Genomic DNA, 909,347 nt, shown 5'->3' with positions numbered 1-909,347 from the left:
GCTTATCGCATTGAGGGCATCGGCTCGGCCGAATGCCGGACTATATTTCTTGATTGGGCGCTAAGCTTGCAGGACGGTCACGACCAACATGTCGCTTTGGAAAACCTGTATCAAACCTATGCAGAGGCCGATCCCGATCACCCCATGTCCGAGGTGCTTCAGATGGGGTTGAAACAGATTACAGCGCCGCGTCGGCGCGGGGGCTGGCGCGGAAGAAGCCGTAATTAATCAACGTATTGCTGGGTGATATTAAAGTGCCGCAGCGGTTCGGGCCAGATCCTGGATCGCCGTCCAGTCACGCTGGGCGACCAGATCCGCGGGCGCGACCCAGCTGCCTCCGACGCAGCGCGTGTTCGACAGCGACAGGTATTCCTGGACGTTATGAGGGCCAATGCCTCCGGTCGGGCAAAACACGATCTGCGGCAAAGGCGCACCGATGGCCTTTAGCGCCGCCGCACCGCCCGAGGCTTCGGCAGGAAAGAATTTTTGCACGGTATAGCCGCGTTCAAGCAGGGCCATTGCCTCGGAGGCTGTCGCGGCGCCGGGCAAGATCGGTAGATCCAGCTCTTCGCAGGCGGTCAGAAGGGCGTCCGTCGCACCAGGAGAGACCGCAAATTTCGCGCCGGCCTCTTTCGCCGCTTCAGCATCCGCACGGGTCAGGACGGTTCCGGCGCCAACAATGCCCCCCTCGACCTTGGCCATCTCGCGGATGACCTCCAATGCGCTTTCGGTGCGAAGTGTCACTTCCAAAACTGGCAAACCGCCGGAAACCAGGGCTTGCGCCAGTGGGAATGCGGTGCTTGCATCCTTGACGACCAGCACCGGAATGACCGGCGCCTTTTCACACAGGGATAGTGAAATACCGGAAGCTTTTTCTGGGGTTATCATGCAAACCTCATGTAATCGCGCTGGCGCCTTCGCTGGCGGGGCCCACTGATTGGCGGAAGATTTCAAACAGCTCGCGGCCCATGCCGAAACTGTTGGCGGACAGATCTGCCTGAGCGGCAGGACGGGTCATGAAATCGGCCGAGAGATTTTCCAGAATGCCGGCCTCGGCGTCAACGCGAATGATATCTCCGTCCTGAACATGCGCCAGGGGGCCACCCATCGCGGCCTCGGGGCTGACATGAATGGCCGAGGGTACCTTGCCCGATGCGCCGGACATGCGCCCGTCGGTGACCAGTGCGATTTTCAGCCCGCGATCTTGCAGGACCGAAAGGGTTGGCGTCAGGCCATGCAGTTCGGGCATTCCGTTGGCCTTGGGGCCTTGGAAGCGTACGACAACCACCGTATCGCCCGTGAATTCACCGGCTTTGAAGGCGTCTTTGACGGCCTCTTGGGTGTGAAATACGCGGGCGGGGGCCTGGATGACGCGGCGTTCGGGCGCGACGGCTGAAACCTTCATCACGCCAAGACCCAAGTTGCCTTGCATCATCGACAATCCACCGGACGATTGGAAAGGATCCGAGGCAGGGCGCAGGATCTTGTCGTTCAGCGAGCTGCGGGGGGCGTCGTCCCAGATCAGCTTTTCGTCCTGCAGTTTGGGCTCGTGTGCGTAGCGCTCCAGCCCCGGCCCGGCAATCGTTTGCACATCGGGGTGCAGCAGCCCCTGTTCCAGAAGGTCCGAGATCATGAATCCCAGCCCCCCGGCGGCGTGGAAATGGTTCACGTCCGCCAGCCCATTGGGATAGACCTTGGCCATCAGCGGAGTGACCTCGGACAGTGCGCTGAAATCCTCCATCGTGAGCATGATGCCGGCGGCGCGCGCCATGGCGGGCAGGTGGATCAGCAGATTGGTCGAGCCGCCCGTCGCCATCAGCCCCACGATCCCGTTCACAAACGCACGCTCGTCCAGGATGTCGCATACGGGTGTATAGGCGTTGCCCAACGCGGTAACGGCGGCCACACGTTCGGTGCCAGCACGGGTCAGGGCTTCGCGCAGCGGCGTATTGGGGGTAACGAAGGATGCGCCGGGCAGGTGAAGGCCCATGAACTCCATCAGCATCTGGTTCGAGTTCGCGGTGCCATAGAAGGTGCAGGTGCCGGGGCCGTGATAGCTGGCCATCTCGGCCTCCATCAGCTTGTCGCGGCCGATTTTCCCTTGGGCGTATTCGTTGCGGATGCGGGCCTTTTCGTCGTTGGGCAGCCCGCTGGTCATAGGGCCTGCAGGCAGGAAAATGCCGGGCAGATAGCCAAAAGTTGCCGCCGCGATCACAAGGCCGGGCACGATTTTATCACATACACCCAAATAGATAGCTGCATCAAAGGTGTTATGCGACAACGCAACCCCGGTGGCCATTGCGATGACGTCTCGGGAAAACAGCGACAGTTCCATGCCCAGCTGGCCTTGCGTGACCCCGTCGCACATCGCCGGAACACCGCCCGCGACCTGTGCCGTCGCCCCGCATTGCGCGGCTGCGTCTTTGATAATGGCCGGATAGCCTTCGAAGGGCTGGTGGGCGGACAGCATGTCATTGTAAGTGGTTACGATGCCCAGATTAGGCGCGCGCGCCCCGGCCAGAGCGTCCTTGGCATCTCCCATGGCGGCATAGGCATGGGCCTGGTTCCCGCAAGTCAGATGCGCGCGGCGCGGGCCGTCTTCGGCAGCGGCCCGCATTCGTTCCAGATAGGCCGACCGCGTCTTGGCGCTGCGCGCGATAATCGTGTCGGTGACCTTGGAAACTGTTGCGTTCAAACTCATTTGGGACCTCTTCAAACTCGAGGTTCGTATATACTGTTAGCGTTAACGGCGCAAGGACGGCAGCGATGACTGCACTTGTCATCATTTGGTTTCTGGACGCAGGACAGATGTCATGTCTATCCTTGCGGCATGTTGCGATATTTTTTTACCTTTTTCTTACTGATTTCAACCCCGGCGGCCCTGGCTCAGGTGATGGACAAGCCCTTGCAGGACTATGTGACCGCGCAAGAGGCGATCATGGACGGCCATTTCAGGCAAGGCGATTACATGGCGGCAGAAGCGGTGCTTGTCCCCTTGATCGCTCACCTGTCCGAAAAGATCGGCCCCGAGCAGATCAAGGTGCTGCGTTTGCGCCAGGCCTTGGCCAACGTGATACGCCTGCAAGGTCGCCCCGCCGATGCCCTGTCCGAGATGGAGGACGCGTATAAGATTTGGGAGGCGAACTATCTCAAGTTCCACCCGGCGCGAATGGATGCGGCTATGCAGCTTGCAGTGCACCTGTCGCGTATGGGTTATTCCAACGACGCGCTTCCGCTTGCACTTGAGGCGACCCGCTTTGCCGAGATCGTTTGGGGGCCAGACAATGACCAGACGATGTTATGGCAGTACAACACAGCCGGGATTTTCAAAGAGCTTGGCCACTGGGAAAAAGCGTTAGAGCTGTTTCAGAAGGTGCTGCCCATGCTGGATGCTGCCGGGCGCGAAAGGACCACCTATTATGCCTGCGCTGTCTCCAAGGAAACGGCGCTGTTGTTAACTGATTTGGGCCAGTTCGAAGCCGCCGCCACGCAGTACGAAGACGCTCTGCGGCGCATGCAGACATGCCATCCGCCGCACCACCCCGAAACCGTTTTTGCCTTGGGTGAATACGCCTTGGTTCTGTACTATCTGCGCGACATTCCCCGGATGCATCAGATCCTTGACCGATGGCAAACCGCTTTGCTGGCCACCTTCGGTGAGAATTCGTTGCCCTATGCCGAATTTCTTGAACGGCGGGCGCTTGCCAAATCGTGGGGCAATTTCGGCAAGCCCGAATTTCAGCAAGCGCTTGTGGATATGCGGGCTTCGGTCAGTTTGCGCGAAACGCTGCTTTCGCCGACGCATGAACGTACCGGCCGCGCCTATCTGAACCTTGGTGCGATGGAGCTGGACATGGATAACCTGCCCGCCGCATGGGAGATGGCCAAAAAGGCCGAGGCCGCGGGGCAAGGAAGCCGCGCTTTGCTGCAAAAAACGCTGGTGCGGATGCGTGATGCCGGGTTGATGGCCAAGGACAAGGCCGCCGCCGAAGCCTTTCGTTTGGCTCAAGTGAACTATGATAGCGCCGCCCGCGCGGCCTTTGCGGCGCTGGCCCAGCGGGTCGAGCAAGGCAGTGGTGAAAAGACCCGGATGATGCGTGACTTTACGGATATGCAGCGCCGCCAGACCCAGTTGCAGGACGAAATGTCCTATTTTGCAGGCCTGCCCAGCGCCGAACGCCGCCCAGATATCGAACGCGAAATTCGCGCCGAGATGGAGGCTTTGTCTACCCAGATCAATGACATGGGGGCCGCATTGCGCAAACTTGAACTGCCGTTCGAGGCGATGTACAACGCTGACCCGTTTTCCATCCCCCAGACGCAGGCTCTGTTGGGGCCGACCGAGGCGCTGGTGATCTTCGATGTGGGTGAACAAGAGGATGACTGGAACTTTGTTCTGGTCGTCACCCAAGATGCCGTCACCTGGCGCGAAATGCCGTTAAGCCCCAGCAGCGCCAAGGCGGCGATCTCGGATATCCGCGGTTCGATCGATCTGCAGATGGGGGTGCGTGCTGGCATAAGCCTGAAGGACCGCGAAAAGCCAAAAGAGCAGGGGTTCGAACTTTATGCCTCGTATTGGATATACCGGCAGACCTTCGGCGTGATCGAGGATCTGCTTGAAGGCAAGGACCACCTGTATGTCGAGCTGCGCGGCCCGCTGACGGCGGTGCCACCGCAGATGCTTGTCCGAAACGATGCGCCGGGGCTGGCACAGGCCGATTGGCTGGTGCGGCACCACGCGATCACGGTGATCCCCTCGGTCCATGCGCTGAACCTGTCGGCGCGGCAGGACGCGCGGGCCTCAAAGCCGTTCCTGGGGTTTGCCGATCCGGTTTTCGGGGACGCACCGGTGTCGCAAAACGGGCTGCGCGGGGCGCTGTCGCCTTTGCCTGAAACCGCCATCGAGGTGCGCGAGGTCGCCCGGGCCGTTGGCAGTGACGCGACGCAATACGTGCGCGCGCAGCTTCAGGCCAGCGAGGCGCAACTGAAACAAGAGACCTTGCAGGATTACCGGGTACTCTATTTCGCCACCCATGGTTTGGTTGCCGGCGACATGGTCCGCCCCGGAGAAGCTCTGACAGAACCGGCGCTGGCGTTGACAGCCGGGGACGGTCAGGACGGTATGCTTACGGCGTCGGAAATCGCCGGTTTGAAGCTGAACGCCGACTGGGTGATCCTGTCCGCCTGTAACACGGCCGTCGGGGATGAACCGGGCGCCGAGGCTCTGTCCGGTCTGGCCGAGGCCTTTGCCTATGCCGGGGCCCGCGCGCTGATGGTCTCGCACTGGCCGGTGGAAAGCCGCTCTGCCGTGGCGCTTATGACCGATCTGTTCGCGCGCCGGGCCGCAGATCCGGGCCTGAGCGCGGCCAAGGCGCAGCAACAGGCGATCCTGGCGATGATCGACACGCCTGCGCGCCCCGAATGGTCTCATCCGGCCTATTGGGCGCCGTTCATCCTGGTGGGCAACCCGGACTGATCCGAAAGGTTTTCAGTGCTTTCCCCGCCTTGCGAACCGGGATAGAAGCGCCGCATGACACAGACATCGCACCCCACCGTCCGCCTTAAACCCAAGGCCAATGCCCGCGCCATCCGCCATGGCTTTCCTTGGGTCTATGACAATGAAATGGTCACAGATCGGCGCACCAAGTCGCTGGCAGCGGGCAGCATCGCCGTGCTGCAGGACGCAGAACGCAACGACATTGGCCTGGTTGCCGTGACCCCTGGCAGCCGTATCATGTGCCGGATGCTGGACCGGGATCTGAATGCCCAGATTGACAAGGATTGGTTCGCAGCCCGGATCGGCAAAGCGTTTGAAATGCGAGACCGCCTGTATGACCAGCCCTATTATCGCCTGATCCACGCCGAGGCAGACGGTCTGCCAGGTGTGATCATCGACCGCTTCGGGGACACCGCCGTGGTCCAGCCCAACGCCGCATGGGCTGATGCGCGGCTGGACGATCTGGTGGCTGCACTGGTAGACGTGACCGGGGTGCAAAACGTGCTGAAAAGCGCCTCGGGGCGGGCGCGGGCACTTGAAGGTCTGGACGATCAATCCGGGCCCATCCTTGGCGCCGCCCCGGCAGAGCCCCTGCCGGTGCCCATGAACGGTGCCACCTATATGGCTGATCTGGTGGCGGGACAGAAAACGGGCCTGTTCTTTGATCAACGCCCCAACCATGCCTTTGCTGCCCGCCTGTCCAACGGCGCGCGTGTGCTTGATGTGTTCAGCCACGTTGGCGGGTTTTCCCTGGCTGCTTTGGCGGGCGGGGCTTCACAGGCGCTGGCAGTGGATGGCTCCGAGGCGGCCCTGGCCCTGGCTGAACAGGGCGCCGCGCATATGGGCGCGTCCGAGCGTTTCAGCACCCGCAAGGGAGATGCATTTGATGTGCTGACCTCGTTGGCCGCGGAAGACGCCAAATTCGACGTCGTGATCTGCGATCCTCCGGCCTTTGCGCCCAACAAACAATCGCTTGAGGCCGGTTTGCGTGCCTATGAACGTATCGCGCGTCTGGCGGCCCCCTTGGTGGCCGAGGGGGGCTATCTGGGCCTGTGTTCATGTTCTCACGCGGCCGAGCTGACCCGGTTCCAAGGTGCCTGCGTGCGCGGCATCGGACGGGCAGGGCGCTCGGCTCAGCTGATCCACACTGGGTATGCAGGTCCAGACCATCCGCTGATGCCGCAATTGGCCGAAAGCGGGTATCTCAAGGCGTTGTTCTTCCGCCTATGAAGGTATTGCTGGACACCTGCGTTCTATATCCCACGGTGATGCGGGAGGTGCTGCTGGCCGTTGCGCGCACCGGCGCTTTCCAGCCGCTCTGGTCAACGCGGATCCTTGAAGAATGGGCCCGCGCGGCCCGCAAACTTGGCCCCACCGGCGAGGCTCAGGCCCGCGCCGAGATCGCGCTGGTTCAGGCAAACTGGCCCGGGGCCGAGGTCACATGGCCGCCTTCGCTGGAAAACCGCCTGTATCTGCCCGATCCTGCGGATGTGCATGTTTTGGCCGCGGCCATTGCCGGGTCTGCGGATGTTTTGCTGACCATGAACGCCAAGGATTTTCCGAAACATACGCTGACCGAAGAAGGCCTGTCCCGGCAAACCCCGGACGAATTGCTATATAGCTGCTGGCTGGACGCACCCGCGCCTGTGGCCGAAGCGGTCGAACAGGTCCGCATGACGGCAGATCGGCTGTCAGGGCAAAAATGGGACACACGCAAGCTGCTGAAAAAGGCCCGGCTGCCGCGTTTGGGTAAGGCGCTTACTCGGTAAGGCCCCACTTGGCCTCGTGCTCTTCGATTGCGGCGATACGCTGGGGGGTCTTGGGGTGGCTGATCAACCATGCAGGCATGGCGCCAGCGCGAGCGCCTGTCAGCTCTTCCAGTTTGGCGAAGAGTGATTTCTGGGGGCCTGTGCCAAAGCCCGCCTTGACCATCAGAGCCGAGGCATATTCGTCCGCCTCGTATTCATCCGAGCGCGACATCCGCGCAGCCAGCAGGGTTGTCAGCGTATTGGCAATCCAAACCCCAACACCGGGCAAAAAGCGCGACAGGAACATCGCCAGCGCGGCCCGCAAAGCATTCTGCCCAGAAAAATCAATCATCCGGCGCCGTGTGTGGCCCAGCGCCACATGCCCCAGCTCGTGCGCGATGACGCTGGCCAGCTCCTCGGCGGTGACTTCACCGTTCTGGAACTTGCGGTAAAAGCCACGGGTCAGATAGACCTTGCCGTCGGGCGAGGCGAGGCCGTTCACCGGGTCGACCTCGTACAGATACACCTTGATCTGCGGAACCTCCAAGGCGGCGGCCAGACGGTCCAGAACGGGGAACAGTTTTGGGTCCATCAACTGCGTTGAGCGGTCGTTCAGCTCTTTCTTGGTCCGCCAGGCAGACACGCGATACATCGCGACGGCATAAAGGATGGCCAGCAGAAGAGGAGTGAATTTCAACATGGGTCTGATATGGGGCTGCGCACGGAAATGAAAACCCTAGCGGGTCAGCTCTTTCATGCCGCGTTCCAGACCTTCCAGGGTCATCGGGACCATGTTGCCCTCGAAAATCTCGTCGATCATCTTGATGGACTGGGTGTAGGCCCAGTATTTTTCGGGCACCGGATTGATCCACAGGTTAGATTGCCACTGATCGCGTGCGCGTTCCAGCCAGACCTGACCGGCCTCGGGGTTCCAGTGTTCGTTAGCCCCGCCCGGATAGTGGATTTCATAGGGCGACATCGAGGCGTCACCGACGAAAATGCATTTATAATCAGGGCCAAAGGTGCGCAGGACCTCGTGGGTGGGCATCTGCTCGTCCCAGCGGCGGCGATTGTCTTTCCACACGCCTTCATAAAGGCAATTGTGGAAGTAGAAATGCTCCAGATGCTTGAACTCGGATTTCGCGGCCGAGAACAGCTCTTCCATGACTTTGATATGCGGATCCATCGAGCCGCCAACGTCCAGAAACAAAACCACTTTGACCGCATTGCGCCGTTCGGGGCGGGTTTGCACGTCCAGATAACCGTGTTCGGCGGTGGCGCGGATGGTGCCGTCCAGGTCCAGCTCGTCATGGGCGCCATCCCGGGCCCAGCGCCGCAGACGTTTCAGGGCGACCTTGATATTGCGAGTTCCAAGTTCAATGTTGTCGTCTAAGTTCTTGAATTCGCGCTTATCCCAGACCTTTACAGCCCGCTGATGACGGCTTTCTTTCTGGCCGATCCGTACGCCTTCGGGGTTGTACCCATAAGCCCCATAGGGCGAGGTACCGGCCGTGCCGACCCATTTGTTGCCACCCTGGTGTCGGCCCTTTTGTTCCTCGAGCCGCTTTTTCAGCGTCTCCATGAGCTTTTCGAAGCCACCCATGGCCTCGATCTCGGCTTTTTCTTCTTCGGACAGGTGCTTTTCGGCCATCTTTTCCAGCCAGTCAGCCGGCAGGTCGATTGCCTCAAGCACCTGGCCCAGTTTAATCTGGTCCAGCCCTTCGAAACTGGCCGCAAAGGCGCGGTCGAACTTGTCGATATTTCGCTCGTCCTTAACCATGGCCGTGCGCGCAAGGTAGTAGAACCCCTCGACGTCATAGGTGACCAACCCGGCCTTCATTGCCTCCAGAAAACTCAGAAATTCGCGCAGCGATACGGGCACGCCGGTTTTTCTGAGGTTTTCAAAGAAGGGCAGGAACATGGATCAGACCGCGATTCTGTGGACGACAATGGTGATGAACAGACCGATGATGGCAAACAGGATGGCATAGACAGCCGCGTGTTGGGCCATGTCCTTGGCGTTGCCACCCCGTGCCTTGGCGCGGATGACGCCAATGATGATACCTACGATAAGACCTGCAATGACGATCATGATTGCTCGTTTCCTCTGTTCAGCGGGGAAAGTGCGGTAATCTCGCGCAGTTTGGCACGCACCGCCCTGTCCGGGCCAAATCCGTATCGTGCCCAACCCAGACTGTCCAGCCTGACGGTCCGTGCTTCCTCGGCGCGGCCAAGCAGATCCAACGCCTCGGCGCGCAGCAACAGCAGGGTGGACAAGAGCGCCGCGTTTTCATGGCGCGCTGCGACGGCCAGATAAGGACCGGTTTGCAGTAGCGCTTCCTCCGCGTTGCCCTCGGTCAGGGCATAGGCCGCAAGCTGCGCGGCCACATGGGCGGCGTGCAGCTGTGTCACGGACGAGCGGGTATAGAAGGTTTGCGCTGCACGGAAATGCGACAGGGCAACATCAGCGTTCACCCCTTGTGTCAGCCGGCCCAGCGCGTAATGCGAGAACGCCCGGCGATGATCGGTCCAGCCCAACCCTTCGGCCAGGGCCAGCGCGTCGCGCGCGGCGGCATGGCGCAGGGCTGGCGGCGTACCGGGGCCCAGGGCCATCTGGATATCCTCGATCCAGCGGCGCGGGGTATCACGCAGCGGCCGCGAGGGTTCCGAGCGTCCCGCCGGGTTCAGCCGGGACAGGATGCGGGGCAAACGCGCTGCCACCTGGGCGCGGCTCATGCCATTGTGCAATTCCGGAGCGTAATAGGCCCGCAGGATCAGCATGTCATAGCTGGTCAGCACCGTATGGATATTATCGTCGTTGAACACCGAGTCGGGCAGGCGATACAGGTCATTGAGGGGTCCAAGTGCCTGGGCAAGTTCCTCGTGCAGGCAATCGCGCAGCTCTTGCGGGGGGGAATCGACCGGGATGAAGATCGCGATCTTGGTCCGTTCGCGCAGTTGCAACCAATCCGTCCGGGGCGCACGGGCCGCGCGGGCATATTCGCTTAGGTCCGAGATGTTGGGCACCACGAAACAGGCCGCCTGCGGCAAATAGCGTTGAATGTCGCGCCGCCGGACGGCGTTGATGGTGATCGAGGCATCGGCCGCCGAGGTCATCGTGATGTTAATCCCTGCCTCGGCCTTTAGACGGGCCAGCAGGCGGTTCAAATCGCGCTGCAGATAGGATGGCGCGTTGCCGGTCAGGCGCAGAGTGATTGGGCCCTCGAAACGGGTGAAAACCTGCAGATCACGGCCAGATTCCAACCGAAAAGACAGGTCCAGAAAATCACGGGCGATGTCCTGGTTCGAGGCCCGCGGGCGTTCAAGCGTTTGCCCTTGAAAACTTTTCATCGGGGGCAGGGATTGCGCCGCCCGGGTCGTGGCGGACGGTCCCGCAGGCGTGCAGGATGCCAGCACGGCAAAAGCCGCAATGCCGAGGAAAAGTTTTCTCATACAGCTATCCTGCCCCTGCTGGCGCGTCCGAACAATGGCAAATCCCGCATTCACACCATCAGGGGTGTTGAGGGCGGGAATTTGCCTGTCTTTGAGCGATTACCGCTGTCCACGCGCCATAAAGGCCAGACGTTCGAACATATGCACGTCCTGTTCGTTCTTCAGCAGGGCGCCGTGCAGCTTAGGCAGCGCGTTGGCGCCATCGCGTTTCAGATCCTCGGGGGACATGTCCTCGGCCAGCAGCAGTTTCAGCCAGTCCAGCACTTCCGACGTCGAAGGTTTTTTCTTCAAGCCGGATGTATCGCGGATCTCGTAGAACTGGGTCAGCGCTGTGGTCAGCAGCTTTTCCTTGATGCCGGGATGGTGCACCTCGACGATCTGCTTCATCACCTCGGGTTCGGGGAAGCGGATGTAGTGGAAAAAACAGCGGCGCAGAAACGCGTCGGGCAGCTCTTTTTCGTTGTTCGAGGTAATGATCACGATCGGGCGCTGAATGGCCTTAATCGTCTCGCCGGTCTCGTAGACGTGGAACTCCATCTTATCGAGTTCCTGCAGCAGGTCGTTGGGAAATTCGATGTCTGCCTTGTCGATCTCGTCGATAAGCAGAACGACCTTTTTGTCGGCTTCGAAGGCCTGCCAAAGCTTGCCCTTCTTGATGTAGTTTTTCACATCATGGACGCGCTCTTCGCCCAGTTGGCTGTCGCGCAGGCGGCTGACGGCATCGTATTCATAAAGGCCCTGCTGCGCCTTGGTGGTCGATTTGATGTTCCACTCGATAATCTCGACATCCAGCGCAGTGGCCACTTGCTTGGCCAATTCGGTCTTGCCGGTGCCCGGCTCGCCCTTGACCAGCAGCGGCCGTTCCAGCGTGACAGCCGCGTTTACGGCGACTTTAAGATCATCAGTGGCGACATACGCGTCCGTGCCCTGGAATTTCATAATTTCGGTACCTTATTGCCCTTTTTGTGCGCACACTAACGTGATCAGTTGTGCACCGCAATCTGTGGCGTTTATGGGTAGTGACAATGTTAAAATCTTGGGGTAAACGCGGCGTCGGGAGGGCTCCATGAACGTCAAAAACAGTTCCTTGACTGAGATGGACCTTGATGAGGGAAGCAAAATGAACGCGGAAACGCTTATTGCCGATGATTATCGTCCTACGGACGACGAACCATTTATGAATGATCGCCAGCTGGAGTATTTCCGGCGCAAGCTGAACGATTGGAGGGCCGAACTTTTGGCCGACAGTCGGGACACGATCGAAGGACTGCAGGACAGCACCCGGAACATCCCGGACATTGCAGACCGCGCCAGCGAAGAAACCGACCGCGCCCTTGAGCTGCGCACCCGTGACCGTCAGCGCAAGCTGGTCTCCAAGATTGATTCGGCGCTGCGCCGGATCGACGAAGGTGAATACGGGTATTGCGAAGTGACCGGCGAGCCGATCAGTCTTAAACGCCTGGACGCGCGCCCGATCGCCACCATGAGCCTTGAAGCTCAGGAGCGTCACGAGCGCCGCGAAAAAGTCCACCGCGACGACTGACCATGCGGTCCCGAAAGGGGCTGCGACTGACTGAAATATCACAAAGCGCCGGGGGCTCGCCCTCGGCGTTTTGTCCTTTCGAAAGAACGACATGAGCCTTCTGGGGATGAAAATCGTAGTGATCGGCGCGGGGATTGCCGGGCTGGCCGTCTCGCGGGCACTGGCGATGCGCGGCGCTTCGGTCACGGTGATGGAGCAAGCCTGCGAAATCACCGAAGTAGGCGCCGGTCTGCAAATCAGCCCCAACGGATTCGCTGTTCTGGACGCGCTTGGCTTGGGAAAAACGCTGGCCGAAACCGCCGTTCAGGCCGAGGCCGTGTCCTTGCGCGATTACCGAAAAGGAGAGGTCACCCGGCTGGACCTGACCCGCTTGCAGAACCGTCACTACTATTTCGTCCACCGCGCCGATCTGATCGACCTGCTGGCAAGCGGCGCCCGCGAGGCCGGTGTGAAAATCCGTCTGCTGCAGCATGTGAAACAGGTTGTGTCCGGCCCGCGCCCCGAGGTTCAGCTGAGATCCGGCACCACCCTGCATCCTGACCTGGTGATCGGCGCCGATGGGCTTCACTCGCCCACGCGCACTGCTTTGAACGGTGCTGACAAGCCGCTCTTCACCAACCAGGTTGCCTGGCGCACCACCATTCCCAACACGCTGAACCTGCCCCCGGTTGCACGGGTCCACATGGGGCCGGGACGGCATGTGGTCAGCTATCCGTTGCGGCAGGGCAAGCTTATCAACATCGTCGCCGTACAAGAGCGCCACCAATGGGTCGAGGAAAGCTGGACCCATGCCGATACCCCCGACAATCTGCGCTCAGTTTTTGCCGATTTCGGACCCGAAGTGCAGCAAATGCTGGATCAGGTGACGGAAGTGAAGCTTTGGGGCCTGTTTCGCCATCCTGTTGCCGCCAATTGGCACGCTGAAAATACCGCGATTCTGGGCGATGCGGCCCACCCGACGCTGCCGTTTCTTGCTCAGGGCGCCTCGATGGGGCTTGAAGATGCATGGGCGCTGGCCGAGGAGCTGTCACAGACGGACGATCCCAATGCCGGCCTTGCTGCCTTTCAGGCGCGCCGCCGGGCGCGTGCCTGCAAGGTGATAGACGCGGCTTCGGGCAATGCGTGGAAATATCATCTGGGCTTTGGCCCGCTGCGCCTGGCGGCGCATACGGCGCTGAAACTTGGCGGTGCGATTGCGCCAGGCAAAATGCTTCATCAGTTCGATTGGTTGTACCTGCACGACGAGACGCGCCGCGCGTAAGGCTCAGGCGTCAAGTTCGACCCAGACCGGCACGTGGTCCGAGGGCTTTTCGCGGCCGCGAATTCCACGGTCGATCTGACAATCGCGCAACAAGTCCGCGCATTGCGGGGTCAGCAGGAAATGGTCGATGCGAATACCGTCATCCTTGTTCCATGCGCCCGCTTGGTAATCCCAGAATGAATAATGTCCGGGCCCTTGGGTGCGGGCGCGGAATGCCTCGGTGAAACCAAGGTTCAAAATCTCGCGATAGGCCGCGCGGCTTTCGGGGCGGAACAGGGCATCCTCGCGCCAGACCTCGGGTCGTTTGGCATCTTCTTCTTGGGGAATAATGTTGTAATCTCCGGCCATTAGCGCGGGCATTTCATCCGCCAAAAGCTGTTCGGCCCGCGCCTTCAGGCGCTTCATCCAGCCCAGTTTATAGGCGTATTTGCCCCCCTCGACCGGGGTGCCATCCGCGTTCAGCTCGACCGGGTTGCCATTGGGCAGATACAGCCCGCACAGGCGGATCGCGGTTTTGCCAACCACCGTCGCCTCGATCCAGCGGGCCTGTTCGTCGCTGTCATCACCGGGCAGGCCGCGCGCAACATCCTCGAGCGGCAGCTTGGACAGGATCGCCACCCCGTTAAAGCTTTTCTGGCCATGGGTTTCGACGTTATAGCCGCGCTCTTCGAACAGCTCGCGGGGGAAGTTTTCGTCGACGGATTTGATTTCCTGTAGCAGCGCCACGTCGGGCTGCGCCTCGTCCAGCCAATCGCCAAGCGCCTTCACGCGTGCCTTGATGCCATTGATGTTGAAGGTGGCGATTTTCATGGCGGCTCTCCTGTCGGTTTGGGGATGTATGGCCTGCCGCACGCGTGGCGCGCAAGAGCTGAGTTTGCCGCCTTGGGAGAGCGGGGATTTGAGTATTTACAAGAGCAAAGAAGGGGAGATGCGTGATCAGGTTTTGGTCTGGTTAGATCGAAAACGAGGTCCCGCAGCCGCAAGAGGCCGTCGCATTGGGGTTGTCGATCACGAAGCGCGCGCCGATCAGCTCTTCGGTGAAATCGATCGTGGCCCCGGTCAGAAACGGCAGGGACGTGCTGTCGATCAGAACTTTTTCCGCACCATTGCCGAGGATCAGATCATCATCCGTGGGGGTATCCAGCTTGATTTCATACTGAAAGCCCGAGCATCCTCCGCCCTCGACCGCGACACGCAGGGCTTGGCCCTGATCAGCGGCGCCGATCTCGGCCAGACGATCAAAGGCGCGATCAGTCACTTTAGGGGGCAATTGCATGGTTTTGGCGCTCCTGAACGGTTTAATTGGCCTGTGGCTTGGAATATAGGTTTGGATAGGACAGGCGACAAGCACCAGTTGAGGACCAAGCAGGCATGGCAGCCCCTTTTGCAACCGATCCCGGCAAAACCCGTGGACGGCTTTACGACGAAAAGGTCAGCACGTTCCGTTCGTGTTTTCACCGCGATCGCGACCGGATCATCCATGCCAGTGCGTTTCGCCGGCTTAAGCACAAGACGCAGGTCTTTATCGAACACGAGGGCGATTATTTCCGCACGCGGCTGACCCACTCGATCGAGGTGGCGCAAGTGGCGCGGACCATGGCGGGCACCCTGGGCCTGAACCAGGAGTTGACCGAGGCGATCGCCCTTGCGCACGATCTGGGCCACACACCTTTCGGCCACACAGGCGAGGATGAGCTGGCCGAGTTGATGGAGCCCTATGGCGGGTTTGATCACAACGCGCAGGCCATTCGCATCGTCACCGATCTGGAACGTCACTATGCTGAATGGGACGGGTTGAATCTTAGCTGGGAAACCCTTGAAGGGATTGCAAAACATAACGGTCCGGTGACCGGAGATATCCCTTGGGCGCTGGCGGATTACAACCGTCTTCATGATCTGGAGCTGCACACCCATGCCAGCGCCGAGGCTCAGATCGCCGCATTGTCTGACGATATTGCCTATAACAACCACGATCTGCACGACGGGCTGCGGGCCGAGTTGTTTTCGACTGACGAGTTGGCCGAAATGCCCATTCTGGACGGATGTTTCGCCGAGGTGGACCAGCTTTATCCCGGTCTGAACTATTATCGCCGCCGCCACGAGGCGTTGCGCCGTTTCTTTGGCATTCTGGTCGAAGACGTGCTTGCCACCACCAAGACCAACCTGGACGCGCTGAACCCTCAGCGGGTCGAGGATGTGCGTGATGCAGGACGGATGATGGTGCAATTCTCGCAACCTTTGTGGGAAAACCTGAAAGTTATCCGCGAGTTCCTGTTCCACCGCATGTACCGCGCCCCCGAGGTGGTCGAGATCCGCAGCTATGTCAAAGGCGTGGTCCGCGAACTGTTCGCCGTTTACATGGAACAGCCCGAGCTTTTGCCGCGTCAATGGCGTAAGGATGTGGATGCCGCCCAGACCGAGGTGGCACTGGCCCGGATCGTCTCGGATTACATCGCGGGGATGACGGACCGCTTTGCCCTGCAAGAGCACGAACATCTGACCGGCCGTAAGGCGATTCCCGCAGGGCGGCGGGCAACTCCGGTCCAGCGAGGGGGCTGAGGACGTTCGGGGCGTTGACCTTTGGGCTTTGCGTGGTAAACCCCGGCCAAGCTGAAAAGGATGGAACCCATGAATCTCTTCACCGAAATGCGCGGGCTGGTACTGGACGCACTGAACCAGATGACTGCCGAAGGTGAGCTGCCCGAAGGTCTGGATTACAAAAACGTGGCGGTTGAACCTCCGCGTGATCCGGCCCATGGGGACATGGCGACCAATGCGGCGATGGTTCTGGCCAAGCCTGCGAAATCCAAACCCCGCGATATTGCTGACAAACTGGCCGCCCGTCTGGGTGCAGATCCGCGCGTCACCAGCGCCGAGGTGGCAGGGCCAGGCTTTTTGAACCTGCGTCTGGATGCGGGCCTGTGGCAAGGCGTCGTAAAGACGGCCCTGACCGTTGGAACCGACTATGGCCGTTCGACCATGGGGCAGGGCAAGAAGGTGAACGTTGAATACGTCAGCGCCAACCCCACCGGCCCGATGCACGTGGGCCACACCCGCGGTGCTGTCTTCGGCGATGCGCTGGCCAGCCTGCTGGATTATGTCGGCTATGATGTGACCCGCGAATACTACATCAACGATGGTGGCGCGCAGGTGAACGTCTTGGCCCGCTCGGCCTATTTGCGGTATCTCGAGGCACACGGCCAGTCAGTGGAATTTCCCGAAGGTACCTATCCGGGCGATTACCTGGTTCCGGTCGGGCAGGCGCTGAAAGAGAAATACGGCGACAGCCTGGTCGGCAAACCTGAAGAGGTGTGGCTGACAGATATCCGCGACTATGCCACCGAAGCGATGATGGAGATGATCCGCGGGGATCTGGCGGCTTTGGGTGTAAAAATGGACACCTATTACAGCGAAAAATCCCTGTATGGCACCGGCCAGATCGAGGCCGCATTGGAGCGTCTGAAGGGTCTAGGCCTGATCTATGAAGGCGTGCTGGAACCGCCCAAAGGCAAACTGCCCGAGGATTGGGAAGAGCGCGAGCAGACCTTGTTCAAATCCACCGAATACGGCGATGACGTGGACCGCCCGGTGATGAAATCGGATGGCGCGTGGACCTATTTCGCGCCGGACATCGCGTATCACTACACCAAGGTCGAGCGCGGCTTTGATCTGCTGATCGACGTGTTCGGGGCTGACCATGGCGGCTATGTCAAACGGATGAAAGCGGCCGTGGCGGCCTTGTCCGAAAACCGCGTGCCGCTGGACGTCAAGCTGATCCAGTTGGTCAAACTGTTCAAGAATGGCGAGCCGTTCAAGATGTCGAAACGGGCAGGGACCTTTGTCACCCTGCGCGATGTGGTTGAACAAGTGGGCGCGGATGTGACCCGCTTCCACATGCTGACCCGCAAAAACGACGCTCCGCTGGATTTCGACTTTGACAAGGTGTTGGAGCAATCCAAGGACAACCCGGTTTTCTATGTGCAATATGCCCATGCCCGCGTGTGCTCGGTTCTGCGCAAAGCGACCGAGGCAGGGATCGCGCATGATGACGCGACCCTTGCTGCGGCGGATCTTTCCGGCCTGACCCATGACGCGGAATTGGCCGTCGCCAAGAAACTGGCCGAATGGCCGCGCCTGGTTGAAATTGCCGGCCGGACCAATGAACCGCACCGGATCGCCTTCTTCCTGTACGAGCTGGCGTCGGATTTCCACGCGCTGTGGAACCGGGGCAATGACGACGTGTCGCTGCGTTTCCTGCAAGAGGGTGACGCCGCCACCAGCCAGTCGAAAATCGCCCTGGCACGGGCCGTAGCCGTTGTAATTGCAGCAGGTCTTGGTATTCTGGGCGTGAAACCGGCAGAAGAGATGCGTTAACGCACAACGCGCCGGTTCGGCAGAGCATGTAACCCGGGGCCGCATGGGCCCCATGGGATCAGAGGCGAACATGGCGCAGATACAGGCGGATGGGGGGTTCGACGCCCCCGAAAACGGCATTGCATTCGGAACTATGGCGAACCTTGCAGGGGCGGCGGTGTCGTTGGTCCTGTTGGTGGGTGTTGGCGTCTGGGGCTATCAGCTGGTGACACGGGACGTCAGCGGCATTCCCGTGGTGCGTGCCGCCGAAGGCCCGATGCGTATCCAACCCGAAAATCCCGGTGGGGCGGCAGCCGCCAACCAAGGGCTTGCAGTGAACGCCGTTGCCGCTGTTGGCAGTGCGGAAAAACCCGCGGACGAGCTGATCCTGGCGCCCAAACCTATTTCCCTCAGCAACGAGGATAAGCCACTGGGACAGCTTCCCAAGGTCGATGAGACCGAGGTTAGCTCTGCCCCGCAAGTTGCTGATGAAACTATGAAAATGTCAGTTGAAGATTTGGTTGCCAGCCTGACCAAAGATGCCGATCCCCTGGAAGAGGTGACGCCCGCGTCGGTACCCGCGCCGGCCGTTGCGTCCAAGCCCGAGGTCAAGATCGTGTCCGGTGGTATCGGGCGTTCCTTGCGTCCCTCGGCGCGGCCGGCGGGGCTGAAACCGGTCCGGGCCTCGGCTCCGTCTGCAATCGCTTCGGCATCGGGGGCTGTTGATGTTGATGCGGCAAGCTTGCCCGCCGGCACACGTCTTGCACAACTGGGCGCCTATGAAAGTGCCGCGGTTGCCCGCACCGAATGGGACCGGCTTTTTGCCCGTTTTGGTGACTATATGCACGAAAAGAAACGCGTGATCCAAAAGGCCGAAAGCGGCGGGCGTACCTTCTATCGCCTGCGCGCACATGGATTTGCGGACATCAACGACGCGCGTCGGTTCTGCTCGGCCCTCGTGGCTGAAAAGGCCGAGTGCATTCCCGTGACCACCCGATGACATTCGGCGCGACGATTCTTGACCCGCTTGGCCTGCGGTTGAGCGCCGAGGAAAAGACGTTCTTTCGCGATGCCGATCCGTTTGGCTTTATCCTTTTTGCCCGCAATCTGGACACACCCGATCAGATCCGCGCCCTGTGTGACGAGCTGCGCAATGCTGTTGGCCGTGAGGCGCCGATTACGATCGACCAGGAAGGCGGCCGTGTGCAGCGCCTGCGCGCCCCGGTTTGGCGCGAATGGGCGCCTCCAATGGATTTTGTCACGGCAGCCTCTGACGCGCCCCAGGCCATGTACCTGCGCTATCGCCTAATCGCGCACGAGCTGCGTCAGCTTGGCATTGACAGCAATTGCGCGCCTTTGGTCGACGTGGCCACGCAAGCAACCCATCCGTTCTTGCGCAACCGGTGCTACGGGACCACTGCGCCCGAGGTATCTGATCTGGGTCGCGCGGTTGCGAATGGTCTTCTGGACGGTGGCGTTTTGCCCGTGGTCAAACACATCCCCGGACATGGGCGCGCCGAGGCCGACAGTCACCTAGAGCTGCCCGTGGTAAAGGCGGACCCCGAAACATTGGACGCGGTGGATTTCGCGCCGTTTCGCGCCCTGAATGATCTGCCCATGGGAATGACAGCGCATCTGGTTTACAAGGCGCTTGATGATGCACCGGCCACGTTGTCGCCCAAGATGATGGCGCTGATCCGCCAGCAGATCGGTTTTGACGGTTTGATTATGACCGATGATCTGGGAATGAAAGCGCTGAGCGGGTCGCTTAGCGATCTGAGCCGTCAGGCGCGCAACGCGGGCTGCGACGTGATCTTGCACTGCAACGGCTCGCTCGCCGACAAGCAAGAGGTTGCCGCTGCGGCTGGCCGCATGGACGCCGATGGCCAACGCCGCGCAGAAGCCGCTCTTGCAGCGCGAAAACAGCCGGACGAGGTTGACATTCCCGCGCTCGAAGCCAAGCTGGACGCCTTATTGAACGGATAGGCGTGCATGGCGGACGAGACATTCGAGCAGATGGCCGAGGGACAGAACGAGTTGTTCCAAGAGCAAAGCGTAGCCGAGCGCTTGGCTGCCGAGGCGCTGATCATCGACGTCGACGGCTATGAGGGACCGCTGGACCTGCTGCTGACGTTAAGCCGCACGCAGAAGGTTGATCTTCGCAAAATCTCGATCCTGGATCTGGCGCAGCAATACCTTGAATTTGTGGAACGCGCCAAGGCGCTGCGGCTGGAACTGGCCGCTGACTACCTGGTGATGGCCGCCTGGCTGGCGTTTTTGAAGTCCCGGCTGCTGCTGCCCCCTGATCCCAGCGAAGAGGGCCCCTCGGGCGAGGAACTGGCCGCGCATCTGGCCTTTCAGCTGGAGCGCCTGCAAGCCATGCGCGAAGTGGCCGCCAAGCTGATGGCCCGTGATCAGAAGGGTCGGGATTTCTTTGCGCGCGGTATTCCCGAGGACGTCACGCGCGTGCGCAAAGTCAGCTATACGGCGACGCTGCTGGATCTTATGCAGGGCTATGCGCGCATCCGCACCCGCGACGAATTCCGCCCCTTCGTGATGGACCGCGAAAGCGTATTCACGATGGAGCAAGCGCTGGACCGCATCCGCGGCCTGATCGGTTTTGCCGGCAGCTGGACCGACATCAGTAGCTATCTGCCCCCCGGTTGGGAGGATGACCCGGTCAAGCGGCGCTCGGCCACGGCCGCGACCTTTGCCGCCTCGCTTGAACTGGTCAAAGAGGGCAAGGCCGAAATCCGCCAGTCCGGCATGTTCGAACCTATACATCTGCGCCGCAAGGAGACCCCGGATGGCTGAAGACATCAGCGAAAACGGCGAAAGCCTGTTCGAAGCGCCGCCCATGGCGGAGCAGGAACGCATGGTCGAGGCGATCCTGTTTGCCACTGCCGAACCCATCACAGTGCGCGAGCTGGAATCGCGGATGCCGCATGGGTGTGACGCGCGCGAAGCGCTGGAACATCTTCGCAAACGCTATGAGGGGCGGGGGGTTCACGTTGCTAAGGTTGGCGACGCATGGGCGATCCGCACCGCGTCGGACCTGAGCTTCCTGATGCAGAAGGAAACAGTCGAAACACGTAAACTTAGCCGTGCGGCGGTCGAAACCCTTGCGATCATCGCCTACCACCAACCTGTAACTCGCGCCGAGATTGAAGAAATCCGCGGCGTATCCGTCTCGCGCGGGACAGTGGATCAATTGCTTGAAATGGAGTGGATCCGCTTTGGTCGCCGCAGGATGACGCCGGGCCGGCCCGTGACCTTTGTGGTGACGCAGGAATTCCTGGATCACTTCGGCCTGGAAAGCGCCCGCGATTTGCCGGGCCTAAAAGAACTGCGCTCGGCCGGATTGTTGGAAAGCCGCCCGCCGCCCAGCTTACCTGACCCCATGGGCGACGAAGACGAGGACGACGATCAGACCGAATTGTTCGACGACGAATAGGCGCCCCGAAAATGGCATATTCGGTGTGTAGGGTGCCCGCAAACATGCATTCGCAGGTAAGGAGCACGCAAATGAACGCCAATCAGATCATCAACATGGTGATGCGCATGGTTTTGCGTAAAGCCGTGAACAAGGGTGTGAACGCCGGGATCAACCGTATGGCCGGAGGAAATCCGGGCAAGGCCGGGCAGCATCAAAAGGCGGTAAAAGGCGCTAAGCAAGCGGCGCGGATCACTCGGCGGCTGAATAAGTCCTGAACCCACGCGGCCACAGTGTTTCGGCGCAGGCAAAAACTGCAAAAAGCGCCGAAAAGGCAAGGCACGCCGCCAGTCCGCCATATTCAAATGGCACACGAAACAGGAAGGCGCCTCCTACAACGGTGGCATAGCTTACGGCCGAGTTCAGCCCCATGATCGCACCGCGTCGGCCCGGGTCCAGGCTGGTCAACCGCTCGACCACCATATTCAGGGCGAAATGCTGGAACATGCCCCATACCAGCGCGATCGAGACCAGCGCAACATAGTCCTTGGCCCAATGATCCATCAGAAGATAAGTCACGGAAAGACCTGCGAAAGCAAAGACACCGGCCGCACGTAGAGACAGTTTCTCAAGATGCCGGTTCAGTAACGACGCCAGCCCGAAACCGATCCCGTAGAACATCGTCAAAATCCCGGCGGACGAGGTGCTGCGTTCAAGGTTATGGACGATATGACTGCCCAGGTACAAATAGGCACCGTTGAAGGCCAGCATCAGCATCGCATTGGAAAACAACCCGCGCAAAATGCCCGGCAAACGTAATGCGGAGAATGGCGAGGCAGCACGTTCCGCGTGGTGGTCCTGGACGTCAGGAAAGCTGCAGCGACTAAGCAGCAACCACACGGCAGCAGTCAGAGCCGCCATCAAGCCGTACACCATTTGCCAACCGCCCATATCGGCGATCATCGCGGATAACGTGACCCCTCCGATCAACGAGAACGTCCAGCCCGACAGGACAAAGCCGATTGTCTGTTTCGTACGACCGGCGGGGGCGATCTGCACGGCAAGAACATAAATCGTGGGCAGCGCAACACCGGCGCCCAGACCGGCCAGGGCTTGCCCAAGGATCAGAAGGCCGACAGTGGGAGCAAAAGCAGACAGCGTTAACGCCACGATAAGAACAGCGCAGGCCGACCTAAGCGCTCGGGCTGCGCCGATCACATCCGCGCGCGGGGCCAGAAGCAGGGCGGACAAAGCGGTTCCGCCACCATAGGCAGCGGCGGCTTGAAGTATCTTGGCGACGTCGGTCGACAGATCAGCGGCGACTGCCGGCGCAATCGGCGGCAGAACAAGGGAATTGGCGCCAATCACAGCCATAGTCGCTGTCAGCAGCGGGACCGTTCGCTGAAAAACTCTCATAGGTAGAGAGTAGGCCAGTCAAATCCCGCTTGGTCAAGGGCAAACGCAGGCGTGCGGTGCTTTACCTAAGGCTTACCTAGCGTCAACCTTGAAGTGCTTGCTAAGCTTCAGGCCTTGCCCCTGGTAGTTCGAGGCAATACCCGCGCCATAAAGCTGTTTGGGAACCTGGGCCATTTTTTCATAGACCAGGCGACCAACCACCTGTCCATGCTCCAGCGCAAAGGGCGCTTCATGGCAGCGCACCTCAAGCACACCACGCGATCCAGCACCGCCTGCGGCGGCATGGCCAAACCCGGGATCGAAGAAGCCCGCATAATGCACGCGGAATTCGCCAACCATGGCCAGATAGGGGGCCATTTCGGCCGCGTATTGTGGTGGGATATGCACGGCCTCGCGGCTGACGAGGATGTAAAACGCACCGGGATCCAGGATGATCTGGCCGCTCGTGGTGCGGATCTCTTCCCAATATTCGGCGGGATCGTAATGCCCGATCAGATCCAGATCGATCACGCCGGTATGCGGCTTGGCGCGATAGCCAACAAGATCACCTTGTTCAGGTTTCAGATCGACGGAAAAACCCAGACCCTCGCTGATCACAGCGTCGCCATCCACCAGAGGCGTATCGGCGTGCAAAGCGGTCAGGGTCTCGTCCGACAGCACTGCCTGACCCTGACGGAAGCGGATCTGGTTCAGCCGCATGCCCGGACGCACCAGAACAGAAAAACTGCGCGGACAGATCTCGGCATAAAGTGGGCCGCTGTAGCCGGGCTGAATACGGTCAAACTCTTCTCCGCCATCGGTGATGGTGCGGGTCAGAAGGTCCAGCCGCCCGGTCGAGCTTTTGGCGTTGGCCACGGCCTGAATACCTTGGGGCAGGTCAAGCGATTCCATCAGCTCGACGACATAAACGCACCCTTTTTCAAGAACATAGCCGCCGGTCAGGTCGATCTGGTGCATCTCGAAGTCGGCCAGACGATCGGCTACTGTCCGCCCGTGGCCAGCCAGGAACGACGCCCGCACCCGCCACGCTTTGGCCCCCAGACGCAGGTCCACGCTTGCGGGCTGGATCTGTTCGGGAATGATGGCTGGCTCGGCGCAAATCTGGCCCGCCTCAATCATGGTTTCCAACTGTTGGCTGGGCAGAACACCGATCATCAGATTTCCCCTTTGAATTGACCTGTCTTAGCAAATGAGAGGCTTGAAACAAACGAGAAAAGGGCCGTTCAAGAGGCCCTTTTACATGGTTTGACCCGTCATGACCGCTTATTCGGGGCGAACGCGGGCTGCGGTCTTGTTGCCAAACGCTTCAAGCCGCCCGCGCGAGGCCGGCTGCGTATTCACAATCCCGGCCACCACGGATTCGGCATAGGCCGCATCCAGTGCCGACATGTTCTGCATGTGGCTGATCGCCGAGCAGATAGCAAAGTTCGACAGGGGTGGGTTTTCAGCGGCGGCACGGGCCAGCTCAAAGGCCGTGGCCTCGCTATCTTCGACAAGATATTGCGCCAGACCAACCTGGATCGCCTCGTCCTGTTTGTAGACACGCCCCGTCAGCATCATGTCAATCATCCGGGCCTTACCGACCAGATCAGCCACTCGGATCGTGGCGCCACCGCCGGTGAACAGACCGCGCTGACCCTCGGGAAGGGCGAAATAGGTGCTTTGGTCCGCGACGCGAATATGGGCCGCGCTGGCCAGTTCCAGCCCACCGCCCACAACAGCGCCTTTAAGCGCCGCGATGATGGGAACCCCGCCATATTCCATTTTGTTGAACGCCTCGTGCCAGCGCAGGCAGACATGCATGAAATCTTCGGGGCGTCGGTCTTCTTGGTGGTGCTCCACCAGATCCAGCCCGGCGCAGAAATGTGTGCCTTCCGCGCGCAAAACGACCGCACGAGCACCCATGCGGGGCAGCGAGGAGAACACATCGATCAACTCTTCGATCGTTTCAGCATTCAGCGCGTTTCGTTTGCTGGCGCGGTTCAGAGTCACGGTGGTGATTCCATGCTCGTCCATCGTAACCAACAGATTTTCCAATTGAAAATCATCAACGGTCTTAACCATGCTGTGCCTCCCTTTTAGCTGGCGATGCCCGTTCGGGCCGTCTGCATCCAGCTTGGGTTTTGGGGCAGGGAAGTCAATATGGCGTCCGGGTAAAAATGACCACTTGGTCGGTTTTGCCGTAAGGTAAAAAAAACCGCCCTGACAGGCCCAGGAATAAAAGGACCTGTCGGGGCGGTTCTTTTTGGGGAAAATGGTCGGGCTAGCAGGACTCGAACCTGCGACCTTCCGTCCCCCAGACGGACGCGCTACCAGGCTGCGCTATAGCCCGACGGTTCGCTCTTCATACTGATTTTCCGGGCAGGGACAAGAGCGTTTTCGCACTTTTTCAAACTAATCAGCCTGCGCGCATCCGCTTACTGATCTCGCGCAGTTTTTCCTGCAACGACTGCAATTGCGCACGGTCTGAAACGGCTGCGTTGGCGCCGGCCTGCCACAAATGTGTCAGAACTCCGGGCCCAACATCCGAGCTGGCGTCCACGGCGACATCCGCCACATGGATTTGCGGAGAGCCGGATTCAAGTGGTTCGACCGGAGCTTCGTCGGGCTGCGCCACTGCGTCAGGATCCACCGTGTCGAACATGCTGAAGAAACTGGGCGCTTCAAAATCCGCGCCGCCCTCGGGCTTCGCTTCGGTCGTATCCTCGGGCTTTGCCTCGGCAGTGGGGCTGGGCGCCAGATCCTCGGCTGCTTGCTCATAGCTGGTTTCGGCCAGCTCGTCCTCGGCCGCGTTCGCAGTGCCGGGGAACTGCAGCAGGGTCGCGCTTTCGGGCGTTTCAACCTTTTCCTTAAGCGCTTCGACCTTTTCCACCGAGGGGACAAGCTCGCCTGGTTCGGCCATCACATCCAGCGGCTGCGACAGGCCCGCGACATGCTTAATACCTTGCTCACGCAACAATTTTTGCACGCCCTTGATGGTCATGCCTTCATCATGCAGCAGCCGTTTGATGCCGCCCAAAAGCAGCATGTCATCGGGGCGATAATACCGCCGACCGCCCGCGCGTTTGATCGGTTTGATCTGGGTGAACTTGCTTTCCCAAAACCTCAGCACATGCGCCGGACGGTCAAGCCATTCGGCAACTTCGCTGATGGTGCGAAAAGCGTCGGGGGATTTGGTCATGCCATCGCCCCCCCGTTATCAGGATTTGTTTCCTGCGGCGACCCGCTCTTTCATCAAGTGAGAGGGTCGGAAGGTCAGCACGCGGCGCGGGTTGATCGGAACCTCTTCACCGGTTTTCGGGTTGCGGCCAACGCGGGCAGCCTTGTCCCGAACCGAGAAAGTGCCAAAAGACGAAATCTTAACCTGCTCGCCGTCGACCAGAGCGTCCGACATGTGCTGAAGAACGCTTTCAACCAGTTGGCTGGCATCGTTACGTGACAGGCCGACCTCGCGGAAAATTGCGTCGCTCAGGTCCATACGTGTCAGAGTTTTTTCACTCATAATCAATCCCCTAGTTTGGGACACCATGCTTCATGGCATTTTCCGAGTCAATATCAATGGCTTGCTACACGCAGTTTCAGCGCCTGCCACAAAGGAAACGGGCTGTTACCAGCGCAACACGACCGAGCCCCAGGCCAGACCGCCGCCAATCGCCTCGGTCACCAGCAGGTCGCCGGGTTTGATCTTGCCTTCTTCGACGCCCACGGACAAGGCCAGCGGGATGGACGCAGCCGAGGTATTCCCGTGTTTGTGCACGGTGACGATCACATTCTCCATCGGCACGCCCAGTTTCTTGGCGGTACCCTGAATGATGCGGATGTTGGCTTGGTGCGGAACGATCCAGGAGACGTCGTCGTCGGAAAGCCCTATTTTTTCCAAGGCGTTAGTGGCCGTTGTGGTCAGTTTTTCCACAGCCTGACGGAACAACAGGTTGCCCTGCATCCGCAGCTTGCCCGAGGTGCCGCTGGTGGACACGCCGCCGTCGACATACAACATGTCGCGGTAACGCCCGTCAGAATTCAGATCCGCCGAAAGGATGCCACGATCCGAGGTGTCCCCGGTGCCTTCTTCGGCGCCCAGAACCACAGCGCCGGCGCCGTCTCCGAACAGAACGCAGGTGGAGCGGTCTTCCCAATCCATGATCCGGCTGAAGGTCTCGGCTCCGATCACCAGAACGCGTTTGGCCTGGCCGGACAGAATCAACGCGTTGGCATTGGTCAGGGCGAAGACGAAGCCTGCACACACGGCCTGAACGTCAAATCCGAAGCCGCGGGTCATGCCCAGCTTGTCCTGCACCATGGTGGCAACGGACGGAAAAGTCAGGTCGGGGGTCGAGGTCGCCACGATCACCGCGTCGATGTCATCGGCGGTCAGCCCGGCGGATTTCAGCGCCGCTTGCGCCGCGTAAGTGGCCAAATCCGAGGTTGCTTCATCCTCGGCGGCGAAATGTCGTTGCTCGATCCCGGACCGGGCGCGAATCCATTCGTCACTTGTATCAAGTGTTTTCTCGAACTCACTGTTCGGAACGATTCTTTCCGGCAGGTAGTGCCCAACGCCCTGCACAACGGCGCGTAGTGTCATTTTGTTCGCTGCTTTCCGCTACTCTGTGTCGGCATTCTTAGCCTGTGCGGTGGCGGATGCAACCCGCGCGGCAAGTTTCTCTGAAAAGCCCGACTGAGACAGCTGGAATGCCAGCTTGACTGCGGCCGAAACACCGGTCGCGTCGGCCGAGCCATGAGACTTCACAACAGTGCCGTTCAGACCCAGGAAAACTCCGCCATTCACGCGGCGCGGATCGATACGTTTTTTCAAACGATTGAGCGAGGTCATGGCCAAAAGGGCCGCGATCTTGGACAGGAACGAATACCGGAAAGCCTGACGCATCAGATCGCCGATAAGGCTGGCGGTGCCTTCGCCGGTTTTCAGTGCAATATTGCCGGTGAAGCCATCGGTGACGATGACATCACAAACATCACCGGGAATATCACCGCCTTCGACGAACCCGACGAAATCGAATTGGGCCTTGGGGGCCGCGTCTGCGATCAGGTCATGGGCGGCCTTCAGCTCGGCGCGGCCCTTGTGCTCTTCAGTGCCGACGTTCAGCAGCCCGATGCGGGGGCAATCCAGGTTCAGACCGTTGCGCGCATACGAGGTGCCCATCAACGCGTATTGCAGAAGATCCTGTTCGTCAGCGCGGATATCAGCGCCCACGTCCAGCATCACGTTGAACCCCTGAGGGTTACGCGAGGGCCACAGGATCGCGATGGCAGGGCGGTTCACGCCGGGCAGTTTGCGCAGGCGGATCATGCTTAGCGCCATCAGGGCGCCGGTGTTCCCGCAGGAAACGCAGACATCGGCCTCGCCGTCGCGAACCGCGTTCAGCGCGGACCACATCGAGGTTTTCTTGCCGTGCCGCATCACCTGAGAGGGCTTGTCGTCCATCGTGACAACATCGGTGGCGTCACGAATCTCGACCCGGCCGGCCAGCGGCTTGCGCTTGGCGACCAACAGTTCCAGCTCGTCCTTGGGACCATGCAGGATAAAGCCGATTTCGGGGTTCACGACGGCAGAATCAGAAATACCGGCGACAACAGCCGCCGGTCCCCGGTCTCCGCCCATAGCATCGACAGAGATAATGGTGCGCCCGGCACCCGCCATCGCCTGATCATTCTGAACGGACATGCGGACGCCGGTCCCCAATCGAATTATGCTGCGTCTTCGTCCAGCTCGATCTCGTCGACCACCGCGACCACTTCACGGTCGGCGTAGTGGCCACACGAGGGGCAGACGTGGTGCGGGCGTTTCAGCTCGCCACAGTTGGTGCACTCGTTCGGGTTTGCCGCTACCAGCGCGTCATGTGCGCGGCGGTTGTTGCGGCGCGACTTGCTTACTTTGTTCTGTTGGACAGCCATGTCACAATCTCAATTTGCTGTGGGCGTGTCGCCCTGTTTCACGTGGGTGCGTGGCTCATATTCGGTCAACGCCGACATGTCCAACCCAAAATTCGGATGAGGGGCGGAAAATACTGCTATTTCGCAGAGTCGCAAGTGTTTTTTCGCCTCAATCAATCTTCTTTGTTCTGCAGTTGGTCGCGCAGGGCGGCCAGACCGGCGAAAGGCTTGAGATCAGCATCACTTAGGGCCTCTTTGCCCGGTTCTGTGTGGATGGTTTCGCCAAGCACGGCGCCTTCCGCCCGCGGATAAAGCGGCAGGACCAGCGCCAGCGCCTCAATCATCACGGTGGCGGGGTCAATTTCGGGGCCCAGCGGCTCGATCGAGTCGTCCTCGGTCATCTCGATCTCGTCGTCCTCTTCCGCTTGTTCGGGAAGATTGGCAAGGAATCGCCGGGTAACGGATTCTTCGATACGGGTGGTCACGGGTTCAAGCGTCACCACGCAATCCTGGATCACCGTCGCGCCCAGATTCGCATCAAGCCGCCAGTCGCGTTTGCCCTCGGCGGTGATTTGGCCCTTGAAACGCAGCTTGCGCAACCCGCGCAGACCCAACTCGTCGGCAATGGCCAAAAGGTCCTTTGCTTCGGGGATCAGCTCGAACCGGGTGGGCTTGGATTGCGGCAGATCAGCCACGCGCAGCGCATGTTTGGACAGTTTTGTCATCAGGGTCGGGGCTTCCTTAACTTGAACAGTGCTCGTTCCTTCTGTAATCGGATTAAAAGGCAGGTGATGCCAATACAAGAGGCTACCACAGGGAGCAACCATGTCGCGCATGGGCAAATCGATCAAATTCGGACTCATGGGCGTGGCTATGGCCGCGTTGGTGGCATGTACGGCTCAGTACCGCAATCACGGCTATGTACCGCTTGCGGATGATCTGACGAATATCGTCGTGGGCATCGATACCCGCGACAGCGTGGCCGAAACGGTCGGCACGCCCTCGACCGAGGGGATCCTGGATAACAGCGGGTATTATTACGTCCGCTCGCGCGTGCGCCACTATGCCTATCAAGCGCCCAAGGTCATCGACCGCGAGGTCGTCGCGATCACCTTCGACAAACGCGGTGTCGTCAGCAACATCGAGCGCTACGGCCTGGAAGACGGCAAGGTCGTCTCGCTGGATCGCCGCGTGACCGACTCCGCAGTTGCCAACCTCAGTTTCCTGCGCCAGCTTCTGGGCAGCCTGGGCAAGTTCAACGCGGCTGACTTCGTCGAATAAGTACTGGGGTGTTGACGCGGGCGGCGTCACACCCTTGATACAATGGATATGCTAGGGCGGTCGAAAAGGCCGCCAATTGGTCACGACAACTGCAGGACCGCTCATATGCTGCTGATGAACAAGGGCCGCTTTCGTGCGCGGCTTGCCGAGACACAGGACGATATTCGGGCGGCGCAAAGCCTGCGTCACCTGTGCTTTCATGGCACGGGGCAGGGCGTTGATGCTGACGAGTTCGATGTAATTTGCGACCATGTTCTGATTGAAGAGGCGCGCTCGGGCCGGCTGGTTTGCACTTTCCGGTTTTTGCCGCTGTCAGATGGAGGCCAGATCGGCCGCAGCTATGCCGCACAGTTTTACGAACTTTCCGCTCTCGAGGCTTTCTCGGGGCCGATGGTCGAAATGGGCCGATTCTGCATCCATCCAGACATCAATGATCCGGACATCCTGCGCATCGCCTGGGGTGCGATGACGCGATTCGTTGATGATAACGGGATCGAGATGTTGTTTGGCTGCTCGTCCTTCCACGGCACGGATGAAGAAAAATACCTGGACAGCTTTGCCATGCTCAAAGAGCGTCACTTGGCCCCGCGTCGATGGCTTCCCCGGGTCAAGGCACCTCAGGTGTTCAAATTTGCCCAGAAACTGCGGCGCAAGCCGGATGCGAAAATGGCGATGCTGCGCATGCCGCCCTTGCTGCGGACCTATTTGCTGATGGGCGGCTGGGTAAGCGATCACGCGGTGGTGGATCCACAAATGAACACGCTGCATGTGTTCACGGGGCTTGAAATCAACGCCATTCCACCCGCCCGCAAACGCTTGCTGCGCGGAGTGGTGGGCTGAGGCTCATTTTTGCATAGGGCGCTTGACCTTGCAGGGGTGGCTGGTTAGCTGCGGGCTATGGCACGTGCACCTCTTTTACAGCTTACCGATATCTCGCTGACCTTTGGCGGGAACCCTGTGTTTCACAACCTGTCCCTTGTGGTGCAGCCCGGCGATAGGGTGGCATTGGTGGGGCGCAATGGGTCTGGCAAATCGACCTTGATGAAGGTGATGGCGGGTCTGGTCGAGGCCGACAGCGGTGATTGTATCGTCCCGCCGGGCGTGCGGGTTGGATACATGGAGCAAGACCCGGACATGAGCGGTTTTGCAACGCTGGGCGATTTCGCAACCAGCGAGCTGGATCCATCCGAGATGTACAGGGTCGAGATGGCCGGCGAAGGGTTGAAATTCGATCCCGCCAGGCCCGTTGAAACCGCCTCGGGAGGGGAACGCCGAAGGGCTGCGTTGGCCAAGCTGATGGCCGAGGCCCCCGAGTTGATGCTGCTGGACGAACCGACCAACCACCTGGATATCGAAGCGATTGCCTGGCTGGAAAACGAGCTGAAGCAGACCCGCGCGGGCTATGTTCTGATCAGCCACGATCGCGCCTTTTTGCGTGAGCTTACCCGCGCAACTCTTTGGATTGACAGAGGAATGGTGCGTCGACAAGAGCGTGGATTTGATGAGTTCGAGGCCTGGCGTGACAAGGTCTGGGAAGACGAGGACATGCAGCGCCACAAGATGGATCGCAAGATCAAGTCCGAGGGGCGTTGGGCTGTCGAAGGCATCAGCGCGCGGCGTAAGCGTAACCAGGGACGGCTTCGGGCTTTGCACGATTTACGGGCCGAGCGCGCTTCGCAAATTAGGCGTCAGGGCACGGCCGCGATGGAGCTGTCCTCGGCCTCGAAATCTGGCAAGAAAGTTATTGAAGCTGACAAGATTACAAAGGCTTACGGAGAGAAGGTAATCCTGAAGCCCTTCTCGATTAAGATCGAGCGCGGCGACCGCGTTGCTTTTGTCGGCCCCAATGGCGTTGGAAAAACCACGCTGCTAAAAATGTTGATGGGGCAGGAAGCGCCCGATAGCGGCTCGGTCAAGCTGGGCACGAACCTGATGCCCGCGATCTTCGACCAAAGCCGCGCGCAGCTGGATCCGGAAATGACCCTGTGGGAAAGCCTGGCCGGTGATCCGGAAATGCGCGTCTCGGGCAAGGCCGACCAGATCATGGTGCGGGGGCAGCCCAAGCATGTGGTTGGGTATCTTAAGGAATTCCTGTTCGACGAAAGGCAGGCTAGAGCGGCCGTTAAGTCCTTGTCAGGTGGCGAAAAAGCTCGTCTTCTTCTGGCGAAGCTGATGGCGCGGGAAAGCAACCTGCTGGTTCTGGACGAACCCACGAACGATCTGGACATCGAAACGCTGGACCTGTTGCAAGAGCTGCTGGACGGCTTTGACGGCACTGTACTGCTTGTTAGCCACGACCGGGATTTTCTGGACCGTGTGGCAACCCAAACCGTTGCGATGGAGGGGGATGGTCGCGCGACCGTCTATGCGGGTGGATGGAGCGATTATCAGGCGCAACGGCAAGACGCGCCCGAAGAAAGGCTCATCAAGGACAAGCCCACCAAGAAAAAGGCCGAATCCAAGCCCGAGAAAGCCAGCGAGGGATTGAGTTTTACGGAAAAACACCGGCTGGAAGCTTTGCCCGGAATTATCGAGCGGCTGGAAGCCGAGATCGCCAAGCTGGAAGAGTTCCTGATGGACCCAGAGCTGTTCTCGAAAGAGCCAGTGAAGTTCAAGAAAGCCAGCGAAGCCTTGGCTGAACGGCAACTCGCCCTTGCTGCAGCAGAAGAAGAATGGCTGGAGCTGGAAGAGAAGGCCGGCTAGCGGCGCGCTGAATTTCAGCGCGCCGCCAATAGGTTACTGCATACGCAGGGCGCCATCGATGCGGATGACTTCGCCGTTCAGATAGCCGCATTCGCAGATGAAGCGCGCCAGCGAGGCATATTCACGCGGATCGCCCAGACGCTTGGGGTTGGTTACGTCCACGGCCAGTTGGTCGCGCACTTCTTCGGGCAGGCCCATTAACATCGGGGTCAGGAAGATACCCGGAGCGATGGCCATCACGCGGATACCTTCGCGCTGCAGATCGCGCGCCATGGGCAGGGTGCCCGAAACGATACCGCCTTTGGACGCTGCATAGCCAACCTGGCCCTTTTGGCCGTCAAAGGCTGCGATCGACGCGGTCGAGATGATCACACCGCGTTGACCATCCTCGGTCGCGTCGTTCTTGGCCATAGCCGCAGCGGCCAAACGGGCCACGTTGAACGAGCCAACCAGGTTGACGTTCAGGATGCGCTGGTAGTGCTCCAGGCTGTGCGGTCCATCGCGCCCCAGTGTCTTTTCGGCGGTGCCGATGCCGGCGCAATTGATAGCCGTGTTGACCTTGCCCATTGCTGCAACGGCGGTGTCGATAGCGTTCTGGACGGACTCTTCGCTGGTCACGTCGGTTTCAACAAAGGTGCCGCCGATATCGGCTGCGACCTTGGGGCCGCGTTCTGTGTCGCGGTCCAAAAGGGTGACCTTGGCGCCCGATTCCGCGAACAGGCGGGCTGTTGCTTCGCCCAGGCCCGACGCGCCTCCGGTGATCACGGCGCAGGTTTCATTCATTTGCATGGTGACGTCCTCTCTCGTCTATAAATGAACATATGTTCATTAGATTGGTATAAGTGTCATGTGTCAAAGCCTCTTGCGGTCCATAAAGCGGACAACAGCTGTCATTTCGACAACAGTCAGGATGATGCGATAGATGTGGTGCAGCGTTACGATGGCCGGGTTTGCGCGCAGGGACAGGGCGATCAGCGCCATCTCGGTTACACCGCCAGGGGCGAACGAGATAAGCAGCACGTCAACCGGCAGCCCGGTAATCGGAACTAGTATCAAGGCGCAGATCAGCCCCAGAACCAGCATGGATGAAACAGACAGCACCGACAGCCACGACGCCCGGAACAGAGCGTCCTTTTTCAGGCCAGCGAACCTCATGCCAAGGCTGGTACCAATGACCACCTGGCACATGTTGATCACCCATTGCGGGATGGACAGGTCGGTAAACCCGCTAAGCGTGGCAATCGCAGCCACCAGCAGAGGCCCGGTCAACAACCCGGCTGGAATTCGAAGCAACTTTCCGATACCCAGACCGATCGCGCCCAACAGCAACACCATCGGCATCGCATGAAGATCAGCGCCCGTTTCGGCAAGGCTGAGCCCCGAGGCCGAGCCAACTGGCGCGCCATACCACAGGGACATCCCGATGGGCATCAGCGTGATCACCGCAATGATCCGCAGGAATTGCTGAATGGTCAGGACGGCGATGTTCGCGCCGGCCGCTTCACCCATTGCAATTGACTCGATCAACCCGCCGGGAGTGCCGGCATAAAACGCCGTGGGATGATCATAGCGACCGATTTTGCGAAAGATGTGATAATTCACCCAATGCGCGACGCAGACAAAAATCGTCAGAAAGGCGAACGAGGGCAAATAGTCCGCCAGGGAAGAGACAACCTCGGGCGTGACACGCGTTCCAATGGTCACCCCGATGATCGACATAAAGATCATGCGGAACTTCATCGGGAATTTGTAATTGTCCGGAATTCTGTGCGTCAGGAACATCGCAATCACACCCGACGCGATCAAACTGCCCAGCATATAGGGCAGGGGCGTATGTAGGTATGACGCCACAAACCCGCCAACACTGGCGATTGCCAACAGGATCAGGGTGGTCAGCGCGGTTGTCATATGTGAAGTCACAAAAAGCTCATTGGTATATAGCTATATCGCATAACAATATGTGCAATGCAATAGTTTGACCCCAGTCAGGAACGCACATACGGGCCCAAAAGAAAATGGCAACAAAAGAGGGGATGGAGCGGGTAGCGGGAATCGAACCCGCGCGTTCAGCTTGGGAAGCTGACAGGCTACCATTACATCATACCCGCAATGGTGGCCCCGAGATATAGCCGGATCAGGGCCAAGTTCAAGCGGATTATGGGGCTTTGTCATGCTCCAGTACGGGCGGGTCGGGGCGGTCGTCCTCGTTAGCGGCATGGGGCTCGGATTTGCTGTTGTGGTGGCCCAGACGGGCGACCAGCCACTCGGTATGCTCTTCACGTTTACGCAAAGTGAAAGCGCCAAACTGCTGCACCGCAACGGCAAAAATGCCAAGACCCACGAAGATGAACACCGTGGTGCCGATCCGGCCCAGGTCCGTAGCCGGAACCAATTCGCCGTAACCAACAGTGGACAAGGTCACAACGGTAAAGAAATAGGCGTCAATCCAACGCCAGCCTTCGACATAGTGAAAAAAGATCGTGCCCCCCAGAACGACACCCGCCAGAGAGGACAAAAGGAAGAAGATGCCCAGAAGGGTCTTCATGCGTCCTCGGCGCGCTGAGCGATGATGTCATCCATCACCTTCAGCCACAGATCAGTCGGCTGGGCGCCGGGTACCGCGTGTTGCGAGGCCACGATAAATGTCGGAACCGAGTTTACGCCCATCTCGCGGGCCGAGGCATCCTTGTCGCGGATCAGTTGAATGTCTTCTTCGGTGGCCAGAAGGCGCATGATCACGCTGGCATCCATGCCGCAACTGTCCGCGATATCGGCCAGCGTGTCGTGATCACCGATATCCCGGCCGTCATTGAAATAGGCGCGGAACAACGACGAAACGATGGCGGTCTGACGCCCTTCGATGCCGCCCCAGTGAATCAGGCGGTGTGCATCCAGCGTGTTGGGGGTGCGCTGCATTGCCTCGAAGTCTATCTCAAGCCCGGCTTGCTGCGCATGTTCGGCCACGGGGGCATAGGCGCGCACGGCGCCTTCCTTGCCGCCGAACTTGGCCTCCAGATAGGCGCGGCGATCCATGCCTTCGCGCGGCATATCGGGGTTCAGCTGGAACGGGTGCCATTCGATCACGAAAGGATGGTCGGGGCGCTGCTCAAGCGCGCGGTCCAGATTGGCCTTGCCGATATAGCACCAAGGGCAGATCGGATCGGATAGGATATCAAGCTTGACCATCGAAGACTCCGTTTTTCACGTCGGGTATAGGTACCCTTTGCGGCGCCGAAGGAAAAGGGGGTCAGCGGGGAAACAGGGGCTTAAGCCCCTTACGCGACAGTTTTCCATTGGGGTTTGTCGGCATTTCCGCCAGTCGAACCCAGGCACGCGGTTGTTTGTAGCGGGCCAGGCGGTCCTGGGCAAAGGCGGTCAGGTCAGGCTCGGGGATGGGCGCATCCGAGGTATAGAAAGCAGCGATGATCCGTGCGTCTTCTTTGATCTCGATATCCGTGACGCCGATTTCGTTGATCTGAGGGTGGGGCAGCAACGCGGCCTCGACCTCCAGCGGAGAGACACGGAAACCGCCAGCGTTCATCATATCATCGACGCGGCCCATGAAAGTGATGTCGCCGCTGGCATTCATCGAGGCATGATCGCCGGTCAGGAACCATTCTCCCTGGAACTTGGCGGCAGTGGCGTCTGGGGCGCCGTAATAGCCCAGCATCAGGCCCGGATCTGATCGGTGCACGGAAATAATTCCTTCTTTTCCGTATTCTACAGCCCCATCCTCATCCAAAATGGCGATCTTGCGGCCAACCTGTGGACGCCCCAAGGACCCCTGCGCCGCAGGATGCGCGGGGCTTGCCGAGATGAAGGTCGAGCACTCGGACATTCCATAGGCTTCGAACAGCTGTTTCCCGTCGGTGGCATCGGTCCAATGTTGCCGGATCGAGTCCGAGAGCTTTTCACCAGCAGTCAAGCCATGCCGCAGCTTGGGCAAAGGAAGCGCGGCGCGATGGTTGAGGATTTTGCGATAAACGCCCGGAGCAGCAGCAAAAATCGTTGCATCGTGGCGCTTCAAAAGCAACGGAATCGCCTCGATCGGTACCCCTTGCGCGGGGATAAGTGCGGTTGCGCCAACGCTCCAAGGATCCATCAAGCCGGTGCCAAGGGTAAAGGTCCAGTTGAAGGCGCCGGCGTGCAGCAGCCGATCTTCTTCGGTCAGCCCATACCATCCTTCGTGCATCATCTGACGTGCCCAGATCGCCCGGTGTGCATGCATCACCGCCCGCGGCGTGCCCGAGGTGCCCGAGGTGTAGATGATATACGCCAGTCGTTCGGGATCACCCATGTCATAGCTGGCGGGGGGCAGGTCTCGCATCTTAAGAAGGGCTGCCGTGTCGATGATAGGCAAGCCGCAATCCATCGGACAGGCAACCTCGGTGTCATGCAGAATTCCCGCCGGGGCAAGCTGCGTGATCATCTTTTCCACTTCGCGAGCGGTCAGCATTGACGAGGTCGGCACCGGCACAATCCCCACTGCTATCGCACCTAAGTAAGCCAGCGGAAACTCTACCGTATTGCCAAGACGCATCAGCAGGATGTCACCGGGTTTGAAGCCGGCCTCAAGCAACCCGGTGCCCGTGCCCAGCACAGCGGATTTCAGGCGCCCATAGCTCCACCGCTCCGATCCCGATTGGGACAGCACCGACAGGGCGATTTTCTCGGACAAAGCGTCGGCGCGCTGCAGGACATGAGCGGCCAGATTGAACGGTGTGGGGCAGGGGGCAAATGGCCCCTGATCAAAGATGGACATCATGGTCTTGGGTTACGCCCAAGCGTTCACAGTTGCAAGCATGCGGCGCCACGCGTATCTGTGTTGGCATGACCCAGAAAGATCCCAAAGCGTTGATCCGTATCGCCCGCGAGACCGGGCTGGAGGAACTTGCCGAGCCGCTGAACCTAGCCGAGCGTGTTCGCGAATTGCGCAAAGGGCGCGGCATGACGCTTGAACAGGCTGCAAACCAGGCGGGGCTGGCGCGCTCGACCCTGTCGAAGATTGAGAACGGGCAGATGTCTCCGACTTATGAGGCGCTGAAAAAGCTGGCGACGGGCCTGGAGATTTCCGTGCCGCAGTTGTTTACACCGCCGGTCAAGGATCAGGTCAACGGCCGCATGGTGATCACCCATAGCGGCCAGGGCGCTGCGCATGCAACGGCCACCTACGAACACGAGCTGCTGGCCAACGGGCTGACAAAGAAGCAGATGCTGCCCTATCGTGCGCGCATCCGGGCGCGCAGCATGGAAGAGTTCGACGGTTGGGTTCGCCATGATGGCGAAGAGTTCCTGTTCGTTCTGACCGGGGTTATCCGGCTTTACACCGAGTTCTACGAACCCGTTGAAATGCGTCGCGGCGACAGCGCCTATTATGACGCCACCATGGGGCATAACGTCATTTCGGTCAGCGACGAGGATGCGACCATCCTTTGGGTCACGTCACTGGCCTAGGCTTAGCGGAACAGGCCCTGGACCGAACGCGCTGCGCCCGAGATGTCCTGGCCCACGCCATCAACCGTGGCACAGCCCGCAAGCAGGGCGATAACACCCAGAAATGCAAGTTTCTTCATCAGTTCACTCCTCTTCGTACCACCAGACCTCGGGGCTCCAGACCAGCTGTGCGCCGTAGATCGGAATAGTGTCGGGATATTTCAACTCTTTCGCATGAGCAATCCTGTCGGGGCCATAGCTCCAGATCGGGATGACATATCGGCCGGCACTCAGGATGCGGTCCAGTGCGCGGGTGGCAAAGATGAAATCCTCGCGCGAACGAGCGGTCAGCATCTTGTCGATCATCGCTTCGGCGGCGGGGCTGTTCATCCCCATCAGGTTGCGCGTACCCGGCGTGGTGACGCCATTCGCGCCCCAGTAAAGCTTCTGTTCGTTTCCAGGGCTCAGCGAAGCTGACCGGCGATAGGCCGCCATGTCGAAATCATAGTCCAGCTCGCGGGCTGCATATTGGGCATTGTCAACGGTGCTGATGGTCATCTGGATGCCCAGACGCTCCATCGCGGGGCGGTACAGATCGAACACCGATTGGCCCGTCCGGTCACCTTGGCGCAGCAGTACCTCGAATGTGAAAGGTTGGCCATCCGCGTCCACCAGTTTGCCGCCTTGTACGGTCCACCCAGCCTCGGCCAAAAGCTTGGTGGCGCGGCGCAGATCCTTGCGATTGCGGGGGCTGGTGTCACCTTGGGGCAGGGTATAGCCCTCTAACGTGCCAGGAAGCAGCTGATCCGCCCAGGGTGCCAGCAGATCGGCCACGGCGCCGGTGGCTGGGCCAGATACCATCCCAAGCTCGGAATTTGAGAAATACGACGTGATCCGGTCCTGTCGCCCGCCGGTAATCGTGTCGTTGATATAGGGGAAGTTGAACGCCAACATCATTGCCTCGCGGACGCGCCAATCATCGAAAGGCTTGCGGCGGGTGTTCATGACGTAACCAGTGATACCTGTGGGGCGCTGGTGCGTGACTTCGGATTTCACGACGTCACCCCGCTGAACAGCAGGGAAATCATATCGGGTCGCCCAGGCTTCGGCATTGAATTCGCGCTGAAAGGTAAGTTCGCCTGACTTGAAGGCCTCGAACAAGACCGAGCTGTCCCCGAAGAATTCGATGCGGATTTCATCCAGATTGGCGAACCCTTTGCGCAGCGGCAGGTCCTTGCCCCAATAATCGGGGTTTCTCACTAGGCTGACAAAACGACCCTGCTCATAATCGCCCACCATGTATGGCGCAGTCCCCATCGGAACATCATGGATGGTCGAGGCGGTGAAATCGCGCCCGTCCCACTGGGATTTCTGCAAAATGGGACGCATTCCGGCGATCAGCGCCAGTTCGCGGTCCTGAGTGTTGAATGTGATCCGAACCGAGCGGTCCCCCGTCTGAACGATGCTTTCGACCTTGCTGTGAAAGCCAAGGTAGCGCTGATGCCCAACGGTGCCCAAAGTTTCATAGGACCAGATCACATCCTCGACCGTAACAGGGCTGCCATCCCAGAACCTTGCCTCTTCGCGCAAGGTGAATTCGACCCAGGACCGGTCGTCAGGAATTTCGATGGATTCGGCAAGCAAACCGTAAAGCGTGAAGGGTTCGTCATAGCTGCGCCCCATGAGCGATTCGTAAGCAAGGAATCGCAGCTGCCAGGGGACCGTGCCCTTCCGTATGAAAGGGTTCAGCGAATCGAAACCGCCGGTGTTTCCGACCACGAATTTCCCACCCTTGGGGGCATCCGCGTTGGCGTAGGGTAAAGACCGGAAATCCGCCGGCAGGGCCGGGGCACCGTACATGGCGATTCCGTGCGATGGTTCAGCCAAGGCGGTCTGGCCCAACAAAACAAGCGTTAAACCGGCCGCACCGGCCCGTAGCTTCTTGAAAAACAGTGATCTCATTTCGGGGACAATCCTGCTCGGCCCTTTGTTTCTTAGGACTTAGCGTAACGGCCATTTGAAGTCTTTACAAACTTTTGGCTTGGAGTCGGGCGGGCAATTGCTTATAAAGAAGTCACTGCTCGATAGGTTTCTTGCCTGTATGAAACCTGCCTCAATAACTTAACGCCGGCTTCGTGCCGGCGTTTTTTTTGTGCCTGCAGCATCAGCGTCACCATTTGGTAGGTGTTTCTACCTGTGACTTTTTTCCACAAACTCCCCCTGCAACGTGCTATCTGCATCCTGTAATGCTGCAAGTGCGAAAGATGGAGGACGCATCATCATGACTCTGACTGGGAAAACCGCGGTCATCACCGGCTCGAACTCGGGCATCGGCCTGGGGGTTGCGCGCGAGCTGGCGCGCGCCGGGGCGAATGTTGTGCTGAATTCGTTCACCGACCGTGACGAAGATCACGCCCTGGCTGCCGAGATCGCAAAAGAGTTCGGCGTAGAGGCGCGTTATATAAAGGCGGACATGTCCAAGGCGGATGAATGCCGCGCGTTGGTCGAAACTGCGGGCTCCTGTGATATCCTGGTGAACAACGCCGGTATTCAGCACGTCTCGCCCATTGACGAGTTTCCGATCGAAAAATGGGACGCGATCATCGCGATCAACATGAGCTCGGCTTTCCATACGACGGCGGCTGCGCTGCCGATGATGCGCAAGGCGGGCTGGGGCAGGGTGGTTAATATCGCCAGCGCCCATGGTCTGACGGCCAGCCCGTTCAAATCGGCCTATGTAGCGGCGAAACATGGTGTTGTAGGCCTGACCAAGGTCACCGCCCTGGAAACCGCGCGCGAGCCGATCACGGCCAACGCCATTTGCCCCGGTTATGTATCCACCCCGTTGGTCGAAGCGCAAATTCCCGACACGATGGAAAAATACAACATGAGCCGCGAGGACGTGATCGAGAAGGTGCTGCTGGAGCGCCAGCCCTCAAAGGAATTTGCCAGCGTCGAACAGCTGGGCGGCACCACGGTGTTCCTGTGCTCGGACGCAGCCCAGCAGATCACCGGTACCACCATCAGCGTGGATGGCGGCTGGACCGCTCTGTAAGGGCCACTAGGGGGCTTTGCCCCCATCGCGCCTTTCGGCGCTCCCCCCGAGTATTTCACGAGCAAAGAAGAGGCAAAAGTTTTGGCAAAAAAAAGGATCAGCCTGGCGTTGCAGGGGGGCGGTGCGCATGGGGCTTTCACCTGGGGTGTTTTGGATCGGTTGCTTGAGGAGGACGATATCGAGATCGTCGCGATCTCGGGGTCGTCGGCAGGCGCGATGAACGGCGCGGCTCTGAAGTCGGGCTGGCTGGAAGGCGGGGCCGAGGGCGCGCGGGAAAAACTTGACTGGTTGTGGTCCAAGCTGGGCGCCGTGCATGACATGCGCATGACCACCTGGCTGGCTGGACTGTTGCCGGACGCCACCGACCTGATGCATACGGCGCTGGAATATTCCTTGCCCTTCAGCATCGCCGATACGATGGCGCGGATGTCCTCGCCCTATGCGCTTGGTCCGTTCTACCAAAACCCGCTGCGCCCGATTGCCGAGGCTTTTGAATACGACAAGGTTTGTGCCAACGCAGGGCCTGCGCTGTTCGTGGGGGCCACCAATGTTCGCACTGGCAAGATCCGCGTTTTCGAGGCTGAAGAGCTTAGCGCCGAGGTGCTGCTTGCCTCGACCTGTTTGCCGACATTGTTCCAGGCGGTGAAGATTGATGATCCAAAGACCGGCCAGACCGAAGCCTTCTGGGACGGCGGATATACCGGAAATCCCGCGCTGTTTCCACTGTTCGGGCGGCAGTTTCCCGATGACATCCTGATCGTGAACATCAACCCGCTGGAGCGCGACGAGGTTCCGGTTACCCCGCAGGAAATCCAGAACCGGATCAATGAGATCAGCTTTAACACCTCGCTTCTGCGCGAGTTGCGAGGGATTTCCTATGCTCAGGCCATGCGTGGAAGACTGGACAGCAATCGCGATGGGATGTCGAACATCAACATTCACATGATCGCTGATGATGTGCTGATGAATGAACTGTCTGTCAGCACCAAGATGATGCCCAGCCCATTCCTGACAGTGCGGATGAAGCAAGCCGGGCGCGACGCGACCGATGCCTTCCTTGAAAGTCACTCGGACGATCTGGGCAAGCGCAGCAGCATCGATCTGGAAGAGATGTTCCTGTGAACCGCTATTTGGGCGGCTGGGTCGGATCCTTGGCGTTGGGATAAACCAGCCCTGCCGAGATCACCAGCTTGGCGGCATCCTCGACGTTCATTTCCAGCTCGATCACGTCGGATTTGGGGAAAAACAGCAAGAACCCCGAGGTCGGGTTCGGCGTTGTGGGCACGAAGATGCTCATGAGTTCTTCGTCGGTGTTGGCCAGGCGGGCGACCTCGCCCTTGGCGCGGGTCGAGACGAAACCAATCGCCCAGATCCCCTTGCGCGGATATTCGATCAGGCAGGCCTTTTCAAAAGAGCGTTCCGACTGCGCAAATACCGTCTCGGCGATTTGTTTGGCGCCGGAATAGATCGTGCGTACCACGGGCATCCGATCAACAAGAGATTCGCCCCAGCGGATCAAAGAACGACCCATCAGACCCTTGGCGATCCAGCCGATAATGACGGTGAAAACCAGAAAAAAGATGATCCCGACACCGCGCAGGTTGATGCCGATATAGGGTTCGGGCTGAAAGCGTTCGGGCACCAGCGGCAGTACCACACCGTCAACCCAGCCCATGAGGGTCCAGATCAGCCAGATGGTCAGCCCAACCGGGGCGATCACAACGATCCCCGTCAGAAACGAGGAGCGCAGGCGCGCCAAAAGCCCCGGACGGCGGGGTGTAGGCGTTGGGTTTTCGTCGAAAGGTGTGGTCATGGCGCTGCGGTGGGTCCGAACCAGAATGTATATTTGCTATGTAGGGACTTTGGTCGCATGCCACAATGGCGTTGCGCTCGCATTACTGGTGTTTAACGATCTTTGGCCAACTCGCCGGCAATACGGGCCGCCAGTGCGGCGTTATTCAGCACCAGGGCGATATTCGCATTCAGCGACTGGCCGCCGGTCAGATCGAAGATCCGGCGCAGCAGGAACGGGGTGACCTCTTTGCCGGCGATCTGCATTTCCTCGGCGTTCAGCGTTGCCTCGGCGATGATCGGGGACAGCTCCTCGGGCGGGATTTCGTGCTCGGCCGGGATGGGATTGGCGACCAGTTGCCCTCCCGGCAGCCCCAGCGCCCCGCGCATCCGGTGCGCCTCGGCAATATCGGCGGCATCGTCCATACGCAGCGGCGCTTTCAAACCCGAAGAGCGTGACCAGAACGCCGGGAAATCGTCCTGTCGATGGGCGATCACCGGAACGCCTTGGGTTTCCAGAACTTCCAGCGTTTTGGGCAGGTCAAGGATTGCCTTGGCGCCAGCTGCGACGACGGTGACCGGTGTTTGGGCCAGCTCCAACAGATCGGCCGAGATGTCAAAGCTCAGCTCGGCGCCTTTATGGACACCGCCAATGCCGCCCGTGGCAAAAACCTCGATCCCCGCCAGATGCGCTGCGATCATGGTCGACGCGACGGTCGTGGCCCCGGTTCCCCCCAAGGCCATGCAGGCAGCAAGGTCTGCCCGGCTGAGCTTGGCAACGTTTTTGGCCTGCGCCAGTTCCTCAAGCTGTTCTGCGGTCAATCCAATGTGCAACGTGCCGTTCAGAACCGCGATCGTGGCGGGCACGGCGCCCATATCGCGCACCATCCCTTCGACCGCGCGGGCGGTTTCAAGGTTCTGAGGATAGGGCATCCCATGAGTGATGATCGTACTTTCCAGCGCCACAACGGGCTGGTTTTGCTCCAGCGCCAGGGCAACATCGGGGGATTTGAGCATTGGAATCATGCGGGCACTTCTCCGGAGACATAGGTGGCGGCGGCGCTTAACGCGCGGTTCAGGGCCTTGGCCCCGGTCGTTCCTGCGTGTTCGGCGGCGATATGGGCCGCCATGAAAGTATCGCCCGCGCCGGTGACGCGCGTGACAAGAACCTTCGGAGGACGCGCCGTCAGAATGGCTTGACCCGAACCTTCGGCGGCCATTTCGCCGCCGTTGGTTACCAGAACTCGGGCCGCGCCACGTTCAAGCAGGGCCTGAGCCGCCCCCGAGGCATCCTGGAATTCCTGAGCGCACAGCAGGCCGGCCTCTTCAAGGTTCACATAAAGCACAGCGCGCGGATGGCGCAGAAATGGCAGCAAACGTTCCGCCTTGCCGGGCGAAGCAGGGGCCACGCGCAGATCGGCGCGGGCAAAGGCCGGGTGCACGGCAATTTCCTCGAGCAACGCAAGGGTCAGATTGCCGTCCAGCGCGATCAGCCCCTCATAGGGGGCATCCGCGCTGCCCAACCGGCCATCAAGCAGGGGCGCAAGTATCTTGTCCCCGGCCAGCTCGAGCGAATGGGCATCAGCGATGGCGGCGATCAGGCCATTTGCGCCTTCGACGGCCATATAGCGATCCGTCGGCAGATCATCCGACCGATAGGCCAGGCCTGTCTGAACGCCCAGCCGGTCGCAGGCGGCAATCAGCTCGGATCCTTCGTCGTCGCGGCCGATGGCCGTCAGCACCGATGGGCGCAACCCGAAGCGAACAAGCGCCATAGCGATATTCATGGCTACACCGCCAGGCAATCGGCTGATCCGCCCCGGCACGTCCGATCCCTGCCGCAATACTGCGGGTGAGCGTCCGATCACGTCCCACAGGACCGAACCGATGCAAAGGATATCGGGGGAATTTGTCATGCCCCAGCCTTTGTCGGAAATACGGCGAATGGCAAGCCTGCCTTGCGGTCAGCCAGCATCATTCCGGCACCGCAAATGTCAACGAAGCCCAAAGAGATTCCCATTGCGCGTTATATCGCGCTGCCAGCGTGGCCGAGGGTTCGCGCAGAACCACGGCGTCGACCAGATAGCTGTGGCCGGGCAGGACGGGCAGGGTCGCCTGGCCCGCCTTGTCGGTGCGGTGATACGTGACCGAAATTGTTCCGTCGGGGGCCCGTGAGAACAGCTCGATCTGGGCATCAACGCGTGCGGCGCCCTGATACAGCACCTGCACAGGCATCGCGCTCAGTTTGCCCTGATAGGGATTGGCAAGGGCGACAATCTCGGTCTCAAGCCCTGTAACAGTGTCGGCACCCTTGCCATGCCCAACAGAAAGAAGAGACTTGGCGAAACGGGTGTACACCTCGCGCAGCGGCGTCTGAGCCAGCCCGCGCTCCAAATGGGCCCCGCGAATGTCCCCCAGATCCTTGTGATCAATGAAGGCCTGGAACTTTTCCCAGTTTTCATAGGTCAAAGTCTTGGGTTTTGATTGATGCACCAGCACCACCAGCCCCGGACGTGTCTTCAGACCCTGGATTGCAGGCAGATCGCCGGAGCGGCCATCAATTGCACGCGCCTTTCCGCGCACGACCACATCGAACCGGTCGATCTGGCCGGAAAACCAGCTTAATTCGATACCGCTGAACTGCTCTCCGTTCTTCAGGGATGCGGTGATTTGGCCACCTTTTTCGACTTGATAGTTCTGCGGTTCTATCCAAACCTCATGGGCTATTGCGCGATTGGACAGCAGCAAAAGGAGCAGAGTGATGAGAGGCTTTTTCATGTGGTTGAGGCTGGCGTTCCTGACCGTAATGTCAAGCCTTCTGGTGCAGGGCGCGCTGGCACATGAGGTTACGCCCGGCATTGCGAATTTCCAACGGCAAGGGGACGCGCTGACCTTTGAATTCCGCCTGAATGCCGAGGCGATTCTGGCCGGTATCGATCTGGATGGGCTGGAGGACACCAACGCCGCGCCGGGGGCAGGGGCGTATGACGACCTGCGCGCCCAGTCTCCTGAGGCGCTGACACAGTTGGTCACCACCGCATTTCCACGGCTCTTTGGGCAGGTTCAGGCCGAATTGGACGGACAACCCGCAGTATGGACCCTGCAAGAGGTCGAGGTGCTGCAGCCACCCTCGGACGAGCTGGCGCGCGCGACGGTTTTGAGCGCGATTTTGACGGGCGCACAGGCGCAAGAGCTGACCCTTACCTGGCCCAAGGGATATGGCACCTTGATCCTGCGCCAGAACGGGGTTCAAACGGCCTATACCGGCACGCTGCAGGGGGGTGCCAGCACCGAGGCCATCCCCCTGGCCGGCGGGCAAAGCCCGAGCGCGCTTGGGGCCCTGCTGCAATACATCCCTGTCGGGTTTGACCACATCCTGCCCAAGGGGCTGGACCATATCCTTTTCGTGCTGGGGCTGTTCCTGCTGTCCACACGGATGCGGGCGCTGATCTGGCAAATTTCGGCCTTTACGCTGGCCCATACGGTCACCTTGGCGGCTGGCGCACTGGGCTGGGTCGAGGTACCCGGCAGTGTTGTCGAGCCGCTGATCGCTGCCTCGATCTGTTTTGTGGCAATCGAAAACATTTTGGCCAAAGGGCTGACCCCATGGCGCCCCGTAGTGGTCTTTGGCTTTGGTCTGCTGCACGGTTTGGGCTTTGCCAGTGTTCTGGAAGACTTCGGCTTGCCGGAAGCTCAATTCATTCCGGCGCTTGTCGGCTTTAACATCGGGGTCGAGCTGGGCCAGCTGACAGTCATCGCCATTGCGTTCCTGACCGTTGGGGCATGGTTCGGGGGCAAACCCTGGTACCGACATGTAATCATCATACCCGGATCGCTGATTATCGCGTTTATCGGCGCGTATTGGGTTCTGGAACGGGTCTTTTTCTAAACCTGCCGCAACAGGGCTTGCGCTTGGTCTGCCTTTCCCTTAAAGGACCGGCATTCAAACCCGCAGGCGGGGTTGGGCTTATAAGGGAGACATCCTTGTTGGTCCGCCGGTTGAAGCATTTGCTTCTCTCCCCCGTCGAGGCGAAACCGGAAAAGGAAAAAGACATGGCTCTTCCCGAGTTCACCATGCGCCAGCTGCTGGAAGCAGGCGTTCACTTCGGCCACCAGACGCAGCGTTGGAACCCCCGCATGGGCGAGTTCATCTACGGCTCGCGCAACGGCATCCACATCATGGACCTGACCCAGACCGTTCCCATGCTGGACGCGGCTCTGAACGTCGTTCGTGAAACCGTCGCCAAAGGCGGCCGCGTTCTGTTCGTTGGCACCAAGCGCCAGGCAGCTGCCCCGATCGCTGACGCCGCTGAAAAATGCGCTCAGTACTACATGAACCACCGCTGGCTGGGCGGCACCCTGACCAACTGGCAGACCGTTTCGCAGTCGATCAACCGCCTGAAGGAAATCGACGAGAAACTGGATGGCGGCGCCGAAGGCCTGACCAAGAAAGAACGTCTGAACATGGAACGCGACCAGGAGAAGCTGCAGGCTTCGCTGGGCGGTATCCGTGAAATGGGCGGCGTGCCGGACCTGCTGTTCGTCATCGACGTGAAAAAAGAAGCACTGGCCATCGCCGAAGCCAAGAAACTGGGTATTCCGGTTGTGGCTGTCGTCGACACCAACTGCTCGCCTGATGGCATCGATTACATCATTCCCGGCAACGATGACGCGGCTCGTGCCATCGCTCTGTACACCGACCTGGTGTCGCGCGCAGCCCTGGACGGCATGACCGCTCAGATGGGTGCTGCAGGCGTTGACCTGGGCGCTCTGGAAGAGACCGTCGAGGAAGCCATCGAAGGCGCCGAGGCCTAAGGCCCGACCGTCATCAAACTGATACGGGCCGCGGGCTATGTCCGCGCCCGGTGACTAGATTTCAATTCGAGGAGAGCCACTATGGCGATCACTGCTGCACAGGTAAAAGAACTGCGCGAATCCACCGGCGTTGGCATGATGGACGCGAAAAAAGCCCTGGTCGAAAACGATGGCGACATGGAAGCCGCCGTTGACTGGCTGCGCACCAAAGGTCTGGCCAAGGCCGCCAAAAAAGCTGGCCGTACCGCTGCCGAGGGCCTGGTGGCCGTCGCCGTGGACGGTGGCAAAGGTGTTGCTGTCGAAGTGAACTCGGAAACCGACTTCGTTGCGAAAAACGCCGAATTCCAAGGCATGGTCAAAAGCATCGCCGGCGCTGCTCTGAATGTTACGGACGTTGACGCGCTGAAAGCGGCTGACATCGGTGGCAAGACCGTCGAAACCGTCATCACTGACAAGATCGCCACCATCGGCGAGAACATGTCGCTGCGCCGTATGGCCGTGATCGAAGCTGGCACCGTTGTGACCTATGTGCACAACGCGGCCACCGACGGCATGGGCAAAATCGGCGTTCTGGTTGGCCTGAACGGCGGTGATGAAGCCTTCGGCAAGCAGGTTGCCATGCACATCGCAGCCGCGAACCCTGCCGCTTTGGGCGAAGCTGATCTGGATCCGGCCGTTGTCGAGAAAGAAAAGCAGGTTCAGATCGACATCGCGCGTGAGTCCGGCAAGCCCGAGAACATCATCGAAAACATGATCAAGGGCCGCATGAAGAAATTCATCGCTGAATCGACCCTGCTGGGCCAGGCATTCGTTGTGAACCCCGACCTGACCGTCGAGGCCGCAGCCAAAGAAGCCGGTGCCGAGATCGTTGGTTTCGTCCGCATGGAAGTTGGCGAAGGCATCGAGAAAAAAGAAGAAGACTTCGCAGCCGAAGTCGCCAAGGCCGTTCAGGGCTGATTGCCCAAACAGTCGAAAATCAGAAAGCCTCGGACCCAAGTCCGGGGCTTTTTCTTGTCTGGCATTGGGGCAGGGGGCACAAAAAAATGGTGCCACCGCCCAAAAAGCAGTGGCACCTAAAATGTCGACCGACCCCCGGACTATTTGGGGATGAGCGAGGATCGGTCTTTAAGGCGCTGGCCTGGGCCCCAAATAAAACCCAAGCCAGCATCCGGATTGAAACCGGAGACCGCGAAGAGCCCTGAAATCACAAGGATACGAGGTCTTTGTTCCTAGGCTAAAGCCACCACTCACGGAACGCTGCCAACTTGCAGTTTTACGTAGGGAAAATAAAGTATGGGATTCCCTACCTGTGGCGAAACGCTCGGTCACGAAATCAAATACTTCCATTATTTCAGCGCCTTGCAAAGCAATTCAGCCATCAGAAATACTGCAACTGTTGCCTTTCAGGCTCCAAACCCCGCGTGGATCTAGCTTTCCATGACGAACATCTGGTTTTGCAAAGCGGCTTTCAACACCGCTTGGGCAGTGGTTTCCACGCTCAGCGCCTCGCGCGCCAGGCGCAGATGTTTTTCGAGGTCAAACCCATCAGCAAAGCGATATCCTGCGTGGTTTTACCGTCGCCAACCCATTGCAGCGCCTCACGCTGGCGCTTGGTCAGTTGGCGCGTCGGCCCAGAGTAGGGCAGGGTCATGATTTTCAGATGCGCCACGTTGTTGATGACCAGAATTTCGTCCCCATAACGTTCCCATGTGGCATCGACACGTTCCTGGCTCAATTCGCTTCGCGCCGTCAGTGCAATTGCGCCCTTGGAGCGCGGTGAGATTGATTTGAAACTGACTGAATACCCCGAAACAACGCCGTGCTTTCGATTGAACTCGATCACTTTCTTTTCTTTCTCAGACATCATGCCATTTTCGGCAAGATGTGGGAGGATATTCCAGCTACAGGCGCCTTCGTTTTCTAGAACCCATTTCACCATCGGGGCGTCATGATGCAGGCCGCCTGCGACGAAGGCGTCGACGTAAGACGGTTCATGGGTTGTCAGAATGACGTAATCTTCGGGATCACCCAATGAGCTGCCCGAACGAAACCTTGTGAAGCCATAAAGAAGCCGGTCAAAACCGTAGCTGGCCATCTTTTTTGTGTGCATGTCCCAGAGCTCTTCAATGCTTTGCGCATTGGTCAGCGCCGTCAGATATTGAGAGAGCGACACAGATTAGACCCCTTAGTTACTTCAACAACGATCATCGACCCGATAGGCAAAAAGCGCGCAGGCTTAATGACAGGCTTTCGAGTGGAATTTAAGCCCTCGGGCAATAAACATTCTAAGCGGGCGTTTGTCGAGAAGACTACTGACCAAATAGTCTAAATATTTGAACCATGGGTTTTGACACCACATTTTTTTAACATAATACTGATTATACGTTTAGTGATGAAGGGGTCTTGTAACCTAATTGGCCCCCTAGCGTGCTCCAGTAAAATGAATGGCGCGCGCGCCGGCCTCGATCCACAGCCCTTTTGCAACACGCAATTTGTCCTGATACGCATCGATCGGAGCAATTGGCAACGCAGTTTCATCCCCATTCAGCACAGCCCGCGCAAGACTGCGTCCGATGACCGTTCCCGGTCCAATCCCGCGACCAGAGAATCCGAATGCACTGTAGCCTCTCTCTCCAAGGCGTTGTATTTTAGCGATATAATCCACACTCATTCCAATGCGTCCGGACCAGAAAAATTCGAAACTCTGGTCTTTCAACCCCGGGAAAAGCCGCGCCATGGCACGTCTGGCCCAGTTTTCGTGAATACCCATTCGATCAGGCAAACCCATGGCGCCCAGAATAAAACGCCCGGCTTTGTCCTTGCGAAAGGACGTCATCACCAGGCCGGTGTCCCAACACCCCTGATGTTGCCCAAGAATTTCGTTCAGCAGTGATGCGGGCAAAGGCGGCGTTGCAAGTTGGAAGAAATTGACCGGTGTCATACGCACGGATTCAGCCCCGCGGAAACCGGTATGATAGGCGTTGGTCGCCAAAATCAGGGATTTGGCCCTGACCGAGCCACTTTTACACCGCGCAAGCCAATCGCCCGAGAAGCCCAGCTGCATGACGCTGCTGTTTTCAAAGATTTGCGTGCCAGCTTGCGCAGCTGCACGTGCCAGACCTCTGACATAGCCCAGCGGTTGAAGCGTGCCTGCGCGCATGTCCTGCAAGGCTCCGTAATACACGTCTGTACCCGTGGCCTGCGCTGTCTGCGCGGCGTCCAGCAATTGCACGGGCGCGCCGCGGCGCAGCTGTTGTTCGTAACGTGTGATCAGATCGTCCAGACCGCCTTTGGAATGCGCGCAATGCAGCGTTCCATTGCGAATGGCCTCGCATTGGATGCCATGTTCGTCGATCAGGGAAAAAACCGCGTCCGGCGCCTCTGCCAGGGTGGTATTCAGGCGCTCACCCGCCGCCTGCCCCATGCGCTGACACACGGTATCGGGCGGCAGCCACAGCCCGGCATTCACCAGCCCGACATTGCGCCCGGACCCGCCAAATCCGATCGTTCGAGCTTCTATCAAAACGACCTTGGCACCTTGTTTTTCTGCCTCAAGAGCAGCGGAACAACCTGTAAAGCCTCCACCGATGATCAGCAGATCAGCGGTCAGATCCGCATCCAAGATGGGCGCATCAAACTGCTCGGCGCAGCTATGATTCCAAAGGTTTCTGTCCCTCATGTAAAATCGGTAGGCCCGCCTGCGCGTTGGCGCAAGCGGAACCTATGGGCACGACGCCTTAGAAAAAGGCCTGCAGCCCGGTTTGTGCGCGTCCCAGGATCAACGCGTGCACGTCATGGGCACCTTCGTAAGTGTTCACCGTCTCAAGGTTAACCATGTGACGAATCACACCGAATTCCAGGCTGATGCCGTTCCCGCCATGCATGTCCCGCGCCATGCGCGCGATTTCCAAAGCCTTGCCACAGTTGTTGCGCTTGACGATGCTGATCATCTCGGGCGCGGCGTCGGCTTTGTCCATCAAGCGCCCTACCCTCAGGCTGGCTTGCAGGCCCAGGGCAATCTCGGTCTGCATGTCGGCCAATTTCTTCTGGTACAACTGCGTCCCTGCCAGGGGCTTTTTGAACTGATGGCGATCCAATCCGTACTGACGCGCTGCGTGCCAGCACCATTCGGCCGCTCCCAGAACACCCCAGCTGATGCCGTAACGCGCGCGGTTCAGGCAGCCGAACGGGCCTTTCAGGCCTTCGACATAGGGCAGCAGCGCGTCCTCGCCAACCTCGACATTATCCAGCACGATCTCACCGGTGATCGAAGCACGCAGAGACATCTTTTTTTCGATTTTCGGCGCGCTCAGCCCCTTCAGTCCCTTTTCCAGAACGAAGCCACGAATTTTCCCGCCATGCGCCTCTGACTTGGCCCAGACGACGAAGACATCAGCGATCGGGCTGTTCGAGATCCACATTTTCGAACCGTTCAGAACATAACCGCCCTCGGTCTTGGTGGCGCGGGTTTTCATACCAGCCGGGTCACTACCGGCGTCGGGTTCTGTCAGGCCAAAACATCCGATCCATTCCCCGCTAGACAGTTTGGGAAGGTATTTTTTCCGTTGTTCTTCAGACCCATAGGCATAGATGGGGTACATCACCAAAGAGCTTTGCACCGACATCATTGACCGGTATCCGCTGTCTACACGCTCTACTTCGCGGGCGACCAGACCGTAGGACACATAGCCCGACCCCAGACCGCCGTATTCTTCGGGAATGGTTGTGCCCAGCAGCCCCATCTCGCCCATCTCACGGAAAATCTCGGGGTCGGTGTATTCGTTCTGAAAGGCTTCCAGAACCCGCGGCTGCAGCTTTTCAGCGCAGTAAGCAGCGGCGCTGTCGCGGATCATCCGTTCGTCTTCTTGCAACTGATCTTCCACTTTGAAGGGGTCGTCCCAAACAAAGCCGTGCAGATCCGGAGCGTCTTTGGCGCGCAAGGTGGGTTTTTCGGTCATTGGTCAATCCTTTGGATGAATAACATGCGTTGAGGTTGACAATAGCTGGCGTAAAACCGCAAAAATAGTGAAATTTTGGCAACCAATCATGAGTTATTCGCATAGATGAGCCTTTCCACCCGCCTACTTCCATCCATCGCTTCTCTTCGCGCGCTCGAAGCACTGGACCGTTTGGGGTCAGCCACAGCCGTGGCAGATGAGCTGAACCAGACCCAAAGCGCGGTAAGCCGGCAACTGCAAGCGCTCGAGGCGCATTTGGGCATCCAGTTGATCCTGCGTGAACGCAAACGAATGATCTTGACGCCCGCCGCGCAGGACTATGTCAACGAGGTTCGCGCAGCCCTGCAACAGATCGCCCAGGCCAGTCTAAACTTACGCGTGAATCCAGAAGGCGGGAACCTGAACCTGGCTATTCTGCCGACCTTTGGGATGCGCTGGCTTGTGCCGCGCCTATCTGAATTCTCCAAGCTGCACCCCGAAGTAACAGTCAACATGTCCACCCGACTTTTGAACGTGAACTTTGCCGCAGAACCATTTGATGCAGCAGTACAATATGGTGAAGGTGATTGGGCGGGCTCGGGTCACCTGAAGCTTATGTCCGAGCAGGTTTTACCTGTTTGCGCCCCTGATTTGATCGCGCATCAGACCATTGCACACCCGCGGGACCTGATGGATTATCCGCTGCTGCAGATCCAGACCAGGCCTCAGGCATGGGCACAGTGGTTCGCAACGTTCGGCGTGTCTGCGGATAAGGTAAGCGGAACGATGTTCGACCAGTTTTCCACCATTATGCAAGCCGCGATTCATGGGCTTGGGATCGCCTTGGTGCCCGACTATCTGGCGCAATCCGAGCTGAAATCTGGTCGCCTGGTGCCAGCCTATGGATCGGCTACGCGCAGTTTGGGCAGCTACTATCTGGTCTGGCCAAAGGAAAAGGCGCGCAAACAGGCGTTAACCCTTTTCCGCGACTGGTTGGCCACACAGGCCGAAACCGAGGACGGGCTGCCGCGTTAACGGCCCCTGCCCTTACCCCAGTGCGTAACCTGCCCCGCGCACCGTGCGCAGCGGATCCGAGCCGCCAAAACGGGTCAATGCCTTGCGCAACCGGCCGATGTGCACGTCCACGGTGCGTGTGTCGACATAGATGTCACGGCCCCAGACGCGATCCAGCAACTGCTCGCGGCTCCAGACACGGCCCGGTTTCTCCATGAATGTGGACAGCAGACGGAATTCAGTCGGGCCAAGTTTCAGGGCTTCACCGCTTCGGGTGACACGGTGGGTTTCGGCGTCCAGAATGATATCCTCGAACTCCAGCCGTTCGCCAACGGTGGCAGGGCGTGTGCGGCGAAGCTGTGCGCGGACGCGCGCCATCAGCTCGATCACCGAGTAAGGCTTGACCACATAGTCATCCGCACCGGTTTCCAGCCCGCGAACCTTGTCCACTTCTTCAGAGCGGGCCGAGAGCATCAGGATCGGGATCGCGCGGGTTTCGCTTTTGGTCTTCAGGCGGCGGCAAACCTCGATCCCGGACACGTTCGGCAACATCCAATCCAGTACGATGATATCGGGCGTTTCCTCGTCCACCATGATCAGGCCCTCTTCGCCGTTTTCGGCTTTGACGACACGGAAACCTTCGGCTTCAAGGTTATAGGCCAGAACCTCGCGCTGAGCGGGCTCGTCCTCGACGATCAATACGGTGGGTTGCGTTTGTGCGGACATCGGATTTTCTCAGTTCAGACTTGACCCAGTTCGGGATTGACCGAGGTCATGTCCCCTTTGGGGCGGAGGTCATCGGGCAGATCGCCCGTAACAAGGTAAACCACCTGCTCGGCGATCGAGGTGACATGGTCGCCCATGCGCTCGGTGTTCTTCGCGATGAAATGCAGGTGCATACAAGGGGTGATGTTGCGCGGGTCTTCCATCATGAAGGTCAGGAATTCACGGAACAATGCGTTGTACATCTGGTCGACGTCGCGGTCACGGTGGATCACGTCGATGGCCAGTTCGGCGTCGCGCTTGATGTAGGCGTCCAGTGCGTCTTTCAGCATCAGCTGCACTTCGCGGGCCATACGGCGCAGCGCGGCGTAAGAGCCGTTGATGGGCGACATCTGCACCAGAACGCCGTTCCGCTTGGCCATGTTCTTGGCATAGTCGGCGATGCGTTCCAGGTTACCGCTGACTTTCATCACGGTCAGGATCACGCGCAGGTCGACGGCAGTCGGCGCGCGCAGCGCGATCAGCTTGGCGCAGTTTTCATTGATCAGCTCTTCCAGATCGTCGATGACCCGATCGCTGTTGCGGACTTTCTCGGCCAGCTCTTCGTCGCGCTCTTCCAGCGATTTGGCAGCGTCCAAAATGGCTGCCTCGACCAGCCCGCCCATTTTCAGGATCTGAGCCTGAATGGCCTCGAGATCCCGGTCAAAAGCAGAAACGATGTGTTTATCTGACATTGGCTGGCTCCTTAGCCGATCCGACCGGTGATGTAGCTTTCGGTCCGGGGGTCAACGGGGTTGGTAAATATCTGGGTGGTGTCGCCATATTCGACCAGGTTGCCCAAGTGGAAGAAGGCGGTCTTTTGGCTGACGCGCGCGGCTTGCTGCATCGAGTGGGTCACGATCACCACCGAAAAATTGCTGCGCAGCTCGTCGATCAGTTCTTCGACCTGAGCGGTCGCGATCGGGTCCAGCGCCGAGCACGGCTCGTCCATCAGCAGGACCTCGGGTTCCGTGGCAACGGCGCGCGCAATGCACAAACGCTGCTGCTGACCGCCCGACAGGCCGGTGCCCGGCGCGTCCAGGCGATCCTTGACCTCGTCCCAAATGGCACCGCGGCGCAGGGACTTTTCAACGATCTCGTCCAGCTCGGCCTTGTTACGGGCCAGACCGTGGATACGCGGGCCATAGGCCACGTTGTCATAGATCGACTTGGGGAACGGGTTGGGTTTCTGGAACACCATCCCAACCTTGGCGCGCAGTTGCACCGGGTCGACCTTGGGGTCATAGATATCTTCGCGGTCCAGCAGGATGTCACCCTCGACGCGACAGATGTCGATGGTGTCATTCATGCGGTTCAGACAGCGCAGGAAGGTGGACTTGCCACAGCCCGACGGGCCGATGAAGGCAGTTACGGTCTTATCTTCCAGATTCACGCTCACGTCTTTGATGGCATGGGTGTCGCCGTAGTAGACCTGAACGTCCTTGGCGGAGATCTTTATTTCTTTCTGGTCCACTGTCTTCTCCAGGCTTGGTGCATCGTACATATTCATTCCCCCGGCTCTTACCAGCGACGCTCGAAGCGGCGACGCAGGATAACGGCGATGGTGTTCATGGTGATCAGGAAAACAAGCAGGATGATGATCCCACCCCAGGCACGTTCATAGAACGCGGGGTCAGCCCGTTTTGCCCATTCGTAGATTTGTGCCGGCATGGCCGAGTTCGGCGACATCAACCCTTCGGCGATCGAGCCCGGCGCGTTCGAGGCAATGAAACCGATCATCCCGATCAGCAGCAACGGTGCGGTTTCCCCCAGCGCCTGTGCCAGACCGATGATGGTGCCGGTCAGAATGCCCGGTGCGGCCAGCGGCAGCACGTGGTGAAACACGGCCTGCATCTTGGATGCGCCGATCCCCAGCGCGGCGTCACGGATCGACGGCGGCACCGATTTCAGCGAGGCGCGGGTCGAGATGATGATCGTCGGCAGCGTCATCAGCGTCAGCACCAGGCCACCGACCAGCGGCGCCGATTGCGGCAGATGCATGTAGTTGATGAACACGGCCAGACCCAGAATACCGAACACGATGGACGGCACGGCTGCCAGGTTCGAGATATTCACCTCGATGATATCAGTCAGCCAGTTCTTGGGCGCGAATTCTTCCAGATAGATCGAGGCCGCAACACCGATGGGCAGCGACAGGGCCAGCACCACCAGCATCATGAAGAACGAGCCTGCCATGGCGACGCCCATCCCGGCCGCTTCTGGCCGTTGGTCCGAGGCATCCGCACCAAGGAAGAAATCGGCGTTAAAGCGTTTCTTGATCACGCCCGCGTCTTTCAGCGCGTCGACCAGATCCAGCTGAGCGGCGTTGATATTCTTGTCATTCGCGATGCTCTCGCGGGTGACGCGCCCCTTAAGGTAGCCATCCACGCGGCTATTGGCCAGAAAGGTAAACTCGATCGTTTTGCCGATCTGATCGGGGTCGGCCAGCACGTAGTTCCGCAGATCAGCAGCGGCCGATTTCGACAGCAGCTTGACCTGATCCTTGGTTTTCAGCGTGGTCTCAATACCATTTTCTTCGACCGCCGCACCCAAGGCATTTTTCAACAGGGGCGAATAGCCGAAGGTCGAAACCTTCTTGATGTCGTCAATGTTACGCTCGCCCTTTTTGTCCAGTTTGCTTTCCAGCAGTTCGACATTCAGGGTGACAAAGGTCTGTTGGAACGCGCCCATGCCGTTGCCGACGATGGTGACAACCAGCAGGATCAGCATAGCCAGACCGACGCCAATGGCGGCCATTCCGTAAAGTTTGAACCGTCCTTCGGCTGCGTTCCGCTTTTTCGTGCGGGCGTCCGGGCTCAGGATCGAGGTGCTTGTGTCGGTCATTCGTACTGCTCCCGGTATTTGCGCACGATATAAAGGGCCAGGACATTCAGGCCCAGCGTCAGAACGAAAAGGGTCAGGCCAAGGGCAAAGGCCACAAGGGTTTCAGGCGAGGCAAAGTCACCGTCCCCGGTCAGCTGGCTGACAATTCGGGTGGTGATCGTGGTCATGCTTTCCAGCGGGTTGACCGAGAATTTCGCGATGGCCCCTGCCCCCATCACCACGATCATCGTTTCACCGATGGCGCGGCTTGCGGCCAGCAGGATGGCACCCACGATGCCGGGCAATGCTGCGGGAACAACGACCTGACGGATGGTCTCGGACTGGGTGGCACCCAGGCCCAGGCTGCCGTCGCGCATGGATTGCGGCACCGCGTTGATGATGTCGTCAGACAACGAGCTGACAAAGGGGATCAGCATGATACCCATCACCACGCCCGCGGTCAGAACGCTGGTTGCGCCAGTCATCCAGTCGACACCCAGCGTGCCGTTCTCTCCGAACAGGCGCAGCAGGATCGGGCCAACTGTCAGCAGAGCAAACAGACCGTAAACGATGGTCGGGATACCGGCCAGGATCTCCAGCAGAGGTTTGGCAAAGCTGCGGGTCTTGGGGCCGGCATATTCGGACAGATAGATCGCGGCGAACAGGCCGATCGGCACGGCCACCAGAAGCGCAATCACCGAGATATACAGCGTGCCCCACAGAAGCGGCAGGATCGAAAGCTCCGAGTCGCCGCGGAAGTTGGGCGCCCAGGTCGCGCCGAAGAAGAAGTCTTTCCAGTTATGTAAACCGAAGAAGTTCACCGTCTCGAACAGCATCGACAGAACGATGCCAACGGTGGTCAGAATGGCCAGAGAGGCCGCGCCGATCAGCAGCACCATGATGGCGTTTTCCACCACGTTGCGGGCGCGAAACTCGGCCTTAGAACTCATGACCGCCCACAAGAACCCCGCGATCGAGGCAAGCAAAACCAGAACAGTCATGTACAGGTTCCCCGCGGCGGTCATCGCGCGGTACTTCTGCGCGGCGCCAAGAACCTCGGGGCGCACGTCCGAGCCAAGCGCAACACCGATCCCGGCCAGGCGGCCACGAACGTCGGACAGGCTGGCGCGCAGCTTGCCGGCTTCGCTTTCAGTCATGTTGCCAGATGCAACGGCCGTATCCAGGCCATCAGCGACCCGGCGCACGTCCGACATCAGCAGATCCAGAGAGGAGCCTTCGGCAACCGCGCTTTCGGGGATCATCTTCGCGATCGAAGAGTTGATTACGATCGGTTGGGCCAGCAGCCAGATCGCAAGCAGCAAAAGCGACGGCACCGCCGTAAAGACGACGGCGTTTGCCCCATAGTATTTAGGAAGAGAGTGCAAGGCACGGCTGTCTCCGTTCACGGATCTCAGCGCACGAATGCGGCTGAATACAAATCCGATGACGGACAGAGCTGCGACAATGAGGAGAAGCCAGAGTACGGGCATGTCTGCTCCGAAAGTTGTGGGAATTGCCATGCTGCAGTAGCAAGGGGTGGAAAGAGCGGCAAGGGCCGCTCTTTCCGAAGGGTCTTACATGTTCGAGCCCATGGTGGCTTCGTCAGCCACAGCGGCTTGGGTCTTGGCCAGCTCGGGGTCCGAAACCAGGCCGTATTCGGCCAGCGGGCCGTCGGGGCCTGCGATCTCGTCCGAGATAAAGAATTCAGCGTATTCTTTGATGCCGGGGATCACACCCAGGTGGGCTTTCTTGATGTAGAAGTACAGCGGACGCGACACGGGGTATTCGCCGGTTGCGATCGACTCGGTCGAGGGAACGATGTCGGCCATGGTTGCAACTTGCAGCTTGTCGGTGTTGTTCTCGTAGAACGCCAGGCCGAAGACGCCGATGCCGTCTTTGTTGCTGTCGATGCGGGCCAGGGTCTCGGTGTAGTCACCGTCGATGTCCACGGACACGCCGTCGGTACGCAGCGAGATACAGGCTTTCTCGGCAGCTTTCTTCTTGGCTTTGGCGTTGTCGCCTTCAGCGGCGGCCAGCAGGTGCTCGAATGCGCCGGTGGCTTCGCAGCCTTCCAGGATCACTTTGTCTTCGAACACTTCACGGGTGCCGTGCTTGGTGCCGGGGATGAAAGCTTGGATCGGCTGGGCGGGGAACGCGGGGTTCACGTCGGCCCAGGTTTTGTTCGGGTTGGCAACCATTTTGCCGTCAACCAGGATCTCGTTCGACAGAGCCAGGAACCAATCGGTCTGGGTGAACTTGAAGCTTTCGCCTTTGATGTCGTTTGCGAAAACGATGCCATCATAACCGATGCGGACCTCGATGATGTCGGTCACGCCGTTTTCGGCACATTTCTTGATCTCCGAGTCTTTGATCTTGCGCGACGCGTTGGCGACGTCGATGGTGTTTTCGCCAACACCTTCACAGAAGCGCTTCAGACCGGCCGACGAGCCGCCCGATTCAACAACGGGGGTCGGGAAGTCAAAGTTTTCGCCGAAAGCTTCGGCAACGATCGAAGCGTAGGGCAGAACGGTGGACGAACCGGCAACCTGCACCTGGTCACGGGCAGCAGCAGCGGTGGCGGAAACAGCGGCGATCGCCAGAGTGGAGGCGGTCAGTTTCACGAAGGACATAGGAAACTCCTGATTTCGATTGCTGGGTCGCACGTTACTGGCGACCTCTGGGCCGCGATCTATCGGGCGAATACCAACCTTTTGTGACGTGTTTGTAACAGGCTTATGACAGTTGGCGTCCTAGTTGAGCCTCGCTGTTACATTAGCAATTTAGATTGTTATAAACCAACGCCTTACGTTCATCGAAAATGCAGAAGCCTGATGAGAACGAGTGAAGTTTTCGTCACAAACTTCTGAATTCAGGCCCGGTTGGTTCCGAAATTTGACGAATGTAACAGAATCATTTCTTGGAATACGACGCGGATCTGCCCGACCTTCTACTTTTACGGTCAATTAACCCGAAAAAGTACCCCGCAGAGTTATGTTCAGGCGAATGAGCCCTCACATTGGCAGAATCACAGTGAACACGCTGCCCTGGCCCAGCTCACTTTCTACCTTCAGGCGGCCGCGGTGACGGTTGATGATGTGTTTCACGATGGCAAGCCCCAGGCCCGTGCCTCCCATCTCGCGCGAGCGGTGGCTGTCCACTCGATAGAAACGTTCGGTCAGGCGCGGCAGGTGAATCGGGTCGATTCCAGGCCCCTGATCCCGCACTGAAACCCGCACCCCTGGGGCGCGCAGCGCCGGATCTTTGTCCATTACTGACAAGGACAACGTCACTGTTCCGTCCACGCCTCCGTATTTGATCGCGTTCTCCGTCAGGTTCATCAGAACCTGTCGTATCTGATCGGCATCTGCGGCAAGCTTCACCGGCTCGGCCGGAACGTCCTGCTTGATGGTGACATTCGAGGCCTCGGCCAGAGGTGAGAGATTGCGGATCACCGAATCCACCATATCGGTCATGTTGACGCTTTCACCCGGCCGGATACGCTCTTGCGCCTCGACTTGACTGAGCGACAGAAGATCGCGCACCAGGCGGTTCATCCGCCCGGCCTCGTTCGCCATGATGCCCAGGAACCTGTCGCGGGCGACAGGATCGTCGCGCGCGGGGCCTTGCAGCGTCTCAATGAACCCCAGCAACGCCGTCAGCGGCGTGCGCAGCTCGTGGCTGACGTTGGCCACGAAATCGCGGCGCATCTGCTCGGCGGTTTCCAGATGAGTGATATCTTCGAACGTGACCAATACGCCCGAGCGATCCTCGTTCCGCACAAACCCGCAATGCACGCGATAGGTCATATCCTGCCGGCCAACCGTCGTCAGATAGCGCGTGGTGCGCGCGGCCTGGCTGGCGCGGCAAGCTTCAATCGCATCCAGGACCGAGGGCTGGCGCAACACAGTCAGCAGGTGCATCCCAGCCAGGTTTTCCGACTCCAGCAGCTTCTCGGCCGCCTTGTTGCCGTCCAGAATCCGCTCGCCGGCGGCCACGACCAGAGCAGGCATGGGAATTGCAGCCAATGTATCGGTGATCAGCGTGTCGGTCATCGCCTTGCCCTGCCTGTTCTGCTTAGCATGCTCAGCCTGCGACGCTCAGCCCATCGCGGAACCGGCGCATGTTGTCCTGATAGTGCAACGCGCTGAGCGTCAGGCTTTGGATCGCGGCCTCATCCAGCTGACGCACCACTTTTCCGGGCGAGCCCATCACAAGGCTGCCATCCGGGATTTCCTTACCTTCGGTGATCAGGGCATTGGCGCCGATCAGGCAATTCTTGCCGATCTTTGCGCCATTCAGCACCGTGGCCCCCATCCCGATCAGCGAATTGTCCCCGACCGTGCAGCCATGCAGCATCGCCTTGTGCCCGATGGTGCAGTTCACGCCGATTGTCAGCGGATAACCCCGATCGGTATGCATCACGGTGTTTTCCTGCACGTTGGACCCCGCGCCAATGTCGATCAGCTCGTTGTCGCCGCGCAATGTGCAGCCAAACCAGACCGAGGCGCCCTGCCCCAGCCGGACCTGCCCCACCACATTGGCATCAGGTGCAACCCAGAAATCACCGTTTTCGGGCAGTTCAGGGGCTTTTCCATCCAGGCTGTACAGGGTCATTTCAGTTCCTCGAATTCCGTTTGCAGCGTCCGCACGTGATCCACCAACACCGGCTGCTGCACCCGTCGCATGCGGGTTGCGGCCACGATAGTCTTCAGCTCTTCAGCTGTCTTGTCCAAATCATCGTTGACCAGCACATAATCATAGCTGCCCCAGTGGCTGATCTCGTCCCAGCTTTTGGCCATGCGTTTGGCGATCACCTCGTCGCTGTCCTGACCGCGACTGACCAAGCGGCGGTGCAGTTCCGTGATCGAGGGCGGCAGGATGAAGATCGACAGTACATGCGCGGCCAGCGACGAATTGGTGATCTGCTGCGCCCCTTGCCAGTCAATGTCGAACAGCACGTCCTTGCCATTCTCGATCGCGGCCTGAACCGGCGCTTTGGGCGAGCCATAGTAGTTCCCGAATACCTCTGCGTGTTCCAGCATGCCGTCTTCGTGCACCGTTTTCTTGAACGCGTCCTGCGTCATGAAATGGTAATGCTCGCCGTCCACCTCGCCGGGGCGCGGATCGCGGGTGGTGGCCGAGACCGAAAAGTTAATCTCGGGATCCCAGTCGCGCAGACGCCCTGTCAGTGTGGATTTTCCCGCCCCCGAGGGCGAGGACAGGATGATCAAAAGGCCACGTCGTTGCATGGTTTACTCCACGTTTTGTACTTGTTCGCGCATCTGGTCGATGACGGTTTTCAATTCCAGACCAACGCGCGTCAACTGCGTGTTCTGCGATTTCGAGCACAGGGTGTTAGCCTCGCGGTTGAATTCCTGCATCAGGAAGTCCAGCTTGCGCCCAACCGGTCCGTCCTGGGCCATCAACTCGCGCGCGGCATCGATATGGGCGCGCAGGCGGTCCAGTTCCTCGGTGACGTCTGATTTCACCGCGATCAGAGCCAGTTCCTGGGTTACGCGCTGCTCGTCTGCCTCGCCAATGTTCTGTATCACCCGCGCCAAGGCGTTGCGCAGTGCCTGTTCGTTTTCCTCCGCGCGCGAAACGACAACCTCGGCTGCTTCGGCGGTCAGAGTGGCGATCTTGTCAATCTGGCCACCAAGAACCTGATGCAGCGCCGCCCCTTCGCTGGCGCGCATGTCAAGAAAACGCTCAAGGATGGGTTGGAAATCGGTCAGCAAAGCCTCGCGCAGCCCGGCGGTATCCTCGTCAGCCGAGCGGGTCTCGGCAACGCCACGCATGGCCAGCACTTCGGCGGCGCTGGCGGGCGTCAGGGAAACACCCTTGGCAAGGGCGGCTTCTTCGATCGCGTGCATGCCTTCCAGCACCGAGTTCAGAACACTGGCGTTCACCGCAAGGCTGCCACCCTGATCTTCGCGCGACAGCTTCAGCGACAGCGCCACGCTGCCCCGACCCATCGCCTTTGTCAGACGCGTGCGCAGTCCCATCTCAAGCCCGTCGATCCAGTCCGGCACCCGCAGACGCAGATCCAAACCCTTGGCATTCACCGAACGCAGCTCCCAGCTCCAGCTGAAGGTTGCGGTTTCACCGGTGCCCGAGGAAAAGGCGGTCATGGATTTCAGCACGGGCGGCTCCTGTTCGTTCGTGGTATTCGGCACAGCCCTAAGCGATTTGGCCCCAAAGGGGCAAGCGCCAGCTGTCCGGCAATCATTAACCTTTCACTACGAAAACCGCAGCAATTTTCATCAACCTATGGAATATTAAGATTTAGGTAACCTTTGCCGCGTTAACCTTTGAAATCACTCAAGGTCGCGGCAAAGGATGGAAAAGCAATCACGGGTGAAGGCCATGTTTTTTAGCGGCTATCTGGGCAATAGCGGCCCCAAGACTTCTGAGAACGTCATCGAGATCGGTAAACACGTGTCAGAAAACAGATTTCCTCAGTTGGCCGAGGTGGACGCCTATTGGACTGCTCTGAAGGGGTCGCGCCAAATGCCCTCGCGTTTGGAGATTGACCCGCGGGGAATCGAGGGCGCGCTGGCGCATACTTTCATGATCGAACGTATCGCGCCCGGCGTGGGCCATATCCGCTTGGCCGGCTCGCACCTGAATGACCTGATGGGGATGGAAATCCGTGGCATGCCTCTGACCGCGCTTATCGCGCCGGAGCATCGCGCGCGTTTTGCGGACTATCTTGAGCAGGTCTTTACCGCGCCGGCCCAATTGATCGCAGACCTGAGCGCCGAGCGGGGCTTGGGTAAGCCAAAATGTCAGGCGCGGATGCTGGTGTTGCCATTAACCGATGACGAAAACCGTGTGACCCGTGCTTTGGGCTGTCTGGCCACTTATGGGGGCGTCGGGCGCCCGCCGCGCAGGTTCCGGATGGATACACAGCGCCTGACGCCTTTGACCGGATCAGTTCCGTTGCCGCGTTCGGTTCCGCGTCAGAATATGACCCCCGATCCGGTGTTTGCAGAACCTGCCCGGCCGTTCGATCTTACGACAAAATCGGGGCGCAAACCTGTGCTTAGGCTGATCAAGTCAGACAAATAAAAAAACGCGCCCGGACAGGCGCGTTTTTCCGTTTCAATTCCAGGTGTGGATCACACGGCTTTAGCTTCTTTGCCTTCACGCAGCGCCGAAAGTTCTTCGGCCACCAAGAAGGCCAGCTCCAGTGATTGCGAGGCATTCAGACGCGGATCACACGCGGTGTGATAGCGATCCGAAAGGTCCTCTTCGGTGACAGCACGCACACCGCCAGTACATTCGGTCACGTCCTGGCCGGTCATCTCGAAGTGCACACCGCCGGGAACGGTGCCCTCGGCGCGGTGGATGGCAAAGAATTCCTGCACTTCACGCAGCACACTTTCGAAGGGCCGGGTTTTATAGCCCGAGGCCGACTTGATCGTGTTGCCATGCATCGGATCACAGGACCAGACAACATTGGCGCCCTCTTCCTGCACGGTCTTGATCAGACGCGGCAGGTGTTCACCCACTTTGCCTGCGCCGAAACGCGCGATCAGGGTCAGGCGGCCGGCCTCGTTTTCCGGGTTCAGCTTGTTCATCAGAACCTTCAGATCCTCGGCCGTGGTCGTGGGGCCACATTTCAGACCGATCGGGTTCATCACTCCGCGCAGGAATTCAACATGCGCGCCGTCGGGCTGACGGGTGCGATCGCCGATCCACAGCATATGCCCCGAGCCTGCCAGCCATTTGCCAGAGGTCGAATCCATCCGGGTCAGCGCCTCTTCGTATTCCAGCAGCAGCGATTCATGGCTGGTGTAGAAGCTGACGGTCTGCAACGCGTTGGTATGCGCGCTGTTGACGCCCGCGGCTTTCATGAAGTCCAGCGTGTCGCTGATACGGTTGGCCATCTCGCGGTATTTCGCGGCCTTCTCGCCCTCGGTAAAGCCCAGGGTCCACTGGTGAACCTGGTGCACATCGGCATAACCGCCGGTGCTGAAGGCGCGCAGCAGGTTCAGCGTGGCCGCCGATTGCGTGTAGGCCTGCAGCATCTTGGCCGGGTCCGGGATCCGGGCGTCCGAGGTGAATTCCAACTCGTTGATGATGTCACCGCGATAGCTGGGCAGCTCCAGACCATCCACGGTTTCCGTAGGGGCCGAGCGCGGCTTGGCGAACTGACCGGCCATACGGCCAACCTTGATCACCGGCACCTTGGCACCATAGGTCAGTACCATCGCCATCTGCAGCATCACCTTAAAGGTGTCGCGGATCGCATTTGCACTGAATTGATCAAAGCTTTCGGCACAATCGCCACCTTGCAGCAAAAAGGCCTCGCCGCGCGAGGCGGCTGCCAGGGATTCTTTCAGCTTGCGCGCCTCTCCGGCGAAGACCAGCGGCGGATATTTCGACAGCTGATCCTCGACCGAGTTCAGTGCCGCCTCATCCGTATAGTCGGGCATCTGAACCCTGGGCTTGTTGCGCCAGTTGGTTTTTTGCCACTCACTCATCGTATTTCTCCGATTGGTCCTCTGTTCAGGTCGCCCTTCTATATCCGAGCGTGCGCGCCTGCGCCATATGCAATTCGTCTTATTAGGCCAGTGGAATGCCCGCGCCTTTAGCGGGTGTTTCCAAGCCCTCTTGAACCGGGCAAACAAAGGTGCTGAACTTGCGCGCCGACTCAGGGAAATGCCGATGAACGACACTGTGACGCTGACCCCAGCCTCAAGCAAACTGGACAAGCCCAAACGCTTTGTCTTTGTTTTGCTTCCCAATTTTACGCTTCTCAGCTTCGCTGCTGCCTTGGACAGTCTGCGGATTGCGAACCGTGTGGCCGGACGGCAGGTCTATGACTGGATTCTGATCGGCAGCGGCGGGGACACGGTCAACTGTTCCGCCGGGACCGAGTTCAAACTGGATGACGATCTGATCGAGCTGTCGCGCGATGACACTGTTCTGATCTGCGGCGGTGTTCAGATTCAGGACGCAACCACGAAAAAGCTGATCGGGTGGATGCGCCGCGAGGCAAGGCGCGGTCTGACCCTTGGCAGTCTGTGCACCGCCTCTTATGCGCTGGCCAAAGCCGGGTTGCTGGACGGCAAGCGCGCGACGATCCACTGGGAAAACCAGGACAGTTTTATCGAGGATTTCCCCGAGATTGAACTGACCAAGTCGGTGTTCGTGATAGATGGGAAACGTCTGACAACGGCGGGCGGCACCTCGTCCATCGACCTTATGCTGAACCTCATCGCGACGGATTTGGGCGAAGAAATGGCCAATGCCGTGGCCGATCAGCAGATATATAACTCGATCCGCACCGATCAGGATATTCAGCGCCTGTCCACGCCCACCCGGATCGGCGTGCGGCACCCCAAGCTCAGCCAGGTCATCCAGGAAATGGAGTCCAATATCGAAGAGCCGATCTCGCCCGCGATTCTGGCCAAGGGTGTGGACATGTCGACGCGACAGTTGGAGCGCCTGTTCCGCCGGTACCTGGATCGCAGCCCCAAGCGGTATTACATGGAACTGCGCCTGCAACGCGCCCGCAACCTGCTGATGCAAACGGACATGAGTGTGATCAACGTGGCGCTGGCGTGCGGCTTTGCCTCACCCTCGCATTTCTCGAAATGCTATCGCTCTCACTATAGCACCACGCCCTATCGCGAGCGTGGCAGCTACGCCGGCAAACCCTAGTCGGGAACCAGGCGGTACAGCGCGCCCTGCCCTTCGCTAAGGAACCAGATCGCCCCATCCGGCCCGGTGCGGATATCGCGCACGCGCAAGGTTTGAGGCAGCTTGATTTGCTGAACCTCGCGCAAGGGATCACCCGACAGGCGCGCGATATAGTCGAACTTGAGCGAGCCAACAAAGGCATCCCCACGCCAGTCCGGGAACAGATCCCCGTCATAGAACGTCATCCCCGAGGGCGCGATGGACGGATCCCAGTAATGCTCGGGCTGCTCCATTCCCGGTTTTGCCGTGCCCTCGCCGATCTTCAGGCCCGTATAATGCCGGCCATAGGCGATCACCGGCCAGCCATAGTTCGCGCCTTTGTGAATGCGGTTCACCTCGTCTCCGCCGCGGGCGCCGTGTTCATTCACCCACAGCTGACCGGACCCATCCAGCGCCGCCCCTTGCGGGTTTCGGTGCCCATAGGACCAAATCTCGGGCGCGATACCGGCATGGCCGGTGAATGGGTTGTCGGCGGGCACCGAGCCGTCCGGATTGATTCTGATTACGCTGCCATTGTGCCGGCGCAGATCCTGCGCCGAGGGACGATCTCCGCGCTCTCCGACGGTCAGGAACAAGGTGCCATCGGGCGCCTCGACCATGCGACCCCCAAAATGACGCCCGCCCGAGCTGCCCCTGGTCATCTGAAAAATCTGTTTCACGCCGGTCAGTTGTGTGGCTTCAGGTTTCAGCTGTGCCCTGACAATCGCGGTGCCACTGCCACGTCCTTGCTGTGCCGAGTAACTGAGAAACAGATGCCGCGTGCGTTCGAAATCCCGCGGGATCAGCACATCCAACAAGCCGCCTTGCCCCTTGGCGACCACCTGAGGCAGCCCAGAGATTTGCGTTTTCGCGCCCTGGGAATCAATCCGCCACAGCTCTCCGTCGCGGTCGGTGACAAGAATCGCACCATCAGGCAGGAAACCGATGCTCCAGGGGACATAGAATCCCTCGGCTACTTTCTTGGCCACCACCCCTGCCCACGCGGAAGTCGTGAAAGACGCAATAAGCATGACGTAAAGGCATGCCGCACTTAAAGTCGCAAATGCACGATACATGGTCGATTTCCCCCTAAATATAGACAGTCAAACAGCTAGACCGCGTGGTCAAAATATCGAGGCATACAATTGTAACCGCCCAATAAATCCTTCTGGAAAGAATCTTTTCTTTTCGCTGGGCCACGGCTAGGCTCGAGTCCGGATCATTGTTCCAACTGGGAGTAAAACATGAAAAAGTTTCTTATGGCGAGCGCCGCAACCGCTCTGATGGCTGGCTCGGCCTTTGCTGGTGGACACGGCAACGAAGTGAAGCTGGGTGTCATTCTGGGTTTCACCGGCCCGATTGAATCGCTGACCCCTGCAATGGCAGCGGGCGCCGAAATGGCGATGGCTGAAGTCACCGAAAGCGGCAAACTGATGGGCGGCGCCAAGGTCACCCCCGTGCGCGCAGACTCGACCTGTGTTGACGCCGGCGCCGCGACCGCCGCTGCTGAACGTCTGATCACGTCGGACGGTGTCAAAGGCATCATGGGCGCTGACTGCTCGGGTGTGACCGGAGCGGTTCTGGCCAACGTGGCCGTGCCCAACGGCATCGTGATGATTTCGCCCTCGGCGACCTCTCCGGCGCTGACCGCTGCCGAAGATAACGGCCTGTTCTTCCGCACCGCCCCGTCGGATGCGCGTCAGGGTCAGGTTGTGGCCGAGGTGATGATCGAGGCTGGGATCAAGTCCGCCGCCGTCACCTATACCAACAACGACTATGGCAAGGGCCTGGCCGACAGCATCGCTGCTGCGTTCAAGGCTGCCGGTGGCGAAGTGACCGCGACCGCAGCACACGAAGATGGCAAGGCTGACTACTCGGCCGAAGTTGGCGCTCTGGCCTCGGCTGGTGGCGACGCGCTGGTGGTTGCCGGCTATGTTGACCAGGGTGGCCCCGGCATGATCCGCGCCGCGCTGGACTCGGGTGCGTTTGACACGTTCGTCCTGCCTGACGGCATGATCGGCTCCGCGCTGGAAGAAGCCTTTGGTGACGAGATTGACGGCTCGGTCGGCACCGTACCCGGCACAGAAAGCGAAGGCGCAAGCATGATGGCAGAGATGATCGCCGCTGCGAACATCGAAGGCGGTGACGGCCCCTATGTCGGCGAAAGCTATGACGCTGCTGCGCTGATCATGCTGGCCATGCAGGCCGCTGGCTCGACCGAGGCAGGCGACTACAAGGCCAAGATCATGGATGTGGCCAACGCCCCGGGCGAGAAAATCTATCCCGGTGAGTTGGGCAAAGCGCTGGAGATCATCGCCGGTGGTGGTGACGTGGACTATGTCGGTGCGACCGCGGTCGAGCTGATCGGCCCCGGTGAAGCCGCTGGTGGCTATCGCCAGCTGGAAATGAAAGGTGGCAAGCTGACCACTGTGAAATACCGCTAAGGGCCTGGCCCGACGCAACAAAGCAGCCCGGCCATGCGCCGGGCTGTTTCAAAATAACAGCGCGAAAAAGCGCATTTAGACGGGGGATGCCTATGATTGTCGTCGAAGACCTTCATAAGCACTTTGGGGGCTTTCGTGCCGTAGACGGAGCCAGCCTGAAGATCGAGACTGGCTCGATCACTGGGTTGATCGGTCCCAATGGCGCGGGAAAAACCACATTGTTTAACGTGATTGCGGGGGTACTGCCCCCGACCGCGGGCCGCGTGATCATGGATGGCGAGGACATCACCGGCCTGCCGCCGCATGAATTGTTCCACAAGGGCCTGCTGCGCACGTTCCAGATCGCGCACGAATTCGGCTCGATGAGCTGCCGCGAGAACCTGATGATGGTGCCCGGCGGGCAATCGGGTGAAAAGCTGTGGAACACTTGGTTCGGCCGCAAACGCATCGCCGACGAGGAACGTGCCCTGCGCGCCAAGGCTGACGAGGTGCTGGAGTTCCTGACTATTGAACACATTGCCGACCTGAAGGCGGGTGAAGTGTCCGGCGGGCAGAAAAAACTGCTGGAGCTGGGCCGCACTATGATGGTGGACGCCAAGATCGTGTTCCTGGACGAGGTCGGCGCCGGCGTTAACCGCACGCTGCTCTATACCATTGCAGACGCGATCAAGCAGTTGAATCAGGAACGCGGCTATACCTTCGTCGTGATCGAGCACGACATGGATTTTATCGACAAGATCTGTGACCCGGTGATCTGTATGGCCGAAGGCAAAGTCCTGGCCGAGGGCACGCTGGCCGAGATCAAGGCGAACGAACAGGTGATCGAGGCCTATCTGGGCACGGGCCTGAAAAACAAGGACAAGGTGGGCGCATGACCGGGAACCCATACCAGGACGATCACGGGAACAAGGATGCCTCGATCACCAATCCCGACGGGGTCGGAACGATGCAGCCTTCGCCCGGAACAGGCGCAGCAGCGCACACGGACGAAGCATTCCTGATCGGCGACAGCATGACCGGCGGCTATGGCAAAAACGGCCCCGATATTTTGCATGACTGCACCATCGCGGTGAACAAAGGACAGATTGCCGTGATCGTGGGCCCCAATGGCGCGGGCAAGTCCACCGCGATGAAGGCGACCTTTGGGATGCTGAACCTGCGACAGGGCTCGGTTCGCCTAGATGGTCAGGATATCACTGACCTCAGCCCGCAGGACCGCGTGGTCAAGGGCATGGGCTTTGTGCCGCAAACCCATAACATCTTCACCTCGATGACGGTCGAGGAAAACCTGGAGATGGGCGCCTTTATCCGCAAGGACGATTTTGCAGACACGCTGGCGCAAGTGTACGAGCTGTTCCCGATCCTCAAGGACAAACGCCGCCAACCGGCGGGCGAGCTGTCAGGTGGGCAACGTCAGCAGGTGGCCGTAGGCCGCGCGCTGATGACCCAGCCCAAAGTGCTGTTGCTTGACGAGCCCACTGCGGGCGTGTCCCCCATCGTGATGGACGAGCTATTCGACCGCATCATCGAGGTGGCGCGGACTGGCATTTCCATCCTGATGGTCGAGCAGAACGCCCGGCAAGCGCTTGAGATCGCGGATCGCGGCTATGTGCTGGTTCAGGGTGCAAATGCTCATACCGGAACGGGTAAGGAACTTCTGGCGGACCCCGAGGTTCGGCAGAGTTTCCTGGGGGGATAAGGCAAAATGATCGACTTTTTGAATGCAATCGTTGCGCTGTCCAATTTCGTGTTGGTGCCCGCCATTGCTTATGGCTCTCAGTTGGCCATTGGGGCGCTGGGGGTCACGCTGATATATGGCATCCTGCGGTTTTCCAACTTCGCGCATGGCGACACGATGGCCTTTGGGGCCATGGTTGTGGTGCTGGTGACATGGCTATTCCAGGGCTGGGGGATCAGCCTGGGCCCGCTGCCAACCGCCCTTCTGGCCCTGCCCTTTGGGATCGCAGCCTGTGCCTTGCTGGTGTTGGGGACGGACCGCGTGGTCTACAAGTTCTACCGGACGCAAAAGGCCAAGCCCGTAATCCTTGTGATCGTGTCGATGGGTGTGATGTTCATCATGAACTCGGTCGTGCGTTTTATCATCGGGCCGAATGAACAGCGCTTTGCCGATGGCGAGCGTTTCATCATCACCGCGCGCGAATTCAAGCAGATGACTGGCCTGCGCGAGGGGCTGGCGCTGAAAACCACCCAGGGGCTGACGGTCGTGACCGCCGTGATCGTGGTTGCGCTGCTGTTCTGGTTCCTGAACCGAACGCGCACCGGAAAATCCATGCGGGCCTATTCGGATAACGAGGATCTGGCGCTGCTGTCGGGTATCAACCCAGAACGCGTCGTGATGATCACCTGGCTGATCGTTGCCGCGCTGGCGACCGTGGCCGGTACGCTTTATGGGCTGGACAAAACCTTCAAACCCTTCACCTATTTCCAGCTTTTGCTGCCAATATTTGCCTCTGCCATCGTGGGGGGGCTCGGCAGTCCTCTGGGGGCCATCGCGGGCGGTTTTGTCATCGCGTTTTCCGAGGTCACAATCACCTATGCGTGGAAAAAGGTTCTGGTCTATCTGCTGCCTGAAAGCCTGGAACCGTCCTCGTTGGTGCAGCTTCTGTCCACGGACTATAAATTCGCGGTAAGCTTTGCGATCCTGGTGATCGTACTGCTGTTCAAACCCACCGGCCTGTTCAAGGGGAAATCGGTATGAGCGATACAGCAAAGAAATTCGGGCTGTTTGCCCTTGTCGGCCTGCTGATCATCGGCACTGGTTTTGTGCAAAGCTGGAACTCGGCCCTGTTGATCCTGAACATGGGACTGATCAGCGCCATCATGGCGCTGGGGGTAAATCTTCAGTGGGGCTTTGCGGGGCTGTTTAATGTGGGTGTCATGGGCTTTGTCGCGCTTGGCGGGCTGGCCACTGTTCTGGTCAGTACTGACCCCATCCCACAGGCCTGGAGTGCGGGCGGTTTCCGTATCGTTCTGGCTTTGGTGCTGGGCGCAGCCACGGTCGGCGGTGCCATCGTGCTTTATACCCGTATGGCCAAAGGCAAAACTCGGACGCTGGCCCTGCTGGGCGTGCTGATCGCGGGCTTTTTCATCTATCGCGCGGTGTTTGATCCTGGCGTTGCCGCGGTCGAGGCGATCAACCCGGCCGCAGCGGGCAACATCGGCGGACTTGGCCTGCCGGTTTTGTTGGCCTGGCCCGTTGGCGGTCTGCTGGCCGCAGGGGCTGCCTGGATCATTGGCAAAACGGCGCTTGGGTTGCGCTCGGACTATCTGGCCATCGCAACGCTTGGCATCGCCGAGATCATCATCGCCGTCATGAAAAACGAAGACTGGCTGGCCCGCGGCGTGAAAAACGTGATCGGCTTGCCTCGTCCTGTCCCCTATGAAGTTGACCTGCAAAACAGCGCAAGCTTCGTGCAGCGGGCCGAGGGTTTGGGCCTTGATCCCACCACGGCCTCGACCCTGTGGGTCAAGGGGCTTTATGGCATTCTGTTTGCCGTGGTGCTTGTTTTGATCCTGTGGATGGCGCAACGGGCGCTGCATTCGCCTTGGGGCCGAATGATGCGCGCGATCCGTGACAACGAAACCGCGGCCGAGGCTATGGGCAAGGACGTCACCAGCCGTCACCTGCAAATCTTTGTGCTGGGTTCAGCCATCTGCGGTATTGCAGGCGCCATGATGACCACGCTGGATGGCCAAATGACACCCGGCACCTATCAGCCGCTGCGCTTTACCTTTCTTATCTGGGTGATGGTGATCGTGGGCGGGTCCGGCAACAACCTGGGCGCAGTTCTTGGTGGTTTCCTGATCTGGTTCCTGTGGGTGCAGGTCGAACCCTTGGGCCTTGCGCTGATGCAGCTGATCACCTCGGGCATGGCCGAAGACAGCGCGCTGCGCGATCACCTGCTGGACAGCGCCGCCCATATGCGTCTGCTTACGATGGGCTTGGTCCTGCTGCTTGTGCTCAGGTTCAGCCCACGCGGGCTGATCCCCGAGAAATAACACCGAAAAAGGGCGCTGATATTCTCAGCGCCCTTTCTTCAACGTCCTTTGAACAGGCTTCCCAAGATGCCTCGGACGATGCGTTTACCCGTGGTGCCTTTCAGCTCTTTTACCAGCGCCTTGCCCAAGGCCCCACCGATCGTATCCCCACGTGAATTGCTGCGCGACGAACTAGAGCTTGAACGCTTGACCCGCGTTCCCGAATAGCGGCGCGCGGCCTTGTATTCTCGTTCAGCTGCGGCGGCCTCTTCCTCGGCGCGTTCGGCCTCTTCAGCCTCGCGGGCAGCGTCCTGCGCACGCTGCGCCAGTATTTCATAGGCCGAATGACGGTCCTGCAGGGTCTCGTACTTGCCAGCGATGGGTGAGGCGTCGATCAGTGCCTTGCGCTCGGCCGGCTCGATCGGACCCAGTTGCGACGAGGGCGGCCGGATCAGCGTGCGCTCAACGACCCCCGGCACACCTTTTTTCATCAGGAATGAGGTCACGGCCTCGCCCACGCCGACCTCGCGGATCGCCTGCTCAGTGTCAAAGCGAGGGTTGTCGCGATAGGTTTCGGCGGCCATGCGCAGCTCTTTGCGGTCCTTAGCCGTAAAAGCGCGCAAGGCGTGTTGCACCCGGTTGCCCAACTGCCCCAGGATATCCTCGGGCACGTCTGCGGGGTTTTGGGTGATGAAATAAACCCCAACGCCCTTCGACCGGATCAGGCGGGCCACTTGTTCAACCTTGTCCACAAGCGCTTTGGGGGCGTCATCGAATAGCAGATGCGCCTCGTCGAAGAAAAAGATCAGCTTGGGTTTGTCCGGATCGCCCACCTCGGGCAGCTGTTCGAACAGCTCGGACAAAAGCCACAGAAGGAAGGTTGCATAAAGCCGCGGTGAGGCCATCAGCTTGTCAGCGGCCAGAATGTTGATCCGTCCACGCCCGTCCAGATCGGTGCGCATGACGTCCGACAGCTCAAGTGCGGGTTCGCCGAACAGATTGGTGGCCCCCTGATTTTCCAGAACCATCAAGCGGCGCTGAATGGCGCCGATGGACTGGGTCGAGATGTTGCCATAGCGCAGGCTCAGATCCTTGCGGTTCTCGCCCAGCCAGACCAACAGCGCCTGCAAGTCCTTGAGATCCAACAAGGCCATGCCCTGTTCGTCAGCCAGCCGGAACGCGATGTTCAGGATACCCTCCTGCGCTTCGGACAGCTCCAGCAGGCGGCTCAGCAACAGCGGTCCCATCTCGGCCACGGTGGTGCGGACTGGGTGTCCTTGCTGGCCAAACATGTCCCAGAAAGTGACCGGGAACGCGTCATAGGCGTAGCTTTCAAACCCGATCTTGCCCGCGCGCTGGGTAAAGGCGTCATGCAGCTTGAATTTCGGGCTTCCAGCCCTGGCAAGGCCAGACAGATCGCCCTTTACGTCCGATAGAAACACCGGCACGCCCGCCGCCGAAAACTCCTCGGCCATGATCTGCAAGGTTACCGTCTTGCCAGTGCCCGTGGCGCCAGCGATCAGGCCATGCCGGTTGGCGTATTTCAGCTTCAGGCCCTGCTTTTCGCCGTAATTTTCACCACCGCCACCGATAAAGATATGGTCCTGCATGACCCGCCCCTTTTTTACCATCCGGTATGAAAATACACTGTTAACCCTTTTATGCCACAGTGAAATTTGTCTTCGGGGGCTGGTGTCCTCTGGCCTCGGGGACAAACTTCCTCCCTGTTAGACTGGCCGCGCTTTTTCAAGCGCGGCTTTTTTTGACGACAGGCTTGAAATGCCAGTTGACCAACACTAGTGGATCGCCTAGCGTTCACTCAATTACTAAGTCGGCCAGTCCGACGGGGAGCAATAATGAAAGGGGACCCTTACGGTCCCTTTTCTAATTTTCGGGCTGCTGCCTTAAATGCGTTTGGCAATTTCTTGCCCGCATCACGCGATGATAGCCAATTTGTAACCTGACACTGGTCCGCGCTCGTGTTAATCCGTGCTGCAAATGAACCGAAAATACTGAGGAACTCATGTTCAAACTTCGCACTGCTCTGCCTGCCCTGTTGACTCTGGCTATGGCAGCGCCGCTTGCTGCTCAGGAAACCACAGCCCCCAAGGACGAACTGTCCATGGGCGAAGAAGTCAAAGAGGTTAAGCCCTATTTCCGCGAGGAGTCGGGTGATTGGAAACTGGAATGCCTGAGCACCGGCCAGGAAGAAGAGCCCTGCCAGATGTTCCAGGCCGCCTTTGATCCCGATGGCAATCAACAGTCCAATATCCGCCTGTTCAAATTGCCCGAAGGCGGTCAGGCCGTTGCGGGCTCGGTCATCGCTTTCCCGCTGGAGATTTTGCTGACCGCGCAGTTGACGATGACCGTGGATGATGGTCCCGCGAAACGTTACCCCTTTTCGGTTTGTGACCCGCTGGGGTGCTATGCGCGCGTCGGCTTTACCCAGGAAGATATCGATGCGTTTAAACGTGGCTCGAACGTAAAGTTCGAGGTGGTCCCCTTCGTTGCTCCGAATGAGCGTGTGGTCATCACCATCTCGCTGAAGGGCTTTACCGCAGGCTACGAAAAAATCAGCGTCATCGAGCAATAAGCTCTGATCCAACACGCAAAAGGCCCGCGCCAGACTGGACGCGGGCCTTTTTTGTATCTGCCGGTTTGTGACTTAGATCTTTTTCAGCGCCAGCACGGCGTTCAGGCCGCCGAAGGCAAAGGCGTTGGACAAGGCGTATTCCACATCAGCCTCGCGGGCCTCGTTCGGGACCACGTCCAGCGCGCATTCAGGATCGAATTCCTCGTATCCGATGGTCGGAGCGATCACCCCGTCACGCAGCGCCATGATGCAGGCCAGCAGCTCGACCGCGCCGGTCCCGCCGATCAGGTGGCCATGCATCGCCTTGGTGGACGAGATCATCAGGCTGTCAGCGTGGGCCCCGAACACATCCGCAACGGCTGCGCATTCGGTCTTGTCATTGGCGGCCGTCCCAGTGCCATGGGCGTTGATATAACCGACCTGGTCCGGGTTGATCCGCGCATCATTCAAGGCGCCCGAAATTGCGCGCGCTGCGCCCTGTTTGCTGGGCATCACAATATCTGACGCGTCCGAGGACATGGCAAACCCTGCAACCTCGGCCAGAATTTCGGCGCCGCGGGCCTTAGCGTGCTCGTACTCCTCGAAGACGAAAATCGCAGCGCCCTCGCCCTGCACCATCCCGTTGCGGTTGGCGCTGAACGGGCGACAGGCGTCCTTGGACATCACGCGCAGCCCTTCCCAGGCTTTTACCCCGCCAAAGCACAGCATGGATTCAGACCCGCCGGTGACCATTGCCTTGCACAGCCCCCCGTGAACCATCTGAAAGGCCTGGCTCATGGCGTGGTTCGAGGACGCGCAGGCCGTTGCCACAGTAAACGACGGCCCCTTGAGGTTGAACTCCATCGATACGTGGCTGGCGGCGGCGTTGTTCATCAGCTTGGGCACCACGAAAGGATGCACCCGGTTCTTACCATCCTCATAGACCGTGCGGTAATTGTCATCCAGCGTGGTCATCCCACCGCCGGAATTCCCCAATACCACGCCGGAACGCGCGGCCAGCTCGCCCGAGAATTCCAGCCCCGCCTGCGCAATCGCCTGGCGCGCAGCAATCAGGGTAAACTGGGTGAACCGATCGAAAAGCGCCAATTGCTGACGGTTGAATTTCACTTCGGGATCGAAGTCCTGAACCTGTCCGCCGATCTTGATGGCCAGACGGTCGACATCGCGAAACTCCAGCGGGCCGATGCCGCAGCGGCCTTCGCGCATGGCCTCCAGGGTTTCTTCAACCGAGTGGCCAAGGGCGTTGATCGTTCCCGCCCCGGTAATGACGACGCGCTTCATGCTGCTTGCTCGGCCACCAGTTGTTCGATGCCCGCGATGATCGACGCCACCGAGGAGATGTCAAAATCGCTCTCTTCCGGCTCGTTGGCATTGAAGGGAACGGTAATGTCGAAAGCCTCTTCGATTGCAAAGATCGATTCCACCAGCCCCAGGCTGTCAATGCCCAGGCTTTCCAAAGTGCTGTCCAGCGTCACGTCCGACGGCTCCAGCACGGCTTGCTCTGCGATGATTTCGATCACTTTGTCCTTGATGCTCATGATCCCGGCCCTTTCCTCGTGATGAGGTTTATCTAGTCTTTGTCTCGCGCCTTAGAAAGCGATTTTTGTAACATGGATATGTCACGCATAAGACGCGGCAGGCGGCGCAGCGATTTGTAGACCTCGATGTGCTGGTCCATCTTCATTGCCGGATAGCCCAACAAAACACGGCCCTTAGGCACGTTTGACAGCACTTTCGTGGCCCCGCCCGTGATCACATGATCGCCGATAAAAATATTATCGCTCACGCCGGTCTGGCCGCCAAGCACCACGTTATTGCCGATCCGGGTCGAGCCCGCGATACCCACCTGCGCACAGATAAGACAGTCATTTCCGATTTCAACATTGTGGCCAATCTGGGCCAGGTTATCGAACTTTACCCCGTTGCCGACGCGCGTATCGCGGACCGTGCCGCGGTCGATACAGGCGTTGGCGCCAAGCTCGCAATCATCCCCGATGGTGACGTTGCCCAAAGAGTGGATGCGGGCATAGGGCTGCCCTTTCATTTCACCCTGATCGCCAAGGCTGCCGCGTACGCGTTCCACGGCTGATTCTTCGGGCGTAACAAACGAGAACCCGTCTGCACCGACCGTGGCACCCGGCTGAGCGATAAAGTTGCGCCCAATGGTGACGCGCGCGCCCAGCTTGACGCCCTCGCGCAGAAACGCGCCCTCGCCCAGAGTTACGTCTGTTCCGATGAAACATTGCGGCCCGATGACGGAACCGGCACCGATCTTGGCACGGGCACCGATCACAGTCAGCGGCCCAACCGAGACGTCTGGACCCAATTCTGCCGTGGCGTCGATCACTGCCGTGGGATGAATGCCGCCCTCGTAGCCCTGCCCAAGATCCATCATCTGGCTGAGGCTGGACATGGCAAAACGCGGACGCGGCGCAACCAGCATCGCCTTCAGACCCATTGCCTGCCAATCAGCCCCGGCCCAAAGCATGGCGACCTGCGCCTGCCCCTCGGCCAGCCCTTCCGCATATTTGGGGCTCATCGCAAGCGCCAGATCACGCGGGCCGGCCAACGCGGGCTCGGCCACGCCATCAATCTTCAGGGTTACATCCCCGAACGCCTCGGCCCCTAGGGCAGTTGCGATATCTTGGACGGTATAGGCCATTTAGGACGCCTCCAGAATTTCTCTGGCGGCAGATTTAGCCCTGAACGGCGCCCAATGCCACCCCTGCGCTGGCCAGAGCCTTCCAAATTCGTCCGTCACGACCATAGACGTCACGGCGGAATTCCAACTGGCCCTTCGCGGTGGTCAAAGCGGTGCGATAGATGATGTGCACGGGTACCTTGGTTTCCAGGTTCACCTGTGTTTCGCGACCGGTTTTCAGATGGCCGTGGAACTCGCCCTTGGGGTTGCTGCTTTGCGGTTTCAGCAAGGCATAGGCAAACTCGAAGGGTTGTTGCAGACGAATGCAGCCGTGGCTGTAGGCGCGGGTTTCGCGGGCAAACAGGCTTTTGGCGGGGGTGTCATGCAGGTAAATATTATAGCGATTGGGGAACATGAACTTCACCAGACCCAGCGCGTTCGACCGCGACGGAGGCTGCTTCATGTCGAACGGAAAGTTCTTTTCGTCATACTGGCTAAAGTCGATATTCGCGCGGCTGACCGAACGCCCGCTGCCGTCCAGCAGCTTGAGGTGACCGGCAGCATTGGCGTTTTTCTGCATCATCGGCAGGTATTCTTTCACCGCGATCGAGCGCGGCACATTCCATGTCGGATTGATGATCATATGCTCCATCAGGTCCGAAAATTCGGGGCTGCGGCGATCATGCTTGTTTGCCCCCACAACCGAGCGCGTACGGAAGGTGACCTTGCCATTGTCCATGATCTTAGCGGTATAATCGGTCAGGTTAACCAGTACGTGGCGCTTGCCCCGCTCGCGGTTGAACCAACGCTCCCGCTCCATCGCGACCAACACCGATTTCAGGCGACTTTCAGCAGTAACATTGATCTCTTGCAACGTAGTGGCACCGGCAACACCATCATCGGCCAAGCCATGTGCGGCCTGGAATTTTTGCACTGCCTTGGTAATCGTCGCATCATAGCTGCGCGTGGACGAGCGCTTCAGATAGCCCATCGCGATCAGACGATTGCGCAGGGCAACGACTGCATTGCCGCTGTCACCGGGCTCGAGCTTTTTGCCGGGCACCTTGGGGCCCCAGCCCCCCTTGGACACAACCTGTTCCATCTGCAGACGTGCCTTCAGCAGGCGTGCATACTCGCCCGTCTGAGGCGGCAGCGCCCGCATGAATTTCGCCGGATTGCTGTCAACGAAGGCGGTCAGATAAGATTTCCGGTCGCGCAGCGGCGCCTTGCGTTTGATGTCACTGTCAACTTCCGAGGGCGTCAGAATTCCACTTTGAACGTCGCGGGCATACGAGATGAACGCCTTGCTCATCGCGACCTCGACCTTGCCCAGATCACGTGGGCTGCGCACGGATTTCAGCATCTGCGTCAGTTCGGCCGCATTGTAACGGTCCGCCGGAAGACCGTGCAGCGGCGCAGAGTTCAAAGCCTTGATCAGAGCATTGCGCCGTTTGCGGTCCGTTCCTTGTTTGCCGGTCCAAACCGGGGCATACCCGGAATCACGGTAAAATTCGGCTATATCACGGTCCAGCGCGGCGGCCTCGGCCACTGCTTGCTTGAAGGCCATATCCTGGGCCTGCGCCTGCACGCCCCCAAATGCCAAAATAAAAACCGCAACCAGGGTTGCACCAATATACCGGACCAAGCCGGAACGGGTCAGCAGCAGCATGATCTCGTCCCTTTCAAATTCTATTCGCGCGTTATTTTGTCTTAATGTCACAAATGGATGACGCCCCTGTCTAATCACATTTGCCTCAGGAGAAAAGCTTCTGTGACCAGTGATGTAATCAGGGCGCAGTTTTCGGCGCTGGTTTCGCAAGTTTGCCACACAGTAAGATTTTCAGCAAAATTTCGCCGAAGCCCCTTGAATTAGACAATTTTATAAAAATCGACGTTGGTCACGGGGAAAACTTGTGTAATAAAACCCGTGCATCTGGGGGATGACAAGGCAGGTGCCGCGTAACATCGCGGCCAGACAAGAAGCGACGGGACGGCGCTTAATATGACGACAGATTGCTCGAGGAGCATTTCGCGACGTGCGTTACTGGGCGCATTCGCAGCTACCGCTGTAACCGCGGCTCCGACATTTTCCAATGCGGCAGGCTTCCTGCGTGGATCCGGCGACATTCGCCGCATTCGTATGTATTCGGGTCGGACCGGTGAAAAAATCGACATGATCTATTGGATCGAGGGTAAGTACGTCAAGGACGCCCTCAAAGAGATCAACTATTTCATGCGTGACTGGCGCACCAACGGCACCAAGTCGATGGATACCCGCACCCTGGATATCATCGCAGCGACCCACAACCTGCTGGACGTGAACGAGCCCTACTTGTTGCTGTCGGGCTATCGCAGCCCGCAGACCAACCAGATGCTGCGTTCGAAATCGCGTTCGGTTGCCAAGAATTCCCTGCATATGAAAGGCCAAGCCGCTGACCTGCGCCTTGCGTCCCGCTCGGTCAGCCAGATCTACCGCGCGGCCTCCAGCTGCAAGGCTGGTGGGGTTGGCCGCTACAGCCGCTCGAATTTTGTTCATATGGATTGCGGTGTGGTGCGCAGCTGGGGCCGGTAATACTGGCTGCCATTAAGATTTCAGAGGCCCGTCGGTATTTCGACGGGTCTTTTTGTTTGCCACACATGATCTGGCGCGACGAAGTTAGCGCTTTCCTATAACTCTGCGATCTTTTATCTCCTGCCCAGCCGCAACATGCGAAAGATCCGCCGATGAAACCTTTCCTGATCCTGCAACTGCGCCCTGAGACCGAAGCCTCGGATGATGAATACGCGGCCTTTCTGGCCAAGGGTGGTTTGACGGCAGAGCAGACCCACCGCATCCGGCTGGAGCAAGAGGACATGCCCGAACTGGATCTGTCGGATTACTCGGGTGTCATCGTCGGCGGCGGTCCCGGTTGCGTCAGCGACCCGATCGATAAGAAGGACCCGCTCGAGGCCAAGATCGAGGCCGAAATCCTGTCTTTGATGCCGCAGATCACCGAAAACGACATCCCCTTCATGGGCTGCTGTTATGGCATCGGCATCCTGGGGCATCACCTGGGTGCCAGCGTGTCCAAAGAACAATATGGCGAACCCGTGGGCCCCACCAACTGCAAGATCACTGCGGCCGATCCCATGCTGGACGGTGTGCCGGACGAATTTCTGGCCTTTGTTGGCCACAAGGAAGCTTTGCAATATCTGCCCGACGGCGCAGTGCACCTGCTGGCCTCGGACCCCTGCCCGTTTCAGATGATCCGCTACAAGCAGAATGTCTATGCCACTCAGTTCCACCCCGAAGCCGACAGCGCCGGGTTTGAATTGCGCATCCGTCTGTACAAGAACAAGGGCTATTTCCACCCGGACGAGGCCGACAGCCTGATCGCCATGTGCCGCGCTGCGGACGTGCATGCGCCCGAACGCATCTTGCGCAACTTCGTTAAGCGCTACGGGCGCTAAGGATTTCTGCCGCGATCTTGAACGAGGTGATGCGTTTTTCAATGTCGTGGATTTGCCCGTTCAGGATCAGCTCGTCTGGCTGATATTTCTGAATAAGCTCTTCCAACATACTGGCCACACGTGCGCGGCCGCCATAAGCGCAGACCGAAAGCTGCTGGTTGACCGAGCGCAGCATCACTGGATCAATGTGATCCTCGATCCGCTCAACCGGTTTAGGCAGCTTGCCACGTTTGCCCACCCGCATCAGCGCAAAGGCCTGCTGCATCGAGCTACGCAGATATGCGCCCTCGTCATCATCAGTGCCCGCAAAGACATTCACGGCCAGCATGAAATATGGCTTGTCCAAAAATCGCGAGGGCTGGAACGTCGTCCGGTAAACATGCACGGCCTGATCCAGATCCGCGGGCGCGAAATGCGAGGCAAAGGCGTAGGGCAGCCCCAGATAGGCCGCCAGCTGCGCGCCATATAAAGACGAGCCCAACAGCCATACCGGCACATGCGTCCCTTCGCCCGGAAAGGCGTGGACCTGTTGTTCAGGTGTGGGGTCCTGGAACAGCTGTACCAGCTCCATCACGTCCTGGGGAAACCGATCCGGCCCCGACATGTTCCGTCGCAAAGCCTGCATGGTCACGCCATCAGTGCCGGGCGCGCGTCCCAGCCCGAGGTCAATCCGATCAGGGTACAAGGTTGCCAGCGTGCCGAACTGTTCGGCGATCACCAGTGGCGCATGGTTGGGCAACATGATCCCGCCCGCGCCAATTCGCATCCGTTTGGTCTGGCCCGCGACATGTCCGATCAGAACCGAGGTCGCCGCACTGGCAATACCCGGCATATTGTGGTGCTCGGCCATCCAAAAGCGGTTATACCCGACTGCCTCGGCCTCTTGCGCAAGGTCTACGGTGTTTGACAGGGCGTCGGAAATCTTGTGCCCATCCGGGACAGGGGATAGGTCCAGCACGGAAAAGGGGATCATCAGGCGCTCCTTGGTTGGTGGCCTGACATTAGCGCAGAAGCGTTCCGCGTCCAGCCTTATCGCAGGGCGACCCGCTTGGCGTCTTGATAGGCAAACTCGATCAGCGCGCGCACTTTGCGCGGCAGCGTGCGGCCCTCAAGATAGACGGCGCTAACCGGTAAGGGGTCAGGGCGCCAATCTTGCAGAACCTCAACCAATTGGCCCTTGTCCAATGCCTCGGTCAGGGCAAAGCTGGGACAGGCCGCGATTCCCATCCCCTTGATCGCCTGGTCCCGCGCAACCCGAGCGCTGTTGACCATGAACCGCGTGCGCACATCCACCATCATCGTTCTGCCACCTTTCTGAAGGCTCCAGCGCGTCGCAGCGGCCCGGTTCGTGTCTGCGATACACGTATGATCCAACAGGTCTTGTGGCACCTTTGGGGTGCCATGGTCGGCCAGATACGCTGGCGCGGCAACCACCTGCGTGGCCATTGACCCGATCCGCCGCTGCCTGAGGGAAGACACCGACAAGGTGCCGATCCGAAAGGCCAGATCGATCCCTTCGCTGGCCAGATCTACGTGGGAATCGTTCAGGCGCAGGTCGATCGTCAGTTCGGGGTGGTCAGCGGCAAAGCGCGCCAGCATATCCTGGACATAGACCTCGCCAAAGGTCACCGGGGCCGAGATTCTCAGGACGCCTGCAAAACCCCGCGTGCCTTCGGACACTTCGGACAGCATCTCTTCTACTTCGTCCAATAGTGCAGGGGCGCGCGCCAGCATGTTTTGCCCGGCAGCCGTCAACCCGACCTTGCGCGTGGTGCGCTGCAAAAGCCGGGTACCAAGGCGCGCCTCAAGCTCGGCCACGTATTTCGACGTTAACCGGTTCGAAATGCCCAACCGATCCGCCGCCGCGGTGAAAGAGCCCGTCTCGGCCGTAGCAACAAAGGCGCGAAGCCCGTCAATCAGATCCACATCGGCCCCCTTTAGGAACATATTGGCGATATTCATTCCATATCATCGCCATTTTATTCCCTCAAGGAAAAGCGCACCTTCTGGCCCATAAGAACAACAACCACTCATCACCGCGGCCCCAAGGGTCGCATCAACAAACGGACCAAGACAATGATTGACAACAAAACCGCTCCTTATGCTGCCCTTGTTCTTCGTATCACCACGGGTGTTCTGTTTATCCAGCACGGCCTTCTGAAACTGATGGTCTTCACCCCCGCCGGTACCGCTGGTTTCTTCGAAAGCCTGGGGCTGCCCGGTTGGCTGGGTTACCTGACCATGATCGCCGAGATCGCAGGTGGCGCGGCTCTTATCCTGGGTATCGCAACCCGCCTTGTGTCGGCCGCGCTGGTCTTCCCGCTGCTGGGCGCCGTGATCTTCGCACACTGGGGCGCCGGCTTTGGCTGGACCAACCAAGGTGGCGGCTGGGAATACCCGGCGATGTGGGCCCTTGTCCAGGCATCGTTGGCCCTGCTGGGGGATGGCGCCTATGCGCTCTACCCGCTGAAACTGAAAAAAGCTGCCGCTTAATCAAACAACCAACGGGGCCGCGTGGTTTGCGCGGCCCTTTGCAAACCCAAACCCCTTACAAAAGGAGCAGACCGATGAGCATCAAACAATCGCTGCAAAACCTCAAAGACAGCCTTCGCACCTCGGACCGGATGCCGGTCGTGTTCCTGGGCCATGGCAGCCCGATGAACGCCATCGAGGACACCGAATATTCGCGCAGCTGGACTGCCTTGGGCAAAACCCTGCCGCGTCCGCAAGCGATCCTGGTTGTGTCGGCGCACTGGATGACCCGCGGCTCGACGCTGGTGGATGTCTCGGCCTTTCCGCGGACCATCTATGATTTTTACGGCTTCCCGGACGCGCTGTACCAGGAAAGCTATCCTGCCCCCGGCCATCCTGATCTGGCCAAAGAGGTGGCAAGCCTGCTGGCCAGCCACCATGTCGAGGGCGACGACACCTGGGGCCTGGATCATGGTGCCTGGACCGTGCTGAAGTTCCTGTACCCCGAGGCAAACGTGCCCGTGTTCCAGCTGTCAATCGACATGACCAAGGACCTGCCGCACCACCTGGAAATCGGCGAGGCCCTGTCCGAACTGCGCAACCGCGGCGTTCTGATCTTGGGGTCGGGCAACATCGTTCACAACCTGCGCGCCATGCGCTTTGGTGGCCGCCCCTATGACTGGGCGTTGGAGTTCGACAGCATCTTCGCTCATAGCCTTGAAATTGGCGATCATCAGCTGATCACCGACCGCAAGGCACTGGGTCCCCTTTTGCAGATGGCACACCCTTCGGTGGACCACTATCTGCCCGCGCTGACCATTGCAGGTGCGGCCGACGACAAGGACCAGCTTACCTTCATGAACGATTCGATCGACATCGCTTCGGTTTCGATGCGCAGCTTCATTTTCCACTAGGGGACGGACATGCTTGTAGACGGAAAATGGACCAAGGACTGGAACCCGGTGCAAAAGGCCGACAAGGACGGCCGGTTTGTCCGCCAGGTTTCAGGCTTTCGGAACTGGATCACACCTGACGGGGCCCCAGGCCGCACCGGCACCGGAGGCTTCAAAGCCGAGCCGAACCGCTATCGTCTGTATGTGGCCTTTATCTGCCCCTGGGCCTCTCGCGCGTTGATGGCGCGCAAACTGAAGGGACTGGAAGAGATGATCCCCGTGACCATCGTCAACCCGACCCTGACGGATGAAGGCTGGTCCTTTGGCGGTTATCCCGGCGCAGAAACGGACCCGCTGTTTGGAGCGGATTTCCTGCACCAGATCTATACCCGCGCCGATGGCGGCTATACCGGTCGCGCGACAGTGCCTGTTCTTTGGGATACGCATCAAAACGTCATGGTGAACAACGAAAGCGCCGATATCCTGCGCATGTTCGACACCGCGTTTGAACACCTGGTGCCCTCGGACTATCGCCTGTATCCCGAAGATCTGGCCCCCCAGATCGACGCACTGAACACTGCCACCTACGAGCCCTTCAACAATGGGGTTTACAAGGCCGGGTTCGCCTCGTCGCAGCAAGCCTATGACGAGGCCGTGGAAACGGTATTCGACACGCTGGACATGCTGGAACAGCGCCTGACCGCGCCCTACCTGCTTGGGGATCAGCTGACCGAGGCCGACATCCGCGTCTTCGTTACCTTGATACGCTTCGATGCCGCCTATCACGGGCTGTTCAAAACCAACTGGAAACAGATCAAGGACTATCCGCGCCTCTCGGCCTATATGGAGCGTATTTTGGGTCTGCCCGGCATCCAGGAAACAGTGAACTTGGATCACATCACAAAAGGCTACTACTCGATCAAGGCTTTGAACCCCAACGGGATCGTCCCGGCCCTGCCCCGCCATGTTGCCGGCCTGATCGCTGGCTAAACCAAGAACTGCCCCCTGCCCCGGGGCGGTTTTTCCCTAGAAACGGATATTTCGTTTGCGCGGAGAATACGCGCAAGTATAGTGCCTGGAAGGCTTTTTTCGCCTTTATGTTAATGTCAAATACTTGCAAGGTTTCTATGCACCGCACTTTTCTTCCGATCGCCCTTCTTTCCGCTTCTCTTCTTTCCGCCTGCATGTCCGCCCCCACAGGGGGATCGTCTAAACCCTCGCTCTGGAGCGAAGGCGGCGTTTCCGCAAATCTTGTGTTGGGCGATGCCAAGGATGTCTCGTTCGGCCGGGCACAAACCAGCTTCATGAACATCAACGGCACCTCGCAATACGCCAAGCAGCCGATGCGCTTCACCGCGTCGCTGGGCAATTCCGAGGCCGCACAGGCCGTCAAGGCAAAGGGCCAGCCGCTGTATATCTATGCGGCGACCAAACTGCTGATGGAGACCGTCGACAAGGGCAAGCCGGGTGTCAAAACCGGGGGCGTCAGCCTGGAAGGCACCGCATGCGAAGGATACCGTTTCGTTCTGCACCCGGGCAACAATTACAGCGTTGATATTTACGCCGAACCCAAGATCCGCATCCGCAGCACCACCCGCGCGGACACCATTATTGGCCGCTACTCCAGCGACTGGGCCGCGACCCGTGTCGAAGCTTTTTCGGACGTCATCGCCATCCGCTCCAAACCTTTCATGGTTGTCGAATATGGTGATCGCTACATCAACGCGGTCAACTATGGCCCCGCAGTTGCCGTGACCCGCGATTTCGACAAGGCCTGCACCCTGAAACAGTCCAAAGAGGCCTTCAAAAGCAAGGGCAACCGCAAGAATCGCTCGGGGAATATCGTGCAAAGCGCCCCACGGGCACCGCGGTAACGGAGGCTGGAATGGGTAACAAACTGACCTCTACCGCTGTCCTGCTGTGCGGGCTGATCGTTGCTGTGCCCGCCGGGGCCGGCAACCTTGGCGCCCTGGTCCAGCAGGGCAACAGCACGTTCAACAAGATTGAAAAGGGCAACGCCGAGTGGCTGGAGCAAGAGCGGGCTGCAGACGAACGGCGCCGCAAACTCGCCCAGGAACGCGCCCGTCAACGAGCCGAGGAAGCCCGCCGTAACGGGACCTATAACTCGGCCGCCCCCGAAGCGGACGCCCCTTCAAGCTCGGGCAGTACGTCAAGTAAACCGTCGAAATCCGCGAGTTCGTCGGGACCCAGCAAAGGGGTTCGTTCGATCACGGATGGGGGACGTGTGTCCGGTACAGACAAGCGCGCCAGCAAGATCCAATGCAACAACGGCCGCACGCACCGTATTTGGCGCTCGAGCGGACAATGGTGGTACGGATCCGGCGCGCAAGGCGGCCAAAACCGCAACCTGCAAGAGCAAGCCGAATTCCTGTGCGACTAACGCGCGGTGTCGGCAATTTTCCAGGGAAATGGCGCACCCGAGAGGATTCGAACCTCTGGCCTCTGCCTTCGGAGGGCAGCGCTCTATCCAGCTGAGCTACGGGTGCCTATTGGCGTCTTTACCCAAAGCCCGGACGGGGTGCAATCCGTAACGCACCCGGGCTTTGGAAATTTTCGTGTTCAACCAAACAGATCGTGCGCAAGTTCCAGCGCGTCAATCAGTGCGTCGACCTCGGACTTGGTGTTGTACATCCCGAACGAGGCGCGGCAGGTCGCCGGGGTGCCCAGATGATCCATCAGGGGGCCGGCACAGTGATGCCCTGCCCGCACAGCCACACCTTTCTTATCCAGAATGGTGGAAATGTCGTGCGCATGAGCTGCGCCTTCCATCGTGAACGAGAAGATCGCCGCCTTGCCAGGGGCCGTGCCCTGAAGGTTCAGCCAGTTGATACCGGACAGACGTTGTAGCGCGTATTTGGACAGCTCTGCTTCATGCGCGGCGATGTTCTCCATCCCGATGCCCATCATGTATTCCAGCGCGACGCCCATGCCGATGGTCTGGACAATCCCCGGCGTGCCTGCCTCGAATTTCATAGGCGGGTCGTTATAGCATACCGCGTCCTTACTGACCTCTTTGATCATGTCACCGCCGCCCAGAAAGGGCTGCATCTCGGCCATGCGTTCCTTGCGGATGTAAATCGCACCCGAGCCTGAAGGACCGTACAGTTTATGCCCCGTGATCGCGTAGAAATCGCAGCCCATGTCGGCCACGTTAACCGGCATGTGCACCGCCCCTTGCGAGCCATCAACCAGCACCGGAACGCCTTTTTCGCGGGCGGCGTGACAGATGGTTTTCACATCAACAATGGTTCCTAACACATTGGAACATTGAGTGATTGCCACAAGTTTGGTTTTCGGACCGATGGCATCGATCACTTTTTGCGGATCCAGAGACCCATCAAGTTCAGTGTCCACCCATTTCAGCACGACGCCCTGACGCTCGCGCAGGAAATGCCATGGCACGATGTTTGCGTGATGCTCTGCCACGGACAGGATGATCTCGTCCCCTGCCTGCATCCGCGGCATTGCCCAGCTATAGGCGACAAGGTTGATCCCCTCGGTCGTACCCGAGTTGAAAACGATCTCGTCCTCGTCCGGCGCACCTAAGAATTTCGCCACGATGCCGCGCACGGCCTCGTACTTGTCGGTGGTCAGATTCGACAGGAAATGCAGTCCGCGATGCACATTGGCATATTCGTTCCGATAGGCATTGGTGACCGCATCAATCACCGCTTTGGGCTTTTGTGCACTTGCACCATTATCCAAATAAACCAGCGGCTTGCCATTCACTTCTCGTGCAAGAATGGGAAAATCCGAGCGGATTTTTTCGATGTCATACATGGGTCAGAATCCTGTACCACCGGCCCCGATCAGGAGCAGAAAAAGAGAAAGTCCAAATGCAAAGCCAAAGCCGGCAATCAGCATCGTCACGATGGATTTTCCAAGCGACTGCCACCCTTGGGCGACGTCGATGAAATTGACAAGAATCCACAGCCCATAGAGCCCAACCATCAACGAAACCATATCCGCCAGCCCCGGCAACACAAAGATCACCACGATCACACCCAGTTGGGCGGCCGCGCGCAAAGCTTGCAGCCAGATCACCAGCGGCAGCAGATCCATTAACCTGGCGCGCCCACCCATCAGCTGGCCGATCCACGCCAAGACCATCGAACCGATGACCATAACGGCCACCATCAGCGCAAGATACAGGAATGGCAGGTTAAAGCCGGACACGATGCCAACGCGAGCCTCGAGCAAAGTGACCGATGCAGAAAACAACAAAGCGTTTAGTACCGCGACCAGCGCAAGCGCTGTCCAGATGGCCTCGGGGCGCAGCTCCAGCGACAATATCCGTTCAGCGGACTTGCGCGGAGTACGGATCGTCTCGATCGCCAATTCCTTTAGGGGAATCATTGCCTTATCCCTTCTGAGCGGGCGGCCATTCAGCCTGCCTCAGCCCTGAAATCCAGAACCACAGAAATACCACCAGCCAGATAAGACCAACCAGTGTCAGGGCGCCCCCGGCCCCAATAAAACCCGCAACCATCCCTTGCAGCAACAAAAGCGGAGACGAGGCCAGCAGCGCCCAGAACAGCGCAATCCGCGCGCCATATCCCGTACCCTTGCCTCCTGCGGCGCGGGCCACAAGATGAGAGATGAAGGCCAGCGCATACAACAGCAGTGGCGCAATCATCACCCAGGCCAGCAAAGTGGCGCCCAACAGCATGTTAAGCTCTACCTCGGGGTCCAGATGCGCCTGACGCGCCAGTCGCGGCCATTGCGCGACGAACACCACGGTGCAACCGGCCATCAGGATGGCCAGCGCCCGATCTTCGCGTTGCCCCATCTGCAGCAGACGCGCAACTACGCGCCCAGGCCGGCGATAGCTGGTAACTATGTCCGAGGTGACACCCATCAGTCGCGCCGACGCTCCAGCCAGCCTTCCAGACGGCTGACGATCTCGTTGCGAAGCTCTTCGGCCTCGATCTCGTCAACGGCTTCGGCAAGGAAGGCCAGAACCAAAAGGTCCGTCGCTTCGTGCGTCGGCACTCCGCGCGAACGCAGATAGAACAGCGCATCTTCGTCGATCGCCCCCGAGGTCGAGCCGTGCGAACAGGCCACGTCATCTGCGTAAATCTCAAGCTCGGGCTTGGCCAGGAACTGGCTGTCGTCGTCCAGCAACAGCGATTGGCTGATCTGGTAGCCATCGGTTTTCTGAGCGCCGGCCTTCACCAGGATCTTACCCTGGAACACGCCAGTCGCCCCGTTGCGAAGCACTTTCTTGAACACCTGGCGGCTTTCGCAGTTCAGCGCGTCATGCGTCACGAAAACCGTGTCATCGTGATGAAAATCGCCATCCCCCATGCAAGCGCCGGCCACATGCGCCACGGCGTTATCGCCCAGCAGCTCGATAAAGCATTCATTGCGGGTCAACACGCCATTGGCGGTCAGGGTAAAGCTTTTGAACACGCTTTCGGTGCCCAGACGGGCAAAAATATGGGTGGCGGCACGGCGTTCGTGGTCGCGGCCCTGAGCGCGGACATGGTGGAATTGCGCTTTGTCGGCAACTTCGACCTCCATGCATTTGTTGAAACGCGCAGCGGCGGGGCCGTTTTCCAGCAAGGTGAACGAGGCACCTTCCTCGACCTTAACAACGTGGTGCAACACCGCGTCCGAGCTGTCCGAGCCATGAATGTAGACCAGGCTGACCGGCTTGCTGGGGGTCGCAGAAACCCGGATCAGCACACCATCGGTTGCCAAAGCGGTGTTCAGCGCGGCCAGCGGACGTTCGACCGGGGCCTGACCGTTTGCTTCAAGCACGCCATAGCTGTCCTTGGCCCAATGAATATCTGCAGCGCCTGCGGTTTCCAAACGTTCGATCTCGATCCCTTCAAGGGTCAAGTCGTCGCTAGCCTCGGCATCAAAGACGCCGTCCTGAAAGACCAGCTTCAGACGATCCACATCGTTGAAAACAGGAATTTCGTCGCCGGTATCAAACAGGGCGGCTGCGGGGGCCACCTGCGCCGTCAGAGTGTCAGGACGCGTGTATTTCCAGTACTCATCCCGGCGCACGGGCAGACCCATGGCACGCACGCGCGCCAAGGCATCCTGTCGCGCCGCGGCTAGCCAGCCGCCAGAAGCCGGCAACGAGACATCGGCAAGACGCGTCTGTGTCGCCTCGAGTTTTGCCTGCAGCGCTGCCATTATTCGATCTCCGCCAGGATGTCGGCATAGCCGTTCTTCTCGACTTCCAGGGCCAGCTCGGGACCACCGGATTTGATGATGCGACCGGCAGCCATGATGTGCACCACATCAGGTTTGATGTGATCCAGCAGACGTTGGTAGTGGGTGATCACCAGGAACGAGCGGCCCGCGTCGCGCAGCGCGTTCACGCCCTCGGACACCAGCTTCATCGCGTCCACATCCAGACCCGAGTCGGTCTCGTCCAGGATGCACATCTTTGGCTGCAGCATAGCCATTTGCAGGATCTCGTTCCGCTTTTTCTCACCACCCGAGAAGCCAACATTCACCGGACGTTTCAGCATGTCCGCGTCGATTTTCAGGGTCTTGGCCTTGGCGCGGACCTCTTTGAGGAAATCGGTTGCCGACAGCTCTTCTTCGCCGCGCGCCTTGCGTTGCGCATTCACGGCCGTCCGCAGGAACGTCATGTTGCCCACACCGGGGATTTCCACCGGATATTGGAACGCCAGGAACAAGCCGGCTGCGGCGCGCTCTTCGGGCTCCATTTCCAGAATGTCTTCGCCTTCCAAGGTTGCTTCGCCGTCGATGACCTCATAGCCATCCTTGCCGGACAGAACGTAGGAAAGCGTCGATTTCCCTGACCCGTTGGGCCCCATGATCGCATGGACCGAGCCCGCTTCGATTGACAGGTCGACCCCCTTCAGGATCTGCTTGTCTTCTTCTTCAAGTTTGACCTGCAGGTTCTTGATTTCCAGCATGTTTTTCCCTTTTCAATCACTGCGCATTGCTGCGCTGTCTGGCCTGGATCCCTGGCTGTTTTCTAGCGCGTTCCAGGGGCAAGGCCGTTGTTCCTTGGGGCCTGCGCCCCGCTTAATTCATTCAACCATCACTGCGGTGCCCGAAGCCGAGACCATCAGCATTGACTGGCCGACAACTTCGTAATCCAGATCCACGCCGACGACCGCATTGGCACCTAAAATGGCAGCGCGTTCCTGCAGCTCACGCAGGGCCGTGTCGCGGGCATCCTGCAGCTTGGATTCATAGGCACCCGAGCGGCCCCCGATGATGTCGGTGACGCTGGCGAACAGATCCCGCACAACGTTGGCGCCCATAATGGCTTCGCCCACGACGATGCCCTTGTAGGCGGTAATACTGCGACCTTCGATCGAAGGAGTAGTAGTAATGATCATTTTAGCACCTTTTCAACATGATACAGGCCAAACTTAACCTACGGACCCTTCCAGAGAGATCGCCACCAACTGCTGTGCTTCCATGGCGAATTCCATCGGCAGCGCCTGCAACACGTCCTTACAGAACCCGTTCACAACCAGCGCGACGGCCTCTTCCTCGTCCATGCCGCGTTGACGGCAGTAGAACAGCTGATCGTCATCCACCTTGGAGGTGGTTGCCTCGTGTTCGACGCGGGACGAGTTATTCTTGACCTCGATATAGGGAACCGTATGGGCCCCGCATTTATCGCCGATCAGCAGGCTGTCACATTGGGTGTAGTTCCGCCCGTTCTTGGCCTTGGGGTGCATGGACACCAGCCCGCGATAGGTGTTCTGCGCCTTGCCGGCGCTGATACCTTTGGACACGATGCGGGACTTGGTGTTCTTGCCCAGATGCACCATTTTCGTGCCGGTATCGGCCTGCTGCATGTTGTTGGCGATGGCGATCGAGTAGAACTCGCCCTGGCTTTCGTCGCCGCGCAGGATGCAGGACGGGTATTTCCAGGTCACTGCCGAGCCGGTTTCCACCTGCGTCCACATCACCTTGGAGCGATCCCCGCGGCAATCGGCCCGCTTGGTCACGAAATTGTAGATACCGCCGTTGCCCTCTTCATCACCGGGATACCAGTTCTGAACGGTCGAGTATTTCACCTCGGCGTCTTCTTCCAGAATGATCTCGACCACGGCCGCGTGCAGCTGCGCGGTGTCACGCTGGGGCGCGGTGCAGCCTTCCAGATAGGACACATAGCTGCCTTTGTCGGCGATGATCAGGGTGCGTTCGAACTGACCGGTATTTTCGGCGTTGATGCGGAAATAGGTCGACAGCTCCATCGGGCAGCGCACACCGGGGGGCACGTAAACGAACGAGCCGTCCGAGAACACGGCCGAGTTCAGCGTGGCGTAATAGTTATCCGACTGCGGCACCACGGTGCCCAGGTATTTCTTGACCAGTTCGGGGTGTTCGCGGATCGCCTCGGAGATCGAGCAGAAGATGACGCCGGCTTTTTTCAGCTCGGCCTGGAATGTGGTACCAACACTGACAGAGTCGAACACCGCATCCACAGCAACCTTACGGCCCTCGGCGGGCATATCCTCGGCGCCTTCGACACCGGCCAGGATCATCTGTTCTTTCAGCGGGATGCCCAGCTTTTCATAGGTCGCCAACAGCTTGGGATCGACCTCGTCCAGCGACTTGGGCTTCTCCTCCATCGATTTGGGACGGGCATAGTAATATTGGTCCTGGAAATCGATCTCGGGATAGCTGACCATGGCCCATTTGGGCTCTTCCATCTTGGTCCACCGCTCCAGCGCTTGCAGACGCCATTCGGTCATCCATTCGGGCTCGTCATTCTTGCTGCTGATCAGCCGGACGATATCGGCGTTCACACCCTTGGGCGCGTACTCCATCTCGATATCGGTTTCCCAGCCGTACTTGTACTTGCCGCCGACTTCGCGCACGGCATCGACCGTTTCCTGGTCAACCCCTTCTTTAACGTCGCTTTGATCCAAAGCAGCCATGATGCACCTCTTGTTCGCGTCTTTGTCTCATGCCACGCGGGCACGAAACTTCTGTTGTTTGGACAGCCAGCTTTCAGCAAAGCGCAGCACGTCCTGTTTTGTCGTCTCCAGCCCCAGTGAAACGCGGATCGCGCCCTTGGCAGCCTCTTCGTCATAGCCCATGGCCCGCAAAACCGGGCTGGCACGCAATTTTCCCGAGGAACAGGCCGAGCCCGCCGAAATGGCAAACCCCGCAAGATCCAATTGCATAACCTGTGTTTCGCCTTTCCAGCCGGGCGTTGCAAAACACGCAGTATTGGGAAGACGCTTTGCACCTTTCCCGACAAAAATAGTATCTCTCGCCTCGGCCTCAATGGCCTCTTCCAACAAATTACGCAAGCCCTGCACTTCGTCCCAGCGGCCATTCGCCAGATCACGGACCGCAGCCTCGGCCGCTGCGCCAAAGCCAGCAATGCCGGGGATGTTCTCGGTGCCGGCGCGGCGGCCCATTTCCTGACCTCCGCCTTTCAGCTGAGCGGCAACTTCGGTGCCCCGCTTGACCACCAGCGCGCCGATCCCCTTGGGGCCACCCAGCTTGTGCGCCGAGACCAGCACCGCCTGAGCACCACACCAGTTGAAGGCAAACGGTATCTTGCCGAAACCCTGCGTTGCATCACTTACGGCCAACCCATCGGGCAGGTCCTGCACCACACCGGTTTCCGAATTGGCCAGCTGCAACGTTGAGCCCGCCGGTTCCTCGACCGTCACGCGCCCATCGGCATCGACCAGCAGCACCGGATCTATCCAAGACAGAACCGCATCATGCTCGACCGCAGCGCCCTTCAGCCCCCGGCCCGCGCAGATCAACGCAGCGGCCTCGGTCGCGCCCGAGGTAAAGATCACATCCGCCCCGTCAGCCCCCAAAGCCGCCGATACCTGCGCGCGCGCGCGTTCAACCAATCCCTTTGCGGCGCGCCCTTCGGCATGCACGCTGGACGGGTTGCCCACAACGTCCATGGCCGCAATCACCGCTGCTTTGGCTTCGGGGCGCATGGGGGTTGTTGCATTATGATCCAGATAGACCCGCGACATCAGTCCTCGTCCACCACCGCGAAAAGACCGGGCACTGCCGGACACGGCGCCAGAGAGTTGTCGATCACATCCGAAAGACGTGCGTTATGCAAGAAGACATAGACATTTGCGCTCAGGCTTTGCCACAAGCGGTTGGTCATTGATTGCGCACGGCTGCCCGAGGCCCCGCCGCTGGCGCCAGCGCCCTTGTGCATGGCATCCACGGTTTCATCCACGGCGCTTAGCACCTCGACCACGCGAATCTCGCTTGGCGGGCGCGCTAGACGGTACCCACCACCAGGACCACGCACCGATTCCACCAGCCCCGCACGGCGCAGCTTGACGAATAGTTGTTCCAGATAGGCCAAGGAAATGTCCTGCCGCTTCGAGATATCGCCCAAGGAAACCAGCGTTTGCGCCGGTTGCAGAGCGATATCAGCCAGCGCAACCATCGCATATCGTCCTTTTGTGCTAAGTTTCACGCCTCGATTCCCTCGTGAATTGATTGACGATACGGCCTACAAGGCTTATCTGCATTGCAGCCCACTGGCCCTGCCAGGGAAGAATTAGAACCGTTCTAAGCAGCTTGACCAAATTTGTCAAGAATGAACGGCCCAGCGAGGAGAGACGCAAGACATATGCCCGAGGTTATTTTTCCCGGTCCCGAAGGTCGGCTGGAAGGTCGCTATCATCCGCAAAAAGACCGTGACGCCCCGATCGCCATTGTCCTGCACCCGCATCCGCAGTTTGGCGGCACCATGAACAACAAGGTGGTGTATAATCTGCACTACGCCTTCTACAACATGGGCTTCACGGTTCTGCGTTTTAACTTCCGCGGTGTTGGCCGCAGCCAGGGCGAATATGACCAGGGTGTGGGCGAGCTGTCTGACGCCGCTTCGGCGCTGGATTACCTGCAATCGATGAACAGCAATTCCAAGCATTGCTGGGTCGCCGGTTTCAGCTTTGGTGCCTGGATCGGGATGCAGCTGCTGATGCGCCGCCCCGAGATTACCGGATTTGTGTCGGTCGCACCGCCCGCCAACATGTATGATTTCTCGTTCCTGGCGCCCTGCCCCAGCTCGGGTTTGATCATCAACGGCACCGCCGATCGCGTGGCCCCTCCTGCGGATACGGCGTCGTTGGTTGGCAAGCTGCACGAACAAAAAGGCATCACCATCACGCATCAAGAGATCGAAGGCGCCGGGCACTTCTTTGAAAAAGAAGAGCAGATGGACAACATGATCGGCAATGTCACCACCTATGTGAAACGCCGTTTGACCGAAACCACACGCTGAGGCCAGCATGGGGATCACCGAAGATCTTGCCGACGCCCTTGCCAAGGACGCGATCGAAGCGGCCGAGACCTTGGGCGACGAAACGCTGATAGACCAGATCGGCAAATCGCTGGGCGACAGTTCGACCACCACGCAAGAGGCCTTTTTGACCGCGGTGCGCGTGCGTCTGGCCGAACGTCGTGCCCGGCAGATGCTGAACGCCAAGATCGAGGCCGCGTTGAAAGCGCAGTCGGGGAATGACTGAGCGTCTGGACGCGCAGATGGCCTTTCTGACCGAGGCCTGCAAGCTTAAAACGGTGACCCGCGCAACCCTGCTGTGCGACGCCTCGCGGCGCGAAAACTCGGGCGAGCACAGCTGGCATCTGGCATTGTATGCCCTGACGCTTGCCGAACACGCCCCCAATGGGGTGGACATCAACCGCGTGATCCGCATGCTTTTACTGCATGATCTTGTTGAAATCGACGCTGGCGATGCGCCGATTTTCGGCACCCATGACATTGCCGAAACCGAAGCGCAGGAACAGGCCGCCGCAGACCGGATTTTCGGTATGCTTCCCGGGGATCAGGGCACCCAATTGCGGGCCCTGTGGCAGGAATTCGAAGACAACCAGAGCCCCGACGCCAAATTTGCCAAATCACTGGACCGGTTCCAACCGCCCAACCAGAACCTTGCCTCGGGCGGGGGCAGCTGGGTGGAATATGACGTGGATTTTGACACCGTCGCCACCAAGGTCGGGGCAAAGATCGCCCATGGCGCGCCCGGATTGTGGGACTGGATCGCCCCAAAAATCCGCGCGTTTCTCGTGGCGAAGGGCTGACCGCCTCTACTTTGCTTTCTTGCGCTTCTGCTCGGCGATCACCTTTTCGGCCAGATCACGCGCGATTGCGAAGGCACCTTTGATCTTGTCGCTGTCCTTGGCCCAATCGCGGCGCACGACGATCTTGTTGTCCTTGACCTTGGCCAGCCCATTTTGCGCCTGGATATATTCCACCAGCCCCTGAGGCGAGGCGAACTTGTCGTTGTGGAACTGAATCGTGGCCCCCTTGGGGCCGCCGTCCAGCTTGGAGATACCGGCGCGTTTGCACATGGCCTTGATGCGGACGATCAAAAGCAATGTGTTCAACTCTTTAGGCAGTTTTCCAAAGCGGTCAATCAGCTCGGCGGCAAAGCCTTCAAGTTCAACTTTGGTATGCAACCCACTGAGACGACGATACAATCCCAAACGCACATCCAGATCGGGCACGTAGTCTTCGGGGATCAGGACCGGAACGCCCAGGTTGATCTGCGGCGCCCATTGATCGCCTGTATCGCTCAGGCCTTCCATCTCGCCGGACTTGATCTTGGCGATCGCCTCTTCCAACATTTGTTGGTACAGCTCGTATCCCACATCGCGCATTTGGCCGGACTGCTCTTCCCCCAAAAGGTTGCCTGCGCCGCGGATATCCAGGTCCTGGCTGGCCAGGGTAAAGCCCGCGCCCAGCGTATCCAGAGACCCCAGAACGCGCAGGCGTTTTTCGGCGGCGGGTGTCAGCGGCGCGCGGGGTTTGGTTGTCAGATAGGCATAGGCGCGGGTCTTGCTGCGCCCCACCCGGCCCCGAATCTGATAAAGCTGCGCAAGACCGAACATATCGGCGCGGTGCACGATCATCGTGTTGGCCGTGGGAATATCCAGACCGGATTCAACGATCGTTGTGGCCAAAAGCACGTCGAATTTGCCATCATAAAAGGCATTCATCCGCTCGTCCAAATCCGTGGCGGCCAGCTGGCCATGGGCGGTGATAAAGCTGACCTCGGGGACGTGATCGCGCAGGAATTGCTCGATCTCGGGCAGGTCCGAAATGCGGGGAACCACGTAAAAACTTTGCCCGCCACGGTAATGTTCGCGCAGCAGCGCCTCGCGGACGGTGACGGCGTCAAACTCGCTGACATAGGTGCGGATGGCCAGACGGTCGACCGGAGGCGTTCCGATGATCGACAGATCGCGCACGCCCGACAGGCTGAGTTGCAGCGTGCGCGGGATCGGCGTGGCGGTCAGCGTCAGCACGTGAATATCGCTGCGCATCTGTTTCAACCGCTCTTTGTGGCCGACACCGAAATGTTGTTCTTCATCGATGATCAGAAGGCCAAGGTTCTGGAAACGAATGTTTTTCGCCAGCAACGCATGCGTGCCGACGACGATATCCACGGTGCCCCGCGCCATCCCGTCACGGGTCTTCGCAGCCTGTTTGGAACTGACGAAACGCGACAGGGCGTGGACCTCGAGCGGGAAGCCACGGAACCGCTCCGAGAAGCTTTTGTAGTGCTGACGCGCCAGCAAGGTGGTGGGTGCAATCACGGCCACCTGCACGCCTGACATGGCGGCGACAAAGGCGGCGCGCATGGCGACTTCGGTTTTCCCAAAGCCCACGTCACCGCAGATCAGGCGATCCATCGGACGGCCGCTGGTCAAATCGTCCAGCACATCCTCGATCGCGCGCAGCTGGTCATCGGTTTCCTGATATGGAAAGCGCGCGCTAAAGGCCTCCCACGCGTGATGCTGTGCTTCAAGGGCGGGCGCCGTTCGCAGGGCGCGTTCGGCGGCAACCCGGATCAGGCGATCAGCCATCTCGCGGATGCGTTCCTTGAGCTTGGCCTTCTTGGCCTGCCATGCGCCGCCACCCAGCCGGTCAAGCAGACCTTCGTCATGGCCGTATTTTGACAGCAGCTCGATGTTTTCGACAGGCAAATACAGCTTGGCGCCTTCGGCATATTCCAGCAGCAGGCATTCGTGGGCGGCGCCAGCGGCCGTGACCACCTCGAGCCCGAGGTACCGGCCGATCCCATGATCAACGTGAACGACCAAATCACCCGCGGCAAGCGACTGGGTTTCGGTCAGGAAATTCTCGGCACGTTTGCGTTTACCCTGCTTGCGAACCAGACGCTCGCCCAGCACGTCCTGCTCGGAAACCACCGTCAATCCGGGCGCTTCAAAGCCGTGCTCCAATGGCCAAACGGCCAGATGCACCCCGTATTTGCCGACCCCGCCCATGTCCGAAACAGGCACCGCGCCCAGAAGGCCCTCGTCTTCAAGCAGGCCATCCAGACGTTCGCGCGCACCCTCGGAATAGGATGCAACAACGACCGGACCATTCGCAATTTTGGCATTAATATGGTCATTCAGAGCACTGAAAAGGTTTACATTTTCCAGCTGCCTTTCGGGTGAGAAATTGCGGCCGATACGCCCGCCTGCGTCCACCACACCGGGCCCCGAGGCTTGGGGAAGCGGATGAAACTGTACCACGCGCCGGCCATCGATTGCGGCATGCCATGCGGTGTCATCAAGATACAGCTGCTCGGGCGGCACGGGTTTATAGATCGTGTCGAGCCGCCCTTTCTGAGACATGGCAATCTTACGCGTTTCGTACTGGTCGGCGATCCCTTCCCAGCGAGAAATACGCGCGGGCGTAATCTGGTCATCCAGCGTGATCGGCGCTTTTGGCAAATAATCGAACAGAACCTCCAGGCGGTCATGAAAGAACGGCAGCCAATGCTCGATCCCCTGGTGTTTGCGACCGGCGCTGACCGCCTCGTACAGCGGGTCATCAGTGCCTGCCGCGCCAAAGGCGATACGGTAATTCTGGCGGAACCGCAGAATCGCGGCCTCGTCCAGGATCACCTCGGACACCGGGGCCAGCTCGATCAGGTCCAATTTTTCGATTGTTCGCTGACTGACCGGGTCAAAGCGGCGCGCCCCGTCCAGGACGTCTCCGAACAGGTCCAGACGGACGGGACCGGTGTCACCGGGCGGAAAGATGTCGATGATGCCGCCGCGGATCGCATAGTCGCCCGGCTCCATCACCGTGGGCGCCTGCGAAAACCCCATACGCACCAGGAAATCCCGCAGCGCCTTTTCATTAATCCGCTGATCGACGCGGGCGGTGAATGCGGCCTCTTTCAGAACCTCGCGCGCGGGCACCCGCTGCATAGCGGCGCTGAGCGTGGTCAGCAGGATAAAACGCTGGGGCATCCCGTGCACCAACCCCGCCAGCGTGGCCATCCTCGCAGCCGAGATATCCGCATGCGGGCTGACCCGGTCATAGGGCAGACAGTCCCAACCGGGGAAGGTGACCACCGGCATATCCGGCGCAAAGAAGCGCAAGGCGGCCTCGGTGGCCGCCAGTCTTTTGTCGTCTCGGGCGATGTGAATCACGGGGCCAGTGGCCTTGTCGACCTCGGCCAGGATCAGCTTGGCGTCAAAGCCCTCGGGGGCGCCCCCGATCGTGATCTGCGGGTTGTTCGACATTAGTATTTTGCCCCAAGTGCCAGAAATTATTAGGAAGATTGACCGTATAGATTTGGTAGATGCCCCAAATGGTCGTCACGAAGATCGAGATCATCCCGATCACCTGAACCCAGATGCGATGGCGGGTCAATCGCTTGCGCAGTGCGGCGCCCGAAAGCTCTTCGTCGCGGATACGGCGGGCGGTGTTCAGGCTGAGGATGCCCACGATGGTCAGCGGCGCAAGCAAACAGAAAACCGCCTGCGCCAGCTGCACGTCATAAACAAAGCCAAGCCCGGCAAGGATAGTGAAGAAAAAGCACCCCAACCCAAGCAGCCACAACCCGGACACGCCCGAGATATACAGCAGCCTGTTGATATTCACGCGGACCAAATCCTCAAGGTCCTGCTGCGTCTGGTTCGGCCCCTCGCGCTGCGCATGACGGCCTGCACGGATCACCAGATCAAAAGGAACCCCCAACACCCAATGGCTGGTCGTCGACCACATGACCGCCAGTGCGATCCAGAACCAAAGGTTCGAGAAGGACCGCATGTCGATCATTTCATTGAGAAGTTCGTACCAGCTCACCTGAGGCACCCTATTCGTGTTTTCGCCTGATTACCCGGCCTGCGCGGCAATTCCTACCCTTGAGTGCGCGCAAATTCCATGCGACCCATGCAACAGACAGGAAGGAAATACCAGATGCCCCATCACACTCAGGCCCCCTTTCCCACCGCACGGCACCGCCGGACGCGTCAATCGGCGCAGATTCGGGCGCTGGTACAGGAAAACACGCTGAGCGTCGGCGATCTGATCTGGCCAATTTTTGTCCGCGATGGCGAAAGCATTGCCGAGCCTGTCAGCTCGATGCCTGGTGTGCACCGGCTGTCCGTGGACAAAATCGTGGACGCCGCGCGCGAGGCCGCCGATCTGGGCATTCCGGCGATCTGCCTGTTTCCCTACACTGACCCCACGCTGAAAACCGAAACCTGCGAAGAGGCCTGGAACCCCGACAACCTGTCAAACCGCGCCAGCCGCGCCATCAAGGACGCAGGCATCAACATTGCGATCATGTCGGACGTGGCGCTGGATCCCTATAACGCAAACGGGCACGACGGGATCGTGAAGGACGGCAAGATCCTGAACGATGAAACAGTCGAGGCTCTGGTCAAGCAGGCGGTCGAACAGGCCCGCAACGGTGTGGATATCATTGGCCCTTCGGACATGATGGACGGGCGGATCGGTGCCATCCGCAGCGCGCTTGAGGCCGAGGGCTTCGCTGACACGATGATCCTGTCCTACTCGGCAAAATATGCCAGCGCCTTTTACGGGCCGTTCCGGGATGCGGTTGGTGCCTCGGGGGCGCTCAAGGGCGACAAGTCGACCTATCAAATGAACCCCGCCAATTCCGACGAGGCACTGCGGATGATCCAACGCGACCTGAACGAAGGCGCGGACATGGTGATGGTCAAGCCCGGCATGCCCTATCTGGATATCTGTCAGCGCGTGAAAGACACCTTTGCCGTGCCCACCTATGCGTATCAGGTGTCCGGCGAATACGCGATGATCCAGGCCGCCGCACAGAACGGCTGGATCGACGGCGAGAAAGCCATGCTCGAAAGCCTGATGTGCTTCAAGCGCGCGGGCTGTGACGGGGTATTGACCTATTTCGCCCCGGCCGTGGCGCGAATGCTGCAGGCCTAAGGCGCGCCTTTCTGCCGACAATCGACGTCGCGCGGCGCCGCTAGTGACAGGGCTGCGGCGCGCGCGTATAGTGCCTCCATAACCGGCCCGATCCAGAGGCCGCACTCACAGGCAACAAATACAGGCGATCCCCATGACCCAATTTACCCGACGCAGCTTTACGCTGGCCGCGCTGGCCGGTGCTAGTGTAACCGCAGCGTGCTCGAACGGCGCGGGCACCCCCAATGCAGATACGATCGACGCCCGCGTCAACGCGACGATGGACTATCTGCAAAGCAACTATCCCAACCTGCAAGAGGTGATGGACAAATCCGTTGGCCAGCTGGTGATGCCCCTGGTGACCGAGGCCGGCCTGTTCGTCGGCGGTGGCTACGGTCGCGGCGCCTTGCGGATTGATGGGATGACCGTCGATTACTACTCGGCCGCAAAAGGCAGCTTCGGCCTTCAGATCGGCGCGCAGCAATATGCGCATGTCCTGTTTTTCATGACCCAACCCTCGCTTGAGAACTTCCGCCGCAGCAGCGGCTGGGCCGTTGGTGCGGATCTGGAATATGTCTTCTCGGATGTTGGCGAGAATATTCGCACCGACACCACCACGGCAACCTCGCCGGTGCTGGCCGTGGTATTCGGTCAGGCAGGCATGCTGGCCGGCGCCAGCCTTGAGGGGCTGAAATACACGCGGATCATCCCCTAAAACCCGCGCTCAGACGGGCATTTTGCAGCGTTGAAATCGCACCAGTAATCAAAGGGCCATGGGCGGCATTCCCCTCCTGGCCCTTTTTCACGCGCAAAGGTCCATGGTTTTGATTTTAATTACAGAACCTTAGGGTGTTTTTTCTCACTTAGTCCGGGCCGTGGAACATGGACCATTGCACCCCGTATATGGGCTCTGATATAACTTGTGTAACAAAATATAGACACTCCAGACCGAGCGGTGAGACCACGTGAGCGACACGCCTCAAACTCCTGATAACGAAGAAGAAAAGGCGCCCGCGCGCCCGACCTACGACGGACCCAGCATTTCCATCACGGACGAGATGAAATCGTCTTATCTGGATTATGCCATGAGCGTCATCGTCAGCCGGGCGATTCCCGACCTGCGCGATGGGCTCAAGCCAGTGCATCGGCGCATCCTTTACGCGATGCACGAGACCGGGAATGGGCACGATAAACCCTATCGCAAGTCGGCCCGTCCGGTCGGTGACGTCATGGGTAAATATCACCCACATGGCGACAGCGCGATCTATGACGCTTTGGTCCGGATGGCGCAGGACTTTTCGATGTCACTGCCCTTGCTGGATGGTCAGGGCAACTTTGGCTCCATGGACGGGGATAACCCGGCGGCCATGCGGTACACCGAAGTGCGGATGGACAAGCCCGCTGCGTTTCTGCTCAGCGATATCGACAAGGACACCGTCGATTTCCAGGACAACTATGACGGCAAGGATCAGGAACCGACTGTTCTACCGGCGCGTTTCCCGAACATGCTGGTTAACGGCGCAGGCGGTATCGCGGTCGGTATGGCCACGAATATTCCGCCGCATAACCTGGGCGAAGTGATCGACGCCACGCTGGCCCTGATTGAAGAGCCGGACCTGACCAGTGAACAGCTTATTCAATATGTTCCCGGCCCCGATTTCCCGACAGGTGGCATCATGCTGGGCCGTTCGGGCGCGCGAAAAGCCTATCTTGAGGGCCGCGGCAGCGTCGTGATCCGCTCGAAAACCCGGGTCGAGGAAATCCGCAAGGACCGCTATGCCATCGTCATTGACGAGATCCCCTATCAGGTGAACAAGGCCTCGATGATCGAAAAGATCGCCGAAGCTGTCCGCGAAAAACGGATCGAGGGTATCAGCCACGTACAGGACGAATCTGACCGCAACGGCGTGCGTGTCGTGGTCGAGCTGAAGCGTGACGCCACCGCCGAGGTGGTGCTGAACCAGCTGTTCCGCTTTACGCCGATGCAAACCTCGTTCGGGTGCAACATGTTGGCGCTGAATGGCGGTCGTCCTGAACAGCTGACACTGCGCCGTTTCCTGACCTCGTTCATTGATTTCCGCGAGGATGTCGTGGCACGCCGGACGGCCTATTTGCTGCGCAAGGCGCGGGAACGGTCGCATATCCTGTGTGGTCTGGCCGTCGCTGTCACCAATGTCGACGAGGTCGTTGCCACCATCCGGTCCAGTGCCGATGCAGCCGAGGCGCGCGAAAAACTGATGACACGCCGCTGGCCTGCAGGGGCCATCGTGGAATATCTGCGACTGATCGACGATCCTCTGCACCCTGTGAATGACGACGGGACCTATAACCTGTCCGAAACCCAGGCCCGCGCCATTCTGGAATTGCGCCTGCAACGCCTGACCCAGATCGGTGTGCAGGAAGTCACTGACGAGCTGGAAGAGCTGGCCGGCAAGATCAAGGAATACCTGGAAATCCTCGGCAGCCGCGATCGTATCATGGGCATCATCGCGGACGAACTGCGCGAGGTGCGCGAGCAATTCGCCGTTCCCCGCCGCACCGAAATCGTCGACTGGTCCGGTGACATGATGGACGAGGACCTGATCGAGCGTGAAGACATGGTCGTGACCGTGACCTCGGGCGGCTATATCAAGCGCACGCCGCTGGCCGATTTCCGCGCTCAGAAACGCGGCGGCAAGGGCCTGTCGGGGATGCAAACCAAGGAAGAGGACGTGGTCACCACGCTCTTCGTGGCGAACACCCATACGCAGCTGCTGTTCTTCACCACCGATGGCATGGTCTACAAGCTGAAGACCTGGCGCCTGCCCCAAGGTGGCCGGACCGCCAAGGGCAAGGCTATAATCAATATCCTGCCGATCCCGCAGGGTGTGTCCATCGCCGCGATCATGCCCGTGGATGTCCCCGAGGATGACTGGGCCAACCTGCAGATCGTTTTTGCCACCAGCGCGGGCGACGTGCGCCGGAACCGCCTGTCGGATTTCACCAACGTGAAATCCAACGGCAAGATCGCGATGAAACTGCCCGAGGATGGCAGCGTCAACCTGGTTAACGCGCGCATCTGCTCCGAGGATGACGATGTAATGCTGGTCACCAATTCGGGCCGCGCGATCCGCTTCTCCACCACGGATGTTCGGGTGTTCGCGGGCCGGAATTCGACCGGGGTGCGTGGGATCAAGCTGTCGGGGGGTGATATCGTGGTTTCGATGTCGGTGATCCGCCACTTTGACGCTACGCCGGACGAACGAGCCGCTTACCTCAAGATGCGCCGCCTGATGGCCGGTGTCACCGAAGAGGCCGAGGGCGATGAGGACGGCGGAAATGCAGATGCCGCCCTGCCCCAGGAACGCTATGCCGAGATGTCGGCGGCTGAAAACCTGATCCTGACCATCACCAGCGAGGGCGCGGGCAAGCTGTCCTCCAGCCACGACTACCCGGTGCGCGGACGCGGCGGCATGGGCGTTATGGCTATGGACAAGGCGATGCGCGGTGGTGAACTGGTGGCTTCTTTCCCTGTGGAAATGGACGATCAGGTGATGCTGGCGACATCGAAAGGGCAATCCATTCGGGTTCCGGTCGAAGGGATTTCCTTCCGCTCACGTTCGGCTGGTGGGGTGAAAGTGTTCAACACCGGCAGAGGCGAAGAGGTCGTCTCGGTCGCGCGGATTGCCGAACAGGGCGACGAGGAAGACGGCGAAATCGAAGAATAAGTTCTTCCGACAACGCTCTGATTTATAAATATAAAAGCCCGCCTTGAATGATTTCAAGGCGGGCTTTTTCATCAAAGCTGATACAGATCGCTGAACTTTGCCGTCAGGTAATCCACCAAGGGCTTTTCACTGGGTGGATGTCCGCAGGCGTGGGTGATCGTGTCCTGCGGGTTGCGCAAACCGCCATGAGTTTGCAGCTTATCCTTCAGCCAATCCGTGGCCGGCAGGGTGTTACCCGTGGCAAGCGCGTCATCCAGATTAGTGACATCCTTGCGCAGCGCCGCATGCAGACAGCCAGCATAGACATTGCCCAGGCTGTAGGTCGGGAAATAACCGAACAGACCCACAGACCAGTGCACATCCTGCAGACATCCATTCGAAGGTTTGTCGACCTGGAACCCGAAATCAGCCGCGAAACGGTCGTTCCATGCGGCGGGAAGGTCAGAAACCGACAGGTCTCCGGCGATCATGGCGCGTTCAAGATCAAAGCGCAGCATGATGTGCAGGTTATACTGGACCTCGTCCGCTTCGGTTCGGATGAACCCGTTTTGCAGACGGTTGACCGCAGCATAAAAGGCCTCTTCGGTGGAGACGCCGATATCCCCGAAGTAATCACGCATCTGCCCGAACAGCCAGCCGGTAAAGGCGCGACTGCGGCCCAGTTGGTTTTCATAAATGCGCGATTGGCTTTCGTGTACCCCCATCGAAACGCCCTGCCCCAGCGGGCTAAGCAGATAGGCGCGATCGATGTTCTGCTCATAGCAAGCGTGCCCGACCTCGTGGATGGTCGAATAGATGCAGTTGAACGGATCGCGTTCATCCGTGCGCGTGGTGATGCGTACGTCCAGCCCCGAGCCCGAGCTGAACGGGTGCACAGCCTTGTCCAGCCGGCCATTATCCAGATCGTATCCAAAGGCTTGGGCCAGCAGCGTCGCCAACTGCATTTGCTGGGCGGCGTCAAACTGGCCTGACAGACCTTGCGGCGCTGGTTTCTCCAAGGCCGCAGCGCGCAGCGACACCAGATGAGGGCGCAGCGCGTCAAACATGGCTTGCAGATCGGCGGCTTTGCACTCGGGTTCGTAGTCATCCAACAGGGCGTCATAAAGATCGCCCCCCTGGGCCAGCGCCTGGGCCTCTTGTCGGCGCAGGCGCAAGACCTCGTCCAAGACGGGCGCAAAGGCGGCAAAATCCTCGTCAGCGCGCGCTTGCGCCCACTGACCTTGCGCGCGGCTGGTGGTGCGGGCCAAGGCAGACGCCAGATCAGCTGGCACTTTTTGCGCGCGCTCGAAACTGCGGCGGATGTGGCGCAGCTGTGCGGTGGCCACGTCACCGATTGGCTCGGCCTCGGTCAGCCATTCGGCAACCCGCGGGTCGGTCCGCCGAGCGTGCAGAACCGATTCCAAGGCGGCCATTTCCTCGGCCCGCTGCTCTGCTGCGCCGCGCGGCATCATCGTTTCCTGATCCCAGCCCAAGCGGCCTGCCACCTGCGCAAGGGCCATTGTCTCGCGGGTAAAGCCCATCAGGGCGTCATATGCGGTCATATCAGCCCCTGCGGATCGCGTCGGTGATCGGATAGCCGGACAAGAAGCGCGCCCGCAGGATCAACACCCAAACCAAAACAGCGATGATCTGGTGGGTCAAAGCTACATGCGCCTGTACGCCCGAGAACAGCACGTAGATCCCAAGGCAGACCTGACCAAACACAGCGATCGAGGCCGCGATAAAGGCCGCTCGGGTGCTGGCATTGGCGGACTTGCGCCCCTTGATAAGTGCCATGATCGTCATCGCCAGCAGCAAATAGGCCACCATACGGTGGATGAACTGCACCAGTCCGGCGTTTTCAAAGAAGTTGCGCCAGACGGGGGTCAGATCGAAGGCCTCGGGCGGGATGAACTGGCCGCCCATCGTGGGCCAGTCGGTAAAGCTTTGGCCCGCGTCAATGCCTGCGACCAGCGCCCCCAGAAGGATCTGGACAAAGGCCAGATGCAACCAACCGGTCGAGATCCCCCACAGTTTCGCCTCGCGCAGGCGGCGAGCCTGCATCAGGTCCCGCTCTTCGCGGCCAAGTTGGAAGATATACCAAGCGATGGTGCCCAGGATCACGAAGGCAAGCCCAAGGTGCGTTGCCAACCGGTACGAGGCCACGTCCAGCATCGTTCCGGTCAGTCCCGAGCTGACCATCCACCAGCCCACCGCGCCTTGCAGACCGCCCAAAGCACCAATGGTCACCAAACGTCCGGTCCAACCTGTGGGAATGGCCCGAGCCAGCGCGAAACCTGCAAAACCCAAGGCCCAGACCAGCCCGATAAAGCGGCCCAGCTGACGATGGCCCCATTCCCACCAGTAGATGGTTTTGAATTCCTCAAGGCTCATGCCTTTGTTTTGAAGCTGAAATTCTGGGATTTCCTGATACTTGGCGAACTCGGATTCCCAGTCAGTCTGAGACATGGGCGGGATCGCGCCCGTGACGGGTTTCCATTCGGTGATCGACAGCCCGCTGTCGGTCAGACGGGTCAAGCCGCCCACGGCGATCATCACCACGACCAGGGCGAACAATACCGCCAGCCATACGCGAATGCCGCGCCGCGCGCCGCGTTTGCCTTGGTCGATCATGCCGCCCACGGGGGCCTTGCGCTCGGTCGGACCCGCGTCCGAGACCTCTTCGAAGATGCTGCGTTTGTCGCTCATGCGCGTGTCATCCTTTGCTTTTGCCGCAAGTTAGGGCGATGGGGCCTTGTCGTCCAGCGCTCAGCCGCGTTCTTTCCAGCGCACCATTTGCCGCATGATCCCGTGCAACATCTGCACATCGCTGCGGGTCAGGGGCATACGGCTCCAGAGGTTGCGCAGAACCACCTTCATACCCTCGGCCTTGGTCTCGGGGAAAAAGAACCCGGCATCGTCCAGGCGTTGTTCGTAATGTTCGGCCAGCTTTTCCACCTCGATGGTGCTGGCCCAGTCCGCGCCAGCCATTTCCACCGTTTCGGCCACCGTTTCCACGGACTGACGGCGCCATTCATAGGCCGTCAGCAGCACGCATTGCGCCAGGTTGAGCGAGGCAAAATCCGGGTTCACCGGAACCGAGATAATGGCATTGGCCCGCGCAATATCCTCGTTTTCAAGGCCCGCGCGTTCGGGGCCGAACAGTACGGCAACCTTTTCCCCGGCCGCGATTTTTTCGCGGGCCATCTCCATTGCGCGTTCAGGCGTCACGACAGGCTTGGTCAGACCGCGGTGCCGTGCGGTGGTGGCAAAAACATAGGTGCAATCCCCGACGGCCTCGGCCAGGTCATCATATAGCCCGGCCTCGTCCAGCAGCCGACCAGCGCCACTGGCCATGGCCACTGCTTTCTGGTTCGGCCAGCCGTCCCGCGGGCTGACGATACGCATGCGATCCAGCCCGAAATTCCACATTGCACGCGCGGCGCCGCCGATGTTCTCGCCCATCTGGGGGCGCACCAGGACAAAGGCGGGTTGAGGGGTCTGGCTGGGCATCAAAACTCTCCGATTTTTCACCGATTGCTGATACGCCAGCGCCGCAGTGTTTTCCACCCCTGCAGTGCCCCATTTTCAAACCCTTCGATCCGCGTTATAGCAGCGCAACACAAGTGACAGGAGCCAAGCCATGGCCGAGACCGAGCAGCCACAGATCTATCTCATTACCCCGCCCGAGTTCGAGCTGTCGCAATTCCCTGACCAGCTGGGCCGCGTTCTGGACAGCACCGAGATTGCCTGCGTGCGCCTGTCAATGTCCACCCGAGACGAGGACCGCCTGTCGCGCGCCGCCGACGCGCTGCGCGAGGTGACAATCGCCCGCGACGTTGCGTTGGTCATGGACAGCCATATCCTGATGGTAGAACGGCTGGGTCTGGACGGCGTGCATCTGACGGACGGCGCGCGCTCGGTTCGCAAGGCGCGCAAAGAATTGGGTGATGACGCCATTGTGGGCGCCTTTTGCGGTGCCTCGCGCCACGACGGGATAAGCGCTGGCGAAGCTGGCGCCGACTATGTCAGCTTTGGTCCCGTTGGTCAGACCCCCTTGTTTGACGGCACCGTGGCTGAACACGAGCTGTTCGAATGGTGGTCCATGATGATCGAAGTGCCCGTGGTGGCCGAAGGCGCGCTGAATGCGGATCTGATCGCAAAAATCTCGCCCGTCACTGATTTCTTCGGCATCGGCGAAGAGATCTGGAAATCCGATGATCCCGTGGCCGCGCTGACCGCCCTGAAAGCCGCGTTTTAATGCGCCCCCTGACCCAGCCCGCGTAACACAGCGCGGGCGGCGCGCAGGCCGGGGGCCTCTCCTCCGCGACCCAATCGCTCCATTGTGACACGCATCGCGTCCAGTTGAGCGCCCGGATTGTCCAAGACCTCAAGCAGGCCGGCGGCGATCTTTGAAGGCTTGCAATCAGCCCCGATAAACTCGGGCACCGCGCGCGTGTCGCTTACCAGATTGACCAGGGTGACCGTGTCCACCTTCAGCATCCGGCCAATAATCTGTCGGCTAAGCCAGTTCATATCATAGGCGATGACCATGGGCGTATTCGTCGCGGCCAGTTCCAGCGACACCGTACCCGAGGCCGCCAAAGCCGCATCCGCCGCCGCAAAACACGCCCGTTTTTCCGCCAGATAGGCATCTTTGTCCTGACCCTGCGGCGACAGGACAAGCGGCTTCACCGGCCAGTCAGAGACTTGCTCACGCACCAGGTCAGTAACGTTTGCCGTGGTCGGGATCACAAGCTTTAATTCCGGACGCGCGGCCAGAACCGTCTGCAGCGTTTGTCCAAAGATTGGTGCAAGTCGTGATACCTCACCCCGGCGCGAGCCTGGCAAAAGCATCAACAGCGGCTTGTCCCCAATCCCGTTCGCGGCGCGAAACGCTTGGGCGGCGGCCGGATCGGCCACAGGCTCGGTTGCGACAGGGTGACCGACAAAATCGCATTCCATCCCCTCGGCCTGCATATACGGCGGCTCGAACGGAAACAGAGCCAGCACATGGTCGATCTTCTTGGCCATTTTGGCGGCACGCCCCGCGCGCCAGGCCCAAACCGTGGGGGCCACATAGTGCACTGTACGGATGTTGGACTGTTCTTTGACCCGCGCCGCAACGCGCAGGCAGAAATCAGGGCTGTCGATCGTGATCAGCACATCGGGTTGCGCCTTCAGCACGGCCTGCGAGGTCTCTTCCATCCGGCGTTTCAGATGGCGGTATTTCGGCAGCACCTCGGCGATGCCCATGACGGACAGCTCGTCCATAGGAAAGTTGCTCTGCATCCCCTCGGCCTGCATCAAGGGGCCGCCCACACCGATGAATTCAACCTCGGTCAGGGATTTAAGCCCGGCCATCAACGCCGCGCCAAGTTTATCACCCGAGGCTTCTCCGGCGATGAGGAAAACCCGGATCACAGCTGCCGCCCCAGGATAAAAATATCCGCATTTTCCGCAGCTTGCAGGGCATTGCTACGATCCAGAAGCAATACCTGCCCAGCCTGTACCACGATACCCTGAACACCTGCACGCGCGGCGTTTTCCACTGTCACGGCACCAATGGCCGGCATGTCAACGCGCAAATCCTGCCCTCGTTTAGGGGACTTCACAAAGACCGGCGCCTGCCCGCGTAGCAATTGTTTGGGGGTCTGGGCGATCATCTGCAACAGAGCGTCCGTCCCCTGAATCGTTTCGATCCCCACGCAGATCCCACCGGCCACCACGCAGCCCTGCCCGACATCAACCGGGGCCAGCGCGTTCAGGATGTCAGCTGCGCGATCGGCGTCCTTCAATGCCTGCTCGGAGGGCTGAGGGCCGCACAAAAGCCCCTCGGGCACGGTCAGAGCGGGGGCGATTTCATGGGCCCCGACAACCTCGAACCCCTGCTCCTCGAAAATCTCGATCACCAGGCGCAACAACGCGTCGTCGCCCCCTTGCATCCCCGCCAGAAGACGCGGCGCCAGGGCCATCATCGTCGTATCGAACTTTGCCGGATCCAACGGAGGGCGGCTCATGGAGCCCCCGAAACTAACCTGTGTCACCCCGTTAGAGCGCAAATCCTCAAAAAGCGCGCCAAGCTTTTCGAACTGGTGCTGATGTGCGTGGTCCAAATCAGTCGGAACCCCGGCGAAGCTGACACAATATGCATCCGGAGCGGCGTTGGCCAATGCAACCGGCAAACCGCCACTGCCCGCCAATATGGCCAGGCGTCCGCTCATGTTTTCGGGGTCAGGAAGGACCGATCGGATGCGCCCGTGACGAATTCGACGATCTGACGCACATAATCGCTGTCGGTTTCTTCTCCCAAGGCGCGCGCGCGTTCCTGGAACGAGCCTTCGCCCGCGCCCAAACGTTTGAACGCCTCTCGCAGGGCCGAAATATCTGCCCGCGCAACACCACGTCGTTTCAGACCGACAAGGTTCAGCCCGTCCAGCTCGCCCCGGTTGGCCTGCACCAGGCCATAGGGCATCACGTCAGCGGTCACCATTGTCACAGCGCCGATGATTGCGCCCTGCCCGATCCGCACCCACTGGTGAATACCCGACAGACCACCGATGATCACGTCATCCTCGATGATACAATGCCCCGCCAGCGCGGCCGAGTTCACAACGATCACCCGATCACCAAGGATAACATCATGGGCCACGTGACAGCCCGCCATGAACAGCCCGTCATCGCCTACCTTGGTCAGCCCGCCACCGCCTTCGGTGCCCGCGTTCATGGTGACATGTTCACGGATACGGTTGCGTTTGCCGATCTCAAGGCGCGTCTTCTCGCCCGCGAATTTCAGGTCCTGCGGGATCTCGCCAATAACGGAGAAGGGAAAAATGACCGTTTCCTCGCCGATCTCGGTGTTGCCGGTGACAACCACGTGGCTTTTCAGCTCGACCCGGTCACCCAGGACGACCTCGGGGCCGACGATACAGAAAGGACCGATCTTGACGCCTTCGCCCAGTTGGGCGCCGTCTTCGATGATGGCCGAGGGATGAATGTCGCCGCTCATGCGCGCGCTCCTTAGCCTAGGTCCATCATAGCGGTAAACTCGGCCTCTGCGGCCATTTCACCGTCAACCGTGGCCACACCCGAGAATTTCCACACTTTGCCGCCGGGTTTGCCGCGCACGGTGGTGACGCTCAGCTCAAGTACGTCGCCGGGCACGACCATGCGGCGGAACTTGGTTTTCTCGATGGCCATGAAATAGACCAGCATGTTCTTGTCGGCCATGTCCAGCGCAGTGCCGACCATAATCGCGGCGGTCTGGGCCATTGCCTCGATGATTGTGACGCCGGGCATGATCGGCTTGCCGGGGAAATGCCCCTGGAAATGCGGTTCGTTCATGGTGACATTCTTGATGCCACGCCCGGATTTATACCCGTCGATATCGACGACCTTGTCCACCAGAAGGAACGGATAGCGGTGCGGGATGATCCGCTGAATCAAGGCGATATCCGCGCTCAACAACTGCTCTGACATGGTCGATTTCCTTTCTTTTGCTTGCTCCATCCCCTACCAACTGAGACCCCGCTGGGCAAGCGTCACGGCGTGTCTTTCGTGGTTTCGTCAGGGGGCGTTTCATCCACTTGTGCGCCGTCGCCTATTTGGGCATCCAGACGTTCGATCGCCAGATTGGTCACGTCGATGGACAGCCGGCTCAGGAACACTGAACGCTGTTCGACGATAATGGCCGCATTAGTTTCGGTCATGATCTCTGCAAGGATCGGCTGTACGGCCGTCAGAAAATCGCGGCGGCCGACATCCAGCCCCTGGGTCAGGGTGCGCGACTTCGAGGATTGCGCGATCCGGATTTCTTCCACCTTTTCATCAAAGGCATCCGCAAGCGCGCGAAATTCGTCGGGCGAAAGGCTCGAGCGTTTCTCGGTCAGGTCTTTTTCCTCGGCAATCAGCTCGGCTTCGATCTTGCGATTCTCAGCCTCCAGGGCGCGGCTGTCGGCCTCGAATTCCTGGGTGACGCGCTGACCGAACAGCGACTCGGCGAACAGGCGCTCGGAATCGATGGTCAGAACAGCGCTGGTCTGAACGGTCTCTTGCTGCGCCAGTACCGGTACCGGGGACGCCAGAAACAAAAGGGCCAGCACAGCCAGCCCTTTTGCACGTAACAGTCCAGTCACACCGCCCCCCATTAGAAGGTGGTCGCGATGGTCAGGTTGAAGGTTTGCTCTTTATCCTGAGCCTCTTTCTTCAGCGCCTTGGAGAAGTTGAACCGCAGCGGACCGATCGGCGTGTTCCAGAACACCGAAACACCAACCACGTGACGCGCGGTGAAGTCCTCGTACAGGACCGGGTTCGTTGCGCTGCTCAGATCGTTGATCCCCCAGACCGAGCCGACATCGTAGAACAGACCACCTGTGATGCCGTATTCCTCTGGCAGACCCAACGGGAACTCGGCCTCGAACTTTGCGACGGCGAACATGTCACCACCCAGCGCATCATCAACAGTGCCTGCCGCATATTCGCGCGGGCCTATGCCATCAGGCTCGAAGCCGCGCATGATGCCAGCCCCAATGTTGAAGCGATCCACGGAACGACCCGTCGTGCCCGAACCATAGTTCAGCATTCCCGCCTCAAGGCTGGCGCGCAGGGTGACCTCTTCGTGGAAGATCTTCTTCTGGGCGACCGCACGGGCCGAGGTTTTGATATACTCGTTATCCCCGCCTGCGCCGGCGAATTCCTGGCCAAACTCGAACAGCCAGCCGGCGGTCGGATCCAAACCTGTGCGGCGGGTATCAAAGGTGTACTTGTACCCCAAAGCGCTGGACCACAGCGAACCTTGCGCGATCTCCGAGGCTACGATGCCGCCCGTGGTGCTGCCATTGTCCAGCATCTCGGTACGTTTCGCACCGTAGTAAAGATTCAGCCGGCCGTTATCACTTAGCGGGAAACCAAAGCCAGTGCGGAAGCTGCCCTGCGTGGTGTCATAGTTGGCATAATTCCCTTCGGTCTCGGCATAGTTAAGCGCGATGTTATAGCTGACGTCACGCCCCAGGAAAGCCGGTTCAGTAAAGCTGAAACCATAGCCCGCTTCGTCATCAGCGCCCGAAAAGGACAGCACCAGTTGCTGACCGCGGCCAAGGAAGTTGTCCTCTTTCAGCTTGACCACAAGGCCTAGGCCGCTGTTCGTCGAATAGCTGCCGCCCAGGGTCAGCGAACCGGTGGGCTGTTCTTCCACATCCACGTCCACGATCACCTGATCGGGCGCCGAACCTTCGCGCGCCTTCACATTTGCATTGCCGAAATAACCCAAGGCACGAATGCGTTCTGCGCTTTGACGGATTTCGCGCGGGTTGAAGGGGTCGCCCTCGGCGATGCGGAACTGCTGGCGGATCACACGGTCCAGAGTGGCAGCGTTGCCTTCGATGTCGATGCGTTCAACAAAGACACGCTGACCACGCTTGATCAGGAATTCCACGTCCAAAGTCAGGTCGCGATCGTTGCGGGTGATGCGCGGCTCGACCCGGATAAAGTCCAGACCCTTGGCAACGGCCAGACGTTCCAGACGGGTGATCGCGTTCTCGATCAGGCTGGGCGAATAAACCACGCCCTCGCGCAGCTTGTGCGCCGCCCCGAATTCGTCCGCATCCACATCCGACAGGTCGGTGCTGGTGCTTACTTTACCCAGGCGGAATTGCTGACCTTCCTGAACGTTGATCACCATGAAATAAGCGTCGCGTTCCTCGGACAGCTCAACATTGGTGCCGGTGATGCGGAAATCGACATAGCCGCGCGACTGATAGAAATCGCGCAGGACCTGCTGGTCAAAGGCGATCCGGTCCTCGACATAAGTGTCCGAGCGGATCAGCTGGCGCAGAATACCGGCCTGTTTGGTCGACAGCACCCGGCGCAGGCGACGATCGCGGTAAGCCTCGTTGCCAACAAAGCTGATGCGCTCGATCTCGATCACACCACCTTCGAAAACTTCGAACACAAGGTCCACGCGGTTGTCGCTGCGGCGGATGATCTTGGGGCTGACACGGGCAGACAGGCGACCCTCCTGGGCATAGGCCGAGGCGATAAGTTCGGCGTCAGCTTCGACAACCGAGGGCGACAGTACCCGGCGGGGCTGCGATTGCAGCGCAGGCAGCAGGACCTCATCCTTGATGCGGCGGTTGCCTTCGATCGAAATGCGGCTGATCGTGGGATACTCCACAACCTTGATGACCAGGGTGTTGCCGCGGGGCACGATCTCGACGGTTTCGAACAGACCGCTGTCAACGACACGCTGATATGCGCCGTTCAGCTCGGCTGCCGAGACGGTCTGACCACGGGCGATTCCCGCGTAGGTCAGGATCGCGTCACCACCGATCCGCTGATTGCCCTCGATCCGCACCGAGGTAAACGTATAGCTTTGCGCCGTCGCCCCCTGCGGAACCGAAGCAAAAGCCATTGCGATCAAAAGGAAAAACAGCGCGCCGAAACGGCGAATTTCAATAAATTTCTCGGCGCGGCTTGCCCGCCGACCGCCCTTGTAAGTGGTCATTTTTTCAACTCGATCAGACATCCCATTGACGTCCTGACTACCGGGAAAGCCCAGAGTTGTCAAAACAGCAAAACGCCCACCTGAACGAACAGGCGGGCGTCTTTTATGCACAACAACCAGAGTTACTCAGAAAGAACGCCAGTAAGACCCCAGGGTCAGGGCAAGCATCAGCATGCCAACCATCAGGAAACGGTCCCAATTCAGCAACAAAAGCAGACCCAGACCACGGGTTCCATTTTGAAGAGTTTGCATCGTTTCCAGCCTTCCAAGGGTTTTCGTTACCTGAAAAGCTATCGGCGGAAAATGGCGGAAATGGGGCGCAATGGCGGCAATCCGTCGGCACGCCCTGCCCTTATGGGCAGAACAGATCGTTGGACAGGGCGAACAACATGGTGGTCAGGATCAGCGCCAGGCCCGCCGTCATCAGGATGCGCAGCGCCTTGTCGCTGGGGGTTCGCCCAGTGACGGCCTCGTAGGCGTAGAAAACCAGGTGGCCGCCATCCAGCACCGGGATCGGGAACAGGTTCAAAAGACCCACGGCCGCTGACAGCACGCCGATAAAGTAGATAAAGCTTTGCGTGCCCTGGCTGGCCATCGCGCCCGAAACTTCGGCAATGCCAAGCGGGCCGGACATGTTACAGCTGCTGATCGCGCCAGTAATCATGTGATACAGCCCCGAGATAGACCCGCGCATAATCTCCCACGTGATCATGACGCCGCTGGTAAGGGCGGTCCCCAGCCCCGCGTATTCGGTGGCGGGTTCAAAGAACATGCCTCCGACGATGCCGATGCGCCAATGGGTCTTGAAGCCGCCCTCGGGTTGCGGTTCATCCACGCGGCGCGGCGCAAGGGTAAAGTCCAGCACCTCTCCGTCACGCCAGACGGTTACAACCAGCGGTGCGCCCTCGGCGGCAACGACGGCCTCTTTCAGCTGATCGAAAACGGTGATGTCCTTGCCGTCCACGGCCAGGAAAACATCCCCGATTTTCATGTCGATGTCATATGCAGCCGACTGCGGCGCCAGCTGAGAGATGATCGGCGTCATCGGATGGGGCGCGGTCACGTCCAGCAACTGCCCGTCGCGCTTTACGGTATAGGTCAGCGTGGGCTGCACTGGCAGCGCATCCATCAAACCATCCATATAGCCGGCTTTGTATTCAGAAAGGCTCAGCCCCTCGATGGCAACGACCTCGTCACCCTCGGCCAGGTCCACATTGTAGGGCATGGGCAGCACCGAGCCCACGGTCAGAGGATCCTTGATCACCCCCGCAGTCAGGCCAATGCCCGTAAAAACAAGGATCGAAAAGATAAAGTTGAACACCGGCCCGGCAGCCACTGTTGCGGTGCGCGCCCACAAAGGCGCCCCCAGCATGGTGTGGCGCTGCATGTCGGGTGTCATTGCGGCCACGGCCTCTTCGTCGGGGCCACTGGCGGCGTTGGCATCGCCCAGAAATTTCACGTATCCACCAAAAGGAAGCGCCGCGATCTGCCACTGCGTGCCCCGTTTATCAACTCGCGAGAACAGCACCGGACCAAAGCCCAGCGAGAACACCTCGGCGTGGATGCCAGACCACCGGCCAACGATATAGTGGCCATATTCATGGATCGCCACGATCACGGACAGCGCGACCACAAAGGCCAACAAGGTCGAAAGGACACCGCCTACTGCGGGGATTGCGTTAATAAATTCCACTTGCCTGTCCCGTTTCTGCCTGGGTCATTCTGCCTCTTGCGCCGCCATGATTTGATCGGCCCTGTACCGGGCCATTTGGTCGGCTTTGGACACGTTATCAAGGGTAAAATCGGCGCCAATAAGGCCATTATCGGATGACAATTGTGTCATCACGTCCTCTACGACGCGGGCCATGTCCAAAAATCCAATCTGCCCCGCAATGAACGCATCCAGGGCGCGTTCCTTGGCCCCGTTGAATATCGCGCCCATCATGCCCCCCGTTTGCATAACCTCTTGGGCTAGGCGTAGCGCGGGATAACGCTGCGGGTCAGGTGCGCGGAATGTCAGCTGACCGATCTGGGCCAGATCCAGCCGTTCGACCGGCAGCTGACGGCGCTCGGGCCAGTGCAAAGCATAGCCGATTGCATGGCGCATATCAGGTGCGCCCACATGCGCCATCAACGCTCCATCATTAAAGCCGACCAGCGCATGGACCATGGATTCAGGGTGCACCAACACCTCGATCTGCTCGGGGAGAACGCCAAAAAATTCTTTGGTTTCAATAACCTCAAGCGCCTTATTAAACATAGAGGCGCTGTCGATCGTGATCCGCTGCCCCATGTCCCAATTGGGATGCGAGGAGGCCTGTGCAAGCGTCGCCCCAGCCAGCTTATCCAGCGGCCAATCGCGGAAAGCGCCACCGCTGGCGGTGATGATGATCCGCTCTACCGCGCTTAGATCTTCGCCCACAAGGCCTTGGAAAATGGCGGAATGTTCGCTGTCCACAGGCAAAACGGTGGCATTGTGCTTGCGGGCGGTTTCCATCAGCAAGGGTCCGGCCGTGACCAGCGATTCCTTGTTGGCCAGCGCCAACGTAGCCCCTTGTTGAAGCGCCGTCAGGCCCGGCGCCAGACCAGCCGCTCCTATGATGGCAGACATGACCCAGTCCGCCGGACGGGCCGCGGCCTCGTTCAGCGCCTGGGTGCCGGCGGCGGCCTCGATCCCGGTTCCGGCAAGCGCATCGCGCAGATCGTCCAGCAGGTTCTCGTGCGCGGTCACGGCCACGTCTGCGTTAAGCGAAATCGCATCACGGGCCAAATGCGCGATATTGCGCCCGCCGGTTAACGCGACAACGTCATAATCCTCGGGGGCGCGCGCAATCAGATCCAGCGTGTTCTGCCCGATCGAGCCTGTGGCCCCGAAAATGGAAACCCGTCTCATTGCACCCCCGGTTGAAAGCCGATCAATAGGCTTGCGATAATGAACAGCAACAACGCGCCCAGCATCCCATCAAATCGGTCCAGCAACCCTCCGTGCCCCGGAATAAGGTTCGAGCTGTCCTTGACCCCGGTCTTGCGCTTGATCGCGCTTTCGGCCGCGTCCCCCATCTGCGAGGCAAAGCTCATCACCATGCTGATCCAGAGCAGACCGAACCCGGCGCCGGTGAACCGCATGAAAAGAAGCGCCACGATCGCCGCGCCAACCCAGCCGGCAACAGTACCGGACCACGTTTTCTTGGGGCTGACCTTGGGCCAAAACTTGGGGCCGCCGATGATGCGCCCGGCGAAATACCCCGCCACGTCCGTCACCACCACAACGCAAACCAGCCACAACATCCAGATCACCCCGTGATCCAAACGCAGCACTACTGCGCCCAGACAGGCCAGCAGCAGCGCGGGCGCATAGGCCAGATAGATACGCTTATGAGCCTTCAGAAAGCTGAGCCCCACGATCCCCGGCGCGATCAACAGCGGCAAGGCGTAAACCGGAGGAAGATAGACCGCCAAGAGAATGGCCCCTGCCCCCAAAGCGCCCAGTTGCACGGCGATCGCAGGCGTATCGGGCTGCAGCATCCGTACAAGTTCCCACACCATCAGGCCGCAGACCGCGGCCAGTAGCAAAGTAAACACCAATCCGCCCAGCCATATAGCTATGCCGCCCACGGTCAGCATCGCAATCGCGGACAGAACGCGCGGAAGAAGGTCATCCCATTTCGAGGACATCAGGCTTTTACCCCACCATATCGGCGGTCCCTATTGGCGTAGCTGCCGACGATATTGCCGAAAATCTCGGCGGTGAAGTCGGGCCACAGAGTGTCGATGAACTCGTATTCGGCATAGGCCGATTGCCACAAAAGAAAGTTCGAAATCCGCGCCTCGCCGCTGGTGCGGATCACCAGATCGGGGTCGGGCAAAACGCAGGTATCCAGGTATTTGGGCAGGGTTTCCTCGTCCACGCTGGCGGGGTCCAGACGGCCATCAGCCACATCCTGCGCCAGCCGTTTAGTGGCACGGGCAACCTCGTCGCGGCCGCCATAGTTCAGCGCAATGGTCAGGTTTACCTTTGCATTCCCGGCGGTTAGCTGCTCTAGCTCATCCATCAGGCTGATCAATTTCTTGTCCAGCCGCACCCGGTCACCGATGAACCGAACGCGCACGCCCTCGGCCTTAAGCGCGCGGGCCTCTTTGGTGATATAGCGGCGAAACAGGCTCATCAGCCCCGCCACTTCCACTTGGGTGCGCTTCCAGTTTTCGGTCGAGAAAGCAAAGATCGTCAGGTATTCCACACCCAGATCGGGACAGGCCTCGACAATCTCGCGGACACGGCGGGCCCCGGCATGGTGGCCGAACAGGCGCGGTCTGCCGCGCGCTTGCGCCCAGCGTCCGTTGCCATCCATTATGATGGCCACGTGGCGAGGGCCACGTCCCACAGATCCATCAGCGGGCATCTGATCCCCTTTCGGTCATCAGACCTGCATGATTTCCGCTTGCTTGCTTTCCAGCGCCTTGTCGACGCCAGCGATGTGCGTGTTGGTCAGTTCCTGCACTTCGGTCTCCCAGAATTTCTGGTCGTCCTCGGACATGCCATTCGCCTTGGCCTTCTTGATCTGGTCCATCCCGTCACGGCGCACGTTGCGGATTGCGATGCGGGCGCGCTCGGCATAGTCGCCTGCAACCTTGGTCAGCTCGCGGCGGCGTTCCTCGTTCAGCTCGGGGATGGGCAGCATGATGATGGTGCCGTTCAGCTGAGGGTTGATGCCCAGACCGCTTTGACGAATGGCTTTTTCGACGGGGCCGACCATGGATTTGTCCCACACGTTGATGGTGACCATGCGCGACTCGGGGACGTTAACGGTGCCGACCTGGTTGATAGGGGTCATCTGGCCGTAGGCTTCGACCTGGATCGGGTCCAGCATCGAGGCCGCCGCCCGTCCCGTCCGCAGCGAGGCAAATTCGTTGCGCAGCGCGTTCATGGCGCCATCCATCCGGCGCGACAGATCGTCAGTGTCGATCATGAATTCTTCGTCAGACATATTCTAGCTCTTCCTGTTTGCCCGCTCACCGGGTCTGAGTGCCTTTGAAGCAGGATACCCTTATCCCGCCACCGTTGTATAGGTGCCTTGCCCGCCCAGAATACCCCGGAAGCCACCCGGTTCGTCCAAAGAGAACACGATGATCGGCAGATTGTTGTCCCGCGCCAAGGCGATCGCACTGGCATCCATCACACCCAGGTGCTGCGCCAGCACGTCATCATAGCTGACGGTCTCAAAGCGCTTGGCGTCGTCGAATTTGACCGGGTCCTTGTCATAAACGCCATCCACCTTGGTGCCCTTGAAGATCGCCTGACAGGCCATTTCATTCGCGCGCAGCGTGGCCGCCGTGTCCGTGGTGAAATAGGGGTTGCCGGTCCCAGCCGCAAAGATGCAGACGCGTTTCTTTTCCAGATGACGCACGGCGCGGCGGCGGATGTATGGCTCGCAGACCTGATCCATTGGAATAGCGCTGATCACACGCGTGAACACGCCAAGGCTTTCCAGCGACGATTGCATCGCCAACGCGTTCATCACCGTGGCCAGCATGCCCATATAGTCGGCCGTGGTCCGCTCCATTCCCTGTGCACTGCCCGAAAGGCCGCGGAAGATGTTGCCGCCGCCGATGACCATGCAGATCTCGACCCCCATGTCGTGAACTGATTTCACCTCGCGGGCGACCCGTTCCACGGTTGGCGGGTGCAGACCGAATCCCTGTGGGCCCATCAGCGCCTCGCCCGAAATTTTCAACATCACCCGCTTATACTTGACGTCAGAGGCAGGCTGGGCGGGGGTTTGGGCGTCATCGGCCATGGGGTGCTCCGGTTAAGGTAATTCTGGTTGCGCGCAAAATGTCGGAAAACGCGTCCGGGTTCAATCCGAGAGTCCGGCGAAAGCCGAGGAAAGGTGAATTACCGCCGTGGCGCTTTGCCAAATGCGCCCGAAAGGGCTATGGCGGGGCCATGATAGACCTGACCACCATACCTGCCGACCAGCCGGTTTTGATCGCGGGGCCCACGGCCTCGGGGAAATCGGCGCTGGCGATGGAAATCGCGCAGGCCCAGGGTGGCGTTATCATCAATGCCGACGCGCTTCAGGTCTATGATAGTTGGCGGATCTTGTCGGCGCGCCCGTCCAAGGAAGACGAGGCCGCCCTGCCCCACATGCTGTACGGCCACGTGCCCGGGGATCAGGATTATTCGGTCGGGCATTGGCTGCGGGACGTCGCACCCCTTCTGTCGGGGCCGCAACGGCCGATCATTGTGGGCGGAACGGGGCTGTATTTCTCGGCCCTGACGCAGGGGCTGGCCGATATCCCAGCCACGCCGCCGCATATCCGGGCCGAGGCCGATCAGATCATCGCCGCGCATGGGCACCAGACCCTGCTTGATGCGCTGGACGCCGAAACGCGCGCGCGGATCGACACGCTGAACCCAATGCGGGTGCAGCGCGCATGGGAGGTGCTGCAAGCCACCGGCAAGGGGCTGGCCGAATGGCAGGACGCAACGCCGCCGCCGCTGTTGCCGTTGAACCAGACCACCCCCATTCTGTTCGACGTGGACAAGGATTGGCTGAACGCGCGCATCGCCCGCCGTTTTGACCTGATGCTGGACATGGGCGCCCTGGAGGAGGCGCGCGCCAATCTTCCCGGCTGGGACCCAGCGCGCTTGTCCGCAAAGGCCATCGGCGCGCCCGAGCTGATCGCTCATCTGCAGGGCAAACTAACCCTGAACGAGGCCCGCGAGGCCGCCACGATCGCCACCCGACAGTTCGCCAAACGCCAACGCACCTGGTTCCGATCCAAGATGAAGACATGGCAACGCCACTCCCCTTCGGATAGTTAAAGATTTACTTTTTCTGATCTTTGGGGCTAAGTTACGGGAAAATAACCGCATTCTGTTGCCGAAACCGGACAAATGGCCCCTCCTTCGCCTGACCCACAATCCGATCGCATCACCGTGTCTTCGCTGACGCGCTGGAACCGCTCGGGCGGGTGGCGGCTTGGTCAGCTACACGAACATGACAAGGACCTGTTGATCTGGGTCACCAAGGGTCAGGGGCTGGCCCGCCTGCAGGGCGTGCGGCGCGGTGTCGGTGCCCATAACGCCTTTCACATCCCGGCGGGCACACTGTTTTCGCTTGATACCGGCCGGACTGGCTTTGGCCTTGTCGTCGAGTTTGCACATGATCCCGCACTGGGGATGCACGAAGGCCCGACGTTGCTGCGGATCCGCGACGTTCATGCGCAATCCGAACTGACTGGCCTTCTGGACAACCTGCAGCGCGAGCTGGAGCAGGATGCCCCTTTTGCGAACGAGGCCGCATGGGCCCAGGTCACCCTGATTTCGGTCTGGATGCGCCGGCAAGCCCTAAGCCTGCATGGCCCGGACGAGCCCAAAAGCCCCGCAGGACAACGCCTGGTCGAGGCCTTCTGCTCCCTGGTCAGCCAAGAGTTTAGGACAGGCAAGCCGATGGCCGAATATGCCGCGATGCTGGGGGTCACTCCGACGCATCTGTCGCGCGCCTGCAAAGAGTTCACGGGCATCACAGCTGCGGAAATCCTGACGCAACGCAGCCTGTACGAGGCGCGGATGCTGGTCGAAGCGTCAGATACACCGCTGAAACAGATCAGCGAAGATCTTGGCTTTGGCAGCCCGGCCTATTTTTCGCGGTTCATCATGCAGCATCTTGGCAAATCGCCATCCAGTCTGCGCCAACAGGCAAAATTGGCAGCGCAAGAACCAAAGCGCTGATCACTCGGCCTTTGCAGCATCCAATTCCTGCAGCAATGGCCCGTACCGCGCATCCGTCAGCGTACGCAAAAAAGCCACCAAAGCGTCGATCCGCATATCATCCAGCGCCGGCCCTGTTTCCAGCTCTTTCATAGACAGGGTTCCGGGCACCTCGGGCGGGCGCCATTCCTGATCTGTTTCGGGGTTGATCTGCCGCTTGTCCGAACGCGCATTGTACTTGTTGTAGAACAGCACAACGGTGCGCAAATCCTGAAATACACCATTGTGCATATAAGGCCCGGTAACCGCCACGTTGCGCAGGCTTGGCACCTTGAACTTACCCACCTGAGCCGGATCGTCGACCGCCGGATTGTCCAGAAGGCCCTGATCGTTCACCGCGGCCCCAAGCTCGGCCTCAAGCGTCAGGTTCGCAGGCACGCCGATATTGTGGAATTCGTAGTTCGAGAATGTCTCGGCCAGGTCCACCTCGCTGTCGCGCAGTTTGTGGCAGATATTGCAGTTGGTGAATTGCTGAGAAAAGAACAACACGCGACCCAGATCCTCTTGTTGGGTCAGTTGAACCTCGCCGCGCAGGTATCGGTCATATTTGCTGTCGAAGGGTGCGAAAACGGAAGTCTGTTCAAAGGCCGACAATGCTTGGGTCAGCGCAAGATAAGCGCGGTCGCTATCGTCAAAAACATCTGCGCCGAACAAGGCCATGAACGCCGATACATAGTCAGGGTTTTCCTGCAGTCGCTGCACAACGGCAGCTTTATCGGGCATCGCCATTTCAACAGGGTTCAGGAAGGGACCGCCCGCTTGCTCGGCCAGGTCCGCAGCGCGCCCGTCCAGAAATTGTCCTCCAACCCAGGCACCATCCGCGCGCTGGTGAAATCTGGGAGAGAACGCCGCATAAGCCGCCGTCGGAGCGTTCCGTGCCCCCCGCGAGGATCCGTCATCCCCGATCGAGCTGGCCCACCCGTCCCGGGGGCCGTTGGCATCAACGAACCCCGTGTCCGGATCATGGCACGAAGCGCAGGCCTGGCTGCGATCGCGTGACAGCTCGGTATCAAAGAAAAGCATCTCGCCCAGTTGGGCTCTTGTGACGTCGGCCAGGCTGACCTCAGGGGCGAACAAGGCGAAGAATGCCGAAAAAATGACAGTGGTTTTGAACGAGAGGATCATGGTCTGGTGCCTGTATCGAATAGGAGCGCGCCCGTCGCCCACTGGTGACACAGAGATCAAACAATTACCAGAGTATTTTTGTCGATTTTAGCTACCCCAGATCGCGCGCACGTATCCTTGGGTTTCCTTATAGGGCGGAACACCGCGATATTTCCTGACCGCTTCCGGGCCAGCGTTATAGGCCGCAAGGGCCAGTCGCCAGGTGCCAAAGCTGCGATATTGCTCGGCCAGATAGCGCGCACCGCCATCCAGGTTTTCAAAGGGAACAAGCGGATCCACACCCAGAGTTTTCGCGGTTTGGGGCATCAACTGCGCCAGTCCCAGCGCCCCTTTGTGCGACTTCGCCTTGGCATTGAACCGGCTTTCCTGATGGACAAGACGCAAGAACAACTCTTCCGGAACACCATGACGGCGCGCGGCCGAACGGGCCATATCAACATAGGGTCCGCGATAGGAACCGTCATACATCAACGGGCCCCATTTGGTCGGCGTATGAATGCTGGGAGGCTGTAGACCCACGCTGTTTTTGTATTGCGAGGCCGCGCGGGTATCCAAAACATCCGTCTGCGATTTGAACAGCTTCAGACGGGACTTGGTGGACAGAACATCAGCGCTTGCCGCTCCGCCCGACGCGATCAATATCGCGCAGCCAATTGCCAGAACTTTCCGCATTATAATCGCCCAAACCCAGTATGAATTGACCACAAGATAGGCAAAACCCGCGCGAAATCCAGCCCCGGCGCAAAGATGGGCGGTGGCTTGCTGATTTCGGCGCAAGCGATCCTCCGATCATAACTTTACCTTTGGCCGCCCTCATGGTGTAAGCAGGAACAAACGATTCAACGGGAGAGACAGATGGCCGGATCGGTGAACAAGGTAATTCTGGTAGGCAACCTGGGTCGCGACCCCGAGGTCCGCCAGTTTCAGAACGGCGGCAAAGTGTGCAACCTGCGCATCGCGACCTCGGAAACCTGGAAAGACCGCAACACCGGCGAGCGCCGCGAGCGGACCGAGTGGCACTCGGTCGCGATTTTCCAAGAGGGTCTGGTCCGCGTGGCCGAACAATACCTGCGCAAGGGCTCGAAAGTGTATATCGAGGGCCAGCTGCAAACCCGCAAATGGCAGGACCAGTCCGGCGCGGATCGCTATACGACCGAGGTGGTACTGCAAGGGTTCGGCGGCACGCTGGTGATGCTGGACGGTCGCGGTGAAGGTGGCCAGGGCGGCGGAGGCGGCTATGCCAGCGGTGGTGACCAAGGCGGTTACGGCGGCGGCGATCAGGGCGGCTATGGTGGCGGCTCGCAAGGTGGCGGCGGCCCGGCCCGCGGCGGTGACATCGACGACGAGATCCCGTTCTAAGACATATTCCTTTAAAGCTGCCCCCCGGGGCAGCTTTTTACATCAACGCTTCGATCCCCCATAAAACCAAGGCAACCGGCACAGACAGTACGGTTGCGACCAAGATCAGCGCCTGCCATGTCAGGCGCGGTGGCGGGTATTCTGGTGGATATTTCCTCGACATATCTGACGTTAACCGCAAATTCACTGCGCTTTGGTTAACAAGAGCCATGCGATTGACCCCTTTTCAACAATCAGATGCCTATGCCAGCGCCCTTACGACCATGGGCGCACGTGTGCGGTGCCAAGAGCAGACCAGTATCTTGCGTCGGCTCCCCATTTTGGGCGATCTGGTCTATCTGCCGCGCGGGGACTGGCGAACAGGGCCGACGCGCACCACGCTGGTGAACGCCCCTGACGCCGCTCAGGATCACGCGTGGCACAACGCCGGCGCTGTGCCATTGGTATCGCCTCAGTGGCTTGCCGTGCTGGAGCTTGCGGAAGAACCACAGATGCTGGCCGCGATGCATGGCAAGTGGCGCAACAGGCTGCGCGCCGCCATGAGGGGGCCTTTGACCCTGCACAGCAGTCCTTTTTGTCCGAACAAACACGACTGGCTGCTGCAGCACGAGGCGCGTCAGCGCGAGAAAAGGCGCTATACCGCCCTGCCCCACGCGGTACTGCAACATTTGCCAACGGATCAAACCCTGCTGATCCAGGCTTGTTTGAACGGCACCCCGGTCGCGGCTATGCTATTCATCCTGCATGCCCCGGGCGCCAGCTATCACATCGGCTGGTCCGGTCGCGACGGGCGCGCACATCATGCACACAACCTGATCCTCTGGCACGCGGCCCGAAACTTGCGCCGCCGCGGCGTGACCATGCTGGAGCTGGGCACGCTGGACAGTAAACACACGCCCGGGCTGACCCGTTTCAAGCTGGGCAGCGGGGCAAAACCGGTCAAACTTGGCTTTACCTGGCTATTTCTGCCCGGCCTCTCGCCCCTGATCCGCACGATCCGACGCTGGGGCGGCATTCCCTCTGGTCTTTTTCGCAAAGGCAGTATAGGCGGACCCCGAACAAGTCAGGATACGCCTCATGGATCTGCGCAACATCGCCATTATCGCCCACGTTGACCACGGGAAAACCACCCTGGTGGACGAACTGCTGAAACAGTCCGGGGCCTTCCGGGAAAACCAGGCCGTCGCCGAACGCGCCATGGACAGCAACGACCTGGAACGCGAACGTGGCATCACCATCTTCGCCAAGCCCACCAGTGTCGAGTGGAAAACCACCCGCATCAACATCGTGGACACCCCCGGCCACGCAGATTTCGGCGGCGAGGTTGAACGTATCCTCAGCATGGTGGACGGCGTTGTTCTGCTGGTCGACGCGGCTGAAGGCCCGATGCCCCAGACCAAATTCGTGACCTCCAAGGCGCTGGCGCTGGGTCTGCGCCCGATCGTGGTGCTGAACAAGGTCGACAAACCCGATGCCGAGCCTGACCGCGCACTGGACGAATGCTTTGACCTGTTCGCCAGCCTGGGCGCCGACGAAGACCAATTGGACTTCCCGCATATGTACGCCTCGGGGCGCAACGGCTGGGCCGACGCTGATCTGGATGGTCCGCGCAAGGACCTGCACGCCTTGTTCGAGCTGATCGTGAACCACGTCCCCAAGCCCAAGCAGCTGGCGCACCAGGACGAGGATTTCCGGATGCTGGCCACCACGCTGGGCAGCGATCCCTTCATGGGCCGCACCCTGACGGGCCGCGTTGAATCGGGTACTGCCAAGGTTGGCGCCACCGTTCAGGCGATCAGCCGCATCGGCCAGAAAATCGAACAGTTCCGTGTCACCAAGATCCAGGCGTTCCGTGGCCTGGCCATGCAGGAAATCGACGAGGCCGTGGCCGGAGACATCGTGACGCTGGCCGGGATGGCCAAGGCCACTGTGGCCGACACGATCTGTGCCCTGGCGGTCGAGGAACCGCTGGATGCACAACCCATCGACCCGCCCACCATCACCGTGACCTTCGGCATCAACGATTCGCCGCTGGCGGGCCGTGACGGCAAGAAGGTTCAGTCGCGCGTCATCCGTGACCGCCTGATGAAAGAGGCCGAATCCAACGTCGCCATCAAGATCGGCGAAACCCCCGGTGGCGAGGCCTTCGAGGTGTCGGGCCGTGGCGAACTGCAGATGGGCGTTCTGATCGAAAACATGCGCCGCGAAGGGTTCGAACTGTCGATCTCGCGTCCGCAGGTAATCATGCGCGAAGAAGACGGTGTCCTCATGGAGCCCGTCGAAGAAGCCACCATCGACGTGGATGACGAATACTCGGGCGTCGTGATCGAAAAACTGACCAGCACCCGCAAGGGCGAGCTGGTCGAGATGAAACCCGCCGGCGCTGGAAAAACACGGATCGTGGCCCATGTGCCTTCGCGCGGGTTGATCGGTTACCACGGCGAGTTTCTGACCGACACGCGCGGCACCGGTGTTCTGAACCGCGTGTTCCACGGCTGGACCAAGCACAAGGGCGCCATTCCGGGCCGTCGCGCGGGCGTTCTGATCTCGATGGAGAACGGCGACGCCGTTGCCTATGCGCTGTGGAACCTCGAAGATCGCGGCAAGATGTTCATCGGGGCGCAGGCCAACGTCTACCAGGGCATGATCATCGGCGAACACAGCCGTGAAAACGATCTGGAAGTGAACCCGCTGAAAGGCAAGAAACTGACCAACGTCCGCGCCTCGGGCACCGACGAAGCGGTCCGTTTGACCACACCCATCACCCTGTCGCTGGAAGAGGCAATCGCCTATATCAACGATGACGAACTGGTCGAGGTCACGCCCAACGCGATCCGTCTGCGCAAACGCTATCTGGACCCGCACGAGCGTAAGCGCATGGCCAAACAGGCCTGATCGTCACGCACCTCACAAAATCTGCGCATTTGCGCACAAAGCCCGGCCTTGCCGGGCTTTTTTGTGCGCGGTATCTTACCTCAAACGGAGGAGACAATGCGCAAGATCCAAGCTCAGGGCGTGCACCACATTACCCTAACCGGCGCTGACCGGCAGACGTCCATCGATTTCTGGGAGGGCGTGCTGGGCATGCCCTTCGTTTTCGACCAGCCCAATCTGGACAACCCGGACGAAGGCCACCTGTATTTCGATCCCGGTGACGGGCGCCTGATCACGATTTTCACCAACGAGACTCGCAAAGCAGACCGCCGCCGCACCCCCACCGAGCCGGGCTGCGTACATCATTTGGCGTTTAACGTCAGCCGCGCCAGTTTTACCCAGGCGGCCGAACGGCTTGAGGCTCGTGGAATTGGTCATTCGGGCGTCAAGGACCGCGGGTTCATGGACTCGATCTACTTCAAGGATCCACTTGGCATGCTGATCGAGCTGGCCACCTACAAATTCGAACCACCCGTGGGCTGCACCCATGCGGATGTAATGATCCTTGCCCATAAGTTGCGGGTCGAACGCGGAGATTACAACATCCAAGAGGTCCATTTGGCAGATGCGATTGAACAGCTGGTCGAGGAATGCCAATCCTCGCTATCGCAGGATCGCAGCGCAAAGAACCCCTTCTAAACCCTTGTAACAAAAGGCCGCGCCGGGATGGCGCGGCCTTTGAAATCAGTAGGATTGGGTCACTCGTTGGTTTCGACTACCAGCAATTCCCGCTCGGATGCACCTTGCGCATATTGCAGCGCTTCTTGGTATTCATCGCTGTGATAACACGCCACTGCCGTGTCCAGATCGGGGAAGCGTGCGACCACGTTTCGCGGGCGCTCTTTGCCCTCAAGCTGAACATAGCGTGCAGCGCGGGCAATGAACTCGCCCCCGTTCTTGGCAATCGCCGAACCAGCCAGCGCGGCATATTTCGCATAGGCTTTTTCGTCGGTCACGGTGACATGTGCGATCCAGAGTGCGCCCATCTTATCCTCCAATAACTGCTTTGGCCGCGTCGATGGCCTGTTTTGCATTGCTTGCGTCACGCCCCCCACCCTGAGCCATGTCAGGACGGCCACCGCCACCCTTACCGCCCAATTCAGGAGTTGCGGCGCGAACCAAGTCTACCGCGGAAACCGTTCCGGTCATATCCTCGGTGACGCCTGCGGCCACGGCAACCTTGCCATCTGCATCAGCAATAAGCAGAACCGCGCCCGATCCAATACGGGATTTATGTTCGTCGATCAACGCGGGCAGGTCCTTGCCCGACACGCCCGACAGCACTTGCGCCAGGAATTTCACACCGTTTACGTCCTCGGCTTCGGGGCCACCACTCTGGCCTGCCCCGCCCGCCATGGCCAGCTCGCGGCGCAGTTGGGCAACCTCGTTGCTCAGCTGTTTGCGTTCGCTCAACAAGGCTTCGACACGGTCGCTCAGCTCGGAGGGTTGCGCCTTCAATGCGCCCAGAACCGCGTTCAGCGTTTTGGTCTGCTCGCTCAGATAGTCCAAAGCGCCCTGCCCGGTCAGCGCTTCGATCCGGCGCACCCCGGCGCTGGACGCACTGTCGCCCAGGATCACGCACATGCCGATATCGCCGGTCTGTTTGACGTGGGTACCGCCGCAAAGCTCCAGCGAATAGGTCTGACCGTCCTGGCCCTTGCCGGTGTCCGCACGGCCCATCGAGACGACACGCACCTCGTCACCATATTTCTCGCCAAACAGAGCCTGCGCGCCAATCGCACGGGCGTCATCCGGCGTCATGATCCGGGTTTCGACGGGGGTATTCTGACGGATAAAGGCGTTCACATCAGCGGCGACCTTGGACAGCTCATCCTCGGTCAACGCCTTGGCGTGGCTGAAGTCAAACCGCAGCCGATCCGGTGCATTCAGCGAGCCACGCTGCGCGACGTGATCGCCCAGGGTCTCGCGCAGGGCTTCGTGCAGCAGGTGCGTCGCCGAGTGGTTCGCCCGGATAGCCGAGCGGCGGGAATGATCCACCTCCAGTTCGACCGGCTCATTTTTGGCGATCGTACCGCGTTCAACATCGACACGGTGGGCAAACACTTTGCCCTCGGCAAATTTGCGGGTGTCGGTGACCGAGGCCACGTCATCGCGGTCTTCGATCCGGCGGATCACGCCCGTATCGCCCACCTGACCACCGGATTCACCATAGAACGGGGTCTGGTTCACGACGATCCAGCCGCTTTGGCCCTCGGCAATCGTATCAACCAGCGCACCGTCAACGATCACAGCGGCGACCTGTCCCTCGGCCTTTTCGGTGTCGTAGCCCAGGAAATCGGTGGCGCCAGCGGCGTCAAGAACATCGAACCAAACCGCGTTATCCGCGGCCTCGCCCGAACCGGCCCAGGCGGCACGCGCCTTGGCCTTTTGCTCTTCCATCGCAGCGTCGAAACCGTCGGTGACCACGGTCAGGCCCTTTTCGCGCAGCGCGTCCTGGGTCAGGTCCAGCGGGAAACCGTAGGTGTCGTACAGCTTGAACGCAGCCTCGCCGGGCAGCGCGCCACCGTCTTCCAGACCAGAGACCTCGTCATCCAGCAGCTTCAGCCCGCGATCCAGGGTCTGCTTGAAGCGGGTTTCCTCCAGCAGCAGGGTTTCTTCGATCATCGCTTGCGCCTGGCGCAGCTCGGGATAGGCATCGCCCATCTGCGCGGTCAGCGCGGGCACCAACTGGTGCATGACCGGGTCCTTGGCGCCCAGAAGATGCGCGTGACGCATGGCGCGGCGCATAATCCGGCGCAGCACATAGCCGCGGCCGTCATTGCTGGGCATTACCCCATCCGCGATCAGAAACGAGGTCGAGCGCAAATGGTCCGCGATGACCCGGTGATGTACGTTCTTGTCACCGTAAGGGTCCACGCTGGTGGCATGGGCCGAAGCCTCGATCAGTGATTTGAACAGATCGGTGTCATAGTTGTCATGGCTGCCCTGCAGCAGCGCCCCGATCCGTTCCAGTCCCATGCCCGTGTCGATCGATTGCATGTCCAGATCGACCATCGAGCCGTCCTCGAACTGCTCGTTCTGCATGAAAACGACGTTCCAGATTTCGATGAACCGGTCGCCGTCTTCCTCGGGACTACCCGGAGGGCCACCCCAGATGTGATCTCCGTGGTCATAGAAAATCTCGGTGCAAGGGCCGCAAGGGCCGGTCGGGCCCATCTGCCAGAAGTTATCCGACGTCGCAATGCGAATGATCCGGTCTTCGGGCACACCAACCTTCTTCCAGATCTCGAACGCCTCGTCATCGGTGTGGTACACCGTGGTCAAAAGGCGGCTTTTGTCGATACCGAATTCCTTGGTGATCAGTTCCCATGCAAAGGGGATCGCCTCGCTTTTGAAGTAATCCCCAAAGCTGAAATTCCCCAGCATTTCGAAGAACGTGTGGTGGCGCGCCGTATAGCCGACATTGTCCAGATCGTTGTGTTTACCGCCCGCGCGCACACATTTCTGCGAGGTAGTCGCACGCACATAGTCACGCTTTTCAACCCCGGTAAAACAGTTCTTGAACTGTACCATGCCCGAGTTGGTGAACATCAGGGTCGGATCGTTACGCGGAACCAGCGGGCTGGAGGGCACGATCGTGTGCCCTTGCTTCTGGAAATAGTTAAGGAACGTCGAGCGGATATCGTTCAGGCTGGGCATGCGTTTCAGGTCTTTCCGGACAAGGCCAAATGGTTCCGCAGATTTAGCCCCGCCCGCGCCCGGTGTCCACAGTTAGCTGCGCCCTTTCCTGCAAGGCAAAGGCCGGCCCCATTTCTGGAGCCGGCCTCTTGTTGAAATTCCTGTCGGCTTACGCCTCCAGAATATCCTCGTCCTCGTTGGACATATCGAAATCCAATCCGTGCGCGGCGCGAATCTTGTCCTCGATTTCCAGGGCGACATCCGTGTTTTCCTTGAGGAAGGTCTTGGCGTTCTCGCGACCCTGCCCCAGACGTTCGTCATTGTAGCTGAACCACGAACCCGACTTGTCGACAACGCCGACCTTCACGCCCAGATCCAGCAGTTCACCAGTCTTCGAGATCCCCTCGCCATACATGATGTCAAACTCGACCTGCTTGAACGGCGGCGCGACCTTGTTTTTCACCACTTTCACGCGGGTCTGGTTGCCGACCACCTCGTCGCGGTCCTTGATCGCACCGATGCGACGAATATCCAGACGGACCGAGCTGTAGAATTTCAAAGCGTTGCCGCCGGTGGTGGTTTCCGGGCTTCCAAACATCACGCCGATCTTCATCCGGATCTGGTTGATGAAGATCACCATGCAATTCGAACGACTGATCGAACCGGTCAGTTTGCGCATGGCCTGGCTCATCAAACGAGCCTGAACTCCAACATTGCTGTCGCCCATGTCGCCCTCAAGCTCGGATTTCGGGGTCAGTGCGGCCACCGAATCGACGACCACCATGCTGACAGCGCCCGAGCGCACCAGCGTATCCACGATCTCAAGCGCTTGCTCACCCGTATCCGGCTGGCTGATCAGCAGCTCATCAAGGTTAACACCCAGTTTTTTGGCGTATTGCGGGTCCAGCGCGTGCTCGGCATCCACAAAGGCGCAAATCCCGCCTTTTTTCTGCTCTTCGGCCACGCAATGCAGCGTCAACGTGGTCTTACCCGAGCTTTCAGGACCATAAATCTCGACGACTCGCCCCTTGGGCAGACCGCCGATCCCCAGAGCGATATCCAGCCCCAAAGATCCGGTCGAGGTCGCCTCAATCTCCTGTACGGCATTCTCGCCGCCCAGTTTCATGATCGAGCCCTTGCCGAATTGACGTTCAATTTGCGAAAGCGCGCTATCCAGCGCCTTTTGCTTGTCCGCGTTGCGTTTACTGTCCATCGAAAGAAGATCTGCCGTTGCCATTGTTCACATCCTTATCCCACACACTCTGCCGTGCGGCAATCGCCGCGTTTGTTCGCTGTATGTTCTATTCTGCACTATGCGTACAAAATAAGAACATTTCAATCAAAATTTTCGTGGTTTAAATTTCGCGCCCGCCCGTTAAAGTTCGGTAAACAGGAATGACACTTTAAAGCGCATAAGCAGGGTAATTGACATATGTTGATGTTTTGGAAAGAAAAACTTGTCTTTCTTTCGGTCCCTAAAACTGGAACAAGCGCCTATGAAGAGGCCCTGCGCACCCGCGCCGACATGGTGGTCAGCGATCCCCCAGAGCTTAAGCACGCACCGATTTATCGCTACAATCGCTTTTTTCGCCCGATGTTCGAAAAGCTAGGCGGTGAAAATTTCGAGACGTTAGCGGTTGTTCGTGAACCCATAAGTTGGCTGGGAAGTTGGTTTCGCTATCGTCAACGCCCTTTCATGGCCGGGCATGCCAATGCAACTCATGACGTCAGCTTTGATGACTTCGTCACTGAATACATGAAGGGCAAGCCCGCCGAGTTTGCCAATGTTGGCAGTCAGTTCAAGTTTCTCGAGCCCAGACCAAACGGAACGCGCGTCAATCACCTGTTTCGGTATGAAGACCAGCCCTTGCTGAAGAGTTTTCTGGAAGACCGTCTAGGCGAAAAAATTACTTTGGGACGGGTAAATGTTTCCCCTCAGATGGATCTTACCTTGTCGGCCAACGTCGAGCGCCGCCTGCGCAGAAAGCGCCCCGAAGAATTCGAGCTTTGGGAAAAAGCCGCCAGACTGTCATGACATCTGGCCTTGAACTGTTTCCAATAAATCATTCAATGAGAACGGCTTGGGCAAGAAAACCGAATTTTTTACGGGTTCTGCGCTATCATCCAGAGCATCTTCTGCATAGCCGGAAACGAAGATAACTCGCGTATCTGGCCGTGCTTCTCTGGCCTGTCTGACCCAGGTTGGCCCATCCATGCCGGGCATGATCACATCGCTTACGAACAGATCGACATGCAAACCATCGTCGTTAAGCAACTCTATTGCCTCTTCGCCGGTTCCGGCCTCGATCACGGTGTATCCGCGCAATTTCAGAGCCTGAGAGGCAAAGGCTCGAACAGGCGCCTCATCCTCGACAAGAAGTACAACGCCTTCGTCACGCTCGATCCCCGGCTTTTGAACTGTCTCAGCGACAGGTTCGATTGTCTTGGGTTGCATGGCGCGATGCGAAGGCAGCAAAATGGTGAAAACGGCGCCCTCGCCGACGACGCTGTCAATGAAAATGAAACCGCCACTTTGTTTGATGATGCCATAGGCCGTCGACAAGCCAAGCCCCGTCCCTTCCCCTGTGCGTTTGGTGGTATAAAACGGCTCGAACACTTTTTGCAGCTTGTCCTTTGGAATGCCGCAGCCCTGATCCGACACCCGAACGCTGACATAATCGCCTGGCGGCACGGTGGCGCGGTCACGTCGAAGTTCTTTTTCAAGGGTTTGCCCGCGCGTTTCGATGCGAATTTCACCCCCATCGGGCATTGCATCGCGCGCGTTTACGACAAGGTTCATCAAGACCTGTTCAAGCTGCCGTTTATCCGCCCGCACTGGCATAAGAATCGGATCGTGACTTAGCGTAAGCGTCACCTTCTCGCTGACCAACCGATTAAGGAGATGCGTCAGGTCGGCAAGAGTGTCTCGTAAGTCCAACACTTCCGGGCGCAAGGTCTGCTTACGTGAAAACGCCAACAATTGGCCGACCAGCGCAGCCGCCCGGTTGGCGTTTTGCGAAATCTGAACAAGGTCGGAGTAATCGTTGTCCTCTTGATCGTGCCGGAGCAGCAGCAAGTCACAATGCCCGGATATCGCCGTCAGAAGGTTATTGAAATCATGAGCGACCCCACCAGCCAGCTGGCCAATCGCCTGCATTTTCTGGCTCTGAACAAACTGCGCTTCAAGACTTTTGAGCTCGGTCGCGTCATGCAGGACCGCCACCAGAACATGTTCCCCCCCAGGTGTGGAAATGCGGCCAAGCGAGACCTGCAAGAACACCTCGACCTCGGCGCTTTTAAGGCGCAAAAATTCTGATTTATTCAAATATTTCCCAAGCGCGGCATCGGCAAGCCAGTCGCTGATCGGCCGCCCCAGCCCTTCAAGCACCCCCTGCAGGGTGTTCCCATCGGTCGTCTCAAGGTGCAGCAGCTCGCGGGCCAGCCGGTTGGATTGAGCTATTTCTCCATCATCCTCAAGCCGCAGCACCGCAACCGGAAGACGGTCAAAGGCCGACCATTCCGATTTGTCAGGCGCATCCCGCAGGCTGACGGGCAGAAACACAAATTCTCGTCGGCCGGGGTTTGTGGCGGTTTCAGCTACCGCGCAAGGATGCAATTTTCCCCGTTACGGGCCACGCTGATCTGACCATGTTCGGGGACACCCTCGGGGAAAATATCCATCAACGAGCGAGCCCGGTCACCGACAAAATGTCGGGCGGATTCGTTCATGGACAAAATGGCGTTCCGGCGCCCAATTGTAACCGTCGGCAGACTGGGGCCGCGCCCGGCGCGAATGGGTGCATCGCGCGTTTCCTCAATCCTCCAGGCAATTTCGTTCTCGCCCAGGGCCGTCGCCTTCAGCCGCAGATGTCCGCGCCGCGTTGTCACGTCTTCATCGGCGCCGCCCGTTTCAACGGTGCGGATTTGCATGCGCGTCAGCAGCGTTCCGGGGTTTCCCATCAGATCCTTAAGAGCAAAGGCAAGGGTTTGACCGATTTCGGTCGGCAAAGCCTTTTGCGCCGCCGCGTTGGCAAAGGTGATGCGTCCAATATCGTCAGCAATGAAGCAATAGCTATGATCATTGGCCAGGTAGGTACTGATCACTCGTCGCTTCAGCCCCGCCAGATAGAGGCCGTGCAAGTAAACGGCACCAATCGCGACGCCGGCCGTACACAATCCAGCCGCCAAAGCCAGCAGAGCCTGTCCGCCAAGGCCAGAACCCACCTGCGTGGACGCAACGGCACAAAGCGCAGCAAACGCCAAAAGTACCAAAATATGCCGTGCATTGATCTGCCCGCCCAAACCCGGAGCGGCCGGTGCCGAAACGTCCATTCAACTTGCCATTTGCTGATTCCCCGTCGCTACAGTCTCGGCGCGCAACGGTTAATTCACCCTTAATTGGAAACAATTCCCTTCAGGGTAGAATTATTCAGCAAATCGGGTCAAGCATGCTGCGAAAAAACCGTCGTTTTCCGGCCCGGGCAGCCAATTTTCCTGCCACTCACAGCGCCAATCCGGATGGCTGGCCAAAAACGCATTGATACGGTTCTGGTTCTCGGCCTTAAGAACCGAACAGGTGGCATAGACCAAGGATCCACTTTGCCCCACAAGGCCATGCGTTTTATCAAGTATATCACTCTGAATGGCGTTCAGTTCATTCAGGGCATCCAGGCTTAGTGCCCATTTCGCTTCGGGCGAGCGACGCCATGATCCGCTTCCTGAACAGGGCACATCGCACAGGACAAGGTCAAAGGGGGCGTGTTCGCTCAGTTGTGCAGCCTCGACAACCTGCACGGACACACTTGCCCGACATGCGCGTTCTGGTAAATCCTTCAGGCGCCGGGGATTCGCGTCATGAGCGTAAAACTTGCCTTGGATCCGGCCTGCAATCGCCAGGGTTTTCCCACCGCCGCCCGCGCAGTAATCCAGCACGTTTTGGCCGTCTTGCACGGCAATCCGATCAACTAGCGCCTGAGAACCGCCATCCTGCAGCTCGACCAGACCCGAGGCGTAAGCCTGCGAATTGTTTACCTTGCGCATGCCTTCAGTGACGATCAGCGCGGTGTCCGAGATCTGCGCAGGTTCGGCCGTGATACTGTCGCCCGCCAGCGCCGCGATGGCCTGATCGCGCGTTCCCTTGCGCGTGTTCACCCGCAGCATCACCGGCGCGCGGCTTTGCAGCGTCTGTGCAACCTGTTCCGCCCGGTCGCCCAAGCTGTCCTGAAAGACCGGGATCAGCCAGTCGGGCAGGTTCATCGCCTCAGCGCTTGAAGGCGCGCGCGGGATCAGCTCGTCCCCGGTCAAAGGTGAGGGCGCATGGCCCTGACCGGTAAAAAGCTCGGCCGGGTCCTGCCCCGCGGCCCGCAAGGCTCCGATCATCAATCCGCGTCCGGTGCGCGCCCCCCCCAAGGCCCCGTAAGAGCGTAGGTTGCGCAGCGCATCGAAGACATGATCCCGGATCGCGGCACGATCCTTGGATCCGGCAAAACGCGAGCGCCGCGCCCAGCCGGTCAGAGCCTTCTCGGCCGGGGTGCCGTCCAGAATCTGGTCAAGCAACTCGGCCGCTGCCTGAACTCGTGCCGCAGGGGTCATACCAGATCAGCCGATCCGGTAGTTCGGGCTTTCGCGGGTGATCTGAACGTCATGCACATGGCTTTCCTTCAGACCCGCGCCCGTGATTTTGACGAAATTGCTGTTCTTGCGCATTTCTTCCACGGTGGCATTCCCGGTATAGCCCATGGCCGCACGCAGACCGCCCACCAACTGGTGAATCACGGCGCCAGCCGAGCCTTTATAGGGCACCTGGCCTTCGATCCCTTCGGGCACCAGCTTGTCGCTGGCCGCGTCCTTCTGGAAATAACGGTCGGCCGAACCGCGTGCCATGGCGCCCAACGAGCCCATGCCGCGATAGGACTTGAACGAGCGGCCCTGATACAGGATCACCTCGCCCGGGCTTTCATCGGTGCCCGCAATCATCGAACCGACCATGGCGCAGGACGCGCCGGCCGCGATCGCCTTGGCAAAATCGCCCGAGAACTTGATGCCGCCGTCAGCGATCACCGGGGTGTCACCCGCCGCAGCGGAACAATCCATGATCGCGGTCAGCTGGGGCACGCCAACGCCGGCCACCATCCGCGTGGTACAGATCGAGCCCGGCCCGATTCCGACCTTCACAGCATCCGCACCTGCGTCGATCAGCGCCTTGGTTGCCTCGCCAGTGGCGACGTTACCTGCAATCACCTGCACCTCGTTGGACAGGTTCTTGGCACGGCTAACGGCCTCCAGCACACCCTCGGAATGGCCATGCGCGGTGTCCACCACCAGAATATCCACACCGGCATCCACCAGCGCCTCAGAGCGTTCAAAGCCCGCAGCACCCACACCGGTTGCCGCAGCCACACGCAGGCGGCCCAGCTGGTCCTTACAGGCCGTGGGGTTCAGAACGGCCATTTCGGTGTCTTTCAGCGTCAGCAGCCCGGTCAGCTTGCCCTGGCCATCATGGACCAGCAGCTTCTCGATACGGCGCGATTTCATCAGGCTCTTGGCCTCGTCCAGATCCGCCGGTTCGGCCAGCATGGCCAGATCATTGCTGGTCATCATTTCCGAAACGGGCATGTCGTCCGAGCTTGCAAAGCGCATGTCACGATTGGTCAAAATACCAACGACCAGCCCCTTGTCATCAACAACCGGGAAACCGGTGAAGTTGTAGCGCTCGACCAGGGCCTTGGCGTCGGCCAGGGTCTGATCCACCCGCAGCGTAACAGGGTTATAGACGATACCGGATTCGAAACGCTTGACCCGGCGGACCTCTCGGGATTGTTCGTCCACGTTCAGGTTCTTATGGATCACGCCCATGCCGCCGGCCTGAGCCATTGCAATCGCCATGCGCGCTTCGGTCACCGTATCCATCGCCGAGCTGAGCAGCGGGATATTCAGTGCGATCGAGTTCGTCACGCGCGTGCGTGTGTCCGCAGTCGACGGCAGAACGCTTGACGCGGCAGGAACCAGAAGAACATCATCGAAGGTTAGGGCCTCACGAATTTCCATTTGGGACTCCGGAAAAATGGGGATCGGTGTTGGCACGTCCCTATCTCATGACTGCAGCAGAAAGAAAAGCCCCAACTGACGTTTCCTGCCCGGTTTATGCCGCACGAGGTTCTTGTCGTCAGCCGCCACGACCGACATTGTGGTCCCACAAGCAGGAGAGACCATGGCACACGGATACGAGAGCGGCAGGCTGGATCTGCCCTTTGTTGGCATCGCAACCTTCGGCAAGCGCCCAAATCAGCCTGACTGGGATCAGTTGGAGGCTGACGTGGCCATCATCGGCGCGCCCTATGATTTCGGTACGCAATGGCGCTCGGGCGCGCGGTTCGGCCCACGCGCGGTGCGCGAGGCATCGACCCTGTTCAGCTTTGGCCACGCGGGCGCTTATGATCACGAGGATGACGCCACCTATCTGCCCGGCTCGGTGCGGATCGTGGACATGGGCGACGCGGACATCGTCCATACGGACACCGAGGCCAGCCACGCCAATATTGAAACCGCCGTGCGCGCCGCGCTGAAGGCCGGCGCCCTGCCCGTCACCATCGGCGGCGATCACTCGGTCAACATCCCCTGCATCCGCGCCTTTGACGATCAGGGCGATTTTCATGTCCTGCAGATCGACGCCCACCTTGATTTCGTGGACGAACGCCACGGCGTCCGCCATGGCCACGGCAACCCGATGCGCCGCGCCGCTGAACAGCCCTACGTTACCGGCCTTACGCAGGTCGGCATCCGCAATGTCTCCTCTACCGCCCGCGAGGGGTACGAGGACGCGCGCAACATGGGCTCGGACATCCTGTCGGTGCGCCAGGCCCGTAAACTGGGCCCAGAAGGCCTGGCCGCGCGCATCCCCGCCAAAACACCGGTTTACATCACCCTCGATATCGACGCCTTCTGCCCCTCGATCGCGCCGGGCACAGGTACGCCCAGCCATGGCGGCTTCCTCTACTACGAAATCCTAGAATTACTGCAACAGGTCGCCCAAAAACACGACATCGTCGGCATCGATCTGGTCGAGGTCGCCCCCGATTACGATCCCACCGGCTCCACCGCTATCCTTGCCGCCCAAATCCTGCTCAACACTCTGGGCTTCATCTTTCACACCCGCGGATTTCGCTGACCGCCTTCTTTGCTCCCCAAATACTCCCGCCGGAGGCTCCACCCTTCCCTCCGGCGCCGACACGAATGATGACGCGCCGTGCGCATCAAATGCCGTTTCCCGGCTTTCCTTCGCCCGCCAAGGCCCTATGATCCGCCGCAACGCGAACACCCAAGGCCTGAACCATGTCCGACCCACTTGTGATCTTTACCCCCTCTGGCAAACGAGGCCGTTTTCCGGTGGGCACCCCTGTTCTGACAGCAGCCCGGCAATTGGGCGTGGATCTGGATTCTGTTTGCGGCGGGCGGGGCATCTGCTCGAAATGCCAGATCACGCCCTCTTACGGCGAGTTCCCCAAACACGGCGTCACGGTGCAGGAAAACGCCTTGTCCGAATGGAACGCAGTAGAGCAGCGCTATGACGACAAACGAGGCCTGCCCAAGGGTCGCCGTCTGGGTTGTCAGGCCACTGTTCAGGGCGACATCGTGATCGACGTGCCGCCCGAATCCCAAGTCCACAAACAGGTTATCCGCAAGGCCGCCAGCGCCCGCGCGATCACCATGGACCCGGCCACGCGGCTCTATTTCATCGAGGTGGCCGAGCCTGACATGCACGTCCCCACCGGCGATTTCGAACGTCTGAAGGCCGCGCTGCGGGATCAATGGAACATCGCGGACCTGCGCGCCGACCTGTCGATCCTGGCCAAGCTGCAACCCACCCTGCGCAAGGGCAAATGGCAAGTCACCGTCGCTCTGCACCATGATCACACCGGTACCGCGCCGCGTTTGATCGAAGTCTGGCCCGGCCTGCATGACAGCGGCCTGTACGGGCTGGCGATTGATCTGGGCTCGACCACCATCGCCGCGCATCTGTGCGATCTGCAAACCGGCGAGGTGATTGCCTCGTCCGGCCTGATGAACCCGCAGATCCGCTTTGGCGAGGACCTGATGAGCCGCGTGTCCTATGCCATGATGAACCCCGGCGGCGATGCCGAGATGACTTCGGCCGTGCGCACTGCTTTGAACGATCTGGCCGCGTCTTTGTGCTCTGAGGCTCAGATTGACCCGGCCCTGCTGGTCGAGGCCACCTTTGTCTGCAATCCCGTCATGCACCACCTGCTGCTGGGCATTGATCCGGTCGAGCTGGGCCAGGCGCCCTTTGCGCTGGCTTCCTCCGACAGCCTGTCCTTGCCCGCCGCGCAGTTGGACCTGACCGCGCTGAACCCACGCGCGCAGGTCTATGTTCTGCCCTGTATCGCGGGCCATGTGGGCGCCGATGCCGCCGCGGTTGCGCTGTCCGAAGAACCGAACAAGTCCAAAGACCTGGCACTGATAGTTGATGTGGGCACCAATGCGGAAATCCTGCTGGGCAATACGGAACGGGTGCTGGCGTGCTCGTCCCCCACCGGCCCGGCATTCGAGGGCGCACAGATCAGCAGCGGTCAGCGCGCGGCCCCCGGCGCAATCGAACGGATCGAGATTGATCCCACCACCAAAGAGCCGCGTTTCCGCATCATCGGCGTGGACATGTGGTCGGACGATCCGAGCTTTGCCGAAGCCGCCGCCGCGACCGGGATCAGCGGCATTTGCGGGTCCGGCATCATCGAGGCCGTCGCCGAAATGCGCATCGCAGGGCTGTTGGATCCCTCGGGACTGATCGGCTCGGCTGAACAAACCGGCACTGCCCGCAGTATCCCCGAGGGCCGCACTCATGCCTATGTCATCTGGGACGGCACGGCGGACGGCGGCCCTCTGATCACCGTCACCCAGGGCGACATCCGCGCCATTCAGCTGGCCAAATCCGCGCTCTATGCCGGGGCGCGTTTGCTGATGGACGAAATGGGCGTCGACAAGGTGGATCGGGTGGTGCTGGCCGGCGCATTCGGCGCGCATATCAGCCCCAAACACGCGATGGTGCTGGGCATGATCCCCGACGTGCCGCTGGACAAGGTCCAAAGCGCGGGCAACGCCGCCGGAACCGGCGCGCGGATCGCTCTGTGCAACATCGCCGCGCGGGCCGAGATTGAACAGACCGTCCACCAGATCACCAAGATCGAAACCGCGATCGAACCGCGTTTCCAAGAACATTTCGTCGCCGCCAACGCCATCCCCCACGCGACCGAACCCTTCCCCGAACTGGCCCAGGTCGTCGCATTGCCCACAGTCAGCTTTAACGTCAAAGCCGAAGGAACAGGCGGACGACGCAGGCGACGTCGTTAATTCGTTAACTTTTCACGCTACCGTAGTCTCAACATCTGGCCCGCCCGCGCAAAACATGTTAGCGCGGGCTGGAACAACCCAGGACAACTGCCATGACTACGCGCCCCGCGCTGTCTCGTGTCGAGTTCATTGCCCTTATCGCAATGCTCTTCGCGACGATTGCCTTTTCCATCGATTCCATGCTGCCCGCCCTGCCCGCCATTGCGGCCGAACTAAGCCCGGATGACGTCAACCGCGCCCAGTTGATCCTGACCAGCTTTGTGTTGGGCATGGGCGTGGGTACGTTGTTTTCCGGGCCGCTGTCTGACCGGTTCGGACGCAAGCCGGTGATCCTGGCGGGCGCGGGCCTTTACATTCTTGGGGCCGCACTGGCCTATTTCGCCCAAGGGCTAGAGCTTTTGCTGATGGCCCGCGTGATCGGAGGCCTTGGCGCCGCTGCTCCGCGCGTCGTTGGGCTGGCCATTATCCGCGACCTATATGCCGGGCGCGAAATGGCCCGTATCATGTCTTTCGTGATGATGGTTTTCACCCTGTTCCCGGCCGTGGCCCCGCTGCTGGGATCGATCATCATCGGACTTGCCGGTTGGCGTTCGATCTTTCTGGTTTTCATCCTGTTCGGAGGCCTTGCAGCAGCCTGGTTGGCCATCCGCCAACCTGAATCGCTGCCCCCTGAGAATCGCCGCTCACTTAGGCCCGCGCTGATGTGGGCCGCAATGACCGAAATGTTCATCCATCCGCGTGTTCGCATCTCAATCCTGGCGCAAACCCTTGCATATGCGATGCTTTTCATGGCGATCACCCTGATCCAGCCCATCTTCTCTGAAGTTTTCGGACGCACCCAAACCTTCCCCTATTGGTTCGCGGGCATGGCGCTGCTGGCGGCAAGCGGCAATCTTCTGAACGCCGCGCTGGTGGTGCGTCTGGGAATGCGAAACCTTGCCACCTTCGCCTTTGGCGCTCAGGCCGTTCTGTCCGTGCTGATTACGCTGGCCTGGCTGTCCGGCCTGTTCGGAGGCGCCATGTTCTTTATCTTTCTGGCCTGGCTGACCACGGTCTTCTTCATGGTCGGCCTGACGCTGGGCAACCTGAACGCCATCACGATGGAGCCGATGGGCCATATCGCGGGCTTTGCCGCCAGTATCTCGGGTGCGCTGGCCACGGTGATTGCCGTGGCGCTGGCCGTCCCGGTTGGGTTGAGCTTTGATGGCACACCCCTGCCGTTGACAATCGGCGTCCTTGCGACCAGCGGCGCGGCCTTCGTGGTCATGCTCAGAATGCGCCAGCTGGATCTTCGCAACCCTCAATGGGGATTTTAACAATGAGCGACACACTGCCCCAAGACGAAACGCCACCGCGCAAACACACCCTTTTGGCCGATGCGCATGGGTTGATGTTCGGCAGCACCATGGCCGCCGCCGCGATGGTACTGCTGACCCATATGGGCCTTGTGACCGGGCAGACGGCAGGGCTGGCGGTGCTTTTGTCCTACATGACCGGCTTTAGCTTCGGAGAAGTCTTCTTTGTCGTGAACCTGCCCTTCTACTGGTTGGCGTTCCGGCGCATGGGCGTGCGCTTTACCGTGAAAACCTTCATAGCGGTTGGGCTTTTGTCGGTGATTTCACAGTTCATGCCAAACCTGTTTGAAATTCAGCATCTGAACACCGCCTTCGGCGCGATCCTCTTTGGCCTCATGTCAGGGGCTGCGCTGCTGGCGTTGTTCCGGCACGGTGCCAGTTTAGGCGGCGTGGGTATCCTGGCTGTTTATTTGCAGGACAAGACAGGGTTTCGGGCGGGCTATACCCAGTTGCTGTTCGATGTGGGTGTGTTTGCCCTGGCCCTTTTCGTGATCGACCTTCCCGCGGTGCTGTATTCGCTTCTGGGGGCATTCATCGTGAACACCACCATCGCAATCAATCACCGCAAGGATTGGTACGTCGCGACCTGACGCATGGTCGGGGGCACAGCCCCCGCCCGTTAGTCCAGCGCGCGCAGCCGTCTGAGCAGGCTGGAAGTATCCCAACGCCCGCCGCCCAGTTTCTGCACATCCTTGTAGAACTGGTCCACCAGCGCCGTGACAGGTAGGCTGGCCTGGATCTCGTCGGCGGTCGACAGGCAGATCCCAAGATCCTTGCGCATCCAGTCCACGGCGAAACCGTGCTCAAATTCGTCATCCAGCATGGTTTCATAGCGGTTCACCATCTGCCAGCTGCCCGCAGCGCCGCCGCCGATCACCTCGACCACGGCGCGCCCGTCCAGACCGGCCTTTTCGGCGAAATGGAGCCCCTCGGACAGGCCCTGCACCAGACCGGCGATGCAAATCTGGTTCACCATTTTGCACATCTGGCCCATACCGCTGTCACCCAGACGTTTGCACATCTTGGCATAGGCGTTGATAACCGGCTCGGCCGCGTCATAGGCCGCCTGATCGCCGCCGCACATCACCACAAGCTGGCCATTTTCAGCGCCCGCCTGCCCACCCGATACGGGCGCATCAACGAAAGCCAAGCCTTGCCCGGCCAATTCGCGTGTAACAGCCGCCGATACGGTGGTGTGATCGACAAAAATCGCCCCGTCAGACATCCCGGCAAAGGCCCCGTCGTCCCCCACGCAAACCGAGCGCAAATCATCATCATTGCCCACGCATGCCATCACGAAATCACATCCCTGCGCTGCCTCGCGCGGGGTTAGTGCCATCGCGCCACCATGTTCGGCCACCCAGGCTTCGGCCTTGGCTGCGGTGCGGTTATAGACCACCACCTCGTGCCCTGCTTTCACCAGGTGACCGGCCATCGGATAGCCCATCACCCCAAGGCCCAGGAACGCCACTTTTGCCATGTCTCACTCCGCTAGCATTTGTATTCATCCAAGTTTGTGGCTAGCTAACGGAACAAAGGCAAGAGCGAACGGGGACTCACGGCGCATGGCGATATTCATCAAATGGCTGTTTCGACTGTCCGGAGCGTTGATCGTCCTGCTCGTGCTGGCGATCCTGGTGGTCTATTATCTAGCCTCTCGGTCTTTGCCGGACTACACCAAGTCACTGGAAGTTAAGGGCATTTCCGCCCCGATCGAGATTGTGCGCGACAACGCAAACGTGCCTCATATATTTGCGGCCACAGATGCGGACGTGTTCTATGGGCTGGGTTATGCCCATGCGCAGGATCGGTTGTGGCAGATGACGGTGATGCGCCGCACTGTGCAGGGCCGCCTGTCCGAGGTCTTTGGCATCCGCACGCTGGAAATCGACAAACTTCTGCGCCGGTTTGACCTTTACACAGCGGCGCAACGCTCGGTCGCGGTGCAGGACGCACGCACTCAGACGGCGTTAACAGCCTATGCGGCCGGGGTGAACGCCCGCATCAACGAGATCAACCGCGACGCGCTGGGGCGCGGCGCGCCCGAGATGTTCCTGTTCAACGCGCCGATTGCCCCGTGGACCCCGGCGGATTCGCTGGCCATCGTCAAGTTGATGTCCGTGCAATTGTCCGGCCAGCTGGAAACCGAGGTGCTGCGCGCGCGAACCTCTTTGTTGTTGCCTGACAATGATCGCCTGTCTGACATCCTGCCCGATGCGCCGGGCAGCGGGGTGGCCGCGCTGGCCTCGTATGCCAGCCTGTTCGACACGCCTCTGCCGCGCTTTGCAGAAGGCCAACGGATCACTGACCCCCTGTCCCCGTTTCCCAGCAAAGAACTTGCCGGTGCCTCGAATGCATGGGCCGCAGCCAAGCACCGTTCTGCGGCGGGCGGGACCTTGCTTGCCAACGATCCCCATTTGGGATTCAGCGCCCCGACCATCTGGTATCTGGCTCGCCTGCAGCTGCAGGACGGGGGTGTTATCGGCGCCACTATCCCCGGTATTCCTTCGGTTCAGTCTGGCCGCTCCGAGGATCTGGGCTGGGGCGTTACGTCGTCCTACATGGATGATCTGGACGTGTATATCGAACGTCTGAACCCGGAAAACCCCGAGCAATACCAGACACCTGACGGTTTCAAAGCCTTCCGCACCCGCAAATCCATCATCCAGATCAAGGACGCCGAACCGGTCACCGTTACCTTGCGCTGGACAGATAACGGCCCCGTCCTGCCCGCCAGTCACGCCAATCTGGGCACGATCACCCCGCCCGGTCACGTGGCCAGTATCGCCTGGACTGCGTTTGCGCCCAATGACACCACGCTCAGCGCCGGGATCGGGCTGATGTATGCCAAATCGGTGCAACAGGCCTTGTCTGCGCTGCGCCCCTATGTGGCGCCCTCGCAGAACGTCACCATGGTGGATCACGACCAGATTGCGCTGAAAACCGTGGGTGCGATGCCGCGCCGGTCCTCGCGCCACCAAAGCCAGGGGCGCATGCCAACGCCCGGATGGATTCAGGAAAACCGCTGGCAAGGCCACAGTGCTTATGCTGCCAACCCTGAGTTTCTGCAGCCTCTTGGCGGAATCGTCGGGAATACCAACAACAAAAGCGTCGACCGTCCCTTTCCGCTGCATGTTAGCTTTGACTGGGGCGATACGCAGCGTGTTCAACGCTGGCAGCGGCTGATGCAATCGCGTCAGGTCCACACCCGCGACAGCTTTATCGAAGCTCAGCTGGACACGGTCAGCCCCGCGGCCCGCACCATTCTGCCCTTGATCGCTGCCGATCTGTGGTTCACCGGAGAGGCCGCCCCAGACGGTACGCCCGAACGCCAGCGTCAACGCGCCTTGTCCTTGCTGGCCGAATGGAACGGCGAGATGTACGAGCACGCCCCCGAACCGCTGATCTACTCGGCCTGGGTCCGCGCCCTGCAAACCCGCCTGATCCAAGATGAACTGGGCCCCTTGACCAAGGAATTCACGCATGTCGAGCCCCTGTTCATCGAGAGGGTCTTCAAAGATGTGAACGGTGCCTCGGTCTGGTGTGATGTGCTGCAGTCGGCACCAATCGAGACATGCTCGGACCAGGCGCGCCTGGCACTGGATGACGCCATCCTGTGGATCGAGGAAGAATACGGAACGCAACTGGAATCGCTGCGCTGGGGCGACGCGCATCAGGCCACCCATGACCACCCGATCCTGGGCGAGGTGCCGCTGTTGCGCTTTTTCGTTAACATTCGCCAGTCCACAAGCGGCGGGGATCACACGCTTAACCGCGGTAAAACCAGTGGCAAGGGCAACGCTCCCTTTCAGAACTCACACGGGGCGGGATACCGAGGGGTGTACGATTTTGCGGACCCCGACAGCTCGGTCTTTATAACGGCCACCGGCCAGTCCGGTCACTTCCTGTCGCGCCACTATGACGATCTGGGCGAGCTGTGGCGGCGGGGAGAGTATATCCCCATGTCACTGGACGCAGACCTGGCCCGAGCAGCCTCGGTCGGGGTGACGCTACTGCGGCCATCGCCTTGATGCACTACATCAAGATTGCCGCCTAATTATATGTCTCGAAATCGTTTTTCCTGACGATTAGTCCAGCGAACCGTCAGGTTAAAGCCGGTTTCGTCCTGAGTTTCGGACTCGACCACGTCTTGCTGGAACAGCCACGCGCGCTTACGCCCTTCAGCGAAGGTCAGATGGAATTCGCTGATATGGTGTTCGGATTCAAGTGCGCGGGTGATGCGCTCCATCAGGTCGGGCAGCCCCTCGCCGGTGATCGCCGAGATGGCAAAGATATCGTCCTCGCGCGCGGCGCGGGCCAGATGCGCGGCGCGGGCATCATCATCCAAATTGTCGATCTTGTTCCACAGCTCCAGCACCGGAACACCCTCGGGCACGCCCAGTGACTCCATGATCTCATGGACATCACGCGCCTGATTTTCCGTTTCCGGATGCGAGATGTCACGCACATGCAGGATCAGGTTGGCTGACAGCACCTCTTCCAGCGTTGCACGGAACGCGGCAACCAGTTCGGTCGGCAGATCGCTGATGAATCCCACCGTATCGGACAGGATCACCTCGGGGCCACCATCAGGCAGCTCGACCCGTCGCATCGTGGGGTCCAGCGTAGCGAACAACATGTCCTTGGCCATCACATCAGCGCCCGTCAAGCGATTGAAAAGCGTAGATTTTCCGGCATTAGTATACCCAACAAGCGCGACGATCGGAAACGGCACCTTCGCGCGCGAGGCGCGGTGCAGCTCGCGGGTTTTCACCACTTTGGCCAGTTGCCGACGCAGGCGGGTCAGTTGTTCGTCAATGGCGCGGCGGTCGGCCTCGATCTGAGTTTCACCGGGACCGCCGACAAAGCCCAAACCGCCCCGCTGACGTTCCAGGTGTGTCCATGCGCGGACCAGCCGGGTCCGTTGATAGGACAGCGCGGCCATTTCCACTTGCAACACACCTTCGCGGGTGCGGGCGCGGTCGCTGAAAATCTCAAGGATCAAACCGGTCCGGTCCAAGAGTTTTACCTTCCACTCTTTTTCCAGATTCCGCTGCTGCACGGGTGTGACCGGGCCATCGATCAGAACCAGTTCGACTTCGGCTGCTTTCAGCTTGGCTTTCAGTTCCTCGATCTTGCCCGATCCAAAGAACAACCCCGGCTGAGGCCGTTGCACACGAACGGTTTCAGCCCCCACGACCTCAAGGTCAGGGAGCGCTGCAGCCAGCGAAACGGCCTCGTCCAGCGCAAAAGCCGGATCGCGCCGTTCACGTTCGGATTTGATGTCAGGATGCAGAACCCAGGCGCGGGTTGCTTCCTTGTCATGCGTCATCAATTGGCGTCGTCACCGTCATACAAGTTGATCGGCTGCGACGGCATAATTGTCGAGATCGCATGCTTATAGACCAACTGGGACTGACCATCGCGGCGCAGCAACACACAAAAATTATCAAACCAGGTAATTACGCCCTGCAATTTGACACCGTTGATCAGGAAAATGGTGACCGGAATTTTGGTCTTCCGCGTGTGATTTAGAAACGCGTCCTGCAAGTTTTGCTTATCGGAAGCCATGAAATAAACCTTTGTTCTTGCGAAGAGTCGCGGACCGACCCTAGTTTTCTGGGCCCGAGTATGTCGCGGCAACTACCGAGATTCTAGCCCAAAAGTTAAATTGTTCGCGTGCAAAGTGATTGGCGCCGTCAGCTACGCCATACATCGCTTGTCAGAAGGGCAATGATTGCCAGCATTTCAAGCCGTCCCAGAATCATCGCCGCGCAGAAGGCCAGCTTGGCCGTACTGGCCAGTTCCAGCAGGCCCAGACTGTTCTCTGGTGCGATAGTGATAAGCGGCCCTGTGGTCGACAAAGCCGAGATGGAAAGGACAATCGCGTCCTCGAAGCTTAGCCCAAGCGCGGCAAAAATCACGGTGAACCCGGACAGTGACAGCGCAAAAAGCATGAAGAAGATCCACGCGATATAAGCCCCCTTCTTACGAATCCGGCGCGACATCCCCGTGCTGCGCCCAACCGAGGACGGATGCACAAGCCGGTCCATCTCGCGCAGACCATTGAGATACAGCGCCCAGACCCGCAGCAGCTTGACCCCGCCCGCGGTGGTGGCCACCCCGCCGCCGACCAGCGACAGGCCAAGGAAAATCAGCCCCGGTGTGGACATGCCCGACCACAGCTGCGCCGTTTCCCATTCGGCGCTGACAAACCCGGTGGTCGTCAGGAAGGACAGCGCGGTAAAAATACTGCCCCACAAAGCCCGCAAGGCGATCATGACCCCGCCAGCCTGGGTGCCATCCACCGCCTCGGCGCCCCACCAGTGACGCAGGAACAGCAAAGCCGGAACGGTGATCACGACCACCATGCCCAGACGAAATTCGGGGTCAGTGTGGATACCGCGACGCGCCGTGGTGATCGTGTCACTGGAAAAGGTCAGTCGTGACAGGGCAAACAGCATGAACAGCGCCATCACAACCTCTCCGGGGATGCCAGAGCTTGCGCTCTGCGCGCCATCGATCGGGGAAATGCCACTGGTCGCCATCACGGACATTGCATGGCACAACGCAACCAGAGGGCGGTCTCCGCTGATGACCATCATGATCCACAGCGCCAGCGTCAGCCCGCCATAGATCGGGATCAGCTGCCCCGAGATTTTCAGGATGCGCCGCTGGGGATCGGTGGTATCCAGACCCCTCTCTGTGCCCTCGCCCCGCCCCGGTTCGGCCGAGGCCGTCACCTCGAAACCGCCAAGGTTCAAAGGCGCAAGGATCGCAGCCGCCGCGATCCACATCAGCAACCCACCCAGCCAACCGACCTGCGCGCGCCACAGGTGCTGCGTGGTGCTAAGCCGGTCCGCATCAAACAGACTGGCCCCGGTGGTGGTGAGGCTGGACACCATCTCGACATAGGCGTTCAGGAAACTTGTGGTACGGATCGTTTCGTATAAAGGCACCGCCAACATTGCCGGCAGGACCACGAAACAGGCGAACAGCGCCAGCAGATCCCCCATTGAACCACGTTTGCGCACCCGTCCCCACATGGCCAGCGTGACCAGTGCAACGATCAACAGGAACAGCGTTCCCGAATAAAAGAAGGTCCGCGCCTCAAAGAAATTCTGGACCGCCAGAGCATGAGCGGCAGGCAAAAACATCGACAGTGCGCCGATGGCCATCAGCAGCAGAAACAGCGGTTGATCTCGCAGCTGGCCCAACATGGCTTAAAAGAAGTCAATCGAAACTTGCAGCAGCCGCTCGACCTCGGGAACGTCTGAGGCCATCGAGAACAGGCAGATCACGTCACCTTCGTCCACGCGGGTATCGCTGCCGGGTTTGACCACGCGGTCGCCTTTCAGGATACCGCCGACCAACACGCCCTCGGGGAAATCGATGTCGCGCACCCTTTGGCCCGCAATGGGCGAGGTCGACAGGACCTCGGCCTCGATCATCTCGGCCTCGGCATCCCCGATCGAATACACGCCCCGCACCCGGCCATGCCGGATATGCCGCAGGATCGAGGAGACGGTGGTCGCGCGCGGGTTGATATAGGCATCAATCCCCAACGGCCCCATCATCGTGGTCAGCGTCGGATCATTGATCAGCGCGATGGCCATCGGGCAGCCTTCGGTTTTCGCGCGTACCGCCGCCAGCATGTTGGTTTTGTCGTCGTCGGTCACACACAGGATCGCGTCGGCCCGGCTGATATTCGCCTCGGCCAGCAGCGCCGAGTCCAGCCCGTCGCCATGCAACACAATCGTCCGCTCAAGCGCGTCAGCCGCAATTTCCGCGAACCGGCGTTTTTTCTCGATAACCTTGGCGCGGATACGGCGATCCGTTCGCGATTCGAGCGCGCTGGCCACGGCCAGACCGACATTGCCGCCACCGATGATCACCACACGTTCCTGGGTTTTACTGGTCTTGCCGAAAACCTCCATCGTGCGCGGGACGTCCTCGTTGACGACAAAGACATAGCATTCGTCCCCAACGAACAGCTGGTCACCGGGCTCGGGAGCGAACAATGTCCCTTCACGCCGCACGCCGACCACCACGATCCGCAGGGTCGGAAACAGCTCGTTTAGCTGCCGCAAGGGGGTGTTCACCACGGGGCATTCTTCCTCGATGGTGATGCCCAAAAGCTGCGCGCGTCCGCCCAGAAAGGTTTCGGTGTCAAAAGCTGCCGGCGAGGCAAGTCGCTGAAGCGCGGCCTCAGCCACTTCGCGTTCGGGGCTGATCACCACGTCAATCGGCAGGTGATCGCGGCGATAAAGATCCGAATAAATCGCTGTCAGATAGCTTTGGCTGCGCAGACGCGCGATTTTTCGCGGAATGGCAAAAACCGAGTGAGCGACCTGACAGGTGACCATGTTCACCTCGTCCGAGTATGTCGCCGCGATGATCATATCCGCGTCCCGGGCGCCTGCCCGGTCCAGCACGTCCGGATACGAGGCAAACCCCGCGATCCCCTGCACATCCAGCGTATCGGTCGCGCGGCGCACCAGATCGGGGTTGTTGTCCACCACCGTCACGTCGTTACGTTCCCCGGACAGGTGACGCGCAATCTGCCAGCCGACCTGACCAGCACCGCAAATGATGACCTTCATGCCAACACTCCCTTTCGTGTCAGAAGCCCTGAATCGCATGCCCCCTGATGAGGGTCAATTGATTAATGATCCAAAAGGCTTCAAACTGAGGACATGGGGACACAACCCGATGATATCGCTTGATTTGAACGCGGCGCAGCGCCGGAAAGAGCCCTACACGCCGTTTCATACAACAAGCTTTTTGCTCATCAGACGAAAGGACCCAACACATGCGTGTTCATTCACTCTTGGCCTTCGCTCTTCTCGCCGGCTGCTTCCCGGTAGACGTCTATCACAAGAACGGGGCCTCTTTGGCGCGGCTTCAGTCGGATGAAACCGCCTGTAAGGTTAAAGCGCTGAAAGAGGTGCCTGTGAACAAGCTGACCCGCGTCACACCGGTACATGTCATCCCACATCAGACCTGCGACAGCGAGGGGAATTGCGAAACCACCTATACCACCTTCGGCGGTCACGTGGTCGTCTATGACGCCAACAAGGACCTGCGTGCGCGGTACGAGGCCCAGTGCATGGTCGACAAGGGTTATGCTCAGGTCGAGCTGCCGATCTGCCAGGGCCCTGCCCCCGAAACGCTTCCCGGCAAGGTACCTGCCCTGACCGAGGACAGCTGCGCCGTGCGCACCAAGACCGGATATCGCGCTGTGACGCCGAACTGACCGCTTTGATCAGGCGTCTGCGTCCTCGTTTTCCACATGGGCCACGCGGGCACCAGATTTGTTCGAGGTCACCACGTTCAGCGATTTCAGCTTGCGGTGCAGCGCGCTGCGCTCCATCCCGACGAAATTGGCCGTGCGGCTGATATTGCCGCCAAAGCGGTTGATCTGGGTCAGCAGGTACTCGCGCTCGAACACTTCGCGCGCTTCGCGCAGCGGCAGCGTGGCCAGCGCCCCGGTCAGCAGAACGCGTTCTTCCTTGCTACCGCTGTCAGTTTCCTGCGGCAGGTCTTTCACCTCGATCGGCTTGTCCCCATCATGCAGGATCAGCACCCGTTCGATCAGATTGCGCAGTTGGCGCACATTGCCCGGCCAGACCATCGTCTGCATCAACGCGGCCGCATCCCCCGAGATCTTGCGCAGCGGCAAGCCTTGGGTGCGGTGGAACATTTCGATGAAATGCGCGGCAAGTTCGGGAATATCTTCGCGGCGTTCCTCAAGCGAGGGCACGGCAATCGGCACCACATTCAGGCGATGATACAGTTCTTCGCGGAAATTACCCGCGCTGATCTCGGCCTCGAGGCTGCGGTTGGTTGACGAGATAACCCGCAGGTCGACCCGCACCTTTTCGGACCCACCAACCCTTTGAAATTGCTGATCAACCAATACGCGCAGAATTTTCGACTGTGTGCCCATTGGCATGTCCGCGACTTCGTCAAAGAACACCACACCACCGTGCGCTTGTTCCAAAAGGCCAGGCTCGATGCCCTTTTCGCTGCTTTCACGGCCGAACAGAACCTCTTCGACGCGGTCCGGCTCGATCGAGGCGCAGCTGATCGTGATAAACGGCCCCGACGCCCGGTTCGAATTGGCGTGAATATAGCGCGCCGCAACTTCCTTGCCCACGCCCGCCGGGCCGGACAACATCACCCGGCCATTGGATTTCGTCACCTTGTCCAGCTGATTTAGCAACGCGCGATAGGCCGCGGACGAGCCGACCATCTCGAACGAGCTGACCTCGCGCTGTCGCAATTCGCGGTTTTCCCGACGCAGCCGCGAAGTTTCCATCGCGCGGCGGATCACAACCAGCAACTGATCAATATTGAAGGGTTTTTCGATGAAATCGAAGGCGCCCTGCTTGATCGCCGCCACCGCGATTTCGATATTGCCATGCCCCGAAATGATCACCACCGGCACGTCCGGGTTATCGCGTTTTGCCGTCTTCAGGATATCGATCCCGTCCATCCGGCTGTCTTTCAGCCAGATATCCAAAATCATCAGCGCGGGGGCCTCGGCGTTGATTTCTTTCATCGCATCGTCCGAGTTTCCGGCCAGACGGGTCGTATAGCCCTCGTCCTCAAGAATATCCGAGATCAGCTCGCGGATGTCGCGTTCATCATCGACAATCAGAATATCACCCATGGGTCCTCAACGCTCTACTTGTTCTTGGTTAGCTTCAACAATTTCCAGCAATGGCAGTCGGATCACCGCCATGGCACCGCGGCGACCGGTGTCATCAAAAGGATCGGCATCCACCAGATCCAACGTACCGCCGTGTTCTTCGACAATCTTGCGTACGATGGGCAGGCCAAGGCCCGTCCCTTCGCTACGAGTTGTCACGTAAGGTTCGAACAGACGGGCACGGTCTTCAGGTAGGCCGATGCCGTTATCAGCGATAGTGATGACAGCTACACGCCCTTCGACGCTAGCTCGCACTCGAATTTCCGGGCAAAAATCCGCGCTTTGTTCTTTTTTAATATCAATGGCTTCCCCGGCGTTTTTCAACAAATTCGTAAGCGCCTGATTGATCATTGTGGCGTCCAGATCTGCCATCATCGGATCCTCACCCAGATCCGAGGTTATCAGCACCTCGGGTTGGCCGCTTTGCTGCAGCAGAACGGCCGCCTCGGCCAGTTCTCGCAGGCTGACGGTACGCAGCTCGGGCTCGGGCATCCGCGCGAATTTTGAAAACTCGTCCACGATCCGCCTCAGGTCATCCGTCTGCCGCACGATCACACCGGTCAGTTGCGACAGATCGTCGGTCAGCGGCTCGTCCAGATGGCGACTGAACTTACGCTTGATCCGCTCGGCGCTCAGCTGAATGGGAGTCAGCGGGTTCTTGATCTCGTGGGCAATGCGGCGCGCCACGTCGCCCCAGGCCGCCATACGTTGCGCAGCCACAAGATTTGTCACATCGTCAAAGGCGACCACATATCCTTCAAGCTCGCCACCTTCAGCATAGCGCGGGGACATGCGCACCAGCAGGTTTTCCAAGCGGCCATTGCGGGTGACCTTGATTTCTTCCTGAACGGCCGCCCCCTCGCCCGAGATCAGACGTTTGAAAAGCGCGCCAAACTCGGGCACCGCCAGCTCCAAGCTCAGGGACTGGTGTTCGTCATGCCAATCCAGCAACCGCTGCGCCGAGCGGTTCACAAAAGCCACACGCCCCTGATCGTCCAGCCCAACAACGCCCGAGGTGACCGAGCTGAGCACGGAATCGAACAACCGGCGCCGACGTTCGATCTGGTCGGTGTTTTCCAGCAGCGTCGTGCGCTGCGCCTTCAGCTGGCGGGTCATCTGGTTGAAGTAGCGACCCAGCATGGCGATCTCGTCATCGCCCTCTTCTTCGATCACACGCACGTCCAAGTCGCCGGCGCCCACACGTTTCGCCGCGCCCGTCAGGCTGCCGACAGGCCGCGAAAGCCGTTCTGCAAACCACAGGCCCAGCCAGATTGCGGCCAGAATCAGGATAACGGCGAACCCAAGATAAATGAGGCCGAATTCAAACAGGACGCGGCCACGCTCATTTTCAAGTTGTTGGTAGAACTGCGCCGTTTCCTTGGTTTCGTCCAGAAGGCTAAGCAACTCGCCGTCCACGTCGCGACTGACGTACAAAAAGCGATCCACAAATGCGTTCAGACCGACCAAGGCCCGAAATTCGTTATTTTCCCAATCTTCGATGACCAGGATGCCCTCGGTGCGGGCGGTTTCGATCTGCGCCTCGCTGGGCTTTTCATAATCGAACAGGTACGAGCGTTCACCGCGCGATATGATCTCGCCCGCTCCGTCGATAACGAAGGCTTCGCGCAAGCCGCGTTGGATCTGGGCCTGGCCCTGCGCCAGCACGTTGCGGATGCCATTATCCCCCATGAAGAAGGTGCGCTGGCGGGTGGCGTCCAGAATGCCGGCAAGAATCAGGGCGTCCTGGCTCAGGTCGCGGCGGTGCTCTTCCTCGTAGGCTTCGGCCGCCTCAAGCGAGCTGCCCACCACCTGCCGCACCCTGTCCGAGAACCAGCCCTCGAGGCCCACGTTCACCGTCAACGCCGCGAAAATCGCGACCGAGACCGTTGGGATCAGCGCAAGAATGGCAAACGCGCCGGTCAGGCGCAGGTGTAGGCGAGAACCTGCCGATTGAGCGCGCCGCGCCGCCACCAACGCCACGATCCGCTGCAAAACCAACGCCGCAACGACCAGAACATAGACGAAATCAGCCAGCAGGATGAGTCGCAAACTGGGAGAGGACGACCCCTGATCAAGGGGACCAAGAATCAAGAATGTGCTGATGACCAGAACCGGCCCCAGCGACACAAGCGCAAAGGTTGCCATGTTCTGCACACGGCGCTGACGCCTTAGACGTCGCAGCCTTTGCCAAGCTGATGGATGTCGTGCCCGGGTTGTCACCCGCCACTCCTCGTTGATGCGCCGCTATGTTGCGGCTTCCGCCTCTTTTATGACCCGATGCAATCGAGCCACGCCTGTTGCGGTTTTACATCAATTTGCGGCGACGAGTCACGCGAATATCCAGATCGGTGATTTTCTTACGCAAGGTATTGCGGTTGATCCCCAGCAAATCGGCACATTTGGCCTGATTGCCGCCAGTCGCCTCAAGCGCGATTTCGATCAGGGGCTGCTCGACCTCTTTCAAAATCCGACCATACAGGCCCGGCGGAGGCAGCATGTTGCCATGCAGATCGAAATATCGACGCAGGTGACGCGCGACCGAGGCCGACAGCTTTTCTGCGTCCCCACCGCCAAGAACCGGCTCCATCTCGGGCTGGTTGCCCAGGACGGCCTCGACCTCGGAGCGGGCAATCTCGTCCGAGCGTGATGTCAGCACCAGACGCTTAATGGCATTTTCCAACTGCCGCACGTTGCCAGGCCAGCTGTAGACGCGCATCAGTTCCAGCGCGTCCTTGGACAGTATCCGCTTGGGTGCCCCGTCCCGCTCCGACCGCACCAGGAAGTGGTCTGCCAGCAGCGGGATATCCTCGACCCGTTCGCGAAGCGAGGGCACCAGCAACGTCGCGCCGGACAGGCGGTAATACAGGTCCTGACGCATGTTTCCCTTGTCCAGGGCATCGGACAGGTCGCTTTGGCTGGTGGCCATGAAGCGCGGAACATTGTCTCCGGGGCTGTCCATCATGCGCACGATACGTGCCTGAACCTCAAGATCGATGTCACCGATCTCGTCGATCAGCAGGGTGCCGCCCTTGACGCGGGCCAGAATGCGCGCGGGGCCTTCGATATCTTGCAAATCCGCAGCGGTGGCCGTCACGAAGGGCAAGGTGCGCCGATCCGAGAAATCGTGGATCGCACGGGCGATCAGCGATTTGCCGGTGCCGCTTTCACCCGCGATCAGAACGGGCAAATCGGTGTTCATCACCTTCGCAACCAAACGGTACAGCGACTGCATCGCCGGAGTGCGCCCCACAAGCGGCAAATCGTCGGGCCGCTCGTTTGCCTCAGCAGGCGCTGCGGCGGGGGCCGCGCGGCGGCGTTGCTCCAGCGCCCGCGCGGTGCGTTTCATCAGGTCAGGCAGATCGAAGGGTTTTGGCAGATAGTCATAGGCTTCGGCCTCGGCGGCCTGAATCGCGGTCATGATCGTGTTCTGCGCCGAGATCACAATCACCGGCAGGCCCGGTCGGTCCTCGGCAATCTTGGGCAGCATCTCAAGCCCGTTGCCGTCAGGCATCATCACATCACTGATGACCACATCGCCTTTGCCCTCGCCGACCCAGCGCATCAGCGTGGTCAACGAGGAGGTCGCATGAACCTTACAGCCTGCACGGGTCAAAGCCTGGGTCAGCACCGTTCGGATCGTGCGGTCATCATCTGCTACAAGTACGGTACCGTCCATTACTGGCTCTCCTTTTTCTTACGCCGCGTCTGGGTTGGATCCAAAGGCAGTGAAATCTTGAAAACAGTGCGGCCGGGCACCGAGTTGACGGAAATCCAACCGCCATGGTCCCCGATAATCTTGCTGACCAAGGCAAGGCCCAGCCCCGTGCCGTTTTCGCGCCCCGAAACGAAGGGATCGAAAATGTCGCCCTTGATGTCATCGGGCAGGCCGGGGCCGTCGTCCACGATCTCGACCTGCAGGGGCAATGCCTGGCCGGTGCCATCGCTGCGGCGCAGACGGAAACTGTGTTCATAGAATGTGCGCAGCCGAATGGTGCCGCCTTCCTTGCCCGCCGCCTCGGACGCGTTCTTGATCAGGTTCAGAACCACCTGCAAAAGCTGGTCAGGATCACCATAGGCCATCGGCAACGAGGGGTCGTACTCTTCGAGGATCTTCATGTGGGCGCCGAAGCCCAGCAACGCCGAACGCCGCGCGCGGTCCAGAACATCGTGGATATTCACGGCCTGACGCTCCGGTTCAGTCAGGTTGCCGAACTGTTCGACCTGCTCCAGCAGTTTCACGATACGGCGGCTTTCGGCCACGATCAGATCGGTCAGCTCGAGGTCTTCGGCCGACAAGTTCATCGAAAGCAGTTGCGCCGCGCCCGTGATCCCCGCCAGGGGGTTCTTGATTTCATGCGCAAGCATCTCGGCCATGCCGATGGCAGATTTGGCCGCGGATTTAACGCTGTGGCTTTGGGTCAGCTGCCCGGCCAGCTCGCGCGGAGAGATCAGGAACAGCATGTGCCCCTCCATCCCCAGCATCGGTGCAATCTGCAGGTTGCAGTGCAGCGGAGCCCGCTCGCCGGTGCCGACGTCCACGTCGTTCACGAACAAAGGGGTTTTGCTGGTCCGGGCACGTTGGAACGCCTCTTCCAGCGGCGCGTCGATCATGATCCGATCCCACACCGGCTGCCCCTTGATCGAGCGGGCCGAGGCATTCAGGAACCCCTCGGCTGCGGGGTTGATATCAGCAATATTGTCGTTTTCATCGACCAGAACGCCCGGCACGGGCAGGTTTTGCCAAATCAGATTGTCCTGCATCACGCGGCGACCTTTTGCTGAGGGTTCAGGGCATCGGGCAACAACCCGATCACCTGCGCTGGATCGCGCGAGGTCAGCACGGCACGGCGCAGTTGCGGGCCGGTGCCCGCCTCGTCCATGTACCAGCCAAGATGTTTGCGGGCGACGCGCCCGCCCAGATCAGCGCCATAAAAGGCCAGCATCGCCTCGTAATGCGCGATCACCATTTCGACCAGATCCGCGCCCGTGGGCACCTGGGGGGCCTCGGCGCCATAAAGCTCGTGCGCGATCTGCGCCAGAATCCAGGGCCGGCCTTGCGCCCCGCGCCCGACCATTACGCCATCCGCTCCCGAGCGATCCAAAGCCGTGCGGGCGGTGTCGGCGCTGACAATGTCCCCGTTCGCGATCACCGGGATCGAGACAGTTTCCTTGACCCGCGCAATCGCATCCCAATCGGCACGTCCCTTGTAGAACTGGCACCGCGTACGGCCGTGTATGGTAATCATCTGAATGCCCGCGTCCTGCGCGCGCTGCGCCAGCTCGGGAGCGTTGAGCAAATCATCATCCCAGCCAAGGCGCGTCTTCAGCGTCACCGGCAAATCGACCGCATTTACCACGGCCTCGATCAAGGTCAGCGCGTGGTCCAGATCTTTCAGCAACGCCGAGCCGGAATAGCCATTCACGACCTTCTTGGCCGGGCAACCCATATTGATGTCGATGATCTTGGCACCGTTGTCCTGCACCATCTTGGCAGCCTTGGCCATCCATTCAGCGTCGCGCCCCGCCAGCTGCACCGAGGTATTCGCAGCCTCAAAGCCCAGCTCGGCCTTTTCGCGCACGCCGGGCTTGGCCTGAACCATTTCCTGGCTGGCGACCATCTCGCTGACCACCAGACCGGCCCCGAAACGGGACACCAGGTCACGGAACGGCAGGTCCGTGATTCCGGCCAGGGGCGCCAGGAAAACCGGTGGTGTTAAGTTTTTGCCCGCAATGCTCAGCGACACTTGCCTAATCCTTGTGCATTTGCCTCTGGACTAGCTTATCCCCCTAGCGGCTTCAATGAATTGCGCCCAGAAATCAGCCCCCTTTGGGGGTTGCGCCTAATTTTTAATCACATGCGCGGACCCCATGGATGGATTGCCCTTCACGCCCACACGCCCTATGCAACAAAGAAAGGCAGTCAAATCCGGGGATTCCATGCGCACGGACGCCATCATAGTAGCCGCAGGACGCGGGCGTCGCGCCGGGGGCAGCGTGCCCAAACAGTGGCGCGATCTGGGAGGAGCCTCGGTGGCCGCTCGGACGGTGCAGGCGTTTCTGGATCATCCAGAAATCAGGCGGATCGTTTTGGTCCATCACCCCGATGACACGGATGAAGTCAGCGCCCTGCCCGGTCTCGATCGGCTGATTTGCGTGCATGGCGGCCAGACGCGCAACAGTTCGGTTCGCAACGGGATGGAGGCGCTGGCAAGCACCCCGCCTGACCGTGTGCTGATACATGACGTGGCCCGCCCTTGCGTGCCGGCGCAGGTCATCTCGGATGTGATCAATGCTCTGAAGGACGCCCCCGGCGCGGCACCTGCCTTGGCAGTGACTGACGCCCTGTGGCGCGGCGACAACAATCACGTATCCGGCGTGCAGGACCGTGCGGGGCTGTATCGCGCGCAAACCCCCCAAGGGTTTCGCTATGCCGATCTTCTGGCTGCGCACCGCAAATTCGAGGGCGAGGCCGCCGATGATGTTGAGGTCGCCCGCGCAGCCGGCCTGCATGTCGCCATCACACCCGGCCACGAGGACAATCTGAAAATCACCCATCCCGGCGACTTCGACCGGGCGCTGAAAATACTGCGAGGACAAATGGATATTCGCTTGGGAAATGGCTATGACGTACATCGGTTCGGGCCGGGGGACCATGTGATCCTGTGCGGCGTCGAAATCCCTCACGAGCGCGGCTTGCAAGGGCACTCGGATGCGGATGTGGGCATGCACGCGGTCACCGACGCGATCTATGGCGCCCTTGCAGAAGGCGACATCGGCCGCCATTTCCCACCCTCGGACCCGCAATGGAAAGGCGCCGCCAGCCAGATATTCCTAAAACACGCCGCCGATCTTGCCCGCGAAAAAGGATTTGAGATCAGTAACATCGACTGCACACTGGTTTGCGAGTACCCCAAGGTCGGTCCCCATGCTGCCGCCATGCAGGCGGAAATGGCGCGGATCATGAGCCTGGAACCCGCGCGCGTGTCCATCAAGGCCACAACCAGCGAACGCCTCGGCTTTACCGGCCGCAAAGAAGGCATCGCAGCTATCGCAACCGCCGCATTGGTGAAACCATGATTAGACTGATCAACACCTTCTTCTACACCGGCCTGCTGCGCCCCGCGCCGGGCACCTGGGGATCACTGGCCGCGCTGGCCGTTGGCTGGGGGATCGAGCGTTACCTGGGGTTCTGGCCGCTGGTCGTGGCAACGCTGATCGCCACCGCCGTCGGATTTTGGACCATCGGAATCGAGCTGAAGGACCGCCCCGGTGATGACCCTTCCGAGATTGTCATCGACGAGGTCGCGGGCATGTGGCTTGCGTTGCTGTTCCCCGCTGCGGGCTTTTACATGCGCGACATGCCCATGGTCTGGCCGGGTCCCGTCGCGGCCTTTCTGTTCTTCCGCCTGTTTGACATCACCAAACCTTGGCTTGTTGGCCGCGCCGACCGTCGCCACGACGCGCCTGGTGTGATGCTGGATGATCTTTGGGCCGGGCTATTCGCGGGCGTTTGCACGCTGATCGCTGCCGCGCTGTACCACGTGGTGCTGATATGAGCGTCGCCGCCCTGCTGGAGCTTTACATGGCCAAGGGCCTGCGGATCGCCACCGCTGAAAGCTGCACGGGGGGCATGGTCTCGGCTGCGATCACGGATGTTGCGGGGTCTTCTGCGGTATTTGAACGTGGATTTGTCACCTACACCAACGAGGCGAAAATACAGATGCTGGGCGTCCAGAAGGACACGCTTGATGCACTTGGCGCGGTCAGTGAGGAGGTGGCCGCACAGATGGCTTTGGGGGCGCTGGCCAACTCCGAGGCAGACGTGGCCGTAGCGATCACCGGCATCGCGGGACCAGGCGGGTCAGATTTCAAACCCGAGGGCCGCGTCTGCTTTGCACTGGCGACGAAAACCGGGCCCGTGCACACAGAAACAGTGGAATTCGGCGCGATAGGGCGGGACAACGTGCGGGCCCGGTCTGTGCAAAAATCCATCGACTTGCTGAAATCCGCAGCAACCTAAGCACGCTTATTTTTGCATCATTTAGTGTTTTTTTCGCCTATTTTTTGCCCGTTTTATAAACTGCGCGTATTTTAATCGGCTTGAAACCGTATTGCTTCTTTCTTTTGCACACCGTTTCCGTTTGATCCCCCGCAAACAAAATCCAAGGGAACGGAAAGGAAAGACACATGAACGGAGCGGATACCGCCTGGATCATTGTCGCAACAGCACTGGTGCTGTTCATGACGCTGCCGGGGCTGGCACTGTTTTACGGGGGGCTTGTTCGCGCCCGTAACGTGCTGAGCGTCTTTATGCATGTTTACGCCATCGCCTGCCTGATGAGCGTGCTGTGGTTCGCCGTCGGCTACTCGGTCGCATTCGGGGACGGCGGCGCCTATTGGGGCGGCCTGGGCAAGATGTTCCTGATGGGCATCGACGCAGACACCCTGTCGGGCACCCTACCCGAGGTGCTGTTTTTTGCCTTCCAGATGACCTTTGCCATCATCACCCCTGCGCTGATCGTCGGCGCATACGTGGAGCGCATCGGCTTTGGGTTTGTGCTGCTGTTCTCGGCCCTTTGGATGGTGCTGGTTTATGCCCCCGTCACCCACTGGATCTGGGGTGGAGGCTTCCTGGCGGATGGCGGTATCTTCGGTGAAACCGGCGTCAAAGATTTCGCAGGCGGCATCGTTGTGCACGAAACCGCAGGTATTGCCGCGCTGGTGCTGGCCGTCATGCTGGGCGCCCGTAAGAATAAAACCACCCCGCCGCATAACCCCGGCTATGTCATGATCGGCGCGGCCATGTTGTGGGTTGGCTGGTTCGGCTTCAACGGCGGCTCGCAACTGGCAGCTGACGGCGGCGCTGCGATGGCGTTGACCGTGACGCATATTTCGGCCGCGACCGCCTCGTTGACCTGGGCGCTGTGGGAAAAGATCAAGTATGGCAAAGCCTCTTTGGTGGGTATCGTCACCGGCACGATTGCCGGTTTGGCCTCCATCACGCCGGCCTCGGGCTTTGTTGGCCCGATCGAGGCGCTGATTATCGGTGCCGTTGCAGGGATCATGTGCCAAGAGGCCGTGAACCTGATCCGCAACAAGGCCAAGATCGACGACACGCTGGACGTTTTCGCCGTGCACGGTGTGGGCGGTATCTTCGGTACCATCATGATCGCGGCCTTCGGCGCTGGATCCTGGGCGGCTCAGCTGGGCTCGCTGGTGATCGTGGGTGTGTTCACGCTGGTCGTTTCGGTGATCATCGCCAAGGTGGTCGGCCTGATCACGCCGCTGCGTGTTGACGAGGAAACCGAGACCAACGGCCTGGACCTGTCGGCCCATGGCGAGCGCGCCTACGACCACAACTCGTAAGCCACTTATCCAAGAAACCAAAGGCCGCCCCCTACCGGGCGGCCTTTTGCGTTGGGATCAGGTGTAAAGGTCGGCAGCCCGGCGTTCAAAAGCACGGACAATCCGCTGCATCGCCTCGTTGAAGACCACGCCAATGATGCCTTGCAGCATGGCATTGCGGAATTCGAAATCGACGAAGAACTGAACCTCGCAGCCCCCCTCGACATCGGCGAAATCCCAGGACGAGCGCATATGCTTGAACGGGCCATCCAGGTATTCGATCTCAAGCCGTTTTTGCGCGGGCCGCATCACCACGTTCGAGCCGAACCGTTCACGAAAAACCTTGAAGCTGATGACCAGGTCCGCCTTCATCAGGCTGGCCCCCTCGCCCATATCTGTGACCGAGCGCACACGCGCCGCCGCGCACCACGGCAGGAACTGCGGATACTTCGCCACGTCCGCCACCAGATCGTACATCTGTTGCGCAGTATAGGGCAGAATGCGGGTCTCGGAATGGGTTGGCATCGTAGAGCTTGTTTTTCGCGTGACAGTGAGGGGCTATTTCGTAGACTGAGGCCGGAAATTCAAGGGGGTTTCAGGGGGAACTCATGCCACAGCGTCCTTATGTCATTGACGAAATGATCTCGGCCAAGCAAATCGCCGCCCGGATTGAAGAGCTGGCGACCCAGATCAAGGCCGAATATTGCGACACTGACAAGCTGGTTGTGGTTGGCCTGCTGCGTGGCAGTTTCGTGTTCATCGCCGATCTGGTGCGCGAGTTGGATCTGCCGGTCGAGGTGGATTTCCTCGAGGCATCCTCGTATGGGAATTCCACGGAAAGCTCGCGCGAAGTGCGGATTCTCAAGGACTTGCGCGGTGAGATCGAGGGCCGCGACGTGCTGGTGGTCGAGGATATCGTGGACACTGGATATACCCTGCACCATGTCCGCCACCTGCTGGAAGGTCGCGCGCCGCGCAAGATGAAGATCATCGCCCTTTTGGACAAACCCGCCCGCCGCGAGGTCGAAATGCAGGCCGATTGGACCGGGTTCACCATTCCTGACGAATTTGTCGTTGGCTATGGCATCGACTTTGCGCAACGAAATCGCAATCTGCCTTTCATCGGCAAGGTCCGCTTCGAAGACGAGGGCTGAGCCCGTGATCTGGTTTATGCGCATGGCCCGCTGGGCGCGAAATCCCCCGTCTCAGCAGCGCGTGGTCCTGGTGCTGGTGGTTATTGGCCTTTGCCTTGCGCTTTTTGCTGTCGAACGCTGGATCGGATGGCCCGAGGCGCTGACGGTGGAAAAATTGCGGAGGTAAGGGATGCGCTGGATTATAGGACTACTGCTGCTGGCAGCGGCGGGCTGGTTTCTGACCGCCCCGTCCCATGTGGATACGCAGCAGTATGGCAGCCTGCAAGGCAGTGCAGACAGGGGTGAAACAGTATTCCACGCCGCTGGTTGCGCCTCTTGCCATACGGCCCCGGATGCTGAAGATTCGGACCGGCCCATCCTGTCTGGCGGCCGCGCCTTCGCCAGCGAATTTGGCACGTTTTATGCCCCCAATATCTCGCCTGACCCGACCCAAGGGATCGGCGACTGGAGCTTGCCCGAGATGGCAGATGCGCTGGTTCATGGCACCTCTCCTGATGGGCGGCACTATTATCCCGCCCTGCCCTACACGACCTACGCAAAGGCCGCCCCGCAAGACATCGCGGATCTTTTTGCATTTCTGATGACCCTGCCCAAAGACGCAACGCCCAACCGGGCACACGAGGTTGGGTTTCCGTTCAACATTCGCCGTTCCCTGGGCGGTTGGAAGCTGTTGTTCGCTTCGGATGACTGGATGACCGACGCCCCGAGCGAGCAATTGCAACGAGGCCGGTACCTGGTCGAGGCTCTGGCGCATTGCGGCGAATGTCACACTCCGCGGAACGCATTGGGTGGGATGGATCGTGCGAAATGGCTGCAGGGGGCGCCGAACCCTTCGGGTCGGGGGAAAATCCCCGATCTGACCACGTTGGACTGGTCCCAAGATGATCTGGTGGAATACCTGACCAGCGGCTTCACCCCTGATTTCGACAGCGCAGGCGGAGAAATGGCCGAGGTGGTGCAGAACATGGCCCGCCTGCCCCTTTCGGACCGCGAGGCCATCGCCGCTTATCTGATCGCTCTGCGCTGATCAGCGTTTCAGGGGATACCTGTCGCCCTCTTCGAAGACGTCAATGGCCTTGGTATCCGCCTTGATCACGCCGCTGTGGACTACGCCAGCGGGGATGTCATAGGTATCGCCGTTGCGATAGGTGCGGGTTTCGTCCCCGATGGTCAGCTCGATCTCGCCATCAATGACCGTGCCCCACTGGCCCAAGTGCGAATGCGGCGGCAAAACCGCATCCTTGTGAAAATGGAAAAACGCGACCAGCCCGTCGTCAGATGCGATGGCACGAATGGTCACGTCCTCTTCGGTGAAAGCGGTTTCCAGGCTGGGAAAACGGTGAATGAATTCGGCAAAATCGCTCATTCTGCCCCCAATTTCGCCAGACGGTTTTCGCGCAGTCGGGCGAAATCATCGCCCGCGTGATAAGACGAGCGCGTCAGCGGCGTGGCCGACACCATCAGGAAACCCTTGCCGTAAGCGGCCTTTTCATAGGCTGCGAATTCATCAGGATGCACAAAGCGGTCCACGGCGTGGTGTTTCGGCGTCGGTTGCAGGTATTGCCCAATGGTCAGGAAATCGATGTCAGCGGCGCGCATGTCATCCATGACCTGATGCACGCCCTGCTTATCCTCGCCCAGGCCGACCATGATACCGGATTTGGTGAACATGGTTGGGTCCAGTTCTTTGACCCGCTGCAACAGGCGCAGCGAGTGGAAATAGCGCGCACCGGGGCGCACCTCGGGGTAGAGGCCGGGGACGGTTTCCAGGTTGTGATTGAACACGTCCGGTTTCGCGGCGACCACAACCTCCAGCACGTCATCCGAGCATTTCAGAAAGTCCGGCGTCAGGATTTCAATCGTGGTGCCGGGGCTGCGATGCCGTACGGCGCGAATGGTCTGGGCAAAATGCTCGGCGCCGCCATCCTCCAGATCGTCACGGTCCACGCTGGTGATCACCACGTGGTTCAGTCCCAGTTTTTGCACAGCATCGGCAACACGACCCGGTTCGAATGCATCCAGGGTCTGAGGCTTGCCGGTCGCGATGTTACAGAAGGTGCAGCCGCGGGTACAAATCTCGCCCATGATCATCATGGTGGCGTGGCCTTGGCTCCAGCATTCGCCAGCATTCGGACAGCCCGCCTCTTCACACACGGTGACAAGTTTGTTTTCGCGCATGATCTTGTGCGTTTCCTTGTATCCTTCGGATACCGGAGCTTTGACGCGAATCCAGCTTGGCTTCTTCGGCTGAGCATTGTCCGGACGGTGGGCCTTTTCCGGGTGGCGCTGTTCGGGAATTTTCAGGTCACGCACGATCATATTCCTGCTGTTTGTTCAGGCACCACTATAATTCTTAGGCAGCCCAAGCACCAGTGACGCCAAAGCTAAAAAGTAAGCAACAGTCATGCCAGTGCTGCATAGCGGCAATTTTTCATTACCTTCCATAGCTTTGTTCACACAACATGCAGAAAGCATGCACCTTTTCCCACACTGCGACGCAGAATTTGGTCTTGGCACTAGTTTAGAAAGGTTTTAAGAAGTCCGCAAATCAGCCTTTAACCGCAAAAGAGGATCTATCGATGCAAGCTGGCGCAAAACTGCCTAACGTCACTTTCCGTACCCGTGTTCGCGACGAATCCGTGGGTGGCCCGAACCCGTTCCGCTGGGAAGACAAAACCACTGCTGACTTCTTTGATGGCAAGCGCGTGATCCTGTTCTCGCTGCCCGGCGCGTTCACCCCCACCTGCTCGACCTACCAGCTGCCCGGCTTTGAAAAAATGGCTGGCGAGTTTGCTGAAAAAGGCATCGACGAAATCTATGTCATGTCGGTCAACGACAGCTTCGTCATGAACAAGTGGGCGCAGGACCAGAACCTGGAAAACGTCAAAGTCATCCCCGATGGTTCCGGCGAATTCACCCGCAAAGTTGGCATGCTGGTCGCCAAAGACAACCTGGGCTTTGGCATGCGCTCGTGGCGCTATGCGGCCATCGTGAACAACGGTGTGATCGAAGCCTGGTTCGAAGAGCCCGGCCTGTCCGACAACCACGGCGAAGATCCTTACGGCGAAAGCTCGCCTGAAAACCTGATGAAATACCTGGACGCTGCTGGCGAAGCCGTCGCCGCCGAGTAATCCGGTTTTCCTGAGAATTTGATCAAGGCCTGCCCCTTTGGGCGGGCCTTTTTCATGCAGCGATTTCCCGCGTGGATTGTATCAGCTCGCGCCCTGTCTGTCGCAGGATCGCGGCCAGATCGCTGAACCATCCGTCATCCACCGAGGACGCCCTGCGCACCAATCCGATCATTCGCGCAGGCTGCGGCTCGGCAAAGCGCAGCAAATGCATGTCAGGGGCAGCGCGCTGTTCGGATATCGCCGCCATTTCCGGCATCAGCGTCAAGCCAAAGCCGGCCGCAACCAGCCGGGTCAGCGTCGCAAGCGAGGACGCCCCCATGTTGATCTGCCCCTGCGTATCGCGGGGCTGGCCACACACCTCGAGCGCCTGATCGGTCAGACAGTGCCCATCCTCAAGCAGCAACAGTTGCGCCGGGCGCAGTTCGGTCGGGCGCAGAGTTTCAGGGGTGCCAAGCGCCTGCAACCGCGCCTTGGTGCCAGCCAGCAGGAACCGGTCCTCGAACAGGGGTTCCTCGACCAGCCCGGATTCAGAGCTGGGCAACGCCAGAACCGCAGCATCGATTTGCCCGGATTTAAGCGCGTCCAGCAGCCTGTGCGTCTTGCCCTCTTGCACCTGAACGTCCAGCTGGATGTCTTCTGATCGCAACGCGGCCAGCGCGCCGGGCAGCAAATAGGGCGCGATAGTGGGAATCACTCCCAACGTCAAATGCCCGGACAGTCCAGTTTTCCACCGCGCCGATTCTTCAAGCACGCGCACGTCGTCCAGCACCCGGTTCGCCTGCCGCAGGATGCGCCGTCCAAAAGGGGTCAACAGCACGTCCCGCGCCTGTCGCTCAACCAGCGGGCCGCCCAAAAGCGCCTCCAGCTCTTTGATCTGTACAGACAGAGCGGGCTGCGAGACATGCACGATCTTTGCCGCACGGCTGAAGTTACGTTGCTCGGCCAGGGCCTGGAAATAGCGGAGTTGGCGTAGGGTGACACTCATAAGTGCACCCTATCATTTGGGCGAATGACTACAAGATCAGCTTATTCTCAACCGATCATCTGCGCGGCGCTGCCTTGCGATTCATAGTGGCGCTTCAACCGTTGCAGCGCGATCCTCAGTACAATCTTGCCTGAACGCGCGGACCAGCCCATGCGTCTTTCAGCAGTTTCCAGCCCTTCCAGATAGCAGCAGCACCGCAGCGCCACATCGCCCAGCCCCGGACCAAGATCCCGCAGCGCCGATGCCATGCGCGCGCGGGCTGCGGACGGGCCGGTGATGCCCATCTCGGAACTGCCAAAACTGCCGCCAGAAGGGCCGCTGAGGAAATGATCCCAATTCTGGGTCACACCGGGTTCGATCTGGGACAGCTCGAAATCCTCGCGCAGACGTTCACCCGCTGCGACCAGATCGTCGCTCAGGAACGGCTTACCCTCCTTGTCCTTTCGACGCGCCAGCAGGGTCAGCGGGGAATCCGGCGCCGAATAGCGGCTGCGCCCCGTGGTACGAACGCGCCCGCCCCCGACGGAAATTTGTTCGACACCGGCAAACCCGGCCTGCGCCTCGGCAAAGCCCGGCTGGGCGGAATTCTCGCGTTTGGCCAAAAGCGAGGCCAGTGCCGCCCGCCCCATCGAGGTGATGCAATAGCGCGAAATCCGCCCCGGTGCACCGCAGGTGATCCAGTCTTTCAGCGCCATGGCCTGGGCCACCTGGCGATCGACCACGGCGGTGCGCGTGGTGGTGCCGCTGTCGTTTTCCCGCACGACTACGGCTTTTTCCATTTCCTGGGCCACGGCCAGCACCGCGCCTGTTTCGCTCAGGCGCCGCAGGATGCGGGCGGCCTCTTTTTCGAAGGCCTCGGTCTCTACCAGGGGAAGGGAATTTTCTGGGACGCTCATGGTGTCAGGCTCCGGTTTCTTGGTCTCTGAGGTCGATCTTGGCGCCTGAAAATGAGTTTTGCTCAGGCGCAAGAGGGCTTCGTCAACCAAAAGATCTTCTCGTCGGCACTCCAGCTTGCGGATCTGCCGCAAGACAGTCGAGGCATGACATCCAGCCTCGCGCGCGATGGCCCGGATGGTTAATCCGGCCTCGGTATGGGCAAGATAGCGTACCGCACTGTCTGGCACCCACTCCGGCACAGGACCGGTACTTGCTTGCATCGCGATTGCATTCGACATGTCAGCTCCCTGAAGGTCACAGTAGTTGACCGGGTTATCCACGCAATATCCCCAGATCGTTCGCAACCTAAGCGCGGGTTTGTTACCCTTTGGTTAACATTAAACGTTCTGACAATCTTTGTTTCCATTTCGTAAACATTTAAATCGGGCTGCGTTCGGTAGTTTTCGCCATCACGCAACACTACCCTAGGATGTGTCATCGTGTCGGTGAACCTCGTAATCGGAGACCCTGACATGATGGATTTGTTGAGCTTCCTGAGCACCCTGCACCGCCCCCGCCTGCTGATCCGGGCCGCGCGCTATGGAATCGCCGAATATCGGCGCGACATTCATCTGCCACGTATCCTGGAAACCTCGCGTCTGCCGCGATCGGCGGCAGCGCTGTCAGAGCTGATCAATCTTGAAATGGAGGCAGACGATCTTCGGCGCCAAAAGGCGGCCGACTACTCGCCCGCTCAGCATGTCGAATTGTTGATCGCAGTGATGGGAGAGGCGCAACTGCTGCGCGCCTCGACCCAAGCCATCAACTGAACGCGTCGGGCATCGAGGCTTTTTTGCTGGCCACGTAAGCGGCCAGTTCCTCGGCCACTGCGGGATCTATGGCGGGCGCTACAAAGTCCGCCAGCATCTTCTGAACCCGCGCGGATGCCAATGCCATCGTATCGCGCGAGCCTTCCTCGGCCCAGGTCTCGAACGGTTTGTAATCCAGCACATCCGAGCGCCAGAATGCCGTCTGAAAATTCGCCTGGGTATGCGCGCAGCCCAGATAATGCCCGCCCGGCCCGACCTCGCGGATCGCGTCCAGCGCCTGAGCGTTATCGTCCGCACTGATGCCAGCGGCCATCTTGTGCAGCGCGCCCAGCTGATCGGCATCCATCACGAATTTTTCGTAGGACGACACCAACCCGCCTTCAAGCCAACCGCAGGCGTGCAGCATGAAGTTCACGCCTGACAACAGCCCCATGTTCAGTGAATTGGCGCTTTCATAGCCCGCTTGCGCATCCGGCAGTTTCGATCCGGTGAAGCCGCCCGAAGACCGGTACGGTAGCCCCAGACGCCGCGCCAGTTGCCCTGCACCATAGGTGACTTGCGCAGCCTCGGGCGTACCGAACGTAGGCGCCCCCGAGTTCATGTCGATCGAGGTGACAAATGCCCCCATGATCACCGGCGCGCCTTTGCGGATCAGCTGTGAATAGGCAACGCCGGCCATTGTCTCGGCCAGCACCTGCGTCAGCGTCCCCACGACAGAAACAGGCGACATCGCTCCACCCACGATGAACGGGCTGATAATACAGGCCTGATTGTTGCGCGCGTAAACCTCAAGGCTGCCCATCATTACGTCATCAAACGTCAACGGCGAGTTAATGTTGATCAGCGAAGTCATCACAGTGTTCTGCTGGATGAAGTCCTTACCGAACAGAATTTCGCACATATCCACTGAATCCTGCGCGCGGCTGGGCTCGGTGACAGAGCCCATGAAGGGTTTGTCCGACAGGGTCATATGGGCGTGGATCATGTCCAGGTGGCGTTTATTCACCGCAACATCAGTCGGCTCGCAAACCGTGCCGCCCGAATGGTGCAGCCACTTGGACATGTAGCCCAGTTTCACGAAGTTGCGAAAATCCTCGATCGTGGCATAGCGCCGACCACCTGCTGCATCATGCACGAAAGGCGGGCCATAGACTGGCGCCAGCACCAGGCTGCCATCCCCGATCACGACCGAGCGTTCGGGATTGCGCGCATGTTGCGTGAACTGACCGGGGGCGGTCTGGCACAGCTGACGCGCCAAGCCGCGGGGAAATCGGACCCGCTCGCCCTCGATCATCGCGCCAGCGTCGCGCAGCAGGTCCAGCGCCGCAGGGTTGTTGACAAAGTTCACGCCGATTTCTTCCAGTACGGTTTCGGCGTTGTGCTCGATAATCTCAAGCGCTTCGTCGTTCAGCACCTCCAGGTTGGGGATGTTGCGTTGGATGTACTGTGCGGTCTCAAAGGACACCGCCGTACGTGCTGCCCGTCTTGCGGCGCCGCCGCCCCCGCGCCGTCTGCGCCCGGCCTGTTCGCTCATTCCTGATTCTCCCCGGAGTGTTGGTTGTTCTCAGTTTTAAGCCCGTTCCAAGGCTTAGCTTGGAAGGAATGCGGCCTTTGAGGCGCAAAAACGACCTCTGCCCCGGCTAAGGCCCGCTTTGTCGCGCCGCGCCCTCTTGCACGGGCATTCAAGCCGCCTTATTGGGCGTACATGACCCAAGACACCCATGACCGCCTTCTCATCATCGACTTTGGCAGCCAGGTCACGCAGCTGATTGCGCGTCGCCTGCGCGAGCTGAGCGTCTATTGCGAAATCCACCCCTACCAGAACGTCACCGACGCGTTCCTGGCCGAATTTGCGCCCAAGGCCATCATCTTTTCGGGTGGCCCGGATTCGGTGATGCGCGAGGGATCGCCCCGTCCGCCGAAATCGGCCTATGATCTTGGTGTGCCGATCCTGGGCATCTGCTATGGTCAGCAGGTGATGATGCATGATCTGGGCGGCCGCGTCGAAGCAGGTGAACACGCCACTGCCGAATTTGGCCGCGCTTACGTGACGCCCAAGGCGACGCATCCCGATTTCCTGACTGGCTGGTTCCTGGAAGGGCAAGAGCAGGTCTGGATGTCCCACGGCGACCACGTGGCCGAGATTGCCCCCGGCTTTGAGGTCTTTGGCACCTCGCCTGGCGCTCCGTTTGCCATCACCGCGGACCTCAGCCGCAACTTTTTTGCCGTGCAGTTCCACCCCGAGGTGCACCACACCCCGAACGGCGCCACGCTGTACGAGAATTTCGTCAAACTGGCGGGCTTCAGCGGCGATTGGACCATGGGTGCTTACCGCGAGGAAATGATCGCGAAAATCCGCGAACAGGTGGGCGACAAACAAGTCATCTGTGCCCTGTCTGGTGGCGTGGACAGCTCGGTCACCGGCATCCTGCTGCACGAGGCCATCGGCGATCAGCTGACCTGTGTGTTTGTGGATCATGGTCTTTTGCGTCTGAACGAGGCCGAGCAGGTCGTCTCGATGTTCCGCGACAATTATAACCTGAACCTGATCCATGCCGACGAAAGCGACCTGTTCCTGGGCGAGCTGAAAGGCGTTTCCGATCCGGAAACAAAACGCAAAATCATTGGCAAACTGTTCATCGACGTATTCCAGAAATACGCAGACGGAATCGAAGGCGCCGAATTCCTGGCACAGGGCACCCTGTATCCGGACGTTATTGAATCGGTCTCGTTCAGCGGCGGCCCTTCGGTCACCATCAAATCGCACCACAATGTGGGCGGTCTGCCGGAAAAAATGGGTTTGAAACTGGTCGAGCCCCTGCGCGAGCTGTTCAAGGACGAGGTCCGCGCACTGGGTCACGAGCTGGGTCTGCCGGCCAGCTTTATCGGTCGTCACCCCTTCCCCGGGCCGGGCCTGGCGATCCGCTGCCCCGGCGAGATCACCCGCGACAAGCTGGAGATCCTGCGCAAAGCAGACGCCGTCTATATCGACCAGATCCGCAAGCACGGCCTTTATGATGACATCTGGCAAGCGTTTGCCGCGATCCTGCCGATGCGCACCGTGGGTGTGATGGGCGACGGTCGGACCTATGACTATGCCGTGGCGCTGCGGGCGGTGACGTCCGTGGATGGGATGACCGCAGATTACTACCCGTTCACGCATGAATTCCTGGGCGAAACCTCGACCCGGATCATCAACGAGGTGAAGGGTGTGAACCGCGTCTTCTATGATTGCACCTCGAAACCGCCTGGCACGATCGAGCTGGAATAGTCCATTTCTCGCCCCGCCGGACACGATCCAGCGGGGCGTTTTTCTGAATGGCGCTTCGGCGGAACACCTCATGGCTGTACGCAAGCACCCCCAAACCACCCAGAAATCGCCGCGCCGCAGCATGGCCGCGCCCGTTTTGCGCCCGAAATGCAAATAATTGCGCTGATTTATTGGGCATTCCGCGTCTAGCACCCAAAACCACCCCCCTCAATTTTGACTCAACCCCACCCTATCGCCTTCGATGAAGGTGCAGGGCGCTTAGGGTTCCGCTGTCATTCTCTCCCTCCCTTGAATGACAGGTCTGGTCCGAGAAGAGCCACCTTGGCGGCAAATTCCGCTCGGGCACACGGCGGGCCAAAATCCCGGGAGACTACTGCGCAGGTTTCGGCCGCGCCCATACGTCTTTGTTCCGCCAGCGCAGCGAAACCCACCCAAGAAAAACGGCGGGACGCACAACGGGGAATGTTATGATCAAGAAAAGCCTTCTATCCGCTGCCGCCCTTACCGCCGGGATGCTGAGTGCGGCTGCTCCGGCGCTGGCCGAGGAAAAAACCGAATTCAAACTGGCATGGTCCATCTATGTCGGCTGGATGCCTTGGGGATACCTCGAGGACAGCGGCATCATGGACAAATGGGCCGACAAATACGGCATCACGGTCGATATCGTTCAGATCAACGACTACGTGGAATCCATCAACCAATACACCGCCGGCGAGTTTGACGGCGTATCCGCCACCAACATGGACACGCTGTCCATCCCGTCGGGCGGTGGTGTGGACACGACCGCGCTGATCGTGGGCGACTATTCCAACGGCAATGACGCGGTGATCCTGAAAGGCGAAGGCGGCCTGGCCGATCTGAAGGGCAAGCCGGTGAACCTGGTTGAACTGTCGGTCAGCCACTACCTGCTGGCGCGCGGCCTGGACACCGTGGGATTGTCGGAATCTGATCTGGACGCGGTAATCAACACCTCAGACGCGGACATGATCGCGGCCTATGCCACCTCGGATGTTGAAACCGTTGTGACCTGGAACCCGCTTGTCAGCGAGATCCTTGGCTCGAACCCGGATGCCAACAACATCTTCGACAGCTCGATGATCCCCGGCGAAATTCTGGACCTGATGGTCGTGAACACCGAAACGCTGGCTGACAACCCCGCCTTTGGTAAGGCCGTGGCCGGTGCCTGGTACGAGGTCATGAGCCTGATGGCCGCAGGTGACGAGGCCGCGCTGACAGCCATGGCCGAAGCATCCGGCACCGATTTGGCGGGCTACAAGGCTCAGCTGGCCGCGACCGAGATGTTCTTTGATCCTGCTGCTGCTGTGGCTCAGGCCAGTGCCCCAGAGCTTCCCACGACCATGACCAACGTGGCCGAGTTCCTGTTTGACAAGGGTATCCTGGGTGAAGGCGCCCCCAGCGCTGATTTTGTCGGCATTGAATATCCGGGCGGTGTGACCACCGGTGATGCGGGCAATATCAAGTTCCGCTTCGACACGACCTATATGCAGATGGCCGCTGACGGCGCGCTGTAAGCACCCATGAAACCATGAGCGGGCCGTCGCTGTGGCGGCCCGACCACCCGGACCCCAGGGGGCATCATGCGACTGATCAACCACATACCAGGAAGACCCATGGGCCTGTTATTGGCAGCCCTGCCCTTCGTGGCCATACTGATCGCCTATACCGTGGCATCGGATATCCGGCTCGAAGCCAACCCGCAGGACAAGTTGCTGCCTGCTTTGGACACGATCCGCGACACGGCCGCCCGCCTGTTCACCCAACCCGACAAGCGATCCGGCGACATCCTGTTGTGGAAAGACACCGGAGCTTCGCTGGCCCGCCTTATCGGGGGTGTCGCCATATCAGCCATTATATCGCTGGTGCTGGGGATGCTGATCGGGTTGTTGCCCTATGCGCGGCGCACCCTATCGGATTTCGTAGCCGTACTGTCCATGGTTCCACCCCTTGCGCTGCTGCCCATCCTGTTCATCGTTTTCGGCCTGGGCGAAGTGTCGAAGGTCGTGCTGATTGTCATCGGCATCACACCATTTATGACGCGAGACCTGTCGCAACGTGTTCTGGACATCCCGCACGAACAGATCGTCAAGGCGCAGACCCTTGGTGCCTCGACCGCGGTGATCGCTTTGCGTGTCGCGCTGCCTCAGGTGCTGCCGCGCCTGATTTCGAACGTTCGCCTGTCGCTGGGATCGGCCTGGCTGTTCCTGATCGCGGCCGAGGCTGTGGCCTCGAATGTAGGGCTTGGCTACCGCATCTTCCTGGTGCGGCGCTATCTCGCGATGGATGTGATTCTGACCTACGTGATTTGGATCACCCTTCTGGCCTTTGTCATCGACTGGGCGCTGAAGACCCTGTCACGCAAAAGCTTCCCCTGGATGGAGGCCGGCCTATGACCCGTTTGAACAAGGAGGCCCGCATATGAGCTTCGTATCCGTCTCGAATGTCTGGCAGGCCTATGGCGGCCGCTCGATCCTGGAGCGCGTCAACGTGGACATTGCCCAGGGTGAATTCATCTCGATCGTTGGCGCTTCGGGCTGCGGCAAATCCACCTTTCTGCGCATGTTGCTGGCCGAAGAAACCCCTGTGCGCGGTGACATCCGCATTGATGGCGGCGAACCCGCACGCGAGCCGGGACTGGAACGCGGGGTGGTGTTTCAACGCTACTCGGTCTTTCCACATATGACCGTGCGCGAAAATATCCTTGCTGGCGAAGGCTTTGCCACCGGTTGGGGCAAGTTGTTCGGTGCCAAGCGCAAGGCCGCGAACGAACGCGCCGACCAGATGCTGGCCCGCATCGGCCTGAACCATGTGGCCGATCAATATCCAGCCAGCTTGTCAGGCGGGATGCAGCAGCGACTGGCTATCGGTCAAGCCCTGACAGCAAAGCCGCGAGTGTTGCTGCTGGATGAACCCTTTGGTGCACTGGACCCAGGTACGCGCCTGCAAATGCATGATTTCCTGATGGAGCTGAAGGCCGAAACCGGCATGACCGTCTTTATGGTCAGCCACGATCTTGAGGAAGCCTTCAAGCTGGGCGACCGCGTGCTGGTCTTCGATAAACCCCGATGGGATCCGGTTGATCCGGGGCTGTATGGCGCGACCATCACCTATGATTTTGATGCGCGGGACAAGGGTATTCCTTTCCAGAACATTCTGGATCAATACCCCTCGCTGGTACCTGCCTGACCCTTTGGCCGCGCGCGCCGCTGGGCCCCGCGCGCTGGCCTCCACCAAGGCCCGGAAGACCGCCCCAAGGGGCATAATGACGATTAGGAGACAGGTATGTTTTCGGATCTTGGACGTTCGCGTTCTCACCATCCGCGCGATGCGCGCACCGCACATGAGGCGCGCGAGCGTCGGCCACACCACCCGGACCTCAGCAAACTGGCTGGCTGGAAGGCCATGCAAAAAGAGGCCGACCTGCCCGAAGGCCGTGCCGACGAAGAACGCCGCTGGGCGCTGCGCATGGGCCTGACAGGCGCAGACTCGATCGAGGATAAATCGATCCCAACCTTCGCACGCGGCGAGCTGCCTCATTTCGCGGGCATCAACACTTTCCTCAAGGCCCCATATGCCGAGGACGTGCTGGAGGTCGCCAACTATGACGCTACCGTGCTGGGCATCCCCTTTGACGGCGGCACGACCTACCGGCCCGGCACGCGTTTCGGACCGCAAGGCCTGCGCAAAATCTCGGCGCTGTACACGCCCTATAACTATGAGCTGGGCGTTGACCTGCGTGAACAGATGACCATGTGCGACGCGGGCGACGTGTTCACCATCCCCGCCAATATCGAGAAGAGCTTTGACCAGATCAGCCGGGCGGTCAGCCATGTGTTTTCGTCAGGCTCCTTGCCCATCATGATCGGCGGCGACCACTCGATTGGCTTTCCTTGTGTGCGCGGGATAGCCGAGTGTACCTCCAAGAAAATCGGGATCGTTCATTTCGACCGCCATGCCGACATCCAGGAAAAGGATCTGGATGAACGCATGCATACAACCCCTTGGTTTCATTCAACCAACTTGCCGAATGTACCCGCCAAGAACCTTGTCCAAATCGGTATCGGAGGCTGGCAGGTCCCGCGCGAGGCCGTCAAGGTCGCCCGCGAGCGTGAAACCAACATCATCACCATGGGCGACATGGAAAAGATGGGCGTCGACAAGACCATCGAAATGGCGCTGGAGATGGCCTGGGATGGTGTAGACATGGTCTATATGTCCTTCGACATTGACAGCATTGACTGCGGATTTGTCCCCGGCACCGGCTGGCCTGAACCCGGCGGGTTCCTCCCGCGCGAGGCGCTGGCGCTGGCATCGGGCATTGCGGCCGAAGGCATCTGCGGGATGGAGCTGGTCGAGGTCAGCCCGCCCTATGACACCAGCGACATCACCGCGCTGATGGGCACCCGCGTGATCGTGGACGTGCTGGGGGCCCTGGTCTCCAACGGCAAACTTGGCGCGCATAAGAAATTCATCGACAAACCCGTCACCACGCCGCATGGCGAGTTTTCGGGCAAACGCTGGTCGAATGACGGCCCGCACAAGATTGGATGAGCCATGCCCCATGATCACCCGCATCACCACCACCACTCCCATGATCATGACCATGGCCATTCCCACGGTGCAGGACATAACCACGCCCACGGCGACCACCTGCACAGCCACATGCACCACGAAGACGAGGCGGCGGACCTTCAGGTTCTGGCGACACAGTTCATCGAAGGCTTCCTGCAGGCAACCGACAAAACCAGTTACCTGAAACTGGCCGGGGTCCCGTTCGAGCGTCCCTCGAAAGATGGGGCCAAGGCGCTGAAGCTGATCGATGTCGAGCTGAAGACCGATTGGCAGGTGGGCACCGCCTCGCCGTCCTTCGGCTCGCGCGAGCTGAGCTATCTGCCCTTCCCCGGTGAAATGGTGCAGGAACGCACCAACATGTCGCTGATCTATGTCTCGATGGATGAAAAATCGACGCTGGATATTCGCGACTTTCTGTTTGATCGAAAAAAGGAAATCGACGCATGAAACGCCTGATCGCAATTTTTGGCGCAACCTTGCTTGCCTCGCCTGCCATGGCACATGGCGGCGCGCACCTGCATCCGCACGGCTTTGAACTGGGCACCGCAGCCCTGGCCGTTTGCGCGGTACTGGCCGTGCTTTGGGTGGCCAAACGCCGCTAAACCCACACGAAACCAACAGGAAAGGAGCGCAACGTCAGCGCTCCTTCTTCAACTTTACGCTTCTGTTCTGACATTTCTACGCGTAACGAGAGAGCCAGCCCCGGCCTCTTGGAAAGAACGACATGTCAGAGCGCGCAAATGTCCTCAAAGCAAGCCTGTGGATGACCGGTTCCATCGCGTCGTTCACGGCCATGGCCATTGCAGGCCGCGAGGTCAGCGGCGAGCTGGACACGTTCGAGATCATGACCTTCCGCAGCATCGTGGGCGTCATCGTGGTGCTGATCTGCGGCGGCATGGCAGGGACATTAAACCAGATCACCCGGCGCCACCTGGGAACACATTTCATCCGCAACATTGGTCATTTCGCCGGCCAGAACCTGTGGTTCTATTCCCTGCCTCTGATCTCGCTAGCGCAGGTTTTTGCGCTGGAATTCACGGCGCCACTATGGGTGATCCTACTGTCTCCGTTGATTTTGGGCGAGCGGATCACGCCGGTCCGTGCCCTTGCAGCAATCTTCGGCTTCATCGGGATCCTGATTGTCGCGCGTCCCACCCCCGAGACACTTGAATTCGGCCAACTGACCGCGGCCCTGGCTGCGATCGGGTTTGCCATCTCGATCATGTTCACATCCAAGCTGACGCGCACCGAAACCATTACCTGCGTGCTGTTCTATCTGACCACGATGCAGGCTGCATTCGGCATCATATGCGCCGGAATTGATGGCGATATTGCCTTACCATCGCTGCAGGCAACGCCTTGGCTGGTGTTGATCGGGCTGGCCGGGCTGATGGGGCATTTCAGCCTGACGAACGCGTTAAGCATCGCTCCGGCAACCGTTGTGGTGCCCTTTGATTTTGCCCGTCTGCCGCTGATCGCCCTGATCGGATGGTTGTTCTATAACGAAGCGCTGGAACTGTGGGTGGGCGTCGGGGCGCTGGTGATTTTTGGCGCCAATTATCTGAATATCTGGGGCGCCACGCGCAAATAAGCATCTTTCGGATTGGGCCCGCCACCAAAGCCCATAATGTTGCCGCATGAGCCAAACACAAAAAACCATTTCCCCGCGCGCCTGGGCCGAGCTGACCCTGCTGGCACTTATCTGGGGCGCTTCGTTTCTGACCACCGCCCTGATCTTGCAAGATGTCAGCCCGTTGTGGTTGGTTGCCTACCGCATCAGCGGGGCCGCCGCGCTTTTGTGGATCTATGTTCTCAGACGGGGCATTTCGATCCCAATGGCGCCGGGCATCTGGGGGGCATTCTTTCTTATGGGGCTGTTGAACAACGCCCTGCCCTTTACGCTGATCACTTGGGGGCAGCAGCATATCTCGTCCGGATTGGCAGCGATCTTGAACGCGCTGACGGCGGTGCTGGGCGTGCTGGTCGCGGCGGTTTTATTCTCGGACGAAAGGCTAAGCGCCCGCAAGGCCTGGGGCGTGGGCCTGGGCTTTGCCGGAGCGGCTGTGATCATTGGCCCTGCTGCGCTGACGAGCCTTGACCTTGCCTCGTTGGGTCAACTGGCCCTTTTGGGATCGTCCATGTCCTATGCCTTGGCGGGCGCCTGGGGGCGTAAAACCCTGTCCGCGCAGCCCCCTGCAATGGCCGCCACGGGGATGCTGACCTGCGCGGCGCTGATCATGATCCCGATGGCGCTTTGGTCCGAAGGCGCCCCTTCGGTGCCGCAATCCCCGCAGATCTGGGCGGCGCTGCTGTATCTGTCACTGATCGCGACGGCCGGGGCCTATCTTCTTTATTACCGCGTTCTGTCCATGGCCGGCGCGGGAAATCTGTTGCTGGTTACGCTGATGGTGGCGCCCTGCGCGATCATTCTTGGCGCGTTGGTGCTGGACGAGACACTGCCCTTGCGCGCCTATGCCGGCTTTGCCCTGCTGGCCGCGGGGCTGATCATCATCGACGGACGTTTGCTGCGCCGCAATAGGGTTTGACCCCTCGGGCCTGCGCGGCTAGGACTGCGCAGGTCAAAGAGGCAAGCGCATGATCTACCAAACCGCGAATGACTGGCTGAACGCCGAGAAGAAAAAAGTGCTGTTTTTCGGCATGTCTGGGCTGGGCAAGACCTTTGTTTCGAACATGCTGCGCGATCAGGGCGCGTGGTTTCACTATTCGATCGATTACCGCATCGGCACGCGTTACATGGGCGAATACATCGCCGACAATGCAAAACGCGAGGCGATGAAGAACCCGTTCCTGCGCGAGCTGTTGATGTCGGATTCGATCTATATCGGCTCGAATATCACCTTTGAAAACCTGACGCCTGTGTCGTCTTACCTGGGTAAACCGGGGGATGTGGCCAAGGGCGGCCTGCCCTATGCCGAATACACCCGCCGCCAGTCGCAATTCCGCACCGCTGAAATCGCGGCGTTGCTGGACACGCCCTATTTCATCGAACGGGCCGAGGCCTTGTACGGCTATCCGCATTTCATCTGCGATACCGGCGGGTCGATCTGTGAATGGGTGAACCCCGAAGACCCCGAAGACCTGGTGCTGAAAACGCTGTCGCAAAACGCGCTGATGATCTGGATCGAAGGCTCGGACGCCCATACCGAGGAACTGGTCCGCCGTTTCGACAAATCGCCCAAGCCCATGTCCTATCAGGGTGAATTCCTTGAGCGCGCCTGGACCGAATATCTGGAGCTGAAGGGCTGCAACGAAACTCAGGTGGACCCGGATGATTTTATCCGCTGGACCTATGCTCAGGCCATGGCGCACCGACAGCCGCTGTATCGCGCGATGGCGCAAAACTGGGGCGTTTCCGTCAAGGCCGAAGAGATTGCGCAAGTCAAAACCGCGGATGATTTCGATCAGTTGATCGCACAGGCCCTTGAGCGTCGGTGATCCCTGCCTTATCTCTGGGCCTCCAACCTTATCGGAGCCTGAAAGATGCCCATCAAACTGCCACGTGACCTGCCCGCCTATGACGTTCTGACGAACGAAGGCGTCATGGTCATGTCCGACGAGATGGCCCAGCATCAGGATATCCGGCCTTTGCGCATCGGGCTCTTGAACCTGATGCCCAAGAAAATCCAGACGGAAAACCAATTCGCCAGGCTGATCGGTGCCAATCCCCTGCAGATCGAATTTTCCCTGATCCGCATGAGCGAGCACGAGTCCAAGAACACCGGCGCGGCCCATCTGGAAAGCTTTTACCGCCCCTTCAGCGAGGTGAAGGCAAGTGGCCAGAAGTTCGACGGGCTGATCATCACCGGTGCCCCAATCGAGCACCTGCCCTTCGAAGACGTGACCTATTGGGACGAGCTGAAAGAGGTGTTCGAGTGGACCCAGACGCATGTTCACTCGACCTTTGGCGTTTGCTGGGGCGGCATGGCGATGATCCACTATTTCCACAACGTTCAGAAATACGTTCTGGATGAGAAACTGTTCGGCTGTTACCGACATATGAATTTCGCCCCGCAAAGCCCCTATTTGCGCGGCTTCTCGGATGATCTGATCATGCCGGTCAGCCGCTGGACCGAAATGCGCCGGGACGAGATCGAGGCCGCAAACCTACCGATCCTGCTGCACTCGGACGTCGTGGGCCCCGCGTTGGTCGAGGACCCCGCACACCGGGCAATCTATGTTTTCAACCACCTGGAATATGACAGCGACACGCTGAATCAGGAATATCAGCGCGATCTGGCCAGCAACCAGATCGAGGGCGCCGAGATTCAGATGCCGTTCAATTATTTCCCCGAGGACGACCCCAGCCAGCAGCCTCAGAACCGTTGGCGCAGCCATGCGCATTTGCTCTATGGAAATTGGGTGTCCGAGATCTATCTGACTACGCCATATGATATGTCCCTGATCGGCAAGGTGTCGACGGACTGGCGTAAACAGGACTAGGTTTTGGTTGTTAAAGGACTGGCATTTCTTGCCCTTTTGATCATCGCGCTGCATGGCTACACCCTGCAGCGCGCCGCAAAGCATGAAAAACGAGCGATGGCCACACATCCGCCCGAGGGGCAGATCGTGATGGTGGACGGACATCGCGTTCATGCGGTGGTTTTGGCCCCCGAAAACCCGCGCGCGGATGTGGTGCTGATCCATGGGGCGTCGGGGAACACCCGCGATTTCACTCACGATCTGGCTCATCAGCTGGCGGAAACCTACCGCGTGATCGTGTTTGACCGGCCAGGGCTTGGCTATACTGACCGGATCAACCGCACCGGGGCGACGCTGCAACAGCAGGTGGGACTGCTGTCAAAGGCCGCCTCTCTGCTGGAGGCCGAAAAACCTATCGTGCTGGGGCAATCTTATGGCGGTTCCGTCGCCCTGGCCTGGAGCGTCTACCACCCCGACCGCCTGTCCGGCCTGGTCCTTCTGGCGGCAGCCTCCCAGACATGGGAAAGCGGGCTAAGCACCTACTACAAGGCGCTTTCGCATTCCTGGATCGGGCCCTTGGTGATTTCCTATCTGACGGCCTATGTCCGGGACGAGAGGGTCTCGCACGAGCTGAACGCGATATTCACACCTCAACAGCCCCCCAGCGGCTATGATCAACATATCGGGGCCGGTCTGACCCTTCGGCGCGACAGCCTGCGGGCCAACGCCCTGCAACGCGCCAACCTGAAAGAGGAAATCCGCGCGATGATGCCGTATTACGGTGACATCGCCGTGCCTACCGAAATTCTGCATGGTGACGCGGACATGACCGTCGGCTTGCACATCCACTCGGTGCCCCTGTCGGGCCAAATCCCCGATGCCAACCTGACCGTCCTGCCGGGTATCGGGCACATGCCACAGCATACCTCGAAGCCGCAAGTCATTGCCGCCATTCATCGCGTCGCATCCCGAGCCGGATTGAACTAACCGGCCGCAACAGCCATATTGCTTGTAAACAAGTGGAGAGGCCCATGGAGCTGCCCTTTGATGGCGCGATCAGTGCATTTTACAAAAACGACGCCCCCGAAGACGTCCGCAACGCGATCAACCGCGCCGAAAAGGGCGATATTCTGACCCCCAGCTATCCTCATTCGGAAAAGCTGGCGCGCAAGCCCTATGAAAAAGACATGGCGAAGCTGCAGATCGAGTTGGTCAAGCTGCAAAGCTGGGCCAAATCGACCGGCCAGCGCATCGCCATCGTTTTCGAAGGCCGCGACGCCGCTGGCAAGGGGGGCACGATCAAGCGCTTCCGCGAGAACCTCAATCCACGTGGGGCACGCGTTGTGGCGCTGTCCAAACCCTCGGACACGGAACAGACCCAGTGGTATTTCCAACGCTATATCGACCACCTGCCCGCAGGCGGTGAAATCGTGTTCTTTGACCGCAGCTGGTACAATCGCGGCGTGGTCGAACATGTCTTCGGTTTTTGCGAACCTGACCAGCGCGAACATTTCTTCACCCAAGTGCCTGATTTCGAACGGATGCTGGTCGACGAAGGTATCCTGCTGTTCAAATTCTGGCTGAACGTCGGTCAGGCCGAACAGCTGAAACGTTTTCTGGATCGCGAGAACGATCCGCTGAAGCAATGGAAGCTTAGCTGGATCGACGTCGAAGGCCTGAAGAAATGGGATGCCTACAGCGATGCCATCACCGAAACCCTGCGCCGCAGCCATACGGATTTGGCGCCCTGGAAGGTGATCCGGTCCGATGACAAGAAACGGGCGCGCATCTGCGCCATCCGTAACGTCCTGCACGCCGTGGATTATGACCGCAAGGATGCCAAGGCGATCGGTGCCGTGGACAACCAGATTTGCGGCGGACCGGACATCTGGGATGCCTAAGAAACGCGGATATCACCACGGCAACCTGCGCCAGGCCCTTGTCGAGGCAGCGCTGAAGCTGATCGAGGAAAAGGGCCCGACCGGCTTCACCCTGTCCGAGGCTGCCAAACAGGCTGGCGTGACCCCGGCCGCTGTCTATCGCCACTTCGAAGGGCGCGAGGATCTAATCGCCGAAGCCGCCCGACAGGGATACGAGATTTTCGGCGACGTGATGCAGTTCGCCTATGAATCCGGGCAGCCCTCGGCGCTTGCCGCATTCGAGGCCACAGGGCGCGCCTATCTGGCCTTCGCGCGCAAATATCCGGGCCACTACATCGCCATGTTCGAATCGGGAATCTCGGTTAACCGCTCTCCCGAATTGGCTTCTGTTGCAAAAAAAGCACGGGGCGTGCTGGAAAAGGCAGCAGAGGAACTATCCGAAAATATCCCTCCGGAAAAGAGACCTCCTGCATCTATGTTTTCCGCGCATATTTGGGCAATGAGTCACGGTGTTGTCGAGCTTTTTGCCCGCAATTCACCCGGAACGCAGTCACCTTTCCCGCCCGAAGACCTGCTTGAAACCGGAATTGGGGTGTATTTACGGGGTCTGGGACTCATTTCGCCCGATAAATAGGCAGGTTTTTGGGGTGTATGGTTGCGCTAAAAGCACTTCATAAACTCTTCATATTTGACCTCAAAATCAGCGTTTACATTTTCCGCACTGCAGCGTTAAAGGTTGCTTCGACGGCTGAGCAGGGGACGCTCTGAATCACACTCCAATCTGGTTCAGATCTTCTTCACTCTCCTTCGTTGATCGAAGGTCGAGAAACGCTTTCGCCGCGCATGAAACGCAATACGTTATGAAGGGACATCGTATGTTCACGCAAAAAACTCTGGCAGCTGCTGCTGCAATCGCACTGCTGCCCGCCGGCGCATTCGCTGGCGAATTCTCGGCCTCCGCAGGCTTCGAAGCTTCGATCGACTTTGACGACTCGCTGACCGCAACCGGCGACGCAGTTGAACTGACCCTGGGCGGCGAATACGCCGAAGGTGGCTTCTCGGCCGCTCTGGACCTGACCTTCGCCGAAACCGGCGGCACTGGTGACGAAGTTGAAACCGAACTGTCGCTGGCCTACGCAGGCGATATCTCGGACAAAGTCGGCTACGAAGTGTCGGTTACCTCGAACTGGCTGAACGACTCGGGCTACGACACCACCGAAGCTGAACTGGCCTTCTCGTTCGCTCTGGCAGAGGGCATCGACGGTTCGTACGCTTACACCTACGACCTGGAAACCGAAGCTGACTACCACGAAGCCGCTATCGAGTTCGCTCTGGGCGACTGGTCGGCTGAAACCGTTCTGGGTCTGGACCCCGCAACCGACGTCGTTGCTTGGGAACTGAACTTCGGCTACGAGTTCGAAAACGGCATCGAGATGGGCATCGAATTCAGCGACGACGACGCACCGGGCACCGATCTGGGCGCATCGCTGATCTTCGGCTACAGCTGGGACCTGATCTAAGCGATCAAATACACCGCGTTTTCCAATCGCGCGGTTTGTATTCTAAGGCGGGCTCCCTCGGGTCCGCCTTTTTTCATGCCTGAATACCGGCTGCCTCGAATGCACGCAGCCCCCCACCCCATCGGGCACATCAGAGCAAACAGCAGACAAAGAAAAAGGCCACCCGAACCGGGAGGCCTTTTCCATAAGTTCTGTATCGAAGATTAACGCTTCGAGAACTGGAACGAGCGGCGAGCTTTGCGCTTACCGTATTTCTTACGTTCCACAACGCGGCTGTCGCGGGTCAGGAAGCCAGCGGCTTTCAGCGGTGCGCGCAGCGACGGGTCAAACAGTTGCAGGGCTTTCGAGATGCCGTGCTTAACCGCGCCGGCCTGACCGGACAGACCGCCGCCTTTCACGGTGGCGACAACGTCGAACTGGTCTTCGACACCGGCCACACCGAAGGGCTGGCGCACGATCAGCTGCAGAACGGGACGCGCGAAGTAAGCGTTCATCTCTTTGCCGTTCACGCTGACTTTGCCCGAACCGGGTTTCACCCACACACGGGCAACAGCGTCTTTACGCTTGCCGGTGGCGTAGGAACGGCCCAGCTCGTCACGAACGGGTTCGCGGGGGGCTTCGACTTCGACAACGGTTTCAACACCGGTTGCCGCGGCCAGGTCTTCCAAAGTATTGATTTGATCAGACATTTATCAGCTCCGGGTGTTCTTGGAGTTCATGGACTTGACGTCCAGAACTTCGGGGTTCTGCGCTTCGTGCGGATGCTCGGCGCCCGCGTAGACACGCAGGTTGGTCATCACTTTGCGCGACAGGCGGTTGCCCGGCAGCATACGTTTGACAGCGGCGGTAACGACGCGCTCGGGGTATTTGCCTTCCAGGATCTGACCGGCGGTGCGGTGCTTGATGCCGCCCGGGTGGCCAGTGTGCCAGTAGTATTTCTTGTCAGCACGTTTTTTGCCAGTCAGCTGGATTTTGTCAGCGTTGATGACAATCACGTTGTCGCCCATGTCCTGGTTCGGAGTGAACGACGGCTTGTGTTTGCCACGCAGACGCATGGCGACAATCGATGCCAAGCGGCCCAGCACCACGCCTTCGGCGTCGATGATGATCCACTTTTTCTCGATGTCTGCCGGAGTAGCAGAGAAGGTTTTCATCGCGGGATTACCCTTGTTCAGTTGCGGAAAAGGGCAAGAGGCCCATATCCAAATTCGATTGCGCGGTTATATAGGGCCTGCAAACACAGTCAAGGCACTAGGAAGCCAATTTTTACCACCAAAACAACAGGTTAGAAATTAGGTATTAAAATACCCCACATTTTTGACATCAAACCGTGAATTCTTCGCGTGGATTGTCCAGCAATTGGCGGACCTGCACCACACCGGCCTCATAGCGAGCTACGTCGACCTGCCCATTTACCGCCAACCGCACCGCATGCGGCGCACGAGCGTGGCGCAGAACGAACTCTTCGGCGCTTTTGAGGATCACCCCCTGCCTTTCGGCAGCACGAACAAAACTGGCGGCGCGCCAGCCCTCGGGCAAGGAAATCCACATAAACGGCACGTCTTCGCGCCAGGTCACATTATGCCCGCCCAGATGGTTGATGGTCATCCGCAACAGCTCGTTCACGCGGGCACGGGATTTCGCAGCAACGCTGCGCAACCGGGGATCGGACATAAAGGCAAGCGTCACCTCGGACAGGGGGCGGGACAGGCCGAAAAAGGCATAGGCGGCAGTTCGGGCCAGTTCTGACACTCGCTCGCGCGGCGCAACGGCATAGCCGACACGCAAAGCCGGTGTCAGAGATTTCGACAACGACGACACGTACCAACCCAGCCCCGGCACAAGTGAATGATAACTTTCGGCCATATGCGGCCCAATCACATAGCAATCGTCATCCAGAATATTCAGCCCCAGCCGCGCCGCCATATCCGCGATTTCGTGGCGCCGCCGCCGCGAGGTCGCGCTGACCGTCGGATTATTCACCTCGGACGAGGTGCAAAACAGCTGCACCCCCTGCTCGCGCACCGCACGTTCAAGCGCCTCGACGATGGGCCCTTCGGAATCGCTGGGAATACCAACCACACGGGCGCGGTTCAGCTCAGCCGCACGGCGAAACCCCGGATAGGTCAGATTTTCAACCGCGATGGCGGGATCAGGCCCGCGCAGCACCGTTTGCATCACGAGCATCAAGGCATTCTGCGCGCCATGCGCCAACACAACATCCTCGGCCGTGAAATTGCCGATAGGTAGGTCGTCCATCCACCGGCGCAAAGCACGGCGCAGCGGCAGATCCATCTTTCGGTCGGGATAGTTCAGAAACTCTTGCGCTGGCATGGCATCCGCAGTCGCATGCAAGGCATCGCGCAGCAACGCGCTCTGGCCGACGTCGGGCAACAGGGGGCTGCGCAGGTTCAGCACCTGTGGCCAGGCCTCCGAGGCATCCACCTGGCTCGAGGCCTCGGTCACGAACGTGCCCCGCCCGACCCCAGCCTGCAAAACCCCCTCTTCGGTCAGCAAGGAATAAGCCCGCGCCACGGTCCCCGGCGTGATCGACAGTTGATAGGCCAGCTCGCGCACCGGCGGAAGCTGAGCCCCGCAGGACAAGGTGCCAGCTGCGACGGCGCTGCGGATCTCGTCCGCCAGCGCCTTGTACTTGGATCGGCCGGCCTTGCTCAGGTCCGGAGTCCAATTTGTACCCATAACAATATTTTCCTAGACGGTTTGTATCTGCTGATTGTATCTTTTGACTCGTAGCAATATCGCTATTTTGTGTCAATACAATTGAAGGATTTGTCCCATGTCACAGCAACAAGCATTGCTGGCCGCAAACGTCATCAACTACGATTTTGGCTATCCGGCGCCGATCGTCGCCCGTTGGGCAATGGCATTCGCGGTAACTGTGACCAAATGGGACAGCCGACACCGCACCCGAAAGGCGTTGCGCCAGCTGTCAGACGCGCAGTTGAAGGATATCGGCATCTCACGTGACGCGGCTTATACGGAGGCCCGTCGCCCATTCTGGCGCGCGTAACGACCCCGTCCGCGTTAGAATGTACTTGGCCGGGGCTTGTCCCCGGCCTTTTTTATTTTGGCGGTATGGAATAGGTCATCGAGGCCCGCGCAACCGGGGCCTCCTTACCCTCGGAATAGATCAGAACATCCCCCACGGCCAGAACACGCCCTAATTTCAACAGGGTACACTCGCTGATCAGATCTACGCCTGCCTCGGGCTTGCGCATGAAATCCATCGAGCAATTCGTCGTCACCGCCAAGGCCTTGGGCCCTATCATCGCCAGAATTGCCAGATAGATCGACACATCGGCCAGCGCGAACATACTGGGGCCGGACACAGTGCCGCCCGGACGCAAATGCTGTTCCTCAACGCGCAGGCGAATGCGAACGCCCATCTCGCGGACCTCTTCGATCACGAATTCCTTGTTCACCTGTGGGAATTGCTGCTCCATGAACTGCGTCAATTCCGCTGCGGACATTTTTGCCGCCATCGCTTCCCTCCCTCTCCTGTTGCTCCTAGACTTGCCGCGAATACCGAGGAGGACAAGATGGCAATATTGGAACGTTACGACACCGGCGCGGTGGCACATCTGACATTGAACAGCCCCGAAAAGCTGAATGCGCTTAGCGACGAGATGCTTGCCGCCCTGCAGGCCGAGTTCGAGCGGTTAAGCAGCGACACCAGAATCCGGGCGGTGATTTTGTCGGGCGCCGGCAAGGTGTTCTGCGCAGGCCACGACCTGAAAGAGATGACCGCAGGCCGCCAGGCCGAGGACGGCGGCAAAGCCTATTTCAAGGACCTGTTCGACCGATGCGCGCGGATGATGACCTCGATCCAGAAGCTGCCCCAACCCGTGATCGCGCAGGTTCATGGCATTGCGACCGCTGCCGGTTGCCAGCTGGTGGCCTCGTGCGACATGGCCGTCGCCGCCGAAGGCACCAAGTTCGGCGTCAATGGCGTGAATATCGGCCTGTTCTGTTCGACCCCGATGGTGGCCCTTTCGCGCAACATCCCGCGCAAACAAGCCTTCGAAATGCTGTCCACCGGCCAGTTCATCCCCGCCGATCGCGCCGAATCCCTGGGTCTGATCAACAAGGTCGTCGCCCCCGACCAGCTTGAGACCGAAACGCTGAAACTTGCCAACTTGGTCGCTGGCAAACTGGGCGCAGCCGTGAAAATCGGCAAAGAGGCGTTCTATAACCAGATCCAAATGCCCCTGGATCAGGCCTATGCCTATACCGGAGACGTGATGGTGGAAAACATGCTCTATCGCGACACGGCCGAAGGGATCGCCGCATTTTTGGACAAACGCGATCCGGATTGGCAGCAATAAGGCAAGCATTTCCGCTATTGCCCCTTTTGGGTGGTCATTCCGGTGAATTTCCGCCCAAAATCCCCTGCAGCGTTTCCAATTCGTGCACTATTCTTTTCCGACTTGCCACTATTCTGCCGTAAAATCTGTGGGTATACAGGGGGCATAGAGGACGCGATGAACCTCTTGATCATGCGAGTGTGGGTCACCCTTTGCGGGCTGTCTCTCTCGGCTGCGATTGCTCAGGCGGCCGATTTGCCCAATGCGGTGACCCACTCGACCTTTCCCGACACCGATATGACGCTGGTCCTGCTGGGGCGCGATCTGTTTTATGATCCGGTCCTGTCTGGCAATCGGAATATCTCTTGCGCAAGCTGCCATCATCCCAGTCTTGGCACCGCCGACGGGGTCAGCCTGTCACTTGGCGAGGGCGGCACTGGTCTGGGCCCGGATCGCACTGCGGTTACCGGGCAAGAGCCCCCCGCCCGCATCCCCCGAAATGCCCCGGCGTTGTGGAATCTTGGGGCCTATGAATACGCGACCATGTTCCATGATGGCCGGGTCGAGCTGGACGACACCGCCCCCTTTGGCCTGCGGATGCCTGCAGATCGCCCCTTAGAACGCGGCCTGCCCTCGCCGCTGGCGGCACAAGCGATGTTGCCGCCCCTCTCGCCCGAGGAAATGGCCGGGCAGCGCGGCGAAAATGCTGTGGCGGACGCCGTGGCGCGCGGGGACGCCAGCGCCGCTTGGGCCTTACTGGCCAACCGGGTCGACGAACTGCCTGGATATCGCGACCGGTTCACTCAGGCAATCGGCCAATCCCCAGTGCATTTCACCGACATTGCCACCGCTTTAGCTGAATTCATTACCTTTGAATTTCAATCGATTAACGCCCCCTTCGATGCCTATCTGAACGGCGACAACAACGCGCTAAGCGTACAGCAGTTGCGCGGGATGGACTTGTTCTACGGCAAGGCCGATTGTGCCACTTGCCATGCGGGCACTTTTCAGACGGACCATGATTTCCACGCGATCGCCATGCCGCAACTTGGTCCGGGTAAAAAGCCGGGCGGCTATGCAGATCTGGGCCGCCAAGCCATCACAAATGACCCCGAAGACCGCTATCGCTTTCGCACGCCGTCTTTGCGGAACATCACGGAAACGGCCCCCTATGGTCACTCGGGCGCCTTCTCCGAGCTGCGCAGCGTCGTTCAGCACCACGCAGCGCCCGTGCGTTCGTTGATGCAATATGACCGCAGCCAAGCCATCCTGCACGATTTGCCTGTCAACGAATGGCAGGCAATGGATGACACGGACGAACTGATCGAGATTGCCGCCGCAACAGAGCTGCCCGACATCCCTTTGACCGAGGCCGAAATTGACGACATCGTCGCGTTTCTGGGCACCCTAACGGACCCGGCATCGCTGAATGGGCGACTGGGCATACCTGACAGCGTTCCCTCGGGTCTACCGGTAGATCGCTAACCCGAAAGCGCAACAGGGCTTTTCAAACGCGCCCGCCTGCCCTACATCGCGGCCATGGAAAACACTCTTCATATCGTTGGCGGCGGCATGGCCGGATCCGAGGCAGCCTGGCAAGCGGCCAATATGGGCGTTAAGGTGGTCATCCACGAAATGCGCCCGCAGGTCGAAACCTTTGCCCATCGCACTGGCAATCTGGCCGAGATGGTCTGCTCGAATTCGTTCCGGTCTGATGACAGCGAACAGAACGCCGTTGGGCTGCTGCATTGGGAAATGCGCGCGGCGAACGGCCTGATCATGCAAATGGCCGACAAGCATCGCCTGCCCGCAGGTGGCGCCCTGGCCGTGGATCGCGATCCGTTTTCCGAAAGCGTGACACAGATGCTGATGGATCACCCAAATGTCCGCGTTGAATACGGTGAGATCACCGAGCTGCCCTCGAACGGACACTGGATCTTTGCCACTGGTCCGCTGACCTCGACCGCGTTGGGCGCTGCGATTCAGGCCGAAACCGGGGCCGAGCGCCTAGCGTTTTTCGACGCCATAGCCCCCATCGTTTATGCCGAAAGCATCGACATGGACGTGGCCTGGCTGCAATCGCGCTATGACAAGGGCGAGACCGAGGAAGAGCGTAAGGCCTACCTGAACTGTCCGATGACCAAGGACCAGTACGAGGCCTTCATCGACGCCCTTCTGGCCGCTGACAAGACTGAATTCCACGAAGGCGAGACCGCGGGCTATTTCGACGGTTGCCTGCCGATCGAAGTGATGGCCGAGCGTGGCCGCGAAACCCTGCGCCACGGGCCGATGAAACCTGTGGGCCTGACCAACGCTCATGACCCCGAAAACAAGGCCTATGCGGTGGTCCAGTTGCGCCGCGACAATGCATTAGGAACGCTGTATAACATCGTGGGCTTCCAGACTAAAATGAAATATGGCGCCCAGACCGAAGTGTTCAAAATGATCCCCGGCCTGCAGGATGCCAGCTTTGCTCGTTTGGGCGGGATTCACCGCAATACTTTCCTTAATTCACCCACGCTTCTAGACGATCAGATGCGCCTGAAATCGCGGCCCAACATCCGTTTTGCCGGTCAGGTGACGGGCGTCGAGGGCTATGTGGAATCTGCCGCGATGGGCCTGTTGGCAGGGCGTCTGGCGGCGGCGGAGATCTTGGGGAAAACGCTGGACACGGCGCCTCAGGACACGGCGATGGGCGCTTTGATCCATCACATCACAGGCGGCGCCGAAGCCAAGACCTTTCAGCCGATGAACGTGAACTTCGGCCTGTTCCGCCCCGTGGATGGGTTGAAAGGCGGGCGTCGCGGGCGAAAAGATCGTTACAAAGCTTACACCGACCGCGCCAAAGATACTTTTAGTCAATGGCTTGAAGGTCAAAGCTAATCAATGATCACCCGGTTCGCCCCCAGCCCGACCGGGCCGCTTCATCTGGGCCATGCCTACTCGGCGATGCTGGCGCATGACATGGCGCGCGCCGACGGTGGCCAGTTTCTTTTGCGGATCGAGGACATCGACCAGACCCGTGCCCGCCCCCATTGGGAAGAGCAGATCTATGAAGACCTCGACTGGCTGGGCATTACCTGGGACGCGCCGCCGCTTCGGCAATCGGACCGCTCGCAAGTTTATCACGAAGCACTGAAAGCCCTGTGGGACAAGGGCGTTCTGTACCCCTGCACCTGCAATCGGAGGGATATCATCACCGCTGCATCAGCCCCGCAAGAGGGCGCCGAGCCTGCCTATGGCCCTGATGGACTGATCTATCCGGGCACCTGTCGCCAGCGCGAACGCCCCGCGGATATGCCTGCGCAGACTGCATTGCGCCTTGATCTGAGCGCCGTGTCAGATGCGCCGGAAACCCTGTCATTTCTGGAAATGGGTGAAGTTACCAACGACACGCCCAAGACCGTTCGCTTTCAGCTTGAGGATTTGAAGACCCAGGTGGGCGACTTCATCGTTTCACGCCGTGAGTTTCTGGGATCCTATCATCTAAGTGTGGTTCTGGATGACGCGGCTCAGGGCATCACGCACGTAATCCGTGGCCGGGATATCTTTGACGCCACCAAAATTCACGTGCTTTTACAGCAGCTTCTGGGCCTTCCGACACCCACATACCTTCATCATAGGTTGATCCGGGACGAGGCCGGAAAACGTCTGGCCAAGCGTGATGACGCGCGCGCCATATCAAAATTCCGCGCCGATGGAGCAACCCCTGCGGACATCCGGCGAATGGTAGGATTGGATATCGCTTCCCGTTAATGTTCGGGGGCCATCAGCTCGACCTCGGCGCCGTCCCGCACGGCAGTGTAAAAGCAGCTGCGCCGGTTGGTGTGGCAAGCGGGCCCGGTCTGGTTTACGCGCACCAGCACACAATCGCGGTCGCAATCATACCGGAAATCCACCAGCTCTTGTACATGGCCGCTGCTTTCACCTTTGACCCAGAACGATTGACGCGAGCGGCTCCAGTACGTGACCTTTCCGGTCTCAAGAGTGCGGGCGACAGCTTCGGCGTTCATCCAAGCCATCATCAGCACTTCGCCGGTTTGATCATCCTGAGCGATCGCCGGGATCAAGCCTTTGTCGTCATATTTCAGCGCGGCAGGATCGAAGGGCATATCAAAAAACCTTTTGAATTTCGGAATTGCCCCCTATCTATGGGACAAACGAACAAAGGAAAAGCCATGAGCGGCGACACCGACCTGATCAAGCTGTACTCTGAACGCATCCTGGCGCTTGCTGCGGACATGCCCAATGATGAACGGCTGGCACACCCGGATGCGACGATCAAGAAGCGCTCGCCCTTGTGCGGCTCGACCGTGACCGTGGATATCACCGTCAAAGATGGCCGGATCGCCGAGTACGGACAGGACGTAAAGGCTTGCGCACTGGGTCAGGCAGCTGCATCGGTGGTCGGAGCCGCTGCGCCCGGCTGCACCCGTGATCAGATTGAAACGGCCCGTGACCAGTTGAAGGCGCTGCTGAAGTCTGACGGCCCCACGCCGGACGCACCCTTTGACGGGCTTGAGGTGCTGCGCCCTGCTCGGGATTATAAGAATCGCCATGCCTCGATCATGCTTGCGCTCGAGGCCACTCTCGAAGCGATGGACAAAGCCGCCGAAACCGCCTGCGCCTAAATTTGCTGACAAAAAAACCGCCGCACTTCGGGAACGAAGGCGGCGGTCAGTTTTTGCGTTCCCGCTGGGGATATCCGGAATAACGAGAGAGGCATTCTCGTTCGACTTAAGAACAGGCAGAAAAGTCAGGCGCCTTGTTTGGGACAGGCAGCGCCGGGGCCGGACATTGGGCGGTACGCAGGCAGAAACTCAGACAAGGCTAGGAAGGTGCAGCGCGACCACGGTCATCACGACCAGCGCAGCCATGCCTAAGGTATCCGACAGCAGAGTATCTTCGGCGCGAGTGATGATATCAGCGATCTGACGAAACATGGCGGCAACTCCTTGTTAACCTTTGTTGCTCTTTTGTTCTCATATTTCCCCGACTCGATCAAGAACTTTTTGAGAACATTTGTGAACAAAGTGTTAGTCCAGCGAAACGACTACCGCTAACCGACTGAGATCAAACGAATTGCCTCGTCCTGCCCCATCAACCACAAAAGAACGCGCGCGGCCTGACCACGCTCGGTCTTGAGTTCGGGATCCTGTGCCAGCAATGCGCGGGCATCTGATTGCGCGGTCTGCATCAACGCGGTCTGCGTCTCCATATCGGCCACGCGGAACCGTGGAAGCCCCGATTGCGCCGTGCCGATCAGATCGCCGGCCCCGCGCATTTCAAGATCTACTTCGGAAATTTTGAACCCATCCTCGGTGTCCCGAAGCGTGGTCAAACGCCGCTGACCGCCTTCGGACAACGGGGCGTCATACATCAGAAGGCAGGTTGATTCCGCGCTGCCCCGGCCCACGCGTCCACGCAGCTGGTGCAATTGCGCAAGGCCGAAAATCTCGGCCCGCTCGATAACCATGATCGAGGCGTTGGGCACGTTCACACCAACCTCGATCACCGTCGTGGCGACCAAAACCTGGGTGCGGCCAGCAACGAAATCGGCCATCGCGGCGTCCTTGTCAGCCGGGGGCATCTGCCCATGCACCAATCCAACATGCCCCTCGCCCAGAACCGCGCGCAGATGTTTAAAGCGTTCTTCGGCGGCGGTCAGGTTCACAACCTCGCTTTCTTCGACCAGCGGACACACCCAATAGGCCTGCCGCCCCTCGGCGATGGCGCGGCGCAGGTGATCGACCACCTCCTCCATGCGCCCGGTCGAGACCATAGCCGTCTTGATCGGCTTTCGCCCCGGAGGTTTTTCGTCCAGCACCGAAACATCCATGTCGCCATATTGCGCCAGCGCCAAGGAACGCGGGATTGGCGTAGCTGTCATCACCAACACATCGGCCTTGGCGCCTTTCTTGCCCAGCTCGAGCCGTTGGCGCACACCAAAGCGGTGCTGTTCATCTACCACTGCCAGGCGCAAGTCATTGAAACTCACGTCTTTTTGGAACACAGCATGGGTGCCGACCAAAATCTGAATCTCACCGCGTTCCAGCGCCTCAAGCTTGGCACGACGGGCTGCGCCTTTGTCCCGACCGGTCAACAATTCCAGCGTGATGCCAGCCTGATCGGCCAGAGGTTGCAGCCCTTCCAGGTGTTGACGCGCCAAAATCTCGGTCGGAGCCATCATCACGCCCTGTCCACCAGCCTCGACCGCGACCAGCAACGCCATGAAAGCCACCAAGGTTTTACCCGCCCCCACATCACCCTGCAGCAAGCGGTTCATCCGCACAGGTGCGGCCATGTCGGCCTCGATCTCATCGATGGCACGCAGCTGCGCCTTGGTCGGACGATAAGGCAAGGCGGTTAAAACCCGTGCCTTCAAAGCGCCGGGCGCCTTGGTCTGCCGCCCTTTTGATCGCCGCAAGTTCGACCGCGCAAGCGCCAAGGTCAACTGATGCGCCATGAATTCGTCATAGGCCAGCCGCAGGCGTGTAGGCGCCGTCTGCGCCAAATCCGCAAAATCCTGCGGGTTATGAGCGCGTCGCACCGCATCGGCCCAATCGGGCCAGTTTTCCTGTGCTTTTTGCTGCGGATCAATCCATTCGGGCAGATCGGGCACGCGGGTCAGCGCCCCCGCGACGGCCTTGCCCATCTGCTTTTGCGTAACCCCGGCGGTCAGCGGATAGGTCGGCTCGAAAGCGGGGATGTCGCCAGCATCCTCGACAGGCACCACGTGTTCGGGATGCACCATCTGCGCCATGCCATCGAACATCTCGACCTTACCGGACACCACACGCTGTGCCCCAACCGGCAGAATTTTCTGCAGATAGTCCGCACGCGCATGGAAAAAAACCAGCTGAAAGGCAGTCTCGGCGTCCTCGACATTCACGCGATAGGCCCCGCCGCGCGACCGTGGGGGCGCGTGGGCGCCGACCGTCACCTCAACCGTCAGCACATCCGGCAAAGTCGCCCCACGAACCGAGCGGCGCAGCGTTCGGTCCACGCCGCTGAAAGGCAATGTAAACAGCAGATCCCGTGGCCGTTCGATCGCCAAGTTTCCCAAGTTTTGCGCCGTCTTGGGACCAACACCGGCAAGTGTTTCAAGCCCGGCAAAAAGCGGGAACAAGATCTCTGGCCGGCTGCTCATGCATCACCGATCAGAGTTAACCATCCGTTTTCGTCCAAAATGCGTATACCCAGCTCCTTGGCCTTTTTCTCTTTCGAGCCCGCACCGGGCCCTGCGACCAGTATATCGGTTTTCTTGCTAACCGAGCCAGAAACCTTGGCGCCCAACGCCTCGGCCCGGGCCTTGGCCTCGGCGCGGGTCATTTTTTCCAAGGTTCCGGTGAATACGACGGTCTGTCCCGCGACAGGGCTGCCGGCACTGTCCGGCTGTTCTGCCTCTTCAATATCCAGATGCGCGACCAGGGCATCGATGCCTGCCCGCTCGCTGTCTTGCGAAAACGCCGTCACCAACGAGCGCGCCATGACCTCGCCGATGCCATCGATGCTCAGCAATTCCTCCCAGTCGGGGCCGGACAGGCCTGCAGCGTTCTGCATGGCCTGTTCGAACAATCCCCACTGACCGTAGTGCCGCGCGATCAGGGTGCTCGCAGCCTCGCCCACGTGCCGAATGCCAAGGGCAAACAGAAGACGCGAAAAACTAATTGTTCTTTTACTATCAATAGCCTGAAAGAGGTTGTTCGCGCTTTTTTCACCCCAACCTTCGCGGTTTTTCAGCTGCTGCATTCCGCTGCCAAATCGCTCCCGCAGGGTAAAAATATCCGCAGGCCCCGAGATCCATCCATCCTTATAAAACTGCTCGACCTGTTTTGCGCCCAACCCCTCTATGTCGAACGCGCCGCGACTTACGAAATGCTTCAGCTTTTCAACGGCTTGCGCGGGACAAATAATGCCTCCGGCGCAGCGACGGACCGCATCACCCTCTTCCCGGATCGCGTCACTGCCGCATTCCGGGCACTTGTCGGGAAAGATGAACGGGTCAGCGGTTTCGGGGCGTTTGGACAGATCTACATCGGCAATTTTGGGGATAACATCGCCCGCCCGATAGACCTGCACCCAGTCGCCAACGCGGATATCCTTACCATCGCGGATCTGGTTGCCCTTCGAATCGCGGCCGGCAATGTAGTCTTCATTGTGCAATGTCGCATTGCTGACCACCACGCCGCCGACCGTCACCGGCTGCAAACGCGCAACCGGCGACAGAGCCCCCGTCCGCCCGACCTGGATGTCGATACCTTCAAGGCGGGTCCATGCCAGCTCGGCCGGAAATTTGTGCGCAATCGCCCATCGCGGCGTCGTAGAGCGGAACCCCAACCGACCCTGAAGTTTCAGGTCATTAACCTTATAAACAACACCGTCGATATCATATCCAAGGGTCGCCCGTTGCTGTTCGATCATGCGGTAATGCGCCAGCATTTCATCCTGAGACTGACATAGCTTTGTAAGCGAGTTCGTCTGAAACCCCAGCTTTTTCAGTCGCTTAATAGCTTCGAATTGCGTTTCAGCCAACGCCGTGGACAGCTCACCCCAACTGTAGGCAAAAAACCGAAGCGGACGCGCACGTGTAATCTCGGAATCCAACTGGCGAAGAGACCCCGCAGCAGCATTGCGAGGGTTTGCAAACTGTTTTTCGTTTTGCGCCGCCTGTCGCTGGTTCAAAGCATCAAAGTCGGCATGGCTCATATACACCTCGCCGCGCACCTCAAGAATCTCAGGGGCATCTGCCAGCTGCCGCGGAATATCCGAGATGGTTTTGGCATTTTCGGTGACATTCTCACCTGTTTCACCATCACCGCGGGTTGCCGCCTGCACCAGTTTTCCACGTTCGTACCGCAACGACAGGCTAAGACCATCAATCTTGGGCTCAGCGGTGTAGCTCACACTGCCAACGGGCTGACCAAGATAGCCACAAACGAACCCATCGAACTCCGAAACTTCAACGTCGTCAAAAGCATTGCCAAGGGACATCATCCGAACGGCATGCTTAACCTTGCCGAAGCCCTCGGCGGTTGGGGCGCCAACCACATCGGATGGGCTATCTGGACGTTTCAGGTGCGGAAAGAGGGATTCGATCCGGTTGTTGCGCGCCTTCAAAGCATCGAATTCAGCATCCGAGATTTCAGGGGCATCATCGGTGTGATAGGCGGTATTGGCCGCGGCGATTACGCGGGCCAGGCGCGCGAGCTCGTCGCGGGCCTCTTGCTCTGTCAAATTTTCGACGGCAATTTTGTCGGTCACGGTCCCACCTCTTTGTCTTTGGCAAAGTGATAGGGCCGCCTTGCAACGACGTCCAGTCTTGGGCCAGTCCGTGAGTGGTGATTTGTTCCTTAGGCACCGATGGCCAGCTTATCCTCGGTCATGTTTGCGGGGTTGGGATCACGCAACACATACCCACGGCCCCAAACCGTTTCGATGTAATTTTCCCCCTCGGTCGCCTGACTTAACTTTTTACGCAATTTACAGATGAAAACGTCGATGATCTTCAGCTCTGGCTCATCCATTCCGCCATAGAGGTGGTTCAAGAACATTTCTTTCGTCAGTGTGGTGCCCTTGCGCAGGCTCAGCAGCTCCAGCATCTGGTATTCCTTACCGGTCAGATGCACGGTCTGGCCGCCGACATCCACGGTTTTGGCGTCCAGGTTGACGTTGATTTTTCCGGTGCGAATGACGGATTGCGAATGCCCTTTCGAGCGCCGGATGATGGCGTGAATGCGCGCGACCAATTCTTCGCGATGGAACGGCTTGGTCAGATAATCATCGGCGCCGAATCCAAAGCCCTTGATCTTGTTGTCCGTGTCGTCCGAACCAGACAGGATCAGAATCGGTGTATCCACCCGTGCCAGGCGCAATTGGCGCAGCACCTCGTGGCCATGCATGTCTGGCAGTCCCAGGTCCAAAAGGATCAAATCGTAATCATAAAGTTTCGCCAGATCGATACCTTCTTCGCCCAGATCGGTGGAATAGACGTTCAGATTGGCGTGAGTCAGCATCATTTCGATGCTCTTTGAGGTCGTCGGGTCGTCTTCAACTAACAGCACACGCATGAATGGGTTCTCCGCAATTCGCTTGTCATTTGAGTTAACCGTCGCGAATAAAGGTTAATCACCCGTTACCGCCGAAGAACAAATAGCATACTATCGCTAAAGTTGTCTATACTTCTGCAATGCTGTGACCTTAAGCGCAGCCTCGCCATGGCTGGCAATCAATTGACACCACTCCATAAATTCCTCGTCACTCAGACCATAACGCCGCAGAGCTGCCTCTTTGCTGATCAAACCATATAAAACGCCGCGTACAACTGCTGCTTTGCGGCTGGCGACCCATCTGCGGGTGCTGTCAGGCGGCAAATCCGCCTGGGTCATGACCCGGCCATCGGGCAACGTGACTGCGCGCACACCATCGGCTTTTTTCAGGTACATTCCGGTAATCCTCGCTCTTTGATGCAAGGATCGGACGGCACACTTAACAGGATGTGAAACCGGGGCTTGAGAGTAGTTAGGATTTTCCTATATTCTCGCAGACTTTCATGGGAACACGCATCATGCTGGACGAGATGACAAAACTGAATTCGCTGGGCTTTGCCAAGCCGCCGTCAGAAACGCGGGTGGTTGTGGCCATGTCTGGTGGTGTGGACAGCTCGGTCGTGGCCGCGATGCTGGCCGAGGAAGGCTATGATGTGGTCGGCGTTACGCTGCAGCTCTATGATCATGGCGCGGCCTTGGCCAAGAAGGGTGCCTGCTGCGCCGGGATCGACATTCATGATGCCCGCCGCGTGGCCGAGGAAATGGGCTTCCCTCACTATGTGCTGGACTATGAAAATATCTTCCAAGAGGCGGTGATCGACGAGTTTGCCGACAGCTACTTGGGCGGCGCCACGCCGGTGCCCTGCATCCGCTGCAACGAGCGGGTGAAATTCAAGGATCTGCTGGAAACCGCCAAGGACCTCGAGGCCGACTGCATGGCCACCGGTCACTATATTCAGCGGATGGTGGGCAAAAACGGCCCCGAGCTGCACAGCGCCGCAGATGCCAATCGCGATCAAAGCTATTTCCTGTTCTCGACCACGCCGGAACAGCTGGAATATTTGCGCTTTCCGCTGGGCCACCTGCCCTCGAAGGACGCCACGCGCGAACTGGCGGCTAAATACGGGCTGGCCGTGGCTGATAAACCCGACAGCCAGGACATCTGCTTTGTGCCCAACGGCAACTATGCCAGTGTGATCGAAAAACTGCGCCCCGGTGCCGCCGAACCCGGACAGATTGTCCACGCGGACGGGCGCGTTCTGGGCGAGCATAACGGCGTGATCCACTATACCATCGGTCAGCGCCGCGGTCTGGGCATTGGCGGGTTGTCCGAGCCTTTGTACGTGGTCAAACTGGATGTTGAGAACAAGCAAGTCGTTGTCGGCCCCAAAGAGCTGCTGTCGACCCGCACCGTCCCCGTACGCGAGATCAACTGGCTGGGCGATGAGCCCTTCACCTCTCGCGATGAATGGCACGTTTCGGTCAAAATCCGCTCCACCCGCCCCCCGCGCGAGGCGATCATCCGGCCCCTGTCCGATACCACGGCCGAGGTCGAGCTGCTGACCGCTGAAGAGGGCGTGTCACCGGGCCAAGCCTGCGTGTTCTATGAAACCGAGGGGTCCCGCATTCTGGGCGGCGGCTGGATCTGGAAAGGTTAAGCGTCCGGCATGGCGCTGCGCACGGTCTTTTCGGCATAGGCCGCCAGGCTTTTGCGATTGGGGAAATCATCCACGCGGACTGGCGGATGATAGACCACTTTCACGCGGCCCTGCCGCGGGTTTGCCAACACTTTCAGCAGGTGCGAGCCGAAATCCATCTCACCCCACCAGCCGTAAAACCGCGGGTCTTCACCCTTGCGTGGGCTATAGATCACGGTGGCGGGCTGAATGTGCATCTCGTGCCTCAGGTGATCTGTAAAGAACGCCTGAAAAAGCGTTGATTTAAAAGGCAAAACCACTAATCCGTCAGTCGAGGTTCCCTCGGGGAAAAACAACAGTTTATGCCCGGCCAGAAGGCGGCTTTCGAACACCTCTTGCTGCGCTTTCGCTTCTTTGCGGTCGCGCCGAATGAACACTGTCCCCGTCGCGCGCGCCAGCCAGCCGATGCCGGGCCAATTGGCGACCTCGGCCTTGGACACAAAGTAAATCCGTTTGCGCGCGTTCAGGGTGAAGATATCCAGCCACGAGCAATGGTTCGCCACCACCGCTCCGCGCTGGCGCATCACATCGCCTTGCGTTTCAAACCGAAAGCCCATGATCCGAAAGGCGTTACGGCAGACAAACTGAGTGATGTGAGGGGTCACAGGACGATGCAGACCGAAAATCGGGCGTTCGATCAGGCGCACGAGCAACAGGATCAGCAGTCCCCCGAAGACCAGGATGGCCAGAGGAATGCCCCGCGCCAAGGCTAATGCCCAGCCCAAAAACCCGATCGGCTGCGGCGCTGGCTCGGGCGGCATATCCCACTCAAGGCTCACCCCGCGACCCCCTTGGTGTAAATACTGCGCTGTTTTGCGTTCAGTTTCTCGGTGTCCATGATCAGACAGACGTCAATCGTATTGAAGTCACGATCAATATAGGCGCCCTGCCCGACCACGCCACCCAAACGCAGGTAAGCCTTGATCAAGGCAGGCACCGCCAACATCGCGGCCTTGCGATCAAGCTGCTCTTTGGGCAACAGATTCATCGAAGTGCTGCTGTCGGTTTTCACCGTCGCGCGCAAAGCCTCGGGCGCAAGGTGATTGTGATGCAGCATCGATAAGGGCTGCGCCAGTTCTTGCGGATCCGTGCCATGAAAACTGGCCACACCGAACAAAATTTCAATACCGTTTTCAAGCACATAAGCCGCCAGTGCGTTCCACAAGTGAAACATGGCTGCCCCACCGCGATAGTCCGCATGCAGGCACGAGCGCCCCAGTTCCAGCAACTTGCGACCACTGTTTTTCAGCGGCGTCAGATCGTACTCAGCCTCGGAGTAGAACTGCCCGATCTTGGCGGCCTGATCGTCGCGCAGCAGTCGGTAGACCCCGATCACCTGCTCCTCCAACACGTCCGAACGCGCCACGTCCAAAAGAATCAAGTGATCGAAAAATGGATCGAACTGGTCGACCTCAAGGCGATTGGCATGGTCCACCATCGCCCCGCCGGCACCCAACTCGGCCACGAAAACATCATACCGCAAGCGCTGCGCGGCTTTCAGCTCGGCCTCGGATTCGGCAAGTTTTACAACGAATTGCGGTTCGGTCTGCGTCATTTCAGTGGATCCAGGCAAGCTCTTGCCGCTTTTACGCAAGGCCCTGGCGAAAATCAATGTAGGGCATCAAGGCTTTACTAAACCTTAGCGAGTGTTAGGCTTTCATTAACCCTTATTAGTCATCAAACACGGGTATCAACAAGATGCGAGAGCCATCAATGACCACTTTGCCGGCCTCGGGGAAATTAACGGTGATTTTTCCATGAATGTTGGACTGCACCTGCCCTGTGCCCCAATCGGGCTGGCCTGGATGTTTCACCCGCATTCCGGGTTCGAGAAAACTGTTCAGATCGTCCATTGGCGGTGCGTCCATGAAGGAGGTTGATTTGCCCAACGATAGCCTTGATCTCAGCGCTTTGATAGGGTCGCGCGTGTGCCACGATCTGATCAGCCCCATCGGCGCGATTGGCAACGGGCTGGAGCTGTTGCAGATGGGCCACCCCCAAACCCCCGAGATGCAGCTGATCGCGCAAAGCGTGCAAAACGCCACAGCCCGGGTCAAATTTTTCCGCATTGCTTTTGGCAAGGCCTCGCAGGACCAACAGGTCAACATGGGCGAGGCCTATTCGATCTTGCGGGATCTGTCCGAGGGTGGGCGGATCACCTATGAGCTGGACTCCGACATCGACCCTGATCGCGCGGGCCTGCAATCGGCTTTTCTGGGCGCGCTTTGCCTGGAAACCGCGCTGCCTTATGGCGGACGGATCTCGATCAATCATTCACTGGGCATGTGGGAGATTTCATGCACTGGCCGACGGATCGCCCTGACGGACGCATTGATGGCGCAGATGACGGGCAAAAGCACCGGGGACGAGGTCAAACCCTCTGAGGTGCAATTCCTTCTGTTTCCCGCCAGCCTGGTCGCGCAGGGGCGCTCTGCCAAGGTCAAACGGACCGAGACAGAGCTAGCCCTGTTTTTCTAGTGACATTTAGGGACGCGTGGTGCCGTCGCCCTCGACCAGATACTTGAAGCTGGTCAGCTGAGCGGCGCCCACCGGGCCGCGAGCGTGCATTTTGCCAGTCGCGATACCGATTTCAGCTCCCATGCCAAACTCTCCGCCATCGGCGAACTGGGTCGAGGCATTGCGCATCAGAATCGCGCTGTCCAGACGTTCAAAGAACCGGTCTGCCACGGCGTCATTCTCGGTAATCACGCAATCGGTATGGCTGGAGCTGTACTGCCGGATATGCGCAATCGCACCATCCAGATCGTCCACTACCTTGGCGGCAATGATCGAGTCCAGATACTCTTTGCCCCAATCCTCGGCCTGGGCAGGGACCGAGCCGTTCAACCCTTCTGCGCGCACCTCGACACCGGCCTGCATCAGAGCAGAAACCAGATCGGCGCCCAGACCATCGGCAATGTCCTTGTGAATCAGCAGACATTCCGCGGCGCCACAAATACCCGTGCGGCGGGTCTTGGCATTCAGCACCACGTCCATCGCCTTTTTCGGGTCAGCGTCCTTATCCACATAGATATGCACGATGCCTTCAAGATGCGCGAATACCGGAACGCGAGCCTCTCGCTGCACAAGCCCAACCAAGCCTTTGCCGCCACGGGGCACGATCACGTCCACATAGTCGGTCATGGTCAGCAATTCCTGAACCGCCGCACGGTCACGCGTCGGCACCAGCTGCACCGCGTCCTCGGGCAAATTGGCGGCGCGCAGACCTTCGACCAGGCAGGCGTGGATCGCACCAGACGAGTGGAAGCTTTCCGAGCCGCCCCGCAGGATCACCGCATTCCCTGATTTCAGGCACAATGCGCCGGCATCTGCTGTGACGTTCGGGCGGCTTTCATAGATCACGCCGATGACACCCAGCGGGGTGCGCACGCGGCGGATATGCAGCCCCGAAGGCATGTCCCATTCTGCAAGAACCTCGCCCACCGGATCGGCCTGTTCGGCGACGGCGCGCAGGCCATTGACGATCCCCATGATGCGGTCTTCGTCCAGCATCAGGCGGTCCATCATGGCGGGACTCAGCCCCTTTTCGCGGCCATAGTCCAAATCCTTGGCGTTAGCTTCGATGATGGCCGCGCGGTTTTTCCACACCGCATCGGCGGCGCCAATCAGTGCGGCGTGTTTACGCTCGGCGCTGGCATATCCCAGCTCGGCGGCGGCGGCCTTGGCGCGCGCGCCCAGGTCCAGCATCATCTGGTGAATATCGGTTGCGTCTTTCATGTTCTGACCTCCGGTTCCCGTGTCAGTGTATCTTTGGTGGCGTCAAAGCGCCATGTCATCGCGATGGATCAAGGCACCCCGGCCCGAATAGCCCAGCAGATCTTCGATCTGCTCTAGTCGGTGACCCTTGATCTGAAGAGCCTCGGCCGCGGTATATCGGCTAAGCCCCTGTCCAAGCTTGTGCCCATCTGGGCCCAGGATGGCCACGGGGTCTCCGCGGCCAAAGGCTCCTTTTATGGTGCTGACACCGGCGGGCAGCAGGCTGTTTCCTGCATGCAGAGCAGTGACAGCGCCTGCGTCCACGGTAATCTCTCCGCGCGGTTTCATTGAATGAATCCAACGCTTTCGGGCCTGGTGCGGATCACTTTGCGCCAGGAACCACGTGGCATTCGCGCCCTTTTCCAATGCAGTCAGGGGCCGCATGACCGAGCCTTCGGTGATCGCCATGGTACAGCCCCCGGCGATGGCCATCTTGGCCGCCATCAGCTTTGTCACCATACCGCCCTTGGACAGGCCCGAGACCCCCTCGCCGGCCATGGCCTCGATCTGGGGGGTGATGTGCTCGATAATATCAAAGCGCAGCGCACTGGAGTCCTGCTGTGGGTTGGCCGAGTAAAACCCATCGACATCCGACAACAAAATCAGCTGGTCAGCGCCCACGGTCACGGCGATCTGGGCGGCCAGACGGTCGTTGTCACCATAGCGAATTTCGTCCGTGGCTACGGTATCGTTTTCATTGACGATGGGCACGACGCCCAGCCCGATCAACTGGTTCAGCGTGGCACGGGTATTCAAATAACGACGGCGGTTTTCGCTGTCCTCTAGCGTCACCAGCACCTGCCCAGTGGTGATGTCATAGGGGTTCAGCGCCTCTTGGTAGGCGCGCGCCAGACGAATTTGCCCCACGGCCGCGGCAGCCTGAGATTGCTCCAGCGCCAGATCGCTTTGCGGCAGGTTCAGCACCCGGCGCCCCAATGCGATTGACCCGGACGAGACCAGAACCACGTCCTTGCCCTGCCCCTTGAGCCACGCCACATCAGCAGCCAGCGCCTTTAGCCATTCGTCGCGCAAAGCGCCGCTTTCCCGGTCCACCAACAGGGCCGAGCCAATCTTGATCACAAGACGTTTGGCTGCGGTCAGGGTCGCCACGCTTCATCCTCGTCTTCGGTTTTCTTTTGTCGCAAGCGGTTGTCGTCGATCTGAGCCCGCAACGCGCGTAGCACGTTGTCCGTCCCCTCGCGCGAGACGCCCGACATCAGCATGACTGATTCACCACTGGCGGTTTCCAGCTCTTCCTTCAGAAAGGCGCGTTCCTCGTCATCCAGCGTGTCGATCTTGTTCAGAACGGTAATGCGCGGTTTTTCGGCCAACGCGCCGCCATAGGCCTCAAGCTCACCAATGATTGTGTGGTAATCCTCGATCAGCGTGCCCGAGCTGCCGTCGACAAGATGCAGCAGAACCGCACAGCGTTCAACGTGACCCAGGAACAGATCGCCCAGACCACGGCCTTCGCTGGCACCCTCGATCAGGCCGGGGATGTCCGCCACGACGAATTCCACGCCATCGATCCCCACAACGCCCAGATTGGGGTGCAGGGTGGTAAAGGGATAGTCCGCAATCTTGGGCCGTGCGTTCGACGTGGCCGCCAGAAAGGTCGATTTACCGGCATTCGGCAAGCCCAGCAGGCCAACGTCTGCGATCAGTTTCAACCGCAGCCACAGCGTCCGCTCTACGCCCTCCTGCCCCGGATTGGACCGGCGCGGCGCCTGGTTGGTCGAGGATTTGAAATGCAGATTGCCCCAGCCGCCGTTACCACCCTTGGCCAGCAACACGCGCTGGCCGACTTCGGTCATGTCCGCAATCACCGTTTCCTGATCTTCGTCCAGAACCTCGGTTCCGACCGGTACCTTCAGGATGATGTCTTTGCCATCGGCGCCGGTGCGCTGGTTGCCCATGCCCGGACGGCCGTTATCGGCAAAGAAATGCTGCTGATAGCGGAAATCAATCAGCGTGTTCAGCCCTTCGACAGCCTCGGCCCAGACCGAGCCGCCACCGCCACCGTCACCCCCATCGGGGCCGCCATATTCGATATACTTCTCGCGGCGGAAGCTGATGCAGCCCCCTCCGCCCGAACCGGACCGGATATAGACCTTTGCGAGATCAAGAAATTTCATGGTCGTCTCCTAACGCAAAGGTCCGGTTGTTCGCAATCCGGTCTTTGCTCAATCCAATTTGCGGCTATAGGTCCAGGTCTGGACCTTGCTGTTTCGCGCAACCGAAAACGTTTCGGCATCGCCCAGGTATTCAAATCCACAGTTCGTCAGCACACGGGCCGAGGCAGGGTTGTCCTGAAACACCTCGGCAAACATCGTGGCGCTGTCCTGCGGGTTAGCCTCGATCAGGGCCGTCACCGCCTGCGAGGCCACGCCGGTATTCCAGAACGCCGGCGCAACCCAATAGCGGATCTCGGACTGGTTGCGGTCCATGTGGTCCAGCATGATCAGCCCCATGACCTCGCACGCGCCCTGTTTGGTGCCATCAATGGCCCAGACATCCTCGGTGCGTTCGTCTTCCATCGAACGCACGATCATCGCCTCGGTGGCACCGGGCGGCAGCGGGTGCGGGATCGAACGTGTATTTTTCGCCACCCGCGGATCCGAGCAGTACATGTCAATCAACCCCAGATCGGACTTGCGCAGAGGACGCAGGTCGAACCTGTCCGTTTCAATCACGGGCTGGTTGGTGATCTTGTCCAACATCATTTCAAATTCCTCCCAAAATACGCCGGGACTTCACCCATTCGAGCCTGAACGCTGTCTCCTCCACAGCGGCTAGCCCAAGGTAAAACCGAATATTGTCAAACAGATGGCGCACGAAACGCCAATTACTAGGGGTGTCGCCAGTAACATTTGCGACATGCTCAGGGACGTCCAGCCCGCGCACCGTTCCCAGGGTGCGGAGATGGTCAGTCAGATTGTAAAACAGTCCGGCAACGAACATTGGTTGCCTCCTTGAACGAAAAAGGGGACCGGCGGTTTGCCGATCCCCTTATGAACTTATGCCCTTAAGGTCGGCTTACTCAGCGGCCTCCGCCACTGGCAGAACCGAAATAAAGGTGCGGCCTTTCAGGCCCTTGTGGAAGGTCACTTTGCCTTCGACGGTAGCAAAGATCGTGTGGTCACGTCCCATGCCAACGCCTTCACCCGGCCACCACTTGGTGCCGCGCTGACGCGCGATGATGTTTCCAGGGATAGCGGCCTGACCACCATACAGTTTTACGCCAAGGCGGCGACCAGCAGAGTCGCGACCGTTACGGGATGAGCCGCCAGCTTTCTTGTGTGCCATGAGTCGTTACTCCTTACTTAGCGGCCAGTTCTTTGGCCTGTTCCACCCAGCCTTCGCGCTCGATACGGCCTTTGAACGACAGTTTTTCGTCGAACTCGGCGATATCGGCCTCGGTCCAGGCTGCGATTTGGGCAAAGCTGGTGACGCCAGCGGCGAGCAGCTTCTTCTCCAGCGCGGGGCCAACACCCGACAGCGCTTTCAGATCGTCCGCGCCAGCTGCGGCCGGTGCAGCAGCAGGAGCAGCAGCGGCCGGAGCGGAACCCGCGCCGATGGCTGCTTTGACGCCCGAGGCAGCAGCGCCCGAGGACAGAATGTCAGTGACCTTGATCAGCGTCAGTTGCTGACGGTGACCCTTGGTGCGCTTCGAGCTGTGCTTACGACGGCGCTTGACGAAGTTGATGACTTTGTCGCCCTTGATCTGATCTACGACCTCGGCCTGAACGCCAGCATCGTCAACCAGAGGCGCGCCCACGACGAGGTTATCGCCGCCCAGCATCAGAATCTCGTTGAATTGGATAGTTTCACCTGCATCAGCAGCCAGTTTCTCAACGCGCAGAATATCGCCCGCTTGAACCTTGTACTGCTTGCCGCCGGTTTTTAGGACCGCAAACATTTGCTTTTCCTTCATTTTCCCGCGTTCTGTGGTCCCCGTCATCAGGAGTTTACGGCTTATGCCACCTCGAACAGCGCGTCATTTAAGACGTCATTAACAACAACACGGGCAAGGTTCCCCCAGCCCGAGATGCGCGCTTTTCCTCTGGAATAGATACAAAGTCAAGCCAAAACCCAGCAAAATAATGGAAAATCGCCTAGAGCTCTTCTCCGAGGGCCTGAACGGCAAGCGCCCACCCAAGCGCCAGCGACAAATCCGCATACATCCTGTCATAGGCTTGGAAAATCGCCTGCGTCACCGCACGTCCGGGCGGTGTGCGCGCAAATTTGGTGTAGGCGTTGATTTCTTCGATCGACTGAGGCTCGAAGGACAGCATCAGGTACCCCATCAACCATTCCTGGGTATCGGTACGCAGTTCGTCTTCGATGGCCCAGGCGTCGTCCAGGATGTCCTCTTCGGTCATATCCAGATAGCCACCCCGGGCCAGCCCCTGGAAAAACCTAAGCTGCGCAGTCATGCCCCCCATCACGTTGTATTCCACCAGCTCGTTCGCATCTATGAAATCGGCCAGTGCCCGCGCTCGTGCCAGGGGCAGCGATTTGGCCTCATTGCGAGAGGCTTCTTCAACGCCCGCGTTCAGCATGGCGCGCCGTGCTGCCAGTTCCGAGGCCACGACCTGTTGCCCTAGCGGCGTTTCAAAAAAGGCTTCGGCCTCGGCGCTAAGCTTGGGATCCATGGACTGAACAAAGACCTGGGCAACGCCGCCCTGCATTCCCTCCAGTTCGTAAAGCCGCTCCAAACGCTGATGCCACAGCTTGCCGCCGCCATCTGGCAGCAGATCCTGGCCCAACTCCTCGCCAAAGCTCAGCCCCTCTTGGCGCATCACTTCAACGAACTCATCCATACGCAGCAATCGGTGCAAATGCACCGGGTCAGCCGCGGCAGGCAGTGCCCAAAGCACTACACACAGAACACTGATTAAACGTTTCACAGATCAGGTCCTACAATTCTTCTGACGGTCGTAAATCAGCCATGCGCGCCGCCAGTATTTCATAGCGATGCGCGGTAATCTCGAATTGGATGGCGTTCACCAGCCGGTAAACCTCTTGCATCTGCGGGGCTTCCAGCGCCTCGGTGTACTGGCGCAGCTCCTCGTCGCTGAGGGACTGATAAGTATAGGCCGCATTGGCCATGGCATTGGCCATGATCGCCGCGCGAGTCTGCGTTTCTTGTTGGCGGAAAAAGGCGCGCATGTCCTTCTCGTCCATTTGCAGGGCGATTACCCCGTGCGCGGCAGCCGTCAGCAGGAACCGGATCTGGATTTCCTGCACCGCTCGCAAGGACATCCCATCGCTGTCCACCGCATTGTTCATACGCCGCAGATAATCCAGTCGGGCGCTGCCCTCGGCCCCGACCCGCACCAGAGCCGAGACGATCTCTTGCCCGGCTTCAGACTTGGAAGCTTCGTCTTCAATCATGTGCGATGCGTTTTCGACACGCACCACCTGCTGGCCCAGTGCGGAACCATAAAAGTCCAGAGCATGATCCAGCATTTCCTGGTTCAGCGTCTGTTCCAGCATGTCCGTGGCCGTGGCCACGATTTCTGCCGGGCGCATCACGTCCTCGACCACGCGGTTCCACATGATTCCGAAATCACCCGGATCCCGCCCCAGCATCTCGGGCGCTTTCTTGGCGCCAAGACCCATTGATTCCAGAGCGACATCAAATCCTGTCACCTCCAGAAAGCGCGCAACATCCGCGCGCTCGGCGGCCTGCGCATGATTGGCCGGGGTTAAAATCACCACCAGAGCCAACAAAACAAGACCCAGTGGCGCAAACACTGCGCGAATGGGATCAGAGAGTTTAAATAAATTGGTATACATGGCCTTCAAATTAGAAAAAAACTTCGCAGAAACAATGCAAATCGCACTTGCCACTCGTGAAAAGAGCCTTTAAACGCCTCCACCAGACCCCCGCGGAGAGGTGCCGGAGTGGTCGAACGGGGCGGTCTCGAAAACCGTTGTGGGTGCAAGCCCACCCAGGGTTCGAATCCCTGTCTCTCCGCCACTATCCCCTTGAAATTTATGATTAATCAAAAATTTCAAGGGGATAGTGCGCTTTTCGATCGGGCGGCCTCCCCACGCGTTTCATACAACGGCCTTGGACCGATGTATCCGGGGGTTCGGGACAGTTTGATTTTTCACTACGGGCGTTGGCCATTTTCCGCCGGGCAGGACCAATTGTGCTGACGACCAGATTGATCGCGGCCCTTCCATCGCTCAGGCGCTTTTACTCGAAGCCAGCCCTTCGGCATAAACCTCAAGCTTTTCGCGGGTTTCGGCCCACAGTACGCGCAAAGCTTCGGCCCACATGTTTAATTCGACGGTCCCTTGATACCGCAACTTGTTTTCCAGCTGGGACAAAGAGTTGCGCAGCCGCGTCGCGCCGATCATTGCAGCCGTCCCGGACAGGTTATGCACGGCGGTCAGCGCCTCGTCATGTGCCCAGCCCTGTTTCTGGTTCAGCGCGTCGATAAAAGCATCCCCTTCATCAAGCACACCCTGGATCATGGTCTTGAAACTCTGCGCGGGCATCGAGCCGGACAGCTGATCCAAAATCAGGGGGTCCAGGGTCGCCGTCCGGCGTGTCGGCATTGCATCAGGCGTCTTTCCTGTCAGCACCCCTCGGATGTTGCGGCGACTTATGGGCTTGGCCACGACCGCATCCATGCCGACTTCGTGATACAGCTGCGCATCCTGATCCAGCACATGAGCCGTAAGCGCGACGATCCTGGTATCACGATTCAAACCATCCAAGCGAACCTCGCGCGTTGCCTCGACCCCGCCCATCACGGGCATATTGATGTCCATCAAGATCACATCGAACGGCTGTTCGCGCGCCATTTCCACCCCGACCTGGCCGTTCTCAGCCTCTTTTACGGTATGGCCGTCCTGCTCCAGCATTTCTCGCAGGACAAAGCGGTTGGTGGGATTGTCCTCGACGATCAGGATGCTTAGGGCGCGGGACTCTTCAAACGTGATTTCCTGCGCTTTCAGGTCATAGGCCTCTTGAAGCGGGACGACAGGCAGACGCACCCAGAACAGGCTGCCCTCGCCCGGCTCGCTTTCCATCCCGATCTCACCCTTCATCACCGTGACGATGCGGCGCACGATGCCCAGCCCAAGCCCGGTGCCTTCGATCTTGGTGCTTTCATCGGTCCGGGCGCGAACGAAATCATCAAACACGTTGGTTTGCTGGTCCTCGGGAATGCCAATTCCGGTGTCGATCACCTGGATTTCCAAGCCCATGCCATCTGGTGTGGGCTGCGTGGTCACCAGCAGTTCGATATCCCCGTTTTGCGTGAACTTGATTGCATTGCCTAATAGGTTGGCCACGACCTGCCGCAATCGCATAGCATCACCATCGAAATGTCCAAGCCGGGGCGGCAGTTTTGACAGAGTCAGCTTGTTGCCCTTGGCTTCGGCCGTCGGCCGCATCGAGGCGACAATCTCGTCCAGAATGGCATCAAGATCGAAGGGCGCGTTGTTCAAAGTTATGCCGCGCGCTTCGATCTCGGTCAGGTCCAGAACCTCGTTAACGTGCTCCAGTAGCACCTTCCCCGATTGCTCAAGCACGGACAGATAGTGGCGGTTCTTGGCTTCGGTCAGGCGGTCTTTCATCAGGTCCACCACGCCAAGGATCCCATTCAGGGGCGTGCGCATCTCGTGGCTCATGACAGCCAGGAAATGCGCTTTTGCCTGTTCGCCTGCAACGGCCTTGTCCAATGAAGCCTGCAGATCTGACTCGGCTTGCAACCTGTCCGAGATATCGCGCAGGAAGTAGACATAAACCGGCCGCTGTTCCAGCGAGGTCGCGCCCTGCGATACCTCAAGCGGCAGCGTCAAACCTGACAGAGTGCGCCCGCTCAGGCGTTTGCGGAACACTGCGCCGCCAGGCAAGGGCAATTGCACGTTCTGGCCGTCTGCATCCCGCAGCATTTGGGCGAAACCCACCCCCCGCGCCTGGTCAGGGGTATAGCCCAGAAGGGCCGCGGCGGCACTGTTGAAATCCTCGATGCGGCCCTCGGTGTTGGTCACAACGATCGCATCGGGCGAGGTTTCGATCACCGTGGCCAGACGCTGTGTGGTCAGCAGGTTTTCTTCTGCCCGACGTCGATAGATCACGAACAATCGCGAAAACAGAAAGGCCCACCCGAACAACGAGCCAAAAAGGACCAGCGAGGTCACGCCAAGCTGCATCACCAGTTCTGCAGTTTCACGCCGGTTGGTTTCGGTACTGGTAGTCAGGACATAGTTGGCATTGGTGACCACCCGGCGGGTATCCGGGCGAATTCGTCCAAGCTCTTGCTGCAGGAATGCTGCGCTGTTCAATAGATCGGCCTTGTCACCGTCCATCAACGGCAGCAGCGCTTCGATCCCCTCAGAGATCCGCTCCAGCGCGACGATCTCACCCGATATCGTAATGGCCGAGCGATACAGCGGGCTTTGCTGCAATGTGCCCACACGACTGTAGAAAACATCGAAGCGGCGGTGAAGTTCGGGCAGCGCGGCCTCGTCCTCGATCTGCAACCGCAATGCGGCTTTTTCCAGCTCCAGGAACTCGACCTCAAGCTGGGTAATCGTCCAGATCACGTTGTCCCGACGCGAGACCTGCATCTCTTCCAGACGTTCGGTCACCTGAACCCAGATCGGCACCAGCAGCATCAGAGACACCAGCCCAGCCAGCATCATCAGGACACTTTGGACCCTGCGCCCCCTGATCTGTCGACGAGACTTTTGCACCATGAAAACTCAGCCCTTACCTGCGGCCTGCCCTGCCCGATGGCTGGGTACGGCACCGGGCAGCTTAGCGGTAAACCTCGATCCGGTCCAATTGCCAAATGCTTTGGGCATAGATGGACTCGGTCTGAAATTTCGCATCCGAGTCATATGGGAATACCACCCAAAGCGGGCCCTTGTCGCGGGGGCTCATGGGCTTGCCATTCCATTCATAGGCCACCAGCGGCCCGCCGGGCACGATGTCTTCGAACGGGATTTCGATCAGGTATTCGTTCAACGCACTGAAATCCAGTTGACCTTCGAAAATCTCCAGATGGGCCAGAAGATCGCTCAGCCAGACGCCACGAAAACGTTGGACGCCATCTGTCCAGATCGTCGTGGTATGGAATTCTGCGGCGGGCAGCGACTGCACCTCGTCCAGACTGACCTGCCGGTTCAAGACCGGCTTTTCCGCGTGATCCAGAATTACGACCTCAAGATGAAACTCATCCTCTGCCTCTGCTGCGACCACGTTCGTGACCCCCAACACAAGGGCGAGCAGCAATGCGATCAAAGCCTGAAATCGTCGCATATTAAATCCGGAATATTACCCAGCCAAAGTTATACAACTTATTGCGGTAGGAATTTGCGCAGGTCTATAGCCCTATTCCTATGGATAGGTTAGGGTATCAGGTATTGGAGAAGGGCCCAGGCCAGTATATCCGCAGTTTCTTGAATGAATAACAAGTATAGCCGACAGCAGCGTTTTTATGACACGTATACTGATTGCAGATGATCACGAGCTCGTCCGTGGGGCGATTTCAACCTATCTCGAGAACGCCTCGGGGTTCGAAGTGATGCAATGTGCCGATCTGAAAGCCGCGTTGGGCCTGATCACCTCGGAGGGTCCTTTTGATCTGGTGCTGCTGGATTTCACAATGCCCGGCATGACCCTGCCCGAGGGGCTGACCAAGACGATCCAAGCCAACGCCCCTGCCCCCGTGGCCATGCTATCGGGCACGGCAACGCCTGATGTAGCCCGCCGTGTGCTGGCCACCGGCGCCAAGGGCTTTTTGCCCAAGACGATGGCCCCCGAGACCCTGATCAGCGCCGTGCGCCATATTCTGGCCGGTGATACCTATGCTCCGCTGCGGTTTCTGGAATCCGAAAGCCTGCGCCCTGACGCGCCGCGCCTGACCCCGCGCGAGCGTGACGTCCTTCGCGGTTTGAGCGACGGGAAATCCAACAAGGAAATTGCCCGCGATCTTGACCTGCAAGAGGTGACGATCAAACTGCATGTCAAGACGCTCAGCCGAAAGCTGAACGCACGCAATCGCACCCATGCTGCGATGCTGGGCCGCGATCTGAACCTGATCTAACTGCCCTGAGCGGCCGCGATCGCACAGCCATCCAGCGTCAACTGCCCCGAAGGCACGGCCCAGACCGGGATTTCGCGAAGGATTGGCTGGTATGGCCCCGGTCTGCGGAAGGCCTCGGCGAACCCTAACGCATTTAGGTCCCCGGCCAGCGCGTTTCCGACGCTCCCGCCCAGAAAGATACCCCCGCGCGCCAAGTGGCCAAGCGCCAGATCGGCGCAATGGCTGGCCAGATAGCCCGAGAAACGCCGCACTGCCTGAATGGCTGCAGGATCGCCGGCGGCGAAGGCCTGCGTGACGTCCTCGCCGCGTGCATTCTGATCGCCGCCGAAAAACGCCCACAAACGCGCCAGCCCGACGCCGCTGATCACGCCCTCGATCGGACAATGCCCCAAATGGGCGCGCACGGCCTGTGCGATCTGAAGATCCAGCGCATCAGCAGCGCCAAAGGCCGCATGACCGGCCTCGGACGGCGGAACGAACAAACGCCCGTTTAGATCGTGCGCCACAGCCGCGTTGACCCCGGTGCCAACCGCCACGATCACCCGAGGGGCCCCGGGCATGTCCAAGCCGTCCAGAACCGGCACCAGATCCGAGCGCTTCAATGCGTGCAGTGCATAACCCTGCGCCTGCAGATCGTTGAGAAATATCAGCCTGTCTGTACCCGTCTCGGCCGCAAGCTGGGTGTGCTTCAGCGTCCAGGGATAATTGGTCAGAACTACGCCCTGTTGGGTTACCGGCCCCGCAGCTGCCACACAAGCCGAGCTGATCGCGGGATTCGCTTGTTCGGACAGATAACTGCGGATCGCCTGCATGGGCCCAGGAAAGTCGGCATTGCGATAGCGCCGCAGACTTGAGGGCGCGACCTGCCCGTTATGGGCCAGTGCCAGCCTGGTGTTGGTGCCTCCGAAATCAGCGACGAGGGTATACATCAAGGCTCCGCAGTTTTGGGCAGGCTAACCCCGCCCCGGCCAAAGAAAAAGACCCCGCATTGCGGGGCCTTTGACAAGATCATCCGCGACGACGACGCCCGCCACCCCGACGGCCACCACGTCCGCCAGCAGCCTCGGCCCCGCCGGCAGGTTTATTGAAGTTGATCCACTCGCCACCATGCGGGTCGTTGTTTGTCAGCAGGTTGGCCGCGCGAACGGCCTCCATTTCCTTGCCCGGAAGCGGCTTGGTCGAGCCCAGACCGAACATCTGGCAGAACGCCTCGTCATCCATGCCTTCGGGCAGGATGATCCCGGCGGCTTCGACCTCGGCGCGTTTTTCGGCCAGTTTCTTGGGGCCAACCGGCAGCGTAATCGGGTTCATGATGGCACTGGTCATGCCGGCGGTCATCGCCATGGGCAAGAACGCGTTGTTGATGCCGTGACGGTTGGGCAGCCCGAACGAGATGTTCGAGGCGCCGCAGGTGGTGTTCACGCCCAGCTCGTCCCGCAGACGGCGCACAAGGGTAAAGACCTGATGTCCGGCCGTCGCCATCGCGCCGATTGGCATGACCAGAGGGTCCACAACGATGTCATGGGCGGGAATGCCGAAATCTGCGGCGCGTTCTACGATTTTCTTTGCGACGGCGAAACGCACATCGGGGTCTTCGGAAATCCCGGTATCGTCGTTCGAGATCGCCACGACCGGCACGTTGTATTTCTTGACCAGCGGCAGAACCAGTTCCAACCGTTCTTCTTCGCCGGTGACCGAGTTCAGCAGCGGGCGGCCTTCGGCGGCTTTCAGCCCTTCCTCCAGCGCGCCGGGAACCGAGCTGTCGATGCACAGCGGCACGTCCACGATGGCCTGCACGCGCTCGATCAGGGCCTTCATCAGCGGCGGTTCGACAAAGTTGTTGTCGGCATAGCGCGGATCTTCGGCCATCTTGTTGGAAAACACCGCGCCCGAGTTGATATCCAGCACCGTCGCCCCTGCCATCACCTGCGCGATCGCGTCAGCCTCGACGGTCGAGAAGTCATCCATTTCCAGCTCGGCCGCCAGTTTCTTGCGGCCCGTCGGGTTGATCCGCTCGCCGATTACGCAAAAGGGCTGATCGAAACCGATGATGGCGGTCTTGGTTTTGGATTCTACGATGGTGCGGGTCATGTCTTATCCTTGTTGGTTGGCCGGAACGCCCGAGGCGCCGCCATGGTCCTGAGTCCACTTGGCCGAGGTCTTGATACCCCCCAGCGGGAACATGTGAACATTAGTGATGTTGAAATCAGGGTTTGCAGCCTTGTGCGCGGCCAGTTGGGCGACCAGTTCGGTCGGCTCGTAGGGCAGCAGCAGCTTGGTCACGTCCATCGCGCGTTTTTGCAGCACCCTTAGCGAAGGGCCGACACCGCAGGCGATAGCGAATTTGATCAGGGTTTGCAGCTTGGCAGGGCCCGCAATGCCGATGTGGATGGGCAACTTGATGCCCTCATCCGTCAGGCGGCTGGCCCAGTCGATCACGGGCTGCGCTTCGAAACAGAACTGCGTGGCCAGCGCCATGTCGGCATCTGTCCGGTCGGAAAACGCCTGTTTCCAGCGCAGGGCGTCCATCACCATCCGGTCGCCGCCATCGGGGTCGATATCCTTGTTGCCTTCGGGGTGGCCCGCAACGTGCAGACGCTTGAAACCCGCACGGTCAAACAGCCCGGTTTCCAGCAATTGCATCGAGGAATGAAAGTCGCCATGCGGCTCGGTCACTCCGCCCGCCAGCAACAGCGCCTGCGTCACTCCGGCCTCGCCCTGATACCGGTTGATCCAGTCCTCAAGCGTGGGGGCATCCGCGATGATCCGCGCCGGGAAATGCGGCATGACGTCAAAGCCCTCATCCGCCAAACGCGCGGCGGTGGTGACCATGTCCTCAATCGGGGTACCATCAATATGAGCGATATAAACGCGGGTGCCGCGCGGCAGCAGGTCGCGGAAATCGTCGATCTTTTCAGCCGTGCGCGGCATGACCTCGATCGAGAACCCGCCCAGAAACGTTTCCATCCGGGGGTCGACGGGCTGGCCCGCCTCGTCGCGTTTTCTGAAATTCAGCAGAGCCATCAAGGCCTCCATTATCGCAGCGGGGGTCATGCCCATCCGTCATTGGCGATCAGCGCCTTCAGGCGGTCCTGATCATATTCGGCCTCCAGTCTTGCGACCTCGGCTTCGACAACGTCTTGGGGGGACCCCTCGACCGGATAGGGGGCGGCCTTGCGCCATTCGGCCAGATAGGCATCGGTTTCCGATGCGCCGACCTTCATGGCAGCCCGGTCAATCGCCTGTTCGAAGCGTTCGGCCAGTGGCTTTTTCGCGCCCCGGCGGCCCTTGCCCACGATCACCTGAGCCGGAATATCCCGCCAATAAACAATGGTGACGTCAGCCATGCGATTGATTCCCCTGTTTCCTTGGTTCCATCTGTAGACCAGCCCAATCGCGACAAAAGGGTCGTTTTCGACAGAAAGAACACGCTCTGCGACGTCCGTAGTTGTATCCGCACTGCCCGGCAAAGGGCCAGCGCCCATGATCGGAAAAATCCTAAACATCATCATGAGCCGCATCGCAGTGCTTGCGCGGGGGGCATGAGTTCACTAGGTTGAAAGTAACTTGAAATGGAGGGCGTATAGTCATGGCGCCCAAGCGTCCCAGAGGTGCGGGCGCATTCCCGAAACCGGTTGAGAGCTCCGCGCCCAAACCGCCCGATCCGGCCGAGCTGTATGCTGCGCTGGATTTGGGCACGAACAGTTGCCGCATGCTGATTGCCCAGCCCAAGGGCAGCCAGTTTCATGTGGTCGACAGTTTCTCGAAGTCCGTGCAACTTGGCGCGGGGCTTGAGAGTACTGGCAAGCTTAGCCGTGCCTCGATGGGGCGCACGGTGCAGGCTTTGCGCATCTGTCAACAAAAGTTGAAACGTCACAAGGTCAAACGGATGCGCCTGGTCGCCACCGAGGCCTGTCGGCGTGCGTCCAACGCACAGGAATTCATCAAAAAGGTACACCGGGAAACCGGGCTGCGTCTGGAAATCATTGAACCCGAGGAAGAGGCCCGCTTGGCGGTCATTTCCTGCGCGCCGCTGGTCAGCACCAAGACCGAGCAGTTGCTTGTCGTGGACATTGGCGGCGGCTCGACCGAGCTGGTGTGGATTGACCTGTGCTCCGTCCCCCGACGTGACCGCCCCCGCGCGATCATGCGTCTGCATCAGGGGTTTCACCCGCAAAACACTCCCTTCCCCGCCGCCAAGGTGGTGGATTGGATCAGCGTGCCCCTGGGTGTGGCCACTCTGCGCGATCAATTCCACGATGTGGATGATGACGCCGCCCGTTTCGCCCTGATGAGCTGGTTTTTCGAAGAGAACCTCTCGGAATTCAGCCCCTATGCTGAAGAACAGTGCAAAGAGGGATTCCAGATCGTCGGAACCAGCGGCACCGTCACCACGGTGGCAGCCTCGCATCTTGGGCTGAAACGCTATGACAGGACCAAAGTCGACGGGCTGCGCATGACGTCCGAGCAGATCGACAAGGTCATCCGGGGTTATCTGAATCTGGGCCCGACCGGCAGACGCCGCGACCCGCGCATCGGGCAGGATCGGCATGCGCTGATTATGTCAGGCTCGGCGATTTTGCAGGCGCTGCTGCGTTGCTGGCCCACCGACCGGCTGTCCGTGGCAGACCGGGGCCTGCGTGAGGGGTTGCTTTATGCGCAAATGAGCGCGGACGGCGTTCTGGAAGACGCCCCCTACTGATTGATCTGCGCAAAGCGAATTTTGCGGTTCGCGCTACCTCTGATACCATGTTCGGGATTGTCAGGGGGATACATCATGACAGATTTGAACCAACCGGCTTATCGGTGGGTGGTGGTCATTGCTTCGGCCTTGATACTGGCCGTGTCGATGGGGGCCATCGTGAATGGCATCACCGCTTTTGTCGTACCTATGCAAGAGGCCTTTGGCTGGCAAAGGGGTACGGTATCGCTGATAAATTTCTCAGGCATCATCGGGCTGGCTTTTGGCGGTATGGTGATGGGCCGCGTGGCCGACAAACGCGGCGTGCGCCCGGTTGTGCTGTTTGGCGCGGTGATGCTGGGGCTGACCTATATTCTGGCCTCATTCATGCACGAGCCCTGGCAGTTCTATGCCCTATTCGTATTTGGCGGCTTCTTTGGCGCCGGAGCGATTTTCGCGCCGGTGATGGCCGCCGTAGGCGGATGGTTCCGGCTGGGCGCTGGCCTGGCCATCGGCATCGCTTCGGCCGGTCAGGCCCTGGGACAGGGCGGCGTGCCGTTTGGCTCGACCTTTCTGATCAGCGGTTTCGGGCTAAGCGGCGCATTCATGGCCACCGGGATCATCATGCTGGTGGTGCTGGTCCCACTGGCGCTGTTGTTACGCCCTGCCCCAGCCCAGACCGCGACAGCCGCCGCCCAAACTGCGATGGACGAGCAAGACCTGCCGCCCGTCAAAACCCTGATCGCATGGATGAGCCCCGCCGTGGTTCTGTGCTGCACCTGCATGTCGGTGCCGCTGATGCATCTTGTTCCGCTGCTGCAGGACAAGGGCCTGGCCCCGGAACGCGCCAGCAGCGTGATTTTCGTGATGCTGATGGCTGGCATCCTTGGACGGATCGCCTTTGGCAAACTGGCCGACATCATCGGTAGCCTCCGCGCTTACATGACCGCGACGGCATGGATGACTGTTATGGTGGCCGGGTTCCTGATCGTGGATACATTACCAACGATTTACCTATACGCGGTGATCTATGGCTTTGGCTATGCGGGCGTGATGACAGGTATTTTGGTCAGTGTTCGGATGCTGACACGGGCCGAGCATCGGGCCGGCGCCACGGGCACCATCACCCTGTTCGGCTGGTTCGGCCATGCAATCGGGGGCACGTTTGGCGGCGTACTTTTCGATCTGACCGGAGCTTATACCGCGACCTATCTGATCGCCGCTGCGGCGGGCGTAGTGAACCTTTTGATCATCAGCACCTTTTATCGCCGGATGAACGGCCCCAGCGCACCGCTGCTGGCCACCGCCAGCTAGCCCCCTTGCCCCCTGTCGCACTGGCAGGTATGCGTCGGGATGACGAATGGAGACGAAACAGGTGACCAAGAATACATCCGGGCGCGGACAGCGCGATCTGAAGGTCAAGGTAAAGACCGCCCGTGGGCGCAGCCTTAGCTCGACCCGGTGGTTGCAGCGTCAGCTGAACGATCCCTATGTCAAACGCGCCAAGACCGAGGGTTATCGCGGTCGCGCGGCCTTCAAGATTCTGGAGCTGGATGACAAGTTTCGCTTTCTTGTGCCCGGCGCTCGTGTCGTGGATTTGGGCTGTGCGCCCGGAGGCTGGTGCCAGGTCGCGGTAAAACGCGTCAACGCACTGGGCGAGAAGTCCGGCAAGAAAATCGGCACTGTTCTGGGTGTCGACCTGCAGGAAGTCGAACCCATCGCGGGTGCCGAAACCCACCAGCTGGATTTCATGGCCGATGACGCCGATCAGCAGGTCAAGGAGTGGCTGGACGGTAAGGCTGACGTGGTGATTTCGGACATGGCGGCCTCCAGTTCTGGGCATAAACAGACCGACCACCTGCGCATCATCGCCCTGTGCGAGGCCGCAGCCTATTTCGCGTTTGATGTGCTTGAAGAGGGCGGCACCTTCGTTGCCAAGGTGCTTGCTGGCGGCGCCGAGGGTGATCTGCAAAAGCTGCTGAAGCAGAAATTCACCAAGGTGGTGAACATGAAACCGCCTGCGTCACGCTCGGACAGTTCCGAAAAATTCGTGGTCGCGATGGGGTTCCGGGGTTAAAGATACCCGCCAATCGGCTTGGAAAAGGACGCATTGGCCGCCGCCAAAAGCGACGCTTCGGCCGGATCGTCCAGCGCACGGGTTTTGCGCCCCACACGGCTGGAAGCCGTCAGGTTCTGCTGGCGCAGCAGCTCGAACAGGCGCGCGTGTTTTTCCAGGCTGACCCGCAGATGATGCGGCATGTCTTTGGCGGGCATGGGGGCCTCCGGCGGTGCAACTCACCGTCCAGTCTGCAGACAGATTGCGGCGCAAATGGCGCAAGCCCAAGGAAAACCTAAGGAAATCCCATACTCTGAAGCGAAATCAGTTCAGATCTTCCAGCAGGCGGCCATGCTTGCGGGTCTCGGTCAGCATGTCCCCGAAGGTACGGATACCGCGCGCCTCCATCATGGGAAGCATCTTGCAAAGCACCTCGGCGGTGGCATAGGCGTCACCCATCGCCGTGTGGCGCAACGCCTCGGGGATGGTCACGCCCAGACGGTCACACAAGGCATCCAAGGTATGCGTCTGGCTGGCCCCAAACAGCACAGCAGACACCAGAACCGTGTCCAGCACCGGGTGATCCCATTCCAGCCCCAGCCGCTTGCCGTGACGATGCATAAAAGCCATGTCGAATGGAGCGTTATGCGCCACGATGACCGAGCCGCGGGCGAAGCGGTGAAACTCAACCGCCGCCGTGTCGATCAACGGCGCATCCGCGACCATCGCATCGCTGACCCCATGCACCTGGGTCGAGGCCGCAGGGATCGGCATCTGCGGATTGACCAGCGTGTCGATCTGCTCGGCCGGGACGATTTTTCCGCGCACCACGCGCACGGCACCGATCTGAACGATCTCGTCCTTATGGGGCAAAAGCCCGGTCGTTTCGGTATCGAACACCACGTAAGTCAGATCAGACAAGCAGGTTTCATCCGCGCTGGTGCCCGCATTTTGTTCCAGCAAATCAAAGTCATAAATCAGCGGTCGCGCTGCTTCGGGGGTGATATGTGCCTCAAGCGCGTCGATCACCAGCAAATAACCCGCGCCCTGATCCAGAGGCTTCATACGCAGATCAAAATACTCGTCACTGCCCACGCCGTCAGCGCTAAAGGCCACCTCCATCCCCTCTTTGGTCATCTTCTTCCAGGCCGTTTCAATGGCGGACTGATCAAAATAATCAAAAATCGGGCTGTTCAGACGCGGTGTGTGAATCTGGGCCAGAACGGCCGCTGCTTGCCCATCATACAGTACGATCTGGTGGTTGGGATTAACCAGAACCGTGGCCACGGGGATTTCGGTCAGCAGGGCCGTCAGGCGGTCCCGCTCGGTCGCCAGTCGTTGGGTTTCAGCAGCGACCAGGCTTGCGGTATTGACGGCGGTTTCCGACAACTGCTTGGACATGGCTTGCGCAGCGGGGGCAAGATCACCCAGGTATTTGGCGGCATCGTCCGTCAAACCGGTTCCCACACCTGCATGTGCCTGCGCGCGCAGCCCTGCGGCCAGACGCTCGATCGGTTTGGCGACGTTTTCGTCAAACAGCAACCATACGCCTGCGCACAGGCCCAGCAACCCAAATCCTGAAATAATCGCCGCCAAGGTGAACCCCGAGGTCGCATCCCCGGTCAACGCCTTGTTATACCCGACAAAAAGAGCGCCCAGCACAACAGCCAGACCGCCCACCCCCAGCAGAACGAAGAACAGAAATATCCGTATCCGCAGGCTTAGATTGGTCAGCATCACGCACCTCCGCAAGCCAGCTTGAAGGTCGGCTCGTCCGCCGGAATCGGTCCCCACTTGGCCCCGATCAGAGCGCCGTTTTCATCAAAGTTCACTTCCTCGGGAACCAGCGTCTGCATGTTGTTCGTACAATCGAACATCACCGCCAGCGTTTGCAGAGGTTGCCAGCGGCCAAAGAACAGCAGGTCCACCAGAACTTTGCCCGGCTGATCAGGGTTGCGTCGCGCTGTGCCCACATCGACGGCCACGAACCGCTCGATATAGGGTTTGGCATAGGTCCAGGGACGGTACATCGCCTTGCTTTCGATGGTTTCGGCCACCTCGATCCCTTCGGGAAGAGGGCCCGCCGTCCGGCTGTACCAGCTGTATTCGCTACTGATCGTCGACAGCAGCATCGCTGCCCCAGCCGCGACCGGGATCAACCAGCGTGGCAGGCGCCCACCTAAGGCGCGGTTCACCAGCATCAGTACCCCTGCGGCGGCAATCCCTGCGATGAAGGTTGCGATCAATTCCAGAAACATGCGGCCTCTCCTCCTTGGCGCGTTGGGTCTTAGCCCACGGCCCCTTTTCCGTGTCCGACCGCAGATTGCAAGCTTTTGACGACCACGAATGCATTGCGCAAGTGGCTGCGTTCAAAATCAGACAATTCGGCCAATTCCATATAGTTATCGGGGGCGTCACCCCGTTTGATCTGACGCGACTGGTGCAACAGGCGGGTTTCGGCGATCAGATCATAAGCGTCCAGCAGATCGCGCGCACCCGACGGGCTAAGCACCCCTTTGGCGCCGGCTTCCTCAAGTCGGGCGCGGGTGTTCACGGCCGTCAGTTGGCCTTGCAGCGCGTAAATGCGGCCAAGATCGACGATCGGCACGACGCCGTTGTGCTTCATGTCCAGAGTATTCTTATGCTCGCCCGAGCGGATAGTCGCAAAACCACGCAAAAGCCCCAGCGGCGGGTGGTGCTTCAGCGAATTGCCGATCATATGCGCCACGAAGATCGAGTTCGCCTCGGCCGCTCTTAGCGTGTCCTCTTGCAGATCCTGAAACAGGCCGGTGGAGCCACCGATGGGGCGAAGATCAAACATGACCGAGGCCAGCATCTGCGCCATCGGATCGGGCTTTTGGATCCAGCTGCGGAAATATTCCCTCCACACACGCAGGGGCTGACACCATTGCGGGTTGGTCGCCATCATGTCGCCGGGACAATACACATAGCCACATTCATCCAGACCATCGCAGACGAATTTCGCCAGCTGTTCGAAATAGGGCATTTGGGCGTCGGTCACGGCGTCATCCAGGAACAGGCAGTTGTCCTGATCGCTGACCCCTGTCTGCTCTTGCCGTCCTTGGCTGCCGCAAGCAAGCCACAGATAGGGGACCGGTGGTGGGCCCAGTTTTTCCTCGGCCAGGGCCAGCAGGCGGCGGGTAGCGGTATCGGCGATATCGGTGATCAGGCGGGTGACGACCTCGTGACGGTTGCCGCCAGCGACCAGTTGGACCAGCAGCTGCGGAATGCGCGCGGTCACCTTGGCCATCTCGCTTGCGGTGGCGGCATGGGCGATCTCGGACACCAGTTCGGCCGAGGATACGGCCTGGAACCGGGTCAGGTCGGTTTGGGTGACGATGCCCACAAGCTTACCGCTTTCGCAGATCGGGATGTGGCCGATCTTGCGCTCCATCATCGCGTGCAGAACGTCCGATCCGATGGCGCTGGGGGACAGGGTAATCGGATCGCGGGTCATGATCCGGCTGATAGGCGTGTCCAAGGGCAGCGCCCCGGCCAAAGCCTTGTTGGACAGATCGCGCACGGTCAGAATGCCGGCCAGTTTTTCCTGATCAATGATACACAAGGACGAGATGCCGAAATCGCGCATCATGACGGCAGCAGTCTGCACGTCCGTATCCGGATCGCAGGTCTGAGGCGCGCGCGCCATCAGCGTGTCCACCCGGCTGGTGGCCAGATCATTGTCCTTGGGTTTTTGGCTGCGCGAACGATCAAAGAAGCGACGAGCCTGCTCGTTGGTTTCAAGCAGTGCTGCGAAGTCATGGGCGGGAAGCAGCAGCAAAGTGCAATCCTCGACCGCCTTGGCGCTGGTGACGGCGCGACCATCGCGCAGCAGGCCCCGCTCGCCAAACGAGTTACGCATCCCCAGCAGGGACACAGGAACGTCGTTTTCGTCGCGCACTTCGACCTGCCCCCAATGGATCAGGTAAAGACCCGGCAAATCCTCGCCATGGGCATAGACGATGTCCCCTGCCGACAACTGCAGCACCTGAAACTTGTTGGCCAGCACCTCCAGCTCGTCGGGGGGCAGCACGTCATAGGGGTGGACCGAGGTCAGAAAACGATAAAAATCTGGCAATCGAGAGGGCATTTATGGCTCCACAAGGCTCTGAAATCGCGCAGACGATAGCCTGTCAGAAGGCGCTGCAACATGATCCATCTCAGAAACGGGGATCTTTGCAAGCAATTGTTCGGAAAAAGTAATCCCGCCCATGCTTGGAATGGGCGGGATTGGAAGTTGGCAGGGACATAACGGGAGTTCGATGCCCCTGCCAGGGGATCTTAGTGGTCCTGGGCGGCACCTGCGCCACGGGGGACGCGGACGCTTTCGACCAGTTCCTTGATCTCGTCAGGGGTTTCCTCGGTCATGCCGGCGACGACATAGGCAACTGCGAAGTTGACCACAGCACCGATAGCACCGAACGAGGTGGACTTCACGGTACCCAGCAGCGGATCAGCATCGCTGAAGCTGTTGGTGCCCGGGATGAAGAACCAGCCCTTGTGCAGGAAGATGTAGACCAGGGTCACAACCAGACCAGCCAGCATGCCAGCGACGGCACCCTTGTTGTTGATCTTGGTCGAGAAGATACCCATCATCAGCGCCGGGAAGATCGACGCAGCGGCCAGACCGAAGGCCAAGGCCACGGTTTGAGCAGCGAAGCCCGGAGGGTTCAGACCAAGGTAGGTCGCAACTGCGATAGCCACACCCATAGCAACCCGCGCCGACATCAGTTCGCCTTTTTCCGAGATGCTCGGGTTGATGGCGCCCTTGATAAGGTCATGCGACACAGCAGACGAGATTGCCAGCAGCAGGCCCGCAGCCGTCGACAGCGCAGCTGCCAGACCACCCGCGGCGACCAGACCGATCACCCAACCCGGCAGGTTGGCGATTTCGGGGTTGGCCAGAACCAGGATGTCACGGTTGAACTTGGTCAGCTCGTTGCCTTTCCAGCCGTTCTCGGACGCGATTGCCTGAAGATCGGCATTCTTGTCGTTGTAGTACTGGATGGCACCGTCGCCGTTCTTGTCTTCCCAGTCCAGCAGACCGGTTTTCTGCCAGGTCGACATCCAAGCATAACGCTCTTCAGTTTCGATCTGTTGCGTGGTCACAGCACCGCCCTGGATGCCGCCGTTCGGCCACATCATTTCAGTGATGTTCAGACGCGCCATGGCACCCACAGCCGGAGCCGTCAGATACAGCAGAGCAATGAACACCAGGGTCCAGCCAGCCGACCAACGTGCGTCAGCAACGCGAGGCACAGTAAAGAAGCGCATGATCACGTGAGGCAGACCCGCAGTACCGATCATCAGCGACAGGGTGAACAGCACCATGTTGAAGGTGTCGGCGTGGTGTGCGGTGTACTCGTTGAAGCCCAGCTCAGTAACCACTGCGTCCAGTTTGGCCAGCAGAGGCTCGCCCGAAGCGGCGTGCTCGCCGAACAGACCCAGCGCAGGGATCGGAGTGCCGGTCAGTTGCAGCGAGATGAAGATGGCCGGGATAGTGTAGGCCATGATCAGAACACAGTACTGAGCAACCTGGGTGTAGGTCACACCCTTCATGCCACCAAACACAGCGTAAGCGAACACAACACAGGCGCCGATCAACAGGCCGGTGGTGTTATCCACTTCCAGGAAGCGGCCAAAGGCCACGCCCACACCGGTCATCTGACCGATCACATAGGTGGTCGAGGCAACGATCAGACAGATAACGGCCACGATACGGGCGGTTTGGCTGTAGAAGCGATCGCCGATGAACTCGGACACGGTGAACTTGCCGAACTTACGCAGGTAAGGTGCAAGCAGCAGTGCCAGCAGCACGTAGCCACCGGTCCAGCCCATCAGGAACGAGCTGTTGTCATAGCCGGTGAACGCGATCAGACCCGCCATCGAGATGAACGAGGCTGCCGACATCCAGTCAGCTGCAGTTGCCATACCGTTGGTGACAGGGTGAACGCCCCGGCCAGCAGCATAGAATTCAGACGTCGAGCCCGCGCGGGCCCAGATCGCGATGCCGATGTACAGCGCAAAAGACGCGCCAACAAACAGCAGGTTAATTGTAAACTGATCCATGGAACTTACTCCTCAACGCCGTGTTCTTTGTCCAGCGTGTTCATGCGCCAGGCGTAGAAAAAGATCAGCGCCAGGAACACAAGGATGCTGCCCTGTTGCGCAAACCAGAAGCCCAGATCGGTACCGCCGACTGCGATGCCCGACAGGGCCGGACGCAGCAGAATACCAAAGCCGAACGACACGACAGCCCAGATAACCAGGCTGACGAGAATAATACGGACGTTGGCAGACCAGTAGGCCTTGTCCGACTCGCGTGTAGTGTTTTGATCCGTCATGAAACGGGTCCTCCTCTTCCTCCAGAGCCCCGCCGATACGATGAGAGACGGCGGGACGGTGAAAACCTTACGACATTGCCTTTTCGACAATTTCCGCAAGGGCATTCGCAATCGCATCAATATCGCCCATGGCGTTGATGCCCTGCAAAACTTTTTGATCGTCGTAATACGCGATCAGCGGCGCGGTTTGCGCGTGATAGGCCTCCAGGCGGCTGGCCACCGTTTCGGCGTTATCATCTGCGCGGCGCTTCATCTCGGTGCCGCCGCACTTGTCACACACACCATCCTTGGCAGGCTGTTTGAAGCTATCGTGATAGCCTTCGCCGCAGCCAGCGCAGGTGTAGCGCCCCGAAATCCGGGTCACCATCGCCGCGTCATCCACCTCAAGGCTGATCGCAGCGTTGATTTTCTGACCGCTTTCGGCCAGCAGCGTATCCAAGGCTTCGGCCTGCACCGTGGTGCGTGGGAAACCATCCAAAATAACGCCCTTGGCGCAGTCGTCCTCGGCCAGCCGGTCACGCAGGATGTTGATCACGATCTCGTCGCTGACCAGCTCACCTGCTTCCATCACGGCCTTTGCGGCCAGACCAGCCTCGGTTCCGGCGGCAACAGCTGCACGCAGCAGATCACCGGTCGACAGTTGAACCAGCCCGAATTTCTCTTCCAGAACACGGGCTTGGGTTCCCTTCCCGGCACCCGGAGGGCCGAGAAGGATCAGAACAGCGGGGGTCGCAGCAGTCATCTGCCTTACCCCTTATTCATTCTGTTTTCGATGAGGTCGTCGACGACGGAGGGGTCAGCGAGTGTTGAGGTGTCGCCGAGGGATCCATAGTCGTTTTCTGCGATTTTGCGCAGGATGCGGCGCATGATCTTGCCCGAGCGGGTTTTCGGCAGGCCGGGCGACCATTGGATCAGGTCGGGTGCGGCGATCGGGCCGATTTCCGTGCGGACCCAGGTACGCAGTTCCTTGCGCAGCTCCTCGGTGGGTTCCACGTCGTTCATCAGGGTGACATAGCAGTAAATGCCCTGGCCCTTGATGTCATGCGGATAGCCAACCACGGCGGCCTCGGCCACCTTGGCGTGGGCGACCAGCGCGCTTTCGACCTCGGCGGTGCCCATGCGGTGACCGGACACGTTGATCACGTCATCGACGCGGCCGGTGATCCAGAAGTCACCATCGGCGTCGCGGCGGCAGCCGTCACCGGCAAAATAGTAGCCCTTGTAATCCGAGAAATAGGTCTTCTCGAACCGTTCGTGATCGCCCCAGACGGTGCGCATCTGGCTCGGCCAGCTGTCGGCGATGCACAGCACGCCCTCGGTCGGGTAATCGGTGATCTCTTCGCCGGTATGCGGGTCCAGAACCACGGTTTTGACGCCAAAGAAGGGCTTCATCGCCGAGCCGGGCTTCAGCGCGTGGGCGCCGGGCAGCGGGGTCATCATGTGGCCGCCGGTTTCGGTCTGCCACCAGGTGTCCACGATCGGGCAGTTGCCCTTGCCGACATTGTCATTGTACCAGTTCCAGGCCTCGGGGTTGATGGGTTCACCCACCGAGCCCAGAACCTTCAGGTCGCTCAGATCGTATTTTTCCACCCATTCGGTGCCCTGGCCCATCAGGGCGCGGATCGCGGTGGGGGCAGTGTAGAACTGGTTCACCTTGTGCTTTTCACACACAGCCCAGAACCGGCCCGCATCCGGATAGGTCGGCACACCTTCGAACATGATCGTGGTCGCGCCATTGGCCAGCGGACCATAGACGATATAGCTGTGGCCGGTGACCCAGCCCACATCCGCGGTACACCAGAAGATATCGCCCTCGTGATAGTCAAAGACGATCTCGTGGGTCATCGAGGCATAGACCAGATAGCCGCCGGTGCAATGCACGACGCCCTTGGGCTGGCCGGTCGAGCCCGAGGTATACAGGATGAACAGCGGATCCTCGGCGTTCATCTCGGCCGGCTTGGAGTAATCATCCGCCTCCAGCGCCAGTTCGTTATAGTCATAGTCACGACCGTCAACCCAGGTGGTCTGACCTCCGGTGCGTTTTACGACAAGACACTTAACAGTGTCCTTACAGTGCAGCAGCGCCTCGTCAGCGTTGGATTTCAGCGGGGTCTGACGGCCACCGCGCGGCGCGTAGTCGGCGGTGATCAGAACCTTGGCGTCACAGCCGTTCACACGGGCCGCCAGCGCGTCCGGGCTGAAGCCCGCGAACACGATCGAGTGGATCGCACCGATGCGCGCACAGGCCAGCATCGCATAGGCCGCCTCGGGGATCATCGGCAGATACAGGATGACCCGGTCGCCCTTGCGCACGCCCATGTCTTCCAGGATGTTGGCCATCTTGCAAACGCTGGCATGCAGCTGCTTATAGGTGATGTGCTGCGCCTCTTCGGCCGGATCATCGGGCTCGAAAATGATCGCCGTCTGATCACCGCGGGTTTCCAAATGACGGTCGATGCAGTTGGCCGCAACGTTCAGCGTGCCGTCCTCGTACCACTTGATCGAGACATTGCCCGGCTCAAAGCTGGTATTCTTTACCTTCGTGTAAGGCTTGATCCAGTCCAGACGCTTGCCATGCTCGCCCCAGAACGCATCAGGATCAGCCATCGAGGCCTCATACATCGCGTCATATTTCGCTCCATCAACATGCGCGCCGGACGCAAAGGATGCAGGTACTGGGATAATGGGGTCGGACTTAGTTTCGGATGTCACTGCAAGGTTCCTCCCTTGGATATTAAATCGGGGCCCATCATAGTTGACAGGCAAAATTAAAATTATCCGCGCTCCGACTAGAGCATAATCGAAAATGAAAACATTGGAATAAGTATGCAGAAAAGCTGAATTTATTTGTAAAATTTTTTCACTTTTCTGGAGGCCATTGTAAATTACGCTATGTGACGCGGCGTAACTGGCTGCAAAACAACACGAAAATGTGAAAACCCCGAGAGGTCGTCAGGAAGCGCAAGTCAATCGCGGGACCGCCCAGGCCAAGGGACTCCCCGGAACGGCCTGTGTGACAGAACAACACGGTCTTGATTCCCGCTCATAGAATCCCATGAGCGCAAGCTTCGCCTTTACAGTGCACTCCGCAAAGCGGCGGGTACCGTCACCCGGCGTGGGGCCTGGGCCATGATCGCATGGTCCACGACACGTTTTTTGCCGTCATGCTTGATCGCCTGGTTCAGTAGCCGCGCGCATTCGTCGAAACCATCCGAGACATCAATGTCCTGCGCCCTGGCGAAATGGGCGAACTCTTTTTCGCGGATCATCGCGGGGTCGGACCAGTTGATCCAGAAGCGTTTACCGACATTGGCCGGATCGTCCGAGCTGTCGTTATGCGCCTTGGACTGGGCGACGATCTCTTGCCTCTCGGCCATGCGCTGCGCGTAGTCGGGGGTCACATAGTGCAAGTGAAACAGCAGCAGCTGCGGATCGATGGTGAACCTGCCGCGCACCAGACCATGGCCACCGATCGTATAGACCACGCGCGATTTCACAATGCAGGGCTTGGTGTATTTGGCGCTAAGGATCGCCTGCGGATGGGCCTGCAGCACCCCGTCCGAGACATCGGCCTCGCCCTCGCTGGGGATCAGGTTCAGCCCGACAGGGGACAGTGCAACGGTGTCCGCCTGGCTGCGCGCCAAGTGATCCAGCAACCCACCGTCGTCGCCGGTATAGACGATCAGCTCGTCCACATCGGTGCAGATCACCCGGTCATAAAAGGCCAGCAGCCCGTTCGTCACCCCGCCCAGCAGATCCCAGCGGCGGCGATCCAGATCAATGGTCAGCTCTTCGCGGGGGATGTGGATGACGTTGCAGCCGGCGGCGATCTCGTTGATCTTGGGGTCTCCGCCGTGATTCAGAACATACAGGTTCCGCCGATCCACATATTGCGCATTGTGGCGGACCCATTTGTCCAGAAGCCAGTAGTCTCGCCATACCATGGTCACGAACGCTAGCTTCATACCTTTACCCTTCTGCCGTGGGACTTTGCTAACACGGATACCCCCCCCTGCCTAGCGGTTCACGCTTGGCAGCGGCACCCAAAGACAGTACGCATGCGAATAAGTTGAGGAGGAGTAAACATGACCCAGACCCCGCTGACGGAACCCACCCCGCAGGATGGCCTGTGCATCGGCCAGACCCATGGCGAAACCCGCCTATTGTGGCTGAACCTGCCCAAGCGGCGCAACGCCCTGTCGCCCGAGCTGCGCGAAGAGCTGCGGGTGCAGCTGCTGGCCGCCATTGCAGACGACGCGATCCGTGCCATCGTCATCGCCGGGGTTCAGGGGTGCTTCAGCGCGGGTGGGGACATCTCGACCATGAAGGGCATCACCTCGGTCGCTGGGCGCGCGCGGATGCAGACGGCGGGCGCACTGATGCAAACCATCATCAGCAGCCCCAAACCCATCATCGCTGCGGTCGAAGGATGGTGCGTTGGCGCCGGCCTGTCGCTGGCGGCGGCTTGCGACATCGTCGTGGCCTCGCAGGACGCCAAGTTCTCGTTGCCTTTCGGCAAGCTGGGGCTGATCCCCGACTTGGCGTCACTGTACACCCTGCCCCCGCGCATCGGCACTGGCCGCACCAAATGGCTGGCCTTTACCCGTCGGGTCATTGATGCAAAGCAAGCATTGGATTGGGGCCTTGTCGAAGAAGCCGTTGCGACAGACGCAATCCAACATGCGCTGACGCTGGCCGACGAGGTTTCCCAAGGCGCGCCCCTAACCCATGCCTATTCCAAAGAGTTGATGTCCCGGCTTCCCCTGACCCTGCCAGAATTCCTGGCGGCCGAGCGGGACACGCAGGCAATCCTTTATACATCTGAGGATTTCGCCGAAGGCTGCGAGGCGTTCTTTGAAAAGCGCGCGCCAGACTTCAAGGGCCGTTAATCAGCCAGACTTGCGCCCAGATGGCGAATGGCCAGCTCGTATCCGGCCACACCAAACCCCGCCATCACCGCATCAGCGCGCTGGCTGACATAGGAATGATGCCGAAAGGCCTCGCGTTTGTGGACCTGGCTGATGTGAACCTCGATCACCGGGCCCTCGAAAGTGTTCAGCGCGTCCAGCAACGCCACCGAGGTATGGGTCAACGCCGCCGGGTTGATCACGATCGCGGCTGCCTTTTCACGGGCCTCGTGAATCCAGTCGACCAGTTTGCCTTCCCAGTTGGATTGCAGCAGATGCACGGACAGGCCGAACTCGTTCGCGACAGAGGCGCAGGTCCGCTCGACATCCTCAAGCGTGGCGTGCCCATAGATTTCAGGCTCGCGCTTGCCCAACAGATTCAAGTTCGGGCCGTTCAGAATATAGATAGTGCGAGTCATCCGCTTTACCTTGGTCCTTGATCGTCGAGCCCTTGCGGACCCCTGCCCCTTATCGCGCGTCCGAAGGCAAGTGTTAAGCCCTAGTGTGCGTGCAGACCAGCTTGGAACTTGGCCGCGTTGAAAATCGCCGCCTGACTGGTGACCCCGTCAATCCGGAATTTGCGGCCCACGGGCACGGCGTCCAGATCCATCCGGCGTAGCCAACGTGACCAAACGGCGGGGACGATTCCGATCGTATGGGTCGCGCCCATCTGCACCGTGCAGGCCACCATCTGGCCCATGATCACGCTTTGCACCTGGATCCGCCGCGAGGCCGGAACGTCTTCAGCTATGAACAAGCGCGAGGCCTCGACGATGCGCGGGTCAACGGGCGCCTCGATGAACAGGACATCGCGGGGGATCTGCCCCAGCATCCCGCGTTGTGCGTCCCGCAGCATATAGGAAAACCCGCCACAACTGGCCGTTGTCGGCGCCAAACGGAAGCCGCCAAGTATCTCGCCATATTCGTGTACCGCCACCCAGCGGCACTGGGGCGTGTCGTACTGATCGAACTCCATGCCCTCGGTATGGGGCAAGTCCCAATGCAGCCGATCGATGAAGGTCCGCTTGCGCGCCCTCAGAAAATTCGGCAGCAGATCACCGAAGTGACCCACGTTCGAGAAAGACATCATCGTCGAACGAACATGTCCGGTCGGCGATGGGGCAGGCCTTTTGGCCGAACGTCGCACCCCCCCTGCTGGGCGGCTGGACGAAACGGGTTCAAGTTCCGGAAAGACCTGCAAAGAGCGCCCACGACGCCCTGCAACTGCAATATTCATTATTCCTGCCCGATCTTTTTTTCCCAGTTTAGACAAGCGCTTGCGCAAATCACCCAAGTTTTTTCGCTTCATAACCAAAAAAACGCCACAATGGTGCGTGTGCAACACATGTCGTAGCGTTAAGAGTGCAAAAGCAATGCAATCTTGGCCTGAAGAGCCAAGATAAGCCCCCTTTTTTTGCATCCTTTAGTTTATTTTTACTATTTTAGCGGGTTTATGCCTATTCACCAACCATTTTAAGTCATTTTTCGCCGATTAAATTTTGACCAAAAGGAAGAATGGCATTTCTCGCCGAACTTTCGCCAATTTCGTAAATTAGAAGTGAATGGCAACAGATAAGAAACGATACGGCAGCTTACGCCATGCCCCTTCGAGCATTCATCACCCAAAGCCAGCAGGATTGGCAAAAACCCGAGCGGCTTGAGCGCCAGCTTCGGGACTATGTCGATGTCACGACCAATCTGATTTGGCAGCGGCAGGCAATTTTCCTGGCCGCGACACTGTTGACGGCGTTCTACTTCAACGCGACCACGGCTGTCATCACCTACTCGGGCGTACTCTGCTCTGAGGTGTTGGACCTGATCGTTGCGCGCCGGATGAAACGCTGGAAAGGTAGCGACCTGCGCGTCGCCTATCGTTTTTTGACCGCAATCCTGTTCAACACGCTTGTCAGTTCGAGCGCGATTTGCCTGTTCATTCTGGCGGTTGCACTGCAACAGGACTCTGGCGGTCACTTCACCCCGCTGTTCTTCTTGTTTGCCGCAGCGCTGTTTGCCGCCATGAACAACCACCAGGTCGTGCCCGCATTGGTGCTGCGCCTGCTGATCTATGGCGCGACCTTTACCTATATCGCGTTGATGGACATCCTGCGGTACTACCCGCCCATCGACTCGCAGCCCTGGCTGGAGTTTTTCACGATCATTTTCGTGATGTACTTCATCATCGATATCTCGTTCCAATTCCTTAAGCTTTACCGCGCCCATGTCCGTCAGCTGGAAGAGCTGCGCCGTGAACACGAACGCACCCTGGCCGCGCTGACCGTGAAGTCTCAGTTCCTGTCCACAGTCAGCCACGAGCTGCGAACGCCGCTGACCTCGATCAAGGGTTCGCTGGACCTGGTGAATAAAGGCACGCTTGGCGAAGTGCCCCCGCAGTTGCATTCGGTGCTTGAAATCGCGGGCAAGAACTCGGTCCGTCTGGCCAACCTGATCGACGACCTACTGGATCTGCAGAAATTCGAAGCCGGCGAAATGGTGTTCAACTTTGAGGACCTCAGCGTCAAGCGCCTGCTGACCGACGCGATCGAGGCCAACGATGGCTTTGCTCAAAGCATGGACATTCAGGTCACCCCGCTGCTGCCCGAAAAGGACTTCCTGATCAAAGGCGACCGCAACCGCCTGATGCAGGTGCTCAGCAACCTGCTGTCCAACAGTTCTCGAATGAGGGCAGCCATGTTGACGTACGCGCCCGCGCCAGCGAGGACGAGGTTACAATCGCCATCATCGACTATGGTGTCGGCATTCCCGAAGGCTCGGAAGAGCGCGTTTTCGGCCAGTTCACCCAGATCGATTCCACCGACCAACGCAAAGTGGGCGGTACCGGGCTGGGCATGAATATCTCGAAACAGATTGTCAGCCGCCACAAAGGCCGGCTGGAATACCTCAGCACCCTGGGCGAAGGCACGACGTTCCTGCTGACGCTTCAGCGCGCTCATCCTGAACAGCAACCCGAAAACTGACAGCGCAAACCAGATCATAAAATCCCGTCGCCCCTTTTTATTAGTAACGAATGTAAGCGAAAATGTTCCACCCAATCCCAACAGACCTTAGCCAGCGCTATCTCAGCACGATCCTCGAAGAGCTCCACGACGAGGTCTACGTTTACGATTCGGATACCCTTCAGCTTGTCTATGCCAACAAAACCGCCAGGCTGCGCTGCGAATGGACCAAGCCCGAAGTGCGTAGCAAAAAAATCTGGGATTCCTCGGCCAATTTCGACGTCGATGGCTTTCACAAACATGTCGAACCTTTGCGCCTGGGGCTGGCCGATACGGTCACCATCGAAACCCTGCATGAAAAAGGCCTGGTCGAGATCAGCACCCGAATGCTTACATCCCTGAACAGCGGCAAGGTCTTTGTCTCGGTTCTGCGCAACCGCGAACACCGCCGCCAGTTGGAACGCGCCCGCGCCGAAGCCTTTTCCGAGATTGTCCACGACCTGCGCACGCCCCTGACCTCGATCATGGGGGCATTGAAACTGATGGAAAATGACACTGTTGGAGAGCTGCCCGCCCAGGCAAAAACCTTGGTCGCCCTGGTACAGCGCAACGCCGAGAACATGCTGTCCATCGCCGAGGACATCCTTGATCTGCAGAAACTTGGCGCCAACCCATCGGATGCAGCCGAAGATCACGAATTGCTGGACCTGGTCGCCTTGGCCAAAGAGGCCGTGACCGCACATCTGGGATATTGCGCCGTACACAATGTCTCGATCCAGCTGGTTGCCGCGCCGGATCATGGTTGGGTCAATGGCCTGCCGCTGCGTCTGCACCAGCTGTTGGCAAACCTGCTGTCCAACGCAATCAAGGCATCGCCCCCGAACGAGACCGTTCACGTCAATATCCACGAAGAGGATGAGCACTGGCAGATCCGCATCACCAACGGCGGCGAGACAATCCCCGAGCACCTGCGCGCCTCGATTTTCGACAACTATGTCCAGGCCGCTCCTGGATCTGCCTCGAAAGTGAAAGGGACCGGGCTGGGGCTGGCGATTTGTAAAAAAATTGTCAAATCACATGGTGGCGAAATCGGCGTCTCGTGCAATAGTGGGGACAGAACGACCTTCTACGTGAATCTGCCCCGGCAAACACCGCCATCGGTGCCGCGTTGATCCGCTGGAAACTGGCCGCGACAAAAAGAAGACGACCCGCGATGGAAGAGCTGAAACGAATTCTGCATGTTGATGATGACGAGGATATCCGCGTCATTGTTAAAATGGCGCTTGAGCTGGTAGGCCAGTTCGAGGTTGAGCAGTATGAATCGGGCCCCAAAGCCATCGCCAATGCTGCAGAATTTGCGCCTCAGCTGTTTTTACTGGACGTGATGATGCCGGAAATGACCGGCGAAGAAACCTGGCATCGCCTGCGCATGATCCCCGGGTTTGAAAACATACCGGCCGTGTTCCTGACGGCCAAAGCCGAAAGCGCCTTTGCCGAGCGGCTGCTGGAACAGGGATGTCTGGCCGTAATCACCAAGCCTTTCGACCCTGTGGATCTTTGCGCCAAGATCAGCCAGCACTGGGCTCAGTTCCAGTCCGAGAACGGCTGAACCCCGCTTAAATCGGCGTCCCTTCGAACACCTTGATCCCGACCCCTGCCCGTTCCAGCCCGGTGCGTACAGCGCGCGCGATCTGCACTGCGGTCGGCGTGTCTCCGTGTAGGCAGATCGTATCAATCCGCGTGGGGATGTGCTTGCCTGTTTCGCTGATGATCGCCCCTGCCTGAACCATTTGCAGCACCCGCGCGGCCGCCGCTTCAGGATCATGGATCACCGCGCCTGGCTGGCTGCGATCGACCAGCGTTGCATCGTCATTATATGCGCGATCGGCGAATAATTCGCACGCGGTTCTGCAGCCCAGTTCATGGGCCGCAGCCTGTTGCTGCGTGCCCGCCAGCACCATGATGATCAACTGGGGATCAATCGCCAGGGCCGCGCGATAACACGCCAGCGCCATCTGTTTGTCCTCTGCGGCCATGTTGGCCAATGCGCCATGCAATTTCAGGTGCCGGACCCTGCCGCCCTGCCCCTGCGCCATAGCTTGCGCTGCGCCCAGCTGGTAGGCGACAAGATTGGCCAGACTATTCAATGGCATATGCAGCTTGCGCCGGCCAAAGCCCTGCAGGTCGGCAAAGCCTGGATGGGCACCAATTCCAACACCGTTTTCCCGTGCCAGTCGCATGGTTTGCGCCATTGTATCCCAATCGCCCGCATGCATCCCGCAGGCCACATTGGCCGAACTGACAACCTGCAGCAACGCTGCATCATCGCCCATGCCCCAAGGCCCAAAGCTTTCGCCCATATCGGCGTTCAGATCGACGGTCAGGGTCATGGCATGTCCTCTTCTGTGCCTGCAATGGCACCGCTGATCAATTGATAAGACAGCAGATCGCCGATGTCATGCGGATCGCGGATCAAAGGGTACAGCGCATTGGGCAATGCGGCCAGATCGGCGCGATGACGTCGTTCGGCCTCCAGCGCCTCTTGTTCGGAAACAAAGTGAAACTTCAGGCTCTCTCCGGGGCGGGCCTGCACGACCCGCGGCAGATCACAAGGCAACACCGTCCCGATCCGAGGGTAGCCGCCCGTGGTCTGACACTCGGCCAGCAACACGAAGGGCGCGCCGTCCCCGGTGATCTGGATATCGCCCGGGGCGATCACCTCGGACAGGACGCTCAACGCGCCATCAAGGGCAAATCCGGGGCCGTCACTGGCCATTTTCACGCCCATGCGATTGCCACGCACATCCCGCGTAAACGATGTATTTTCAAAAACTTGTAGGACATTATTAAACAAATGTGTTTGCAGAGAAGCGACCATCCGCACCGTCCCGCCGCCCATCCGCGGCAAGGGGCGCAACCCTTGACCGGTCAGTTCTGTGGTATCCACACCGATGGGCAGCGACTGGCCCGCCTCAAGAAGACCTCCGATTCCGGCGGCCAAGTGGGACGAACGCGCGCCCAGTTGCAAAGCGCTTTCTACGCCGCCACCAAGATGCAGATAGCCATAGCTGCCACATACCGCAGCACCGATGGTCAATACCGCCCCCTTGGGCAACAGGTGGCTGGCGTTCCAGCGCAGCGACTGATCCCCGATCCGAGCCTGCATCTGCGCTCCGGTCAGCGCAATTCGCATGTCGTCGGAGGCAGTGAACTCGCCTCCCATTCCAGCCATTTCAATCGCGGCGCATTCAGGGGATTGCTGCAACAGCGCCGCGCCCTCGGCCAAAGCCACACGGTCGACCGCCCCGCCTCGAGACAGGCCATACGCCAAAAAGCCCACACGGCCCTGATCCTGAACGCTCAATCCCGGCCCGGCTCGCAGAACTGTCAGGTGGCGGGTCATGGCAGCTCCTCGCTGATGGCACCGCCCAGCGGGTCGTCCCGCAATGTGTCCAGTGTGTCCAAATCGATCGCGGGGAACTGCACCTCGTCTCCGGGGCGCAGCACAAAGGGCGTGTCAGAAGTCGGATCAAACAGACGGATCGCCGTCTGGCCAACCTGCCGCCATCCTGTCTGCGTGGCCACCGGGAAAAGCACCAGCTGACGGATCGCCACACACAGCCCGCCGGCAGGCACATTCGGTGTCAAATCCGTCTGCCGAGGGATATCCCACGCCTGGGGCAGCGCGCCCAGATAAGGCATTCCCGGCGCAAAACCAATGGTTTGCACCCTGACACGCGCCGAAGATAGCGCAGTGATCGCATCAATTTCCGACATCCCGGCAAGACCGGCAGCCTCGGCCAGCTGAGGCGCCAAGGCACCGCCGTAAACAGTTGGTATCCGCCACAGCCGGCGCCCCTGCGGCAGGGGCGCGGCGTACCAATCACGGCCATCCATCAGGCCTTGCAGCTGTGTTCTTAGCTCCTGCGGATCGACCTCCAGCGGTTCATAGCGAACATAGCAGGACACTAACGAGGGCGCAGTTTCAACCACCCCGGCAAAGCCAGCGCGATCTACGGCCGCCCGAAAGGCCAGCGCAGCGCGGTTTGCAGGCTCGCTTAGGCTGCCACCAAAGCTGACCAACACCCCATCCAGACCCACGGACCGAAGACTGGGCCAGTTTTGATTGGATGCGGACATGCAGCGCCTTTCAGGGTCAAACAATTGAGGCAGCACTCTTGGCAATTCTCGGCGTCGCCGCAAGACGGAATTTGCATCCTGCCTGGGCAGGCTGGCCGCAAACATTTGCGCGGCCAGAAAAATCATGGAACAACACGGCAGACAACAGCCAAGAAAGAGCCATGAGCACAGCCACCCCCGCCACCCGTTATCTGGCCAAACAGGGCCTCGCCTTCGAGGTGTTGGAATACACCTATGCGCCGGGCAAAGACCGTGTCGGCCTGCAAGCCGCCGAAGCAATCGGGATGCCCGCGGATCATGTGTTCAAAACCCTGATGGTCGAAGTTGACGGCAAACCGGCCTGCGTGGTGATCCCCTCGGATCAGACGGTATCAATGAAGCGGGCAGCGGCGGCGTTTGGCGGCAAGTCAGCCAAGATGATGGATCAGGCCAAGGCCGAGCGTCTGACCGGCTACCACACGGGCGGCATCAGCCCCTTTGGCCAGAAAAAACGTGTCCCTGTTGCGGTGCATGAATGCCCTGCGCTGGACACGCCATTGGTGGTTAACGGCGGCAAGCGCGGAATGATGCTGCGGTTGGATCTGCGGGCGGCCGCGCAGCAGCTGAACGCGCAGTTTCGCCCCCTTTGCGCCTGAGGAAAGCATGATGACCCTGACAGACACTTTGCTAAAACTCACCTCTTTTGACACATCAACTTTGCCGGACAAGAGTTTGGTAATGGCTAAGTTTTCCCTTTTTGACTGGATGGTGTGTGGACGCGCCGGCATTGGCGAACCCGTGGCAGCCCACCTGCGGGCACTGGCCGAGGAAGAGCGCGGTTTCGAAGCAGCCTCGATCTTTGGGGCAGGAAAGGCGCCTGCGCGGATGGCCGCTTTGGTTAACGGGGCCACCTCGCATGCGCTGGATTTTGACGACACGCATTTCGCCCATGTCGGCCATCTGTCCGTTGGCATCTACCCCGCCGCGCTGGCGGTGGGGGAAGAGGTCGGGGCCTCGGCCAATGACGTGATCGGTGCTTTCCTTTTGGGCGCCGAAGCCGCGATCCGTGTGGGTTTGACCTTGGGCGCGGCCCACTACAATTTGGGCTTTCACCAGACCGCCACGGCCGGTGCGTTTGGGGCCACGGTGGCGGCCGCGCGGCTGATGGGACTGAACGAAGCGCAGACCCGCACCGCGCTGGGGCTGTGCGCCACGCGAGCCTCGGGGCTGAAGTCGCAATTCGGGACCATGGGCAAGCCCTATAACGCCGGGGTGGCGGCCGCCAACGGGGTGGAATGCGCCAAGCTGGCCCGCCGGGGCATGAGCGCCCCCGAAGACGGGCTTATGGGGCCTCAGGGGTTTGTGCCCACGCATACGCCTCAGGTGGGGGACTTCCCGCCCGCGGGGCAGTTTCTGTTCGACAATGTTAAGTACAAGTTTCACGCGTGCTGCCACGGCACCCACGCAATGATCGAGGCTTTGCAGGACGCTCGGGCGCAGTACGGGCTGACTTTGGACAATGTGGCCAACCTGCAGCTGCGGACCAACCCGCGCTGGCTGAAGGTGTGCAACAATCCGGCGCCCACCACGGGGCTTGAGGTCAAGTTCAGCTATAAATGGTTGGCCGGGATGGTGATGGCGGGGCGGCCCACACAAAGCGACCGCGAATACACCGATGCGCTGGCCGGGGACGCGCGCCTTGGCAGATTCGCCCGGCAGGTCGAGGTGATCGCGGATGACAGCCTGTCGGATATGCAGGCCGCGTGCCAGATCACCCTGACGGATGGAACCCGGATCGAAGCTTGCCATGATCTGGATACCCCCCTGCCGCCCGAGGTGACCCAGGCCAAGCTGCGCCGGAAGGCCGAGGCCCTGATTGGGCCGGGCGCCCTGACAGAGGTTTTGGACGCACCCCAGCAGTTAAGCGCCGCAGATCTGGGCGCCATGGTCCGCGCCTTATGAAGACATGTCGATGACCTGGCGGATCGCCTGGCCCGAATGCAGGCGGTCAAAGCCTTCGTTGATATCATCCAGCGCGATCTTGTGGGTCATCAGGCGGTCCACCGGCATCCGTCCTTGCGCGAACAGCTTCAGGAACAGGGGAATGTCCCGGGTGGGAATGCCCGAGCCCAGATAGCTGCCCTTAAGCACACGCTCCTCGGCGGTCAGGGTGACGGCGGGGATCTCTAACTTGGCATCGGGATGTGGCAGGCCAGCGGTCACCGTGGCGCCACCGCGCCGGGTGGCCTGATAGGCAAAGCCCAAGGCATGCACATTTCCGGTGAAATCCAGCGCCGCGTCCACGCCGCCGTCCGTGATCTGGCGCAGTTCTTCCAGGGCATCGGGGTCCTTGGAGTTGATCACATGGGTCGCGCCCAGCTCTTGCGCGATCTTCAGCTTGTCAGGCAGGATGTCGACGGCCACGATTTTTTCGGCCCCCGCAGCATGGGCAGCCATGACGGCGGACAGACCAACGCCGCCCAAACCGACCACCGCCGTGGTGCAGCCCGGGGTCACGTCGCCCGTATTGAACACGGCCCCTGCCCCCGTCAGCACCGCGCAGCCCATCACGGCAGCGATGTCCAACGGCACGTCCTTGTCCACTTTGACCAATGAGTTCTGCGAGACCGTGGCATACTCGGCAAAACAGCCCACCCCGGTCATGTGATAGATCGTTTGCCCGTTCCGGGACAGGCGCGTGCCGCCGCCGATCATCTCTCCGGCGCCATTCGAGGCCGCCCCCGGTTCACACAGCGCCGGACGGCCCGCACGGCAAGGCGGGCAATGGCCACAGCTGGGCACGAAGACCGTAATCACGTGATCGCCGGGCGCAAAACGGGTCACTCCGGGGCCGACCTCTTGGATCACGCCCGCGCTTTCGTGGCCCAGCACCATGGGCACCTGGCGCGGACGGTCGCCGTTGATCACCGACAGGTCCGAGTGGCACAGCCCCGCCGCCTCGATCTTGATCAGAACCTCGCCTTCGCGCGGGCCTTCCAGGTCGATTTCCTCGATGGTCAGCGGGCGCGTTTCGGCATAGGGGCCGGGGCGGCCGATTTCTTCAAGAATGGCGGCTTTGACTTTCATAATATTCTCCCTCGTCCTGCGAATTGGACATGTCTTCTGACGCGTAGCCTACAAGATTTTTCGCGCCTGTCGTGGGGTCAATTTCCGTTCTCCCGTAACGTCGCGATGGCGCCATGCCAGGCTGCAAAGCCATTTGAAACCGGCGGCAAGCGGTGTAAATTGGGGGCATGAGCATCCCGTTCAAGCAAGTCTTTCCCCTGCGCCGCGCGCGCGTTCACGAGGTTTACGGCCCCGGTGCGCTGGGATTCGCCGCTGTTTGCTGCGCCCAAAACGACCGGTCTGTGATCTGGGTGCGCGAGGGCTGGCGGCACGAACAGCTGAACCCCGTTGGCCTTGGCCGTTTTTTCGACCCCGCCCGCCTGCTGATCGCCCGCGCGCCTAGCCAGACCGACTCGCTGGCCGTCACCGAAGAGGCCCTGCGCGATGGCAGCGCCCCCCTTGTAGTGGTGGAGCTGAGCCAGGAAATTGGCCTGACCGAGGGGCGCCGCCTGCAACTGGCCGCCAAGGCGGGCAAGGCCACCGGCCTGTGCCTGATCCCCGAAAACATGGGCAGCAACGCGGCGGAAACCCGCTGGCACGCCGCCCCTGTGAACGATCCCCTGTCTGATCGGGGGGCAGAGGACTCGACTCTGATGCGCTGGGATCTTAAAAAGAACAAATCAGGAACACTTGGGGTTTGGGATGTTCGTTGGACGCACGCGACGCATTGTCTCGATGTGGTTTCCCCGGTTGGCAAGCGACCGGGCTCTTAGGGCGCGCCCGACGGATGCGCCCTTTGCGCTGACGCTGAACCAGGCCAATACCGAACGGCTGTATTGCCTGAACGCGCAAGCTGAGCGACAGGGGCTGAACCGCGGCATGACCTTTGCCGATGCGCGCGCCTTTTGTCCCCAGCTGCAAAGCGCCCCCGCCACACCGCTGCAGGACGCCCGGTTTCTAAGCGCGCTGAACCGCTGGGCCACGCGATATTGCCCTTGGGTGGGCACCGAAGGGTCGGATGGGCTGGTGCTGGATGTGACAGGCTCGACCCATCTGTGGGGCGGAGAAGAACCGCTGCTGCATGATATCCGCGCCCGGCTGGCCCGCGCGGGCCTGTCGGTGCGGTTGGGGCTGGCGGGCACCCGCGGCGCGGCCTGGGCCTTGGCGCATTTCGACGAAGGCATCGCCCCACCGGGTGTTGAACAGGGCGGGATCGGCCACCTGCCCATTGCCGCCCTGCGCCTGCCTGACAACATGGTCACCGGGCTGCAACGGCTGGGCTTGCGACGCGTGCAGGATCTGACGGAAACCGCCCGCGCACCGCTGAACCGTCGCTTTGGGCCAGAGCTGCTGCAACGGCTGGATCAAGCCTTGGGCGATCAGCCCGAATCCATCACGCCTGCGCAGGACCCGCCCCATTACGGCACCCGCCTGACCCTGCCCGAGCCCATCGGCCGGACCGAGGATGTGATGGCTGGCACCTCTCGTCTGTTGGACCAGCTCTGCGCCAAGCTGAAGCGCAACGAGGCTGGCGCCCGCATCCTGTGCCTGACCCTGCGCCGGGTCGATCAGGGCAGCCAGCAGGTGGAACTGCGGCTGGCCAGCGCCATGCGCGATGCGCAGCGTATCCTGCCCCTGTTCGAACGGGGCGTGGACGACGTGGATGCAGGCTTTGGCATTGACCAGTTGCGGCTGGAGGCCGTGCAGGTCGAACCCCTGCCCGTTCAACAGATGGCCACCGCCCATAGCGGGCGGCGTGATCAGTTGGACGACCTGCTGACCCGCATCGGCACGCGCATCGGGCTGGAGAATATGCAGCGCTTCCTGCCCGCCGACAGCCATATCCCCGAGCGAGGCTTTGTCATCGCCCCCGCCGCGTACTCCAACCCCGAAGGGCCGTGGATCAGCCTGCGTCCGCGCCCCTTGTCGCTGTTCCCCCCCGAACCCATCGCCGCCACGGGTCCGCGCCCGCCGCAACGGTTCCGCTGGCGGCGTATGTCGCTGACCATCGCGCGCGCCACGGGACCGGAACGCATCGCGCCGGAATGGTGGCTGCCGGACGAGGCATGGCGCAGCGGTGTGCGGGATTACTGGCGCATCGAAACCCGGCAGGGACGCCGGCTGTGGCTGTTCCACACGCCGCAAAATCCCGGCTGGTTCGTACAGGGGGAATTCGCATGAGCCGCCCTCCTGACACGCCTTCCGTCCCGCGCCAGTTCGGCGGCCCGGATTATGCCGAGCTGTGCGTGACCTCGAATTTCACGTTTCTGACCGGCGCCTCGCACCCCGAGGAACTGGTCACCCGCGCCGCCGAGCTGGGCCTGTCGGCCATCGCCATCACCGACCGCAATTCGCTGGCCGGGGTGGTGCGGGCCTATGCGGCACTGAAAGAGCTGCGACGCGAGGCCGACGAGGCGCAACAGGCAATCCGCATCCGATCAGAACACCGCACCGACAGTAGCTCGCGCCAAGAGGTCGGCACCCCGCAAGACATCCCCCGCCCCGCCGACATGTCCCTGCCCCGGCTGATCGTGGGCTGCCGCCTGGTGCTGACCGATTGCCCTGTCCACTGGGTCGCCCTGCCGCGTGACCGGGCGGGCTATCAACGGCTGTGCCGGCTTCTGACGCTGGGCAAGCGCCGTGCGGAAAAGGGCGACTGCCTGCTAAGCTTGGCCGACATGCTGGAGGGCTGCGCGGGCATGATCCTGATCGCCCTGCCGGGAGCTGATCTGCACGCAGCCCGCGCCCCCATTCAGCGGCTGCAACGCCGCTATCCCGGCCATGTCTTCGTGGGGGCGGCCCCGCGATATGACGGCTCGGACCAAGCCTATTTTGATGCCTGCGCAAGCCTGGCGCTGCGCTGCTCGGCCCCCATGGTGGCGGTGGGCGACGTGCTGATGCACCGGGGCAACCGGCGCCAACTGGCCGACGTGCTGACCTGCATGCGCGAACATATCACCATCGACCAGATCGGCACCCGCGCCCTGCCCAATGCCGAACGCCGCCTGAAGGGGCACGCGGATATGGCCCGGCTGTATCGCAACCACCCCGCCGCCCTGCGCCGCTCGCTTGAGATTGCAGCCCGGTGCAGCTTTGATCTGTCCGAGCTCAGCTATGAATACCCGGACGAGATCGCGGATGGCGAAACGCCTCAGCAGCGGCTGGAACGTCTGGCGGGCGAAGGCTGCGACATCCGCTATCCCAAGGGCACGCCCGACAAGGTGCGCGCGCTGGTGCAAAAGGAATTGGGGCTGGTCGCGGATCTGGGCTTTGCTGCCTATTTCCTGACCGTTTATGACATCGTGCAATTCGCGCGCTCGCAGGGGATCCTGTGTCAGGGGCGCGGATCAGCGGCGAACTCGATCCTGTGTTACCTGCTGGGCATCACCGATGTGGGCCCGGATCAGATCACCATGGTGTTCGAACGCTTTGTCTCGAAATACCGGGGCGAGCCGCCGGACATCGACGTGGATTTCGAACATGAACGCCGCGAGGAGGTGATCCAGTGGATTTACCAGCGCTATGGCCGCCACCGCGCGGGCCTGTGTGCCACGGTGATCCATTTCCGGTCCCGCGCCGCGATCCGCGAGGTGGGCAAGGTCATGGGGCTGAGCCAGGACGTGACGGCGGGCCTGTCCAGCCAGATCTGGGGCCAATCCAACGGCGGAGCCGACCCCAAGCGCATCCGCGAGCTGGGCCTGGACATGTCCGACCAGCGCCTGACCCAGACCATCCGCCTGATCGGAGAGGTGATCGGCTTTCCCCGTCATCTAAGCCAGCACGTCGGCGGCTTCATCATCACCAAGGGCCGTCTGGACGAGCTGTGCCCGATCGAAAACGCCGCGATGGACGACCGCACTACCATCGAATGGGACAAAGACGATATCGACACGCTGGGCATCCTGAAGGTGGATGTCCTCAGTCTTGGGATGCTGACCTGTATCCGCAAGGCCTTCGACCTGTTACAAACCCATGAAAACACCTCGCTGACCCTGCATGACGTCCCCCAAGAGGATACCGCCACCTATGACATGCTGTGCGTGGCCGATGCGGTGGGGGTGTTTCAGGTCGAAAGCCGCGCGCAGATGAACTTTCTGCCCCGAATGCGGCCGCGCACCTTCTATGATCTGGTGATCGAGGTCGCCATCGTCCGCCCCGGCCCCATACAGGGCGGTATGGTCCACCCCTATATTAATCGCCGCCAAGGCAAGGAACCGGTGCATTTCCCCTCGGCCGATCTGGAAAAGGTGCTGGGCAAAACGCTGGGCGTGCCGCTGTTTCAGGAACAAGCGATGCAGATCGCGGTGGTCGGCGCGGGCTTTACCCCCGAAGAGGCCGACCGTCTGCGCCGATCCCTGGCCACGTTCCGCCGCATGGGCACGATCGGCACCTTCCGTGACCAGTTTATCGCCGGGATGCTGGAACGCGGCTATGACACCGATTTTGCGGAACGGTGTTTCGGCCAGATTGAAGGCTTCGGCGAATACGGATTTCCCGAAAGCCACGCGGCGGCCTTTGCCATGCTGACCTATGTGTCGTCGTGGCTGAAATGCCATCACCCGGCGATCTTTGCCTGCGCGCTACTGAACTCGCAACCGATGGGGTTCTATGCCCCCGCCCAGATCGTGCGGGACGCCCGTGAACATGGTGTGGAACTGCGCCCCGTCTGCGTCAACCACAGCCACTGGGACAACCAGCTGGAACGGCGCGCAGATGGGTCCTTGGCGCTGCGGCTGGGGTTCCGTCAGATCAAGGGGTTCCGACAGGACGATGCCGACTGGATCGTGGCGGCGCGCGGAAATGGCTATCCCGACCCCGAGGCGCTGTGGCTGCGCGCCGGCGTGGCCCCTGCCGTACTGGAACGACTGGCCGAAGCCGATGCCTTTGTCGGGATGGGCCTGACCCGGCGCGATGCCTTGTGGCAGGTGCGCGCGATCCGCTCGGCCAAACCACTGCCGCTGTTTGCTGACCCGCTGGATGGCGAGGGCGCGGCCGAGCCTGACGTCACCCTGCCCCCCATGCATCTGGGCGAGGAGATGGTCGAGGATTACGTCGCCCTGCGCCTGTCCCTGCGCGCCCACCCGATGGAGCTTTTGCGCAGTTCGATCCCCGATCTGACGCCGCATACAGAACTGCCCGCAGCCCCGCTGGGCCGCCTGAATGTCTGCGGGCTGGTGATCACGCGGCAGCGGCCTGGCACGGCCTCGGGGGTGATTTTCCTGACGCTCGAGGATGAAACCGGCGTGTCCAACGTGGTTGTCTGGCCTAAGATTTACGAAAAATACCGCCGCACCGTGATGGGCGGGCGGCTGCTGCGCGTCAGTGGCTTCATCCAGCGCGAAGGGCTGGTCGTGCATGTCATCGCCGAGAAAATCGAGGATCTGTCCCACAAGATCACCGAGCTGGGTCACCCTCTGGAGGACGCCGTCGGCATCACCCAGCCTCAGGCCGATGACGCACCGCGCAAACCGCGCTATCCCCCTCGCGCGCGCCACCCGCGCGAGCAAGCCAAGCGCCTGTTTCCCAGCCGCGATTTCCACTAGCTGCCGTTGCCAAGCCCCTGACCTGGTGGCACAGTTGCCGAAGGAGCACCCGGACATGAGCAAGCTACAGGTCAAATCCATTAACGCGCTGGAACGCGGGCTGAAGGTTCTGCAGATATTGCAGACCACGGGCGCCGCATCGCTGGCGGATCTGCACCGGATGACGGGTATCCCCAAGGCCTCGTTGTTGCGCATCCTGAAAACGCTGATGGAACAGGGCATGACCTGGCAGCGGATGGCCGATAATGCCTATGTGCCGTCCTATTCCCTGACCGAACTGGCCCGCCGGATTGACCACGAAAACGCGCTGGTCGAGGCCGCCTCGCCTGTCCTGCAGGCGCTTAGCGACGCGGTGCAATGGCCCTCGGTGCTGGCGGTACCGCGCCTGACCCATATGGAGGTGATCGAGACCAACGCCAGCCGCGCTGGCATCGACAATGTGCCGCTGGGGCCCGTTGGGTTTCAGATCAACATGCTGCGCTCGGCCTCGGGGCGGGCGTTCATCGCCTTTTGCGAGGACGCCGTCCGCGAGGCCACGCTGGAACGTCTGCGCCTGTCAGGGCGCCCTGGTGACAGATGGGCTCATGCACCTGAATATATTGAAAAACTTCTCTCGGAAACCCGCGATCAGGGCTTTGCTTTTCGCGATCCGGACTTTGGCGGCAGCTTCGATCAAAGCCGCATGGGCGAGGATGACAAACGCGACTCGATGGGTGTTCCGATCCGTCTGGGCAACCATGTGCCCGGCGCGATTAACATCACCTGGTCCCGTCGTGTTTTTACCCGTGAAAAGGCCGTTCAGGTCTTTGCTGCCCCCCTGCTGGACGCTGCCGAACAGATTGCCCGCAAGCTGTGACTTGCCGCCGTTTCACTCAGTGAAATCACCATAGATGCCAGATTGAGCTCGGCTGCATTGCCCCCCTAGGCTCGCCTCAACACATATTCGCTGCAGGAGGAGGGCACGCCATGAGCGGGCTAACACGCGACGACATCAATCACATTCTCAACCTCATCGACGGCTCGGATTTTAACGAGCTGAAGCTGGAAATGGGCGACGTCAAACTGGAACTGCGTCGCCGAGGAGCAGGCGCCGCCTCAGCGCCCGCTGCGCCCGAGGCACCGGCGGCTAATCCCGTGGCGGCCGCTGCCTCGGCGCCCCAGCCGGCGGCGGCGGCACCCGCCCCGGCTGGTGGTGGCAGCGATGTGCCCGCCCCCCTGCTGGGCACTTTCTACCACGCGCCCAAACCCGGTGACCCGGTCTTTGTGCAGGTCGGGGACACCGTGACCGAGGACACCGTGATCGGCATCATCGAGGTGATGAAGCTGATGAACCAGGTGAAGGCAGGCGTTGCTGGCACCGTGACCGAAATCGTCGCCCCCAATGGCGAGCTGGTCGAGCATGGCCAAACCCTGATCCGCGTGCAGCCGGCCTGATCCCATGACACCGATCAAACGCATATTCATCGCCAACCGGGGCGAGATCGCCGTGCGCGTGATCCGCACCGCCCGCGCCCTTGGGATCGAAACGGTTCTGGGCGTGTCCGAAGCGGATCGTGACAGCCTGGGCGCGCAGCTGGCCACTCGGGCCGTGTGTCTGGGCCCCGCCGCCGCGACCGAAAGCTATCTGAAGGTCGAAACCGTGGTGCAGGCCGCGCTGGGAACAGGCTGTGACGCGATTCATCCCGGCTATGGGTTCCTGTCAGAAAACCGTGCTTTGGCCGAGGCTTGCGCCAAGGAAGGGCTGATCTTCATCGGCCCTGACCCCGCCAACCTAGAGGCTGTCGGAGACAAGCTGACCGCCCGCACCCATGCGGAAAATGCCAAGGTCCCTCTGGTGCCCGGTGGCACTGTGGACACCGTCGAAGAGGCGCTGGAGCTGTCCGAACGCGTCGGCTATCCGATGCTGATCAAGGCGGTTTCCGGCGGGGGTGGGCGCGGCATGAAACGCGTCGACCGGGCCGAGGATTTGCCGGGCCAGCTGGATCTTGCGATTTCCGAAGCGACGGCCGCCTTTGGCGACGGGCGCGTTTACCTTGAACGCTATGTCCGTGTGGGGCGTCATGTGGAAGTGCAAATAATCTCGGACGGCACAACGGTGTTACATGCGGGCGAGCGGGATTGCTCGATCCAGCGGCGATACCAGAAAGTCGTGGAAGAGGCCCCTGCCCCCGAACTGCCCGAAAAACTGCGTCAGGGCGTGCTGCAAGCCGCCACTGACTTCGCACGCCACATCGGCTATCGCTCGTTGGGAACGGTGGAATTCCTGGTCGATGTGGAGCGCGAGGAGTTCTATTTCCTGGAAATGAACGCCCGCGTGCAGGTCGAACACCCGGTGACCGAGGCCATCACCGGTCTGGACCTGATCGCGACCCAGATCGCGATTGCCGAGGGTCGGCCGCTGGACATCACCCAAGGCGACATCATTCTGTCCGGCCACGCTATCGAATGCCGCCTGAACGCCGAGGACATCGACAATGACTTCATGCCCAGCCCCGGCCGGGTGACGCAGGTCTGGTTCCCCTCGATGCCCGGGCTGCGGGTCGACAGCCATATGCAACCCGGCGCGATGATCTCGCCCTATTACGACAGCATGATCGCAAAGCTGATCACATGGGCGCCCACGCGGGCGCAGGCGATTGATCGAATGCAAGATGCGCTGCGCGTGGTCAGCCTGGAGGGGCTGAAAACCAACGCACCGCTGCATGCCGCGATCATGGACGACGACATTTTCGGCAAGGGGGGCGTGGACACCGGATACCTGCCCGACCTGCTGACCCGGCTGGAGGAAAGCCAATGAGCACCATCAAACTTCTGGACACGACGGTCCGTGACGGCAACCAGTCGAACTGGGGCGCCACCGGGCTGGACACCGGCATGATGCAACAGATTGCGCCCGTGATGGATCGGGTGGGGTTTGACGCGATTGATTTCACCACCTCGACCCATATGGCCGTGGCCGTGCGGTTCAAAAAAGAGGACCCGTGGGAACGCCTGCGCCTGTTCCGCGAGGCAACGCCAAACACGCCGCTGTCCTTTCTGACCACAGGAATGCGCTTCATCAGCTGGGAGGCCGCCAGCGAAGAGCTGATGGAGTTTGCCTTCCGTCTGTTGGTGAACAACGGCATCCGCCGCTTTGCCGTGATGGACCCGATGAACAACGTGCCCGCCATGCTGAACATGGCCGACCTGACGCGCAAGGCGGGGGGCGAACAGATCGTGGCGGCGCTGACCTTTACCCTGTCGCCGATGCATGATGATGCGCATTGGGCCGAAAAAGCCAAGGCACTGACTGAAACCGGCAAGTTCGACAAGCTGTATATCAAGGATCCCGGCGGGTTAATCTCGGCTGAACGGGCCAAAACGCTGATGCCTGCGGTCAAGGCGGTGATGGGGGATATTCCGCTGGAATTCCACTCGCACACCACCATCGGGCTGGCCTCCTTTGCCTATCTCGAGGCCGCAAACCAGGGTGTCTACAGCCTGCATACCTCGGCCAGTTCAGCTGCAAATGGCACCGGCCAGCCGTCCATGAGCACCACCATCGGCAACCTGCGCGACATCGGCCACACGGTTGATGTGGATGACGAGGCCGTGGCGGAAATGGACAGCTATTTCAGCGTCTTGGCGCAGGCCGAGGGCTTGTCCGCGCGTGGCCCCGGCGACTACGACCGGCGTTATTTCCACCACCAGATCCCCGGTGGCGTGCTGGGCACGATGATCCGCCAGTTGCAGGAAACCAAGCGCGAGCACCTGTTGCCCGCCGTGTTGAAAGAGGTTGAAAAAGTCCGCGCGGAACTGGGCTATCCGATCATGGTGACGCCTTTCAGTCAGTTGGTTGCCACGCAGGCGCTGCTGAACGTTACCTCGGAAGAACGCTATCAGGTGGTCCCGGACGAGGTGACGCGCTATGTTCTTGGCCGTTTCGGCACACCCGCTATGCCGATGGATGCCAATATCGAGGATCGGATCAAATCCTCGGCCCGCGCCAAGGAACTTGAAACCGAGGCCAAGATGGCCTCGTTGGACGAGCTGCGCGCGCGCATCGGCAAGGGTTATTCCGACGAAGAATTCCTGCTGCGCGCCACTATGCCCGCCGATCAGGTGGATGCGATGGTAGCAGCCGGCCCTGCACGCCGGGGATACAATCCCAAAACCAAACCCGTACTGGACCTTGTACAAGAACTGACTTCGCGCAAGAAACTGGGCGGTGTGAAGATCGAAAAACCGGGCTTCAAACTGGAGTTAAGCGAATGAGCCAGATGCCAGATCATCCCATCCGTGCCGCCGTGTTCGACATCGACGGTACGCTGGCCCTGATGAACAAGGAACAGGGCACCTTTACCGCCCTGCCCGGTGTGATCGAGACACTGGCCGCGTGTCGCAAGGCTGAAATCCAGGTCGTCGCCTATACCAACGGCACGTTCTTTCCTCCCGCGCATTACTATCCCTTGCTTGCGGATGCAGGCATCGTGATCGATCCCGGCCACATCCTGACCCCGGCCGAGGTCGCCGCGCAGGCCCTGAAACGGCTGGGCTATCAGCAGGTGATGGTCATGGGAGGCGACGGCACCCGCGTGCCCGTTCAGGACGCGGGGATCGAAGTGATCGACCCCACCCCCAACGCCCCCAAGGTGGACGCTGTATTGCTGGGCTATACCCGCGATTTCGGCGCGACCCAGCTGGAATCCGTGGTGCAAGCCGTCTGGGACGGGGCCAAGCCCTTTGCCGGGTCGGTCGCGCCCTACTTCGCCTCGTCCAAGGGGCGGATGCTGGGCATTTCGGGCGCCATTGCTGCGGCTTTGGAGAACGCAACCGACGTGCCCGTTACGGTTTTTGGCAAGCCCGAAACCGCCGGGCTTGAGATCGTCACCACGCTGACTGGCGTGCCCCCGCATGAAATGGCCGTGATCGGTGATGACCCCAAGCTGGAAATCCGCATGGGCCGCAAGGCAGGCGCCTTTTGCGTGGGCGTCACCACCGGCATCGCGGACACAGCGTTTTTCAACAGCTTCCCGGCCGAGGAACGCGCCCATGTGGTGCTATCCAGCATGGAAGAGTTCACAGACCAACCATGGTTCAAGGGGATCCCCGCATGATCGAAGAAGGTGACATCCTGTGGGAGGCCTCGGACACGCGCCGAGCCGGATCGCATATCTCGCACTATATGGGCTGGCTGGCCGAACGGCAGATGCCGCAAAGCGATTACTGGTCGCTGTTCAACTGGTCAATCGAAGATCCCAAGGCATTCTGGCAGTCGCAATGGGACTATTTCGACATCCTGCACGACGGCGAAATCGATCAGGTCCGCACTGATGACCCCATGCCCCGCACCCGCTGGTTTACAGGCACCAGACTGAACTATGCCGAACACGTGCTGCGCCACGAATTCAGCGGCGATCCCGCGCGCACCATGCTGCACCACAGCTCGGAGCTGCGCGAAGCTTCGGAGATGAGTTGGGGCGAGGTAGGAGCCACGGTCCGCCGTCTGGCGCAGAACATGCGGGATATGGGCCTGGGTCCGGGCGATCGGGTGGTCGCCTATATGCCAAACATCGCCGAAACCGTGATTGCCATGCTGGCCACCACCGCCATCGGCGCCACATGGTCCAGCGCCGCGCCTGAATTTGGCGCGCAGACGGTGATCGACCGTTTCAGCCAGATCGAGCCCAAACTGGTTTTCGCCAGCAACGGCTATCGTTTTGGCGGTAAAGATTTCGACCGGATCGACGATCTGGAGCGGATCATGGAGGCGCTTCCCTCGGTCGAGCATCTGGTGATGCTGGACTATCACCCAACGGCTCGCAAAGCGCCCAGGTTCAAGGGGCAGACCGCCACCTGGGGCTTTATGATCAGCGGCCCGGATGTGGGCGCAGACCAGTTCGAATACACTCGCGTGGCCTCGGACCATCCACTGTGGATCTTGTTCTCGTCCGGCACGACCGGCCTGCCCAAACCCATCGTGCAGGGCCATCATGGTATCGTGCTGGAGCACTACAAATCCGCCGCCTTGCACTTCGAAATCCCCAAAGATGGCGCGCTGTTTTTCTACTCCACCACCGGCTGGATGGTGTGGAACACGCTGATGTGGGGGCCGCTGATGAACGGCCGCGCGGTGCTGTATGACGGGCATCCGGCCTATCCCGATGCAGGACTGTTGTGGCAGATCGCGGACGAAAGCCGCGCGACCACGCTGGGTGTCAGCCCGACTTATCTGCAGATTGTGAGACAGCAAGGCATTGAACCTAAACGGGATTTTAGCCTAAAGGCGCTGCAATCGGTGATGCTGGTGGGCAGCCCCGCCACGCCCGAGGTATTCGACTGGGTGCTAACCCATGTGAAATCCGATGTCTGGGCGACTTCGCAATCTGGCGGAACCGAGTTCTGTTCGGGGATTCTGGCAGGTTCGCCACTGCTGCCCACCCGCGCAGGCGAGATCCAGGCCCCTGCGCTGGGTCTGGATGCCGTAGCCTTTGACGAAAACGGAGAACCCGTCGTCGGCGAAGTCGGAGAGCTGGTCCTGCGTCAGCCCGCACCTTCGATGCCATTGTTCCTGTGGGGGGACGATGATTTCAGCCGCTACGATGACAGCTATTTCGACGTCTACCCCGGCATCTGGCGTCACGGCGACCGGGTAAAGTTCAACGAGCATGGCGGCAGCTTTGTTCTGGGCCGCTCGGACGCCACGCTTAACCGTTATGGCGTACGCATCGGCTCGGCCGAGATTTACCGCACGCTGGAAGGTTTCCCGCAGATTTCCGACAGCCTGATCATCTGCATCGAAGAGGCCGGCGGCACGTTCTATATGCCGCTGTTCATCAAGATGGCCGACGGAAAAGAGCTGACCCATACGTTGGCCGCTGAAATCTCGAAAAAGCTGCGGTCAGAACGCAGCCCCCGCCACGTCCCTGACGAGGTGATCGAGGTCGCAGACATTCCCATGACCCTGACCGGCAAGAAAATGGAGGTTCCCGTGCGCAAGTTGCTGCTGGGACTGCCACTGGACAAGGTCGCCAGCAGGGACGCGATGCGCAACCCCGAAGCCATCGACTGGTTCGTCGACTTCGCACAGAAACGGTTGTCGGCATGAGCGCGGACATCTTTGATCTGACAGGAAAGGCCGCGCTGGTATCTGGCGCGGCCCAGGGTCTGGGGCGCGAAATGGCCAAAGCCCTGATCGAGGCAGGCGCGCAGGTGCTGTGCTTTGATCTGGACGGCCCTGCACTTGCCGCTACTTGCGCCGATCTGGGTCCGCGTGCCCTGGCGATGGAGGGGGACGCAACCGACGCTGCCCGAATAAACGCCGCCGTAGACATGACCGTCAGCCGTTTTGGCGCGCTGGATATTGTGGTGGCCAATGCTGGCATCTCGGACCCCACGGCGCAGCTGTTTCACGAAGCCGCCGAGGCCGACTGGAACCGCGTGATCGACGTGAACCTGAGCGGGCTGGTGCATCTAAACCGCGCCGCGCTGCGCCAGATGATGCAGCAGGGATCGGGCAAGGTGATCAACGTCGCCTCGATGTGGGGGATCGCAGGTCCTGCCGGGCTGTTCCCCCGGCCCGCTTATGCGGCGTCAAAGGGCGCGGTGGTGAACCTGACGCGCGAGCTGGGGTTGGAATACGCTCCGCACGGCATCCAGGTAAACGCGCTGTGCCCCGGGTTTTTCCGAACAGAAACGCGCCCCCGCGATGCCGCCCACGCAAAAATCATGGAGGACTACACCCCCATGGGCCGCATTGCCGACGCGTCCGAGATCAAAGGCAGCGTGTTGTACCTTGCCTCGTCCGCATCGGATTTCGTTACCGGAACGACGTTGGTTGTGGATGGTGGTGTGCTTGCGCGATAGGCCTTAACGGCCTGTCGCTACTTGAAAAACAGCCCCTGCCATCGCGTCCGCAGCCTTGACCTGACACATCAGACGGCTGTTGTCCCGCGGCTCGTTGGCCATGAACTCGATCGTGTCCGCCTCGTCATCCAGCGGGGCGGGCATTGCGCCATCCGCGGCCTCGACCACATAGCAGTGACAGGTCGCGCACATGGCCGAGCCACCGCATTCGGCGATAATTCCCTCGACCCCGGCATCACGGGCTGCATACATCAGCGGCTCGCCAACCTTGGCGTCAATTTCGCGGCGGGTGCCGTCCTCTTCGATGAAAGTCACCTGTACCATTTGTTTGTCCTTCTGCTCAGATGAATTGCTTGCCGCCGTCGATGACCAGTGTCTGGCCCGTGGTAAAGCTGGCCAAATCCGAGGCAAGATACAGAGCGCCGCCGGTGATATCCTCGGTCTCAGCGTTGCGTTTTAGCGCAGCGCGCTCCACACCATAGCCCTTGGCGTCTTCGATTTGTCCCAGACTGGCCTCGGTCAGGGTAAAGCCCGGCGCGATCACGTTAACGCGGATATTGTCGCCGCCCAGCTCTTTGGCCATCACGCGGCTCATGGCGATCACGGCGCCTTTTGAGGCCACATAGTGCATCCACTGAGGCGAGCCCGAGAACACAGTCGCCGACGCGATATTGACGATCGCGCCGCCCTTGCCTTTCATTAGTGGTGCCACCGCGCGGCTCATTTGCCAGACACCTTTGATGTTGACCGCCATGACCTGATCCCAGACCTGCTCCTCGATCTGATCGAAGGGCTTGCGTTCCAGCGTGCCATAAAGCGCGGCATTGTTGATCAGCGCATCGACCGAGGCCAGCTGATCGCGCGCAGCCGCAGCCAGGGCCTGACAGCTTTCGTTGCTGGTCACGTCCACCTTGGCGGCAAAGGCAGTACCCCCGCCCGCGCGTATGACCTGAGCGGTTTCCTCGGCGCCGGAAAGGTTCACGTCCGCCGCCATCACCTGCGCACCAGCATCGGCAAAAGCCTGCGCAAAGGCGCGGCCCAGACCGCCTGCGGCCCCGGTGACAATGACGCCCTTTCCCTGCAATCCCAACTCGCTCACCATTCCACTCCTTCTTCGGCTTTTACCTCGGTAAATTCAGGGCCGTGGCCCAGATATTTTTCGATCTGCAACTCGGCCCGTACTGCCTCGGTCTGGCCAATGGCCAGCGCGCGGCCCGCTTCTGTCAGCATCAGCCCGTTGGACCGTTCGGTCAGCATCAGGATAATCTGGCTCAGAGGCACCTCGTACCAGCCGGCAATCGTGCGCATCCCATGCGGGGTCGAGCGCCAGCCCTTGTCGGCATCCTTGACCACCGCATCCTCCAAAGACTTGGCGTGTTTGGTGGTGTCATGACCGTCGATGATGTCCAGCACGGCCTGAATGTCCACGCCATCCGGGCGGCGTCGTTCCAGGATTTCGCGGGCAATTTCAACGCCGTATAGCTCGTGGTCGCGCACCAAATCCGGGCGCGAGGGTTTGCGGCCCACCGCTTCCAGCAACAGTTCGGGCGGGACACGTTTCCAGCCGACATCATGCAACACGATTGCGGGCAGAACCACGCTTTCGTCCGCTTGGGGGATCTGGCTCAGCAGCACCTTGGCGATGTTGTACGAGATGATCGTGTGCTCGTCGTTATTGCGCACATCCAGATAGGGTTTCGCCTCGTGCCAAAGCGGCAGATCACGCGGCAGAAAGATATCCTCGGGGGTCATGAGGGCACCTCGTAGCTTAGGTAAATCGTTTTGTATTCCAGATAGGATTCAACACCATAGCGCCCCTTTTCGCGACCGATCCCGCTTTCTTTCATGCCCCCGAAAGGGACATAGTGCGAGGACCGCTGAATATCGTTCAGCCAGACCGATCCGGCCTCCAGCCCCTCGCACAGGGTCAACCCCAGCGCCAGGTCGCGGGCGAAGACAAACCCAGCCAGCCCGTAGCGGTTGTTGTTGGCGTGGCGCAGCCCCTCAAAGCCGCTGTCGACCGGACAAATGCCGATGACGGGGCCGAAGGTTTCCTCGGTCAGGATCAGCATATCATGCGTGGCGTCGGCGATGATCGTGGGCGGAAAGTAAAAGCCGCCATCATAGCCCTCGCCTGTCTTGCGGTCCCCGCCCAGCAAGATACGCGCGCCCTTGGAACGGGCGTCGTCGACCTGAACACCGCTGTTGGCAAATATCTTTTCGTTGACGATCGGACCAAGGTCGCCGTCGCCATCGCTGGGGGCCAGCGTCAACTTGGCCGCTTTGGGCACCAGCCTGTCCAGGAAAGCGTCATAGACCTTGCGGTCAACATAGACCCGGTTCACGCGGTAACAGAACTGACCGGAATTGGCGAAGCCGTGGCGCACGATCGCATCGGTGGCCTTGTCCAGATCGGCATCCGCGCAGACGATGGCGGCACTTTGGCCCCCCAACTCCAGCGTGACACGCTTCATCGTGCCAGTTGCAGCGGCCGCGATGGCCTTGCCGGCCGCTGTCCCACCGGTAAAGGCGATTTTGCGCGGGAGGGGATGCTCGATCAGGGCCGAGCCAATGCCCCGCCCCCGGCCCGTGACCACGTTGAAACAGCCGTCGGGCAAACCGGCGGCGCTGAAAACCTGGGCCAGTTTGAGCGTAGACAAAGGCGTATCTTCGGCAGGTTTTGCCACGACCGTACACCCCGCGACCAGCGCAGCACCCAGTTTGAACATCAACAGGTTAATCGGATAGTTGAACGGAGTGATCGCCACCACGACGCCCACCGGATCGCGGGTAACGATGGTTTTTTCACCCTGCGCGGCGCCCAGGCTCATGGTTGACTGCAGGCGCAGACCCTCTTCGGCGTAAATGTCCAGCAAATCCGAGGAGCGCTGGATCTCGGTCAGGCAGGCCGGCAAGGGACGACCCAGTTCAGCATGCAGAAGCGCGGCGATATCATCGGCATTATCCCGCATCGCCTGCGCACAGGATTTCTGAATTTTTACCCGCTCGGCCATCGGGGTTTTAGACCAGCTTTCAAAGGCGCGCGCGGCGGCCTGAAGGGCAATTTCAGCGTCAGCGGCATCGCCTGTTGGCACCGTGTCAAAGACCTGTCCGGTGCGCGGGTTGGTCACCGGTTGGGTGGCGCCTGATATGGCCTCTGCCCAAGCCCCATCTATAAACATATCCATCGCGCTCTCCCTCAAAGAACGTGCAGCATCAAATGCTTGCGAGTCTTTTCTAATGTAACTTCTGCCAGCTCACGGCCCAGGTCGGTTTCCAGCTTGTCCAGCTCGCCAGCGACCCTTTCAGCATATTCACCGGGGGTCACGCCGAACCAGTCCGCCGCAACCGAGATCCCCGTCACCTCGTAGCGCCACAGCTTATCAGCGTCGCGCACGATACGATCGTTCAGATGATGCGGATCAGGGCGCGTGTCGTGGCCGTCGATGATCTGGCAAACCTGCGCGATGATATCTTCGCTCCAGCCGGTCGCGCGCAGCACTTGGGTGCCAAGACGCACGCCCTCTTCCTCGTGCAGATACCGAACATCTGATTGCAGGATATTATCGCTGCGGAACCCTTCGGAAATAATCCGGTCCATGTCGATGGAATACCAGCCGATGTCATGCAGCAAGATGCCCAGTGAACACACATCGCGGTCGGCCTGAACGTAGTGATCCAGCAACCGCTGAGCCCAAGCAAAGGACAGGGGTATATGCACGTCATTCTTGCGCGCGCGCATGTAAGGACGGGCCTCGCGCCAGACCGGATCATAGCGCGACAGGTCATTTGTCTGCGGCACCGCGGACCTCCTGTTGGAACGGGCGAAAAACCGGGGGACGCTCTGGGTGCGTCCCCCGGGCGAACGGATCAGTCGAGGATTTCGACCGTGCCGTCATTGCCATTCACACGCAGGCGCATGCCCGTGGTGATCTTGGAAGAGGCCGTGCCCGTCCCTGTCACCGCCGGCAGGCCGTATTCGCGGCAGACGATGGCGGCGTGGCTCATCATGCCGCCGATGTCTGTCACAGCCGCGCTGATCTTGCCGAAGACAGGCGCCCAGGACGGTGCGGTCACTGGGGTCACCAGGATCTCGCCCTTCTTCAACTGGCTCAGCTCGTCGGGGCTGGACAGTACGCGGGCGACGCCTTCGACCAGACCCGGTGCAGCGGCCATGCCCTTCATGACATCCGAGTCCTCGTCCGTTGCAGTCCAACGTTCGATCGCATCCGAGGTGATACCCCACAGCATGATAGTGAAAGGCTCGGTGATGACCTCGGGCGGGTTGTTCAGTGCGGGCAGCGGCCGTTCCTTGGACAAAGCGGTGTGGATCTCGCGACGTCGCGCGATTTCCGCGGGCCACACATCGGTACCACGATAGGGAACGCCAATGGCCCAACCGGCCGAGTAGTCCCACAGCACGTCACGCACTTCGTTGCGGTTCAGGAAGAACATATCGTCCTCGTTCTCCCAGAAGCCCTGCTCGGACAGCAGCTTGGACAGCTCGCGCATCTTGCGCCAGAACACGCCGATCGCCCAGTGCTCGATATAGAAGTTGTGATCTTCCACATAGGGGAACACGGTGCGGGCCAGGCCCAGCTTTCCGTCGAACACGGCCTGAGCCTCTTCGTCCATCATTTCGCGATATTCCGCAGTAATCCGATCGCGTTCCTTCAGCAGAGCCTCGGTCGGACGCATGATCTCATCACCGTCTTCCACGCGCTCGATGTAATCGCGCAGATAGCCCATCGGGATGTCCAGATGGTCGATCCAATACTTGTCGGTCGAGTAGAACCCGTTGCCACTGGTGAAGTTGAACCACGGATCTTTGGCACCTTCCCACTGGGCCAGCCATTTGTCACCGCCCGGAGCATTGGCCACGGCAGCCAGCGCCTCGTCGACGGTGCCGGACTTCAGAGCATCCGCGCAACCCAGTTCCACTGCCAGCTTGGCCAGCTTCTTGATCTCGTCATCAGGACGGAACAGTTCGCTATCCACACCCTGAACCATCTTGGCAATCGCCTGATCGGGGATGGTGGGGAACTGCTCTTTCATGAAGCCAAAGAAATCCAGATAGGCCGCATAGCCCAGGTTCAGGAATTCAAAATGGTGCTGCCAGATCTTGTAGCAAAGCTCGATCGCCTTGTCGTACTGGTCGAACAGCTGGTTGGTGCTGTCCAGACCGACACCTTCGGTGACGACCGAAATATCCTCGACATCAGGCAGCGCAGTGAAGTTGATTGCTTCCAGCTCGTCGATCTTCGCCAGAACCTTTTCTTTCCAGTTGGCGTAAAGGTCGTTCCAGTTCATGAAATAGTGACCAGCACGTTCCATGAATTGCGGCACACGAGCCTCGATCTGCTCAGGCGCGACGGCCACGGGCGAGAAATAGACGTATCCGTTCAGAATCCGGTAATCCACGCCGTTCGCGGGCGGCACCAGCAGGTGACGCGTGTTGTACTGCCCCAGACCTTTGATCGCGAAGTCCAGCATGATCGTGTCAAACGGACGGAAAGGCGTCGGCCAGTGCTGCGAGTTGCAGAACCAGAACGTTGCATCGTCCTGCTCGCGGCGCGAGGGCAGGAAGTGAGTGTAATAGGGGTAGAGCTCTTTCCAGCCCTCGCCCCCTGCCGGCGTTGCAACGTCAAAGGCGCTTGGGAACAAGCTTTTCTGTGCGTCCATTCGAATTTCCTCCCAGAGAATGGTTTATTGTTTCTTGATTATTTCGAGCCGACCGGATTGGTCAGCGTATTCACGATGCCCATCATCCCGGTCATATAAGTGGCCTGTTTTGCGGCCGGTTTTTTCTGTGACCAGATGGTTTCGGGGCGACTTTGCAGCGCCAGCAGGTTTTCCCCTTCGGGCAGATCGGCATCGATGGCCCATTCCACATCCTGAGGACATTTGTTCTGCTTTTCCAATCGCTTGGCCAGGCGGGCAACCGCCATCACCTCGGCATCGGTCAGACTGGTGACTTTGCGGCGCGCCTCGTCAACGGGGCGTTCGATCGCCTCGCCCAGCTCGGCATCCCCGACCATTTCGGCATGTTTGTCCGAAATGGTACGATCCAGGATCTCCTCCAACACCTTTTCAACCACGAAGTTATCCGGCGTTACCACGCCCGAGACGACCATTTCGCCCAGGCCCCAGCTGGAGTCGATCACGATACGCGTCCGGTCCCCGGTGCCGGGGTCCAGCGTCATCGCGACGCCAGCACATTTGGCGTTCACCATTTTCTGCACGCCCACACTCATCAGAACGTCGATATGGGGGATGTTGTTTTTCTCGCGGTAAGCCACCGCACGGGTGGTGTACAGGGACGCCCAGCAATCACGCACATGCGAAACCACATCATCAGCGCCACGCACCCACAGATAGGTGTCCTGCTGGCCGGCAAAGCTGGCGTCCGGCAGGTCCTCGGCGGTGGCAGACGAGCGCACAGCGACGGGGATGTCGTCACCCATCGCGGCATAAGCCTCGCGGATGGCGGTCTCGACCTCTTCGGGCAGGTGATGCGAGCGGATGCGAATGCGAATGGCCTGCGCCGCGCGGTCCACCTCGTTGAGGTCATCGGGATTGACGCCTTCCAGATGGCGCTCAATCTCGGCCCTCAGCCCATGCGAATCCAGCATCGCAGCATAGGCATCGGTGGTCACCGCAAAGCCCGGAGGCACGGCCACACCGGCTTGGGTCATCTCGCCCAACGAGGAACACTTGCCCCCCACTCGTGCGTGATCAGCGCTGCCAATTTCCGAAAAATCGAGTGTATAAAGTCCGGTCTGGGTCATGCCATGTTATCCCATTCTACCATGACCGCTGTGGGCACACGGAAGGTGATGTTTCGGTGGTATTCGGCCTGGAAATCGGGGGCCAGGCGCAGGGTGGGGAAGCGATCTGCCAGCTGCTTCAGCAGCTCTTGCGCCTCCATTTTAGCCAGCTGGAACCCCAGGCAGTAGTGTATGCCATAGCCAAAGGACAAATGCGTGCGGGCATTCTTGCGGGTGATATCCAGCTGCTCACCGTTGGGGTACTGAGCTTCGTCCCGGTTCGCCGAGCCTGTCAGCATGAGGATTTCGGCGCCCTCGGGCAGTTCGACCCCGCCAATGGTCTTGGCCGTGCGCGCCTTGCGGCGCCACCCAACGACGGACGGGGTGAAGCGCAGCATTTCCTCGACCGCGTTGGGGATCAGGGAATGGTCTTCCTTGATCGCCTGCCAGGCCTCGGGGTGATCCATCATCGCCATTACATAGTTGCCCATGAAGGTCGAGGTCGTCTCGTGCCCGGCGAACAGCGTGGAATACAGAACGCCCGCGATTTCTTCGTCGGTGATGTCGGCGCCTTCGGCCTGCAATCGCAGCAGATCCGAGGGGAAGTCATCGCCCGGGTTTTCGCGACGCATATCCAGCAGGTCATGGATGTATTTCCAATAGGCGACCATGTCGTGGGCGACGGGGATCATTTCCTCGTCCGTCAGGTCCGACCAGGTCATCTTGCCCCGGCTCATGCCGTATTGCTTGATCTTTGGCACGTCCTTTTCAGGGATGCCCATTAGCGTGAACAGCACATGGGCAGGCACAGGAAAGGCCACGATCTCCCAGAAGTTCACGGGCTTGCCAGCTTTGCCGGCCTCTTCCAGCATATCCAAATGGCGCGAGACGATTTCCTCGATCTGTGGCGCGATGGACTTGAAACGGCGCGGACCAAAGCAGCCCTGCGCGATCTTGCGGATGCGGGTGTGATCCGGGGGAACGCGTGCGGTCAGCCCCGAGTAGGCAGTAAAACCGCCCTCTTTCAGGATTTTCCGGCCCTCTTCGGACATCGGGCGCATCGGTTTTTGCGCGTTTTCCGAGCTGAAAGTTTTCCAGTCGTCAAAGATTTCCTTGATGTCTTCATAGCGCGAAACCACCCAGTATCCCGAGGGTTCGTGGAAGAAGATTGGCTTCTCCTTGCGGAATTCCTCCCACTGGGGTTGCGGTACGTTAAGGTCAAACGGATCGTATGCATCCGACCCGCGGATGTCATCAATGGCGTTCATAAGATTTCCTCCCAATGGCCAAGTTCGGCCGACTGAGAATCACCCTAAGTAAAGCGCTTTGGTTTTTCTTTGGTTTTTACACAAAAATTCTAACGTGTTGTTAATGCTCGATAAGTTCGCTGAACCTCTGACCCTTCCGGGGTGGAGCCAATCGCCATCATGGCTTTTTTGTACTGGCGGTACTGACGCGCGACCGCATCCATTCGGCCCTGAGCATGGAAAACCTTCAACGTCTCGATATTCACGTCATCACTGCTGGGATCCAGCGCCAAACCTTTCTGACAATGTTCCAGTGCGGCGCGCAAACGCCCCTTTTCCCGCAACAGCGCCGAGAAATCGCGCTGCAGCTTCAAGGCCACCTCGCGCAGCCAAATTCGGCGGGCCATGCACCAGTCCTCTTGCTCGTTATCGATATAGTCCAGCGGGATGTCTTCAAACAAATCACCGGTATAAAGCTTTTCCGCGGTCGAGTAGATCAGCTGCGCCTCTTCGCTTTGACCGCGCTTGAACAGGGACACGCCACGGCGGCACAGTTGCTCGAAACTGGTGATGTCGACCCAGCTGCCTTCGGGCGGGTTCAGCCGGTAGAAATCCCCCGAGCGGATCACGGCATCCTTGCGCCCCAGTGTTCTGCGAAGCATGGCCACCGTGTGGTGCAACCGCGCGCGCTTGCTTTTTTCGGTGCCGTCTTCGGCCCATAAAAGCTCGGCAATGCGGTCAACATGGGCGCCCCGTTCCCCATGGGTCAGCAGATAGGCAAACAGGGTGCGCGTTTTCTTGGGTGCGCCCCCCTTTATGTTCCAATCGATCCGCTCGGACCCATTGCGATAGACCCTCAATTGGCCCAGGCAATAGATCTGCCATCGTTCAGCCCTGTCACTGGGCGCCATCGGCTTGGACGAGCGCACCAGCCAATCAGGATCGGCCCCATGGGCGGCGAAGCGAAGGTCGCGCTCGAAAAAGTTGGTCCCGGCATAGTCGGGCACAATCCGTCCCAGCACAAAAGACATCTGTTCGCCTGCGGGTTTGTTGGCCAACTCCATCGGAATCCAGAACGGATTTTCATAGACCCCCGAGGGCACAAGGATTTGCTGATGCGCCCTGAACGAGGCTTGCAGCAGGTCCTCGACAATCAGCTCTCGGTTATAGACCGAGATCACCGGCAACCCATAGCGCTTGTGAATCTGGCTGGAAATCTCGCCCCAGGATTCGACCCGCAAGGCGCCCTGCATCTGCTTTGACACCCAGCTCATGTCGATGATGAAACACCCCTTGCTAAGCTCGGTGCTTAGCCATTGTTGTAGCGCCTGCACCACGTCGGCCGCCACGATCTGTTCGCGATCCAGGCCGATCTCGGTCGCGCTCAGGCGCATCATCGCGTGGCCCGCACGCAAGAAGGACGGATTCTCGGAAATGATCAGCATATTTTCATGCCCCGAGACATTACCCAATGCCTTCAGAACAAAGTTCGCGTCCCCGGATTCAGCAAAAATTGCAGCGTTTGCAACCTCTTGAGAAGGATTGCTGACATCGCGACGCGGCTTGGTCATCTCTGATATTGGTTCCATTTGCGCACCTTACCTGGCGGGTTAAGAAGTTCCTTTAGCAAAAAGCCAAAGAAAAACCAAAGCAAGAGCAATAACGTGATTCGCAGGTTTTGGCCTCAAGAGCCTGACCACTGGGAGGAAGATTTTACATGAATTACCTACGGGTACACCGATTCAGTCGGGTTGCGCAGCTGTCTTTACAGACCAAAGGGCGCCGCCACCATGGCTGAATTCGACTATGTGATCGTGGGCGCAGGTTCGTCCGGTTCGGTTCTGGCGAACCGGCTGAGCGCCGATCCAACGGTGCGTGTTTGCCTGATCGAGGCCGGCCCCGAGGATCGCAGCCCCTTCATCAAGATCCCGCTTGGGCTGATCTGGCTGTCCAAGGACCGCCGGCACAACTGGCTGTTCAGATCGACCCCCCAAAAGGGGCTGGATGGCCGCGAAGTCTCGATCCCTCGGGGTAAAGTGCTGGGCGGTTCGTCCGCGATCAACGGCATGATCTACATCCGCGGTCATCGTCAGGACTATGACGATTGGGCTTCGGCGGGCTGCACGGGTTGGGATTACGCGTCCGTCCTGCCCTATTTCAAGAAATCCGAAGCAAATGCCGATCCGTCCAAATCCAGCGAATTCCACGGTCGCGACGGCCCGCTGAGCGTTCAAAACTTGAACGATGCCAATGCGATGGATCACGTCTTTGTTGACGCGGCGACACAGCTTCAGCACCGCGCCTGTGACGATTTCAACGCGCCCGACCCCGAGGGTGTGGGCATCTATCAAGTCACGCAAAAAGACGGACGGCGGCACTCGACCGGAGCGGCATTCCTCGCGCCTGTACGCGCGCGCGCCAATCTGCATGTGATCACCGGCGCCGAGGTGCATCAGGTGATTGTCCGGGACGACCGCGCAGCCGGGGTACAATTGGCGACGGCGCAGGGGCCTCAGTTCGTTGAGGCGCGCCACGAGGTGATCCTTTGCGCCGGGGCCATCGGCTCGCCTGATATCCTGCTGCGTTCGGGCATCGGTGACGGTGCTGCCCTGCAGGCGCTGGATAAGGACGTCGTGCAGCACCTTCCCGGTGTGGGGAAAAACCTGCAGGACCACGTTGACGTGATGGTGATCTGCAAATCGCAAAGCGCGGCGCCATACGGACTGTCCTTGCAGGCTGCGCCCAAATTGGCGCTAGAAGGACTGCGCTGGATCGGGGCACGGCGCGGGATGCTCAGCTCGAACATGGTCGAGGCCGGGGGCTTTCTTCGCACCTCACCCGCCGAGGATCGTCCGGACATCCAGCTGCATTTCATCCCCGGCCGCAAAAGCCATCGAGGCCGGATGTTCGAATACGGGCACGGAGTGTCGTTGCACACTTGTCTTCTGCGCCCAGAAAGCACGGGCAGCGTGACCCGCAACGCCCCTAACGGCGCGCCGGATATAGACCTTGGCCTGTTGTCCAACGAGGCCGACACAATCCGTATGACCAGGGCCGTGCGCATGGCCCGCGATATTCTGCGCCAGCCCCCCTTTGCCAAGCATCGCCTGTCCGAGATTATCCCCGGCGACGACGCTCAGACTGATGACCAGATCAAGGCATTCATCCGCGAACATGCCCGCACTGTGTACCACCCGGTTGGAACCTGCGCGATGGGCACTACCCCCATGTCCGTAACCGATCCGCGCCTGCGGGTGTACGGACTGCGTGGGCTGCGGGTCGTGGATGCCTCGATCATGCCCAAGATTGTCAGCGGGAACACCAACGCACCGGCCATCATGATTGCCGAAAAAGCCGCTGACATGATCACCGAGGACAGGCGGAACGCCGCCTGACCCATCTACCCACCAGAGGCCCGGAAGGGTCCGAAATAATCGATTTGTCATTCCAGGGAGGAAAACATGACGAAACAACGTAAACTTCTGGCACTGGCCAGCGTGATGGGAATGGGCTTTGCGGCCCCTGCCATGGCGGCTCCGATGTGCGGCGCTAATACCGGCCAGGCAGCCAGCGGCGATCCGATCATCGTCGGCGGCATTCACGGCAATGCTGCGCCCGGCGATTTCTCGGCCGCGACCGATGCCGCGGCGGCCTATTTCAAATGTGTGAACGCCAATGGCGGCATCCATGGCCGCCCCGTGGATTATCGCGTTGAAAACGACCAGTGGAACCCCGAACTGGCCGCTCAGGCCGCGGCAAAACTGGTGAATGACACCAATTCGGTGGCGCTGGTCGGCAACGGCTCGTTCATCGAGATGGCCGTGAACGCAGGTACCTATAAAGACGCTGACATCATGGTCATGGCCTCGGCCTGTGCGATTTCGGAATGTTTCGAAAGCTCGAACATCGTGTCGACCAACCAAGGCCCGCTGCCGTCGAACCTTGGCGCGGTGCAATATGCCCGCGAGGAACTGGGCGCGACCAATATCGCGTGCATCGGCCTGAACATACCCAACAACGGCATCTGGTCCTGTGAGGCGTCGATCAACTATATGAAGGACAACGGCGGCGACGGCAGCATGGCGCTGCTGAACCCCGGTGCTCCGGACGTGAACTCGGCTCTGCTCGAGGCCGTGTCTTCGGGTGCGGACACCATCCTGATCAACCAGCCTGCCGGTCTGGCCCTTGCCATTCTGAAAGCGGCTGAAGAACAGGACCTGCGCGATGCGTTCAACTGGATCGCCCCGACCCCGCTATATGACCTGTCGGTTCCTGATCAGGTGGGTGACTACTGGCACGGCCACATCTATGTGAATGCCGAACTGGCGCCGTTCCAGGTCAACGGCCCGGACGCACAGAACTGGATCAAGGTGATGGACAGCTATGCCAACCCCGAGGATCCGCGCGATACCTTTGCACAGGCAGGTTATCTGTCGGCCAAATTCTTCACCGAAACCATGCTGGCCATGGACCCCGCCGACGTTGATGACCGCGACAAGGTTGGCGATGCGATCCGTGCCATCAAAGGTCTGGAATCTGACCTGATGTGTGGCCCCTATTATGTGGGTGACGCCGATTTCCATATGCCCAACCACGCGGGTTATATGGTGAAGATCGTCAAGGGTGGCTATGAAATCGTGCGCGATTGTTATGAATATGACAGCGCCTATTTCGAGCCTCACATCGCCCTGGAAAAAGAGCTTGGCCTGCGCTGAGCCTAGCTAAGCCTATCAGGTGTAGCAGGGCCAAGCGCCTTGCTGCACCCAACTTTCGGGCGGGACCCAATGAAAAAAACCACTCTCCTCAACTGGGGGCTTTACCTGGTGCTGATGGCCGTCATCCTGACATGGCTCGGCTGGGGTAAACCCATGAAAATACAGGGCTTGTTCCTGGCCTCTGGCCTTGCGACTGGCTCGCTTTATGCGCTGGGCGGGATCGGCATGGTCGTGCTGTTCCGGGCCACGGGCGTTTTGAATTTCTCGGGCGGGGCCGCAGGAGCGGCTGGCGCCATGACAGCATGGCAGCTGGTTGAATGGGGCGTCTGGGGCCCCGTCGCCTGGAGCGCCTGCATCCTGATGGCGCTGGCGATCACCCTGTTTTACGGCCGCATGATCGCGCCGCATCTGGCCTGGCGCGAACCTGTGGTCAAAGCCGTGGCGACGCTGGGTTTTGCCCTGATCATCCTTGGCCTTGTCAGTTTTCTGTGGATCGACGATCCGCGCTCGATCTCTTTGCCGACCGACAAGATCGGCATCCGTTTCCTGGGCCTGCGTGTGACCGCGACCCGTCTGATCGTCTTTGCCGCGTCAATTCTGATCGTGATCGGCATTTACTTCTTTCTCAGCCGCACCAAGGTGGGCCTGCAAATGCGCAGTCTGGCCAATGACCGCGATCTTTCGGCCCTTATCGGCATCCCGATCCTGAAGGTCGAGACCATCGCCTGGGGTATCTCGGGTGTGCTGGCGGGTTTTACCGGGTTGATGTTTGCCGACCTGATCCGGTTAGAGCCGACGGTTATCACCTTCATGGTCATCCCCTCCATCGCCGCCGCAATCTGCGGACGGTTGGACAATCTGGCCCTGGTGCTGGTGGGCGGCCTGTCGATGGGCGTGATCGAGAATATGCTGACGCTGTCCTCGACCCTCAAAGGCGTGCGCCCCATTGCACCGTTTGTCATCGCGGCGCTGGTGCTGCTGTGGTCGCAGCGCGGATCGCGCCTGACATTCGGCGGGAGGGACTGACATGGACAAGCGTTTGTTCCAAATCACGCCTTCAGGCTGGAGCGGCCTGATCTTCGCCGCTTTCGCCATCGTCATTCTACCGCTTGTGGCCGGAAACCTGTGGCTCAGCGTGTTCATCTCGACCGGCTGTTTCATGCTTGCGATTGGCGGCGTGGCCTTCATGTATGCGCGCCTTGGCATGGTCAGCCTGACCCAGGTCGGTCTGATGGGGGTCGGCGGCTGGGTTATGCTGCGCCTGAACCACGCCTACGGCCTGCCATTCGAGGTGAACCTGATCCTGTCCGGGCTTGTGACTATGGCCTTTGGCTGGTTGCTGGCCCTGCCCGCCCTGCGGATGCGCGGGCTGTACCTGGCGCTGGTCACCCTTATGGCCGCCGGAGGGCTAGAGATCCTGTTTGCCACCTATCAGTTCCCGAATGGGGGCGAAGGCTTCTGGGGTGTGAAAACCGGCTCGGCCGATGCGTTCCGGCGCCCGTGGCTGGCCCAATCCCCCGAGGCATATTTCCGCTATACCGTGGTGGTCGTCCTGCTGGGCTTTTTGTTCATCGAGGCGCATCGCCGCCTTGCCCCCGGACGGGCCTGGGCGCTGATCCGCCGGTCCGAGGCCGCCGCCATGTCCGCAGGCGTCAATGTCACCCTGTATAAAACCTGGGCCTTTGGCATTGCCGGTCTTCTGGCCGGTGTGGCTGGCGGCTTGCTGGCGGGATCACTGGGTCTTCTGGATGACGCAACCTTCAAGGCCAGCGAAAGCGTCATGGTCTTCGCCTTGGCGATCGTTGGCGGCGCGCGGTACTGGCTGGGCGCACTGATCGCGGCCACACTGTTCCGCATCCTGCCTGCCCTGCTGAACAACTGGGGCGTGGATGCGGACCTAAGCTTTGTCATCTTCGGCGCAGGTTTGCTGCACGCGATCATCACAGCGCCCAATGGGTTGGCCGGTCAGTTGATCGACGCGGTGCAAGCCCGTCTGAGCCCCAAGAAGGAGGCCGAGCAATGATCAAACTCGATAGCGTAAGTGTGCATTTCGGCGGTGTTGTCGCGCTGGATCAGGTTTCGGCCCAGTTCACGGCGCCGGTGAATGGCATCATTGGCCCCAACGGCGCGGGTAAAACCACACTGATGAATGTGATCTCGGGCTTTGTGCATGTGCACGGGGGCCGGATCGACATGGATGGCACCAGCCTTCTGTCCCTTGCCCCGTATCGGCGCGCGCACTGGGGGTTGCGGCGTTCGTTCCAAAAGGAAGAGATCGCCAATGATCTGAGCGTTTTTGATAATGTTCTGGTGCAGATCGACCATGCCGGGGCCTCGGGGCCCAAACGCGACGAGGTACAGCGCATGCTGGAGCTGGTCGGCATGGCCGACAAGGCCGATCGCATGGGCCGTACTTTGGACGGGTTTGAACGCCGCCTGACTGACATGGCCAAATGCCTTGTCGGAAACCCCAAACTGGTGATGTTCGATGAACCCGCTGGCGGCCTCTCGATCGAGGAAACGCACCGGCTGGGCGATCTGATCATGGCCGTGCCCAAGGAAACCGGCGCGCAGGTTCTGGTGATCGACCACGATGTCGAGCTGATCTCGCGTATATGCACGGACACTCTGGTGTTGGATTTCGGCAAGAAAATCGCCTTTGGCCCCACGGCGGACGTGCTGGCCGATCCCAAGGTCAAAGCGGCCTATCTTGGCACGGAAGAGGTATAATCCATGGCATTGGAACTGAAAAAACTCAGCGTCGTGCAGGATGGGCGCACCTTGGTGGACCAGATCGACCTGCATCTGGCCCCCGGCAGCGTAACCGCGGTCTTGGGTGCGAATGGCGCGGGTAAATCCGAACTGGTTCTGGCCATGGCCGGGATGATGGCAGTCTCGGGTGGGCAGATGACACTGGATGGCGCGGATCTGACGGGCAAAGGCCCTGACGTGATCCGCGCGGCCGGAATCGCTGCCGTTCCCGAAGGCCACCGGGTTCTGACCAAGCTAAGCGTAGATGACAACCTGCGCGCGGCCGGGTCACTGTTGCCGGACGGGTTGGAGGAAACGCTGGCCGAGACCTACAGCTTTTTCCCCGAACTGGCCGAACGCAAAAAGCAGATCGCAGGGTCCATGTCGGGCGGGCAGCAGCAAATGCTGGCACTGGGACACGCAATGATGAGCCGCCCACGCTTTTTGCTGGTCGACGAGATGTCCTTGGGACTGGCACCTTTGGTGGTCAAACGCCTGATGAGCTTTGTCACGGATCTGAAAACGCGCGGTGTCGGCATTTTGCTGATCGAGCAATTTACCGACCTTGCGCTGAGCGTTTCAGAAGAGGCGCTGGTGCTGCGCGGTGGGCAGGTGCGCTACAGTGGCCGGGCCGAGAACCTGATCAAGGATCCCGAACTTCTGGACCAGGCCTATTTCGGTATCGACGCGGTCGAGGAAGGCGCCGGTTTGGCGGCCCACTAGGGGCCGCCGGGCTAGCCGCTCATACCACCATCGACAGACAGGATCGTGCCGGTGGTAAAGCTGCTTTGATCCGAAGCCAGATAGAGAACCGAGCGCGCCACCTCTTCTGGGGTGGCGTGACGCCCCATCGGGATAATCTCGTCAAAGAATTCTGTGCCATCACGACCGATGATTTCACCCAAGTCATCCTCGACCCGCTGCTGAAATCCGTTGGATACAGGGCCGGGGTTGATCGTGTTCACGCGAATGCCGCGCGGCGCCAGATCCTTGGCCAGCACCCGCATCAGCCCGGTCAGCGCATGTTTTGCGGTGATATAGCCATACACGCCCGGATCCCCCCGCAACCCCGCCACGCTGGAGGTGATGATGATGCTGCCACCCTGCCCCATATGCGGCACCGCATGTTTGGCGGCCAGAAAGGCCCCGCGCACATGAACGGCCAGAACCTGATCGAAGACTTCGGTGGGATAATCCTCGATCGGGGCGACGGTGCCAAAATTGCCTGCATTGCTGAACAGGACATCAATCTGCCCAAACAGCTCGATCGTCCGCGCGATGTACTGCGCCACGTCCCTTTCATCCGAAACATCCGCAACACAGGTCTGAATTGAACCAAGTTGATCGGCAGCGGTCTGCAGCGCGTCTGCGTCGCGGTCCACCAGCATCACCTTTGCGCCCAGATCCAGCATCTGACGCGCCGAAGCCAGGCCAATACTGCCCGCCCCGCCAGTGATCAGACAGACCTTACCTTTCATTCCGAAATCCATCGTTTTCTCCCCCTCGCTTTGGGTGTCAGACTAAAGGATAAACCCGCTAGGGCCTATGATTTATTTAAGAAATTCCTTGCCAATCCGACCCCAAACGCGCCTATCATCACAAGCAGGAGAAAGGGAGACAGCGCTGATGACAGACACGGAAAAACAGGGCCAGCCCCTGGCCGCGGGCGCCGCGATGTTCGGTAAGTTGAAAGCGCTGGGCGTGGACTATGTGTTCACCAATTCAGGCACGGATTTCCCCCCGATCATCGAGGGCTACGCCGCCGCCAAGGCCGCCGGCCACGCCTTGCCCCAGCCGATCCTTGCCCCACACGAGCATGCGGCTGTGTCTATGGCGCACGGGTTTTATCAGATCGCAGGCAAAGCGCAGGCTGTGATGCTGCACACGAATGTGGGTCTGTCAAACGGCGTCACCGGCGCGATTAACGCCTGGTGTGACCAGATCCCGATGATCCTCATGTCGGGTCGCACACCGACCCTGGAAAGCGGGCGTTTCGGTGCGCGCACCGTGCCCATCGGTTGGGGGCAAGAGATGTTCGATCAGACCGCATTGGTGCGAGAAACCACCAAGTGGGATTACGAGTTGCGCTTTCCCGAACAGATCGCCGAGGTGCTGGATCGCGCCTGGGCCATTGCAAACTCGACCCCACAAGGACCCGTGTACCTTAGCCTTCCGCGCGAGGTCCTGTGCGAGCCGGGCCCCGAGACGGGCATGAGCCAACCCTCGACCATGGCGCCAGTGATCACTGCAGCTGATCCTTCGTCGCTGGAACGTGCAGCCCAGGCGCTGGCGAATGCAAAGGCTCCGCTGATCATCGCGCAGCGCGGCGCGGGCAGCGAACAGGCGTTTGCCGCCCTGTCTGAATTCGTGCAGGATCGCGCCATTCCGCTCGCGCATTACTGGTCCAACCAATTGGCCATTCCGATCGCGCACCCGATGCAAGTCGGCGCCGACCCCGAGCCCTGGCTTTCGCAAGCCGACGTCGTGCTGGTGATCAATTCCCTGGCCCCGTGGTTCCCTGATAAAACCGGCCCCAACGCGGATGCAACCGTGATCCAGCTGGGCCCTGATCCACTGTTCTCGCGCACGCCCATTCGCAATTTTCCCGCCGATATCACCTTGGCCGGCGCTACCGATCAGACGCTTTTGGCCTTGATTGAAAAGGTGACGCAGATCGCTGGGGACAGCGAGGAAATCGATCAACGCCACAACAAGATAACCTTTTATTCACAGAAGGTTAAAGAGAAAACCTCACGCGTCGCCGAAACTGGAAATGCCTCGCCAATGACCAAGGATTGGGTCTCGCTTTGCCTCGGCCGGGCTATCAAGGGGCGCAAAGCCACAGTCTTTCACGAGCTTGGCTGCCCGCTGCAACCTCTGGATCTGGACGCGCATAACAGCTATTTCCAAGAGCCCCATTCAGGCGGTCTTGGCTGGGGGTTCCCCGCCGCGCTTGGCGCTCAGCTGGCGGACCCGGACAGACTGGTTTTCGCGACGATGGGGGACGGCAGCTATATGTTTGCGAACCCCACCGCCTGTCATTTCATCGCCGAAGCGCACGAGCTGCCCGTTATCGTCCTTGTTCTGAACAACGAGGAATGGGGCGCGGTGCGTGCCTCGGTCGAGGGTCTGTATCCCAGCGGCAACGCCCGGATGGAGAACGAAACGCCCATGACCTCGTTGCGCCCCAGCCCCGATTTCACGCAAACCGCAGCCGCCAGCCGCGCACATACGCAGACCATTACCGATGGCGCTGACCTACCCGCAGCACTGAAACGCGCGATCGAAGTCGCCACGACCGAACGACGTCAGGTCCTGCTGAACATCGCCATCGCGCGGGCCTGACGGGCGTGTCTCTGGCGCAACAGAACGCTTTTTTGCCCTGTTCGAACCCCAAAATGCCCAAATACTGGGCCATGCTGTGGCCATTGTATACGCGATGATCAGGCATTTATCTTCTTATGGCAGCTAATCCTAACAAAACGCACAGTGTTGCCTTTGTCCTGCCTTGCCTGAACGAGGCCCGGACGATCGAAGCCTGCGTGCGCCAGGCAAGCAAAGCAATCCAGACCCTTCGTGACCGTCATGGCCTGACTGGTGAGGTGATCGTTGCTGACAATGGCAGCACTGATGGCAGTCAAGAGCTGGCCACAGCGGCGGGCGCAAGGGTCGTTGATATTCACGAACGTGGGTACGGTGCGGCGCTGCTCGGTGGGTTCGAGGCTGCAGAGCAAGCAAGTTATCTGGTGATGGGGGACAGCGATTGTTCCTATGATTTTCTAGAGGCAGTGCCGATGGTGGAACGGCTTATGGATGGGGCCGACCTGTGCATGGGTTCGCGCTTTGCCGGCGAGATCAAGCCAGGCGCAATGCCCTGGAAAAACAGATACATCGGCAACCCGGCGCTTTCGGGTATCCTGCGCTTTCTTTTCAAGACTGACATCAGTGATGCGCATTGCGGGATGCGCGCCATCCGAAAAGAGGCGTACCAGTCACTATCGCTGACCTCGCAGGGGATGGAGTTCGCCTCGGAAATGGTGCTCAAGGCGGTGTTGCATGGCAAACAGATCGCCGAGGTGCCGATCACGCTCTGGCCCGACAAGCGTGAACGAGCGCCGCATCTGAATCCCTGGCGCGACGGGTTTCGCCACTTGGGATACATGCTACTTCTAAGTCCCAGGCACTTGTTCTTGTGGCCTGCGGTCGTGTTTTTCGTCATTGGCCTTGCGCTATTCATCATCCTGCTGGGAAATAGCGATGCGAAAATCGTTCAGTTTGGACCGCTTCGTTTCGGCGATCACTGGGCCATCGTGGCCAGCGCGCTGGTGATCATCGCGGTTCAGACGGCCACCATCGGCATCACCGCAACGGTTTACAGCGTGCAGCAAAGGTTCCGCCCCAACAGCGGGCGACTGGTGGCACTTTTGCGCAGATCACGGCTTGAATACTGGCTGCTTACGGGCGCCACCTGCATCCTGACCGGAGCGATCTGGGCCCTGAATGTGACGGCCGGATGGATTTCGTCGGACTTTGCCTCGCTTGACAAAGTCCGCAGTTTAAGCGCAGCCGGAACCCTGACCGTGGTAGGTATGCAGATTTTTTTCACAGGCTTTCTTTATTCGGTGATCGCTGGCATCAGCTCGACCCACGGGCGCATATTCGGGGCGGATCAAGATTGAGCGATAAGCGTCGATATCCTGCGGTACACCCACCAATCGGTAGTTTGGTCAAATCCGTGCAGAGAAGCAGTTCTGCCATTTGGGGGGGCGCATGATCCCGTTGCAAATGTTGCAAAAAGCCTGGGCCATTCTTGAGCCACCGGCCAGACGGCGCGCCCTGCGCGTTCTGGCCGTGATCCTTGCGACCGGGCTTTTCACGGCAGTGATGGTCGGCTCGATCTTGCCGTTTCTAAGCGTGCTGGCGGACGAAAGCATAATTACGCGTGCGCCCGCCCTGACGTGGCTGTACGAGCAAGGCGGCTTCACATCGGGCAAGCAATTCGCCCTTTGGCTGGGTGTGGGGTCTCTGGTGCTGATCCTGATGGCAACCGCGGCCCAGATCGTGCGGGCTTTCATGATCGCCTCGTTTTCCGCTCAACAGAACAAGAACATCAGCACGCGGCTTTTCTCAAATTATTTGCGGCAGCCGTATTTGTTCTTTGTGGATCGTCATACCGGTGATCTGGGCACGCATATTCTGGTTCAAAGCAACCAGGTGGTCGATCAATTTCTGAAACCAGCCGCCGAGGTAGTCGCGGCAATTTGCACATCGCTTGCGATTATCTTCCTGTTGTTATGGGTCTCGCCTGTGGTCACGCTGGTCTGTACGGCAGCTCTGGGGGGAATTTACGGGCTGACCTTTGCGCTGACACGACGCAAGATCGCGCGCCTTTCGCATTCTGGGTATTCTGCCAGCAAGGCACGAAACCGGATTTGCATCGAGGCCATCGGCGGCATCAAAGCCATCAAAGTGCTCACGCGCGAAGAAAGCTATATCGACCGTTTCGAAATACCCTCAAATGACCTGGCGCATGCTCAAACGGTAACGAACGTTACGATGGAGATTCCCAACTATGTCCTTCAGGCGCTGGCGTTTGGAGGTGTCGTCACGCTGGCCCTTTTTCTTTTGGGCTCGGAACAGGGCAGCACTGCAGATGCGCTGGGCAACCTGCTGCCCACCATTGGCCTTATCGCCTTTGCTGGTCAAAGATTGCTGCCTGAATGGCAGCGCATCTACGCAGGGTTGACCCAAATCCAGTCCGGCTTGATTGCCGTGGATGTCGTTTACCGAGACCTATTCGAAACGCAGGACGGGGCCGTGCTCCGCAAGGTTAGTGGCGCCCGGATCCCCCTGAACGAGACGTTGGAGTTTGACGCGGTCACGTTCCACTATCCCAACGCCGAGCAGGCAGGGCTGTTTGACCTGTCACTACGCATTGGCGCAGGGGAACGCATTGGCGTTGTTGGCACCACTGGCGCTGGCAAGTCCACGCTTGCCGACGTTCTCTTGGGGCTAATTCTGCCTACCTCTGGTCGATTGATTGTAGACGACACGCCAATCGATGCAAACTCGGTCACGCGCTGGCAGAAATCATTGGGCTACGTACCGCAGGACATTTTCCTGACCGATGCCAGCATCGCTGAAAACGTAGCCTTGGGTTGCCTGCCCGAGGAAATCGACATGGCACGCGTAAAAAACGCCTGTCAAATTGCCCAACTTGACCAGTTGATCGAAAACGACTTGCCGAATGGATATGACTCGAAGGTGGGGGAAAGAGGCGTCAGACTGTCCGGGGGACAACGGCAGCGTATCGGGATTGCGCGCGCGATCTATCACGATTCAGACCTTCTGGTTTTCGACGAAGCAACCAGCGCCTTGGACACCGTTACCGAGCAAGAAGTCATGTCGGCAATCAATGCCCTACCCGGCGCCAAAACCGTTGTGTTGATAGCGCACCGGCTTTCCACCGTTCGGTCCTGCGACAAGATTATCGTACTTGATAATGGCAGGCTGGTGGCCGAAGGGCCTTGGGATACACTGATCGAGACCAGTACGCATTTCCGAGCGCTTGTTGAGGGGCAGAAATCGCTTCGCGCCTGACCAGAGGCCCTTGCTGAACAAAAAAGGACAACAAGAGACAATGCAGACCGAGAGCTCCGCTTATGCACCGTTCGTCACAGACTTTACCTTTACCCAGATCGAAACGCTGTGTGAATCCGCTTGGTTGGGACATGCCCCTTTTGCGTTGTGGCTGGTCGAGGCTTTGCGCCCGCTTAACATAGTCGAGCTTGGCACCCACAATGGATATTCCTTCTTTGCCTTCTGTCAGGCCATGCGTGACCTGGGTCTGGATGGGCAGGTACACGCGGTTGACACCTGGGCCGGCGATCCGCAGGCAGGTTTTTACAGCGACGAAGTTTATAGGGAGGTGGCACAAATCACGGCGTCGAAATTCCCCGGCGTCGGCACGTTGCACAAAATGACATTCAACGAGGCCAGAGACTCTTTTTCTGCGGGCGACGTCGACATCCTTCATATCGACGGGCTGCACACCTATGAAGCGGTCAAACACGACTTTGAAACCTGGCGCGAAACGGTTCGAGAGGGCGGCGTAGTTCTGTTTCACGACACGCAAGTGCGCCGCGATGATTTCGGTGTTTGGAAGCTTTGGGAAGAGCTGAGCGCTGAATACCCGTCATTCGAGTTTTTCCATTCTCATGGGCTGGGCGTGCTGGGTGTCGGCAGGGCATTCCCGGAAAAATTGGAGCAGCTTTTTGCCCTTTCGACGGATTCCCAAGAAGCTGCACAAGTCAGGCGGCAATTCGAGAGGCTGGGGAACCTAGTTGAACTACAGGTGTCTAACTCCAACCTCTCAAGCGAATTGAACCAAACATCCGCAAAATTGGCCTCGAATTTGGCCAGTCGCAGCTGGCGGATCACTGCCCCACTGCGCTTTGTACATGCAAATTCTTTCAGACTCGTGCGAAAAGCCAAACTTTGGCTGTATTTCCGTGCCTTGGCTATCGCAGATCTGCCTGCCTCGTTATTTCGCCGGCGTGGGCTTTTCATTGAAAGCATAGAGGATGGTGCCCAGAGCTCTGCCCCACTTAGCAAAGCCTGTGTGTTTGTGCATTTCGATAAGGACGGAAAAATCGATCCGCATGTGATCCACCATGTCAAAGCGATCTGCGACGCGGGCTTTCAGGTCATTTTTGTCAGCAACGCCCCAGGAGTCACCCCGGAAGAGATCGAGAAGATCAGACCGTATACTTGGCGTATCATACTACGCACAAACATTGGCTACGATTTTGGCGCCTGGAAAACCGGCATCCATCAGATCGAAAATATTGCCGAACTGGATTGTCTGCTGCTCTGTAACGATAGCGTTTACGGCCCCCTTGAACCACTTGATCAAGTCTTTTCGAAGATGAGCCAGCGTGATCATGATTTTTGGGGAATCGTGGACACATCCGAGGTGTCTTTGCATGTTCAAAGTTTCTTCGTTTGTTATGGCAAGCGCGTCCTAAGCAGCCCCATATTTCAAAAATTCTGGCGTGACTTACCGCTGTACAAGCAAAAGTTCCGGGTGATCTACAAGGGTGAAATTGGTTTGTCGAAAAAACTGCTGAAAGCAGGGTTTCGGATGGGCGCGTTGTGTTCTTATGACAAGATTTCGGATCGTGCGCCAAAACGTTTCGCAGAGGTTCAAACCCAAAGCGGTACTAGTTTCGTTAACCCGACCCGGTACTTCTGGGACGTTCTGATACGCGATATGGGTTGCCCCTACCTGAAGGTTGATCTGGTCCGCGACGGCCTTGCCACAAAAGAGGGCCCGCGGGGATGGGCCGACGTAATTGGCGAAGCATCCACTTTCGACATCCAATTGATCCAAGAGCACGCGGAACGGATCAATGCCGACACATCATATCGCTAAATACAGGGCAAGGTTGCGGGTACCACCTTGGAAATACAGGCCATTTTTCCATCCAAATAGCTTTCGTGCCATCGCTCCTTTGTCGGCTAGTTTGGAATAAGCCAGCAAAAATTCCCGTTCATCGACCCTCAGATTGTCACCCAAATGAATGGCTACCTCGTCGGCTTGCTTTCGTGTTTCTTCAAGAATTTTATTTGGAATTTCTAACGCACGATGCGGTGCAGATGCCGCGATTTTCAACTTTGCAAAGGCTGAATGCTTTTGGGCGCCAAAAACATTGCCAACGTGCTGCCGATAAAAGATCGACGGGCCATCCAATCGTGTAATTCGCCCCTGCAACGCACAGATCATTGCAAGCCACCAATCATGTGCAATCGCCTGCTCAGGTATCGGCAGGGCAGCTTTCAGCAGGGCCGCATTTCCGATCATAGCGCAGCCTGTCACCGTGTTTTGCAAAGTCATCAGCTTCCATGGGTCTTTCTCGGGCAGCATTCGGATTTTCTGATAGTCCCAAAAGCTTTTGGCGATCGTGTTCAATGCATGATCAACGACAATCAGGTCCGTGTGCACTATCAAAGGAGTTCTGGCGCCTTCCTTGGATTCCTGTTCACGAATTTCAGCGCCCAGCCGGGCGACCTTGTCTTCCAGCCAAACATCATCCTGGTCGCAAAGCAGAAAATAATCCGCGTCACAGGACTGCATCAGAGCGTTGAAATTGCCCGTAGCCCCCAGGCCCTTTTGTTCGTCCTCCAACAGCACGAACCGCGCGCCCTTATCCCTGCCCCAAGCACGCAGCATGGCCACCGTTTCGTCGCTTGATCCATCATCGCGCGCCAGCAGCCGCCAATTCTGATCCGTTTGCCGGTCAAGCGAGGCCAGCAGTTGGGGCAGATATTGGGCACCGTTGTAAGTCGCCAACAGGATATCCGTATCATACGCGCCCATGATCACCCCAGTTCGCTTCGAGTTGCAGCCTGCGCGTTCTCACCCCGGGCACCCCGCACGAGCCAGTTTTTCCTGGCTTTCGGTCCGCAATCGGGCCAGGCGCCCCTTGGCATCGGGCCGTCTTTGCATCCCCGAGGCCAACAAAGTTTCCTCGCTGACGACCATGACGCGATACTGGGCGCACAGCCGGGAAAGCGCCGTCTCGGGCACATGCTCCAGCGCCAGGATAATCGGTGCAGTACCCAAAAGCGGGTCGTTGCGCACCAGATCGTTCCCGTACCAGATCGGTTCGGCCAGGATAAACGCGATATCGGTATCAAGTCCGTGCAGATGATCCATCGCCTTGGCAAAGGGACGCACGGCGGCCTCGGTCTGCACCGCTCGCATTGGCAAGGCAACAGTGATCGAAACCACTGCCAGCATCACCGCAAAGCTATGCAGTCGGGCAAGCCCCGCGGACCCGGCTACGGCCCAGCCGTATCCTGCCAGCAACGCAATGTGGCCCATGCATTGGTGCAAATAGCGATAGCCCCAACCGTGACCCTGTGAGGGCATCAACAAAATATAAGGCACCAGAGAGGTGACCAAAGACCAGGCCAGCAAACGCAGCATCAAAGGCGCCCTCCGCAGGTGCCATAACGCCAGCCCTACCAGTGGCAAAACCGCAAGGTTCTGCCAAGCAATCAAGCGGGTTGCGTTGGTCGCCCAATAGACAATATCGGCAGAGCGTTGATCCCCGACGGCCTGAGTTACGGCCATGGCGACAAAGCCCAGGTCTCCGTCCACCGAAGGAGGCAGTGCGTCTTGCGCCACCGGCTCAAGCCCCTGCGCCCAAACAGCAACGTCAATCCAGAAAATCCATCCCAAACCGGCGGCGCAATAGGCCAGCCCATACACAGCCGCAAGGCCCCAGCGCCGCTGCCCAAAGGCCAGATGGACAAGAAAAGGAAGCGCCATGAAACTGTGAACATGCACGTGATGCAGACCAAGCGCATAACACCCCAGAACAATCGCAGCCGTATGCGATGCTGGCCGGTCCATCATGAACAGCCATATCCACACCAGCGTGGCCAGCAGATGCGCCGTCATGGTGTAGGGCGTCATCCCCGTGATCAGGAATTGGGACGAACTGGCAAAAAGCAGCACTGCACAAAGAACGGCACCTTCTTTCTGCGGCAGGACCCGACACGCAAGACGCCAAAGAACCAGAACCGAGGCCGCGCAAAACAGCGGCATCATCATCGCCCCAAGACCTATCAGGCTGAAACCTGCATGCAAGAACGCCGTGCCGGGGCGATACCCGGGGACCCATGTCTGATACAGGAAGTCCACCAACAAAAAGCCTGGCCGCAGCGCATAGGACAGGTCAAGCCATTCCTCGGGCACGGGCGCAAGCAGATAGCCATAGCGCAGCAGCTGCGAATGCCACTGCATCATGAATTCGTCCATCGAAAGCGCGAAATCATGGTAGATCAACGGCGTCCCCAAGGCGGTGATGGCAAAGACAACAAACGTCAGCAACACGACCATCCGCGCTCTTTCCGCATCCAGCCAAGGCGCCTTGATCTTATGCGACAGATACCAGGCAACCGGATAGGCCAGCACGGCAACGACCAGCCATTGCGCATCTTGTGTGGCAAGCAAATGAAAGGTGATTTGCCACCCGTTCTCCTGTGCATCCAAGCCCGGATGAACCGCGAATAATGCTCCGGAGAAGGCCAAACCAAGCAGAAGGATCAGGTAGGTAGTCCAGAACAACAATGAAAGACGCACGGTGCGCGTCGCCGGATCGGTTGTCGCGGAGGCAGGGCCGCGGGCGATGTTGCGATCCACGTCGTCCTGCATAATCTGAACTCTACCTCTGTACCTGTCCGCTCCGACAGGCCGTTCAACAATACCCTGCCCCGAACGCTAGCAGCCCACCCCCGCTTTTGCCAAGGGCGCATTGCATTTACCGCAGGCCGTCCCCCAAGGATCCGCAATCTGCATGTAATCCCGACAGTGGGCGGAATAGCTGCTTCACAGCTGCATTCAATTCCGCCACTCTGCCCAGCATGAACCATTTCGCCCTCAAGAGCCCTCTGCCATGACCCGGCCCACACCCAGTGACAGCCAGCCATGGCTCAGTGTGGTCATGCCGGTCTTCAATGGCGCCAGGACGCTTGAGGCAAGCCTGACGTCTCTGGCTCGGAACCCCGGGGACATCGAAGTGATTGTTGTGGATCAGGGCTCGACCGATGACAGCCTGCAAATCATAGACAGTTTTCGCGAACGATTGTCCTTGCGGGTTTTCCAAAAGCCTCAGCATCAAAACTGGATGCAAAATACCAATTTTGGTTTTGCAGCCGCGCGGGCGCCGTTTGCGACAATGCTCCATCAGGACGACATCTGGCTGGCCGGCCGTTTGGCGCTGCTTAAACGCATGTACGAAAAGGCACCCCAAGCGGTGCTTTGGGTGCATGGCGCGCATTACATCGACGCGGCAGGACAGAAAGTTGGCAGTATTGGCCCGCCGTTCGGGCGCCGCGAAAACCTGCTAAATCCAGAGCAATCCATTCCGCGGCTGATTGTGCAAAACACCATTGCGCTGCCGGCCGCCATGTTCAAGACGCGCGATGTGCAAGGCGCCAACGGGCTGGACGAGACACTTTGGTACACCGCCGATTGGGATCTGTGGCTGCGTCTAGCGGCAAACGGTCTCGTGGCCTGGTCGCCCGTCGCAGCCGTTGGCTTTCGCCTGCATCAAGGTAGCCAAACCATCACCGGCTCGCGCGATGCCAAGGCTTTTGCCCAGCAGCTTGCCCTGCCAGTCTTGCGGCACGCAGACGGGATGCCCAAAGCAGTTCTGAAGCGCGCCGCGGCGTCGAATGCGCTGAATGTCTGGCTGGCCAAGCGCTATCACAAGAACGCCGCGCCGTTTGCCCCAGTGGCAAAACAGCTTTGGCGGCTTGGTCCGCGCGGCTGGGTTGGTTTCCTCAGCGACACACGTATCTTGCAGCGCATTTTGGCCAGGCTGAGGGTGCGGCTGTAAGCAAAAGACTGATTAACCGACGTCAAGGTGCGGCTTTTCATCGACGGTACTTTCGGTGCTTATTCTGTGCTCGAAAAGAAAAAGGACTTAGCGGATGAACGCTAAGTCCTTGAAATCTTTGGCTCCGGCGGTAGGGATCGAACCTACGACCAATTGATTAACAGTCAACTGCTCTACCGCTGAGCTACGCCGGAACATGGGGCGGTGTATAGCTTTGAGTTTTTCCGGCGTCCAGTGCCTTTTGTGTCATTTTTCTGAAAAAATTCATCCGGCCGGGCCGCGAAGTCATTTCAGCGTGAAGCTTGTGGTCTCGGACAGCTCATTTTCCGGTTTGACCAGGTTTTTCCCCACCAGATCAACAAGATGGGCAAACACGTTCCGGGCCGCGGCGCCCATCAGTGCGGGGGGTGTTTCGGTGTAGATACGTTCAGCCAGTGAGCGGGCAGTGCCAGGGGCGGTCTCTAGTGCCTCGAGGATCGAGGTCTCGCGGCCTCGCCTGTGTGACAGCAGCCACTCAAGCCGTTCGGCCGGATTCGCAACCGGTGCGCCGTGACCGGCGTGATAGACCGTGGCGCGGTGCCCCTCCAGCCGTTCGCACGAACGCATGAAGTCCGTCAGGTCCCCATCAGGGGGCGAAACAAGCGAGCTTGCCCAGCCCATCACAAGATCACCCGTGAACACCGCGTCTTCCCATTCAAAAGACAGGTGGTTGCCAAAATGGCCCGGTGTCCACAGGGCGCGCAATTGCCAGCCATCGCCCTGGATGACCTGCCCGTCTGCGACGTTCTTGTCCGGGGTGAACTGTGCGTCTACTCCCTCGCCGCCGCCTGCCAGCCCCTTGGCGGCCAGGTCTTCCATCACCGCCGAACGGCCGGCACGGAAATCGCCATAGGCATAGATGGGCGCACCGGTGCGCGCTGACAGCGCCCGCGACAGCGGCGAGTGGTCCAGATGCGCATGGGTGACAATGATGTGCGAGATTCTCTGACCAGGGTGCAAAGCATCCAGAATCGCCTGCAGATGCACCGGGTCATCGGGGCCGGGGTCGATCACCGCGATGTCACGCTCGCCCAGCAGATAGGTGTTCGTGCCGCGATAGGTCATGGGCGAAGGATTGGGCGCCAGCAGCCGCCGCAGCCCCGTCGCCAGCTCCTCGGCAACACCCGGCTGCGGATTGAAATCGTCCGGTGGCAACATCGTCTATTCCTCTCCCATCGCTCGCCGGTTAGGTTTAGCCCATGTTCTTTCGCTGGCTCAAACGCTATTTGCCCCGCGGTCTGTATTCCCGTGCGGCACTGATCCTGATCCTTCCGGTTGTCACGCTGCAGCTGGTGGTGTCGGTCGTGTTCATGCAGCGCCACTTTGAAGGCGTAACCCGGCAGATGTCGCAAACCGTCGCCCGCGAGGTGCAGATGCTTGTGGGCGAGCTGCCACCCGATCTGGCCGGCGCCGCGATCACCGCCCATCTGCGCCCCTTGTCCGACCCGCTTGAGATCACCGTTTTCCCACCCGGCACCACGCCCCCTGCCCCCATGGGCTTACGGCGGTGGTACGACATCACCGGGCTGTATGTGCAATCCAGCCTGTGGGAATCCCTGCCAGAGCTGGCAGGCATCTCTTTGCCTGATGATTACGACGCGCTTTTGTTCGTGGACACGCCGCAAGGGCAGATCGTGCTGCAACTGGACCGCGCGCGGCTGTCGGCTTCGAATGCGCATCAGCTGTTTGTACACATGGTGTTTTTTGGCGGGTTGATGACGCTGATCGCCTTTATCTATCTACGCAATCAACTGCGCCCCATCACCCGTCTGGCCCGCGCGGCCGAGGCATTCGGCAAGGGCCGCACCCTGCCCTATCGGCCCACCGGCGCCACCGAGGTGCGGGCCGCCGGTAATGCCTTTTTGGACATGCGCGCCCGGATCGAGCGCCAGATCGAACAGCGCACGCAGATGCTGTCGGGTGTCAGCCATGACATGCGCACCCCTTTGACCCGGCTGCGGTTGGGCCTGTCCATGCTGGATGAGGACGACGCGCAGGATCTGCTGCATGACGTGGATGATATGCAGCGGATGCTGGACGAATTTCTGGCTTTCTCGCGCGGGGCGGCCGAGGGCGATCCCGAACCCACGGACCCGTTGCAATTGGTGCGCGGCGTGGTCGAGGACGCCAAACGCTCTAACCAGGACGTGACCTTGATTGAGGCAACGGGCGAAGGCACCGTTCAGTTGAACCCTACGGCCATGCGCCGGGCCCTGTCGAACCTGGTGGAAAACGGTGTGCGTTATGGCGGGCGGGTCGAGGTTTCGGTGACGCTGACCGACAAATCCCTGCGTATCCGGGTCGAAGATAACGGCCGCGGCATTCCCCCCGAAGAACGCGAACACGCGCTAAAGGCCTTTACCCGGCTGGACAGCGCCCGCAACCAGAACCGAGGCGGCGGCGTTGGTCTGGGTTTGGCCATCGCCAACGACATCGCCCGCGCTCATGGCGGTGTGCTGCGCCTGGGCAGCAGCGAGACCCTTGGCGGCCTGAAGGCCGACATCGTGATCGCCCGTTAAACCGGGTGATCAGACCAGAACAATAGCTGCGATCACCCCGGCCCAGAACACCGCGGCCAGTATGACAGCCAAGCCCAGTCCGGCCCCCGGCGACCTTCGATCTTCCCTAGGTTGTTCGCTTTGGGCCTCTGAACCCTCACTGAACAAAATGTGGTGTAGTTCATCCATACTCATCCCTCAAGTGCATGAGGGAGAACACTCTCTCCCATAGGTAACATTCCACAAGATACATGTTGACGCAAGGTAAAGTTACCCATGCCCCTTATAATGAAGTTTTTCACCACTTCACACGCCCAGAACTTGGGCGTTCTGCCCATAGGTGGCACGACCATCGATTGGCTGCTGCATCACGTCTGAATGGCGGGAAAATGGTAGGCCCGGCAGGATTTGAACCCGCAACCAAAGCGTTATGAGCGCTCTGCTCTAACCGTTGAGCTACAGGCCCGCCTTGGCGTTGAATACGGCGCTGCGCGGGACCCGTCAAGCAGTGCGATCGCATCCGGCAATGACGCCACGACACCTGGCTTGTGACGCACCGTTCCCAAGCGCGCCGCCTAGACAAACTAAACCGATCGTTTCAGTTCACCCCCTGACAGTCCGCGCCACGTCAGGCGCCATGAGGAGGAAACCATGCTAGGTCAAATGATGCGCCAAGAGCTAACGATCAGCTCTTTGATTACCCACGCCGCCCGTTATCACGCCGACACCCAGGTCGTCTCGGTCGAGACTGACGGATCGGTGCGCCGCACCAGTTGGGGCCAGACCGAACTGAACGCGCGCAAGCTGGCCTCGGCGTTGGAAAACCGTGGGATTCAGATGGGTGACCGTGTGGCCACCATCGCGTGGAACAACCAGCGCCATCTTGAGATTTACTTCGGGGCCGCCGGCGCCGGTATGGTTTGCCACACGATCAACCCGCGCCTTTTCCCCGAGCAGTTGGTTTATATCATCAACCACGCCGAAGACCGCGTCCTGTTTCTGGACCGCACCTTCCTGCCGCTGGCGGCCAAGCTGGGCGCGCAACTGAAAACGGTAAAACACATCGTCCTGATGGGCCCGCGCGATGACGAGGCCGCCCAGATGGTGCCCGGCCTGCTGTTCTATGACGAGCTGATCGAGGAAGGCAGCGACGCCTATGGCTGGCCGCATGTGGATGAAAACAGCCCGTCCTCGCTGTGCTACACTTCGGGAACGACGGGCAATCCCAAGGGCGTGCTTTACACCCATCGTTCAACCGTGCTGCACTCGCTTGGTGGCAATCAGCCGGACACTCTGAATATCTCAGCCCGCGATTGCGTGATGCCGGTGGTCCCGATGTTCCACGTCAACGCCTGGGGCGTGCCCTATATGGCGCCGGCGGCGGGGTGCAAACTGGTGCTGCCCGGCCCAAATTTGGATGGGGACAGCCTGGTTAAACTGATCGACGACGAACAGGTCACGCTGGCGCTTGGCGTTCCGACGATCTGGATGGGGTTGCTGCAGGCGCTCAAGGCCTCGGGTTCGAGGGCTGACAGCCTGACACGTACGGTCATTGGCGGCTCGGCCTGCCCGCCCTCCATGATCCAAAGCTTCCGCGAGGATTACGGCGTCGAGGTTATGCACGCTTGGGGGATGACCGAAACCAGCCCCCTGGGCACGCTGAACACCCTGCTGAACAAGCACGACGCCCTGCCCCAGGACGAACAACTGAAGATCCGCGAGGGCCAGGGACGCCCGCCCTTTGGCGTCGAGCTGCGCATTATCGATGACGAGGGCCATGTCCTGCCCAACGACGGAGAAACCCAGGGCGAGCTGCAGATCCGCGGTCATTGGATCGTTGATACCTACTTCAAGGTGGAAAAATCCGCGCTGACCATGGACGGTTGGTTCGACACCGGGGACGTCGCAACCATCGAACCCAACGGCTTTATGATCATCCGTGATCGATCCAAGGACATCATCAAATCCGGAGGCGAGTGGATTTCCACGGTCGAGCTGGAAAACATCGCGATCGCGCACCCGTATGTGGCGAACGCAGCCGCTATTGCAGCCCGTCACGAAAAGTGGGATGAACGCCCCGTTCTGGTGGCCCTTCTGCATGACGGGGCCAGCGTGTCCGAGGACGAACTGATCGCCTTTTATGATGGCAAGATTGCCTCGTGGCAGGTGCCTGACAAGGTGATTTTCGTGGACGCGCTTCCAATTGGCGGAACTGGCAAGGTTTTGAAAAACAAACTGCGCGAACAGTTTGGAGAGGTGCTGATCAACGCTGTTCAAGCCTGATCTCACCAACTCTGGCCCCGGCAAAGCCCACCTTTGCCGGGGCAAATTTTCCCTGATTCAGATGTGATGCAGATCGGCAGTTTCTCCCCTTTACCCTGCGCTGTTCGGCAGGGCATTTTTCCGTGAACTATTGATGACTACGGACATGTCCATGACCTGTTTTTCGACCCGCCACCCCGGGTTTTTCGGCATAATTCGGCCCCTTTCCCGTCACCTCGCATCCCTCTGGGCGCCCATATTTTACGTTAGAATGGGTCTGTAACCAGTTCCTGCGCGGGGGTTTTCCCCGCGCGCGTTGTGTGACGATCAAGAAAGGAGCCAGCCTATGGCACAGACCCAGCACCCTCAGCCCGCCAAGCCCGCGTCCGGTTCAAAACCTGCACCCAAGCCCAGCAAGGAACCGCAGCAGGCCAAGCCGATCTTCACGGATTTCGCCAGCATCTGAGGGCCGAAAGAGACTGATGACAGAGCCCCGCGCGCCGCGTAAGTTGCGGCCATGAGCAGCCCTGTTTCCACAATTCGCAACCTGGGCCCCGCCTCGGATGCGTCCTTTGCCCGAGCGGGCATTCATTCGGCCGAGCAACTGCGCGACATGGGGGCCGATGCCGCCTATGCCCAACTGATGGCCCATGGCACCAAACCGCATTTCATCGGCTACTACGCGCTGGTGATGGGCCTGCAGGGCCGCCCCTGGAACGATTGCCAGGGCGCCGAGAAAGACGCCCTGCGCGCCAAGTTCGACACGCTGAAAGCCGCCCGGTCCCCGGACAGCAAAAAGGGCCGCTCGAAACTCGAAGCGGCCCTTGATGAAATCGGTGTGATCGAGCGGAAGGCTTAGCCCACCAGCTCCAGACCCGAGAAGAAGTAAGCGATTTCGACAGCGGCGGTTTCCGGCGCGTCCGAACCGTGGATCGAGTTTTCACCCAGCGACAGAGCGAACTCTTTGCGGATGGTGCCTTCGGCGGCTTCGGCCGGGTTGGTGGCGCCCATGACTTCGCGGTTTTTCAGGATGGCGTTTTCGCCTTCCAGAACCTGAACGACGATCGGGGCCGAGGCCATGAATTCGCACAGCTCGTCATAGAAGGGACGCTCTTTGTGCACTTCATAGAACACGCCAGCCTGAGCTTTGGTCATGTGGATGCGTTTCTGGGCAACGATGCGCAGGCCAGCGGCTTCCAGCTTGGCGTTGATCGCGCCGGTCAGGTTACGGGCGGTTGCATCGGGTTTGATGATCGAGAAGGTGCGTTGGATGGCCATGGGGCGCGCTCCTGTTCTAAAATGATTAATCCTGGCCCGCCTCTAGCACGCGTTCGCATAGGGATAAAGAGCTTTCCTGCCCACACGCATTCGGACATTGACAAGCCCCCCGGCACTGGTCCACTGCGGGGCCATGTTACGGATCGAAGACCTGCACTATTCAATCGACGGCCGCCCCATTTTCGAAGGGGCCAGCGCCACCATTCCCACGGGCCACAAGGTTGGCCTGATTGGCCGCAATGGCGCGGGCAAAACAACGTTGTTCAAGCTGATCCGGGGGGATCTGCATCTGGACAGCGGCGTAATCCAAATCCCGGCGCGCGCCCGTATTGGCGGCGTGGCGCAAGAGGTGCCCGGAAACGAGGTCAGCCTGCTGGATACTGTTCTGGCCGCTGATACCGAGCGCGCCGCCCTGATGGCCGAGGCAGACACCGCCACCGACCCTGCCCGTATTGCAGACATCCAGACCCGCCTGGCCGATATCGACGCCTGGTCGGCCGAGGCGCGGGCCTCTTCGATCCTGCGGGGTTTGGGATTCGATGCGGAAGAACAGAAAATGCCCTGCAGCGCCTTTTCCGGTGGCTGGCGGATGCGTGTGGCCCTGGCCGCCGTGCTGTTTGCCCAGCCTGATTACTTGCTGCTGGACGAACCGACGAACTATCTGGATCTCGAAGGCGCTTTGTGGCTGGAAAACTATCTGGCCAAATATCCGCATACCGTGATCATCGTCAGCCACGACCGCGAGCTGTTGAACCGGGCCGTTGGGGCAATCCTGCATCTGGAGGGGCGCAAGCTCACCTATTACACCGGTCCCTATGACCAATTCGTGCGTCAACGGACTGAACAACGGGCCGTGCAGGCCGCGCAGGCCAAGAAACAAGAAGCCCGCCGCGCCCATCTGCAGTCCTTTGTCGATCGCTTCAAAGCCAAGGCGACCAAGGCCAAACAGGCGCAATCGCGTGTGAAAATGCTGGAAAAGATGGACGTGATCCGCGCGCCAGAGGACGCGGCGCGAACCGTCTTTAGCTTCCCCGAGCCTGAACCCCTGTCGCCCCCCATCATCGCGACCGAAGGCGCGAGCGTTGGTTATGATGGCACGCCCATTCTTAAGCGACTGAACCTGCGGATCGACCAGGACGACCGGATCGCCCTGTTGGGCAAGAACGGTCAGGGCAAGTCCACGCTGGCCAAGCTGCTGTCGGACCGGCTGCCTGTGATGGAAGGTCGGATTACACGCTCGTCCAAGCTGCGGATCGGGTTCTTCGCTCAGCATCAGGTCGATGAATTGCACGTTGATGAAACGCCCCTGCAACACATCCAGCGCGAGCTGCCCGGACAAACTCCGGCCAAGCTGCGCGCCCGTCTGGCCGGGTTTGGCCTGATGGCCGAGCAAGCCGAAACCGTGGTCGGCCGCCTGTCTGGCGGGCAAAAAGCGCGCTTGTCCCTGCTGTTGGCAACCCTGCCCGCGCCGCATTTGCTGATCCTTGACGAACCGACCAACCACCTGGACATCGAAAGCCGCGAGGCGCTGATGGAGGCGCTGAACACCTATACCGGCGCGGTGGTTCTGGTCAGCCACGACATGCATTTGTTAACCATGGTGGCGGACCGGCTGTGGCTGGTCAAAGACGGCGCCGTTCAGCCCTATGACGACGATCTGGCCGCCTATCGCAAAATGCTGCTGCAATCTGATAGGCCAGCGAAAGCCGAAAAACCCAAGCCCACCGCCCCGCGCAAGAAAGCCACGCGCGACGAAGTCATGGCCCTGCGCGCCGACGTGCGCAAATGCGAGGCGCGGATCGAGAAGCTGAACGAGATGGACGGCAAGCTCCAGACCCGCCTGTCCGATCCCAGCCTGTTCGCAGAACGCAAAGGCGAGGCCATCGTCCTGCAAAAGAAATACGCCGAGCTGCAAGAGGCATTGGCGCGTGCGGAATCGCTGTGGATGCAGGCGTTGGAGAAGCTGGAACAGGCTGAAGGAAGTTAAATTAATACATAAGCTGCACGATTTAATATGTTGTTATAATTATTTTATTCAGGCCATTAAACTCACTTCAATATCCGCTGGCGACAAGGCCGGCGCCCAGCTAGCATAGCTCTATGGATACTGCTTTTCTCATCACCGGGTTCGTCACGCTTTTCGTAATTATCGACCCGATCGGCCTGACCCCGATGTTCGTTGCGTTGACGCAAGGGATGCCCAGGCCAAAACGACGATCCATTGCCCTGCGCGGTGTAATCGTCGCTTTTTTCGTACTTTGCATGTTCGCCCTGTTCGGCGAGGCCGTGCTGAGCTTTGTTGGCATCTCGATGCCAGCCTTTCGCGTTGCCGGTGGTTTGTTGCTGTTCCTGACGGCGCTGGACATGCTGTTTCAACGCCGCACAAAACGGCGCGAGGATCAGGCAGAAGAGGACGATCACAGCGATGACCCGTCGGTTTTCCCTTTGGGTATCCCGCTGATCGCGGGCCCCGGCTCGATCGCAACGGTGATCCTTTTGTCCGGTCAGATGCCCGGCTGGTTAGGGCTTTCGATGACGCTGGGGATCACATTTGCGGTGCTGGTCATCGCCTTCGGCCTGTTTCTGACCGCCGACTGGCTGGAGCGCGCCCTGGGCAAGACGGGTATCAACGTTGTGACGCGTCTGTTGGGTATGCTTCTGTGTGCGCTGGCGGTGCAGTTTGTTCTGGACGGGCTGACTGCCTTTGGGATTGCGGGCTAGGTCTGTAAACCACGCCGCACGGACCTATATCTAAAACAAGCGGCAACAGGAGAGCATCATGGACAATTGGGAAGTTGGGCGGTTGGCCTATCTGGTCCTGTTGCTGGTTGCCGTTGCCTCGTGGTTTTTCACGCAGCGGCGCGGCAGCCTGTCCAAACTGCTGCAACAGGCGATGATTTGGGTGTTTCTGTTTCTGGGCGTGGTCGCCGCGGTCGGTTTGTGGGGGGACATCCGCCGCACTGTCCTGCCACAACAATCGGTGATGAGCACCGGCCAAATCGTCCTCCCGCGCGCGCCGGACGGGCATTTCTATCTTGTGGCTCAGGTCAATCAGGCTCCGATCCGTTTCGTGGTGGATACTGGCGCCTCGGGCGTGGTGATGACGATCGAGGACGCCAAGCGCGCCGGGTTGGAGCTGGATCAACTGGCATTCGTCGGCCAGGCCATGACAGCGAACGGACCCGTCAGAACAGCACGCGTCGTGCTTGAGGATTTCGCCGTATCCCCTTACAATGACAGCAATATTCGCGCTTGGGTGAACGAGGGCGAAATGGAAACCTCGCTTCTTGGGATGAGCTATCTGCAGCGGTATTCGAAGATCGAGATGACACCCGAATCGCTTGTGTTAAGCCGATAAGCGGGGCGTCATCGTGCCCTATTTCTCGGCCTTTTTCTCCCATCGACCTGACTCTTCCGACCAATACTGCGCCTTGCATCCCGCATCCGTCAGAGATTTCCATTGGACACGGGCGTGCTGGACCGCCTCGTCGTCGGTGCCATCGAAAATCACACAGACACGCTCCATCTGCGTGACCTCTTCGGGGCTGACCGGGGCGCCGTCAACGGCCATCAGGCATTGAGGATCATTCGTTGCCGGCCCGGTGGTTAAAAGCACCGGCTGCAACGCATCATGCTGACCACCGGCCAGACCGTGCGGCAGGAACCCGTCATCGGGCCCCAACCACAGTTTCTGGTCCAGCCATTCCATCCGGCCGGGATCCTGCCCGCGCACCGCCACTGTCCATCCGGCCTGACGCGACTTGGTCAGCAGCATAGGCAGCGTGGCCTCAAGCGGTTGCCGCGTCAGGTGATAGAAATAGACAGCGCCCACGGCGATCAAGCCTCGTCTTTGGGTTCATAGACGTCCTGCACCAGACGGTTCAGGGCCAACACGCCCCAACCAGTCGCGCCTTTGGGCGCCAGCGTAGTCGGGGTTTTGACCAGAGCCACCCCAGCGATGTCCAGATGGATCCAAGGGGTTTCGTCCTTGACGAAGCGTCTGAGGAACTGCGCTGCGGTGATCGACCCGGCAGGACGGCCAGCGCTGTTCTTGATGTCGGCGATGTTGGACTTGATCATGTTGTCGTAGGCTTGGCCCATCGGCATCCGCCACGCGCCTTCACCCTCGGTCTCAGCGGCCTTCAGGAAGTTGCGGCAGATCACATCATCATTCGAAAAGACGCCCGCGTTTTCATGCCCAAGCCCGACGATGATCGCGCCGGTCAGCGTGGCCAGGTTGATCATTCCTGCAGGCTCGAAGCGCTCCTGTGCGTACCAAAGCACGTCGGCAAGAACCAGGCGGCCCTCGGCGTCGGTGTTGATCACCTCGATCGTGTCACCCTTCATCGAGGTCACAACATCGCCCGGACGGGTTGCATTGCCCGAGGGCATGTTTTCCACCAGCCCGACCAGGCCGACCACGTTGGCCTTGGCTTTGCGCATGGCCAGGGTTTTCATCACGCCGGCCACAACGCCCGCGCCGCCCATGTCCATGGTCATCTCTTCCATGCCCGCCGACGGTTTCAGCGAAATCCCACCGGTATCGAACACAACGCCCTTGCCGACCAAAGCCAGCGGCGCCTCGTCACCGCCGCCGTTCCATTGCATCACCACCACTTTGGACGGGCTGTCCGAGCCCTGCCCCACGGACAAAAGGCTGCCCATGCCCAGCTCTTCTAGCTTGTCTTCTTCCAGAACCTCGACCTGCAGCCCCAGTTCGCTGAGAGCGTCCAGACGGTTGGCGAATTCAGTGGTCGTCAGATAGTTCGCGGGCTCGCTGACCAGATCGCGGGTAAAGAACACCCCCTCGGCGATAGCATTCAGGGGCGCGAAACGCTCGGCCACCTCGGTGGGGGTGCTGACCATAAAGGTCACGTCCCCGGCGGCCTCGGTCTCGGCGCTTTTGCGGGCGGTGAAGGCGTAGGCGCGCAAGGAAATCCCCAGCGCCAGCTCCTCGGCGCGGTTGATGTTGTTGCACAGAACCAGCAGAGGCTTGTTGCCCTTGGCGGCCCCGATCGCGGCACCGGATTTGCGCACTTCGGGGGATTTGGCACCCTTGTCCAGCTTGACCACGTCAATCGCTTCGGCAGCCATACCAACGGGCCAGCTGATCGACTTCATCTCGCCCGGCTTCATCTTTTCGAACGCTTCCGAGCCGATAAAGCGTTTCAGTGCGCCCTTGCAAAGACGGTTCACGCGGGCCGCGCCAGCATGCAGATTGCCCCGGCTGCCCAGAACCACGGCTATGCGGCCCTCGGCCTCGGCGATTTTTTCGATATCCGTCTCTGCAAAATTTACGCTTACGGGGGTGGTCATGCGGCTTCCTTCCAAAACTGGTTTGGACAGAGTCCTAGCGTGACCTTGCCACCTTGACCAGATAGCAGTTTTCCCCCGGCACCGGTTGGGGTAACACTGCCGGGTAAATGTCATTCCCGGGGGGGTATTTTGGCCAGATTCGACAGATACATGCTGTCACAGCTTTTGGTCCTGTTCGGATTCTTCTCGCTGGTGCTGGTGTCGATCTATTGGATCAACCGGGCCGTACGCCTGTTTGACCGTTTGGTCGGTGACGGCCAGTCGGCAATGGTGTTTCTTGAATTCACCGCCCTGACCCTGCCCAACGTGATCCGCATCGTACTGCCGATGGCGGTGTTTGCGGCCTCGGTCTATGTCACCAATCGCCTGAGCAACGAATCTGAACTGGTGGTGATGCAGGCCACTGGCTTCAGCCCGTGGCGGCTGGCGCGGCCCGTGGTGTACTATGGGCTGATTGTCGGGGTGATGATGACCGCGCTGACGCATTTCCTGGTGCCCGCCAGCCTGTACCAGATGCAAAACCGAGAGGCCGAGATCGCCGAGAATGTCACCGCAAGATTGCTAAGCGAAGGGACGTTCCTGCATCCGGCCGACGGCGTGACCTTCTTTATCCGCCAGATCACACCCGATGGAACGCTGGAAGACGTCTTTCTTTCGGACCGGCGCAAACCGGACAGCGCGCAGACGTTCACGGCCACACGAGCGTATCTGCTGAACCAGAACGATAAGGTCAAACTGGTGATGCTGGATGGCATGTCGCAAAGCTTTACCCGTGACGGCGATCGGCTGTTCACCACCCATTTCGATGATTTTTCCTATGACATCACCGCGCTGATCCGCGCTTCGGAAGATCGGGTGCGCGGCATCCATCAGGCCAGCTCGTGGGATATGCTGCTGCACCCCGAACGCGTGGCCGCCACCTCGCAAGAACAGGTCGGGCGGGTGATTGTCGCCGTGCATAACCGGTTTAACCAGGCCTTCTTGTGCCTGGCCGCCGCAATGATCGGATTTTCGACCTTGCTGTTGGGGGGCTTTTCCCGTTTTGGGGTCTGGCGTCAGATCGTGGCCGCGCTGGTGCTGCTGGTGGTCATCAAACTGATCGAGGGCCTGTCCGCAGATGCCGTGGAAACCGCGCCCGAGATGTGGCCGCTGGTCTATGCGCCCTCGGTTGCGGGGATCGCGATGGCGGTGTTGATGCTGGCCTGGGCCGGACGGTCCCGCCGCGCCCGCACTGCCCTGCCGGAGGCCGCCGCATGACGCTGTATTTCTATTTCGCCCGCAAGTTCACCGTGATTTTCCTGGGCATCCTGGGTGTTTTCTTCATGCTGATGGCGCTGATTGACCTGGTCGAGCAGATCAGCCGATTTTCCGCAAAGGGCGTGTCGCTGTCGCAGATTTTTGAACTTACTTTGCTGAACGCACCCAAGTCGATCTATGACATCCTGCCGCTGGTGATGATCCTGTCCACGGTCTCGCTGTTTCTGGGCCTGTCGCGCTCGTCCGAGCTGGTGGTTGCACGGGCGGCGGGGCGATCGGCGCTGCGCAGTCTGATCGCGCCGGTCAGCGTGGCCGCCGTAATCGGGGTGGTGGCGGTTGGTATGGCCAATCCCATCGTGTCGGTGACCTCGAAACGCTATAACGACCTTTATGATGGATACCGCAGCGAGGGCACAGATGTTCTGTCGATCAGCTCCGAGGGGCTGTGGCTGCGCCAGGGCGGCAGCGAAGGGCAAACAGTGATCCGGGCCAGCCGCGCCAATTCCGATGGCACGGTCCTGTACGATGTCACCTTCCTGGCCTATGCCCCCGAGGGCGGCCCCGTCCGCCGCATCGAAGCGCGCAGCGCAACCCTGACCGACGGGTCATGGACGCTGAGCAATGCCAAGGTCTGGCCCCTGACGGCAGGTCTGAACCCCGAGGGCAGCTCGGCCGAGCATGAGACGCTTTCACTGCCGTCAACACTGACGCTGGACCGGATCAAGGACAGTTTTGGCACGCCCGGCGTGATCTCGGTCTGGGATCTGCCGCAGTATATTTCACAGTTACAAGAGGCCGGGTTTTCCGCCCGTCGGCACGCCGTCTGGCTGCAAATCGAGCTGGCCCGTCCCCTGTTCCTGATCGCCATGGTGCTTGTGGCCTCGGCCTTTACCATGCGCCACACGCGATTTGGCCATACCGGCATCGCGGTGCTGGCTGCGATCATGCTGGGCTTTGGCCTGTACTATATCCGCAACTTTGCGCAAATCCTGGGTGAGAACGGTCAGCTTCCGGTGATGTTGGCGGCCTGGGCACCACCCGTGGCATCGGTACTGCTGGCGATGGGCATTCTATTGCACATGGAGGACGGATGAGCCGGTTTCTGACCCTTCTGAGCCTTCTGTTCATGACGCTGGCCAGCGCCGTTCTGGCGCAGGACCGCGCGGCTGTTCTGCTTGCCGATAGCGTACGTCTGGACGGGCGTGACCGCCTGATCGCCGAGGGCCATGTCGAGGTGCTGCACGGTCAGACACGCTTGCGCGCCAGCCGGATCGAGTTTCACCGCCCCACAGAAAAGCTGACCATCGAGGGCCCGATCGTCATGAACGACGGAGACCGGACAGTGATCCTGGCCGGCTCGGCGGAATTGGATCGCACCTTGGAAAACGGGTTGCTGCGCGGGGCACGTATGATCATGGATCAACGCGTGCAACTGGCCGCGGCGCAGCTGGATCGCTCGGGGGGGCGATACACGCAGCTGTACAAGGTGGCCGCGACCTCGTGCCGGGTTTGCAACGACAACACCCCACCGGTCTGGCAGATCCGCGCCAAACGCACCATCCATGATCAGGAAGACCGCCAGCTTTACTTTGAAAACGCCCAGTTGCGCGTGCTGGACGTACCGATCCTTTGGCTGCCGCGCCTGCGTCTGCCCGATCCGTCCGTCCGCCGCGCCACCGGTTTTCTGATCCCTTCGTTCAATCAAACCTCGGATCTGGGGTTGGGGGTGAAGATCCCATATTTCATCCGCTTGGGCGATCACCGTGACCTGACACTGACGCCGTTTTTCTCGGCCCAGACCAGCACGTTGGAGTGGCGTTATCGACAGGCCTTCCGGCGCGGCAAGATCGAATTCAACGGCGCCCTTAGTGATGACAGTCTGCAGTCCGGCCAAATGCGTGGCTTTGTCTTCGGCGAGGGCCTTTTTGCGCTGAAAAATGATTATCAGCTTAGTTTCAACGTCGAGGCCGTGACCGATCGCGCCTATCTGCTGGACTATGACTATTCCGACAAGGACCGGCTGGAGAGCGAGATCGCCCTGACCCGCACCAGGCGTGACCAACATCGCCGGCTGGCTCTGGTGGCCTATCAATCGTTGCGCGATGGCGAAGATAACTCGACCATTCCCACGGTGATCGTGGACGCCGAGCAAAGCCAGCGATACTTCCCTGCCCGACTGGGTGGCGAGCTGCGGCTGACGCTGGATGCGCACACCCATTACCGTTCGTCCAGTTTGACGACGGACGGGACAGACAGCGATCTGTGGGGCGACGGGCGGGACGTCACGCGGGCCCAGGCCTCGGCCAAGTGGTTGCGCAACTGGATGCTGCCCGGCGGCGTGCGGGCCGAATTCATGGCCGGTGCGGATATCGATGCATTCTGGATCAATCAGGACAGCGTTGCCAGCGTCGATCAGGACGTGGCGCTGACACCGCAGTCCACGCTGACCCTGCGCTGGCCATGGTTAAAGACCACGGCCACAGGGGTGGTCCACGTAGTGGAGCCTGTGCTGATGCTGGGATGGGTTGGCGGCAACAGCCTGGACCTCCCCAACGACGAAAGCACCCGCGTCGAGTTTGACGAGGGAAACCTGCTCAGCCTGTCCCATTTCCCCGCCCCCGACCGCCGCGAGCGTGGCGCTGCGGGCGCGATCGGCATCACCTGGACCCGCAATGCGCCCTCAGGGTGGAGTTCGGGACTGACCCTGGGTCAGGTTCTGCGCGAGGACGCCGATGCGGCATTCTCGGTCAGTTCGGGATTGACGGGGGTGACCTCGGACCTGCTGGTGGCCGGGCAAATCCAAACAGGCAAGGGGCTGGGCCTGACCGCACGCACCCTGCTGGGCAATTCGCTTGAGGTCCACAAGGCCGAGGCGCGTGCAGGCTGGCAACGAAACGATTCTGCCCTGGGCCTGTCCTATGTCTGGCTGGGTGCGGATGCCGACGAGGACCGTACAAACACCGTATCGGAATGGGCGCTGGATGGCTCTCATCGGTTGGGGCGTCATTGGACGGGAACCGTGGATTGGCGCTATGACATTGCGGGGCACCGCTCGACACAGGCGGGACTTGGCCTACGCTATCTGAATGAGTGTATCGAAATGAACGTCAGCCTCTCGCGCCGCTTCACATCATCGACTATCGTTGAACCGTCGACCAATTTCGGGTTTACCGTCAGTCTGAAGGGGTTTAGCGCCAAGAAGACGGACCAAAGCTATGCCCGCAGCTGCAGGAACTAAGGGATGAAGACCATTACAATGCGCCGAATAATTCTTGCATGTACCACAGCCGGAATGATGGCCTGTGCCGCCGTTTCCGCTCAGGCTCAGGGGCTGTTTTCCCCGGCCATCCGCGTGAACGATCGCGCCATCACCTATTACGAGCTGGAACAGCGCCAGCAAATGCTGGAGGTTTTGAACCCCCGTGGTGATGCAGTCGCCGAGGCACGCCAGCAACTGATCGAGGACCGCCTGAAACTTGATGCCGCCGCCCAGATGGGTCTGCGCGTCGAGGACGAGGAAATGACCAAAGGCTTGGCGGAATTCGCCGGACGGGCAAACCTGTCCGCCGAACAGTTCAAAACCATGCTGCAAACGAACGGTATCGCGCAGGAAACCTTTGACGATTTCATGTATGCGGGCTTGGTCTGGCGCAACGTGGTCAGCGCGCGTTTCTCTGCGCGCTCGGTCATCAGTGACGCGGATATAGATAAGGCGCTGCAGGCGATGGCCTCGAACAGCTCGGCGCAGGTGCTGCTGTCCGAGATCGTGATCCCCATGCCCGAGGGCAAAGAACAGCTGGCCATGGAACTGGCCGAGGAACTGGCGCAGGCCTCCTCGATCAAGCAATTTTCCGAGTTTGCACAGCGCTTTTCAGTCTCGAATTCGCGCTCTAAGGGAGGAAAGCTGGACTGGACCGCAGTGACCAAGCTACCCCCGCCGCTGCAGCCAATCATCATGGCGCTAAATCCCGGTGACGTCACAGATCCTATTCCGCTGCAGGGCGCCATTGCGCTGTTCCAACTGCGCGACATCGCCGAAAGTGCCTATCGCGCGCCGCAGACTGCCGCGCTGGAATATGCGACCTACCGGATTGCCGGGGGCCGTTCGCCCGAAGCACTGGCCACGGCGCAAGCCATTATCGACGACACCGACACCTGCGATGACCTTTATGGCCATGCCAAGGGCCAACCAGACGAGGTTCTGACCCGCTTTACCCAGAAACCCGGTGAGGTGCCCCGCGACATCGGTATCGAGCTGGCCAAGTTGGACAAGGGCGAGTTTTCGACCAACCTGACGCGCAATGATGGCCAGACTCTGATGCTGGTGATGCTGTGCGCGCGCACCCCGGTTCTGTCCCAGGATGCCTCGCGCGAGGAACTGGCCGCGCAGCTGCGCAACCAGCGTTTGACGGCATTGGCCGACGGGTACCTACAAGAGCTTCTGGCCGACGCCCGGATCATCGAGGAATGAGCCTTCCCATCGCGCTATCGTGTGGCGAACCGGCGGGGGTCGGTCCCGAAATTGCGGCCTCTGCCTGGGGTAAGCTGCGGGAAAACCTTCCCTTTTTTTATATCGGGGATGCGCGTCACCTGCCCGCTGGCACGCCGCATCACGTGATCTCGGATCCGTCGGAAACGGCGCAGGCAGCCAGGACCGGCCTGCCGGTTCTGCACCATCCCTTTGCCGCCCCCGCCACGCCCGGGCAGCCCGATCCGGCCAATGCTCAGGGCGTGATCGACGTGATCGCTCGCGGGGTGAAGCTGGTGCAATCGGGTCAGGCCAGCGCTTTGACCACTGCGCCGATCCATAAAAAAGCGCTGAAGGACGGCGCGGGCTTTGCTTATCCCGGTCACACCGAATACCTGGCTGCTTTGGGCGGCGTTAAGAGTGTTGTAATGATGCTGGCCTGCACGCAACTGCGCGTGGTGCCGACAACCATTCATGATGCGATTGCCGATGTTCCCAAGCTGTTGACGGCCGATCTGCTGGAACAAACCATCCGCATCACCCACGCCGCCTTGATCCGCGATTTCGGACTGTCCAGCCCCCGTCTGGCCGTCGCGGGCCTGAACCCTCATGCGGGCGAAGGCGGCGCGATGGGCACAGAAGAAATCACTTTGATCGCCCCTGTTCTGGACACCTTGCGCGCCGAAGGGATGCAGATAGACGGGCCCCGGTCCGCGGATACGATGTTCCACGCAGCCGCCCGTGCGGGCTATGACGCGGCGATTTGCATGTATCACGATCAGGCGCTGATCCCGATCAAAACGCTGGATTTTGCAGGCGGTGTGAATGTCACGCTGGGCCTGCCCTTTATCCGAACCTCGCCCGACCATGGCACCGCCTTTGACATTGCGGGCAGCGGTCAGGCGGACCCCAATTCGCTGATCGAGGCGCTAAAACTGGCCGCCCAGATGGCGGACGCACGAAAGGCCACAGTATGAGCGGCATCGACTCTCTTCCTCCGCTGCGCCAGGTGATCGAAGACCACGGCATCGCGGCCAAGAAATCGCTGGGGCAGAACTTTTTGCTGGATCTGAATCTGACCGCAAAGATCGCCCGCCTTGCTGGTGATCTGTCCCAATGCGATGTGCTTGAGATCGGCCCCGGCCCTGGCGGTCTGACCCGCGGTCTGCTGGCCGAAGGCGCGCGCAAGGTGCTGGCGATCGAAAAAGACAGCCGCTGTATGCCCGCCCTGGCCGAGATCGGCGCGGCCTATCCCGGCAAGCTTGAGGTGATCAACGGTGACGCCTTGGAAGTGGACCCGCTGGCCCATCTAACGCCACCGATCCGCATCGCGGCCAACCTGCCCTATAACGTCGGTACCGAGCTTCTGATCCGGTGGCTGACGCCAAAGGAATGGCCGCCGTTCTGGTCCTCGCTGACGTTGATGTTCCAAAAAGAGGTGGCGCAGAGAATCGTCGCTCAGCCCGGATCCAAGGCCTATGGCCGTCTGGCGATCCTGTCGCAATGGCGCACCGATACGCAGATCGTGCTGCACCTGCCGCCCGAAGCGTTCAGCCCTCCGCCCAAAGTCCATTCAGCGGTGGTGCATTTGACCGCTTTGCCTGAACCTCGTTTCCCGGCCGATGCGAAGACGCTGGAACGCGTGGTCGCCAAGGCCTTTAATCAGCGCCGCAAGATGCTGAGGGCTGCCCTGAAAGGCATTGCCCCCGATCTTGAGGACCGCCTGATCGCGTCTGGGATCAAGCCGACGGACCGGGCTGAAACCGTGTCGCTGGAACAATTCTGCGCGCTGGCCCGCAACATCAAGGCATAAAAAAAGCGGGTCACATGGACCCGCGTTTTCTTATTCGGTTGTCTCGGCTGCCGGTGGCGGGGTGTCTCCGGTGTTTTCCGGAGTGACGTCTGCCGACGCGGGCTTCTTAGGCCGCGGTTTGCGCGGATTGCGCGCGCGCTTTGGCTTGTCCTCGGGTGCTGCGGATTTGCTTTCGGGCGTTTCCACAAGACCTGCGTCACCGGCATCGTCAGACATGTCGAACGTGTCGGGCTGCGGTCCTTCACCGGCCGGTTTTTCGACCTGTTCAACGGCTTCACGCTCTTGACGGGCGGCGCGTTCACGGTCGCGTTCGGCCTGACGTTCGCGGTTCTGACGCTCTTGCTCTTCGCGTTTGGCCTCTTGCTCGCGCTGCGCTTCGGACAGCATACGCAGATAATGCTCGGCGTGCTGCTGGAAGTTTTCGGTGGCCACGCGGTCGTTGGCCAACTGGGCGTCACGCGCCAGCTGATTGTACTTGTCGATGATCTGTTGCGGGGTGCCGCGAACTTTACCCTCGGGACCGCTACTGTCGAACACGCGATTGACGATGTTCCCGACCGAGCGGTTATTGTTGCGGTTCGACTTAGACCGCGAGCGGCTTTTTGAAGATCTCATATTCCTGCTATCCAGCCCTGAATATCGTAGCGTTGCCCTCGCCCGGTGCCTCTTGCACCTTGAAAACTGACGAGATCACAACATTTTTGGCTTGATGTCGAAAGGGACCGCGCCAGAGTTGAACCGAGTGCATCCACCGTATCGACAGGTCCTGAGTAAAGCGTAAAGGGGCACAAGCACAAGGGCATTCGGATCAGTTTTCCCAAGATTCGGGAAAAAAGTGGGTCTGACCTGCGTGTTTTCAGCCGCGTGTGGCCACAAGGACGCGGTCGCGCCCATCCAGGTCGGTCTGAATGCCGACATCAGCCCAGCCAGCGTGGGCAAACAGCGCGGACACATCCGGCCCCTGTTTCCAGCCGATCTCGCACAGGATGCGGCCTTGGGGCACCAAATAATCCCGCGCTTCGGCCGCCAATATGCGGTAGGGGTCCAGCCCGTCGCCCCCCGGTGTCAGCGCCATATGCGGGTCATGGTTCAGCACCTCGCGCGACAGATCGATCATTTCTTCGTCAGAAATGTAGGGCGGATTCGACACGATCAGATCGAACACGCCATCGATTCCGCTGAACCAATCGCTTTGCAGAAATCCGGCGCGGTCCAGGACACCCAGATCGCGGGCGTTCGCTTCGGCCACCTGCAAGGCTGCCTCGCTCAGATCGCCGCCAATCCCGGTGGCCTGGGGCCGTTCGGCCAGCAGGCTGATCAGGATACAGCCCGAGCCGGTGCCCAGATCCAACACTGTTTCAAACGGCTGCGTCAGCGCCTCGGCCACCAGAATTTCTGTCTCGGGGCGGGGGTCCAGAACGTCTGCGGTCACGTTGAACCTGCGGCCAAAAAAATCGCGATAGCCACGGATCATCGAGGTCGGCTCGCCTGCGGCGCGGCGCTTGCAATAGGTTATCGCGCGGTCGTATGTGGCCGCGTCCAGCTCGTCATGCGTCATCAGCACAAGCCGTTCATGCGGCACGCCCATCGCGTGGGCCAGCAGCAGACGGGCCTCGCGCGCAGGAGTGTCGATCTGAGCGTTTGCCAAGATCTCGGCCAACGCGCGTAGCGCCTCTTGGATGCGCATTTATCCGTCCATCTCGGCCAGTTGCGCGGCCTGATGTTCAGCTGTCAGCGCGTCGATAATCTCGTCCAGATCGCCCTGCATCACCTGATCCAGCTTATAGAGCGTCAGGTTGATCCGGTGATCAGTCATGCGGCCCTGCGGGAAATTATAGGTCCTGATCCGTTCGCTGCGATCACCCGAGCCCACCTGCGCCTTGCGGTCGGCCGAGCGTTCATCATGCACCTTCTGCCGCTCCATGTCGTACAGGCGCGCGCGCAGCACGTTCATCGCGATCTCGCGGTTGCGGTGCTGGGATTTCTCCGAGCTGGTGACAACAAGCCCCGTGGGGACGTGAGTGATGCGCACCGCCGAATCCGTGGTGTTGACGTGTTGCCCACCCGCCCCCGAGCTGCGCATCGTGTCGATCCGCAAGTCATTGGGGTTGATTTGGATATCCACGTCCTCGGCCTCGGGCAGAACGGCGACGGTGGCCGCCGAGGTATGAATGCGCCCGCCGCTTTCGGTTTCGGGCACGCGCTGCACCCGGTGCACGCCGCTTTCGAATTTCAGCCGGGCAAAGACGCCGTCACCTTTGACATGAGCGGTGACTTCTTTGATGCCGCCCAACTCGGTTTCCTGCATTTCAAGGATGTCGAAGCTCCAGCCATGGGTTTCTGCATAGCGCTGGTACATCCGCAGAAGATCGCCAGCGAACAGCGCGGCCTCGTCCCCGCCGGTGCCGGGACGAATTTCGATCATCGCGGGGCGCGCATCGGCGGCGTCTTTCGGCAAAAGCGACAGTTGCAGCGCCTTTTCAGCGTCAGGCAGGGCAGCGCGCAGGCCTGGCAGCTCTTCCTCGGCCAGATCCTTCATTTCAGGATCATCCAGCATCGCCTCGGCTTCTGCGATATCGTCCAGAAGGCGGCGATACCCGTCGATCTGCTCGACCACGGGGCGCAGCTCGGCGTATTCGCGGCCAAGGGCCGCAATGTCCCCGCCCCCTTCGGCCATCTTGGCCTCAAGAAATTGGAAGCGTTGGGTAATCTGCTGGAGCCGGTCAATGGAAATCATGCTGGTTCCTTGCCCTGTTGGCCGGGTTTGGTCAAGCCCCGCCCCTGTGCTAAGATGTGGCCATGCGAGCGTTACTGGCCTTGATCCTTTTGACCGGACCTGCCTTGGCGGATGCCAATATCGGTGGGAAAACGGTCGATTGCTATTGCACCGACACGAATGGTGGCCGCGTCGAACTGGGCCAGACCATTTGCCTGTTCGTTGACGGGCGTATGTTCATGGCGCAATGCCAGATGTCGCTGAACGTGCCCATGTGGCGCGAGGTGGCCGAAGGCTGCGCCAGCTCATCCCTTGGACAAAGCCTGCAGCCATCCCTCGATCCGGGCCTTGTTGACGCCAACATCTGAGCGCCCAAACCGCGAGCGGCCCACAATGGCGATGCCGTCGTCGCGCAGCTCGAGCGTGGTGTAATCAGGAAACCCCCACAGCGCCGAGCGGGTGACATAGGTCACTCTGGAATCGGTCGCCGATCCGGCCAGAACTTTTGTACGGGGCGTGGCGCGGATTATTCCGTCCAGCGCGCCAAAGACCTCGGCATCGCCCGGAATGACCCGCAAAGCGCCGGATTTAAAGTCCTTGTCCGCAGAGCCATTAATCGGCTGGTGCCATTTTGCCGGATCGCTGGGCGCCAAACGCACGTAAAGGCCGATGCCGACCACCAGAACCACAATTACCCACAGCCAATTCATCGCGCGCATCCCCTGCTTGGTTTCCCTCGCACAGTTGGGACGTGGCGCGCCGGGGTCAAGCCTGACGGCGCGTCCAGGCCCAAAGGCAGATCAGTTCCATCGCGACATGCGCGCCCGCCACGGCAGTGGCGCCGGTGGTGTCATAGGGCGGGCTGACCTCGACGACATCCCCGCCAACCATGTTGATCCCGGCCAGATCGCGCAGGATTATGGCCGCCTGCCCGCTGGACAGACCACCCCAGACGGGTGTGCCGGTGCCGGGCGCAAACGCCGGATCCAGACAGTCGATATCGAAGGTCACATAGGTCTGATGATCGCCCACGATCTGTTTTACGCGGCGGGCAACCTCGGCGGGGCCTTGCTCGTGCACGGTGCGCGCGTCGATATAGTTCATCCCGCAATAATCATCGCATTCCGTCCGAATCCCGATCTGAACCGAGCGTTTGGGGTCTACCAACCCCAGCTTCACTGCCTTGTACATAAAGGTTCCGTGGTCGATCCGGTCCATGTCGTCATCGGCCCACAGATCGGAATGCGCGTCGAACTGAATGACGCTGAGGGGGCCGTATTTCTCGGCATAGGCTTTCAGGATGGGCAGGGTGATGAAGTGATCCCCCCCCAAGGTAACGGTGCCCACGCCCCCAGATAACAGCGTCTGGAAATGCTGCTGAATCGCTGCGGGCGTGCCGCTGACATTTGCATAGTCAAAGGCCAGATCGCCATAATCGATGATCGCGAACTCGCCCAGCGGATCGAACCCCCAGCCATAGGGCGGATCATAGGGTTGCAGAGTGCTGGCCTCGCGGATGGCACGCGGACCCATGCGGGTGCCGGTTCGGTTGGTTACTGCCTGGTCAAAGGGCACGCCGGTCACGGCCAGATCAACGGCGGTCAGGTCCTTGGTGTATTTGCGCCGCAGGAACGAGGTCGCCCCGGCAAAGGCGTTCTCATAGCTCAGCCCCTTCAGGTCCTCGCGGGTGAACGCTGCGTCGATCTGCTTTTTTGCGTCTTCCAGTGCCATTTTCCGACCCCATTCAATTTGATCAAATTCTACCGCGCCGCTGCACAGGGTCAAGCCCGGTGATGGCTGGACTCTGCCGCCGCGCCGCGCCAGTCTGCGCTCGACCAAACGACCCTACTCCTGCAACCGGAGCCCGCGATGCCTGATACCGACCTTATTCACAACCCCAAGGGCGGGATGCCGCGCCTGCTGGAAATCATGCGCTGCCTGCGGGACCCGGACAATGGCTGCCCTTGGGATATCGAACAGGATTTCAGCACCATCGCCCCCTATACGATTGAAGAGGCCTATGAGGTCGCCGATGCAATCGAACGCGAGGCCTGGGACGAGCTAAAGGGCGAGCTGGGCGATTTGCTGTTCCAGTCGGTTTTTCACGCCCAGATGGCCAGCGAACGTGGGCTGTTCACCTTCGATGAGGTCGCCGACACCATGTCTGACAAGATGGTCGCGCGACACCCACATGTGTTCGGCGACGAAAACCGGGACAAGTCGGCCGAGCAACAAACGCGCGATTGGGAGGCGATCAAGGCCGCCGAACGGGCGGGCAAACAACAGACCGGCACTCTGGATGGGGTGGCGGTGGGTCTTCCGGCGCTGCTGCGGGCTTATAAACTGCAAAAACGCGCTGCGCGGGTGGGATTCGACTGGCCTTCGACCGATCAGGTCATCGACAAGATCGCAGAAGAAGCCGCCGAACTGCGCGAAGCGCGCGACGAGTTGACCCAGGCCGAAGTCGAGGAAGAATTCGGCGATCTGCTGTTCGTGATGGCCAACCTTGGCCGCCATCTGGGGGTCGAGCCCGAAGCCGCATTGCGCGCGGCGAACGCAAAATTCATCAAGCGGTTTCAAGGCGTTGAAGAAAAACTTTCCAAGATAGGAAAACGCCCCGAGGATTCAGACCTCGAGGAAATGGATGCCCTGTGGGATGCCGTGAAAGCCGAGCAGCGCTGAACACCGCAATAAGCCGATTTTTTTAATCAGGTATTGACCTGAGTAATTTTGTCGAGTTAAACGCACCCCAGATAACGTGCCAACACCCGAGGACAAAATGTTCGTCAAAGCCAAAACTCTTGTCGCCAGCGCCCTGGTGGCCCTGACCGCCGCCCCTGCCATGGCGGCCGAGCAAGTCAACGTCTATTCCTACCGTCAACCCGAGCTGATCAAGCCGCTGACCGATGCCTTCACCGCCGAAACCGGGATCAAGGTCAACGTGGCCTATCTGGCCAAGGGCATGGTCGAACGTCTGCAAGCCGAGGGCAAACGCTCGCCGGCCGATCTGGTTCTGACCGTCGACATCTCGCGTCTGAGCGCCGTGGTCGAGGCCGGGCTGACCCAGCCCGTGCAATCCGAAGTTCTGGATGCCAACGTCCCTGCTGCCTATCACGACCCCGAAGGCCACTGGTGGGGTCTGACCACCCGCGCCCGTATCGTCTATGCCAGCAAGGATCGCGTCGCGCCCGGCGAAGTGACCACCTATGAGGATCTGGCCGACCCCAAGTGGCAGGGTCGCATCTGCACCCGCTCGGGCACCCATGCCTATAACGTCGCCCTGACCGCCGCAGTACTGCATCACCTGGGCGAGGACGGCACCAAGACCTGGCTGGAAGGCGTCAAAGCCAACCTGGCCCGCAAACCGCAAGGCAACGACCGCGCGCAGGTCAAGGCGATCTGGGCCGGTGAATGCGACATCGCCATCGGCAACACCTACTACATGGGCAAGATGCTGAAGGACGAAGAACAACAGGCCTGGGCCAACTCGGTCAACGTGGTGTTCCCGACCTTCGACAACGGCGGCGCACATGTGAACATCTCGGGCGTGGCGATGACCAAACACGCACCGAATGAAGATAACGCGCTGAAACTGATGGAGTTTCTGACTTCACCCTCCGCTCAGCAGATCTATGCGACCGCGAACTTTGAATACCCGATTGCGCCCAACACTCCTGCGGACAATCTGGTGCAAAGCTGGGGCAGCTTCACCGCTGACGACGTCAACCTGATGGAGCTGGCCAAGCTGCGTCCGGCTGCCCTCAAACTGATCGAGCAGGTCGATTTCGACGGCTGATCCGGCCAGCATCCGAACAACGGGCGCCCCTGGCAACGGGGGCGCCTTTTTTATTGCAGCGGCGCCCCGCTCAAACACCGGCCCAGACTGGACAACCGAGCAGCGCTATAGCAGGGTCGCCCCAACCCAAGGAGCGCCCATGACCAAGCATCGCATCATCATCGATACTGACCCCGGACAGGACGATGCGGTCGCTATCCTGCTGGCACTGGCCAGCCCCGAAGAGATCGAGGTTCTGGGCATCACCGCCGTCGCGGGCAACGTCCCGCTGGAGCTGACGGCCCTGAACGCCCGCAAAGTCTGCGAACTGGCCGGACGGCCGGATGTGCCGGTATATGCTGGCTGTGATCGTCCTTTGGGGCGCGATCTGGTCACCGCTGAGCATGTGCATGGCAAAACCGGTCTGGACGGACCCGTGTTGCCCGACCCGCAAATGCCCTTGCAGCCGCAACACGGGGTGGATTTCATCATCGACACCCTGCGCCGGGAGCCAGCTGGCTCGGTCACGCTGTGCCCTCTGGGGCCACTGACAAATATCGCCATGGCCTTTGAGAAAGCCCCCGATATCGTCACCCGCCTGCGCGAGATCGTGCTGATGGGCGGCGCCTATTTCGAGGTGGGAAACATCACGCCCACCGCGGAATTCAACATCTACGTGGACCCTCAGGCCGCGCGGATCGTTTTCCGCTCGGGCGTGCAGATCACGGTGATGCCGCTGGACGTGACGCATAAGGCGCTGGTCACCAAACCCCGCAACGATGCCTTTCGCGATCTGAACACCCCCGTCGGCGTGGCGGTCGCTCAGATGACCGACTTTTTCGAGCGTTTCGACAAGGAAAAATACGGCAGTCTGGGCGCGCCTTTGCATGACCCCTGCGTTACCGCCTATCTGGTAAAGCCCGAGCTGTTTTCAGGACGTCATATCAATGTCGAGATCGAAACCACGTCCGAGCTGACCATGGGCATGACCGTCGCAGACTGGTGGCGGGTTTCAGGCCGTGAACCCAATGCGCTGTTCATGGGGGACATTGACGCTGACGGGTTCTTTGCCCTTCTGACCGAAAGGTTGGCCCGCCTGTGACCGCATTGCATATGGCCCGACCGCAGGACGCCGAACGCCTGTTACCCCTTGTCGCCGCTTTTCACGCTGAAATGGGCCTCCAATCAACCGAGCCCGACCGCATGGCCGGGATCACTCCGCTGCTAGAGGGGTCACCTCATGGGGTTGCTTACCTGATGGGGCCGCAGCGCGCGCCGATTGGCTATGTGGTCATCTGTTTCGGCTGGTCGGTCGAATTTGGCGGTATGGACGGCTTTGTGGACGAACTTTATGTCCGCCCCGGCGTGCGCGGTCGTGGCATCGGCTCGGAGGTGCTGAACCAACTGGCCAAAGCCCTGTCCGAAGCGGGGATGCGCGCCCTGCATCTTGAGGTCCGCAAGGACGATGGAAAAACCCGCCGGTTCTATGAAAAGCTGCGTTTTGCTGCGCGCGAAGAATATGTCCTGATGACACGGCGCAGCTAGGCTTGTCCTTCGCGCCCCCTGCCTTATCTGCATGTCCATGATCATTCCGTTCCAGAACAGCTATGCCGCCCTGCCCCCGAAGTTCTATGCCCGACTGGCGCCCGATCCGGTGTCGGCGCCGACATTACTGGCTTTCAATAAAGCGTTGGCGGCCGATCTGGGCATCATCCCCGACACCGATGCGGTGATGGCGCAGGTCTTTGCGGGCAATACGCTACCGGATGGGGCCGAGCCGCTGGCGCAGGCTTATGCGGGGCACCAGTTCGGCGGGTTCTCTCCTCAGCTGGGTGATGGGCGCGCGATCCTGCTGGGCGAGGTGATCGATACCCACGGGAACCGCCGCGATATTCAGCTTAAGGGCTCGGGCCGTACCCCCTTCAGCCGCAATGGAGACGGGCGCGCTTGGCTAGGTCCGGTTTTGCGCGAATACGTCTTGTCCGAGGCGATGCATGCTTTGGGCATCCCGACCACCCGCGCGCTGGCGGCGGTAGCGACCGGCGAGCGTATCCAGCGCGAGCGCGGCCTGCCCGGCGCCATCCTGACCCGCGTTGCCGCCAGCCACGTCCGCGTGGGCACTTTTCAGTATTTCTCGGCACGGCAGGACTATACGTCGCTGCGCACCCTGTACGAACACGCCCGCGACCGTCACTATCCGGACGCGCAAACCCCGTTGGAGTTCCTGCAGCAGGTCATCGCACGCCAGGTCGATCTGGTCACCAGATGGCTGTCGATCGGCTTCATCCACGGGGTTATGAACACCGACAACACCTCGATCTCGGGCGAGACCATTGATTACGGCCCCGCCGCCTATATGGACACATACCACCCGGTCACCGTCTATTCCTCGATCGATCGTCAGGGGCGCTATGCCTATGATAACCAAGCAAATATAATTGCCTGGAACATGGCTCAGCTGGCAAGCGCGCTGGTGCCACTGATGCCCGATAGTGACGAGGCCGTACGAGATTTCACGACCGCCATCCACGGCATGGCCGGCCAGGTCAAATCCGCATGGCGGCAGGCGTTCGGGCAAAAAATCGGCCTGTCGCAGGCAACGGCCGAAGACGAGGCCCTGATCACCAGCCTGCTAAGCACCATGTCCGAAAACCAAGCAGATTTCACCAACACGTTCCGCGCTCTGGCAACAGACAGCGCCCCGCGCGATCAGTTCACTGACCCCGCCGCCTTTGACAGCTGGGAACCTGTTTGGCGCGCGCGCATCGCGGCCGAAACGGATCCGTATGGTCTGATGCAATCGGTGAACCCGGCCCGCATTCCGCGCAATCACCGGGTCGAGCAGATGATCCAAGCCGCCGAAGAGGGCGATATGGCGCCGTTCCAAAGGCTCATGGCCAGTCTGGCACATCCGTTCACCGATGATGCGACATTCGCGGATCTCACCCATCCGCCCAAGCCTGGCGAAGAGGTCAAACAAACGTTCTGCGGCACCTGAAGCGTCTAACGCCGGTTGATCAACACGATCCCCAGCGCCACCAGCACCAGCGCAGCGATCACGTTAAGGCCCAGCTCTTCGCCCAGCAAAAGCCAGCCCAACCCGACCCCCAGAACGGGGGTTAAAAAGGCAAAACTGGCAACGCCAGAAGCCGGGTAGATGCTAAGCAGGAACACCCAGAACAAAAACCCGAAGCTGGCCACGACCACGATCTGATAAACCATGCCCGCCATGTGCCATAGCGTGGGCTCGCGCAGAAACGGGCCGAACAGCGGGGCGGCCAGCAAAAGCAACACAGCCGAACCGAACAGCTGCCAGAACAGCTGTATCTCGGCGCGGTCTTTGGACAACGAGGTCAACCGCAAGGTCAGCGCGATTCCGGCCCAACCAGCGGCGCCTGCAAGGGCGGCCAGATCTCCGGCCAGGCTGGCCTGACCGCCCCCCGGCCGACCCGAAAGCACCAGCGCCACCCCGGCGATGGCGCACCCTAACCCCAGGGCGCGCATTCTGGTCAGGCGCTCGCCCGGCAGCAGGAAATGCGCAGCGATCGAAAGAATGACCGGCATGGTGTAAAACAGCAACGAAGCGCGCGAGACCGTAGTGTGATCCAACGCCCAGAAAAGAGCGATGAACTCCTCGGCGAACAGCGCGCCCAGCAGAAGACCGGGCCATACCGTGCCTTTGCGTATGGTCAGAGGTATGCCGCGCAGTTTCATCCACAGCAGCAGAACCAACAACGCCCCGGCCGATCGCACGCCCGCCATGAACACCGGCTGAAACCCGGCATTTCCCAGCTTCACGATCACCTGGTTGATCGCCAGCAGCAGGCTGAAGACAACCAACGAGGTGGCTCCGAAGGTATCGATTCTGTCTTTTCGTTCCATCCGGGCAGAAGAACGCCCAGCCCGGTCGCGGTCAATCGTCTTTGTGTGGACGATGGCGACGGAAGAAGCGAGGGTTACGTTTCACGAAATCGTCGATCATGCGCACCGGCCCGCCGTAATCCTGCCCCTTGAGGTACAGCCAGCCGCAGGCCGCGCCGAACAGCGCGCCGGCGGTGTCGACGATTAGGTCCCCCATCGTGTCCAGCAGGCCTGATTTTTGCATATTCAGGCCAAACAGCTGGTCCATTACAAACTCGAAAATTTCCCACATGGCGCCAACGGTCATGGCAAAGCAGAAGGCGAAGAACGCGATAACGACATGCGGAGCAGCAAAGCGGTCACCCTGGAACATCATGAATATCAGGACAAAGCCAATCAGGCCAAAGCCCACCGCGCTGCCGCCATGCATCGCGATGTCCCACCACCAGAACCGGTTATAGAAATCAAAGCTTTCCCCAAGGAACAACGTCCCCGAAAGAAACAGGACGATCGCTGCGACAAAGCCCGGAGGCACCGTAACCTGAACCCAGCGCGCCAACAGCACCGGCGCCATGGACAGGGCCAGCGTCATCAGCGCCACGAATGCCAGCGACCACCGAAAGGTCAACAACGCCCATGCCGCCAAAGCCAGCAGCAGGACCCAGATAATCCGTGTCAGCCATGCCTGTTCGCCGAACACCTCGTGACTTCCCCTTTTTTGCGTGCTGTATTCCCAATATGAGAGCACCCAGCATCCGCATTGCAAGCTATAACCTTCAAAAATGCGTCGGGATGGACCTGAGGCGGCGTCCAGATCGCTCGCTTAGTGTAATCGCAGACCTGGGCGCGCAGGTCGTGGTGCTGCAAGAGGCAGACAAGCGCTTGCCGCCACGTCCCGCCGCCCTGCCCCATGAAATGATCGAGGATGACGGTTGGAGCATCCTTCCTTTTGGCCAGCCCGGAGGCTCGCTTGGCTGGCACGGTAACGCGATGCTGGTGCGGCCGGGTGTGGGGCTGCTGCGCACCTCGCACCTGGAGCTGCCGGGACTGGAGCCGCGAGGCGCAATCCGCGCCGATCTGGACACAACGATTGGCCCGCTGCGGGTGATCGGTGTGCATCTTGGGCTGATCCGGCGCTTTCGCCTGCTGCAGGTCGCTGCCATCGCGCGGGCGCTGGCCGATCTGCCGCCCATGCCCACACTGATCGCCGGGGATTTCAACGAATGGGGTTCGGACCGACCGATGGACACGCTGCTGCAAGGGCAAAGCTTTGTGCCGGCCCGGCCCAGCTTTCCCGCGCCTCGGCCCGTGGCGCCGCTGGATCGGTTCGCGATCTCGCCCGAGCTGCGCGCTGAAGCGACCGGCGTGCATGTCGCACAACCGGCCCGCGTCGCCAGCGATCATCTGCCCGTTTGGATGGATCTTTGTCCCCACTGACCCTGTCCCGCCGCCCTTTGGCGTGCTAGGCCAAGGAAAACCAGTCTCTATTTATCCGGGTCCAAAATGAATTTCCTGCAAATCACATCGCTTTTGATCGTTCTGGCGGGCGCTTTCGGTGCCATTAACTATCTGTTCCTGAAACTGCCCTCGGCGATCGGTATCCTTGTTGTCTCGCTTTTAGCGTCGATCGTGGTGCTGGTGATGGACCTGTTCCTGCCCGGCCTTGGTATGGCCACCACCGCCCGGGACGTGATCCTGGGTATCGACTTCTCGGATGCACTGCTTGAGGGCATGCTGGGTCTGTTGCTGTTCGCCGGAGCGCTGCACGTCAAGTTGTCGGACCTGCGGGCGCAGTGGAAAGTGGTCGTGCTGATGGCCACGTTGGGGGTGGGTCTGTCCACCGCGATCGTCGGTGTGGGCTTCAGCTGGATCACCGGGATGCCGCTGATGGTGGCGCTGGTGTTTGGCTCGTTGATCTCGCCCACCGATCCGGTGGCGGTGATGGGCGTTCTGCGCGGGGCCAGCCTGCGCAAATCGCTCGAGACCAAGATTGCCGGTGAATCCCTGTTCAATGACGGTGTGGGCTATGTGGTTTATCTGGTGCTGGTCGCCATTGCCTTTCCGGCGATGGGCGGCCACGGCGAGCACGCGCCCGACGCTGAATTCGTGGTGACGCTGTTCGTGCAAGAGGCCGCGGGGGGCGCTGTACTGGGCATCGTGCTGGGCTGGTTGGTTTTCCAGGTGATGCGCCGGATTGATGACTACCCCCTTGAGGTGCTGCTGACCCTGGGCTTGGCCTTTGGCGGGTACGAACTGGCGGTCTGGCTGCATGTCTCGGCCCCGATCATGGCCGTTTGCGCCGGCCTTCTGATCGGCGACATCGGCACCAAGCACGGCATGTCCGAGGAAACCCGCAAATACGTTGATGCCTTCTGGGAGCTGGTGGACGAGATCCTGAACGCCGTGCTGTTCCTCCTGATCGGCTTCGAGGTGTTCGCGGTCGCCTTTGATGCCTCGTATCTGACAGCCGGAGTGCTGGCCATCGCGCTGGCCTTGGTGGCGCGTCTGGCCGCCGTGGCTGTGCCGGTCCTTTTGCTGGGCGGGCCGCGCCAGTTCGGGCCGGGCGTTATTCCGATCATGACCTGGGGCGGGCTGAAGGGCGGTATCTCGGTCGCGCTGGCCCTGGCCCTGCCTGACAATGAATGGAAACCGCTGATACTGACGGCGACCTATGTGGTGGTGGTCTTCTCGATCATTGTGCAGGGGCTGAGCGTGGGCAAACTGGCCGCCAAGGTCGGCCGCGAACCCGAGCTGGTCTGAGCCAAGCCAAAGAAAAACGGGGCAAGGTTTCCCCTGCCCCGTTTCCCGAGTTCACTGATCAAGCAGCGCGGTTGCTGCGCTTGGGTCCACCACTGCGACGTCCCCGGAACGGCTTTCCGCCTGCGTTTCCGGCAGCATTGCCGCCAGCGTTTCCACCGGGTTTGCCACCGCGACGACGATTGCCGCCGCCGCCGGGACGCCCACCGCCGGATTTCTTCTGCGGTTCGGCCGGTTCCCACGGACGGCCCGAGGCCACGGGGATGGTCAGTTTCATCACCTTCTGAATGTCTTTCAGCTGGCCCATTTCGTCGGGGGCACAAAAGGCAATCGCCTTGCCGTCCCGGCCAGCGCGCGCTGTCCGGCCGATCCGGTGGATATAGTTTTCCGGCACGTTCGGCAGCTCGTAGTTATAAACGTGACGCACCGCCGGAATATCCAGCCCGCGCGCAGCCACATCGGTGGCCACCAGGATCTTGGCTTGACCCGAGCGCACAGCCGCAATCGCGCGTTCCCGCTGGCCCTGGCTTTTGTTGCCGTGCACGGCCACAACCGAGAAACCGGCTTTTTCCAGCGTGCGCGCCAGACGTTCCATACCGTGCTTGGTGCGGCCAAAGACGACCGACAGCTCATCTTTATGTTCGCCCAGCAATTCCTTCAGAAGGTTGGTTTTTTCGGCCTTGGCGATGAAGTGGATCGACTGGTCGATCTTATCTGCAGCCTTACCCGGAGGGTTCACCTGCACGCGCTGAGGGTTCTTCAGATAAGTGTCGGCGATCTCGGACATCTGTTTGGGCATGGTGGCCGAAAACAGCATGGTGTGGCGTTCCTTGGGCAGGAACTGCGCGATCTGGCGCAGAGCATGGATAAAGCCCAGGTCCAGCATCTGGTCGGCCTCGTCCAGCACCAGGAACTTAGCCTGGTCAAGGCGCAGGGCCTTCCGGTCCATCAGGTCAATCAGACGGCCCGGCGTCGCGACCAGCAGGTCGGTACCGCGCTCAAGCCGTTTGCTTTGCGAGTTGATCGAGGCGCCGCCGACGACCAGGGTCACTTTCATCGGGGTGCCGTCGACAAAATCGCGCAGCGTATCGCTGATCTGTCTGGCCAGCTCGCGGGTGGGGGCCAGGATCAGCCCGCGCACCGATTTGGGTTCGGGCTTGCCCAGACCAGCCAGCATTTCAACCAGCGGCAGGCCAAAGGCCGCCGTTTTTCCGGTACCGGTCTGAGCCAGGCCCATTACGTCACGGCCTTCAAGCGCCAGGGGAATAGCGCGTTGTTGGATGGGCGTCGGTTCTTTCAGGCCCAATGCCTCGATCCGGGCAGCCAGCTTGGGCGAGATGCCCATCATTTCGAATTGGTTCACAAATAGTCCTTTCGGCTTTGCAACATGCAAAGCACATATCAGGCGGACAGCCGTCCGCCTTTTTCGGTGGTTGCCGACAGCGCTCTCCGAGGGTCTCGTACCCGCCGGTTGCTGACAGCCAATCCCACGCGTGATTTTGGGAAATCATTGGGTGGTGCCCCATGGCGCAGGCCTATTGCCTGCATTGCCCCTGCTCACGCGGCAGAGGGCACCGCTTGACGCCCAAATGGGGGTATGGGCGCACAAAGTCAAGGTTTATCGCTAGCTGACCCCGATACCAAGCTCATCCAGCTGCGCCAATACAGCGTTCAGCGCGGGGCCTTTGCGGGCAAGCGGTTCCTCGGTTTGAGGCGTCAGGGCAGCCCCGGCGCGATCCTCAAACAACAGACAAGCGCGTTTGGTATCGTCGCGCACGGACATCCAGATCAATCCGTCCGCGTCTGCATGTTCCTGATACAGCTCGGCCGCCAAAGTCTGGCACAGGGCGTATCCGGCACGGTCAAATGCGAAATGCTCGGCGTGCTTGCGGCCCATCTTGCCCAGTTCCATCCGATAGAGCTTGATCAGTTTCAACGGACGGGTCGCGACAACACTGCTGAGACTACGGTCGGTCAGCTTCCACTGCGGAACCGAGGCAAAGGGATCGGCCACATCCAGATCATGCAGAACCGTCTCGGCCAGCGCGGCCCGCAGGGTTTCAGCCCCATAAAGCGTTGGCACACACGTGCCCTTGACCCGCACCGGGGCAAAGCGCGTTGGATCCCCCATGCAGGGGTTGAACTGGGTTGCGTGAAAGCTGCTGGCGTGAATGCGGATCAAGGGTGTCCCGGCTGGCCAATTTTCGAACGAGGCGCTTGCAAGCGCGCCGCGCTCAGCCAACGGGCCCTTCCCCGGCCTGCGCTGCGGCGGCGATCACACGAGCATCCCCTTCGGCCAGCAAATCGCGCGGAGCCGCCCCGCCCAGATCCATGTTGCGCCGCACGAACCAGCCGGCGATGTCCCACGGGGTCATTCGGTCGGGAAACGCGGCCAGAACCTTGGCCATGATGGGCCAGGGCTTGCCTTGCGCGTCAAACTGAAACGCGGGGAACAAATCCTTGTCGCCCTGCCGGACGGCAAACACCTGCCCCTTGGTCTTCATCCGCGCCGCGACCTGCGACAGGTTCCGCCCCGTGCTGCCGCTAAGGCGATGCAGATCAGCGCTGACATAGCACGGCTCGGATTGCAAAAATTTCGAGCGGAAACGCGCCACCGCATCCTGCAAGCGCAGCTCGGCCGGTTTGGGGGGCACCAGGTCCAGCGCGGCCTCGACCAGCTTGTCGATCGTTGCGTCGCTGCGGGTCTGCAAAAGCGCCTCGCCCTGGCGCATTACGCGTTGAAGCAGTTCGAACAGCCGCTGATCCACTCCCTCGTTCGCCAGCATCACCACCTGCCCGTCCTGCAGCTGCATTTCCGCGCGCTGCCCGCCATCCAGATGCAAGGGCTGCAGCGGTGTTACATCCCCAAGCGACAGGCGCACCATATCCAGCCCGCCGTCCGACGGCTTCAGGTCACGAATGGAAATCGCATTGGTTTTCGGCACGCCGACCATGGCAACGCTCCTTTTGGGTGGTTGCGAATTTGGATATAAGATATATTTGATACCTACAAAGTCAAGACACCCGATGAAATCCGTCTGGAAATGACCGTGCGCAACCATTAAACAGGTCATAAAAAGAGGACCCGCCTTTTCATGACCGATACGATCACCACCCGTTGCGAGGCCATAGGCCTGCGTATGACCGGCCAACGCCGGACCATTGCGGCTGTTTTGGAGGAATCGGACGATCACCCCGACGTAGAGGAACTGTATGCGCGCGCGTCAGCCCTTGATTCCGGGATCTCGCTGGCGACGGTCTATCGCACTGTGAAACTGTTCGAAGAGGCCGGTATCCTGGAAAAGCTGGAGTTCGGCGACGGCCGCGCCCGCTATGAAGACGCCGAGCGCGACCACCACGACCACCTGATCGACATGACCACCGGCCAGGTCATCGAATTCTGCGACCCCGAGATCGAGGCCCTGCAGGAAAAAATCGCGCAAAAGCTGGGCTACACGCTGAAGGGCCACAAATTGGAACTCTACGGAGTTCCGATCAAAAAGCGCTGAGGGTGCTTGCCAGACCGGGGCGATGCACTAGGCTAAATTTCGCGAAAAGGAGCCCCGAATGTCCAAGCCGATCATCTATCACATCCCTGTCTGTCCGTTTTCTCAGCGCGTCGAGATCCTCTTGGCACTCAAAGGGATGACGGGTGCCGTAGAATTCCGCATCGTCGACATTACCAAACCGCGCGATCCCGAGCTGCTGGCCAAGACGCGCGGCACCACCGCCCTGCCCGTGCTGGAAACCGAAGATGGCAAGATCGTCAAGGAATCCCTGGTCATCCTGAAGTATTTCGAGGACCGCTTCCCCTCCCCGCCCGTTGCGCGCACCGATCCGTATGAACGCGCCGTCGAAAACATGCTGATCGCCCAAGAGGGCCCGTTTACCATGGCGGGCTATCTCTACGTGATGAACCAGGCCAAGGTCAAACAGGCCGAACACCGCGACAAGATGCTGGGGCTTTACGCGCAGCTGAATGATTTCCTGTCGCACCATGCCCCCAACGGTCCCTTTCTGTTCGACACGTTCGGCATGGCCGAGGCTGTCTTTACCCCGATGTTCATGCGTTTCTGGTTTCTGGACTATTACGAGGATTTCCAGATCCCGGACACGCCCGAATATGCCCGCGTCAAGCAATGGCACGACGCATGTATCGTTCATCCGGCCGCGCAGCAGGTCAGCTATGACAAGATCGTCAAGCTTTACTATGACTATGCGCTGGGGGCTGGAAACGGGGCGCTGCTGCCCGGCCGCAAGCTGTCCAGCTTTGTGTTTCAGCCTGACTGGCCTGAACGCCCCATGCCGCCAAGGGACAAGTGGGCCGGGACGGCCACGGACGCCGCCCTTGGCCTGACCTGACGGCACAAAGCCCCCATCTTTACCTCTGTGCCGCGCCGCTCTACAGGGGGTGGACAGGTGAAGGGAAACTCAATGAACAATTTGCGTGGGATCGCGCTGATCATCCTGTCGATGGCCGCTTTCGCGACCGAGGACATGTTCGTCAAAGCCCTGACCACGGGGCTAAGCGTCGGACAAGTGATGTTCATGCTGGGCCTTGGCGGCGCGCTGTGTTTCGCGGCGGCCGCGCTGTACCAATCCCAAGCGCTGTTTACCCCATTGTTGCGCAGCCCCATGCTGTTGCTGCGCACCGTCTCGGAAGGGTTCGCAGCGTTCTTTTTCGTCACCGCTCTGTCGAACACGGACATGTCCACGGTGGCCGCGTTGTTCCAGGCCACGCCTCTGGCCATCACACTGGGCGCCGCGCTGTTTCTGTCCGAAAAGGTCGGCTGGCGGCGTTGGGCGGCCATCCTGGTGGGTTTTGCCGGGGTTCTGGTGATCATTCGCCCGGGGCTTGAGGGCTTCCAGCCCAGTACCCTGCTTGTTCTGGGCACTGTCGCGGCGATTGCCACGCGCGATCTGGTCTCGCGCCGACTGCCGCGGGACATGTCTTCTGTGGTGGTCAGCTTTCACGGGTTCGGCGCACTGGTCATCGTGGGCGCCGCGCTAATCTTGTTGGGTCCGGCCGCACCGCAGGGGCTGAACGCGGCCCAATCAGGCCAGGTTCTGGGGGCGGTCGTGTTTGGCGTGCTGGGCTATTATGCGATCGTAATCGCCACGCGGACGGGAGATGCTTCGGTTATCACACCATTCCGGTATACGCGCCTGATCTTCTCGATGTTGCTGGGGATGGTGGTTTTCGCAGAACGGCCCGACCTGTGGACCTATGTCGGATCCGGGCTGATCATCGGCTCGGGGCTGTATGCGGTGCTTCGGGAACGCCGACTTTCGGCCCGTTCCCGCAGATAATGCCCGGCAATCGCCCTTCGTTAACGCAAAATGGGTGCTTGGCTCTTTTCACCCGGGGCAAGGCACTCTAAAAGCGCGCTCAAACGGCTTTTTCAAAAGGGAACCGACCCAATGAGCATCATTATCGACATCCACGCGCGCGAAATTCTGGACAGCCGCGGCAATCCCACTGTTGAGGTGGACGTGATCCTGGAAGACGGCACCCTGGGCCGCGCGGCCGTGCCCTCGGGCGCATCGACCGGCGCGCATGAAGCCGTGGAAAAGCGTGACGGCGACAAATCGCGCTACATGGGCAAAGGCGTGCTGGAAGCGGTCGCTGCCGTGAATGGCGAAATCGCCGAAGCTCTGGTCGGATTTGACGTGACCGAACAGGTTGCCATCGACGCGGCCATGATCGAACTGGACGGCACCCCGAACAAGGCCCGCCTGGGCGCCAACGCCATTCTGGGCGTGTCCATGGCCTGCGCCAAGGCTGCTGCCGACTTCACCGCGCAGCCGCTGTTCCGCTATGTCGGCGGCACCTCGGCCCGTGTTCTGCCGGTTCCGATGATGAACATCATCAATGGCGGCGAACATGCTGATAACCCCATCGACATCCAGGAATTCATGATCATGCCCGTTTCGGCCGCGAATATCCGCGAAGCCGTGCGCATGGGCTCGGAAGTGTTCCACACCCTGAAAAAAGAACTGACCGCCGCCGGCCACAACACCGGCCTGGGTGACGAGGGCGGCTTTGCCCCCAATCTGGAATCGACCCGCGCCGCGCTGGACCTGATCCTGACCTCGATCGAGAAAGCCGGCTATAAGCCCGGCGAAGACATCTATCTGGCGCTGGATTGCGCCTCGACCGAATACTACAAGGACGGCAAATACGAGATGGTCGGCGAAGGTAAATCGCTGACCTCGGAAGAAAACGCCGAATACCTGGCTCAGCTGTGTGCCGATTACCCGATCATCTCGATCGAGGACGGCATGAGCGAAGACGACTGGGAAGGCTGGAAAATCCTGACCGACAAGATCGGCGACAAGGTGCAGCTGGTGGGCGACGATCTGTTCGTGACCAACCCCGTGCGTCTGGCCGATGGCATCGCGCAGGGTGTTGCCAACTCGATGCTGGTGAAAGTGAACCAGATCGGATCGCTGACCGAAACGCTGAAGGCCGTCGATATGGCCCACCGTGCGCGCTACACCAACGTGATGAGCCACCGCTCGGGCGAAACCGAGGACGCCACCATCGCCGACCTGGCCGTGGCTACCAACTGTGGCCAGATCAAAACCGGATCGCTGGCACGCTCGGACCGGCTCGCGAAATACAACCAGTTGATCCGAATCGAGGAAGTGCTGGGCGAAACCGCGGAATACGCGGGGCGTTCGATCCTGAAGTAATCAGACCGATTCGGCCCTAGATTGAAACGGCTCGCCTTAGGCGGGCCGTTTTTTTGTCGTGAAAAAGCCGGCTTTCATTCAAAAGCCCGTCGAGTATGTCGTTACCGCCATCATAAGAACTCAATTAAACATACATCTGCGCCGATCTTTTTGTGACCTCAAATTGATGCTACCTTAGATATCACTACCAACTTTTTAATTATCCTAAAAAGAGAGGGCGCCTGCATGAAGGCGCTGGCCGGTGGAGCTATGTTTGATGGAACGAATGCAATTATCAGACGAATTTTCCGGGCCGGATTGTGCCTGTCGGTGACGCTGGCCTTGCTGTCAGCCTCATCCGGGCCGGACAGATACCAGGCCCGTGCGGCTCAACCCAAAGATTACGTGGTCATGAACGATCGGGGTGGTCTGGTCTCAGCTCGTCTGACCGAAATCGCTGAACTGACCGCCAAAGGCACTCGCATCCAGATCCGAGGACGTGTGTGCCTGTCCAGCTGCACCATGTTCCTGGGGGCCAAGAATATTTGCGTCGACCCCCAAACCCGGTTTGGGTTTCATGCGCCCACTGATCATGGACGCCCCTTGTCGCCCAAAGCGTTCGAGTATTGGTCTCATGTGATAGCCGCGCACTATCCCCGTTATCTGGCGAATTGGTACCTGAAGACCGGCCGACATCTGCACAAAGGCTATTATTATCTGACCGGCGCGCAGCTGATCGAGATGGGTTTTGTCGGCTGTTAGACGCCTAATTCGCAGGGTCGTACGACCAAATGGTCACAGCCCCCTTGTCGCACTCTGCGCGTCACACCCTTGAGATAACTCTTGAAAACATCGTATTTTCAAGTGGTTAATAATTTTCCGAAAAAGTCACCCCCTTTGTGGTCGTATAAACAAAGGTCGCATTCGCAGGGCAGCGGGCGCCCCCCTATGGTTCCTCCACATCCGGCTGCGCTTGGAAAAATTGGCCGGGTGGAACTGACTTAACGGGAGGAAAACATGAATCTCATCAACGCTTTGGCGATCTCGATCGGCGTGCTGGCCGCGGTCGCAACCTGGCTGTGCCTTGGCACGCCTTATGGCCTGTCTGTCTGGGCGCTGTTCATCGGCTGGGGCAGCTTTTATCACACCGGAGGCGGCACCGATGGCGTCGTCAAATCGGCCATCAACCATGCTTGGGGCGTCGTTGTCGCGGCGCTTGCACTGTTCATGGTCGGCACCATCGGCGGCGGCGTCGAGATGGCTTCGGTCATCGTGGGTGTATCGGTCGTCGTACTGGTGCTTGGGGCACATCTGCCCGCGCTGGCTACGATCCCGGCGGCTGTTTACGGCTATGCCTCGACCGCGGCTTTCTGCCTGCTGACCGGCGTCGCCCTGACCGAGCCCGCCGCCCTGGGTTCGGCTGCAGGAATGGTGCTTGTCTCGCTGGTGCTGGGCAACATCTTCGGCTTTGTCTCTGAAAAACTGGCCGGGGTTTTGACCGGCTCCGCAGAGGCCGAGGCCTGATCAGAAACATGCAAGTCAGGAAACAGGGGCTGCTTGGGCCCCTGTTTCACCGCGCGCATCTGGCCGCCGGGCCCTGCGCGTAATAGGCTCCCTGAAGACCAATCAGGAGCCCACCATGACCCAACTGACCGCCCAGCAGATCATCGATCAGCTGCGACTGCAGCCCCACCCCGAAGGCGGGCATTATCGCCAGACATGGGTCGCCGAGGGTGACGGGCGCGCTGCGGGGACATCGATCTATTTCCTGCTGCAACAGCACGAGCACAGCCATTGGCACCGTGTCGACGCAGCTGAGATCTGGCATTACTACGCAGGTGCGCCGTTGATCTTGTCCCTGTCTGAAACCGACACCGGGCCTGCGCAGGACCTGGCCCTTGGACCGCAGCTAGAATCAGGTCAGCAACCGCAGCTGATCGTACCTGCCCATCACTGGCAATCGGCCCGCAGCACCGGGGCATTTACGCTTGTCGGTTGTACGGTTTCGCCCGGATTTCAGTTTGATGGCTTTACTTTAGCCGATCCAGGCTTTGACATCCCAAGGTTACGCCACGTTAAGGAAAATTTGCTTGAGTGACGTGCACGTAAATAGCCTAGGATCAGCGCGCCTGCTAGCGAAAGGCACCTGGCAAGGCGCTTTGCGTCCTGCCCGTTCCCGATCGGTGGTTGAGTGGTTTGCGTTTGGTGTTTTTTGCCGATCGGGAACATCCTTCCCTAGGCGCTTTTCAGGCAGCCCAATGCACCACGGCGCGATCCAGAAACGCTGCGATCGGGGCATCTAGCGGATCCTGCCCCTGGGCCCTTTCCAACACCGCGCGCTTTTCCTCTCCGGTGACGACCACATGCAGCGACACCGCGTCCGCAAGCACGCGCGCGCTGAGGGTAATGCGCGGCTCGGGTTGGGCGCGGGTGCGCATTGGCACCAGGATGGGCGCGTCGGGCGCCAGGGCTTGCGCCAGCTTATCGGCCCCCGGAAAAATCGAGGCCGTGTGCATATCGGCCCCCATCCCCAGCAGCGCAACCGAGATCGGCAGGTAAGGCCGGATTACCTGCTCCAGCTGGCCCAATACCAGCTCGGGCCGATCAGCAGGGGCATAAAGCGGCAGCAGATGCGCATTGGCCGCCGGACCAACCAGCAGCCGTTCGCGCAGCAGCCGGGTGTTCGACCGGTCATGATCCAACGGCACCCAGCGTTCGTCGCTAAGCATCACATCGACCCGCGACCAGTCCAGATCGGCCGCGCATAAGGCATCGAATACCGGCCCCGGAGTTGTCCCGCCGGGCACCACCAGCGTGGCGCGATCCTGATGCATCAACGCGACTGTCAGCTCTCCGGCCAGGGCTTGGGCCAGATCGATCGCCATCAGGTCGCGGTCGGGGTACTCGATCAGATTCATATGCGTAAATCCCGCCATTTACGCCCATCCCGGTGCATCAGGGCCAAGGCCTCTTCGGGGCCCGAGCTGCCACTGTCATAAGGGATCGGCTTGGTCGCCCCCTTTTCCCAGGCTGCAATCAAGGGATCGGTCCATGCCCAGGCGGCCTCGACCTCGTCGCCGCGCATGAACAGGGTCTGGTTGCCACGCACAACGTCCATGATCAGGCGCTCGTAGGCATCGGGGATGTCCTCGCCTTCCGGGCCCAACGCCTCGGAGAAGGTCATGTCCAGCGGTACGTCCACCAGACGCATGCCGCCCGGCCCCGGTTCTTTGATGGTCACGTCCAGATCGATGCCCTCGTTCGGCTGAAGGCGGATGGTCAGGATGTTGCGGTGCCGATCATTGTCGTCGTCAAAAATGTTGTGCGGGGTCTCTTTGAAAACCACCGCGATCTCGCTGGTGCGAGACTTCAGGCGTTTGCCCGTCCGCAAATAGAAGGGCGTGCCTGACCAGCGCCAGTTCACCACGTCCAGCTTCAGTGCAATAAAGCTTTCTGTCAGCGAGCGCGGGTTTTCCACATGCTCCAGATAGCCCGGTTTTTCGTCATCCGCCAAATACTGACCGCGCACGATATCCTTGGGGTCCACCTCGCCCAAAGCTCTGATAACTTTCAGCTTTTCGTCACGAACCGCGTCGGGGTCGAAATGGCTGGGCGGTTCCATCGCGATCAGGCACAAAAGCTGCATCAGGTGGTTCTGCACCATGTCCCGCATCGCACCCGAGCGATCATAATAGTCCCCGCGCCCGCCAACGCCCACCGTTTCGGCCACGGTGATCTGGATGTGATCGACGTATTGGCTGTTCCAAAGCGGCTCGAACAGCATGTTGCCAAACCGGATCGCCATCAGGTTCTGCACGGTCTCTTTGCCCAGATAGTGATCGATCCGGTAAATTTGGCTTTCGTCAAAGTGATCGGCCAGGGATTTGTTTAGCGCCCGGGCGGTTTCCAGGTCGCGACCAAAGGGTTTTTCGACCACGATCCGCGTGTCGCTGTCGGCCATCCCATATTGATGCAAACGCAGCGCCAAATCGCCGAACAGGCTTGGCCCGACCGAGAAATAGAAGGCGCGCACGCGGCCCGGATGCATTTTTTCGGACAGTTCAGACCAGCCCAGCTCGCCCCGGGCGTCCAAGGTCACGTAGGACAGGATTTTCTGGAATTCTTTGATTTTTCCAGGCTCGCAGCCGCCCTTGCCCTCGTTAAACTCGATCAGAGCCTCGGCGATGAAGGCGCGATAGGCCACGTCGTCCATTTCTGTGCGGGCTGCGCCAATGATGCGCGTGCCGCGCTCCATCTGACCGGCGCAGAATCGACGGAACAAGGCAGGCAAGATTTTACGCCGCGCCAGATCGCCGGTGCCGCCAAAGACCACAAGGTCGAACGGATCTACTGGAATGATGCGTGATACCATCGTTTTCCCTGTCTAAATCCCTGTCTTATTTCCCTTTTCTGCGCATAAACGCGATTATCTGAGCGCATCAAGTAACCGACCGCTAGCGCAAACAAACCACCCGCACAAACGATCTGTGAAAAAATTCAGAGTGCGCCTTCATCCTAGCACTCAGTGTGACATTCACAATGGCGTCAGCGCGCAAAGGGGTGCTTTTCTATTCGATCAGAGCGCTTTAGCCTACCCCGCGTACAGCCAGACGAGGGTTCCATGAAGGACACGCACAGCCAGACGCAAATCGCCAACGCCGGAAAGTTCCGTGATCCCCTTGTCACGGCCGACGGGCAGCAACGTGCGACCGTCGCGCTGACCCACCCTGAAACGCTGTGGTTCAATACCGGCACGCTGTGCAACATCACCTGCGCCAATTGTTATATCGACAGCTCTCCGACCAATGACGCACTGGTCTATATGACTGCGGACGAGGTGCAGGGTTATTTGGTTCAGCTACGCGACCGGAACTGGCCCGTGCGCGAGATCGGGTTTACCGGGGGCGAGCCCTTCATGAACCCCGAGATGATCGAGATGGCCCGTCGATCACTGGAGGCTGGTTACGAAGTGCTGATCCTGACCAATGCGATGCTGCCGATGATGCGGCCCGCGGTACAGACCGGGCTTGTGGCGCTGAACGCCGAATTCCCCGGCAAGCTGACGCTGCGGGTTTCATTGGATCACTGGGACGAGACCCGCCATGATGCCGAGCGCGGACCGGGAAGTTTCTCCAAGACCCTGAAAGGTATGAACTTTCTACGCGATAAAGGCATCCCCATGGCCGTTGCTGGCCGCGCCTTGTGGCACGAAAACGACGCCTCTGCGCGCGAGGGGTATGCCCGCCTGTTTCAGGCAAACGGGTATAAGATTGACGCGTCAAACCCCGGCCAGACGGTCCTGTTTCCCGAAATGGACATGAGCGCCGAAGTACCCGAAATCACCACTGCCTGTTGGGGCATTCTGGATAAATCGCCCGATGCGGTGATGTGCTCGTCATCGCGGATGGTGGTCAAACGCAAGGGGGCGGACCGCCCTGCCGTGCTGGCCTGCACCCTGCTGGCCTATGAACCCCAGTTTGAACTGGGCGAGACCCTTGAGGAAGCCGAGCGGGACGTGCCGCTGAACCATCCCCATTGTGCCAAGTTCTGCGTATTGGGGGGGGCCAGCTGCTCGGCCTAATCGCCCTGCGGCATAGATATCTCTCCGCCGCCCACCAGCGCCTTGACCCCGGTAGTGGTTGGGCACGAGGTCGGCAGCCCGCGCGCAACACGGGCGGCCAGATACGCGAACGCCTGCGCCTCTAACATATCGCCGTCCAGACCCACGTCCTCGACCGGCTGAACCGGGCAATCAAGACCAACTGACAGCATCTGCATCATCACCGGGTTATGCCGCCCACCGCCCGTCACCAACACGCGTGCTGGGGGGGTGGGGCAATGCTCCATCGCCAGCATCACGGCGGTTGCGGCCATGCCGGTCATGGTGGCGGCAGCGTCTGCATCATCCAGTTCGCGCACCAAATCCAGCATGTCCGAGAACGCATCGCGATCCAGTGACTTAGGTGGCATACGCCGGAAATAGGCGTCATCCAGAAACAGCTCGAGCGCGCCATCTACCACCTGACCCTGGGCGGCCAAAGCACCGTCCTTGTCGAAGGGCTGACTGCGGCGCTGGCTCATCAGGTCGTTCAGCGGCGCGTTGGCAGGCCCCGTGTCAAAGGCCAGCAGCGCGCCGGGGGTTTCGGGGCCGGGCTTGGACGGATCGACCCAGGTCAGATTCCCCACCCCGCCCAGGTTGAGAAAACACAAAGGCTGCGTGGCGCCGATCCACTTGGCACAGGCAAAATGAAAGAACGGAGCCAGCGGCGCGCCCTGCCCGCCCATCTGCACATCGGACGAGCGGAAGTCCCACACGACAGGCACCCCCAATTCCTGCGCCAAACGAGCGCCATCCCCGGCCTGATGCGTCCCGCGCATTTCGGGATCATGCGCAAGGGTCTGGCCGTGAAATCCAGCCATCTGGACGCCCTCGAACCCCTGCATCAGCGAAATATGGGCATCCTCGACCAGCCGCGCGGCCTTGGCCACATCCGGCCCGCCCGGCCATTGCCCCAAGGCCTGACGCAGCGTGGATTGCTCGTCCTTGGTATAGGCGCGATAGGCGGTTTCGCCGAATTCCAGGATACGCTCGCCGTCGGTTAGCACCATGGCCGCATCCACCCCATCCAACGAGGTCCCCGACATCGTCCCCAATACCCAATGCTCTTTTGCGTCTTTCATGCCCCAACCTTGCCGAAAACCGGTTTCGCTTGCCCCTAATGCACACTATACAAAGCCGCGCAACGCTCAATAGGAACTGACACGATGACCTACCACCCCAAATCGGACTTCATGAACGTCATGATGCAACGCGGTTTTATCGCGGATTGCACCGATTATCAGGGCCTTGACGAGGCACTGAGCAAGGGCGTGGTTCCCGCCTATATCGGCTTTGACGCGACCGCTAAATCGCTGCACGTGGGTAGCCTGATCCAGATCATGATGCTGCGCTGGCTGCAAAAGACCGGCCACCAGCCGATCACCCTGATGGGCGGCGGCACCACCAAGGTGGGCGATCCGTCGTTCCGCGCCGATGAGCGCCCCCTGCTGACGCCCGACCAGATCGACGACAACATCGCTGGCATCAAACAGGTTTTCGCCAAGTATCTGGACTATGACCGTGCCGAAAACCCTGCGCTGATGCTGAACAACGCGGAATGGCTGGACGAGCTGAACTATCTGGATTTCCTGCGCGATATCGGGCGGCATTTCAGCGTCAACCGGATGCTGAGCTTTGAATCCGTGAAATCGCGCCTGGACCGTGAACAATCGCTGTCCTTCCTCGAATTCAACTACATGATCCTGCAGGCCTATGATTTTCTTGAGCTGAACCGCCGCTATGGCTGTCTGCTGCAGATGGGCGGCTCAGACCAGTGGGGCAATATCGTCAACGGCATCGACCTGACCCGCCGTGTTCTGGACAACGAAATCTACGGGCTGACCTCGCCGCTGCTGACCACCTCGGACGGTAAGAAAATGGGCAAATCCGCGGACGGAGCTGTCTGGCTGAACGCCGAAATGCGCAGCCCATACGAATTCTGGCAGTTCTGGCGCAACACCACCGACGCCGACGTGGGCCGCTTCCTGAAGCTCTATACCGAGATCGACGTCGAGGAATGTGACCGCTTGGGCGCGCTTGAGGGCTCGGAAATCAACGAGGCCAAAGCGATCCTGGCCAATGCCGTCACCACCCTGTGCCACGGGGCCGAGGCTGCGGCCGCCGCCGAACAGACCGCCCGCGAGGTGTTCGAAAAGGGCGGCGTGGGTGACGATCTGCCCACCGTCGAAATCAGCCGCGCCGAGCTGGGCGACGGTCTGTCGATCGTGCAAGCCATCGTGCGCTCGGGCCTGACAAAATCGGGCAAAGAGGCCAAGCGCCTGATCGCAGACGGTGGCGCCAAGATCGACGACCAGCCTTTGACCAACGCTGGGCTGATGCTGGACGAGAGCGCGCTGGCCTCGCCGGTCAAGCTTTCGGCAGGCAAGAAACGCCACGCATTGATCAAGCTGATCGACTAACGTCAAAGGCAGCCGCATCGGCTGCCTTTTTCACTCGCTCCAATACCTAAAGCTGTGCCTTACAGCGGCAGTGCCGTGGTGGATTTAATTTCCTCCATCGACAGCAACGCGGTGACGTTGTGCACCTTCACTTCGGAAATCAGCGACTGGTAAAACACGTCATAGGCCCGCGCGTTTTTCACCCGCACCTTAAGGATATAGTCGATGTCCCCTGCCAACCGGTGCGCCTCTTGTACTTCGGGGCGATCGCGCAATGCTTTCAAGAACTTGGCCTGCCAATCAGCCTCGTGTTCCGAGGTGCGGATCAATACAAAGAAACAGGCGTCGAACCCCAGCTTTTCAGCATCCAGAACGACTGTCTGGGGCCCCATGATCCCGCCCTCACGCATTTTGCGGATGCGATTCCAAACGGGCGTCTTCGAGGAGCCGACTTTGCGCGCGATTTCGTCCAGAGACTGCCCGGCGTCGCGCTGAAGCTCCATAAGGATTTTTCTATCCGTATCGTCTATTCGAACCGACATTCCCTCTCTCCATCAAATTCAGAACAAATCGCCCTTGTTGCGCCGCAGCATGTAACGTCGTTCTTATTTCTTCCCGCATATAGCGCATATAGGGGAATATTTTCTATATTACACCTCAAGTCAATCAGACAAACGAAACATCTTCCCAAGCTGAAGGATTTCCCCGATGCCGCGTCCCTTTACTCCCAAGGTGGTTACCGCCAACGCCCTGCTCGAGGGTGATGTTGTGTACTTTACCCAGGCCGACAGCTGGACGCGGTGTCTGTCCGAAGCTGAATTGATCGATGACGAGGCCCACGCCCAGCTTCGCCTGCTGGACGCCGAGCGCCAGCAAGATCAGATCGTCGGCGCCTATCTGGCCGACGTCAAGGCAGGCAGCAACGGCCCCGAGCCCACCCATTTCCGCGAGGATTTCCGCCGCACCGGTCCCTCGAACTATTTCCACGGCAAACAGGCGGAGGCCAACTGATGTACAGCTATTCTGATTTCGACCACGCCTTCCTGGCATCGCGCAACGCACAATTCCGCAAACAGGTGGAACGCCGCATCGCCGGCAACCTGACCGAGGAAGAATTCCGCCCCCTGCGCCTGATGAACGGCCTGTATCTGCAGCTGCACGCCTATATGCTGCGCGTCGCGATCCCCTATGGCACCCTGAACGGCGCGCAAATGCGCCAGCTGGCGTTCATCGCGGATAAGTTTGACAAGGGCTATGGCCACTTCACCACCCGTCAGAACATCCAGTACAACTGGCCGAAACTGCCCGAAGTGCCGGATATTCTGGACGCGCTGGCCGAGGTGAATATGCACGCGCTGCAAACCTCGGGGAACACGATCCGCAACGTGACCTCGGACCATTTCGCGGGCGCGGCAGCTGACGAGGTGGCAGATCCCCGCCCCGTGGCCGAGCTGATCCGCCAATGGTCCACCGACCACCCGGAATTCCAGTTCCTGCCGCGTAAATTCAAGATCGCCGTCATCGGGTCTGAAAATGACCGCGCGGTGCTGCGCTCGCATGACATCGGCGTGCAGATTGTCGAACAAGACGGCGTGACCGGTTATCGCATCTTCGTCGGTGGCGGCCTGGGCCGGACCCCTGTGATTGGCAAAGTTATCAATGACTTCCTGCCCAAGGCTGACCTGCTGCCTTATCTGGAATCCATCGTCCAAGTCTACAACCTGCTGGGGCGCCGCGACAACAAGTACAAAGCGCGGATCAAAATCACAGTCAATGAAAACGGTCTGGATGAATATCGCACGCTGGTGGACGAGCGTTTCGCGCTGATCCGCCCGCAATTCAGCGGCGTTGATCAGGACCAGCTGGCGCAGATTGAGACGCACTTCACCCCGCCCGCCTTCCGCAACGCGCCGGTGGATGCTTATCAGTCGGCCTATGACGCCGACCCGGTGTTCCGCTCCTGGGCCGACACCAACCTGACCGATCACAAGGCCGAGGGCTATGCCATCGTCACCGTTTCGATCAAGAAACATGGCGATACGCCGGGCGATGCCACCAGCGACCAGATGCGCGTTCTGGCCGATCTGGCCGAACAATACGGCCATGACGAGCTGCGCATCAGCCACGAGCAAAACGTGATCCTGCCGCATGTCCACAAATCGGACCTGCCCGCGATCCACGCTGCGCTGAAAGAGGTCGAACTGGCTACTGCCAATGTGGGCCTGATCAGCGACATCATCGCCTGCCCCGGCATGGACTATTGCGCGCTGGCAACGGCCCGCTCGATCCCCGTGGCGCAAAAGATCGCGACCCGTTTCGAAGAACTGAAGCTGGAACACGAGGTTGGGCCGCTGAAGATCAAGATCTCGGGCTGCATCAACGCCTGCGGTCATCACCATGTGGGCCATATCGGCATTCTGGGTCTGGACCGCGCTGGCGTGGAAAACTACCAGATCACGCTGGGCGGCGATGGCTCGCAGGACGCGGCAATCGGTCAGCGCGCGGGCCCCGGCTTTGCCTATGACGAGATCGTGGACGCGATCGAGCGGATCATCCGCACCTATCTGGACGTGCGCGAGGGGGCCGAGGAAACCTTCCTTGAAACCTATCGCCGGGTGGGGGCCGACCCGTTCAAGGCCGCGCTCTATCCGGAGGCTGCGAAGAAAAATGCCGCTTGAGCAACCCCTTACAGCGATCCCCGAGCGGGTCGAGCATCTGAACAGGCGCTATCAGCACCATGCCGCAAGCGCGGTGCTGAAGCGCGCCATGTCTGACCCTCAGGTCGGTCGCATCGCGATGGTTTCGTCCTTTGGCGCGGAATCCGTCGTACTGCTGCACATGGTGGCCGTGGTGGATCGCACCACGCCGGTGCTGTTCATCGACACGCAGATGCTGTTCCCCGAAACGCTGGAGTATCAGCAAGAGGTCGCGGACAAGCTGGGCCTGACGGATGTGCGCGTGATCCGCGCCGATGCCGCCGAGGTCGAGGCCGAGGATCCCTATGGCGCGCTGAACCTGCGCGACACGGATGCCTGCTGTGACCTGCGAAAAACCCGACCCTTGGAAAAGGCCTTGTCGGGGTTTGACGCCTGGATCACTGGCCGCAAACGGTTTCAGGCGGGCAGCCGGGCCACGCTGGATTTCTTCGAAAGCGAAGAGGACCGCCGGATCAAGGTCAACCCGCTGGCCCATTGGGACAAGCAGGACGTTCAGGATTACCTGATCAACAACCGCTTGCCCCGTCACCCGCTGGTGGCCAAGGGATACCCCTCGATCGGGTGCCGTCCCTGCACCTCGCCGGTGAAACCGGGTGAAGACGAACGTGCAGGCCGTTGGCGCGGCAGCGAAAAAGTGGAATGCGGCATCCATATCGTGGATGGCAAAATGGTAAGAACAGGAGCAGCGCAATGAGCGTGATCGTGACGGATACGGGCTTTGGCCGCGATAACTGGACCGCTGGCTTCACCGCCCTAGGCGAAGCTGCCAATGACGTGCTTTCGGTGGATCTGGCGTCAGACGCGGACCCGGCTGATCTGGCCGATCGTCTGGGCACCTTGGAAATGATCCGGGTGGATTTCCCCAGCTTTGCCGATGGGCGCGGCTTTACCATTGCGCGCCGTTTGCGCCTGATGGGCTATACGGGGCGCCTGCGGGCCAAGGGCCACGTGATTTCCGACCAATACGCAATGGCACGCCGCTCGGGCTTTGACGAGGTTGAGATCAGCGATGATCTGGCCGCCCGCCAGCCCGCCGACGAGTGGGTTTTCCGGGCCGATTGGCAGTCGAACGACTATCAATCCCGGGTCCGCGCTGGCTGAGACCAATCGACCTCTTCCATCTGATTTGGATCAAAGATAACTGGAGGATGCTGGTTTAGACCACCAGCCAACGAGACTTATGACCGAGATTAAACCAGTGACCGAAGCGAAAGCTGTCAAAGTACCCACCCTGCCCGACGCCCAGACCGTGACTCAGGTCAAACACTGGACCGACCGGCTGTTTTCTTTCCGTTGCACGCGTCCGGCCTCGCTGCGATTCCGCTCGGGTGAATTTGTGATGATCGGCCTGATGGGCGATCCGGACCCCAAGACCGGCAAACAGAAACCACTGCTGCGCGCCTATTCCATCGCCTCGCCCAGCTGGGACGAAGAACTGGAGTTCTACTCGATCAAGGTGCAGGACGGCCCGCTGACGAGCAAGTTGCAGCACATCAAGGTCGGGGATGAAATCATCCTGCGCCCCAAGCCCGTCGGCACACTGGTGCATGACGCCCTGCTGCCCGGCAAGCACATCTGGTTCTTTGCCACCGGCACCGGCTTTGCGCCCTTTGCTTCCCTGCTACGTGAACCGCAAACCTATGAGGACTACGACGAGGTCATCATCACCCATACCTGCCGCGAGGCCGGAGAGCTGACCTATGGCCGCGAGCTGATCGAATCGCTGAAAGAAGACGAACTGCTGAACGAAGTGATCGGCGAAGGCTTCTGGAAGAAGATCAAATACTACCCGACCACCACGCGTGAAGAGAGCCCCAAGATGGGCCGTATCACAGACCTGATGCGTTCGGGCGAGGCATTTGCCGATCTGGGGGTCGAACCGCTGAACCCTGAACACGACCGCGCGATGATCTGCGGGAACCTGGCCTTTAACCTGGAACTGAAAGAAATGTTCGAGGAATACGGGCTTGAGGAAGGCGCGAACTCGAAACCGGCCCATTACGTGGTCGAGAAGGCATTTCTGGACTGATCCGCCCGACACCGAAAAACAAAAAACGCCGCGCTTGAATGCGCGGCGTTTTCTTTTGTTCTGCCGATGGCATTACTCGGTGGCGTTCTTCAGCGCGTCCGAAACAGCATCCTTGGCCGCATCCATTGCACTGTCAGTGGCCTGTTCTGCAGCATCTTCGGCGGCCTCTTCGGCGACATCCCCAGCTGCATCAGTTACCGCATCAGTGACTTGGTCCGTCACCGACTGCACAGCGTCTTCAACTTCGGACGTTGCAGCATCAACGGCCTCTTCAACGGCCTCTTCAACAGCCTCACGGGCTTCTTCAACCGCTTCTTCCACAGCGTCAGATGCCTCTTCCAGGGCTTCTTCGACCACCTCTTCAACAGCGTCCGCAGGCTGGGTGGCGGGCGTCTCGGCAGGGGTTTCGGCGACTGGTGTCGGCGCAGGAGCATCTTCAGCACCCGGCTTGATCAGGAAGACATACCCAGCCAAGGCGATGGCAGCAACGATAATGATCCCGATTAAACTCTTCATGATAGGTAGTCCTTTTTATGTCGGGCGGCCCCCATGACCACACCCGGTACAACTGATTGAATGGGTTCCGGGCGAAAAAGTTGCAAGGGGAAAACCCCGATAAATGCGTCACAAGCAGGGAATTGCCGCTTGAAGAAACCCAGGCGGACGGATAGGTTACGACCTCGAAAATCGACAATTATCGAAGGAACAAAACCATAGCCCGCAGACCTCATAACGCGCCGCCCACCCGTGATACTGGCCCCCGGACGAACGAACGAATCCGAGCGACCGAAATCCGCCTGATCGGCGCAGAAGGCGAAAATGTCGGCGTTGTCACGCCGCAGCGTGCCCTGGCCATGGCCGAAGAGGTCGGCTTGGACCTGGTTGAAATCTCTCCGAACGCGACGCCGCCCGTGTGTAAGATCATGGACTACGGCAAGTACAAGTACGAGCAGCAGAAACGCGAATCCGAAGCCCGGAAAAAGCAGAAGATCATCGAAGTCAAAGAGGTCAAGTTCCGCCCGAACACGGACACTCATGACTACGACGTCAAAATGCGCAACGTGGTCAAGTTCCTGGAGAACGGCGACAAGGTGAAAATCACCCTGCGCTTCCGGGGCCGTGAAATGGCGCACCAAAACCTTGGCCGCGAGCTGCTGGAACGTGTGGCTGCCGACGTCAAGGAAATGAACCTGGGCAAAATCGAAAACATGCCCAAGATGGAAGGTCGCCAGATGATCATGATGATCGGACCGCTGCCCAAGTGATCCAGTCACATCTTTGAATTGCCTCGCCCCTGCGTTTCCTGCAAACGTGGGGGCGATTTCATTTACGGGGGTGCCCCATGTGGGAAAAACGCTACGCGACCGACACGTATGTTTTCGGCAAGGCTCCGGCAGTGTTCCTGGTGGATCACAAGGCGCTGCTGACGCCCGGTCAGACCGCCCTGGCCGTCGCTGACGGAGAGGGGCGCAACTCGGTCTACATGGCCGCGCAAGGCATGGATGTGACCGCGCTGGAGTTCTCGGCCTCTGCCATTGAAAAGGCGAAATCATTGGCCGCAGAGACCGGCGTGACTGTGGATTTCCGCAATACCGACGTGCTGGCCCATGACTGGCCCGATCAATACGACATGGTTGTCGGTATCTTCATCCAGTTCGTCGGCCCAGAAGAACGCGCGCGAATGTTTGACGGGATGAAACGTTCGGTCCGGCCCGGGGGGCTGATGGTGCTGCACGGCTATACCCCCAAACAGGTCGAGCTGGGCACCGGGGGGCCGGGCCGCACGGAAAACATGTATACACCTGACCAACTGGCCGCTGACTTCAAAGGTTGGGAGATCCTGGAAAACCGCGCCTATGAACGCGAAATCCAAGAAGGCGCCGGTCATTCGGGCCTGTCCGCCCTGATCGATTTCGTTGCGCGGAAACCTGCCTAGGCGGGGCTTCCCAGACCGCCTTGGCAATCGGCGCGATGGCCTTGCTCAGATCCGCTAGCGTTACCGGCTAAGAGCGCGGGCATCTGCAAAGGACAGAAGCGTCTTGGTATCTTCATCCCAAAGATGCAGCCGAGCGTTCGCAAAGCTTTCGCGGATCGTCATGCGATTGCCTTGTGCCAGGGCGCCGTGATCGCGCAGGACCTCAGGCAGCCGGTAAAACGGGATGCGGCTATAAAGGTGATGCACGTGGTGGATGCCAATATTCGCAGTCAGCCAGCGCAACACCGAAGGCAGCACGTAATGCGAGCTTCCGTGCAAGGCGGCCTCGTGCAGTTGCCAATCTTCTTCTGCTTCCCAATGCGTCGCTTCAAACTGGTGCTGCACATAGAACAACCAGACCCCGATCGTTGCGGCCAGCAGCGTGGTGGGCAGGAAAATCAGCAGAATTGGCATCAGGCCGCCAAAATATGCGATGACGGCCAGGCCAAGGAATATCGCCATGTTCGTCAACATTGCGCTCAGCCAGAAATTACCCTTGGTCATAAAGCCCAATGGCAGTCGGTTTTGCAGCAAAAACAAGTAACTGGGCCCCAAACCGAACAGGGTGATCGGGTGCCGGTACAGCCGATACATAAGCCGCCCCGAACGTGAAAGCGCGCGGTACTCTGCCACAGTAAGCGTGCTGATGTCCCCCATGCCGCGCCGCCCAAGGTTCCCAGCCGAGCTGTGGTGAATGGAATGCGAGCGCCGCCAAACGTCATAAGGTGTCAGCGTAAGCACCCCGATCACGCGCCCAAGCCAATCGCTTGTGCTCCGGCTTTTGAAAAATGCGCCGTGACCACAATCATGCTGAATGGCAAACAGCCGCAAAAGGAAAAACGCATTGACGAGCGAAATCCCGAATGTCAGCCAATAGCTGTAGGAAAGCGCCCACCAGGCAAGCGCCCAAAGCGCCACAAATGGGCCGAAGGTAACGGCCAGTTCCGTCCAGCTGCGCAGCCGACTCGGTTCGCGGTATTCGGCCAGAATACGGACCCAATCTTTCGCCTCCCGGACATCAGTTTGCATCTCGGAAGAATCTGAGAGATGGGTCATATGCCTGCATTTCTTGTCGTTGTTGATTGCAACGTCCTTAAACGATTGGGACGTATTCGCAAATGGCTAACATGCGCGATTTGTCGCGGCTGGGGACGATCCACGTAGAAAGTGCGGTACGTCGGACATTAAAAGGCCCCCTGACTTTGGGGGCCTTTTGTTTTGGGGTTTATGTTTGGTTGTTGTCTCAGCAGGCCTCGACGGCGCGTTTGGTGAGAACCTTTGCGATGTGGGCGCGGTAGGCGCCGGTGCCGTGCATGTCGGTGATCATGTCATCGGCTGGCAACGACAGGCCTTCAATCGCAGCGGGGCTGAAGTTGGCCGACAGCGCTTCTTCGGCCTCGGACCAGCGGAACACGCCGTCATTGCCGGCCCCGGTCACGGCCACGCGCACGCCGCCAGCATATTTGGCCACGAAGACGCCGCACAGCGCAAAGCGCGAGGCGGGTTGCTCGAACTTCTGATAGCTGGCCGCCTGCGGGATCGGGAAGCGGACGGCGGTGATGATCTCGCCCTCCTCCAGCGCGGTGCCGAACATGCCGTCAAAATAATCATCCGCCGCGATCTCGCGCGCGGATGTCACAACCGTCGCCCCCGAGGCCAGCACCGCCGAAGGATAACACGCCGCCGGGTCATTATTGGCGACCGAGCCACCGATGGTGCCGCGATTGCGCACCGCCGGATCGCCGATCCCGCCCGCCAGCGCCGCCAGCGCAGGGTAATCCCCCGCACCCGCAGCCACGGCGGCATGGGTGGTCGCGCCGCCCACGGTCAGGGTGCCGCCCGCGGACGTCACCCCCTGCATCTCGGCAATGCCCGACAGGCTGACCAGGGACGTGGGCATCGCCAAGCGCTGCTTCATCGTTGGCAGCAGGGTCTGACCGCCGCCCAGGGGCTGGGCATCCTCTGATTTCAGGGCCTCCACGGCCTCGCCCACCGACGCAGGCTTCACGAAGTCGAAGTTATACATCTCTTTTCTCCTCCCAAAACGTCAGGGGCCGCGCCCCATTCCGCTTCTTTGTTCCATAAATACTCATGTCCCGGCCGCGCGGCACGCGCCACGCCGCCGGGGAAAAGAGCCTCAGCCCTGCTGCATCGCTTCCCAGACCCGCGCGGGGCTGACAGGCATGTCGATATGATCCACGTTGTAACCACCGCGCTGCAGCGCATCGATCACCGCGTTGACCACCGCAGGCGGGCTGCCGATAGCCCCCGCCTCGCCGCAGCCTTTCACACCAAGCGGGTTGTGCGTGCAGGGCGTCTGGCAGGAATGATCCACGTCATAGAACGGCACATCCGACGCGCGCGGCATGGCGTAATCCATGAAGGACCCGGTCAGAAGCTGGCCGTTTTCATCGTAGACGGTGTTCTCCAGCATGGCCTGGCCGATACCTTGCGCAACACCGCCATGGACTTGTCCGGCCACGATCATCGGATTGATCACGTTGCCAAAGTCATCCGCCGCGGTGAAGCCCAGGATCTCAACCTTGCCGGTATCGGGGTCCACCTCGACCTCGCAGACATAGGCACCCGAGGGATAGGTGAAGTTCGACGGATCGTAAAATGCCGTCTCCTCCAGCCCCGGCTCCAGGTTCTCCAGCGGGTAGTTATGCGGCACGTAAGCGGCCAGGGTCACATCGCCCCAGGCCACGGATTTATCGGTGCCCGCCACGCTGAACTGGCCATCCTTCAGCTCGATATCCGCCTCCGAGGCCTCCAGCAGGTGGGCCGCGATGGTCTTGGCCTTGTTGATGATCTTCTCGGTCGCGCGGACCATGGCGCTGCCGCCCACCGCGATGGACCGGGACCCGTAAGTACCCATGCCCATCGGCGTTTTGGAGGTATCGCCATGCACGATGTCGATCTGGCTGACATCAATGCCGATCATTTCCGACACGACCTGCGCAAAGGTCGTCTCGTGCCCCTGACCGTGGCTGTGGGACCCGGTAAAGACGCTGATGGATCCGGTCGCATTCACCCGCACGGTGGCAGATTCATACAGGCCCGCACGCGCGCCCAGCTGACCCACAAGGTTCGACGGCGCGATGCCGCAAGCCTCGATGAAGTGCGCCAGGCCATAGCCGCGCAGCTTGCCGCGCGCTTTGCTTTCCGCCGCCCGCGCCTCAAAGTTCGCATAGTCGGTCATCTCCAGCGCCTTATCCAGCGTCGCGTGGTAGTTGCCGGTGTCATAGGTCACCGCCACGGGCGTGTCATAGGGGAACTGCTCGGGCTTGATGAAGTTCAGACGCCGCAGCTCGGCCGGGTCCATCCCGATCTCGCGCGCGGCCTTGTCCACCACACGCTCCAGCTGGAAGGTCGCCTCGGGGCGGCCCGCGCCGCGATAGGCATCCACCGGCACCGTGTTGGTAAACACCGCCTTCACGTTCACATAGATCAGCGGCGTGGTGTAATTCCCCGCCATCAGCGTGCCATGCAGCCAGGTCGGGATCGAGGGCGCAAAGGTCGACAGATAGGCGCCCATATTGGCATAGGTGTCGGTGCGCACGGCGGTGAACTTGTAATCCTTGTCCATCGCCAGTTCGATCTTGGTCACGTGATCGCGCCCATGAGCGTCCGAGATGAAGGCCTCGGACCGGCTGCAGGTCCATTTGACCGGACGGTTGATCACCTTCGAGGCATGGGTCACAAAGGCCTCTTCGGCATAGTGATAGATCTTGGACCCAAAGCCGCCGCCCACATCCGGGGCCACGACGCGCAGCTTATGTTCCGGAATGGACAGCACAAAGGCCCCCATCAGCAGCCGGATCACATGCGGGTTCTGGCTGGTGGTATAGAGCGTGTATTCGTCGTTCGCGCGGGAATAATCGCCCACCGCCACGCGCGGCTCCATCGGGTTGGGGACCAGGCGGTTATTGACCAGCTCCAGCGTGGTGACGTGATGCGCGTTCTTGATCGCCTCGTCCACGGCCTCGCGGTTCTCTTCGACAAAACCCCAGTCATAACAGAGGTTTGACGTCAGATCGTCATGCACCTTGGTGGCGCCGTCCTTCAGCGCATCCTTCATGTTCAGGACCGGTTCCAGCTCTTCGATGTCCAGCTCGATCGCCTCGGCCGCATCGCGCGCCTGTTCCAGCGTTTCGGCCACCACCACAGCAATCGGATCGCCCACGTGGCGCACCTTGCCCTCGGCCAGGATCGGGTGCTTGGGTTCCTGCATGGGCTCGCCATGCCGGTCCGTCACCTGCCAGCCGCACGGAATGCCGCCCGCCGCCTCAAAGTCAGCCGAGGTGAAGATCTTCACCACGCCCTCCATCGCCTCAGCCGCGGCCGTGTCGATGCTGTTGATCTTGCCATGCGCCACTTCCGAGCGCAAAAAATACGCATGCGTCTGGCCGTTGATATTGATGTCGTCGGTGTAATTGCCCGCTCCGGTCAAGAAGCGGATATCCTCGCGGCGTTTCGTGCTGTCGCCGATGCCACCTTCTCTGGGCATGTCCTTGGGCATGTCATTTCCTCCCTGAAATGTCTTATTCGGCCGCCACGGCGCCAACGTCCTGACCGGACGCCGCCATGATCGCCTTGACGATGTTGTGATACCCGGTGCAGCGGCAGATATTGCCCTCAAGGTAATCGCGGATCTCGCCCTCGGTCGGCTGGGGGTTCTCTTTCAGAAGGGCCGCCGCAGACATCACCATGCCCGGCGTGCAAAACCCGCACTGAAGACCGTGATGATCCTGAAACGCCTGCTGGATCGCGTTCAGCGTCCCGTCCGGTGCCGCCTGACCCTCGATCGTCGAGACCTCGGCACCATCCGCCTCGGCCGCCAAAATCGTGCACGCCTTAACTGCAACACCATCAACATGCACAACACAGGCTCCGCACTGAGACGTGTCACAACCAACATGCGTCCCAGTCAAACCCAATCCATCCCGCAAAAAATCAACCAACAACGTACGGCCCTCAACACTGCCGGATCGGGAGACCCCGTTTACAGAAAGCGTAATATCAACCATTTCATCCTCCCTTGAAATGAGAGCGGAATTTTGTTCCGCCTTGTGGATCAAGTAAAACATGTCCGCGCCGGACAGCGATAGTATTTTCTGAGACAACTTTGACTTTAACGGCGTGCGCTGCGCGGCATGGGACGCGTGGGGATTTCTTTCAGCAGGCCCCCGACGCCCATTCCGGCAATATCTTCATGGGTGACCTCCAGCCCGCAGGCGATACGCGAAAGCACCCAGTCGGCGCCGTTCAGCGCAGGCGAGCGGGCACAGCCCGGCAAACCGATCACGGGGCGGTCCTTCAGCGCGCCGACAAACAGCAGGTTGCCGGGGTCGACGGGCATACCGAAGCGATCCACCTGACCGCCGGCCTGGCGCACGGCTTGCGGTGCGACATCCATCGGATCCGACGTGGCCGAGCCGGTCAGGATCAGCGCAAGATCGGTTTCGACCCTGGCAAGAGCCGCACCAAGCGGAGCCTCGGCATGAGGGACAGCCTCGACATTGACCAGCGTCATTCCAAGCGTTTCCAACCGGTTACGGATCGCTTCTACACCTTTTTCGCCTGCCCCGCCGGGGATTTCCGTGACGATCAGCGTGGCCGTGCGAAGGGTCACCGGGGCAAAATCGATTGCCTCGTGGGCCAGATCGCAGGCGCTTTGGATATCCTGCGCGGGCACCCCGTACGAGATAACCTTGACCGTAGCGACCATCCCGCGTGGCCCCATCTGTTGATACGCGGGCACCGTGGCAACGGTGATCATCGGGTGCACGCCATTTGCCGCGCGCAAACGATCCGTGTCCAGCAACGCCACCCCCGGTCCGGGGGCCAGTACGTTGACACGGCCGGTAAAAGCCTCGGTCTGTATCAATGGACTGCCGTGTTGGACCAAAGCGGCCGCAAAACGGGCGGCGGCCGTGTCTTCATGCAGGTCATCAGGGCCAAGGCTGGCGACGGTGACGCTGTCCAGCCCAGCGCTTTGCATCTGCGCGACATGGGCCCCGGTCAGGACCAGCCCCTTGCGCAGCTTTGCGCCGTTCAGCTCCAGCGAATGGGCCAAAATCGCGCCTTCGGCCTGAGAGGGGGGGACGGGGCCGAATTTCATCCCTGCCTCAGCACCTGTGTTGCCTGCGCCAGGATGGCAACGGCGATCTCGGCCGGGCTGGCAGCACCGATGTTCAGGCCAACGGGGCCGTGGATGCGGGCGATCTGCTGGGCCGAGAACCCCTTTGCAATCAACCGATCAACCCGCTTGGCATGGGTCCGGGTCGATCCAAGCGCCCCGATATAGAACACATCCGCGCCCAGCGCCTGTTCCAGCGCAGGATCGTCCAGCTTAGGGTCATGTGTCAGCAGCACCAGCGCGGTACGGATGTCCAGACCCAAAGATTTCACCGCGTCATCGGGCCAATCGTTCAGGATGGTTTCCCCCGGAAAGCGCGCCTGAGATCCAAAACTGTCGCGCGGATCAATGATCATGGGGTCATAGCCCGCCAGTCGCGCCATGGGCACCAGGGCTTGCGCGATATGCACCGCGCCCACAACGATCATCCGCAGCGGAGGATTATGGATCGCCACGAAAAATCGTCCGTCTTCTTCAAAGCCTGAACGGTCCATGCGGAAACGTTCGTCATATCCGTGATGGGTAAGCCAGCGGTCTCCGTCCACCAGGTCGGCCACAACGGCAACAGGTTTGCGGTCGGCACGCGCCGTGACCAGCCCTTCAAGCAGGTCCAACGGCAGCGCATCGCCAATCGGTTCGACCAGAACGCGGATGGTGCCCCCACAGGCCAGACCCACGGCAAAGGCATCCCCGTCACTGACGCCGAACTCCAGCACGCGCGCTTTGCCGTCTTCCATCGCCTCAAGCGCTTCGACCACCACCGCGCCTTCGACGCAGCCGCCCGAGACCGAACCTTCGATTTCGCCTTCGCCCGACACTGCCAGCTGGCTGCCGACCCGCCGCGGGGCGCTGCCCCAGGTTTCCACCACCGTTGCCAGTGCCGCGCCCTTACCTGCGTTGTACCAAGCCAAGGCAGTTTCGGGGATATTGTCGAACCGGTCCATCATGCGCCCTCCCTTTGTCATCAGCTAAGCCTCTGATCCTTCATGTCTAGCCATCCCGCAATATTTGCATCAAGCGGTCTTTCTCGCCCCCGTCATCAGGACGCGAGATCGCCTGGGCCAGTTGTTCCAGCGTAGCGATCGAATGCCCCGCACGAAAGGCATCCACATGCGGCAGCATCGCCTTGATACCCGAGGCCTTGGGCGCGAAACCATCCCAGCGCAACAGCGGGTTCAACCAGATCAGGCGACGCGAGGACAGGTGCAGGCGTTCCATCTCTTTGCCCAGCGCGCCCGCGTCACCGCGATCCAGCCCATCAGTAATCAGCAGTACCACGGCGCCCTGCCCCATTACCCTGCGAGACCAGTCTCGGTTGAAGTCATGCAGACAATCCCCGATCCTTGTGCCGCCCTCCCAGTCCTGCGCCTCGGCACCTGCGGCTTTCAGCGCCTGATCCACATCGCGTGTGGCCAGATGGCGGGTGATATTGGTCAGCCGCGTGCCAAAGGTAAAGGCATGCACCTTGGCCCAGCCTGCGCCTTTTTCATTGGCGACAGCGTGCAGGAAATGCAGCACCATGCGGCTGTATTGGCTCATGGAGCCTGAGATGTCGCACAGCACCACAAGATTGGGCCAACGCGGCTTGGGGGATTTCAGCGCGATCTTGTGCAGCTCGCCCCCACGGCGCATGGAGCCGCGCAAAGTGCGCCTCCAATCGATGCTACGCCCCCTCTGACTGGGTTGCGCCCGGCGCGAGGCGATGGGTTTCACGGGCAGTTTCAGACGTGCCAGCATCCGGCGGGCCTCGGCGGCTTCCTCAGCGCTCATCTGTTCGAAATCCAGCGTTTTCAGCCGTTCCTCGGTGGACATGGTCTGCGAGGCATCGACCTCGATCTTGGTCTCATCCTCGGGGGTGTCGGGTTCGGGGATGTCGGGCAATTGCCCATCCAGCAGCGCTTGGGCTGCACGTTTTTCAGCCGATTGCGCGGGCTTTTCCTCCTGCACGCCGCGAATGGCAGGCAGCATCATCGCCATCATATGTTCCATGTATCGCGGATCGCGCCAATAGAGCCGGAATATCTGGCTGAAGATCAGCCGATGTTCAGGTCGGTTCACGAAACAGGCATGAAGCGTCCAGTAGAAATCACGTTTGTCCGTAAACCCTGCTGCCTGCACCGCGCGGATCGCGTCAATCACCCGGCCCGGCCCAATGGGCAGCCCCGCCTTGCGCAGGGCGCGGGCGAAATAGGTGATGTTATGGGTGAGCTTGGGATTATCCGGCAGCTCGAGATCAGGAAGCGTGGCCATGGGCGTGCCCTCAGGCCGGGGCCAGTGCGGCCTGGGATTCCTCCAGCAGACGTTTCGCCTCGGAGCCTTGCAGACGTTGAATATCGTCCTGGTATTTCAGGATCGCGCCAATCGTGTCCGAGATCACCTCGGGGGACAGGGACAGCACATCCAGCGCCAGCAGACATTTCGCCCAGTCGATGGTTTCAGCCACACCGGGTTTCTTGAACAGATCCTCGGTGCGCAGACGTTGGACAAAGGCGACAACCTCTTGGCTCAGCGCCTCGGCGGCCTCGGGGGCGCGGGCTTGCAGGATTTCCACCTCGCGGTCGAATTCGGGATAATCCACCCAGTGATACAGACAGCGGCGTTTCAGGGCGTCATGCACTTCGCGCGTGCGGTTCGAGGTCAGGATGACGATGGGCGGTTCGGGTGCATGCACGGTGCCCAGCTCGGGGATCGTGACCTGGAAGTCGGAAAGCGCCTCAAGCAGGAAGGCCTCGAAGGGTTCGTCCGTGCGATCCAGCTCGTCGATCAGCAGCACAGGCGCGCCACCGGGCTGGGGGCGCATGGCCTGCAGCAAGGGACGTTCAATCAGATAGTCCTGGGTGAACAGCTCGGTTTGCAAGGCGTCACGGTCGGCACCGCCCCCGGCCTCGGCTGTACGGATGGCGATCATCTGGGCGGCAAAGTTCCATTCATAGACGGCAGACGACGCATCCAGCCCCTCGTAACATTGCAAACGGATCAGGCGCCTGCCCAGCGCTGCGGCGATGGCTTTGGCGATCTCGGTCTTGCCGACACCAGCCTCACCTTCCAGAAACAGGGGGCGCCCCAGCTTCAGCGACAGAAAGGCCACCGTGGCCAAAGCGCGTCCGCAGACATAGTCCTGCCCGGCAAGCGCCGATTGCACATCGTCGATGGAATTGATTTCAGTCATCCTCGTCCTCCCTTAGGGCATGAGAGAGCCCCATGCGCGATGCGTCAAGTGGCACCAAGGTGCAAGACGCTGCGTGACGTTGACGCCCCGGCCCAAGGCTGTCATGATTCCGGTAACGATTTCTGGGGTAGAACGGGACCACCCGCGGCCAGAGTATGGGCAGTGTCATGACCGAAAAAGACCCAATGGATCAGGGCGAGGCGTCAATGCGCATCACCGCCGTGACCTGTGTAAAAAACGAGGGGCCGTTCCTGCTGGAATGGATCGCCTTTCACCGTGTCGTGGGCGTCAGTGATTTCCTGTTTTACTCGAACGATTGCAGCGATGGGACCGACCGATTGCTGGATGGTTTGGCCACAGCCGGGATTGTCACCCATCTGCCCAACCCCGCGCAGGGGCGTAACTATCAGATGGAGGCTCTGCGCCACGCGGCCAAACAGGACATCGTGACGGGCGCCGACTGGGTCTGGGTCGCGGATGTGGACGAGTTTCCGAATATCCACGTGGGTGATCACACCCTGCCCGCGCTGATCAAGGCTTGCGACGATCCTCAGGCGATCTCTCTTACCTTCCAATTCTTCGCCAACGCGGGGATCGAGAAATTCAAAGACGTCCCGGTGATCGAGCAGTTCACCCGCACCCATAACCCCGATATCTGGTGTGGCGAGCTGGCGATCGAGGTGAAAACCCTTATGCGCCATGACTTTCCGCTGAAATACTTCGGCGCGCACCGGCCGTTCTTCCGCGATAAGCTGCCGCCCCGCAAGCATCCGCGCTGGACCGACGGGTCGGGGCGCGATGTGCCTCAGAAATTCCTGGTGGCCGCGAACCCCCGGCGTATTCGCAAGTTTCCGGCTGCGGGCGCACGCAATTTCGCGACGCTGCATCATTATGCCCTGCGCTCGCTGGACAGCTATCTGGTCAAGAACGACCGTGGCGACGTGAACCGGGAAAACCGCGCTTTTGACGACAGCTATTGGCGCGAGCGTAACGATGACGGGGTCGAGGATCACTCGATCCATCGCTACCTACCAGCCCTGCGCACCGAAATGACGCGCCTGCGGGCCCTGCCCGGCATCGCGGGCCTGCATGATGACTGCGTGCGCCTGCACCGCGAAAGATGCGCCCAGTTGCTGGAGCAGCGCCCCTATCGCAAAATGCGCCGCCATTTGCGCCAGACCTCGACGATTTCCGCCGAAGAAACCGAGCTGCGCGCACTTCTGGGGTTGGACACATGAGCGAACGCGTGCGGATCATCAACCTTGGCCTGCCCAAATCAGGCACGACGACCCTGGCCCATGCGCTGCGTGTCTCGGGGTTGCGGATCGCGGATTTCCGTATTCGCAAGCGCCAGACGCCGGACACGTCCTTGCACGGGGCTTATGTCGGCGAGCTGCTGTATCGCAATTACTTCGAAACAGGCGATCCCCTGCACGGGCTGGATCTGTTTGACGGGTTCTCGGAGATCAGCACCCTGCAACAGGGCGTGTCCTACTGGCCGCAAATGGATTTCGGCCTGATCGAGGCGATCCGCGAACACCACCCAGGCGCGCGCTTCCTGGCCACCTGGCGCACGCCCGAGCGGTTGTCGAACTCGATGCTGCGTTGGTCCAACTTGGGCACCGAACGTCTGCCCGAAGGCCAGGTTCCCGGCCTGCCCGCCCCGTTTGGGGGACGCCCGGAACACCGGATGCAATGGATCTGTGCCCATTACGCCCATCTGGAACGGCTTTTCGCCGGGGATCCGCGTTTCTTGTTGCTGGACGTCAGCGCGCGCAACGCGCCCCAAACGCTGGGCCAATTCCTGGGTCGTGAAATCCCCTGGTGGGGCAAGGCCAACCGCAACCCCGCCGCGAACCCACAAGAATCAGAGGCTGAATGATGCGGATATACCTGCATATTGGTCTTGAACAGGTGGGGGCTTCACGGCTGCAATCCGTGCTGAATGACAAGCGCGAACAGCTTTTGTCCAAGGGTATTCTTTATCCGCGCAGCCCCGGTGCCAAGAACCATACGCGCCTTTACATGGCTGTCACCGACCCGGGTCACGTGGACCCTCTGCGCGCCAGCCGGGGCTATGCGGATGCCGCAGATCAGGCCGCATTGCGTGCGGATGTCGTGACCAAGCTGCACCAAGAGGTCGCCAGCGCCAACCCGGACACGCTGATCCTGTCGGCCAGCCAGCTTGGTGCCTCGCTGTCGCGCCGGTCCGAGCTGGAGCGTCTGCGTGACTTGCTGGCACCGCTGTCCTCGGACATTCGCGTCATTGCCCATGTGGACGAGCAAGCGCGCGTTCTGGCCCGCCATTATGCCCATCAGGTCATGTCCGGCCGCGCCCAGTCTCTGGCGCTGGAGCAAGAAATGGCTGGCACGGCAGATTGGTGGGATGACGCCCTTTTGGACGGGCACGAGGTTCAGCCCGCACTGGGGCAGTTTCAGGAAATTCAGGCCCCGCCGTTCTGGCTGGACTACACACGACTTGTGACCGAATGGGAAAGCGTCTTTGGCCAAGGATGTGTCACCCTGCGGCCCTATGATGCCAAGCTGTTTCACTCTGAAGGCGCCACCGAAGAGTTGTGCACCGCCTTTGGCATCAAGGGGCAGATTGGCAAGGCCGCCGCAGCCTTGGTGCCCGGCCTTGTGCCCGCTGCCCACATAACGCGCGCCCGGCAGCTGAACGAGCTTCTGATGGCGCTGCTTAAACGAACCGGCAAGGTGATCCCGCGCAAACTGTGGAGCACGATGACCAGGGACGTGGCCATCGACGGCCCGCCGATCAACCCAGCCTCGTTGCGGCAAATCTCGGCCGGGTTCACGGAAGCAAACGCCAATCTGACCCAGGCGTTCCCCGCGTTGTCCGAGGCGCTGCGCCCGACCCGTGGCAAGGCCCCCGCCTGGTCCGAAGCGGACCCGGAAAACGGTTATCGGGCCTCTCAATATCTGCTGGCTTTCATGGGCCGGATCGACCGGGCCACCCGTCAGGAAAAACGTCTGCAGGACCCGCCCAAGGAAAACGTGAATGGGGCGCAACTGGGTGCCTCGCTGGCGCCGCAGATCCGCGCGATCATGCCGCCCCTGGCCCAGCAGAACCTGATCAAGCTGCAAAGCTCGTCCTTCAAGCCACACAACCGCATAGGAACCCTGCGCGAGGATCAGCTTGGCGCGCCCTATCCGTCTATGGTGCCGCGCAAGAACCGGCCGCGCACAGCCATCGTTGGCTGCATGAAGAACGAGGCGCCCTATATTCTGGAATGGGTAGCCTACCACCGGGCCATCGGGGTGGATGACTTCCTGATCTACACAAATGACTGCAGCGACGGCACAGACCAAATTTTGCGGCGCTTGCAAGAACTTGGCATCCTACAGCACCGCAACAATGATAACTGGTCCGGCAATTCGCCTCAGCAATTCGCGCTGGATAACGCCCGCCAGGAACCTGTGCTGAAAAACGCTGATTGGATCGCCCATATCGACGTGGACGAGTTCATGAACATCCGGTGCGGCAACGGCACCCTGGACGACTTTTATGCGATGGTGCCCGGGGCCAGCAACGTGGCCATGACCTGGCGCCTGTTCGGTCACAGCGGAGTGGACAAGCTGGCAGACAAGTTCGTCATCGAACAATTCGACCGCTGCGCGCCGAAATACTGCCCAAAGCCGCATACTGTCTGGGGTTTCAAGACCCTGTTCCGTAATATCGGGGCCTATGAAAAGCTCAGTTGCCACCGCCCCAACAAGCTGTCTGATGACATGGCTGATCGGGTGAAATGGGTCAATGGCTCGGGTCAGGATATGACCAACGACGCGCTGAAAAACGGCTGGCGCAGCTCGCGCAAGACGATCGGGTATGACCTGATCCAGCTGAACCACTATGCCCTGAGATCGGCCGAGAGTTTTCTGGTCAAACGCCAGCGCGGCCGGGCACTGCATGTGGATCGCTCGATCGGGTTGAACTACTGGATCCGCATGGACTGGAACGATCATCAGGACGTGACCATCCAGCGCAACGTCCCCCGTTTGCGCGCTGAATACGACCGGCTGATGCAAGACGACACCTTGCGCGCACTGCACGAAAAAGGGCTGGCCTGGCATCGCGCCAAGGCCGACGAGCTGCACGACATGCCCGAGTTCCAAGAGCTGTACGCCCAGGCCCTGTCGATCAAACTGACCAGCCCCGAGCGTGTCGCCTGGGCGCTGGCCCTGGACATGGAGAGCTGAATGCCGCGTATTCTGGCGATCCTGAGTGTGCGCAACGAGGGCAGCTTTCTGTTGGAATGGCTGGCCCATCACCAGGCCTGTGGCTTCACAGATTTCCTTGTTTTCTCAAATGATTGCCAGGACGGCACCGACACAATGCTGGACCGGCTGCAGGGCTTGGGGCTGCTGACCCACATCCGCAACCCCGGCCCCCATGACAAACAGGGCATCCAGTTCACAGCCATGCGCCTTGCCGCCCAAGCCGAGCTGACCCGGCAAGCGGACTGGATCCTACCATTGGACGTGGACGAGTTCGTGAATATCCATGTGGGCGACCGAACGGTTTCCGCTTTGGTCAAAGCATTGCCCGACGCGACCGCGATCACGCTGACCTGGCGGCTGTTCGGGAATGCTGGGGTGGTCCTATATGCGGACCGCCCGGTGACGCAGCAGTTCACCCGCGCCGCTCCGCGTGTGATCCACTGGCCTTGGCGCGCCGTGATGTTCAAGACGCTTTATCGCAATGACGGTACCTATGGGCGTCCCGGCGTTCACCGCCCCGCAGACCCAGATCCGACCCGGCTGGCGCAGACACGCTGGTTTGACACCGAGGGACGAGAGCTGGGCGAGGCGTTCCAGACCAGCCGCATCTTCTCGGATTACCGGCAGGAACACTATGGTTTGGCGCAGTTGAACCACTATCCCCTGGGCGCGATGGAATCCTATCTGGTCAAGGCTGACCGTGGCCGCGCCGTGCATTCGGACGATCAGCTGGGCATGGATTACTGGACCGAGAGGAATTACTGCACAGACGAGGACACCAGCATCACGGCCATGGCCGACCGGATGCGAGAAAACCTTGCCGCCCTGAAAAAGGATGAACAGCTGGCTCAGCTGCACAGGACCGCCGTCGAATGGCGCCGCGCCCGTATTCAAAACCTGCTTGAACAAGAGCCCTATCGCGCCCTGATGACCCGCATGATGCTGACGCCCCCGGCCCGGCCCATCCCTGCGCAGGCTGCGCGATATTTGGCCCATCACGCGGCGCGCGCGCACGACGGGGCTGCATCATCCCGCAGAAAGCCCTAGGATTCTCCGCATTTTCGCCCCATTGGACACCTAGGTCTGAAATCCTAGATAAAGTCTGCGTGGCGCAGGCGACGAAGGATAAGCGGTATGACGGATCTGTTGAAATTACTGGAAACCCCCCTGAACGGTCTGAAACGTCCGTCGTGGCTGGGAAAATTGCAGGACATTTCAGACGAAGCCGGCTTTTTCGAGCCGCTGGGCAAGCGCCACTTTGCAAGCTTCATCGATCTGAACGAGACACTGATTGTCACCTTCGAATCGATCCAAGGCATTCAGGCCCTATCAGAAACCGCGCAACCCATGGGTTGGGAAGTCGCGCGCGAACACGGCTGGTCGCACCTTGCGCTGATCTCGGACGGGGATACATGGTTCCGTGATCAGGCGGTCTATGACCTGTTTGACCAGTTGATCGACGATGGTTTCTTTGAAGAATTTGACCGGGTCGTGTTTTATGGCGCGGGCCCGTGCGGCTATGCCGCCAGCGTGTTTTCCGTCGCCTCCCCCGGCGCGACCGTGCTGGCCGTACAGCCTCAGGCCACGCTGGATCCGCGGGTTGCCGAATGGGACGACCGCTTTATCGAGATGCGCCGCACCTCGTTTACCGACCGTTTCGGATATGGCCCCGACATGATCGAGGCCGCCGACCAAGCCTTTGTTTTCTATGACCCTCACGAGGATCTGGACGCCATGCACGCGGCGCTTTTCACGCGTTCGAACGTGACCAAGCTTCGGATGCCCAACATGGGTGACGCGCTGCAAACCGAGCTGTTGACGATGGACTTGCTGTTCAGTGTCCTCAGCCAAGCGGGGCACGGAACATTCTCGGCCGCGTCTTTCGCCAAACTCTACCGCGCCCGTCGCAACAATGCGTCGTATCTGCGCAGCCTGCTGGCACGGCTGGACGTGCAGGACCGCCCCTATCTGGCCACGATGCTGTGCCGCAACGTGGTAGGCCGTATGCACGCCCCGCGCATTCGCCGCCGCCTGGACGCATTGGAAAAGGCCGCAGCCGAGGGCAATTTCCAGATTCCCGCCGCCTGAGGCAATTTCGCGCGCCAACCCTCTGGTCCACGCGCGCAGATCGGTGTAATCGCGAGGGTATGAGCACCTCGATCACCATCACACGCCCCGATGACTGGCACCTGCACCTGCGCGATGGCGCGATGCTGCAGGCTGTCCTGCCCGAAACCGCCCGCCATTTTGGCCGCGCCATCATCATGCCGAACCTGGTACCGCCCGTGGTCACCAGCGCCGATGCAGCTGCCTATCGCGACCGGATCATGGCCGCCCTGCCCGAAGGCATGACCTTCGAGCCGCTGATGACGCTCTATTTGACCGAGGATACAGATCCCGCAGATGTCGAGGCTGCCTTTACCTCGGGCCTCTGCTCCGCCGTCAAACTCTATCCCGCCGGGGCCACCACCAACTCGGCCTCGGGCGTGACGAATTTCGACAAGGTCCGCCCCGTGCTGGAAAAGATGGCCGAGATCGGGATGCCGCTCTGCGTCCACGGTGAGGTCACCGATAACGACATCGACATATTCGACCGCGAGGCTGTCTTCATTGACCGGGTGCTGGACCCGATCCGCCGCGCCACCCCGGGCCTGCGCGTCGTGATGGAACATATCACCACCAAGGACGGCGTGGATTACGTGAAATCCAACGACACCGATCTGGGCGCCACGATCACCACGCACCACCTGATCATCAACCGCAACCACATCCTGGTGGGCGGGATCAAACCGCATTACTACTGCCTGCCCGTCGCCAAACGCGAAGAGCACCGCCTGGCCCTGCGCGCAGCCGCGACAAGCGGTGATAACCGCTTCTTCCTGGGCACCGACAGCGCCCCGCATGTGGACGCGGCCAAGGAAACCGGCTGTGGCTGCGCGGGCTGCTTTACCGCCACTAACACCATGGCCCTGCTGGCGCATGTCTTCGAAGAAGAAGGCGCGCTGGACAAGTTGGAAGGCTTTGCCTCACTGAACGGCCCCGCTTTCTATCGCAAACCCGTCAACACCGGCACAATCACCCTGACCAAAGGCGCGCCCGCCGAATGGCCCGCCAAGATCCACAGCGAAGACGGCCCCGTCACCGTCTTTGATCCGGGCTTCCCCGTGCATTGGCACGTCACTGCCTAAGCCCGCTTCTTTGCTCACCAAATACTCCCGCCGGAGGCACCTGCCCGCAACGCCAGCGCCCCGGTTCAGATAAAAGGACACCGCAGATGATCCCCGCCGCCTACCCCACCAAAGAAGAGATCGCTCGCCTGACCGCGCGGATGCTGCTGGAAATCAAAGCCGTGCATTTCAACGCGGACGACCCCTTTACCCTGGCCAGTGGCCTGCCCAGCCCGACCTATATCGACTGCCGCAAGCTGATCTCTTATCCGCGCATTCGCTCGACTCTGATGGATTTCCTGACCGTCACCGTGATGCGCGAGGCCGGTTTCGAGGCGTTTGACAACATTGCCGGTGGTGAAACGGCTGGCATTCCTTTCGCCGCCATGGTCGCTGAACGCATGGCTCTGCCCATGACTTACGTGCGGAAAAAACCCAAAGGCTATGGCCGCAACGCCCGCATCGAGGGCGCCATGTCCGAGGGCGAGCGCGTGTTGCTGGTCGAGGATCTGACCACCGATGGCGGTAGCAAACTGTCCTTCGTGGACGCGATTCGCGAAACTGGTGCGTCCTGCGGGCACACAGCGGTAATTTTTTACTATGGCATCTTCCCCGAGACCGAGAAAACCTTGGGAGATCATGGCGTTAAACTGCACCACTTGTGCACCTGGTGGGATGTTCTGGCCGAGGCACGCGAATCCAAGGCCTTTGACGAGAACACGCTGAAAGAGGTCGAAGCCTTCCTGACCAGCCCGCGCCCCTGGCAAGAAGCGCGGAAGAAGGGCTGATTTCAGCCCGCAGAACACGCATATATTGACGAAACGCATGCGCTCGACGCATGATGTTGTAGGGGATAAGTTGCTCACAGCTTATCCCCAGAAACATACAATTTGCCTGTCTGCGGACAGGTTTTGTATGAACTCCTCCCATCGGGAGACAGGGAAAAATGAACGAGATTGCCAAGATCGACGGCGCAGGCCAGAACGGCGCCGAACAGGCCGACAGCGCAGATCCAATGCCGCATTCCATCGAGGCTGAACAACAGCTTCTGGGCGCGATCCTGACCAATAACGATATCTATGACCGCGTCGCCTCGATCATCGGGGCGGGGCATTTTTATGACCCTGTGCATGCGCGCATTTTCGAAGTGGCCGCAGCCCGTATCGCCAAGAACGCACTGGCCAGCCCGGTGACGCTGAAAGCCTTCCTGGAAGATGACGCCGGCCTGCAAGAGCTGGGCGGTCCGGCCTATCTGGCACGTCTGGCGGGGGCGGCGATCTCGGCCTATGCGGCGCGGGACTACGCGCAGATGATCTATGACATGGCGATCCGGCGCGAACTGATTGGCCTGGGCAACAACATCGCCAGCAAGGCGCAGCGCGTCGATGTGGCCTCGGAACCCAAGGAACAGATCGTCGACGCCGAACAGGCGCTGTATAAACTGTCCGAACAGGGCCAGACAGACAGCGGTTTCGTGTCCTTCCTGAAGGCCGTGACCGAAGCGGTGAACGTCACCAACGAGGCCTATCAGCGTGGTGGCGGCATGGCCGGGATTTCCACCGGGCTGACCGATCTGGACAAACAGCTGGGCGGCTTGCACCCCTCGGATTTGCTGATCCTTGCCGGGCGTCCCTCGATGGGGAAAACCTCGCTGGCGACCAACATCGCGTTCAACGTGGCCAAGGCCTATAAGCGCGGGTTGAAACCCGACGGGACCGAGGGCGCCGTGGATGGCGGCGTTGTTGGCTTCTTCAGCCTTGAAATGAGCGCCGAGCAGCTGGCGGGCCGGGTTCTGGCCGAAGCCTCTGAAATTTCATCGCATAAAATCCGTCAGGGCGACATGACCGAGGCCGAGTTCCGCCGCTTCGTCGAGGCCGCCAAGGAACTGGAGGCCTGCCCGCTGTTCATCGACGACACCCCCGCCCTGCCGATCAGCCAGCTGGCCGCACGGGCGCGGCGTCTGAAACGGACGCATGGGCTGGACCTGCTGATCATCGACTATTTGCAGCTGTGTCGCGGCATGTCCGACAACCGGGTGAACGAGATTGCCGAAATCTCGATGGGGATGAAGGCGATCGCCAAGGAACTGAACATCCCGGTGATCGCGCTGTCTCAGCTGTCGCGTCAGGTGGAAAGCCGCGATGATAAACGTCCGCAGCTGTCGGACCTGCGGGAAAGTGGCTCGATCGAACAGGATGCCGACGTGGTGATGTTCGTGTTCCGAGAGGAATACTACAAGGAGCGCGAAAAACCCGGCGAGCACGAGCTGGAAAAGATGGAAGAGTGGATCGCAGCAATGGAACGCCTGCATGCCAAGGCCGAGGTTATCGTCGGCAAGCAGCGTCACGGTCCCATCGGCACGGTCGAGCTGTCCTTCGAGGCCCAGTTCACCCGCTTTGGCAATCTGGCCAAGGCCTGGCAGCAGGATCAGCAGAACAACGGCGGGTACTGAGGCCAGATTGGAGTGTGGGTTTTGGGGGCTCTGCCCCCTTGGGGCCTGCGGCCCCTGCCCCCGGAGTATTTCACGAGCAAAGAAAGCGGCAGGGACTTGCGCGTTTGGCATTGTCGGGCTGCCGCGCTGGTGTTTACGCTTGACCATTTTGGGCACTCTGTCAAAACAGCCCCATGACGACGGCAACATTGACAATTGATTTGGCAGCGCTGGTGGCGAACTGGCGCGTTTTGGATGGCCTATCGGGCGGCTCTGTGGAAACCGCAGCGGTGGTCAAGGCCAATGGCTATGGGTTGGGCGCGGGGCGCGTGGCGCGCAGTCTGGCCCATGCAGGCGCGCGGCGGTTCTTTGTGGCTGTCGCCGAAGAGGCTGCAGCTGTCCGCGAGGCATTGGGCCCGGGCCCCGAGATTTGCGTGTTTTCGGGACATATGTCAGGCGACACGGACATGATCCACGATCTGCAGCTGACGCCGATGCTGAATTCGATTGACCAGATGCTGCGCCATGTCGAGGCTTTGCCCGGCCATCCGTTCGGCGTGCAGCTGGACACCGGCATGAACCGCTTGGGGATGGAGCCCGCCGAATGGGCCGCCCTGCGGGACATCGCCTTGGGGCAGAACATCCAGTTGATCATGTCGCATCTGGCCTGCGCGGACGAGCCTGACCACCCGATGAACGCCCAGCAATTGCAGACCTTCCGCGAAATGACGGACGGGTGCGATGTGCCGCGTTCGTTGTCGGCGACGGGCGGCATTCTGTTGGGCCCGGACTATCATTTTGACGTCACCCGCCCCGGCATTGGGTTGTATGGGGGCCTCCCCTTCGAAGACGCGCAGCCCGTGGCTCATATCAGCCTTCCGGTCATCCAAGTGCGCGACGTAGAGCCGGGCGAAAGCGTTGGCTATGGCAACACATGGCTGGCCGAGGCACCATCCCGGATCGCGACCGTTGCGGCGGGCTATGCTGACGGAATTCACCGGGCGATGGGGCCGAAAACCTCGCTTTTCGTGGGGGATGAGGCTTGCCCCGTGCGCGGTCGGATCTCGATGGATCTGATCGGTGTGGACGTCACCCACCTGACCGAAGAGCCCAAAGCCCTTGAGTTGCTGAACGCGGCGCAAACCGTGGACATGCTGGCCGACAACGCTGGCACGATCGGGTACGAGATCCTGACCTCTTTGGGCGCGCGCTATCGTCGGCGCTATACCAGCGCATGAACCTGACGGCCCCTCTGGCGGCGCTTGGGCGCCCTGTCCTGGCGTCCCTGGCGCTGATCGGACACGTGACGCTGTTCGCCGCGCAGACGGTGACGCATCTGTTTCGCCCTCCGTTTTACAGCCGCGAGTTTCTGAACGCGCTGATCCAAATCGGCTGGCTTTCGCTGCCTGTCGTGGGGCTGACCACGCTGTTCACCGGCGGTGCACTGGCGCTGCAGATCTACGCGGGCGGCAGCCGCTTCAACGCCGAGGCCGTGGTGCCTTCGATCGTGGCCATCGGCATGGTCCGCGAACTGGGTCCGGTGCTGGCTGGCCTGATGGTGGCGGCGCGGGTCGCATCATCCATCGCGGCCGAAATTGGCACCATGAAAGTGACCGAGCAGATCGACGCCTTGGTCACCCTGTCCACCCATCCGATGAAATACCTGACCCTGCCGCGCGTTCTGGCAGCAACAATCGCAGTGCCCGTTCTGGTGGGCGTTGGCGACGTGATCGGCATCATGGGCGGATATTTCGTCGGCATCAGCCGGCTGGGCTTCAACGCTTCGGCCTATCTGACGAACACCGTTGATTTTCTTGAAACTTTTGACGTTGTATCCGGCCTGATCAAGGGGGCTGCCTTCGGCTTCATCGTGGCCTTAATGGGATGTTATCACGGGATGCATTCGGGCCGCGGTGCCCAGGGTGTGGGCCGGGCAACCAAATCTGCGGTCGTGGCGGCTTCGATCCTGATCTTGGCGGCAAACTATCTGCTGACGGAGGTATTCTTCTCGGCATGATCGAACTGAAGGATGTCCATAAAGCCTTTGGCTCAAACCACGTGCTGCGCGGGGTCAACCTGACCATTCCCAATGGCAGCTCGATGGTGATTATCGGCGGCTCGGGCACCGGCAAATCGGTCGCGCTGAAATGCGTGCTGGGGCTGATCACGCCCGATAGCGGCCAGATTACGCTGGACGGCCAGGACGTGACCAAGGGCGACCGCGACGCGTTCCTGGCGCGTTTCGGGATGTTGTTTCAAGGCGGGGCGCTGTTTGACTCGCTGCCCGTCTGGCAGAACGTCGCCTTCCGCCTGCTGCGCGGATCGCTGAAACGCCCCAAGGAAGAAGCGCGCGAGATCGCCATCGAAAAACTCCGCCGTGTCGGCCTGAAACCCGAGGTCGCCGACAAGTTCCCGGCCGAGCTGTCAGGGGGCATGCAAAAACGCGTGGGCCTGGCCCGCGCCATCGCCGCCGAGCCCGAGATCATCTTTTTCGACGAGCCCACCACCGGCTTGGATCCGATCATGTCCGGCGTCATTAACGAGCTGATCCGCGAGATCGTCGTCGAAATGGGCGCCACCGCCATGACCATCACCCACGACATGACCAGCGTCCGCGCAATTGCCGACAACGTGGCCATGCTGCATGACGGGGTGATCAAATGGACCGGCCCCGTGGCGCAAATGGACGCCTCGGGCGACCCCTATCTGGACCAATTCATCCACGGCCGCGCCGATGGCCCTATCGAGGCGGTGCGGTGAGGGATGCGCTCCTGCTCTTACTTATTGCTATTCCCTTTGTTGCCGCAGCCTTCGTGATTGCCACGGGTTTTCGGATTCGTAGGAACGCGGAAATGCCCCGTACGGGTGCACTTCTCATCGCTCTGCCAATCTTCATTTTTCTTTGGGGGGTAGCGGTGTTCGTCCTCGCTGATGTCAGCCCCGCGTGGTTAACCCAGAGCTGGGTTCCCGTCGCTCCAATGATGACCAGCGGCATCTTGATCGGAATCCTGCTTGTTCGTGTTCTTTTCCGTGGCACCGCGCCCGTTCTCGGTACCCTGTCACTCGTTCTATCGTCGATTTCGGCATACTTGATGTTTGGAACCTTGTATCTGGGATAGTTCTGCCACGACAATCAAATCGCCTCCGGACAGCGCGCAGCCTAATGTTGTCATCTTTGGGCTTGGCAGGCGCATGTATGCGCCATAGATGCCTCTTATGATCAAGTATCTGAACCTGTCCCTGCTGATCCTGTTCCCCATCGCGTGGTTCGCGCCGCTTTTGCGCGCGGGGCTGTTGCCTCTGTTTGGTCTGTCCGAGATCAGCGTCATCTCGGGTCTGCAAAGCCTGTGGGACAGCGATGTGTTTCTGGCCCTGATCGTGACGGTGTTTGCCCTGTTCGCCCCCTATCTGAAAACCATCGGGCTGGCGCTGATCCATTTCGACTTGCTGGACAAACGCACCCTGCCCGCGCTGAACATCCTGGGAAAATTAGCGATGGCGGATATCTTTCTGATCGCGCTCTACATCACCATCGCCAAGGGCATCGGTGTGGGCACGATCGAAACGGCCTGGGGGCTCTACCTGTTCACTGGCTGCATTCTGACGTCCTTGGGCATTTCTATCGCTGCACGCAAGGAACGGGTTTGACCGGGGTCGCGCGCTAGGGCATCACTGCGCCCATGGCTAAGACAAAAACCTACTCCTGTACCGCCTGCGGTGCCACCACCAACAAATGGTCCGGGCGCTGTGATGCTTGCGGCGAGTGGAACACCATCATCGAGGACACACCCCTGTCGGCGGGCCCCTCGAAGAAATCGCTGGGCAATAAACGCGGGGCCTCGATCCAACTGTCGGATCTGGCGACGCAGGAAACCCCTCCGCCCCGCACCAAATCGGGGATGGATGAGCTGGACCGCGTGTTGGGCGGCGGCCTTGTGCCTGCCAGCGCTATCCTTGTGGGCGGTGATCCGGGCATCGGCAAATCCACGCTGCTGTTGCAGGCAGCGGCGCGCTTTTCCGGGGCCGGGCTGAAAACCATCTATATCTCGGGCGAGGAAGCCAGCGCGCAGGTACGCATGCGCGCGCAGCGATTGGGCCTGACTGATGCGCCTGTGCAATTGGGGGCCGAGACCAATCTGCGAGATATCCTGACCACTTTGGACACGGAAAAACCCCAACTGGCGATCATCGATTCGATTCAGACCATGTGGGCCGATAATGTCGAAAGCGCGCCGGGGTCGGTCAGCCAGGTGCGTGCAGCCGCGCACGAGCTGACGACCTTTGCCAAACGCAAAGGCATGTCGGTGATCCTGGTCGGCCATGTCACCAAAGAGGGCCAGATCGCGGGGCCCCGCGTGGTGGAACATATGGTCGACACGGTGCTGTATTTCGAAGGCGAGCGCGGCCACCAGTTCCGCATCCTGCGCGCGGTGAAGAACCGTTTTGGCCCCGCGGACGAGATCGGCGTGTTTGAAATGACCGGCGCGGGTCTGTCCGAGGTGCTGAACCCCTCGGCGTTGTTCCTGTCCGAACGGGGCGAACCCAGCCCCGGATCGGTGGTTTTTGCCGGGGTCGAGGGCACCCGCCCCGTGTTGGTGGAATTCCAGGCGCTGGTCGCCCCCACCCCGCACAGCCAACCGCGCCGGACGGTCGTGGGCTGGGACGGCTCGCGCCTGGCGATGATCCTGGCCGTGCTCGAGGCGCGCTGCGGCATCCCTTTCACCGGGCTTGATGTCTATCTGAACGTGGCCGGCGGGCTGAAGGTCAGCGAACCTGCGGCCGATCTGGCCGTGGCCGCCGCCTTGCTATCGGCCCGCGAGGACGCAGCCCTGCCCAAAGATACGGTTTTATTTGGCGAAATCAGCCTGTCTGGGGCCTTGCGCCCGGTAGGTCAGACCGAAAACAGGTTGAAAGAAGCGCAAAAACTTGGTTTCACCACTGCAATCGCTCCGTCCGGAGGCAAAGCGGGCGGCACCGGTGGCATGGCACTTCGGCAATTCGGGGACCTGACCGCCTTTGTAGGAGACATCTTCGGCGCGGGCTAAGCGTCGTCAAACAAGGACGGACTTATGGACGGGTTCACCATCATCGACGGCGTTGTGGCCGCCGTTATCATAATTTCGGCGCTGCTGGCCTATTCCCGCGGCGTCGTGCGCGAGGCCCTGGCCATCCTGGGCTGGATCGCTGCGGCCATTCTGGCCTTTGTCTTTGCGCCGCAGGTTCAGCCTCTGGTCAAGGAAATCCCGGTTCTGGGAGATTTCATTTCCGACAGCTGCGAGCTGAGTGTGATCGCAGCCTTTGCCGCCGTATTCGCGCTTGCGCTTGTGGTTGCGTCGTTGTTCACACCGCTGTTTTCTTCGCTTGTACAGCGCTCGGTTCTGGGCGGGCTGGATCAGGGCATGGGGTTCCTGTTCGGCGTGCTGCGTGGCATCCTGCTGGTGGCGATTGCCTTCTTCGTCTACGAAACCGTGCTGACCTCGCAGCAGATCCCGATGGTGGATGACAGCCGCTCGGCGCAGGTGTTCACCAAGATGACCGGCAAAATTCAGGACGGCGACCCCGAGCAAGCCCTGGGCTGGATCACCGGCCAATACGAAGATCTTGTCGGCACATGCGAGGAATAACCTGCGTGAAACCGACGCAGATTTCCCACACCCCATAAAAACACCACCGCCCGTGCATCAAACGGGCGGTTCTTTTATGATCCTTTCGTGACAGTTGCGTTCTCACGCCCTATGTAGGGGCCAACCTGCCAGCCAACGGATTCGGAGCACAGCCTTGTCCAAGCTCATGCCTCCCGCACACCCTTTCGACGATGACAAACTGAAAGAGGAGTGCGGTGTGTTCGGCGTCGTCGGCGTTGCCGACGCTGCCAATTTCGTCGCTCTGGGGCTGCACGCCCTGCAACACAGGGGCCAAGAGGCCGGTGGCATCGTCAGCCACGACCCTGTCGAGGGCTTCAACAGCGCCCGCCGCTTCGGCTATGTGCGCGATAACTTCACCTCGCAGACGCTGATGAAAACCCTGCCGGGGCCGCTGGCCATCGGGCATGTGCGGTATTCCACCGCCGGGTCCAAGGGCGCCGCGATTCGCGATGTGCAGCCTTTCTTTGGCGAGTTTTCGATGGGGGGGGCCGCGATTGCCCACAACGGCAACCTGACCAATGCCGACGCCCTGCGCCGCGAGCTGATCGAGCGTGGCTCGATTTTCCAGTCGTCCTCGGACAGTGAATGCATCATCCACCTGATGGCCCGCTCGTTGCAGCGGAACATCCCCGAACGCATGGAAGACGCCCTGCGCCGCGTCGAAGGCGCCTTTAGCGTCGTCGCCATGACCCGCACCAAGCTGATCGGTGTGCGTGACCCGCTGGGCGTGCGCCCGCTGGTTCTGGGCAAGATCGGTGACGGTTGGGCGCTCAGCTCGGAAACCTGTGCGCTGGATATTATCGGCGCCGAATACGTGCGCGAGATCGAGCCCGGCGAGATGGTCGTGATCACCGAAGAGGGCGGCGTCGAAAGCCTGCGTCCCTTCCGTCCGCGCCCGTCCAAATTCTGCATCTTCGAGCACGTGTATTTCTCGCGTCCTGACAGCATCCTTGGTGGCCGCTCGGTCTATGAGACCCGCCGCCAGATCGGTGTTGAGCTGGCCCGCGAGGCCCCGGTCGAGGCAGATCTGGTCTGCCCCGTTCCCGACAGCGGCACCCCCGCAGCGATCGGTTTTGCCCACGAAAGCGGTATTCCCTTCGGTCAGGGTATCATCCGGAACCAGTACATGGGCCGGACCTTCATCGAACCGACCGAGCAGATCCGCAACATGGGTGTGCGCCTGAAGCTGAACGTCAACCGCGCCCTGATCAAGGGCAAGCGGGTGATCTTGGTGGACGACTCGGTGGTGCGCGGCACGACCAGCCGCAAGATCAAGGAAATGATCCTGGACGCTGGTGCGGCCGAGGTGCATTTCCGTATCGCCAGCCCACCGACTGCCTGGCCCTGTTTTTATGGTGTGGACACGCCCCAGCGCGAAAAGCTGCTGGCCGCCACCATGAGCGAAGAGGAAATGCGCCAGCATCTGAACGTGGACAGCCTGAAGTTCATCTCGCTGGACGGGCTGTATCGCGCCGCGGGCGAGGCCGAGGGCCGCAAGGCCGACTGCCCGCAATATTGCGATGCCTGCTTTAGCGGCGAATACCCGGTGACACCCACCGACATGATCGACAAGGGTTTTCAGCTTAAAGCAGCCGAATAGCCCCGCGTCACGTAACGACTTTCAGCGCGCTGGCAGCCCCCTGCCGGCGCGTTGTTGCATCCGGGGACGGGCTGGACTAGGCATTGGCCAACCCTGAAAGGTACCTCATGTCTTTGCTTGCCCTTGATGCCCGTTGGCGCCGCTTCAACGATCCAGACCGCGAATGCCCCTGTTGCGGGCGACGGTTTTCGGGCGTGTATGACATAGCGTATGACCACCCCGCGCGCTGGCCGCACCCCGAACGCGGCGATCAGCCCTTTGTCAAAGCAGGTGAGGATCAGCTGGCTGCGGATTTGTGCCGCGTGGGTGGCGTGCGCCTTTTGCGCGCCCATGCTGCCTTGCCCATCCATGGGGCCGAGGACATGCTGCACCTGACGCCTTGGGTGGCTGTCCCGGACGAGGTATTCTTTGCCTATCTGGACACCACCGACAGCGCTGATGCGCCCCTGCCCGCCCCGGCCCAGGGGCTGCTGGACAATGATCTGCCCGATCTGGCCGAAACCGGAACCGCTGTCACCGTGCATTTCGACACGCGCGAGGCGCTGCCCCGGATCGAGGCCTCTGCCGGCCCTCTGGCTGATGCGTTGCAAAACGGGATCAGCTTTGACCAGCTCTTGGACCTTTATGCCGCGTGCGGAGACGACATCCGCCCGCATCTGCTGCGCGACTAAGCCGCGCGCTTTGCACTTGACCCGCCCGCCGTTTGGAAGGAAACCGCAGTCATGACACAGAAAATCGCCCTCATTACCGGAGCGACCCGCGGCCTGGGTGCCGCGCTGGCTGAAACGCTCTGCGAAACGCATCATATCGTGGCCGTGGGCCGCACCACCGGCGCGCTGGAGGAACTGGATGACCGTATCCAGGCCAAGGGCGGCCAAGCCACACTGGCGCCCATGGACATCACTAACGTGGATGCGATGGCGCAGCTGTGCCGCTCGGTCTATGACCGCTGGGGCAGCGTCGATGTCTGGGCCCATACGGCGATCCACTGCGCGCCCCTGTCGCCCGCCAATTTCATCGACCAGAAAGACTGGGACAAGTCGGTGGCCTGCAACGTCACCGCCACCGGTCAGCTGATCCCCTATATTGCGCCGCTTCTGGGCGAAACAGGCACCGCCCTGTTCTTTGACGACCCGCGCGGCGGGGCCAAGTTCTTTGGCGCCTATGGCTCGACCAAGGCCGCGCAGATCGCGCTGGCGCGCAGCTGGTCGGCCGAGACGGTCAAGACCGGCCCGCATGTCCACGTTCTGGAACCTGCGCCCATGGCCACGGCAACCCGTGCACGTTTTTTCCCCGGAGAGGACCGCGCCCCACTGGCTGCGCCCATGGATGAGGCCAAACGCCTGCTGGCCAGCATCGCTTAAGGCTGCGCGCGCACCTGACAACCCTTCACGCTTGCCCCCCTTGGTGGCTGGGGCTAGTAAAGGGTAACGAGGGTAAGGGCGGGCAAAACCATGCGAATTCTGATTACCAACGACGACGGGATCAACGCACCCGGCCTTATGGCCCTGCACGAGATCGCAACCGATCTGGCCGGCCCCGATGGCGAGGTCTGGACCGTGGCTCCGGCCTTTGAGCAGTCCGGCGTAGGGCATTGCATCAGCTATACCCACCCGATGATGGTCTCGAAAATGGACGAGCGCCGCTTTGCCGCTGAAGGCAGCCCCGCAGATTGCGTGCTGGCCGGGCTGCACCACGTGATGAAGGACGCACGCCCCGATCTGATCCTGTCCGGGGTGAACCGGGGCAATAACTCGGCCGAAAACGCGCTTTATTCCGGTACGCTGGGCGGCGCGATGGAGGGCGCCCTGCAGCGCGTGCCCTCGATCGCGATGTCGCAATACCTGGGGCCGAACAATTTCCACGCCGATGACCCGTTCGAGGCCGCCCGCGTCCATGCCCCTGCCATCCTGCGCAAGCTGCTGGATGCCTGGCCTGAAGAAAACGGTGGCTACCGGCTGTTCTACAACATCAACTTTCCGCCTGTGCCCGCCGACCTGGTGCAGGGGATGAGGATCACCGCCCAGGGTTTCCGCGAACACACGCGGTTCAGCTGCGAGCCGCACCTGTCGCCGTCAGGACGTCAGTTCCTGTGGGTCCGCGGCGGTGAACAGCACCGCCCCACCGCACCGGGAACGGACGCGGCCATGAACCTGGAAGGCTATGTCTCGGTCACGCCTATGCGCGCGGATCTGACCGACCATGCCTTGCTGGAGAAGCTGAAGGGGCTGGAATGACCGACGACGACGCGGACGCCACACGCAAGATGCAATTCCTATTCGCCCTGCGTTCGCGCGGGGTGACGGATTCGCGCGTGCTGTCCGCGATGGAAAAGGTCGACCGCGGCCTGTTTGTGCGCGGCCTGTTTGCCGAACGCGCCTACGAGGATATGCCCCTGCCCATCCCTTGCGGGCAAACAATCAGCCAGCCTTCGGTTGTCGGGCTGATGACCCAGGCGCTTGAGGTCAGCCCACGCGACAAGGTGCTGGAGGTCGGCACCGGCTCGGGCTATCAGGCTGCGATCCTCAGCCACCTGGCGCGGCGCGTCTATACCGTGGATCGTCACCGCCGCCTGGTACGCGAGGCGCGCGCCGCGTTTGACCAGTTAGGCATCGTCAATATCACCGCATTTACCGCCGATGGCAGCTTTGGATTGCCCGACCAGGCGCCCTTTGATCGCATTCTTGTGACAGCCGCAGCCGAGGACCCGCCCGGCCCTCTCTTGGCGCAGCTGAAAATCGGGGGTATCATGGTGTTGCCTGTGGGCCAGTCGGATGCGGTGCAAAGCCTGATCCGCGTACGGCGCCACGAAGGTGGATTTGAGTATGACGAGTTGCGCCCTGTGCGTTTCGTTCCGCTGGTCGAAGGGCTGGCGCGGGACGAATAAGCCGCAGCGGCGCCGGATGTATGAGCGAAAGCCCCGGCTAACAAGGGGCGTTTAGAGGATCTCGAGTATGACCCAACCCCGCCGTTTTACCTCGGCCCGCGTGATCATGGCAGGCTCTGTTCTTGCCCTGCTGGCGGCCTGTGACCAACCGCTTGATCTTGACCTGCGTGGCCATTTCGGAAACGCCTTCAGCACCACGGACGCCGCGCGCGGTGTCGTCGCTGAACGGCCCAAGCCGGACAACCGTGGCATAATTTCGTACCCCGGCTACCAGGTGGTCGTCGCGCGTGGCGGTGACACCGTAGCCGACGTGGCCAACCGCATCGGCATGGATGCTAACGAGCTGGCCACCTATAACGGCCTGAAAACCACTGACGTGCTGCGCCGCGACGAGGTTCTGGCCCTGCCCCGCCGGGTCAGCGAACCCTCGCCCGCGACCGGGGCTGAGGGCACCGGCCCCATTCAGCCGCCCTCGGACGTGGATATCGCCGGGATCGCGGGCGCTGCGATCGACCGCGCCTCGGCCTCGAAGGTTGAAACAACCGAACTGCCCGCAGCCAAGAAAGCCAGCGACGCCCCTGTGGGGATCGAGCCTGTTCGGCACAAGGTGGTTCGCGGCGAAACCGCCTATACCATCTCGCGCAGCTATGGCGTGTCTGTCCGGGCGCTGGCCGAATGGAACGGGCTGGGCGCTGATTTCAAGATCCGCGAGGGGCAGTACCTGCTGATCCCCGTGCCTGACTCTCCAGCCCCCAAGCGCAGCGCGCCTGCAGCCAGCAGCGCCCCTGGACAGGGTAGCGTTACGCCGACACCGCCCAGTGCGTCAAAGCCGCTGCCGGCCGAAAAGACAGCCCCAGCCGCCAAAGCCGCAGCCTCGACCGGGGCACCGGATCTGGGCAAGACCCAAACCGCCGCCAAGTCCGCCATGGACATGCCTGTGAACGGCAGCATTATTCGCGGCTACAAAAAGGGTAAGAACGACGGGATCGACATCTCGGCCACCCCGGGCACGCCCGTACGCGCGGCGGCCAGCGGCAGCGTTGCCGCCATCACCACGGACGCCGATCAGGTCAAGATCATCCTGATCAAGCATCAGGATAACCTGCTGACGGTCTATGCGAACGTGGATGCGATTTCGGTCAAGAAAGGCGACAGCGTGAAGCGCGGCCAAAGCATTGGCAAGATCGCCTCGGGCAAGTCAAACTATGTGCATTTCGAAGTGCGCAAAGGCTTTGATGCGGTCGATCCCACGGGCTATCTGCCCTAGATTTTCACGCCCTTGCGGCCGGCCAGATCGGTAAAATACTGCCAGGCCACGCGCCCCGAACGGGACCCGCGTGTGGCCTGCCATTCGATCGCTTCGGCGCGCATATCGTCATCGGCAATCTGAACGCCATAGGCCGCGCAATAGCCGCGGATCATATCCAGATATTCGTCTTGCGTGCAGGGATGGAAGCCCAGCCACAGCCCGAACCGATCCGACAAAGACACCTTTTCTTCGACAGCCTCGGACGGGTTAATCGCGCTTGAACGCTCGTTTTCGATCATGTCGCGCGGCATCAGGTGGCGCCGGTTCGAGGTGGCATAGAACACCACGTTGTCCGGGCGCCCTTCAATCCCGCCATCCAGCACGGCCTTCAGCGATTTGTAGTGCTGGTCATCATGGCTGAAGGACAGGTCATCGCAAAACAGAACGAACCGATGTTTGCTTGCGCGCAAAAGGTTCAGCAATCGCGCAACCGAGGGCAGGTCTTCGCGCTGCAGCTCCACGATCTTCAGGCTGTTGCCCCGTGCCAGAACCTCGGCGTGGATGGCCTTGACCAGCGACGATTTCCCCATCCCACGCGCGCCCCACAATAGGGCGTTGTTGGCGGGCAGGCCTTGGGCAAATTGCGTCGTGTTGGCCAGCAAAGTATCGCGCGAGCGGTTGACGCCGATCAAAAGCGACAGATCCACGCGATTGACCTGCGGCACAGGCGTCAGCCGGTCGGGATCCACATGCCAAACAAAGGCATCCGCCGCGTCAAAGTCCGGAGCGTCCAAAGGCGCCGGAGCCATCCGCTCCAGCGCCTCTGCAATACGTTTCACGGTTTTCTTCACGACTTGTTTCCGCTGTTGTCGACCATGCCGGGGTCGTCCTCTTCGTCGTTGTCATCCTCGTCGAATTCTTTCATCAACGGGTCGTCGAATTCTTCAGCGGGATCGGTCTCGGGCGTGTCGTCCGCGTCTTCGTCCTCGTCGTCATAGTACCCTTCGGCGCGCAGGCGTGCCTCGCGCTTGGTTTCGACACGGGCCACCAGGAAGATCGAAATCTCGTACAGCCCATAGACCACGACGAACAGGATCAACTGAGTGGTAACATCCGGCGGCGTGACCAAAGCGGCCACAGTCAGGATGCCGACAACGGCGTATTTGCGGGTGTTCCGCAGCCCCTTGGCCGAGGCAAGACCGGCCTTGCCCATCAGGGTCAGCAGAACGGGCAGCTGGAAACACAGCCCAAAGGCCACGATCATTTTCAGCGTGATATCAAGGCTTTCGTTGACCTTGCCGTTGAAAACAATGTCGATGCCTTCCTTGGCCGTCGTCAACGAGGCGTCCACGTCCTGACCCACCAGCATGGCAGAGACAAACGACGGAAAGTCCGCAAATCCCAGGAAAAACGCCATGGCCAGCGGGATCACTACGTAATGCGCAAAGGCGCCGCCCATCAGGAACAGCACCGGCGAGGCGATCAGGAAGGGCAGAAAGGCGTTCTTTTCGTTCTTATACAGACCGGGCGCCACAAAGCGCCACAACTGGTTGGCGATCACTGGGAAGGACAGCGCCAGCCCCCCCACCATCGAGATGCGGATCAGCGTAAAGAAATATTCCTGCGGCGCCGTGTACTGCATCACCGGGTTGGGATTTCCCAAGGCTCGCATCGTGTCCTCGATCGGGACCAGCAGAAAGTCCAGGATGTGCCGCCCGAACGCGAAACAGATCACCATCCCGATAACAAAAGCGATGACCGAGCGGATCAAACGCGTACGCAACTCGGCCAAATGCTCGATCAGTGGGGCCGAGCTGTCTTCGATCTCATTCGTGTCGGTCATGCCTTATCCTTTGGCACCTCATCCGAGGCGGGCTGGGCCTCGGCGGCTTGGGCAGCCTGCGCGGCCTCGGCTTCAGCGGCCTGACGATCTGCTTCACGCTTGGCGGTCGCTTCGTGGATCTTCTTGGCGACTGCAGCGCGGTCTTCGTCCAGGCTTTCGTCCTTGGTGGGGTCCCACTGGGTCAACCCGTCAGTGACGTCTTTGGTGGCCTCTTTGACCTTGTCCAAACCGAACTGAGCGGGATTGGCCGCAGCCTTGATCGAGGTCGAGATGTCCTTGACCCCCGCATCATCAGCCGCATCTTCCATGGCCCGCGAAAACTCGCGCGCCATTCCCTTGGCCTTGCCGACAAAGCGGCCGACCGTGCGGAACAGACCCGGCAGGTCCTTGGGACCGACCACGATCAGCGCAACGATCCCGATAACCAGAAGCTCGGTCCAGCCAAGATCGAACATGTATTAGACCTTGTCCTTGTCGGATTCGGGCGTCACGTCCTTGGCGGTTTCGACGGCCTGGTCTTCCAGTTCCTTGGTACCTTCGTTCACACCCTTCTTGAACGATGTGATGCCCTTGCCGACTTCGCCCATCAGCGAGCTGATTTTACCGCGACCGAACAGCACCAGCACGACAACGGCGATCAGAAGAAGGCCGGGCAGGCCGATATTGTTGAGCATGTTTTTTCTCCCTCTATGGGCCCGTCTTTTGCAAGCCCTGCGAAATGCACGATATGTATCTAATGTTGATCCGCCTCGGTTGGAAGAACCAAAGCGTTCACAGCTTCATTTTTCTGCATAAATGGCGTTAGCCCGCCGATGGAAAAACAAAGCAGCGGTCGCGGCGGAACATCAGCCACAGCGGATGGCCAACCTTGGGTAGGAAAACATTGGGCACCGTGGCCTTGAGGATCGTGCCGTCATAATCCATGCGGATTTCCACCAGGCTTTCGGATCCCATAAAGCGCGCGCGCATCACCTCGCCCCGCGCGGCAACGCCGTCCTGAGGGGTCGGCAGCGGCCCTTTGCCATCGCGGTCAAAGTCGATTTTCAGGTGCTGCGGGCGGATAACGATGTCCACCTTGCCCCCGTCCGGGACGCCGGGCGCAAGGAATTGGCCAAAGGGCGTGTCGGTCAAAGCGCCTTCAACTGTTCCAGATATCACATTGATATCACTGAAAAAAGAAACGGCCTGCTTATCCACTGGCGCGTTGTAAATATTATAGGGCGCGCCGCGCTGCACGATCTTGCCCTTGCGCATCAGGGCGATCTCGTCGCCCATGCGCAGCGCCTCTTCTGGCTCGTGGGTCACCAGCAGAACGGCGGCGTCTTCCTCTTTCAGGATCTCAAGTGTCTGATCGCGGATATCGTCGCGCAGACGGTTGTCCAGACCCGAAAAAGGCTCGTCCATCAGCATGATCTTGGGGCGCGGCGCCAATGCGCGGGCCAGGGCAACCCGCTGCTGCTCGCCCCCTGACAGAAGATAGGGGAAGCTGTCGATAAAGCGTTTCAGCCCAACCTTGTCCAAAAGCTCTTCGACACGGCTACGTTTTTCGCTTTTAGAGCCTTTCAACCCAAAGGCCACGTTGTCACCCACGCTCAGGTGCGGGAACAACGCGAAATCCTGGAACATCAGGCCAATCTGGCGCCGTTCGGGCGGGATTCGGAACACCGTGTCGCAGATCAGCTCGCCATCGACATAAATCTCGCCCGAATCCTGCATCTCGACGCCCGCGATCATTCGCAGGGTGGTTGATTTTCCGCAGCCCGAGGGACCAAGCAGGCAGGTCACCTGCCCCGGCATCACACTCAACGAGACATCGTCAACCACACGCGCGCCGCCAAAGCTGCGGGCGAGGTTGCGGATTTCCAATCTTGGGGCGGATTGCACGTCGCCGGGCCTCTTGCGGTTTTCCGATGGATTTTATCGGGCTTATCTAGGCAATTAACAAGAGCCGCGCCCGCCCGCAAGACCTAGCAACACGAGGCCGCGCCGCCGTCACCACCGCTTTCGCGTTCAAAGGGGCTTTCGCCGCCGCAGCCGTCGAAAATTCCGTAATGGGTCGAAAAATCCCCGATAAAGTCGAAATACGGGGCAAAGCGCGTGTCTGCCAGCATTTTCCAGGTGTTGCCGCAGACGGGGAATACTTTGCCAGTTTCAATGATGTGGTGGTCGTCCAGCTCGAACGCATGGGGGGCGTGGTCAATCGTGCCCTTGTAGATGACCGCCTGACCGTAATCCTCGCAGGCCGTTTCCAGTCCGTCCAGTTTGAACAAACGATAGGTGGCCGAGTTGAATTTCAGCGGGGCCACGCGTTTTTCCAACTCGGGGTTTTCAATGGTCAGCGGGCGTTGCGTGACAAGGCGAGGATCGCCAAAACCAGCGCGTTTGGCAAAAGTCAGAAAGTCGTTCCAGTACAGCGCACCGGACAGGCATTCGCCATACAGCACCTCGTCCTGCGCCATCGCCTCGGGGACGCGGCGATCAGCGTAAACGTCCGAGAAGTAGATCTCGCCGCCCGGTTTCAGCAGGTGATAGGCGCCGCGCAAAACCGCCTCTTTATCGGTGGCCAGATTGATCACACAGTTGGACACGATCACGTCAAAGCTGCCGGGCTCCAGATCCAGCTGGTCCAGCTTTTCAATATAACCTTCGTGGAATTCCACGTTGTCATAACCGAACTTCTCCGCGTGCCAAGGCTGATGGGTGCGAGCGACGTCCAGCTGTTCAGGGGTCATGTCCACACCGACGACGCGGCCCGATGCGCCAACCAGCTGCGCAAGCGCATAAACGTCGCGCCCCGCGCCGCAGCCCAGATCCAGCACGCGCGCGCCTTCCAGCGCATGAGGCATCACCAGCCCACAGCCATAATAGCGGGTCAGAACCTCGTCATGGATGTTCGACAGGGCGGATTTGACGAAATCAGGCATCGCGTCCGGGGTGCAGCAGGCATTGGTTTGCAAATCGTCACTGCCCTGCAGGACCTTGCCGTAATAATCCTGAACGTTCTCGTGTTTCATCATTTTCCCCGTCGGTTGTCAGCTTGGGCCAAGAGGTAACGAGGTCCGCTCCGACGCTCAATCCCCCCCGTGCGTTTTGACGAAACCGTGACTGGCGCACGGTTTCGTCTGTTTCAACGATTACAGCGTGGCGTTCAGCATCCCGCCATCCAGCAGGATGTTCTGTCCAACGATATAGCCCGCGTGTTGCGAACACAGGAACGCGCAGGCAGCACCAAACTCTTCGGCTGTGCCGTCGCGGCCTGTTGGGTTCTGAGCGACCCGCGCGGCGGTGTATTCCTCGACCGGAACGCCTTGCGCGGCCGACATTTTCTTGTCCATGCCGCGGATGCGGTCGGTGTCATGATTGCCGGGCAGCAGGTTGTTGATGGTCACGCCTTTGGGTGCCACCTGGCGTGCAGTGCCTGCGACATAGCCAGTCAGCCCTGCACGGGCCGAGTTCGACAGCCCCAGCGCAGCGATCGGCGCCTTGACCGAGCGCGAGGTGATGTTGACCACCCGCCCCCAGCCCTTGTCCATCATCTGAGGCAATAGCGCCTTCATCAACGCAATCGGGGCCAGCATGTTGGCGTCCAGTGCGGCGATGAAATCCTCGCGGTCCCAATCGGTCCATTTGCCAGCGGGCGGGCCACCCGCATTGTTGACCAGAATATCCACATTCTTGGCGGTCTCGATCACTGCCGCCTGCCCTTCGGCGCTGGCGATATCAGCAGCGACGGTGGTGACGGTGACGCCGTATTTGGCGCGGATCTCGGCGGCGGTAGCCTCCAGTGTTTCTGCAGTGCGCGCGTTCAGCACCAGATCCACACCCTCGGCTGCCAAAGCTTCGGCGCAGCCCCGGCCCAAGCCTTTGCTGGATGCGCAAACCAGCGCCTTCTTCCCTTTGATCCCCAGATCCATGATCACTCTCCGTATTGTTCTTTACCCAAGGTCTAAGTCCAGCCGGGGGCAAGGGCAATCTCTGAAGGCCTGAAAATCTCCGTTGCGTTGACCATATGCCGCCACATTCATACCTTACCGCTTGGGGCCGGAAAGACAGGTCTTTCCCCAAATACAGGACCACAAATGCCCAACGCCAACCGATCGCCCCTTTCCCTGCCCGTCCTGCGCGCCGATGTCCTGCGCGCCGACAGCGGTGCAAACCAGGGCGATACGCTGTCTTTTGCGGATGAGTTGATGCTGGATGACACCTATGTGCTGACCCGCGCCCCCGATCCGCAGCCGCTGGTTCTGCGCCCTGATCCCTTGGGCAGCTTCACCATCGCCCGCACCAGCAAGGTTGGCGCTGCTGGCGCGACGGTGCATCTGGACAGCGGGCTGACCTGGATGTCACCCGATGGCCAGACCCACGAAATGCTGGTGCTGGTCGAGCTGGATGCCGAAAGCATGATCGCCGAGCTTTACGTGCTGCCCCTGTCCCCACTCGGCCCTAAAACCGAATACCGCCTGGTCGGGATCGACAAAGACGGCGCGCGCTCAAGGCTGGCTCAGGTCGCCTGTGTTTCGTTCACCGCTGGAACCCATATCACCCTGTCCACCGGCGAGCAGCGCAAAGTGCAAGACCTCTGCGCCGGCGACAAGATCCTGACCCGCGATGATGGCCCGCAGGAACTTCGCTGGATCGGCCATTCGACCCAGCGCGCCATGGGGGCCTTTGCCCCGATCAAGATTGCCGCGGGCACGCTGCACAACTCGGCCGATCTGGTGGTCAGCCCCGATCACCGCCTGTTCATCTATCAGCGCAGCGACGAGCTGGGCCTTGGTCGGTCCGAGGTCATGGTGCGGGCGCGGCACATGGTGAACGGCCACTCGATCACGTGGATGGATGGCGGGTTCGTGGACTATTATCAGCTTTTGTTCGACACCCACCAGATCATCTATGCCGAGGGTATCGCTGCCGAAACCCTGCTGCTGGACGAGCGCACGGAACCCGCCCTGCCCGCAGACATGGCCGCCACGCTGATGGCGCAAACCCTGCATCACAGCTCGGATCACGACGATCTGGAGCTGGCAGACCCCGGCCATTCCGGCGCAGAGTTGGCCGACCTGTTGCGCCGCGCCAGCACCGGCTAGAACTGCCTTGATGTGGCTCATGGTTCAGGGGCACAAATTGGGCTAACCTGCTTGCATCCACCCACAGCCCCGAGGCCCGCCATGAGCAAACATATCCTTGTCGCCACCGACCTTTCCCCCCGCGCGGATCGGGCCGTGCGTCGAGCGGTCCGACTGGCCAAGGGGCATCAGGCCCGCCTGACCGTGCTGCACGTGCTGGACGACCACCTGCCGGACGAAATGCTGCGCCATTTACAGCCCAAAACAACCGAGCATCTGGACCGATTCATGCAGACCGTGGCCCCGGATTTGGCCTATGACCTGCTACCTTGCATTGGTCATCCGACCGAAACGATCCTTGAGATGATCCAGGATCAGGACCCCTCGCTTGTGGTGATGGGAATGCACCGCACTCGCCCTGTGCTGGACAGCCTGCGCGAAACCACCGTGCAGCGTGTGGTTCGGCTGACTGACTACCCTGTGCTGGTCGTCGCCGATACGGTTGATCACCCCTATCAGACCATCATGGCGGCAACGGATTTCTCGCCGTCCTCGGCTGCAGCGCTGAACCTTGGCCATTCGCTGGCCCCCACGGCGCAGATCACCCCGGTGAACGCGCTGCATGTGCCCTATCGCGGGCGCCTGGCCGGAGCGGGCCCCGAGACCGGCGACGCGCTGGCTGCCTCGTTCCTGGCCGAGGCCCAGGACGCCGATGCCGCCTGGCGCGCGGGCACTGCTCTGCCGGTATCGCTGCACCATACGCAATTCGTCGAGGGCTCTCCTTACAGCACGTTGAAATCCTTTGCCGAACAGGGCCAGGCGCAGCTGATCACCGCGGGCGCCCATGGCCGCGCCGGAGATTATCGCGCCTTGCTGGGCAGCTTGGCCAACGATCTGCTGCGCGACCCGCCCTGTGATGTACTGATCGCCCGCAAAGGGTGAAAGTTAAGCGACATCGTCATAAAATCGCGCCGTTTCGGCCTTATCCGTCACGCAAAGATCCTGTTTACCTTTGGTGAACGCGGCACATGAGGTTACTCTGGCCGACATAGATTTCTTTTGTACATTGGGATGTTCCATGGCCAACGCACATTACCCACTTGACCCAAACACGCTGTTGCTGGCCGCTGACAAGGCGCGCGAGATCGGCAAGTCCTATGCTGAGAAATATCAGTCAGGCGAGCCCTATCACCACATCTGCATCGACGATTTCCTGCCCGAAGAGGTCATCGACCAGGTGATCGAGGATATGAAGCTGCTGCCCGACGCGGTCGACAGCTATTCGCGAGCGCAGGAAAACCTTAAAAGCTCGTATAATCCTGACCGGCTGCCTGATTTCACGCGGCACCTGTTCCACAGCTTCAACTCGCGCCACTTCATCTTTTTCCTCGAGGAAATGACCGGCATCAAAGGCCTGATTCCCGACCCCTATTTCGTGGGTGCGGGCATTCATAAGACCCTTAACGGTGGCCATCTGGACATCCACGCAGATTTCAATGTCCACAAGGCAATGAAGCTGGAACGCCGCCTGAACGTGCTGATCTACCTGAACAAGAACTGGCAGAAAGAATGGGGCGGCAATTTCGAGATCTGGGACAATGACATGACCCACCAGATGGGCAGCTTTGAGCCGACCTATAACCGCATGGTCTGTTTCTCGACCGGGTCGGACACGTTCCACGGCAATCCTGAACCCGTGAACCATCCCGATGGCGATCCGCGGATTTCGATCGCGCTGTATTACTATACTGCCACATGGGACGACACGCGGATTGAACACACGACCCTGTTCAAACCTCGCCCTGGCACTAAGGATCAGGCCGACCGCAAGGTCGCGCGTGAACAGGCGCTTAAGGAAATCCTGCCGCCGTTTATCTTCCGCAAGGTGATCGGTCGGTTGCAACGCTTCGGGTTTTAACGACGTTTAAAAACCTGGGGCGGGGCTGCTAACCGTTGCCAAGCCCCGCATCCCCCAATATATGCGCGGACATGTTGGATACCGCCTCAAACCGCCCCGAATTGCCGCCCGAGATCGCGCGGCGCCGTACCTTTGCGATTATCTCGCACCCGGACGCCGGTAAAACGACGTTGACGGAAAAATTCCTGCTGTACGGTGGCGCGATCCAGATGGCCGGCCAGGTGCGTGCCAAGGGCGAGGCGCGGCGGACGCGCTCGGACTTCATGCAGATGGAGAAAGATCGCGGGATCTCGGTCAGCGCCTCGGCGATGTCCTTTGATTTTGGCAAGTACCGCTTCAATCTGGTGGACACCCCCGGTCACAGCGATTTTTCCGAGGATACTTACCGCACGCTGACCGCAGTGGATGCCGCTGTGATGGTGATCGACGGCGCGAAGGGCGTGGAATCCCAGACCCGCAAACTGTTCGAGGTTTGCCGTCTGCGCGATCTGCCCATCCTGACCTTCTGTAACAAGATGGACCGCGAATCCCGCGACACGTTCGAAATCATCGACGAGATTCAGGAAAACCTGGCGATCGACGTGACCCCGGCCAGCTGGCCCATCGGTGTGGGGCGGGATTTCATCGGCTGCTATGACATGCTGAATGACACGCTGGAACTGATGGACCGCGCCGACCGGAACAAGGTGGCCGAGTCCGTCAAGATCGAAGGGCTGGACGATCCCGAACTGGAAAAGCACGTCCCGGCAGAACTGATCGACCAGTTGCGTGAAGAGGTCGAGATGGCGCGCGAATTGCTGCCCGCTCTGGACCCTCAGGCCGTGTTGGAGGGGCACATGACCCCAATCTGGTTCGGCTCGGCCATCAACTCGTTCGGCGTCAAGGAACTGATGGACGGGATTGCCAAATACGGCCCCGAACCGCAGCCGCAACAGGCCAGCCCCCGCCAGATCGCACCCGAAGAAAAGAAGGTCGCCGGCTTTGTTTTCAAGGTTCAGGCCAACATGGACCCCAAGCACCGTGACCGGGTGGCGTTCGTCCGCCTGGCCTCGGGGCACTTCAAACGTGGCATGAAACTGACCCATGTGCGCACGAAAAAACCCATGGCAATTTCCAACCCGGTGCTATTCCTCGCCTCGGATCGTGAACTGGCCGAAGAGGCTTGGGGCGGTGACATCATCGGCATCCCCAACCACGGCCAGCTGCGCATCGGCGACACCCTGACCGAGGGCGAGATGATCCGCGCCACCGGCATTCCCTCGTTCGCGCCCGAATTGCTGCAAACCGTGCGGCCGGGCGATCCGATGAAGGCCAAACACCTGGAAAAGGCGTTGATGCAATTCGCCGAGGAAGGTGCCGCAAAAGTCTTCAAGCCCAATATCGGCTCGGGCTTTATTGTCGGCGTCGTGGGCGCCCTGCAATTCGAGGTTCTGGCCAGCAGGATCGAGCTGGAATACGGCCTGCCCGTGCGGTTTGACCAATCGCAATTTACCAGCGCGCGTTGGGTTGGCGGTGACAAGGGCGACGTGGACAAGTTCGTGCAAGCCAACAAGCAGCACATCGCCCATGACCACGACGGCGACATCGTGTATCTGACCCGCCTGCAATGGGATATCGACCGGGTGGAACGCGACAACCCCGAGATTAAGCTGACCGCCACCAAGGAAATGCACGGCGAATAGTCATTCTGTCTGGGTATCGAAGAGCGGGAGTATTCAACCCTGCCCTTCGCCGCAAATTTGCCATAACTTGTCCGCACAAGGCGTGTCACCGCCATCAAAGGAGCTGCGCGAAAGTCATGATCGCCCTGCGACGCCAATTCCAGATTGTGATGACTGTGCTGGGCCTTGTGCTGGCCGGCTCGGTGGCAATGGCCAGACCGGATTTGACGGATGTCTCGTATGGCCCTGACCCGCGGCACCGGCTGGACGTATACCTGCCCCAAAACGCGCAAAATGCCCCCATCATCGTTCTTGTTCATGGCGGAGGCTGGCGCTTTGGTGACAAATCCAACCCCAATGTCTGGCAAAACAAGGTTGCCCACTGGACGCAGCAAGGCACCATCGTGGTGGCCGTGAACTATCGTCTGCTGCCTCAGGTTGGCCCACTGGAGCAAGCCCAGGATGTCGCCCGCGCGCTGTCTTTTGTACAAAAACACTCGGGGGAATGGGGCGGGTCGGATCGCAACATGATCCTGATGGGGCACTCGGCCGGGGGGCATCTTGTCGCCGTACTTAGCGCCAATCCGACGCTGGCGCATATGCAGGGCGCAAGGCCGTGGCTTGGCTCGGTCGTGCTGGATACCGCGGCGCTGGACGTGCCGGGACTGATGCAGAGAACCCGGTCGCGGTTGTATCGTGATGCCTTTGGCGAGAACCCTGAATATTGGACCTCGGCTTCGCCACTGCACCAACTGAGGGCAGGCGCGCCGCCCGTTTTGCTTGTCTGCTCGACACGCCGCGCGACCCCCTGCCCCGAAGCGCGCAAGTTCCAGGCAAAGGCCGTCAAACAGGGCGGTAAGGCGCAAACGCTGCCGGTTGATTATTCACACCGCTCGATCAACGCGGTGCTGGGGCTGGACAAAGGCTTTACCGGGCAGGTTGATGCCTTCCTGACCGAGATTGGCCTTTTCACCAGCCCGGCGCAGACCGACAGATAGTCCTTGCCCCCTTCGCCCGGTCGGGCCATGCTTTGAACATGAGCAGAAATCCCCCAAAAAACACCTATCCGAACGGCTTTGACGGCGTTCTGGAGCAGATGGGAAAGCGAATGGCGCCAATAGCTTATGGCGAAGACGAAGCGCCCTTTCCGCTTGATCTGCCGCTGGGGCCGCTCAAGGATAAACCGATCCACCTGGAGGCGCCCGAGCTGGGCCGCTCGATCAGCCCTTACGCGCGCAAATACCGTGAGCTGGCGCGCGAATTTCATGGCCGGTCCGCGTTGCTGCACCTGCATGGCCTGCTGATCGCCCATTCGCGCCGTGACGCTCAGCCCGATCATTTCCCCGCCCTGTTTTGCCGCCTGTGGGACGAGCAATCCGAATTCCTGCTGGAACATCTGGACGCGCGCTGGCTGGTCTCGGCCGCGACGACCTTTGGTGATCATGGCCTGACACCCGAGCAGCGCCAACTTGGCCAGACCCTGTCGGTGCTGTTCAACACCATGAAGCTGTACGAGACTGAACGGCTTTATTCGGGGCACCCTGCCGATCATCCGTTCCCGTTGGATCAGCGGTCCGAGGGAAACCTGCCGATGCAGATGGACGCGTTCTCGATCACCGGGGGCGGGCTGGACGTGAATATGCTGGGCCGTCTTTGGCAACAATCCGAGCAAGACAGCACCATCCGCCCCTTGGCACAACGCCTTCTGAGCCTGTTGATCGAGGATGACAAAACCGTCTTTCGCCGTCTGCGCACGATGCGCACGCGCAAGCTGAAGCGGATGAAAAAGGCCGGCGTCCGAATGAAGTCCGACCGCGCGGGCCGTGCCATCGAGGTGCCCAGTTATCTGCACAAACCCCCGGGCTCGCTGCACAGCTGGGCCACTGTATCCCTAGTTAAAGCGCCGGTTCAGCAGATCGCCCGCTTTGCGGCCCATCATCTGGAGCTGGGCGCCAGCGAAGTACAACTGTACCTGGACGATGCTCAGCCGGGCGTTGCCACCTATCTGGGCGCGCATCCTCGGGTCCATGTCACTGAATGCGACGCAACCTTTTGGAAGGCGCAAAAACGGCCCCGTATGGACAGCCATCAACAGCGTCAGGTCTGGGTGGCAACCAAGGCCTATCATTTCAGCAAGGCCGACTGGCTGACCCATATCGATGTCGACGAATACCTGCTGCCTGCGCAAGATGACGCGCAGGGGATGCAGGCCCTGCTTGGCTCTACCGCCAATCACAAAGCCGGGATCAGGCTGCTGCCGGCCGAAATGCTGGCGTCTGACACGCCCGAGGCACTGTTCAAATTATTGCCAAAACTTGCGGCAAGCCCCATCCCCCCCGAGGATCTCTATCCCAATTTCGGCAATGTCCTGCCATTCGGGTTTCTTAGTCATACCAAGGGTAAGATCATGCTGCGTACCGGGCTGGACGGCGTCCGTCTGGGCGTTCACACAGCCATGCAAGGGGGCTTTGACATCAACAACCTGCACCGCCCAAAGGATGCGTTTGTCGGCCATGCTCATGCGCCGGATTGGGACAGTTTCCTGTCCCATCTAGAGTACCGCCTGACCCGTGGTTCCTATCGCAAGAACGAAGACGAAAGAATGCAGTTACAGGACATTCTGAACTTCATGAGACAGGAAGACGGAGACGCGGGTTTGCGCCTGTTCTACGACGAAATGTGCAAGGCCACGCCCGAACTGACGCGCAAGCTTGAGGCGCAGGGCCTGCTGTTGCGCCGCCGTCTGGATCTGGATGCAAAGGCGCTCAAGCATTTCGGCCCCCTGCCCGACGTGCCGGAGGCCCGGGATGGCTAAACCACGCTGGGGAATCGTTTCAACCATCAAGGCGCCGCTTCGCGATATCCAGAACTTTTGTGCCCATCATCTAGAGCTGGGCGCGCACCGGATCTATCTTTATCTCGATGACCCAGATCAGGATGGCGTGGAAAGCCTTCAAGCCCATCCCAAGCTGCGGGTGCGCACCTGTTCCCCGCATTACTGGAAGCGCCACCATGGCCGACGCCCCGCCAAGCATCAAAACCGTCAGGTGGCCAACGCTGCCCATGCCTATGCCCGCCGGGTCGAGGTGGACTGGCTGACCCATATCGACGTGGATGAATTCCTGTGGCCGCAAACGCCCCTGCACAAGCAGCTGGGCGCCCTGCCGGGTGACTGTCTGGTCGCGCGTGTCCGCCCCTCCGAGGCGCTTGCGAACCCCGCGCCTTCGAGCGTTACTCATTTCAAGCGCATGTCGCCGGACCGCGCCTTACGTGAACTGCAAACCACTGAAATCTATCCTAATTTTGGAGCTCACCTGAACGGAGGCTTCCTGTCTCATGTGCAGGGCAAGCTGTTCTACCGGACCGGGGTGGACGGATTGAAAGCCAAGATTCACAACGTTTTTGTCGGCGATGATAGCAACCCCGGTCAGCGTGAATTGCCCGAAACCGAGCTGCTGCACATGCATGCCAAATCCTGGCCCGATTTCCTGGCTGCCTTCCGCTATCGGCTGCAAAGTGGCTCGTACCGATCCGAGCTGAAGGCCCAACAAGGCGGTATGACTATGCATCAGCTGTTCTCGTCGATTTTCGAGCAAAAGGGCGAAGAGGGCCTGCGCGAATTCTACGACGAGGTCTGCACCGCCTCGCCCGATCTGCTGGCGCGTCTACGCACCCACGGGCTGCTGTCCAGCCACCAGATGGCGTTGGAACAGGCATGCGTGTTGCACTTCTCCCACCCAGACCAGGGGGAAACTTCGTAAAAGTTGACCCAGACCCCCAATTCAGCTACACCCCGCGCACAGGAAGACTATCAGGCAGCTGCCTTGGGCTAAACGGGCCCACCCTTCCCTGACGCTACGGGCCAAGACGTGTCCGTAAACAACGGATACACATGACAAAATTCTCTGATCTGAAACTCGATCCGAAAGTCCTTAAAGCCATTGATGATGCCGGCTATGAAAAGCCGACTCCGATCCAGGCCGGCGCCATTCCGCCCGCGCTGGAAGGACGGGACGTTCTGGGCATCGCGCAAACGGGTACTGGTAAGACCGCCAGCTTCACCTTGCCGATGATCACCCTGCTGGCCAAAGGCCGCGCCCGCGCACGGATGCCGCGCAGCCTGGTTCTGTGCCCCACGCGCGAACTGGCCGCCCAGGTGGCGGAAAACTTCGACACCTACACCAAGCACATGAAACTGACCAAGGCGCTGCTGATCGGCGGCGTCTCGTTCAAGGAACAGGACGCGCTGATCGACCGCGGTGTCGATGTTCTGATCGCCACCCCCGGCCGTCTGCTGGACCATTTCGAACGCGGCAAACTGCTGCTGACCGGCGTGCAGATCATGGTGGTGGACGAGGCCGACCGGATGCTGGATATGGGCTTTATTCCCGATATCGAACGCATCTTCAGCCTGACGCCCTTTACCCGCCAGACCCTGTTCTTCAGCGCCACCATGGCGCCCGAGATCGAGCGGATCACCAACACCTTCCTGTCCGCGCCTGAGCGTATCGAGGTTGCCCGTCAGGCCACCACCTCGGAAACCATCACGCAGGGCGTGGTGATGATGAAACCCTCGCGTCGTGACCGCGAAGGCAGCGAAAAACGCACCCTTCTGCGCGCTCTGATCGAACAAGAGGGTGAAAAGTGCAAGAACGCCATCATCTTCTGCAACCGTAAGGTCGATGTGGATATCACCGCCAAAAGCCTGAAAAAATACGGCTATGACGCCTCGCCGATCCACGGAGATCTGGACCAGAGCCACCGGACGAAAACCCTGGATGGGTTCCGCGATGGCACGTTGCGGTTCCTGGTGGCCTCGGACGTTGCGGCGCGTGGTTTGGATATTCCGAACGTTAGCCACGTGTTCAACTTCGATGTCCCCTCGCATTCCGAGGACTATGTGCACCGCATCGGCCGCACTGGTCGCGCCGGTCGCGAAGGTACTGCGCTGATGATCTGCACGCCGCGTGACGAAAAGAACTTTGACGCGATCGAAGCGCTGGTTAAGATGGAAATCCCGCGCGTCGAAAACCCGGTTCAAGCCAAGAAAGCCGCTAAAGCCGAGAAACCCGAAGAGAAGGTCGAAGAGAAGGTCGAAGAGAAGGCCGAAAAGCCCGCTCGTTCGAAACCTGCACGGTCGCGCAAGTCCAGCGAAAAGGTCGAGGCCGCCCCCGAAAAGCAGCCCGAACCCGTCAAGCAGGAACAGCCTCAGCAGCAGCCTAAGAAACAGAGCCGTGGCCGTGGCGGACGCGACAACCGTGTCGTTGGCATGGGCGATCATATGCCCAGCTTTATCGCTCTCAGCTTCGAAGAGCGCCGCGCCAGCTGAGCAAAGTCACAAACGAAAAAGAGCGTCCCTTTCGGGGCGCTCTTTTTTTGTGTTTATTCAGAAGCCTTTAGGCCAAGCGGCTAACGACTACCGTGACTTCGGGCTTTTTACCGATCTCATCCAGCGAAGATTTACGAACGATCTTTTTCAGCTCGGTCTCCAGCTTGTCGTCGTCTTTAAGGGTTGAGCCTTTGGCACGCCCCAGGAACTGATCCAGATCTTCCTCCAGCACGTCGACAAGCGGCGCGTTGGATTTTCCCAGCTCGGGCAGGCCCTTCAACTCGCACCAAGGTTCGCCCAGCAGCTCTCCGTCCTCGTCGATCGGCACCGTGACCAGAACATGCCCATTCAGCGCCATGCGAATGCGGTCGCGTACGATGCCATCCAGCGCGCCGATCAGAACCGAGCCATCCAGATACAGGCGCCCGGTTTCCACATAGCCAGCCACCAAGGGTTCATTGCCCGACAGGTTCACCATCACACCATTGGGCGCGACGATCGATTGGAAACCGTTGCTTTCGGCCAGTTTCGCATGTTCGCGCAGGTGGCGGTGTTCGCCATGCATGGGCACGACGATCTGCGGCCGGGTCAGCTTGTGCATTTCCACCAGGTCGGGGCGGTTGGCGTGGCCGGAAACGTGATACCGCCCGCCCATGTCGTCGACCACATCGACGCCCATTTCGCTGAACTGGTTCATGATACGGATGACGCCGCGTTCATTGCCCGGAATGGTCTTGGACGAGAACAGGAACAGGTCGCCCTCTTTCAGGGTGATGCCGTTGTACTTGCCGTTGGCCAGCTGCGCGCTGGCGGCGCGGCGTTCGCCCTGGCTGCCGGTGACCAACAGCATGACGTTTTCACGCGGCATACCGCGGGCATCCTCGGGTGAGATGACGGGCGGGAAATCGGTCAGCACGCCGGTTTCCACCGACGCCTGGATCATCCGGCGCATTGCGCGGCCCATCAGGCAGATCGAGCGGCCAGCGCGTTGCCCGGCCTCGGCCAGGGTTTTCACCCGAGCGACGTTCGACGCAAAGGTTGTTGCCACCACCATCTGGCCAGCTTCGGCCACCAGATTGGTCACTTCATCGGCGATGCTTGCCTCAGACCGGCCCGCTATGGGGCTGAAAACGTTGGTAGAATCGCAAATCAGCGCTTTGATGCCCTTTTCGGCCACCTTGCCCCACAGGACCGGGTCAAACGCCTCGCCCACGATCGGGGTTTCGTCCAGTTTGAAATCGCCCGTGTGCACGACGCGCCCGTCGGGGCTGTCGATGACCAATGCACTGCTTTCGGGGATCGAGTGCGAGATCGGCAAGAAAGAAACCTCGAACGGACCGGCCTTGACCACCTCGGGGAAGGCCGAGACCACGCGCACCACCTTGTCCGAGTGACCATACTCGGCCAGTTTGCCGCGCGCGATATTGGCGGTGAAGGCCCGGGCATAGATCGGCGCGCCCAGCTTTTCGTACAGGTGCCCCACGGCGCCCACGTGGTCCTCGTGGGCGTGGGTGATGAACACTGCCTCAAGCTGGTTCTTACGTTCCTCCAGCCAGGTGATGTCGGGCATGATCAGATCCACGCCCGGGCTGCCGTCCATGTCGGGGAAGGTCACACCCATGTCGACTAGGATCAACCGCTCGGCGCCCTCGGGGCCATAGCCGTAGACATAGCAATTCATGCCGATCTCTCCCGCGCCACCGAGAGGGAGGTAAATCAGTCGTTCGCTGCTCATATGTTGCCCTGATCCTTGTTGTAATTGTGAATGACCGTCAGGCCGTGCACGGTCAAAAATTCGTCGAAAACGTCAAACAGTGTATCCCCCTGACCGAACAGAGGTGCAAGCCCCCCGGTCGCAATCACGCGCATCGGGCGGTTATGTTCTGCTTTGATCTCCTCGCATACCCCACGGACCAGTCCGACATAACCCCAAAAGATACCGCTTTGCATACAGGCCACGGTGTTGGTGCCGATCACCTTGGTTGGTTTGGTCACGTCCACATGTGGCAGGGCGGCAGCCATCTTGTGCAGCGCCGACAGTGACAGGTTCACACCGGGCGCGATCACACCGCCCACATAGGCGCCGTCCTGGTCCACTACATCAAAGGTGGTGGCCGTGCCGAAATCGACGACGATCAGGTCACCGCCATAGCGATCATAGGCACCAGCGGTGTTAACCAGACGGTCGGGGCCGACCTGCGTGCCCGCATCCACGCGCGGATCAGCGGGTAGCAGGCAATCGGGGCGGCCAACGACCAGCGGACGGCAATCAAAATAGCGATCGGCCAGAACCCGCAGATTGAACACCACGCGCGGCACGGTCGAGCTGATGATCACCGCGTTGATGTCCATGGTGATCTCGTGATGCTGAAGCAGCCGGTCCAGCCAAACGAAATACTGATCTGCGGTGCGCTGGTGGTCGGTTGCGGTGCGCAAGGTACAGTGGATTTTCTCTCCATCCCAGATCGAGAAAACCGTGTTCGTGTTACCGCAGTCGATGGCAAGAAGCATGCATGAGCCTCCTTAAAAGAAAATCTCGGCCGCAGGGACCGTTTCGCGCCCGTTTGCTGTGGATAGGACAATATTACCCGCCTCGTCCACTGTCTCGAAGGTGCCCGTGGTTTCCTGACGCATGGTTCTGGCGGTAATGACCTCGCCCAGCTTGGCTGCGTGCGAAAGCCACAGTTTGCGAATGGGCGCAAAACCGTAGGTCTGAAAGCTCGCCTCGTGCCGGGCATAGGCCGGGGCCAGCAGATCCAGAAAATCCTGAGGCGTGATGCGCAGCCCGGTTTCCGAAAAAAGCGATACCGGCGGAACCGAACGTTGTTCCAAAGCGCCCGCTTCGGGCACCGAGGTCAGGTTCACCCCGATGCCGATGGCGATATGGCTGACGCCCTGCATACCGCCCGCGCTTTCCAGCAGGATACCAGCCAGTTTGCCTCCGTTCAGCAGTACATCATTGGGCCATTTCAGGCTGAACAGATCGGGCCGACCGGTTGCGGCCACACAGGCATCATACAGCGCCAACGAGGCAACGAAGGATCGCAACGCCACCTGGTCAGGTGTCTCATTCGGGCGCATAACCAATGTGGCCGCGAAGTTGCCCGCGGGATCTGCCCATGGACGGCCGCGACGGCCACGACCCGCGGTCTGGCGCAGGGCCAGGATCCACTCGGGCCCCGCAAGATCGGGCGCGATCCGGGCGGCCTCGGCGTTGGTGCTGTCCACGCTGTCCAGAATGCGGCGACCATAGCCTTGGGGCCAATCCATCATGTGCGGGCTTTCCTGTTTCAAACACAAAGCGACGCGCCCGAGGACGCGCCGCATTGGGATTTCAGTGGTCGGTCAAGCTTAGTTGACCAAAGCTTCGGCTGCGGCCGTGGCCATGGCCTCGATGCCCAGCAGGTCAATGCCCGGCAGCCAAGCCAGCCCGATGACGGCCGCGCTGGCCATCAAGAACCCCCACAGCACAGGCGAGCGGTTCTTGTCCAGACCTTCGCCCTCTTCACCGAAATACATGTAGAACACGATCCGCAGATAATAGAACGCGCCGATGACCGAGGCGATGACGCCCAGCACGGCCAGCCAGACAAGACCAGCCTGATAGGCGGCCTGCAGCACGTAGAACTTACCAAAGAAGCCAACCAGTGGCGGCACTCCCGCCAAAGAGAACATCAGCACAAGAACCGCCAGAGCCTTACCCGGTTCACGTTTCGAGTACATGTTCAGCGACTTGATGTCGGTGACAGGCTGGCCGTCTTTCTCCATCGACAGGATGAAGGCAAAGGTTCCGACATTCATGGTGACGTAAATCGCCATGTAAACCAGCAGCGCTTGCACGCCGAATGCGGTGCCAGCCGCCAGGCCCATCATCGCATAGCCCATGTGGGCGATCGACGAATAGGCCATCAGCCGTTTGATGTTGGTCTGACCGATCGCAGCCACGGCGCCCAGGAACATGGACAGGACAGCCAGCAGCGAGATGACTTGCTGCCAGTCGGCAACCACATCACCAAAGGCGTCATGCATAACGCGGGCAAACAGACCCATCGCAGCCATTTTCGGCGCGGTAGCGAAAAAAGCGGTGACCGGGGTCGGTGCGCCTTCGTAGACGTCCGGGGTCCACATGTGGAACGGCACGGCCGAGATCTTGAACGCCAGGCCCGAGATCACGAACACCAGACCGAACAGCAGACCCAGCGAGGCATGACCACCCGAAGCGGCCTGAATGATGCCCGAGAACAGCGTGGTGCCGGCAAAGCCGTAAACCAGCGACGAACCGTACAGCAGCAGACCCGAGGACAGGGCGCCCAGCACAAAGTACTTCATGCCCGCCTCGGTCGATTTCACACTGTCACGCCGCATCGAGGCGACGACGTAAAGCGACAAGGACTGCAGCTCCAGCCCCATATACAGCGCCATCAGGTCACCGGCAGACACCATCACCATCATGCCAACCGTGGCCAGCACGACCAGCACAGGGTATTCGAACCGCAGCAAGCCTTTGCGAGCCATGTAATCCTGGCTCATGACCAGAACGGCAGCACCGCCCAGCAGGATGACGACCTTGGCAAAGCGTGCAAAGGCGTCGTCGTTGAACATGCCGTCAAAGGCAACGTTTGTTCCCGACCCGCCAATGCCGATCCATGCGGCGACCAGCACCAGCACGGCCGCAGTGGCCCAGGTCAACAGACCGGCCAGCCGGTCCTTTCCGGTATAAACTGCCAGGACCAGCGCCAGCATCGCGTATACCGACAGAAGGATTTCCGGCAGGACAATATTCAGATCAGCCTGGATCATCTCTCAGGGCTCCCGTTTCAGTGCGATGCGGCGACTTGCGAGGCGCCGGGGGCGTCCGCAAGGGCCAGTTCATAGTTGTGGATCAGCGCCTCGACCGAGGGGCCAATGATGTCGGTGACCAGCGCAGGGTAAACACCCAGCAGCAGGGTCATGAAGACCAGCGGAGCAAAGATCGCCTTTTCGCGGGCAGTCATGTCCTTGATGGTTTTCAGGCTTTCCTTGATCAGATCGCCAAACACGACGCGGCGATACAGCCACAGCGCATAAGCCGCCGAGAAGATCACGCCCGAGGTCGCGATCAACGCCACCCAGGTGTTGACCTGGAAAATGCCCATCAGCGTCAGGAATTCGCCAACAAAGCCCGAAGTGCCCGGCAGACCCACATTCGCCATGGTGAAGAACATGAAGATCAGCGCATAGGCCGGCATCCGTGTGACCAGACCGCCATAGGCCTCGATCTCACGGGTGTGCATACGGTCATAGATGACGCCCACACACAGGAACAACGCGCCCGAGATGAAGCCGTGGCTGATCATCTGGAAGATCGCGCCGTCGATACCCTGTTGGTTGGCCGCAAAGATACCCATGGTGACATAGCCCATGTGCGCGACCGACGAATAAGCGATCAGCTTTTTCATATCGTCCTGCACCAGCGCCACCAGCGAGGTATAGACGATCGCAATCGCCGACATCCACAGCACCAGATCGGTCATTACGTCCGCTCCGATCGGGAACATCGGCAGGCTGAAGCGCAAGAAGCCATAGCCACCCATTTTCAGCAGGATCGCGGCCAGTACGACCGAACCGGCGGTCGGCGCCTGAACGTGTGCGTCCGGCAGCCAGGTGTGGACCGGCCACATCGGCATTTTCACCGCGAAGCTGGCGAAGAAGGCCAGGAACATCAGGGTCTGCATGCCGCCAACAATGTGAATGCCCAGCACGCTGAAGCTTTCGGATGCAAAGCTGTGGTTCATCAGGGTCGGGATATCGGTGGTGCCTGCGTCGACATACATCGCGACCATGGCCACCAGCATCAGCACCGAGCCAAGGAAGGTGTAGAGGAAGAACTTGAAGCTGGCATAGATGCGGTTCTTACCGCCCCAGATGCCAATGATCAGGAACATCGGGATCAGGCCTGCCTCGAAGAACAGGTAGAAAAGTACCAGATCCAGCGCCATGAACACGCCCAGCATCAGCGTTTCCAGAAGCAGGAAGGCGATCATGTATTCCTTGACGCGCTTTTCAACGCCCCAGCTGGCCCAGATGACCAAGGGCATCATAAAGGTGGTCAGCATCACGAACAGGACCGAGATCCCGTCGACGCCCATCTTGTATTTCAGGCCAAGGATCCACTCGCGCTCTTCCACGAACTGCATGCCCGTGTTTTGCGCGTCAAAGCCTGCCAGAATGAACAACGACACCAGGAAGGTGATGCCGGTCGCCACCAGGGCCGACCACTTGGCATTGCGCTGTGCGGCGGCATCCTCGCCCCGCAGGAAGACAGCCAGAATGGCGGCCGCCAACGCGGGAATGAAGGTGACAATGGAAAGAAGGTTATCCATTAGTGCGCTCCTCCGCTGAGCGCCATCCATGTGATCAGGACAACAATCCCGATCACCATGGCGAAGGCATAAGTAAAGATGTAACCGGATTGCGCGCGGCCAGCCAGGCGGGTGAAGAAGGGCACAATGCCCATGGCCACACCATTCAGGAAGCCGTCAATGACATTGCCATCCCCGCGTTTCCACAAGAAGCGGCCAATCGCCTGCGCAGGACGCACAAAGATGACGTCATAGATCTCGTCAAAGTACCATTTGTTCAGCAGGAACAGGTACAAGGGACGCTGAGCCGCAGCCAGGCGCTTGGGCATTTCGGGGTTCACGATATAGAACCAGATCGCAACAAGCAGACCGATGATCATCGCAACGAACGGGCTGACCTTGACCCAGGTGGGGGCATGGTGCGCGTCGTCCATCACGTGGTTGTCGGGGTGCATGAAGATCGCGCCTTGCGGGGCCAAACCGTGATCGGCGGCCTTTGCGTGCCCGTCACCGTGATCGTCCGCGGGTGCCGCGGTATGATCGTCGCCATGAGCTTCCCCGTGACCCTCGGCTGCTTCAGCATGATGCGCCGGGATACCGAAGAACTTGTTCACGCTGTTGTGGTCACCAAAGAACGATCCATACCAGATCATCCCCGAGAACACGGCTCCCAAAGCCAACACACCCAGCGGGACCAGCATGACGGTCGGGCTTTCATGGGCGTGCTCGTGCGTATGCTTGTCCCCGCGAGGTTTGCCCCAGAAAGTCAGGAACATCAGGCGCCAGCTGTAGAAGCTGGTGAACAGCGCTGCGACAACCAGCATCCAGAAGGCATAGCCGCCTTGCGTGCCGGCCCAGGCGCTTTCGATCACGGCGTCCTTGGACAGGAAGCCAGCGAAACCAATATGCGTCAGCGGGATACCAACGCCGGTGATGGCCAGCGTGCCCAGCAGCATCGCCCAGAAGGTATAGGGCAGCTTTTTGCGCAGACCGCCATAGTTCCGCATGTCTTGTTCGTGGTGCATCCCGTGGATCACGGAACCGGCGCCCAGGAACAGCATCGCCTTAAAGAACGCGTGGGTGAACAGGTGGAACATGGCCACGCTGTAGACGCCCACACCAGCCGCCACGAACATATAGCCCAGCTGCGACATGGTCGAATAAGCGATCACGCGTTTGATGTCGTTTTGCACCAAGCCAATGGTGGCCGCGACAAACGCCGTGGTGGCCCCCAGGAAGGTCACGAAACCCATCGCCTCGGGCGCGTATTCCATCAGCGGCGACATGCGGCAGACCAGGAACACACCCGCGGTCACCATGGTTGCGGCGTGGATCAGCGCGGACACTGGGGTCGGGCCTTCCATTGCGTCCGGCAGCCAGGTGTGCAGGAACAATTGCGCCGATTTACCCATGGCACCGACGAACAGCAGGAAGGCCAGCAGGTTCGCCGCGTTCCATTCCGTCCACAAGAAGTGCAGTTGCGTTTCGGCCAGTGCCGGTGCGGCGGCAAAGATATCGTCAAAGCGAATGCTGTCTGTCAGGTAGAACAGACCGAAGATGCCCAGAGCAAAGCCGAAGTCGCCCACTCGGTTGACGACAAACGCCTTGATGGCGGCCGCGTTCGCGCTGGGTTTCTTATAGTAGAAACCGATCAGCAGGTACGAGGCCACGCCCACGCCTTCCCAGCCAAAGAACATCTGCACCAGGTTGTCCGAGGTGACCAGCATCAGCATCGCGAAGGTAAAGAACGACAGATAGGCAAAGAAGCGCGCCTTATAATGCTCGCCATGCTTCCAGTTGTCGTCATGGGCCATGTAGCCGAACGAATAGAGGTGCACCAAGGCCGAAACCGAGGTCACGACGATCAGCATGATCGCGGTCAGGCGGTCTAGACGGATCGACCATTCGGTGCTCAGCGTACCGGACTGGATAAAGTCCAGGATATGCACGTGTTTGACGTGGCTGGCGTCCAGACCCAGGAAAGTGACCCAGGACAGCAGACAGGCCAGGAACAACAGGCCGGTGGTGACGTATTGCGCGCCCTTCTCACCGATCAGTCGCCAGCCGAAGCCTGCGATAAGCGCCCCAACCAGCGGGGCAAAGAGGATGACGGTTTCCATATCTCTTTACCCTTTCATGACGTTGACATCTTCGACGTCAATCGTGCCACGGTTACGGAAGAAGACGACCAGAATGGCCAGACCAATCGCAGCCTCGGCAGCGGCAACGGTCAGAACCAACAGCGTGAAGACCTGGCCCACCAGATCCCCTGCAAAAGAGGAGAAGGCGACAAGGTTGATGTTCACCGACAGCAGCATCAGCTCGATCGACATCAAGAGGATGATCACGTTCTTCCTGTTCAGGAAGAGGCCAAAGATACCTATGACAAACAGCGCGGACGCCACTGCCAGGTAGTGTTCTATACCAATCATTATTCCCTCGGTCCTTATTCGTTCCAGCGGCGGGCCTTAAAGGCCCTGCCCCGGTTTCACGTCTTTCAATTCCATGGCTTTCGCCGGATCGCGGTACATCTGGGCCAGCACGTCCTGGCGCTTGATGTCCTTGCGATGGCGCAGCGTCAGCAGGATGGCACCGATCATCGCGACCAGCAGGATCAGCCCGGCCAGCTGGAACAGCATGAAGTACTTATCGTACAGCAACAGCCCCAGCGCGGCGGTGTTCTCGATCCCTTCAGGGGTGACGGCCTGGCGCGCGGCCTCGGCATGTTCCGAGGTTTCCCAGGCGCCATAGGCCAGGCCCAGTTGCATCAGCAGCACCACCCCGATCAGCAGGGCCAGCGGCATATAGCGGGCCATCTCGGCCTTCAGTTCGGCGAAATCGACGTCCAGCATCATCACGACGAACAGGAACAGCACCGCAACGGCGCCCACGTAGACGATGATCAACAGCATCGCCACGAACTCGGCGCCAAGCAGCACGAACAAGCCGGCCGAGCTGAGAAAGGCAAGGATCAGCCACAGCACCGAGTGCACAGGGTTCCGGCTGATCACCGTGAACAGGCCCCCGATGATGGCGCAGATCGCGAACAGATAGAATGCCAGCGCTGCAATCGTCATTTGGTTTTATCCTCTTTGTCGTCCATGACCTCGCGGGCAAGCTCCATGCCCTTGTTCATGGCGGGTATGCCGGCGAACATCGACATCTGGGCGATGGTCTCGGCGATTTCATCCTTGGAGGCGCCAGCCTCGAGTGCGTGGCGCACAGTCATTCTGAGCCCGGTTTCGTTCTGGGCCCCTTGCATCGTCAACCCGGCCAGCGTCAGCAACAGCCGCGTCTTCGCGTCCAGCCCGTCTTTGCTGATCCCCTTGCCAAAGGCCATTTCCATCATGTCCTTGGACATGGTCGGCCAAAGTGCCTCGAACCCTTTCGGAGAGAAGGATTCAAGCGCCGGGTTCATGGACTTGGCCATGGCCTGCGCCTGTTGCATCAGCAGTTCAAACGGGTTGGAGGAATCGCTCATCGGTAGGGGGCATCCAGTTCCAGGTTACGGGCGATCTCGGCTTCCCAACGCTCGCCGTTCGCCAGCAGCTTGTCCTTGTCATAGAACAGCTCTTCGCGGGTTTCGGTGGCGAATTCGAAGTTCGGGCCCTCGACGATCGCATCCACCGGGCAGGCCTCTTGGCAGAAACCGCAATAGATGCATTTCGTCATGTCGATGTCATAGCGCGTGGTGCGACGACTGCCGTCGTCGCGGGGTTCCGCGTCGATGGTGATCGCCTGGGCGGGGCAGATTGCCTCGCACAGTTTACAGGCAATGCAGCGTTCTTCGCCGTTGGGATAGCGGCGCAGCGCATGTTCACCGCGGAAGCGAGGCGACAAAGGCCCCTTTTCGTGCGGGTAGTTGATGGTCACCTTGGGAGCAAAGAAATACTTCAGACCCAGCTGGAACCCTTTGAAGAAGTCAGCCAGCAGGAAGTATTTCGCGGCGCGTCCGTAATCGATAGCAGCCATGGATCAGCCTCCAATCGCCCAGCGGGCATAGGCACCGCCGAAGGCTTCGAATTTTGCAAGGAATGCCACGATCACAACCCAGGCCAGCGACATGGGCAGGAACACTTTCCAGCCAATGCGCATCAGTTGGTCATAGCGGTAACGGGGGGTAATTGCCTTAACCATCGAGAAGATGAAGAAGACAAACAGCATCTTGCCCACCATCCACAGGATGCCATCAGGCAGACCGGGGATCGGCGACAGCCAGCCACCAAAGAACAGCAGCGTGGTCAGGGCACACATCAGCACCACGGCGACCAGCTCGCCAATCATGAACAGCAGGAACGGGGTCGAGCTGTATTCAACCTGATAGCCAGCCACCAGTTCGGATTCTGCCTCGGGCAGGTCGAACGGAGGACGGTTGGTTTCGGCCAGGGCCGAGATCAGGAACAGGAACAGCATCGGGAAGTGCGGCAGCCAGTACCAGCTGAACAGGCCATAATCGCCGTCCTGCGCGCGCACAATGTCACCGAAGTTCATCGAACCGGTCGAGATGATCACACCGATGATGATCAGGCCAATGCTGACCTCGTAAGAAATCATCTGCGCGGCCGATCGAAGCGAGCCAAGGAACGGGTATTTCGAGTTCGACGCCCAGCCGCCCATGATCACGCCGTAAACCTCGAGCGAGGAGATCGCGAAGACGTACAGGATGGCGACGTTGATATCCGAAAGGACCCAGCCATCGTTGAACGGGATCACCGCCCAGGCGATCAGCGCCATCACCAGGCTAATCATTGGCGCCAGCAGGAACACCACGCGGTCAGCCCCGGCGGGAAACACGACCTCTTTGACGATATATTTCAGGAAGTCCGCAAAGCTTTGCAGCAGACCAAAGACGCCCACCACGTTGGGGCCCCGGCGCATCTGGACAGCGGCCCAGATCTTGCGGTCGGCATACATCAGGAAGGCCAAAGCCACCAGCAGCGGAACGACGATCAGCAGGACCTGCCCGATGATCACCAGCGCCATGCCCAGGTAAGTGTTAGCAAAGAAATCAGCCATAGGTCCTCACACCGTCGGTATTCCGTTTTCCGCGCAATGAGCAGCGACGACTTCGGCGTCGATCGTCCTCAAACCGCGAGGCAGCGCAGGCGAGATGGTGTAAACCGCATCTCCTCGCCACAGGCCGCCCTGTTGCTCTACATTCGTGCGCACGTGGCGCGCGAAACCATATCCACGGATCAACGCATATTGTGCGGCTGCACATTCGGCGTAATCCGAAACATCTTCACCCGTACGGGCGCCGGCCATGGTCACCACGAAGTTGACCAGATCGCCGCTTAGCAGCTGCGTGTCGATCCCGCGATAGTCGGGGCGAAATGCACCCCGTTCGGGCTGTGCTTGCACACATCCCGCCATCGCGCCCGCAAGGGCAAAGGATATGACCGCAGCGCGCAGCATCACTCGGCAGCCACCGGGGTTTGCGCACGCGCTTTTGCGTTTCCGGCCAATTCCCCCATCAGGGCGCTGGCGCGGGCGATCGCGTTGGTCAGGTAATGCGCCTCGTTCGAAGCGATGGCCAGCTTGAACTCACCGATTTTCAGATCAGCGGCTTCCAGCGCTTGCCATTCGTTTTCGATGACTTCGTCGATCTTGGCCAGATGCGGCACTTCGGCGATCATTGCCTGACGCAGCTGCGCGAGGCTGTCATAAGCCAAAGGCGCGCCCAGCTCGGCGCTTAGCGCGCGCAGGATAGCCCAGTTTTCCTTGGCCTCGCCCGGAGCAAACCCGGCGCGCATAGCCAACTGAGGCCGACCTTCGGTGTTCACGAACAGGCCGTTCTCCTCGGTATAGGCGGCGGCCGGCAGGATCACGTCGGCGCGGTGCGCTCCGCGATCACCATGGCTGCCCTGATAGATCACAAAGGGACCTTCGGCGATTTCGACCTCGTCCGCACCCAGGTTAAAGATCACCTCGGCACCATCCATGGCCTTTTCCAGACCACCTTCGGTGACGGCGCCCAGATCCATGGCGCCCACGCGGCTGGCAGCAGTGTGCAGGACCAGCATCTTGCCACCCAGTTTTTCGGTCAGCGCCTGCGCTTGCGCCAGAACCTTGATCCCGTCGCCTTCGCTGATGGCGCCCTGCCCCACGATGACGATTGCACCATCAGTGGCTTCGGCCTGTTTGATCTCTTTGTTCAACGGTGCGCGGCCTGGGCCGACATGCACGGTGTCATAGGTCAGATCCATGCCCGCAGGTCCGATCACGCGAACCTCAGCTCCCTTCAGCCATGCCTTGCGGATACGAGCGTTCAGCACAGGAGCTTCGTTGCGCGGGTTGGTGCCCAGCAGGTAAATCACCTTGGCAGCGTCGATGTCTTCAATCGCGGCAGTACCCACATAAGCCGAGCGGTTGCCAGCAGGCAGAACGGCACCGTTGGTGCGCGCCTCGATGGCACCCTCTTGGCTGTCAACCAATTGTTTTAGCGCAAAAATTGCTTCGGTCGGGGCCAGATCGCCGACCAGAGCGGCCAGTTTCTTACCCTTGATGGCGGCGGCGGCGGTGCTCAGCGCCTCGCCCCAGCTTGCGGGCCGCAATTTGCCGTTTTCGCGGACGTAAGGACGGTCCAGGCGCTGACTGCGCAGCCCGTCCCAGACATAGCGTGACTTGTCGCTCAGCCATTCTTCGTTCACGCCATCATGGTTGCGCGGCAGGATACGCATCACTTCGCGGCCCTTGGTGTCCACGCGGATGTTCGACCCCAACGCGTCCATCACGTCGATGGTTTCAGTCTTGGTCAGCTCCCACGGGCGAGCGGTGAACGAATAGGGCTTGGAAACCAAAGCGCCAACCGGACACAGGTCCACGATGTTACCTTGCAGATTGGAATCCAAAGTTTCGTTCAGATAGCTGGTGATCTCGGCATCTTCACCGCGACCAGTCTGGCCCATCTGAGAGATACCCGCGACCTCGGTTGTGAAACGCACACAGCGCGTGCAGCTGATGCAGCGGGTCATGTGGGTCTCAACAAGCGGGCCCAGATTCAGATCGTCCACGGCGCGCTTGGCTTCGTTGAAGCGGGTGTTCGAGATCCCGTATGCCATGGCCTGATCCTGCAGATCACACTCGCCGCCCTGATCGCAGATCGGGCAATCCAGCGGGTGGTTGATCAGCATGAACTCCATCACGCCTTCGCGGGCCTTCTTGACCATGGGCGAGTTGGTTTTCACCACGGGCGCCTGACCTTCGGGGCCAGGGCGTAGATCGCGCACCTGCATCGCGCAAGAGGCAGCAGGCTTGGGCGGGCCACCAACGACCTCGACCAGACACATGCGGCAGTTGCCCGCGATCGACAGGCGTTCGTGATAACAGAAGCGCGGCACCTCGACGCCAGCCTGCTCACAGGCCTGGATCAGCGTCATGGCACCGTCCACTTCGATCTCGTTCCCGTCGATGTTAATCTTGCGTAGGTCAGACATGGGGTCTCACTTTGCTCTCAGTAGTTGACCGATCTGGGTGCCCTTCGAAATCTCGGCGCGGCCAAGAGTGCAGAAGGTTTCCGGATCGGCATAGCTTACGCCGTTGGCTTTCAGGTAGGCTTCGCCCCGCTTACGCATCCGCGCTTTTTCGTCGGGGGATTTGACATAGGCGTCGATTTCGGCCTTCGAATAACCCAGATCGCGCGCCCGGCGCTCAAGGGCGTTCATATAGCCCAAGGCACGGAACATCCGGGCCGAGATGCTGTTACATTGCTTGCGGATCTCGTCGGCGACAGCCACGGCAAACAGGCCGTCATCGATCTCGGCCACGTCACGCAGCGGGACCTTCGCAAAGGCCGGCATGGCCGCAGTAATCGAGGCCGCAAGAACCAGGGGGAAAATCTTACGCATATCAGTTCTCCTATCAACAGGACGGCGCGGGCTGCGCACGGCAGACCGCCCATCTCTGGAAGAGATGGGGAATTGAGCGGATGTCATGCAATAACAATCGCTCTTACCCTTTGATATGACAAAAGATTTCATCATCCTTTGCAGCGCCCCCGCAGCAGCAGAATGTCGTCATTGACCACTACGTCACGGTCGTCGGTTTCGCGTACCACCAGCCATTCCAGGTTGGAATTGCCATAGCGGGTCACGCAGTGGCGCGTGGCCTCGTAGCGGCCCGCATCTTCGGCGGCCTCAAGGCTTTGGCTGGCACGGCGAACGGTTACGTCGAACATCTGGGGATCGTCCTTCAACGCCTTCAACGACGCTTTGAACGAGTAACCGTCAAAGGTCACCTGCTGCCTTTTGGTCAGGCTTTTGCCCCCGCAACCGGCCAAAAGGCCCAGACAAACAATGCTCAAAACCGCAAACCGCATATCGATCACTCCGCCGCCATGGCGCCCATGCGCCCGGTTTTGTTGGCCTTGATGCGGTCTTCGATTTCCTCGCGGAAGTTCTTGATCAGACCCTGGATCGGCCATGCAGCCGCGTCACCCAGCGCACAGATGGTGTGGCCTTCGACCTGTTTGGTCACGTCAAACAGCATGTCGATCTCTTCGATTTCGGCCTCGCCACGGACCAACCGATCCATCACGCGCATCATCCAACCGGTGCCTTCACGGCAGGGCGTACACTGGCCACAGCTTTCATGCTTGTAGAATTTCGACAGGCGCCAGATGGCCTTGATGATATCGGTCTGCTTGTCCATCACGATGACGGCAGCGGTGCCAAGGCCCGAGCCCAGCTCGCCCCGCAGGTAATCGAAATCCATGATCGCATCGCGCATGTCTTCGCCGCGCACACAGGGCACGGACGAGCCACCGGGAATCACGGCCAGCAAGTTGTCCCAGCCGCCACGGATACCGCCGCAATGTTTCTCGATCAGCTCCTCGAAGGAAATCGACATCGCCTCTTCGACGACACAGGGGTTGTTGACGTGACCGCTGATGCCGAACAGTTTCGTGCCCGCGTTGTTGGGGCGGCCAAAGCCAGCGAACCATTCAGGGCCGCGGCGCAGGATGGTCGGAACAACGGCAATTGATTCCACGTTGTTCACCGTGGTCGGGCAGCCATAAAGGCCGGCGCCGGCAGGGAACGGAGGTTTCATCCGGGGCATGCCCTTTTTGCCTTCCAGACTTTCGATCAGCGCGGTTTCTTCACCGCAGATATAGGCCCCTGCCCCGTGGTGCAGATACAGATCAAAATCCCAACCCGATCCGGCAGCGTTCCGACCCAGCATTCCCGCGTCATAGGCTTCGTCGATCGCGGCCTGCAGCGCCTCTTTTTCGCGGATATATTCACCGCGGATATAGATATAGCACGCATGGGCATTCATCGCGAACGAGGCGATCAGTGCCCCCTCGATCAGCGTATGCGGGTCATGGCGCATGATTTCACGGTCTTTGCAGGTGCCCGGTTCGGATTCGTCCGCGTTGATCACCAGATAGGCCGGGCGACCGTCGCTTTCTTTGGGCATGAACGACCATTTCAGACCAGTGGGGAAGCCCGCACCGCCGCGTCCACGCAGGCCGCTGGCCTTCATCTGGTCGATGATCCAGTCGCGGCCCTTCTGGATGATCCCGGCAGTGCCGTCCCAATGTCCACGTGCCTTTGCGCCCGCCAGGGTCCGCTCGTGCATCCCGTAGAGATTGGTAAAGATACGGTCTTGATCCTTCAGCATCCCATTACCTCTGATCGTTTTGGCGCGAACGCCAGATTTGATAGATCTTCACGATGGCCAGCGCAAAACCGACCAAGGCGATCAGGTCCAGCAGCGCGCGCGTGCGCTGATCCAGGCCCAGTTGTCCTCCGATGAAGGTGGCAAGCGCCCAGTACACGCCGGTCCCCGCAATCAGCAGCGCAACCTTGCGCCCCCGAGCAGCCGTATCCGTGTCCCGTTCAGCCATCCTTCATACCCCTCAGTACACGTCGCCCTTGTCGACGCGTTTCGAGAATTCAGTGTCTTCGCCCGAAGCCAGTTGAGTGGCCTGACCGATCCAGTCATCACGCGTGATCCGGCCCTTAAACTTCAGGCGGTTATCAACCCACGCGATTTCGGCCTCGGTCCACTTGGCGATCTGATCGAAGTGGTAGAAGCCCAGCTCGTTCAGGGTTTGCTCAAGCTTGGGGCCAACGCCCTTGATGCGCTTAAGATCGTCGGCACCGCCTTCACGCGCGCCGCTCAGCAGCTCGGGGGCGGATTCTTCGACTTCGGCAGCGGGGGCGGCCTTCGCGGCGGGCTTGGCTTTGGCCTCGACCTGTTTGGCCACGGGCTTGGGCGCGGGTGCTTCAGGTTCAGGCGCGGGGGGCGTCGGCGTTGCAGCCTGATCGCGGCCTTTCAGCCAAGGCGTCAGGATCGGCACTTCGGTACCGTCGATCCGCTTGATCGTGTCGCCAATATCGGTCGCCAGCTGCACCGAGGCGTTATACTTGGTGTGGCCGCTATCGAAATCCTTCAGCGAGGTCAGACCGCTTAGCGGCTCCGAAGCGAAACGCCCATTTTGCGGGCCCGGCACCGGCACTTTGCCAGCGGCCATGTCGTCCAGCATCTGCGAAAAGCCTTCGGCGGTCAGATCCTCGTAGTAGTCCTTACCGATCTGAGCCATCGGCGCATTGGTACAGGCGCCCAGACATTCGACCTCTTCCCAGCTGAACTTGCCATCGGCCGAAACGGTATGAGGGGTCGGTGCGATCTTTTCCTTACAGACCGCAATCAGATCCTCGGCGCCGCAGATCATGCAGGACGTGGTGCCGCAAATCTGAATATGCGCAACAGAACCAACGGGCTGCAGCTGGAACATGAAGTAGAACGAGGCCACTTCCAGTGCGCGGATATAGGCCATGCCCAGCATGTCGGCGATATGCTCGATCGCGGGGCGGGTCAGCCAGCCGGTCTGTTCCTGAGCCCGCCACAGCAGCGGAATGATGGCCGACTGCTGACGGCCTTCTGGGTATTTGGATATCTGCCCCTGAGCCCATTCCTGGTTGGCGGGCGTGAAGGCAAAGCTTTCGGGTTGGTCCTTGTAAAGACGGCGGAGCATTAGATCATCCCCTCGGCTGCGCGGCGGCTGTCGGAGCCTCCGGCGGGAGTATTTACAGAGCAAAGAAAGGCGGAGCGCGACATTAGCGGTCGATCTCCCCGAAGACGACATCCATGGTGCCGATGATGGCGGCGACGTCGGCCAGCTGGTGACCGCCCGCGACGTGATCCATCGCTTGCAGGTGCAGGAACCCGGGCGCGCGTAGCTTGGCGCGGTAGGGTTTGTTGGTCCCGTCAGCCACCATGTAGACGCCAAACTCGCCCTTGGGCGCCTCGACCGCAGCGTAAACTTCGCCGGCGGGGACGTGGAAGCCCTCGGTGTAGAGTTTGAAGTGGTGGATCAGCGACTCCATCGAGGTTTTCATGTCACCGCGTTTCGGCGGGGTCAGTTTCCCGCGTGCCAGCACGTCACCGGTGGCTTCGCGCAGCTTGGTGATCGCCTGACGGATGATGCTGGTCGACTGGCGCATTTCTTCCATGCGACACAGGTAACGGTCATAGCAGTCACCGTTTTTGCCCACGGGCACCTGGAATTCAAATTCGTCATAGCATTCATAGGGTTGCGCGCGGCGCAGGTCCCATGCCAGGCCAGAACCACGGACCATGACACCCGAGAAGCCCCATTCCTGTATGTCTTCTTCGGTGACGACGCCGATATCGCAGTTCCGCTGCTTGAAGATGCGGTTTTCGGTCAGCAGACCGTCGATATCGTCAAGAACCTTGGGGAATTCGATCGCCCATTCTTCGATATCGTCCAGCAGTTCGTCAGGCAGGTCTTGGTGGACGCCGCCGGGACGGAAATAGTTCGAGTGCAGACGCGCACCGCATGCGCGTTCGTAGAAGATCATCAGCTTCTCGCGCTCTTCAAAGCCCCACAGCGGCGGGGTCAGGGCGCCAACGTCCATTGCCTGTGTGGTGACATTCAGCAGGTGGTTCAGCACGCGGCCGATTTCCGAGTACAGAACCCGGATCAGCGAGGCACGGCGAGGCACCTCGACGCCGCACAGTTTTTCGATGGCCAGACACCATGCATGTTCCTGGTTCATCGGCGCCACGTAATCAAGGCGGTCCAGATAAGGCAGGTTTTGCAGGTAGGTGCGGCTTTCCATCAGCTTTTCAGTGCCACGGTGCAGCAGGCCGATATGCGGATCGCAGCGCTCCACGATCTCGCCATCCAGCTCCAGCACCAGGCGCAGCACGCCGTGGGCCGCAGGGTGCTGCGGGCCGAAGTTGATATTGAAGTTACGGATCTGCTGTTCGCCGCTTTGGGCGTCCACGCTGCCGTCATCAAATTTGGAGCCGTCCATCATTTGGCCTCTCCCTTCTCGTCACCGGGCAGGATGTATTCGGCACCTTCCCACGGGGACATGAAATCAAACTGGCGGTATTCCTGAACCAGCGACACGGGTTCATAGACGACGCGTTTTTGCTCTTCGTCGTAACGCACTTCGGTATAGCCGGTGGTCGGGAAGTCCTTGCGCAGCGGGTGGCCGCGGAAACCATAGTCCGTCAGCAGGCGGCGCAGGTCGGGGTGGCCCGAGAACAGCACGCCGAACATGTCGAAGACCTCGCGCTCGAACCAGTTCGCCGAAGGATGCACGTCGATGATCGAGGGTACCATTTCGTCTTCGCGGATCGACACCCGCAGGCGGAGGCGCTGGTTCTGGTACATCGACAGGAAGTGATACACCACGTCGAACCGCTTGGCCCGGTCGGGGTAATCCACGGCGGTGATGTCCACCAGGGTCGAGAACTTGCAGGTCGGGTCGGTTTTCAGGAACTCGACAAACCCCACGATGTTGCCGGGGGTTACGTCGATGTTCAGCTCGTCATAGGCAATATCCCATGCCAGAACGCAATCGGGGCGCTTCAGCTCGATATGGGTGCCAAGCTCGGTCAGGGCTTCGGTCATGTGTGTTGTCCTTCCCGCTTAGCGAACAATCGTGCCGGTGCGGCGGATTTTGCGGGCCAGTTGCATGATCCCGTACAGCAGCGCCTCGGCGGTGGGGGGGCAACCGGGAACATATACGTCCACGGGCACAATGCGGTCACAGCCGCGCACAACCGAATAGCTGTAGTGGTAATAGCCGCCGCCGTTAGCGCAGGACCCCATCGAGATCACGTAGCGCGGCTCGGGCATCTGGTCATAGACCTTGCGCAGCGCTGGGGCCATCTTGTTGGTCAGCGTGCCGGCCACGATCATCACGTCCGACTGACGCGGGGATGCACGCGGCGCAATTCCAAAACGTTCAGCATCATAACGGGGCATCGAGGTGTGCATCATCTCGACCGCGCAGCAGGCCAGACCAAAGGTCATCCAGTGGAGCGAGCCCGTGCGGCCCCAGTTGATGATGTCATCAACCGTTGTCAGCAAAAAACCCTTGTCCTGAAGCTCGCGGTTCAGCTCTTGCGTGGCGACTTCGCGATCAAAGCCTGCCGTATTCGCACCGGTCATCACTCCCATTCCAGGGCCCCTTTCTTCCACTCATAGGCAAAGCCAGCCGTCAGCACGCCCAGGAACACCATCATGGACCAGAACCCCACCATCGAAATATCCTTGAACGCCACCGCCCAGGGGAACAGGAAGGCAATTTCAAGATCGAAGATGATGAACAGGATCGACACCAGGTAGAAACGCACGTCGAATTTCATCCGGGCGTCGTCAAAGGCGTTAAAGCCACATTCGTAGGCAGAGACTTTTTCCGGATCCGGATTGCGCACCGCCAAAACAATTGCTGCAAGGATAAGAACAAGGCCAAGAGCAATGGCAATGGCCAGAAAGACGAGGATGGGAAGGTATTCCCTCAGCATCTCTTCCACAGGTGGCTCCTTTCATGCGCGCGGGCGCAGTCAGTAGGCTGATTTTATAGGCAGGGTTTACTCCTGCGTCACACTGGGGTCAACCGAACCATCGACACATTCACCAACGTGAAAGTGTTGTTTGTCTGCCAATGCATACAACGGCATACGGCGCATGCACACAGGGGGCTGCGTCAATTCGCCAGCCGTTTTAAAGGGTTTTTGCGCCCCTAGGGTCAAGAACGCGCGCCGCACGGGTGAATTCAATTGGATTGGTTAACGAGTGATTCCCCGTAAAGTCACGTCAGTCATGTATATTTAAGCAAAAATTACGACGCCCCTAAGGGCGCCGTGTCACTTATTTCATCGATAAAGATTCGCTTTTGGAAGCGGCCTGTTCAGCTCTGCCAGTTGGGTTTCCGTTTTCCAAAGAAGGCCCCGATTCCTTCCGGGGCCTCATCTCCTTCCCAGCAGGCGGCCAACTCGGAGATGGTGTGCTGGATTGTGGCTTCGTCGATCCGCGGCCCCAAAGCCCGCAGCAGCGCCTTGGCGCGGGCAACCGCACCTGGCGCGCATTCCAGGTAAGGAGCAACCTCGGCCTCGATCGCCGCGTCCAGATCCGCGGCCGGAACCGCGCGGGCCAGCAGGCCCAGTTGCACGGCTTCGGCGGCATCGAAACGACGGCCCGACATAAAGACCCGGCGGGCATTCGCCTCGCCCATCCGCGCGCAGACATAGGGGCCTATGGTGGCCGGGATCAGACCCAGCCGGGTTTCCGTCAGTCCCATCAGAACAGTGTCCGCCCCAATGGCAATATCGCAAACGCTGGCCATGCCAACACCGCCGCCAAAGGCATTGCCCTGCACCCGCCCGATCAGCGGTTTGGGCATCGTGTTCAGCGCCTGCAGCGCATAGGCCAGCTTCGAGGCTTCGGCCATGCGCACATCCGGCTTGGCCTCGAACTGCTCTCGCATCCACCCCAAATCGCCCCCCGCGCAGAAGCTTTTGCCCCGGGCGGCCATCACAACCACGCGCACGCTGTTGTCCGTGCCCAGATCGGTGGCGGCCTGGTGCAATTCGGCAATCATGGTGGCAGACATGGCGTTGTGTTTCTCGGCCCGGTCCAGCCACAGGGTGGCCACGCCGCGCGCGTCTTTCTCGATTTGGATTGTCTCGCCCATCTTTATCCCTCTTGGTTGCGCATGGCCCGGGCCATGTTCGCCGCGCGTGCCAGAACATCCGCGTCCAGCCCAGTGTCATATCCCAGATCGCTTACGCGGGCATGCACGGCCTCGGTGGCGACGTTGCCAGCCGCACCGGGCGCATAGGGACATCCGCCCAGCCCCCCCACGGCCGCATCGAACACCCGCAAGCCCTTTTCGATCGAGGCCTCGATGTTCGCCAGCGCCCGCCCCGCCGTGTCGTGGTAGTGGCCGGCCAAACGGGCAGCGGGCACCTGTGCCAGAACCGCATCCAACATGGCCGAGATGCTTTCGGGTGTGCCCTGCCCGATCGTGTCGCCCAAGGACACCTCGTAGCAGCCCATCTGGTCCAGCGCCTTGGCGACTTTTGCCACCTGCGCCGGATCGACCGGCCCATCATAAGGGCAGTCGGTCACGCAGCTGACATAGCCACGCACCTTGATCCCTGCCATTTGCGCCGCCTTGGCTACCGGAGCGAACCGTTCCAGGCTTTCGGCAATCGTCGCGTTGATATTGGCCTTGGAAAACCCTTCCGAGGCCGAACCGAAAATGGCGACCTCGTCCGCTTGCGCGGCCATCGCGCGTTCCAGCCCCATCATGTTGGGCGTCAGCGCCGCATAAGACACGCCGGGCGCGCGGGAGATACCGGCCAGAACCTCGGCACTGTCGGCCATTTGGGGCACCCATTTGGGGCTGACGAAGCTGGCGACCTCGATCCGGCGGAACCCTGCCCCGCTCAGGCAATCGACCAGAGCGATCTTGGCCTCGGTCGAGATCATCTGCTTTTCGTTCTGCAACCCGTCGCGCGGGCCGACCTCGAAAATCTCTATGTTCGCGCCCATGCGCAGCCTCCTGCTCTCATCAGGCCAGACTTCGAGCTGCTCGTCCCTGTCCGAGCCGCGCTGCGGGGTGCCCTCAGTCTTCATCTTCCAACCGCACCAGGGCGGCCCCCGCTTCGACCTGCGCACCTGCCGCGGCAAGAACCTCGGCCACTGTGCCATCGCGCGCGGCAAGCAGCGAATGCTCCATCTTCATCGCCTCGAGAATGGCCAGACGGTCGCCCTCGGCCACCTGTTGGCCCGGTTCAACGAACACCGCCTTGACCAGACCGGGCATCGGAGCCTCGATCAGGTTGCCATCACCTGCGGCACTGCTGGCGCGATCCAGCGGATCGATTGTGTGGAACACCTGCCCACCATCGGCAAACACGGTGATTTCGTCGCCCAGATAAGTAAAGGCCAGCTTTTGGCCATCAAAGCTCCAACCGTCGTTATAAAGAGCCTCGACCACCTGCCCATCCACGTCCACCAGGGCCGAGCCGGGGCGGCGCAGGCGAACGCGCACAAGGCGTTCTTCGCCTTTATGGTTGATCACCACCTCGCGCCACGAGCTGTTCCACAAGGTAAAGCCATCGTCCCATTTAGGCTGCGCCATCATGCCCGCCGCCGCCATGGCCGCCTGCGCGACCACCTGCGGGCTAGCTTGGGGCTGTGCGACCAACGCGTCCAGATCGCGGGCGATCAGGCCTGTATCCACGTCCCCTGCGGCAAACCCCGCATGATTGCACAGCGCACTGAGGAAAGTCAGGTTGGTCACAGTGCCTGCGACCTGCGTTTCCTCCAGCGCCTGGGCCATCTGTTTCAGGGCCACCTCACGGGTGGGGCCATGGGTGATGATCTTGGCGATCATCGGATCGTAAAACGGGCTGATCGTGTCGCCCGACCGCACGCCGCTATCGGCCCGGCACCCGCCAGGAAATGCCAGGTGTCCCAACGTGCCCGTGGCGGGCAAAAAGCCCTTGGGCACGTCCTCGGCATACAGGCGGCTTTCGAAGGCATGGCCGGTGATGGTCAGTTCGTCCTGCTGTTTAGGCAGGCCCTCGCCGCTGGCGACGCGCAACTGCCATTCGACCAGATCAACGCCGGTAATCGCCTCGGTCACCGGGTGCTCGACCTGCAGGCGGGTGTTCATCTCCATGAACCAGAACCCGTCAGGGCGCAGCCCGTTTGACCCGTCCACGATAAACTCGATCGTGCCGGCGCCCTTGTATCCGATGGCCGTGGCAGCGCGCACTGCGGCCTCGCCCATGGCGGCGCGCATTTCGGCTGTCATGCCAGGGGCCGGAGCCTCTTCGATGACCTTCTGGTGGCGCCGTTGAAGCGAGCAATCGCGCTCAAACAAGTGCACCGCGTCCGAGCCGTCGCCAAAGACCTGCACCTCGATATGGCGGGGCTGAAGAATGTACTTTTCGATCAGTACATCGGGATTGCCAAAGGCAGTACTTGCCTCGCCCCGGGCGCTGGCCAGTGCGTCGGCGAATTCGCCCGGTGCCTCGACCAGGCGCATCCCCTTGCCGCCCCCGCCCGCAACAGCCTTGATCAGAACAGGATAGCCGATCTCGGCCGCTTGCTGCGCCAGGAAACCTGCATCCTGATTGGCACCGTGATAGCCCGGAACAACCGGCACGCCCGCGGCCTCCATCAGTACTTTGGCGGCGTCTTTCAGGCCCATCTTGCGGATCGCATCGGCCGAGGGACCGATGAAGGTCAGCCCCGCAGCCTGCACGGCTTCGACGAAGTCAGGGTTTTCGGACAGAAAACCATAGCCGGGATGAATACCCTGTGCGCCGGTGGCCTGCGCCACCTTGATGATCTGGTCCCCAAGAAGATAGCTCTCGGCAGGGGCCGAGCCGCCAATATGGATGGCCTCGTCGGCCATGGCCACATGCTTGGCTCGCGCATCAGCGTCCGAGTAGACGGCTACGGTTTTCACCCCCATCCGGCGGGCGGTTTCGATAACGCGGCAGGCAATCTCGCCACGGTTTGCGATCAGGATTTTATCAAACATCTTTGAGCTTCCTAGCTTTGAACAGCAATCCACTTGCGACCGCCGCGAAACATATACAAAGCACTATTGCGCCTAATACGGACCACATCCTTGCCACCCCCAGAACCTGGTCAAACAACAAGAATAACCACAACCCAATCGCCAGTATCGGAAAGGTCAGGGCCGATCTCATTCCGGCATCGGCAGCCCATTTGCTGGAAATCGGTCGCGCGTAGAAACCAATCGCCTTGTCGCCTACGAGTTTATGGAACTCTTTGCGCACATCGAGAATGGCGTTGAAGGCGGCCAACACCCCTAAATACGAAGCCCAACCCGCGCCGACCCCGGCAATGGAAATTACCAGCATAAGAGGCGAGACATGGCTTTGACCGCTCTCAATGCAATTTGGAGCAGTTGTATTGTTGCCGGCGGCGTCCACAGCAGCGCAGGCCGAAAACACCTCAACCTGCAACAAGCCAAATGCAGTGAACAAAAACCCGTTCAGCGCAAGCATCCAGCCGATCCGGTTGTTCACAAGACCGTCTTCGGCTTCCAATTGGCTACGAGCATCGTGCCAGACATCCCGCATGGCGGGCGAGACCAAAGGTGGCGGCGGTGCGTCGTCACGTATGTCAGTCATTTCGGCCACCTACATCCGGAACACGCCGAACTGCGTGTCCTCAATCGGGGCGTTCAGGCTGGCACTTAGTGACAGGGCCAGGACGTCGCGGGTTTTGCGGGGATCGACAATGCCATCATCCCACAGCCGGGCCGAGGCATAGAGCGGGTGGCTTTGTTCTTCGAACATGTCGATGGTGGGCTGCTTGAAGGCGGCCTCTTCCTCAGGTGACCAACTGCCGCCCTGCCGCTCGATCCCGTCGCGTTTAACGGTGGCCAGAACCCCGGCGGCCTGTTCGCCGCCCATCACGCTGATGCGACTGTTGGGCCATGTCCACAAGAAGCGCGGACTATAGGCCCGCCCTGCCATGCCATAGTTTCCGGCCCCGAAGGAGCCCCCCACCAGCATGGTAATCTTGGGCACCTTGGTGGTCGCCACGGCCGTCACCATCTTGGCGCCGTGACGGGCAATGCCCTCGTTTTCATATTTGCGGCCCACCATGAAGCCCGTGATGTTTTGCAGGAAAACCAGAGGGATCTTACGCTGGCTGCACAGTTCGACGAAATGTGCGCCTTTCTGCGCGGCCTCGGAAAACAGCACACCGTTGTTGGCGACGATACCCACGGGGCAGCCTTTGACATGGGCAAAGCCGGTCACCAGCGTTTCGCCAAACCGCGGTTTGAATTCATCAAAGCGGCTGCCATCAACGGTGCGCGCGATGACCTCGCGGATGTCATAGGGGGTGCGCAGATCGCTGGGAACGACACCCAGGATTTCCGCAGGATCATAAAGCGGCTCTTCGGAGGATTGCCATTGCACCGTCGCGGGTTTGGCCCGGTTCAAGTGGCTGACCGCGCGGCGCGCCAGCGCGATGGCATGGGTGTCATCTTCGGCCAGATAATCGGCCACGCCGGACAGACGCGTGTGCACGTCGCCGCCGCCCAGTTCCTCGGCGCTGACGACCTCGCCGGTTGCGGCCTTGACCAAGGGCGGGCCGGCCAGAAAGATCGTGCCCTGCTCTTTGACGATGATGGTGACGTCGGACATGGCGGGCACATACGCCCCCCCTGCCGTACACGATCCCATCACCACTGCGATCTGCGGAATGCCCTTGGCGGACATGTTCGCCTGATTAAAGAAGATGCGGCCAAAATGTTCGCGATCGGGGAACACCTCGTCCTGTTGCGGCAGGTTGGCGCCACCGCTGTCGACCATATAGATGCAGGGCAAGTGGTTTTGCTCGGCAATCTCCTGAGCGCGCAGGTGTTTCTTGACCGTCATCGGATAGTAAGAGCCGCCCTTCACCGTCGCATCGTTGCAAACGATCATGCAGTCTTGGCCGTGAACGCGCCCGATCCCTGCGACCACACCGGCGCAGGGGGCCGCGTTGTCATACATGTTATGCGCAGCGGTAGCCCCGACCTCGAGAAATGGCGAATCCGGGTCCAGAAGCGAGCGAATGCGCCGTCGGGGCAACATCTTGCCGCGCGCCTCGTGGCGCTGACGCGCGCGTTCACCGCCCCCCAGACGCGCAGCCTCGGCCGCCTCGCGAATGGTTTCCAAAGCCTCCAGATGGTTGCGCTGGTTGGTCTGGAATGTCTCGGACGACGGAATGGCAGAAGACGAGAGTTTCATGGGGCCTCCGGTTTCATTTGAGTGGCGTCGAGGGGCAGGTCATGCGCATTCCTCGGCGGCTAATCGTTTCAGTTCCTTGCGGATCACCTTGCCGGTGACCGTCATCGGCAGGGCGTCGGTAAAGGCAATCTCGCGCGGGTAGGAATGTTTGGCGACGTGGTCCTTGGCGAAATCCTGCAGCGCCCGCGCCAACGTGTCCGAGGGCGCGTGCCCCGGCTTCAAAACCACATAGGCCTTCACGATTTCCGTGCGCAGCGGGTCCGGTTTGCCGATCACACCAACGGTGGCCACAGCGGGATGTTTGAGCAGGCAATCCTCGATCTCGGCGGGGCCAATGCGGTAGCCGGCGCTGGTGATCACGTCATCCTCGCGGCCGACAAAACGCAGGTAATCCCCCTGCCATTGGCCCCGATCCCCGGTCAGCATCCAATCGCCATAGAATTTCTCGGCAGTCGCCTCGGGGCGGTTCCAATAGCCCAGCATCATGCTGGCAGCCCCTTTGCGGATGGCAATGTCGCCCTCGGTATCGGTCGGTTGCCCGTCCTCATCCAGAACCGCGATGTCGAACCCCGGAGCAGGCTTGCCCAGACAACCCGGAGCGGCATCAAACAGCGCCCCGCAGGACGAGGCCACCATGTTGCATTCGGTCTGGCCGTAAAATTCGTTGATCGTGACGCCAAAGGCCTGCCGCCCCCAGGCCAGCATCTCGGCCCCCAAAGGCTCGCCCCCCGAGGCGACAGATCGCAACCCCGAAAGCGCGGCCCCCTCGGCCTTGAGCATCCGTAGAGCCGTCGGCGGAAAGAACACGTTGCGCACGCTGGTCGCGGCGACAATGCGCTGGCACTCGGCGACGGAGAATTTGTCCATCCGGGCGGCCACAACGGGAACCCCAAGGGCCAGCCCCGGCATCAGCACGTCAAACAACCCGCCAATCCAGGCCCAATCTGCGGGCGTCCACAGGCAATCGCCCTCTCGGCCCAGAAAATCATGGCTGACCTCGACGCCCGGCAGATGGCCGATCAGCACGCGATGCGCATGCAAAGCGCCCTTGGGCGCGCCGGTGGTGCCGCTGGTGTATATCAGCACGGCAGGTTCTTCTGGGGCGGTATGGGCGGTATCAAAGGGGATGTCTGACAAGACCAGCTCTTCGGGGATTACCTGATCGTGGCCCTCCATGGCCAACCAGTCGCGCAACCCTTCGGTGCCCTCGGGATCAGCGATGACCCAGGCCACGCCCGCATCCTCTAGCCGGGTCAACAGCGCGTCCGTGCCAAACAGTTTGAACAACGGGATTGAGATCGCGCCCAGTTTCCAGCAGGCGATATGCGCCGCCGCTGTCCACGGGGATTGCGAGCGTAAAACGCCCACGCGGTCGCGCCGTCGCACGCCCTTGGCGACCAGATCAACGGCCAGGGTGTCGGCCATGCGCCGCAGCGTGCCATAGCTGACATCCACGCGCGCATCCCCGGTCATGTCGATAATAGCCAAACGGTCTGGCGCGCGGTCAGCCCAGTCATCACAGACCTGACACGCCATGTTCAGCTGCGCGGGGATGTCCCATTGGAACCCCCGCACCAGACTGCCGTAATCCTCCCCTTTCGGCAGCATGGCTTAGCTCATGGCCGCCATCATTTCGCGCCCCACCAGCATCCGGCGGATTTCCGAGGTCCCTGCCCCGATCTCCATCAGCTTGGCGTCGCGGAAAATCCGGCCCACGGGGTTGTCAGACAGATAGCCTGCCCCGCCAAAGGCCTGTACGGCCTGGTGCGCAACAACCATCGCCTCTTCCGAAGCATAGAGACAGCAAGCCGCCGCATCCTGGCGGGTAACCTCGCCGCGGTCACAGGCCTTGGCGACCTCGTAGACATAGGCACGGGCCGAGTTCATCTTGGTGTACATATCCGCCAGTTTGCCCTGCATCAGTTGGAAATTCCCGATGGGCTGACCGAACTGCTTACGCTCGGCCATGTAGGGCATGACCTCATCCAGACAGGCGGCCATGATACCGGTGCCGATACCCGCCAGAACCACGCGTTCATAATCCAGGCCGGACATCAGAACGCGCACGCCCTTGCCCTCTTCGCCCAGAACGTTCTCAAACGGCACTTCGCAGTTGTCAAAGATCAACTCGGCGGTGTTCGATCCGCGCATCCCCAGCTTGTCAAAATGCTTGGAAGTGCTGAAGCCGGTCATGGATTTTTCGACGATAAAGGCTGTGATGCCCTTGCTGCCAGCCTCGGGGTCGGTCTTGGCGTATACGATCAGCGTGTCGGCGTCAGGACCGTTGGTGATCCAGTACTTGTTGCCGTTCAGCACATAGTAACCGTTGCGCTTTTCGGCTTTCAGCTTCATCGAAACCACATCCGAGCCCGCCGAGGGCTCCGACATGGCCAAAGCGCCAACATGCTGGCCCGAGATCAGACCAGGCAGGTATTTTTGCTTCTGCTCATGCGTGCCGTTCAGCTTGATCTGATTGACGCACAGATTGGAATGAGCACCATAAGACAGCGACACCGAGGCCGAGGCCCGCGCAATCTCCTCAACAGCGATCACATGCGCCAGGTAGGACATGCCAGCGCCACCGTATTCTTCGGGCGTGGTGATACCCAGAAGGCCCAACTCACCCATCTCTTGCCACAACTCGTTGGGGAACTCGTTGTCCAGATCAATCTGCGCCGCCATCGGCTTTACGCGTTCTTGCGCCCACCGGTGCACCATCTCACGCAAAGCGTTGACGTCTTCTCCCAGATCATAGGCCATCACTGCATTGAACACGGGCCGCTCCTCCGATCTCATTATTGAACAGTTGTTCATTAATAGACACAAGAACCGAGTCGGGTCAACCTGTTTCCCACGCGACAATCGCGTGATCCAGTCGAGCGCGCCATGCGCGCGCTTGGCCTCTCGGCGTTGGCCTATGGCCATCGCCTCGCGCGGAGCGCACCCTGACGCAAGATGATTGACTGTGGATGAAAGACGACAGCGCGTCACGCGACAGCTCGAGGCCGCCGGCCGAGATATCAAGCGCGCGCGAAGCGCGCTCCGCTTAGCAGCCTTGCCAGACCGCTCCGACTTCAGAGCGGATGATGCGGGCGATCAGCGCGCAGTCTTGAAGCGAGAATGTCAGCGGAAGTCGCATGTCCATCAGCCCGCTCAGAATCCGATCGGTTTCGGGCATTTTATCGGACTTGGCATAGCGCCAGCTGTCATAGCGGCTGGTAAACCCGGCAGGCTCGGCCCCACCGAACCATTTCAGCTCGACCCCCCTGCGTGCACAGCGCGCGACCAGATCCGAGATCGCCTTCTCGCTCCAGTCCAGCAGCAGGAATTGGATGGAGGAGCCGACATAGCTTTCCCCCTCGGGGCGTTCGACAATTGTCAGACCCGGAGTATTGCGAAGCCCATGCTCGACGACCGCATAGCGCTCATTCCAGCGTGCGCATTGTTGGGCCAGTTCACGCAGCTGCGGGCGCAGGATGGCCGCGCGCAGATTGTCCATCCGCCCCGAGACATTGGGCGTGTCGTACTTAATCTGCTCGAACTGCGCGGTCTCGGGACCTGCCAGATGGCGATCAAACAGCATATAGCTGCCCGACAGTATGGTCGCACGGGCCATGACCTGCGCATCATCGGTGACCAGCAGACCACCTTCGCCCGAGTTCATGTGTTTATAGGTTTGGGTCGAGTAGCAGCCGATCAGACCATCTGTTCCAGACAGCCGTCCGCGCCAGCGCGCGCCCATGGTGTGGGCGCAATCCTCAATAACCGTGACATCTGCGGCCTGGCACATCTGCATCAGCCGGTCCATGTCGCACAGATGACCGCGCATATGGCTCAGCATCAGCACCTTGGCCTGGTCCAGCTTGGAGGCCAGATCGTCCAGATCGATCACCAATCCTTCGGTGACCCCAACGAAAACCGGCTTGGCTCCGATGCTCGCGATTGCTCCGGGGACGGGGGCCAGGGTGAATGCATTGGTCAACACCGGGTCCCCGGGCTGCACGTCCACCGCACGCAGGGCCGTCGCCAGCGCATACCCGCCCGAGGCCACCGCCAGCGCATATTTCGTGCCCATGGCCGCAGCAAATTCCTGCTCCAGCAGGGCCGCCTCGCCGGCCTCGTCACCGACCGTGTTATAGCGGTGCAATCGGCCCGAGCGCATGACGCGCAAGGCTGCCTCGATCCCTTCTTCGGGGATAGGCTCTTGCTGCGTGAAAGCGCCGGTAAAGACCTCGGCAGACATCAGGCCGCCCCCAGCAGGTCGCGCACCAGATCAGGCAGATCATCGTAATGATCCAGCAATGCCTCGGGCTGCAGATCAGCCACTTTGCGCCCGTCCGGACCGAAAGTTACAAGCACACAGGGCACCCCCAGCGCGGCGGCGGTTTTGCGATCCGTCGCCGTATCCCCGATCAGAACCGAGGCCATCGGATCGCCCCCCGCCAAAAGCGCCGCCTGACGCAGAGGTTCGGGATCGGGTTTGCGCACAGGCAACGTGTCTGCGCCGATCATCGAGCCAAAGGCCCCCCGCACACCCAACCGCTGCAAAAGCGTTTCGGCCAGACCTTCGGGCTTGTTGGTACAAATGCCGACCTTATAGCCATTGGCCTTAAGCGTATCGACGGCCTGCATCGCACCGGGGTACAGGCGGGTGTGCCGGTCAATGTCCGCCGCATACGCATCAAGCAGCACGGGGTACCACTTCTCAACTTCACCTGTAATATCTGCGTGGGCCAACCGCTCTAGCCCCAGGGTCAGCATTGCGCGCCCACCATGAAAGGCGGTGCTGGCATCCCCCACAGGCGACAGCATGTCCCCGGCCCCCATCTGCTGAAAACAGGCATTGGCGGCCGCGATCAGATCCCCGCTGGTGTCCGCCAGCGTACCATCCAGATCGAAGATCACAGTTTTCATTCAAATCACCCCGAATGGCCCCGCTCAGCGCATTTTCGCCCGCAATTGTCACATGCCGCAACCACAAGTGAAGCCTTGCGCCCTTGCGCCCTGTCCCCAAGCGGATAAAACGAGCGAAAGACAAAGACAACAAGAGATATGGCATGAGCACGGCACTGATCATCCTCGCCGCTGGTATGGGGACTCGCATGAACTCGGACCTGCCAAAGGTCCTGCACCAGATTGCTGGCGCCCCCATGGTGGTGCATGCCATGCTGTCGGGCGCCTCGCTCAGCCCAGAGCGCACGGTGATCGTGACCGGTCATGGCGCCGATCTGGTCGAAACCGCGGTGCGTGCCCATGACCCCGAGGCCCGTTTCGCCCTTCAGGCCCAGCAGCTGGGAACCGCCCATGCCGTTGCCCAGGCCCGCGAGGCACTAGAGGGGTTCGACGGGGATGCCATCGTTCTGTATGGCGACACCCCCTTTATCCAGCCCGAAACGCTGGAGGCAATGGCAGCGGCCCGCGCCGAACATGATGTGGTGATCCTGGGATTTGAAGCCGCAGATCCCGGCCGCTATGGCCGGTTGGTGATGAACGGGGATACCCTGGAAAAGATCGTCGAGTTCAAAGAGGCAACGGACAAAGAACGCGCCCTAACTCTTTGTAATTCTGGCGTTGTTTGCGCCGATGTTCAGACTCTGTTCAGCCTGATCGACGCGGTCGGAAACGACAATGCGGCCGGGGAATATTATCTGACCGACATCGTTGAACTGGCCCGCGCCAGGGGTTTGACCGCAACCGCCGTTGTCTGCTCCGAGGCCGAAACGCTGGGCGTCAACTCGCGCGCGGAACTGGCCGGTGCCGAGGCCGCATTTCAAGCTCGTGCCCGCGCCCAATTGATGGAAGACGGGGTTACCCTGATCGCCCCCGAAACCGTCCACCTGTGCTTTGACACCTATATCGGACGCGACTCGATCATCGAACAAAACGTGGTCTTCGGGCCCGGCGTCACTGTCGAAAGCAACGCCCTGATCCGGGCTTTCTCGCATCTGGAAGGGTGCCACATCAGCCAACGCGCCAGTGTCGGCCCCTTTGCCCGCCTGCGCCCCGGCGCCGAGCTGGCCGAGGACTCCAAGGTGGGCAACTTCGTCGAAATGAAGAACGCCACGCTGGAAGAAGGCGCCAAGATCAACCATCTCAGCTATGTCGGCGACGCCCGCGTGGGTCCGGCCGCGAATATCGGTGCAGGTACAATCACCTGCAACTATGATGGGGTCATGAAGCATCACACGGACATCGGCGCAGGTGCCTTTATCGGGTCGAACACCATGCTGGTGGCCCCGGTCAAAGTTGGGGACTACGCGATGACCGCAAGCGGCTCGGTCATCACCAGCGACGTCCCCGCCGAGGCACTGGCCCTTGCGCGCGCCAAACAAGAGAATAAGCCGGGCCTGGCCGTGAAATTGTTCAAAATGTTGAAGAAACAAAAAGAAAAACGCAGCAAAGGGGCATCATAATGTGCGGTATTGTTGGGGTCCTGGGAAACCACGAAGCAGCGCCACTGCTTGTTGAGGCACTGAAAAGGCTTGAATATCGCGGCTATGACAGTGCGGGGATCGCCACCGTCAACGATGGCCATTTGGACCGTCGCCGCGCCGTCGGCAAACTGGTGAACCTCAGCGATCTTCTGGTCCATGACCCTCTGGCCGGAAAATCGGGGATCGGCCACACACGCTGGGCCACCCATGGTGCGCCGTCGGTTACCAACGCCCACCCCCACCGCGCCGGCCCCGTGGCCGTTGTGCATAACGGGATCATCGAGAACTTCCGCGAACTGCGCTGCGAATTGGCTGAAAAGGGCCTGAACTTCGTCACCGAGACTGACACCGAAACCGTTGCTCTGCTGGTGCAATCCTTTATGGCCGACGGGCACACCCCGATCGAGGCCGCCCGCTTGACCCTGTCGCGGCTGCACGGCGCCTTTGCCCTGGCATTCCTGTTCGATGGCGAAGAGGATCTGCTGATTGCCGCACGCAAGGGCAGCCCGCTGGCCATCGGTCATGGCGACGGCGAAATGTTTGTGGGCTCGGACGCCATTGCCCTGGCACCGCTGACCGACCGGATCACCTATCTGGAGGAAGGCGACTGGGCGGTTATCACCAGAAACTCGCTGGAGATCAGGGATGAGAACAACGCCCTGGCCAACCGCGAAACGCGCAAGATCGAGGTGGACAACGCCCGTGTTGACAAGGGTGGCCACAAGCACTTCATGGCCAAGGAAATCGCCGAACAGCCCAGCGTGATCGGCGAGGCCATCCGTCACTATCTGACCAACGATGCCGCGCATGTGCAATTGCCCGACGACACGCTGGATTTCACCCAGATCGACCGGCTGACCATGGTTGCCTGCGGCACGGCTTTCTACGCTTGTCTGACCGCGAAATACTGGTTCGAGCAGCTGGCCAAAATCCCGGTCGAGGTCGATATTGCCAGCGAATTCCGCTATCGCGAGCCGCCCATCACACCGCGCACCGTCGCCCTGTTCGTCAGCCAATCGGGCGAGACCGCGGACACCCTGGCCGCCCTGCGCTATTGTCACGAGAAGGCCGACAAGATCGTCTCGGTCGTCAATGTTCCTGAAAGCTCGATCGCGCGAGAAAGCGATCTGGCCCTGCCCATCCTTGCCGGAACCGAGATCGGCGTGGCCTCGACCAAGGCCTTTACCTGCCAGCTGAGCGTACTGCTGATGCTGGCCCTGAAAGCGGCCGAGCAGCGCGGCACAATCACCCCCGAACGCCTGTCGGATCTGCTGTCGCAACTTCGGGCGCTGCCCAACACGTTGAACCACGCACTGGACATCGACAAGGCCACTCAGAAAATCGCACGCCGGTTGGCAGAGGCCACAGATGTGCTGTTCCTTGGGCGTGGTCTGATGTACCCGCTGGCCCTTGAGGGTGCACTTAAACTTAAAGAAATCAGCTATATACATGCCGAAGCTTATGCATCAGGCGAACTGAAGCACGGCCCCATCGCGCTGATCGACAAAACACTGCCCGTGGTCGTCATGGCCCCTCGGGACGAGCTGTTCGAGAAGACCGTATCGAACATGCAAGAGGTTCTGGCGCGCGGCGGCAAGGTGCTTTTGATCACCGATCAGCAAGGCGCTACCGAGGCTGACGGCGACACCTGGAACACCCTGGTGATGCCGAATGTCGATCCGGTTCTGGCCCCCATCCTTTATGCTGTTCCTGCACAGTTGCTGGCCTATCATACGGCCGTCGCCAAGGGCACCGATGTGGACCAGCCGCGAAACCTTGCGAAATCGGTAACGGTGGAATAATGGCCAAACAGTTTGACAGTATCGCTCCTGACCACCGCGCCTTCATCGAAGCGCAGCACATGTTTTTCGTCGGCACAGCCGCAGCCGAGGGGCGGGTGAACATCTCGCCCAAGGGCATGGACAGCCTGCGCGTTCTTGGTGAAAACCGCATCGTCTGGCGCAACATGACCGGCAGCGGAAACGAAACGGCGGGCCATCTGAAACAGATCAACCGGATCACCCTGATGTGGTGCGGCTTCGAAAAGCGCCCGATGATCATGCGCGCCTATGGCTCGGCCCGCACGCTGCATCCTCGTGATGAAGACTTTGATGCACTCAACGCGCTTTTCCCGGACGAAATCGGCGCCCGTCAGATCTATGACGTGCAGGTGGATATGCTGCAGACCTCGTGCGGCTATGCGGTGCCCTATTTTGACCACGTGGGCGAGCGTGACACGCTGAAAAAGTGGGCCCAGGACCGAGGAAATGAGGGCGTCAGCGCATATTGGGCCGAAAAGAACCAGAAAACGCTGGATGGGCTGCCGACGGACGTGCTTGGGGATGGCAATGACGCTTGAGGACGCGCTGGCGCAGCTGCGCGCCCTGATCGAGCCCGGCCGCGCCGAGGGGATGCGCCAGTATCACAAGCAAACCCGCGAGGTTCTGGGCATTCCTAACCCTGCGATGAATGACCTGACCAAGGGATGGCGGCAGACGTTATCCGTGCCCGAACGGGTCGATCTGGCGCGCGAGCTTTGGCAGACCGATATCTTCGAGGCCCGGATTGCCGCCGCCAAACTGTTGACGCAGGCACGGATCAAGGATGACGAGCAGGTCTGGGTGTTAATTCAGGGCTGGGTGCGCGACTTTGACAGCTGGGCGATCGCTGATCACGTCTGCATGGCCGGGCAAAAACGTCTGTTGGCCAACCCGACCCGGGTCTCGGATGTCGAAGAGTGGGTTCACTCGACCCATATGTGGACCCGCCGCGCTGCGCTGGTGATAACCCTGCCGTGGACCAAGCAAAACAACCCCAAGCACACCGACCTTGAAATTCGCGACCAGGTTCTGGGCTGGTGCGCGCGCTATGCCGATGACAACGAGTGGTTCATTCAAAAGGCCATCGCCTGGTGGCTGCGCGACCTGTCCAAGCATGACCCAGAACGGGTGGTGAAATTCCTGGATCGCTACGGCGCACAACTTAAACCGTTCGCGCGCAAGGAAGCCTCGAAATACCTGTCGGCCTAGGTCAGTCCGCGTACACCACGACCTCGGGCAGGCCAGTCAGCGGCGCGTCCAGCAGCTGCATCGCGGACAGGGACAGACGACTGCCGGCGGTCGGCTCTCCGGGGATGGGGATCAGATCAACCTTGATGGTACGGCCTGATTTTTCATATTTCACCCGTCCCTTGCCGGGGGCAGATGCCAGCGGCGTTTCAATCCAGAACCCCGGCTTGGCCGGATCCCCAAGCGAGGCAACAGTGCGGCCCAGCATGCCCTCGGTTGCCGGTTCGACCACGGTTTCCTCGACCGGGTCAGGCTGGGGCAGCACCGCCACAGGTTCGGGCTGCGGATTAGGGCGGCGGAGGTCCAACCCCTCCAGCGGAGCGCAGGCGGACAGACCAAGAACAAGGACAAGCGGGGCGACAAGCGACATTTGTTTCATAGCCCGACGCTACGACCATTTCCTGAGACGATCAACGCCTTCTGCCCTTGCCGTGGCAAGGTTCCGCCCCTAGGTTCAGCCCCATGACTGCTCCTTTGATTGACCCTTTTCAGCGCGCTATCAGCTATTTGCGCGTTTCCGTGACAGACCGCTGCGATTTCCGCTGCCAGTACTGCATGGCCGAAAACATGACTTTCCTGCCTAAAAAAGAGCTGCTGACACTGGAAGAGCTGGATCGCGTAAGCTCGACCTTCATCCGCATGGGCGTGGAAAAGCTGCGGATCACGGGGGGCGAGCCGCTTGTGCGGCGCGGAATCATGACCTTTTTCAACGCCATGTCACGCCATCTGGAAAGCGGCGCGTTGAAAGAGCTGACGCTGACCACCAATGGCTCGCAACTGTCGCGGTTTGCCGACGATCTTTTTGCAGCGGGCGTGCGGCGGGTGAATATCTCGCTCGATACGCTGGACGAGGCAAAATTTGCCGACATTACCCGCTGGGGCCGCCTGCCCCAGGTTCTGAATGGGTTGGATGCGGCGCAGCGCGCGGGCATGCGGGTGAAGATCAACGCCGTTGCACTGAAAGGGTTCAACGAGGACGAGCTGTTCTCGATGACCGAATGGTGCCACGAACGCGACATGGACCTGACCTTTATCGAGGTCATGCCCATGGGCGACATCGGCAATGAAAACCGTCTGGATCAGTACTGGCCGCTAAAGGATCTTCGCGCCACGTTGGCTCAGCAATATACCCTGACCGACCTGGCCGAGCGCACAGGGGGCCCTGCGCGCTATGTAAGGCTTGAAGAAACTGGTCAGAAGATCGGCTTTATCACGCCGCTGACGCATAATTTCTGCGAAAGCTGCAACCGGGTGCGCCTGACCTGCACCGGCGAGCTGTACATGTGCCTGGGTCAAGAGGACATGGCCGACTTGCGCCCTGCCCTGCGCGATCACACCGACAGTGATCAGCCTTTGGAAGAGGCCATTCGCGCCGCGATCGGGCTGAAACCCAAAGGCCATGATTTCGACTATTCGCGGCAGGAAGTGGCCGGACAGATGTCCCGCCACATGAGCCACACGGGCGGCTGATCAGGCCGCGGGCATCCGTTGTTCGACGATCTCGGCCCACCAGCTGCAGCCCACAGGGATCGCCTCGTCGTTGAAGTTGTATTCGGGGTGGTGCACCATTGCCGTGTCGCCATTGCCGACCAGGATGTAAGCTCCGGGGCGTTCTTCCAGCATAAAGGCGAAATCCTCGCCACCCATGACCAGCGGGGCCTCGGCGCATTCGCCCGTGACGCTGCGGGCCACTTTGGCGGCAAATTCTGTCTGCTCTTCCGAGTTCACCATCACGGGGTAGTTGCGGATATAGTTCACCTCGGCCGTGCCGCCAAAAGTCGCCGCAACCCCCTGACAAATCTCGGAAATGCGCTTCTCTGCCAAATCGCGCATTGCCGGGCTAAGCGTGCGTACAGTGCCCAACATTTCCACCTTTTGGGGGATCACGTTGAAAGTCTCTGAATTGGTCCGGAACGAGGTCACTGAAACGACCAGCTGATCCACCGGGTCCGCATTGCGCGAGGCGATCGTTTGCAACGCCTGTACCGCCGAGGCGGCCATAACGGTGGTATCAATCGCGTCGTGAGGTTTGGCGGCGTGGCCGCCCTTGCCTTCGAACATCACTTCGAAGACGTCAGTGGCCGCAAAGAACGGGCCCGGGCGGATCGCGAATTTGCCCAGGGGCTGCCCGGGCCAGTTGTGCATGCCATAAACTTCCTGAATGCCCCAGCGGTCCATCAGACCGTCGTCGCACATAACCTTACCGCCGCCACCGCCCTCTTCTGCGGGTTGGAAGATGACAATGACCGTGCCGTCGAAATTGCGGGTCTCGGACAGGTATTTGGCCGCGCCCAGCAGCATCGCGGTATGCCCATCGTGGCCACAAGCATGCATGGCACCGGGAGTTTTGCTGGCATAGTCCAGCCCGGTTTGTTCGTCGATAGGCAGAGCATCCATGTCCGCGCGCAGACCGATCACTTTGCCACTGTCGTTCTGTTTGCCCTTGATCACCCCTACAACGCCGGTGCGGCCGATACCCTCGATGACGTCATCGCAGCCAAACTCGCGCAGCTTGTCGGCCACGACACCCGCGGTGCGGATGGTGTCGAACATAATCTCGGGGTGTTCGTGCAGATCGCGGCGCCATGCGGTGATTTCGGCGTGCAGCTCGGCGAAACGATTCTTAACGGGCATGAGAGGACTCCTGTAATATGCGCGCGCGCCAGCCCTTACCTGGCCTTACGGGGGAAAGATAGCTGCATCGCCAGCAAGGTCCAGCCCTCAACCGCTTGACCCGCCGGTCAGCACCATGTGCCCCGGCCCCACTTGCGTATATTCCGAGCGCGCCGGAACATAGTCCAGCGGATGGATGGGGGACGGCAAAGGTTTGAAGCTGAGATCGCGCATGTCATGGCGCCGCGCGGGATCGGCGACGGGCACCGCGCGGAGCAGCGCTTGGGTATAGGGATGCTGCGGGTTCTCGAACACCGCTTGGCGCGGGCCCATTTCGACAATCCGTCCCAAATACATAACGCCGACGTCGTGGCTGATCCTTTCAACCACTGCCATGTCGTGACTGATGAACAGGAAAGACAGGCCCAGATCGGCCTGCAGCTCCATCATAAGGTTCAGAACCTGCGCCTGCACCGAGACATCCAGCGCCGAAACGGCCTCGTCTGCGATAATCATCTTAGGGTTCAGCGCCAGGGCACGAGCAATGGCGACGCGCTGCCGCTGCCCACCCGACAGCTCGTGCGGGAACCGCTGCATGAAACTGCGCGGCAGTTGCACCCGGTCAAACAGATGGGCCACGCGGTCGGTCAGCTCTGACCCTTTGCGTGCACCGAAATTTCGCAGGGGTTCGGCCACCTGGTCGCCCAGACGCATCTGAGGATCCAGGCTGGCGAATGGATCCTGGAACACCATCTGCATGTCCCGTCGCGCTTTGCGCAATCCTTTGGGATCCAGCGCCATGATGTCGACGCCATCCAGATGGATCTGCCCCGAGTGTGGCTGCACAAGCCGCAGTATCGAGCGTCCGGCCGTGGACTTACCGCAACCGGATTCGCCGACCAAAGACAGTGTCCGCCCCTTAGCCAATGAAAAAGACAGGTCCTCGACCGCATGAACCTGCGCGACGGTCCGGCGCAGCAGCCCCCCTTTGATCGGGAACCGCGTGGTCAGGTTACGAACCTCCAGCAAGGTTTCGCTTTGCCCTGTAACTGGCTGAACATCATGACTTTCCCCACCCAAAACGGGCATGAGCCGCGGAAAAGACCTGCCCGCCATGTCGCCCAAACGCGGAACCGCGGCCAGCAGGCTGCGGGTGTAATCGTGTTGCGGGTCAGAGAAAATCTGCTCGACAGAGCCTTCTTCCAGCTTCTCGCCGTCGCGCATCACAACCACCCTGTCCGCGATCTGGGCAACCACGGACATGTCATGGGTGATAAACATCACCGCAGTCCCTGTTTCACGCCGCAGCTGGTCGATCAGAGCCAGAATTTCGGCCTGAATGGTGACGTCCAATGCGGTTGTCGGCTCGTCCGCGATCAGCAGACGCGGCTTGCAGGCCAACGCCATGGCAATCACGACACGCTGGCGCATTCCACCCGACAGCTCGTGCGGGTACTGATCCATCCGGCGTTCGGGTTCAGGGATTCGAACCTGCTTCAACAGCTCCAGCGCCCGGGCACGGGCCTGAGACCGACCCATCCGCATATGCAGGCGCAGGCCTTCGGTCAGTTGTTTGCCGATGGTAAAAACAGGGTTCAGCGCGGTCATCGGTTCCTGAAAGATCATCCCGATCTCGTTGCCCCGAATGCGCCGCATCTGAGCGTCATCAGCCTGGGCCAAATCGACCTGCCCCATGTCCTTACGATCAAACAGAAGCCGCCCGCCGGTAATCTGTCCGCCGCCGAATTCGACCAGGCGCATCAATGCCAGGCTGGTCACGGACTTGCCCGAACCGCTTTCACCGACAATGGCAACGGTCTGCCCCGGCAGGATCGAAATCGACACGTCCTTGACCCCCGGAACGGGGCCAAAACTGGTCTGGAACTCGACCCGTAACCCCTCAATCGAGGCAAGAGCTTGTTCGGACATTTGACTATCCCTGATTGTTTGCACAATCCACCACAAAACTAAAAAGAGTATTCGACCCCGATCAAACGCCGGCCATTACATGCGCCGGACGTCTAATTTGAAAGGCCAGACTCGACCCCTTAAGTTTGTATCGAGAAAAACCATGGAAACATAGGGGCTTATTGGTGCATCCTGATGCATATCTCGCGCGGGGAATCACCCGTAAGATGCATTGCAGCCTGTCTGCAATTCGTATCCAACCCGGAGAGCGATATGAAACTGACCTCTTTCATTTTGGGTGCCGTCGGACTGGCCGCCTCGACACAACCGACCTTCGCGCAGCGTGGATCGGATGGCCATGTGAACATTATTTACTGGCAGGCCCCCTCTATTCTTAATCCGTATTTGTCCGCCGGTACCAAGGACGTGGAATCCTCGTCACTGGTGATCGAGCCTCTTGGCAGGTTCGATCAAAACGGCGCTTTGGTTCCTTATTTGGCCGCTGAAATTCCGACCGTTGAAAATGGTGGTGTCGCGGCCGATCTGACCTCGATTACTTGGAGGCTGAAAGACGGGCTGAAATGGTCCGACGGCAGCCCGGTCACCTCGGCCGATGTGAAATTCACTGCCGAATACTGCATGCACCCCGAAGGGGGATGCGCCCAGCTGGCCCGGTTCGAAGGCGTCAAGAACGTCGAGACGATTGACGATCTGACGGTGAAGGTGAATTTTGCCGAACCCAAGCCCAACCCCTATTTGCCTTTCATGGGGGGGCAATCTCCGATCATTCAGAAGGCCCAGTTCGAAAACTGCATGGGCGCCAAGGCGCCCGAATGCACCGACCAGAACTTTGGCCCCATTGGTACCGGCCCCTTCGTGGTGGATGAATTCCGCACCAATGACGTGATCTCGATGTCGGCGAACCCCTATTTCCGCGACCCGGCCAAGCCGGCCTTTGCCACGCTCACGCTCAAGGGCGGCGGGGATGCCACTCAGGCCGGTCGCGCGGTGCTTGAAACCGGCGAGTTCGACTATGCATGGAACCTGCAACTGGCGCCCGATGTGATCTCGAATATGGAAAAGGGTGGCAAGGGCAAGGTGGTCGCAGCATTCGGATCGCTGGTTGAACGGCTGGAAATGAACCTGACCGACCCCAGCCCCGATCTGCCCGAGGGCGAACGCTCGACCGCCAAACACCCTCACCCGATCCTGTCTGACGTGCGGGTGCGCAAGGCGCTGTCCATTGCCATTGACCGTGATCTTCTGGTCGAGATCGGCTATGGGCCCACGGGCCGCCCGACCTGCAACCTGGTGCCTGCGCCCGCGCTCTATGCCTCGGACAACACCGAATGCCTGACCCAGGACATCGAGGGCGCCAAAGCCCTGCTGGAACAGGCCGGCTGGATGCCGGGCCCTGACGGGGTACGCATCAAGGACGGCCGGCGACTGCAACTGCTTTATCAAACCTCGACCAACGGGGTTCGTCAGGATTTCCAAGCCCTTATCAAGCAATGGTGGAGCGAAATTGGCGTCGAAACCGAGCTGCGCAACCTTTCGGGCTCGGTGTTTTTCGGCTCGGATCCGGGCTCGCCCGACACCTATCTGAAGTTCTATGCCGACGTGCAGATGTACGCCAACCTCTTTCACGGCACAGATCCGGAGTCTTATCTGGCCGAACATACCTGCGAAAAGGCCCCGCGGCCCGACACGCAATGGGCGGGCGAGAACGTCAACCGTTTCTGCGACCCTGAATATGACGCGCTGGTTACCGAGCTGACCAAAACCGGCGAGCTGTCCAAACGCGGCGAAATTGCCAAAAAGCTGAACGACATGCTGACCAAGGACGGGCATGTGGTGGTGCCGCTGGTGGATCGGGGCCGCGTGTCTGGCCATGCAAACTCTCTTGGCGGGGTGGTGCTGAACACTTGGGATTCCGAGCTGTGGAATGTCGCTGACTGGTATCGTATCAAGTAACTTGGTGACGCTTTTCGCCCCAGCAACCCAAGCCGCAAAGGCCCGTTCATGCTGACTTTCACAATACGTCGCCTGGTTCTGGCCGTGCCGACGTTGCTGTTCATCAGCCTGGTGATTTTCCTGCTGCTGGAACTGGCGCCGGGGGATCCGATGGCGCAAGTGCCGCTGACCGTGCCACCCGACGTCAAAGAGCGCATGCGCGAGGCGCTGGGGCTGGGTCAACCGGCGCATGTGCGGTTTTTCAAGTGGCTAACACAGTTTTTCTGGATCGAGCCGCAGGTTCTGATCGACAACTGGTTCGGCACCTCTCTGGCCGAGGGCGAACAACGCATCCTGTCGTGGCAAAGCCGTGCCCCGGTGATGGATATCGTGGCCGAGCGCCTGCCCCAGACCCTGTGGGTGGTCGGCCTGTCCTATGTCGTTGGCATTCTGATCGCGTTGCCGATCGGCATCTACTCGGCCTACCGGCAATATTCCGTCTTCGATCAGGCCGGCACTTTCGTGACAATGGTTGGCTTTTCCATCCCGCCGTTTTTCACCGGCCCGCTGCTGATCATGATCTTCGCGGTACAGCTGGGCTGGTTTCCTTCGGTCTATGACACCACCCATCGCGTTTCCGATTGGGACAGCTTTGTCTTTCAGCTGCGCCAGATGATCATGCCGGTAATGGTTCTGGCGCTGCAGACCACGGCGCAGATCAGCCGTTTCATGCGCGCCTCGATGCTGGACAACCTGCATCAGGACTATGTGCGCACCGCCCGAGCCAAAGGTCTGCCCGAGGCCCGCGTGGTAATGATCCACGTGCTGCGCAACTCGATGATCCCGGTGGTGACGGCCATTGCGCTTGGAGTGCCAAACGTCTTTGGAGGTGCCATCATCACCGAGATCGTTTTCAAGGTTAACGGGATCGGTGACCAACTGCTGAACGCTCTGCTGGCCAATGATCTGCCCTCTGTTCAGACGCTAACCTTCATGATCGCGGTGCTGATCGTGACCTTCAACATCATCGCGGACGTTCTTTATGGCCTGCTGGACCCAAGGATCCGCTATGACTGAGCGCGCCACATGGACCCAGTTCAAGCGTCACAAAGGCGCGCTGATCGGTGTTGGCGTTCTGGGGTTTGTTACCTTGGGCGTGTTGCTGGGCGATCTTTTGTGGGGTCTGGATCCCCAAAAATTGGATATTCGAAACAAGAACCTGCGCCCGATCTACACCGCCATTTGGGACAGCGCCGCCGCCGTTCAGTGGGCGCACCCGCTGGGAACCGATCATTTGGGCCGGGACGCACTGGCCAATATGATCGCAGGCGGGCGCACCTCTTTGGCGGTGGGTTGGGTCGCGATGAGCCTGTCTTTGCTGATCGGCACGGTCATCGGCGTTCTGGCGGGCTATTTCCGGCGTTTGGACGGGCTGTTGATGCGCTTCACCGACCTGGTGCTGTCGCTGCCGATCCTGCCGCTGCTGCTGGTTGCAGTCACCTTGTTCCGAGACCAGCTGCGCAGCACCTTCGGCCCCGAGCAAGGCATGTTCATCCTGATCGTCGGCGTGGTCGGACTGACCAGTTGGATGCAAACCGCGCGCATCGTCCGGTCCGAGGTGCTGGCGCTAAAGGAGCGAGAGTTCATCCTTGCTGCCCACTCGATCGGCACCACGCCTGGCGCGATTATCCGGCGCCATTTGCTGCCGAACGTGATCTCTCCGATCATGGTGTCGGCGACGCTGGGGCTGGCCACGGCTATCATCACTGAAAGCGCGCTGTCGTTTCTGGGCGTTGGCTTTCCCCCTGACTATCCGACCTGGGGCAAGATGCTGGCTGATGCGGTGCCGCGGATGGACCAATACCCCGAACGCGTGATTCTGCCCGGTCTGGCGATTTCCCTTACGGTTCTAAGCGTCAACTACATAGGCGACGGGCTGCGAGACGCTTTGGACCCGCGTATTCGCCGCAGATAAGGCAAAACCGCAAAAAAGGATCAGAATGCGGGGGGCCCTTTGCGGCTTGGGCCAATGTCGCCTTTATCCATTCACATAAATAGATTCGTTTCGCGATTGCTGATTTTTCAGAAAATTTTCCCACCCATGTCAAGGCGCACCCATTAATACAGACTTGATCCAAAAACGATTCCGCCTCATTTGGGAAAAAATTCCAATTCCCGCTGAGGACAGATCATGTTTGAAACCTTCGGCTTTGAAGAGCTTACCGCCCCCCAGGCAGCCGTTTTCTTTGCCCTGGCTATTGGGCTGGCCTTTGGTGTGCTGGCACAAATCACCCGGTTCTGCTTTCGCCGCGCCATCGTGAGGACTGACCGCAAACAAGCGGCGGGTATCTGGCTAACCGCGTTGGCCGTGGCCGTTCTGGGCACGCAAGGCGCTGTCGCTGCCCAGCTGATTTCCTTCGCCGAGCACCGCTTCATGGCCGCTGACCTGCCTGTTCTGGCCATCATCACCGGAGGTCTGCTTTTCGGAATTGGCATGGTCCTGACCCGAGGCTGCGTCTCGCGTCTGTCGGTGTTGACAGGCTCGGGCAACCTGCGGGCTGCGCTGGTTCTGGTGGTCTTTGCAGTGGTCGCTCATGCGACGATGAAGGGCGCGCTGGCACCGATACGTACCTCTCTGTCAGAGATCACGGTTCCTGTTGGGGCAGCCCTGCCCGGTGATGCACTGGTGTGGGCCGGTCTGATCGCCGCACTGGCGCTGCTGTTTGCCCTGCGCTCGGGTAACCGGCTGGGCCCCCTGGTTGGCGCCGCCGCCATCGGCGCGCTGGTCCCGCTGGCTTGGGTCGGCACGGGTTTTATTCTGTATGACGATTTCGACCCTATCGCGATGGAGGCCCTCAGCTTTACCGCGCCTGCTGCTGACACGTTGTTCTGGTCGATCGCCAGCACCTCGATCTCGGCCAATTTCGGCGTCGGCCTGTTTGCCGGTGTGATCGCAGGAGCGTTGATCGCTTCGGTTCTGCGTGGTCAGTTCCAGTGGCAAAGCTTCGAAAGCCCGCGTCAGACCGGCCGCTATATGGCTGGCGCCGCACTGATGGGGGTGGGCGGAGTATTGGCCGGAGGCTGCACCGTGGGCGCGGGTCTGTCCGGCGTTCCAACCCTGTCGGTCGCCGCGATCCTGACCCTGGCCAGCATTGCCGCTGGCGGCTGGCTGGCTGGTCGCGCGCTTAGTGCATCTTCTTCTGGATCCGGCGCAGCATCCACCACACCACCCCTACAACCGGCAGAGTAAGCGCCGCTGTCAGCTCGCCTTTGCTAAGTCCAAGCGCCCCTGTCAACGGATACGCCAGGTAGGACGCCAGCGAGACCGCGTAATAACTGATCGCTACCACGGACAGCCCCTCGACCGTCTTTTGCAGACGCAATTGCAGATCGGCGCGGCGGTCCATGCTTTCCAGAAGTTTCTGGTTTTGTGCCGAACGTTCCACGTCCACCCGCGTCCGCAGCAGCTCGCCGGCGCGGATCGCCCGGTCGGCCATGGCGGCCAGACGAGTTTGCGTGGACTTCACAGTACGCATGGCCGGGTCATAGCGGCGCATCATGAACTCGTTGAAGGTCTGACGCCCGTTAAAGCGCTGCTCGCGCAGCACATGAATGCGGTCATGAACGATCGCCTCATAGGCCGCCGTGGCCCCGAACCGGAAGGAATTGCGCGCGACCATGCGCTCCAATTCAGCCGAGGCCGTCAAAAGCCCGCTCAGCGTATCCTCGGGGGCGCATTCGTCCGAAGTCATCTGATCCATCATCCCGGTCAGCTTGGTATCCAGATCGGTCATCCGGGCCGAGATTTCCTTGGCCCGCGCGAAACCCAGCATCGACAGGCTTTTGTATGTCTCGATTTCGCACAGACGCTGGACCAGGCGGCCAATGCGGCGCGAACCGGATTCCGGCGCGGCAAATACGGCAAAGCGCAGGTGCCCGGCCGTGTCGATGCGGAAATCCCCGGCGATCACGGCAGCATCGTCCAGCACCCGCGTCGCGGCCAGGCTTTCGGGAACGAACCAGTCGTGCAGGCGTGCCATCATGTCCCGCTCGGGATCCCACAATTCGACCCGCAACAAGGCCGAGGTCACCCGAACCCCCGGCGCCTTGGTCAGCCAATCGGCTGGGAATACCTCGAAGTCGACCGGGTCAAAGGGACGGTCGCTCAGCGTATCGGTGAAAGCCGTGTAGGTCACGAATTCTGTGTGCTGTTCCCATTTCAGCAGGTGACGGCCGATGTTGCCAAAGTAATGCGTGGCCCCGGGCTGAGGGTGCGGCGCCCCATAGCGATCCAGCAGGTCATGCAGATGGGCCAAATCCAACGAGCGGTCCCGGCTGGCGGCGTCATTGGGCATCTTGATGGCCAAATAGGCCGCCGTGCAGGGCGCCTCAAGCGAGGGGAACGGACGCGCATGCAGTTCGTTCGCCAAGGTGTAACGCAGGTCATGATCAGGGATGGATTGCACTGGGGTCTCCTTTGAGGCCACATTACGCATCGCAGCCCAAAAGTAAATAATTCTTTTGTTTCATGCGGTTAAGGGAATACAACTGCATACCAAGGCGCCTTTCACCTACGCACAAGCAACAAAAAAGGGCGCCCGAAGGCGCCCTTTTCGATCACTTTGCGATGTTCCTATCAGCTGATCTTGGTCAGCAGATCGTCCAGCGACTTTTTCGCGTCGCCATAGAACATGCGGGTGTTTTCCTTATAGAACAGCGGGTTCTCGATACCCGAGTAGCCCGTACCCTGACCACGTTTGGACACGAAGACCTGCTTGGCCTTCCAGCATTCCAGAACCGGCATGCCGGCGATGGGGCTGTTGGGATCTTCCTGCGCCGCAGGGTTCACGATGTCGTTCGAACCGATCACAATGGCGACGTCCGTATCGGGGAAGTCCTCGTTGATCTCGTCCATCTCCATCACGATGTCATAAGGCACCTTGGCTTCGGCCAGCAGCACGTTCATGTGACCCGGCAGACGCCCCGCAACGGGGTGAATGGCGAAACGCACGTTCTTGCCCTTCGCGCGCAGACGCTTGGTCAGTTCGGAAACCGACTGCTGAGCCTGAGCAACGGCCATGCCGTAACCGGGGATGATGATGATGTTGTCGGCCTCTTCCAGCGCGGTGGCAACACCGTCGCTGTCGATCGCAACCTGCTCACCTTCAACTTCCATGGCGGGACCGGTGGTGCCACCAAAGCCGCCAAGGATCACGCTGATGAACGAGCGGTTCATCGCCTTACACATGATGTAGGACAGGATCGCACCCGAGGAACCAACCAGCGCACCGACCACGATCAGCAGATCGTTGCCAAGGCTGAAACCAATGGCAGCCGCGGCCCAACCCGAATACGAGTTCAGCATCGAGACAACCACAGGCATGTCCGCGCCACCGATACCCATGATCAGGTGATAACCGATGAAAAGCGCCATCAGGGTCAGGATCGCCAAAGGCAGGAAGCTGGCCGAGCTGAAGTACCAGATCAGGCAGACTACCGAGATGATGGCCGCACCAGCGTTCAGCGCGTGGCCACCGGGCAGCTTTTGCGCAGCCGAAGTCACTTTGCCCGCCAGCTTGCCATAGGCGATGATCGAACCGGTAAAGGTCACGGCACCGATCCAGATGCCCAGCGCCAGCTCGACTTTCAGGATGTTCAGCTCGACCGAGGTTTTATGCGCTATCAGCTCGGCGAACGAGCCCATGTGCTGGTCGTGGAACCAGGCCTGCACGCCCTCGGCGTTCAAGCTGGTGGGTGCATTTGCCAGAACCGAGGCGACGTTGACCATCTCGAAATGAGCGTTGAAGCCCACAAAGACAGCCGCCAGGCCAACCAGGCTGTGCATGGCTGCGACCAGCTGAGGCATCTCGGTCATCTGCACGCGTTGCGCGACGAAGTAACCGATCGAGCCGCCCGCCGCGATCAGGACGATCGACAGCAGCCACAGGCCCGAACCGGGGCCGATCAGGGTTGCGGCAACGGCCAGCGCCATGCCGACGATGCCATACCATACAGCGCGCTTGGCGCTTTCCTGGCCCGACAGACCGCCCAGCGACAGGATGAAGAGAACAGCGGCAACAACATATGCCGCAGTGGTAAATCCGAATTCCATGTGTCCCTACTCCTTAAGATTTCTGGAACATGGCAAGCATGCGCCGGGTCACGAGGAAGCCGCCGAAGATATTGATCCCGGCCATAAAGACCGAAAGCGCGGCGAGGATGATCACCAGGAACGAGCCAGAGCCGATCTGCATCAGCGCGCCCAGGATAATGATCGACGAAATGGCGTTGGTCACAGCCATCAGCGGGGTGTGCAGCGAGTGGCTGACGTTCCAGATCACCTGGAAACCAACGAACACGGCCAGAACGAACACGATGAAGTGCTGCATAAAGCTGGCCGGAGCAACGAGGCCCACGCCCAGCAGCAGAACCGCACCGACACCCAGCAGGGTGACCTGCTGTTTGGTCTGCGCTTTGAAGGCCGCAATTTCTTCGGCCCGTTTTTCTTCGGGCGTCAGCTCTTTGGGGGCTTCTTTGGGTTTCTGAGCAGCGATCGCCTGCACTTTGGGCGGCGGCGGCGGCCAGGTGATTTCCTTGTCAAAGGTCACGGTGGCGCCGCGGATCACGTCGTCTTCCATGTTGTGAATGATCTGGCCGTCTTTTTCGGGGGTCAGGTCAGTCATCATGTGACGGATGTTGGTCGCGTACAGGGTCGAGGACTGCGAGGCCATGCGCGACGGGAAATCGGTGTAACCGACGATGGTCACGCCATTCTCGGTCACGATTTTCTCGTCTGCGACGGTCAGTTTGCAGTTACCGCCCTTTTCAGCCGCAAGGTCCACGATCACGGAACCCGGTTTCATGGCTTCGACCATGTCCTTGGTCCAAAGCTCAGGCGCTTCGCGGTTGGGGATCAGCGCGGTGGTGATCACGATGTCCACTTCGGGGGCCAGTTCACGGAATTTGGCCAGCTGAGCCTCGCGGAATTCATCCGACTGAACCGAAGCGTAACCGCCGGTGGCTGCGCCATCCTGCTGCTCTTCTTCGAAGTCCAGGAAAACGAACTCGGCGCCCATGGATTCGACCTGCTCGGCCACTTCGGGGCGCACGTCGAAGGCATAGGTAATTGCACCCAGCGAGGTCGCGGTGCCAATGGCGGCCAGACCAGCCACGCCAGCGCCCACAACCAGAACCTTGGCGGGAGGCACTTTCCCGGCGGCAGTCACCTGACCGGTGAAGAACCGGCCAAAGTTGTTACCCGCCTCGATCACGGCGCGATAGCCGGCGATGTTGGCCATGGACGACAGCGCGTCCATCTTCTGAGCACGCGAAATACGCGGCACCATTTCCATGGCGATCACGTTGGCGCCCTTGGACTTGGCCAGCTCAAGGCCTTCTTCGTTCCCGGCCGGGTTGAAGAAACTGATCAGAGTCTGACCGTTGACCATGCGCTTCAGCTCGGTTTCGGTGGGCTGACGCACTTTGGCAACAACGTCGACACCTTTCCACAGCTGGGCAGCGGTCTTGATGATCTCGACCCCGGCCTTCTCATAGACCTCGTCCGAGAACCCGGCGGCGGCACCCGCCCCGGACTCGATGGCGCATTCGTAGCCCAGCTTCTGCAGTTGCAGAGCCGAGTCAGGAGTCATCGCAACGCGATTTTCTCCCTCGAACACTTCCTTAGGAGTTCCGATTTTCAACTTTTATGTCCCCCTTAAGAACAGTTAACCCCTTGGCCCCAAATTTTTCGGAGCGTATTTCTTTTTGACCGCGCAATATTATTGCGCAGCTTCCCGCACCAGATGCACTGAACCGCGCGTTGTGTCAAATCCAACGACGCGTCTTTTGACAATAGCGTGCGAAATTTGCGCGGAATTTGATCCTCAGCCTGTTTTCCTCTGGTATCACAAAGCGTTTTTCCAACAGCCACAACAGTAATGGCACCAACGGCAGAGACAATACGGCATCAAACCGCAATACCAACCCCGCCAAAAGCACTACATCGCCCAGATAAATCGGGTTGCGCGACCGCGAGAAGATGCCCGATGTGACCATCGTGTCTGCATCGCGGTGCGGAATGACGGTTGTCCGGTGCTTTCGCATCTCGAACACGGCCAGCAGCATTAACAGAATGCCCCCGCCAACCAGAATCCCTCCTACGAAATCAGCCCAATATCCCCCAAAGCTTAGCCCTGCGGGAAAGTAAGTGCCCTGTATCCAGGCGATTACGGCCGCCAGAAGCAGCCACGCAGGGGGGATATCAATCCACTTGAGCACGATGCCATACCTTTATTTTGCCAATTCAACAGGTGAACCGGTCATTGGGCGCCACGATGGGCAGGTTTATGGATACTCATCTACCACCGTTCGGATCGGGCAGCCACGCGGCATTATGCTTCCAGCCATCAAAACCCGTTTGCAGCACCAGCACATTTTCTTTGCCTAACAAGCGGGCAGCAAAGACCGCTTGCGCGGACAGGCTGCCGGTATTGCAGAACAGGATGACCATCCCTGTATCAGGCAGCTCGTCCAGACGGCCCGGAATCTCGCGCCAGTCGATGTTGATCGCACCGGGGATGGTGCCCGCTTTAAACTGCCCGGCATCGCGGGTGTCCACGAACAGCGCGCTTTCAAAGACCGCCTTGTCCAACTGCTGAGGCACGATGATGCCCGCGTCATAGGTAGCGAAGTCCATGTAATCGGTGACAGCCTCGAAAAGAGCCTCGTCCGCCAGTGCCGGCGCAGACACTGCCAGCGCCGCAGCAATCAGCAGGCGCTTCATTCCCATTCCATTTCTTCGAAGACACGGCCGGCGTTCTTGGTGGCCAGCTCTTCAAATGTATCCAGGTTTTTCCAGCGTTCCTGATCCACGTAGTAGGCCCCGGCCAGATCGCCGCCCTCGTCGATATGCGCGCCAATCTTTTCACGCAGATCCACCAGGTAGTCATGGGTATAACGTGTCACCTGGGCCATGTTGGTCGGATGTCCGTGCCCCGGGATCACATAGGTGGCGTTGATCGGGGCAAAATATTCTTCCCAGGTTTCGATCCAGCAGCTGGTGCAGGTGTCCGGAAAGATCGGCAGCATGCGTTCATGAAAGGCGATGTCACCGGCAATCATCATGCTCCATTGCGGAATATAGACCTGCGTGTCCCCTGGCCCGTGCGACGGCCCCAGATGGGTGATTTCAAAGGCCACGTCGCCCATGGTGACTTCGTATTTGTCCTCGAAAGTGATGGTGGGCATGACCACGCGGGTGCCCTCGGCCTTGTCACGGTTATAGCGTTCCATGCCTTGCAGGATGAAATCACCGTTCTCTTCGACCTCGTGGGCGGCATCCACATGCATCAGGATGTCCACGCCCTGATCCGCCCAGTACGAGTTCCCCAGCATCGCGTGACCCTGCCCGTTCTCGCTGATCACCAGCTTGACGGGCTGATCGGTGATGGCCTTGATCTCGTCATGCAGGGCCGCCGCCAGACGCGCCGAGGCGCCGCCGTTGATCACCACGACCCCATCGCCGGTGATGACAAAGGACAGGTTGTTGTTATGGCCGCTGTTTTCATAGGTCGGCGGTGCCGTGGCCCCAATCGCCGAGAAAACATGCGGGATCACTTCGACCGGTTTGGAATAAAGCTCGGACTGGGGGTACTGGTCGGCGATATCTTCGCTGGCCTGCGCCAGCGGTGCGACCAGGGCCAGCGATGCAATAATGCTGGCACTATACAAACGAGTCATGAAATCTCCTCCGGGATAGACTGCGCAACAAATTCACAGATGCGAATAAGTTTGTAAAGCCTTGCCTGACCGCGCGCTGACCAAAGTGACGGAACGGCGGACTTGCCAGAAGGCCCTGCCCTCGCAACCATACACGCAGTGGAGGAGGAGACTGACATGGATATCAAAGGTAAACACGCATTGGTCACAGGCGGCGGCACCGGAATCGGACTGGCAATCGCGCGAGCCTTGGCAGCGCAAGGTGTGCAGGTCACCATCACCGGCCGCCGACTAGAGGTTCTTGAAAAAGTCGCCGGCCCGAACATGTTTCCTGCAGCGATGGATGTCACCGACGACATCCAAGTGGCCGCAGTTATCGACCAGGCCGTTGCCCAGCGTGGTCCCATTCAGATTTGTATCGCCAACGCAGGCATCGCCGAGGGCCGCAAGCTTCACAAGACCGACACCGAATTCTGGCGGCGCATCATGGCCACCAACCTGGACGGCTGTTTCTATACGATCCGCGAATCTCTTCGTTCAATGCTGACCACCGATTGGGGACGCGTCATCGCCATCAGCTCGATCGCTGGGGTGCGTGGGGCGCCGGGTGCCGGGGCCTATGCGACCTCGAAACACGGGGTGATCGGGATGATCCGCTCGTTCGCCGAGGATTTCATGGGCGAGCCCTATACGTTCAACTCGATCTGTCCGGGCTATGTGGACACGCCGATTGTCACGCGCAACACCGACGCAATCGCCCAACGCGCAGGCATATCGGAAGAGGAAGCCCGCCAGATGATGGTGAAAATGAACCGCCACAAACGCCTGATCGCCCCTGAGGAAGTCGCCGCAGCCGCCCTATGGCTATGTCACCCAGTCAGCGAAAGCAGCAACGGTCAGGAAATCCAAATCGCGGGCGGGCAGGTTTAAGGCGTCAGCGCGCGCCCGAACAAAACGGCCAGCCGATGGATCGAGGCCCGAAAGGCCTCGGGCTCCTGCAGGCTGGTCTTTACCCCGTGCAGGGCATCATACAGCGTTTTGGCCACGTCTTCGGGCGAGCCGCCCAGATCCTGCAAAGTGATCTTTCCGGCATCGGCTCCCGCCTGCAACCAATCGGCATAGATCCCAGCCAGCCGCGAATCCCCCTCAGCTACAACCTCCATCGAGTGGGTGTGCTTGGTGTCCAGCAGTTCCTGCCCATGCGGAGAGGAAATCAACGCCTCGTATATCGGTCCAGCCTGAGCCTGAAACGCCTGGTGCAACAGCTCGGGCAAGGGAAGATCCTGCGCCAGCACCTGTGCTACGGCCTCGGCGGCCATGTCGTAATACCCCTGCGCAAGCGACTGAAAAATATCCTCTTTATTGCGGTAATGCAGATACAGCGCCGCACGGGACATCCCCGCCCCCTTGGCGATGTCCTCCATCGAGGTGCGCTTGAACCCATAGCAGCGGAACGCTTCGAAGGCCGAGGCCAAAATCGCCTGCTGCTTGGGATCTAAACCGGAAATTTTTTGTTTGATCGCATGCATTTGGATCGTGTCTGACATATTGCTCTAAAAATGTCAATTGACACACTGACATTTTGAATTCATTTTGTCAGTATATCCATTGCCGCTCATGAGGGAGCCATCGCCATGTCGAAAACGCTGACAATCAACGGCAAAAGCCACCAGATTGACCTTCCCGATGATGCGCCCCTTTTGTGGGTGCTGAGGGACGAGGTCGGCCTGACCGGCACGAAATTTGGCTGCGGCGTGGCCGCCTGCGGGGCATGCACCGTACAGATCGACGGCGAAGCTGTTCGCAGCTGTCAGGTACCCCTGTCCGATGTCGAAGGCGAGGTTACAACAATCGAGGGGCTGGGCACTCCGGACGCCATGCATGCGTTGCAAACTGCCTGGGTCAAACATCAGGTCGCGCAATGCGGTTACTGCCAATCGGGCCAGATCATGCAGGCCGCAGCGTTGCTGTCCGAGGTGCCGAACCCCTCGGACAGTCAGATCGACGAGGCCATGCAGGGCAATCTGTGCCGCTGTGGCACCTATCCCCGCATCCGCGCCGCCATACACGACGCAGCCGCCAACCTGGAGGGTTAACTCATGGCCAGCATTGGAAAAATTGCCCGTCGCTCGTTCCTGATCGGGTCCGCCGCAATCGCCGGGGGTGTCGCTTTTGGGGTCTACAAGATCAACCAGACGCCCGAAAACCCGCTGACCGCTGATGCGGGCGAAACCGTCCTGAACCCCTATGTCATCATTGACCAGAACGGGGTCACCATCATCACTCCGCGTGCCGAAATGGGTCAGGGTGTGCATACCACGCTGGCGGCGCTGGTCGCAGAAGAGCTGGACGTGGACATGGCTGACATCCGCACTCTGCACGGCCCGCCCGCTCAGGCCTATTTCAACCAGGCGGTTCTGGGCGCTGCCCTGCCCGGCAAGGAATACGCCAAAAGCGACTTCATGCACGGCGTCGCCCGGGCCGTGGGCAAGGCGGGCAAACTGTTGTCGCTGCAGATCACCGGGGGCTCGACTTCGATCGTGGATGGCTACGAAAAGATGCGCGCGGCCGGAGCCAGTGCCCGCGAGGCGCTCAAACAAGCCGCTGCAAATCGCTCTGGCGTCGCTATGTCGCGCCTAAAAACCGGGCAAGGACACGTGATCCTGCCCGATGGCACCCGGATCAGCTATGTCGATCTTGCCGCCGAGGCTGCCGAGGTCAGCCCTAAGCAAGTGCCTCTGCGTCCCTCCAGCGAGTGGAAGCAACTGGGCAAATCCATTCCGCGTGTCGACATGGTGGAAAAATCCACGGGCACCGCGACTTTCGGGATCGATGTCCGCGTAGAGGGGATGAAGTTTGCGGCGCTGCGCACCAACCCGCATCTGGACGGCACCATGATAGGCTTTGACGCAACCGATGCCCTGGCCATGCCGGGCGTTGAAAAGATCGTTGATCTGGGCGACGGCATCGCCGTTGTCGCCAGCAACACCTGGATTGCCATGCAAGCAGCCGAGGCGGTCGAGATCACCTGGGGCACCGGCCCGCATCCCCAGACGATGGAGGCCATCAACAGCAAGATCGCCGAAGCGTTCACGGGCAAGGCGAACTCGAAGCTGCGCGATGACGGGGACGCAGACACCCTGCCCGCCGGCGCGACCGAGATCACCGCCGAGTATCACCTGCCCTATCTGGCCCACGCCACGATGGAGCCGATGAACGCCACGGCGCTTTATACGGGCGATGCGCTGACCATCTGGGCGGGCAACCAGTCGCCCGTAATCGTCCGGGACAAATGCGCCAATATCGCCGGGCTGGAGCCTGAGCAGGTCGAGGTGCACACCACCTATATGGGCGGCGGCTTCGGTCGGCGCGGAGAGGTGGACTATGCCCAATACGCGACCAGTCTGGCCCTCGCGATGAAAGGCACCCCGGTTCAGCTGACCTGGTCGCGCGAGCAGGACATGACCCATGATTTTTATCGCCCCGGCGCCATCGCGCGGTTCCGGGGGGCGGTGAAAGATGGCAAGGCTGTTCTTCTGGACGGCCAGATCGCCGGGCAGTCGGCCACTGTGCAGGCTGGAGGGCGAATGACGGGTCTTCCGATGGCCGGCCCTGACAAGGTGTTGGTCGAAGGCAGCTTTGACCAGCCCTATCAGATTCCAAACTACCGGGTCCGCGGATACGTCGCCGATCTGGACCTGCCCGTGGGCTTCTGGCGCTCGGTTGGGGCGTCGTTCAACGGGTTCTTCCACGAGACATTCATTGACGAGCTGGCCCACGCTGCAGGCCGTGACCCGATGGCATTCCGACTGGAGATGATGGAGAACGAAGACCCGATCTCGGCCGCCTGCCTGAAGGCGGTGCGCGACATGTCCGGCTGGACCGGTAAAACGCCGGAGGGCGTAGGGCGCGGTGTGGCTTTCACCTATTCCTTCGGCACCCCGGTGGCCGAGGTGATCGAGGTCCGGCAGACAGAGGACGGGATCAAGATCACCAACGCCTGGATCGCCGCAGATGTGGGCACGGTGCTGGACCCCTCGATCGTCCAGGCCCAGCTTGAGGGCGGTCTGATCTATGGCCTGTCCGCCGCCATTCATGAACAGATCACATTCGAAGAAGGCGCGGTAGAGCAGCAGAATTTCCCCGATTTCGACGCGGTTCGGATGCATAACGTACCCAGGATCGAAACGCGGATTTTGCAGAACAAACCGCATATCTCGGGCGTTGGAGAACCGGGCACACCGCCCGCTAAACCGGCGCTGGCGAACGCTTTGTTCGATCTGACCGGCCAGCGCGCACGCTCGTTGCCGTTGATTGATCAATTCGACCTGCTTGCCTAACCCGTCAGAAAGCTACTTTTGCCCTGAAAAACACCGGAAAACTTGCTGAAATAGTCGAGTTCACGTAATGTAAACTCAAATGCCACGATAAAGATGGCACGTTGAGGCAAGTTCGAGGGTTTTCCCTCAGAGGCAGGAGCAGTTTCATGCCCACCGGTTTTTTGGTCAGTTTGGGTGATGGATCTCTGGATTCAGGCGACCAATTGAATACAAACGCCACCAGTTTCAGCACGGAGACCGTGTTGGGCTCGGGCAGTATTACGTTCAGTGGAAGGCTTGGGTTCCGGCTGAATGTCACCGAATACAACATGGAAGGCACCTATTACGAGGGCACGGATGGCAACGTCTATTTCGTGCCCGATGTCATGCCGCGCCGCATGGATTCTGGCGAAGTCAATGACGCCCCCGCCTATCCGCAGCCTGATGGCGTTGTCTCGGGCACCGGGGGCGATGATCTGATCGACGCCTCCTATGTGGATGTGGATACTGACCAGGTCGATGACGGCGTGGGCACCGGCGCAGGTGGGATGGGCGATAGTATCGAGGCGCAGGATGGCGACGATACCGTACAGGCCGGCGAAGGCGATGATGTTATCAGCGGCGGTGGCGGCAGCGATGTCATCGACGGCGGCGCCGGCAACGACACGATCTATGGCGACAACGTCACTGCGGCCAGCTCGACCTCTGAATTCCTGGACTGGAGCGCGGCAGGCCCGGATGAGGCCGACATCTCGGGTGGCTTTACCCAAACCACTGGCGTGATGGAGGTCACCGTCGGTTTCACCAACGACGGCAATGCAACCGGATTCTCCGTCGAAAGCTCCGGCTCGACCTATGTCGGAACGGGCGAGCCGTTTGATCCGTTCTCGACCCTGTCGCTTACCGGCAGCGGGCAAGGCGACACCTCGACCACGACGATTTCCTTCAGATCGACCGATCCTGATTCCTACTCGGATGACGTGCAGAACGTCAGCTTTCGGATCCACGATATCGACGGCTCCAGCGACAGCTGGCAAGACATCATCACAATCACCGCAATCGATGCGAACGGCAATACGGTCACTGTTTCGCTTAGCGGGACCGGCGACGACGCATTGTCCGACGGTACGATCACGGCCAGCCTGACGCCGAACAGTTTTACCGACGCGGATGGCTCGATCCTTGTGACCATCCCCGGCCCGCTGCAGTCCATCACCATCAACTATGACAACGGGTTTGGGAACGGTCAGGCGCTGTCTGTCTCGGATGTGCATTTCGAAACGGTTCCGGTCGTGGCTGGCGATGACACGATATCGGGCGGCGAAGGCGACGACCTGATCTATGGCGAGGACGGCGCCGACAGCCTAAGCGGTGACGCGGGCAGCGACACCATTTTTGGCGGCGACGGGGACGACACGATTTCGGGCGGCGACGGGGGCGACAGCCTCAGCGGTGGCGCGGGCATGGATTTCGTGGACTACAGCGGCTCGGACGAAGGCGTTAACATCGACCTGGGCGCCAACACCGCCACCGGCGGCGACGCGACCGGCGACACCCTGGCCGGCGGTCTGGATGGTATCATCGGTTCAGACTGGGATGACACGCTGACAGGCTATGACGGCCAGGGCGTGGACTGGACCAACGTCTTTTACGGTGGTGCGGGCAATGATTTGATGGATGGCGCCGGCGGCGACGACAGCCTGTTCGGCGGCGAGGGCGACGACACGCTGATCGGCGGCGCTGGCGCTGATGTGCTGGATGGCGGGGCGGGCGACGATCTGTTGCGCGTCGGCAGCGGCGACATGGTCACCGGCGGCAGCGGCGATGACACCTTCGAGCTGGACGAAGACTGGCTGGGCGGTGGCACCATCACGATCGAAGGCGGAGAGACCGGCGAAACCGATGGCGACACGCTGGATTTTGGCGGCCTTGTCGGTTTTGGCGACGTCACCTACACCAATACCGATGACCAAAGCGGGGGCCTCAGCGGCTTTGCGACCCTGCTGGACGGTACCGTGGTGAACTTCGAAAATATCGAGAATATCATCATCTGCTTTAAGGCGGGTACGCGCATCAGCACCCCTTTCGGCCCCCGCCGGATCGAGGAATTGCGCCCCGGTGATCTGGTCATTACCCGTGACAATGGCGTCCAGCCTGTTCGCTGGGCTGGGCGGCGCGAGGTAAAAGGCACCGGGGATTTCGCCCCGATCCGCTTTGCGCCGGGCGCGATTGGGAACACCCGTCCGCTGCTGGTGTCACCGCAGCACCGGATGCTGCTGCGTTCGTCCAACGTGAACCTTCTGTTCAACACGGCCGAGGCCTTTGTGGCTGCGCGGCATCTGGTCAATGGCAAGTCCATCCGGCAGGTGGAAAAGGACTGTATCGACTATGTGCATATCCTGTTCGACCAGCACGAGGTGATCTTTGCCGAAGGTGCGGAAAGCGAAAGCTATCACCCCGGTCGGCACGGGCTGAATGGCATCATGGATCACGCCCGCGAAGAGCTGTTCGCGATTTTCCCCGAACTGCGCTCGGACCCTGAAAGCTATGGGGACACCGCGCGCCCCTGTCTGAAAGAATACGAAGCGAAGTTACTGCAGTCGGCCTAAACTTAGGCCGGGCGCAGCACTTTTTCTTTCTTTCCCGCGGCCCAGGCCCGAACCGCATCACCAAATGCCGTGAACAAGGGACGTGAAACGGGATCGTTGGCCGCGTCCCATTCGGGGTGCCACTGAACCGAGCAGGTAAATCCCCTGGCCCCCTCGACATAGATCGCCTCGGGGGTGCCATCGGGGGCGTAGCCGTCAATCACGATCCGGGCGCCAGGGGTTTTGATCCCCTGCCCGTGCAGCGTGTTGGTCATCACCTCCTGGGCGCCCATCAGCTTGTGAAAAACCCCGCCCTCGGAAAAGCTGACCTTATGGCGCAAGGCAAATTTTTCCTCCAGCGTGCCGTCGGGCGGCATCCGGTGGTTCATCCGGCCCGGCAGATCGCGAATTTCCGGGTAGAGCGACCCGCCCATGGCAACGTTCACCTCTTGAAAGCCGCGGCAGATACCAAGGAAAGGCTGGCCCCGCTCGACGCAGGCGCGCACCAAAGGCAGCGTGATGGCATCGCGACTGCGGTCAAAATCGCCATGCGCTTCGGTCGGCGCTTCGCCATATTCCTCGGGGTGGACGTTGGGGCGCCCGCCGGTCAGCATAAAGCCGTCGCAGGCCTCAAGCAGTTCTTCGACGCTGACAAAACGGGGATCGGGCGCGATGGTCAGCGGTAAACAGCCCGAGACACACGAAACAGCCTCGGTGTTCATTTGCCCGCTGGCATGCACCTGATACGTGTCGTGAATGACATGCTGATTACCGATAATACCAACAATGGGACGTGTCATGGCGCGCCTTTTCATACTTTCACCGCACAGAATATATGCATCCCGTCCGCGACAAAACAAGAAAACTGCGCGCGAACGCACACCGGGGCAGCGTCTGCTCACTGATGCGGCAACAGATCAGGCCTCGCCGAACAGCCCCACGGATTCGATCCCGGCCAGCGCGGCGGTGGCGTCATTGTCCGAGGTATCGCCGGTCACGCCAACAGCCCCCACGACTACACCCTTCTTGTTGCGCACCAGCACGCCACCGGGCACCGGAACGACGTTGCCGCCATAGACACCGGCCAGCGCGGTCATGAAATAGGGCTGCTGCTCGGCCCGGGCCATCTGCGCCTTGCCAGGCATGCCCAGCATCACGGTACCGTAGGCCTTGCCAAAGGCGATCTGGAACCGACCTGGCGCCGCGCCATCCCCGCGTTCAAAGGCGATCACATTGCCGCCCGCATCCAGAACAACAGTGCTGAGCGGTTTAAGCTCCATCTCTCGGCCCACCTCGAACACCTTGCGAATGATCGTGCGAGCCTTGCGAAGCGATAGGTCTGCCATGGGATTATCCTGTGTTATTTGGGGAAACCGAGCGGGCCCAAGGGCCCTGCCCGACCGTATCAACCAGTTGCTTTGAGTTCCAGTCGGCGTTGATGCAAGACCGGCTCGGTATAGCCGCTGGGCTGCACGCGACCCTTGAAGACCAGATCGCAGGCCGCCTGAAAGGCAATTCCGTCAAAACCGGGGGCCATGGGACGATAGAGCGGGTCGCCCGCGTTCTGGCGGTCCACCACAGCGGCCATTTTGCGCATCGCCTCCATCACGCGCGCCTCTGACACAACGCCATGATGCAGCCAGTTGGCCAGCGCCTGAGAGCTGATCCGGCAGGTTGCGCGGTCCTCCATCAGGCCGATATCATTGATGTCCGGCACTTTCGAGCACCCAACCCCCTGGTCCACCCAGCGCACCACATAGCCCAGAATGCCCTGGGCGTTGTTTTCCACCTCGCGGGTGATTTCCGCGTCACTGAAATTGCGCCCCGTGGCCACCGGAATGGTCAGCAAATCGTCCAATGTGCCACGCGCGCCGCCGGCCTTGATCTGATCCTGACGGGCCAGCACGTCCACCTTGTGGTAATGCGTGGCGTGCAAAGTGGCGGCGGTGGGCGACGGCACCCAGGCACAGTTCGCGCCCGACATCGGGTGGCCGATCTTGGCCTCCAGCATGTCGGCCATCAGGTCGGGCATCGCCCACATCCCCTTGCCGATCTGAGCCTTCCCCTGCAACCCGCAGGCCAGCCCGATATCGACGTTGCGATCCTCGTAGGACTGAATCCAGGGCGTCGACTTCATCTCGCCCTTTGGCAGGAAGGGCCCGGCCTCCATGGAGGTGTGGATCTCGTCGCCGGTCCGGTCCAGGAAACCGGTATTGATAAAGGCCACCCGATGCTTGGCCGCGCGGATGCATTCCTTAAGGTTGGCCGAGGTGCGGCGCTCTTCGTCCATGATCCCCAGTTTCACGGTGTATTGCGGCAGGCCCAGGATGTCCTCGACCATCGAGAAGATCTCATCGGCAAAGGCGACCTCTTCGGGGCCGTGCATTTTTGGCTTCACCACATAAACCGAGCCCGTGACGGAATTGCGCATCCCGTCGGTTTTCCGCAGGTCATGCATGGCGATCAGGGTGGTGCACAGGGCGTCCATCAACCCCTCTCCGATCTCAAGCCCGTCGCGGTCCACAATGGCCGGGTTGGTCATCAGGTGACCCACGTTACGCACCAGCATCAGGCTGCGGCATTTGACTGGCACGGGAGCGCCGTCAGGGCCGGTATAGGTGAAATCGCCGTGCATTTCCCGGGTGATCGTCTGACCGCCCTTTTCAAAGGTTTCAGAAAGATCGCCCTTCATCAGGCCCAGCCAGTTGCCATAGGCCAGCACCTTATCGGCGGCATCCACGGCGGCGACGCTGTCCTCGCAATCCATGATGGCGGACATGGCGGATTCAAGGTTAACGCTGGCGATCCCAGCCGGATCGGTCTCGCCGATCTGATTTTCGGAGTTCACCAGGATTTCGATGCCCAAACCGTTGTTTTTGAACAGGAACATGCGCCAACCGTCGGGCTCGGCATGGCCCGCGTACTGGCTGGGATTCTTAAGGGAAACGGAGGTGCCCTTGGCCTCGATCACCAGGGCGTCGCCATCTACGGCCAGTTTATCTACGTCCGCCCAGACAGCCCCATCAAGCGGCAGTGCCTGATCCAGAAAGGACTTGGCCCAGGCAATCACCCGCGCGCCGCGTTCAACGTCAAAGGCCCCGCCCTTGGGCAAATCCCCCAGCGCATCGGTGCCATACAAAGCGTCATACAAAGAGCCCCACCGCGCATTCGCCGCATTCAGCGCAAACCGGGCATTCATGATCGGCACCACCAGCTGCGGGCCGGGGATCTGGGCGATCTCGGGGTCGACATTCTGGGTCTCGATCTGGAAATCAGCGCCTTCGGGCACCAGATATCCGATTTCTTCCAGATAGGCTTTGTAGGCCGCGGCATCGTGGGGTTGGCCCCGATGTGATTGGTGCCAAGCGTCCAGCATTTGCTGAAATTCTTCGCGTTTTTCCAACAGCGCCCGGTTTTTCGGACCCAGCTCGTGGGTGATGCGCGACAAACCCGCCCAGAAATCGTCGGATGAAACACCGGTTCCGGGCAGCGCCTCGCGCTCGATGAACTCCAGCAGCTCGGGCGCGACATGCAGCCCGTATTTGTCGATGCTATTGGTCATTGCGTTCCCCCTTGATTGGCCATCCTCTTGCCCCTGAATAGAGCGGAAGTTTCCTATAGGCAACAAGTGTGGTCAATTTTTTTTACCAATTTGAACCAAGCTGCTTCAAAAATTGGCGAATAATCCCATCCGCAGACTGGCCATTGAAGCCCACCGCCGATCCCCATAACGTCGCTGAAAACAACCCCAAGCCTGAGGCCCCGATGAAAGACGCTGCACCGCAAACCATCTACCTGTCCGATTACACGCCCTTTGGCTTTATCGTGGACAAGGTCGAGCTGACCTTTCGCCTGGCCCCCGATGCCACGCGGGTGATCAGCCGCATCGCGTTCCGTCCCAACCCCGAGGCCACGGACCGTTCGTTTTTCCTGCATGGCGAGCAGTTGAAACTGGTCTGGGCCAGGATCGACGGGGCCGAGGTCATGCCTAACGTGACCCAGCAGGGCCTAAGCTGCGATGTGCCGGTCGCCCCCTTCGTGTGGGAGGCCGAGGTTGAAGTCAGCCCCGTGACCAACACCGCGCTTGAGGGGCTCTATATGTCGAACGGCATGTATTGCACCCAATGCGAGGCCGAGGGGTTCCGCAAGATCACCTTCTATCCCGACCGTCCTGACGTGATGAGCGTCTTCTCGGTACGGATCGAGGGATCAGAGCCCGTGCTGCTGTCCAACGGCAACCCCACCGACAGCGGAGAGGGCTGGGCCGAATGGCATGATCCCTGGCCCAAACCCGCCTATCTGTTCGCTTTGGTTGCGGGCGATCTGGTGGCCCATCCGGACAGTTTCATCACCAAGTCGGGTAAAAAAGTAGACCTGAACATCTACGTCCGCCCCGGCGACGAGGGCAAATGCGCCTTTGGCATGGAGGCGCTGAAAAAGTCCATGAAATGGGACGAGGATGTTTATGGCCGCGAATACGATCTGGACATTTTCAACATCGTCGCCGTGGACGATTTCAACATGGGCGCAATGGAGAACAAGGGGCTGAATATCTTTAACTCGTCCTGCGTTCTGGCCTCGCCCGACACGTCCACCGATGCCAATTTCGAACGGATCGAGGCGATCATCGCCCATGAATACTTTCACAACTGGACCGGTAACCGCATCACCTGCCGCGACTGGTTCCAGCTGTGTTTGAAAGAGGGGCTGACGGTCTATCGCGACGCGCAGTTCACCGCCGATATGCGCTCGGAATCCGTGAAACGGATCGAGGACGTGATCGCCCTGCGTGGCCGTCAGTTCCGTGAAGATAACGGCCCCCTCGCCCACCCGGTGCGCCCCGAAAGCTTTGTCGAGATCAACAATTTCTACACAGCCACAGTGTACGAAAAGGGCGCCGAACTGATCGGAATGCTGAAAACGCTGGTCGGGGACGAAGCGTATTACAAGGCGCTTGACCTGTACTTTGACCGCCACGATGGCGATGCCGCCACGATCGAGGATTGGCTGCAGGTATTTCAGGACGCAACTGGCCGCGATCTGACCCAGTTCAAACGGTGGTATAGCCAGGCTGGCACACCTCGGGTATCTGTCAGCGATGCGTTCGACAACGGCACCTATACGCTTACCTTCCGGCAGGACACGCCGCCCACTCCGGGGCAGGACGTCAAAGACCCGCGCGTTATCCCAATCGCCGTCGGTCTGCTGAACCCCAACGGGGATGAAGTGGTCCCGACCACCGTGCTGGAGATGACCGAGGCCGAGCAGTCGTTCAAATTCGACGGGCTGGCCGCCAAACCCGTGCCCTCGATCCTGCGTGAATTCTCGGCCCCAGTGATTTTGCAGCGCGAGACCACCAATGCGGAACGCGCCTTCCTGCTGGCGCATGACACCGACCCGTTCAACCGCTGGGAATCTGGCCGCGCGCTGGCCCGCGATGGGTTGATCCGCATGATCCGCGATGGCGCCGCGCCCGATGACGCCTATCTGGAGGCGCTGACGGCAGTGCTGCGCGACGACACGCTGGACCCGGCCTTTCGCGCCTTGGCTACCAGCCTGCCCAGCCAGGACGAGCTGGCCCAAAGCCTGTTCGACATGGACGAAACGCCCGACCCCCAGACGATCTGGCAGGCGCTTGAGACGCAGAAACAGGCGATGGCACAGCATATGCAAGACCTGCTGCCGCGGCTTTACGCGCAGTATCAGACCGAAGACGTCTATCAACCTGACGCCGCCCAATCCGGGGCACGGGCGCTGGCCAATACCGCGCTGACCCTGATCTCTCGTCTGGATGGCGGCGCTCAGGCGCAGAAGCAATATGATGCCGCCGACAACATGACCCAGCAACTGGCCGCCTTTGGCTGCCTTCTGTCTGCGGGCAAGGGCAAGGCGGCGACGCAGGCGTTTTATGATCAATGGCAGCATGACCGCCTTGTGATCGACAAGTGGTTCTCGATGCAGATCGTGCAGGCTGATCCTGCGGCTGCGGTCGATGTGGCCCGGGCGCTGACACAGCACGCCGATTTCACCATGAAAAACCCCAACAGGTTCCGCGCCACCCTGGGCGCCCTGGCCATGAGCCCCGCCGCCTTCCACCAGGCAAGTGGCGCGGGCTATGCGCTGTTGGCTGACTGGCTGATCAAGCTGGACCCGCTGAACCCGCAAACCACAGCGCGGATGTGCTCGGCCTTTGAAACATGGAAACGCTATGACGCGGACCGACAAGCGCTTATCGCCACCCAGTTGGACCGGATCCTGTCCCAACCAGAGCTGAGCCGCGATACTCAGGAGATGGTCCAGCGGATCCGAAAGGCATAACCAGCCGGGAACCATACGCACTCGAACTGAAGCAAGCCTGTCACTATGCCTTCAAAAAAAGAGGCCAAATGCGATATCGCACGCTCATGTTTTCGACCGTTTCATCCATAGTTCATCTATGAATCGGATACATGAATACCATTGGCGTGGGTTGGACCCCCTGCATCTGGGTGCAGGGGCGGTAATCGTGCTGTTCTGGCTAGCCCTGTTTGGCCTGGCCAGGCTGTTGCCAGCCTGGCAGATGATGTTGCTGATTGGCGGCGTGGCCATCATGACCGCCATTTTTTGGCAACGGCTGACAAGCCGCAAACGCTCGGGCGCCTGGCTGACCGAGACGCATCTGAACGTCTATTACGGCGCCAAACACTGGACCTTTCCGCTGTCGGGGATTCAGGCCGTGGGCGCGCGCTCGGCCCCGTTTTATGCCCGCCCCCCGCATCTGGAGCTGGCCGGAGGGCGCCGCGTTCACCTGCCCCTGACCTGCTTGCCAGCTGCGCAGGAATTGCGCCGCTGGTTTGATGGCAAACCGATCCGGGTGGACGCAAAGGTCACGCTGACCTGATCATTTTCGGCATTCTGCCCCTGCAGCCCGAAATTGGAAAAATCTTGCAGTTAGTTACCGTTAGGTTAACTCGCCCGATAGTTGCTGCGCTATTTCCCGAAAACAAGCCACACTTGGCCATTTTTCCGCCAAAAACCAAGCCTCATATAGCGAGCATACCAAATAGGCGACTCGATTAGGTCACCCGCAACCGGAATTAGTATGAAGCACCTGCTGTCCAAACGTCCAAGCCTGAAGCTGCGCGCCCCAGCCCTGTTGCGGCGCAAGGCAAGTGCGCGTGCCCCTGCGCCACAGGTCGCGGAACCGCAGGCGCCCCCGGGCCCGATGCCGATCCGCCTGCAGCGGGCACTGGACATTCCGGTCACCGATACCTCGACTGAACAGTCGCGACGTGAATACGTGATCTCTCGGGGGCAGTTTCTGGCCCGTCAGGACATGTGGGAGGAGCTGGGTCAGGAACTGCGCCACCATGACCGTACCCGCGCCCGCACCAAGGCCGACATGCCCCTGGCCGATCTTCTGGCCTTTGGCGCGCGCACGGATGTCGTCGAGCCGCTGACCCGGCAAATTCGTTCTGGCAGGGTGAACCCCGGCGATGTCGAAGCCCTGCCTGCGCTTGAGCATCTGGAATTCGCGCTGGAGGACAGCCCCAAGGACTATGGCGTCGCGCTGGTGGTGCTGCACGCCTTGATGGACGTGGCCTGGGCCTTTCACGCGGTGGAAACCAACGTGGGCCCGAAAACCGAGGGCCTGTCCAAGCACAGCACCAAAGCTTTCCATGCCTGCATGGCCAGCGCACAAGAGATCCTGGACCGGTTCGACGCCTTCGAACAGAACAGCCCTGCCCTGGCCTCTGCACGCTGCAAATTGCTGCCCGCCCAGGAGGCGCCGGAAACCCGGGTGGTCGATGACTACGAAGACCTGATCGACCTGGACCCGCACAATCCCAATCACATGCGCCAGTTTGGCCGTTTCATGCTGCCGCGCTGGTTCGGCTCGCATCAACAGCTTGAGGTGCAGGCCCGCCGCATTGCTGCCTTGACACAGGATATCTGGGGCGCGGGCGGCTATACCTGGACCTGTCTGGACGCGTTGCGGCTGGACCCCGATGTTCTGGAGATGCTGGAGCCGAACCTGTTCATCGAAGGCATACGGGACATCATGAACCGCCGGCAGGATCAGCATACGGCGAACCTGTTTGCCGCGTTCTGTTCGATCACGCTAAGCGGGCGCCCCATGCGCAACAGCCCCTATCAGGATCAACTGACCGCCCTGCGCGGTGCGTTTGACTGGATACTGAAGGACCACCTGCGCGAGGTGCACCCCCTGATCTGGGCCATGGCCGAGCAAGACCAGGCCAGCGAAGAGGCCATGATCTATACCGAGAAACTGGCCGAAGAGGGCCGCGGCAGCGCTTTCCGCCGTATCTCGCGTCATTTCGAGACCGAGATTCGCAACGGCGCTCGCGTGGTTTTCGGCGAACAGGGTCCGCAAATTCTGCCCCGAGGCTAATCACGACGCGCAAAGTGGCGCGCAAACCGGCCCATGCCCTCTTGCCCCTTTGGCACCCCTGTCCTAGAACGCGATGGAATTGCTGTGACAAAGGGCGGATAGATGCTGGACCTGACCTATGAGACCCCGAAACCCAAGGTGATTGCCGGAGCCAAGCACGATTGGGAACTGGTGATCGGTATGGAGGTGCACGCGCAGGTCAGCTCGAAAGCGAAACTGTTTTCGGGTGCATCGACCAAATTCGGGGCGGAACCCAACTCGAACGTAGCCTTCGTGGATTCGGCCATGCCCGGCATGCTGCCCGTGATCAATGAATTCTGTGTCGAACAAGCCGTGCGCACCGGTCTGGGCCTGAAGGCCGAGATCAACCTTTGGTCCGCTTTTGACCGCAAGAACTATTTCTACCCCGATCTGCCGCAGGGCTATCAGATCAGCCAGCTCTATCACCCCATCGTGGGCGAGGGCGAGATTCTGGTCGATATGGGCCCCGGCGTGGCGCGCCTGGTGCGGATCGAACGTATCCACCTGGAACAGGACGCAGGCAAATCGGTGCACGATATGGATCCGAACATGTCCTTCGTGGACCTGAACCGGACAGGCGTCGCCCTGATGGAGATCGTGTCCCGCCCCGACATTCGTGGCCCCGAAGAGGCCGCCGCCTATGTCACCAAAATGCGCCAGATCCTGCGTTACTTGGGCACCTGCGATGGCAACATGCAGAACGGCAACCTGCGCGCGGATGTGAACGTGTCGATCTGCCGGCCCGGCCAGTACGAAAAGTACCAGGAAACCCAGGACTTCAGCCATCTGGGTACGCGCTGCGAGATCAAGAACATGAACTCGATGCGCTTTATCCAGGCCGCGATCGAGGTCGAAGCCCGCCGCCAGATCGCCATCGTCGAAGCCGGTGGCGAAGTCGTGCAGGAAACCCGCCTGTACGATCCGGACAAGAACGAGACACGCTCGATGCGGTCCAAGGAAGAAGCGCATGACTACCGCTATTTCCCCGACCCCGACCTGCTGCCCCTGGAGATCGAACAAGCCTGGGTCGATGATATCGCCGCCTCGCTGCCCGAACTGCCGGACGAGAAGAAGGCCCGCTTTATCGGCGACTTCGGCCTGTCGGAATATGACGCCAGCGTGCTGACCGCAGAAGTGCCGAACGCTGCCTTTTTCGAAGAGGTCGCAGGCGAGGCAGGCGACGGCAAACTGGCCGCCAACTGGGTCATCAACGAATTGTTCGGCCGCCTGAAAAAAGAAGATCACGACATCACCGACAGCCCGGTGTCGCCCGCCCAATTGGCCGCGATCATCAAGCTGATCAAGTCGGACGCCATCAGCGGCAAGATCGCCAAGGACCTGTTCGAGATCGTCTATACCGAAGGCGGAGACCCCGATAAAATCGTCGAAGAGCGCGGCATGAAGCAGGTCACCGACACCGGCGCAATCGAGGCCGCGGTGGACGAGATCATCGCCGCCAACCCCGCCCAGGTCGAAAAAGCCAAGCAAAACCCGAAACTTGCGGGCTGGTTCGTGGGGCAGGTAATGAAGGCAACCGGTGGCAAGGCCAACCCCAAGGCCGTCAACCAATTGGTCGCTCAGAAACTGGGCCTGTAAGCCAAGAGGCATCAGATGGCCAAGGATCTGAGAATTATCCTGCATCTGGGCCCGCATAAAACCGGGTCCACCTCGATTCAGCGCAGCCTTTTTTCCAACAAGGGCGTGTTGGCCGAACACGGGGTGCATTTTCTGGGGCAAAGGGGCGCCTACAAGAATCTGTACTCGGCCTTCATGACCGACCCCATGCGTGATCTGTGGAACCGTCGCTCGCGCCTGAGCGCCGAGCAGATCGAAAAGCGCGACGAGAACGTACGCTGGCAGCTTTTCAAACAGCTCAAATCGCTTAGCGGCACTGCGATCCTATCCAACGAATTCCTGTGTCTTATGAGACCTGCGGAACTGGCTCGCATTCATGCGGCCCTGTCCGAATATGGCGAGGTTCACGCGCTGTATTATTACCGCGAGCTGCTGCCCTGGATGGCTTCGAACAGTCAACAAATGGCCAAGGTTGGCGAGTTCTTTCGCCCCACCGCCTATGCCACTTCTATCCGTCGCATTCACCGCATCCCCTTGAACATAAAGCGCGAATTCGGCGCTGACAGAACCCATTTCATCAAGTTCGAGGACGCGGTGAAGCAAGGGCTGTGCAACAGCTTGCTGCGCGAATTCAACCTGCCCGATTTCGATACGCTTGGCCTGTCCGAAAGCCGCGAGAACGAATCCCTGTCCGCTCCGGCTGTGCGGGCCATGTACCTTTACAACCTGCAAAACCCACCGGGCAGCGGGCGACGGACTGACAAAGAAATTTCAGAACGTTGGAACCTGCCAGGTGACAAATACAGGATCGACGGGCTGCGGCCTCATGAAATACGCGACTATGCAAAGAAGCGGACCGAGGTCTCTGCCAAGCTGGGCTTTCATCTGGTGCCCCCACAGGACATCCCGCGCTCGCGGCACCTGGATAAGGAAAACGCCCGGCAGATTTGGCCTTACCTACCCCTCAAAGAGCGCGTGAAAGCGCTGCTTAAATCGTTGCGTCGTTTCTAAGCCTCAGACTGGTCAGCAGCGGTTGGTTTGACTAGGCTCTGCCCAAGACAGTCAAAGGAAACAGACCATGCAGCACCAGCCCCCCTTCATGTCCTCGGAAATGGAGGTCCTGCCCGAATGGATCGACTATAACGGCCATCTGAACATGGCCTATTACAACGTGTTATTCGATCGCGGGGCGGATCAGGCGTTCGAGCTGATGGGCTTTGGCCCGGACTATGCTGCCACCCGCAAACACACCACCTATAGCGCCGACTTTCGCGTGCGATATCTGCAAGAGCTGCATGTGGGCGCCAAGGTCAAGGTTGGGTTTCAACTGCTGGACAGCGACGGGCGCAAGTTCCATTTTTGTCAGTGGCTGTTTCATCAGGATGGCTGGCTGTCGGCGACGGGCGAAGGGATCGGACTGCATATCGACATGAGCGGGCCCAAGGTTGCCCCTTACCCCGATGATGTGGCCGCCAAGGTGCAGGCCATGCTGAAAGACCACAGCGCATCGCCAGTGCCCGATTTCGTGGGCAAGCCTATGACCATTCGCAAGGGCTGATCATCCACGCAAACGCCGGGCAATGCGGCCAAGTTTGCGGCGCGCCTCGTCCGCCGAAAGCTGCTTGCCGCCCTGCATCACCGTCAGCCCGAACTTCAATATACAGCTGGATCCGACCCACATCCGGTGACCGTTGCGGCGATTACGGACCTCGAAATGATAGCGCAGATTGCGCTGCCCACACAGCCCGCAGCGGCACCGGGCCGAGCCTCGGTCTGCAACGGTTTCGGTGAATATCCAGTCGGAATAGTTGCTGATCTCTCGGGTCATGGGGCACCTGTGTTGCGACCGCGATCAAGGTCTCAGCAACTGGTTGCCACGGCGTTCACTTACCGCCCGCAGCTTTGGACATTTTGCAAACGGCTGATATGATTGCCCGGATTTTCAGAACGGACATTTGTAATGCCAGTATTCGAGTACAAGGTAGTTCCCGCCCCGGTGAAGGGGAAAAAGGCCAAGGGCGTACGCGGCACCGATGCGCGCTTTGCGCTTGCGCTGCAAGAGGTGATGAACCAGATGGGCGCCGAGGGCTGGGAATACCAGCGCGCCGAAACCCTGCCCTGTGAAGAGCGCCACGGGCTGACTTCGGTCACGACCAGCTATCGCAACATGCTGGTGTTTCGCCGCCCTGCACAGGCCGCCGAGCAGACGACAGCGCCCAAGCAGTTGCCGGCGCCCTCGCCCGAAGAGCAAACAGAATCGCCGAACACTCCGTCCGATTTTTTCTTGGAATCGCAGGACAACGGCGTGGAAGATGCCGAGGACATGGGCTCTCCGGATGCCAGCCCGCTGATAGAACGCGCCGCCAGATTGAAAGCGGGCTCATCCACGCTCCAGGACGATCAAACCGAACCCGCTCAAGACAAGTCTGCCTGAATTTTACTCATCTGGTTTTGATTTATTTTCCAAAGGTTAGGCGATATTGCTCGGCAAAGCTCCGCCCAAAAGCCCAGTTATTCGCAGTTTTTTTCTCGCGCCCCCCCTTCAACTCAGCGCCAGAAAGTCTATTATCCACCGTCCGAGTCGAATAGGTGATCCAATGACTAAATCTGACCCTTTTGGTTTCGATATGTCGGTCAAATCGGCCAAGAAGAAAAACCCCCGCGGTCGACGGGGGATGAGCGGTGCTTCGGAAACCTCGACACGTGTGTGCGAACACGAGGGGTGCGAAGAGCCGGGCAAATACCGTGCACCCAGAGCACCGGATGTGCTGGATGAGTTCCTGTGGTTCTGCAAGGACCACGTGCGCGAGTATAACCAGAAATGGAGCTTCTTCGACGGCACGACCGAGGCCGAGATGAATGCCCAGATGTCCAAGGACAAGGTTTGGGAACGCCAGACCCGTCCCATGGGCGACCCCGAGGCCCGCGCATGGGCGCGCCTGGGCATCGAGGACCCACACCAGGTTCTGGGCGAAAACGCCACCAAGAACCCCGGCAAGGCCAATACCGGCGGGCGTCGTCTGCCCCCGACCGAACGCCGTGCCGTCGACATTCTGGAAGCTCAGGACAACTGGTCCAAGGCGGAAATCCGCAAGGCTTACAAGAAGCTTATCAAGGTGCTGCACCCCGACATGAACGGCGGAGATCGCAGCCAGGAAGAGCAGCTCCAAGAAGTCATGTGGGCCTGGGATCAGATCAAGGACAGTCGCAGCTTCAAGTAGGCTGCGACCGGACCCACCCACAAAGCCTAATCTTGATGCAGGACGCGGCGGAAAAGGCGACTTGCCCTTGCCCTTCGGGCATATATGTTGCACCACACAAGGGCTGGGCATCCGGCCCTGATTTTAGCACGTAGGCAAAGGCAAGCGCACAATGGAAATGAACGCCAAACCCACCGAAGATGTCTCTGTTCGCGATGTCTTTGGCATCGATACCGACATGACCGTAAAGGGCTTTGCCGAGCGTTCCGAGCGTGTACCCGAGGTGGACCCCACCTACAAGTTCGACCCTGACACCACCCTGGCCATTCTGGCCGGTTTCTCGCGCAATCGCCGTGTGATGATTCAGGGCTATCACGGCACCGGAAAATCGACTCATATCGAACAGGTCGCCGCGCGTCTGAATTGGCCGTGCGTGCGCGTGAACCTGGACAGCCACATCAGCCGGATCGACCTGATTGGTAAGGACGCGATCAAGCTGAAAGACGGCAAACAGGTCACCGAATTCCACGAAGGAATCCTGCCCTGGGCGCTGCGCAATCCCACTGCGATCGTGTTCGACGAATATGATGCGGGCCGCGCAGACGTGATGTTCGTGATCCAGCGTGTGCTGGAACATGACGGCAAACTGACACTGCTGGACCAGAACGAGGTGATCACGCCGAACCCCTATTTCCGCCTGTTCGCCACGGCAAATACCGTGGGTCTGGGCGACACCACCGGCCTGTATCACGGCACGCAGCAGATCAACCAGGCCCAGATGGACCGTTGGTCGCTGGTGGCCACGCTGAACTATCTCAGCCATGACGCGGAAACGCAGATCATCCTGTCCAAGAACCCGCATTACAACACCGAAAGCGGCCGCAAGACGATTGCTCAGATGGTCACGCTGGCGGATCTGACCCGGACCGCCTTTATGAACGGCGATCTGTCCACGGTGATGAGCCCGCGAACCGTGATCAACTGGGCCCAGAACGCCGAGATTTTCCGCAATGTCGGCTACGCCTTCCGCCTGTCCTTCCTGAACAAATGTGACGAGCTGGAACGTCAGACTGTGGCCGAGTTCTATCAGCGTTGCTTTGACGAGGAACTGCCCGAAAGCGCGGCCTCGATGGCAATGACCTGACCCCACGAAAACACAACTCAAAGATGATCGGCACCCTTCTGGGTGCCGTTTTTCGTTGAATTCACGCTATCTCAAAAGAATAGTTTTCAAACTGCCTACTTGATACGTCGTTTTTTGACCGTAAAGTCTAAAACATGAGCAGTTTAAAAACTTTTCTAACAAGCGCCCTGATCAGCGGCCTTTTGGCGCTGGTGGGCAGTCCTGCTGTGGCGATGTCGCCGGACGATCAGATCCGGTTCTTTGCGCAATGTGCAGGACGGCTTTCCGCGCAGATGGAATTTCAGTGGATGTTCGACGGCGTCGCCTCGGAGCGCACCAAGGCCGAGCGGCAATCTGCCATCGACATACTCGAGGCCATGACCCCGCCTGGCCGTGGCCGCGAGATTTTGCACTGGCGGATCGAAGCCAAGCAGGCTCAGGCGGTTCTTCTCAGCCAGGGGACGTTTCGGAGCGATGATCGTCGCGCCCGCCTGGCCTTGGCCATGGCCCATCGTCAGCTTAACGAGTGCCGGTCGGCCTTGATCAGCTAGAGCAACCGCTGCCCATTGCGCCTGCACCTAAGGTCATTGCCCCACATCCGACCCAACGGGACGCCCGCGAAGACTGGTCAATCGGCCCGGCCCGGATTAGGGTGCGGCAACGATATTTTTAACGCCCGGCGCCCGTGTCATGAAAAAAAACGACAACCCTGCAGATCCGTTCAAGAAAGCCCTTGCAGAAGCAACCAAGGTGCTGGCTGATGACGCCGATCTGAACGTGAATTACTCGGTCGATCCGGCCGGGATTTCGGGCGATACAATGCGCCTGCCTCAGGTGACGCGCCGGATGACGCGCGACGAGGTGCTGCTCGCGCGTGGCACCGCGGATGCCCTGGCCATGCAGCGCAAATATCACGACAACGCCGTGCACGATCGCTATGCGCCCCCGGGTGACATGGCGCGCAGCCTGTATGAGGCGATGGAAACCGCCCGCTGCGAGGCAATGGGCGCACGCGACATGCCCGGCACCGCAGGCAACATCGACGCCAAGATCGAAACCGAGGCCCTGCGCAAAGGCTATGACCAGATCAAGCAGACGGCCGATGCACCGCTGGCCGTCGCTGCGGGCTATATGATCCGTCAGCTGGCCACCGGCCGCGAGATGCCCCCCGCCGCCCGGAACGTGTTGGAATTGTGGAGCGGTTTCATCGAGGATCAGGCAGGCGGCACGCTTGAGGAGCTGCAGGAAAAGCTGTCGGACCAGACCGAGTTTGCCAAGTTCGCCCGCCAGATCATCGAGGATCTGGGCTATGGCGATCAATTGGGCGACGACCCGGACGAGCCTGAAGAAGAAGATCAGGACGACGCAGAAGACAGCGCCGAAGAGGAACAGGATCCCGATTCCAGCGGCCAGGACGACCAGGACGATCAGGACGCCGAGGCCGACCCCGAACAGTCTCAGGACGAAACGCAGGACAGCTCGGAAGCGCAGGTCACCACCGATGACATGGCCGACGAGGAAATGTCAGACGAGACCGAACTGCCTGAAGGCGACGCGCCGCTCGAGCCCCCGCCCCCTGCTCCACTGTCGGATGCCGACCCCAATTATACCGCGTTCAACACCGATCAGGACGAAGAGATTGCCGCCGAAGATCTGGCCGAGCCTGCCGAACTGGAACGTTTGCGGACCTATCTGGATCAACAGCTTGAGCCGCTGAAAGGCGCCGTGGGCCGTCTGGCCAACAAGTTGCAACGACGCCTTCAGGCCCAGCAAAACCGCTCGTGGTTGTTCGACATGGAAGAAGGCATTCTGGACGCAGGCCGCCTGGCCCGCGTGGTGGCCAACCCCACAACGCCCCTGTCCTTCAAGGTCGAAAAAGACACCGAGTTCCGCGATACCGTGGTGACGCTGCTACTGGACAACTCGGGCTCGATGCGGGGACGGCCGATTTCCATCGCCGCGATCTGCGCCGATGTTCTGGCCCGGACGCTGGAACGGTGCGACGTCAAGGTCGAGGTTCTGGGCTTTACCACCCGTGCCTGGAAGGGTGGGCAAAGCCGTGAAAAATGGCTGGCCGATGGGCGCCCGCAACAGCCCGGCCGTCTGAATGATCTGCGCCATATCATCTACAAAAAGGCCGACGCCCCCATGCGCCGGACCCGCAACAATCTGGGCCTTATGATGAAAGAGGGCCTGCTGAAGGAAAACATCGACGGCGAGGCGTTGGAATGGGCTCATCGGCGAATGCTGGCCCGGCCCGAGCAGCGGAAAATCTTGATGGTGATCTCGGATGGGGCGCCGGTTGACGATTCAACTTTGTCCGTTAACCCCGCGAATTACCTGGAAAAACACTTGCGGGACGTGATCTCGATGGTGGAAAAACGTAAACTGGTCGAGCTGATTGCCATCGGCATTGGCCACGACGTGACACGGTATTACCAGCATGCGGTGACCATCACCGATGTCGAGCAATTGGCCGGTGCGATGACCGAGCAACTGGCTGCCCTGTTTGACCAGGACCCGCGCGCCCGCGCCCGCATGATCGGCATCAAGAAGGCCAGCTAACATCGGAGACCCCATGTTCCAGAGTTTCACCGAAAGCGCGGACCCCAGCCAGGGTCCGGCCCGTTTGGCGCAGCTGCGTACTCAGCTGGAACATGATGGCCTGACCGGTTTCCTGATCCCCCGCTCGGATGTGCATCAGGGCGAATATGTCGCCCCGCGCGACGAACGCTTGTCCTGGCTGACGGGCTTTACCGGCTCGGCGGGATTCTGTGCGGCGCTGCGTAACGCAGCGGGTGTTTTCATCGACGGCCGTTATCGCACGCAGGTCAAAGCCCAGGTCGATCTGGATCATTTCCAGCCCGTCCCCTGGCCCGAGACCCGCCTGGGTGATTGGTTGTTGAAGCAGTTGCCGGACGGAGGTCAAGTTGGCTTTGATCCTTGGCTGCACAGCGTAGACGAGATCGAAGAGCTTGAGCAAATGCTGAACGGCTCGGGCATTTCGCTGCTTGCTTGCGCCAATCTGGTGGATCGCATCTGGCCCGATCAGCCCGCGCCGCCGCTGGGGCCCATCACTGCCTATCCCGACGATCTGGCCGGCGTGGATCACGCGGCGAAACGGGCGCGCATTGCCGCGCTCTTGCGCACCGCAGGACAGGAATCCGCGGTTCTGACCCTGCCCGATTCCATTGCCTGGCTGCTGAACATTCGCGGTTCGGACATTCAGCGCAACCCGGTGCCCCATTGCTTTGCCATTCTGCATGACACCGGTCACCTGTCCCTGTTCGTTGACCCGGCCAAGCTGGATGGGAACCTGCGCGAACATCTGGGCCCCGAGGTCACGCTGCGCCCGCCCTCGGCCTTTGCGGCAGCGGTTCGGTCGCGAACCGGGCCGGTGCGTCTGGACAGGGAAACAGCCCCCTATCAGTTGCAGCGCGAGCTATCCGAGGCCGGTGTCCAGATCGCGTGGGCGCAAGACCCTTGCGTGCTGCCAAAAGCCTGCAAATCAGAGGCCGAGATCGCCGCCACGCGCAATGCCCACCTGACCGATGCCGCTGCCATGTGCGAGTTCCTGGCCTGGTTCCACGCCCAAGCCCCTGGAACCCTGACAGAAATCGACGTCGTCAAGGCCCTTGAGGAACACCGCCGTGCCACTGGTGCCTTGCTGGACATCAGCTTTGACACGATCTCGGGTACAGGGGCGAACGGCGCGGTGATCCACTATCGCGTCACCGAAAACACCAATGCGCGGTTGCTGGATGGGCAGCTGCTGGTGCTGGACAGCGGCGGGCAATACCTGAATGGCACCACGGACATCACCCGCACCCTGCCCGTTGGCACGGTCGGTACCGAAGAAAAGGCCTGCTTTACTCGCGTTCTGAAAGGCATGATCGGCATTTCGCGCCTGCGTTTCCCACGCGGTCTTGCGGGCCGTGATTTGGATGCGATCGCGCGTTATCCGCTTTGGCAAGCCGGGCTGGATTATAACCACGGCACGGGCCATGGCGTCGGCGTTTACCTGTGCGTCCACGAAGGCCCACAACGCCTAAGCCGGGTCTCCTCGGTGCCGCTGAAGCCCGGAATGATCCTGTCGAACGAGCCTGGATACTACCGCGAAGGCGCCTTTGGCATCCGCATCGAAAACCTGATCGTGGTGCAGGACGCCCCCGCGCTGAAAGGCGCCGACGACCGCCCCATGCACAACTTTGAAACCCTGACATTTGTCCCGATTGACCGCAGTTTGATTGACGTTAGTTTGCTGTCCCAAGACGAAATCGACTGGCTAAATGACTATCACTTGGCCTGCCGCGACAAAATCGTCCCTCGGTTAACCGAGGCAGCTGCGATATGGTTGCGCGACGCTACAGAACCACTGTGACATCTGCCTGTCATAAATGCGGTAGATAACCCGAAAAACTCCGGGAGACGGACAATGAGCAAAGATATGACAATTCGCAACGCCGAGGGCACCTGGGTGGTGCGCGCAGGCGGTGCCGTGCTGGGTGAAACCCGTAAAGCATTGGAATTGAACGAAGAAGGTCTGGCCTCGGTGGTGTATTTCCCGCGCGATGATATTGCCATGGCCTTCTTGGACAAGACCGAAAAGGTGACGCATTGCCCGAAAAAAGGTGACGCTTCGCATTATTCGATCGTGACAAAGTCGACCACCCTGAAAGACGCAGCCTGGAGCTATGAGGCCCCGCTGGACGCGGCCGAGCGCATCAAGGGCTATCTGGCCTTCTACCCCTCGGACACGCTGGCGGTGGAACGCCTTTAAGAATGTTCCTCGGCCGCGGTTGCGGCCAAGGCGCGGTTAAACGCCTTTAGCGCATCGACATGAAACAGAGCGCCCTGAATTCGGGGCGCTTCGTCGTTTTCAGGCTTGGCAATCACGGGCAGGAATGGCGTGCCCGCCTTTTCAAACAGAGGCATGGCTTGTTCCAGCGTGGCATGGGCGTGGATAAAGATACCATCCTCGACCATCTCGGCGCAGCGCTGGGGATCGGCCGCACCCGGATCCTGTGGTTTGCGCATCAGCGTATCGGCGCGGAACATCGCCAGCAGATAGGCCTGAGGTCCCGCAGCCAGGTGAATATCGCGCCGTTCCAGCTGCGTCAAAAAGAAGGACCGATCCACAAGACGCGAGGCCAGCGCCGTGGACAGCGACACGGCCACCATCACCGCAAGCCCGGTTTGCCAGTCGCCGGTCAATTCAAACACGATCATGGTGGTCGAGATTGGTGCACCCAGAACGGCGGCCGCAACAGCCCCCATCCCCGCCAAGGCATACAGCGTATGCGAGCCCGAAACCTCGGGGAAAACGCCGGTGGCAATCAGGCCAAAGGCCAGCCCGGTCAACGCCCCCACCATCAGCGCGGGGGAAAACATGCCACCCCCCATCCGGCCTGCCATGGTGATGGCCACGGCGATGACCTTGAGCACGGCAAAGACGATCGCTTCGTGCCACAACAGCTGCCCAGTCAACGCGGCCGACGTCGTCTCATACCCAACGCCAATGATATGCGGAAAGGCAATCGCCAGTCCGCCAAGCAGAGCACCTGCCAGCGCAGGCCGCATCCAACGAGGCATTTTCGTGCCAGCCTGAATTTGGTTGCCCACGTCCTCGGCAATAAAAACGGCACGCATCAGGATAAAGGCAACAAAGCCGCACAGCAGTCCCAGCATCAGGAAGGCGGGTAATTCCACGTAAAATTCCAAGGTGTTGCCTTCGGGAAGATGAAATTCAGTGACCCCGCCAAATTCAAGCCGGTTGATGACGGTACCCGCCACGCTGGCGATCACGATGGGCGCAAAAGCGTGCACTGCGAAATGGCGCAACACCACCTCTAGCGCGAAAAGCGCCCCGGCGATGGGCGCGTTGAAACTGGCGGAAACAGCCGCCGCTACGGCGCAGCCCAGCAGATCACGCCCGGTGATCCCATCCGCGTGCAGCCTTTCGCTGACCCAGGACGAAATGACCGAGGCCATGTGCACCACCGGCCCCTCGCGGCCGGTCGAGCCGCCCGTGGACAGCGTCACCAGTGACGCAAAGGCCGAGGCAATGCCCGCCTTGCCCTCGACCCGGCCGTCATGCATGGCCGCACCCTCGATCACGTCAGCGACCGACCGAACACGCCCGTCGGGGGTGAACACATGCAGCACCACGCCGGTGATCAGACCGCCCAAGATCGGCAGCATGAGAATCCAAAACCACGGCAGAGACTCAGCATGGCTGTGCAGATGGGCAACATCCTCGGTGCCGTAAAGCGTGGACTGCAGCCAGTCGATTCCCTTGCGGAAAAACAGCGCCGCTAAACCAGCAGCAACACCGATGGCCAGCGCGATCAGCCAGAACTGGAACTGGCTGGGCCCCTGTCGGCGCACCAAGCCAATTGCATCGCGTCCGGCTTGCACCGATTGCGCTGCGGCCGAGGCCAGGACTTTCCCAAGTTGCAACGGCATTAACCATCTCCGCGCTGGCGGCGATATTCCCTTTTCGGCATCGCCCGCATAGCCTAGTGTTTCTACGCACCATCCGGAGGATACCCATGACCATCCAGACCGCACTTGAAGAGCTTACTAACTTACTAGGCCAACGCCTAAGCCGCTCCAAGTCCGATCTGGAGCAACATGGTGCTTCTGAGACGCATTTCCCGCTTACGCCCCCCGATGGCGTCGTTTACCCCCGCTCTACCGAGGAGGTCAGCGAGATCGTCAAGATTTGCGCGCGCAACGACTGTCCGGTGGTTGCCTGGGGGGCTGGCACCTCGCTTGAAGGTCAGGCCCAGGCGTTTTCGGGTGGTATTAGCGTCGATTTTCGCGAGATGAACAAGATTTTACGCCTTTCACCCGAGGACATGGATGTCTCGGTTCAGCCCGGCATCACCCGAGAAGAGCTGAACACCGATCTGCGTGCCACAGGGCTGTTTTTCCCGGTTGATCCGGGCGCCAATGCCTCGATCGGAGGGATGGCATCGACCCGAGCCAGCGGCACCACGGCGGTGCGCTATGGCACGATGCGGGACAATGTACTTGGCCTGCAGGTGGTCACCGCCGACGGACGGATCATCCGCACCGGCACCCGCGCACGCAAATCCAGCGCAGGCTATGATCTGACCGGCATGTTCGTGGGCGCCGAGGGGACACTGGGCCTGATCACCGAACTGACACTGCGCCTGCGGGGCCAGCCCGAGGCGATCACCGCCGCCGTTTGCGCCTTCGACCGGCTCGAGGATGCGGTGAACGCCGTGATCGACACCATCCAGATGGGCATTCCTATGGCCCGGATCGAATTTGTGGACGCGGCCACTGCGGCGGCTTTCAATGGTTATTCGGGGTCCAACATGCCTGAATGCCCGCACCTGATGGTCGAGTTTCACGGCTCGGAAGCCGGCGTAGAAGAACAGGCCGAAACCTTTGGCGATATCGTGGCCGATCACGGTGCCAAGGGCTTTGAATGGGCCACCAAACCCGAAGATCGCACCGCCTTGTGGACCATGCGCCACCATGCGCATTGGGCCGTTCTGGCCTCCAAGCCGGGGGCGAAGGCGCTGGTGACGGACATCTGCGTGCCGATCTCGCGCCTTGCAGATGCGGTGAACGAGACCCGCGACGACATCGCAGCCTCACCAATCACCGGGCCGATTCTGGGTCATGTTGGCGACGGAAATTTCCACGCCATCCTGCTGTTTGACGATGAAAACCCCACCGAGGCTAAGGCGGTCGAGGATCTGTCGCACCGCATGGTCCAGCGCGCGCTGGCCATGGGCGGCACGGCCACGGGCGAGCACGGCATCGGCGTCGGCAAGAAAAAATACATGGTCGCCGAACATGGCGAGGCTTGGGATGTCATGGGGCAGCTGAAACGCGCACTGGACCCGCAAAACATCATGAACCCGGGCAAACTGGTGCCGGGAAACTAAGTCTGATTACCCGGCCAGCAGCGCCTTAGCCGCGCCGCGCGCCTCGGGGGTGATTGTGTCGCCGGACACCATGCGCGCGATCTCGTCCACGCGATCCTCGGCGGTCAACGGCACCACGGTCGAGGTCGTTACCTCGTTCTGAACCCGTTTTTCGACCCGCCAGTGATGCGCGCCCAGGGCCGCCACCTGGGGCGAGTGGGTCACAACCAGCACCTGCCCATCCGCTGCCAGCGCAGCCAGACGTCGGCCCACCGCATCGGCGGTTGCGCCGCCAACACCGCGGTCAATCTCATCAAAGATCATGGTGATGCCCGATTGCTGCTGGCTCAGGCATACTTTCAGGGCCAACAGGAACCGGCTCAGCTCTCCGCCCGAGGCAATCTTGGCCAACGGCCCCGAGGGCGCACCGGGGTTGGTGGCTACCGTAAATGCTACCGTGTCTGCACCCTCTGGGCCCTGATCGGCCGGGGTGATCTGAGTCTGGAACACCGCGCGTTCCATCTTTAGCGGGGCCAGTTCGCCCGCAACTGCCTTGTCCAGCGCTTTGGCGGATTTGGTCCGCGCGGCGCTTAGCTGCGCTGTCAAAGAGGTGTAATGCGCTTCGGCTGCGGATAGTTCCGCCTTCAGACGGCCCAAGTCGGCATCCCCCTGATCCAGGGCATGCAGTTTGCCACGTAAATCATCCGCGAATGCGCCCAAATCATCGGGCAGAACGCTGTGCTTGCGCGCTGCGGCGCGAATGGCGAACAGGCGCTCTTCTGCCTGCTCAAGATCGTAAGGGTTGAAGTTCAGTGTATCCAGCGCCGATTCCACACCTGAAACCGCATCTGACAATTCGGAAAACGAGCGGCCAAGCGCCTCGATCGGGGCGTCCAGCGTGCCCTCGGCCTTGTCGGCCACACCTTCCAGCCATCGGATCGCGTCACCCATCGCGCTTTCGGCACCATCATTGCCCAACAGGCTCAGCGCGCGCATGACATCTTCGCGGATCTTCTCGGCGCCCTGCATCATGCGGCGCTGCGCGTCCAGCTGGCTTTCCTCGCCCGGCTCGGGAGCCAATTTGTCCAGCTCATCCACCGCGTGACGCAGGAATTCCTCTTCCTTGCGGACCTCGGCCAAGGCGGCCTCGGCCTTGCTCAGGGTCTTCCGGCGGGCCGAGGCATCACGCCAAGCGGCTCGCACGTCCGCGCGCAGGGCATCATAGCTGCCGAATTCGTCCAGCAAGGCCATGTGGCCGCGCGGGTCCAGCAGGCCGCGATCATCGTGCTGACCATGCAGTTCAATCAATGTGTCCGACAGCGCGCGCAACACCTCGCCCGAGCAGCGCCGGTCGTTCACCCACGCGGTCTTGCGCCCGTCCTTACGATTCACCCGGCGCAGGATCAGCTCGTCCCCCGAGGGCAGGCCGGCCTCTTGCAAGACGGCATGCGCGGCGTGTCCTTCAGGCAGTGCAAATTCGGCCAGAACTTCGCCCTGTTCAGCGCCTGCACGGACCAGCTCGGCCCGTCCACGCCAGCCCAGGACAAAGCCCAACGCGTCCAGAAGGATGGATTTACCCGCACCGGTTTCCCCAGTCAGCACGTTCAGGCCCGGCTGAAATTCAAGCTCCAGCCGGTCAATGATCAACAAATCGCGGATTTCCAGGCTGCGCAGCATGCCTTCACCTTTGTGATTGGGTCAGAGCCACTGGCCCTTGATCATCTGACGATAGACCCTGGCCAGCCAGTTGTCGCCGCGCGATTTCAGCTCCAGACCGCGAGCGGTCAGCAACTTGTAGGATGCCTCGTACCATTCGGTCGACTGGAAGTTATGGCCCAAAATGGCACCGGCGGTCTGCGCCTCGGCGGTCAGACCCAGCGACAGATAAGCCTCGACCAGACGATGCAGGGCCTCAGGGGTGTGGCTGGTGGTCTGGAAATCCTCGACCACGACACGGAAGCGATTGATCGCGGCGGCATAATGGTCGCGGCGCAAATAATAGCGGCCGACCTCCATTTCCTTGCCTGCCAGATGATCAAAGGCCAGATCAAACTTCAAAATTGCCGAACGTGCATACTCGGTGTCAGGGTAACGCTCGATCACGGTACGCAATGCTTGCAGCGCCTGAAAGGTCAGACCCTGATCACGGCCCACATCGTCAATTTGGTCATAATAGCTGAGCGCCAGAATATACTGCGCATAAGCCGCGTCATCCGAAGCCGGATAGAAATCAACATAGCGCTGCGCAGCTGCACGGCTTTCTTCGTATTCCTTGGCCCCGTGATGGGCAAAGGCCTGCATGATCAACGCGCGCTTGGCCCAGTCGGAATAGGGATAAAGGCGCTCGATCTCGCTGAAATACCTGGCGGCATCGGCGGGGCGCTTTCGCTCCAGCTCGAATTCGCCGCGGCCAAAGATCTGCTCGGCGGTGTAGAGTTCAAGATCCACATCCCCCCTGTTGACCTTTCCTCCGGCGCTGCAGCCCGCCAGCACACTGGCCAGAACCAAGCCCAAGAGAATTTTCCGGGATCCGACGCCTGTCATGCCTTGTTATTCCTCGTCTGATTTAGCGGGATAATATGCCCACTGCTCAGACTGGTCCTAGCACAGAATTTTCCGGTGCAAAACGTCTTTGGCAGGAAATGGCCGCTGGGTACGATCACAAGGTCAGGCGACGGCGGGCATCTCGTCCAGATGGACCCCCACGCCGGGCAGGCGCGCCATCTTGCTGGCATCACACGATACCATGCGGAAGCTGTCAGGATTGGCGAACATCGCGCGCAGCAGATCGTTGGTCATGGCATGCCCTGCGCGATAGCCGGTATAGCGTCCCAGAATCGGCGCGCCAGCCAACGCCAAGTCACCCAGAGCATCCAGCATCTTGTGACGCACGGGCTCGTCCGCGTGGCGCAGACCGCCTGGGCTAAGCACTTTATCGCCTTCGACCACGACCGCATTCATCAGCGTGCCACCCAAGGCCAGGCCATTCTGGCGCATATAGTCCACGTCAGCCTTACGGCAGAAGGTGCGGCTGTCGCAAAGCTCGCGTACGAACGAGCCATTGGCAAGTTTCAGCGTCTTGTGCTGCACACCGATCGCGGCGTCTTCGAAATCGATATGGAAATCGATGGTCAGGTCCAGACCGGGCTCGAGTCGGGCCCATGCGTCGCCCTTGCGGACCTCGATGGGTTTCAAAATCTCAATCGCCTGCACCGGGACGCTCTGGTCAGCCAACCCGCGCTGCAGGATCGCGCGCACGAAAATGGCCGAGCTGCCATCAAGGATCGGCACTTCGGGGCCGTCTACCTCGATCAGGGCGTTATGCACACCACACCCCGCCAAAGCGGCCATGATATGCTCGACCGTCGACAGGGTTACACCAGCCTCATTTTCCAGCAAAGTGCACAAAGGCGACTGGTTGACCGCGTCCCAACGTGCCGGAATCAGCGCGTCGCGTCCGATTACATCGGTGCGTTTGAACCAGATCCCGTATTCAGGTGCGGCAGGATGCACGGTCATCACGGCAGGCTGACCCGAATGCAGGCCGTTGCCAGAAAAAGTGACCGATGATTTGAGCGTGCGTTGCAAATTATGTCCCCGGACAAAGAAGCGCGAGCTTCCCTTAACGTGTGCAGGTTCTATTTAGAGACCGGGCCCCTGACCCTCAACTCAATCTTTGTAACGCATTGAAACATGGCCAAATCAGAATGGCGTATTCCTGCCTACCAAAACCCTACCTCGCTGTAATCAAACGAAAAAGGCCGCCCGATGGGCGGCCCTTGAATTCATGTGAACCCGACGTCAGTTGGCTTGACGACGCAGGAATGCGGGGATTTCGATACGTTCTTGATCGGGGTCCGCGGCCTGCTCTGACTCGGGAGCTTTCAGCTCGGGCTGCTGACGCGCGGCGGCTTGGGGCGCGCTGTCATGGCCGTGGCCGGTCATCCGGTTGATCAGCGAGTTGATGCCAAACCGCGAGCGATCAGCCTCGGGGGCCGGCGCAGGGGCCGGAGCTTCGGCAACGGGTGTACGGGGCGCCGGGTTCGAAGGCGCTTTTTGCACGGCTGCCTGCAGACGGGCCAAGGCTTCGGGCGACGGTGTCCCGGCGGTCGGAGCCTTGGGCGCAACAAAGCTGTCGGCGGGCTCTTCGGCGATGTCGGGCTGCGGGCGGAACTCGGCCGCTTGCGGACGGTACGCAGGCGGCGGCAAGTCATCGCTGCTGGCAAAGTCCTCTTCATAGACCTCTTCCGGTGCTGCAGGGGCAGCAGGCTCGGCCGGGGTTTCGATGCTGGCAAACAAAGTGGGTTCTTCAACCGGGGCCTCAGGGGCCGCTGCCGGGGCTGCGGGCGCTGCGGCGACAGGTTCGGCCGGTTGGGGCTGGGCGCTGACGGTCGGGGTCAGCGGCGCCGCCATCGAGCGACGCGGCACCGGGATGTCCGACACCACTTCCGAGGCATCAATACCGGTGGCAACCACGCTTACGCGCATCTGGCCGTCCATTTCAGTGTCCAGTGTCGAACCAACGATGATGTTGGCATCAGGATCCACTTCTTCGCGGATACGGTTCGCTGCCTCGTCCAGTTCGAACAGGGTCAAGTCGTGGCCACCGGTGATGTTGATCAGAACACCCTTGGCGCCGTTCAGGCTGATTTCGTCCAACAGCGGGTTGGCGATAGCTTTCTCGGCGGCCTGGATGGCGCGATCTTCGCCCCCGGCCTCGCCGGTGCCCATCATTGCTTTGCCCATCTCATCCATGACCGAGCGGACATCCGCGAAGTCCAGGTTGATCAGGCCGGGCTTGACCATCAGATCAGTCACACCTTTGACGCCCTGGTACAGCACGTCATCGGCCAGGCTGAACGCCTCGGTAAATGTGGTTTTTTCATTGGCCAGACGGAACAGGTTCTGGTTGGGAATGATGATCAGGGTATCGACCATCTTTTGCAGAGTCTCCACGCCTTCCTCGGCCTGGCGCATCCGCTTGGCGCCTTCGAACTGGAAGGGTTTGGTGACAACACCCACGGTCAGAACGCCCAGCTCGCGGGCGGCCTGAGCGATGATCGGGGCCGCGCCGGTTCCGGTGCCGCCGCCCATGCCGGCAGTGATAAAGCACATGTGGGCGCCGGCCAGGTGATCAACAATCTGTTCGATGCTTTCTTCGGCCGCGGCAGCGCCAACGCTGGCACGTGCACCCGCGCCCAGACCTTCGGTGACTTTGACCCCCAACTGCACACGGTTCTGAGCCTGGCTTTGCTGCAGAGCCTGCGCGTCCGTGTTGGCAACGACGAAGTCAACACCGGCCAATTCCTGCCGGATCATGTTGTTGACGGCGTTACCGCCTGCGCCACCGACACCGAACACGGTGATACGAGGTTTCAATTCTTCCTGACCGGGCACCGAAAGGTTCAATGTCATTGATCTGTCCGCCTGATGTTGGCCTGCTTTGAGCAGGTGATTTTTCTGCCTATTAGCCTTCATTGTTACCGGAGGCAGGGCGGATCGTCACGCAAAAAACGCAAAAAGACCACAAAATATGGGCTTCCCGGCGCTTGAAGTCGCGGGATTTCGCCGATTTTACCAGATTTTGCGAAACATCAACCAAGCAGCACAAAACAAACCGGCGCCGCGCGCAGGATTTGCGATAAACCTCGTTCAATTTTGCGGGGCATGCTCGATCGCCCGAATGGTCCGGTGTCCAGCACCGGTTAAGGGAATTCTACACCCGACAAAGCCCCGCGTCACCCCCTAACCACCAGACACAGGCGGTTTCACGCGCGATTTACCAGTTGTCGCGGAACCATTTGACCGCACGGCGCAAAGAACGGGCCGGATAGCGCTCGACCGGCAGATCGAAGTCCCACCATTCGTCCTGAGGATGCGCCGCGAACAGGCAAAGCCCCACTGCGCTGGCAAAGCCGGGGCCTGTCGCGGCCTGCGGCAGGCCGTGCACACGCAAGGGGCGACCCAGGCGTACCTGATGACCCAGAATGCGGCTGGCCAGCCCGTCCAGACCGGGGATCTGGCTGCCCCCGCCCGTCAGCACGATTTGCTGGCTGGACAGATGATCAAAACCGGCAGCGTCCAATCGGGCGCGAACCTCTTCCAAAATTTCCTCGACCCGAGGCCGCATGATCCCGATCAGCTCGGCACGGCTAACGGTTCGTCGGTCATGCTCCCAATCGCCAGTGTCGCCCTCCAAGTCGATCATCTCGCGGTCGTCCATACCGGTCGCGTGCACCCCGCCGTAAAAAGTCTTGATCCGTTCCGCCGTGGTAAATGGCACGGACAGACCCATCGAGATGTCTCCGGTGACGTGATCCCCGCCCATGCGCACGGTATCGGCATAGATCATGTGTTTCTTCATGAAGATCGACAGGCTGGTCGCCCCGCCGCCCATGTCGATACAGGCCGCGCCCAGCTCCTGCTCGTCTTCGACCAAAGCCGAAATACCAGACACGTAAGCAGACGAGGCGATCCCTGCCAGCTCCAGATCGCAGCGTTTGACGCAATGGGCCAGATTCTGCACCGCGGTCGCATCGACGGTCAACATATGCATGTCCGTAGACAGTGTATTACCGATCTGTCCGCGCGGATCGGACAGCCCCGAGCGGTGATCAAGTGCGAAATTCACCGGATGGGCGTGCAGCACCTCGCGACCGATCCCATAGTCGGGCACATCACACGAGGCCAGAACGCGGCTGATGTCCTGTTCGGACACCACGTTGCCTTCGACGTCGATCGCACCGGCCAACCCATAGCTACGCGGCTCGGCGCCGGCAAAGGCTGCGATTACGTGGTCCACGCGAATATTCGCCATTTTCTGCGCCGCCTGCACGGCGGTCCGAATTGCACGTTCGGTTTCCTGCATGGCGTCGATCTCGCCAAAGCGCACCCCACGCGAGCGGGTCGTCGCCGCACCAATCACACGGAACCCAGCCTGCCCGGCCATGGGGCCAACGCCCTCGGCGTCTTTCAAACGGTCCGAGCCGTCAAACCGCAGCACAAGGCAGCCGATTTTCGAGCTGCCCACGTCCAGAATGGCAATCACGCCCCGCTGCATGGCCGCTTTTCGCATGTTCCGCATTGCGCGTTGCGCTTCGTATAGCTGGGTCATGGTCCGTCAGTCTCCTGCACTGATCTTCTTGATTTTCCACCATTGCTGCACGGCCTCGGGGTTCATCCGAATGGTCGGCCGCGCGGCGATCCGCATGTCCACATGGGCCAGATCGCGCGCCATCATGTCCTGGGATTGGTTCAGCACCAGCACGCGCTCCAGCGCCTGCACCGGGTTTTCTACGGGCAGCAAGATACGCTGGCCGCGATCCAGAACCACGTCCCAGCGGCGCTGACCGATCCGTTCCAACCCGCGCACGCGCTCGGCCAATGGGCCGGTTGCTGCCAGGATCTGCTTGGCCTCGGCCACAGCCTTGTCGGCCCCTGCCCCTGCCATTACCGGCAATTCGGCATGTAGCGCGCGCGAGGCAGCCTCGCCCACGTAATTACCCTCGATATCCAGTTGCACCAGCCCCTGCGCCGAGCGCCACAAGATCACCGGCACCCGCTCGGTCAGGTCCACCTGCAACACGCCGCCGGGTTTGATCCGCACGCTTGCATCCGCAATTGCAGGCAGCTGCATGATTGTGCCGCGAATATCTGCCAGCGACAGATCGAACGAGCTGATGGGAAAATCGATCGCCACAATCTCGCGGATGTCTTCGGCAATTTCAGGACCGGCGCCGTCGATGGCCATCAGTTTGACCTCGAACTCGGGGCGCGACTCAATTTGTTTGCGCACGTCCAGAACGGCCAGGCGAATGGCGTCCACGCGGTCTTCGTCGGATAGATAGATCGAGGTCCCGCCCGCTGCGATCGCGAAAGGCAACCCAATACGCAGCAACCCGCGCACCAGCGGCGTCAGCATCATCCGCTGCATCCGGTAGGCCAGGCGCGAGGGCGCGGGATCGGCTTTGGGCATCACCTGTTGCATGACGCGTCCTCCACCAGCCAGCGACACAACGCTCCGAAACTGATCCCTGCCTTTTCAGCCTGTTCAGGCGACAGCGATGTTGGTGTCATACCGGGTTGCGTGTTGGTTTCCAGCAGGATCAACCCGTCCAGCCCGCGGCTATCATCCCAACGAAAATCGGTGCGGCTTAGCCCCTTGCAGCCCAACGCATCATGCGCGCGCAGGGCATAGTCTAGGCAGGCGTCGAAAATTTCGGCCGGAATATCTGCGGGCACCACGTGGTATGACCCGCCCTCTGCGTATTTTGCGTGGTAGTCATACCAGCCGTCCACGACGATATCGGTCACGGTCAGCGCGCGGTCGCCCATCACCGTGGTCGTCAGCTCGCGCCCCGGCACGTATTGTTCCACCATCAGCGTGTCGGGCATATCCTCGTTCAGTTTGGGCGGCGCATTCGCGGCCTCTTGCACGATGTACACCCCAACAGAGGAGCCTTCGTTATACGGCTTCACCACGTAAGGAGGCGCCATCACATGACGCGCTTCGACCTCGGACTTCTCCGCCAGAATGCTGTCGGCCACGGGCAGGCCATGGGCCCGGTAAACCTGCTTGGTGCGCTCTTTGTCCATCGCCAGAGACGAGGCCAGAACCCCCGAATGCGTGTACGGAATGCCCATCCATTCCAGCAGGCCCTGCACACAGCCATCCTCGCCCCAGCGGCCATGCAGGGCGTTGAACACAACATCGGGTTTGATTTCAGACAGTCGCGCGGGCAAATCGGGGCCCGCATCGACCTCGATCACCTGAAAACCTTCGTCCCGCAAAGCAGCGGCGCATTCACGCCCGGTGGACAAGGACACCTCGCGCTCGGCCGAGGGGCCACCCATCAATACCGCCACTTTCGGGGTTGCCCTGCTCGACATACCCACACTGTGCCTCAATGTTCAGACCGTTTACGCGGTCGTTTTATTGCTTTGATGACCCGTCTTTGCAGGCCTGAACCGGGGTTTTTGCACCCCTTAATCCGCGGCCGGTTCACCGACACGCATGATTTCCCATTCTAGCGTGATCCCCTGAGAATCGTAAACCTTTTTTCGCACCTCTTCGCCCAATCCTTCCAGATCGGCGGCCGTGGCTGCCCCTGTATTGATCAGGAAGTTCGAGTGCTTTTCGCTCATTTGCGCCCCGCCGCGCGTGGCGCCGCGCATCCCCGCGTTGTCAATCACCTTCCACGCTTTCAGGTCATGCACATCATCCGCGCGCCCGGTGCTGGAAAAGCCCGCAGGGTTGCGAAAGGTGCTGCCCGCGCTGCGGTCCTTGGTCGGCTGGGTTTCATCGCGTTTTTGAAGCTGTGCCTGCATCCGGTCCGCCAGTTCCTGCGGATCCCCTGTCGGCCCCTCGAACGTGGCTTCGAAAATCACCATGCCGTCGGGCAGGTTGGATTGGCGATACTGGAATTGCAGGTCCTCGGCGGTCAGGGTAACGATTTGGCCGTCCCGCGTCACCGCCCGCGCCTGCACGAACACGTCCGCGACATAGGAGCCATAGCAGCCCGCGTTCATTCGCACGGCCCCGCCGATACTGCCCGGAATGGTGCGCAGAAAGGTCAGGTCCACCCCGGCCTCGGCGGCTTTGCGGGCCACATGCGCGTCCAGCGCAGCGGTTCCGGCAGTCACCCGGTCGCCCTGAATGCTGATGCCGTTGAAGCCCCGCCCCAGCCGGATCACCACGGCACGCAACCCGCCATCACGCACGATCAGGTTCGAGCCAACGCCCATCGGGAACACCGGAACCGAGCCATCCAGCCCCGCCAGAAACGCCTGCAGATCCTTGACATCCGCGGGCTGAAACAGCCAGTCCGCCGGGCCGCCAACGCGCAGCCAGGTCAGCTCGGACAAGAGTTTGCCAGGGGTCAGGCGACCGCGCACCTCAGGCATCTGCATCTTTGGTCTTTCCTTTTCGCTTGAGCCAGCGGAACAGATAAATCACCGGCCAGCGCAAGACGGACATGGCGGCCACCAGGATCAGCGCACCGACCCAGAGCCCATGCAGATAAACCACCCCGCCAAGAATGGGAATGCCCACCGCGATCAGAACATAGGCGAAAGGCCAATGGTGGCGTTTGCTGGGCACCATGGCGCCCAAATTCGCAGTCACGAACCACGCGAAGGCAAGGATCAGCGCCCAGCTCATAGCAAACCCGCAATGCTGACGATCAGGGCCGCGCCCGCCAGGATCACTCCTACGACGGGCACCGCCATGGGCACCCGGAAAGGCGCCTGCGGCTGCGCGCGTTTCACGGCGATCAGCGCCAGGTTCACCAGCACGAAAACACTGAGAAGCAGGGTCGAGGTTGCCTCGGCCAGCGATGCGATCGGCAGGTTGGCAGCGGCGAAAATCACGATGGCACCCAAAAGGCCTGTGGCCAGAACAGGCGTGCCGAACCGGGAATGCGCGTGGTAGAACGGGCGCAAGAAAACATAGCGCTTGCCCAAACCGAACAACACCCGGCTGGCCATGACGATCTGCGCCAGCACACCGTTCAGCGCGGCCACCACGGCGATCAACGCAAAGAGATCGGCGCCTGTATCATGCCGTGCCTGCCACACCAGAACCAACGGCCGATCCGAGGCGGCCAACTCTTCCAGCGGCACCGCTCGGATGGCCGCAAAGCTGACAAGCGCATAGATGACGCTGGTGATCAGCAGCGATAAAAGTATGGCACGGGGCATGGTGCGGGTGGGGTTTTCCACCTCTTCGGCCATGTTGACGATGTCCTCGAACCCGATGAAGGCAAAGAAAGCCAGTACCGCGGCTGCGCCTACACCGGGCCAGACGGGCATCTCTGGAACCGTGAAGTTGGGCGAAGCCTCAGCGCCGAAACCGGCCCATACGACCAGAGCCAAACCAGCCAGTTCGGCCACCGTGAAAACCGCCGCCAAGGCAAGGCTCTCCAGCACGCCCAGGATGGCAACGATGGTCAAAGCCGCACCCACAACGATGATGGCCCAGGTGCTGGGCACATCCAGAACCGAGGTCAGATACCCCACCCCGCCGCGCAGCACGGCTGCGGCGGAAACCGTGCCCGCCATGACGATGGCCAGTCCGACGATCAGGGCAATCAGGGGGATGTTGAAACCCTTTGCGACATATGCTGCCTCGCCTGCGGCCTCGGGGATACGAGTGGAAAATTCCGAATAGCTGAGCGCCGTGGGGGCAGCGATCAGCCCCGCGATGGCAAAAGCCAGCGGAGACCAGATCCCCGCCTGATCGGCAACCGCGCCCACCAGCACATAGATGCCCGCGCCAACCATGACGCCAACGCCATAGGCGGTCAGCAGGCCAAGACCGATCCGTCGTTTCAGTTTCTCAGACATCCGCGCCCCCTTTCGTCAGTCGCGCGTGGCCAATCATGCCGATCACGCGCCATGCGTCCAGTGCCAAGCGCGCGCAGAGTGTCGCGTTATGCTTGCCCCAAACGCGCCGGCAGCCCGTGCGCCCATGCGCTGATCGTGCCAGCGCCCAGACAAACGACCATGTCGCCCGGTTTCGCCTCGGCGCGGACCAGCGCCTCTAGATCATCTTCGGAGGTGACGGCCAGCGCGTGCCGGTGCCCATGTTGAATCAGCCCTGCAACCAGATCATCGCGGCTGGCACCCTCGATTGGGTCCTCTCCGGCGGCAAAAACCTCGGCGATACCCACGACGTCGGCATCGTTGAAGCAAGCGCAGAAATCTTCGAACAGGGAATGCAGGCGGCTGTAGCGGTGTGGCTGGTGCACGGCGATCACGCGGCCCTCGGTCGCTTGGCGCGCAGCTTTCAACACGGCGGCGATTTCCACCGGGTGGTGGCCGTAATCGTCGATGATCGAAACGCCATTCACCTCACCCACCTTGGTAAAGCGGCGGTTTACGCCTTTGAACGCGTCCAGAGCCTCGCGGATTTCATCGGCCTTCATGCCCAGGTGACGGGCAACGGCAACAGCTGCCAAGGCGTTGGAAACGTTGTGATCCCCCGGCATCGGCAGGCGGCAGTTTTCGATGGTGATGCCTTCGGCCTGCAGCTGGATATCGAAATGCGCAACGCCCTTTTTATAGGTCAGGTTGGCAGCGCGCACATCCGCCTGTGCGTTAAAGCCAAAGGTCACGACGCGGCGGTCGGTGATCTTGCCGACCAAGGCTTGCACCTCGGGGTGATCAGTGCAGCACACGGCCAGACCGTAAAAGGGGATGTTGGACACGAAATCCAGAAAGCCCTGACGCAGGTTTTCGATCGTGCCCCAGTGTTCCATATGCTCGGGGTCGATATTGGTGACGATGGCGATGGTGGCGGGCAGACGGTTGAAGGTGCCGTCGCTCTCGTCCGCCTCGACCACCATCCACTCGCCCTCGCCCATCCGAGCGTTACTGCCATAGGCGTGAATGATGCCGCCATTAATCACGGTCGGATCCACGTTGCCCGCGTCCAGCAGGGTGGCCACCATGGTGGTCGTGGTAGTTTTCCCATGCGTGCCCGCGACGGCAATGTTGGATTTCAGGCGCATCAGTTCAGCCAGCATTTCGGCGCGGCGCACGACAGGAAGGCCCAGACGGCGGGCCTCGTCCAATTCGGGGTTGCCGGGTTTGATCGCGGACGAGATCACGATGACCTCGGCGCCTGCCAGATTGTCAGCGCGCTGGCCTTCGAAGATAGTCGCGCCCATCCCGGCCAGACGGTCGGTGATCTTGCTGGTCTTCAGGTCGCTGCCCTGAATGGTATAGCCATGATTCAACAGCACCTCGGCGATGCCGGACATGCCGATCCCACCGATGCCCACGAAATGGATGGGGCCCACATCGGTGGGCAGCTTGGTTGCTGCGTTCATGGTATCAGTCCTTCTTTGCCAGTGCTTCGACCATCTGCACCAGCTCTTCGGTCGCTTCGGGTTTGCCGCAGCTTAGCGCGGCATTCGCCATCATCAGTGCGCCTTGCGGATTGGTCAGCACCGTGGCTATTTGCTCTGCCAGCGCGGAAACCTCAAGCCGCTTTTCGGGGATCAGGATGGCGGCGCCTGCCTCGACCAGCCCGCGGGCATTGGCGGTTTGATGGTCACCGGTGGCTGCGGCAAAGGGCACCAGGACGGACGGCCGCCCGATCACGCTGATATCGGCCACACTGGACGCACCCGAGCGCGAGATCACCAGCTGCGCCTCGCTCATCCGGGTGGGAACGTCATGGAAAAAGGGCTGCACGTCCGCAGCGATGCCATGTTCGGCGTAGAATTCCGTGACCCGGTCGAAATCCTCGTCGCGGGCCTGATGGCTGACGCGGACATATTGCAACAGTTCGGGCGGAAGCGCCGCAATCGCACCGGGCACCACGTCCGACAGGATGCGCGCCCCCTGAGAGCCGCCCATCACCAGGATCGACATCGGGTACTCTCCGGGCGTGATATAGCCCGCCCCTGCGCGGTCATGCACCGCCTTGCGCACCGGATTGCCGGTATGGACGCCCTCGACCCCTTCGGGCAGATCGGTGGGCCAAGTGCCGCAGGCCACAGCGTCAACGCGCTTGGCAAAAACCTGGTTCACACGGCCCAAGATACCGTTTTGTTCGTGGATCATCCGCGGCAGTTTCAGCAGGGTCGCAGCGCCAATGGCCGGAATGGACGGATAACCGCCAAAGCCAACGACGACGGCGGGCCGGTCGCGTTTCATCCGCATCACCATGCCCAGAACGCCCCCCAGAATGCGAAAGGGCACAGCGGCTTTGGCCAGAATGCCCCCACGCGCAAAGGTGGCGCTGGAAACCTGCTCGATTTCAACCGAATGCGGAAAGCCGCCGGTATAGCGGGCACCGCGCGCATCAGTGGACAGTTTCACCCTCCAGCCACGGCGCAGCATCGCCTCGGCCAGGGCCTGCGCAGGGAACATGTGGCCGCCGGTCCCGCCGGCTGCAATCACCAGCAAAGGCTGCGTGGTCATTTGTATCGTCCTCGTAGAATGTCTCCGATCTCGCCCTGCGGACGTGTCCGGGTAAAGGCCAGCAGCATCCCCACGGCAATCCCCCCCGCGATCAGGGACGAGCCCCCATAGCTGACGAACGGCAGGGTCATGCCCTTGGCGGGCAGAAGGCGCACGGCCACGCCCATGTTGATCATCGCCTGCACACCGAACATCGCGGCCAGACCGGTACCGGCCAGACGGATGAACGGGTCACGTTCCTTCATCAGGCGGAAGAAACTGCGCAACACGATGACCGAGTAAAGCGCGATGATGCACAGCACCAGGATCAGCCCGTATTCCTCGGCGGCAACGGCGATGATAAAGTCGGTATGCGCATCGGGAAGCGACCATTTCACCGCGCCTTCGCCCACGCCGACGCCAAAAAAACCGCCCTCTTGGATGGCATTGGTGGCATAACCCAGCTGCGTGGTCGGATCGACATCGGGCGACAGGAAACCGTCAATGCGGCGGGCGAAATGCTCGGAATTATTGTAGGCGAAAGTGCCCGCCAGCACGACCATCCCGGCCATACCAACCAGCAGAAGCATCGGGGCACCTGCCACGAAATACATCACGCCCCAGCCAAACAGCACCAGGCTAGCCTGTCCAAAATCGGGCTGCAGTGCCAGAATGGTCACGATGACAATCGCCAGCGCAAAGGACCACAACCGCCCCGGAGGGCCGTTGATTTCCTGTGCAGAGGCCAGCAGCCAGGCGGCCACGATAACAAACGCGGGTTTAAGGAATTCAGACGGCTGCACCGACGCAAAACCTAGCGAATACCAGCGCACTGCACCCTTGCCAAAGTCGGTACCAAAGATCGGCAGCCCAAGCAGCGCAATGAAGGACACGATAAAGCCCAGCACCGCCAGTCTGCGTACCATCACTGGCCCCATCATCGAGGTGATCAGCATCACCATCAGGGAAATGCCGCCGAAAAAGGCTTGGCGTTGGACATAGTGAAAGGGCAAAAAGCCGTTCTTTTCGGCCAGCGGGGGTGATGCTGCAAAGCCCAACAAAAGCCCCACACCAAACAGCCCCAAAATACAGGACATCGACCACTTGTCGATCGTCCGCCACCATTTTGGAAGTACGGGCTCGCCCTGCCTTACAGGCATCGAGCCATAGACCATCTCAGTCATGGGTAACCGCCGTTTCTGCCTCTGATACGCCCCTTTGTGGGGTCTGTTCCCGCCAGTGTACCGAATCACACCCCTCGGGGCCAGAGATAAAAGCCCCACAAACCCTGCCTATCAGCAAGCCCTTGCCAATCGGGCGCGCATCAGGCAGGCGAGGCGTATGAACTATGACACGCTGATCCTTGGCGCCGGAGCCGCCGGCCTGATGTGCGCCGCCCATGCGGGTGGGCGTTGCCTTGTGCTGGACCATGCCAAGGCTCCGGGCGAGAAAATCCGCATTTCGGGCGGCGGGCGCTGCAACTTCACCAACATGTATGCCGAGCCGGGAAATTTCCTGTCCGCGAACCCGCATTTCGTCAAATCCGCCCTGGCGCGCTATACCCAGTGGGATTTCATTGATCTGGTCGGCAAACACGGCATCGCCTGGCACGAAAAAACGCTGGGACAGCTGTTCTGCGACGGCTCGGCCAAGCAGATCGTTGCCATGCTGCTGGAGGAAGCTGCCAAGGCCGATGCCACCGTCTGGCTTGAGGCCGGGATAGTAGAGGTTGCGCACGACGAAAGCGGTTTCCGCGTGATCACCGAGAACAACGGCCGCCGCAAAACCGTGACCGCGCGCAATCTTGTGGTGGCAACGGGCGGCAAATCCATCCCCAAGATGGGTGCGACCGGGCTGGCCTATGACATCGCCCGGCAGTTCGGACTGAACGTGACAGACACACGCCCCGGACTTGTTCCGCTGACTTTCCCCCCCGAACGATTTTCAGGGCTGGCGGGCGTGTCTTTGCCGGTGCGTGCGACGGCTGGAACCACCAGCTTTGACGAAAATATGCTGTTCACCCATCGCGGCATCTCTGGCCCTGCGGTGTTGCAAATTTCCTCGTTCTGGAACGAGGGACAGGACATTTCGGTGAACCTGCTGCCCGGCGCGGATGCGTTCGAAACGCTGCGCAGCCTGCGTCAGTCGGCGGGGCGCAAGAACCTGTCCACCATGCTGGGCCAGATCCTGCCCGCGCGGCTGGCCGATCATCTGAGCACAGAATGGGCGCTGATGGGCAATTTGGCTGATCAGAGCGATAAATCCCTGCGCGCGCTGGCCGACCTGATCCATGGTTGGGTGCTGACGCCCGCCGGATCTGAGGGGTACCGCACCGCCGAGGTCACGCTGGGCGGGATAGACACGGACGGGTTGAACTCGGCCACGATGGAGGCGAAAACCATCCCCGGCCTCTATTTCATTGGCGAAGCCGTGGACGTGACCGGCTGGTTGGGCGGCTTCAATTTCCAGTGGGCCTGGTCATCGGGTTGGGCCGCCGGTCAGGCCATCAAGGCGCGCAAAGCCTAGGCTTCAAGCGCCCTTTGCACGCAGTTTGCGAAATCCTCGCCGCGTTTTTCGAAGCTGTCATATTGGTCAAAGCTGGCCGCCGCAGGGGCCAGCAGGACGGTATCGCCCGGTTCGGCGTCCGCCATGGCGCGTGTGACTGCGGTCTCCATGTCAGTACAAACCTCGGCCTCGACCCCCTCAAGCTGCATCGCGAAATGGGCGGCCTCGCGGCCAATCACATAGGCCTTTTTCACATGGCCTGTGGCTGCGGTCAGCTGATCCAACCCGCCCTCTTTTTCCAGCCCGCCGCAAATCCAACGGATGTTCTGAAACGCCTGCAGAGCCTTGGCAGCGCTGTCCACATTCGTGGCCTTGGAATCGTTCACATAGCGCACGCCATCTGCCTCGGCGATGGTCTGGCTGCGGTGCGGCAGGCCCTGGAAGGTGTGAAACGCGTCCTCAATCAAGCGCGGCGACAGGTTCAGCGCGCGGCAAGCCGCATAGGCGGCGCAGGCATTCTGATGGTTATGCGCGCCGGGCAATCCCGTGACCTGACGCAGGTCAATCGAGCCCGCCTGCCGACCCTTGCGATATTCGCTCAGGAACCCTTTGCGCGCCCAGACCTGCCAGCCTGGACCGGTCAGCTTGCGTTCGACCGACACCTGGATCACCCGCGCATCCCCTGCCCCTTCGGACAGCTGGTTGGCCAGGTATTGCCCCTCGGGTTCGTCCACGCCGATGATGGCACGATCCGGACCGCCCTCGGCAAAGAGCCGTCGCTTGGCCGCGAAATAGCCACCCATGCCGCCATGGCGATCCAGATGATCGGGACTGAGATTGGTAAACACCGCCACATCCGGCGTCAGCGCGCGGGCCAGCTCGGTCTGATAGCTGGACAGCTCAAGCACCACCACGCCGCCATCTTCGGGCGGGTCGATATCCAGCACCCCACGCCCGATATTTCCCGCCAATTGCGAGGGACGACCGGCCTCGGTCAGCACATGATGGATCAAAGCCGAGGTCGTCGATTTCCCGTTCGAGCCCGTAACCGCGATCACCCGCGGCGGGGTTTCAAACTCGTCCCATGCGCCGCCCGCGAACGAGCGGAAGAACAGGCCGATATCGTTGTCCACCGGCACACCGGCGTTCCACGCTGCGGCGATGACCTTGTTCGGTTCGGGATAAAGATGCGGAATACCGGGGCTGACGATCAGGCTGGCGATGCCTTCGAACGCGCCCTGTTTCTTCAGATCGCGCGTGGCAAAGCCCTCGGCCTCGGCCGTCGCGCGTGCCGCGGGGTTGTCATCCCAACAGACGGGGACAGCGCCGCCAGCCTGCAGCGCCCGCGCTGTGGCCAACCCCGAGCGCCCAAGCCCCAGAACCGCCACCTGATGACCTTCGAACCCTCTGACCGGTATCATCTGCTGCCCCTTATGCTGTGCGGATTAGCGAACCTTCAGCGTCGCCAGGCCGATCATGGCCAGGATCAGCGCGATGATCCAGAACCGGATCACGATCTGAGGCTCGGCCCAGCCCTTTTTCTCATAATGGTGATGGATCGGCGCCATCAGGAAAACCCGTTTGCCCGTGCGTTTGAAGTACAGGACCTGAATGATCACGGACAACGCCTCGACCACGAACAGCCCGCCAACGATGGCCCAGACGATTTCGTGTTTGGTGGCAACGGCAATGGCGCCCAAAGCGCCGCCCAAGGCAAGCGATCCGGTGTCGCCCATAAACACGGCCGCAGGCGGGGCGTTATACCACAAAAAGCCCAAGCCGCCGCCGATCAGCCCCGCGACAAAGATCAGGATCTCGCCGGTGCCGGGCACATAGTGCACGTCCAGATACTCGGTAAAGTCAACGCGGCCTACGGCATAGGCGATAACGCCCAGCGTCCCACTGGCGATCATCACCGGCATGATGGCCAGCCCGTCCAGCCCGTCCGTCAGGTTTACCGCATTGGCCGAGCCGACAATCACGATCATCGCAAACGGGATGAAGAAGAAGCTTAGGTTGATCAGCGTGTCTTTGAAAACAGGCAAGGCCAGTTGGTATTGCAGAGCCTCAGGGTGGTACATCGTGGCCCAAAAACCCGCGATGCCCGAGATCACAAACCCCAGCAAAAGCCGCACTTTGCCCGGTACACCAGCGGTGTTTTGCTTGCTGACCTTGGCATAGTCGTCAGCGAAACCGATCAGGCCAAAGGCCATTGTCACGAACAGGACCAGCCAGACAAAAGGGTTGTCCAGACGCGCCCATAGCAGGGTCGAGGTCAACAGCGCCCCCACGATCAGCAGCCCGCCCATGGTAGGCGTGCCCGCTTTGACGAAATGCCCCTCGGGGCCATCATCGCGGATGGGCTGACCTTTGCCCTGCTTGCGGCGCAACACGTTGATCAGCGGTCGCCCAAACAGGAATCCGAAGATCAGGGCCGTCATGAACGCTCCGCCCGAACGGAAGGTGATATAGCGAAACAGGTTGAAGAAATCGCCACCGTCCGACAGCTCGGTCAGCCAATACAGCATAAGTTCAGTCCTTCCAGTCCGGCGTTTGGCCGACAGTTATTCAGCTTGGGGGGTCCCTTGGCTCAGTTTCTTGATGGCGTCAACAACCTCAGACACCTTACTCCCCTTCGAACCCTTCACCAGCACCACGTCACCGGCATCAATCAGCCGATGGACACGCGCGGCCATGGGTTTTGCCTCTTCTGTCCAGTCTCCGCGCTTGGCGGGGGGCAGTTTGGCCCAGAGTTTGTTCATGCGCGGCCCGACGCAATGGATGATGTCGACGCCCTGCAAAAAGGATAAATCCGCGATGGCTTCATGCAGCGCCATTTCATCGGGGCCCAATTCCAGCATATCGCCAAGGAATGCCACGCGGCGGCCCTGTGCGACGCGCCCCACCCCATCGATGGGACGCGCTGCCGCCAAAACTTCAAGCGCGGCTGCCATCGAGGTCGGGTTGGCGTTGAACGCATCATCGATCAACTCCAGCGCCTGTTCCTCCATCACCTTGTCCAGCTGGATCCGCTGACGGAAGCCCCGGCCTGCGGGCGGCACCCATTGCGCGATGTCCCCGGCGGCCATGGCAGTGTCCATGTGCAGCGCATGAGCCACGGCCATCACGCCCATCGCATTGACGGCAAAATGGCGACCGGCGGCCATGACCTTGAACAGCACCGGGCGACGCCAGGCACGGCCCTGAGCGATTGTCACGTCATCGACCAGCGTCACTTCTGTCAGCCGGTGATGATTGCGGCGCGCCTCACCGAAAGTGATAAGATCGGCCCCATAGCGGCGGGCGGTATCTTCCAGAATGGGACTGGTAGGCAGATCTCCGTTCACCACGGCCACACCTCTGGGCTCCAGCCCTTCGAAGATGCTGGCCTTTTCATGGGCGATCCCGTCAAGGTTCTCGAATGCCTCAAGATGGGCTGCGGCGACAGTGGTGATCATCGCGACATGCGGACGGGCCAGACGCGCCAGCGGAGCGATCTCGCCGGGATGGTTCATACCGATCTCGATCACGGCATAATCCGTGTCCTCGGGCATCCGCGCCAGTGTCAGCGGAACACCCCAGTGATTGTTATAGCTGGCCTCGGCAGCATGGGTCTTGCCCTGTCCGCTCAAGACAGTGCGCAGCATTTCCTTGGTCGAGGTTTTTCCCACCGACCCGGTCACCGCCACCACTTGCGCCTTGGTGCGTGCGCGGGCGGCTGCCGCCAGATCCTCAAGGCCGGTCAGCACATCATCGACAATCAGCAGCGGCGCATCCTGTGCCACGCCTTCGGGTATATGGCTGACCAAGGCGGCGCCGGCCCCTTTTTCCAGTGCCTGCGCGACGAAATCATGGCCATCGCGCGCGGCTTTCAGCGCCACGAACAAATCATTGGGCTGGATCGTTCGGGTATCGATCGAGACACCATCCACAGCCCAGTTGCCAACAGCGCGCCCCCCCGTTGCGGCGGCGGCCTCGGCGGCGGTCCAAAGGCTCATCATACACCTCCGTCCAGGGCCAATACGGCCACGCTGGCTTGCTCTGCATCATCAAAGGGCAGCACGTCGTCACCCACGATCTGGCCGGTTTCATGCCCCTTGCCCGCGATCAGCAGCGCATCGCCGGGCCCCAGGGCGTCAACGCCGCGCAGGATCGCCTCGGCCCGGTCGCCGATTTCCAGCGCACCTGGGCACCCCAGCATCACCGCCTGCCGGATCGCCGCCGGATCTTCCGAGCGGGGATTATCGTCGGTCACAATCACAAGGTCCGCGTTTTCAGCGGCGGCCTGCCCCATCAGAGGGCGTTTGGTGGCATCACGATCCCCGCCCGCGCCGATGATGGCGACAAGGCGGCCCATCACATGCGGGCGCATCGCCTGCAGAGCGGTCCGCACGGCATCGGGCGTATGCGCGTAGTCCACAAAGACCGAGGCCCCGTTTTCGCGCACGGCGGCCAGCTGCATCCGGCCGCGCACGCCGGTAAGATGCGGCAGGGTTTCGAAAACGCTCTCGGGCTCTTCGCCGCAGCCGATGACCAGACCGGCCGCCAGCAGGACGTTTTCCGCCTGAAACCCCCCGATCAAGGGCAGGTGGCACATGTGGACCTTTTCTTCATAGGAAAAGCGGATTTGCTGGCCCGTTGCCTCGAACCGCTGCCCCAGCAGGCGCAGACGCGCCTTTTCGCTGCGGCCAACCGTCAGAACCGCCTGTCCCCGTGTGCCAGCGATACGGGCCATATCTTCCCCGCGAGAATCGTCGATGTTGATCACGGCGACGCCGTCCTCGGACAGGACACGGTCGAACAGGCCAGCCTTGGCATCGAAATATTCCTGGAACGTCTTGTGATAATCCAGGTGGTCCTGCGTGAAATTAGTAAAGCCCGCCGCGCGCAGATGAACTCCGTCCAGACGACGTTGCGCAAGCCCGTGCGAGGAGGCCTCCATCGCGGCGTGGGTCACACCCGAATGGACGACGCGAGACAGCATCCGGTGCAGGGTGATCGGCTCGGGGGTGGTGTGAGCCAGAGGGGCCTGGAATGCCCCCTCGACGCCGGTGGTGCCAAGGTTAACGGCGTCATGACCCAGTTCAGCCCAGATCATCCGCGTGAAGGTCGACACCGAAGTTTTCCCGTTCGTGCCTGTCACGGCAATCATCACTGGCGGCTGGGCGCCGAACCAAAGCGCGGCACTAAAAGCAAGAGTTTGGCGAGGATCCTCGGCAACGACCAGCGCGGCATCCGACATTTCCAAGACGTCAGCGGCCAAACGGGCGCCCTCGGTATCGGTCAGAATGGCGGTGGCCCCATATTCCAGCGCCGAGGCGATATACTTGGCGCCATGCTCGGCCGTGCCTGGCAAAGCTGCAAACAGAAACCCCGGCGCTACCTCGCGGCTGTCCACGGCAACCCCCGTAATCACGGCATCGCGTCCGGCCTGCGCGGTCAGCCCCAGCTCGGAAAGTGATTTATGCTGCCCTGACATGTTCGCGCCTTTCCCGAGTTTGTCCCCGGCTTAATTCGATGTCAGCGTTATATCAGCCCGGCCCTCGGGTTCAATCGAAGGACGCAGCCCCAGCATGGGCGCGACACGGCGGATAATCTCGGCCGCGACGGGTACGGCAGTCCAACCGGCGGTGCGGCGCGGCTCGGGGCCGGTGGTGTCGACCGGTTCGTCCAGCGTCACCACCAGAACATACTTGGGATCATCCACGGGGAACATGCTTGCGAATGTAGCGATGACCTTGTCGTCATAGTAGCCACCGCCGTTTTCCTTGGGCTTGTCGGCAGTCCCGGTTTTGCCCGCAACGCCATAGCCTTCGACCTCGCCAAAGCTTGCGGTGCCTTCGGTGACCACTTTGCGCAGCATATAGCGCGAGGCTTCGGCCGCCTGGGCCGAGATCACGCGATTTCCGTGACGCGGGCCATCCTGGCGCAGAACAGTCGGTGAAACTTGGAAGCCGCCATTGGCGATCGCCGCATAGCCCGACGCAAGGTGCAGGGGCGTGGCCGACAGCCCGTGCCCATAAGAAATGGTCATGGTCGAAAGCTCGGACCAGTTGGGCGGAAGCAGCGGGGTGCCGCCGCTGGCCTCGGTGATCTCAAGCGGAGTTGGCTTGAAAAACCCCAGACGACCCAAGAAATCCTTCTGCCGATCCACCCCGATCATCTGGGCGATACGTGCCGTCCCGATATTCGAGGATTTCACGATCACCTTGGTCGTTGTCAGCTTGGGACCGTAATTGTGGAAGTCGCGAATCCGGTGCTTGCCCCAACGCAAGGGACCGCGAGTGTCGATCTCGGTCATAGGGTTGACCAGGCCCAGTTCCAACGCCTGGGCGGTGGTGAAAATCTTGAAGGTCGAGCCCAGTTCGTACACGCCCTGTACCGCGCGGTTGAACAACGGGCTATCAGCGGCGTGCCCCTTGGTCGGCGGGCGCGGACGGTCATTTGGGTCGAAATCCGGCAAGGAAACCAACGAGATAACCTCGCCCGTATGCACATCCATCAGCACGGCCGCGGCGCCCTTGGCATTCATCAGGCGCATTCCGCCATACAAAACACGCTCGGCCGCGTCCTGAACGGCCAGGTCCAGCGACAGCTGCAAAGGCTTGTCCGCGCGCGCCGGATCGCGCAGCTGCTCGTCGAACATCCGCTCGACCCCGGCCACGCCGATTACCTCGGCGGCGTTCACGTCTTCTACGCCAAAGCTGGCCCCACCCAGCACATGCGCGGCCAGCTTGCCGTTGGGATACAGGCGCATCTCGCGCGGGCCGAACAGCAGCCCGGGTTCGCCAATATCATGCACCGCCTGCTTTTGCTCGGGGCTTAGCTTGCGACGCAGCCACAGGAATTTGCGCTTGCCGGTGAATTGCTTCAGCAGCTTTTCCTCGGTCATCTCGGGGAACATCTGGGCCAGTTCACGGGCGGCGCGCTCGGGTTCGATCATCACCTGAGGCTTGGCGTAAAGCGAGTAAGTCTCGATATTCGTTGCCAGAATTCGGCCCTGACGGTCCACGATGTCGGCCCGCTGCGCCCGAATGTCCGCGCCTGCCACACTGGCGCGCGGCTCGGTTGGTTCGCTTGAGGCCAGAACCCCCATCCGCAGCCCGATCACCGCATAGGCGCAGAAAAACGCAAGCGCCAGAATCAGCAAGCGGCTTTCGGCGCGCGCACGCGCCTTGTCGCGCATCTGTTCGTGGCGCAGCCGGATGTTTTCACGCTCGATCGCGTCGGGATTTTCACCCTTGCTGCGGGCATCCAGAATGCGGGCCAGAGGTCGAAGCGGTGTGCGGATCATTGCTGCCCTCTTACCTCAACCGAGTTCGCAACCCGCGCCAGGGGATCCTCGGACGGATACGCGACCTGATCGACACGCCCGAATTGCGTGGGTGAAAAGACCATCAGTTCGAGCCGTTCATAGTTAATGACGGCCAGCTCTCGCAGGCGGTCAGGGCGGTTCAAATAGGCCCATTCGGCGCGCAACATCCCCAAACGAGCGCGCGATTGCGCGATCTGGCGGTGCAGTTCGTCCGCGCGGTCCAGTGCGGCCTGTGTCTTATAATTTTCGTGATACGCCCAGAAGGCCGATCCGATGACAGCAAGGGCGGTCAGAACAAAAAGCAAACTACGCATTACCGTTTCCCCTTTGCCAGCATGGGCATTCCCAGCTTCTTGCGATCCGTCTCGCCTGCTGGTGCATCGGTGCGAATTCCCACCCGCAGCTTGGCGCTGCGCGAGCGGGGGTTTTCTTCAAGCTCTTGATCGTCGGGACCGATGGCCTTGCGGCTAACTTGTTGAAACTGTGCGGGTTCTTCCTGAGCCTGAGGCGCATAGCGATTGCCCCCAGACACCCCGGCACGGGATTGAAAGAATCGTTTGACCATGCGGTCTTCGATCGAGTGAAACGTGACCACGGCCAGTTTTCCGCCGGGTTTGAGCGCGCGTTCGGCGGCCTCTAGCCCCCCGATCAGCTCGTCATACTCGGCGTTCACTGCGATACGCAGCGCCTGAAAGCTGCGGGTCGCGGGGTGTGACTGACCCGGTTTTTTGCGCGGCAACAGACGTTCGATCAGCCCTGCCAATTGCAGTGTCGTGGTAAAGGGCTGCGTCTCGCGGTCATTGACGATCGCGCGCGCTATGCGGCGGCTGGCGCGTTCTTCGCCAAAGGTAAACAGGATGTCGGCCAGCTCGGATTCCGAGGCGGTGTTCACGATGTCGGCAGCGGTGGGGCCAGACTGGCTCATCCGCATGTCCAGCGGGCCGTCCTTCATGAAGGAAAAGCCACGCTCAGCAAGGTCCAGCTGCATCGAACTGACACCCAGATCCAACACGACACCGTCCAGATCGCTGGCGTATTCGTCCAGCTTAGAGAACACGCCCTGAACCAGCTCCAGCCGGTCGCCATACTCGCCAATCCAAGGCGCGGCCATTTCAAACGCCAATGGGTCGCGATCTACGCCGATCACCTTGTCCGCACCTGCCGCCAACAGTCCACGCGTGTATCCACCTGCACCAAAAGTGCCGTCCAACCAAACCCCAGAGACAGGCGCGACCGCTTTGAGAAGCGGCCGCAGAAGTACAGGAATATGAGGGTTATCGGCGTCAGACATCAGTCATCCCCCAATTCGTCCAGCAGGGCCAGCGGGTCGGCCCCGGGGCCCATTTCCTCGACCCAGTCCTCAGCGAACTGGGCGTTTTCTTCGTCGAATGTTTCGGGTTTCCAAATCTCGAAGGTTTCGCCCATGCCGGCGAAATAGGCGGTGCCGTCCAGCGCGATCTTGTCGCGCAGCATCTGCGGCAGAACGAAACGGCCATCGCCATCCAGCTCGGTGGTGCGCGCCAGGTTCAGGATCATGCGTTCCATGATCTTGCGGCGCTTCGAACCACGCGGCAAAGCACGAATATCTTCGGCCAGCGCTTTGAAGCCGTCGAATGTGTAAACAGTCAGTTGTTTCTGAGTGGTGTGACCATAGACGATCACCATGCGGGGACGGCCAGTGCTGGCGGCCATCGGGTCGCCCTCGGTAAGTTCATGACGAAAATCGGCAGGGATCGACACGCGTCCCTTTCCGTCCACCTTGAAGGTGTGCTCGCCTATGAACATGCCGGCCAAAGCGGCGCTCCTTTACCTGTCCCAACCCGTTGCCGGGCTTTTTACGGAAAACGGCGAATTGAGCTGCTGCCACTGCCCAATTCGCCGCCCTCGTCCCGCTTTGCGGGGTGTGTCCAGCTGCACGCGCCACCTGGGGGGATGTCTGCTCGCCCGCGCGCCGGATCTCTTGGTTCGATGAAAGCGGAGCCTGTATGAAACCTGCTTTTTATTATTTTGGTTCGGGGTCTTGTTGCCCCTGTGCCCGTTCTCATTCGATGAACTATGGATGCCATGGGAATTCATGGAAATCAACAGGAATTCGAGGGATATTCCCACATGACTCCTGAACTCACCCCTATGGGAATCGGTTCGAGTCACAGTTTTCCGAAGGTTTTCAAGCACAATTTGACAAGAAGAGAATCACTGCCACTACATATAGTGTCAGAAACCCTCACCCTCTTTTCCCGGACGGATCTGAATTTTTTTGACGATTTTGGTGAAGATCGAAGCCGATGAGGCCAAGAGTCCGCGAAATTCCACCCAGTTCCCGCGAATTCCCAGCGCATTCCCATGGTTTCGCCGGGATTTATCAGAGCTCACGCCGATTTCAGCCGAAGTGATTCGCGCCCGCCCCCTGAAACCAGAGGCCGGGCGCGCCGGAATTCCCGTAAGATCCCAAAAGTACCATGCCGTCCCAGATCATCCTTGGATCGGGCCTACATGTGATCCAAGCCGTTCGAGGTCAGGCCATGCCGCCCTTGATCAGCCCTTCGGCCAGCTGAGCATAGGCCTGCGCCATCGGGCTGTCCCCGGTGGCAATCGGCGTGCCCGCGTCCCCAGCCAGACGCGTGTCCAGATCAATCGGCAGCTGCGCCAGCAACGGCACGCCCAGCCTGTCTGCCTCGTCCGCGACACCGCCGTGACCGAAGATATGCGCCTCGTGCCCGCAATTGGGGCAGTGATAGACAGACATGTTCTCGATCAGGCCCAGCACGGGGGTTTTCAGCTTATCGAACATGTCGATTGCCTTGCGCGCATCAATCAGCGCCACGTCCTGTGGGGTCGAAACGACGATGGCACCGTCAAGGAGCGTTTTCTGACACAGGCTGAGCTGGATATCACCTGTGCCGGGCGGCAGATCGATGATCAAGACGTCCAGCTGCCCCCATTCAACCTGGCCCAGCATCTGCTGCAACGCCCCCATCAGCATCGGCCCACGCCAGATCACCGCCTTGTCCGGATCCATCATCATGCCGATCGACATCAGCGTGACTCCGTGGTTGTGCAGCGGGGTGATTACCTTGCCATCCGGGCTGGCCGCGCGTTTGGTCGTGCCCATCATCCGCTGCTGAGAGGGGCCATAGATATCGGCATCCAGCAGGCCAACTTTGCGCCCCTGCTTGGCCAGTGCGACGGCCAGGTTCGACGAAACCGTGGATTTGCCCACGCCCCCCTTGCCCGAGCCGACGACGATGATCTTATCGATACCATCGGGCTTGGTCGGGCCGGCCTGCGGTGTGGGGTGACCACCTATTTTCAGGTTTGGCGCCGGCTTTTGCGGGGCCGCGGGCCCGTGGGCTGTCAGCGCGACCATCACCTTCGAAACACCGGGCAAGGCCTGCACGGCGGCCTCGGCCTGATCACGCACCGGACCCAGCGCCTGGGCAGCCTGAGCGTTCGGGGCCTCGATCACGAACGAGACGCTTTGCCCGTCGATATGCAAAGCGCGCATGAATTCCCGAGACATCAGCGTGCCCCCACCTGGGATCTGTATCTGGGCAAGCGCCTTCTCTATCTGGTCGCGCGTGACTGCCATCTGGGCCTCCTGTCAAAAAGTCGACGCAATAGGTGATGTATTTGGGGCAGGAAACAAGCCCCAAAATGAATCGTGACATGGGGATTGTTCAGAAACCTGCCGGATACCCAGTTTCCACATTTGGTATGGAAGCTTACGATAGGTCAGCAATACTTATGCATCTCATGCATAGCTGCAATGCAGCAAAAGGTATTGTGCAGATGCAGCAATATTCTAAATTAGACCCATCAGCACAGGAAACGCTGACGAACACGAACAAGACGAGAAACATTATGGCTTACGCATCAGACATCCAAAATGCCCCGCACGGCATCACTGATCGTTTCGCCGCCCTGATCAAAAACCTGGGCGCGCGTTACGCCCGGTACAAGACTTACCGTAGCACGCTGAACGAACTGGCCGCCCTGAGCAACGCAGAACTGCGTGACCTTGGCCTGTGCCGCGCTCAGATCCGGTCGGTCGCATACGAGCACGTCTACGACGCGCACTAAGAACAACGGTTCGGGAACCCCTCTCCTCCTCCCTGGGGTTTCTGGAACAGCGGTGGCATCTCTCCTCCTCCCTGATGTCACCGCACCTAATTCGGGCCGCAAAGCCCACACAGATACGGACCCCTCTTCCTCCTCCCTGAGGGTTTCGTAACTAAGAGCGGCGATCTCCTCTCCTCCTCCCTGGGGATCGCCGCACTTACAACAGAATACGATGGGCCCTCCTCCTCCCTTGGTTCCCATCGTTGTCAAGAGCGGCGATCTCTTCTCCTCCTCCCTAGAGGTCGCCGCATCCTTGACCATAATACGACCGCCCTCTCCTCCTCCCTGGGTGGGTCGTTGATAAGACGGCGGCACCCTCTCCTCCTCCCTGGGTGCCGCCGTTTTCTATTTCAGGACATGCAAAATCTGGACACGCGGAACCGACGGGCGCCCTGTCAGGGGCCCGTACAATTGCTTGACGCGTTTTGTGATTTAAAACGGAATGTCGTCCTGCGAGGTGACAAACCGCGCGACTACGCGCTTGCGGCCTGCCTTGTCAAACTCGATATCCAGCTTGTCGCCTTCTACATCCATCACTTGGCCATAGCCGAATTTCTGATGGAAAACGCGCGCGCCGATGTCAAATGACGCCACTGCTGTCGCGTCGATCGTCATGTTGCGGCTTTCGCGCGGCTGACTAACCGGCCGCCGAGACGAACGCTCCTGCATTCTGCGCCACCCCGGAGAATCATACCCGTCTGCCTCCGCCGCGCGTGTTTCCACCCCCGACGAGGGCCGCGCTGCGCCGAAACCACCGCCATAAAGCCCCGGAGGGGTTAAGACCTCAACATGATCCTCGGGCAGTTCATCGACGAAACGCGACGGCAACTGCGACTGCCACTGCCCAAACACCCGCCGATTGCTGGTGAAGGTGATGGTGCATAGCTCTTCGGCCCGCGTGATGCCCACATAGGCAAGACGACGCTCTTCCTCGAGGCCCTTCAAGCCGGATTCGTCCATGCTGCGCTGCGAGGGGAACAGCCCATCCTCCCACCCCGGCAGAAAGACCACCGGGAATTCAAGGCCCTTGGCGGCGTGCAGCGTCATGATGCTGACTTTGGCACCGTCATCCCCCTGTTCATTGTCCATGATCAGGCTGACATGCTCCAGGAAGCCTTGCAGATTTTCGAACTGTTCCAGGGCCTTGACCAGTTCCTTGAGGTTCTCCAGGCGGCCCGGTGCCTCGGGTGTCTTATCGTTCTGCCACATGGTGGTGTAACCGGATTCGTCCAGAATGATCTGGGCCAGTTCCACGTGCGAGACCTCGGGGTCGGCAAACTGAGGCTGCGCGGCACCGTCGTCAAGCACGTCGTCACCTGTATCCTCGAAAGCCAGAATCGGCCCCCGTGTCATCGCGTTCCAGCGCCCCAAATCGTCAACCAACTGGCGCAGATTCGCACCGCCCTTGCCTTTGATCAGTCCGTCTGCAAGTGCCAGCCGTGCCCCCTCAAGCAGGGGTACACCATTTGCACGCGCGACCGCCTGAATGGTCTGCTGTGCCTTGTCGCCAAGGCCGCGCTTGGGGGTGTTCACGATCCTCTCAAACGCCAGATCATCGCTGGGCGAGGTCACGACCCGGAAATAGGCCATGGCATCGCGGATCTCCATCCGTTCATAGAATCGCGGCCCGCCGATCACGCGATAAGGCAGCCCGATGGTCAGGAACCGGTCCTCGAACGCGCGCATCTGGTGCGACGCGCGGACAAGGATCGCCATCTGATCCAGACCGTAAGGCCGCAATCCACGGGTGCCGCGCTGTAGCGATTCAATCTCGTCACCGACCCAGATCGCCTCGGCCTCGCCGTCCCAAAGCCCCATCAGACGGACCTTTTCGCCCTCTTCCGCTTCAGTCCACAGGGTTTTGCCAAGACGCCCCTCGTTGCCCTTGATGACGTTGGCGGCCGCGGCCAAAATATGAGGGGTCGAGCGATAGTTCTGCTCCAGCCGGATCACCTCGGCTCCCGGAAAATCCTTTTCAAACCGCAGGATATTGCCCACTTCGGCGCCGCGCCAGCCATAGATAGACTGGTCATCATCGCCCACGCAGCAGATGTTTTTGTGCCCGCCCGCCAGCAGCCGCAGCCACAGGTATTGGGCCACGTTGGTGTCCTGATATTCGTCCACCAGAATGTAGCGGAACCAATGGCGGTAACGTTCCAGAATGTCGTCATGTTTCTGGAAAATCGTGACCATGTGGAGCAAGAGATCCCCGAAATCCACCGCGTTCAGCTCGATCAGGCGGCGCTGGTACTGGTCATAGAGCTCGGTGCCGCGATTGTTAAAGGCACTTGCTTCAGCGGCCGGCACCTGTTCGGGCGTCCACGCGCGGTTTTTCCAATTGTCGATGATCGAGGCCAGTTGCCGCGGCGGCCAGCGTTTTTCGTCAATGTTGTTGGCGCGGATCTGCTGTTTCAGCAGCCTAACCTGATCGTCCGTATCCAGAATGGTGAAGTTGGACTTCAGGTGCAAAGAGCGTTCCACGCCTCCTTGCGGCGCTTCAACATCCACACTGATCAGCTCGGCATGGCGGCGCAACAGCTTCACACAAATCGAGTGAAACGTCCCCAGCCACCGCATCCCCTCGGCGGCGTGGCCCAGCATCCCACCCACGCGGTTTTTCATCTCGCGCGCGGCCTTGTTGGTGAAAGTCACAGCCAGAATCTCGTTCGGCTGGGCGCGGCCGGTGTTCATAAGATGTACGATGCGCGTGGTCAGGGCCTTGGTCTTGCCCGTACCCGCCCCCGCCAGCATCAACACGGGGCCATCCAGCGCTTCGACCGCAGCGCGTTGGGCCGGGTTCAGCTCGTCCAGATAGGGCATCGGGCGCGCTGCCATGGCACGCTGGGACAAAGAGGCGCCCTCGAAGGCATCGTTTTCATCAAAGTGACTCATGAGGGGCAATCTAGCGCCACAACGACGCAAGATAAAGTGTTGTTCCCCCTATGTTCACACATATTTCGCGGTCTGCCCGATCATCCCGGCGCTGGACATTCGGCGCATCGCACGCCCAAATACGCCACATGGACCTGCATCAGAAATACCCTGCGATCCTGGATCTGAAGGCGCGTGCACGCAAACGGGTGCCCAGCTTCGTGTTCGAATACCTGGACAGCGCCACCGGAACCGAGGCCACGCAGGCCCGCAACCGCGCCAAGCTGGACGAGGTGTTGATGATGCCCTCGATCCTGCACGGAGAGATCACGCCAGACCTGTCGGTTGATCTGTTTGGGCAAACCCATCCCCTGCCATTCGGGGTCAGTCCGGTTGGGATGTCAGGCCTGTTCTGGCCCGATGCGGAACGTCTGCTGGCGGCCGAGGCAACGCGCAGCGGCATTCCTTATGGGCTGTCCACCGTCGCCAGCCGCACCCCCGAAGACGTGGCCGATTGCCTGAACGGCAATGGGTGGTTCCAGGTCTATCCGCCGCGCGATCCCTCGATCCGGTCGGACATGCTGAAACGGGCGCGCGATGCCGGGTTCCGCGTGCTGGTGCTGACCGTCGACGTCCCCGTGGCCAGCCGGCGCGAACGGCAGACACGTTCGGGGCTGACAAGCCCGCCCAAGCTGACGCCCCGTCTTTTGGCACAGGTGGCGTCCTGTCCGGCCTGGGCGTTTGGGACTTTGAAACACGGAATGCCCCGGATGCGGCTGATCGATAGTTATGCCGCCGAGGTGACGGGGCTGAGCTCAACTGAACATGCGGGGTACATGCTGCGCACCTCGCCCGATTGGGACTATCTGCAGGCGTTGCGTGATGAATGGGACGGACCGCTGGTGGTCAAGGGCGTGCTGGACGTGCGTGACGTCCCTCGGCTGGAGTCAGCGGGTGTAGACGGCATCTGGGTCAGCAATCACGCTGGTCGCCAGTTCGACGCCGCGCCTGCAAGCATCGAGGTGCTGCCTGCGATCCGCGCCGCCACGCAGCTGCCGATAGTCTTTGACAGCGGGATCGAGGGAGGTCTGGACATATGCCGCGCCCTCGCCTTGGGGGCGGATTTGGTGATGATGGGGCGGGCCTGGCACTATGCCTTGGGGGCCTTGGGTGCCGATGGCCCCGCGCATCTGATCGATATTCTGCGCCGCGATCTGCTGGCCAACATGGGTCAGCTTGGGACAACGTCCCTGATCGAGCTTTCGGGGCGATTGACGCGATTCGTACCTCATTCAGATATGTTGGCGCCAATTTGAGCCTTTGACCACGTTGAGGGCACGACCTAAAGAGCGCTCTCGGGTACTTATATTTATCGTTATTTTTTATTAATACCGTTTTTATTGCCAGCAAGCCGTTGGAATTCTGTCAGAATTGACATCGAATGTTACAGAAATCTAACGAACTCCGTACGACTAGGTATTGCGCCGCGTTGCAGCGAAACGTTAGCAATACGCATCCTTAACCAGGACAGATGCCAACAAGGGGAGCCTTCTGATGCCTGATTTTCAAAAAATCCTGATCGCCAACAGGGGTGAGATCGCAATCCGCGTCATGCGGGCGGCGAACGAGCTGGGCAAAAAGACCGTCGCGGTCTATGCCGAAGAAGACAAGCTGGGCCTGCACCGCTTCAAAGCGGACGAGGCTTACCGGATCGGCGAAGGGATGGGCCCCGTGGCCGCGTATCTGTCGATCGACGAGATCATCCGCGTCGCCAAGGAAAGCGGCGCAGACGCGATTCATCCGGGCTATGGCCTGCTGTCTGAAAACCCCGATTTCGTGGACGCCTGCGCCGCGAACGGCATCACCTTTATCGGTCCAAAAGCGGCAACCATGCGCGCCCTGGGGGACAAGGCCAGCGCCCGCCGCGTGGCGATCGAGGCCGGTGTGCCCGTCATCCCCGCCACCGAGGTTCTGGGCGATGACATGGCGGCAATCAAGAAAGAGGCCACCGAGGTTGGCTATCCGCTGATGCTGAAAGCTTCTTGGGGTGGCGGTGGTCGCGGCATGCGCCCGATCATGAGCGAAGACGAGCTGGAAGAGAAGGTTCTGGAAGGCCGCCGTGAGGCCGAAGCCGCCTTTGGCAACGGCGAAGGCTATCTGGAAAAGATGATCATCCGCGCCCGCCACGTCGAGGTACAGATCCTTGGCGACCAGCACGGCGAAATCTACCACCTGTGGGAGCGTGACTGCTCGGTCCAGCGCCGCAATCAAAAGGTCGTCGAGCGCGCGCCCGCGCCCTATCTGACGCAAGATCAGCGCGACGAGATTTGCGAGCTTGGCCGCCGGATTTGCGCCCATGTGAACTATGAATGCGCGGGCACCGTCGAATTCCTGATGGATATGGACAGCGGCAAGTTCTATTTCATCGAAGTCAACCCGCGCGTGCAGGTCGAACACACCGTCACCGAAGAAGTGACCGGCATCGACATCGTACAGGCTCAGATCAAGATTGCCGAGGGCAAACCTCTGGCCGAGGCCACCGGCAAAAACGACCAGTCGGAAATCCGCCTGAATGGACACGCTCTGCAAACCCGGATCACCACCGAGGACCCGCAGAACAACTTCATCCCCGATTACGGCCGCCTGACCGCTTATCGTTCGGCGACCGGCATGGGCATTCGTCTGGACGGCGGCACGGCTTATGCGGGCGGGGTGATCACGCGCTACTATGACAGCCTGCTGGTCAAGGTCACCGCCCACGCCCAAACGCCCGAGGCTGCGATCTCGCGGATGGATCGGGCGCTGCGCGAATTCCGTATTCGCGGCGTTTCCACCAACATCGCATTCGTGGAAAACCTGCTGAAGCACCCGACCTTCCTGTCGAACGAATACACCACCAAGTTCATCGACACGACGCCCGAGCTGTTCAAGTTCGATCAGCGCCGTGACCGGGGCACCAAGGTGCTGACCTATATCGCCGACATCAGCGTGAACGGGCACCCGGAAACCCAAGGCCGTGCCAAACCGGCCGAGGTACGCCTGCCCAAGCCCCCCGCCAAGGCCGAGGTCATCCAGCCTGGCACGCGCACCCTGCTGGAAGAAAAAGGCGCCAAGGCCGTGGCCGACTGGATGTTGGATCAAAAGCAACTGCTGCTGACCGACACCACCATGCGCGACGGGCACCAATCGCTGCTGGCCACCCGCATGCGCTCGATCGACATGATCCGCGTGGCGCCGGCCTATGCGGCCAACCTGCCGCAACTGTTCAGCGTGGAATGCTGGGGCGGGGCCACGTTTGATGTGGCCTATCGCTTCTTGCAGGAATGTCCGTGGCAGCGTCTGCGAGATCTGCGCTCCGCCATGCCCAACGTGCTGACTCAGATGCTGCTGCGCGCCAGCAACGGCGTGGGTTACACAAACTATCCCGACAACGTCGTGCGGGAATTCGTGCGCCAGGCGGCCGTCACCGGCGTGGATGTCTTCCGCGTGTTCGACAGCCTGAACTGGGTTGAAAACATGCGCGTTGCCATGGATGCGGTCGTGGAAAGCGGCAAGATCTGCGAAGGCACGATCTGCTATACCGGTGACATTCTGGACCCGGACCGCGCCAAGTATGACCTGAAATACTATGTCGGCATGGCCAAGGAACTGGAGGCCGCTGGCGCCCATGTTCTGGGTCTGAAAGACATGGCCGGCCTGCTGAAACCCGCCGCAGCCCGCGTGCTGGTGAAGGCTTTGAAAGAAGAGCTGTCCATCCCCGTGCATTTCCACACCCACGACACCAGCGGCATCGCTGGCGCCACCATTCTGGCCGCGGCCGATGCGGGCGTGGATGCGGCGGACGCGGCGATGGATGCGTTCAGTGGCGGGACCTCGCAGGCCTGTCTGGGCTCGATCGTCGAAGCGCTGGCCCACACCGATCGCGACACTGGTCTGGACATCGGCAAGGTGCGCCAGATCAGCGACTATTGGGAACAGGTGCGCGCGCAATACGTCGCGTTCGAAAGTGGCCTGGCTGCCCCCGCCTCTGAGGTATACCTGCACGAGATGCCCGGTGGCCAGTTCACCAACCTCAAGGCGCAGGCACGCTCTTTGGGGCTTGAGGATCGCTGGCACGAGGTCGCCCACACCTATGCCGAGGTCAACAAGATGTTCGGCGATATCGTCAAGGTGACGCCGTCCTCCAAGGTGGTTGGCGACATGGCGCTGATGATGGTCAGCCAGAACCTGACCCGCGATGACGTGGAAAACCCTGACAAGGAAGTGGCCTTCCCTGACAGCGTCGTCGACATGATGCGCGGCAACCTGGGCCAGCCTCCGGGTGGGTTCCCCGACACCATCTTGAAAAAGGTGTTGAAGGACGAAGCCCCCAACACCGAGCGCCCCGGCAAGCACCTGCCCCCCGTGGATCTCGAGGCAGAGCGTGCCAAGGTAAGCGCCGAGCTGGAGGGAATGGAGATCGATGACGAGGACCTGAACGGGTACCTCATGTATCCCAAGGTCTTCCTGGACTACATGGGTCGTCATCGCCAATACGGTCCCGTGCGCACCCTGCCGACCAAAACGTTCTTCTACGGGATGGAGCCGCGCGAGGAAATCTCGGCTGAGATCGACCCGGGCAAAACACTGGAGATTCGTCTGCAAGCCATCGGCGAAACCGATGAAAACGGCGAGGTTAAAGTGTTCTTTGAGCTCAACGGTCAACCGCGTGTGATCCGCGTGCCGAACCGTCTGATCAAGTCCTCGACCGCCGCGCGGCCCAAAGCCGAGGTCGGCAATGAGAACCACATCGGCGCGCCCATGCCCGGCGTTGTGGCCTCGGTTGGGGTTTCGGTCGGCCAGCAAGTCACCGAGGGCGATCTGCTTCTGACCATCGAAGCCATGAAGATGGAGACCGGCATTCACGCAGAACGCGCTGGCACCATCAAGGCGCTGCACGTCAGCCCCGGCGCTCAGATCGACGCCAAGGACCTGCTGATCGAGCTGGAGTAATCTGGCCGCAAGCCCGACAAACAACGCAAAGGCGCGCCCAACCGGCGCGCCTTTTTTCATGGCCGCAGCCCCCTGCCCATGGGCCTCGATATTTTTTCATTAAACCGTGATTTTCTTCTTGAACCCCCCGGCGATACGGAATATTTCACGCCTCACCCAAGGAAGCGGGCGTAGCTCAGGGGTAGAGCATAACCTTGCCAAGGTTAGGGTCGGGCGTTCGAATCGCCTCGCCCGCTCCAAACTTCCCTTCACAGGGAACACGAAAAACGCGGCCTCGGCCGCGTTTTTTCGTTTTAAATGCCCGAAAATCGCCGTCTATCCCCCCGAAAAATATCCACAATTTTTTCAGGATTTCGTGTCGTTTTCCCTTGCGGGACCCGCCCCATTTTCTTATTAACCGCCTCACGAAATGGTGCGGGCGTAGCTCAGGGGTAGAGCATAACCTTGCCAAGGTTAGGGTCGGGCGTTCGAATCGCCTCGCCCGCTCCAATTCGAAATCTTCCTGAAAATTCAGAACTCTGCCACCGCGGCGCTGCTGCGTCTGCTGACAGTTGCGCAAGAAAAATGGCGCCCGAAGGCGCCATTTCCGTCATTCGTTTGTCGCGCTAACTCAGGCTGCGCGGCCCATCAGAACCTCATCAACCTGCTTGGCAGCATCACCCTCGTCTGCGCCCGAAACCGCAGCCACTTCACGGGTCAGACGCTCCAGGGCGGCCTCGTACAGTTGACGCTCCGAATAGCTCTGCTCGCGCTGATCGTCAGTGCGGTGCAGGTCGCGCACGACCTCGGCAATCGCTATCAGATCACCCGAGTTGATCTTCTGTTCATATTCCTGCGCGCGGCGCGACCACATCGCGCGTTTGACCTTGGCCTTGCCTTTCAGCGTTTTCATGGCCTGGCTGACCACGTCAGGCGAGGACAGCGAACGCATGCCAATTTCAAGCGCCTTGTTGGTGGGGACACGCAGGGTCATCTTGTCCTTTTCGAACGAGATCACGAACAGCTCCAACTGGATGCCGGCGATCTCTTGCTCTTCGATGGACACGATCTGACCAACACCGTGGGCCGGATAGACTACGTACTCGTTCGGGCTGAATGCCGATTTCTTCGCTTTGCTCATGCAATCCTTCCTTGCAAGGATCACTTTCTTCAGGCGACAAAAGAACCGGCGAGGCAATACGTCGCCTCGTCAGTTTGTTTGATTTCGCAAAGCCCCCAATGGGCAGCAGCGCGAAGGCCAGATATCAAGTGATCTTCGTCATATAACGTTCATGATACCACAAAATGCGCCCTACTGAAACACCGGGGCTGCATTGCAGAAAAGCCCTTAGGAATAAGGGCTTTTGATCATATTCAACAGTCAAAGGCCCCGCAGTGGAACCAAATGGCGAATCGGCCTTAGCCGCCTTCGCCCGGCGCTTCCGAGAAATACTTGGTCACCTTGTCGGTTTCGCCGTCTTTCTCTTCATAGCCCGGCATGGGGTCCTTCTTGGACACGATGACCGGCCAGGCTTCCGAGTATTTGCGGTTAAATTCGACCCATTTTTCCATATCCGGTTCAGTGTCCGGACGGATGGCATCGGCAGGGCATTCGGGCTCGCACACGCCGCAGTCGATACACTCATCGGGATGGATCACCAGCATGTTTTCACCTTCGTAAAAACAATCCACCGGGCACACTTCGACGCAGTCCGTATATTTGCAAGCGATGCAGTTATCGATGACGACGTAAGTCATAATTCTCTTCCATCATTTTGTCTGGCCCTAGCTAGAACAATGGCCTTGATCATTCAAGTTCCCCAGCGCGACCAAGGTCGATCATTCGCCTGTCCCGCTTGGTTGGGCGTCCTTTGCCTTCAAATTTGGGCGACTTTGGGATGTCTTCCTTGGGTTCGGTCAAATCTTCGTACAGTGTTTGGGCCTCGGGCGCAGGGCCGCGCCGTGTTCCAAGCTGCAAAACCTTGACCACGCGAATCTGATTGCCTTGCGGCAAGGTCAGCACGTCGCCCGCCGTCACCCCGAACGAGGCTTTGGCGATCTTAGAGCCGTTCACGCGGATGTGCCCGCCTGTCACCTGTGAACTGGCCAGCCCGCGCGTTTTATAAAAACGCGCGAACCACAACCATTTGTCTACGCGCAGCTTTGATACGGCCAAGGTCATCGAGCCGCGATCAGCTGTTGTCTTTCAGCCCCATCAGCGCTGCTGCAAAGGGGTTGTCGGGGTCAATCGGCTTTTCTTTCTTGGGCGGGCGGGATTCAAAGGTCTTGGCCTTACCGCGACCCTGATCACGTCCACCTTTGCCATCACGGCGCGGTTTGCCTCCCTTGCGCTCGCCGCGGGGACGGTCGCCCTGTTTACCCTGAGGACGATCGCCGCGCTGACGATTACCGCCCTGGCGGCGTCCACCCCAGGTGAAGGTAAAGAACACTTCCATCTCTGGCTCGGTCGAGGCTGCGGGCTCTTCAGCGGCGGGCTCTGAGGCCTCGGGCGCTTCGGCAGAGGGTTCTTCTGCAATCTCGGGCGTTTCTTCGGCAGCAGCCTCCGGGGCGGCTTCAGCAGCCGGGGCTTCTGTCAGGGCTTCTGCGGGGGTCGCCTTGACCTTCTCGCGCTCGCCCTTGTCGGCGTTGTAGCCCAGACCCTGCATCAGGTCGGCGAATTGCTCCAGCGTCATGCCGGTGATCGACAGCATGTCCGCCTTGGCCTCGAAACCGCCACGGCTATCTTCGGCGCGCAGCATATCTGCCAGACGCTCCAGCATGTCGATGCGGATCGCACGTTCACCTGCGGCGCGATAGCCGGACATGGCGAAGAAGCCGTCGGGCATGCCTTCCAGCGCAGGCACGGTCACCAGACCGGGCGGCGGCGCCTCGGGGAAATCTTGCAGCCCCTTGGACAGCGACCACAGAACCAGACGCAGACGGGTCGGCGCGGGTTTCAGCAGAAGCGGCATGAAGATGGTGAACTGACCAAAACGCACGCCATGCTTGCGCAGCGTACCGCGCGCGTCCTGATCCAGAGCCTTCACCTCGTCGGCGACCTGGCCGCGCGGGATGATGCCAAAGTTTTCGACCAGCTGGAACGCAAAGCCACGTGCCTGTGCGGGCAAAGCCTCGTCCTGGCTCATTGCCAGCAGCGGTTCGAACAGGGCCGCGATCTTGCGGTCGATGAAGTGCTGCAGACGGCGCTGGACCTTCTGCGCCACGTCCGCGCCAGCCTCGTCATCGACAAAGGCGGTCACTTCGGGTTTCAACGGATCAGCGCCCGAGACCAGCTTGCCCACGGCATGCTCGCCCCACATCAGGCCACCCTGTTCGGTAAAGTCGATCTCGGTATCCGGTGCGTTATAGAACCGGTCCGCCCGCAAGTTGAAATGTGGCGCCAACGCCTGCAGGCTGGCCTGACGCAATGTCTTGGCCTCTTGCCCTGTTGCGTCCTTGTCCTGACGGAAACGGAACCCTTCCAACCGACCGACAAATTCGCCTTCGACGGTCACTTCACCTTGATCATTCACTTCGGCCAAAAGGGCCTCCTTCTGTTTGAGCCGCCGCAACAAAACCGATGTGCGCCGGTCCACAAATCTCTGAGTCAGGCGCGTATGAAGCGCATCTGACAGTCTGTCTTCTACAGCGCGAGTTTCCTCTCGCCAATGGGTTTCATCGTCAACCCAGCCTGATCGCTGCGCGACATATGTCCACGTGCGAATAAAAGCCAGACGTTTCGACAATGTGTCAATGTCGCCATCTGTCCTATCAATTCTCTGGACCTGCTTGGCAAGCCAATCACGCGGAACGCGCCCAGTTTCGTGCAAATCCTTGAAGATTTGCTCTAAAAGACCCGCATGTTCGTTGTGACTGATCCCTCGGAAATCGGGAATGCGACAAACATCCCACAACAGGCGAACAGAGGGGGCATCGCTAGCGCGCGCGCGGATTTCCGCCACTGACTGCAGCGATTTCAGCGCCATCAGGTCGTCGGCTTCGCGGGCGCGCAGCAAAAGTTGGTGGTTGGGTTGCTCTTCCAGGCTGCGGATCAGCGCGTCGATCGAGCCGAACTTCAGCGCCGGGTTGCGCCATTGGATCTTGCGGATCGGAGTAAATCGATGATCTTCGATCGCATCTACGGTTTCTTCGGGCAAATCGGGGGCCTCGCCGGTGACCCCAAAGGTGCCGTCAGACATGCCCCGCCCTGCCCGCCCAGCGATCTGCGCCAGCTCATTGGGTTGCAGATAGCGCATGCGCCGCCCGTCGAACTTGATGATCGAAGAAAACGCGACATGGTTGATATCCAGGTTCAGCCCCATCCCGATGGCATCCGTCGCAACCAGGAAATCGACGTCGCCGTTTTGATACAGTTCGACCTGAGCGTTGCGCGTGCGTGGGGACAGCGCCCCCATCACCACAGCCGCGCCGCCCCGTTGTCGGCGGATCAGTTCGGCGATGGCATAGACATCCTCGACCGAGAACCCGACGATGGCACTGCGCGGCTTCATCCGGCTGATTTTCTTGGGACCGGTATAGGTCAACTGCGACATCCGCTGGCGGCGCACGAATTCGACCCCCGGAACCAGCTGCGCAATGGTGCTGCGAATGGTATCGGCGCCCAGAAACACCGTTTCATGCAGACCGCGAGCGCGCAGCAGGCGATCGGTGAAGACATGGCCGCGCTCGGGGTCTTCGCACAGCTGGATTTCGTCGATGGCCACGAAGTCAGCGCCAATCCCCTCGGGCATCGCCTCGACCGTGCAGACCCAATATTGGGCACGCGGGGGAACAATTCGCTCTTCGCCCGTGACCAGCGCCACCACCGAGGGGCCACGCGCTGCAACGATCTTGTCATAGACCTCGCGGGCCAGCAGCCGCAGCGGCAGGCCGATCACGCCGGTCCGGTATCCCAGCATCCGTTCGATGGCATAATGGGTCTTGCCCGTATTGGTCGGCCCCAAGACAGCCGTAATGCGCGCATTCTGGGCCATGATGGGCCGTCCTTGTCCGACTTGGCGCCTAAAGCTTGGGTCCCGCGACCGTCGAGCCAAGGCGCGCAATGGCTTCCTTGGCTTCCTCGTAGTGCGGGTGAACGGTCAGTGCAAGGCTGTAAGCCTCAAGCGCCAACTTGGGTTTGCCGACTTGTTCAAGGATCGCACCAAGCCCAAACATAGCCTGAAAATTGTTCGGATTCAGATGCAGCGCGCGCTCCAGGTCATGCATGGCAGGACCATAGCGATCCATCCGGTAGAAGGTGCTGGCACGCTGGTGCCAACCTTCGGCAAATTCGGGCGCGTGATCGGTCAGGGCTGTCAGATGGCCGATCGCCTCTTCGAAATCGCCGCGCATCGCGGCCTCGGTCCCGCGCTTCAACAGCAGGTCCATTGCAGGCGAGCCAGAATGCCCCCACCGCAAAGCAATTTCTTTGGCCAAACGCTTGGCCTCGACCTCGTCCGCTGTTTTAAGTTGGGACAGCATATCCGGCACGGATTCGGCCTGAACCTGCGAAGGTAAGGAAAACGTTACTGTCAGCAGGGTTGCCGCGACGATACGTTTGAGATTGTGTTTTTTCACGCTCATAACAGGATCAACTGTAACGCGCCGGGCGCTTTTGACCAGCCCCGAGCCATCAAATAAAAGGGAAGAGACCATGAGCGAGAAAATGGAAGCCGCCGTCGCTGCACTGAACGAAAAGATCGCTGATGCCGATTTCGACGGCTCGGCCAAATTCGTGATCGAGGGCGAAGGCGCAATCGTTGTGGATGCCGACGGCGCTCGCCTGTCCGACGACGAAGCCGACGTCACCCTGACCGCCGATGCCGAAACGTTCGAGGCGATGATGACGGGTGAAATGAACCCAACCGCCGCATTCATGAGCGGAAAGCTAAGCGTTGACGGCGATATGGGCAAAGCCATGCAATTGGGCGCCGCCCTGGCCTGATAAATGACCCCAGCCCCTTTTCTGACCGATATTTGTGACATCGCGCCTGATGGCGCCGCCTATTGGTTGGAAACATCCGACGGCCCGCGCGTGCGCGCCGTTTTGTGGGGACAAGAGGCCGAGAAGGGAACGGTATTTCTGTTCCCTGGCCGCACGGAATATGCCGAAAAATACGCGCACACGGCCGCCGCCCTGCAACAGGGCGGTTATGCCACTTTTGCCATGGATTGGCGCGGACAGGGACTGGCGGACCGGCTGCTTGACGATCCCCTGATCGGCCATGTCGACAAGTTTACTGATTACCAGAACGACGTGCGCGCCATGGTGCGCGCCGCCCAAGAGCTGGAGCTTCCCAAGCCCTATTTCCTGATTGCTCACTCGATGGGGGGCGCGATCGGCCTGCGCGCCGTGATGGAAGGTCTGACAGTCAATGCCTGCGTTTTCACCGGACCGATGTGGGGCATCACCCTGCATCCGGCCGCGCGTCCAGCAGCTTGGGCGATCTCGTGGGCCAGCCGCGTGATGGGTGCCGCAAACAACCCGGTGCCTGGCTCGCGTATGCAGGCCTATGTTCTGGCCGAGCCCTTCAAGGGCAACACGCTGACCACGGATCCGGGCATGTATAGTTTCATGCAAGAGCAGCTTTTGGCCCAGCCTGAACTGTCCCTTGGCGGGCCCAGCCTGAACTGGGTGCACGAAGCGTTGAGCGAAACACTCGAACTCAGCCGTCGCCCTGCCCCCAATCTGCCCTGCCTGACCTTTCTTGGTACAAACGAGCGGATTGTCGACCCCAAGCGCATTCAGACCCGCATGGCCAGTTGGCCGGGTGGCGAGCTGATCATGGTCGAAAACGGCGAACACGAAGTTCTTATGGAAACCCCGCAGATGCGCGAAGCTTCGATGGCGCGGATCCTGGAACTGTTCGACAGCACCCGCATGGCCGCGCCACCCAAGGTCGCCTGCTAGGGTCTAGTCCTGCCCGACCTCTTGGCGCTGGTGACCCAGCCCCTCGATCCGCAGTTCCATCACGTCACCCGCTTTCAGATAGGAAGGGGGCGTCATACCCATCCCAACGCCCGGAGGCGTCCCCGTCGCGATAACGTCACCGGGTTGCAGGCTCATCATCTCGGTCAGATGTTCGATGATCTGCGCGATGGTGAAAATCATCGAAGAGGTGTTCCCCCGCTGCGCCGGTTTACCGTTCAGGTCCAGCTCCAGCACCAGGTTCTGCGGGTCAGAGACCTCATCACGGCTGACCAGCCACGGCCCCACCGGCCCGAAGGTGTCGCAGCTTTTGCCCTTTGTCCACTGCCCGCCGCGTTCCGCCTGAAACGCACGCTCGGACACGTCATTCACAATCGTATAGCCCGCCACATAGTCCAGCGCGTCCGCGGCCTTGACGTATTTCGCAGGCTTGCCGATGACGACGCCCAGTTCGACCTCCCAATCGGATTTTTGGGACCCTCGCGGGATCAGCACCGGATCATTCGGCCCGTTCAGCGCGCTGGTGGCTTTCATGAACACGATGGGCTCTTCTGGGATGGCCATGCCGGCCTCTTCGGCGTGATCGCGATAGTTGAGGCCGATGCAGACCAGCTTGCCAATCCCCGCCACGGGGATGCCCAGACGCGGGTTTCCGTCAACCAAAGGCAGTGTCTCTGGGTCCACCTGCGGCAGCGCACCCAGCACGTCGCCTGACAGGTCATCAACAACCCCGGACAGATCGCGCACGCGGCCCTCGGCATCCAGAACTCCGGGTTTTTCGGTCCCCGGCTGACCGTAGCGTACATAGCGCATAGTGCTCCCCTCTTTGTCGAAAGCCACCTTATCCGCACGCCCCGGACGCACAAGCCCTTGAGGCCCGCGCGCGCCCGTCCTATGTCTGTTTGGCAATCAACCAAGAGGTGCCTCATGTTCCAGCTTCCCTTCCCCGTGCGCGACGCAAATGCCGGGTCCGGCTCTGACGGATTGGGGGACCTGCCGGAATGGGATCTGACCGATCTGTACGCTGCCGATGACGCGCCCGAACTGACTGCCGATCTGGACTGGCTTGAAGGTGAATGCGCTGCCTTTGCCGCCGATTACGCGGGCAAATTGGACACGCTGGATGCCGCCGGCCTGCTGGAATGCGTGCTGCGCAACGAGAAGATCAGCACCAAGGCCGGGCGCGTGATGTCCTATGCGGGCCTGCGCTATTACCAGCTGACCGTGGATGCGGACCGCGCAAAATTCATGTCCGATTGCCAGGAAAAGATCACCAATTTCACCACGCCTTTGGTGTTCTTCACGCTGGAACTGAACCGGATCGAAGATGACAAACTGGCCGCGATGCTGGCCGAAAATGCCGATCTGGCCCGCTATAAGCCCGTGTTCGACCGTATCCGCGCCATGAAGCCGCACCAGCTGTCGGATGAGATGGAGCAGTTCCTGCACGATCTGGGCGTTGTTGGCGACGCCTGGGAAAAGCTGTTCGACGAAACCATCGCCGGGCTGGAGTTCACCGTGGACGGCGAAGAGCTGAACATCGAAGGCACGCTGAACCTGCTGACCGAACAGGACCGTTCAAAACGCGAGGCGGCCTCGCATGAACTGGCCCGTGTTTTCGCCGCCAATATCAAGACCTTCGCCCGTGTCCATAACACGCAGGCCAAGGAAAAAGAGGTCATCGACCGCTGGCGCAAGATGCCCACGCCTCAGACCGGGCGGCACCTGTCCAATGACGTCGAACCTGAGGTGGTTCAGGCCCTGCGCGACGCCGTGGTCGCTGCCTATCCGCGCCTGTCGCACCGGTACTATAACCTCAAACGCAAATGGCTGGGTCTGGACCGCATGCAGGTCTGGGATCGCAACGCCCCCCTGCCGATGGAGGACACCAAGACCGTCGACTGGGACGCGGCCCAAAGCATCGTGATGGAGGCCTACAGCGCCTTTGACCCGCGCATGGGCGAAATCGCGCAACCCTTCTTTGACAAGGGCTGGATCGACGCGGGAGTGAAACCCGGCAAGGCCCCCGGCGCCTTTGCCCACCCCACCGTCACCGAGGTGCACCCTTACGTGATGCTGAACTATCTGGGCAAACCGCGCGACGTGATGACCCTGGCGCATGAACTGGGCCACGGCGTGCACCAGGTTCTGGCCGCTGATCAGGGTGAGATGCTGTCCTCGACCCCGCTGACGCTGGCCGAAACCGCGTCGGTGTTCGGGGAAATGCTGACCTTCCGCAAGATGCTGGAAAAGGCTGAAACCAAGGAAGAGCGCAAGGTCCTGCTGGCCGGCAAGGTCGAGGATATGATCAACACGGTCGTCCGTCAGATCGCGTTTTACGACTTTGAATGCAAGCTGCACGCGGCGCGGCGCGAGGGGGAGTTGACCCCGGACGATATCAACGCCCTGTGGATGTCGGTGCAGGCGGAATCTCTGGGTGACGCGTTTGATTTCATGGACGGGTACGAAACCTTCTGGGCCTATATCCCGCACTTCGTGCACTCGCCCTTCTACGTCTACGCCTATGCGTTCGGCGACGGTCTGGTGAACGCCCTTTACGCCGCCTACGAGGCCGCGCCCGAAGGTTTTCAGGACAAGTATTTCGACATGCTGAAAGCGGGCGGGTCGATGCACCACAAAGAGCTTCTGGCCCCCTTCGGACTGGATGCCAGTGACCCCAAATTCTGGGACAAGGGCCTGTCGATGATCGAAGGCTTCATTGACGAGCTTGAGGCGATGGAGGACTGATCCAAACCGCTGCTTGGACATACGCGGCGTTCACAGAAAATGTAGCCGATTGGCCAGCAACCCTGGCCGGTTCCGGTACAGTCGCAAGGGGGCATTCAATGGGCAACGTTGAATGCCCCCGTTTGTTTGCAGGCGGTTACAACGCGGCGACGGCCTCTTGCAGGAAGGCGTTCACTTGGTCCGGCATTTCCAGCTGCGGGGTATGGCCGCAACCTTCCAGCCGGGTCACGCGCCCCTGAGGCGCCGCCTTGGCTGCGCGCTCGGACTGGGCGATGGGCAGGACCTTATCCTGGACACCGTGAATGAAGTGCGCCGGGCAGGCCAAGCGCGAGACCATGTCCATCTGCTCTTGCCATAGGTCTGCCTTGATCCCCTTCATCGACATCGTAGCCCGCAAAAAGGCCAGGAACGGAGTGGCAACGCCCTCGCGCATCGTGTTGCGGGTGATCACCTCGCGTAGTGCCTCGGTCGTGGTTTTCGCTGGGTCAACGAAAATGCTTTTGATCTGTTGTTCAACCGCCCCTTTGCCCGGCTTGTTAATGATCTCACCCAGAAACGGAAGTGTCATCAGGCGGAAGGGCAGGTATACCTCTTTGCCCAGCATCGCGGGGGCCAGCAGGACCAGGCTTGCCACCCGCTCTGGCGCTGCAGCGGCCGCACGGATCGACAGGGTGCCACCCAGCGAATTTCCGGCAAGCACAGCCTTTTCAATCTGCAATGCATCCAACAGACCCAACAGGGTTTCAGTATACGCCGACGGTGTCACCACAGCCGGATTCAGCTCGGACAAACCATGATTGGGGTAATCCCAGGCAATCAGACGCAGCTTTTGCCCCAGCGCGTCGAACTGCGGCTGCCAAAACTCTAACGAGCCAGTGACACCCGAGGAAAGAAGGACAGGAATGCCGCTGCCACCACTGTCGGCATAGCGGATCTTGGTGTCGTTAACGGTCACGAAATCAGTTTTCATGGGGTCTCTTTCTTCAATATGGGGTCATTATTCAGAAGTTTACGCATCGACAGCGGCTCGGCACGTCCCCGATCTTGCCAAAGTCCCACCAATCCGCGGGGGACATACAAGGCAAATCCGATCGCAACCAAACCGATCCCCGCCAGATACCAAGCGCCGAAATCCCCAAAGATCTCTTGCAGGGCGAAGAACAAAATGGCGCCCAGGATCGGGCCGATAAAGCTGCCAAGCCCACCCACCAGTACCATGAACAGCATGAACACCGACCATTGCACACCAAAGGCCGTGCGGGGCTGGAACGTGATTGCCGACGCAAGCCAGAGCCCGCCCGCCAGAGCGATACCAAAGGCGGCAGCAAGATAGATCATCCGCTTCACCCGCATGGTCGAAATCCCGACCGAGGCCGCGGCCTCTTCGTCATCACGAATGGCTTGGCTTTCAGCTCCCAACCGTCCGCGCAGCAACCGCCATGTAAAGACCAGCATGACGGCGACGGACCCAAGCGCCAGCAGATAGATCGCATTGCGGCGCAGATCGGGGTCATAAGCGTTCAGCGCCACCAGCGACGTGCCGGTTTCACCCTGAATAAGCGGATCGAACGAAACCAAAGAGCGGATCACCTCGGCCAGAACCCAGGTGGCAATGGCGAACTCGCCAGCTTTCATGCGCAGCACGAACCAGCTAAGCACCCAAGCTGCGAAAAGCGTCAGCGCGGCCCCGGCAAAGATCGCCGGAAACGGGGGCATTCCTGCATCGACGAGCCGGATCATCGCATAGCCACCCAACCCGACAAAAGCTTGCTGACCCACGGAAACCAGCCCGGCGTACCCCGCCATCAGGTTCCACATCATCGCAATCATCACATAAACGAACAGCAGCGTCAGTTTGTCGACCATCAACGCAGAGCCAACCAGCGGCAGCAGCAGCAACGCAGCGAACAGCGCAATCGCGACGGCAATCAAGCGACGGTCTCCGCGTGGCAGAGGGAGGATATTGGGCGTACTCATTCCGCGGCCCCCTTCAGATTGGAATGTTTTTTCTTTCGCGGAGGATCAAGCAAGGCGTGCAACATCGCGTGCCAGCCTCCTCGGGCGGCGGCGCCCTCATGGGCCAGCCGGACGATCAGAACAATCAGGAAGACAGTGTGCCCTGCAAGCACCGAAAACTGCGCGGAAATCATACCGCCAAGTGCTTGGCTAACACCAAGGATGATGCCTCCGACAAGCGTGCCCCACAACGACCCGATCCCACCGATTACCACGGCCTCGAACGCAAATATCAGCTGCATCGGACCGGCATAGGGCGTCACCTGTGCGCGCATCGCGAAAAAGATACCAGCCAAACCGGCCAGCGCCACGGCAATCGCGGCAGCGGCGCGGTGGGCCTTGGCGGCGTCCACGCCACACAGCTCGGCTGCTTCACCGTCCGAAGCGGTGGCCCGGATGGCGCGCCCCAGCTTGGTACGGGTCAAAATCAGGTGCAACACCACCAGGATCACCACAGCCGTGACAAAGGTATAGACCGGCAACTTACCGACAATGATCCCACCCGGCAGGGTCCAACCCGACCAGGACAACGCTCCGATATGCGCGCCCAGCGATTTGGTGTCCGACCCAAAGGCGGCGAACATCCCGTTCTGCAACGCGGCCCCCAGACCGATTGTGGTCAGGATCGGCACCAAAAACCCACCCCGCAGCGCGCGTTCAAACAAATAGGCCTGCATCATCCAGCCAAAGGCGCCCATCACCGGCAGCACCACGACAATCGCCCAGATCACCGGCACACCAAAGCCTTGTACCAGCCAATAGGCTAGCATCGCCCCCAAAACGGCCATGTCTCCGTGGGCAAGATTGATAAAACGGACGACGCCGAACATCAGCGACAACCCGGCAGCAAGCAGAGCGAAATAACCGCCCAGCAGGATGCCTTGAACCAGAGCGTCAAGCATGGGCCTGTTCCTCGTCTGCTTTGTGAATGCCAAAATAAGCGTTGGTGATCTGCTCGCGCGATAGAGCGTCAGGCGCGCCGTCCAGTTCCAGCACGCCTTCGGCCATGCACAGAATACGGGTCGAAAACGCCATCGCACGGGCCAGATCCTGTTCGACGATGATCATCGTCATCTGCCCCTTTAGCGTTTCCAGCGATTGATAAACCAGATCGACGGCTGCGGGGGACAGGCCCAGCGACACCTCGTCCAGCAGGATCAGCGACGGGTTGGCCATCAGGGCCCGGCCAATCGCCACTGCCTGACGTTGCCCCCCTGACAATCCGCCCGCAGTCTGGCCAAGCAACGGGGCAAGCTGCGGGAACGCCTCCAACACGATGTCCAGCGTCCAGTGGCCCTTGCGGCCGTTTTCACCTGCGATGGCAAGATTTTCGCGCACCGTCATTTCAGGAAACAACCGCCGCCCTTCCGGGGACATTGCAATGCCCGCGCGGACCCGCTCAAAGCTGGTCTGACGGCCGATATCCGCCCCGTTGAACGTCAGAGTGCCGCCCCCCAAGGGATGCGCCCCGGCAATCAGGCGCATCAGAGTGGTTTTCCCGGCCCCATTGGCCCCGATCACCGAAACGACCTCGCCTTCAGCGATGTCCAGCGAAAGGTCGTGAACAGCGGTCAGCAGACCATGTTTGGCGGTAATGTTTTCAAGCGAAAGAATTGTCATTCCGGGCTGCTCCCCAGATAGGCTTTCTGTACGTCGGGATGGGCCATGACCTCGGTTGGATTCCCCTCGGCCAGTACCCTGCCCTCGGCCATGCAGACCAGCCGGGTCACCACGCGCAGCAATGCGTGCAGGATGTGCTCGATCCAAACCACGGTCGTGCCTTGATCCAAAAGTTTGCGGATCAGTTCGACCAATTCGACGATCTCGCCCTCGGTCAAGCCGCCGCCGATTTCATCCAGCAGGATCAGGCTTGGGCCAGTGGCCAGGGCGCGGGCGACCTCCAGGCGCTTACGATCCAGCAAACCAAGCGCCGCTGCGGGCGTATTGGCAAGTGCCGCCAGCCCCGTCAGGTCCAGAACTTCGGCTGCACGCACTGTGGCATTTGCTTCGCTCAGGTCTGCCCCGGCACGGCCCGCAACCAGCACGTTTTCGAACACGGAAAGTCCTGAAAACGGGCGTGGGATCTGATAGGTCCGCGCCAGCCCTGCGCGGCAACGCTCGGCCGCAGAGTAGCCTGCAAAATCCTGTCCCGCAAAATGGATGTCGCCTGCGCTGGCCGGGAAAGACCCAGCCAGCGCACCGAACAATGTTGTCTTGCCGGCCCCGTTTGGGCCAACAATTCCCACGGCCTCGCCAGGTGCGACATGGAAATCCACTTCGTGCAACACTTTATAACTGCCGTAACTTTTCGATACGCCACGCGCGGTCAGAAGGTTGCCGGTTTCAGCTATGGGCATCTGCATTATGATCAGCCCGGTAGCTTATAGGCTGTCATTGGCGCGGTGGTGGGCACCGCAGGATGATCGGCGTTTGACACGATATCCAGCTGGAAATCCCACGGACCTTTTTCGGCCTTGTTCCACTGAGCGCCCACCAGATGGGTTTCGCACGCGTTGGCCACGGCGCCCCCCATAGCCCCGGCAGCAAAGTCGATTGGCCCAACGGCCGTATCGCATTTCAGGCTGCCCAGTGCAGCGGCAACGGCGGCTTTGTCCTTGGGTGCACCAGATGCTGCCAGTGCGGCAATTGCGGCATCCAGAAGCGACGCGGTCGCGCCGACCTGTTGGTTCCACTGCTTACCCGAGGTCTTTTCGTACCCTGCGGCAATCTCGGCCGAGGTCAGCCCCAAAGCCGGGGACGAGAACGGGAAACTGGGATGCCAATAGGCGCCCGCATGCAACCCATAACCAAGCGGCCCCATCGCCTCAAGCTCGGCCGCGAACAGGCCAGCCTTGGCCATCTGCATGATCTTGGTCTGAGCGGCCAGACCCTGCTGTGCCGCCTGACGCCAGAACACCGGGAAATCGGGCGGGAACGGAAAGGTGTTGACGATCTCGACACCGGAATCCTTGAACGCCTTGATATGCTTCGAGAAATCCGCGCTCATGTTTTCGTATGGTCCCGGATCGACGATGTCCCATCCGGCATCGGCCAAGGCAGGCACCAGCCCTGCACGAATGGCGTTGCCGTCAGCATCGCTGGGCAGCAGCACGCCGACCTTTTTGTTGGTTTCGATCTGCGACCACTGATCAGTATACAGCGTCACGAAATTCGAGGTGCCAAAGCAGAAATGGTAGGTCCATTTAAAGGTCTTTTCACCGGGCACACCGCCACGACCAAAGTAAAATGCCTCCCACGGGGCAGTGGTGGACAGGCAGGGCATCCCTGCCGCCTCACAAGCATCGGCCACCGGGTTCACCGTTTCAGGGGTCGAGCTGGTGATCATCAGGTCGATATTGTCACCGTTGATCATGTCCTTGGTGACCTGGCTGGCGCGCACCGGGTTGGACTGGGTGTCGCCCAGCACGACCTTGACCGCGTAGGTCTTGCCATTGATGGTCAGACCGTTCGCCATGTTGGCGTTCAGCTTGTCGATCAGAAAATTGTCGCCCTCGCCAAAGACGCCCAGCGGGCCGGACCGCGGCCCGACGAAACCTATGCGCAGCGTATCCTCGGCGGACGCAAAGGCGCGCGAAGCAAATGCGGGAACACTGGCCGTGGCAACAGCGCTGCCCAGCAATTGGTTGAACGACCGGCGTGAAATACCGATGATGTTGGATTTAGTCATTTTATTCCTCCCTGACAGGGGCGGATATTTCCGCTCCCCGATAAACCAGAGCCGACTCGCGACGCCTCTGGTGATTGTGTGAGTGGTGGCAGATCAAGAAATTCGGACGATCGGTTTGATCGCGGTGCCTTCGTGGCTGTCGTGGACGGCCTGATTGATCTGGTCGAAGTCGTAGAAGGTCACCAGTTTGTCGAAGGGGAAATTCCCCGCTCTCCACAGCGCGATCAGTTCCGGGATGAAACTGTCGGGCTGCGAGGCGCCCTCGACCACTCCGATCAGTTTCTTGCCTTGCGACATGAAATCCGTGTTATCGAAGGTGATCTGGCTTTCGGGCATCGGCGCGCCCAGGATGGCGCAGGCACCGCGCGGGGCCAAAGCCTCGACCGCTTGGCGGATCACGGCGGGCAGACCCGTCGTATCCAGCGCATAGTCTACACCGAAGCCTCCGAATTCGCGGATCTTTTCGACAACGCCCTCATCTGCGGCGTTGATGGTGTGGGTTGCGCCCAGCTCTTTGGCGGTTTCCAGACGACTGTCATTCAGATCGACCGCCACAATCGTGCCGGCACCCAGGGCCTTGGCCGCCATCACTGCCGACAGCCCAACCGAGCCTGCCCCGAAGACGACAAAGCTTTTGCCCTTTTTCACCTTCAAGGCATTCATGACAGCGCCGGCACCAGTTTGAATGCCACAGGCCAGCGGGCCAAGAAGTTCCAGATCGGCATCTTCGGGCACTTTGACCACATTGGTCGGGTGACACAGGGCATAGGTGGCAAAAGAGCTTTGGCCAAAGAAGTTCGAATGAATGCTTTCTGCCCCCTTCGACAGCGCCACCGACTCGTCGGGGCGGGTGGCAAAGAAGTTGCGCGGAAAGAACTCGTAGCAGTAAGCTGGCTCGTGCTCGCTGCAGGACGGACATTTGCCACAGGAATTGAAGGTCATCACCACATGGTCGCCCGGTTTGACCTTGGTCACGTCGGCCCCGACCTTTTCAACCACACCTGCGCCTTCGTGTCCCAAAACGGCGGGCATAGGGGTGGGCAAATGCCCGGCGATCACCACCAGATCTGTGTGGCAGATCCCGGTGGCAACAACGCGCACCAGCACCTCGTCCGCGCGCGGTTCTTCCAGCTCCAGCTCTTCCAGGGTCAACGCTTCGCCCGATCCACGGGCAACTGCTGCTTTGATTTTCATCTGTCAGTTTCCTTGTGCTCAGAACGGATAGGTTCGCGGTTCGGCCAAGGTGGTGACCCAAACCCACTGGGCGAATTCTTCCCAGATGGCTGGCCCCGAGATGCGGGTGCCGTTGCCCGAGCGACCGCGACCACCAAAGGGCGCAAAGGGGCTGGCGGCGACAGTCTGGTCGTTGATATGCAGATGTCCGACCTTCAGTTTGTCACCCAAACGACGGGCACGACCGGTGTCACCGGCGATGATCCCCGCAGCCAGTCCAAATCCGGTGGAGTTGACCATCTCGACCAGCTCTTCCTCGGAATTGTAAGCCACGACCACAGCGACGGGCCCAAAGATTTCCTCGTCAAAGGCGCGCATGCCGGGCTTCACACCGGACAGAACCGTGGCCGGGAACATGGTGCCCTGAGCGGTGCCGCCTGCGTGCAGCTTGGCGCCCACGACGACCGATGCTTCGACGATGCCCTGCACCCGTGTGGCCTCTTGCCCAGTGATCAGCGGTCCCAGCGCGCATTGTTCGGTGGCCGGATTGCCAACCGGCAGATGCGCGGCTTTGCCGGCCAGTGCTTCGGCCAGTTTTTCGGCAATCGCAGAGGGCGCCAGGATCATGCCCGTTGCCATGCAAATTTGGCCCTGATGCAACCAGGCCCCCCAGGCCGCATTCGAGGCCGCCGCGTCGAAATCCGCGTCATCCATAACCACCAGAGCGTTCTTGCCGCCCAATTCCAGCTGCACGCGTTTCAGGTTGCGGCCACAAGCCTCGCCAACCTTTGCGCCCACTTCGGGGGACCCGGTAAAGGACACCATGGCGATGTTTTCGTCTTCGCAAAGGGCCGCTCCAACGTCGCCGCCCCCCGGTACGATCTGCAACAGATCAGCCGGCAGACCGGCCTCTTCGAACACACGGGCGATGATCATGCCCCCGCTGATCGGCGTACGCGGATCGGGTTTGTGCACAACCGCGTTGCCGGTGGCCAAGGCTGCAGCGATCGCCCGGATCGACAGGATCAGTGGAAAGTTGAAGGGCGAGATCACCCCGATCACACCATGCGGCACGCGGATAAGCTCTTCGTGGCGGCCGTCCTGGCTGGGAATGATCTTGCCCTGAGGCTCCACCGCTGCAGCAGCGGCAGCACGCAGGAACCCTGCGGAATGTTCGATCTCGATGCCGGCCTTCGGCGGGATCGAGCCGGTTTCGCGGATGATCCAGGGCATCAGCTCCTCGCCATTCGCCTCCAGGATATCGGCGGCTGCGTTCAGGATTTTGGCGCGCTCGTGCGGCGGGGTTGCCTCCCACGCGGGCTGAGCGGCCGCAGCCGCGGCGGCGGCGCGGGTCACGTCATTGGCGTTGCCCTTGCCAACGGTCGCGACAAAACTGCCGTCCGCAGGCGCGGTCACCTCGGTCTCGCCGGCCTCGGATGCGGTCCAGCCGCTGACGAAGATTTTTCCGCTCCAGCGAGGGGTATCAAGAAAGTTGTGGGCGTTGCCGTCCATGTGAAAATCTCCCTATGTGGTGGGAGGCGGCAAACACAGCTCGACCGGCATCTGCCGATGGCAGATTGCGGGCTTCAGCCTGCGTTGATTCCTCCCTTGAGCTCAGATGTTGTCTTTGTGCTTTATTCCAGCAACATCTTTCAGAAGATCGCGCGCATATTTCCTATATCTCATTGTTATTATTTATTTTTATCAGTCTTATGGACGACAAAAGTTTTTCATGAAATAGTGAAATATAGAAAATCTATTCATGAAATCAGACAAATGACCAATCGCATCTCTTTGAAAGAAGCCTCGCGCAAGGCGCCCGGAATGCTGGCGCGGGGCGACTCGGCCCTGCTTGAGGAAGGCGCGCCACCAACATTGTCGGATCTGGCGGGCGCTTTGCAGTTTGCCCTTGGGGACGGACGCATCTGGCTGAACGACGAACGCATGGTCCTGATGCAAACCCGTGTCTTTGGCCACCTGCGCAGCGAGATGATCGAGGCGCTGGGATTGGATGCAGCCAGGCGGTTGTTCATGCGGACGGGCTGGCGTCAGGGGAAGATGTATGCCGACCTGTTGCGCAAACGGTTTCAACAGGACGACCTGACCGCCGCGCTGGCCGCCGGACCCCGGCTGCATACGATCGAAGGCTGGGTCAAGGTGACCACTAAACGGTTCGAGTTCGATCTGGCCAAGGGGCATTACCACGGTGAATTTCATTGGCATGACAGCACCGAGGCCGCCGAACATCTGAGCAATCACGGCATCGCCGATTGTCCGGTCTGCTGGATGCAGGCCGGCACTCCGTCTGGCTTCACCTCGGAACTGCTGGGGCACCCGGTGATCTTCCGCGAGATCGAATGCGCCGGGCAAGGGGCCGAACGCTGTGTTGTCATCGGGCGTAACGCCGAAGAATGGGGCGACGACGTGCCCGAGCTGGAAATCTACGGCCTTGTGCAATCGGAATCGGGGCCGCGCTCGAAACCGTGGACCCCCCCGGTCGATGTCCCGGTTGAAACCCCGGTAGAAGCCCCCCACGCCATCATTGGGAAATCCGCAGCGATCGAACGTGCGCGCCGGTTGATGGAGCAGGTCGCAGGCTATGACCAGCCGGTCTTGTTTCTGGGCGAACCAGGCACCGGCAAAGAGCTGTTCGCCCGCCGCTTGCACGATATCGGCCGAACGCCTGCGGGGCCATTCGTCTCGGTCAATTGCAGCATGTATGAGAACGGGCTGGTCGATGGCGGGCTGTTCGGAGAGGAAGGCTCGATCGCGCGGGCGCGCGGCGGCACGCTTTTCCTGAATGACGTGTTGGCACTGCCTTTGGCCACGCAAGGGCAGCTGGCCACGACTTTGGTGCAGTTTGACCAGAACGGAACGCAGCTGCGAGTGCTGTCCGCCACTGGCGGGGACCCGCGCGCCGCGTTGGACGCCGAAAAGTTCCGCGCCGACCTGTTCTATCGCTTGTCCCTGCTGCCCATCGCCATCCCGCCGCTGCGCGAGCGCCGCGATGATCTGCCCGTCCTGATCGAGCATTTTCTGCGGCGCCATGCGCGCGCCCATGGCAAGCCCATTCGCACCATCTCGGGCTCGGCGATGGATTTACTGCTGCGCTATGATTACCCGGGGAACATCCGCGAGCTGTCCAACATGCTGGAACGCGGCGTGATCTATGCCGAACCCGGAGGCGACCTGGATATCTCTCATATTTTCACCGGGATCGAAGAGATGCCCGGATTCGTCGACGGTCTGCATCGTTCGGGCAAGATCGTGCGGCGATCCTCGATTGACGAGAGCGCGGGGGCGACGCGCAATTTCGAAGAGGTCGAGGCGGAAACCTATGCCAAAGCGCTGGAAGATGCCGGCGGCAACGTGTCCGCCGCAGCGCGCGCGCTTGGGCTTAGCCGCGCCAAGCTGGACTATCGTTTGTCCAAGTTCGGAATTACCCCGGCCCGCCCTGACAAAGGGTCATAACGCGCGGCGACTTCTGCACAACCGGGGTATTGCGGCGCACATTCTTGCGAATGTTGAACAGATCGCCCCCGTCAGAGCCACGCCAAGGTCGCCGCCGTCAACACCAGATAACGCGCGCCCTTGGCGACCAGCACAAGTATGAAGAACGACGCCAGCGGTTCTTTCATGACGCCGGCGATCACCGTCAGCGGGTCGCCCACGATCGGCACCCAACTGGCCAGCAACGACCAGCGCCCGAAACGGTGGTACCACCCTTGGGCGCGCTCTAACTGCGCGGGCGAGGCCGGAAACCAGCGTTTGTTCTGAAACCGCAGCACTGAGAGCCCCAGATACCAATTCACGACCGATCCCAGCACGTTTCCCGCCGTCGCGACGACCACAAGGGTCAGCGCCGGATGCAGGCCCTGCACCAATTGCGTGACCAAAACGGCCTCGGACTGCATGGGCAACAGGGTCGCCGCCAAAAAGGCAGAGCCGAACAGCAAGACATAAGCGATCATCCCTGGCCCTTCCCGCCGTTTCAAACCCTGCGCACAGCTACAGCGCTTGGTCCTGACGTGCAATGACGGCGCATCAAACCGGCGTGAGCGGGATAGCGCGATGGGGCTCTGTGGGCCACATTGGAAAAAACACCCCGGAGGAGACCCCATGCCCCTTAACCGCCGCACATTCCTGCTGATGCTACCCGCCGCCGCTCTGCCCCGGCTGGCCCATGCCATGTCGCCTAAGATCTATACCGAGGACGGCATCGCCGTGGATGGCAGTGACGTCGTCGCCTATTTCACCGAAAGCAAACCGGTCAAAGGGCGCAAGGACATCACGCATGACTGGATGGGCGCGACCTGGCGCTTTGCGTCCGAGGAAAACCGGGCGAAGTTTCAGGCCGATCCAACCGCCTATGCGCCCCAATATGGCGGGTACTGCGCCTATGCGGCGTCCGAGGGCTATGTCGCTCCCACCGACCCAGCAGCATGGACGATTTACGACGGCAAACTGTACCTGAATTATTCCAAGGGCGTGCGCCGCCGTTGGTCCAAGGACATTCCCGGTCGGATCGCGGCAGGGGATGCCAATTGGCCCGGAATTCTGAGATAAGACCCCGGCGCTAGTCCAGCTCGGTCCAGGGCCAGGGCTTGACGTCGCTTGCAGCTGTCATATAGCGCACGGATTTGGCCATCCAGACGCCCATATCGGTGCCGAAATCTGCCAGGTTTTCATTCGGCTCGCCCTTGTTCAGCGCCATGATGACGATCTGAATCAGGGTCAGCACGCCCAGGATGGTCTGGGTCAGGCTCATCATTACGCCGATGATCAGAACATACACGATGCGCATCAACAGCCCTTCGGGGCTATCCGGTTCGAGCTGTTCCCCGTGTAGGCGTCCGCTTACCTTTTCTTCGTCGTTCATTGCTGCCCTCGTCCTGACATCCAAACATGAAAAAACCCGGCTCTGAGGTCAGAGCCGGGTTTCATTTTAACACGATCAGGCGCTTGCCAGCATCCCTTTTTCGGAGGCAAGTTCACGCATCCGTTTTTGCAACTTCTCAAAGGCGCGAACCTCGATCTGGCGGATGCGTTCGCGGCTGACATCGTATTGCGCGCTCAGGTCTTCGAGCGTCACGGTTTCCTCGGACAGGCGGCGCTGCACCAGGATGTCCCGCTCGCGGTCGTTCAGCACGCTCATGGCTTCGGCCAGCAGCTCGCGACGGGCGTCCAGTTCGTCCTTTTCGGCATAATCCCCGGCCTGGTCGGCGCTTTCGTCCTCCAGCCAGTCCTGCCACTGCATGGTGCCCTCGCCGTCGGACCCGACGGTCGCGTTCAGCGATGCATCCCCGCCCGACATGCGGCCGTTCATGCTGATCACTTCTTCTTCGGTCACGCCAAGATCATGGGCGATCCGGGCGACGTTTTCAGGGCGCAGATCGCCCTCTTCGAAAGCACCGATACGGGCCTTGGCCTTGCGAAGGTTGAAGAACAATTTCTTCTGCGCTGAGGTCGTGCCCAGCTTCACCAGCGACCAGGAACGCAGGATATATTCCTGAATCGAGGCTCGGATCCACCACATCGCATAGGTCGCCAGACGGAAGCCTTTTTCCGGGTCAAAGCGTTTCACGGCCTGCATCAGACCCACGTTCGCCTCGGAAATGACTTCGGCTTGCGGCAGTCCATAACCACGATAGCCCATGGCGATCTTGGCAGCCAGACGCAGGTGGCTGGTCACCATCTTGTGGGCGGCCTCGGTATCCTCTTGCTCGACCCAGCGTTTGGCCAGCATGTATTCTTCTTCGGGTTCCAGCATTGGGAACTTCCGAATTTCCTGCATATAACGATTCAGACCGCCCTCTGGGGTCGGTGCGGGAAGATTCTTATAATTACTCACCTGTTGCTCCTCCTAATGTTTAGGGGCTTAACATTCCATCTAGGAGACATGCGCGCGCCTTTCAAGACGCCCATCGTCAAAAATCTTAACGGTATATGAGCGTATTTCCGTCGGAATTCGATGAATATGTCAGTGCGTTCACGCGCATGTGCTGTTTATTACGACCAGAATTGTGCGAAAATCAGCCCCTGAGAGCAGAAATCAGGTCCTTCATGTCCTGCGGCAGCGGGCTTTCAAAGCGCAGCTCCTTGCCAGTGACTGGGTGGACGAACCCCAAAACCGCCGCATGCAGTGCCTGGCGTGGGAAATCTCGTACCGCCTGCACGCCTTTTTCGGACAGGTTTTTCACCGCCAGCTTGCGGCGCCCACCATAGGTCGGATCACCCACCAGCCCGTGGCCCGCATGGGTCATGTGTACGCGGATCTGGTGAGTGCGGCCGGTTTCCAGCCAGCATTCCACCAAACAAGCAACGGCGGGCGCCCCGAAAGGCTCCACAATCCGCACCCGCGTCACCGCATGGCGGCCGTTTTCGAAATACACCGCCTGACGCTGGCGGTCGGTCTTGTGCCGGGCCAGATGGGTAGTGATCTTCATGATATTCCCGGCCTCAAAGCTGACACCACGCACGCCGCGCAAACGCGGATCATTGGCGTCGGGCACTCCATAGCAGACCGCCTGATAGTACCGCTCGGCCGAGTGCGCACGGAACTGATCGGCCAGCCCGTGATGCGCCTTATCGGACTTCGCAACCACCAGCAGCCCGCTGGTATCCTTGTCGATCCGGTGCACGATGCCAGGGCGCTTTTCGCCACCCACACCGGACAGGCTGTCGCCGCAATGGTGCATCAATGCGTTCGCCAACGTCCCTGTTGGCGAGCCTGGCGCCGGGTGCACCACCATCCCTGCCGGTTTGTCGACGACGATCAGGTGCTCGTCCTCGAAGACAACGGCCAAGGGGATATCTTCGGCGATCAGGTCGGTTTCTTCAGCCTCGGGGACGATCACCTCGATCACGTCGCCTTCGGCCACCTTACCCTTGGCGCTGGAAACCACTACGCCGTTCAGCGTCACCTCGCCCGCCTCGATCAACTTGGCCAGCCGTGTGCGCGACAGCGACGCCTCCTCTGGCGCATCGCGTGAAATCGCCTTATCAAGACGTGCAGGCGGATCGGCCTGAATGGCAAAGGACAAACGGTTGGAACCCATGGACGACACCCCTCAGCCCTCAGATCAGCCCTTGGACGCGGGCCTGTTGAAATTCCTCAAGGTGCTGGTCATCATTCTGACCGTCACCATGATTGGGGGCGTTGTAGCGATCGTCGCCCTGATTGTCATCCGCTACAATCAGACCCCGCCTGATTTCCCCGAAGTCCTGACCCTGCCGGCCGGCTCCACCCCCGAGGCCTATACCCAAACCAGCCGCTGGTACGCCATTGTCACCGACGATGACCGCGTCCTGATCTACAGCCGAACCACGCAAAAACTGGTGCGTGAGATAACGCTGGAGCAAGAATAATTAGCAGACGCAAGTGAGGAATGGTACCGCCTCCCTGGTTTGAACAGGGGACCTCTGGATCCACAATCCAGCGCTCTAACCAGCTGAGCTAAGGCGGCACTGAGGGGCGATTTAGCCGCACCAGCAGGGGAATGCAAGAGGGTTCATTCAGAAAACTGACATATCCTAGGCGCCGCCCGGAATTGGCGCTTTGCCTTGCCAAGTCATCGTGAAATCGCTAGCTGAAACAAGATCAAAGGAGAGCAACCATGGGCATCAACACCGAAAGCGACATCGAAGCCAACCTGCAGATCGGCCCCACCAGCGAGGGCATGGTCCGCCTTTTCATCGAGGCAGGCGACCTGGAAATCCCGATGGATTTCAGCCCCGAAGAGGCCACCGAGATCGCCGAGGAAATCCTGGCAGCGGCCGCGACTGCGAAAAACGTCTAAGGCTAAACCCGCGGGTCCCGCAGCGCCTGCAAACGGCGCGCGGCATGGGTGGCAAATTTATGCGTCAGCACTTTACGGCGCGCGGCGGGCAGCTTGTCCTCGGGGGCCATGCGAATGATCTCGGCGCTGTATTGATCCGCTAGTATCAAACCAGTGTCATCGGGCAGCAGCTCGGTCGGGAAATCGGCGTCCACGGCCCAGAAATACCGGTCGCACCAGTCCAGATAACCCTGCCACTTGCTGTCTGACTGAAAATCGGCGCGGCTGGATTTGCACTCGATCACCCACAGCTCTCCCTTGGGGCCCAGGCCCATCACATCCACGCGCAACCCGCGCGTTGGCACGAACTCTTCTATCGAGACGAAGCCATAGCCGTTCAGGTGGCGGCACACGCCGCGCGCCAACAGCTGGCCGGGTTGAATCAGGTCTTCCATGTGGCAAGTATGAACAAAGCATGAACGAATGCAAGACCTGTGCCCCCTTGCCCCTTGCGGTACAACGCACTAGATACCGCTAAGGCGGGTTCTGCTCTTCTCGATACACGGTTGCATTCCGGTGGCCTTAAGCAATTCCGAGGGAGCTGGCTCTGTTCAGGCCCTGGCCTGATTACCTGGCGCCCACCTGTACATACAGGTCCTCGGGAATGAGATAACCAAACGGTCGCTGCGGGCCCGCCGCCTTTCCACAAAAAAACCGGCCATCAAAGGCCGGTTCTGTCGTCCATTTGGATGCGCTTAGCGGCGCATGATATCCCGTTTTGCAGGGGATTCCTGACGGACACGGACCGGGCGGGTCATGTCCACGCGGATCGCATCACGGCGCCCACCGCCACCTTGGTTGTCATCCTCTTTCATGCGCATTACCGCGATGGCGAATTGCACACCTGCAAAGACGATGCCATTGGCGAACCACAGGATGCCGACGGCCAGAATACCTTGATCCGAATGCGTCACCAAGTGCCACAGATTGCCCAGGTTAAAATACAGCAACATCGCAACAAAGGCCGCAGCAATGGCAAAGCCGATCAAAACATTGGTGATATACATGCGGATGAGTTTGGGCATTTGGCAGCTCCCGGATTGATCCCTTAGAAAAATTATAGGTCAATCAGAGCGGCCAACAAGGGCGAAACATATCCATGCGCCAATAAATGCCTAAATCCAGATGTTTTGCGCAAGAAAACTGCGCATCAAGGGATTAACACCCGCTTAAGTGAGCAAAAACCCGAGGTCAGAACGACTCGGGGCGCGCCTCGCGGGCCATGTGATCCAGCACTGCGTTGACGAACTTCGGCTCTTTGCCCTCGGGGAAAAACGCGCGGGCGACGTCCACGTATTCGGTGATTGCGACCTTAACGGGGGCCTCGCCTTCCAACATTTCAGCGCCAGCCGCGCGGAACAGCGCGCGCAGGGTCGGGTCAATCCGAGCGATCGGCCATTTGGCCACCAGCGCACGGTCAGTCATCTGGTCAATCTTGGCCTGCCAGTTCACAGCATCGGTCATGGTTTTGGAGAACAGGTCCAGATCGCCCTCGGCCATTTCGTCGCCGTCATAGGTCGCACCGAAACGGTGGTCCTTGAACTCGTGCATCACAGCGTTGACCGTCTGGCCGGACTGTTCCATCTGGAACAGCGCCTGAACCGCGTAAAGCCGCGAGGCCGAGCGCATCTTGCGCTTTGCGTTATTCGACAGCTTCTTGGGCTGATCTGCAGGTTCGGTGGTCATGCCTTGGGGTTATCCTTGAGTTCGCCAGCCAGCTTGTATTCTTCGGCAGCCGGAACGAATCCGACGTCCTTCCGCTGGGCGCCCCACTTACGGCTGAGCGCGACCAGATGCAAGGCCGCAGCAGCCGCGCCGCCACCTTTGTTCTGATCGGCGGGATCGGCGCGCACCTCGGCCTGCGGGCGGTTTTCCACAGTCAGGATGCCATTACCGATGCAAAGGCCTTGCAGGCCCAGCAGCTGGATCGCTCGGCTGCTGTCGTTGCAGACCGTTTCATAATGCGTGGTTTCCCCACGGATCACGCAGCCCAGGGCCACGTAGCCATCAAAATTCGACAGGCGTTCAGCGATGCCGATGGCGGTGGGGATCTCCAGCGCGCCGGGCACCTCGATCAGGTCCCAGGTGCCGCCCACAGCCTCGATCTCGGCTTTGGCGCCGGCGATCATGTTGTCGGCGATGTCCTTGTAGTATGGGGACACCACGATCAGGATCTTCACCGATTTATTAAATTCGGGGCGCGGCAGAATATAGTGGCTTTCATGTCCGGCCATGTCAGTTTCCTTCCAGAATGGGGCGGGTGCCGGTGATGGTCAGCCCATAGGCATCCAGACCAACATATTTGGTCCGCGGGCTGTCTGTCAGCAGGATCAGTTCGCGCAACCCCAGCTTCGACAGCATCTGCGCGCCCAGACCCACCTGCTTGATGGTCTTAACACCGGCGTCATCAACGTCATCGCGGGCATAGAGGCTGTTGCGTGGCTCGCGGAACAGGCAGACCACACCGCGGCCTTCCTCGGCGATCAATTGCATCGCGCGAGGCAGTTCCTTCGAGGGCTTCGGCCCCAGTCCCAGAACATCCGTTGCCTCGTGCAGCGCATGGGTCCGGGTCAGCACGGGTTCGGGCGTGGTGATGTCGCCCTTGATCATGACCACATGTTCTACGCCATGGGTCTGGTCGGTATACAGCACCATTTCCCAATCACCGCCGAATTCTGAATTCACAGTCTGACGCGAGGTTTCTACCACCAGATTGTCATTGCGCGACCGGTACTTGATCAGGTCCGAGATAGTGCCGATTTTCAACCCGTGTTCCTTCGCGATCTCAACCAGTTCGGGCAGACGCGACATGGTGCCATCGGGGTTCATGATCTCGCAGATGACTGCGCTGGGATGCAGCCCGGCCAGGCGCGAGATATCCACCGAGGCTTCAGTATGGCCGGCACGCACCAGCACGCCCCCCCGTTTGGCCCGCAGCGGGAACACATGCCCCGGCGTGGCCAGAGCGGCCATGGTGTTCTGTTCATTGATCGCGGTGGCGATGGTCAGCGCACGATCGCCTGCGGAAATCCCGGTGCTCACGCCCTCGCGCGCCTCAATGGACACGGTAAAGGCTGTTTCATGCCGCGACGAGTTATTCACCGCCATCATCGGCAGGCCCAGAAGGTCAACGCGCTCGGCAGTCATCGGCAAACAGATCAGCCCGCGCCCATGGGTAGCCATGAAGTTCACAGCCGCCGCATCCGCGAATTGCGCTGGGATGATGAAATCGCCCTCGTTCTCCCGATCCTCGTGATCGACCAGGATATACATCCGGCCCTGACGAGCCTCTTCGATGATCTCTTCGATCGGGCTGATCGCATTGCGCAACGCGGCCTCGACCGGGCCGGGCGTTTCAAAGGCAGAGCTTTCGGACATCGGGACCCCCAATTCGGTGTTTCCCCTGCCGAATACCGCAGCCAAGCCACGAAGGCCAGAGCCAACGCGGCGTCTCACAGGCAGTGTGCGACAGCGATCAGATCAGGGAAATCCGGGTTTGTTGGCCCTTACCCGTGACTTTGTAGGCCTGCGGTCTGGCCTCGAAATAGGCCCGCCAGGATTTTTCAGATACATCCGCAAGAGTGATCGCGTGTCGCTTGCGGATTTCCGGGTTCACCTGGGAAATCGCCAGCCCCTTGGGATGCGCTTTAAAGACCTTTGTGATTGCGGCATCCACATCTGCGGGCTTGCCCTCGATCATCACCCATTTGCAGCAAGACCTGCGGAACCCCTCGGGCGCCTTGCCTTCGCCAGCGCCGATCACCATGGCACCCTGCTCGCGCAGACGTGTCGCTAGGTGCGAGAAATCCCCGTCCGAGCTGGAGATCACAAAAACCGTGGCCTTGCCTTCGTGGAACATCTGCATGGCATCTACGGTCAACAGTAGATCGGCGGCGTTTTTTCCGTCTCCTGAATGGATTAGCCGGACGCCTGGGGCCGCATCCCAGCCCGGGATACGCCGCGCATTGCCATAAGCTCGCTTGATCGCCAGGGTACCATGCCCCCCGGCCTCGACGATCAGTTTGCCCGCGAAGCCCGAGCTGATATTCTCACCGTCGATCAGCAGCGCGACACGTGCCTCTTTGTCGTCTCCCACCATTTACCCTCGCAATTCATCAGACGTAAAACTATCTAGTGATGAATTGGCGGCACATCAATATCTCAAAAAGAGTATTCTCGATCAAAACTGCCAGAGTGCTGGGACAAAGTGATAGGCATCCCCGTCACGGGCCACGTGGCCGACACCGGGGAACGGGAAGTGGTAGCCCACCACGGCGATCCGGTCGGCGGCGCACATGTCCAGCAAGCGCCGGCGCGTGGCCACGGTCAGCTCTCCGTCTGCATCGATGTCGTTAAACCAGCCGGGGTGCTGAAAACTCAAATAGGCATGGGACATGCTGTCGCCCAGGGCAATCAACTGCTTGCCACCATCCGCCAGCACCACACTCAGATGGCCAAGGGTGTGACCGGGCGTTGCCATGACGCGCACACCGGGAACAACCTCGTCGCCGTCCTCCAGCAGGTTCCATTCAACCCCGTCACAATTGATCGAATTGACGGCCCCAAGCACGAATTGCTGGTCGGTAGGATCCACAATGTTGATCAGGTCATCCTGCATCCAGTGGTCATGTTCGACACGGCCCATGAAATATTCCGCGTCAGGGAAAATCGCCTCGTCGAAATCATCGCGAATGCCCCAGATATGGTCAGGGTGCGCATGCGTGATGACCACATGGGTAATCGAGGCCGGGTCCACCCCCGCTGCCTCCAGATTCTCCATCAGCCGGCCCACAGTGTCAAAGAACCGGTTGCCCGAGCCGACATCGACCAGCACCACCGCGTCGCCCTTTTCGATCAACAGGTGGTTGGTATGCGAATAGGCCTCGTCCGGCGACAGAAAATGCTGCTCAAGGAACGCTTGCACCAGCGCAGGTTCCGCGTTCACGCCCAGCCCACTGGTGGGCAGCGAAAAATATCCGTCCGACAGGATCGTCAGCTTCGCCTCGCCCAAGGTAAAACGGAAATGCGCCGGATTCTCGCCGGTTGGCGGGCTCAATTGCGCTCGCGCGGCGCCAGGCAAGGCAAAGGCCGGCGCCATTGCGGCCAGTTTCAGAATCTCTCTGCGGCTGGGTTTGAAAATGGTCATGTGCGCCTCCCTCATCTATTCGAAACAATACCGAGGGAAAGTCTAAACGCAATACAATTCGTGAATATGTTCCAACGCAAAACGGGGCGCCATACAGCCCCCCGTTCACACAAATCTCTCAGTCAGCGCCCAGCCCGAGGAAGCGCCGGGCAGGCGCTGACGAGAAATAAGGCGCGCGCGCCAGCGCGCTCCTTCAGGTCAACCGCACTTGGAATGACCGCAGCTGCCGCAGGTCATGCAGCCCTCGACCATGCGCATGTCGAACTGGCCGCAGCTGGGGCAAGCCTTTCCCTTGGGTGCGTCGTCCAGGTTGACCACCTGCGCTTGCGGATCGGCCTTCAGGCCCATGCCTTCGCCTTCAATGAAACCGATGCGGATCAGGTGTTGTTCGATCACGCCACCGATCGCCGCCAGGATCGAGGGAATGTATTTACCCTGCATCCAGGCACCGCCACGCGGGTCGAACACGGCTTTCAGTTCTTCCACCACAAATGACACATCCCCACCCCGCCGGAACACGGCCGAGATCATACGGGTCAGCGCCAGCGTCCAGGCATAGTGCTCCATGTTCTTGGAGTTGATGAACACCTCGAACGGACGGCGGTGGCCGTTGATCAGAATGTCGTTGATCGTCAGATAGATAGCGTGCTCGGAATCGGGCCATTTCAGTTTGTAGGTATGGCCGTCCAGCGCCTGCGGACGATCCAGCGGTTCGGCCATATAGATCACATCGGCGCCGGTATCGACCTCGGGGGCCTTGTCGCTGTCTTCGGCGACAGACAGGACCGAGCCTGTCACGTCATTCGGGCGATACGTGGTGCAGCCCTTACAGCCGGTCTCGTAGGCCTCCATATACACCTCTTTGAACGCGTCAAAGCTGATGTCTTCTGGGCAGTTGATGGTTTTCGAAATCGACGAATCCACCCATTTCTGCGCGGCGGCCTGCATTTTCACGTGGGCCAAAGGCGCCAGCGTCTGAGCGTTCACGAAATAGTCGGGCAGCGGGGCGTCGCCGAATTTATCTCGCCACATCTGCACGGCGTAATCCACGACTTCTTCTTCGGTGCGGCTGCCGTCTTTTTGCAGAACCTTGCGGGTATAGGCATAGGCAAAGACCGGCTCGATCCCCGAGCTGACATTGCCCGCATACAGGCTGATCGTGCCGGTGGGCGCAATCGAAGTTAGCAACGCATTGCGGATACCGTGCTCGCGGATTGCGTCCCGCACGTCATCGTCCATCTGCATCATGTTGCCCGAGGCCAGATATTTGTCGGCATCAAACAGCGGGAAGGCACCCTTTTCCTTGGCCAGATCGACCGAAGCCAGATACGACGCACGCGCAATCTGTTTCAGCCAGGTCTCAGCCATGGCGGCAGCCTCATCGGTGCCGTACTCCAGCCCGACCATCAGCAGCGCATCCGCCAGCCCGGTCACGCCCAGACCGATGCGGCGCTTGGCCTGGGCTTCTTGGGCCTGCTGCTCCAGCGGAAAGTTCGAGGCATCGACCACGTTATCCATCATGCGGATCGCAGTGGCGACCAGATCACCAAGGGCTGCCACATCCAGACCCGCGCCGGGGCCGAAGGGGTCCTTGACCAGGCGGGCCAAGTTGATCGAGCCCAGCAGACAGGCGCCATAGGGCGGCAGAGGCTGCTCGCCGCAAGGGTTGGTCGCCGCGATCTGCTCGACATAGTTCAGGTTGTTGGCCTTGTTGATCCGATCGATGAAGATCACACCGGGTTCGGCGAAGTCATAGGTGGACTTCATGATCTTGTTCCAAAGGTCCCGCGCTTGCAGCGTGTGATAGACCTTTTCGCCGTATTTCAGCTCCCACGGGCCATCAGCCTTGACGGCCTCCATGAAGTCATCCGTGACCAGAACCGACAGGTTGAACATGCGCAGACGGGCGCTGTCGGACTTGGCGGTGATGAAGTTTTCGATATCGGGGTGGTCACAGCGCATGGTGGCCATCATCGCGCCGCGACGGCTGCCTGCGGACATGATGGTGCGGCACATCGCGTCCCACACGTCCATGAAGGACAGCGGCCCCGAGGCATCGGCGGCCACGCCCGCCACCGGCGCGCCCTTGGGCCGGATCGTGCTGAAGTCATAGCCGATGCCGCCGCCTTGCTGCATGGTCAGCGCGGCCTCTTTCAGCATGTCGAAAATGCCGCCCATGCTGTCGGGGATGGTGCCCATGACGAAGCAGTTGAACAGGGTCACCTTGCGGCCGGTGCCGGCGCCTGCGGTGATGCGGCCTGCGGGCAGATACTTGAAATCCTCCAGCGCGGCATAGAACTTCTCTTCCCAGGTTTTTGGGTCTTTTTCGACCTCTGCCAAAGAGCGCGCGATTCGCCTCCAAGTATCCTCGACCGTACGATCAACGGCGGTGCCGTCAGCCTCTTTCAGTCGGTACTTCATGTCCCAGATCTGTTCGGAAATCGGGGCGGCAAATCGTGTCATGGCAGGTTCCTGTTTGTCCGTGTTCTTATATTATCATCCGAAAGGCGCGGCAGATACATCCTTCCGAGGGGGTCTCGTCTAGGCCTTGATCCGAGCCCGGTCAACGCTAAATCTGACGAAATGAAAACTTATCGACAACACTGCATTTTGTGTTTGACGATGAAACCATACACCATCTATAGAGCTTTGTCATGAATCTCATCAAACTCAGCGTTGGCACGGAAAGCGTGGAAACCCTGACCGCCTGGCAGCAGTTGCCGCAGGCTCAGGGGCCGGACGGGTTGCCGCGACACGTCACACGCATGTGGCCCAAGCGCGAGTCCGAGATTCTGAACGGCGGGTCGATCTATTGGGTGATCAAGGGCATAATCCAGTGCCGTCAGCGCGTCTTGCGCATGGACGAGGTGATCGGTTCAGACGGGATCCGCCGCTGCGCCATCGTGCTGGAACCGCAACTGCATCGCACCGCCCAGGCGCAACGCCGCCCCTTTCAGGGCTGGCGCTATCTCAAGCCCGAAGACAGCCCTCCGGACCTGCCCCCCGGCCGCAAAGCCGAGGATGCGCTGCCGCCCGAGCTGTCGGCCGCCTTGTCCGAGATCGGCGTGCTTTAAGCCGGGGCTGATCCGGTCAGTCGATCCGCAAAAGCTTGACCAGTTCCTTCATCGTAGCCCGTTCGGCATCTGCCACCGGCGCCTTGCGCGAACGGAACAGCGTTGCCTGGCTTTTCAGCACCAGCCCGTCCGAAAGGATTTTCAGGTGGTTGGCGCGCAGCGTGTCCCCGGTCGAGGTGATATCGGCCACGGCCTCGGCGGTTTCGTTCTTCACCGTGCCTTCGGTCGCCCCCTGGCTGTCCACCAGCTGATAATCGGCCACGCCATTGTCGTACAGGAACTCGCGGATCAGGCGGTGGTACTTGGTGGCAATGCGCAGACGAAAGCCGTGGTTGGCGCGAAAACTGGCCGCCGCAGCGTCCAGATCGTCCAGCACGTCCACGTCCACCCAGCAGTTGGGGACCGCGATGATCAGGTCAGCGTGGCCAAAGCCAAGCTCGGCCATTTCTTCGACCTGCTGGTCCCACTGGCCCAGTTTTTCGCGCACCAGATCGGTGCCGGTCACGCCCAGATGGATGCGCCCTGCGGCCAGTTCGCGAGGGATCTCGCCCGCCGACAGCAGCACCAGTTCGACCCCGTCCACACCTTCAACAGCCCCCGCATATTCGCGATCCGAGCCGGTGCGCGACAAGGTAATGCCGCGTTCACCGAACCATTCGAAGGTTTTCTCCATCAGACGCCCCTTGGAGGGCACACCCAACTTCACGCTCATTTGCCTGTCTCCACGTCGATCAGTCGGTCGGGGCGGATGACACCGCCCACGGCGGGGATTTCTGCGCCCTGCCCCAGCACTCGGGTCAGCGCATCATAGCGCCCGCCTGCGGCAACCGGGGGCAAATCGGGGCGCGATGACTGATAGAAGCCAAAAACGAACCCGTCGTAATATTCCAGCGATGTCCGACCATAGCTGGCCTCGAAATCCAAACTGTCCACATCGACGCCGCGCTTGGCCAGGGCCTTCATCCGCTTGGACAGACGCTCAACCGCGGGCTCGATCGCGGGCATATCCACAGCGATGTCGCGCAGATGCTCCAGCGCGTTGGGCAGGCTTTCGCGGACGGACAAGATGGCATCCAGCAGCGAAACCTCGCGTTCGGACAGTGGTGGTGTGGCGGCATCGGCGCGCAGAGTTTCGATCCGCGCGGCGACCTCGGAACGGGTCCGCAACCCGATCTGGGGTGCGTTGCCAGCGAATGGATCAGCGGCCTTTAGCAGCGCCTTGCGGGCTGGCGGCACCGGGGTACGTCCGGCATAGCGGTCGATCAAAGCGCGGAACCGGCGCGGATGCCAGATATGACGGCGCAGCGCGGCCTTGCGCGCATCCGAGGTATCCAGCCCGTCCACGGCGGCCATCAGGATGCCGATATCACCGGTCGCGGCCCGCAGCGGCACATCGCCCAGCGCAGCGCGGATCACGGTGAAAACTTCGGCATCCGAGTCGATGGGGTTGTCGCGGTCAAACACCTCGTATCCGACCTGAACATATTCGTTGGGGCGCGCGGCGTCGTCCTCTTGGCGGCGGAACACCTCGCCGGCGTAGGTATAACGCGCCGGTTCAGCCCCGTATTTCATGTGCATCTGCACCACGGGTACGGTGAAATCGGGGCGCAGCATCTGCTCGCCGCGCAGCGCGTCCGAGGTCACATAGGCACGCGCGCGAATATCCTCGCCATAGAGATCCAGCAAAGTGTCCGCCGGTTGCAGGATCGAGGTTTCCACGACCTGAGCCTTTTCGGCCTCGAACACGGCGCGCACCTGGTCAGCGCGTGCGCGAATAGCTGCGCGTTCCATCAGTCCTGCCCTTCCAGAATTTCGCGCACCTTGGCGATCAACTGTTCGCGCGGCACCTCGTATTGGCTGGGGCGCTCTTTCCATTCTTCCAGAGTCGCGTTCTCGGCGATCTTGGCACCAAGGATCAGGTCCTTGATCTGCACCACGCCATTGGCCTTTTCATCGCCACCTTCGATCACAGCGATGGGGCTGTTGCGCTTGTCCGCATATTTCAACTGGTTGCCAAAGTTCTTGGGATTTCCCAGATAAACCTCGGCGCGGATGCCTGCGTTGCGCAGCTCGGCGACCATGGTCTGATAATCCGCCATACGGTCGCGATCCATCACGGTGATGATCACGGGGCCGGTGGCCTGAGACTGAACACGCCCCTTTTCGCGCAGGGCGGCCAGCAGGCGGTCAACACCGATGGACACACCCGTCGCGGGCACTTCTTGCCCGGTGAACCGCTTGACCAGATCGTCATAGCGCCCACCGCCCGAGACCGAACCGAATTGCCGTTTGCGGCCCTTTTCGTCAAAGATTTCAAAGGTCAGCTCGGCCTCGTAGACCGGGCCGGTATAGTAACCCAGACCGCGTACAACGCTGGGGTCGATGTCGATCCGGTCGGGGCCATAGCCCTGCGCCTGCACCAGCTCTGCAATCGTCTCCAGCTCTTCGATGCCCTTCTGACCAATTTGCGATCCGCCCACGGCGGCGCGCAGGTTGGCCAGCGTCCCGGCTGCATCCGCAGCCTTAGAGGTCAGGAAGGCAATCACGGGCTCGGCCTGATCATCCGACAGGCCAACCCCGTCGATAAACGCCCCCGAGGCATCCAGACGCCCCTTGGTCAGCAGTTCGCGCACGCCGGCCTCGCCCACCTTGTCGAACTTGTCGATGGTGCGCAGAACGGCGTCGTGATCGGCGGCCTCGCCCAGGCCCATCGCCTCGAGCACACCGTTCAGAACCTTGCGGTTGTTGACCCGCACGATGTAGTCACCGCGCGGAATGCCGACGGTTTCCAGCGTATCAGACAACATCGAGCAGATCTCGGCATCCGCTGCCACGCTAGCCGCGCCAACGGTGTCCGCATCACACTGATAGAACTGGCGATAACGCCCCGGTCCGGGCTTTTCGTTGCGCCACACCGGCCCCATCGCATAGCGGCGATAGGGGGTCGGCAGGTCATTGCGATGCTGAGCATAAACGCGCGCCAAGGGCGCGGTCAGATCATAGCGCAGCGCCAGCCATTTCTCGTCATCGGCTTCTTGCCAGGCAAAGACGCCTTCGTTCGGGCGGTCCACGTCGGGCAGGAATTTCCCCAACGCCTCGACCGTTTCCACGGCACTGCTTTCCAGCGCCTCGAACCCGTAATGATGATAGACCCCGGCGATCTGCTGCAGCATATGAGCGCGCTCGGTCACTTCAGCGCCGAAATAGTCGCGGAACCCCTTGGGCGTCTCTGCCTTGGGGCGGGGGGCTTTTTTCTGCTTGGCCATCATCCAGGTCCTTGCCGGTAAACTCGCGCTCGCGTCTATCGGATGCAGCCCATGGGGGCAAGACGGCAGGAGCCGAAAGGGCCGCAAACAAGGCTTCACCCCAGCCGTAGCCGTGCTATATCCTGACCCTGATCCAAAAGCGGAGCCCCAAATGACCGAGATCGAAGAAAAACTGGCCCATCTGACGCGCACGGTGGATGATCTGTCGGATGTGGTGGCCCGCCAGCAAGACGAGATTTCAGTGCTGAAACGCCGGGTTCAAATGCTGTTAGAGCGCGCCGCACAGCAAGAGACGGATCAGGGCAGCTATATCTATACCGGCCCCGAAAAACCGCCGCATTACTGAGGCTTATTCAGACCAAAGCGCCGGATCCATCCAGAAATCCGGCAGCTCCAGCGTGCCCGAGGGCAGCTCTTCGTCCAAAGACAGGGATTGCCACGCCGAGGCCCAACCCTCAGGCAGCGCATAGGGGGGCGTGACGGCATCTTCTTGCTGAAACCCGAACCGGCCATAGTAGTTCGGATCGCCCAGAACCAGCACCTGCTCGGCACCGCCAGCCAGCACGGCCTCGATCCCGGCCTGAACCAGCGCGGTGCCGATCCCGGCTTTCTGATGCTCAGGAGCAACAGCCAAGGGGCCCAGCAAGGCCGCTCGGTGCCCATTGACGGTCCCGTGCGCAAAACAGACATGCCCCATTGGATTGTCCAAAGACCCAGCAACAAGGCTGATCACATCGGGCTCGCCGATCATACGTTTCAGCAGCGGCAGCAAATCTTCGTCGGGAAACGCCTTGGTATATAGCGCATTCAGCGCGGGCAATGCAGTCGTGTCATTCTGGATAATCTCGGTCATCAGACCTCCTGTACGTCTACGACGCCTGCAAGGCTTTTCAGCGCGCCCTTGATCTGCGGATTCACGGGGAAATCATCGCCAGCGTCGATCTCGACCTCGCCGGGCAGTTCGGGGTGGATCAGGCACAGCTGCACCGGCCCCTTTCCCGACCCGCGCACGGCCTCGCGGGCTTTTTCCAGAATGTTGGCAACGCTTTGCAACGCCGCGGCATCCTCGATCAGCACCTTCAACCCCGAGCTTCCCGCATCCGCGATTACCGTGTCCATCGCCGCGACCGAGCGCCCCATCGGGTCGAACTGCCCCTCGTTGAAGCGCCCCTCGAGCGTCATCACAACCTGGTTGGTCTGCTCGAACACCTTGCGCGTGGCCTCGAAATCATCGGGGAACATGACCATCCCCGCCACCTGCCCCGTGGGGTCGCTGACGTTCATTCGGAAGAACCGCGTGCCCCGCCCGGATTTACGCTCTTGCAGGCCCGACACCAGCACGCCCACCTTGTCCCGCGCCACGCCGTTGTCTTCGGCCTTGAGACGCAGCGCCTCAAGCGTGAGGACTTTTTTCCGTTTCAAAGCAGGCAGATAATCGTCCAGCGGGTGGCCGGTCAGGTAAAACCCGACGGCCTTGTGTTCCTCGGCCAGCCGATCGGCGGGCAGCCAATCCTCGACCGGCAGAATGCGCGGTTCCGGCAGGTCGTCACCCGCTTCGCCGAACAGGGATACCTGGTTCGAGGCCTTTTGTTCGTGGATCGCAGAGGAATAGCCAACCAACGCGTCCAGCGCCTCGAATACGCGGCGGCGGTTGGGGTCCAGCTGATCAAAGGCCCCGGCGCGGGCCAACATTTCCAGCGGACGTTTCCCAACCCGTTTCAGATCCACACGGCGGGCGAAGTCAAACAGGGTCGCAAAGGGTTTATCTACGCCGTCCACTCGGCGCCCTTCCGTGATCAGCTTCATCGCCTCAAGGCCCACGTTCTTCAGCGCGCCCAGCGCGTAGATCAGCTTGCCATCGACCACATCAAACGTTGGCAAGGCGCGGTTCACGCAGGGCGGCACGATCTCGATATCCAGCCCGCGCCGCACCTCCTCGGCATAAATCGACAGCTTATCCGTCAGGTGGATATCGCAGTTCATGACGCCTGCCATGAACTCGGCAGGGTGGTTGGCCTTCAGCCAGCCGGTCTGATAGCTGACAACCGCATAGGCCGCTGCGTGCGATTTGTTGAAGCCGTAGTTGGCGAATTTCTCAAGCAAGTCAAAAACTTCGCTGGCCTTTTTCGCGGGAACCCCGTTCTCGGCGGCGCCCTGTTCAAACTTGGGGCGTTCGGCGTCCATCGCCTCTTTGATCTTTTTACCCATGGCGCGGCGCAGCAGATCCGCGCCCCCCAGCGAATAGCCCGCCATCACCTGAGCGATCTGCATCACCTGTTCCTGGTAAACGATGATGCCTTGGGTTTCCTCAAGGATGTGGTCAATCAGCGGGTGGACGGATTCGCGTTCTTTCAGGCCGTTCTTGACCTCGCAATAGGTGGGGATGTTTTCCATCGGACCGGGGCGATACAGCGCGACCAGCGCCACGATATCCTCGATACAAGTGGGCTTCATCCGCCGCAGCGCGTCCATCATGCCACTGGATTCCACCTGGAACACGGCCACCGTTTTGGCGCTGGCGTACAGCTTGTAGGTCGGCTCGTCATCCAAGGGAATTGCGCCGATATCATCCACGGCGCCCTCGGGTGGCTCATACAACTCGGTCCCGTCCGGGCCGATATGCAAATGCCGCCCGTTTTTCTTGATCAGATCCACCGCGTTCTGAATGACAGTCAGAGTTTTCAGGCCCAGAAAGTCGAACTTGACCAGCCCGGCCTGTTCGACCCACTTCATGTTGAACTGCGTCGCCGGCATGTCCGAGCGCGGATCCTGATACAGCGGCACCAGACGATCCAAAGGACGGTCGCCGATCACCACACCCGCCGCGTGGGTCGAGGCATTCCTCAACAGCCCCTCGACCTGCTGGCCATAGTCCAACAGGCGCTTCACCACCTCTTCGTTGCGGGCTTCTTCGCGCAGGCGTTCCTCTTGTTTCAGGGCCTCGGCGATGCTGACAGGTTTGACCCCTTCGACCGGGATCAGCTTGGACAGACGGTCCACCTGGCCATAGGGCATCTGCAAGACGCGCCCGATATCGCGCACGGCGGCCTTGGACAAAAGCGCACCGAAGGTGATGATCTGCCCCACCTTGTCGCGCCCGTATTTTTCCTGAACATAGCGGATGGTTTCCTCGCGCCGGTCCATGCAGAAGTCAATGTCGAAGTCAGGCATCGACACACGTTCGGGGTTCAGGAAACGTTCAAACAGCAAGGAGTACCGCAGCGGGTCCAGGTCAGTGATCGTCAGTGCATAGGCCACCAGCGAGCCCGCACCCGAGCCCCGCCCCGGCCCCACAGGAATGCCGTTATCCTTGGACCACTGGATAAAATCCGCAACGATCAGGAAATAGCCGGGAAAGCCCATGCCCTCGATGATATCCAGCTCGAAATCCAGTCGTTCCTGGTATTTTTCGACGGTGTCGGCATGTGGGATCACGGCCAGTCGGCGCTGTAGCCCCTCGTTGGCCTGACGACGCAACTCCATCACCTCGTCATCGGCGAACTTGGGCAGGATGGGATCACGGCGATAGGCCATGAAGGCGCAGCGCCTGGCGATTTCTACCGTGTTTTCAATGGCCTCGGGCAGATCAGCAAACAGCGTCACCATTTCCTGCTGTGATTTGAAATAATGCTGAGGCGTCAGGCGGCGGCGCGGCTCGACCTGATCGACATAGGCGCCCTCGGCGATGCAGATCAGCGCGTCGTGCGCCTCGTACATGTCATCCTTGGGAAAGAAGACATCATTGGTGGCCACCAGCGGAAGGCCCAGATCATAGGCCATTTCGACGAAGCCACGCTCGGTCAGGCGCTCGGCTTCGGGCAGTCCGTTCTCACCGGGGTGACGCTGCAGTTCAACGTAGCAGCGGTTAGGGTAGATCTGGGCGAACCGGCGCAGCATCTGTTCCGCCTGCGCGCGGTGTCCGGCCTGAAGCTCCAGCCCCACAGGGCCCAGTGCCCCGCCAGTCAAGCAGATCAGCCCCTCCGAGAACTCTTCAAGCTCTGCAAAGGTTACCTGCGGCAGCTGCCCGCCCTTGTCCACGTAAAGGCAGCTGGAAAGGCGCATCAGGTTTTCATACCCGGCCTCGGACTGCGCAAGCAGCACCACCGGCGCGGGGTCTTTTTGTTTCTCACCCGGCTCGGGCTGGTGCCAGGCGACGTCCACTTGACAGCCCATGATCGGCTGGATGCCCGCACCGCTGGCGGACACGGCGAATTCCAACGCCGAGAACATCGAGTTCGTGTCCGTAACGGCGACCGCGGGCATGTCCATGTCGGCGCAGACCCCCGGCAGTTTTTTCAGGCGTATCGCGCCCTCAAGCAAAGAATACTCGGTGTGGACGCGCAGGTGAATGAATCGGGGATCAGTGCTCATGACGGACATCCTATGCCAGCCGCCCGGCACCGGGAAGATGCGAAACGTCAGTGGCGTAATTCATAGGCGGTAACGGTCCCGCGATAGTAAGGTTGATACTGGCCATCGCGCATGTATCCAACCTCCCCACGGGTGGGGATGCGGCGGCCCGCAAGGGTTTTGTGATCAGAGAACACTCCCCGCCATTCGCGCAGGATCAACTGCCCGTTTTCCAGGGCAGGTCGGTCCTTGGCGCGCATTTCGACCACGTCGCCAGCTTTGTTCAGGATCAAATCCACCGAAACATCATGTAGCGTAACGCGAAAGACGTTCGGCGCGGGGACCGCCCAGCGCAGGTCGGGGTTCGCCAGGATCGCATCGGGCGCCCAGGGAAGTTCGGCCAGAAACCGCATCGCTTCGGAAACATCGACCTCGGGGCCTTTGGCGCGCACCACGGGAATCGCCCCTAAAAGCCGCACGATGAGCTGACCCCGGCGCTGCACATACGCGTCGATAACCCTAAGCCACACCAGACCCGCCTTGGTTTGGCGCGCTTGCCAGACGAAACCTGCTTTCGTGACGTCAATCCACTGCTGCGCCAGCAAGCGCTGCCATGCGGCACCGGGTGACAGCTCCATTTCTGCATTCTGAGTCAAATACACCCCCGAAGGCGTTCCAGTGGCGCCACATCTGGCCGCATAGGCGCGCACCTCTTCTGGCAAGTTTCCCTTTACGACCCAAGGCTTAGTTGACATTTCCTGCAACAAACGGCGCAGCTCTGTCCGCGCCCGCCATCGCCCGATGGCCAACCCCAGAAAGACAGCCCCCGCCAATATCAACACCACCCAAACAGCCCAAATCATGTCAGAAATCCTCTGGTTGACCGGCACAAAGCCTGTGCCCATTTTCCGTGCAAACGCTTCGATGACAACAGGACAAATCGCCAGTTTTTCTTGCCAAACGGTCAAATCCGCGCTTTGCTGAGGCGAACAACAGGGGCCTGTCCGTTTTCTACGCCGCATCGAAGACGGGCATTACTGGCAAATATCCGGTAAGGCGGCGGGTCATAAACATCATGGATGTCACCTTTCTTCTGAACGGAGAGAGCGTGGAGCTGCGCGACGTGAATGCCACCGAGACGCTGCTTGACTGGCTGCGCAATGCACGCGGCCTCACGGGAACCAAAGAAGGCTGTAACGAGGGGGATTGCGGCGCCTGCACTGTCATGGTGCAGGACGAGGACGGCAATCGCGCGCTGAACGCTTGCATCCTGTTCCTGCCACAGCTTAACGGCAAATCCATTCGCACGGTCGAAGGTCTGGCCTCGCCCTTGGGCGATCTGCACCCTGTGCAGAAGACGATGATCGAGCATCACGGCAGCCAATGCGGGTTCTGCACGCCGGGGTTTATTGCCTCGATGGCGACGTCGCATTTGAACGGGGACACCGATCACGCCACCGCCCTGGCAGGCAACCTGTGTCGCTGCACGGGCTACGTGCCGATCCTGCGCGCGGCCAAAGCCGCCGAGGATCAGCCAGCCCCGCCGCATCTGTCGGATTTCACCCTGCCCGATGCGTCGTCGGCCCTTCAGGGCGACGTGGTGCAGCCCGAAACCGCGGATCAGCTGGCCGAATGGTATATGGCCAACCCGGATGCCACGCTGATTGCCGGGGCAACGGATGTCGGCCTGTGGGTCACCAAAAACCTGCGCACCCTGCCCAAGGTTGCCTTCTTGAACCGCTGCACCGATTTGCAACAGATCACGGAAACCGAGGACAGTATCACCATCGGCGCGGGCGTCACCGTTGCGCGGTTGATCCCGCTGATGGATGAGCTGCACCCCTCGCTGGGGCAGATGCTGCGCCGCTATGGTTCCGCGCAGGTGCGGGCGGCGGCGACGATTGGCGGGAACATCGCCAACGGCTCGCCCATCGGGGACGGCCCACCGGCGCTGATTGCCTTGGGGGCCACCTTGCATCTGCGCCGCGATCTGTCGCGCCGGGAAATCCCGCTGCAGGATTTCTTTGTCGACTACGGCAAGCAGGACCGCGCCGAGGGCGAATTCGTCGAGGCGATCACCCTTCCCAAACAGGCCGACCGGCTGAAATGCTATAAGCTGTCGAAACGGTTTGATCAGGATATCTCGGCCGTGTGCGGGTGTTTCTACATTGATGTGGCGGAGGGCATGGTTACGGGCGCGCGGATCGCTTTCGGCGGCATGGCGGGCATTCCCAAACGGGCTACCCATGTCGAACAGGCCCTGATCGGCCAACCGTGGACCGACGATACCATCGCCGCCGCATGGGAGGCCTGGGCGCAGGATTTCACCCCGCTCAGCGATATGCGGGCCTCGGCTGAGTATCGGCTTGAGGCCGCGCGCAACATGCTCAGCCGCTATTTCCTTGAGGACTTGGGTGGGGATGTGTCCGTGCATGATGTGAGCGCGGAGGTGCAGCCATGAGCGTGACCCGCCCCCTGCCCCACGACGCCGCCCACCTGCATGTGACAGGCCAGGCGCGCTATGTCGATGATATCCCGACGCCGGCCGGCACGCTGCATCTGGCCTTTGGGCTGTCCACAATCGCTGCGGGCCGGATCGCCGCGATGGACCTGACGGATGTCCGCACGCTGCCCGGTGTGGTGGCGGTGCTGACGGCCGAGGATCTGCCCTTTGCCAATGATGTCTCGCCCTCGGCCCATGATGAACCGCTGCTCAGCGACGGAACCGTGCATTTTGTCGGCCAGCCCTTGTTCATAGTGGTCGCCGAAACCCATCTGATCGCACGTAAGGCCGCGCGTCTGGCCGTGGTATCCTACGAAGAATCCACCCCGATCCTGACGATGGACGAGGCTTTGGCCGCTGACAGCCGGTTCGAGGAAGGCCCGCGCATCTATACGATGGGCGATGCGGATGCTGCGATTGCCGAGGCTCCGAATGTTGTCGAAGGCGCGCTGGAACTGGGCGGGCAAGAGCATTTCTATCTGGAAGGTCAGGCCGCCGCGGCCATACCGGGCGAGGATGGCGATATGCTGATCCACAGCTCGACCCAGCACCCGACAGAAATTCAGCACAAGGTGGCCGAGGCGCTTGGCGTTGCGATGCACCGCGTCCGCGTGGAAATGCGCCGGATGGGTGGTGGTTTTGGCGGAAAGGAAAGTCAGGGCAACGCGCTGGCCTGCGCCTGCGCAATCGCAGCGCGACTGACCGGCAAGCCCTGCAAAATGCGCTATGACCGCGATGACGACATGGTCATCACCGGCAAACGCCACGATTTCCGCATCACCTATCGTGTGGGCTTTGATGACGAGGGGATGATCCAAGGCGTCGATTTCGTGCAATTGACCCGAGGCGGCTGGGCGCAGGATCTGACCCTGCCCGTGGCGGACCGGGCGATGCTGCATGCGGACAACGCCTATTACCTGCCCAACGTGCGGATCGAAAGCCATCGGTTGAAGACCAACACCCAAAGCGCCACAGCCTATCGCGGGTTCGGCGGCCCACAGGGGATGGTGGGGATTGAACGCGTGATGGATCATGTGGCCCATGCGCTGGGGATGGACCCGGCTGAGCTGCGCCGGCGCAATTATTATGACGCGATGGAACCATCCACCCCCGAAGGGGCGCCACAGGCAAAGGCACGCAACCTGACGCCCTATGGCCAGCAGATCGAAGACTTCGTGCTGGACCAGATGACTGACCAGCTGCTGCAAAGCGCAAGCTATGCTGAACGGCGCAAGGCCGTCGCCGCATGGAACGAGGCCAACCCGGTGCTGAAGAAAGGGATTGCCTTCAGCCCGGTGAAATTCGGGATTTCCTTTACGTTAACCCACCTGAATCAGGCCGGGGCTTTGGTGCATGTCTATCAGGATGGCTCGATCCAGATGAACCATGGCGGCACCGAGATGGGGCAAGGTCTGTTCCAGAAGGTGGCACAAGTGGCGGCCAGCCGGTTCGGCGTGGATATGCAGGTGGTGCGCATCACCGCCACGGATACGGCCAAGGTGCCCAATACCTCGGCCACGGCAGCCTCGTCCGGGTCGGACTTGAACGGGATGGCCGTGAAAGCCGCCTGCGATGAAATCCGCGGGCGGATGACCGAATTTTTGCGCAAATACAGCGGCGCGCAGGATGTGAGTTTTGCCGATGGCAAAGTGAAAGCGGGCAAGCTGGAGATGAGCTTTGCCGAGGCCGCAGCGCTTTGCTATCAGAACCGGATCAGCCTGTCGGCAACGGGGTTTTACAAGACACCCAAACTGGCCTGGGACAGGATCAAGGGCGAGGGACGGCCGTTTTTCTATTTCGCCTATGGCGCTGCGGTGACTGAGGTGGTTGTGGACACGCTGACGGGCGAAAATCGCATCTTGAGGGCGGACATTCTGCATGATGCAGGGGCCTCGTTGAACCCGGCCTTGGATATCGGTCAGGTCGAAGGCGGCTATGTGCAGGGCGCAGGCTGGCTGACCACCGAAGAACTCGTTTGGGACGACAAGGGGCGGCTGCGCACGCATGCGCCCTCGACCTACAAGATCCCGGCGTTTTCCGATCAGCCTGATGTATTCAACGTGGCGCTTTGGGATGGTCAGAACCGCGAAGAGACGATTTACCGGTCCAAGGCCGTGGGCGAGCCGCCCTTTATGCTGGGGATTTCCGCGTGGCTGGCGCTGTCAGATGCGATCTCGGCCTGCGGTGCGGACTATCCCGCGCTGGATGCGCCCGCGACCGCCGAACGCTTGTTGACCACAATCGGGAGGCTGCGCGATGGGGTTTGATCTGGACGCGTTGCGCGCTGCCGTTGCGACGCACGGACGGGTGGTTCGCGTGGTAATCGCCGCGATTGAAGGGTCCAGCCCACGCGAGGTCGGCGCAGCGATGCTGGTCTGGGAAAGTGGCCAGTCCGGAACCATCGGCGGCGGCGCGCTGGAATTTCAAGCCGCAACAGAGGCGCGCAGATCAAAGGCAGATCGGCTGTCCCGGCACGCCTTAGGGCCCGAGCTGGGCCAATGTTGCGGAGGGCGTATCACCCTGCTGCAGGAAGTTTATGACCAGCCACGGCTGGAAACGCTGACAGGTGAAGTGATTGCCCGCCCTGTTGATGGCTCGGACATGCCGCTTGCCGTCAAACGCACCCTTGCCCGGGCACGCTCGCAAGGCGAGGCGCCACAGACTGAACTGATCCAGGGCTGGTTCATTGAACCGCTCCACCGTCCTCAGCAGGCGCTGTGGATCTGGGGCGCGGGGCATGTGGGACGCGCTCTTGTGACCACGCTTGCCCCCCTGCCGAACCTTGCGATCACTTGGGTGGACACTGCCCCCGAACGTTTCCCCGATCCGCTGCCCAAGGGTGTCACCGCGCTGCCCGCTGCCAAACCCGAGGTTCTGGCCGCCCACGCCCCCAGGGACGCGCAACACTTGATCTTGACCTATTCTCACGCGCTGGACCTGGCGCTTTGCCACGCGTTGCTGTCGCATGGATTCGCCCGCTGTGGGCTGATCGGATCACAGACAAAGTGGGCTCGATTTCGCGCGCGGCTGCAGGATCTGGGCCACCAGTTGGCAAGCATTTCGCGCATTGAATGCCCCATTGGGGACCCGACGTTGGGGAAACATCCTCAGGCCATTGCGATCGGCGTGGTGCGTGACATACTGACAAAAACGGAGCGTAAGACTCCGCAACTCAAGGGAAAAACCGGGTGACAGGGACGCTGCTTTCGATACAGGGCCTGACCAAGGCCTATCCGGGGGTCGTCGCAAACAGCGACGTCTCGTTCGACATCAAAGAGGGCGAGGTACACGCCCTGCTGGGGGAAAACGGCGCGGGGAAATCCACGCTGGTCAAAATGATTTATGGTCTGGTCAAACCTGACAGTGGCACCATGACCCTGCGCGGCGAACCCTTTTCCCCGGCCGAACCGCGCAGCGCGCGCGCTGCCGGTGTGGCAATGGTGTTCCAGCACTTTTCCCTGTTTGACGCATTGAACGTGGCCGAAAACATCGCGCTTGGCATGGAAAATCCGCCAAAAATGGGTGATCTGGCTGCGCGGATCAAAGAGGTCAGCGAGACCTATGGTCTGCCGCTGGACCCCTATCGCACGGTTGGGGACCTGTCTGCGGGGGAACGCCAACGGGTCGAGATCATCCGCTGCCTGTTACAGGACCCGCGCCTGTTGATCATGGACGAACCCACCAGCGTTTTGACCCCGCAAGAGGTCGAAATCCTGTTCCGCACCCTGCGCAAGCTGACCTCGGAGGGGGTGGCCATCCTGTATATCAGCCACAAGCTGGAAGAAATCCGCGCCCTGTGTGAAAGCGCCACCATTTTGCGACTGGGCAAAAAGGTCGGCACCTGTACCCCGCGCGAGGTTTCGGCCCGCGAAATGGCCGAGATGATGGTGGGCAGCCAACTACATGTCCCCGAGCGCGCCGGGGGAGATCTGGGGCCGGTTCTTCTGGAACTGACGGATCTGGCGGTCAAATCGCCGTCGGAATTCGGGACCTCGCTAAAAGGGATATCGTTACAGGTACGCTCGGGTGAAATTCTGGGAATCGGAGGGGTTGCCGGGAACGGTCAAGACGAGCTGCTGGCCGCCCTGTCTGGCGAAATCCTGACCGCACCGGGCAGCGTAAAAATGGAAGCACAGCCCGTGGGCCGGCTGGGTCCTACCGCGCGGCGCAAACTGGGCTTGCTGACCGCGCCCGAGGAACGGCTGGGACACGCAGCCGCCCCGGACATGAGCCTGACAGAGAACGCGCTGCTGACGGCCTCGGTTCGGCAGGGGCTGGAGAGCAATGGTTTTTTGAAATGGGGAAAGGCGCGTGAATTTGCCGAGGCCGTGATCGAACGGTTTGACGTGCGCACCCCCGGCCCGGGAAATGCCGCGCGATCCCTGTCGGGGGGCAACTTGCAGAAATTCGTCATTGGTCGCGAAGTGATGCAACTGCCAACGGTGTTGATTGTGAACCAACCCACATGGGGCGTGGATGCCGCTGCCGCCGCCGATATTCGTCAGGCTCTGCTGGATCTGGCGGCGGGCGGGACCGCGGTGATCGTCATCAGCCAGGATCTGGACGAATTGATGGAAATCTCGGACCATTTCGGCGCGCTGAACGAGGGGCGCCTGTCGGATATCCGCCCCGCACGCGGCCTGACGGTGGACGAGATCGGCCTGATGATGGGTGGCGCCCATGGCATGGAGGAAGCACATGTTTAAGCTGTTGCCTTCATTGAGTATTTATAGAGCAAAGAAGGCGGGGGCCGGGCAATGCTGAGACTGGAGAAGCGGCCTCAGCCGTCGCAAATGTGGACCTATGCAACGCCGGTTCTGGCGGTTGTATTAACGATGATCGCGGGCGGCATCCTGTTCACCTTTCTGGGCAAGGACCCGCTGGTGGCGATCCGGACAATCTTCTGGGACCCGCTATTTTCCGAGTTCGCGTTTTACTATCGCCCGCAGTTGTTGGTGAAGGGTGCGCCCTTGGTGCTGATCGCGATCGGGTTGTCCCTGGGCTTTCGCGCCGGCATCTGGAATATCGGCGCCGAGGGGCAGTATATCGTGGGTGCATTATGCGGGGCTGGCGTGGCGCTGGCGCTATATCCGCTGGAGGCCTGGTGGTTGTTCCCGGCCATGGTGATCGCCGGCGCGGTTGGCGGGATGCTGTGGGCGATGATCCCGGCGCTGCTGAAGGTGAAATTCGGAACGAACGAGATCCTGGTCAGCCTGATGCTGGTCTATGTGGCCGAACAGCTTTTGGCCTCTATGTCCTTGGGATTGATGAAAAACCCGCAAGGGTTTGGCTTTCCGGGGTCGAGAAACCTGCAGCAGTATGACAGCGCTCATAATGCCGAGCTGATTACCGGATCGGGTATGCATTGGGGGGTCGTCGCGGCGTTTATCGCGGTAATTTTCGCCTATGTCCTGCTGAACCGGCACATGCTGGGCTTTCACATTCGCCTGACCGGCGAGGCCCCGCGCGCCGCGCGCTTTGCCGGGGTCATTCCGGCGCGGCTGATCCTGTTCTGCCTTGGGACATCGGGTGCGCTGGCCGGACTGGCGGGCATGTTCGAGGTTTCCGGCCCCTCGGGTCAGGTCAGCATTGATTTCAACGTTGGTTATGGGTTCACGGCGATCATTGTCGCGTTTCTGGGCCGCCTGCATCCGGTGGGAATTCTGCTGGCGGGTGGGCTGATGGCGCTGACCTATATTGGTGGTGAGATCGCGCAATCCAAGCTTGGCCTGCCCTCGGCCGCGATCCAACTGTTCCAGGGGATGCTGTTGTTCTTCCTGCTGGCGGTGGACGTTCTAACCAATTTCAAGATCAAAATGACCAAAGGGGAGGCTGCGTGATGGATATGTCCTCGATCAATCCGATCTTGCTGCTGGCGTCATTGATCGTGGCTGCGACCCCCTTGTTGCTGGCCGCTTTGGGAGAGCTGGTGGTGGAAAAAGCCGGCGTTCTGAACCTGGGCGTCGAAGGGATGATGATCACCGGCGCAATCTGCGGGTTTGCCATCGCGGTGAATACCGGATCGCCCGTTTTGGGGCTGGTGGCCGCAGCAATCGGGGGGGCGGCTTTGTCTTTGCTCTTTGCGATCCTCACGCAATTTGCCTTGGCCAATCAGGTCGCCTCGGGGCTGGCGCTGACGTTGTTCGGGTTGGGTCTTTCGGCTTTGATCGGTCAGGGTTATCAGGGGGTCAAGCCGCCTGCTTTTCCCGAATTTGACATCCCTATTCTGTCAAAAATCCCGGTGCTGGGGCCCATCCTGTTCACCCAGGATTTCGTAGTCTATCTGGCGTTTTTCCTGACCTTGGGCACTTGGGCCGTGCTGAAATACACACGTGCCGGGTTGATCCTGCGCGCGGTGGGGGAAAACCATGATGCGGCGCATGCTTTGGGCTATAAGGTTGTGCGCATCCGCGTTTTGGCCATCCTGTTCGGTGGCGCCTGCGCTGGTCTGGGCGGGGCCTATATCAGCCTGATCCGCGTCCCCCAATGGACCGAGGGGATGACCGCCGGTATCGGCTGGATCGCTCTGGCGCTGGTGGTGTTTGCCAGCTGGAAACCCTGGCGCGTGCTGCTGGGCGCGTGCCTGTTCGGAGGCGTGAACGTGCTGCAGCTGAACCTGCAGGCCGCGGGCATCGCCATCCCGGTCGAGATTTTGGCGATGTCGCCCTATGTCATCACCATCCTCGTCCTCGTCATCATGTCGGCTGACCGCAGCGGGGCACCTGCCTCGCTGGGCCGATCCTTCCACGCCTCGCAATGAGGCCTAACTAACCTGCAAGTAACAGGGAGAACCTGCATGAAACTCGTGAAACTTCTAAGCACCGCCGCGATGGCGCTGGGTCTGGCGACCTCGGCCATGGCGGATGACAAGACCAAGGTCGGCTTTGTCTATGTCGGCCCCGTCGGCGATGGCGGCTGGACCTATGAACACAACAAGGGCCGCCTGGCCGTAGAAGAGGCCTTTGGCGACAAGGTTGAAACCGTCTATGTCGAAAGCGTCCCCGAAGGCCCCGATGCCGAGCGTGTGATGACCCAGATGGCGCTGGAAGGCGCGGACCTGATCTTTACCACCTCGTTTGGTTACATGGACCCCACCCTGAACGTGGCCAAGAAATTCCCGAACGTGAAATTCGAGCACGCCACCGGCTATAAACGGGCGGCTAACGTGTCCACCTACTCGGCCCGTTTCTACGAAGGCCGCGCCGTTCAGGGCACCATCGCGGGCAACCTGACCAAGTCGAACGTCATCGGCTATATCGGATCCTACCCGATCCCCGAAGTGATCCGCGGCATCAACTCGGCCTATATCCACGCCAAGAAAGTGAACCCCGATGTCACATTCAAAATCGTCTGGGCCTACACGTGGTTTGATCCCGCCAAAGAGGCCGACGCCGCGAAGGTGCTGATCGAACAGGGCGCTGACGTGATCCTGCAACACACCGATTCCACCGCGCCGCAAGCCGCCGCACAGGCTGCCGGTAATGTGTACACCTTCGGTCAGGCCTCGGACATGGGTGAATACGCCCCGATGCCGCGCGTTTCCTCGATCATCGATGACTGGGCGCCCTACTACATCGCGCGCACCAAGGCCGTCATGGATGGCACCTGGGAAAGCAAAGACACCTGGGATGGTATCGGTGCTGGCATGGTCGGCATCGGCGAGATTTCCGATGCTGTTCCCGCCGACGTGAAAGCCGCCGCACTGGAGCTGAAGGCCGCGCTGGCCGATGGCTCTTATCACGCCTTCACCGGCCCGCTGAACAAACAGGACGGCACCCCCTGGCTGGCCGACGGCGAAACTGCTGACGATGGCACGCTGGCTGGTATGGCCTTCTATGTTGAAGGCATCGAAGGCTCGATCCCCCAATAAGCCTTTCGGGATTGCGTTAGCAAACACTGGCCTCGCCCCTGCTGGCGGGGCCATCTTGTTTTCAGGGCAATGATACGGCGGCAGTTGCCTTGGCCCGGCTGTCGTGCCATCCCTTGAGGCATGACCAATAAGCTTAACCTGCCCGACACCGCCTCTGTTGTTGAAACCGGCCCTGATGGACGCATGTTCGCCCCATCGGCCGCCCGGAATATCGAAGCTATCGCCGCTGTTCTGGCCGAACATGCGCCTCAATCTGGGGCGGCGCTGGAAATCGCCTCGGGCACGGGCGAACACATCGCACACCTGGCCCCGCAACATCCCGGCCTAAGCTGGCAACCCAGCGATCCTGATGCGGCACGCCGCCGGTCGATTGATGCTCATGGGCAGGACATTGCCAACCTGCGCCCCGCAATTGATCTGGACGCCGCCACCCCCGGCTGGTCGGCCGAGCATCGCGGTCTGGACCTGATCTTGCTGGTCAACCTTCTGCACCTGATCCCTGAAGCCGCCGCCAAAACCCTGATCGCCGAAGCCGCCCTGGCCCTGGCCCCCGGTGGGCGTTTTGTGCTGTACGGCCCCTTCTTGCGGGACGGAGAGACCACCTCGGACGGGGATGCGCGCTTCAACGCAAGCCTGATCGCGCAAGACCCCACGATTGGCTACAAGGACGATTGGGATGTGATTGACTGGCTGCAGCACAATTGGCTGGAGCTGGTTCAGGTCATCGAAATGCCCGCCAACAATCTGTGTTTTGTCGCGCGGAAACCCTGAAAATCTGATCAGGATCAAAGCCCGCCGCGGCGCGGCATGGTTTCACGGCCTCACAAATATTAGAGAGGCTGAATATGACCTGGACAGACAAGCTGAACGGCACTCGCGACCAGTTGCGCTCGCTGAACAAATGCATCCCCGATACAACCCGCGCCTTTGGTGGCCTTGGCAAATCGGTCAAGGAAGGCGGCGTTCTGGAATTCAAAACCAAAGAGTTCATCGCCCTTGGCATCGCCGTGGCCATGCGCTGTGATTCCTGCATCGTTCTGCACGTCGAGACCCTGATCAAGGCAGGCGCAACCCGCGAAGAAGTCGGCGACGTGCTGGCCATGACCATTCAGATGGGCGGCGGCCCCTCGATGATGTATGCCGCCAAGGCGCTGGAATGTTATGACGAGCTGACGGCGGAATAAGCGCCGCGAGTTGACAAGCCCGTCAGATGCAAACGCCGGTCGCCTCCAAAGGCGATCGGGACCACCTTCAGATCTGGTCTGCTCTCAACATGTCGCAGATGGCCTGATCCCACCAAACCCAACGACTAAAGACCTCAAAACCTTGAAGTTTTCTTGATTGCGGCCAATGCCCGTCCTTTTCCTTGCCGGTTATTCTTCGAAATCGATGGTTGCGTGCGTCCCATCACAGAAGGGTTTGTTTTTCGATTTACCGCAGCGGCACAGCGTAACGCGATTGCGCGTTTCCAATTGGGTGCCGTCTGATTTCAGGATGGGAACGCCGCCAGAAACCCACAGCGGCCCTGCGGTTTTAGAGCGGGAATCTTTGGAAATCGCGGCAACCTCGCGCGGCATATCCGGCTCGATCTCGGTCATCTCACCATCCAAAGGCAACTCGTAAACGAAGGTTCCAGAAGGGCAGCGATCGACCATCGAGATAATTTGGCTTTTCGCGTTGGCGCTTCCGCTTTCAGGCATCAGTGCGCGGATGCCGCTGGTTTTATTGAAACAATACTTCGCGTGGATACAGTAAGAGTTGTCCACTTTCACCCGGATGCCATCGCCTTCCAGGATTTCCTGTGTCTCGGATATGGGCGCAAAGTCGGCGGAACCCTTGTCGTCAAAATCAATGTAATCATGAGTGCCATCGCAAAAAGGCTTGGTTTTGGACTGCCCGCAACGGCACAATACATAGACTTCATCGGTTGCAATCGTTTCCGTCGTCGCCCAGGTCAGCGCCTCGCCTTCGGCGCTGGTGACGCGCGTTTTGCGAACCAAAGGGATGTCGCCATGAACAGCATAGGGGCCGGATTCGCGGATCTCGATCCAGCATTTATGCGCATGCGCCGGAGGTCGATAGGCGAAATAGGAACCAACGGTGGTTTTACCATCACCTGACGGCATCTCGACCAGTTCTTTTATCAGGTGCCGCAGTTCGAACATCGTGCCGACAGTTTCACCGAAAAGCCTTGGCTCGCCAGCAAACGAGCGTTCCATCATCCGAAGCATGTCGCTGTAGCCCTGCGCTAACGCCTCCATCTTTTCACGTTCCGGACTGTCAGGGGGATAATCATTGATATCCGGATTTGTCCGCATGTTATGCACAGCGTCCCAATCCACTGTGAAAGCGTCACCAGTCGGGCCTGATTCCGCGGTGTCACCCGGCTGATAACTGCGCCCTTCAAGGATTTCCTGAAAGCGAAAATAGTGGCCGACCTCCTCACGTTCGGGGTGGAACATGTTGTGATCGCCATCAAAGACCGAAGCATGGTCCAGTCCCTCGCCCTGCTCTACGATCTCTTTCATCGCGTCCAAGGCGGATGACAAATCCGTAACCGCGATAAGGTGACCTGCTCCGCCGTAATAGGTGGTTTCGGCGGTCAGTTGCCAAGCCGGGTCGCCGGAAAAAACCGCCTCTTCCCCCAATGCCTCACAGCAGGACTTCAACCCCTCGATGATTGCCAAATAGAACTGGCCGATAGAGTGATAGTTTTCTTCAAGCGGCTCGGCATCGGTCTCGGCTGGTCGTTCGATTTTCATGAAGGTTTTTACGCCCTCGGGCGAAAACTTACCCAGGTTGACGATGAAAGAACCGTCACCATGCGGAAGCGGCGTTGGGTACGTGGGGATGAAACCATCGTAGTCAAATCGGGGTGTGCCGCCAATCGCATTCAAAATGTTGGCGGCCAATGCCATGTGCAGCATCTCTTCTAAAAAGACGCTCTTTATGACCTCGGCGGATTCAATATTGGTCCCGTCTTTTATTGAATACAGGGCTGACAGATAAGGCGCCAGCGTCGCGTGTTCCAGCTCGATTGCCCATTGCAGATGTTTCCGCAAGCTTGCCAGATTTGAAATAGTCATGATTTCCCCCGTTTATTTTTGTCACACTCCGCACAAGCGCACTGAAAGTTCGTCTTTAATTACAGGAAGATAGCTAAGTCACCTGGGCAACAGCTCTTTGATGTCATGCAGCACGTCTTCGATGCTGCTTTCCAGCTTGCTGTAGAGAGCTTCGACCCAACCATCGAGCTTTAGCTTTTCTTCCTTTGTCAGAATTTTCGCTGTCACGACGACGATAGGAATGTCATGCCAGCTTTTGTTTTTGCGATACTCTTCGACAAACTCGAAACCGTCCATTTCCGGCATCATCAAATCCAGAAGAACAAGCGAAGGCCGGTTTTTGGACATGGCTTCGACGCCGCGCCGTCCGTTATCGGCCTCGACAACTGTGGCGCCCTCTTTCTCCAGGAATTTGCGCATCATCGACCGGGTGGCCTTGTCGTCTTCGACAAGCAAAACGGTTGATCCTGCGCGTTCGATCAGGAACTTGTCGAGCACCGAAACCAGCTTTTTGCGATCTACGGGCTTTGACAGATATTCTGCTGCACCAAGAGAAAATCCCAAACTGCGATCTTCCGCGATTGTCACCATGACAACCGGAATATTCTCGGTCTCTTTCGACCCTTTCAGTTGGGTCAGAACCGACCATCCATCGGTATGCGGCATGACTACATCCAGGGTGATCGCATCCGGCTTCAGCTTTTTCGCCTTTTCCAAGCCTTCCTTTCCATTTTTTGCCAGCTCTGTGCGGTACCCCGAAGCGGAAAGATTGCGATGCAGCAGTTCGCGGACGTTCCTGTCATCATCAATGATCAGCACCAGCGGGGCATTCTCATCCACGTTGCCATCAAGGCCAAGATCGTCTGCATTCTGGTCTTCAGTGCGCAAGCTGTTCGCGTCGACAGCGACCTTCATGGTGAATGTTGTTCCGACACCGGCCTCGCTGACCGCAAAAATATCGCCGCCCAGCATCCGACAGAATTCGCGCGTGATCGTCAGGCCCAAACCGGTTCCCCCAAATTTTTTAGAGGTCGAGGAATCGGCCTGTGTGAATGGGTCGAAAATCTTTCCCAACTGCTCGGGCGTCATGCCGATGCCCTGATCCTTCACGTCGAAAGCGACAAGATCGCCAGGTTCAAGCCGGACATCCACGTGCAGCACGCCGTTTTCTGTGAACTTCGCCGCATTGGACAACAGATTGAACAGGTTTTGCCGCAGCTTGGTCAGGTCGGATTGGATTGTACTGACCGCTTTGTCGATCGAGATTTCAAGCGTGTTGTTGTTCTTTTCGACCAAGGGCTTGATGGTGTTCGACACGTCTTCAAGCATCTCGGCGACTGACAATTCCTCGATGAACAACTCGATCTTGCCGACCTCGATCTTTGACAGGTCCAGGATGTCATTGATCAACCCCAGAAGATGCTTGCCAGCGTTCTGAATTTTCTCGAGGTCGGGAATGTATTCCTCGTTGTCGTCATCCTCGGCATCGTCAATCAGCAACTCGGAATAGCCGATAATGGCGTTCAGCGGTGTGCGGAGCTCGTGACTCATATTGGCGAGGAACTGAGATTTGGCCGCATTGGCGCTGACTGCTTCGTCGCGGGCGACTTCCAATTCGTCCAGAAGCCGCTGTAATTCTTCCTCGTGTTTCTTGGCTTCTGAGATGTCAGTAAAGACCGAAACCGTACCGCCATCCTTGGTCGGGTAGCCTTCAGTGCGATACCATTTATCAAAGAACTTGTCCTCGGACTGGCGGGTTTTGTTTTCCGCACGACTTTTAAGGACAGTCTGAACCCAGGCTTCTCGCTCTTCCTCGGTGTCAAACGTTCTGGACGGGTTGCGCGAGCGGCGGATGACCGTTTCGAAGTTTTCACCGACTTTCGGGGCCACTCCACCGCAAAGCTGGGCCATGATCTCGGCGCATTTCTGGTTCAACAGAACGACCCGATCGGCCTCGTCATAAAGCACCAGCCCCTGATCCATGGCTTCGATGGCGGAACTCAGATGAGAATGCGCCACCTCGGCTTCCTTGGCGAGCCTCGCCAGCTCTTCTTCATGTTTCTTGGCCTCGGTAATATCTGTGAAGACCGAAACAGTGCCACCGTCTTTGGTCGGGAAGCCTTCGGTGCGGAACCAGCGATCTAACCACATGTCTTCGGATCGCCGGACCTTGTTTTCCCGGCGGTTCTTCAACACCGACTGGATCCAGGCTTCGCGGTCGTCCTCGGTCTCGAACTTCCGTGCGGGATTTCTGGCCCGCCGAATGTAGTCTTCGAAACTATCGCCAACCTGCGGTGGATGTCCGCCCGCCAGTTGCCCCATGATCTCGCTGCATTTCTTGTTCATGAGGACGACCTTGTCATCCGCGTCATACAGGATAAGCCCCTGGTCCATAGCCTCGATGGCAGAGCTCAGATGTGTATGTGCCACCTCTGCTTCTTTCGCCAGCCGGGAAAGCTCTTCTTCGGTATTCTTGGACTCGGTGATATCGGTATAGACTGAAACCGTACCACCCTCGGACGTCGTGAACCCTTCGGTCCTGTACCATCGGCCGTCTGGGGCCTGATCCTCGGAAAGCCGGGTCTTTGCGCTGGCACGATACTTCAACACCTCCTGTATCCAGGCCTTTTGCTCTTCCGGTGTTTTATCGGCATGGCGGATAACCGCGTTGTAAGTCAGTTGAACCACGAAATGCTCGCCAATCTTTGGTTCGACCCCCCCGGTAAAACTTCGGATGACCTCGCGGTATTTCTGGTTGAACAAAACGATGTGGTCGTCCGGGTCGAACAGCACGAACGCCTGGCCCATGGCCTCGACAGCGTCGTTCAAACGCGAATGCGCCACCGCCGCCTCTTTTTGGCTTAACGACAGTGCGTCCTCTGCGCGCTTGCGTTCTGCCACCGACCCCAATTGAGCGCCGACATGTTCCAATGTTTTTATGATTTCGATGTTTGCCGGAGAGATGTCCTGCGCAAAAAACTCCAACACACCGATAACTTGGGAATCCAGCGTGACCGGAAACGCCATGGCAGCCTTCAACCCGACCTTTTCGATGAATTCCTTGCGTCGAAATTCTGGCCGTGACGACAAGTTTTCAACCCAAACCTCGCGGCCTTCTGCCAACACCTGACCGGGAAGATCTGCGGTTTCACCGAACCTAAGGCCCTCGGTCGCTTGCCTTAGATCTGCCATGGCCGAGGACGTTTCAATATGCCAAATGCCGGTCGGCACAAGCGTGCTTTGGCCATCCCGATTTTCGACGATATAGGCGTGCCCCACCGGCCAGTTCGTGTAGATGCAGATTTCGTGCAGCGCCGTTTGCAAGGCTGCCTCGAAGCTTTCTGCACTGTTGGCGGCCAACACGATGTTCTGCAACAAGCGCACCGAGGCGGTCCTTTCGGCCACGCGTTGTTCAAGTTGATTGTTGGCGGCTATATGCGCCTTTTGCGCCTCGATTTCGGCGGTGATGTCCCGGCCGTAAACATTTGCGTACTCTTCACCATCAACCGGGGAAAAGCTAAACAGGAACGTCTGGTCCCCGCTTTCCAGTTTGACAGTTTGCGTTTCGCGCGTTCGCATCGCCTCGCCTGCGGTGTTTGCAAGCTGCGTGCTTAGGCGGATGGGTGGCCCCAGCTCGATTACGCCGGGAATGGCTTCCGAAGCGTTGTTGCAAAAAAGGACATTGCCATTGCCCAGCGCCCGCATCACCGGGTTAGGGTTTTCATTCGGAAATTTTGCAAGGTCGGCCGCCTGTTTCACCGCTTCGCGCATCGCGGTGACGTCGCGACCATAAATATTGATGTACTCAAACTCGTGCACCGGAACGATCGCCAGTTCGTAGATGACGTCGTTAACCGGATAGTCGATACGTAATTCCGTGTCGGCCTTGTACTGCGCAATGGCCGTTTTCACGAGGCTTGCATCAACCTTTTCGGTCTTCGGGTTCACCAGTTTGGTCAAGGTTCGGGAAAACTTGTTCGCGTAGAGAAGCAGCCCCTTAGGGTCCAGGCGCATCACCGGGCTGGTTGACTCATCCGGTAGTCGCGCCAACCCTTCAAGATCGTCGTGCGATCCCGGTCTGATCTTTTTCCTCTTCGCGACCATTTTCATTCCCTCTTTTGACGATCGGCCGAAACAGAAGCCACTGATCCAAGTGTACTTCGTTCTTCAGAGGCCTAGTCTTTTGAAACGGGGGGTCGACAGTCGGTGATGATTTAGCTTGGCGCGGAGCCCCCGGCATTGTTCGTAGCCGGAAGTTTGTCCGTGCAGATTCTGCCCGTGTTTTGCGGCAGATATCTCCCCTCCCAGAGCATTCTTTGTTTTTTTGGATAAACATTCCACAAAATGCTAGAATTGTTAAGGAAAATTGCCGGGACGGCTGGCACGCGGAAAAACGGGGCTAGTGATTTGACACGATCAGAGGAAAATACCGGCGCATCATCCGTGATCGCCTGCGAGTTTGTAATTGGCGTAACAGGGCACCGTGATCTGGTCGAAGCGGACCACCACAAGCTACGAGACGACATCGCCAAAGCACTTGAAAAAATCGCGGCAAATTTCGACCATCTGCCGGTAAGGCTGGTGACGGGACTGGCAGAAGGTGCGGACACACTCGCAGCCGAGGTTGCCCTTGAAATGGGTTTGCATGTGAGCGCGGTACTGCCCATGCCGCGAAAGTTCTACGAACAGGATTTTGAAGGTGCGGCTCTGACGCGTTTCAAAGAACTGGCCGACGATGAACGCGTGGACTGTTTCGAGATCCCGCTGGCTGAGGAAAACGAGGGCAGGGATCAGTTATCCTCTGAGGATCGTGTGGTTCAGTACGAGATGTTGATGGACTTCCTGACCCGTCGCTCCAACGTTCTGATGGCGCTTTGGGACGGTCTGATGCTGGAACAGAAGGGCGGCACCTCGGATGTCATCAGCACCTACCTGTCAGGCCGCGCCCGGTATCAGAACCCGGTCTTTCTGCCTTCGGGTGATATCCAGTTCGAAGATTGCGGCGAAATCGCCATCTGGATCAAAACACGCCGGGTGCAAAACCCAGATCATATCTTGACCGATGTGCCGGCCTATCTTGTGTCTGATGCCTCTGGCTCTTCTTTCCAAGAGATGAGCGATTGTCCACAAGGTTTCCTGAACCGCTGGGCCGGGTTTGAAGCTTTTGCACAGGATCGGTTCTCGGATATTTCTGCTGACCTGCCTGTCTGGCCGCTTGCCGAAGATGGCGAATTGGGTGGGTCCGCACAAGCGAAGGCCATAAACCGCGAATTCCTGAGAGCCGATCAATTGGCGATGGGGAACCAGAAGAATTCCGACGGGCTGTTTATGGCCTTTGGTTTTATTGCCGGCGCCATGGGCCTGTTCTTCCTTGTCTATGCCAAGTTGGCCGCCCTGGAAATCTTTCTTGTTTTGTACGTCGCCTTGTTTCTCGTCGGTTACATCCTGTTCAGGATCAGCGCTGCTCGGCATTGGCTGGGCAAGCACCTGTCTTATCGTGCTCTTGCAGAAACAATGCGGGTGCAATTTTTTCTGCTGGTGTCCGGTGCGGGCGCAGGGTTCAGCGTCCGCCGGGTGATGAGCCTGACCAGCGTCGATCGTTTCCAGCATTTTGAATGGCTGCCTGACGCAGCCCGCTGCATGGAGCCAGTGACCTACGAAGATCACAAGCCCAGCCCGGAACGGATGCAGGCGGTGCATGACCACTGGATCGATGACCAAAGCCAGTACTTCGCCAAGAAACTGCACCAGCTTCATGACCGGCACAAGCGGCTGGAGGTGATCAAGGCAGCACTACTGCTTGGTTCCGTCGCCGGTGCGGTGGCGCTAATCCTGTTCAAGTACGAGATGAAGAAATCCGGCTTTGTCGGTTTCAGCGTCAAGACCTGGCTGGTGTTCCTGATGGGCCTCTTGCCGCTTTGGCTGGCAGTGTGGGAGCTTTATCAGGGGAAAATGGCCATGCGGGAACTGATCTGGCAGTACGCCAACCAGCGTCGCTATTTCACCGCCGCAAAAGACCAGATGGCCGCCTGCACAACGCAGGAAGCGAAACAAAGGATCGTCTCGGACCTTGCCGAACGGGCGCTGGCGGAAATCTATCTCTGGTCCGCGCACCGCTACCACCGGGAACACGAACCACCGGCGGCTGGTTGACCGATGTCCGCCCCCTCGCCCGAGCAAACCACTTTCAAATCCCTCTTGTCAGAGTTGCGGCACGACCTGCGCACACCGATCGGGCATATCATCGGATATGCCGAGATGATTGCCGAGGAACTGGAAGACGACATGGTCAAGATGTTTTCGGGCGATCTGGAGGCGATCCAGAACGCGGGCCACAAGATGCTGGGGCTGATCGACCAGCACTTCAACGCAGCCAAGAATTCGGCGGATGAGATCGATTTTGCCGACGCTCAGTTCCAGTTGCGCCTTCAGCTGAACCACATCTCGGGCTATGCCGAAATGCTGCGCGAGGACGCGATTGAAGATGGGTTCGACGACATCATAGACGATCTCGACCACATCACTTCGGCGCAAGGCAATGTGTTGCAGATGGTGGAAAACATCGGCCCGCATTTCGCTGTAAAAGCGACCAAGAAAAAGAAAAGTCCTGCCGCCAAACCATCCGGGGAACAGCCCGCGCTTTCGTCGATTTTCGGCGTCGGCGGCGAAATTCTGGTTGTCGATGACGACCCATCCAACCGCGAACTGCTGGCCCGTCGGCTTGCCCGCAGCGGTTACTCTTCTACCTGCGTGGTTAGCGGAGAAGCCGCCCTTGAGGCGCTGGATGAACGTCGCTATGACCTGATCCTGCTGGACCAGAAAATGCCCGGCCTGTCCGGACTGGAAACTCTGGAGATCATCCAGAACTCGGCCCGGCTGCGTACCATACCGGTGATCATGCTGTCGGCGGCTGACGACTCCGAATTGATGGTGCAATGCATCCTTCACGGGGCCGAGGATTACGTCGCCAAACCCTTCAACCCTATCCTTCTGACCGCCCGCATAAACGCCTGTCTCGAAAAAGTCCGCCTGCGTCAGAACGTGGCCCGCCAGTTTCGTGTCTTTATCTCTTCGCCCGGCGACGTGATCCCCGAACGGCTGATCTGCAAAACGATCATCAACCGTCTGAACGAAGAATTCTCGGGCAAAGCCTACTTGGTTCCGATCCTCTGGGAAGAAGAGCCTCTTCTTGCCTCGGACACGTTTCAGGCGCAAATCCATCCGCCGCGACAAACCGATATCTACATCGGCATCCTGTGGTCACGCATCGGCTCTCCTTTGCCGGACACGATCAAACGCGAGGATGGGTCGATCTACGACAGCGGGACCGCGTTCGAGTTCGAGGACGCGCTTTATGGCTATCGCGAAAATGGCCGTCCTGAAATGCTGCTTTACCGCAAAAGCGGCGCGCCGCACCTGTCGCTTGCCGACAAAAACGAGGTGCTGGAACGGCTCGACCAAATTGATCGTCTGCAAAACTATGTCGACCGTTTCCTGATTGGCGAGGACGGCAGCTATGTCGCCGCTTTCCACATGTTCGACGACGGATCGACCTTTGAAGCCATGCTGGAAATGCACTTGCGCAAACTGGTGGAACGCCTGCTGACGAGTGACGAAAACAGCGAGCAGGTCAACTGACTTGCCAGCTCACGACTTTGTGTGCAAAATCTCAGACAACATGAAGTGGGGAAATCATGGTAAAAATATTGCTCGTTGAAGACAATGAAATGAACCGCGATATGTTATCTAGAAGGCTGAAAAAAAAGGGCTTCGAAGTGACGATGGCCTTTGACGGCCAACAGGGCGTTGACATGGCCACCCTGGAAGCCCCTGACCTGATCCTTCTGGATATGAGCTTGCCGGTCATGGACGGATGGGAGGCCGCGGGCCACCTGAAATCCAACGACAAGACCAAGGCGATACCGGTGATTGCGCTGACCGCACACGCCATGGCAGGCGACAAGGAAAAGGCGCTGGAAGCCGGGGCAGACGAATACGACACCAAGCCGGTAGATTTGAAACGGCTTCTGGGCAAGATCGACGCGCTTTTGGGAACCTGAAATACCATTTGTTGGTGACTGGAGGCGGGAATATTGGAAGCTGAGGCTATCAAGAAAGCAATGCTCTCTGGCGGTGACGATTGGCAGGCTGCAAGGGCGCATATCTCTGCAAACGATGCGCCTTTGACAAAAAGCGATTACTCGGAACAAAAACTCAACGAGCGTAATCTCGCAGAGTGCGACTTTTCAGGATCTGATTTTTTTGACGTGGACCTGACCCGCGCGAACCTGAAAAAGTCAATTTTCCACGGTGCCGACCTGACCCGGGCGCTGATGCATCAGGCCGCTCTTTACAAGGCCGACCTGACGGGCGCGGTCCTGCTAGAGGCCGACTTGTCCAACGCAGATATGTCATCCACAACTTGCCGCGGAGCAGATTTTCGCGGCGCGGACCTCAGGGGTGTCAATTTCACCGAGGCCGATCTGAGAGGCGCGGATTTTTCTCATTGCGACCTAAGCGGGGCCGACCTGACGCGCGCCAACATTACCGGCGCCAAATTCCACTTTGCCCAGATGACCGACGTGAATGTCACCCATCTTGTCTATGGTAACTACCGGGACATGATGGGGCTCTATTACGGCGTCCGGGGAATTGACCTGATTTACGGCAACGCAATCTATTTGCGTGACGCAAAGGACCAGGACTATATCGACACGCTGTATCAGGTTCTGATGGACAAAAAACCCGGGATGCTGCGCTCAATAGAGCTGCTATTGTTCAAATCCTGGGGGCTGATCGATCATGGCCGCAGCCTGCTGAAGGTCGCCTTCTACGCCTTCATCATCGCCACGTTCTATGGTCTGATCTACTTGATGGATATGGTCTATGGCTGGCACATCATGGACTATTCGAACTCTGCGCAGACCTGGTTCACCCCATTTTACTATTCCGTGGTGACCTACACGACGCTTGGCTTTGGTGACGTGACCGCCGACAGCCTTTTCGGCGAGCTGTTTGTGATCAGCGAAGTAATCCTTGGGTATTTCACGTTGGGACTGCTGCTGGCAATTTTGGCCAACACCATAGCCCGCCGAAGTTGATGCCCAGAACGCTGCGCCCTTTCAAACCACTGGTCAGAAATAGGGGGTTCTTATGGGGAAATTAGTTTGTCAAAGCTGCGGGATGCCGCTGTCCAAAGACCCCAAGCTTGGCGGGCTCGAAAAAGACGGGGCGCACAGTCAGAAGTACTGTTCGCTTTGCTACGACGACGGCGAATTCCTGCAACCTGACATCACGGCTACAAGCATGCAGCACCTCGTCATCCACGCCCTTCAACGGCAAGGATGGCCAAAGGCTATTGCATGGTTAGCGACAAGGCGAATTCCAAAATTGGAACGCTGGAAAGGGCCACGATAGCGGGTTTGGCGACAACGCATTCCCGGGTAGCCCCCGGGTCTTAAAGCGCCGTTTATCGTACCCTGCCGGGCCGCATGTGTTGTTTCTCAACCGGGGCGTCCTCTTCTTTTTCAACGCTCACGGGCGCAAGGCTTGAGCACACCAATTTGCTTACCCAATGCCAGCGCATTGAGCGTTTTCTCCAGTCACGATTTCTGACGAGAAATCCCGAAAATCGTCATTCCATCGCCGCGGGCATCCATGTCCCTGGCGGCAAACTCACGGCGCACGTCTGCACCGAACGCGAAGCTTTTCATCGGGTTGAAACGCTCAATCTGTTCTTGATCGGGCCAGACGACGCGGACCCATAGGAGATCGGACCGCCACACACACGGCTTAACGCCACCATGGATCACAGCCGCATACGCGGTACATCATTGGGGTCAAGTCGCAGCTCGATCAGCAGGGGTTTATTGCGTGCCTCGATCGCCTGGATGGCGTGTTCCAAGTCCTCGGCCGATTGCACCAACACCCCCTGCCCGCCCAGTGCGGTTGCCACCTGCGCGAACGAGGGCCAGTCGAACATGGTAAGCCCCGGATCCATCTTGCGATCAAGGAACTGTATGTGCTCGGCCCCATAGGCCGAGTCATTGGCAACGATCACGATCAGATCCTGTTTCATACGCACCGCGGTGTTGAACTCGTTGATGCCGCCCATCATGAAGCCCCCGTCCCCTGTAAACAGCACCACGGGCCTGTCGGGCACCGCATAGCCTGCGCCGATGGCCACCTGCAGCCCCAACCCGATCGAGCCGAAATTGGCTGTCGCGATAAAGCTTTCGGCATTGGGGCACGAAATGCGGCACCAGACCTCGGTCATGAAGCGCCCCCCATCGGTGGTCAGGAACCGATCCTTGGGCAACGCATCCTCAAGCCGGTCCAGGGCGTATTCATAGTTCACAAAGCCCTTGGTGGCCTTTTCAGGGTTCCCCTTGGGATGGGCGGTCAGCACCTGCATGTCCAGCTCGGCCGTGAAACCGCTGCCGGGGATCTCGGCCTCGTTCAGCCACCATGTGATGTTATCCGCGGTCAGCCCCGCATCGGCAATCAAGGCGGCGTCGGGATGAAAGTTCTTGGCAACCTCGGTGACTGTATTGTTGATTTGCACCACCCGCTTGCCCTTCATCAGGCCGCCCTTGTCCGTGGTGAAATGATGCAACGAGGTGCCAAAGGCGACCACGCAATCGGCCTTGGCGATGGCGTCATAGGCGGCGGGTGTCGACAGTGTGCCGAAGATACCGATGTTATAGGGATGCGCGTTGAACATGCCCTTGGCTTTCAACGTGGTGGCCACCGGGGCCTCCAGCCTGTCGGCCAGGCGGGTAATCTGGTCTACCGCGTCCCTGGCACCGATACCTGCAAGGATTATCGGACGCTTGGCGCTGGCGATCATGCCCACGGCTTCGTCCAGATCATCGCCCTGCGGCACATAGGACGGCGCAGTGAAGGCAGGAAAAACGTGGGTTTCATGCTCGATCTCTTGCCACATGAAATCGGCGGGCATGTTCAGCACGATGGGCCGCTTTTCGACCTGCGCGCGGTAAATCGCATGGGCCACGTCATAAGAGGCCGTCTGAGGAGAGCGCATCTGCTCAAACCCCGCTCCGGTCACGGCCACGGTCGCTTGCTGGTTGATGTTCTGCAGGTTCTGCGGGTTGGCAACGGGTGTGTCCCCCGCCAAAAGCACCATGGGGACCCGTCCGCGCGCGCCTTCGGTCAGAGCGGTGATGCAATTGGTCAGGGCCGGGCCGTGGGTCACCGTTGCGATGCCCACCGTTCCACTGACCCGCCCATGCGCCAATGCCATCAGAACAGAGCTGCCTTCATAGGCGACGGGGACAAAGGTTGCATCCCCGGCACGAACGAAATGGTCGACCAGGAAAAGGTTGGCGTCTCCCATCAGGCCGAACATCGTGTCGAGGCCATGATCAAGAAGGGATTGGGAAATGGATTGATAGACGTACATGATGCTGATCACCGATCGAAGGTCTGTTTGCGCTTGACCAACTTGTATCGGCGAAGGGTCGCGTAAAGTGCGCAATTATCCACATGAATCGACGCTATTTCGCGGCCATTTTGCCATTTAGAACAATATTACGCGCAATTCTCGCACAGAACGCCTGACCTTGGCCAAGCTCCATCGATGCGATCACATAAAGCTGGTCCGAAGCTTCGGGGGCCTCACCACGATACATCCGTGCTGTTTGGAACGTGGCAACAACGCCATGCTGGATCTGAGTTTACGCACCCAGACATGCAATTCCCTCTCTGTGGACGCGGGAAAATGTGCTTATCTGACCTCAGAGACTTGAGCCAGCGCCAAAGGGGCCAGAATGTCCGATCCCAAGAACCCGACCATGCCCGCCATGCGGTTACTGCTGACCGTTGCCGCCATCCTGGTGCTGATCATCGGGGTGCCGCTGTATTTTGTGCCAACCAGCACTCCGCTACTGTTTTCCTGGACCGTGAACCCGCCCATCACGGCGGCATTTCTGGGCAGCGGTTATCTGGCCGCATTCGTGATCGAAATGACCTCAGCCCGCGAACGCAGCTGGACCCGGGCCCGGATCGCAGTGCCAGCGGTTCTGACATTCACCACCATGACCCTGATCGCAACTTTGTTGCATTTCGACAAGTTTCATTTTGGACCGCAATTCCCCAAACTGACCCAATTCGTGACCTATGTCTGGCTTGTGGTCTATGTCGCGGTACCGGTGGTGATGGCCGTGCTTTTGTATCTGCAAGTACGGCGCAGCCGTCCCGATGCCCGCGCTCTTGCTCCGATGCCCGCCTGGAGCCGCGCCTTGTTCGCCTTGCAGGGCGTTATCCTGCTGGCGATGGGCGTCGCGCTGTTCTTTTTCCCCTCTGTATCAAAAGATATTGCCTGGCCGTGGGCACTTAGCTCACTGACGGCGCGCGCGGTTGGCGCGTGGTGTCTGGGCAACGGGCTGCTTTTCCTCCAGATCGCCCTGGAACGGGATTTCTGGCGTGTTGAAAACGCCCTCTCAGCGCTGTTCGTCTATGGCATATTGCTGCTGGGATCACTGATCCGCCTGTCTGGCGGCATGATGCCCGACGGGGCACCCGTGGTCGAGGTTTCCGATCCCGCCTTGTGGGCCTATATCGTTTTTGTGCTAGTCATGCTGTTCACAACCGGCCATGGGTGGCAGCAGGCCCGGCGCACTGGCTAGGGCCTAGCCCTGCAATTCATCAATCCGATCCGAGCGCAAGGGTTTTTGCCACGGCATCAGCGCAAAGCCATCTGTGATCTGGTGAAAGGTTTTGCCGGCCGCATAACCCTTGATCAGAATCGCGCGGATCATCGGGTTCTGCAACGCACGAAAGCCGAACCCGTCCAGGTGTTCATAGAACAGATTGCAGATCAGCTCGCCGCGCCGCAGATCGCGCCGAATCGAGCGCAGCCCCACATCATACGCGCCGCGCGCCGAGGTCCCCTGCGCCACCGCGCCCGCCACCGCACGTCCGGCCATTTCACCTGATCTGAGCGCATTAAAGATCCCTTCGCCCAGCAAAGGTTCAACCATGCCGGCGGCGTCCCCGGCGAACAGCAGACGTTCCTGGGTGGGTCGATAGGTTTTGCCGCCAAACCCCAAGGGGAACCCCATGATGTCCTGCACATCCTGAGTGCCCAGCTTGGCGCGCGCATAGTTGCGCAGGATGTCTTTGCCCAGCGGAACACGGTCGCGGCTGGTGTAGATGCCAACATTCACATGATCGCCCTTGGGAAAGACCCAGCCATAGCCGAAAGGCAGGCAGCCAAAGTTCAGCTCCATCCCCGGTGCGCCGGACAGGCTGGCGCGGGGCACGATCCCTTCCAGCGCGAAACCGCGTGAAAAGGCCCCCTGCGGATCGGCCAGACGACGGATCTGGCTGTTCGCGCCATCCGCAGCGATCAGATAGCCCGTGTTCAGACTGCGCCCGTCCCCCAAATCCAGACGCACATGGTCGGGTGCAACGGAAAGGTCCGTGATCCGATCCACTAGCTGGTAATCGGCGCCTGCCTGGCGCGCGCGATCCAGCAAAAGCCCGTCGAACTCGTGCCGCACCACGAAACCGCACAAAAGCCCCTGCGCCGAAATCGGCTGGCCGGGCGCAGCGCCAAGGCCCAAACTGATGCTTTGCGTGGACTTCTGCACGATATGAGCCACGGAAAAAGGCAATTGCGCCAAAGCCTTGGTCGACAGCCCGCCTGCACAGGGTTTAGGCCTTGATCCGGGCGCGCGATCCAAAATGGTGACGCGCACCCCCTGCCGAGCAGCGTGATAGGCCGCCATGGTCCCGGCGGGGCCCGCTCCGACGACGATCAGCTCGTGATTTTCAGTAGCCAAACCCTGACCGCCTTTCGTGGACTGCTTGCACGCGTGCCCCGATGATAGCCGCATCTGAGAACATGCCAACACAGCAATTTACGCAAGCCAGAAACCGACACATAGTCAATTAATTTCAGGGGGTTATGAAGAACATATGGTGCGGCCGAGATACACCGATATATGTTTGCTATCCATTCTTTCTGTGCTTCCTGCGTAAATAGTGCACATCTCAATGCGGCATCTTTCGACCATCAAGCGCGGATCAACCCAACCTTTCGAACGTCTTTCAGCATATTCGACGCGCCAATGACCGCAAAACGGACAAGTCGGGCCTTCGGATGTATTGGGTGAACAACCGCTTTGACGTGCCATGCAACTTGACGGCCCTGTTTGATGATCACGACAAGCGGTCAGATGATGTAACTCCCTTGAAAACACTCACGCCTGCATGCGCTGTTAATTTGTGGTATGGATTCACGAGGGAGGCAATTTGATGTTCTTAGAGGATGCATTGTTAAGAGACACTCTGGGTGCAGCAGTTCAGCACCGCGGTCGAACGCATTCGTCGGACTGGGACGAGGTGCAGGAATTCTGCAGGTCCGTCTATATGCCCTACCGTGTCCAGCCGCTGGAGAAGCTGTCACGCCCCGACGCAACCATGATTTCAGCCAAGGCGGGCCGGGTAACCATGACACGGTTTTCCTATGGCACTGGCATTCACCTCGACCGTTTTGATCCACAAGCGGGCAATATTCTCGTCCTCAATACGCTCAGGGGCGCGCTGCGCCACCAGAGCCAGGGCGGGGCAGCCCAAACTGGGGTCGGCGAGAGTTTTGTCGTCGACTGTTCGCGTACAGAGTATTGGCTCGACGGGGATCCCGACCACATGCAATTCAACCTGACCATACCGCACAAAGTGATGGAGGAGACCGCTGAAAGATGGTTTGGCTTTGTCCCGGACGATGAGCTTTGGACCAGTCGGATCAAATTTGGCGGCCCGGAATCCGCCTGGCTTTATCTGCTTGAATTCGCAGCCCGAAGCGCAAGTGGACCCGAACCTCTGTCCCCGGATGGCGTTCTGGGTCGCCATTTGGAGGAAACCATCTGCCTGGAGCTGCTGCGCCAATGGGCCAAAGGGGCGGGTGTGCCCCTGGAAAATGGGGCGCGGGCAGCGGCCCCCTGGTATGTGCGTCAGGCCGAGGAGATACTCGAAGCCGAAGCGCGCGAGGCCCCTCAGATCGGGGATGTTGCGTCGCGGGTCGGGGTTTCAGCGCGCACGCTTTCTGGTGGGTTCCAGCGGTTTCGCGGCCTGTCCCCCAGGGCCTTCCTTGCCGCGCGCAGGCTTGACGGGCTTCGCGCAGATCTGGAAACGGCACATGCGGATCGCAACATTGCCGACATCGCGGCGGACTGGGGTTTTGTGAACCTCGGGGCCCTGGCTGGTCGCTATGCCAAACGATTTGGCGAATTGCCCTCGCAAACCAGATCACGCGCCAAGGGCGTGCTTGTGCAGAACTGATTTTCCTTCCGATTTGGAACGCTGCGTGCCGGTCACGGACAGACCCGGCGCGCCATGTCGCCTAGGTTCAGCCCACAGTCTATCTAGGGAGGAAACTATGTCAGACTTGAAATCAAATTGCGATGCCGTACTCAAGGGCGTGGTCGAAAGCGACCAAAGGGTTCCGGGGGTCGTGGCGATGGTCACAGACCGGGAGGGTGACATCTATTCCGGTGCTGCGGGCGAGATGCGGATCGGTGGCGCGCCCATGGCTGAGGATACGGTGCTTGCTATCTTTTCAACCACCAAAGCCATCGCCGGCACAACGGCCCTGCAATGTGTCGAAGAAGGGTTGCTGGATCTTGATGCCCCGGCAAAAGACTATGCCCCGGCCATTGGCGAACTGCAGGTTATCGACGGATTTGACGATGCAGGCCAGCCAAGACTTCGTGCCCCAAAAAGCGATGTCACAACACGGCAATTGATGCTGCACACGGGGGGATTTGGCTATGATTTCTTCAACGAGACCTACAGCCGGTTGGCAGCCGAGCATGGCCAGCCGTCAGTTGTGAGCGGTTCACTCGCCGCAATCAAAACCCCACTTTTGTTTGATCCGGGCGAAAAGTGGGAATACGGCACCAATATCGACTGGGTCGGTCAGGTGGTCGAAGGTATTCGCGGCAAGCGTCTGGGCGACGTCATGCGCGAAAGGGTGTTCGACCCGCTGGGTATGAACGACATTGCCTTTACCCGTTCCGACGCGATGAAGGCCCGCACCGCGACAATCCACGCCCGTGGCGAGGACGGGTCGCTCGCGCCGATGGATGATTTTGCCCTTCCAGACGATCCAGAGGTGCATATGGGTGGCCATGGGCTCTATGGGACTGTTCCGGAGTACATGAAGTTTATCCGCATGTGGCTGAACGACGGATCAGGACCGAACGGGCGCGTACTGAAACCGGAAACTGTCGATTGGGCTGTAAAGGGCGCGCTGGTACCCCCGCAAAAAGTGACCATGCTGCCGGGTGTGATCCCATCGCTGTCGAACGACGCCGAGTTCTTCCCAGGACTTGCCAAGGATTGGTCTTATACCTTTATGGTCAATTCCGAAGACGCCCCCACGGGACGCCCCGCCGGAGCAATCGGCTGGGCCGGTCTGGCGAATTGCTACTACTGGATCGATCGCGCTAATGGCTTTGGCGGCTATTGGGGGACTCAAATCCTGCCCTTTGGAGATGCGGTCTCATTCGGCGGCTATATGGCTTTTGAAACCGCAGTGTACAACGCCCTGACCGCCAACAAAGCGGCGTAGCGTCAGGACTTTCCTGCGCGGGGTGCGCAACCCAGCACCCCGCAAACCATTGAAACGCGGTCCAGACCGCTTGGAGCTGTCGCGGTTTGATGCTGCTCCTTTGATAGCATTTATTGCAGCAAAGGAGGCGAGCAATGAGAACGAAACGAACGGACAAATTCCGTGTTGATACGATGCGGATCGCGCTGACAAGTAGGCTAAGCAGGCAGGTTGCGTCAGATTTTGGTATTGGCCTAACGACGCTGAACAAATGGGGGACGGCGCACCGTGACACTGATGTGGTGTCGGACAAGAAGTTGGACCTTGCCCGAGAAAACGAGCGGCGAACGAGCCCAACCGGAAAGGGGCGGGTGATCGGTTGGGCCGTGAGCAGCCGGACGAAACGTAACCTTGCGATCCGGGCATTGAAGATGGCTGTTGCGCTACGATAACCACCCAACGGCTGCATCCATCATACAGTTCGCGGCAGCCAATTTTGCTCTCACAATTATCAGAAGCTCCTGTGTCAGCGTGGCTTCCAGGCGTCCATGAGCGGCAAGGGCAACTGCTATGACAACGCCGCCGTCGAAACGTTCCTTAGGGTCAGGGGGCATTGATTTTCGCAGCACTGCGTGTTTCACGGCGCCAAAAACGGAACGATGAAATGAACGATCTTTATTGGCTGACAGACGAGCAGATGGCCAAGCTCTCCCCTTTTTCCCGAAGTCGTACGGCAGACCACGGGTCGATGACAGAGGGGTGCTGAGCGGGATTATCTTCATCAATCGCAATGGGTTGCGTTGGCGAGATGCGCTCAAGGAATACGAACCTCACAAAACGCTTTACAGCCGGAGGAAGCGTTGGAGCGAGAAAGGCATCTTCGCGCGGATGATGGCTGGTCTGGCCGCCGAGCACGGTGAAAGGAAAACGGTCATGATCGACGCCACATATCTAAAGGCACACCGCACCGCGACCAGTATGGCCGCGAAAAAAGGGGCCGTGGACGTCTGATCGGTCGGACCAAGGGCGGCAAATCTCCACCAATAGAAAGAGGCTGCGCACAACAGAGCCAAGATCCCATAAGAAAACCTGTGTTTGAACGCTGAAAGCACGACATAGAGCCAAGCTCCGATCGATGGGGCCAACAGCAGGTTGAGCCCCCAATTTACTGGAAAAAAGCTGACGCTGGATAGCTATTGAAGTCGCGCGTTACCCGCAAGTAATCGCCTTTTGGGAGGACCCAACAAATTATAGCGCGGCGGCTTGCGGCCCTTGGACTAAGCCGCTCCGCGGCATTGGCGCCTTTGGTTGGTGTGGTGACCTGACCAAATCAGTGCGCATTTTGCGATTTTGATGACCTGCCGGACGATTGGGGCCTTCTCAATCATTAGACAGGAGGTTTCCATGACAGAGGAGAGAGTAAGCCCGCTGCGTCAGCGGATGGTCGAAGACATGCGTATCCGTGGCATGGGCGACAAAGCTCAGAAAGCCCACATCCGAGCGATCAAAGACTTCACCGCATTCCTTGGCCATTCGCCTGATACCGCAACGCCGGAGGAACTGCGCGCCTATCAGCTTCATATGACCAACGCAGGGGTCACGCCGTCAACTTTCAATGCGCGGATCGTGGCGCTCAGGTTCTTCTTCGGCATGACCTGCGGGCGGGAGGAGATGAAGCGCTATATGCAATTCCGCACCGAACCGCGGAAGTTGCCGATCGTTCTCAGCGTCGAGGAGGTGTCCGACATCCTGATGGCGGCACCCGGGCCAGGGCTGAAGTATCGGGCGGCGCTCAGCATTTCTTACGGTGCCGGCCTCAGGGCAGCGGAAGTCTGTAATCTCAAGATCGGTGATATCGACAGCGACCGGATGCTGATCCATGTCGAGCAGGGCAAGGGGCGTAAGGATCGCAAGGTCATGCTGTCCCCGGGCTTGCTGAATCTGTTGCGTGATTGGTGGCGCGAGGCCCGCCCGGAAGGCTGGCTGTTCCCGGGCAAGCCAAAGATCAACCCGATTTCGCCGAGGCAGTTGAACCGTGCTTTCACCTCAGCCAAGCACATGGCTGGCATCAGCAAACCGGCAACACTGCACACGCTGAGGCACAGTTTCGCGACACATCTGTTGGAGGCCAACACGGATGTGCGGGTGATCCAGGTGCTGCTCGGTCACGCCAAGCTCACCACGACGGCGCAATATACCCACGTCGCCACCAAAACGATCCGCGACACGGTCAGCCCCTACGAGATGCTGGCCAAGCTGCAGGACCAGACTGTGAAGCGAAGTCTGGAGTGATTGGCTGTCGGGGTGCCCCGGCCAAAGCTAGAGATCGCTGACATCTTCCGTGCCCATGGTCCTGCGTGGCGGCAGGCCAATGCCGGGCATGTCAGCCTCTCGCAACTCAAGGTGATGTCAGCGATAGAAGCCTGCCGGACCGACGCGCTCGGCGGGCATGTGGCCGGTTGCACCAAGTGCGGCCACCATCACATCGCCTACAACAGTTGCAAGAACCGCCATTGCCCGAAGTGTCAGGGGCCGACGGCGCGAGACTGGATTGAGGCCCGCGCCGAGGACCTGCTTCCCGTGGAATATTTCCACGTCGTGTTCACGCTGCCCGCCGAGATCGCGCAAATCGCCTATTGGAACAAGAGGGCGGTCTACGCGCTGCTGTTCAAAGCGTCGGCGGAAACGGTCATGACCACTGCCGCCGACCCCAAACGCATGGGTGCGAAGGTGGGGCTGACCAGCGTCTTGCACACCTGGGGCTCTGCCATGACACACCATCCGCATATCCATATGATCGTGCCCGGCGGCGGTCTGTCGAGGGACGGCACCAGGTGGGTCGCCAGCAAGCCCGGGTTCTTCTTGCATGTGCGCGTGCTGTCCCGCCTGTTCCGCCGCCTCTTTCTGGACGGCCTGATGGCGCTGCACCAAGCCGGAGACCTGGCTTTCTATGGCGACCTGGAGCGGTTGGTCCGGCCGGATGCCTTTACCGCCTGGCTCACCCCATTCCGTAAATCCGAATGGGTGGTCTATTCCAAACCGCCCTTTGGCGGCCCAGAGGCCGTGCTTGCCTATCTGAGCCGCTATACCCACAGGGTAGCGATCTCGAACCATCGCTTGGTCAGCGCGGATGCCCACACTGTAGCTTTCCGTTGGAAGGATTATCGCATCAAAAATGGCGATCGCCAGAAGATCATGCGCCTTGCCACACCCGAGTTCATCCGCCGCTTCCTGATCCATGTCCTGCCCGATGGGTTCCATCGCATCCGCCATTACGGCCTGCTGGCCAGCGGTGTCCGCAAAGCGAACCTCACCAAAATCCGCGCGCTGCTCTGCGTCCAGCCAGTGGAACAGGCGGATAACCACGATCTTGAGCCAGAGGTTGCCCCTCTTACGCTGCGTGAACCCTGCCCATGCTGCGGCGGACCCATGCGTATCATCGAGATCTTCCGTCGTGGGCAAAAACCGATGTCGCGCGCGCCACCAAGGGAGCAGGCCGCATGACCGAACGCCTCGCAAAGATCATAAACCCATGCTGGCAGCTCCATGCAGGCCCGGCCCAAGCCACCTGCGCCGATCAGGTACCAGCGCGGTTCCAGACCGCACATGCACACAGTCCGACGGTTAGCGCTTGGCGGCTGGACTGGGAAGCCCGCGTGTCCACCGCCGTGAAAAACGTGAAACGGCCCGCTGAAATCGCCGTCGCATCAACCGCCGGCGCTCTTTCCCCATAGTCTCACCAAGACCCTCGCGGCTTCGTCCTTGGGAGGTTTTCCAACGCGGGTCGTCCGCCCGCCAAGGCGCCAACCTTACGCCGCGACCCGCATCAGAAAACCTTCACCATTCCGGACATTGAACCGGTCAAGCCGTTGCCGCAGTGCGGCCCGTAAGAAGCGACATTCGCCGCAGATGCAAAATCCGTGTGGCGGTGAACTAATACAATGCGGGCTTTGCGGTCGTTCGTTATTGAGATTGCAATGTCTGCTTTTCAATCGACCAAGTTGAAGCGCCTGTGCATAGTGCGGTCTAAAGGCTTCAACCCGAGTTACCTTTTGCTACCACAGAAACCCGTTTGCAGTTTCACTGATCCACACTATCGAGTGATCCGTATTGGATTGCCGATTCGAACTAGCAATCTCTGATTCTCGTGAGGTATCGACTTGGAAAACGCGTTCACTCTGGGCTGGGAAGAATGGCTAACCTTGCCAGGACTTGGTTTGCCTGCTGTCTGTGCGAAAGTTGACACTGGCGCCAGAACTTCCGCACTACACGCAGCTGCTATTGAACCTTTTGGCACACAGTCAAATCCCCAAGTACGCTTCTTGATCCAACCGGATCCCGACGACGAAAGCCTTGAAATCACGTGTTCAGCGAAGGTGGTCGACCGCAGGCAGGTCACGAGTTCGAATGGTGAGGTCGAGCTGCGATATGTTATTGAAACGCCAGTCTCAATAGGCGGCAGGGAATGGCCGATCCAGATCACCCTCACAAACCGTGAAACGATGACATATCGCATGCTTTTGGGACGTTCCGCCATTCAGGATGATATGATTGTTGACCCCAATTCTTCATTCGCTCAGCCCAAGCTATCATTTGCCTCGTATAAGGGGCTTCCGCGCAAGCGCCCTGTCAAGCGCCCATTGCGCATCGCATTGCTCACACGCGAGGCCGACAATTACTCTAGCAAGCGTCTCATAGAAGCTGCGCATGCCAAAGGTCATGTCGTTGAGGTCATCAATACAACGAGATGCTATATGAAGATTGGTGGGATTGTCCCAGAAGTTCATCTTGATGGCGCTGCCCTCCCACATTTTGACGCAGTTATTCCCCGCATCGGTGCCTCTGTAACCAACTATGGGATGGCCGTTCTTCGGCAGTTTGCAGCGACCGGTGCTTACTGTCTGAATACTGCGTCGGCAATCGGTGCATCGCGCGATAAATTGCTTGCACATCAAATTCTTGCCCGTGCCAATATTCCGATGCCGGTGACCACATTCGCGAACTCTCCGAAAGACACAAAGAGTCTCATCGCGCTCGCTGGAAAAACGCCCATCGTTGTAAAACTTCTCTCATCGACTCAGGGAAAAGGGGTCGTACTGGCCGAAACCCCAAAGGCAGCCGAGAGTCTTGTTGATGCATTTCGAGGGCTTGATGCTAACTTTTTGGTTCAGCAATTCGTCCAAGAAGCCGCTGGCTCAGATCTGCGTTGCTTTGTTGTTGGAAACAAGGTCGTCGGCGCCATGAAACGCACGGGCTCCGATGGCGATTTCCGCTCAAACCTGCATCAAGGCGGCACGGCACAATCCGTTCGAATAACCAAAGAAGAGCGAGAGACCGCGAAACGCGCTGCAAAAGAACTTGGACTTGCTGTTGCAGGTGTAGACATGCTGCAGTCTTCGTCGGGTCCGAAAGTGCTTGAGGTCAACTCCTCACCTGGTCTCGAAGGTATCGAACGAGCAACGGGTAAAGACTTGGCAGCGGTAATCATAGAGCATCTTGAACACCATGTAAAACCTCTGGCGCGCTATCGGAACAATAAGATATCGTCATCCCACCTCTAAAGTCGGGTGAATTCAGATCAATCTTGTCGATCCCTGCGGACCGGAACCTGCCGTTCGAACCTTGCGCAGCATCAGGTAAAGTGGGCTCTTCGCGGTCATCGGAGCTAACGCAGCATGTGATTTGTGGGAGATCTGGAGCGCCGAAGTGGACGGCCCAAGGACTAAGCCGCTCCGCGGCATTGGCGCCTTTGGTTGGTGTGGTGACCTGACCAAATCAGTGCGCATTTTGCGATTTTGATGACCTGCCGGACGATTGGGGCCTTCTCAATCATTAGACAGGAGGTTTCCATGACAGAGGAGAGAGTAAGCCCGCTGCGTCAGCGGATGGTCGAAGACATGCGTATCCGTGGCATGGGCGACAAAGCTCAGAAAGCCCACATCCGAGCGATCAAAGACTTCACCGCATTCCTTGGCCATTCGCCTGATACCGCAACGCCGGAGGAACTGCGCGCCTATCAGCTTCATATGACCAACGCAGGGGTCACGCCGTCAACTTTCAATGCGCGGATCGTGGCGCTCAGGTTCTTCTTCGGCATGACCTGCGGGCGGGAGGAGATGAAGCGCTATATGCAATTCCGCACCGAACCGCGGAAGTTGCCGATCGTTCTCAGCGTCGAGGAGGTGTCCGACATCCTGATGGCGGCACCCGGGCCAGGGCTGAAGTATCGGGCGGCGCTCAGCATTTCTTACGGTGCCGGCCTCAGGGCAGCGGAAGTCTGTAATCTCAAGATCGGTGATATCGACAGCGACCGGATGCTGATCCATGTCGAGCAGGGCAAGGGGCGTAAGGATCGCAAGGTCATGCTGTCCCCGGGCTTGCTGAATCTGTTGCGTGATTGGTGGCGCGAGGCCCGCCCGGAAGGCTGGCTGTTCCCGGGCAAGCCAAAGATCAACCCGATTTCGCCGAGGCAGTTGAACCGTGCTTTCACCTCAGCCAAGCACATGGCTGGCATCAGCAAACCGGCAACACTGCACACGCTGAGGCACAGTTTCGCGACACATCTGTTGGAGGCCAACACGGATGTGCGGGTGATCCAGGTGCTGCTCGGTCACGCCAAGCTCACCACGACGGCGCAATATACCCACGTCGCCACCAAAACGATCCGCGACACGGTCAGCCCCTACGAGATGCTGGCCAAGCTGCAGGACCAGACTGTGAAGCGAAGTCTGGAGTGATTGGCTGTCGGGGTGCCCCGGCCAAAGCTAGAGATCGCTGACATCTTCCGTGCCCATGGTCCTGCGTGGCGGCAGGCCAATGCCGGGCATGTCAGCCTCTCGCAACTCAAGGTGATGTCAGCGATAGAAGCCTGCCGGACCGACGCGCTCGGCGGGCATGTGGCCGGTTGCACCAAGTGCGGCCACCATCACATCGCCTACAACAGTTGCAAGAACCGCCATTGCCCGAAGTGTCAGGGGCCGACGGCGCGAGACTGGATTGAGGCCCGCGCCGAGGACCTGCTTCCCGTGGAATATTTCCACGTCGTGTTCACGCTGCCCGCCGAGATCGCGCAAATCGCCTATTGGAACAAGAGGGCGGTCTACGCGCTGCTGTTCAAAGCGTCGGCGGAAACGGTCATGACCACTGCCGCCGACCCCAAACGCATGGGTGCGAAGGTGGGGCTGACCAGCGTCTTGCACACCTGGGGCTCTGCCATGACACACCATCCGCATATCCATATGATCGTGCCCGGCGGCGGTCTGTCGAGGGACGGCACCAGGTGGGTCGCCAGCAAGCCCGGGTTCTTCTTGCATGTGCGCGTGCTGTCCCGCCTGTTCCGCCGCCTCTTTCTGGACGGCCTGATGGCGCTGCACCAAGCCGGAGACCTGGCTTTCTATGGCGACCTGGAGCGGTTGGTCCGGCCGGATGCCTTTACCGCCTGGCTCACCCCATTCCGTAAATCCGAATGGGTGGTCTATTCCAAACCGCCCTTTGGCGGCCCAGAGGCCGTGCTTGCCTATCTGAGCCGCTATACCCACAGGGTAGCGATCTCGAACCATCGCTTGGTCAGCGCGGATGCCCACACTGTAGCTTTCCGTTGGAAGGATTATCGCATCAAAAATGGCGATCGCCAGAAGATCATGCGCCTTGCCACACCCGAGTTCATCCGCCGCTTCCTGATCCATGTCCTGCCCGATGGGTTCCATCGCATCCGCCATTACGGCCTGCTGGCCAGCGGTGTCCGCAAAGCGAACCTCACCAAAATCCGCGCGCTGCTCTGCGTCCAGCCAGTGGAACAGGCGGATAACCACGATCTTGAGCCAGAGGTTGCCCCTCTTACGCTGCGTGAACCCTGCCCATGCTGCGGCGGACCCATGCGTATCATCGAGATCTTCCGTCGTGGGCAAAAACCGATGTCGCGCGCGCCACCAAGGGAGCAGGCCGCATGACCGAACGCCTCGCAAAGATCATAAACCCATGCTGGCAGCTCCATGCAGGCCCGGCCCAAGCCACCTGCGCCGATCAGGTACCAGCGCGGTTCCAGACCGCACATGCACACAGTCCGACGGTTAGCGCTTGGCGGCTGGACTGGGAAGCCCGCGTGTCCACCGCCGTGAAAAACGTGAAACGGCCCGCTGAAATCGCCGTCGCATCAACCGCCGGCGCTCTTTCCCCATAGTCTCACCAAGACCCTCGCGGCTTCGTCCTTGGGAGGTTTTCCAACGCGGGTCGTCCGCCCGCCAAGGCGCCAACCTTACGCCGCGACCCGCATCAGAAAACCTTCACCAAAGCGTCAAACGCTGCGAAAGCTCCGAATGTCTGCTTGCGTCGGACCCCCGTGCCAAATCACTTCAGAAATGGTCTGGGACATGGCCTGATGCTCCTTGTCACAGCTCATGCGCATAGCGCTTCTGCTTGGTCAGGAGCTTCGCGAGTTCTGTCGCGCGGGCCGTTTTGCGATGCGATAGTCCGGTTCTGCGCGCCCCTGCATCTGCCCCGATCAGAGACAGCACCACGATATCATCTCGCGTCTCGCCATGTGATACGGGCACCAACGCGACGCCCAGGCCTGCCGCTATCAAATCGAGCAATTGCTGGTCATTTGTTGCATGTGCAACCGAGGCGACCATAGATGGCACAAGCTCCATCCGATCTGCATTTGGGCAATATGAGCGGTGGATGAGCGGTTGTGTGCGCAGGTCTTCGATCCTGACCTCCTCGGATGCCGCTAGCGGATGGTGCCGAGCGACAGCCACTTTGAAGACTTCTTCAGCCAGAAGGATGAAAGAATGTGTTTCAGGTATGCATGCGTCTGAAACATAGGCGAGTGTCTGACGTCAGCGCTTATGGGGCCAAATAGGGCAATTTGATAAGAGAGTGTTTCTGGCTCATCGTCACCACTGAGGAGTTGAAGATGAGAAAGACAACCAAGAGCCCGGGCGAGAAGATCGTCAAAGACATCAAACGCGCCACGCGTAAACAGTATTCCTCCGAGGAGAAGATCAGGATCGTCTTGGACGGTCTGCGTGGCGAGGACAGCATTGCAGAGCTGTGCCGCCGTGAGGGGATTTCCCAAGGGGTTTACTACAAATGGTCTAAGGACTTCATGGAGGCAGGAAAGAAGCGGCTGGCGGGCGATACAGCGCGAGCAGCGACGAGTGACGAAGTCAAAGATCTGCGCCGTGAGGCCCGTGACCTGAAGGAGGTCGTGGCTGAGCAAACGCTGGAATTGCGCCTTCTCAAAAAAAGCATGACAGGCGATGGGGGCGACCACGAATGAGGTATCCCGCATCTGAGAAACTGGAGATCATCAGGCTGGTCGAAGAAAGCCACCTGTCAGCACGTCAGACACTGGCCAAGCTCGGCATTCCGCGCACAACGTTCTACCGCTGGTACGACCGATACCTGCAACGCGGCGAAGCCGGTCTTGCGGACCAATCTCCCAAGCCAAAGCATGTCTGGAACCGCATCCCGGACGAAGTGCGGCACAAGGTCGTCAAGCTGGCGCTGAAGGAAACAGAGCTCTCGCCGCGAGAGCTGGCGGTGACGTTCACGGATACAGAAAGCTACTTTGTATCAGAGGCTTCGGTTTATCGCGTACTGAAGGCGCATGATCTGATCACCAGCCCGGCCTTCATCGTGCTCAAGGCTACAAGCGAGTTCAAAGACAAAACCACCGCCATCAACCAACTTTGGCAGACGGACTTCACTTACCTGAAAGTTCTGGGCTGGGGCTGGTTCTATCTCAGCACGATCCTGGACGACTACAGCCGTTACATCATCTCGTGGAAGCTTTGCACCAATATGAGGACGGAAGATGTGACGGACACGCTGGACCTGGCGTTACAGGCTTCGGGTTGCGATCAGGTCCACGTCGTTCACAAGCCACGACTGCTGAGTGACAACGGCTCCAGCTACGTCTCTGGCGATTTGGCCGAATGGCTGCAGGACAAGGGAATGAAGCATTCTCGCGGTGCGCCGTATCACCCCCAAACCCAAGGCAAGATTGAGCGCTGGCATCAAACCCTGAAGAACCGCATCCTGCTGGAAAATTACTTCTTGCCCGGCGATCTCGAAACCCAGATCGGTGCCTTCGTCGATCACTACAACCATCAGCGCTACCATGAGAGCCTGAACAACGTCACGCCGTCCGACGTCTACTTCGGGCGCTCACAAGCCATTCTAAACCAAAGAGAAAGGATCAAACGAAACACGCTCGAAGCGCGACGCTTGCATCACAGAAAACACGCCGCATAATCAAACCAACCAGATGAGCCAAACTCTCACTCAGTTTAGGCCCGCTTTGGCTCCAAAAACCCTGACGACGTACACGAGTGCCCAAGATGTTCCATGACTATGCGGAAAGTGCATCTCACACGGATTCGATGTTCCACCGTAACGAAGTCATTTTCGAATAGGTTCAAACCGGTCGAAACGCTGGCGTCGATGTTACCGGCATCTGTACCCGCACGATGAAGGCCGGTGAAGCAGCCCGGATACCTGTCGCCTTTGTATCGGTCGGCTTCTTGGGAATCCTGAACGTCGCCGGTGAAATCGAGGCCGCCTATGGCGGAAGGTCCTACACGACCTGTAGGCAGCAGAACGTGTATGTCTGAATCTGACAAAGGATTTGGACCAGCTTGCACTCCCGGAGAATGACTGGTTGCCAGTCCTTGGTGTTTTTTCTGTATACGCAAGGTGTCGAAAGCTGCCGTTGAGGCCATTGCAGCAAAAGCTAACTTCGTCCTGCTCCCCTTCCGTTCGATGATGAATGGTGGCTGCACAGGCGGCGAAGGTCTGCTCCTTACCCTAGTGTGCAGCATGCGGCCGCCGCTTGGCTGCCAGATGCGGTGACTTTGCAAAGGGCGTTTTCTGCGCACGGCGGTCGTTCGTCAACGGCGCACCTAAGGTCGGCTGACCGCCGATTCGCCCGAAAATCCCTTTCGACGGTGTGTTGAGAAATCCCGACTTATCATCAAAGCACGCAAAGGCCGAGGGACCGCAACAAGAAGCGCATGAATCACTCAAAGGTGGACAGAAGGGTGGATGGGAATCCAGCAATCAAGCATAAGCAACTGATATTTCAGCGCTATTTCTGAAAATTGGTGCGGCCGAGAAGACTCGAACTTCCACTCCGGTTAAGGAACAGCGACCTCAACGCTGCGCGTCTACCAATTCCGCCACGGCCGCACGTGATCTGATCGTGGTGGGCCGTATAGACGAGCCTTGGCCCGATGTGAAGGGGGAAAACGCGCCTTGAACGCAGAACCGGGGCCAGTGTATGCCGGCCCCGGTTTTTGGCTTATTTGATCACGAAGCTTGGCAAGGCAGCAGCCGGGCTGGGCTTGGGCATGCTGGTGCCGTTCAAGGCGTCCGAAGCCGCCTTGATCATCTCGACCCGCTCGGGCTGACCTGGGGCGAAGGCAGGTTCGGCGCCGCTCTGCAGCGCCTGGATCGCCATGTCATACCAAGCTGCCGCCTGAGCCGCCGATTGCGGGGCGCCAAAGCCCTGCGACAGATGGTGGCCGACCAGCTCGGCATAGGGGGTCTGGCCCACCGCCACCATCAGCAGCGCCGCGCCCAGCGCCACATCCAGGTTGTCGCGGCGATAGCCTGAGTAGAGGCAGATCTTGGCGGTACCGCCCAGTTGCTCCATCGACATGTTCGAGTTGAGCACGAATTTCTGCACGTCCGAACGGACCGCTGCAGCATCCTTGGCACCCAGGCTGTCCACATAGGGCTGAAGCGCGGGACCAAAGGCATCACACTGGGCGTCGATCTGCGCCTGGCTAGCGCCCTGAACCTTGGCCACCAACGACTCGCCGGTGCTGATCGCGTAGGTGCGGGTCAGGCAGAACTGCTCGCTCAGCGCCAGATCGGGGTCGGTCATGCTGGACACGGTCATGAAGCCGCCATTCGAGTTGGTCAGCAGGCTGACTTTGCTGCAATGGCTGGCCAATGAGGCTTGCTGAGGCTCGTTTCCGGCCATGTTGAAGGGTTGGATACCACCAAGCCCCCCGCTCTGTCCGGCTGGCGCCTGCCCCGAAGTCATCACCGTGGTCGGAGCGCTGGGTTGCGGCGCCGGTGCGGGCGTTGGCGCGGGGGCCGCCGCCTGCGTCGGCGCGTTTTCGTTCAGCGAACAGTTGGTCAACTGACAGGTAAAGCTGGCCGGGGTGACCCCTCGGGCCTGAAAATCAATCCGCCGATACCCCTGCGGCGCCGATGCGAACACCATCACTGTACAATGCGAAGCTCCGCACCAGAACGAGCTACCGGACACCGAGGTATCCAGAATATAGTCGTTCTTGCCATCGTTGTTCAGATCAGCCAGCTGCATGAAACCAGACCGCTGCATCAGTTGCTCGGCGCTGGGTTCGGTGCTGGATGCGATCTCGTCAATGGCTTGGCTGACCTCGATCGGGACACCGCCATAGCCGCTGGAATATCCTGCGGTCCGGGTGCCCTGTGCCTCGTCACGCCAGGTGATCAGCAAACCGCGAATGCCCTGCGGGCCCTGCATCGCTTTGATGACCTGCGGGCCACCCAGTTGGGCGCGGTGATGGGACGAAACAAGGAAATCACGTTCGTACTGCGAAAGCCGCCCGGTCGCCGGATAGCCCATGAACACCTGATACTGCGAAACAGCCGCACGCGAGCGCGACCCCATAACCCCGTCAGGCGTCCCCGCGGGGAAAGCGAAGTAATTCAGCGCCGCCTGAGTTTCACGGTTTTGCTGCCGCGTCACCGACGAGGTCCCCGAGTATGTGCGTTTTTTGGATTTTGCCGCCTCGTTCACCAGCGCACCGCCAATGATGCCCCCGACAATTGCGGCACCAAGATTATCTGCGAAAACTGGGCTGGACATGGATGTCGCAACCAGCGACGCGGCTAGCGTCGTCTTTAGCGTCTTGGAAAACATTCCTCCCGCTCCTTATAACTATGAAACAATGGAATCAGGGTAACCCAGCACCTGCGGTCCGGGCGACTCAAAAAACGCGAAAACTGCCAAAGGTTGACGCAAACGGAGAAAAATCCCCAATGATCGAGTGGATCACGACAGAGGGCCTGACCGATTATGACACGGCGGTCGCCTTCATGGAGGCCCGAGTCGCCGCGATTCATGCCGGTGACGCGCCCGAGTGCATCTGGCTGGTCGAGCATCCGCCGCTATACACGGCAGGCACGTCGGCTAAGATCGAGGACCTAACCGATCCGGACCGTTTCCCCGTCTATGAAAGCAAACGCGGCGGGCAATATACCTATCACGGGCCGGGGCAGCGCGTGGCCTATGTAATGCTGGACCTGAACAAGCGCGGACGCGACATCCGCAAGTTTGTCCAAATGCTCGAAGAATGGGTGATCGCCACGCTGGACCAGTTCAACGTGCGCGGGGAAATCCGCGAGGGCCGCGTGGGCGTCTGGGTACAGCGACAGGACAAGCCGCTTGCTGCGACTGGTCAGATGCAAGAGGACAAGATCGCCGCCATCGGCATCCGCCTGCGCAAATGGGTCAGCTTTCACGGGATCTCGATCAATGTCGAACCGGACCTGGAGCATTTCAGCGGCATCGTGCCCTGCGGCATCACCGAACATGGCGTCACCAGCCTTGTTGACCTGGGTCTGCCCGTCAGCATGACCGATCTGGACGTGGTGCTGCGCGCCTCGTTCGATGCGGTGTTTGGCGAAGAATAAAAAACGCCGCCCGGATCAGGGGCGGCGTTTTCGTCACTTCAACGGCATTCAGGCGCCGATCATCAGGTCCAGGTTCTGCACTGCGGCCCCCGAGGCACCCTTGCCCAGGTTATCCAGCACAGCGATCAGCACCACGCGGCCTGTTTCGGCGTCTCCGCGCACCGAGATTTCAAGACGATTGGTATCGTTCAGCGCGGTGGGGTCGATACGGCTGTCCTGATCCTCGATCGGGGTGACGCTGATGTTGCCGCCGGCGCTGTAATGCGCGGCCAGCGCGTCGTGGATCGACTCCATCGTTGCGCCCGTTCCCAATGCTTTCAGATGCAGCGGGATCTGCACGGCCATGCCTTGGGCAAAGTTCCCAACTGCTGGCACAAAGATCGGCGTGCCTGTCAGCCCGGCATATTCCACGATCTCGGGCAGGTGCTTGTGCTTTTGCCCCGTAGCATAGACGAAATGCGCTGGCGCGGTGCCCTCATCATACTCGGCGATCAGCGCCTTGCCGCCACCGGTATAGCCCGACACGGCATTGATGGTGATGGGGGCATCAGCCGGCACCAGACCGGCAGAAACCAGCGGCGCCAACAGGGCAATCGCTCCGGTCGAATAGCAGCCGGGGTTGGCAACGTAACGCGCGGTCTTGATCCGGTCGGCCTGGGCAGCCGACAGCTCGGGCAGACCAAAGGCCCAGTCGGGGTTCACCCGGTGCGCAGTGCTGGCATCGATGATCCGAGTGTCCAGATCGGCCGACAGTGCCACGGCGGCCCGCGCCGCATCATCGGGCAGACACAGGATGGCCACATCGGCTGCGGCGAAGGCTTCTTTCCGGGCAGCATCGTCCTTGCGCAGGGCATGATCGATCTGCACCAGCTGGATATCCGCACGCGAGATCAGGCGGTCACGGATCTGCAATCCCGTGGTTCCGGCTTCGCCGTCAATGAATACCTTGGTCGTCATGGCGTCCTCCTGATCTGGGTGTTAGGTTGCCGCTGCCTACATCGGCAAAAGCCAAAGCAGAAGCCCCTTCGGCGCAAATTCGCCAAAAAACGCATCGCTGGGGGCGCATTTCGATCGAGTGCGACAATTCTGCCGGTCAAACCCCTGTTGTCTGTGCCGCATGGTGCAGTATCTAACACGCAACGCGCTACCTAAACTGGATAGAAGAGGCACGCATATGAAAAAACTTCTGATCGCATCCGCCGCCCTGATGGCTATGGCTGCTCCTGCAGTTGCAGGCGACGCTGAAGCCGGTGAAAAACTGTACAAAAAGTGCAAGTCCTGCCACATGATCGTGGCCGACGACGGCACCGAAATCCAAAAGGGCGGAAAAACCGGTCCAAACCTTTACGGCGTGATCGGTCGTCAGGCTGGCTCGGTCGAGAAGTTCAAGTATGGCAAGTCCTTGGCGGCTGCCGGCGAAGCTGGCCTGACCTGGGACGAAGCAAGCGTTGCAGCCTTCGTCGCTGATCCCAAAGCCTACCTGAAAGAGGTCACCGGTGATGGCGCAGCCAAATCGAAGATGTCGTTCAAGCTGAAGAAGGGTGGCGAGGACGTCGCGGCCTATCTGGCGTCGGTCGGCCCTGCTGTCGAGACCGAAGAAGCTGAAGAGGCTGCAGCGACCGAGTAATCGGCCCAGCCCCGGCCCTAGGGCCACATGGAATGCGAAAGGCGCGCGGCTTAGGCCCGCGCCTTTTTGTTTGGCGAATCAATGCGCCCGCGGGGATTCGCAAAGGATTCGCCAGCCCCCTGCGCAAACACCCTATTCCCGGCGAAATGCTCGCTCGAGGCGACCTTACCCGACCAAAGTCGGCAAAACCCTGAAAACCAGCCCCGTCATTCAAGAGGGTGCGACAAAATTATTTGATCTACATCAATATACGCGATTGCCGCCAAGGCACCGACATTCTAAAACCAGAATTGGACCACGGGCGCAGAACCTTCTCTGCGCCTTTACTCACACCAATAGGAGGCAGAGTATGGCAGACGCAGCCATCCATGGCCACGGACACGAAGACCAGCGCAGTTTCTTCACCCGCTGGTTCATGTCCACCAACCACAAGGATATTGGTATCCTTTACCTGATCACGTCCGCCATCGTGGGCCTGATCTCGGTATGTTTCACCGTTTACATGCGCCTGGAGCTGATGGAGCCCGGCGTTCAGTACATGTGCCTCGAAGGCTTCATGTCTGACCCCTGTACCCCGAACGGCCATCTTTGGAACGTGCTGATCACCTATCACGGCGTTCTGATGATGTTCTTCGTGGTGATCCCTGCCTTGTTTGGCGGGTTCGGCAACTACTTCATGCCGCTGCAGATCGGCGCGCCGGATATGGCGTTCCCGCGCATGAACAACCTGTCGTTCTGGCTGTATTTCTGCGGCACCGCACTGGGTGTTGCCTCGATGCTCAGCCCAGGCGGCAATGATCAGCTGGGTTCCGGCGTGGGCTGGGTTCTGTACCCGCCGCTGTCGACCTCCGAAGGCGGCATGTCCATGGACCTGGCGATCTTTGCGGTTCACGTTTCTGGCGCAAGCTCGATCCTGGGTGCGATCAACATGATCACCACCTTCCTGAACATGCGTGCCCCCGGCATGACCCTGTTCAAGGTTCCGCTGTTCGCATGGTCGATCTTTGTCACCTCGTGGCTGATCCTGCTGTCGCTGCCCGTTCTGGCCGGCGCCATCACCATGCTGCTGACCGACCGTAACTTCGGCACCACCTTCTTTGATCCGTCCGGTGGCGGCGACCCGATCCTGTACCAGCACATTCTGTGGTTCTTCGGTCACCCCGAGGTGTACATCGTTGTTCTGCCCGGCTTTGGCCTGGTCAGCCACGTGTTCGGCACCTTCGCGCGCAAGCCGGTCTTCGGCTACCTGCCGATGGTCTGGGCGCTGATCGCCATTGGTGCACTGGGCTTTGTCGTGTGGGCGCACCACATGTACACCGTCGGCATGTCGCTGACCCAGCAAAGCTACTTCATGCTGGCCACGATGGTCATCGCGGTGCCCACCGGTGTTAAGATCTTCTCGTGGATCGCAACCCTGTGGGGCGGCTCGATCGAGTTCAAAACCCCGATGCTGTTCGCCTTCGGCTTCCTGATCCTGTTCACCATCGGTGGTGTGACCGGTATCGTTCTGAGCCAGGCCGGTGTGGACCGCGCTTATCACGACACCTACTACGTCGTGGCGCACTTCCACTACACCATGTCCATGGGTGCAGCCTTCACCATCTTCGCTGGTATCTACTTCTACTTCAGCAAGATGACGGGTCGTCAGTACTCCGAGTTCTTCGGCAAGATTCACTTCTGGCTGTTCTTCATCGGTGTGAACCTGACCTTCTTCCCGCAGCACTTCCTGGGTCGTCAGGGCATGCCGCGCCGTTACATCGACTATCCTGAGGCATTCGCCTACTGGAACAAGATCTCGTCGATCGGCGCCATGATCTCGTTCGCTTCGTTCATCCTGTTCTTCGGCATCATTATCTACGCTCTGCTGAAGGGTAAGAAAGAAACCCGCGCGAACCCCTGGAACGAGTATGCGGATACTCTGGAATGGACCCTGCCCTCGCCGCCGCCCGAACATACGTTCGAAACGCTGCCCAAGCGCGAGGACTGGGACAAGGGCCACGCCCACTAAGGCGTCCCTGATCCAAGACATCGAAAGGCCCCGCAATTGCGGGGCCTTTTCTTTATGACAATCCCCCACTGCGGCGATCAGACCATCGACATTCGCGGCGTGGAATTTATACCAACATCTATGCCCTATCTTTGGACCGACGATTCCAACACCACCCAGATTCTTCGCCTGTGGCCGCACCGCTCGCTGCCGCGCAGAGGCTTTGCCGCGATGATCCTGATGGCTTTCACCTTGGGCACTATCCCTTTGTACGGTCTGCTGGGCACTGTGGTCTTGTGGGGAATATTGCCCTTCATCCTGGCCGTAGTCGGCGCCCTTTGGTGGGGGCTGGAAAAGTCTTATCGTGATGGCGACATCCTTGAGGTGCTCAGCCTGCGCCCGGACAATATGCTTGAGCTGCACCACCGCGCCGCCGACGGAACCGAGTATCTGTGGGAATGTAACGCCTATTGGGCCCGAACCGAAATGCATGTCAGCGGCGGTCCGGTGCCCTTTTATGTCACGCTTACCGGCAACGGCCGCGCCGCCGAGATTGGCCGCTTTCTGTCCGAGGACGAACGCAAAGCTCTGTTTGACGAATTGACGCGCAAACTGGACAAGTTGCGCAACCGCGCATGAAAAAGGGGGCCAGAAGCCCCCTTATTGTCGTTATCTGGTGCCCGGGATCAGCCGGACAGCTTGTCCTTGACCATCGGCCCAACGGCGCCAAAGTCCATCTGGCCGGTATACTTGGCCTTCAGCGCGCCCATCACCTTGCCCATGTCACGGATCGAGCTGGCGCCGATTTCGGCGATGGCTTCGTCCACGGCAGCGGCGGCCTCGGCCTCGGTCAGCTGACGCGGCAGGAATTCTTCGATCACAGAAATCTCGGACAACTCGCGTTCGGCCAGGTCCAGACGCCCACCCTCTTCATAGGTGCGGGCGCTTTCCTGGCGCTGTTTCACCATCTTGCCCAGAATCGCCAGAATCTCGGAATCGGCGACCCCTTCATCCTTGCCCTCGCCACGCAGGGCGATATCACGATCCTTGATCGCTGCGCTAATCAGGCGCAGGGTGGACAGACGCTCTGCTGCCTTTTCCTTCATGGCCTGTTTCAGGGCCGTGTTGATCTTTGCTCGCATATGCTTGGTTCCCATCCCCTAGGGTGTGCATCAGAGGCGGACCCTACCCAATCCGCCGCAAGTGATCAAGCGCACCTGCCGCCACGTGACCACCCTTGTTTTCAACACCGCAATACTGCCAAAGAAAGCACCTAATTGAGCGCGCTCTGCCCCTTGACCCCGCTGCCGCCGGACCATATTACCCAAGCAATTTGCCACCCCTCAGGAGACTCGCACCATGGCCCAGACGTCCTCTACTCGCCCGACCGCCTGCCTTGTTTTGGCTGACGGGTCTGTCTTCTATGGAATGGGCTTCGGCGCGACCGGGGTTGCCCAGGCCGAGCTTTGCTTCAACACCGCGATGACCGGCTATCAGGAAATCATGACCGACCCGTCCTATGCGGGCCAGATCGTGACCTTTACCTTCCCCCACATCGGCAACACCGGCATCACCCCCGAGGATGACGAAACCGCCGACCCCGTTGCCGCTGGCATGGTGGTGAAGTGGGACCCGACCGAGCCCAGCAACTGGCGCGCGACCGAGCGGCTGGCCGATTGGCTGGAACAGCGCGGCCGCATTGCCATCGGTGGTCTCGACACCCGCCGTCTGACCCGCGCCATCCGTCAGGCCGGTGCGCCTCATGTGGCGCTTGCCCATGACCCCGAGGGCAACTTCGACATCGAAGCTCTGGTCGCCCAAGCCCGCGCCTTCCCGGGTCTTGAAGGCATGGATCTGGCCAAAGAGGTCACCTGCGCCCAGTCCTATAAGTGGAACGAGATGCGTTGGGCCTGGCCCGATGGCTACCCGGTGCAGGACGCGCCCAAGCACAAGGTCGTCGCCGTCGATTTCGGTGCCAAGCGCAACATCCTGCGCTGCCTGGCCTCGGCTGGTTGCGACGTCACCGTGCTGCCCGCCACCGCCACCGCCGAAGAAGTGCTGGCCCACAATCCCGATGGCGTTTTCCTGTCGAACGGCCCTGGTGATCCCGCGGCCACCGGCGAATATGCCGTGCCGATGATCAAATCGGTGCTCGAGGCTGAGCTGCCCGTTTTCGGGATTTGCCTGGGTCACCAGATGCTGGCGCTGGCCCTTGGCGGCAAGACCATCAAGATGAACCACGGCCACCACGGTGCCAACCACCCGGTCAAGGAACACGGCACCGGCAAGGTCGAGATCACCTCGATGAACCATGGTTTCGCCGTGGATGCCCAAAGCCTGCCCAACGGTGTCAGCGAAACCCACGTTTCGTTGTTTGACGGCTCGAACTGCGGGATCGCGATGGATGATCGCCCCGTATTCAGCGTGCAGCACCACCCCGAGGCCAGCCCCGGCCCTCAGGACAGCTTCTACCTGTTCGAGCGCTTCGCCGAGAACATGGCTGCACGCAAAGCCTGATCAGGCAAACAGGCGTTAACCCAGCATTAACCGACCTTACGCAATGATCTTTTCCGGGCAACTGGGAGAGATCTTTGTGACGTTTCAGGAACGTCTGCCAAACCGGCGCGCACAGCGCTCGTTGGGGCAGTATATGATGGACCTGAATATCCTGTCGGCGTCGCAGATGCTGCGCGCCAAATCCCAACTCTATGGCTCGAACGCGGATCTGGGCACCTGGCTGGTGGCCGACAAAATCCTGACCCCCACACGCTATGCCATGGCCTGCGCCGACTGGCTTGGCGCCCGTTATGTCCCCGAAGAAAAGCTAAAGCCGGATATCGCGCTTTTGTCCCCCTATCTGGCGCGCAGCTATTTGCGACATATGATCCTGCCGCTTTACCGCGAACAGGGCTTTACCTATGTGGCCACCGCCCGCCCAGAACGGTTCGAGCGCGACTTGCACGCGCTGGGGCAGGATCTGGGGCCCGTGATGCCCATTGTGACCACCCCCGAAGCCCTGCAAAACTGCGTCGCCCGGCTCTTTTGCAACGAATTGACCCAAGCCGCCTCTCAACGGGTTCCAAGCGATGAAAGTTGCCGCCGCTGGGGCCGCAATTCGCGTTGGCGCATACATGCAACGATCGGTTTTGTCGGCGCGGTGCTGGGGCTTGCTCTGTGGCAGCCCCTATGGATGTTTACCGCGCTGACCGCCTGGGCCAGTTTCACTTTGCTGATCGCCGCGTTGATGCGGCTGATCTCGCTTGGGTCTTTTGTTTCATCTCCTGCGCCTCAGCCCGCCAGCGCCCCCGCCAACCAGACAGGCCCGCCGCGCGACCGGCCAGTGATTTCAGTGCTTGTCCCCCTGTTTCGCGAGAAGGAAATCGCGCAAGCACTGCTTAAGCGACTGGAAAGGCTGGAGTATCCCAAACACCTTCTGGGTGTCATTCTTGTGCTGGAAGAAAACGACCAGCTCACGCACGAGGCCGTCGCCATGACCGACCTGCCCCACTGGATGCGTGTGGTGGTGGTGCCCGAAGGCCACCCCAAGACCAAACCTCGGGCCATGAACTATGCCCTGGATTTCTGCCGAGGCGACATCATCGGCATATTCGACGCCGAGGACGCCCCCTCGTCCGACCAGCTTGGCAAGGTCGCCGCCCGCTTTGCTGAGGGCCCCGCAGATTTGGTCTGTCTGCAAGGCGTCCTAGACTATTATAACGCGCGGCAGAACTGGCTGGCACGTTGCTTCACCATTGAATACGCGACCTGGTTTCGGGTGATGTTGCCCGGCATGGCCCGGCTGGGCTTTGCCATTCCCCTGGGCGGCACGACGCTCTATTTCAAACGCGCGGCGCTGGAGCAGTTGGGCGGCTGGGACGCCCATAACGTGACCGAGGATGCCGATCTGGGCTTTCGCCTGGCTCGCCACGGATTTCGCACCGAGATGCTGCACACCACCACCCGAGAAGAGGCAAACTGCCACGCGATCCCTTGGGTGAAGCAGCGCTCGCGCTGGCTTAAGGGCTACATGGTCACCTATCTGGTCCACATGCGTCGTCCCGGTACATTGCTGCGACAGCTGGGGCCGCTTAAATTCCTGGGCTTCCAGATGCATTTTGTGACGGCCCTGTCGCAATTCCTGCTGGCACCGCTGCTTTGGTCCTTGTGGCTGATCGCGCTGGGTCTGCCACATCCCCTGCCATTGGTGGTTTCGGACGAGTGGATTCGCACCCTGGCCGCGCTGTTCATCGGCGCCGAGATCTGCACTATGATGGCTGGCTTTGTCGCGGTCTCGGGACCGGCTCATCGGCACTTGCTACCATGGGTGCCGACGATGCATTTCTATTTTCCGCTGGGGGTGCTGGCCGCCTATAAAGCCCTGTACGAGCTGATTTTCGCCCCGTTTTATTGGGACAAAACACAACATGGCCATTCGCTGAAAAGCCCCGGCCCAACGGCCGAGGTTCAGGCAGACGCGTCCAGTTTAAGCCGGGTGACAAAGGCCTTGGAAATGTGATCTTTCAAGGCCTTATAGGCCGCAGTCTCGTCATGGTCCTCGATCGCGCAGACGATGGCATCATGTTCCACCAGCGCGTCTTCGCCGCGCCCTTCGGCTGCCAGCGAGGTGGTTGCCATCAGCGCCATCGAACGGTGTACCAGATCCAGCTGCTGCACCAAATACCGGTTGTGCGAGGCAAGATGGATCTGCTTGTGGAACCGTCGGTTGGCGCGGGACAAGGCCGCCGGATCGCCCAGCAGCGCCTTGTCCTCTTCGACCATATCACGCAGCACGCGGACCTCTTCCTTGGTGGCATGACGGGCGGCCAGACGGGCGGCCAGCCCCTCCAGCTCGGCGCGGACCACGTATAGCTCAGACAGTTGGTTGTGATCCAGCGAAGCCACGATCAGGCTGCGCCCGTCGCGGGTCAGCAGCGATTGCGTCTCAAGCCGCTGCAGAGCCTCGCGGATGGGTGTCCGCGACACGCCAAACCTGTCTGCCAGTTCGCTTTCCACCAAACGGTCACCAGGTTTGTACACGCCGGTATCGATTGCCTCTAGAATGAGCGTATATGCATCCTTCTGCACTGCATTCCCCTTTTTCTGCCGCACCCCGTACATCCGGATACAGTAGGCAGGCCCATGCACTGCAATCAACCCTTACCCCTTGCGCCTTTCGTCGCGCCCCCCTAGCGTCGCCTCATGCCTAAGCAGTCATTTTCCCACGTCACCCATTGGGTGTTCGATTTGGACAATACGCTCTATCCGCCCCATGCCCGCCTGTTCGACCAGATCGAGCGGCGCATGACCGCCTATGTGATGGAACAGCTGGGTGTGGACGAGCAGCGCGCCAACCATCTGCGCCGTCACTACTGGCAGACTTACGGAACCACCCTGGCTGGTCTGATGCGCGAGCATGACATGGACCCCGAGCCCTATCTGATTGATGTCCATGCCATTTCCCTGGATCATCTGGAGAAAGACACCCATCTGGCCGACCAGATACGCGCCCTGCCCGGCCGCAAGGTCGTGTATACCAACGGAAGCGCGCCCTATGCCCGCCGGGTGCTGGACGCGCGCGGCCTTGAAGGGCTGTTCGATGCAGTCTACGGCGTCGAGGATGCCGGTTTTCTGCCCAAACCTGAACCCGAGGCCTTTGCTCGTATCTTTGCCAAGGACGGGCTGCCGGCGCAGACCGCCGCCATGTTCGAAGACGACCCGCGCAACTTGGCCGCCCCGCATGCCATGGGGATGCGCACCGTGCATGTAGCCCCTGATCCGCACCATGCCGAACATATCCACCATCACACCGATGACCTGGGCGAATTCCTGTCACGGCTGACCTGACGGCCTTAACGAAAATTTGAGCCGGACATCTCGCCGCACTGCGGCAATCCGAACCATTTAATTCAAAAAGACGAATGTTACATCAGCGCGACCACTAACCAACAGGAAATGCACATGTCTGCGATTGATGCCTCGGCCGCTCCGGCCGCCCCCGCCAAGAAAATCTCGACCGAGATCATGATTCTTCTGATCACCCTTCTGGCCGTCGTGGCTTGGGGTGCCTCGGTGTTTTTCTTTGGAATTCCGGGCCTTTACATCCCTGCCCTGGCCCTGGTGCCGGTGATGTACCTGATGCTGATCATCATTTCGCGCGGGTAAAGCGCGGGGATGACAGGATGCCGCTTGGAATGCCCCCCTGTTCGGCACTAGATTGCCGAACAGGAGGCCTGACAGATGAGCACTGAATTCCAAACCGTTGATATTCTGGTCTCCGGCGGCGGTGTCGCCGGTCTGACCGCCGCGGCCCTGTTTGGGGCCGCCGGGTTTTCCGTGATCTGCGTCGATCCCACCCCGCCCGTGACCGAGCGGGACGCCGAAGGTTCGGACCTGCGGACCACCGCTTTTCTTCAGCCCTCGCAGGCGTTGTTGGAGCAGGCCGGGATCTGGGACCGTCTGGACGCCTTCGCCGCACCCTTGCAGATAATGCGCATCGTGGATGCTGGCGGGGCCCAGCCCGAGCCTCGCATCGTCAAGGATTTCGACGCTGCCGACATCTCGGAACAGCCCTTTGGCTGGAACCTGCCCAACTGGCTGTTGCGCCGCGAGATGGTCGCCCGTCTGGCCGAGCTACCGAATGTCGAGTTCCGACCCGGCACCGGCACCGCCAGCCTGTTCACCCGGCAGGCCGAGGCCCGCGTGGGTCTGACCGACGGTACCCAGGTGCGCTGCAAACTGGTGATCGCCGCCGACGGGCGCCATTCACCAATGCGCGAAGCCGCTGGCGTGCCCGTTAAAACCACGCGTTATGGGCAAAAGGCGCTTGCCTTCGCCGTGACGCACCCCGTTCCCCATGAAAATGTCTCGACCGAGATCCACCGCTCGGGCGGGCCGTTCACCTTGGTACCGCTGCCCGATTATGACGGGATGCCCTCCTCGGCTATCGTGTGGATGGAGCTTGGACCCGAGGTTCTGCGCCTTTCCAAACTTCCCGAGGACGAATTCGAAGCCGCAATGACCGAGCGGTCCTGTTCACTGTTCGGACCGCTGAAACTGGCCTCGCGCCGGACGGTCTGGCCGATCATCAGCCAGGTAGCCGAGCGCATGTACGCCGAACGGGTCGCTTTGGTCGCCGAGGCCGCGCATGTCGTGCCGCCCATTGGCGCGCAGGGTCTGAACATGTCGCTGGGCGATATGCGCGTGCTGCTGGAGCTGGCCCAAGCCAATCCTGAAACGCTGGGCGATGCAAAAATGCTCCAGACTTTTCACCGCCGCCGCCACACCGAGGTCCGCGCCCGCGTTGCCGGAATCGATCTGCTGAACCGCGCCTCGATGATGGAGGCACGGCCGCTGCGCGACATGCGCGCGATGGGGCTGAACGCGATTTACTCGCTGGGGCCGGTACGCAAGACCATGATGCAGATGGGTCTGGGCACGCGTTAATGGTGATGATCTAACCCAACGCCCTTGGGTCAGGTCAGCACTTCATCCAAAACGCTGCGCAACCGCGCCACAGTGCCGTCCACATCATAAAGTTTGTCCAATCCGAACAGACCCAGCCGGAATGTCATGAACCCCTCGGGCTCGTCGCAAGCCAAGGGGACACCAGCGGCGATCTGCATGCCTTGGGCGGCGAATTTGCTGCCGTTCTGAATTCCGGCGTCATCAGTATAGCTGACCACCACTCCCGGAGCGCCAAACCCTTGGGCAGCAACGGATTTCACACCTTTCTCGGCCAGCATCGCGCGGACCGTGTCCCCCAGTTGCCATTGTGCTTGGCGCAGTTTTTCAAAGCCATATTCACGCGTTTCGGCCATGGTATCACGGAATGCGCGCAGGGCGTCCGTGGGCATTGTGGCGTGATAGGCGTGGCCGCCATTTTCATAAGCCTGCATGATCGCGTGCCATTTTTTCAGATCGATCGCGAAACTGTCCGATGTAGTTTGCTCCAACCGCTCCAACGCGCGGGCGGACATCATCACCAGCCCAGCCGAGGGCGAGGCCGACCAGCCCTTTTGCGGGGCCGAGATCAGCACGTCCACGCCGGTCGCCTGCATATCGACCCAGACGCAACCGCTGGCGATGCAGTCCAGCACCATCAGCGCGCCGACCTCGTGCGCGGCCTCGGCCAAGGCGCTGATATAATCATCTGGCAGGATCAGACCCGCGCTGGTTTCAACATGGGGCGCAAAAACCACGTCGGGCTTGGCCTCGCGAATGGCGGCGGTGACCTCTTCGATCGGTGCGGGGGCAAAGGGCGATTGAGCGCCATTGCCGGTCTGACGCGCCTTAAAGACGGTGGTCTGAGCGGTGAAATCCCCGGCCTCGAAAATCTGGCTCCAACGATAGGAAAACCAGCCGTTGCGCACGATCATCGCGTGGGCATCATGCCCGAACTGACGCGCGACGGCCTCCATCCCATAGGTGCCACCGCCGGGAACAAGGGCCACCCCATCGGCATTGTAGACCTCTTTGAGCATGTCAGAGATATCGCGCATCACCTGTTGAAACGCAGCCGACATGTGGTTCAGCGAACGGTCAGTGAAAACGACGGAAAATTCCTGCAATCCATCGGGGTCCACGGTGTCAAGCAAGGCGGGCATTGGCGGTTCTCCTTTTAGGGTTCGGGAAATCCTAGCGGTCTGCCCTCGCCTTGTCCAAGGGTCACGTAGCGGCCGGCTCCAGCGGACCGGGGCGGCGTTCCTCGCTTAGCAATACGTTCGCCTCGACATCGCCAGCGCCGGGCAGGGTCATGATCCGGCGGCGCAAAACCCGTTCAAAGTCCGCGATGTCGCGGGCCGTAACGCGCAGACGGTAATCATAGAGGCCAAGCACATGTTCAACCGTCTGCACCTCGGGGATGGCGCTGACGGCACGTTCGAAATCTTCCAGGCTGATGCGCCCCTTGGTGGCCAGCTTGACGCCCAGAAAAACGGTGACGCCAAATCCGAGCTTTTCGCGGTCCAGATCCAGCCGGCGCCCGGCGATCACACCCGCATCCGTCAGCCTTTTGATCCGCCGCCAAGTCGCGGGTTGAGACAATCCAAAACGCCGCCCCAGCGTGCTGGCGTTCTGGGTCGCATCCTGCGCTAATGCCAGCAGGATATTGCGGTCGATCTCGTCCAGCTCGGTCATAGCGGTAAAGTCTCGTCAGATTTGATGCGGGCGACGTGCATCAGAGCCTCGATATCGCTGATATGCGGCAGGGTCAGAATGCGGGCGCGATAGATTTCCTGATAATGCGGCATATCCCGCGCGATGACGGACAGCCGCACGTCCACGCGACCAAGGAAGGTCTGGATCTCGATCACCTCGGGGATGGCGCGGGCGGCCTCGATGAAATCGTCAAAGGCGCGGGTCTGGGTCTTGTCCAGGGTGATGCGCAGTGAAACCTCGACCGTGAAGCCAAGCGCGCGCCAGTCGATCACCGCACGTTGGCCGCGATAAACCCCGGTCTCGCGCAGCTTGTCTAACCGCCGTGTCAGTCGCGAGGGCGTCATTCCCAACAGATTCGCCAGATCCGGCAAGGACTGTTCGGGGTCGTTCTGCATGAGGCGCAGAATGCGCCGATCCAAATCATCAAGCATGATTTTTATCATAATTAGGCGTATGACGAATGAAAAGCCCGTAATTATCAGATTTTTCAAAATGGATTATCTGTTGGTTTCCGCCCAAAAGCGTATGATCCGCCCCAGAAACATAATGGAAGGAACGCCAACATGCGCGTCTACTACGATCGCGATTGCGACATCAACCTGATCAAAGACATGAAAGTGGCCATCCTGGGCTACGGTTCGCAAGGCCACGCCCACGCGCTGAACCTGCGTGACTCGGGTGCGAAAAACGTGGTCGTCGCCCTGCGCGAAGGCTCCCCCTCGGCCAAGAAAGCCGAAGGCGAAGGTTTGCAAGTGATGGGCATCGCCGAGGCCGCCGCCTGGTGTGACCTGATCATGTTCACCATGCCCGATGAGCTGCAGGCCGAAACCTACAAGAAATACGTGCACGACAACATCCGTGAAGGCGCCGCCATCGCGTTCGCCCACGGCCTGAACGTACACTTCGGCCTGATCGAGCCCAAAGAAGGCGTAGACGTCATCATGATGGCCCCCAAAGGCCCCGGCCACACCGTGCGCGGCGAATACACCAAAGGCGGCGGCGTGCCCTGCCTGGTCGCCGTTGACACCGACGCAACCGGCAAAGCGCTGGAAATCGGCCTGTCCTATTGCTCGGCCATCGGTGGCGGCCGCTCGGGCATCATCGAAACCAACTTCCGCGAAGAGTGTGAAACCGACCTGTTCGGCGAACAAGCTGTTCTGTGCGGTGGCCTGGTTGAGCTGATCCGTTGCGGTTTCGAAACCCTGGTCGAAGCCGGTTACGCGCCCGAAATGGCCTATTTCGAGTGTCTGCACGAAGTGAAGCTGATCGTTGACCTGATCTATGAAGGCGGCATCGCTAACATGGACTACTCGATCTCGAACACTGCCGAGTACGGCCAGTACGTCACCGGCCCGCGTATCCTGAAGTACGACGAAACCAAAGCCCGCATGAAAGCCGTTCTGGAAGACATCCAGTCGGGCCGTTTCGTCCGCGACTTCATGCTGGAAAACACCGTTGGTCAGCCCACCCTGAAAGCTTCGCGTCGTGCCAATGACGAGCACATGATCGAAGAAACCGGCGCCAAGCTGCGCGGCATGATGCCGTGGATCTCGGCCGGCAAAATGGTCGACAAAGAGAAAAACTAAGGGCCCTGCCCCAAGGTTGAATACTGCGAAAGCCCCGGTTTCACGCCGGGGCTTTCGTGCGTTTGGGGCATGGCGGCTGTGCGATTTTGCAATCTGTTATAGTATTACGCCCCTTCCTATTTGGGGGGCATGAAACACTATGACATCCAAACACGGCAGGGATTGCCGGCAGAGATGCGGACCCTGCTTCGGGACTATCCACGCGATGCGTGGCTGGATCACCCGAATTTCGCGCGCTCAATCCGCAATTGGATGGGCGCTCATGCTGGGTTTCGCGCGGCCTCAGAGCTGCTGAACGCGCAAAGCCATCAAGTGCTCGATCGGGACATTGACCCGGAACGGTTCATTGCCAACCTGGGCTATTACGGTCGCGGGCTGGTGCAAAACCTGCACGGCCATCACACGTGGGAGGACCTGAAATTCTTCCCCGAACTGTCCTCGGCCGACGACAGGTTTGACCACGGATTGGACATGCTGGAAACGGACCATGTCGAGATGGACGGACTGCTGGACGGCTTCTCGCGCACCATGAACCGTGTGCTGCTGCTGTCGCAAATGGCGCCGGATCAGGTTGAGGATGAGGTGCCCGAACTGGCCGAACAGACCGATGCCCTGCAAGGCTTCTTGCGCCGCCACCTGAGTGACGAAGAGGATCTGGTCGTCCCGATCCTGCTGCATCACAAGTTGCGTGGTTAACGAAACAAGGCCCTGATCCCCCGGATCGGGGCCTTATTCGTTGTACTCTGCGCGGTGCACGGCCATCCACAAATCCAGCGCTGATCGGGTTTCAGCCACGTCATGAACCCGCAGCATCTGCACACCATCCATCACGGCCCTCAGCCCGACCGAGACCGACCCAGCGGCACGGTACTTAGGCTCGGGTGCTTTGCCAATCGTGCCGATGAACCGCTTGCGCGACACCCCCAGCAGGATCGCACAGCCCAGCGAATGGAACAGGGACAAACGGTTCAAAAGCAACAGGTTATGCTGCAATGTTTTGCCAAACCCAATACCCGGGTCTACGATAATTTGACCGCGCGGAATACCGGCGGCGACCAGCGCCTCGACCCGTTCTTCCAGAAAATCGAAGACGTCCAGCAACACATCATCATAGCACGGGGCATCCTGCATGGTCTGTGGATCGCCTTGGGCATGCATCACCATCACGGGCACCTTGGCCGAGGCGCAATACCCGGCCAGATCGGTGTCAAAGGTAAATCCCGAGACGTCATTGACGATATCTGCGCCAGCCTGGACCGTGGCCTTCGCAACGGCCGCTTTGCGCGTATCGATCGAGATCGGAACGTCCATTTCAACCCGGATCGCTGCGATCACCGGGGCGGTGCGGGCGATTTCCTGATCATCGGGGACCAAGGTCGCACCGGGGCGGGTCGACTCGCCCCCCACATCGATCAAGTCCGCACCCTGGGCCACCATCTGACGGGCATGGGCCACCGCCCGATCGGGGGCGTTGTGGTCGCCTCCGTCCGAGAAACTGTCCGGGGTCACATTCAGAATGCCCATGATGGTTGGGCGTTCCATCGGTAGGCCAGCGATGTTGGCTCGCGGATCGGTCAGGCGCTGCAGAACGTCCGAAGGGGCCTCCTTGGCGGCGATCAGCTCAGCGCCTTCGCGGGTCAAAACCTCGATCCGGTCGAACCATGTCCACCCCCCTGCCAAGGTCAGCGCATCCGCGGGACGGTGCAGATCAGACTGAGGGATTGGGCGAAAATATCTTTTCATATCTGCCTCTTACTATCGAAGAGATTACAGGACCGTCACATCCAGCGCGACCGCGCGCAATGGCATTTCCTGACCCTGGGGCAGATCCTGACCAATGATCAACACATCCGCGGCCTGCATTTCGCGGGCGAACCACAGCACCAAGGCCAGCGCATCGCGCGGTAGTGCAGAAGGTCCGTCCACCGCGTCCAGAACGATTTTCGAAGGCGCCCAGACACTGATCTGGTCGTTCTTCATGGACCAGTCCAGCTCGGTCCTTGTGTTGACAACCACGCAGCGCGCGTCGCGGCCAGCCAAAACCCAGGCGTTTTGCTCGATCGCCAGCAGCTCGATCCGGCGCTGCGCCATGTTTGCGCCCGCTTGCGGCGCGGCCACATCCGGCGCGCCCACGCAAAGGACAGTGGGGCGGTGCTCGGCCTCAAGCTGGTCGATCCAGCCCTTCAGCAGCGGCGACTGGATCGCGGCATTGGACAAATAGACGATCTGAGGATGAGGCTTGTCTTCAAGATGCGGAGCGGGCTCTGCGGCCGAGCGGGCGCGCACGATTTCGACCCCAAGCGCGCCGGGGCCACGGTCCAGCTTTTCGATCCGAACGAACACCCGCATCGCCTGAGGCTCTTGCAGGATACGTTCAGCAATACGGTCGGCCAGAGTTTCAAGAAGGTTCAGGCGCTCGGCGGCCAGCTCGTGGGCAATCGCTTCGGTCACACGGTCATAAGACAGAATGCGGTCAACGTCATCGTCCACGGGACCGGTCAAAGGCTGCACCTCGACCACGATGTTGAAACGAATGCGCTGCGTGGTGCCGCGTTCCTGTTGGAAGGCCCCGATTTCCACCTCGACCACGTGATCGCGCAATGAAATGCGATCCAGCGGCCCATCGGCCGTGCCCTCGGCCCGTTCGGACGGGTGCGCGAAGGCCCATTTGATTTCCTGAGACATGGTCGTTCCTGAGTGTACGCTATTTGGCCGCCAACCTAGCCGGAAAGCGGGACAGATAACAGTCGCGGACCGTCATTCGGCGGCGAAAACCGTCACGGTGATTACTTCTGGGACAGCTCGGTCGGGTGGACATAGAAGTGGTGCACACCGATGGTAGCGGTGCGCGGGAACTTGCGCGACCAGTTCGGGCTGACGGCCTTGGTGTGATAATAGGTGGCACCTTCGGTCAGCTCGCGCGGGGCGCCGCTAAGCGCCAGCTTGGCCACTTTGCCGACCCGCTCGTAGGCGCCTTCTTCACGGATCACCTCGGCGATGCCATCGCAGGTATAGGTGAACTGGCACTGATATTTGCGCCCGGTGCCCTGTTTGATCACACCGCAAACGGTGTTGGGAAAACGCGGGCTGTCGACGCGGTTCAGTATCACCTCGGCGACGGCGAACTGCCCTTTGACGCTTTCACCGCGAGCCTCGAAATACAGGGCCTCGGCCATGCAAGCCCATTGCTCATCACCCTTGGCGACAGGCAAACCGTCCAACCACTCGCGGGTATAGGTGACGTCTTCGACCTTACCCTCGGGGCGCAGCAAACGGCTGAGCCGGAACGATGACAGCCCGAACAGCCCGCGCCGTTCTTGCTTGACCACCTGATCCATGGGGGTATCTGCAACGGCGGGCATAGCCACCGGCAGGGCCAACCCAAGGGCCAATCCAACGATCAAAAGGCTGCGCATTTTCTTTTCTCCGAACCACGAAAGTGCAAAAAGCACCATCACAGCCACGGGCGAATAGAGAAAAAATCCGGCTGCGTCCACCCAAGTGCAGGTTCACAAAAGGGTTAACAGGGCTGTGACGGCATCACCAACCCAATCAATGGATTCGAAAACCGTTAGAAAACGGTTAGTTAGCGGACTTTCCGAACATTTTGTCGCGGACGGCCAGTTGGGCGGCTGCCAAACGGGCAACCGGCACACGGAACGGAGAGCACGAGACGTAATCAAACCCTGCAGCGCGACAGAATGCAATTGATTCGGGGTTACCACCATGTTCGCCGCAAATCGACAGCGTCAGGTCAGACTGCGCCTCGCGAGCGCGGCTGGCCCCGATGCTCAGCAGCTCGCCGACGCCTTCGGTGTCCAGCATGTGGAACGGATCCTCGGGATAGACGCCCTGCTGCACATAGGTCGACATGAAACGGCCCGCATCATCACGCGACAGCCCATAGGTCATCTGCGTCAGGTCGTTCGTCCCGAATGACAGGAACGAGCATTGCGGCGCGATCTCGCCAGCGCGCAGCGCAGCCCGAGGCGTTTCCACCATCACGCCCAGACGATATTCAAACTCGACCCCGGTTTCGTTGCGCACGGCGACAGCAACAGCGTCGACACGGGTTTTGACCAGCTCGACCTCTCGCTTGGCAGAAACCAGCGGGATCATGATTTCAGGCACCACCGGATCACCGTCGCGGCTGGCGGCAATGGTCGCCTCGAAAATGGCGCGGGCCTGCATTTCATAGATCTCGGGCATGGTGATGCCCAGACGCACGCCGCGCATCCCCAGCATGGGGTTGTACTCGGACAAAGCCTCGACCCGGCGGGTGACATCCGACAGGGGCAGGTCCAGTGCCTCGGCTAATTCGCGGTGACCAGCGCGATCACTGGGCAGGAATTCGTGCAGGGGCGGGTCAAACAGGCGGATACAGACAGGTTGACCTTGCATGATGCGGAACAGTTCAACGAAGTCTTCGCGCTGCATGGGCAGCAGTCGTTCCAACGCGGCGCGTCGGTCCTCGCTGTCATCGGCAAAGATCATCTCTCGCATCACGGTCAGGCGATCGGCTTCGAAGAACATGTGCTCGGTCCGGCACAGGCCGATTCCCTGAGCGTTGAAATTCCGCGCGGTTTGCGCATCTGCGGGCGTGTCAGCGTTGGCGCGGACGCCGATATCGCGCAATTCGTCCGCCCAGCCCATCAACGCCAGAAACGCGTCATCCTGAGTGGCCTCTTGTAAGGGGGCTTCGCCGGCCAGAACCTCGCCATTGGTGCCATCAATGGTAATAACGTCACCGGCACGGAATTCCCGGCCATCCTGCGAGGTCAGCACATTGTTGCGCAGGTTGAACTTCAGGCTGGAGGCCCCCACCACACAGGGCAGACCCATGCCACGGCCGATCACTGCGGCGTGGCTGGTCATGCCGCCACGCTCGGTCAGAACGGCAACAGCTGCGTGCATGCCGCGAATATCCTCGGGGCTGGTTTCACGCCGCACCAGAATGCAAGCTTCGTCGCGTGCGGCACTTGCCTGCGCCTCGGCGGCCGAGAACACGATCCGTCCCGAGGCCGCGCCCGGACTGGCCGCGATGCCAAAGGCGATCGGGTCGCGCTGCGCATCCGGGTCCACCTGTCGGTGCAGCAATTCATTCATGGCGCGTGGCTCGATCCGCAGCAGCGCCTCTTCTTTTGTGATGATGCCATCCTCGGCCAGGCTGACCGTGATCCGCACCGCTGCCCGCGCCGAACGCGCAACGCGCACCCCATCCAGGATATGCACCTTGCCGTCCTCGATGGTGAATTCGGCTTGCATCTGCTCGCGCAGACGGATGCGCATCAGCTTGGTATGGGCAACCAGCTCTTCAAAGGCTTGCGGCGCCAATTCCTGCAGCGAAGGCCCGCGGGGGTCACGTTCAAGATACAACGCCTCGGTGCCCGCACTCAGCGCGTCGCGCCCTTGGGATTGCGATTTATAGCGTCCGGTGATCTGCGGCTCGCCGGTTTTCGAGTTTACCAGCTGAATGACCCCCGAGCCGCACTCGCCCCGGCCCATGCCCATGGCCATTTCCTGCACCACAAGCCCCAGACCCGCATCCGCGGGCGCCCCTTTGGCCTGACGCAGCAGCCGCGCGGTGGTGCCTTCCCAGGCGCGCGCCATCGAGCGCAGAACCTCGGCCAATTGAACCGCCGGATCCTGGGGAAAGACCTCTTCGGTTTCATCCTCGTAGGCCCGCAGCACTTCGGACAGCCCTTCCGAGCCTTCCAGCGTGACGTCCTCGAACATGTCAGGGTCCAGGCGGGCAACGTGGATCGCATAGGATTGGACGAACCGGCGATACATGGCGCTTGCGGCCTCTTGGCCCAGCTTATCACACAGATCAATGTATACCGCGTCGTTCATCCCGATATTAAGAACCGACCCCGGCCCGCCCCAATCGGGATCCTCCGAGGACGGACGTACGCACAAAAGCGGTGCGTTTCCAAAGGGTTCCAGCATGGCCCCGATATTCGGCAGCTCACCCGACGCAATCCGGTGCACCTGGTCAAAGCTGAGCGCGACGGTCTTTGGCACCGGCAATTCCAGCCGGACAAGACGTTGCAGACATTTCGCGCGGCCGCCATGGGTTGCAGTTGCAACCGGGGCAGAGGGCGTGATCAAAGTGACATTAGGGTCGTTTTGCTGCACTGCGGCACCTTTTTCTGAGTTGTCGCAGAATACGCCCCAGCCCAGACAAGGCAAGCCCGCGCCCGGAAAAATCCGGCCACGGGCATTTTTCTTTTCAAATATCCGTTGAAAGCTTGTCTTAGCCTTCGATCTCGGTCAGGGCGGCGACCGACAGGCAGATCGTGCGGATGCGCGACAGCAGGTTCAGACGGTTGCGACGCACCACTTGGTTGTCAGTGTTCACCTGAACCGCCTCGAAGAACGCATCAATTGGCGCACGCAGCGATGCCATGGCGCTCATGGCGGCCTCGAAATCCTCGGTCTCCATCGCGGGGGTGATCGCGGCCTCGGCGGCGTCCAATGCAGCGAACAATGCAGTCTCGGCATCGGTTTCGGCGAACTTCACGTCCGCGCCATACGCATATTCGACGCCATCCTTTTCCTCGGCCTGGGTCAGGATATTGTTCGCGCGTTTGAAGCCCTGCAACAGGTTTTCCCCGTCATCGGTCTTCAGGAAGTCTCCCAGCGCGCGGGCGCGTTTGACCAGCAGCGTCAGATCGTCATTGCCGGGCATGGCCAGGCAGGCGTCGATCACGTCATGGCGCAGTCCCTGATCGCGCAGATACACCTTCAGGCGATCGTGGAAGAAGCTGAGCAGATCGGCGCTGGTGTCCGGCACCGGCCCAGCGACGGCTTCAACCGTAGTCTTTGCGTCCCCGGTCAGGCGGTTCAGAACGGTTTCCAAGGCGGCGCCGAATACTCCGTGGTCGGCGATTTCATCGACCAGATCGTTCAATGCGGCCAGATCATCGCCGTTGGCGCCCGCTTGGTCAATCTGATGCTTCAGCAACTGACTGTCGATAAACCGATCCAGATTCACGCGGATATCGCCCGCCAGAATGATGCGGATCACACCCAAAGCGGCACGGCGCAGCGCAAAGGGGTCCTTGGACCCGGTGGGCTTTTCGTCAATCGCCCAGAATCCGGTCAGCGTGTCCAGCTTATCGGCCAGAGCAACGATCGAAGACACGGGTTCAGAAGGTACGTCATCCGAGGGGCCCAGCGGCTGATAGTGTTGCTCGCAGGCATTGGCGACGGGCTGCGGCAGGCCGGCGGCCTCGGCGTAATAGCGCCCCATCAGGCCTTGCAGTTCGGGGAATTCATAGACCATTTCCGAGGAAAGATCGGCCTTGGCAACCTCGGCCGCCTGCCCTGCCAGATCGGGTTCCACCGACAGGACCGGGGCAAATTCACGGCTCAGAGCGGCAATTCGCGAAATCCGCGCGGCCTGCGTGCCCAGCTTGTTGTGGAAGGTCACGTTGGCCAGGCGATCCGTCCATTCGGACATGCCCTGTTTGGCCACGCGCAGATCATTCTCCCAGAAGAATTTCGCGTCCGACAGACGGGCCGATAGCACCTTTTGGTTGCCCGCCAGGATGGTCGCGCCATTGTCCTTGGTTTCACGGTTGGCGACGGTAATGAAGCGCTCGATCCGCCCGGTCTTGGGGTTCTTCACGCTGAAAAACTTCTGGTGCTCTTTCATCGAGGTTTGCAGCACCTCGGGCGGCAGTTCCAGGAATTCGGCGCCGATCTCGCCCATCAGGACGACGGGCCATTCGACCAGGCCGGCGACCTCGGCCAGCAGCCCACGATCCTCGACGACTTCAAGGCCCGCGGCAAAGGCCATGTTGGTGGCGTCCTGCCAGATATGATCGGCGCGTTCCTCGGCGGACAGGATCACGTGGTCACGTTTCAGCTTGGCGACGTAATCGTCAAAGCCATGCACGGCGAACCGCCCCGAGGCCATGAAACGGTGCCCCTGAGTGGTGTTCCCGGCCTCGATCCCGTCGATGGACATGGGCACGGTGGCCACCTCGCCTGCGTCATTGGTCAGGATGCACAGGATCGAATGCAAAGGCCGCACCCAGCGCAGAGAACCCGCGCCCCAGCGCATGGATTTGGGCCAGGGGAAGTTGCGGATCGTGGCCTCCAGCACCTCGGCGACGATGTCGGCGGCGGGGCGGCCGGGCTTTTCGATGGTGGCGAAATAGACGTTGCCCTTGGGGGTTTCGCGCTCTTCCAGTTGATCACGAGTCAGCCCGGCACCGCGCAGGAAGCCCTCGATTGCCTTGTCGGGCGCGCCAACCTTGGGGCCTTTGCGTTCTTCGCGCACGGTGGGGCTTTCGTCCAGCAGGCCCTGCACGGTCAGCGTCAGGCGGCGGGGCGTGGAAAACGCGGCTGCCCCGGCATAGGTCAGGCCAGCCTCAACCAGACCGTCGGTGACGCGTTTTTTCAGATCCTCGGCGGCGCGGGCCTGCATACGGGCGGGGATTTCTTCCGAGAAGAGTTCGATCAGCAAATCGGACATATCAGTGGCCTTCCGGCGGAGTTGGGCAATCTGCGGGGACGGGCTCGCCATTGAACACGACTTCACCGCAATGGTTGATCTGGTGCCAGACATAGCCACGCCCGTCGTCCATCACGGCGACGATGCGATCAATGCCATAGCGATAGTTTTCCTGACCCATAAACGCCAGGGCCGAGCCGTTTTCCAGCGCGCGCCCCAGCTCCTTGGCGTCGAAACAATCGAACCAGCCGGGCGCGACCAGCGGTTCGGGCTGCGCATAGGTCTGGAAGGTTTCAGTCAGCATGGCCTGGCTGTGGCCGGTGGTGAAACAGGCGCGGAACCGGATCGGAGAGCTGTCTGAATCAATCGCCTGGAAATCGTCATAGACGATGGGTTCGGGCTGACCGCTGGCCAGCGAGGTGATCTGCACATCATCCGTGCCCGAGGCCGTGACCTCGTCATAATAGGCGTAAACCTGAAGGTAATACATCGCCACGCCGGCGGCCAAAGCAGTTATCACAATGAACCCCGCAATCAGTTTCCCGGTCATTCGGCTGCCCAGCCCCCGGCCTCGGTTTGCACAAAGGCGTCGGCGCATTTCTTGGCCAGTGCCCGGACGCGTCCAATATAGGCCTGACGTTCGGTGACAGAGATCACGCCGCGCGCGTCCAGCAGGTTGAACAGATGCGAGGCCTTGATGCATTGATCATAAGCCGGATGCGCCATGATGATACGCTTGCCGGTCTTGGGGTCCTCGTGTTCTTGCGCAAGAATGTCTTCGCATTCCTGCTCGGCCTCTTCGAAATGCTTCAGCAGCATGTCGGTATTGGCCACGTCAAAGTTCCAGCGGCTGTATTCCTGTTCAGTCTGGCGGAACACATCGCCGTATTTCAGCGCGATCGGTGCATCGGGCGTGTTGAAGGGCATGTCCATCACGTGATCGACGCCCAGCACATACATGGCCAGACGCTCCAGCCCGTATGTCAGCTCGCCTGAAACGGGATGGCAGTCATGCCCCCCGACCTGCTGGAAATATGTGAACTGAGAGACTTCCATCCCGTCGCACCAGACCTCCCAGCCCAGACCCCAGGCGCCCAGGGTGGGCGATTCCCAGTCATCCTCGACGAAACGGATGTCATGCAGATCCATGTCGATGCCGATGGCCTGCAGGCTGCCCAGATACAGCTCTTGCAGATCCGGCGGGCTGGGTTTGATCAGCACCTGATACTGATAATAGTGCTGCAAGCGGTTCGGGTTCTCGCCATAGCGCCCATCGGTGGGCCGGCGCGAGGGCTGCACATAGGCCGCCGCCCACGGAACCGATCCCAAGGACCGCAACGTGGTGGCCGGGTGGAACGTGCCAGCACCGACCTCCATGTCATAGGGTTGCATCACAGCGCAGCCCTTTTCTGCCCAGTAATTCTGAAGCCTCAGGATGATCTCTTGAAAGCTGCGCGGTTTGCTGGTCGTGTCTGCCATCAGTTCTGCCCTGACATTCGTGCCCTATCGCCCCAAAAGGGGGCAAAGAAAATTTCCAGCCCTACCTACGGTCCCCGGCAAGCGGGGTCAATTGCGCGAACCTGCATTATTTGGATGCAAGAAGCGCTTGATTTGCTAAAACCGGATCAAAGACGACGACTAAAACAGGGCAAGGACCATTTGAAATTATGTTGAGATTAGTGACCGCCGCCTTCCTTTTCGTGCTGCTGGCGACGCGCAGCCTTTATGCGCAGGACAATTCTGTCTGGGTGCAGATCGAGGCCCAACCCACCCTAAGCGAGGCCACGCAAAGCGCCCGGGCCTTCTCGGCTGAACTTCAGGACGTGTACGGATTCGCCATGCGCGGCGGCTGGTATGCCATCGCCCTGGGGCCCTATTCGCGCCGCGACGCTGAACAGGTGCTGCGTGTTTACCGCGCCGAAGGCACCATCCCGCGTGACAGCTTCATCGCTTTTTCAGATAACTTCGGCTCGCGGTTCTGGCCGGTTGGCGACACGCCGGCCCAGCCCGCCGCCTCGACCGAACCCCAGCCCCAGCCTGAGCCCGCCCCCGAACCCGAAATCCGCCAAGCTGACGAAACCCCACGCGAGGCCCGCGCCAGCGAAAACCAGCTAAGCCGCGACGAAAAGCAAAATCTGCAGCGCCTGCTGCAATGGGCCGGGTACTACAACTCGGCCATCGACGGCGCCTTTGGTCGTGGCACCCGCGCCTCGATGGCGGCATGGCAGACCGACAACGGCTATGAGCCCACCGGAGTTCTGACCACCCGCCAGCGTGCGGAACTGCTGGCGCAATACAACGCCATTCTCAAGGGTCTGGATCTGAAACTGGTGTCCGAAGGGCGCACCGGGATCGACATGAAATTGCCACTGGGCGCTGTCTCGTTCGAAAAATACGAGGCCCCCTATGCGCATTACGCCCCCACCGGCACCGTTCCCGGTGCTAAGGTGCTGCTGATCTCGCAGACCGGGGATCGCGGTACGTTGTACGGCCTGTATGACATCATGCAAACGCTGGAGATTGTCCCCCTGAACGGCCCGCGCAAGCTGGACAAGAACTCGTTCATGCTGGTTGGTGAAGGCGCTGATTTCATCTCGCACACCCAGGCCACGTTGAAAGACGGCGAGATCAAGGGTTTCACCCTGATCTGGCCCACTGGTGACGAAGAACGCCGGACGCGTCTTCTGGGCGAGATGCAGGGCAGCTTTGCCCGCACCGACGGTGTTCTGGACCCTGCCGCCGGCAGCAACATGGATCAACGCGTTGATCTGATCTCGGGGTTGGAAATTCGCAAACCCGCCGTGTCGCGATCGGGCTTTTTCGTGGATGATCAGGGCACTGTAGTGACCACCGCCGACGTGGTGGCGCAATGCACCCGCGTCACCATCGACGACGGGCTTGAGGCTACGGTTCTGGGCACCGACGGCAACCTGGCCGTGCTGCGCCCCACAGAACGCCAAGCCCCTGCCAATGTGGCCCGTTTCCAGACCGCCGTGCCGCGTTTGCAGTCGGAAATCGCCGTCTCGGGCTTTTCGTTTGGAGGGCTGCTGGACGCCCCCACTCTGACCTATGGCACCTTGGCTGACCTGCGCGGCCTTGCGGGTGAGGAAACGCTGGATCGTCTGACCCTGACCGCCCTGCCCGGCGACGCGGGTGGCCCCGTGTTTGACACCGGAGGCGAGGTTCTGGGGATGCTGCTGCCCACCGCCGCAAGCGGCAAGCAATTGCCCAAGGACGTCAGCTTTGCCCTTGATGGCAGCGAAATTCAGCGTGTGCTGAGCGATCTGGGGCTAAGCGCCGCCCAAACCGACATGATCACCTCGATGCCCGCCGAGGACCTGACCGGCCACGCCATGGGCATGACCGTTCTGGTCAGCTGCTGGCAGTAAAACTTGAGCAAATTTAAAAACAAAAGGGCGGCCAATGCCGCCCTTTCAACTTTCTATTTCTGTCTCTTCAGCCTCTGCGCAATTTCACAACTGCCCTGATGAGTTTTATTGTTTAGGATATCGCTAATCCTACCTTGATTAACACCAAAGCACGCAGCGATTTGATGCTGGTAAAGACCGTCCCAGTGCATCAACCAAACTTTAGGGGCGTCTGCCGATTTTAATTTTGCCATCGTTATCCTTTCGAATGGCGCAATGACTGAGACCTTGACTATTGCCCCATGCTATGAGACAAAATTTTTGCTTTCTAGGCTACCAGTCATTGGTAGGTTAAGTTTAACCGCAGGGCGCATACGCACCCTGCGGTTTTTCTTTTACCTGATTCTTGATCTCAAAAAAACCCTGCAATCAAAAAATCAACCATGCAAATTGTCGCATCATGATTTTTTACGCCCGCCAGAAACTGACGGTCAGGATGGCATAGACAGCCAGCAGCTCAAGCCGGCCGATCAGCATCCCGGCGATAAGCAGCCACTTGGCCGGGTCATTCAGCCCCGAGAAATTCCCAGACGGCCCGATCTGATCCCCCAGTCCCGGCCCAATATTGGCCACCGCCGTCGCCGCCCCCGACACTGCGGTGATGAAATCCAGCCCTGTCAGCGCCAGAAGCACCGCCAGAACCCCCAGCGTCACGATGAAGAACATGAAGAACGACATGACCGAGTTCAGCACATCGTCATCGATCTTGCGTCCCCCATAGCGCGGCGTGAAAACTCCGTTTGGCGATTGCGTCTTGTGCAGCTGCGCCCGGATCGAGGCAAACAGGATCTGGTACCGGAAAATCTTGATCGAACACGCGGTCGAGCCCGCGCAGCCCCCGATCAGCCCGATGAAAAAGAAGATCGAGATCAGGAAATTACCCCAGTTCATATAGTCCACACTGGCGTAACCTGTCCCCGAGATGATCGAGGTGATGTTGAACAAAGCCTCGCGGAAGGCCTGTTCCCAATGATGCGGAAAAATCGTGGTCAACACGAAATAGGTCACCATGACCAGCAGTGAGATTGTCATCAGGAAACCACGCACCTGCGGATCCTTCAGCAGCGCTTTCTGGTTGCCGTTCACCATCTGCACATAACGCACAAACGGCAACGCAGCCAGGATCATGAACACCGAGGCGACGTATTCAAGCGGGCCGGAAAAGGCCCCGAACGAGGCATCCCGCGTGGAAAACCCGCCGGTCGAGATCGTCGTCAGCGCATGCACGATCGCATCAAAGGGCTGCATCCCCAGCACCATGTAACAGATCAGGCACGCCAGCGTCATCGCCACATAGATCACCGAAATCTGCGTCGCGATCTCGGTTGCGCGGGGCAGGATTTTCCCCATTGTATCAAAGGCTTCAGACTTAAAGATCTGCATACCTCCGACCCGTAGCTCGGGCAGAAACACCATGGCCACGACGATGATGCCGATACCGCCCAGCCATTGCAGAATCCCCCGCCACAACAGCAGCCCGCGCGGCAGGTCATCCAGGCCGGAAAACACCGTCGAGCCGGTGGTGGTCATCCCGGACATGGCCTCGAAGAAGGCATCGGTGAAACTGGCGTCCGTTGCGCCCAAAACAAACGGGATCGCACCGAACAGCGGCAGCGCCACCCACACGCCCGTGGTCAGCAAAAAGGTTTGCTGGATGCTCAGCCGATCACTCAGGCCATTTTGGCAGGCCATGGCAAGCAGCAGGCCCGTCGCAAAGGTGATCAGCGCGCTTTCCAGAAAAGCGAACCAATGGCCCTGCCCCTGAACCAGATCTACAAGCATCGGCGGGATCATGGTCAGGCTCAGGCCAACGACCAACAGGCCGATAACATATCCAACGGGTCTTAGGTCAAACATGGACCGAGGCTTGGCCCTCTGCGCGCTCACTGTCAAGAGAGTGCGCGCGCGCCGGGCCCCAGATTTCAGCCTGCCGCGCGTTGGGCGGTCAATTCACCGCCGCCCGTCGCGCCCTTGAGGTCGTGCGGATCAGCGCTTCACCCTCGACCACGTTTGCCCCATCAACCGAGCAGATCGTCTCAAGCAATACGCGGCTTTTGCCCGTGTCCACTTCTTTGACGCGGACCTTGGCCTGAACCGTGTCCCCCGGCCGCACCGGTCCGACAAAGCGCATCTGTTGGGACATATAGACCGAACCCGGCCCCGGCAGATGGTTGGCGATCGCAGCCGAGATCGTACTGGCCGTCAAGAACCCGTGCGCGATCCGCCCCTTGAAGGGCGTGGTTCTTGCGAACTCCTCGTTGATGTGGATGGCGTTGTTGTCGCCCGAGGCACCCGCGAACAGGATGATATCGGCCTCGGTGATGGTCTTGGAAAAACTTGCGGTCATGCCAACCTGCAAGTCCTCGATGTCATATCCGTTGAGTTCATTCATTGGGTCAATCCTTATAAGAACAGGGGCTTAGACGCCGAAGTCAGCGGCTGTCAGCTCCAACACCGACCCCGCTCCCGAGGTCACCGTCACACAAAGCGCGGCGGCCTTCGGCAGGACGTTCTGCATATAGAACCGCGTGATTTTCAGCTTCGAGCGTGCATGATCGGGCGTCTTGCCCTGATCCAGACGGGCGGCAGCGGCGATCGCGGCATCCCCCATCGCCCACGCGCCCAGACAGATGCCGAAGCATTCCAGCACGTTTGCGGCCGCGGCCAGCGGTTCGGCACCGTTTTGCGCGACCACCCAATCCGTCAGCCTCTGGACAGTGTCGGCCGCATCCATGACCGCCGCGCACAGCATTGCCCAATCCGCCTCATCCGAGCGTTGCGCGCCCAGGGTTTCTGCCGTTTGACGCATTTCGGCCAGCAGTTCTTTGGCGGCCGCGCCTCCGTCGCGCTGGATTTTGCGGCCCACAAGGTCCAGCGCCTGAATGCCGGTGGTGCCTTCGTAGATCGTGGTGATCCGCGCATCGCGCAGATGCTGGGCGGCGCCGGTTTCCTCGACAAAGCCCATGCCGCCATGCACCTGAACGCCTAAGGACGCCGACGAGACCCCCAACTCGGTCGACCAGCCCTTGGCGATAGGGATCAGCAGATCCACCCTGCGCTGGTGAAAGGCCCGCGCCTCGGCGTCGGGCGAGCGGTGCGCATGATCCAACGAGGCCGCCGCACGGTAAGCCAGCACACGCGCGGCCTCGGTCCGGGATTTCATCAGGCCCAGCATCCGGCGAATATCAGGATGGCCCATGATGGTGGCTTCGGCACCCTGAGGTGTCCCGCCCTGTTTACGCTCCATCGCAAAGGCCGCAGCCTGCTGGGAGGCGTGCTCGGCCACACCGATGCCCTGCAGGCCGACGTTCAGACGCGCGTTGTTCATCATCGCGAACATATACTGCAGGCCCTTGTTCGCCTCGCCCACCAGATATCCGACGGCCCCGCCGTTATCGCCAAAGGCCAGCGTGCAGGTTGGGCTGGCGTGGATGCCCAGCTTGTGCTCGAGTGACACGCAGCGCACATCGTTGCGCGCGCCCAAGGACCCATCCGCGTTCACCATGAATTTCGGCACGATGAACAGGGAAATGCCTTTCACGCCCTCGGGCGCATCGGGCAGACGGGCCAGCACCAGATGGACGATATTCTCGGCCATGTCATGCTCGCCATAGGTGATGAAAATCTTCTGACCCGACACCAGATAGTGATCGCCCTGCGGTTCCGCCTTGGACCGGATCGCCGCCAGATCCGAGCCCGCCTGCGGTTCGGTCAGGTTCATGGTGCCCGTCCAGGCACCGGTGACCAGATTGGGCAAATAGGCCTGTTGCAGCTCTTCACTGGCATAGCCTTCTATCGCCTCAATCGCGCCCTGAGTCAGCATCGGACACAGCTGGAAGGACATGTTGGCGCCCTGAAACATCTCTTGAATACAAGCGTTTACCGCTTGCGGCAGTCCCATGCCGCCATGTTCGGGATCGGCGGTTGGGCTGTTCCAGCCCATCTCGACAATCTGGGTATAGGCGTCTTGCCAGCCTTCGGGCGTCGTGACGTTGCCGCCCTCGAACCCCAGCCCTTGCTGATCGCCCGAGGCATTCAGCGGCGCCAAAACCTGACCAGCAAATTTGCCAGCCTCCTCAAGGATTGCCGCAACCATGTCAGGTTCGGCTTCCTCAAGTCCGGGCAATTGGGCGATGTCCTCCAGGCCGCACAGGTCCTGAAGCACGAACAACATGTCCTCCAACGGAGCAGAATAAGTCATCCGGGTCTCCTTAAATCTTGGCGGTCAAATCGGGCAGCACATCAAACAAATCAGCGACCAGACCGAAGTCTGCGACCTGGAAGATGGGTGCTTCTTCGTCCTTGTTGATGGCGACGATGACCTTGCTGTCTTTCATGCCGGCCAGGTGCTGGATCGCGCCCGAGATGCCCACGGCGATGTAGAGCTCGGGGGCGACGACCTTGCCGGTCTGGCCCACCTGCCAGTCGTTCGGGGCAAAGCCGCTGTCGACTGCGGCGCGGCTGGCGCCAACGGCGGCGCCCAGCTTGTCAGCCAGGGCCTCGATCAGGGCGAAGTTCTCCTCGGAGCCGACGCCGCGACCACCCGAGACAACGACGCCTGCCGAGGTCAGTTCGGGCCGGTCGCTTTCGGCAACCTTGTCCTCGACCCATTCGCTCAGGCCGGGGTTGGCTGCGGCGGCAATCGCCTCGACCGGGGCCGCAGCACCGGTGCCGGCCGCGTCAAAGGTCGAGGTCCGAACCGTCAGTACCTTCTTGGAATCGTTCGATTTAACCGTCTGCATCGCGTTGCCGGCATAGATCGGGCGTTCAAAGGTCGACCCGTCCACAACCGCCGTCACATCCGACAGAACCATCACGTCCAGCAGCGCCGCGACGCGCGGCAGGATGTTTTTCGCCGATGCCGTAGAGGGGGCAACGATATGTTCATAATTGCCTGCCAGGCTGACCAGAAGGTCGGCCACAGGCTCGGCCAGGCCGTTGGCATAGGCCGCGTCATCGGCAACCAGGACCTTGGACACACCATCAATGGTGGCGGCCTCATCGGCAGCCGCTGCAGCGCCGGCAACCAGGACGGTCACATCGCCCAGGGCCTTGGCCGCGGTAACCGCCTTGGCGGTGGCGTCCAGCGCCAGCGCGCCGCCCGAGATTTCTGCAAGGAGAAGAACAGCCATTACACGACCCCCTTTTCTTTCAGTTTGGCCACCAGGTCATCGACCGAGCCGACGATCTCGCCAGCTTGACGTTCCGACGGTTCGGCGGTTTTGACGATTTCCAGACGCGGGGCGGTGTCGACGCCGTAATCGGCGGCGGTTTTCTCGTCCAGCGGCTTCTTCTTGGCCTTCATGATGTTCGGCAAAGAGGCATAGCGCGGCTCGTTCAGGCGCAAATCGGCGGTCACGATCGCCGGCAGCTTGACCTTGATGGTCTGAAGACCGCCGTCAACTTCGCGGGTCACAACGGCCGCATCGCCGTCAATCTCCACCTCAGAGGCAAAGGTCGCCTGACCCCAGCCCGTCAGCGCCGCCAGCATCTGGCCGGTCGCGTTCATGTCGTTGTCGATCGCCTGCTTGCCCGCAAGAACCAGGCCGGGCTGCTCTTCGTCGATCACGCCCTTCAGGATCTTGGCAACCGCCAGAGGTTCGATGTCCTGGTGCACGTCATCAGCCGCAACAACCAGGATCGCCCGGTCCGCGCCCATGGCCAGGGCAGTGCGCAGCGTCTCCTGCGCTTGTTTCACGCCGATCGAGACGACGATAACCTCGTCCGCCTTGCCTGCTTCTTTCAGACGGATCGCCTCTTCAACGGCAATCTCGTCGAACGGGTTCATCGACATCTTGACATTCGCGAGATCGACACCGCTTCCGTCCGCCTTAACACGAACCTTAACGTTGTAATCAATCACGCGTTTAACAGGTACTAGTACCTTCATTGTGAAGCTCCTGATACAAAGGATTGGAACGGCGGCCCCGTGCGGGGCCAGCCGATGTCAGAAGGATTTGCGCAGCATCTCGCGCAGCTCGCCGACGATGCCGCGGCGAAAGGCCAGAACGCACAGAACGAAGATCACACCCAGCACCACCGGCACCCAGGCGCCTAGCGGCCCCGATGCAAGGTAGTTCTGCAAAGTGATGATGACCCCCGCCCCGACAGCAGGCCCAACAATCGTGCCAAGCCCACCCAGCAGCGTCATCAGCACCACCTCGCCGGACATGTGCCAATGTGCATCGGTCAACGAAGCCAGCTGGAACACCACCGTCTTGGTCGCGCCCGCCAGACCGGCCAGCGTGGCGGACAGAACAAACGCCAGCAGCTTATAGCGATCCACGTCATAGCCCAGCGAGGTCGCGCGGTCCTCGTTATCGCGGATCGCACTGAGCACCTGGCCAAAGGGCGAGTGTACGGCGCGCGCAATCACGAAAAACCCAACGGCAAAGATCGCCAGGACAAAATAGTACATGTTCACGTTATCCTGCAGATCGATCAGCCCCAGCGCAGTGCCACGCGGCACGCCTTGCAGGCCGTTCTCGCCGCCAGTGAAGTCAGCGCTGATGAACAGGAAATACACCATCTGGGCCATGGCCAGGGTGATCATGGCAAAGTAGATCCCCTGCCGGCGGATTGCCAACAGGCCGATGGCCAGGCTCAGCACGCCAGCGGTGATTGCGCCAACCAGGATGCCCAGTTCGGTCGGCAGCCCCCAAACCTTCAGCGCATGGCCGGTGACATAGGCCGCCCCGCCGAAAAAGGCCGCATGACCGAAGGACAGCAGGCCTCCGTAGCCAAGGATCAGGTTGAATGCGCTGGCAAACAAGGCAAAGCATAGCAGTTTCATCAAGAAGACGGGATAGATCACGAAGGGCGCAACCAGCAGCAGCGCGATCGCAATGAGATAGGCGATTTTGGAATTCATAACGCGCTCCGATCAGGCGGTTTTGCCGAACAGGCCGGCTGGTCGCAGGACCAGAACAATTGCCATGACGACAAAGATGACGGTTGAGGATGCCTCGGGCCAGAAGACCTTGGTCAGCCCTTCGATGACGCCCATGGCCAGGCCTGTGACGACAGCTCCCATGATCGAGCCCATGCCCCCGATGACGACCACGGCGAAGACCACGATGATCAGGTTCGAACCCATCAGCGGGTTCACCTGCGTGATCGGGGCGGCCAACACTCCGGCAAAGGCAGCCAGGGCAACGCCATAGCCATAGGCCAGCGTTGTCAGCAGCGGCACGTTCACGCCAAAGGCTTGTAAAAGCTTGGGGTTTTCAGTGCCCGCCCGCAGATAGGCACCGATCTTGGTACGCTCGAACAGGAACCAGGTGAACAGGCACACCGCCAACGAGGCCACCACGACCCAGCCGCGATACCAGGGCAGGAACATGAAGCCCAGATTGATGCCGCCTTGCAGTTGCGGCGGCGTGGGATAGGGCAACCCGGAAGAGCCGAACAGCTTGACGAAGGTGCCCTCGATCACCAGGGCCAGGCCAAAGGTCAGCAACAGGCCGTACAGATGGTCCACCCCGGCCAGTCGCCGTAGCATCAGACGCTCCAGCAGCACGCCGAAAACGCCCACCACGACGGGCGCCACAATCAGCGCGCCCCAATAACCGATGCCCAGATAACGCATCAACGCCAGGGTCACGAAGGCCCCCAGCATGTACAGCGCGCCATGGGCGAAATTCACGATATTCAGCAGCCCGAAGATGACCGCCAAGCCCAGCGAGAGAACCGCATAGAAGGCTCCGTTGATAAGTCCCAGCAACAGCTGGCCGAAAAGAACTTGGGGCGGGAAGCCCAACAGGTCTGTCAACATGTCCCGATTGTCCCGGATATAAGTGTTGCGGGGACCGGCAGGCGCAGACCGCCTGCCGGATTGGTCAGGTTACTTGGTCGCGCAAGTGGATTCCGACAGAGGGCCAAAGGCCTCTTCTCCCGGAATGGTACGCACGATCTTCAGCAGGTCCCATTCTCCGCTGGAGTCCGCAGGCGCCTTGACCTCGGCCAGGTACATATCGTGCACCATGCGGCCATCGCTGCGCAGCACGCCGTTCTTGGCGAACATGTCCTGCACCGGCATCTCGCGCATCTTCGCCAGGACCACGTCGGTGTCATCTGAACCGGTGGCCTCGATGGCCTTCAGATAGTGGCGCACGGCCGAGTAGGTACCGGCCTGGATACCGGTGGGTTTCTTGCCGGTCTTCTCTTCGAACTTGGCTGACCAGGCGCGGGTCTCGTCGTCCATGTCCCAGTAGAAGCTGACGGTCATTTGCAGGCCGCGGGCGACCTCTTGGCCAATGGACTTGACGTTGGGCAGGAACACCAGCAGGCCGGCGATCTTTTGGCCAGCAGCGACCACGCCGAATTCATGCGCGGCCTTGATGGCGTTCACCGTGTCACCGCCTGCATTGGCCAGACCGATGATCTTTGCACCCGAGGCCTGGGCCTGCAGGATGAAGGACGAGAAATCCGACGAGGGGAACGGGTGCTTGGCAGCCCCCACGACCTTGCCGCCCTCGGCCTCGACCACGTTCGAGACATCACGCTGCAGCGCCTCGCCAAAGGCATAGTCAGCCGTCAGGAAATACCAGCTGTCCCCGCCCTCTTTGACGATGGCCGAACCGGTGCCCACGGCCAGCGCGCGGGTGTTGTAGGTCCAGTGCAGGCCGGTGGGAATGCAGGCGTCATTGGTCAGCGGCGAGGACGCCGCGCCCGACACAAGGGCGATCTTGTTCTGTTGCTTGGCAACTTCGAACACGGCCAGCGCAACCGAGGTGGTCACCAGCTCGGCAAAGGCATCCACCTGACCGGTGTCACCCCATTCGCGCGCCTTGTTAGCGGCGATATCGGCCTTGTTCTGGTGGTCGGCAGTGACGATTTCGATGGGCGCGCCCGCGACAGTGCCGCCGAATTCGTCAATCGCCATCTGCGCAGCCACAACGGTGCCCTGCCCCGCAATGTCCGAGTAGACAGCCGACATGTCGGTCATCAGGCCGATCTTGACCACGCCATCGCTGATCTGAGCGGCAGCGGCCGATGCCAGCATTGCGGCGGCGGACACACTGGTCGCCAAGGTTTTGAATAGTTTCATGATTTCTCCTCCGAAAGGGTCGTTTAGACTGTTAGGTATTCGTCGAAGACGTGCTGCTTTTCCTGCAGTTCGTCCTGGTGAATGACGGCGGCGATATGCCCGTGATCCATGATGAAGTGGCGGTCGGCCAATGGCGCAGCGAAGCGAAAGTTCTGCTCGACCAGCACGATAGTATAGCCGCGGGTTTTCAGTTCGATCAGCACCTCGGCCAGCTTGTCGTTGATCACGGGGGCAAGGCCTTCGGTGATCTCGTCCAGCAGCAGCACATTGGCGCCGGTACGCAGGATGCGGGCCATGGCCAGCATCTGCTGTTCACCGCCCGAAAGGCGCGTGCCCTGACTTTTGCGGCGCTCGGCAAGGTTGGGGAACATCTCGTAGATTTCCTCGACCGAGATGCCGCCGGGGGCCACGCTGGGGGGCAGTGTCAGGTTTTCCTCGACGCTGAGACTGGCGAAAATACCCCGTTCCTCGGGGCAATAGCCCACGCCGATATGCGCGATCGTGTGCGGGGCCGAACGGATAGTTTCCTGCCCCTTGAGCATGATCGAGCCGGTCCGCTGAGGCAGCAGCCCCATGATCGAGCGCAGGGTGGTTGTCCGACCCGAACCATTGCGGCCCAGCAACGTGACCAGCTCGCCCTGATCAACGGTCATGTCGATGCCATGCAGCGCGTGACTTTCGCCATAGAACGCATGCAGGTCCTGAATGCGCAGCTCTTCGATATGTTCGGACAGGTGTTGGCCGCCCAGCTCGTGATTTTCGATGGTTTGCGTGGTCATGCCGCTTTCCCCATATAGGCTTCCTTGACGCGCGGGTCGGCTGATACTTCCTGATAGGTGCCCTCGGTCAGGGTGGCGCCGCGCTGCAGAACGGTGATCGTGTCACACAGGCGCGAGACGACGCTGAGGTTGTGTTCAACCATCAGGATCGTGCGCCCGGCCGAAACCTTGCGGATCAGTTCGGTCACCAGCTCCACATCCTCGCGGCCCATACCTTGCGTCGGTTCGTCCAGCAGCATCAGCTCGGGCTCCATCGCCAGGGTGGTTGCGATTTCCAGCGCCCGTTTGCGGCCATAGGACATGTCGGCGACCTGACTGTCCGAGAACCGTTCCAGACCGACCATGTCCAGCAGCTCTTCGGCGCGGTCGTTCAGCGCGTTCAGCGACGCGACTGATCGCCAGAAATGGAACGAGGTCCCCAGCTTGCGCTGCAACGCCACGCGCACGTTTTCGCGGGCAGTCATATGTGGGAAAACCGCCGAGATCTGGAACGAGCGGATCACACCCATCCGCGCGATCTCGGCCGATCGGGCGCGGGTGATGTCCTGACCGTTATAAGTGATGGTCCCGCGGGTTGGGGTCAGGAACTTGGTCAGCAGGTTGAACACGGTGGTCTTGCCGGCGCCATTGGGCCCGATCAGCGCATGTATCTGGTGGCGCTGCACCCGCAGATCAACCTGATCAACGGCGGTAAAGCCTTTGAATTCCTTGGTTAATCCTTTGGTTTCAAGAATGTATTGTCCGGTATTGCTCATGGTTTTTCACCCAGAAAAAAATGGGGGGCGCAGGAGGGAGGACCCTGGCCCCCCGGGATTGGGGGGAGAGGCGATCAGGCCGCTTAAAGCGCCCGCGCTCGATCGCGCAGTACGAACTTCTGGACCTTGCCCGTCGAGGTTTTCGGCAAGTCGCCGAAGATCACCGTTTTGGGGGCCTTGAAGCGGGCCATACCCTGCCGACAAAACCCGATGATGTCCTCGGCGCTGGCCTCGGCTCCGGGTTTGAGGGCGATGAACGCACATGGCGTCTCGCCCCATTTGTCGTCGGGGCGCGCGACCACTGCGGCCTCCATTACGGCCGGATGCTTGTAAAGCACGTCCTCGACCTCGACCGAGCTGATGTTCTCTCCGCCCGAAATGATGATGTCCTTCGACCGATCCTTGAGTTCGACATAGCCATCCGGATGCATCACCCCCAGATCGCCACTGGCGAACCATCCGCCCTTGAAAGACTTGTCCGTGGCCGAAGGGTTTTTCAGATACCCCTTCATCACATTGTTGCCGCGCATGAAGATCTCGCCCATGGTTTCGCCGTCGTGGGGCGTGGGTTCCAGCGTATCGGGGTCGGCAACCATCAGGCCGGACAGGGCCAGGTTCTTGACCCCCTGGCGTGATTTCAGCGCCGCCTTTTCGTCGTCAGAATGCGCGTCCCACGCCCCTTTCCATGCACAGACGACCGAGGGACCATAGGTTTCGGTCAGCCCGTAGACATGGGTGACGTCAACACCCATGGATTCCATGTTGGCGATCACTGCTGCAGGCGGGCTGGCACCAGCGGTCATGACCTTGACCTCGTGGTCGAAGTCCTTCAGCGCATCCGGCGCATTGGCCAGCATGTTCAGCACGATCGGAGCGCCGCAGAAATGCGTGACTTTCTCGTCGCGGATCAGCTGATAGATCGGTTCGGCCCGCACCGCACGCAGGCACACGCAAACGCCCGCATTCGCAGCAATGGTCCAGGGAAAACACCAGCCATTGCAGTGGAACATCGGCAGCGTCCACAGGTAGCGCGCGTGATGCCCCATGCCCCAGGTAACAATGTTGGACAGCGCATTCAGCATCGCGCCGCGGTGGTGATAAACCACGCCCTTGGGATCACCCGTGGTCCCCGAGGTATAATTCAGACTGATCGCGTCCCATTCGCTGTCCGGCATGACGGGGGTAAACTCGTCCGAGCCTTCGGCCAGCAGCGCATCATAAGTCAGATCACCGATCAGGCGCCCGCCGTCAAAGCTGGGGTCCTCAATGTCCACGACCAGCAAATCGTCACGTCCGGTCATCTTGATCGCCCGGTCCACCACTTCCGAGAATTCGGGGTCCACCAGCACGGCCTTGGCCTCGGCGTGATTAAGGATAAAGCTAATCGCCTCGGCATCCAGGCGGGTGTTCACGGTGTTCAGAACTGCACCGCACATGGGCACGCCAAAATGGGCCTCGAACATCTCGGGGATGTTGGCAGCAATAATCGAAACCGTGTCGTTCTTACCGATACCGCGCCCTGCCAGCCCGCTGGCCAGCTGCTTCATGCGGGCAAAGGTCTGCCCCCAGTCGCGACGGATATCGTTGTAAACCACGGCGGTATATTCGGGATAGATCGCGGCAGTGCGCAGGGCGAAACTCAGCGGCGACAGCGCTTCGTAATTCGCGGCGTTGGCCTCCAGCCCCGCAGTGAAAATGCCAGTATTCGACATGAAGTTCCTCCTCTAGGCGCCGCACCGGGGTCACTGGTCCACGGGCGGCAGGAGGAATTACTCATATCGGTCTTGCGAAAGTTTGCGTCGAATGTACTCAATTGTGACACGGCCCAGAATAGACTTGGTAAATGACCTCGCTTGCCCGATCATTGCCGCATAAAGCACGACGAAACCTCGGAGTTCCCGGTGGCCAAACAGACCAACAAGATCGAAGATGCTGTCCATGTCCTGGAAGGGCTGGAGCATTTGGATCAGGGAATTACCATTTTTGATCAAGATCTTAGGATGATTGCGTGGAATCAGAAGTTCCTTGATCTTTATGGCTATCCGGCGCGCATGGCCTATCGCGGTGCCCCTTTCGAATCCTTCATCCAGTATAATGCCGAGCGCGGAGAATACGGCCCCGGAGACGTCGCGGCCCTGGTGCGCGACCGGGTGGAAAAAGCCCGCACCTTCACCAAGCACCAGATCGAACGCGTCACCTCGAACGGGGCGACCATCACCATCGCGGGCAACCCACTGCCCAATGGCGGCTTCGTGACGACCTATACGGACACCTCCAACCACGCGCGCCAAAAAGAGGTGCTCAAACAACAGGTGGACGAACACAGCGCGCGGCTGAAACTGACCGAGGAAAGGCTGAGCCTGATCGCCGACGAGGTTCCCGCTGGCATCGCCCATGTCGATAAGAACATGACGCTGCTTTACATGAACAAACGCTTCGCGCGGGCCTATCAGGTGGACCAGAAACAGGCCGTCGGGCTGAATGTCTTTGACCTGCTGCACAGCAACACCATGGAGGAATCGGCCCGCTTTTTCGAGCAGGCCCGGCGCGGCATCCTGGTGGATTTCGAGATGCGGATCGAGCTGCCAGGCGGCCGCTTCAAGGACATCCGTACGCTGCTGCGCCCGGACAAACCCTCGGACGGCGAGGTGATCGGGTTCTATCTGGTCTCGATCGATGTGACCCGGCGCAAATCCACGCTGAACGCGCTGATGCGGTCACAGAAAATGGATGCGCTGGGACGGATGGCCAGCGGTATCTCGCATGATTTCAACAACCTGCTGACGATCATTCTGGGCAATCTGACCCCTCTGGCCGAACAGATCGCCGACGACCTGGTCGAAGAGTTCGTCACCCCTTCGATCTCGGCGGCCAAGCGTGGGTCGTCGCTTACACGGCGAATGGTGACCCTGGCCCGGCGCGAACAATACGATCCCGCCCCCACAAATATCGGCAAAGCCATCCGCGATATCTCGCGCCTGCTGGAATCCTCGGTGCCCGAAACGCTGACGATTACGCGGCAACACGGCCCCGATCTGCCGTTGGCGCTGGTCGATCTTGCCCAGCTGGAGATGGCGCTGCTGAACCTGACGCTGAATGCACGAGATGCCACGAACAGCGCCGGACAGATCGACATCTGCGCGGAAGCCTTTGAAATGACGGCCGATATCTCGGATATGACACGTCTTCCCATGGGCACCTACGTGCGTATCCGCTTTTCCGATGATGGCTGCGGTATCCCCCCCGAAATCGCCGACAAGATTTTCGAGCCGTTTTTCACCTCGAAGGCAGCTGGCGCGGGCTCGGGACTTGGGCTGTCGATGGTTTATGGCTTTGTGCAGCAATCGAACGGGGCGATCTTTGTCGACAGTGCGCCGGGGCAAGGCACGACATTTTCGATCCTGCTGCCCAGTGTGGCCGTTCCCCAGGAAACCGCGCCCAAGCCACCCGAACCAGCGCCCGAGCCTGCGCCGACGGACCAAGACACCGGCCTGGCCCTTTTGGTGGATGACGATATCGACGTGCGCCGCACGGTCCGCCGCAAGATCGCCAGCCTGGGCTTTGCCGTGGTCGAGGCCGGGGATGCAGACGAGGCCATCAACCTGATACAACAGATCCAGGATATCGCGGTTGTGGTGTCCGATATCGACATGCCCGGCACCATGGACGGGCTGGGGCTGGCTCATCGTTTGCGCAGCCAACACAAGCAGATCAAGGTCGTCCTGATGAGCGGCCAAACCCGCCCCGAGGCCTATGGCGATCTGCGCAACGACGTGCCATTTCTTTCCAAGCCGTTCGAAGCCTCGGACCTGTCCCGGGCGCTGGGACTGGACGACAGCTCTGATCAACATCCCCATCTGGCCGAGACCAGCAAGACATGAAGACACTCATCTACCTTCTCGAAGACGATCCCGATATTTCAAGGCTGATATCGCGTACGCTGGGCACGCAAGGGATGGAAGTGGTCTGCCTGCGCCGCCTCTCGGAATTCGAGATCGCACTGAAACAACGCACCCCCGACCTGTGCCTGATCGACCTCAGCCTGCCGGATGGGGATGGGATGTCTTTGCTGGGCCAGTCAGGCAAGCTGCATTCATTGCCGAAAATCGTGGTCACTGGACGCGGAAACGTCACGGACCGGGTCGTGGGGCTTGAGATTGGCGCGGATGACTATGTGGTCAAACCCTTCGAGCCGCGCGAACTGGTGGCTCGCGTACGTGCAGTGCTGCGGCGGGTTTCGGCGGCCCCGACCAAGGCGCCCCCGACGCCGCGCAACGTGGTCCGTTTCGGCGAATGGCAGGCCGATTTCGATGCCTGTACCCTGACCCACACCGACGGCAGCGCTGAAACGCTTAGCTCCTCCGAGGCCTCGTTGCTGCAAGCCTTTGTGCTGTCAAGCGGGCGGGTATTAAGCCGCAATCAACTGCTGGACGCCACGGTCGGGCACCATGACGGCCCGTTCGACCGCAGCATGGACGCCCGCATCAGCCGCCTGAGGAAAAAACTGCGGGATGACCCGGGCGCACCCAAGCTGATCCGAACGGTGTACGGGGCCGGTTACGTGTTCTCGGCTTCGGTTCAGGATATCAGCTAGGCCCTAGGCTTTGTCTGCGTCCAGAACTTCCAGCGCACGGATGGCAAAGCGACGGGACAGAGGCGCCAGCTCGGATGCGTTATCGCCCGAGGCAACACCCGCCAGCGCCCGTTCAGCGATACCCACAAAGATCACTGCAAAGCGAAACAGGGCAAAGGCCTTGTGGAAGGGCTGCAACGGCCCGACGCTGGGCAGATGGGCGTGATAATGGGCGACGAATTCCTCTTCAGTGGGAATGCCCAGTGCCTTGCGATCCAGATCCAGCACCCCGCCATATTCCGCAGAGCTGGTGTTCCAGGGCATGCAGCAGAACCCAAGGTCGGCCAAGGGGTGTCCGATCGTGGACAGCTCCCAATCCAGCACGGCGACGACGCGTGGCTCGGTCGGGTGGAACATCATATTGCCAACGCGGAAATCCCCGTGCGCGATCGAGATCTGTCCGTCATCCTCGGGCAGCGTGGCCTCGATGCGTTTACGCAACTCGCGCAGCTCGTCCAGACCATCCAGGGTCGAGGCATCCAGCTGACCGGACCAGCGCCGGACCTGCCGTTCGAAATACCCGCCAGGACGGCCAAAATCGCCAAGACCCACCTCGTCCGGGCGCACGGCATGCATTTTCGCCATTGTCTCGGCCACTGACAGATACATCGCGCGGCGATCTTCGGGCGAAACGCCGGGGATGTCGGCGGTGTCGAACACCCGTCCTTCGACGTAATCCATCAGATAGAACGGTGTTCCGATCAGGTCGCGATCCTCGTAGAACAGCACCGGCTGAGGCACCGGCACCGGCGTCGGGCCCAGGGCCTCTTGTACGCGATATTCACGGTCGATCGCATGGGCGCCCTTGGCCACAATGCTGGGCGGTTGTTTGCGCAGGACCATTCGGCGATCACCCAAGGTGATCCGATAGGTCGGGTTCGACTGTCCGCCGCTGATCCGGTCGAAACTGACCGGGGCACCCGGCGCACCCAGTCGGGTCCGCAGAAAATCGGCCAGTGCGTCAGGGTCGAAATCCAGGCTGCCGTTGACGGTGATGGTGCTGTCCAGGGTCATGTCCGGGCCTCTTGAGTTTGCGTTGCAAGATCCGAGGCCGTTTGGCGCAGCTCGAATTTCTGGATTTTTCCCGTCGCAGTCTTGGGCAATTCGGTCACCACAAAGCGTTTGGGCACCTTGAAACCCGCCAGGATCGCACGGCAATGGGCCTTTAGCGCGTCCTCGTCGAGATCCGCATCGGGGCGGGTTTCGACAAAGGCAAAGGGCACTTCGCCCCACTTTGGATCAGGGGCGGCCACCACGGCAGCCAGGGTCACATCCGGATGGCTGTGCAGCGCGTCCTCGACCTCGAGGCTCGAGATATTCTCGCCGCCCGAGATGATCAAATCCTTCGAGCGGTCACGGATCTCGATCTGGTTATCAGGATGTCGCACGGCCAGATCCCCAGTGTGGAACACTCCGCCGGCAAAGGCCTTCTCCGTGGCCTCGGGGTCTTTGTGATAGCCGTTCATCAACGTGTTGCCCTGCAGCGTGATCTCGCCCAGGGTCTGGCCATCTGCGGGCACTTCGCGGCCCTGATCGTCAACCACCCGCAACAGGTTGGCCGAGATATGACGGGTCCCTTGGCGGGCAAGCATCTGCGCCCGCTCTTGGGGGCTGGCGTCCTGTTCGGCGCTGTCTAAACGGCGCATCGTGGCGGGGCCAAAGCATTCAGTCAGGCCATAAAGGTGAATGAATTCAAAGCCCAAAGCCTCCATCTGTTCGATTAGGGCACTGGTTGGCACAGCGCCCCCGCTGGCCACGCGCACCGGGATCGACGGGTCGCGGTCCGCACGTGCGGGGTCGTTCAGCAGCATGTACAGAACCACCGGCGCGCAGGCCATATGGGTCACTGCGTGCTGCTTGATCAGGGCAAAAATGTCGACGGGAATGACCTTGTCCAGACAGATTTGGACACCGCCCACAGCGGTTATCGCCCATGTGTGGCTCCAACCGTTCACATGGAACATCGGCAGGGTCCACAGGTAAGAGGTCTCGGCCGTGAAACCCAGGGAGATGACGTTGCCCAGCGAATTCAGGTATGCGCCCCGGTGGCCCAGCAGCACGCCCTTGGGACGGCCAGTGGTTCCCGAGGTATAGTTCAACGCGATCGGCTGATGTTCGTCCGTGATCGCCGCGGCGAAGGCGCATTCCGTGACGGGCGAGGCATCCAGAAGGCAAAGCCCCTCGGAGGATTTCTCGGTAGGAGGAAAGACAAATCGACGAAGACCAACCTTGTCTGCTGCCTTGCCCGTTACGTCCGCCCCGGCCGGATCGGCCAGAACCAGTTTCGCCCCGGAATGGGACAAGATGTATTCCACAACGCCCGGATCCAGACGTGTGTTCAGCGCATTCAGCACCGCCCCAACGGCCGGAATGGCGTAATGCGCAGCCAGCATTTCGGGCCGGTTGCCAGACATGACCGCCACCGTATCACCCGGCCCCACACCGTTGTCGCGCAGCATCTGGGCCATGTCGCTGACAATGCCGGCGAACTGGGCATAGCTCCAGCTGCGGCCGCGCCAAATGACGGCGGGATTATTGGGGAAGGCCTCAACCGCGCGGTCCAGAAAATCCAGCGGAGTCAGCGGGCGGTGATTGGCGGCATATGTCGCGATCTCAGCCATCTGTGGCGTCCCACGACCAGAAGTCGCGCCCCAGGTTGTTCAGGTGGCGGCTCAGCACCATCTTGTGCACCTCGTCCGCGCCATCGACCAGACGGGCCTGACGGGCATAGCGATAGATCCATTCCAGCGGCGTATCGGTGGAATAGCCCCGCGCGCCGTTCAACTGGATCGCCACGTCAGCGGCCTGATGCAGCAGGTTGGCCACGTGGATTTTCGCCATCGAAACTTCTTTTTGACCATATCGACCCTGGTCAATCTCGTAGGCGGCTTTCATCACCAGCAGGCGGCCGATTTCGATGTCCATGGCCAGTTTTCCCAGCATCATCTGGACGCTTTCACGCTCGATCAGTTTGACGCCAAAACCCATCCGGGACGAGGCATAATCGGTGGCAATCTCAACGCAGCGTTTGGACAGGCCCAGCCAGCGCATACAGTGGGTCAGACGTGCCGGGCCCAGACGGGCCTGCGTGACCTTCAGACCGCGACCCTCGCCCATCAGGACATCCGCGTCCGGGACTCGCAGTCCATCAAAGATCATCTCGCAGTGACCGCCATGTTCCTCGGGGCCCATGATCGGGATGCGGCGTTCGATGTGCCAGCCGGGGGTGTCCTTGTGGAACTGGAACGCTGTCAGACCACGGCGCGGATCATCCGAGGTGCGCGCCATCAGGGTGAAATGCGCGGCGCCTTCAGCCCCGGTGATGAACCACTTGCGGCCCTCGACCACCCAATCATCGCCATCGCGTGTGGCTTTGGTCAGCATCATACCCGGATCCGAGCCGCCACCGGGATGCGGCTCGGTCATCGCAAAGGCCGAGCGCACGTCGCCATTCACAATCGGGGTCAGCCAGCGTTTTTTCTGATCCTCGGTGGCCAGCATGTCCAGCATCATCATGTTGCCGTCATCCGGCGCGGCCGAGTTGAACACGACGGGACCAAAGATGGACCGGTTCATTTCCTCATAACAAACGGCCATGCCCATTTTGCCCAGGCCCTGCCCGCCCCATTCGCGGGACACTTGCAGCGCCCACAGGCCTTGCGATTTGGCCTTGGCGCGCAGGGGTTCCAGCGCGGCCTCGGAAATGTTGCCATGTTCGTCGAAATTGGCGCGATCTGCCTCGACAGGCAGAATTTCCGCCTCGACAAAGGCGGCGATACGGGCGCGGTAATCTTCGACCGCAGGCGATAGGGTGAAATCCATCAGGAACCTCTACAGGCTGGAAACAAGGTGGCCGCCGTCCACGGGCAGGGCGCAGCCGGTCACATAGGCAGCCCCCTTGGACAGAAGCATGAGAAGGGGCGCATCCAGGTCAGCCAACTGGCCCAAACGGCGCTGCGGAATGCGGCGGATCAGGGCCTTACCGGCCTCGGTTTCGAAAAATTCGCGATTCAGGGGCGTCTCGATATAGCCCGGACACAGCGCGTTGACGCGGATGCCATAACGCGCCCATTCCAGCGCGTGGGCCTTGGTCAGCTGGACCAGCCCGGCCTTCGAGGCGGTATAGGCGGACACGCCCCCTGCCACCCGCAGACCCAGGATCGAGGCGATGTTGACGATCGCCCCGCCCTGCCCGCGCGCCTTCATGCTGCGCGCCGCGGCCTGCGAGACTAGGAAAACCCCTTTGAGGTTGGTATCAATGACCATGTCAAAGACCTCTTCGGTCATGTCCATGGCCGCACCGTCCCCGGCGACACCAGCGTTATTGATCACCACGTCCGGTGGGCGGATCATGGCTTCGAACGCGGCATCAACCGAGGCGGCGTTGGTGACATCCATCTTCAACGGTTCTGCACTGCCGCCCGTCAGGGCGATCTGGCTGGCCAGGTCTGCAACCTTGTCCAATCGGCGCGCGGCCAGCAGGACATGATAGCCCTGACCGGCCAGAAGACGCCCAAAATGTGCGCCCAGCCCGCTTGAGGCCCCTGTGACCAGGGCAGTTTTCTGTGAAGTCATATTCACGCTCGTCAAAAGAAGGATGTCAGGCGGCGGACGCCCGAAGGGACAGAGGGGAGCGTGCCCCGGGCGTCCGCCATTCGCTTACTCGGCAGCTGTTGCGGGCTGACCGACATAGCCTTCGGGATGGAAGGTGCCGTTTTCATCGCGGAAGGCATAGGCAAAGTCAGGCCACAGCACCGTCAAACGGTCGCTTTCAGGATCGCGGTACCAAAACTTGCATCCGCCCTCCATCCAGACTGTACCCGAGGCACGTTCCTCGATCCCGTCAAGATAGCCAGCCTCGGCTTCAGGCGTGGTTTCCAAAACTTCGAAGCCCTTATCCTTAGCGTAATCCAGCGCACCCAGGATGTAGTCAACCTGAGCCTCGATCATGAAGACCATCGTGTGGTGGCCAAGACCGGTGTTCGGCCCCAGAACCATGAACATGTTCGGATAGCCCGGAACAGCGATCGAGTCATACGCCTGCATGCCGCGATCCCATTGATCGGCCAGCTTTTTGCCACCTTTGCCATAGACCACATGGGCCACAGGCGGTTGCGGTGCCTCGAACCCGGTCGCAAAGACCAGAACGTCAACGTCGTATTCGTTGCCGCTGACTGCCACGCCCTTGCCGCCATCAACGCTGGCCAGCGCCGAAGTTTCCAGTGTCACGTTGTCCTGATTGAACGACGGGAAGTAGTTGTTGGCGATCAGAACACGCTTACAGCCGATCTCGTAATCAGGGGTCAGCTTGGCGCGCAGTTCTTCGTCAGGCACCTGATCCGCCAGATGTCCCAGAGCCATGTCACGCGCTTCGGCCAGGGCCGTGGGCACGTTGCGGCGCTGTGCAAACATGGTTTCACCGAACCAGAAGATATCCTCGCGCAGCTTGTCCATCGTTTCGGGCAGACGCTCGAAGGTACGCTTTTCGGCCTCGGTATAGGCGCGATCCGGACGGGGGATCACATAGGGCGCGCTGCGCTGGAACATCACCACCTCAGCGGACGTCTTGGCCAGCTCGGGCAGGATTTGCAGGGCCGAGGCCCCCGAGCCTACGATGCCCACGCGCTTGCCTTCGATCGACACCGAGTGATCCCATTTCGACGAATGGAACGAGGCACCGGTAAAGCCATCCAGACCCGGAATATCGGGCAGAACCGCATCGGCCAGAACACCGGTCGCGGTGATCATAAAGCGCGCGCGCCAAGTGCCCAGCGGGGTTTCAACGGTCCAGCGCTGGGTTTCATCGTCCCAGGTGGCTTTTTCCAGGTTCGCACCGAAATGGATATGCGGAACCAGCCCCGATTTGCGGGCGCAATCACGCAGGTATTCCCAGATCTCGCCACCGGGCGAGAAAACACGGCTCCAGTCCGGTTTCGGCATGTAAGAGAACGAGTAAAGGTGCGAGGGCACGTCACAAGCAACACCCGGATAGGTATTGTCGCGCCATGCGCCGCCCACGTCGTTGGCGCGTTCAAGGATGACGAAATCGTCCTCGCCGTGCTCTTTCAGTTTCATCGCCATGCCCAGCCCGCCAAAGCCAGCACCGACGATGATGATGGATGTCTCGTGGATGATGTTTGTATCGGTCATCTTGGTCTCCTCCGGGCCTTAAGGTTTCACAGCGGGAATGCTTTCCCCGGCCGCGTATTCATCGGGGTTCATGTTGAACCGGTCGACAAGGCGCGTCACCTCGGCAGAGCGTTCAAAGACCACCGCGTGGCCCGAGCCGACCTCGGCATAGCGGGCATCATCAATCATCCCGAACAGCCCACGGCAGTGGTGTACGGCGACCATCTGGTCATAAGTGCCTGCGATCACCAGCGTCTTGGCCTTGATCTGAGGTACCAGATCCGAGATGTCGATGCGGGCGTTCAGCTCCATCTGGGCGTCAACGAATGCATCCAGCGGCATCGCGCCTGCGGTCATCATTTCCACCGTTTTGTCGGCCAGGAACGGCGCGCCAAAGGCTGCATAGATCGTGTAGTCGTTGATCTCGGGGACACCGGCGTTGCGCAGGGCAAACCAGGTGCGGTTGAAGAAGGTCATCATCGTGTCGGTCTTGGCCCAACCAGCCAGCAGCACGAGATTCTGAACCGCTTCGGGGTTCCGCGCGGCCAGAGCTGCGGCAACCACGGCCCCCAGCGAGAAGCCCAGCAAGGTCACCGGCGTGTCACCGCAGCTGTCCTTGATGACGGCCAGAACCTGGGCCTCAAGGTGCTCCAGTTCCAGCTTTTCGCCTTCGGCCACAGGCATCGCCATGTCCAGCGAGATGACCCGGTGGCGCACAGCCAGCATCGGGAAAATGAAACCGAAATGGCCCATGGTGGACCCCGACGAGCCGTGCACCAGCACGATCGGCGGCGTATCCGTGTTGGCCTGACCGGCCTCGTGATAGGTAACCGAGACCCCGTTCACCTCGATCTGGCGGGTCTCAACACCCACGGCCATGGCCGGTGCGATGTTCTCTGAATCTTTCACAGTTGCTCCTCCTTTGTCTGGCCACGCGCCAATTGGCTGCGGGCAAACATCTGAATTATCGGCCCTTCCCGCGCGGTGCGGTTCAGGGCGGTATTGCGCGTCCTTGTGGTGATGCTAGCGCGCCAATTCAGACGGGTTTGGCATCTTGGGCACGATTGATTTGCAGCGCGGGCAGCCCCTGCCCGCGCCTTGGGTCAATACCCGGTCGAGGGTCGCATCAGATCGCGACGTTCTTCGATCGGGGTTTCGTCGAACACCGCCTGGGCGCCTGCGTCGTCCTCGCGGACAAACCAGTGGACCTTGCGTTCGCTCAGCGCCTCTCGCACCGTTTCGGCCACCATCGCGGGGGTGACATGCACGCCAGCCAGTTCAACCGATTTGGCTGCATGATCCGCCTTGCTCAGCATCGGGGTATCCACATAGCCGACCATCAGATCGCACACCCAGATGCCTTGTCCCTCCAGCTCGATATTCAGGGCTTCGGTCAGGCCGCGGATGGCGAATTTGCTGGCCGAGTAGACGCCCAGGTCCGGCACCCCGTATATGGCGGCGGCCGAGCTCATGGTGATCACGCGCGCATCCCCGTGGGCCTGCAAAAACGGCAGGGCGGTGTGAATGCAGTTGATAACACCGGTGACATTAACATCGATCACCGACTGCATCCGCTCTGGCGAAGCTTCGGCAAAGGGATGCATGTCCAGCAACCCGGCCGAGTTGAAAAGCCCGCCCAAACGCCCGTCAGGTCCGGCAAAATCGGCCAGCGCATCACGCAAACCGCCGCGATCCAGAACGTCCACGCAATAGCCCCGGGCCATTCCACCCAGTTCCTCGGTCAAGGCCTGTACTGCTTGGCCATCGCGGTCGGCCAGACCCACGCGCCACCCATTTGCGGCCAGCAAGCACGCCGTGGCCGCTCCGATACCCGACCCAGCGCCGGTAATGAAAATGTTGTTGCTCATCTTGTGGTTACCCGATCAATCGACGAACTGACCGCCGGCCGAATACAGCGTCTGGCCGGTGGTATAGCTGCTGTCACCTGATGCCAGGAACAGCGCGGCATCGGCTTGCTCGCGGGCGGTGCCGTTGCGACCCATCGGGGTCAGGCTCATGGCCCATTGATCCTCTTCGCTGCCCTTGGGCACGTCCCACATCGGCGTTTCAGTAAAGCCGGGGGCCAGAGCGTTGACGCGGATGCCGGTAGCGGCCAGTTCCAGCGCCATCACCTTGGTCATCATGATCACACCGGCCTTGGCCACGCAGTACGGCCCCGAGCCGGGGATCGGGATTTTCCCCGCGGTCGATGCGATGTTGACGATGGTCCCACCGGTGCCCTGCGCCATCAGCTGATTGGCAAACGCCCGCGAGGAGCGCAGAACGCCCTTCATGTTGATGTCGATCATCAGATCGAACGCGGACATTTCCATTTCCAGAATCGGCATGGGATCCTGACGGATGCCAGCGGCAAAAACGCCTGTGTCCACCTTGCCAAATGCTTCGACTGCGGCGGAAACCATGTTCTGGCATTCTTCATCCGAGGTCGTGTTCACCTTGACCTGCATCGAAGTGCCACCGATGTCGGCGATCAGCTTTTGGGTCGCGTCGCTGGGATTCAGGTCAGCCAAAACCAACTTTGCGCCTTCTTCGGCAAATCTCAGGGCGACCGCTTGCCCGATCCCACTGGCTGCACCGGTCACCAGGGCGACCTTGCCTTCAAGTTTCCTGGTTGTCATGATTTCACTCCCTCTGATCTTGTGACTTGCGGCCAAGGCTAAGGCAGAGGACAGAGTGAACTTGCTGCGCCAAGCGCGATGATTTTGCGCTGCGGGCACAGCCTGTGCTGCCCTTTATGCACAAACGGCAAACAGGCGCCTTGAGACCAAGACGCCTGCACGCAGACCACAGCTTACGGAAGGGATTATGCTGCGGTATCAGCCTCGCCCAGATCACCGAGGTACAGATGGTGCAACATCTCGGGATCATTCAACAAAGTTGGGCAATCGCCCTCGTACACGATCTGGCCACGACGCATCACATAGGCCCGGTCGCCGATCTCGAGCGCGAGGTTGGCAAACTGTTCGACCAGCACCACAGCAAGGCCCTGATCGGCCAGACGGCGCACACCTTTCATCAAACGGCTGACCACTACTGGAGCAAGCCCTGCGGACATCTCGTCGATTAAAACCACCCGCGGGCGACCCACCAGGGCACGACCGATCACGACCATCTGCTGCTCGCCACCCGAAAGCATCATCGACAGAACATCGCGGCGGGCCAGGAGTTCGGGGAACAGCTCATAGACCTCGTCCAGGCTGCTGTCCTCGTGCATGCCAACACGCAGGTTTTCTTCGGTGGTCATCGAGCCAAAGATGGTCCGGCCCTGTTCCACATGTGCCACCCCCGCCAGCGCACGCGCACCGGGTTTCAGCTTGCCGACATCATTGCCTGCCAGCACGATCGTCCCGGCCGAGACCGGCGCCACGCCCGAGATCCCCTCGAGCAAGGTTGTTTTCCCTGCCCCGTTGGCGCCCAGCAGAACGCTGATCTCTCCGGCGCGGGCGATAATGCCCAGATCACGCACCACGGGGATTCCGACACGCTTGATTTCCAGCCCTTCGGTTTCCAGAACGTTCATTCCGCTGCCTCCTCGTGTTCGAAATCAATGCCCATATAGGCCTTTTTCACCACCGGTAGATCCAGCACCTCTTCGGTCGGGCCTGCGGCCAGAACGGTGCCGAAGTCCAGCACGGTTACTTCCGAACAAGCGGTGCGGACAAGATCCATATCGTGTTCGATCAGCAGCACCGAACTGCCGAACCGCGCGGGGATTTCGGCGATGCGTTTACCCAGCATCACGGCCTCGGCATAGGACTGACCGGCGGCCGGCTCGTCCAGCAGAATGACCGGAGGCCGCGCGGCCACAACGCCCGCCACATCCAGCAGACGGCGTGCGCCCGAGTCGACCGAAGTGATCAGCACATCGGCCGAAGGACACTCCAGCCAGGCCAGAACCGCGTCGATTTCCTGATCGCTCAGTCCCCCGCCCGAGGCCAGGTTCACGTATTCGCCCACTGTCAGTTCAGGCGCGATACGGGTGGTTTGCCATGTGCGGCGCAGACCCGCCCGGGCGCGCTGAGCAGCCTGCAGACCGTTTACAGACTCCCCTTGGAACAGCACATCTCCCTCATAGCCATGCAAGAAACCGGTGATGGCGTCCACACAGGTGGATTTACCCGCGCCGTTGGGACCAATCAGGCCGACAACAGTGCCTTTCGGTACCACGATATTGGCGCTGTTCAGGGCCACGACATTACCGTAGCGCACAGTCAGATCACGGGTTTCCAAGGCAATCTCGGCCCCCGCATCGGGACGTGCAGCAGGCAGGCATTCGGGGCCAGAGCGCGGACCAGAGCGTTCGCGGCGCGGCATCACCTTGCGGCCCAGACGAGCGAAGGTTTCGCTGATAGTCTCGCCCGTGCTCAGCGCCTGAACGGCACCCAGGCCAAAGACCACACTGCCCAGATCCTGCGGCAGCGACAGACGGCGCAGCAGCTCGGGGAACAGCGCAACCAGAATACCGCCCAGGATGGCCCCCAACGGGAAATGCGCGCCAACCATGGTCGCCACGGCGAACAATACCAACGACTGCATCATCGAGAAGTTATCGGCCAACAGCGTGCCCATATAACCCGCCAGCAAACCGCCTGCGATCCCCGAGATAAAGGCACTGATGGCAAAGGCGCTAAGCTTGGCTCCGGGTACGGAAACACCCAGCGACGCTGCCGCTCGCTCGGAGTGGCTGACGGCCAGCCACGAAGCCCCCAGACGCGAGCGCGAGACGAACTCCAGCGCGATTGCAACGACGCCATAGATCGCCAGCACCATGATGAAATAGCCGCGATCACTGTCAAAGCCCGACGGACGAGCAACCATTTGGAACGTGGTCTGACCGGGATAGGTGATGGTGCCCAGCACCACGCCAAAGGCTACAGCAAAGCCAAGCGTCACAATGGCCAGGTTGATGCCCCGCAAACGCAGCGCGGGCAGGCCGATGATCAAACCGAAGGGCAGCGCCGCCAGACCACCGATCAGCAGCCAAACCAACAGGCCCCCGGGAAAGTTCATCACGTTCAGATAACCCACGGTCCAGGCACCAACGCCGGCAAAGCTCATTTGACAGAGCGAGATCATGCCCGCGCGGCCAACTACCAAGCCAAGGCTTTGCAGCGACATGCCGATGATGAACACGGCCGTCAGCAGGAAAATCCAGTAATTCGGCAACAATGTCAGGCACAAAGCACCGACAACGATTACCATGGCCGCCGTTTTCAGGGCGGCGTGAATGCTATCGCGCTTCATCCCAACGCGCTCCTCTTTGTGACCACATAAGTACGGTCAGAATGACCAGGAAAGGCACGGCGGCCCGGTATTGCGCCAGGCCGACAAAGCCCGACGCCAGCCCTTCGATCACGCCGATAGCGATGCCGCCGATCAGCGCGGCGCGGAAGCTGTTGAACGATCCAACCAGCGCGGCCGCGAATGCAGGCACGACCAACAGGCTGAGCGAGCCGAAATCAGGCGAGCGTAGCGGCGCCACAAGTATCAGCGCGATGGTCGTCATGGCCCCCGAAAGAGCCCAAACAGCGATGGCCAGACGGCGAACGGGGATGCCCAATAGTTCGGCCGCCATGGGACGCTCGGACAGGGCACGCAGTTGCAGACCGGTGCGGGTACGCCCCAGGAATTGCTCGACCGCGATGGTCAGCACAATGGCCAGACCGATCGACACAAGCGAGGCCGCCGTGATCGTCACTCCTGCCAGCTGCAGACCAGCGCCGCCAACAAGATCGGGGAAAGCGCGCGGATGCTGCCCACCTGTCAGACGCAGGCCAAGGGCGATGATACAGACCAGCAAGGCGGCTGTAACGGCAGCTTTAACTGTTTGATTAGACCCGGAAAACCAGATGGTGGTGACAAACCCGACCGCAACCGAGGCCGCCGTCCCAGCAACCAGGCCGGTCAGCACGGCAGGCACCATGGGATAGCCCAGCTCGGTCAGCATAACCATGACGAAAGCGCCAACCGCCCCAAGCGCGGTCGCGGTGAAATTCACCACGGCAACCAGCCGGTAGGTGAAAACAACGCAGACCCCCAGGATTGCGTAGGCTCCGCCGGCGGACAGGCCGGCCACTGCGGATGTAAGAAGTGAATCCATTAGATTTTCCTTGTCAAAGGACAGGCCGGGAGCAGACAGCCCCCGGCCCATTTTTCATTAGTTGGCCGCGGGCACGTCCACCCACTCGGGGGTGACGACTTCCCACTCACCGGCAGTCAGCTTGACCACCTTAGTAGCACGCATCGGGCCATCGGTGGCGCCTTTGCCGAACAGGTAGGGACCCGTCGCGATGGGATAAGAGACGGGCTCCATCTCGCGCAGCGCTTTGGACACCGAGTCACGCGTCACAGGACCGTCGATCCCGGCGATGATGTCGGTGATGATCTGACCAGCCAGATAGCCACCCTGCGAGAAGGCGCTGGGGGCCAGACCTGCCTTGGTCACCATGTCCATCCATGCTTTGTTGGCTTCGTTTTCGATGGTGTAGGGTTCCCACTCGGCGCCGACATAGATCGGCTGCTTGGAGTCCTTCAGCGCAGATGCCACGCCCTGGGTATAACCCGAGGCCAGGAACACCCAATCGATCCCGGTGATGCCTTGTGCGTCAGCGGTGTTGATCCACTGCACGATGCCCGGCTCAACCTGGTTGGTGAACACGGCGTCACAACCTTCGTCACGTGCGCGGATCAGATAGGGGGTCAGATCGCCCTGCACCGGCAGGGTCATGTCCAGAACCTTCAGCTTGCCGCCGGTGATCTTTTCCCAGTCCGTCAGCGCGGTTTCCATGGCTTCACGCCAGCCGCCGATAACATAGTTGAAGGCACAGACGTTTTCAGCGCCCAGCTCTTCGCTTGCGTAATACAGCATGGCGGTGGACAGCGCGTAGGGTCCAGGATGGACAGGCGCTACCGAGGGCGAGCTGTAGCAGACCGGATCAACACCCAGGCCCGAGACGCTCAGCACGTTCGAACGCTGGTACAAGGCAGCGTTCACACCGCAATCCAGTAGGCTTGCGCTGCCAGCCATGACCACAACTTTTTCGTTGTCGATCAGGTTACGGGCGGCCTGGGTGGCCACCAGTGGGTCACCGCGGTCATCGGCCATTTCATACTCGACCTTGCAGCCGTTGATACCGCCCGAAGCGTTCAGCGCCTCGAAAAAGGCCTTGGTGGTGTTTGGACCTGCCGAAAAGTCCACCGGGCCGGTGATGGTCGAGACCGAACCGATCTTGATCGGACCGTCACAGCTGGGGCCTGCATAGGCAGCACCGGCCATGGCGAAAACGCCCATTCCGACAACCGAGCCCAGACGGGCCGCTTTCTTGATAGTTTCCATATTTTCCTCTCCCTGATTCATGTTTTGGGTGATTATATCGTCCGGCAATCAAGCCGTCTGAATTCCGTATCCGCCGTCCACATAGACGGGGTGCGCAACCGTGAAGGGCAATCCGCCAGAAGCCAGCGTGGCCACGGTGCGCCCTACGTCCTTTTCTTCGCCCCAACGATTCTGGGGGACGTGGCCCGCTGCGATATGCGCCTCGATTGCCTCGGTGGGCGAGCCTTCGCCCTGGGTGGTCATGGCCGTCCGAATAAAGCCCGGACGGACTTCGTGCACATGGATGCCATGTTCAGCCAGCGTCAGTGCGAACAGGCTCGAGACCATGGACAGGGCCGCCTTGGAGATGCAGTATTCGGGGATGGCCACTGACACGTGATTGGCTGCGATCGAGGTGATGAACACCATCGAACGATATGCGTCGCTTTTGCCCGCAGCTACCATCAGCCTTGCCACCGCCTGCGCCAGAAAGAACGTCCCGCGCAGATTGATGTCGGTGTTAAAATCATAAGCTTCGGGCGACAACGTCAACACGTCTGACAGCGCAATCGGAGCGACCCCAGCGTTGTTCACCAGACAATCGATGCCGCCGAATGCGTCCCAAGCGGCCTGCGCCAGATCCGCATGGCCATCGATTTTGCTCACATCGCCCTGTAAAAATTTGACCTTGGCGCCTGCGGCCTGCAAATCGGCCATCGTCTGGCGAGCCGTGTCATCTTCGTGCAGGTCGATCAAAACCAGATCGAAACCTTGCTCGGCCAGGGCCATTGCGCAGCCACGCCCCAAGCCCTGACGCCCACCTGTCACCACTGCTACGGGTCGCTTGTTCGCTTCCAAAGCCGCTTCCTCCCTACGTTTGGTTGCGACGGGCCAGGCCAATCGGCCCGCCCAATCGCAGGAAACACCACGCCCATTTGTGATTTCGCAGCATCCCGCAGGAGCAATCCAAAGGCTTTAAGGCGTTTCCTGAATGAACATTACGCAAGCCGCCGGGCGAGCTTTGACACTGCGGGCACTAATAATTTGCAGGACAGGCGCAGGTTTAAACGCGGTTTTCGCACGGCTCATTCAGCGACCTCGCAAAAAAAACAGGCCCCGCAAAAGGGCCTGTTTTCAATCTGTTATCTGGTAATTGGATCAACTGACCCGCTTCAGATCTGTGCTTTTATGAGCCAGCAAGTCACGCGGAGAGTGCCCGAAATGCGCTTTGAAGGCGCGGTTGAAGCTGGAGACATTGGTGAATCCCACCGAGTAGGCGATCTCGCAGATCAGCTGCTGACCGCCGGTTTGGCGCTCCAGCTCCATTCGGCACAATTCCAACCGGCGTTGACGCACCCAGCGCATGGGCGAGGTCCCTTCGGCGGCGAAAATTTCGGACAGATAGCGCGCGCTGATGCCGGTGCCCCGTGCGATCCGGGCGGGGTTCAGTTCGTCATCGTGGATGTGTTCCTCGATGAATTCCTGCGCGCGCTCAAGAATCTTGCGGCGGCCCCGGGTTGTCGACAAACGCTCGGCGCCCAGGTTCGAGTTCACCACTTCACCCAGAAAGCTAAGCAGCGAATGCGAGAATATCCGTGACCCGCGATCCGACAGCTCGTTTTGATCCGCGATTGCGCCGTACATCATTTGTTTGGCCACAAGCCCCAGGCCGCCTTGCACGTCCAGCGGGCGACCCAGTACATCGTCCACCGAGATCGCATGCGCGCGCAGCAGCTTGGCCGGGATGCGCAGCCAGATCGCGTCCAAAGTATCGGACATCGCGATCTCGTATTCTTCGTTGGTGTTCAGCAGGGTCAGATGGTGGGTCTGCACCTGGTTTTCGCGACCATTGCGGCGCACCTCGACACCGCCGACCAGAGGCATGCAGGCAAAATAGTGCCCTTCATCCTCGTCGGACATGTGCCGCTCTAACCGGCGCGAGACGCTTTCGTTCGCTTCGTGCATTGATCGGATCAACGACAATTCTCCCAGCGGAGAAACCACGAATTTGGCATGCGCATTCTTGGACCAGTTCAAATCCACACGCGTAAAGATCGAGCCCACAATATCGGGATCAAACGACCGCATGTTGACGATAGAAGTGCCAGCTTTTGCCCCGGTATTTCCGACGTGAACATTCATGGCGCCTCCTCCCTGGTGCGATGTCTGTGCCATATAAACGAGCTGGCGTCCTCCACGCCGCTGCCCACCTTGGCCTGCAGGTCCCGGCATCCGATCCGATTTCGAACCTTCTGCCAAGTACCGTCCTCCGATTCTACCACGTTTTCAGAACTGGAGCTTGACCTTTTCTAAAGCATGTAGGATTGTCCGACAATAGGAAAACGCTTGACACTTTCTGGAGGAGGATCAAAGTGCCAAGCCAAGAAGCAACATCATTCTACGAATAAAGTCAGATAGTTAGCGAATTTTACAGCGGATCCCCTGCGAACCTGACCTTGCCTGACCCGTCTGGAAGTTTCTTGCTGATCGTGGAAAACCGCCCTTTTTTTGCGGACCTGAGATTCGCCCGCAAACCCAAGAGAAAGTGAACGATCGTGGCCGCAACGCCCCCAAAATCCGCCTCGACCCTGACCAGCCTGAAGCTGGAGCCGGGATACAAACGCGTCGCCAACGCCATCGAGGCGCAGATCGTTGCGGGGCAGTTGGAGGCCGGGGAACTTTTGCCAACCGAGACCGATCTGGCCGAAATTTTGGGCGTGCACCGCTCGACCGTACGCGAAGGCATCCGGTCCCTGGAAAACGCCGGCCTGGTACAGCGCGGTGCGGGCAAGCGACTGCGGGTATCTATGCCCGACATGTCGGCCGTGGGGGCCGATGTCACGCGTGCCCTGGGTCTGAAACAGGTCAGTTTCTTCGAGTTGTGGGAAATGCAGATGGTGCTGGAACCCTTCGCGGCCAACCTGGCGGCGCAGCGAATTTCCAAAGAGCTTCTGAGCGACCTTCAAAACAACGTCGCCAGTCTGCGCGCGAACCTGCAAGACGACGACTATGTCGTCCGCAATGATACGGAATTTCACCAGATGATCGCCGAGGCCGCGCAGAACGCGGCCCTGTCAATCTCAACCGCTCCGATCGGCGCGTTGCTGTTCTCGGCCACGGTAAACCTGTATTCCAGCGTGCCCCAAGCACGCCACCGTTTGCTGGAATCGCACGAGGCCATCTTGGCCGCGATCACCGAAAAAGACGCTGAAACCGCCGAAGAATGGATGGCCCGCCACATCCGCGACTTCCACCGGGGATACGAGATTTCCGGTGTCGGCGTGCACGAGCCCATCGCGCTGGATCCCCGCGCAATGGGCTATGTTAAGGTTGAACCGGGCCGAAGCGCGACGCTCTAACGGCCGCTCATCAGGATGCGATAGCGCAGTTGATCAAAGATCACTGCCAGGATCAGCAGCACGCCCAAAAGCACCATCTGCATGTAGGAGCTGACCTGCGCCAGGTTCATCCCGTTCTGCACCAGAACGATGAAGAACCCGCCCAGCACCACGTTCTCGACCCGGCCAATCCCACCGCGGAGCGACACGCCAGCGATCACACAGGCCGCGATAGATTCCAACGCGATGGTCCCGCCCAGGTTTGCCTCGCCCGATTCCACGCGGGCCGTCAGCAGCAGCCCGGTCAACGAGGCAATCAACGCGCAGATAATATAGGCCAGCATCAGCGTCCGTTTGGTGTTGATCGCGGACAGGTGCGCAGCCTTGATGTTGCCTCCAACCGCATAGATTTGCGTGCCCAGACGCGTGCGCGACATGAACACCCACATCACCACGATGCACATCAGCGCAATGATCACCGGCACAGGTATGCCCCAAAGCCTGCCGAAACCGAACGTATCTCCGAACGCAAATGGCATCCCCGAGACCGGAACGCCCCCGGTCAGGAACAGCGCCAACCCTGCCCCCACCGAGGACACGCCCAACGTCATGATAAAGGGCGAAACCTCGAAATAGGCGACACCGATCCCGTTGACGACTCCGACCAGAATGGCTGCGCCAAAGCCCATGAAGGCCCCCAGAAGGATCGCCAGCCAGATCGCATCGGGAAAAATCCCCGCCAGCCATACCATTCCCAGCGCCGATACGACCGAGGTCAGTGCAATTGCCGTGCCCACCGACAGATCGAACCCGCCCGAGATCAGCACCAGCATTTGCCCCATGGACACCAGCACCAGATAAACCGACTGCCGGGCCACGTTGATCAGGTTCTGCCCGGTCAGGAATTTCGGGGACAGGATGGTAAAGATCACCAGCGCGCCCAGCAGGAAAAAGGGCAGGACTCCCACCTTGACAAAGACGCGTTTGATCAGGTCCAGCGCGCCAAATTCTTTCGTGTTTTCAGTCATATCTTGGCTCCGCTTTCGTCGAAGAAGTATTTCAGGGTTTGGTCCTCGGTCATGTCTGCACCGCTAAGTTCCGCGGTGATGTGGCCATGCGCCAGGACAAGCATGCGATGAGAAAGATGCAGCACTTCGGGCAGGTCGGACGAGATGATCACAACCGCTTTGCCTGCCTCGGCCAGATCCCTGATCAGCCGGTACAGCGCGGCGCGCGTACCCATGTCCACGCCCACGGTGGGCTCGTCGAAAATGTAGATATCAGCGTCCTGCCCAAAGCATTTTGCGAACAGAACCTTCTGCTGGTTGCCACCCGACAGTTGCGAAACCAGCTTGTTTCGATATCCCTCGTGCAGCTCAACATGATCGGCGATCTGCGCGCTTTGCGTTCGGACCTCTGGCCAGTTGATGAAGGTGCCACTGGTGGTCCCCTGCCCGCCCATCACCAGGTTCAGCGCCAGGTTATCATTCGAGGTTTTGGCCAGGTCCAACCCCTCGGCCTTGCGGTCGGGCGACAGGTAGTACATGCCCTGCCTGATGATCTTGCGCGTTGTGGCGTGGGTAATGTCCGCGCCCTTGAATTCCACCCGGCCGCCAAGGCGTGGGGCCACGCCCATCACCGCCCGGAACAGCCGCGATTTGCCGGAACCCACCAGCCCGGCCACGCCCAGCACTTCGCCCGCGCGGATGTCGAAATGGGCGTCTTGCACTCCGGAGGTCGATATCCCGTGGGCGCGCAGCAAAACCTCGCCGGGATCGTGTTTGATCGTGGGATAGATTTCAGTGATGGCGCGGCCGGTCATCATTTCGACCAGCGCGTCTTCGTCGGTGTCGGCCATGGCCACGGTGCCAATCTTGGCCCCGTCACGCAGCACCGTGATGCGATCCGCAATCCGCGCGAATTCCTGCATGCGGTGCGAGATATAGATGATGCCCACTCCGCGCGCCTTTAGCGTTTCAATGAAACCGAACAGGTGGTCCACCTCGCGATCCGTCAACGAGGCCGTGGGCTCGTCCAGGATCAGCACAGACAAATCACCGTGAAAGGCCTTGGTGATCTCGACCATCTGCTGCTGAGCCCGCGACAGATGCGCGGTGATCTGGGATGGATCGATGGGGAAATCCAGCTCTTCGAACATCTCGGCGGCGCGTTTGCGCATGGTGCGGTGATCAACGAAAGGGCCGATCATCGGCTCCCAACCCAAGAAAATATTCTCGGCCACGGTCAATGTCGGGATCAGCGAGAATTCCTGGAAAACCGTATAAATGCCAAGGCCTTGCGCATCCGCGACCGAGTTAAACCGTACCTGCTGACCATTCAGGTATATGTGGCCGTCACTGGGTGTATTAGCCCCGGCCAGCATGGAGATCAGCGTGGATTTACCGGCCCCGTTTTCTCCGAAAAGGACATGCACCTCGCCCGGTTTCAGGTCAAAATCGACCGCGTTCAGGGCCAGTACGCCCGGATATTGTTTGGACAGTCCCGTTGTTTTTATGAGTGGTGTTTGGTCCATGTCTGCCTCTGAGAAAAAGGGCCGGGTTGCCCCGGCCCATAGTTGCGGGGTTATTCTCAGTTCACCGAAAACACGGGTTTATAGCCGGCAGGCGGCAGGATGTTTTCGCGCGACACGTCGGCGATGTTGTCCGGGTCGACCACGAAAATCTTGGGCCCGACATGTTTGACATAATCCTTGCCTTCCAGGATGCGGACCGCCTGGTCCATCGCGATGCGTCCTTGCACAACCATCGAGTCTGCAGGCGCCGCCAGGATGAACCCTCGCTGGATGCCCGTGTAGACGCCCGGGGTCATGTAGAAGGCCAGCAGGTCAACCTTGCCCTTCAAGCCACGTTCGCGGATCAGGCCTTGCGCGGCTTCGGCCGTCACAGCGGTGCCCGCCAGATAGCGTACGTCGGGGTTGGCTTGCAGCACGTCCTCGACCAGTTTCAGCTGTGCCTCTTTGCCGGTATCGCCAAAACGAGGTTCCAGAACTTCAACGGCCGAGCCCTCTACAGCCTCCATGAAGCCTGCGTGTGCGGCCTCGACCCAACCTGCGCCTGCAGGGCCAGGGAACCAACCCACCTGCACGGGATCGGTGCCCGCAGGGTGTTTCTTGGCCAGGTAGGCGCCGGTTTCATAGCCCATGGTTTTGAACGAAACCAAGGACTTGGCTGCAATATCCGAGGATGATACGCCGTTGATCACGTCGATGACCGGCACGCCCTTGCCTGCGACCTCGGCGATCACGTTGTTCAGGCCTTCATAGGAAATCGCGCCCAGAACCACGGCATCCGCGCCGCTGGCGACGCAATCCTCGATCTGGCTGATTTGCTTGGCCAGCTCGGTGTAACCGCCCGCTTCGACCAGGTTCATCTTGACGCCCAGACGTGCGGCCTCGTCGGCGACACCATAGTCAACCCCCAGCCAATAAGCATCTTTCATATGCGGAAAGGACACGCAGATGTTCCACGGCTTTTCGGCCTTATCCACGGGGGTGTAGGTCACCGGGCTGATCGTGCCATCGGCGGAAAAAGCAGGCGAGACTTCTTCGGCGTCATAGGGGAACCATGCGTCATCGGCCATCGCACTGGTGGCAAAAGCCGTCGCCAGGGCCGCAGCTGTCGTTAGGGTGAGTTTCATTGTTCTGACCTCCTTGTCAGTTTCAATTATTCAGTGCGGCAAGCCGCGATTTTGTTGATTCAGAAGGTGGCGCTCTTACCCGAGCGCTTCTCTTATTTTGTTCAGCATGGCGTGGCGGTCTGCGCGTGCTTTCAGCGCCTCGTCCATGTCCACCCGGACGAATTTCACCTGGGTGTTGGGTTGCAACTGGCCAATCAGGTCCATGTCGGCCGAGATCACGGCCCCCAGCGTGAAGTACCCGCCCCCCGACACCGCATCACGGTGCAGGATGATTGGCTCGGTCCCGCCGGGCACCTGGATCGAACCATAGGAATAACAACCATCCACGATGTTCGACGGATCCGAGCCTGCGCCAAACGGTGCCTCGCGGTCCACGAATTCCAGCGGCTGCCCGCCCTTGAAACGATAGCCCATCCGGTCAGCCTCGGGGGCGACGGTCCAGGTGTCGTTGAAGAAGCTTTCACCTGCCTTCTCGGTCAGGCGGTACCAGTAAAGGCCCGGCAACACGCGCAGTTCCACCGGATTTCCGGGGCCACGGCGCAGGTCCTCAGGCACGCGGCGCCCCTCGGTCACCATCGGCGCTTCACCCACAGGAATGTCATCGCCCGCAGCGATTGCGCGGCCCTCGACCCCGCCCAGCGCACCGATCGGATAGGTCGAGCGGCTGCCCAGATCAACCGGGGTCGCGATCCCGCCAGAAACGGCGATATAGATCCGCGCGCCTTTGGACAGAAAGCCGAAGCTTAGAACTTGCCCAGCTTTCACAGTGAAACTGGTCCAGGTTTGCTGCGGTTCACCATCCACCATGATCGGCATCTCGCCCCCGGTGATGGCCACACTTGCGTCGGCGGTAAATTCAATCTCGGGGCCCATGAACACCGCCTCAAGACAGGCCGCATCCTCGGGGTTGCCGACCAGCATGTTGGCCGCCCTCAGGGCAAAGCGATCCATCGCGCCCCCTTCGGGAATACCAAGATGAAAATAGCCGGGGCGTCCAAGGTCCTGGATCGACGTCGCCAGGCCGGGTTTGACAATCTTAAGCGTCATTGAGAGCCTCCATCAGCTTGGCATTAGTGCCGGGGATGTCGGCATTAAATGCGTCCAGATCGAACTCGACCTCGGCAATGCGCGGCACATAGGTACCATCGGCCACCGCCTGTTCGATCCGGTCATATTCGGCGCGATCAATCGGTTTCCATTTCACGATGTCGCCGGGCTTGAAAAAGACCATGAAGTCCTTGAGGTGCGAGACCTTCTGTTCCGGGTCATAGATCGGCATCGGGGTGATCCCGAACATCTGATACCCACCCGCCCCACGGACCGAATAGATACAGGAAAAACACCCGCCATAGCCCACGGTCTGTTTCGGCGTATCGGTGCGGGGGCGCAGGTATTTGGGCACCTCAAGCTGCTTGTCGCGTTCGACCAGCTGATAGAGGAACGGTAAACCAGCAACAAAGCCCACCATGGACACGAACCAAGGCTGCGAATGGTGCGCCTCGATAAAGGCGTCCACGCTGTCAAACCCGTTGATCCGCGCGGCATAGTCCAGATCGGTGCCGGAGGGATCCTGGTGCCGTTCACGGAACCGCATTTGCGTTTCATGGGTCCAAGGGTCTTGATAATACACCGGAATTTCGATGATACGGGTTTTCAGGCGCTTCTCGGCGTCTGCCGATTTGTGTTCCAAATCCTTGATCCGGTCCATCATTTCCTCGGGCGGGGTGATGTCCGGGTTGAACCGCACCTGGAACGAAGCGTTCGCCGGGCAGATTTCGGTGACGCCGGGAATATTTGCCTCGCGCACCGCGTTGCTCATGGAAAGCGAGACAAAGAATGCATCCAGCGACATCTGCTCGTCGACCTCGACATAGATGTGTTCGTCGCCGCCATATGTGTAGCGTGTCTTCACGAGGCACCTCCTGTGGTTGCTGCCGTCAGGTTCCCGGCTTCCAGCCAGGGTTCCAGCCATTGCGTATGAAATGCGCCCTTTTGCACGCTGGCATCATCGGCTAGCGCCTTGTGCAGGGGCACGGTGGTTTTCAGCCCGTCAAGCCGTAGGTCGTTCAGCGCCTTGCGCAGCTTGGCAATCGCGTCGGCGCGGTCGGTGCCGTGCGCGATCAGCTTGCCCAAAAGCGAGTCATAGAACGGTGGGATCTGGTAACCTTCGTACAGGAAGTGATCAAAACGAATGCCTTCCCCCTTGGGTTCCGTCATCGCGCCGACCTTGCCGGGGAACGGCAGGAACTGCATCAGCGGGTCCTCGGCGTTGATCCGCACCTCGATCGCATGGCCATTGGGTTTGATGTCGGCCTGCGTCAGGCGTAGCGGTTCCCCATCACAGACACGGATCATCTCCTGCACAAGATCCACGCCCGTGATCATCTCGCTGATGGGGTGTTCGACCTGAATACGGGTGTTCATCTCGATGAAATAGAACGCGTTCCGGGCCTCGTCGTACAGGTATTCCAAGGTGCCAGCGCCGCGATAGTTCACCGACTTGGCCAGCGCCACGGCCGAGGCGCACAATTGTTCGCGGGTTTCATTGTCCAGACAGACAGCCCCCGCCTCTTCCCAGACCTTCTGACGCCGCCGCTGAAGCGAGCATTCGCGTTCATAGCAGTGAATGGCGTTGGTGCCGTCGCCCAGAATTTGCACCTCGATATGGCGCGGGGCCTGTATCGAGCGTTCAAGATACAACCCGCCATCGCCAAAGGCCGCTTCGGCCTCGGCCTGGGCCTGCGGGGCCAGTTTGCGCAACTGCTCTTCGGTATCGGCGATACGGATGCCCCGGCCCCCGCCCCCTGCGGCGGCCTTGATCATCACAGGATAGCCGATGTCACCGGCGATCTTGGCGGCTTGGTCCACCGTTGCGATCCGCCCTTTCGATCCGGGCACAACGGGCACGCCTGCGGCCTCGGCGGCCTGACGGGCGGCCACTTTGTCGCCCATCCGTTCGATCGTGTCTGCCGAGGGACCAACATAGGTGATCCCCGCCTTTTCCAACGCCCGCGCGAATTCGGGGCTTTCGGACAAAAAGCCATAGCCCGGATGCACCGCGTCGGCATTGGTTGCCTTGGCGGCGGCCACGACATTTTTGATGTCCAGATAGCTTTCGCGCGATGGTGCCGGCCCCACGCAAACCGCCTCGTCCGCCAGTTTGACCGCCAGCATTTCGGTGTCACCTTCCGAGTAGGCCTGAATCGTATGAATACCCATGGCCTTGCCGGCACGGATGATCCGCACGGCGATCTCGCCCCGGTTGGCAATGAATAGACGAGAGATAGTCATCGGTCAGTTTTCCAGTTCTGCAATGATTTGGCCGGCGGTAACGGGTGCGCCATCTTCGGCCAGATACCCGGCAAAGGTGCCCGCGATTTCCGCCTTTACCTCGATAAAGGTCTTCATCACCTCGATCAGGCCGATAGTGTCCCCCACGGCCACCGTGTCCCCCGCCGATTTAAAGGCGGGATCCTCGGGCGAGGGTTTGTGGTAGAAAGTTCCAGGAAGCGGGGATTGAATCTGTGCCATTGATGTCTCCTTGACGGTCCGAGGTCAGACCGATTTTTCCAATACGGTTGCCGCAGGCGCGATGGTGATCCCGGCGTCAAGCAGCGCGTTTCTGATTGCCTTGCCGTTTTCCAGGGCGCCCGGCGTGTCCGAGTGAAAGCAGATCGATTCAAATTCTATCTCGATGTCGTTTCCGTCGACGGTACGGACCACACCTTCCTTGCAGGCGCGCACGCATTTTTCAGCGATGGCTGCCGGATCTTGCCGCACGACTTGACGCGCAAACACGATCGAGCCGCTGTCATCGTAATCGCGGTCGGCGTAAAACTCGCGCACAACCGGCTGGCCCATGCGTTTTGCGGCCTCGTAAGTTTTGGAAATGCCCATGCAAAAGACAATCGCCTCACCGCAGGTGCGGCGCAGGGTGTCGATCATCAGCTCGGACAGCTCTTCGTTGACAGCGGCCTCCATGTACAGCGCGCCGTGGGGTTTGACATGTTGCAGGGCGATACCGTGGCGGCGCCCAAACTCGCGGATCGCGCCGACCTGATAGACGATGTCGTTCACCAACTCTTCGCTGCGGGTCTTGATATAGCGGCGGCCAAAGCCCTGAAGATCGTGGTATCCGGGATGCGCCCCCAGCCCCACACCATGCTGTTGCGCCAGCTTCACCACCCGATCCATCGAGTTGGGATCACCCGCATGAAACCCGGCCGCAATGTTGGCTGAACTGATCAGAGGCATCAGCTGTTCATCGGGGGCCTCGCTTAGCGCCCAATGGCCGAAACCCTCGCCCATGTCACAGTTCAGATCGATAAATTCACGCATCGTGGAAACCTTCGTTAAGTTCCCTTTCATCTTCGCGCCGAGGTCTTGGTTTTGTAAAATTCTAAAATACGTGAAAGCATTATCGGGAAATCTGATGCCTAAATTATATGTCCCGCGCCCATGAACGTTGATTTTTAACGGTAATCTCTCAATTTTCTTGACCGCCGCGCCACATTATCGGATTTTCCAATAACGCCCTCACTTAATTCAGGAATACACGCGTTGAACCTACGCCATTTGAAGTACTTTCTGGCCACTGCAGAATCCGGGCAGGTCAGCCGCGCGGCCACGTTGCTGTCAATCTCGCAATCCTCGGTCACAGGGGCCATCCGCGATCTGGAAACCGAGCTAAGCGTCGATTTGTTCGTGCGCTCTGCCCACGGGATGGAGCTGACGGACGCAGGCCGCGAGTTTCTGGCCTCGACCCGCGAGATCCTGGAAAAGCTGGACGAGGCCAAGAAAGTCAGCAAGCGACACTCGGCCGTCAGTGGTACCATTTCGCTGGCCGCGACCTATACGGTGCTGGGCTATTTCCTACCCTATCACCTGGACCGGCTGGCGCAGCTGCATCCCAAACTGGACATCCGCTTAAGCGAGCTGAACCGCGAAAGCATCGAAGAGGGGCTACTGAGCAACCGCTTTGACATGGCGGTCGTGCTGACCTCGAACATCAGCAACCCCGAATTGGAAAGCGAAACCCTGTTGCGGTCCAACCGACGGCTTTGGGTGCCAAACAACCATCCGTTCCAAAGAAAGGGCAAGGTCAGTTTCGAAGAGATCGCGCAGGAAAAATATATCATGCTGACCGTGGACGAAGCCGCCCACACCACCATGAAGTACTGGAGCGGCACGAACTTTCAGCCGAACGTGAAACTGCGCACCTCTTCGGTCGAGGCCGTGCGCTCCATGGTCGCCAACGGACAGGGCATCACCATCCTGTCTGATATGGTGTATCGCCCATGGTCGCTTGAGGGTAAACGCATCGGCACTGCCGCCACCGAACACGAGATCCCCTCGATGGATGTCGGGTTGGCCTGGCGCAAGGGCGCCAAGCTGGAGCAGCCCGTGTCGATCCTGTACAATTACTTCAAGGATTACTACGCGCTGCCCCAGATCCACACACGCTAGGCCAGCGTGTAGGCGGTTTTCACCGTGGTAAAGAATTCGGCGGCATAGCTGCCCTGTTCACGCGGCCCAAAGCTGGATCCTTTGCGCCCGCCGAAGGGTACATGGAAATCCACCCCCGCTGTGGGCAGGTTCACCATCACCATCCCCGCGTGCGCGTTGCGTTTGAAATGGGTCGCATGTTTCAGGCTTGTGGTGCAGATACCAGCAGACAGGCCAAAGGGCGTGTCATTGGCCAGATCCAGCGCGTGATCATAACTCTTGGCCGGAATCACCGCGGCGACGGGGCCAAAGATTTCTTCTTGGGCGATGGTCATGTCGTTGGTGCAGTCAGCGAACAGGGCCGGAGTCAGGAAAAACCCGTCCGTGTCGCGTTGAACCCTGTTGCCGCCCCAGACCAGGCGCGCGCCTTCGGATTGGCCTGTTTCGATATAGCGGCAATCCTGATCCAGTTGGCTTTGATCAACGACGGGGCCGATATGCGTGGCCGGATCCATGGCGTGGCCAACCTGGGTGGCTTGCAGCCGCTCGGCCGCGGCGGCTACGAACCGGTCATAGATGCCTTCCTGAACGATCAAGCGCGAGGACGCCGTGCAACGCTGCCCGGTCGAGAAGAAGGCCCCATTCACGGCTGCATCCACGGCCACATCCAGATCGGCGTCGTCCAGAATAACCATCGGGTTCTTGCCGCCCATCTCCAGCTGCAACTTGCGCATAAACGGAGCCGAGTCCCGTGCAATCGCACCACCTGTGCCGACCGAACCGGTAAAGCTGATCGCGTCCATGTCCGCGCTTTCGACCATGGCCTGCCCCACGACCGAACCCTTGCCCATCACCAGATTCAGCACCCCGTCCGGCAGGCCTGCGCGGTGCAGGATATCAACGATGGCCCAAGCCGAGCCCGGCACCAGATCGGCCGGTTTAAACACGACCGTATTGCCGTAACACAGCGCTGGCGCGATCTTCCACGCAGGGATAGCGATCGGGAAATTCCACGGGGTGATGATGCCCACGACCCCCACAGGTTCGCGCGTCATCTCGACCCCGATACCGGGCCGAACCGAGGGGACCGTCTGCCCCGTCAGCCGCAATGCTTCGCCGGCGAAGAAGTCGAACACCTGCGCGGCGCGCACGGTTTCCCCGATACCTTCGGCCAGCGTCTTGCCTTCTTCGCGCGACAGCAGCGCGCCCAGCTCATCTTTGCGCGCCATGATCTCGTCGGCGGTTTTGCGCAGGATCGTATGACGCTGCATGATCCCGCTTTGCGACCAGGCGGGAAAGGCGGCCTTGGCGGCGGCAATGGCAGTCTGCGCATCCTCGGCGCTGGCGCGGGCAAAGTAGCCCACAACTTCGCTCTGGTCCGAAGGGTTGATGTTGGCGATAGCCTCGCCTTGAACCCAGTTGCCGCCGATCAGGTTGGGTTTCAGTTCATTCATGAGGGTCACTCCAGGGTCATCGATTGGTCAGAATAGCGAAAAGACACGGTCATCGAGCCTTCGTTCAGGCGCCATTTGTGCAAAGTGTAGCTGCGCACGCCCGCCTGATGCAGCGGATCGGCATCGGCCAGGGCGCGGGCCTCGGCCTCGTCCTTGGCGCGCAGGATAATCAGCCCGCTTTCGGGTCCATCTGCCCCGATATCCGACAACGGACCTGCCCCAAACAGCTTGCCCGCACGTTCCAGCGCGATTTGGTATTCAAGGTGTTCGGCCAGGCGTTCGGCGATACCGGGGCCGCGCGCCGGCTTGGTGCTGACCACATACAGTTCAAAGCCTAGCATTTTGGCCATCATGTCGGCGGGAGAAGTGTCGGCCATGGGATCTCCTTTTCATGAAATACCCCGCGCCATTGCTGGCGCGGGGATGCGTCAGGCGAAGGGGCCGTTAACGCTTGGTGATACCGGCGCTTTCGACCACTTCGGTCCAGACAGCGATCTGGCCTTCTACCAGCGCGCGGAACTCTTCGTTCGACGAGGCACCGGGCTGCGCGCCCAGAGCTGCGATCTTTTCCTGCACCTCGGGCACCGACAGCACGCGGGCCATTTCCTTGGTCAGGGTGTCAACCACGTCGGCCGGAATGCCAGCCGGGCCGCCGATGCCGGTCCAGGACAGAACGTCAAAAGGCTTGCCTACGGTTTCCGAAACGGAAGGCACATCCGGAGCAGACGACCAGCGATCCGACGAGGTGACGCCCAGGATGTTGAAGGCGCCCGCCTCGGCCTGACCCAGCGTGCTGGTACCGGTGCCGATCATCAGGTCAACCTCGCCGCCCAGAATGGCGGTCGAGGCCGCAGCCCCGCCTTTATACGGGATGTGCAGGAACTTGGCGCCGGTGGTCAGCTGCAGCAGCTCGCCAGACAGGTGCTGGGTGGACCCTACACCGGGATGACCGATCTTGACCGAGCCAGGGTTGGCCTTGGCCGCTGCCAGCATTTCGTCCATCGTGGAAAACGCACTGCTGCGCGCGGCCACAAAGAACGGGAACTTGCCGATGGTCGAGATGAAGGTGAAGTCCTCTTTGGCGTCATAGGGCAGCTTGTTGTACATCGCAGCCGCGACCGCATGGCCGCCAACCATCAGCTGCAGGGAATAGCCATCCGGGTCGGCCTTGGACACGAAATCCGAGGCCACGGTGCCACCTGCGCCAGGCTTGCTTTCGACGATAACCGGCTGCCCCAGACCCTTGGTCATTTCCTCGGCGATGATCCGGGCCACGGTGTCCGCGTTCCCGCCCGGTCCAAAGCCGTGATAGATGCGAACTGTCCGCTCGGGGTAGTCGGCAAAGGCCGGAGCGGCCATGGACAGGACCAGCGGTAGGGCCGTCAGTAGTTTTTTGAACATGTTTTCCTCCCTTGGAATGCGCCTGTTAACCCTGACGCTTGGTTTTTTGTGGTCCGTTTTGGACCGCTGTGCGTTTCGCGGCCTGCCACGTTGTGACAACCGAAAAAACGATGACGAAAATGGCGATAATGGTGATAACAGCGCTGATGGGGCGGGTGACGAAGACCGTGAAGTCCCCCCCGTTCAGCAGCATCGTGCGGCGGAAGTTTTCCTCAAGCATCGGCCCAAGAACAAAGCCCAGCAGAACCGGCGCGGCCTCGAACCGATAGCGTTTCAACGCATAGCCCATCAACCCGAACAGCAAGGTCATGATCACGTCCACAACCGAGTTGCGGTGTGAATAAACCCCCGCCGTGATCATCAGGATGATGACCGGATACAGGCGGTGATACGGAATGCGCAGCAGCATCACCCACAGCCGGATCAGCGGCAGATTGATCATGAACAGGATCACGTTGCCCACCAGGAAACTGGCGATGACGCCCCAGAACAGCTCGGGTTCATTGGTCATCAGGTTGGGGCCGGGAATGACGCCGTTCAGGATCAGCGCCCCTACCATCAGCGCCATCACGGCGTCCCCGGGGATGCCAAGCGTCAGAGTGGGAATAAAGCTGGTTTGCGCGGCGGCATTGTTGGCCGATTCCGGCCCGCTGAGACCTTGCAACACGCCGGTGCCGAAATTCTCGGGGGTTTTGGACACGCGTTTTTCCATCGCATAGGCCATGAAAGAGGCGATCGCGGCCCCGGTGCCCGGCAAGGCGCCGAAAAAGCTGCCCGTGCTGCCGCCGCGCAAGACGGGGCCGATCAGGCTGCGCGCCTCTTCGCGGCTGGGCAGAATGTCCCGCAATGTGATCTTGACATTAACCTTCCTGCGCTCGCGCTGGCCGATGTTGCGGATCAGCTCGCTTAGTCCGAACAGGCCCATCGCCAGCGACACAAGGCTGATCCCGTCGGCCAGTTCGGGGACGGGCACATAGCGGTACACACCCGACGTGATGTCCGACCCGACCAGGCCCAGGAATATCCCCAGCACCACCATGGCCAGCGCGCGGATCTGCGACCCGGTGCCGATCATCGTCGCCGCCAGCAGGCCCAGCGTGACCAGCATCGTGTATTCCGGCGCGCCAAATTTCAGGGCCAGCTTGGCCATGGGGATCGCCGCCAACACCACCACGGTGCAGCCGATGACACTGCCCAGAAAAGACGAGGTCGCCGTAACCACCAGCGCCTTGCCAGCCTGACCGTTCTTGGCCATCGGGTGCCCCTCAAGACAGGTCACAACCGAGGACGGCGTGCCCGGCAAGTTCAGCAGGATCGAGGCAATCGATCCGCCATATTGCGAGCCATAATAAATCCCCGCCAGCATGATGATCGAGGTCGTCGCGTCCAGATGAAACGTTACCGGCAACAGCAGCGATATCGCGGTAATGGCGCCGATCCCCGGCAGCACGCCGATCAGCTGGCCGATCACCACCCCGATCAGCGCATAGCCGAAAACCGCAGGATCAAGGACCGTAGAAAGGCCAAGAAGGAATTGATCAAGCATCAGCCTCTCCCGAATGCGGCCAGCGGCAGCCCAAGGATCTGGATGAACAAAAGCCAGGCGCCAAGACAGACAAGCGACGTATAGATCGCAGCGTCCAGGGGCCGTGCGTCGCGGTCGGCAAACTTGCTAAGCATCACGGCCACGAAGGTCGCAGGCACCAGCCCGCCCTTGTCGATCAGCCCCGCAAAGGCCAGCACGCTGGCAGCCGTGAACCCGATATTGCGCCAATGCACGCGCCCGGGTGCCTCAGAAGTTGTCTTGAATTCTGAAATCAGGCTCAGCGTGCCGAACCCCAGCAACAAAAATCCAATGATCCGAGGGAAAAAGCCCGGCCCCATCTGCGTGATCGAGCCAGCAGGATAGCTCCAACCAATGGCCAGTACGCTTATCGCGCAGACCAGCAAGGCGATACTGCCCAAGTGGCGTTCCCACGGTGCGTGTGCGTTTTGAAACGGCATGTTTCCTCCCTCCGTTTCGTTCAGGCCGTTTGGGCCATGGACGCGGGAAGACCCACACCCAGATCGGCCGCAAGGGCCGCCAGTTTAGTCAACGTGCCAGAGGCCAGCAGAACACCGTTGGCCTGCCGCTCACGGGCGCAGGCAAAGCCGCGCTCTCCGGGCAGCAACACCGCGTCCGTTCCCGGCGCTTTGGGCAGATCATGCAGCAGCCCTGACAGATGCCTGACATTAGCGCCGAACGTGGCCGGATCGCAGAACCGAGCGATGTCGATGGCAATGGCCAGCCCGTTCATGGCGCCGCCCTTGCCCTCAAGCGCGGGGGCGATCACAGGGTTGTTGGCCAGCAGGGAACACAGGATCTCGATCATCAGGGACAAGCCCGAGCCCTTGGGCCCCGCCATCGGCAACAGGGTCGCCACAGCGTTGGGGTCCTGCGTGGCATGGCCGTTTTCATCCACGCCCCAACCTTCGGGGATCGCGGCGCCAGCGTCTTTGGCTTGCATGACTTTTCCCAGCGCCACAGCCGAAGTGGACATATCCAGCAAAATCGGGTCGCCTCCGCTGGGTACGGCTATGGACAGCGGATTGGTCGATAGCGCCGATTGCGCCGCGCCGTGATAGGCCATCAGCGGCCCCGAGGCAGTCATCACCACCCCCACCATGTTCCGGTCGCTTGCCTGTTGAGCGTAGTATCCCACGGCCCCGGCGTGACTGATGTCACGCGCAACACAGCAACCGATGCCGTTGTGCGCGGCCAAGTCCAAACCGGTCAGCATCGCGGCTGTCATTGCCGAAGGCCCCGGTGCGCGCTTTGCGTCAAGAACGGCGGTGGCGCCGCTCTGCTGCGTGATGACAGGCTGGGCCTTCGGCGCAATTTTTCCCAGCTTAACCATTTCCAGATAGCGCGGGATGCGCAGCACCCCGTGCGAATCCGCGCCGCGCAGGTTGGCCCAGACCAGAACCTCGGCGGTGCGGGCGGCGTGATCGGGGGTATACCCCCCTGCCGCCAGCAATGCCTTGGCAAAGCTCTCAAGCTCTATGGCGTTCACCGTGCTCATGCGCGGCCCTGCACCGGCGTGGGAAAGAACTTGTCCAGCCATCCCTTGATCAACACCCGCGTGCGCGGTGCATCTTCGGGCGACAGCGGGAAATGCGACGTGCCGGTGGGGATCATCAGCTCGGCATTCTTGCCCGCGCGTTTGAACAGCTCCAGCGATTGCTCCATCGGAGTAATCACGTCGCCTGCGGTATGGAACAGCAGCAAGGGGCGCGGCGCGATATTGCCGACCACATCATCAGCGCGAAAACCGTACATGCTTTGCGCGGTTTCGGCGGTCACTTCGAACGTGGCCTTGGGCGACAGGTTATTGCGCAGATGTTCGGGGATCGGCACCACGTCAAAGCGCGAGACCCACAGGCTTTCGCCGGTTTCCTCTTTCTGCTTGCGGCCGTCCTTCAGGATGTTGGTGAACTTTTCCCAGGCTTCGGGCGTGGGATGCTGGCCGCGGAACTTGCGCTCGCCGTCGCCCCAACCACAGGACGAGATGCAGCAGGCCACCCGGTCATCGACACCCGCGGTGAAGACAGCAACCGCCGCACCAAAGCTGTGGCCAATCACGCCGATCTTGTCTGCATCGACCTCTTCACGTTCAGCGATGAAAGACAACGCGTTCTTGGTGTCCGCCACCTGATCATAGCACCGTACATCGCCCTTGCGGCCCTCGCTTTTGCCGCAGCCGCGCATGTCAAAGCGGAACGCGGCATAGCCCATCTGCTCCAGCATATCGGCCTGCAACTCGGCGTGGGATTCATCCTTTGTGCCGACAAAGCCGTGAAGCACCAGAAACGTCGGCAGTGCTTCGTCAGGTTTGCGTCCATCGGGGACGTGCAGAACACCGGACAGGGTCAGCCCGTCAGATTTGAAATCCAGAGGAATTTGCATGTGAATATCCTTTTCCGTCTTGCGGGCTTAGCTGCGCCCGGCGCAGAACTGTGCGAATGTCGATAGATGAGAGGCCAGAAAGGCGCGCGTGTCGTCCTGGGTCACAGTGCCTAGGTCGACGTCCAGTTTTCCTTTGGCGCCAGCGATCTGAACCTCGGGTTTGGCCATGATGATCATGCCTTGCGAATGCAGCACGTGACGCAGCCCCTCGTGCACCCGGGCACCGCCCAGCAGGCCCGGCGACACGCTCCAGATCGCCGCAGGCTTGCCGTCCAGCGGATGAGGCGACAGACGGGACAGCCAATCAATTGCGTTTTTCAACCCGCCCGGAACGGACCAGTTGTATTCAGGCGTGACGAACAGCACGGCGTCCACCGCAGCCACGGCTTCGGCATAGGCGTTCACCGTGTCGGGCATGCCCTGGTCCTGAATGTCCTGATTATAGATGGGCAGATCGCCAAAACTTGGCAGCGTCACAGGTTGAACCCCGTCTGGCATCAACCCCACCGCAGCGCGGGCAGCGGCGCCGGACAGCGCATTTTTGCGCAACGATCCGCATATGATTCCGATTTTGGTCATTTATCCCCCCTCACCCGTTCTGTGCAGCCCAGGGAAATTCATGTTCCAACCAGGGCTTCGGCGCAGGCTCGCCCCACACATTCATGTCGCGCACGTTGTCAGGGCGTTTCAGGTTGGTGACGATATTGGGGACATAGCGCGCCTCGTCATGTATCGAGGCCATGCCATGTGAAATCTCGCACATCGCACCACAGGCATCGATGTAATAGGCATAGTTGTTGTCACCGGGACGATGACGGCCGGGGCCCCAGATATAGTTCTTCTCGATCGTGTCCAAAAGATCACCCAAACGATTGTAATCGTTGAACTCTCCAAACTCGAACGAGTAGTGATGCAAGCCGGTGATGCCGCGCACTATGCCCAGAATATGGTGCAGACCATTGCCGCCACGCATCCAGGTCAGGCTGTCATTGGCCAGCTTTTCGGACATCCGCAGCCCCATGATCTGCTCGAACTGGCGCACGGTTGCGACGGGATCGGGCGACAGGATGTTGACGTGATCCAGCTGCAGCGGACCCGGCCCGGTCGAGGGCTTGCGGCCACCGTAGATATGCTCCCGAATGGGCGAGTGAACCTCGAACAGGTGCCCCTCGGGGGTGCGATAAGTGACCCCTGCCTCGCAGGCCTCCAAGCTGGGCGTTTCGCTGACGATTGTGCAGCCCGCGGCCTCGATCCGGGACTTCACGATCTCGATATTCTCGACGCTGGGCGCCTCGAACCCAATCGAATGGACCGAGTTTTCCTGCGCCCGGTGCAGCACCATTTCCACCTCGCGCCCGCCAGCGGACAGCCAGACGCTTTGATCGTCCGAACGGGTGACGCGCAGCCCCAGGATATTCGTCATCTCTTCGACCAGCGCGTCAACGTCCACCACGTTCAGTTGGACATGACCGACGTCATTTACCAGAAAGCTCATTTCTTTCTCCACCTATCCAGTTTCCACAGTGCCTAGCACGTGATTTTCGCTAATGCAAATATTTTCGAAAATTTAATCTTATTCGCCAATATCAGCATTTTAGACAGCTTCTACCGCGACCCGTTCTTTCTGAACGGCATTGCGCAACACCCCGATTCCTTCGATTTCAACCTCGACGACGTCTCCTTCGCGCAGGAATTCAGGCGGAGTACGGGTCGAACCGAACCCCGAACAGGTGCCCGTCACGATCACATCCCCCGGCACCAGCGGTGCAAAAGTCGAGACATAGTTGATCAGGTAGGGCACATCGAAAATCATCTTCGAGGTGTCGGTGCTTTGCTTTTCAACCCCATTCACGCGGGTGCGCAGCGCAATCCCTTGCTCTAGCGGCGGCAGGTCGTCAGGCGTCACCATCCAGGGCCCGAAAGCCCCCGTCCCCACAAAGTTCTTGCCCGGCGTGAACTGGTGCGAGTGTTTTTGCCAATCGCGAACACTGCCATCATTATAGATCGAATAGCCCGCCACATGGTCATAAGCGCGGTCCTTGGGGATATGCCGCCCGCCTTTGCCGATAATCACGGCCAGCTCGCCCTCGAAATCCAGTTTCTGAGAGCTTGCAGGCTTGATCAGCGGTGCTTCGTGCCCAATCTGGGACGAGGAGAGCCGCAGGAACAGCACAGGGAACGGCGGCTCTTTGTCCGTCGGGGCATCGCCCTTTCGATAGTTCACCGCAGCCATCGCGATCAGGTCGGGCTTGGGAATGACCGGCAGCAAAGTAACTTCGGACAGGTCATGGACACCTAAAGGCTTCAGATCCGCAGGCGTCTGATCTGTCAAATAGGATTTCAGGTCAGGCCAGCGCGTGCCAGGCTCACCCAACTGCTCAACTTTTTCGCCATCAATGCGGCCCCATGCTGGCACGCCGCTGATTTCGAATGAAACATACTTCATCAGAATCCCCATTATTTTCGAAAATCAGTGTATCGGGGAAAAGATGTAGAAACAGGCTTTTCATTCAAAAAATTCGCGGGTAATGTTGTTATTTTCGAAAATATTGGATGAGTTGAACATCCCTTCCAAAACAGCTATCTGTTAGACAAGCACACATCAAACGGGCAGAAGGTGAGGACAATCATGGGTAGAGCAGCCGCCAGCGGGCACGAGGTTGTCAGCAAACTGCGCCTGGACATCGTCAGCAGCGTTTTCGAGCCAGAGATGCGCTTGAAATTTGCTGACCTGACCAAGCGATACGACGTCGGTATCGGCACCCTGCGCGAGGCGCTGTCCTCGCTTCTATCCGAAGGTTTCGTCACTTTGGACGCTGGCAAAGGGTTCCGCGTTGCTCCGGTTTCTGCGGATGAACTGTCTGAAATCGTTGATCTTTACCTGGACCTGGAAACTCGCGCCCTGGCCGAGGCGATAACGAATGGCGATGACGACTGGGAAACCGATATCGTGGCGGCCTATCACCGGCTCAGCCTGATCGAAAGCCTGCCCTGGGAACAGCGGATGGAGCGGCACGACGAATGGGTCGAACGCCACCGCGAGTTTCATGAATCCCTAGTTGCAGCATGTGACAGCAGGTGGCTGATCCGACTACGCTCGATCATGTTCAACCAGCTGGACCGCTACCGATTCATCACCAAGATGTCGACCGAAGGACGCGGGAGGAAGAAATTCGAAGAACACCGCCTGATCAAAGAGGCCGTACTGGCACGCGACACCGACAAGGCCACCCGCCTGATGGAGGACCACATCCGAGATACCGCCACTCGTGCTATCGAAAAGATGTAGCTACCGCGCCTGCGACGACAACCAGTCGCGAAAGGCTGGCAACGGGGCGTCCTGCGATTTTTCCTCGGGCCAGACCAGCCAGTACGCCCCACGGACCGGAACGGCCTGCTGGAAAATCGGCACCAGGCGCCCCTCGGTTATTTCTGTCTGGGTCAGATAGTCAGGCAGCAACGCCACCCCAAGCCCTGAAATCGCGGCCTGGATCATCATGGAAAACTGATCCATCAGCATCCCTTCGGTGTTCGGAACGGGGGCGCCCTGCCCTTCGAACCAATCCGCCCAGACCGTGGGGCGCGATTCCAGTTGCAGCTTGGGCACGTCCGCGAGATCCGACAAGCTGCGCATCGGGTATTGCTGCGCGAACTGAGGCGAGACACAGGCCGTGACCTGTTCGTCAAACAGCTTCAGATGCTGACCTCCGGGCCAATCGGGCTGACCATAGAAAATCGCGGCATCAAACGCCTCGTCCGCGAAGTCAAACCGCCCGATCCGCGTGGAAAGGTTCACGGCCACGCCAGGCGTCTGCGCCAGAAAATCGCTCAGTCGCGGTCCCAGCCAACGGGTGGCAAAGGTCGGCAGCACCGCCAGCGTCAGCGTTCCTCCGTCCGGGTTGGCAACAACCGACATGCTGGCGCGCTGCACGATATCCAAGGCCCGCGCGATGTGTTTGTGGTACCCATGAGCGGCGGTATTGGGGATCAGCCGACGGCGTGCGCGGGTGAACAATTCCTTGCCCAGCTGCTGCTCGAGCGAAAGGATCAGACGGCTGACGGCGCTTTGGGTCAGGTTCAGTTCCGAAGCTGCCGCCGTGACCGAACCCAACCGCATCACCGCATCAAAAGCCAGAAGCAGGCGGATCGAGGGTAAAAAGCGTCGTGGCCGCATATGCATTCCCCCATGGAATATAAACTTGCTGTAATCTCGGTATTACTGAGAATTTATCTCAATATTATTTCCCAATCTGAATGCTTATTCAACACCGAGGTACCCCATGACGCAGGAATCCCCCCTGAAAGGCTTGAAAGTGATCGAGCTGGCTCGCATTCTGGCCGGCCCCTGGATCGGTCAAACCCTGGCGGATCTGGGCGCCGATGTCGTCAAGGTCGAGGCGCCCGAGGGCGATGATACCCGGCGCTGGGGGCCTCCGTTCTTTGAAAGACCGCTGAAGGACGGAAACACGGAAACCGTTGCCGCATACTTCCATTCGGCCAACCGGGGCAAACGCTCGGTCACTTGCGATTTTTCGGACCCCGATGCGCTGGCTAAGCTGAAAGAGATGATCGCCGAGGCCGATGTGCTGATCGAGAATTTCAAGGTTGGCGGTCTAAGGAAATTCGGGCTGGATTATGACAGCATCGCGCAAATCAATCCGCGTTTGGTCTATGCCTCGGTCACCGGGTTCGGTCAGACCGGCCCGCGCGCCAAGCAACCGGGCTATGACTTTCTGATGCAGGGGATGAGCGGCATCATGCACCTGACAGGCGATGCTGATGGCGAACCGCAAAAGGTTGGCGTGGCCTGGATTGACCTGTTCACCGGCCTTTATGGAGTGATCGGCATTCAGGCCGCGCTGGCCGAGCGCGAACGCTCGGGCATGGGGCAGCATGTGGACATGTCCTTGCTGGATTGCGGCATTGGCGTGCTGGCCAACCAAGGCGCCAGCCATCTGTTGGGGGGCACACAGCCCAAGCGGATGGGCAACGCCCATCCCAGCATCGTGCCCTATCAGGTTTTTCCCTGCGCGGACGGGCATTTCATCATCGCATGCGGCAATGACCGGCAGTTCTCGGCGCTGTGCGGTGCCTTGGGTCTGGACGGGCTGGACAGCGATCCGCGCTTTGCCACCAACCCCGCGCGCGTCGAAAACCGCGAGGATATCTGCCAACGGATCAGCACCGTCACGACCCGGCACGACAAGTCTGACCTGATCGAGCGGCTGGAACTGGCGGGCGTTCCCGTCGGCCCGATCAACACCATCCCCGAGGCGCTGAGCGAACCCCAGGTAGTCGAGCGCGAGTTGCGCATCGCCCCCGAAGGGATCGCGGGTATTCGCACTCCGATCACGTTCTCGCGCAGCGTTTTGGCCACCGATCGCGCAGCGCCGGCGCTGGGGCAAGACGACTAGGACAAAATCCGGGACACGCGGGCCTTACCCTTGGTCACAGCGGCCTGCTTGACCGGGCCAAAGCCGCGGAAATCCAGCGGCGCGGACAGGATTTCCTGCGCCGCCCCTTCAGGCAGGTGATCCAGCCGGGCGGGCAGTTCGTTCAGAATGCCTTGGAACCACAAGATTAATGCGCGCTCCTCCCGGCGTTCGGCAGTATGGCCGAACGGGTCAATCAGCGTGCCACGCAGCCCCCGCAAATGGGCCAGGCCCCGCAAAACCGGGGTCAGCCACGCTTTGAACTGGCGTTTTTGCGGCCGCCCCCGAGCGTCCTTCGCGCCAGACAAAAGCGGCGGAGCCAAATGGTAGTTCACCCGAAACCCCGGTTCGAATTCTTGCGCAAGCATCTGCGTAAAATCCGCTTGGGTATGCAGGCGCGCCACCTCGTATTCGTCCTTGATGGCCATAAGCTTGAACAGCGACTTCGCCGCCAAAGGCACCAGATCCGCCTGCCCTGTGGGAAGCGCCTTCTGGAAATCCTGGATCGTCTGGCGATAGCGCCGGGCAAAGCCTGCGTTCTGATAGGCAGTCAGATAGGCGGTGTGCCGGTCCAACATTTGCTCAAGTGTCTGAGGCTGCTTCTCGCCTTGCCCCTTGGTCACGCGCCCCGGATCAACGGCCAACACCCGCCCCAGATCAAAGGCCATGGCATTTTCCCGGACAGCCACCCCGTTCAGTTGGATTGCCTGTTTCAGGGCAAGCTCGCTGACAGGCACCAGTCCTTTTTGCCACGCCATACCCAACAGGATCACGTTGGCAAAGACGCTATCGCCCAGCTGTTCCTCGGCCAGTTTGTTGGCATCCAGACCGGACACATGATCCCCGACAACCGCACGGATCGCGGCCGCGCGCTGATCAATGTTCAACGCGGCATCCCGGCGCAGAACCAGATCACCCGTTGGCATCTCGGCCAGGTTTAGAACCACCCGAGTGCCGCGACGATAGTGGACCGACGCACGCGGGGACGAGGACACCACCGCGTCACATCCAATCACAGCGTCCGCCGCGCCGTGATCAATCCGCACCTGATGTATGTCGGATGGATGGTTGCCCAACCGGATATAGCTAAGCACCGTCCCGAATTTCTGGGCAAACCCGGTGAAATCCAGAACGCTGGCGCCTTTGCCTTCGATATGGGCGGCCATGGTAATCAGGGCTCCGACCGTCAGAACACCGGTTCCGCCCACGCCAGTGACAAGCAGATCATAGGGCTGTGCAAGCGATGGCTGCGCGGGGGTGGGCAGTTTTGCGCAGAGCGCTGGCAGATCATGCGCCACCGGGCTGCGTTTTCGCCGCACGCCGCCCTCGATCGTGACAAAGCTGGGACAGAACCCATTCAGGCAGCTGAAATCCTTGTTGCAGGTGGACAGGTTAACCTTGCGCTTGCGGCCCAAGGGCGTGTCCAGTGGCTCGATGCTCAGGCAATTGCTTTCGACCGAGCAATCGCCGCAGCCTTCGCAAACCGCGGGGTTGATGAAGGCAAACCGTTTGGGATCTTCCATGGTGCCCCGCTTGCGGCGTCTGCGCTTTTCGGTGGCGCAGGTTTGTTCATAGATCAGCACGCTGACGCCGGGCACGTCGCGCAATTCACGCTGCACGGCGTCCATCTGAGACCGGTCGTGAAAAGTGGTACCAGGCGGGAATTCATCTGGGCTGAATTTGCGAATATCGTCCGAGACCAGGGCGATCCGCTTCACCCCTTCGGCGCGGCAGGTAAAGGCAATCCCACTGACAGAAACCGGCCCGTCGACGGGCTGCCCCCCTGTCATGGCAACGGCGTCGTTATAGAGGATTTTATAGGTGATATTTGCCTCTGCCGCGACCGCCTGGCGGATCGCAAGAGACCCCGAGTGGTACCAAGTCCCCTCGCCCAAATTCTGGAAAATATGCTTACCGCCGTTGAACTTGCTGGCCACCACATGAGGCACGCCCTCGCCGCCCATTTGGGCAAAGCCTTCGGTATCGCGGTCCATCCAGCTGGCCATCACATGACATCCGATCCCCGAGGCCGCTTTGCTGCCTTCGGGCACCTTGGTCGAGGTATTGTGCGGGCATCCTGAACAGAAATAGGGTGTCCGCGTGGCCCCCGGAATGCTTAAAATTTGCGGTGGTTGATCAGTCAGCGAACGCGCCTTGTCCAGCAAACCTTCGGCGGGAAAGAACCGATCCAGACGTTCGGCAACATATGGGACCAGACCCAAAGGCGACAGCTCGCCCGTCCATGGCAGCAGGGGATCGCCCGCAGCCCGGTGTTTTCCCACCATTTTCTGGGGCTTATCCCCAGGCCAGTCATAGAAGTATTCCTTGAACTGGCTTTCGATAATGCCGCGCTTTTCTTCGATCACCATGACCTCTTGCTTGTCCCGTACAAAGGACAGCGCATCCCGGCGAGCCAGCGGCCAGACCATGCCGACCTTGTAGATGTCGATACCCAAACGGCGGCAGGCGGCCTCGTCCAGACCCAGCAGGCGCAGGGCCTCCATCAGGTCCAGATGGCCTTTGCCCGTCGTGACGAACCCGAATGTCGCCTTGGGCAGGTCATAGATGCGCCGGTCAATCGGGTTGGCCTCGACGAAAGCCTCGACCGCGGCCAGTTTGTGCTCCAGACGGGTCTCGATCTGGGGGCTGGGCAGATCGGCCCTTCGCACGTGCAGACCGCCCGGGGGCAGATCAATTTCGGGCAGGTTAAAATTGCGATCGGGGTGCAGCTCTACCGATTGGCCGCTTTCCACCGTTTCCGAGATCGCCTTGAAGCCGACCCATGTTCCTGAAAAGCGGCTGAGCGCCAGACCATATTCGCCAAACGCCAGATATTCGCCAACGGATGCGGGGTTCAGTGTGGGCATGAACCAGGTCATGAAGGCCACATCGGATTGATGCGGCATAGACGAAGACACACAGCCATGATCATCGCCCGCAACCACCAGCACCCCGCCCTTAGGGGCCGAGCCATAGGCATTTCCGTGTCGTAACGCATCGCCCGACCGATCTACGCCCGGCCCCTTGCCATACCACATCGAGAACACGCCCTCGTGCTGACAATCGGGGTCCAGACTGGCCTGCTGAGCGCCCAGAACAGCGGTTGCGCCCAGATCCTCGTTGACTGCCGGCATGAAGGTCAGATTTGCCGCTTCGATCACATCCCCAGCGCGCCACAGCTCTTGATCCAACATTCCCAGGGGCGAACCTCGATAACCCGAAATGAAACCGGCAGTATTCAACCCCGCCGCACGATCGCGGCGCGCTTGGTCCAGCATGATGCGGACCAAGGCCTGCGTTCCGGTCAGAAATACCCGACCTATTTCACGAATGTATTTATCCTCCAGCCGATATGGCTGGACCTGATGTGATTGGTCAGTCATCTGCGCTCTCCCTACCGATCACAATTCTGAACCATTTATTCTGGCTTTTTTGACCTGTTTTGGGATAAGAATTGAAGAAACTTGGCTAATCTTTCCGGACAGTAGCAATTCTATGGTATATTCATCCAATGCAACTTGACCGACGGGACCGCCTGATCCTGAAACTTCTGCAAGCGGACAGCCGCATATCCAACAGCGAGCTGGCTGAAAAAGTGGGCATGTCGCAATCGGCGCTGTGGCGCAAAGTCCGCGCCTTGGAACAGGCCGGCGCCATCGAAGGGTATCGTGCGGTCGTATCGGCCCCTGCCCTAGGCTTGCACTTTCAGGCGTTGGTCCAAGTCCATCTGACACGCCACAATCCCGAGCATCTGCAGCAGTTTATCAGCGCCGTGGAAAGCCGGCCCGAGGTTCTGGATTGCTATGCGACGACCGGGCAGTCCGACTATATCCTGCGGGTTCTGTGCCAGGATATCGGAGCCTACAACACCTTTCTCGAAGACTTTCTGTTCCGTCTGCCCGCCGTGGAAAGCGCGCAAACGAACGTGGTCCTGCGCGAGATCAAGCGCAGCCGTGACCTGCCCGTTTAAACCGTCCCAGGACAACGGGTATCAACCGACACCCGGCGGGTATTGGAAATTCAGGCTGTCAGGGGCGAAAATTCATTTAATTCCAAATTGTTCGGGAACAGCCCCTTGCCCTAGATCGATCAAATCGAAACCTCTATCGTCGACCTGCCCACCATCCGGGGGCATGTCCTGTCCATGACGACGATGTTGGTGCAATCCTTCGTGCTGGTGCGCGTCCGTTTTTCGAATGGATCGGTGGGTTTGGGCGAAGGCACCTCGATCGGGGGGATGAGCTATGGCGCAGAAAGCCCCGAAAGCATCAAGGCGGCCAACCGCTTGCGCACCTTCAGCCCGTGAGTCTCGCAACACCCCAGCACCAGGTCAGCATAGGATGGTCGCCGGGAATTCGGGATACAGGATAAAGCTTTGATCGCGCAGCTCATCAATGGTGATCCGGCCCGGTTTCTGGGTTGCCACCGTATCGGGCGTGGCGGCGATCAACGGCTCGTCCCCCAGCTCGAGCGTGCGAAATTCGGCGTCTCGCAAAGCGGGCCGCGCGAAGGCGAGGTCAATCTCGCGCCCGATCAGGCTGCGGTTCAGTTGGGCGTTGTTCATCGGTGACAGGGACAGGTTCACCTCGGGGTAATTGGCGCGGAAGGTCTTGATGATCGTCGGCAGAATTACAAAGGGGGAAGAGCCGACAAAGCCGATGCGTAACCGGCCCTCGGCCCCCTGCCCCAGGCGTTTGACCTAAGCCACATCTACCACGCCAAGCTGATGTGGGATCGCGGCGAGCTGGCAAAGCGCCCCTATGTTCAGCTCACGGTGAAAACCCTGTTCGGCGCTGATGCCCCGTGGTGCGCCGCCGGTATCGGACGCCATCAGGCCGATCTGAACCAATGGGCCGCCCAGGCGGGAGGGCATTTGCGCACTAGGCTTGAGGACAATATCCGTCTGGACAATAACACGCTGGCCCCATCCAACGCGGCTTTGGTTCAGCGCGCGGTGGAATATGCACAGCAAGCGGGCCGGACTGTGGCTATGGTCGCCCAAGCGCGGGAAATCCTTGACTTGCCCGCCACTTAACCTGCCAGATCAAATTTCTGGCACAAATCTTCCATGCAATGGTCGCGAAGCCCGTGTAGTGCAAGGATGGGCAGGTCGTTTCTCGACCCAAACCCGACTTACCCGCGCGGCGCAATTGCAGGCGTGTCCCGGCCCGGCAACCATCAGGGCCGAACATTTGCAGCTGTTGAACCAACGAATGGAAGAAACGAGCAATGTCTGAGCAGACGAAATCGATGGACCCTCGCGCCTTTCGCAACGCCTGCGGCGCCTTTGCGACCGGGGTCACCGTCGTCACCACCCGCACGGACGAAGGCGATCACGGCATGACCGCGAACGCGTTCATGTCGGTCTCGTTGGATCCGGCCCTTGTGACGGTCTCGATCGATAAGAAAAGCCGCATGCTGGGTAAACTGCGCCAATCAGGCCGATACGCGGTGAATATCCTGTCGGAAACGATGCAAGCCACTGCACTGCATTTCGCGGGACGACCGCAACCAGGCCAGGACCATGTCTTGGCCGAACGCGCGGGCTTGCCTTTTCTGCCCGGCAGCGCTGCGCTGTTCCTGACTGATATCGTCCAAGAGATCGAGGTCGGCGATCACGTGCTGTTCATCGGCCAAGTGGTCGAGTTTGACTGCGATCCGGCGCAATCTCCGTTGCTGTTTAGCGCAGGACAGTTTCGCCACCTGCCGACCCGGGCTGCCGCCGAATAGCGTCAAACCGATTGGCCGACTGCCAAAAACAGTGATACCACGGGGCGAGCCGAACAAAATCGGCGCATCCGTGACCACTTGTGAAGGCCGATCCGCGTGGCGACACAGACCGCAAATTTTCGCATAGATCCGCGCAGCCGTTTGCTTGGCGCAGGCGCGCACGCGATCGAGGTGCTGCTGCACGGCCTGGAACAGGGCCATTCGATCCTGACCCGCCAGGGGGCCCCGATCCGCACAAAGGCCGACACGCGGCAACGTCTTTTCGTGCAAACATCGGGCAGCAGCGGTGCGCCCAAAATGATCCGCCGCAGCCCGGAAAGCTGGATCCGCAGCTTCGATCTTGCGGCCGATCTGTTTGGCGTCACCTCGGCTGATACCTATGCAATCTTGGGCGATATCGGGCACTCGCTGTCCCTGTTCGCCACGATGGAGGCCCTGCATATCGGAGCGGATCTGGCCTGTCTTTCCGGCCTGCGTCCACGCAGCCAGCTTAGCGGACTGACCCAACACGGCGTCACCACGCTTTATGCCACGCCGACCCAATTGCGGATGCTCCTGAGCGTCTCAAACGGCCCCATTCTGCCCGATCTGAAACGGTTGTTTGTCGGCGGTGGATCGCTGGATCCTGCCCTGCGCAATGCGTTAAGTTCTGCGATCCCTTCGGCCGATCTGCGCGAGTTCTTTGGCGCCAGCGAGACGAGCTTCATCACCATGGCCGACCCCACGACGCCCGAAGGATCAGTGGGCAAGGCTTATCCTGGCGTCACACTGCGCGTCGCCGCGCCCTTTGAAACCGCCGAGATTTGGGTGCGCTCGCCTTATCTGTTCGATGGTTATGAACAGGGGGAAACACCTGACACGCAATGGGACCGGGATTTCCTTTCGGTCGGCGAGCTGGGGTATCTGGACGACGCCGGCAACCTGTTTTTGCGGGGGCGTAAATCTCGGATGGTGACCGTGGCCGATCAGAACGTGTTCCCGGACGAGGTAGAGCGCGTTTTGCTGCAACAAGATACCGTGCTTCATGCCGCAGTTTTGGCCCTGCCCGACACGCAACGCGGGCATGTCTTGGTGGCCATGATCCAACCTAACGCCGATCTATCCAAGGCAACACTGCGCGAGGCCTGCAAAAAGGCCTTGGGCGCGGCCTCGGTCCCGCGCCGGTTCATATTGCTTGCACGAATGCCGCTTTTGCCCGCTGGCAAACCCGACCTTCAGGCCTTGCAGGCGCAGTTGCGAGGGATGGTATGACCGAAACCGTGCTGATCGCCGCCCGCCGCAGCCCGATCGCCCCGCGAAACGGGGCCTTATCGCATTTGCAGCCACACCAGTTGGCGGCACCCGTGATCAAGGCCGCACTGGCCGATTGCGGCCTGTCCCCGAACCAGGTGGACGAGCTTATCCTGTCCAACGCCTTGGGAGCAGGCGGAAATCCGGCGCGGATCGCAGCTTTGGCCGCCGGCCTGCCTGAACGCGTTGCGGGCCTGTCCATCGACCGGCAATGCGCCGGGGGGCTGGATGCGGTGATCTTGGCGGACGCCCTTGTTAAATCAGGCCAGCACCAGATCGTTATCGCGGGCGGTGTAGAAAGCTATTCCCGCCGCCCTGTGCGCGCGCGCACCTTCCGTGACGGGCGTGATCCTGTCCCCTATGATCAGGCGCCCTTCACGCCGTGGCCCCAGCGCGATCCGGAAATGGCAGTTGCGGCGGATAAACTGGCCCTGAGCTTGGGAATTGATCAAGAGGCTCAGGACGCTTGGGCGATCAACAGCCATTCCAAAGCTCAAAACGCCGCGACAGATTTGGGGATCGTCTCGATGGAGGGGCTAAGCTCTGATCCCTTCACCCGAAACCTGACCCCACGCCATTGCGACCGGGCCAAGCGGGTGTCAGGCACTGTTACGGCTGCGAATATGGCGGTTGCGGCGGACGCTGCGGCCGTTGCCATCGTCACATCCCGGCAGGTTGCGAATTCGCTGAACCTGGACGGAATACAGATCATAGGCGGGCAGACAATCGGGGGCGATCCAGAAATGCCCGGCCTGGCCCCAGTTGCGGCGATCCAGGCCTTATTGCAGCGCGCTTCGCTGACCCCTCACGACATTCAAACCGCTGAAATCATGGAAGCTTTTGCCGTTCAGGCCATCGCCTGCTGGCGCGGGGCTGATCTGCCCGAAAAGATCGTTAACCGCGACGGAGGCGCCTTGGCGCGCGGTCATCCGATCGGGGCATCCGGTGCGATTTTGGCCGTGCATCTGTTCCACCAGCTTTGCCGCGCGCCCGGCAACGGGCTGGCAGCCATCGCTGCTGCCGGAGGGCTGGGCACCGCGCTGCTGCTACGAGGTTAATCGAAGCCGCGAAAGCTGGTGAATTCGGACAGGTCGGCCCTGTCAGTACGGAACTGGTTCACCGGCGCACTGCGATCCGGGTGGCCCACAGCGATGCCGCAAACAACCAATTCCTGCTGGGGCAGATCAAGATGGCGATGCACGATTGATCCGTAGTTGGCCAAGGCCCCGATGCCCGTCGCGCCCAACCCCAGGGACTCGGCCGCTAGCAGAAGAGTCATGATCGACATGCCCAGATCCATGAAACATCCCTTGCCCATGTTCCGATTAATGGTCACCACGATGCCCACAGGGGCCCCAAAGAACCCGTAGTTCCGCGCAAATTGATCTCGCCGCCCCTGCACGTCCCGCCTTTCGATCCCAAGCGCCTGATACAGCGCATAGCCCGCCGCGCGCTGACGCGCCTTCAGCTCGGCTGGCATGGGCCGGGGAAAATAGGAATATTCGGTTTCGATCGGCGCTCCGTCGTCGATCGCCTGCATCAGCCGCGCGCTGAGGCCAGTCAGGGCCGCGCCCGTCAAAACGTGAAAGCTGCCCGGCTGCAGATTGGCGCCGCTGGGCGCACGGCGCGCAACTGTGCAGATTTGCTCCATCTGCGCACGCAGGACGGGTTGGTCGGTGAACGCACGCACCGAACGGCGCTGCGCTGAAAGGCTGTCGAAATCGGTCATAGCCGTCCCATAACACGCAACAAAAACAATCGCACCAAGGTCTTGGCGTGAAAGACCCAAGAAAGCCTTCCCCTAGGGAACCCTGCCTTTGCCTTTACATCTTTACCTTCGCATGTTGTCCTTTGACCGCAGCTCGGAGCAGTGACGCTTTCACTCAAAGTCGATACATCCGGGAAATCAGCCGCGAGGGCTGGTGACTGGCCGTGAACCCGAAGATCCGCGGTCCGCTAAGTCGAAAAGATCTGGGAGGAAATCCTCTGATGAATACCAAATTGAAATGCGCCCTCGGCGCCAGTGCGTTTGCCCTGATGGGTGGGCAGGCCATGGCCTCGGATTGTGGGTCGGTTTCTATCGCTGAAATGAACTGGGCCTCGGCCGAGATGATGGCCAATGTCGACGCCATTATCCTGGAAGAAGGATATGGCTGCGAGGTCGAGCTGATCCCCGGCGCGACGCAAACCACCTTTGCCTCGATGTCTGAAAAGGGCCAGCCCGACGTGGCGCCCGAACTGTGGATCAACGCCGTGCGCGTCGCACTTAAAGCGGCCACCGACGAAGGCACGCTGATGGCCTTGAACGACGGCCCGATTACCGATCTGGGCGAAGGCTGGTGGATCACACCTGCCTTTGCAGAGGAACACCCCGAGCTGGACACCGTTGAAAAGGTTCTGGCACGCCCAGACCTGTTTCCCGATGTAGAAGACACCAGCAAAGGCGCCTTTGTTGGCTGCCCCGCTGGTTGGGGCTGTCAGTTGGTGAATGCTAACCTGTTCCGTGCCTTTGACATGGAAGCCAAAGGCTGGAAGCTGGTTGACCCCGGTTCGGCCGCGGGTCTGGACGGTTCGATGGCCAAAGCTGTCGAGCGCGGCGAGCCATGGTTCGGCTATTACTGGTCGCCCACTTCGATGATCGGTAAGTACAATATGATCAAGCTTCCGTTCGAAGCCGAATGGGCAGGTCGCGACAACTGGGACGGGTGCATTGCGCTGGCCGCTCAGGACTGTGCCGATCCGCAGCCGACTTCGTGGACCGTGTCCGAGGTGAACACCGTCGTCACCGACGATTTCATCGCCAAGGCTGGTCCGGCTCAGGACTACTTCAAAAACCGTGTCTTCCCCGGAGCGGTGATGAACTCGATGCTTGTATTCATGACCGAAAATCAGGCGACCGGCGAAGATGCAGCGTTTGAATTTCTGGTCCAGCATCCGGATATCTGGAGCCAATGGGTTCCGGCGGACGTCGCTGCCAAGATCAAAGACGCCCTGTAAGTTTCTTACATTCGCAAAGGCCCGCGCCACCCAGCGCGGGCCTTTCGCATAACAGAAGGAGAGAACCATGTCGTTCTTTACCGAATTCCCGTCTTTGGGCCGCGCCGACCTAAGCGCGCTGCGCCGCGGGATCGACGGCAGCTTTCGCGAATTCACCCGCAGTTGGGGCGAGGCAATCGAAGCCTTCTTTACCCCGCTACTGAAATTTCTGGTCTGGTTTGAAAAGGTGCTGCAAGCCACCCCGTGGCCGATCATCATCCTGATCATCGCTGGCCTTGCGTGGGCGGGGTCGCGATCGTGGAAGATCACGCTGGGCAGCGTTCTGGCCTTTCTGGCCATTGGATACCTCGGCATGTGGGAGGACACGATGTCCACCCTTGCGATCATATCCGTGGCAACACTGGTCTGTATCGTGGTGGGCATCCCGCTGGGCATCCTGATGGCGCGGTTCGACCGCGCCCAATCCCTCATCACGCCGATACTGGACGTGATGCAGACCATCCCGAGTTTCGTGTACCTGATCCCGGTGGTGATGCTGCTGGGTATCGGAAAGGTGCCAGGCCTGCTGGCTGTGTGCATCTATGCGCTGCCGCCACTGGTGCGCCTGACCAATCTGGGCATCCGGCTGGTCGACAAATCCGTGATGGAGGCCGCCGAGGCCTTTGGCGCTTCGAACAAGGAAAAACTGTTCGGCGTTCAGATCCCGCTGGCGCTGCCCAACATCTTTGCGGGCATCAACCAGACGATTATGATGGCTCTGTCCATGGTGGTGATTGCCTCGATGATCGGGGTGCAGGGTCTGGGTGTTCCGGTGCTGCGGGCGATCTCGAACCAGTATCTTGCGCTGGGTCTGATGAACGGTCTGGCCATCGTGGCGCTGGCCATCATCTTTGACCGGGTCAGCCAGACCTTTGGCAAAAGACTGCAAACCTACCGGGAGGCCGGCCATGACTGATACCAAGATCGCGATCAAGAACCTGTACAAGATCTTTGGCCCCTCGCCCAAATCCGCCCTGAAAAAAGTGCATGGCGGCATGGGCAAGGACGAACTGCTGGAAAAAACCGGCCATGTGCTGGGGCTTTCGGACATCACCTTGGACATCCCGGCGAACAAGCTGCAGGTGATCATGGGGCTGTCCGGCTCGGGCAAGTCCACGCTGATCCGGCACCTGAACCGCCTGATCGAACCCACCGCGGGCGAGATCTGGGTGGATGGCGAGGATGTGATGGCCATGGGTCAGAACCAACTGCGCGATCTGCGGCGGTTCAAGATGTCCATGGTGTTCCAGAATTTCGCGCTGCTGCCGCACCGCAGGGTGCTGGAGAACGTCGAATATGGTCTGGGCATTCAGGGCATCGAAGAGGCCGAGGCCGCAAAACGCGCGGTCCATTGGCTGGAACGCGTGGGGCTGGCTGGCTACGAGGATTACTATCCCGGTCAGCTGTCCGGCGGCATGCAGCAACGCGTGGGGCTGGCCCGCGCCCTGGCCACGGATGCCGACATCCTGCTGATGGACGAGGCGTTCTCGGCCCTTGATCCGCTGATCCGAATGGACATGCAATCCATTCTGCTTGAACTGCAGCAAGAGCTGAACAAAACCATCGTCTTCATCACCCACGATCTGGACGAGGCCATGCGGATCGGCGATTCCATCGCCATTTTGCGTGATGGTAAGCTGATACAATCGGGCGACGGGCAAGACATCGTGTTGAACCCGGCCGATGATTACGTCACCGAGTTCACCCGCGAGATCAACCGCGGCAAGGTGATCCGGATGCGTGCTCTGCAGCAGCCCTGCAACGGAGACACACCGACCGGAGAGCCCCTGAGCGCCTCGACCGTGCTGGCGGACGCGTTGCCCAAGCTGGCCGCCTCCGAGGATGGCGAACTGCCGGTGGTATGCAGTGAAGGCAAAGTAACGGGCAAAGTCTGTCTGGACGATGCTGTGGCCGCGCTCAGCGCCTGATAGTCAACAACGGGCGTCGCGCTGTCGCGGCGCCCGATCTGTCTTAGCCGACATACCCCAAGGCTGCCGACACTTCGGCCGCGGCCAGTTTCACGGCGGCGACTTGATCAGCGTCCGGTGGGGTGCCGATAAACTGGGTCAGGCTGACAATGGCCAAAGTGCCTGCCAATTCCCCATCTGCGCCGAAAATCGGACAGGCCAGCGCGTTCAGGCCCAGCATTGCCTCGTTCGGAGCGGTGGCCCAACCCTGTTGCGCGATATGCGCGATATGCCGGCGCATTTCGTCCACGTCCGAGATCGAATGCGCGGTGGATGCCGGCAGAGCCTGCGCCAGGATTCGCTCGCGCTGCGCCGCGTCCATCACAGCCATCGCAACCTTGCCCTGCGCCGAGTTGGTAAACCCAAGAAGCGATCCCGGCCGCACCCCAACCTCGATCTGCATGGTGCCGGGGACGGTCTGCAAAATGCGGATACCCTCGGGTTCGACCTGCGCAAGGCTGGCCGCCTGCCCCGTCACATCACGCAGTTTACGCATGGGCCCCTGCGCGACCCCGGCCAGATCAGCGGAATCGGATGCGGCCTTGCCCAACGCGATCAGACGGCTGCCGATTTTATAGCGTTCGGTGACCGGGTTTTGCTGAATATAGCCCAGATTCACCAGCGTCCGCAGATGTCGATAGATTCGGCTTTTCGTTGTCCCCAACGCCGATGCCAGCGCGGTCACGCCAATGTCGCCTTGGGTACCCGCCAGGGTCTCCAACACGTTCAAGGCCAGCTCAACACTCTGAATATTCTCTGATTTTTCCTGAGTTTCACCCACCTTGAGCGCCTCCTTACCATGCAAGTTTTTAGCCCGTGGAACGAACCAAAACAAGCGCCACAGCCGGCGCTTGACAGATTGGAGTATATCCGTTTACGTTTCGTTAGCAAGAAAGCTGTTTCATTAAGCGAAACATGCTCGGGAGGAAAAAGTGACATCCACCAGCCCCAATTTCCGGGACCGTTTCTTGGCGCAAGAGCGCCTTTTCGGCACGTTCCTGAAGATCCCGGCCTCGATGCCGGCCGAGATTCTGGGCAGTCTTGGCTTTGATTTTGTTGTCGTGGACGAAGAACATTCGCCCTTCAACCGCGAGACGACGGATCTGATCGTGCTGGCATGCCGCGCGGTGGGGATCGGCGCGGTTGTGCGTGTCCAAAGCCCCGATCCGGCTGGCATTCTGTCGGTGCTGGACTGCGGTGCTGACGGTATCTTGGTGCCCCACGTGACCGACGCAGATACCGCCCGCGCCATTGTGGCGGCCGCGCGCTATCGCCGTGGCAAGCGCGGCTTTGCTCCCACCACCCGTGCCGGCACTTTCGGTGCTGATAACACCACCACTCACATCACCAAGCAGGACGCCCGCGTCACCGTAATCGCCATGATCGAGGACCCAGAGGCCATCGAGAACATCGATGAAATCCTTGCGGTCGAGGGCTTGGACGGCGTCTTTATCGGCCGCGGAGACCTATCCGTGGCTTACGAAGATTACGATGGTTCAACAGGTGTCGTGGCCAAGGCCACCGCCCGTGTGCAGGCCGCCGCAAAAGCCAAGGGCAAGACTGTCGCAATCCTCCCAGGGGGGCCGGAAGACGCGGCCGCTCGGGCGGCAGACGGTGCCTCGGCCTTCATCCTCTCCTCGGACCAGGGATTTTTGCGCGCGGCCGCCAAGGGGGCGCATGTTTCGATTTCAGCGGCCGTGAACGCCGCCCTGAAAGGACAATCCGATGTATGACAAAACCGACCCCCGCGCCGCGCTGGCGCCGGTTTCCAAATCCATGCTGGGCGTTACGGGCCTGGTGGCCGAACCTCAGACCGGGTTCTTCTATAAGGAAGCCCCGCAGATTGACGACGCCACAGGCAAGACCTGGATCACTCGCAGTCACAATTTCATCGTCGCCCTGACCGAGGCTGCCCCCGGAGCGCAATTCGTCCGGCAGGGTCAGCCCGACGAATATGCCGTGCTGCTGCCCGAAGGCGGTGCCACGATCGAATGGAACGACACGCGGACCGACGCCGCCGGCAACACGCTTAGCTTTGTGCCTGCAGGCGACAGCACGGTTACGCTGCCCGATGGCGGTCGCCTGGTGCGCATCTTTTCGGTTCAGGCCTCCGATCTGGCCCAGGCTTGCGCCAACGCGAACGGCTATGACACCCCACGCACGCATATCCCCGATTTCCAGCCATGGCCGCAGCCCAAAGATGGCTGGAAGATCCGCACTTATGATTTGGACATCGCCCCCGAAGAGGGGCGTTTCGGTCGGATTTTCCGCTGCACGACCCTGATGGTGAACGTACTCTACCCGTTCGACGGGCCGCGTGATCCGTCCAAGATGTCCCCGCACCACCACGATGATTTCGAACAGGTTTCGCTGGCGCTGAGCGGCGCGTTCACTCACTACCTTCGCTGGCACTGGACACCCGACATGGCTGACTGGCGCCCGGACGAGGCGATTGAGATGGGCGCGCCCTCGGTCCTGGTGATCCCGCCCCCCGTCATTCACACCACCCGCGCCACCGGCGAAGGATCGAACGTTCTGGTCGATATCTTCGGCCCGCCGCGCGTGGATTTTTCGCTCAAACCCGGCTGGGTGCTGAACGCAGACGACTATCCCATGCCGGATCAAACGGCAGATCAGGAGGCTTAACCCATGAACGATATGACCGATAACAGCCGCGCCGCCGAAGTGGCCGAACTGCTGAAAGGCGCGATTGACCTGCATTGCCATTCCGGCCCCGCAGCCATGCCGCGCATTCTGGATCACCACGAAGCCCTGCTGGACGCTGCCGAGGCCGGATTCCGCGCGGTGCTTTACAAGGACCATTTCTATCTGGGCGTCGCCCATTGCGTGATGCTTGAAAAACTGGTGCCGGATACGGGCGTCAACCTGTATTCCGGGATCGCCCTGAACAACGCCAGCGGCGGCATCAACCCTTATGCGGTAGAACACGCCGCGGCCATTGGCGGGAAAATCGTTTGGCTGCCCACTCTGTCGGCGCAAAACCATCTGGACCAGGCCTCGGGCGCGGCGGCGACCTTCCCCAAGACCGCGATGAAGATGATGGACCCGATCGGCCTGACCGGCCTGGACGCCAATGGCGAGGTTCTGGACGATCTGAAAAAATGCCTGGATATCATCGCGGGCGCCGACATGATCCTTGCGGGGGGTCACCTGCCCGCCCACGAGCTGATCAAGGTCTTCGAAGAGGCCCGCGCACGCGGTGTCACCAAGATGCTGGTCAACCACCCGACCTATGTGGTCAACGCCACCGATGACGACATCCGCGCGATGGTCGAACTGGGCGCGGTGATGGAACACTCGATCTGCATGTTCATCGAAGGCGGAGCCAAGTGTTTCGATGAAAACGACCTGCAACATGTCATCGACGTCGCAGGCGTGGACAACACCATCCTGTCCTCGGATCTGGGCCTTCGCGGCTCGCCCCGCCCGATCGAGGGCTACCGCCAAATCGTGTCGATGCTGCTGGACCTGCAAGTCAGCAAAGATGACATCCGCACACTTATTTCAACCAATGCAGCAAAAATGCTGAACCTGGACTAAACTGTGCCCGGGCTCAGGTCCGGGACACTGCATGCCACCAGAGATCTCAAGGGAGGAGACTCGAATGATCACTCGTAGAACCCTGTTGAAAACCACTGCCGCCGTTGGCGCGACGCTGGCGATGCCGCATGTGGCCCAAGCGGCCAGCAAGCGCATTCGCATGGCCCATGCCGCCAACGAAGTGCACCCCGGCCACCGGATGGCCACCAGCTTTGCCGAGAACCTGGAAAAGCTGATGCCCGGTGCTTTTGACGTGCAAATTTTCCCGAACCGACAGCTGGGCGGGGACAAACAGCTGCTGGAGGCGACAATCGCAGGCAGCCTGGACATGTCAGCCGTATCCGGCGTGCTGTTCCCGCTGGTCACGGGCCGTCAAGCCATGAACGCCTGGCAACTGCCCTTCCTGGTGAAGGACTATGACCACTTTGCCGAACTGGCCCTGGGCCCCGTCGGTCAGAAAATCCTGGACGATCTGCGCCCGGCTGGCATCGTCGGTCTGGCGACGGCTGACGGTGGCCAGCGCCACTTCTTGTCGGTGAAAAAGCCTGTCCACTCGATTTCTGATCTGGCCGGTCTGAAAACTCGTATCGTTCCCGTCCCCCTGCATAAGCAGATCTGGGAAACTCTGGGCACCGCCCCTGCTGGCCTGCCCTATGGCGAGATTTACGGCGCACTGGAAACCGGTGTGATCGACGCGGTCGAGATCAACATCTCGTCCATGCTGGGTGAGAACCTGTGGGAGGTCGGCAAGAACTTTACGCTGACGGGCCACTATCCATGGCACATGGCGACGATCATGTCCGAAGCATACTGGAACGGCCTGAACGCCGAAGAACAAGCCGCTGTTACCGAAGCGGGCCGCCTGTCGGTATCCGACTCGCTGGCCTATGCCAAAGAGCAGGATGCCTCGGGCCGCGAAGAACTGGCGGCCAAGGGCGTCAACGTGATCGAGCTGGACGATCTGGAAGCAATGCGTTCCAAAGTTGCTGGCATGACCGCCGAATGGGCCGCCAAGGACCCGCTGATCGCCGAACTGGTCGCAGCAGCCTCGGCCTGAGCATGACGCTTGCAACATGTCCCCTCGCCCGCGCGGGCGGGGGGATTTCACGACAGGAGACCCCATGCCTCTAACCTCGATCCTTACCCCGCTGGCCCGCGCCTATCTGGCCGTGATCCGCATCGGAGCGGGGCTGAGCATGGCGCTGATCACCGTCATCATGGTGGTGCAGGTCTTTGCCCGCTATGTACTGGGAGACAGCCTGATCTGGGCAGAAGAGCTGTGCCGTTACCTGTTGATCTGGCAAACTTTTCTGGTTCTGGGTGTCGCCTACAGCCGGGGTGATTTTGTCTCGCTTGATTTTGTGCCGGACATGTTGAACGCCCGCGGCGAATGGGTACTGCGCGCCGTGATGGCCGTTCCGATCCTGCTTTTTCTGTGGGTCATGGCGATGCACGGCGCTGACTATGCCTCGCGCTTTGACCGCCAGACCATTCCGGCAGTGGATTTCATCTGGGAATCGCTTTTTGATCGGCCGCTGGGGATGTCCATCAAATATGTCTACTATGCCGTCACCGTGGGCCTTTTGCTAATGGCCGTGCACGTGGTGGCCGATGTTGTCATAAGATTCCGTCCGCAATTCCTGGGCCAAGGGGAAATAACCCCGTTCCGCCTGTTCCAAAATGACGAGGGGCCCGAAGCCTGATGGGAAGCTTTTTCACCTTATTCGCGCTGCTTCTGGCCAGCGGCATCCCGATCGCGTTGGCGCTGGGTTTGGGCGGCACGGCCTATCTGTACCTGTCTGACAACGCGATGATGGCACCGATGCTGCCGCAGCGGATGATCGCGGGGATCGACCAGTTTGTGCTGCTGACGATCCCGTTGTTCTTGCTGGCAGGGTCGCTGATGAACGTGGGCGGCGTGACCGACCGCATCGTCAATTTCGCCCGCGCCATGGTTGGCCACCGCCGTGGCGGCATGTCTTCGGTCTCGATCCTGTCGTCGGGGTTCTTTGCCGGAATTTCGGGCAGCGCCACCGCCGAGGCTTCGGCGCTTGGCACTATCCTGATCCCCACCATGTCGCGGCAGGGGATGCCCCCCGCCTATGCTGCCGCGCTGATCGCCGTCAGCTCGGTCATGGGGCCGATCATTCCGCCCTCGATCACCATGATCATCTATGGCGTGCTGTCCGGTGCCTCGATTGGGCAGCTGTTCCTGGCGGGCGTCGTGCCGGGGATCGCCATTGCCACCGGCCTGCTGACCTATGGCACCTGGCGCGCAAAACGCGAAGGTTTCCCGGTGACGCCCAAGATGAACGCCCGTGAACGGCTGACCGCCACGCGGCGCACCCTGCCCGCGCTGATCCTGCCGCTGATCATTCTGGTCGGCATCAAGGCCGGCATCTTCACCCCAACCGAAGCCGCCGCCGTGGCCGTGGCCTATGCCCTGCTGATCGGTTTTATCTATCGTGACCTAACGGCCGAGCGGGTCTGGAAGGCGCTGATTGCCACCGCTTTGGTTTCATCCTCGATCCTGTTCATCACCTCGATGGCCAGCATCGTCAGCTTTGTCTTCACGCTGGAGCAAGTCCCCACGCGCATCGCCGATCTGATGCTGTCGATCACGGACGAACCTTTGATGATCTTGCTGCTGCTCAATATCTTCCTGCTGATCCTGGGCATGTTCCTCGAGCCGATTTCGATCCTGATCCTGACCATGCCGATTCTGCTGAAGATGCAGGCGCTGATCGGAATGGACCCGGTGCATTTCGGCACGGTCGTGGTGCTGAACGTGGTGATCGGCATGGCGACGCCACCGGTGGGGATACTGCTGTTCATAGCCTCGGCCATCTCGGGCGAGCCGGTCACGCGTGTGATCCGCGAGGCCCTGCCCCTTGTTGCCATCTGCCTGGGCGTTCTGGCTCTGATCGCACTGATCCCGCAGCTGACACTGTTCATCCCACGCTCGGTTTTCTAAGGCAGGACGGATACATGACTGAAAAACGTACCATTTTGATCGTGGTCGCGCATCCCGATGCGGCCTCGTTCAACCACGCGATGGCCCATGCGGCCGCGGATGCCCTGCGCGATGCGGGGCATGATGTGACAATCTCGGATTTGGCTGCCCAAGGGTTCCGCGCCGATTTGGGGCCACACGACATGACCCCGATGGAAGGCACCACGCGCTTCCACATCCAGGCCGAACAAGCAAACGCCGCCCGTCTGGGCAGTTTTGCCGATGACGTCGCCCGGCAGCAGGCGCTTGTGGCCGCGGCCGACAATATTATCCTGCAATTTCCGATGTGGTGGGGCGGTCCTCCAGCGCTAATGAAGGGCTGGGCCGACCGGGTGCTTGCCTATGGGTTTGCCTATGTGGACGGGCGCCGTTTTGACACCGGCCTGTTTAAGGGCCGACGCGCCATGCTGAGCGTTACCACAGGGGGCACACCCCAGCGGTTCTCGGCCGAAGGGGTCTATGGCCCCATCGGCCCGCTTTTGATGCCAATGCAACGCCTGACACTGGAGTATATGGGCTTCGAGGTTGAAGAACCCTACATTGCCCATGGTGTCCCGCGCTCGGATGAATTGGACAGACGCGCGCATATGGACCGTTTTGCCCAGGCCGCACTGGACATGGCAGCCAAGCCAGTTGCCCCGACCGATGCCTGGCGCACAGCACTGGACGAGGTGCCCGATGGCGCCTGGGCCCGCAAGGGCTGACGCCACCCGCTGGTCTGCTATTTTCCGTCCGCATCAGGATAGATACCCTTGGAGGTCTCAGCCCCGTCATCAAAGCCGGACAGATAGTCGATGATCATGGGCCGGTTGACGTCAAAGCCCTTATACTCGGCCAGCTCGTCGGGCAGGTCACGGATCACCCGGTGGAAGCGGCGCGCCCATTTCGGCACACTGACCAGATCCTCAAGCGAGATCAGGTAGCAGCGGATCGGAAACGCCAGCGCGTTCGAGCGTGGCAAGCGCCAGAAGGTCTGCAACTCGACCCGCAGGTATTGTTTCTGGCCGACGTTTGCGGGCGTCACCGTCCGCTTCTCCGGCCCCCATTTGTGATAGTTTTCCGGGCTGGTATCCAGGCGCGGGTTCACCGTCATCGTCCAGTTCAGCCGTCGCATCGGCTTACCCTGTTGCATCGCCAGCAGGAATTTCAGCGCACGTTGGAACACACCCATTTCGTGCGCCTTGGGCACCGGCGCGTGCCATTCGAAAAAGTTCATACCGATGTCGAAATCAAGGCTCCAGTCGGCCTGAGAGGTCACCATCCCCGCGTCCAGCCACAGGTTTCCGTCGCGTTGATCCAGCACCGCGAAATCGCCTTGTGCCTGCCGGGTGATATACTCCAGCGGACCACAGGGCAGCGTGGTCGGGTCCAGAAAGGTAAACCGCTGATCAATGCCCAGCGGCTTGTTGATCCAGTGCCAGCGATCCCCGTCTTTGTGCAGCTCGAACAGATCGGGATAATCCTCGGCCTTGCAGGTCATGATCAGTTCCAGCAAGTCCCAGCCCGCCAGGTCCATATGCGGCAAGGTCTGACAACGCAGCGGGTCCTCGGTCAGGGTAATCTCGCGGTCTCGCATCTCGCTGACATAGTGTTCATCCACGTCAAAGCGCACGTCAAACGGTGTACCGCCGGGGCCGCCGGCATGAGGCTCCATGTTGACCGAGTACATGTAATCATCGCGATCAAACGGGAACGGGAACCGCGCCACGGCGGCGGGCGTGTTGTGATAAGTGTAATCGTCGCGAAAGGTTTCGTCGTTGAATTGCAGGGTCATCTGGGCCTCTTATCTGTCAAGGATCAGCTCTTGCCCGACAAAGCGGGAAACGCAGGGCATGATTTTCTGTTGGGCGGATTTCTCGGTGTCTTCCAGCCAGTGATCGTGATGTTCGATGCGGCCATGGCAGGATTTCACCCCGGTTTCGCAGCGCCCGCAGGCACCACCACGGCAGGACCAATCGATGTCGATCTCTGCGCGCTCCAACGCCTCAAGCAGGCTTTCATGCGGGCCAACGGTGATGGTCTGGCCAGTGCTGGCGATGGTCACATCAAAGGGCTGACCGGGGGGTGGAGCCAGGAAAGCCTCGGAGTGCAGCATATCCCCCGGCCACTTCAGCCGCGCGGCGGTTTCATCAACGGCAGCGATCAAGCCTTCGGGGCCGCAGGTATAGACATGGGTGCCAACGGGTTGCCCCGACAGGATTGCGCCCAGATCCATCCGGTTCCCCTCGTCCGAGATATGTACGTTGATCTGCGGCAGATCGGGCAGCATCGTCAGGCCTGCGGCCTCGGCGCGCGAGCGCGCGGCATAGTGCAGCTCGAACGGGATTTGAAGGCGCAGGATCTGTTTCAGCTGCGCGATAAAGGGCGTAATCCCGATGCCTCCTGCGATCAGCACATGTTTGCGCGCTCGCAGGTCCAGCGCGAACAGGTTCAACGGGGTCGACACGCGCATCACGTCGCCGGCAGCCACCTGCGTGTGCATGAATTTGGACCCGCCGCGCCCACCGTCTTCGCGCCGTACAGCGATTTCATAGCCCGACCCGTCCAGCGGGTCGGAAATCAGGGAATAGGCGTTTCGGCGCAGGGTGTTGCCATCGGGCATTTCCACCACCACATGCGCGCCGCCAGAAAACAGCGGCAGAGATTTGCCCTCGGGGTCTTCGAACCGGAACCGGGTGACAAGCGGGGTCAGCTGGTCAACCGCAGCAACACGCAGCATTTGAGTGATCATGGTTGAATCTCCTCTGTTGCGGGAACAACGCCGGGGGTTTCGGCATCCACACAGACGCCCTGAAACACGCCCAGACGGCGGGAAAAGTGATCGCGCACGAACAGCGTCAGCCCACAATGAGAGCAGGTGAACGGGTCCGTGATGACGTTTTCGGTGATGCCTTTGCAATGCACGCATTGCATGGGCCGGGCGATGGATCCGCGATGCTCGGCCTGAATGGCCCCTGCTGGGAATCCCAAAGAGGTCGCCAGCGCGCTGGCCCGCCCGATCAAACCTTCGGTGCCTGCCAGATACAGCTGCGTGCCCATCTGCGCGTCGCTTAGCGCCTTGGTCAGACGTTCCTGTGCGGCGGCCAGGCTGGGCGCCTGATGAAAGAACTTGGGCTGCAATTCCTGCAGCGTGGGCCCGTGATCGCAGCCCGCGGGCACATAGATTACATGCGCCTTATCCATGACCGAGGCATCGCGGCCCGCAAGGTCAATCAAAGCCTCGGCGCCGGGGCCTTCGGCCAGCATGATGGCGGGCGTGGCGCCGTGGGATTGCAGCTCGGCATAGACCGGGCGGCTAATGATCGAGGGTGAGAATTCGGTTCTTTTCATATCGCTTCCCTGTCTTGCCCTGTCGGTTTTTTTGGGGGGTGGTGGGGCGAGGCAAGCACCTGCCTCGCCCGTGTTTGGCCAGGGGTAAGGGGTCAACCCTTGGCCGTACGGCGCAGCTTGTCCACGTCGTAGAACGGCATGGGATGGGCGATGGCCGCGATCTCGCCGTCCGGATTCTGGACGGTCAGGGCGGTGCCTTCGACCGCGCAATCCACCGGCATCCGGGCGATCCCGACGTTGTGTTCGTTCAGCGGGGAATACATGCCCACGGTCACGACACCGACCTGAACGCCGTCTTTCAACAGCGGCGCGCCCTCGGCGGCGGGTTCGGTGCCCTCAAGTTTGACGCCGTAAATCTTAAAGCGTTCCTTGCCCTTCAGGCGGTAATGTTCTTCGGCACCGCGGAACCCGGTTTTGCCGGGCGAGACGGTGAAATCCAGGCCCAGCTCCCACAGGGTATCGCCGCAGGCCTCGTCTTCGAACGGATACATTTCCGAGTTGTCATAGGGGAAGAACAGAAGATAGCTTTCGGCCCGCAGCAGATCCAGCGTGGTAAAGCGGGTGGGCAAGATACCCATCTCGGCGCCCTCGGCCACGATCTGATCCCAAATTTCCACAACGTCCTGACGGCGGCAGAAAATCTCGTATCCACGCTCGCCGGTATAACCAGTGCGCGAGATCATCACGGGCTTGCCAAACAGCGTTGTCTGGATATGGCTGAAATAGACCACGTCGCGAATGCCCGGAACGTGCTTTTCCAAGTAGTCCACGGCCAGCGGTCCCTGCAGCGAGATATCGTGCAAATCATCGTCGAACAGGATGGTGACGTTGCGCCCGGTCGCGGCCATTGTCAGTTGTTCATGCCCCGCGCCCGAGCCATGAACGACCATAAAGCTGTGCGGCCCCATGCGATAAATCACGCAGTCATCTACGAACTTGCCCGCGTCATTCAGCATGCAGGCATAGGTCGAGCGGCCGGGTTTCAGTTTTTCGATATTCCGCGTGGTGGCGCGGTCGATGACATGGCTGGCATGCGGGCCGATGATGTGGACTTTTTTCAGGCCCGACACGTCCATGATGCCGGCCTTGGTGCGGATGGCCAGGTATTCCTCGGTCTGGTCCTTGTCATAGGACCACGCGGTGCCCATGCCGCTCCAGTCTTCAAGATCCGAGCCCATGGCCCGGTGCCGGTCGGCCAGTGCCGAAAATCTCCATGATGCGGTCATTGCGTTTCCTTCGCGTTTCTTTGGATGTCTTGGGAGGCGTGGGCGGGACGAGCCGCCCACGCCGGTTGGCTTAGCTGTCTTTGGACACAGCGTCGTAGGCGTGTTTTTCGTGTTTCCACCCGCCGACGACGGCCGCAATCACCAGGGCCAGCGACACAAGGATCCACAGCCATTCAGCGCTGCCGTACCCGGTGTAAACCGCGCCGGTGATCCCGTCCCATGTACTTGCTTCAAAAGGGGCTTCCATTTGGTATTCCTTTCTTTTTCAGTATGTTACTCAGCGGGTGAAACGCTGGGATGCAGGGCTTCGGGATAGGCCGAGGCAGGCACTTTGGCCTTGTCCAGACCCAGGATTTCGGCCTCGGCAGGCACACGCAGCTGGCCGGTGACTTTCAGCAGAAGCGACACGAGGTAGCCGGGAACAAATCCCAGCAAGCCCATCACGATGGCGCCAACCAGCTGGCCGACGAACGAGATGGTGATGACGTCTTCGCCAAACATCGCGGGATAGCCCTGAGCGGCGATGCCCACAGCGATCAGGCCCCACATGCCCAGGAAACCGTGCACCGCAAAGGCGCCAACCGCATCGTCGATCCCGGCTTTTTCAACCAGCGAGGCGACGAAGGGCATCATCACGGCGCCCAGGAAACCGATGGCAAAGGCCATGGGCGGGTACCACAGGTCCAGACCCGCGGCACAGGAGATGATCCCACCCAGTGCGCCCGACATCATCCAGAACGGATCGCGGGTAACCATCCAGGCGCCAATGATGCCACCGGCAAAGCCCATCAGGGTGTTGAAGGTCATGCCCGAGATGGTCATGGGCGTACCGTAGATGGTGTTCTCCATTGTGGCGGACCAGCTCCAGGCTTCGCCCGGAACGATGACGCACCCCATCAGGAAGCCCCAGAATCCGGCGATGATCAGCATCAGGCCAATCAGGGTCATCGGCATCGAATGGCCAGCGATCTGGTTGGCGCTGCCATCGGCGTTGAACTTGCCGATCCTTGGCCCAAGGTTGATCAAAACACCCAAGGTAAAGAAGCCCGCGATCATGTGGACAACGCCCGCGGCGCCGAAGTCATGATAGCCGAACTTTGTGACCAGCCAGCCATCGGCATGCCAGCCCCAGGCGCCTGCCAGGATCCAGACGAACGAGCCCAGAATGACGGCCAGAACGATAAAGCCGGTCAGCTTGATCCGCTCGATCACACCGCCCGACATGATGGATGCGGTGGTGGCCGCGAAAAGCACGAACGCGCCCCAGAACACGCCCGAGGCGCGGTCATCCAGGTTGGGGCCCATGTATTGGCTGCTGGGCAAGGCTACGTCATTGGCATAGGCCAGACCGGAAATACCCATGGCGCCTTCGGACAGGCTCAGACCCGTGGGGAAGGCCCAATAGATCCACCAGCCCACATAGTAGAAAAACGGGATAATCATGGCGAAGGCCAGGATGTTTTTGATCCCCGAGGCCAGCGCGTTTTTCGATCGCGAGGCACCCATTTCGTAGGCCAGAAATCCCGCATGGATCAGCACCATGAGGGGGATGGTTAAATAGTAGAAAGTTTCGGAAAAGGTCGTACCGGTGCCGGCCGCCTTTGCCTTGAGTTCAGCGACTGTCGCCGCCAGATTTGCAAGCTCCTGTTCCACGTCTTGACTCCTTGTTGGGTTAAAATTTGGCGTTTCCCGCCTTTTGTTGTTGCCTCCCGTCGCGGCCCGTCAGGACCGCGGACGTTCCTTTTTCGGGTCGTAATGAGGGAAGGGTGAAATCCGGGCGGACAAGCGTTTCAGATGCCCGTCCAGCTGGCCCACCTCCAGGGCCGTTCCCTCTTCGGCATGGGCCACATCGACCCGCGCCAAAGCGATTACCTTGTTCAAACCGGGTGAGCGCATGGCCGAACAGATCTGACCCACCTGCGCGCGTCCGATCCGCAGACAATCGCCATGAACGGGGACGGTCTGGCCCTCGATCTCCAGCCCCACGAATTTACGGGACGGAGTGTCCTTGCGCCGTTGCAACGCGTCACGCCCGACAAAATCAGCGGTTTTGGATTTGATCGGCACGGTGAACCCGATGCCGGCCTCCCAGGGGTCGGTCTGATCGTCAAAGTCGTAGCCGGCGAAGACCAGCCCGGCCTCGATCCGTACCAGATCCAGCCCGGCCAGCCCCATGGGTTTGATCCCCATCGGCTCACCGGCGGCAAACACGGCATCGAACACGGCCGCGCCGTCCTTGGGATGGCAGAAAATCTCGTATCCCAGCTCGCCAGTGTACCCGGTGCGCGACAGCACGACCGGCGCGCCTTCGGGCCCGCCCAGACGGCCCACGGTAAAGCGGAACCAGCCCAGATCGGCCACGGCGGGTTGATGCGGCGGGGTCCAGATGATCTGATCCACCAGCTCGCGCGATTTGGGGCCCTGAACGGCCAGGTTATGCTGCTGATCGGTGGACGAGCGGATCATCACGTTCAGGCCCAGGCGCTCGGCCTCTTCGCGCATCCAGGCGCCGCCTTCGTCGCTGCCGCCGATCCAGCGGAAATTCTGATCACCCAGACGGAACAGGGTGCCGTCATCAATCATGCCCCCATGCGGATAGCACATGGCAGAATAAACCACCTGACCATGCCCCAGCTTGGAAACGTTGCGCGTCAGCACCCAGTTCATCAGCGCCTCGGCATCGGGGCCGGTGACCTCGAACTTGCGCAGGGCGGACAGATCGCAGGCGATCACGTCCTGACGGCAGGCCCAGTAGCTTTCGACCGGGTCGCATTCAGGAAAGGAATTGGGCAACCAGAACCCTTTGTATTCCACGAAATCGCGGGTCAGTTCGGCGAATTTGGTATGAAAGGCGCTTTGACGGGTCATTACGGGCTCTGCGTCTGGGGTGGCACGCCAGGCTGCCGCGCGTTGGAACCGCTCGGCGCCGTCATAGGTGCGCACGTGAATGTCGGAAAGGTGCCAGCCATTGGCAGCCGAGGTGTCATCGGGACAGGCCGAGCTGACGCAGACCAGTTCGGTCATCGCGCGCAGCAGCACATAGTCGCCGGGCCGGGACCAGGGTTCATCGGCGTACATCACGCCGTGCTCGTCGATCCCGGTGTTGAAGAAGAAGTTCGCCGCCATCCAGCCCGCGCGCGCAGGCACGCCATGCTCGGCCAGCGCGGCGTTGAAGTTGTCACTGCAATTGGCGTGACCGGGATACCCCAGATCGTCGTAGTATTTCGCCGCACAGGCCATGGCAAAGGCGTCGTGCCGCCCGCACGTGTCCTGAATAACCTCGACCAGCGGGGTGAAATCCTGATCGAAGTATTTCGCATGCAGGCCCGGCATCGGGTAGGCATGGCCCTGAATAGTGCGCGTGGTGGTCACATCCAGCGGGTTAGCGATGCCCTTGTCCAGTTTGCGCGCGTCAAAACACTGAAAATCGGTGCATTGGCGCCCATCAACGTCCAGCACCTGGATATAGTCTCCGGCTTTTACGCGATAGGCCTGCGCCGTGGCAGATTTCACCCGCAGATCCAACACCGGGTCAGCCAATGGATCTGGCAAGGCGTACTGGCCCACCTCGCGCGGGGTCGCGCGGGTGATAAGCACGCTTAGAGGGGTCGCCGTGTCTTGCCGTTCGAAATCCATTGGCGCGCCGGGGGCCGAGATCACGGCCCAGCCAGCGCCTTGCACGGTAAAGAACACCGCCTCGCCCGCGCGACTGGACGGGCCGAACAGGCCAATGGCCCGCGCGCCGTCCAATTTTACCCCACGGGTCGCCAGTTGCTGACGCAGCCTGGGTGTCAGGGCCGCCTGCAACCCGTCGGCCGCGCAATCCGCCTGCCAGCCCAAAAGCCCGCAATCCACGCGCCCGTCCGGGTGCGCAGCCAACAACTCGCATCGCTGACCACCTTCGTCGTTGATCAACTCGATCCGATCGCCGGGCGCGATCTGCACCACGATGATGCCCGCACCGGGCACCGAGTAACGCTCTTGATTGCGGGCCAGACCATAGGCCGCCGCCCGGCGGGACCGGGTGGGGCTGGGCGCGCCGGGGCGAAACAGGGCAAGTGAGGATTCCAGAGGCATCTTCTGTCCTTGAAAAAGCAGAAAACCGGGGGACGGCGCACCGCCCCCCAAGTCGAGGAGGATCAATTCTGCAGGTAGGCTTCCAGCGAGTCGTCCAGCGCGTCCTTCCACGGGGTGTGGTGCACAGGCGCCATGGTCCCGGTGATGACCGACTTGTAGCTGTGGTTGCGGAAGGCCATGATGTCTTCGGCCTTATGGGCCTTCCATTCAAAGAACGCCTCGCAGGCCCCGTCCACATCAAAGCTGGGGTAATCCGTGTCGGCAATCAGCTCTTTGACGTATGCACCCTGATACTTGATGGCATATTTGACGTCATCGCTGGCCTCTTCGCGGGTCTCGCGTTCGGACACATCTGCCATCAGCACCTGCTTGTCGGCGGGCACTTCAATACGGCCCATGATGATGTCGCGGACATACCAGGCCTGGGCGTCGAACATGTTGAAGGTGAACCACTGATCCTGCATGCCCAAGTAGAACATCTTGGGATTGTGGACATAGACCACGCCCTTATACAGGTCCGCCGTGGCCAGACGGTTGGCGGTTTTCAGGCGCAGATCGTCGGGCAGGAACGGGAAATAGTGCTTGTAGCCGGTGCACAGGATCACCGCGTCGATGTCCTTGGTGGTGCCATCCGCGAAATAAGCGGTCTTGCCGTCCAGTTTTTCCAGCGCGGGCTTTTCTTCCCAGTTGTCCGGCCATTTGAAGCCCATCGGTGCCGAGCGATACGAGGTAGTCACGGTCTTGGCGCCGTATTTCCAGCATTGCGAGCCGATGTCTTCGGCCGAGTAGGACGAGCCCACCAGCAGCACGTCTTTGCCTTCGAACTCACGTGCGTCGCGGAAATCATGGGCGTGCACGATCCGGCCGTTGAACTGTTCGAAACCGGGATATTCAGGCACGTTGGGCGACGAGAAATGGCCCGAGGCGCAGATCACGTGGTCAAAGCGCTCCTTGTAAACCTCGTCCTTGACCATGTCGTGAACGGTGACGGTGAAATCGCCCGCCGCGGGGTCGTACTCAACCCAGCGGATCACGCTGGAGAACCGGATCCATTCACGCACGCCGGCCTTGTTCACGCGGCCTTCGATATAGTCCACCATCACGGCGCGCGGCGGGTAGGATGCGATCTGCTTGCCGAAATGCTCTTCGAAGGAATAGTCGGCGAATTCCAGACCTTCCTTGGGCCCGTTGGTCCACAGGTAGCGATACATCGAACAATGCACAGGTTCGCCGTTTTCATCGACGCCCGTGCGCCAGGTGTAATTCCACAGACCGCCCCAGTCCGATTGCTTCTCGAAACAGACGATCTCGGGGATGTCCGCGCCCTTCTGGGCAGCGGATTGAAAGGCTCGCAATTGGGCCAGGCCAGAGGGGCCAGCACCAATGACCGCAACGCGTTTCACCATCTTCAGTTCTCCTAGTTATCGGTATGAACCAATTGGTCCAACTGGTTCCTTTTCATGAACCAATAACAGGGAATCGATACTGGGGCGGTCAATGGTTTTTCTTGTCAGGAATAAATATTTCCTAATTTTTGACCCTGCCATCCTAACAAATAAGGCGATATAGATGAAAATATGAGCAACAGTTCCTTCGCACAGCGCCTGGCGGTAACTGGTTCAATGCCCCGGATGCGGGTTCAGAATCAGGCACCAATCCGAATTGGCTTCCTTACCCCCCTGTCGGGTCCCGAGGCAGACTGGGGCCGTCCGGGCCTTGAAGGCTGCCGTATTTGGGCCGATTGGCTGAATGGGCGTGGGGGGCTGATGGTCGCCGGGCGTCGCCACCGGATCGAGATCGTGGCTCATGACAGTGCGCGCGATCCGCAAGCCACTTTGGATGCTGCACGGGACATGTTGGATCACCAGCAGGTGCGGTTGTTTCTGACGCTGGGCGGTGACAGTTTTGCGCCGGCCCTGCCCTTTTTGATGCAGCGACGTGCACTGGTGGCGACCCTGCTGCCTTCGGATCTGTCACCGGACACGCCCTATCTGATCGCCCCTGCCGAGGTGCATCCGTTGTTCAACGTCACCGGGGTGGAGTATCTGGCCCGCACGCAGCCCCAAGCCCGCAAAATCGCCATGTGCAGCCAAAGTGACAGCCTGGGCCTGCCCTCATTGGCCGTCTATCGTGCGGCGTTTCAGGCGGCAGGACGGAACGTGGTCAAAGAGCTGCGCTATGCCCCCGACAACACCGACGCCGAGGGAATCGTGGCCGCGCTGCTGGCCGAGAATCCCGATGTCCTGTGCTGGTGCTCCTCGGCGCCGCCGATGATGCAGGCTCTGACCAAAGCGGCCTTTGATCAGGGCTTCACGGGCCAGATATTGGCCTGTACGGCCGACAACTATCAAAACATGATCGCACGCACCTCGGGCGAGTTCATGTCACGCTTTACCTTCCAGTTCCCCGATTTTGACGATCCTGAACTGGCGGACACGGCGTTTTTCTTTCGCCGGCCCAAAGCGTTTTTCGAGACCTACAACGACCGGTTTCCGGGCCTGTGGACGGCGGTCAGCTGGGAATATGCCTCGATCCTGGACCTGTGGCATAACGCAGTGGAAACCGCCGAAACGACCGAACCGGTGTCGGTTCTGGCCGCGATGAAACGCGCGCAGCAGATGCCTCATGCGTTCGGGATGGCCCAGTGGTGGGGCAAAGAGGTCTTCGGGATCGACAACGCGCTGGTCGGGGACTGGCCGGTCGTCACGATCAAGGATGGTCGCGCGCGGATTGTCGAGTTTGGTTCCGTCATCGACTGGCTGTCGCGCCACGAGGACCTGCTGAAAACTCAAATGGAGGCATTGGGCCAGATGTGGCACCAGCGGCTGGCGCCTAGTCCTCTTGCAGCAACAGCTTCTGATCTTCGACCAGAGCCAGCTTCATGAACTCGGTCGCCTCTTCGATATCGCGCGCGGCGATGGCGTTGAACAGGGCGTTATAGCTGCGTTGATAAGCTGCGATCCGCGTGGGCGTCAGGTGACGGCGATACATGGCCGCGCGAAAAGCCTGCCGGCGCGCATCGATCACCAGATTGTAGCAGGCGATCAGCAACGGATTCCCGGTGCCCTCGGCCAGTTGCCGGTGGAAGTCTTCCTCGAGCCGAACAAAGGCTGAAATATCGGCTTGCACGGCCTCCATCTTGGACAGGGTTTCGCCCAGGGCCTCGATCTGGCGGGGCGGCATCGAGATGATGGCCAGGCGGACCATCTCGGGTTCCAGAATGCCACGAACCACCTGCAATTGCAGCGGACCGGTATCGGCGGCCACCGGCGCGGCCGACGAGGTGGAGCCGCTGGGATCATAGGTAACGAAAGACCCCGATCCCGCCCTGCGCCGGATCATTTCGCGATCTTCCAACTGGTCCAAAGCCTCGCGCACTGTGTTGCGCGCGACCCCCAGATCCTGCGCCAATTGCCGCTCAGACGGCAAGCGTTCATCCAACCCATATTCCTGCGCCACGATCCGGCTGCTAAGCGTGTCGATGACATATTGCACCGTAGCCCCAACGGCGGGGGCGTCTGTGGGCTGATGAGCGGGACGGCGGCTGGAAACGGTCACTGGATGGGCATTCTCTGACACGGGCGCACGGCGCGCCCGGTCAAAGAATAGCGCGAAACCAGCGGGGGTTTCCAGATGCCCCGTTTGGAATGTGGCTTATCCCATCCGTTCCGACGAATAACTGCCGGGCGAGGCCGGAAAGACCACCGTTTTGTTGCCGTTCAGGAACACGCGGTGATTGGCATGGGCGTGAATGGCCCGGGCCAGGACCTGGCTTTCGACGTCGCGGCCCAAAGACACGTAATCGCTGGCCGATTGAGCATGGGTAACGCGCACGATGTCTTGTTCGATGATCGGGCCTTCGTCCAGATCCGCGGTCACGTAATGCGAGGTCGCCCCGATAAGTTTCACCCCACGCTCATACGCCTGTTTATAGGGGTTCGCCCCCTTGAAGCTGGGCAGGAACGAGTGGTGAATATTGATGATCTTGCCGCTCATTTTCTGGCACATCTCGTCGCTGAGAATCTGCATATAGCGCGCCAGAACGATCAGGTCTGCGCCTGCGTCCTCGACCACTTGCATGATCGCGGCCTCGGCCTGGGGTTTGTTTTCCTTGGTCACCTTGATGCAGTGGAACGGAATGTCCGAATTCACCACAACCTTTTGATAATCCATGTGATTGCTGATCACAGCCACGATATCGACCGGCAGCGCGCCAATGCGGACGCGGTACAGAAGGTCGTTCAGGCAGTGGCCAAAACGGCTGACCATGATCACGACTTTCATCTTTTCGCTGTCGTCATGGAAGCTGTAGGTCATGTCCAACGCGGCAGCCGTTTCGGCAAAGCCCGACTGCAGATCGTCCAGCCCCGCGCCCTTTTCGGACGCAAAGCTGACGCGCATGAAGAACATGCCGGTTTCAGGGTCGTCATATTGCGAACTGTCAGTGATGTTACAGCCGTTGTCGGCCATATAGTTGGCAATCGCAGCCACGATCCCGCGTTGGGATTGGCAGGTGACGGTCAGGGTATAAATGCTCATGTTTCGCTCCCATCAGGTTGCAAGGTTGGGTCCCGGCTCTGAGGTCCGGTGTAAGTTTGAAATTCGGTTTTCGGGTTCTGTCAGGCGGTCAGGCCCTCGGGTTCTGTAAGGCCATTGGCGCGGCAGCAGGCGGTCAGCGTGTTGGCCAGCAGACAGGCGATGGTCATGGGGCCGACGCCTCCGGGAACCGGAGTGATCGCGCCCGCCACGGCCGCGCAGCTGTCGAAATCCACGTCGCCAACAAGCCGGGTTTTGCCCTCGCCCTTTTCCGGGGCGTCGATGCGGTTGATGCCCACGTCAATCACGGTAGCGCCCGGTTTGATCCAGTCACCCGGCACCATTTGCGGCCGGCCCACGGCCGCCACAACGATGTCGGCGCGGCGCACCACGCCCGGCAGATCCTGCGTCCGGCTATGGGCGATGGTCACCGTGCAGCTGTCGCCCAGCAGCAGCTGCGCCATCGGTTTGCCCACGATATTGCTGCGCCCGATCACCACCGCGTTCATGCCCGACAGGCTTCCGTGATGGTCACGCAGCATCATCAGACAGCCCAGCGGCGTGCAGGGCACCATGCTTTTCTGTCCGGTGCCCAACAGCCCTACGTTTGAGATATGAAACCCGTCCACATCCTTGGCCGGGTCGATGGCGTTGATCACCAGATCCTCGTTCAGGTGGTCGGGCAGCGGCAGCTGCACCAGGATGCCATGCACAGCGGGATCATCATTCAACTGACTGATAAGGCTAAGCAAATCGGCCTCTGGTGTGTCAGCGGGCAGCTTGTGTTCGTACGAATTCATGCCGACCTCGACGGTCATTTTGCCCTTGGACCGGACATAGACCTGAGACGCCGGATCCTGCCCGACCAGCACCACCGCCAGGCCGGGTGTCAGCCCTTGTTCTTCCTTCAGGCGCGCCACGTGTTCTGCAACTCGCCCCCGAACATCGGCCGCAAAGGCCTTGCCGTCTATGATGGTTGCGGTCATGTCTGTGTCTCCTTCGTCAGTCGGGCCGCGGTCGTGGTCAAAGCGTGCCACAGGCTGCGGGCCGAAGATCGCATTCCCAATATCCTGCCTTGCCCTGCAGCGCTATGGATCAAATAAACGCCCATATGTTCGATCACGGTGCGCGTGGCAGAGCCCGGGCCGAATGCACCCAGATCGACATTCACCAGCCTTTCCAGGAACGGGGTCAGGTCAGGTGCGGTGATGTCGAACGCGACCCAGCCGTCTGTCTGTTCGGTGACCGAGCAAGCTGGGGTCTGGGCTGCCAGATCGGGCAGGAACCCGTCGTCAGCGCGACCTTCAAGCGTGATCATCCATTGTTGCGGGCCGGTCCAGAATGCGCCGGCCGTATCATTGGCAGTCCAGCCACCCGTCTGGGGCAGTGTAATTCCGAATGGCGATGGTTCAGCCGCGCCGCGCCGCAACGCCAGCGAAGCTAGCCCCAGCTGAGAGTTTTCCCGCAGTTCCAGATCGCCAAATCGGGCGTTTTCTGGCGCGGATTGGCCCAAGGCCGTGATGGGGATCAGATCAGTCACGCAAGCGCCCTCCGTCCGGGTCCACGAAATGCGGGGATACGACCCGCAGTCGGAAAGTTTTGTTTTCCAATGGGTTGGCGGCGACGATGACCTCGCCCTCGCGCGCTTCTCCGCGCTCCAAATAGCCCAGACCGATACCTGCACCGATATGAGGCGAATAGCAGGCCGAGGTGATCCAACCCTGGTCGGTTTCGGTTTTCTGATCGTCCCCTTCGGTGAACAGGTGCGCCCCTGCAATCACCGGATCATCGCCATTCAGCGCCTGCAAGCCGACCAGCACACGCGCGTCCTGCTGCAAACCCGCACGGCGCGACATGACCGCTCCGATGCTGTCCTTTTTCGACGATACCATCCGCCCCATGCCCAGCATTTGCGCGGTGGTCTGGCCGTTCAGTTCGTTGCCGGCCGCGTGACCCTTTTCGATCCGCAACACGCTCAGCGTCTCGGTGCCATAGGGGGTCGCGCCCAGATCAGCGCCGACCTCCAGCATCCGCGCCATCAGTGCGCCGCCATAACGCGCAGGCACCGCGATTTCATAGGCCAGCTCGCCCGAGAACGAGATGCGGAACAACCGCGCGCGCAGCCCATTGCAGACCGTCAGTTCAGCGCAGGCCATGAAGGGGAACGCCTCGTTCGAGATATCGCGATCATCCACGATCCGTTGCAGCAACTGACGCGCGTTCGGCCCAGCAACCGAGATCTGCGCCCAGGCATCGGTGGTCGAGATCAGCTGCACGTCCAGCTCGGGCCACAGGCATTGACGGGCGAACTCCATATGGCGGTAAACCGGCCCGGCCTGCGCGGTGGTAGTCGTGACGACATAGTGATCCTGACCCAGCCGTGCGCAGGTGCCGTCGTCCTTGGCGAACCCGTCCTCGCGCAACATCAGACCATAGCGAACCATGCCGACCTTCAGGGTTTTGAAACCGTTACAATAAAGACGGTTGATGAACTCGCCTGCATCGGCGCCCTGCACGTCCACCTTGCCCAGCGTGGTCACGTCGCACAGACCCACGCCTGAACGGGTGGCCAGCACCTCGCGATCAACAGATTGACGCCAGTGGGTTTCGCCCGGCTGCGGAAAATACTGCGCCCGCATCCATTGGCCGACCTCGGTGAAAACCGCGCCTTGGTCCTTGGCCCAGTAATGGGTGGGCGTCAGGCGACGGGGGCGGAAATTCGCACCGGTGTCGCCCCCACCCAGCACCGACAGGGACACGCCAGTATATGGCGGGCGAAAGATCGTAGAGCCCGTTTCGGGAATGGATTTGCCCGTCAACTCGGCCATCACGGCCAAAGCAGTGACATTGGCAGTTTTGCCCTGATCGGTGGCCATGCCCAGCGTGGTCCAGCGTTTCAAATGCTCGACCGGGCGCATGTTCTCTTGGTGGGCCAGCTTGATGTCCTTAACCGTCACGTCGTTCTGAAAATCCACCCAGGCGCGTTTCCTGCCAGGCACGTGCCAAATCGGCGCCGGAATCGCAGCATTGTCTTCGGCTGCGGGCAGATCGGGGGCCTTGGCAAGGATGTCCAGCTCGGCCAGGGCTGTGCGCGCGATCTCTGACCCCGAGCGCAGCGCGGCCCCGGTCGTCCCCTGCCCCGCTGCGGCACCCGCGACATGCATGCCGGGGATGGCGCCGCGACTGGGCAGGAAAGCTTGGAGGGTTTCGTTCCACACTGGCCGGCCGCGGTGATGCGAGGCCAGGGCGACGTTGGGGTTCCACCCGCCCGACACCGCCAGAGTGCCCGCCTCGACCCAGCGCGAGGTGCCGCCGTTGCTGATCTGCACGCGGGTCAGGCCCAGACGGCCCTTGGTGTCCGTGATGACCGCTCCGGCCTCTAGCGGGTAATCGCCCAAAGCCTGCGCGTCTGCGCGGGCGTCCACGACGGCCTTGATCCGGGCGCCTTTGGCCATCAGGTCCAGCGCGGTGCGGTGGCCGTCATCGTTGTTGGTGAACACCACTACATTGTCCGCGCCCAGTGCGGCATGGCGATTGGCAAAGCCGCGCACGGCCCCCGCAAGCATGATGCCGGGGCGGTCGTTGTTGGCAAAGGGAATATGCCGCTCGGTCGCGCCAGCGGCCAGGACGGTGCGCTTGGCGGTGATGCGCCACAATGTCTGGCGCACCTGATTGCCCGGCTCGGCCAAATGATCCGAGACACGCTCGACCGCGCCATAGATCCCGTGATCGAAGGCCCCGAACACCGTGGTGCGGCGCAGGATGCGGACGTTAGGCAAGCTGGCCAGCTCGGCCTGAACCTGTGCGATCCAATCGGTTGCGGGGGCATCGTTCAGCGGATGGGTTTCCGACAACAGCCGCCCACCAAGGTGAAAATCTTCATCGGCCAGAATGACTTGTGCCCCCGCACGCCCGGCCGTCAGAGCGGCGGACAAACCAGCAGCGCCCCCGCCCACGATAAACAGATCGCAATGCAAATATCCCCGGTCATAGCTGTCCGGATCGGGCTCCATCGACAACCGGCCCAGACCGGCGGCGGCGCGGATCATCGGCTCATAGAGCTTTTCCCAAAACGCTTTGGGCCACATGAACGTCTTGTAGTAGAACCCGGCCGCAAAGAACGGCGCGAACAGATCGTTCACCGCCAGCAAATCACGGTTCAGCGGGCCAAGCCGGTTCTGGCTGTCAGCCTGAAGCCCGTCGAACAGCTCGATCATGGTGGCGCGGGTGTTGGGTTCGCGCCGCGCACCACTGCGCAGCTCGACCATCGCGTTTGGCTCTTCTGATCCGGCAGCAAACACGCCGCGCGGGCGGTGATACTTGAAACTGCGCCCCATCAGACGCACCCCGTTGGCCAGCAGGGCCGAGGCCAGCGTATCGCCCGGATGACCGGTGAAATCCTTACCATCGAAGGTGAAGTTCAAAGTTTGCGAGCGATCAATCAGCCCGCCGGACAGCCGGGTCATTGTGCCTCTCCTTTGTGGTTCAGCGCCACGTCGCGGGCCAGTTCAGCGCCCAGGATTTCGTGCGTGGTGGTATCCCGGGTCACCACAAGCCAGGACCTGTCGCCCTGTTCGTGGAACCACAATTCGCGGTGAACTCCGGCGGGGTTATCGCGCAGATAGACGTAATCGTGGAACTGCGCCGCAGCGTCCGGGGCCATGCCATCGGGACGTTCCAGCAGACGAGCATCACCCAAGTAGGTGAACTCGGACGCATCGCGCAAACCAAGAAGGGGATGAGGGATCAGCATGGCGGCCTCAGTGCAGGTTCGGCGTGGCACCCACGCCCTTTTCATCAATGATATGGCCGGTTTCAAACCGGTTCAGGCGATAGGCAGCGGCCGTGGGATGCGGCGCGTCATTGGCCAGAAGATGCGCAAAGGCAAACCCGCTGGCAGGCGTGGCCTTGAACCCGCCGTAACACCAGCCTCCGTTCAGAAACAGACCGTCCACAGGCGTACGGTCAATGATCGGAGACCCATCCATCGACATATCCATCACCCCGCCCCATGCGCGCAGCAGACGGGCCCGGCCGATCATGGGCATCAGGGCCATTCCCCCCTCGGCCACGTCCTCGATCACCGGCAGGTTGCCGCGTTGGGCATAGGAATTGTACCCGTCCAGATCGCCGCCAAAGACCAGCCCGCCCTTGTCCGACTGGCTGACATAGAAGTGTCCGGCGCCAAAGGTGATCACGCCCGGTATGGTGGGTTTCAGCCCCTCGGAAACGAACGCCTGCAAGGCATGACTTTCGATCGGCAGGCGCATTCCGGCCATCTGCATCACCCGGCTGGAGGACCCCGCCACGGCAACGCCAACCTTATTCGCGCCGATATACCCGCGCGAGGTTTCAACCCCTTCGACCCGGCCATTCTGAATGCGAAAGCCTGTGACCTCGCAATTCTGGATCAGGTCTACCCCGGCCATATCTGCCCCGCGGGCATAGCCCCAGGCGACGCCATCATGGCGTGCGGTGCCCGCCCGGCGTTGCAGCAGGCCGCCCTTGATCGGGAACCGTGCATTGTCGAAGTTCAAAAACGGCGCCATGTCGCGCACTTGCGCGGCGTCCAACAGCTCGGCATCCGCACCCGAAAGCAGCATTGCGTTGCCCCGGCGACGAAAGGCATCACGCTGCCCGTCCGTGTGGCACAGGTTCAGAATGCTGCGCTGGCTGACCATGGCGTTGAAGTTGAAGGCCTGCTCCATGCCTTCCCAAAGCTTCATCGAGAACTCATAGAAAGGCTGGTTGCCCGGCAGCAAATAATTCGAGCGGATGATGGTCGTGTTCCGACCGATATTGCCGGACCCAAGCCAGCCCTTTTCCAGAACTGCGATCCGGGCCTGACGGAATTCAGTCGCCAGATAATAGGCCGTGGCCAACCCGTGTCCGCCTCCGCCCACGATCACGTAGTCATAGGCGGGTTTCGGGTCAGGATCACGCCACAGGGGTTTCCAGCCCTCGTGGCCGCTTAGCGCCTCTTTGAGGACGCGAAAACCAGAGAAACGCATGGTTCAGGTCTTTCTGTTGCAAAGGAACGTGGCTTAGATGTCCAGCGTATTGTCCTTTTCCCACTTCGAGAAATGCGAAACGAAGGCATTCCATTCCTGGTGCTTCATCTTCACGAACGAAGCCGAGAAACTGTCGCCCAGTTTCGCCTTCAGCTCGGCATCCGCATCATAGGCGCGGATTGCGTCCAGCATGTTCAGCGGCAGCTTGGGGGCGTCCTTGATCGTGTGGCCTTCGGCATACATGTCGATGTCATAGCGCGGACCGGGGTCCGCCTTGGAGCCGATACCCGACAAGCCCGCCGCGATGATCACAGCCTGCAGCAGATAGGGGTTCACGGCGCCATCAGGCAGGCGCAGCTCGAACCGGCCGGGGCCGGGAACGCGCACCATATGCGTGCGGTTGTTGCCGGTCCAGGTAACGGTGTTGGGCGCCCAGGTCGCACCCGACATGGTGCGCGGCGCGTTGATCCGCTTATAGCTGTTGACGGTGGGGTTGGTGATCGCGGCCAGCGCCTCGGCGTGCTTCATGATGCCGCCCAGGAAATACCCGCCCTGAGGGGACAGGCCGACCTCGCCGATCTGACCGCCAGCATCGCCAGCAAAGGCGTTGGTCTTGCCATCCAGATCCCAGACCGAGATATGCGCATGGCAGCCATTGCCAGTCAGACCTTCAACGGGTTTAGGCATGAAGGTGGCGCGTAGCCCGTGTTTTTCGGCGACGGATTTGACCATGAACTTGAAGAACGAGTGGCGATCAGCGGTGACCAGCGCGTCGTCAAATTCCCAGTTCATTTCGAACTGGCCGTTGGCGTCCTCGTGGTCGTTCTGATAGGGGCCCCAGCCCAGATCCAGCATGTAATCGCAAATCTCGGCGATCACGTCATAGCGGCGCATGACGGCCTGCTGATCATAGCAGGGCTTCTCGGCGGTATCGAACGGGTCCGAGATTTTGTCGCCCTCAGGGGTCAGCAAAAAGAACTCAGCCTCGATCCCGGTTTTGACGCGCAACCCGGCCTCGGCGGCCTCTGCGACCAGCTTTTTCAATACGTTACGCGGGGCTTGTTCGACCGGAGAGCCCTCCATCACGCAATCGGCGGGCACCCAGGCGACATCGGGTTTCCACGGCAGCTGGATCACCGCGTCCGGGTCCGGCACGGCCAGCATGTCGGGATGCGCGGGCGTCATATCGAACCAGGTGGCGAAACCGGCAAAGCCTGCGCCGTCTTCTTCCATATCTGCGATGGCGGCTGCGGGCACCAGCTTGGCGCGCTGTCCGCCGAACAGATCGGTGTACGAGACCATGAAGTATTTGACGCCTTTATCCTCGGCGAATTTGGCAAGTTTGCTCATTTGTCTAACCTATTCCCTGTGGGTTGCGAGGGGCACGTGGCCCCTCGGATTGGCGTTTAGAAACCGGGTTTGCCGGGGTACCAGTTGGTGCCAGCCAGCGGGACCTGCGCCATGGCGGCGGCCTCCATGGTCAGGGCGCACAGGTCCTCGGGTTCCAGGTTATGGACGTGGTTGTGACCGCAGGCACGGGCCAGCGTCTGGCATTCCAGCGTCAGCACGTTCAGATAGTTGCGCAGACGGCGGCCAGCCTCGACCGGGTCCAGACGTTTCATCAGCTCGGGGTCTTGCGTGGTGATGCCCGCCGGGTCGCGGCCCTCGTGCCAGTCGTCATAGGCGCCGGTGGTGCTGCCCAGTTTCTGATACTCGGACTCCCATTTTGGATCGTTATCCCCAAGGGCGATCAGCGCGGCCGAGCCGATGGAAACCGCATCCGCGCCCAAAGCCAAAGCCTTGGCCACATCGGCACCTGTCCGGATACCGCCCGAGACGACCAGCTGTACCTCGCGGTGCATACCCAGGTCCTGCAGGGCCTGAACGGCGGGGCGGATACAGGCTAGCGTGGGCTGACCGACATGTTCGATGAACACATCCTGCGTTGCCGCAGTGCCGCCCTGCATCCCGTCCAGCACGATCACGTCCGCGCCGGCCTTGACCGCCAAAGCGGTGTCATAATAGGGACGCGCGCCGCCGACCTTGATGTAGATGGGCTTTTCCCAGTTGGTGATCTCGCGCAGTTCCAGAATCTTGATTTCCAGATCATCAGGGCCGGTCCAGTCGGGGTGACGACAGGCCGAGCGTTGGTCGATCCCTTCGGGCAGGCAACGCATTCCGGCGACGCGTTCGGTGATCTTCTGACCCAGCAGCATCCCGCCGCCGCCCGGTTTGGCGCCCTGCCCCACGACCACCTCGATCGCATCGGCGCGGCGCAGGTCATCGGGATTCATGCCATAGCGGCTGGGCAGGTATTGATAGACCAGCTTTTCGGAATGGCCGCGTTCCTCTTCGGTCATGCCGCCATCGCCCGTGGTGGTCGAGGTCCCGGCCAAGGTCGCGCCACGGCCCAAAGCCTCTTTCGCGGGCCCGGACAGCGAGCCGAAGGACATGCCTGCAATGGTGATCGGGATATCCAGCTCGATCGGTTTTTTCGCAAACCGCGTGCCAAGCGTCACCTTGGTTTCGCATTTCTCGCGATAGCCTTCCAGCGGGTAGCGGCTCATCGAGGCGCCAAGGAACAGCAGGTCGTCGAAATGCGGCACCTTGCGCTTGGCCCCGCCGCCGCGAATGTCGTAAATGCCGGTGGCAGCTGCGCGCCGAATTTCCGAGTTGGTCTCGTTCGAAAACGTCCAAGATTGGCGCGGCATCGTGTTGGGTGTCTTGTCCATGGGGATGTCCTCAGTATTCGCCAGCGTGGTCGATGTTGAAGTTGTAAAGCTTGCGGGCCGAGCCGTAGCGTTTGAACTCTTCGGGTTTGGCATCCGCACCGGCGCGTGCCAGCAAATCGGTCAGGATCTCGATATGCTCGGGGCGCATTTCCTTTTCGATGCAGTCCGCGCCCAGCGATTTCACGTTGCCGCGCACGAACAGACGTGCCTCGTACAGGCTGTCGCCTAGCGCGTCCCCAGCATCGCCCAGCACGACCAGATTGCCCTTTTGCGCCATGAAGGCGGACATGTGGCCGATGTTGCCATGCACCACGATGTCGATCCCCTTCATGGAAATCCCACAGCGCGAGGACGCATTGCCCTTGATGTTCAGCAGCCCGCCATGGCCCGTGGCCCCGGCGTATTGGCTGGCGTCACCTTCGATGGTCACGACGCCTGACATCATGTTTTCCGCGACACCCGGCCCGGCGGACCCTTCGACGGTGACGGATGCCTCTTTGTTCATGCCCGCGCAGTAATACCCGGTCGAGCCCTTGACGGTCACCGACAGAGGGCCATCCAGACCACAGGCCACCGCATGAGAGCCGCGCGGGTTTTCGATCACGTAAGCGGTGTTCGCGCTGTCCTTGGCGGCAGTCTGCAAGGCCGAGTTCAGCTCGCGCAGCGGGGTTTGCGCCATATCAATCGTTTCCATGTCTCAACGCTCCCAGAAATAGACGGTGGCGGGTTCGGGTTCCCAGACTTTCGCGTCCTCGATCCCCGGAAGATCGGCAAAAGCCCGGTATTCGCTTGCAAAAGCGACATAATCTTCGGTTTCGGCCATGACGGCGGGCTTACAGGCGATCGGGTCACGGACCACGCCAAACCCGTTCTTGGTGCCGGTCACGAAGGTGAAAAACCCGTCCAGATCCTCGATCGTGCCTTCCAGCGCTTCGCCCAAGCTGGCACCATCGGCGATGCGCGAGCTGATATAGGCCGCGCCGACCTCGGTATCGTTTTCGCTGCGGGTAAAAACGCCCTTTTTCGCCAGCTTACGGCGCATCTGGTTGTGGTTCGACAGCGACCCGTTGTGCACCAGGCACTGGTCATCAGCGGTCGAGAACGGGTGCGCGCCCATGGTCGTCACGGCGCTTTCGGTGGCCATGCGAGTGTGGCCGATCCCGTGGCTGCCACCCATGTCACGCAGACCGAACCGCGCGGCGACATCCTTTGGCAGACCAACCTCTTTGTAGATCTCCATCGACACGCCCGAGCCCATGATCCGCAGACCTTTTTCCTCAAGTGCGGCAATGGCCTTGTCCTCGACCTCGGCCGGGACGATCAGCACGGCGTGGGTGTCCACCACCCGCATCGTCACCGGCGCATGAATGACCGAGGTCAGCGCCCCGTCCAGCTCGGCAAAGGCCGATTCGGGGGTATCCGATTGCACCGTGATTTTCACGCTACCTTCAACTTCATCCCCGTAGATGGCGATCCCCGCACTATCAGGGCCGCGATCAGTCATGGTGATAAGCATGTCCGTCAGCAGGTTCCCCAGCTGAGGGCGCATGGCTTCCTTTTTCAGGAAGAGGCCAACAATGCCGCACATAGTGTTCTCCGTCTCGTTTCGACTTCTTGTCGTCGAGACTTGCCTATCAGGAAATAAATTTGCCCTTCAAGACAATTTCTTTCCCGTGGAGAATAATTTTTGCCTACGCAGGGAATTGCCTAATTTCTGAGCAAAACCCGGATCAAACCGCGGTCTGCGGGCTATTTCTGCTGGGGATAGCTGATGATCGAAAGGTATTTGGCTGGCAGTTCCAGCAGTTCTTCGGGGCCATGGGGGGAATCGGCGTCGAACAACAGGCTGTCCCCCGGCTCCATGTCATAGATCTGATCACCGTGGCGATAACTGACGCGCCCCTCCAACATATACAGCATCTCCATCCCCTCGTGCTGAAACGCCGGAAAACGGTCGCTGGCGTCGGTCAGTTCGATCAGATAGGGCTCGACCACCACACCCGAGTTATTCGAACCGATATGCCCCAGCAGTTGGTATTGATGGCCCGCGCGGGTGCCGGCGCGTTCGATCTCGACCCCCTCGCCCGCTTTCACATGCATGGCACCACGGGGTTCTTCGAAGCCGGAAAACAACTGGATCAGCGGCACCCGCAGCGCATCGGCCAGCATTTGCAGCGTGTTCAGCGATGGCGAGATTACCCCGTTCTCGATCTTGGACAGCATCCCCACCGACAGCCCCGTTTGCGCGGCCAGATCTGACCCCGTCATCCGCTGCCGTTTGCGCAGCTCGCGCACCTGCCGCCCGATGGCCACCTCAAGGTTCTTCTCGCGCGGTTCCTTCACTGCGTGAGGGTTCTGAGACAGCTTTGCCTTTGCGGCGGCAGACTTGGATGGCATGGGGTCACCTTTCACTGTTCACCCAAACCGGGGTGATTTCTTTCCTGTCAGGAAAAATCTCGCGGTTTCGTCGTAAGGTCAAGGGAGGCTAAGGGCCCGACGGCCCAATTCAGCCCGCCATAACGCACAGGGCCGCTCCAGAAATGGAGCGGCCCCGGTTTGTTCGTTCAATTCAGATCAGAACGGGAAATGCTGATGCGGATCCTCGATCGTTACCCAGCGCACCGAGGTAAACGAGTCGATCCCCGCCTTGCCACCAAACCGGCCATAACCCGAGTCCTTGACGCCCCCGAAGGGCATCTGAGCCTCGTCCGCGACGGTCGGGCCGTTGATATGACAGATACCGCTTTCGATCCGGTCAGCCACGGACATCGCACGCTGGATATCCTGGCTGTAGACAGCGGCGGACAGGCCGTATTCGGTGTCATTGGCCACGCGGATCGCCTCTTCATCGTCCTTCACGCGGATGATCGGCTTGACCGGGCCAAAGCTTTCCTTGGCATAGATCGTCATGTCGGGCGTGGCGTTGTCGATCAACGTAGCCTCGACGACCGAGCCGTCGCGCTTGCCCCCGGCGATAACCTTGCCGCCCTTGGCGGTGGCATCGGCGATGATCGCGTCCATCTTTTCGGCCGCCTCGGGCGTGACAAGCGAGCCCAGCACCACCTGATCACGCGGGTTGCCAGCGGGCAGAGCGTTGGCCTTGGCGGCAAAAGCGGCGATGAACTCGTCCGCGATGCCCTCGTGCACGATGATCCGTTCAGTGGACATGCAGATCTGGCCCTGGTTCATGAAGGCCCCGAAGGCAGCACCGTTCACTGCGGCCTCGACATCAGCGTCATCCAGAATGACCAGAGGCGCCTTGCCGCCCAGTTCCAGCAGGACGGGCTTCAGATGGGTCGCGGCGGTTTGCGCAATGATCCGCCCCACCCCGGTCGAACCGGTGAAGTTGATGTGGCGCACCTCGGGGGCCGCGATCAGAGCGCCGACTACTTCGGCAGCATCCTCGGGGGCGTTGGTCACCACGTTCATCACCCCATCGGGGGCACCGGCGCGGCGGAAGGCCTCGCCAATGGCCAGATGGGTGGCCGGGCACAGTTCAGAGGCTTTCAGGATCGCGGTGTTGCCACAAGCGATCGCAGTCGCCACGGCGCGGGTGCCCAGAATGATCGGCGCGTTCCACGGCGCGATGCCAAGGCAGACGCCCAGAGGTTTGCGCTGTGCCATGGCCAGCGTGCCGGGTTTGTTGGCCGGGATGATCTCGCCCGTGATTTGCGTGGTGATGGCGCCGGCCTCGCGCAGCATGCCGGCGGCCAGCATGCAGTTAAAGCCGGTCCAGGGCGCGGTGGCGCCGGTTTCGCTGGTGGTGATGGCGATGATCTCGGGCGCCATCGCCTCCAGCTCGTCCGCTGCTTTCATCAGCACGGCGCGACGTTCGGCAGGGCTGGTTTTCGACCACGCAGGAAAGGCCGCTGCCGCTGCCTTGGCTGCAGCTTGTGCATCGGCTGCCTTGGCTGCCGGGGCAGTGGTGGCAACCTCTCCGGTTACCGGGTCCAGACGGTCAAAGGTTGACCCGTCCAGTGCGGCGACATCCTGGCCGCCAATCAACATGGAAATGCTCATGTCTCTTTTCCTTCTAAATCAGTTCAAACCATTCGAGGTGGCGTCGATATGCGCGCGCATGCCGCCATCGGTGGCGATGTTTACCCCGCGCAGCCAGACCGAGCCGTCGCTCAGCAGGAACACCACCACTGGGGCGATATCGGTGGGGGTGCCGGGGCGGTCCATGATCTTCATGTCTTCCTCGGCGCGCTCGCCCAGGGTTTCCAGGAAGTCCTTGAGAATCGGCGTGTCCACCGGGCCGGGGCTGACGGCGTTCATGCGGATGCCGCGATCGCGCCAGGTCCAGCGGTTTTCGTGAGTCCAGGCCACCAGCGCCTGTTTGGTATAGAAATAGCTGGTGTCAGCGGTGATTTCCTGCGCCGCACAGAAAGCCGGAACACCTGCGTGATCCAGACCTTCGGCGGCCTTGATCTTGGCGACCTCACCTTCCCAGCCGATCCCGGCCAACGACGCCAGGTTCACGATCGAGGCACCATCAGCCAGGCTGTCGACCAGACCCAGGGTCAGGCGTTTCAGCGCCACCAGGTTCACCGTCACAACGGTTTCGACGGGCGCAGTCGGCGGAACACCGGCGATGTTGGCCAGGCCATCGGCTTTGACGGCCTTCAACTCTTCGATCAGAGCGTCCAGCGCGGCTTCGTCCATCAGGTCCACCTGATGAAATGCGTCCAGATCAACGCTGGGCGGGTTGCGGTCAACACCGATGACGGTCGCCCCCTGGGCCTTCAGCTGCTTGGCCGTTTCCTGACCAATCCCCGAGGACACCCCGGTCACGATGATCTTTTTTCCCTCAAACATTCGTTCTCTCCTTTTGGGTATGTTCCGTCTGGGCGCCTCCACCCAGATAGGCCGCTTGCACGGCCGGATCGTTCAGCATGGCCTGGGCGGCATTTTCGCCGGTGATCTCACCGTTTTCGATCAGGTATCCCCGATCAGCGATGGCCAGGCTTTGCTTGGCGTTTTGTTCGACCAACAGCACGCCCATCCCCGTCGCGCGGATTTTGGACAGGTTGCCGAACAGCTCTTTGCTAAGAAGCGGGGACAGGCCAAGGGACGGCTCGTCCAGCATCAGGATTTCGGGGTTGGACATCATCGCCCGCCCGATTGCGACCATCTGCTGTTCACCGCCCGACATGGTGCGCGCGATTTGTGTCTTGCGCTCGGCCAGTTTGGGGAACAGCTCCAGTACGGCGGCCAGATTGTCCTGTTTGGCCGCACGGGCACGCTGGGAATAAGCGCCCAGCATCAGATTTTCCCAGACCGAAAGATCCCCAAAAATGCCGCGCCCCTCGGGGACAAAGGCAATTCCGGCCTCGACGATTTCGTCGGGTTTGCGGGACAACAGGTCTTTGCCGCTCAGATCGATGCGCCCCGAGGTGTCGCCCTCGCAAATGCCTGCAACGGCCCGCAGAAGCGAGCTTTTGCCCGCCCCGTTCGCGCCCAGCATCACCACGATTTCGCCCGGCGAGACGGTCAGGCTGACGCCGCCCAGCGCGCGGTGCAGCCCATAAGAGACAGTCAGGTTTTCAATCGTCAGCATCATTCGTCCCCCAGATAGGCGCGGATAACCTGCGGGTCCGACAGAACATCGGCCGGCGTCCCTTCGGCAATTTTCGCGCCCGAGTTCATCACCACGCAGCGATCACAAAGCGAGCGGATCGCATCCATCACATGTTCGACCAGAATGATGGTCCGGCCTTCCTTGCGCAGCCCGGAAATCAGGTCGATCCCGATCCGCAGCTCGCTTGGGTTCAGCCCGGCCAGCCATTCATCCAGCAACAGGATTTCGGGTTCCGAGGCCAGCGCACGGGCCAGCTCCAGTCGCTTTTGATCGATGTATGTCAGGCTATCCATGCCTTGGTTCTTCTTGTCGCCCAGCTCCAGCCGGTCCAGTAGAGCACTGGCAAAGTCTTCGGCTTCGCTTCCCCAGCGGGGTTTATGTGCAAAGGCGGCACCGGCAATGACATTTTCCATCACGGTCATCCCCGGCAGAATGCGCACCAGTTGAAAGGTCCGCGCCACACCGAACCGCGCAATTTTGTGCGGTGGCAGCGGGGTAAGGTCGTGGCCTTCCAGAACGATGGTTCCGCTGGTGGGTTTCAACGCCCCCGAGATCAGGTTCATCGTTGTAGACTTGCCCGACCCATTGGGGCCGATGATGCCCATAACCTCGTGTTCGCGGACGTCAAAGCTCAGGTCGTTGACAGCCACCAGCCCGCCGAAGCGCTTGGTCAGCCCTGATACATTCAGAATGGTCCTGCTCATTTCGCCGCCCTCCGTTTGAGTTGCTCGAAGAGACCGACAAAGCCGTTCGGGATCAGGTAGACGATCAGCAGGAACGACAGGCCCAGGAACAACGTGGTCGAGTTCGGGAACGAGATCGTGATCGCCTCCCACAGCAAGGTGAAGGGGATGACGCCGACAAGCGGCCCCCACAAGCGATGCACGCCCCCAAGCAGCGCCATGATCACCACCAGAAAGCTAAGCTCGGGCGAGAAGACGACATTGGGCTCGATGTAAGAATAGCGTGGCGCCACGATGGCCCCCACCAATGCCGCAAAGAACCCGGTGGACATGAACAGGATCACCTTGGACCATGCGGTGTTGATCCCGACATGGCGGGCAACCTCTTCGTCATTGCCGATGATGCGCAGGGCAAAACCCAGCCGCGAGCGGTTGATCCACCAGCCCATGACAAAGACCACAACGGCCACGGCCAGAAGCATCCAATAGATATGCTCCTCGCCGAAATCGGTCAGCACATACAGGCCGCGCGATCCAAGGAAGTTGTTCTGCACCCAGCTGACCAGATTGCGGATCATCTCGGCCAGGCCCAGCGTGAAGATCACGAAATAGACCCCTGACAGACGCAGCGTGGCCAGCCCGATCAGCAACGCCAGCACCGTCGCAACGATGGGCGCAATCAAGGCCATGGTCCAGAAGCTCTGGTAATAATCGCTCATGCCAGAGCCAACCAAATAGCCCCCAACGCCAAAGAACGCGCCAGTAGACAGCGCAATCAGATGCGTCGGCCCGGAAAACAGCGCCCAGCTAGTGGACAGCGCGATATACATCATCGCGGTGGTTGCAATCGACAGCCAATAGCCATCCGCCACCAGTGGCACCACCGCGGCCAGTGCGGCCAACACGGCACCAAGGCCAAGGTTTTTCATCTCAGCAGGTTTCATGCGCGCCTCCCGAACAGGCCCTGCGGGCGGAACAGCAGGATACCAAGGAAGATCACGTAAGCCGCCACCAGCGTCAGGCCGGGGTCAACGACCGTGGCCACAGTGGTTTCCACCAACCCCAGGATCAACGCAGCGATGATCGCACCCCGGATGTCGCCGACACCGCCCATGATGATGATGATCAGCGCCTTCATGGTGAAAATCACCCCAACCGAGGCATCCAACGTGATGAAGGTGGAAATCAGCGCACCGCCCATCGCGGTCACGGCCCCGCCCAGCGCAAAGGCCAGCGCGGACACTTTATCAACGTTGATGCCGACCAGACCGGCGGCCTCGGTGCTGACAGACACGGCGCGGACGGCGGTGCCCTTATAGGTGTGATTCAGCCAGTAATACAGCGCGCCGCCGATCAGCACGGCCAGTCCAAAGGCCACCAGCCTGTTCAGCGCCACGGTGCTGCCCAGGACCGAAAACGGCGTGGCCAGGTAGGAATAGGTAAAGTACTCGCCATGCAGCGAGACCATGATGCCCACCAGCGCAAAGCTCATGCCAAAGGTGGCCAGAATCGAGTCAACCTCGAGCTGGCCCTGGGTCTTGGCACGGCGCACCAGCGGCAGCAGAAGATAGCGGTACAGCAGCCAGTTCCCGGCAAAGGCCAGGGGCGCGATGATCACCGCAGTCAGAATGGGGCTGAGGGCAGACACGGTGAACAGCCAGAACGCGGCCAGTCCACCCAGGACCAGCATTTCGCCATTGGCAAGGTTCATGATGCGCGCGACGCCGTATTGCAGGTTCAGACCCATGGCCATAAGCGCATAGGTGCCGCCCAGCAGCAGCCCGGATATGAGGATATCCATAATATTTTCGCCTGATTTGAGGAGGCTACCCGGCCAGATGCGGCCGGGCAGCAAAGGTTGTGGAATTATTTCCAGCCGTCTTTGGGCGTGGCAGCGACCGAGTCGCCCATCCCGGTGTCAGCCACCGCGCGGAACACGCCGTTTTCCCACTGACCGACCGACCAGTAGCGTTCCGAGTTGTTGTTCTCGTCAAAGCTAATGGTGCCGATCACGGTGTCGAAGCTGTTGTTCTTGATGTAGTCCACGGTCGCCTTACGGTCGACGGTTCCCACGGCTTCGATCGCCTGTTCTAGTACCTGGAGGCTGGAATAATACGTGGCCGAGGCCCAGTAATCGGCCTCTTTTCCGGTCACCTCTTTGTGGGCCATGCGGTATTCCTTCATGGCCGGGGTGTCAGGGTTCACACCGCCTGCGCCCAGGTTTCCGTTGATCTTGGATCCGAACTTGCCCGCATAGGCCGGGAAGGCGGTTGCCACAGCGGTGTAGAACGCCTTGACGCTGAAATCTTCAATGATCGCCTGTTCGGTCAGCGCGAAGGTGTCCGGCGGATAGGACCAGGCCACAAACGCATCGGGTTCAGACGCCTTGGCGCCCTTCACCACGGGCGAGATATCTGGCGTGCCCAAGGGATAGGATTTGTCATAGACAATCTCGAACCCTGCCTCGGCCAGGATGGGGCGCGCCTTGTCGGCCAGCTCGATCCCAAAGGCATCCGCGACGTTCACCATGGCGATCTTGTTGCCGATGGTGCCTGCGTCCCGCATTTTGGTCAGCGTATCACGCACGCCTTCAACAAACCCAGTGGTGGACCCCAGCGTGAAGAACATGTTGGGGAACCGCTTGGACAACTCGGGCTGTTTGTCAGTGATCGCGCTGACGGCAACCAGCGGGAAGTCATACTTGGCATAGATCGGGGCCGCTGCGATGTTGAACCCGGTGCCATAGGGCGACAGCATGAAGTCAACCTTATCCTGGGTCGCCAGGCGCTGCACGGCCTTGATATGCTCGGACGGGTTGGTCTTGTCGTCATAGGTGATCACTTCGATCGGGCGCATTTCGCCATCGACTTTCAGGCCGCCACGGTCGTTCACCTGCTTGGCCCACAGTTCGATGTTCGGCGTATGGGTCACAGCCTCGCCCCCGGCCAGCGGGCCTGTCAGGTGAGCAACGACACCAAATTTGATCGGTTCCTGGGCCAGGGCGGTCGTGGCCATCAGGGTCGAAAGTCCAAGGGCAGCCCCGGTGCCGATCACCATTTTACGGCGTATCTTGTCAAAGGTCATAGTTTCCTCCCGATATTTCCTTTGAAGACCTGAGATCAGGTCGGTTCTGCGCTGGTCATCCAGCGCAATTCTGTGAATTCATGAATGCCCCAGCGGCCCCCGAACCGGCCGTAGCCGCTGGATTTCACGCCACCAAAGGGGGCATGAGGGGTATCGTCAAAGGTCGCGCGGTTGATGTGGCAGATACCGCTGTGCAACTGGTCCGCCACGTTCCGCGCGCGCGCCATATCCGTGCTGAAGACGGAACAGACCAGCCCGTATTCGCTGTCATTGGCGATAGTGATCGCCTCAAGATCGTTAACCACGCGGGTCATCGACACAAGCGGGCCGAAAACCTCTTCGTGATAGACGCGCATGTCCGGCTCGATCGCGTCCAGAAGGGTCGGTTCAACGCTGTTCCCCTGAACGCCGCCGCCGCCGACCAGACGCGCTCCCTTGGACAGCGCGTCGCTGATTAGCCCTGCGATACGCTCGGCCGCAGCGTGGCTGATCACAGGGCCGACATCGGTTTCGGGCAGGCGCGGATCGCCCAGGCTGAGTTGCGCGCGCAGGGCCTCGAGCTTTGCGGCAAAGGCATCAGCGATGGGGGCGGCCACGATCAGCCGCTCGGTAGACATGCAGACCTGCCCCTGGTTCAGATAGGCCCCGCGCAATGCCTCGCGGGCAGCGTGATCCAGATCGGCGTCCTCCAGCACCAGCATCGTCGATTGTCCGCCCAGCTCCAGCAGGGGCCGCTTAAGGTATTTCGCACACAGCTCGGCCACGCGCTGGCCCACGCGGGTGGACCCGGTGAAATTCACCCGCCGCACCACGGGCGAGGCGATCAATGCCTCGACGATTTCCTCGCTGTCCTCGGCGCGGGTCAATATTGGGGTCATCACGCCTTGGGGGAACCCGGCCTGATCAAACACCTCTCCGATCAGCCGCAGCGTACGCGGCGCAAAATCCGAACCCTTCAGTAATACCGTATTCCCACAAAGCAACGGCGCGGCCACGGCGCGGAACCCCAGCACCAGCGGTGCATTCCACGGCGAGATACCCAGACAAACGCCGCATGGCACACGCACGGCCTGGCTGGTGATGTCACGCGTTTCCTGCAGCGTCTCGGTCTTCTCGGCCTCGTCCGCGTAGACACCAACCTGGCGCAGGATTGACGCCGCAAACGAGATATTCGTATGGACCCACTTGGACGGAGCACCGATCTCTTCGGACAGGGCCGCGTGGAAATCTTCGCGGCGCGATTCCAGAACATCGGCGGCTCGGCTAAGCAGTTCCGCGCGCTGAGCCGCCGCCAGGGACGACCACGCAGGAAAGGCTGCCGCCGCTTGCGCGACCACATCCAAGCTTTGCGTTTTGTCCAGCGCGATCTCAGCGCTGACAATCCGCCCATCAATGGGGCTTTTGCGCTCGACCAGCAGCGCTCGCTGCTCGCTTTGCATCATCCGAGTAAGCGTCATTCCGTTTTCGGGCTGGGCCCGACCTCCCTTGAGTAAGCGTAGCTTGCCAGTATACTGACATGTAATGCTCGATTCTGGGCATTTATTGTTATTTTCTGGAAGACGCTATGAAAGACGGCTATGCCACGCTGCAAATCGAACGCGAAGCCCTGCACGACCAGATGCTGCGCGCCAGTCTGCCCCATGGATATGCCCGGCTGCTGTTTCTGGAACGCGGGACGCTGGTGACAGACGAATCCGAAGCCGCCACCACGGGCCCTGCCCTGTGTTACTGGCCACCCGAGCAAAGCCCGCCCCTGCGCTTGGGCGCCGGGTCGCGGGCGACGGTGTTGGGGCTAAGCGATACTATTATTCTGGATGCCATCGGCGCGCGCGCTGAATCCGTGCATCTGCGGATGTTGGCCGAAAAACCCTTTGTCGCCGCGCTGGACCAACCTGCTGATCACGAACAGGTGCTTGCTTTGATCCAATGGTTCAACGATGAACTGGCCACCCCCGAGCGCCGCTCGCCCATGTCGCTGGCCGCCTATCTGCGTCTCATGTTCATCTGCGCCCTCAGAACGCATCAGGCCGTCGCCGCCGAGGCAGGCCCTGAACAGACCAGCATCTTACGCCAATTCCGCCACCTGGTCGAATTGCACTACCGCGACCACTGGCAAATCGCGCGCTACGCGGACGAACTGGGTGTGGACTATGACCGCCTGCACCGGATCTGCAAACGTGAAACCGGCCGCAGCCCGGCCGAACTTGCGCACGAACGCATGACCGCCGAGGCCAAGGCCCGGCTGGAAAACTCGGGCTCGCCGTTGAAAAAGATTGCCGCGGATCTTGGCTTTGCCGACGCAACACGGTTCAGCCATTTTTTCAAGCGCCGGACCGACATGTCCCCCGGCGCTTACCGAGCCATCGTCTCGCGACCGGACGGCGACGACCTGACCGAGCTGCGGCGCGGCTTCTCGGACTGGCCGTAGCGGCGCATCAGTGGGAAATCATCCAAGGCCGCTTGGTTGGAAAGCTTTTCGATCCGTCGGGCCGATACAGGGTCTTCGAATTCTTCTTTTCTCCGCCCCCGCAGCAACCACATCCCGGCCCATGCGAGGACTTACGCGGGCTGTCTGCGCTGCGTTCGTTGGTTTCGTGCGCATGGCGGCGGCCTGAATCCATGACAGAGAGTTTCGGCGCGGTCATCATCACGCGCGGCGCGGGCAGCGCGCAGACCGGACAGGCACAGGGTTCCGAGAATTTCGACATCGGCACCAAGGATTCAAACGGGCCGCAATCATCGCACCAGTATTCATAGACGGGCATTGGGGTGTCCTTTGTTCGTGATGGGGCGGCAGGGTCCGCCGCCCCGGTTGCCTTACAGATCAGGGGCCAGCGGAATGTCGACCGAACCATCCAGGAACTTGGTCGGACCATCCGGATTAGGCATCATGCCATCAAATTCGAAGATATCCGTGGGCAGCCACAGCGTGGCACAGGCGTTCGGAATATCCACCACGCCCGAGATATGTCCCTGCACAGGCGCCGTGCCCAAAATCGCATAGGCCTGCGCGCCGGAATAGCCGAACTTCTTCAGATACTCGATCGCGTTCAGACAGGCCTGACGATACGCAATATGGACGTCCAGATAGTGTTGGGTGCCAGCCTCATCGACGCTGATGCCCTCGAAAATCAGGTAGTCATCATATTTCGGAGTGATCGGCGAGGGTTTGAAGATCGGGTTTTTCACACCGTATTTCGACATGCCCTCTTTGATCAGGCTGACCTTCAGGTGCAGCCAACCGGCCATTTCAATGGCCCCGCAGAAGGTAATCTCGCCATCGCCCTGGCTGAAGTGCAGATCCCCCATCGAAAGACCCGCGCCATCCACATAAACCGGGAAATAGATCTTCGACCCGCGGCTCAGGTCCTTGATGTCGCAGTTGCCGCCATGTTCGCGCGGGGGCACGGTGCGGGCGGCTTCGGCGGCGGCGGCGGCGCGTTCATCGCCCTTCATCGCGCCCATATGTGCGCTTTGGGTATTCGGCAGCGCAGCCAGTGGCGGCGTGCGATCGGGATCGGTATTGAACAGCGCGGTTTCACGCTCGTTCCACATGTCCAGCATCTTTCGATCGGGCAGACAGCCGATCAGACCGGGGTGGATCAGGCCGGCATATTTCACGCCGGGCACGTGGCGCGATTTGGTGAACATGCCTTCGAAATCCCAGATGGATTTCTGCGCTTCGGGGAAATGCTCGGTCAGGAAACCGCCGCCATTCTGTTTCGAAAAGAAGCCATTAAAGCCCCACTGGCTTTCTTCCTTGGCGCCGATGTCCAGGATTTCCACGACCAGCAGGTCGCCCGGCTCGGCCCCTTTGACACCGATAGGACCGGACAGATAGTGCACCTGCTCCAGTTCCACGTCGCGCACGTCACTGGCGTCGTCGTCGTTCTTGATCTGGCCGCCGGTCCAGTCATAGGTCTCGATCTTGAAATCGTCGCCAGGTTCGACCCAGACGTTGATCGGAATGTCGGGGTGCCACCTGTTGTGTACGTTCTCATTGGTGTGTGGGCTTTCGCTCAGGTCCACCGAAATCAGCGTATCTGCCATGTTACTGTCCTTTCTTTGATTAAACGGAGAGGAATTTCGAGACCTTCGCCTCGTCGATGCCGTCGCGCGGGCTGTCGTGTACAAACTGGCCGTTCTCGATGACCATCACCCGGTCAGCGACATCCAAAGCGAAGCTAAGCACTTGTTCCGAAACGATGATCGACAGGCCCTTCTGGTCACGGATCTTGCGCAGGGTGCGAGCCATTTCGCGAATAATCGAGGGCTGGATGCCTTCGGTCGGCTCATCCAGCAGCAGCACCTTGGGGTTAGAGGCCAGCGCGCGGGCAATCGCCAGCTGTTGCTGTTGCCCGCCCGACAGGTTGCCGCCCCGGCGTGATTTCATCTCCAGCAGCACGGGGAACAGTTCATAGATGTCGTCAGGCACCTTTTTGCTGCCCGTCACCGTCAGCCCCGTTTCCACGTTTTCCTGCACCGTCATGGCCGAGAAAATCATCCGCCCCTGCGGCACATAGGCGATACCCTTGGCGACGCGTTGATGAGATTTCAGCCCCGTTACCGGATCCGTCCCCACCGAGACCGCCCCGGATTTTTCCGGAACGATCCCCATCAGGGTTTTCATCAGCGTGGTCTTGCCCATGCCGTTGCGCCCCATGATGGCGACGATTTCGCCGGGTTTGACCTTTAGATCCAGCCCGTGCAGCACCTCGGATTCTCCATAGGCCGCGCGCAGTTCGCTTACATCCAGCATGTGATTTCTCCTTAGTGGCCTAGGTAAACTTCGATGACTTTGGGATCATTCTGCACCCGCTCCATCGAGCCTTCGGACAGGGTTTTGCCCTGGTGCAGGACGGTGACGCGGGTGGCGATATCTTCGACGAAACCCATGTCGTGTTCGATCACGATGACCGAGCGGTCCTTGATGATCCGGTTCAGCAGCTCTGCGGTTTTCTTGCGTTCGGCCACGGACATGCCAGCGACCGGTTCGTCCAGCATCAGCAGTTCAGGGTCCTGAATCAGCAGCATCCCAATCTCAAGCCACTGCTTCTGGCCGTGGCTCAGATAGGCGGCTTTTTCGTCCAGCTGATCGTCCAGAAAAATCGTCTCGGCGATTTCCTTGATCCGGGTTTTCACCGGGTCATCCCGGCGGAAGGTCAGCGCTCCGAACACGCCATGCCCCTTGGGATAGCTGAGTTCCAAATTCTCAAACACGGTCAGATCTTCATAGACCGAGGGAGTCTGGAATTTGCGCCCCACCCCGGCATGCACGATCTGATCCTCACGCATGGACAGCAGCTCGTGCCCCTTGAAATCAACCGAACCCGAGGTGGCCTTGGTCCGGCCGCAGATCAGGTCCAACACCGTGGTTTTGCCCGCCCCGTTGGGGCCGATGATCACGCGGCATTCGTTGGGTTCGACGTAAAAGCTCAGGTCGTTGACCGCCTTGAACCCATCAAAGGACACCGTCAGCCCCTCGACCGCCAACACGAAATTTGGGTTGTGAACAGACATGTAGGCTCTCCTTATTCGGCGGGGGTTTTGGCGCTGCCAGGCAGATCAACGTCCGAGGACTTTTTGAACAGCTTGGCGATGCGTGGGGCGATGTGGTCGGCGTAGATGCCTGCCAGACCGTTGGGAAAGAACATCACGACCGCGATGAACAATCCGCCCAATCCCAAGAGCCACAACTCGGGGAAGCTTTCGGAGAACGTGGTTTTCGCCCAGTTCACCGCCAACGCTCCATAGACCGCGCCCAGGATCGAAATCCGTCCGCCGACAGCGCAGAAAATCACCATCTCGATCGAGGGCACGATGCCAACCAGCGTGGGCGACATAAAGCCAACCTGCAGCGTGAACATCGCCCCGCCGATCCCGGCAAAAGCCGCGCCCAGACAGAAGACAAAGATCTTGAAATTCGCGACGTTGTAGCCCGAGAAGCGCACCCGGTCCTCTTGGTCGCGCATGGCGATCAGCAGACGGCCCAGCTTGGATTTTCGCACGTATTGCGCCGCCAGAAGCACCGCGAACAGCAGCACGCCATTGACGAAATACAGGATCTCTTTGGCCTCGTCGGTGCGGATGTCCCAACCCAGAAGCGTACGCAGGTCGGTGATGCCGTTGACGCCCCCGGTATAGCCCTGCTGGCCAATGATCAGGATCGTAAGGATCGCGGCAAAGGCCTGGGTGATGATGGCGAAATACACGCCGCCCACCCGCCGGGTGAACATCGCCACCCCAATGATAAAGGCAAAGGCCACCGGTACCGCGACCACCGCAATCAGGGCAAAGGTCAGGCTGTGGAAGGGCTCCCACCAGCCAGGCAGAGCGGTCAGCTGGTTCCAGTCCATAAAGTCCGGAATGCCCGGCGTGGACTGGATCGCGGTGTTTTCAGGCGTCGAGGCTTCGAGCTTGAGGAACATCGCCATGCAATAGCCCCCCAGCCCGAAAAACACGCCCTGGCCCAGGCTGAGGATACCCCCAGCCCCCCAGCACAGCACCAGCCCGATGGCGACGAAGGCATAGGTCAGGTACTTGCCGAACAGGTTCAGACGAAAGGTATCCAGCGCCATCGGTAGGACGACAAAGATGACGACGGCAAGGACGGCAAAGCCAATCAGTTCGGAACGGGAAAGAAAGCGGTTGGACGTTTCCATTGCGGCCTCCGGTTATTTGCGCAGTTTCATGGCGAACAGGCCTTGCGGGCGGATCATCAGGATGCCCACAACGGTCAGCAGCGTCAGAACCTTGGCCATCGAGCCGGACAGGAAGAACTCCATGATCGACTGGGCCTGGCTGATCGAGAAGGCGCTGGCGATGGTGCCCAGCAGGCTTGCCGCGCCGCCAAAGACGACCACAAGGAACGTATCGACGATATAAAGCTGCCCCGCCGTCGGGCCGGTGGACCCGATCATGGTAAAGGCCGATCCTGCCACGCCCGCGACCCCGCAACCGATGCCAAAGGTCAGACGGTCCGTCCATTCGGTGTTGATACCCACAGCACCCGCCATCACGCGGTTCTGGTTGATCGCGCGGACCTGACGGCCCCAGGTGGATTTGAACATCAGGATGTAGACAGCCGCCGAGATACCGACCGCCAGCACCATCACGAAAATCCCGTTGATCGGCACCTCGATCATGTCCGTCACCGGCATCGAGCCCATCATCCAGTCGGGAATGGTTACGCCCACTTCGCGCGCGCCGAACACGCTGCGATAGACCTGTTGCAGGATCAGGCTGAGGCCCCAGGTGGCCAGCAGCGTATCCAAAGGACGTTTATACAGGTGCCGGATCATGGCCCATTCCACCAGCAGCCCTAAGGCCCCTGACACTATGAACGCTAATATCATCGCCACAAAGAAATAGGCGCTGAACAGCGCCGGCATGTAGGTCGAAAACAGGTTCGACATCAAATAAGTGACATAGGCGCCCAGGATCATGAACTCGCCATGGGCCATGTTGATCACGCCCATCTGGCCAAAAATGATCGCCAGTCCCAGCGCCATGAGGACAAAGACGGAAAAGAGGATGAGCCCCGCGAAACCTTGCATGGCAAAGATCGCGCCCAGCTCGCTCATGGAATAGTCGGAAAACATCAGTTTCGCTCCTGTGGCCAGTCAGTGGATGTCATGAAAAGAGGTGGCCCGCCTGTCGCGAGCCGGGCCACCCAAGGGAGGATGACGACTTACTGGTAACCCTCGGGGAAGGGATCGGGCTCGACCAGATCGGCGGTTTCGAACACCACCTCGTACTGGCCGTCCGGCTTGGCCAGACCGACGCGGGTCTTGGACCACAGGTGATGGTTTTCGTGCACTTTCACATAGCCTTCGGGGGCCGAGGTCAGCTCGATACCCGGAGTGGCGGCGCGCACCTTATCGACGTCGAACGAGCCGGCGGCTTCAACGGCGGCTTTCCACAGCCACGGGCCAAGATAAGCAGCCTGGGTCACGTCGCCGATCACCATGTCTTCGCCCCACATCTCTTTGAAGGCTTTGACGAATTCCATGTTGTTGTCGTTGGTCAGCGACTGGAAATACTTCATGCAGGCATAGGCGCCATCGATGTTTTCGCCGCCAATGCCGCGGATCTCGTCCTCGGTCACGGAAATGGTCAGGACCAGCGGTTTTTCCTTGGTCATGTCGATGCCAGCGGCTTTCAGCTGCTTGTAGAACGCCACGTTCGAGCCACCCACGACGATCGCGTAAATCACGTCGGGTTTCTTCAGGCGGATCTTGTTGATGACCGAGTTGAACTGGGTGTGGCCCAGCGGATAGTAATCCTCGCCCACGACCTTGGCGCCGTCCAGGAAGTTCTCGATATGCTTGCGCGCGATCTTGTTCGAGGTGCGCGGCCAGATGTAATCGGACCCCAGCAGATAGAAGGTTTTTGCGCCCTTCTCTTTGGTGACCCAATCCAGACCTGCGATGATCTGCTGCGTGGCCTCTTGACCAGTGTAGATCACGTTGGGCGACTGCTCCAGACCTTCGTAGAAGGTGGGGTAATACAGGAAACCGTTATACTGCTCGAACACCGGCAGAACTGCCTTGCGGCTGGCCGAGGTCCAGCAGCCCATGACCGAGGCAACCTTGTCGTTGACCAGCAGTTTCTTGGCTTTTTCCGCAAAAGTCGGCCAATCGGATGCGCCGTCTTCCTGGATGTATTCGATCTTGCGACCCAGAATACCGCCCTGGGCGTTGATCTGCTCGATCGCCAGTTTTTCCGCCTGCACGGACCCGGTTTCCGAGATCGCCATGGTGCCTGTGATTGAATGCAGAATACCGATGGTTACGGTGTCATCGGTGACAGCCAGACCGGTGGTGTTGACGGCGGACGTGGGATAGTCGGCAGCCATCAGATGCTTGGGCGCGAACAGGGATGCAGTCAGTGCTGCCGCCCCACCTGCAAGAACGCTCCGGCGACTGACACCGGACGAGAGTTCATTGAGTTTTTTCTTGGACATATCGCCTCCTGAAACTTTGCGAGAAGTGACCTTGGGCGACTTTCTTTCCGCCCTCACCTCACAAGGTTTGCGGAAAATGCTGCAGTGCAGTATACGTCAAATGACGTATGTGAGTGCGCGTTTTTCCACCCCATAGTGAATTGCGGAACAGGGTGATGGACTCTTGAGGGAGGACGCGGGCGCAATCGCGCGTGCCCGCGCAAGAGGCTGTATCACACACACAAGCGGGAGTTCCCGATGGTGACAGCCTTGAAAGCGACAACAGAACGGCGACGCTATAATCGCTGGGTCGCGAACGAAACGATGGAAGATTTCGCGCTGCGTTTCACCGCTCGGCGGGCGCGCAGGTGGAGCTATGGCCGCGTGGCAAACACCGCGATTGGCTCGATCTCTTTTCTGGCGCTCGAGGCGATCGGCGGCACCATCACTTTGCTGTATGGGTTCGACATTGCTGTGGCCGCGATCATGCTGGTGGGGCTGTTGTTGTTCCTGACCGGATTGCCGATCAGCTATTATGCGGCCAAGCATGGCGTGGACATTGACCTGCTGACGCGAGGGGCTGGGTTTGGTTATATAGGATCAACCGTCACCTCACTGATCTACGCAAGTTTTACCTTTATTTTCTTTGCGTTAGAGGCCGCGATCCTGGCCCTGGCGATGGAGTTCTGTTTCGGATTACCGCTGATGCTGGGCTATCTGATCGCCGCTGTGGTGGTCATTCCGATGGTCGCCAAGGGCTTCACCAAAATCTCGGCCTTTCAGACCTGGACACAGCCCCTGTGGGTTATTTTGCACATTCTGCCCTTCGTGCTGCTGGCCTTTGTCGGCTATGATTTCGACACCTGGACCAGCTTTCCCGGACATGAATCCGAAACCAAGGAACGCTCGACCATCTTGATGATGGGGGCGGCGGCGGGCGTGGTGTTTTCACTGATCGCGCAGATTGGCGAGCAGGTGGATTTCCTGCGATTCCTGCCCGAGCCCAAGACCCGAGCTGACCGCCGAAAATGGTGGGCTGCCCTGATCACCGCCGGGCCGGGCTGGTCCATTTTGGGCGTGCTGAAAATGCTGGCGGGGTCCTATCTGGTCACGCTTGCGATCCGCGAATCTGTTCCCCTGGCCGAGGCCGCGGACCCTACCCGCATGTACTTTACCGCGTTTGATCAAGTGATTAACACGCCCTGGTTGGTATTGGCGCTGACAGGCATCTTCGTCATTCTGTCGCAGCTGAAAATTAACATCACCAACGCCTATGCCGGCTCGATCGCCTGGTCGAACTTTTTCTCGCGCTTAACCCACAGCCATCCGGGCCGGGTTGTCTGGCTGGTGTTCAACGTCGCCATCGCGCTGATCCTGATGGAGCTGGGCGTCTTTGCCGCGCTGGAAAGCATTCTGGCGCTCTATTCGCATGTAGCGCTGTCGTGGATCGGGGCGCTGGTGGCCGATCTGGTTATCAACAAACCGCTTGGCCTTAGCCCGCGCGGGATCGAGTTCCGCCGCGCACATCTATATGACGTCAATCCGGTGGGGATCGGGGGGATGATCGCAGCGTGTGTCATCTCGCTGGTGGCCTATGCCGGGGTGCTGGGAGAGATGTCCGAGGCCCTGTCCCCCGTGATCGCCCTGGGCACCGCTTTCGTTATGGCGCCGGTGATCGCCTATTGGACCAAAGGCAAATACTACATCGCCCGCGAACCGGTAAGCGCAGAACCGGGGCTGCATGAATGCTCGGTCTGCGAATACAAATTCGACGCCGAGGACATGACCCATTGTCCGTTCCATTCCGGACCGATCTGTTCGCTGTGCTGTACACTGGACAGCGCCTGCCGAGATGCCTGCAAACCCGAGGCCCGACTGGACAATACCCTGGCCGCGCTGGTTCATCGCACGTTTCCCGACCAGATCGCACATATGCTGATGTCGCGTCTGTCAATGTTCGGCATCGCAACGACCGGACTGGCACTGGGGTTCGGCGGGTTGCTTTTGATGATCCGTGGCTTCAAGGATCAGGCCAATTTTGACGCCGCACTGACCATCATTTTCTGCATCATGCTGATCATAATCGGCATCTGTGTCTGGATGTTCATTCTGGCCCATGAAAGCCAGGCCAAGGCCCGTGACGAAGCGACCCGCCAAACCGAAAGCCTGCTGCGTGAGATCCGCGCCCACGAACGCACCGACCGCGCCCTGCAAGAGGCCAAGGAAAAAGCCGAGGCCGCGAACCTGGCCAAGACCCGCTATATGAGCGGGCTAAGCCACGAGCTGCGCACGCCGCTGAACTCGATCTACGGTTTCGCTCAAATTTTAGAAAAAGACCCGCGAATTCCAGAGGAGCGCCGTGGCGCGGTCACTACGATCCGCCGGTCCTCGGAACATCTGGCCGGATTGATCGAAGGCTTGCTGGACATCAGCCGGATCGAGGCCGGCCGGCTGGAACTGACCCGCGACCGTATCAATCTGCGCACCTTCTTGCATCAGGTGGCCTCGATCTTCGAGGAAACCGCGCAAGAAAAAGGGTTGGACTTCAGCATCAAAACGCGTGGCGTCCTGCCCGACTGGATCGCCTGCGATGAAAAACGCCTGCGCCAGATCATCATCAACCTGATGTCGAATGCGATCCGATACACGCAGCAGGGCTCGGTTCAGCTGACCCTGAACTACCGCAACGAGGTCGCCGTGATCGAGGTCGCTGATACCGGCACCGGCATTCCCGCGCACGAGATTGATCGCATCTGGCGCCCGTTTGAACGGGGACGCGGCGCGATTGCCAGCGGGTCCGGGCTGGGCCTGACGATCACCAAACTGCTTGTCGAAATTCTGGGCGGCGAGATCGAGGTCGAAAGCACGCCCGGTCAGGGCAGCCTGTTCCGGGTTCGGATGATGCTGCCCTCGGTCGCGTATGAGAAAACCGCGCGCGCGGACGTGATCCGCACTTCGGCGGCGGGCTATACCGGACCACGCCGGACGCTGATGGTGGTGGATGATGACCTGAACCACTTGTCGCTGGTCGAGAATTACCTGACACCGGTCGGGTTTTCTGTGCTGCAAGCCCCCAATGCCGAAGTGGCCCTGGATATGCTGCGCGACATCCGCCCCGAGTTGTTCATTCTGGACATCGACATGCCCGGAATGGACGGCTGGCAACTGGCGCACGAGCTGCGTGAGGGGGGGCATGCAACCACCCCGATCGTGATGATCTCAGGCCATGCCTCGGACGCGCAGAAACCTGTGGCGCGCTCGGCCCTGTGCGATGCGTTTATCGCCAAGCCGTATAATCTGGATGACCTGCTTCTGCGCATCTGTGCGTTGCTAAAGGTCGAGCTGGTCCCCGAAAATCGCCCCACGGTCACCCCCGTTAGCGCAACAGGCCAGGTGCTAAAGCGTTCTGACGCGCTGTATATCCTGGAAATGGCCGATATCGGCCACACCAAAGCGATCCGCGACAAGATCACCGCGCTGGAGCTTGCCAGCGCCATTCCCCCTGACCTCAGCCTCTCATTGCGGCGCCGGATCGATCAGTTCGACATGGCCGGTGTACGCAACCTAATCGAAAAGGCCGATCAACATGCCGCTTGACCCCAACACGCACAACATCGCCCTGGTGGTGGATGACAGCCCCGAAGCACTGGAGTTTGTCTCGACCGCATTGGAGGACATCGGCATGACCGTCCTGACGGCGCGCGACGGGTCTGCCGCCATCGAACTGGTCAAACGTGTGCAGCCCGACGTGATCATGATGGACGCGATGATGCCCGGCATGGACGGGTTCGAGGCATGCCAAACGCTGAAATCAGCGCCCCATGCCACGGACGCACCGATAATCTTCATGACCGGACTGAACGACCGTGACAGCATCGTGCGCGGCCTGAGCAGTGGCGGGGTCGACTACATAACCAAACCGGTCGAGCTGGAAGAAATGATCGCTCGGGTAACGATCCATTTGCTGAATTCAAAGATGATGCGCAGCGCCCGCGAGGCATTGGACAGCTTCGGTCGTGCCGTTCTGGCAATTGACACCCAAGGCACCGTTATATGGGGGTCCCCGCGCGCCTATGACCTTTTGGACCAGGCCGGGTTGGCCGCCTCTGACCAGCTGGGGGCGCACGCGCCCCTGATGGCGTGGCTGGAACAGACCAGCACCCAACCTGTTTCCAGCATGGTGCCGCTTGAATGGCTGGGCTTGCGCTTCACCTATATCGGGCGGTCTTCGACAGGCGAATTACTTGTACGCCTTGACCCCACGACTGATGACCGCCCCCACGACATATTGGCTAAAGAATTGAACCTGACCGACCGCGAAGGAGAGGTTCTGTTCTGGCTGTCGCAAGGCAAGTCCAACCGCGACATCGCCGAGATCCTATCGCTGAGTGCACGCACGGTTAACAAGCATCTGGAAACGATTTTCCAGAAGCTTGGCGTCGAGAACCGGACCTCTGCCGCGATCATCGCCGATCGACGCCTGAATGGTCAGCGTTAAACCCGCCATATGCGCAAGACCAGATCATCCCGAGCGCGACCGGGTTCGGGTGCTGGACCATGACCAACGCCTCGTCGGCTAATGAGAGGGCGCGAACAGGCAGCCGGGCAGAACAACTGCCCGACCCTTTGGTGTCAATTCAGGTCTTCGGACCCGTGCCGCAACAGCAGTGATTGCGCCGTATAGACCAAGATCGCAATTCCGATAGCCCCAGCGACGGCAATCCCCAGAATCACGATCAGGTCGACCGGGCCGCCCAGGTCGCTCAACCGGGAACTGGTCATGGCCAACACAAACCAAACCGCTGCAATGGCACCAATAGGCATGGCCAGCTGTGCCAGCAGGAACTTGCGCCAGGAGATACTATGGTCCCGGATCAACACATATAGATAGGTCAGCGTCACCAGCCCCGCGATCACCACCATGGCCCAGAACAGACCTCGGCCAAAGATTTCCTCGAACACGGCCAGGATGGTGCTTAATGTCATGTCTTTCATGATATCTCTCCTTAGGCCCGGCCACGCAGCATGGCGTTATAGGTGGCTTTCAGCGCAACTTCTTTCATCAGCCAGCTGATCCACAACTCTTCCAGCGGTGCGATCACGCCGGGGAACGAGGGGGTCAGGTTGTTGTTATAGTCGAACTCGATCAGCATGGCGCGGCCGACGCGGGTAATCATCGGGCACGAGGTATAACCGTTGTAGCTTTCGGTTGGATCGCGCCCCTCGATGGCAGCGACCAGTCCATCCTCGACCACGGGAACCTGCCATTTGACCGAGGCTGCGGTTTTGCCCTTGGGCACGCCCGCCACGTCACCCAGCGCCCAGATGTTTTCATACCGCAAGTGGCGCAGGCTGAACTTGTCGCATTCCACCCAGCCCTGATCCGTCCATTTAGTGGCCCAACTGAGACCGGATTGACGGATCACGTCGGGCGCGCGCTGCGGAGGGATCACGTGGATATAGTCATAATCCATCTCCAGATCGATTCCGTCCGCATCAACGAAGGTCGCGCGTTTCTTGCCCGCATCGATGGATTTCAATGTGTGCTTCATCGAGGTTTCAATACCTCGCTGGCCGAACAGCATCCGCACCTTTTCCGCGACGATCGGCACGCCGAACAGCGCCCCTTGTGGCGCGGCATAACGGATTTCCATCTTGCTGCGAGTGCCGGCGGTGCGGGCAATGTCTTCGATCAGAAAGGTGTGCTTCAGCGGGGCGCCCGCGCATTTCATCTCGGTCGCGGGGCGGGTGAACAGACCCACGCCGCCGGTTTCGGTAAAGGTCTTTGCGGCCTTCCAGGTGGCGGCAGCATATTTCGGCCCGGCATACAGCGCACCGATGCCGTTTTCGCCGACCATATCCAGCGAAAACCCTTCGATCGCGTCGTGATCCAGCACCAGGCCAGGCGCGACGATCAGGAAATCATAGGCCACGGTTTTGCCGCCGCTGGTCGAAACGGTCTTGGCTTCGGGGTCGATGGCAGCGGCGGCCTCTTGGATCAGCGTCAGGCCCTTGGGCAGCCAATCGGTGGTCTTCGAGACCACATAGTCGGCGGGCTTCAGCCCCGCAGCCACCAGCGACAGGCCGGGCTGGTACAGGTGGTCGATCCGGGGGTCGATTATGGTGATCTGAGCCCCGTCCAGCCGCGAGACCAGACGATTGGCCAAGGCTGTACCCCCTGCCCCGGCGCCGATGATCACGATGCGCGCCTTTGTGGCGACCTGGGCCTGCGCACGAGGCGCTGTTCCAGCCGTGGCGAAAGCAGCACCTCCTGCGGCAAGGCTCAGCATTTGTCGCCTGTTCAGTTTAAAATTCATAATCTACACCTTCATAAGCATTGCAGCCGCGCGCGTTTCCTGCAGATCGACAAAACACAGCAAAGCCCCTCAGAGCCGGGATGCATCCGGCTTTCGCTGTTCCAATGCGATCGCCTCCGGCCCCCTTAAGTTGATTTTTCAATCCGCAGACGCGCACCGATTTCAGCCATATTCCACATCCTTGATGCACCTTTAGAGATTCATATTCTAATTGCGACATGTGTTTGTTGATTTAGGTCAAATTCCAGTTCGCGATTGAAATCTCAGCCACCACAAAGGTCATTTCCTTTTGGAAAATTGAACCGTTTCTATGTTGTCCTTCCCAAGGAACTCAAAATGGCTCACGCATCGGGGACAGCGCACGAAATGCAATTGCCAGGTCGTGGAGTGAGGTTCGTCACGTATACGCCCAAGTTATCCCAATCCATCGCTGCCTTTCCCGCATTACCGTTTCTGGACTGATCGAACAGAAACGGATTCGAAACGCTCGCGGATCGCAAACCGCTCTGCCTTGGTTCCAAGAACGCACCGAAAACCAACGACAAAGCCTTGTTTTATTGGTTGAACTAAAACTTGGAAAAACCGTCTTGTTTCTTTGGACTTGCTTGCATATACGGATCAGCGGAGACGTGGCCGAGTGGTCGAAGGCGCTCCCCTGCTAAGGGAGTATACGGGAGACCGTATCGAGGGTTCGAATCCCTTCGTCTCCGCCATCTATAATCATTTTGATTTGACTGTAAGTCGCGGTTTTTCAAGCGACTTTCTGGATTTCCATCAGCTCGAAGCAGTCTTTTAGATCGATTTTGCTATACAAAACGCTATACATTCTGCTTTACATCGACTGCGTAATGGCGAGGTGGCAATGGCGATCAAACCCCGTGGTAAGAAGCTCTCGCTCTACAGGAGGGTTCCCAAAAGGTATGAATCGGTCGAGCCGCGCAAGTTCATCTGGTTGTCTTTGCACACGGACAGCATGTCCGAGGCCGAGGCGAAAGCGGGTCCGGCGTGGGAGCAGTTGGTGGCCGGGTGGGAGGCCAAGCTGGCCGGTGACACGTCTGATGCCGAACAGCGTTTTGAGGCAGCTCGTGAACTCGCGGAGGCGCGCGGCTTCCGCTACATGCGCGTGGACAAGGTCGCCAAGCTGCCCACAGAGGAACTCCTGGATCGGATCGATGCGGTTCCGGTGAGCAAGGGTAGGCCAGACCTCCGGGAGGCGGCTGCACTTCTCGGCGGTGCCAAGGAGCCCGAGATCACCGTCACACGCGCCCTGGAACTCTACTGGGACCTGGCGCGCGAGAAGACCTTCGGTAAGAGCGCTGACCAGGTTCGCAAGTGGCAGAACCCCCGGAAGAAGGCCATCAAGACCTTTGTCACGGTCGTGGGCGACAAGTCCATGTCCGAGATCACCGGCGACGACATGCTCGATTTCCGCGCCTGGTGGCTGGACAGGATTGAAAATGAAGGCTGTCTGACGTCAGCGCTTATGGGGCCAAATAGGGCAATTTGATAAGAGAGTGTTTCTGGCTCATCGTCACCACTGAGGAGTTGAAGATGAGAAAGACAACCAAGAGCCCGGGCGAGAAGATCGTCAAAGACATCAAACGCGCCACGCGTAAACAGTATTCCTCCGAGGAGAAGATCAGGATCGTCTTGGACGGTCTGCGTGGCGAGGACAGCATTGCAGAGCTGTGCCGCCGTGAGGGGATTTCCCAAGGGGTTTACTACAAATGGTCTAAGGACTTCATGGAGGCAGGAAAGAAGCGGCTGGCGGGCGATACAGCGCGAGCAGCGACGAGTGACGAAGTCAAAGATCTGCGCCGTGAGGCCCGTGACCTGAAGGAGGTCGTGGCTGAGCAAACGCTGGAATTGCGCCTTCTCAAAAAAAGCATGACAGGCGATGGGGGCGACCACGAATGAGGTATCCCGCATCTGAGAAACTGGAGATCATCAGGCTGGTCGAAGAAAGCCACCTGTCAGCCCGTCAGACACTGGCCAAGCTCGGCATTCCGCGCACAACGTTCTACCGCTGGTACGACCGATACCTGCAACGCGGCGAAGCCGGTCTTGCGGACCAATCTCCCAAGCCAAAGCATGTCTGGAACCGCATCCCGGACGAAGTGCGGCACAAGGTCGTCAAGCTGGCGCTGAAGGAAACAGAGCTCTCGCCGCGAGAGCTGGCGGTGACGTTCACGGATACAGAAAGCTACTTTGTATCAGAGGCTTCGGTTTATCGCGTACTGAAGGCGCATGATCTGATCACCAGCCCGGCCTTCATCGTGCTCAAGGCTACAAGCGAGTTCAAAGACAAAACCACCGCCATCAACCAACTTTGGCAGACGGACTTCACTTACCTGAAAGTTCTGGGCTGGGGCTGGTTCTATCTCAGCACGATCCTGGACGACTACAGCCGTTACATCATCTCGTGGAAGCTTTGCACCAATATGAGGACGGAAGATGTGACGGACACGCTGGACCTGGCGTTACAGGCTTCGGGTTGCGATCAGGTCCACGTCGTTCACAAGCCACGACTGCTGAGTGACAACGGCTCCAGCTACGTCTCTGGCGATTTGGCCGAATGGCTGCAGGACAAGGGAATGAAGCATTCTCGCGGTGCGCCGTATCACCCCCAAACCCAAGGCAAGATTGAGCGCTGGCATCAAACCCTGAAGAACCGCATCCTGCTGGAAAATTACTTCTTGCCCGGCGATCTCGAAACCCAGATCGGTGCCTTCGTCGATCACTACAACCATCAGCGCTACCATGAGAGCCTGAACAACGTCACGCCGTCCGACGTCTACTTCGGGCGCTCACAAGCCATTCTAAACCAAAGAGAAAGGATCAAACGAAACACGCTCGAAGCGCGACGCTTGCATCACAGAAAACACGCCGCATAATCAAACCAACCAGATGAGCCAAACTCTCACTCAGTTTAGGCCCGCTTTGGCTCCAAAAACCCTGACGACGTACATATAATAATATTAGGGGGGCGTTACATGGAAATCTCCTTCCGGCAATTTTTCCCTCTTCCGGCTATCAGATACGCTCCCCGGAAATGAGACTGTTTAAAAAACCACTTAGCGTTATTCCGGATGGCGGGAAGTTATGCGCTGCTTTTCCCGGGCCTAATGTGGTCTGTGCGCGGCGAGGAATGGCTCGACATTTCGAGAGGGATGCACCGGCGACCCAACGGGAGGGCAAAGTCCTAGCAGAAAAGACAGCACATGAAGGGGATGTATTCTGGTGCGATAGCGTTGGGGCGCCTGAACGCTCTGTTTGCCTTCACGAAGGATGCTTGGCAGGTTCGTGTCTTGAGCGACCCTGAGTGCGAAACCTTTGCTGCTATTGCGCTGTTCAACCATCAGGTCCGCAAACCTTGGTCAATTGATAGGATACGTATCCCTGCTGTCGCGCCCGCTCCAGCACGGCCATGGCCTTGACCGACTGTGCTTCCGACAAAGGTCGCACTCGGAGCCGTGTAGCTGCCTCCAAGATACCGTCCTCAGTAGGTGTGAGACGCATGCCAGAACTGCGTGTCCAGTCCCGGAGGGAGGCCCATTCATCCGACCCGATTTCCGCGACCGTCGCCTGTGCCTTTATTCCGTCCACCATGCGCTGATCGCGACGGCCTTCCGAGGCTCTCTCGCGACGTTCCGCCGTGCCTATCAGCATGTCCGAAATGTCGCTGCGGAATTCGAGGTCCATCTTCATCGCGGACTCGACACAAGCTTTCTTCTTTGCCCATTCCGTCGGGTTGCTGCCGCCAGCTGGCGGGGACAGGAGATGCATGTGCATGGCTTCCCCATATTGATCGAGAACATCGACCAACGTATCGGGCAGATCTTGTGCATTCCAGATCTTCTTTAGGTCGATCGACTGTTTCTGCTCCTCCACGTCACGGACGAGCTTCGCGATCGCATAACAAACCGTGTTCGCGCGGAGTCCACCAGTATACCAGGAACTGGCAGCATCCGAGACAATCCGCTCGGTCTTGCGAAAAACAATCAATTTCGAAATCGCATTGCGGAACCATTCTTCCGAGAAAGCCTCGTCTCGCTTGTCCCACTCCTTGCCGATAGCGTGCGCAAAATGCGCAAAGTTCTTCTGCGCGCCGAGGCTCACGATTTCCGGGCGGCCGCGCCATGTCATCTCGGCTTTGGCGAGGTCCGTCTTGGTGAAAAGCTGTGTCCGTGGATGTTCGAGGTCGAACTTTCTCCGCTGTGCCGGTGTCAGGCGAGACCGGCGGTCCGCAAACTGGCCACGAGCGCGTTCATAGAACCATCGGCTTTGCGTAAAATTTCCATCTTTCGCCGGGGCATAGAGCCTGCGTGAGATTTCTTCCATTCTGACATGGAAGGGGTGGTTGGAGAAGAAGTCCGCCGCCGCGATCCGATTTTGACTGTTTGCATACCGGGAAATGTCCGGAACAATCTTCTCGGCTTTCTCCGCATCGACGATAGACAGCTTCATCTGGACGAACGTCTTTGACAGGTCCTTCCCGTCGCGCAGGGCCGCGTGGATGGATGCGCTGGTCTGTCCTCCGTTCACGATCTGTAAATTCGTCAGGCGGGTCATCATCGGAATGCCGTCGCGATTTTCGATCTCGACAGACTCGGCCGTCGCAGTGATCCCGTTATTGTATGCGAAGAACATCGAGGGGTCCTCCTCGATCGTCTTTCGGATGCCCTTGTTCACATTGCCGCGCGCTTGCAGGAAAACGCGCACATTCTGTTCGAGGAGCCGGGCCTGCCACCGGTCATAGATCGAGGCAAGAACCGACCCTGGAAGTGCCGCGAGGTATGCCTCGTAGGGCGAGTCCGGCATGTGGGCGGCAAGCACCGGGATCGCACCGCCGTGCTGGTCGAGTTCTACTACAATGTCCTCGCGCCCCATCGCGGAACTCTCGATACGCTCTAGGCGAGACACGTCCCATACACTGTAACTGACCGGACGCTCCAGAAACTCTGTCATCTCGCGACCATCGACACGGCTGCTCAGCTTTCGGTCGGTCAGGAGGAGAAGTCGGATCTTCTTTACTGACGACCACCGCGCTGCAATCATGTCGGCCAATTCAAATCCGGGCGACGTCTCCTCGAGCCTGTTTCGCCAATCCTCGTCGAGAGCGGCCTTGAGGAAACGGAGAGGCCTTTTGAACTGATTGTTCAACTCTGTGCCGGTCAATGTCGGGGCGTTCGGATCGTCTGCATGATCGACAACGAGAAGCGTTAGCTGCTTAGACTTCCTCGGGTCGCCGCCCCAGCCGTCCACGCGAATTCCGGATTGCGGTGTGCCCCGATGGTGGAAATACTCAAGGGTATCGATCTCGCCTGATCCGGTTATCGTGTCAGTCACCCGGGCGAAAAACGCCTCTTCCATCGACGTGCCATTCGCTTCGGAAAGCAGCCGGACGTCTTCGCGTAGCATATTGGCATACTGATCGACATCGCCCATGTTGTCATGCTCCCGTGATTAGATCAGCAAAATCGCGTTCGCCCAAATGGAATGGGGTGAGGTCCGCTAAGGGAAGGTCATAGGCGACTTCGATTGGGCCGTTGGGGTATGCACCAGGCACAATGCGTGGAAAGCCATCCTCGACCAAGTAGGCGTCAGTAGCACGATGCAGCACTCTAATTTCGTATTCGTGTGTGTCATCGAAACCGGCTTCGTCGAGGCATAACTCAAATGGCTTCTCCGTCTGGGGCGCGTCGGATGCGACCGCTGCTCGGACCTGCCTGACAATTCCGTGCAGATCGATCACGCCAACGTCATCCTCAGCGGCAGAGGCAAAGGTGTGCACGAGCAGGATCAGGCGGTGGCCGGGGACGTCGGCGAGTTGATGTTCGGAGGTGATCCGGATCTTGCTGCGCGCAGCTGCTCCACGCGCCTTGCATTCGACACACAGATCGGACAGCTCGAAGTCCTTAGGAGCTCGCTGCGAGCCTCGCCATCCTTTGACCGCTGGGTCCAGCCCCCTTGCTGGGGCTATGATATTCAAAATCGTCCACAGCTCACCGATCAGGCCAAGTTGCGATTCTCGGCTCAGCGTCGGCTTTCGTGCACCCTTCAAAAGAGCATGCCATTTCCACATCCGACCGATGAAGGACTGGACTGCGGTTGCCTCGTCTCCCGCCCTGGAGACCGTCTCGATAATGTCATCCGAAAGGCGTGTGAAGATGTCCGCATCATCTGAGTTTTCCAAGGCGACCGAGAGGATCGCCTTGCTGTCTTCTGAGCGGAGTCGTGCCTCGACATCCAACCCGGCGATTTTCGGTAGAGCGATGCCCGAAGCCGAGTCAGGGTCATGAACGAGAAACAGGATTCGTCGCCCGAGATGGTCGAGCGCGCGGAAAACCTCCCAAGGTCTGCTGTCTGCGACTAATCGACCATTGAGCCGGGTGCCGGCAGGCGATGTCGGAATATTCGACCAGGGATCGTCACTCTTCACGGTCAAGCGCCTCTCCAACCTCCTCGTCGATCTCGCCGCGATTCTGCTGCCACCAGATCGTGTTCACTTGATAACTCACTGTCTTTCCCTTTTTTCTCGATGTCGGGAAGCCGATGGTCCACGCCGTCACCGGCGGTTCGTCGAGCAACGCCCCGGTGTCCTTGTCGAGAAGTGCAATGACGTGAATTGCCAAGATCGGTCGCGACCGTCTGGCGAGATAGGCACTGTCCGCGATGTTTTTCGTGCCTTCGTTGTTGGCTTCGTTTCGAACGAGGGCCAACGCTTCCTTCGCCATTCCAAACCGGACTACACCGCGAGATGAGAAACGGCGGCTGGTCGCGACCACCTTGCCGTCCGCGCGTGAAGCCGGCGTCCGACCTTGGATCCGCAACGGGAAGCCGAATCCACCCCACGTAGCCGCGTCCGCTTTTTCACTACCGACGAAGACGACGTCCCATTCATCGAGATTCTCGTCTTCACGTTCCTCGATGTATCGTATGACCGGTTCCGTCTGCGTTCTCTCGGCATCTGAGTGATTGCGGAAATCCTGAAGGTAGTCCTTGACGATAGCAGAGGGGACAGCCTCGAATAGCTTGCTTTCGCCATCCATCTTTGAGGGATGATCAGCAAGACGACCATGAAGTCGGATCGCTGCTTGTCGGTTCTCTTCAGCTTCGTCACCGGGATCGTTGTCGTGGATAACCGTCGTCTCGATGCGGCTCCGCGACAGGCTGACGTCCACGATGACTTCCTGACCGCTACCGGCCTTGTTGCGCGCAGTTACCTCCAAGGCTGACGGATGACGCTGAACACGGAGGCCGAAGTCTCTCGGACTTGCACCCGATGCCGCCATATAACGTAGATCCTGACGCAGTTCTTCGGACGCCTCGGCAATATGGGAATACCATCGTCGGGCCTCATCCTTGATCCAAACGCGGCAAAGATCCTCATAATCGGGGCGATAGCCGAACCAGCGTGCCATCTGCAGAAGTGTATCGTAAGCCTTAGAATTTCTGAGAAAATAGCTTATTGTCAGGCCTTCAAGTGTCAGACCGCGCGAGAGAGAATATCCTCCTACCGCGATTGCAGTGACTTGATCGTTTTCCGCGTCCTTGACCTCTGGATACTCCAGTTTCTCGCCCGACTTGCTGTTGACTTCGTAGACGGCAGCCCTTTCGGCAACCTTATCCAAGAGTGGCAGGACATTATGCCATTCAACCCCCGCATCGGCGTATTCCTTTTCGAAGACTTCCCGCATCGCTTTCAACTCGGCATTCGCCTCGGCCTGCTCAGGTGAAAGCGAACAATGCAGGTTCAGTGCAGGGCGAATGCTCTCGTTCAGACGGTGACGGATGAGGTTCGCCACATCGGTTTGGACCGATGTCAAATGCGAGACGTTCACTAGCATCGAATGATGCTTGTCTCGTTGCTTGCGAAGATCACGTATCGCGCCAGCAACGATGAACGTCCGGATCGCTGTCATCAGGCTTTCGGGAAGGTCACGGACCTGGTGCCCTTTCGGCATCTTCAATGGTAGATGCGGCTCGTTGTCCTCTATGTCGCGTGTCGGGCGTTCGGTTTCATCTTCGGGGTCGCCGAGGAATACCTTTTCTGCGCCGTAGTAGTTTCCAGGTCGGTCAAGCGCGATCAGGAAGTGCTCCGGGAAAAGATCGCGTCCCGCCTCTTCGTGGTGAAGATCCGGGTCGATGAAGATGTTGGCAAATGGTGTTGCAGTGAAGGCTACATAGGAACTCTTGCTAAAGAGGTTCAGAAGATCGCGGATTTGGCCGTTGATCCGCGAGACGGCCTCCGGTCCCTTCGCGACGTTGATCGAGGCATTGTCGGCTTCATCGTCGATCAGGATCATCGGTTGATTGATCGTCCCACCGCCATGAGTGAGGTTGAATGCCTTAAGCCAAGTCAGGAAGTTTCTGAGGACGCTCGCATTCTTCTTGATGACGAAGACGATCGGCTCCTTCTCCATGTTGACCAGCGGAATGCGCTGGTCGGCTTGTCCCTTCCGGAAATCCGCCTGACGAGTGGTCATGGCACTCGGTTCCCGAGAGGGATTGATCAACCCGACGCCCACTCGACCGTCGTCCCGAACGTTCTCCAGCCTCGAAACATCACTGTTCCGCCCGATCAGGCCTTCGTCGATGCGCGTCTGTGTCTGGCTTCGCAGGTTCTCATGAATCCCGGCGATGATGATGATCACCTTATAGCCAACATCGGCGGCCTTGCTAACAAGCGCGGTGTAGTTTCCTGTCTTGCCCGCCTGCACATCGCCCATCACCATGCCACGACGATCGAAGGGAGCGTCTCCCTGAGGATCGCCGCAAAGCTCGATTACCCGGTTGGTCTTCTCGTTCATTGCTTCGAGAACCGGTCCAGGGAAGCCAGATTGGGCGAGCTGTGTCCGGTAGCGTTCCCAATAAAACCAGTCTGTATTCCGGCGTCGCGTTGCGTCAAACCATGGTTTGAAACCCGGGGCCACAAGTGCCGCTCCCGTCTCTATTAGAACGCCGTGACGGATGCGCATCTCGTCGTAGAGCTCGTCAAGATTCTCTCTCTTCACCTCGTCACGCGCGAGCGGCGCGTATTTGTCGATCTCCGCCCTCAACTCTTCCTCGGTTCGGTGGGACTCGATCATGAAATCACGGATCAGCCCGCGAATATTCTCTAGTGTCAGGATTTTCATGGTGCCGACGCCTCTTGTTCGAGGAGTTCAGTTATTATCTTGTCATTCCCCGCATAGGGCGGAACAACTTTCATCATTGCCGCGATGTCCTTGCTAACATGCCCCATTTCCCGCAGCTGATCTATCAATTGCCTACCACTTGACCGTATCTCGGCTTCATCGAGGTTGTCCTGCTTGATGTCCGAAAAGTGTTCCGCCATGTCGTGGTAGAGCGCCTCAATCGGCAACCCCGCCGCGATCAGCCGCAATACTTCACCGAACGCGTTCTCCTGCGCTTCCGTCAGCATATCTGCGAATGCCGCCATGGAGGGGTGATCGTCATTCAAAGTGTAGCTGATCCGGTCGTCGGTTTTTGTCCGTTGCCAGAGTGGAAGTGGATTCTCATCCGTCAGCTTTGCACCGCGCTTGCGATAGACACGCTTGGACTTTCCGCCGAGACCTTCGATCAGTCTTCTGAGATAGTCCCGCAGCGCTGGCGGTGGTGATGCGGAGGCCTTGAGAACATCGATCTTCCAAGCCGCATCACTCTCATTGCCGATGTCGATACGGACACGCGCTAGCTGCGTCAGCCGGTGTTGCGGCGCCATCCTGAACCAGGTCGCATGGCGGATCAGGCGTTTGTTCCTGTAGAGGTAGAACCCCTGCGATTTCATGTGGCCTTCTGAAAGCCCCATCCTCTTCCATTCCGCTTCGGAGGTAACCTTGTTTCTATGTGGCAGGATAAACGGTTGGATCGTGACCGTGCCGCCTGCGTTCCGACGGTCCTCCGGCTGTCTGATTGTCGCATCATGCCATTCCGCAAAAGGGTCGACAGGCACCAGTTTCCTTCCGTTCATATCGAAGGAAACGGCTTTTCGTCCTTGTTCCGATTTCATGAACCGATGGAACACCAACTCAAGGTGCTTCGAAGCTTCATCCATGATACGCAAGAAGTTCTGACTTCCCAGCTCCAAGGCAACCCTGTCGAGCTTCTCCCAAAGGATGAGTGTTCCGTCGTTTTTTAGCAAGTCGGCGAAACGAACGCCCTGAGCCGTCTCGCGTGTCTCGACAACCCACGCATTTCGGGCAACGACATTGTCCAAATCCCAGATTGCCACGGATACGGCACTGTCACGGCGTGTCACAACCGACAATCGCCGACACTGGGAGAATGACGCGGTCTTCATGCCAAGCCCGAACCGTCCAAGGTCCGCGGCATTCCGAGTCTCCGTGGGCGACCGGGAACCTGGACGCATCGCCTCGAGAAGTTCCGCTCGCGACATGCCGTTCCCATTGTCGATGATGCCTATTGCGGCATCATCAGGGTCGGAGTGAACCCGGACCGATATCTCGGTCGCTTCGGCGGTGAGAGAGTTGTCGATGATGTCGGCTAAAGCGCTCGACATCGTGTAGCCGATGTCACGAAGACTCTCGATCAGCGCCCCTGCATTCGGGCGAACCTCATGATACGAGGCATTTCCGTCCCCAAACTGATTGGTCATGCAGGTATCGTCACCTTCTTTGCTTCAAGGGTGGACAGCTCAGGCGTGTGGAAGAGCTTTTCTAACACTTGGTGCAACGCTGCGGCGATCTTCCATGCGAGAAACGGTGGCACGGCGTTGCCGACCTGCACATACTGTTGTGTCCGGTTACCGTTGAAATGATAGTTGTCCGGGAAGGTCTGCAACCTTGCCGCCTCGCGGACGGTCATGCTCCTACACTGGGCCGGGTCGGGATGAATGAAATAATGTCCATCCTTCGACAGGTGGCAGGTTACAGTTGACGATGGAAGGTCCCAAGGCTGGACCCGGAACCGGTCATTGAACTTGCCCGATTTCCAATTGTCATGCTTCGGGGCAAGTTCATCTGGGAAATCTCCGGCCTTCGGCGACAGGCCCGTGGCGGCGGCCCACGTAGATGCGAAGAGATATCGCTCGAGATCGCCAACCATATGCCCTCGAGTTTCATGTTGGGAGAGACGGGTCAGGCGACTGTCCTCCAGCCATGAGCGCAGATCGTCAGGGCAAGATTCCGGCAACAAGGTTCCGCCTTTCGTGTCCTTGCGCCTATTGGCGGTGATTTTCCCCAACCTGCTAACGGCACCGAGAGCCTTCTCGAATTTCTTTGCGGGCTCTCCTTCCAAGCCATGCGACATGGCGGCTATCTGCTTAGCACCTTTCGCAACTGTCCGCTTCCAACCCATGAGATCATCCACGTATCCGCCCCTCGCGCTTATCCCGCTGCGGAGGGGCGGCATCGCGGAAAGGACATCGCGAACCGAGGTTCGCCGCGGGGCGCTTTCAAGCCGAGGCGGCTCGAACTCATGCATTCCCGAGATCAAGTCGCGTCTCAGGCCTACGATGATAACTCTATGACGTGCTTGCGGAACGCCGTGATCCTCGGCTGCGACAACGAAATCCTTAGGTTGCGCATGTTCATGCAAATCCGTGTTTCCAGCTAGCGGGAACAATTGATATTCCGCCGCACCGCCACCTGCCCTGAGATCGTCAGCGACCAGGTCGAAGACCTTGCGCTTCTCGATGCTGGACGAAAGCATGCCCTTGACGTTTTCCATCACGAAAGCTGCCGGACGCAGCTTCCTGAGCACGTTGATGTATTCTTGGTAGAGAAGGTGGCGGTTCTCATCATGCGCGACGTATCCCAGATCACTCGGCTTTCGCCCTCTGCCGGCGAGCGAATAGGCTTGGCAAGGTGGGCCACCGATCAGCACGATGCGATCTCCACGTCGTTTTCGGATTTCGTCGATACGCTTGTCCAGTGCGGCCGTAGTGTCTGCTTCTCCCAGCGTCAGATTCAATGTCTCCCGCTCGGCTTGCGCCCATTCGCGTGGGTATAGGTCTTTCCAGTCCGGTTGGGTGCCGCCCCGGTTCAAGAAGTCGATGTATTCGGGCGGGAAGTCTCCATTGAACTTTCGCAGGAAGGCCCGCAACCGCAGCGTCCCGTGCGCGATAGGGTCCTTCTCAACAGAAACGTCGATTTCGAACTGCCGGCCGTTACTGCTTTGATAGGCGCAGAAGCCCTCTCCCAGGCCGCCGGGCCCCGAGAAAAGATCGACAATTCCGAATTTTTCTTTCATTTTCTTTTTATTGGGCCACATGATCACAAAGCGAAAAAACAGATTTCTTCATTGTCAGGATACTGGACCATACAATCGCAAATGGAAAGATGGGAAAGGAGGCGTCGTCGTGGCAGATATCGTGAGTCCGGATGTCAGGTCTAGAATGATGTCTGCCAACAAAAGAAGGGACACGAAACCCGAACTGCTGGTCCGCCGATATCTGCATGCGCAAGGGTTCCGCTTCCGCCTCGATGTGCGCAAGTTGCCAGGTCGTCCCGACATTGTCTTAGCACGACATCACGTGGCGATTTTCGTCCATGGCTGCTACTGGCACCGACACCGGGGATGCCGTTTCGCTTCGATCCCCAAGAGCAATAGCGAGTTTTGGCAGGAGAAGTTTGATAGAAACGTCGAGCGCGATAGCCGCGCGAGGGATGATCTGCTCGAGAAGGGCTGGCGCGTAGCGGTTGTCTGGGAATGTGCGCTTGCGAAAAACACGCTTGCCGCCAACCTATCATGCCTAGCGTCTTGGATCCACTGCGGCAACACTACCATCGAGCTTCCCGATGCAGACACGGCAGGTTCCGCGTAGAGCCATCGCCTGGCGAAGTGTGCCGAAATTCGTGTGATAGTGATCAATGGGCTCAACGACAGGGAACATCCGGATAAATTGCGGTTGTTGGCCGCACGAGATGGAGCTCAGCTGGATGAAGTTATGAACACAGAGCAGCACGCTCTCTATGTCGCTGCGACGAGGGCTCAAGGTCACATTCGAATGTCAGGCGTAGATTCCGTCTCCGAGTTCTCGGTCGATCTTCTGGGGGAGTGAAGCCACGGTGTTATCATGTGTGAGGAGGTGACAGTGTGGGAGAAGAGGCTCTAGGTTTTGCTATACAAAACGCTATACATTTTTTGGTTTGTCAGCCCAATAAATACATATCTTTCAGACATTTGGCAGAATATTCAAAAAGTAGTGGAGGACTTCGTCTCCGCCACTACTTTCTCATATTGCATTGAAAATATGAGAAAATACTAAGCGTGCCTCGCGAATTTTCTCCCAATAGGTATCGGATCAAGCGCGCACTTTGTTCATTCGTATTCGTGCCGCTCACCCACGCGCGAAAGAGACCTTCTCGCATATGGCATTGCCATCACGCTTCCTTGCAGATTTGCCGATCGTCGACCTCGGCCCAAACCAGCCATCGCCGGGCATGCAGGATGCTGCAGTCGTAGCCCACATTCCGGCCATTCGCTGCAGAAGTAAAAACCGTCAATACTTGGAGGTCAGGAACGCGGGACAAAGCCGTCTTTCGTGCAACCGTGTTGAATGGCTGCATTTGAGCTTTGTCCTTCTCTTGGGCCTAACCGTTCAAAGCTGCGTCAATAGACTTCGATGCCCAGACAACAAGTGCCTCGGTATCTTCCAGCACCTCAGGTGGTGCCTTGAAGAATTTCAGCGTCCTCGCGTTGTCTTTGCCGTAGGTGTATTGCGGCATGCCCTTTTTCAGAAAGTCAGCCCGGTTCGCATCGTCGGCCTTCAGCCAGAGCACGCCGTGCTTGACCTTGGCAAAGGCCTTGCCTTCGACTAGGAGTGCAGTGCCGCCGAACATTGCCTTGGTTTCAAACGCGCCCAAATCCGCGAGTTGGTCCAGCACGAAGGCTTTGAACTCCTTGCCGTCAGGCATTTCCAACCTCCTTGAAGCGATCTACATTTCGCCTGCGATTAGCATATTCATTTCCGAAAACCCTTTGTCACGGGTCTCGATCAACGCTTGGTAGGCGTCTGAAGCGAACAGGTCTTCAACGGCTTGTTCGCTCGGAAAATCCATGACGAGGACCATCCCGCTAGGGCGACCGCTCGCAACCTTCGTGACCTTGAGACGTTTGACCAATGCGCCGCCCGCTCCCATCAGCAGAGGCATGACGCCTTTTAGATACAATTGAACGGCTTCCATTTCGGAAGGATTGGGTGTGCCGGTGACAACAAGCGTGGCTGACATGGTTTTTCTCCTTTATCAGAATGATTGTTCTGATATATATAAGCATTAATGGTGTCAATTGAGAATCTTGATGGGACGACGAAAAAACCTGAGTGAAGAAGAGTTGCTGGATCGCGCGATGCACGTTTTTCGCCGTGACGGCTTCGCGGGGGCATCTGCGGAAGTGCTGGTGCGGGAAACGGGCGCAAGCCGCTACAACCTCTACTCCAGCTACGGGAACAAGGAGGGGCTCTTCACCGCTGCACTTGACCGATACAACCAGGAAATAATTGACACGCGGTTTGGGCCATTGGAGCAGCCTAATGCTGACCTGGACGATATTCTGGCGCTTCTCGAATTTTATGGCGCTGCAGGTTCTGGCCCGGTTGCGGGACTTGGATGCCTATTGTGCAACTCTGCGGTCGAGTTCGGCGGCCGAAACCAGCCTGATGCGGTGCAGCAATACTTCGACAGGCTGAGCGGGGCGTTCAGGAACGCATTGGATAACGCCAAAGCGAAATCACAGCTACACACAGACGTAGACACAGTCGCGCTTTCGGAATTCTTGTGTACCAATGTCTTGGGGCTCTTCGTGCTCATCCGCGCGAATACTGATCCCGGGCGCATTCAGAACGCCGCAAAGCAGGCACGCGACTATCTGGACAGGCTACGACGCTGAATTCAGACATTCGTGCAGCGCGCAGCATCTGACACTTTGGGCTCGGAGCGGTCATGCGGCGGCGCGGAAGGCTTCTCGCCCAGGTGATTCTGGTGCGCGGGACGCTTCCGGCCCAAGGACTAAGCCGCTCCGCGGCATTGGCGCCTTTGGTTGGTGTGGTGACCTGACCAAATCAGTGCGCATTTTGCGATTTTGATGACCTGCCGGACGATTGGGGCCTTCTCAATCATTAGACAGGAGGTTTCCATGACAGAGGAGAGAGTAAGCCCGCTGCGTCAGCGGATGGTCGAAGACATGCGTATCCGTGGCATGGGCGACAAAGCTCAGAAAGCCCACATCCGAGCGATCAAAGACTTCACCGCATTCCTTGGCCATTCGCCTGATACCGCAACGCCGGAGGAACTGCGCGCCTATCAGCTTCATATGACCAACGCAGGGGTCACGCCGTCAACTTTCAATGCGCGGATCGTGGCGCTCAGGTTCTTCTTCGGCATGACCTGCGGGCGGGAGGAGATGAAGCGCTATATGCAATTCCGCACCGAACCGCGGAAGTTGCCGATCGTTCTCAGCGTCGAGGAGGTGTCCGACATCCTGATGGCGGCACCCGGGCCAGGGCTGAAGTATCGGGCGGCGCTCAGCATTTCTTACGGTGCCGGCCTCAGGGCAGCGGAAGTCTGTAATCTCAAGATCGGTGATATCGACAGCGACCGGATGCTGATCCATGTCGAGCAGGGCAAGGGGCGTAAGGATCGCAAGGTCATGCTGTCCCCGGGCTTGCTGAATCTGTTGCGTGATTGGTGGCGCGAGGCCCGCCCGGAAGGCTGGCTGTTCCCGGGCAAGCCAAAGATCAACCCGATTTCGCCGAGGCAGTTGAACCGTGCTTTCACCTCAGCCAAGCACATGGCTGGCATCAGCAAACCGGCAACACTGCACACGCTGAGGCACAGTTTCGCGACACATCTGTTGGAGGCCAACACGGATGTGCGGGTGATCCAGGTGCTGCTCGGTCACGCCAAGCTCACCACGACGGCGCAATATACCCACGTCGCCACCAAAACGATCCGCGACACGGTCAGCCCCTACGAGATGCTGGCCAAGCTGCAGGACCAGACTGTGAAGCGAAGTCTGGAGTGATTGGCTGTCGGGGTGCCCCGGCCAAAGCTAGAGATCGCTGACATCTTCCGTGCCCATGGTCCTGCGTGGCGGCAGGCCAATGCCGGGCATGTCAGCCTCTCGCAACTCAAGGTGATGTCAGCGATAGAAGCCTGCCGGACCGACGCGCTCGGCGGGCATGTGGCCGGTTGCACCAAGTGCGGCCACCATCACATCGCCTACAACAGTTGCAAGAACCGCCATTGCCCGAAGTGTCAGGGGCCGACGGCGCGAGACTGGATTGAGGCCCGCGCCGAGGACCTGCTTCCCGTGGAATATTTCCACGTCGTGTTCACGCTGCCCGCCGAGATCGCGCAAATCGCCTATTGGAACAAGAGGGCGGTCTACGCGCTGCTGTTCAAAGCGTCGGCGGAAACGGTCATGACCACTGCCGCCGACCCCAAACGCATGGGTGCGAAGGTGGGGCTGACCAGCGTCTTGCACACCTGGGGCTCTGCCATGACACACCATCCGCATATCCATATGATCGTGCCCGGCGGCGGTCTGTCGAGGGACGGCACCAGGTGGGTCGCCAGCAAGCCCGGGTTCTTCTTGCATGTGCGCGTGCTGTCCCGCCTGTTCCGCCGCCTCTTTCTGGACGGCCTGATGGCGCTGCACCAAGCCGGAGACCTGGCTTTCTATGGCGACCTGGAGCGGTTGGTCCGGCCGGATGCCTTTACCGCCTGGCTCACCCCATTCCGTAAATCCGAATGGGTGGTCTATTCCAAACCGCCCTTTGGCGGCCCAGAGGCCGTGCTTGCCTATCTGAGCCGCTATACCCACAGGGTAGCGATCTCGAACCATCGCTTGGTCAGCGCGGATGCCCACACTGTAGCTTTCCGTTGGAAGGATTATCGCATCAAAAATGGCGATCGCCAGAAGATCATGCGCCTTGCCACACCCGAGTTCATCCGCCGCTTCCTGATCCATGTCCTGCCCGATGGGTTCCATCGCATCCGCCATTACGGCCTGCTGGCCAGCGGTGTCCGCAAAGCGAACCTCACCAAAATCCGCGCGCTGCTCTGCGTCCAGCCAGTGGAACAGGCGGATAACCACGATCTTGAGCCAGAGGTTGCCCCTCTTACGCTGCGTGAACCCTGCCCATGCTGCGGCGGACCCATGCGTATCATCGAGATCTTCCGTCGTGGGCAAAAACCGATGTCGCGCGCGCCACCAAGGGAGCAGGCCGCATGACCGAACGCCTCGCAAAGATCATAAACCCATGCTGGCAGCTCCATGCAGGCCCGGCCCAAGCCACCTGCGCCGATCAGGTACCAGCGCGGTTCCAGACCGCACATGCACACAGTCCGACGGTTAGCGCTTGGCGGCTGGACTGGGAAGCCCGCGTGTCCACCGCCGTGAAAAACGTGAAACGGCCCGCTGAAATCGCCGTCGCATCAACCGCCGGCGCTCTTTCCCCATAGTCTCACCAAGACCCTCGCGGCTTCGTCCTTGGGAGGTTTTCCAACGCGGGTCGTCCGCCCGCCAAGGCGCCAACCTTACGCCGCGACCCGCATCAGAAAACCTTCACCTTCGCGGACATTCGTCGTAGGTTCGGTTGCTGCGGCGCAACTTCTCCTAAGCAAACATTGGCAGACGCTTGCAGCATTTACGTAAATGGACGGCCGCTATGCGGGACAACGCTCCCTTTCGCTGCGATTGCGAGCGCGACCGCTTTACCAAAAGAACCCCTTCACCTACTGGGAACGTCCCAATCCGAGGGGGGGACGTCGCGCCGCTGCAAGCGCAGTGCCAGGCCAACCGCGACGCCCACGCCGATGGCAACTGTCAGATCAGCTACAACCGTGAGGACAAGCGTGAGGACAAGAAGAAATTGGTCGGAACGCCGCTCTTTCAGATAGCTCACCCATCGATGCGGCTCGCTCATGTTCCAAGCCGTCAGGATGAGCAACCCAGCCAGTGCCGGCATCGCTAAAAACCCTGCAAGAGGTGCGGCGATCAGCATGACGACCAGGATCGTCACAGCGTGGACGAGACCTGCGACGGGGGTCTTGCCGCCCGCGCGAACATTCGTTGCTGTTCGGGCAATCGCGCCGGTCGCGGGCAGACCGCCAAAAAGAGATGATCCGATATTCGCGGCCCCTTGTGCGAGCAACTCGGCGTTCGGCCTGTGATGTCCCTGTATCATTCTGTCCGCCACCATTGCAGACAGGAGGGACTCAATCCCCGCCAGAAAGGCGATGACGAAGGCGCTTGGCAGCAACTCAGACACCCTCTCCAGACTGACCTCTGGCAAGGTAGGAAGCGGAAGGCTGTTTGGCAGATCGCCGAACCGGGAATGGATCGTGTCCACGGACAGCGCCATCACTGCAACAACGGCAGAAGTCACGGCGACGGCAACGATCAGGCCCGGCAACTTGGGCGCGAGCCTGCGAAATGAGACGATCAGGATCATCGTGACGATCCCAATGGAAAGTGCCGCGAAATTGATGCTGTCTCGCGCACCCCATAGGGCGTCTACCTTCCCAAAGAACTCGGCTGGCACGGTGTCAACGGAAAGGCCGAGAAGGTCCTTAAGCTGGCTGGTTGCGATGATGACCGCTATACCGATGGTAAAGCCGTTGATGACGGGTTCCGGAACAAAGCGCATTAGCCGACCAGCCCGCAGGAATCCCCCGATCAGCAGGATCACCCCTGCCATGAACGTCGCCAAAACCAGCCCGTTATATCCGTGTTCGGCAATAACGCCGTAGACGACGACGATAAAGGCACCAGTCGGTCCACCGATCTGGACCTTACTGCCTCCCAGAAGCGAGATCATGAAACCCGCGACGATTGCCGTGACGAGACCTTGCGCAGGGGACGCTCCGGACGCGATGGCAATTGCCAAGCTGAGAGGGAGCGCGACCATTGCCACTGACATCCCGGCCAGGATATCTGCACGGAAAATCAGTCCGTTATAAGTTTGAAGTGTTGTCAGGATTTTCGGCTTCATATCAGAAGCTTAACAAAGCCGCAGAATGGGATGAAGCGGAAGTTTCATTGGATAACAGAAAAGCCGACATTCTCAGCGCTACAGAAAGCCGGAAGTTTGGGCTCAAACCCAACATTTGCCTTCGCGGCTATTGCTGATGCGGCATCGGTTCGCTCTTGCCGCAACTACTTTGCTGCATTGAAGCCAATGTCGCTAAACCCGTCATTTAATCAGGTCTTTACAGGGCATCATGTCAGAGGCGCAAAAGGCGGCTTTTCGATTGCGGGCTCAACGGAGCGTCGCAACCCTTTACGGGACCATCTATTCCGGTGCCAGATATTGCATTCGTACATCAAGGGACATGCCAAGCAGTTCAAGAGCTTCAGGCGGCCTACTCTCAAGAAGCTTCGGCCGCTTGCGGAAGGTGAAGGCGGGCGGTGAACATCTCGGCGGTCTGTTCGAACGTGACGTCTCCGCCATGGACCCTGGCGACCTGTTCAACGATGGCCAGGCCAAGGCCTGTTCCCTCTCCGGCGCGCGCGACATTCCCGCGGGTGAAGGGGCGCAGCAGTTCGCTCACCATTTCCGGGGAGATGCCGGGCCCGGCATCCCGTACGTCGATCGTGAACCCGGCGTTGCTGATCCGGGCTCCGAGCACAACGGGCGGCTTGCCGTATCTGAGCGCATTGCTCAAAAGGTTGTCGAGGGCGCGAAGAAGGGCTGCCTCCTTCACCCGGATCACCACGTCCGATGGCGCGTCGAGCACGACGGCCGTGGGCTCGGCGCTGGCCTCGACGGCCTGCTGCAAAAGCGACCGCAGCGGAACCGCCCGTGTCTCTTCGGTCTCAAACCCGCGGGCGAATTCGAGGAACTGGCCGAGCATGTCTTCGATGCGAATAACGTTTCGCTCCGCCCCGGTGACGAGATCGGCATCGGCATTCTTCAGCATCGCCAAGGTCAGCCGCAGCTTGGTGAGCGGTGTGCGCAGGTCGTGACTGACCCCGGCCAGCATCAGCGCCCGGTCGGCCTCTGCCGCCTGTAGCCGCTTCGACATGTCCGTCAGCGCGCGGGACACGGCGGCGATTTCCCGCGGGCGGTCGATCTCGCTGTCATAGGCGTCAGCCGGATTGGACATGCGACCCACAGCTTCCTCTAGGCGCTTAAGCGGCAAGGCAATCCGTCGTTGAAGCGCAATGCCCCCGGCAAGAGCGGCAAGCAAGGCGATCACGGACGCAGCCACGAGACCGGCAATTGGGTCGGTCGCAGGCAAAGCTCTGAGCGACAGCCAATAGGGCTGATCTGCCGTGACCATGCGCACCCAGACGCGACCTTCGGCATCGACAACAACGTCGGACGCCGAAATTCCGTGCCGGTTCGACAATACGAGCAGGAAGTAGCGTGACAACCAACTGCGCGGCCTGTTCGCGTCTTCCGGCGCGGTCTCGGAAACCACGACATCCGGCGCGTCGCCTGCACTCAGGGCTTCTGCAAAGTGGATCTGCTGGAACGGGTCCATCTGCCGAAAGGACAGCTCCAGACTTCGGATCATCTGTGCCGTGTCCGCAGCCGACCGTTCGATATGTGGGCGCAGGACAAGGCCCGCGATCAGCACAAGTGAGACCAGGAGCGCGCCAAGGATTGTGGCGGCAAGAACCGCGATGTTCTGTTTCAGGAGTGAGTCAAACATCGTCAGACACCAGCACGTAGCCCACGCCCCAGACCGTCTTGATCAACTCGGCGTCATCGGCCCGGTCCCCGATCGCTCGCCGCAGCCGGGCGATCTGCACATCCACCGCGCGGTCTGTGACCTCGGCGTCGCGCCCAAGCGCGCGGTCGATCAGTTGTGCCCGGCTGAGCGGGCGCCCTCGGCTGCGCACCAAGGCTGCGAGCAGCGCGAATTCGCGGCTGGATAGCTTCAGCGCCGCGGCGTCGCGCATTACCTTTCGGGTCGAGAGATTGATCTCGAGTGAACCGACTGTGACGATGTCGTCCGTAGACACATCACCCTGACCCCGCGTGCGTCGCAGCACCGCTGAAAGACGGGCCACCAGTTCGCGGGGCTCAAATGGTTTGGGCAGATAATCGTCCGCGCCGGACTCGAGTCCGATGATGCGGTCGATCGGATCGCCCCGTGCCGTCAACATCACGATCGGCGTCATATCACCCGCCGCGCGCAGGCGTCTGCATATAGCCAGCCCGTCTTCGCCTGACATCATGAGATCGAGAACGATGGCATCTGCCGGGTTGCGCGACAATTCCCGGTCTAGTGCTGCGCCACCGTCCACCACGCGGGTCTCGAAGCCATGCGTAGACAGAAACCGGCGCAGCAGCGCGCGCAGCTCGGCGTCGTCGTCAACGACGATTACTCGGTCGGGTTTAACGCTCATGTCATCGACTTTGTCATGGTTGCGGCTTCTTGGGCAGCGCCAGGTCGTTGCAGGATGTTGCAAAAGTCGGCCCGTGTCACGGTTTGACACATATAGGCAGACTTCTGAAACATCCCTGAAATTTCGCACCTGTAGTTCCCTTGGTCGAAGCGACGACAGGGGGCACTGGGTTCGGACCCTCCGTTTGTTGCCTGGCAAGCCAATTGCGCCGCATTTCTAAAGGACAGGCCGATGTTCCGCACTATTCTGCTCGTTACCGCGTTTTCTGCTGCCCCCCTTCCCGCTCTGGCGCAGTCGCAGGACCCGATCCCGCAGATTCTGGCCAATTTTGACAAGATCGACGCAAACGGTGATGGTGTCATCTCGCGCGCTGAGTTCCGCACTGTCCAGGCCGCGCGTTGGCCACAGATCGACCGTAACGGCGATGGATACCTGAGCGAAGACGACTTTCCTCGCTGGGCCGCCCGCCGCGTCAGGACACAATTGGCAGAGATTGCTTATCTCGACGAAAACAGTGACGGGCGGATCAGTCAGAGCGAATTCGTCAATAAACCGGCCCCCGTGTTCCGTCGGATCGACCAGAATGCCGATGGCATCCTAACACGATCCGAGCTCGAAGCGGGGGGCTCTGGATGAAAAAGCCGGAGCAATAAGGCAAATGAAAGGTGAGCCATGAGAAAGAAATTTATCATCGCGGCAGGAATAGTGTTGGGGTCTGTTGCACTGATCCTTTTATTCCTGACACAGATTCTAAGCGCCATCGGCTTTCACCCGCATTATGAGAGACAAGACTTCGACCTCGCCGGGAAACGGGCGCTGATCATAGCGACGAACCACGGCACGCTCGGCGATCCGGCGGATGGTGTGGCGACAGGCGTCTATGGGTCGGAACTGACCATACCCTATTATGAGTTTTCGGATGCGGGCATGACCGTCGACGTGGCCAGCCCGTCTGGTGGCAAAATCCCGTTTGAACCCGTCGGCTTGCGATGGCCACTCGCCACGCCCGCCGACCACCGCTACCTCGATGACGAAGAGGCGCAGAACAAGACGGCCAATTCGCTCAGGATCGGTGAAATCGATGTCTCGGACTACGACCTCATCTTCATGTCGGGGGGGTGGGGCGCGGCATATGACCTCGGCGTAAGCCCCGAACTGGGCGAAAAAATTACCCAGGCCCACGCAGAAGACATCCTGTTAGGTTCGGTCTGCCACGGAGCCCTGGGCTTTCTGATGGCAAAGGATGTCGATGGCAGCCCGCTGGTCGAAGGGCGAACGATGACGGGTGTCACCGACAAGCAGGTCGAGGAACTGGGGATCGGCATCACTCCGCAACATCCTGAAAGGGAATTGCGCGCGCAAGGCGCGAACTTCGTCAGTTCCACCGCCTTCCGCGACTTCTTTGCCACGTATGTCGCCGTCGATGGCAACATCGTCACCGGGCAGAACCAGAACTCGTCCGGCGAGACGGCCCAGAAGCTGCTCGCGATGCTCGCGGAAAGGAACTGACCCGATGAAATCCGAAAAGGCAGAAATCCACGTTGGCAAACTCCATGACTGACGAAAAACGCACGGACGAGGCGCGCGACACCGAAGCGAGTCCCGGCGCGGTATCACTCGCCAAAGGCCTTTCGCGTCGGGACATCTTGACCGGTGCCGGGCTCGGCGCGTCTGGTTTGCTCGTGGCCGGTGGTGCGCATTTCATGAACAATCTGCCGGATGCGACCATCCAACGACTGATTGAGAAAGGCGTTGGTGCCAACCGGAACGGGGCCTTCTTTAACACGGATGCCCTGCACGTGATCACAACCGGCACGGGCGCCCCCCTTCCGGACCCCAAACGTGCCGGACCCCAGACAGTTGTGGTTGCCGGCGACCAGATGCTTGTTTTCGATACAGGCCCCGGAAGTACGCGCCAACTTGCCCTCACCGGTTTGGGTATCAGTTCCGTCAATGCGCTGTTTCTGACGCATTTCCACTCCGACCATATCAGTGATCTGGGTGAGTTCATGCTACAGCACTGGACAGGGTCTGGCGTGTCCGAGCCACTGAAAGTCTTTGGACCTCCTGGCGTGGAAGATGTCGTGGAAGGCTTCCTGCGCGCCTATCGGCTTGATCGCGGGTATCGCATCGACCATCATGGCGCGGAGGTCATGCCCCCGTCTGGCTTTGGAGGCGAGGCGCACACATTCGATCTAGGCACGGATCTCATGTCGAGCGATGTGGTCTACGAGGCAGGCAACGTTCAGGTCGTTGCCTTCAATGTCGATCATCCGCCCGTTGTACCGGCGGTCGGATTCCGCGTGAATTACCGGGACCGAAGCGTGTTGATTACCGGTGACACTATCTACTCGGACAGCCTCATTCACCACGCAAACGGGGCTGATCTGATGGTCAGCGACGCGTTGAACCACAAGATGTCACAATGGGTGGCCGATGCGGGACGTCACATGGAAAACAACCTGACCGCCGTTGCGGAGGATATCCAGGAGTCCCATATCAGACCTGAAGAAGCAGCAGTTGTCGCGCGCGAGGCCGGTGTTCCGTTGCTGATGATCACCCACGTGCTCCCCCCTGTGCCGGCCCCACTCGTCAATCCGTTCCTGAGGGATGCGCGCGCCATCTACAGCGGCGAGGTGCGGATGGCAAACGACGGCACATTGATCAGCCTGCCGGTCAATTCCGACCAGTATTCTATCCACGAACTTCTGGCGTAGGTACATGATGACAAAAAAAGAAAATTTCATCCGCGCCGTGCTGGTCGTTTTCTGGCTGCTCATTCTCACCCGCATACCCGCCTTCATCAACGGTACACTGGATGCCGTCACCCTTGTTTCGACCATCGTCGAATTGGGCTTCTTCATCTGGGGGATCGTGATCCTGAGGAGATCGGCTCAAGGCCCACAGTAATCGTGACAAGGGAATTTGGGAGTTCAGTCCACATGCGCATTAACGTTCGTTCCACAATCATGGGTTTGCTCCTGTCAGTCCCGCTGGGGGTCGCATCCGCGCAGGAGAGTCCATGCTTCGCCGAATTGGAAACCATGACCACCGAGGACGGCACCGAATTCGTCCGCACGCCGGATGCATGCTTCGAAAATCTGCCCGATTGGCCCTACGCCCCGGAATACGTGATCATTGATGGATTGCGCCAGGCATATGTCGATGTCGGACCAAGGGATGCTGACGAAACCATCCTCCTGCTGCATGGTCAGCCCTCTTGGTCCTATCTCTACCGCAAGATGATCCCGGTCCTGGTCGAAGCAGGTCATCGTGTCATCGCGATGGATCATCTCGGCATGGGTCGTTCGGATAAGCCGACAGACCCCGATTACTACCGATATCTCGACCACACATATCGACTTGAAACATTCATCCAGGCGCTGGAGCTCGATGACATCTCCTTGTTCGCTCAGGATTGGGGCAGCTTGATCGGACTGTATGTCGTCGGGCTGAATCCGGACCCGTTCCGCCGAGTAATTCTTGGCAATGGCGCTCTGCCCGTGTTCACTGAAACACCGTTCGAACTGCCGAAAAACCCCCTGATGACCCGGCAAATGTTTCACCGCAGCATGACTTCGATTCCTGCAAAGCAAACTGCTTTCTTCGACGCAGAAGGCAACCGGATCGATGGTCAGATCAGTGGTGATTTTTTTGGAATCTGGATCGACTACGCGAGGAACTTCAAGAGATTCAAGGCCTCCGACATAATCGAAGCAGTGACCTTTTTCGAGTTGAGCGAAGGCGAAAAGGCTGCATACGACGCACCTTTTCCCACGCGAATAGCCATGGGTGGACCACGTTCCTTCCCTGGCTTGGCAAACACGCTGGTCGGTGTCACCGACAAGGCGTGGCTTGGTTTGGGCACCTTCGAAAAGCCCTTTCTGACGATCTGGGGCAGCAACGATCCCGGAAACCTGGGTCGCCCGGAGGTTCAGCAGGCGATGATCGCGCAAGTGCCGGGGCCTGAAGGCTGGGATCACGTGCGTCTTCCTGAGGCCAGCCACTTTCTTCAAGACGATCAAGGCGAGGAAATCGCTCGTCGGATCAATGCCTTTATCAAAGCCTCGCCAGATGCCGCACCACGGTAACCAGCGTCAGTCGCACCATCGTCATGACAGCAAAAACGCTAAAAAAGTAATAAATCCGGCCTTTCGCAGCGGGATTGGCGAACTCTTGGCACTGATCTTGGCTCCGCTACGCCGACCAAACAATAACGGCAAAAGCGCTGATTGATCGGTTCGGTTGGAAGGCCACTTTCTCTGCTGCGGCAAAGCGTGGTTTTCGGCTGCGGCGCGGCCCGCCGAACCGGACTTGGCGGGCAAATGCACCAATTCGCTTGGCTGGACGGCCGTTGTGCGGACAAAACAGACTTTTGATAATCTGGATTTGATGTCTGCTTTATGCATATTCGACCTTAAGAAATTCTCGTTTGATTGTGGGGCAATAATATGAAATTTGCGGTGTTGGCCGACATTCACGGTAACTCTTATGCGCTAGAGGCCGTTCTTAAAGACATGGAGGCGCAAAAGGTAACAACTGCAATAAATCTTGGCGACTTCTTTAGTGGTCCAATCGACGCGGCCGCAACCGCTGACTTATTGATAGAACGTAACTTTATTTCAGTTCGCGGAAATCATGATCGATATCTCATTGAACAGGCCTGGTCTGACATGGGGCCTTCTGATCAAGTGGCGTTCGACCAGCTGAGCAAAAAGCATATTGATTGGATAGCCGACCTTCCTTCCACGCGAACCGTTTTTGATGAGGTGTTCTTGTGTCACGGAACACCGAAAAGCGACAATACTTATTGGCTTGAACGCGTTGAAGATAATGGCACAGTTAGAACGGCAACCTTGGAAGAGATAAGTCACGAAGCGGCAGGGATTGAGGCAAGCCTGATGCTTTGCGCACATACTCATATCCCACGTTGCGTTCGTTTGCTGGATGGCCGCACGATCATAAACCCAGGCAGCGTAGGCTGCCCTGCCTATGACGATGAAACCCCTGTATACCACCACATGCAAACTGGGACACCAAATGCTTCCTACACAGTGGTTGAAAAACTGTGTGGGGAGTGGACCGCGACATTTAGGTCCGTCCCATACGCAATGAGTAAAGCCAGTGAACTCGCGTTAAGGAACGGACGAAACGATTGGGCGAGAGCGTTAGAAACAGGGTGGTTTGAAAAGCTACCTGATTGATCTGGCCCAAGACTGCTAAGCTGATAAAGTAGTTATTGGCGCATACCGCAGCATTGGTGACTTTGGGCTATCTGCGGACTTTAGGTCGACCGCAGCATTCCGCTCTTTCAGTCGCGTTGTCGGCGGTTATGGCGGCTCAAACCAGCCATCGCCGGGCATTCAGGATGCAGCAGTTGCGGCCCGCATTCCGGCCATTGGCTGCAGAAGCAAAAACCGTCAACACTTGGAGGTCAGGAACGCGGGACAGAGCTGCCGTATCGATAGACAATTGGAGAGTCCACAATGGCCGCTCCCGTGCTTGAGATGAGCAATGTTACGCAAGTTTAGAAACTACAGTGAAGATCTCGTTCAAAAGCAAATCCGCGCAGTGATAGGGCGCCACGGCGCTGAACTGCATGAAAAGGTGCGTGAGTTTGCTAGTTCTGCAAAATGGCGCTTTCCCATTCGGAAAGATAACTCCGCTTCTTTAGCTGATCGAGGAAGACCAAAAGCCCTGGGCCAATGCGAATGCGGTTCAAGGCCGTATCCACCGGGCTGAGATCAAGGTCAGGGTGCACGAGCGATTGTGCCCCTGCCCCAAAGGACTGCCCAAGCAGGTGGTCAATGAAAAGCCCCGAAAGCTCGGGGGCGCGTGCGCCGTCGGGGATCATCGCGGTTCTCAACATCAAAGTGGTGAAATCCGCTGGCAAAATGATGGTGAACTCGTCGTAGTCTTCCCGGTTCACGATGTAGCTGCCCAACACATTGTAGGCGATCAAAAGCTCTCCGCTTTTCAGGGCTTCGATCATGTCGGAAGAACAACAATAAAGCCGCGCATCAAGCGCGCCCATAACCTCGGTCAGGCGCCAATAGGTTTCCGATGCGCGGGTATCCTGGGTCGCGAACAAGTAACCCAGTCCCGATTGCCGCACGTCATATGTGCCGACACGTCCCCGAAAAATATCGGGATACTGACGCAGAAGATTGATCAGGTCGTGGCGGTCCCTTGGAACCGGAAGGTTCTCAAAACCCGTTTTGGACACCACGATCGTCGCGGGTTCTTGTGTGAACGCAAACAGCATATCGTTCCAGGACGCCCAGGCGGGCAAAGATCGCGTCGCATCCGAAACATGCTTTTGGGCCCACCCGTCATTGGCAAGCTTGGTCTGCAGATCCATCGCGCTGGAGATCACCAGATCAAAGCTCTGTCCCTCCTCGATGATCGCCTTTTGCAGCTCGGTCGAGCTTGCCACGGTGTAGTGGATTGAAGTATCGGGATTTTCCGCCAGAAACGAGGTGATCATGGGCCGAAAAAATTCGATGTCCGCGGTAGAGATAACCTGCAATTGCTGCGCGCTGTCACGCGGGCCGAAATAGGCGACATCTTCGATCTCGAAGGCCGCGACCCATCCCGGCAAAAGGCTCAGGACAAGGGAAAAAGCAAACTGACGCATGCGCCGCCTCCGTGGTTGTTTTCGATTTTCAGGCGCCCGCCATGCGCTTCGACGACCTCTTTGACGATGGTCAGCCCAAGCCCAGATCCGACAACATTTTCCGTGTTTCCACCGCGCTCGAAACGCCCCATGAGATGTTTCATTTCAGCCTCGGGAAACCCGGGCCCGTTGTCGTTGATGTCGATCCACACATGTGCGTCATCGCGCGACAGCCTGACCTCAACCAAAGAACCGGATGGGGTATACTTAACGGCGTTGTCCAGCAAGTTGAGGATCGCGTTTTGCAGCAGGATCGGGTCGCCATCCAAAGTGGCGTCTTGGGCCTCTTCGATGGTAATTTCGATGTCTTTGAGCTCGGACATCGGACGGGACCGTTCAACGGTATCCTGCACCAACCGGCGCAGATCAATCTTGACCCGCACCAAGTGATCAAGCCGGAACGTCACCATCGCATGATCCAGCAACTGGCCCGCTGTGCGAGAGCTGACATCAATGGCGTGGATCATCTCTCCGAGGGACGCCAATGTTTGCGGATCATCTGTCTGCCGCTGCACAATCTCTGCCTTGGTGCGCACGATCGCCAAGGGTGTGCGAACACGATGCGCGGCCTCGGCGATAAAGTCCTCGGACCGGACCAAAGAACGCTGCAGCCGCTTCATGAATGAGTTCAACGAGGCAACAAGCGGGATCATCTCGGTTGGGACAGGCGCGGACACGGGGCGAAGATCCTTGGGGCCCCGCCGCGAGACGGACAGGGCTAGACGATCCAGCGGCCTGATCGTGCTGCGGGCAATCATTGCGGCCAACAGGACCGAAACCAAAAAGAAGGCCGCGCCAACGCTCATCGCGGACTGAGAAATCTTTGCGAGTGTTTGCTGTTGTCCCGACAGCGTCTGCGCAACCGAGACATAAAGCATTTTTTGACTATCATCCGTCGACACGCGCTTGTCCACGGTCGCGATGCGGACTGCAACATCAAGAAAATCTGCGGATACAAACGCTGCTCTGCCGTTTGAATTCCCCTTTGCACGCGGCAGGTTTTCGTACCCGCTCAGGAAGTCTTTCTCCAGCCAGATCGCATAGAAAACCCGCTCGTCCGTTATGCCATCAAGCATTGAAAGCGCCGAATACGGCAGGTCGACATTCAGCTGGCCGCCGCTGAACCGCGCGCTGTCCAGAATGGCCATCGCAGATGCGGCCAGGATGTTGTCCTGGCTTTCCTGGGCGACCTGTCGCGCCACCGATTGCACCACAAAGAACACCACCACGGCCAGGACAGCCGCGCTGGCCAACAGCGACATCAGCAAGCGGCGACGGATCGAGACCTGAGCAAGGGGTGTAATCATTCGACCACCAGTTTGTATCCCAGCCCCCGCAAGGTAACGATCTTGACGGTGGACTTTTCCAAATGCCGACGCAGACGAGCCACGTAAACCTCGATGGCATTTTCCGAGGCCTCTTCATCATAGGAAAAGAGACGATCAATGAGTACGGATTTGGGGAAAACCTGCCCCGGTGACTTGGCCAGAACTTCGAACAGGCGTAATTCTCGTGTGCGAAGCTGAATGTCCTTTTTGCCGATTTTTATCACTCCGGCATGCGAATCAAACTTGAGATCGCCGATCGAAAGCAGGTTCTGCGCAGAGCCACCCCGCCGTCGCAGCACCGCCCGACAGCGTGCTTCCAGCTCGGAAAAGTCAATTGGTTTGACCATGTAATCGTCTGCACCAAGGTCCAGCAGCCCGACCCGATCCGCCACTTCCGAACGCGCGGTCAGCACGATGACCGGTGTGCTTGATTCCTGATTTCTGTGGCTTTCCAGAAAGGTCCGACCATCGCCATCAGGCAACATAATATCCAACAAAATCAAATCATAAGCAGTCGTCGCCGTAAAATGCCTTGCCGTTGCAAGATCGGCAGAGTGATCCACCACGTGCCCGTCCAGCATCAGCCGATCCACTACGGCTTCGGCAAGTTGCAGTTTGTCTTCGACCAGAAGAAACCTCATTGGCCTCGCGTCCTCCCATTCCCTTTTTTCGGGCCGTGTCAGCTTTGTGTCAGCTTCAACGGTCAGCTTGTTCTGAACTGATCGGCAAGCACTGCCAATGTCAAATGGGAGGACATCATGACGAAATTGAAACTGGGCCGGCGCGCCCTGATCGCGGCTGCTGTGGCAGCAATGGCTGTGGGAAGCCCGGTCTTTGCTGATGGGCACAAAGTGCTGGATAAAGTGCATTTCCTGATCCCCGGCGGCGCCGGTGGCGGCTGGGACGGCACCGCCCGCGGCACTGGTGAGGCGCTGACCAAGTCGGGTCTGGTGGGCACGGCGTCTTATGAAAACATGTCGGGCGGCGGCGGCGGCAAAGCGATCGGTTACCTGATCGAAAACGCCGACAGCAGCCATGACACGCTGATGGTCAACTCGACCCCCATCGTGATCCGTTCGTTGACCGGCGTTTTCCCGCATAACTTCCGCGATCTGACCCTGGTCGCTGGCACCATCGGGGATTATGCCGCGATTGTTGTGGGCAAAGACAGCCCGATCAACTCGATGGCGGACCTGCTTGCCGCCTATGACGCAAACCCGTCCAAAACCGCAATTGGCGGTGGCTCGGTTCCTGGCGGTATGGATCACCTAGTGGCCGCGATGGCATTCGAAGCTGCCGGCAAAGACGCACTGAGCGTGAAATACATCGCCTATGATGCGGGCGGCAAAGCGATGGCCGCACTGTTGTCTGGTGAGATCGCGGCCCTGTCGACCGGCTTTTCCGAGGCCGTCGATCTGGCAGCCGCTGGCGAAGTGAAAATCATCGGCGTGACATCAGAGACACGTGTTGACGCGGCGCCTGACGCGATGACCCTGAAAGAGCAAGGCATCGACACCACTTTTGTGAACTGGCGCGGTTTCTTTGCGGCCCCGGGTCTGCCAGCGGACAAGCTGGCCATGTACCAAGACGCTATCGCAAAAATGTACGAAACCGATGAATGGGAAACCGTTCGGGCCCGTAACGGCTGGGTCAACATCCACAATTCCGGTGATGATTTCAAAACCTTCCTTGAGGGTCAGGAAAAGGTCATTGGCGATCTCATGAAGAAGCTGGGTTTTCTTTAATCACGGCTGAAAACTGGATCAGGGCGGGGTTTAACCCCGCCCTCACTCAATAAAGAGGGAGGGGAACATGGCGCTTGATCGTTGGATTGCGCTCGTCATCTTGGGAATTTGTCTGACCTATGGCTATACGGCCTGGTTTGCGATGGATGCAGGGCTTGCGCCCTTCATGCGCCGCGCGCCGATCTGGCCCAGCACTTTCCCAAAGGTTCTGTCGATCATCGGCATCATCACCTGTCTGATCATACTGCTTGGGTTCGAAAAGGGTGAGCCCAAGATCGGCGACATCGATTACCGCCGTTTGCAAGAGTATCATCTTGACCAAGCGGTTTTGTTGCTGGTCCTGATGGTGGCCTATGCCCTGTGCCTGCGCCCCTTGGGCTTTTTGATCTCGACCTTTGGCTTTCTGGTTCTTGGCTCAACAATCCTGGGCGAACGCCGTTGGCATGTCATGGCCATTGTCGCCGGGATTGCCACCTTTATCGTCTGGTATCTCGTGCAGCAGGTTCTTGGAATTTACCTGCGTCCCCTTCCCGGATTCCTCGCTGAAATGATAGGAGGCTGACATGCTCGAAGGACTTTTGATCGGGCTTCAAACGGCCCTGTCTGTACAAAACCTGTTGATGGTGATCGCGGGCTGTCTGATCGGCACCTTTATCGGCATGTTGCCGGGCCTTGGCCCGATGTCCATCATCGCGATCATGATCCCTGTCGCCATCTCGATGGGCGATCCGTCTGCCGCGTTGATCCTTTTGGCGGGCGTCTATTACGGGGCCATCTTTGGCGGATCTACCTCTTCGATCCTTTTGAACGCGCCGGGGGTCGCGGGCACGGTCGCAAGCAGCTTCGATGGCTACCCAATGGCGCGTCAGGGCAAGGCGGGCAAAGCCCTGACCATCGCCGCAATCTCAAGCTTCGCTGGCGGCACTGTGGGGGCGCTCCTGTTGATGGTCTTTGCGCCTGCCCTGTCCTCTGTCGCGCTGTTGTTCCATTCGTCCGAATATTTCGCGCTCATGGTCGTCGGCCTGTCCGCCATCGCGGCCTTTGCGGGCACCGGACAAGTAGCCAAGGCGCTGCTGATGACGGTTCTTGGCCTGATCATGGCGACCGTGGGCGAAGGCGCCCTGTTCAACATGCCGCGCTTTACGATGGGGATTATGGATCTTCAGTCAGGCTTTGGTTTTGTGACCCTGGCCATGGCCATGTTCGCCCTGCCCGAAGCCATGTTCCTTGTGCTTAAAAAGAAAGAAATGAGCGGCGATGGCGGCGAGATTTCCAACCTGCGGATCACTCGGGACGAGGCGAAATCCATTGCGCCCGTTATCGGCCGTCAATCTTTGCAAGGTTTCTTTATCGGCGTTCTACCCGGCGCAGGCGCAACCATCGCCAGCTTCCTGGGTTATGCAGTTGAACGCAATATCGCCACCAAGGAAGAGCAGGACGAGTTCGGCAAGGGCTCGATCAAGGGATTGGCTGCGCCTGAAACTGCGAACAACGCAGCATGCACAGGGTCTTTCGTTCCGCTTCTGACGCTGGGCATTCCGGGGTCCGGCACCACGGCGATTCTTTTGGGCGCTCTGATTGCGCTTAACGTGACGCCGGGGCCGCGCTTGATGATCGACGAACCCCAAGTGTTCTGGGCGGTGATCATGTCCATGTTCATCGGCAATCTTGTGCTTTTGATCCTGAACCTGCCGCTTATTCCTTATATCGCCAAAGTTCTGTCGGTGCCGCGCAACTACCTGATCCCTTTCATCCTGTTTTTCACGCTGATGGGGGCCTATATCGGGCAAAACAACGCTACCGAGTTGCTTATTCTGGTCGGTTTTGGTGTCTGTGCGACCGCGTTGAAATTTGCGGACTACCCGCTTGCACCGCTGCTGATCGGGTTCATCCTTGGCGGCATGATGGAGGACAACTTCTCGCGGTCCATGCAGCTGTATGACGGCGTGTCGTTCATCTGGGAACGTCCCATGACTCTTGGTCTTCTGGTTCTGGCCGGGTTGCTGATCGTCTTGCCCAGCTACCGGGCGCGGCGCGCACGCGCCCGCGCCGAAGGCGTGGCCGAAGGGGATTGACGATCCGCATGTCTCCTGCACAAAGCAAGATATGACACGTGCTTTGACATTTCTGATCGCTGGTTTGGGCAGTCTGGGGTTTTACGTCCTCGGGCTGCCCCTGCCCTTTTTGCTGGGGCCAATGTTCGCCTGCCTTCTGGCGGCGCTCTTTGGCGCAAAACTGCAAGGCGCGGGGCAGTTTGGCATGTTCATGCGCACGTTCTTGGGGGTCGCCGTGGGGGCCTCGGTCACGCCTGCGTTGCTGCATCACCTGCCTGACATTGCGCTTTCTTTGTTGTTTGTGCCGCTGTTCATCGCCGCGATCGCCGCCCTGGGCTATCCTTTGCTACGATATGTGTACGGGTTCGACCCCGTGACCTCTTGGTACTCGGCCATGCCCGGCGGTTTGCAGGACATGCTGATCTTCGGCGAAGAGGCCGGAGGCGACCCGCGCGCACTGTCGCTGATCCATGCAACACGCGTTGTTGTCCTTGTTTCCATCGCGCCTTTTGCCATTCAAACGGTATGGCAGCTGGATCTGTCGTCACCCCCAGGGCAGCCGATTTCTACGGTTTCGGTGGATCAGATCGTCCTGATGATTGCGGCTGGTCTTCTGGGTTGGAAGTTCTTTGAACGGATCGGCCTGTTCGGAGCGTCAATTCTGGGGCCGTTGATCGTCACGATGGTGCTGTCACTGTCCGGCATCATTGAAACCCGCCCCCCTGCCGAGATCATTCAGGCCTCTCAGTTCTTTATCGGCATCGCGGTTGGGGTCAAATACGTCGGCATCACCAGCCAGGAATTGCGCCTGAACGTATTCGCGGGGGTGGTTTATTCGGTCCTGCTGGGCGCGATTTCGCTGTTGTTCTTCGCGGTCATTTCAAAGCTTCAACTTGCGCCCTCGCTTGAGGCTCTGCTTGCATTTTTACCCGGAGGACAGGCTGAGATGGTCGTTATCGCGATCATTGCCGGTGCCGATCTGGCCTATGTCGTCACCCACCACATCCTGCGTATTGTTTTGGTTGTACTTTTGGCCCCCATTATCGGGCGGTTCCTTGGTAAACCGCCCAGGCACGAACAAACAAAGTAAGACGGGCTTCAGCGTGGGCTGTCAGGGCAGCGGCCATGCCCCTATAACGCCGGGATGGGCCCAGATCAGCACGATCCAGATCAGCAAGGCGATCCCCAGCCGCAATGGGGCGGGTGCGGATTGTGGTCTCCAAGACCCTGACACAAAAGCGGAAAACGGAACCAGCCCGGCGCGGCGGGTTTGCGCGCGCCACGCCTTGGGGCCGATCAGGCGGCGGCGGCGGCGCTCGACAATCCACATCCCCAAGCCCGAGAACAGCGCAAATGTGCCGAACAAGATCACATGCGCCAGATCGCCATTGGCCCACAGATGCGCTGCGGACCACAGCAAAAGCGCCCACAAAAGCGGCTGTCGCGTGACCCCTGCGATCCCCGGCCGGTCGGGATCAAACCCGTCCTCGCGGCCTTCGAATGAAAAGGGGTTGGGAGCGCCCACACCGAAACTGCCCAGTAAAATGGCCACCGGCAGCGCCAGGTTTACTGCCCAGCGCGCGGCCTCGGACTGGGGCCATAGCGGCACCACCGGCGCCCTACCGGCCGCCCAGACAACCCACAGCAGCAGCAAGACCGAGACCACGCTGAACAGCGCTGTATATCCATGCGCGCCCAGCACACGCTGCGCTGCACCTTTCACTCCCAGCATCGCCGGGATGCGGTGCGAGGCCATGAATACCCCCATCGCCGCGGCAAATTCCAACCACTCCACGCCTGTCCCCTTCCGGATTTGCGTCCTTGGGACCCAGCCTAACCGGTCCACACCCGCAAGGGCAGAGCCAGAAATCACCCAGCCGGGCAAAACGCCGGAATGTGTGACAAACATACGCGATTGCCTCAGATTGCACCGCTTTGGGCCCGGAATCGATAGACAGCTCAAACAGGATCGCTTACCCGTGGAACCGAGATTATTTTGGCAGGCTGTATTCATATGTTACTTCGAGATGACCTAACGAGCTCGGGTAAATCGGGCCGCCGCGCACTGCGGCTTGGGGCTTTGGCTTTGTTGATGAGCTCGGGCGCAGCCGTGGCCCAGCAAGAAGGTCCGTTCAACCTGTATGGCACACCGGGCGTCATCGACATGCCCTCGGCTGACATGGCACCAGATGCGACCCTGTCGACCACCTTTTCGTATTTTGGCGGCAACTCGCGCACCTCGATCACCTTTCAGGTGCTGCCGAAACTGACCGGCTCGTTCCGGTATTCGGCGATCAATCACCTGTATGTGCGCGGCTGGCCCGACCCCAGCTATTATGACCGCAGCTTCGATCTGCGTTATCAGGTCTGGGACGAAACGAACATCCGCCCCGCAGTATCCGTCGGCCTGCAGGATTTCATCGGCACCGGGCTTTACGGGGGCGAGTACATCGTCGCCAGCAAATCCCTGGGCAAGCGTCTGCGCGTAACCGGCGGGATCGGCTGGGGGCGTTTGGGCAGCTATCACCCACTTGGTTCGTTCGGCACCCGCCCCAGCGAGGTTCTGGGTGAAGGTGGCATTCCCACCTATGATCGCTGGTTCCGCGGCGATTTCGCAGCCTTTGGCGGGCTGTCCTACCAGGTCTCGGACAAGCTGACGCTGAAGGCTGAATATTCTTCAGACGCCTATGTACAGGAAACCGACACCACCGGGATCGGACCGGTGTTTACCAAGGATTCGCCCTGGAACTTCGGTCTGGATTACCGGTTCCGCAATGGCACGCAACTGTCGTTTTACCACATGTACGGCACAGAAATCGGCGCGCAGTTGACCTTCCACACCAACCCCAAGAAATCCAGCGTACCCAGCGGCACCGAAAAAGCACCGCTGCCGGTCCGCCCGCGCACCGCTGCGGCCAAGGGCGATCTGGGCTGGCAAAGCAATGGCGCGCTGGTCCAAGGGCTGCCTGCGCGGATGCGCAAGTCGCTGGCCAGCGAGGATCTGGTCTATGAGGGCATGACCCTGACCGCCCGCACCGCGACGCTGCGCCTTGCCAACAAAACCTATGGCTACGAGCCCGAAGCAATCGGTCGCGCGGCCCGTACCATGTCGCGCATCCTGCCCGGCTCGATCGAGACTTTCGTGATCATTCCCGTCGTACGCGGCATGGCCATGTCGGCCATCACGCTGAAACGTTCGGATCTTGAGCGGCTGGAAAACGCCCCCGCTGACCAGATGCTGGCCAAGCTGGGCATCGCTGACGCACGCGGCGGCGTTCCACCACTTGAGGGCGGTCTGCAACAGCGCCTGAACTGGTCGATCAGCCCCTACATGCAGCTAAGCGTGTTTGACCCGGATAACCCGGTGCGTTCGGACTTTGGTATCCGTGCCAAGGCGCAATATCTGATCGCGCCCAACATCATTGCGTCCGGCTCAATCGCGAAAAAGCTGTCGGGCAATCTGGACTCGGTTACCCGGACCATCCCGTCGGGCCTGCCCCGCGTTCGGACCGATTACGCTGAATACAGCCGTCAGGGCGATCCCGCGCTGGAACACCTGACGCTCAGCGCCTATGGCCGCCCGGGCAAGAACCTGTATAGCCGCATCAGCGCGGGCTATCTGGAAACCATGTATGCCGGTATCTCAAGCGAGGTCCTGTGGAAACCCGTGGACAGCCGCCTGGCCATCGGGGGCGAGCTGAACTGGGTACGCCCGCGCGACTTCGATCAGCTGTTCGGCCTGCGCAGCCGCAATACCGTCTCGGGCACCATCCCCGAGTTTAACGGCCATATCTCGGCCTATTACGACTTCGGCCGCGGCTTCCACGGACAGCTGGACGTGGGCAGCTATCTGGCTGGTGACATCGGCGCCACGTTCTCGTTGGATCGCGAGTTTGCCAATGGCTGGCGTGTCGGTGCCTATGCGACCTTCACAGACGCCAGCATCGACGATTTCGGCGAGGGCTCGTTTGACAAGGGCATCCGCGTCACGTTGCCCATGTCCTGGGCGCTTGGCAAACCGACCCGCAGAACCAACACGATCACGATCCAGTCCTTGACCCGCGATGGCGGTGCCCGTCTGAACGTGAACGATCGGCTTTACCCGATGGTGCGCGATTATCATCGGCCTGACCTGGCCCGCGAATGGGGGGTATTCTGGAGATGACCTGCATGCCCAAGCTTATACGTCCCGCCCTGGCCTGTCTGGCCGCCCTGCTGATCGCCGGGTGCTCGAACACGGGAACGTCGTTCGATTTCAAGGCCTCGCTTAAATCGCTGGTCCCCGCGAAAAAGTCCGCCCCGGCGGCACCTGCGCAGGCGAACCTGACTGCGGTCCTGCAACAGACCGCCCCAACCCCAGTGGTTCAGGTGAAGCTGGGCGGAAGCAACAGCGTCTCGGCGCTTATGCTGCAGATCGAAACCAATCGCGGCTATCGCACCTATGCGACGGCCTCGCGCCAGACGATCACCTTCCGCAACGGAATGATCACGGCCACCCGCGGGCTGGGCAATGACCTTATGGCCTCGGTGACCGGGGACAGCCTTGCCCTGATAAGTGGTCGGCGCAGCGGCACAAGCACCCGCGCTATGGAACATCTGAACGGCGCTGGCGAGACCATCCGACAGACCTTCAGCTGCGAGACCTTCATCACCGGATCTGGTCAGGTCAAACAGGGCGCCGTCAGCGCAGCCCCAACCGAAGTGACCGAGAATTGCGTGGCCGGTGCGACCAAGTTCACCAATGTCTATCAGGTGGATCGTGCGGGACTGATCGTCAGTTCAACCCAATGGATCGGTGCAGGTCTCGGCTATGCCGAGGTCAAGGTGCTGCGGCGCTAACGGCCCCACCCATGGAAAACGAAAAAAGGCGCGATTGGTTTCGCGCCTTTTTCTATTCTGTTTGTGGACGACTTAGGTGTCGCCACCCGAGGCAACGGCCACAATGGTAACCAGCGTACCAACGAGAAGCAGATTAGGACCACCCAAGTTCAGTGCACCCTGGGTCGACACAAAGGGGTCGTCAGTGGTGGCGGTATCCGCGACGGCCGGTGCGGCTGCGGCCAAAGTCAGGGCCGCAGCAGCGGCAATAGTAAATTTCTTCATAATGTCTCTCCAACATTTAGAATGCTTTCACACGGGAAATCCCGTCACCCTTTTGTCCCACAGGTCCGGACCAAAACAAACAAACATGCTGCACAGCAGCGCAAAAACCGGTGCATTTGCGTCGGTTTGCCTATGATTTGGCCCAAAACCGTGCCGTTCTGACAGGAAATACCCGTCAGAGGCGAGAAAATCAGGTATTGAAGAGGAAGTGCATGACATCGCCATCCTGCACGACATAGCCCTTGCCTTCGGCGCGCAGCTTGCCGGTTTCGCGGGCTTTGGCCTCGCCGCCACAAGCGACATAGTCGTCATAGGCGATGGTTTCGGCGCGGATGAAACCCTTTTCAAAGTCACCGTGGATCACACCTGCGGCCTGCGGAGCCATAGTGCCGACACGGATCGTCCATGCGCGAGCCTCTTTGGGGCCTACGGTGAAGTAGGTTTCCAGGTGCAGCAACTCGTATCCTGCGCGGATCAGGCGATCCAGACCGGCCTCTTCCAGACCCATTTCCTCAAGGAACATGGCGGCTTCGTCATCGTCCAGCTGGCTGATTTCTTCTTCGATCTGGGCCGAGATGATCACGTGAGAATTGCCCTGCTCAGCTGCCATCGCGGCAACCTTGGCGGAATAGTCATTGCCTTCGGCAGCCTCGGATTCACCAACATTGCAGACATAGAGAACCGGCTTGGTCGTCAGCAGCTGCAGCTGACCCCAGGTCTTGCGATCCTCGGCGTCCACTTCGACCAGACGGGCGGGTTTGCCGTTCTCCAGCATCTCTTGGGCTGCGGCCAGCAGGCGATCCTGATCCTTGGCCTCTTTGTCGTTGCCCTTCAGCTTGCGCACCAGGTTGGCGCGGCGCTTTTCGATCGATTCCAGGTCGGCCAGCATCAGCTCAGTCTCGATGGTTTCGGCATCCGCCACTGGGTCCACACGACCGTCCACATGGGTCACGTCGCCATCCTCGAAGCAGCGCAGCACATGAGCGATTGCGTCGGTTTCACGGATGTTGGCCAGAAACTGGTTGCCCAGGCCCTCGCCTTTCGAGGCGCCTTTGACCAGACCGGCGATATCAACAAAGGTCATCCGGGTGGGGATGATCTGCTTGGAGCCAGCAATCTTTGCCAAGGTATCCAGACGCGCATCGGGCACGGCCACATCACCGACATTCGGTTCAATCGTGCAGAAAGGAAAGTTCGCCGCCTGTGCCGCCGCCGTTTTCGTCAGCGCGTTGAACAGGGTCGATTTGCCCACGTTCGGCAACCCGACAATACCCATCTTGAAACCCATCTGCGGCCTCCGTGTGATCAGATGTCTGATCCGATAAAAATTCCAGTTGGCCGCTCTTAGAACGGGCGCGCCTGCATGGCAAGGCCGCTCACCCCGCTGCGGCCCATGGAAATTGCGCTTTTCGCGCGTTCCAGCCATTGAGTTCCGGCCCCTTTTGCGGCACATCGGGGCGAAGGACAGAATAGGGATCCCGGTATGACACGCATCGACGCCAAGTTCGCCGAGTTGAACGCAGCAGGCAAGAAAGCCTTCGTCGCCTATATCATGGCGGGCGATCCCGATTATGACACCTCTTTGGAGGTGCTGAAGGGCCTGCCCGACGCAGGCGTTGACGTGATCGAGCTGGGCCTGCCCTTTACTGACCCTATGGCCGATGGCCCCACCATCCAGCTGGCCGGTCAACGCGCGCTCGAGGCGGGTCAGACCCTGCAAAAGACGCTGGATATGGCGACGGAATTCCGCAAGGGCGACGACACGACCCCGATCGTTCTGATGGGCTATTACAACCCGATCTTCAATCGCGGCGTGGACAAGTTCCTGGTGGACGCGAAAGAGGCGGGCATTGACGGGCTGATCGTCGTGGACCTGCCCCCCGAAGAAGACGAAGAGCTGTGCATTCCCGCGCAAAAGGCCGGGCTGAACTTTATCCGCCTGGCCACGCCAACGACCGATGACAAGCGCCTGCCCAAGGTGCTGCAGAACACCAGCGGCTTCGTCTATTATGTCTCGATCACCGGGATCACCGGTGCCGCAGCCGCCCAGGCCACAGACGTGGCCCCCGAAGTGGCCCGCATCAAGGCCAAGACCGATCTTCCGGTCATCGTGGGCTTTGGCATCCGCTCGCCCGAGACTTCGGAATCCATTGCCAGTGTGGCTGACGGCTGTGTTGTTGGCTCGGCCATCGTGGGCGAGCTGGCCTCGGGCAAACCTGTCAGCGAAGTGCTGGACTTCGTCAAATCCCTGGCCGACGGCGCCCACCGCGCCTGATTCTGCTGGGCGTATCCCGTGCGCCCTACCCTAGATTTCGCCGCAGAATGTGGGTGGTCGTGTAGGTCATGACCTTATCACCATCCTGATTAAAGGTGTCATAGCGCACCTGTGTTCGCCCGATGTCGGCGCGGCTTTTGGAAGGTTCGGATCCGATCACCTCGGCCTTCACTTGAAGGGTATCTCCGGGACGGACAGGTTTTAACCAGCGCAGATTGTCAATTCCGGGCGATCCCAGCGAGGCTTCGTTCCAGATATTTGCGTCGAGCGTCAGCAAGAAACCAACGACCATGGTTTGAAACCCGCTACCAATCAGCCCGCCATAGATCGTGTCCTTGGCGGCTTCTTCGCTGATGTGAAAGGGTTGCGGATCGTACTTTTTAGCGAACTCCAACATCTCTTCCAGCGGGATCTGTCGCGTCCCCGTTTCAAAGGTGAACCCCACAGGTAAATCGTCGAAAAACATGCTGGCCTCCTTTCAGCTTTGCTCAGAGTGTCGCAATCCGTCGCAGGGGGCAACGGTATTTGGGATTGCACCCTACGCGCCATATTGGTAAGGAAATCTCACCAATATAAGCAAAAAGGTCCCTGTCATGCCCGTCATCACCTGTATCGACGATCTTAAGCGCCTGTACGAACGTCGCGTGCCGCGAATGTTCTTTGATTACGCGGAAAGCGGTAGCTGGACCGAGCAGACCTTTCGCGAGAACACCAGCGATTTTGACCAGATCCGCCTGCGTCAGCGCGTGGCGGTGGATATGTCGGGGCGCTCGACCGCAACGCAGATGATCGGACAGGACGTGTCCTTGCCTGTGGCACTGGCGCCGGTGGGGCTGACTGGAATGCAGCATGCAGATGGCGAGATCAAAGCCGCCCGCGCTGCCGAGGCGTTTGGCGTGCCCTTCACCCTGTCCACGATGTCGATCAACTCGATCGAGGATGTGGCCGAGGCGACCACCAAACCCTTCTGGTTCCAGCTGTACACGATGAAGGATCAGGACTATTTGCGCCGTCTGATTGAACGGGCGAAGGCGGCGAAATGTTCAGCGCTGGTGATCACGCTGGACCTGCAGATCCTGGGTCAGCGACACAAGGACCTGAAAAACGGCCTGTCTGCCCCGCCCAAGCTGACGCCGGCCACCATTGCCAACCTGATGACAAAGTGGCGTTGGGGGATTGGCATGCTGGGCGCCAAACGGCGGCATTTCGGCAATGTGGTTGGCCATGTCGAGGGAATCTCGGACGCGGCGGACCTGGGGGCCTGGACGGCGGAACAGTTCGATCCCACGCTGGATTGGGGCAAGATTGCTGCGATCAAGGAAATGTGGGGCGGACCGGTGATCCTCAAGGGGATTCTGGACGCAGACGACGCGAAAATGGCGCTGCAGGTCGGCGCGGATGCCATCGTGGTGTCCAACCACGGTGGGCGGCAATTGGACGGGGCGATCAGCTCGATCAAGGCGCTGCCGTCGATTTTGGACGCGGTGGGCGATCAGGTCGAGGTTCACCTGGACAGCGGCATTCGCTCGGGTCAGGACATCCTCAAGGCCGTCGCGATGGGCGCCAAGGGTACCTATATCGGCCGCTCGTTCATCTATGGGCTGGGCGCGATGGGTCAGGCCGGCGTGACAAAGGCGCTTGAGGTGCTGCACAAGGAATTCGACACCTCGATGGCCCTGTGCGGGCGCCGGAACGTGGCCGAGCTGGACCGCTCGATCCTGATGATCCCTGAGGATTTCGAAGGCCGCTGGCAATAAGCAAAGGCCCTTGCAAAATAGGGCCTTTCCAAACGCCACAGACTCGTCTATACGCGCGGCTTCATGCGGGGATACAGCCTTGGAGGATCCCCGAAACCAAACTTAGGAGAATTACCATGGCTGGATCTATTCCTGATCTTCACGCCGAGGCCCGGACGGGGACAGGCAAGGGCGCCGCTCGTCAGGCACGTCGCGAGGGCAAAGTGCCCGGAATCGTTTTTGGAGGCGACGCAGAGCCGCTGCCCATTAGCGTTCCGTTCAACGAGCTATTCAAGCGCCTGAAAGCCGGTCGCTTCAAGTCGACCCTGTTCAACATGAAAGTTGACGGCCAGGAAGACGTTCGCGTGATCTGCCGCGACGTCCAGCGCGACGTTGTCAAAGACCTGCCGACCCACGTGGATTTCATGCGCCTGCGTCGTACCTCGCGCATCAACCTGTTCATCCACGTTGATTTCGCGAACCAGGAAACCTGCCCTGGCATCAAAAAAGGCGGCGTGCTGACCATCGTGCGCCCCGAAGTTGAGCTGGAAGTGCTGGCCGGTGAGATCCCTGATCACATCACCGTTGACCTGGCGAACGCCGAAGTTGGCGACGTGCTGCACATCAGCGACGTGACCCTGCCCGAAGGCGCCAAGCCGACCATCGACCGTGACTTCGTCATCGCGAACATCTCGGCCCCGTCGGGTCTGCGTTCGGAAGAAAACGAAGCCGAAGAAGGTGGCGAAGAGGCCCCTGCCGCAGAGGAATAATCTGCTCTCCCCACTGGGGGACAGTATCAGGCGCGGCCCCATGGGTCGCGCCTTTTGCATTTTATGGACAATCGCGGAGCGCGCCAATAATCTGCGCGCAACCGCAACAGGGGAACGGACATGCAGCTTTGGGTCGGCCTGGGCAATCCTGGCTCGAAATACGCAGGCAACCGCCATAACATCGGGTTTATGGTGCTGGACCGCATCGCCGAGGATCACGGCTTTGCGCCCTGGCGCTCGAAGTTTCAGGGCCAGTTGACCGAGGGCAAGCTGGATGGCGAAAAGGTGCTGCTGCTGAAGCCAGAGACCTTCATGAACCTGTCCGGACAATCCGTCGGCGAGGCGATGCGTTTCTTTAAGCTGACCCCTGCTGACGTCACCGTCTTTCATGACGAGCTGGACCTTGCCCCTGGCAAATGCCGCGTCAAGCAGGGTGGCGGCCATGCAGGCCACAACGGGCTGCGTTCGATCCACCAGCATATCGGTGCCGACTATGCCCGTGTGCGGCTGGGCATTGGCCATCCTGGCCACAAGGACCGCGTCTCGGGATATGTTCTGGCGGATTTCGCTAAGGCCGATCAGGATTGGCTGGATGACCTGCAGCGCGGTATCAGCGACGGGGCCGGCAAACTGGCCCAAGGCGACAGCTCGCGTTTCCTGAATGCCGTGGCGCAGCGCACCGCCCCACCGCGGTCCTCCAAGCCCAAACCCAAGGCACAGCCCAAGCCCGCCGCTGAAACACCGCCCGAGGACACTCGCAGCCCCATGCAGAAGCTGATGGACAAATTCAGCTAGGACTTGCGAGACAGGCCCTGCCTATGCTCCACTACTCGTGCAGACCCTCTGCAGCGGATCGGAGCGAGACATGGAAAAATACCCCTCAATCAATGTCTTGGGGCGCCCTCTTAAGGCATGCTCGGCGGACCCTGTGACAGGTTTCTTCCGCGACGGTCACTGCAACAGCTGCGCGCAGGACACCGGCAGCCACACGGTTTGCGCGGTAATGACGGACGAGTTTCTGGCCTATTCCAAGTACGTCGGCAACGATCTAAGCACCCCGCGACCAGAATTCGGCTTTGAAGGCCTCAAAGCGGGAGATCAGTGGTGCCTGTGCGCGGCGCGTTTCCTGCAAGCCCATGACGAAGGCTGCGCGCCGCAGGTCAACCTGGCCGCCACCCATGTGGCGGCGCTGGACATCGTGCGCCTGGAAATCTTGCAGGAACACGCGCTGGACCCAAGCGGCTAAGTTATCCACAAAAAATCACATATGGAACAGTCATCCGTGGTCCTTTGTGGATAAAACACCCGTTCATATCGCATATGTGAAAGCCCAAAACAGAAAAACCCCTGCCAGTGGCAGGGGTTTCATTCTATTCAGCGGGAATTAATCGCCAGTATTGATGTCCACGCCCAGATGTTTGGCGACGGTAAAGATGTCCTTGTCGCCGCGTCCACACATGTTCATGACGATGATGTGGTCCTTGGGCAGTTCAGGCGCGATCTTCATCACGTGGGCCAGTGCATGGCAGGGCTCCAGCGCGGGGATAATCCCCTCGGTGGTACAAGAGAACTGGAACGCCTCCAGCGCTTCTTTGTCGGTGATATAGACATACTCGGCACGGCCGATATCATGCAGCCAGCTGTGCTCGGGGCCGATACCGGGATAGTCCAGACCGGCCGAAATCGAGTGGCCTTCAAGGATCTGCCCGTCATCGTCCTGCAGCAGGTAGGTGCGGTTGCCGTGCAGCACACCGGGACGACCACCGGTCAGCGAGGCACAATGCTCCATCTCGTCGTTCACGCCCTTGCCGCCAGCCTCGACGCCGATGATCTTGACCTGATCGTCGTTCAGGAAGTCATAAAACAGCCCGATCGCATTCGAGCCACCGCCAATGGCCGCGATGACGGTATCGGGCAGACGCCCCTCGCCTTCTTGTTCGGCCAGTTGCCAGCGGACCTCTTTGCCGATGATCGACTGGAAATCGCGCACCATCGCCGGATAGGGCGCAGGGCCCGCAGCGGTGCCGATACAATAGAAAGTGTCGCGCACGTTGGTCACCCAGTCGCGCAGCGCGTCGTTCATCGCGTCTTTCAGCGTGCCCCGACCCGAGGTCACAGGCACCACCTCGGCACCCAGCAGGCGCATGCGGAACACGTTGGGGGCCTGACGTTCAACATCATGCGCACCCATGTAGACAACGCATTTCAGGCCGAACTTGGCGCAGACGGTTGCCGTGGCGACCCCGTGCTGACCCGCGCCGGTTTCGGCGATGATCCGGTTCTTGCCCATGCGTTTGGCCAGCAGAATCTGCCCCAGCACATTGTTGATCTTGTGGGCGCCGGTGTGGTTCAGCTCGTCCCGCTTGAGATAGATTTTCGCCCCGCCCAACCGTTCGGTCATGCCCTTGGCGAAATACAGCGGCGAGGGACGACCCACATAGTGTTTCCACAGATCATCCATTTCGGCCCAGAACGTCTCGTCGGTTTTGGCCCTCTCGTATTCCTCTTCCAATGACAGGATCAGAGGCATCAAGGTTTCCGAAACAAAACGCCCGCCGAACTGGCCGAAGCGGCCCTTTTCGTCAGGGGCATTCATGAAGCTGTTGAATAGATCGTCGGCCATGCGGCTCCCTCTCGATCGGGTGGAAATTGACATGTCGTGCATAAGGGGCAGTGCGGGGCAATTCAATGCAATATGCCCTTTTTGCCGATGCAAACCGGCAAAACCCATCCTTTGTGCACCTATGTTATTACGGCGCCGCGGCCCGAATGGATCAGATCACGCCAGCGCGGCCTGCACAAAGGCGCGGATCAGTGCGGTATCCTTGACCCCCGGCGCGCTTTCCACGCCCGAGGACACATCAACCTGGCGCGCGCCCGTCATCTGTACAGCAAGAGCCACGTTATCGGGCGTCAGCCCTCCGGCCAACATCCACGGACGCGGCCAATACTTGCGGTTCACCAGACGCCAGTCGAACGAAAGCCCGTTTCCCCCTGGCAGATCGGCCCCCTTGGGCGCCTTGGCGTCCACCAGCAGCTGGTCGGCCACTCCACCGTACAGGCTGATCTGCTCCAGGTCCGCCTCTTCCGAGATGCCAATGGCCTTCATAACCGGCAGACCATAGCGCGCACGAATTTCCGCCACGCGCTCGGGGGTTTCCTTGCCATGAAGCTGCAACATATCCAGCGGCACCGCGTCCATGATCGCATCCAGCGCGGCGTCATCGGCATTCACGGTCAAAGCGACCTTGGCCAAGCCCAGCGGCGCCTCGACGGCCAGATCTCGGGCCAGTTCGATCGATACATTGCGCGGCGACTTCGGGAAAAACACAAAGCCCACATAAGCCGCACCCGCATCAGCGGCCGCGTGCACATGTTCGGGCTGACTTAGCCCGCAAATCTTAACCTTGATATCCTGTGGCATGGGCTCAGGATTTGCTGTCCAGCAGGGCCAGAACCTCGTCCTGCTGTCCGGTTTCCACCGCCTTGCGCTGCTCTCGCTTCAGCTTGCGCTGCAGGTCGTGCACTTCGCGCTCTTTGCGGACGGCGGTGGCCCGGTGTTTATGCTCGCGCAGCCATTCCCAAACGAACCCGATCAGCAGGCCGGCCACGATGCCGCCAAAGATCACCGCGAACAGCGGTAACTGGATCGAGAAGTTCACGTTCAGAACCTCGGCCAGCGGTTCGGGCAGCACGGTCAGTGTCACCATCCCGCGGTTGGCCACGGCAACAGTGATCAGGACCACGCCCAAAGCAGCGAGGAAAGCATAGCGAAAATAGCGCATGAGCACCCTATTATTTCGAGTTCAGACGATCGCGCAGCAATTTACCGGTTTTGAAGAAAGGCACATGCTTTTCTTCGACTTCCACCGACTCGCCGGTGCGCGGGTTACGCCCAACCCTAGCATCCCGTTTCTTGACCGAAAACGCGCCGAAGCCGCGCAGTTCCACGCGATCACCCTTAGCCATCGCTCCGGTGATCTCGTCGAAAATAGTATTAACGATTTTCTCAGCGTCGCGCATGGTCAGCTGGTTCTCGGAACTCCGGTCCTGGTTTTCCTCGAAAATCTTTTGAATGAGCTCCGATCGGATCATCGGCGACCTCCCCCAGGTAAATTGGCTAATGCCCCCATCAATACCCGTGACTATAGAAAGAAAGTCGCATCAGGTGAACAAGAAGCTTTCGCAAATAGCCAGAAATGGCCGCCTAACCATCTAAATTCTCAACATAAATTGGCCCAGAAGCGCGATCAGAGGGCAGATGGCGCCGGTTTTGGCCCGCCGCGGCGCTGTTGCACCGGTTGATTCGGCATGAAAAAACCCCGCAACCAGGCGGCTGCGGGGTTCGATATTTCGGTCAGACCGAAAGGCTTACTCGTCGTCGCCTTTCAGCGCGGCGCCCAGAATGTCGCCCAGCGAGGCACCCGAGTCCGAGGAACCGTACTGTGCAACGGCCTCTTTCTCTTCGGCGATCTCGCGTGCTTTGATCGACAGACCCAGACGGCGCGACTTCATGTCGACGTTGGTGACGCGAACGTCGACCTTGTCGCCAACCGAGAAACGCTCGGGGCGCTGTTCGGCACGATCACGCGACAGGTCGGAACGACGGATGAACGATTTCATGCCTTCGTATTCGACCTCAATGCCGCCGTCTTCGATGGCGGTGACGTTGACGGTCACGATCGAGCCGCGCTTAACGCCGCCGGTTGCTTCGGCGAACTTGTCGCCACCCAGGGCTTTGATCGACAGCGAGATACGCTCTTTGTCGACATCAACCTCGGAGACAACCGCCTGAACCACGTCGCCTTTGCGGTAGTTCTGGATGGCTTCCTCGCCGCGCTCGTCCCAGGACAGGTCGGACAGGTGAACCATACCGTCGATTTCGCCGGGCAGGCCGATGAACAGACCGAATTCGGTGATGTTCTTGACTTCGCCTTCGACTTCGGTGCCCTCGGGGTGGGTTTCTGCAAACACTTCCCAGGGGTTGCGCATGGTCTGTTTCAGGCCCAGCGAAACGCGACGCTTGGCGGCGTCGATTTCCAGAACCATGACGTCGACTTCCTGGCTGGTCGAAACGATCTTGCCGGGGTGGACGTTTTTCTTGGTCCAGGACATTTCCGAAACGTGGACCAGACCTTCGACACCGGGCTCCAGCTCGACGAATGCACCATAGTCGGTGATGTTGGTCACGCGGCCTTTGTGCACCGATTCCAGCGGGAACTTGGCGGCAACCAGATCCCACGGATCTTCTTGCAGCTGTTTCATGCCCAGGCTGATGCGGTGGGTATCCTTGTTGATCTTGATGACCTGTACTTTGACAGTTTCACCGATCGACAGGATTTCGCTGGGGTGGTTCACACGGCGCCATGCCATGTCGGTGACGTGCAGCAGGCCGTCAACACCGCCCAGGTCAACGAATGCACCGTATTCGGTGATGTTCTTGACCACACCGTCAACTGCCTGACCTTCGGACAGGTTGCCGATGACTTCGGCGCGCTGTTCGGCACGCGATTCTTCCAGGATGGCGCGGCGCGACACAACGATGTTGCCACGACGACGGTCCATTTTCAGGATCTGGAAGGGCTGCTTCAGACCCATCAGCGGGCCAGCGTCGCGCACGGGGCGGACGTCAACTTGCGAACCGGGCAGGAACGCAACTGCGCCACCCAGATCCACGGTGAAGCCGCCTTTGACGCGGTTGAAGATGGCGCCGTCGACGCGTTCTTCGTTGGCGTAGGCTTTTTCCAGGCGGTCCCATGCTTCTTCGCGGCGGGCCATCTCACGCGAGATAACTGCTTCGCCACGGGCGTTTTCTGCGGCGCGCAGGAAGACTTCGACTTCGTCGCCAACAGCAATTTCAGGGGCTTCGCCGGGGTTTGCGAATTCTTTCAGATCAACGCGGCCTTCCATTTTGTAGCCGACGTCGATGATGGCTTGGCCCGCTTCGATTGCGATGACCTTACCTTTGACAACCGAACCCTCGTCCGGGGTGTCCATTTCGAAGCTTTCATTCAGGAGGGCTTCGAATTCCTCCATGGTTGCGTTAGCCATGTGGCTTTCATTCCTTTTCAAAACGTTTTTGCGGGCCGAGCGGTTGTCTCCGCCGGTCTTGGTTTGGTCAGGGCGAGGCGCAAAACAAAGAGGGCCGGTTGGTTCCGACCCTGCTCGATCTCTTTACTTTGCGGCGATTATCGCCTTGTCGACGGGGCGCATATAAACGCTGCGCCCCTTGTTGGCAAGGGGATTCGGCTTAGCAATACCGCTCGGGTCCGACGTTCTGACCCACACTATAGCGGTCGCCATAAGCCCAGCCGACCGGCAGGATCTTTTCGATCTTGGCCAGCTGCTCGGCGGTCAGGTCCAGATTGGCGCCGGTGACCAACTCGTTAAAGTGGCCGGTCGAGCGCGTGCCGGGGATGGCGATGATGTGTTCGCCCTGCGCCAGCACCCACGCGATGGCCAGCGCGGCGGTGGGCACGCCCAGTTCAGCCGCATAGGCGCGCAGCGGGTCGGTGGCGGCCAGGTTCAGGCTGTAGTTCGGCTCGATAAAGCGCGGGTTCACCTTCAAAAAGGCCAGTTCGGGGATGCGTTCCAGTGGAATCGGATCGTCAGTCAGCAGCGCGCGCCCCACGGGCGAGAAAGCAACAAGGCTGGCCCCAACCTCGGCGCAGGCCTGGATCAAGCCCATTTCGGGCAGGCGCGTGGCCAGCGAATATTCGTTCTGCACAGCGTCGATCTGAGCCTCGGTGGCCGCGCGGCGCAGGGTATAGGGGGCGATCTCGGACAGGCCGATTGCCTTGATCTTGCCCTTCTGTTTCAGAACATTCATGTGTCCGGCGACCTCTTCGATCGGCATGTCGGCCTGACGACGGTGCACATAAAACAGGTCAACGCAGTCAACACCCAGCTTCTCCAGGCTCTTGTCCAGCTCGCTTTCCAGATGCTCAAGCGAGTTCTTGAAGCAGCGATCGCCGTTTTCGTCCTTGGTGATCGCGGCCTTGGTGGCAATGTGGAACTGCTCGCGCGTGCCGGGGTTGTCCTTCAGGAACTGACCGATGGCGCGCTCAGACCGGCCCATGCCATAAACATTCGCCGTGTCGATGTGGGTCACGCCAGCGTCCAGCGCGGCCGAAAGGATGGCAAAAGAGTTCTCTTCGGTGGTCGGGCCATAGAATTCCGAAAAGGACATCGCCCCAATCCCCAAAGCCGAGATTTCGGGGCCGTTCTTACCAAGTGTGCGAAGTTTCATGCGTCTTTCCGTTTTTGATCAATAACGTCGATGGCCGCGGCGACGGCCTTTTCAATGGTCAGCGTGGATGTGTCGATGGTGACGGCATCCTGGGCGGGTTTCAAGGGCGCCTCGGCACGGTTCATGTCCCTTTCGTCGCGGGCAATGACATCGGCCAAAACATCAGCAAACGAGGTCTGGTGACCTTTGCCCTCAAGCTCGCGAAACCGGCGTTCGGCGCGCACCTCGGCGCTGGCGGTGACGAACAGCTTGGCCGGGGCATCAGGACAGATCACGGTACCGATATCGCGCCCGTCCAGAACCGCCCCGCCCGAGCGTTGCGCAAAGGCACGCTGGAAATCCACCAGAGCGGCGCGCACCTCGGCGATGACGGCAACCTTGCTGGCGGCCTGAGCCACCTCGGGCGTGCGCAGGCTGTCATCCTCAAGGTCCTTGGGCGTCAACGCGCGGGCGGCCTGGATCGCGTCGACCCCTTTCAGGGTCTTGGCCCCAACCGCCCGGTACAAAAGTCCCGTGTCCAGATGCGCAAAGCCGAAATGCGCTGCGACCGCCTTGGAGATCGTGCCCTTGCCTGCCGCTGCAGGTCCGTCGATGGCTATGGTAAAGGGCATGCAAATCTCCTGGTTCGGGGGGCCATCCGGCCTTGGGGCGGTTATATTGCCTCGGTCTTTTACGCGTGAACCTGCCCGGTTTCCAGCGCCGTTCCCACCCCCTAGGCGCCTTTCCAGCGCTTCAGCCCGGCGCGGCCCAGCAGGATCAAAGTCACGGCCAGCAGGACAAACTTGGCCTGTGTCGCCGCACTGGCCCAAACAACCAGATCCGCGGGCACCTGAGCCTCGTGCCATTTCAATATCTGCGCGATCAAAGCGTTTTCGGTCAAATCTGCCAAGGCGTAGGCGGGCCCCAGCCAAATCAGAACATGTGGGCGCACGTCCAAAGCGCGGGCCGACAGGAAAAGCCACAGCCCGAAAAGCATCGGAAAGGCGGTGTCCAGCAGCCGCAAAATTCCGCCGTAGAACGTGACTTGCACGGGATGAAGCGCATCCAGATAGGCCTGCGCCTCGGCAGCAGAATAGCCCAGTACCCGCAGATCAAAGGGTTGTTGACCATCGCCCGTGTCCAGATGCATCTGCCCCACGGACACCAGCACCACATAGACCGCGACCGTCACCAAGGTCAGCGCCCACCAAGCCTTGCGGGCGCCAGTCATCACGAACGCTCGATCTTTGCGCCCAAATCGGCCATCAGCCCCTCGAAGATGGGGAAGGACGTGGCGATCGGGCCGCCGTCATCGACGCTGACGGGGTTCTGGCTGGCCATGCCCATCACCAGAAAGGACATGGCGATGCGGTGATCCAAATGGCTGGCGCAGGTGGCGCCGCCGGGCACGTTACCGTGGCCGCGGCCCTTGACGATCCACCAATCGGGGCCGTCCTCGACCTCGACCCCGTTCAGGCGCAAACCGCTGGCCATCGCCTCGATCCGGTCGGATTCCTTCACGCGAAGCTCTTTGACGCCGCGCATCACCGTATCGCCATGGGCATAGGCGGCGACCACGGACAGAATCGGGTATTCGTCGATCATGCTGGCGGCGCGTTCGGGCGGCACCTCAATCCCCTTCAGGTCGGGCGAGAATTTCGCGCGCAGATCGGCGACGGGCTCCCCGCCCTCTTCGCGCATGTTTTCAAAGGTCAGGTCCGCGCCCATGTCCTGTAGGGTATAGAACAGGCCCGCGCGGGTGGGGTTCAGGCCAATGTTGGGTACCAGCACGTCCGAGCCGGGCGTGATGATCGCCGCACACACCGGGAAAGCCGCGCTGGAGGGATCGCGAGGTACGATGATGGTTTGGGGCTTCAGCTCGGGGCGGCCGGTCAGGGTGATAACGCGGCCCTCGTCCGTGACCTCGGTGGTGATCTGGGCACCGAAACCGGCCAGCATCCGTTCGGTGTGATCGCGGGTGGCCTCTTTTTCGATCACCACGGTTTCGCCGGGTGCGTTCAGCCCCGCCAGCAGCACCGCTGATTTCACCTGAGCCGAGGGCACGGGCACCACATAGCGCACGGGCACTGGATTTTCCGCGCCGACAATGGTCATCGGCAAGCGCCCGCCCGAACGGCCCACGGACTGCGCGCCAAACAGGGCGATCGGATCGGTAACACGCGCCATTGGGCGCTTGTTCAGGCTGGCATCGCCGGTGAATGTTGCGGTGATGGGCGAGGTCGCCATGCAGCCCATAATCAGTCGCACTCCGGTGCCCGAGTTGCCGCAATCAATCACGTTTTCGGGCTCGGCAAAGCCGCCCACACCGACGCCGTGGATATGCCAGGTGCCGTCCTCGTCCCGGGTTACCTCGGCGCCAAAGGCGCGCATGGCCTTGGCGGTGTCCAGCACGTCCTCGCCCTCCAGCAGGCCGGTGACCTTGGTTTCCCCGATGGCCATGGCGCCCAGAATGATCGAGCGGTGCGAGATGGACTTGTCACCCGGAACATCCGCCTGACCGGTCAGGGGACCGCAGGCGCTGGAGCTCATGGGAATAGGGGTGCCGTGGCCGGACATGTGCATCTCCTTGATCTGTTAGGGCCTCTTACCCCACCCTGCCCTGCCGGTCCATGGGCTTTGGGCCACGCGCTCAGCTGCGGGTGGGTTCTGTAATTTCACCCAGCCAGATGCGGGGGTTTTCCTCGGCGATCTGGCGGAAAATCTCCTCGCCCAAAGCATTGCGCAAGCGAAAGCACACGGCCTTTTCAGACAGCGCCTCTTGCCGGGTCATATAGAAATCGGATCCGAACAGGGTGCGGGCGCGCAGGCGTTCCCCAGCCTCGGTGTCTGCGGTCAGGAACAGGCGCAGGAAGGGGATGTAATCCTCGAAATGAAACAGCGTGTAGGAAATATCCGTCCAAAGCCCCGGATAATCACCCGATCCGATCATTTTGCGGATCTGCACCTGCCAGTTTTCGGCGCGGTCATAGTCCGGCCCCGCCTTAACGTAGGATTTCCAGTCATACTGCCCCCCGAAATGTGCCAGACAGATTCGCAAGTCAGGGAATTTCTGCATCACCGGCAGATAGGCGCGCGGGTCGGTAAAGCGGTTGGCCATATAATCCGTAGTGTCGCGCCCCTGCACGCCCCCTCGCGAACAATGGGTCATCAGCGGCAGGTTTTCGGCCTGCATCTTGGGGTAGACGCGTTCCATCAACACCGGATCATCGGGGGCAAATCCAAGACGAGGATAGATTTTCACGCCCTTGAAATGCAGATCGTCCAGGGCGCGGGCCAGCTCTGTGGCTTGGGGATCGGCGCGCGGGTCGATGGTGGCAAAGGGAATGACCGAGGCGCCGACTTCGGGGTCATGGGACAGGCGCGACAGCTCGTCATGCTGGTCCGGCAACGACACGGGCGGCGCCCCATGGCCGATAGCGCTTAGGTCCATGGGCAATACCACATAGCGCGTGTTCGACGGGTAATGCCGCTGCAGGTTCCGCAAAACGGCTTTCTGGTCAGGAGCCGCGGCTTCTTTCTGGAAATCATACAGCCGCCGGACTTTCTCGGCCAAGGGATGCTGCCCCAACATCGCCAGAACCCATGCGATAAACCGCACCAGTTGCGGGACCTTCTTCAAGGGGCGCAGAAAGGCAAAGGGATAGCTAACCGGCACGTGCCGGGTGGTAAATGTGTGCACATGGCAATTGGTGATACGAATATCTGGCACGAGAATCCCTCCGGTATGAATACCCGGAGAGATAGCACAATTCGCTTAGCGACGCACGAAGGTCAGGTAATGCGGCGTGCGCCCCTCGCGCAGGGCTTTTTGCTCATAGCGGGTCGAGATCCAGTCACCCCAGGGCTCGCGCCAATCAGCGGGGCGTTCGGCCAGCCATTCGAAGCCCGCCTTTGGCACCTCTTCCAGGGTTTGGCGCACATAATCGGGTATGTCGGTGGCCACGCGGAAAATCGCACCGGGCTTTAGGACACGGTGCAACGGCTGCAGATGCTCGGGTGTGACAAAGCGGCGTCGATGATGCCGTTTCTTGGGCCACGGGTCGGGATACAGCAGAAAAGCGCGGCTGATCGACTGTTCAGGCAGCACGTCAAACATATCGCGCGCATCACCGGGGTGAATGCGGATGTTATCACAGCCCGCATCACGGATTTTGCCCAGCAGCATGGCGACGCCGTTGATATAGGGCTCGCAGCCGATGAAGCCGACACCGGGGTTCTGCTCGGCCTGATGCACCATATGTTCACCGCCGCCAAAACCGATCTCAAGCCAGACATCGCGGTCGCCGAAAATCTGGTTCAGGTCCAGTTTTGTTCGCTCGGGGTTGTCTTCCCAGCTGACTGGACCGGGCGAAAGCTTGGCCAGGTCCTCGTCCAGATAGCGCTGTTGGCTGTCGCGCAGGCCTTTGCCCTTGAAACGGCCATAGAAGTTGCGCCACGGGGCGCCAGAGGGGTGTTTATCCTGTGTCATCGCCGCGCCGTGTAACGTGGCTGGCGCGGCGGATCAATAGGCGGCGTCATCAAACCGACAGGTTACAGCGCGGCCTTCAGCGCTGCGCCCAGATCGGTGTTTTCCCAGGAAAACCCACCATCCGCATCCGGTTTACGGCCGAAATGACCATAGGCCGCGGTGCGCTGATAGATGGGCTTGTTCAGGCTCAGATGCGTGCGGATCCCACGCGGGGTCAGGTCCATGACCTTGGGGATCGCAGTCTCAATCAGGGCCTCGGGGACGATTCCGGTGCCGTGCAGATCGGCATAAATCGACAGCGGGTGCGACACGCCGATGGCATAGCTCAGCTGAATGGTGCAGCGATCGGCAAGGCCTGCGGCAACCACGTTCTTGGCCAGATAACGCGCCGCATAGGCGGCCGAGCGGTCCACCTTGGTCGGATCCTTGCCCGAGAACGCACCACCGCCATGCGGGGCCGCGCCGCCATAGGTATCCACGATGATCTTGCGCCCGGTCAGACCCGCGTCACCATCGGGGCCGCCGATCACGAATTTGCCGGTCGGGTTCACGTGCCAAACGGTTTCGGCGTCGATCCAGCCCTCGGGCAGAACCTCGCGAATGTAGGGTTCGACAATTGCGCGGATGTCATCGCTGCTTTGGCTTTCATCCGCATGTTGCGTGGACAACACGATCGAGCTGACGCCAACGGGTTTGCCATTCTCGTACCGCACCGAAAGCTGAGATTTCGCGTCCGGGCGCAGGGTCGGTTCAGCGCCGGATTTCCGCGCCTCGGCCAAACGGCGCAGGATCGCGTGGGAATACTGGATGGGGGCTGGCATCAGATCAGGCGTTTCCGTCGTCGCATAGCCGAACATGATGCCCTGATCGCCCGCGCCTTCGTCCTTGTTTTCGGCGGCATCGACGCCCTGGGCAATATGCGCAGATTGTTCGTGCAGCAGGTTGGTGATCTCAACCGTTTTCCAGTGGAACTTGTCCTGTTCATACCCGATGTCGCGGATGCAATCGCGGGCGATCTGGTCGATCTTGCCCATGGATTCGGTCAGCTTGGACTGGTCCGACAGGCCGACCTCGCCACCGATCACCACGCGATTGGTGGTGGCGAATGTCTCGCAGGCGACACGCGCCTCGGGTTCCTGAGCCAGAAAGGCATCCAGCACGGCGTCGGAAATCCGGTCGCAAACCTTATCAGGGTGTCCTTCCGAAACGGATTCGGAAGTAAAGATGTAGTTCTGTCGGGACATGAAAAGTGCTCCATTGGTGTCTGCCCGCCACGTCAGGAAGCCGTTGTGACAGGGAATACCTCTTCGTTACGCGTAGCCGAGTCCGGGGTCAACGGGGTTTTGCTCGCATTGGTCCAAACCGAGCTAGCGCCGCGCCAACAAGAAGCAACCAGCACACAGCCAAAACGCCCCAGTCCCCGGTTTGGCGATACAGCGTGTCAAGGCCCGGTGCGGGCAGTACCGCGTCCACGTATCCAGCCTGCCCCAACCCGATCTGAGCGGTAATACGCCCCAACGGATCAATCATCGCTGACACGCCGGTGTTGGCCGCGCGGGCCAGCGGAAGGCCCTGTTCAATGGCGCGCAGACGGGCTTGGGCCAGGTGCTGATAGGGCCCGGAAAACGTCCCGAACCACGCATCATTGGTGATCTGCAGCAGCAGCGCCGGCCGGTCCGTGGCGGCGTTTATGTCGTTGGGAAAGACAGCCTCATAGCAGATCAGCGGCAACGCCTGGCCAATCTGTTCGCCCAAGTTCATCAGACGTGGACCCGGCCCCGCGGCAAAGCCATTTCCATCCCGCGCCGCCAACCCCCGCAGCCCAAAGTCAGACAACGCATCGCCAAGGGGGATGTATTCTCCGAACGGGACAAGGTGGTGTTTGTCATAGATCTGACCGGGCACCCCGTCGGCCCCCAGCAGAACGGCCGAGTTGAACATCCGCGCGCCCTCGAACCGCTGAATGCCCAACAGAACCGGCGCATGCGCGGCCTGAGCGATATGTTCGAAAACCAGGCCTGCGTCTTCCAATGCAAGCGGCACAGCGGTTTCGGGCCAGACGATCAGATCGGGCCGCCCTTTGCCGGAATCCTCGGCGGTGAAGCTGATCTGGCGCTGGAAAAAAACAGGTGTAAATGCAGGATCCCACTTCTGATGCTGTGGCGCATTGGGTTGGATCAGCCGAAGCACCGGGCCGTTGTCGGCCACCGCGTGCATCTGCAGCCGCGCAGCCCCCCAGACCCACGCCCCCGTCAACGCAGCCACTGCCAAGGTCGCGCTGAACCATTGCCGGTGCCAAAGACCTGCCAGCACAGCAGCGCCCAACATCACGAACAGGCCCAGCCCATGCGCGCCGCCCCACACAGCCATCTGGGCCAAAGGGGTATCGGTCAGTACATGCCCCGAAAGAGCCCAAGGGAAACCTGTGAAAATATACGCGCGCAGAATCTCGGCCAAACCCAAAGCCCCGGCCAGCGCCAGCACGCCCCGCCCCGCAGCATGGGCAACAGCGAAACCCAGCGCCCAGAGCAGCGCCAATCCACCCGCCATCAGCACCAGCGCAAAGGGCGCCATCCAGCCATGACGCAGCGGATCCACAAGAAAGGGCTGCACGATCCACACCAGCGACAGCGCGAAATAGCCCGTGCCCATGGCCCAACCCAGCCACGCGGCCCGCTTCCACGAAACTGCGCGCCTTAGCAAGATCGCGGCCACGCCAAATCCCGCCATGGTCAATAGCCACAACCCGAACGGAGCCTGCCCCAGACCTGCGACCGCGCCCAAAGCCATCAGCGCCAGCAAGCGCAAAATTGGCAGCAGGCGACGCACAGATCAGCCTTTGGACGCGCCGGGCACCCGCACCCGCAAACGCTTGATACGGCGGGGGTCGGCGTCGATCACTGTGATCTCGGGGCCAGCGGGGTGCTTTACGATCTCGCCGCGCACAGGAACCCGGCCCGATAGCATGAAAACAAGCCCGCCCAAGGTGTCGATTTCTTCTTCGTCGACCTCGTCCACATCCGTTAGGGACAGGCCAATTTCCTGCTCGAACTCATTCAAGGGGCACTTGGCCTGAGCCAGGTATTGCCCCTCTTCCTCGCGGGTCCACAGTTCGGCTTCTTCGGTGTCGTGCTCGTCCTCGATCTCGCCGATGATCTGTTCGATCAGATCCTCGATGGTCACCAATCCGTCCACGCCGCCGTATTCGTCGATCACCAGTGCCATGTGGCGACGTTCAGTCTGCATCTTCTGCAGCAACACCCCGATCGGCATCGAGGGCGGAACGTACAGAAGCGGGCGCAACATCTCGCGGATCTCAACCCCGCCGCCGCCCGTGCCATTGAACCCGTGCCGCAGCGCGAAATCCTTGAGGTGCAGCATCCCGATCGGCGTATCCAGCGTGCCGGTGAAGACCGGCAAGCGGCTGAACCCGGTCTCGCGAAAGCGCGTGACCAGATCGTCCTTGGTAATCGTGTCGGGAACCGAGACGATATCAGCCTTGGGAATGGCCACATCCTCGACCCGCATGCGCCGCAGCGAGGAGATATCCAAGGGAACCTGGCCATGTTCAGATGGGGCCGCGCTGGGGGTGTCGCCCGGCAGGGGCTCTCCCATATCCGAGGGGCTTAGCGCCCCGATCACGCGGCGAAAAAAGCCCGATTTGGGCCGGGTGGAATGTCGGTCATCCGATTGCGCGCTGTGCGCTGCCATAGAAGACCCGTCGGTGCTGTCGCCCATTTTACCTTTCCAATGATGCGGCGCAGTGAAACTGCAATGGCCGCCTAATGTTCTGAATATGGGTCAGGTATACCCATTTTGCCAAGTATTTCAGTCTCGATCCCTTCCATCAACGTGGCATCCTTGTCACGGATGTGGTCATAGCCCAGCAAATGCAGGGTCGCGTGGATGACCAGATGGGTCAGGTGATGGTCCAGTGGTTTGCCCGCCTCGGTCGCCTCGCGCGCGCAGGTTTCAAAAGCAATTGCAATGTCCCCCAGTTCCTCCGGCATGCCCGGCATGGCAGGGGCTGGAAGGTCCGGCGTGCCGCCATCCAGTTCGGCCCCGCGTTCCTCGGACGGCCAGGACAGCACGTTCGTGGCCGAGGGTTTGTCCCGAAAATCAGCGTTCAGCGTGGCAATATGCGCGTCATCACAAGCCAGAATCGCGATCTCGAAGTCATCAGCGTTCAGCGACAGATGCGCCAGGGCAGCCCGCGCTGCCGTTTCGGCAAGCTGGGGCAAGTTGGCCGCGGTCCAGCGGTCGTCCTCGATGATCGTATCGGTCAGCATGTTTCACCACAGCGTGGGGGCCAGCCCCCACACCCCCGGAGTATTGTCCGAGCAAAGAAAGGATCAGGCTTCGTCGGCCTCATACGCTTCGATGATCGCGGCGACAAGGGGGTGACGGACCACGTCTTTTGCAGTGAAGTAGTTGAAGCTGATGTTCGGGATGTGTTTCAGCAGCCGCTCGGCATCATGCAGCCCTGAGGACACGCCGCGCGGCAGGTCCACCTGGCTGCGGTCGCCAGTGATCACCATGCGCGAGCCTTCGCCCAGACGGGTCAGGAACATTTTCATCTGCATCGAGGTGGCGTTCTGCGCTTCGTCCAGCACCACGAAAGCGTTGGCGAGGGTCCGGCCGCGCATGAAGGCCAAGGGGGCGATTTCGATGCGTTTTTCCTCGATCAGTTTGGCGGTTTGCTTGCCGGGCAGGAAATCGTTCAGCGCGTCATAGAGCGGCTGCATGTAGGGATCGACCTTGTCCTTCATGTCTCCGGGCAGATAGCCGAGTTTTTCACCCGCCTCGACCGCGGGACGCGACAGGATGATGCGATCCACGTCGCCATTCAGGAACATCGACACGCCCACGGCCACGGCCAGATAGGTTTTTCCGGTACCCGCCGGACCGATACCGAAGGCCAGCTCGTGCGCGAACAGGCTTTGGACATAGGCCTTTTGCGCGTCGGTGCGCGGTTCGACCAGTTTCTTGCGGGTCTTGATTTCAACCTTGCCGCCCTTGAACATTTCAAGCTGGTCGCCATCACGGGCGCCGGTGTCCGCTTCAGAGCCGCCCATGCGAATCTCGCGATCAATGTCGCCATGTTCCACTTCGCGCCCGGCCTCGAGGCGTTCGTACAGCGCCTGCAGCACCTCGGCCGCTTCGGCGACTGCGGTCTCTTCGCCGTGAATGATTAACTGGTTACCGCGCCGGATGATCTGCACAGAAAGCTTCTGCTCAACCTGTGCCAGGTTACGATCGTATTCTCCGCACAAGTCAATCAGCAGCCGATTGTCAGGAAATTCCAGCTGCGTCTCGATCAGGGCGGCAGGATCAGTGGGCGGGGTCAATACGCTGGTAGCCAATCAGGTCTCCTTGGGCAGGTTTGTACAGATATGGTGGCAACTTGCGAACCATTCCGCAAGCGGTAGTAAGCGATTGTCACGAAATCGCGACAAAAAAGGCCGCCGGAAGTTCCCGGCGGCCCTTTCGTTAGGCATATGATGCGCAGCGCAAATCAAAGCGGATCCGCGATGAATGTGCCCTTCTTGAACGGGCCGGTGGCCACACCCGGAGGCGCCGCACCCGAACAGACGGGCTTGCCATATTTATCAAGGCGGGCAGACAGATAGCCCTCGACGCCATCGTCGATGATCCAGTGGTCACAGCCGTTGGGATCCACCCAGATGCCGGCCTTCAGCTGGCTGAGATGCTTTTTGTCGGTGCCCCGGTCCCGGGTCTTGTCGGTGCCCACAGGCGCATGTCCGCCGTAGGTGGTGCCACAGGCAGCCACCGAGGCGACCAGCAACAGTGCAGTGGCGATCTTGATCGGTTTCATCATTGGATACTCCCTCACTCGCTCACTTCACGCAGATGATTTCAACGCGGCGATTCTTCTGCATGTTCGCGGCCGAGGTGTTGGGCACCTTGGGCATCCGCTCGCCATAGCCGCGCACGTCGATGATATTAGCACCTGCGCTGGACGCCACTTTGGCGACTGCGTTGGCACGGTTATAGCTGAGCCGCATGTTATATGCATCCGACGCCCGGCTGTCCGTATGGCCGGCGATGATATACGCGCGGGCCGAGGACTTGTTGAAGAAGTCCTTCAGCGCGTTGCGCCCGCTGGCGCTGATGCGGTAGCTGTCAGTTGCGAACAGCTGATCCGAGTTCATCACACCGCAGACGTTAACCGGGTGGCAGACCGGAATGCCCTGACGGTTGGTGTGCGGGGTCATATACCCCTCGGCACCGTCATCCATGACCCAGTGTTCGCAGCCATCGGGATCAATCCAGATGGTGGGAACGTAACGCTCGCCGGTCACTGTACGCTGTTGTGCCTGAGCGGCGCTCGTGCTGGCGACAGCCAGCCCCGCTGCAAGCGCGCCTGCGACAGCAGCACGAAGCGTGTTTGAAAGAATTTTCGACACAGCCCCTGTCCTTTACCTAATTTCCCCCAGAGAGGCGCGATACTTGTTAACCCAAAACATAGGGAAATACCGGCCCCGACATAAACTTGTGCGCTTACTGTAGCAGAGACGCCGAAGTTGTGAAGCGATTTCAACTCCATATCGGGGTCAATATCGGAAACAATACTAGATATGCTGCGCCTGTGTTCATGATACGGAAATCAAGCGCCGCCGTTTGCGCGGCCCAGGGCCGCGCGGCGATTACCCCTGAACGATCTCGCCAGCCAGCGAATTGGGGCCGCTTTCTACGATCCGTACCTTGGCAATATCGCCGCGTTGGGTCTGCGCACCCGCCACATGGACCGCGTGCAGGTATTCGGATTTGCCGACCATCTGCCCCTCGAGCCGTCCCGGTTTTTCGAACAGAACCTGCACCTCGCGGCCGACCATGCTGTCCTGCACGGCGCGTTGCTGATCGGTGATCAGGGCCTGCAGGCGCTTCAGGCGATCGCTGGCCTCGGCATCATCCACCTGCACGCGCTCGGCCGCAGGGGTTCCCGGACGGGTCGAGTATTTAAAGCTGAACGCCTGCCCGTAATTCACCTGCCGGATCAGCTCCATCGTGTCCTGGAAATCCTGCTCGGTTTCTTCCGGGAATCCAACGATGAAATCGCCCGACATCAGGATATCGGGGCGGGCCTCGCGGATGCGCTCGATTAGTTTCAGATAGCTTTCGGCGGTATGGCTGCGGTTCATCCGTTTCAGGATCTTGTTGCTGCCCGATTGCACCGGCAAGTGCAGATAGGGCATCAGTTTTTCACATTCTCCATGTGCCGCGATCAGGTCATCGGTCATGTCATTGGGGTGGCTGGTTGTGAAGCGGATACGCTCCAGCCCGTCGATGTCATTCAGCGCCCAGATCAGCTTGGCCAGGGACCAGTCGCCATCCGGCCCGGTGCCATGATAGGCGTTCACGTTCTGGCCCAGCATGGTGATCTCGCGCACGCCGCGTTCGACCAGATCACGCGCCTCGGTCAGGATGCGGTCCACCGGGCGGCTGACCTCGGCCCCGCGGGTATAGGGCACCACGCAAAAGGCGCAGAACTTGTCGCAGCCCTCCTGAACGGTCAAAAACGCGGTCGGGCCGCGCTGCGCCTTGGGGCGGTTTTTCAACTTCTCGAACTTGTCTTCTTCGGGGAAATCCGTGTCCAGGGCCTTTTCGCCGGCATCAACTTTCGCCTCCATCGCGGGCAGACGGTGATAGGATTGCGGCCCCACCACCAAGTCGACCATCGGCTGGCGCAACATGATCTCTTCGCCCTCGGCCTGAGCAACACAGCCCGCCACACCGATTTTCAGATCAGGCTTTGCTGCTTTCAGCGGCTTGAAACGGCCCAGTTCCGAATACACCTTTTCAGCCGCCTTTTCACGGATGTGACAGGTGTTCAGCAGGATCATGTCCGCGTCTTCGGGCGTTTTGGTCTCGACATAGCCCTGCCCGCCCATGACCTCGGCCATGCGCTCGCTGTCATAGACGTTCATCTGACAGCCATAGGTCTTGATATAGAGTTTCTTGACGTCGCTCATTGGCCGGGTCCCTGTGCACGCTTTTTCAAGGGCTGGGCTATACCACACTCAGCACGCCTTGCAATGCACAGGGAATTCAGAGAGTTTCAGGATCAAAGCAAAAGAACGGAAAAACATGCAGTATTCGGGGCTCGAGGATTTCCTGCAGAACGGGCGCAGCGCGCTGGCCAAGGGGCCGATCGCGCTGATTTTCTGCGAGGACGAGGTCGAAATCGCAACGACCCTGCGCCATCATCTGGATTGCGGCTTTGCCACGGTCGTCGCACTGATGCCCGCCGCCTTCGATCTGGCCGAGGATGTGGCCGCCAAGGTCCAGCGCGTGGATCACGAAGCCCTGGGCGCTGCGGCCACCACGGCAGCAATCAACGCCATCATCCCAGCAGCCGCTGGCCAATGGCTGTTCTACTGCTACAACACCGAATACCTGTTCTTCCCGTTCTGCGAACACCGCACCATCGGCGAAATGCTGACCTTCCATTCGGAAGAACGTCGCGACGCCATGCTGACCTATGTGGTCGACCTATACGCTGGCGATCTGGGCCAGGCGCCGAACGCGGTGAACCTGGACCAGGCTTTTATGGACAAGTCCGGCTATTACGCCCTGGCCCGCAAGGACCCCGAAACCGGCCACCCCAGGGAACGCCAACTGGATTTCTTCGGTGGGTTGCGCTGGCGCTTCGAGGAACACATCCCCCAGGCCCGTCGCAACATAGACCGCATTTCGCTGTTCCGCGCGCGGGCCGGGCTGCAACTAAACGACGACCACCGTTTCAATGATCAGGAATACAACACCTATTCCTGCCCCTGGCACCACAATCTGACGACTGCACTGTGCTCGTTCCGAACCGCCAAAGCGCTGAAACGCAACCCCGGTTCCACCTACGATATCGAGACATTCCGCTGGCACAATTCGGTACCGTTCGAATGGCACTCGCGCCAGTTGCTGGACCTCGGGCTCATGGAGCCCGGTCAGTGGTTCTAAAGGAAAAGAGGGGGCACAGCCCCCTCACCCCGAGGCCGCAAGGCCGAGATATCCTGTGCGCGCGTCAGCGCGCCCCGCTTTACAGGTGTTCGGGCTGGGGCATCCCCAGCACGTGGAACCCACCATCAACATGGATAATCTCGCCCGTGGTGCAGGCGCCTGCATCCGACGCCAGATAAACTGCGGTGCCACCCACGGCCTCCAGCGTCGCATTGGCGCGCATCGGCGCGTTCTGGTCGGTGTGCTTATAGGTCTTGCGCGCTCCGCCGATCGCCGCACCGGCCAGGGTTTTCATCGGGCCGGGGCTGATCGCGTTCACGCGGATCCCGTCGGGACCCAGATCATTCGCCAGATAGCGCGTCGCCGATTCCAGCGCCGCCTTGGCCACACCCATCACGTTGTAGTTCGGCGTCACCCGGTTCGAGCCGCCATAGGTCAGCGTCAGGATCGTACCGCCCCCGGCTTTCATCATCGGATAGGCCCGGCGGGACACCTCGATCAGCGAATAGCACGAAATATCCAACGAGTTCTTGAAGTTCTCGCGCGAAGTATTGATGAAACGCCCCGTCAGCTCGTTCTTGTCGGAATAAGCAACAGCATGGACCAGAAAATCCAGGCTGTCCCAACGCGATTGCAGCCCTTCGAATGCTGCATCCAACGAGGCGTCGTCGGTCACATCCACATCCACCATGAAATCCGATCCGACCGAAGCCGCCAGCGGTTCAAGCCGCTTGCCAAAAGCCTCGCCCTGATAGGTGAACGCCAGCTCGGCGCCAGCTTCGGCCATGGCTTTGGCGATGCCCCAGGCGATCGAGCGTTCGTTGGCCACTCCCATGACCAGTCCACGTTTTCCGGTAAGTGCTGACATGTCTAATCCTCTTGCCCTTTTCGGTGACTAGGCCGTTTTGTGCTTTAGCGTCAAGGCCGCAATCAGGCTGGCGGGCCCAATCCCCAAATGAAAACAGGCCGCCCTTGCGGACGGCCTGCGCTTTGATCTGTCTTGGCGATCAACCGGTATACTTAGACATCAACATCGAGCCGTTGGTGCCGCCAAAGCCGAAGCTGTTGGTCATCACCGTGTCCAGCCCGGCGTTTTCCACCAGCTTGGTCGCGACCTCGCTCTCGTTGATGCCCGGATCCAGGTTTTCAACGTTGATCGACGGGATGATGAAGTCGTTATGCAGCGCCAACAGGCAATAGATCGCCTCTTGTGCGCCGGTCGCGCCCTGACTGTGGCCGGTCATCGACTTGGTCGAGGAAATCGGCGGCACGTTGCCTTCGCCAAAGATACGGCGGACGGCTTCAACCTCGCCGACATCGCCCACGGGGGTCGAGGTGCCATGCGCGTTGATATAGCCGATCTTGCGGCCTTCGCCCAGCGTGGACATGGCCAGACGCATCGCGCGCTCGCCGCCTTCACCGCTGGGGGCCACCATGTCGTGACCATCCGAGGTGGCCGCATAGCCGGTGACCTCGCCATAGATCTTGGCACCGCGGGCCAGAGCGTGTTCCAGCTCTTCCAGAACAACGATCCCGCCACCGCCGCTGATCACGAACCCGTCGCGATCCGCATCAAACGCGCGCGAGGCCCGCTCCGGCGTATCGTTATATTTCGAGGACATCGCGCCCATCGCGTCGAACAGGCACGACAAGGTCCAGTCAAGCTCTTCACCGCCGCCTGCGAACATCACGTCCTGTTTGCCCATCATGATCTGCTCGGCCGCGTTGCCGATGCAATGCAGCGACGTCGAACATGCCGAAGTGATCGAATAGTTGATGCCCTTGATCTTGAACGCAGTCGACAGGTTCGCCGACACGGTCGAGCACATGGTTTTCGGAACCGCGAACGGGCCAATCCGTTTGGTCGCGCCGGTTTTCAGAACGGTCTGATGCGCGGCCAGCATGGCGCTGGTCGACGGACCGCCCGAGCCAGCCACCAGACCCGTGCGCGGGTTCACAACGTCGGATTCTTCAAGACCCGAATCCGCAATGGCCTGCTGCATCGCGATATGGGCGTAAGCCGCACCCGGCCCCATGAAGCGCAGCGTGCGCTTTTCGACGTGATCTGCCACATTCAGCTTGATGTCGCCCGCGATCTGGCTGCGGAACCCATGTTCCTTCATCTGTTCGTTGGCGGTGATGCCGGACTTGCCAGCTTTCAACGAGGCCAGAACCTCTTCGGCATTGTTCCCGATGGACGACACGACGCCCAGACCGGTGACCACTACTCGGCGCATACGAGCACTCCCTTATTAGCTATTGCCTTAGTAGGGGTTGGCGCGAAGAGGTGCAAGATGGGTTGGGTCTACGTCGCTGAAACGGCGGGTGAAACGTGCGCTGATGGCCGGATTGCGGACAAAGTGAGCTTTCGCTGCGGTTGCGCCAAGGGCTGCAGTCAGCTTTCCTCATTGTCAAAGGCATCACGACCATACTGCGCGCGCAAATCAAACATCAGTTTGTGGACATCTTCGTCTATGTAGGCGTCGAACCACGTGCGGATGCCGAGTTGGGTGAGGCGTCGTTGATGCTGAAAATCCAGCTCAAAACTAAAACACTGGAGGCTGTAGCTCACCATAACGACGCGAACATCGTAGTCACCAGTCAGGCTTTGGAGCGCCAGCTCACGGGTGCGAAGGCGTCCCAAAATGGCATCAACATGGGTGTTCAGGTCGTCGGTTTCCAAAACGCCACTGTTAAGCTTCCAGTTTGTGAACGACCTTTTCTTATGCGGCCCTTTCGTCTGCCAATCATCGCCCTCAGACCATTCCTCATCAGGGTCAATGCCAAGAGCATTTGTGATCTGGCTGGATGGGCCTTTTCCCCGAATTCCAAGGTAAGCGTATTGGCGATAGGTTTGTGGTTTCAATGGCATGAGCGTCAGATACTTCTAAATTTGTGAGTTGATTATTCTTTCTACTGCTTAGCAGACATTCGAACGGAGCGCAGCATCCGTCGTTCTGGGCTCAATCCGGACATACCTCCCACAAAAAGGGCCCCTCGCAGGGCCCCTTTCCTATCCTAACACTCACGCAGCACTCAACTCTCGCTCAGCGCGACCTTCATGTCTTTGACTTCATAGATGACCTCGCCATCCGCTTCGACGATGCCGTCGGCGACGCCCATGGTCAGGCGGCGGGTTTGCACGGCTTTGGTGAAGTCGATCTTGTAGGTCAGCATCTTGCGGTCTGGGCGGACCATGCCTTTCAGTTTGACCTCGCCCACGCCCAGCGCATAGCCGCGACCCTGCCAGCCACGCCAGCCCAGGTTAAAGCCGGTCAACTGCCACAGGCCGTCCAGACCCAGGCAGCCGGGCATGATCGGGTTGCCGGGGAAGTGACAGTCAAAGAACCACAGGTCGGGGGTGATGTCGAACTCGGCCAGGATGTGACCTTTGCCATGGGCGCCTCCATCGGCCGACACTTCAGTGATCCGATCCATCATCAGCATCGGCGGAGCGGGCAGCTGGGCATTGCCCTCGCCAAACAGTTCGCCACGGGCGCATTTCAGAAGGTCTTCGCGGTCAAAACTGCTGGGGTATTGCGACATGCCGGTGGATTTCCTTTATACATAGGCCTTTGTTAGCTCCTCCTCTAGCACCCGGGGGAACCCTCCTGCAAGTCGGCACAGATGCCGCAGCTGGTACGCAGATGCCAGTTGCGACCGATTTTCATTTGAAATTCCCTGCCCGGCCCCCTTATATTAGCATGTGAAGCATGGGAACCGTGACATGAACGTGACTGAACAGGCAAAAACCCGAGGTGCCGCATGGCTGGCCGAGGCCGGATTGCGCCCCACCCGCCAACGTACCACCCTGGCCGCTTTGCTGGTGGGCGACGGGCAGCATCGCCATGTCACCGCCGAAAGCCTTTATGGCGCGGTGTGCGATCAAGGAGAGAGCGTTTCGCTTGCGACGGTCTACAATACACTGCGCGCGTTCTGCCATGCGGGCCTGATGCAAGAGGTGACGGTCGATGGCTCGCGCAGCTATTTTGACACCAACACCCACGAGCATCCCCATTTCTTCTGGGAAGACGAAGGCACGCTGACCGATGCCCCCAGCGAAGAGCTGGTCATCTCAAACTTGCCCAGCGCCCCCGAGGGCGCCGAGATCGCCAGCGTCGACGTGGTGATCCGTCTGCGGCGCAAGTAATCCTCGGCTGACTGACAGTTTCCGGGAAATCCGGCCCTTCGGATTTCTCCTTTGCGCGGCTTGTGCTACACAGGTGCGAAACCAACGAATAGCACCAGCACCACCATGAATACCGAAGGCCCAATCATACCGCGCGGCGCTGCGTTTTTCGACGTAGGCGCGTCCAGCACGGCGCGCGAGTTTGCCTTTCTGCTGTTACCGCAGTTCACGTTGCTGGCCTTCAGCGCGGCGCTGGACCCGTTGCGGATCGCCAACCAGCTTGCGCAACGCCCGCTGTACCGTTGGGCCGCCTATTCCGAGGACGGCGCGGCCGTGACCAGCTCGTGTGGGATGACGGTCAGCGTGGACAAGACGCTGGAAAGCTTTGCGCCAGGGGCCCATGCCTTTGTCTGCGCGGGCACGGTGCACGAGTTCGATACCTCGTCCAGGACCAAATCGGCGCTGCGACGCCATGCCAAGCACGGCGGGGTAGTCGGCGGCATCTGCACCGGGGCGATCACCCTGGCGCGGGCGGGCCTGTTGCAGGGCAAGCGCGCAACGCTGCACTGGGAAAACCAGCCCGCCTTCCGCGAGGAATTCCCCGAACAGGAAATTTCTACCGCGATTTACGAGATCGACGGAAAGGTTCTGACCTGCGGTGGGGGCGTGGCCTCTGCCGACCTGATGCTGACGCTGGTCGAAGAAGACTTCGGTCCTCAATTCGCCTTGGCCGTCGCGGACATGTGCGTCTATGGCGGCCGCCGCACCCAAAGCTCGCATCAACGCTCGTCGCTCAGTGTGCTGCTTGGCTCGCGCAATGCAAAGCTGGTGGAAATCGGGCGGCTGATGCATGACAACATCGAAGACCCCCTGCCCCTGGCCGAGCTGTGCCGCGAAGTCGGTGTCTCGCGCCGCCAGGTAGAGCGCCTGTTCGTCAAATACCTCGGCACCAGCCCGCTTAAATATTACCGGGGGCTGCGCCTGGACCATGCCCGCGCCCTGCTGCGCGAGACCGACATGAGCATTACCGAGGTCGGACTGGCCAGCGGGTTCGCTTCGGATTCAGCGTTCCTGAAAGGGTTCCGCGCGCGCTTTGGCATCTCGCCCAGCAAATTCCGCGGCACTTAATTTTTCAGCTTCTTCAGATCATCGCGCGAGCGGGCCAAACCACTCTCGAACCCGTCAGCGTCCCCGTATTCAAGGAAGCTGCCATAATGCGCATGGGTGCCATCCACGCGAGCTGCGTGTTTGATCGGGCACCAATGGGCCTCGGTCCGGCCGGCGATTTCGCGAACATAGGACAACAGCCCGTTACAGTAGCCGCAGTAAACACAGTTCAGCTTTTGCAGACCGTTCAGATAGGCCAGATGGTGCCGGTCGACGCGGATATGGTCGGCGCGCCGCACCTTTGGAATGCCATACACCGGAAAACAGATCGCGTGATAGATGGTGACAAAGATGTCCAGCAGCACAAAAGGAATGATCAGTGAATAGATCACCGGCGTGGTGATCACTGTCAGAGGCCGCGTGCGCCGCAAAAAGGCCAGCCAGCGGACCCGCAGGGCGCGGTGCTGGCGGCGGGCCTCTTCTTCCCAGACGACACGGCCGTTTTCCAGACGATACCGGAACGCCTCGCGGCGCCTGGCCAGCTCCAGTTCGAATTCGTCCTGAAGCAGTCGGATCTTTTCCAGCAGGGTTTCGGCAGTGTTGGGCATGACATCCTCCGGGATCTGCGCCACAGAAGGATAGCAAGGGAAGCAAAATGCGCAAAGCCCCACCGAAAAAGACGGGGCTTTGGCACAAATATCAGCCGATCAGTTGACCGAGACGATCTCGAACGCGAAGGTCAGCGCCTTGCCTGCCAGCGGGTGGTTGGCATCCAGGGTGACCTCTTCTTCTGTGATTTCCACCACGGTCACGGGTACAACCTGACCCGAGGGCGACTGCATCTGCAGCTGCAGGCCAACTTCCAGCGGGATCTCGGGCGGCACGTTGGAACGCGGGATCGCCTGGATCGCATCGGCTTGCGTTTCGCCATAGGCTTCACCGGGCTCGATCTCGACGGTCTTTTTCTCGCCGACGGTCATGCCGGGCAGGGCCTTGTCCAGGCCGGGGATGATCTGGCCGGAACCAACGGTGAATTCCAGCGGATCGCGCCCTTCAGAGCTGTCGAAGGTGGAGCCGTCAGCCAGCGTGCCAGTATAGTGAATACGGACGGTATCGCCCGATTTGACCTCGGTCATAAGATTTCCAGTCTTGTGATGGGGTGAATATCAGAGGCCGCGCATCGCGGGTGCTCGGGTGTGAATTGCCGGGCACCCTAACGATGCCCCCGGCGGATTGCAAACGGGTGACGGTTTAGGCTTTGCTGATCGGCCATCCCGTGCAAATCTGCCCCCGGGGAGGAGCTAACATGACCATCACAACCTGCATCTTTGATGCCTATGGCACGTTATTCGACGTCACCGCTGCCGCACGCGAGGCCGCCGCTGAGCCGGGCCGCGAGGGGCTGGCCAAGATTTGGCCCACACTGGCCGAGAACTGGCGCCTGAAGCAGCTGCAATACAGCTGGTTGCGCGCGGTGACCGGGCAATACACCGATTTCTGGCAAGTGACCGAGGACGGGCTGGACTGGGCGATGGAGGCCGCCGATCTGAACGACCCGGACCTGCGCGACCGGCTGCTTGCCCTGTATTGGGAGCTCAGCGCCTTTCCCGAGGTGCCGACCATGCTGCAGCAGCTGAAAGACGCCGGGCTGACGGCTGCGATCCTGTCCAATGGCTCGCCCGAGATGCTGGCCGGCGCGGTGAAATCGGCGGGGCTGAACGATCTGCTCGAGGACAGCCTCAGCGTTGAATCGGTGGGCAATTTCAAACCCGACGCGCGGGTCTATGACCTGGTCGGGCACCGTTTCTCTTGCGCGCCCTCGCAAGTGCTGTTTGTCTCGTCGAACGGATGGGATGCCTCGGCTGCGGCCAGCTATGGGTTCACCACGGCTTGGGTCAACCGGGCGGGTGATCCGGTGGACCGGCTGCCGGGCAAGCCACACCACATCCTGACCGACCTGTCCGGCGTTCCGGACCTGGCTGCCAGTTGCTGAAAGGACCACCATGCCGCACTTCACGACCTCGGACGGGCTGTCTCTGTACTACGAGGACGAGGGGACCGGCCTGCCGATCCTGTGCCTGTCCGGCCTGACACGTAACGCGCGGGACTTTGATTTCGTCGCGCCTTATCTGGCGGGCCACCGTGTGATCCGGCTGGATTATCGCGGGCGCGGCAAGTCGGACTGGGCCACAGACTACAGCACCTATTCGGTCCCCCGCGAGGCGCAGGACGTGCTGGAGCTGATGGCGCATATGGGGTTGGACAAGGTGGCGATCCTTGGCACCTCGCGCGGGGGGCTGATCGCCATGGTGCTGGCCGCCACCGCCAAGGACCGTCTGCTGGGCGTGGCGATGAACGATGTGGGGCCAGATCTGAACCTAGACGGGCTGACCGCGATCGTGGGCTATCTGGGCGTGAACCCAGAGGCCAAGACCATGGAAGAATTCGTTGCCCAGCGCGCTGACATGCCCGGTTTTGCCAAAGTGCCGCCCGAACGCTGGGCGCAAGAGGCCACGCATACCTATGTGCAAACGCCCAACGGCGTGCAGATCAACTATGACCCCAAACTGCGCGACGCGGTGATCGAGGGTATGGCCAACGCCGAGGCCCCCGACCTGTGGCCGCTTTTTGCTGCCATCGCCCCCCTGCCCTGTGCGGTGATTCATGGGGCCAATTCGGATCTGTTGTCGGCCGAAGCTGTGGACAAGATGGCCGATGCCATGCCCGGCCTGATCATCGCCCATGTGCCCGATCGCGCGCATGTCCCGTTTCTGGACGAACCCGAGGCGCTGGCGGCGCTTACCTCGTGGCTTGAGGCGATGCAATGAACCTGGAACTGATCCACGCCGCCGCTCAGCGACTGAAAGGGCGCGCGCGCGTTACGCCCCTTCTGGGATCGCCGTTTCTGGACGAGATCGCTGGGCGACGCGTGCTGATCAAGCCCGAGTGCCTACAGCACACCGGCAGCTTCAAATTTCGCGGTGCATGGTCAGCCCTTTCGGCGATGGACCCCGTCCAGCGAGACCGGGGTGTGATCGCTTTTTCCAGCGGTAACCATGCGCAGGGCGTCGCCTATGCGGCCCGACTGCACGGGACCAGCGCGGTGATCGTGATGCCTTCGGACGCGCCTGCACTGAAGATCGAAAACACCCGTGCGCTTGGGGCCGAGGTGATCCTGTACGATCGCGCAACTGAGGACCGCGATGCAATCGGTACCACCTTGGCTGACGAACGCGGGCTGACCTTGATCAAGCCTTTCGATGACCCCCAGGTGATTGCCGGTCAAGGCACAACGGGGTTGGAAATCGCCGCTCAGGCGGCAGAAATGGGCATCTCCCAAGCCGAGGTGATCGTCTGTTGTGGTGGTGGGGGCCTGACCTCTGGGATCGCGCTGGCGCTGGAACATCACGCCCCGGACATGCAGGTGCGCCCGGCCGAACCCGAGGGGTTTGACGACGTGCGCCGCAGCCTGCGAAGCGGCCAGATCGAGAGCAACGCGCAACTGACAGGCTCGATTTGTGACGCGATCATCACGCCTCATCCCGGTGCGCTGACCTTTCCAATCATGCAGCGGCTGTGCGGGCCGGGGCTGACGGTCAGCGATGACGAATGCCTGCACGCGATGGCGCTGGCGTTTCAGCGGTTGAAACTGGTGGCCGAACCGGGCGGCGCGGCGGCCCTAGCGGCGGCGCTTTTCCGCCCCGGGCAGCTGTCATCCGACACGGTGATCGTTACGATTTCGGGCGGCAACGTAGACGCGCAGATGTTCCAGACCGCGCTGCAACGATTCCTCTGACACCCTTAATTTCGACGGAAATCCGGCCCTGATCCGCCCTGTGGATCGGGGTTTTATCATGTAATTCAATACATTAACCGCCTCGATAGCCGCCTCAAAATTTAATTGACGAGGTTAATTATGTCCAATAAATTAGTTGACACTGTATATTAAAATAGCAAACTTCTTAGCGAACAGGGAGGAAAACATGCGTACACAAGTTGCCATCATCGGGGGCGGCCCGTCGGGCCTGCTGCTGTCTCAACTGCTGCACAAGGCCGGCATCGAAAGCGTCGTTCTGGAACGCCAGACCCGCGAATACGTGCTGGGCCGCATACGTGCCGGTGTGCTGGAAACCGGGTTCGTCAATCTGATGCGCGAGGCCGGCGTGTCCAAGCGCATGGACGCTGAAGGCTTCATTCATGACGGCACCCTGATCGCATATGACAACGAACAATTCAGGATCGACTTCGCGGAACATACAGGCGATCACGTGGTCGTCTATGGCCAGACCGAGGTTACGCGCGATCTGTATGATGCACGCGACGCGATGGGCGGCACCGTCATCCATGGCGTCAGCGATGTCGAGCTGAACGACCTGACCTCGGACAAACCCTACGTCACCTACACCCTGAACGGCCAATCCCAGCGCCTGGATTGCGACTTTGTTGCGGGCTGCGATGGCTTCCACGGCCCTTCGCGCCAGGCAATCCCGCTGGACGTGCGCCGCGAATATGAAAAAGTCTATCCCTTTGGCTGGCTGGGCGTCCTGTCCGAAACCCCGCCCGTGGATGACGAGCTGATCTACTCCAACTCGGACCGTGGCTTTGCGCTGTGCTCGATGCGCAATGCCAACCTTAGCCGGTACTACGTGCAGTGCTCGCTGTCCGACAGCCCCGATGACTGGTCCGACCAAGCTTTCTGGGACGAGCTGAAGCGCCGCATCCCCGAAGAGGCCGCCGACAAGCTGATCACCGGCCCTTCGATCGAGAAATCCATCGCCCCGTTGCGCAGTTTCGTGACCGAGCCGATGCGATACGGTGCGTTGTTCCTGTGCGGTGACGCGGCCCATATCGTGCCCCCCACCGGCGCAAAGGGCCTGAACACGGCTGCATCGGATATCCATTACCTGTATAACGGTCTGAAACAGCACTATCAGGACAAGGATTCCAACGGTTTGGACATCTATTCGCAAAAGGCTTTGTCCCGTATCTGGAAGGCCGAGCGTTTCAGCTGGTGGATGACCAACCTGCTGCACCGCTTCCCTGACCAAAGCGAATTCGACGTCAAAATGCAGCGCGCCGACCTGGAGTTTCTGCGCGACAATGATGCAGCGCAAAAAGTGCTGGCTGAAAACTACGTGGGTCTGCCCTTCTGATGCCATTTGCCGAGCTTCCAGATATTCGGCTCCATTACCGCGAACACGGAAAGGCCACCGGTGCACCGGTGGTCTTTGCGCATGCGCTGGGGGTGGATCTGACCGTCTGGGATCAGGTGGTCGAGGCCTTGCCCCAAGGGCTGCGGATCATCCGCATGGACATGCGCGGACACGGAAAATCACAGGTCACGCCCGCCCCCTATTCCATGGGCACACTGGTCCGCGACGCCGAGGCACTTCTGGACCATCTGAACATCCGCGAATGTGTCTTTGTCGGTCTGTCCATCGGCGGGATGATCGCGCAAGGGCTGGCCGTCAAACGTCTGGATCAGGTGCGGGCGCTGGTCCTGTCCAACACCGCAGCCAAGATCGGTCAACCCGGCGCCTGGCGCGACCGGATTGATCTGGTGCAGTCCAAAGGCATGGATGCGGTCGTGGATATGACGCTGGAGAAATGGTTCGGCCGCAGCTATCGCGCCAAAACCGATCTTGAGCCTTGGCGAAAGGCGATCACCAGCACCGACCCGCAGGGCTATATGGGCTGCTGCGCGGCGATCTCGGGCACCGATTTCTACACGCCCACGTCCGGCCTGCGCCTGCCCGTTCTGGGTATCGCCGGTTCTGATGACGGCTCGACCCCACCTGACTTGGTGCGCGAAACCGTCGATCTGGTCCCTGGCTCGCGCTTTCAGCTGATCCGCCGTGCAGGGCACTTGCCGTTTGTCGAACAGCCCCAGGCCTATTCCGAAGCTTTGACAAGTTTCCTGCGCGACATTGGCCACATCTAAACGCTCTTTCAGCTGCGCCCCTGCCCGTGTTAACACCGGCCCGACCACCAAGGGGACAGGCATGGCGAATATTCTGCTGATACATGGCGCGGCGCACGGAGCATGGTGCTGGCGCGATGTGATCCCCCGGCTTGGCGATCTTGGCCACACTGTTCGCGCCATTGACCTGCCCAGCCACGGGCAAGATCCGACCCCTTATTCCCAGGTCACGCTGGACAGCTATGCCGACGCCATTCTGGACGCGCTGGACGAACCCGCCGTTGTCGTCGCCCACTCGATGGGAGGGTATCCGGCCACTCTGGCGGCCGAGCGTGCGCCGGACCTGTTTCAGCGCCTGATCTATCTTTGCGCCTACGTCCCCGCCCCCGGCTTGTCGCTGGCCGAACGGCGCATGCAGGCGCCCCGCCAGCCGCTGCTGCCTGCCGTCCGCATGACCAAGGACCGCAAGGGTTGGAGCGCTGATCCCGCCCTTGCCCCCGGCATCTTCTATCAAGATTGCCCGCCTGAAACGGTGGCCTTTGCACTGGAACGGCTGAGCATTCAGGCCACGCAGCCCACCTCGGTTCCCGTCACCACCGGGGAAAACTATGCCCGCGTGCCCCGCAGCTATATCCGCTGCATGAACGATGGCACCATCCCGCCCGAATTCCAGGTCACCATGACCGCCGATTGGCCCTTGGACAGTGTCCATGAAATGCAGTGTGGCCATTCCCCGTTTTTCGCCGATCCCGCGGGGCTATCCGCGCTGATCGACACCATCCTTCAGAACTAAGTCAGGAACCTCTCATGGCTGCGTCGGTTTTCTCCTCCGAGCTTTTCACCCGCCTTTTCCCCGTCGGCGAGGCCGGCCGTCTGTTCACCGACAGCGCCGAGGTGCGCTCTTTGCAGCTGGTGATGGGTACGCTGGCCAAGGTGCAAGGACAGATGGGGATTATCCCAGAAGCCTCGGGCTTGTTCATTCACCGCGCAGCGCTTGAAATTCCGTTGGATCCCGGTGGACTTGCCGCCGCCACGGGCCAAAACGGTGTCAGCATTCCCGGTCTGGTCGAGACATTTCGCAAAGCGATGGAGGCACCAGAGCACGCGCAATACCTGCACTGGGGCGCGACCTCGCAGGACATCATCGACACCGCCCAAAGCCTGCGCCTGCGTCAGTTCCTGACGCTGATGGACAAAGGGCTGACGGCGCTGCTGCAAGACATGGCAACGCTTGCAAAGACCCACGCCGCATTGCCCATGCCGGCCCGCACGTGGGGGCAACAGGCCACGCCAACCTCTTTCGGGGCTGTCGTTGCAGGCTGGGGGGCGCCCTTGCTGGACCTGCGGGCCGAACTGCCCGCCCTGCGCCAACGCGCCATCTGGGTGTCGCTGTCAGGGGCTGCGGGCACCTCGTCCGCAATGGGGGACAACGCGCCTGAACTGCGTGCCGAACTGGCGAAGGCGCTGAACCTGACCGATCCGGGGCGCAGCTGGCACAGCGATCGTGGTCCTATCCTGGCGGTCGCTGCCTGGCTGACCCGCCTGACCGCCGCACTGGCCAAATGCGCCGAAGATCTGCTGCTGCTGACCCAAACCGAGATCGCCGAGGTCAGCCTGGGCGGTGCCGGATCATCCTCGACCATGCCGCAGAAACAGAACCCGGTGGCGGCTTCGGCCGTGGTGGCGCTGGCGCGCTCGGTCACAGGGCTTAATGTCACGCTGCAAGGGGCGGGCGCGCATCGGCAGGAACGGGATGGCGCAGCCTGGATGACCGAATGGATGACCCTGCCGCCGCTGAGCCTGTCCGCGGCCTCGGCGCTGGAACATGCCCAAGCGCTGCTGTCCGGCTTGGCCCCCAATCCGGACGCGATGCAGGCCGCGCTGCAAAGCAACGACCTGATCCACGCCGAAGCCCTATCCTTCCGGCTGGCCGAAATCATGCCCCGCCCCGAGGCGCAGGCCGCCACCAAGGAGTTGTGCCAGCAGGCACGGACGGGTGCGGGACTGGCTGCCGCGGCCCGCGCGGCCTATCCCGATTTGGCGCTGGACGACATCTTTGATCCGGTTCAGCAAATGGGTCAGGCCCCTGCTCTGGCGCGCGCCTTTGCCGACTGTGTGGGCACAAAAAGCTGACGGTCGGTCAATCAGATTTCCCCTTCCCCGAAGGACAAGCCGCACCTATCTAGATGGGGCGCCGCTGCGCGCGCCCATTTGTTTCGAGTGATTTTACCATGGCCAAACGCCTTCCGATCATCTTCATCATGATCACCGTGATGTTGGACGCAATGGGCATCGGGCTGATCATGCCCGTGATGCCCAACCTGCTGCAGGAAGTCGGCGGAGGCACCCTGGCCTCGGCAGCGGTTTGGGGCGGGATCCTTGCGACCTCGTTTGCGATGATGCAATTCCTGTTCAGTCCCATGTTGGGCCGCCTGTCCGACGCCCATGGGCGCCGACCCGTTCTGCTGGTCTCGCTTTTCGTGATGTCAGGCTATTACCTTGTGATGGCCGTCGCCGGATCGATCTGGCTGCTGATGATGGGGCGCATCGTCGGAGGCATTACTGCCGCCACCCATTCCACCGCCCATGCATATATGGCCGATATCTCTCGACCCGAGGACAAGGCCGCCAACTTTGGCCTGATCGGCGCGGGCTTTGGCGTAGGTTTTGTGCTGGGCCCTATGCTGGGAGGGCTGTTGGCAGAATATGGCACCCGCGCGCCGTTTTACGCCGCCGCTGCGCTGGCGATGGGGAACGCGCTGTTCGGCATGAGCGTGCTGAAAGAGACCGTCACCGAAAAGACCCGCCGCGCCTTTGACCTGCGCGCTGCCAACCCGTTTTCGGCCTTCCGCTCGATCGCAAAGCTTGAAGCGTCGGTCAAACCGCTGCTGTGGGTGCTGCTGCTGTATCACCTGGCCAACGTGGTCTATCCGTCGATCTGGGCGTTTTTCACCGTCGCCCGCTTTGGCTGGTCCCCCGAGGTGATCGGCCTGTCGCTGGGGGTCTATGGCATCTCGATTGCGGTGGTTCAGGGAGGGCTGATCCGTCCGGCCTCGCGCTATTTCGGGGACAGCCGCACCGTCCAGATCGGCATCATCATCGAGGTAATCGCCCTGACATTGGTTGGCCTGCTGTCGAACGGTTGGGTGGTGATGGCGCTGATCCCAATCTCTGCGCTGGGGGCGATTGCGCAGCCATCGCTGCAGGGCATCCTGTCGCGCATCGCGCCGGACGACCAACAAGGCGAGCTGCAAGGCGTGTTGTCATCGATCGCTTCGATCTCGATGGTGATTGGTCCGCTTTTGATGACGCAGGTCTTTGCGGTCTTTGCCAGCCCGGACGCGCCATTGCACCTGCCTGGCGCCCCTTTCCTGCTGGCGGCGGTGCTGATGGCTGTTGGCGGGGCGGTTTTCGCGGCAATTCACCGGCGAAACCGCGCCATTGCCTAGCGTCCTAGCGCCCCGGGCTTGCCATTGGTGCCCCGCAGATACATATTCCATGTAGCCAATGGATTGGGCGGGTCCTCTCGTCCTTTTTGTCCGAGCGTGTTAGGAAAGTGTGAAACAGCGCAGGATTAGACGAATTGAATATGCAATCGCCCCCCGCCCCGCCCTCTGAAATGGCCCGCAGCGCCCAGGATGCTGCAGCCTATCTGAAAACTCTGGCCCATGAGGGCCGGTTGATGATCCTGTGTCATCTGGGCTCGGGTGAAAAATCAGTGGGCGAGCTGGAAACCCTGTTGGAAATTCGTCAGGCCGCTGTCAGCCAGATGCTGGCCCGCCTGCGCGAAGAGGGTCTGGTCACAACCCGCCGCGACGGCAAGACCATCTATTATTCACTGGCCGATCAGAACACCTATGAGGTGATCCAGCTGTTGTATCGTCTGTTCTGCGGCCCCGCAGACGCCGAAGGCACCACCTGCTAACCGGTGCCGCGCCTTCGTATCCGCCTTGTTTTCGACGACGGCCTGAAGGTCGGTCCGGGCAAGGCTGACCTCTTGGAACTGATAGCTCAGAAGGGCTCGATCTCGGCCGCCGGGCGCGAGATGGGCATGAGCTATAAGCGCGCCTGGTCCCTTGTGGACGAGATGAACGCCGCCTTCGCCCAACCTTTGGTGCAATCCTCTCGGGGCGGGGCCAAGGGCGGCGGCGCCAGCCTGACCGAGGCCGGTCAGACCGTTCTGAACGCCTTTCGCACCCTGGAAACCAAGATGCAGACCGCCGGCGCACAGGAAATCGCAGTGATCTCGGATCTTCTGCTCGATATGTCCGGTGAAAAATAACGCTTGCCATCAAGGCCGCGCCAAGGCGATATGTTCATGAAAACATATTGAGGCCCGATGCTACGACTGATTGCCCTGCTGCTGACGCTGATACCAGCGCCCCTTTGGGCGCAGGACGTCACGGTTTTCGCCGCCGCCAGCCTTAAGAACGCGCTGGAACAGGCCGCGGCCGTCTGGACCCAAGACACAGGAACCAAGGTCGTGCTGTCCTTCGCTGGCAGCTCGGCCCTGGCCCGGCAAATTGATGCGGGGGCGCCGGCAGATCTGTTCATTTCGGCCAACGAGGGTTGGATGGATCATCTGGCGGCGCAGGGGCTTATCCAGACCGACAGCCGCGTTGTGCTGCTTGGCAACCGTCTGGTCCTGATCGGCCCTGCCGGTGCAGCCCCGCTGGGCCCGCTTGGCCCCGGCACCGATCTGGCGGCGCGTCTGGGGCCGGACCGTTTGGCACTGGCCCTGACCGAGGCCGTCCCCGCCGGGATCTACGCCAAGGCCGCCCTGGTCCATCTGGGCTTGTGGCCGCAGGTTGCCGATAAAACTGCCCCGACTGACAACGTTCGTGCCGCGCTGGCGCTGGTGGCCTTGGGCGAGGCGCCGCTGGGCGTAACCTACGCATCGGACGCGGTGGCACAGCCCAAGGTCAGCGTTCTTGCCACCTTTCCGGCAGACAGTCACCCTGCCATCCACTATCCGGCGGCGCTGATTTCGGACAAGGCACAGGCTTCGGCATTCCTCGACTTTCTGCAAACTCCGCGCGCACAGGCGATCTTTGCCGACGCCGGCTTTCTTATCCCGGAGGCTGAATGACCGACTGGATCACTCCTCAGGAATGGGACGCGATCACCTTGTCGCTGAAAGTCGCCAGTTGGGCGACACTGGGGGCATTGCCACTGGCCATCCTTGCTGCGCTGGCGCTTGCCCGCGGGCGGTTCCCCGGCAAACAGTTGCTGAACGGGCTGGTACATTTGCCGCTGATCCTGCCGCCGGTGGTGACGGGCTATCTGCTGCTGATCACCTTTGGCAAACGCGCGCCTGTAGGGGCCTTTTTGTACGAACATTTCGGGCTGGTCCTGGCCTTTCGCTGGACCGGGGCCGCCCTGGCTGCGGCGATCATGGCCTTTCCGTTGATGGTGCGGGCGATCCGTCTGGCAATCGAGGGTGTGGACCCCAAACTTGAGCAAGCCGCAGCAACGCTGGGTGCCTCTCGTATTGCGATCTTTGCCACGATCACTTTGCCATTGATCCTGCCCGGCATCCTGGCTGGCGCGATCCTGGCCTTTGCCAAGGCCTTGGGTGAATTTGGCGCGACGATCACCTTCGTGTCCAACATCCCCGGACAGACGCAAACGCTTCCATCGGCCATCTATGCGCTGTTGCAGGTCCCGGGCGCAGAAGGCTCGGCGCTTAAGCTTGTCGGCATTTCGGTAGTGCTGGCGATGGGGGCGCTTCTGGCCTCGGAGGCGCTGGCGCGCCGTGCACAAAAACGGGTGCAGGGATGAGCTTATCCGTCGATATCACCCATCAGTTCGATGACTTTCGCCTCAGCGTCAAGTTCGAGGCAGGCCCTGGCGTCACCGCGGTTTTCGGCCATTCTGGCTCGGGTAAAACCACGCTGATCAACGCCATCGCGGGCCTGCTGTGCCCCGATGAGGGCCGGATCCAGGTGAACGGGCGCACCCTGTTTGATCGCCCGTCAGGCATTCATCTTGCCCCGCACAAACGCCGCATTGGCTATGTCTTTCAGGACGCGCGGTTGTTCCCGCACCTGAATGTTGTGCAAAATCTGCGCTATGGGCAGCGGTTCCACAAACGCACCAGTCTGGCCATGGATGACGTGGTACAGATGCTTGGCATTGAAGCGCTGCTGCAACGCCGCCCCGGCGCGCTGTCGGGCGGAGAAAAACAGCGGGTCGCCATCGGCCGAGCCTTGCTGTCTGCGCCGGAACTTTTGTTGCTGGACGAACCTCTGGCCGCACTGGACAGCGCCCGCAAGGACGAGATCCTGCCCTATCTGGAACGGCTGCGCGATCACGCGGGTCTGCCGATCTTGTACGTCAGCCACTCGGTCTCCGAGGTCGCGCGGCTTGCCAACACCCTGGTCCTGCTAGAGCGCGGGCAGATGCGGCGCAGTGGCCCGGTTTCCGCGCTTTTGTCCGATCCCGAGGTCGCCCCCCTGATCGGCCTGCGCGAAACCGGGGCCGTATTGAGCGCCCGCGTACATCACCACCATGACGACGGGCTGACCGAGCTGCGCAGCTCGGGCGGGGCGCTTTTGCTGCCACGGATTTCCGCGCCCGTGGGCAGTGATCTGCGGGTCCGCATTCATGCGCATGAGGTGATGCTGTCACGTGAACGCCCCGCCGAGATTTCGGCATTGAACGTGCTGCCGGTGACCGTCCAGTTGTTGCGCATGGGCGACGGGCCCGGTGCTTTGGTGCGACTCAGCTGCGGTGACGATCACCTTCTGGCGCGGATTACTCGACGTTCGGCCCATGCACTGGATCTGCAACCCGGTACGCGCTGCTTTGCGATCATCAAGTCGGTCTCGGTCGCCCAGGGCGACGTTGGCGCCGCGGGCTGATCACTCAACCGCGAAAAGCGAGATCACGACCTGCCCGGCCAGACGCGCGCCCGTTCCCGAAAACAGCGTCTTGTTCACCCAGTCATAGCGCGGATCACCCGTTTCCAGCTGCGCCGTGGTGCGCATATAGTAACTGGCCGGATCCACATCATCCCCGCGTGCGACGGCGGCCAGAACCTCGGCCGGGCCGTGGCGATAGCCGTAGTTGCGGATCTCGATCAGGGCGCCGTCGGTGGTCTTGATGACATAGCGGGCCTCAAGCTCGGCTACTCCATTGGCCCAGATTGTCTGCCAATCTGCACCCAGGTTCAGGATCTCTCCGTTGATTTCCGGCCCCTCGGCGCGGCCACCAATAATGGGGATGATGCGGCGTTGACCGGCTTGGCCGGGCCCCATTTCCATGATCGGATCCAGTTCGACATACAGATCACAGACATGGCGCAGACCCGGTGGGGTCAGAACAGGTGCGTGGCTCATGGGGTCCTCCTCGAAAGTATTGCGGCCACCTTGCCCGTCGCCGCGCATCAGGGCAAGACGCGACAAAGCGAAATACCGCTGCGTAGATGTTGCCAATCGTCAGACATTATCGTGAAATGATCGAAACCAAAGTGGGGACCCATGACACAGGCCAAGACACAGGCGAAAAAAACGCTCAGCTCTGCCGATGCGCTGGCCCGAGATATCGTCCGGGGGCTTTACGCTGGCAGGTTCACCGCCGGACAACGTCTTGTGGAACCAGACCTGATGGAAAGGTTCGGGGTCAGCCGCTCGACCGTGCGTGAGGCGCTGCAGAAGCTAACCGCGCAGGGGCTGGTCGAGACCCATCTGAACCGAGGCGCCCGCATCCGCTCACTAACGCTGAAACAGGCGGAGAACACAGTGCTGATACTGGCGCAATTGCTGGCGCTGGCAGCACGACAAGCGGCCGAGAACATCGAAACCGGGGACGGACGTGCGCAGGTCGAAGAGGCGATGGCGCCTTTTGCCAGCCTTGAGCTTCCCGGAGATACATTCGAATTCGCGCGGCTGCGCAACAGGTTCAACCGGACACTGGCGCGTGTGGGCGGCAACGAGGAATTGGCGGCGATGCTGTCGAATATAAACGCGCATACAATCGGGCACCGGATGTCTGTTGCAGCCGAGGACAAGCGCCAGGCCTATTGCGGGATAGGCGCTGCGGTGCTTGAAGGCGATGCCGATCTGGCCGAGCAACGGGTGCGCGAGCACTTGTACGGCTATCTGGACGTACTGGCCGAGCGGTACCCCGAAAGTTGATAACGGATTGATCCAATGGGGCGCTGGCGCGCTCTGGATATCTCGGGCATATCCTGCGGATCTGCCCTCGGAGTGACGGGCCGCCGAAGCGGCCCTTGGCGCGTGTGGCCGAAGTTGGTCTGCCTTTAGGCCTGACCTTCGCGCAGCATCCGCTGCAATTTCGCCATTCCTCCAAGCCAGCGGTCATAGTCGGCCAGCTTATGCTCCATGTAGCCAGCAACCTGGGGATGAGGCAGGATCAGGAAACGTTCAGCCTCGACCCCGTCCAGGGCACAGTTCGCGACGTCCTGGGGTGACAGGATGCCATCCAGACCGGCCGATCCGCCACCGCCTGTGCCCTCGATCATCGCGGTTTGCACAGCTTGTGGGCAAAGCACAGAGACACGGATACCGCCGTCGCGGTGGGTAAACGCCAGATTTTCGGCAAATCCGATGGCCGCGTGTTTGGTGGTGCCATAGACTGCGCAACCGATCTGGTTAAGGACCCCCGCCGCGCTGACGGTGTTCAGAAAATAGCCCCCCCCGCGCGCCTGCATTCTGGGAACCAGGTGGCGAGCGGCGTGGACATGGGCCATCACGTTGATTTCCCAGGATGTTTGCCATTCCGCATCAGAAGCGTTCACCGACGTCGTCAGGCTGTCGTCCAGCCCCATCAGCACGCCTGCGTTGGAACAAAATAGACCGATGGGTCCGTGATCGGCCTCGATCTGATCAATCATCGCGCCCATGGCATCGCCGTCACGCACATCCAGCCCGACACCTTGGCCGCCGATTTGCTGCGCCACGGCTTGCGCCTTGTCGCCGTCCAGGTCCGCCACGATCACCCTGGCAGCGCCGCGTTGATGCAAAGCCTGTGCCAAGGCCTTTCCGATACCGTTAGCGCCGCCGGTCACAACGGCGGTCACCCCTTTGATTTGCATGATGGTCTCCTTCCCCTCTTCTCGCAGGGTGCAGTGTTTCGACTGGGCCGCGCTGACACAAGGGGCGGCGCGTTCTGACCGTGCGTCAGAGAGGACTGTCCACGATTTGAGGGGTCAGTTCTTGTGGCCTGAGGCTGCGCTGCCACAAGATAAGCCGCAATTTTCAGATGACAGGGGCGCCTGAGCCGTGCAAAATAAATGACAAGATCGGCCTGCGGGGTTATGGCCCCGCTCTGAAATCAGCGACAGAGGACCTTATGTCATACGCTCGACTGCCATCCTCGCCCTTTGCGCCAAACAAGGCGCCTGTCCTGCCCGTTTTGCCCGCCAAGACCGAGCTGCGCACCCAATTTGCTGCCCTGTGCTATCGTCAGAGCAAGGGCCAGACCGAGGTACTGCTGATCACCTCTCGTAAGTCTGGCAAGTGGATCTTGCCCAAGGGATGGCCGATGAAGGGGCATGTTCCTGCACGAGTGGCCGCGCAGGAGGCTTGGGAAGAGGCCGGCGTAAAGGGCACACCGATCGACCATTGCCTGGGGCTTTATTCCTATCGCAAGACCACCGCCCAAGGCGTGATCCTGCCCTGCATCGCCCTGATCTATCCGGTTCAGGTAAACTGTCTGAAAAAGCTGTGGCCCGAAACCGGCCAGCGCCGCCGGAAATGGTTCGCACCCAAGAAGGCCGCCCGCAAGGTGCGCAGCCGCGAGCTGGCGCGTGTTCTTCAGGATTTTGACCCCACACGGCTGCTTGGCTAGCTTGATTTTTCCCGCCTCGACGGTATTTAGTGGTTCAGTTCCCAACAGGGCCACACGGCAAGACCATGATTCAGTTCACCTTGAAATGCGACAAGGACCATCGGTTCGACAGCTGGTTTCAGTCCGGCGCGGCGTTTGACAAGCTCAAAGCCGCCGGAATGGTGACCTGTTCGATCTGCGGCTCGGCGCAGGTGGAAAAAGCAATCATGGCGCCGCGGGTGCGCCCGGCGCGCATGGCCGCGCCTGCACCGCCGCCCGAAGCTCCGGTCGATCTGCCTGCCCCCGCGTCACTGAGCGAGCCACAAAACGCCGCCGAAGAGGCCTTGGGCAAACTGCGCCGCAACATCGAGGAAAACTCGGAATACGTTGGCGATAAGTTCACCCAAGAGGCCCGCGCCATGCACGAAGGCGACAGCCCCGAACGCGCCATCTATGGCGAGGCCAAGCTGGACGACGCCAAGCAATTGATCGAGGACGGTATCCCCGTCCTGCCCCTGCCCTTCATGCCAGGACGTAAAACCAACTAACCCGAAAGGGAGCTGCCCATGCATATCGTCATCACCGGGGCCAATCGCGGCATCGGCCACGAGCTTTTCGCGCGCTACACCGCTGCTGGCCATCAGGTGACTGGCACTGCCCGGCAAGGTCAGGACTATGTGCCGCTGGATGTGACGGATGCGGCCTCGTTCGGCAATCTGGCAAGGGCGGTGGATGCGCAGCCAGTGGACCTGCTGATCTGTAATGCAGGGCTTTATCTGGACAAGGGCCAAACCCTGGCCGAGGGCTATCCGCCCGAGATGTGGGCCCAGATGATGGCCACCAACGTCACCGGCGTCTTCCTGTCCGTTCAGACCCTGTTGCCGAACCTGCAGATGGCCAAGGGCGGTAAGATCGCCATAATCTCGTCGCAGATGGCCAGCCATACGCGCGCGCCGGGGGGCAGCTATATCTATCGCGCTTCCAAGGCCGCCGTGCTGAACCTGGGCCGCAATCTGTCCACTGACCTGAAGGGGCTGGGCATCGCCGTTGGCATCTATCATCCCGGCTGGGTGAAAACGGATATGGGCGGTGACGGCGCTGAACTGACGGTGGAGACCGCAGCGCAGGGGTTGATGAACCGGTTTGAAGCCCTGTCCCCCGCCACCACCGGCTGCTTCGAGACATGGGACGGCCAGCCCCACCCCTATTGAGGCGCGACACAATCGCCACTTTTTTTCTTGCTGCTCGATGAAAACTTGCCCTTGGCCTCGCAAACCGTTAATCCGCGCTGAACCAAGGAACAAGGACTGACCATGCCCGTTCTCGTGATGAAATTCGGCGGCACTTCCGTCGCCACGCTGGACCGGATCAAACGCGCGGCCAAGCGCGTCGGATTGGAAGTGGCCAAAGGCTATGACGTGATCGTCATCGTCTCGGCCATGTCAGGCGAAACCAACAAACTGGTGGGCTTCGTGAACGAAACCTCGCCGCTGTATGACGCGCGTGAATACGATGCGATCGTCAGCTCGGGCGAAAACGTGACCGCCGGCCTGATGGCGCTGACCCTGCAGGAAATGGACGTGCCCGCGCGCAGCTGGCAGGGCTGGCAGGTGCCGGTGAAAACCAACAACGCCCACAGCTCGGCCCGGATCGAGGAGATCCCCACCGACAACATCAACGCCAAGTTTGGCGAGGGAATGCGCGTGGCCGTTGTGGCCGGGTTCCAGGGCATCTCGCCCGAGGGCCGGATCACCACGCTGGGTCGTGGCGGCAGTGACACCACCGCCGTGGCCTTTGCCGCCGCATTTGGGGCTGAGCGTTGCGACATCTACACCGATGTGGATGGCGTTTACACCACCGACCCGCGGATCAGCCCCAAGGCCCGCAAACTGGATAAGATCTCGTTCGAGGAAATGCTCGAACTGGCCTCGCTGGGCGCCAAAGTCCTGCAAACCCGCTCGGTCGAGCTGGCCATGCGCTATAAGGTAAAACTGCGCGTGCTCAGCTCTTTCGAAGAACCGTCTGATGAAGCCGGCACGCTTGTCTGTGCCGAGGAGGAAGTCATGGAAAACCGCCCTGTATCCGGCATCGCCTATTCGCGTGACGAGGCCAAGATGACGCTCGTTTCCGTCGCCGACCGCCCTGGCATCGCCGCCGCCATTTTCGGCCCCCTGTCCGAGGCCGGCGTGAACGTGGATATGATCATCCAGAACATCGCCGAAGAAGGTCGCACCGATATGACCTTCTCGTGCCCCACCGACCAGGTGCTGCGCGCGCAAAAGGCGCTGGACGAAGCCAAGGCCGCTGGTGACATCAACTTTGCCGAGCTGATCGCCGACACCGAGGTGTGCAAAGTGTCCGCCGTGGGCATCGGCATGCGCAGCCAATCGGGTGTGGCCGCGAAAATGTTCCAGACCCTGTCTGACGAAGGCATCAACATCAAGGTCATCGCCACCAGCGAGATCAAGATCTCGGTGCTGATTGACCGCAAGTACATGGAGCTGGCCGTTCAGGCGCTACATGACACGTTCGAGCTGGAAAAATCTGCCTAAGCCACGCTGCTTAGCTGTTCATCCAAGCCGGGGGAATTCGTTCCTCCGGCTTTCGTTTTGCCAGTTTCTGAATTGACAGCGCCCCGCTAATTTGGCCTGAATGACTGCAAGTAGCGTTTTTTCAGCGGCGCAAGCCGCGTAACAAAAAAGCGATCGACTTAGTTTGCATTCTATTTTAAGGCGTATTACTTCTTCACTAAAGAACGCTTGCACAACTTTAGAACCAAAGTGCGCAATTTAGTTCCGTTTTCGCATCTGTTTTCGCAAAATTCGTACTCATCCGGCTAATTACATTTTCCTTCCGGGCATGTTGTGCTCTATAACGCGTTGAAACCACTCGTAGGGAATCCCGCCCTGCACCTGAGAAATTTGGACAGCCCAAGGCATGACCGAGACAACGGAAAGTGAAAGCCGCAAATTGCTCGGCAGGCTTCGCAATGCGATGGCCGAGGAAAGCGCGGGTCAGACTCGTCTGGACAAGATCACGCATCTGATCGCCGATTCCATCGGCACAGAGGTGTGCTCGATCTATCTGTTCCGTGATGACGAAACGCTGGAACTGTGCGCGACCGAGGGCCTGAACCCCGAATCCGTTCACCAGACCCGTTTGAAGCTGGGCGAAGGCCTGGTGGGCCGCGTCGCCCGCACCGGCCTTGTGCTGAACGAGGCCGACGCCCCCAGCGCCAAAGGCTTCCGGTATATGCCGGAAACCGGGGAGGAAATTTATTCCTCGTTCCTGGGGGTCCCCGTTCAGCGCCTTGGCGAAACCCTGGGCGTTTTGGTGGTGCAGTCAAAACAAGCCCGGACATTCTCGGCCGACGAAGTTTACGCGCTTGAAGTCGTGGCCATGGTTCTGGCCGAGATGACCGAGCTGGGCGCCTTTGCTGGCGACAATGCCGCAATGGGTGCACGCCACCAGCAATCCGAGATGTTCCGGGGGGGCACGGGCCAGGAAGGCGCGGCCGAGGGGCACGTCTGGCTGCACGAACCGCGTGTCGTGATCACCAACCCCATCGCCGAAGACCCGCATAAGGAACTGGAGCGCCTGCGCACAGCCGTGGATCAGTTGCGCATCAGCGTGGATCAGCTGCTTGAGGGCGCATCAACCTCGGGCGACACCGAGCAGGTCGAAGTATTGGAAGCCTACCGGATGTTCGCCAACTCCAAGGGTTGGGCCCGCCGGATGGAGGAAGACATCAGCCGCGGCCTGTCCGCTGAAGCTGCTGTAGAAAAAGAACAATCCACCGCCCGCGCCCGCCTGAGCCAGGTCAACGACGCCTATCTGCGCGAGCGTTTGCATGACCTTGATGATCTGTCCAACCGGTTGCTGCGCATTCTGACCGGGCAAGGCTCGGAAACCGGGGCAGAAATGCCGGCCGATCCGATCCTGATCGCGCGTAACATCGGCCCGGCCGAACTGCTGGACTATGGCCGTTCGCTGAAGGGGATCGTGCTTGAAGAAGGCTCGGTCGGCAGTCACGCGGCCATCGTTGCACGGGCGTTGGCGATCCCGCTGGTTATCCACGCCGAACGTATCACCACCGAGGCGCTGAACGGTGATCACATCATGGTGGACGGCGATCAGGGCATCGCGCATCTGCGCCCGGACGATACGGTCGTAGCCGCCTTCCGCGACAAGATCGCGATGCAGGCCCAGGCGCTGGAACGCTATGACTCGATCCGAGGCGAGCCAGCCCAAAGCAAATGCGGCAAGGTCATCGCGCTGCACATGAACGCAGGCCTGATGGCCGACCTGCCCAGTCTGGATGGGTCGGGCGCCGAAGGCGTTGGCCTGTTCCGCACCGAGCTGCAATTCCTTGTTCGCAACAAGATGCCCAAGCGCACCGAACTGGCCGCGCTTTATGCCCGCGTGCTGGATGCGGCCAATGGCAAGCGCGTTGTGTTCCGCACGCTGGACATCGGCTCGGACAAGGTCCTGCCGTATATGAAGCCCAACGACGAGCCGAACCCGGCCCTGGGTTGGCGCGCGATCCGGGTGGGTCTGGACAAGCCGGGCGTCATGCGGATGCAGTTGCAGGCGCTGATCCGCGCCGCCAATGGCCGTCCGCTGACAATCATGTTCCCCTTCGTCGCCCAGTACGAAGAATTCACCGCCGCCAAGGCCGAGATGGAAAAAGCCATCGAGCGTGAACGCATTTTGGGCCACAAGACGCCCTCGAAGCTGGAAATCGGCGCGATGCTGGAAACGCCTTCGCTGGCTTATGCGCCCAATCGGTTCTACGACGAGGTCGAGTTCCTGTCGATCGGCGGCAATGACCTTAAACAGTTCTTCTTTGCTGCGGACCGTGAAAACGAACGGGTGCGCCGCCGCTATGACACGCTGAACGTCAGCTTCCTGACCTTCCTTGAACAGATCACCAAACGCTGCGAGGCGTCCAATACCCCGCTTAGTTTCTGCGGTGAGGACGCGGGTCGCCCCATCGAGGCCGCCTGTTTCGCCGCGCTGGGGTTCAAGATGCTGTCGATGCGGCCAGCGTCGATTGGGCCGGTAAAACACATGCTGCGCCGTCTGAACCTGGACGAGCTGCGCGAGGTCATCCACGAAGCCGGCGCCCGCGGCGAGCAATCCGTACGCCCAGCTGTGATGGATTATCTGCGCAAGATCGACTAGCTGAGCGGACCGGGCAGCGACACGCGCTGACGCAGCGCCTCGCGCAGCTCTTCCTCGGGGTGGTCGGTCTCGACCCCCAGGGCGCGGATGCGGAAATGCACATGCGCAATCTGCTGGTAATAGCTGGTGTAGGCATAGTTCGTCGCCGCCCCCGCCACGGCCCCCAGAACCGGAGCCGTCTGGGCGGCCAGTTTTTGCCCCAACACCGTGGCCAGACGCGGCGCCACGCGCGCGATCATCGTTTGCACCGCCACGCCCTGCAGGCTGGCTCGGGTAGCAAAAAAGGCCAGGTCAGCACCATCATCTTCGTCCAGTGGCCCTGCAGCGGACAGAACGCGGATACAATCGAACTGCACATTTTCAGCGGCAGGGTCAAATCCATGATCAACGGCGACGTCCTGAATAGAGCGCAAAAGAACGGTGGTGGTCACTGGCAGCTCGGCCAGGGCGCCGGGCAGGCCGCCAAAGCCCCCGGCCGCCCCCATCGCTGTGGCCACTGCGGTATTCAGCCATGGGGGCTGCTGGCCGACCACCCCGCGCGAGCCATGAGCCGCTTTCATAGCGACATTCAGTGCTTTTACCGTACCTTCTTCCAGCCGGGACCTTACGGGCGCAGGCAAGCGGTTCAGCAGGCTGTCCGCCTGTCCTCCGATCATGTTCAGCAATTGCACACCCATGCCGCCCGCCGATTGATAGCGCTGCGCAAGCTGTTCCAGCTCGGCTTCAAGATCGACGGGCTGCGCCGGGTCGGATACGAAAATCTGGGTCAAACGGGGCCACCATTGCTGAAGTTTATTTCATTCACATTGGCCCGATCGCCCACGTTTTCAAGCCTGCACAGGCGTGACTTTCCCTGTCACACCGTCCCAGGCGCCCGGCTCCAACGCTTGGCCAAGCACGCGATCAGGGTTGGTCGGCGGTGGCATCTGCACCCCGTCCAGACGTTCAAAACCGAACCGGCGGTAATAAGGAGCGTCCCCAACCAGCATCACCCGCGACCAGCCCAAGGCGCGCGCACGTTGCAAACTGTCGTGGATTAAAAGCGCGCCCAAACCCTCGCCCTGCCGCGTGGGGTGCACCGCAACGGGCCCCAACAATAGCGCAGAATGTTCCCCAATCTGCACCGGCCAATACCGGATCGCGCCGCCCACGATCCCATCAGGATCGCGCGCCACGATGGACAAGCCCTCGACCGGGGGCACGTCCTCGCGCAGACGATACGAGGAAAGCGCTGTCCGCCCCGGTGCGAAACACAGGTCATACAACGCTTCGACCTCCCACCAATCGTCGGGCGTTTCCTCGGTCAGGGTCAACATTCGAGGCCTTGGTCCTTACCATTCCACAAATTCCAGTGGAAACGCCCCTAGCACGACGCTAGGTCTGTGACAAACGCCAAACCGCGACTGACCAAAGGACGCCCGAGCAGATGTTTTACGAACCCAAGGACGGCCACGGCCTGCCACACACCCCGTTCAACGCCATTGTCACGCCCCGCCCCATCGGTTGGGTGTCGACGCGTGGCGCAAACGGCGTCGACAATCTGGCGCCTTATTCGTTCTTCAATGCCGTCGCCTATACCCCGCCGCAGGTGATGTTTGCCTCGACCGGAACCAAACCGGATCAGAGCGACGGTAAAGACACGGTCAGCAACATTCGCGACACCGGAGTATTTGCTTTGAATGTGGTCAGCTATGCGCTGAAGGACGCGATGAACGCCAGCTCGCAAGCGCTGCCCGCCGATCAGGACGAGTTCACCCATGCCGGGCTAGAAAAGGGTGAATGCCGCACGATTGATTGCCCCTATGTGGCCGCGGCGCCGGCCGTGCTGGAATGCAAGCTGACCCAAATCATCGAGCTGCCGGGTGAAAGCAACCGGATGGTTCTGGGCGAAGTGACCGGTGTCTATATGGATGACGCTTGCCTGGTCGACGGCGTTTTTGATGTGACCAAATTTAACCCACTGTCGCGGTTGGGTTATCGCGATTATGCCACCGTGCGCGAGCTCTTTTCGCTTGCGCGGCCGGATGACAAATAAGTGCCTTGCGGCGCGGCCCCGGTTGCGCCAACTTTCCAGCAACACAACCGGAGACAGGCAAGAATGCAGACGACAATTGGCGTGATCGGCGGATCGGGTATTTACGAGATTGAGGGGCTGGAAGGCGCCGAATGGGTCACGGTTGAAACGCCTTGGGGCGATCCTTCGGATCATATCCTGACGGGCACGCTGGACGGGGTGAAAATGTGCTTTCTGCCACGTCACGGGCGCGGGCACGTGCATTCACCAACCACGGTCCCTTATCGCGCCAATATCGACGCGTTAAAGCGCCTGGGCGTGACAGATGTGGTGGCGGTGTCCGCCTGCGGATCTTTCCGTGAAGAAATGGCGCCGGGTGATTTCGTGATCGTTGACCAGTTCATCGACCGAACCTTTGCGCGCGAAAAATCCTTTTTCGGAACCGGCTGCGTGGCCCATGTCAGCGTCGCGCACCCCACCTGCCCGCGCCTGTCCGAAGCCTGCTTCTCCGCCGCCACCGATGCTGGAATCACCGTCCACAAGGGTGGCACCTATCTGGCGATGGAAGGGCCGCAGTTCAGCACGCTGGCCGAATCCAAGATGTACCGCGAAAGCTGGGGCTGCGATGTGATCGGCATGACCAACATGCCCGAGGCGAAACTCGCCCGCGAGGCCGAGCTGTGCTATGCCTCGGTCGCGATGATCACCGACTATGACAGCTGGCACCCCGAACATGGCGAGGTCGACATCTCGGACATCATTGCCACGCTGATGGGCAATGCTGACAAGGGCCGCAACATGGTGAAACGCCTGCCCGCATTGCTGGGCGCGGATCGCGACCCCTGTCCGCATGGCTGTGATCGCGCGCTGGAATACGCCATCCTGACGGCCCCCGAAAAACGAGACCCCGCCGTAATGGCCAAACTGGATGCGGTCGCAGGCCGCGTCTTGGGGTAAATGGCATGACCATTGAACTCTGGCTCACCTTCGTTGCGGCCTCGACCGCGTTGCTGCTGATCCCCGGCCCGACGATCCTGCTTGTGCTTAGCTATGCACTTAGCCAGGGGCGCAGCGTGGCCGTTGCCTCGGCCACCGGGGTCGCGCTGGGGGATTTGATCGCGATGACCGCGTCCTTGCTGGGCCTGGGGGCGCTTGTCCTGACCTCGGCGCTGGCGTTTACCGTGCTGAAGTGGGTTGGGGCAGTGTATCTGGTCTGGTTGGGCATCAAGATGTTGCGTGGTGCAGGACAGGCCAAGCTGGGCCAGCTGGGCGATACGCGACCGCGCGCTGCCGCCGAAGTGTTCGGCCATGCCGCGCTTGTGACCGCGCTGAACCCCAAAAGCATCGGGTTTTTCATCGCGTTTGTTCCGCAATTCGTGGACCCGGCCGCGCCTCTGCTGCCGCAATTTGCGATTATGATCGCAACCTTCGTGGGTCTGGCCGCGTTGAACGCGCTGGCCTATGCCCTGCTGGCTGACAAGCTGCGCGAGCGCATCCGCCGCCCCGCCGTCCTGCGGGGGCTGACCCGTCTGGGCGGGGTGACCCTGATTGGAATGGGACTGCTGACCGCCACGCTGCGCCGCGCGGGCTGAGCGCCTTAGTCTTCGCTGTTTTCTTTCATGAAACGACGGATAAAGCCGCGAATCTCGCGGGCTGCGCTGGTGTCCATGTCCTTGCACAGCTCGACGAAAGCATCGCGTTCTTCCTTGTCCAGACGCAGCACCAGCTGGCTGTTCTTCTTACCCGATTTTTTTGAGTCTTTATTGCCCAAGATAGGCGTCCCCAATCCCACTTGACTTTTTCGTACAGACAATGTATATACATCATATATCCAATTGCTGCACACACTGTTTGCGGCAATAACAACAAAAAGGGAAGAGCAAATGACGTTACAGGCAGCAAAATCCATGCTTGTGCGCGATCGGATGGACTGGCGCAAGCCACATGTCCCCTGGTTGCCCTCGCGGTTTTATCGTTTCTTTTCAAACGATCACTGATATCCTGACAAAAAGACCGCCCCAGATTGGGGCGGTCTTTTCTTTGGGTCTTGCCCAATGGCGCCACATCGGCCACACCTGAATACAAGCAAATCTCAGGCAATCCCCAAAGGCACCATGACTCCGCAAAAATCCGTCCAAGACTACATCCGCACCATCGTCGACTTTCCGCATGAGGGGATCATGTTCCGCGATGTCACCACGCTGTTCGCCGATCCGCGGGGCTTTCGGCTATGTATTGACCAGCTGCTGCACCCCTATGCCGGAATGCGCATCGACAAGGTCGTGGGGCTTGAGGCGCGGGGCTTCATTCTGGGCGGAGCTGTCGCGCACCAGCTGGGCACAGGTTTTGTGCCTGTGCGCAAGAAGGGCAAGCTGCCCCACACCACCATCAGCGAAGAATACACGCTGGAATATGGCGAGGCGATTGTCGAAATACATGACGACGCAATCGATGCCGGTGAAACCGTGCTGATCGTCGACGACTTGCTGGCCACAGGCGGCACCGCCGAGGCCGGGATCAAGCTGGTCGAGCGTCTGGGCGGCCAGATTATCGGCTGCGCTTTCGTGGTTGACCTGCCCGAGCTGGGTGGGCGCAAGCGGATTGAGGCCATGGGTATGGATGTCCACGCCCTGTGTGCGTTTGACGGGTTGTAATCTGGCTTAAAGGCCGCGCAGGACCGCTCCGGGGTTCATGATCCCGTTGGGGTCAAAGGCCTGTTTCACCTGCCGCATCAACGCCAGCTTGACGGGGTCGCCGTAACGCTCTAGGTCCCCGACTTTCAGTCGACCGACCCCATGCTCGGCACTGAACGAGCCGTCCAGCTCGTGCACCAGATCATGCACCACGCGGCTAATCTGCGCCTTCTGCGCCACGTGGTCGACCTTGTTACCGCCCTTGGGGGGAAAGACGTTGAAGTGCAAATTCCCGTCGCCAAGGTGACCGAAGCAATTTATGCGGAAATCACCTAGCTGAGCGATGGCAGCATTGCCACGCGCGATAAAATCAGGGATCAGCCCCAGCGGAACCGAGATATCATGCGAACACACCGCCCCGATCGCGCGGTTCGCGGTGGGGATCTGCTCGCGCACTTCCCAGAATTCGGCGCGCTGCGTCTCGGACTGAGCAACCAGACCATCGCTGACCAAATCACGCTCGAACGCATCAACGAACAACGCCTCCAGTGCGTCCGAGGGCTCCAACCCTCGCCCCAGCCCCACATCTATCAGAACGAACCATTCGGGTGGGCTGGCGAAGGGTTGGCGTAAGTCAGGCATTGCCTCGGCCAGAAACTCAAGCCCGGTGCGATGGATTAGTTCAAAGGCGCTGATCCCCTCGCCCATGTGGTCGCGCGCAAGCGCCAGCAGGTCCAGCGCCGCAGCGGGGCTGCCCACCACCATCAACGCAGTGCCACTGCCTGCCGGAACAGGGCTAAGCTTCAGCGATGCGGCCGTGATCACGCCCAGCGTCCCTTCGGCGCCGATGAACAGATCCCGCAGGTCATACCCTGTGTTATCTTTGCGTAACCGACTGAGGTTATTCAGGATTTCACCGTTTGGCAGGACGACCTCAAGACCCAGGCACAGATCGCGCGCGTTGCCATAGCGCAGCACATTCACGCCACCTGCATTGGTCGCCAGGTTACCCCCGATCCGGGCCGATCCCTTGGCCGCGATAGACAGCGGGAACAGGCGGTTCACCTCTTCGGCAGCTGTATGGATATCCTCGAGGATCGCGCCAGCCTCGGCGATCAACACGTTTTCTGAGGGCAGAACCTCGCGGATGCGGGCCATGCGTTCAAGCGACAGCAGGATCGGAAGGGCGCCGTCCGGCATCACCTGCCCGCCCACCAAACCGGTGCCGCCACCATAGGGCACCACGCCGATGCGCGCCTCATTGGCCATGCGCAGAATGGTCGCGACCTCGGCGGTTGTTGAGGGCGCCGCCACGATGGCGCCTTGTCCAGTCCAGGATCCGCGCGGCTCTTCCAGATAGCGCGGCTCGACGGGGCGCAGAACTTTGGAAGGCAAAGCGGCTGACAGGCTGTTCAGAAAGTCGGGAGTTGCGGCGTTCAGGGTCATGCAGAATCCTTACCACGCCATGGCGTCAGGTCCAGAGCTTACGCCTGACCAACATCCGTCCGGCCGCGGCGATCCATCCGCAGGCACGAATACAGAACATGTGTGCGCCAGCGTCCGTCGATTTGCAGATAGGATTGCGCCACGCCCTCGTATTTGAACCCCGAGGTTTCAAGCACCCGGCGCGAGGCCGCATTTTCCGGCAGGCAGGCGGCCTCGATCCGGCTGAGATCCAGCTTGGCAAAGGCATAATGCACCACGGCCAGAATGCTTTCACGCATGTATCCGTGACGGGCATAGCGCTGCCCGACCCAATAGCCCAAGGTGCCGGCCTGTGCGGGACCGCGGCGGATGTTGTCCAGCGTGATCGCGCCCAACAGCGCCTGATCCTCGCGGCGGGTCAGGAACAGGGGCGTGGCCGACCCGCTTGAGATCGAACGCTGCGCCCAATGCACCCGGTTGGAAAACGCCTTGCGTGACAGGTGATCGCTGGCCCAGGAAGGCTCCCACGGTTGCAAGAACGCGCGACTTTCCAGCCGCAACGAGGACCACTCGCGGAAATCCGAATGGGTGGGCGGACGCAGGGTCAGCCGCTCGGTTTCGATCCGAACCTTGCGCTTGGGCAACAGCATCAGGCAGCGCGCCTTTCCTGCAGGGCCTCCAGGTTCGGGGCTTTTGCAACCGGCCCGTACAGCGCCAGCGCGGCCGGAGCCTGCACGGCGGTGACCTCGGCAAATGCCTTCACATCCTGGGTGGTGACCGCATCGATTTTCTGTACGACCTCGTCCAGTTCGGGAACCCGGCCCCAAATCTGCACCATACGTGCCAGACGCTCGGCTCGGTTCGAAGGGCTTTCCAGTCCCATCAGCAGCCCGGCTTTCATCTGGGCACGGGCGCGGGCGATTTCGGCCTCGGACATGTCGTCGGCGGCACGTTTCATTTCGTCCAGCGTAACCAGGGCCAGCTCGGCCAGTTGTTCGGCCGAAGTGCCCGCGTAGACAGTCATCATACCCGTGTCCGAGTAGGCCCCCGCCTGAGCGAAGATCGTATAGCACAACCCGCGTTTCTCGCGGATTTCCTGGAATAGGCGGCTGGACATACCGCCGCCCAACGCATTGGCGTAAATCTGCGCTGCGTGGATCGCGGGATCGCGATAGTCCGGTCCTTCGAAGCCCAGGGCGAAATGCGCTTGCTCCAGCGTCTTTACGGTCCGCGTTTCGCCGCCATGGAACCGCGCCTGGGCTGGTTCGACATTGACCAACGGGGACAGGTGCCCGAACAGCTGCTCGGCCTCGCGAACCAGCGCATCGTGGTCCACGGCGCCAGCGGCGGACAGGATCATCTGGCCCGGCCCGTACTGTTCCGCCACAAAGCCCGCCAGATCCTCGCGCGAGAACGCGCGGACGCGTTCAGCGGGCCCCAAGATGGTGCGCCCCAAGGGCTGATCGGGATAGGCCTTTTCCTGCAGCCAGTCGAAAATAATGTCATCGGGCGTATCCAGAGACTGCCCGATTTCCTGCAGGATCACGCCGCGTTCAACCTCGATCTCGCGGGGGTCGAACACCGGGTTCAGCACGATATCGGCGATCACATCCAGCGCAAGCGGCACATCAGCCTCCAGCACGCGGGCGTAATAGGCCGTCACCTCGCGCGAGGTATAGGCGTTCATATAGCCGCCCACATCCTCGATCGCTTCGGCGATTTGCAGGGCGCTGCGCCGCTTGGTTCCTTTGAACGCCATGTGTTCCAGGAAATGCGCAATGCCGTTTTGCTCGACCCTTTCGTGGCGACCTCCGGCCAGAACCCACAGGCCAATCGAGGCCGATTGCAAGCCCGGCATATGTTCAGTGACAATGCGAAAGCCGTTGGAAAGAGTGTGCAGTTGGACCGTCAATTCTGGATACGCTCGCGGATCAGGGATTCAAGGGCGCCCAGATCATTGCCGATCTCGGTTACCCGTTCCGGACGCTCATACAGGTCGCCCATGCGGGCTGGCAAGTCCGGATGCACGCCGGTGGCCTCTTTCACAGCCGCCGGGAATTTCGCTGGGTGCGCTGTGGACAGCGTAATCATCGGAACGTCTGGCTTGCGCTGTTCGTTCGCGACCTTCACGGCGACAGCTGTGTGCGGGCACATCAGCTCGCCCGTGGTGGCGTTCATTTGGGTGATCGTGGCGCTGGTTTCTTCCTCGGAACAGTTGCCGCTGTCGAAGAGTCCCTGCAGGGCCTGCAAGGCGCCCTGACTGACGGTGAAGCCGCCATTTTTAAGCTCGTCCATCAATTGGCTGACGGCGACGCCATCCTGACCATAGGCAAAGAACAAGGCGCGCTCGAAGTTCGAGGACACCTGAATATCCATCGACGGGCTGATCGAGGGGATCACGCCATCGGGGCGGTATTCGCCCGTCGTCAGGCAGCGGTGCAGGATGTCGTTCTGGTTGGTCGCGATCACCAGACGGTCGATGGGCAGGCCCATGCGCTTGGCGATATAGCCAGCGAAGATGTCGCCGAAATTGCCGGTGGGCACGGTAAAGCTGACCTTGCGATCCGGCGCGCCCAGGGCCACGGCCGAGTAGAAATAGTAGACAACCTGCGCCAGCACCCGCGCCCAGTTGATCGAGTTCACACCGGCCAGTTTCACCCCATCACGGAAGTCGAAATCGTTGAACATGTCCTTCACGCGGGCCTGACAATCGTCGAAATGACCCTCGACCGCCAGCGCGTGCACGTTGGGTTCGGCAGGCGTGGTCATCTGGCGGCGCTGCACCTCGGACACACGGCCATTGGGGAACAGGATGAACACGTCGACCGCGTCCAGCCCCTTGAACGCCTCGATTGCGGCAGACCCGGTATCGCCCGAGGTCGCGCCGACGATGGTCACGCGGCTGCCGTTGCGCTTCAGCGCGGCCTGGAACAGCTGACCGATCAGCTGCATCGCGAAGTCCTTGAAGGCAAGGGTCGGGCCGTGGAACAGCTCCAGCAGGAAGTGATTGCTGTCCAGCTGCACCATGGGCGCGCGGGCGGTGTGGCCGAACCCGGCATAGGCCTTGGCGATGATCTGTTTGAATTCCGCGTCGGTAAACGTGTCGCCGATATAGGGGCGCATGATGCGAAAGGCGGTTTCTTCGTAGGACAGGCCAGACAGGTCCGCGATTTCGTCCTTGGTCATGGTCGGGATGGTTTCGGGCACGTACAGGCCGCCGTCACGGGCCAATCCGGTCAGCATTGCCTCTTCGAAATTCAGGACAGGGGCCTGGCCTCGGGTCGAAATGTATTTCACGTGTCTTTCCCTTTCGCGGGTTTCCTTTGGCGCCATATGAACAGGCCCAGCATCGCCGTCCACACGGCGGCCAGACCGAACCATTGTACGGCATATCCAAAATGGTTGTTCGGGATGCCCTCGGGTCCCACTGGCATGGCCGAGACCGGGGCATCGTCATAAGAGGTTTCGCGGGCAATTACCAGAATGGGATCGGTGTTCAAAGCCTGCGCCAGCACGTCCACCTCGCGGGCAAACCAGATATTGGCGGTCAGATCGTTTTCGGGGGTGAAAAAGTCTCGCTCGTCCGGCCAATGCAGATTGCCGGTGACGGTGACGTTTTCAAAAGGCGGTTCGGACGGCAGGGCCTCAAGCTGGACATAGCCGCGATCAACCAAGATCACGCGTCCGTCCAGATCCATCGCATTGATCAGGCGATATCCGGCACCCTTAGATTTCTGGCTGACCAAAACCCGAATGGTCGGGGGCAGGATGGTACCGGTCGCCGTAACGGGCAGGAAACGGTCATCCTTGGGATCGGGCTGATCGGGGATCGCAACGGGGGTGTCATTGATCCGCGCCTCGATCTGGGCCAGCACACCCTCTTTCCAGACCATACGATCCAGCTGCCAGAACCCCAGCCACAGCAGGATACCAGCGCCAATCAGGCCAAAGATCAAAGGCAGAAGGATGCGGCGCATCAGAGCTGTCCCTTAGAAAACGAAAACGCACGAGGGGTTCCCCGTGCGTCTTGCTTTTTGCTGTTTATGAGCGGTTTTTCAACCTCAAACGAAGGTTAGCCACCCCATACGTAGACTGCGGCGAACAGGAACAGCCACACAACGTCCACAAAGTGCCAGTACCAGGCCGCGGCCTCGAAGCCGACGTGGGATTCGGGCGTGAAGTGGCCCTTCATCGCACGCAGCATGCACACAAACAGGAAGATGGTGCCGACGATCACGTGGAACCCGTGGAAGCCAGTGGCCATGAAGAAGTTGGCGCCATAAATGTTGCCCGAGAACCCGAATGCAGCGTGGCTGTATTCATAGGCCTGGAACGCAGTGAAGATCAGGCCCAAAACAACTGCCAGAGCCAGACCGTTGATCATGTCTTTGCGGTTGTTCTCGTGTGCGATCGCGTGGTGCGCCCAGGTGGCCGCCGCGCCCGAACACAGCAGGATCAGGGTGTTGATCAGCGGCAGGTGCCAGGGATCAAAGGTTTCGATGCCGGCGGGGGGCCAGACACCATCAACCATCGGGCTGTTTTCGCCCATCGGGTACATGGCGTGCTTGAAGAAGCTCCAGAACCAGGCCGAGAAGAACATGACCTCGGACATGATGAACAGGATAAAGCCGTAACGCAGGCCGATTTTCACCACGGGGGTGTGATCGCCGGTTTCGCCTTCGTTCACAACCTCGGCCCACCAGCCGAACATGACATACAGCACGCCAACAAAGCCGATCAACAGCATCCAGGGCGATTCAGTGTGGAAATAGATCACCGCGCCGAACAGCATGATGAAACCCGCCAGAGCACCCAGAAGGGGCCACAGGCTTGGGGGCAGAATGTGATAGTCGTGGTTTTTTTCGTGCGCCATCGCGTTTCCCTCGTTGGAGGCTTTTAGTTTAGGGTTTTGGACGTGTCAGTGTCGAGTGCAGCATGCTGCTCTGGCACGTCAATTTCGTAGAAAGTGTAAGACAGGGTGATGCTGGACAGGTATTTGCCCTCGCGGTCCTCGACGATTTCGGGGTCCACATAGAAGCTGACGGGCATCATCACCCGCTCGCCCGGTTGCAGCACCTGCTCGGTGAAGCAAAAACAGTCGATCTTGGTGAAATAGGCCCCGGCCGCATAGGGGGCCACATTATACGAGGCCTGCCCGGCAACCGGATGATTGGTTGGGTTATACGCCTCGTAAAAGGCCAGGCCAGTCTCACCGATTCGGATTTCCATTTCGCGCTGGACGGGCTTGAACTCCCACGGCATGCCGCGTTCCTTCGAGGCGTCAAAACGCACCTTGATGGTCTGGTCCAGGATCACGTCCGCGCCAGCATCGGCAGTTTGCGTGACACCGCCAAAGCCAGTCACACGGCAGAACCAGTCGTAAAACGGCACCGAGGCCCAAGCCAGCGCACCCATGGTCAGAACCACGGCGACCAGCTGAACTACGGTTTTCTGCTTGCCTTGCAAAGCCATCAGTTCTGCGTCTCCTGTGCAGCAGGTTTCGGACCCAGCCCGCCCGAGGTCACCTTGACCACCGTCAGGCCAAAAACGATGCCGATAAAGGCGACCAGAACCAGGCCTACACCAACGTTGCGGCCAAAGCGGCGTTTATGAAGCTCGTGTTCGACTTGGATACCCATCTTACCAGCCCCCCAGACCATAAGGTTTCAAGGCGGCCTCGGCCAGGATCGCGCCGAAGTGCAGGAACAGGTACATCAGCGACAGTCCGAAGAAGGACTTCTCAAGCCGGTACTTGTCGACCTGCGCTTGCTCTTCCTTGCGGCGCCAGATTTTCACGGCGCCCAACAGGAACAGCGCGTTCAGCACCACGGCCACGGTCAGGTAGATCGGCCCACCGATCGAGGTAAAGCCCGCGCCAATCGCAATGGGGGCCAGCAGGATCGTGTAGATCAGGATATGATTACGGGTCACGCGGCGACCGTGGGTCACGGTCAGCATCGGCACGCCCGCTTTTTCGTAATCCGAGTTCATGAACAGCGCCAGCGCCCAGAAATGGGGGGGCGTCCACATGAAGATCAGCATGAACATCAACACCGATTCGACGCTGATGCCGCCGGTCACGGCCGCCCAGCCGATCATCGGAGGGAAGGCACCCGCCGCGCCACCGATCACGATGTTCTGCGGGGTCCAACGCTTCAGCCACATGGTGTAGACGACTGCGTAGAAGAAGATGGTAAAGGCCAGCAGGCCAGCGGCGACGATATTGGTCGCCAAAAACAGCATGACGCAGGAAAATACCGACAGGGTCAGGCCGATGGCCAGCGCCTCGCCGCCAGTGACCTTGCCCGAAGGGATGGGGCGCGAAGTGGTGCGCTTCATCACCTGGTCGATATCTGCATCCCACCACATGTTCAGCGCGCCCGAGGCACCGCCACCAACGGCGATGAACAGCACAGCGCAGAAGGCAATGAACGGATGCACGCCACCCGGCGCGGCCAGCAGGCCGACCAGCGCGGTGAAAACGACCAGGGACATGACACGCGGTTTCAGCAGCGCAAAATAGTCGCTGAATCCGGCCTCGCCGCCCTGAGTTTCGGTGTTGATGCTTGCGTCGCTCATGGTTTGCCTTCAGCAGCTGCGCACGGCGCGCAGCCAGTCAGTGGGTAGAGGGGATGCGCCCCGTTACGGGGCGCGATCCGATCCTTAGTTGGCCGAAGCCACGGTCAGAGTGCGCGGGGTGCCGGCATACTCTTCGATCGCGCCGTTCAGCCATGCTTCGTAGGCTTCTTGCGAGACGACCTTGACGGTGATCGGCATGTAGGCGTGGTCCTTGCCGCACAGTTCCGAACACTGACCGAAGTAGATGCCCTCTTTCTCGGCTTTGAACCACAGCTGGGCGATACGACCGGGAACGGCGTCTTGTTTCACGCCGAATGCGGGGATGGTCCACGAGTGGATCACGTCGGCACCGGTCACGTCCATGACGACAACCTTGTTGACCGGAATCACGACCTGAGTGTCGGTGGCAAGCAGGAATTCGTCTTCGTTGTAGCCCAGGCCCTTCAGCTTGGCCTTCATCGCGTCGCTGTTCACAAAGTCAGCAGCACCAGCATCATAGTCGGCATCTTGCATGGTGGCAGGATGGCCAATCATGTACTGGTCAAAGCCGAAATCGTGGTCGGTGTACTCGTAGCCCCAGTACCACTGGTAGCCGGTCACCTTGATGTGGATGTCACCCTCGGGGATTTCTTGCTGCTTGAACAGAACCGGCAGCGAGAATGCACCGATGAAAACCAGGATCACGATCGGAATGACGGTCCAGGCGATTTCAAGCGGCGAGTTGTGGGTGAAGGTCGCGGGGGTCGGATTGGCGCGGCGGTTGTAGCGCACGATCACGATCGCAACCAAGACAGCCACGAACAGGGTGATCGCGGTGATGATCACCAACAGCAGATGATCCAACGACTGCAGGTCGCGTGCCAGTTCGGTTGCGGCTGGCTGAAAGCCCAACAGGCCAGATTGCGGTTTGCCAATGGTTTCCACGTCCTGGGCAAGGGCCGGGGCCGCGGTAAAGGCTGCTGCTGCCGCCAGAAGGCTGGATTTCAGTTTCATATGTCACCCTGATCGGTTGAGGTGTGTATTGTTCATCTTTGACGCAGAATTCTGCCCTAGCGGCAAAACCCGTTGTTTTGTCGCCGCTAGAAACCATATTCTGCTTCACAGAACAACAATGGCACTTGCGGCAAACGGACGCTTTTTTTGATTTAGATCAAATCGTCGCCGCTGAAAAGACAGGAAAAACAGATATGAGCGATGCGCCTTTTCGCCCGTTCGAGCAATCCTTGGACCAGGACAAAGCCCTTGAATTGCTGAAACAAGCCACTCAAGGGGCGGAAGATGGCGAGCTTTTCCTGGAACGTCGGCGGTCCGAAGCGATCGTATTCGACGATGGTCGGGTAAAAACAGCCAGCTATGACGCCTCCGAAGGGTTCGGCTTGCGCGCCGTGCATGGCGAGGTCGCCGGATATGCCCATTCCACCGAGATTTCAGAATCAGCTCTGCGCCGCGCGATGGCCACCACGCGTCTGGCCGTTGGCGAGGGAGGAGGCACCCTGGCCCTGCCCCCAAGCGCCACGAATACGCGCCTTTACACTGATTCCGACCCGATCGGCGGCGTTTCCTTCCCGGTCAAGCTGGACACGTTGCGCGACATGGATGCCTTTGCGCGGGGGCTGGACAAGCGCGTGGTGCAGGTCAGCGCCTCGATTGCGGCCTCGCTGCAAGAGCTGGAAATTCTGCGCCCCGAGGGCACGCATCTGCGCGATGTACGCCCCATGACGCGGGTGAATATCTCGGTCATCGTGGAACAGGACGGACGCCGCGAAACCGGAACGGCAGGCGGTGGCGGCCGTGTGGGTCTGGACGGATTGCTGGACCCGGCCGACTGGCAAACAAAGGCCCGCGAAGCGTTGCGGATCGCCCTTGTGAATCTCGATGCGGTCCCTGCCCCGGCCGGCGTAATGGATGTGGTGCTTGGCCCCGGCTGGCCCGGTATTTTGCTGCACGAGGCCGTCGGCCACGGTCTGGAGGGCGATGCGAATCGCAAGGGCTCGTCCATTTTTGCCGGTATGATGGGGCAACAGGTGGCCGCCAAGGGCGTCACTGTGCTGGATGACGGCACGATTCCCGACCGTCGCGGCTCGATCAGTTTTGATGACGAAGGGACGCCCTCGGGGAAAAACGTCCTGATCGAGGACGGCGTGCTGGTCGGCTTCATGCAGGATCGTCAGAACGCCCGACTGATGGGGGTTAAGCCCACGGGCAACGGCCGACGCGAATCTTTCGCGCATATCCCCATGCCGCGGATGACGAATACTTATATGACCGGCGGTGCGTCTGACCCGGCGGACATCGTCGCGGACCTCAAGGATGGGATCTATGCCGTCGGCTTTGGCGGCGGTCAGGTGGATGTGACCAATGGCAAGTTTGTCTTCTCGTGCACCGAGGCCTACCGCGTTCAGAACGGCCAGATCGGCGCGCCCGTCAAAGGCGCAACCCTGATTGGCGACGGCGCGACCGCGCTGAAGCAGATCCGGGCACTTGGCAATGACATGGCCTTGGATCCGGGCCTTGGCAACTGCGGCAAACAGGGTCAATGGGTGCCCGTTGGCGTTGGCCAGCCAACCGTGATGATCGGTGGCCTGACAGTCGGGGGTGCCGCCGCATAGATCGCCCCGCACCTGCTTGGTAAACCAAACTTTCGATTTTGGTTTACCCGCCATTAACCGGCTTGCCGCTAAACCTGATTCTGCAAGAAGGCGAGGCGACGATGATCGACAACATTCATCCTTCCACTCACCCCCCACTCCCACCCACCACGGAAGATGAGCGGGTATCGTGGCTTCGTCTCTTGCGATCTCGCCGGGTGGGTCCGGCGACGTTCCACCGTTTGATGAACGAGCATGGCACGGCCACCGCCGCGCTTGAGGCTTTGCCCGAGGTCGCTAAAGCCGCCGGGGTCGAGAATTATCAGGTCTGCCCCGAGGGCGTCGCCTGGGCTGAACTAAAGGCCGCGCGGGCGTTGGGAGCGCGTATGCTGTGCCACGGCGCCCCGGACTATCCCGCGGCCCTGGCCCAGATCAGCGATGCGCCCCCGTTCGTCTGGGCGATCGGCAATCTGGACGCACTGAAACGGCCGATGATCGCCATGGTTGGCGCGCGAAATGCCTCGTCCTTGGGGATTCGCATGGCCCGCGCCCTGGCCAAAGATCTGGCCGATCAGGGTTACGCCATTGTGTCCGGGCTGGCGCGCGGCATTGATACCGCAGCTCATACTGCAAGCCTGAACTCCGGCACACTTGCCGTCATGGCGGGTGGTGTCGACGTTATTTATCCGGCTGAAAACACACGTCTGGGTCAAGACATCACCAAAACAGGTTTGCGCCTGTCCGAGCAGCCCTTTGGCCTTACGCCCCAAGCCCGGCACTTTCCGCGTCGAAATCGGATTATCTCGGGGCTGGCGCAGGGGCTTATCGTGATTGAGGCCGCCGCTAAATCCGGCAGCCTGATCTCGGCCAAGAACGCCCTTGATCAGGGCCGAGAGGTCATGGCCGTCCCCGGACACCCTTTCGACGCGCGTGCAGCGGGGTGCAATATGCTGATCCGCGATGGCGCGCGCCTTGTCCGCACCGCCGAAGATGTGATCGAGGCCCTCCCCCCGGTGCAGCCCGCCCCGGCACAAGACGAATTGAACTTGTCCCCGCCGCAACCGGACGTGCAGCCCGGCCGCTCAAAAAAACGTAGCCTGCGTGAGACAGCGCAACTCCACAGCCAAATTCTTCAACGCCTCGGCCCCTCACCCATGGCCGAAGACCAACTGATCCGCGATCTTGGGCGCCGCGCCCGAACCGTGGGCCCGGTACTTACGGATCTGGAGCTTGATGGGAAAATTCAACGTCAACCGGGGGGGCTTTTGTCGCTGATTCCGTGAGCCTTGGGATGGGTGCGACCACGCCACACGTTTTCAATGCATTGACAAACACCCTCTTCGACCCACATTTTCCGCCGCCATAGGCCGAGGTGCGAGTCGAAAGGAAATTTCATGCCAGTTGTCGTTGTCGAATCCCCAGCGAAGGCCAAGACAATCAACAAATACCTCGGTTCTGATTACACGGTTCTGGCCTCGTACGGACACGTCCGGGATCTGCCTGCCAAGAACGGTTCGGTAGACACAGACCAGGATTTCGACATGACATGGGAGGTTGGCGCCGACAGCCGCAAACATGTTAAAGCCATAGCCGACGCCCTGAAACAGGACAACGCGCTGATCCTTGCGACTGACCCCGATCGCGAGGGCGAGGCGATCAGCTGGCACCTGGAAGAGACGCTGCGCAAGCGCCGGGCCATCAAGAAAGACACCCCGGTCAGCCGCGTGGTTTTCAACGCGATCACCAAATCCGCCGTCACCGAGGCGATGAAAAACCCGCGCGAGATTGACCAGCCGCTGGTCGATGCCTATCTGGCGCGCCGCGCGCTGGACTATCTGGTGGGCTTCAACCTCAGCCCCGTTTTGTGGCGCAAACTGCCCGGTGCGCGCTCGGCTGGCCGGGTGCAATCGGTCTGCCTGCGCCTGATCGTTGAGCGTGAAATGGAGATCGAGGCGTTTAACCCTCGTGAATACTGGTCAGTCAAAGCGCTGATGACCACGCCCCGCGGCCAGGAATACGAAGCACGCCTGACCGTTCTGGCCGGCGACAAGCTGGACAAATACTCGATCGAGAATGAAACGCAGGCCGAACTGGCCGTGCAAGCGGTCAACAGCCGTGACCTGACCGTAAAATCGGTCGAGGCCAAGCCGACCAGCCGCAACCCCGCTGCGCCTTTCATGACCTCGACCCTGCAACAAGAGGCCAGCCGAAAATTTGGCATGGGCGCCCGCCAATGCATGAGCACCGCGCAGCGTTTGTACGAGGCCGGTTACATCACCTATATGCGGACAGATGGTATCGATATGGCGCCCGAGGCCGTCAGCGCCACCCGCGACGCGATCAAAGATCGGTATGGCGCGGACTATGTGCCCTCCAACCCGCGGATCTATAAAAACAAGGCCAAGAACGCACAGGAAGCGCATGAATGTATCCGCCCGACGGATATGACCCGCGATGCAGACAGCCTGAAAGTGACCGAGCCTGACCAGAAAAAACTGTATGATCTGATCTGGAAACGCACCATCGCCTGCCAGATGGAAGCCGCCCGGATGGAGCGCACAACCGTCGATATCGCCAGCGCAGACGGTCAGGTTGGCCTGCGCGCCACCGGTCAGGTGGTGCTGTTTGATGGGTTCCTGCGCGTCTACGAAGAAGGCCGCGATGACAGCGTTCTGGATGACGACGACAAGCGCCTGCCCCAGCTAATGCAGGGCGAGCCAGCCGTGAAGCGCAATATTTCCCCCGAACAACACTTCACCCAGCCTCCGCCCCGCTATACCGAGGCAACGCTGGTCAAGAAAATGGAAGAGCTGGGCATCGGCCGCCCCTCGACCTATGCGTCGGTGATCACCACGATCCAGGACCGCGAATATGTCCGCAAGGACAAAAATCGCCTGTTCCCCGAGGATAAGGGCCGGATCGTTACGATTTTCCTGCTGAACTTCTTCCGTCAGTACGTGGGATATGAATTCACTGCGAATTTGGAAGAACAGCTTGATGATGTCTCGGCCGGGGATCGTGACTACAAGGAAGTACTCAGCCGGTTCTGGCGTGATTTTTCCGCCGCGATTGCGGAAACCAGCGAACTGCGCATCGCCGAGGTGCTGGATATCCTGGACGAGGCCCTGGCCCCGCAGCTGTATCCCCCGCGCGAAGATGGCAGTGATCCGCGTGTCTGCCCGAAATGCGGCAACGGCCAACTGCACCTGAAAACCTCGCGCACCGGCGGGTTCGTGGGCTGCGGCAACTATCCCGAATGCACCTATACGCGCCCGATTGCGGGCGAAGGTGCAGATGGCGACGAACGTCTGCTGGGCGAGGATGCGGGCGATGAGATCTGGCTGAAGGCCGGTCGGTTCGGCCCCTACGTGCAGCGCGGCGAGCCAACGCCCGAGAACAAGAAACCCCCGCGTGCGTCCCTGCCCCGCGGCTGGAGCAAGGAAGACATGGACCTGGACAAGGCCCTGACCCTGCTGTCCCTGCCCCGCGAGATCGGCGATCACCCAGATGGGGGCATGGTCAGCACCAACTTTGGCCGCTTTGGGCCTTACGTCATGCACAAGGGCCCCGAGGACGCTAAGCCCGTCTATGTGAACCTCAAGGATCCGAATGACGTGTTCGAGCTTGGGATGAACCGCGCCGTCGAGATGCTGGCCGAAAAGCGCGCCAACCCGGGGCGTGGCCGCAGCGCCGCTGCCAAAGCGCTCAGGGAATTGGGTGAGCATCCGGAATCGGGCGGGCCGGTGAATATCATGGAAGGCCGCTATGGTCCTTACGTGAAATGGGAAAAGGTCAACGCCACCCTTCCCAAGGACACTGACCCCAAGGACGTCACCATGGAAATGGCCGTCGCCCTGATCGCGGAAAAAGCGGCCAAGAAGAAACCGGCGCGAAAAACCGCCGCGAAAAAGAAGACAACCAAGGCCAAAACCACCAAGGCGAAAGCCAAGGAATAAGGGATTCTCGCTGTGTCTGGTATTTCTACGTATTGGATTACGTAGTTTCTGGGCGTAGAACCCCCTCAGACCGGCGTGCGACGTTGGGGTAATTCCCCAGCGCGCCGTCATTTTGGGTTTGAGGGAGACATCCATGAAAAAAGTCTACGCAAACGCCACCGAGGCCCTGGACGGGCTGCTTGAGGACGGCATGCTGATCGCCGCAGGGGGCTTTGGCCTGTGCGGCATTCCGGAACTGCTGATTGACGCAATGGTTGAGGACGGCGTCAAGGATATCACGATCGCGTCGAACAACTGTGGCGTTGATGGCTTTGGCCTGGGCAAACTGCTGGACACCAAGCAGATCAAGAAAATGATCAGCTCTTACGTGGGCGAGAACGCAGAATTTATGCGCCAGTACCTGTCGGGCGAGCTGGAGCTGGAATTCAATCCCCAAGGCACCCTGGCCGAGCGTATGCGCGCCGGCGGCGCCGGCATCCCCGGTTTCTACACCAAAACCGGCGTGGGCACCGTGATTGCCGAGGGCAAGGACGTGAAAACCTGGGACGGTCAGGAATACATCCTCGAAGAAGGCATCTTCGCCGATCTGGCCATCGTGAAGGCCTGGAAAGCGGATGAGACCGGCAACCTGATCTTCCGCAAGACTGCGCGGAACTTTAACCTGCCCGCCGCCACCTGCGGCAAGGTCTGCGTTGTCGAGGTCGAGGAAATCGTGCCCACCGGCTCGCTGGATCCCGACGCGATCCACCTGCCCGGCATCTACGTGCACCGCATCATTCAGGGCGAGCACGAAAAACGCATCGAACAGCGCACCGTACGCAAGCGGGAGGAAGCATAATGGCATGGGATCGTAACCAAATGGCCGCCCGTGCGGCTCAGGAACTGCAAGACGGCTGGTATGTGAACCTTGGCATCGGTATCCCGACGCTGGTGTCCAACTATATCCCTGAGGGGGTCGAGGTGACGCTGCAATCAGAAAACGGCATGCTGGGCATGGGCCCTTTCCCCTATGAGGGCGACGAGGATGCTGACCTGATCAACGCCGGCAAACAGACCATCACCGAGCTGCCTCAGACCGCGTATTTCGACAGCGCTCAGTCCTTCGCCATGATCCGCGGCGGCAAGATCGCCATGGCCATCTTGGGCGCCATGGAAGTGGCCGAAAACGGTGACCTGGCGAACTGGATGATCCCCGGCAAGCTGGTCAAAGGCATGGGCGGCGCGATGGACCTGGTGGCCGGTGTTGGCCGCGTGGTCGTTGTGATGGATCACACCAACAAGCACGGCGATTCGAAGGTTCTGAAAGAATGCACCCTGCCGCTGACCGGGAAATCGGTCGTGGATCGCATTATCACCAACCTGGGCGTTCTGGACGTGGTCGAGGGCGGTCTGAAGATCGTCGAAACCGCCGATGGCGTCACCGAAGAAGAGCTGCGCGCAGCCACTCAAGCAACCATCGTCGACTAAGGCCCACCCTATTGGCGATGCACGGCCCGGCCCATTGCGGCCGGGCTTTTTCGTGTCAGTCCCCCAGATTGAAAACGCATCCGTCAGACACCAGCTGCGGCGGTGTTTTGCACAGCCCACGCGCAGCTGCAAAGGCCGCCAGCACCTTGGGTACAAAGGCGCGGGTCTCGGGGTCTGGCGGCACACCCTCGTGCTGACGCACAGCATCCTCACCAGCGTAATAGGCGGCAAGGGCCAGGATCGGATCGCCCTGGAACTCTTCAAGCAGCCCGTGCAAATAGGCGACGCCCTCGCGGATGTTCTGGCCCGCATCCTCGGCGTCCGCCTCGCCGAATCTGCCAGGCGCGGCCGGGAGCGCGTCGAATTCCACGGCGATCACCGCCAGAGCAAGAGCAGGCGAGACATTGGTGCCAACCGTGCTGAGCAACAAATCCGCGTTCCGGTCCCTGGCAATGCCCAAAAACGTCGACAGGCGCGGCACGGGCACGCCCGTTCCCGCAGGGGGATTCCCCAGCCGCACCAGCGCAGGTTCCAACCGCCCCGGTCCGCCATCTGATAACGCGGGCGAAATCTCGGCCCAGAACCAATCCAATGCGGGAACGAGTTGCGCAGCCGCCTGGGGCGCCGCGTCCGACTCGGTGGCAGGCACCACCGGGGTTACCTGTGGCGCAATCTGTACGGTGATCCGTTTAGCGCCCTCCGAGGACGGCGGCTTGACCCGTTTAAAGGTAAAATCTGGGAACGGAGGGGGATTCTCGGCTGCGGCCCCGCTGGCCACCGCCAAGATGGCCACAACGGCCCCTCGTTTTAATGCACTGCTGATGAACATTGCCTGAACTGCTCTGTTTGTTTTGCGCAAGTGTCGCAAAAATCCCGATACCAAACCAGCTTTGCGGCCCAAATCCCCGCTGAAATCTGGAATTTTCGCCATATTCACGGGGAATTTTGTGGTCAAAATCCACTATTTGGTAATTTTTTTGTTAATATTCAAATGGTTAAAATATTTTTCAAAAACCTTACCAAAAACTAAATTTTCGCTGTTTTCGTGCCCAAGTCTCGCCCAATTCGGCTGGCTATATCTAAGCATACCACGACGGAGCAGGCACAGAGAGACTGCCTCAAGGCCGGGGTGGGAAAACTGAGCAAACCGAACCTAAAGGACTAATACCATGATCAAATTCATCAAAAACTTCCGCAAAGACGAAAACGGTGCCGTGACTGTTGACTGGGTCGTTCTGACCGCAGCTGTTGTTGGCCTGGGCGTTGCAGCTTTCGCCGCTGTGGAATCGTCGACCTCGACCCTGACCACCGAGATGACCTCCGCTCTGAACACCGCTGACGCAACGACCACCATCGGCGGCTAATAGCGCGTGATCCCGAATTCCTGAACGGAATTTGGTCTGAGATCGGAAAGAGCCGCGCCTGTTTCGCGGCTCTTTTTCATAGGCACCGGAGCTTTGCCAAAACGCGCAATTTCGCCGAAGCCAACCTGTAATACTGTCCCTTGAACGGCGCTTGCCATTTCAGAATGACGGGGGACGGTGTGAAAAATGCGATGGGTGACCCGCCTTGCGATGCGCCCATGTCTGGTAAATGGAAAGGCGCTGGAATGGCAAAGTTTCGAAACATTTTTCTGAAAGAAGAAGACGGCGCGGTCACGATCGACTGGGTCGTACTGACGGCTGGCATCATCGGGCTGATCATCGCCATCGTTCCGCTGGTCGAAGAGCCCGTCGGCACCGTCACCGGGCGCACCCAGGTCGCCTTGGATGCGGCTGACGCGACCACGACATTCGAGTGACCCCGGCACGAAAACCCGCCCGTTGGCTTGAAATTGATCTGCATATTTCCTGAAAAGGTGCCGTTCGTGCCCAATTCCGGCCCGATTTGGCATCCAAAGTGGTGCCAGTTCGGAACGTCGGGGCAAGGTGAGAGAGGCCCGGAACGAGGTTTCGCAGAGATTCAGACCTAGAAGGGACACAACCATGATCAAATTCATCAAAAACTTCCGCAAAGACGAAAACGGTGCCGTGACTGTTGACTGGGTCGTTCTGACCGCAGCTGTTGTTGGCCTGGGCGTTGCAGCGTTCACCGCAGTGGAATCGTCGACCTCGACCCTGACCACCGAGATGACCTCCGCTCTGAACACCGCTGACGCAACGACCACCATCGGCGGCTAATAGCGCGTGATACCTCGGGTCGCCTGACGGCCCGACGGACAGATAGAAAGGGCCGCGCATTTGCGCGGCTCTTTTTGTTTGCTGCTTTGCCTGTGCGACGCCGCCAAACTGCCCGGCGGCTGGCATCATTCAGCCACAATCGGGAAATAGACATAATCCCGAACCCGTCGGATCTCCGACGTTGAGGCTATCGAGTATCGAAAGGAAACGTCATGCGCGCCGTCTTTGGACTTGTTCTGGTCGCAGGCCTGGCCCTGGCGGGCTTTGCCGTCTACATGGCCAAGAATTACATCTCGGGCTACCAGAACGAACTGGCAGCTGCGAATGCTGCGAAGGCTCAGATCATCCAGACCGTTGAAGTGATCGTTGCCAAGCGTCCACTTCGCTATGGTGAAGTTCTGAAAACCGAGGATGTCCGCTGGGCGAAATGGCCCGAAGACTCCCTGCCCGAGGGCGTTTTCAAAGCCGTGGACGATCTGTTCCCCGACCCCAAGAACCCCGACATGCGCCGCATCGTGCTGCGCGCGATGGAGCCGAACGAGGCTGTTATGGCCATCAAGGTTACCGAACCTGGCGAAGATGCCGGCCTGACCTCGCGCCTGAAAAAAGGTATGCGCGCCTTTACCATCAAGGTTGACGTGGCCACCGGCGTTTCCGGTTTCCTGCGCCCCGGTGACGTGGTTGACGTCTATTGGACCGGCGAGATTGGTACCGGCACCCGCAATGATCGTCGCGAAGTGACCAAGCTGATCCAACCCAACATCCAGTTGATCGCTGTTGACCAGACCGCAAATGGCGACGACGCCGAAGCGACGATCGCCCGCACCGTGACCGTCACCGCCAACTCGCAGCAAGTGGCTGCACTGGCGCAGGCCCAGGCCAGCGGCCGTCTGTCACTGGCCCTTGTCGGCGCCGAGGATGACACCGTGGCCCAGTCGGTTGAGGTGGACATGCGCTCTTTGCTGGGCATCAAAGAAGCCGAGCAGATCAAGGAAGAGCAGGTCGCCCAGTCCGAAAAGGTCTGCACGATCCGCAATCGCCGTGGCTCGGAAGTGGTGCAAATCCCGATCCCCTGCACCAACTGATCCTTTTGATGTCGATCCTGAAGATTATACGGGGCGGTCTGTACACAGGCCGCCCCGTTGCAATTTCGCCGCATCAAGGGGGCAAACATGGCCAGAATCACAACAGAGTCGCACCCGAACCTATTGATTCTTGCAATGTTTCCCGTTTTCCCCCATGCTGGCTGGCAATATCGGGCAAAAAGACCCGCTTCCGAGGCGTGATCGAAAAGGCAGGTCACATGAAAATTGTATCGTTTCTGCAAGCAGCCACTTTGGGGCTGTCCTTCGCAATTGGCGCAACCGCCCTGTCCGCACCGGCACAGGCCCAAAGCCTGCGTGTGGTCAAACAAGGCACATCCACCACGCTGAACGTCCCCATGAACCGGGCCGTTGTGGTGGAAAGCGACCAACCCTTTGCTGAACTGTCGATCGCCAATCCCGCGATCGCTGACATCTCTTCATTGTCTGATCGCACGATCTATGTGCTGGGCAAGTCGCCGGGTGTGACCACTTTGACAATTCTGGACGCGGCCGGACGGCTGCTGACCAATGTCGATGTGGTCGTGGCCGCTGATATTACTGAATTCAAACAGCGCCTGGGGCAGATTCTTCCCGGCGAACAGATCGAAGTCCGCACCGCCAATGACGGCATCGTGCTGTCGGGCACCGTGTCCAGCGCAGCGCGACTGCAACGCGCCCTGGACCTGGCCGAGCGCTATGCCCCCGAACGCGTGTCGAACCTGATGAGCGTCGGCGGTGTCCAACAGGTCATGCTGAAAGTCCGCTTCGCCGAGATGGAGCGTAACGTTTCCAAATCGCTCAGCACCTCGCTGGCGCTGGACGGTGGCATTTTTGGCGGTAACGCATCTGTTTCGGGCGGCACGAACACTAACAACAACTCGGGCTCGCAGGGCAACTCGCTCGGCGGTTCGATCCCGGCGACTTCGGAAGCGAACGGCGCGCTGCTGTTTGGTTTTGGTGCCGGCTCGGTCGAGGTCGGCCTGTTGCTGGAGGCCCTTGAAACCAAGGGCGTCGTCCGCACCCTGGCGGAACCGAACCTGACCGCCCTGTCCGGCCAAGAGGCCAAGTTCCTTGCGGGCGGCGAATATCCTGTTCCCGTCAGCCAGGACAACGGCGCGGTGACCGTGGAATTCAAACCCTTCGGCGTCGAGTTGAACTTCATCCCCCGCGTGGTGGATGGCGACCTGATCAACCTCGAGCTTGAAGCCGCGGTATCGTCGCTGGACCCGACCAACGGTTTCACCTCGAACGCATTCACTATCGACGCATTCCGACGCCGCGAAACCTCGACCACGGTCGAACTGCGTGACGGCGAAAGCTTTGCAGTGGCCGGTCTTTTGCAGGATGATTTCATCGACACCAACGGACAGGTTCCGTGGCTGGGCGACATCCCGATCCTGGGCACGCTGTTCCGCAGCGCTCAGTATCAACGCTCGCAATCCGAGCTGGTGATCATCATCACCGCCCACCTTGTAACCCCCACCCGCGGCGAGGTTCTGGCCCTGCCGACTGACCGGATCATGCCTCCGTCCGAGAAGGATCTGTTCCTGAACGGCAAGGTTGCCCGCGACGGCACGCGCCGCCTGAAAGGCGCCGCTGGCGAAGTCGCCCGGCAAGATTTCAGCGGCTCCTATGGCTACGTAATGGATTGATATGATGAAGAAACTTTCCGTTCTGCCCGCATTGATGATTGGTAGCGCCCTTGCCCTTTCGGGCTGCGCCGGAACCAAATCCTATTCCACCTTCACCCGCGAGGCCGGGGCCCTGATTGGTGGTGGCGATTTCGGCAACTCGACCATGAACAACACGATGGTGATGAGCGGCGAGAAAAGCTATGTCGTTGACTTGGCCCGCCGCTTTGACGCTGACGTTGGCTCGACCGTGAACTTCGCGTTCAACTCGTCCAAACTGGACGAAAACGCGCGTATCGCGCTGCGCAAACAGGCCAGCTGGATCAAGCAATACCCCGAGGTCCGTTTCCGCGTTTACGGTCACACCGACGCCGTCGGCTCGAACGCCTTTAACAACCGCCTAGGCATGCGCCGGGCCCGCACGGTCGTGAACTATCTGGTTTCGCAAGGGATCAGCCGCTCGCGGCTCGAGGCTGTGGTCTCGCATGGGGAAACCCAGCCGCTGGTCGTGACCGAAGGTCGCGAGCGCCGCAACCGCCGCACCGTGACCGAGGTCAGCGGTTTCGTGAAACGTCATCCCTCGATCCTGGACGGCAAATACGCTGAAGTGGTGTATCGCGAGTACATCCGCAGCGCCCGTCCTGAAACGGGCCTGAGCTCCATCGAGGGCGCAGAGTTCGCGACGACCCAATAAAAATCAGGGGGCTGAACAATCCCCCTGATTTTCCCTGATCGTCACAAGATTCCCAACAATTACGATTTTTTGGCCCTAATTCCGCCCAAGTTGAAAGCGAATTTAGCTTCAATGGGATTGGTGCGTTCCCTTGTTGGGGCGCAGCGAACACAGGATGGGGCATGAATAACGTACGTCAACGCCAAGCTCCGACCCTTCGTTCGCTAATCTGAAAAGGAAGACGAGGCGATGACGAGTGAAGCAAACCTGCAACCCGAGGCAAGCCCCTTGCTGGCTTGTACCATCAGCCGGGATGTGCAGAATTTCGATTTGCTGATCGAGGATATGGAAACCCTTCTGGGCGAAAGCTGGGGCGACCTGGGCTTTGGCGATGCGCTGGCATTTTTCCAACAACCCGACGCCGAGACCCTGGAATTCATTGCCATGGCCGTCGATTCCGAAGATGAAAGCAACCTTATTCTACTGGGCGATATCATCGGTCAGGCCAAGTCGCGCGGGATCAAGGTGATCCTGATCGCAGACGACGTGACCCCGGCCGCACTGCACCAGCTGCTGCGCCAAGGCGCGGACGAGTTTGTCCCCTACCCCTTGCCCGAGAACGAGCTGATGGCCGCGGTCGAACGCATTCGCACCCCCGAGCCCGAACCTCAGTACATCCCCGTGCCCGAGGTTGCTCCGAAGAAATCCGCCCACAACCGCGAAGGCGTCGTTATTGCCGTGCACGGTTTGGCCGGCGGCACCGGCGCGACCACGCTGGCGGTGAACCTGGGCTGGGAACTGGCGCACGTCGCCAAGAAAGGCGAAACCCAACCGCGTGTCTGCATTCTGGATCTGGATATGCAGTTCGGCACCGTTTCAACCTATTTCGACCTGCCCCGCCGCGAAGCTGTGTTCGAGATGCTTTCAGACACTGAGAACATGGACGAAGACGTGTTCATGCAGGCGCTGATGGGCGACGATGACAATTTTCAGGTGCTGACTTCTCCCACGGACATCATTCCGCTGGATCTGATCACCCCCGAGGACGTCCTAGCCTTGATCGAACAAGCCCGCCGCCAGTTTGATTATGTGGTTATCGACATGCCCAAGACCCTGGTCATCTGGACCGAGACCGTGTTGAACGCCGCTCATGTCTATCTGACCACGCTAGAACTGGACATGCGCTCGGCCCAGAACGCCCTGCGCCTCAAACGTGCTCTGCAATCCGAGGATCTGCCCTTTGACAAGCTGCGCTTTGTCTTGAACCGGGCGCCGAAGTTCACTGATCTGAACGGCAAATCCCGCGTCAAACGCCTGGCGGAAAGCCTTGGCATCTCGATCGAGCTGCTGATGCCGGACGGAGGAAAACCCGTGGTGCAATCCGGCGATCACGGACAACCCTTGGCGCTGAGTGCACCCAAGAACGTGCTGCGCAAGGAAATCGCGAAACTGGCGAATGATCTGCACCAGATCGGCCAACAAGTGGCCGAAGCCAGCTGATAGAATAAGGGTTTAGCAAATGTTCTCACGTTACAAAAAACCAAATGCCCAGCCCACCTCGCGCGCGCCGGCCCCCGAGCCAGTCCCCGAGGCAGCCGCCGAAGCAAGCCCCGCGTCCAAACCCGTTATGATCCGCAAGCCGATGCCCAAAGCGGCGGCGCAAGCGCCAAGCGCCGACAAAGATCGCAAGCGCAAAGAGCGCCTGTCCGAGATCAAGCTGGAACTGCACCGCGCCCTGCTGGATAACCTGAACCTGTCCGCGCTGGAAACCGCATCCGAGGCCGAGCTGCGCGGGGAAATCGGCGCCATCTCGACCGAAATTCTGGAAGAAAAAGGCATAGTGCTGAACCGCGAGGATCGCACGACCCTAAACCAGGAACTCTACGACGAAGTCACCGGCCTGGGCCCGCTGGAGGCCTTGCTGAAAGATGAATCCGTCAACGATATTCTGGTGAACGGCCCCCAACGCATCTTTGTGGAACGGGCTGGTAAGCTGGAACTCAGCGACATCACCTTCAAAGACGAAAAGCACCTGCTGCGGATCATCGATAAGATCGTTTCGGCCGTGGGCCGCCGCGTCGATGAATCCAACCCCTATGTTGACGCCCGTCTGGCCGATGGCTCGCGTTTCAACGCCATGGTGCCGCCGGTTGCGGTGGATGGCTCGCTGGTGTCCATTCGTAAATTCAAGAAAGACAAGCTGGGCATTGATGACCTGGTAAGCTTTGGCGCGTTCTCTGAAGAGATGGCCGCGTACCTGCAGGCTGCCGTGGCCACCCGCCTGAACGTCATCGTTTCCGGCGGTACGGGTTCAGGTAAAACGACCACGCTGAACGCGCTGTCGTCCTTTATCGACAACTCGGAACGTATCCTGACGATCGAGGATACGGCAGAACTTCAGCTGCAACAGGTTCACGTGGGTCGGATGGAAAGCCGCCCGCCCAACGTCGAAGGCAAGGGCGAAGTCAGCCAGCGCGACTGTTTGCGCAACGCGCTGCGGATGCGTCCGGACCGGATCATCGTGGGAGAAACCCGCGGCGAAGAGGTTATCGACATGCTGCAGGCCATGAACACCGGCCACGATGGCTCGATGACCACGATCCACGCCAACAGCGCCCGTGATGGTGTCAGCCGTTTGGAAAACATGATCGCCATGGCCGGGATCGAAATGCCGATCAAGGCTGTCCGCAGCCAGATTTCCAGCGCTGTGAACCTGATTGTGCAGGCCTCGCGTCTGCAAGATGGGTCGCGTCGGATGACCTCGATCACTGAAATCACCGGGATGGAGGGCGATGTGATCTCGATGCAGGAAATCTTCCGCTTCCAGCGCGTCGGCCTGACCCCGGACAACAAGATCATCGGTCACTTCACCGCAACAGGGGTGCGCTCGCACTTCTCGGAACGGTTCCGCCTGTGGGGCTATGACCTGCCCCCGTCCCTCTTTGAACCAGTCGCAGCGGAGTAAAGCCCATGACCATTTCAATGGAACCACTCATTTACGGTCTGATCTTCTTTGGCGTTCTGGTGCTGGTCGAAGGTGTATACCTGACCGTCTTTGGCCGCTCGATCAGCCTGAACAGCCGCGTGAACCGCCGGCTCGAGATGCTGGAAAAGGGCACCAACCGCGCCGAGGTGATGGAAACGCTCCGCAAGGAGATGAGCCAGCACATGAAGTCGCGATCGATCCCGATCTACGCGATTCTGGCCGACCGGGCGCAAAAGGCCGCGATTGCCTTCACCCCGACGCAGCTGATCATGATGATGGGTCTGCTAAGCGTGGTGGCCTTTGTCGGCCTGACCGTCGGCACCGAAACCTCGGTTCCGATCCGCGTTGGCGTGTCGCTGGCGATGGGCGTTGGCGGCATCTATTTCTGGGTCAACTCGAAGGCCAAGAAACGCATGGGCATGATCGAAGAACAACTGCCCGACGCGGTGGAACTGATGGTGCGCAGCCTGCGCGTGGGGCACCCGTTCAGCTCGGCCATCCAGATCGTCGCCAAAGAGGTCGCAGACCCCCTGGCCACCGAATTCGGCATGATCGCGGACGAGGCCCAGTACGGCCGAGACGTTGGCGAGGCGCTGAAGGATATGGCCGAACGCCTGGACATGCAGGATTTGCGTTTCCTGGCCGTGGCAGTGACTATCCAACAGCAATCGGGTGGTAACCTGGCCGAGATCCTGGCCGGCCTGGCCAAGGTGATCCGCGCTCGTTTCAAACTGTTCCGCCGGGTGAAAGCCATCACGGCCGAGGCACAATGGTCAGGCAAGTTCCTGTCGGCCTTCCCTTTGCTGGCGCTGATCGCGATCAACGTGATGGACCCGAATTATTATGACAACGTACTGGATCACCCCTGGTTCATTCCGGCCTGTATCGCCGTTGGCGCATTCCTGACCGTGAACCTTTTCGTGATGCGCATGCTTGTGAACATCAAGGTCTGAGGAAAAACGCCATGGACGATATCTTTACCTCTCTTCTGGGCCCCGAGCTGGGCGCGATTGGCCCTCTTCTGCTGATCGGTTTCCTGGCCCTTGCGCTGATCGTTGCCGCGGTGATGATCTTCTTGAACCAGAAATCCGACCCTCTGGAAAAGCTGAACGAAGCGCCCGAGCGGCGAAAGAAGAAGGAAACCAAAGCACAGGCGTCGTTGCGGACAGCAAAAAGCAACGACAAGCTCGAGAAATACTCGAACTTCCTGGAGCCCAAGAACGAAAAAGAATACTCGGCCGTTCAGCAAAAGCTGATGCAGGCAGGCTATCAGACCAAGGACGCGGTGCGTTTCTACCACTTCTCGCAGTTTGCGCTGGGTCTTGCCGGTCTGGCCATCGGCACGCTGTATTTCCTGCTGGTCCTGTCGGGCAAAGAGCCGACCACTCAGCAGACCCTGATGTGGATTCTTGGCCCCGGTTGTGCGGGCTATATGCTGCCCAAATACTGGGTTACCAAGCGCCAGCAGCAGCGCCAGGAGCAAATCACCGAAGGCTTCCCCGACGCGCTGGACATGATGCTGGTCTGCGTCGAGGCTGGTCAGTCCCTGGATCAGTCGATCATCCGCGTTGCCCGCGAGATCCGCTCGGCGTTTCCGGCGCTGGCCGACGAGTTCGAAGTCGTCAGCCACCAGATCAAGGCAGGTAAGGACAAGGCTACGGTTCTGGCCGACATGGGGGATCGCTGCGGCGTGGCTGACGTGTCCAGCTTTGTGACCGTGCTGGTTCAATCGGCCACTTTTGGTACCTCGATCGCCGAAGCGCTGCGGGTTTATGCTGGTGAAATGCGTGACAAACGCGTGATGCGCGCCGAAGAGAAGGCAAACAAGTTGCCGACAAAGATGACACTTGCCACAATGGTCCTGACCGTGCCGCCGCTGCTGATCATCCTGGTCGCGCCCTCGGCGATTGGTATTCTGGAACTAGGCAAGTGAGCAGATAAATGGACAAAGCAAAGGCGGGCACTGCCCTGCTGATCGCGCTTAGCTTGGCCGCCTGTTCTCCGGGCGGCCTCGGCGCGTCTCGGGATGGGGTCACCGCCCCGGGCGTTGCCAAACGCGGCGAGGCTGTCAGCAACCTGCTGGTCGCGCAGCGCCTGATGGACGCGGGTGAATATGAACTGGCGATGAAATCCTATACCCGCGCTGCATTGGATCAGGGGCTGACGGTGGATATCCTTGCGGGCATGGGCTCGGCCAACTTGGGGCTGGGCCGTCTGGGCCAGGCAGAAACCCTGCTGCGCCGCGCCGTCGCCACCGACGAGGCCATCGCAGAGGTCTGGAATAACCTGGGCGTGGTGCTGATGGAGCGGGGCAAAACCGCCGAAGCGACCCAAATATTCCAGAAAGCCTATGCCATGGATAATGGCGAAAGTGACTCAATCCGTGATAATTTGCGGTTGGCACTCGCAAAATCCGAAAAAACCCCCTATGATGCTGAACAAGAACAAGATTATAAATTGGTACGGCGTGGTAGCAGCGACTATCTGATCCGCCAGATACCATGATTGGGCAAGAGCAGTAAAAGGACGCAACAAATGCGCCACCCATTCACTATCATCCTGTGCCTTAGTGGGGCACTTGGCATCTCGGCCTGCGACCAGGCGCGTGGAACGAACGAGGTTGATCGTGCGATCTCGGCGGTGAACGCCGTTGATCAGAACAACCTGTCGGACATCATGCTGACCGTCGCCGACCCGAACGAGGCCGTCACCTATTTCAAGCGCTCGGTCAAGGAAGACCCTGATCGGATCGACTTGCAGCGCGGGCTTGCGACCTCGTTGGTTCGGGCCAGCCGCCCGACCGAGGCCGTCCCTGTCTGGCGCAAGGTTTCGGCCCACCCCGAGGCCACCAATGACGATCACGTGGATCTGGCTGACGCGCTGATCCGTACGGGCGCCTGGGACGATGCCGACAAGGTTCTGGATGCCGTTCCGCCCACTTTTGAGACGTTCAAACGCTATCGGCTTGAAGCCATGGTCGCCGATTCCAACAAGGAATGGAAAAAGGCCGACAGCTTCTATGAGATTGCCGTGGGTCTGACCACGCGCCCTGCTGGCGTGCTGAATAACTGGGGCTATTCGAAGCTGACACGCGGAGATTTCACCGAGGCCGAGCGTCTGTTCTCGGACGCGATCCGCAATGACGAAAAACTCTTTACCGCAAAGAACAACCTTGTTCTGGCGCGCGGGGCGCAGCGCAACTATTCGCTGCCCGTCATCCCGATGACCCAGACCGAGCGCGCTCAGCTGCTGCACACACTTGGCCTTAGCGCCGTGAAACAGGGTGATGTCAGTACCGGCAAAGGCCTGTTGCGCGACGCGATTGACACTCATCCCCAGCATTTCGAGGCCGCCGTACGCAGCCTGCGGGCGCTGGAATCCAACGTGTCGAACTAGGCTGGGACGCCCGACACGTGTCGCAGTTCTTCTCTGATTTCTCGATGCACCTGCCCGCAACTGCTGGGCTGGTGTTCTTTGTCCTGACCCTGCCGATCTGCGTCTGGGTGGCCTGGTCGGACATGAAGGCCATGCGCATCCCCAACAAATCGGTGATGATCCTTGCGATCCTTTTCGTCGGCGTCGCGCCGTTCCTGATGCCGCTGCAAACCGTGGGCTGGCAACTGCTGCATCTGGTGATCATCCTGCTTGTCGGCATCTTGTTTAACGCAGCTGGTCTGGTCGGTGCCGGTGACGCAAAATTTGCAGCCGCCGCAGCACCTTACGTTGTTATTGGCGACCTGCGATTCCTGATCGCATTGTTCGCTGCCTGCCTGCTGGCTGGCTATACGACCCACCGTCTGGCCAAGCACACCCCGCTGCGCAAACTGGCCCCCGAGTGGGAAAGCTGGAGCCGCAAGCGCGACTTCCCCATGGGCCTGCCGCTGGCCGCGACCTTGTCGCTGTATCTGCTGCTGGGCGCGATTTTCGGCGCCTGACCCTCAGATTTTCCATTTACGTCCATTTTTTTGCCACCTTGTTCCGGCACGGTGATCGCGAAGTCTGTACAGGATAGCCGCTTATGAACATGCAAGCCCCACAAAGCACTGGTGTGACCCCGCCCCCGCCTCCGGTTGATCTGGAGGACATGCAGCTGCCTCTGCCGATGATGCGGGACATCCTGCTGAAGACCATGTTCCGCAAGAACGTGACCCTCGTAACCGAGATTGCCGAGGCCGTCTGCCTGCCCCGCCGCGTCACGCAAGAACTGGTGGACATGAGCCGCGAACAGCGCCTGCTAGAAGCCACAGGCACCCTGAACGCCAATAACGGCAACGAAATGGGTTACCAATTGACCGATGCCGGAAAGGCCCGAGCGCTGGATGCGCTGTCTCAGTCTGAGTATTTCGGCGCCATGCCCGTTCCCATGGATGTTTACCGCGAGCAGGTCAAACGCCAGTCCATTCGCAATATCCAGATCACCCGCCAGCAACTGACCGACGCCATGGGTCACCTGGTGCTGCCGCCTGATCTGCTGGGCAATCTGGGGCCGGCTGTCAGCTCGGGCCGGTCAATCCTGATGTACGGCCCGCCGGGCAACGGGAAATCCTCGATCTCGAACGGAATTCGCGACGCGATGGGGGATAAGATCTATGTCCCGCGCGCCATTGAGTACTCTGGTCAGGTGATCACCGTTTACGACCCGATCGTGCACTCGGCCGCCGAGGTTGAAAAAGACGATCCCAACAGTCTGCGCCGCCGCGTGACCTTTGATACGCGCTATGTCCGCTGCGACCGGCCCACCGTCATCACCGGGGGCGAGCTGTCGCTGGATATGCTGGACCTGGTCTATAACCCCACGGCCCGCACCTATCAGGCGCCGCTGCAATTCAAATCCTCGGGCGGGATTTTCATCGTGGACGACCTTGGCCGCCAGGCTGAGCCGCCGCAATCGCTGGTCAACCGCTGGATCGTTCCGCTGGAAGAAGGCAAGGACATCCTTGCCCTGCAATCGGGTGAAAAATTCGAGGTCCCGTTTGACACGCTGGTGATCTTTTCAACCAACTTCCACCCGAACGAGATTTTCGACCAGGCCGCCCTGCGCCGTATCTTCTTCAAGATCAAGATCGACGGGCCAAGCCAGGAAAACTTCCTGAAGATTTTCGCGCTGGTCGCGCGCAAGAAGGGCATGCCCCTGGACGAGCCGTCGCTGGTGCACCTGCTGCAGAACAAATACCCGACCATCGACAACGTCTATGCGAATTACCAACCGATCTTCCTGATTGATCAGATGATCTCGATCTGCGAGTTTGAGGGCATCCCCTACCAGATGTCACCGGAGCTGATTGACCGCGCATGGGCGAACATGTTCGTGAAGGACGAAGTCATCGTGAAGTGATCGGCCTTGCCGGTTGCGGTCGGATGGGCGCGCCGATGCTGGCTGCTTTGCATGCGGCCGGGTTCGATGCGCGCGGATATGACGTAAAGCCCGCCGATGGGTTTGGCGATCTGGCGCCTCTGATGCTGCCACGCGACAAGTTTGCCAAGGGGCTGCATACGCTGATTTCGGTCGTGCGCGACATCGACCAGACCGAGGACGTGCTGTTTGGCGCCCAGAGTTTCTCGGCCAGCGCCACGCTGCAACGCGTGATCATCTCGTCGACGCTGTCGCCCAAATACGTCCGCGCGCTGCGCGATCGCCTTCCTGCCCATGTCACGCTGATTGATGCCCCAATGTCCGGGGCCGCGATTGCCGCGCAGGAACGGCGGCTGTCCTTCATGTTGGGCGGGGACCCGGCCGAGCTGAACGCCGCCCAACCTTTGTTCGACGCGATGGGCACGCATTTTCACAGGATGGGCCCCTTTGGCAGCGGTATGCAGGCCAAGGTGCTGAATAACATTCTGGCGGCGGCAAATACGGCGCTGACCCGGATGGTGCTGGATTGGGCGGACCAGGCCGATCTGGATACCCAGGCCCTACTGAAGTTGATGCATGATTCTTCTGGGCAGAACTGGTTCGCCTCGAATTTCGATCAGATCGAATTTGCCCGCGACGGGCTGGAGACAGACAATAGCATTGCAATTCTCGTCAAGGATGTCGAAAGTGCCTTGGATGCCGCGCCAGAGGATGCAGACCTGACTGCCCCACGTGCCATCCAGGCGCTTCTGCGCGGGTTATCCGCTCGTGATTAGACCCTTCATCGACCACACCGATGTTCCTCCATGCATACAATTCATGCCTAGAGCAATTTAAAATTGATCTGCTTTATGTATTATCCATCTCACCCGGTCTGGTCACTCGGAGGACTTGAGACCAAAGGTGCCACCGCACCTTAGCACCGGACAAATGGCCCGAAGCTTTGCGTCAGCAACGCCGCCCCTTCTGCCGGATCACCTGATTCCGGTAACGGCGACGCTGTGCCCGAAGCCAAGGAACACTTTCAGATGCCCTAGGGAGGGATACAAATGAACCTGAAACACGTATTTTCGGCAGCAGTGCTGAGCGCCGCCGTCGCCGTTCCCGCGGTCGCCGAAGAAATCCGCGCGACCTCGTCCTTTGGTCCCAGCCACGTGCTGGCCACCGACGGCTACCCCGCCTTGTTCGCCAAAATGACCGAGCTGACCGACGGTCGCTGGACTGGCTATGACACCCCGTCGGGCCTGCTGGCCCCCAACGAAATGAACACCGGTCTGCGCGACGGCATCTCGGACATGGGTCCGATCATCCTGCCTTACTTCGCTGCTGACTATCCCGAAAGCGGCCTGGTCGGCGAGCTGTCCATCCTGGGCACCGACAACCGCGCCATCGCCTCGGCTGTGACCGAATACATCGCCACCTGCGCCGAGTGCCAGGCCGAGTTCAAAGCCAACGGCCACGTCTTCCTGGGGTCGGACGCAACCACCAACTACCAGTTCCTGTCGACCAAGCCGATCAACGGTCTGGAAGACATGAAAGGCCTGCGCATCCGTACTGCGGGTTCGGTCTTTACCCGCTTCGTTGAAAGCATGGGCGCCGAGCCGGTTCAGATGCCCTCGTCGGAACTGTTCGAAGGTCTGTCCTCGGGCGTGATCGACGCGACCTACTCGTCGGTTGCCGACCTGAAGAACGCTCAGCTGTATGACGTTGTCAAAGCTGTCACCCTGGTTGACCAGGGCGTGTTCAACGCAGCAGCCATGACCAACGTGTCGAACATCCTGTGGGACCGCATGTCCGCCGAGGACCGCAAGGCACTGGCCCACGCTGGTCAGTACGCACAGACCATCGGCATCCAAAGCTGGATCGACAAGACCAACGAAGCCCGCGCCACCGGTGCTGAGAAGGGTATCGAATTCATCACCCCCAGCGACGAGATGAAGGCCAAAGGCGCAGAATTCCGCGCCGCGCACCTGAAATCGGCTGCTGCGACCCTGGAAAAGCGTGGCGTGACCAACGCGGCTGAGAAAATTGCCCGTTACGAAGCCCTGCTGACCAAGTGGGAAGGTCTGGTCCAGAACGTCAGCACCGAGGCCGAACTGGCCGAGCTGCGCTTTGCCGAGATCTGGGACAAGATCGACTACTCGAAGTACGGTCTGTAAGTCACCATGCATTTCGCGGACCGTTTCATCGCGGCCACGACGAAATGGGTCGGAAGCGCCATCTTAATTCTGATGGCGCTTCAGATCGTTATCGACGTGGCGATGCGCAATCTGATGGGAGCCGGCTTTCCGGCCACCGCAGAACTCGTCTCTAAATATTACATGCTGGCAGTCAGCTTTCTGCCCATTGCCTATGCCGAGCTTCAGCGTCGCCATGTCGAGGCCTCTATCTTTACCGATATGATGCCGAAATGGACGCATACCCCGATCTATGGGTTGGGTTTTGTCCTGTCGCTGTTTGTCTATGGCATCCTGGCCTTTGGCACCTTCCGTGAAGCTGTCAGCAAAACCAGCCGCGGCGCCTATGTCGAGGCCGGGACAATGGATTTCTATACCTGGCCGGGCACATGGATCCTGCCTGTGTGCTTCGGGCTGATGTTCATCGTGGTGCTGATGCGCCTTTATCAGGTATTCACCGGCCGTTTCAAAGACGTCCATGCGGACACGATGATGATCACCGAACCGATCGAAGAGGAAAAGTAATATGGATCCGATGACGATTGGTATCCTGTGCGTCGTTGGCGTACTGGCCTTGATCATGCTGCGCGTGCCGATTGCCGTAGCACTGGTCTTTGTTTCCTTTGTGGGCATCTGGGCCGTGGTGGGCGATCGCCCTGCCATGTCGATGCTGTCCACCGTTCCCTATAACTTTGCGGCCAGTTGGACGCTGTCCTCGGTGCCGATGTTCTTGCTCATGGGCTATGTGGCCTATCACTCGGGGCTGACGCGCGGCATGTTCGAAGGCGCCCGTGCGTGGCTGGGCTGGATGCCCGGCGGCCTGGCCATCGCTTCGCTGGCAGGTGCTGGCGGTTTTGCAGCTGTCACCGGGTCCTCGATTGCCTGTTCGGCTGCTATCGGCCGGATCGCTGTGCCGGAAATGCACCGTCAGGGCTATGACATCCGTATTGCGACCGGATCTGTCGCCGCCGGCGGCACCATTGGCGCGCTGATCCCACCCTCGATCCTGCTGATCCTGTTCGGCATCCAGGCCGAGGTGTCCATCACCAAGCTGTTCATGGGTGGCCTTGTGGTCGGCGTGATCTCGTTGGCACTGTATATCGCCGCTGTGATGATCAGCTATGTTCTGGCACCCGAGCGCCTGCCCCGCGCCGCCGCCTCCACCTGGGAGGAACGCATGGATGGCCTGCGCGAGGTCTGGCCTGTGCTGCTGATGATCGTTGTCGTGTTTGGTGGCCTGTTCTCGGGTCTGTTCACCGCAACCGAGGCCGGGGCCGTGGGCGCCATCATCGCCATCGTCATCGGCATCGCGCGCCGCACTCTGACGTGGAAGCTGTTCAGCGAAAGCTGCGTGGATACGCTGCTGTCCTCGGGCTCGTTGTTCATGATCGCCATCGGGGCCAACCTGTTCACCCGCCTGGTCGCGCTGTCCGGCCTGTCGCGCTGGATCGGGACCGGCATCGAAAGCCTGGGCCTGGGTGTTCTGGGCATCCTGATCCTGATCACGCTGATCTATCTGGCCCTGGGCATGTTCCTGGAACCGATCGGCGCCATGCTGCTGACGCTGCCGCTGTTTCTGCCGCTGATCAAGGACATGGGCATCGACGTGATCTGGTTCGGCATCCTGCTGGCCAAACTGCTTGAGATCGGGATGATCACGCCACCAGTGGGGTTAAACGTATTCGTTATCCACTCGGTCGCGAAGGATTTCGTGAAGCTTGAACAGATCTTCGCGGGTATCCTGCCCTTCCTTGCCGCTGACCTGCTGCTTGTGGTCGGCATGCTGGCAACCCACGCGCTGTTCTAGGCGCGTGGTACTGCCCTCAGGGCCCCGTCCAATCGGTTTCTGCAACGCAGGTCTTGACCATGTTGCGCAACCATTTGTTGGCGGGGTCCGCATCCGCATTCGAATGCCAGTACAAATACGCATCTACACGGGGGGCCTCGAACGGGACCGGCACGATCTGATTGTCGAACCAGACATTCGCCCGATGGGCAAAAACCTCGGCCATTGTCAGTACCATATCCGAGGCCGCAACCGCCCGCATCGCAGTGTTGATCTGCTGAACACGGGCAACGATTCGCCGGGCGTCCCCGTCCCGCGACAAAGCTACATCTTCGGGGCCCATGCCCTGCGAACGCGAAGTGACGATGATATGATCCAAGGACAAATAATCCTCCAGGCTGACCTCGCCGTTCACCAGCGGATGGCCGCGCCGCGCCACGACCACCGACGGGGTCGAGATCAGGTGCTCGCGTCGAATATCCGGCGACAAGGGCAAAAAGACGTCAATCGCGGCGTTGATCTCGCCCGCCGAAAGATCGCCATCGATCCGGCGCCGATCCATCGGCGACGAGGACACTGTCACCTTGGGGGCCTCGGACTTCAACAACATCACCAGAGGCAGGAAAAAACTGTTTTCCATCAAAGACCTCATGCCAATCGCGAAATGCATCTCGGCGGTTTTGGGGTCAAAGCCATCCAGCTCGCCCAAGGTGGTTTCGAACAGTTTCAGCGCCTCGCGCGTGGGGCCAATCATTTTCTGCGCCAGCGGGGTCGGCACCAGCCTTTGACCATGGCGCACGAACAGCGGGTCACCCACCCGTTCACGCAAGCGCCCAAGCGCATGAGAGATCGTAGGCTGGGTCAGGTGCAGCGTTTCAGCGGCGCGTGTTACCCCACCCTGAGAATAGATCGCTTCGAACACCACAAACAGGTTCAGATCAGTCCGAGATATATTCATACTATCTATGCCCATACATCTTAGTAATTCATTTTCTTATGTCGCGTGCATATGGCATCTGTCAACAGGGAGGCACGAACATGACGACCAATAACGGCACTTTGCCATTCGATCCGAGCACGCTTTCGGATTACCTGGGCGGCGTTCTACCGGGCTCGGGTCCGGTGGCGCTGGAACAGATTGCCGGAGGGCATTCGAACCCCACCTATTTCTTGGATTTCGGCGGCGAGCGATACGTGCTGCGCAAGCAACCGCCCGGCAAACTGCTGCCCTCGGCCCATGCAATTGACCGCGAATTCCGGGTGATCAACGCGCTGGCAGGATCGGGTGTGCCCGTCCCCGCCACCCCGCATTATTGCGAGGATCGCGAAGTAATCGGCACTCCGTTCTACATCATGGAGCGGCTGGACGGCCGGGTGTTTCACAACAACAGTCTGCCTGAACTAAGCCCCGCTGATCGCGGCGCCTTGTTCGAGGCGATGAACGATACGCTGGCCAAGCTGCACTCGGTCGATATCGAGGCCGTGGGCCTGTCGGACTACGGCCGTCACGGCGGGTTCTTTGACCGTCAGATCGCCCGCTGGACCAAGCAATACGAGGCCGGCAAAACCCGCGAAATCGAAGAGATCCCGCAGCTGGCCGCCTGGCTGGCTGACAACAAGCCCAGCGACGATGAAACCACGCTGGTGCATGGTGATTACCGTCTGGGCAACCTGATCATCCACCCCACCAAACCCGAGGTTCTGGGCGTGCTGGATTGGGAACTGTCGACGCTGGGCCACCCGCTGTCGGACTTGGGCTATAACCTGATGCCCTGGACCAACCTGGCCGAAGAATATCACGGTCTGGGAGATCGTGATCTGGATGCTTTGGGCATCCCCAGCCGGGCTGCCTATGCCGCGCGCTATTTCGAAAATCGGGGGCTGCCGCTGGACGATAGCCCCTTCTACACCGCCTTCGCCTATTTCCGCCTTGCCGTGATCTTCGAGGGCATCGTCGCCCGCGCCGCGCAGGGCGTAGGCAGCGCCGAGGGCATCGACCACCTTAGCCGGGTCTGGGCCCGGCACGGACTAGAACTTGCAGGAGACTGATATGGAATTCACCTTTTCTGAAAAAAGCCTGGAGATGCAGGCGCGCGTTCGGAACTTCATGGAAGACCATGTCATTCCGCGTCACAAGGACTTCATGGCCGAGCAGCATAACGGCACCTACACGCTGTCTTTCATGAACGACCTCAAGGCCCTGGCGAAATCCGAAGGCCTGTGGAACATGTTCCTGCCGTCGCTGAAAGACGACGAGCCCGGCACCCGCATGTCCAACCTGGACTATGCCCCCCTGGCCGAAATCATGGGCCGCCTGCCCTGGGCGTCCGAGGTGTTCAACTGCTCGGCGCCTGACACCGGCAACATGGAAATCCTGCACATGTTCGGCACGCCCGAGCAAAAAGAAAAATGGCTCAAGCCGCTGCTGAACGGCGAAATCCGCTCGTGCTTTGGCATGACCGAGCCTGACGTCGCTTCGTCCGACGCCACCAACGTGCAAACCCTGATCCGCCGCGATGGCGACGAATACGTCATCAACGGGCGCAAGTGGTTCTCGACCGGGGCGGCCTCGCCGAACTGTAAACTGTGCATCGTCATGGGTAAAACCGACCCTGACGCTGATCGCCACAAGCAGCAGTCGATGATCCTGGTTCCGATGGACACCCCCGGCATCACCGTCACCCGCAACATCCCCGTGATGAACCACCACAGCTATGAGAGCCACTGCGAGGTCGTCTACAAAGACGTGCGCGTGCCTGCCTCGAACCTGCTGGGTGAAGAAGGGTCAGGCTTTGCGCTGGCACAGGCGCGCCTTGGGCCGGGCCGCATCCACCACATGATGCGCTCGCTGGGTCAGGCTGAACTGGCGCTGGAACTGATGGTCGAACGCTCGCTGGAACGCAAAACCTTCGGCAAATACCTGCACGAGCAAGGCGTCATCATGGAAATGATCGCTCGCAGCCGTTGCGAGATTGAGCAGGCACGCCTGCTGGTTCTGAAGGCCGCCTGGATGATCGACAATGTCGGCGCCAAAGAAGCCCGCAACGAAATCGGCATGATCAAGGTCGTGGTGCCGGAAATCCAGGGCAAGGTCATCGACCGCGCCATCCAGATCTTTGGTGGCATGGGCGTGACCCCGGATACACCGCTGCCCGATCTGTGGACCATGGCGCGCTGCCTGCGTCTGGCCGATGGCCCCGACGAGGTGCACCTGCGCTCGCTTGGTCGCTCGTTGATTAAGGCCGCGCAGAAAGGCCCGATGAACTCGCACCGGTTCTACACTGTGCCGGATCGCGCAGACGAAACCGACATGCGCCCCGCCGTGGCCGCTGCGGTGGCTGCCCTGGCGAACGAGGCCGCGGAATGAGCACCGAAGCGCGTCTGAACGCGTTGCGCCAGCTGAATGAGGTTCAATCCTATCTGACTGACGCTGCCAAAGTCGCAGGCCAGGTGCCCGACACGCCCCATGCTGATCCCGCCGGGATCAGCACCGTGGGCATTCTGGGTGCAGGCGCCATGGGGCGTGGCATTGCCATGGCCTTTGCGCAATCGGGACATCAGGTGACACTGGTCGATCCGGCGCAACAAGCGCTGGACGCGGCCAAGGCGCACCTTCAGGGCCTCACGGATCGGGCTCTGAAAAAGGGCAAGCTGGACGATGCAGGTGCCGCCGCGCAGATGGCGCGCTTTACCTTCGCCAACGCGATCAGCGCCTTTGCCGGTTGCGATCTGGTGGTCGAAGCCGTGCCCGAGATCATGTCGCTGAAACAAAAGGTCATGGCGGAAATCGAACAGGTCGTTGGCGATGATGCGCTGATCACCTCGAACACCTCGACACTGGATGTGGACGCCATTGCCTCGGCGTTGAAAAACCCGGCGCGCTTTCTTGGGACGCACTTTTTCATTCCCGCTCAGGTGAATCCCCTGCTGGAGGTTATTCCAGCCACGGATACCGATCCGGCCACGCTGGCGTTGACTATGGCGCTGGCGCTGAAACTGCGCAAACGCGCGGTGATCGCGGCCAATGGGGACGGCTTTATCGGCAACCGCCTGTTTGATCGCTTCCATCAGGAAGCCATGTATCTGGTCGAAGAGGGCGCCTTTCCGCAAGACGTGGATGATGCACTTGAGGCATGGGGCATGGCCATCGGTCCGTTCCGTGCGCTGGATCTGGTGGGCAACGACATTCCCTGGGGCGTGCGCAAGCAACGCGCAGAACGGCCCAACCCACCCTTCCAACCCCGTGTGGGCGACGCCCTGTGCGAGGCCGGACTGTACGGGCAGAAAACCGGCCGTGGCTGGTATCTTTATGACAAGACAACCCCCCGAGGCCGCGATTACGAGGACTGCCGTGCCCTGATCCAAAAGGTCAGCCGCGATCTGGGTCTTCAGCGTCGCGCTGTCAGCAACCAGGAAATCGTGGGCCGTGTCATAACCGCCCTGATGGTCGAGGCCATGGCGATCCTGGCCGAAAACCGGGCGGAACGTGGCCCCGATATCGACGTTGTCTATACCACCGGCTATGGCTTTCCGGCAGGTGTCGGCGGCCCAATGCGCCTGGCGGCCGAATTGGGCGAGGACAACGTCCTGACGCTGGCCGAACATTACGGCCAGATCAGCGGCCGCGCCGATAGTGCGTGGAAACTGCCGGAATCGCTGCAGAAGGAAACTGCCTGATGGAACTTTTTGACCTGACGGGCAAGACCGCCCTTATCACGGGTGGCTCACGCGGGCTGGGCATTCAAATCGCCGAAGGCATGGCCGCGGCAGGTGCCAATGTCATCCTAACCGCCCGCAAACAACCCGAGCTGGACGAGGCCCAGGCCCACCTTGAGGCTCTGGGCGCCAACGTGGCGACCATCGCATGTGATTTGTCCGATCTGGAGAGCATTCCGGGCGTCGTGGATCACGCCAACAGCCTGTTCGGCCCAATCGACATCCTGGTCAACAACGCGGGCACCAGTTGGGCCGCCCCGACCGAGGATCACCCGCTGGACGGCTGGAACAAGGTGATGACGCTGAACATAACGGCGCCTTTCGTGCTGACGCAGGCGGTGGCGAAAACCTCGTTCCTGCCGCGCAAGACCGGCAAGATTCTGAACGTTGCCTCGATTGGTGGGCTGTCGGGCAATCGCGCCGACAGTGACATGTTCACGATTGCCTATAACAGCTCGAAAGCGGCGATGATCAACTTCACCCGCGCGCTGGCAACCGAGTGGGGTCGTCACAACATCAACGTGAACGCTCTTGCGCCCGGATTTTTCCCGTCCAAGATGTCCGAGAAGCTGATCGACCGGCTGGAGCAGACGCTGCTGCCCTCGATCCCGCTGCACCGGTTTGGCGGCGCCGAGGACCTGAAAGGCCCCGCCGTGTTCCTGGTCAGCGACGCTGCCCGCCACATCACCGGGCAATGCCTGGCCGTGGATGGTGGCGCCACCGCCTAAGTCGACCCGAGGGAGAGAGAATTGGAACGACTGCAACACAAGGTCTGGCCTCCGGGTCGGCCGCATGACGTCCCCGCTGCGGACTGGACACTGAACGACAACCTGTTCCGCAACGTAGCCACGACGCCCGACAAACCTGCGCTGGTGTTCTATAACCGCGTCACGACCTATGCCCAGTTGGGCGATCAGGTTGAACGCACGGCGGGTTATCTGCAACAGGCCTGCGGAGTGAAGCCCGGGGATCGGGTCGCTGTCTACCTGCAGAATTCGCCGCAATTCGTGGTGGCGCTTTACGGGATCATCCGGGCGGGCGGTGTGGCCGTGCCGATCAACCCGATGAACCTGACCGCGGAAACCGACTATATCGTCGAGGACGCGGGTATTCGCACTGTGATGACCGCGCAAGACCGGGTGGAGACGCTGCAACCGCTGCTGGCTCAGGGCGTTCTGGATCACGTCATCGTCACCGCCTATTCCGAGGCATTGCCAGACAGCCCCCCCGAGGGCATTCCCACCGCGATTTCCGAACCCAAGGCCGCGCTGCCCGATGCCTTTACCGACTGGGCTACGATGCTGGATGCAGGCCACGCCCCTGCCCCGTTTGATCGCAAACCCGAGGATCTGGCCATCATGCCCTATACCTCGGGCTCGACCGGGCGCGGTAAGGGCTGCATGCACACGCACCAGACCACGCTGCACGCCACGCGCTGCATGATCGACTGGTTCGATCTGCGCCGCGACGATGTGTTCCTGGCTGTCGCGCCGATGTTCCATGTTGTGGGGCTTCAGGCCGGGCTGAACTCGGCCATCGAGGCGGGCGGCACCGCCGTGATCCTGCCCCGCTGGGATCGCGATATTGCCGCCGGACTGATCCGTGAATTCGGTGTCTCGGCCTGGCCCTGCGTGCCGACCATGCTGATTGATTTCCTCAACCGCGAAGACCTGAAAGAGGACGACCTGGCCACGCTGCGCGTCCTTTGGGGGGGCGGCATCGCCATGCCCGAGGCCGTCGCGCAAAAACTGCAGGACATGACCGGCCTGACCTTCCTGGAAGGGTACGGGATGACCGAAACCATCGCGCCCTCAACCGCCAACCCACCGCATCTGCCCAAACCGCAATGCGGCGGTGTGCCGGTGTTCAACACCGATGTGGCAATCGTGGACCCGGACACTCTGGAGCGGATGCCAACCGGGGACGTGGGCGAGATCCTGATCTCGGGCCCGCAAGTAATGCTCGGCTATTGGAACAATGATGCGGCCAACGACGAGGCATTCGTTGAAATCGATGGCCAGCGTTTCATTCGTTCAGGCGATTTGGGCCGCGTCACGGAAGAGGGCTATGTCTACATCGTGGACCGCCTGAAACGCATGATCAACGCCAGCGGCTACAAGGTCTGGCCGACCGAGGTCGAGGCCAAGCTGTACCACCACCCCGCTATCGAAGAGGCCTGCATCATCTCGACCCAGGATCCCTATCGCGGGGAAACCGTGAAGGCCGTCGTCGTGCTGAAACCCGGCGCGACGCTTGCTGAAAAAGAGCTGGCCAAATGGGCCCATGACCAGATGGCCGCCTATAAGGTCCCCCGCAAGCTGGAGATCGTGGACGCCCTGCCCAAATCGGGCTCGGGCAAAGTTCTGTGGCGCGAGCTGCAGGAACAGGAAAACGCCAAAACCAAGGAATCCGCGTAATGAAAGACGCAGTAATCGTATCCACCGCCCGCACTGGGCTGGCCAAAAGCTTTCGCGGCTCTTTGAATGCCACCCACGGGGCCACAATGGGCGGCCATGTGGTCAAACACGCGGTCGAACGGGCCAAGGTTGATCCCGCGCTGATCGACGACGTGATCCTGGGCTGCGGCTTCCCCGAAGCGGCAACCGGGATGAACATCGCGCGCCAGTCAGCCATCCGTGGGGGCCTTCCCGTCGGCAGCGCGGCGCAAACCGTGAACCGGTTCTGCGCGTCGGGCCTGCAAGCGATCGCCATGGCCTCGAACGCTGTGCAGCTGGGTCAGGCGGGTGCGGTTGTGGCCGGGGGTGTCGAAAGCATCTCGATGGTGCAGCCGGTGCTGAACAAATCCAACATGGAAGAGGCCTGGTTGGCCGAACACAAACCCGCTGTCTATATGCAGATGATCGACACGGCCGATATCGTGGCGCAGCGCTATGGCATCTCGCGCGAGGCGCAGGACGTGTTTTCCGCCGAAAGCCAGCGCCGCACCGCCGCCGCCCAGCAGGCCGGCCTGTTTGACGCCGAAATCGTTCCGATGGACACGGTGATGGCCGTGAAGGACCGCGAAACCAAAGAGGTTTCGATGCAGCCCACCACCGTCACCCGCGACGAATGCAACCGCCCTCAGACCACTGTGGACAGTCTGGCCGGGCTGGACCCTGTGATGGGCCCCGACAAGTTCGTGACGGCGGGCAATGCCTCGCAATTGTCTGACGGGGCCTCGGCCTGCGTGGTGATGGAGGCCGACATGGCCGCCGCCGCTGGCGTCAAACCGCTGGGCGCGCTGCGGGGCTTTGCCGTGGCCGGGTGCGAACCTGACGAGATGGGCATCGGCCCCGTCTTTGCCATCCCCAAGCTGCTGAAACAAACCGGCCTGAGCATGGATGACATCGATCTTTGGGAATTGAACGAGGCCTTCGCCAGTCAGGCGCTGTATTGCGCGGACACGCTGGGCATTGATCAGGAGAAACTGAACGTCAATGGCGGCTCAATTTCCGTTGGGCACCCGTTCGGCATGACGGGCGCACGCCTTGCCGGCCACCTGCTGATCGAAGGCCAGCGTCGCGGCGCCAAATACGGTGTGGTGTCGATGTGCATTGCGGGCGGCATGGGCGCCGCAGGCCTGTTCGAGATCTTTCCGGCCTAACCAGCCAAACAGGTTTTCGGACTGGCCGTGCCCTCCACACTAAGAAAAGGGCTAGATCTGGCCCTTTTTTATTGCGATCAGTCTGGAAATGGAAAGGGGGCCGCGCAGCCCCCTTTCTTTTGCGATGTGCTTAGCGGATGGCCACAGGATTGATCATCATCTGCACAGCACCGCGCAACCGGGTAACACCCAAGGTGAACAGGAATTCGCTTACACCATCTGCGACCAGCTCTTCGGTCACCATGTTTTCAAGGATGTAAACGCCGTGGTCCTTCAGCAGGACCTGATGAGCTTCGAAGACGCCAGCGCCGGGGGCAAAGGGCACGGCCTCGACGCCCCAGGTATCGGCACCAACGGCCACTGCGCCCAGCTCGGCCAGATATTTAGCAGCCGCGGGATCAATACCCGGCTCGCCGCCACCGTATTTCGCGGGATCAGCGCTGTCTCCGGTCAGCAACGACAGCCAGCCGGTGTGCAGCAGCACCACGTCACCTTTGCGCAGCTCGACTTTCTGAGCCGCCGCAGCTGCCTTGATATCGTCAGAGGTGATAACCTCGCCAGCGTCCATCACGGCCTTGCCCTTCAGACCGGCGATATCCAAGACCACGCCGCGTGCGACGATCGGGGGAATGTTTTCAACGCCCAGCTTGGTCAGACCACCAGGTTGCGCGAAATCCGCGCCCTTATTGCCGTTGTAATACTCATGTGCACGGCCCACGTGACCCAACCCGTCGATCTGGCTGCCGATACCCAGCCAGCCGCTGAACACGTCGTCGTTATAGCTGGACATGGTCGGGCCGTGGCCCTTGCTGTCGATCTGGTTGGGCTGAACAATGGTCAGGCCCAGTTTGCGCGGCGGAAAGGCCGGTATCTTGTCGTCGATGATCATACCCAGGGCATATGTCTTGCCGGTCGTGATCAGGCTGCTTGCGGCCAGAACGGATTCCGCGGTGATCATGTTAGCCGCACCAACCTGGTCGTCAGGACCCCAATGCGAATGACCTTCGCCTGCAACAGACATAGCAGGAGCGATCGCGGCCAGCAGGGCCGCGGCGATTGTTTTTTTCATAATGTAACCTCCCTTGGGCGGGTAATCGCCCGGTGCAAACATATTGGTCCAAGGGAGGGCTGGCCTCCAATGAAACGTCCACATGACCCTTCATTGGCAAGTTCTATGGCCCTTTGCGGCTGGGCACTGGATTGCTTGGGCAGGATGTTCTAGCTCTGATGCATGAGCGATTTGCCCCCCCGATTTCAACAATGGTTCGCGACCAAAGGCTGGGACCTGCACCCGCACCAGGCCGATATGCTGGCCCGGCGCGCCGATCCTGCGACGCTGCTGATCGCACCCACGGGGGGCGGTAAGACGCTGGCGGGGTTCCTGCCCTCTTTGGTCGAGCTGGCCGACGGGGCACATCAGGGGATGCACACGCTCTATGTCTCGCCTCTCAAGGCGCTGGCTGCAGACATCAAGCGCAACCTGACCGCGCCCGTCACAGAAATGAACCTGCCCATCCGGATCGAGGACCGCACCGGCGACACCACTTATACCCAAAAGCGCCGGCAACGCGCCGACCCGCCGCACATCCTGCTGACAACGCCTGAATCGCTGGCCTTGCTGACCAGTTACGAGGATGCGCCGCGGATTTTCGCAGGGCTAAGCCGCGTGGTGGTGGACGAGATTCACGCCTTGGCCGAAAGCAAGCGCGGAGATCAGCTGATGCTGGCACTGGCGCGGCTCCAGCAGATGAACCCGGACCTGCGCCGCGTTGGCCTATCGGCCACCGTCGACGACCCGCAAGCGATCGCGCGACTGCTGGCCCGCCACCCCGATCCCTGCCATATCCTGCAAGCTGATCCGGGTCCGGACCCCGATATCCGGATGCTGCGGACGGAAGAGCTGCCTCCTTGGGCGGGGGGTGGCGCGGCCTATGCGATCCCTGCCGTGCTTGAGCAGGTCAAGAAGCACAAGACCACCCTGATCTTCCACAATACCCGCGCCCAGGCCGAGATTTTCTTTCATAATCTGTGGCTTGCCAACGAAGACTCCTTGCCCATCGGTATTCACCACGGAAGCCTGGACCGCGCGCAGCGCGAGAAAGTCGAGGCTGCCATGGTCGCAGGTCACCTGCGCGCGATCGTCTGCACGGGCTCGCTTGATCTGGGCATCGACTGGGGCGATGTGGACCTGGTGATCCAGGTGGGCGCCCCTAAAAACGTCAAACGTCTGGTGCAGCGGATCGGGCGGGCAAACCACCGCTACAACGCGCCCTCCAAGGCCCTACTGGTTCCCGCCAACCGGTTCGAGGTTGTCGAATGCGTCGCCGCTTTGGACGCCGTGCGCGCCCATGATCTGGATGGTGATCCGCGCGGCCCCGGCCCCTTGGACGTGCTGTGCCAGCACATCCTGATCGCCGCCTGTGCCGGCCCGTTTCATGCTACCGATCTGTTCCACGAGCTACGCAGCGCCGGACCGTTTGCCGATCTCAGCCGCGCGCAGTTCGACGATTGCCTCGATTTCTGCGCAACGGGCGGCTACGCGCTAAAGGCCTATGACCGCTGGCAAAGACTGCAGCAACGCCCTGACGGACTGTGGCAGTTGCGTGACCCCCGCAGCGCCGCGCTGATCCGCCAGAATATCGGCACCATTCAGGACAGCGATCTGTTGAAAGTCCGGATGCGCGGCCGCGGCGGCGCACCCCTGGGTGAGGTCGAGGAGGCCTTTGCCGCCAGCCTGACCCCTGGCGACACTTTCCTGATCGGCGGCAAGATCGTGAAATACAACCGGCTGCGCGAAATGACGGTCGAGGTGACAAAGGACAAGGGGCGCAAACCTAAGATCGCCACCTTCTCGGGCACGAAATTCGCCACCTCGACGCAACTTAGCCAACGTATCCTGGGCCTGTTCCAGAGCAGCGATTACAGCGCCCTGCCCGACCACACCGCCGATTGGCTGCGACTGCAGGCTCAGGTGTCCAGTTTGCCAACGGCTGACAGTCTGCTGGTCGAGACTTTCCCGCATGATGGCCGTCAGCATCTGTGCGCCTATGGATTTGCGGGCCGTAACGCCCAGCAAACCCTGGGCCTGCTGTTGACCCGCCGGATGGAGGCGCTGAAACTTGCGCCTCTCGGGTTTGTATCGACCGACTATGCCACGCTGATCTGGGGGCTGGACGATGTAGTCGACCCCACCCCGCTGTTTGACCCGCACGCTTTGACCGATGGGTTGGAAACTTGGTTGCAGGGCAATGCCGTGATGAAGCGAACCTTCCGCGGCAGCGCCACCATCGCCGGGCTGATCCAGCGCAGTCATCAGGGGCAGCGCAAATCGGGGCGGCAGGCGACCTTCAGCTCGGACATCCTGTATGACACGCTGGTCAAATACGATCCCGACCACCTGCTGCTGCGCATTACCCGACAAGAGGCCATGCGCGGGCTGGTTGATTTCGGCCGGATCGAGGACATGCTGACGCGCATCGGCGGGCGTATCACTCACAACCGTCTGGATCGGGTCAGCCCTCTGGCCGCACCCATGCTGCTGGAGGTGGGCAAAGTCCCCGTCGAAGGCGAGGGCCGCGAACGTCTGGTCGCCGAAGAGACCGAGCGTCTGATGCAGGCCGCCGGATTAGCAGATGCCCCGAGTTAAGGCTTGATCCCACTTTATTCCACAGGCATGAACATAGCATGAACGTTGTTCCTTTCACCTTGGCGGGCGTGCCCCTGCAGGCGCTTGGCTCTGGCGCGCTTTTTTGGCCAGATCGCAAGCTTTTATGCGTCTCGGACCTGCACATCGGCAAGGCCGAGCGTCCGGCGCGGCTGGGCGGCGCGCAACTGCCCCCCTATGAAACCCACGACACGCTGCAACGGCTGGAACAGGACCTGCAGGCCACCGGCGCCAGCACCGTAGTCTGTCTGGGTGATACCTTCGATGACACCACCGCCATGGGCGAGCTGACCGAAGCCGAGAGCCTGTGGATTGCCCGTATGCAAGCAGGCCGCAAATGGATCTGGATCGAGGGCAACCATGATCCCGGCCCTGTCATGCTGGGGGGCTCTCATCTGGCCGCATTGCCGCTGCCTCCGCTGGTGTTTCGCCACATCGCGCAACCGGGCTCCAGCGGCGAGCTGTCGGGGCATTACCACCCCAAAGCCCGCATCCGCGCCCGCGGGCATTCGCTGTCGCGGCCCTGTTTTCTGGTCGACAGCGACCGGGTAATTTTGCCGTCCTACGGGACCTATACGGGCGGGCTGCGCAGCACCGACCAAGCGCTAACCACGCTGATGCGCCCCGAGGCCTTGGCCATTCTGACCGGACCGGTCCCACGGGCGATCCCGATGCCGCGTTAAGGGTCCAGCAGACCCGCGGCCTCGATCCGGGGCCGATAGGTGCGGCTAACCGGCACCTCGTCTCCGTTCGAGATCGTCAAAAAAATCCGACCCTTGTCCCGTTTAATCCCAGTGACGGCCGCAAATGTCACCCAATGGGAACGATGTGCGCAATCGCCCGACACTCCGTCCATCTCAGCTATTGCATCGACAAAACGCATTCGCAGGGTGTGGCTTTCATCCGGCAAATGCACTTCGACAAAGTGGTCATGCGCTGAAAGCCGAAGGATCGGCCCCGCCGCCCCTTTGGGCAGACGGTGCATAAGACGCGGTATTGGTGCCTCAGGGGGCATTTGCGGGGCGGGCTCAACGTCCGCAGCCACGGTCCCGGTTTCATCGGCGGCGAAGGCCCCGGCCTCGGCCCCGACAATCCGGCGCAGCGCGTGAATGGTGACGCTGGTCAGCGCCACGAACACCCCAATCTGCCAGACCGAGGGCAACATCTGCGGCATTGGCGCCAAAAGCTGCGTCCAGCCAAACAGGACGGGTGTGAAAACCAGGCTCATCGCCAGCACCCGCACCAGTTCGAACCGCCAGCCCATCCGCTGGGGAACAAACAACGCTACCACCTCGGACAGAATAGCCGAAAAAAGTAACGCCAGTCCCACGACGCCTGGCCAGTACACCGCCAGCAGTGGCAACGAGAAACTCTCGTATGAATTGAACGGTGCCATGACCGTGGCAGCGCAGGAAAACACCGCCCACACCAGCAGGGTTCGACCTGTCAGCAGCCGTCCAGCAGACCGCCTAAACACAGAGCAAATTGTCACAGAAGCGCCCGATATCATCACAAAAACCGATTAATAACATGTCCTTATATACGCGAACACGAAGCTTGCGCCAGACCGCAGGGGCTGTAAAACTTATCTTAGATACAGATTACTCGCGCATACGGAGAGCCGCCCCATGGATCAGGACAACCAGCAGCAGATTGACATCCATGCGCGCATCCTGGCCAGTTTCGAAAAACAGAGCATGATGTCAACGCTGGGCGCCACGCTGGCAGCGGTTGCGCCAGGGCGAGTTGATATCCTGGCGCCGATTCTGCCAGGTTCTTTGCAGCAGCAGGGGCATGGGCATGCTGCCCTGACCTTTGCTCTGGGGGACAGCGCGGCGGGCTATGCAGCTTTGACTACGCTTGATCCCGATCACGAGGTCGTCACGGCCGAGATCAAGATCAACCTTTTGGCCCCGGCCCGAGGCGACCTGCTGATCGCGCGCGGCAAGGTGCTGAAACCGGGGCGACGACTGGTTGTCGTCACCTCAGAGGTATTTGCGCTAACTCAGACCGACAACGGCCCGCAGGAAAAGATGATCGCGGTGCTGCAGGGCACGATGGTCCCCGTGCCAGCGTAGACGCTCAGGCGGTCAGGCCCTCGGGTTCTGTAAGGCCATTGGCGCGGCAGCAGGCGGTCAGCGTGTTGGCCAGCAGACAGGCGATGGTCATGGGGCCGACGCCTCCGGGAACCGGTGTGATCGCGCCCGCCACGGCCGCGCAGCTGTCGAAATCCACATCGCCAACAAGCCGGGTTTTGCCCTCGCCCTTTTCCGGGGCGTCGATGCGGTTGATGCCCACGTCGATCACGGTCGCGCCCGGTTTGATCCAGTCACCCGGCACCATTTGCGGCCGGCCCACGGCCGCCACAACGATGTCGGCGCGGCGCACGACCTCGGCGATGTCCTTGGTCCGCGAGTGGGCAATGGTGACGGTCGCACTGTCACGCAAAAGCAGCTGCGCCATCGGTTTGCCCACCAGGTTCGAGCGGCCAATGACCACCGCATCCTTGCCGGTCAGATCTCCCAGGTGATCACGCAGCATCATCAAACAGCCCAGAGGCGTACACGGCGCCATCGCTTTTTGGCCGCCAGCCAACAAACCGATGTTTTGCACGTGCAAACCGTCAACATCCTTGGCCGGGTCGATACGAGCGACGATCTCGGCCTCGCTCAGGTGCTCGGGGACGGGGAACTGGCACAGGATGCCATGCACGGCCGGATCAGCATTCAGCTTGTCGATCAGCGCATACAACTCGACCGCCGGGACATCCGCGGGCAGCTTGTGTTCGTACGAGTTCATGCCGACCTCGAGGGTCTGCTTGCCCTTGTTGCGCACATAGACTTGGCTGGCCGGGTCCTCGCCGACCAGCACGACGGCCAGACCGGGGGTGATGCTTTGTTCTTCTTTAAGGCGGGCCACCTGGTCGGCCACGCGGCTACGGACATTGGCCGCAAAGGCCTTGCCATCAATGATCGTTGCGCTCATGGGTTGCCCCTTTCGTCTGGTCACCTGCTGTCACCTGCGTTTAGCGATTTGATCTGCCCGAGACCAGAGCATCCGCACACCCATGGCGCAAAATTCGAGCCATATTCCGCGTCAAATGCGCCCCCTTGAACGAGCCGCTAGAATAATCCCTCGATCTGGCCGAGGTCATTAAGCATGATCTGTTCGGCGCTTGGGCGGCGTGGGAGGCCGGGCATGGTCATGATTTCCCCGCAAATCACCACAACAAACCCCGCGCCCGCGCTTAGCCGGACCTCGCGCACGGGAACCGAGTGCCCGGTGGGCGCGCCCCGCAGATTGGGATCGGTCGAGAAACTATACTGTGTTTTCGCCATGCAGATCGGCAGGTCGCCAAAGCCGGCGTCCTCCCACGTGCGCAGCTGGTCGCGGATCTTTTTGTCGGCCAGAACCTCGTCGGCGTGATAGATGCGCTTGGCGATGGCTTCGATTTTCTGGAACAGGGGCATCTCGTCGGGATAAAGCGGGGCGAAGCCGGACCAATCACCCTCGGTCAGTTCGACGATCCGCGTGGCCAGCGCCTCGATCCCTTCGCTGCCCTTTTCCCAGTGCTGACACAGGATCGCCTCGGACCCTTGTGCGGCGACATAGTCCATCGCGGCCTGCACCTCGGCGTCAGAGTCCGAAACGAAGTGGTTGATCGCGACGACAACCGGCACGCCAAAGGACTTAACGTTGGCGATGTGGCGGCCAAGGTTGGGACAGCCATCGATCACAGCCTGTACGTTTTCAGCGTCCAGATCGGCCTTGGCCACGCCGCCGTTCATTTTCATCGCCCGAATGGTGGCGACGATGACCACCGCGTCCGGGGCAAGTCCCGCCTTGCGGCACTTGATGTTCATGAATTTCTCGGCCCCCAGATCGGCGCCAAAGCCGGCCTCGGTGACCACGTAATCCGCCAGCTTCAACGCGGTCGTGGTGGCGATGACCGAGTTACAGCCATGGGCAATATTGGCAAACGGGCCGCCATGCACAAAGGCAGGCGTGTGTTCCAGCGTCTGCACCAGGTTGGGCTGCATCGCGTCCTTCAGCAGCACGGTCATCGCCCCGTCCGCCTGAATGTCGCGCGCGAAAATCGGGCTGCGATCGCGCCGGTAGGCAACGATGATGTCTCCCAGCCGTTTTTGCAGGTCTTCCAGATTGCGGGCCAGACAAAGGATCGCCATGACCTCGGATGCAACGGTGATGTCAAAGCCGGTCTGGCGCGGGAAGCCATTGGAAACACCGCCCAGACTGGTCACTACATCCCGCAGCGCGCGGTCATTCATGTCCATCACCCGGCGCCAGGTCACGCGGCGCTCGTCGATGCCCAGCTCGTTACCCCAGTAGATATGGTTGTCGATCATCGCGGCCAGCAGGTTATGCGCGCTGGTGATGGCGTGAAAATCGCCGGTGAAATGAAGGTTCATCTCTTCCATCGGAACAACCTGGGCATATCCGCCCCCCGCGGCGCCGCCCTTCATGCCGAAACACGGACCAAGCGAGGCTTCGCGAATGCAAATCGCCGCCTTTTTACCAATGCGACTAAGCCCATCGCCCAGACCCACAGTGGTGGTCGTCTTACCCTCGCCCGCGGGTGTGGGATTGATGGCCGTCACAAGGATCAGCTTGCCATTGGGCTGGTCCTGAACCGAACGGATAAAGTCCTGCCCGACCTTGGCCTTGTCATGGCCGAACGGCAGCAGGTGCTGGGCCGGGATACCAAGCCGAGCGCCGATTTCCTGGATGGGCTTCTTGTCGGCCTCTCGGGCGATCTCGATGTCGGATTTGTAGGTCATAACGCTCCTCCCGTGTTGGTTCAGGTATAGCGCGCGTGGCGGCCGCCAAGGACTGCAAATCCGACATTTTCGCGTCGTGATGCGGCGTTGCGTCAAGTCTGAACCGTGAAGAATAGCTGGTGAAACGAAAACGGGACCAAAGCTGGTCGAAACCGAAGATCGTAACATCGGATATTTGCCGGGATCCCAGTCTTTCTTGTTGCGATCGCCTTCTGAATACCTTGGTATTCTGCCTGGTCGCCCAAAAGAAAAGCCGGGGTTTCCCCCGGCTTGCCCTTATGCGGTCGGTTCGGGCTCCATTCCGCCCTCGCCTGATGATTTCTTAGGCTTGGTCTTGGGGATAGCCGTAACCGAGGGCGCGTTGCCCGCGTCCGAGCCATCATCCTCGTCCGGTCCGGCATGAGGAGGCTCGCCGCGGATCACCCGCTCGATTTCCTCGCCAGTCAGGGTTTCGTATTCCAACAGGCCCTGCGCCAGACGTTCCCATTCTTCCTGGCGTTCGGTCAGAATGCGCATGGCCACGTCATAGCCATCCTGAATAAAGGTGCGAACCTCTTCCTCGATCATCTCTTTGGTATGAGCCGAGACCGAGAAACCCGGGGTTTGACCCGAATACCCTTCGTGCGCTTCGGAATAGTCGATGTTGCCAACCTTGTCCGACATGCCCCAGCGCAGCACCATCGCCCGCGCCAGACCCGAGGCCTGCTGGATATCCCCAGCCGGACCGTTGGACACGTCATCCTCGCCATATTTAAGGATCTCGGCGGCTTTGCCTGCCATGGTCATGGCCAGCTTCTGCTCGCACTCGGATTTGTGCCAGTTCAGACGGTCGATTTCCGGCAGGCTGACCACCATACCCAGCGCACCACCACGCGGAATGATCGTCGCCTTATAGACCGGGTCACATTTCGGCAGGGTCAGTCCAACAATGGCGTGGCCTGCCTCGTGATAGGCGGTCTTTTCCTTCTGGTCCTGCGTCAGCACCATCGAGCGGCGCTCTGCCCCCATCATCACTTTGTCCTTCGCGTTCTCGAAGTCCTCCATGGTGACGAAACGGCGGCCAACGCGAGCGGCCATCAGCGCGGCCTCGTTCACAAGGTTCATCAGGTCAGCACCCGAGAAACCGGGGGTACCACGCGCGATGATGCGCAGATCAACGTCGGGGCCCAGCGGGGTCTTGCGCGCGTGAACGCCCAGGATTTTCTCGCGGCCCTTGATGTCGGGGTTGGGCACGGTGACCTGACGGTCAAAACGACCCGGACGCAACAGGGCGGGGTCCAGCACGTCACGGCGGTTAGTGGCGGCCAGGATGATCACACCCTCGTTCGCCTCAAAGCCGTCCATTTCGACCAGCAGCTGGTTCAACGTCTGTTCGCGTTCGTCGTTACCACCGCCATAGCCAGCGCCACGCGCACGGCCCACGGCGTCGATTTCGTCGATAAACACGATACAAGGCGCGTTTTTCTTGGCTTGTTCGAACATGTCACGGACACGGCTTGCGCCCACACCCACGAACATTTCCACGAAATCCGAGCCAGAGATGGTGAAGAAGGGGACGCCCGCCTCACCCGCAATCGCACGGGCCAACAGGGTTTTACCGGTGCCCGGAGGGCCCACCAGTAGCGCGCCTTTGGGGATCTTGCCGCCCAGGCGGCTGAATTTCTGCGGGTTGCGCAGGAATTCAACGATCTCTTCCAGCTCTTCCTTGGCTTCGTCGATACCAGCGACGTCATCAAAGGTCACACGCCCTTGTTTCTCGGTCAGCAGCTTGGCCTTGGATTTGCCAAAGCCCATCGCGCCGCCTTTGCCGCCGCCTTGCATGCGGTTCATAAAGTAAATCCACACACCGATCAGCAGCAGGAAAGGCAGAAGGCTAAGAATAAAGGACTGGAATCCCGATTGTTCCTGGCTTTCGGCCGTCACCGGCACGCCCTTTTCGATCAGCATCTTGGTGATCTCGGCGTCATCCGGCTTGATGGTGACATAGTCGCGCCCATCGGTGCCACGGTATGTCACTTTCTCGCCGTCCAGGGTCACTTTGCTGACCCGTTCTTCTTCAACAGCCTGCACGAACTCTGAATAGCCGATTGCCTGGTTCTGCAGGGTCGAGCCCGAGCCGCTGAACAGATTGAACAGGGCGAGCACCAGCAGGAACAGAACGACCCAGAAGGCGATATTTTTCGCGTTGCCCAAGGAAAGTCTCCCTAAATTTCGTTGGCTCTGCGCCTATCACAGCCGCCACCGTACTTAAATAGAGATCATGCACCCATCTTCAATGTGTTGAAAGGGCGGAAACGAAATCAGTACGGTCTGCCGCAGGTTGTGCATGCCATCCGTTGGCCAGCCCGCTGAAAGGCGCAGCAATCAGCTGGCCATCGCGCCAAACACCCGGATCGGCCTGCAATGCGGCCGCCGGGCGCATCGGATCGCGGGCGGCGCTTAATTGCGCGGCGCCCTCGGGTCCCAAAGCGGCGACACGATCCCCCGCCTGCGCAGGTCCGCTCAGAACCCAGCGGCGATCCCATGTTTGTCCGGGCAGGGCCTGCACCTGCGCCACGGCCGCATATTCACGAAACAGCCACAGCCGGCCTTTGCGCTGCGTCACGCGGCAGCCATGCAAAGTGGCCCCCTGCCCTGCATTCAAAGCCTGCAGCATCCCCGCAACCGCCGCCCGGCGCGGCGCATAGTCCGCCCCCGACATCCAGCGCAGCGCTGCGACCAGAACGCGGCGCTTCAATTCAACGGGCAGCGCGGCAAAAGCTTCGGCCCCAAGCGTCAGATCCGGCCCCTGCATCTGCGCGTGCACCCGCGCAAAATCCGCCCCGGCCCAGTTCAGCGCCTCTTTGGCCTGCGCCATGTTTTGCGCCACCTCATAAAGTGTCTGCGCATCCAGCCCGATCTGCGCCAGTTCCTCGGCGCGGGCGCGCAGCCGCACGCGGTCATAGCTTTTGTCCGCATTAGAGGGGTCATCAGCCCATTTCTGGCCCCGGGCCTCAAGATACAGTCGCAGATCCCGGCGTTTGGCACGCAACAAGGGCCGGTGGAACCGGACCCCGGCCATCACCCGGTCCTCCATTGCCGACAGCCCATCCACCCCCGAGGCACGGGCAAGGCGCATCAGGAATGTCTCGGCCTGATCTTCGATGGTATGCGCCAGCAGCACATGATCGATACCCTGCGACGCGGCCCAGTCCGAGATCAGCCCATAGCGCGCGGCGCGCGCGCGGTCTTGCAGATTTCCGGCGCCGTCCCAGCCCTGCCAGCGCAGCAACGTGTGCGAAACCCCCAAAGAGGCGCAGGTATCGGCGACCAATTGCGCCTCGTTCGCGGCCTCGGGGCGAAGGCCGTGATCAACAGTCACAACGGACAGGTCAGCCTGCCCCCAGGCGACAGCCAGATGAAGCATGGCCATGGAATCTCCGCCCCCTGAAACGGCCAATCCCAGCCGCCCGGCCGGGATCTGTGCCATCTGCGAGGCGAACAAAAAGGGAAGCTCAGTTACTGACAGTCCAGTTGCTCCATCGCGACCATGGCCGGCTCGACCGAGGCTGATGTCGGGAACCGCACGCCTACCTCGCTTAACGTGACGCAAGCGTCCTGGATCTGGCCCAGGGTCGCCAGCGACTGGCCCAGCAGGAACAGAGCCTCGGGGGCGTCGTCGCCCTGCGGGTCGGTGCTGAAGGCGGTCAGAAACGCACGGGCAGCAGCCGGGGCGTCTTTCATCTCGGTCAATGCCTTGCCCCGCAGCAGATGCGCCTGCGAGGTCAGCGGGCTTCCGGGATAGGCCTCGGTAAAGGCCATGAACTTATCGGCCGCATCCGCGTGCTGACCGTTCATAAGCGCCTGGTGCGCGGCATCAAAATCAGCCCGTTCGCCCACGGCCAGCTGGGCGCCGTCATTGCCCGGAGGCGTCGCCACCGGCACAGCACTGCTCTGATCGTCGCCGCCAAGGGTCGTCGTTTCACCAAGCGCGCTCAGGTCTCCGCCTTCCAGCTCGACAAGACGGAATTCCAGATCGCCGATCCGGTTTGTACCGTCCGCAACAATGCGATTGATGCGAAACTCAAGCTGTTCGGTTTTCGCGGTCAGGCCCTGCATCGCCAGCTCGATCGCATCCACGCGCGCCAGAACCGAGCTGCCACCCGCCCCCGACGGTGCGCCGGTGGTGCTCAGCTCGCGTTTCAGCCGCTGGATTTCAACGTAAAGCACGGACAGTTCCTGACGGATATCCGCGAGTGTCTGCGCCCGGTCCTGGGCCATGCCGCTGGCAGGCAAGGCAAACGCAGCAATGATAACAGCGAAAACAAGGCGCATCCTATGGTCCCTTTATCCGGTATAATCGACCGAGATGATCGTCACCGCGCGGCGGTTCTTGGTATAGCAAGCCTCTTGGCTGCAAATCTCGATCGGGCGTTCCTTGCCGTAGCTGACCACCTTCAGCCGTGCAGGCGACACCCCGCGCAAAACCAGGTATTCCTGCACCGAGTTCGCCCGGCGGGCCCCCAGCGCAAGGTTATATTCACGGGTGCCCTGCTCGTCCGCGTGGCCCTCGATGATGGCGGTGTAATCCGCGTTGGTCATCATCCAGTCGGCCTGCGCATCCAGGGTGAACTTGGCTTCAGAGCTTAGGTTGGACTGGTCCACGGCAAAGAACACGCGGTCGCCCACGCTTTCTTGGAAATACAGCGGCGAGGTCGGATCGCTGGCCGAGCCCGCTCCGTTCAGATCAACAGTGTCACTGCCAAAACGGCCAGCATTGGAACAAGCCGCCAGGGCCAGGATCGACGTCAGCAAAACGGCGCGCGTCAGATGTTTCATGTTATTGCCCTACTCGATTTTTGGTTTTTCCTAGATTTATCACATTGCGAGCCATCTGGGAATGGACCCGCCGTTTCGTCATTGCAGCGGCGACCAGGCCGGATCCGAGGCCCCGCTTAGCGTTTTCACCCGTTTCAGGTTCCGCCCGGTGATATCGACAGTGTACAGGCTGGCCGAGCCGCTGGCCCCTTGGGTTTCCCGCGTGAACATGATCACGCGGCCGTTGGGCGACCAGCTGGGGCCTTCGTCCAGGAAGGAGGCGGTCAGCAGGCGTTCTTCGGATCCATCGGTGCGCATCACACCGATATGGAAGCGGCCCTTGGACTGCTTGGTAAAGGCGATCAGGTCTCCGCGCGGGGACCACACGGGTGTGCCATAGCGCCCCTGACCAAAGCTGATCCGCTTGGGCGTGCCGCCATTTGCGTTCATGATATACAGCTGCTGGGTGCCGCTGCGATCGCTTTCGAACACGATCTGGCTGCCGTCGGGGCTGAAGCTGGGCGCGGTTTCAATCGAGGGCGTACTGGTCAGCCGCTGCGATTTCCCCGTTGCAATGTCCATCCGGTACAGATCGGTATTGCCGCCTTGCGTCAGCGAATAGACCACCGTGCGGCCGTCGGGACCAAAGCGCGGGGCAAAGCTCATGGTACCGGGCTGATCCTGCAACGCGCGCCGGCCCACACTGGCCACATCCAGAACATAGATGCGCGGGAACCCGGTTTCGTAGCTGGTGTACAAAATGCGATCCCCCGTCGGCGAGAACCGCGGCGCCAGCACCAGGCTGGAGCTGTCCGTCAGGTACTGCACATTCGCGCCATCGTAATCCATGATGCCCAAGCGTTTCTTGCGGTCATCTTTGGGGCCGGTCTCGGACACGAACACCACCCGGCTGTCGAAATAGCCACCCTCGCCGGTGATCCGGCTGTAAACAGCATCAGCCACCTTGTGGGCCATGCGCCGCCATCCGTCCTGCGAGCCGACGAACTGCAGCCCATTGCCCAGCTCCTGGCCTGCGAACACATCATAGACGCGGAACTTAACCACAAGGCGCCCACCCGACTGCAAGCTGACAGACCCGGTGATCAGCGCCTGCGCGTTGATCGCCTTCCAGTCGGCAAACTGCACCGGAGAGGAAAAGCTGGTGATCTTGCTGATATGCGCCTTGGCGGGGATCTCGCGGAACAGGCCTGTTCCGGACAGATCCTCAGCGACCACGCGGGCCAGATCATTGGCCACGCGGGTTGCGCTGCTGTTTTCGGCCACGAAGTTTGGCACCGCATAGGGCAAGGGTTCGATCACGCCTTCGGTGATCTCGATCCGCAGAGGGGCCGCTTGGGCCGGAAGGGCCAGGCCCAGCATCACAACGGCCGACAGGAGGGTCAGAACATATCTCATCATTTGATCCTCATTTTCTCCGGATTGAAGGTCATTTCAATATCGCGCCACTGCGCGTACTTGTCTTTCGGCAAGTTATAGCCACGTGCACCGCATCGGATAATGGCGCGGCGGGCGGCCTCGAACGCTTGCCGGGACGAGCTGTCGCTGCCCCCGCTGCTGGATACCATCCGGATCGAGCCAATGTTGGGCTTACCATCTTCGGACAGGCTGACGGCCACCACAACAGTGGTCCGCAACGCCTGCGAAGACAGCGATCCGGTGTTCCAGCATCGCTGAACAGACACCCGCAGCGCATCTTTTTCGCCAGCGGTCAGCGGAGGCCCCGAGGGGGCGGTTGGCTGCGTATCTGATGCGGCTTCGGCAACGGCTTGTTCAACCGCACTGCGCAGATCGTCTGTCTGATCGGCGGGCTGCGGCCGGGTAGGACGGGCCTTGGGGCGCAGCGACCGCGTGGGCGCGCGGGCGGGTTCTTCGGCCTCGGTCACGATCTCTTGGGCGGCCTCTTCGGGCGCGGTGGCCTCGGTCTCTTCCTTCTGAACTTCGCCAGCCTCGTCCTTGGTCACCTCTTCGCGGGTCACATCGTCGGGGCGCGCGTCCGGTTCGGGCTGCGCCACGGGCTCGGGGGCAACGCGCTGCGCAGGGCGCGGTTTAGGGCGCAGAGATGTCTTGGGGGCCAGAACGACCTCGGGTTCGGCAGGAGGCGTGATTTCGGGCGGCGAGTCCTCGACCTCGGTCGGGGGCGGGGCCACGATCTGCGTCACATCAGGGCTTTCGTCAGGCGGCGCGGCGGGCGCGACATCGGGCTGATCGGGGCGCGGCTGGGGTTCAGGGTCCGGCGTGGGCTGGGCCACGGGCAGCGGCTCCACCTCTTCGGGGGGCGTAAAGGTGGGGGGGGCTGGCGCCTGGGTCACGGTTTCGGGTGGGGTCTGCGCGCCCATGATCTGCTCGAATTCCTCGGTCGAGATCACGGCCACTTCGGTCACTTCAAAGGGCTCGGGCGAGGGCGCAAAAGCATCGCCCAGCAGCAGCCAGCCGATCAGCCCCGCATGACCAATCCCCGAGATATAGTGACCCGTGCTCATGTCCCCTAGTTGTCCTGAACTGCGCCGTCCAAGGCGGGCCCACCGGTGTCCGTCACCAGCCCGATATTGCTAAAGCCGCCACGGTTCAGCGCCCCCATGACCTGCACGACAGTTTCATAGGGCACTGCCCCATCCGCGCGCAGGAACACCCGATCGCCTTCACGTTCGGCCGCAATGGCGCGCAAGCGGTTCACCAGATCCTCCATCGGGACGGCTGTTTTCTGGATCATCACAACGCCTTCGGCGGTGATCGTCAGGGCCAGCGGCTCTTCTTGTTCCGAGGGCAGCGCGTTGGCCGCAGTTTTCGGCAGTTCAACCGGCACGCCCACCGTCATCAGCGGCGCCGCGACCATGAAGATGATCAGCAGAACCAGCATCACATCAACAAAGGGGGTGACGTTGATTTCCGACATGGGACGCGCCCCGCCCCGGTGGTGACGTCTGCGCCGCCCGCTGCCGCTGCCTTTTTGCATGACACCCGCGCCCATGGCTCAGGAATCCAGCTGGCGGCTGAGGATGGTGGCGAACTCGTCGGCGAAGGCCTCGTAGCCCGCGATGATCCGATCGCTGTCCGCGCTCAGCTTGTTATAAAAAATCACCGCAGGGATCGCGGCCAGCAGGCCAAGGCCGGTGGCCAAAAGAGCCTCGGCGATGCCCGGCGCCACGACGGCCAGGTTGGTGTTCTGCTGCTCGGCGATGTTGATAAAGGCATGCATGATGCCCCAAACCGTGCCAAACAGTCCCACGAACGGCGCGACCGATCCGACCGAGGCCAGCACGGGTAGCCCGCGTTGCAGGTTGGCGGCCTCTTTGGCGATCGCCACATCCATCGAGCGGTCGATCCGCGCCTGCGCGTTCGAGATCATGCCCCCGTCCGCCCGGTGCGAGCGGCGCCATTCGATCATACCAGCCGCAAACACTTTCTGGGACGACCCCGTTGGATCGGCGCCGATCTCGTCGAACAGCTCGTCCAGCGGTTCGCCGGACCAGAAGGCACGGTCGAACTGGTCGGCCTCGCGCTGTGCCCGCCGGTAGCTGATGGTTTTCTGTACGATGATCGACCAGGACCAGAACGAAGCAACAATCAACATGATCATCACCAGTTTCACGGTCAGCGTCGCACGTGCGAACAGCGCCCACATGGAGAAATCAATCTCCTGCGCCAGCGCAAGGGTCTCTGTTTCCATTAGCCTGCTCTTTGTTATCGGCTCATTTGTGAACCTTGTTTACTGGCAAAAATAGCCGATCTCTAAGGGGAAAGCCAACACAATGGCGTCATTCCCGCGCGATCGGCATGATTTAGTGAACCAGTTGGCGGATATTTGCTGGCATTCTGGCCGGATGACCTGTGTCGCTCATCATTACGACGGTCACCACAGCCTGAAACAGCACCTCTGAATCGCGCATCACGCGCTGGTTGAGCACCCAGCGCACCCCGGTCGAGGACATGGTTTCGGTTTCCACAACCAGATCGTCGCCCATCTTGGCAGGGGCCAGGTAATCAGCCTCGACCCGGCGGACGACGAAAACCAGCCCCTCTTCTTCCTTAAGCGCCAGCTGATCAATGCCCAGATCGGCCACCCATTCGCTGCGGCCGCGCTCGATAAATTTCAGGTAATTGGCGTAATAAACAATCCCGGCCATGTCGGTATCTTCGTAATAGACCCGGATATTGAGCTTATGCATGGTGGTCCACCGTCGTCTGTTGCCTGCTTTGGCCGCAGCCTAGGCAGGTTCCTCCGTCGGGGCCAGAGGATATTGCGCCAGCGCGTCATAGATCGGGCCATCGCCGTGCAGGGTGGAGCGGTAGAGGGTAAATTGCAAAGCGTCACCCCCCGCATAAACCAGATCGCCGTTACGCCCCAACCAGGCCGCGATCCGGTGTTCAGCGAAATCGGGTAAAAAGCGCGGCAGGCGCATCAGCGTGAAATGCGGCTTAAAACGACGGCGCGGCAGCTCTATCCCCGCCATTCGTGCGGCCTGCACCACCTTTTCCTGCAGAGCCACCAGTTCGGGCACCTTTTCCACCAGCGCCACTGCGGCCCGAGGCTGTCGTCCGCCAAACATCTCAGCCCCGCGCAGGGTCAGCCGCACGGCTGGCGCCCGGATCGCGCCAAGCATTTCATGCAGCAGCTCGGCGGATGCCTCGGGCTGATCGCCAAGAAAGGCCAGGGTCACGTGCAGGTTCTCGGGCGGCACCTCGCGGCCCAGCCCAAGCCCGTCCTGCATGTCCATCAACGCGTCACGCAGCCCTTCGGGCGGGTCAAGCGCAATGAACAGCCGCATCAGCCCGCCTGCACTCGCGCAAACAGCCGCAGCGCATGCGCTGGGTCGCTGGCCGTTACAGGCATCACCGGATCATAAGCCGCACGGATCACCCCGGCGATATCGGGGCGCAGGATCGTCGCCTCACCCGCCACGGCCAGCGGTGATTGCTCTGCAAACGCCTTGTCCGACCATATCAGCATGGCTTGCACCACCTGCCCCAGGGCCAAAGTCTCGGCCGGCAGGCGCGACAATTCCGAGTGCATTTTCAGGAACACGAACCCCGCCTGGATGGCCCCCTGATCGTCAAAACGGAAGGCGCGGTATTGGTTCGCATCCGCGTCCTTCAGCTTGCCGACCAGAGTGTCCAGGTTCGGGATCATCCGGCCCAGGTCTGGCAGCTCCAACAGCTCGTCCCACTCGCGGAAGAAAAAGAACATCAGGTTGGCGCCCAGCTCGGGGTCGGTCTCGGCCATCTTGTGACCGGCCAGCGCGACGACGGCCTCGATTGCACCTTTGACAGTCTCAAGCGTTTTGTCGTCCACGCCAAAGACGATCGGCACGATGGGACGTCCCCAGCGGGCAAAGGCATAGGCGCCGTCAGAGCGGGTGAACAGGGCTTCGATCTCGGCTGGGGTCATGGCGCTCCTTCTCTGGGGCCCCAAGGCCCGCATCTTCTGAATTAGCGCCCCAATACCGAAATTCAGAGGGTTTCGCCACCGCCCGGAACCAGAAAATCAGCCGAACATATCGGCCTGTCCCGGAGCCTTGGGCGCGGCCAAACCCAGATGGGTCCATCCCTTCTGCGCCAGCATCCGCCCGCGCGGCGTGCGCTGGATCAGACCCTGCTGCAACAAGAAGGGCTCGATCACCTCTTCCAGCGCATCACGGCTTTCTGACAGAGCCGCGCTCATGGTTTCGATCCCAACGGGGCCGCCCGCATAGTTTTCGGCGATCAGGCGCAAATACCGTCTGTCCGCGCCATCCAGCCCAAGATGGTCCACGCCCAGACGGGTCAGCGCGTGATCGGCGATCTGTTGGGTAACGCGGCCATTGCCTTCGACAACCGCGAAATCCACGACACGGCGCAACAAACGGCCCGCGATCCGCGGAGTCCCGCGCGAGCGTTTGGCGATCTCGCGCGCGCCATCCCCATCCGCAGGTGCCCCCAACAGGCGGGCGTTGCGCGTGACGATCTCGTTCAGTTCGTCCACTGTGTAGAATTGCAACCGCGTGGGTATGCCGAAACGGTCGCGCAGAGGCGTCGTCAGCAGGCCCAGACGCGTGGTCGCGCCGACCAGAGTAAAGGGCTGCAATTCGATCCGCACAGTCCGCGCAGCCGGACCCTCACCAATCACCAGGTCCAGCTCATAATCTTCCAGCGCGGGGTACAGCACCTCTTCGACCGCCGGGTTCAGGCGGTGAATTTCGTCGATGAACAACACATCGCGCGCTTCCAGATTGGTCAGGATCGCCGCCAGATCGCCTGCCTTGGCCAGCACCGGCCCCGAGGTCATGCGGAAATTCACCCCCAGCTCGCGCGCCATGATCTGCGCCAGCGTGGTTTTGCCCAGACCGGGGGGGCCGTGAAACAGCGTGTGATCCATCGCCTCGCCGCGCTGACGGGCGGACTGGATGAACACCTTCAGGTTCGCGCGCGCCTCGGCCTGACCGATGAAGGCGTCAAGTTCCTGCGGGCGCAGGGCGCGGTCGTTATCCTCGGGCAGCGGGTCAGCGCGCAGGGCAGGATCGGGGGTGGTCATGGGTTACCCTTTCGGCGCCAGGTGTTTCAGCGCGGCGCGGATCAGCGCCGCGGTATCGGCCTCGGGGTCGTCCTGCGCGGCCTGGGCCACGGCGGTTGCGGCCTCGGAGGGGCCATAGCCCAGGTTCGACAGCGCCGACAAAGCATCCGATTGCGACGCGGCCGAGCTGGGCTGCGGGGCAGGTTTCGAAGCGGGCCTTGCAGGGGTGGGTTCAGGTTCGGGGTCGATCACCGCAACCGGCGCCTCGCCCGTGGCCTGCGCCAGCGTTCCACCAAGGGCCATCACACCCGGTGCCTTATCCTTCAGCTCGTGCACCACACGTTGCGCGGTTTTCGGACCGATTCCCTTGGCCGCTTTGATCGCGGCAATATCACCCAGGGTGATCGCACGGCCGACGCCTTCGGCCCCCAGAGTCCCCAAAATCGCCATCGACGCCTTGGCCCCGATCCCCTGAACCGAGATCAGCAGCCGGTGCCACTCTTTCTCAAGCAGGGTCGTGAAACCGAACAACTGCATCAGGTCTTCGCGCACCAACATCTCGGTATAGACCGAGGCAACTTCGCCATTGCCCGGTAACGCGGCCAACGTCCGGTCCGAGCAATATACGATGTAGCCCACACCGCGCACGTCGATCAGCACGTGATCGTCGGTTCGGTATTCGATCCGGCCGGTGAGTTTTCCGATCATGCTGCGGTTCCCTTCGCTTTCAGCGCCATACCGGGCGCGCGGGCATAATGAGCGTGACAGATCGCAATAGCCAGAGCATCCGCCGCATCCGGGCCGTTGATCTCGACCCCTGGCAGCTGCATCCGCACCATGTGGTCCACCTGAACCTTGGCCGCATGCCCGACACCCACCACGGTTTTCTTGACCTTGTTGGGCGCGTATTCACCGATTGGAATTCCGGCTTGCGCGGGCACCAGCAAGGCGATCCCGCGGGCCTGGCCCAGCTTCAGGGTGCCCACAGCGTCCTTGTTCACGAAGGTCTGTTCGACCGCGGCCGTATCGGGGGCAAAACGGTTGAACACGTCGGTCAGCTGCTCATGCAGCGACAGCAGCCGTTCGGGCAACTCGGTCCCGACAGAATGGCAAATCCCGTTGGCAATATGGGTCAGGCGGCTGCCGTCAGCTTCGATCACGCCCCAGCCCATGTTGCGAAGGCCAGGGTCGATTCCCAATACCCGCATTGTCCTGTTCCCTGCTCTGTTTTGGTTTTTAACTGCATTAGCACGAAACGAGAACAAACGCCAAGCCGATTGCGTCTGGGTGAGGCTCGCAGCCCCGCTGGCACCCCCAAAGGCCATGCACAAACCGCATAGGAACTATGCAAACTCTCCTGCTTGTGCCGTTTATTTTTGCAGCTTATGTGCGGCATGGAACATCACTTCCCCTAAACCAACCCAGAAATAGGAGCCAGAAATGGTCTACTACACCAATGCAAATGGTGGCGTCCTGGCCACCGCAATCGCCGATGTCCTGTCCCGCGCGATCAACGCGGTCTTCGACGCAGTGCAAACTTGGAATTCGCGCCGCGCCACCCGGATCGCCCTGTCGAAGCTGACGGATCGCGAACTGGATGACATCGGTCTGTCGCGCTCGGATATCAACCGGATCGCGCGCGGGTAATCATGCCAGATAACCCTGCCGACCCTGCAACAACGTAAACAGCCGCCCCATGATCACGGGCGGCTGTTTGCATTCAGGGACGTGAGAGACTTGAGAGTACGTTACCTGATGTATGGGCGCAGCGTGGCGGCCAGCTCAATCGTTACCGGATCAACTTGCATAAACCACGCGCCAACTTGTTCGACCGCAGTGCCGTTTTGCAGATTGGCAACGCGATTTTCATAAGTGCTGAGCCCCAGGAAGGCGACCAACAGAATCTTGAAGCCCACGAACCCGACCACGAACATCATAAACATTTTAAACGGGAAACCCGAGCGGCGGGATCTGGGACGAGCAACAATCAGACCGTCTCGGTCCACTGTCAGAGCATAGCCGCGCTTCATTTGATTGCGATTATGGCTGATCCGGGCAAGCCGATCATCGAATTCATTAAAGCTGTCGGCCATTGCAGCCTCCTGTACTGGCCCCCACCAGAACATGCTCTTTTTGTAGCCTTGAATTGTGGCAAGAATGTGGCCAAGGCCTCAATCCTGCTGCAATTCAGCCTTGAAATGACTTCATTTGCGCAGCGTTAGCGTCGTCCATTCACCAATCTCCTCACGATGAATAAGATTGATGCCATTTTGTGCATAAACATCGACCACTGCGTCAGCTTGTTCGTTCAGAATCCCCGAGAGAATCGCAAAGCCACCCTTGGCCATGTACCGGTTCATGTCCGGAGCAAGATCGATCAGCGGCGCCATAAGGATGTTGGCAAAGACCAGATCAAACGGCGCCTTGTCCTTGATCACAGGGTTTTCAAAGCCCGCAGCCTCAAGACAGAGAACACGGCCTTCCATATCATTGACGCGCACGTTTGCCTCGGCCACGTCCACCGCGACCTGATCAATGTCGCTAGCCAGCGCCGGATTCGGCCAGATACGCGCAGCCGCCATGGCCAGAACAGCGGTGCCACAGCCCACGTCGATCACGTTCTCACAGACCACACCGTCATTGGCCAGCCGGTCCAGCGCCCGCAGGCAGCCCTGCGTGGTGCCGTGGTGGCCGGTGCCAAAGGCCATCGCGGCCTCGATCAACAGCGCCTCAGACCCCTCGGGGATCTTGTCAGCGTCGTGGCTGCCATAAACAAAGAAGCGGCCGGCTGTCACCGGCGTCAGTTCGCGCTTTACCTTGGCGACCCAATCGGTTTCGGGCAGTTCGGACACGGTAAAGGGCTTGGCCCCATAGGCAGCCGCCAGCAGGGCCAGCCCGGCCTGATCCGGTTCTTCGGTGAAGTAGCCGCCGACCTCCCACAGACCCGAGTCATCCTCGATCTCGAACACACCGATGCCGGTGGGTTCAGGCATCAGTTCCTCCATCGCCAGGCCAAGCGCCTGGGCAGGGTCTTTTCCCATCAGGGTGGTCAGGGCGGTGAAAGTTGGCATTGGGCTCTCCGGTCAAAGGCTGCTGCATTGCGCCTAAGCGCCAAAACCCGCCGGGTCAAGCAATCAGGGTGCCGTGCGCCGTCTAGGGGCCCCGATCCCGCGACCTGACCGGACATAGCGCCAGCCCCAAATACCCGCGCCGATACCCACGATGGAATTGGCCAGCGCCTGTGCCAGGATCACTCCGGCGGCCCCCATCATGCCGCCCAGAACAAAGGCCAGGGGGGCCATCAGCAGCCCGTCCCGACTCCAGTTCACCGTGGTCGCCCAGAACGGCTTGCCCAGGTTATTGAAGGCCGCATTGGCCACGAACAGCGCCCCGGTAAAGACAAAAGTCCCCGCCGCGTAATACGAGAATGTGCGCACAACGGCCGCGCCCTCGCCGCTTAGGCCAAAAAGGTCCGCAACTAAATCGGCACACAGGCCCAGCGCCACCCAGATGATGACTGTATAAAGCGCGCAGAATTTCAGAGCGTCGACATAGGCACGCGCCACGCGATCTTTCAGGCCTGCTCCAGCGTTCTGCCCGATAATGCCCCCGATCGCGCCTGACAGCGCGAAGATGCCGCCAAAAGACAGAATGGTCAGGCGCATCACCACACCCAGACCTGCCACGGCACTGTCGCCTTGCTCGGCCATGGCGCGAACGAGAATCCAGTTGCCGAACGGTGTCGAGATTTGCGTGGCGATCCCCGGAATGGCGATGGCTGCAAAAGCGCCCAGATACAGCCTCAGGTCAGGCCGCGAGGGCTTGGCCAGGATGTCGTGGGTTTTCAACAGCCAGTAAAAGCCGAACACTGCCATGGCCGCGCGGGACAGCACGATCGCGGCGGCCGCGCCTTCTATGCCCCAGCCGAAATACAGGATGAAAAGCGGGTCCAGCCCCATGGCAAACACCCCGGCCGAGGTCGTCACCAACATCGAGCGCAGTGCGTCCCCAACCGAGCGCAGGATCGCCCCTGCCATCATCCCCGCCGCAATCAACGGCAACGAGGGCAGCGAGATTGCCAGGAACGAGGCCCCGGCCTCAAGCACCTCGCCCTCGGCACCCGACAGCTGCAGCAGCGGAAAGCGGAAGAAAAACACGATGACCGAGATTACAACCTGCGCCGAGACGCCGTAAATCATGGCCGTGGTCGCGATCCTGCGGGCCCGGCGTTTGCGCCCCTGCCCCAAGGCTCGGCTGACCAGCGCAACAGCGGCGATCATCATGCCGATAGATATCGAGATCACGAAAAACTGGATGGTCCCGGCAAAACCAATGGCGGCAACAAGGGCCTCGTCCTTCAACTGGCTGACCCAAAACAGCGCCAGAAAATCCACAAGGAACATGAAGCTAAGGCCCAAAGACCCCGACAGCGTCATGACGACGACGTGGCGCATGGTCGAGCCACTGGTGAATTTCGCCTGTCCAGTCATGGGGTCCTATTCCGCTGCCGCGGGCAGACCGCGGGCAAAGATCGTCTCGTATCCCGGTTCGGGATGTCGTGGGATAAGCAGGGCCAGCCCCAGCGACACCGCCGCCATGGCCGCCGCCAGCCCAAACACCGCCCCCGGAGAGACCAGCCACAAATATCCCAGCAGCGCGGGCAGGAACACCGCCGCGATATGATTGATGGTAAAGGCGACGGCCGCCGTTGGCGCGATATCGCCCGGATCAGCGATTTTCTGGAAATAGGTTTTCAGCGCCAGGGCCAGCGCAAAGAACATGTGATCCAGAACATACAGGACCGAGGCCAGAACGACCCCCCACCCAAACCAGTAGATGCCGCCATACAGGCCAAACACAGTGACCAGACCGGCATATTCGAACACCAGCGCGCGCCGTTCGCCCCACCGCGCGACAACCTTTCCGAAAACGGGGGCCAGAACCATGTTGGCCACCAGGTTGATCAGATACAGGCCCGTGACCTCGTGCACGTCAAACCCGAAGCGTTCAACCATCATGAAGCCCGCGAAAACCACGAAAATCTGACGGCGGGCACCGGCCATGAACTGCATCGCATAGTACAGCCAATACCGTTGGCGCAGGATGAACTTCTTTTTTTGCGGGTTTGGCGCCTCGAATTGCGGATAAGCCAGCAGACAGAACAGGGCAATCGCGGCCGTGACACCCCCGGCCAGCATGTAGACCAGGTTATAGGTCAGGCCCAGGCTTTCCCAGCTAAGCACAATCAGCACATAGGCCACAAGCGTCGCAGCCGAGCCTGCCGCCATCAACCACCCCAGCGTCTGCGGCGCCCTGTCCTTGGGCAGCCATTGCAGCTGCAGCGACTGGTTTACAGTCTCATAGTAATGAAAGCCGATCGAGCTGAGCATGGTGATCGTCAAAATCCCGCCCAGCGAAGGGAACCACGCGGTTACGGCCGTTGCCACCCCCAGCAGGATCAGCGCCACGACGCCCAATACCTGCTCGCGGATGAACATGATCAGGGCGATCACGCCGATGGCGAAAAATCCGGGAATCTCGCGGACCGTATGCAGCCAGCCGATGTCCGCGCCATCAAAACTTGCGACCTCGATTACGAAGTTGTTCAGCAGGGCCGACCATGTGGCAAAGGCCACGGGCATGGCCGCAGCCATCAGGAACAACAGGGCCACAGGGCGGCGCCAAAGCGGCATCTCGCGGGCCTGATCAAGAGGGATCACGCGTAACATGCATTCCCCTTACGCCTCTAATTCCGGTTTGGCGAGAGTATGTGACGAACCGTCACTGTGCATGTGTGCGCAAACATCGGCGGGATCGTGCGCAGCATGATCTGAATCAATGAAATCTGAATATGTTCATGTCACCACCCCCCGAAATTCAAAGAGGACCGCGCCCATGGACATTCTGGCCATCGTTGAAAAAATCGGAGAAGCCCCCACCGCTGCCCTTCTGGGGGTCATCACCGGTATCATCTTTGGTATCTCGGCCCAACGCTCGCGATTTTGCCTGCGCGCGGCCACGGTGGAATTTGCCCGCGGTCAGTTGGGCGACAAGGTGGCGGTGTGGTTCCTGACCATTTCCACCGCGATCGTCTGGGTGCAGGCCGCGCAGCTGCTGGGCCTGTTCAACGCTGCTGACGCCCGCCAGATGGCCATTCCCGGCAGCTGGTCCGGCGCCATCATCGGAGGCCTGTTGTTCGGCGTCGGCATGGTGCTGGCGCGCGGCTGCTCGGGGCGTCTGCTGGTGCTGGCGGCCACGGGAAACCTGCGCTCGGTCGTGTCGGGGCTGATCTTTGCTGTGGTTGCGCAAATGAGCCTGTCCGGCATCCTGTCGGAGTTTCGCAACTCCATCGCTTCGATGTGGGTCACGACGGGCGGACGTAACCTGGACCTGATCGCCTTTATCGGCCTGCCCGAGTGGGGCGGGCTGGCCATTGGGCTTTTGTTCGCCGTATTGGCGCTGGTTCTGTCGTGGCGCAACCAGATCACCGTCAGCCGCCTGTTCTTTGGCGCGGGCGTGGGCTTTGCAGTGGCAGTGGGCTGGGTCAGCACCTATGCGCTGTCACAGATCGCCTTTGACCCGGTCACCGTCGAAAGCGTCACCTTCTCGGGGCCGTCCGCTCATACGTTGATGTTCTTTCTGGATCGGAACGAGGTTCTGCAATTCTCGGTCGGGCTGGTGCCCGGCGTGGTGATCGGCTCGTTCGTGTCATCCTTTTTGAAGGGCGAGTTCAAGTTCCAGGGCTTTTCCGACGAATCCATGATGCGCCGATCCATGACAGGGGCCGTGCTGATGGGGTTCGGCGCAATGCTGGCTGGCGGCTGCGCCATCGGGGCGGGCGTCACCGGTGGGTCGGTCTTTGCAGGGACGGCATGGCTGGCGCTGTTCTGCATGTGGATCGGCGCGATGGCCACCGACCTGTTGCTGGATCAACCGGCGCTGCGCCGCTCAGCCGCGGAATAGCGTCAGTAGAAGCTTTGCGGGTCGATATCGACGCTGATCCGGGTCTGGTTTGACGGCTTGAACTGGGTCAGCCAACGGGCAATCGCGCCTTGCAAAGGCGCGCCCTTGTCGGCCTTGATCAGCAGCCGCACACGGTGACGGCCACGGACACGCGCAATTGGTGCGGGCGCGGGCCCGAAAACCTGCGCTCCGATCTGCCTGAGCGGACCGTCGCGCCGCGCCATTTCATTACCCAGATCGAACACGTCCTGCACATCGGTCGAGGACAGGATGATCCCCGCCATCCGCCCGAAAGGCGGGACATGGGCAAGGCGGCGCTCGTCCGCCTCGGCCTGCCAGAACCCTTCCTCGTCCCCCGCAATGATCGCACGGATCACCGGGTGTTCGGGCTGATAGGTCTGCAAAAGCGCCAGCCCCTTGCGTTCTGTGCGCCCCGCGCGGCCCGCCACCTGTCGCATCAACTGGAACGTTCGTTCGGCCGCACGTAAGTCAGATCCTTGCAGACCCAGATCGGCGTCAATCACCCCCACCAGCGTCAGCAGCGGAAAGTTATGCCCCTTGGCGACCAGCTGCGTGCCGATGATGATGTCGGCGGCGCCCTCGGCGATGTCCTGAATCTGGGCCTTCAGCGCGCGGGCTGACCCGAACATGTCCGAGCTGAGCGTCACCACCCGCGCATCCGGGAATAGCGCCTGCGCCTCTTCGCTAAGGCGTTCGACACCGGGGCCAACAGGGGCCAGGCGCCCCTCAACTTCGCAACTGGGACAAACCTCGGGCATCGGTTTGCTTTCGCCGCATTGGTGACAGACCAGACGTTTCAGGAACCGGTGCTCGACCATCCGCGCGTCGCAATGATCACAGCCGATTTGATGCCCGCAAGCCCGGCACAGCGTAATCGGCGCATAGCCCCGGCGGTTAATGAAAAGCAGGGATTGTTCACCTTTTTCGACCCGCGCCAGAACCTCTCGCTGCAAGGAGCCAGAAATCCAGCGATCCGAGGGCAGCTTTTCCCCCCGCATGTCAATCGCGCGCATATCGGGCATCACCGCAGCACCATAACGGCTGGTCAGGGTCAGTTTATGGTATTTCCCGGCCTCGGCATTGGTCCAGCTTTCAAGCGACGGCGTGGCCGAGGCCAGCACCACCTGAGCACCGCAGATACTGGCGCGCAGCACGGCCATGTCGCGGGCGTTATACATCACCCCGTCTTCTTGTTTGTACGAGGTATCGTGTTCCTCATCCACAACGATCAGGCCAAGGTTCTGATAGGGCAGGAACAGGGCAGACCGCGCGCCAATCACCACCTGAGCGCCCCCCTGCCCCACCATTTTCCAGATGCGGCGGCGTTCAGTCATGGTGACGCCGGAATGCCATTCAGCAGGCTTAGTGCCGAACCGAGCCTGCACGCGGGTCAGGAACTCAGCGGTCAGCGCGATTTCCGGCAGCAGCACCAAAGCCTGACGGCCCCGGCGCAGACATTCGGCGACGGCCTCCAGGTACACCTCGGTTTTACCCGATCCGGTGACACCGCGCAGCAGAGTGGTGCCATACTGATCGGTCTGAATGGCGGCGCGCAGGGAATCAGCGGCAGCAGCCTGATCGCCCGTCAGCTCTTTGCCGGCGTGATCTGCGTCCATTCGTGGAAAGGGCAGATCGCGGGGGCGGTCCTCTTCCAAGACGGCGCCCTGTTTGACAAGCCCCTTCACAACGCCCGTGGACACGCCCGCATGTTCGGCCAGTTCCTTCAAAGTAAAGGCCAACCCCCCATATTCATCCAGCACGTCCAGCACCCGGCCGCGGGCGTCGGTCATCCGGTCCGGTTCGCGCCCGCCTGCGCGGTACACCTTTTGCATCGACGGAGGATCGCTGAGCCCCGGCGCGCGTGTCGCCAACCGCAGCATCGCGGACATGGGCGTCAGTGTGTAGTCGGCGGCGCGTTGCAGGAACAGCTGCATTTCCTCGCGCATGGGGGCCACGTCCAGCACCCGCATGATTGACCGGATCTTGGACCGGTCATAATCCCCCTTGCCGGGCCCCCAGACCACACCCAGCACCTTGCGCGGGCCCAAAGGCACCTCGACGAATGCGCCGGGCAGGCAGCCGCCCTCGGGTGCTTTGTAGTCCAGCACCCTGTCGATCGGTTGCGTGGTCAGAACGCCGACCAGCGTACCCTCGCTATAGAATTCCGCCTGGCTCACGTTCCATCCGGTGAAAAGGGTTTCGGGTTCATTCCCTTTGGGGTAAAGCCTGACCTCAGCAAAGTCCAACCGAACTGAGGCCCCTGACATGAAATTTTTTGTTGATACCGCCGAGATCGACGCCATCGCCGAGCTGAACGCTTTGGGCATGGTCGACGGTGTGACCACCAACCCTTCGCTGATCAAGAAATCCGGCCGTGACATTCTGGAAGTCACCAAGGAAATCTGTGATCTGGTCAGCGGCCCGGTGTCCGCCGAGGTGACCGCCACCGAAGCAGACCAGATGATTGCCGAAGGCCGCAAACTGGCCGATATCGCCGAAAACATCGCCGTGAAAGTCCCGCTTACCTGGGACGGCCTGAAAGCCTGTAAAGTACTGAGCGACGAAGGCAAAATGGTCAACGTCACCTTATGCTTCAGCGCAAACCAGGCCCTGCTGGCCGCGAAAGCCGGCGCCACGTTCATTAGCCCCTTCATCGGCCGCCTGGATGATATTGCGATGGACGGCATGGAGCTGATCGAGGACATCCGCACCGTCTATGACAACTACGGGTTCGAAACCGAGGTGCTGGCCGCCTCGATCCGTTCGGTGAACCACGTGCTGGATTGCGCCCGCATCGGCGCCGACGTCATGACCGCACCGCCCGCAGTCATCAAGTCGCTGATCAACCACCCGCTGACCGACAAGGGCCTGGCGACCTTCCTGGCTGATATCAAGGCTGCGGATATCAAAATCCTCTGATCCGCTGTTGGCGGGCCTCTGCCTGCGTGAAAAAACTTAAGGAAATGCCGGGGCATATTTGTTATGGTCCCGGCAAAGACCAAGAGGCAGACATGAGCACAAAGCCCGTCATCGACGACTCCCTGCGTGAGAAAATCATCGCAGAACCAGATGTTATACTGGACGACAAGGACCTGATGCGCGCCCTTGTTGCCGCCAATGAACGCGCGATGGGCAGCAATATCGTCGATCTGCGCGGTGTCGCCATGGAACGTCTGGAAACCCGGCTGGACCGGCTGGAGGACACCCATCGCAGCGTGATCGCCGCCGCCTATGAAAACCTTGCCGGCACCAACCAAGTGCACCGTGCCATCCTGCAAATGCTGGAGCCAACCAGCTTCGAGGCATTTCTGAAAGATCTGGCCGGCCCCGTCGCCGAGGTGCTGCGCGTCGACTGTATCAAGCTGGTTCTGGAAACTGCCCAAACCGATGAAGACCCCGTTCTGAAGCGCCTGGGCAGTGTGCTGTCCGTGGCCCATGCGGGCTATATTCGGGATTACCTGTCTGGCGGGCGCAACGCACCGCAACGGCAAGTCACCCTGCGCCAGGTTCACGAGGGCGATCTGCAAATCTATGGCGAAGAGGCCGGTTTCGTGCGCTCCGAGGCCTGCATGACCCTTGATTTCGGCCCCAATCGCCTGCCCGGCATGCTGGTTCTGGGTTCCGAAGACCCGCATCAATTCAGCCCACAACAAGGCACTGATCTTTTGGGCTTTTTTGCTGGCGTGTTCGAACGCACCATGCGTCGCTGGCTGGCATGAGCCTGATCTCTCCGGCTGCACGGGACGCCCTGCAAAACTGGCTGGAGGGGCAAAAGGCGCTCAACGGCGCCTCGGACAACACCTTGGACGCTTATCGCCGCGATGTGGCCGAGTTTCTGTCCTTCATCACCGAGCATAAGGGCGAACCGCAGGGGCTGCGGGCGCTGGAACGTGTCACCATCTCGGACATGCGGGCATGGATGGCCCGCAGCCGCAGCACGGGGATTGCGCCCCGATCACTGGCGCGCAAGCTCTCGGCCGTAAAGACGTTCTTCCGCTGGCTTTCAGAACGTGAAGGTTTCGACCCAACCGCCGTTCTGTCCACGCGCTCGCCCAAGTTCCATCGCAAGCTGCCGCGCCCTCTGGACGAGGACGCCGCGCGCGACATGATTGATACGGTGCAGCTGCAATCCGGCTCGGACTGGGTGGCGGCGCGGGATACGGCGGTACTGACGCTGCTTTATGGGTGCGGGCTGCGGATTTCCGAGGTGCTGGCTCTGCAGGGCCGTGATTTTCCCATCGCCGAGACCCTGCGCATCATTGGTAAGGGCGGCAAGGAACGCATTGTCCCCGTGGTCGCTGTCGCCCGTCAGGCCGTCGCGCGCTATGTCGAACTGTGCCCTTACACGACCGAGCCCGATTTTGCCCTGTTTCGCGGTGTGCGCGGGGGGGCCTTGAACCCTCGGCAGATCCAGAAAGTTACCGAAGCCACGCGCCGCCAGCTGGGCCTGCCCGCCAGCGCCACGCCACATGCGCTGCGCCACAGCTTTGCTACCCACCTGCTGAACGCGGGCGGAGATTTGCGCGCCATCCAGGAACTGTTGGGGCATGCGTCGCTCTCGACCACGCAGGCCTATACTGCGGTGGACCTGGATCGGCTGATGGATGTCTATCAACGCACGCATCCCAAGGCCTAGGGGGCCCAAATGACACTGACCAACGAAACCAAGGCCCTGTCCGTCCACCTGCTTACGGCAACGGGTGCTGTGTTCGCGATGCTGGCCATGCTGGCCGCCGCCCAGGAAAACTGGAGCGTGATGTTCCTTTGGCTGGTCGTTGCCTTTGCCGTGGATGGCATCGACGGTCCGCTGGCCCGCCGATATCATGTCAAACATTATGCCGCCCGTTTTGACGGAGCGCTGCTGGACCTGATCATCGACTACCTGACCTATGTTTTCATCCCCGCCTTCGCGCTTTTCCAATCAGGGCTGTTGCCGGGCTGGACAGGGTGGTTTGCGATCATCGTGATCTCTTTCACAAGCGTGCTGTACTTTGCGGACAGCCGCATGAAAACAAAGGACAATTCCTTTCACGGGTTCCCTGGATGCTGGAATATGGTGGTCCTGGTCCTGTTCGCGCTGCAGCCCAATTTCTGGGTGATGCTGGGGCTGGTCAGCGTGCTGGCTGTCGCTATGTTCCTGCCGTTTAGGTTCATTCACCCCATCCGCACAAAGCGTTGGCGCAAACTGTCGCTGCCCGTGGCGCTGGCCTGGACGCTGCTGGCCGGGCTTGCCGCCTGGGCCGAGTTCTCGTCCCCGGTTTGGGTGCATTGGGGGCTGGTAGTGACCACGCTTTATCTGCTGTTGGTCGGGATCGTCCAACAGATCGTACCCGAGCGTATCTGAAACGAAAACGGCCCCGCCAATCAGCGGGGCCGTCCGTTAGATATCAGGCAACTCAGCCCAGGGCCTCGTCGCAGCGTTTGCAGGTGCCTGCGTGGCCATGAGTGCCCACATCCGGCAGGATTTTCCAGCAGCGCTGACATTTGTCACCCTCGGCTTTTTCGAACACCACACCGACGCCCTCGATCTCGGGCATACGGAAGGCTTCGGCCGGGATCGGATCAGCGGTCAGCGACATGCCCGAGGTGATGCAGATATCGTCGAAAGGCACCGTTTTCAGCGCCTCCAGCATGTCTTCGTTGCGAATATGCACAACCGGCGCGGCCTCAAGCGAGGCACCGATCACCTTGTCCGTCCGCTGGATTTCCAGCGCGGCGGTGACCACGCGGCGGGCGCGACGCACCTCGGCCCATTTCGCGGCCAGAGGCTCGTTCAGCCAATCAGCAGGCGTTTCAGGGATATCCGTCAGGTGGATCGAGCTGTCATCGCCGGGGAACCGCTCCAGCCAGACCTCTTCCATGGTGAAAACCAGAATCGGGGCCAGCCAGCTGGTCAGGCGGTGGAACAGGATGTCCAGCACGGTACGGGCCGCGCGGGCACGGTCCGTATCACCATCGCAATACAGCGCGTCCTTGCGGATGTCGAAATAGAAGGCCGAAAGATCAACGGTGGCAAAGTTGAACACCGCGCTGAACACGCCCTGAAAATCGAACGCCGCATAGCCCGAACGGACCTTGTGATCCAGCTCGGCCAGACGGTGCAGCACCCATTGTTCCAACTCGGGCATGTCCGCAGGGTCAACCCGCTGCGATTCATCGAACTGCGCCAGGCTGCCCAGCATGAACCGCATCGTGTTGCGCAAACGGCGATAGCTGTCGGCGACCCCTTTCAGGATTTCCGGCCCGATCCGCTGGTCAGCGGTATAGTCCGTCTGGGCAACCCACAAACGCAGGATGTCGGCACCGTATTGCTGCACGACCTTTTCCGGCACGATGGTGTTGCCCAAGGATTTGGACATCTTGTTGCCCTTCTCGTCCAGGGTGAACCCGTGCGTGACCACGTTGCGATAGGGCGCGCGGCCCTTGGTGCCGCAAGCTTGCAGCAAGGACGAATGGAACCAACCGCGGTGCTGGTCGGTGCCTTCCATATAGACATCGGCGATGCCGTCTGCGGTGCCGTCTTCACGGTCGCGCAGCACGAAGGCATGGGTCGAGCCACTGTCGAACCACACGTCCAGCACGTCAAAGACCTGTTCCCACTCGTCGGCGTTATAGTCGTTGCCCAGGAACCGTTCCTTGGCGCCGTCGGCGTACCAGCAATCGGCCCCTTCGGCGTCGAAAGCTTCGACGATGCGGGCATTCACAGCCGGATCGCGCAGCAGGAAATCATCCGCCGTCGGCAGAGTGTCCTTCTTGACGAAACAAGTCAGCGGCACGCCCCAGGCGCGTTGACGCGAAAGCACCCAGTCGGGGCGCGTTTCGATCATCGAGAACAGGCGGTTGCGCCCGGTCTGCGGGGTGAATTTCACCAGCTCGTCGATCGAGGTCAGCGCCCGTTCGCGGATCGTTTTGCCATAGGTATCGTCCCCCCCCGCCGGTTTATCGATGGCGGCAAACCACTGCGGCGTGTTGCGGAAGATCACCGGCGCCTTGGAGCGCCAGCTATGCGGATACGAGTGTTTCACCCGGCCACGTGCGATGATTCCACCGGCCTCGACCAGCTTGGCAATCACGGCCGGGTTGGCCTTGTCTTCCTTGCCCTTGTGGTTGAACACGCGCAGCCCGGCAAAGAAGGGCACATGGGGCAGGAATTCGGAATCCTCGCCCACATTGTGGGTCATGCGGTCGATCCAGTTGCGCTTGACGAAGCATTCATAGTCGTCCGCACCGTGGCTGGGTGCGGTATGCACAAAGCCCGTGCCCGCATCATCGGTGACATGGTCGCCGTCGATCATCGGCACGTCGTAATCCCAGAACCCTTCGGCGCCTTCGAGGCCGGCGAAGGGGTGGTTCAGAACCGCGCCCTCAAATTCGGCCACATCCACGCCGCGAACACGGGTGAACTCGGTCACGCGGGATTTAGTCAGCGCGTCCTCGGCCAGAGCATCGGCGAACACATACAGATCACCGGGTTTGGTCCAGCTTTCTTCCTCGGTGGCATCCACGCGATACAGGCCGTAAGCGATCTTCGGATTGTACGCGACGGCCTTGTTCGAGGGGATCGTCCAAGGGGTCGTGGTCCAGATGACCACGCGGGCGCCACTTTCAGCCAAAGGCAATATCGTTTCGCCGGGCTTCACTTCTTTCATCGTTGGTTCAGCACTGCCGAAACCAAACGGCACCCAGATCGTGTGCGACTGGTGGTCGTGGTATTCGATTTCGGCCTCGGCCAGCGCGGTCTTTTCCACCGGCGACCACATCACGGGCTTCGAGCCCTGATACAGCGTGCCGTTCATCAGGAACTTCATGAATTCGTCCGCGATCACCGCTTCGGCATGGAAATCCATCGTCAGATAGGGATCATCCCAGTTGCCGGTGATGCCCAGACGTTTGAATTCCTCGCGCTGGATGTCGACCCATTCATCTGCAAAGGCACGGCATTCCTGACGGAATTCAACGACATCGACGTCGTCCTTGTCTTTGCCCTTGGCGCGGTACTGTTCCTCGATCTTCCATTCGATCGGCAAACCGTGGCAGTCCCAACCGGGGACATAGCGCGCGTCAAAGCCCATCATCTGGTGGGACCGCACGATCATGTCCTTGATCGTCTTGTTCAGCGCGTGGCCGATATGCAGGTGGCCGTTGGCATAGGGGGGGCCGTCATGCAGGGTAAAGGGCTGGCGGCTGCCATCCTTGGCCTTGTCGCGCAGGCGGCCATAGATATCCATGTCCTCCCAGCGTTGCAGCCAGTTAGGCTCGCGTTTGGGCAGACCCGCGCGCATCGGGAAATCGGTTTGCGGCAGGTTCAGAGTTTGCTTGTACTCAGGTGTATCGGCGCACATCGGGGGCGTCCTTCGAATGGTATTGGTCTGTCTGGGTGTTGGGGGGCGGCGCGGTATCCCATACGCCTTGTCCCGGCGGCTCAAGGTATCAGAGCGCCGGGCTGCTAATTCGAATAATGATCGCGGTCAGATGCATCATGGCCCGCGTTATAAGCCTGTGGCGCTGGGGCGTCCATAGGGGAATGCGCGGCGCTTTGGCATCTGGTAGGCTGGCATCGTGGGCCCTAAGCACTTGGGGCAGCCTGGATGGAGACAGAATTGACCGCAAACCTTGCCAAATTCGACATCACGCGGGACGAGATCGCCCGCGTTGTGCATGCGTTCTATGCCTTGGTGCGCCAGCATCCGGGGCTGGGGCCGGTCTTTGCCGCGCATGTCACGGATTGGGACAGCCATGAAGAGAAGATCATCCGCTTTTGGGCCAACGCGATTCTGAACGAACGCGACTATGACGGCAATCCGCTGGCCGTCCACCGCAAGGCCGGAAATGTCCGTCCCGGCATGTTTGATCCATGGCTGGGTCTGTTTGATCTGACCCTGCGCCTGGAGCTGCGCCCCGATCAGGCCGCAGCCTGGTCAGAGCTGGCTCATCGTATTGGCCGATCCCTGCGCGCGGGCGTGGTGGAAAAGGTGCACGGCGCGGACGGGGTGCCCCGGCTGTTCTAAGCGCCCCGCGCGGGCATCCGGCGATAGTTGAACTCGGTCTGATCGCCCTGCATGGCGGCTTCCAACAATTCCTGAACGCGCCCATGATGCGGAGACTTGCCGCAAACCGGATCAACGGCGCTGGCATCCCCGGCAATCATCAGGGCCTGACACCGACAACCACCAAAGTCGATCTCTTTTCGGTCACAGGATTTGCAGGTGTCCGGCATCCAGGCATCGCCGCGATAGGCGTTGAAAGCCGGGCTGTCGTACCAGATTTCGGCCAGAGGTTTGTCGGCGACGTTGTCAAATTCCAGATGCGGGATCAGCTGCGCCGCGTGGCACGGCAGAACGCTGCCATCGGGTGCGATGTTCAGCCCCGCGCTGCCCCAACCGCCCATGCAGGCCTTGGGATAATCGGCATAGTAATCGGGCGGGACAAAGTCGAAGGCCAGCACGCCCTGCAGCCGTTCCGCAGCTTCGGCAACCTTCTGTTTCGTCGCCTCCGTCTGTTCGCGGGTCGGCAGCAACATGCCGCGGTTTTCCGTCGCCCAGCCGTGGAACTGAACGCAGGCGACCTCCAGCCGACGCGCGCCCAGATCAACGGCCATCTCGATCGTGCGGTCCAGATCATCCAGGTTATGGCGATGCATCACAGCGTTCAGCGTAAGGGGAATGCCGCGTTGTTTCAGCTCTTCGGCGACCTTCAGCTTGCGGTCAAACCCGCCCTTGTAGCCGCCAATCCAATCGGCCAGATCAGCCGTCGTGCCCTGCATGGACAGCTGTACGTGGTCCAGCCCGGCGGCCTCGAGCGCGTCCAGCCGTTTCGGGGTCAGACCGATGCCGCTGGTGATCAGGTTGGTATAAAGCCCGGCCTGATGCGCGGCCTGCGTGAGATCCACCAAATCAGGACGCGAGGCAGGTTCGCCACCCGACAAATGCAGTTGAAGCACACCCATATCCGCCGCCTGACGGAAGGCATCGGCCCAGGTTTCGGTGTCCAGTTCGGAGTCTTTTGTCAGCAGTTCCGTGGGATTGGAGCAATAAGGGCAGGCAAGCGGGCAGCGATGCGTCAGCTCGGCCAGCATGGCGATGGGCGGCGGTGTTGTCATGGGTGCACCCTTAGGAAAACCCGCGCGCGCAGGGCTTGCAGGAACTGCTGCACGTCACCCGCGATCTGTTCACGTGGGGCCTGAAACGTGGCGGCCAGGTCATTGACGATCTCGTCCAGCGTGTCCGCCCCGTTGACGCGGCTCAGGATCGCCTCGCCGATCATGTCCAGCGCCACGGCTTTTTCCGGGGCCAGCAAGACCGTCTGATCGCGCACACGGTCCCGTGCCAACCGCACACCGCGCGGCAGATAGGGGCGTTCGTGTGGCGCGATCTTCAGGCTCATAGCATTCCCTCTCCGGGTTGCCAGGCGCCCGGCGGAATGCGGCCGGGTTCGACGTAAGCCCCCCACAGCGCATCCAGCTGCGCCCAAAGCACGTCGGTTTTGAAGATCAGCGCCTCGCAGGCCATGTCCTCTTTTTCAGGGGTGTCGGCATGGGTCAGCACCCAGTCGAGACCATAGGCTACGTCCTTGGGGGCCTCGGTCAGGCGTTTGCGGAAATAGGACAGGGATTCGGTGTTGGCAAAGTCGTAATGTTCCAGCAGGCCTTCGATCCGGCGTTCGTGGATTTTCGGCGCGAACAATTCCGTGAGGGACGACGCGACCGCCTGCAACAGCGGCATATCCCGGACATAGCGAATATAGGCATCCACGGCGAATTGCGTCGCTGGCAGCACCCCGCGCCCCGAGGCCACATAGTCAGGGTCCAGCCCCACGGCCTCGGCCAGTTTCAACCAGCGACGGATGCCGCCGCCTTCGGTGATGCCACCATCATGATCCTCGATCCGCGAGCGCCATTCGCGGCGGACCGACGGATCATAGACACGGGACATGAACGCCGCGTCCTTCATCGGGATCGCCGCCTGGTAAGCCCAGCGGTTGATCACCCAGGCGCGGACCTCGTCCGGGGTGCATTCACCGCCATGCAGGCGGTGGTGGAACGGATGTTTGTCGTGGTAACGCTCGGCGCCAATGGCGCGCAGGCGTTTTTCCAGGCTATCGCGGCTCATACTTCGGTCTCCTGTCCGTCTGCCGCGATCTGCCAGCCGTTCCCGGTGACAAAGGCCCGCTGAGGGCTGTCCGGTTGCCAGATCGGATTGGTATTGTTGATGTGGATGAAGGTCTTAGCGGCCTTCAGCCCCTCCAGTCGCGCGATTGACCCGTCAGGCCCGCTGATCGGTATATGGCCCATGCGGCGGCCGGTTTTGACGCCGGTGCCGGTGCGGATCATCTCGTCATCGTCCCAAAGCGTACCGTCAAAGAACAGCTGATCTGCATCCGCGATCTGGCCCAATAGCTTTTCTGTCACTGTGGCGCAGCCGGGGATGTAGTAAGCGGTTTTCGTGCCGTCCTGCAGGCGGACGCCGACGGTCTGCTCGCCTTCAAGATCAGTCTGGACCTCTTTGCCTTCCATGAACAGGGGCACTTTGCCAGGTACAGCGAACAGGGTGGCGGTCAGCCCCGGCAGGATCTGGAACGGTTGATCCAAGGCGATGGTTTCGCGCGGCACTACATCCCGGTTCACCGCGTCGAATATGGCGTTGTCCGCCAAAACCTTGTGAATCTCGCCCGTGGCGAACACCGTGAACGGCGTCTGTTCGCGCAGGCTTAGCAGGCCCGCAATGTGGTCGATGTCTCCGTTGGTCAGCAGGACCGAACCCACGGGTGTATCGCGCAAGGAACGCGGATGCATCCGAGGGCTGGCCTGCATCTGCTGGCGGATATCGGGCGACGCGTTCAGCACAGCCCACGTTTGCCCGTCCACGGAAACCGCCAGAGATGATTGCCCTGAGGCCGGGATGCGCCCGGCCCTGGCGTCATTACAGTTCGGGCAGCCGCAATTCCATTGCGGCAACCCTCCGCCGGCAGCGGCGCCCAATACCAAGAACTTCATGACAGGCTCCGCTTTCCGGTTGGTGTCTTAGAACAGGTCGGGCTCGTGGCCGCGGCCGCCTTCATCCTCGGACGGGGCGTACATGTTGATTTCCATGCCGCAGTTCACTTCTTTGATCTTGGGTGTTGTCCAGGCCATTCGATTCTCCTCCGCTGGCGGGTTTATTGCCCTGTCAGACTAGTTCGCGCGCCCTACCGCCGAAACTATACAATGGTCGTAAGACCCCAAACCCCTTGACGTGTGCCTTGGCCCCTATCCGACCAATGTCGAATATCCCCGCGACGGACCTGTTCCTAGCCTCGGCCCATGCGCGCTTTGATACTGACCCTATTCGTAGGCATCCTGATGCTGTTCGCCTCCCGCCCAAGCGGGGCCGAGCCGCTGTCCCCACAGGCCTTGGCCGAGATGATCATGCCGCCCTTTTCCCTGGGCGAGCCTCTGAACGATAAGGGCGTCTACAGCCTGCTGAATTCAGGCGGGGCCGAGGCGGGCTATGTCTTTGAAACCGCACCACTTGCCCCTCTGCCCGGCTTTTCAGGTGCAACGATCAACATGCTGGTCGTGCTGGACCTTGAAGGCACTATCCTGGATGTGCGGATGATCGAGCATAACGAGCCGATCTTCGTCTCGGGTCTTGGGGACGCGCCGTTTCACAAGTTTCTGGAACAATACCGCGGGCTGTCCATCGCCTCGTCCATCGTAGTTGGCACGCCCTACGGTGATGCAGGCAGCGGCGGCTCTTTGGTCTATCTGGACGGGGTGACCAAGGCCACGGCCAGCGTCCGGATCGCGCATGAATCCATTCTGGGCGCTGCACTGGCCGTGGCGCGTGAAAAGATGCAGGGGCTGGCCTCGGGGCCGCCTGCCCATCCCGATCCAACCGTGGATGAAGACCTAAGCTGGGACGATCTGGTCGCCCAGGGCATCGTCACCCACAAGCGCGTCACCAATGCCGAATTGGACGCGCTTTTTGCCGGAACCCTGTGGGAAGATGACGACCCCGAGGCCCGCGATTACCCGGACGAGGCCTATCTGGATCTGTGGGTTGTAGATATCGGCCCGCGTTCCGTGGCGCGCGCGGTTCTGACCCCCGCAGGTCTGGCCGAGCTTGAGCAGTTCCTGACCATCTCCCCCGATGACGAGCCAATCCTTG

General features: G+C 60.2%; 860 protein-coding genes, 11 tRNA genes, 4 pseudogenes and 2 riboswitches (2 of these 877 running past the window's edge). Of the genes and pseudogenes, 382 read left to right on the top strand and 493 right to left on the bottom strand.

The window, feature by feature from the left end:
- Window positions 1–228, top strand: the 3' portion of a protein-coding gene (locus ACOQOQ_RS12950) for a hypothetical protein (RefSeq protein WP_420567403.1). The gene continues 42 nt to the left of window position 1, outside the view; 228 of the gene's 270 nt are visible here — the last part of the coding sequence; the start codon falls outside the window, past its left edge; its stop codon occupies window positions 226–228.
- A gap of 21 nt (window positions 229–249) precedes the next feature.
- On the opposite strand, the gene eda is transcribed toward ACOQOQ_RS12950, so the two are convergent.
- Window positions 250–888, bottom strand: coding sequence for a bifunctional 4-hydroxy-2-oxoglutarate aldolase/2-dehydro-3-deoxy-phosphogluconate aldolase (gene eda / locus ACOQOQ_RS12945; RefSeq protein ID WP_420567402.1), 639 nt, complete (start codon window positions 886–888; stop codon window positions 250–252).
- 7 nt (window positions 889–895) lie between these two features.
- Window positions 896–2,701, bottom strand: a complete 1,806-nt coding sequence (gene edd / locus ACOQOQ_RS12940; protein WP_420567401.1) for a phosphogluconate dehydratase — start codon at window positions 2,699–2,701, stop codon at window positions 896–898.
- A 192-nt stretch (window positions 2,702–2,893) separates the two neighbouring features.
- On the opposite strand from edd, the gene ACOQOQ_RS12935 reads away from it, so the two are divergent.
- The 3 genes from ACOQOQ_RS12935 to ACOQOQ_RS12925 are packed head-to-tail and all read left to right on the top strand — an operon-like array spanning window position 2,894 to window position 7,266.
- On the top strand, window positions 2,894–5,476 hold the full coding sequence (locus tag ACOQOQ_RS12935; protein ID WP_420567400.1) for a CHAT domain-containing tetratricopeptide repeat protein: 2,583 nt from the start codon (window positions 2,894–2,896) through the stop codon (window positions 5,474–5,476).
- A gap of 54 nt (window positions 5,477–5,530) precedes the next feature.
- Window positions 5,531–6,727 (top strand): RSP_2647 family RNA methyltransferase, encoded by a 1,197-nt coding sequence (locus ACOQOQ_RS12930; protein WP_420567399.1) that lies wholly within the window; start codon window positions 5,531–5,533, stop codon window positions 6,725–6,727.
- Window positions 6,724–7,266, top strand: a complete 543-nt coding sequence (locus tag ACOQOQ_RS12925; protein ID WP_420567398.1) for an RSP_2648 family PIN domain-containing protein — start codon at window positions 6,724–6,726, stop codon at window positions 7,264–7,266. The genes ACOQOQ_RS12930 and ACOQOQ_RS12925 overlap by 4 nt, the downstream gene beginning before the upstream one ends.
- Here the strand turns inward: ACOQOQ_RS12925 and ACOQOQ_RS12920 are convergent.
- The 5 genes from ACOQOQ_RS12920 to ACOQOQ_RS12900 form a co-directional block, all read right to left on the bottom strand.
- Window positions 7,256–7,945 (bottom strand): M48 family metallopeptidase, encoded by a 690-nt coding sequence (locus ACOQOQ_RS12920; RefSeq protein WP_420567397.1) that lies wholly within the window; start codon window positions 7,943–7,945, stop codon window positions 7,256–7,258. The genes ACOQOQ_RS12925 and ACOQOQ_RS12920 overlap by 11 nt on opposite strands.
- Window positions 7,946–7,981: 36 nt before the next feature.
- Window positions 7,982–9,166 (bottom strand): vWA domain-containing protein, encoded by a 1,185-nt coding sequence (locus ACOQOQ_RS12915; RefSeq protein WP_420567396.1) that lies wholly within the window; start codon window positions 9,164–9,166, stop codon window positions 7,982–7,984.
- 3 nt (window positions 9,167–9,169) lie between these two features.
- A complete protein-coding gene (locus ACOQOQ_RS12910; RefSeq protein WP_420567395.1) occupies window positions 9,170–9,337 on the bottom strand; it encodes a hypothetical protein in 168 nt (55 codons plus the stop codon).
- The gene (locus ACOQOQ_RS12905; protein ID WP_420567394.1) at window positions 9,334–10,698 is read right to left on the bottom strand and encodes a DUF2927 domain-containing protein; all 1,365 of its coding nucleotides are present in this window, start codon (window positions 10,696–10,698) and stop codon (window positions 9,334–9,336) included. Before ACOQOQ_RS12905 ends, ACOQOQ_RS12910 begins: the two co-directional genes overlap by 4 nt.
- 99 nt (window positions 10,699–10,797) lie before the next feature.
- Window positions 10,798–11,637 carry an AAA family ATPase gene (locus ACOQOQ_RS12900; protein ID WP_420567393.1) on the bottom strand — a complete coding sequence of 280 codons (840 nt, stop codon included), beginning with the start codon at window positions 11,635–11,637 and terminating at the stop codon, window positions 10,798–10,800.
- Between the two features lie 181 nt (window positions 11,638–11,818).
- Between ACOQOQ_RS12900 and dksA the strand changes: the two genes are divergently transcribed.
- Window positions 11,819–12,241, top strand: coding sequence for an RNA polymerase-binding protein DksA (dksA, locus tag ACOQOQ_RS12895; protein ID WP_420567392.1), 423 nt, complete (start codon window positions 11,819–11,821; stop codon window positions 12,239–12,241).
- Between the two features lie 91 nt (window positions 12,242–12,332).
- Window positions 12,333–13,502 (top strand): FAD-dependent monooxygenase, encoded by a 1,170-nt coding sequence (locus ACOQOQ_RS12890; RefSeq protein ID WP_420567391.1) that lies wholly within the window; start codon window positions 12,333–12,335, stop codon window positions 13,500–13,502.
- 3 nt (window positions 13,503–13,505) lie between these two features.
- Here ACOQOQ_RS12890 and xth read toward each other — a convergent pair whose 3' ends face one another.
- Both xth and ACOQOQ_RS12880 read right to left on the bottom strand, forming a co-directional pair.
- Complete coding sequence (gene xth, locus ACOQOQ_RS12885; protein WP_420567390.1) at window positions 13,506–14,312, bottom strand: exodeoxyribonuclease III; 807 nt, start codon at window positions 14,310–14,312, stop codon at window positions 13,506–13,508.
- A 142-nt stretch (window positions 14,313–14,454) separates the two neighbouring features.
- Window positions 14,455–14,778, bottom strand: coding sequence for a HesB/IscA family protein (locus ACOQOQ_RS12880; RefSeq protein ID WP_420567389.1), 324 nt, complete (start codon window positions 14,776–14,778; stop codon window positions 14,455–14,457).
- 95 nt (window positions 14,779–14,873) lie between these two features.
- Here ACOQOQ_RS12880 and ACOQOQ_RS12875 point away from each other — a divergent pair, with 95 nt between their 5' ends.
- The 7 genes from ACOQOQ_RS12875 (at window position 14,874) to ACOQOQ_RS12845 (ending at window position 21,566) form a co-directional block, all read left to right on the top strand.
- Window positions 14,874–16,061 (top strand): deoxyguanosinetriphosphate triphosphohydrolase, encoded by a 1,188-nt coding sequence (locus ACOQOQ_RS12875; RefSeq protein ID WP_420567388.1) that lies wholly within the window; start codon window positions 14,874–14,876, stop codon window positions 16,059–16,061.
- Between the two features lie 69 nt (window positions 16,062–16,130).
- Entirely contained in the window at window positions 16,131–17,876 is a 1,746-nt protein-coding gene (gene argS / locus ACOQOQ_RS12870) for an arginine--tRNA ligase (RefSeq protein ID WP_420567387.1), read from the top strand.
- A 70-nt stretch (window positions 17,877–17,946) separates the two neighbouring features.
- A complete protein-coding gene (locus tag ACOQOQ_RS12865) occupies window positions 17,947–18,855 on the top strand; it encodes an SPOR domain-containing protein (RefSeq protein WP_420567386.1) in 909 nt (302 codons plus the stop codon).
- Complete coding sequence (nagZ, locus tag ACOQOQ_RS12860; RefSeq protein ID WP_420567385.1) at window positions 18,852–19,841, top strand: beta-N-acetylhexosaminidase; 990 nt, start codon at window positions 18,852–18,854, stop codon at window positions 19,839–19,841. The genes ACOQOQ_RS12865 and nagZ overlap by 4 nt, the downstream gene beginning before the upstream one ends.
- Before the next feature lie 6 nt (window positions 19,842–19,847).
- Window positions 19,848–20,669, top strand: a complete 822-nt coding sequence (locus ACOQOQ_RS12855; RefSeq protein ID WP_420567384.1) for a segregation and condensation protein A — start codon at window positions 19,848–19,850, stop codon at window positions 20,667–20,669.
- Window positions 20,662–21,309, top strand: coding sequence for an SMC-Scp complex subunit ScpB (gene scpB, locus ACOQOQ_RS12850; RefSeq protein ID WP_420567383.1), 648 nt, complete (start codon window positions 20,662–20,664; stop codon window positions 21,307–21,309). The genes ACOQOQ_RS12855 and scpB overlap by 8 nt, the downstream gene beginning before the upstream one ends.
- Before the next feature lie 71 nt (window positions 21,310–21,380).
- On the top strand, window positions 21,381–21,566 hold the full coding sequence (locus tag ACOQOQ_RS12845; protein WP_420567382.1) for a hypothetical protein: 186 nt from the start codon (window positions 21,381–21,383) through the stop codon (window positions 21,564–21,566).
- On the opposite strand, the gene ACOQOQ_RS12840 is transcribed toward ACOQOQ_RS12845, so the two are convergent.
- The 10 genes from ACOQOQ_RS12840 to ACOQOQ_RS12795 all read right to left on the bottom strand — a co-directional run bounded on the left by ACOQOQ_RS12840 (window position 21,541) and on the right by ACOQOQ_RS12795 (window position 29,321).
- Window positions 21,541–22,662: an MFS transporter gene (locus ACOQOQ_RS12840; protein WP_420567381.1), complete on the bottom strand. Its 1,122-nt coding sequence runs from the start codon at window positions 22,660–22,662 to the stop codon at window positions 21,541–21,543. The two genes, ACOQOQ_RS12845 and ACOQOQ_RS12840, sit on opposite strands and share 26 nt — an antisense overlap.
- Window positions 22,663–22,776: 114 nt before the next feature.
- Window positions 22,777–23,859: a 2'-deoxycytidine 5'-triphosphate deaminase gene (locus tag ACOQOQ_RS12835; RefSeq protein WP_420567380.1), complete on the bottom strand. Its 1,083-nt coding sequence runs from the start codon at window positions 23,857–23,859 to the stop codon at window positions 22,777–22,779.
- 108 nt (window positions 23,860–23,967) lie between these two features.
- On the bottom strand, window positions 23,968–24,720 hold the full coding sequence (locus ACOQOQ_RS12830) for a crotonase/enoyl-CoA hydratase family protein (protein ID WP_420569773.1): 753 nt from the start codon (window positions 24,718–24,720) through the stop codon (window positions 23,968–23,970).
- Window positions 24,721–24,959: 239 nt separating this feature from the next.
- Window positions 24,960–25,036: transfer RNA gene (locus tag ACOQOQ_RS12825), tRNA-Pro, on the bottom strand.
- Window positions 25,037–25,102: 66 nt separating this feature from the next.
- Window positions 25,103–25,885: a MerR family transcriptional regulator gene (locus tag ACOQOQ_RS12820; RefSeq protein WP_420567379.1), complete on the bottom strand. Its 783-nt coding sequence runs from the start codon at window positions 25,883–25,885 to the stop codon at window positions 25,103–25,105.
- 18 nt (window positions 25,886–25,903) lie between these two features.
- Window positions 25,904–26,206 (bottom strand): integration host factor subunit alpha, encoded by a 303-nt coding sequence (ihfA, locus tag ACOQOQ_RS12815; protein WP_420567378.1) that lies wholly within the window; start codon window positions 26,204–26,206, stop codon window positions 25,904–25,906.
- Between the two features lie 105 nt (window positions 26,207–26,311).
- The gene (locus ACOQOQ_RS12810; RefSeq protein WP_420567377.1) at window positions 26,312–27,286 is read right to left on the bottom strand and encodes a beta-ketoacyl-ACP synthase III; all 975 of its coding nucleotides are present in this window, start codon (window positions 27,284–27,286) and stop codon (window positions 26,312–26,314) included.
- An 18-nt stretch (window positions 27,287–27,304) separates the two neighbouring features.
- A complete protein-coding gene (gene plsX, locus ACOQOQ_RS12805) occupies window positions 27,305–28,387 on the bottom strand; it encodes a phosphate acyltransferase PlsX (protein ID WP_420567376.1) in 1,083 nt (360 codons plus the stop codon).
- Between the two features lie 23 nt (window positions 28,388–28,410).
- Entirely contained in the window at window positions 28,411–28,617 is a 207-nt protein-coding gene (rpmF, locus tag ACOQOQ_RS12800) for a 50S ribosomal protein L32 (RefSeq protein WP_420567375.1), read from the bottom strand.
- Between the two features lie 152 nt (window positions 28,618–28,769).
- Entirely contained in the window at window positions 28,770–29,321 is a 552-nt protein-coding gene (locus ACOQOQ_RS12795; RefSeq protein ID WP_420567374.1) for a YceD family protein, read from the bottom strand.
- Between the two features lie 100 nt (window positions 29,322–29,421).
- On the opposite strand from ACOQOQ_RS12795, the gene ACOQOQ_RS12790 reads away from it, so the two are divergent.
- The 3 genes from ACOQOQ_RS12790 (at window position 29,422) to ACOQOQ_RS12780 (ending at window position 32,580) form a co-directional block, all read left to right on the top strand.
- On the top strand, window positions 29,422–29,877 hold the full coding sequence (locus ACOQOQ_RS12790) for an outer membrane protein assembly factor BamE (protein WP_420567373.1): 456 nt from the start codon (window positions 29,422–29,424) through the stop codon (window positions 29,875–29,877).
- Window positions 29,878–29,982: 105 nt separating this feature from the next.
- Window positions 29,983–30,717: a GNAT family N-acetyltransferase gene (locus ACOQOQ_RS12785; protein ID WP_420567372.1), complete on the top strand. Its 735-nt coding sequence runs from the start codon at window positions 29,983–29,985 to the stop codon at window positions 30,715–30,717.
- Between the two features lie 57 nt (window positions 30,718–30,774).
- Window positions 30,775–32,580 (top strand): ABC-F family ATP-binding cassette domain-containing protein, encoded by a 1,806-nt coding sequence (locus tag ACOQOQ_RS12780; RefSeq protein WP_420567371.1) that lies wholly within the window; start codon window positions 30,775–30,777, stop codon window positions 32,578–32,580.
- A gap of 33 nt (window positions 32,581–32,613) precedes the next feature.
- Here ACOQOQ_RS12780 and ACOQOQ_RS12775 read toward each other — a convergent pair whose 3' ends face one another.
- From ACOQOQ_RS12775 to ACOQOQ_RS12750, 6 genes are all read right to left on the bottom strand, one after another.
- Complete coding sequence (locus tag ACOQOQ_RS12775) at window positions 32,614–33,369, bottom strand: SDR family NAD(P)-dependent oxidoreductase (protein ID WP_420567370.1); 756 nt, start codon at window positions 33,367–33,369, stop codon at window positions 32,614–32,616.
- A 63-nt stretch (window positions 33,370–33,432) separates the two neighbouring features.
- Complete coding sequence (locus ACOQOQ_RS12770; protein ID WP_420567369.1) at window positions 33,433–34,500, bottom strand: AbrB family transcriptional regulator; 1,068 nt, start codon at window positions 34,498–34,500, stop codon at window positions 33,433–33,435.
- 114 nt (window positions 34,501–34,614) lie between these two features.
- Window positions 34,615–34,688, bottom strand: a tRNA-Gly gene (locus ACOQOQ_RS12765).
- Between the two features lie 47 nt (window positions 34,689–34,735).
- Complete coding sequence (locus ACOQOQ_RS12760) at window positions 34,736–35,125, bottom strand: potassium channel family protein (protein ID WP_420567368.1); 390 nt, start codon at window positions 35,123–35,125, stop codon at window positions 34,736–34,738.
- Window positions 35,122–35,766 carry a DsbA family oxidoreductase gene (locus tag ACOQOQ_RS12755; protein ID WP_420567367.1) on the bottom strand — a complete coding sequence of 215 codons (645 nt, stop codon included), beginning with the start codon at window positions 35,764–35,766 and terminating at the stop codon, window positions 35,122–35,124. The genes ACOQOQ_RS12760 and ACOQOQ_RS12755 overlap by 4 nt, the downstream gene beginning before the upstream one ends.
- Window positions 35,767–35,827: 61 nt before the next feature.
- Entirely contained in the window at window positions 35,828–37,345 is a 1,518-nt protein-coding gene (locus ACOQOQ_RS12750; protein ID WP_420567366.1) for a class I adenylate-forming enzyme family protein, read from the bottom strand.
- 65 nt (window positions 37,346–37,410) lie between these two features.
- Here ACOQOQ_RS12750 and ACOQOQ_RS12745 point away from each other — a divergent pair, with 65 nt between their 5' ends.
- Complete coding sequence (locus ACOQOQ_RS12745; protein ID WP_420567365.1) at window positions 37,411–38,034, top strand: helix-turn-helix domain-containing protein; 624 nt, start codon at window positions 37,411–37,413, stop codon at window positions 38,032–38,034.
- 2 nt (window positions 38,035–38,036) lie between these two features.
- Here ACOQOQ_RS12745 and ACOQOQ_RS12740 read toward each other — a convergent pair whose 3' ends face one another.
- The gene (locus tag ACOQOQ_RS12740) at window positions 38,037–38,153 is read right to left on the bottom strand and encodes an entericidin EcnA/B family protein (protein ID WP_420567364.1); all 117 of its coding nucleotides are present in this window, start codon (window positions 38,151–38,153) and stop codon (window positions 38,037–38,039) included.
- A gap of 4 nt (window positions 38,154–38,157) precedes the next feature.
- Window positions 38,158–39,975 (bottom strand): extracellular solute-binding protein, encoded by a 1,818-nt coding sequence (locus tag ACOQOQ_RS12735; protein WP_420567363.1) that lies wholly within the window; start codon window positions 39,973–39,975, stop codon window positions 38,158–38,160.
- Window positions 39,976–40,294: 319 nt separating this feature from the next.
- Between ACOQOQ_RS12735 and ACOQOQ_RS12730 the strand changes: the two genes are divergently transcribed.
- Both ACOQOQ_RS12730 and ACOQOQ_RS12725 read left to right on the top strand, forming a co-directional pair.
- A complete protein-coding gene (locus ACOQOQ_RS12730; RefSeq protein WP_420567362.1) occupies window positions 40,295–41,068 on the top strand; it encodes a 3-hydroxybutyrate dehydrogenase in 774 nt (257 codons plus the stop codon).
- A gap of 81 nt (window positions 41,069–41,149) precedes the next feature.
- Window positions 41,150–42,190: a patatin-like phospholipase family protein gene (locus ACOQOQ_RS12725; protein WP_420567361.1), complete on the top strand. Its 1,041-nt coding sequence runs from the start codon at window positions 41,150–41,152 to the stop codon at window positions 42,188–42,190.
- A gap of 4 nt (window positions 42,191–42,194) precedes the next feature.
- Here ACOQOQ_RS12725 and ACOQOQ_RS12720 read toward each other — a convergent pair whose 3' ends face one another.
- The 4 genes from ACOQOQ_RS12720 to ACOQOQ_RS12705 all read right to left on the bottom strand — a co-directional run bounded on the left by ACOQOQ_RS12720 (window position 42,195) and on the right by ACOQOQ_RS12705 (window position 45,637).
- A complete protein-coding gene (locus tag ACOQOQ_RS12720; RefSeq protein WP_420567360.1) occupies window positions 42,195–42,881 on the bottom strand; it encodes a DUF502 domain-containing protein in 687 nt (228 codons plus the stop codon).
- Between the two features lie 92 nt (window positions 42,882–42,973).
- Complete coding sequence (locus ACOQOQ_RS12715; RefSeq protein WP_420567359.1) at window positions 42,974–43,885, bottom strand: pseudouridine-5'-phosphate glycosidase; 912 nt, start codon at window positions 43,883–43,885, stop codon at window positions 42,974–42,976.
- Entirely contained in the window at window positions 43,882–44,775 is an 894-nt protein-coding gene (locus ACOQOQ_RS12710) for a PfkB family carbohydrate kinase (protein ID WP_420567358.1), read from the bottom strand. The genes ACOQOQ_RS12715 and ACOQOQ_RS12710 overlap by 4 nt, the downstream gene beginning before the upstream one ends.
- A gap of 58 nt (window positions 44,776–44,833) precedes the next feature.
- Window positions 44,834–45,637 carry a DUF4198 domain-containing protein gene (locus ACOQOQ_RS12705; protein WP_420567357.1) on the bottom strand — a complete coding sequence of 268 codons (804 nt, stop codon included), beginning with the start codon at window positions 45,635–45,637 and terminating at the stop codon, window positions 44,834–44,836.
- Between ACOQOQ_RS12705 and ACOQOQ_RS12700 the strand changes: the two genes are divergently transcribed.
- From ACOQOQ_RS12700 to tsf, 3 genes are all read left to right on the top strand, one after another.
- Window positions 45,621–46,748, top strand: coding sequence for a HupE/UreJ family protein (locus ACOQOQ_RS12700; RefSeq protein ID WP_420567356.1), 1,128 nt, complete (start codon window positions 45,621–45,623; stop codon window positions 46,746–46,748). The two genes, ACOQOQ_RS12705 and ACOQOQ_RS12700, sit on opposite strands and share 17 nt — an antisense overlap.
- A 164-nt stretch (window positions 46,749–46,912) precedes the next feature.
- Entirely contained in the window at window positions 46,913–47,674 is a 762-nt protein-coding gene (gene rpsB, locus ACOQOQ_RS12695; RefSeq protein WP_420567355.1) for a 30S ribosomal protein S2, read from the top strand.
- Window positions 47,675–47,755: 81 nt separating this feature from the next.
- Window positions 47,756–48,631 (top strand): translation elongation factor Ts, encoded by an 876-nt coding sequence (gene tsf / locus ACOQOQ_RS12690; protein ID WP_420567354.1) that lies wholly within the window; start codon window positions 47,756–47,758, stop codon window positions 48,629–48,631.
- 470 nt (window positions 48,632–49,101) lie between these two features.
- Here the strand turns inward: tsf and ACOQOQ_RS12685 are convergent.
- From ACOQOQ_RS12685 to ACOQOQ_RS12675, 3 genes and pseudogenes are all read right to left on the bottom strand, one after another.
- Window positions 49,102–49,847: pseudogene (locus ACOQOQ_RS12685) on the bottom strand (LuxR family transcriptional regulator).
- Between the two features lie 249 nt (window positions 49,848–50,096).
- Window positions 50,097–51,353, bottom strand: coding sequence for an NAD(P)/FAD-dependent oxidoreductase (locus ACOQOQ_RS12680; protein WP_420567353.1), 1,257 nt, complete (start codon window positions 51,351–51,353; stop codon window positions 50,097–50,099).
- A 58-nt stretch (window positions 51,354–51,411) separates the two neighbouring features.
- On the bottom strand, window positions 51,412–52,632 hold the full coding sequence (locus ACOQOQ_RS12675) for an acyl-CoA dehydrogenase (RefSeq protein WP_420567352.1): 1,221 nt from the start codon (window positions 52,630–52,632) through the stop codon (window positions 51,412–51,414).
- Window positions 52,633–52,737: 105 nt separating this feature from the next.
- On the opposite strand from ACOQOQ_RS12675, the gene ACOQOQ_RS12670 reads away from it, so the two are divergent.
- Complete coding sequence (locus ACOQOQ_RS12670) at window positions 52,738–53,646, top strand: LysR substrate-binding domain-containing protein (RefSeq protein WP_420567351.1); 909 nt, start codon at window positions 52,738–52,740, stop codon at window positions 53,644–53,646.
- Between the two features lie 12 nt (window positions 53,647–53,658).
- Here the strand turns inward: ACOQOQ_RS12670 and phoB are convergent, their stop codons facing one another.
- From phoB to ACOQOQ_RS12620, 10 genes are all read right to left on the bottom strand, one after another.
- Window positions 53,659–54,351, bottom strand: coding sequence for a phosphate regulon transcriptional regulator PhoB (gene phoB / locus ACOQOQ_RS12665; RefSeq protein ID WP_420567350.1), 693 nt, complete (start codon window positions 54,349–54,351; stop codon window positions 53,659–53,661).
- A 14-nt stretch (window positions 54,352–54,365) separates the two neighbouring features.
- Complete coding sequence (gene phoU, locus ACOQOQ_RS12660; RefSeq protein ID WP_420567349.1) at window positions 54,366–55,082, bottom strand: phosphate signaling complex protein PhoU; 717 nt, start codon at window positions 55,080–55,082, stop codon at window positions 54,366–54,368.
- 11 nt (window positions 55,083–55,093) lie between these two features.
- The gene (pstB, locus tag ACOQOQ_RS12655; RefSeq protein ID WP_420569772.1) at window positions 55,094–55,891 is read right to left on the bottom strand and encodes a phosphate ABC transporter ATP-binding protein PstB; all 798 of its coding nucleotides are present in this window, start codon (window positions 55,889–55,891) and stop codon (window positions 55,094–55,096) included.
- Window positions 55,892–55,908: 17 nt separating this feature from the next.
- Window positions 55,909–57,231, bottom strand: a complete 1,323-nt coding sequence (pstA, locus tag ACOQOQ_RS12650; protein ID WP_420567348.1) for a phosphate ABC transporter permease PstA — start codon at window positions 57,229–57,231, stop codon at window positions 55,909–55,911.
- Entirely contained in the window at window positions 57,228–58,700 is a 1,473-nt protein-coding gene (gene pstC / locus ACOQOQ_RS12645; RefSeq protein ID WP_420567347.1) for a phosphate ABC transporter permease subunit PstC, read from the bottom strand. Before pstC ends, pstA begins: the two co-directional genes overlap by 4 nt.
- A gap of 84 nt (window positions 58,701–58,784) precedes the next feature.
- Window positions 58,785–59,840 (bottom strand): substrate-binding domain-containing protein, encoded by a 1,056-nt coding sequence (locus ACOQOQ_RS12640; RefSeq protein WP_420567346.1) that lies wholly within the window; start codon window positions 59,838–59,840, stop codon window positions 58,785–58,787.
- Between the two features lie 381 nt (window positions 59,841–60,221).
- Complete coding sequence (locus tag ACOQOQ_RS12635; protein ID WP_420567345.1) at window positions 60,222–61,262, bottom strand: ATP-binding protein; 1,041 nt, start codon at window positions 61,260–61,262, stop codon at window positions 60,222–60,224.
- Between the two features lie 31 nt (window positions 61,263–61,293).
- Window positions 61,294–61,824 (bottom strand): gamma carbonic anhydrase family protein, encoded by a 531-nt coding sequence (locus tag ACOQOQ_RS12630; RefSeq protein ID WP_420567344.1) that lies wholly within the window; start codon window positions 61,822–61,824, stop codon window positions 61,294–61,296.
- Window positions 61,821–62,459 carry a guanylate kinase gene (gene gmk / locus ACOQOQ_RS12625; protein WP_420567343.1) on the bottom strand — a complete coding sequence of 213 codons (639 nt, stop codon included), beginning with the start codon at window positions 62,457–62,459 and terminating at the stop codon, window positions 61,821–61,823. Before gmk ends, ACOQOQ_RS12630 begins: the two co-directional genes overlap by 4 nt.
- A gap of 3 nt (window positions 62,460–62,462) precedes the next feature.
- On the bottom strand, window positions 62,463–63,353 hold the full coding sequence (locus ACOQOQ_RS12620) for a YicC/YloC family endoribonuclease (RefSeq protein WP_420567342.1): 891 nt from the start codon (window positions 63,351–63,353) through the stop codon (window positions 62,463–62,465).
- 223 nt (window positions 63,354–63,576) lie between these two features.
- Between ACOQOQ_RS12620 and ACOQOQ_RS12615 the strand changes: the two genes are divergently transcribed.
- The gene (locus tag ACOQOQ_RS12615) at window positions 63,577–64,281 is read left to right on the top strand and encodes a PAS domain-containing protein (protein WP_420567341.1); all 705 of its coding nucleotides are present in this window, start codon (window positions 63,577–63,579) and stop codon (window positions 64,279–64,281) included.
- Window positions 64,282–64,331: 50 nt separating this feature from the next.
- Here the strand turns inward: ACOQOQ_RS12615 and ACOQOQ_RS12610 are convergent, their stop codons facing one another.
- Entirely contained in the window at window positions 64,332–65,699 is a 1,368-nt protein-coding gene (locus tag ACOQOQ_RS12610) for a class II 3-deoxy-7-phosphoheptulonate synthase (protein WP_420567340.1), read from the bottom strand.
- Between the two features lie 184 nt (window positions 65,700–65,883).
- On the opposite strand from ACOQOQ_RS12610, the gene ACOQOQ_RS12605 reads away from it, so the two are divergent.
- Window positions 65,884–66,882: a GlxA family transcriptional regulator gene (locus tag ACOQOQ_RS12605; RefSeq protein WP_420567339.1), complete on the top strand. Its 999-nt coding sequence runs from the start codon at window positions 65,884–65,886 to the stop codon at window positions 66,880–66,882.
- Here the strand turns inward: ACOQOQ_RS12605 and ACOQOQ_RS12600 are convergent.
- Window positions 66,879–67,976, bottom strand: coding sequence for a PQQ-dependent sugar dehydrogenase (locus tag ACOQOQ_RS12600; protein ID WP_420567338.1), 1,098 nt, complete (start codon window positions 67,974–67,976; stop codon window positions 66,879–66,881). The genes ACOQOQ_RS12605 and ACOQOQ_RS12600 overlap by 4 nt on opposite strands.
- A 168-nt stretch (window positions 67,977–68,144) precedes the next feature.
- Here ACOQOQ_RS12600 and ACOQOQ_RS12595 point away from each other — a divergent pair, with 168 nt between their 5' ends.
- The 5 genes from ACOQOQ_RS12595 (at window position 68,145) to ACOQOQ_RS12575 (ending at window position 73,364) form a co-directional block, all read left to right on the top strand.
- Window positions 68,145–69,344, top strand: a complete 1,200-nt coding sequence (locus tag ACOQOQ_RS12595; RefSeq protein ID WP_420567337.1) for an ABC transporter substrate-binding protein — start codon at window positions 68,145–68,147, stop codon at window positions 69,342–69,344.
- A gap of 92 nt (window positions 69,345–69,436) precedes the next feature.
- Window positions 69,437–70,219, top strand: coding sequence for an ABC transporter ATP-binding protein (locus ACOQOQ_RS12590; RefSeq protein WP_420567336.1), 783 nt, complete (start codon window positions 69,437–69,439; stop codon window positions 70,217–70,219).
- Window positions 70,216–71,043, top strand: a complete 828-nt coding sequence (locus ACOQOQ_RS12585) for an ABC transporter ATP-binding protein (RefSeq protein ID WP_420567335.1) — start codon at window positions 70,216–70,218, stop codon at window positions 71,041–71,043. The genes ACOQOQ_RS12590 and ACOQOQ_RS12585 overlap by 4 nt, the downstream gene beginning before the upstream one ends.
- Window positions 71,044–71,052: 9 nt before the next feature.
- Complete coding sequence (locus tag ACOQOQ_RS12580) at window positions 71,053–72,063, top strand: branched-chain amino acid ABC transporter permease (protein ID WP_420569771.1); 1,011 nt, start codon at window positions 71,053–71,055, stop codon at window positions 72,061–72,063.
- On the top strand, window positions 72,060–73,364 hold the full coding sequence (locus tag ACOQOQ_RS12575; RefSeq protein WP_420567334.1) for a branched-chain amino acid ABC transporter permease: 1,305 nt from the start codon (window positions 72,060–72,062) through the stop codon (window positions 73,362–73,364). The genes ACOQOQ_RS12580 and ACOQOQ_RS12575 overlap by 4 nt, the downstream gene beginning before the upstream one ends.
- Before the next feature lie 38 nt (window positions 73,365–73,402).
- Here ACOQOQ_RS12575 and ACOQOQ_RS12570 read toward each other — a convergent pair whose 3' ends face one another.
- Complete coding sequence (locus ACOQOQ_RS12570; RefSeq protein WP_420567333.1) at window positions 73,403–74,953, bottom strand: helicase HerA-like domain-containing protein; 1,551 nt, start codon at window positions 74,951–74,953, stop codon at window positions 73,403–73,405.
- Window positions 74,954–75,366: 413 nt separating this feature from the next.
- Here ACOQOQ_RS12570 and ACOQOQ_RS12565 point away from each other — a divergent pair, with 413 nt between their 5' ends.
- A complete protein-coding gene (locus ACOQOQ_RS12565; RefSeq protein ID WP_420567332.1) occupies window positions 75,367–75,936 on the top strand; it encodes an invasion associated locus B family protein in 570 nt (189 codons plus the stop codon).
- 72 nt (window positions 75,937–76,008) lie between these two features.
- Here the strand turns inward: ACOQOQ_RS12565 and ACOQOQ_RS12560 are convergent, their stop codons facing one another.
- Genes ACOQOQ_RS12560 through ACOQOQ_RS12545 form a run of 4 tightly spaced genes read right to left on the bottom strand, consistent with a single transcriptional unit; the run spans window position 76,009 to window position 80,246 of the window.
- Window positions 76,009–77,217, bottom strand: coding sequence for a beta-ketoacyl-[acyl-carrier-protein] synthase family protein (locus tag ACOQOQ_RS12560; protein WP_420567331.1), 1,209 nt, complete (start codon window positions 77,215–77,217; stop codon window positions 76,009–76,011).
- The gene (locus ACOQOQ_RS12555) at window positions 77,214–77,474 is read right to left on the bottom strand and encodes an acyl carrier protein (RefSeq protein ID WP_420567330.1); all 261 of its coding nucleotides are present in this window, start codon (window positions 77,472–77,474) and stop codon (window positions 77,214–77,216) included. The genes ACOQOQ_RS12560 and ACOQOQ_RS12555 overlap by 4 nt, the downstream gene beginning before the upstream one ends.
- A 32-nt stretch (window positions 77,475–77,506) precedes the next feature.
- Window positions 77,507–78,598 carry a UDP-3-O-(3-hydroxymyristoyl)glucosamine N-acyltransferase gene (gene lpxD, locus ACOQOQ_RS12550; protein ID WP_420567329.1) on the bottom strand — a complete coding sequence of 364 codons (1,092 nt, stop codon included), beginning with the start codon at window positions 78,596–78,598 and terminating at the stop codon, window positions 77,507–77,509.
- Between the two features lie 34 nt (window positions 78,599–78,632).
- Window positions 78,633–80,246, bottom strand: coding sequence for a L,D-transpeptidase family protein (locus ACOQOQ_RS12545; protein ID WP_420567328.1), 1,614 nt, complete (start codon window positions 80,244–80,246; stop codon window positions 78,633–78,635).
- Between the two features lie 333 nt (window positions 80,247–80,579).
- Here ACOQOQ_RS12545 and ACOQOQ_RS12540 point away from each other — a divergent pair, with 333 nt between their 5' ends.
- Together ACOQOQ_RS12540 and ACOQOQ_RS12535 are read left to right on the top strand one after the other, a co-directional pair.
- Window positions 80,580–81,149, top strand: coding sequence for a YcbK family protein (locus ACOQOQ_RS12540; protein WP_420567327.1), 570 nt, complete (start codon window positions 80,580–80,582; stop codon window positions 81,147–81,149).
- 152 nt (window positions 81,150–81,301) lie between these two features.
- Window positions 81,302–82,027: a glutamine amidotransferase gene (locus ACOQOQ_RS12535; protein ID WP_420567326.1), complete on the top strand. Its 726-nt coding sequence runs from the start codon at window positions 81,302–81,304 to the stop codon at window positions 82,025–82,027.
- On the opposite strand, the gene ACOQOQ_RS12530 is transcribed toward ACOQOQ_RS12535, so the two are convergent.
- Window positions 82,008–83,000 (bottom strand): LLM class flavin-dependent oxidoreductase, encoded by a 993-nt coding sequence (locus ACOQOQ_RS12530; RefSeq protein WP_420567325.1) that lies wholly within the window; start codon window positions 82,998–83,000, stop codon window positions 82,008–82,010. The genes ACOQOQ_RS12535 and ACOQOQ_RS12530 overlap by 20 nt on opposite strands.
- 56 nt (window positions 83,001–83,056) lie before the next feature.
- Window positions 83,057–83,953, bottom strand: coding sequence for a LysR family transcriptional regulator (locus ACOQOQ_RS12525; RefSeq protein ID WP_420569770.1), 897 nt, complete (start codon window positions 83,951–83,953; stop codon window positions 83,057–83,059).
- A gap of 150 nt (window positions 83,954–84,103) precedes the next feature.
- Between ACOQOQ_RS12525 and ACOQOQ_RS12520 the strand changes: the two genes are divergently transcribed.
- The 5 genes from ACOQOQ_RS12520 (at window position 84,104) to ACOQOQ_RS12500 (ending at window position 87,793) form a co-directional block, all read left to right on the top strand.
- On the top strand, window positions 84,104–84,520 hold the full coding sequence (locus ACOQOQ_RS12520) for a DoxX family protein (RefSeq protein WP_420567324.1): 417 nt from the start codon (window positions 84,104–84,106) through the stop codon (window positions 84,518–84,520).
- A 74-nt stretch (window positions 84,521–84,594) separates the two neighbouring features.
- Window positions 84,595–85,413, top strand: coding sequence for a 4,5-DOPA dioxygenase extradiol (gene ygiD / locus ACOQOQ_RS12515; protein WP_420567323.1), 819 nt, complete (start codon window positions 84,595–84,597; stop codon window positions 85,411–85,413).
- Window positions 85,414–85,422: 9 nt separating this feature from the next.
- The gene (locus ACOQOQ_RS12510) at window positions 85,423–86,382 is read left to right on the top strand and encodes a glutathione S-transferase family protein (RefSeq protein ID WP_420567322.1); all 960 of its coding nucleotides are present in this window, start codon (window positions 85,423–85,425) and stop codon (window positions 86,380–86,382) included.
- Window positions 86,383–86,576: 194 nt separating this feature from the next.
- The gene (locus tag ACOQOQ_RS12505; RefSeq protein WP_420567321.1) at window positions 86,577–87,266 is read left to right on the top strand and encodes a hypothetical protein; all 690 of its coding nucleotides are present in this window, start codon (window positions 86,577–86,579) and stop codon (window positions 87,264–87,266) included.
- 11 nt (window positions 87,267–87,277) lie between these two features.
- On the top strand, window positions 87,278–87,793 hold the full coding sequence (locus tag ACOQOQ_RS12500) for a hypothetical protein (RefSeq protein WP_420567320.1): 516 nt from the start codon (window positions 87,278–87,280) through the stop codon (window positions 87,791–87,793).
- Between the two features lie 29 nt (window positions 87,794–87,822).
- On the opposite strand, the gene ACOQOQ_RS12495 is transcribed toward ACOQOQ_RS12500, so the two are convergent.
- The 10 genes from ACOQOQ_RS12495 to ACOQOQ_RS12450 all read right to left on the bottom strand — a co-directional run bounded on the left by ACOQOQ_RS12495 (window position 87,823) and on the right by ACOQOQ_RS12450 (window position 95,836).
- A tRNA-Arg gene (locus tag ACOQOQ_RS12495) sits at window positions 87,823–87,899 on the bottom strand.
- 73 nt (window positions 87,900–87,972) lie between these two features.
- Window positions 87,973–89,193: a cysteine desulfurase gene (locus ACOQOQ_RS12490; protein WP_420567319.1), complete on the bottom strand. Its 1,221-nt coding sequence runs from the start codon at window positions 89,191–89,193 to the stop codon at window positions 87,973–87,975.
- 3 nt (window positions 89,194–89,196) lie between these two features.
- Entirely contained in the window at window positions 89,197–89,769 is a 573-nt protein-coding gene (locus ACOQOQ_RS12485) for a YIP1 family protein (protein ID WP_420567318.1), read from the bottom strand.
- A gap of 4 nt (window positions 89,770–89,773) precedes the next feature.
- Window positions 89,774–90,271 carry a YIP1 family protein gene (locus ACOQOQ_RS12480; RefSeq protein WP_420567317.1) on the bottom strand — a complete coding sequence of 166 codons (498 nt, stop codon included), beginning with the start codon at window positions 90,269–90,271 and terminating at the stop codon, window positions 89,774–89,776.
- Complete coding sequence (sufD, locus tag ACOQOQ_RS12475; RefSeq protein WP_420567316.1) at window positions 90,271–91,560, bottom strand: Fe-S cluster assembly protein SufD; 1,290 nt, start codon at window positions 91,558–91,560, stop codon at window positions 90,271–90,273. The genes ACOQOQ_RS12480 and sufD overlap by 1 nt, the downstream gene beginning before the upstream one ends.
- A complete protein-coding gene (sufC, locus tag ACOQOQ_RS12470) occupies window positions 91,560–92,315 on the bottom strand; it encodes a Fe-S cluster assembly ATPase SufC (protein WP_420567315.1) in 756 nt (251 codons plus the stop codon). Before sufC ends, sufD begins: the two co-directional genes overlap by 1 nt.
- 117 nt (window positions 92,316–92,432) lie before the next feature.
- Window positions 92,433–92,747 (bottom strand): heavy metal-binding domain-containing protein, encoded by a 315-nt coding sequence (locus ACOQOQ_RS12465; RefSeq protein WP_420567314.1) that lies wholly within the window; start codon window positions 92,745–92,747, stop codon window positions 92,433–92,435.
- A 33-nt stretch (window positions 92,748–92,780) separates the two neighbouring features.
- The gene (gene sufB, locus ACOQOQ_RS12460; RefSeq protein ID WP_420567313.1) at window positions 92,781–94,304 is read right to left on the bottom strand and encodes a Fe-S cluster assembly protein SufB; all 1,524 of its coding nucleotides are present in this window, start codon (window positions 94,302–94,304) and stop codon (window positions 92,781–92,783) included.
- 27 nt (window positions 94,305–94,331) lie between these two features.
- Window positions 94,332–95,375 carry a cysteine desulfurase family protein gene (locus ACOQOQ_RS12455; protein WP_420567312.1) on the bottom strand — a complete coding sequence of 348 codons (1,044 nt, stop codon included), beginning with the start codon at window positions 95,373–95,375 and terminating at the stop codon, window positions 94,332–94,334.
- Window positions 95,375–95,836: an Rrf2 family transcriptional regulator gene (locus ACOQOQ_RS12450; RefSeq protein WP_420567311.1), complete on the bottom strand. Its 462-nt coding sequence runs from the start codon at window positions 95,834–95,836 to the stop codon at window positions 95,375–95,377. Before ACOQOQ_RS12450 ends, ACOQOQ_RS12455 begins: the two co-directional genes overlap by 1 nt.
- 156 nt (window positions 95,837–95,992) lie before the next feature.
- Between ACOQOQ_RS12450 and ACOQOQ_RS12445 the strand changes: the two genes are divergently transcribed.
- Genes ACOQOQ_RS12445 through ACOQOQ_RS12435 form a run of 3 tightly spaced genes read left to right on the top strand, consistent with a single transcriptional unit; the run spans window position 95,993 to window position 97,467 of the window.
- On the top strand, window positions 95,993–96,649 hold the full coding sequence (locus ACOQOQ_RS12445) for an alpha/beta hydrolase (RefSeq protein WP_420567310.1): 657 nt from the start codon (window positions 95,993–95,995) through the stop codon (window positions 96,647–96,649).
- Window positions 96,650–96,656: 7 nt separating this feature from the next.
- The gene (locus tag ACOQOQ_RS12440; protein ID WP_420567309.1) at window positions 96,657–96,893 is read left to right on the top strand and encodes a hypothetical protein; all 237 of its coding nucleotides are present in this window, start codon (window positions 96,657–96,659) and stop codon (window positions 96,891–96,893) included.
- Complete coding sequence (locus ACOQOQ_RS12435; protein WP_420567308.1) at window positions 96,886–97,467, top strand: HD domain-containing protein; 582 nt, start codon at window positions 96,886–96,888, stop codon at window positions 97,465–97,467. The genes ACOQOQ_RS12440 and ACOQOQ_RS12435 overlap by 8 nt, the downstream gene beginning before the upstream one ends.
- 6 nt (window positions 97,468–97,473) lie before the next feature.
- On the opposite strand, the gene mfd is transcribed toward ACOQOQ_RS12435, so the two are convergent.
- Together mfd and ACOQOQ_RS12425 are read right to left on the bottom strand one after the other, a co-directional pair.
- The gene (gene mfd / locus ACOQOQ_RS12430; protein WP_420567307.1) at window positions 97,474–100,932 is read right to left on the bottom strand and encodes a transcription-repair coupling factor; all 3,459 of its coding nucleotides are present in this window, start codon (window positions 100,930–100,932) and stop codon (window positions 97,474–97,476) included.
- The gene (locus tag ACOQOQ_RS12425; protein ID WP_420567306.1) at window positions 100,883–101,497 is read right to left on the bottom strand and encodes a component of SufBCD complex; all 615 of its coding nucleotides are present in this window, start codon (window positions 101,495–101,497) and stop codon (window positions 100,883–100,885) included. The genes mfd and ACOQOQ_RS12425 overlap by 50 nt, the downstream gene beginning before the upstream one ends.
- A gap of 114 nt (window positions 101,498–101,611) precedes the next feature.
- Between ACOQOQ_RS12425 and hemB the strand changes: the two genes are divergently transcribed.
- The 3 genes from hemB (at window position 101,612) to gyrA (ending at window position 106,299) form a co-directional block, all read left to right on the top strand.
- Window positions 101,612–102,613, top strand: coding sequence for a porphobilinogen synthase (gene hemB / locus ACOQOQ_RS12420; protein WP_420567305.1), 1,002 nt, complete (start codon window positions 101,612–101,614; stop codon window positions 102,611–102,613).
- 133 nt (window positions 102,614–102,746) lie between these two features.
- Window positions 102,747–103,307: a YSC84-related protein gene (locus ACOQOQ_RS12415; protein ID WP_420567304.1), complete on the top strand. Its 561-nt coding sequence runs from the start codon at window positions 102,747–102,749 to the stop codon at window positions 103,305–103,307.
- A gap of 250 nt (window positions 103,308–103,557) precedes the next feature.
- Window positions 103,558–106,299, top strand: coding sequence for a DNA gyrase subunit A (gene gyrA, locus ACOQOQ_RS12410; RefSeq protein ID WP_420567303.1), 2,742 nt, complete (start codon window positions 103,558–103,560; stop codon window positions 106,297–106,299).
- A 71-nt stretch (window positions 106,300–106,370) separates the two neighbouring features.
- Here gyrA and ACOQOQ_RS12405 read toward each other — a convergent pair whose 3' ends face one another.
- Genes ACOQOQ_RS12405 through ACOQOQ_RS12395 form a run of 3 tightly spaced genes read right to left on the bottom strand, consistent with a single transcriptional unit; the run spans window position 106,371 to window position 109,791 of the window.
- Window positions 106,371–107,840, bottom strand: a complete 1,470-nt coding sequence (locus ACOQOQ_RS12405) for a carboxypeptidase M32 (RefSeq protein WP_420567302.1) — start codon at window positions 107,838–107,840, stop codon at window positions 106,371–106,373.
- A 1-nt stretch (window position 107,841) separates the two neighbouring features.
- Entirely contained in the window at window positions 107,842–108,987 is a 1,146-nt protein-coding gene (gene ctaA, locus ACOQOQ_RS12400; protein ID WP_420567301.1) for a heme A synthase, read from the bottom strand.
- A gap of 60 nt (window positions 108,988–109,047) precedes the next feature.
- Complete coding sequence (locus ACOQOQ_RS12395; protein WP_420567300.1) at window positions 109,048–109,791, bottom strand: RNA methyltransferase; 744 nt, start codon at window positions 109,789–109,791, stop codon at window positions 109,048–109,050.
- Between the two features lie 130 nt (window positions 109,792–109,921).
- On the opposite strand from ACOQOQ_RS12395, the gene ACOQOQ_RS12390 reads away from it, so the two are divergent.
- On the top strand, window positions 109,922–110,539 hold the full coding sequence (locus ACOQOQ_RS12390; RefSeq protein ID WP_420567299.1) for a thiamine phosphate synthase: 618 nt from the start codon (window positions 109,922–109,924) through the stop codon (window positions 110,537–110,539).
- On the opposite strand, the gene lpxB is transcribed toward ACOQOQ_RS12390, so the two are convergent.
- From lpxB to pyrH, 13 genes are all read right to left on the bottom strand, one after another.
- On the bottom strand, window positions 110,536–111,699 hold the full coding sequence (lpxB, locus tag ACOQOQ_RS12385) for a lipid-A-disaccharide synthase (protein WP_420569769.1): 1,164 nt from the start codon (window positions 111,697–111,699) through the stop codon (window positions 110,536–110,538). The two genes, ACOQOQ_RS12390 and lpxB, sit on opposite strands and share 4 nt — an antisense overlap.
- Entirely contained in the window at window positions 111,699–112,502 is an 804-nt protein-coding gene (locus ACOQOQ_RS12380) for an LpxI family protein (protein ID WP_420567298.1), read from the bottom strand. The genes lpxB and ACOQOQ_RS12380 overlap by 1 nt, the downstream gene beginning before the upstream one ends.
- Window positions 112,499–113,287, bottom strand: coding sequence for an acyl-ACP--UDP-N-acetylglucosamine O-acyltransferase (gene lpxA, locus ACOQOQ_RS12375; protein ID WP_420567297.1), 789 nt, complete (start codon window positions 113,285–113,287; stop codon window positions 112,499–112,501). The genes ACOQOQ_RS12380 and lpxA overlap by 4 nt, the downstream gene beginning before the upstream one ends.
- A gap of 11 nt (window positions 113,288–113,298) precedes the next feature.
- On the bottom strand, window positions 113,299–113,757 hold the full coding sequence (gene fabZ, locus ACOQOQ_RS12370; protein ID WP_420567296.1) for a 3-hydroxyacyl-ACP dehydratase FabZ: 459 nt from the start codon (window positions 113,755–113,757) through the stop codon (window positions 113,299–113,301).
- 62 nt (window positions 113,758–113,819) lie between these two features.
- Complete coding sequence (locus ACOQOQ_RS12365) at window positions 113,820–114,413, bottom strand: OmpH family outer membrane protein (protein WP_420567295.1); 594 nt, start codon at window positions 114,411–114,413, stop codon at window positions 113,820–113,822.
- Window positions 114,414–114,424: 11 nt separating this feature from the next.
- A complete protein-coding gene (gene bamA, locus ACOQOQ_RS12360) occupies window positions 114,425–116,800 on the bottom strand; it encodes an outer membrane protein assembly factor BamA (protein WP_420567294.1) in 2,376 nt (791 codons plus the stop codon).
- A 105-nt stretch (window positions 116,801–116,905) separates the two neighbouring features.
- Window positions 116,906–117,031 (bottom strand): hypothetical protein, encoded by a 126-nt coding sequence (locus ACOQOQ_RS12355; RefSeq protein WP_420567293.1) that lies wholly within the window; start codon window positions 117,029–117,031, stop codon window positions 116,906–116,908.
- Between the two features lie 100 nt (window positions 117,032–117,131).
- The gene (rseP, locus tag ACOQOQ_RS12350; RefSeq protein ID WP_420567292.1) at window positions 117,132–118,472 is read right to left on the bottom strand and encodes an RIP metalloprotease RseP; all 1,341 of its coding nucleotides are present in this window, start codon (window positions 118,470–118,472) and stop codon (window positions 117,132–117,134) included.
- A gap of 24 nt (window positions 118,473–118,496) precedes the next feature.
- Window positions 118,497–119,672, bottom strand: coding sequence for a 1-deoxy-D-xylulose-5-phosphate reductoisomerase (dxr, locus tag ACOQOQ_RS12345; RefSeq protein WP_420567291.1), 1,176 nt, complete (start codon window positions 119,670–119,672; stop codon window positions 118,497–118,499).
- On the bottom strand, window positions 119,669–120,454 hold the full coding sequence (locus ACOQOQ_RS12340; RefSeq protein ID WP_420567290.1) for a phosphatidate cytidylyltransferase: 786 nt from the start codon (window positions 120,452–120,454) through the stop codon (window positions 119,669–119,671). The genes dxr and ACOQOQ_RS12340 overlap by 4 nt, the downstream gene beginning before the upstream one ends.
- Entirely contained in the window at window positions 120,454–121,179 is a 726-nt protein-coding gene (uppS, locus tag ACOQOQ_RS12335) for a polyprenyl diphosphate synthase (protein WP_420567289.1), read from the bottom strand. The genes ACOQOQ_RS12340 and uppS overlap by 1 nt, the downstream gene beginning before the upstream one ends.
- Window positions 121,180–121,197: 18 nt before the next feature.
- Window positions 121,198–121,764 (bottom strand): ribosome recycling factor, encoded by a 567-nt coding sequence (frr, locus tag ACOQOQ_RS12330; protein WP_420567288.1) that lies wholly within the window; start codon window positions 121,762–121,764, stop codon window positions 121,198–121,200.
- Window positions 121,765–121,824: 60 nt separating this feature from the next.
- A complete protein-coding gene (gene pyrH / locus ACOQOQ_RS12325) occupies window positions 121,825–122,574 on the bottom strand; it encodes a UMP kinase (RefSeq protein ID WP_420567287.1) in 750 nt (249 codons plus the stop codon).
- Window positions 122,575–122,723: 149 nt separating this feature from the next.
- Between pyrH and miaA the strand changes: the two genes are divergently transcribed.
- On the top strand, window positions 122,724–123,605 hold the full coding sequence (gene miaA, locus ACOQOQ_RS12320) for a tRNA (adenosine(37)-N6)-dimethylallyltransferase MiaA (RefSeq protein ID WP_420567286.1): 882 nt from the start codon (window positions 122,724–122,726) through the stop codon (window positions 123,603–123,605).
- A gap of 72 nt (window positions 123,606–123,677) precedes the next feature.
- Window positions 123,678–124,514, top strand: a complete 837-nt coding sequence (locus ACOQOQ_RS12315) for a helix-turn-helix domain-containing protein (RefSeq protein WP_420567285.1) — start codon at window positions 123,678–123,680, stop codon at window positions 124,512–124,514.
- On the opposite strand, the gene ACOQOQ_RS12310 is transcribed toward ACOQOQ_RS12315, so the two are convergent.
- Together ACOQOQ_RS12310 and ACOQOQ_RS12305 are read right to left on the bottom strand one after the other, a co-directional pair.
- Window positions 124,515–125,678, bottom strand: a complete 1,164-nt coding sequence (locus tag ACOQOQ_RS12310; RefSeq protein WP_420567284.1) for a cytochrome-c peroxidase — start codon at window positions 125,676–125,678, stop codon at window positions 124,515–124,517.
- An 87-nt stretch (window positions 125,679–125,765) separates the two neighbouring features.
- Window positions 125,766–126,350: a lytic transglycosylase domain-containing protein gene (locus ACOQOQ_RS12305; protein ID WP_420567283.1), complete on the bottom strand. Its 585-nt coding sequence runs from the start codon at window positions 126,348–126,350 to the stop codon at window positions 125,766–125,768.
- A gap of 183 nt (window positions 126,351–126,533) precedes the next feature.
- On the opposite strand from ACOQOQ_RS12305, the gene ssb reads away from it, so the two are divergent.
- The 4 genes from ssb (at window position 126,534) to ACOQOQ_RS12285 (ending at window position 130,610) form a co-directional block, all read left to right on the top strand.
- A complete protein-coding gene (ssb, locus tag ACOQOQ_RS12300) occupies window positions 126,534–127,037 on the top strand; it encodes a single-stranded DNA-binding protein (protein WP_420567282.1) in 504 nt (167 codons plus the stop codon).
- Window positions 127,038–127,246: 209 nt separating this feature from the next.
- The gene (locus tag ACOQOQ_RS12295; RefSeq protein WP_420567281.1) at window positions 127,247–128,152 is read left to right on the top strand and encodes a GNAT family N-acetyltransferase; all 906 of its coding nucleotides are present in this window, start codon (window positions 127,247–127,249) and stop codon (window positions 128,150–128,152) included.
- Complete coding sequence (gene typA, locus ACOQOQ_RS12290) at window positions 128,115–129,932, top strand: translational GTPase TypA (RefSeq protein ID WP_420567280.1); 1,818 nt, start codon at window positions 128,115–128,117, stop codon at window positions 129,930–129,932. The genes ACOQOQ_RS12295 and typA overlap by 38 nt, the downstream gene beginning before the upstream one ends.
- Before the next feature lie 96 nt (window positions 129,933–130,028).
- On the top strand, window positions 130,029–130,610 hold the full coding sequence (locus ACOQOQ_RS12285) for a VOC family protein (RefSeq protein ID WP_420567279.1): 582 nt from the start codon (window positions 130,029–130,031) through the stop codon (window positions 130,608–130,610).
- Window positions 130,611–130,669: 59 nt separating this feature from the next.
- On the opposite strand, the gene ACOQOQ_RS12280 is transcribed toward ACOQOQ_RS12285, so the two are convergent.
- The 3 genes from ACOQOQ_RS12280 to recA all read right to left on the bottom strand — a co-directional run bounded on the left by ACOQOQ_RS12280 (window position 130,670) and on the right by recA (window position 134,847).
- Window positions 130,670–130,957, bottom strand: a complete 288-nt coding sequence (locus ACOQOQ_RS12280; RefSeq protein WP_420567278.1) for a DUF1330 domain-containing protein — start codon at window positions 130,955–130,957, stop codon at window positions 130,670–130,672.
- A gap of 1 nt (window position 130,958) precedes the next feature.
- Window positions 130,959–133,631 carry an alanine--tRNA ligase gene (gene alaS, locus ACOQOQ_RS12275; RefSeq protein ID WP_420567277.1) on the bottom strand — a complete coding sequence of 891 codons (2,673 nt, stop codon included), beginning with the start codon at window positions 133,629–133,631 and terminating at the stop codon, window positions 130,959–130,961.
- Between the two features lie 148 nt (window positions 133,632–133,779).
- Window positions 133,780–134,847, bottom strand: coding sequence for a recombinase RecA (gene recA / locus ACOQOQ_RS12270; protein ID WP_420567276.1), 1,068 nt, complete (start codon window positions 134,845–134,847; stop codon window positions 133,780–133,782).
- Between the two features lie 195 nt (window positions 134,848–135,042).
- Between recA and ACOQOQ_RS12265 the strand changes: the two genes are divergently transcribed.
- Window positions 135,043–135,645 carry a gamma-glutamyl kinase gene (locus ACOQOQ_RS12265; protein ID WP_420567275.1) on the top strand — a complete coding sequence of 201 codons (603 nt, stop codon included), beginning with the start codon at window positions 135,043–135,045 and terminating at the stop codon, window positions 135,643–135,645.
- Here ACOQOQ_RS12265 and ACOQOQ_RS12260 read toward each other — a convergent pair.
- The 4 genes from ACOQOQ_RS12260 to guaB form a co-directional block, all read right to left on the bottom strand.
- Complete coding sequence (locus ACOQOQ_RS12260; RefSeq protein WP_420567274.1) at window positions 135,640–137,172, bottom strand: ATP-binding protein; 1,533 nt, start codon at window positions 137,170–137,172, stop codon at window positions 135,640–135,642. The two genes, ACOQOQ_RS12265 and ACOQOQ_RS12260, sit on opposite strands and share 6 nt — an antisense overlap.
- Window positions 137,173–137,207: 35 nt before the next feature.
- A complete protein-coding gene (locus tag ACOQOQ_RS12255) occupies window positions 137,208–137,942 on the bottom strand; it encodes a hypothetical protein (protein WP_420567273.1) in 735 nt (244 codons plus the stop codon).
- A 93-nt stretch (window positions 137,943–138,035) separates the two neighbouring features.
- Entirely contained in the window at window positions 138,036–139,202 is a 1,167-nt protein-coding gene (locus ACOQOQ_RS12250; protein ID WP_420567272.1) for an RsmB/NOP family class I SAM-dependent RNA methyltransferase, read from the bottom strand.
- A gap of 6 nt (window positions 139,203–139,208) precedes the next feature.
- Window positions 139,209–140,657, bottom strand: a complete 1,449-nt coding sequence (gene guaB, locus ACOQOQ_RS12245; RefSeq protein ID WP_420567271.1) for an IMP dehydrogenase — start codon at window positions 140,655–140,657, stop codon at window positions 139,209–139,211.
- Between the two features lie 163 nt (window positions 140,658–140,820).
- Here guaB and speB (ACOQOQ_RS12240) point away from each other — a divergent pair, with 163 nt between their 5' ends.
- From speB (ACOQOQ_RS12240) to ACOQOQ_RS12225, 4 genes are all read left to right on the top strand, one after another.
- The gene (gene speB, locus ACOQOQ_RS12240) at window positions 140,821–141,777 is read left to right on the top strand and encodes an agmatinase (RefSeq protein WP_420567270.1); all 957 of its coding nucleotides are present in this window, start codon (window positions 140,821–140,823) and stop codon (window positions 141,775–141,777) included.
- A gap of 164 nt (window positions 141,778–141,941) precedes the next feature.
- Window positions 141,942–143,975, top strand: coding sequence for an ASKHA domain-containing protein (locus ACOQOQ_RS12235; RefSeq protein ID WP_420567269.1), 2,034 nt, complete (start codon window positions 141,942–141,944; stop codon window positions 143,973–143,975).
- A 92-nt stretch (window positions 143,976–144,067) separates the two neighbouring features.
- Window positions 144,068–145,291, top strand: coding sequence for a multidrug effflux MFS transporter (locus ACOQOQ_RS12230; RefSeq protein WP_420567268.1), 1,224 nt, complete (start codon window positions 144,068–144,070; stop codon window positions 145,289–145,291).
- A gap of 2 nt (window positions 145,292–145,293) precedes the next feature.
- A complete protein-coding gene (locus ACOQOQ_RS12225; RefSeq protein ID WP_420567267.1) occupies window positions 145,294–145,920 on the top strand; it encodes a YitT family protein in 627 nt (208 codons plus the stop codon).
- A gap of 29 nt (window positions 145,921–145,949) precedes the next feature.
- On the opposite strand, the gene ACOQOQ_RS12220 is transcribed toward ACOQOQ_RS12225, so the two are convergent.
- Window positions 145,950–146,810 carry an NAD(P)-dependent oxidoreductase gene (locus ACOQOQ_RS12220; protein ID WP_420567266.1) on the bottom strand — a complete coding sequence of 287 codons (861 nt, stop codon included), beginning with the start codon at window positions 146,808–146,810 and terminating at the stop codon, window positions 145,950–145,952.
- 85 nt (window positions 146,811–146,895) lie between these two features.
- Here ACOQOQ_RS12220 and ACOQOQ_RS12215 point away from each other — a divergent pair, with 85 nt between their 5' ends.
- Window positions 146,896–149,361 (top strand): penicillin acylase family protein, encoded by a 2,466-nt coding sequence (locus ACOQOQ_RS12215; protein ID WP_420567265.1) that lies wholly within the window; start codon window positions 146,896–146,898, stop codon window positions 149,359–149,361.
- 26 nt (window positions 149,362–149,387) lie between these two features.
- Here the strand turns inward: ACOQOQ_RS12215 and hflX are convergent, their stop codons facing one another.
- The 4 genes from hflX to trkA form a co-directional block, all read right to left on the bottom strand.
- The gene (gene hflX, locus ACOQOQ_RS12210) at window positions 149,388–150,662 is read right to left on the bottom strand and encodes a GTPase HflX (protein WP_420567264.1); all 1,275 of its coding nucleotides are present in this window, start codon (window positions 150,660–150,662) and stop codon (window positions 149,388–149,390) included.
- Window positions 150,662–150,901, bottom strand: a complete 240-nt coding sequence (gene hfq / locus ACOQOQ_RS12205) for an RNA chaperone Hfq (RefSeq protein ID WP_420567263.1) — start codon at window positions 150,899–150,901, stop codon at window positions 150,662–150,664. The genes hflX and hfq overlap by 1 nt, the downstream gene beginning before the upstream one ends.
- A gap of 128 nt (window positions 150,902–151,029) precedes the next feature.
- Window positions 151,030–152,550, bottom strand: a complete 1,521-nt coding sequence (locus ACOQOQ_RS12200) for a TrkH family potassium uptake protein (RefSeq protein ID WP_420567262.1) — start codon at window positions 152,548–152,550, stop codon at window positions 151,030–151,032.
- Between the two features lie 3 nt (window positions 152,551–152,553).
- Window positions 152,554–153,933: a Trk system potassium transporter TrkA gene (trkA, locus tag ACOQOQ_RS12195; RefSeq protein WP_420567261.1), complete on the bottom strand. Its 1,380-nt coding sequence runs from the start codon at window positions 153,931–153,933 to the stop codon at window positions 152,554–152,556.
- A 209-nt stretch (window positions 153,934–154,142) separates the two neighbouring features.
- Here trkA and ACOQOQ_RS12190 point away from each other — a divergent pair, with 209 nt between their 5' ends.
- Window positions 154,143–154,586 (top strand): hypothetical protein, encoded by a 444-nt coding sequence (locus ACOQOQ_RS12190; RefSeq protein ID WP_420567260.1) that lies wholly within the window; start codon window positions 154,143–154,145, stop codon window positions 154,584–154,586.
- Window positions 154,587–154,595: 9 nt separating this feature from the next.
- On the opposite strand, the gene ACOQOQ_RS12185 is transcribed toward ACOQOQ_RS12190, so the two are convergent.
- The 5 genes from ACOQOQ_RS12185 to dusB form a co-directional block, all read right to left on the bottom strand.
- Window positions 154,596–156,005, bottom strand: a complete 1,410-nt coding sequence (locus tag ACOQOQ_RS12185) for a sigma-54-dependent transcriptional regulator (RefSeq protein ID WP_420567259.1) — start codon at window positions 156,003–156,005, stop codon at window positions 154,596–154,598.
- A 6-nt stretch (window positions 156,006–156,011) separates the two neighbouring features.
- Complete coding sequence (locus ACOQOQ_RS12180; protein WP_420567258.1) at window positions 156,012–158,189, bottom strand: ATP-binding protein; 2,178 nt, start codon at window positions 158,187–158,189, stop codon at window positions 156,012–156,014.
- Window positions 158,190–158,349: 160 nt separating this feature from the next.
- Complete coding sequence (locus tag ACOQOQ_RS12175; protein ID WP_420567257.1) at window positions 158,350–159,720, bottom strand: response regulator; 1,371 nt, start codon at window positions 159,718–159,720, stop codon at window positions 158,350–158,352.
- Window positions 159,720–160,805, bottom strand: a complete 1,086-nt coding sequence (locus ACOQOQ_RS12170; protein WP_420567256.1) for a two-component system sensor histidine kinase NtrB — start codon at window positions 160,803–160,805, stop codon at window positions 159,720–159,722. Before ACOQOQ_RS12170 ends, ACOQOQ_RS12175 begins: the two co-directional genes overlap by 1 nt.
- On the bottom strand, window positions 160,805–161,788 hold the full coding sequence (gene dusB, locus ACOQOQ_RS12165) for a tRNA dihydrouridine synthase DusB (protein WP_420567255.1): 984 nt from the start codon (window positions 161,786–161,788) through the stop codon (window positions 160,805–160,807). Before dusB ends, ACOQOQ_RS12170 begins: the two co-directional genes overlap by 1 nt.
- Window positions 161,789–161,981: 193 nt before the next feature.
- Here dusB and ACOQOQ_RS12160 point away from each other — a divergent pair, with 193 nt between their 5' ends.
- The 4 genes from ACOQOQ_RS12160 (at window position 161,982) to ACOQOQ_RS12145 (ending at window position 165,410) form a co-directional block, all read left to right on the top strand.
- Window positions 161,982–163,121 (top strand): bifunctional 2-C-methyl-D-erythritol 4-phosphate cytidylyltransferase/2-C-methyl-D-erythritol 2,4-cyclodiphosphate synthase, encoded by a 1,140-nt coding sequence (locus tag ACOQOQ_RS12160; protein ID WP_420567254.1) that lies wholly within the window; start codon window positions 161,982–161,984, stop codon window positions 163,119–163,121.
- Window positions 163,118–163,600, top strand: coding sequence for a phosphatidylglycerophosphatase A (locus ACOQOQ_RS12155; protein WP_420567253.1), 483 nt, complete (start codon window positions 163,118–163,120; stop codon window positions 163,598–163,600). Before ACOQOQ_RS12160 ends, ACOQOQ_RS12155 begins: the two co-directional genes overlap by 4 nt.
- Window positions 163,597–164,064: a CinA family protein gene (locus tag ACOQOQ_RS12150; protein WP_420567252.1), complete on the top strand. Its 468-nt coding sequence runs from the start codon at window positions 163,597–163,599 to the stop codon at window positions 164,062–164,064. The genes ACOQOQ_RS12155 and ACOQOQ_RS12150 overlap by 4 nt, the downstream gene beginning before the upstream one ends.
- A gap of 167 nt (window positions 164,065–164,231) precedes the next feature.
- On the top strand, window positions 164,232–165,410 hold the full coding sequence (locus ACOQOQ_RS12145) for an ammonium transporter (protein ID WP_420567251.1): 1,179 nt from the start codon (window positions 164,232–164,234) through the stop codon (window positions 165,408–165,410).
- Window positions 165,411–165,467: 57 nt separating this feature from the next.
- On the opposite strand, the gene ACOQOQ_RS12140 is transcribed toward ACOQOQ_RS12145, so the two are convergent.
- Window positions 165,468–165,914 (bottom strand): type II toxin-antitoxin system RatA family toxin, encoded by a 447-nt coding sequence (locus tag ACOQOQ_RS12140; protein ID WP_420567250.1) that lies wholly within the window; start codon window positions 165,912–165,914, stop codon window positions 165,468–165,470.
- A gap of 83 nt (window positions 165,915–165,997) precedes the next feature.
- Between ACOQOQ_RS12140 and hpt the strand changes: the two genes are divergently transcribed.
- Genes hpt through ACOQOQ_RS12125 form a run of 3 tightly spaced genes read left to right on the top strand, consistent with a single transcriptional unit; the run spans window position 165,998 to window position 167,570 of the window.
- The gene (gene hpt / locus ACOQOQ_RS12135; RefSeq protein WP_420567249.1) at window positions 165,998–166,543 is read left to right on the top strand and encodes a hypoxanthine phosphoribosyltransferase; all 546 of its coding nucleotides are present in this window, start codon (window positions 165,998–166,000) and stop codon (window positions 166,541–166,543) included.
- A gap of 4 nt (window positions 166,544–166,547) precedes the next feature.
- Window positions 166,548–166,709 carry a hypothetical protein gene (locus ACOQOQ_RS12130; protein WP_420567248.1) on the top strand — a complete coding sequence of 54 codons (162 nt, stop codon included), beginning with the start codon at window positions 166,548–166,550 and terminating at the stop codon, window positions 166,707–166,709.
- Between the two features lie 3 nt (window positions 166,710–166,712).
- On the top strand, window positions 166,713–167,570 hold the full coding sequence (locus ACOQOQ_RS12125; RefSeq protein WP_420567247.1) for a c-type cytochrome: 858 nt from the start codon (window positions 166,713–166,715) through the stop codon (window positions 167,568–167,570).
- Here ACOQOQ_RS12125 and ACOQOQ_RS12120 read toward each other — a convergent pair whose 3' ends face one another.
- Window positions 167,571–167,909 (bottom strand): cupin domain-containing protein, encoded by a 339-nt coding sequence (locus ACOQOQ_RS12120; protein ID WP_420567246.1) that lies wholly within the window; start codon window positions 167,907–167,909, stop codon window positions 167,571–167,573.
- Complete coding sequence (lipA, locus tag ACOQOQ_RS12115) at window positions 167,906–168,856, bottom strand: lipoyl synthase (protein ID WP_420567245.1); 951 nt, start codon at window positions 168,854–168,856, stop codon at window positions 167,906–167,908. Before lipA ends, ACOQOQ_RS12120 begins: the two co-directional genes overlap by 4 nt.
- A gap of 266 nt (window positions 168,857–169,122) precedes the next feature.
- Between lipA and ACOQOQ_RS12110 the strand changes: the two genes are divergently transcribed.
- Entirely contained in the window at window positions 169,123–169,674 is a 552-nt protein-coding gene (locus ACOQOQ_RS12110) for a peroxiredoxin (RefSeq protein ID WP_420567244.1), read from the top strand.
- 52 nt (window positions 169,675–169,726) lie between these two features.
- Here the strand turns inward: ACOQOQ_RS12110 and ACOQOQ_RS12105 are convergent, their stop codons facing one another.
- On the bottom strand, window positions 169,727–170,659 hold the full coding sequence (locus tag ACOQOQ_RS12105) for a LysR substrate-binding domain-containing protein (protein ID WP_420567243.1): 933 nt from the start codon (window positions 170,657–170,659) through the stop codon (window positions 169,727–169,729).
- Between the two features lie 47 nt (window positions 170,660–170,706).
- Window positions 170,707–171,834, bottom strand: coding sequence for a DUF6456 domain-containing protein (locus tag ACOQOQ_RS12100; protein WP_420567242.1), 1,128 nt, complete (start codon window positions 171,832–171,834; stop codon window positions 170,707–170,709).
- Window positions 171,835–172,068: 234 nt separating this feature from the next.
- On the opposite strand from ACOQOQ_RS12100, the gene ACOQOQ_RS12095 reads away from it, so the two are divergent.
- Window positions 172,069–172,365 (top strand): DUF6477 family protein, encoded by a 297-nt coding sequence (locus ACOQOQ_RS12095; protein ID WP_420567241.1) that lies wholly within the window; start codon window positions 172,069–172,071, stop codon window positions 172,363–172,365.
- On the opposite strand, the gene ACOQOQ_RS12090 is transcribed toward ACOQOQ_RS12095, so the two are convergent.
- Window positions 172,358–173,899 (bottom strand): trimethylamine methyltransferase family protein, encoded by a 1,542-nt coding sequence (locus ACOQOQ_RS12090; RefSeq protein WP_420567240.1) that lies wholly within the window; start codon window positions 173,897–173,899, stop codon window positions 172,358–172,360. The two genes, ACOQOQ_RS12095 and ACOQOQ_RS12090, sit on opposite strands and share 8 nt — an antisense overlap.
- Window positions 173,900–174,070: 171 nt before the next feature.
- Here ACOQOQ_RS12090 and guaA point away from each other — a divergent pair, with 171 nt between their 5' ends.
- From guaA to ACOQOQ_RS12015, 15 genes are all read left to right on the top strand, one after another.
- Entirely contained in the window at window positions 174,071–175,636 is a 1,566-nt protein-coding gene (guaA, locus tag ACOQOQ_RS12085) for a glutamine-hydrolyzing GMP synthase (protein ID WP_420567239.1), read from the top strand.
- A gap of 247 nt (window positions 175,637–175,883) precedes the next feature.
- Window positions 175,884–176,007: riboswitch (guanidine-I (ykkC/yxkD leader) on the top strand.
- A gap of 96 nt (window positions 176,008–176,103) precedes the next feature.
- A complete protein-coding gene (locus ACOQOQ_RS12080) occupies window positions 176,104–177,168 on the top strand; it encodes a putative urea ABC transporter substrate-binding protein (RefSeq protein WP_420567238.1) in 1,065 nt (354 codons plus the stop codon).
- A gap of 99 nt (window positions 177,169–177,267) precedes the next feature.
- Window positions 177,268–178,047, top strand: coding sequence for an ABC transporter permease (locus ACOQOQ_RS12075; RefSeq protein WP_420567237.1), 780 nt, complete (start codon window positions 177,268–177,270; stop codon window positions 178,045–178,047).
- Between the two features lie 25 nt (window positions 178,048–178,072).
- Window positions 178,073–178,840, top strand: coding sequence for an ABC transporter ATP-binding protein (locus ACOQOQ_RS12070; protein ID WP_420567236.1), 768 nt, complete (start codon window positions 178,073–178,075; stop codon window positions 178,838–178,840).
- A 96-nt stretch (window positions 178,841–178,936) separates the two neighbouring features.
- Complete coding sequence (locus tag ACOQOQ_RS12065) at window positions 178,937–180,205, top strand: agmatinase family protein (RefSeq protein ID WP_420567235.1); 1,269 nt, start codon at window positions 178,937–178,939, stop codon at window positions 180,203–180,205.
- A gap of 3 nt (window positions 180,206–180,208) precedes the next feature.
- Window positions 180,209–180,673 (top strand): hypothetical protein, encoded by a 465-nt coding sequence (locus tag ACOQOQ_RS12060; RefSeq protein WP_420567234.1) that lies wholly within the window; start codon window positions 180,209–180,211, stop codon window positions 180,671–180,673.
- Window positions 180,670–180,828 (top strand): peptidase M23, encoded by a 159-nt coding sequence (locus ACOQOQ_RS12055; protein WP_420567233.1) that lies wholly within the window; start codon window positions 180,670–180,672, stop codon window positions 180,826–180,828. The genes ACOQOQ_RS12060 and ACOQOQ_RS12055 overlap by 4 nt, the downstream gene beginning before the upstream one ends.
- A gap of 122 nt (window positions 180,829–180,950) precedes the next feature.
- Window positions 180,951–181,817 carry a DMT family transporter gene (locus ACOQOQ_RS12050; protein WP_420567232.1) on the top strand — a complete coding sequence of 289 codons (867 nt, stop codon included), beginning with the start codon at window positions 180,951–180,953 and terminating at the stop codon, window positions 181,815–181,817.
- Between the two features lie 46 nt (window positions 181,818–181,863).
- Window positions 181,864–182,772, top strand: coding sequence for a DMT family transporter (locus ACOQOQ_RS12045; RefSeq protein ID WP_420567231.1), 909 nt, complete (start codon window positions 181,864–181,866; stop codon window positions 182,770–182,772).
- Between the two features lie 49 nt (window positions 182,773–182,821).
- Window positions 182,822–183,682 carry an ATPase gene (locus ACOQOQ_RS12040; protein ID WP_420567230.1) on the top strand — a complete coding sequence of 287 codons (861 nt, stop codon included), beginning with the start codon at window positions 182,822–182,824 and terminating at the stop codon, window positions 183,680–183,682.
- Window positions 183,683–183,727: 45 nt separating this feature from the next.
- A complete protein-coding gene (locus ACOQOQ_RS12035) occupies window positions 183,728–184,687 on the top strand; it encodes a homoserine O-succinyltransferase (protein ID WP_420567229.1) in 960 nt (319 codons plus the stop codon).
- Window positions 184,688–184,690: 3 nt separating this feature from the next.
- Window positions 184,691–185,653, top strand: coding sequence for an alpha/beta fold hydrolase (locus tag ACOQOQ_RS12030; RefSeq protein ID WP_420567228.1), 963 nt, complete (start codon window positions 184,691–184,693; stop codon window positions 185,651–185,653).
- 44 nt (window positions 185,654–185,697) lie between these two features.
- A complete protein-coding gene (ppk2, locus tag ACOQOQ_RS12025; protein ID WP_420567227.1) occupies window positions 185,698–186,567 on the top strand; it encodes a polyphosphate kinase 2 in 870 nt (289 codons plus the stop codon).
- Window positions 186,560–187,180 carry a TetR/AcrR family transcriptional regulator gene (locus tag ACOQOQ_RS12020; RefSeq protein ID WP_420567226.1) on the top strand — a complete coding sequence of 207 codons (621 nt, stop codon included), beginning with the start codon at window positions 186,560–186,562 and terminating at the stop codon, window positions 187,178–187,180. Before ppk2 ends, ACOQOQ_RS12020 begins: the two co-directional genes overlap by 8 nt.
- 241 nt (window positions 187,181–187,421) lie before the next feature.
- A complete protein-coding gene (locus tag ACOQOQ_RS12015; protein ID WP_420567225.1) occupies window positions 187,422–188,066 on the top strand; it encodes a hypothetical protein in 645 nt (214 codons plus the stop codon).
- Window positions 188,067–188,269: 203 nt separating this feature from the next.
- Here the strand turns inward: ACOQOQ_RS12015 and rpsI are convergent, their stop codons facing one another.
- The 3 genes from rpsI to ACOQOQ_RS12000 form a co-directional block, all read right to left on the bottom strand.
- The gene (gene rpsI, locus ACOQOQ_RS12010; RefSeq protein WP_420567224.1) at window positions 188,270–188,755 is read right to left on the bottom strand and encodes a 30S ribosomal protein S9; all 486 of its coding nucleotides are present in this window, start codon (window positions 188,753–188,755) and stop codon (window positions 188,270–188,272) included.
- Between the two features lie 3 nt (window positions 188,756–188,758).
- A complete protein-coding gene (rplM, locus tag ACOQOQ_RS12005) occupies window positions 188,759–189,220 on the bottom strand; it encodes a 50S ribosomal protein L13 (protein WP_420567223.1) in 462 nt (153 codons plus the stop codon).
- Between the two features lie 169 nt (window positions 189,221–189,389).
- Window positions 189,390–190,766, bottom strand: a complete 1,377-nt coding sequence (locus ACOQOQ_RS12000) for a PLP-dependent aminotransferase family protein (protein WP_420567222.1) — start codon at window positions 190,764–190,766, stop codon at window positions 189,390–189,392.
- 97 nt (window positions 190,767–190,863) lie between these two features.
- Here ACOQOQ_RS12000 and ACOQOQ_RS11995 point away from each other — a divergent pair, with 97 nt between their 5' ends.
- Window positions 190,864–191,097: a DUF1127 domain-containing protein gene (locus tag ACOQOQ_RS11995; protein ID WP_420567221.1), complete on the top strand. Its 234-nt coding sequence runs from the start codon at window positions 190,864–190,866 to the stop codon at window positions 191,095–191,097.
- 52 nt (window positions 191,098–191,149) lie between these two features.
- Here the strand turns inward: ACOQOQ_RS11995 and ACOQOQ_RS11990 are convergent, their stop codons facing one another.
- On the bottom strand, window positions 191,150–191,569 hold the full coding sequence (locus ACOQOQ_RS11990) for a PaaI family thioesterase (RefSeq protein WP_420567220.1): 420 nt from the start codon (window positions 191,567–191,569) through the stop codon (window positions 191,150–191,152).
- A 57-nt stretch (window positions 191,570–191,626) separates the two neighbouring features.
- Between ACOQOQ_RS11990 and ACOQOQ_RS11985 the strand changes: the two genes are divergently transcribed.
- The 4 genes from ACOQOQ_RS11985 (at window position 191,627) to gluQRS (ending at window position 196,147) form a co-directional block, all read left to right on the top strand.
- Window positions 191,627–192,412, top strand: a complete 786-nt coding sequence (locus ACOQOQ_RS11985; protein WP_420567219.1) for an enoyl-CoA hydratase — start codon at window positions 191,627–191,629, stop codon at window positions 192,410–192,412.
- Window positions 192,413–192,568: 156 nt separating this feature from the next.
- Complete coding sequence (locus ACOQOQ_RS11980; RefSeq protein WP_420567218.1) at window positions 192,569–193,876, top strand: cytochrome-c peroxidase; 1,308 nt, start codon at window positions 192,569–192,571, stop codon at window positions 193,874–193,876.
- A gap of 54 nt (window positions 193,877–193,930) precedes the next feature.
- A complete protein-coding gene (gene trmFO, locus ACOQOQ_RS11975) occupies window positions 193,931–195,274 on the top strand; it encodes a methylenetetrahydrofolate--tRNA-(uracil(54)-C(5))-methyltransferase (FADH(2)-oxidizing) TrmFO (protein ID WP_420567217.1) in 1,344 nt (447 codons plus the stop codon).
- 3 nt (window positions 195,275–195,277) lie between these two features.
- Complete coding sequence (gluQRS, locus tag ACOQOQ_RS11970; protein WP_420567216.1) at window positions 195,278–196,147, top strand: tRNA glutamyl-Q(34) synthetase GluQRS; 870 nt, start codon at window positions 195,278–195,280, stop codon at window positions 196,145–196,147.
- On the opposite strand, the gene hisI is transcribed toward gluQRS, so the two are convergent.
- The gene (gene hisI, locus ACOQOQ_RS11965; protein WP_420567215.1) at window positions 196,144–196,503 is read right to left on the bottom strand and encodes a phosphoribosyl-AMP cyclohydrolase; all 360 of its coding nucleotides are present in this window, start codon (window positions 196,501–196,503) and stop codon (window positions 196,144–196,146) included. The genes gluQRS and hisI overlap by 4 nt on opposite strands.
- 66 nt (window positions 196,504–196,569) lie before the next feature.
- Between hisI and ACOQOQ_RS11960 the strand changes: the two genes are divergently transcribed.
- The gene (locus ACOQOQ_RS11960; protein ID WP_420567214.1) at window positions 196,570–197,022 is read left to right on the top strand and encodes an iron-sulfur cluster assembly scaffold protein; all 453 of its coding nucleotides are present in this window, start codon (window positions 196,570–196,572) and stop codon (window positions 197,020–197,022) included.
- Between the two features lie 189 nt (window positions 197,023–197,211).
- Here the strand turns inward: ACOQOQ_RS11960 and ACOQOQ_RS11955 are convergent, their stop codons facing one another.
- From ACOQOQ_RS11955 to ACOQOQ_RS11935, 5 genes are all read right to left on the bottom strand, one after another.
- Window positions 197,212–197,334, bottom strand: coding sequence for a hypothetical protein (locus tag ACOQOQ_RS11955; protein ID WP_420567213.1), 123 nt, complete (start codon window positions 197,332–197,334; stop codon window positions 197,212–197,214).
- 116 nt (window positions 197,335–197,450) lie between these two features.
- Window positions 197,451–199,541 carry an ATP-dependent DNA helicase RecG gene (recG, locus tag ACOQOQ_RS11950; RefSeq protein ID WP_420567212.1) on the bottom strand — a complete coding sequence of 697 codons (2,091 nt, stop codon included), beginning with the start codon at window positions 199,539–199,541 and terminating at the stop codon, window positions 197,451–197,453.
- Window positions 199,538–201,655: an NAD-dependent DNA ligase LigA gene (gene ligA / locus ACOQOQ_RS11945; RefSeq protein WP_420567211.1), complete on the bottom strand. Its 2,118-nt coding sequence runs from the start codon at window positions 201,653–201,655 to the stop codon at window positions 199,538–199,540. The genes recG and ligA overlap by 4 nt, the downstream gene beginning before the upstream one ends.
- A gap of 89 nt (window positions 201,656–201,744) precedes the next feature.
- Window positions 201,745–202,461: a response regulator transcription factor CtrA gene (gene ctrA, locus ACOQOQ_RS11940; RefSeq protein WP_420567210.1), complete on the bottom strand. Its 717-nt coding sequence runs from the start codon at window positions 202,459–202,461 to the stop codon at window positions 201,745–201,747.
- A gap of 96 nt (window positions 202,462–202,557) precedes the next feature.
- A complete protein-coding gene (locus tag ACOQOQ_RS11935; protein ID WP_420567209.1) occupies window positions 202,558–202,836 on the bottom strand; it encodes a DUF1153 domain-containing protein in 279 nt (92 codons plus the stop codon).
- A gap of 107 nt (window positions 202,837–202,943) precedes the next feature.
- On the opposite strand from ACOQOQ_RS11935, the gene mnmA reads away from it, so the two are divergent.
- Complete coding sequence (mnmA, locus tag ACOQOQ_RS11930; RefSeq protein WP_420567208.1) at window positions 202,944–204,098, top strand: tRNA 2-thiouridine(34) synthase MnmA; 1,155 nt, start codon at window positions 202,944–202,946, stop codon at window positions 204,096–204,098.
- Here mnmA and ACOQOQ_RS11925 read toward each other — a convergent pair.
- From ACOQOQ_RS11925 to ACOQOQ_RS11915, 3 genes are all read right to left on the bottom strand, one after another.
- On the bottom strand, window positions 204,095–204,898 hold the full coding sequence (locus tag ACOQOQ_RS11925) for a lysophospholipid acyltransferase family protein (RefSeq protein ID WP_420569768.1): 804 nt from the start codon (window positions 204,896–204,898) through the stop codon (window positions 204,095–204,097). The genes mnmA and ACOQOQ_RS11925 overlap by 4 nt on opposite strands.
- 14 nt (window positions 204,899–204,912) lie before the next feature.
- On the bottom strand, window positions 204,913–205,692 hold the full coding sequence (locus tag ACOQOQ_RS11920) for a GNAT family N-acetyltransferase (protein WP_420567207.1): 780 nt from the start codon (window positions 205,690–205,692) through the stop codon (window positions 204,913–204,915).
- Window positions 205,693–205,807: 115 nt separating this feature from the next.
- Entirely contained in the window at window positions 205,808–205,990 is a 183-nt protein-coding gene (locus ACOQOQ_RS11915; RefSeq protein ID WP_420567206.1) for a DUF3553 domain-containing protein, read from the bottom strand.
- Window positions 205,991–206,018: 28 nt separating this feature from the next.
- Between ACOQOQ_RS11915 and ACOQOQ_RS11910 the strand changes: the two genes are divergently transcribed.
- Window positions 206,019–206,615, top strand: a complete 597-nt coding sequence (locus ACOQOQ_RS11910; protein WP_420567205.1) for a histidine phosphotransferase family protein — start codon at window positions 206,019–206,021, stop codon at window positions 206,613–206,615.
- Between the two features lie 6 nt (window positions 206,616–206,621).
- Here the strand turns inward: ACOQOQ_RS11910 and ACOQOQ_RS11905 are convergent, their stop codons facing one another.
- From ACOQOQ_RS11905 to ACOQOQ_RS11865, 9 genes are all read right to left on the bottom strand, one after another.
- Entirely contained in the window at window positions 206,622–207,875 is a 1,254-nt protein-coding gene (locus ACOQOQ_RS11905; protein WP_420567204.1) for a glutamate-5-semialdehyde dehydrogenase, read from the bottom strand.
- A 42-nt stretch (window positions 207,876–207,917) separates the two neighbouring features.
- Window positions 207,918–209,024: a glutamate 5-kinase gene (gene proB, locus ACOQOQ_RS11900; protein ID WP_420567203.1), complete on the bottom strand. Its 1,107-nt coding sequence runs from the start codon at window positions 209,022–209,024 to the stop codon at window positions 207,918–207,920.
- Window positions 209,012–210,049, bottom strand: coding sequence for a GTPase ObgE (gene obgE / locus ACOQOQ_RS11895; protein ID WP_420567202.1), 1,038 nt, complete (start codon window positions 210,047–210,049; stop codon window positions 209,012–209,014). The genes proB and obgE overlap by 13 nt, the downstream gene beginning before the upstream one ends.
- A 48-nt stretch (window positions 210,050–210,097) precedes the next feature.
- Entirely contained in the window at window positions 210,098–210,637 is a 540-nt protein-coding gene (locus ACOQOQ_RS11890) for a GNAT family N-acetyltransferase (protein ID WP_420567201.1), read from the bottom strand.
- 1 nt (window position 210,638) lies between these two features.
- A complete protein-coding gene (locus ACOQOQ_RS11885) occupies window positions 210,639–210,875 on the bottom strand; it encodes a hypothetical protein (RefSeq protein WP_420567200.1) in 237 nt (78 codons plus the stop codon).
- Between the two features lie 75 nt (window positions 210,876–210,950).
- Window positions 210,951–211,220, bottom strand: coding sequence for a 50S ribosomal protein L27 (gene rpmA / locus ACOQOQ_RS11880; RefSeq protein ID WP_420567199.1), 270 nt, complete (start codon window positions 211,218–211,220; stop codon window positions 210,951–210,953).
- Window positions 211,221–211,233: 13 nt separating this feature from the next.
- The gene (locus tag ACOQOQ_RS11875) at window positions 211,234–211,833 is read right to left on the bottom strand and encodes a 50S ribosomal protein L21 (protein ID WP_420567198.1); all 600 of its coding nucleotides are present in this window, start codon (window positions 211,831–211,833) and stop codon (window positions 211,234–211,236) included.
- Window positions 211,834–212,029: 196 nt separating this feature from the next.
- Window positions 212,030–212,824 (bottom strand): DUF2059 domain-containing protein, encoded by a 795-nt coding sequence (locus ACOQOQ_RS11870; protein WP_420567197.1) that lies wholly within the window; start codon window positions 212,822–212,824, stop codon window positions 212,030–212,032.
- A gap of 10 nt (window positions 212,825–212,834) precedes the next feature.
- Complete coding sequence (locus tag ACOQOQ_RS11865; protein WP_420567196.1) at window positions 212,835–213,716, bottom strand: DUF2059 domain-containing protein; 882 nt, start codon at window positions 213,714–213,716, stop codon at window positions 212,835–212,837.
- Window positions 213,717–213,810: 94 nt separating this feature from the next.
- Here ACOQOQ_RS11865 and ACOQOQ_RS11860 point away from each other — a divergent pair.
- Window positions 213,811–213,900 (top strand) — tRNA-Ser (locus tag ACOQOQ_RS11860).
- A 212-nt stretch (window positions 213,901–214,112) separates the two neighbouring features.
- Here ACOQOQ_RS11860 and ACOQOQ_RS11855 read toward each other — a convergent pair.
- Together ACOQOQ_RS11855 and ACOQOQ_RS11850 are read right to left on the bottom strand one after the other, a co-directional pair.
- The gene (locus tag ACOQOQ_RS11855; RefSeq protein WP_420567195.1) at window positions 214,113–216,584 is read right to left on the bottom strand and encodes an ATP-binding protein; all 2,472 of its coding nucleotides are present in this window, start codon (window positions 216,582–216,584) and stop codon (window positions 214,113–214,115) included.
- 115 nt (window positions 216,585–216,699) lie between these two features.
- A complete protein-coding gene (locus ACOQOQ_RS11850) occupies window positions 216,700–217,203 on the bottom strand; it encodes a molybdopterin-dependent oxidoreductase (protein WP_420567194.1) in 504 nt (167 codons plus the stop codon).
- A 178-nt stretch (window positions 217,204–217,381) separates the two neighbouring features.
- On the opposite strand from ACOQOQ_RS11850, the gene ACOQOQ_RS11845 reads away from it, so the two are divergent.
- On the top strand, window positions 217,382–217,990 hold the full coding sequence (locus ACOQOQ_RS11845) for a response regulator (RefSeq protein WP_420567193.1): 609 nt from the start codon (window positions 217,382–217,384) through the stop codon (window positions 217,988–217,990).
- On the opposite strand, the gene ACOQOQ_RS11840 is transcribed toward ACOQOQ_RS11845, so the two are convergent.
- The 4 genes from ACOQOQ_RS11840 to ACOQOQ_RS11825 all read right to left on the bottom strand — a co-directional run bounded on the left by ACOQOQ_RS11840 (window position 217,987) and on the right by ACOQOQ_RS11825 (window position 221,337).
- The gene (locus tag ACOQOQ_RS11840) at window positions 217,987–218,919 is read right to left on the bottom strand and encodes an ROK family protein (protein WP_420567192.1); all 933 of its coding nucleotides are present in this window, start codon (window positions 218,917–218,919) and stop codon (window positions 217,987–217,989) included. The genes ACOQOQ_RS11845 and ACOQOQ_RS11840 overlap by 4 nt on opposite strands.
- A 79-nt stretch (window positions 218,920–218,998) precedes the next feature.
- Window positions 218,999–220,081 (bottom strand): methyltetrahydrofolate cobalamin methyltransferase, encoded by a 1,083-nt coding sequence (locus tag ACOQOQ_RS11835; RefSeq protein ID WP_420567191.1) that lies wholly within the window; start codon window positions 220,079–220,081, stop codon window positions 218,999–219,001.
- A gap of 3 nt (window positions 220,082–220,084) precedes the next feature.
- Complete coding sequence (locus tag ACOQOQ_RS11830; protein ID WP_420567190.1) at window positions 220,085–221,014, bottom strand: methylenetetrahydrofolate reductase; 930 nt, start codon at window positions 221,012–221,014, stop codon at window positions 220,085–220,087.
- A gap of 26 nt (window positions 221,015–221,040) precedes the next feature.
- The gene (locus tag ACOQOQ_RS11825; RefSeq protein WP_420567189.1) at window positions 221,041–221,337 is read right to left on the bottom strand and encodes a virulence factor; all 297 of its coding nucleotides are present in this window, start codon (window positions 221,335–221,337) and stop codon (window positions 221,041–221,043) included.
- A gap of 242 nt (window positions 221,338–221,579) precedes the next feature.
- Here ACOQOQ_RS11825 and ACOQOQ_RS11820 point away from each other — a divergent pair, with 242 nt between their 5' ends.
- From ACOQOQ_RS11820 to ACOQOQ_RS11810, 3 genes are all read left to right on the top strand, one after another.
- Window positions 221,580–222,692 (top strand): Ppx/GppA phosphatase family protein, encoded by a 1,113-nt coding sequence (locus ACOQOQ_RS11820; protein WP_420567188.1) that lies wholly within the window; start codon window positions 221,580–221,582, stop codon window positions 222,690–222,692.
- A 75-nt stretch (window positions 222,693–222,767) separates the two neighbouring features.
- Window positions 222,768–223,985, top strand: a complete 1,218-nt coding sequence (locus ACOQOQ_RS11815; RefSeq protein ID WP_420567187.1) for an MFS transporter — start codon at window positions 222,768–222,770, stop codon at window positions 223,983–223,985.
- 46 nt (window positions 223,986–224,031) lie between these two features.
- Window positions 224,032–224,748 (top strand): RlmE family RNA methyltransferase, encoded by a 717-nt coding sequence (locus ACOQOQ_RS11810; RefSeq protein ID WP_420567186.1) that lies wholly within the window; start codon window positions 224,032–224,034, stop codon window positions 224,746–224,748.
- On the opposite strand, the gene ACOQOQ_RS11805 is transcribed toward ACOQOQ_RS11810, so the two are convergent.
- The 9 genes from ACOQOQ_RS11805 to ACOQOQ_RS11765 all read right to left on the bottom strand — a co-directional run bounded on the left by ACOQOQ_RS11805 (window position 224,745) and on the right by ACOQOQ_RS11765 (window position 235,057).
- Window positions 224,745–224,945, bottom strand: coding sequence for a hypothetical protein (locus tag ACOQOQ_RS11805; RefSeq protein WP_420567185.1), 201 nt, complete (start codon window positions 224,943–224,945; stop codon window positions 224,745–224,747). The two genes, ACOQOQ_RS11810 and ACOQOQ_RS11805, sit on opposite strands and share 4 nt — an antisense overlap.
- Before the next feature lie 106 nt (window positions 224,946–225,051).
- Complete coding sequence (locus tag ACOQOQ_RS11800; protein WP_420567184.1) at window positions 225,052–226,464, bottom strand: exonuclease domain-containing protein; 1,413 nt, start codon at window positions 226,462–226,464, stop codon at window positions 225,052–225,054.
- Window positions 226,464–226,985, bottom strand: coding sequence for a hypothetical protein (locus ACOQOQ_RS11795; RefSeq protein ID WP_420567183.1), 522 nt, complete (start codon window positions 226,983–226,985; stop codon window positions 226,464–226,466). Before ACOQOQ_RS11795 ends, ACOQOQ_RS11800 begins: the two co-directional genes overlap by 1 nt.
- Before the next feature lie 29 nt (window positions 226,986–227,014).
- Window positions 227,015–228,838, bottom strand: coding sequence for a DUF294 nucleotidyltransferase-like domain-containing protein (locus ACOQOQ_RS11790; RefSeq protein WP_420567182.1), 1,824 nt, complete (start codon window positions 228,836–228,838; stop codon window positions 227,015–227,017).
- A gap of 191 nt (window positions 228,839–229,029) precedes the next feature.
- Window positions 229,030–230,817, bottom strand: a complete 1,788-nt coding sequence (locus ACOQOQ_RS11785; protein ID WP_420567181.1) for a sodium:solute symporter family protein — start codon at window positions 230,815–230,817, stop codon at window positions 229,030–229,032.
- Between the two features lie 5 nt (window positions 230,818–230,822).
- Window positions 230,823–231,092, bottom strand: coding sequence for a DUF4212 domain-containing protein (locus tag ACOQOQ_RS11780; RefSeq protein WP_420567180.1), 270 nt, complete (start codon window positions 231,090–231,092; stop codon window positions 230,823–230,825).
- 67 nt (window positions 231,093–231,159) lie between these two features.
- Window positions 231,160–231,834, bottom strand: a complete 675-nt coding sequence (locus tag ACOQOQ_RS11775; protein WP_420567179.1) for an adenylate kinase — start codon at window positions 231,832–231,834, stop codon at window positions 231,160–231,162.
- A 5-nt stretch (window positions 231,835–231,839) separates the two neighbouring features.
- Window positions 231,840–233,804, bottom strand: coding sequence for an acetate--CoA ligase (gene acs, locus ACOQOQ_RS11770; protein ID WP_420567178.1), 1,965 nt, complete (start codon window positions 233,802–233,804; stop codon window positions 231,840–231,842).
- Window positions 233,805–234,166: 362 nt separating this feature from the next.
- Window positions 234,167–235,057 carry a hypothetical protein gene (locus ACOQOQ_RS11765; protein WP_420567177.1) on the bottom strand — a complete coding sequence of 297 codons (891 nt, stop codon included), beginning with the start codon at window positions 235,055–235,057 and terminating at the stop codon, window positions 234,167–234,169.
- Between the two features lie 120 nt (window positions 235,058–235,177).
- Here ACOQOQ_RS11765 and ACOQOQ_RS11760 point away from each other — a divergent pair, with 120 nt between their 5' ends.
- Window positions 235,178–235,981, top strand: coding sequence for an enoyl-CoA hydratase/isomerase family protein (locus ACOQOQ_RS11760; RefSeq protein WP_420567176.1), 804 nt, complete (start codon window positions 235,178–235,180; stop codon window positions 235,979–235,981).
- Here ACOQOQ_RS11760 and aroQ read toward each other — a convergent pair.
- Window positions 235,978–236,418 carry a type II 3-dehydroquinate dehydratase gene (gene aroQ / locus ACOQOQ_RS11755; protein ID WP_420567175.1) on the bottom strand — a complete coding sequence of 147 codons (441 nt, stop codon included), beginning with the start codon at window positions 236,416–236,418 and terminating at the stop codon, window positions 235,978–235,980. The genes ACOQOQ_RS11760 and aroQ overlap by 4 nt on opposite strands.
- 80 nt (window positions 236,419–236,498) lie before the next feature.
- The gene (locus ACOQOQ_RS11750) at window positions 236,499–237,089 is read right to left on the bottom strand and encodes an acyl-homoserine-lactone synthase (protein WP_420567174.1); all 591 of its coding nucleotides are present in this window, start codon (window positions 237,087–237,089) and stop codon (window positions 236,499–236,501) included.
- 509 nt (window positions 237,090–237,598) lie between these two features.
- Here ACOQOQ_RS11750 and ACOQOQ_RS11745 point away from each other — a divergent pair.
- The 4 genes and pseudogenes from ACOQOQ_RS11745 to ACOQOQ_RS11730 all read left to right on the top strand — a co-directional run.
- Window positions 237,599–238,423 (top strand): annotated as a pseudogene (locus ACOQOQ_RS11745) (histidine kinase dimerization/phospho-acceptor domain-containing protein); the annotation flags it as partial.
- A gap of 305 nt (window positions 238,424–238,728) precedes the next feature.
- The gene (locus ACOQOQ_RS11740) at window positions 238,729–238,974 is read left to right on the top strand and encodes an ATP-binding protein (protein WP_420569767.1); all 246 of its coding nucleotides are present in this window, start codon (window positions 238,729–238,731) and stop codon (window positions 238,972–238,974) included.
- 62 nt (window positions 238,975–239,036) lie between these two features.
- Window positions 239,037–240,125 (top strand): ATP-binding protein, encoded by a 1,089-nt coding sequence (locus ACOQOQ_RS11735; RefSeq protein ID WP_420567173.1) that lies wholly within the window; start codon window positions 239,037–239,039, stop codon window positions 240,123–240,125.
- Between the two features lie 41 nt (window positions 240,126–240,166).
- Window positions 240,167–240,562, top strand: a complete 396-nt coding sequence (locus ACOQOQ_RS11730; RefSeq protein WP_420567172.1) for a response regulator — start codon at window positions 240,167–240,169, stop codon at window positions 240,560–240,562.
- Window positions 240,563–240,569: 7 nt separating this feature from the next.
- Here the strand turns inward: ACOQOQ_RS11730 and ACOQOQ_RS11725 are convergent, their stop codons facing one another.
- The 3 genes from ACOQOQ_RS11725 to ACOQOQ_RS11715 are packed head-to-tail and all read right to left on the bottom strand — an operon-like array spanning window position 240,570 to window position 243,093.
- On the bottom strand, window positions 240,570–241,343 hold the full coding sequence (locus ACOQOQ_RS11725; protein WP_420567171.1) for a LamB/YcsF family protein: 774 nt from the start codon (window positions 241,341–241,343) through the stop codon (window positions 240,570–240,572).
- Entirely contained in the window at window positions 241,340–242,356 is a 1,017-nt protein-coding gene (locus tag ACOQOQ_RS11720) for a biotin-dependent carboxyltransferase family protein (RefSeq protein ID WP_420567170.1), read from the bottom strand. Before ACOQOQ_RS11720 ends, ACOQOQ_RS11725 begins: the two co-directional genes overlap by 4 nt.
- The gene (locus ACOQOQ_RS11715; protein ID WP_420567169.1) at window positions 242,353–243,093 is read right to left on the bottom strand and encodes a 5-oxoprolinase subunit B family protein; all 741 of its coding nucleotides are present in this window, start codon (window positions 243,091–243,093) and stop codon (window positions 242,353–242,355) included. Before ACOQOQ_RS11715 ends, ACOQOQ_RS11720 begins: the two co-directional genes overlap by 4 nt.
- 161 nt (window positions 243,094–243,254) lie before the next feature.
- On the opposite strand from ACOQOQ_RS11715, the gene ACOQOQ_RS11710 reads away from it, so the two are divergent.
- Together ACOQOQ_RS11710 and ACOQOQ_RS11705 are read left to right on the top strand one after the other, a co-directional pair.
- The gene (locus ACOQOQ_RS11710) at window positions 243,255–243,728 is read left to right on the top strand and encodes an aminoacyl-tRNA deacylase (RefSeq protein ID WP_420567168.1); all 474 of its coding nucleotides are present in this window, start codon (window positions 243,255–243,257) and stop codon (window positions 243,726–243,728) included.
- An 82-nt stretch (window positions 243,729–243,810) separates the two neighbouring features.
- Window positions 243,811–245,034 (top strand): MmgE/PrpD family protein, encoded by a 1,224-nt coding sequence (locus ACOQOQ_RS11705; protein WP_420567167.1) that lies wholly within the window; start codon window positions 243,811–243,813, stop codon window positions 245,032–245,034.
- On the opposite strand, the gene ACOQOQ_RS11700 is transcribed toward ACOQOQ_RS11705, so the two are convergent.
- Entirely contained in the window at window positions 245,029–246,159 is a 1,131-nt protein-coding gene (locus ACOQOQ_RS11700; protein ID WP_420567166.1) for a zinc-dependent alcohol dehydrogenase family protein, read from the bottom strand. The genes ACOQOQ_RS11705 and ACOQOQ_RS11700 overlap by 6 nt on opposite strands.
- Before the next feature lie 167 nt (window positions 246,160–246,326).
- On the opposite strand from ACOQOQ_RS11700, the gene ACOQOQ_RS11695 reads away from it, so the two are divergent.
- The 10 genes from ACOQOQ_RS11695 (at window position 246,327) to ACOQOQ_RS11650 (ending at window position 259,526) form a co-directional block, all read left to right on the top strand.
- Complete coding sequence (locus ACOQOQ_RS11695) at window positions 246,327–246,911, top strand: ImuA family protein (RefSeq protein ID WP_420567165.1); 585 nt, start codon at window positions 246,327–246,329, stop codon at window positions 246,909–246,911.
- Entirely contained in the window at window positions 246,841–248,319 is a 1,479-nt protein-coding gene (locus ACOQOQ_RS11690) for a Y-family DNA polymerase (protein ID WP_420567164.1), read from the top strand. The genes ACOQOQ_RS11695 and ACOQOQ_RS11690 overlap by 71 nt, the downstream gene beginning before the upstream one ends.
- Window positions 248,316–251,681 (top strand): error-prone DNA polymerase, encoded by a 3,366-nt coding sequence (locus ACOQOQ_RS11685; protein ID WP_420567163.1) that lies wholly within the window; start codon window positions 248,316–248,318, stop codon window positions 251,679–251,681. The genes ACOQOQ_RS11690 and ACOQOQ_RS11685 overlap by 4 nt, the downstream gene beginning before the upstream one ends.
- Before the next feature lie 55 nt (window positions 251,682–251,736).
- Window positions 251,737–252,537: a helix-turn-helix domain-containing protein gene (locus tag ACOQOQ_RS11680; protein ID WP_420567162.1), complete on the top strand. Its 801-nt coding sequence runs from the start codon at window positions 251,737–251,739 to the stop codon at window positions 252,535–252,537.
- Window positions 252,538–252,647: 110 nt separating this feature from the next.
- Window positions 252,648–253,115 (top strand): acetyl-CoA carboxylase biotin carboxyl carrier protein, encoded by a 468-nt coding sequence (gene accB, locus ACOQOQ_RS11675; protein WP_420567161.1) that lies wholly within the window; start codon window positions 252,648–252,650, stop codon window positions 253,113–253,115.
- Window positions 253,116–253,119: 4 nt separating this feature from the next.
- The gene (locus ACOQOQ_RS11670; protein WP_420567160.1) at window positions 253,120–254,478 is read left to right on the top strand and encodes an acetyl-CoA carboxylase biotin carboxylase subunit; all 1,359 of its coding nucleotides are present in this window, start codon (window positions 253,120–253,122) and stop codon (window positions 254,476–254,478) included.
- A complete protein-coding gene (locus ACOQOQ_RS11665; RefSeq protein ID WP_420567159.1) occupies window positions 254,475–255,935 on the top strand; it encodes a hypothetical protein in 1,461 nt (486 codons plus the stop codon). Before ACOQOQ_RS11670 ends, ACOQOQ_RS11665 begins: the two co-directional genes overlap by 4 nt.
- Window positions 255,932–256,777 (top strand): HAD-IIA family hydrolase, encoded by an 846-nt coding sequence (locus ACOQOQ_RS11660; RefSeq protein WP_420567158.1) that lies wholly within the window; start codon window positions 255,932–255,934, stop codon window positions 256,775–256,777. The genes ACOQOQ_RS11665 and ACOQOQ_RS11660 overlap by 4 nt, the downstream gene beginning before the upstream one ends.
- Window positions 256,774–258,768 (top strand): acetoacetate--CoA ligase, encoded by a 1,995-nt coding sequence (locus ACOQOQ_RS11655; RefSeq protein WP_420567157.1) that lies wholly within the window; start codon window positions 256,774–256,776, stop codon window positions 258,766–258,768. The genes ACOQOQ_RS11660 and ACOQOQ_RS11655 overlap by 4 nt, the downstream gene beginning before the upstream one ends.
- Window positions 258,765–259,526 (top strand): SDR family NAD(P)-dependent oxidoreductase, encoded by a 762-nt coding sequence (locus ACOQOQ_RS11650; protein ID WP_420567156.1) that lies wholly within the window; start codon window positions 258,765–258,767, stop codon window positions 259,524–259,526. Before ACOQOQ_RS11655 ends, ACOQOQ_RS11650 begins: the two co-directional genes overlap by 4 nt.
- A 3-nt stretch (window positions 259,527–259,529) precedes the next feature.
- On the opposite strand, the gene ACOQOQ_RS11645 is transcribed toward ACOQOQ_RS11650, so the two are convergent.
- From ACOQOQ_RS11645 to ACOQOQ_RS11605, 9 genes are all read right to left on the bottom strand, one after another.
- Window positions 259,530–259,850: a 2Fe-2S iron-sulfur cluster-binding protein gene (locus ACOQOQ_RS11645; RefSeq protein ID WP_420567155.1), complete on the bottom strand. Its 321-nt coding sequence runs from the start codon at window positions 259,848–259,850 to the stop codon at window positions 259,530–259,532.
- A 16-nt stretch (window positions 259,851–259,866) separates the two neighbouring features.
- Window positions 259,867–260,628 carry an SDR family NAD(P)-dependent oxidoreductase gene (locus tag ACOQOQ_RS11640; RefSeq protein WP_420567154.1) on the bottom strand — a complete coding sequence of 254 codons (762 nt, stop codon included), beginning with the start codon at window positions 260,626–260,628 and terminating at the stop codon, window positions 259,867–259,869.
- The gene (locus tag ACOQOQ_RS11635; RefSeq protein WP_420567153.1) at window positions 260,622–261,278 is read right to left on the bottom strand and encodes an HD domain-containing protein; all 657 of its coding nucleotides are present in this window, start codon (window positions 261,276–261,278) and stop codon (window positions 260,622–260,624) included. The genes ACOQOQ_RS11640 and ACOQOQ_RS11635 overlap by 7 nt, the downstream gene beginning before the upstream one ends.
- Window positions 261,275–262,714: an aldehyde dehydrogenase family protein gene (locus ACOQOQ_RS11630; RefSeq protein ID WP_420567152.1), complete on the bottom strand. Its 1,440-nt coding sequence runs from the start codon at window positions 262,712–262,714 to the stop codon at window positions 261,275–261,277. The genes ACOQOQ_RS11635 and ACOQOQ_RS11630 overlap by 4 nt, the downstream gene beginning before the upstream one ends.
- Before the next feature lie 11 nt (window positions 262,715–262,725).
- Window positions 262,726–263,328, bottom strand: a complete 603-nt coding sequence (locus tag ACOQOQ_RS11625; RefSeq protein WP_420567151.1) for an HD domain-containing protein — start codon at window positions 263,326–263,328, stop codon at window positions 262,726–262,728.
- Between the two features lie 68 nt (window positions 263,329–263,396).
- Window positions 263,397–265,208 (bottom strand): PEP-utilizing enzyme, encoded by a 1,812-nt coding sequence (locus tag ACOQOQ_RS11620; RefSeq protein WP_420567150.1) that lies wholly within the window; start codon window positions 265,206–265,208, stop codon window positions 263,397–263,399.
- A 38-nt stretch (window positions 265,209–265,246) separates the two neighbouring features.
- The gene (locus ACOQOQ_RS11615; protein WP_420567149.1) at window positions 265,247–266,314 is read right to left on the bottom strand and encodes a PEP/pyruvate-binding domain-containing protein; all 1,068 of its coding nucleotides are present in this window, start codon (window positions 266,312–266,314) and stop codon (window positions 265,247–265,249) included.
- The gene (locus ACOQOQ_RS11610) at window positions 266,311–267,561 is read right to left on the bottom strand and encodes a cytochrome P450 (protein ID WP_420567148.1); all 1,251 of its coding nucleotides are present in this window, start codon (window positions 267,559–267,561) and stop codon (window positions 266,311–266,313) included. Before ACOQOQ_RS11610 ends, ACOQOQ_RS11615 begins: the two co-directional genes overlap by 4 nt.
- An 89-nt stretch (window positions 267,562–267,650) precedes the next feature.
- Window positions 267,651–269,129 (bottom strand): AfsR/SARP family transcriptional regulator, encoded by a 1,479-nt coding sequence (locus ACOQOQ_RS11605; protein ID WP_420567147.1) that lies wholly within the window; start codon window positions 269,127–269,129, stop codon window positions 267,651–267,653.
- Window positions 269,130–269,330: 201 nt separating this feature from the next.
- Here ACOQOQ_RS11605 and ACOQOQ_RS11600 point away from each other — a divergent pair, with 201 nt between their 5' ends.
- The 6 genes from ACOQOQ_RS11600 to ACOQOQ_RS11575 all read left to right on the top strand — a co-directional run bounded on the left by ACOQOQ_RS11600 (window position 269,331) and on the right by ACOQOQ_RS11575 (window position 275,729).
- Window positions 269,331–270,935, top strand: coding sequence for a GMC family oxidoreductase (locus ACOQOQ_RS11600; RefSeq protein WP_420567146.1), 1,605 nt, complete (start codon window positions 269,331–269,333; stop codon window positions 270,933–270,935).
- A gap of 66 nt (window positions 270,936–271,001) precedes the next feature.
- Complete coding sequence (locus ACOQOQ_RS11595) at window positions 271,002–272,255, top strand: ABC transporter substrate-binding protein (RefSeq protein ID WP_420567145.1); 1,254 nt, start codon at window positions 271,002–271,004, stop codon at window positions 272,253–272,255.
- A gap of 69 nt (window positions 272,256–272,324) precedes the next feature.
- Window positions 272,325–273,281 carry a branched-chain amino acid ABC transporter permease gene (locus ACOQOQ_RS11590; RefSeq protein ID WP_420567144.1) on the top strand — a complete coding sequence of 319 codons (957 nt, stop codon included), beginning with the start codon at window positions 272,325–272,327 and terminating at the stop codon, window positions 273,279–273,281.
- Window position 273,282: 1 nt separating this feature from the next.
- Complete coding sequence (locus ACOQOQ_RS11585; protein WP_420567143.1) at window positions 273,283–274,278, top strand: branched-chain amino acid ABC transporter permease; 996 nt, start codon at window positions 273,283–273,285, stop codon at window positions 274,276–274,278.
- Window positions 274,275–274,985 carry an ABC transporter ATP-binding protein gene (locus ACOQOQ_RS11580; protein ID WP_420567142.1) on the top strand — a complete coding sequence of 237 codons (711 nt, stop codon included), beginning with the start codon at window positions 274,275–274,277 and terminating at the stop codon, window positions 274,983–274,985. Before ACOQOQ_RS11585 ends, ACOQOQ_RS11580 begins: the two co-directional genes overlap by 4 nt.
- 3 nt (window positions 274,986–274,988) lie before the next feature.
- Complete coding sequence (locus ACOQOQ_RS11575; RefSeq protein ID WP_420567141.1) at window positions 274,989–275,729, top strand: ABC transporter ATP-binding protein; 741 nt, start codon at window positions 274,989–274,991, stop codon at window positions 275,727–275,729.
- Between the two features lie 11 nt (window positions 275,730–275,740).
- Here ACOQOQ_RS11575 and ACOQOQ_RS11570 read toward each other — a convergent pair whose 3' ends face one another.
- Window positions 275,741–276,496 carry an SDR family NAD(P)-dependent oxidoreductase gene (locus tag ACOQOQ_RS11570; RefSeq protein WP_420567140.1) on the bottom strand — a complete coding sequence of 252 codons (756 nt, stop codon included), beginning with the start codon at window positions 276,494–276,496 and terminating at the stop codon, window positions 275,741–275,743.
- 136 nt (window positions 276,497–276,632) lie between these two features.
- Here ACOQOQ_RS11570 and ACOQOQ_RS11565 point away from each other — a divergent pair, with 136 nt between their 5' ends.
- The 4 genes from ACOQOQ_RS11565 to ACOQOQ_RS11550 all read left to right on the top strand — a co-directional run bounded on the left by ACOQOQ_RS11565 (window position 276,633) and on the right by ACOQOQ_RS11550 (window position 283,440).
- Entirely contained in the window at window positions 276,633–278,351 is a 1,719-nt protein-coding gene (locus ACOQOQ_RS11565) for a thiamine pyrophosphate-requiring protein (RefSeq protein WP_420567139.1), read from the top strand.
- A 116-nt stretch (window positions 278,352–278,467) separates the two neighbouring features.
- Window positions 278,468–279,685, top strand: coding sequence for a glycosyltransferase family 2 protein (locus tag ACOQOQ_RS11560; RefSeq protein WP_420567138.1), 1,218 nt, complete (start codon window positions 278,468–278,470; stop codon window positions 279,683–279,685).
- Between the two features lie 91 nt (window positions 279,686–279,776).
- Window positions 279,777–281,606 carry an ABC transporter ATP-binding protein gene (locus ACOQOQ_RS11555; protein WP_420567137.1) on the top strand — a complete coding sequence of 610 codons (1,830 nt, stop codon included), beginning with the start codon at window positions 279,777–279,779 and terminating at the stop codon, window positions 281,604–281,606.
- A gap of 40 nt (window positions 281,607–281,646) precedes the next feature.
- The gene (locus ACOQOQ_RS11550; protein ID WP_420567136.1) at window positions 281,647–283,440 is read left to right on the top strand and encodes a rhamnan synthesis F family protein; all 1,794 of its coding nucleotides are present in this window, start codon (window positions 281,647–281,649) and stop codon (window positions 283,438–283,440) included.
- On the opposite strand, the gene ACOQOQ_RS11545 is transcribed toward ACOQOQ_RS11550, so the two are convergent.
- Complete coding sequence (locus tag ACOQOQ_RS11545; protein ID WP_420567135.1) at window positions 283,429–284,385, bottom strand: glycosyltransferase family 2 protein; 957 nt, start codon at window positions 284,383–284,385, stop codon at window positions 283,429–283,431. The genes ACOQOQ_RS11550 and ACOQOQ_RS11545 overlap by 12 nt on opposite strands.
- Window positions 284,386–284,424: 39 nt before the next feature.
- Window positions 284,425–286,230, bottom strand: a complete 1,806-nt coding sequence (locus tag ACOQOQ_RS11540) for a hypothetical protein (protein ID WP_420567134.1) — start codon at window positions 286,228–286,230, stop codon at window positions 284,425–284,427.
- A gap of 241 nt (window positions 286,231–286,471) precedes the next feature.
- On the opposite strand from ACOQOQ_RS11540, the gene ACOQOQ_RS11535 reads away from it, so the two are divergent.
- Window positions 286,472–287,416 carry a glycosyltransferase family 2 protein gene (locus ACOQOQ_RS11535; protein ID WP_420567133.1) on the top strand — a complete coding sequence of 315 codons (945 nt, stop codon included), beginning with the start codon at window positions 286,472–286,474 and terminating at the stop codon, window positions 287,414–287,416.
- A gap of 119 nt (window positions 287,417–287,535) precedes the next feature.
- Here the strand turns inward: ACOQOQ_RS11535 and ACOQOQ_RS11530 are convergent.
- Window positions 287,536–287,610 (bottom strand) — tRNA-Asn (locus ACOQOQ_RS11530).
- Between the two features lie 91 nt (window positions 287,611–287,701).
- The gene (locus ACOQOQ_RS11525) at window positions 287,702–288,613 is read right to left on the bottom strand and encodes an MBL fold metallo-hydrolase (protein ID WP_420567132.1); all 912 of its coding nucleotides are present in this window, start codon (window positions 288,611–288,613) and stop codon (window positions 287,702–287,704) included.
- A gap of 41 nt (window positions 288,614–288,654) precedes the next feature.
- Here ACOQOQ_RS11525 and ACOQOQ_RS11520 point away from each other — a divergent pair, with 41 nt between their 5' ends.
- Entirely contained in the window at window positions 288,655–289,974 is a 1,320-nt protein-coding gene (locus tag ACOQOQ_RS11520) for an ATP-binding protein (protein WP_420567131.1), read from the top strand.
- 369 nt (window positions 289,975–290,343) lie between these two features.
- Here the strand turns inward: ACOQOQ_RS11520 and ACOQOQ_RS11515 are convergent.
- Window positions 290,344–290,419, bottom strand: a tRNA-Ile gene (locus ACOQOQ_RS11515).
- 185 nt (window positions 290,420–290,604) lie between these two features.
- Between ACOQOQ_RS11515 and ACOQOQ_RS11510 the strand changes: the two genes are divergently transcribed.
- Entirely contained in the window at window positions 290,605–292,236 is a 1,632-nt protein-coding gene (locus ACOQOQ_RS11510; protein WP_420567130.1) for a long-chain-fatty-acid--CoA ligase, read from the top strand.
- Between the two features lie 496 nt (window positions 292,237–292,732).
- Entirely contained in the window at window positions 292,733–293,074 is a 342-nt protein-coding gene (locus ACOQOQ_RS11505; protein ID WP_420567129.1) for a TfoX/Sxy family DNA transformation protein, read from the top strand.
- Here the strand turns inward: ACOQOQ_RS11505 and ndk are convergent.
- Window positions 293,071–293,493, bottom strand: a complete 423-nt coding sequence (ndk, locus tag ACOQOQ_RS11500; RefSeq protein WP_420567128.1) for a nucleoside-diphosphate kinase — start codon at window positions 293,491–293,493, stop codon at window positions 293,071–293,073. The two genes, ACOQOQ_RS11505 and ndk, sit on opposite strands and share 4 nt — an antisense overlap.
- 133 nt (window positions 293,494–293,626) lie before the next feature.
- Between ndk and ACOQOQ_RS11495 the strand changes: the two genes are divergently transcribed.
- From ACOQOQ_RS11495 to ACOQOQ_RS11485, 3 genes are all read left to right on the top strand, one after another.
- Window positions 293,627–295,480, top strand: coding sequence for an ABC-F family ATP-binding cassette domain-containing protein (locus ACOQOQ_RS11495; RefSeq protein WP_420567127.1), 1,854 nt, complete (start codon window positions 293,627–293,629; stop codon window positions 295,478–295,480).
- A gap of 113 nt (window positions 295,481–295,593) precedes the next feature.
- On the top strand, window positions 295,594–296,214 hold the full coding sequence (locus ACOQOQ_RS11490; RefSeq protein WP_420567126.1) for a MarC family protein: 621 nt from the start codon (window positions 295,594–295,596) through the stop codon (window positions 296,212–296,214).
- Between the two features lie 58 nt (window positions 296,215–296,272).
- Window positions 296,273–296,851, top strand: a complete 579-nt coding sequence (locus tag ACOQOQ_RS11485) for a retropepsin-like aspartic protease family protein (RefSeq protein WP_420567125.1) — start codon at window positions 296,273–296,275, stop codon at window positions 296,849–296,851.
- An 18-nt stretch (window positions 296,852–296,869) separates the two neighbouring features.
- Here ACOQOQ_RS11485 and ACOQOQ_RS11480 read toward each other — a convergent pair whose 3' ends face one another.
- A complete protein-coding gene (locus tag ACOQOQ_RS11480; RefSeq protein WP_420569766.1) occupies window positions 296,870–297,325 on the bottom strand; it encodes a DNA polymerase III subunit chi in 456 nt (151 codons plus the stop codon).
- 5 nt (window positions 297,326–297,330) lie between these two features.
- Window positions 297,331–298,809 carry a leucyl aminopeptidase gene (locus ACOQOQ_RS11475; RefSeq protein WP_420567124.1) on the bottom strand — a complete coding sequence of 493 codons (1,479 nt, stop codon included), beginning with the start codon at window positions 298,807–298,809 and terminating at the stop codon, window positions 297,331–297,333.
- A gap of 150 nt (window positions 298,810–298,959) precedes the next feature.
- On the opposite strand from ACOQOQ_RS11475, the gene lptF reads away from it, so the two are divergent.
- The 6 genes from lptF to rsmA are packed head-to-tail and all read left to right on the top strand — an operon-like array spanning window position 298,960 to window position 306,347.
- Window positions 298,960–300,066, top strand: a complete 1,107-nt coding sequence (lptF, locus tag ACOQOQ_RS11470) for an LPS export ABC transporter permease LptF (protein WP_420567123.1) — start codon at window positions 298,960–298,962, stop codon at window positions 300,064–300,066.
- The gene (gene lptG / locus ACOQOQ_RS11465) at window positions 300,063–301,160 is read left to right on the top strand and encodes an LPS export ABC transporter permease LptG (protein ID WP_420567122.1); all 1,098 of its coding nucleotides are present in this window, start codon (window positions 300,063–300,065) and stop codon (window positions 301,158–301,160) included. Before lptF ends, lptG begins: the two co-directional genes overlap by 4 nt.
- Window positions 301,157–303,304, top strand: a complete 2,148-nt coding sequence (locus tag ACOQOQ_RS11460) for an LPS-assembly protein LptD (RefSeq protein WP_420567121.1) — start codon at window positions 301,157–301,159, stop codon at window positions 303,302–303,304. The genes lptG and ACOQOQ_RS11460 overlap by 4 nt, the downstream gene beginning before the upstream one ends.
- Window positions 303,305–303,307: 3 nt before the next feature.
- Window positions 303,308–304,537, top strand: coding sequence for a peptidylprolyl isomerase (locus ACOQOQ_RS11455; RefSeq protein ID WP_420567120.1), 1,230 nt, complete (start codon window positions 303,308–303,310; stop codon window positions 304,535–304,537).
- Window positions 304,534–305,511, top strand: a complete 978-nt coding sequence (gene pdxA, locus ACOQOQ_RS11450) for a 4-hydroxythreonine-4-phosphate dehydrogenase PdxA (protein WP_420567119.1) — start codon at window positions 304,534–304,536, stop codon at window positions 305,509–305,511. The genes ACOQOQ_RS11455 and pdxA overlap by 4 nt, the downstream gene beginning before the upstream one ends.
- On the top strand, window positions 305,508–306,347 hold the full coding sequence (gene rsmA, locus ACOQOQ_RS11445; RefSeq protein ID WP_420567118.1) for a 16S rRNA (adenine(1518)-N(6)/adenine(1519)-N(6))-dimethyltransferase RsmA: 840 nt from the start codon (window positions 305,508–305,510) through the stop codon (window positions 306,345–306,347). Before pdxA ends, rsmA begins: the two co-directional genes overlap by 4 nt.
- Window positions 306,348–306,377: 30 nt before the next feature.
- Here rsmA and ACOQOQ_RS11440 read toward each other — a convergent pair whose 3' ends face one another.
- From ACOQOQ_RS11440 to prfA, 3 genes are all read right to left on the bottom strand, one after another.
- On the bottom strand, window positions 306,378–306,962 hold the full coding sequence (locus ACOQOQ_RS11440) for a DUF4167 domain-containing protein (protein WP_420567117.1): 585 nt from the start codon (window positions 306,960–306,962) through the stop codon (window positions 306,378–306,380).
- A gap of 241 nt (window positions 306,963–307,203) precedes the next feature.
- The gene (gene prmC, locus ACOQOQ_RS11435; RefSeq protein WP_420567116.1) at window positions 307,204–308,034 is read right to left on the bottom strand and encodes a peptide chain release factor N(5)-glutamine methyltransferase; all 831 of its coding nucleotides are present in this window, start codon (window positions 308,032–308,034) and stop codon (window positions 307,204–307,206) included.
- The gene (prfA, locus tag ACOQOQ_RS11430; RefSeq protein ID WP_420567115.1) at window positions 308,035–309,084 is read right to left on the bottom strand and encodes a peptide chain release factor 1; all 1,050 of its coding nucleotides are present in this window, start codon (window positions 309,082–309,084) and stop codon (window positions 308,035–308,037) included.
- 62 nt (window positions 309,085–309,146) lie between these two features.
- Here prfA and ACOQOQ_RS11425 point away from each other — a divergent pair, with 62 nt between their 5' ends.
- Entirely contained in the window at window positions 309,147–309,431 is a 285-nt protein-coding gene (locus ACOQOQ_RS11425; protein ID WP_420567114.1) for a hypothetical protein, read from the top strand.
- Here the strand turns inward: ACOQOQ_RS11425 and ACOQOQ_RS11420 are convergent.
- Both ACOQOQ_RS11420 and speB (ACOQOQ_RS11415) read right to left on the bottom strand, forming a co-directional pair.
- Complete coding sequence (locus tag ACOQOQ_RS11420; RefSeq protein WP_420567113.1) at window positions 309,369–309,773, bottom strand: DUF1499 domain-containing protein; 405 nt, start codon at window positions 309,771–309,773, stop codon at window positions 309,369–309,371. The two genes, ACOQOQ_RS11425 and ACOQOQ_RS11420, sit on opposite strands and share 63 nt — an antisense overlap.
- 55 nt (window positions 309,774–309,828) lie before the next feature.
- Window positions 309,829–310,794 (bottom strand): agmatinase, encoded by a 966-nt coding sequence (gene speB, locus ACOQOQ_RS11415; RefSeq protein WP_420567112.1) that lies wholly within the window; start codon window positions 310,792–310,794, stop codon window positions 309,829–309,831.
- A 138-nt stretch (window positions 310,795–310,932) separates the two neighbouring features.
- Between speB (ACOQOQ_RS11415) and mazG the strand changes: the two genes are divergently transcribed.
- The 5 genes from mazG (at window position 310,933) to ACOQOQ_RS11390 (ending at window position 315,836) form a co-directional block, all read left to right on the top strand.
- Entirely contained in the window at window positions 310,933–311,745 is an 813-nt protein-coding gene (gene mazG, locus ACOQOQ_RS11410) for a nucleoside triphosphate pyrophosphohydrolase (RefSeq protein WP_420567111.1), read from the top strand.
- Between the two features lie 97 nt (window positions 311,746–311,842).
- Window positions 311,843–312,859 carry a Fe(3+) ABC transporter substrate-binding protein gene (locus tag ACOQOQ_RS11405; protein ID WP_420567110.1) on the top strand — a complete coding sequence of 339 codons (1,017 nt, stop codon included), beginning with the start codon at window positions 311,843–311,845 and terminating at the stop codon, window positions 312,857–312,859.
- A gap of 139 nt (window positions 312,860–312,998) precedes the next feature.
- The gene (locus ACOQOQ_RS11400; protein WP_420567109.1) at window positions 312,999–313,940 is read left to right on the top strand and encodes a nucleoside hydrolase; all 942 of its coding nucleotides are present in this window, start codon (window positions 312,999–313,001) and stop codon (window positions 313,938–313,940) included.
- On the top strand, window positions 313,937–314,383 hold the full coding sequence (locus tag ACOQOQ_RS11395; protein ID WP_420567108.1) for a GNAT family N-acetyltransferase: 447 nt from the start codon (window positions 313,937–313,939) through the stop codon (window positions 314,381–314,383). Before ACOQOQ_RS11400 ends, ACOQOQ_RS11395 begins: the two co-directional genes overlap by 4 nt.
- Before the next feature lie 31 nt (window positions 314,384–314,414).
- Complete coding sequence (locus ACOQOQ_RS11390; RefSeq protein ID WP_420567107.1) at window positions 314,415–315,836, top strand: protein adenylyltransferase SelO; 1,422 nt, start codon at window positions 314,415–314,417, stop codon at window positions 315,834–315,836.
- Between the two features lie 5 nt (window positions 315,837–315,841).
- Here the strand turns inward: ACOQOQ_RS11390 and ACOQOQ_RS11385 are convergent, their stop codons facing one another.
- A complete protein-coding gene (locus tag ACOQOQ_RS11385) occupies window positions 315,842–316,720 on the bottom strand; it encodes a DMT family transporter (protein WP_420567106.1) in 879 nt (292 codons plus the stop codon).
- Window positions 316,721–316,751: 31 nt separating this feature from the next.
- The gene (locus ACOQOQ_RS11380; protein ID WP_420567105.1) at window positions 316,752–317,399 is read right to left on the bottom strand and encodes a hypothetical protein; all 648 of its coding nucleotides are present in this window, start codon (window positions 317,397–317,399) and stop codon (window positions 316,752–316,754) included.
- A 38-nt stretch (window positions 317,400–317,437) separates the two neighbouring features.
- On the opposite strand from ACOQOQ_RS11380, the gene ACOQOQ_RS11375 reads away from it, so the two are divergent.
- On the top strand, window positions 317,438–318,136 hold the full coding sequence (locus ACOQOQ_RS11375; RefSeq protein WP_420567104.1) for an endonuclease/exonuclease/phosphatase family protein: 699 nt from the start codon (window positions 317,438–317,440) through the stop codon (window positions 318,134–318,136).
- Window positions 318,137–318,202: 66 nt separating this feature from the next.
- Window positions 318,203–319,459, top strand: coding sequence for a cation:proton antiporter (locus tag ACOQOQ_RS11370; RefSeq protein ID WP_420567103.1), 1,257 nt, complete (start codon window positions 318,203–318,205; stop codon window positions 319,457–319,459).
- A gap of 58 nt (window positions 319,460–319,517) precedes the next feature.
- On the opposite strand, the gene ACOQOQ_RS11365 is transcribed toward ACOQOQ_RS11370, so the two are convergent.
- From ACOQOQ_RS11365 to ACOQOQ_RS11355, 3 genes are all read right to left on the bottom strand, one after another.
- Window positions 319,518–320,819 (bottom strand): DEAD/DEAH box helicase, encoded by a 1,302-nt coding sequence (locus ACOQOQ_RS11365; protein WP_420567102.1) that lies wholly within the window; start codon window positions 320,817–320,819, stop codon window positions 319,518–319,520.
- Between the two features lie 261 nt (window positions 320,820–321,080).
- Window positions 321,081–321,698 carry an RES family NAD+ phosphorylase gene (locus ACOQOQ_RS11360; protein WP_420567101.1) on the bottom strand — a complete coding sequence of 206 codons (618 nt, stop codon included), beginning with the start codon at window positions 321,696–321,698 and terminating at the stop codon, window positions 321,081–321,083.
- On the bottom strand, window positions 321,691–322,410 hold the full coding sequence (locus ACOQOQ_RS11355; protein ID WP_420567100.1) for a hypothetical protein: 720 nt from the start codon (window positions 322,408–322,410) through the stop codon (window positions 321,691–321,693). The genes ACOQOQ_RS11360 and ACOQOQ_RS11355 overlap by 8 nt, the downstream gene beginning before the upstream one ends.
- 141 nt (window positions 322,411–322,551) lie before the next feature.
- Between ACOQOQ_RS11355 and ACOQOQ_RS11350 the strand changes: the two genes are divergently transcribed.
- From ACOQOQ_RS11350 to ACOQOQ_RS11320, 7 genes are all read left to right on the top strand, one after another.
- Complete coding sequence (locus tag ACOQOQ_RS11350; RefSeq protein WP_420567099.1) at window positions 322,552–322,965, top strand: Fur family transcriptional regulator; 414 nt, start codon at window positions 322,552–322,554, stop codon at window positions 322,963–322,965.
- A 58-nt stretch (window positions 322,966–323,023) separates the two neighbouring features.
- Window positions 323,024–323,818 carry a glutathione S-transferase family protein gene (locus tag ACOQOQ_RS11345; RefSeq protein ID WP_420567098.1) on the top strand — a complete coding sequence of 265 codons (795 nt, stop codon included), beginning with the start codon at window positions 323,024–323,026 and terminating at the stop codon, window positions 323,816–323,818.
- A 72-nt stretch (window positions 323,819–323,890) separates the two neighbouring features.
- Window positions 323,891–324,766, top strand: coding sequence for a DMT family transporter (locus tag ACOQOQ_RS11340; protein WP_420567097.1), 876 nt, complete (start codon window positions 323,891–323,893; stop codon window positions 324,764–324,766).
- 111 nt (window positions 324,767–324,877) lie between these two features.
- Window positions 324,878–326,152 carry a phosphopyruvate hydratase gene (gene eno / locus ACOQOQ_RS11335; RefSeq protein WP_420567096.1) on the top strand — a complete coding sequence of 425 codons (1,275 nt, stop codon included), beginning with the start codon at window positions 324,878–324,880 and terminating at the stop codon, window positions 326,150–326,152.
- 225 nt (window positions 326,153–326,377) lie between these two features.
- Window positions 326,378–326,893: a hypothetical protein gene (locus ACOQOQ_RS11330; RefSeq protein WP_420567095.1), complete on the top strand. Its 516-nt coding sequence runs from the start codon at window positions 326,378–326,380 to the stop codon at window positions 326,891–326,893.
- Window positions 326,894–327,148: 255 nt separating this feature from the next.
- Window positions 327,149–327,655, top strand: coding sequence for a DUF1097 domain-containing protein (locus tag ACOQOQ_RS11325; protein ID WP_420567094.1), 507 nt, complete (start codon window positions 327,149–327,151; stop codon window positions 327,653–327,655).
- A 115-nt stretch (window positions 327,656–327,770) separates the two neighbouring features.
- Window positions 327,771–328,229, top strand: coding sequence for a cupin domain-containing protein (locus tag ACOQOQ_RS11320; protein WP_420567093.1), 459 nt, complete (start codon window positions 327,771–327,773; stop codon window positions 328,227–328,229).
- A 148-nt stretch (window positions 328,230–328,377) separates the two neighbouring features.
- Here ACOQOQ_RS11320 and pgl read toward each other — a convergent pair whose 3' ends face one another.
- Both pgl and zwf read right to left on the bottom strand, forming a co-directional pair.
- A complete protein-coding gene (pgl, locus tag ACOQOQ_RS11315) occupies window positions 328,378–329,049 on the bottom strand; it encodes a 6-phosphogluconolactonase (RefSeq protein WP_420567092.1) in 672 nt (223 codons plus the stop codon).
- Window positions 329,046–330,503, bottom strand: a complete 1,458-nt coding sequence (gene zwf / locus ACOQOQ_RS11310; protein ID WP_420567091.1) for a glucose-6-phosphate dehydrogenase — start codon at window positions 330,501–330,503, stop codon at window positions 329,046–329,048. The genes pgl and zwf overlap by 4 nt, the downstream gene beginning before the upstream one ends.
- A gap of 249 nt (window positions 330,504–330,752) precedes the next feature.
- Between zwf and ACOQOQ_RS11305 the strand changes: the two genes are divergently transcribed.
- Window positions 330,753–331,712 (top strand): radical SAM protein, encoded by a 960-nt coding sequence (locus ACOQOQ_RS11305; protein ID WP_420567090.1) that lies wholly within the window; start codon window positions 330,753–330,755, stop codon window positions 331,710–331,712.
- Here the strand turns inward: ACOQOQ_RS11305 and ACOQOQ_RS11300 are convergent.
- Entirely contained in the window at window positions 331,709–332,812 is a 1,104-nt protein-coding gene (locus tag ACOQOQ_RS11300; RefSeq protein WP_420567089.1) for an anhydro-N-acetylmuramic acid kinase, read from the bottom strand. The genes ACOQOQ_RS11305 and ACOQOQ_RS11300 overlap by 4 nt on opposite strands.
- A gap of 84 nt (window positions 332,813–332,896) precedes the next feature.
- Between ACOQOQ_RS11300 and tyrS the strand changes: the two genes are divergently transcribed.
- Window positions 332,897–334,150, top strand: a complete 1,254-nt coding sequence (tyrS, locus tag ACOQOQ_RS11295; protein WP_420567088.1) for a tyrosine--tRNA ligase — start codon at window positions 332,897–332,899, stop codon at window positions 334,148–334,150.
- Between the two features lie 59 nt (window positions 334,151–334,209).
- On the opposite strand, the gene ACOQOQ_RS11290 is transcribed toward tyrS, so the two are convergent.
- Window positions 334,210–334,671 carry an Lrp/AsnC family transcriptional regulator gene (locus ACOQOQ_RS11290; protein WP_420567087.1) on the bottom strand — a complete coding sequence of 154 codons (462 nt, stop codon included), beginning with the start codon at window positions 334,669–334,671 and terminating at the stop codon, window positions 334,210–334,212.
- Between the two features lie 166 nt (window positions 334,672–334,837).
- On the opposite strand from ACOQOQ_RS11290, the gene ACOQOQ_RS11285 reads away from it, so the two are divergent.
- The 5 genes from ACOQOQ_RS11285 (at window position 334,838) to ACOQOQ_RS11265 (ending at window position 338,875) form a co-directional block, all read left to right on the top strand.
- A complete protein-coding gene (locus tag ACOQOQ_RS11285; RefSeq protein WP_420567086.1) occupies window positions 334,838–335,140 on the top strand; it encodes a DUF2849 domain-containing protein in 303 nt (100 codons plus the stop codon).
- Window positions 335,140–336,807, top strand: coding sequence for a nitrite/sulfite reductase (locus tag ACOQOQ_RS11280; RefSeq protein ID WP_420567085.1), 1,668 nt, complete (start codon window positions 335,140–335,142; stop codon window positions 336,805–336,807). The genes ACOQOQ_RS11285 and ACOQOQ_RS11280 overlap by 1 nt, the downstream gene beginning before the upstream one ends.
- Window positions 336,797–337,540, top strand: a complete 744-nt coding sequence (locus ACOQOQ_RS11275) for a phosphoadenylyl-sulfate reductase (RefSeq protein ID WP_420567084.1) — start codon at window positions 336,797–336,799, stop codon at window positions 337,538–337,540. The genes ACOQOQ_RS11280 and ACOQOQ_RS11275 overlap by 11 nt, the downstream gene beginning before the upstream one ends.
- Window positions 337,537–337,947, top strand: coding sequence for a DUF934 domain-containing protein (locus tag ACOQOQ_RS11270; RefSeq protein WP_420567083.1), 411 nt, complete (start codon window positions 337,537–337,539; stop codon window positions 337,945–337,947). Before ACOQOQ_RS11275 ends, ACOQOQ_RS11270 begins: the two co-directional genes overlap by 4 nt.
- 79 nt (window positions 337,948–338,026) lie before the next feature.
- The gene (locus ACOQOQ_RS11265; protein ID WP_420567082.1) at window positions 338,027–338,875 is read left to right on the top strand and encodes a ferredoxin--NADP reductase; all 849 of its coding nucleotides are present in this window, start codon (window positions 338,027–338,029) and stop codon (window positions 338,873–338,875) included.
- A 72-nt stretch (window positions 338,876–338,947) separates the two neighbouring features.
- Here ACOQOQ_RS11265 and ACOQOQ_RS11260 read toward each other — a convergent pair whose 3' ends face one another.
- Entirely contained in the window at window positions 338,948–339,391 is a 444-nt protein-coding gene (locus ACOQOQ_RS11260; RefSeq protein WP_420567081.1) for a hypothetical protein, read from the bottom strand.
- Between the two features lie 197 nt (window positions 339,392–339,588).
- Here ACOQOQ_RS11260 and infC point away from each other — a divergent pair, with 197 nt between their 5' ends.
- Together infC and ACOQOQ_RS11250 are read left to right on the top strand one after the other, a co-directional pair.
- Window positions 339,589–340,140: a translation initiation factor IF-3 gene (gene infC, locus ACOQOQ_RS11255; protein WP_420569765.1), complete on the top strand. Its 552-nt coding sequence runs from the start codon at window positions 339,589–339,591 to the stop codon at window positions 340,138–340,140.
- A gap of 77 nt (window positions 340,141–340,217) precedes the next feature.
- The gene (locus ACOQOQ_RS11250; RefSeq protein WP_420567080.1) at window positions 340,218–340,811 is read left to right on the top strand and encodes an SAM-dependent methyltransferase; all 594 of its coding nucleotides are present in this window, start codon (window positions 340,218–340,220) and stop codon (window positions 340,809–340,811) included.
- 60 nt (window positions 340,812–340,871) lie between these two features.
- On the opposite strand, the gene ACOQOQ_RS11245 is transcribed toward ACOQOQ_RS11250, so the two are convergent.
- From ACOQOQ_RS11245 to ACOQOQ_RS11210, 8 genes are all read right to left on the bottom strand, one after another.
- Entirely contained in the window at window positions 340,872–341,906 is a 1,035-nt protein-coding gene (locus ACOQOQ_RS11245; RefSeq protein ID WP_420567079.1) for a fatty acid desaturase, read from the bottom strand.
- Window positions 341,907–342,093: 187 nt separating this feature from the next.
- Window positions 342,094–342,876 (bottom strand): FAD binding domain-containing protein, encoded by a 783-nt coding sequence (locus ACOQOQ_RS11240; RefSeq protein WP_420566574.1) that lies wholly within the window; start codon window positions 342,874–342,876, stop codon window positions 342,094–342,096.
- A gap of 111 nt (window positions 342,877–342,987) precedes the next feature.
- Window positions 342,988–345,360, bottom strand: a complete 2,373-nt coding sequence (locus tag ACOQOQ_RS11235) for a xanthine dehydrogenase family protein molybdopterin-binding subunit (RefSeq protein WP_420569750.1) — start codon at window positions 345,358–345,360, stop codon at window positions 342,988–342,990.
- A gap of 34 nt (window positions 345,361–345,394) precedes the next feature.
- Window positions 345,395–345,880, bottom strand: a complete 486-nt coding sequence (locus tag ACOQOQ_RS11230) for a (2Fe-2S)-binding protein (protein WP_420567078.1) — start codon at window positions 345,878–345,880, stop codon at window positions 345,395–345,397.
- A 104-nt stretch (window positions 345,881–345,984) separates the two neighbouring features.
- The gene (locus ACOQOQ_RS11225) at window positions 345,985–346,974 is read right to left on the bottom strand and encodes a molybdopterin-binding protein (RefSeq protein WP_420567077.1); all 990 of its coding nucleotides are present in this window, start codon (window positions 346,972–346,974) and stop codon (window positions 345,985–345,987) included.
- On the bottom strand, window positions 346,971–347,936 hold the full coding sequence (locus tag ACOQOQ_RS11220; protein ID WP_420569764.1) for an XdhC family protein: 966 nt from the start codon (window positions 347,934–347,936) through the stop codon (window positions 346,971–346,973). The genes ACOQOQ_RS11225 and ACOQOQ_RS11220 overlap by 4 nt, the downstream gene beginning before the upstream one ends.
- A gap of 46 nt (window positions 347,937–347,982) precedes the next feature.
- Window positions 347,983–349,242, bottom strand: a complete 1,260-nt coding sequence (locus tag ACOQOQ_RS11215) for a vWA domain-containing protein (RefSeq protein WP_420567076.1) — start codon at window positions 349,240–349,242, stop codon at window positions 347,983–347,985.
- A gap of 10 nt (window positions 349,243–349,252) precedes the next feature.
- Window positions 349,253–350,161, bottom strand: a complete 909-nt coding sequence (locus ACOQOQ_RS11210; RefSeq protein ID WP_420567075.1) for an AAA family ATPase — start codon at window positions 350,159–350,161, stop codon at window positions 349,253–349,255.
- A 206-nt stretch (window positions 350,162–350,367) separates the two neighbouring features.
- Here ACOQOQ_RS11210 and ACOQOQ_RS11205 point away from each other — a divergent pair, with 206 nt between their 5' ends.
- The 20 genes from ACOQOQ_RS11205 (at window position 350,368) to ACOQOQ_RS11110 (ending at window position 371,397) form a co-directional block, all read left to right on the top strand.
- On the top strand, window positions 350,368–351,399 hold the full coding sequence (locus ACOQOQ_RS11205) for a glycosyltransferase family 2 protein (RefSeq protein ID WP_420569763.1): 1,032 nt from the start codon (window positions 350,368–350,370) through the stop codon (window positions 351,397–351,399).
- Window positions 351,396–352,043 (top strand): hypothetical protein, encoded by a 648-nt coding sequence (locus tag ACOQOQ_RS11200; protein ID WP_420567074.1) that lies wholly within the window; start codon window positions 351,396–351,398, stop codon window positions 352,041–352,043. The genes ACOQOQ_RS11205 and ACOQOQ_RS11200 overlap by 4 nt, the downstream gene beginning before the upstream one ends.
- Entirely contained in the window at window positions 352,040–354,379 is a 2,340-nt protein-coding gene (locus ACOQOQ_RS11195; protein ID WP_420567073.1) for a glycosyltransferase family 2 protein, read from the top strand. The genes ACOQOQ_RS11200 and ACOQOQ_RS11195 overlap by 4 nt, the downstream gene beginning before the upstream one ends.
- Entirely contained in the window at window positions 354,380–355,447 is a 1,068-nt protein-coding gene (locus ACOQOQ_RS11190) for a glycosyltransferase family 2 protein (RefSeq protein ID WP_420567072.1), read from the top strand.
- A gap of 87 nt (window positions 355,448–355,534) precedes the next feature.
- Entirely contained in the window at window positions 355,535–356,488 is a 954-nt protein-coding gene (locus ACOQOQ_RS11185; RefSeq protein WP_420567071.1) for a phosphoadenosine phosphosulfate reductase, read from the top strand.
- 59 nt (window positions 356,489–356,547) lie between these two features.
- Entirely contained in the window at window positions 356,548–357,588 is a 1,041-nt protein-coding gene (pyrC, locus tag ACOQOQ_RS11180; protein WP_420567070.1) for a dihydroorotase, read from the top strand.
- Between the two features lie 86 nt (window positions 357,589–357,674).
- A complete protein-coding gene (locus tag ACOQOQ_RS11175) occupies window positions 357,675–358,355 on the top strand; it encodes an orotate phosphoribosyltransferase (RefSeq protein WP_420567069.1) in 681 nt (226 codons plus the stop codon).
- A gap of 158 nt (window positions 358,356–358,513) precedes the next feature.
- Entirely contained in the window at window positions 358,514–360,019 is a 1,506-nt protein-coding gene (locus ACOQOQ_RS11170; protein ID WP_420567068.1) for a replicative DNA helicase, read from the top strand.
- Window positions 360,020–360,192: 173 nt separating this feature from the next.
- Window positions 360,193–361,236, top strand: a complete 1,044-nt coding sequence (alr, locus tag ACOQOQ_RS11165) for an alanine racemase (protein ID WP_420567067.1) — start codon at window positions 360,193–360,195, stop codon at window positions 361,234–361,236.
- The gene (locus ACOQOQ_RS11160; RefSeq protein WP_420567066.1) at window positions 361,233–362,015 is read left to right on the top strand and encodes an MlaE family ABC transporter permease; all 783 of its coding nucleotides are present in this window, start codon (window positions 361,233–361,235) and stop codon (window positions 362,013–362,015) included. The genes alr and ACOQOQ_RS11160 overlap by 4 nt, the downstream gene beginning before the upstream one ends.
- A complete protein-coding gene (locus tag ACOQOQ_RS11155; protein WP_420567065.1) occupies window positions 362,012–362,758 on the top strand; it encodes an ABC transporter ATP-binding protein in 747 nt (248 codons plus the stop codon). The genes ACOQOQ_RS11160 and ACOQOQ_RS11155 overlap by 4 nt, the downstream gene beginning before the upstream one ends.
- A 447-nt stretch (window positions 362,759–363,205) precedes the next feature.
- Window positions 363,206–363,646 (top strand): paraquat-inducible protein A, encoded by a 441-nt coding sequence (locus ACOQOQ_RS11150; RefSeq protein WP_420567064.1) that lies wholly within the window; start codon window positions 363,206–363,208, stop codon window positions 363,644–363,646.
- A gap of 32 nt (window positions 363,647–363,678) precedes the next feature.
- Window positions 363,679–365,043: a DNA repair protein RadA gene (radA, locus tag ACOQOQ_RS11145; RefSeq protein WP_420567063.1), complete on the top strand. Its 1,365-nt coding sequence runs from the start codon at window positions 363,679–363,681 to the stop codon at window positions 365,041–365,043.
- A 24-nt stretch (window positions 365,044–365,067) separates the two neighbouring features.
- Window positions 365,068–365,622 carry a CvpA family protein gene (locus ACOQOQ_RS11140; protein WP_420567062.1) on the top strand — a complete coding sequence of 185 codons (555 nt, stop codon included), beginning with the start codon at window positions 365,068–365,070 and terminating at the stop codon, window positions 365,620–365,622.
- 166 nt (window positions 365,623–365,788) lie between these two features.
- On the top strand, window positions 365,789–367,243 hold the full coding sequence (gene purF, locus ACOQOQ_RS11135) for an amidophosphoribosyltransferase (RefSeq protein ID WP_420569762.1): 1,455 nt from the start codon (window positions 365,789–365,791) through the stop codon (window positions 367,241–367,243).
- Between the two features lie 107 nt (window positions 367,244–367,350).
- Window positions 367,351–367,914 (top strand): DUF2199 domain-containing protein, encoded by a 564-nt coding sequence (locus tag ACOQOQ_RS11130; RefSeq protein WP_420567061.1) that lies wholly within the window; start codon window positions 367,351–367,353, stop codon window positions 367,912–367,914.
- A 51-nt stretch (window positions 367,915–367,965) separates the two neighbouring features.
- A complete protein-coding gene (locus ACOQOQ_RS11125) occupies window positions 367,966–368,607 on the top strand; it encodes an SDR family NAD(P)-dependent oxidoreductase (RefSeq protein ID WP_420567060.1) in 642 nt (213 codons plus the stop codon).
- A gap of 90 nt (window positions 368,608–368,697) precedes the next feature.
- Entirely contained in the window at window positions 368,698–369,480 is a 783-nt protein-coding gene (gene surE / locus ACOQOQ_RS11120; RefSeq protein ID WP_420567059.1) for a 5'/3'-nucleotidase SurE, read from the top strand.
- Window positions 369,477–370,130, top strand: coding sequence for a protein-L-isoaspartate(D-aspartate) O-methyltransferase (locus ACOQOQ_RS11115; protein WP_420567058.1), 654 nt, complete (start codon window positions 369,477–369,479; stop codon window positions 370,128–370,130). Before surE ends, ACOQOQ_RS11115 begins: the two co-directional genes overlap by 4 nt.
- A gap of 67 nt (window positions 370,131–370,197) precedes the next feature.
- Complete coding sequence (locus tag ACOQOQ_RS11110) at window positions 370,198–371,397, top strand: peptidoglycan DD-metalloendopeptidase family protein (protein WP_420567057.1); 1,200 nt, start codon at window positions 370,198–370,200, stop codon at window positions 371,395–371,397.
- Here ACOQOQ_RS11110 and ACOQOQ_RS11105 read toward each other — a convergent pair.
- The 7 genes from ACOQOQ_RS11105 to ACOQOQ_RS11075 all read right to left on the bottom strand — a co-directional run bounded on the left by ACOQOQ_RS11105 (window position 371,394) and on the right by ACOQOQ_RS11075 (window position 377,136).
- Window positions 371,394–372,188: an ATP-binding protein gene (locus tag ACOQOQ_RS11105; protein ID WP_420569761.1), complete on the bottom strand. Its 795-nt coding sequence runs from the start codon at window positions 372,186–372,188 to the stop codon at window positions 371,394–371,396. The genes ACOQOQ_RS11110 and ACOQOQ_RS11105 overlap by 4 nt on opposite strands.
- A 38-nt stretch (window positions 372,189–372,226) precedes the next feature.
- Entirely contained in the window at window positions 372,227–373,222 is a 996-nt protein-coding gene (gene tatC, locus ACOQOQ_RS11100; RefSeq protein WP_420567056.1) for a twin-arginine translocase subunit TatC, read from the bottom strand.
- Complete coding sequence (gene tatB / locus ACOQOQ_RS11095) at window positions 373,219–373,677, bottom strand: Sec-independent protein translocase protein TatB (protein WP_420567055.1); 459 nt, start codon at window positions 373,675–373,677, stop codon at window positions 373,219–373,221. Before tatB ends, tatC begins: the two co-directional genes overlap by 4 nt.
- 3 nt (window positions 373,678–373,680) lie before the next feature.
- Entirely contained in the window at window positions 373,681–373,896 is a 216-nt protein-coding gene (gene tatA, locus ACOQOQ_RS11090; protein WP_420567054.1) for a twin-arginine translocase TatA/TatE family subunit, read from the bottom strand.
- Window positions 373,897–374,023: 127 nt separating this feature from the next.
- Window positions 374,024–375,106 carry an ABC transporter ATP-binding protein gene (locus tag ACOQOQ_RS11085; RefSeq protein WP_420567053.1) on the bottom strand — a complete coding sequence of 361 codons (1,083 nt, stop codon included), beginning with the start codon at window positions 375,104–375,106 and terminating at the stop codon, window positions 374,024–374,026.
- Window positions 375,107–375,189: 83 nt separating this feature from the next.
- Window positions 375,190–376,236, bottom strand: coding sequence for a methyltransferase domain-containing protein (locus tag ACOQOQ_RS11080; protein WP_420567052.1), 1,047 nt, complete (start codon window positions 376,234–376,236; stop codon window positions 375,190–375,192).
- A 120-nt stretch (window positions 376,237–376,356) separates the two neighbouring features.
- Entirely contained in the window at window positions 376,357–377,136 is a 780-nt protein-coding gene (locus ACOQOQ_RS11075; protein ID WP_420567051.1) for an SDR family oxidoreductase, read from the bottom strand.
- 165 nt (window positions 377,137–377,301) lie between these two features.
- On the opposite strand from ACOQOQ_RS11075, the gene ACOQOQ_RS11070 reads away from it, so the two are divergent.
- The 8 genes from ACOQOQ_RS11070 (at window position 377,302) to ACOQOQ_RS11035 (ending at window position 387,196) form a co-directional block, all read left to right on the top strand.
- A complete protein-coding gene (locus tag ACOQOQ_RS11070; RefSeq protein ID WP_420567050.1) occupies window positions 377,302–378,309 on the top strand; it encodes a Hint domain-containing protein in 1,008 nt (335 codons plus the stop codon).
- Between the two features lie 81 nt (window positions 378,310–378,390).
- Window positions 378,391–379,230, top strand: a complete 840-nt coding sequence (locus ACOQOQ_RS11065; protein WP_420567049.1) for a universal stress protein — start codon at window positions 378,391–378,393, stop codon at window positions 379,228–379,230.
- A gap of 136 nt (window positions 379,231–379,366) precedes the next feature.
- The gene (locus ACOQOQ_RS11060) at window positions 379,367–380,206 is read left to right on the top strand and encodes a 2OG-Fe(II) oxygenase (protein ID WP_420567048.1); all 840 of its coding nucleotides are present in this window, start codon (window positions 379,367–379,369) and stop codon (window positions 380,204–380,206) included.
- A 71-nt stretch (window positions 380,207–380,277) separates the two neighbouring features.
- A complete protein-coding gene (locus ACOQOQ_RS11055; protein WP_420567047.1) occupies window positions 380,278–381,888 on the top strand; it encodes a peptide chain release factor 3 in 1,611 nt (536 codons plus the stop codon).
- Between the two features lie 116 nt (window positions 381,889–382,004).
- Window positions 382,005–382,865, top strand: coding sequence for an alpha/beta hydrolase (locus ACOQOQ_RS11050; RefSeq protein ID WP_420567046.1), 861 nt, complete (start codon window positions 382,005–382,007; stop codon window positions 382,863–382,865).
- Window positions 382,866–382,903: 38 nt separating this feature from the next.
- Window positions 382,904–384,682 carry a glycosyltransferase family 2 protein gene (locus tag ACOQOQ_RS11045; protein WP_420567045.1) on the top strand — a complete coding sequence of 593 codons (1,779 nt, stop codon included), beginning with the start codon at window positions 382,904–382,906 and terminating at the stop codon, window positions 384,680–384,682.
- On the top strand, window positions 384,675–385,628 hold the full coding sequence (locus ACOQOQ_RS11040) for a glycosyltransferase family 2 protein (protein WP_420567044.1): 954 nt from the start codon (window positions 384,675–384,677) through the stop codon (window positions 385,626–385,628). The genes ACOQOQ_RS11045 and ACOQOQ_RS11040 overlap by 8 nt, the downstream gene beginning before the upstream one ends.
- A 131-nt stretch (window positions 385,629–385,759) precedes the next feature.
- Window positions 385,760–387,196: a DEAD/DEAH box helicase gene (locus ACOQOQ_RS11035; RefSeq protein ID WP_420567043.1), complete on the top strand. Its 1,437-nt coding sequence runs from the start codon at window positions 385,760–385,762 to the stop codon at window positions 387,194–387,196.
- A 67-nt stretch (window positions 387,197–387,263) separates the two neighbouring features.
- Here the strand turns inward: ACOQOQ_RS11035 and ACOQOQ_RS11030 are convergent, their stop codons facing one another.
- The 31 genes from ACOQOQ_RS11030 to ACOQOQ_RS10880 form a co-directional block, all read right to left on the bottom strand.
- Window positions 387,264–388,931, bottom strand: coding sequence for a ribonuclease J (locus tag ACOQOQ_RS11030; protein WP_420567042.1), 1,668 nt, complete (start codon window positions 388,929–388,931; stop codon window positions 387,264–387,266).
- Window positions 388,928–389,707: a type III pantothenate kinase gene (locus tag ACOQOQ_RS11025; RefSeq protein ID WP_420567041.1), complete on the bottom strand. Its 780-nt coding sequence runs from the start codon at window positions 389,705–389,707 to the stop codon at window positions 388,928–388,930. The genes ACOQOQ_RS11030 and ACOQOQ_RS11025 overlap by 4 nt, the downstream gene beginning before the upstream one ends.
- Before the next feature lie 12 nt (window positions 389,708–389,719).
- Window positions 389,720–390,469 (bottom strand): biotin--[acetyl-CoA-carboxylase] ligase, encoded by a 750-nt coding sequence (locus tag ACOQOQ_RS11020; protein WP_420567040.1) that lies wholly within the window; start codon window positions 390,467–390,469, stop codon window positions 389,720–389,722.
- A 78-nt stretch (window positions 390,470–390,547) separates the two neighbouring features.
- Window positions 390,548–391,996 (bottom strand): NADH-quinone oxidoreductase subunit NuoN, encoded by a 1,449-nt coding sequence (gene nuoN / locus ACOQOQ_RS11015; RefSeq protein ID WP_420567039.1) that lies wholly within the window; start codon window positions 391,994–391,996, stop codon window positions 390,548–390,550.
- Window positions 391,997–392,013: 17 nt separating this feature from the next.
- Window positions 392,014–393,558, bottom strand: a complete 1,545-nt coding sequence (locus ACOQOQ_RS11010; RefSeq protein ID WP_420567038.1) for an NADH-quinone oxidoreductase subunit M — start codon at window positions 393,556–393,558, stop codon at window positions 392,014–392,016.
- Window positions 393,558–395,657 carry an NADH-quinone oxidoreductase subunit L gene (gene nuoL / locus ACOQOQ_RS11005; RefSeq protein WP_420567037.1) on the bottom strand — a complete coding sequence of 700 codons (2,100 nt, stop codon included), beginning with the start codon at window positions 395,655–395,657 and terminating at the stop codon, window positions 393,558–393,560. The genes ACOQOQ_RS11010 and nuoL overlap by 1 nt, the downstream gene beginning before the upstream one ends.
- A 6-nt stretch (window positions 395,658–395,663) precedes the next feature.
- The gene (gene nuoK / locus ACOQOQ_RS11000) at window positions 395,664–395,969 is read right to left on the bottom strand and encodes an NADH-quinone oxidoreductase subunit NuoK (RefSeq protein ID WP_420567036.1); all 306 of its coding nucleotides are present in this window, start codon (window positions 395,967–395,969) and stop codon (window positions 395,664–395,666) included.
- A 36-nt stretch (window positions 395,970–396,005) separates the two neighbouring features.
- On the bottom strand, window positions 396,006–396,614 hold the full coding sequence (locus tag ACOQOQ_RS10995) for an NADH-quinone oxidoreductase subunit J (protein ID WP_420567035.1): 609 nt from the start codon (window positions 396,612–396,614) through the stop codon (window positions 396,006–396,008).
- A complete protein-coding gene (locus ACOQOQ_RS10990; RefSeq protein WP_420567034.1) occupies window positions 396,611–397,018 on the bottom strand; it encodes a carboxymuconolactone decarboxylase family protein in 408 nt (135 codons plus the stop codon). The genes ACOQOQ_RS10995 and ACOQOQ_RS10990 overlap by 4 nt, the downstream gene beginning before the upstream one ends.
- Window positions 397,015–397,509 (bottom strand): NADH-quinone oxidoreductase subunit NuoI, encoded by a 495-nt coding sequence (nuoI, locus tag ACOQOQ_RS10985; protein ID WP_420567033.1) that lies wholly within the window; start codon window positions 397,507–397,509, stop codon window positions 397,015–397,017. Before nuoI ends, ACOQOQ_RS10990 begins: the two co-directional genes overlap by 4 nt.
- 3 nt (window positions 397,510–397,512) lie before the next feature.
- The gene (gene nuoH / locus ACOQOQ_RS10980) at window positions 397,513–398,553 is read right to left on the bottom strand and encodes an NADH-quinone oxidoreductase subunit NuoH (protein ID WP_420567032.1); all 1,041 of its coding nucleotides are present in this window, start codon (window positions 398,551–398,553) and stop codon (window positions 397,513–397,515) included.
- Window positions 398,554–398,559: 6 nt separating this feature from the next.
- Complete coding sequence (locus tag ACOQOQ_RS10975; protein WP_420567031.1) at window positions 398,560–398,952, bottom strand: hypothetical protein; 393 nt, start codon at window positions 398,950–398,952, stop codon at window positions 398,560–398,562.
- Window positions 398,952–400,973 (bottom strand): NADH-quinone oxidoreductase subunit NuoG, encoded by a 2,022-nt coding sequence (nuoG, locus tag ACOQOQ_RS10970; RefSeq protein ID WP_420567030.1) that lies wholly within the window; start codon window positions 400,971–400,973, stop codon window positions 398,952–398,954. The genes ACOQOQ_RS10975 and nuoG overlap by 1 nt, the downstream gene beginning before the upstream one ends.
- Before the next feature lie 6 nt (window positions 400,974–400,979).
- Window positions 400,980–401,384: a DUF5333 domain-containing protein gene (locus ACOQOQ_RS10965; RefSeq protein ID WP_420567029.1), complete on the bottom strand. Its 405-nt coding sequence runs from the start codon at window positions 401,382–401,384 to the stop codon at window positions 400,980–400,982.
- Window positions 401,385–401,515: 131 nt separating this feature from the next.
- Window positions 401,516–401,854, bottom strand: a complete 339-nt coding sequence (locus ACOQOQ_RS10960) for a hypothetical protein (protein ID WP_420567028.1) — start codon at window positions 401,852–401,854, stop codon at window positions 401,516–401,518.
- Between the two features lie 5 nt (window positions 401,855–401,859).
- Window positions 401,860–403,158, bottom strand: a complete 1,299-nt coding sequence (gene nuoF / locus ACOQOQ_RS10955) for an NADH-quinone oxidoreductase subunit NuoF (RefSeq protein WP_420567027.1) — start codon at window positions 403,156–403,158, stop codon at window positions 401,860–401,862.
- 4 nt (window positions 403,159–403,162) lie between these two features.
- The gene (locus ACOQOQ_RS10950; protein WP_420567026.1) at window positions 403,163–403,384 is read right to left on the bottom strand and encodes a DUF5337 domain-containing protein; all 222 of its coding nucleotides are present in this window, start codon (window positions 403,382–403,384) and stop codon (window positions 403,163–403,165) included.
- Between the two features lie 12 nt (window positions 403,385–403,396).
- On the bottom strand, window positions 403,397–404,518 hold the full coding sequence (gene nuoE, locus ACOQOQ_RS10945; protein ID WP_420567025.1) for an NADH-quinone oxidoreductase subunit NuoE: 1,122 nt from the start codon (window positions 404,516–404,518) through the stop codon (window positions 403,397–403,399).
- A gap of 82 nt (window positions 404,519–404,600) precedes the next feature.
- Window positions 404,601–405,824 carry an NADH-quinone oxidoreductase subunit D gene (locus ACOQOQ_RS10940; protein ID WP_420569760.1) on the bottom strand — a complete coding sequence of 408 codons (1,224 nt, stop codon included), beginning with the start codon at window positions 405,822–405,824 and terminating at the stop codon, window positions 404,601–404,603.
- Window positions 405,824–406,429 carry an NADH-quinone oxidoreductase subunit C gene (locus ACOQOQ_RS10935; protein WP_420567024.1) on the bottom strand — a complete coding sequence of 202 codons (606 nt, stop codon included), beginning with the start codon at window positions 406,427–406,429 and terminating at the stop codon, window positions 405,824–405,826. Before ACOQOQ_RS10935 ends, ACOQOQ_RS10940 begins: the two co-directional genes overlap by 1 nt.
- Window positions 406,430–406,447: 18 nt before the next feature.
- Entirely contained in the window at window positions 406,448–406,981 is a 534-nt protein-coding gene (locus ACOQOQ_RS10930; protein WP_420567023.1) for a NuoB/complex I 20 kDa subunit family protein, read from the bottom strand.
- Entirely contained in the window at window positions 406,972–407,337 is a 366-nt protein-coding gene (locus ACOQOQ_RS10925; protein ID WP_420567022.1) for an NADH-quinone oxidoreductase subunit A, read from the bottom strand. Before ACOQOQ_RS10925 ends, ACOQOQ_RS10930 begins: the two co-directional genes overlap by 10 nt.
- A gap of 377 nt (window positions 407,338–407,714) precedes the next feature.
- The gene (locus tag ACOQOQ_RS10920) at window positions 407,715–408,497 is read right to left on the bottom strand and encodes a crotonase/enoyl-CoA hydratase family protein (protein WP_420567021.1); all 783 of its coding nucleotides are present in this window, start codon (window positions 408,495–408,497) and stop codon (window positions 407,715–407,717) included.
- 2 nt (window positions 408,498–408,499) lie between these two features.
- A complete protein-coding gene (locus ACOQOQ_RS10915; RefSeq protein ID WP_420567020.1) occupies window positions 408,500–409,360 on the bottom strand; it encodes a hydroxymethylglutaryl-CoA lyase in 861 nt (286 codons plus the stop codon).
- Between the two features lie 73 nt (window positions 409,361–409,433).
- A complete protein-coding gene (locus ACOQOQ_RS10910) occupies window positions 409,434–411,365 on the bottom strand; it encodes an acetyl/propionyl/methylcrotonyl-CoA carboxylase subunit alpha (RefSeq protein ID WP_420567019.1) in 1,932 nt (643 codons plus the stop codon).
- Complete coding sequence (locus ACOQOQ_RS10905; RefSeq protein WP_420567018.1) at window positions 411,358–411,984, bottom strand: hypothetical protein; 627 nt, start codon at window positions 411,982–411,984, stop codon at window positions 411,358–411,360. The genes ACOQOQ_RS10910 and ACOQOQ_RS10905 overlap by 8 nt, the downstream gene beginning before the upstream one ends.
- Window positions 411,985–411,993: 9 nt before the next feature.
- The gene (locus ACOQOQ_RS10900; protein ID WP_420567017.1) at window positions 411,994–413,598 is read right to left on the bottom strand and encodes a carboxyl transferase domain-containing protein; all 1,605 of its coding nucleotides are present in this window, start codon (window positions 413,596–413,598) and stop codon (window positions 411,994–411,996) included.
- A gap of 39 nt (window positions 413,599–413,637) precedes the next feature.
- Window positions 413,638–415,206: an AMP-binding protein gene (locus tag ACOQOQ_RS10895; RefSeq protein WP_420567016.1), complete on the bottom strand. Its 1,569-nt coding sequence runs from the start codon at window positions 415,204–415,206 to the stop codon at window positions 413,638–413,640.
- A gap of 3 nt (window positions 415,207–415,209) precedes the next feature.
- Window positions 415,210–416,373, bottom strand: a complete 1,164-nt coding sequence (locus ACOQOQ_RS10890) for an isovaleryl-CoA dehydrogenase (protein WP_420567015.1) — start codon at window positions 416,371–416,373, stop codon at window positions 415,210–415,212.
- Window positions 416,374–416,644: 271 nt separating this feature from the next.
- A complete protein-coding gene (locus ACOQOQ_RS10885) occupies window positions 416,645–417,841 on the bottom strand; it encodes a DegT/DnrJ/EryC1/StrS family aminotransferase (RefSeq protein WP_420567014.1) in 1,197 nt (398 codons plus the stop codon).
- Window positions 417,841–418,512 (bottom strand): HAD-IA family hydrolase, encoded by a 672-nt coding sequence (locus ACOQOQ_RS10880; RefSeq protein ID WP_420567013.1) that lies wholly within the window; start codon window positions 418,510–418,512, stop codon window positions 417,841–417,843. Before ACOQOQ_RS10880 ends, ACOQOQ_RS10885 begins: the two co-directional genes overlap by 1 nt.
- 143 nt (window positions 418,513–418,655) lie before the next feature.
- Here ACOQOQ_RS10880 and glmU point away from each other — a divergent pair, with 143 nt between their 5' ends.
- The 4 genes from glmU to ACOQOQ_RS10860 are packed head-to-tail and all read left to right on the top strand — an operon-like array spanning window position 418,656 to window position 423,061.
- A complete protein-coding gene (glmU, locus tag ACOQOQ_RS10875) occupies window positions 418,656–420,011 on the top strand; it encodes a bifunctional UDP-N-acetylglucosamine diphosphorylase/glucosamine-1-phosphate N-acetyltransferase GlmU (protein ID WP_420567012.1) in 1,356 nt (451 codons plus the stop codon).
- Window positions 420,011–421,834, top strand: a complete 1,824-nt coding sequence (gene glmS, locus ACOQOQ_RS10870) for a glutamine--fructose-6-phosphate transaminase (isomerizing) (RefSeq protein WP_420567011.1) — start codon at window positions 420,011–420,013, stop codon at window positions 421,832–421,834. Before glmU ends, glmS begins: the two co-directional genes overlap by 1 nt.
- The gene (locus ACOQOQ_RS10865) at window positions 421,834–422,391 is read left to right on the top strand and encodes a pyridoxamine 5'-phosphate oxidase family protein (protein WP_420567010.1); all 558 of its coding nucleotides are present in this window, start codon (window positions 421,834–421,836) and stop codon (window positions 422,389–422,391) included. The genes glmS and ACOQOQ_RS10865 overlap by 1 nt, the downstream gene beginning before the upstream one ends.
- Window positions 422,381–423,061: a DNA alkylation repair protein gene (locus tag ACOQOQ_RS10860; RefSeq protein ID WP_420567009.1), complete on the top strand. Its 681-nt coding sequence runs from the start codon at window positions 422,381–422,383 to the stop codon at window positions 423,059–423,061. Before ACOQOQ_RS10865 ends, ACOQOQ_RS10860 begins: the two co-directional genes overlap by 11 nt.
- Window position 423,062: 1 nt before the next feature.
- On the opposite strand, the gene ACOQOQ_RS10855 is transcribed toward ACOQOQ_RS10860, so the two are convergent.
- Window positions 423,063–423,470, bottom strand: a complete 408-nt coding sequence (locus tag ACOQOQ_RS10855; protein ID WP_420567008.1) for a hypothetical protein — start codon at window positions 423,468–423,470, stop codon at window positions 423,063–423,065.
- Window positions 423,471–423,562: 92 nt separating this feature from the next.
- Between ACOQOQ_RS10855 and moaA the strand changes: the two genes are divergently transcribed.
- Window positions 423,563–424,570 carry a GTP 3',8-cyclase MoaA gene (moaA, locus tag ACOQOQ_RS10850; protein WP_420567007.1) on the top strand — a complete coding sequence of 336 codons (1,008 nt, stop codon included), beginning with the start codon at window positions 423,563–423,565 and terminating at the stop codon, window positions 424,568–424,570.
- Here the strand turns inward: moaA and ACOQOQ_RS10845 are convergent, their stop codons facing one another.
- Both ACOQOQ_RS10845 and ACOQOQ_RS10840 read right to left on the bottom strand, forming a co-directional pair.
- Window positions 424,571–425,734, bottom strand: a complete 1,164-nt coding sequence (locus tag ACOQOQ_RS10845; protein WP_420567006.1) for a M20 aminoacylase family protein — start codon at window positions 425,732–425,734, stop codon at window positions 424,571–424,573.
- Window positions 425,735–425,821: 87 nt separating this feature from the next.
- A complete protein-coding gene (locus ACOQOQ_RS10840; protein WP_420567005.1) occupies window positions 425,822–427,642 on the bottom strand; it encodes an ABC transporter ATP-binding protein in 1,821 nt (606 codons plus the stop codon).
- Window positions 427,643–427,894: 252 nt separating this feature from the next.
- Between ACOQOQ_RS10840 and ACOQOQ_RS10835 the strand changes: the two genes are divergently transcribed.
- The 4 genes from ACOQOQ_RS10835 to ACOQOQ_RS10820 all read left to right on the top strand — a co-directional run bounded on the left by ACOQOQ_RS10835 (window position 427,895) and on the right by ACOQOQ_RS10820 (window position 432,824).
- Window positions 427,895–429,595 (top strand): peptide ABC transporter substrate-binding protein, encoded by a 1,701-nt coding sequence (locus ACOQOQ_RS10835; protein WP_420567004.1) that lies wholly within the window; start codon window positions 427,895–427,897, stop codon window positions 429,593–429,595.
- 48 nt (window positions 429,596–429,643) lie between these two features.
- Window positions 429,644–430,651: an ABC transporter permease gene (locus ACOQOQ_RS10830; RefSeq protein WP_420567003.1), complete on the top strand. Its 1,008-nt coding sequence runs from the start codon at window positions 429,644–429,646 to the stop codon at window positions 430,649–430,651.
- Window positions 430,644–431,549 (top strand): ABC transporter permease, encoded by a 906-nt coding sequence (locus tag ACOQOQ_RS10825; protein ID WP_420567002.1) that lies wholly within the window; start codon window positions 430,644–430,646, stop codon window positions 431,547–431,549. Before ACOQOQ_RS10830 ends, ACOQOQ_RS10825 begins: the two co-directional genes overlap by 8 nt.
- 216 nt (window positions 431,550–431,765) lie before the next feature.
- Complete coding sequence (locus tag ACOQOQ_RS10820; RefSeq protein WP_420567001.1) at window positions 431,766–432,824, top strand: YeeE/YedE family protein; 1,059 nt, start codon at window positions 431,766–431,768, stop codon at window positions 432,822–432,824.
- Here ACOQOQ_RS10820 and ACOQOQ_RS10815 read toward each other — a convergent pair.
- From ACOQOQ_RS10815 to ACOQOQ_RS10790, 6 genes are all read right to left on the bottom strand, one after another.
- Window positions 432,760–434,040 carry a DUF3422 family protein gene (locus ACOQOQ_RS10815; RefSeq protein ID WP_420567000.1) on the bottom strand — a complete coding sequence of 427 codons (1,281 nt, stop codon included), beginning with the start codon at window positions 434,038–434,040 and terminating at the stop codon, window positions 432,760–432,762. The genes ACOQOQ_RS10820 and ACOQOQ_RS10815 overlap by 65 nt on opposite strands.
- A gap of 170 nt (window positions 434,041–434,210) precedes the next feature.
- Window positions 434,211–435,686: an NAD(P)(+) transhydrogenase (Re/Si-specific) subunit beta gene (locus ACOQOQ_RS10810; protein WP_420566999.1), complete on the bottom strand. Its 1,476-nt coding sequence runs from the start codon at window positions 435,684–435,686 to the stop codon at window positions 434,211–434,213.
- Between the two features lie 13 nt (window positions 435,687–435,699).
- The gene (locus ACOQOQ_RS10805; RefSeq protein WP_420566998.1) at window positions 435,700–437,274 is read right to left on the bottom strand and encodes a Re/Si-specific NAD(P)(+) transhydrogenase subunit alpha; all 1,575 of its coding nucleotides are present in this window, start codon (window positions 437,272–437,274) and stop codon (window positions 435,700–435,702) included.
- 124 nt (window positions 437,275–437,398) lie between these two features.
- Window positions 437,399–437,851 carry a methyltransferase family protein gene (locus ACOQOQ_RS10800; protein ID WP_420566997.1) on the bottom strand — a complete coding sequence of 151 codons (453 nt, stop codon included), beginning with the start codon at window positions 437,849–437,851 and terminating at the stop codon, window positions 437,399–437,401.
- Window positions 437,852–437,927: 76 nt separating this feature from the next.
- Window positions 437,928–438,362, bottom strand: a complete 435-nt coding sequence (locus ACOQOQ_RS10795; RefSeq protein ID WP_420566996.1) for a rhodanese-like domain-containing protein — start codon at window positions 438,360–438,362, stop codon at window positions 437,928–437,930.
- Window positions 438,353–439,312 (bottom strand): MBL fold metallo-hydrolase, encoded by a 960-nt coding sequence (locus ACOQOQ_RS10790; RefSeq protein ID WP_420566995.1) that lies wholly within the window; start codon window positions 439,310–439,312, stop codon window positions 438,353–438,355. Before ACOQOQ_RS10790 ends, ACOQOQ_RS10795 begins: the two co-directional genes overlap by 10 nt.
- Before the next feature lie 156 nt (window positions 439,313–439,468).
- Between ACOQOQ_RS10790 and ACOQOQ_RS10785 the strand changes: the two genes are divergently transcribed.
- On the top strand, window positions 439,469–440,221 hold the full coding sequence (locus ACOQOQ_RS10785) for an SDR family NAD(P)-dependent oxidoreductase (RefSeq protein WP_420566994.1): 753 nt from the start codon (window positions 439,469–439,471) through the stop codon (window positions 440,219–440,221).
- On the opposite strand, the gene ACOQOQ_RS10780 is transcribed toward ACOQOQ_RS10785, so the two are convergent.
- The gene (locus tag ACOQOQ_RS10780; protein ID WP_420566993.1) at window positions 440,218–440,820 is read right to left on the bottom strand and encodes a TetR/AcrR family transcriptional regulator; all 603 of its coding nucleotides are present in this window, start codon (window positions 440,818–440,820) and stop codon (window positions 440,218–440,220) included. The two genes, ACOQOQ_RS10785 and ACOQOQ_RS10780, sit on opposite strands and share 4 nt — an antisense overlap.
- A 105-nt stretch (window positions 440,821–440,925) precedes the next feature.
- On the opposite strand from ACOQOQ_RS10780, the gene ACOQOQ_RS10775 reads away from it, so the two are divergent.
- From ACOQOQ_RS10775 to ACOQOQ_RS10765, 3 genes are all read left to right on the top strand, one after another.
- The gene (locus ACOQOQ_RS10775; protein WP_420566992.1) at window positions 440,926–441,387 is read left to right on the top strand and encodes a (2Fe-2S)-binding protein; all 462 of its coding nucleotides are present in this window, start codon (window positions 440,926–440,928) and stop codon (window positions 441,385–441,387) included.
- A gap of 3 nt (window positions 441,388–441,390) precedes the next feature.
- On the top strand, window positions 441,391–443,631 hold the full coding sequence (locus tag ACOQOQ_RS10770; RefSeq protein WP_420566991.1) for a molybdopterin cofactor-binding domain-containing protein: 2,241 nt from the start codon (window positions 441,391–441,393) through the stop codon (window positions 443,629–443,631).
- A gap of 146 nt (window positions 443,632–443,777) precedes the next feature.
- Complete coding sequence (locus ACOQOQ_RS10765; protein WP_420566990.1) at window positions 443,778–446,219, top strand: Hint domain-containing protein; 2,442 nt, start codon at window positions 443,778–443,780, stop codon at window positions 446,217–446,219.
- Window positions 446,220–446,221: 2 nt separating this feature from the next.
- On the opposite strand, the gene ACOQOQ_RS10760 is transcribed toward ACOQOQ_RS10765, so the two are convergent.
- The 3 genes from ACOQOQ_RS10760 to ACOQOQ_RS10750 all read right to left on the bottom strand — a co-directional run bounded on the left by ACOQOQ_RS10760 (window position 446,222) and on the right by ACOQOQ_RS10750 (window position 449,760).
- Window positions 446,222–446,998, bottom strand: coding sequence for a gamma-glutamyl-gamma-aminobutyrate hydrolase family protein (locus ACOQOQ_RS10760; RefSeq protein WP_420566989.1), 777 nt, complete (start codon window positions 446,996–446,998; stop codon window positions 446,222–446,224).
- 117 nt (window positions 446,999–447,115) lie between these two features.
- Window positions 447,116–447,544, bottom strand: a complete 429-nt coding sequence (locus ACOQOQ_RS10755; RefSeq protein WP_420566988.1) for a GlcG/HbpS family heme-binding protein — start codon at window positions 447,542–447,544, stop codon at window positions 447,116–447,118.
- A 59-nt stretch (window positions 447,545–447,603) separates the two neighbouring features.
- On the bottom strand, window positions 447,604–449,760 hold the full coding sequence (locus ACOQOQ_RS10750; RefSeq protein ID WP_420566987.1) for a malate synthase G: 2,157 nt from the start codon (window positions 449,758–449,760) through the stop codon (window positions 447,604–447,606).
- A 203-nt stretch (window positions 449,761–449,963) separates the two neighbouring features.
- Here ACOQOQ_RS10750 and pepN point away from each other — a divergent pair, with 203 nt between their 5' ends.
- From pepN to ACOQOQ_RS10720, 6 genes are all read left to right on the top strand, one after another.
- Window positions 449,964–452,516 carry an aminopeptidase N gene (gene pepN / locus ACOQOQ_RS10745; protein ID WP_420566986.1) on the top strand — a complete coding sequence of 851 codons (2,553 nt, stop codon included), beginning with the start codon at window positions 449,964–449,966 and terminating at the stop codon, window positions 452,514–452,516.
- Window positions 452,517–452,703: 187 nt separating this feature from the next.
- Window positions 452,704–453,078, top strand: a complete 375-nt coding sequence (locus tag ACOQOQ_RS10740; RefSeq protein WP_420566985.1) for a PH domain-containing protein — start codon at window positions 452,704–452,706, stop codon at window positions 453,076–453,078.
- A gap of 201 nt (window positions 453,079–453,279) precedes the next feature.
- On the top strand, window positions 453,280–454,590 hold the full coding sequence (locus ACOQOQ_RS10735) for a hypothetical protein (protein ID WP_420566984.1): 1,311 nt from the start codon (window positions 453,280–453,282) through the stop codon (window positions 454,588–454,590).
- A 102-nt stretch (window positions 454,591–454,692) separates the two neighbouring features.
- The gene (gene gatB, locus ACOQOQ_RS10730; protein ID WP_420566983.1) at window positions 454,693–456,207 is read left to right on the top strand and encodes an Asp-tRNA(Asn)/Glu-tRNA(Gln) amidotransferase subunit GatB; all 1,515 of its coding nucleotides are present in this window, start codon (window positions 454,693–454,695) and stop codon (window positions 456,205–456,207) included.
- A gap of 15 nt (window positions 456,208–456,222) precedes the next feature.
- A complete protein-coding gene (locus tag ACOQOQ_RS10725; protein WP_420566982.1) occupies window positions 456,223–457,197 on the top strand; it encodes a hypothetical protein in 975 nt (324 codons plus the stop codon).
- 67 nt (window positions 457,198–457,264) lie between these two features.
- Window positions 457,265–457,744, top strand: a complete 480-nt coding sequence (locus ACOQOQ_RS10720) for a thioesterase family protein (RefSeq protein ID WP_420566981.1) — start codon at window positions 457,265–457,267, stop codon at window positions 457,742–457,744.
- Here the strand turns inward: ACOQOQ_RS10720 and ACOQOQ_RS10715 are convergent, their stop codons facing one another.
- Complete coding sequence (locus ACOQOQ_RS10715) at window positions 457,745–458,014, bottom strand: hypothetical protein (RefSeq protein WP_420566980.1); 270 nt, start codon at window positions 458,012–458,014, stop codon at window positions 457,745–457,747.
- A 132-nt stretch (window positions 458,015–458,146) separates the two neighbouring features.
- Here ACOQOQ_RS10715 and ACOQOQ_RS10710 point away from each other — a divergent pair, with 132 nt between their 5' ends.
- From ACOQOQ_RS10710 to ACOQOQ_RS10680, 7 genes are all read left to right on the top strand, one after another.
- The gene (locus tag ACOQOQ_RS10710) at window positions 458,147–458,620 is read left to right on the top strand and encodes a DUF4177 domain-containing protein (RefSeq protein ID WP_420566979.1); all 474 of its coding nucleotides are present in this window, start codon (window positions 458,147–458,149) and stop codon (window positions 458,618–458,620) included.
- 163 nt (window positions 458,621–458,783) lie between these two features.
- Window positions 458,784–459,407, top strand: coding sequence for a DnaJ domain-containing protein (locus tag ACOQOQ_RS10705; RefSeq protein WP_420566978.1), 624 nt, complete (start codon window positions 458,784–458,786; stop codon window positions 459,405–459,407).
- Window positions 459,408–459,558: 151 nt separating this feature from the next.
- A complete protein-coding gene (gene cobS, locus ACOQOQ_RS10700; RefSeq protein ID WP_420566977.1) occupies window positions 459,559–460,530 on the top strand; it encodes a cobaltochelatase subunit CobS in 972 nt (323 codons plus the stop codon).
- Between the two features lie 134 nt (window positions 460,531–460,664).
- The gene (locus ACOQOQ_RS10695; RefSeq protein ID WP_420566976.1) at window positions 460,665–461,060 is read left to right on the top strand and encodes a hypothetical protein; all 396 of its coding nucleotides are present in this window, start codon (window positions 460,665–460,667) and stop codon (window positions 461,058–461,060) included.
- A gap of 139 nt (window positions 461,061–461,199) precedes the next feature.
- A complete protein-coding gene (gene cobT / locus ACOQOQ_RS10690; protein WP_420566975.1) occupies window positions 461,200–463,074 on the top strand; it encodes a cobaltochelatase subunit CobT in 1,875 nt (624 codons plus the stop codon).
- 13 nt (window positions 463,075–463,087) lie between these two features.
- Window positions 463,088–464,890 (top strand): aminopeptidase P family protein, encoded by a 1,803-nt coding sequence (locus ACOQOQ_RS10685; RefSeq protein ID WP_420566974.1) that lies wholly within the window; start codon window positions 463,088–463,090, stop codon window positions 464,888–464,890.
- 54 nt (window positions 464,891–464,944) lie between these two features.
- Complete coding sequence (locus tag ACOQOQ_RS10680) at window positions 464,945–465,289, top strand: DUF427 domain-containing protein (protein ID WP_420566973.1); 345 nt, start codon at window positions 464,945–464,947, stop codon at window positions 465,287–465,289.
- Here the strand turns inward: ACOQOQ_RS10680 and ACOQOQ_RS10675 are convergent.
- Window positions 465,286–466,974 carry a chloride channel protein gene (locus ACOQOQ_RS10675; protein ID WP_420566972.1) on the bottom strand — a complete coding sequence of 563 codons (1,689 nt, stop codon included), beginning with the start codon at window positions 466,972–466,974 and terminating at the stop codon, window positions 465,286–465,288. The two genes, ACOQOQ_RS10680 and ACOQOQ_RS10675, sit on opposite strands and share 4 nt — an antisense overlap.
- An 86-nt stretch (window positions 466,975–467,060) precedes the next feature.
- Here ACOQOQ_RS10675 and ACOQOQ_RS10670 point away from each other — a divergent pair, with 86 nt between their 5' ends.
- A complete protein-coding gene (locus ACOQOQ_RS10670) occupies window positions 467,061–468,434 on the top strand; it encodes an FAD-binding oxidoreductase (RefSeq protein ID WP_420566971.1) in 1,374 nt (457 codons plus the stop codon).
- Between the two features lie 6 nt (window positions 468,435–468,440).
- On the opposite strand, the gene recN is transcribed toward ACOQOQ_RS10670, so the two are convergent.
- The 13 genes from recN to ftsW all read right to left on the bottom strand — a co-directional run bounded on the left by recN (window position 468,441) and on the right by ftsW (window position 483,505).
- Entirely contained in the window at window positions 468,441–470,090 is a 1,650-nt protein-coding gene (gene recN / locus ACOQOQ_RS10665) for a DNA repair protein RecN (protein WP_420566970.1), read from the bottom strand.
- Between the two features lie 21 nt (window positions 470,091–470,111).
- Window positions 470,112–470,957 (bottom strand): outer membrane protein assembly factor BamD, encoded by an 846-nt coding sequence (locus tag ACOQOQ_RS10660; protein WP_420566969.1) that lies wholly within the window; start codon window positions 470,955–470,957, stop codon window positions 470,112–470,114.
- Window positions 470,958–471,080: 123 nt separating this feature from the next.
- The gene (gene lpxC, locus ACOQOQ_RS10655; RefSeq protein WP_420566968.1) at window positions 471,081–472,001 is read right to left on the bottom strand and encodes a UDP-3-O-acyl-N-acetylglucosamine deacetylase; all 921 of its coding nucleotides are present in this window, start codon (window positions 471,999–472,001) and stop codon (window positions 471,081–471,083) included.
- Window positions 472,002–472,214: 213 nt separating this feature from the next.
- Window positions 472,215–473,828, bottom strand: coding sequence for a cell division protein FtsZ (gene ftsZ, locus ACOQOQ_RS10650; protein ID WP_420566967.1), 1,614 nt, complete (start codon window positions 473,826–473,828; stop codon window positions 472,215–472,217).
- A gap of 364 nt (window positions 473,829–474,192) precedes the next feature.
- The gene (gene ftsA, locus ACOQOQ_RS10645) at window positions 474,193–475,527 is read right to left on the bottom strand and encodes a cell division protein FtsA (protein ID WP_420566966.1); all 1,335 of its coding nucleotides are present in this window, start codon (window positions 475,525–475,527) and stop codon (window positions 474,193–474,195) included.
- Between the two features lie 6 nt (window positions 475,528–475,533).
- Window positions 475,534–476,400, bottom strand: coding sequence for a cell division protein FtsQ/DivIB (locus tag ACOQOQ_RS10640; protein WP_420566965.1), 867 nt, complete (start codon window positions 476,398–476,400; stop codon window positions 475,534–475,536).
- Window positions 476,388–477,302: a D-alanine--D-alanine ligase gene (locus tag ACOQOQ_RS10635; RefSeq protein ID WP_420566964.1), complete on the bottom strand. Its 915-nt coding sequence runs from the start codon at window positions 477,300–477,302 to the stop codon at window positions 476,388–476,390. Before ACOQOQ_RS10635 ends, ACOQOQ_RS10640 begins: the two co-directional genes overlap by 13 nt.
- A 96-nt stretch (window positions 477,303–477,398) precedes the next feature.
- On the bottom strand, window positions 477,399–478,322 hold the full coding sequence (gene murB / locus ACOQOQ_RS10630) for a UDP-N-acetylmuramate dehydrogenase (protein WP_420566963.1): 924 nt from the start codon (window positions 478,320–478,322) through the stop codon (window positions 477,399–477,401).
- Window positions 478,309–478,572, bottom strand: coding sequence for a DUF2484 family protein (locus ACOQOQ_RS10625; RefSeq protein WP_420566962.1), 264 nt, complete (start codon window positions 478,570–478,572; stop codon window positions 478,309–478,311). The genes murB and ACOQOQ_RS10625 overlap by 14 nt, the downstream gene beginning before the upstream one ends.
- Window positions 478,569–479,756: an APC family permease gene (locus tag ACOQOQ_RS10620; RefSeq protein ID WP_420566961.1), complete on the bottom strand. Its 1,188-nt coding sequence runs from the start codon at window positions 479,754–479,756 to the stop codon at window positions 478,569–478,571. The genes ACOQOQ_RS10625 and ACOQOQ_RS10620 overlap by 4 nt, the downstream gene beginning before the upstream one ends.
- Window positions 479,757–479,842: 86 nt before the next feature.
- Entirely contained in the window at window positions 479,843–481,243 is a 1,401-nt protein-coding gene (murC, locus tag ACOQOQ_RS10615) for a UDP-N-acetylmuramate--L-alanine ligase (RefSeq protein WP_420566960.1), read from the bottom strand.
- A gap of 4 nt (window positions 481,244–481,247) precedes the next feature.
- Window positions 481,248–482,342 carry a UDP-N-acetylglucosamine--N-acetylmuramyl-(pentapeptide) pyrophosphoryl-undecaprenol N-acetylglucosamine transferase gene (locus tag ACOQOQ_RS10610; RefSeq protein WP_420566959.1) on the bottom strand — a complete coding sequence of 365 codons (1,095 nt, stop codon included), beginning with the start codon at window positions 482,340–482,342 and terminating at the stop codon, window positions 481,248–481,250.
- A complete protein-coding gene (gene ftsW, locus ACOQOQ_RS10605; RefSeq protein WP_420566958.1) occupies window positions 482,339–483,505 on the bottom strand; it encodes a putative lipid II flippase FtsW in 1,167 nt (388 codons plus the stop codon). Before ftsW ends, ACOQOQ_RS10610 begins: the two co-directional genes overlap by 4 nt.
- A 157-nt stretch (window positions 483,506–483,662) precedes the next feature.
- Between ftsW and ACOQOQ_RS10600 the strand changes: the two genes are divergently transcribed.
- Window positions 483,663–484,847, top strand: coding sequence for an NAD(P)/FAD-dependent oxidoreductase (locus ACOQOQ_RS10600; RefSeq protein WP_420566957.1), 1,185 nt, complete (start codon window positions 483,663–483,665; stop codon window positions 484,845–484,847).
- On the opposite strand, the gene murD is transcribed toward ACOQOQ_RS10600, so the two are convergent.
- From murD to ACOQOQ_RS10555, 9 genes are all read right to left on the bottom strand, one after another.
- Window positions 484,844–486,247, bottom strand: a complete 1,404-nt coding sequence (gene murD / locus ACOQOQ_RS10595) for a UDP-N-acetylmuramoyl-L-alanine--D-glutamate ligase (RefSeq protein ID WP_420566956.1) — start codon at window positions 486,245–486,247, stop codon at window positions 484,844–484,846. The two genes, ACOQOQ_RS10600 and murD, sit on opposite strands and share 4 nt — an antisense overlap.
- A gap of 24 nt (window positions 486,248–486,271) precedes the next feature.
- On the bottom strand, window positions 486,272–487,354 hold the full coding sequence (mraY, locus tag ACOQOQ_RS10590; protein WP_420566955.1) for a phospho-N-acetylmuramoyl-pentapeptide-transferase: 1,083 nt from the start codon (window positions 487,352–487,354) through the stop codon (window positions 486,272–486,274).
- A gap of 36 nt (window positions 487,355–487,390) precedes the next feature.
- Window positions 487,391–488,824 carry a UDP-N-acetylmuramoyl-tripeptide--D-alanyl-D-alanine ligase gene (locus tag ACOQOQ_RS10585; protein WP_420566954.1) on the bottom strand — a complete coding sequence of 478 codons (1,434 nt, stop codon included), beginning with the start codon at window positions 488,822–488,824 and terminating at the stop codon, window positions 487,391–487,393.
- A complete protein-coding gene (locus ACOQOQ_RS10580; RefSeq protein WP_420566953.1) occupies window positions 488,824–490,305 on the bottom strand; it encodes a UDP-N-acetylmuramoyl-L-alanyl-D-glutamate--2,6-diaminopimelate ligase in 1,482 nt (493 codons plus the stop codon). Before ACOQOQ_RS10580 ends, ACOQOQ_RS10585 begins: the two co-directional genes overlap by 1 nt.
- A gap of 30 nt (window positions 490,306–490,335) precedes the next feature.
- Entirely contained in the window at window positions 490,336–492,120 is a 1,785-nt protein-coding gene (locus ACOQOQ_RS10575; RefSeq protein ID WP_420566952.1) for a peptidoglycan D,D-transpeptidase FtsI family protein, read from the bottom strand.
- The gene (gene ftsL / locus ACOQOQ_RS10570) at window positions 492,117–492,455 is read right to left on the bottom strand and encodes a cell division protein FtsL (RefSeq protein WP_420566951.1); all 339 of its coding nucleotides are present in this window, start codon (window positions 492,453–492,455) and stop codon (window positions 492,117–492,119) included. Before ftsL ends, ACOQOQ_RS10575 begins: the two co-directional genes overlap by 4 nt.
- Window positions 492,455–493,432, bottom strand: a complete 978-nt coding sequence (rsmH, locus tag ACOQOQ_RS10565) for a 16S rRNA (cytosine(1402)-N(4))-methyltransferase RsmH (RefSeq protein WP_420566950.1) — start codon at window positions 493,430–493,432, stop codon at window positions 492,455–492,457. Before rsmH ends, ftsL begins: the two co-directional genes overlap by 1 nt.
- Entirely contained in the window at window positions 493,432–493,926 is a 495-nt protein-coding gene (gene mraZ, locus ACOQOQ_RS10560) for a division/cell wall cluster transcriptional repressor MraZ (RefSeq protein ID WP_420569759.1), read from the bottom strand. The genes rsmH and mraZ overlap by 1 nt, the downstream gene beginning before the upstream one ends.
- Window positions 493,927–494,656: 730 nt before the next feature.
- A complete protein-coding gene (locus ACOQOQ_RS10555) occupies window positions 494,657–495,730 on the bottom strand; it encodes a P-loop NTPase (RefSeq protein ID WP_420566949.1) in 1,074 nt (357 codons plus the stop codon).
- A gap of 272 nt (window positions 495,731–496,002) precedes the next feature.
- Here ACOQOQ_RS10555 and ACOQOQ_RS10550 point away from each other — a divergent pair, with 272 nt between their 5' ends.
- The gene (locus tag ACOQOQ_RS10550; RefSeq protein WP_420566948.1) at window positions 496,003–496,221 is read left to right on the top strand and encodes a DUF1127 domain-containing protein; all 219 of its coding nucleotides are present in this window, start codon (window positions 496,003–496,005) and stop codon (window positions 496,219–496,221) included.
- 471 nt (window positions 496,222–496,692) lie between these two features.
- Here ACOQOQ_RS10550 and ACOQOQ_RS10545 read toward each other — a convergent pair whose 3' ends face one another.
- The gene (locus ACOQOQ_RS10545; RefSeq protein WP_420566947.1) at window positions 496,693–499,152 is read right to left on the bottom strand and encodes an ATP-dependent helicase; all 2,460 of its coding nucleotides are present in this window, start codon (window positions 499,150–499,152) and stop codon (window positions 496,693–496,695) included.
- Window positions 499,153–499,280: 128 nt separating this feature from the next.
- Here ACOQOQ_RS10545 and ACOQOQ_RS10540 point away from each other — a divergent pair, with 128 nt between their 5' ends.
- The 4 genes from ACOQOQ_RS10540 (at window position 499,281) to ACOQOQ_RS10525 (ending at window position 504,612) form a co-directional block, all read left to right on the top strand.
- On the top strand, window positions 499,281–500,447 hold the full coding sequence (locus ACOQOQ_RS10540) for an alpha-hydroxy acid oxidase (protein ID WP_420566946.1): 1,167 nt from the start codon (window positions 499,281–499,283) through the stop codon (window positions 500,445–500,447).
- A gap of 238 nt (window positions 500,448–500,685) precedes the next feature.
- Window positions 500,686–504,123: a pyruvate carboxylase gene (locus tag ACOQOQ_RS10535; protein ID WP_420566945.1), complete on the top strand. Its 3,438-nt coding sequence runs from the start codon at window positions 500,686–500,688 to the stop codon at window positions 504,121–504,123.
- Window positions 504,124–504,287: 164 nt separating this feature from the next.
- Window positions 504,288–504,362, top strand: a tRNA-Gly gene (locus tag ACOQOQ_RS10530).
- Window positions 504,363–504,537: 175 nt separating this feature from the next.
- Window positions 504,538–504,612: transfer RNA gene (locus tag ACOQOQ_RS10525), tRNA-Gly, on the top strand.
- Window positions 504,613–504,733: 121 nt separating this feature from the next.
- Here ACOQOQ_RS10525 and ACOQOQ_RS10520 read toward each other — a convergent pair.
- The 5 genes from ACOQOQ_RS10520 to ACOQOQ_RS10500 form a co-directional block, all read right to left on the bottom strand.
- Window positions 504,734–505,243, bottom strand: coding sequence for a CarD family transcriptional regulator (locus tag ACOQOQ_RS10520; RefSeq protein WP_420566944.1), 510 nt, complete (start codon window positions 505,241–505,243; stop codon window positions 504,734–504,736).
- Window positions 505,244–505,521: 278 nt separating this feature from the next.
- On the bottom strand, window positions 505,522–505,860 hold the full coding sequence (fdxA, locus tag ACOQOQ_RS10515; protein WP_420566943.1) for a ferredoxin FdxA: 339 nt from the start codon (window positions 505,858–505,860) through the stop codon (window positions 505,522–505,524).
- 49 nt (window positions 505,861–505,909) lie between these two features.
- The gene (locus tag ACOQOQ_RS10510; protein ID WP_420566942.1) at window positions 505,910–506,284 is read right to left on the bottom strand and encodes an RNA-binding S4 domain-containing protein; all 375 of its coding nucleotides are present in this window, start codon (window positions 506,282–506,284) and stop codon (window positions 505,910–505,912) included.
- A gap of 10 nt (window positions 506,285–506,294) precedes the next feature.
- Window positions 506,295–509,096, bottom strand: coding sequence for a helicase-related protein (locus tag ACOQOQ_RS10505; RefSeq protein WP_420566941.1), 2,802 nt, complete (start codon window positions 509,094–509,096; stop codon window positions 506,295–506,297).
- A gap of 28 nt (window positions 509,097–509,124) precedes the next feature.
- Entirely contained in the window at window positions 509,125–509,685 is a 561-nt protein-coding gene (locus ACOQOQ_RS10500; protein ID WP_420566940.1) for a tetratricopeptide repeat protein, read from the bottom strand.
- Window positions 509,686–509,755: 70 nt separating this feature from the next.
- Between ACOQOQ_RS10500 and ACOQOQ_RS10495 the strand changes: the two genes are divergently transcribed.
- Both ACOQOQ_RS10495 and ACOQOQ_RS10490 read left to right on the top strand, forming a co-directional pair.
- A complete protein-coding gene (locus ACOQOQ_RS10495; protein WP_420566939.1) occupies window positions 509,756–510,046 on the top strand; it encodes an SCP2 sterol-binding domain-containing protein in 291 nt (96 codons plus the stop codon).
- Between the two features lie 3 nt (window positions 510,047–510,049).
- Complete coding sequence (locus tag ACOQOQ_RS10490; protein WP_420566938.1) at window positions 510,050–511,012, top strand: alpha/beta fold hydrolase; 963 nt, start codon at window positions 510,050–510,052, stop codon at window positions 511,010–511,012.
- 3 nt (window positions 511,013–511,015) lie between these two features.
- On the opposite strand, the gene ACOQOQ_RS10485 is transcribed toward ACOQOQ_RS10490, so the two are convergent.
- Complete coding sequence (locus ACOQOQ_RS10485; RefSeq protein ID WP_420566937.1) at window positions 511,016–511,843, bottom strand: fumarylacetoacetate hydrolase family protein; 828 nt, start codon at window positions 511,841–511,843, stop codon at window positions 511,016–511,018.
- A gap of 114 nt (window positions 511,844–511,957) precedes the next feature.
- Here ACOQOQ_RS10485 and ACOQOQ_RS10480 point away from each other — a divergent pair, with 114 nt between their 5' ends.
- Window positions 511,958–513,778, top strand: coding sequence for a M3 family oligoendopeptidase (locus ACOQOQ_RS10480; RefSeq protein WP_420566936.1), 1,821 nt, complete (start codon window positions 511,958–511,960; stop codon window positions 513,776–513,778).
- 136 nt (window positions 513,779–513,914) lie between these two features.
- On the opposite strand, the gene ACOQOQ_RS10475 is transcribed toward ACOQOQ_RS10480, so the two are convergent.
- The 8 genes from ACOQOQ_RS10475 to ACOQOQ_RS10440 all read right to left on the bottom strand — a co-directional run bounded on the left by ACOQOQ_RS10475 (window position 513,915) and on the right by ACOQOQ_RS10440 (window position 522,167).
- Window positions 513,915–514,748 (bottom strand): alpha/beta fold hydrolase, encoded by an 834-nt coding sequence (locus ACOQOQ_RS10475; protein WP_420566935.1) that lies wholly within the window; start codon window positions 514,746–514,748, stop codon window positions 513,915–513,917.
- Window positions 514,745–515,755, bottom strand: a complete 1,011-nt coding sequence (locus ACOQOQ_RS10470) for a branched-chain amino acid ABC transporter permease (RefSeq protein ID WP_420566934.1) — start codon at window positions 515,753–515,755, stop codon at window positions 514,745–514,747. Before ACOQOQ_RS10470 ends, ACOQOQ_RS10475 begins: the two co-directional genes overlap by 4 nt.
- The gene (locus ACOQOQ_RS10465; RefSeq protein WP_420566933.1) at window positions 515,752–516,696 is read right to left on the bottom strand and encodes a branched-chain amino acid ABC transporter permease; all 945 of its coding nucleotides are present in this window, start codon (window positions 516,694–516,696) and stop codon (window positions 515,752–515,754) included. Before ACOQOQ_RS10465 ends, ACOQOQ_RS10470 begins: the two co-directional genes overlap by 4 nt.
- Window positions 516,689–517,414 (bottom strand): ABC transporter ATP-binding protein, encoded by a 726-nt coding sequence (locus ACOQOQ_RS10460; protein ID WP_420566932.1) that lies wholly within the window; start codon window positions 517,412–517,414, stop codon window positions 516,689–516,691. The genes ACOQOQ_RS10465 and ACOQOQ_RS10460 overlap by 8 nt, the downstream gene beginning before the upstream one ends.
- A complete protein-coding gene (locus ACOQOQ_RS10455) occupies window positions 517,411–518,157 on the bottom strand; it encodes an ABC transporter ATP-binding protein (RefSeq protein ID WP_420566931.1) in 747 nt (248 codons plus the stop codon). Before ACOQOQ_RS10455 ends, ACOQOQ_RS10460 begins: the two co-directional genes overlap by 4 nt.
- Window positions 518,158–518,162: 5 nt before the next feature.
- Window positions 518,163–519,482 (bottom strand): ABC transporter substrate-binding protein, encoded by a 1,320-nt coding sequence (locus ACOQOQ_RS10450; protein ID WP_420566930.1) that lies wholly within the window; start codon window positions 519,480–519,482, stop codon window positions 518,163–518,165.
- Between the two features lie 93 nt (window positions 519,483–519,575).
- Complete coding sequence (locus ACOQOQ_RS10445) at window positions 519,576–520,676, bottom strand: NAD(P)-dependent alcohol dehydrogenase (protein WP_420566929.1); 1,101 nt, start codon at window positions 520,674–520,676, stop codon at window positions 519,576–519,578.
- An 18-nt stretch (window positions 520,677–520,694) separates the two neighbouring features.
- Window positions 520,695–522,167 (bottom strand): aldehyde dehydrogenase family protein, encoded by a 1,473-nt coding sequence (locus tag ACOQOQ_RS10440; RefSeq protein WP_420566928.1) that lies wholly within the window; start codon window positions 522,165–522,167, stop codon window positions 520,695–520,697.
- A 264-nt stretch (window positions 522,168–522,431) separates the two neighbouring features.
- On the opposite strand from ACOQOQ_RS10440, the gene ACOQOQ_RS10435 reads away from it, so the two are divergent.
- Window positions 522,432–524,126: a XylR N-terminal domain-containing protein gene (locus ACOQOQ_RS10435; RefSeq protein ID WP_420566927.1), complete on the top strand. Its 1,695-nt coding sequence runs from the start codon at window positions 522,432–522,434 to the stop codon at window positions 524,124–524,126.
- A gap of 71 nt (window positions 524,127–524,197) precedes the next feature.
- Here the strand turns inward: ACOQOQ_RS10435 and ACOQOQ_RS10430 are convergent, their stop codons facing one another.
- Window positions 524,198–524,626: a YqaA family protein gene (locus tag ACOQOQ_RS10430; protein ID WP_420566926.1), complete on the bottom strand. Its 429-nt coding sequence runs from the start codon at window positions 524,624–524,626 to the stop codon at window positions 524,198–524,200.
- A gap of 148 nt (window positions 524,627–524,774) precedes the next feature.
- On the opposite strand from ACOQOQ_RS10430, the gene ACOQOQ_RS10425 reads away from it, so the two are divergent.
- On the top strand, window positions 524,775–525,221 hold the full coding sequence (locus ACOQOQ_RS10425; protein WP_420566925.1) for a YHS domain-containing (seleno)protein: 447 nt from the start codon (window positions 524,775–524,777) through the stop codon (window positions 525,219–525,221).
- Between the two features lie 10 nt (window positions 525,222–525,231).
- Here the strand turns inward: ACOQOQ_RS10425 and ACOQOQ_RS10420 are convergent, their stop codons facing one another.
- The 3 genes from ACOQOQ_RS10420 to ACOQOQ_RS10410 form a co-directional block, all read right to left on the bottom strand.
- Window positions 525,232–525,534 (bottom strand): DUF4389 domain-containing protein, encoded by a 303-nt coding sequence (locus ACOQOQ_RS10420; RefSeq protein ID WP_420566924.1) that lies wholly within the window; start codon window positions 525,532–525,534, stop codon window positions 525,232–525,234.
- A gap of 75 nt (window positions 525,535–525,609) precedes the next feature.
- On the bottom strand, window positions 525,610–526,506 hold the full coding sequence (gene rpoH / locus ACOQOQ_RS10415) for an RNA polymerase sigma factor RpoH (RefSeq protein WP_420566923.1): 897 nt from the start codon (window positions 526,504–526,506) through the stop codon (window positions 525,610–525,612).
- 181 nt (window positions 526,507–526,687) lie between these two features.
- Entirely contained in the window at window positions 526,688–527,713 is a 1,026-nt protein-coding gene (locus tag ACOQOQ_RS10410; protein WP_420566922.1) for an RluA family pseudouridine synthase, read from the bottom strand.
- Between ACOQOQ_RS10410 and ACOQOQ_RS10405 the strand changes: the two genes are divergently transcribed.
- Complete coding sequence (locus ACOQOQ_RS10405) at window positions 527,712–528,023, top strand: DUF6476 family protein (protein WP_420566921.1); 312 nt, start codon at window positions 527,712–527,714, stop codon at window positions 528,021–528,023. The genes ACOQOQ_RS10410 and ACOQOQ_RS10405 overlap by 2 nt on opposite strands.
- Window positions 528,024–528,044: 21 nt before the next feature.
- Here ACOQOQ_RS10405 and ACOQOQ_RS10400 read toward each other — a convergent pair.
- Window positions 528,045–528,121: transfer RNA gene (locus ACOQOQ_RS10400), tRNA-His, on the bottom strand.
- 150 nt (window positions 528,122–528,271) lie between these two features.
- Here ACOQOQ_RS10400 and ACOQOQ_RS10395 point away from each other — a divergent pair.
- Window positions 528,272–528,454 (top strand): DUF6324 family protein, encoded by a 183-nt coding sequence (locus ACOQOQ_RS10395; protein WP_420566920.1) that lies wholly within the window; start codon window positions 528,272–528,274, stop codon window positions 528,452–528,454.
- A gap of 2 nt (window positions 528,455–528,456) precedes the next feature.
- Here the strand turns inward: ACOQOQ_RS10395 and ACOQOQ_RS10390 are convergent, their stop codons facing one another.
- The 8 genes from ACOQOQ_RS10390 to ACOQOQ_RS10355 all read right to left on the bottom strand — a co-directional run bounded on the left by ACOQOQ_RS10390 (window position 528,457) and on the right by ACOQOQ_RS10355 (window position 536,102).
- The gene (locus ACOQOQ_RS10390; RefSeq protein WP_420566919.1) at window positions 528,457–528,888 is read right to left on the bottom strand and encodes an MmcB family DNA repair protein; all 432 of its coding nucleotides are present in this window, start codon (window positions 528,886–528,888) and stop codon (window positions 528,457–528,459) included.
- Between the two features lie 300 nt (window positions 528,889–529,188).
- Window positions 529,189–529,518: a hypothetical protein gene (locus tag ACOQOQ_RS10385; protein ID WP_420566918.1), complete on the bottom strand. Its 330-nt coding sequence runs from the start codon at window positions 529,516–529,518 to the stop codon at window positions 529,189–529,191.
- Between the two features lie 166 nt (window positions 529,519–529,684).
- A complete protein-coding gene (nusB, locus tag ACOQOQ_RS10380; RefSeq protein ID WP_420566917.1) occupies window positions 529,685–530,179 on the bottom strand; it encodes a transcription antitermination factor NusB in 495 nt (164 codons plus the stop codon).
- Window positions 530,176–530,727, bottom strand: a complete 552-nt coding sequence (locus tag ACOQOQ_RS10375; protein ID WP_420566916.1) for a 6,7-dimethyl-8-ribityllumazine synthase — start codon at window positions 530,725–530,727, stop codon at window positions 530,176–530,178. The genes nusB and ACOQOQ_RS10375 overlap by 4 nt, the downstream gene beginning before the upstream one ends.
- A gap of 1 nt (window position 530,728) precedes the next feature.
- Window positions 530,729–531,871 carry a 3,4-dihydroxy-2-butanone-4-phosphate synthase gene (ribB, locus tag ACOQOQ_RS10370; RefSeq protein WP_420566915.1) on the bottom strand — a complete coding sequence of 381 codons (1,143 nt, stop codon included), beginning with the start codon at window positions 531,869–531,871 and terminating at the stop codon, window positions 530,729–530,731.
- Window positions 531,872–531,968: 97 nt separating this feature from the next.
- On the bottom strand, window positions 531,969–532,592 hold the full coding sequence (locus ACOQOQ_RS10365; protein ID WP_420566914.1) for an NYN domain-containing protein: 624 nt from the start codon (window positions 532,590–532,592) through the stop codon (window positions 531,969–531,971).
- 81 nt (window positions 532,593–532,673) lie between these two features.
- Window positions 532,674–533,639 (bottom strand): MBL fold metallo-hydrolase, encoded by a 966-nt coding sequence (locus ACOQOQ_RS10360; protein WP_420566913.1) that lies wholly within the window; start codon window positions 533,637–533,639, stop codon window positions 532,674–532,676.
- Window positions 533,640–533,837: 198 nt separating this feature from the next.
- The gene (locus ACOQOQ_RS10355) at window positions 533,838–536,102 is read right to left on the bottom strand and encodes an adenosylcobalamin-dependent ribonucleoside-diphosphate reductase (protein WP_420566912.1); all 2,265 of its coding nucleotides are present in this window, start codon (window positions 536,100–536,102) and stop codon (window positions 533,838–533,840) included.
- 191 nt (window positions 536,103–536,293) lie between these two features.
- On the opposite strand from ACOQOQ_RS10355, the gene ACOQOQ_RS10350 reads away from it, so the two are divergent.
- On the top strand, window positions 536,294–536,713 hold the full coding sequence (locus ACOQOQ_RS10350) for a DUF1489 family protein (RefSeq protein WP_420566911.1): 420 nt from the start codon (window positions 536,294–536,296) through the stop codon (window positions 536,711–536,713).
- A gap of 16 nt (window positions 536,714–536,729) precedes the next feature.
- Here the strand turns inward: ACOQOQ_RS10350 and hisG are convergent, their stop codons facing one another.
- From hisG to hisS, 3 genes are read right to left on the bottom strand one after another with little or no spacing between them, the layout of a single operon-like run.
- Complete coding sequence (gene hisG / locus ACOQOQ_RS10345) at window positions 536,730–537,425, bottom strand: ATP phosphoribosyltransferase (protein WP_420566910.1); 696 nt, start codon at window positions 537,423–537,425, stop codon at window positions 536,730–536,732.
- Window positions 537,422–538,507: an ATP phosphoribosyltransferase regulatory subunit gene (locus ACOQOQ_RS10340; protein ID WP_420569758.1), complete on the bottom strand. Its 1,086-nt coding sequence runs from the start codon at window positions 538,505–538,507 to the stop codon at window positions 537,422–537,424. The genes hisG and ACOQOQ_RS10340 overlap by 4 nt, the downstream gene beginning before the upstream one ends.
- A complete protein-coding gene (gene hisS, locus ACOQOQ_RS10335) occupies window positions 538,504–539,979 on the bottom strand; it encodes a histidine--tRNA ligase (protein WP_420566909.1) in 1,476 nt (491 codons plus the stop codon). Before hisS ends, ACOQOQ_RS10340 begins: the two co-directional genes overlap by 4 nt.
- Window positions 539,980–540,130: 151 nt before the next feature.
- Here hisS and ACOQOQ_RS10330 point away from each other — a divergent pair, with 151 nt between their 5' ends.
- Window positions 540,131–540,325, top strand: a complete 195-nt coding sequence (locus tag ACOQOQ_RS10330; protein WP_420566908.1) for a SlyX family protein — start codon at window positions 540,131–540,133, stop codon at window positions 540,323–540,325.
- 3 nt (window positions 540,326–540,328) lie between these two features.
- On the opposite strand, the gene ACOQOQ_RS10325 is transcribed toward ACOQOQ_RS10330, so the two are convergent.
- The 3 genes from ACOQOQ_RS10325 to ACOQOQ_RS10315 are packed head-to-tail and all read right to left on the bottom strand — an operon-like array spanning window position 540,329 to window position 545,192.
- Window positions 540,329–540,832 (bottom strand): GNAT family N-acetyltransferase, encoded by a 504-nt coding sequence (locus ACOQOQ_RS10325; RefSeq protein WP_420566907.1) that lies wholly within the window; start codon window positions 540,830–540,832, stop codon window positions 540,329–540,331.
- Window positions 540,832–544,350 carry a DNA polymerase III subunit alpha gene (gene dnaE, locus ACOQOQ_RS10320; RefSeq protein WP_420566906.1) on the bottom strand — a complete coding sequence of 1,173 codons (3,519 nt, stop codon included), beginning with the start codon at window positions 544,348–544,350 and terminating at the stop codon, window positions 540,832–540,834. Before dnaE ends, ACOQOQ_RS10325 begins: the two co-directional genes overlap by 1 nt.
- Before the next feature lie 47 nt (window positions 544,351–544,397).
- Entirely contained in the window at window positions 544,398–545,192 is a 795-nt protein-coding gene (locus ACOQOQ_RS10315) for a DUF6544 family protein (protein ID WP_420566905.1), read from the bottom strand.
- A gap of 212 nt (window positions 545,193–545,404) precedes the next feature.
- Between ACOQOQ_RS10315 and xdhA the strand changes: the two genes are divergently transcribed.
- The 9 genes from xdhA to ACOQOQ_RS10270 all read left to right on the top strand — a co-directional run bounded on the left by xdhA (window position 545,405) and on the right by ACOQOQ_RS10270 (window position 555,886).
- Window positions 545,405–546,790 (top strand): xanthine dehydrogenase small subunit, encoded by a 1,386-nt coding sequence (gene xdhA, locus ACOQOQ_RS10310; protein WP_420566904.1) that lies wholly within the window; start codon window positions 545,405–545,407, stop codon window positions 546,788–546,790.
- Window positions 546,787–549,099: a xanthine dehydrogenase molybdopterin binding subunit gene (gene xdhB, locus ACOQOQ_RS10305; RefSeq protein ID WP_420566903.1), complete on the top strand. Its 2,313-nt coding sequence runs from the start codon at window positions 546,787–546,789 to the stop codon at window positions 549,097–549,099. The genes xdhA and xdhB overlap by 4 nt, the downstream gene beginning before the upstream one ends.
- Complete coding sequence (gene xdhC, locus ACOQOQ_RS10300; protein WP_420566902.1) at window positions 549,089–550,024, top strand: xanthine dehydrogenase accessory protein XdhC; 936 nt, start codon at window positions 549,089–549,091, stop codon at window positions 550,022–550,024. Before xdhB ends, xdhC begins: the two co-directional genes overlap by 11 nt.
- A complete protein-coding gene (locus tag ACOQOQ_RS10295) occupies window positions 550,021–551,538 on the top strand; it encodes an ABC transporter ATP-binding protein (protein ID WP_420566901.1) in 1,518 nt (505 codons plus the stop codon). The genes xdhC and ACOQOQ_RS10295 overlap by 4 nt, the downstream gene beginning before the upstream one ends.
- 51 nt (window positions 551,539–551,589) lie before the next feature.
- Window positions 551,590–552,672 carry an ABC transporter permease gene (locus ACOQOQ_RS10290; RefSeq protein ID WP_420566900.1) on the top strand — a complete coding sequence of 361 codons (1,083 nt, stop codon included), beginning with the start codon at window positions 551,590–551,592 and terminating at the stop codon, window positions 552,670–552,672.
- Window positions 552,672–553,592, top strand: coding sequence for an ABC transporter permease (locus ACOQOQ_RS10285; RefSeq protein WP_420569757.1), 921 nt, complete (start codon window positions 552,672–552,674; stop codon window positions 553,590–553,592). The genes ACOQOQ_RS10290 and ACOQOQ_RS10285 overlap by 1 nt, the downstream gene beginning before the upstream one ends.
- Before the next feature lie 36 nt (window positions 553,593–553,628).
- On the top strand, window positions 553,629–554,702 hold the full coding sequence (locus tag ACOQOQ_RS10280) for a BMP family ABC transporter substrate-binding protein (protein ID WP_420566899.1): 1,074 nt from the start codon (window positions 553,629–553,631) through the stop codon (window positions 554,700–554,702).
- Between the two features lie 120 nt (window positions 554,703–554,822).
- Window positions 554,823–555,473: a DUF938 domain-containing protein gene (locus ACOQOQ_RS10275; protein ID WP_420566898.1), complete on the top strand. Its 651-nt coding sequence runs from the start codon at window positions 554,823–554,825 to the stop codon at window positions 555,471–555,473.
- A 74-nt stretch (window positions 555,474–555,547) separates the two neighbouring features.
- Entirely contained in the window at window positions 555,548–555,886 is a 339-nt protein-coding gene (locus ACOQOQ_RS10270; RefSeq protein WP_420566897.1) for a carboxymuconolactone decarboxylase family protein, read from the top strand.
- A 189-nt stretch (window positions 555,887–556,075) separates the two neighbouring features.
- On the opposite strand, the gene ACOQOQ_RS10265 is transcribed toward ACOQOQ_RS10270, so the two are convergent.
- Complete coding sequence (locus tag ACOQOQ_RS10265; RefSeq protein ID WP_420566896.1) at window positions 556,076–557,788, bottom strand: ferritin-like domain-containing protein; 1,713 nt, start codon at window positions 557,786–557,788, stop codon at window positions 556,076–556,078.
- Window positions 557,789–557,866: 78 nt separating this feature from the next.
- Window positions 557,867–561,781, bottom strand: a complete 3,915-nt coding sequence (locus tag ACOQOQ_RS10260; RefSeq protein ID WP_420566895.1) for a PAS-domain containing protein — start codon at window positions 561,779–561,781, stop codon at window positions 557,867–557,869.
- A gap of 393 nt (window positions 561,782–562,174) precedes the next feature.
- Between ACOQOQ_RS10260 and ACOQOQ_RS10255 the strand changes: the two genes are divergently transcribed.
- The 5 genes from ACOQOQ_RS10255 (at window position 562,175) to ACOQOQ_RS10235 (ending at window position 567,184) form a co-directional block, all read left to right on the top strand.
- On the top strand, window positions 562,175–563,920 hold the full coding sequence (locus tag ACOQOQ_RS10255) for a hypothetical protein (RefSeq protein WP_420566894.1): 1,746 nt from the start codon (window positions 562,175–562,177) through the stop codon (window positions 563,918–563,920).
- A 3-nt stretch (window positions 563,921–563,923) separates the two neighbouring features.
- Window positions 563,924–565,405, top strand: a complete 1,482-nt coding sequence (locus ACOQOQ_RS10250; protein WP_420566893.1) for a response regulator — start codon at window positions 563,924–563,926, stop codon at window positions 565,403–565,405.
- A gap of 56 nt (window positions 565,406–565,461) precedes the next feature.
- The gene (locus ACOQOQ_RS10245; RefSeq protein ID WP_420566892.1) at window positions 565,462–565,827 is read left to right on the top strand and encodes a response regulator; all 366 of its coding nucleotides are present in this window, start codon (window positions 565,462–565,464) and stop codon (window positions 565,825–565,827) included.
- 207 nt (window positions 565,828–566,034) lie between these two features.
- Window positions 566,035–566,868: a pentapeptide repeat-containing protein gene (locus tag ACOQOQ_RS10240; RefSeq protein WP_420566891.1), complete on the top strand. Its 834-nt coding sequence runs from the start codon at window positions 566,035–566,037 to the stop codon at window positions 566,866–566,868.
- Between the two features lie 52 nt (window positions 566,869–566,920).
- A complete protein-coding gene (locus ACOQOQ_RS10235; protein WP_420566890.1) occupies window positions 566,921–567,184 on the top strand; it encodes a zinc ribbon domain-containing protein in 264 nt (87 codons plus the stop codon).
- A 391-nt stretch (window positions 567,185–567,575) separates the two neighbouring features.
- Here the strand turns inward: ACOQOQ_RS10235 and ACOQOQ_RS10230 are convergent, their stop codons facing one another.
- Window positions 567,576–569,189: a thiamine pyrophosphate-binding protein gene (locus tag ACOQOQ_RS10230; protein WP_420566889.1), complete on the bottom strand. Its 1,614-nt coding sequence runs from the start codon at window positions 569,187–569,189 to the stop codon at window positions 567,576–567,578.
- A 367-nt stretch (window positions 569,190–569,556) separates the two neighbouring features.
- Here ACOQOQ_RS10230 and ACOQOQ_RS10225 point away from each other — a divergent pair, with 367 nt between their 5' ends.
- Window positions 569,557–570,414 carry a hypothetical protein gene (locus ACOQOQ_RS10225; RefSeq protein ID WP_420566888.1) on the top strand — a complete coding sequence of 286 codons (858 nt, stop codon included), beginning with the start codon at window positions 569,557–569,559 and terminating at the stop codon, window positions 570,412–570,414.
- Window positions 570,415–570,417: 3 nt separating this feature from the next.
- Here the strand turns inward: ACOQOQ_RS10225 and ACOQOQ_RS10220 are convergent, their stop codons facing one another.
- On the bottom strand, window positions 570,418–571,572 hold the full coding sequence (locus ACOQOQ_RS10220; protein ID WP_420566887.1) for a geranylgeranyl reductase family protein: 1,155 nt from the start codon (window positions 571,570–571,572) through the stop codon (window positions 570,418–570,420).
- A 589-nt stretch (window positions 571,573–572,161) separates the two neighbouring features.
- Here ACOQOQ_RS10220 and ACOQOQ_RS10215 point away from each other — a divergent pair.
- The 9 genes and pseudogenes from ACOQOQ_RS10215 to ACOQOQ_RS10175 all read left to right on the top strand — a co-directional run bounded on the left by ACOQOQ_RS10215 (window position 572,162) and on the right by ACOQOQ_RS10175 (window position 582,292).
- Window positions 572,162–573,073, top strand: coding sequence for a helix-turn-helix domain-containing protein (locus ACOQOQ_RS10215; protein WP_420566886.1), 912 nt, complete (start codon window positions 572,162–572,164; stop codon window positions 573,071–573,073).
- A gap of 97 nt (window positions 573,074–573,170) precedes the next feature.
- A complete protein-coding gene (locus tag ACOQOQ_RS10210; RefSeq protein WP_420566885.1) occupies window positions 573,171–574,364 on the top strand; it encodes a serine hydrolase domain-containing protein in 1,194 nt (397 codons plus the stop codon).
- 134 nt (window positions 574,365–574,498) lie between these two features.
- Window positions 574,499–574,945, top strand: a pseudogene (locus ACOQOQ_RS10205) (DDE-type integrase/transposase/recombinase); the annotation flags it as partial.
- A gap of 62 nt (window positions 574,946–575,007) precedes the next feature.
- A pseudogene (locus ACOQOQ_RS10200) lies at window positions 575,008–575,374 on the top strand (transposase); the annotation flags it as partial.
- A 373-nt stretch (window positions 575,375–575,747) separates the two neighbouring features.
- Entirely contained in the window at window positions 575,748–576,635 is an 888-nt protein-coding gene (locus ACOQOQ_RS10195) for a tyrosine-type recombinase/integrase (protein WP_092465131.1), read from the top strand.
- Between the two features lie 12 nt (window positions 576,636–576,647).
- The gene (locus tag ACOQOQ_RS10190; RefSeq protein ID WP_420566739.1) at window positions 576,648–577,847 is read left to right on the top strand and encodes an IS91 family transposase; all 1,200 of its coding nucleotides are present in this window, start codon (window positions 576,648–576,650) and stop codon (window positions 577,845–577,847) included.
- A gap of 656 nt (window positions 577,848–578,503) precedes the next feature.
- Window positions 578,504–579,904 (top strand): 30S ribosomal protein S6--L-glutamate ligase, encoded by a 1,401-nt coding sequence (gene rimK, locus ACOQOQ_RS10185; RefSeq protein ID WP_420566884.1) that lies wholly within the window; start codon window positions 578,504–578,506, stop codon window positions 579,902–579,904.
- Between the two features lie 288 nt (window positions 579,905–580,192).
- Window positions 580,193–581,080, top strand: coding sequence for a tyrosine-type recombinase/integrase (locus ACOQOQ_RS10180; RefSeq protein WP_092465131.1), 888 nt, complete (start codon window positions 580,193–580,195; stop codon window positions 581,078–581,080).
- Window positions 581,081–581,092: 12 nt separating this feature from the next.
- Window positions 581,093–582,292 (top strand): IS91 family transposase, encoded by a 1,200-nt coding sequence (locus tag ACOQOQ_RS10175; protein ID WP_420566739.1) that lies wholly within the window; start codon window positions 581,093–581,095, stop codon window positions 582,290–582,292.
- Between the two features lie 438 nt (window positions 582,293–582,730).
- On the opposite strand, the gene ACOQOQ_RS10170 is transcribed toward ACOQOQ_RS10175, so the two are convergent.
- Window positions 582,731–583,099 (bottom strand): LysR substrate-binding domain-containing protein, encoded by a 369-nt coding sequence (locus tag ACOQOQ_RS10170; protein WP_420566883.1) that lies wholly within the window; start codon window positions 583,097–583,099, stop codon window positions 582,731–582,733.
- A gap of 158 nt (window positions 583,100–583,257) precedes the next feature.
- Here ACOQOQ_RS10170 and ACOQOQ_RS10165 point away from each other — a divergent pair.
- Window positions 583,258–584,600, top strand: a protein-coding gene (locus ACOQOQ_RS10165; RefSeq protein ID WP_420566748.1) for an IS3 family transposase whose coding sequence is annotated in 2 segments (ribosomal slippage) — window positions 583,258–583,585 and window positions 583,585–584,600 — 1,344 coding nt in all. Because the reading frame shifts where the segments join, the coding sequence is not laid out codon by codon here.
- Between the two features lie 846 nt (window positions 584,601–585,446).
- Here ACOQOQ_RS10165 and ACOQOQ_RS10160 read toward each other — a convergent pair.
- Both ACOQOQ_RS10160 and ACOQOQ_RS10155 read right to left on the bottom strand, forming a co-directional pair.
- Window positions 585,447–585,533: transfer RNA gene (locus ACOQOQ_RS10160), tRNA-Leu, on the bottom strand.
- Between the two features lie 112 nt (window positions 585,534–585,645).
- Window positions 585,646–587,262 carry a peptidoglycan-binding domain-containing protein gene (locus ACOQOQ_RS10155; protein ID WP_420566882.1) on the bottom strand — a complete coding sequence of 539 codons (1,617 nt, stop codon included), beginning with the start codon at window positions 587,260–587,262 and terminating at the stop codon, window positions 585,646–585,648.
- A 119-nt stretch (window positions 587,263–587,381) separates the two neighbouring features.
- Here ACOQOQ_RS10155 and lipB point away from each other — a divergent pair, with 119 nt between their 5' ends.
- The gene (gene lipB / locus ACOQOQ_RS10150; RefSeq protein WP_420566881.1) at window positions 587,382–588,035 is read left to right on the top strand and encodes a lipoyl(octanoyl) transferase LipB; all 654 of its coding nucleotides are present in this window, start codon (window positions 587,382–587,384) and stop codon (window positions 588,033–588,035) included.
- 48 nt (window positions 588,036–588,083) lie between these two features.
- Here the strand turns inward: lipB and argC are convergent, their stop codons facing one another.
- Window positions 588,084–588,992 (bottom strand): N-acetyl-gamma-glutamyl-phosphate reductase, encoded by a 909-nt coding sequence (argC, locus tag ACOQOQ_RS10145; protein ID WP_420566880.1) that lies wholly within the window; start codon window positions 588,990–588,992, stop codon window positions 588,084–588,086.
- A gap of 217 nt (window positions 588,993–589,209) precedes the next feature.
- Between argC and ACOQOQ_RS10140 the strand changes: the two genes are divergently transcribed.
- The 3 genes from ACOQOQ_RS10140 to ACOQOQ_RS10130 all read left to right on the top strand — a co-directional run bounded on the left by ACOQOQ_RS10140 (window position 589,210) and on the right by ACOQOQ_RS10130 (window position 592,288).
- The gene (locus ACOQOQ_RS10140) at window positions 589,210–589,662 is read left to right on the top strand and encodes a c-type cytochrome (RefSeq protein ID WP_420566879.1); all 453 of its coding nucleotides are present in this window, start codon (window positions 589,210–589,212) and stop codon (window positions 589,660–589,662) included.
- A 349-nt stretch (window positions 589,663–590,011) separates the two neighbouring features.
- Window positions 590,012–591,670: a cytochrome c oxidase subunit I gene (ctaD, locus tag ACOQOQ_RS10135; protein ID WP_420566878.1), complete on the top strand. Its 1,659-nt coding sequence runs from the start codon at window positions 590,012–590,014 to the stop codon at window positions 591,668–591,670.
- Window positions 591,671–591,790: 120 nt separating this feature from the next.
- Window positions 591,791–592,288, top strand: coding sequence for a DUF2244 domain-containing protein (locus ACOQOQ_RS10130; protein ID WP_420566877.1), 498 nt, complete (start codon window positions 591,791–591,793; stop codon window positions 592,286–592,288).
- 47 nt (window positions 592,289–592,335) lie between these two features.
- Here ACOQOQ_RS10130 and ACOQOQ_RS10125 read toward each other — a convergent pair whose 3' ends face one another.
- Window positions 592,336–592,791 carry a GatB/YqeY domain-containing protein gene (locus ACOQOQ_RS10125; RefSeq protein WP_420566876.1) on the bottom strand — a complete coding sequence of 152 codons (456 nt, stop codon included), beginning with the start codon at window positions 592,789–592,791 and terminating at the stop codon, window positions 592,336–592,338.
- A 217-nt stretch (window positions 592,792–593,008) separates the two neighbouring features.
- On the opposite strand from ACOQOQ_RS10125, the gene carA reads away from it, so the two are divergent.
- Entirely contained in the window at window positions 593,009–594,166 is a 1,158-nt protein-coding gene (carA, locus tag ACOQOQ_RS10120; RefSeq protein WP_420566875.1) for a glutamine-hydrolyzing carbamoyl-phosphate synthase small subunit, read from the top strand.
- A gap of 76 nt (window positions 594,167–594,242) precedes the next feature.
- The gene (locus tag ACOQOQ_RS10115; protein ID WP_420566874.1) at window positions 594,243–596,165 is read left to right on the top strand and encodes a glycosyltransferase; all 1,923 of its coding nucleotides are present in this window, start codon (window positions 594,243–594,245) and stop codon (window positions 596,163–596,165) included.
- On the opposite strand, the gene ACOQOQ_RS10110 is transcribed toward ACOQOQ_RS10115, so the two are convergent.
- The gene (locus tag ACOQOQ_RS10110; RefSeq protein WP_420569756.1) at window positions 596,114–596,767 is read right to left on the bottom strand and encodes a GntR family transcriptional regulator; all 654 of its coding nucleotides are present in this window, start codon (window positions 596,765–596,767) and stop codon (window positions 596,114–596,116) included. The genes ACOQOQ_RS10115 and ACOQOQ_RS10110 overlap by 52 nt on opposite strands.
- Window positions 596,768–596,848: 81 nt before the next feature.
- On the opposite strand from ACOQOQ_RS10110, the gene ACOQOQ_RS10105 reads away from it, so the two are divergent.
- The 3 genes from ACOQOQ_RS10105 to ACOQOQ_RS10095 all read left to right on the top strand — a co-directional run bounded on the left by ACOQOQ_RS10105 (window position 596,849) and on the right by ACOQOQ_RS10095 (window position 599,092).
- Entirely contained in the window at window positions 596,849–597,493 is a 645-nt protein-coding gene (locus ACOQOQ_RS10105; RefSeq protein ID WP_420566873.1) for a pyrimidine 5'-nucleotidase, read from the top strand.
- 123 nt (window positions 597,494–597,616) lie between these two features.
- A complete protein-coding gene (locus ACOQOQ_RS10100; RefSeq protein WP_420569755.1) occupies window positions 597,617–597,811 on the top strand; it encodes a hypothetical protein in 195 nt (64 codons plus the stop codon).
- A gap of 75 nt (window positions 597,812–597,886) precedes the next feature.
- Window positions 597,887–599,092 carry a UbiH/UbiF family hydroxylase gene (locus tag ACOQOQ_RS10095; protein ID WP_420566872.1) on the top strand — a complete coding sequence of 402 codons (1,206 nt, stop codon included), beginning with the start codon at window positions 597,887–597,889 and terminating at the stop codon, window positions 599,090–599,092.
- 29 nt (window positions 599,093–599,121) lie between these two features.
- On the opposite strand, the gene ACOQOQ_RS10090 is transcribed toward ACOQOQ_RS10095, so the two are convergent.
- The 3 genes from ACOQOQ_RS10090 to ACOQOQ_RS10080 all read right to left on the bottom strand — a co-directional run bounded on the left by ACOQOQ_RS10090 (window position 599,122) and on the right by ACOQOQ_RS10080 (window position 601,236).
- Window positions 599,122–600,252 (bottom strand): aminotransferase class V-fold PLP-dependent enzyme, encoded by a 1,131-nt coding sequence (locus ACOQOQ_RS10090; RefSeq protein WP_420566871.1) that lies wholly within the window; start codon window positions 600,250–600,252, stop codon window positions 599,122–599,124.
- A gap of 61 nt (window positions 600,253–600,313) precedes the next feature.
- Window positions 600,314–600,784 carry an Lrp/AsnC family transcriptional regulator gene (locus ACOQOQ_RS10085; RefSeq protein WP_420566870.1) on the bottom strand — a complete coding sequence of 157 codons (471 nt, stop codon included), beginning with the start codon at window positions 600,782–600,784 and terminating at the stop codon, window positions 600,314–600,316.
- A complete protein-coding gene (locus ACOQOQ_RS10080; protein ID WP_420566869.1) occupies window positions 600,781–601,236 on the bottom strand; it encodes an Lrp/AsnC family transcriptional regulator in 456 nt (151 codons plus the stop codon). Before ACOQOQ_RS10080 ends, ACOQOQ_RS10085 begins: the two co-directional genes overlap by 4 nt.
- Window positions 601,237–601,368: 132 nt before the next feature.
- On the opposite strand from ACOQOQ_RS10080, the gene ilvC reads away from it, so the two are divergent.
- Both ilvC and ACOQOQ_RS10070 read left to right on the top strand, forming a co-directional pair.
- Entirely contained in the window at window positions 601,369–602,391 is a 1,023-nt protein-coding gene (ilvC, locus tag ACOQOQ_RS10075; protein ID WP_420566868.1) for a ketol-acid reductoisomerase, read from the top strand.
- Window positions 602,392–602,520: 129 nt separating this feature from the next.
- Window positions 602,521–603,087, top strand: coding sequence for a hemerythrin domain-containing protein (locus ACOQOQ_RS10070; protein WP_420566867.1), 567 nt, complete (start codon window positions 602,521–602,523; stop codon window positions 603,085–603,087).
- A gap of 33 nt (window positions 603,088–603,120) precedes the next feature.
- On the opposite strand, the gene folP is transcribed toward ACOQOQ_RS10070, so the two are convergent.
- The 7 genes from folP to ACOQOQ_RS10035 form a co-directional block, all read right to left on the bottom strand.
- Window positions 603,121–604,134 carry a dihydropteroate synthase gene (gene folP / locus ACOQOQ_RS10065; protein WP_420566866.1) on the bottom strand — a complete coding sequence of 338 codons (1,014 nt, stop codon included), beginning with the start codon at window positions 604,132–604,134 and terminating at the stop codon, window positions 603,121–603,123.
- A 24-nt stretch (window positions 604,135–604,158) separates the two neighbouring features.
- The gene (locus tag ACOQOQ_RS10060) at window positions 604,159–605,076 is read right to left on the bottom strand and encodes a dihydroneopterin aldolase (RefSeq protein ID WP_420566865.1); all 918 of its coding nucleotides are present in this window, start codon (window positions 605,074–605,076) and stop codon (window positions 604,159–604,161) included.
- A 101-nt stretch (window positions 605,077–605,177) separates the two neighbouring features.
- Complete coding sequence (locus ACOQOQ_RS10055; protein WP_420566864.1) at window positions 605,178–605,807, bottom strand: cell wall hydrolase; 630 nt, start codon at window positions 605,805–605,807, stop codon at window positions 605,178–605,180.
- A 166-nt stretch (window positions 605,808–605,973) separates the two neighbouring features.
- Window positions 605,974–608,529, bottom strand: coding sequence for a pyruvate, phosphate dikinase (ppdK, locus tag ACOQOQ_RS10050; protein ID WP_420566863.1), 2,556 nt, complete (start codon window positions 608,527–608,529; stop codon window positions 605,974–605,976).
- Between the two features lie 118 nt (window positions 608,530–608,647).
- Window positions 608,648–610,876 (bottom strand): glycine--tRNA ligase subunit beta, encoded by a 2,229-nt coding sequence (gene glyS, locus ACOQOQ_RS10045; protein ID WP_420566862.1) that lies wholly within the window; start codon window positions 610,874–610,876, stop codon window positions 608,648–608,650.
- Window position 610,877: 1 nt separating this feature from the next.
- Window positions 610,878–611,405 carry a DUF6446 family protein gene (locus ACOQOQ_RS10040; protein ID WP_420566861.1) on the bottom strand — a complete coding sequence of 176 codons (528 nt, stop codon included), beginning with the start codon at window positions 611,403–611,405 and terminating at the stop codon, window positions 610,878–610,880.
- A complete protein-coding gene (locus ACOQOQ_RS10035) occupies window positions 611,402–612,334 on the bottom strand; it encodes a glycine--tRNA ligase subunit alpha (RefSeq protein WP_420566860.1) in 933 nt (310 codons plus the stop codon). Before ACOQOQ_RS10035 ends, ACOQOQ_RS10040 begins: the two co-directional genes overlap by 4 nt.
- Before the next feature lie 188 nt (window positions 612,335–612,522).
- Here ACOQOQ_RS10035 and ACOQOQ_RS10030 point away from each other — a divergent pair, with 188 nt between their 5' ends.
- Entirely contained in the window at window positions 612,523–614,244 is a 1,722-nt protein-coding gene (locus tag ACOQOQ_RS10030) for a serine protease (RefSeq protein ID WP_420566859.1), read from the top strand.
- 447 nt (window positions 614,245–614,691) lie between these two features.
- On the opposite strand, the gene ACOQOQ_RS10025 is transcribed toward ACOQOQ_RS10030, so the two are convergent.
- From ACOQOQ_RS10025 to ACOQOQ_RS09975, 11 genes are all read right to left on the bottom strand, one after another.
- Window positions 614,692–616,140, bottom strand: coding sequence for a TrkH family potassium uptake protein (locus ACOQOQ_RS10025; protein ID WP_420566858.1), 1,449 nt, complete (start codon window positions 616,138–616,140; stop codon window positions 614,692–614,694).
- A gap of 88 nt (window positions 616,141–616,228) precedes the next feature.
- On the bottom strand, window positions 616,229–616,675 hold the full coding sequence (locus ACOQOQ_RS10020) for a MaoC family dehydratase (RefSeq protein WP_420566857.1): 447 nt from the start codon (window positions 616,673–616,675) through the stop codon (window positions 616,229–616,231).
- Between the two features lie 27 nt (window positions 616,676–616,702).
- Complete coding sequence (locus ACOQOQ_RS10015; RefSeq protein ID WP_420566856.1) at window positions 616,703–618,484, bottom strand: acyl-CoA dehydrogenase; 1,782 nt, start codon at window positions 618,482–618,484, stop codon at window positions 616,703–616,705.
- A 10-nt stretch (window positions 618,485–618,494) separates the two neighbouring features.
- The gene (locus tag ACOQOQ_RS10010) at window positions 618,495–619,415 is read right to left on the bottom strand and encodes an FAD-binding protein (protein WP_420566855.1); all 921 of its coding nucleotides are present in this window, start codon (window positions 619,413–619,415) and stop codon (window positions 618,495–618,497) included.
- On the bottom strand, window positions 619,415–620,173 hold the full coding sequence (locus ACOQOQ_RS10005) for an electron transfer flavoprotein subunit beta/FixA family protein (protein WP_420566854.1): 759 nt from the start codon (window positions 620,171–620,173) through the stop codon (window positions 619,415–619,417). The genes ACOQOQ_RS10010 and ACOQOQ_RS10005 overlap by 1 nt, the downstream gene beginning before the upstream one ends.
- Window positions 620,174–620,230: 57 nt before the next feature.
- Window positions 620,231–621,154: a branched-chain amino acid ABC transporter permease gene (locus tag ACOQOQ_RS10000; RefSeq protein ID WP_420566853.1), complete on the bottom strand. Its 924-nt coding sequence runs from the start codon at window positions 621,152–621,154 to the stop codon at window positions 620,231–620,233.
- A 12-nt stretch (window positions 621,155–621,166) separates the two neighbouring features.
- On the bottom strand, window positions 621,167–622,057 hold the full coding sequence (locus ACOQOQ_RS09995; RefSeq protein WP_420566852.1) for a branched-chain amino acid ABC transporter permease: 891 nt from the start codon (window positions 622,055–622,057) through the stop codon (window positions 621,167–621,169).
- 69 nt (window positions 622,058–622,126) lie between these two features.
- Window positions 622,127–623,332: an ABC transporter substrate-binding protein gene (locus tag ACOQOQ_RS09990; RefSeq protein ID WP_420566851.1), complete on the bottom strand. Its 1,206-nt coding sequence runs from the start codon at window positions 623,330–623,332 to the stop codon at window positions 622,127–622,129.
- A gap of 23 nt (window positions 623,333–623,355) precedes the next feature.
- Window positions 623,356–624,054: an ABC transporter ATP-binding protein gene (locus tag ACOQOQ_RS09985; RefSeq protein ID WP_420569754.1), complete on the bottom strand. Its 699-nt coding sequence runs from the start codon at window positions 624,052–624,054 to the stop codon at window positions 623,356–623,358.
- 53 nt (window positions 624,055–624,107) lie between these two features.
- Window positions 624,108–624,866 carry an ABC transporter ATP-binding protein gene (locus tag ACOQOQ_RS09980; protein ID WP_420566850.1) on the bottom strand — a complete coding sequence of 253 codons (759 nt, stop codon included), beginning with the start codon at window positions 624,864–624,866 and terminating at the stop codon, window positions 624,108–624,110.
- An 83-nt stretch (window positions 624,867–624,949) separates the two neighbouring features.
- Window positions 624,950–626,578, bottom strand: a complete 1,629-nt coding sequence (locus tag ACOQOQ_RS09975; protein ID WP_420566849.1) for an acyl-CoA synthetase — start codon at window positions 626,576–626,578, stop codon at window positions 624,950–624,952.
- 189 nt (window positions 626,579–626,767) lie between these two features.
- Between ACOQOQ_RS09975 and ACOQOQ_RS09970 the strand changes: the two genes are divergently transcribed.
- Together ACOQOQ_RS09970 and ACOQOQ_RS09965 are read left to right on the top strand one after the other, a co-directional pair.
- Window positions 626,768–628,747: a PAS-domain containing protein gene (locus ACOQOQ_RS09970; protein ID WP_420566848.1), complete on the top strand. Its 1,980-nt coding sequence runs from the start codon at window positions 626,768–626,770 to the stop codon at window positions 628,745–628,747.
- Window positions 628,744–629,460 carry a winged helix-turn-helix domain-containing protein gene (locus ACOQOQ_RS09965; protein WP_420566847.1) on the top strand — a complete coding sequence of 239 codons (717 nt, stop codon included), beginning with the start codon at window positions 628,744–628,746 and terminating at the stop codon, window positions 629,458–629,460. Before ACOQOQ_RS09970 ends, ACOQOQ_RS09965 begins: the two co-directional genes overlap by 4 nt.
- Window positions 629,461–629,463: 3 nt before the next feature.
- Here the strand turns inward: ACOQOQ_RS09965 and ACOQOQ_RS09960 are convergent, their stop codons facing one another.
- The 14 genes from ACOQOQ_RS09960 to ACOQOQ_RS09895 all read right to left on the bottom strand — a co-directional run bounded on the left by ACOQOQ_RS09960 (window position 629,464) and on the right by ACOQOQ_RS09895 (window position 645,106).
- Window positions 629,464–630,513: a phosphotransferase family protein gene (locus ACOQOQ_RS09960; protein ID WP_420566846.1), complete on the bottom strand. Its 1,050-nt coding sequence runs from the start codon at window positions 630,511–630,513 to the stop codon at window positions 629,464–629,466.
- The gene (locus ACOQOQ_RS09955; RefSeq protein WP_420566845.1) at window positions 630,510–632,120 is read right to left on the bottom strand and encodes an AMP-binding protein; all 1,611 of its coding nucleotides are present in this window, start codon (window positions 632,118–632,120) and stop codon (window positions 630,510–630,512) included. The genes ACOQOQ_RS09960 and ACOQOQ_RS09955 overlap by 4 nt, the downstream gene beginning before the upstream one ends.
- Window positions 632,113–633,321: an acyl-CoA dehydrogenase family protein gene (locus tag ACOQOQ_RS09950; RefSeq protein WP_420566844.1), complete on the bottom strand. Its 1,209-nt coding sequence runs from the start codon at window positions 633,319–633,321 to the stop codon at window positions 632,113–632,115. The genes ACOQOQ_RS09955 and ACOQOQ_RS09950 overlap by 8 nt, the downstream gene beginning before the upstream one ends.
- Window positions 633,322–633,330: 9 nt before the next feature.
- On the bottom strand, window positions 633,331–634,074 hold the full coding sequence (locus tag ACOQOQ_RS09945) for an SDR family NAD(P)-dependent oxidoreductase (protein ID WP_420566843.1): 744 nt from the start codon (window positions 634,072–634,074) through the stop codon (window positions 633,331–633,333).
- 84 nt (window positions 634,075–634,158) lie between these two features.
- Window positions 634,159–635,649, bottom strand: a complete 1,491-nt coding sequence (locus tag ACOQOQ_RS09940) for a flavin-containing monooxygenase (RefSeq protein WP_420566842.1) — start codon at window positions 635,647–635,649, stop codon at window positions 634,159–634,161.
- Window positions 635,650–635,667: 18 nt separating this feature from the next.
- Window positions 635,668–636,537: an alpha/beta fold hydrolase gene (locus ACOQOQ_RS09935; protein ID WP_420566841.1), complete on the bottom strand. Its 870-nt coding sequence runs from the start codon at window positions 636,535–636,537 to the stop codon at window positions 635,668–635,670.
- A gap of 194 nt (window positions 636,538–636,731) precedes the next feature.
- The gene (locus tag ACOQOQ_RS09930) at window positions 636,732–637,496 is read right to left on the bottom strand and encodes an SDR family NAD(P)-dependent oxidoreductase (protein ID WP_420566840.1); all 765 of its coding nucleotides are present in this window, start codon (window positions 637,494–637,496) and stop codon (window positions 636,732–636,734) included.
- A 15-nt stretch (window positions 637,497–637,511) separates the two neighbouring features.
- Window positions 637,512–638,267, bottom strand: a complete 756-nt coding sequence (locus ACOQOQ_RS09925; protein WP_420566839.1) for an SDR family NAD(P)-dependent oxidoreductase — start codon at window positions 638,265–638,267, stop codon at window positions 637,512–637,514.
- Between the two features lie 185 nt (window positions 638,268–638,452).
- Window positions 638,453–639,169 carry an ABC transporter ATP-binding protein gene (locus ACOQOQ_RS09920; protein ID WP_420566838.1) on the bottom strand — a complete coding sequence of 239 codons (717 nt, stop codon included), beginning with the start codon at window positions 639,167–639,169 and terminating at the stop codon, window positions 638,453–638,455.
- Window positions 639,166–640,893, bottom strand: a complete 1,728-nt coding sequence (locus ACOQOQ_RS09915; RefSeq protein WP_420566837.1) for an ABC transporter permease subunit — start codon at window positions 640,891–640,893, stop codon at window positions 639,166–639,168. The genes ACOQOQ_RS09920 and ACOQOQ_RS09915 overlap by 4 nt, the downstream gene beginning before the upstream one ends.
- On the bottom strand, window positions 640,880–641,749 hold the full coding sequence (locus ACOQOQ_RS09910) for a branched-chain amino acid ABC transporter permease (RefSeq protein ID WP_420566836.1): 870 nt from the start codon (window positions 641,747–641,749) through the stop codon (window positions 640,880–640,882). The genes ACOQOQ_RS09915 and ACOQOQ_RS09910 overlap by 14 nt, the downstream gene beginning before the upstream one ends.
- A 57-nt stretch (window positions 641,750–641,806) precedes the next feature.
- Window positions 641,807–642,985, bottom strand: coding sequence for an ABC transporter substrate-binding protein (locus ACOQOQ_RS09905; protein ID WP_420566835.1), 1,179 nt, complete (start codon window positions 642,983–642,985; stop codon window positions 641,807–641,809).
- Between the two features lie 48 nt (window positions 642,986–643,033).
- On the bottom strand, window positions 643,034–643,822 hold the full coding sequence (locus ACOQOQ_RS09900; RefSeq protein WP_420566834.1) for a 3-ketoacyl-ACP reductase: 789 nt from the start codon (window positions 643,820–643,822) through the stop codon (window positions 643,034–643,036).
- 300 nt (window positions 643,823–644,122) lie between these two features.
- Complete coding sequence (locus ACOQOQ_RS09895; protein WP_420566833.1) at window positions 644,123–645,106, bottom strand: helix-turn-helix domain-containing protein; 984 nt, start codon at window positions 645,104–645,106, stop codon at window positions 644,123–644,125.
- A 413-nt stretch (window positions 645,107–645,519) separates the two neighbouring features.
- On the opposite strand from ACOQOQ_RS09895, the gene ACOQOQ_RS09890 reads away from it, so the two are divergent.
- The gene (locus tag ACOQOQ_RS09890) at window positions 645,520–646,323 is read left to right on the top strand and encodes a FadR/GntR family transcriptional regulator (RefSeq protein WP_420566832.1); all 804 of its coding nucleotides are present in this window, start codon (window positions 645,520–645,522) and stop codon (window positions 646,321–646,323) included.
- Here ACOQOQ_RS09890 and ACOQOQ_RS09885 read toward each other — a convergent pair.
- The 8 genes from ACOQOQ_RS09885 to ACOQOQ_RS09850 form a co-directional block, all read right to left on the bottom strand.
- On the bottom strand, window positions 646,320–647,330 hold the full coding sequence (locus tag ACOQOQ_RS09885) for an ABC transporter permease (protein ID WP_420566831.1): 1,011 nt from the start codon (window positions 647,328–647,330) through the stop codon (window positions 646,320–646,322). The two genes, ACOQOQ_RS09890 and ACOQOQ_RS09885, sit on opposite strands and share 4 nt — an antisense overlap.
- Window positions 647,327–648,835 (bottom strand): sugar ABC transporter ATP-binding protein, encoded by a 1,509-nt coding sequence (locus ACOQOQ_RS09880; protein WP_420566830.1) that lies wholly within the window; start codon window positions 648,833–648,835, stop codon window positions 647,327–647,329. The genes ACOQOQ_RS09885 and ACOQOQ_RS09880 overlap by 4 nt, the downstream gene beginning before the upstream one ends.
- A 56-nt stretch (window positions 648,836–648,891) precedes the next feature.
- On the bottom strand, window positions 648,892–649,959 hold the full coding sequence (torT, locus tag ACOQOQ_RS09875) for a TMAO reductase system periplasmic protein TorT (protein ID WP_420566829.1): 1,068 nt from the start codon (window positions 649,957–649,959) through the stop codon (window positions 648,892–648,894).
- A 75-nt stretch (window positions 649,960–650,034) separates the two neighbouring features.
- A complete protein-coding gene (locus tag ACOQOQ_RS09870) occupies window positions 650,035–651,006 on the bottom strand; it encodes a biotin-dependent carboxyltransferase family protein (RefSeq protein WP_420566828.1) in 972 nt (323 codons plus the stop codon).
- The gene (locus ACOQOQ_RS09865; protein WP_420566827.1) at window positions 650,996–651,871 is read right to left on the bottom strand and encodes a 5-oxoprolinase subunit B family protein; all 876 of its coding nucleotides are present in this window, start codon (window positions 651,869–651,871) and stop codon (window positions 650,996–650,998) included. The genes ACOQOQ_RS09870 and ACOQOQ_RS09865 overlap by 11 nt, the downstream gene beginning before the upstream one ends.
- Window positions 651,868–653,250 (bottom strand): acetyl-CoA carboxylase biotin carboxylase subunit, encoded by a 1,383-nt coding sequence (locus tag ACOQOQ_RS09860; protein WP_420566826.1) that lies wholly within the window; start codon window positions 653,248–653,250, stop codon window positions 651,868–651,870. The genes ACOQOQ_RS09865 and ACOQOQ_RS09860 overlap by 4 nt, the downstream gene beginning before the upstream one ends.
- Window positions 653,251–653,253: 3 nt before the next feature.
- Complete coding sequence (locus ACOQOQ_RS09855; protein ID WP_420566825.1) at window positions 653,254–653,490, bottom strand: acetyl-CoA carboxylase; 237 nt, start codon at window positions 653,488–653,490, stop codon at window positions 653,254–653,256.
- Window positions 653,491–653,514: 24 nt separating this feature from the next.
- Complete coding sequence (locus ACOQOQ_RS09850) at window positions 653,515–654,297, bottom strand: 5-oxoprolinase subunit PxpA (RefSeq protein WP_420566824.1); 783 nt, start codon at window positions 654,295–654,297, stop codon at window positions 653,515–653,517.
- Between the two features lie 222 nt (window positions 654,298–654,519).
- Here ACOQOQ_RS09850 and ACOQOQ_RS09845 point away from each other — a divergent pair, with 222 nt between their 5' ends.
- A complete protein-coding gene (locus tag ACOQOQ_RS09845) occupies window positions 654,520–655,425 on the top strand; it encodes a LysR family transcriptional regulator (RefSeq protein WP_420566823.1) in 906 nt (301 codons plus the stop codon).
- On the opposite strand, the gene ACOQOQ_RS09840 is transcribed toward ACOQOQ_RS09845, so the two are convergent.
- From ACOQOQ_RS09840 to ACOQOQ_RS09795, 10 genes are all read right to left on the bottom strand, one after another.
- Window positions 655,422–656,858, bottom strand: coding sequence for an aldehyde dehydrogenase family protein (locus tag ACOQOQ_RS09840; protein WP_420566822.1), 1,437 nt, complete (start codon window positions 656,856–656,858; stop codon window positions 655,422–655,424). The two genes, ACOQOQ_RS09845 and ACOQOQ_RS09840, sit on opposite strands and share 4 nt — an antisense overlap.
- A gap of 5 nt (window positions 656,859–656,863) precedes the next feature.
- On the bottom strand, window positions 656,864–657,235 hold the full coding sequence (locus tag ACOQOQ_RS09835; RefSeq protein WP_420566821.1) for a YciI family protein: 372 nt from the start codon (window positions 657,233–657,235) through the stop codon (window positions 656,864–656,866).
- Between the two features lie 67 nt (window positions 657,236–657,302).
- Window positions 657,303–658,259, bottom strand: coding sequence for a Bug family tripartite tricarboxylate transporter substrate binding protein (locus ACOQOQ_RS09830; RefSeq protein WP_420566820.1), 957 nt, complete (start codon window positions 658,257–658,259; stop codon window positions 657,303–657,305).
- A gap of 25 nt (window positions 658,260–658,284) precedes the next feature.
- Window positions 658,285–659,805 (bottom strand): tripartite tricarboxylate transporter permease, encoded by a 1,521-nt coding sequence (locus ACOQOQ_RS09825; protein ID WP_420566819.1) that lies wholly within the window; start codon window positions 659,803–659,805, stop codon window positions 658,285–658,287.
- Window positions 659,805–660,263, bottom strand: coding sequence for a tripartite tricarboxylate transporter TctB family protein (locus ACOQOQ_RS09820; protein WP_420566818.1), 459 nt, complete (start codon window positions 660,261–660,263; stop codon window positions 659,805–659,807). The genes ACOQOQ_RS09825 and ACOQOQ_RS09820 overlap by 1 nt, the downstream gene beginning before the upstream one ends.
- Window positions 660,264–660,283: 20 nt before the next feature.
- Window positions 660,284–661,321, bottom strand: coding sequence for an Ldh family oxidoreductase (locus tag ACOQOQ_RS09815; protein ID WP_420566817.1), 1,038 nt, complete (start codon window positions 661,319–661,321; stop codon window positions 660,284–660,286).
- Entirely contained in the window at window positions 661,318–662,205 is an 888-nt protein-coding gene (locus ACOQOQ_RS09810) for an alpha/beta hydrolase (RefSeq protein ID WP_420566816.1), read from the bottom strand. Before ACOQOQ_RS09810 ends, ACOQOQ_RS09815 begins: the two co-directional genes overlap by 4 nt.
- Before the next feature lie 27 nt (window positions 662,206–662,232).
- On the bottom strand, window positions 662,233–662,784 hold the full coding sequence (locus ACOQOQ_RS09805; RefSeq protein WP_420566815.1) for an NADPH-dependent FMN reductase: 552 nt from the start codon (window positions 662,782–662,784) through the stop codon (window positions 662,233–662,235).
- 10 nt (window positions 662,785–662,794) lie between these two features.
- Entirely contained in the window at window positions 662,795–663,700 is a 906-nt protein-coding gene (locus ACOQOQ_RS09800) for a VOC family protein (protein WP_420566814.1), read from the bottom strand.
- Between the two features lie 99 nt (window positions 663,701–663,799).
- Entirely contained in the window at window positions 663,800–664,651 is an 852-nt protein-coding gene (locus tag ACOQOQ_RS09795; RefSeq protein WP_420566813.1) for a fumarylacetoacetate hydrolase family protein, read from the bottom strand.
- A 183-nt stretch (window positions 664,652–664,834) separates the two neighbouring features.
- Here ACOQOQ_RS09795 and ACOQOQ_RS09790 point away from each other — a divergent pair, with 183 nt between their 5' ends.
- Window positions 664,835–665,494 (top strand): FCD domain-containing protein, encoded by a 660-nt coding sequence (locus ACOQOQ_RS09790; RefSeq protein WP_420566812.1) that lies wholly within the window; start codon window positions 664,835–664,837, stop codon window positions 665,492–665,494.
- Here ACOQOQ_RS09790 and ACOQOQ_RS09785 read toward each other — a convergent pair whose 3' ends face one another.
- Window positions 665,495–666,379 (bottom strand): LysR family transcriptional regulator, encoded by an 885-nt coding sequence (locus ACOQOQ_RS09785; RefSeq protein ID WP_420566811.1) that lies wholly within the window; start codon window positions 666,377–666,379, stop codon window positions 665,495–665,497. It lies immediately after the preceding gene.
- A gap of 106 nt (window positions 666,380–666,485) precedes the next feature.
- Between ACOQOQ_RS09785 and ACOQOQ_RS09780 the strand changes: the two genes are divergently transcribed.
- Window positions 666,486–667,619: a CaiB/BaiF CoA transferase family protein gene (locus ACOQOQ_RS09780; protein ID WP_420566810.1), complete on the top strand. Its 1,134-nt coding sequence runs from the start codon at window positions 666,486–666,488 to the stop codon at window positions 667,617–667,619.
- Here the strand turns inward: ACOQOQ_RS09780 and ACOQOQ_RS09775 are convergent.
- Window positions 667,616–671,020 carry an indolepyruvate ferredoxin oxidoreductase family protein gene (locus ACOQOQ_RS09775; protein WP_420566809.1) on the bottom strand — a complete coding sequence of 1,135 codons (3,405 nt, stop codon included), beginning with the start codon at window positions 671,018–671,020 and terminating at the stop codon, window positions 667,616–667,618. The genes ACOQOQ_RS09780 and ACOQOQ_RS09775 overlap by 4 nt on opposite strands.
- 128 nt (window positions 671,021–671,148) lie before the next feature.
- On the opposite strand from ACOQOQ_RS09775, the gene ACOQOQ_RS09770 reads away from it, so the two are divergent.
- Together ACOQOQ_RS09770 and ACOQOQ_RS09765 are read left to right on the top strand one after the other, a co-directional pair.
- A complete protein-coding gene (locus tag ACOQOQ_RS09770; RefSeq protein ID WP_420566808.1) occupies window positions 671,149–671,607 on the top strand; it encodes an Lrp/AsnC family transcriptional regulator in 459 nt (152 codons plus the stop codon).
- Window positions 671,608–671,781: 174 nt separating this feature from the next.
- On the top strand, window positions 671,782–671,943 hold the full coding sequence (locus ACOQOQ_RS09765; protein WP_420566807.1) for a hypothetical protein: 162 nt from the start codon (window positions 671,782–671,784) through the stop codon (window positions 671,941–671,943).
- A 24-nt stretch (window positions 671,944–671,967) separates the two neighbouring features.
- Here the strand turns inward: ACOQOQ_RS09765 and ACOQOQ_RS09760 are convergent, their stop codons facing one another.
- Window positions 671,968–672,264 (bottom strand): LysR substrate-binding domain-containing protein, encoded by a 297-nt coding sequence (locus ACOQOQ_RS09760; RefSeq protein WP_420569753.1) that lies wholly within the window; start codon window positions 672,262–672,264, stop codon window positions 671,968–671,970.
- 99 nt (window positions 672,265–672,363) lie between these two features.
- Here ACOQOQ_RS09760 and ACOQOQ_RS09755 point away from each other — a divergent pair, with 99 nt between their 5' ends.
- The 4 genes from ACOQOQ_RS09755 to ACOQOQ_RS09740 all read left to right on the top strand — a co-directional run bounded on the left by ACOQOQ_RS09755 (window position 672,364) and on the right by ACOQOQ_RS09740 (window position 675,715).
- Entirely contained in the window at window positions 672,364–672,672 is a 309-nt protein-coding gene (locus tag ACOQOQ_RS09755; RefSeq protein WP_420566806.1) for a 3-keto-5-aminohexanoate cleavage protein, read from the top strand.
- Window positions 672,673–672,866: 194 nt separating this feature from the next.
- On the top strand, window positions 672,867–673,367 hold the full coding sequence (locus ACOQOQ_RS09750; RefSeq protein ID WP_420566805.1) for a flavin reductase family protein: 501 nt from the start codon (window positions 672,867–672,869) through the stop codon (window positions 673,365–673,367).
- 96 nt (window positions 673,368–673,463) lie between these two features.
- Complete coding sequence (locus ACOQOQ_RS09745; RefSeq protein WP_420566804.1) at window positions 673,464–674,618, top strand: ANL family adenylate-forming protein; 1,155 nt, start codon at window positions 673,464–673,466, stop codon at window positions 674,616–674,618.
- Window positions 674,615–675,715 (top strand): thiolase family protein, encoded by a 1,101-nt coding sequence (locus tag ACOQOQ_RS09740; protein WP_420566803.1) that lies wholly within the window; start codon window positions 674,615–674,617, stop codon window positions 675,713–675,715. Before ACOQOQ_RS09745 ends, ACOQOQ_RS09740 begins: the two co-directional genes overlap by 4 nt.
- Here ACOQOQ_RS09740 and ACOQOQ_RS09735 read toward each other — a convergent pair.
- On the bottom strand, window positions 675,712–676,386 hold the full coding sequence (locus ACOQOQ_RS09735; protein ID WP_420566802.1) for a nitroreductase: 675 nt from the start codon (window positions 676,384–676,386) through the stop codon (window positions 675,712–675,714). The two genes, ACOQOQ_RS09740 and ACOQOQ_RS09735, sit on opposite strands and share 4 nt — an antisense overlap.
- A gap of 260 nt (window positions 676,387–676,646) precedes the next feature.
- Here ACOQOQ_RS09735 and ACOQOQ_RS09730 point away from each other — a divergent pair, with 260 nt between their 5' ends.
- The 3 genes from ACOQOQ_RS09730 (at window position 676,647) to ACOQOQ_RS09720 (ending at window position 679,621) form a co-directional block, all read left to right on the top strand.
- Entirely contained in the window at window positions 676,647–677,654 is a 1,008-nt protein-coding gene (locus ACOQOQ_RS09730) for an ABC transporter substrate-binding protein (protein ID WP_420566801.1), read from the top strand.
- A gap of 67 nt (window positions 677,655–677,721) precedes the next feature.
- Complete coding sequence (locus tag ACOQOQ_RS09725) at window positions 677,722–678,609, top strand: ABC transporter permease (protein ID WP_420566800.1); 888 nt, start codon at window positions 677,722–677,724, stop codon at window positions 678,607–678,609.
- A complete protein-coding gene (locus ACOQOQ_RS09720; RefSeq protein WP_420566799.1) occupies window positions 678,602–679,621 on the top strand; it encodes a quaternary amine ABC transporter ATP-binding protein in 1,020 nt (339 codons plus the stop codon). Before ACOQOQ_RS09725 ends, ACOQOQ_RS09720 begins: the two co-directional genes overlap by 8 nt.
- Before the next feature lie 43 nt (window positions 679,622–679,664).
- On the opposite strand, the gene ACOQOQ_RS09715 is transcribed toward ACOQOQ_RS09720, so the two are convergent.
- Complete coding sequence (locus ACOQOQ_RS09715) at window positions 679,665–680,441, bottom strand: IclR family transcriptional regulator (RefSeq protein ID WP_420566798.1); 777 nt, start codon at window positions 680,439–680,441, stop codon at window positions 679,665–679,667.
- 151 nt (window positions 680,442–680,592) lie between these two features.
- Between ACOQOQ_RS09715 and ACOQOQ_RS09710 the strand changes: the two genes are divergently transcribed.
- The 7 genes from ACOQOQ_RS09710 to ACOQOQ_RS09680 all read left to right on the top strand — a co-directional run bounded on the left by ACOQOQ_RS09710 (window position 680,593) and on the right by ACOQOQ_RS09680 (window position 686,938).
- Window positions 680,593–681,393, top strand: a complete 801-nt coding sequence (locus ACOQOQ_RS09710) for an HpcH/HpaI aldolase family protein (protein WP_420566797.1) — start codon at window positions 680,593–680,595, stop codon at window positions 681,391–681,393.
- Window positions 681,386–682,306, top strand: coding sequence for a hypothetical protein (locus ACOQOQ_RS09705; RefSeq protein WP_420566796.1), 921 nt, complete (start codon window positions 681,386–681,388; stop codon window positions 682,304–682,306). The genes ACOQOQ_RS09710 and ACOQOQ_RS09705 overlap by 8 nt, the downstream gene beginning before the upstream one ends.
- A 3-nt stretch (window positions 682,307–682,309) precedes the next feature.
- Window positions 682,310–683,221, top strand: a complete 912-nt coding sequence (locus ACOQOQ_RS09700) for a DUF6282 family protein (RefSeq protein ID WP_420566795.1) — start codon at window positions 682,310–682,312, stop codon at window positions 683,219–683,221.
- A 64-nt stretch (window positions 683,222–683,285) separates the two neighbouring features.
- On the top strand, window positions 683,286–684,278 hold the full coding sequence (locus ACOQOQ_RS09695; RefSeq protein ID WP_420566794.1) for a TRAP transporter substrate-binding protein: 993 nt from the start codon (window positions 683,286–683,288) through the stop codon (window positions 684,276–684,278).
- Window positions 684,279–684,342: 64 nt separating this feature from the next.
- A complete protein-coding gene (locus ACOQOQ_RS09690; protein ID WP_420566793.1) occupies window positions 684,343–684,924 on the top strand; it encodes a TRAP transporter small permease in 582 nt (193 codons plus the stop codon).
- A complete protein-coding gene (locus tag ACOQOQ_RS09685; protein WP_420566792.1) occupies window positions 684,924–686,195 on the top strand; it encodes a TRAP transporter large permease in 1,272 nt (423 codons plus the stop codon). Before ACOQOQ_RS09690 ends, ACOQOQ_RS09685 begins: the two co-directional genes overlap by 1 nt.
- A gap of 14 nt (window positions 686,196–686,209) precedes the next feature.
- Window positions 686,210–686,938: an NAD(P)H-dependent oxidoreductase gene (locus ACOQOQ_RS09680; protein WP_420566791.1), complete on the top strand. Its 729-nt coding sequence runs from the start codon at window positions 686,210–686,212 to the stop codon at window positions 686,936–686,938.
- Window positions 686,939–686,955: 17 nt separating this feature from the next.
- On the opposite strand, the gene ACOQOQ_RS09675 is transcribed toward ACOQOQ_RS09680, so the two are convergent.
- The 8 genes from ACOQOQ_RS09675 to ACOQOQ_RS09640 all read right to left on the bottom strand — a co-directional run bounded on the left by ACOQOQ_RS09675 (window position 686,956) and on the right by ACOQOQ_RS09640 (window position 696,273).
- Window positions 686,956–688,008 carry a heme-dependent oxidative N-demethylase family protein gene (locus tag ACOQOQ_RS09675; protein WP_420566790.1) on the bottom strand — a complete coding sequence of 351 codons (1,053 nt, stop codon included), beginning with the start codon at window positions 688,006–688,008 and terminating at the stop codon, window positions 686,956–686,958.
- Window positions 688,009–688,017: 9 nt separating this feature from the next.
- Window positions 688,018–688,965: a PDR/VanB family oxidoreductase gene (locus tag ACOQOQ_RS09670; protein ID WP_420566789.1), complete on the bottom strand. Its 948-nt coding sequence runs from the start codon at window positions 688,963–688,965 to the stop codon at window positions 688,018–688,020.
- A complete protein-coding gene (locus ACOQOQ_RS09665) occupies window positions 688,962–689,564 on the bottom strand; it encodes a dimethylamine monooxygenase subunit DmmA family protein (RefSeq protein WP_420566788.1) in 603 nt (200 codons plus the stop codon). The genes ACOQOQ_RS09670 and ACOQOQ_RS09665 overlap by 4 nt, the downstream gene beginning before the upstream one ends.
- Window positions 689,565–689,656: 92 nt before the next feature.
- On the bottom strand, window positions 689,657–690,790 hold the full coding sequence (locus ACOQOQ_RS09660; RefSeq protein ID WP_420566787.1) for an aminomethyltransferase family protein: 1,134 nt from the start codon (window positions 690,788–690,790) through the stop codon (window positions 689,657–689,659).
- 70 nt (window positions 690,791–690,860) lie between these two features.
- Window positions 690,861–691,037, bottom strand: a complete 177-nt coding sequence (locus tag ACOQOQ_RS09655; RefSeq protein WP_420566786.1) for a hypothetical protein — start codon at window positions 691,035–691,037, stop codon at window positions 690,861–690,863.
- Window positions 691,038–691,063: 26 nt separating this feature from the next.
- Window positions 691,064–692,443: an ammonium transporter gene (locus ACOQOQ_RS09650; protein ID WP_420566785.1), complete on the bottom strand. Its 1,380-nt coding sequence runs from the start codon at window positions 692,441–692,443 to the stop codon at window positions 691,064–691,066.
- Window positions 692,444–692,512: 69 nt separating this feature from the next.
- Window positions 692,513–694,867, bottom strand: a complete 2,355-nt coding sequence (locus tag ACOQOQ_RS09645) for a DUF1989 domain-containing protein (protein ID WP_420566784.1) — start codon at window positions 694,865–694,867, stop codon at window positions 692,513–692,515.
- Window positions 694,868–694,929: 62 nt separating this feature from the next.
- Window positions 694,930–696,273 (bottom strand): NAD(P)-binding domain-containing protein, encoded by a 1,344-nt coding sequence (locus ACOQOQ_RS09640; RefSeq protein ID WP_420566783.1) that lies wholly within the window; start codon window positions 696,271–696,273, stop codon window positions 694,930–694,932.
- Window positions 696,274–696,444: 171 nt separating this feature from the next.
- Between ACOQOQ_RS09640 and ACOQOQ_RS09635 the strand changes: the two genes are divergently transcribed.
- A complete protein-coding gene (locus ACOQOQ_RS09635; protein ID WP_420566782.1) occupies window positions 696,445–697,752 on the top strand; it encodes an ABC transporter substrate-binding protein in 1,308 nt (435 codons plus the stop codon).
- Here the strand turns inward: ACOQOQ_RS09635 and ACOQOQ_RS09630 are convergent.
- The 20 genes from ACOQOQ_RS09630 to ACOQOQ_RS09535 all read right to left on the bottom strand — a co-directional run bounded on the left by ACOQOQ_RS09630 (window position 697,700) and on the right by ACOQOQ_RS09535 (window position 718,951).
- On the bottom strand, window positions 697,700–698,425 hold the full coding sequence (locus tag ACOQOQ_RS09630; protein WP_420566781.1) for a FadR/GntR family transcriptional regulator: 726 nt from the start codon (window positions 698,423–698,425) through the stop codon (window positions 697,700–697,702). The genes ACOQOQ_RS09635 and ACOQOQ_RS09630 overlap by 53 nt on opposite strands.
- 96 nt (window positions 698,426–698,521) lie before the next feature.
- Window positions 698,522–699,406 carry a formyltetrahydrofolate deformylase gene (purU, locus tag ACOQOQ_RS09625; protein WP_420566780.1) on the bottom strand — a complete coding sequence of 295 codons (885 nt, stop codon included), beginning with the start codon at window positions 699,404–699,406 and terminating at the stop codon, window positions 698,522–698,524.
- Window positions 699,407–699,486: 80 nt separating this feature from the next.
- Window positions 699,487–700,389 carry a bifunctional methylenetetrahydrofolate dehydrogenase/methenyltetrahydrofolate cyclohydrolase FolD gene (gene folD / locus ACOQOQ_RS09620; RefSeq protein WP_420566779.1) on the bottom strand — a complete coding sequence of 301 codons (903 nt, stop codon included), beginning with the start codon at window positions 700,387–700,389 and terminating at the stop codon, window positions 699,487–699,489.
- Complete coding sequence (locus ACOQOQ_RS09615; protein ID WP_420566778.1) at window positions 700,386–700,943, bottom strand: sarcosine oxidase subunit gamma; 558 nt, start codon at window positions 700,941–700,943, stop codon at window positions 700,386–700,388. Before ACOQOQ_RS09615 ends, folD (ACOQOQ_RS09620) begins: the two co-directional genes overlap by 4 nt.
- Window positions 700,936–703,869, bottom strand: coding sequence for a sarcosine oxidase subunit alpha family protein (locus ACOQOQ_RS09610; protein WP_420566777.1), 2,934 nt, complete (start codon window positions 703,867–703,869; stop codon window positions 700,936–700,938). The genes ACOQOQ_RS09615 and ACOQOQ_RS09610 overlap by 8 nt, the downstream gene beginning before the upstream one ends.
- Entirely contained in the window at window positions 703,866–704,156 is a 291-nt protein-coding gene (locus tag ACOQOQ_RS09605) for a sarcosine oxidase subunit delta (protein ID WP_420566776.1), read from the bottom strand. Before ACOQOQ_RS09605 ends, ACOQOQ_RS09610 begins: the two co-directional genes overlap by 4 nt.
- 7 nt (window positions 704,157–704,163) lie before the next feature.
- Window positions 704,164–705,414, bottom strand: coding sequence for a sarcosine oxidase subunit beta family protein (locus tag ACOQOQ_RS09600; protein ID WP_420566775.1), 1,251 nt, complete (start codon window positions 705,412–705,414; stop codon window positions 704,164–704,166).
- 33 nt (window positions 705,415–705,447) lie between these two features.
- Entirely contained in the window at window positions 705,448–706,764 is a 1,317-nt protein-coding gene (gene glnT, locus ACOQOQ_RS09595; RefSeq protein ID WP_420566774.1) for a type III glutamate--ammonia ligase, read from the bottom strand.
- A gap of 56 nt (window positions 706,765–706,820) precedes the next feature.
- Window positions 706,821–708,146 (bottom strand): FMN-binding glutamate synthase family protein, encoded by a 1,326-nt coding sequence (locus tag ACOQOQ_RS09590; RefSeq protein ID WP_420566773.1) that lies wholly within the window; start codon window positions 708,144–708,146, stop codon window positions 706,821–706,823.
- Between the two features lie 10 nt (window positions 708,147–708,156).
- Window positions 708,157–708,840 (bottom strand): protein GlxC, encoded by a 684-nt coding sequence (locus ACOQOQ_RS09585; RefSeq protein ID WP_420566772.1) that lies wholly within the window; start codon window positions 708,838–708,840, stop codon window positions 708,157–708,159.
- Window positions 708,841–708,843: 3 nt separating this feature from the next.
- Complete coding sequence (locus ACOQOQ_RS09580) at window positions 708,844–709,734, bottom strand: class II glutamine amidotransferase (RefSeq protein ID WP_420566771.1); 891 nt, start codon at window positions 709,732–709,734, stop codon at window positions 708,844–708,846.
- Between the two features lie 161 nt (window positions 709,735–709,895).
- A complete protein-coding gene (locus ACOQOQ_RS09575; protein WP_420566770.1) occupies window positions 709,896–710,543 on the bottom strand; it encodes a helix-turn-helix domain-containing protein in 648 nt (215 codons plus the stop codon).
- Window positions 710,544–710,720: 177 nt separating this feature from the next.
- A complete protein-coding gene (locus ACOQOQ_RS09570) occupies window positions 710,721–712,166 on the bottom strand; it encodes an aldehyde dehydrogenase (protein ID WP_420566769.1) in 1,446 nt (481 codons plus the stop codon).
- An 18-nt stretch (window positions 712,167–712,184) separates the two neighbouring features.
- Window positions 712,185–712,964 (bottom strand): coniferyl-alcohol dehydrogenase, encoded by a 780-nt coding sequence (locus tag ACOQOQ_RS09565; protein WP_420566768.1) that lies wholly within the window; start codon window positions 712,962–712,964, stop codon window positions 712,185–712,187.
- Entirely contained in the window at window positions 712,957–713,709 is a 753-nt protein-coding gene (locus ACOQOQ_RS09560) for an ABC transporter ATP-binding protein (protein ID WP_420566767.1), read from the bottom strand. The genes ACOQOQ_RS09565 and ACOQOQ_RS09560 overlap by 8 nt, the downstream gene beginning before the upstream one ends.
- A complete protein-coding gene (locus ACOQOQ_RS09555) occupies window positions 713,706–714,431 on the bottom strand; it encodes an ABC transporter ATP-binding protein (protein WP_420566766.1) in 726 nt (241 codons plus the stop codon). Before ACOQOQ_RS09555 ends, ACOQOQ_RS09560 begins: the two co-directional genes overlap by 4 nt.
- Window positions 714,428–715,354 (bottom strand): branched-chain amino acid ABC transporter permease, encoded by a 927-nt coding sequence (locus tag ACOQOQ_RS09550; RefSeq protein WP_420566765.1) that lies wholly within the window; start codon window positions 715,352–715,354, stop codon window positions 714,428–714,430. The genes ACOQOQ_RS09555 and ACOQOQ_RS09550 overlap by 4 nt, the downstream gene beginning before the upstream one ends.
- Window positions 715,351–716,211: a branched-chain amino acid ABC transporter permease gene (locus tag ACOQOQ_RS09545; protein WP_420566764.1), complete on the bottom strand. Its 861-nt coding sequence runs from the start codon at window positions 716,209–716,211 to the stop codon at window positions 715,351–715,353. Before ACOQOQ_RS09545 ends, ACOQOQ_RS09550 begins: the two co-directional genes overlap by 4 nt.
- Window positions 716,212–716,276: 65 nt before the next feature.
- Entirely contained in the window at window positions 716,277–717,494 is a 1,218-nt protein-coding gene (locus tag ACOQOQ_RS09540; RefSeq protein ID WP_420566763.1) for an amino acid ABC transporter substrate-binding protein, read from the bottom strand.
- A gap of 35 nt (window positions 717,495–717,529) precedes the next feature.
- Window positions 717,530–718,951: an aldehyde dehydrogenase family protein gene (locus ACOQOQ_RS09535; RefSeq protein ID WP_420566762.1), complete on the bottom strand. Its 1,422-nt coding sequence runs from the start codon at window positions 718,949–718,951 to the stop codon at window positions 717,530–717,532.
- 107 nt (window positions 718,952–719,058) lie between these two features.
- On the opposite strand from ACOQOQ_RS09535, the gene ACOQOQ_RS09530 reads away from it, so the two are divergent.
- A complete protein-coding gene (locus ACOQOQ_RS09530; RefSeq protein WP_420566761.1) occupies window positions 719,059–719,922 on the top strand; it encodes a helix-turn-helix domain-containing protein in 864 nt (287 codons plus the stop codon).
- Window positions 719,923–719,929: 7 nt separating this feature from the next.
- On the opposite strand, the gene ACOQOQ_RS09525 is transcribed toward ACOQOQ_RS09530, so the two are convergent.
- The 7 genes from ACOQOQ_RS09525 to urtA all read right to left on the bottom strand — a co-directional run bounded on the left by ACOQOQ_RS09525 (window position 719,930) and on the right by urtA (window position 726,459).
- A complete protein-coding gene (locus ACOQOQ_RS09525) occupies window positions 719,930–720,259 on the bottom strand; it encodes an FmdB family zinc ribbon protein (RefSeq protein ID WP_420566760.1) in 330 nt (109 codons plus the stop codon).
- Between the two features lie 52 nt (window positions 720,260–720,311).
- Complete coding sequence (fmdA, locus tag ACOQOQ_RS09520) at window positions 720,312–721,544, bottom strand: formamidase (RefSeq protein ID WP_420566759.1); 1,233 nt, start codon at window positions 721,542–721,544, stop codon at window positions 720,312–720,314.
- Window positions 721,545–721,563: 19 nt separating this feature from the next.
- Window positions 721,564–722,253, bottom strand: coding sequence for an urea ABC transporter ATP-binding subunit UrtE (urtE, locus tag ACOQOQ_RS09515; protein WP_420566758.1), 690 nt, complete (start codon window positions 722,251–722,253; stop codon window positions 721,564–721,566).
- Between the two features lie 11 nt (window positions 722,254–722,264).
- Entirely contained in the window at window positions 722,265–723,014 is a 750-nt protein-coding gene (gene urtD, locus ACOQOQ_RS09510) for an urea ABC transporter ATP-binding protein UrtD (protein ID WP_420566757.1), read from the bottom strand.
- An 11-nt stretch (window positions 723,015–723,025) separates the two neighbouring features.
- Complete coding sequence (urtC, locus tag ACOQOQ_RS09505; protein WP_420566756.1) at window positions 723,026–724,156, bottom strand: urea ABC transporter permease subunit UrtC; 1,131 nt, start codon at window positions 724,154–724,156, stop codon at window positions 723,026–723,028.
- A gap of 12 nt (window positions 724,157–724,168) precedes the next feature.
- Window positions 724,169–725,095 carry an urea ABC transporter permease subunit UrtB gene (gene urtB / locus ACOQOQ_RS09500; RefSeq protein ID WP_420566755.1) on the bottom strand — a complete coding sequence of 309 codons (927 nt, stop codon included), beginning with the start codon at window positions 725,093–725,095 and terminating at the stop codon, window positions 724,169–724,171.
- A gap of 89 nt (window positions 725,096–725,184) precedes the next feature.
- Window positions 725,185–726,459 (bottom strand): urea ABC transporter substrate-binding protein, encoded by a 1,275-nt coding sequence (gene urtA / locus ACOQOQ_RS09495; protein ID WP_420566754.1) that lies wholly within the window; start codon window positions 726,457–726,459, stop codon window positions 725,185–725,187.
- 237 nt (window positions 726,460–726,696) lie between these two features.
- On the opposite strand from urtA, the gene ACOQOQ_RS09490 reads away from it, so the two are divergent.
- Both ACOQOQ_RS09490 and ACOQOQ_RS09485 read left to right on the top strand, forming a co-directional pair.
- Entirely contained in the window at window positions 726,697–730,035 is a 3,339-nt protein-coding gene (locus tag ACOQOQ_RS09490) for an ATP-binding protein (RefSeq protein ID WP_420566753.1), read from the top strand.
- A complete protein-coding gene (locus ACOQOQ_RS09485; protein ID WP_420566752.1) occupies window positions 730,025–730,936 on the top strand; it encodes a response regulator in 912 nt (303 codons plus the stop codon). The genes ACOQOQ_RS09490 and ACOQOQ_RS09485 overlap by 11 nt, the downstream gene beginning before the upstream one ends.
- A 134-nt stretch (window positions 730,937–731,070) precedes the next feature.
- Here ACOQOQ_RS09485 and ACOQOQ_RS09480 read toward each other — a convergent pair whose 3' ends face one another.
- Together ACOQOQ_RS09480 and ACOQOQ_RS09475 are read right to left on the bottom strand one after the other, a co-directional pair.
- On the bottom strand, window positions 731,071–731,433 hold the full coding sequence (locus ACOQOQ_RS09480; protein ID WP_420566751.1) for a DUF5368 domain-containing protein: 363 nt from the start codon (window positions 731,431–731,433) through the stop codon (window positions 731,071–731,073).
- Between the two features lie 11 nt (window positions 731,434–731,444).
- The gene (locus tag ACOQOQ_RS09475) at window positions 731,445–732,755 is read right to left on the bottom strand and encodes an NAD(P)/FAD-dependent oxidoreductase (RefSeq protein WP_420566750.1); all 1,311 of its coding nucleotides are present in this window, start codon (window positions 732,753–732,755) and stop codon (window positions 731,445–731,447) included.
- 623 nt (window positions 732,756–733,378) lie between these two features.
- Between ACOQOQ_RS09475 and ACOQOQ_RS09470 the strand changes: the two genes are divergently transcribed.
- From ACOQOQ_RS09470 to ACOQOQ_RS09460, 3 genes are all read left to right on the top strand, one after another.
- Window positions 733,379–733,468 (top strand) — tRNA-Ser (locus tag ACOQOQ_RS09470).
- Window positions 733,469–733,617: 149 nt separating this feature from the next.
- Window positions 733,618–734,262 (top strand): hypothetical protein, encoded by a 645-nt coding sequence (locus tag ACOQOQ_RS09465; protein WP_420566749.1) that lies wholly within the window; start codon window positions 733,618–733,620, stop codon window positions 734,260–734,262.
- Between the two features lie 44 nt (window positions 734,263–734,306).
- Window positions 734,307–735,649, top strand: a protein-coding gene (locus ACOQOQ_RS09460) for an IS3 family transposase (protein ID WP_420566748.1) whose coding sequence is annotated in 2 segments (ribosomal slippage) — window positions 734,307–734,634 and window positions 734,634–735,649 — 1,344 coding nt in all. Because the reading frame shifts where the segments join, the coding sequence is not laid out codon by codon here.
- A gap of 457 nt (window positions 735,650–736,106) precedes the next feature.
- Here ACOQOQ_RS09460 and ACOQOQ_RS09455 read toward each other — a convergent pair.
- Genes ACOQOQ_RS09455 through ACOQOQ_RS09435 form a run of 5 tightly spaced genes read right to left on the bottom strand, consistent with a single transcriptional unit; the run spans window position 736,107 to window position 744,971 of the window.
- Window positions 736,107–738,203: an AIPR family protein gene (locus ACOQOQ_RS09455; RefSeq protein WP_420566747.1), complete on the bottom strand. Its 2,097-nt coding sequence runs from the start codon at window positions 738,201–738,203 to the stop codon at window positions 736,107–736,109.
- Window positions 738,204–738,207: 4 nt separating this feature from the next.
- On the bottom strand, window positions 738,208–739,197 hold the full coding sequence (locus ACOQOQ_RS09450) for a PD-(D/E)XK motif protein (protein WP_420569752.1): 990 nt from the start codon (window positions 739,195–739,197) through the stop codon (window positions 738,208–738,210).
- Window positions 739,187–741,895 carry a Z1 domain-containing protein gene (locus ACOQOQ_RS09445; RefSeq protein ID WP_420566746.1) on the bottom strand — a complete coding sequence of 903 codons (2,709 nt, stop codon included), beginning with the start codon at window positions 741,893–741,895 and terminating at the stop codon, window positions 739,187–739,189. The genes ACOQOQ_RS09450 and ACOQOQ_RS09445 overlap by 11 nt, the downstream gene beginning before the upstream one ends.
- On the bottom strand, window positions 741,892–743,376 hold the full coding sequence (locus tag ACOQOQ_RS09440) for an ATP-binding protein (RefSeq protein ID WP_420566745.1): 1,485 nt from the start codon (window positions 743,374–743,376) through the stop codon (window positions 741,892–741,894). Before ACOQOQ_RS09440 ends, ACOQOQ_RS09445 begins: the two co-directional genes overlap by 4 nt.
- Window positions 743,373–744,971 carry a DNA cytosine methyltransferase gene (locus ACOQOQ_RS09435; protein ID WP_420566744.1) on the bottom strand — a complete coding sequence of 533 codons (1,599 nt, stop codon included), beginning with the start codon at window positions 744,969–744,971 and terminating at the stop codon, window positions 743,373–743,375. The genes ACOQOQ_RS09440 and ACOQOQ_RS09435 overlap by 4 nt, the downstream gene beginning before the upstream one ends.
- Window positions 744,972–745,080: 109 nt before the next feature.
- Here ACOQOQ_RS09435 and ACOQOQ_RS09430 point away from each other — a divergent pair, with 109 nt between their 5' ends.
- Entirely contained in the window at window positions 745,081–745,545 is a 465-nt protein-coding gene (locus ACOQOQ_RS09430; protein WP_420566743.1) for a very short patch repair endonuclease, read from the top strand.
- A gap of 769 nt (window positions 745,546–746,314) precedes the next feature.
- Here ACOQOQ_RS09430 and ACOQOQ_RS09425 read toward each other — a convergent pair.
- Together ACOQOQ_RS09425 and ACOQOQ_RS09420 are read right to left on the bottom strand one after the other, a co-directional pair.
- Complete coding sequence (locus tag ACOQOQ_RS09425) at window positions 746,315–746,638, bottom strand: TfoX/Sxy family protein (RefSeq protein WP_420566742.1); 324 nt, start codon at window positions 746,636–746,638, stop codon at window positions 746,315–746,317.
- 21 nt (window positions 746,639–746,659) lie between these two features.
- Window positions 746,660–746,953, bottom strand: a complete 294-nt coding sequence (locus ACOQOQ_RS09420; protein ID WP_420566741.1) for a DUF1330 domain-containing protein — start codon at window positions 746,951–746,953, stop codon at window positions 746,660–746,662.
- A 70-nt stretch (window positions 746,954–747,023) separates the two neighbouring features.
- Between ACOQOQ_RS09420 and ACOQOQ_RS09415 the strand changes: the two genes are divergently transcribed.
- From ACOQOQ_RS09415 to ACOQOQ_RS09405, 3 genes are all read left to right on the top strand, one after another.
- Window positions 747,024–747,611: a TetR/AcrR family transcriptional regulator gene (locus ACOQOQ_RS09415; RefSeq protein ID WP_420566740.1), complete on the top strand. Its 588-nt coding sequence runs from the start codon at window positions 747,024–747,026 to the stop codon at window positions 747,609–747,611.
- A 246-nt stretch (window positions 747,612–747,857) separates the two neighbouring features.
- The gene (locus ACOQOQ_RS09410) at window positions 747,858–748,745 is read left to right on the top strand and encodes a tyrosine-type recombinase/integrase (protein WP_092465131.1); all 888 of its coding nucleotides are present in this window, start codon (window positions 747,858–747,860) and stop codon (window positions 748,743–748,745) included.
- Between the two features lie 12 nt (window positions 748,746–748,757).
- A complete protein-coding gene (locus ACOQOQ_RS09405) occupies window positions 748,758–749,957 on the top strand; it encodes an IS91 family transposase (protein ID WP_420566739.1) in 1,200 nt (399 codons plus the stop codon).
- A 499-nt stretch (window positions 749,958–750,456) separates the two neighbouring features.
- Here ACOQOQ_RS09405 and ACOQOQ_RS09400 read toward each other — a convergent pair whose 3' ends face one another.
- The 3 genes from ACOQOQ_RS09400 to ACOQOQ_RS09390 all read right to left on the bottom strand — a co-directional run bounded on the left by ACOQOQ_RS09400 (window position 750,457) and on the right by ACOQOQ_RS09390 (window position 754,085).
- Complete coding sequence (locus ACOQOQ_RS09400; protein ID WP_420566738.1) at window positions 750,457–751,719, bottom strand: SulP family inorganic anion transporter; 1,263 nt, start codon at window positions 751,717–751,719, stop codon at window positions 750,457–750,459.
- A gap of 376 nt (window positions 751,720–752,095) precedes the next feature.
- Window positions 752,096–753,385 (bottom strand): ATP-binding protein, encoded by a 1,290-nt coding sequence (locus ACOQOQ_RS09395; RefSeq protein ID WP_420566737.1) that lies wholly within the window; start codon window positions 753,383–753,385, stop codon window positions 752,096–752,098.
- Window positions 753,378–754,085 (bottom strand): response regulator, encoded by a 708-nt coding sequence (locus ACOQOQ_RS09390; RefSeq protein WP_420566736.1) that lies wholly within the window; start codon window positions 754,083–754,085, stop codon window positions 753,378–753,380. Before ACOQOQ_RS09390 ends, ACOQOQ_RS09395 begins: the two co-directional genes overlap by 8 nt.
- 231 nt (window positions 754,086–754,316) lie before the next feature.
- On the opposite strand from ACOQOQ_RS09390, the gene ACOQOQ_RS09385 reads away from it, so the two are divergent.
- From ACOQOQ_RS09385 to ACOQOQ_RS09365, 5 genes are read left to right on the top strand one after another with little or no spacing between them, the layout of a single operon-like run.
- Window positions 754,317–754,721 (top strand): EF-hand domain-containing protein, encoded by a 405-nt coding sequence (locus ACOQOQ_RS09385; protein ID WP_420566735.1) that lies wholly within the window; start codon window positions 754,317–754,319, stop codon window positions 754,719–754,721.
- A 36-nt stretch (window positions 754,722–754,757) separates the two neighbouring features.
- Window positions 754,758–755,594, top strand: a complete 837-nt coding sequence (locus ACOQOQ_RS09380; protein WP_420566734.1) for a type 1 glutamine amidotransferase domain-containing protein — start codon at window positions 754,758–754,760, stop codon at window positions 755,592–755,594.
- Window positions 755,595–755,638: 44 nt separating this feature from the next.
- Window positions 755,639–756,802, top strand: coding sequence for an MBL fold metallo-hydrolase (locus tag ACOQOQ_RS09375; RefSeq protein WP_420566733.1), 1,164 nt, complete (start codon window positions 755,639–755,641; stop codon window positions 756,800–756,802).
- Window positions 756,803–756,806: 4 nt separating this feature from the next.
- Window positions 756,807–756,995: a hypothetical protein gene (locus ACOQOQ_RS09370; protein WP_420566732.1), complete on the top strand. Its 189-nt coding sequence runs from the start codon at window positions 756,807–756,809 to the stop codon at window positions 756,993–756,995.
- 32 nt (window positions 756,996–757,027) lie between these two features.
- Window positions 757,028–758,176 (top strand): haloalkane dehalogenase, encoded by a 1,149-nt coding sequence (locus ACOQOQ_RS09365; RefSeq protein WP_420566731.1) that lies wholly within the window; start codon window positions 757,028–757,030, stop codon window positions 758,174–758,176.
- A 21-nt stretch (window positions 758,177–758,197) separates the two neighbouring features.
- Here ACOQOQ_RS09365 and ACOQOQ_RS09360 read toward each other — a convergent pair whose 3' ends face one another.
- Entirely contained in the window at window positions 758,198–758,494 is a 297-nt protein-coding gene (locus tag ACOQOQ_RS09360) for a hypothetical protein (RefSeq protein ID WP_420566730.1), read from the bottom strand.
- Window positions 758,495–758,536: 42 nt separating this feature from the next.
- On the opposite strand from ACOQOQ_RS09360, the gene ACOQOQ_RS09355 reads away from it, so the two are divergent.
- Window positions 758,537–759,289, top strand: a complete 753-nt coding sequence (locus ACOQOQ_RS09355) for a metallophosphoesterase family protein (protein WP_420566729.1) — start codon at window positions 758,537–758,539, stop codon at window positions 759,287–759,289.
- Between the two features lie 416 nt (window positions 759,290–759,705).
- Here ACOQOQ_RS09355 and ACOQOQ_RS09350 read toward each other — a convergent pair whose 3' ends face one another.
- The 3 genes from ACOQOQ_RS09350 to ACOQOQ_RS09340 are packed head-to-tail and all read right to left on the bottom strand — an operon-like array spanning window position 759,706 to window position 762,730.
- Entirely contained in the window at window positions 759,706–760,722 is a 1,017-nt protein-coding gene (locus ACOQOQ_RS09350) for an ABC transporter substrate-binding protein (RefSeq protein ID WP_420566728.1), read from the bottom strand.
- Window positions 760,692–762,068: a sensor histidine kinase N-terminal domain-containing protein gene (locus ACOQOQ_RS09345; protein ID WP_420566727.1), complete on the bottom strand. Its 1,377-nt coding sequence runs from the start codon at window positions 762,066–762,068 to the stop codon at window positions 760,692–760,694. The genes ACOQOQ_RS09350 and ACOQOQ_RS09345 overlap by 31 nt, the downstream gene beginning before the upstream one ends.
- Window positions 762,065–762,730 carry a response regulator transcription factor gene (locus tag ACOQOQ_RS09340; RefSeq protein ID WP_420566726.1) on the bottom strand — a complete coding sequence of 222 codons (666 nt, stop codon included), beginning with the start codon at window positions 762,728–762,730 and terminating at the stop codon, window positions 762,065–762,067. Before ACOQOQ_RS09340 ends, ACOQOQ_RS09345 begins: the two co-directional genes overlap by 4 nt.
- Window positions 762,731–762,847: 117 nt before the next feature.
- Between ACOQOQ_RS09340 and ACOQOQ_RS09335 the strand changes: the two genes are divergently transcribed.
- The 4 genes from ACOQOQ_RS09335 to ACOQOQ_RS09320 all read left to right on the top strand — a co-directional run bounded on the left by ACOQOQ_RS09335 (window position 762,848) and on the right by ACOQOQ_RS09320 (window position 766,978).
- Window positions 762,848–763,834 carry a tripartite tricarboxylate transporter substrate binding protein gene (locus ACOQOQ_RS09335; RefSeq protein WP_420566725.1) on the top strand — a complete coding sequence of 329 codons (987 nt, stop codon included), beginning with the start codon at window positions 762,848–762,850 and terminating at the stop codon, window positions 763,832–763,834.
- Window positions 763,835–763,901: 67 nt separating this feature from the next.
- Complete coding sequence (locus ACOQOQ_RS09330) at window positions 763,902–764,396, top strand: tripartite tricarboxylate transporter TctB family protein (protein WP_420566724.1); 495 nt, start codon at window positions 763,902–763,904, stop codon at window positions 764,394–764,396.
- 1 nt (window position 764,397) lies between these two features.
- Entirely contained in the window at window positions 764,398–765,909 is a 1,512-nt protein-coding gene (locus ACOQOQ_RS09325; protein WP_420566723.1) for a tripartite tricarboxylate transporter permease, read from the top strand.
- 31 nt (window positions 765,910–765,940) lie between these two features.
- Window positions 765,941–766,978 (top strand): AbrB family transcriptional regulator, encoded by a 1,038-nt coding sequence (locus ACOQOQ_RS09320; RefSeq protein WP_420566722.1) that lies wholly within the window; start codon window positions 765,941–765,943, stop codon window positions 766,976–766,978.
- A gap of 21 nt (window positions 766,979–766,999) precedes the next feature.
- Here the strand turns inward: ACOQOQ_RS09320 and ACOQOQ_RS09315 are convergent, their stop codons facing one another.
- On the bottom strand, window positions 767,000–767,683 hold the full coding sequence (locus ACOQOQ_RS09315) for an NnrU family protein (protein ID WP_420566721.1): 684 nt from the start codon (window positions 767,681–767,683) through the stop codon (window positions 767,000–767,002).
- Between the two features lie 219 nt (window positions 767,684–767,902).
- Here ACOQOQ_RS09315 and ACOQOQ_RS09310 point away from each other — a divergent pair, with 219 nt between their 5' ends.
- Both ACOQOQ_RS09310 and ACOQOQ_RS09305 read left to right on the top strand, forming a co-directional pair.
- Entirely contained in the window at window positions 767,903–770,053 is a 2,151-nt protein-coding gene (locus ACOQOQ_RS09310; protein ID WP_420566720.1) for a YjbH domain-containing protein, read from the top strand.
- Window positions 770,054–770,058: 5 nt separating this feature from the next.
- Window positions 770,059–770,727, top strand: coding sequence for a YjbF family lipoprotein (locus tag ACOQOQ_RS09305; protein ID WP_420566719.1), 669 nt, complete (start codon window positions 770,059–770,061; stop codon window positions 770,725–770,727).
- Window positions 770,728–770,799: 72 nt separating this feature from the next.
- Here the strand turns inward: ACOQOQ_RS09305 and ACOQOQ_RS09300 are convergent, their stop codons facing one another.
- Both ACOQOQ_RS09300 and ychF read right to left on the bottom strand, forming a co-directional pair.
- Complete coding sequence (locus tag ACOQOQ_RS09300; protein ID WP_420566718.1) at window positions 770,800–770,991, bottom strand: hypothetical protein; 192 nt, start codon at window positions 770,989–770,991, stop codon at window positions 770,800–770,802.
- Window positions 770,992–771,181: 190 nt separating this feature from the next.
- A complete protein-coding gene (gene ychF, locus ACOQOQ_RS09295; protein ID WP_420566717.1) occupies window positions 771,182–772,279 on the bottom strand; it encodes a redox-regulated ATPase YchF in 1,098 nt (365 codons plus the stop codon).
- A gap of 195 nt (window positions 772,280–772,474) precedes the next feature.
- On the opposite strand from ychF, the gene trpA reads away from it, so the two are divergent.
- Window positions 772,475–773,266: a tryptophan synthase subunit alpha gene (gene trpA, locus ACOQOQ_RS09290; RefSeq protein ID WP_420566716.1), complete on the top strand. Its 792-nt coding sequence runs from the start codon at window positions 772,475–772,477 to the stop codon at window positions 773,264–773,266.
- 25 nt (window positions 773,267–773,291) lie between these two features.
- Here the strand turns inward: trpA and ACOQOQ_RS09285 are convergent, their stop codons facing one another.
- A complete protein-coding gene (locus ACOQOQ_RS09285) occupies window positions 773,292–773,732 on the bottom strand; it encodes a MaoC family dehydratase (RefSeq protein WP_420566715.1) in 441 nt (146 codons plus the stop codon).
- 127 nt (window positions 773,733–773,859) lie between these two features.
- On the opposite strand from ACOQOQ_RS09285, the gene ACOQOQ_RS09280 reads away from it, so the two are divergent.
- The 4 genes from ACOQOQ_RS09280 to ACOQOQ_RS09265 all read left to right on the top strand — a co-directional run bounded on the left by ACOQOQ_RS09280 (window position 773,860) and on the right by ACOQOQ_RS09265 (window position 777,018).
- Entirely contained in the window at window positions 773,860–775,023 is a 1,164-nt protein-coding gene (locus ACOQOQ_RS09280) for an alpha-hydroxy acid oxidase (RefSeq protein WP_420566714.1), read from the top strand.
- A 116-nt stretch (window positions 775,024–775,139) separates the two neighbouring features.
- Window positions 775,140–775,772, top strand: a complete 633-nt coding sequence (locus ACOQOQ_RS09275; RefSeq protein WP_420566713.1) for a 50S ribosomal protein L25/general stress protein Ctc — start codon at window positions 775,140–775,142, stop codon at window positions 775,770–775,772.
- Between the two features lie 120 nt (window positions 775,773–775,892).
- Window positions 775,893–776,567, top strand: a complete 675-nt coding sequence (gene pth / locus ACOQOQ_RS09270; protein ID WP_420566712.1) for an aminoacyl-tRNA hydrolase — start codon at window positions 775,893–775,895, stop codon at window positions 776,565–776,567.
- 70 nt (window positions 776,568–776,637) lie between these two features.
- Entirely contained in the window at window positions 776,638–777,018 is a 381-nt protein-coding gene (locus tag ACOQOQ_RS09265) for a DUF2237 family protein (protein WP_420566711.1), read from the top strand.
- A gap of 138 nt (window positions 777,019–777,156) precedes the next feature.
- On the opposite strand, the gene trpB is transcribed toward ACOQOQ_RS09265, so the two are convergent.
- The 19 genes from trpB to miaB form a co-directional block, all read right to left on the bottom strand.
- The gene (trpB, locus tag ACOQOQ_RS09260; RefSeq protein WP_420566710.1) at window positions 777,157–778,395 is read right to left on the bottom strand and encodes a tryptophan synthase subunit beta; all 1,239 of its coding nucleotides are present in this window, start codon (window positions 778,393–778,395) and stop codon (window positions 777,157–777,159) included.
- A 156-nt stretch (window positions 778,396–778,551) separates the two neighbouring features.
- The gene (locus tag ACOQOQ_RS09255) at window positions 778,552–779,196 is read right to left on the bottom strand and encodes a phosphoribosylanthranilate isomerase (protein WP_420566709.1); all 645 of its coding nucleotides are present in this window, start codon (window positions 779,194–779,196) and stop codon (window positions 778,552–778,554) included.
- Window positions 779,197–779,200: 4 nt separating this feature from the next.
- Window positions 779,201–779,557: a lipopolysaccharide assembly protein LapA domain-containing protein gene (locus ACOQOQ_RS09250; protein WP_420566708.1), complete on the bottom strand. Its 357-nt coding sequence runs from the start codon at window positions 779,555–779,557 to the stop codon at window positions 779,201–779,203.
- A gap of 10 nt (window positions 779,558–779,567) precedes the next feature.
- Window positions 779,568–779,867: an integration host factor subunit beta gene (gene ihfB / locus ACOQOQ_RS09245; protein ID WP_420566707.1), complete on the bottom strand. Its 300-nt coding sequence runs from the start codon at window positions 779,865–779,867 to the stop codon at window positions 779,568–779,570.
- 276 nt (window positions 779,868–780,143) lie between these two features.
- Entirely contained in the window at window positions 780,144–781,823 is a 1,680-nt protein-coding gene (gene rpsA, locus ACOQOQ_RS09240) for a 30S ribosomal protein S1 (RefSeq protein WP_420566706.1), read from the bottom strand.
- A 199-nt stretch (window positions 781,824–782,022) separates the two neighbouring features.
- A complete protein-coding gene (locus ACOQOQ_RS09235) occupies window positions 782,023–783,021 on the bottom strand; it encodes an aldo/keto reductase (RefSeq protein ID WP_420566705.1) in 999 nt (332 codons plus the stop codon).
- Window positions 783,018–783,632 carry a (d)CMP kinase gene (cmk, locus tag ACOQOQ_RS09230; protein WP_420566704.1) on the bottom strand — a complete coding sequence of 205 codons (615 nt, stop codon included), beginning with the start codon at window positions 783,630–783,632 and terminating at the stop codon, window positions 783,018–783,020. The genes ACOQOQ_RS09235 and cmk overlap by 4 nt, the downstream gene beginning before the upstream one ends.
- Before the next feature lie 101 nt (window positions 783,633–783,733).
- On the bottom strand, window positions 783,734–784,231 hold the full coding sequence (locus tag ACOQOQ_RS09225; RefSeq protein ID WP_420566703.1) for a hypothetical protein: 498 nt from the start codon (window positions 784,229–784,231) through the stop codon (window positions 783,734–783,736).
- The gene (gene aroA, locus ACOQOQ_RS09220; protein ID WP_420566702.1) at window positions 784,231–785,577 is read right to left on the bottom strand and encodes a 3-phosphoshikimate 1-carboxyvinyltransferase; all 1,347 of its coding nucleotides are present in this window, start codon (window positions 785,575–785,577) and stop codon (window positions 784,231–784,233) included. Before aroA ends, ACOQOQ_RS09225 begins: the two co-directional genes overlap by 1 nt.
- 73 nt (window positions 785,578–785,650) lie before the next feature.
- Window positions 785,651–786,730, bottom strand: coding sequence for an amidohydrolase family protein (locus ACOQOQ_RS09215; RefSeq protein ID WP_420566701.1), 1,080 nt, complete (start codon window positions 786,728–786,730; stop codon window positions 785,651–785,653).
- Window positions 786,731–786,775: 45 nt separating this feature from the next.
- Window positions 786,776–787,489: a tRNA (guanosine(46)-N7)-methyltransferase TrmB gene (gene trmB / locus ACOQOQ_RS09210; RefSeq protein ID WP_420566700.1), complete on the bottom strand. Its 714-nt coding sequence runs from the start codon at window positions 787,487–787,489 to the stop codon at window positions 786,776–786,778.
- Between the two features lie 62 nt (window positions 787,490–787,551).
- Window positions 787,552–788,733: a methionine adenosyltransferase gene (gene metK / locus ACOQOQ_RS09205; protein ID WP_420566699.1), complete on the bottom strand. Its 1,182-nt coding sequence runs from the start codon at window positions 788,731–788,733 to the stop codon at window positions 787,552–787,554.
- Between the two features lie 6 nt (window positions 788,734–788,739).
- Window positions 788,740–788,788, bottom strand: a riboswitch (SAM-SAH riboswitch).
- Window positions 788,789–788,821: 33 nt separating this feature from the next.
- Entirely contained in the window at window positions 788,822–790,318 is a 1,497-nt protein-coding gene (gene lnt / locus ACOQOQ_RS09200) for an apolipoprotein N-acyltransferase (RefSeq protein ID WP_420566698.1), read from the bottom strand.
- Between the two features lie 3 nt (window positions 790,319–790,321).
- A complete protein-coding gene (locus ACOQOQ_RS09195) occupies window positions 790,322–791,227 on the bottom strand; it encodes a hemolysin family protein (protein WP_420566697.1) in 906 nt (301 codons plus the stop codon).
- A 44-nt stretch (window positions 791,228–791,271) separates the two neighbouring features.
- Window positions 791,272–791,778, bottom strand: coding sequence for an rRNA maturation RNase YbeY (gene ybeY, locus ACOQOQ_RS09190; RefSeq protein WP_420566696.1), 507 nt, complete (start codon window positions 791,776–791,778; stop codon window positions 791,272–791,274).
- Between the two features lie 63 nt (window positions 791,779–791,841).
- Window positions 791,842–792,852, bottom strand: a complete 1,011-nt coding sequence (locus ACOQOQ_RS09185) for a PhoH family protein (RefSeq protein WP_420566695.1) — start codon at window positions 792,850–792,852, stop codon at window positions 791,842–791,844.
- 152 nt (window positions 792,853–793,004) lie between these two features.
- Window positions 793,005–793,325 carry a hypothetical protein gene (locus ACOQOQ_RS09180; protein ID WP_420569751.1) on the bottom strand — a complete coding sequence of 107 codons (321 nt, stop codon included), beginning with the start codon at window positions 793,323–793,325 and terminating at the stop codon, window positions 793,005–793,007.
- Between the two features lie 22 nt (window positions 793,326–793,347).
- Window positions 793,348–793,917 carry an OmpA family protein gene (locus ACOQOQ_RS09175; RefSeq protein ID WP_420566694.1) on the bottom strand — a complete coding sequence of 190 codons (570 nt, stop codon included), beginning with the start codon at window positions 793,915–793,917 and terminating at the stop codon, window positions 793,348–793,350.
- A gap of 240 nt (window positions 793,918–794,157) precedes the next feature.
- Window positions 794,158–795,483, bottom strand: coding sequence for a tRNA (N6-isopentenyl adenosine(37)-C2)-methylthiotransferase MiaB (gene miaB / locus ACOQOQ_RS09170; RefSeq protein ID WP_420566693.1), 1,326 nt, complete (start codon window positions 795,481–795,483; stop codon window positions 794,158–794,160).
- Window positions 795,484–795,598: 115 nt separating this feature from the next.
- On the opposite strand from miaB, the gene ACOQOQ_RS09165 reads away from it, so the two are divergent.
- On the top strand, window positions 795,599–796,465 hold the full coding sequence (locus tag ACOQOQ_RS09165) for a hypothetical protein (protein ID WP_420566692.1): 867 nt from the start codon (window positions 795,599–795,601) through the stop codon (window positions 796,463–796,465).
- Between the two features lie 79 nt (window positions 796,466–796,544).
- On the opposite strand, the gene ACOQOQ_RS09160 is transcribed toward ACOQOQ_RS09165, so the two are convergent.
- The 4 genes from ACOQOQ_RS09160 to fabA all read right to left on the bottom strand — a co-directional run bounded on the left by ACOQOQ_RS09160 (window position 796,545) and on the right by fabA (window position 800,011).
- Window positions 796,545–797,333 (bottom strand): enoyl-ACP reductase FabI, encoded by a 789-nt coding sequence (locus tag ACOQOQ_RS09160; protein ID WP_420566691.1) that lies wholly within the window; start codon window positions 797,331–797,333, stop codon window positions 796,545–796,547.
- A gap of 139 nt (window positions 797,334–797,472) precedes the next feature.
- Window positions 797,473–798,702, bottom strand: a complete 1,230-nt coding sequence (gene fabB / locus ACOQOQ_RS09155; RefSeq protein WP_420566690.1) for a beta-ketoacyl-ACP synthase I — start codon at window positions 798,700–798,702, stop codon at window positions 797,473–797,475.
- A gap of 158 nt (window positions 798,703–798,860) precedes the next feature.
- Window positions 798,861–799,337 (bottom strand): DUF4279 domain-containing protein, encoded by a 477-nt coding sequence (locus tag ACOQOQ_RS09150; RefSeq protein ID WP_420566689.1) that lies wholly within the window; start codon window positions 799,335–799,337, stop codon window positions 798,861–798,863.
- A 164-nt stretch (window positions 799,338–799,501) separates the two neighbouring features.
- Window positions 799,502–800,011, bottom strand: coding sequence for a bifunctional 3-hydroxydecanoyl-ACP dehydratase/trans-2-decenoyl-ACP isomerase (gene fabA / locus ACOQOQ_RS09145; RefSeq protein WP_420566688.1), 510 nt, complete (start codon window positions 800,009–800,011; stop codon window positions 799,502–799,504).
- 181 nt (window positions 800,012–800,192) lie between these two features.
- Between fabA and irrA the strand changes: the two genes are divergently transcribed.
- Window positions 800,193–800,615, top strand: coding sequence for an iron response transcriptional regulator IrrA (irrA, locus tag ACOQOQ_RS09140; protein WP_420566687.1), 423 nt, complete (start codon window positions 800,193–800,195; stop codon window positions 800,613–800,615).
- Window positions 800,616–800,720: 105 nt separating this feature from the next.
- Complete coding sequence (locus tag ACOQOQ_RS09135) at window positions 800,721–801,722, top strand: GlxA family transcriptional regulator (RefSeq protein ID WP_420566686.1); 1,002 nt, start codon at window positions 800,721–800,723, stop codon at window positions 801,720–801,722.
- On the opposite strand, the gene ACOQOQ_RS09130 is transcribed toward ACOQOQ_RS09135, so the two are convergent.
- Complete coding sequence (locus ACOQOQ_RS09130) at window positions 801,719–802,309, bottom strand: hypothetical protein (RefSeq protein WP_420566685.1); 591 nt, start codon at window positions 802,307–802,309, stop codon at window positions 801,719–801,721. The two genes, ACOQOQ_RS09135 and ACOQOQ_RS09130, sit on opposite strands and share 4 nt — an antisense overlap.
- 99 nt (window positions 802,310–802,408) lie before the next feature.
- Window positions 802,409–802,837, bottom strand: coding sequence for an FKBP-type peptidyl-prolyl cis-trans isomerase (locus ACOQOQ_RS09125; protein ID WP_420566684.1), 429 nt, complete (start codon window positions 802,835–802,837; stop codon window positions 802,409–802,411).
- 170 nt (window positions 802,838–803,007) lie between these two features.
- On the opposite strand from ACOQOQ_RS09125, the gene ACOQOQ_RS09120 reads away from it, so the two are divergent.
- From ACOQOQ_RS09120 to modC, 13 genes are all read left to right on the top strand, one after another.
- The gene (locus tag ACOQOQ_RS09120; RefSeq protein WP_420566683.1) at window positions 803,008–803,694 is read left to right on the top strand and encodes a haloacid dehalogenase type II; all 687 of its coding nucleotides are present in this window, start codon (window positions 803,008–803,010) and stop codon (window positions 803,692–803,694) included.
- Between the two features lie 10 nt (window positions 803,695–803,704).
- Window positions 803,705–804,529, top strand: a complete 825-nt coding sequence (locus tag ACOQOQ_RS09115) for an alpha/beta fold hydrolase (protein WP_420566682.1) — start codon at window positions 803,705–803,707, stop codon at window positions 804,527–804,529.
- The gene (locus tag ACOQOQ_RS09110; protein WP_420566681.1) at window positions 804,526–805,497 is read left to right on the top strand and encodes a threonine ammonia-lyase; all 972 of its coding nucleotides are present in this window, start codon (window positions 804,526–804,528) and stop codon (window positions 805,495–805,497) included. Before ACOQOQ_RS09115 ends, ACOQOQ_RS09110 begins: the two co-directional genes overlap by 4 nt.
- A 187-nt stretch (window positions 805,498–805,684) precedes the next feature.
- The gene (gene pobA / locus ACOQOQ_RS09105; RefSeq protein ID WP_420566680.1) at window positions 805,685–806,854 is read left to right on the top strand and encodes a 4-hydroxybenzoate 3-monooxygenase; all 1,170 of its coding nucleotides are present in this window, start codon (window positions 805,685–805,687) and stop codon (window positions 806,852–806,854) included.
- Window positions 806,854–807,642, top strand: coding sequence for a 3-oxoadipate enol-lactonase (pcaD, locus tag ACOQOQ_RS09100; RefSeq protein WP_420566679.1), 789 nt, complete (start codon window positions 806,854–806,856; stop codon window positions 807,640–807,642). The genes pobA and pcaD overlap by 1 nt, the downstream gene beginning before the upstream one ends.
- 61 nt (window positions 807,643–807,703) lie before the next feature.
- Complete coding sequence (locus tag ACOQOQ_RS09095) at window positions 807,704–808,414, top strand: alpha/beta fold hydrolase (protein WP_420566678.1); 711 nt, start codon at window positions 807,704–807,706, stop codon at window positions 808,412–808,414.
- A gap of 14 nt (window positions 808,415–808,428) precedes the next feature.
- Window positions 808,429–809,754: a lyase family protein gene (locus tag ACOQOQ_RS09090; protein WP_420566677.1), complete on the top strand. Its 1,326-nt coding sequence runs from the start codon at window positions 808,429–808,431 to the stop codon at window positions 809,752–809,754.
- Between the two features lie 98 nt (window positions 809,755–809,852).
- Complete coding sequence (locus ACOQOQ_RS09085; protein WP_420566676.1) at window positions 809,853–811,070, top strand: TCR/Tet family MFS transporter; 1,218 nt, start codon at window positions 809,853–809,855, stop codon at window positions 811,068–811,070.
- A gap of 140 nt (window positions 811,071–811,210) precedes the next feature.
- Window positions 811,211–811,546, top strand: coding sequence for an ArsR/SmtB family transcription factor (locus ACOQOQ_RS09080; RefSeq protein ID WP_420566675.1), 336 nt, complete (start codon window positions 811,211–811,213; stop codon window positions 811,544–811,546).
- 3 nt (window positions 811,547–811,549) lie between these two features.
- Window positions 811,550–811,903 carry a winged helix-turn-helix domain-containing protein gene (locus tag ACOQOQ_RS09075; protein WP_420566674.1) on the top strand — a complete coding sequence of 118 codons (354 nt, stop codon included), beginning with the start codon at window positions 811,550–811,552 and terminating at the stop codon, window positions 811,901–811,903.
- 57 nt (window positions 811,904–811,960) lie between these two features.
- Window positions 811,961–812,710: a molybdate ABC transporter substrate-binding protein gene (gene modA / locus ACOQOQ_RS09070; RefSeq protein ID WP_420566673.1), complete on the top strand. Its 750-nt coding sequence runs from the start codon at window positions 811,961–811,963 to the stop codon at window positions 812,708–812,710.
- The gene (gene modB, locus ACOQOQ_RS09065; protein ID WP_420566672.1) at window positions 812,707–813,402 is read left to right on the top strand and encodes a molybdate ABC transporter permease subunit; all 696 of its coding nucleotides are present in this window, start codon (window positions 812,707–812,709) and stop codon (window positions 813,400–813,402) included. Before modA ends, modB begins: the two co-directional genes overlap by 4 nt.
- Window positions 813,399–814,484: a molybdenum ABC transporter ATP-binding protein gene (modC, locus tag ACOQOQ_RS09060; protein WP_420566671.1), complete on the top strand. Its 1,086-nt coding sequence runs from the start codon at window positions 813,399–813,401 to the stop codon at window positions 814,482–814,484. The genes modB and modC overlap by 4 nt, the downstream gene beginning before the upstream one ends.
- Here modC and ACOQOQ_RS09055 read toward each other — a convergent pair whose 3' ends face one another.
- Window positions 814,485–814,961, bottom strand: a complete 477-nt coding sequence (locus ACOQOQ_RS09055; RefSeq protein ID WP_420566670.1) for a DUF3237 domain-containing protein — start codon at window positions 814,959–814,961, stop codon at window positions 814,485–814,487.
- A gap of 141 nt (window positions 814,962–815,102) precedes the next feature.
- On the opposite strand from ACOQOQ_RS09055, the gene ACOQOQ_RS09050 reads away from it, so the two are divergent.
- Window positions 815,103–815,759 carry a GntR family transcriptional regulator gene (locus ACOQOQ_RS09050; protein ID WP_420566669.1) on the top strand — a complete coding sequence of 219 codons (657 nt, stop codon included), beginning with the start codon at window positions 815,103–815,105 and terminating at the stop codon, window positions 815,757–815,759.
- Window positions 815,760–815,884: 125 nt separating this feature from the next.
- Here ACOQOQ_RS09050 and ACOQOQ_RS09045 read toward each other — a convergent pair whose 3' ends face one another.
- The gene (locus ACOQOQ_RS09045; protein WP_420566668.1) at window positions 815,885–816,679 is read right to left on the bottom strand and encodes an SDR family NAD(P)-dependent oxidoreductase; all 795 of its coding nucleotides are present in this window, start codon (window positions 816,677–816,679) and stop codon (window positions 815,885–815,887) included.
- A 257-nt stretch (window positions 816,680–816,936) separates the two neighbouring features.
- Here ACOQOQ_RS09045 and ACOQOQ_RS09040 point away from each other — a divergent pair, with 257 nt between their 5' ends.
- The 5 genes from ACOQOQ_RS09040 to ptsP all read left to right on the top strand — a co-directional run bounded on the left by ACOQOQ_RS09040 (window position 816,937) and on the right by ptsP (window position 822,597).
- Window positions 816,937–817,434 carry an NUDIX hydrolase gene (locus ACOQOQ_RS09040; RefSeq protein WP_420566667.1) on the top strand — a complete coding sequence of 166 codons (498 nt, stop codon included), beginning with the start codon at window positions 816,937–816,939 and terminating at the stop codon, window positions 817,432–817,434.
- A 65-nt stretch (window positions 817,435–817,499) separates the two neighbouring features.
- A complete protein-coding gene (locus ACOQOQ_RS09035) occupies window positions 817,500–817,961 on the top strand; it encodes a DUF1178 family protein (RefSeq protein WP_420566666.1) in 462 nt (153 codons plus the stop codon).
- 18 nt (window positions 817,962–817,979) lie between these two features.
- The gene (locus ACOQOQ_RS09030) at window positions 817,980–818,624 is read left to right on the top strand and encodes an SDR family NAD(P)-dependent oxidoreductase (protein WP_420566665.1); all 645 of its coding nucleotides are present in this window, start codon (window positions 817,980–817,982) and stop codon (window positions 818,622–818,624) included.
- A 102-nt stretch (window positions 818,625–818,726) separates the two neighbouring features.
- Complete coding sequence (locus ACOQOQ_RS09025; RefSeq protein ID WP_420566664.1) at window positions 818,727–819,965, top strand: aspartate kinase; 1,239 nt, start codon at window positions 818,727–818,729, stop codon at window positions 819,963–819,965.
- A gap of 385 nt (window positions 819,966–820,350) precedes the next feature.
- Window positions 820,351–822,597, top strand: coding sequence for a phosphoenolpyruvate--protein phosphotransferase (ptsP, locus tag ACOQOQ_RS09020; RefSeq protein WP_420566663.1), 2,247 nt, complete (start codon window positions 820,351–820,353; stop codon window positions 822,595–822,597).
- On the opposite strand, the gene ACOQOQ_RS09015 is transcribed toward ptsP, so the two are convergent.
- Both ACOQOQ_RS09015 and ACOQOQ_RS09010 read right to left on the bottom strand, forming a co-directional pair.
- Window positions 822,594–823,367: an EcsC family protein gene (locus ACOQOQ_RS09015; protein ID WP_420566662.1), complete on the bottom strand. Its 774-nt coding sequence runs from the start codon at window positions 823,365–823,367 to the stop codon at window positions 822,594–822,596. The two genes, ptsP and ACOQOQ_RS09015, sit on opposite strands and share 4 nt — an antisense overlap.
- A gap of 57 nt (window positions 823,368–823,424) precedes the next feature.
- Window positions 823,425–823,913, bottom strand: coding sequence for a GNAT family N-acetyltransferase (locus ACOQOQ_RS09010; RefSeq protein WP_420566661.1), 489 nt, complete (start codon window positions 823,911–823,913; stop codon window positions 823,425–823,427).
- Window positions 823,914–824,023: 110 nt separating this feature from the next.
- Between ACOQOQ_RS09010 and ACOQOQ_RS09005 the strand changes: the two genes are divergently transcribed.
- The 3 genes from ACOQOQ_RS09005 to ACOQOQ_RS08995 all read left to right on the top strand — a co-directional run bounded on the left by ACOQOQ_RS09005 (window position 824,024) and on the right by ACOQOQ_RS08995 (window position 826,203).
- On the top strand, window positions 824,024–824,632 hold the full coding sequence (locus ACOQOQ_RS09005) for a flavin reductase family protein (RefSeq protein ID WP_420566660.1): 609 nt from the start codon (window positions 824,024–824,026) through the stop codon (window positions 824,630–824,632).
- Between the two features lie 63 nt (window positions 824,633–824,695).
- Window positions 824,696–825,568: an S-methyl-5'-thioadenosine phosphorylase gene (locus ACOQOQ_RS09000; RefSeq protein ID WP_420566659.1), complete on the top strand. Its 873-nt coding sequence runs from the start codon at window positions 824,696–824,698 to the stop codon at window positions 825,566–825,568.
- A 5-nt stretch (window positions 825,569–825,573) separates the two neighbouring features.
- A complete protein-coding gene (locus ACOQOQ_RS08995; RefSeq protein ID WP_420566658.1) occupies window positions 825,574–826,203 on the top strand; it encodes a LysE family translocator in 630 nt (209 codons plus the stop codon).
- Between the two features lie 5 nt (window positions 826,204–826,208).
- Here the strand turns inward: ACOQOQ_RS08995 and ACOQOQ_RS08990 are convergent, their stop codons facing one another.
- The gene (locus ACOQOQ_RS08990) at window positions 826,209–826,382 is read right to left on the bottom strand and encodes a hypothetical protein (RefSeq protein ID WP_420566657.1); all 174 of its coding nucleotides are present in this window, start codon (window positions 826,380–826,382) and stop codon (window positions 826,209–826,211) included.
- Window positions 826,383–826,725: 343 nt separating this feature from the next.
- Between ACOQOQ_RS08990 and ACOQOQ_RS08985 the strand changes: the two genes are divergently transcribed.
- Window positions 826,726–827,265: an adenine phosphoribosyltransferase gene (locus tag ACOQOQ_RS08985; protein WP_420566656.1), complete on the top strand. Its 540-nt coding sequence runs from the start codon at window positions 826,726–826,728 to the stop codon at window positions 827,263–827,265.
- Window positions 827,266–827,271: 6 nt separating this feature from the next.
- Here the strand turns inward: ACOQOQ_RS08985 and ACOQOQ_RS08980 are convergent, their stop codons facing one another.
- The 10 genes from ACOQOQ_RS08980 to coxB all read right to left on the bottom strand — a co-directional run bounded on the left by ACOQOQ_RS08980 (window position 827,272) and on the right by coxB (window position 836,241).
- Window positions 827,272–828,690, bottom strand: a complete 1,419-nt coding sequence (locus tag ACOQOQ_RS08980; protein ID WP_420566655.1) for an FAD-binding oxidoreductase — start codon at window positions 828,688–828,690, stop codon at window positions 827,272–827,274.
- 38 nt (window positions 828,691–828,728) lie between these two features.
- Window positions 828,729–829,319 (bottom strand): GNAT family N-acetyltransferase, encoded by a 591-nt coding sequence (locus ACOQOQ_RS08975; RefSeq protein WP_420566654.1) that lies wholly within the window; start codon window positions 829,317–829,319, stop codon window positions 828,729–828,731.
- On the bottom strand, window positions 829,319–830,581 hold the full coding sequence (locus ACOQOQ_RS08970; RefSeq protein WP_420566653.1) for a M16 family metallopeptidase: 1,263 nt from the start codon (window positions 830,579–830,581) through the stop codon (window positions 829,319–829,321). The genes ACOQOQ_RS08975 and ACOQOQ_RS08970 overlap by 1 nt, the downstream gene beginning before the upstream one ends.
- Entirely contained in the window at window positions 830,578–831,966 is a 1,389-nt protein-coding gene (thrC, locus tag ACOQOQ_RS08965) for a threonine synthase (protein WP_420566652.1), read from the bottom strand. Before thrC ends, ACOQOQ_RS08970 begins: the two co-directional genes overlap by 4 nt.
- Window positions 831,963–832,646 carry an SURF1 family protein gene (locus ACOQOQ_RS08960; protein WP_420566651.1) on the bottom strand — a complete coding sequence of 228 codons (684 nt, stop codon included), beginning with the start codon at window positions 832,644–832,646 and terminating at the stop codon, window positions 831,963–831,965. Before ACOQOQ_RS08960 ends, thrC begins: the two co-directional genes overlap by 4 nt.
- A gap of 95 nt (window positions 832,647–832,741) precedes the next feature.
- The gene (locus ACOQOQ_RS08955) at window positions 832,742–833,542 is read right to left on the bottom strand and encodes a cytochrome c oxidase subunit 3 (protein ID WP_420566650.1); all 801 of its coding nucleotides are present in this window, start codon (window positions 833,540–833,542) and stop codon (window positions 832,742–832,744) included.
- Between the two features lie 23 nt (window positions 833,543–833,565).
- On the bottom strand, window positions 833,566–834,141 hold the full coding sequence (locus ACOQOQ_RS08950; RefSeq protein WP_420566649.1) for a cytochrome c oxidase assembly protein: 576 nt from the start codon (window positions 834,139–834,141) through the stop codon (window positions 833,566–833,568).
- Entirely contained in the window at window positions 834,141–834,308 is a 168-nt protein-coding gene (locus ACOQOQ_RS08945; RefSeq protein ID WP_420566648.1) for a hypothetical protein, read from the bottom strand. Before ACOQOQ_RS08945 ends, ACOQOQ_RS08950 begins: the two co-directional genes overlap by 1 nt.
- Window position 834,309: 1 nt before the next feature.
- On the bottom strand, window positions 834,310–835,248 hold the full coding sequence (cyoE, locus tag ACOQOQ_RS08940) for a heme o synthase (protein WP_420566647.1): 939 nt from the start codon (window positions 835,246–835,248) through the stop codon (window positions 834,310–834,312).
- A gap of 84 nt (window positions 835,249–835,332) precedes the next feature.
- Window positions 835,333–836,241: a cytochrome c oxidase subunit II gene (gene coxB / locus ACOQOQ_RS08935; protein WP_420566646.1), complete on the bottom strand. Its 909-nt coding sequence runs from the start codon at window positions 836,239–836,241 to the stop codon at window positions 835,333–835,335.
- Window positions 836,242–836,435: 194 nt separating this feature from the next.
- Here coxB and tldD point away from each other — a divergent pair, with 194 nt between their 5' ends.
- The 5 genes from tldD (at window position 836,436) to ACOQOQ_RS08910 (ending at window position 843,259) form a co-directional block, all read left to right on the top strand.
- On the top strand, window positions 836,436–837,857 hold the full coding sequence (gene tldD, locus ACOQOQ_RS08930) for a metalloprotease TldD (RefSeq protein WP_420566645.1): 1,422 nt from the start codon (window positions 836,436–836,438) through the stop codon (window positions 837,855–837,857).
- A 101-nt stretch (window positions 837,858–837,958) separates the two neighbouring features.
- A complete protein-coding gene (gene dprA, locus ACOQOQ_RS08925) occupies window positions 837,959–839,119 on the top strand; it encodes a DNA-processing protein DprA (RefSeq protein WP_420566644.1) in 1,161 nt (386 codons plus the stop codon).
- Window positions 839,120–839,230: 111 nt separating this feature from the next.
- Window positions 839,231–841,792: a type I DNA topoisomerase gene (topA, locus tag ACOQOQ_RS08920; RefSeq protein WP_420566643.1), complete on the top strand. Its 2,562-nt coding sequence runs from the start codon at window positions 839,231–839,233 to the stop codon at window positions 841,790–841,792.
- A 133-nt stretch (window positions 841,793–841,925) separates the two neighbouring features.
- Window positions 841,926–842,630 (top strand): CoA transferase subunit A, encoded by a 705-nt coding sequence (locus ACOQOQ_RS08915; RefSeq protein ID WP_420566642.1) that lies wholly within the window; start codon window positions 841,926–841,928, stop codon window positions 842,628–842,630.
- Entirely contained in the window at window positions 842,630–843,259 is a 630-nt protein-coding gene (locus ACOQOQ_RS08910; protein WP_420566641.1) for a CoA transferase subunit B, read from the top strand. The genes ACOQOQ_RS08915 and ACOQOQ_RS08910 overlap by 1 nt, the downstream gene beginning before the upstream one ends.
- Before the next feature lie 55 nt (window positions 843,260–843,314).
- On the opposite strand, the gene ACOQOQ_RS08905 is transcribed toward ACOQOQ_RS08910, so the two are convergent.
- Entirely contained in the window at window positions 843,315–844,052 is a 738-nt protein-coding gene (locus tag ACOQOQ_RS08905) for a transglycosylase SLT domain-containing protein (protein ID WP_420566640.1), read from the bottom strand.
- A gap of 376 nt (window positions 844,053–844,428) precedes the next feature.
- Here ACOQOQ_RS08905 and ACOQOQ_RS08900 point away from each other — a divergent pair, with 376 nt between their 5' ends.
- The 18 genes from ACOQOQ_RS08900 (at window position 844,429) to ACOQOQ_RS08815 (ending at window position 861,151) form a co-directional block, all read left to right on the top strand.
- Window positions 844,429–844,623, top strand: coding sequence for a hypothetical protein (locus ACOQOQ_RS08900; protein ID WP_420566639.1), 195 nt, complete (start codon window positions 844,429–844,431; stop codon window positions 844,621–844,623).
- A gap of 245 nt (window positions 844,624–844,868) precedes the next feature.
- Window positions 844,869–845,060, top strand: coding sequence for a hypothetical protein (locus ACOQOQ_RS08895; RefSeq protein ID WP_420566638.1), 192 nt, complete (start codon window positions 844,869–844,871; stop codon window positions 845,058–845,060).
- 184 nt (window positions 845,061–845,244) lie between these two features.
- Complete coding sequence (locus ACOQOQ_RS08890) at window positions 845,245–845,439, top strand: hypothetical protein (RefSeq protein WP_420566637.1); 195 nt, start codon at window positions 845,245–845,247, stop codon at window positions 845,437–845,439.
- Between the two features lie 212 nt (window positions 845,440–845,651).
- Entirely contained in the window at window positions 845,652–846,524 is an 873-nt protein-coding gene (cpaB, locus tag ACOQOQ_RS08885; protein ID WP_420566636.1) for a Flp pilus assembly protein CpaB, read from the top strand.
- A 218-nt stretch (window positions 846,525–846,742) separates the two neighbouring features.
- The gene (locus tag ACOQOQ_RS08880) at window positions 846,743–848,176 is read left to right on the top strand and encodes a type II and III secretion system protein family protein (RefSeq protein WP_420566635.1); all 1,434 of its coding nucleotides are present in this window, start codon (window positions 846,743–846,745) and stop codon (window positions 848,174–848,176) included.
- 4 nt (window positions 848,177–848,180) lie between these two features.
- Entirely contained in the window at window positions 848,181–848,849 is a 669-nt protein-coding gene (locus ACOQOQ_RS08875; protein WP_420566634.1) for an OmpA family protein, read from the top strand.
- A 228-nt stretch (window positions 848,850–849,077) separates the two neighbouring features.
- Window positions 849,078–850,328: an AAA family ATPase gene (locus ACOQOQ_RS08870; RefSeq protein ID WP_420566633.1), complete on the top strand. Its 1,251-nt coding sequence runs from the start codon at window positions 849,078–849,080 to the stop codon at window positions 850,326–850,328.
- A 19-nt stretch (window positions 850,329–850,347) separates the two neighbouring features.
- Window positions 850,348–851,793 carry a CpaF family protein gene (locus ACOQOQ_RS08865; RefSeq protein WP_420566632.1) on the top strand — a complete coding sequence of 482 codons (1,446 nt, stop codon included), beginning with the start codon at window positions 850,348–850,350 and terminating at the stop codon, window positions 851,791–851,793.
- 5 nt (window positions 851,794–851,798) lie between these two features.
- Entirely contained in the window at window positions 851,799–852,767 is a 969-nt protein-coding gene (locus ACOQOQ_RS08860) for a type II secretion system F family protein (RefSeq protein WP_420566631.1), read from the top strand.
- 11 nt (window positions 852,768–852,778) lie between these two features.
- Window positions 852,779–853,747, top strand: a complete 969-nt coding sequence (locus ACOQOQ_RS08855) for a type II secretion system F family protein (RefSeq protein ID WP_420566630.1) — start codon at window positions 852,779–852,781, stop codon at window positions 853,745–853,747.
- Window positions 853,748–853,755: 8 nt separating this feature from the next.
- Window positions 853,756–854,319, top strand: coding sequence for a tetratricopeptide repeat protein (locus ACOQOQ_RS08850; RefSeq protein WP_420566629.1), 564 nt, complete (start codon window positions 853,756–853,758; stop codon window positions 854,317–854,319).
- Between the two features lie 30 nt (window positions 854,320–854,349).
- Window positions 854,350–855,210, top strand: a complete 861-nt coding sequence (locus tag ACOQOQ_RS08845; RefSeq protein WP_420566628.1) for a tetratricopeptide repeat protein — start codon at window positions 854,350–854,352, stop codon at window positions 855,208–855,210.
- A gap of 17 nt (window positions 855,211–855,227) precedes the next feature.
- Window positions 855,228–855,749: a prepilin peptidase gene (locus tag ACOQOQ_RS08840; protein ID WP_420566627.1), complete on the top strand. Its 522-nt coding sequence runs from the start codon at window positions 855,228–855,230 to the stop codon at window positions 855,747–855,749.
- An 83-nt stretch (window positions 855,750–855,832) separates the two neighbouring features.
- Entirely contained in the window at window positions 855,833–857,149 is a 1,317-nt protein-coding gene (locus ACOQOQ_RS08835) for an ATPase (protein WP_420566626.1), read from the top strand.
- Entirely contained in the window at window positions 857,107–857,943 is an 837-nt protein-coding gene (locus tag ACOQOQ_RS08830) for an NAD(P)-dependent oxidoreductase (RefSeq protein WP_420566625.1), read from the top strand. The genes ACOQOQ_RS08835 and ACOQOQ_RS08830 overlap by 43 nt, the downstream gene beginning before the upstream one ends.
- A 273-nt stretch (window positions 857,944–858,216) precedes the next feature.
- On the top strand, window positions 858,217–859,326 hold the full coding sequence (locus ACOQOQ_RS08825) for a C4-dicarboxylate TRAP transporter substrate-binding protein (protein WP_420566624.1): 1,110 nt from the start codon (window positions 858,217–858,219) through the stop codon (window positions 859,324–859,326).
- 6 nt (window positions 859,327–859,332) lie between these two features.
- Entirely contained in the window at window positions 859,333–859,869 is a 537-nt protein-coding gene (locus ACOQOQ_RS08820) for a TRAP transporter small permease (RefSeq protein WP_420566623.1), read from the top strand.
- A gap of 1 nt (window position 859,870) precedes the next feature.
- Window positions 859,871–861,151, top strand: coding sequence for a TRAP transporter large permease (locus ACOQOQ_RS08815; protein ID WP_420566622.1), 1,281 nt, complete (start codon window positions 859,871–859,873; stop codon window positions 861,149–861,151).
- A 16-nt stretch (window positions 861,152–861,167) separates the two neighbouring features.
- Here ACOQOQ_RS08815 and ACOQOQ_RS08810 read toward each other — a convergent pair whose 3' ends face one another.
- Window positions 861,168–862,088: a LysR family transcriptional regulator gene (locus ACOQOQ_RS08810; RefSeq protein ID WP_420566621.1), complete on the bottom strand. Its 921-nt coding sequence runs from the start codon at window positions 862,086–862,088 to the stop codon at window positions 861,168–861,170.
- An 80-nt stretch (window positions 862,089–862,168) separates the two neighbouring features.
- Here ACOQOQ_RS08810 and ACOQOQ_RS08805 point away from each other — a divergent pair, with 80 nt between their 5' ends.
- The 6 genes from ACOQOQ_RS08805 to ACOQOQ_RS08780 are packed head-to-tail and all read left to right on the top strand — an operon-like array spanning window position 862,169 to window position 869,450.
- On the top strand, window positions 862,169–863,179 hold the full coding sequence (locus ACOQOQ_RS08805; protein ID WP_420566620.1) for a phosphotransferase family protein: 1,011 nt from the start codon (window positions 862,169–862,171) through the stop codon (window positions 863,177–863,179).
- Between the two features lies 1 nt (window position 863,180).
- Complete coding sequence (locus ACOQOQ_RS08800) at window positions 863,181–864,497, top strand: acyl-CoA dehydrogenase family protein (protein ID WP_420566619.1); 1,317 nt, start codon at window positions 863,181–863,183, stop codon at window positions 864,495–864,497.
- Window positions 864,494–865,807 (top strand): 3-hydroxyacyl-CoA dehydrogenase NAD-binding domain-containing protein, encoded by a 1,314-nt coding sequence (locus ACOQOQ_RS08795; protein WP_420566618.1) that lies wholly within the window; start codon window positions 864,494–864,496, stop codon window positions 865,805–865,807. Before ACOQOQ_RS08800 ends, ACOQOQ_RS08795 begins: the two co-directional genes overlap by 4 nt.
- Window positions 865,807–866,574, top strand: a complete 768-nt coding sequence (locus tag ACOQOQ_RS08790; protein ID WP_420566617.1) for an SDR family oxidoreductase — start codon at window positions 865,807–865,809, stop codon at window positions 866,572–866,574. Before ACOQOQ_RS08795 ends, ACOQOQ_RS08790 begins: the two co-directional genes overlap by 1 nt.
- A 21-nt stretch (window positions 866,575–866,595) precedes the next feature.
- Window positions 866,596–868,263, top strand: a complete 1,668-nt coding sequence (locus ACOQOQ_RS08785; RefSeq protein ID WP_420566616.1) for a long-chain-fatty-acid--CoA ligase — start codon at window positions 866,596–866,598, stop codon at window positions 868,261–868,263.
- Complete coding sequence (locus ACOQOQ_RS08780; protein ID WP_420566615.1) at window positions 868,263–869,450, top strand: acetyl-CoA C-acyltransferase; 1,188 nt, start codon at window positions 868,263–868,265, stop codon at window positions 869,448–869,450. The genes ACOQOQ_RS08785 and ACOQOQ_RS08780 overlap by 1 nt, the downstream gene beginning before the upstream one ends.
- A 130-nt stretch (window positions 869,451–869,580) precedes the next feature.
- On the opposite strand, the gene ACOQOQ_RS08775 is transcribed toward ACOQOQ_RS08780, so the two are convergent.
- Window positions 869,581–870,519, bottom strand: coding sequence for a cyclase family protein (locus ACOQOQ_RS08775; RefSeq protein ID WP_420566614.1), 939 nt, complete (start codon window positions 870,517–870,519; stop codon window positions 869,581–869,583).
- A 162-nt stretch (window positions 870,520–870,681) separates the two neighbouring features.
- On the opposite strand from ACOQOQ_RS08775, the gene ACOQOQ_RS08770 reads away from it, so the two are divergent.
- Window positions 870,682–873,096 carry a ligase-associated DNA damage response DEXH box helicase gene (locus ACOQOQ_RS08770; protein WP_420566613.1) on the top strand — a complete coding sequence of 805 codons (2,415 nt, stop codon included), beginning with the start codon at window positions 870,682–870,684 and terminating at the stop codon, window positions 873,094–873,096.
- Window positions 873,097–873,134: 38 nt separating this feature from the next.
- Complete coding sequence (gene pdeM, locus ACOQOQ_RS08765) at window positions 873,135–873,797, top strand: ligase-associated DNA damage response endonuclease PdeM (RefSeq protein ID WP_420566612.1); 663 nt, start codon at window positions 873,135–873,137, stop codon at window positions 873,795–873,797.
- On the opposite strand, the gene ACOQOQ_RS08760 is transcribed toward pdeM, so the two are convergent.
- Window positions 873,794–874,510, bottom strand: a complete 717-nt coding sequence (locus ACOQOQ_RS08760) for a LytTR family DNA-binding domain-containing protein (protein ID WP_420566611.1) — start codon at window positions 874,508–874,510, stop codon at window positions 873,794–873,796. The two genes, pdeM and ACOQOQ_RS08760, sit on opposite strands and share 4 nt — an antisense overlap.
- A 232-nt stretch (window positions 874,511–874,742) precedes the next feature.
- Between ACOQOQ_RS08760 and ACOQOQ_RS08755 the strand changes: the two genes are divergently transcribed.
- Entirely contained in the window at window positions 874,743–875,192 is a 450-nt protein-coding gene (locus tag ACOQOQ_RS08755) for a PaaI family thioesterase (protein WP_420566610.1), read from the top strand.
- Between the two features lie 4 nt (window positions 875,193–875,196).
- Here the strand turns inward: ACOQOQ_RS08755 and folD (ACOQOQ_RS08750) are convergent, their stop codons facing one another.
- The 16 genes from folD (ACOQOQ_RS08750) to ruvC all read right to left on the bottom strand — a co-directional run bounded on the left by folD (ACOQOQ_RS08750) (window position 875,197) and on the right by ruvC (window position 890,426).
- A complete protein-coding gene (gene folD, locus ACOQOQ_RS08750; protein ID WP_420566609.1) occupies window positions 875,197–876,099 on the bottom strand; it encodes a bifunctional methylenetetrahydrofolate dehydrogenase/methenyltetrahydrofolate cyclohydrolase FolD in 903 nt (300 codons plus the stop codon).
- A 137-nt stretch (window positions 876,100–876,236) separates the two neighbouring features.
- On the bottom strand, window positions 876,237–877,913 hold the full coding sequence (locus tag ACOQOQ_RS08745; protein ID WP_420566608.1) for a formate--tetrahydrofolate ligase: 1,677 nt from the start codon (window positions 877,911–877,913) through the stop codon (window positions 876,237–876,239).
- A gap of 276 nt (window positions 877,914–878,189) precedes the next feature.
- Complete coding sequence (ftsH, locus tag ACOQOQ_RS08740; protein ID WP_420566607.1) at window positions 878,190–880,106, bottom strand: ATP-dependent zinc metalloprotease FtsH; 1,917 nt, start codon at window positions 880,104–880,106, stop codon at window positions 878,190–878,192.
- Between the two features lie 79 nt (window positions 880,107–880,185).
- Complete coding sequence (gene tilS / locus ACOQOQ_RS08735) at window positions 880,186–881,325, bottom strand: tRNA lysidine(34) synthetase TilS (protein WP_420566606.1); 1,140 nt, start codon at window positions 881,323–881,325, stop codon at window positions 880,186–880,188.
- A gap of 86 nt (window positions 881,326–881,411) precedes the next feature.
- Window positions 881,412–882,227, bottom strand: a complete 816-nt coding sequence (gene ybgF / locus ACOQOQ_RS08730; RefSeq protein ID WP_420566605.1) for a tol-pal system protein YbgF — start codon at window positions 882,225–882,227, stop codon at window positions 881,412–881,414.
- Between the two features lie 12 nt (window positions 882,228–882,239).
- A complete protein-coding gene (gene pal, locus ACOQOQ_RS08725; RefSeq protein ID WP_420566604.1) occupies window positions 882,240–882,731 on the bottom strand; it encodes a peptidoglycan-associated lipoprotein Pal in 492 nt (163 codons plus the stop codon).
- 78 nt (window positions 882,732–882,809) lie between these two features.
- The gene (gene tolB, locus ACOQOQ_RS08720) at window positions 882,810–884,129 is read right to left on the bottom strand and encodes a Tol-Pal system beta propeller repeat protein TolB (RefSeq protein ID WP_420566603.1); all 1,320 of its coding nucleotides are present in this window, start codon (window positions 884,127–884,129) and stop codon (window positions 882,810–882,812) included.
- The gene (locus tag ACOQOQ_RS08715) at window positions 884,126–885,211 is read right to left on the bottom strand and encodes an energy transducer TonB (RefSeq protein WP_420566602.1); all 1,086 of its coding nucleotides are present in this window, start codon (window positions 885,209–885,211) and stop codon (window positions 884,126–884,128) included. Before ACOQOQ_RS08715 ends, tolB begins: the two co-directional genes overlap by 4 nt.
- A gap of 5 nt (window positions 885,212–885,216) precedes the next feature.
- Complete coding sequence (gene tolR / locus ACOQOQ_RS08710; RefSeq protein ID WP_420566601.1) at window positions 885,217–885,699, bottom strand: protein TolR; 483 nt, start codon at window positions 885,697–885,699, stop codon at window positions 885,217–885,219.
- A gap of 3 nt (window positions 885,700–885,702) precedes the next feature.
- The gene (gene tolQ, locus ACOQOQ_RS08705; protein ID WP_420566600.1) at window positions 885,703–886,398 is read right to left on the bottom strand and encodes a protein TolQ; all 696 of its coding nucleotides are present in this window, start codon (window positions 886,396–886,398) and stop codon (window positions 885,703–885,705) included.
- Window positions 886,399–886,510: 112 nt separating this feature from the next.
- Window positions 886,511–886,897: a tol-pal system-associated acyl-CoA thioesterase gene (ybgC, locus tag ACOQOQ_RS08700; RefSeq protein ID WP_420566599.1), complete on the bottom strand. Its 387-nt coding sequence runs from the start codon at window positions 886,895–886,897 to the stop codon at window positions 886,511–886,513.
- Between the two features lie 39 nt (window positions 886,898–886,936).
- The gene (gene thpR, locus ACOQOQ_RS08695) at window positions 886,937–887,497 is read right to left on the bottom strand and encodes an RNA 2',3'-cyclic phosphodiesterase (RefSeq protein WP_420566598.1); all 561 of its coding nucleotides are present in this window, start codon (window positions 887,495–887,497) and stop codon (window positions 886,937–886,939) included.
- Window positions 887,497–888,117: a hypothetical protein gene (locus ACOQOQ_RS08690; protein ID WP_420566597.1), complete on the bottom strand. Its 621-nt coding sequence runs from the start codon at window positions 888,115–888,117 to the stop codon at window positions 887,497–887,499. Before ACOQOQ_RS08690 ends, thpR begins: the two co-directional genes overlap by 1 nt.
- A 96-nt stretch (window positions 888,118–888,213) precedes the next feature.
- Window positions 888,214–889,239, bottom strand: a complete 1,026-nt coding sequence (gene ruvB, locus ACOQOQ_RS08685; RefSeq protein WP_420566596.1) for a Holliday junction branch migration DNA helicase RuvB — start codon at window positions 889,237–889,239, stop codon at window positions 888,214–888,216.
- A 3-nt stretch (window positions 889,240–889,242) separates the two neighbouring features.
- Window positions 889,243–889,926, bottom strand: a complete 684-nt coding sequence (ruvA, locus tag ACOQOQ_RS08680; protein WP_420566595.1) for a Holliday junction branch migration protein RuvA — start codon at window positions 889,924–889,926, stop codon at window positions 889,243–889,245.
- Entirely contained in the window at window positions 889,923–890,426 is a 504-nt protein-coding gene (ruvC, locus tag ACOQOQ_RS08675) for a crossover junction endodeoxyribonuclease RuvC (protein ID WP_420566594.1), read from the bottom strand. Before ruvC ends, ruvA begins: the two co-directional genes overlap by 4 nt.
- 232 nt (window positions 890,427–890,658) lie before the next feature.
- Between ruvC and ACOQOQ_RS08670 the strand changes: the two genes are divergently transcribed.
- The gene (locus ACOQOQ_RS08670) at window positions 890,659–890,865 is read left to right on the top strand and encodes a DUF1127 domain-containing protein (protein ID WP_420566593.1); all 207 of its coding nucleotides are present in this window, start codon (window positions 890,659–890,661) and stop codon (window positions 890,863–890,865) included.
- Between the two features lie 101 nt (window positions 890,866–890,966).
- Here ACOQOQ_RS08670 and ACOQOQ_RS08665 read toward each other — a convergent pair whose 3' ends face one another.
- From ACOQOQ_RS08665 to ACOQOQ_RS08650, 4 genes are all read right to left on the bottom strand, one after another.
- Window positions 890,967–891,311, bottom strand: a complete 345-nt coding sequence (locus ACOQOQ_RS08665; protein ID WP_420566592.1) for a hypothetical protein — start codon at window positions 891,309–891,311, stop codon at window positions 890,967–890,969.
- A 111-nt stretch (window positions 891,312–891,422) separates the two neighbouring features.
- Window positions 891,423–892,289, bottom strand: a complete 867-nt coding sequence (locus tag ACOQOQ_RS08660) for a 50S ribosomal protein L11 methyltransferase (protein WP_420566591.1) — start codon at window positions 892,287–892,289, stop codon at window positions 891,423–891,425.
- A gap of 63 nt (window positions 892,290–892,352) precedes the next feature.
- Window positions 892,353–893,708 (bottom strand): MATE family efflux transporter, encoded by a 1,356-nt coding sequence (locus tag ACOQOQ_RS08655; protein ID WP_420566590.1) that lies wholly within the window; start codon window positions 893,706–893,708, stop codon window positions 892,353–892,355.
- 6 nt (window positions 893,709–893,714) lie between these two features.
- Window positions 893,715–894,947, bottom strand: a complete 1,233-nt coding sequence (locus ACOQOQ_RS08650; RefSeq protein WP_420566589.1) for an MFS transporter — start codon at window positions 894,945–894,947, stop codon at window positions 893,715–893,717.
- A 166-nt stretch (window positions 894,948–895,113) separates the two neighbouring features.
- Here ACOQOQ_RS08650 and ACOQOQ_RS08645 point away from each other — a divergent pair, with 166 nt between their 5' ends.
- Complete coding sequence (locus ACOQOQ_RS08645; RefSeq protein WP_420566588.1) at window positions 895,114–896,181, top strand: YeeE/YedE family protein; 1,068 nt, start codon at window positions 895,114–895,116, stop codon at window positions 896,179–896,181.
- Between the two features lie 2 nt (window positions 896,182–896,183).
- Here the strand turns inward: ACOQOQ_RS08645 and ACOQOQ_RS08640 are convergent, their stop codons facing one another.
- On the bottom strand, window positions 896,184–898,379 hold the full coding sequence (locus tag ACOQOQ_RS08640; protein WP_420566587.1) for a primosomal protein N': 2,196 nt from the start codon (window positions 898,377–898,379) through the stop codon (window positions 896,184–896,186).
- An 88-nt stretch (window positions 898,380–898,467) separates the two neighbouring features.
- On the opposite strand from ACOQOQ_RS08640, the gene fsa reads away from it, so the two are divergent.
- From fsa to ACOQOQ_RS08620, 4 genes are all read left to right on the top strand, one after another.
- Entirely contained in the window at window positions 898,468–899,121 is a 654-nt protein-coding gene (gene fsa, locus ACOQOQ_RS08635) for a fructose-6-phosphate aldolase (RefSeq protein WP_420566586.1), read from the top strand.
- 92 nt (window positions 899,122–899,213) lie between these two features.
- Window positions 899,214–899,921: a DUF484 family protein gene (locus ACOQOQ_RS08630; RefSeq protein ID WP_420566585.1), complete on the top strand. Its 708-nt coding sequence runs from the start codon at window positions 899,214–899,216 to the stop codon at window positions 899,919–899,921.
- Entirely contained in the window at window positions 899,918–900,838 is a 921-nt protein-coding gene (locus ACOQOQ_RS08625; RefSeq protein WP_420566584.1) for a tyrosine recombinase XerC, read from the top strand. The genes ACOQOQ_RS08630 and ACOQOQ_RS08625 overlap by 4 nt, the downstream gene beginning before the upstream one ends.
- A 9-nt stretch (window positions 900,839–900,847) precedes the next feature.
- Window positions 900,848–901,546, top strand: coding sequence for a CDP-alcohol phosphatidyltransferase family protein (locus ACOQOQ_RS08620; RefSeq protein WP_420566583.1), 699 nt, complete (start codon window positions 900,848–900,850; stop codon window positions 901,544–901,546).
- Between the two features lie 52 nt (window positions 901,547–901,598).
- On the opposite strand, the gene ileS is transcribed toward ACOQOQ_RS08620, so the two are convergent.
- Complete coding sequence (gene ileS, locus ACOQOQ_RS08615) at window positions 901,599–904,544, bottom strand: isoleucine--tRNA ligase (protein ID WP_420566582.1); 2,946 nt, start codon at window positions 904,542–904,544, stop codon at window positions 901,599–901,601.
- A 258-nt stretch (window positions 904,545–904,802) separates the two neighbouring features.
- Between ileS and ACOQOQ_RS08610 the strand changes: the two genes are divergently transcribed.
- A complete protein-coding gene (locus ACOQOQ_RS08610) occupies window positions 904,803–905,210 on the top strand; it encodes a group III truncated hemoglobin (RefSeq protein ID WP_420566581.1) in 408 nt (135 codons plus the stop codon).
- Here the strand turns inward: ACOQOQ_RS08610 and pqqE are convergent.
- Genes pqqE through pqqA form a run of 5 tightly spaced genes read right to left on the bottom strand, consistent with a single transcriptional unit; the run spans window position 905,207 to window position 908,332 of the window.
- Window positions 905,207–906,301 carry a pyrroloquinoline quinone biosynthesis protein PqqE gene (gene pqqE / locus ACOQOQ_RS08605; protein WP_420566580.1) on the bottom strand — a complete coding sequence of 365 codons (1,095 nt, stop codon included), beginning with the start codon at window positions 906,299–906,301 and terminating at the stop codon, window positions 905,207–905,209. The genes ACOQOQ_RS08610 and pqqE overlap by 4 nt on opposite strands.
- The gene (gene pqqD / locus ACOQOQ_RS08600; RefSeq protein ID WP_420566579.1) at window positions 906,298–906,585 is read right to left on the bottom strand and encodes a pyrroloquinoline quinone biosynthesis peptide chaperone PqqD; all 288 of its coding nucleotides are present in this window, start codon (window positions 906,583–906,585) and stop codon (window positions 906,298–906,300) included. Before pqqD ends, pqqE begins: the two co-directional genes overlap by 4 nt.
- Entirely contained in the window at window positions 906,582–907,310 is a 729-nt protein-coding gene (pqqC, locus tag ACOQOQ_RS08595) for a pyrroloquinoline-quinone synthase PqqC (protein ID WP_420566578.1), read from the bottom strand. The genes pqqD and pqqC overlap by 4 nt, the downstream gene beginning before the upstream one ends.
- Window positions 907,307–908,194, bottom strand: coding sequence for a pyrroloquinoline quinone biosynthesis protein PqqB (gene pqqB / locus ACOQOQ_RS08590; RefSeq protein WP_420566577.1), 888 nt, complete (start codon window positions 908,192–908,194; stop codon window positions 907,307–907,309). Before pqqB ends, pqqC begins: the two co-directional genes overlap by 4 nt.
- A gap of 27 nt (window positions 908,195–908,221) precedes the next feature.
- Complete coding sequence (gene pqqA / locus ACOQOQ_RS08585) at window positions 908,222–908,332, bottom strand: pyrroloquinoline quinone precursor peptide PqqA (RefSeq protein WP_420566576.1); 111 nt, start codon at window positions 908,330–908,332, stop codon at window positions 908,222–908,224.
- Window positions 908,333–908,539: 207 nt separating this feature from the next.
- On the opposite strand from pqqA, the gene ACOQOQ_RS08580 reads away from it, so the two are divergent.
- On the top strand, window positions 908,540–909,347 hold the 5' end (the start) of the coding sequence (locus tag ACOQOQ_RS08580) for a 4Fe-4S binding protein (protein ID WP_420566575.1). Its footprint extends 1,217 nt past the window's final position; 808 of the gene's 2,025 nt are visible here — the first part of the coding sequence; it begins with the start codon at window positions 908,540–908,542; its stop codon lies off the right edge, out of view.

Origin of the sequence: Thalassovita sp., from assembly GCF_965218685.1 — a bacterium.
Taxonomy (GTDB): domain Bacteria; phylum Pseudomonadota; class Alphaproteobacteria; order Rhodobacterales; family Rhodobacteraceae; genus Thalassobius.
This window is presented reverse-complemented; position numbering and strand designations above follow the sequence as displayed.

Coding starts and splice junctions, on each gene's coding strand:
- eda (WP_420567402.1), bottom strand. CDS start 888: ATGATAACCCCAGAAAAAGCTTCCGGTATTTCACTATCCCTGTGTGAA.
- edd (WP_420567401.1), bottom strand. CDS start 2,701: ATGAGTTTGAACGCAACAGTTTCCAAGGTCACCGACACGATTATCGCG.
- ACOQOQ_RS12935 (WP_420567400.1), top strand. CDS start 2,894: ATGGACAAGCCCTTGCAGGACTATGTGACCGCGCAAGAGGCGATCATG.
- ACOQOQ_RS12930 (WP_420567399.1), top strand. CDS start 5,531: ATGACACAGACATCGCACCCCACCGTCCGCCTTAAACCCAAGGCCAAT.
- ACOQOQ_RS12925 (WP_420567398.1), top strand. CDS start 6,724: ATGAAGGTATTGCTGGACACCTGCGTTCTATATCCCACGGTGATGCGG.
- ACOQOQ_RS12920 (WP_420567397.1), bottom strand. CDS start 7,945: ATGTTGAAATTCACTCCTCTTCTGCTGGCCATCCTTTATGCCGTCGCG.
- ACOQOQ_RS12915 (WP_420567396.1), bottom strand. CDS start 9,166: ATGTTCCTGCCCTTCTTTGAAAACCTCAGAAAAACCGGCGTGCCCGTA.
- ACOQOQ_RS12910 (WP_420567395.1), bottom strand. CDS start 9,337: ATGATCGTCATTGCAGGTCTTATCGTAGGTATCATCATTGGCGTCATC.
- ACOQOQ_RS12905 (WP_420567394.1), bottom strand. CDS start 10,698: ATGAGAAAACTTTTCCTCGGCATTGCGGCTTTTGCCGTGCTGGCATCC.
- ACOQOQ_RS12900 (WP_420567393.1), bottom strand. CDS start 11,637: ATGAAATTCCAGGGCACGGACGCGTATGTCGCCACTGATGATCTTAAA.
- dksA (WP_420567392.1), top strand. CDS start 11,819: ATGAACGCGGAAACGCTTATTGCCGATGATTATCGTCCTACGGACGAC.
- ACOQOQ_RS12890 (WP_420567391.1), top strand. CDS start 12,333: ATGAGCCTTCTGGGGATGAAAATCGTAGTGATCGGCGCGGGGATTGCC.
- xth (WP_420567390.1), bottom strand. CDS start 14,312: ATGAAAATCGCCACCTTCAACATCAATGGCATCAAGGCACGCGTGAAG.
- ACOQOQ_RS12880 (WP_420567389.1), bottom strand. CDS start 14,778: ATGCAATTGCCCCCTAAAGTGACTGATCGCGCCTTTGATCGTCTGGCC.
- ACOQOQ_RS12875 (WP_420567388.1), top strand. CDS start 14,874: ATGGCAGCCCCTTTTGCAACCGATCCCGGCAAAACCCGTGGACGGCTT.
- argS (WP_420567387.1), top strand. CDS start 16,131: ATGAATCTCTTCACCGAAATGCGCGGGCTGGTACTGGACGCACTGAAC.
- ACOQOQ_RS12865 (WP_420567386.1), top strand. CDS start 17,947: ATGGCGCAGATACAGGCGGATGGGGGGTTCGACGCCCCCGAAAACGGC.
- nagZ (WP_420567385.1), top strand. CDS start 18,852: ATGACATTCGGCGCGACGATTCTTGACCCGCTTGGCCTGCGGTTGAGC.
- ACOQOQ_RS12855 (WP_420567384.1), top strand. CDS start 19,848: ATGGCGGACGAGACATTCGAGCAGATGGCCGAGGGACAGAACGAGTTG.
- scpB (WP_420567383.1), top strand. CDS start 20,662: ATGGCTGAAGACATCAGCGAAAACGGCGAAAGCCTGTTCGAAGCGCCG.
- ACOQOQ_RS12845 (WP_420567382.1), top strand. CDS start 21,381: ATGAACGCCAATCAGATCATCAACATGGTGATGCGCATGGTTTTGCGT.
- ACOQOQ_RS12840 (WP_420567381.1), bottom strand. CDS start 22,662: ATGGCTGTGATTGGCGCCAATTCCCTTGTTCTGCCGCCGATTGCGCCG.
- ACOQOQ_RS12835 (WP_420567380.1), bottom strand. CDS start 23,859: ATGATCGGTGTTCTGCCCAGCCAACAGTTGGAAACCATGATTGAGGCG.
- ACOQOQ_RS12830 (WP_420569773.1), bottom strand. CDS start 24,720: ATGGACGAGCATGGAATCACCACCGTGACTCTGAACCGCGCCAGCAAA.
- ACOQOQ_RS12820 (WP_420567379.1), bottom strand. CDS start 25,885: ATGACCAAATCCCCCGACGCTTTTCGCACCATCAGCGAAGTTGCCGAA.
- ihfA (WP_420567378.1), bottom strand. CDS start 26,206: ATGAGTGAAAAAACTCTGACACGTATGGACCTGAGCGACGCAATTTTC.
- ACOQOQ_RS12810 (WP_420567377.1), bottom strand. CDS start 27,286: ATGACACTACGCGCCGTTGTGCAGGGCGTTGGGCACTACCTGCCGGAA.
- plsX (WP_420567376.1), bottom strand. CDS start 28,387: ATGTCCGTTCAGAATGATCAGGCGATGGCGGGTGCCGGGCGCACCATT.
- rpmF (WP_420567375.1), bottom strand. CDS start 28,617: ATGGCTGTCCAACAGAACAAAGTAAGCAAGTCGCGCCGCAACAACCGC.
- ACOQOQ_RS12795 (WP_420567374.1), bottom strand. CDS start 29,321: ATGACAAAACTGTCCAAACATGCGCTGCGCGTGGCTGATCTGCCGCAA.
- ACOQOQ_RS12790 (WP_420567373.1), top strand. CDS start 29,422: ATGTCGCGCATGGGCAAATCGATCAAATTCGGACTCATGGGCGTGGCT.
- ACOQOQ_RS12785 (WP_420567372.1), top strand. CDS start 29,983: ATGCTGCTGATGAACAAGGGCCGCTTTCGTGCGCGGCTTGCCGAGACA.
- ACOQOQ_RS12780 (WP_420567371.1), top strand. CDS start 30,775: ATGGCACGTGCACCTCTTTTACAGCTTACCGATATCTCGCTGACCTTT.
- ACOQOQ_RS12775 (WP_420567370.1), bottom strand. CDS start 33,369: ATGCAAATGAATGAAACCTGCGCCGTGATCACCGGAGGCGCGTCGGGC.
- ACOQOQ_RS12760 (WP_420567368.1), bottom strand. CDS start 35,125: ATGAAGACCCTTCTGGGCATCTTCTTCCTTTTGTCCTCTCTGGCGGGT.
- ACOQOQ_RS12755 (WP_420567367.1), bottom strand. CDS start 35,766: ATGGTCAAGCTTGATATCCTATCCGATCCGATCTGCCCTTGGTGCTAT.
- ACOQOQ_RS12750 (WP_420567366.1), bottom strand. CDS start 37,345: ATGATGTCCATCTTTGATCAGGGGCCATTTGCCCCCTGCCCCACACCG.
- ACOQOQ_RS12745 (WP_420567365.1), top strand. CDS start 37,411: ATGACCCAGAAAGATCCCAAAGCGTTGATCCGTATCGCCCGCGAGACC.
- ACOQOQ_RS12740 (WP_420567364.1), bottom strand. CDS start 38,153: ATGAAGAAACTTGCATTTCTGGGTGTTATCGCCCTGCTTGCGGGCTGT.
- ACOQOQ_RS12735 (WP_420567363.1), bottom strand. CDS start 39,975: ATGAGATCACTGTTTTTCAAGAAGCTACGGGCCGGTGCGGCCGGTTTA.
- ACOQOQ_RS12730 (WP_420567362.1), top strand. CDS start 40,295: ATGACTCTGACTGGGAAAACCGCGGTCATCACCGGCTCGAACTCGGGC.
- ACOQOQ_RS12720 (WP_420567360.1), bottom strand. CDS start 42,881: ATGACCACACCTTTCGACGAAAACCCAACGCCTACACCCCGCCGTCCG.
- ACOQOQ_RS12715 (WP_420567359.1), bottom strand. CDS start 43,885: ATGATTCCAATGCTCAAATCCCCCGATGTTGCCCTGGCGCTGGAGCAA.
- ACOQOQ_RS12710 (WP_420567358.1), bottom strand. CDS start 44,775: ATGACAAATTCCCCCGATATCCTTTGCATCGGTTCGGTCCTGTGGGAC.
- ACOQOQ_RS12700 (WP_420567356.1), top strand. CDS start 45,621: ATGAGAGGCTTTTTCATGTGGTTGAGGCTGGCGTTCCTGACCGTAATG.
- ACOQOQ_RS12705 (WP_420567357.1), bottom strand. CDS start 45,637: ATGAAAAAGCCTCTCATCACTCTGCTCCTTTTGCTGCTGTCCAATCGC.
- rpsB (WP_420567355.1), top strand. CDS start 46,913: ATGGCTCTTCCCGAGTTCACCATGCGCCAGCTGCTGGAAGCAGGCGTT.
- tsf (WP_420567354.1), top strand. CDS start 47,756: ATGGCGATCACTGCTGCACAGGTAAAAGAACTGCGCGAATCCACCGGC.
- ACOQOQ_RS12680 (WP_420567353.1), bottom strand. CDS start 51,353: ATGAGGGACAGAAACCTTTGGAATCATAGCTGCGCCGAGCAGTTTGAT.
- ACOQOQ_RS12675 (WP_420567352.1), bottom strand. CDS start 52,632: ATGACCGAAAAACCCACCTTGCGCGCCAAAGACGCTCCGGATCTGCAC.
- ACOQOQ_RS12670 (WP_420567351.1), top strand. CDS start 52,738: ATGAGCCTTTCCACCCGCCTACTTCCATCCATCGCTTCTCTTCGCGCG.
- phoB (WP_420567350.1), bottom strand. CDS start 54,351: ATGTCCGCACAAACGCAACCCACCGTATTGATCGTCGAGGACGAGCCC.
- phoU (WP_420567349.1), bottom strand. CDS start 55,082: ATGTCAGATAAACACATCGTTTCTGCTTTTGACCGGGATCTCGAGGCC.
- pstB (WP_420569772.1), bottom strand. CDS start 55,891: ATGTACGATGCACCAAGCCTGGAGAAGACAGTGGACCAGAAAGAAATA.
- pstA (WP_420567348.1), bottom strand. CDS start 57,231: ATGACCGACACAAGCACCTCGATCCTGAGCCCGGACGCCCGCACGAAA.
- pstC (WP_420567347.1), bottom strand. CDS start 58,700: ATGCCCGTACTCTGGCTTCTCCTCATTGTCGCAGCTCTGTCCGTCATC.
- ACOQOQ_RS12640 (WP_420567346.1), bottom strand. CDS start 59,840: ATGTCCTTCGTGAAACTGACCGCCTCCACTCTGGCGATCGCCGCTGTT.
- ACOQOQ_RS12635 (WP_420567345.1), bottom strand. CDS start 61,262: ATGACCGACACGCTGATCACCGATACATTGGCTGCAATTCCCATGCCT.
- ACOQOQ_RS12630 (WP_420567344.1), bottom strand. CDS start 61,824: ATGACCCTGTACAGCCTGGATGGAAAAGCCCCTGAACTGCCCGAAAAC.
- gmk (WP_420567343.1), bottom strand. CDS start 62,459: ATGCAACGACGTGGCCTTTTGATCATCCTGTCCTCGCCCTCGGGGGCG.
- ACOQOQ_RS12615 (WP_420567341.1), top strand. CDS start 63,577: ATGTTTTTTAGCGGCTATCTGGGCAATAGCGGCCCCAAGACTTCTGAG.
- ACOQOQ_RS12610 (WP_420567340.1), bottom strand. CDS start 65,699: ATGAGTGAGTGGCAAAAAACCAACTGGCGCAACAAGCCCAGGGTTCAG.
- ACOQOQ_RS12605 (WP_420567339.1), top strand. CDS start 65,884: ATGAACGACACTGTGACGCTGACCCCAGCCTCAAGCAAACTGGACAAG.
- ACOQOQ_RS12600 (WP_420567338.1), bottom strand. CDS start 67,976: ATGTATCGTGCATTTGCGACTTTAAGTGCGGCATGCCTTTACGTCATG.
- ACOQOQ_RS12595 (WP_420567337.1), top strand. CDS start 68,145: ATGAAAAAGTTTCTTATGGCGAGCGCCGCAACCGCTCTGATGGCTGGC.
- ACOQOQ_RS12590 (WP_420567336.1), top strand. CDS start 69,437: ATGATTGTCGTCGAAGACCTTCATAAGCACTTTGGGGGCTTTCGTGCC.
- ACOQOQ_RS12585 (WP_420567335.1), top strand. CDS start 70,216: ATGACCGGGAACCCATACCAGGACGATCACGGGAACAAGGATGCCTCG.
- ACOQOQ_RS12575 (WP_420567334.1), top strand. CDS start 72,060: ATGAGCGATACAGCAAAGAAATTCGGGCTGTTTGCCCTTGTCGGCCTG.
- ACOQOQ_RS12570 (WP_420567333.1), bottom strand. CDS start 74,953: ATGCAGGACCATATCTTTATCGGTGGCGGTGGTGAAAATTACGGCGAA.
- ACOQOQ_RS12565 (WP_420567332.1), top strand. CDS start 75,367: ATGTTCAAACTTCGCACTGCTCTGCCTGCCCTGTTGACTCTGGCTATG.
- ACOQOQ_RS12560 (WP_420567331.1), bottom strand. CDS start 77,217: ATGAAGCGCGTCGTCATTACCGGGGCGGGAACGATCAACGCCCTTGGC.
- ACOQOQ_RS12555 (WP_420567330.1), bottom strand. CDS start 77,474: ATGAGCATCAAGGACAAAGTGATCGAAATCATCGCAGAGCAAGCCGTG.
- lpxD (WP_420567329.1), bottom strand. CDS start 78,598: ATGGCCTATACCGTCCAAGATATCGCAACTGCCCTAGGGGCCGAGGCG.
- ACOQOQ_RS12545 (WP_420567328.1), bottom strand. CDS start 80,246: ATGCTGCTGCTGACCCGTTCCGGCTTGGTCCGGTATATTGGTGCAACC.
- ACOQOQ_RS12540 (WP_420567327.1), top strand. CDS start 80,580: ATGACGACAGATTGCTCGAGGAGCATTTCGCGACGTGCGTTACTGGGC.
- ACOQOQ_RS12535 (WP_420567326.1), top strand. CDS start 81,302: ATGAAACCTTTCCTGATCCTGCAACTGCGCCCTGAGACCGAAGCCTCG.
- ACOQOQ_RS12530 (WP_420567325.1), bottom strand. CDS start 83,000: ATGATCCCCTTTTCCGTGCTGGACCTATCCCCTGTCCCGGATGGGCAC.
- ACOQOQ_RS12520 (WP_420567324.1), top strand. CDS start 84,104: ATGATTGACAACAAAACCGCTCCTTATGCTGCCCTTGTTCTTCGTATC.
- ygiD (WP_420567323.1), top strand. CDS start 84,595: ATGAGCATCAAACAATCGCTGCAAAACCTCAAAGACAGCCTTCGCACC.
- ACOQOQ_RS12510 (WP_420567322.1), top strand. CDS start 85,423: ATGCTTGTAGACGGAAAATGGACCAAGGACTGGAACCCGGTGCAAAAG.
- ACOQOQ_RS12505 (WP_420567321.1), top strand. CDS start 86,577: ATGTCCGCCCCCACAGGGGGATCGTCTAAACCCTCGCTCTGGAGCGAA.
- ACOQOQ_RS12500 (WP_420567320.1), top strand. CDS start 87,278: ATGGGTAACAAACTGACCTCTACCGCTGTCCTGCTGTGCGGGCTGATC.
- ACOQOQ_RS12490 (WP_420567319.1), bottom strand. CDS start 89,193: ATGTATGACATCGAAAAAATCCGCTCGGATTTTCCCATTCTTGCACGA.
- ACOQOQ_RS12485 (WP_420567318.1), bottom strand. CDS start 89,769: ATGATTCCCCTAAAGGAATTGGCGATCGAGACGATCCGTACTCCGCGC.
- ACOQOQ_RS12480 (WP_420567317.1), bottom strand. CDS start 90,271: ATGGGTGTCACCTCGGACATAGTTACCAGCTATCGCCGGCCTGGGCGC.
- sufD (WP_420567316.1), bottom strand. CDS start 91,560: ATGGCAGCGCTGCAGGCAAAACTCGAGGCGACACAGACGCGTCTTGCC.
- sufC (WP_420567315.1), bottom strand. CDS start 92,315: ATGCTGGAAATCAAGAACCTGCAGGTCAAACTTGAAGAAGAAGACAAG.
- ACOQOQ_RS12465 (WP_420567314.1), bottom strand. CDS start 92,747: ATGATCATTACTACTACTCCTTCGATCGAAGGTCGCAGTATTACCGCC.
- sufB (WP_420567313.1), bottom strand. CDS start 94,304: ATGGCTGCTTTGGATCAAAGCGACGTTAAAGAAGGGGTTGACCAGGAA.
- ACOQOQ_RS12455 (WP_420567312.1), bottom strand. CDS start 95,375: ATGTCGCGGGTCTATCTGGATCATAATGCAACAACCCCCATGCGCCCC.
- ACOQOQ_RS12445 (WP_420567310.1), top strand. CDS start 95,993: ATGCCCGAGGTTATTTTTCCCGGTCCCGAAGGTCGGCTGGAAGGTCGC.
- ACOQOQ_RS12440 (WP_420567309.1), top strand. CDS start 96,657: ATGGGGATCACCGAAGATCTTGCCGACGCCCTTGCCAAGGACGCGATC.
- ACOQOQ_RS12435 (WP_420567308.1), top strand. CDS start 96,886: ATGACTGAGCGTCTGGACGCGCAGATGGCCTTTCTGACCGAGGCCTGC.
- mfd (WP_420567307.1), bottom strand. CDS start 100,932: ATGTCGAACAACCCGCAGATCACGATCGGGGGCGCCCCCGAGGGCTTT.
- hemB (WP_420567305.1), top strand. CDS start 101,612: ATGCCCCATCACACTCAGGCCCCCTTTCCCACCGCACGGCACCGCCGG.
- ACOQOQ_RS12415 (WP_420567304.1), top strand. CDS start 102,747: ATGACCCAATTTACCCGACGCAGCTTTACGCTGGCCGCGCTGGCCGGT.
- ACOQOQ_RS12405 (WP_420567302.1), bottom strand. CDS start 107,840: ATGACCGCATATGACGCCCTGATGGGCTTTACCCGCGAGACAATGGCC.
- ctaA (WP_420567301.1), bottom strand. CDS start 108,987: ATGAGCGACAAACGCAGCATCTTCGAAGAGGTCTCGGACGCGGGTCCG.
- ACOQOQ_RS12395 (WP_420567300.1), bottom strand. CDS start 109,791: ATGCCCAGCCAGACCCCTCAACCCGCCTTTGTCCTGGTGCGCCCCCAG.
- ACOQOQ_RS12390 (WP_420567299.1), top strand. CDS start 109,922: ATGGCCGAGACCGAGCAGCCACAGATCTATCTCATTACCCCGCCCGAG.
- ACOQOQ_RS12380 (WP_420567298.1), bottom strand. CDS start 112,502: ATGAGCGGACGCCTGGCCATATTGGCGGGCAGTGGCGGTTTGCCGGTT.
- lpxA (WP_420567297.1), bottom strand. CDS start 113,287: ATGAGCGGCGACATTCATCCCTCGGCCATCATCGAAGACGGCGCCCAA.
- fabZ (WP_420567296.1), bottom strand. CDS start 113,757: ATGTCAGAGCAGTTGTTGAGCGCGGATATCGCCTTGATTCAGCGGATC.
- bamA (WP_420567294.1), bottom strand. CDS start 116,800: ATGTCTGATCGAGTTGAAAAAATGACCACTTACAAGGGCGGTCGGCGG.
- ACOQOQ_RS12355 (WP_420567293.1), bottom strand. CDS start 117,031: ATGCAAACTCTTCAAAATGGAACCCGTGGTCTGGGTCTGCTTTTGTTG.
- dxr (WP_420567291.1), bottom strand. CDS start 119,672: ATGAGACGGGTTTCCATTTTCGGGGCCACAGGCTCGATCGGGCAGAAC.
- ACOQOQ_RS12340 (WP_420567290.1), bottom strand. CDS start 120,454: ATGTCCTCGAAATGGGATGACCTTCTTCCGCGCGTTCTGTCCGCGATT.
- uppS (WP_420567289.1), bottom strand. CDS start 121,179: ATGCCCGCTGATGGATCTGTGGGACGTGGCCCTCGCCACGTGGCCATC.
- frr (WP_420567288.1), bottom strand. CDS start 121,764: ATGTCTGACGAAGAATTCATGATCGACACTGACGATCTGTCGCGCCGG.
- pyrH (WP_420567287.1), bottom strand. CDS start 122,574: ATGGCCGATGACGCCCAAACCCCCGCCCAGCCTGCCTCTGACGTCAAG.
- miaA (WP_420567286.1), top strand. CDS start 122,724: ATGATAGACCTGACCACCATACCTGCCGACCAGCCGGTTTTGATCGCG.
- ACOQOQ_RS12315 (WP_420567285.1), top strand. CDS start 123,678: ATGGCCCCTCCTTCGCCTGACCCACAATCCGATCGCATCACCGTGTCT.
- ACOQOQ_RS12310 (WP_420567284.1), bottom strand. CDS start 125,678: ATGATCCTCTCGTTCAAAACCACTGTCATTTTTTCGGCATTCTTCGCC.
- ACOQOQ_RS12305 (WP_420567283.1), bottom strand. CDS start 126,350: ATGCGGAAAGTTCTGGCAATTGGCTGCGCGATATTGATCGCGTCGGGC.
- ssb (WP_420567282.1), top strand. CDS start 126,534: ATGGCCGGATCGGTGAACAAGGTAATTCTGGTAGGCAACCTGGGTCGC.
- ACOQOQ_RS12295 (WP_420567281.1), top strand. CDS start 127,247: ATGCGATTGACCCCTTTTCAACAATCAGATGCCTATGCCAGCGCCCTT.
- typA (WP_420567280.1), top strand. CDS start 128,115: ATGGATCTGCGCAACATCGCCATTATCGCCCACGTTGACCACGGGAAA.
- ACOQOQ_RS12285 (WP_420567279.1), top strand. CDS start 130,029: ATGCGCAAGATCCAAGCTCAGGGCGTGCACCACATTACCCTAACCGGC.
- ACOQOQ_RS12280 (WP_420567278.1), bottom strand. CDS start 130,957: ATGGGCGCACTCTGGATCGCACATGTCACCGTGACCGACGAAAAAGCC.
- alaS (WP_420567277.1), bottom strand. CDS start 133,631: ATGCCCAGCCTGAACGATATCCGCTCGACGTTCCTTAACTATTTCCAG.
- recA (WP_420567276.1), bottom strand. CDS start 134,847: ATGGCAACGGCAGATCTTCTTTCGATGGACAGTAAACGCAACGCGGAC.
- ACOQOQ_RS12265 (WP_420567275.1), top strand. CDS start 135,043: ATGTTGATGTTTTGGAAAGAAAAACTTGTCTTTCTTTCGGTCCCTAAA.
- ACOQOQ_RS12255 (WP_420567273.1), bottom strand. CDS start 137,942: ATGGACGTTTCGGCACCGGCCGCTCCGGGTTTGGGCGGGCAGATCAAT.
- ACOQOQ_RS12250 (WP_420567272.1), bottom strand. CDS start 139,202: ATGACCCCTGCGGCACGAGTTCAGGCAGCGGCCGAGTTGCTTGACCAG.
- guaB (WP_420567271.1), bottom strand. CDS start 140,657: ATGGAAATTCGTGAGGCCCTAACCTTCGATGATGTTCTTCTGGTTCCT.
- speB (WP_420567270.1), top strand. CDS start 140,821: ATGGCACACGGATACGAGAGCGGCAGGCTGGATCTGCCCTTTGTTGGC.
- ACOQOQ_RS12235 (WP_420567269.1), top strand. CDS start 141,942: ATGTCCGACCCACTTGTGATCTTTACCCCCTCTGGCAAACGAGGCCGT.
- ACOQOQ_RS12230 (WP_420567268.1), top strand. CDS start 144,068: ATGACTACGCGCCCCGCGCTGTCTCGTGTCGAGTTCATTGCCCTTATC.
- ACOQOQ_RS12225 (WP_420567267.1), top strand. CDS start 145,294: ATGAGCGACACACTGCCCCAAGACGAAACGCCACCGCGCAAACACACC.
- ACOQOQ_RS12220 (WP_420567266.1), bottom strand. CDS start 146,810: ATGGCAAAAGTGGCGTTCCTGGGCCTTGGGGTGATGGGCTATCCGATG.
- ACOQOQ_RS12215 (WP_420567265.1), top strand. CDS start 146,896: ATGGCGATATTCATCAAATGGCTGTTTCGACTGTCCGGAGCGTTGATC.
- hflX (WP_420567264.1), bottom strand. CDS start 150,662: ATGACGCATGACAAGGAAGCAACCCGCGCCTGGGTTCTGCATCCTGAC.
- hfq (WP_420567263.1), bottom strand. CDS start 150,901: ATGGCTTCCGATAAGCAAAACTTGCAGGACGCGTTTCTAAATCACACG.
- ACOQOQ_RS12200 (WP_420567262.1), bottom strand. CDS start 152,550: ATGTTGGGCCAGCTGCGAGATCAACCGCTGTTTCTGCTGCTGATGGCC.
- trkA (WP_420567261.1), bottom strand. CDS start 153,933: ATGAAGGTCATCATTTGCGGTGCTGGTCAGGTCGGCTGGCAGATTGCG.
- ACOQOQ_RS12190 (WP_420567260.1), top strand. CDS start 154,143: ATGCGTGTTCATTCACTCTTGGCCTTCGCTCTTCTCGCCGGCTGCTTC.
- ACOQOQ_RS12185 (WP_420567259.1), bottom strand. CDS start 156,005: ATGGGTGATATTCTGATTGTCGATGATGAACGCGACATCCGCGAGCTG.
- ACOQOQ_RS12180 (WP_420567258.1), bottom strand. CDS start 158,189: ATGGCAACCTTTGCGCTTGTGTCGCTGGGGCCGGTTCTGGTCATCAGC.
- ACOQOQ_RS12175 (WP_420567257.1), bottom strand. CDS start 159,720: ATGGACGGTACCGTACTTGTAGCAGATGATGACCGCACGATCCGAACG.
- ACOQOQ_RS12170 (WP_420567256.1), bottom strand. CDS start 160,805: ATGCAGGACAATCTGATTTGGCAAAACCTGCCCGTGCCGGGCGTTCTG.
- ACOQOQ_RS12160 (WP_420567254.1), top strand. CDS start 161,982: ATGCGCACGGACGCCATCATAGTAGCCGCAGGACGCGGGCGTCGCGCC.
- ACOQOQ_RS12155 (WP_420567253.1), top strand. CDS start 163,118: ATGATTAGACTGATCAACACCTTCTTCTACACCGGCCTGCTGCGCCCC.
- ACOQOQ_RS12150 (WP_420567252.1), top strand. CDS start 163,597: ATGAGCGTCGCCGCCCTGCTGGAGCTTTACATGGCCAAGGGCCTGCGG.
- ACOQOQ_RS12145 (WP_420567251.1), top strand. CDS start 164,232: ATGAACGGAGCGGATACCGCCTGGATCATTGTCGCAACAGCACTGGTG.
- ACOQOQ_RS12140 (WP_420567250.1), bottom strand. CDS start 165,914: ATGCCAACCCATTCCGAGACCCGCATTCTGCCCTATACTGCGCAACAG.
- hpt (WP_420567249.1), top strand. CDS start 165,998: ATGCCACAGCGTCCTTATGTCATTGACGAAATGATCTCGGCCAAGCAA.
- ACOQOQ_RS12125 (WP_420567247.1), top strand. CDS start 166,713: ATGCGCTGGATTATAGGACTACTGCTGCTGGCAGCGGCGGGCTGGTTT.
- ACOQOQ_RS12120 (WP_420567246.1), bottom strand. CDS start 167,909: ATGAGCGATTTTGCCGAATTCATTCACCGTTTTCCCAGCCTGGAAACC.
- ACOQOQ_RS12110 (WP_420567244.1), top strand. CDS start 169,123: ATGCAAGCTGGCGCAAAACTGCCTAACGTCACTTTCCGTACCCGTGTT.
- ACOQOQ_RS12105 (WP_420567243.1), bottom strand. CDS start 170,659: ATGAGTGTCACCCTACGCCAACTCCGCTATTTCCAGGCCCTGGCCGAG.
- ACOQOQ_RS12100 (WP_420567242.1), bottom strand. CDS start 171,834: ATGTCGAATGCAATCGCGATGCAAGCAAGTACCGGTCCTGTGCCGGAG.
- ACOQOQ_RS12095 (WP_420567241.1), top strand. CDS start 172,069: ATGATGGATTTGTTGAGCTTCCTGAGCACCCTGCACCGCCCCCGCCTG.
- ACOQOQ_RS12090 (WP_420567240.1), bottom strand. CDS start 173,899: ATGAGCGAACAGGCCGGGCGCAGACGGCGCGGGGGCGGCGGCGCCGCA.
- guaA (WP_420567239.1), top strand. CDS start 174,071: ATGACCCAAGACACCCATGACCGCCTTCTCATCATCGACTTTGGCAGC.
- ACOQOQ_RS12080 (WP_420567238.1), top strand. CDS start 176,104: ATGATCAAGAAAAGCCTTCTATCCGCTGCCGCCCTTACCGCCGGGATG.
- ACOQOQ_RS12075 (WP_420567237.1), top strand. CDS start 177,268: ATGGGCCTGTTATTGGCAGCCCTGCCCTTCGTGGCCATACTGATCGCC.
- ACOQOQ_RS12070 (WP_420567236.1), top strand. CDS start 178,073: ATGAGCTTCGTATCCGTCTCGAATGTCTGGCAGGCCTATGGCGGCCGC.
- ACOQOQ_RS12065 (WP_420567235.1), top strand. CDS start 178,937: ATGTTTTCGGATCTTGGACGTTCGCGTTCTCACCATCCGCGCGATGCG.
- ACOQOQ_RS12060 (WP_420567234.1), top strand. CDS start 180,209: ATGCCCCATGATCACCCGCATCACCACCACCACTCCCATGATCATGAC.
- ACOQOQ_RS12055 (WP_420567233.1), top strand. CDS start 180,670: ATGAAACGCCTGATCGCAATTTTTGGCGCAACCTTGCTTGCCTCGCCT.
- ACOQOQ_RS12050 (WP_420567232.1), top strand. CDS start 180,951: ATGTCAGAGCGCGCAAATGTCCTCAAAGCAAGCCTGTGGATGACCGGT.
- ACOQOQ_RS12045 (WP_420567231.1), top strand. CDS start 181,864: ATGAGCCAAACACAAAAAACCATTTCCCCGCGCGCCTGGGCCGAGCTG.
- ACOQOQ_RS12040 (WP_420567230.1), top strand. CDS start 182,822: ATGATCTACCAAACCGCGAATGACTGGCTGAACGCCGAGAAGAAAAAA.
- ACOQOQ_RS12035 (WP_420567229.1), top strand. CDS start 183,728: ATGCCCATCAAACTGCCACGTGACCTGCCCGCCTATGACGTTCTGACG.
- ppk2 (WP_420567227.1), top strand. CDS start 185,698: ATGGAGCTGCCCTTTGATGGCGCGATCAGTGCATTTTACAAAAACGAC.
- ACOQOQ_RS12020 (WP_420567226.1), top strand. CDS start 186,560: ATGCCTAAGAAACGCGGATATCACCACGGCAACCTGCGCCAGGCCCTT.
- ACOQOQ_RS12015 (WP_420567225.1), top strand. CDS start 187,422: ATGTTCACGCAAAAAACTCTGGCAGCTGCTGCTGCAATCGCACTGCTG.
- rpsI (WP_420567224.1), bottom strand. CDS start 188,755: ATGTCTGATCAAATCAATACTTTGGAAGACCTGGCCGCGGCAACCGGT.
- rplM (WP_420567223.1), bottom strand. CDS start 189,220: ATGAAAACCTTCTCTGCTACTCCGGCAGACATCGAGAAAAAGTGGATC.
- ACOQOQ_RS12000 (WP_420567222.1), bottom strand. CDS start 190,766: ATGGGTACAAATTGGACTCCGGACCTGAGCAAGGCCGGCCGATCCAAG.
- ACOQOQ_RS11995 (WP_420567221.1), top strand. CDS start 190,864: ATGTCACAGCAACAAGCATTGCTGGCCGCAAACGTCATCAACTACGAT.
- ACOQOQ_RS11990 (WP_420567220.1), bottom strand. CDS start 191,569: ATGGCGGCAAAAATGTCCGCAGCGGAATTGACGCAGTTCATGGAGCAG.
- ACOQOQ_RS11985 (WP_420567219.1), top strand. CDS start 191,627: ATGGCAATATTGGAACGTTACGACACCGGCGCGGTGGCACATCTGACA.
- ACOQOQ_RS11980 (WP_420567218.1), top strand. CDS start 192,569: ATGAACCTCTTGATCATGCGAGTGTGGGTCACCCTTTGCGGGCTGTCT.
- trmFO (WP_420567217.1), top strand. CDS start 193,931: ATGGAAAACACTCTTCATATCGTTGGCGGCGGCATGGCCGGATCCGAG.
- gluQRS (WP_420567216.1), top strand. CDS start 195,278: ATGATCACCCGGTTCGCCCCCAGCCCGACCGGGCCGCTTCATCTGGGC.
- hisI (WP_420567215.1), bottom strand. CDS start 196,503: ATGCCCTTCGATCCTGCCGCGCTGAAATATGACGACAAAGGCTTGATC.
- ACOQOQ_RS11960 (WP_420567214.1), top strand. CDS start 196,570: ATGAGCGGCGACACCGACCTGATCAAGCTGTACTCTGAACGCATCCTG.
- ACOQOQ_RS11955 (WP_420567213.1), bottom strand. CDS start 197,334: ATGTTTCGTCAGATCGCTGATATCATCACTCGCGCCGAAGATACTCTG.
- recG (WP_420567212.1), bottom strand. CDS start 199,541: ATGAGCAGCCGGCCAGAGATCTTGTTCCCGCTTTTTGCCGGGCTTGAA.
- ctrA (WP_420567210.1), bottom strand. CDS start 202,461: ATGCGTGTGCTGTTAGTTGAAGACGACCCGACGACCTCAAAGAGCATC.
- ACOQOQ_RS11935 (WP_420567209.1), bottom strand. CDS start 202,836: ATGTACCTGAAAAAAGCCGATGGTGTGCGCGCAGTCACGTTGCCCGAT.
- mnmA (WP_420567208.1), top strand. CDS start 202,944: ATGGGAACACGCATCATGCTGGACGAGATGACAAAACTGAATTCGCTG.
- ACOQOQ_RS11925 (WP_420569768.1), bottom strand. CDS start 204,898: ATGCCGCCCGAGCCAGCGCCGCAGCCGATCGGGTTTTTGGGCTGGGCA.
- ACOQOQ_RS11920 (WP_420567207.1), bottom strand. CDS start 205,692: ATGACGCAGACCGAACCGCAATTCGTTGTAAAACTTGCCGAATCCGAG.
- ACOQOQ_RS11915 (WP_420567206.1), bottom strand. CDS start 205,990: ATGGACGATCTGAACAGTTTTCTCGAACCCGGAATGCGGGTGAAACAT.
- ACOQOQ_RS11905 (WP_420567204.1), bottom strand. CDS start 207,875: ATGAAAGACGCAACCGATATTCACCAGATGATGCTGGACCTGGGCGCG.
- obgE (WP_420567202.1), bottom strand. CDS start 210,049: ATGAAATTTCTTGATCTCGCAAAGGTCTATATCCGGTCCGGTTCGGGC.
- ACOQOQ_RS11890 (WP_420567201.1), bottom strand. CDS start 210,637: ATGATGTTGGACAAGATCACCAACCAGCCCGTGATTGAAACGGACAGG.
- ACOQOQ_RS11885 (WP_420567200.1), bottom strand. CDS start 210,875: ATGTTCGTTGCCGGACTGTTTTACAATCTGACTGACCATCTCCGCACC.
- rpmA (WP_420567199.1), bottom strand. CDS start 211,220: ATGGCACACAAGAAAGCTGGCGGCTCATCCCGTAACGGTCGCGACTCT.
- ACOQOQ_RS11875 (WP_420567198.1), bottom strand. CDS start 211,833: ATGTTTGCGGTCCTAAAAACCGGCGGCAAGCAGTACAAGGTTCAAGCG.
- ACOQOQ_RS11865 (WP_420567196.1), bottom strand. CDS start 213,716: ATGTATACCAATTTATTTAAACTCTCTGATCCCATTCGCGCAGTGTTT.
- ACOQOQ_RS11855 (WP_420567195.1), bottom strand. CDS start 216,584: ATGATGCTGGCTGGGCTGGTGTCTCTGATGCTGCTGGTGCCGATCTGG.
- ACOQOQ_RS11850 (WP_420567194.1), bottom strand. CDS start 217,203: ATGCGACGATTTCAGGCTTTGATCGCATTGCTGCTCGCCCTTGTGTTG.
- ACOQOQ_RS11845 (WP_420567193.1), top strand. CDS start 217,382: ATGACACGTATACTGATTGCAGATGATCACGAGCTCGTCCGTGGGGCG.
- ACOQOQ_RS11840 (WP_420567192.1), bottom strand. CDS start 218,919: ATGTATACCCTCGTCGCTGATTTCGGAGGCACCAACACCAGGCTGGCA.
- ACOQOQ_RS11835 (WP_420567191.1), bottom strand. CDS start 220,081: ATGACCCGCACCATCGTAGAATCCAAAACCAAGACCGCCATCATCGGT.
- ACOQOQ_RS11830 (WP_420567190.1), bottom strand. CDS start 221,014: ATGGCTCTGCTGAATTTCAGAAAACGCGACGAGGCGGGCCAGCCCGTC.
- ACOQOQ_RS11825 (WP_420567189.1), bottom strand. CDS start 221,337: ATGGCTGACGTCACCATTGTTTATTGGCGGGATATTCCGGCTCAGGTG.
- ACOQOQ_RS11820 (WP_420567188.1), top strand. CDS start 221,580: ATGGCGCCCAAGCGTCCCAGAGGTGCGGGCGCATTCCCGAAACCGGTT.
- ACOQOQ_RS11815 (WP_420567187.1), top strand. CDS start 222,768: ATGACAGATTTGAACCAACCGGCTTATCGGTGGGTGGTGGTCATTGCT.
- ACOQOQ_RS11810 (WP_420567186.1), top strand. CDS start 224,032: ATGGAGACGAAACAGGTGACCAAGAATACATCCGGGCGCGGACAGCGC.
- ACOQOQ_RS11805 (WP_420567185.1), bottom strand. CDS start 224,945: ATGCCCGCCAAAGACATGCCGCATCATCTGCGGGTCAGCCTGGAAAAA.
- ACOQOQ_RS11800 (WP_420567184.1), bottom strand. CDS start 226,464: ATGCTGACCAATCTAAGCCTGCGGATACGGATATTTCTGTTCTTCGTT.
- ACOQOQ_RS11795 (WP_420567183.1), bottom strand. CDS start 226,985: ATGTTTCTGGAATTGATCGCAACCTTCATCGCAGGGATTGCCGCCGCA.
- ACOQOQ_RS11790 (WP_420567182.1), bottom strand. CDS start 228,838: ATGCCCTCTCGATTGCCAGATTTTTATCGTTTTCTGACCTCGGTCCAC.
- ACOQOQ_RS11785 (WP_420567181.1), bottom strand. CDS start 230,817: ATGGATCAGTTTACAATTAACCTGCTGTTTGTTGGCGCGTCTTTTGCG.
- ACOQOQ_RS11780 (WP_420567180.1), bottom strand. CDS start 231,092: ATGACGGATCAAAACACTACACGCGAGTCGGACAAGGCCTACTGGTCT.
- ACOQOQ_RS11775 (WP_420567179.1), bottom strand. CDS start 231,834: ATGACTGCTGCGACCCCCGCTGTTCTGATCCTTCTCGGCCCTCCGGGT.
- ACOQOQ_RS11765 (WP_420567177.1), bottom strand. CDS start 235,057: ATGAAGCTAGCGTTCGTGACCATGGTATGGCGAGACTACTGGCTTCTG.
- ACOQOQ_RS11760 (WP_420567176.1), top strand. CDS start 235,178: ATGACCCAGACCCCGCTGACGGAACCCACCCCGCAGGATGGCCTGTGC.
- aroQ (WP_420567175.1), bottom strand. CDS start 236,418: ATGACTCGCACTATCTATATTCTGAACGGCCCGAACTTGAATCTGTTG.
- ACOQOQ_RS11750 (WP_420567174.1), bottom strand. CDS start 237,089: ATGATGTCTTTCTCGAACGTGGGTCACTTCGGTGATCTGCTGCCGAAT.
- ACOQOQ_RS11735 (WP_420567173.1), top strand. CDS start 239,037: ATGTTCCACCCAATCCCAACAGACCTTAGCCAGCGCTATCTCAGCACG.
- ACOQOQ_RS11730 (WP_420567172.1), top strand. CDS start 240,167: ATGGAAGAGCTGAAACGAATTCTGCATGTTGATGATGACGAGGATATC.
- ACOQOQ_RS11725 (WP_420567171.1), bottom strand. CDS start 241,343: ATGACCCTGACCGTCGATCTGAACGCCGATATGGGCGAAAGCTTTGGG.
- ACOQOQ_RS11720 (WP_420567170.1), bottom strand. CDS start 242,356: ATGACCCGCCACCTGACAGTTCTGCGAGCCGGGCCGGGATTGAGCGTT.
- ACOQOQ_RS11715 (WP_420567169.1), bottom strand. CDS start 243,093: ATGTCCGCATCCAATCAAAACTGGCCCAGTCTTCGGTCCGTGGGTCTG.
- ACOQOQ_RS11710 (WP_420567168.1), top strand. CDS start 243,255: ATGAGCACAGCCACCCCCGCCACCCGTTATCTGGCCAAACAGGGCCTC.
- ACOQOQ_RS11705 (WP_420567167.1), top strand. CDS start 243,811: ATGGCTAAGTTTTCCCTTTTTGACTGGATGGTGTGTGGACGCGCCGGC.
- ACOQOQ_RS11700 (WP_420567166.1), bottom strand. CDS start 246,159: ATGAAAGTCAAAGCCGCCATTCTTGAAGAAATCGGCCGCCCCGGCCCC.
- ACOQOQ_RS11695 (WP_420567165.1), top strand. CDS start 246,327: ATGAGCATCCCGTTCAAGCAAGTCTTTCCCCTGCGCCGCGCGCGCGTT.
- ACOQOQ_RS11690 (WP_420567164.1), top strand. CDS start 246,841: ATGTTCGTTGGACGCACGCGACGCATTGTCTCGATGTGGTTTCCCCGG.
- ACOQOQ_RS11685 (WP_420567163.1), top strand. CDS start 248,316: ATGAGCCGCCCTCCTGACACGCCTTCCGTCCCGCGCCAGTTCGGCGGC.
- ACOQOQ_RS11680 (WP_420567162.1), top strand. CDS start 251,737: ATGAGCAAGCTACAGGTCAAATCCATTAACGCGCTGGAACGCGGGCTG.
- accB (WP_420567161.1), top strand. CDS start 252,648: ATGAGCGGGCTAACACGCGACGACATCAATCACATTCTCAACCTCATC.
- ACOQOQ_RS11670 (WP_420567160.1), top strand. CDS start 253,120: ATGACACCGATCAAACGCATATTCATCGCCAACCGGGGCGAGATCGCC.
- ACOQOQ_RS11665 (WP_420567159.1), top strand. CDS start 254,475: ATGAGCACCATCAAACTTCTGGACACGACGGTCCGTGACGGCAACCAG.
- ACOQOQ_RS11660 (WP_420567158.1), top strand. CDS start 255,932: ATGAGCCAGATGCCAGATCATCCCATCCGTGCCGCCGTGTTCGACATC.
- ACOQOQ_RS11655 (WP_420567157.1), top strand. CDS start 256,774: ATGATCGAAGAAGGTGACATCCTGTGGGAGGCCTCGGACACGCGCCGA.
- ACOQOQ_RS11650 (WP_420567156.1), top strand. CDS start 258,765: ATGAGCGCGGACATCTTTGATCTGACAGGAAAGGCCGCGCTGGTATCT.
- ACOQOQ_RS11645 (WP_420567155.1), bottom strand. CDS start 259,850: ATGGTACAGGTGACTTTCATCGAAGAGGACGGCACCCGCCGCGAAATT.
- ACOQOQ_RS11640 (WP_420567154.1), bottom strand. CDS start 260,628: ATGGTGAGCGAGTTGGGATTGCAGGGAAAGGGCGTCATTGTCACCGGG.
- ACOQOQ_RS11635 (WP_420567153.1), bottom strand. CDS start 261,278: ATGACCCCCGAGGATATCTTTCTGCCGCGTGATCTGCCGCTTTGGCAC.
- ACOQOQ_RS11630 (WP_420567152.1), bottom strand. CDS start 262,714: ATGGATATGTTTATAGATGGGGCTTGGGCAGAGGCCATATCAGGCGCC.
- ACOQOQ_RS11620 (WP_420567150.1), bottom strand. CDS start 265,208: ATGGACGCACAGAAAAGCTTGTTCCCAAGCGCCTTTGACGTTGCAACG.
- ACOQOQ_RS11615 (WP_420567149.1), bottom strand. CDS start 266,314: ATGACCCAGACCGGACTTTATACACTCGATTTTTCGGAAATTGGCAGC.
- ACOQOQ_RS11610 (WP_420567148.1), bottom strand. CDS start 267,561: ATGAACGCCATTGATGACATCCGCGGGTCGGATGCATACGATCCGTTT.
- ACOQOQ_RS11605 (WP_420567147.1), bottom strand. CDS start 269,129: ATGGAACCAATATCAGAGATGACCAAGCCGCGTCGCGATGTCAGCAAT.
- ACOQOQ_RS11600 (WP_420567146.1), top strand. CDS start 269,331: ATGGCTGAATTCGACTATGTGATCGTGGGCGCAGGTTCGTCCGGTTCG.
- ACOQOQ_RS11595 (WP_420567145.1), top strand. CDS start 271,002: ATGACGAAACAACGTAAACTTCTGGCACTGGCCAGCGTGATGGGAATG.
- ACOQOQ_RS11590 (WP_420567144.1), top strand. CDS start 272,325: ATGAAAAAAACCACTCTCCTCAACTGGGGGCTTTACCTGGTGCTGATG.
- ACOQOQ_RS11585 (WP_420567143.1), top strand. CDS start 273,283: ATGGACAAGCGTTTGTTCCAAATCACGCCTTCAGGCTGGAGCGGCCTG.
- ACOQOQ_RS11580 (WP_420567142.1), top strand. CDS start 274,275: ATGATCAAACTCGATAGCGTAAGTGTGCATTTCGGCGGTGTTGTCGCG.
- ACOQOQ_RS11575 (WP_420567141.1), top strand. CDS start 274,989: ATGGCATTGGAACTGAAAAAACTCAGCGTCGTGCAGGATGGGCGCACC.
- ACOQOQ_RS11570 (WP_420567140.1), bottom strand. CDS start 276,496: ATGGATTTCGGAATGAAAGGTAAGGTCTGTCTGATCACTGGCGGGGCG.
- ACOQOQ_RS11565 (WP_420567139.1), top strand. CDS start 276,633: ATGACAGACACGGAAAAACAGGGCCAGCCCCTGGCCGCGGGCGCCGCG.
- ACOQOQ_RS11560 (WP_420567138.1), top strand. CDS start 278,468: ATGGCAGCTAATCCTAACAAAACGCACAGTGTTGCCTTTGTCCTGCCT.
- ACOQOQ_RS11555 (WP_420567137.1), top strand. CDS start 279,777: ATGATCCCGTTGCAAATGTTGCAAAAAGCCTGGGCCATTCTTGAGCCA.
- ACOQOQ_RS11550 (WP_420567136.1), top strand. CDS start 281,647: ATGCAGACCGAGAGCTCCGCTTATGCACCGTTCGTCACAGACTTTACC.
- ACOQOQ_RS11545 (WP_420567135.1), bottom strand. CDS start 284,385: ATGGGCGCGTATGATACGGATATCCTGTTGGCGACTTACAACGGTGCC.
- ACOQOQ_RS11540 (WP_420567134.1), bottom strand. CDS start 286,230: ATGCAGGACGACGTGGATCGCAACATCGCCCGCGGCCCTGCCTCCGCG.
- ACOQOQ_RS11535 (WP_420567133.1), top strand. CDS start 286,472: ATGACCCGGCCCACACCCAGTGACAGCCAGCCATGGCTCAGTGTGGTC.
- ACOQOQ_RS11525 (WP_420567132.1), bottom strand. CDS start 288,613: ATGTTGCCACCGGACGATTTCAATCCGCAGCCGGGTGTTGCCGAGGAG.
- ACOQOQ_RS11520 (WP_420567131.1), top strand. CDS start 288,655: ATGTTCTTTCGCTGGCTCAAACGCTATTTGCCCCGCGGTCTGTATTCC.
- ACOQOQ_RS11510 (WP_420567130.1), top strand. CDS start 290,605: ATGCTAGGTCAAATGATGCGCCAAGAGCTAACGATCAGCTCTTTGATT.
- ACOQOQ_RS11505 (WP_420567129.1), top strand. CDS start 292,733: ATGAGCAGCCCTGTTTCCACAATTCGCAACCTGGGCCCCGCCTCGGAT.
- ndk (WP_420567128.1), bottom strand. CDS start 293,493: ATGGCCATCCAACGCACCTTCTCGATCATCAAACCCGATGCAACCGCC.
- ACOQOQ_RS11495 (WP_420567127.1), top strand. CDS start 293,627: ATGTTACGGATCGAAGACCTGCACTATTCAATCGACGGCCGCCCCATT.
- ACOQOQ_RS11490 (WP_420567126.1), top strand. CDS start 295,594: ATGGATACTGCTTTTCTCATCACCGGGTTCGTCACGCTTTTCGTAATT.
- ACOQOQ_RS11485 (WP_420567125.1), top strand. CDS start 296,273: ATGGACAATTGGGAAGTTGGGCGGTTGGCCTATCTGGTCCTGTTGCTG.
- ACOQOQ_RS11475 (WP_420567124.1), bottom strand. CDS start 298,809: ATGACCACCCCCGTAAGCGTAAATTTTGCAGAGACGGATATCGAAAAA.
- lptF (WP_420567123.1), top strand. CDS start 298,960: ATGCTGTCACAGCTTTTGGTCCTGTTCGGATTCTTCTCGCTGGTGCTG.
- lptG (WP_420567122.1), top strand. CDS start 300,063: ATGACGCTGTATTTCTATTTCGCCCGCAAGTTCACCGTGATTTTCCTG.
- ACOQOQ_RS11460 (WP_420567121.1), top strand. CDS start 301,157: ATGAGCCGGTTTCTGACCCTTCTGAGCCTTCTGTTCATGACGCTGGCC.
- ACOQOQ_RS11455 (WP_420567120.1), top strand. CDS start 303,308: ATGAAGACCATTACAATGCGCCGAATAATTCTTGCATGTACCACAGCC.
- pdxA (WP_420567119.1), top strand. CDS start 304,534: ATGAGCCTTCCCATCGCGCTATCGTGTGGCGAACCGGCGGGGGTCGGT.
- rsmA (WP_420567118.1), top strand. CDS start 305,508: ATGAGCGGCATCGACTCTCTTCCTCCGCTGCGCCAGGTGATCGAAGAC.
- ACOQOQ_RS11440 (WP_420567117.1), bottom strand. CDS start 306,962: ATGAGATCTTCAAAAAGCCGCTCGCGGTCTAAGTCGAACCGCAACAAT.
- prmC (WP_420567116.1), bottom strand. CDS start 308,034: ATGCGCATCCAAGAGGCGCTACGCGCGTTGGCCGAGATCTTGGCAAAC.
- prfA (WP_420567115.1), bottom strand. CDS start 309,084: ATGATTTCCATTGACCGGCTCCAGCAGATTACCCAACGCTTCCAATTT.
- ACOQOQ_RS11425 (WP_420567114.1), top strand. CDS start 309,147: ATGCGAGCGTTACTGGCCTTGATCCTTTTGACCGGACCTGCCTTGGCG.
- ACOQOQ_RS11420 (WP_420567113.1), bottom strand. CDS start 309,773: ATGAATTGGCTGTGGGTAATTGTGGTTCTGGTGGTCGGCATCGGCCTT.
- speB (WP_420567112.1), bottom strand. CDS start 310,794: ATGGCACTGGAAGACGCAAAAAAGCAGATCGACGCAGCGTTCACCCGC.
- mazG (WP_420567111.1), top strand. CDS start 310,933: ATGCCTGATACCGACCTTATTCACAACCCCAAGGGCGGGATGCCGCGC.
- ACOQOQ_RS11405 (WP_420567110.1), top strand. CDS start 311,843: ATGTTCGTCAAAGCCAAAACTCTTGTCGCCAGCGCCCTGGTGGCCCTG.
- ACOQOQ_RS11400 (WP_420567109.1), top strand. CDS start 312,999: ATGACCAAGCATCGCATCATCATCGATACTGACCCCGGACAGGACGAT.
- ACOQOQ_RS11390 (WP_420567107.1), top strand. CDS start 314,415: ATGTCCATGATCATTCCGTTCCAGAACAGCTATGCCGCCCTGCCCCCG.
- ACOQOQ_RS11385 (WP_420567106.1), bottom strand. CDS start 316,720: ATGGAACGAAAAGACAGAATCGATACCTTCGGAGCCACCTCGTTGGTT.
- ACOQOQ_RS11375 (WP_420567104.1), top strand. CDS start 317,438: ATGAGAGCACCCAGCATCCGCATTGCAAGCTATAACCTTCAAAAATGC.
- ACOQOQ_RS11370 (WP_420567103.1), top strand. CDS start 318,203: ATGAATTTCCTGCAAATCACATCGCTTTTGATCGTTCTGGCGGGCGCT.
- ACOQOQ_RS11355 (WP_420567100.1), bottom strand. CDS start 322,410: ATGGTCGGCGTGCCGAAAACCAATGCGATTTCCATTCGTGACCTGAAG.
- ACOQOQ_RS11350 (WP_420567099.1), top strand. CDS start 322,552: ATGACCGATACGATCACCACCCGTTGCGAGGCCATAGGCCTGCGTATG.
- ACOQOQ_RS11345 (WP_420567098.1), top strand. CDS start 323,024: ATGTCCAAGCCGATCATCTATCACATCCCTGTCTGTCCGTTTTCTCAG.
- ACOQOQ_RS11340 (WP_420567097.1), top strand. CDS start 323,891: ATGAACAATTTGCGTGGGATCGCGCTGATCATCCTGTCGATGGCCGCT.
- eno (WP_420567096.1), top strand. CDS start 324,878: ATGAGCATCATTATCGACATCCACGCGCGCGAAATTCTGGACAGCCGC.
- ACOQOQ_RS11330 (WP_420567095.1), top strand. CDS start 326,378: ATGAAGGCGCTGGCCGGTGGAGCTATGTTTGATGGAACGAATGCAATT.
- ACOQOQ_RS11325 (WP_420567094.1), top strand. CDS start 327,149: ATGAATCTCATCAACGCTTTGGCGATCTCGATCGGCGTGCTGGCCGCG.
- ACOQOQ_RS11320 (WP_420567093.1), top strand. CDS start 327,771: ATGACCCAACTGACCGCCCAGCAGATCATCGATCAGCTGCGACTGCAG.
- pgl (WP_420567092.1), bottom strand. CDS start 329,049: ATGAATCTGATCGAGTACCCCGACCGCGACCTGATGGCGATCGATCTG.
- zwf (WP_420567091.1), bottom strand. CDS start 330,503: ATGGTATCACGCATCATTCCAGTAGATCCGTTCGACCTTGTGGTCTTT.
- ACOQOQ_RS11305 (WP_420567090.1), top strand. CDS start 330,753: ATGAAGGACACGCACAGCCAGACGCAAATCGCCAACGCCGGAAAGTTC.
- ACOQOQ_RS11300 (WP_420567089.1), bottom strand. CDS start 332,812: ATGAAAGACGCAAAAGAGCATTGGGTATTGGGGACGATGTCGGGGACC.
- tyrS (WP_420567088.1), top strand. CDS start 332,897: ATGACCTACCACCCCAAATCGGACTTCATGAACGTCATGATGCAACGC.
- ACOQOQ_RS11290 (WP_420567087.1), bottom strand. CDS start 334,671: ATGTCGGTTCGAATAGACGATACGGATAGAAAAATCCTTATGGAGCTT.
- ACOQOQ_RS11285 (WP_420567086.1), top strand. CDS start 334,838: ATGCCGCGTCCCTTTACTCCCAAGGTGGTTACCGCCAACGCCCTGCTC.
- ACOQOQ_RS11280 (WP_420567085.1), top strand. CDS start 335,140: ATGTACAGCTATTCTGATTTCGACCACGCCTTCCTGGCATCGCGCAAC.
- ACOQOQ_RS11275 (WP_420567084.1), top strand. CDS start 336,797: ATGCCGCTTGAGCAACCCCTTACAGCGATCCCCGAGCGGGTCGAGCAT.
- ACOQOQ_RS11270 (WP_420567083.1), top strand. CDS start 337,537: ATGAGCGTGATCGTGACGGATACGGGCTTTGGCCGCGATAACTGGACC.
- ACOQOQ_RS11265 (WP_420567082.1), top strand. CDS start 338,027: ATGACCGAGATTAAACCAGTGACCGAAGCGAAAGCTGTCAAAGTACCC.
- ACOQOQ_RS11260 (WP_420567081.1), bottom strand. CDS start 339,391: ATGAAGAGTTTAATCGGGATCATTATCGTTGCTGCCATCGCCTTGGCT.
- ACOQOQ_RS11250 (WP_420567080.1), top strand. CDS start 340,218: ATGTGGGAAAAACGCTACGCGACCGACACGTATGTTTTCGGCAAGGCT.
- ACOQOQ_RS11245 (WP_420567079.1), bottom strand. CDS start 341,906: ATGACCCATCTCTCAGATTCTTCCGAGATGCAAACTGATGTCCGGGAG.
- ACOQOQ_RS11240 (WP_420566574.1), bottom strand. CDS start 342,876: ATGTATAACTTCGACTTCGTGAAGCCTGCGTCGGTGGGCGAGGCCGTG.
- ACOQOQ_RS11235 (WP_420569750.1), bottom strand. CDS start 345,360: ATGCCCAGAGAAGGTGGCATCGGCGACAGCACGAAACGCCGCGAGGAT.
- ACOQOQ_RS11230 (WP_420567078.1), bottom strand. CDS start 345,880: ATGGTTGATATTACGCTTTCTGTAAACGGGGTCTCCCGATCCGGCAGT.
- ACOQOQ_RS11225 (WP_420567077.1), bottom strand. CDS start 346,974: ATGAAATTCGGCCCCGTCCCCCCCTCTCAGGCCGAAGGCGCGATTTTG.
- ACOQOQ_RS11220 (WP_420569764.1), bottom strand. CDS start 347,936: ATGGACCGGTTCGACAATATCCCCGAAACTGCCTTGGCTTGGTACAAC.
- ACOQOQ_RS11215 (WP_420567076.1), bottom strand. CDS start 349,242: ATGGCCACGCTTCCTGATCTCGAGCTGCCGGATAATCCCAAGCTCACC.
- ACOQOQ_RS11210 (WP_420567075.1), bottom strand. CDS start 350,161: ATGACTGAAATCAATTCCATCGACGATGTGCAATCGGCGCTTGCCGGG.
- ACOQOQ_RS11205 (WP_420569763.1), top strand. CDS start 350,368: ATGCGCATCACCGCCGTGACCTGTGTAAAAAACGAGGGGCCGTTCCTG.
- ACOQOQ_RS11200 (WP_420567074.1), top strand. CDS start 351,396: ATGAGCGAACGCGTGCGGATCATCAACCTTGGCCTGCCCAAATCAGGC.
- ACOQOQ_RS11195 (WP_420567073.1), top strand. CDS start 352,040: ATGATGCGGATATACCTGCATATTGGTCTTGAACAGGTGGGGGCTTCA.
- ACOQOQ_RS11190 (WP_420567072.1), top strand. CDS start 354,380: ATGCCGCGTATTCTGGCGATCCTGAGTGTGCGCAACGAGGGCAGCTTT.
- ACOQOQ_RS11185 (WP_420567071.1), top strand. CDS start 355,535: ATGACGGATCTGTTGAAATTACTGGAAACCCCCCTGAACGGTCTGAAA.
- pyrC (WP_420567070.1), top strand. CDS start 356,548: ATGAGCACCTCGATCACCATCACACGCCCCGATGACTGGCACCTGCAC.
- ACOQOQ_RS11175 (WP_420567069.1), top strand. CDS start 357,675: ATGATCCCCGCCGCCTACCCCACCAAAGAAGAGATCGCTCGCCTGACC.
- ACOQOQ_RS11170 (WP_420567068.1), top strand. CDS start 358,514: ATGAACGAGATTGCCAAGATCGACGGCGCAGGCCAGAACGGCGCCGAA.
- alr (WP_420567067.1), top strand. CDS start 360,193: ATGACGACGGCAACATTGACAATTGATTTGGCAGCGCTGGTGGCGAAC.
- ACOQOQ_RS11160 (WP_420567066.1), top strand. CDS start 361,233: ATGAACCTGACGGCCCCTCTGGCGGCGCTTGGGCGCCCTGTCCTGGCG.
- ACOQOQ_RS11155 (WP_420567065.1), top strand. CDS start 362,012: ATGATCGAACTGAAGGATGTCCATAAAGCCTTTGGCTCAAACCACGTG.
- ACOQOQ_RS11150 (WP_420567064.1), top strand. CDS start 363,206: ATGCCTCTTATGATCAAGTATCTGAACCTGTCCCTGCTGATCCTGTTC.
- radA (WP_420567063.1), top strand. CDS start 363,679: ATGGCTAAGACAAAAACCTACTCCTGTACCGCCTGCGGTGCCACCACC.
- ACOQOQ_RS11140 (WP_420567062.1), top strand. CDS start 365,068: ATGGACGGGTTCACCATCATCGACGGCGTTGTGGCCGCCGTTATCATA.
- purF (WP_420569762.1), top strand. CDS start 365,789: ATGCCTCCCGCACACCCTTTCGACGATGACAAACTGAAAGAGGAGTGC.
- ACOQOQ_RS11130 (WP_420567061.1), top strand. CDS start 367,351: ATGTCTTTGCTTGCCCTTGATGCCCGTTGGCGCCGCTTCAACGATCCA.
- ACOQOQ_RS11125 (WP_420567060.1), top strand. CDS start 367,966: ATGACACAGAAAATCGCCCTCATTACCGGAGCGACCCGCGGCCTGGGT.
- surE (WP_420567059.1), top strand. CDS start 368,698: ATGCGAATTCTGATTACCAACGACGACGGGATCAACGCACCCGGCCTT.
- ACOQOQ_RS11115 (WP_420567058.1), top strand. CDS start 369,477: ATGACCGACGACGACGCGGACGCCACACGCAAGATGCAATTCCTATTC.
- ACOQOQ_RS11110 (WP_420567057.1), top strand. CDS start 370,198: ATGACCCAACCCCGCCGTTTTACCTCGGCCCGCGTGATCATGGCAGGC.
- ACOQOQ_RS11105 (WP_420569761.1), bottom strand. CDS start 372,188: ATGGCTCCGGCGCCTTTGGACGCTCCGGACTTTGACGCGGCGGATGCC.
- tatC (WP_420567056.1), bottom strand. CDS start 373,222: ATGACCGACACGAATGAGATCGAAGACAGCTCGGCCCCACTGATCGAG.
- tatB (WP_420567055.1), bottom strand. CDS start 373,677: ATGTTCGATCTTGGCTGGACCGAGCTTCTGGTTATCGGGATCGTTGCG.
- tatA (WP_420567054.1), bottom strand. CDS start 373,896: ATGCTCAACAATATCGGCCTGCCCGGCCTTCTTCTGATCGCCGTTGTC.
- ACOQOQ_RS11080 (WP_420567052.1), bottom strand. CDS start 376,236: ATGAAACACGAGAACGTTCAGGATTATTACGGCAAGGTCCTGCAGGGC.
- ACOQOQ_RS11075 (WP_420567051.1), bottom strand. CDS start 377,136: ATGGATCTGGGGATCAAAGGGAAGAAGGCGCTGGTTTGCGCATCCAGC.
- ACOQOQ_RS11070 (WP_420567050.1), top strand. CDS start 377,302: ATGCCCAACGCCAACCGATCGCCCCTTTCCCTGCCCGTCCTGCGCGCC.
- ACOQOQ_RS11065 (WP_420567049.1), top strand. CDS start 378,391: ATGAGCAAACATATCCTTGTCGCCACCGACCTTTCCCCCCGCGCGGAT.
- ACOQOQ_RS11060 (WP_420567048.1), top strand. CDS start 379,367: ATGGCCAACGCACATTACCCACTTGACCCAAACACGCTGTTGCTGGCC.
- ACOQOQ_RS11055 (WP_420567047.1), top strand. CDS start 380,278: ATGTTGGATACCGCCTCAAACCGCCCCGAATTGCCGCCCGAGATCGCG.
- ACOQOQ_RS11050 (WP_420567046.1), top strand. CDS start 382,005: ATGATCGCCCTGCGACGCCAATTCCAGATTGTGATGACTGTGCTGGGC.
- ACOQOQ_RS11045 (WP_420567045.1), top strand. CDS start 382,904: ATGAGCAGAAATCCCCCAAAAAACACCTATCCGAACGGCTTTGACGGC.
- ACOQOQ_RS11040 (WP_420567044.1), top strand. CDS start 384,675: ATGGCTAAACCACGCTGGGGAATCGTTTCAACCATCAAGGCGCCGCTT.
- ACOQOQ_RS11035 (WP_420567043.1), top strand. CDS start 385,760: ATGACAAAATTCTCTGATCTGAAACTCGATCCGAAAGTCCTTAAAGCC.
- ACOQOQ_RS11030 (WP_420567042.1), bottom strand. CDS start 388,931: ATGAGCAGCGAACGACTGATTTACCTCCCTCTCGGTGGCGCGGGAGAG.
- ACOQOQ_RS11025 (WP_420567041.1), bottom strand. CDS start 389,707: ATGCTTCTTGCCATCGACTGCGGTAACACGAACACGGTTTTCTCGATC.
- ACOQOQ_RS11020 (WP_420567040.1), bottom strand. CDS start 390,469: ATGATGGATTGGCCCCAAGGCTATGGTCGCCGCATTCTGGACAGCGTG.
- nuoN (WP_420567039.1), bottom strand. CDS start 391,996: ATGATCCAGGCTGATCTGAATATTGTCCTGCCGGAAATCCTTCTGTCG.
- ACOQOQ_RS11010 (WP_420567038.1), bottom strand. CDS start 393,558: ATGGATAACCTTCTTTCCATTGTCACCTTCATTCCCGCGTTGGCGGCC.
- nuoL (WP_420567037.1), bottom strand. CDS start 395,657: ATGGAAACCGTCATCCTCTTTGCCCCGCTGGTTGGGGCGCTTATCGCA.
- nuoK (WP_420567036.1), bottom strand. CDS start 395,969: ATGATTGGTATAGAACACTACCTGGCAGTGGCGTCCGCGCTGTTTGTC.
- ACOQOQ_RS10995 (WP_420567035.1), bottom strand. CDS start 396,614: ATGACGATTGCAGCGCTGGCATTCTATCTGTTCGCGATCTGCGCCATC.
- ACOQOQ_RS10990 (WP_420567034.1), bottom strand. CDS start 397,018: ATGAGCGATTCCTCCAACCCGTTTGAACTGCTGATGCAACAGGCGCAG.
- nuoI (WP_420567033.1), bottom strand. CDS start 397,509: ATGGCTGCTATCGATTACGGACGCGCCGCGAAATACTTCCTGCTGGCT.
- nuoH (WP_420567032.1), bottom strand. CDS start 398,553: ATGGCTGATTTCTTTGCTAACACTTACCTGGGCATGGCGCTGGTGATC.
- ACOQOQ_RS10975 (WP_420567031.1), bottom strand. CDS start 398,952: ATGCTGCGCGCTGCGGTCATATCCTTTGCCCTTGCGGGCGCGATGGCG.
- nuoG (WP_420567030.1), bottom strand. CDS start 400,973: ATGTCTGACCTACGCAAGATTAACATCGACGGGAACGAGATCGAAGTG.
- ACOQOQ_RS10965 (WP_420567029.1), bottom strand. CDS start 401,384: ATGCGTAAGATTTTCCCCCTGGTTCTTGCGGCCTCGATTACTGCGGCC.
- ACOQOQ_RS10960 (WP_420567028.1), bottom strand. CDS start 401,854: ATGCGGTTTGCGGTTTTGAGCATTGTTTGTCTGGGCCTTTTGGCCGGT.
- nuoF (WP_420567027.1), bottom strand. CDS start 403,158: ATGCTGAAGGATCAAGACCGTATCTTTACCAATCTCTACGGGATGCAC.
- ACOQOQ_RS10950 (WP_420567026.1), bottom strand. CDS start 403,384: ATGGCTGAACGGGACACGGATACGGCTGCTCGGGGGCGCAAGGTTGCG.
- nuoE (WP_420567025.1), bottom strand. CDS start 404,518: ATGCTCCGCCGTCTTTACAAGGACCAACCCGAAAGCTTTGCCTTCACG.
- ACOQOQ_RS10940 (WP_420569760.1), bottom strand. CDS start 405,824: ATGGACGGCTCCAAATTTGATGACGGCAGCGTGGACGCCCAAAGCGGC.
- ACOQOQ_RS10935 (WP_420567024.1), bottom strand. CDS start 406,429: ATGACCGAAGCCCTGACCGAGCTTGGCACCCATATCGAGCTGAAGCGC.
- ACOQOQ_RS10930 (WP_420567023.1), bottom strand. CDS start 406,981: ATGGGAGTGATGACCGGTGCGAATACGGCAGGCTTTGATCGCGAAGTC.
- ACOQOQ_RS10920 (WP_420567021.1), bottom strand. CDS start 408,497: ATGGGCGAGACAATCCAAATCGAGAAAGACGCGCGCGGCGTGGCCACC.
- ACOQOQ_RS10915 (WP_420567020.1), bottom strand. CDS start 409,360: ATGGGCGCGAACATAGAGATTTTCGAGGTCGGCCCGCGCGACGGGTTG.
- ACOQOQ_RS10910 (WP_420567019.1), bottom strand. CDS start 411,365: ATGTTTGATAAAATCCTGATCGCAAACCGTGGCGAGATTGCCTGCCGC.
- ACOQOQ_RS10905 (WP_420567018.1), bottom strand. CDS start 411,984: ATGACTGACATACGTGACGACGCACCGCCGCCACCTTTGGTCTCGCCC.
- ACOQOQ_RS10900 (WP_420567017.1), bottom strand. CDS start 413,598: ATGAAACTCTCGTCTTCTGCCATTCCGTCGTCCGAGACATTCCAGACC.
- ACOQOQ_RS10895 (WP_420567016.1), bottom strand. CDS start 415,206: ATGCTGCCGAAAGGGGAGGATTACGGCAGTCTGGTGCGGGGGTTCCAA.
- ACOQOQ_RS10885 (WP_420567014.1), bottom strand. CDS start 417,841: ATGTCTGCCGAGGTCTTTACCGGCGCTTTCACGCAGCAAGAGCCTATC.
- ACOQOQ_RS10880 (WP_420567013.1), bottom strand. CDS start 418,512: ATGAAAACTGTGATCTTCGATCTGGATGGTACGCTGGCGGACACCAGC.
- glmU (WP_420567012.1), top strand. CDS start 418,656: ATGAGCACGGCACTGATCATCCTCGCCGCTGGTATGGGGACTCGCATG.
- glmS (WP_420567011.1), top strand. CDS start 420,011: ATGTGCGGTATTGTTGGGGTCCTGGGAAACCACGAAGCAGCGCCACTG.
- ACOQOQ_RS10865 (WP_420567010.1), top strand. CDS start 421,834: ATGGCCAAACAGTTTGACAGTATCGCTCCTGACCACCGCGCCTTCATC.
- ACOQOQ_RS10860 (WP_420567009.1), top strand. CDS start 422,381: ATGACGCTTGAGGACGCGCTGGCGCAGCTGCGCGCCCTGATCGAGCCC.
- ACOQOQ_RS10855 (WP_420567008.1), bottom strand. CDS start 423,470: ATGTCGCTTGTCGCCCCGCTTGTCCTTGTTCTTGGTCTGTCCGCCTGC.
- moaA (WP_420567007.1), top strand. CDS start 423,563: ATGACTGCTCCTTTGATTGACCCTTTTCAGCGCGCTATCAGCTATTTG.
- ACOQOQ_RS10845 (WP_420567006.1), bottom strand. CDS start 425,734: ATGCCCGTTAAGAATCGTTTCGCCGAGCTGCACGCCGAAATCACCGCA.
- ACOQOQ_RS10840 (WP_420567005.1), bottom strand. CDS start 427,642: ATGTCCGAACAAGCTCTTGCCTCGATTGAGGGGTTACGGGTCGAGTTC.
- ACOQOQ_RS10835 (WP_420567004.1), top strand. CDS start 427,895: ATGAAACTGACCTCTTTCATTTTGGGTGCCGTCGGACTGGCCGCCTCG.
- ACOQOQ_RS10830 (WP_420567003.1), top strand. CDS start 429,644: ATGCTGACTTTCACAATACGTCGCCTGGTTCTGGCCGTGCCGACGTTG.
- ACOQOQ_RS10825 (WP_420567002.1), top strand. CDS start 430,644: ATGACTGAGCGCGCCACATGGACCCAGTTCAAGCGTCACAAAGGCGCG.
- ACOQOQ_RS10820 (WP_420567001.1), top strand. CDS start 431,766: ATGTTTGAAACCTTCGGCTTTGAAGAGCTTACCGCCCCCCAGGCAGCC.
- ACOQOQ_RS10810 (WP_420566999.1), bottom strand. CDS start 435,686: ATGGAATTCGGATTTACCACTGCGGCATATGTTGTTGCCGCTGTTCTC.
- ACOQOQ_RS10795 (WP_420566996.1), bottom strand. CDS start 438,362: ATGGGAATGAAGCGCCTGCTGATTGCTGCGGCGCTGGCAGTGTCTGCG.
- ACOQOQ_RS10790 (WP_420566995.1), bottom strand. CDS start 439,312: ATGACTCGTTTGTATAGTGCCAGCATTATTGCATCGCTGGCCCTGGTC.
- ACOQOQ_RS10785 (WP_420566994.1), top strand. CDS start 439,469: ATGGATATCAAAGGTAAACACGCATTGGTCACAGGCGGCGGCACCGGA.
- ACOQOQ_RS10780 (WP_420566993.1), bottom strand. CDS start 440,820: ATGCATGCGATCAAACAAAAAATTTCCGGTTTAGATCCCAAGCAGCAG.
- ACOQOQ_RS10775 (WP_420566992.1), top strand. CDS start 440,926: ATGTCGAAAACGCTGACAATCAACGGCAAAAGCCACCAGATTGACCTT.
- ACOQOQ_RS10770 (WP_420566991.1), top strand. CDS start 441,391: ATGGCCAGCATTGGAAAAATTGCCCGTCGCTCGTTCCTGATCGGGTCC.
- ACOQOQ_RS10765 (WP_420566990.1), top strand. CDS start 443,778: ATGCCCACCGGTTTTTTGGTCAGTTTGGGTGATGGATCTCTGGATTCA.
- ACOQOQ_RS10760 (WP_420566989.1), bottom strand. CDS start 446,998: ATGACACGTCCCATTGTTGGTATTATCGGTAATCAGCATGTCATTCAC.
- ACOQOQ_RS10755 (WP_420566988.1), bottom strand. CDS start 447,544: ATGGCAGACCTATCGCTTCGCAAGGCTCGCACGATCATTCGCAAGGTG.
- ACOQOQ_RS10750 (WP_420566987.1), bottom strand. CDS start 449,760: ATGACCAATAGCATCGACAAATACGGGCTGCATGTCGCGCCCGAGCTG.
- pepN (WP_420566986.1), top strand. CDS start 449,964: ATGAAAGACGCTGCACCGCAAACCATCTACCTGTCCGATTACACGCCC.
- ACOQOQ_RS10735 (WP_420566984.1), top strand. CDS start 453,280: ATGAAGCACCTGCTGTCCAAACGTCCAAGCCTGAAGCTGCGCGCCCCA.
- gatB (WP_420566983.1), top strand. CDS start 454,693: ATGCTGGACCTGACCTATGAGACCCCGAAACCCAAGGTGATTGCCGGA.
- ACOQOQ_RS10725 (WP_420566982.1), top strand. CDS start 456,223: ATGGCCAAGGATCTGAGAATTATCCTGCATCTGGGCCCGCATAAAACC.
- ACOQOQ_RS10720 (WP_420566981.1), top strand. CDS start 457,265: ATGCAGCACCAGCCCCCCTTCATGTCCTCGGAAATGGAGGTCCTGCCC.
- ACOQOQ_RS10715 (WP_420566980.1), bottom strand. CDS start 458,014: ATGACCCGAGAGATCAGCAACTATTCCGACTGGATATTCACCGAAACC.
- ACOQOQ_RS10710 (WP_420566979.1), top strand. CDS start 458,147: ATGCCAGTATTCGAGTACAAGGTAGTTCCCGCCCCGGTGAAGGGGAAA.
- ACOQOQ_RS10705 (WP_420566978.1), top strand. CDS start 458,784: ATGACTAAATCTGACCCTTTTGGTTTCGATATGTCGGTCAAATCGGCC.
- cobS (WP_420566977.1), top strand. CDS start 459,559: ATGGAAATGAACGCCAAACCCACCGAAGATGTCTCTGTTCGCGATGTC.
- ACOQOQ_RS10695 (WP_420566976.1), top strand. CDS start 460,665: ATGAGCAGTTTAAAAACTTTTCTAACAAGCGCCCTGATCAGCGGCCTT.
- cobT (WP_420566975.1), top strand. CDS start 461,200: ATGAAAAAAAACGACAACCCTGCAGATCCGTTCAAGAAAGCCCTTGCA.
- ACOQOQ_RS10685 (WP_420566974.1), top strand. CDS start 463,088: ATGTTCCAGAGTTTCACCGAAAGCGCGGACCCCAGCCAGGGTCCGGCC.
- ACOQOQ_RS10680 (WP_420566973.1), top strand. CDS start 464,945: ATGAGCAAAGATATGACAATTCGCAACGCCGAGGGCACCTGGGTGGTG.
- ACOQOQ_RS10675 (WP_420566972.1), bottom strand. CDS start 466,974: ATGCCGTTGCAACTTGGGAAAGTCCTGGCCTCGGCCGCAGCGCAATCG.
- ACOQOQ_RS10670 (WP_420566971.1), top strand. CDS start 467,061: ATGACCATCCAGACCGCACTTGAAGAGCTTACTAACTTACTAGGCCAA.
- recN (WP_420566970.1), bottom strand. CDS start 470,090: ATGCTGCGCAGCCTGGAAATCCGCGATTTGTTGATCATTGACCGGCTG.
- ACOQOQ_RS10660 (WP_420566969.1), bottom strand. CDS start 470,957: ATGACAGGCGTCGGATCCCGGAAAATTCTCTTGGGCTTGGTTCTGGCC.
- ftsZ (WP_420566967.1), bottom strand. CDS start 473,828: ATGACATTGAACCTTTCGGTGCCCGGTCAGGAAGAATTGAAACCTCGT.
- ftsA (WP_420566966.1), bottom strand. CDS start 475,527: ATGACCCAGCTATACGAAGCGCAACGCGCAATGCGGAACATGCGAAAA.
- ACOQOQ_RS10640 (WP_420566965.1), bottom strand. CDS start 476,400: ATGCAACAGGTGATGCCCAAAGCCGATCCCGCGCCCTCGCGCCTGGCC.
- ACOQOQ_RS10635 (WP_420566964.1), bottom strand. CDS start 477,302: ATGTCGAGCAGGGCAACCCCGAAAGTGGCGGTATTGATGGGTGGCCCC.
- murB (WP_420566963.1), bottom strand. CDS start 478,322: ATGCAGATGCCTGAGGTGCGCGGTCGCCTGACCCCTGGCAAACTCTTG.
- ACOQOQ_RS10625 (WP_420566962.1), bottom strand. CDS start 478,572: ATGAGCTGGGCGCTGATCCTTGCCTTCGCGTGGTTCGTGACTGCGAAT.
- ACOQOQ_RS10620 (WP_420566961.1), bottom strand. CDS start 479,756: ATGTCTGAGAAACTGAAACGACGGATCGGTCTTGGCCTGCTGACCGCC.
- murC (WP_420566960.1), bottom strand. CDS start 481,243: ATGAACGCAGCAACCAAGCTGCCCACCGATGTGGGCCCCATCCATTTC.
- ACOQOQ_RS10610 (WP_420566959.1), bottom strand. CDS start 482,342: ATGACCACGCAGCCTTTGCTGGTGATTGCAGCCGGCGGGACCGGCGGC.
- ftsW (WP_420566958.1), bottom strand. CDS start 483,505: ATGACTGAGATGGTCTATGGCTCGATGCCTGTAAGGCAGGGCGAGCCC.
- ACOQOQ_RS10600 (WP_420566957.1), top strand. CDS start 483,663: ATGAACTATGACACGCTGATCCTTGGCGCCGGAGCCGCCGGCCTGATG.
- murD (WP_420566956.1), bottom strand. CDS start 486,247: ATGATACCGGTCAGAGGGTTCGAAGGTCATCAGGTGGCGGTTCTGGGG.
- mraY (WP_420566955.1), bottom strand. CDS start 487,354: ATGCTGTATTGGCTGACCGAGCTGTCGGACGGTGGCGATTTCTTCAAC.
- ACOQOQ_RS10585 (WP_420566954.1), bottom strand. CDS start 488,824: ATGAGCCTTTGGACCGCCGCCGAGGCCGCCGCCGCAACGGGGGGGCGC.
- ACOQOQ_RS10580 (WP_420566953.1), bottom strand. CDS start 490,305: ATGTCAGGGCAGCATAAATCACTTTCCGAGCTGGGGCTGACCGCGCAG.
- ACOQOQ_RS10575 (WP_420566952.1), bottom strand. CDS start 492,120: ATGATCCGCACACCGCTTCGACCTCTGGCCCGCATTCTGGATGCCCGC.
- ftsL (WP_420566951.1), bottom strand. CDS start 492,455: ATGCGTAGTTTGCTTTTTGTTCTGACCGCCCTTGCTGTCATCGGATCG.
- rsmH (WP_420566950.1), bottom strand. CDS start 493,432: ATGTCTGACGCCGATAACCCTCATATTCCTGTACTTCTGCGGCCGCTT.
- mraZ (WP_420569759.1), bottom strand. CDS start 493,926: ATGTTCATAGGCGAGCACACCTTCAAGGTGGACGGAAAGGGACGCGTG.
- ACOQOQ_RS10555 (WP_420566949.1), bottom strand. CDS start 495,730: ATGGCAGTCACGCGCGACCAGATAGAGAAGGCGCTTGCCCAGATACAG.
- ACOQOQ_RS10550 (WP_420566948.1), top strand. CDS start 496,003: ATGGCTTACGCATCAGACATCCAAAATGCCCCGCACGGCATCACTGAT.
- ACOQOQ_RS10545 (WP_420566947.1), bottom strand. CDS start 499,152: ATGAGTCACTTTGATGAAAACGATGCCTTCGAGGGCGCCTCTTTGTCC.
- ACOQOQ_RS10540 (WP_420566946.1), top strand. CDS start 499,281: ATGGACCTGCATCAGAAATACCCTGCGATCCTGGATCTGAAGGCGCGT.
- ACOQOQ_RS10535 (WP_420566945.1), top strand. CDS start 500,686: ATGCCTGATTTTCAAAAAATCCTGATCGCCAACAGGGGTGAGATCGCA.
- ACOQOQ_RS10520 (WP_420566944.1), bottom strand. CDS start 505,243: ATGAGCAAAGCGAAGAAATCGGCATTCAGCCCGAACGAGTACGTAGTC.
- fdxA (WP_420566943.1), bottom strand. CDS start 505,860: ATGACTTACGTCGTCATCGATAACTGCATCGCTTGCAAATATACGGAC.
- ACOQOQ_RS10510 (WP_420566942.1), bottom strand. CDS start 506,284: ATGACCTTGGCCGTATCAAAGCTGCGCGTAGACAAATGGTTGTGGTTC.
- ACOQOQ_RS10505 (WP_420566941.1), bottom strand. CDS start 509,096: ATGGCCCAGAATGCGCGCATTACGGCTGTCTTGGGGCCGACCAATACG.
- ACOQOQ_RS10500 (WP_420566940.1), bottom strand. CDS start 509,685: ATGAGCGTGAAAAAACACAATCTCAAACGTATCGTCGCGGCAACCCTG.
- ACOQOQ_RS10495 (WP_420566939.1), top strand. CDS start 509,756: ATGAGCGAGAAAATGGAAGCCGCCGTCGCTGCACTGAACGAAAAGATC.
- ACOQOQ_RS10490 (WP_420566938.1), top strand. CDS start 510,050: ATGACCCCAGCCCCTTTTCTGACCGATATTTGTGACATCGCGCCTGAT.
- ACOQOQ_RS10485 (WP_420566937.1), bottom strand. CDS start 511,843: ATGCGCTATGTACGCTACGGTCAGCCGGGGACCGAAAAACCCGGAGTT.
- ACOQOQ_RS10480 (WP_420566936.1), top strand. CDS start 511,958: ATGTTCCAGCTTCCCTTCCCCGTGCGCGACGCAAATGCCGGGTCCGGC.
- ACOQOQ_RS10475 (WP_420566935.1), bottom strand. CDS start 514,748: ATGAAAACTGATTTCGTGACCGTTAACGACACCAAGATCCGCTATGCC.
- ACOQOQ_RS10470 (WP_420566934.1), bottom strand. CDS start 515,755: ATGAGTACGCCCAATATCCTCCCTCTGCCACGCGGAGACCGTCGCTTG.
- ACOQOQ_RS10465 (WP_420566933.1), bottom strand. CDS start 516,696: ATGCTTGACGCTCTGGTTCAAGGCATCCTGCTGGGCGGTTATTTCGCT.
- ACOQOQ_RS10460 (WP_420566932.1), bottom strand. CDS start 517,414: ATGACAATTCTTTCGCTTGAAAACATTACCGCCAAACATGGTCTGCTG.
- ACOQOQ_RS10455 (WP_420566931.1), bottom strand. CDS start 518,157: ATGCAGATGCCCATAGCTGAAACCGGCAACCTTCTGACCGCGCGTGGC.
- ACOQOQ_RS10450 (WP_420566930.1), bottom strand. CDS start 519,482: ATGACTAAATCCAACATCATCGGTATTTCACGCCGGTCGTTCAACCAA.
- ACOQOQ_RS10445 (WP_420566929.1), bottom strand. CDS start 520,676: ATGAAAATCAAAGCAGCAGTTGCCCGTGGATCGGGCGAAGCGTTGACC.
- ACOQOQ_RS10440 (WP_420566928.1), bottom strand. CDS start 522,167: ATGGACGGCAACGCCCACAACTTTCTTGATACCCCTCGCTGGAGCGGA.
- ACOQOQ_RS10435 (WP_420566927.1), top strand. CDS start 522,432: ATGACCAATCGCATCTCTTTGAAAGAAGCCTCGCGCAAGGCGCCCGGA.
- ACOQOQ_RS10430 (WP_420566926.1), bottom strand. CDS start 524,626: ATGATCGCTTATGTCTTGCTGTTCGGCTCTGCCTTTTTGGCGGCGACC.
- ACOQOQ_RS10425 (WP_420566925.1), top strand. CDS start 524,775: ATGCCCCTTAACCGCCGCACATTCCTGCTGATGCTACCCGCCGCCGCT.
- ACOQOQ_RS10420 (WP_420566924.1), bottom strand. CDS start 525,534: ATGAACGACGAAGAAAAGGTAAGCGGACGCCTACACGGGGAACAGCTC.
- ACOQOQ_RS10405 (WP_420566921.1), top strand. CDS start 527,712: ATGGACGACACCCCTCAGCCCTCAGATCAGCCCTTGGACGCGGGCCTG.
- ACOQOQ_RS10410 (WP_420566922.1), bottom strand. CDS start 527,713: ATGGGTTCCAACCGTTTGTCCTTTGCCATTCAGGCCGATCCGCCTGCA.
- ACOQOQ_RS10395 (WP_420566920.1), top strand. CDS start 528,272: ATGGGCATCAACACCGAAAGCGACATCGAAGCCAACCTGCAGATCGGC.
- ACOQOQ_RS10390 (WP_420566919.1), bottom strand. CDS start 528,888: ATGGAAGACCTGATTCAACCCGGCCAGCTGTTGGCGCGCGGCGTGTGC.
- ACOQOQ_RS10385 (WP_420566918.1), bottom strand. CDS start 529,518: ATGCCCAAACTCATCCGCATGTATATCACCAATGTTTTGATCGGCTTT.
- nusB (WP_420566917.1), bottom strand. CDS start 530,179: ATGACCACCGAACCTGCAGATCAGCCCAAGAAGCTGTCGAATAACGCA.
- ACOQOQ_RS10375 (WP_420566916.1), bottom strand. CDS start 530,727: ATGGCCGGACATGAAAGCCACTATATTCTGCCGCGCCCCGAATTTAAT.
- ribB (WP_420566915.1), bottom strand. CDS start 531,871: ATGTCCGAAAGCTCTGCCTTTGAAACGCCCGGCCCGGTCGAGGCCGCG.
- ACOQOQ_RS10365 (WP_420566914.1), bottom strand. CDS start 532,592: ATGGTGGGAGACGACAAAGAGGCACGTGTCGCGCTGCTGATCGACGGT.
- ACOQOQ_RS10360 (WP_420566913.1), bottom strand. CDS start 533,639: ATGACCATTTTCAAACCCAGCCGCAGAGAGATTCTGAAACTGGCCGCA.
- ACOQOQ_RS10355 (WP_420566912.1), bottom strand. CDS start 536,102: ATGACACGATTTGCCGCCCCGATTTCCGAACAGATCTGGGACATGAAG.
- ACOQOQ_RS10350 (WP_420566911.1), top strand. CDS start 536,294: ATGAATCTCATCAAACTCAGCGTTGGCACGGAAAGCGTGGAAACCCTG.
- hisG (WP_420566910.1), bottom strand. CDS start 537,425: ATGAGCGTGAAGTTGGGTGTGCCCTCCAAGGGGCGTCTGATGGAGAAA.
- hisS (WP_420566909.1), bottom strand. CDS start 539,979: ATGGCCAAGCAGAAAAAAGCCCCCCGCCCCAAGGCAGAGACGCCCAAG.
- ACOQOQ_RS10330 (WP_420566908.1), top strand. CDS start 540,131: ATGACCGAGATCGAAGAAAAACTGGCCCATCTGACGCGCACGGTGGAT.
- ACOQOQ_RS10325 (WP_420566907.1), bottom strand. CDS start 540,832: ATGACCGAGATTATCCAGAATGACACGACTGCATTGCCCGCGCTGAAT.
- dnaE (WP_420566906.1), bottom strand. CDS start 544,350: ATGAGCACTGATCCCCGATTCATTCACCTGCGCGTCCACACCGAGTAT.
- ACOQOQ_RS10315 (WP_420566905.1), bottom strand. CDS start 545,192: ATGATTTGGGCTGTTTGGGTGGTGTTGATATTGGCGGGGGCTGTCTTT.
- xdhA (WP_420566904.1), top strand. CDS start 545,405: ATGGATGTCACCTTTCTTCTGAACGGAGAGAGCGTGGAGCTGCGCGAC.
- xdhB (WP_420566903.1), top strand. CDS start 546,787: ATGAGCGTGACCCGCCCCCTGCCCCACGACGCCGCCCACCTGCATGTG.
- xdhC (WP_420566902.1), top strand. CDS start 549,089: ATGGGGTTTGATCTGGACGCGTTGCGCGCTGCCGTTGCGACGCACGGA.
- ACOQOQ_RS10290 (WP_420566900.1), top strand. CDS start 551,590: ATGCTGAGACTGGAGAAGCGGCCTCAGCCGTCGCAAATGTGGACCTAT.
- ACOQOQ_RS10285 (WP_420569757.1), top strand. CDS start 552,672: ATGGATATGTCCTCGATCAATCCGATCTTGCTGCTGGCGTCATTGATC.
- ACOQOQ_RS10280 (WP_420566899.1), top strand. CDS start 553,629: ATGAAACTCGTGAAACTTCTAAGCACCGCCGCGATGGCGCTGGGTCTG.
- ACOQOQ_RS10275 (WP_420566898.1), top strand. CDS start 554,823: ATGACCAATAAGCTTAACCTGCCCGACACCGCCTCTGTTGTTGAAACC.
- ACOQOQ_RS10270 (WP_420566897.1), top strand. CDS start 555,548: ATGACCTGGACAGACAAGCTGAACGGCACTCGCGACCAGTTGCGCTCG.
- ACOQOQ_RS10265 (WP_420566896.1), bottom strand. CDS start 557,788: ATGACTATTTCAAATCTGGCAAGCTTGCGGAAACATCTGCAATGGGCA.
- ACOQOQ_RS10260 (WP_420566895.1), bottom strand. CDS start 561,781: ATGCGCCTGGACCCTAAGGGGCTGCTTCTCTACGCGAACAAGTTTTCC.
- ACOQOQ_RS10250 (WP_420566893.1), top strand. CDS start 563,924: ATGTCCGCCCCCTCGCCCGAGCAAACCACTTTCAAATCCCTCTTGTCA.
- ACOQOQ_RS10245 (WP_420566892.1), top strand. CDS start 565,462: ATGGTAAAAATATTGCTCGTTGAAGACAATGAAATGAACCGCGATATG.
- ACOQOQ_RS10235 (WP_420566890.1), top strand. CDS start 566,921: ATGGGGAAATTAGTTTGTCAAAGCTGCGGGATGCCGCTGTCCAAAGAC.
- ACOQOQ_RS10230 (WP_420566889.1), bottom strand. CDS start 569,189: ATGTACGTCTATCAATCCATTTCCCAATCCCTTCTTGATCATGGCCTC.
- ACOQOQ_RS10225 (WP_420566888.1), top strand. CDS start 569,557: ATGTCCGATCCCAAGAACCCGACCATGCCCGCCATGCGGTTACTGCTG.
- ACOQOQ_RS10215 (WP_420566886.1), top strand. CDS start 572,162: ATGCCCTACCGTGTCCAGCCGCTGGAGAAGCTGTCACGCCCCGACGCA.
- ACOQOQ_RS10210 (WP_420566885.1), top strand. CDS start 573,171: ATGTCAGACTTGAAATCAAATTGCGATGCCGTACTCAAGGGCGTGGTC.
- ACOQOQ_RS10195 (WP_092465131.1), top strand. CDS start 575,748: ATGACAGAGGAGAGAGTAAGCCCGCTGCGTCAGCGGATGGTCGAAGAC.
- ACOQOQ_RS10180 (WP_092465131.1), top strand. CDS start 580,193: ATGACAGAGGAGAGAGTAAGCCCGCTGCGTCAGCGGATGGTCGAAGAC.
- ACOQOQ_RS10155 (WP_420566882.1), bottom strand. CDS start 587,262: ATGTTTTCCAAGACGCTAAAGACGACGCTAGCCGCGTCGCTGGTTGCG.
- lipB (WP_420566881.1), top strand. CDS start 587,382: ATGATCGAGTGGATCACGACAGAGGGCCTGACCGATTATGACACGGCG.
- argC (WP_420566880.1), bottom strand. CDS start 588,992: ATGACGACCAAGGTATTCATTGACGGCGAAGCCGGAACCACGGGATTG.
- ACOQOQ_RS10140 (WP_420566879.1), top strand. CDS start 589,210: ATGAAAAAACTTCTGATCGCATCCGCCGCCCTGATGGCTATGGCTGCT.
- ctaD (WP_420566878.1), top strand. CDS start 590,012: ATGGCAGACGCAGCCATCCATGGCCACGGACACGAAGACCAGCGCAGT.
- ACOQOQ_RS10130 (WP_420566877.1), top strand. CDS start 591,791: ATGCCCTATCTTTGGACCGACGATTCCAACACCACCCAGATTCTTCGC.
- ACOQOQ_RS10125 (WP_420566876.1), bottom strand. CDS start 592,791: ATGCGAGCAAAGATCAACACGGCCCTGAAACAGGCCATGAAGGAAAAG.
- carA (WP_420566875.1), top strand. CDS start 593,009: ATGGCCCAGACGTCCTCTACTCGCCCGACCGCCTGCCTTGTTTTGGCT.
- ACOQOQ_RS10110 (WP_420569756.1), bottom strand. CDS start 596,767: ATGTACGGGGTGCGGCAGAAAAAGGGGAATGCAGTGCAGAAGGATGCA.
- ACOQOQ_RS10105 (WP_420566873.1), top strand. CDS start 596,849: ATGCCTAAGCAGTCATTTTCCCACGTCACCCATTGGGTGTTCGATTTG.
- ACOQOQ_RS10095 (WP_420566872.1), top strand. CDS start 597,887: ATGAGCACTGAATTCCAAACCGTTGATATTCTGGTCTCCGGCGGCGGT.
- ACOQOQ_RS10090 (WP_420566871.1), bottom strand. CDS start 600,252: ATGCCCGCCTTGCTTGACACCGTGGACCCCGATGGATTGCAGGAATTT.
- ACOQOQ_RS10085 (WP_420566870.1), bottom strand. CDS start 600,784: ATGACCGAGCTGGACGAGATCGACCGCAATATCCTGCTGGCATTAGCG.
- ACOQOQ_RS10080 (WP_420566869.1), bottom strand. CDS start 601,236: ATGCTTGATGATTTGGATCGGCGCATTCTGCGCCTCATGCAGAACGAC.
- ilvC (WP_420566868.1), top strand. CDS start 601,369: ATGCGCGTCTACTACGATCGCGATTGCGACATCAACCTGATCAAAGAC.
- ACOQOQ_RS10070 (WP_420566867.1), top strand. CDS start 602,521: ATGAAACACTATGACATCCAAACACGGCAGGGATTGCCGGCAGAGATG.
- folP (WP_420566866.1), bottom strand. CDS start 604,134: ATGAAAAGATATTTTCGCCCAATCCCTCAGTCTGATCTGCACCGTCCC.
- ACOQOQ_RS10060 (WP_420566865.1), bottom strand. CDS start 605,076: ATGTCTCAGGAAATCAAATGGGCCTTCGCGCACCCGTCCGAACGGGCC.
- ACOQOQ_RS10055 (WP_420566864.1), bottom strand. CDS start 605,807: ATGCGCAGCCTTTTGATCGTTGGATTGGCCCTTGGGTTGGCCCTGCCG.
- glyS (WP_420566862.1), bottom strand. CDS start 610,876: ATGTCCGATTTGCTGATCGAACTCTTCTCGGAAGAAATCCCCGCCCGT.
- ACOQOQ_RS10040 (WP_420566861.1), bottom strand. CDS start 611,405: ATGACCGGGAAACTGATTGCGGGGTTCATTGTGATAACTGCTTTGGCC.
- ACOQOQ_RS10035 (WP_420566860.1), bottom strand. CDS start 612,334: ATGGCAGACACGACCAGCAAACCGCGCAGCTTTCAAGAGATCATCCTG.
- ACOQOQ_RS10030 (WP_420566859.1), top strand. CDS start 612,523: ATGTTGAGATTAGTGACCGCCGCCTTCCTTTTCGTGCTGCTGGCGACG.
- ACOQOQ_RS10025 (WP_420566858.1), bottom strand. CDS start 616,140: ATGTTTGACCTAAGACCCGTTGGATATGTTATCGGCCTGTTGGTCGTT.
- ACOQOQ_RS10020 (WP_420566857.1), bottom strand. CDS start 616,675: ATGAATGAACTCAACGGATATGACATCGAGGACTTGCAGGTTGGCATG.
- ACOQOQ_RS10015 (WP_420566856.1), bottom strand. CDS start 618,484: ATGACTTATTCTGCTCCGTTGGAGGACATGTTGTTCGTGCTTCAGGAC.
- ACOQOQ_RS10010 (WP_420566855.1), bottom strand. CDS start 619,415: ATGGCTGTTCTTCTCCTTGCAGAAATCTCGGGCGGCGCGCTGGCGCTG.
- ACOQOQ_RS10005 (WP_420566854.1), bottom strand. CDS start 620,173: ATGAAGGTACTAGTACCTGTTAAACGCGTGATTGATTACAACGTTAAG.
- ACOQOQ_RS10000 (WP_420566853.1), bottom strand. CDS start 621,154: ATGAATTCCAAAATCGCCTATCTCATTGCGATCGCGCTGCTGCTGGTT.
- ACOQOQ_RS09995 (WP_420566852.1), bottom strand. CDS start 622,057: ATGTTGACAGACCTGTTGGGCTTCCCGCCCCAAGTTCTTTTCGGCCAG.
- ACOQOQ_RS09990 (WP_420566851.1), bottom strand. CDS start 623,332: ATGAAACTATTCAAAACCTTGGCGACCAGTGTGTCCGCCGCCGCAATG.
- ACOQOQ_RS09980 (WP_420566850.1), bottom strand. CDS start 624,866: ATGAGCAATACCGGACAATACATTCTTGAAACCAAAGGATTAACCAAG.
- ACOQOQ_RS09975 (WP_420566849.1), bottom strand. CDS start 626,578: ATGTCGAATACTGGCATTTTCACTGCGGGGCTGGAGGCCAACGCCGCG.
- ACOQOQ_RS09965 (WP_420566847.1), top strand. CDS start 628,744: ATGAAGACACTCATCTACCTTCTCGAAGACGATCCCGATATTTCAAGG.
- ACOQOQ_RS09960 (WP_420566846.1), bottom strand. CDS start 630,513: ATGACCCTGGACAGCACCATCACCGTCAACGGCAGCCTGGATTTCGAC.
- ACOQOQ_RS09955 (WP_420566845.1), bottom strand. CDS start 632,120: ATGGCTGAGATCGCGACATATGCCGCCAATCACCGCCCGCTGACTCCG.
- ACOQOQ_RS09950 (WP_420566844.1), bottom strand. CDS start 633,321: ATGGATTTCACCCTATCGCCTGCGGTCGAAGATTACCGCGCCCGTATC.
- ACOQOQ_RS09945 (WP_420566843.1), bottom strand. CDS start 634,074: ATGACTTCACAGAAAACTGCCCTGGTCACAGGGGCCTCAAGCGGGCTG.
- ACOQOQ_RS09940 (WP_420566842.1), bottom strand. CDS start 635,649: ATGACCGATACAAACATCATCCACGAGACATCCATCATCATCGTCGGT.
- ACOQOQ_RS09930 (WP_420566840.1), bottom strand. CDS start 637,496: ATGAGCAACAACATTTTCATTACCGGCGCTGGGTCGGGTATCGGAGCG.
- ACOQOQ_RS09925 (WP_420566839.1), bottom strand. CDS start 638,267: ATGACAACCAGGAAACTTGAAGGCAAGGTCGCCCTGGTGACCGGTGCA.
- ACOQOQ_RS09920 (WP_420566838.1), bottom strand. CDS start 639,169: ATGAACGTTCTGGAAACCGAAGGGCTGGAAATCAAGCGTGTCGGAATC.
- ACOQOQ_RS09915 (WP_420566837.1), bottom strand. CDS start 640,893: ATGAAGCGCGATAGCATTCACGCCGCCCTGAAAACGGCGGCCATGGTA.
- ACOQOQ_RS09910 (WP_420566836.1), bottom strand. CDS start 641,749: ATGGATTCACTTCTTACATCCGCAGTGGCCGGCCTGTCCGCCGGCGGA.
- ACOQOQ_RS09905 (WP_420566835.1), bottom strand. CDS start 642,985: ATGGAAACTATCAAGAAAGCGGCCCGTCTGGGCTCGGTTGTCGGAATG.
- ACOQOQ_RS09895 (WP_420566833.1), bottom strand. CDS start 645,106: ATGAATGTTCACGTCGGAAATACCGGGGCAAAAGCTGGCACTTCTATC.
- ACOQOQ_RS09885 (WP_420566831.1), bottom strand. CDS start 647,330: ATGACTGAAAACACGAAAGAATTTGGCGCGCTGGACCTGATCAAACGC.
- ACOQOQ_RS09880 (WP_420566830.1), bottom strand. CDS start 648,835: ATGGACCAAACACCACTCATAAAAACAACGGGACTGTCCAAACAATAT.
- torT (WP_420566829.1), bottom strand. CDS start 649,959: ATGAAACTCACCCTAACGACAGCTGCGGCCCTGGCGACGGCTTTTGCC.
- ACOQOQ_RS09870 (WP_420566828.1), bottom strand. CDS start 651,006: ATGACGCTTAAGATTGTCAAACCCGGCCTGGCGACGTCGATCCAGGAC.
- ACOQOQ_RS09860 (WP_420566826.1), bottom strand. CDS start 653,250: ATGACTATCTCTCGTCTATTCATTGCCAACCGGGGCGAGATCGCCGTG.
- ACOQOQ_RS09855 (WP_420566825.1), bottom strand. CDS start 653,490: ATGGCACAGATTCAATCCCCGCTTCCTGGAACTTTCTACCACAAACCC.
- ACOQOQ_RS09850 (WP_420566824.1), bottom strand. CDS start 654,297: ATGCGTGAATTTATCGATCTGAACTGTGACATGGGCGAGGGTTTCGGC.
- ACOQOQ_RS09840 (WP_420566822.1), bottom strand. CDS start 656,858: ATGAATGAACTGAAACCCAACCTGATCGGCGGCAACTGGGTTCAAGGC.
- ACOQOQ_RS09835 (WP_420566821.1), bottom strand. CDS start 657,235: ATGGCCGACACTTCTCCCGCCGACATGATGGCCAAAATGCTAGGCTTT.
- ACOQOQ_RS09830 (WP_420566820.1), bottom strand. CDS start 658,259: ATGTTCAAAAAACTACTGACGGCCCTACCGCTGGTCCTGTCCATGGCC.
- ACOQOQ_RS09825 (WP_420566819.1), bottom strand. CDS start 659,805: ATGCTTGATCAATTCCTTCTTGGCCTTTCTACGGTCCTTGATCCTGCG.
- ACOQOQ_RS09820 (WP_420566818.1), bottom strand. CDS start 660,263: ATGCCGTTTCAAAACGCACACGCACCGTGGGAACGCCACTTGGGCAGT.
- ACOQOQ_RS09815 (WP_420566817.1), bottom strand. CDS start 661,321: ATGAGCACGGTGAACGCCATAGAGCTTGAGAGCTTTGCCAAGGCATTG.
- ACOQOQ_RS09810 (WP_420566816.1), bottom strand. CDS start 662,205: ATGCAAATTCCTCTGGATTTCAAATCTGACGGGCTGACCCTGTCCGGT.
- ACOQOQ_RS09805 (WP_420566815.1), bottom strand. CDS start 662,784: ATGACCAAAATCGGAATCATATGCGGATCGTTGCGCAAAAATGCGCTG.
- ACOQOQ_RS09800 (WP_420566814.1), bottom strand. CDS start 663,700: ATGAGCTTTCTGGTAAATGACGTCGGTCATGTCCAACTGAACGTGGTG.
- ACOQOQ_RS09795 (WP_420566813.1), bottom strand. CDS start 664,651: ATGAAGTATGTTTCATTCGAAATCAGCGGCGTGCCAGCATGGGGCCGC.
- ACOQOQ_RS09790 (WP_420566812.1), top strand. CDS start 664,835: ATGGGTAGAGCAGCCGCCAGCGGGCACGAGGTTGTCAGCAAACTGCGC.
- ACOQOQ_RS09785 (WP_420566811.1), bottom strand. CDS start 666,379: ATGCGGCCACGACGCTTTTTACCCTCGATCCGCCTGCTTCTGGCTTTT.
- ACOQOQ_RS09780 (WP_420566810.1), top strand. CDS start 666,486: ATGACGCAGGAATCCCCCCTGAAAGGCTTGAAAGTGATCGAGCTGGCT.
- ACOQOQ_RS09775 (WP_420566809.1), bottom strand. CDS start 671,020: ATGACTGACCAATCACATCAGGTCCAGCCATATCGGCTGGAGGATAAA.
- ACOQOQ_RS09770 (WP_420566808.1), top strand. CDS start 671,149: ATGCAACTTGACCGACGGGACCGCCTGATCCTGAAACTTCTGCAAGCG.
- ACOQOQ_RS09765 (WP_420566807.1), top strand. CDS start 671,782: ATGACGACGATGTTGGTGCAATCCTTCGTGCTGGTGCGCGTCCGTTTT.
- ACOQOQ_RS09755 (WP_420566806.1), top strand. CDS start 672,364: ATGTGGGATCGCGGCGAGCTGGCAAAGCGCCCCTATGTTCAGCTCACG.
- ACOQOQ_RS09750 (WP_420566805.1), top strand. CDS start 672,867: ATGTCTGAGCAGACGAAATCGATGGACCCTCGCGCCTTTCGCAACGCC.
- ACOQOQ_RS09740 (WP_420566803.1), top strand. CDS start 674,615: ATGACCGAAACCGTGCTGATCGCCGCCCGCCGCAGCCCGATCGCCCCG.
- ACOQOQ_RS09735 (WP_420566802.1), bottom strand. CDS start 676,386: ATGACCGATTTCGACAGCCTTTCAGCGCAGCGCCGTTCGGTGCGTGCG.
- ACOQOQ_RS09730 (WP_420566801.1), top strand. CDS start 676,647: ATGAATACCAAATTGAAATGCGCCCTCGGCGCCAGTGCGTTTGCCCTG.
- ACOQOQ_RS09725 (WP_420566800.1), top strand. CDS start 677,722: ATGTCGTTCTTTACCGAATTCCCGTCTTTGGGCCGCGCCGACCTAAGC.
- ACOQOQ_RS09720 (WP_420566799.1), top strand. CDS start 678,602: ATGACTGATACCAAGATCGCGATCAAGAACCTGTACAAGATCTTTGGC.
- ACOQOQ_RS09705 (WP_420566796.1), top strand. CDS start 681,386: ATGTATGACAAAACCGACCCCCGCGCCGCGCTGGCGCCGGTTTCCAAA.
- ACOQOQ_RS09700 (WP_420566795.1), top strand. CDS start 682,310: ATGAACGATATGACCGATAACAGCCGCGCCGCCGAAGTGGCCGAACTG.
- ACOQOQ_RS09695 (WP_420566794.1), top strand. CDS start 683,286: ATGATCACTCGTAGAACCCTGTTGAAAACCACTGCCGCCGTTGGCGCG.
- ACOQOQ_RS09690 (WP_420566793.1), top strand. CDS start 684,343: ATGCCTCTAACCTCGATCCTTACCCCGCTGGCCCGCGCCTATCTGGCC.
- ACOQOQ_RS09685 (WP_420566792.1), top strand. CDS start 684,924: ATGGGAAGCTTTTTCACCTTATTCGCGCTGCTTCTGGCCAGCGGCATC.
- ACOQOQ_RS09680 (WP_420566791.1), top strand. CDS start 686,210: ATGACTGAAAAACGTACCATTTTGATCGTGGTCGCGCATCCCGATGCG.
- ACOQOQ_RS09675 (WP_420566790.1), bottom strand. CDS start 688,008: ATGACCCTGCAATTCAACGACGAAACCTTTCGCGACGATTACACTTAT.
- ACOQOQ_RS09670 (WP_420566789.1), bottom strand. CDS start 688,965: ATGATCACTCAAATGCTGCGTGTTGCTGCGGTTGACCAGCTGACCCCG.
- ACOQOQ_RS09665 (WP_420566788.1), bottom strand. CDS start 689,564: ATGAAAAGAACCGAATTCTCACCCTCGATCATTAGCCGCCCGGTCTAT.
- ACOQOQ_RS09660 (WP_420566787.1), bottom strand. CDS start 690,790: ATGACCGCATCATGGAGATTTTCGGCACTGGCCGACCGGCACCGGGCC.
- ACOQOQ_RS09655 (WP_420566786.1), bottom strand. CDS start 691,037: ATGGAAGCCCCTTTTGAAGCAAGTACATGGGACGGGATCACCGGCGCG.
- ACOQOQ_RS09645 (WP_420566784.1), bottom strand. CDS start 694,867: ATGCCTCTGGAATCCTCACTTGCCCTGTTTCGCCCCGGCGCGCCCAGC.
- ACOQOQ_RS09640 (WP_420566783.1), bottom strand. CDS start 696,273: ATGGTGAAACGCGTTGCGGTCATTGGTGCTGGCCCCTCTGGCCTGGCC.
- ACOQOQ_RS09635 (WP_420566782.1), top strand. CDS start 696,445: ATGAGCAACAGTTCCTTCGCACAGCGCCTGGCGGTAACTGGTTCAATG.
- purU (WP_420566780.1), bottom strand. CDS start 699,406: ATGAGCATTTATACCCTGACCGTCACCTGCCAATCCCAACGCGGGATC.
- folD (WP_420566779.1), bottom strand. CDS start 700,389: ATGACCGCAACCATCATAGACGGCAAGGCCTTTGCGGCCGATGTTCGG.
- ACOQOQ_RS09610 (WP_420566777.1), bottom strand. CDS start 703,869: ATGACCCGGCTGTCCGGCGGGCTGATTGATCGCTCGCAAACTTTGAAC.
- ACOQOQ_RS09605 (WP_420566776.1), bottom strand. CDS start 704,156: ATGCTGATCCCTCATCCCCTTCTTGGTTTGCGCGATGCGTCCGAGTTC.
- ACOQOQ_RS09600 (WP_420566775.1), bottom strand. CDS start 705,414: ATGCGTTTCTCTGGTTTTCGCGTCCTCAAAGAGGCGCTAAGCGGCCAC.
- glnT (WP_420566774.1), bottom strand. CDS start 706,764: ATGAGCAAACTTGCCAAATTCGCCGAGGATAAAGGCGTCAAATACTTC.
- ACOQOQ_RS09590 (WP_420566773.1), bottom strand. CDS start 708,146: ATGGACAAGACACCCAACACGATGCCGCGCCAATCTTGGACGTTTTCG.
- ACOQOQ_RS09585 (WP_420566772.1), bottom strand. CDS start 708,840: ATGGAAACGATTGATATGGCGCAAACCCCGCTGCGCGAGCTGAACTCG.
- ACOQOQ_RS09580 (WP_420566771.1), bottom strand. CDS start 709,734: ATGTGCGGCATTGTTGGCCTCTTCCTGAAAAAGGAAGCCATGCGCCCT.
- ACOQOQ_RS09575 (WP_420566770.1), bottom strand. CDS start 710,543: ATGCCATCCAAGTCTGCCGCCGCAAAGGCAAAGCTGTCTCAGAACCCT.
- ACOQOQ_RS09570 (WP_420566769.1), bottom strand. CDS start 712,166: ATGAGCATTTCCATGTTGATTGGCGGCCAGGATGTCGCCGCACTGGAC.
- ACOQOQ_RS09565 (WP_420566768.1), bottom strand. CDS start 712,964: ATGTTTGAGGGAAAAAAGATCATCGTGACCGGGGTGTCCTCGGGGATT.
- ACOQOQ_RS09560 (WP_420566767.1), bottom strand. CDS start 713,709: ATGATGCTGACGATTGAAAACCTGACTGTCTCTTATGGGCTGCACCGC.
- ACOQOQ_RS09555 (WP_420566766.1), bottom strand. CDS start 714,431: ATGAGCAGGACCATTCTGAATGTATCAGGGCTGACCAAGCGCTTCGGC.
- ACOQOQ_RS09550 (WP_420566765.1), bottom strand. CDS start 715,354: ATGAAACCTGCTGAGATGAAAAACCTTGGCCTTGGTGCCGTGTTGGCC.
- ACOQOQ_RS09545 (WP_420566764.1), bottom strand. CDS start 716,211: ATGGATATCCTCATATCCGGGCTGCTGCTGGGCGGCACCTATGCGCTT.
- ACOQOQ_RS09540 (WP_420566763.1), bottom strand. CDS start 717,494: ATGACCTTTGACAAGATACGCCGTAAAATGGTGATCGGCACCGGGGCT.
- ACOQOQ_RS09535 (WP_420566762.1), bottom strand. CDS start 718,951: ATGACGCTTACTCGGATGATGCAAAGCGAGCAGCGAGCGCTGCTGGTC.
- ACOQOQ_RS09530 (WP_420566761.1), top strand. CDS start 719,059: ATGAAAGACGGCTATGCCACGCTGCAAATCGAACGCGAAGCCCTGCAC.
- ACOQOQ_RS09525 (WP_420566760.1), bottom strand. CDS start 720,259: ATGCCCGTCTATGAATACTGGTGCGATGATTGCGGCCCGTTTGAATCC.
- fmdA (WP_420566759.1), bottom strand. CDS start 721,544: ATGGCAGATACGCTGATTTCGGTGGACCTGAGCGAAAGCCCACACACC.
- urtE (WP_420566758.1), bottom strand. CDS start 722,253: ATGCTGGATGTAAGCGAACTGCGCGCGGCCTATGGAGAATCCGAGGTG.
- urtD (WP_420566757.1), bottom strand. CDS start 723,014: ATGTCTGTTCACAACCCAAATTTCGTGTTGGCGGTCGAGGGGCTGACG.
- urtC (WP_420566756.1), bottom strand. CDS start 724,156: ATGGAAACGTCCAACCGCTTTCTTTCCCGTTCCGAACTGATTGGCTTT.
- urtB (WP_420566755.1), bottom strand. CDS start 725,095: ATGTTTTCCGACTATTCCATGAGCGAGCTGGGCGCGATCTTTGCCATG.
- urtA (WP_420566754.1), bottom strand. CDS start 726,459: ATGTCCAAGAAAAAACTCAATGAACTCTCGTCCGGTGTCAGTCGCCGG.
- ACOQOQ_RS09490 (WP_420566753.1), top strand. CDS start 726,697: ATGGTGACAGCCTTGAAAGCGACAACAGAACGGCGACGCTATAATCGC.
- ACOQOQ_RS09485 (WP_420566752.1), top strand. CDS start 730,025: ATGCCGCTTGACCCCAACACGCACAACATCGCCCTGGTGGTGGATGAC.
- ACOQOQ_RS09480 (WP_420566751.1), bottom strand. CDS start 731,433: ATGAAAGACATGACATTAAGCACCATCCTGGCCGTGTTCGAGGAAATC.
- ACOQOQ_RS09475 (WP_420566750.1), bottom strand. CDS start 732,755: ATGAATTTTAAACTGAACAGGCGACAAATGCTGAGCCTTGCCGCAGGA.
- ACOQOQ_RS09465 (WP_420566749.1), top strand. CDS start 733,618: ATGGCGATCAAACCCCGTGGTAAGAAGCTCTCGCTCTACAGGAGGGTT.
- ACOQOQ_RS09455 (WP_420566747.1), bottom strand. CDS start 738,203: ATGGGCGATGTCGATCAGTATGCCAATATGCTACGCGAAGACGTCCGG.
- ACOQOQ_RS09445 (WP_420566746.1), bottom strand. CDS start 741,895: ATGAAAATCCTGACACTAGAGAATATTCGCGGGCTGATCCGTGATTTC.
- ACOQOQ_RS09440 (WP_420566745.1), bottom strand. CDS start 743,376: ATGACCAATCAGTTTGGGGACGGAAATGCCTCGTATCATGAGGTTCGC.
- ACOQOQ_RS09435 (WP_420566744.1), bottom strand. CDS start 744,971: ATGAAAGAAAAATTCGGAATTGTCGATCTTTTCTCGGGGCCCGGCGGC.
- ACOQOQ_RS09425 (WP_420566742.1), bottom strand. CDS start 746,638: ATGCCTGACGGCAAGGAGTTCAAAGCCTTCGTGCTGGACCAACTCGCG.
- ACOQOQ_RS09420 (WP_420566741.1), bottom strand. CDS start 746,953: ATGTCAGCCACGCTTGTTGTCACCGGCACACCCAATCCTTCCGAAATG.
- ACOQOQ_RS09415 (WP_420566740.1), top strand. CDS start 747,024: ATGGGACGACGAAAAAACCTGAGTGAAGAAGAGTTGCTGGATCGCGCG.
- ACOQOQ_RS09410 (WP_092465131.1), top strand. CDS start 747,858: ATGACAGAGGAGAGAGTAAGCCCGCTGCGTCAGCGGATGGTCGAAGAC.
- ACOQOQ_RS09400 (WP_420566738.1), bottom strand. CDS start 751,719: ATGAAGCCGAAAATCCTGACAACACTTCAAACTTATAACGGACTGATT.
- ACOQOQ_RS09395 (WP_420566737.1), bottom strand. CDS start 753,385: ATGTTTGACTCACTCCTGAAACAGAACATCGCGGTTCTTGCCGCCACA.
- ACOQOQ_RS09390 (WP_420566736.1), bottom strand. CDS start 754,085: ATGAGCGTTAAACCCGACCGAGTAATCGTCGTTGACGACGACGCCGAG.
- ACOQOQ_RS09385 (WP_420566735.1), top strand. CDS start 754,317: ATGTTCCGCACTATTCTGCTCGTTACCGCGTTTTCTGCTGCCCCCCTT.
- ACOQOQ_RS09380 (WP_420566734.1), top strand. CDS start 754,758: ATGAGAAAGAAATTTATCATCGCGGCAGGAATAGTGTTGGGGTCTGTT.
- ACOQOQ_RS09375 (WP_420566733.1), top strand. CDS start 755,639: ATGACTGACGAAAAACGCACGGACGAGGCGCGCGACACCGAAGCGAGT.
- ACOQOQ_RS09370 (WP_420566732.1), top strand. CDS start 756,807: ATGATGACAAAAAAAGAAAATTTCATCCGCGCCGTGCTGGTCGTTTTC.
- ACOQOQ_RS09365 (WP_420566731.1), top strand. CDS start 757,028: ATGCGCATTAACGTTCGTTCCACAATCATGGGTTTGCTCCTGTCAGTC.
- ACOQOQ_RS09360 (WP_420566730.1), bottom strand. CDS start 758,494: ATGCATAAAGCAGACATCAAATCCAGATTATCAAAAGTCTGTTTTGTC.
- ACOQOQ_RS09355 (WP_420566729.1), top strand. CDS start 758,537: ATGAAATTTGCGGTGTTGGCCGACATTCACGGTAACTCTTATGCGCTA.
- ACOQOQ_RS09350 (WP_420566728.1), bottom strand. CDS start 760,722: ATGCGTCAGTTTGCTTTTTCCCTTGTCCTGAGCCTTTTGCCGGGATGG.
- ACOQOQ_RS09345 (WP_420566727.1), bottom strand. CDS start 762,068: ATGATTACACCCCTTGCTCAGGTCTCGATCCGTCGCCGCTTGCTGATG.
- ACOQOQ_RS09340 (WP_420566726.1), bottom strand. CDS start 762,730: ATGAGGTTTCTTCTGGTCGAAGACAAACTGCAACTTGCCGAAGCCGTA.
- ACOQOQ_RS09335 (WP_420566725.1), top strand. CDS start 762,848: ATGACGAAATTGAAACTGGGCCGGCGCGCCCTGATCGCGGCTGCTGTG.
- ACOQOQ_RS09330 (WP_420566724.1), top strand. CDS start 763,902: ATGGCGCTTGATCGTTGGATTGCGCTCGTCATCTTGGGAATTTGTCTG.
- ACOQOQ_RS09325 (WP_420566723.1), top strand. CDS start 764,398: ATGCTCGAAGGACTTTTGATCGGGCTTCAAACGGCCCTGTCTGTACAA.
- ACOQOQ_RS09320 (WP_420566722.1), top strand. CDS start 765,941: ATGACACGTGCTTTGACATTTCTGATCGCTGGTTTGGGCAGTCTGGGG.
- ACOQOQ_RS09310 (WP_420566720.1), top strand. CDS start 767,903: ATGTTACTTCGAGATGACCTAACGAGCTCGGGTAAATCGGGCCGCCGC.
- ACOQOQ_RS09305 (WP_420566719.1), top strand. CDS start 770,059: ATGCCCAAGCTTATACGTCCCGCCCTGGCCTGTCTGGCCGCCCTGCTG.
- ACOQOQ_RS09300 (WP_420566718.1), bottom strand. CDS start 770,991: ATGAAGAAATTTACTATTGCCGCTGCTGCGGCCCTGACTTTGGCCGCA.
- ychF (WP_420566717.1), bottom strand. CDS start 772,279: ATGGGTTTCAAGATGGGTATTGTCGGGTTGCCGAACGTGGGCAAATCG.
- trpA (WP_420566716.1), top strand. CDS start 772,475: ATGACACGCATCGACGCCAAGTTCGCCGAGTTGAACGCAGCAGGCAAG.
- ACOQOQ_RS09285 (WP_420566715.1), bottom strand. CDS start 773,732: ATGTTTTTCGACGATTTACCTGTGGGGTTCACCTTTGAAACGGGGACG.
- ACOQOQ_RS09280 (WP_420566714.1), top strand. CDS start 773,860: ATGCCCGTCATCACCTGTATCGACGATCTTAAGCGCCTGTACGAACGT.
- ACOQOQ_RS09275 (WP_420566713.1), top strand. CDS start 775,140: ATGGCTGGATCTATTCCTGATCTTCACGCCGAGGCCCGGACGGGGACA.
- pth (WP_420566712.1), top strand. CDS start 775,893: ATGCAGCTTTGGGTCGGCCTGGGCAATCCTGGCTCGAAATACGCAGGC.
- ACOQOQ_RS09265 (WP_420566711.1), top strand. CDS start 776,638: ATGGAAAAATACCCCTCAATCAATGTCTTGGGGCGCCCTCTTAAGGCA.
- trpB (WP_420566710.1), bottom strand. CDS start 778,395: ATGGCCGACGATCTATTCAACAGCTTCATGAATGCCCCTGACGAAAAG.
- ACOQOQ_RS09255 (WP_420566709.1), bottom strand. CDS start 779,196: ATGCCACAGGATATCAAGGTTAAGATTTGCGGGCTAAGTCAGCCCGAA.
- ACOQOQ_RS09250 (WP_420566708.1), bottom strand. CDS start 779,557: ATGCGCTATTTTCGCTATGCTTTCCTCGCTGCTTTGGGCGTGGTCCTG.
- ihfB (WP_420566707.1), bottom strand. CDS start 779,867: ATGATCCGATCGGAGCTCATTCAAAAGATTTTCGAGGAAAACCAGGAC.
- rpsA (WP_420566706.1), bottom strand. CDS start 781,823: ATGGCTAACGCAACCATGGAGGAATTCGAAGCCCTCCTGAATGAAAGC.
- ACOQOQ_RS09235 (WP_420566705.1), bottom strand. CDS start 783,021: ATGAAACTTCGCACACTTGGTAAGAACGGCCCCGAAATCTCGGCTTTG.
- cmk (WP_420566704.1), bottom strand. CDS start 783,632: ATGCCCTTTACCATAGCCATCGACGGACCTGCAGCGGCAGGCAAGGGC.
- ACOQOQ_RS09225 (WP_420566703.1), bottom strand. CDS start 784,231: ATGACTGGCGCCCGCAAGGCTTGGTGGGCGCTGACCTTGGTGACGGTC.
- aroA (WP_420566702.1), bottom strand. CDS start 785,577: ATGTCCGGCCACGGCACCCCTATTCCCATGAGCTCCAGCGCCTGCGGT.
- trmB (WP_420566700.1), bottom strand. CDS start 787,489: ATGACACAGGATAAACACCCCTCTGGCGCCCCGTGGCGCAACTTCTAT.
- metK (WP_420566699.1), bottom strand. CDS start 788,733: ATGTCCCGACAGAACTACATCTTTACTTCCGAATCCGTTTCGGAAGGA.
- ACOQOQ_RS09195 (WP_420566697.1), bottom strand. CDS start 791,227: ATGGGCGACAGCACCGACGGGTCTTCTATGGCAGCGCACAGCGCGCAA.
- ybeY (WP_420566696.1), bottom strand. CDS start 791,778: ATGCTGACCGATACGATCATCGAGGACGACCGCTGGACCGCGGCCAAC.
- ACOQOQ_RS09180 (WP_420569751.1), bottom strand. CDS start 793,325: ATGAAACCGATCAAGATCGCCACTGCACTGTTGCTGGTCGCCTCGGTG.
- miaB (WP_420566693.1), bottom strand. CDS start 795,483: ATGAGCGACGTCAAGAAACTCTATATCAAGACCTATGGCTGTCAGATG.
- ACOQOQ_RS09165 (WP_420566692.1), top strand. CDS start 795,599: ATGCAGTATTCGGGGCTCGAGGATTTCCTGCAGAACGGGCGCAGCGCG.
- ACOQOQ_RS09160 (WP_420566691.1), bottom strand. CDS start 797,333: ATGTCAGCACTTACCGGAAAACGTGGACTGGTCATGGGAGTGGCCAAC.
- fabB (WP_420566690.1), bottom strand. CDS start 798,702: ATGCGCCGAGTAGTGGTCACCGGTCTGGGCGTCGTGTCGTCCATCGGG.
- ACOQOQ_RS09150 (WP_420566689.1), bottom strand. CDS start 799,337: ATGCCATTGAAACCACAAACCTATCGCCAATACGCTTACCTTGGAATT.
- fabA (WP_420566688.1), bottom strand. CDS start 800,011: ATGTCGCAATACCCCAGCAGTTTTGACCGCGAAGACCTTCTGAAATGC.
- irrA (WP_420566687.1), top strand. CDS start 800,193: ATGAACGTGACTGAACAGGCAAAAACCCGAGGTGCCGCATGGCTGGCC.
- ACOQOQ_RS09135 (WP_420566686.1), top strand. CDS start 800,721: ATGAATACCGAAGGCCCAATCATACCGCGCGGCGCTGCGTTTTTCGAC.
- ACOQOQ_RS09130 (WP_420566685.1), bottom strand. CDS start 802,309: ATGCCCAACACTGCCGAAACCCTGCTGGAAAAGATCCGACTGCTTCAG.
- ACOQOQ_RS09125 (WP_420566684.1), bottom strand. CDS start 802,837: ATGACCGAGGTCAAATCGGGCGATACCGTCCGTATTCACTATACTGGC.
- ACOQOQ_RS09120 (WP_420566683.1), top strand. CDS start 803,008: ATGACCATCACAACCTGCATCTTTGATGCCTATGGCACGTTATTCGAC.
- ACOQOQ_RS09115 (WP_420566682.1), top strand. CDS start 803,705: ATGCCGCACTTCACGACCTCGGACGGGCTGTCTCTGTACTACGAGGAC.
- ACOQOQ_RS09110 (WP_420566681.1), top strand. CDS start 804,526: ATGAACCTGGAACTGATCCACGCCGCCGCTCAGCGACTGAAAGGGCGC.
- pobA (WP_420566680.1), top strand. CDS start 805,685: ATGCGTACACAAGTTGCCATCATCGGGGGCGGCCCGTCGGGCCTGCTG.
- pcaD (WP_420566679.1), top strand. CDS start 806,854: ATGCCATTTGCCGAGCTTCCAGATATTCGGCTCCATTACCGCGAACAC.
- ACOQOQ_RS09095 (WP_420566678.1), top strand. CDS start 807,704: ATGGCGAATATTCTGCTGATACATGGCGCGGCGCACGGAGCATGGTGC.
- ACOQOQ_RS09090 (WP_420566677.1), top strand. CDS start 808,429: ATGGCTGCGTCGGTTTTCTCCTCCGAGCTTTTCACCCGCCTTTTCCCC.
- ACOQOQ_RS09085 (WP_420566676.1), top strand. CDS start 809,853: ATGGCCAAACGCCTTCCGATCATCTTCATCATGATCACCGTGATGTTG.
- ACOQOQ_RS09080 (WP_420566675.1), top strand. CDS start 811,211: ATGCAATCGCCCCCCGCCCCGCCCTCTGAAATGGCCCGCAGCGCCCAG.
- modA (WP_420566673.1), top strand. CDS start 811,961: ATGCTACGACTGATTGCCCTGCTGCTGACGCTGATACCAGCGCCCCTT.
- modB (WP_420566672.1), top strand. CDS start 812,707: ATGACCGACTGGATCACTCCTCAGGAATGGGACGCGATCACCTTGTCG.
- modC (WP_420566671.1), top strand. CDS start 813,399: ATGAGCTTATCCGTCGATATCACCCATCAGTTCGATGACTTTCGCCTC.
- ACOQOQ_RS09055 (WP_420566670.1), bottom strand. CDS start 814,961: ATGAGCCACGCACCTGTTCTGACCCCACCGGGTCTGCGCCATGTCTGT.
- ACOQOQ_RS09050 (WP_420566669.1), top strand. CDS start 815,103: ATGACACAGGCCAAGACACAGGCGAAAAAAACGCTCAGCTCTGCCGAT.
- ACOQOQ_RS09045 (WP_420566668.1), bottom strand. CDS start 816,679: ATGCAAATCAAAGGGGTGACCGCCGTTGTGACCGGCGGCGCTAACGGT.
- ACOQOQ_RS09040 (WP_420566667.1), top strand. CDS start 816,937: ATGTCATACGCTCGACTGCCATCCTCGCCCTTTGCGCCAAACAAGGCG.
- ACOQOQ_RS09035 (WP_420566666.1), top strand. CDS start 817,500: ATGATTCAGTTCACCTTGAAATGCGACAAGGACCATCGGTTCGACAGC.
- ACOQOQ_RS09030 (WP_420566665.1), top strand. CDS start 817,980: ATGCATATCGTCATCACCGGGGCCAATCGCGGCATCGGCCACGAGCTT.
- ACOQOQ_RS09025 (WP_420566664.1), top strand. CDS start 818,727: ATGCCCGTTCTCGTGATGAAATTCGGCGGCACTTCCGTCGCCACGCTG.
- ptsP (WP_420566663.1), top strand. CDS start 820,351: ATGACCGAGACAACGGAAAGTGAAAGCCGCAAATTGCTCGGCAGGCTT.
- ACOQOQ_RS09010 (WP_420566661.1), bottom strand. CDS start 823,913: ATGTTGACCCTGACCGAGGAAACGCCCGACGATTGGTGGGAGGTCGAA.
- ACOQOQ_RS09005 (WP_420566660.1), top strand. CDS start 824,024: ATGTTTTACGAACCCAAGGACGGCCACGGCCTGCCACACACCCCGTTC.
- ACOQOQ_RS09000 (WP_420566659.1), top strand. CDS start 824,696: ATGCAGACGACAATTGGCGTGATCGGCGGATCGGGTATTTACGAGATT.
- ACOQOQ_RS08995 (WP_420566658.1), top strand. CDS start 825,574: ATGACCATTGAACTCTGGCTCACCTTCGTTGCGGCCTCGACCGCGTTG.
- ACOQOQ_RS08985 (WP_420566656.1), top strand. CDS start 826,726: ATGACTCCGCAAAAATCCGTCCAAGACTACATCCGCACCATCGTCGAC.
- ACOQOQ_RS08980 (WP_420566655.1), bottom strand. CDS start 828,690: ATGACCCTGAACGCCGCAACTCCCGACTTTCTGAACAGCCTGTCAGCC.
- ACOQOQ_RS08975 (WP_420566654.1), bottom strand. CDS start 829,319: ATGCTGTTGCCCAAGCGCAAGGTTCGGATCGAAACCGAGCGGCTGACC.
- ACOQOQ_RS08960 (WP_420566651.1), bottom strand. CDS start 832,646: ATGCGCCGCATCCTTCTGCCTTTGATCTTTGGCCTGATTGGCGCTGGT.
- ACOQOQ_RS08955 (WP_420566650.1), bottom strand. CDS start 833,542: ATGGCGCACGAAAAAAACCACGACTATCACATTCTGCCCCCAAGCCTG.
- ACOQOQ_RS08950 (WP_420566649.1), bottom strand. CDS start 834,141: ATGGCTTTGCAAGGCAAGCAGAAAACCGTAGTTCAGCTGGTCGCCGTG.
- ACOQOQ_RS08945 (WP_420566648.1), bottom strand. CDS start 834,308: ATGGGTATCCAAGTCGAACACGAGCTTCATAAACGCCGCTTTGGCCGC.
- cyoE (WP_420566647.1), bottom strand. CDS start 835,248: ATGAGCGACGCAAGCATCAACACCGAAACTCAGGGCGGCGAGGCCGGA.
- coxB (WP_420566646.1), bottom strand. CDS start 836,241: ATGAAACTGAAATCCAGCCTTCTGGCGGCAGCAGCAGCCTTTACCGCG.
- tldD (WP_420566645.1), top strand. CDS start 836,436: ATGAGCGATGCGCCTTTTCGCCCGTTCGAGCAATCCTTGGACCAGGAC.
- dprA (WP_420566644.1), top strand. CDS start 837,959: ATGATCGACAACATTCATCCTTCCACTCACCCCCCACTCCCACCCACC.
- topA (WP_420566643.1), top strand. CDS start 839,231: ATGCCAGTTGTCGTTGTCGAATCCCCAGCGAAGGCCAAGACAATCAAC.
- ACOQOQ_RS08915 (WP_420566642.1), top strand. CDS start 841,926: ATGAAAAAAGTCTACGCAAACGCCACCGAGGCCCTGGACGGGCTGCTT.
- ACOQOQ_RS08910 (WP_420566641.1), top strand. CDS start 842,630: ATGGCATGGGATCGTAACCAAATGGCCGCCCGTGCGGCTCAGGAACTG.
- ACOQOQ_RS08900 (WP_420566639.1), top strand. CDS start 844,429: ATGATCAAATTCATCAAAAACTTCCGCAAAGACGAAAACGGTGCCGTG.
- ACOQOQ_RS08895 (WP_420566638.1), top strand. CDS start 844,869: ATGGCAAAGTTTCGAAACATTTTTCTGAAAGAAGAAGACGGCGCGGTC.
- ACOQOQ_RS08890 (WP_420566637.1), top strand. CDS start 845,245: ATGATCAAATTCATCAAAAACTTCCGCAAAGACGAAAACGGTGCCGTG.
- cpaB (WP_420566636.1), top strand. CDS start 845,652: ATGCGCGCCGTCTTTGGACTTGTTCTGGTCGCAGGCCTGGCCCTGGCG.
- ACOQOQ_RS08880 (WP_420566635.1), top strand. CDS start 846,743: ATGAAAATTGTATCGTTTCTGCAAGCAGCCACTTTGGGGCTGTCCTTC.
- ACOQOQ_RS08875 (WP_420566634.1), top strand. CDS start 848,181: ATGAAGAAACTTTCCGTTCTGCCCGCATTGATGATTGGTAGCGCCCTT.
- ACOQOQ_RS08870 (WP_420566633.1), top strand. CDS start 849,078: ATGACGAGTGAAGCAAACCTGCAACCCGAGGCAAGCCCCTTGCTGGCT.
- ACOQOQ_RS08865 (WP_420566632.1), top strand. CDS start 850,348: ATGTTCTCACGTTACAAAAAACCAAATGCCCAGCCCACCTCGCGCGCG.
- ACOQOQ_RS08860 (WP_420566631.1), top strand. CDS start 851,799: ATGACCATTTCAATGGAACCACTCATTTACGGTCTGATCTTCTTTGGC.
- ACOQOQ_RS08855 (WP_420566630.1), top strand. CDS start 852,779: ATGGACGATATCTTTACCTCTCTTCTGGGCCCCGAGCTGGGCGCGATT.
- ACOQOQ_RS08850 (WP_420566629.1), top strand. CDS start 853,756: ATGGACAAAGCAAAGGCGGGCACTGCCCTGCTGATCGCGCTTAGCTTG.
- ACOQOQ_RS08845 (WP_420566628.1), top strand. CDS start 854,350: ATGCGCCACCCATTCACTATCATCCTGTGCCTTAGTGGGGCACTTGGC.
- ACOQOQ_RS08835 (WP_420566626.1), top strand. CDS start 855,833: ATGAACATGCAAGCCCCACAAAGCACTGGTGTGACCCCGCCCCCGCCT.
- ACOQOQ_RS08830 (WP_420566625.1), top strand. CDS start 857,107: ATGGGCGAACATGTTCGTGAAGGACGAAGTCATCGTGAAGTGATCGGC.
- ACOQOQ_RS08825 (WP_420566624.1), top strand. CDS start 858,217: ATGAACCTGAAACACGTATTTTCGGCAGCAGTGCTGAGCGCCGCCGTC.
- ACOQOQ_RS08820 (WP_420566623.1), top strand. CDS start 859,333: ATGCATTTCGCGGACCGTTTCATCGCGGCCACGACGAAATGGGTCGGA.
- ACOQOQ_RS08815 (WP_420566622.1), top strand. CDS start 859,871: ATGGATCCGATGACGATTGGTATCCTGTGCGTCGTTGGCGTACTGGCC.
- ACOQOQ_RS08810 (WP_420566621.1), bottom strand. CDS start 862,088: ATGAATATATCTCGGACTGATCTGAACCTGTTTGTGGTGTTCGAAGCG.
- ACOQOQ_RS08805 (WP_420566620.1), top strand. CDS start 862,169: ATGACGACCAATAACGGCACTTTGCCATTCGATCCGAGCACGCTTTCG.
- ACOQOQ_RS08800 (WP_420566619.1), top strand. CDS start 863,181: ATGGAATTCACCTTTTCTGAAAAAAGCCTGGAGATGCAGGCGCGCGTT.
- ACOQOQ_RS08795 (WP_420566618.1), top strand. CDS start 864,494: ATGAGCACCGAAGCGCGTCTGAACGCGTTGCGCCAGCTGAATGAGGTT.
- ACOQOQ_RS08790 (WP_420566617.1), top strand. CDS start 865,807: ATGGAACTTTTTGACCTGACGGGCAAGACCGCCCTTATCACGGGTGGC.
- ACOQOQ_RS08780 (WP_420566615.1), top strand. CDS start 868,263: ATGAAAGACGCAGTAATCGTATCCACCGCCCGCACTGGGCTGGCCAAA.
- ACOQOQ_RS08775 (WP_420566614.1), bottom strand. CDS start 870,519: ATGAAAAAAACAATCGCCGCGGCCCTGCTGGCCGCGATCGCTCCTGCT.
- ACOQOQ_RS08770 (WP_420566613.1), top strand. CDS start 870,682: ATGAGCGATTTGCCCCCCCGATTTCAACAATGGTTCGCGACCAAAGGC.
- pdeM (WP_420566612.1), top strand. CDS start 873,135: ATGAACGTTGTTCCTTTCACCTTGGCGGGCGTGCCCCTGCAGGCGCTT.
- ACOQOQ_RS08760 (WP_420566611.1), bottom strand. CDS start 874,510: ATGGCACCGTTCAATTCATACGAGAGTTTCTCGTTGCCACTGCTGGCG.
- ACOQOQ_RS08755 (WP_420566610.1), top strand. CDS start 874,743: ATGGATCAGGACAACCAGCAGCAGATTGACATCCATGCGCGCATCCTG.
- folD (WP_420566609.1), bottom strand. CDS start 876,099: ATGAGCGCAACGATCATTGATGGCAAGGCCTTTGCGGCCAATGTCCGT.
- ACOQOQ_RS08745 (WP_420566608.1), bottom strand. CDS start 877,913: ATGACCTACAAATCCGACATCGAGATCGCCCGAGAGGCCGACAAGAAG.
- tilS (WP_420566606.1), bottom strand. CDS start 881,325: ATGGCCATGCTTCATCTGGCTGTCGCCTGGGGGCAGGCTGACCTGTCC.
- ybgF (WP_420566605.1), bottom strand. CDS start 882,227: ATGCGCCTTGTTTTCGCTGTTATCATTGCTGCGTTTGCCTTGCCTGCC.
- pal (WP_420566604.1), bottom strand. CDS start 882,731: ATGAAACATCTGACGCGCGCCGTTTTGCTGACGTCGATCCTGGCCCTG.
- tolB (WP_420566603.1), bottom strand. CDS start 884,129: ATGATGAGATATGTTCTGACCCTCCTGTCGGCCGTTGTGATGCTGGGC.
- ACOQOQ_RS08715 (WP_420566602.1), bottom strand. CDS start 885,211: ATGAGCACGGGTCACTATATCTCGGGGATTGGTCATGCGGGGCTGATC.
- tolR (WP_420566601.1), bottom strand. CDS start 885,699: ATGGGCGCGGGTGTCATGCAAAAAGGCAGCGGCAGCGGGCGGCGCAGA.
- tolQ (WP_420566600.1), bottom strand. CDS start 886,398: ATGGAAACAGAGACCCTTGCGCTGGCGCAGGAGATTGATTTCTCCATG.
- ybgC (WP_420566599.1), bottom strand. CDS start 886,897: ATGCATAAGCTCAATATCCGGGTCTATTACGAAGATACCGACATGGCC.
- thpR (WP_420566598.1), bottom strand. CDS start 887,497: ATGCGGCTGTTCATTGCGCTTGACCCGCCCGAAGGGCTGCGTGACGCG.
- ACOQOQ_RS08690 (WP_420566597.1), bottom strand. CDS start 888,117: ATGACCCCAGCCGAGATCGAAGCCCTGTTCACCCGCTCTGACGGCGCC.
- ruvB (WP_420566596.1), bottom strand. CDS start 889,239: ATGACCACCCCCGATCCTGCCCTGCGCGCTGACCCGCTGCCCGAGGAT.
- ruvA (WP_420566595.1), bottom strand. CDS start 889,926: ATGATCGGAAAACTCACCGGCCGGATCGAATACCGAACCGACGATCAC.
- ruvC (WP_420566594.1), bottom strand. CDS start 890,426: ATGCGGGTATTGGGAATCGACCCTGGCCTTCGCAACATGGGCTGGGGC.
- ACOQOQ_RS08670 (WP_420566593.1), top strand. CDS start 890,659: ATGGTCTACTACACCAATGCAAATGGTGGCGTCCTGGCCACCGCAATC.
- ACOQOQ_RS08665 (WP_420566592.1), bottom strand. CDS start 891,311: ATGGCCGACAGCTTTAATGAATTCGATGATCGGCTTGCCCGGATCAGC.
- ACOQOQ_RS08660 (WP_420566591.1), bottom strand. CDS start 892,289: ATGCCAACTTTCACCGCCCTGACCACCCTGATGGGAAAAGACCCTGCC.
- ACOQOQ_RS08655 (WP_420566590.1), bottom strand. CDS start 893,708: ATGACTGGACAGGCGAAATTCACCAGTGGCTCGACCATGCGCCACGTC.
- ACOQOQ_RS08650 (WP_420566589.1), bottom strand. CDS start 894,947: ATGTTACGCGTGATCCCTCTTGATCAGGCCCGCGAGATGCCGCTTTGG.
- ACOQOQ_RS08645 (WP_420566588.1), top strand. CDS start 895,114: ATGGACATTCTGGCCATCGTTGAAAAAATCGGAGAAGCCCCCACCGCT.
- fsa (WP_420566586.1), top strand. CDS start 898,468: ATGAAATTTTTTGTTGATACCGCCGAGATCGACGCCATCGCCGAGCTG.
- ACOQOQ_RS08630 (WP_420566585.1), top strand. CDS start 899,214: ATGAGCACAAAGCCCGTCATCGACGACTCCCTGCGTGAGAAAATCATC.
- ACOQOQ_RS08625 (WP_420566584.1), top strand. CDS start 899,918: ATGAGCCTGATCTCTCCGGCTGCACGGGACGCCCTGCAAAACTGGCTG.
- ACOQOQ_RS08620 (WP_420566583.1), top strand. CDS start 900,848: ATGACACTGACCAACGAAACCAAGGCCCTGTCCGTCCACCTGCTTACG.
- ileS (WP_420566582.1), bottom strand. CDS start 904,544: ATGTGCGCCGATACACCTGAGTACAAGCAAACTCTGAACCTGCCGCAA.
- pqqE (WP_420566580.1), bottom strand. CDS start 906,301: ATGACAACACCGCCGCCCATCGCCATGCTGGCCGAGCTGACGCATCGC.
- pqqD (WP_420566579.1), bottom strand. CDS start 906,585: ATGAGCCTGAAGATCGCGCCACACGAACGCCCCTATCTGCCGCGCGGT.
- pqqC (WP_420566578.1), bottom strand. CDS start 907,310: ATGAGCCGCGATAGCCTGGAAAAACGCCTGCGCGCCATTGGCGCCGAG.
- pqqB (WP_420566577.1), bottom strand. CDS start 908,194: ATGAAGTTCTTGGTATTGGGCGCCGCTGCCGGCGGAGGGTTGCCGCAA.
- pqqA (WP_420566576.1), bottom strand. CDS start 908,332: ATGGCCTGGACAACACCCAAGATCAAAGAAGTGAACTGCGGCATGGAA.